This is a genomic window from Nocardia amikacinitolerans (assembly GCF_900215415.1).
Classification (GTDB): Bacteria; Actinomycetota; Actinomycetes; order Mycobacteriales; family Mycobacteriaceae; genus Nocardia; species Nocardia amikacinitolerans.
The window spans coordinates 110529-1027056 of the sequence record NZ_OBEG01000001.1; the positions used below are offsets into that span (position 1 = coordinate 110529).

The 916528-nt window shown below is 68.6% G+C and carries 854 protein-coding genes, 3 tRNA genes, 23 pseudogenes and 3 riboswitches (2 of these 883 only partly in view); of the genes and pseudogenes, 393 read left to right on the top strand and 487 right to left on the bottom strand.

The annotated features are described in order from the left end of the window. A protein-coding gene (locus tag CRP45_RS00580) for a uracil-DNA glycosylase (RefSeq protein WP_067779405.1) crosses the window boundary here: on the bottom strand, positions 1 to 480 show its 5' portion. The gene continues 246 nt to the left of window position 1, outside the view; only the first 480 of its 726 coding nucleotides appear in the window; the start codon lies at positions 478 to 480; its stop codon lies beyond the left edge, outside the window. A 322-nt stretch (positions 481 to 802) separates the two neighbouring features. Here CRP45_RS00580 and CRP45_RS00585 point away from each other — a divergent pair, with 322 nt between their 5' ends. The 3 genes from CRP45_RS00585 to CRP45_RS00595 all read left to right on the top strand — a co-directional run bounded on the left by CRP45_RS00585 (position 803) and on the right by CRP45_RS00595 (position 4410). Further along, positions 803 to 3262 (top strand): ATP-dependent Clp protease ATP-binding subunit, encoded by a 2460-nt coding sequence (locus CRP45_RS00585; RefSeq protein WP_097244467.1) that lies wholly within the window; start codon positions 803 to 805, stop codon positions 3260 to 3262. An 86-nt stretch (positions 3263 to 3348) separates the two neighbouring features. Continuing rightward, positions 3349 to 4023, top strand: a complete 675-nt coding sequence (locus CRP45_RS00590) for a LutC/YkgG family protein (protein ID WP_218841057.1) — start codon at positions 3349 to 3351, stop codon at positions 4021 to 4023. A gap of 27 nt (positions 4024 to 4050) precedes the next feature. After that, a complete protein-coding gene (locus tag CRP45_RS00595; protein WP_097243336.1) occupies positions 4051 to 4410 on the top strand; it encodes a DUF488 domain-containing protein in 360 nt (119 codons plus the stop codon). A 14-nt stretch (positions 4411 to 4424) separates the two neighbouring features. Here CRP45_RS00595 and CRP45_RS34345 read toward each other — a convergent pair whose 3' ends face one another. Further along, the gene (locus CRP45_RS34345) at positions 4425 to 5570 is read right to left on the bottom strand and encodes a GNAT family N-acetyltransferase (RefSeq protein WP_245909787.1); all 1146 of its coding nucleotides are present in this window, start codon (positions 5568 to 5570) and stop codon (positions 4425 to 4427) included. Between the two features lie 10 nt (positions 5571 to 5580). Next, a complete protein-coding gene (locus CRP45_RS00605) occupies positions 5581 to 6198 on the bottom strand; it encodes a TetR/AcrR family transcriptional regulator (RefSeq protein ID WP_067779132.1) in 618 nt (205 codons plus the stop codon). Between the two features lie 113 nt (positions 6199 to 6311). On the opposite strand from CRP45_RS00605, the gene fabG (CRP45_RS00610) reads away from it, so the two are divergent. Further along, positions 6312 to 7073: a 3-oxoacyl-ACP reductase FabG gene (fabG, locus tag CRP45_RS00610; RefSeq protein ID WP_067779129.1), complete on the top strand. Its 762-nt coding sequence runs from the start codon at positions 6312 to 6314 to the stop codon at positions 7071 to 7073. 15 nt (positions 7074 to 7088) lie between these two features. After that, a complete protein-coding gene (locus CRP45_RS00615; protein WP_067779126.1) occupies positions 7089 to 7541 on the top strand; it encodes a MaoC family dehydratase in 453 nt (150 codons plus the stop codon). Between the two features lie 21 nt (positions 7542 to 7562). On the opposite strand, the gene CRP45_RS00620 is transcribed toward CRP45_RS00615, so the two are convergent. Beyond that, entirely contained in the window at positions 7563 to 8819 is a 1257-nt protein-coding gene (locus tag CRP45_RS00620; protein WP_097243337.1) for an oxygenase MpaB family protein, read from the bottom strand. Between the two features lie 60 nt (positions 8820 to 8879). Between CRP45_RS00620 and CRP45_RS00625 the strand changes: the two genes are divergently transcribed. The 3 genes from CRP45_RS00625 (at position 8880) to CRP45_RS34350 (ending at position 12341) form a co-directional block, all read left to right on the top strand. Further along, positions 8880 to 9500, top strand: coding sequence for a TetR/AcrR family transcriptional regulator (locus CRP45_RS00625; RefSeq protein WP_097243338.1), 621 nt, complete (start codon positions 8880 to 8882; stop codon positions 9498 to 9500). Positions 9501 to 9620: 120 nt separating this feature from the next. Beyond that, positions 9621 to 10046, top strand: a complete 426-nt coding sequence (locus CRP45_RS00630; RefSeq protein ID WP_143861291.1) for a hypothetical protein — start codon at positions 9621 to 9623, stop codon at positions 10044 to 10046. Positions 10047 to 10115: 69 nt separating this feature from the next. Continuing rightward, positions 10116 to 12341, top strand: coding sequence for a serine/threonine-protein kinase (locus CRP45_RS34350; RefSeq protein WP_245909789.1), 2226 nt, complete (start codon positions 10116 to 10118; stop codon positions 12339 to 12341). Between the two features lie 141 nt (positions 12342 to 12482). Here the strand turns inward: CRP45_RS34350 and CRP45_RS00640 are convergent, their stop codons facing one another. From CRP45_RS00640 to CRP45_RS00660, 5 genes are read right to left on the bottom strand one after another with little or no spacing between them, the layout of a single operon-like run. After that, complete coding sequence (locus tag CRP45_RS00640; protein ID WP_097243340.1) at positions 12483 to 15269, bottom strand: DUF5682 family protein; 2787 nt, start codon at positions 15267 to 15269, stop codon at positions 12483 to 12485. Continuing rightward, the gene (locus tag CRP45_RS00645; RefSeq protein WP_067779109.1) at positions 15266 to 16381 is read right to left on the bottom strand and encodes an ATP-binding protein; all 1116 of its coding nucleotides are present in this window, start codon (positions 16379 to 16381) and stop codon (positions 15266 to 15268) included. The genes CRP45_RS00640 and CRP45_RS00645 overlap by 4 nt, the downstream gene beginning before the upstream one ends. Positions 16382 to 16395: 14 nt before the next feature. Beyond that, positions 16396 to 17751 (bottom strand): VWA domain-containing protein, encoded by a 1356-nt coding sequence (locus tag CRP45_RS00650; RefSeq protein ID WP_097243341.1) that lies wholly within the window; start codon positions 17749 to 17751, stop codon positions 16396 to 16398. Beyond that, on the bottom strand, positions 17748 to 19124 hold the full coding sequence (locus CRP45_RS00655; protein ID WP_097244470.1) for a hypothetical protein: 1377 nt from the start codon (positions 19122 to 19124) through the stop codon (positions 17748 to 17750). Before CRP45_RS00655 ends, CRP45_RS00650 begins: the two co-directional genes overlap by 4 nt. Further along, positions 19124 to 19618: a hypothetical protein gene (locus CRP45_RS00660; RefSeq protein ID WP_097243342.1), complete on the bottom strand. Its 495-nt coding sequence runs from the start codon at positions 19616 to 19618 to the stop codon at positions 19124 to 19126. Before CRP45_RS00660 ends, CRP45_RS00655 begins: the two co-directional genes overlap by 1 nt. 288 nt (positions 19619 to 19906) lie before the next feature. Between CRP45_RS00660 and CRP45_RS00665 the strand changes: the two genes are divergently transcribed. From CRP45_RS00665 to CRP45_RS00675, 3 genes are all read left to right on the top strand, one after another. Then, positions 19907 to 21454 carry a phytoene desaturase family protein gene (locus CRP45_RS00665; protein WP_097243343.1) on the top strand — a complete coding sequence of 516 codons (1548 nt, stop codon included), beginning with the start codon at positions 19907 to 19909 and terminating at the stop codon, positions 21452 to 21454. Between the two features lie 154 nt (positions 21455 to 21608). After that, positions 21609 to 22397: an SAM-dependent methyltransferase gene (locus CRP45_RS00670; protein ID WP_097243344.1), complete on the top strand. Its 789-nt coding sequence runs from the start codon at positions 21609 to 21611 to the stop codon at positions 22395 to 22397. A gap of 72 nt (positions 22398 to 22469) precedes the next feature. Beyond that, positions 22470 to 23195, top strand: a complete 726-nt coding sequence (locus CRP45_RS00675; RefSeq protein WP_097243345.1) for a ferritin-like domain-containing protein — start codon at positions 22470 to 22472, stop codon at positions 23193 to 23195. Positions 23196 to 23201: 6 nt separating this feature from the next. On the opposite strand, the gene CRP45_RS00680 is transcribed toward CRP45_RS00675, so the two are convergent. Continuing rightward, positions 23202 to 23984, bottom strand: a complete 783-nt coding sequence (locus CRP45_RS00680; protein ID WP_097243346.1) for an IclR family transcriptional regulator — start codon at positions 23982 to 23984, stop codon at positions 23202 to 23204. 87 nt (positions 23985 to 24071) lie between these two features. Here CRP45_RS00680 and hutH point away from each other — a divergent pair, with 87 nt between their 5' ends. Both hutH and hutU read left to right on the top strand, forming a co-directional pair. Then, the gene (gene hutH / locus CRP45_RS00685; protein ID WP_097244471.1) at positions 24072 to 25637 is read left to right on the top strand and encodes a histidine ammonia-lyase; all 1566 of its coding nucleotides are present in this window, start codon (positions 24072 to 24074) and stop codon (positions 25635 to 25637) included. A 2-nt stretch (positions 25638 to 25639) separates the two neighbouring features. Further along, positions 25640 to 27301 (top strand): urocanate hydratase, encoded by a 1662-nt coding sequence (gene hutU, locus CRP45_RS00690; protein WP_097243347.1) that lies wholly within the window; start codon positions 25640 to 25642, stop codon positions 27299 to 27301. A 33-nt stretch (positions 27302 to 27334) separates the two neighbouring features. Here hutU and CRP45_RS00695 read toward each other — a convergent pair whose 3' ends face one another. The 4 genes from CRP45_RS00695 to CRP45_RS00710 form a co-directional block, all read right to left on the bottom strand. Then, positions 27335 to 28447 carry a PQQ-dependent sugar dehydrogenase gene (locus CRP45_RS00695; protein WP_218841058.1) on the bottom strand — a complete coding sequence of 371 codons (1113 nt, stop codon included), beginning with the start codon at positions 28445 to 28447 and terminating at the stop codon, positions 27335 to 27337. Positions 28448 to 28525: 78 nt separating this feature from the next. Continuing rightward, entirely contained in the window at positions 28526 to 29377 is an 852-nt protein-coding gene (locus CRP45_RS00700; protein WP_097243349.1) for a helix-turn-helix domain-containing protein, read from the bottom strand. Continuing rightward, positions 29374 to 29892 carry a DUF6879 family protein gene (locus tag CRP45_RS00705; RefSeq protein WP_245909791.1) on the bottom strand — a complete coding sequence of 173 codons (519 nt, stop codon included), beginning with the start codon at positions 29890 to 29892 and terminating at the stop codon, positions 29374 to 29376. Before CRP45_RS00705 ends, CRP45_RS00700 begins: the two co-directional genes overlap by 4 nt. Then, positions 29870 to 30148, bottom strand: a complete 279-nt coding sequence (locus CRP45_RS00710) for a hypothetical protein (protein WP_245909793.1) — start codon at positions 30146 to 30148, stop codon at positions 29870 to 29872. Before CRP45_RS00710 ends, CRP45_RS00705 begins: the two co-directional genes overlap by 23 nt. 284 nt (positions 30149 to 30432) lie before the next feature. Between CRP45_RS00710 and CRP45_RS00715 the strand changes: the two genes are divergently transcribed. Next, positions 30433 to 30702 (top strand): hypothetical protein, encoded by a 270-nt coding sequence (locus CRP45_RS00715; RefSeq protein WP_097243350.1) that lies wholly within the window; start codon positions 30433 to 30435, stop codon positions 30700 to 30702. Positions 30703 to 30730: 28 nt separating this feature from the next. Here CRP45_RS00715 and CRP45_RS00720 read toward each other — a convergent pair whose 3' ends face one another. Continuing rightward, on the bottom strand, positions 30731 to 31654 hold the full coding sequence (locus CRP45_RS00720; RefSeq protein ID WP_245909795.1) for a DUF5995 family protein: 924 nt from the start codon (positions 31652 to 31654) through the stop codon (positions 30731 to 30733). A gap of 291 nt (positions 31655 to 31945) precedes the next feature. Continuing rightward, positions 31946 to 33763 (bottom strand): serine/threonine-protein kinase, encoded by a 1818-nt coding sequence (locus CRP45_RS00725; protein ID WP_245909797.1) that lies wholly within the window; start codon positions 33761 to 33763, stop codon positions 31946 to 31948. A gap of 170 nt (positions 33764 to 33933) precedes the next feature. On the opposite strand from CRP45_RS00725, the gene CRP45_RS00730 reads away from it, so the two are divergent. Next, positions 33934 to 34416, top strand: a complete 483-nt coding sequence (locus CRP45_RS00730; protein ID WP_067778959.1) for a gluconokinase — start codon at positions 33934 to 33936, stop codon at positions 34414 to 34416. Here CRP45_RS00730 and CRP45_RS00735 read toward each other — a convergent pair. Continuing rightward, a complete protein-coding gene (locus CRP45_RS00735; RefSeq protein ID WP_097243351.1) occupies positions 34413 to 35207 on the bottom strand; it encodes a M50 family metallopeptidase in 795 nt (264 codons plus the stop codon). The genes CRP45_RS00730 and CRP45_RS00735 overlap by 4 nt on opposite strands. A gap of 58 nt (positions 35208 to 35265) precedes the next feature. Beyond that, the gene (locus CRP45_RS00740) at positions 35266 to 36315 is read right to left on the bottom strand and encodes a Gfo/Idh/MocA family oxidoreductase (RefSeq protein WP_097243352.1); all 1050 of its coding nucleotides are present in this window, start codon (positions 36313 to 36315) and stop codon (positions 35266 to 35268) included. Positions 36316 to 36486: 171 nt separating this feature from the next. Between CRP45_RS00740 and yczE the strand changes: the two genes are divergently transcribed. The 3 genes from yczE (at position 36487) to CRP45_RS00755 (ending at position 38952) form a co-directional block, all read left to right on the top strand. Next, a complete protein-coding gene (gene yczE, locus CRP45_RS00745) occupies positions 36487 to 37146 on the top strand; it encodes a membrane protein YczE (RefSeq protein WP_245909798.1) in 660 nt (219 codons plus the stop codon). A 60-nt stretch (positions 37147 to 37206) separates the two neighbouring features. Beyond that, entirely contained in the window at positions 37207 to 38154 is a 948-nt protein-coding gene (locus CRP45_RS00750; protein WP_097244475.1) for a GlxA family transcriptional regulator, read from the top strand. 63 nt (positions 38155 to 38217) lie between these two features. Beyond that, positions 38218 to 38952, top strand: coding sequence for an HD domain-containing protein (locus tag CRP45_RS00755; RefSeq protein WP_097243353.1), 735 nt, complete (start codon positions 38218 to 38220; stop codon positions 38950 to 38952). Positions 38953 to 39050: 98 nt separating this feature from the next. Here CRP45_RS00755 and CRP45_RS00760 read toward each other — a convergent pair whose 3' ends face one another. Next, positions 39051 to 39803 (bottom strand): siderophore-interacting protein, encoded by a 753-nt coding sequence (locus CRP45_RS00760; protein ID WP_097243354.1) that lies wholly within the window; start codon positions 39801 to 39803, stop codon positions 39051 to 39053. A gap of 135 nt (positions 39804 to 39938) precedes the next feature. Here CRP45_RS00760 and CRP45_RS00765 point away from each other — a divergent pair, with 135 nt between their 5' ends. Further along, positions 39939 to 40766, top strand: a complete 828-nt coding sequence (locus CRP45_RS00765) for an NADPH-dependent oxidoreductase (protein ID WP_097243355.1) — start codon at positions 39939 to 39941, stop codon at positions 40764 to 40766. Positions 40767 to 40772: 6 nt separating this feature from the next. On the opposite strand, the gene CRP45_RS00770 is transcribed toward CRP45_RS00765, so the two are convergent. The 3 genes from CRP45_RS00770 to CRP45_RS00780 all read right to left on the bottom strand — a co-directional run bounded on the left by CRP45_RS00770 (position 40773) and on the right by CRP45_RS00780 (position 43700). Then, positions 40773 to 41765 (bottom strand): LLM class flavin-dependent oxidoreductase, encoded by a 993-nt coding sequence (locus tag CRP45_RS00770; protein ID WP_097243356.1) that lies wholly within the window; start codon positions 41763 to 41765, stop codon positions 40773 to 40775. A gap of 65 nt (positions 41766 to 41830) precedes the next feature. Further along, complete coding sequence (locus CRP45_RS00775) at positions 41831 to 43015, bottom strand: serine hydrolase domain-containing protein (protein ID WP_097243357.1); 1185 nt, start codon at positions 43013 to 43015, stop codon at positions 41831 to 41833. After that, on the bottom strand, positions 43008 to 43700 hold the full coding sequence (locus CRP45_RS00780) for a TetR/AcrR family transcriptional regulator (protein ID WP_143861292.1): 693 nt from the start codon (positions 43698 to 43700) through the stop codon (positions 43008 to 43010). The genes CRP45_RS00775 and CRP45_RS00780 overlap by 8 nt, the downstream gene beginning before the upstream one ends. Before the next feature lie 165 nt (positions 43701 to 43865). Between CRP45_RS00780 and CRP45_RS00785 the strand changes: the two genes are divergently transcribed. The 3 genes from CRP45_RS00785 (at position 43866) to CRP45_RS00795 (ending at position 46384) form a co-directional block, all read left to right on the top strand. Then, complete coding sequence (locus CRP45_RS00785) at positions 43866 to 45299, top strand: amino acid permease (RefSeq protein ID WP_097243359.1); 1434 nt, start codon at positions 43866 to 43868, stop codon at positions 45297 to 45299. A 120-nt stretch (positions 45300 to 45419) separates the two neighbouring features. Beyond that, on the top strand, positions 45420 to 45629 hold the full coding sequence (locus CRP45_RS00790; RefSeq protein WP_067778924.1) for a hypothetical protein: 210 nt from the start codon (positions 45420 to 45422) through the stop codon (positions 45627 to 45629). Then, the gene (locus CRP45_RS00795; RefSeq protein WP_097243360.1) at positions 45626 to 46384 is read left to right on the top strand and encodes a hypothetical protein; all 759 of its coding nucleotides are present in this window, start codon (positions 45626 to 45628) and stop codon (positions 46382 to 46384) included. The genes CRP45_RS00790 and CRP45_RS00795 overlap by 4 nt, the downstream gene beginning before the upstream one ends. A gap of 9 nt (positions 46385 to 46393) precedes the next feature. Here CRP45_RS00795 and CRP45_RS00800 read toward each other — a convergent pair whose 3' ends face one another. Next, entirely contained in the window at positions 46394 to 47809 is a 1416-nt protein-coding gene (locus CRP45_RS00800; protein WP_097243361.1) for an MDR family MFS transporter, read from the bottom strand. A 178-nt stretch (positions 47810 to 47987) separates the two neighbouring features. On the opposite strand from CRP45_RS00800, the gene CRP45_RS00805 reads away from it, so the two are divergent. The 4 genes from CRP45_RS00805 (at position 47988) to CRP45_RS00820 (ending at position 51315) form a co-directional block, all read left to right on the top strand. Continuing rightward, complete coding sequence (locus tag CRP45_RS00805; RefSeq protein WP_097243362.1) at positions 47988 to 48290, top strand: hypothetical protein; 303 nt, start codon at positions 47988 to 47990, stop codon at positions 48288 to 48290. Between the two features lie 304 nt (positions 48291 to 48594). Further along, on the top strand, positions 48595 to 48918 hold the full coding sequence (locus tag CRP45_RS00810) for a hypothetical protein (RefSeq protein WP_067778913.1): 324 nt from the start codon (positions 48595 to 48597) through the stop codon (positions 48916 to 48918). Next, entirely contained in the window at positions 48915 to 50219 is a 1305-nt protein-coding gene (locus CRP45_RS00815; protein WP_097243363.1) for a hypothetical protein, read from the top strand. Before CRP45_RS00810 ends, CRP45_RS00815 begins: the two co-directional genes overlap by 4 nt. Continuing rightward, positions 50206 to 51315 (top strand): DUF8176 domain-containing protein, encoded by a 1110-nt coding sequence (locus CRP45_RS00820; protein ID WP_143861293.1) that lies wholly within the window; start codon positions 50206 to 50208, stop codon positions 51313 to 51315. The genes CRP45_RS00815 and CRP45_RS00820 overlap by 14 nt, the downstream gene beginning before the upstream one ends. Before the next feature lie 6 nt (positions 51316 to 51321). Here CRP45_RS00820 and CRP45_RS00825 read toward each other — a convergent pair whose 3' ends face one another. Both CRP45_RS00825 and aztA read right to left on the bottom strand, forming a co-directional pair. Further along, the gene (locus CRP45_RS00825) at positions 51322 to 52131 is read right to left on the bottom strand and encodes an APH(3'') family aminoglycoside O-phosphotransferase (RefSeq protein WP_097243365.1); all 810 of its coding nucleotides are present in this window, start codon (positions 52129 to 52131) and stop codon (positions 51322 to 51324) included. 10 nt (positions 52132 to 52141) lie between these two features. After that, entirely contained in the window at positions 52142 to 52831 is a 690-nt protein-coding gene (gene aztA, locus CRP45_RS00830) for a zinc ABC transporter ATP-binding protein AztA (RefSeq protein WP_097243366.1), read from the bottom strand. Positions 52832 to 52890: 59 nt separating this feature from the next. Between aztA and aztB the strand changes: the two genes are divergently transcribed. Genes aztB through aztD form a run of 3 tightly spaced genes read left to right on the top strand, consistent with a single transcriptional unit; the run spans position 52891 to position 56971 of the window. Continuing rightward, on the top strand, positions 52891 to 54870 hold the full coding sequence (gene aztB, locus CRP45_RS00835; protein WP_097243367.1) for a zinc ABC transporter permease AztB: 1980 nt from the start codon (positions 52891 to 52893) through the stop codon (positions 54868 to 54870). Continuing rightward, on the top strand, positions 54867 to 55778 hold the full coding sequence (aztC, locus tag CRP45_RS00840; protein ID WP_097243368.1) for a zinc ABC transporter substrate-binding protein AztC: 912 nt from the start codon (positions 54867 to 54869) through the stop codon (positions 55776 to 55778). Before aztB ends, aztC begins: the two co-directional genes overlap by 4 nt. A 32-nt stretch (positions 55779 to 55810) precedes the next feature. Next, a complete protein-coding gene (gene aztD, locus CRP45_RS00845; RefSeq protein ID WP_097243369.1) occupies positions 55811 to 56971 on the top strand; it encodes a zinc metallochaperone AztD in 1161 nt (386 codons plus the stop codon). Between the two features lie 76 nt (positions 56972 to 57047). On the opposite strand, the gene CRP45_RS00850 is transcribed toward aztD, so the two are convergent. Further along, the gene (locus CRP45_RS00850) at positions 57048 to 57551 is read right to left on the bottom strand and encodes an ArsI/CadI family heavy metal resistance metalloenzyme (RefSeq protein ID WP_179830719.1); all 504 of its coding nucleotides are present in this window, start codon (positions 57549 to 57551) and stop codon (positions 57048 to 57050) included. Between the two features lie 100 nt (positions 57552 to 57651). Here CRP45_RS00850 and CRP45_RS00855 point away from each other — a divergent pair, with 100 nt between their 5' ends. Beyond that, positions 57652 to 58011 (top strand): Rv2640c family ArsR-like transcriptional regulator, encoded by a 360-nt coding sequence (locus CRP45_RS00855; RefSeq protein ID WP_067778892.1) that lies wholly within the window; start codon positions 57652 to 57654, stop codon positions 58009 to 58011. 108 nt (positions 58012 to 58119) lie between these two features. Here the strand turns inward: CRP45_RS00855 and CRP45_RS00860 are convergent, their stop codons facing one another. The 3 genes from CRP45_RS00860 to CRP45_RS00870 form a co-directional block, all read right to left on the bottom strand. Next, positions 58120 to 58563 (bottom strand): YybH family protein, encoded by a 444-nt coding sequence (locus tag CRP45_RS00860; protein ID WP_097243370.1) that lies wholly within the window; start codon positions 58561 to 58563, stop codon positions 58120 to 58122. Between the two features lie 120 nt (positions 58564 to 58683). Continuing rightward, complete coding sequence (locus CRP45_RS00865; RefSeq protein ID WP_097243371.1) at positions 58684 to 59511, bottom strand: NAD(P)H-binding protein; 828 nt, start codon at positions 59509 to 59511, stop codon at positions 58684 to 58686. Between the two features lie 92 nt (positions 59512 to 59603). Further along, on the bottom strand, positions 59604 to 60083 hold the full coding sequence (locus tag CRP45_RS00870) for a MarR family transcriptional regulator (RefSeq protein WP_097243372.1): 480 nt from the start codon (positions 60081 to 60083) through the stop codon (positions 59604 to 59606). Positions 60084 to 60280: 197 nt separating this feature from the next. Between CRP45_RS00870 and CRP45_RS00875 the strand changes: the two genes are divergently transcribed. Further along, a complete protein-coding gene (locus CRP45_RS00875) occupies positions 60281 to 60607 on the top strand; it encodes a hypothetical protein (protein ID WP_097243373.1) in 327 nt (108 codons plus the stop codon). Here CRP45_RS00875 and CRP45_RS00880 read toward each other — a convergent pair. The 5 genes from CRP45_RS00880 to CRP45_RS00900 form a co-directional block, all read right to left on the bottom strand. Continuing rightward, positions 60581 to 62578, bottom strand: a complete 1998-nt coding sequence (locus CRP45_RS00880; protein ID WP_179830720.1) for a glycosyltransferase — start codon at positions 62576 to 62578, stop codon at positions 60581 to 60583. The two genes, CRP45_RS00875 and CRP45_RS00880, sit on opposite strands and share 27 nt — an antisense overlap. Beyond that, positions 62578 to 65622 carry a trypsin-like peptidase domain-containing protein gene (locus tag CRP45_RS00885; RefSeq protein ID WP_097243375.1) on the bottom strand — a complete coding sequence of 1015 codons (3045 nt, stop codon included), beginning with the start codon at positions 65620 to 65622 and terminating at the stop codon, positions 62578 to 62580. Before CRP45_RS00885 ends, CRP45_RS00880 begins: the two co-directional genes overlap by 1 nt. A 70-nt stretch (positions 65623 to 65692) precedes the next feature. Beyond that, on the bottom strand, positions 65693 to 66706 hold the full coding sequence (locus CRP45_RS00890) for a glycosyltransferase (RefSeq protein ID WP_097243376.1): 1014 nt from the start codon (positions 66704 to 66706) through the stop codon (positions 65693 to 65695). A gap of 116 nt (positions 66707 to 66822) precedes the next feature. Continuing rightward, a complete protein-coding gene (locus CRP45_RS00895; RefSeq protein WP_067778886.1) occupies positions 66823 to 67572 on the bottom strand; it encodes an LGFP repeat-containing protein in 750 nt (249 codons plus the stop codon). A 269-nt stretch (positions 67573 to 67841) separates the two neighbouring features. Continuing rightward, positions 67842 to 68843, bottom strand: a complete 1002-nt coding sequence (locus CRP45_RS00900) for an Acg family FMN-binding oxidoreductase (RefSeq protein ID WP_097243377.1) — start codon at positions 68841 to 68843, stop codon at positions 67842 to 67844. 139 nt (positions 68844 to 68982) lie between these two features. Between CRP45_RS00900 and CRP45_RS00905 the strand changes: the two genes are divergently transcribed. Next, a complete protein-coding gene (locus CRP45_RS00905; protein WP_097243378.1) occupies positions 68983 to 70389 on the top strand; it encodes an amidohydrolase family protein in 1407 nt (468 codons plus the stop codon). After that, entirely contained in the window at positions 70386 to 71333 is a 948-nt protein-coding gene (locus tag CRP45_RS00910) for an antibiotic biosynthesis monooxygenase (protein ID WP_097243379.1), read from the top strand. Before CRP45_RS00905 ends, CRP45_RS00910 begins: the two co-directional genes overlap by 4 nt. Before the next feature lie 3 nt (positions 71334 to 71336). Here the strand turns inward: CRP45_RS00910 and CRP45_RS00915 are convergent, their stop codons facing one another. After that, positions 71337 to 71690, bottom strand: coding sequence for a hypothetical protein (locus tag CRP45_RS00915; RefSeq protein WP_067778874.1), 354 nt, complete (start codon positions 71688 to 71690; stop codon positions 71337 to 71339). An 84-nt stretch (positions 71691 to 71774) separates the two neighbouring features. After that, positions 71775 to 71921: a hypothetical protein gene (locus tag CRP45_RS33585; RefSeq protein ID WP_179830721.1), complete on the bottom strand. Its 147-nt coding sequence runs from the start codon at positions 71919 to 71921 to the stop codon at positions 71775 to 71777. Between the two features lie 287 nt (positions 71922 to 72208). Here CRP45_RS33585 and CRP45_RS00920 point away from each other — a divergent pair, with 287 nt between their 5' ends. The 11 genes from CRP45_RS00920 to CRP45_RS00970 all read left to right on the top strand — a co-directional run bounded on the left by CRP45_RS00920 (position 72209) and on the right by CRP45_RS00970 (position 81819). After that, positions 72209 to 72490: a hypothetical protein gene (locus CRP45_RS00920; RefSeq protein ID WP_067779065.1), complete on the top strand. Its 282-nt coding sequence runs from the start codon at positions 72209 to 72211 to the stop codon at positions 72488 to 72490. A gap of 141 nt (positions 72491 to 72631) precedes the next feature. Beyond that, positions 72632 to 73048, top strand: a complete 417-nt coding sequence (locus CRP45_RS00925; RefSeq protein ID WP_097243380.1) for an organic hydroperoxide resistance protein — start codon at positions 72632 to 72634, stop codon at positions 73046 to 73048. Between the two features lie 121 nt (positions 73049 to 73169). Continuing rightward, positions 73170 to 73595, top strand: coding sequence for a VOC family protein (locus CRP45_RS00930; protein WP_245909799.1), 426 nt, complete (start codon positions 73170 to 73172; stop codon positions 73593 to 73595). A 42-nt stretch (positions 73596 to 73637) separates the two neighbouring features. Beyond that, positions 73638 to 74435 (top strand): SDR family NAD(P)-dependent oxidoreductase, encoded by a 798-nt coding sequence (locus CRP45_RS00935; RefSeq protein ID WP_097243381.1) that lies wholly within the window; start codon positions 73638 to 73640, stop codon positions 74433 to 74435. 7 nt (positions 74436 to 74442) lie between these two features. Further along, complete coding sequence (locus CRP45_RS00940; RefSeq protein WP_097243382.1) at positions 74443 to 75765, top strand: APC family permease; 1323 nt, start codon at positions 74443 to 74445, stop codon at positions 75763 to 75765. Between the two features lie 127 nt (positions 75766 to 75892). After that, entirely contained in the window at positions 75893 to 77338 is a 1446-nt protein-coding gene (gndA, locus tag CRP45_RS00945; RefSeq protein WP_097243383.1) for an NADP-dependent phosphogluconate dehydrogenase, read from the top strand. Between the two features lie 106 nt (positions 77339 to 77444). Beyond that, positions 77445 to 78365 (top strand): NAD-dependent epimerase/dehydratase family protein, encoded by a 921-nt coding sequence (locus CRP45_RS00950; RefSeq protein ID WP_097243384.1) that lies wholly within the window; start codon positions 77445 to 77447, stop codon positions 78363 to 78365. Positions 78366 to 78460: 95 nt separating this feature from the next. Next, positions 78461 to 78760, top strand: coding sequence for a hypothetical protein (locus CRP45_RS00955; RefSeq protein WP_097243385.1), 300 nt, complete (start codon positions 78461 to 78463; stop codon positions 78758 to 78760). Further along, the gene (locus tag CRP45_RS00960) at positions 78757 to 79755 is read left to right on the top strand and encodes a phosphotransferase family protein (RefSeq protein WP_097243386.1); all 999 of its coding nucleotides are present in this window, start codon (positions 78757 to 78759) and stop codon (positions 79753 to 79755) included. Before CRP45_RS00955 ends, CRP45_RS00960 begins: the two co-directional genes overlap by 4 nt. 8 nt (positions 79756 to 79763) lie before the next feature. Next, entirely contained in the window at positions 79764 to 81035 is a 1272-nt protein-coding gene (locus tag CRP45_RS00965; protein ID WP_097243387.1) for an acyl-CoA dehydrogenase family protein, read from the top strand. Positions 81036 to 81318: 283 nt separating this feature from the next. After that, positions 81319 to 81819: a MarR family winged helix-turn-helix transcriptional regulator gene (locus CRP45_RS00970; protein WP_097243388.1), complete on the top strand. Its 501-nt coding sequence runs from the start codon at positions 81319 to 81321 to the stop codon at positions 81817 to 81819. Positions 81820 to 82113: 294 nt separating this feature from the next. On the opposite strand, the gene CRP45_RS00975 is transcribed toward CRP45_RS00970, so the two are convergent. The 11 genes and pseudogenes from CRP45_RS00975 to CRP45_RS01025 all read right to left on the bottom strand — a co-directional run bounded on the left by CRP45_RS00975 (position 82114) and on the right by CRP45_RS01025 (position 95360). Continuing rightward, positions 82114 to 84792 (bottom strand): fumarate reductase/succinate dehydrogenase flavoprotein subunit, encoded by a 2679-nt coding sequence (locus CRP45_RS00975; protein ID WP_097243389.1) that lies wholly within the window; start codon positions 84790 to 84792, stop codon positions 82114 to 82116. Further along, positions 84789 to 85553 carry an ABC transporter ATP-binding protein gene (locus CRP45_RS00980; RefSeq protein WP_097243390.1) on the bottom strand — a complete coding sequence of 255 codons (765 nt, stop codon included), beginning with the start codon at positions 85551 to 85553 and terminating at the stop codon, positions 84789 to 84791. Before CRP45_RS00980 ends, CRP45_RS00975 begins: the two co-directional genes overlap by 4 nt. Beyond that, positions 85550 to 86383, bottom strand: coding sequence for an ABC transporter permease (locus tag CRP45_RS00985; protein WP_097243391.1), 834 nt, complete (start codon positions 86381 to 86383; stop codon positions 85550 to 85552). The genes CRP45_RS00980 and CRP45_RS00985 overlap by 4 nt, the downstream gene beginning before the upstream one ends. After that, positions 86380 to 87807 (bottom strand): ABC transporter substrate-binding protein, encoded by a 1428-nt coding sequence (locus tag CRP45_RS00990; RefSeq protein WP_097243392.1) that lies wholly within the window; start codon positions 87805 to 87807, stop codon positions 86380 to 86382. The genes CRP45_RS00985 and CRP45_RS00990 overlap by 4 nt, the downstream gene beginning before the upstream one ends. Before the next feature lie 12 nt (positions 87808 to 87819). Beyond that, complete coding sequence (locus CRP45_RS00995) at positions 87820 to 88047, bottom strand: 4Fe-4S dicluster domain-containing protein (protein ID WP_097243393.1); 228 nt, start codon at positions 88045 to 88047, stop codon at positions 87820 to 87822. Beyond that, on the bottom strand, positions 88048 to 88803 hold the full coding sequence (locus CRP45_RS01000) for a GntR family transcriptional regulator (protein ID WP_097244478.1): 756 nt from the start codon (positions 88801 to 88803) through the stop codon (positions 88048 to 88050). It lies immediately after the preceding gene. A gap of 210 nt (positions 88804 to 89013) precedes the next feature. Beyond that, entirely contained in the window at positions 89014 to 90807 is a 1794-nt protein-coding gene (locus tag CRP45_RS01005) for an acyl-CoA dehydrogenase (RefSeq protein WP_097244479.1), read from the bottom strand. A gap of 101 nt (positions 90808 to 90908) precedes the next feature. Next, positions 90909 to 91637, bottom strand: a pseudogene (locus tag CRP45_RS01010) (3'(2'),5'-bisphosphate nucleotidase CysQ); the annotation flags it as partial. Positions 91638 to 91639: 2 nt separating this feature from the next. Continuing rightward, on the bottom strand, positions 91640 to 93475 hold the full coding sequence (gene cysC / locus CRP45_RS01015; protein ID WP_097243395.1) for an adenylyl-sulfate kinase: 1836 nt from the start codon (positions 93473 to 93475) through the stop codon (positions 91640 to 91642). Further along, the gene (cysD, locus tag CRP45_RS01020) at positions 93475 to 94407 is read right to left on the bottom strand and encodes a sulfate adenylyltransferase subunit CysD (protein WP_097243396.1); all 933 of its coding nucleotides are present in this window, start codon (positions 94405 to 94407) and stop codon (positions 93475 to 93477) included. The genes cysC and cysD overlap by 1 nt, the downstream gene beginning before the upstream one ends. Positions 94408 to 94439: 32 nt before the next feature. Continuing rightward, positions 94440 to 95360 (bottom strand): helix-turn-helix domain-containing protein, encoded by a 921-nt coding sequence (locus tag CRP45_RS01025; protein ID WP_067779059.1) that lies wholly within the window; start codon positions 95358 to 95360, stop codon positions 94440 to 94442. Positions 95361 to 95444: 84 nt separating this feature from the next. Between CRP45_RS01025 and CRP45_RS01030 the strand changes: the two genes are divergently transcribed. From CRP45_RS01030 to CRP45_RS01050, 5 genes are all read left to right on the top strand, one after another. Further along, positions 95445 to 96608: a hypothetical protein gene (locus CRP45_RS01030; protein WP_097243397.1), complete on the top strand. Its 1164-nt coding sequence runs from the start codon at positions 95445 to 95447 to the stop codon at positions 96606 to 96608. Further along, the gene (locus tag CRP45_RS01035) at positions 96608 to 97384 is read left to right on the top strand and encodes an SDR family oxidoreductase (protein ID WP_097243398.1); all 777 of its coding nucleotides are present in this window, start codon (positions 96608 to 96610) and stop codon (positions 97382 to 97384) included. The genes CRP45_RS01030 and CRP45_RS01035 overlap by 1 nt, the downstream gene beginning before the upstream one ends. A gap of 17 nt (positions 97385 to 97401) precedes the next feature. Next, positions 97402 to 98565, top strand: a complete 1164-nt coding sequence (locus tag CRP45_RS01040; protein ID WP_097243399.1) for a sulfotransferase family protein — start codon at positions 97402 to 97404, stop codon at positions 98563 to 98565. 349 nt (positions 98566 to 98914) lie between these two features. Then, entirely contained in the window at positions 98915 to 99427 is a 513-nt protein-coding gene (locus CRP45_RS01045) for a DUF2199 domain-containing protein (protein WP_067779056.1), read from the top strand. Positions 99428 to 99696: 269 nt separating this feature from the next. Next, positions 99697 to 101160, top strand: coding sequence for a flavin-containing monooxygenase (locus CRP45_RS01050; protein ID WP_097243400.1), 1464 nt, complete (start codon positions 99697 to 99699; stop codon positions 101158 to 101160). A gap of 7 nt (positions 101161 to 101167) precedes the next feature. On the opposite strand, the gene CRP45_RS01055 is transcribed toward CRP45_RS01050, so the two are convergent. After that, positions 101168 to 101854, bottom strand: coding sequence for a PaaI family thioesterase (locus CRP45_RS01055; RefSeq protein WP_097243401.1), 687 nt, complete (start codon positions 101852 to 101854; stop codon positions 101168 to 101170). Between the two features lie 221 nt (positions 101855 to 102075). On the opposite strand from CRP45_RS01055, the gene CRP45_RS01060 reads away from it, so the two are divergent. Next, positions 102076 to 102729: an HAD family hydrolase gene (locus CRP45_RS01060; protein WP_067779053.1), complete on the top strand. Its 654-nt coding sequence runs from the start codon at positions 102076 to 102078 to the stop codon at positions 102727 to 102729. Positions 102730 to 102741: 12 nt separating this feature from the next. On the opposite strand, the gene CRP45_RS01065 is transcribed toward CRP45_RS01060, so the two are convergent. Beyond that, positions 102742 to 103335, bottom strand: coding sequence for a TetR/AcrR family transcriptional regulator (locus CRP45_RS01065; protein ID WP_097243402.1), 594 nt, complete (start codon positions 103333 to 103335; stop codon positions 102742 to 102744). Between the two features lie 21 nt (positions 103336 to 103356). Here CRP45_RS01065 and CRP45_RS01070 point away from each other — a divergent pair, with 21 nt between their 5' ends. Together CRP45_RS01070 and CRP45_RS01075 are read left to right on the top strand one after the other, a co-directional pair. Next, positions 103357 to 103725, top strand: a complete 369-nt coding sequence (locus tag CRP45_RS01070) for a hypothetical protein (RefSeq protein ID WP_097243403.1) — start codon at positions 103357 to 103359, stop codon at positions 103723 to 103725. Further along, on the top strand, positions 103722 to 104228 hold the full coding sequence (locus tag CRP45_RS01075; RefSeq protein WP_097243404.1) for a hypothetical protein: 507 nt from the start codon (positions 103722 to 103724) through the stop codon (positions 104226 to 104228). The genes CRP45_RS01070 and CRP45_RS01075 overlap by 4 nt, the downstream gene beginning before the upstream one ends. Here CRP45_RS01075 and CRP45_RS01080 read toward each other — a convergent pair. After that, positions 104212 to 104967 carry a hypothetical protein gene (locus CRP45_RS01080; RefSeq protein ID WP_097243405.1) on the bottom strand — a complete coding sequence of 252 codons (756 nt, stop codon included), beginning with the start codon at positions 104965 to 104967 and terminating at the stop codon, positions 104212 to 104214. The two genes, CRP45_RS01075 and CRP45_RS01080, sit on opposite strands and share 17 nt — an antisense overlap. A gap of 128 nt (positions 104968 to 105095) precedes the next feature. On the opposite strand from CRP45_RS01080, the gene CRP45_RS01085 reads away from it, so the two are divergent. Beyond that, positions 105096 to 105761, top strand: a complete 666-nt coding sequence (locus CRP45_RS01085) for a TetR/AcrR family transcriptional regulator (RefSeq protein WP_097243406.1) — start codon at positions 105096 to 105098, stop codon at positions 105759 to 105761. Positions 105762 to 105765: 4 nt separating this feature from the next. Here CRP45_RS01085 and CRP45_RS01090 read toward each other — a convergent pair whose 3' ends face one another. Continuing rightward, positions 105766 to 106575 (bottom strand): ABC transporter ATP-binding protein, encoded by an 810-nt coding sequence (locus tag CRP45_RS01090; protein ID WP_097243407.1) that lies wholly within the window; start codon positions 106573 to 106575, stop codon positions 105766 to 105768. Positions 106576 to 106597: 22 nt separating this feature from the next. After that, complete coding sequence (locus CRP45_RS01095; protein ID WP_097243408.1) at positions 106598 to 107269, bottom strand: FadR/GntR family transcriptional regulator; 672 nt, start codon at positions 107267 to 107269, stop codon at positions 106598 to 106600. 260 nt (positions 107270 to 107529) lie between these two features. Between CRP45_RS01095 and CRP45_RS01100 the strand changes: the two genes are divergently transcribed. Together CRP45_RS01100 and CRP45_RS01105 are read left to right on the top strand one after the other, a co-directional pair. Then, entirely contained in the window at positions 107530 to 109206 is a 1677-nt protein-coding gene (locus CRP45_RS01100; RefSeq protein WP_245909981.1) for a 2-isopropylmalate synthase, read from the top strand. Between the two features lie 62 nt (positions 109207 to 109268). Next, positions 109269 to 111557, top strand: coding sequence for a LuxR C-terminal-related transcriptional regulator (locus tag CRP45_RS01105; protein ID WP_245909803.1), 2289 nt, complete (start codon positions 109269 to 109271; stop codon positions 111555 to 111557). Between the two features lie 120 nt (positions 111558 to 111677). Here the strand turns inward: CRP45_RS01105 and CRP45_RS01110 are convergent, their stop codons facing one another. From CRP45_RS01110 to CRP45_RS01125, 4 genes are all read right to left on the bottom strand, one after another. After that, positions 111678 to 112199 (bottom strand): DinB family protein, encoded by a 522-nt coding sequence (locus CRP45_RS01110; protein ID WP_097243409.1) that lies wholly within the window; start codon positions 112197 to 112199, stop codon positions 111678 to 111680. An 82-nt stretch (positions 112200 to 112281) separates the two neighbouring features. Further along, a complete protein-coding gene (locus CRP45_RS01115; RefSeq protein ID WP_097244482.1) occupies positions 112282 to 113136 on the bottom strand; it encodes an alpha/beta fold hydrolase in 855 nt (284 codons plus the stop codon). Between the two features lie 2 nt (positions 113137 to 113138). Then, positions 113139 to 114305: a 3-hydroxy-9,10-secoandrosta-1,3,5(10)-triene-9,17-dione monooxygenase oxygenase subunit gene (gene hsaA, locus CRP45_RS01120; protein ID WP_097243410.1), complete on the bottom strand. Its 1167-nt coding sequence runs from the start codon at positions 114303 to 114305 to the stop codon at positions 113139 to 113141. A gap of 141 nt (positions 114306 to 114446) precedes the next feature. Continuing rightward, a complete protein-coding gene (locus CRP45_RS01125) occupies positions 114447 to 115937 on the bottom strand; it encodes an FAD-dependent oxidoreductase (RefSeq protein WP_097243411.1) in 1491 nt (496 codons plus the stop codon). 164 nt (positions 115938 to 116101) lie between these two features. Here CRP45_RS01125 and CRP45_RS01130 point away from each other — a divergent pair, with 164 nt between their 5' ends. From CRP45_RS01130 to CRP45_RS01140, 3 genes are all read left to right on the top strand, one after another. Continuing rightward, complete coding sequence (locus CRP45_RS01130; protein WP_097243412.1) at positions 116102 to 118525, top strand: PEP-utilizing enzyme; 2424 nt, start codon at positions 116102 to 116104, stop codon at positions 118523 to 118525. Between the two features lie 141 nt (positions 118526 to 118666). Then, a complete protein-coding gene (locus tag CRP45_RS01135) occupies positions 118667 to 119590 on the top strand; it encodes a tyrosine-protein phosphatase (protein ID WP_245909805.1) in 924 nt (307 codons plus the stop codon). A 79-nt stretch (positions 119591 to 119669) separates the two neighbouring features. Further along, positions 119670 to 119948: an LppU/SCO3897 family protein gene (locus CRP45_RS01140; RefSeq protein ID WP_097243414.1), complete on the top strand. Its 279-nt coding sequence runs from the start codon at positions 119670 to 119672 to the stop codon at positions 119946 to 119948. A gap of 10 nt (positions 119949 to 119958) precedes the next feature. Here CRP45_RS01140 and CRP45_RS01145 read toward each other — a convergent pair whose 3' ends face one another. Both CRP45_RS01145 and CRP45_RS01150 read right to left on the bottom strand, forming a co-directional pair. After that, positions 119959 to 120297 carry an MmcQ/YjbR family DNA-binding protein gene (locus CRP45_RS01145; RefSeq protein WP_067778781.1) on the bottom strand — a complete coding sequence of 113 codons (339 nt, stop codon included), beginning with the start codon at positions 120295 to 120297 and terminating at the stop codon, positions 119959 to 119961. Between the two features lie 49 nt (positions 120298 to 120346). Beyond that, positions 120347 to 120889 (bottom strand): TetR/AcrR family transcriptional regulator, encoded by a 543-nt coding sequence (locus tag CRP45_RS01150; RefSeq protein WP_245909807.1) that lies wholly within the window; start codon positions 120887 to 120889, stop codon positions 120347 to 120349. A gap of 277 nt (positions 120890 to 121166) precedes the next feature. Here CRP45_RS01150 and CRP45_RS01155 point away from each other — a divergent pair, with 277 nt between their 5' ends. Further along, positions 121167 to 121958 carry a hypothetical protein gene (locus CRP45_RS01155; protein ID WP_097243415.1) on the top strand — a complete coding sequence of 264 codons (792 nt, stop codon included), beginning with the start codon at positions 121167 to 121169 and terminating at the stop codon, positions 121956 to 121958. Between the two features lie 17 nt (positions 121959 to 121975). Here the strand turns inward: CRP45_RS01155 and CRP45_RS01160 are convergent, their stop codons facing one another. The 3 genes from CRP45_RS01160 to CRP45_RS33590 all read right to left on the bottom strand — a co-directional run bounded on the left by CRP45_RS01160 (position 121976) and on the right by CRP45_RS33590 (position 124272). Then, positions 121976 to 122623: a hypothetical protein gene (locus CRP45_RS01160; protein ID WP_143861294.1), complete on the bottom strand. Its 648-nt coding sequence runs from the start codon at positions 122621 to 122623 to the stop codon at positions 121976 to 121978. Beyond that, complete coding sequence (locus CRP45_RS01165; RefSeq protein WP_097243417.1) at positions 122620 to 123396, bottom strand: ribonuclease E domain-containing protein; 777 nt, start codon at positions 123394 to 123396, stop codon at positions 122620 to 122622. The genes CRP45_RS01160 and CRP45_RS01165 overlap by 4 nt, the downstream gene beginning before the upstream one ends. A 210-nt stretch (positions 123397 to 123606) precedes the next feature. Beyond that, positions 123607 to 124272 carry a hypothetical protein gene (locus CRP45_RS33590; protein WP_179830722.1) on the bottom strand — a complete coding sequence of 222 codons (666 nt, stop codon included), beginning with the start codon at positions 124270 to 124272 and terminating at the stop codon, positions 123607 to 123609. 362 nt (positions 124273 to 124634) lie between these two features. Here CRP45_RS33590 and CRP45_RS01170 point away from each other — a divergent pair, with 362 nt between their 5' ends. Next, positions 124635 to 125630 (top strand): extracellular catalytic domain type 1 short-chain-length polyhydroxyalkanoate depolymerase, encoded by a 996-nt coding sequence (locus CRP45_RS01170; protein WP_097243418.1) that lies wholly within the window; start codon positions 124635 to 124637, stop codon positions 125628 to 125630. Between the two features lie 3 nt (positions 125631 to 125633). Here CRP45_RS01170 and CRP45_RS01175 read toward each other — a convergent pair whose 3' ends face one another. The 4 genes from CRP45_RS01175 to CRP45_RS01190 form a co-directional block, all read right to left on the bottom strand. Continuing rightward, positions 125634 to 126143, bottom strand: coding sequence for a GNAT family N-acetyltransferase (locus CRP45_RS01175; RefSeq protein WP_097243419.1), 510 nt, complete (start codon positions 126141 to 126143; stop codon positions 125634 to 125636). Positions 126144 to 126164: 21 nt separating this feature from the next. Continuing rightward, positions 126165 to 127424 carry a PucR family transcriptional regulator gene (locus tag CRP45_RS01180; protein WP_143861295.1) on the bottom strand — a complete coding sequence of 420 codons (1260 nt, stop codon included), beginning with the start codon at positions 127422 to 127424 and terminating at the stop codon, positions 126165 to 126167. Between the two features lie 135 nt (positions 127425 to 127559). After that, positions 127560 to 128957, bottom strand: a complete 1398-nt coding sequence (gene xylB / locus CRP45_RS01185; RefSeq protein ID WP_097243421.1) for a xylulokinase — start codon at positions 128955 to 128957, stop codon at positions 127560 to 127562. Then, a complete protein-coding gene (locus CRP45_RS01190; protein WP_097243422.1) occupies positions 128954 to 129958 on the bottom strand; it encodes a zinc-dependent alcohol dehydrogenase family protein in 1005 nt (334 codons plus the stop codon). The genes xylB and CRP45_RS01190 overlap by 4 nt, the downstream gene beginning before the upstream one ends. 77 nt (positions 129959 to 130035) lie before the next feature. Here CRP45_RS01190 and CRP45_RS01195 point away from each other — a divergent pair, with 77 nt between their 5' ends. After that, positions 130036 to 130497 (top strand): hypothetical protein, encoded by a 462-nt coding sequence (locus CRP45_RS01195; protein ID WP_097243423.1) that lies wholly within the window; start codon positions 130036 to 130038, stop codon positions 130495 to 130497. Here CRP45_RS01195 and CRP45_RS01200 read toward each other — a convergent pair. The 8 genes from CRP45_RS01200 to CRP45_RS01235 form a co-directional block, all read right to left on the bottom strand. Beyond that, the gene (locus CRP45_RS01200) at positions 130488 to 131504 is read right to left on the bottom strand and encodes a glycoside hydrolase family 172 protein (RefSeq protein ID WP_245909808.1); all 1017 of its coding nucleotides are present in this window, start codon (positions 131502 to 131504) and stop codon (positions 130488 to 130490) included. The two genes, CRP45_RS01195 and CRP45_RS01200, sit on opposite strands and share 10 nt — an antisense overlap. Further along, on the bottom strand, positions 131501 to 131953 hold the full coding sequence (locus tag CRP45_RS01205) for a thioredoxin family protein (RefSeq protein WP_308209474.1): 453 nt from the start codon (positions 131951 to 131953) through the stop codon (positions 131501 to 131503). Before CRP45_RS01205 ends, CRP45_RS01200 begins: the two co-directional genes overlap by 4 nt. Before the next feature lie 63 nt (positions 131954 to 132016). Next, positions 132017 to 133495, bottom strand: coding sequence for an FGGY-family carbohydrate kinase (locus tag CRP45_RS01210; RefSeq protein WP_342746965.1), 1479 nt, complete (start codon positions 133493 to 133495; stop codon positions 132017 to 132019). Positions 133496 to 133520: 25 nt separating this feature from the next. After that, entirely contained in the window at positions 133521 to 134939 is a 1419-nt protein-coding gene (locus CRP45_RS01215) for an L-fucose/L-arabinose isomerase family protein (protein ID WP_097243426.1), read from the bottom strand. 121 nt (positions 134940 to 135060) lie between these two features. Next, positions 135061 to 135942 (bottom strand): glycoside hydrolase family protein, encoded by an 882-nt coding sequence (locus CRP45_RS01220; RefSeq protein WP_097243427.1) that lies wholly within the window; start codon positions 135940 to 135942, stop codon positions 135061 to 135063. 90 nt (positions 135943 to 136032) lie between these two features. Continuing rightward, complete coding sequence (locus tag CRP45_RS01225) at positions 136033 to 136797, bottom strand: tyrosine-protein phosphatase (RefSeq protein WP_097243428.1); 765 nt, start codon at positions 136795 to 136797, stop codon at positions 136033 to 136035. Position 136798: 1 nt separating this feature from the next. Next, entirely contained in the window at positions 136799 to 139048 is a 2250-nt protein-coding gene (locus CRP45_RS01230; RefSeq protein ID WP_097243429.1) for a pyruvate, phosphate dikinase, read from the bottom strand. Positions 139049 to 139385: 337 nt separating this feature from the next. After that, entirely contained in the window at positions 139386 to 141665 is a 2280-nt protein-coding gene (locus tag CRP45_RS01235) for an ATP-binding cassette domain-containing protein (protein WP_245909809.1), read from the bottom strand. 63 nt (positions 141666 to 141728) lie between these two features. On the opposite strand from CRP45_RS01235, the gene CRP45_RS01240 reads away from it, so the two are divergent. Next, a complete protein-coding gene (locus CRP45_RS01240; RefSeq protein WP_097243430.1) occupies positions 141729 to 142697 on the top strand; it encodes a helix-turn-helix transcriptional regulator in 969 nt (322 codons plus the stop codon). A 100-nt stretch (positions 142698 to 142797) separates the two neighbouring features. Then, a complete protein-coding gene (locus tag CRP45_RS01245) occupies positions 142798 to 143457 on the top strand; it encodes a TetR/AcrR family transcriptional regulator (RefSeq protein ID WP_169810798.1) in 660 nt (219 codons plus the stop codon). Here CRP45_RS01245 and CRP45_RS01250 read toward each other — a convergent pair. The 6 genes from CRP45_RS01250 to CRP45_RS01275 form a co-directional block, all read right to left on the bottom strand. Then, positions 143454 to 144425 carry a CSLREA domain-containing protein gene (locus CRP45_RS01250; protein WP_179830723.1) on the bottom strand — a complete coding sequence of 324 codons (972 nt, stop codon included), beginning with the start codon at positions 144423 to 144425 and terminating at the stop codon, positions 143454 to 143456. The genes CRP45_RS01245 and CRP45_RS01250 overlap by 4 nt on opposite strands. A 316-nt stretch (positions 144426 to 144741) precedes the next feature. After that, positions 144742 to 145158: a hypothetical protein gene (locus tag CRP45_RS01255; RefSeq protein WP_143861296.1), complete on the bottom strand. Its 417-nt coding sequence runs from the start codon at positions 145156 to 145158 to the stop codon at positions 144742 to 144744. 46 nt (positions 145159 to 145204) lie between these two features. Continuing rightward, on the bottom strand, positions 145205 to 146023 hold the full coding sequence (locus CRP45_RS01260; protein WP_067778727.1) for an SDR family NAD(P)-dependent oxidoreductase: 819 nt from the start codon (positions 146021 to 146023) through the stop codon (positions 145205 to 145207). Positions 146024 to 146039: 16 nt separating this feature from the next. After that, positions 146040 to 146771, bottom strand: coding sequence for a glucose 1-dehydrogenase (locus tag CRP45_RS01265; protein ID WP_097243433.1), 732 nt, complete (start codon positions 146769 to 146771; stop codon positions 146040 to 146042). Positions 146772 to 146782: 11 nt separating this feature from the next. Next, positions 146783 to 148465, bottom strand: coding sequence for a 3-oxosteroid 1-dehydrogenase (gene kstD, locus CRP45_RS01270; protein ID WP_097243434.1), 1683 nt, complete (start codon positions 148463 to 148465; stop codon positions 146783 to 146785). A 16-nt stretch (positions 148466 to 148481) separates the two neighbouring features. Further along, positions 148482 to 149231 carry a glucose 1-dehydrogenase gene (locus tag CRP45_RS01275; protein ID WP_067778719.1) on the bottom strand — a complete coding sequence of 250 codons (750 nt, stop codon included), beginning with the start codon at positions 149229 to 149231 and terminating at the stop codon, positions 148482 to 148484. Between the two features lie 152 nt (positions 149232 to 149383). Between CRP45_RS01275 and CRP45_RS01280 the strand changes: the two genes are divergently transcribed. From CRP45_RS01280 to CRP45_RS01305, 6 genes are all read left to right on the top strand, one after another. After that, a complete protein-coding gene (locus CRP45_RS01280; RefSeq protein ID WP_097243435.1) occupies positions 149384 to 150517 on the top strand; it encodes an LLM class flavin-dependent oxidoreductase in 1134 nt (377 codons plus the stop codon). 5 nt (positions 150518 to 150522) lie between these two features. Next, a complete protein-coding gene (locus CRP45_RS01285; RefSeq protein ID WP_067778713.1) occupies positions 150523 to 151299 on the top strand; it encodes a glucose 1-dehydrogenase in 777 nt (258 codons plus the stop codon). A 10-nt stretch (positions 151300 to 151309) separates the two neighbouring features. Further along, complete coding sequence (locus CRP45_RS01290) at positions 151310 to 152260, top strand: alpha/beta hydrolase (protein ID WP_179830724.1); 951 nt, start codon at positions 151310 to 151312, stop codon at positions 152258 to 152260. After that, positions 152257 to 152619 (top strand): bleomycin resistance protein, encoded by a 363-nt coding sequence (locus tag CRP45_RS01295; protein WP_097243437.1) that lies wholly within the window; start codon positions 152257 to 152259, stop codon positions 152617 to 152619. The genes CRP45_RS01290 and CRP45_RS01295 overlap by 4 nt, the downstream gene beginning before the upstream one ends. 69 nt (positions 152620 to 152688) lie before the next feature. After that, positions 152689 to 154725 (top strand): TRAP transporter permease, encoded by a 2037-nt coding sequence (locus CRP45_RS01300; RefSeq protein WP_097243438.1) that lies wholly within the window; start codon positions 152689 to 152691, stop codon positions 154723 to 154725. Then, positions 154722 to 155717: a TAXI family TRAP transporter solute-binding subunit gene (locus CRP45_RS01305; protein WP_097243439.1), complete on the top strand. Its 996-nt coding sequence runs from the start codon at positions 154722 to 154724 to the stop codon at positions 155715 to 155717. Before CRP45_RS01300 ends, CRP45_RS01305 begins: the two co-directional genes overlap by 4 nt. 105 nt (positions 155718 to 155822) lie before the next feature. Here the strand turns inward: CRP45_RS01305 and CRP45_RS01310 are convergent, their stop codons facing one another. Continuing rightward, positions 155823 to 156683, bottom strand: coding sequence for a haloalkane dehalogenase (locus tag CRP45_RS01310; protein WP_097243440.1), 861 nt, complete (start codon positions 156681 to 156683; stop codon positions 155823 to 155825). A gap of 152 nt (positions 156684 to 156835) precedes the next feature. Further along, positions 156836 to 157726, bottom strand: a complete 891-nt coding sequence (locus CRP45_RS01315; RefSeq protein WP_097243441.1) for a helix-turn-helix domain-containing protein — start codon at positions 157724 to 157726, stop codon at positions 156836 to 156838. Between the two features lie 87 nt (positions 157727 to 157813). Between CRP45_RS01315 and CRP45_RS01320 the strand changes: the two genes are divergently transcribed. The 5 genes from CRP45_RS01320 to CRP45_RS35180 all read left to right on the top strand — a co-directional run bounded on the left by CRP45_RS01320 (position 157814) and on the right by CRP45_RS35180 (position 163025). Continuing rightward, positions 157814 to 158605: an SDR family oxidoreductase gene (locus tag CRP45_RS01320; protein WP_067778692.1), complete on the top strand. Its 792-nt coding sequence runs from the start codon at positions 157814 to 157816 to the stop codon at positions 158603 to 158605. A 1-nt stretch (position 158606) separates the two neighbouring features. Continuing rightward, complete coding sequence (locus CRP45_RS01325; RefSeq protein ID WP_097243442.1) at positions 158607 to 159677, top strand: NAD(P)H-dependent amine dehydrogenase family protein; 1071 nt, start codon at positions 158607 to 158609, stop codon at positions 159675 to 159677. 736 nt (positions 159678 to 160413) lie between these two features. Beyond that, positions 160414 to 161772 carry an NsdA family TPR-like regulatory protein gene (locus tag CRP45_RS01330; protein ID WP_143861297.1) on the top strand — a complete coding sequence of 453 codons (1359 nt, stop codon included), beginning with the start codon at positions 160414 to 160416 and terminating at the stop codon, positions 161770 to 161772. Then, entirely contained in the window at positions 161753 to 162370 is a 618-nt protein-coding gene (locus CRP45_RS01335; RefSeq protein WP_143861298.1) for a 2'-5' RNA ligase family protein, read from the top strand. Before CRP45_RS01330 ends, CRP45_RS01335 begins: the two co-directional genes overlap by 20 nt. Beyond that, positions 162324 to 163025: a VOC family protein gene (locus CRP45_RS35180; RefSeq protein ID WP_425436901.1), complete on the top strand. Its 702-nt coding sequence runs from the start codon at positions 162324 to 162326 to the stop codon at positions 163023 to 163025. Before CRP45_RS01335 ends, CRP45_RS35180 begins: the two co-directional genes overlap by 47 nt. 154 nt (positions 163026 to 163179) lie before the next feature. Here CRP45_RS35180 and CRP45_RS01345 read toward each other — a convergent pair whose 3' ends face one another. From CRP45_RS01345 to CRP45_RS01370, 6 genes are all read right to left on the bottom strand, one after another. Beyond that, positions 163180 to 164178 carry an SGNH/GDSL hydrolase family protein gene (locus CRP45_RS01345; RefSeq protein ID WP_097243445.1) on the bottom strand — a complete coding sequence of 333 codons (999 nt, stop codon included), beginning with the start codon at positions 164176 to 164178 and terminating at the stop codon, positions 163180 to 163182. A gap of 238 nt (positions 164179 to 164416) precedes the next feature. Beyond that, positions 164417 to 165463, bottom strand: coding sequence for an aminotransferase class V-fold PLP-dependent enzyme (locus CRP45_RS01350; RefSeq protein ID WP_097244486.1), 1047 nt, complete (start codon positions 165461 to 165463; stop codon positions 164417 to 164419). A gap of 174 nt (positions 165464 to 165637) precedes the next feature. Next, positions 165638 to 166273 carry an MBL fold metallo-hydrolase gene (locus tag CRP45_RS01355; RefSeq protein ID WP_097243446.1) on the bottom strand — a complete coding sequence of 212 codons (636 nt, stop codon included), beginning with the start codon at positions 166271 to 166273 and terminating at the stop codon, positions 165638 to 165640. A gap of 57 nt (positions 166274 to 166330) precedes the next feature. Next, positions 166331 to 169414 carry an ATP-binding protein gene (locus tag CRP45_RS01360; RefSeq protein ID WP_097243447.1) on the bottom strand — a complete coding sequence of 1028 codons (3084 nt, stop codon included), beginning with the start codon at positions 169412 to 169414 and terminating at the stop codon, positions 166331 to 166333. 62 nt (positions 169415 to 169476) lie between these two features. Further along, on the bottom strand, positions 169477 to 170568 hold the full coding sequence (locus tag CRP45_RS01365; protein ID WP_067778674.1) for a YncE family protein: 1092 nt from the start codon (positions 170566 to 170568) through the stop codon (positions 169477 to 169479). A gap of 116 nt (positions 170569 to 170684) precedes the next feature. Continuing rightward, positions 170685 to 171161, bottom strand: coding sequence for a nuclear transport factor 2 family protein (locus CRP45_RS01370; RefSeq protein ID WP_097243448.1), 477 nt, complete (start codon positions 171159 to 171161; stop codon positions 170685 to 170687). Between the two features lie 152 nt (positions 171162 to 171313). Between CRP45_RS01370 and CRP45_RS01375 the strand changes: the two genes are divergently transcribed. Next, positions 171314 to 171571, top strand: a complete 258-nt coding sequence (locus tag CRP45_RS01375; RefSeq protein ID WP_097243449.1) for a three-helix bundle dimerization domain-containing protein — start codon at positions 171314 to 171316, stop codon at positions 171569 to 171571. 96 nt (positions 171572 to 171667) lie between these two features. Here the strand turns inward: CRP45_RS01375 and CRP45_RS34360 are convergent, their stop codons facing one another. Continuing rightward, on the bottom strand, positions 171668 to 172186 hold the full coding sequence (locus tag CRP45_RS34360; RefSeq protein ID WP_245909811.1) for a maleylpyruvate isomerase family mycothiol-dependent enzyme: 519 nt from the start codon (positions 172184 to 172186) through the stop codon (positions 171668 to 171670). Between CRP45_RS34360 and CRP45_RS01385 the strand changes: the two genes are divergently transcribed. Both CRP45_RS01385 and CRP45_RS01390 read left to right on the top strand, forming a co-directional pair. Next, the gene (locus CRP45_RS01385) at positions 172121 to 172996 is read left to right on the top strand and encodes a MerR family transcriptional regulator (RefSeq protein WP_245909812.1); all 876 of its coding nucleotides are present in this window, start codon (positions 172121 to 172123) and stop codon (positions 172994 to 172996) included. The two genes, CRP45_RS34360 and CRP45_RS01385, sit on opposite strands and share 66 nt — an antisense overlap. 161 nt (positions 172997 to 173157) lie before the next feature. Next, positions 173158 to 173790: a VOC family protein gene (locus CRP45_RS01390; protein ID WP_097243451.1), complete on the top strand. Its 633-nt coding sequence runs from the start codon at positions 173158 to 173160 to the stop codon at positions 173788 to 173790. A gap of 137 nt (positions 173791 to 173927) precedes the next feature. Here CRP45_RS01390 and CRP45_RS35185 read toward each other — a convergent pair. Further along, positions 173928 to 174764, bottom strand: a pseudogene (locus tag CRP45_RS35185) (methyltransferase); the annotation flags it as partial. Between the two features lie 95 nt (positions 174765 to 174859). After that, entirely contained in the window at positions 174860 to 176269 is a 1410-nt protein-coding gene (locus tag CRP45_RS01400; RefSeq protein ID WP_097243452.1) for an aminotransferase-like domain-containing protein, read from the bottom strand. Between the two features lie 64 nt (positions 176270 to 176333). On the opposite strand from CRP45_RS01400, the gene CRP45_RS01405 reads away from it, so the two are divergent. Next, the gene (locus CRP45_RS01405) at positions 176334 to 176657 is read left to right on the top strand and encodes a cupin domain-containing protein (protein ID WP_097243453.1); all 324 of its coding nucleotides are present in this window, start codon (positions 176334 to 176336) and stop codon (positions 176655 to 176657) included. A gap of 94 nt (positions 176658 to 176751) precedes the next feature. Here the strand turns inward: CRP45_RS01405 and CRP45_RS01410 are convergent, their stop codons facing one another. The 7 genes from CRP45_RS01410 to CRP45_RS01440 all read right to left on the bottom strand — a co-directional run bounded on the left by CRP45_RS01410 (position 176752) and on the right by CRP45_RS01440 (position 182902). After that, entirely contained in the window at positions 176752 to 177783 is a 1032-nt protein-coding gene (locus tag CRP45_RS01410; protein ID WP_097243454.1) for a zinc-binding dehydrogenase, read from the bottom strand. Continuing rightward, the gene (locus CRP45_RS01415) at positions 177783 to 178994 is read right to left on the bottom strand and encodes an LLM class flavin-dependent oxidoreductase (protein ID WP_097243455.1); all 1212 of its coding nucleotides are present in this window, start codon (positions 178992 to 178994) and stop codon (positions 177783 to 177785) included. The genes CRP45_RS01410 and CRP45_RS01415 overlap by 1 nt, the downstream gene beginning before the upstream one ends. A 31-nt stretch (positions 178995 to 179025) precedes the next feature. Further along, positions 179026 to 179910: a VOC family protein gene (locus CRP45_RS01420; protein ID WP_097244488.1), complete on the bottom strand. Its 885-nt coding sequence runs from the start codon at positions 179908 to 179910 to the stop codon at positions 179026 to 179028. Positions 179911 to 179923: 13 nt separating this feature from the next. Continuing rightward, a complete protein-coding gene (locus CRP45_RS01425) occupies positions 179924 to 180928 on the bottom strand; it encodes a ferredoxin--NADP reductase (RefSeq protein WP_097243456.1) in 1005 nt (334 codons plus the stop codon). Next, the gene (locus CRP45_RS01430; protein WP_097243457.1) at positions 180925 to 181149 is read right to left on the bottom strand and encodes a hypothetical protein; all 225 of its coding nucleotides are present in this window, start codon (positions 181147 to 181149) and stop codon (positions 180925 to 180927) included. The genes CRP45_RS01425 and CRP45_RS01430 overlap by 4 nt, the downstream gene beginning before the upstream one ends. A gap of 10 nt (positions 181150 to 181159) precedes the next feature. Next, positions 181160 to 182311: a 3-ketosteroid-9-alpha-monooxygenase, oxygenase component gene (locus CRP45_RS01435; RefSeq protein WP_097243458.1), complete on the bottom strand. Its 1152-nt coding sequence runs from the start codon at positions 182309 to 182311 to the stop codon at positions 181160 to 181162. Positions 182312 to 182425: 114 nt separating this feature from the next. Then, positions 182426 to 182902 carry a flavin reductase family protein gene (locus CRP45_RS01440; protein WP_097243459.1) on the bottom strand — a complete coding sequence of 159 codons (477 nt, stop codon included), beginning with the start codon at positions 182900 to 182902 and terminating at the stop codon, positions 182426 to 182428. 241 nt (positions 182903 to 183143) lie between these two features. Between CRP45_RS01440 and CRP45_RS01445 the strand changes: the two genes are divergently transcribed. Further along, on the top strand, positions 183144 to 183983 hold the full coding sequence (locus tag CRP45_RS01445; protein WP_067778636.1) for an IclR family transcriptional regulator: 840 nt from the start codon (positions 183144 to 183146) through the stop codon (positions 183981 to 183983). A gap of 298 nt (positions 183984 to 184281) precedes the next feature. Here CRP45_RS01445 and CRP45_RS01450 read toward each other — a convergent pair whose 3' ends face one another. The 6 genes from CRP45_RS01450 to CRP45_RS01475 all read right to left on the bottom strand — a co-directional run bounded on the left by CRP45_RS01450 (position 184282) and on the right by CRP45_RS01475 (position 191427). After that, positions 184282 to 184887 (bottom strand): bactofilin family protein, encoded by a 606-nt coding sequence (locus CRP45_RS01450; protein WP_097243460.1) that lies wholly within the window; start codon positions 184885 to 184887, stop codon positions 184282 to 184284. A gap of 279 nt (positions 184888 to 185166) precedes the next feature. Continuing rightward, entirely contained in the window at positions 185167 to 186132 is a 966-nt protein-coding gene (locus tag CRP45_RS01455) for an endonuclease/exonuclease/phosphatase family protein (protein ID WP_097243461.1), read from the bottom strand. A gap of 88 nt (positions 186133 to 186220) precedes the next feature. After that, entirely contained in the window at positions 186221 to 187171 is a 951-nt protein-coding gene (locus CRP45_RS01460) for a hypothetical protein (protein ID WP_143861299.1), read from the bottom strand. Between the two features lie 37 nt (positions 187172 to 187208). Next, positions 187209 to 188381 carry a hypothetical protein gene (locus tag CRP45_RS01465; protein WP_097243463.1) on the bottom strand — a complete coding sequence of 391 codons (1173 nt, stop codon included), beginning with the start codon at positions 188379 to 188381 and terminating at the stop codon, positions 187209 to 187211. A 261-nt stretch (positions 188382 to 188642) separates the two neighbouring features. Beyond that, positions 188643 to 189572 carry a hydroxymethylbilane synthase gene (gene hemC / locus CRP45_RS01470; protein ID WP_097243464.1) on the bottom strand — a complete coding sequence of 310 codons (930 nt, stop codon included), beginning with the start codon at positions 189570 to 189572 and terminating at the stop codon, positions 188643 to 188645. 220 nt (positions 189573 to 189792) lie between these two features. Beyond that, the gene (locus tag CRP45_RS01475) at positions 189793 to 191427 is read right to left on the bottom strand and encodes an MFS transporter (protein ID WP_097243465.1); all 1635 of its coding nucleotides are present in this window, start codon (positions 191425 to 191427) and stop codon (positions 189793 to 189795) included. A gap of 128 nt (positions 191428 to 191555) precedes the next feature. On the opposite strand from CRP45_RS01475, the gene CRP45_RS01480 reads away from it, so the two are divergent. From CRP45_RS01480 to CRP45_RS01500, 5 genes are all read left to right on the top strand, one after another. Beyond that, positions 191556 to 192191, top strand: a complete 636-nt coding sequence (locus tag CRP45_RS01480) for a PadR family transcriptional regulator (protein ID WP_245909813.1) — start codon at positions 191556 to 191558, stop codon at positions 192189 to 192191. Positions 192192 to 192265: 74 nt separating this feature from the next. After that, positions 192266 to 193519 carry a bifunctional 3,4-dihydroxy-2-butanone-4-phosphate synthase/GTP cyclohydrolase II gene (locus CRP45_RS01485; protein ID WP_067779002.1) on the top strand — a complete coding sequence of 418 codons (1254 nt, stop codon included), beginning with the start codon at positions 192266 to 192268 and terminating at the stop codon, positions 193517 to 193519. A 237-nt stretch (positions 193520 to 193756) separates the two neighbouring features. Then, on the top strand, positions 193757 to 194620 hold the full coding sequence (locus CRP45_RS01490; RefSeq protein WP_097243466.1) for an expansin EXLX1 family cellulose-binding protein: 864 nt from the start codon (positions 193757 to 193759) through the stop codon (positions 194618 to 194620). Positions 194621 to 195000: 380 nt separating this feature from the next. Then, a complete protein-coding gene (locus CRP45_RS01495) occupies positions 195001 to 195531 on the top strand; it encodes a cutinase family protein (RefSeq protein WP_281256173.1) in 531 nt (176 codons plus the stop codon). A 33-nt stretch (positions 195532 to 195564) separates the two neighbouring features. Then, positions 195565 to 196302 (top strand): hypothetical protein, encoded by a 738-nt coding sequence (locus CRP45_RS01500; protein WP_143861300.1) that lies wholly within the window; start codon positions 195565 to 195567, stop codon positions 196300 to 196302. A gap of 171 nt (positions 196303 to 196473) precedes the next feature. On the opposite strand, the gene CRP45_RS01510 is transcribed toward CRP45_RS01500, so the two are convergent. The 3 genes from CRP45_RS01510 to CRP45_RS01525 form a co-directional block, all read right to left on the bottom strand. Then, positions 196474 to 198495: an SDR family oxidoreductase gene (locus CRP45_RS01510; protein WP_097243468.1), complete on the bottom strand. Its 2022-nt coding sequence runs from the start codon at positions 198493 to 198495 to the stop codon at positions 196474 to 196476. 627 nt (positions 198496 to 199122) lie between these two features. Then, positions 199123 to 199785 carry a biliverdin-producing heme oxygenase gene (locus CRP45_RS01520; RefSeq protein WP_097243470.1) on the bottom strand — a complete coding sequence of 221 codons (663 nt, stop codon included), beginning with the start codon at positions 199783 to 199785 and terminating at the stop codon, positions 199123 to 199125. 173 nt (positions 199786 to 199958) lie between these two features. Further along, positions 199959 to 201383 (bottom strand): threonine/serine exporter family protein, encoded by a 1425-nt coding sequence (locus CRP45_RS01525; protein ID WP_245909983.1) that lies wholly within the window; start codon positions 201381 to 201383, stop codon positions 199959 to 199961. A gap of 217 nt (positions 201384 to 201600) precedes the next feature. On the opposite strand from CRP45_RS01525, the gene CRP45_RS01530 reads away from it, so the two are divergent. After that, positions 201601 to 202473 (top strand): LLM class F420-dependent oxidoreductase, encoded by an 873-nt coding sequence (locus tag CRP45_RS01530; RefSeq protein ID WP_425436903.1) that lies wholly within the window; start codon positions 201601 to 201603, stop codon positions 202471 to 202473. A gap of 49 nt (positions 202474 to 202522) precedes the next feature. Here the strand turns inward: CRP45_RS01530 and CRP45_RS01535 are convergent, their stop codons facing one another. The 3 genes from CRP45_RS01535 to CRP45_RS01545 are packed head-to-tail and all read right to left on the bottom strand — an operon-like array spanning position 202523 to position 205790. Further along, the gene (locus CRP45_RS01535) at positions 202523 to 204208 is read right to left on the bottom strand and encodes an ABC transporter permease (RefSeq protein ID WP_245909815.1); all 1686 of its coding nucleotides are present in this window, start codon (positions 204206 to 204208) and stop codon (positions 202523 to 202525) included. After that, the gene (locus CRP45_RS01540) at positions 204205 to 205137 is read right to left on the bottom strand and encodes an ABC transporter ATP-binding protein (RefSeq protein ID WP_097243472.1); all 933 of its coding nucleotides are present in this window, start codon (positions 205135 to 205137) and stop codon (positions 204205 to 204207) included. Before CRP45_RS01540 ends, CRP45_RS01535 begins: the two co-directional genes overlap by 4 nt. After that, positions 205134 to 205790: a TetR/AcrR family transcriptional regulator gene (locus CRP45_RS01545; RefSeq protein ID WP_097243473.1), complete on the bottom strand. Its 657-nt coding sequence runs from the start codon at positions 205788 to 205790 to the stop codon at positions 205134 to 205136. Before CRP45_RS01545 ends, CRP45_RS01540 begins: the two co-directional genes overlap by 4 nt. An 86-nt stretch (positions 205791 to 205876) precedes the next feature. On the opposite strand from CRP45_RS01545, the gene CRP45_RS01550 reads away from it, so the two are divergent. Next, complete coding sequence (locus tag CRP45_RS01550) at positions 205877 to 207811, top strand: acyl-CoA dehydrogenase family protein (protein WP_097243474.1); 1935 nt, start codon at positions 205877 to 205879, stop codon at positions 207809 to 207811. On the opposite strand, the gene CRP45_RS01555 is transcribed toward CRP45_RS01550, so the two are convergent. The 4 genes from CRP45_RS01555 to CRP45_RS01570 all read right to left on the bottom strand — a co-directional run bounded on the left by CRP45_RS01555 (position 207796) and on the right by CRP45_RS01570 (position 212637). Beyond that, the gene (locus CRP45_RS01555; RefSeq protein WP_179830726.1) at positions 207796 to 208449 is read right to left on the bottom strand and encodes a phosphatase PAP2 family protein; all 654 of its coding nucleotides are present in this window, start codon (positions 208447 to 208449) and stop codon (positions 207796 to 207798) included. The genes CRP45_RS01550 and CRP45_RS01555 overlap by 16 nt on opposite strands. A gap of 55 nt (positions 208450 to 208504) precedes the next feature. Beyond that, positions 208505 to 209395, bottom strand: coding sequence for a nuclease-related domain-containing protein (locus tag CRP45_RS01560; RefSeq protein WP_097243475.1), 891 nt, complete (start codon positions 209393 to 209395; stop codon positions 208505 to 208507). A 110-nt stretch (positions 209396 to 209505) separates the two neighbouring features. Then, positions 209506 to 210897 (bottom strand): DUF2252 domain-containing protein, encoded by a 1392-nt coding sequence (locus tag CRP45_RS01565; protein ID WP_097243476.1) that lies wholly within the window; start codon positions 210895 to 210897, stop codon positions 209506 to 209508. A gap of 45 nt (positions 210898 to 210942) precedes the next feature. Then, positions 210943 to 212637, bottom strand: a complete 1695-nt coding sequence (locus tag CRP45_RS01570; protein WP_097243477.1) for a GMC oxidoreductase — start codon at positions 212635 to 212637, stop codon at positions 210943 to 210945. Between the two features lie 185 nt (positions 212638 to 212822). Between CRP45_RS01570 and CRP45_RS01575 the strand changes: the two genes are divergently transcribed. The 7 genes from CRP45_RS01575 (at position 212823) to gcvP (ending at position 220099) form a co-directional block, all read left to right on the top strand. Further along, entirely contained in the window at positions 212823 to 213407 is a 585-nt protein-coding gene (locus tag CRP45_RS01575; protein WP_245909984.1) for a CDP-alcohol phosphatidyltransferase family protein, read from the top strand. 42 nt (positions 213408 to 213449) lie between these two features. After that, positions 213450 to 213848, top strand: coding sequence for a glycine cleavage system protein GcvH (gcvH, locus tag CRP45_RS01580; RefSeq protein WP_067778573.1), 399 nt, complete (start codon positions 213450 to 213452; stop codon positions 213846 to 213848). A 164-nt stretch (positions 213849 to 214012) separates the two neighbouring features. Further along, a complete protein-coding gene (gene odhI, locus CRP45_RS01585) occupies positions 214013 to 214498 on the top strand; it encodes an oxoglutarate dehydrogenase inhibitor Odhl (RefSeq protein WP_067778571.1) in 486 nt (161 codons plus the stop codon). A gap of 70 nt (positions 214499 to 214568) precedes the next feature. Further along, entirely contained in the window at positions 214569 to 215372 is an 804-nt protein-coding gene (gene ftsR / locus CRP45_RS01590; RefSeq protein WP_097244491.1) for a transcriptional regulator FtsR, read from the top strand. Between the two features lie 224 nt (positions 215373 to 215596). Further along, entirely contained in the window at positions 215597 to 216070 is a 474-nt protein-coding gene (locus CRP45_RS01595) for a bifunctional nuclease family protein (protein WP_067778565.1), read from the top strand. A gap of 202 nt (positions 216071 to 216272) precedes the next feature. Next, positions 216273 to 216866: a MerR family transcriptional regulator gene (locus CRP45_RS01600; RefSeq protein WP_067778562.1), complete on the top strand. Its 594-nt coding sequence runs from the start codon at positions 216273 to 216275 to the stop codon at positions 216864 to 216866. 130 nt (positions 216867 to 216996) lie between these two features. Further along, positions 216997 to 217095, top strand: a riboswitch (glycine riboswitch). Between the two features lie 184 nt (positions 217096 to 217279). Next, a complete protein-coding gene (gene gcvP / locus CRP45_RS01605; protein WP_097243479.1) occupies positions 217280 to 220099 on the top strand; it encodes an aminomethyl-transferring glycine dehydrogenase in 2820 nt (939 codons plus the stop codon). 70 nt (positions 220100 to 220169) lie between these two features. Here gcvP and CRP45_RS01610 read toward each other — a convergent pair whose 3' ends face one another. Then, positions 220170 to 220751 carry a TetR/AcrR family transcriptional regulator gene (locus CRP45_RS01610; protein ID WP_067778556.1) on the bottom strand — a complete coding sequence of 194 codons (582 nt, stop codon included), beginning with the start codon at positions 220749 to 220751 and terminating at the stop codon, positions 220170 to 220172. A gap of 72 nt (positions 220752 to 220823) precedes the next feature. Between CRP45_RS01610 and CRP45_RS01615 the strand changes: the two genes are divergently transcribed. Both CRP45_RS01615 and CRP45_RS01620 read left to right on the top strand, forming a co-directional pair. Then, positions 220824 to 222299, top strand: coding sequence for an ABC-F family ATP-binding cassette domain-containing protein (locus tag CRP45_RS01615; protein ID WP_425436920.1), 1476 nt, complete (start codon positions 220824 to 220826; stop codon positions 222297 to 222299). Beyond that, entirely contained in the window at positions 222292 to 223149 is an 858-nt protein-coding gene (locus tag CRP45_RS01620) for a Vgb family protein (protein WP_097243481.1), read from the top strand. Before CRP45_RS01615 ends, CRP45_RS01620 begins: the two co-directional genes overlap by 8 nt. Before the next feature lie 214 nt (positions 223150 to 223363). On the opposite strand, the gene CRP45_RS01625 is transcribed toward CRP45_RS01620, so the two are convergent. From CRP45_RS01625 to CRP45_RS01645, 5 genes are all read right to left on the bottom strand, one after another. Next, a complete protein-coding gene (locus CRP45_RS01625; protein ID WP_245909817.1) occupies positions 223364 to 224980 on the bottom strand; it encodes a substrate-binding domain-containing protein in 1617 nt (538 codons plus the stop codon). Between the two features lie 190 nt (positions 224981 to 225170). Beyond that, positions 225171 to 225443, bottom strand: a complete 273-nt coding sequence (locus CRP45_RS01630) for a WhiB family transcriptional regulator (protein ID WP_097243482.1) — start codon at positions 225441 to 225443, stop codon at positions 225171 to 225173. A gap of 24 nt (positions 225444 to 225467) precedes the next feature. Continuing rightward, entirely contained in the window at positions 225468 to 226013 is a 546-nt protein-coding gene (locus tag CRP45_RS01635; protein WP_097243483.1) for an HNH endonuclease, read from the bottom strand. A 388-nt stretch (positions 226014 to 226401) separates the two neighbouring features. Continuing rightward, complete coding sequence (locus CRP45_RS01640; RefSeq protein WP_097244494.1) at positions 226402 to 226947, bottom strand: DM13 domain-containing protein; 546 nt, start codon at positions 226945 to 226947, stop codon at positions 226402 to 226404. Positions 226948 to 227019: 72 nt separating this feature from the next. Then, positions 227020 to 228156 (bottom strand): acyl-CoA dehydrogenase family protein, encoded by a 1137-nt coding sequence (locus CRP45_RS01645; protein WP_097243484.1) that lies wholly within the window; start codon positions 228154 to 228156, stop codon positions 227020 to 227022. Positions 228157 to 228249: 93 nt separating this feature from the next. Here CRP45_RS01645 and CRP45_RS01650 point away from each other — a divergent pair, with 93 nt between their 5' ends. After that, positions 228250 to 228942: a winged helix-turn-helix transcriptional regulator gene (locus CRP45_RS01650; RefSeq protein WP_218841062.1), complete on the top strand. Its 693-nt coding sequence runs from the start codon at positions 228250 to 228252 to the stop codon at positions 228940 to 228942. 91 nt (positions 228943 to 229033) lie between these two features. Here CRP45_RS01650 and CRP45_RS01655 read toward each other — a convergent pair whose 3' ends face one another. The 5 genes from CRP45_RS01655 to CRP45_RS01675 form a co-directional block, all read right to left on the bottom strand. Beyond that, positions 229034 to 229612: a YdcF family protein gene (locus CRP45_RS01655; RefSeq protein ID WP_097243486.1), complete on the bottom strand. Its 579-nt coding sequence runs from the start codon at positions 229610 to 229612 to the stop codon at positions 229034 to 229036. 76 nt (positions 229613 to 229688) lie between these two features. Continuing rightward, positions 229689 to 230888 carry a hypothetical protein gene (locus tag CRP45_RS01660; protein WP_097243487.1) on the bottom strand — a complete coding sequence of 400 codons (1200 nt, stop codon included), beginning with the start codon at positions 230886 to 230888 and terminating at the stop codon, positions 229689 to 229691. A gap of 126 nt (positions 230889 to 231014) precedes the next feature. Continuing rightward, positions 231015 to 232304 (bottom strand): acyl-CoA dehydrogenase family protein, encoded by a 1290-nt coding sequence (locus CRP45_RS01665; protein WP_097243488.1) that lies wholly within the window; start codon positions 232302 to 232304, stop codon positions 231015 to 231017. A 2-nt stretch (positions 232305 to 232306) separates the two neighbouring features. After that, complete coding sequence (locus tag CRP45_RS01670) at positions 232307 to 232945, bottom strand: TetR/AcrR family transcriptional regulator (RefSeq protein ID WP_097243489.1); 639 nt, start codon at positions 232943 to 232945, stop codon at positions 232307 to 232309. Continuing rightward, complete coding sequence (locus CRP45_RS01675) at positions 232942 to 233991, bottom strand: zinc-binding dehydrogenase (protein ID WP_097243490.1); 1050 nt, start codon at positions 233989 to 233991, stop codon at positions 232942 to 232944. Before CRP45_RS01675 ends, CRP45_RS01670 begins: the two co-directional genes overlap by 4 nt. 399 nt (positions 233992 to 234390) lie before the next feature. On the opposite strand from CRP45_RS01675, the gene CRP45_RS01680 reads away from it, so the two are divergent. After that, a complete protein-coding gene (locus CRP45_RS01680; protein WP_097243491.1) occupies positions 234391 to 236571 on the top strand; it encodes a malate synthase G in 2181 nt (726 codons plus the stop codon). Between the two features lie 123 nt (positions 236572 to 236694). On the opposite strand, the gene CRP45_RS01685 is transcribed toward CRP45_RS01680, so the two are convergent. From CRP45_RS01685 to CRP45_RS35045, 4 genes and pseudogenes are all read right to left on the bottom strand, one after another. Further along, positions 236695 to 238287, bottom strand: coding sequence for a succinic semialdehyde dehydrogenase (locus tag CRP45_RS01685; protein WP_097243492.1), 1593 nt, complete (start codon positions 238285 to 238287; stop codon positions 236695 to 236697). A gap of 45 nt (positions 238288 to 238332) precedes the next feature. Beyond that, entirely contained in the window at positions 238333 to 239250 is a 918-nt protein-coding gene (locus CRP45_RS01690; protein WP_097243493.1) for an acetoacetate decarboxylase family protein, read from the bottom strand. Between the two features lie 96 nt (positions 239251 to 239346). Further along, positions 239347 to 240060, bottom strand: coding sequence for a type 1 glutamine amidotransferase domain-containing protein (locus CRP45_RS01695; protein ID WP_097243494.1), 714 nt, complete (start codon positions 240058 to 240060; stop codon positions 239347 to 239349). Positions 240061 to 240076: 16 nt separating this feature from the next. Beyond that, a pseudogene (locus CRP45_RS35045) lies at positions 240077 to 240984 on the bottom strand (oxidoreductase). Between the two features lie 107 nt (positions 240985 to 241091). Here CRP45_RS35045 and CRP45_RS01705 point away from each other — a divergent pair. Then, positions 241092 to 241673, top strand: coding sequence for a TetR/AcrR family transcriptional regulator (locus CRP45_RS01705; RefSeq protein ID WP_067778526.1), 582 nt, complete (start codon positions 241092 to 241094; stop codon positions 241671 to 241673). 39 nt (positions 241674 to 241712) lie between these two features. Here the strand turns inward: CRP45_RS01705 and CRP45_RS01710 are convergent, their stop codons facing one another. Then, a complete protein-coding gene (locus CRP45_RS01710; RefSeq protein WP_097243495.1) occupies positions 241713 to 242705 on the bottom strand; it encodes an NAD(P)H-quinone oxidoreductase in 993 nt (330 codons plus the stop codon). A gap of 225 nt (positions 242706 to 242930) precedes the next feature. Between CRP45_RS01710 and CRP45_RS01715 the strand changes: the two genes are divergently transcribed. The 3 genes from CRP45_RS01715 (at position 242931) to CRP45_RS33605 (ending at position 244420) form a co-directional block, all read left to right on the top strand. Beyond that, positions 242931 to 243755 (top strand): tachylectin-related carbohydrate-binding protein, encoded by an 825-nt coding sequence (locus CRP45_RS01715; RefSeq protein ID WP_097243496.1) that lies wholly within the window; start codon positions 242931 to 242933, stop codon positions 243753 to 243755. An 87-nt stretch (positions 243756 to 243842) separates the two neighbouring features. Further along, on the top strand, positions 243843 to 243995 hold the full coding sequence (locus CRP45_RS34380; RefSeq protein ID WP_245909821.1) for a hypothetical protein: 153 nt from the start codon (positions 243843 to 243845) through the stop codon (positions 243993 to 243995). Continuing rightward, positions 243962 to 244420, top strand: a complete 459-nt coding sequence (locus CRP45_RS33605) for a Rieske 2Fe-2S domain-containing protein (RefSeq protein WP_245909823.1) — start codon at positions 243962 to 243964, stop codon at positions 244418 to 244420. The genes CRP45_RS34380 and CRP45_RS33605 overlap by 34 nt, the downstream gene beginning before the upstream one ends. A 24-nt stretch (positions 244421 to 244444) precedes the next feature. Here the strand turns inward: CRP45_RS33605 and CRP45_RS01725 are convergent, their stop codons facing one another. The 11 genes and pseudogenes from CRP45_RS01725 to CRP45_RS01770 form a co-directional block, all read right to left on the bottom strand. Continuing rightward, positions 244445 to 245107 (bottom strand): chymotrypsin family serine protease, encoded by a 663-nt coding sequence (locus CRP45_RS01725; protein WP_097243497.1) that lies wholly within the window; start codon positions 245105 to 245107, stop codon positions 244445 to 244447. 703 nt (positions 245108 to 245810) lie between these two features. Beyond that, on the bottom strand, positions 245811 to 246056 hold the full coding sequence (locus tag CRP45_RS35375; protein WP_483869970.1) for an outer membrane protein assembly factor BamB family protein: 246 nt from the start codon (positions 246054 to 246056) through the stop codon (positions 245811 to 245813). An 18-nt stretch (positions 246057 to 246074) separates the two neighbouring features. Beyond that, a pseudogene (locus tag CRP45_RS35380) lies at positions 246075 to 246416 on the bottom strand (outer membrane protein assembly factor BamB family protein); the annotation flags it as partial. Further along, positions 246308 to 247000, bottom strand: a complete 693-nt coding sequence (locus CRP45_RS34385) for an outer membrane protein assembly factor BamB family protein (protein ID WP_097243499.1) — start codon at positions 246998 to 247000, stop codon at positions 246308 to 246310. The gene CRP45_RS34385 and the pseudogene CRP45_RS35380, both read right to left, overlap by 109 nt. 703 nt (positions 247001 to 247703) lie before the next feature. Further along, positions 247704 to 248429, bottom strand: coding sequence for a PaaI family thioesterase (locus CRP45_RS01740; protein WP_097243500.1), 726 nt, complete (start codon positions 248427 to 248429; stop codon positions 247704 to 247706). Between the two features lie 88 nt (positions 248430 to 248517). Further along, the gene (locus tag CRP45_RS01745; RefSeq protein ID WP_179830799.1) at positions 248518 to 249153 is read right to left on the bottom strand and encodes a DUF305 domain-containing protein; all 636 of its coding nucleotides are present in this window, start codon (positions 249151 to 249153) and stop codon (positions 248518 to 248520) included. A gap of 44 nt (positions 249154 to 249197) precedes the next feature. Next, positions 249198 to 250772, bottom strand: coding sequence for an LVIVD repeat-containing protein (locus CRP45_RS01750; RefSeq protein ID WP_097243501.1), 1575 nt, complete (start codon positions 250770 to 250772; stop codon positions 249198 to 249200). A gap of 435 nt (positions 250773 to 251207) precedes the next feature. Beyond that, a complete protein-coding gene (locus CRP45_RS32875; RefSeq protein ID WP_101750175.1) occupies positions 251208 to 251543 on the bottom strand; it encodes a hypothetical protein in 336 nt (111 codons plus the stop codon). A 134-nt stretch (positions 251544 to 251677) separates the two neighbouring features. Then, the gene (locus tag CRP45_RS01760) at positions 251678 to 252082 is read right to left on the bottom strand and encodes a group I truncated hemoglobin (RefSeq protein WP_097243503.1); all 405 of its coding nucleotides are present in this window, start codon (positions 252080 to 252082) and stop codon (positions 251678 to 251680) included. A gap of 22 nt (positions 252083 to 252104) precedes the next feature. Next, on the bottom strand, positions 252105 to 253346 hold the full coding sequence (locus tag CRP45_RS01765) for an oxygenase MpaB family protein (RefSeq protein ID WP_097243504.1): 1242 nt from the start codon (positions 253344 to 253346) through the stop codon (positions 252105 to 252107). Positions 253347 to 253706: 360 nt separating this feature from the next. Beyond that, a complete protein-coding gene (locus tag CRP45_RS01770) occupies positions 253707 to 254678 on the bottom strand; it encodes an NAD(P)-dependent alcohol dehydrogenase (protein WP_097244497.1) in 972 nt (323 codons plus the stop codon). 465 nt (positions 254679 to 255143) lie between these two features. Between CRP45_RS01770 and CRP45_RS01775 the strand changes: the two genes are divergently transcribed. The 3 genes and pseudogenes from CRP45_RS01775 to CRP45_RS01785 all read left to right on the top strand — a co-directional run bounded on the left by CRP45_RS01775 (position 255144) and on the right by CRP45_RS01785 (position 257809). Further along, positions 255144 to 255734 (top strand): QsdR family transcriptional regulator, encoded by a 591-nt coding sequence (locus CRP45_RS01775; protein WP_097243505.1) that lies wholly within the window; start codon positions 255144 to 255146, stop codon positions 255732 to 255734. Between the two features lie 54 nt (positions 255735 to 255788). Further along, a pseudogene (locus CRP45_RS01780) lies at positions 255789 to 256937 on the top strand (acyl-CoA dehydrogenase family protein). Between the two features lie 59 nt (positions 256938 to 256996). Continuing rightward, the gene (locus tag CRP45_RS01785; RefSeq protein ID WP_097243506.1) at positions 256997 to 257809 is read left to right on the top strand and encodes an enoyl-CoA hydratase-related protein; all 813 of its coding nucleotides are present in this window, start codon (positions 256997 to 256999) and stop codon (positions 257807 to 257809) included. Between the two features lie 13 nt (positions 257810 to 257822). Here CRP45_RS01785 and CRP45_RS01790 read toward each other — a convergent pair whose 3' ends face one another. The 3 genes from CRP45_RS01790 to CRP45_RS01800 all read right to left on the bottom strand — a co-directional run bounded on the left by CRP45_RS01790 (position 257823) and on the right by CRP45_RS01800 (position 260550). Continuing rightward, a complete protein-coding gene (locus CRP45_RS01790) occupies positions 257823 to 258602 on the bottom strand; it encodes a glucose 1-dehydrogenase (protein WP_097243507.1) in 780 nt (259 codons plus the stop codon). A gap of 73 nt (positions 258603 to 258675) precedes the next feature. Then, positions 258676 to 259530 (bottom strand): helix-turn-helix transcriptional regulator, encoded by an 855-nt coding sequence (locus CRP45_RS01795; protein WP_097243508.1) that lies wholly within the window; start codon positions 259528 to 259530, stop codon positions 258676 to 258678. Between the two features lie 513 nt (positions 259531 to 260043). Beyond that, positions 260044 to 260550: a YybH family protein gene (locus CRP45_RS01800; protein ID WP_097243509.1), complete on the bottom strand. Its 507-nt coding sequence runs from the start codon at positions 260548 to 260550 to the stop codon at positions 260044 to 260046. 445 nt (positions 260551 to 260995) lie between these two features. On the opposite strand from CRP45_RS01800, the pseudogene CRP45_RS01805 reads away from it, so the two are divergent. After that, positions 260996 to 261429 (top strand): annotated as a pseudogene (locus CRP45_RS01805) (transposase); the annotation flags it as partial. Here CRP45_RS01805 and CRP45_RS35190 read toward each other — a convergent pair. From CRP45_RS35190 to CRP45_RS01825, 4 genes are all read right to left on the bottom strand, one after another. Continuing rightward, positions 261324 to 261908: a recombinase family protein gene (locus tag CRP45_RS35190; protein WP_143861303.1), complete on the bottom strand. Its 585-nt coding sequence runs from the start codon at positions 261906 to 261908 to the stop codon at positions 261324 to 261326. The pseudogene CRP45_RS01805 and the gene CRP45_RS35190 overlap by 106 nt on opposite strands. Positions 261909 to 262065: 157 nt before the next feature. After that, positions 262066 to 263028 carry a hypothetical protein gene (locus tag CRP45_RS01815; RefSeq protein ID WP_143861304.1) on the bottom strand — a complete coding sequence of 321 codons (963 nt, stop codon included), beginning with the start codon at positions 263026 to 263028 and terminating at the stop codon, positions 262066 to 262068. A gap of 995 nt (positions 263029 to 264023) precedes the next feature. Then, on the bottom strand, positions 264024 to 265145 hold the full coding sequence (locus tag CRP45_RS01820; protein WP_097243512.1) for a 3-ketosteroid-9-alpha-monooxygenase, oxygenase component: 1122 nt from the start codon (positions 265143 to 265145) through the stop codon (positions 264024 to 264026). Then, positions 265142 to 266596, bottom strand: coding sequence for an FAD-binding protein (locus CRP45_RS01825; RefSeq protein WP_097243513.1), 1455 nt, complete (start codon positions 266594 to 266596; stop codon positions 265142 to 265144). Before CRP45_RS01825 ends, CRP45_RS01820 begins: the two co-directional genes overlap by 4 nt. A 432-nt stretch (positions 266597 to 267028) precedes the next feature. On the opposite strand from CRP45_RS01825, the gene CRP45_RS33095 reads away from it, so the two are divergent. Next, entirely contained in the window at positions 267029 to 267292 is a 264-nt protein-coding gene (locus tag CRP45_RS33095) for a TetR family transcriptional regulator (protein ID WP_143861305.1), read from the top strand. A gap of 419 nt (positions 267293 to 267711) precedes the next feature. On the opposite strand, the gene CRP45_RS01835 is transcribed toward CRP45_RS33095, so the two are convergent. From CRP45_RS01835 to CRP45_RS01845, 3 genes are read right to left on the bottom strand one after another with little or no spacing between them, the layout of a single operon-like run. Next, positions 267712 to 269145 carry a flavin-containing monooxygenase gene (locus tag CRP45_RS01835; RefSeq protein ID WP_342746970.1) on the bottom strand — a complete coding sequence of 478 codons (1434 nt, stop codon included), beginning with the start codon at positions 269143 to 269145 and terminating at the stop codon, positions 267712 to 267714. A 20-nt stretch (positions 269146 to 269165) separates the two neighbouring features. Beyond that, on the bottom strand, positions 269166 to 270788 hold the full coding sequence (locus CRP45_RS01840; protein ID WP_097243516.1) for a GMC family oxidoreductase: 1623 nt from the start codon (positions 270786 to 270788) through the stop codon (positions 269166 to 269168). 3 nt (positions 270789 to 270791) lie between these two features. Next, on the bottom strand, positions 270792 to 271490 hold the full coding sequence (locus CRP45_RS01845; protein ID WP_097243517.1) for a TetR/AcrR family transcriptional regulator: 699 nt from the start codon (positions 271488 to 271490) through the stop codon (positions 270792 to 270794). Positions 271491 to 271972: 482 nt separating this feature from the next. On the opposite strand from CRP45_RS01845, the gene CRP45_RS01850 reads away from it, so the two are divergent. Next, positions 271973 to 272476, top strand: a complete 504-nt coding sequence (locus tag CRP45_RS01850; protein WP_097243518.1) for a transposase — start codon at positions 271973 to 271975, stop codon at positions 272474 to 272476. Positions 272477 to 272949: 473 nt separating this feature from the next. On the opposite strand, the gene CRP45_RS01860 is transcribed toward CRP45_RS01850, so the two are convergent. Both CRP45_RS01860 and CRP45_RS01865 read right to left on the bottom strand, forming a co-directional pair. Continuing rightward, positions 272950 to 273606: a response regulator gene (locus CRP45_RS01860; protein ID WP_097243519.1), complete on the bottom strand. Its 657-nt coding sequence runs from the start codon at positions 273604 to 273606 to the stop codon at positions 272950 to 272952. Next, on the bottom strand, positions 273603 to 274742 hold the full coding sequence (locus tag CRP45_RS01865; RefSeq protein ID WP_097243520.1) for a sensor histidine kinase: 1140 nt from the start codon (positions 274740 to 274742) through the stop codon (positions 273603 to 273605). The genes CRP45_RS01860 and CRP45_RS01865 overlap by 4 nt, the downstream gene beginning before the upstream one ends. A 162-nt stretch (positions 274743 to 274904) precedes the next feature. On the opposite strand from CRP45_RS01865, the gene CRP45_RS01870 reads away from it, so the two are divergent. Continuing rightward, on the top strand, positions 274905 to 275387 hold the full coding sequence (locus tag CRP45_RS01870; RefSeq protein WP_097244498.1) for a DUF6326 family protein: 483 nt from the start codon (positions 274905 to 274907) through the stop codon (positions 275385 to 275387). A gap of 479 nt (positions 275388 to 275866) precedes the next feature. Here the strand turns inward: CRP45_RS01870 and CRP45_RS01880 are convergent. From CRP45_RS01880 to CRP45_RS01935, 11 genes and pseudogenes are all read right to left on the bottom strand, one after another. Further along, positions 275867 to 276514, bottom strand: a pseudogene (locus tag CRP45_RS01880) (3-methyladenine DNA glycosylase); the annotation flags it as partial. Positions 276515 to 277223: 709 nt separating this feature from the next. Beyond that, complete coding sequence (locus tag CRP45_RS01890; RefSeq protein ID WP_097243522.1) at positions 277224 to 278288, bottom strand: hemolysin family protein; 1065 nt, start codon at positions 278286 to 278288, stop codon at positions 277224 to 277226. Continuing rightward, positions 278281 to 279669, bottom strand: a complete 1389-nt coding sequence (locus CRP45_RS01895) for a hemolysin family protein (RefSeq protein WP_097244499.1) — start codon at positions 279667 to 279669, stop codon at positions 278281 to 278283. Before CRP45_RS01895 ends, CRP45_RS01890 begins: the two co-directional genes overlap by 8 nt. Before the next feature lie 264 nt (positions 279670 to 279933). Then, entirely contained in the window at positions 279934 to 281370 is a 1437-nt protein-coding gene (locus CRP45_RS01900; RefSeq protein ID WP_097244500.1) for a GuaB1 family IMP dehydrogenase-related protein, read from the bottom strand. A 128-nt stretch (positions 281371 to 281498) separates the two neighbouring features. Beyond that, positions 281499 to 282344, bottom strand: a complete 846-nt coding sequence (locus tag CRP45_RS01905) for a DMT family transporter (RefSeq protein WP_245909826.1) — start codon at positions 282342 to 282344, stop codon at positions 281499 to 281501. A gap of 1457 nt (positions 282345 to 283801) precedes the next feature. Then, a pseudogene (locus CRP45_RS01910) lies at positions 283802 to 285184 on the bottom strand (DEAD/DEAH box helicase); the annotation flags it as partial. A 122-nt stretch (positions 285185 to 285306) separates the two neighbouring features. Continuing rightward, entirely contained in the window at positions 285307 to 286245 is a 939-nt protein-coding gene (locus tag CRP45_RS01915; protein ID WP_097243524.1) for a M56 family metallopeptidase, read from the bottom strand. A 77-nt stretch (positions 286246 to 286322) separates the two neighbouring features. Then, positions 286323 to 286715, bottom strand: coding sequence for a BlaI/MecI/CopY family transcriptional regulator (locus tag CRP45_RS01920; RefSeq protein ID WP_067778283.1), 393 nt, complete (start codon positions 286713 to 286715; stop codon positions 286323 to 286325). Between the two features lie 100 nt (positions 286716 to 286815). Beyond that, positions 286816 to 287649 (bottom strand): ABC transporter ATP-binding protein, encoded by an 834-nt coding sequence (locus CRP45_RS01925; RefSeq protein WP_067778282.1) that lies wholly within the window; start codon positions 287647 to 287649, stop codon positions 286816 to 286818. Beyond that, entirely contained in the window at positions 287646 to 288767 is a 1122-nt protein-coding gene (locus CRP45_RS01930; RefSeq protein ID WP_245909828.1) for a FecCD family ABC transporter permease, read from the bottom strand. The genes CRP45_RS01925 and CRP45_RS01930 overlap by 4 nt, the downstream gene beginning before the upstream one ends. Before the next feature lie 40 nt (positions 288768 to 288807). Then, positions 288808 to 289836 carry a FecCD family ABC transporter permease gene (locus tag CRP45_RS01935; RefSeq protein WP_308209641.1) on the bottom strand — a complete coding sequence of 343 codons (1029 nt, stop codon included), beginning with the start codon at positions 289834 to 289836 and terminating at the stop codon, positions 288808 to 288810. Positions 289837 to 289978: 142 nt separating this feature from the next. On the opposite strand from CRP45_RS01935, the gene CRP45_RS01940 reads away from it, so the two are divergent. The 4 genes from CRP45_RS01940 (at position 289979) to CRP45_RS01955 (ending at position 293387) form a co-directional block, all read left to right on the top strand. Next, on the top strand, positions 289979 to 290689 hold the full coding sequence (locus tag CRP45_RS01940; RefSeq protein WP_097243526.1) for a hypothetical protein: 711 nt from the start codon (positions 289979 to 289981) through the stop codon (positions 290687 to 290689). Between the two features lie 134 nt (positions 290690 to 290823). Then, positions 290824 to 291525 carry a response regulator transcription factor gene (locus CRP45_RS01945; protein ID WP_097243527.1) on the top strand — a complete coding sequence of 234 codons (702 nt, stop codon included), beginning with the start codon at positions 290824 to 290826 and terminating at the stop codon, positions 291523 to 291525. Next, entirely contained in the window at positions 291512 to 292912 is a 1401-nt protein-coding gene (locus CRP45_RS01950; RefSeq protein WP_097243528.1) for a sensor histidine kinase, read from the top strand. The genes CRP45_RS01945 and CRP45_RS01950 overlap by 14 nt, the downstream gene beginning before the upstream one ends. 271 nt (positions 292913 to 293183) lie before the next feature. Beyond that, a complete protein-coding gene (locus CRP45_RS01955) occupies positions 293184 to 293387 on the top strand; it encodes a hypothetical protein (RefSeq protein ID WP_097243529.1) in 204 nt (67 codons plus the stop codon). A gap of 135 nt (positions 293388 to 293522) precedes the next feature. Here the strand turns inward: CRP45_RS01955 and CRP45_RS01960 are convergent, their stop codons facing one another. After that, positions 293523 to 294197: an MspA family porin gene (locus CRP45_RS01960; RefSeq protein WP_097243530.1), complete on the bottom strand. Its 675-nt coding sequence runs from the start codon at positions 294195 to 294197 to the stop codon at positions 293523 to 293525. Positions 294198 to 294264: 67 nt separating this feature from the next. Further along, complete coding sequence (locus CRP45_RS01965; protein ID WP_067778275.1) at positions 294265 to 294939, bottom strand: MspA family porin; 675 nt, start codon at positions 294937 to 294939, stop codon at positions 294265 to 294267. A gap of 607 nt (positions 294940 to 295546) precedes the next feature. Between CRP45_RS01965 and CRP45_RS01970 the strand changes: the two genes are divergently transcribed. From CRP45_RS01970 to CRP45_RS01990, 5 genes are all read left to right on the top strand, one after another. Continuing rightward, the gene (locus CRP45_RS01970; protein WP_245909830.1) at positions 295547 to 296368 is read left to right on the top strand and encodes a carbonic anhydrase; all 822 of its coding nucleotides are present in this window, start codon (positions 295547 to 295549) and stop codon (positions 296366 to 296368) included. Positions 296369 to 296468: 100 nt separating this feature from the next. Then, positions 296469 to 296858, top strand: a complete 390-nt coding sequence (locus tag CRP45_RS01975; protein ID WP_372508015.1) for a PaaI family thioesterase — start codon at positions 296469 to 296471, stop codon at positions 296856 to 296858. Between the two features lie 92 nt (positions 296859 to 296950). After that, the gene (locus CRP45_RS01980; RefSeq protein ID WP_067778271.1) at positions 296951 to 297253 is read left to right on the top strand and encodes an urease subunit gamma; all 303 of its coding nucleotides are present in this window, start codon (positions 296951 to 296953) and stop codon (positions 297251 to 297253) included. 9 nt (positions 297254 to 297262) lie between these two features. Next, a complete protein-coding gene (locus tag CRP45_RS01985; RefSeq protein ID WP_097243531.1) occupies positions 297263 to 297598 on the top strand; it encodes an urease subunit beta in 336 nt (111 codons plus the stop codon). Next, a complete protein-coding gene (locus tag CRP45_RS01990; protein ID WP_097243532.1) occupies positions 297595 to 299316 on the top strand; it encodes an urease subunit alpha in 1722 nt (573 codons plus the stop codon). Before CRP45_RS01985 ends, CRP45_RS01990 begins: the two co-directional genes overlap by 4 nt. Before the next feature lie 9 nt (positions 299317 to 299325). Here CRP45_RS01990 and CRP45_RS01995 read toward each other — a convergent pair whose 3' ends face one another. After that, positions 299326 to 300105 carry a VOC family protein gene (locus tag CRP45_RS01995; RefSeq protein ID WP_143861306.1) on the bottom strand — a complete coding sequence of 260 codons (780 nt, stop codon included), beginning with the start codon at positions 300103 to 300105 and terminating at the stop codon, positions 299326 to 299328. A gap of 181 nt (positions 300106 to 300286) precedes the next feature. Between CRP45_RS01995 and CRP45_RS02000 the strand changes: the two genes are divergently transcribed. From CRP45_RS02000 to CRP45_RS02010, 3 genes are all read left to right on the top strand, one after another. Continuing rightward, complete coding sequence (locus CRP45_RS02000) at positions 300287 to 300835, top strand: YbaB/EbfC family nucleoid-associated protein (protein ID WP_179830730.1); 549 nt, start codon at positions 300287 to 300289, stop codon at positions 300833 to 300835. Positions 300836 to 300941: 106 nt separating this feature from the next. Next, positions 300942 to 301277 carry a type VII secretion target gene (locus CRP45_RS02005; protein ID WP_097243535.1) on the top strand — a complete coding sequence of 112 codons (336 nt, stop codon included), beginning with the start codon at positions 300942 to 300944 and terminating at the stop codon, positions 301275 to 301277. Positions 301278 to 301280: 3 nt separating this feature from the next. Next, positions 301281 to 302213, top strand: a complete 933-nt coding sequence (locus CRP45_RS02010) for a hypothetical protein (RefSeq protein ID WP_097243536.1) — start codon at positions 301281 to 301283, stop codon at positions 302211 to 302213. Positions 302214 to 302226: 13 nt separating this feature from the next. On the opposite strand, the gene CRP45_RS02015 is transcribed toward CRP45_RS02010, so the two are convergent. Beyond that, positions 302227 to 303087, bottom strand: coding sequence for an SGNH/GDSL hydrolase family protein (locus tag CRP45_RS02015; RefSeq protein ID WP_097244503.1), 861 nt, complete (start codon positions 303085 to 303087; stop codon positions 302227 to 302229). Positions 303088 to 303219: 132 nt separating this feature from the next. On the opposite strand from CRP45_RS02015, the gene CRP45_RS02020 reads away from it, so the two are divergent. After that, on the top strand, positions 303220 to 303885 hold the full coding sequence (locus CRP45_RS02020) for an O-methyltransferase (protein WP_097243537.1): 666 nt from the start codon (positions 303220 to 303222) through the stop codon (positions 303883 to 303885). A gap of 46 nt (positions 303886 to 303931) precedes the next feature. Here CRP45_RS02020 and CRP45_RS02025 read toward each other — a convergent pair whose 3' ends face one another. After that, positions 303932 to 304507 carry a 3'-5' exonuclease gene (locus CRP45_RS02025; protein ID WP_097243538.1) on the bottom strand — a complete coding sequence of 192 codons (576 nt, stop codon included), beginning with the start codon at positions 304505 to 304507 and terminating at the stop codon, positions 303932 to 303934. A gap of 69 nt (positions 304508 to 304576) precedes the next feature. Continuing rightward, complete coding sequence (locus tag CRP45_RS02030) at positions 304577 to 305332, bottom strand: TetR/AcrR family transcriptional regulator (RefSeq protein WP_097243539.1); 756 nt, start codon at positions 305330 to 305332, stop codon at positions 304577 to 304579. 108 nt (positions 305333 to 305440) lie between these two features. On the opposite strand from CRP45_RS02030, the gene CRP45_RS02035 reads away from it, so the two are divergent. Further along, positions 305441 to 306385, top strand: a complete 945-nt coding sequence (locus CRP45_RS02035) for an ATP-binding cassette domain-containing protein (RefSeq protein ID WP_097243540.1) — start codon at positions 305441 to 305443, stop codon at positions 306383 to 306385. Continuing rightward, positions 306382 to 307227, top strand: coding sequence for an ABC transporter permease (locus CRP45_RS02040; RefSeq protein ID WP_097243541.1), 846 nt, complete (start codon positions 306382 to 306384; stop codon positions 307225 to 307227). The genes CRP45_RS02035 and CRP45_RS02040 overlap by 4 nt, the downstream gene beginning before the upstream one ends. A gap of 104 nt (positions 307228 to 307331) precedes the next feature. On the opposite strand, the gene CRP45_RS02045 is transcribed toward CRP45_RS02040, so the two are convergent. Next, positions 307332 to 308327: a zinc-binding dehydrogenase gene (locus CRP45_RS02045; RefSeq protein WP_097243542.1), complete on the bottom strand. Its 996-nt coding sequence runs from the start codon at positions 308325 to 308327 to the stop codon at positions 307332 to 307334. Positions 308328 to 308361: 34 nt separating this feature from the next. Then, the gene (locus tag CRP45_RS02050; RefSeq protein ID WP_067778261.1) at positions 308362 to 309036 is read right to left on the bottom strand and encodes a TetR/AcrR family transcriptional regulator; all 675 of its coding nucleotides are present in this window, start codon (positions 309034 to 309036) and stop codon (positions 308362 to 308364) included. A gap of 90 nt (positions 309037 to 309126) precedes the next feature. Here CRP45_RS02050 and CRP45_RS02055 point away from each other — a divergent pair, with 90 nt between their 5' ends. Then, positions 309127 to 310629 (top strand): MFS transporter, encoded by a 1503-nt coding sequence (locus tag CRP45_RS02055; RefSeq protein WP_097243543.1) that lies wholly within the window; start codon positions 309127 to 309129, stop codon positions 310627 to 310629. Here CRP45_RS02055 and CRP45_RS02060 read toward each other — a convergent pair. Beyond that, positions 310604 to 311335, bottom strand: a complete 732-nt coding sequence (locus CRP45_RS02060) for a hypothetical protein (protein ID WP_097243544.1) — start codon at positions 311333 to 311335, stop codon at positions 310604 to 310606. The genes CRP45_RS02055 and CRP45_RS02060 overlap by 26 nt on opposite strands. A 93-nt stretch (positions 311336 to 311428) precedes the next feature. Between CRP45_RS02060 and CRP45_RS02065 the strand changes: the two genes are divergently transcribed. The 4 genes from CRP45_RS02065 (at position 311429) to CRP45_RS02080 (ending at position 314564) form a co-directional block, all read left to right on the top strand. Then, positions 311429 to 312307, top strand: coding sequence for an SDR family NAD(P)-dependent oxidoreductase (locus tag CRP45_RS02065; RefSeq protein ID WP_245909831.1), 879 nt, complete (start codon positions 311429 to 311431; stop codon positions 312305 to 312307). A 190-nt stretch (positions 312308 to 312497) separates the two neighbouring features. Continuing rightward, positions 312498 to 313148, top strand: coding sequence for an urease accessory protein UreF (locus CRP45_RS02070; RefSeq protein WP_097243546.1), 651 nt, complete (start codon positions 312498 to 312500; stop codon positions 313146 to 313148). A 29-nt stretch (positions 313149 to 313177) separates the two neighbouring features. Beyond that, positions 313178 to 313870 carry an urease accessory protein UreG gene (gene ureG, locus CRP45_RS02075; RefSeq protein ID WP_097243547.1) on the top strand — a complete coding sequence of 231 codons (693 nt, stop codon included), beginning with the start codon at positions 313178 to 313180 and terminating at the stop codon, positions 313868 to 313870. Then, positions 313860 to 314564: an urease accessory protein UreD gene (locus CRP45_RS02080; protein ID WP_097243548.1), complete on the top strand. Its 705-nt coding sequence runs from the start codon at positions 313860 to 313862 to the stop codon at positions 314562 to 314564. Before ureG ends, CRP45_RS02080 begins: the two co-directional genes overlap by 11 nt. Before the next feature lie 166 nt (positions 314565 to 314730). Here the strand turns inward: CRP45_RS02080 and CRP45_RS02085 are convergent, their stop codons facing one another. Together CRP45_RS02085 and CRP45_RS02090 are read right to left on the bottom strand one after the other, a co-directional pair. Further along, positions 314731 to 315504 (bottom strand): hypothetical protein, encoded by a 774-nt coding sequence (locus CRP45_RS02085; RefSeq protein WP_067778255.1) that lies wholly within the window; start codon positions 315502 to 315504, stop codon positions 314731 to 314733. Positions 315505 to 315699: 195 nt separating this feature from the next. Beyond that, positions 315700 to 317133 (bottom strand): NAD(P)/FAD-dependent oxidoreductase, encoded by a 1434-nt coding sequence (locus CRP45_RS02090; protein ID WP_067778254.1) that lies wholly within the window; start codon positions 317131 to 317133, stop codon positions 315700 to 315702. 234 nt (positions 317134 to 317367) lie between these two features. On the opposite strand from CRP45_RS02090, the gene CRP45_RS02095 reads away from it, so the two are divergent. Continuing rightward, positions 317368 to 318855, top strand: a complete 1488-nt coding sequence (locus tag CRP45_RS02095) for a cytochrome P450 (RefSeq protein WP_097243549.1) — start codon at positions 317368 to 317370, stop codon at positions 318853 to 318855. A gap of 7 nt (positions 318856 to 318862) precedes the next feature. Here CRP45_RS02095 and CRP45_RS02100 read toward each other — a convergent pair whose 3' ends face one another. Beyond that, positions 318863 to 319702: a serine hydrolase gene (locus CRP45_RS02100; RefSeq protein WP_372507983.1), complete on the bottom strand. Its 840-nt coding sequence runs from the start codon at positions 319700 to 319702 to the stop codon at positions 318863 to 318865. Between the two features lie 153 nt (positions 319703 to 319855). Continuing rightward, the gene (locus CRP45_RS02105) at positions 319856 to 320053 is read right to left on the bottom strand and encodes a hypothetical protein (RefSeq protein ID WP_245909832.1); all 198 of its coding nucleotides are present in this window, start codon (positions 320051 to 320053) and stop codon (positions 319856 to 319858) included. A gap of 188 nt (positions 320054 to 320241) precedes the next feature. Here CRP45_RS02105 and recC point away from each other — a divergent pair, with 188 nt between their 5' ends. The 3 genes from recC to recD all read left to right on the top strand — a co-directional run bounded on the left by recC (position 320242) and on the right by recD (position 329217). Further along, positions 320242 to 323775: an exodeoxyribonuclease V subunit gamma gene (gene recC, locus CRP45_RS02110; RefSeq protein WP_097243550.1), complete on the top strand. Its 3534-nt coding sequence runs from the start codon at positions 320242 to 320244 to the stop codon at positions 323773 to 323775. A 145-nt stretch (positions 323776 to 323920) separates the two neighbouring features. Beyond that, complete coding sequence (locus tag CRP45_RS02115) at positions 323921 to 327322, top strand: UvrD-helicase domain-containing protein (RefSeq protein WP_097244504.1); 3402 nt, start codon at positions 323921 to 323923, stop codon at positions 327320 to 327322. Next, positions 327319 to 329217, top strand: coding sequence for an exodeoxyribonuclease V subunit alpha (recD, locus tag CRP45_RS02120; protein WP_097243551.1), 1899 nt, complete (start codon positions 327319 to 327321; stop codon positions 329215 to 329217). Before CRP45_RS02115 ends, recD begins: the two co-directional genes overlap by 4 nt. 29 nt (positions 329218 to 329246) lie before the next feature. Here recD and CRP45_RS02125 read toward each other — a convergent pair whose 3' ends face one another. Together CRP45_RS02125 and CRP45_RS02130 are read right to left on the bottom strand one after the other, a co-directional pair. Further along, a complete protein-coding gene (locus tag CRP45_RS02125; RefSeq protein WP_097243552.1) occupies positions 329247 to 330128 on the bottom strand; it encodes an amidohydrolase family protein in 882 nt (293 codons plus the stop codon). Continuing rightward, positions 330125 to 331165 carry a nucleoside hydrolase gene (locus CRP45_RS02130; RefSeq protein WP_179830800.1) on the bottom strand — a complete coding sequence of 347 codons (1041 nt, stop codon included), beginning with the start codon at positions 331163 to 331165 and terminating at the stop codon, positions 330125 to 330127. Before CRP45_RS02130 ends, CRP45_RS02125 begins: the two co-directional genes overlap by 4 nt. A gap of 156 nt (positions 331166 to 331321) precedes the next feature. On the opposite strand from CRP45_RS02130, the gene CRP45_RS02135 reads away from it, so the two are divergent. Beyond that, positions 331322 to 331906, top strand: coding sequence for a TetR/AcrR family transcriptional regulator (locus CRP45_RS02135; protein ID WP_097243554.1), 585 nt, complete (start codon positions 331322 to 331324; stop codon positions 331904 to 331906). 313 nt (positions 331907 to 332219) lie between these two features. Here the strand turns inward: CRP45_RS02135 and CRP45_RS02140 are convergent, their stop codons facing one another. Next, a complete protein-coding gene (locus CRP45_RS02140; protein ID WP_097243555.1) occupies positions 332220 to 333818 on the bottom strand; it encodes an MFS transporter in 1599 nt (532 codons plus the stop codon). A 172-nt stretch (positions 333819 to 333990) separates the two neighbouring features. Between CRP45_RS02140 and CRP45_RS33615 the strand changes: the two genes are divergently transcribed. Then, a tRNA-Glu gene (locus tag CRP45_RS33615) sits at positions 333991 to 334050 on the top strand. A 281-nt stretch (positions 334051 to 334331) separates the two neighbouring features. Then, entirely contained in the window at positions 334332 to 335930 is a 1599-nt protein-coding gene (locus CRP45_RS02145; protein ID WP_097243556.1) for a TROVE domain-containing protein, read from the top strand. Between the two features lie 267 nt (positions 335931 to 336197). On the opposite strand, the gene CRP45_RS02150 is transcribed toward CRP45_RS02145, so the two are convergent. Then, entirely contained in the window at positions 336198 to 337544 is a 1347-nt protein-coding gene (locus tag CRP45_RS02150) for a CoA transferase (protein ID WP_097243557.1), read from the bottom strand. 40 nt (positions 337545 to 337584) lie between these two features. Between CRP45_RS02150 and CRP45_RS02155 the strand changes: the two genes are divergently transcribed. After that, positions 337585 to 338349 carry a thioesterase II family protein gene (locus CRP45_RS02155; protein WP_097243558.1) on the top strand — a complete coding sequence of 255 codons (765 nt, stop codon included), beginning with the start codon at positions 337585 to 337587 and terminating at the stop codon, positions 338347 to 338349. 77 nt (positions 338350 to 338426) lie between these two features. On the opposite strand, the gene CRP45_RS02160 is transcribed toward CRP45_RS02155, so the two are convergent. Continuing rightward, positions 338427 to 339221, bottom strand: a complete 795-nt coding sequence (locus tag CRP45_RS02160; protein ID WP_097243559.1) for an O-methyltransferase — start codon at positions 339219 to 339221, stop codon at positions 338427 to 338429. Between the two features lie 70 nt (positions 339222 to 339291). Further along, entirely contained in the window at positions 339292 to 340722 is a 1431-nt protein-coding gene (locus tag CRP45_RS02165; RefSeq protein WP_097243560.1) for an SDR family oxidoreductase, read from the bottom strand. Positions 340723 to 340967: 245 nt separating this feature from the next. Here CRP45_RS02165 and CRP45_RS02170 point away from each other — a divergent pair, with 245 nt between their 5' ends. Continuing rightward, on the top strand, positions 340968 to 341666 hold the full coding sequence (locus tag CRP45_RS02170; protein ID WP_097243561.1) for a PRC and DUF2382 domain-containing protein: 699 nt from the start codon (positions 340968 to 340970) through the stop codon (positions 341664 to 341666). A gap of 86 nt (positions 341667 to 341752) precedes the next feature. Further along, entirely contained in the window at positions 341753 to 342256 is a 504-nt protein-coding gene (locus tag CRP45_RS02175) for a flavin reductase family protein (RefSeq protein WP_245909834.1), read from the top strand. A 7-nt stretch (positions 342257 to 342263) separates the two neighbouring features. Here CRP45_RS02175 and CRP45_RS02180 read toward each other — a convergent pair whose 3' ends face one another. Beyond that, positions 342264 to 343208, bottom strand: a complete 945-nt coding sequence (locus CRP45_RS02180) for an alpha/beta fold hydrolase (protein WP_097244505.1) — start codon at positions 343206 to 343208, stop codon at positions 342264 to 342266. A gap of 221 nt (positions 343209 to 343429) precedes the next feature. Between CRP45_RS02180 and CRP45_RS02185 the strand changes: the two genes are divergently transcribed. The 4 genes from CRP45_RS02185 (at position 343430) to CRP45_RS02200 (ending at position 346719) form a co-directional block, all read left to right on the top strand. Next, on the top strand, positions 343430 to 344575 hold the full coding sequence (locus tag CRP45_RS02185) for an acyl-CoA dehydrogenase family protein (protein WP_097243562.1): 1146 nt from the start codon (positions 343430 to 343432) through the stop codon (positions 344573 to 344575). Then, positions 344559 to 345233, top strand: coding sequence for a TetR/AcrR family transcriptional regulator (locus tag CRP45_RS02190; RefSeq protein ID WP_097243563.1), 675 nt, complete (start codon positions 344559 to 344561; stop codon positions 345231 to 345233). The genes CRP45_RS02185 and CRP45_RS02190 overlap by 17 nt, the downstream gene beginning before the upstream one ends. A 361-nt stretch (positions 345234 to 345594) precedes the next feature. After that, the gene (locus CRP45_RS33100; RefSeq protein WP_143861307.1) at positions 345595 to 345786 is read left to right on the top strand and encodes a hypothetical protein; all 192 of its coding nucleotides are present in this window, start codon (positions 345595 to 345597) and stop codon (positions 345784 to 345786) included. A 246-nt stretch (positions 345787 to 346032) separates the two neighbouring features. Beyond that, positions 346033 to 346719, top strand: coding sequence for a hypothetical protein (locus CRP45_RS02200; RefSeq protein ID WP_067778240.1), 687 nt, complete (start codon positions 346033 to 346035; stop codon positions 346717 to 346719). Between the two features lie 4 nt (positions 346720 to 346723). On the opposite strand, the gene ligD is transcribed toward CRP45_RS02200, so the two are convergent. From ligD to CRP45_RS02215, 3 genes are all read right to left on the bottom strand, one after another. After that, positions 346724 to 347725: a non-homologous end-joining DNA ligase gene (gene ligD, locus CRP45_RS02205; protein WP_097243564.1), complete on the bottom strand. Its 1002-nt coding sequence runs from the start codon at positions 347723 to 347725 to the stop codon at positions 346724 to 346726. After that, positions 347722 to 348804: an ATP-dependent DNA ligase gene (locus CRP45_RS02210; protein WP_218841064.1), complete on the bottom strand. Its 1083-nt coding sequence runs from the start codon at positions 348802 to 348804 to the stop codon at positions 347722 to 347724. The genes ligD and CRP45_RS02210 overlap by 4 nt, the downstream gene beginning before the upstream one ends. A gap of 219 nt (positions 348805 to 349023) precedes the next feature. Next, complete coding sequence (locus CRP45_RS02215; RefSeq protein WP_067778238.1) at positions 349024 to 349419, bottom strand: cold-shock protein; 396 nt, start codon at positions 349417 to 349419, stop codon at positions 349024 to 349026. A 125-nt stretch (positions 349420 to 349544) separates the two neighbouring features. Between CRP45_RS02215 and CRP45_RS02220 the strand changes: the two genes are divergently transcribed. Together CRP45_RS02220 and CRP45_RS02225 are read left to right on the top strand one after the other, a co-directional pair. Beyond that, positions 349545 to 350171, top strand: a complete 627-nt coding sequence (locus CRP45_RS02220; protein WP_084482275.1) for a TetR/AcrR family transcriptional regulator — start codon at positions 349545 to 349547, stop codon at positions 350169 to 350171. A 5-nt stretch (positions 350172 to 350176) separates the two neighbouring features. After that, complete coding sequence (locus CRP45_RS02225) at positions 350177 to 351322, top strand: hemerythrin domain-containing protein (protein ID WP_097243565.1); 1146 nt, start codon at positions 350177 to 350179, stop codon at positions 351320 to 351322. A gap of 70 nt (positions 351323 to 351392) precedes the next feature. Here CRP45_RS02225 and CRP45_RS02230 read toward each other — a convergent pair whose 3' ends face one another. From CRP45_RS02230 to CRP45_RS02255, 6 genes are all read right to left on the bottom strand, one after another. Then, on the bottom strand, positions 351393 to 353105 hold the full coding sequence (locus CRP45_RS02230; RefSeq protein WP_097244507.1) for an acyl-CoA dehydrogenase family protein: 1713 nt from the start codon (positions 353103 to 353105) through the stop codon (positions 351393 to 351395). Positions 353106 to 353248: 143 nt separating this feature from the next. Continuing rightward, a complete protein-coding gene (locus CRP45_RS02235) occupies positions 353249 to 353875 on the bottom strand; it encodes a TetR/AcrR family transcriptional regulator (RefSeq protein ID WP_097243566.1) in 627 nt (208 codons plus the stop codon). Positions 353876 to 353909: 34 nt separating this feature from the next. Continuing rightward, positions 353910 to 355238, bottom strand: a complete 1329-nt coding sequence (locus tag CRP45_RS02240; RefSeq protein WP_097243567.1) for a pyridoxal-phosphate dependent enzyme — start codon at positions 355236 to 355238, stop codon at positions 353910 to 353912. Then, positions 355238 to 356791 (bottom strand): type III PLP-dependent enzyme domain-containing protein, encoded by a 1554-nt coding sequence (locus CRP45_RS02245; protein WP_097243568.1) that lies wholly within the window; start codon positions 356789 to 356791, stop codon positions 355238 to 355240. Before CRP45_RS02245 ends, CRP45_RS02240 begins: the two co-directional genes overlap by 1 nt. Beyond that, a complete protein-coding gene (locus CRP45_RS02250; RefSeq protein ID WP_097243569.1) occupies positions 356788 to 358074 on the bottom strand; it encodes a heavy-metal-associated domain-containing protein in 1287 nt (428 codons plus the stop codon). The genes CRP45_RS02245 and CRP45_RS02250 overlap by 4 nt, the downstream gene beginning before the upstream one ends. Continuing rightward, positions 358071 to 359402: an aminotransferase class V-fold PLP-dependent enzyme gene (locus CRP45_RS02255; protein WP_245909836.1), complete on the bottom strand. Its 1332-nt coding sequence runs from the start codon at positions 359400 to 359402 to the stop codon at positions 358071 to 358073. The genes CRP45_RS02250 and CRP45_RS02255 overlap by 4 nt, the downstream gene beginning before the upstream one ends. A 113-nt stretch (positions 359403 to 359515) precedes the next feature. Here CRP45_RS02255 and CRP45_RS02260 point away from each other — a divergent pair, with 113 nt between their 5' ends. Further along, a complete protein-coding gene (locus tag CRP45_RS02260) occupies positions 359516 to 359947 on the top strand; it encodes a pyridoxamine 5'-phosphate oxidase family protein (protein WP_097243570.1) in 432 nt (143 codons plus the stop codon). 9 nt (positions 359948 to 359956) lie between these two features. Here CRP45_RS02260 and CRP45_RS02265 read toward each other — a convergent pair whose 3' ends face one another. The 3 genes from CRP45_RS02265 to CRP45_RS33620 all read right to left on the bottom strand — a co-directional run bounded on the left by CRP45_RS02265 (position 359957) and on the right by CRP45_RS33620 (position 362365). Then, entirely contained in the window at positions 359957 to 360391 is a 435-nt protein-coding gene (locus CRP45_RS02265; RefSeq protein WP_067778230.1) for a CBS domain-containing protein, read from the bottom strand. Between the two features lie 109 nt (positions 360392 to 360500). Next, a complete protein-coding gene (locus CRP45_RS02270) occupies positions 360501 to 361760 on the bottom strand; it encodes a PucR family transcriptional regulator (RefSeq protein WP_097243571.1) in 1260 nt (419 codons plus the stop codon). 428 nt (positions 361761 to 362188) lie between these two features. Then, positions 362189 to 362365 (bottom strand): hypothetical protein, encoded by a 177-nt coding sequence (locus CRP45_RS33620; protein ID WP_179830732.1) that lies wholly within the window; start codon positions 362363 to 362365, stop codon positions 362189 to 362191. 513 nt (positions 362366 to 362878) lie between these two features. On the opposite strand from CRP45_RS33620, the gene CRP45_RS02275 reads away from it, so the two are divergent. The 4 genes from CRP45_RS02275 (at position 362879) to CRP45_RS02290 (ending at position 366208) form a co-directional block, all read left to right on the top strand. Beyond that, complete coding sequence (locus CRP45_RS02275; protein WP_097243572.1) at positions 362879 to 363106, top strand: ferredoxin; 228 nt, start codon at positions 362879 to 362881, stop codon at positions 363104 to 363106. Beyond that, on the top strand, positions 363106 to 363657 hold the full coding sequence (locus CRP45_RS02280; RefSeq protein WP_067778228.1) for a Cif family virulence factor: 552 nt from the start codon (positions 363106 to 363108) through the stop codon (positions 363655 to 363657). Before CRP45_RS02275 ends, CRP45_RS02280 begins: the two co-directional genes overlap by 1 nt. 5 nt (positions 363658 to 363662) lie before the next feature. Beyond that, the gene (locus tag CRP45_RS02285) at positions 363663 to 364913 is read left to right on the top strand and encodes a hypothetical protein (RefSeq protein WP_097244509.1); all 1251 of its coding nucleotides are present in this window, start codon (positions 363663 to 363665) and stop codon (positions 364911 to 364913) included. Between the two features lie 68 nt (positions 364914 to 364981). Next, complete coding sequence (locus CRP45_RS02290) at positions 364982 to 366208, top strand: cytochrome P450 (protein ID WP_097243573.1); 1227 nt, start codon at positions 364982 to 364984, stop codon at positions 366206 to 366208. 85 nt (positions 366209 to 366293) lie between these two features. On the opposite strand, the gene CRP45_RS02295 is transcribed toward CRP45_RS02290, so the two are convergent. Next, complete coding sequence (locus tag CRP45_RS02295; RefSeq protein WP_097243574.1) at positions 366294 to 367658, bottom strand: cytochrome P450; 1365 nt, start codon at positions 367656 to 367658, stop codon at positions 366294 to 366296. Positions 367659 to 367791: 133 nt separating this feature from the next. On the opposite strand from CRP45_RS02295, the gene CRP45_RS02300 reads away from it, so the two are divergent. After that, on the top strand, positions 367792 to 369021 hold the full coding sequence (locus CRP45_RS02300) for an MCE family protein (RefSeq protein WP_425436905.1): 1230 nt from the start codon (positions 367792 to 367794) through the stop codon (positions 369019 to 369021). 6 nt (positions 369022 to 369027) lie between these two features. Here CRP45_RS02300 and CRP45_RS02305 read toward each other — a convergent pair whose 3' ends face one another. Both CRP45_RS02305 and CRP45_RS02310 read right to left on the bottom strand, forming a co-directional pair. Further along, the gene (locus CRP45_RS02305) at positions 369028 to 370812 is read right to left on the bottom strand and encodes a hydroxysqualene dehydroxylase (RefSeq protein WP_097243576.1); all 1785 of its coding nucleotides are present in this window, start codon (positions 370810 to 370812) and stop codon (positions 369028 to 369030) included. Next, positions 370805 to 372184, bottom strand: coding sequence for an FAD-dependent oxidoreductase (locus CRP45_RS02310; RefSeq protein ID WP_097243577.1), 1380 nt, complete (start codon positions 372182 to 372184; stop codon positions 370805 to 370807). The genes CRP45_RS02305 and CRP45_RS02310 overlap by 8 nt, the downstream gene beginning before the upstream one ends. Positions 372185 to 372328: 144 nt before the next feature. Here CRP45_RS02310 and CRP45_RS02315 point away from each other — a divergent pair, with 144 nt between their 5' ends. Continuing rightward, on the top strand, positions 372329 to 372973 hold the full coding sequence (locus CRP45_RS02315) for a TetR/AcrR family transcriptional regulator (RefSeq protein WP_097243578.1): 645 nt from the start codon (positions 372329 to 372331) through the stop codon (positions 372971 to 372973). Between the two features lie 44 nt (positions 372974 to 373017). Here CRP45_RS02315 and CRP45_RS34390 read toward each other — a convergent pair whose 3' ends face one another. After that, entirely contained in the window at positions 373018 to 373167 is a 150-nt protein-coding gene (locus tag CRP45_RS34390) for a hypothetical protein (RefSeq protein WP_245909838.1), read from the bottom strand. Positions 373168 to 373593: 426 nt separating this feature from the next. Continuing rightward, entirely contained in the window at positions 373594 to 374391 is a 798-nt protein-coding gene (locus tag CRP45_RS02325; RefSeq protein ID WP_097243579.1) for an SAM-dependent methyltransferase, read from the bottom strand. Between the two features lie 363 nt (positions 374392 to 374754). On the opposite strand from CRP45_RS02325, the gene CRP45_RS02330 reads away from it, so the two are divergent. Both CRP45_RS02330 and CRP45_RS02335 read left to right on the top strand, forming a co-directional pair. Continuing rightward, the gene (locus tag CRP45_RS02330; protein WP_067778219.1) at positions 374755 to 374979 is read left to right on the top strand and encodes a DUF397 domain-containing protein; all 225 of its coding nucleotides are present in this window, start codon (positions 374755 to 374757) and stop codon (positions 374977 to 374979) included. Between the two features lie 89 nt (positions 374980 to 375068). Then, positions 375069 to 375956, top strand: coding sequence for a helix-turn-helix domain-containing protein (locus tag CRP45_RS02335; RefSeq protein ID WP_067778218.1), 888 nt, complete (start codon positions 375069 to 375071; stop codon positions 375954 to 375956). A 368-nt stretch (positions 375957 to 376324) separates the two neighbouring features. Here the strand turns inward: CRP45_RS02335 and CRP45_RS02340 are convergent, their stop codons facing one another. The 3 genes from CRP45_RS02340 to CRP45_RS02350 form a co-directional block, all read right to left on the bottom strand. Further along, a complete protein-coding gene (locus tag CRP45_RS02340) occupies positions 376325 to 376552 on the bottom strand; it encodes a hypothetical protein (protein WP_067778370.1) in 228 nt (75 codons plus the stop codon). 653 nt (positions 376553 to 377205) lie between these two features. Then, on the bottom strand, positions 377206 to 377865 hold the full coding sequence (locus tag CRP45_RS02345; protein WP_097243580.1) for an NAD(P)H-binding protein: 660 nt from the start codon (positions 377863 to 377865) through the stop codon (positions 377206 to 377208). 29 nt (positions 377866 to 377894) lie between these two features. Then, entirely contained in the window at positions 377895 to 378455 is a 561-nt protein-coding gene (locus CRP45_RS02350; RefSeq protein ID WP_342746973.1) for a DUF2599 domain-containing protein, read from the bottom strand. Between the two features lie 169 nt (positions 378456 to 378624). Between CRP45_RS02350 and CRP45_RS02355 the strand changes: the two genes are divergently transcribed. Then, positions 378625 to 378819, top strand: a complete 195-nt coding sequence (locus CRP45_RS02355) for a hypothetical protein (protein ID WP_097243581.1) — start codon at positions 378625 to 378627, stop codon at positions 378817 to 378819. A gap of 4 nt (positions 378820 to 378823) precedes the next feature. Here the strand turns inward: CRP45_RS02355 and CRP45_RS02360 are convergent, their stop codons facing one another. After that, positions 378824 to 379066 (bottom strand): hypothetical protein, encoded by a 243-nt coding sequence (locus CRP45_RS02360; RefSeq protein ID WP_067778215.1) that lies wholly within the window; start codon positions 379064 to 379066, stop codon positions 378824 to 378826. Positions 379067 to 379342: 276 nt separating this feature from the next. On the opposite strand from CRP45_RS02360, the gene CRP45_RS02365 reads away from it, so the two are divergent. The 3 genes from CRP45_RS02365 to CRP45_RS02375 all read left to right on the top strand — a co-directional run bounded on the left by CRP45_RS02365 (position 379343) and on the right by CRP45_RS02375 (position 383288). After that, positions 379343 to 380557: a lipase family protein gene (locus CRP45_RS02365; RefSeq protein WP_097243582.1), complete on the top strand. Its 1215-nt coding sequence runs from the start codon at positions 379343 to 379345 to the stop codon at positions 380555 to 380557. 212 nt (positions 380558 to 380769) lie between these two features. Then, positions 380770 to 382188, top strand: a complete 1419-nt coding sequence (locus CRP45_RS02370) for a lipase family protein (protein WP_097243583.1) — start codon at positions 380770 to 380772, stop codon at positions 382186 to 382188. A gap of 47 nt (positions 382189 to 382235) precedes the next feature. Beyond that, on the top strand, positions 382236 to 383288 hold the full coding sequence (locus CRP45_RS02375; protein ID WP_179830733.1) for a fused (3R)-hydroxyacyl-ACP dehydratase subunits HadA/HadB: 1053 nt from the start codon (positions 382236 to 382238) through the stop codon (positions 383286 to 383288). A gap of 6 nt (positions 383289 to 383294) precedes the next feature. Here the strand turns inward: CRP45_RS02375 and CRP45_RS02380 are convergent, their stop codons facing one another. Then, on the bottom strand, positions 383295 to 384506 hold the full coding sequence (locus CRP45_RS02380; RefSeq protein ID WP_097243584.1) for a hypothetical protein: 1212 nt from the start codon (positions 384504 to 384506) through the stop codon (positions 383295 to 383297). A gap of 305 nt (positions 384507 to 384811) precedes the next feature. Here CRP45_RS02380 and CRP45_RS02385 point away from each other — a divergent pair, with 305 nt between their 5' ends. Continuing rightward, on the top strand, positions 384812 to 385756 hold the full coding sequence (locus CRP45_RS02385; protein WP_097243585.1) for a helix-turn-helix domain-containing protein: 945 nt from the start codon (positions 384812 to 384814) through the stop codon (positions 385754 to 385756). A 35-nt stretch (positions 385757 to 385791) separates the two neighbouring features. On the opposite strand, the gene CRP45_RS02390 is transcribed toward CRP45_RS02385, so the two are convergent. Further along, a complete protein-coding gene (locus CRP45_RS02390; protein WP_097243586.1) occupies positions 385792 to 387897 on the bottom strand; it encodes an AMP-binding protein in 2106 nt (701 codons plus the stop codon). Positions 387898 to 388343: 446 nt separating this feature from the next. Between CRP45_RS02390 and CRP45_RS02395 the strand changes: the two genes are divergently transcribed. After that, positions 388344 to 389003, top strand: a complete 660-nt coding sequence (locus CRP45_RS02395) for a TetR/AcrR family transcriptional regulator (protein ID WP_097243587.1) — start codon at positions 388344 to 388346, stop codon at positions 389001 to 389003. Then, positions 389000 to 389602, top strand: coding sequence for an Rv1733c family protein (locus CRP45_RS02400; RefSeq protein WP_097243588.1), 603 nt, complete (start codon positions 389000 to 389002; stop codon positions 389600 to 389602). The genes CRP45_RS02395 and CRP45_RS02400 overlap by 4 nt, the downstream gene beginning before the upstream one ends. Before the next feature lie 252 nt (positions 389603 to 389854). On the opposite strand, the gene CRP45_RS02405 is transcribed toward CRP45_RS02400, so the two are convergent. Continuing rightward, the gene (locus CRP45_RS02405; RefSeq protein WP_097243589.1) at positions 389855 to 391405 is read right to left on the bottom strand and encodes an acyl-CoA carboxylase subunit beta; all 1551 of its coding nucleotides are present in this window, start codon (positions 391403 to 391405) and stop codon (positions 389855 to 389857) included. A gap of 431 nt (positions 391406 to 391836) precedes the next feature. Here CRP45_RS02405 and CRP45_RS02410 point away from each other — a divergent pair, with 431 nt between their 5' ends. Genes CRP45_RS02410 through CRP45_RS02425 form a run of 4 tightly spaced genes read left to right on the top strand, consistent with a single transcriptional unit; the run spans position 391837 to position 395931 of the window. Then, complete coding sequence (locus tag CRP45_RS02410) at positions 391837 to 392808, top strand: RsbRD N-terminal domain-containing protein (RefSeq protein ID WP_097243590.1); 972 nt, start codon at positions 391837 to 391839, stop codon at positions 392806 to 392808. A gap of 59 nt (positions 392809 to 392867) precedes the next feature. After that, the gene (locus CRP45_RS02415; protein ID WP_097243591.1) at positions 392868 to 393818 is read left to right on the top strand and encodes an acyl-ACP desaturase; all 951 of its coding nucleotides are present in this window, start codon (positions 392868 to 392870) and stop codon (positions 393816 to 393818) included. Further along, the gene (locus tag CRP45_RS02420) at positions 393815 to 394864 is read left to right on the top strand and encodes an alpha/beta hydrolase (RefSeq protein ID WP_067778203.1); all 1050 of its coding nucleotides are present in this window, start codon (positions 393815 to 393817) and stop codon (positions 394862 to 394864) included. Before CRP45_RS02415 ends, CRP45_RS02420 begins: the two co-directional genes overlap by 4 nt. A gap of 44 nt (positions 394865 to 394908) precedes the next feature. Beyond that, complete coding sequence (locus tag CRP45_RS02425) at positions 394909 to 395931, top strand: LLM class flavin-dependent oxidoreductase (protein ID WP_097243592.1); 1023 nt, start codon at positions 394909 to 394911, stop codon at positions 395929 to 395931. Positions 395932 to 395944: 13 nt separating this feature from the next. Here CRP45_RS02425 and CRP45_RS02430 read toward each other — a convergent pair whose 3' ends face one another. Both CRP45_RS02430 and CRP45_RS02435 read right to left on the bottom strand, forming a co-directional pair. After that, entirely contained in the window at positions 395945 to 396880 is a 936-nt protein-coding gene (locus CRP45_RS02430) for an FAS1-like dehydratase domain-containing protein (RefSeq protein WP_097243593.1), read from the bottom strand. 43 nt (positions 396881 to 396923) lie between these two features. Then, complete coding sequence (locus CRP45_RS02435) at positions 396924 to 397547, bottom strand: YdcF family protein (protein WP_097243594.1); 624 nt, start codon at positions 397545 to 397547, stop codon at positions 396924 to 396926. 413 nt (positions 397548 to 397960) lie between these two features. Here CRP45_RS02435 and CRP45_RS02440 point away from each other — a divergent pair, with 413 nt between their 5' ends. After that, the gene (locus CRP45_RS02440; protein ID WP_097244512.1) at positions 397961 to 399169 is read left to right on the top strand and encodes an esterase/lipase family protein; all 1209 of its coding nucleotides are present in this window, start codon (positions 397961 to 397963) and stop codon (positions 399167 to 399169) included. Positions 399170 to 399340: 171 nt separating this feature from the next. On the opposite strand, the gene nicT is transcribed toward CRP45_RS02440, so the two are convergent. The 21 genes from nicT to CRP45_RS02540 all read right to left on the bottom strand — a co-directional run bounded on the left by nicT (position 399341) and on the right by CRP45_RS02540 (position 417910). Then, positions 399341 to 400474, bottom strand: coding sequence for a Nickel transporter NicT (gene nicT, locus CRP45_RS02445; protein ID WP_425436906.1), 1134 nt, complete (start codon positions 400472 to 400474; stop codon positions 399341 to 399343). Then, positions 400471 to 401181, bottom strand: a complete 711-nt coding sequence (locus CRP45_RS02450; RefSeq protein ID WP_097244514.1) for a DUF6390 family protein — start codon at positions 401179 to 401181, stop codon at positions 400471 to 400473. The genes nicT and CRP45_RS02450 overlap by 4 nt, the downstream gene beginning before the upstream one ends. Positions 401182 to 401269: 88 nt before the next feature. Beyond that, positions 401270 to 402346, bottom strand: coding sequence for a hydrogenase expression/formation protein HypE (gene hypE / locus CRP45_RS02455; RefSeq protein WP_097243595.1), 1077 nt, complete (start codon positions 402344 to 402346; stop codon positions 401270 to 401272). Further along, positions 402339 to 403451, bottom strand: coding sequence for a hydrogenase formation protein HypD (hypD, locus tag CRP45_RS02460; RefSeq protein ID WP_067778196.1), 1113 nt, complete (start codon positions 403449 to 403451; stop codon positions 402339 to 402341). The genes hypE and hypD overlap by 8 nt, the downstream gene beginning before the upstream one ends. After that, positions 403448 to 403774: a HypC/HybG/HupF family hydrogenase formation chaperone gene (locus tag CRP45_RS02465; RefSeq protein ID WP_067778195.1), complete on the bottom strand. Its 327-nt coding sequence runs from the start codon at positions 403772 to 403774 to the stop codon at positions 403448 to 403450. Before CRP45_RS02465 ends, hypD begins: the two co-directional genes overlap by 4 nt. Positions 403775 to 403792: 18 nt before the next feature. Continuing rightward, positions 403793 to 406111, bottom strand: coding sequence for a carbamoyltransferase HypF (gene hypF / locus CRP45_RS02470; RefSeq protein WP_097243596.1), 2319 nt, complete (start codon positions 406109 to 406111; stop codon positions 403793 to 403795). After that, positions 406108 to 406350 (bottom strand): HypC/HybG/HupF family hydrogenase formation chaperone, encoded by a 243-nt coding sequence (locus tag CRP45_RS02475; RefSeq protein WP_067778193.1) that lies wholly within the window; start codon positions 406348 to 406350, stop codon positions 406108 to 406110. Before CRP45_RS02475 ends, hypF begins: the two co-directional genes overlap by 4 nt. Before the next feature lie 3 nt (positions 406351 to 406353). Beyond that, on the bottom strand, positions 406354 to 406872 hold the full coding sequence (locus CRP45_RS02480; protein ID WP_097243597.1) for a hydrogenase maturation protease: 519 nt from the start codon (positions 406870 to 406872) through the stop codon (positions 406354 to 406356). After that, positions 406829 to 407149, bottom strand: coding sequence for a hypothetical protein (locus tag CRP45_RS02485; RefSeq protein ID WP_179830734.1), 321 nt, complete (start codon positions 407147 to 407149; stop codon positions 406829 to 406831). The genes CRP45_RS02480 and CRP45_RS02485 overlap by 44 nt, the downstream gene beginning before the upstream one ends. Before the next feature lie 18 nt (positions 407150 to 407167). Beyond that, positions 407168 to 407287 carry a DUF6893 family small protein gene (locus CRP45_RS35195; protein ID WP_372507991.1) on the bottom strand — a complete coding sequence of 40 codons (120 nt, stop codon included), beginning with the start codon at positions 407285 to 407287 and terminating at the stop codon, positions 407168 to 407170. Between the two features lie 13 nt (positions 407288 to 407300). Beyond that, positions 407301 to 408653 carry a hypothetical protein gene (locus CRP45_RS02490; RefSeq protein ID WP_097243598.1) on the bottom strand — a complete coding sequence of 451 codons (1353 nt, stop codon included), beginning with the start codon at positions 408651 to 408653 and terminating at the stop codon, positions 407301 to 407303. Then, positions 408650 to 409297 (bottom strand): DUF6084 family protein, encoded by a 648-nt coding sequence (locus CRP45_RS02495; protein ID WP_097243599.1) that lies wholly within the window; start codon positions 409295 to 409297, stop codon positions 408650 to 408652. The genes CRP45_RS02490 and CRP45_RS02495 overlap by 4 nt, the downstream gene beginning before the upstream one ends. After that, on the bottom strand, positions 409294 to 409926 hold the full coding sequence (locus CRP45_RS02500) for a DUF5947 family protein (protein ID WP_097243600.1): 633 nt from the start codon (positions 409924 to 409926) through the stop codon (positions 409294 to 409296). Before CRP45_RS02500 ends, CRP45_RS02495 begins: the two co-directional genes overlap by 4 nt. After that, on the bottom strand, positions 409923 to 410852 hold the full coding sequence (locus CRP45_RS02505) for a NifU family protein (protein ID WP_097243601.1): 930 nt from the start codon (positions 410850 to 410852) through the stop codon (positions 409923 to 409925). Before CRP45_RS02505 ends, CRP45_RS02500 begins: the two co-directional genes overlap by 4 nt. Before the next feature lie 3 nt (positions 410853 to 410855). Beyond that, the gene (locus CRP45_RS02510; protein WP_097243602.1) at positions 410856 to 412652 is read right to left on the bottom strand and encodes a nickel-dependent hydrogenase large subunit; all 1797 of its coding nucleotides are present in this window, start codon (positions 412650 to 412652) and stop codon (positions 410856 to 410858) included. A 10-nt stretch (positions 412653 to 412662) separates the two neighbouring features. Further along, positions 412663 to 413718 carry an NADH-quinone oxidoreductase subunit B family protein gene (locus tag CRP45_RS02515; RefSeq protein ID WP_067778185.1) on the bottom strand — a complete coding sequence of 352 codons (1056 nt, stop codon included), beginning with the start codon at positions 413716 to 413718 and terminating at the stop codon, positions 412663 to 412665. 84 nt (positions 413719 to 413802) lie between these two features. Further along, a complete protein-coding gene (gene hypB, locus CRP45_RS02520; RefSeq protein WP_097243603.1) occupies positions 413803 to 414672 on the bottom strand; it encodes a hydrogenase nickel incorporation protein HypB in 870 nt (289 codons plus the stop codon). Then, complete coding sequence (locus CRP45_RS02525) at positions 414633 to 415004, bottom strand: hydrogenase maturation nickel metallochaperone HypA/HybF (protein ID WP_067778183.1); 372 nt, start codon at positions 415002 to 415004, stop codon at positions 414633 to 414635. Before CRP45_RS02525 ends, hypB begins: the two co-directional genes overlap by 40 nt. A gap of 135 nt (positions 415005 to 415139) precedes the next feature. Beyond that, a complete protein-coding gene (locus CRP45_RS02530) occupies positions 415140 to 416627 on the bottom strand; it encodes a sulfatase family protein (RefSeq protein WP_097243604.1) in 1488 nt (495 codons plus the stop codon). 142 nt (positions 416628 to 416769) lie between these two features. Beyond that, a complete protein-coding gene (locus CRP45_RS02535) occupies positions 416770 to 417243 on the bottom strand; it encodes an SRPBCC family protein (protein ID WP_097243605.1) in 474 nt (157 codons plus the stop codon). 28 nt (positions 417244 to 417271) lie between these two features. Further along, on the bottom strand, positions 417272 to 417910 hold the full coding sequence (locus CRP45_RS02540; RefSeq protein WP_097243606.1) for a TetR/AcrR family transcriptional regulator: 639 nt from the start codon (positions 417908 to 417910) through the stop codon (positions 417272 to 417274). 154 nt (positions 417911 to 418064) lie between these two features. Here CRP45_RS02540 and CRP45_RS02545 point away from each other — a divergent pair, with 154 nt between their 5' ends. From CRP45_RS02545 to CRP45_RS02555, 5 genes are all read left to right on the top strand, one after another. Next, positions 418065 to 418721, top strand: coding sequence for an SRPBCC family protein (locus CRP45_RS02545; protein WP_097243607.1), 657 nt, complete (start codon positions 418065 to 418067; stop codon positions 418719 to 418721). Positions 418722 to 419002: 281 nt separating this feature from the next. Continuing rightward, entirely contained in the window at positions 419003 to 419626 is a 624-nt protein-coding gene (locus CRP45_RS02550; protein WP_143861308.1) for a hypothetical protein, read from the top strand. Between the two features lie 298 nt (positions 419627 to 419924). Beyond that, positions 419925 to 420167 carry an FDXHR family putative zinc-binding protein gene (locus CRP45_RS33105; protein WP_143861309.1) on the top strand — a complete coding sequence of 81 codons (243 nt, stop codon included), beginning with the start codon at positions 419925 to 419927 and terminating at the stop codon, positions 420165 to 420167. 234 nt (positions 420168 to 420401) lie between these two features. After that, positions 420402 to 420563: a hypothetical protein gene (locus tag CRP45_RS33630; RefSeq protein WP_179830735.1), complete on the top strand. Its 162-nt coding sequence runs from the start codon at positions 420402 to 420404 to the stop codon at positions 420561 to 420563. A gap of 444 nt (positions 420564 to 421007) precedes the next feature. Then, positions 421008 to 421490: a hypothetical protein gene (locus tag CRP45_RS02555; protein WP_097243609.1), complete on the top strand. Its 483-nt coding sequence runs from the start codon at positions 421008 to 421010 to the stop codon at positions 421488 to 421490. A 117-nt stretch (positions 421491 to 421607) separates the two neighbouring features. Here CRP45_RS02555 and CRP45_RS02560 read toward each other — a convergent pair whose 3' ends face one another. Together CRP45_RS02560 and CRP45_RS02565 are read right to left on the bottom strand one after the other, a co-directional pair. Continuing rightward, a complete protein-coding gene (locus CRP45_RS02560; protein ID WP_067778162.1) occupies positions 421608 to 421814 on the bottom strand; it encodes a hypothetical protein in 207 nt (68 codons plus the stop codon). A 68-nt stretch (positions 421815 to 421882) separates the two neighbouring features. Next, complete coding sequence (locus CRP45_RS02565; protein WP_097243610.1) at positions 421883 to 422404, bottom strand: MarR family winged helix-turn-helix transcriptional regulator; 522 nt, start codon at positions 422402 to 422404, stop codon at positions 421883 to 421885. Between the two features lie 184 nt (positions 422405 to 422588). Here CRP45_RS02565 and CRP45_RS02570 point away from each other — a divergent pair, with 184 nt between their 5' ends. Next, positions 422589 to 424580: an MMPL family transporter gene (locus CRP45_RS02570; protein WP_245909989.1), complete on the top strand. Its 1992-nt coding sequence runs from the start codon at positions 422589 to 422591 to the stop codon at positions 424578 to 424580. On the opposite strand, the gene CRP45_RS02575 is transcribed toward CRP45_RS02570, so the two are convergent. From CRP45_RS02575 to CRP45_RS02670, 20 genes are all read right to left on the bottom strand, one after another. Continuing rightward, positions 424547 to 426154, bottom strand: a complete 1608-nt coding sequence (locus CRP45_RS02575; protein ID WP_097244515.1) for an AMP-binding protein — start codon at positions 426152 to 426154, stop codon at positions 424547 to 424549. The two genes, CRP45_RS02570 and CRP45_RS02575, sit on opposite strands and share 34 nt — an antisense overlap. Before the next feature lie 124 nt (positions 426155 to 426278). Beyond that, positions 426279 to 428630, bottom strand: a complete 2352-nt coding sequence (locus CRP45_RS02580; RefSeq protein WP_097243611.1) for an arylsulfatase — start codon at positions 428628 to 428630, stop codon at positions 426279 to 426281. A 111-nt stretch (positions 428631 to 428741) separates the two neighbouring features. Next, on the bottom strand, positions 428742 to 429248 hold the full coding sequence (locus CRP45_RS02585) for a hypothetical protein (protein WP_143861310.1): 507 nt from the start codon (positions 429246 to 429248) through the stop codon (positions 428742 to 428744). Between the two features lie 227 nt (positions 429249 to 429475). Continuing rightward, on the bottom strand, positions 429476 to 431896 hold the full coding sequence (locus tag CRP45_RS02590) for an ATP-binding cassette domain-containing protein (protein ID WP_097243613.1): 2421 nt from the start codon (positions 431894 to 431896) through the stop codon (positions 429476 to 429478). Between the two features lie 231 nt (positions 431897 to 432127). Next, positions 432128 to 432538, bottom strand: coding sequence for a VOC family protein (locus CRP45_RS02595; RefSeq protein ID WP_097243614.1), 411 nt, complete (start codon positions 432536 to 432538; stop codon positions 432128 to 432130). Between the two features lie 5 nt (positions 432539 to 432543). Further along, positions 432544 to 432993, bottom strand: coding sequence for a helix-turn-helix transcriptional regulator (locus CRP45_RS02600; protein WP_097243615.1), 450 nt, complete (start codon positions 432991 to 432993; stop codon positions 432544 to 432546). 88 nt (positions 432994 to 433081) lie between these two features. After that, on the bottom strand, positions 433082 to 433873 hold the full coding sequence (locus CRP45_RS02605; protein ID WP_097243616.1) for an SDR family NAD(P)-dependent oxidoreductase: 792 nt from the start codon (positions 433871 to 433873) through the stop codon (positions 433082 to 433084). Beyond that, positions 433870 to 434823, bottom strand: coding sequence for a diacylglycerol/lipid kinase family protein (locus tag CRP45_RS02610; protein WP_097243617.1), 954 nt, complete (start codon positions 434821 to 434823; stop codon positions 433870 to 433872). The genes CRP45_RS02605 and CRP45_RS02610 overlap by 4 nt, the downstream gene beginning before the upstream one ends. Continuing rightward, positions 434808 to 435545 (bottom strand): HAD family hydrolase, encoded by a 738-nt coding sequence (locus tag CRP45_RS02615; RefSeq protein WP_097243618.1) that lies wholly within the window; start codon positions 435543 to 435545, stop codon positions 434808 to 434810. Before CRP45_RS02615 ends, CRP45_RS02610 begins: the two co-directional genes overlap by 16 nt. Continuing rightward, positions 435542 to 436942, bottom strand: coding sequence for a nucleotidyltransferase domain-containing protein (locus CRP45_RS02620; protein ID WP_097243619.1), 1401 nt, complete (start codon positions 436940 to 436942; stop codon positions 435542 to 435544). The genes CRP45_RS02615 and CRP45_RS02620 overlap by 4 nt, the downstream gene beginning before the upstream one ends. Beyond that, positions 436939 to 438240: an aminotransferase class I/II-fold pyridoxal phosphate-dependent enzyme gene (locus CRP45_RS02625; protein ID WP_067778152.1), complete on the bottom strand. Its 1302-nt coding sequence runs from the start codon at positions 438238 to 438240 to the stop codon at positions 436939 to 436941. The genes CRP45_RS02620 and CRP45_RS02625 overlap by 4 nt, the downstream gene beginning before the upstream one ends. After that, complete coding sequence (locus CRP45_RS02630; RefSeq protein WP_097243620.1) at positions 438237 to 440972, bottom strand: PEP/pyruvate-binding domain-containing protein; 2736 nt, start codon at positions 440970 to 440972, stop codon at positions 438237 to 438239. The genes CRP45_RS02625 and CRP45_RS02630 overlap by 4 nt, the downstream gene beginning before the upstream one ends. A gap of 43 nt (positions 440973 to 441015) precedes the next feature. Continuing rightward, entirely contained in the window at positions 441016 to 442401 is a 1386-nt protein-coding gene (locus CRP45_RS02635; RefSeq protein WP_097243621.1) for a cytochrome P450, read from the bottom strand. Next, entirely contained in the window at positions 442398 to 444119 is a 1722-nt protein-coding gene (locus tag CRP45_RS02640) for a fatty acyl-AMP ligase (RefSeq protein WP_097243622.1), read from the bottom strand. The genes CRP45_RS02635 and CRP45_RS02640 overlap by 4 nt, the downstream gene beginning before the upstream one ends. Beyond that, complete coding sequence (locus CRP45_RS02645; protein WP_067778148.1) at positions 444116 to 444367, bottom strand: acyl carrier protein; 252 nt, start codon at positions 444365 to 444367, stop codon at positions 444116 to 444118. Before CRP45_RS02645 ends, CRP45_RS02640 begins: the two co-directional genes overlap by 4 nt. After that, positions 444364 to 445209 carry a nucleoside/nucleotide kinase family protein gene (locus CRP45_RS02650; RefSeq protein ID WP_097243623.1) on the bottom strand — a complete coding sequence of 282 codons (846 nt, stop codon included), beginning with the start codon at positions 445207 to 445209 and terminating at the stop codon, positions 444364 to 444366. Before CRP45_RS02650 ends, CRP45_RS02645 begins: the two co-directional genes overlap by 4 nt. Continuing rightward, a complete protein-coding gene (locus tag CRP45_RS02655; RefSeq protein WP_097243624.1) occupies positions 445206 to 451184 on the bottom strand; it encodes an aminotransferase class III-fold pyridoxal phosphate-dependent enzyme in 5979 nt (1992 codons plus the stop codon). The genes CRP45_RS02650 and CRP45_RS02655 overlap by 4 nt, the downstream gene beginning before the upstream one ends. Positions 451185 to 451188: 4 nt before the next feature. Continuing rightward, entirely contained in the window at positions 451189 to 451446 is a 258-nt protein-coding gene (locus tag CRP45_RS02660; RefSeq protein WP_097243625.1) for an acyl carrier protein, read from the bottom strand. Between the two features lie 838 nt (positions 451447 to 452284). Further along, on the bottom strand, positions 452285 to 453097 hold the full coding sequence (locus tag CRP45_RS02665) for a 2-amino-3,7-dideoxy-D-threo-hept-6-ulosonate synthase (RefSeq protein WP_218841065.1): 813 nt from the start codon (positions 453095 to 453097) through the stop codon (positions 452285 to 452287). A 490-nt stretch (positions 453098 to 453587) separates the two neighbouring features. Further along, positions 453588 to 454736: an NAD(P)/FAD-dependent oxidoreductase gene (locus CRP45_RS02670; RefSeq protein WP_097243627.1), complete on the bottom strand. Its 1149-nt coding sequence runs from the start codon at positions 454734 to 454736 to the stop codon at positions 453588 to 453590. 201 nt (positions 454737 to 454937) lie between these two features. Between CRP45_RS02670 and CRP45_RS02675 the strand changes: the two genes are divergently transcribed. Beyond that, complete coding sequence (locus CRP45_RS02675; RefSeq protein WP_097243628.1) at positions 454938 to 455339, top strand: VOC family protein; 402 nt, start codon at positions 454938 to 454940, stop codon at positions 455337 to 455339. Positions 455340 to 455390: 51 nt separating this feature from the next. On the opposite strand, the gene CRP45_RS02680 is transcribed toward CRP45_RS02675, so the two are convergent. Both CRP45_RS02680 and CRP45_RS02685 read right to left on the bottom strand, forming a co-directional pair. Then, positions 455391 to 456050 carry an HAD family acid phosphatase gene (locus CRP45_RS02680; protein ID WP_067778142.1) on the bottom strand — a complete coding sequence of 220 codons (660 nt, stop codon included), beginning with the start codon at positions 456048 to 456050 and terminating at the stop codon, positions 455391 to 455393. Between the two features lie 237 nt (positions 456051 to 456287). Further along, a complete protein-coding gene (locus CRP45_RS02685) occupies positions 456288 to 457508 on the bottom strand; it encodes a PucR family transcriptional regulator (RefSeq protein WP_097243629.1) in 1221 nt (406 codons plus the stop codon). 709 nt (positions 457509 to 458217) lie between these two features. On the opposite strand from CRP45_RS02685, the gene CRP45_RS02690 reads away from it, so the two are divergent. Further along, complete coding sequence (locus CRP45_RS02690) at positions 458218 to 458694, top strand: HAD-IIIC family phosphatase (protein WP_067778140.1); 477 nt, start codon at positions 458218 to 458220, stop codon at positions 458692 to 458694. A gap of 24 nt (positions 458695 to 458718) precedes the next feature. Here CRP45_RS02690 and CRP45_RS02695 read toward each other — a convergent pair whose 3' ends face one another. Further along, positions 458719 to 460308 carry a GMC family oxidoreductase gene (locus CRP45_RS02695; protein ID WP_067778139.1) on the bottom strand — a complete coding sequence of 530 codons (1590 nt, stop codon included), beginning with the start codon at positions 460306 to 460308 and terminating at the stop codon, positions 458719 to 458721. 218 nt (positions 460309 to 460526) lie between these two features. Between CRP45_RS02695 and CRP45_RS02700 the strand changes: the two genes are divergently transcribed. Further along, entirely contained in the window at positions 460527 to 460757 is a 231-nt protein-coding gene (locus tag CRP45_RS02700) for a hypothetical protein (RefSeq protein WP_097243630.1), read from the top strand. 33 nt (positions 460758 to 460790) lie between these two features. On the opposite strand, the gene CRP45_RS02705 is transcribed toward CRP45_RS02700, so the two are convergent. From CRP45_RS02705 to CRP45_RS02730, 6 genes are all read right to left on the bottom strand, one after another. Beyond that, positions 460791 to 461705, bottom strand: coding sequence for a D-alanyl-D-alanine carboxypeptidase family protein (locus CRP45_RS02705; protein ID WP_245909840.1), 915 nt, complete (start codon positions 461703 to 461705; stop codon positions 460791 to 460793). A gap of 160 nt (positions 461706 to 461865) precedes the next feature. Beyond that, positions 461866 to 463113: a cation:proton antiporter gene (locus tag CRP45_RS02710; protein ID WP_097243631.1), complete on the bottom strand. Its 1248-nt coding sequence runs from the start codon at positions 463111 to 463113 to the stop codon at positions 461866 to 461868. 116 nt (positions 463114 to 463229) lie between these two features. Then, positions 463230 to 463529, bottom strand: coding sequence for an amphi-Trp domain-containing protein (locus tag CRP45_RS02715; RefSeq protein WP_097243632.1), 300 nt, complete (start codon positions 463527 to 463529; stop codon positions 463230 to 463232). Positions 463530 to 463636: 107 nt separating this feature from the next. Then, entirely contained in the window at positions 463637 to 464983 is a 1347-nt protein-coding gene (locus CRP45_RS02720; RefSeq protein ID WP_097243633.1) for a diacylglycerol/lipid kinase family protein, read from the bottom strand. A gap of 136 nt (positions 464984 to 465119) precedes the next feature. Next, entirely contained in the window at positions 465120 to 465740 is a 621-nt protein-coding gene (locus tag CRP45_RS35050) for a DUF7144 family membrane protein (protein ID WP_342746975.1), read from the bottom strand. Continuing rightward, positions 465692 to 466852, bottom strand: a complete 1161-nt coding sequence (locus CRP45_RS02730) for a lipase family protein (RefSeq protein WP_097244520.1) — start codon at positions 466850 to 466852, stop codon at positions 465692 to 465694. Before CRP45_RS02730 ends, CRP45_RS35050 begins: the two co-directional genes overlap by 49 nt. A 246-nt stretch (positions 466853 to 467098) precedes the next feature. On the opposite strand from CRP45_RS02730, the gene CRP45_RS02735 reads away from it, so the two are divergent. Next, a complete protein-coding gene (locus CRP45_RS02735) occupies positions 467099 to 467755 on the top strand; it encodes a cyclase family protein (RefSeq protein WP_097243634.1) in 657 nt (218 codons plus the stop codon). A 6-nt stretch (positions 467756 to 467761) separates the two neighbouring features. Here CRP45_RS02735 and CRP45_RS02740 read toward each other — a convergent pair whose 3' ends face one another. Further along, the gene (locus CRP45_RS02740) at positions 467762 to 469495 is read right to left on the bottom strand and encodes a GMC oxidoreductase (RefSeq protein ID WP_097243635.1); all 1734 of its coding nucleotides are present in this window, start codon (positions 469493 to 469495) and stop codon (positions 467762 to 467764) included. 101 nt (positions 469496 to 469596) lie between these two features. Between CRP45_RS02740 and CRP45_RS02745 the strand changes: the two genes are divergently transcribed. The 3 genes from CRP45_RS02745 (at position 469597) to CRP45_RS02755 (ending at position 472124) form a co-directional block, all read left to right on the top strand. Next, a complete protein-coding gene (locus CRP45_RS02745) occupies positions 469597 to 470280 on the top strand; it encodes a MerR family transcriptional regulator (protein WP_245909841.1) in 684 nt (227 codons plus the stop codon). Between the two features lie 35 nt (positions 470281 to 470315). Then, positions 470316 to 471011: a TetR/AcrR family transcriptional regulator gene (locus CRP45_RS02750; RefSeq protein WP_097243636.1), complete on the top strand. Its 696-nt coding sequence runs from the start codon at positions 470316 to 470318 to the stop codon at positions 471009 to 471011. Between the two features lie 123 nt (positions 471012 to 471134). Further along, positions 471135 to 472124 (top strand): AurF N-oxygenase family protein, encoded by a 990-nt coding sequence (locus CRP45_RS02755; RefSeq protein WP_097243637.1) that lies wholly within the window; start codon positions 471135 to 471137, stop codon positions 472122 to 472124. 16 nt (positions 472125 to 472140) lie between these two features. Here CRP45_RS02755 and CRP45_RS02760 read toward each other — a convergent pair whose 3' ends face one another. Next, positions 472141 to 472869, bottom strand: coding sequence for a TetR/AcrR family transcriptional regulator (locus tag CRP45_RS02760; protein ID WP_245909991.1), 729 nt, complete (start codon positions 472867 to 472869; stop codon positions 472141 to 472143). A 395-nt stretch (positions 472870 to 473264) separates the two neighbouring features. Between CRP45_RS02760 and ctaD the strand changes: the two genes are divergently transcribed. Next, complete coding sequence (gene ctaD, locus CRP45_RS02765; RefSeq protein WP_097244521.1) at positions 473265 to 475019, top strand: aa3-type cytochrome oxidase subunit I; 1755 nt, start codon at positions 473265 to 473267, stop codon at positions 475017 to 475019. A 51-nt stretch (positions 475020 to 475070) separates the two neighbouring features. Here ctaD and CRP45_RS02770 read toward each other — a convergent pair whose 3' ends face one another. Together CRP45_RS02770 and CRP45_RS02775 are read right to left on the bottom strand one after the other, a co-directional pair. After that, positions 475071 to 475628, bottom strand: coding sequence for a TetR/AcrR family transcriptional regulator (locus tag CRP45_RS02770; protein WP_097243639.1), 558 nt, complete (start codon positions 475626 to 475628; stop codon positions 475071 to 475073). Beyond that, positions 475625 to 476845, bottom strand: coding sequence for a cytochrome P450 (locus CRP45_RS02775; RefSeq protein ID WP_097243640.1), 1221 nt, complete (start codon positions 476843 to 476845; stop codon positions 475625 to 475627). Before CRP45_RS02775 ends, CRP45_RS02770 begins: the two co-directional genes overlap by 4 nt. A 209-nt stretch (positions 476846 to 477054) precedes the next feature. Here CRP45_RS02775 and CRP45_RS02780 point away from each other — a divergent pair, with 209 nt between their 5' ends. Further along, a complete protein-coding gene (locus CRP45_RS02780) occupies positions 477055 to 478674 on the top strand; it encodes an amidohydrolase (RefSeq protein ID WP_097243641.1) in 1620 nt (539 codons plus the stop codon). A 140-nt stretch (positions 478675 to 478814) separates the two neighbouring features. Then, positions 478815 to 480137 (top strand): PucR family transcriptional regulator, encoded by a 1323-nt coding sequence (locus CRP45_RS02785; RefSeq protein ID WP_372507994.1) that lies wholly within the window; start codon positions 478815 to 478817, stop codon positions 480135 to 480137. 39 nt (positions 480138 to 480176) lie between these two features. Here CRP45_RS02785 and CRP45_RS02790 read toward each other — a convergent pair whose 3' ends face one another. The 3 genes from CRP45_RS02790 to CRP45_RS02800 form a co-directional block, all read right to left on the bottom strand. Then, on the bottom strand, positions 480177 to 481502 hold the full coding sequence (locus CRP45_RS02790) for a glycoside hydrolase family 1 protein (RefSeq protein ID WP_097243642.1): 1326 nt from the start codon (positions 481500 to 481502) through the stop codon (positions 480177 to 480179). Between the two features lie 407 nt (positions 481503 to 481909). After that, a complete protein-coding gene (locus CRP45_RS02795; RefSeq protein WP_067778126.1) occupies positions 481910 to 482710 on the bottom strand; it encodes a class I SAM-dependent methyltransferase in 801 nt (266 codons plus the stop codon). Positions 482711 to 482820: 110 nt separating this feature from the next. After that, complete coding sequence (locus CRP45_RS02800) at positions 482821 to 485043, bottom strand: MMPL family transporter (RefSeq protein ID WP_097243643.1); 2223 nt, start codon at positions 485041 to 485043, stop codon at positions 482821 to 482823. 301 nt (positions 485044 to 485344) lie between these two features. Between CRP45_RS02800 and CRP45_RS02805 the strand changes: the two genes are divergently transcribed. Beyond that, complete coding sequence (locus CRP45_RS02805) at positions 485345 to 485821, top strand: nitroreductase family deazaflavin-dependent oxidoreductase (protein ID WP_097243644.1); 477 nt, start codon at positions 485345 to 485347, stop codon at positions 485819 to 485821. 7 nt (positions 485822 to 485828) lie between these two features. On the opposite strand, the gene CRP45_RS02810 is transcribed toward CRP45_RS02805, so the two are convergent. Beyond that, the gene (locus CRP45_RS02810; RefSeq protein ID WP_067778123.1) at positions 485829 to 486701 is read right to left on the bottom strand and encodes a LysR family transcriptional regulator; all 873 of its coding nucleotides are present in this window, start codon (positions 486699 to 486701) and stop codon (positions 485829 to 485831) included. Positions 486702 to 486771: 70 nt separating this feature from the next. Between CRP45_RS02810 and CRP45_RS02815 the strand changes: the two genes are divergently transcribed. Both CRP45_RS02815 and CRP45_RS02820 read left to right on the top strand, forming a co-directional pair. Continuing rightward, positions 486772 to 487674, top strand: coding sequence for a 4-hydroxy-tetrahydrodipicolinate synthase family protein (locus CRP45_RS02815; protein ID WP_097243645.1), 903 nt, complete (start codon positions 486772 to 486774; stop codon positions 487672 to 487674). Between the two features lie 130 nt (positions 487675 to 487804). Then, positions 487805 to 488509: a TylF/MycF/NovP-related O-methyltransferase gene (locus CRP45_RS02820; protein WP_067778353.1), complete on the top strand. Its 705-nt coding sequence runs from the start codon at positions 487805 to 487807 to the stop codon at positions 488507 to 488509. A gap of 39 nt (positions 488510 to 488548) precedes the next feature. Here the strand turns inward: CRP45_RS02820 and CRP45_RS02825 are convergent, their stop codons facing one another. Both CRP45_RS02825 and CRP45_RS02830 read right to left on the bottom strand, forming a co-directional pair. Beyond that, a complete protein-coding gene (locus tag CRP45_RS02825) occupies positions 488549 to 489637 on the bottom strand; it encodes an NAD(P)-dependent alcohol dehydrogenase (protein WP_097244523.1) in 1089 nt (362 codons plus the stop codon). Beyond that, complete coding sequence (locus CRP45_RS02830) at positions 489634 to 490104, bottom strand: DUF4334 domain-containing protein (protein WP_097243646.1); 471 nt, start codon at positions 490102 to 490104, stop codon at positions 489634 to 489636. Before CRP45_RS02830 ends, CRP45_RS02825 begins: the two co-directional genes overlap by 4 nt. 86 nt (positions 490105 to 490190) lie before the next feature. Between CRP45_RS02830 and CRP45_RS02835 the strand changes: the two genes are divergently transcribed. Both CRP45_RS02835 and CRP45_RS02840 read left to right on the top strand, forming a co-directional pair. Continuing rightward, positions 490191 to 490748 carry a TetR family transcriptional regulator gene (locus CRP45_RS02835; RefSeq protein WP_097243647.1) on the top strand — a complete coding sequence of 186 codons (558 nt, stop codon included), beginning with the start codon at positions 490191 to 490193 and terminating at the stop codon, positions 490746 to 490748. Positions 490749 to 490860: 112 nt separating this feature from the next. After that, positions 490861 to 492477, top strand: coding sequence for an FAD-dependent monooxygenase (locus tag CRP45_RS02840; RefSeq protein WP_097243648.1), 1617 nt, complete (start codon positions 490861 to 490863; stop codon positions 492475 to 492477). A 119-nt stretch (positions 492478 to 492596) separates the two neighbouring features. Here CRP45_RS02840 and CRP45_RS02845 read toward each other — a convergent pair whose 3' ends face one another. Continuing rightward, the gene (locus tag CRP45_RS02845) at positions 492597 to 494063 is read right to left on the bottom strand and encodes an APC family permease (RefSeq protein ID WP_253787711.1); all 1467 of its coding nucleotides are present in this window, start codon (positions 494061 to 494063) and stop codon (positions 492597 to 492599) included. Positions 494064 to 494308: 245 nt separating this feature from the next. Between CRP45_RS02845 and CRP45_RS02850 the strand changes: the two genes are divergently transcribed. After that, positions 494309 to 495067 carry an oxygen-binding di-iron domain-containing protein gene (locus tag CRP45_RS02850; protein WP_097243650.1) on the top strand — a complete coding sequence of 253 codons (759 nt, stop codon included), beginning with the start codon at positions 494309 to 494311 and terminating at the stop codon, positions 495065 to 495067. A gap of 8 nt (positions 495068 to 495075) precedes the next feature. Here CRP45_RS02850 and CRP45_RS02855 read toward each other — a convergent pair. Next, positions 495076 to 495399, bottom strand: a pseudogene (locus CRP45_RS02855) (GNAT family N-acetyltransferase); the annotation flags it as partial. A gap of 914 nt (positions 495400 to 496313) precedes the next feature. Here CRP45_RS02855 and CRP45_RS02860 point away from each other — a divergent pair. After that, a complete protein-coding gene (locus CRP45_RS02860) occupies positions 496314 to 496652 on the top strand; it encodes a hypothetical protein (RefSeq protein WP_143861311.1) in 339 nt (112 codons plus the stop codon). Between the two features lie 106 nt (positions 496653 to 496758). Here CRP45_RS02860 and CRP45_RS02865 read toward each other — a convergent pair whose 3' ends face one another. The 4 genes from CRP45_RS02865 to CRP45_RS02880 all read right to left on the bottom strand — a co-directional run bounded on the left by CRP45_RS02865 (position 496759) and on the right by CRP45_RS02880 (position 502585). Further along, positions 496759 to 498207 carry an amidase gene (locus tag CRP45_RS02865; RefSeq protein ID WP_097243653.1) on the bottom strand — a complete coding sequence of 483 codons (1449 nt, stop codon included), beginning with the start codon at positions 498205 to 498207 and terminating at the stop codon, positions 496759 to 496761. Between the two features lie 241 nt (positions 498208 to 498448). After that, positions 498449 to 500131, bottom strand: a complete 1683-nt coding sequence (locus CRP45_RS02870; protein ID WP_097243654.1) for an ABC-F family ATP-binding cassette domain-containing protein — start codon at positions 500129 to 500131, stop codon at positions 498449 to 498451. A 174-nt stretch (positions 500132 to 500305) separates the two neighbouring features. Next, positions 500306 to 501220, bottom strand: a complete 915-nt coding sequence (locus CRP45_RS02875) for a macrolide 2'-phosphotransferase (RefSeq protein WP_097243655.1) — start codon at positions 501218 to 501220, stop codon at positions 500306 to 500308. A gap of 162 nt (positions 501221 to 501382) precedes the next feature. After that, positions 501383 to 502585, bottom strand: coding sequence for a site-specific integrase (locus tag CRP45_RS02880; protein ID WP_097243656.1), 1203 nt, complete (start codon positions 502583 to 502585; stop codon positions 501383 to 501385). Between the two features lie 209 nt (positions 502586 to 502794). Here CRP45_RS02880 and CRP45_RS02885 point away from each other — a divergent pair, with 209 nt between their 5' ends. Continuing rightward, positions 502795 to 503655 carry a TIGR03619 family F420-dependent LLM class oxidoreductase gene (locus tag CRP45_RS02885; protein ID WP_097243657.1) on the top strand — a complete coding sequence of 287 codons (861 nt, stop codon included), beginning with the start codon at positions 502795 to 502797 and terminating at the stop codon, positions 503653 to 503655. A 27-nt stretch (positions 503656 to 503682) separates the two neighbouring features. Here the strand turns inward: CRP45_RS02885 and CRP45_RS02890 are convergent, their stop codons facing one another. Beyond that, positions 503683 to 504900 carry a pyridoxal phosphate-dependent aminotransferase gene (locus CRP45_RS02890; RefSeq protein WP_372509780.1) on the bottom strand — a complete coding sequence of 406 codons (1218 nt, stop codon included), beginning with the start codon at positions 504898 to 504900 and terminating at the stop codon, positions 503683 to 503685. Positions 504901 to 504982: 82 nt separating this feature from the next. On the opposite strand from CRP45_RS02890, the gene CRP45_RS02895 reads away from it, so the two are divergent. After that, positions 504983 to 505558, top strand: a complete 576-nt coding sequence (locus CRP45_RS02895; protein WP_425436921.1) for a winged helix-turn-helix transcriptional regulator — start codon at positions 504983 to 504985, stop codon at positions 505556 to 505558. Between the two features lie 392 nt (positions 505559 to 505950). On the opposite strand, the gene CRP45_RS02900 is transcribed toward CRP45_RS02895, so the two are convergent. Continuing rightward, the gene (locus tag CRP45_RS02900) at positions 505951 to 507504 is read right to left on the bottom strand and encodes a carboxylesterase/lipase family protein (protein WP_342746977.1); all 1554 of its coding nucleotides are present in this window, start codon (positions 507502 to 507504) and stop codon (positions 505951 to 505953) included. A gap of 32 nt (positions 507505 to 507536) precedes the next feature. Continuing rightward, positions 507537 to 508727, bottom strand: a complete 1191-nt coding sequence (locus tag CRP45_RS02905; protein ID WP_097243658.1) for an NAD(P)/FAD-dependent oxidoreductase — start codon at positions 508725 to 508727, stop codon at positions 507537 to 507539. Between the two features lie 432 nt (positions 508728 to 509159). Here CRP45_RS02905 and CRP45_RS34880 point away from each other — a divergent pair, with 432 nt between their 5' ends. The 8 genes from CRP45_RS34880 (at position 509160) to CRP45_RS02945 (ending at position 519090) form a co-directional block, all read left to right on the top strand. Next, positions 509160 to 510272, top strand: coding sequence for a coiled-coil domain-containing protein (locus CRP45_RS34880; protein WP_281256152.1), 1113 nt, complete (start codon positions 509160 to 509162; stop codon positions 510270 to 510272). Positions 510273 to 510534: 262 nt separating this feature from the next. Further along, positions 510535 to 510927, top strand: a complete 393-nt coding sequence (locus CRP45_RS02915; protein ID WP_097244527.1) for a DoxX family protein — start codon at positions 510535 to 510537, stop codon at positions 510925 to 510927. A gap of 89 nt (positions 510928 to 511016) precedes the next feature. Further along, positions 511017 to 511616, top strand: coding sequence for an HdeD family acid-resistance protein (locus CRP45_RS02920; RefSeq protein WP_097243660.1), 600 nt, complete (start codon positions 511017 to 511019; stop codon positions 511614 to 511616). A gap of 37 nt (positions 511617 to 511653) precedes the next feature. Continuing rightward, positions 511654 to 513105 (top strand): S8 family peptidase, encoded by a 1452-nt coding sequence (locus CRP45_RS02925; protein ID WP_097243661.1) that lies wholly within the window; start codon positions 511654 to 511656, stop codon positions 513103 to 513105. Positions 513106 to 513602: 497 nt separating this feature from the next. Further along, a complete protein-coding gene (locus CRP45_RS02930) occupies positions 513603 to 514976 on the top strand; it encodes a three-helix bundle dimerization domain-containing protein (RefSeq protein WP_245909843.1) in 1374 nt (457 codons plus the stop codon). 199 nt (positions 514977 to 515175) lie between these two features. Next, positions 515176 to 515931: a hypothetical protein gene (locus CRP45_RS02935; protein WP_097243662.1), complete on the top strand. Its 756-nt coding sequence runs from the start codon at positions 515176 to 515178 to the stop codon at positions 515929 to 515931. Between the two features lie 119 nt (positions 515932 to 516050). Then, entirely contained in the window at positions 516051 to 517271 is a 1221-nt protein-coding gene (locus CRP45_RS02940) for a DUF418 domain-containing protein (RefSeq protein WP_097243663.1), read from the top strand. 193 nt (positions 517272 to 517464) lie between these two features. Continuing rightward, entirely contained in the window at positions 517465 to 519090 is a 1626-nt protein-coding gene (locus CRP45_RS02945) for a TlrC/CarA/OleB/SrmB family ABC-F type ribosomal protection protein (protein ID WP_097243664.1), read from the top strand. 34 nt (positions 519091 to 519124) lie between these two features. Here CRP45_RS02945 and CRP45_RS02950 read toward each other — a convergent pair whose 3' ends face one another. The 4 genes from CRP45_RS02950 to CRP45_RS02965 all read right to left on the bottom strand — a co-directional run bounded on the left by CRP45_RS02950 (position 519125) and on the right by CRP45_RS02965 (position 522524). Continuing rightward, positions 519125 to 520318, bottom strand: a complete 1194-nt coding sequence (locus tag CRP45_RS02950) for an MFS transporter (protein ID WP_097243665.1) — start codon at positions 520316 to 520318, stop codon at positions 519125 to 519127. A 60-nt stretch (positions 520319 to 520378) separates the two neighbouring features. Then, positions 520379 to 520858 carry an RrF2 family transcriptional regulator gene (locus CRP45_RS02955; protein ID WP_097243666.1) on the bottom strand — a complete coding sequence of 160 codons (480 nt, stop codon included), beginning with the start codon at positions 520856 to 520858 and terminating at the stop codon, positions 520379 to 520381. Between the two features lie 63 nt (positions 520859 to 520921). Then, positions 520922 to 521659: a leucyl/phenylalanyl-tRNA--protein transferase gene (gene aat, locus CRP45_RS02960; protein ID WP_245909845.1), complete on the bottom strand. Its 738-nt coding sequence runs from the start codon at positions 521657 to 521659 to the stop codon at positions 520922 to 520924. 118 nt (positions 521660 to 521777) lie between these two features. Then, complete coding sequence (locus CRP45_RS02965) at positions 521778 to 522524, bottom strand: NADPH-dependent F420 reductase (RefSeq protein ID WP_245909847.1); 747 nt, start codon at positions 522522 to 522524, stop codon at positions 521778 to 521780. A gap of 151 nt (positions 522525 to 522675) precedes the next feature. Here CRP45_RS02965 and CRP45_RS02970 point away from each other — a divergent pair, with 151 nt between their 5' ends. Continuing rightward, positions 522676 to 523524 carry a helix-turn-helix domain-containing protein gene (locus tag CRP45_RS02970; RefSeq protein WP_097243667.1) on the top strand — a complete coding sequence of 283 codons (849 nt, stop codon included), beginning with the start codon at positions 522676 to 522678 and terminating at the stop codon, positions 523522 to 523524. 82 nt (positions 523525 to 523606) lie between these two features. Here the strand turns inward: CRP45_RS02970 and CRP45_RS02975 are convergent, their stop codons facing one another. Continuing rightward, positions 523607 to 524521, bottom strand: a complete 915-nt coding sequence (locus CRP45_RS02975) for an RNA polymerase sigma-70 factor (protein WP_097243668.1) — start codon at positions 524519 to 524521, stop codon at positions 523607 to 523609. A gap of 183 nt (positions 524522 to 524704) precedes the next feature. On the opposite strand from CRP45_RS02975, the gene CRP45_RS02980 reads away from it, so the two are divergent. Further along, positions 524705 to 526060 (top strand): serine hydrolase domain-containing protein, encoded by a 1356-nt coding sequence (locus tag CRP45_RS02980; RefSeq protein WP_097243669.1) that lies wholly within the window; start codon positions 524705 to 524707, stop codon positions 526058 to 526060. Positions 526061 to 526439: 379 nt separating this feature from the next. Further along, positions 526440 to 528092 (top strand): hypothetical protein, encoded by a 1653-nt coding sequence (locus tag CRP45_RS02990; RefSeq protein ID WP_218841067.1) that lies wholly within the window; start codon positions 526440 to 526442, stop codon positions 528090 to 528092. A gap of 59 nt (positions 528093 to 528151) precedes the next feature. Here the strand turns inward: CRP45_RS02990 and nuoN are convergent, their stop codons facing one another. The 15 genes and pseudogenes from nuoN to CRP45_RS03060 all read right to left on the bottom strand — a co-directional run bounded on the left by nuoN (position 528152) and on the right by CRP45_RS03060 (position 544779). Beyond that, entirely contained in the window at positions 528152 to 529693 is a 1542-nt protein-coding gene (nuoN, locus tag CRP45_RS02995) for an NADH-quinone oxidoreductase subunit NuoN (protein ID WP_245909993.1), read from the bottom strand. A 68-nt stretch (positions 529694 to 529761) separates the two neighbouring features. After that, complete coding sequence (locus tag CRP45_RS03000; protein ID WP_097243670.1) at positions 529762 to 531384, bottom strand: NADH-quinone oxidoreductase subunit M; 1623 nt, start codon at positions 531382 to 531384, stop codon at positions 529762 to 529764. Continuing rightward, positions 531381 to 533267, bottom strand: coding sequence for an NADH-quinone oxidoreductase subunit L (gene nuoL, locus CRP45_RS03005; RefSeq protein WP_097243671.1), 1887 nt, complete (start codon positions 533265 to 533267; stop codon positions 531381 to 531383). The genes CRP45_RS03000 and nuoL overlap by 4 nt, the downstream gene beginning before the upstream one ends. A 1-nt stretch (position 533268) precedes the next feature. Continuing rightward, positions 533269 to 533568: an NADH-quinone oxidoreductase subunit NuoK gene (gene nuoK / locus CRP45_RS03010; RefSeq protein WP_036536861.1), complete on the bottom strand. Its 300-nt coding sequence runs from the start codon at positions 533566 to 533568 to the stop codon at positions 533269 to 533271. Next, positions 533565 to 534386 carry an NADH-quinone oxidoreductase subunit J gene (locus CRP45_RS03015; RefSeq protein ID WP_097243672.1) on the bottom strand — a complete coding sequence of 274 codons (822 nt, stop codon included), beginning with the start codon at positions 534384 to 534386 and terminating at the stop codon, positions 533565 to 533567. Before CRP45_RS03015 ends, nuoK begins: the two co-directional genes overlap by 4 nt. Before the next feature lie 8 nt (positions 534387 to 534394). Then, the gene (gene nuoI, locus CRP45_RS34400; RefSeq protein ID WP_281256174.1) at positions 534395 to 534973 is read right to left on the bottom strand and encodes an NADH-quinone oxidoreductase subunit NuoI; all 579 of its coding nucleotides are present in this window, start codon (positions 534971 to 534973) and stop codon (positions 534395 to 534397) included. Positions 534974 to 534985: 12 nt separating this feature from the next. Beyond that, a pseudogene (gene nuoH / locus CRP45_RS03020) lies at positions 534986 to 536206 on the bottom strand (NADH-quinone oxidoreductase subunit NuoH); the annotation flags it as partial. Continuing rightward, positions 536199 to 538682 (bottom strand): NADH-quinone oxidoreductase subunit G, encoded by a 2484-nt coding sequence (locus CRP45_RS03025; RefSeq protein ID WP_097243674.1) that lies wholly within the window; start codon positions 538680 to 538682, stop codon positions 536199 to 536201. The gene CRP45_RS03025 and the pseudogene nuoH, both read right to left, overlap by 8 nt. Next, positions 538679 to 540004 (bottom strand): NADH-quinone oxidoreductase subunit NuoF, encoded by a 1326-nt coding sequence (nuoF, locus tag CRP45_RS03030; protein WP_097243675.1) that lies wholly within the window; start codon positions 540002 to 540004, stop codon positions 538679 to 538681. The genes CRP45_RS03025 and nuoF overlap by 4 nt, the downstream gene beginning before the upstream one ends. Next, entirely contained in the window at positions 540001 to 540711 is a 711-nt protein-coding gene (gene nuoE / locus CRP45_RS03035) for an NADH-quinone oxidoreductase subunit NuoE (RefSeq protein ID WP_097243676.1), read from the bottom strand. Before nuoE ends, nuoF begins: the two co-directional genes overlap by 4 nt. Beyond that, entirely contained in the window at positions 540708 to 542087 is a 1380-nt protein-coding gene (locus tag CRP45_RS03040) for an NADH-quinone oxidoreductase subunit D (protein WP_097243677.1), read from the bottom strand. The genes nuoE and CRP45_RS03040 overlap by 4 nt, the downstream gene beginning before the upstream one ends. Then, a complete protein-coding gene (locus CRP45_RS03045; protein WP_179830737.1) occupies positions 542087 to 542866 on the bottom strand; it encodes an NADH-quinone oxidoreductase subunit C in 780 nt (259 codons plus the stop codon). Before CRP45_RS03045 ends, CRP45_RS03040 begins: the two co-directional genes overlap by 1 nt. Continuing rightward, the gene (locus CRP45_RS03050; RefSeq protein WP_067778086.1) at positions 542863 to 543417 is read right to left on the bottom strand and encodes a NuoB/complex I 20 kDa subunit family protein; all 555 of its coding nucleotides are present in this window, start codon (positions 543415 to 543417) and stop codon (positions 542863 to 542865) included. Before CRP45_RS03050 ends, CRP45_RS03045 begins: the two co-directional genes overlap by 4 nt. A gap of 48 nt (positions 543418 to 543465) precedes the next feature. Further along, positions 543466 to 543840, bottom strand: coding sequence for an NADH-quinone oxidoreductase subunit A (locus CRP45_RS03055; protein WP_301315351.1), 375 nt, complete (start codon positions 543838 to 543840; stop codon positions 543466 to 543468). 528 nt (positions 543841 to 544368) lie between these two features. Then, positions 544369 to 544779, bottom strand: coding sequence for an Rv3143 family two-component system response regulator (locus CRP45_RS03060; protein WP_097243679.1), 411 nt, complete (start codon positions 544777 to 544779; stop codon positions 544369 to 544371). 136 nt (positions 544780 to 544915) lie between these two features. Here CRP45_RS03060 and CRP45_RS03065 point away from each other — a divergent pair, with 136 nt between their 5' ends. The 5 genes from CRP45_RS03065 to CRP45_RS03085 all read left to right on the top strand — a co-directional run bounded on the left by CRP45_RS03065 (position 544916) and on the right by CRP45_RS03085 (position 550552). Then, positions 544916 to 546457 carry a hypothetical protein gene (locus CRP45_RS03065; protein ID WP_097243680.1) on the top strand — a complete coding sequence of 514 codons (1542 nt, stop codon included), beginning with the start codon at positions 544916 to 544918 and terminating at the stop codon, positions 546455 to 546457. Positions 546458 to 546460: 3 nt separating this feature from the next. Continuing rightward, the gene (locus tag CRP45_RS03070; protein WP_097243681.1) at positions 546461 to 546904 is read left to right on the top strand and encodes a hypothetical protein; all 444 of its coding nucleotides are present in this window, start codon (positions 546461 to 546463) and stop codon (positions 546902 to 546904) included. A 52-nt stretch (positions 546905 to 546956) separates the two neighbouring features. After that, the gene (locus tag CRP45_RS03075) at positions 546957 to 548318 is read left to right on the top strand and encodes an FHA domain-containing protein (RefSeq protein WP_097243682.1); all 1362 of its coding nucleotides are present in this window, start codon (positions 546957 to 546959) and stop codon (positions 548316 to 548318) included. Positions 548319 to 548409: 91 nt separating this feature from the next. Next, positions 548410 to 549600 (top strand): NAD(P)/FAD-dependent oxidoreductase, encoded by a 1191-nt coding sequence (locus tag CRP45_RS03080; protein WP_097243683.1) that lies wholly within the window; start codon positions 548410 to 548412, stop codon positions 549598 to 549600. A 10-nt stretch (positions 549601 to 549610) separates the two neighbouring features. Further along, positions 549611 to 550552, top strand: coding sequence for a sigma-70 family RNA polymerase sigma factor (locus CRP45_RS03085; protein WP_097243684.1), 942 nt, complete (start codon positions 549611 to 549613; stop codon positions 550550 to 550552). A gap of 13 nt (positions 550553 to 550565) precedes the next feature. Here the strand turns inward: CRP45_RS03085 and CRP45_RS03090 are convergent, their stop codons facing one another. Further along, on the bottom strand, positions 550566 to 551453 hold the full coding sequence (locus CRP45_RS03090) for a LysR family transcriptional regulator (protein WP_245909849.1): 888 nt from the start codon (positions 551451 to 551453) through the stop codon (positions 550566 to 550568). A 120-nt stretch (positions 551454 to 551573) separates the two neighbouring features. Between CRP45_RS03090 and CRP45_RS03095 the strand changes: the two genes are divergently transcribed. The 5 genes from CRP45_RS03095 to CRP45_RS03115 are packed head-to-tail and all read left to right on the top strand — an operon-like array spanning position 551574 to position 556493. After that, the gene (locus tag CRP45_RS03095; protein ID WP_097243686.1) at positions 551574 to 553016 is read left to right on the top strand and encodes a form I ribulose bisphosphate carboxylase large subunit; all 1443 of its coding nucleotides are present in this window, start codon (positions 551574 to 551576) and stop codon (positions 553014 to 553016) included. Positions 553017 to 553027: 11 nt separating this feature from the next. Next, positions 553028 to 553450: a ribulose bisphosphate carboxylase small subunit gene (locus CRP45_RS03100; protein WP_097243687.1), complete on the top strand. Its 423-nt coding sequence runs from the start codon at positions 553028 to 553030 to the stop codon at positions 553448 to 553450. Next, positions 553440 to 554495 carry an AAA family ATPase gene (locus tag CRP45_RS03105; RefSeq protein ID WP_097243688.1) on the top strand — a complete coding sequence of 352 codons (1056 nt, stop codon included), beginning with the start codon at positions 553440 to 553442 and terminating at the stop codon, positions 554493 to 554495. The genes CRP45_RS03100 and CRP45_RS03105 overlap by 11 nt, the downstream gene beginning before the upstream one ends. 14 nt (positions 554496 to 554509) lie before the next feature. Then, positions 554510 to 555601, top strand: coding sequence for a class 1 fructose-bisphosphatase (locus CRP45_RS03110; RefSeq protein ID WP_067778076.1), 1092 nt, complete (start codon positions 554510 to 554512; stop codon positions 555599 to 555601). Between the two features lie 13 nt (positions 555602 to 555614). Beyond that, on the top strand, positions 555615 to 556493 hold the full coding sequence (locus CRP45_RS03115; RefSeq protein ID WP_097243689.1) for a phosphoribulokinase: 879 nt from the start codon (positions 555615 to 555617) through the stop codon (positions 556491 to 556493). A 1-nt stretch (position 556494) separates the two neighbouring features. Here the strand turns inward: CRP45_RS03115 and dinB are convergent, their stop codons facing one another. Further along, entirely contained in the window at positions 556495 to 557757 is a 1263-nt protein-coding gene (gene dinB, locus CRP45_RS03120; RefSeq protein WP_097243690.1) for a DNA polymerase IV, read from the bottom strand. 117 nt (positions 557758 to 557874) lie between these two features. On the opposite strand from dinB, the gene CRP45_RS03125 reads away from it, so the two are divergent. The 3 genes from CRP45_RS03125 (at position 557875) to CRP45_RS03135 (ending at position 560384) form a co-directional block, all read left to right on the top strand. After that, positions 557875 to 558255, top strand: a complete 381-nt coding sequence (locus CRP45_RS03125) for a BlaI/MecI/CopY family transcriptional regulator (RefSeq protein ID WP_255284281.1) — start codon at positions 557875 to 557877, stop codon at positions 558253 to 558255. After that, positions 558252 to 559199, top strand: a complete 948-nt coding sequence (locus CRP45_RS03130; protein ID WP_097243691.1) for a M56 family metallopeptidase — start codon at positions 558252 to 558254, stop codon at positions 559197 to 559199. Before CRP45_RS03125 ends, CRP45_RS03130 begins: the two co-directional genes overlap by 4 nt. A 78-nt stretch (positions 559200 to 559277) precedes the next feature. Beyond that, a complete protein-coding gene (locus CRP45_RS03135; RefSeq protein ID WP_097244533.1) occupies positions 559278 to 560384 on the top strand; it encodes a winged helix DNA-binding domain-containing protein in 1107 nt (368 codons plus the stop codon). A gap of 91 nt (positions 560385 to 560475) precedes the next feature. Here the strand turns inward: CRP45_RS03135 and CRP45_RS03140 are convergent, their stop codons facing one another. After that, positions 560476 to 561219: a TetR/AcrR family transcriptional regulator gene (locus CRP45_RS03140; RefSeq protein ID WP_097243692.1), complete on the bottom strand. Its 744-nt coding sequence runs from the start codon at positions 561217 to 561219 to the stop codon at positions 560476 to 560478. Between the two features lie 93 nt (positions 561220 to 561312). Here CRP45_RS03140 and CRP45_RS03145 point away from each other — a divergent pair, with 93 nt between their 5' ends. Both CRP45_RS03145 and CRP45_RS03150 read left to right on the top strand, forming a co-directional pair. Then, complete coding sequence (locus CRP45_RS03145; protein ID WP_097243693.1) at positions 561313 to 562272, top strand: ATP-binding cassette domain-containing protein; 960 nt, start codon at positions 561313 to 561315, stop codon at positions 562270 to 562272. Then, positions 562272 to 563090 carry an ABC transporter permease gene (locus CRP45_RS03150; RefSeq protein ID WP_067778071.1) on the top strand — a complete coding sequence of 273 codons (819 nt, stop codon included), beginning with the start codon at positions 562272 to 562274 and terminating at the stop codon, positions 563088 to 563090. Before CRP45_RS03145 ends, CRP45_RS03150 begins: the two co-directional genes overlap by 1 nt. A 50-nt stretch (positions 563091 to 563140) precedes the next feature. Here the strand turns inward: CRP45_RS03150 and CRP45_RS03155 are convergent, their stop codons facing one another. Further along, positions 563141 to 564565, bottom strand: a complete 1425-nt coding sequence (locus CRP45_RS03155) for an MFS transporter (RefSeq protein WP_097243694.1) — start codon at positions 564563 to 564565, stop codon at positions 563141 to 563143. 13 nt (positions 564566 to 564578) lie between these two features. Continuing rightward, entirely contained in the window at positions 564579 to 565385 is an 807-nt protein-coding gene (locus CRP45_RS03160; protein WP_097244534.1) for an acyl-CoA thioesterase, read from the bottom strand. A gap of 53 nt (positions 565386 to 565438) precedes the next feature. Here CRP45_RS03160 and CRP45_RS03165 point away from each other — a divergent pair, with 53 nt between their 5' ends. The 4 genes from CRP45_RS03165 (at position 565439) to CRP45_RS33640 (ending at position 568091) form a co-directional block, all read left to right on the top strand. Further along, entirely contained in the window at positions 565439 to 565948 is a 510-nt protein-coding gene (locus tag CRP45_RS03165; protein ID WP_097243695.1) for a winged helix-turn-helix transcriptional regulator, read from the top strand. A gap of 9 nt (positions 565949 to 565957) precedes the next feature. After that, positions 565958 to 566374, top strand: coding sequence for an NUDIX hydrolase (locus CRP45_RS03170; RefSeq protein WP_084482235.1), 417 nt, complete (start codon positions 565958 to 565960; stop codon positions 566372 to 566374). A gap of 341 nt (positions 566375 to 566715) precedes the next feature. Next, positions 566716 to 567432, top strand: a complete 717-nt coding sequence (locus tag CRP45_RS33635) for a hypothetical protein (RefSeq protein ID WP_179830739.1) — start codon at positions 566716 to 566718, stop codon at positions 567430 to 567432. Between the two features lie 2 nt (positions 567433 to 567434). Further along, positions 567435 to 568091: an HAD family hydrolase gene (locus CRP45_RS33640; protein ID WP_342746978.1), complete on the top strand. Its 657-nt coding sequence runs from the start codon at positions 567435 to 567437 to the stop codon at positions 568089 to 568091. On the opposite strand, the gene CRP45_RS03185 is transcribed toward CRP45_RS33640, so the two are convergent. Continuing rightward, positions 568084 to 569289 (bottom strand): glycosyltransferase, encoded by a 1206-nt coding sequence (locus CRP45_RS03185; protein WP_097243698.1) that lies wholly within the window; start codon positions 569287 to 569289, stop codon positions 568084 to 568086. The two genes, CRP45_RS33640 and CRP45_RS03185, sit on opposite strands and share 8 nt — an antisense overlap. A 48-nt stretch (positions 569290 to 569337) precedes the next feature. On the opposite strand from CRP45_RS03185, the gene CRP45_RS03190 reads away from it, so the two are divergent. Next, on the top strand, positions 569338 to 571977 hold the full coding sequence (locus tag CRP45_RS03190) for an ATP-binding protein (RefSeq protein WP_097243699.1): 2640 nt from the start codon (positions 569338 to 569340) through the stop codon (positions 571975 to 571977). Here CRP45_RS03190 and CRP45_RS03195 read toward each other — a convergent pair. Beyond that, on the bottom strand, positions 571969 to 572352 hold the full coding sequence (locus CRP45_RS03195) for a hypothetical protein (RefSeq protein ID WP_097243700.1): 384 nt from the start codon (positions 572350 to 572352) through the stop codon (positions 571969 to 571971). The two genes, CRP45_RS03190 and CRP45_RS03195, sit on opposite strands and share 9 nt — an antisense overlap. Before the next feature lie 212 nt (positions 572353 to 572564). Here CRP45_RS03195 and CRP45_RS03200 point away from each other — a divergent pair, with 212 nt between their 5' ends. Together CRP45_RS03200 and CRP45_RS03205 are read left to right on the top strand one after the other, a co-directional pair. Further along, entirely contained in the window at positions 572565 to 573089 is a 525-nt protein-coding gene (locus CRP45_RS03200) for a hypothetical protein (protein ID WP_218841068.1), read from the top strand. Between the two features lie 87 nt (positions 573090 to 573176). Then, positions 573177 to 573674 (top strand): hypothetical protein, encoded by a 498-nt coding sequence (locus CRP45_RS03205; protein ID WP_097243701.1) that lies wholly within the window; start codon positions 573177 to 573179, stop codon positions 573672 to 573674. Positions 573675 to 573683: 9 nt separating this feature from the next. Here the strand turns inward: CRP45_RS03205 and CRP45_RS03210 are convergent, their stop codons facing one another. Next, positions 573684 to 573929, bottom strand: a complete 246-nt coding sequence (locus CRP45_RS03210) for a hypothetical protein (RefSeq protein WP_097243702.1) — start codon at positions 573927 to 573929, stop codon at positions 573684 to 573686. A 343-nt stretch (positions 573930 to 574272) separates the two neighbouring features. Between CRP45_RS03210 and CRP45_RS03215 the strand changes: the two genes are divergently transcribed. From CRP45_RS03215 to CRP45_RS03225, 3 genes are read left to right on the top strand one after another with little or no spacing between them, the layout of a single operon-like run. After that, the gene (locus tag CRP45_RS03215; protein WP_143861312.1) at positions 574273 to 576306 is read left to right on the top strand and encodes a PEP/pyruvate-binding domain-containing protein; all 2034 of its coding nucleotides are present in this window, start codon (positions 574273 to 574275) and stop codon (positions 576304 to 576306) included. Next, the gene (locus tag CRP45_RS03220) at positions 576303 to 576821 is read left to right on the top strand and encodes a hypothetical protein (RefSeq protein ID WP_097243704.1); all 519 of its coding nucleotides are present in this window, start codon (positions 576303 to 576305) and stop codon (positions 576819 to 576821) included. Before CRP45_RS03215 ends, CRP45_RS03220 begins: the two co-directional genes overlap by 4 nt. A gap of 4 nt (positions 576822 to 576825) precedes the next feature. Beyond that, positions 576826 to 577191, top strand: coding sequence for a hypothetical protein (locus CRP45_RS03225; protein WP_097243705.1), 366 nt, complete (start codon positions 576826 to 576828; stop codon positions 577189 to 577191). Between the two features lie 51 nt (positions 577192 to 577242). Here the strand turns inward: CRP45_RS03225 and CRP45_RS03230 are convergent, their stop codons facing one another. From CRP45_RS03230 to CRP45_RS03245, 4 genes are read right to left on the bottom strand one after another with little or no spacing between them, the layout of a single operon-like run. Next, entirely contained in the window at positions 577243 to 577857 is a 615-nt protein-coding gene (locus tag CRP45_RS03230) for a GTP-binding protein (protein ID WP_067778065.1), read from the bottom strand. After that, complete coding sequence (locus CRP45_RS03235) at positions 577838 to 578212, bottom strand: DUF742 domain-containing protein (RefSeq protein WP_067778064.1); 375 nt, start codon at positions 578210 to 578212, stop codon at positions 577838 to 577840. Before CRP45_RS03235 ends, CRP45_RS03230 begins: the two co-directional genes overlap by 20 nt. Beyond that, on the bottom strand, positions 578209 to 578604 hold the full coding sequence (locus tag CRP45_RS03240) for a roadblock/LC7 domain-containing protein (protein ID WP_097243706.1): 396 nt from the start codon (positions 578602 to 578604) through the stop codon (positions 578209 to 578211). Before CRP45_RS03240 ends, CRP45_RS03235 begins: the two co-directional genes overlap by 4 nt. Further along, a complete protein-coding gene (locus tag CRP45_RS03245) occupies positions 578604 to 580949 on the bottom strand; it encodes a sensor histidine kinase (protein ID WP_097243707.1) in 2346 nt (781 codons plus the stop codon). The genes CRP45_RS03240 and CRP45_RS03245 overlap by 1 nt, the downstream gene beginning before the upstream one ends. Before the next feature lie 204 nt (positions 580950 to 581153). On the opposite strand from CRP45_RS03245, the gene CRP45_RS03250 reads away from it, so the two are divergent. Then, complete coding sequence (locus tag CRP45_RS03250; protein WP_097243708.1) at positions 581154 to 582707, top strand: succinic semialdehyde dehydrogenase; 1554 nt, start codon at positions 581154 to 581156, stop codon at positions 582705 to 582707. A 60-nt stretch (positions 582708 to 582767) separates the two neighbouring features. On the opposite strand, the gene CRP45_RS03255 is transcribed toward CRP45_RS03250, so the two are convergent. The 3 genes from CRP45_RS03255 to CRP45_RS03265 form a co-directional block, all read right to left on the bottom strand. After that, a complete protein-coding gene (locus CRP45_RS03255) occupies positions 582768 to 583172 on the bottom strand; it encodes a DUF779 domain-containing protein (protein WP_067778060.1) in 405 nt (134 codons plus the stop codon). Between the two features lie 20 nt (positions 583173 to 583192). Beyond that, positions 583193 to 584710, bottom strand: a complete 1518-nt coding sequence (gene exaC, locus CRP45_RS03260; protein ID WP_097244536.1) for an acetaldehyde dehydrogenase ExaC — start codon at positions 584708 to 584710, stop codon at positions 583193 to 583195. Between the two features lie 100 nt (positions 584711 to 584810). After that, complete coding sequence (locus tag CRP45_RS03265) at positions 584811 to 586031, bottom strand: transcriptional regulator (protein WP_245909852.1); 1221 nt, start codon at positions 586029 to 586031, stop codon at positions 584811 to 584813. A 94-nt stretch (positions 586032 to 586125) separates the two neighbouring features. Here CRP45_RS03265 and CRP45_RS03270 point away from each other — a divergent pair, with 94 nt between their 5' ends. Beyond that, entirely contained in the window at positions 586126 to 586554 is a 429-nt protein-coding gene (locus CRP45_RS03270; protein ID WP_097243709.1) for an MmcQ/YjbR family DNA-binding protein, read from the top strand. 13 nt (positions 586555 to 586567) lie between these two features. Here the strand turns inward: CRP45_RS03270 and CRP45_RS03275 are convergent, their stop codons facing one another. The 4 genes from CRP45_RS03275 to CRP45_RS03290 all read right to left on the bottom strand — a co-directional run bounded on the left by CRP45_RS03275 (position 586568) and on the right by CRP45_RS03290 (position 589197). Then, a complete protein-coding gene (locus tag CRP45_RS03275) occupies positions 586568 to 586882 on the bottom strand; it encodes a hypothetical protein (protein ID WP_097243710.1) in 315 nt (104 codons plus the stop codon). Between the two features lie 101 nt (positions 586883 to 586983). Then, positions 586984 to 588126 carry an alkaline phosphatase family protein gene (locus tag CRP45_RS03280; RefSeq protein WP_097243711.1) on the bottom strand — a complete coding sequence of 381 codons (1143 nt, stop codon included), beginning with the start codon at positions 588124 to 588126 and terminating at the stop codon, positions 586984 to 586986. Positions 588127 to 588166: 40 nt separating this feature from the next. Beyond that, positions 588167 to 588481, bottom strand: a complete 315-nt coding sequence (locus CRP45_RS03285; RefSeq protein ID WP_097243712.1) for a nuclear transport factor 2 family protein — start codon at positions 588479 to 588481, stop codon at positions 588167 to 588169. Positions 588482 to 588576: 95 nt separating this feature from the next. Continuing rightward, positions 588577 to 589197, bottom strand: coding sequence for a TetR/AcrR family transcriptional regulator (locus CRP45_RS03290; RefSeq protein ID WP_067778053.1), 621 nt, complete (start codon positions 589195 to 589197; stop codon positions 588577 to 588579). A 108-nt stretch (positions 589198 to 589305) separates the two neighbouring features. Here CRP45_RS03290 and CRP45_RS03295 point away from each other — a divergent pair, with 108 nt between their 5' ends. Genes CRP45_RS03295 through CRP45_RS03305 form a run of 3 tightly spaced genes read left to right on the top strand, consistent with a single transcriptional unit; the run spans position 589306 to position 591673 of the window. Further along, a complete protein-coding gene (locus CRP45_RS03295) occupies positions 589306 to 590388 on the top strand; it encodes an SDR family oxidoreductase (RefSeq protein ID WP_097243713.1) in 1083 nt (360 codons plus the stop codon). Between the two features lie 11 nt (positions 590389 to 590399). Beyond that, entirely contained in the window at positions 590400 to 590732 is a 333-nt protein-coding gene (locus CRP45_RS03300; RefSeq protein WP_097243714.1) for a hypothetical protein, read from the top strand. Between the two features lie 56 nt (positions 590733 to 590788). Continuing rightward, on the top strand, positions 590789 to 591673 hold the full coding sequence (locus CRP45_RS03305) for an LLM class F420-dependent oxidoreductase (protein ID WP_097243715.1): 885 nt from the start codon (positions 590789 to 590791) through the stop codon (positions 591671 to 591673). Between the two features lie 12 nt (positions 591674 to 591685). Here the strand turns inward: CRP45_RS03305 and CRP45_RS03310 are convergent, their stop codons facing one another. Continuing rightward, complete coding sequence (locus CRP45_RS03310) at positions 591686 to 592264, bottom strand: class I SAM-dependent methyltransferase (protein ID WP_097243716.1); 579 nt, start codon at positions 592262 to 592264, stop codon at positions 591686 to 591688. A gap of 114 nt (positions 592265 to 592378) precedes the next feature. Between CRP45_RS03310 and CRP45_RS03315 the strand changes: the two genes are divergently transcribed. Further along, positions 592379 to 594661 carry an ATP-binding cassette domain-containing protein gene (locus tag CRP45_RS03315; RefSeq protein ID WP_097244538.1) on the top strand — a complete coding sequence of 761 codons (2283 nt, stop codon included), beginning with the start codon at positions 592379 to 592381 and terminating at the stop codon, positions 594659 to 594661. Positions 594662 to 594736: 75 nt separating this feature from the next. Here CRP45_RS03315 and CRP45_RS03320 read toward each other — a convergent pair whose 3' ends face one another. Both CRP45_RS03320 and CRP45_RS34405 read right to left on the bottom strand, forming a co-directional pair. Further along, positions 594737 to 595306, bottom strand: a complete 570-nt coding sequence (locus CRP45_RS03320; protein WP_097243717.1) for a TetR/AcrR family transcriptional regulator — start codon at positions 595304 to 595306, stop codon at positions 594737 to 594739. After that, on the bottom strand, positions 595303 to 595671 hold the full coding sequence (locus tag CRP45_RS34405) for a hypothetical protein (protein WP_245910017.1): 369 nt from the start codon (positions 595669 to 595671) through the stop codon (positions 595303 to 595305). The genes CRP45_RS03320 and CRP45_RS34405 overlap by 4 nt, the downstream gene beginning before the upstream one ends. Here CRP45_RS34405 and CRP45_RS03325 point away from each other — a divergent pair. Next, on the top strand, positions 595594 to 596496 hold the full coding sequence (locus tag CRP45_RS03325; protein ID WP_245909996.1) for a flavin-dependent monooxygenase: 903 nt from the start codon (positions 595594 to 595596) through the stop codon (positions 596494 to 596496). The two genes, CRP45_RS34405 and CRP45_RS03325, sit on opposite strands and share 78 nt — an antisense overlap. On the opposite strand, the gene CRP45_RS03330 is transcribed toward CRP45_RS03325, so the two are convergent. Further along, positions 596427 to 597179: a MerR family transcriptional regulator gene (locus CRP45_RS03330; protein ID WP_097243719.1), complete on the bottom strand. Its 753-nt coding sequence runs from the start codon at positions 597177 to 597179 to the stop codon at positions 596427 to 596429. The genes CRP45_RS03325 and CRP45_RS03330 overlap by 70 nt on opposite strands. An 81-nt stretch (positions 597180 to 597260) precedes the next feature. Between CRP45_RS03330 and CRP45_RS03335 the strand changes: the two genes are divergently transcribed. Continuing rightward, the gene (locus tag CRP45_RS03335; protein ID WP_097243720.1) at positions 597261 to 598466 is read left to right on the top strand and encodes an erythromycin esterase family protein; all 1206 of its coding nucleotides are present in this window, start codon (positions 597261 to 597263) and stop codon (positions 598464 to 598466) included. On the opposite strand, the gene CRP45_RS03340 is transcribed toward CRP45_RS03335, so the two are convergent. Continuing rightward, positions 598453 to 599079 (bottom strand): HAD family hydrolase, encoded by a 627-nt coding sequence (locus CRP45_RS03340; RefSeq protein WP_097243721.1) that lies wholly within the window; start codon positions 599077 to 599079, stop codon positions 598453 to 598455. The genes CRP45_RS03335 and CRP45_RS03340 overlap by 14 nt on opposite strands. A gap of 21 nt (positions 599080 to 599100) precedes the next feature. Further along, positions 599101 to 600753 (bottom strand): alpha/beta hydrolase, encoded by a 1653-nt coding sequence (locus CRP45_RS03345; protein WP_097243722.1) that lies wholly within the window; start codon positions 600751 to 600753, stop codon positions 599101 to 599103. A 110-nt stretch (positions 600754 to 600863) separates the two neighbouring features. On the opposite strand from CRP45_RS03345, the gene CRP45_RS03350 reads away from it, so the two are divergent. Both CRP45_RS03350 and CRP45_RS03355 read left to right on the top strand, forming a co-directional pair. After that, positions 600864 to 602255, top strand: coding sequence for a phenylacetate--CoA ligase family protein (locus CRP45_RS03350; protein WP_097243723.1), 1392 nt, complete (start codon positions 600864 to 600866; stop codon positions 602253 to 602255). A 382-nt stretch (positions 602256 to 602637) separates the two neighbouring features. After that, positions 602638 to 603513, top strand: a complete 876-nt coding sequence (locus CRP45_RS03355) for a glycosyltransferase family 2 protein (RefSeq protein ID WP_097243724.1) — start codon at positions 602638 to 602640, stop codon at positions 603511 to 603513. On the opposite strand, the gene CRP45_RS03360 is transcribed toward CRP45_RS03355, so the two are convergent. After that, positions 603510 to 604892, bottom strand: a complete 1383-nt coding sequence (locus CRP45_RS03360) for a radical SAM protein (RefSeq protein WP_097243725.1) — start codon at positions 604890 to 604892, stop codon at positions 603510 to 603512. The two genes, CRP45_RS03355 and CRP45_RS03360, sit on opposite strands and share 4 nt — an antisense overlap. After that, a complete protein-coding gene (locus tag CRP45_RS03365; RefSeq protein ID WP_179830741.1) occupies positions 604889 to 606163 on the bottom strand; it encodes a radical SAM protein in 1275 nt (424 codons plus the stop codon). Before CRP45_RS03365 ends, CRP45_RS03360 begins: the two co-directional genes overlap by 4 nt. A 299-nt stretch (positions 606164 to 606462) precedes the next feature. Here CRP45_RS03365 and CRP45_RS03370 point away from each other — a divergent pair, with 299 nt between their 5' ends. After that, positions 606463 to 606630, top strand: coding sequence for a recombinase family protein (locus CRP45_RS03370; protein WP_245909853.1), 168 nt, complete (start codon positions 606463 to 606465; stop codon positions 606628 to 606630). Positions 606631 to 606790: 160 nt separating this feature from the next. Beyond that, positions 606791 to 608158: a helix-turn-helix domain-containing protein gene (locus CRP45_RS03375; protein WP_097243727.1), complete on the top strand. Its 1368-nt coding sequence runs from the start codon at positions 606791 to 606793 to the stop codon at positions 608156 to 608158. A 91-nt stretch (positions 608159 to 608249) separates the two neighbouring features. On the opposite strand, the gene CRP45_RS03380 is transcribed toward CRP45_RS03375, so the two are convergent. After that, a complete protein-coding gene (locus CRP45_RS03380) occupies positions 608250 to 609167 on the bottom strand; it encodes an aminoglycoside phosphotransferase family protein (RefSeq protein WP_097243728.1) in 918 nt (305 codons plus the stop codon). A 303-nt stretch (positions 609168 to 609470) separates the two neighbouring features. Here CRP45_RS03380 and CRP45_RS03385 point away from each other — a divergent pair, with 303 nt between their 5' ends. Then, entirely contained in the window at positions 609471 to 609872 is a 402-nt protein-coding gene (locus CRP45_RS03385; protein ID WP_097244539.1) for a hypothetical protein, read from the top strand. Here the strand turns inward: CRP45_RS03385 and CRP45_RS03390 are convergent. Next, on the bottom strand, positions 609869 to 611284 hold the full coding sequence (locus tag CRP45_RS03390; RefSeq protein WP_097243729.1) for an amino acid permease: 1416 nt from the start codon (positions 611282 to 611284) through the stop codon (positions 609869 to 609871). The genes CRP45_RS03385 and CRP45_RS03390 overlap by 4 nt on opposite strands. Before the next feature lie 265 nt (positions 611285 to 611549). Between CRP45_RS03390 and CRP45_RS03395 the strand changes: the two genes are divergently transcribed. Continuing rightward, positions 611550 to 613049, top strand: a complete 1500-nt coding sequence (locus CRP45_RS03395; protein WP_097243730.1) for a flavin-containing monooxygenase — start codon at positions 611550 to 611552, stop codon at positions 613047 to 613049. 111 nt (positions 613050 to 613160) lie between these two features. On the opposite strand, the gene CRP45_RS03400 is transcribed toward CRP45_RS03395, so the two are convergent. Continuing rightward, the gene (locus CRP45_RS03400) at positions 613161 to 615965 is read right to left on the bottom strand and encodes an ATP-binding protein (protein ID WP_245909855.1); all 2805 of its coding nucleotides are present in this window, start codon (positions 615963 to 615965) and stop codon (positions 613161 to 613163) included. A gap of 124 nt (positions 615966 to 616089) precedes the next feature. Here CRP45_RS03400 and CRP45_RS03405 point away from each other — a divergent pair, with 124 nt between their 5' ends. Both CRP45_RS03405 and CRP45_RS03410 read left to right on the top strand, forming a co-directional pair. Beyond that, complete coding sequence (locus CRP45_RS03405; protein ID WP_245909857.1) at positions 616090 to 616518, top strand: VOC family protein; 429 nt, start codon at positions 616090 to 616092, stop codon at positions 616516 to 616518. A gap of 42 nt (positions 616519 to 616560) precedes the next feature. Continuing rightward, the gene (locus CRP45_RS03410) at positions 616561 to 617034 is read left to right on the top strand and encodes an iron chaperone (RefSeq protein ID WP_097243731.1); all 474 of its coding nucleotides are present in this window, start codon (positions 616561 to 616563) and stop codon (positions 617032 to 617034) included. A gap of 37 nt (positions 617035 to 617071) precedes the next feature. Here the strand turns inward: CRP45_RS03410 and CRP45_RS03415 are convergent, their stop codons facing one another. Continuing rightward, positions 617072 to 617704 carry a TetR/AcrR family transcriptional regulator gene (locus CRP45_RS03415; RefSeq protein WP_179830742.1) on the bottom strand — a complete coding sequence of 211 codons (633 nt, stop codon included), beginning with the start codon at positions 617702 to 617704 and terminating at the stop codon, positions 617072 to 617074. Between the two features lie 49 nt (positions 617705 to 617753). Between CRP45_RS03415 and CRP45_RS03420 the strand changes: the two genes are divergently transcribed. Next, entirely contained in the window at positions 617754 to 620942 is a 3189-nt protein-coding gene (locus CRP45_RS03420) for an acetyl-CoA carboxylase family protein (protein WP_097243733.1), read from the top strand. 67 nt (positions 620943 to 621009) lie between these two features. After that, a complete protein-coding gene (locus CRP45_RS03425; RefSeq protein WP_097243734.1) occupies positions 621010 to 621660 on the top strand; it encodes a pentapeptide repeat-containing protein in 651 nt (216 codons plus the stop codon). 151 nt (positions 621661 to 621811) lie between these two features. On the opposite strand, the gene CRP45_RS03430 is transcribed toward CRP45_RS03425, so the two are convergent. Beyond that, positions 621812 to 622381 carry a TetR/AcrR family transcriptional regulator gene (locus CRP45_RS03430; protein ID WP_097243735.1) on the bottom strand — a complete coding sequence of 190 codons (570 nt, stop codon included), beginning with the start codon at positions 622379 to 622381 and terminating at the stop codon, positions 621812 to 621814. 171 nt (positions 622382 to 622552) lie between these two features. Between CRP45_RS03430 and CRP45_RS03435 the strand changes: the two genes are divergently transcribed. The 5 genes from CRP45_RS03435 to CRP45_RS03455 all read left to right on the top strand — a co-directional run bounded on the left by CRP45_RS03435 (position 622553) and on the right by CRP45_RS03455 (position 627367). Next, entirely contained in the window at positions 622553 to 623488 is a 936-nt protein-coding gene (locus tag CRP45_RS03435) for an alpha/beta hydrolase family protein (protein WP_097243736.1), read from the top strand. Positions 623489 to 623551: 63 nt separating this feature from the next. Beyond that, a complete protein-coding gene (locus CRP45_RS03440) occupies positions 623552 to 623842 on the top strand; it encodes a hypothetical protein (protein WP_067778029.1) in 291 nt (96 codons plus the stop codon). 203 nt (positions 623843 to 624045) lie between these two features. Beyond that, complete coding sequence (locus tag CRP45_RS03445) at positions 624046 to 625632, top strand: FAD-dependent monooxygenase (RefSeq protein WP_097243737.1); 1587 nt, start codon at positions 624046 to 624048, stop codon at positions 625630 to 625632. Between the two features lie 44 nt (positions 625633 to 625676). Continuing rightward, positions 625677 to 626363 (top strand): HEAT repeat domain-containing protein, encoded by a 687-nt coding sequence (locus tag CRP45_RS03450; protein WP_143861314.1) that lies wholly within the window; start codon positions 625677 to 625679, stop codon positions 626361 to 626363. Further along, positions 626357 to 627367, top strand: a complete 1011-nt coding sequence (locus CRP45_RS03455) for a HEAT repeat domain-containing protein (protein WP_097243738.1) — start codon at positions 626357 to 626359, stop codon at positions 627365 to 627367. The genes CRP45_RS03450 and CRP45_RS03455 overlap by 7 nt, the downstream gene beginning before the upstream one ends. Positions 627368 to 627390: 23 nt before the next feature. On the opposite strand, the gene CRP45_RS03460 is transcribed toward CRP45_RS03455, so the two are convergent. From CRP45_RS03460 to CRP45_RS03495, 8 genes are read right to left on the bottom strand one after another with little or no spacing between them, the layout of a single operon-like run. Next, positions 627391 to 628428: an MlaD family protein gene (locus tag CRP45_RS03460; RefSeq protein ID WP_097243739.1), complete on the bottom strand. Its 1038-nt coding sequence runs from the start codon at positions 628426 to 628428 to the stop codon at positions 627391 to 627393. After that, positions 628425 to 629483, bottom strand: a complete 1059-nt coding sequence (locus CRP45_RS03465) for an MlaD family protein (protein WP_097243740.1) — start codon at positions 629481 to 629483, stop codon at positions 628425 to 628427. Before CRP45_RS03465 ends, CRP45_RS03460 begins: the two co-directional genes overlap by 4 nt. Further along, a complete protein-coding gene (locus tag CRP45_RS03470; protein ID WP_097243741.1) occupies positions 629480 to 630577 on the bottom strand; it encodes an MlaD family protein in 1098 nt (365 codons plus the stop codon). Before CRP45_RS03470 ends, CRP45_RS03465 begins: the two co-directional genes overlap by 4 nt. Positions 630578 to 630580: 3 nt before the next feature. After that, positions 630581 to 631615: an MlaD family protein gene (locus CRP45_RS03475; RefSeq protein ID WP_097243742.1), complete on the bottom strand. Its 1035-nt coding sequence runs from the start codon at positions 631613 to 631615 to the stop codon at positions 630581 to 630583. Further along, positions 631603 to 632625 (bottom strand): MCE family protein, encoded by a 1023-nt coding sequence (locus CRP45_RS03480; RefSeq protein WP_097243743.1) that lies wholly within the window; start codon positions 632623 to 632625, stop codon positions 631603 to 631605. The genes CRP45_RS03475 and CRP45_RS03480 overlap by 13 nt, the downstream gene beginning before the upstream one ends. After that, positions 632622 to 633683: an MlaD family protein gene (locus CRP45_RS03485; protein WP_097243744.1), complete on the bottom strand. Its 1062-nt coding sequence runs from the start codon at positions 633681 to 633683 to the stop codon at positions 632622 to 632624. Before CRP45_RS03485 ends, CRP45_RS03480 begins: the two co-directional genes overlap by 4 nt. A 4-nt stretch (positions 633684 to 633687) precedes the next feature. Next, the gene (locus tag CRP45_RS03490) at positions 633688 to 634554 is read right to left on the bottom strand and encodes an ABC transporter permease (protein ID WP_097243745.1); all 867 of its coding nucleotides are present in this window, start codon (positions 634552 to 634554) and stop codon (positions 633688 to 633690) included. Position 634555: 1 nt separating this feature from the next. Continuing rightward, entirely contained in the window at positions 634556 to 635401 is an 846-nt protein-coding gene (locus tag CRP45_RS03495) for an MlaE family ABC transporter permease (RefSeq protein ID WP_097243746.1), read from the bottom strand. 356 nt (positions 635402 to 635757) lie between these two features. Here CRP45_RS03495 and CRP45_RS03500 point away from each other — a divergent pair, with 356 nt between their 5' ends. From CRP45_RS03500 to CRP45_RS03530, 7 genes are all read left to right on the top strand, one after another. Then, positions 635758 to 636369, top strand: a complete 612-nt coding sequence (locus tag CRP45_RS03500) for a TetR/AcrR family transcriptional regulator (RefSeq protein WP_179830743.1) — start codon at positions 635758 to 635760, stop codon at positions 636367 to 636369. Next, positions 636353 to 636997: a TetR/AcrR family transcriptional regulator gene (locus CRP45_RS03505; protein ID WP_097243748.1), complete on the top strand. Its 645-nt coding sequence runs from the start codon at positions 636353 to 636355 to the stop codon at positions 636995 to 636997. The genes CRP45_RS03500 and CRP45_RS03505 overlap by 17 nt, the downstream gene beginning before the upstream one ends. A gap of 118 nt (positions 636998 to 637115) precedes the next feature. Then, the gene (locus tag CRP45_RS03510) at positions 637116 to 637976 is read left to right on the top strand and encodes an SDR family oxidoreductase (protein WP_097243749.1); all 861 of its coding nucleotides are present in this window, start codon (positions 637116 to 637118) and stop codon (positions 637974 to 637976) included. Positions 637977 to 638006: 30 nt separating this feature from the next. Continuing rightward, positions 638007 to 639899, top strand: a complete 1893-nt coding sequence (locus tag CRP45_RS03515; protein WP_097243750.1) for a CocE/NonD family hydrolase — start codon at positions 638007 to 638009, stop codon at positions 639897 to 639899. A 136-nt stretch (positions 639900 to 640035) separates the two neighbouring features. Beyond that, positions 640036 to 641307, top strand: coding sequence for a hypothetical protein (locus CRP45_RS03520; protein ID WP_245909859.1), 1272 nt, complete (start codon positions 640036 to 640038; stop codon positions 641305 to 641307). Then, positions 641304 to 642272, top strand: coding sequence for a glutamate ABC transporter substrate-binding protein (locus CRP45_RS03525; protein ID WP_245909861.1), 969 nt, complete (start codon positions 641304 to 641306; stop codon positions 642270 to 642272). Before CRP45_RS03520 ends, CRP45_RS03525 begins: the two co-directional genes overlap by 4 nt. Then, on the top strand, positions 642269 to 643450 hold the full coding sequence (locus CRP45_RS03530; protein ID WP_245909863.1) for a hypothetical protein: 1182 nt from the start codon (positions 642269 to 642271) through the stop codon (positions 643448 to 643450). Before CRP45_RS03525 ends, CRP45_RS03530 begins: the two co-directional genes overlap by 4 nt. 238 nt (positions 643451 to 643688) lie before the next feature. Here the strand turns inward: CRP45_RS03530 and CRP45_RS34410 are convergent, their stop codons facing one another. Continuing rightward, positions 643689 to 643841, bottom strand: a complete 153-nt coding sequence (locus CRP45_RS34410; protein ID WP_245910018.1) for a hypothetical protein — start codon at positions 643839 to 643841, stop codon at positions 643689 to 643691. A 16-nt stretch (positions 643842 to 643857) separates the two neighbouring features. Here CRP45_RS34410 and CRP45_RS03535 point away from each other — a divergent pair, with 16 nt between their 5' ends. From CRP45_RS03535 to CRP45_RS03555, 5 genes are all read left to right on the top strand, one after another. After that, positions 643858 to 645846: a serine/threonine-protein kinase gene (locus CRP45_RS03535; RefSeq protein WP_425436907.1), complete on the top strand. Its 1989-nt coding sequence runs from the start codon at positions 643858 to 643860 to the stop codon at positions 645844 to 645846. A 299-nt stretch (positions 645847 to 646145) separates the two neighbouring features. Continuing rightward, positions 646146 to 647231 carry a PP2C family protein-serine/threonine phosphatase gene (locus CRP45_RS03540; protein ID WP_245909865.1) on the top strand — a complete coding sequence of 362 codons (1086 nt, stop codon included), beginning with the start codon at positions 646146 to 646148 and terminating at the stop codon, positions 647229 to 647231. Between the two features lie 22 nt (positions 647232 to 647253). Next, positions 647254 to 648540, top strand: coding sequence for a vWA domain-containing protein (locus CRP45_RS03545; RefSeq protein ID WP_097243752.1), 1287 nt, complete (start codon positions 647254 to 647256; stop codon positions 648538 to 648540). After that, complete coding sequence (locus CRP45_RS03550) at positions 648540 to 649187, top strand: double zinc ribbon and FHA domain-containing protein (RefSeq protein ID WP_097243753.1); 648 nt, start codon at positions 648540 to 648542, stop codon at positions 649185 to 649187. The genes CRP45_RS03545 and CRP45_RS03550 overlap by 1 nt, the downstream gene beginning before the upstream one ends. A gap of 19 nt (positions 649188 to 649206) precedes the next feature. Then, positions 649207 to 649761, top strand: a complete 555-nt coding sequence (locus CRP45_RS03555; protein WP_097243754.1) for an AAA family ATPase — start codon at positions 649207 to 649209, stop codon at positions 649759 to 649761. A gap of 26 nt (positions 649762 to 649787) precedes the next feature. On the opposite strand, the gene CRP45_RS03560 is transcribed toward CRP45_RS03555, so the two are convergent. Then, positions 649788 to 651290 carry an FAD-dependent oxidoreductase gene (locus tag CRP45_RS03560; RefSeq protein ID WP_097243755.1) on the bottom strand — a complete coding sequence of 501 codons (1503 nt, stop codon included), beginning with the start codon at positions 651288 to 651290 and terminating at the stop codon, positions 649788 to 649790. 175 nt (positions 651291 to 651465) lie between these two features. Here CRP45_RS03560 and mbp1 point away from each other — a divergent pair, with 175 nt between their 5' ends. Continuing rightward, on the top strand, positions 651466 to 651711 hold the full coding sequence (mbp1, locus tag CRP45_RS03565) for a microaggregate-binding protein 1 (RefSeq protein ID WP_097243756.1): 246 nt from the start codon (positions 651466 to 651468) through the stop codon (positions 651709 to 651711). A gap of 93 nt (positions 651712 to 651804) precedes the next feature. Here mbp1 and CRP45_RS03570 read toward each other — a convergent pair whose 3' ends face one another. From CRP45_RS03570 to CRP45_RS03585, 4 genes are all read right to left on the bottom strand, one after another. Further along, a complete protein-coding gene (locus tag CRP45_RS03570; protein ID WP_084482216.1) occupies positions 651805 to 652116 on the bottom strand; it encodes a hypothetical protein in 312 nt (103 codons plus the stop codon). A 25-nt stretch (positions 652117 to 652141) separates the two neighbouring features. Then, positions 652142 to 652600, bottom strand: coding sequence for a hypothetical protein (locus tag CRP45_RS03575; protein WP_245909866.1), 459 nt, complete (start codon positions 652598 to 652600; stop codon positions 652142 to 652144). 53 nt (positions 652601 to 652653) lie between these two features. After that, positions 652654 to 652971, bottom strand: a complete 318-nt coding sequence (locus CRP45_RS03580; protein WP_174554759.1) for a hypothetical protein — start codon at positions 652969 to 652971, stop codon at positions 652654 to 652656. A 70-nt stretch (positions 652972 to 653041) separates the two neighbouring features. Continuing rightward, positions 653042 to 654055 (bottom strand): glycosyltransferase, encoded by a 1014-nt coding sequence (locus CRP45_RS03585; RefSeq protein WP_097243757.1) that lies wholly within the window; start codon positions 654053 to 654055, stop codon positions 653042 to 653044. 133 nt (positions 654056 to 654188) lie between these two features. On the opposite strand from CRP45_RS03585, the gene CRP45_RS03590 reads away from it, so the two are divergent. After that, positions 654189 to 654608 carry a CBS domain-containing protein gene (locus CRP45_RS03590; protein WP_067778000.1) on the top strand — a complete coding sequence of 140 codons (420 nt, stop codon included), beginning with the start codon at positions 654189 to 654191 and terminating at the stop codon, positions 654606 to 654608. Positions 654609 to 654698: 90 nt separating this feature from the next. On the opposite strand, the gene CRP45_RS03595 is transcribed toward CRP45_RS03590, so the two are convergent. Genes CRP45_RS03595 through CRP45_RS03605 form a run of 3 tightly spaced genes read right to left on the bottom strand, consistent with a single transcriptional unit; the run spans position 654699 to position 656302 of the window. After that, complete coding sequence (locus CRP45_RS03595) at positions 654699 to 655439, bottom strand: metallophosphoesterase family protein (RefSeq protein WP_097243758.1); 741 nt, start codon at positions 655437 to 655439, stop codon at positions 654699 to 654701. 4 nt (positions 655440 to 655443) lie between these two features. Next, positions 655444 to 655707: a BON domain-containing protein gene (locus tag CRP45_RS34415; RefSeq protein WP_097243759.1), complete on the bottom strand. Its 264-nt coding sequence runs from the start codon at positions 655705 to 655707 to the stop codon at positions 655444 to 655446. 4 nt (positions 655708 to 655711) lie between these two features. Further along, on the bottom strand, positions 655712 to 656302 hold the full coding sequence (locus CRP45_RS03605) for a nucleotidyltransferase family protein (protein ID WP_067777997.1): 591 nt from the start codon (positions 656300 to 656302) through the stop codon (positions 655712 to 655714). A 171-nt stretch (positions 656303 to 656473) separates the two neighbouring features. Here CRP45_RS03605 and CRP45_RS03610 point away from each other — a divergent pair, with 171 nt between their 5' ends. Beyond that, positions 656474 to 656986, top strand: a complete 513-nt coding sequence (locus CRP45_RS03610) for a DUF6328 family protein (protein WP_097243760.1) — start codon at positions 656474 to 656476, stop codon at positions 656984 to 656986. On the opposite strand, the gene CRP45_RS03615 is transcribed toward CRP45_RS03610, so the two are convergent. Then, complete coding sequence (locus CRP45_RS03615) at positions 656940 to 658169, bottom strand: glycosyltransferase (protein ID WP_097243761.1); 1230 nt, start codon at positions 658167 to 658169, stop codon at positions 656940 to 656942. The two genes, CRP45_RS03610 and CRP45_RS03615, sit on opposite strands and share 47 nt — an antisense overlap. Before the next feature lie 223 nt (positions 658170 to 658392). On the opposite strand from CRP45_RS03615, the gene CRP45_RS03620 reads away from it, so the two are divergent. The 5 genes from CRP45_RS03620 to CRP45_RS03640 all read left to right on the top strand — a co-directional run bounded on the left by CRP45_RS03620 (position 658393) and on the right by CRP45_RS03640 (position 663407). Then, a complete protein-coding gene (locus CRP45_RS03620) occupies positions 658393 to 660528 on the top strand; it encodes a catalase (RefSeq protein ID WP_097243762.1) in 2136 nt (711 codons plus the stop codon). Positions 660529 to 660962: 434 nt separating this feature from the next. Continuing rightward, positions 660963 to 661295: an STAS domain-containing protein gene (locus CRP45_RS03625; RefSeq protein ID WP_281256175.1), complete on the top strand. Its 333-nt coding sequence runs from the start codon at positions 660963 to 660965 to the stop codon at positions 661293 to 661295. 65 nt (positions 661296 to 661360) lie between these two features. Then, complete coding sequence (locus CRP45_RS03630; protein ID WP_372507999.1) at positions 661361 to 662041, top strand: PAS and ANTAR domain-containing protein; 681 nt, start codon at positions 661361 to 661363, stop codon at positions 662039 to 662041. Positions 662042 to 662200: 159 nt separating this feature from the next. Further along, entirely contained in the window at positions 662201 to 662632 is a 432-nt protein-coding gene (locus tag CRP45_RS03635) for an ATP-binding protein (RefSeq protein WP_067777992.1), read from the top strand. Then, positions 662622 to 663407: an RNA polymerase sigma factor SigF gene (locus tag CRP45_RS03640; RefSeq protein WP_067777991.1), complete on the top strand. Its 786-nt coding sequence runs from the start codon at positions 662622 to 662624 to the stop codon at positions 663405 to 663407. The genes CRP45_RS03635 and CRP45_RS03640 overlap by 11 nt, the downstream gene beginning before the upstream one ends. A gap of 100 nt (positions 663408 to 663507) precedes the next feature. On the opposite strand, the gene CRP45_RS33110 is transcribed toward CRP45_RS03640, so the two are convergent. Beyond that, positions 663508 to 663873 carry a hypothetical protein gene (locus CRP45_RS33110; RefSeq protein WP_143861315.1) on the bottom strand — a complete coding sequence of 122 codons (366 nt, stop codon included), beginning with the start codon at positions 663871 to 663873 and terminating at the stop codon, positions 663508 to 663510. Between the two features lie 196 nt (positions 663874 to 664069). Here CRP45_RS33110 and CRP45_RS03645 point away from each other — a divergent pair, with 196 nt between their 5' ends. Next, positions 664070 to 664468 carry a hypothetical protein gene (locus CRP45_RS03645; RefSeq protein WP_067777990.1) on the top strand — a complete coding sequence of 133 codons (399 nt, stop codon included), beginning with the start codon at positions 664070 to 664072 and terminating at the stop codon, positions 664466 to 664468. 38 nt (positions 664469 to 664506) lie between these two features. Beyond that, positions 664507 to 664779 (top strand): hypothetical protein, encoded by a 273-nt coding sequence (locus CRP45_RS03650; protein WP_218018311.1) that lies wholly within the window; start codon positions 664507 to 664509, stop codon positions 664777 to 664779. A gap of 61 nt (positions 664780 to 664840) precedes the next feature. Here CRP45_RS03650 and CRP45_RS03655 read toward each other — a convergent pair whose 3' ends face one another. Next, entirely contained in the window at positions 664841 to 669538 is a 4698-nt protein-coding gene (locus CRP45_RS03655) for a cation-translocating P-type ATPase (RefSeq protein ID WP_097243764.1), read from the bottom strand. A 328-nt stretch (positions 669539 to 669866) separates the two neighbouring features. Here CRP45_RS03655 and CRP45_RS03660 point away from each other — a divergent pair, with 328 nt between their 5' ends. The 5 genes from CRP45_RS03660 to thpD all read left to right on the top strand — a co-directional run bounded on the left by CRP45_RS03660 (position 669867) and on the right by thpD (position 673885). Further along, complete coding sequence (locus CRP45_RS03660; RefSeq protein ID WP_097244548.1) at positions 669867 to 670577, top strand: response regulator transcription factor; 711 nt, start codon at positions 669867 to 669869, stop codon at positions 670575 to 670577. A gap of 118 nt (positions 670578 to 670695) precedes the next feature. Further along, positions 670696 to 671274 carry a diaminobutyrate acetyltransferase gene (gene ectA, locus CRP45_RS03665; RefSeq protein ID WP_097243765.1) on the top strand — a complete coding sequence of 193 codons (579 nt, stop codon included), beginning with the start codon at positions 670696 to 670698 and terminating at the stop codon, positions 671272 to 671274. Next, a complete protein-coding gene (ectB, locus tag CRP45_RS03670; RefSeq protein ID WP_097243766.1) occupies positions 671271 to 672581 on the top strand; it encodes a diaminobutyrate--2-oxoglutarate transaminase in 1311 nt (436 codons plus the stop codon). Before ectA ends, ectB begins: the two co-directional genes overlap by 4 nt. Continuing rightward, the gene (locus CRP45_RS03675; protein WP_097243767.1) at positions 672578 to 672973 is read left to right on the top strand and encodes an ectoine synthase; all 396 of its coding nucleotides are present in this window, start codon (positions 672578 to 672580) and stop codon (positions 672971 to 672973) included. Before ectB ends, CRP45_RS03675 begins: the two co-directional genes overlap by 4 nt. Positions 672974 to 672991: 18 nt before the next feature. After that, positions 672992 to 673885 carry an ectoine hydroxylase gene (gene thpD / locus CRP45_RS03680; protein WP_301315471.1) on the top strand — a complete coding sequence of 298 codons (894 nt, stop codon included), beginning with the start codon at positions 672992 to 672994 and terminating at the stop codon, positions 673883 to 673885. Between the two features lie 138 nt (positions 673886 to 674023). Here the strand turns inward: thpD and CRP45_RS03685 are convergent, their stop codons facing one another. Together CRP45_RS03685 and CRP45_RS03690 are read right to left on the bottom strand one after the other, a co-directional pair. Further along, on the bottom strand, positions 674024 to 675241 hold the full coding sequence (locus CRP45_RS03685; RefSeq protein WP_097243768.1) for a hypothetical protein: 1218 nt from the start codon (positions 675239 to 675241) through the stop codon (positions 674024 to 674026). Beyond that, positions 675241 to 675462: a hypothetical protein gene (locus CRP45_RS03690; RefSeq protein WP_097243769.1), complete on the bottom strand. Its 222-nt coding sequence runs from the start codon at positions 675460 to 675462 to the stop codon at positions 675241 to 675243. Before CRP45_RS03690 ends, CRP45_RS03685 begins: the two co-directional genes overlap by 1 nt. A gap of 237 nt (positions 675463 to 675699) precedes the next feature. On the opposite strand from CRP45_RS03690, the gene CRP45_RS03695 reads away from it, so the two are divergent. Further along, positions 675700 to 677751, top strand: coding sequence for an AMP-binding protein (locus tag CRP45_RS03695; protein ID WP_425436910.1), 2052 nt, complete (start codon positions 675700 to 675702; stop codon positions 677749 to 677751). On the opposite strand, the gene CRP45_RS03700 is transcribed toward CRP45_RS03695, so the two are convergent. Together CRP45_RS03700 and erm are read right to left on the bottom strand one after the other, a co-directional pair. Continuing rightward, complete coding sequence (locus CRP45_RS03700) at positions 677752 to 680004, bottom strand: serine/threonine-protein kinase (RefSeq protein ID WP_097243770.1); 2253 nt, start codon at positions 680002 to 680004, stop codon at positions 677752 to 677754. A gap of 148 nt (positions 680005 to 680152) precedes the next feature. Continuing rightward, positions 680153 to 680965, bottom strand: coding sequence for a 23S ribosomal RNA methyltransferase Erm (gene erm / locus CRP45_RS03705; RefSeq protein ID WP_097243771.1), 813 nt, complete (start codon positions 680963 to 680965; stop codon positions 680153 to 680155). A 330-nt stretch (positions 680966 to 681295) separates the two neighbouring features. Here erm and CRP45_RS34170 point away from each other — a divergent pair, with 330 nt between their 5' ends. Next, positions 681296 to 681406, top strand: coding sequence for an NADAR family protein (locus tag CRP45_RS34170; RefSeq protein WP_143861317.1), 111 nt, complete (start codon positions 681296 to 681298; stop codon positions 681404 to 681406). Here the strand turns inward: CRP45_RS34170 and CRP45_RS03710 are convergent. Next, positions 681400 to 682551: an SEL1-like repeat protein gene (locus CRP45_RS03710; protein ID WP_097243772.1), complete on the bottom strand. Its 1152-nt coding sequence runs from the start codon at positions 682549 to 682551 to the stop codon at positions 681400 to 681402. The genes CRP45_RS34170 and CRP45_RS03710 overlap by 7 nt on opposite strands. 390 nt (positions 682552 to 682941) lie before the next feature. Here CRP45_RS03710 and CRP45_RS03715 point away from each other — a divergent pair, with 390 nt between their 5' ends. Continuing rightward, the gene (locus CRP45_RS03715; RefSeq protein WP_097243773.1) at positions 682942 to 684021 is read left to right on the top strand and encodes an NAD(P)H-dependent amine dehydrogenase family protein; all 1080 of its coding nucleotides are present in this window, start codon (positions 682942 to 682944) and stop codon (positions 684019 to 684021) included. Continuing rightward, the gene (locus CRP45_RS03720) at positions 684018 to 684500 is read left to right on the top strand and encodes a carboxymuconolactone decarboxylase family protein (RefSeq protein ID WP_067777980.1); all 483 of its coding nucleotides are present in this window, start codon (positions 684018 to 684020) and stop codon (positions 684498 to 684500) included. Before CRP45_RS03715 ends, CRP45_RS03720 begins: the two co-directional genes overlap by 4 nt. 7 nt (positions 684501 to 684507) lie before the next feature. Here CRP45_RS03720 and CRP45_RS03725 read toward each other — a convergent pair whose 3' ends face one another. From CRP45_RS03725 to CRP45_RS03735, 3 genes are all read right to left on the bottom strand, one after another. Beyond that, positions 684508 to 685200, bottom strand: coding sequence for a hypothetical protein (locus CRP45_RS03725; RefSeq protein WP_097243774.1), 693 nt, complete (start codon positions 685198 to 685200; stop codon positions 684508 to 684510). Positions 685201 to 685365: 165 nt separating this feature from the next. Next, on the bottom strand, positions 685366 to 686919 hold the full coding sequence (locus CRP45_RS03730) for an amino acid permease (protein WP_097243775.1): 1554 nt from the start codon (positions 686917 to 686919) through the stop codon (positions 685366 to 685368). Between the two features lie 110 nt (positions 686920 to 687029). Then, positions 687030 to 687353: a hypothetical protein gene (locus CRP45_RS03735; RefSeq protein ID WP_097243776.1), complete on the bottom strand. Its 324-nt coding sequence runs from the start codon at positions 687351 to 687353 to the stop codon at positions 687030 to 687032. A gap of 177 nt (positions 687354 to 687530) precedes the next feature. Here CRP45_RS03735 and CRP45_RS03740 point away from each other — a divergent pair, with 177 nt between their 5' ends. After that, positions 687531 to 688904 (top strand): FAD-dependent oxidoreductase, encoded by a 1374-nt coding sequence (locus CRP45_RS03740; protein ID WP_097243777.1) that lies wholly within the window; start codon positions 687531 to 687533, stop codon positions 688902 to 688904. Between the two features lies 1 nt (position 688905). Here CRP45_RS03740 and CRP45_RS03745 read toward each other — a convergent pair whose 3' ends face one another. Together CRP45_RS03745 and CRP45_RS03750 are read right to left on the bottom strand one after the other, a co-directional pair. Next, positions 688906 to 689319 carry a nitroreductase family deazaflavin-dependent oxidoreductase gene (locus tag CRP45_RS03745; protein ID WP_097243778.1) on the bottom strand — a complete coding sequence of 138 codons (414 nt, stop codon included), beginning with the start codon at positions 689317 to 689319 and terminating at the stop codon, positions 688906 to 688908. Positions 689320 to 689386: 67 nt separating this feature from the next. Then, on the bottom strand, positions 689387 to 689782 hold the full coding sequence (locus tag CRP45_RS03750) for an ankyrin repeat domain-containing protein (protein WP_218841069.1): 396 nt from the start codon (positions 689780 to 689782) through the stop codon (positions 689387 to 689389). A gap of 95 nt (positions 689783 to 689877) precedes the next feature. Here CRP45_RS03750 and CRP45_RS03755 point away from each other — a divergent pair, with 95 nt between their 5' ends. Beyond that, positions 689878 to 690111, top strand: a complete 234-nt coding sequence (locus CRP45_RS03755) for a hypothetical protein (protein WP_067777974.1) — start codon at positions 689878 to 689880, stop codon at positions 690109 to 690111. Positions 690112 to 690202: 91 nt separating this feature from the next. On the opposite strand, the gene CRP45_RS03760 is transcribed toward CRP45_RS03755, so the two are convergent. Further along, positions 690203 to 690829 (bottom strand): UdgX family uracil-DNA binding protein, encoded by a 627-nt coding sequence (locus CRP45_RS03760; RefSeq protein ID WP_067778296.1) that lies wholly within the window; start codon positions 690827 to 690829, stop codon positions 690203 to 690205. A gap of 26 nt (positions 690830 to 690855) precedes the next feature. After that, positions 690856 to 692016: a glutamate--cysteine ligase 2 gene (locus CRP45_RS03765; RefSeq protein WP_097243780.1), complete on the bottom strand. Its 1161-nt coding sequence runs from the start codon at positions 692014 to 692016 to the stop codon at positions 690856 to 690858. A gap of 138 nt (positions 692017 to 692154) precedes the next feature. Here CRP45_RS03765 and CRP45_RS03770 point away from each other — a divergent pair, with 138 nt between their 5' ends. Further along, positions 692155 to 695058, top strand: coding sequence for a UPF0182 family protein (locus CRP45_RS03770; RefSeq protein WP_097243781.1), 2904 nt, complete (start codon positions 692155 to 692157; stop codon positions 695056 to 695058). A 23-nt stretch (positions 695059 to 695081) separates the two neighbouring features. On the opposite strand, the gene CRP45_RS03775 is transcribed toward CRP45_RS03770, so the two are convergent. After that, a complete protein-coding gene (locus tag CRP45_RS03775; RefSeq protein ID WP_372509783.1) occupies positions 695082 to 696191 on the bottom strand; it encodes a CapA family protein in 1110 nt (369 codons plus the stop codon). A gap of 41 nt (positions 696192 to 696232) precedes the next feature. On the opposite strand from CRP45_RS03775, the gene CRP45_RS03780 reads away from it, so the two are divergent. Next, a complete protein-coding gene (locus CRP45_RS03780) occupies positions 696233 to 696982 on the top strand; it encodes a Mut7-C RNAse domain-containing protein (RefSeq protein WP_097243783.1) in 750 nt (249 codons plus the stop codon). Between the two features lies 1 nt (position 696983). Here CRP45_RS03780 and CRP45_RS03785 read toward each other — a convergent pair whose 3' ends face one another. From CRP45_RS03785 to CRP45_RS03830, 10 genes are all read right to left on the bottom strand, one after another. Next, positions 696984 to 697427: a nuclear transport factor 2 family protein gene (locus tag CRP45_RS03785; protein WP_067778292.1), complete on the bottom strand. Its 444-nt coding sequence runs from the start codon at positions 697425 to 697427 to the stop codon at positions 696984 to 696986. Positions 697428 to 697506: 79 nt separating this feature from the next. Continuing rightward, positions 697507 to 698178 carry a TetR/AcrR family transcriptional regulator gene (locus CRP45_RS03790; protein WP_245909869.1) on the bottom strand — a complete coding sequence of 224 codons (672 nt, stop codon included), beginning with the start codon at positions 698176 to 698178 and terminating at the stop codon, positions 697507 to 697509. Positions 698179 to 698262: 84 nt separating this feature from the next. After that, positions 698263 to 699858, bottom strand: coding sequence for a GMC oxidoreductase (locus CRP45_RS03795; protein WP_097243784.1), 1596 nt, complete (start codon positions 699856 to 699858; stop codon positions 698263 to 698265). A gap of 63 nt (positions 699859 to 699921) precedes the next feature. Continuing rightward, entirely contained in the window at positions 699922 to 701250 is a 1329-nt protein-coding gene (locus tag CRP45_RS03800; RefSeq protein WP_097243785.1) for a lipase family protein, read from the bottom strand. A 113-nt stretch (positions 701251 to 701363) separates the two neighbouring features. Then, positions 701364 to 703544 carry a geranylgeranyl reductase family protein gene (locus tag CRP45_RS03805; RefSeq protein WP_097243786.1) on the bottom strand — a complete coding sequence of 727 codons (2181 nt, stop codon included), beginning with the start codon at positions 703542 to 703544 and terminating at the stop codon, positions 701364 to 701366. Next, a complete protein-coding gene (locus CRP45_RS03810) occupies positions 703541 to 704491 on the bottom strand; it encodes a polyprenyl synthetase family protein (RefSeq protein ID WP_097243787.1) in 951 nt (316 codons plus the stop codon). The genes CRP45_RS03805 and CRP45_RS03810 overlap by 4 nt, the downstream gene beginning before the upstream one ends. A 4-nt stretch (positions 704492 to 704495) precedes the next feature. Then, positions 704496 to 704948 carry a hypothetical protein gene (locus CRP45_RS03815; RefSeq protein ID WP_143861318.1) on the bottom strand — a complete coding sequence of 151 codons (453 nt, stop codon included), beginning with the start codon at positions 704946 to 704948 and terminating at the stop codon, positions 704496 to 704498. A gap of 40 nt (positions 704949 to 704988) precedes the next feature. Further along, on the bottom strand, positions 704989 to 706410 hold the full coding sequence (locus CRP45_RS03820) for a S8 family serine peptidase (RefSeq protein WP_097243789.1): 1422 nt from the start codon (positions 706408 to 706410) through the stop codon (positions 704989 to 704991). A gap of 11 nt (positions 706411 to 706421) precedes the next feature. Next, positions 706422 to 706784: a hypothetical protein gene (locus CRP45_RS03825; protein WP_097243790.1), complete on the bottom strand. Its 363-nt coding sequence runs from the start codon at positions 706782 to 706784 to the stop codon at positions 706422 to 706424. A gap of 278 nt (positions 706785 to 707062) precedes the next feature. Continuing rightward, the gene (locus tag CRP45_RS03830; RefSeq protein ID WP_097243791.1) at positions 707063 to 707476 is read right to left on the bottom strand and encodes a DUF7144 family membrane protein; all 414 of its coding nucleotides are present in this window, start codon (positions 707474 to 707476) and stop codon (positions 707063 to 707065) included. Between the two features lie 281 nt (positions 707477 to 707757). Here CRP45_RS03830 and CRP45_RS03835 point away from each other — a divergent pair, with 281 nt between their 5' ends. Genes CRP45_RS03835 through CRP45_RS03845 form a run of 3 tightly spaced genes read left to right on the top strand, consistent with a single transcriptional unit; the run spans position 707758 to position 711550 of the window. Next, positions 707758 to 709596, top strand: a complete 1839-nt coding sequence (locus CRP45_RS03835; protein ID WP_097243792.1) for a glycoside hydrolase family 15 protein — start codon at positions 707758 to 707760, stop codon at positions 709594 to 709596. Positions 709597 to 709608: 12 nt separating this feature from the next. Next, positions 709609 to 711006, top strand: coding sequence for an MFS transporter (locus tag CRP45_RS03840; protein ID WP_097243793.1), 1398 nt, complete (start codon positions 709609 to 709611; stop codon positions 711004 to 711006). A gap of 7 nt (positions 711007 to 711013) precedes the next feature. Continuing rightward, entirely contained in the window at positions 711014 to 711550 is a 537-nt protein-coding gene (locus tag CRP45_RS03845) for a class I SAM-dependent methyltransferase (protein WP_097244552.1), read from the top strand. On the opposite strand, the gene CRP45_RS03850 is transcribed toward CRP45_RS03845, so the two are convergent. Both CRP45_RS03850 and CRP45_RS03855 read right to left on the bottom strand, forming a co-directional pair. Then, entirely contained in the window at positions 711540 to 711833 is a 294-nt protein-coding gene (locus tag CRP45_RS03850) for an SHOCT domain-containing protein (RefSeq protein ID WP_097243794.1), read from the bottom strand. The genes CRP45_RS03845 and CRP45_RS03850 overlap by 11 nt on opposite strands. A 10-nt stretch (positions 711834 to 711843) precedes the next feature. Next, a complete protein-coding gene (locus CRP45_RS03855; protein ID WP_067777954.1) occupies positions 711844 to 712296 on the bottom strand; it encodes a DUF6325 family protein in 453 nt (150 codons plus the stop codon). A gap of 243 nt (positions 712297 to 712539) precedes the next feature. On the opposite strand from CRP45_RS03855, the gene CRP45_RS03860 reads away from it, so the two are divergent. Continuing rightward, on the top strand, positions 712540 to 713907 hold the full coding sequence (locus CRP45_RS03860; RefSeq protein WP_097243795.1) for a hypothetical protein: 1368 nt from the start codon (positions 712540 to 712542) through the stop codon (positions 713905 to 713907). 59 nt (positions 713908 to 713966) lie between these two features. Here the strand turns inward: CRP45_RS03860 and CRP45_RS03865 are convergent, their stop codons facing one another. The 4 genes from CRP45_RS03865 to CRP45_RS03880 are packed head-to-tail and all read right to left on the bottom strand — an operon-like array spanning position 713967 to position 717809. Further along, the gene (locus tag CRP45_RS03865) at positions 713967 to 714833 is read right to left on the bottom strand and encodes a hypothetical protein (RefSeq protein ID WP_097243796.1); all 867 of its coding nucleotides are present in this window, start codon (positions 714831 to 714833) and stop codon (positions 713967 to 713969) included. Between the two features lie 59 nt (positions 714834 to 714892). After that, on the bottom strand, positions 714893 to 715900 hold the full coding sequence (locus tag CRP45_RS03870; RefSeq protein ID WP_097243797.1) for a hypothetical protein: 1008 nt from the start codon (positions 715898 to 715900) through the stop codon (positions 714893 to 714895). Further along, on the bottom strand, positions 715897 to 717231 hold the full coding sequence (locus CRP45_RS03875; protein ID WP_097243798.1) for a Dyp-type peroxidase: 1335 nt from the start codon (positions 717229 to 717231) through the stop codon (positions 715897 to 715899). Before CRP45_RS03875 ends, CRP45_RS03870 begins: the two co-directional genes overlap by 4 nt. Positions 717232 to 717248: 17 nt before the next feature. Further along, positions 717249 to 717809: a hypothetical protein gene (locus CRP45_RS03880; RefSeq protein ID WP_097243799.1), complete on the bottom strand. Its 561-nt coding sequence runs from the start codon at positions 717807 to 717809 to the stop codon at positions 717249 to 717251. Positions 717810 to 718238: 429 nt separating this feature from the next. Between CRP45_RS03880 and CRP45_RS03885 the strand changes: the two genes are divergently transcribed. Beyond that, positions 718239 to 718652 carry an SHOCT domain-containing protein gene (locus CRP45_RS03885; RefSeq protein WP_097243800.1) on the top strand — a complete coding sequence of 138 codons (414 nt, stop codon included), beginning with the start codon at positions 718239 to 718241 and terminating at the stop codon, positions 718650 to 718652. 9 nt (positions 718653 to 718661) lie between these two features. Here CRP45_RS03885 and sigJ read toward each other — a convergent pair whose 3' ends face one another. Further along, positions 718662 to 719552, bottom strand: coding sequence for an RNA polymerase sigma factor SigJ (gene sigJ, locus CRP45_RS03890; protein WP_097243801.1), 891 nt, complete (start codon positions 719550 to 719552; stop codon positions 718662 to 718664). 152 nt (positions 719553 to 719704) lie between these two features. Between sigJ and CRP45_RS03895 the strand changes: the two genes are divergently transcribed. The 4 genes from CRP45_RS03895 (at position 719705) to CRP45_RS03910 (ending at position 723488) form a co-directional block, all read left to right on the top strand. Beyond that, positions 719705 to 720289: an NADPH-dependent FMN reductase gene (locus CRP45_RS03895; RefSeq protein ID WP_097243802.1), complete on the top strand. Its 585-nt coding sequence runs from the start codon at positions 719705 to 719707 to the stop codon at positions 720287 to 720289. 10 nt (positions 720290 to 720299) lie between these two features. Next, the gene (locus CRP45_RS03900) at positions 720300 to 720752 is read left to right on the top strand and encodes a YybH family protein (RefSeq protein WP_097243803.1); all 453 of its coding nucleotides are present in this window, start codon (positions 720300 to 720302) and stop codon (positions 720750 to 720752) included. 153 nt (positions 720753 to 720905) lie between these two features. Continuing rightward, complete coding sequence (locus CRP45_RS03905) at positions 720906 to 721520, top strand: TetR/AcrR family transcriptional regulator (protein WP_097243804.1); 615 nt, start codon at positions 720906 to 720908, stop codon at positions 721518 to 721520. Between the two features lie 249 nt (positions 721521 to 721769). After that, positions 721770 to 723488, top strand: coding sequence for a CocE/NonD family hydrolase (locus CRP45_RS03910; protein ID WP_097243805.1), 1719 nt, complete (start codon positions 721770 to 721772; stop codon positions 723486 to 723488). A 297-nt stretch (positions 723489 to 723785) separates the two neighbouring features. On the opposite strand, the gene CRP45_RS03915 is transcribed toward CRP45_RS03910, so the two are convergent. Together CRP45_RS03915 and CRP45_RS03920 are read right to left on the bottom strand one after the other, a co-directional pair. Beyond that, positions 723786 to 723870, bottom strand: a tRNA-Leu gene (locus CRP45_RS03915). A 90-nt stretch (positions 723871 to 723960) separates the two neighbouring features. Beyond that, entirely contained in the window at positions 723961 to 724269 is a 309-nt protein-coding gene (locus tag CRP45_RS03920) for a winged helix-turn-helix transcriptional regulator (protein WP_179830745.1), read from the bottom strand. Positions 724270 to 724458: 189 nt separating this feature from the next. Between CRP45_RS03920 and CRP45_RS03925 the strand changes: the two genes are divergently transcribed. After that, complete coding sequence (locus CRP45_RS03925) at positions 724459 to 725328, top strand: NAD(P)-dependent oxidoreductase (RefSeq protein ID WP_097243807.1); 870 nt, start codon at positions 724459 to 724461, stop codon at positions 725326 to 725328. Positions 725329 to 725424: 96 nt separating this feature from the next. After that, positions 725425 to 725512: transfer RNA gene (locus CRP45_RS03930), tRNA-Leu, on the top strand. On the opposite strand, the gene CRP45_RS34175 is transcribed toward CRP45_RS03930, so the two are convergent. Continuing rightward, a complete protein-coding gene (locus CRP45_RS34175; RefSeq protein ID WP_097243808.1) occupies positions 725491 to 725754 on the bottom strand; it encodes a hypothetical protein in 264 nt (87 codons plus the stop codon). The two genes, CRP45_RS03930 and CRP45_RS34175, sit on opposite strands and share 22 nt — an antisense overlap. Then, the gene (locus tag CRP45_RS33645; protein ID WP_179830746.1) at positions 725751 to 727196 is read right to left on the bottom strand and encodes a recombinase family protein; all 1446 of its coding nucleotides are present in this window, start codon (positions 727194 to 727196) and stop codon (positions 725751 to 725753) included. Before CRP45_RS33645 ends, CRP45_RS34175 begins: the two co-directional genes overlap by 4 nt. On the opposite strand from CRP45_RS33645, the gene CRP45_RS03955 reads away from it, so the two are divergent. Further along, positions 727155 to 727349, top strand: a complete 195-nt coding sequence (locus CRP45_RS03955) for a hypothetical protein (RefSeq protein WP_218841070.1) — start codon at positions 727155 to 727157, stop codon at positions 727347 to 727349. The two genes, CRP45_RS33645 and CRP45_RS03955, sit on opposite strands and share 42 nt — an antisense overlap. A 56-nt stretch (positions 727350 to 727405) precedes the next feature. Here the strand turns inward: CRP45_RS03955 and CRP45_RS35055 are convergent, their stop codons facing one another. Both CRP45_RS35055 and CRP45_RS03965 read right to left on the bottom strand, forming a co-directional pair. Then, positions 727406 to 727978 carry a GFA family protein gene (locus tag CRP45_RS35055; RefSeq protein ID WP_084483260.1) on the bottom strand — a complete coding sequence of 191 codons (573 nt, stop codon included), beginning with the start codon at positions 727976 to 727978 and terminating at the stop codon, positions 727406 to 727408. A 347-nt stretch (positions 727979 to 728325) separates the two neighbouring features. Next, on the bottom strand, positions 728326 to 728859 hold the full coding sequence (locus CRP45_RS03965; protein WP_097243811.1) for a winged helix-turn-helix transcriptional regulator: 534 nt from the start codon (positions 728857 to 728859) through the stop codon (positions 728326 to 728328). A gap of 123 nt (positions 728860 to 728982) precedes the next feature. Here CRP45_RS03965 and CRP45_RS03970 point away from each other — a divergent pair, with 123 nt between their 5' ends. Beyond that, entirely contained in the window at positions 728983 to 729933 is a 951-nt protein-coding gene (locus CRP45_RS03970) for an NmrA family NAD(P)-binding protein (RefSeq protein WP_097243812.1), read from the top strand. A 138-nt stretch (positions 729934 to 730071) separates the two neighbouring features. On the opposite strand, the gene CRP45_RS03975 is transcribed toward CRP45_RS03970, so the two are convergent. From CRP45_RS03975 to CRP45_RS33125, 3 genes are all read right to left on the bottom strand, one after another. Next, the gene (locus CRP45_RS03975; protein ID WP_097243813.1) at positions 730072 to 730260 is read right to left on the bottom strand and encodes a hypothetical protein; all 189 of its coding nucleotides are present in this window, start codon (positions 730258 to 730260) and stop codon (positions 730072 to 730074) included. 68 nt (positions 730261 to 730328) lie between these two features. Further along, the gene (locus CRP45_RS03980) at positions 730329 to 730556 is read right to left on the bottom strand and encodes a hypothetical protein (RefSeq protein WP_097243814.1); all 228 of its coding nucleotides are present in this window, start codon (positions 730554 to 730556) and stop codon (positions 730329 to 730331) included. Positions 730557 to 730672: 116 nt separating this feature from the next. Next, positions 730673 to 731233 carry a hypothetical protein gene (locus CRP45_RS33125; RefSeq protein WP_179830747.1) on the bottom strand — a complete coding sequence of 187 codons (561 nt, stop codon included), beginning with the start codon at positions 731231 to 731233 and terminating at the stop codon, positions 730673 to 730675. A gap of 82 nt (positions 731234 to 731315) precedes the next feature. On the opposite strand from CRP45_RS33125, the pseudogene CRP45_RS35200 reads away from it, so the two are divergent. Both CRP45_RS35200 and CRP45_RS03990 read left to right on the top strand, forming a co-directional pair. Further along, a pseudogene (locus CRP45_RS35200) lies at positions 731316 to 731531 on the top strand (transposase); the annotation flags it as partial. A gap of 35 nt (positions 731532 to 731566) precedes the next feature. After that, on the top strand, positions 731567 to 732511 hold the full coding sequence (locus tag CRP45_RS03990; RefSeq protein ID WP_281256176.1) for an IS3 family transposase: 945 nt from the start codon (positions 731567 to 731569) through the stop codon (positions 732509 to 732511). 27 nt (positions 732512 to 732538) lie between these two features. Here CRP45_RS03990 and CRP45_RS33135 read toward each other — a convergent pair whose 3' ends face one another. Continuing rightward, entirely contained in the window at positions 732539 to 732793 is a 255-nt protein-coding gene (locus CRP45_RS33135; RefSeq protein WP_143861322.1) for a hypothetical protein, read from the bottom strand. A 172-nt stretch (positions 732794 to 732965) separates the two neighbouring features. On the opposite strand from CRP45_RS33135, the gene CRP45_RS03995 reads away from it, so the two are divergent. Next, positions 732966 to 733502, top strand: a complete 537-nt coding sequence (locus CRP45_RS03995; RefSeq protein WP_143861323.1) for a thioredoxin family protein — start codon at positions 732966 to 732968, stop codon at positions 733500 to 733502. A 604-nt stretch (positions 733503 to 734106) separates the two neighbouring features. Here CRP45_RS03995 and CRP45_RS35205 read toward each other — a convergent pair. Further along, positions 734107 to 734283, bottom strand: coding sequence for a carbohydrate-binding module family 14 protein (locus CRP45_RS35205; protein WP_097243818.1), 177 nt, complete (start codon positions 734281 to 734283; stop codon positions 734107 to 734109). Between the two features lie 746 nt (positions 734284 to 735029). Here CRP45_RS35205 and CRP45_RS04010 point away from each other — a divergent pair. The 3 genes from CRP45_RS04010 (at position 735030) to CRP45_RS04020 (ending at position 736756) form a co-directional block, all read left to right on the top strand. Beyond that, positions 735030 to 735503, top strand: a complete 474-nt coding sequence (locus tag CRP45_RS04010; RefSeq protein ID WP_143861324.1) for a hypothetical protein — start codon at positions 735030 to 735032, stop codon at positions 735501 to 735503. A gap of 146 nt (positions 735504 to 735649) precedes the next feature. Beyond that, entirely contained in the window at positions 735650 to 736021 is a 372-nt protein-coding gene (locus CRP45_RS04015; RefSeq protein WP_143861325.1) for an IPT/TIG domain-containing protein, read from the top strand. Positions 736022 to 736333: 312 nt separating this feature from the next. Next, the gene (locus tag CRP45_RS04020; protein WP_097243821.1) at positions 736334 to 736756 is read left to right on the top strand and encodes a hypothetical protein; all 423 of its coding nucleotides are present in this window, start codon (positions 736334 to 736336) and stop codon (positions 736754 to 736756) included. A gap of 550 nt (positions 736757 to 737306) precedes the next feature. Here the strand turns inward: CRP45_RS04020 and CRP45_RS33650 are convergent. Next, positions 737307 to 737462 (bottom strand): hypothetical protein, encoded by a 156-nt coding sequence (locus CRP45_RS33650; RefSeq protein WP_179830748.1) that lies wholly within the window; start codon positions 737460 to 737462, stop codon positions 737307 to 737309. Between the two features lie 9 nt (positions 737463 to 737471). Next, complete coding sequence (locus CRP45_RS35210; RefSeq protein WP_097243822.1) at positions 737472 to 737627, bottom strand: WXG100 family type VII secretion target; 156 nt, start codon at positions 737625 to 737627, stop codon at positions 737472 to 737474. 67 nt (positions 737628 to 737694) lie between these two features. Between CRP45_RS35210 and CRP45_RS04035 the strand changes: the two genes are divergently transcribed. Next, positions 737695 to 738126, top strand: coding sequence for a hypothetical protein (locus tag CRP45_RS04035; protein WP_097243823.1), 432 nt, complete (start codon positions 737695 to 737697; stop codon positions 738124 to 738126). Positions 738127 to 738158: 32 nt separating this feature from the next. Here the strand turns inward: CRP45_RS04035 and CRP45_RS04040 are convergent, their stop codons facing one another. Together CRP45_RS04040 and CRP45_RS04045 are read right to left on the bottom strand one after the other, a co-directional pair. Next, positions 738159 to 738623 (bottom strand): hypothetical protein, encoded by a 465-nt coding sequence (locus tag CRP45_RS04040; RefSeq protein WP_143861326.1) that lies wholly within the window; start codon positions 738621 to 738623, stop codon positions 738159 to 738161. Positions 738624 to 740192: 1569 nt separating this feature from the next. Beyond that, positions 740193 to 740405: a CopG family transcriptional regulator gene (locus CRP45_RS04045; RefSeq protein ID WP_097243825.1), complete on the bottom strand. Its 213-nt coding sequence runs from the start codon at positions 740403 to 740405 to the stop codon at positions 740193 to 740195. A gap of 600 nt (positions 740406 to 741005) precedes the next feature. Between CRP45_RS04045 and CRP45_RS04050 the strand changes: the two genes are divergently transcribed. Then, positions 741006 to 742112: a DUF6670 family protein gene (locus CRP45_RS04050; RefSeq protein WP_097243826.1), complete on the top strand. Its 1107-nt coding sequence runs from the start codon at positions 741006 to 741008 to the stop codon at positions 742110 to 742112. Between the two features lie 588 nt (positions 742113 to 742700). Here CRP45_RS04050 and CRP45_RS35215 read toward each other — a convergent pair. From CRP45_RS35215 to CRP45_RS04065, 5 genes and pseudogenes are all read right to left on the bottom strand, one after another. Further along, positions 742701 to 743116: pseudogene (locus CRP45_RS35215) on the bottom strand (lasso peptide biosynthesis B2 protein). Further along, positions 743109 to 743369: a lasso peptide biosynthesis PqqD family chaperone gene (locus CRP45_RS04060; protein ID WP_097243827.1), complete on the bottom strand. Its 261-nt coding sequence runs from the start codon at positions 743367 to 743369 to the stop codon at positions 743109 to 743111. The pseudogene CRP45_RS35215 and the gene CRP45_RS04060 overlap by 8 nt, the downstream one beginning before the upstream one ends. A 70-nt stretch (positions 743370 to 743439) precedes the next feature. After that, positions 743440 to 743835: an asparagine synthase-related protein gene (locus tag CRP45_RS35220; protein WP_143861327.1), complete on the bottom strand. Its 396-nt coding sequence runs from the start codon at positions 743833 to 743835 to the stop codon at positions 743440 to 743442. Positions 743836 to 744019: 184 nt separating this feature from the next. Beyond that, positions 744020 to 744844 (bottom strand): annotated as a pseudogene (locus CRP45_RS35225) (asparagine synthase-related protein); the annotation flags it as partial. Positions 744845 to 745472: 628 nt separating this feature from the next. Next, on the bottom strand, positions 745473 to 746372 hold the full coding sequence (locus CRP45_RS04065; RefSeq protein ID WP_097243828.1) for an SDR family NAD(P)-dependent oxidoreductase: 900 nt from the start codon (positions 746370 to 746372) through the stop codon (positions 745473 to 745475). A gap of 408 nt (positions 746373 to 746780) precedes the next feature. Here CRP45_RS04065 and CRP45_RS04070 point away from each other — a divergent pair, with 408 nt between their 5' ends. After that, a complete protein-coding gene (locus tag CRP45_RS04070; protein WP_218841072.1) occupies positions 746781 to 747797 on the top strand; it encodes an SDR family oxidoreductase in 1017 nt (338 codons plus the stop codon). A 55-nt stretch (positions 747798 to 747852) separates the two neighbouring features. Next, on the top strand, positions 747853 to 748788 hold the full coding sequence (locus tag CRP45_RS04075; RefSeq protein WP_097243829.1) for an alpha/beta hydrolase: 936 nt from the start codon (positions 747853 to 747855) through the stop codon (positions 748786 to 748788). 42 nt (positions 748789 to 748830) lie between these two features. Here CRP45_RS04075 and CRP45_RS04080 read toward each other — a convergent pair whose 3' ends face one another. Both CRP45_RS04080 and CRP45_RS34885 read right to left on the bottom strand, forming a co-directional pair. Beyond that, entirely contained in the window at positions 748831 to 749058 is a 228-nt protein-coding gene (locus tag CRP45_RS04080; RefSeq protein ID WP_097243830.1) for a hypothetical protein, read from the bottom strand. A gap of 3 nt (positions 749059 to 749061) precedes the next feature. Further along, positions 749062 to 749166, bottom strand: coding sequence for a CoA transferase (locus CRP45_RS34885; RefSeq protein WP_143861379.1), 105 nt, complete (start codon positions 749164 to 749166; stop codon positions 749062 to 749064). Between the two features lie 121 nt (positions 749167 to 749287). On the opposite strand from CRP45_RS34885, the gene CRP45_RS04085 reads away from it, so the two are divergent. Beyond that, positions 749288 to 750202 carry an alpha/beta hydrolase gene (locus tag CRP45_RS04085; RefSeq protein WP_097243831.1) on the top strand — a complete coding sequence of 305 codons (915 nt, stop codon included), beginning with the start codon at positions 749288 to 749290 and terminating at the stop codon, positions 750200 to 750202. A 113-nt stretch (positions 750203 to 750315) separates the two neighbouring features. On the opposite strand, the gene CRP45_RS04090 is transcribed toward CRP45_RS04085, so the two are convergent. After that, a complete protein-coding gene (locus tag CRP45_RS04090) occupies positions 750316 to 751413 on the bottom strand; it encodes a PucR family transcriptional regulator (protein WP_179830749.1) in 1098 nt (365 codons plus the stop codon). Between the two features lie 244 nt (positions 751414 to 751657). Here CRP45_RS04090 and CRP45_RS04095 point away from each other — a divergent pair, with 244 nt between their 5' ends. The 4 genes from CRP45_RS04095 to CRP45_RS04110 all read left to right on the top strand — a co-directional run bounded on the left by CRP45_RS04095 (position 751658) and on the right by CRP45_RS04110 (position 756350). Continuing rightward, positions 751658 to 752371, top strand: coding sequence for a GntR family transcriptional regulator (locus tag CRP45_RS04095; RefSeq protein ID WP_097243833.1), 714 nt, complete (start codon positions 751658 to 751660; stop codon positions 752369 to 752371). Positions 752372 to 752499: 128 nt separating this feature from the next. Beyond that, positions 752500 to 753999 carry an aldehyde dehydrogenase gene (locus CRP45_RS04100; protein WP_097243834.1) on the top strand — a complete coding sequence of 500 codons (1500 nt, stop codon included), beginning with the start codon at positions 752500 to 752502 and terminating at the stop codon, positions 753997 to 753999. Positions 754000 to 754266: 267 nt separating this feature from the next. Then, positions 754267 to 755403 carry a lactonase family protein gene (locus CRP45_RS04105; protein ID WP_143861329.1) on the top strand — a complete coding sequence of 379 codons (1137 nt, stop codon included), beginning with the start codon at positions 754267 to 754269 and terminating at the stop codon, positions 755401 to 755403. 53 nt (positions 755404 to 755456) lie between these two features. Continuing rightward, the gene (locus tag CRP45_RS04110) at positions 755457 to 756350 is read left to right on the top strand and encodes an HpcH/HpaI aldolase/citrate lyase family protein (RefSeq protein WP_097243836.1); all 894 of its coding nucleotides are present in this window, start codon (positions 755457 to 755459) and stop codon (positions 756348 to 756350) included. Between the two features lie 54 nt (positions 756351 to 756404). Here CRP45_RS04110 and CRP45_RS04115 read toward each other — a convergent pair whose 3' ends face one another. From CRP45_RS04115 to CRP45_RS04135, 5 genes are read right to left on the bottom strand one after another with little or no spacing between them, the layout of a single operon-like run. Then, the gene (locus CRP45_RS04115) at positions 756405 to 756857 is read right to left on the bottom strand and encodes a MaoC family dehydratase (protein WP_097243837.1); all 453 of its coding nucleotides are present in this window, start codon (positions 756855 to 756857) and stop codon (positions 756405 to 756407) included. A gap of 12 nt (positions 756858 to 756869) precedes the next feature. Continuing rightward, on the bottom strand, positions 756870 to 757742 hold the full coding sequence (locus CRP45_RS04120) for an HTD2 family dehydratase (RefSeq protein WP_097243838.1): 873 nt from the start codon (positions 757740 to 757742) through the stop codon (positions 756870 to 756872). Further along, entirely contained in the window at positions 757739 to 758485 is a 747-nt protein-coding gene (fabG, locus tag CRP45_RS04125; protein ID WP_097243839.1) for a 3-oxoacyl-ACP reductase FabG, read from the bottom strand. The genes CRP45_RS04120 and fabG (CRP45_RS04125) overlap by 4 nt, the downstream gene beginning before the upstream one ends. Next, positions 758482 to 759381: an HpcH/HpaI aldolase/citrate lyase family protein gene (locus CRP45_RS04130; RefSeq protein ID WP_097243840.1), complete on the bottom strand. Its 900-nt coding sequence runs from the start codon at positions 759379 to 759381 to the stop codon at positions 758482 to 758484. The genes fabG (CRP45_RS04125) and CRP45_RS04130 overlap by 4 nt, the downstream gene beginning before the upstream one ends. Further along, a complete protein-coding gene (locus CRP45_RS04135; RefSeq protein WP_245909875.1) occupies positions 759378 to 760541 on the bottom strand; it encodes an acyl-CoA dehydrogenase family protein in 1164 nt (387 codons plus the stop codon). Before CRP45_RS04135 ends, CRP45_RS04130 begins: the two co-directional genes overlap by 4 nt. Positions 760542 to 760672: 131 nt before the next feature. Between CRP45_RS04135 and CRP45_RS04140 the strand changes: the two genes are divergently transcribed. The 10 genes from CRP45_RS04140 (at position 760673) to CRP45_RS33160 (ending at position 770831) form a co-directional block, all read left to right on the top strand. Continuing rightward, entirely contained in the window at positions 760673 to 761134 is a 462-nt protein-coding gene (locus tag CRP45_RS04140) for a MaoC family dehydratase (protein WP_097243842.1), read from the top strand. 37 nt (positions 761135 to 761171) lie between these two features. Then, entirely contained in the window at positions 761172 to 763127 is a 1956-nt protein-coding gene (locus CRP45_RS04145; protein WP_097243843.1) for an AMP-binding protein, read from the top strand. 2 nt (positions 763128 to 763129) lie between these two features. Further along, positions 763130 to 764299 carry an acyl-CoA dehydrogenase family protein gene (locus tag CRP45_RS04150; RefSeq protein WP_097243844.1) on the top strand — a complete coding sequence of 390 codons (1170 nt, stop codon included), beginning with the start codon at positions 763130 to 763132 and terminating at the stop codon, positions 764297 to 764299. A 14-nt stretch (positions 764300 to 764313) separates the two neighbouring features. Further along, entirely contained in the window at positions 764314 to 765471 is a 1158-nt protein-coding gene (locus CRP45_RS04155; protein ID WP_097243845.1) for a CaiB/BaiF CoA transferase family protein, read from the top strand. 11 nt (positions 765472 to 765482) lie between these two features. After that, entirely contained in the window at positions 765483 to 766274 is a 792-nt protein-coding gene (locus tag CRP45_RS04160; RefSeq protein ID WP_097244556.1) for an enoyl-CoA hydratase/isomerase family protein, read from the top strand. Then, the gene (locus tag CRP45_RS04165) at positions 766271 to 767446 is read left to right on the top strand and encodes a CaiB/BaiF CoA transferase family protein (protein ID WP_097243846.1); all 1176 of its coding nucleotides are present in this window, start codon (positions 766271 to 766273) and stop codon (positions 767444 to 767446) included. The genes CRP45_RS04160 and CRP45_RS04165 overlap by 4 nt, the downstream gene beginning before the upstream one ends. Continuing rightward, positions 767446 to 768102, top strand: a complete 657-nt coding sequence (locus CRP45_RS04170; protein WP_097243847.1) for a GntR family transcriptional regulator — start codon at positions 767446 to 767448, stop codon at positions 768100 to 768102. The genes CRP45_RS04165 and CRP45_RS04170 overlap by 1 nt, the downstream gene beginning before the upstream one ends. Positions 768103 to 768138: 36 nt before the next feature. Further along, positions 768139 to 769287, top strand: coding sequence for an acyl-CoA dehydrogenase family protein (locus tag CRP45_RS04175; RefSeq protein ID WP_097243848.1), 1149 nt, complete (start codon positions 768139 to 768141; stop codon positions 769285 to 769287). A 13-nt stretch (positions 769288 to 769300) separates the two neighbouring features. Then, the gene (locus tag CRP45_RS04180) at positions 769301 to 770518 is read left to right on the top strand and encodes an acetyl-CoA C-acetyltransferase (protein ID WP_218841073.1); all 1218 of its coding nucleotides are present in this window, start codon (positions 769301 to 769303) and stop codon (positions 770516 to 770518) included. A gap of 94 nt (positions 770519 to 770612) precedes the next feature. Next, positions 770613 to 770831 carry a hypothetical protein gene (locus tag CRP45_RS33160; RefSeq protein WP_143861330.1) on the top strand — a complete coding sequence of 73 codons (219 nt, stop codon included), beginning with the start codon at positions 770613 to 770615 and terminating at the stop codon, positions 770829 to 770831. A gap of 59 nt (positions 770832 to 770890) precedes the next feature. Here CRP45_RS33160 and CRP45_RS04185 read toward each other — a convergent pair whose 3' ends face one another. Both CRP45_RS04185 and CRP45_RS04190 read right to left on the bottom strand, forming a co-directional pair. Then, positions 770891 to 772285, bottom strand: coding sequence for an MmgE/PrpD family protein (locus CRP45_RS04185; protein ID WP_097243849.1), 1395 nt, complete (start codon positions 772283 to 772285; stop codon positions 770891 to 770893). Positions 772286 to 772311: 26 nt separating this feature from the next. Next, on the bottom strand, positions 772312 to 773793 hold the full coding sequence (locus CRP45_RS04190; RefSeq protein WP_097243850.1) for an aldehyde dehydrogenase: 1482 nt from the start codon (positions 773791 to 773793) through the stop codon (positions 772312 to 772314). A 278-nt stretch (positions 773794 to 774071) separates the two neighbouring features. Between CRP45_RS04190 and CRP45_RS04195 the strand changes: the two genes are divergently transcribed. Then, entirely contained in the window at positions 774072 to 775244 is a 1173-nt protein-coding gene (locus CRP45_RS04195) for a CaiB/BaiF CoA transferase family protein (RefSeq protein ID WP_097243851.1), read from the top strand. Positions 775245 to 775331: 87 nt separating this feature from the next. Here the strand turns inward: CRP45_RS04195 and CRP45_RS04200 are convergent, their stop codons facing one another. Together CRP45_RS04200 and CRP45_RS04205 are read right to left on the bottom strand one after the other, a co-directional pair. Beyond that, positions 775332 to 776546 (bottom strand): CoA transferase, encoded by a 1215-nt coding sequence (locus CRP45_RS04200; RefSeq protein WP_097243852.1) that lies wholly within the window; start codon positions 776544 to 776546, stop codon positions 775332 to 775334. A 468-nt stretch (positions 776547 to 777014) separates the two neighbouring features. Next, positions 777015 to 777893 (bottom strand): helix-turn-helix transcriptional regulator, encoded by an 879-nt coding sequence (locus CRP45_RS04205; RefSeq protein ID WP_097243853.1) that lies wholly within the window; start codon positions 777891 to 777893, stop codon positions 777015 to 777017. A 196-nt stretch (positions 777894 to 778089) separates the two neighbouring features. Here CRP45_RS04205 and CRP45_RS04210 point away from each other — a divergent pair, with 196 nt between their 5' ends. Next, positions 778090 to 779691, top strand: coding sequence for a sigma-54-dependent Fis family transcriptional regulator (locus CRP45_RS04210; RefSeq protein ID WP_097243854.1), 1602 nt, complete (start codon positions 778090 to 778092; stop codon positions 779689 to 779691). Positions 779692 to 779843: 152 nt separating this feature from the next. Here CRP45_RS04210 and CRP45_RS04215 read toward each other — a convergent pair whose 3' ends face one another. Next, positions 779844 to 781277, bottom strand: a complete 1434-nt coding sequence (locus CRP45_RS04215; RefSeq protein WP_097243855.1) for an MmgE/PrpD family protein — start codon at positions 781275 to 781277, stop codon at positions 779844 to 779846. Between the two features lie 104 nt (positions 781278 to 781381). Next, the gene (locus CRP45_RS04220) at positions 781382 to 782422 is read right to left on the bottom strand and encodes a response regulator transcription factor (RefSeq protein ID WP_097243856.1); all 1041 of its coding nucleotides are present in this window, start codon (positions 782420 to 782422) and stop codon (positions 781382 to 781384) included. Positions 782423 to 782678: 256 nt separating this feature from the next. On the opposite strand from CRP45_RS04220, the gene CRP45_RS04225 reads away from it, so the two are divergent. The 7 genes from CRP45_RS04225 to CRP45_RS04255 all read left to right on the top strand — a co-directional run bounded on the left by CRP45_RS04225 (position 782679) and on the right by CRP45_RS04255 (position 792187). Further along, positions 782679 to 783698, top strand: coding sequence for an ABC transporter permease (locus CRP45_RS04225; protein ID WP_097243857.1), 1020 nt, complete (start codon positions 782679 to 782681; stop codon positions 783696 to 783698). A gap of 45 nt (positions 783699 to 783743) precedes the next feature. Continuing rightward, complete coding sequence (locus CRP45_RS04230) at positions 783744 to 784817, top strand: sugar ABC transporter substrate-binding protein (protein WP_097243858.1); 1074 nt, start codon at positions 783744 to 783746, stop codon at positions 784815 to 784817. A 6-nt stretch (positions 784818 to 784823) separates the two neighbouring features. After that, complete coding sequence (locus CRP45_RS04235) at positions 784824 to 786992, top strand: ABC transporter permease (protein WP_097243859.1); 2169 nt, start codon at positions 784824 to 784826, stop codon at positions 786990 to 786992. After that, complete coding sequence (locus tag CRP45_RS04240) at positions 786989 to 788071, top strand: hypothetical protein (protein ID WP_097243860.1); 1083 nt, start codon at positions 786989 to 786991, stop codon at positions 788069 to 788071. The genes CRP45_RS04235 and CRP45_RS04240 overlap by 4 nt, the downstream gene beginning before the upstream one ends. Before the next feature lie 5 nt (positions 788072 to 788076). Then, on the top strand, positions 788077 to 789585 hold the full coding sequence (locus tag CRP45_RS04245; protein ID WP_245909878.1) for a sugar ABC transporter ATP-binding protein: 1509 nt from the start codon (positions 788077 to 788079) through the stop codon (positions 789583 to 789585). A 51-nt stretch (positions 789586 to 789636) separates the two neighbouring features. Next, a complete protein-coding gene (locus tag CRP45_RS04250) occupies positions 789637 to 790593 on the top strand; it encodes an alpha/beta hydrolase (RefSeq protein ID WP_245909880.1) in 957 nt (318 codons plus the stop codon). 124 nt (positions 790594 to 790717) lie between these two features. Continuing rightward, on the top strand, positions 790718 to 792187 hold the full coding sequence (locus CRP45_RS04255; RefSeq protein WP_245909882.1) for an MFS transporter: 1470 nt from the start codon (positions 790718 to 790720) through the stop codon (positions 792185 to 792187). 142 nt (positions 792188 to 792329) lie between these two features. Here CRP45_RS04255 and CRP45_RS04260 read toward each other — a convergent pair whose 3' ends face one another. From CRP45_RS04260 to CRP45_RS33655, 3 genes are read right to left on the bottom strand one after another with little or no spacing between them, the layout of a single operon-like run. Next, positions 792330 to 792620: a WhiB family transcriptional regulator gene (locus tag CRP45_RS04260; RefSeq protein ID WP_097243863.1), complete on the bottom strand. Its 291-nt coding sequence runs from the start codon at positions 792618 to 792620 to the stop codon at positions 792330 to 792332. After that, on the bottom strand, positions 792617 to 792823 hold the full coding sequence (locus CRP45_RS04265; protein ID WP_097243864.1) for a hypothetical protein: 207 nt from the start codon (positions 792821 to 792823) through the stop codon (positions 792617 to 792619). Before CRP45_RS04265 ends, CRP45_RS04260 begins: the two co-directional genes overlap by 4 nt. A gap of 24 nt (positions 792824 to 792847) precedes the next feature. Beyond that, positions 792848 to 793075, bottom strand: coding sequence for a hypothetical protein (locus CRP45_RS33655; RefSeq protein ID WP_179830750.1), 228 nt, complete (start codon positions 793073 to 793075; stop codon positions 792848 to 792850). Positions 793076 to 793177: 102 nt separating this feature from the next. On the opposite strand from CRP45_RS33655, the gene CRP45_RS04275 reads away from it, so the two are divergent. Both CRP45_RS04275 and CRP45_RS04280 read left to right on the top strand, forming a co-directional pair. Further along, positions 793178 to 793918, top strand: coding sequence for a GntR family transcriptional regulator (locus tag CRP45_RS04275; protein ID WP_372508007.1), 741 nt, complete (start codon positions 793178 to 793180; stop codon positions 793916 to 793918). Positions 793919 to 794023: 105 nt separating this feature from the next. Next, complete coding sequence (locus CRP45_RS04280; protein WP_245909884.1) at positions 794024 to 794395, top strand: nuclear transport factor 2-like protein; 372 nt, start codon at positions 794024 to 794026, stop codon at positions 794393 to 794395. Positions 794396 to 794471: 76 nt separating this feature from the next. Here the strand turns inward: CRP45_RS04280 and CRP45_RS04285 are convergent, their stop codons facing one another. Further along, entirely contained in the window at positions 794472 to 795620 is a 1149-nt protein-coding gene (locus CRP45_RS04285) for a lactonase family protein (RefSeq protein ID WP_179830751.1), read from the bottom strand. A 236-nt stretch (positions 795621 to 795856) separates the two neighbouring features. On the opposite strand from CRP45_RS04285, the gene CRP45_RS04290 reads away from it, so the two are divergent. The 9 genes and pseudogenes from CRP45_RS04290 to CRP45_RS04325 all read left to right on the top strand — a co-directional run. Beyond that, positions 795857 to 796990: a lactonase family protein gene (locus CRP45_RS04290; RefSeq protein WP_097243867.1), complete on the top strand. Its 1134-nt coding sequence runs from the start codon at positions 795857 to 795859 to the stop codon at positions 796988 to 796990. 64 nt (positions 796991 to 797054) lie between these two features. Continuing rightward, complete coding sequence (locus CRP45_RS04295) at positions 797055 to 799436, top strand: sensor histidine kinase (protein WP_097243868.1); 2382 nt, start codon at positions 797055 to 797057, stop codon at positions 799434 to 799436. Positions 799437 to 799448: 12 nt separating this feature from the next. Then, a complete protein-coding gene (locus tag CRP45_RS04300; RefSeq protein ID WP_097243869.1) occupies positions 799449 to 799880 on the top strand; it encodes a roadblock/LC7 domain-containing protein in 432 nt (143 codons plus the stop codon). Further along, the gene (locus CRP45_RS04305) at positions 799877 to 800260 is read left to right on the top strand and encodes a DUF742 domain-containing protein (RefSeq protein ID WP_097243870.1); all 384 of its coding nucleotides are present in this window, start codon (positions 799877 to 799879) and stop codon (positions 800258 to 800260) included. Before CRP45_RS04300 ends, CRP45_RS04305 begins: the two co-directional genes overlap by 4 nt. Next, complete coding sequence (locus CRP45_RS04310) at positions 800241 to 800849, top strand: GTP-binding protein (RefSeq protein ID WP_097243871.1); 609 nt, start codon at positions 800241 to 800243, stop codon at positions 800847 to 800849. Before CRP45_RS04305 ends, CRP45_RS04310 begins: the two co-directional genes overlap by 20 nt. 99 nt (positions 800850 to 800948) lie before the next feature. Then, positions 800949 to 801371, top strand: coding sequence for an ester cyclase (locus CRP45_RS04315; RefSeq protein WP_179830752.1), 423 nt, complete (start codon positions 800949 to 800951; stop codon positions 801369 to 801371). Between the two features lie 123 nt (positions 801372 to 801494). Continuing rightward, positions 801495 to 802649, top strand: coding sequence for a lactonase family protein (locus tag CRP45_RS04320; RefSeq protein ID WP_097243873.1), 1155 nt, complete (start codon positions 801495 to 801497; stop codon positions 802647 to 802649). Between the two features lie 73 nt (positions 802650 to 802722). After that, the gene (locus CRP45_RS33660) at positions 802723 to 802896 is read left to right on the top strand and encodes a hypothetical protein (protein WP_179830753.1); all 174 of its coding nucleotides are present in this window, start codon (positions 802723 to 802725) and stop codon (positions 802894 to 802896) included. After that, a pseudogene (locus tag CRP45_RS04325) lies at positions 802893 to 803419 on the top strand (MFS transporter); the annotation flags it as partial. The gene CRP45_RS33660 and the pseudogene CRP45_RS04325, both read left to right, overlap by 4 nt. Here the strand turns inward: CRP45_RS04325 and CRP45_RS04330 are convergent. The 8 genes from CRP45_RS04330 to CRP45_RS04365 all read right to left on the bottom strand — a co-directional run bounded on the left by CRP45_RS04330 (position 803390) and on the right by CRP45_RS04365 (position 811930). Further along, entirely contained in the window at positions 803390 to 803626 is a 237-nt protein-coding gene (locus CRP45_RS04330; RefSeq protein ID WP_097243874.1) for a hypothetical protein, read from the bottom strand. The pseudogene CRP45_RS04325 and the gene CRP45_RS04330 sit on opposite strands and share 30 nt — an antisense overlap. A gap of 57 nt (positions 803627 to 803683) precedes the next feature. Next, complete coding sequence (locus CRP45_RS04335) at positions 803684 to 805147, bottom strand: aldehyde dehydrogenase family protein (protein WP_097243875.1); 1464 nt, start codon at positions 805145 to 805147, stop codon at positions 803684 to 803686. Between the two features lie 44 nt (positions 805148 to 805191). Beyond that, positions 805192 to 805419, bottom strand: a complete 228-nt coding sequence (locus CRP45_RS33665; protein WP_179830754.1) for an SDR family oxidoreductase — start codon at positions 805417 to 805419, stop codon at positions 805192 to 805194. A gap of 34 nt (positions 805420 to 805453) precedes the next feature. Further along, positions 805454 to 805714 (bottom strand): hypothetical protein, encoded by a 261-nt coding sequence (locus tag CRP45_RS04345; RefSeq protein WP_097243876.1) that lies wholly within the window; start codon positions 805712 to 805714, stop codon positions 805454 to 805456. A 17-nt stretch (positions 805715 to 805731) separates the two neighbouring features. Continuing rightward, positions 805732 to 807648 carry a hydantoinase B/oxoprolinase family protein gene (locus tag CRP45_RS04350; protein ID WP_097243877.1) on the bottom strand — a complete coding sequence of 639 codons (1917 nt, stop codon included), beginning with the start codon at positions 807646 to 807648 and terminating at the stop codon, positions 805732 to 805734. Positions 807649 to 807657: 9 nt separating this feature from the next. Then, positions 807658 to 809724, bottom strand: a complete 2067-nt coding sequence (locus CRP45_RS04355; protein WP_097243878.1) for a hydantoinase/oxoprolinase family protein — start codon at positions 809722 to 809724, stop codon at positions 807658 to 807660. 131 nt (positions 809725 to 809855) lie between these two features. Next, positions 809856 to 810947 carry a helix-turn-helix transcriptional regulator gene (locus CRP45_RS04360; protein ID WP_097243879.1) on the bottom strand — a complete coding sequence of 364 codons (1092 nt, stop codon included), beginning with the start codon at positions 810945 to 810947 and terminating at the stop codon, positions 809856 to 809858. Between the two features lie 26 nt (positions 810948 to 810973). Further along, positions 810974 to 811930 (bottom strand): AraC family transcriptional regulator, encoded by a 957-nt coding sequence (locus tag CRP45_RS04365; protein ID WP_245909885.1) that lies wholly within the window; start codon positions 811928 to 811930, stop codon positions 810974 to 810976. A gap of 212 nt (positions 811931 to 812142) precedes the next feature. On the opposite strand from CRP45_RS04365, the gene CRP45_RS04370 reads away from it, so the two are divergent. The 5 genes from CRP45_RS04370 to CRP45_RS04390 are packed head-to-tail and all read left to right on the top strand — an operon-like array spanning position 812143 to position 818922. After that, on the top strand, positions 812143 to 812352 hold the full coding sequence (locus CRP45_RS04370; RefSeq protein ID WP_097243881.1) for a hypothetical protein: 210 nt from the start codon (positions 812143 to 812145) through the stop codon (positions 812350 to 812352). 25 nt (positions 812353 to 812377) lie between these two features. Further along, positions 812378 to 814420 carry a hydantoinase/oxoprolinase family protein gene (locus CRP45_RS04375; RefSeq protein WP_097243882.1) on the top strand — a complete coding sequence of 681 codons (2043 nt, stop codon included), beginning with the start codon at positions 812378 to 812380 and terminating at the stop codon, positions 814418 to 814420. Between the two features lies 1 nt (position 814421). Further along, complete coding sequence (locus CRP45_RS04380; protein ID WP_097243883.1) at positions 814422 to 816368, top strand: hydantoinase B/oxoprolinase family protein; 1947 nt, start codon at positions 814422 to 814424, stop codon at positions 816366 to 816368. 28 nt (positions 816369 to 816396) lie between these two features. Continuing rightward, a complete protein-coding gene (locus CRP45_RS04385; RefSeq protein WP_097243884.1) occupies positions 816397 to 817413 on the top strand; it encodes an alcohol dehydrogenase catalytic domain-containing protein in 1017 nt (338 codons plus the stop codon). Between the two features lie 33 nt (positions 817414 to 817446). Then, entirely contained in the window at positions 817447 to 818922 is a 1476-nt protein-coding gene (locus CRP45_RS04390) for an aldehyde dehydrogenase family protein (RefSeq protein ID WP_097243885.1), read from the top strand. 63 nt (positions 818923 to 818985) lie between these two features. On the opposite strand, the gene CRP45_RS04395 is transcribed toward CRP45_RS04390, so the two are convergent. Further along, on the bottom strand, positions 818986 to 820209 hold the full coding sequence (locus CRP45_RS04395) for an MFS transporter (RefSeq protein ID WP_097243886.1): 1224 nt from the start codon (positions 820207 to 820209) through the stop codon (positions 818986 to 818988). A 716-nt stretch (positions 820210 to 820925) separates the two neighbouring features. On the opposite strand from CRP45_RS04395, the gene CRP45_RS04400 reads away from it, so the two are divergent. After that, a complete protein-coding gene (locus tag CRP45_RS04400; RefSeq protein WP_097243887.1) occupies positions 820926 to 821114 on the top strand; it encodes an Lsr2 dimerization domain-containing protein in 189 nt (62 codons plus the stop codon). A gap of 705 nt (positions 821115 to 821819) precedes the next feature. On the opposite strand, the gene glyA is transcribed toward CRP45_RS04400, so the two are convergent. The 5 genes from glyA to prpD all read right to left on the bottom strand — a co-directional run bounded on the left by glyA (position 821820) and on the right by prpD (position 830741). Further along, positions 821820 to 823121, bottom strand: a complete 1302-nt coding sequence (gene glyA / locus CRP45_RS04405) for a serine hydroxymethyltransferase (protein ID WP_097243888.1) — start codon at positions 823119 to 823121, stop codon at positions 821820 to 821822. A 137-nt stretch (positions 823122 to 823258) separates the two neighbouring features. Continuing rightward, positions 823259 to 823462, bottom strand: a riboswitch (cobalamin riboswitch). Between the two features lie 242 nt (positions 823463 to 823704). Continuing rightward, entirely contained in the window at positions 823705 to 827088 is a 3384-nt protein-coding gene (locus CRP45_RS04410; RefSeq protein ID WP_097243889.1) for a pyruvate carboxylase, read from the bottom strand. 112 nt (positions 827089 to 827200) lie between these two features. Then, positions 827201 to 828322: a bifunctional 2-methylcitrate synthase/citrate synthase gene (locus CRP45_RS04415; protein WP_097244560.1), complete on the bottom strand. Its 1122-nt coding sequence runs from the start codon at positions 828320 to 828322 to the stop codon at positions 827201 to 827203. Between the two features lie 2 nt (positions 828323 to 828324). After that, a complete protein-coding gene (prpB, locus tag CRP45_RS04420) occupies positions 828325 to 829239 on the bottom strand; it encodes a methylisocitrate lyase (RefSeq protein ID WP_097243890.1) in 915 nt (304 codons plus the stop codon). Next, on the bottom strand, positions 829239 to 830741 hold the full coding sequence (prpD, locus tag CRP45_RS04425; protein ID WP_097244561.1) for a 2-methylcitrate dehydratase PrpD: 1503 nt from the start codon (positions 830739 to 830741) through the stop codon (positions 829239 to 829241). Before prpD ends, prpB begins: the two co-directional genes overlap by 1 nt. Before the next feature lie 155 nt (positions 830742 to 830896). On the opposite strand from prpD, the gene CRP45_RS04430 reads away from it, so the two are divergent. Next, on the top strand, positions 830897 to 832321 hold the full coding sequence (locus tag CRP45_RS04430; protein ID WP_097243891.1) for a short-chain fatty acyl-CoA regulator family protein: 1425 nt from the start codon (positions 830897 to 830899) through the stop codon (positions 832319 to 832321). A 42-nt stretch (positions 832322 to 832363) separates the two neighbouring features. Here the strand turns inward: CRP45_RS04430 and CRP45_RS04435 are convergent, their stop codons facing one another. From CRP45_RS04435 to nhaA, 3 genes and pseudogenes are all read right to left on the bottom strand, one after another. Continuing rightward, positions 832364 to 833026: a class I SAM-dependent methyltransferase gene (locus CRP45_RS04435; protein ID WP_245909887.1), complete on the bottom strand. Its 663-nt coding sequence runs from the start codon at positions 833024 to 833026 to the stop codon at positions 832364 to 832366. Between the two features lie 190 nt (positions 833027 to 833216). Then, positions 833217 to 834054: pseudogene (locus CRP45_RS04440) on the bottom strand (methylenetetrahydrofolate reductase). A 190-nt stretch (positions 834055 to 834244) separates the two neighbouring features. Beyond that, positions 834245 to 834359: riboswitch (cobalamin riboswitch) on the bottom strand. Positions 834360 to 834469: 110 nt separating this feature from the next. Next, entirely contained in the window at positions 834470 to 835783 is a 1314-nt protein-coding gene (nhaA, locus tag CRP45_RS04445) for a Na+/H+ antiporter NhaA (RefSeq protein WP_097243893.1), read from the bottom strand. Positions 835784 to 836280: 497 nt separating this feature from the next. On the opposite strand from nhaA, the gene CRP45_RS04450 reads away from it, so the two are divergent. Beyond that, complete coding sequence (locus tag CRP45_RS04450; RefSeq protein WP_245909889.1) at positions 836281 to 836835, top strand: TerD family protein; 555 nt, start codon at positions 836281 to 836283, stop codon at positions 836833 to 836835. 92 nt (positions 836836 to 836927) lie between these two features. Here the strand turns inward: CRP45_RS04450 and CRP45_RS04455 are convergent, their stop codons facing one another. Both CRP45_RS04455 and CRP45_RS04460 read right to left on the bottom strand, forming a co-directional pair. Then, entirely contained in the window at positions 836928 to 838553 is a 1626-nt protein-coding gene (locus tag CRP45_RS04455) for a polyketide antibiotic transporter (RefSeq protein ID WP_097243894.1), read from the bottom strand. After that, complete coding sequence (locus CRP45_RS04460) at positions 838550 to 839470, bottom strand: ABC transporter ATP-binding protein (protein WP_097243895.1); 921 nt, start codon at positions 839468 to 839470, stop codon at positions 838550 to 838552. The genes CRP45_RS04455 and CRP45_RS04460 overlap by 4 nt, the downstream gene beginning before the upstream one ends. Before the next feature lie 375 nt (positions 839471 to 839845). Between CRP45_RS04460 and CRP45_RS04465 the strand changes: the two genes are divergently transcribed. Then, on the top strand, positions 839846 to 841126 hold the full coding sequence (locus tag CRP45_RS04465; protein ID WP_097243896.1) for an ATP-binding protein: 1281 nt from the start codon (positions 839846 to 839848) through the stop codon (positions 841124 to 841126). Between the two features lie 447 nt (positions 841127 to 841573). Here the strand turns inward: CRP45_RS04465 and CRP45_RS04470 are convergent, their stop codons facing one another. Beyond that, positions 841574 to 842269 carry a DUF8020 domain-containing protein gene (locus CRP45_RS04470; RefSeq protein WP_097243897.1) on the bottom strand — a complete coding sequence of 232 codons (696 nt, stop codon included), beginning with the start codon at positions 842267 to 842269 and terminating at the stop codon, positions 841574 to 841576. 191 nt (positions 842270 to 842460) lie between these two features. Here CRP45_RS04470 and CRP45_RS04475 point away from each other — a divergent pair, with 191 nt between their 5' ends. The 12 genes from CRP45_RS04475 (at position 842461) to CRP45_RS04530 (ending at position 854892) form a co-directional block, all read left to right on the top strand. Then, complete coding sequence (locus tag CRP45_RS04475; RefSeq protein ID WP_179830755.1) at positions 842461 to 843717, top strand: ATP-grasp domain-containing protein; 1257 nt, start codon at positions 842461 to 842463, stop codon at positions 843715 to 843717. Then, entirely contained in the window at positions 843714 to 844574 is an 861-nt protein-coding gene (locus tag CRP45_RS04480) for an aldo-keto reductase family protein (RefSeq protein WP_097243899.1), read from the top strand. Before CRP45_RS04475 ends, CRP45_RS04480 begins: the two co-directional genes overlap by 4 nt. Continuing rightward, positions 844571 to 845620, top strand: a complete 1050-nt coding sequence (locus CRP45_RS04485; protein WP_097244563.1) for a PLP-dependent cysteine synthase family protein — start codon at positions 844571 to 844573, stop codon at positions 845618 to 845620. Before CRP45_RS04480 ends, CRP45_RS04485 begins: the two co-directional genes overlap by 4 nt. Positions 845621 to 845622: 2 nt before the next feature. Continuing rightward, positions 845623 to 846657: a mandelate racemase/muconate lactonizing enzyme family protein gene (locus CRP45_RS04490; RefSeq protein WP_097243900.1), complete on the top strand. Its 1035-nt coding sequence runs from the start codon at positions 845623 to 845625 to the stop codon at positions 846655 to 846657. Then, positions 846654 to 847964 carry an MFS transporter gene (locus CRP45_RS04495; protein ID WP_067783764.1) on the top strand — a complete coding sequence of 437 codons (1311 nt, stop codon included), beginning with the start codon at positions 846654 to 846656 and terminating at the stop codon, positions 847962 to 847964. The genes CRP45_RS04490 and CRP45_RS04495 overlap by 4 nt, the downstream gene beginning before the upstream one ends. After that, the gene (locus tag CRP45_RS04500; protein ID WP_097243901.1) at positions 847961 to 848797 is read left to right on the top strand and encodes a class I SAM-dependent methyltransferase; all 837 of its coding nucleotides are present in this window, start codon (positions 847961 to 847963) and stop codon (positions 848795 to 848797) included. The genes CRP45_RS04495 and CRP45_RS04500 overlap by 4 nt, the downstream gene beginning before the upstream one ends. Continuing rightward, positions 848794 to 849723 carry a GHMP family kinase ATP-binding protein gene (locus CRP45_RS04505; RefSeq protein ID WP_067783758.1) on the top strand — a complete coding sequence of 310 codons (930 nt, stop codon included), beginning with the start codon at positions 848794 to 848796 and terminating at the stop codon, positions 849721 to 849723. The genes CRP45_RS04500 and CRP45_RS04505 overlap by 4 nt, the downstream gene beginning before the upstream one ends. Further along, the gene (locus CRP45_RS04510) at positions 849720 to 850529 is read left to right on the top strand and encodes an ABC transporter ATP-binding protein (protein WP_097243902.1); all 810 of its coding nucleotides are present in this window, start codon (positions 849720 to 849722) and stop codon (positions 850527 to 850529) included. Before CRP45_RS04505 ends, CRP45_RS04510 begins: the two co-directional genes overlap by 4 nt. Next, a complete protein-coding gene (locus CRP45_RS04515; protein WP_097243903.1) occupies positions 850526 to 851608 on the top strand; it encodes a FecCD family ABC transporter permease in 1083 nt (360 codons plus the stop codon). Before CRP45_RS04510 ends, CRP45_RS04515 begins: the two co-directional genes overlap by 4 nt. Positions 851609 to 851640: 32 nt before the next feature. After that, the gene (locus CRP45_RS04520) at positions 851641 to 852618 is read left to right on the top strand and encodes an ABC transporter substrate-binding protein (protein WP_143861331.1); all 978 of its coding nucleotides are present in this window, start codon (positions 851641 to 851643) and stop codon (positions 852616 to 852618) included. Then, on the top strand, positions 852615 to 853205 hold the full coding sequence (locus CRP45_RS04525; protein WP_097243905.1) for a GNAT family N-acetyltransferase: 591 nt from the start codon (positions 852615 to 852617) through the stop codon (positions 853203 to 853205). Before CRP45_RS04520 ends, CRP45_RS04525 begins: the two co-directional genes overlap by 4 nt. A gap of 601 nt (positions 853206 to 853806) precedes the next feature. Then, entirely contained in the window at positions 853807 to 854892 is a 1086-nt protein-coding gene (locus tag CRP45_RS04530) for a protein kinase family protein (RefSeq protein WP_097244564.1), read from the top strand. Here the strand turns inward: CRP45_RS04530 and CRP45_RS04535 are convergent. Beyond that, positions 854862 to 855500 (bottom strand): DUF3841 domain-containing protein, encoded by a 639-nt coding sequence (locus tag CRP45_RS04535; protein ID WP_245909891.1) that lies wholly within the window; start codon positions 855498 to 855500, stop codon positions 854862 to 854864. The two genes, CRP45_RS04530 and CRP45_RS04535, sit on opposite strands and share 31 nt — an antisense overlap. Before the next feature lie 93 nt (positions 855501 to 855593). Here CRP45_RS04535 and CRP45_RS04540 point away from each other — a divergent pair, with 93 nt between their 5' ends. After that, positions 855594 to 855920: a serine hydrolase gene (locus CRP45_RS04540; protein ID WP_245909893.1), complete on the top strand. Its 327-nt coding sequence runs from the start codon at positions 855594 to 855596 to the stop codon at positions 855918 to 855920. Here CRP45_RS04540 and CRP45_RS04545 read toward each other — a convergent pair. Then, positions 855911 to 856568, bottom strand: a pseudogene (locus tag CRP45_RS04545) (aldo/keto reductase); the annotation flags it as partial. The gene CRP45_RS04540 and the pseudogene CRP45_RS04545 overlap by 10 nt on opposite strands. 87 nt (positions 856569 to 856655) lie before the next feature. Continuing rightward, positions 856656 to 857123, bottom strand: a complete 468-nt coding sequence (locus CRP45_RS04550; protein WP_097243907.1) for a VOC family protein — start codon at positions 857121 to 857123, stop codon at positions 856656 to 856658. A 113-nt stretch (positions 857124 to 857236) separates the two neighbouring features. Between CRP45_RS04550 and CRP45_RS04555 the strand changes: the two genes are divergently transcribed. The 3 genes from CRP45_RS04555 to CRP45_RS04570 all read left to right on the top strand — a co-directional run bounded on the left by CRP45_RS04555 (position 857237) and on the right by CRP45_RS04570 (position 860782). After that, positions 857237 to 858235 carry a helix-turn-helix transcriptional regulator gene (locus CRP45_RS04555; RefSeq protein ID WP_097243908.1) on the top strand — a complete coding sequence of 333 codons (999 nt, stop codon included), beginning with the start codon at positions 857237 to 857239 and terminating at the stop codon, positions 858233 to 858235. Between the two features lie 921 nt (positions 858236 to 859156). Continuing rightward, positions 859157 to 859897 carry an SDR family oxidoreductase gene (locus CRP45_RS04565; RefSeq protein WP_097244565.1) on the top strand — a complete coding sequence of 247 codons (741 nt, stop codon included), beginning with the start codon at positions 859157 to 859159 and terminating at the stop codon, positions 859895 to 859897. 78 nt (positions 859898 to 859975) lie between these two features. Then, complete coding sequence (locus CRP45_RS04570) at positions 859976 to 860782, top strand: alpha/beta fold hydrolase (RefSeq protein ID WP_097243909.1); 807 nt, start codon at positions 859976 to 859978, stop codon at positions 860780 to 860782. Positions 860783 to 861132: 350 nt separating this feature from the next. On the opposite strand, the gene CRP45_RS04575 is transcribed toward CRP45_RS04570, so the two are convergent. Beyond that, on the bottom strand, positions 861133 to 861600 hold the full coding sequence (locus CRP45_RS04575) for a hypothetical protein (RefSeq protein WP_097243910.1): 468 nt from the start codon (positions 861598 to 861600) through the stop codon (positions 861133 to 861135). A gap of 451 nt (positions 861601 to 862051) precedes the next feature. Here CRP45_RS04575 and CRP45_RS34185 point away from each other — a divergent pair. Then, positions 862052 to 862153 (top strand): annotated as a pseudogene (locus CRP45_RS34185) (hypothetical protein); the annotation flags it as partial. Between the two features lie 75 nt (positions 862154 to 862228). Here the strand turns inward: CRP45_RS34185 and CRP45_RS04585 are convergent. The 3 genes from CRP45_RS04585 to CRP45_RS04600 all read right to left on the bottom strand — a co-directional run bounded on the left by CRP45_RS04585 (position 862229) and on the right by CRP45_RS04600 (position 864376). Next, positions 862229 to 862585, bottom strand: coding sequence for a MerR family transcriptional regulator (locus CRP45_RS04585; protein WP_067783736.1), 357 nt, complete (start codon positions 862583 to 862585; stop codon positions 862229 to 862231). An 885-nt stretch (positions 862586 to 863470) separates the two neighbouring features. Further along, on the bottom strand, positions 863471 to 863656 hold the full coding sequence (locus CRP45_RS35060) for a cytochrome P450 (protein WP_308209837.1): 186 nt from the start codon (positions 863654 to 863656) through the stop codon (positions 863471 to 863473). A gap of 144 nt (positions 863657 to 863800) precedes the next feature. After that, complete coding sequence (locus CRP45_RS04600; protein ID WP_097243913.1) at positions 863801 to 864376, bottom strand: hypothetical protein; 576 nt, start codon at positions 864374 to 864376, stop codon at positions 863801 to 863803. Positions 864377 to 864573: 197 nt separating this feature from the next. Here CRP45_RS04600 and CRP45_RS33170 point away from each other — a divergent pair, with 197 nt between their 5' ends. From CRP45_RS33170 to CRP45_RS04610, 6 genes and pseudogenes are all read left to right on the top strand, one after another. After that, a complete protein-coding gene (locus CRP45_RS33170) occupies positions 864574 to 865104 on the top strand; it encodes a hypothetical protein (protein WP_143861332.1) in 531 nt (176 codons plus the stop codon). 266 nt (positions 865105 to 865370) lie between these two features. Continuing rightward, entirely contained in the window at positions 865371 to 865484 is a 114-nt protein-coding gene (locus tag CRP45_RS35230) for a transposase (protein ID WP_372509877.1), read from the top strand. A 13-nt stretch (positions 865485 to 865497) separates the two neighbouring features. Next, positions 865498 to 865754, top strand: a pseudogene (locus CRP45_RS34890) (transposase). Positions 865755 to 865777: 23 nt separating this feature from the next. Then, positions 865778 to 865858 (top strand): annotated as a pseudogene (locus tag CRP45_RS35065) (hypothetical protein); the annotation flags it as partial. After that, positions 865822 to 866064 (top strand): annotated as a pseudogene (locus tag CRP45_RS34895) (transposase); the annotation flags it as partial. The pseudogenes CRP45_RS35065 and CRP45_RS34895, both read left to right, overlap by 37 nt. A gap of 256 nt (positions 866065 to 866320) precedes the next feature. Beyond that, positions 866321 to 866719, top strand: a complete 399-nt coding sequence (locus tag CRP45_RS04610) for a DUF4870 domain-containing protein (protein ID WP_097243914.1) — start codon at positions 866321 to 866323, stop codon at positions 866717 to 866719. Positions 866720 to 866819: 100 nt separating this feature from the next. Here the strand turns inward: CRP45_RS04610 and CRP45_RS04615 are convergent, their stop codons facing one another. From CRP45_RS04615 to CRP45_RS04625, 3 genes are read right to left on the bottom strand one after another with little or no spacing between them, the layout of a single operon-like run. Beyond that, positions 866820 to 867047, bottom strand: coding sequence for a hypothetical protein (locus CRP45_RS04615; protein ID WP_097243915.1), 228 nt, complete (start codon positions 867045 to 867047; stop codon positions 866820 to 866822). 55 nt (positions 867048 to 867102) lie between these two features. Further along, positions 867103 to 867816 carry a cutinase family protein gene (locus CRP45_RS04620; protein ID WP_179830756.1) on the bottom strand — a complete coding sequence of 238 codons (714 nt, stop codon included), beginning with the start codon at positions 867814 to 867816 and terminating at the stop codon, positions 867103 to 867105. Next, on the bottom strand, positions 867809 to 868192 hold the full coding sequence (locus CRP45_RS04625) for a YbaB/EbfC family nucleoid-associated protein (RefSeq protein WP_097243917.1): 384 nt from the start codon (positions 868190 to 868192) through the stop codon (positions 867809 to 867811). Before CRP45_RS04625 ends, CRP45_RS04620 begins: the two co-directional genes overlap by 8 nt. Positions 868193 to 868315: 123 nt before the next feature. Between CRP45_RS04625 and CRP45_RS04630 the strand changes: the two genes are divergently transcribed. The 5 genes from CRP45_RS04630 (at position 868316) to CRP45_RS04650 (ending at position 872509) form a co-directional block, all read left to right on the top strand. Further along, complete coding sequence (locus tag CRP45_RS04630) at positions 868316 to 868495, top strand: hypothetical protein (RefSeq protein ID WP_097243918.1); 180 nt, start codon at positions 868316 to 868318, stop codon at positions 868493 to 868495. 185 nt (positions 868496 to 868680) lie between these two features. Beyond that, positions 868681 to 869613 (top strand): oxidoreductase, encoded by a 933-nt coding sequence (locus CRP45_RS04635; protein ID WP_097243919.1) that lies wholly within the window; start codon positions 868681 to 868683, stop codon positions 869611 to 869613. A gap of 31 nt (positions 869614 to 869644) precedes the next feature. Further along, the gene (locus tag CRP45_RS04640; protein WP_097243920.1) at positions 869645 to 870220 is read left to right on the top strand and encodes a PaaI family thioesterase; all 576 of its coding nucleotides are present in this window, start codon (positions 869645 to 869647) and stop codon (positions 870218 to 870220) included. Positions 870221 to 870254: 34 nt separating this feature from the next. Then, positions 870255 to 871106: a DUF2236 domain-containing protein gene (locus tag CRP45_RS04645; RefSeq protein ID WP_097243921.1), complete on the top strand. Its 852-nt coding sequence runs from the start codon at positions 870255 to 870257 to the stop codon at positions 871104 to 871106. A gap of 230 nt (positions 871107 to 871336) precedes the next feature. Further along, positions 871337 to 872509: a PucR family transcriptional regulator gene (locus CRP45_RS04650; RefSeq protein WP_097243922.1), complete on the top strand. Its 1173-nt coding sequence runs from the start codon at positions 871337 to 871339 to the stop codon at positions 872507 to 872509. A gap of 139 nt (positions 872510 to 872648) precedes the next feature. On the opposite strand, the gene CRP45_RS04655 is transcribed toward CRP45_RS04650, so the two are convergent. From CRP45_RS04655 to CRP45_RS04700, 10 genes are all read right to left on the bottom strand, one after another. After that, positions 872649 to 874232, bottom strand: a complete 1584-nt coding sequence (locus CRP45_RS04655) for a flavin-containing monooxygenase (protein WP_097243923.1) — start codon at positions 874230 to 874232, stop codon at positions 872649 to 872651. Positions 874233 to 874252: 20 nt separating this feature from the next. Next, positions 874253 to 875422, bottom strand: coding sequence for an alpha/beta hydrolase (locus CRP45_RS04660; RefSeq protein ID WP_143861333.1), 1170 nt, complete (start codon positions 875420 to 875422; stop codon positions 874253 to 874255). A 330-nt stretch (positions 875423 to 875752) separates the two neighbouring features. Continuing rightward, entirely contained in the window at positions 875753 to 875926 is a 174-nt protein-coding gene (locus CRP45_RS33670; protein WP_179830758.1) for a hypothetical protein, read from the bottom strand. 44 nt (positions 875927 to 875970) lie between these two features. After that, complete coding sequence (eutC, locus tag CRP45_RS04670) at positions 875971 to 876858, bottom strand: ethanolamine ammonia-lyase subunit EutC (RefSeq protein ID WP_097243926.1); 888 nt, start codon at positions 876856 to 876858, stop codon at positions 875971 to 875973. Beyond that, positions 876855 to 878267 (bottom strand): ethanolamine ammonia-lyase subunit EutB, encoded by a 1413-nt coding sequence (locus CRP45_RS04675; protein WP_097243927.1) that lies wholly within the window; start codon positions 878265 to 878267, stop codon positions 876855 to 876857. The genes eutC and CRP45_RS04675 overlap by 4 nt, the downstream gene beginning before the upstream one ends. A gap of 34 nt (positions 878268 to 878301) precedes the next feature. Then, entirely contained in the window at positions 878302 to 879729 is a 1428-nt protein-coding gene (eat, locus tag CRP45_RS04680) for an ethanolamine permease (RefSeq protein ID WP_097243928.1), read from the bottom strand. Positions 879730 to 879892: 163 nt separating this feature from the next. Beyond that, positions 879893 to 880285 (bottom strand): DUF779 domain-containing protein, encoded by a 393-nt coding sequence (locus CRP45_RS04685; RefSeq protein WP_097243929.1) that lies wholly within the window; start codon positions 880283 to 880285, stop codon positions 879893 to 879895. Continuing rightward, positions 880285 to 881802, bottom strand: coding sequence for an aldehyde dehydrogenase (gene adh, locus CRP45_RS04690; protein ID WP_097243930.1), 1518 nt, complete (start codon positions 881800 to 881802; stop codon positions 880285 to 880287). The genes CRP45_RS04685 and adh overlap by 1 nt, the downstream gene beginning before the upstream one ends. Positions 881803 to 881890: 88 nt before the next feature. Continuing rightward, positions 881891 to 883102, bottom strand: coding sequence for a GAF domain-containing protein (locus CRP45_RS04695; protein ID WP_097243931.1), 1212 nt, complete (start codon positions 883100 to 883102; stop codon positions 881891 to 881893). Positions 883103 to 883244: 142 nt separating this feature from the next. Further along, the gene (locus CRP45_RS04700) at positions 883245 to 883655 is read right to left on the bottom strand and encodes a winged helix-turn-helix transcriptional regulator (RefSeq protein WP_097243932.1); all 411 of its coding nucleotides are present in this window, start codon (positions 883653 to 883655) and stop codon (positions 883245 to 883247) included. A 65-nt stretch (positions 883656 to 883720) separates the two neighbouring features. Between CRP45_RS04700 and CRP45_RS04705 the strand changes: the two genes are divergently transcribed. The 4 genes from CRP45_RS04705 to CRP45_RS04715 all read left to right on the top strand — a co-directional run bounded on the left by CRP45_RS04705 (position 883721) and on the right by CRP45_RS04715 (position 886445). Beyond that, entirely contained in the window at positions 883721 to 884569 is an 849-nt protein-coding gene (locus tag CRP45_RS04705) for an SDR family oxidoreductase (RefSeq protein ID WP_097243933.1), read from the top strand. Positions 884570 to 884898: 329 nt separating this feature from the next. After that, complete coding sequence (locus CRP45_RS34900) at positions 884899 to 885021, top strand: hypothetical protein (protein ID WP_281256160.1); 123 nt, start codon at positions 884899 to 884901, stop codon at positions 885019 to 885021. A 156-nt stretch (positions 885022 to 885177) separates the two neighbouring features. Further along, complete coding sequence (locus CRP45_RS04710) at positions 885178 to 885597, top strand: hypothetical protein (protein WP_097243934.1); 420 nt, start codon at positions 885178 to 885180, stop codon at positions 885595 to 885597. A 341-nt stretch (positions 885598 to 885938) separates the two neighbouring features. Then, the gene (locus tag CRP45_RS04715) at positions 885939 to 886445 is read left to right on the top strand and encodes an allene oxide cyclase barrel-like domain-containing protein (protein ID WP_097243935.1); all 507 of its coding nucleotides are present in this window, start codon (positions 885939 to 885941) and stop codon (positions 886443 to 886445) included. A 35-nt stretch (positions 886446 to 886480) separates the two neighbouring features. On the opposite strand, the pseudogene CRP45_RS34430 reads toward CRP45_RS04715, so the two are convergent. Continuing rightward, positions 886481 to 886992 (bottom strand): annotated as a pseudogene (locus CRP45_RS34430) (TetR-like C-terminal domain-containing protein). A 73-nt stretch (positions 886993 to 887065) separates the two neighbouring features. On the opposite strand from CRP45_RS34430, the gene CRP45_RS04725 reads away from it, so the two are divergent. After that, complete coding sequence (locus tag CRP45_RS04725) at positions 887066 to 887551, top strand: hypothetical protein (RefSeq protein WP_067783704.1); 486 nt, start codon at positions 887066 to 887068, stop codon at positions 887549 to 887551. 60 nt (positions 887552 to 887611) lie between these two features. Here CRP45_RS04725 and CRP45_RS04730 read toward each other — a convergent pair whose 3' ends face one another. The 4 genes and pseudogenes from CRP45_RS04730 to CRP45_RS04740 form a co-directional block, all read right to left on the bottom strand. Then, entirely contained in the window at positions 887612 to 887989 is a 378-nt protein-coding gene (locus CRP45_RS04730; RefSeq protein ID WP_179830759.1) for a sensor histidine kinase, read from the bottom strand. Positions 887990 to 888116: 127 nt separating this feature from the next. Further along, positions 888117 to 888452 (bottom strand): annotated as a pseudogene (locus tag CRP45_RS35070) (response regulator); the annotation flags it as partial. A 223-nt stretch (positions 888453 to 888675) separates the two neighbouring features. Further along, positions 888676 to 889032 (bottom strand): annotated as a pseudogene (locus CRP45_RS34440) (alpha/beta fold hydrolase); the annotation flags it as partial. A 612-nt stretch (positions 889033 to 889644) separates the two neighbouring features. Next, complete coding sequence (locus CRP45_RS04740) at positions 889645 to 890211, bottom strand: hypothetical protein (protein WP_143861335.1); 567 nt, start codon at positions 890209 to 890211, stop codon at positions 889645 to 889647. A 339-nt stretch (positions 890212 to 890550) separates the two neighbouring features. On the opposite strand from CRP45_RS04740, the gene CRP45_RS04745 reads away from it, so the two are divergent. Then, on the top strand, positions 890551 to 891246 hold the full coding sequence (locus CRP45_RS04745; RefSeq protein WP_218841075.1) for a TetR/AcrR family transcriptional regulator: 696 nt from the start codon (positions 890551 to 890553) through the stop codon (positions 891244 to 891246). Positions 891247 to 891303: 57 nt separating this feature from the next. Here the strand turns inward: CRP45_RS04745 and CRP45_RS04750 are convergent, their stop codons facing one another. The 9 genes from CRP45_RS04750 to CRP45_RS33180 all read right to left on the bottom strand — a co-directional run bounded on the left by CRP45_RS04750 (position 891304) and on the right by CRP45_RS33180 (position 897144). After that, on the bottom strand, positions 891304 to 891723 hold the full coding sequence (locus CRP45_RS04750; protein ID WP_097243940.1) for a pyridoxamine 5'-phosphate oxidase family protein: 420 nt from the start codon (positions 891721 to 891723) through the stop codon (positions 891304 to 891306). A gap of 87 nt (positions 891724 to 891810) precedes the next feature. Next, positions 891811 to 892020 (bottom strand): TOBE domain-containing protein, encoded by a 210-nt coding sequence (locus CRP45_RS04755; RefSeq protein WP_218841076.1) that lies wholly within the window; start codon positions 892018 to 892020, stop codon positions 891811 to 891813. Between the two features lie 135 nt (positions 892021 to 892155). Continuing rightward, complete coding sequence (locus tag CRP45_RS04760; RefSeq protein ID WP_097243942.1) at positions 892156 to 893205, bottom strand: ABC transporter ATP-binding protein; 1050 nt, start codon at positions 893203 to 893205, stop codon at positions 892156 to 892158. Next, positions 893202 to 894014 carry a molybdate ABC transporter permease subunit gene (gene modB / locus CRP45_RS04765; RefSeq protein ID WP_245909898.1) on the bottom strand — a complete coding sequence of 271 codons (813 nt, stop codon included), beginning with the start codon at positions 894012 to 894014 and terminating at the stop codon, positions 893202 to 893204. Before modB ends, CRP45_RS04760 begins: the two co-directional genes overlap by 4 nt. Further along, positions 894011 to 894790: a molybdate ABC transporter substrate-binding protein gene (gene modA / locus CRP45_RS04770; RefSeq protein WP_097243943.1), complete on the bottom strand. Its 780-nt coding sequence runs from the start codon at positions 894788 to 894790 to the stop codon at positions 894011 to 894013. The genes modB and modA overlap by 4 nt, the downstream gene beginning before the upstream one ends. A gap of 11 nt (positions 894791 to 894801) precedes the next feature. Further along, positions 894802 to 895200: a TOBE domain-containing protein gene (locus CRP45_RS04775; RefSeq protein ID WP_097244568.1), complete on the bottom strand. Its 399-nt coding sequence runs from the start codon at positions 895198 to 895200 to the stop codon at positions 894802 to 894804. Between the two features lie 677 nt (positions 895201 to 895877). Further along, entirely contained in the window at positions 895878 to 896018 is a 141-nt protein-coding gene (locus CRP45_RS33680; RefSeq protein WP_179830760.1) for a hypothetical protein, read from the bottom strand. A 40-nt stretch (positions 896019 to 896058) separates the two neighbouring features. Next, positions 896059 to 896796 (bottom strand): AfsR/SARP family transcriptional regulator, encoded by a 738-nt coding sequence (locus CRP45_RS04780; protein WP_097243944.1) that lies wholly within the window; start codon positions 896794 to 896796, stop codon positions 896059 to 896061. A 117-nt stretch (positions 896797 to 896913) separates the two neighbouring features. Beyond that, positions 896914 to 897144: a hypothetical protein gene (locus CRP45_RS33180; protein WP_143861336.1), complete on the bottom strand. Its 231-nt coding sequence runs from the start codon at positions 897142 to 897144 to the stop codon at positions 896914 to 896916. Positions 897145 to 897410: 266 nt separating this feature from the next. Here CRP45_RS33180 and CRP45_RS04785 point away from each other — a divergent pair, with 266 nt between their 5' ends. Genes CRP45_RS04785 through CRP45_RS04800 form a run of 5 tightly spaced genes read left to right on the top strand, consistent with a single transcriptional unit; the run spans position 897411 to position 904437 of the window. Then, positions 897411 to 899669, top strand: a complete 2259-nt coding sequence (locus tag CRP45_RS04785; RefSeq protein ID WP_097243945.1) for a coiled-coil domain-containing protein — start codon at positions 897411 to 897413, stop codon at positions 899667 to 899669. Next, positions 899662 to 900930: a hypothetical protein gene (locus tag CRP45_RS04790; RefSeq protein WP_097243946.1), complete on the top strand. Its 1269-nt coding sequence runs from the start codon at positions 899662 to 899664 to the stop codon at positions 900928 to 900930. The genes CRP45_RS04785 and CRP45_RS04790 overlap by 8 nt, the downstream gene beginning before the upstream one ends. Positions 900931 to 900971: 41 nt before the next feature. Continuing rightward, positions 900972 to 901493, top strand: coding sequence for a hypothetical protein (locus tag CRP45_RS33185; protein ID WP_143861337.1), 522 nt, complete (start codon positions 900972 to 900974; stop codon positions 901491 to 901493). 6 nt (positions 901494 to 901499) lie between these two features. Beyond that, on the top strand, positions 901500 to 902846 hold the full coding sequence (locus tag CRP45_RS04795) for a hypothetical protein (RefSeq protein WP_143861338.1): 1347 nt from the start codon (positions 901500 to 901502) through the stop codon (positions 902844 to 902846). Beyond that, a complete protein-coding gene (locus CRP45_RS04800) occupies positions 902833 to 904437 on the top strand; it encodes a phage tail tip lysozyme (protein ID WP_097243948.1) in 1605 nt (534 codons plus the stop codon). The genes CRP45_RS04795 and CRP45_RS04800 overlap by 14 nt, the downstream gene beginning before the upstream one ends. Before the next feature lie 81 nt (positions 904438 to 904518). Here the strand turns inward: CRP45_RS04800 and CRP45_RS04805 are convergent, their stop codons facing one another. The 5 genes from CRP45_RS04805 to CRP45_RS04825 all read right to left on the bottom strand — a co-directional run bounded on the left by CRP45_RS04805 (position 904519) and on the right by CRP45_RS04825 (position 908779). After that, positions 904519 to 904899, bottom strand: coding sequence for a hypothetical protein (locus tag CRP45_RS04805; protein WP_097243949.1), 381 nt, complete (start codon positions 904897 to 904899; stop codon positions 904519 to 904521). Positions 904900 to 905007: 108 nt separating this feature from the next. After that, entirely contained in the window at positions 905008 to 906585 is a 1578-nt protein-coding gene (locus CRP45_RS04810; protein WP_179830761.1) for a caspase family protein, read from the bottom strand. Positions 906586 to 906900: 315 nt separating this feature from the next. Continuing rightward, positions 906901 to 907311: an arsenate reductase ArsC gene (locus CRP45_RS04815; RefSeq protein WP_097243951.1), complete on the bottom strand. Its 411-nt coding sequence runs from the start codon at positions 907309 to 907311 to the stop codon at positions 906901 to 906903. Next, a complete protein-coding gene (gene arsB, locus CRP45_RS04820; RefSeq protein ID WP_097243952.1) occupies positions 907308 to 908405 on the bottom strand; it encodes an ACR3 family arsenite efflux transporter in 1098 nt (365 codons plus the stop codon). The genes CRP45_RS04815 and arsB overlap by 4 nt, the downstream gene beginning before the upstream one ends. Further along, positions 908402 to 908779 (bottom strand): ArsR/SmtB family transcription factor, encoded by a 378-nt coding sequence (locus tag CRP45_RS04825; RefSeq protein WP_097243953.1) that lies wholly within the window; start codon positions 908777 to 908779, stop codon positions 908402 to 908404. The genes arsB and CRP45_RS04825 overlap by 4 nt, the downstream gene beginning before the upstream one ends. Positions 908780 to 909040: 261 nt before the next feature. On the opposite strand from CRP45_RS04825, the gene CRP45_RS04830 reads away from it, so the two are divergent. Then, positions 909041 to 909763, top strand: a complete 723-nt coding sequence (locus tag CRP45_RS04830) for an alpha/beta fold hydrolase (protein WP_097243954.1) — start codon at positions 909041 to 909043, stop codon at positions 909761 to 909763. A gap of 19 nt (positions 909764 to 909782) precedes the next feature. On the opposite strand, the gene CRP45_RS04835 is transcribed toward CRP45_RS04830, so the two are convergent. From CRP45_RS04835 to CRP45_RS04850, 4 genes are read right to left on the bottom strand one after another with little or no spacing between them, the layout of a single operon-like run. Next, a complete protein-coding gene (locus tag CRP45_RS04835) occupies positions 909783 to 910118 on the bottom strand; it encodes a YnfA family protein (RefSeq protein WP_097243955.1) in 336 nt (111 codons plus the stop codon). A gap of 9 nt (positions 910119 to 910127) precedes the next feature. Then, positions 910128 to 910415, bottom strand: a complete 288-nt coding sequence (locus CRP45_RS04840; RefSeq protein ID WP_143861339.1) for a hypothetical protein — start codon at positions 910413 to 910415, stop codon at positions 910128 to 910130. After that, on the bottom strand, positions 910405 to 910857 hold the full coding sequence (locus CRP45_RS04845; protein ID WP_097243957.1) for a MerR family transcriptional regulator: 453 nt from the start codon (positions 910855 to 910857) through the stop codon (positions 910405 to 910407). The genes CRP45_RS04840 and CRP45_RS04845 overlap by 11 nt, the downstream gene beginning before the upstream one ends. Continuing rightward, positions 910854 to 911198 (bottom strand): hypothetical protein, encoded by a 345-nt coding sequence (locus CRP45_RS04850; RefSeq protein ID WP_097243958.1) that lies wholly within the window; start codon positions 911196 to 911198, stop codon positions 910854 to 910856. The genes CRP45_RS04845 and CRP45_RS04850 overlap by 4 nt, the downstream gene beginning before the upstream one ends. 93 nt (positions 911199 to 911291) lie before the next feature. On the opposite strand from CRP45_RS04850, the gene CRP45_RS04855 reads away from it, so the two are divergent. Then, positions 911292 to 911627: an ArsR/SmtB family transcription factor gene (locus CRP45_RS04855; protein ID WP_067783644.1), complete on the top strand. Its 336-nt coding sequence runs from the start codon at positions 911292 to 911294 to the stop codon at positions 911625 to 911627. After that, a complete protein-coding gene (locus CRP45_RS04860) occupies positions 911624 to 912358 on the top strand; it encodes a cation efflux transmembrane domain-containing protein (RefSeq protein WP_372509823.1) in 735 nt (244 codons plus the stop codon). Before CRP45_RS04855 ends, CRP45_RS04860 begins: the two co-directional genes overlap by 4 nt. A gap of 103 nt (positions 912359 to 912461) precedes the next feature. Here the strand turns inward: CRP45_RS04860 and CRP45_RS04865 are convergent, their stop codons facing one another. The 4 genes in view from CRP45_RS04865 to CRP45_RS04880 are tightly spaced (at most 36 nt apart) and all read right to left on the bottom strand, a layout consistent with a single transcriptional unit that may run on beyond the window. Next, complete coding sequence (locus CRP45_RS04865) at positions 912462 to 912965, bottom strand: gluconokinase (protein ID WP_218841077.1); 504 nt, start codon at positions 912963 to 912965, stop codon at positions 912462 to 912464. Between the two features lie 35 nt (positions 912966 to 913000). Beyond that, a complete protein-coding gene (locus tag CRP45_RS04870) occupies positions 913001 to 914371 on the bottom strand; it encodes a glucose-6-phosphate dehydrogenase (RefSeq protein ID WP_097243961.1) in 1371 nt (456 codons plus the stop codon). Next, positions 914368 to 916194: a glycoside hydrolase family 15 protein gene (locus CRP45_RS04875; RefSeq protein WP_097243962.1), complete on the bottom strand. Its 1827-nt coding sequence runs from the start codon at positions 916192 to 916194 to the stop codon at positions 914368 to 914370. Before CRP45_RS04875 ends, CRP45_RS04870 begins: the two co-directional genes overlap by 4 nt. Positions 916195 to 916230: 36 nt before the next feature. Next, positions 916231 to 916528, bottom strand: partial view of an NAD(P)-dependent alcohol dehydrogenase gene (locus CRP45_RS04880; RefSeq protein ID WP_245909900.1) — the 3' portion only. It continues 740 nt past the right edge of the window; 298 of the gene's 1038 nt are visible here — the last part of the coding sequence; its start codon lies off the right edge, out of view; the stop codon is at positions 916231 to 916233.

The following is a 916528-nucleotide window of genomic DNA, read 5'->3' on the forward strand; positions in this document are numbered from 1 at the left end:
CCAGCCGAACGCGCCGAGCACCACGACCGAGCGCACCGTCGGGGCGAGCAGCCCGAGCTCGATGTCCAGCCAGCCGCGACACCGATCGCGCTCGTCGGGCGCGGGTTTGTTGTCCGGCGGCGCGCAGTGCACGGGCGCGGTGACGCGGGCGCCGAGCAGCTCGAGACCGTCGCCGCGGCGCACCGAGGTCGGCTGATTCGCGAGGCCCACGGCGTGCATCGCGGCGTAGAGCACGTCACCGCTGCGGTCGCCGGTGAACATGCGCCCTGTCCGGTTGCCGCCGTGCGCGGCGGGCGCGAGGCCGATGATCAGCAGCCTGGCGTCGGGCGGCCCGAAACCGGGAACCGGACGGCCCCAATAGGTTTCGTCGCGGAACGCGGCGCGCTTCTCGCGCGCGACCAGTTCCCGCCATGCCACGAGGCGCGGGCAGGCGAAGCAATCGGCGACGGAGGCGTCGAGTTCGGCGAGGGTGCGGCACATGGGTACCACTCGATCACGACCGTCGCCCGGCCGCGGCGGAACCGGGCCGGTGCCGGAGGACATGCCTTGCACGATAGGACGGGGAAGTGTCGGTAGCGGCTGGTTAGCCAGTCTCGAGTTGATCACGAACCGAGCGGTTGCCACCCCGTGTGAAACGGCGGTACGTTGCGATGGAGCGGGAGGTCGACCTCCCGTGGTCGCACCGGCGTCGGAGACGCGATGTGAACGAGCCTGAACCGTGAACAGTTCCGGTGCCGTCTCGTGCGGCACCGTCCGTGATCCCGTTGGCGCGCAGCGTGCGCCGCGACGCAGTGAGGTGGACATGACCGAGGGTTGGCCGAGTTCGATCAGTTCCTTCGACGACATCTTCCAGCGTTTCTTCGGTTCGGGGATGATGTCGCAACCCCCCGTGCAGCGCACCGATCTCGGGCGGCTGATGACCGACAACGCGAAGCTGCTGATCGGCACGGCCGCTGCGACGGCCCGCGAGTGGGGCAATCCCGAGATCACACCGGAGCATCTGCTGTACGCGGCCACCGAGTCGGAACCGGGACGCAGCATCATCGCCGAGCTCGGCCACGATCCCGACAAGGTTGCCAACCAGATGCGGGACGCCGCCGACACCGGTGAACCCGCCGAGGACGCCGACGAGCAGGTGACCTCGAGCCCCGGCGCGAAGCTCGCCCTGCGCGCCGCCCAGCGCCGCGCGGCCGACGCGGGCAGCAGCTACATCGGACCCGAACACATCCTGCTCGGCATCGCCTCCGTCAGCGACAGCCCGGCGGCCCACGTGCTGCTGTCCGGCCCGAAGACCGCCACCGCGGGACGGCCCGCGAAGAGCGAGACCCCGACGCTGGACGAGTACGGCCGCGACATGACCGCCGAAGCGCGCGCGGGCAACCTGGACCCGGTGGTCGGTCGCGCCGAGGAGATCGAGCAGACGGTGGAGATCCTGTCCCGGCGGCGCAAGAACAACCCGGTGCTGATCGGTGATCCCGGCGTCGGCAAGACCGCGATCGTGGAGGGTCTGGCCCAGCGGATCGTGAACGGCGACGTGCCGAGCACCCTCGCCGACCGCCGCGTCGTCGCCCTCGACGTCGGTTCGCTGGTGGCGGGCAGCAAGTATCGCGGCGAGTTCGAGGAGCGGCTGACCAAGATCCTGGACGAGGTGCGCGCGCATTCCGGCGAATTGGTGGTGTTCATCGACGAACTGCACACCATCGTCGGCGCCGGCGGCGGCTCCGAGGGCGCGATGGACGCGGGCAACCTGCTCAAACCCGCGCTGGCCCGCGGTGATCTGCACGCGATCGGCGCGACCACCATCGACGAATACCGCCGCCACATCGAGAAGGACGCCGCGCTCGAACGGCGCTTCCAGCCGGTCCTTGTGTCGGAGCCCTCCGTCGCCGACACCATCGAGATCCTGCGCGGCCTCGTCGACGTGTACGAGGAACACCACCAGGTGCGGTACCAGGACGAGGCGCTCGTCGCCGCGGCCGAACTGTCGGATCGCTACCTCACCGACCGGTTCATGCCCGACAAGGCGATCGACCTGCTCGACCAGGCGGGCGCGCGGGTGCGGCTGCGCACCCGCACCCCCGACCCCGACCTGCGTTCCAAGGAAGAGGAATTGGCCAGGCTGCGCCGCGAGAAGGACGCCGCGGTCGCCGCCGAGGACTACGAGAAGGCCAACGAACTCAAGGCCGAGATCGCCGCCGCCATGCAACGCGTGGCGGAATCCGAGTCCGGCGCGGCGCCGCAGGTGTCGGTCACCGACATCGCCGAGGTGGTCTCCCGCCAGACCGGCATCCCGGTGGCCGATCTCACCGTCGAGGAGCGCGAGCGGCTGCTGAAACTGGAAGAGGTGCTGCACAAGCGGGTGATCGGTCAGGAGGAGGCGATCGTCGCGGTCGCCGAGGCGGTGCGCAGGGCGCGAGCCGGGTTGAAGGACCCGAATCGGCCCATCGGCTCGTTCCTGTTTCTCGGACCGACCGGCGTCGGCAAGACCGAACTCGCGAAAGCCTTGGCCGAGGCCGTCTTCGGCGACGAGGACCGGCTCATCCGCTTCGACATGAGCGAGTTCCAGGAGAAGCACACGGTCTCGCGCCTGGTCGGCGCCCCGCCCGGATACATCGGCTACGACGACGCGGCCCAGCTCACCGACAAGGTGCGCAGGCAGCCGTATTCGGTGATCCTGTTCGACGAGGTGGAGAAGGCGCACCCGGATGTGTTCAACGTGCTGCTCCAGCTGCTCGACGACGGCCGGGTCACCGACAGCAAGGGCCGCACCGTGGATTTCAAGAACACCATCGTCATCATGACCAGCAACATCGGCTCCGACCTGATCCTGTCCGCCCCCGAGGGCGACGTCGACGCGATCACCCCGCAGCTGATGGATCGGCTGAGCGCGCACTTCCGCCCCGAGTTCCTCAATCGGATCGACGAGACCATCGTGTTCCACCGCTTGGACCGGCAGGAACTGCGCGACATCGTCGATCTGGTGCTGGACGGCACCCGCCGCCTGCTGCACGCCCAGGACATCGCGCTCGACATCACCGACCCGGCCGTGGACTGGCTGGCCGAGCACGGCTACCAGCCCGAGTACGGCGCGCGCCCGCTGCGCCGCACCGTGCAGAAGGAGCTCGACAACAAGCTGTCCCGGCTGCTGCTGGACGGCAAGCTCGGCTCGGGCGACACGGTGCGCGTCGACGCCGACGACAAGGGTCTGATCCTCGGCGCGATCGAGCACCGGGGCAAGCAAACCGTCGAAGCCGGAGTCTGAGCGGTGCCGGGGAACCTGCGGTACGATCGCGACGCCTGTCCGGAAATGTGCGGGGAGGCGGTGGAAACCGCTGGGGGAGTGGGATATTGGGTGAACACGAGCGGGTGGTGGCGCACGTGAATTCCCGCGAGGACCTGCTGCGCCGGATCAGGGACGCGCTGGTCGAGCTACCCGATGACGAGCGGGTCGTTCCGGTGCCGCGCGCCGGCGCCCGCCAGGGATCCGGCGCCGAGCCCGGCGATCTCGCCGCGCTGGTCGACCTGTTCGCCGAGCGGTTGGAATGCCACGGCGCGCGGTTGCATCGGATCACCGCGGCGGACATCCCGGATCAGGTGCGCGCCGCGCTGCGCGAGCACGGTGCGCGCTCGGTCATCGCGCCCGACGGACTGCCCGCCGAATGGCTGGCCGGATGGGCCGAGGAAGAGGGCCACCGCATCGTCGCCGACAGTCCGCTGGCGACGACCGGCGAAATGGAGCAGGTCGACGCGGTGGTCACCACATGCGCGGCCGCGGCCGCCGATTCCGGCATCCTCGCGCTCGACGGCGGCGAGGGTCAAAGTCGCCGCCCCGCCACACTGGCGCCCGACTGTCACGTCTGCGTGGTGCGAGCCGACCAGCTCCTGCCCTCGCTGCCCGAGGTGATGGACCGGCTCGATCCGCGCCGTTCGACCATTCTGGTCGGCGGCCCGTCGGCCACCGCCGACGCGGCGACGCCCGGCGTGCACGGCCCGCGCCGGTTGGTCGTGCTCCTCGTGCGGTGAACCGAGACGCATCGGAAGGACACGATCATGGGTGAATTCCGGACCAAGCGGATCTACGACGACCCCAGCGACGACGACGGCCGCCGGGTGCTGGTCGACCGGCTGTGGCCGCGCGGCATCAGCAAGGATCGCGCTCGAATCGACCTGTGGGACAAGGAGATCACGCCCTCGAACGACCTGCGCTCCTGGTTCCATCACGACTCCGCCGCCGATTTCACCGAGTTCGCCAGGCGCTACGAGGCCGAGCTGTCGGGCGACGCGCAGCGGCGGGGTCTTCGCGAACTGCGCGAGCTCGCCGCCGAGCATCCCGTCACTCTGGTGACCGCGGCGAAGGACCCCGAGCACAGCCACGTCGCGGTGCTGCTCGACCATCTGCGCGGTGACTGACGACCTCGCCGGGGTCAGCCCAGCTCCGCCGTCCCGATGACTTCGTCGCCTCGCACATGCGGCCGCGCGCCGAGCCCGGTGTCGATGAGCTGCCGTGCCGCGATGTTGTCCGACGTGGTCACGGCGGTGATGCGACGGGCTCCGGATCGGGTGGCGAGCGCGCGCAATTCGGCGGCGACGCGACGGCCGATGCCGCGCCCGCGGTGCGAACGGCCGATCCACACGCCTGCCTCCACCTCGTCGCCGCGCGGTTCGAGCCGGGCCGCGCCGACGACCCGTCCCTCGACCGTGACGACGAAGGTCCGTTCGTTCGGGCAGGTGGGATGCAGCGCGCGGGCGCGGTGAAACGCCAGGAACGCCTCCTTGCGCACCGAGGTCCAACCCGGCGGTCCCGCGACCGGCGCCATGACCTCGAGCGGGTCGGCGTCGGTCACCGCCGCGTCGAGCAGCAGCGGAAGGCTCTGCTCGCTCAGTTCGATCAGCTCGACGGCGGGTTCGGCACTCCGACGCAAGATGGCGTCGGCGCGCTCGAGGTGGATCGGCGACCAGAACGCGGCCCAGTCGGCGTCCTGGCCGAGCGCGCGACGGATGGCAAGCACCCGGTCGATGAGAACGACCAGATCGGCGAGAGCCCGTTCGCTCTCCTCGCGATTCACGAAACCCATATGGATGGCGGAGTCGCGCACCGTGACGATCCGCCCGAGCAGCGCCTCGGGCAAGTGGATGTCCGCGGGCGTCACCCGGTTCAGCACCTGGGCGGCCTCGAGCCCGCCGAGCGTCCACAGGTCCGGCAGCGGCCGTTCCGGATCCTCCGGCCGCCCGGCCAGCGTCAACGTCGTCTCGAGACCCGCCATCTGCCCGCGGACGAGGTGGATATCGATTCCGGCGAGAACAGACTTGAGCAGCGACTCGGCGCACGCGCCGATCGAGACGGCCTGGTCGATCAGCGCGAGCGGTTCGTGGGATCCGGTGCAGGACAGCGCGCGGCGCGCGTGCGCACGCGCGAGCTCCTCGAGCGCGACGGGCAGCCGATCGTAGTCGACGGCGCCGAATGCGGTGGGCCACTGGCGAAGTGCTGCCATGCGAGTTAGATTGCCACACCCCGACCGCCGCGGCCCGCGCTTTGTCGGCGCGAGATTCGGCGCGATCCCGACGCCCACGGCGCCGCGGTCAGGCGGAGCCGTCCTGCGCGGTGATCCCCAGCAGCACCGACTGCACCTCGCGCAGCCGGTCCACGTCGTTGCGGATGCCCGCCGCGGTGTCGGTGTAGAGGAAGGCCTCGCCGATCCGAACGAGTGTGTAGGCCAACAGCTCTCGCTCCAGCGGCGGACGATAGCCGTCCTCTTCCTCGACGCGGGCGATGAGTTCGGCGACGGCCGCGACCGCGCGCGGCTGGACCGGTCCGTCGCTGGCGGTCAGGATGCGCAGGCCCGAGATCGGTTCGTTCTCGAAGTAGCGCCGGAACGGCTCGTTCACCGCCTCCCAGCGCGCGACGCGGTCGAGCACGTCGAGAATGCGTGCCGCGCCGCGCGACCGTCGTCTCGCGTCGGCGCGGGCGATCATCTGCTCGTACTCCTGCACGAGCATCGCGCCGAGCAAGCCGTCCCGCGAGCCGAACCAGCGGTAGATGGAGGCGCGGCTGAGCCCGAGCTCGGCGGCGATCGCCTGCACGTCGACGCGCTCACCGGCCAGGAAGGCGCGGCGGGTGAGTTCGATGACCTGTTCGCGGGTGGCCGAAGCCGGGCGTCCGGGGGAGCGAGTGGCGGCGGGTCGCGGGGGAGTGGTCACCGGGTGAATCGTACAGCCGATCGAACGGTCGGCCGCGCCCATTGGAGACGTTGTGGCTGAGATGTATTTTATGGGTGTCCCTCCAAACGGACCATTCGACAGTCAGGAGAACTATGAGCGCCCCGACTTCCCGCACGGCCATCGTCACCGGTTCCGCCCGCGGCATCGGCGCCGCCACGGCCCGCAGGCTAGCCGCCGACGGCTTTGCGGTCGCTGTCCTAGACCTGGACGAGGCCGCGTGCAAGCCCGTCGTCGAGGAGATCGAGGCGGCGGGCGGCAAGGCGCTCGCGGTCGGCGTCGACGTCTCCGACGAGCAGTCCGCGGGCGCCGCGGTGCAGCGGGTCGCCGACGAGCTCGGCGCGCCGACGGTGCTGGTGAACAACGCGGGCATCACCCGCGACAACCTGCTGTTCAAGATGAGCGTCGCCGACTGGGATTCGGTGATGAACGTGCACCTGCGCGGGTCGTTCCTGATGAGCCGCGCCACCCAGAAGTACATGACCGAGGCCAAGTGGGGCCGCATCGTCAACCTGTCGAGCACCTCCGCGCTCGGCAACCGCGGCCAGGCCAACTACTCGGCGGCGAAGGCGGGCCTGCAGGGCTTCACCAAGACGCTGGCCATCGAGCTCGGCAAGTTCGGCGTCACGGTCAACGCCATCGCCCCCGGTTTCATCGAGACCGACATGACCGCCGCCACCGCCGAGCGGATCGGCGTGACCTTCGAGCAGTTCACCGAGGCGGCCGCCAAGCAGATCCCGGTCGGGCGCACTGGCAAGCCGGAGGACATCGCCAACACGGTCTCCTTCCTGGTCGGCGAGGGCGCCGGATTCGTCTCCGGGCAGGTCATCTACGTGGCCGGCGGCCCGACCGACTGAGCGAAGGGATCGATGATGAAGGTCTTTCACGGCATCGCCGAACTCGCCGAAGCGGTGGGTACCCACCTCGGCTACAGCGAGTGGCACACCATCACCCAGGAACAGGTGAACTTGTTCGCCGACGCCACCGGTGATCACCAGTGGATCCACACCGACCCCGAGCGGGCCGCGGCGGGTCCGTTCGGCGCGACCATCGCGCACGGTTATCTGACGCTGTCGCTGCTGCCGATGCTCGTCGGCCAGATCTACCGGGTGGACGGGCTGAAGATGGGCATCAACTACGGCGCCGAGAAGGTGCGGTTTCCCGCCGCCGTCCCGGTCGGCAGCCGGGTGCGCGCGGGCGTCGAACTGCTCGGCACGAAGGCGATCGCCGCGGGCACGCAGGTGAGCGCGCGGGTCACCATCGAGATCGAGGGCGGCGCGAAACCGGCGTGCGTCGCCGAATCGCTGTCGGTGCTGGTGGAGTGAGGTCCCCGCGCCGCCGGGCGCTCACCGTCGGAATTCCTCGACGGGGATGAACTCGGCGGCGCGGTCGCCCGCTTCGTTGCGGTACCACGCTTCTCTGCGGTGGCGCTGAAACCGGTCGGCGAGGTCGTCCATGCCGGGAACGGTGCGGCGCAGCGTCTCCAGACCGAAGATCACCGGTGTGCGCAGGATCGGGTAGAGGATCCACGGAAAGCGCCGCGGCATGGCGTGCGCGGCGTAGGTGGCTGGCGGCAGCCAGAAACCGGTGTAGCCGATCTGCGCGCGATAGTTGAGCTCGTCACGGATTCGCTTGCGCCACGGCGTTTCCGGCTTCGGGCGGAAGGCGGGCAGATAGGACTCGACGAGTTCGGCTCCATCGGCGCCCGCCGTGTGCGCCCGCTTGACGAAGGCGGCGAACATCAGCTGCGCTCCGGTCCGCAGGTCGGTCGGGTACCAGTCCGGCTGCACGCCGAGCAAGTGTCCGACGTAGCGCCAGAAGTGCATGGTGGCTTCGATTTCCGCGCGCGTGGTCTGGAAACCCGCGCTCCACAGCGCGAGTCCGGGAACCACGCTGCCCGCCATCAGGGTGAGCGTGGCGTCGCCGACGCTGATCGGCACACCCCACGCCGCGCGCTGCCACTCCGGCCTGCTCAGCAGCTTGCGTCGGATGAACACGTGCATGATCCGCACCCGCATGGCGGTCTGCCGTCCGCGCGCCCCGTGCTCGAGACCGCCGGGCTCGGACACATCGATCCAGAAGCGCACGGTCTCCAGCTGGCGTTTGTGCGCGCGCTGTCCCGCGTAGCCGCCCGTGTAGGACAGCGGTTTGGCGATCGAGCTCTCCGAGTACATCTCCAGCGTGCTCGTCGTGGCGAAGCTGAACACCGAGGTGCCCCACCGGCGGAACACCCGCGCGCCCCGTTCGACCAGCTCGCGGTCCAGCCATGGCGGCGGCGTCTCGAACTCCTCGAACAGCCGCAGCAGCGACTCCGGTGCGTCCAGAACCGCGTCGACGCCGTGCGTGAGGGCTCGGTCGAGCATGGCTCGCCCCGCTTTCGGGCCCGGTTCGCCGAGATAGACCTCGTCGACGAACGCCTCGGCCACCGGGTCGGCCTCGAAGTAGGCCGCCGCGAAGGAACGGACCAGGTCGTCCGCCGGTTGCGGGTCGAATCGCAAGGTGCGCTTCATGATTCGGCGGATCCGCTGGATCGACGGATCCTCGACGCGCTGCCAGTAGCGGAATTCGGTCGGGGCGGTCTCGTCCGTGGTGTCGGTAGCCATAGCGAAACATTAAAGTGAGTGGATGCTCACCTTCTACTCGCTTTCGCGGCCGTTCCGCCGATGACCGGGAATACCGCGCCCAACCGGCGAAAAGCGCCCAAGCAGTCGCGCGCGAGGGAGTCGCGGGAACGAATCCTGACCGCCGCCGCTCAGCTTTTCGCCGAGCGCGGCATCGCGGAGACCTCCACCAATCGCATCGCCGCCCACGCGGGCATGAGCATCGGGTCGCTGTACCGGTACTTCACCGACAAGGACGAGATCGTCGGCGTGCTGCGCGATCGGCTGCTCGCCGAACTCGAGGAGCGCTTCGCCGAGACGGTGCTGGCCGGAATGACGCTGTCCACGCGCGAATCGGTCGCGGCCAGCCTGCACGCGATCGTCGACGTGGTGTCGGCGCGGCAGGGGCTGGTGCGCGCGCTCTCGGCGACCGCCGCCGTGCCCGGATTCGGGTTGCTCGGGCTCGAACGCAGGCTGCTCGTCCTCACCCGGGCCTATCTGCTGCACCGGCTCGGCCCCTGTCCCGAGGACGAGCTGGACGCGAAAGCGCTGGTCATGGTGACCACCGGCCTCGCCGCCGCGCTGCGCATCACCCTCGGGCCCGCCGCGACCGCCGATCGTGAACTGGTGATCACCGAAACCGCGACCATGATCGGCGGATGGCTCGAGCCGTCGGGTCGGTAGCGATACCATCGGAGGGGGTCGGCGTCCCGGAAGGGGTACAGGCATGAGCGAACGCAGTGAGCGAATCATGTGCCAGCGCGCCTCGCGCGTGCCGAAGCCGAGCGCCAGCGAGGCGCAGGCATGAGCGTTGACCGGAATGCTGGACGGCGGCGGATCCGCGCCGCCGTGGTGGCGAGCGCCTGCGCGGGCGCCGCCGCGATCGCACTGGCCGCGGCGCCCGGCGCGCACGCCACCGCCACCGGGATCGGAGTCCTACCCGACCTCGGTTACGGCCTCGCGACCAATTTCGGAACCGGCTGCGGCTACACGATCCAAGCCTTCGTGACCGACCCGGTCGCGTCGGTGTCCTTCTACGACAACGGGATTCCGCTCGCCACGGTGGCGCCGACGGGCGGGGTCGCGCTGCTGAAGTGGGTGCCTGCGACACCGGGCTGGCACACGATCAGCGTGGCGCAGGTTCCCGACCAGGTCACCACCGCCGCCACCGCGGTGCCCGTCGGTACCGGTATGCACGTCGGGCACGGGTGCGCGGTGTTCGGCGGCTGATCCGCGGTACCGCGCGGCCGAGGAGCCGCGCGGCCGTCCGGGAGGCGGTTCGCGTCACGGAGGATCGATATGACGACCCAGCGCAGACCACTCGAGGTCGGTTCGGAGTTCGGGCCGTATCGGCTGGTCCGGCTGATCGGCCGCGGCGGCATGGGCGAGGTGTACCAGGCCTACGACACCGGCAAGGACCGCGTCGTCGCCATCAAGGTGCTGCCCGAGCGGCTGGCCGAGGACCCCGTCTACCGTGAGCGGTTTCGCCGCGAGTCGCACGCCGCGGCCCGGCTCAAGGAGCCGCACGTCATCCCGATCCACGACTACGGGGAGATCGACGGGCACCTCTTCATCGATATGCGTCTTGTCGAGGGCGAGAATCTGCGCGCCCTGCTGCGGACCAGCGCGCCGCTGCCCCCGGGCGACGCGGTGGAGCTGATCAGGCAGGTGGCGGCCGCCCTCGACGCCGCGCACGCCGACGACCTGGTGCACCGCGACATCAAGCCGGACAACATCCTCACCACGCCCGGCGGTTTCGCCTACCTCGTCGATTTCGGTATCGCGCACTCGAGTACCGCCGAGGGGCTGACGGGAGCTGGTTCGGCGATCGGGTCGTTCCACTACATGGCGCCGGAGCGGTTCACCTCGCGCGTTGTCACCCCGGCCGCGGACATCTACGCCCTCGGCTGTGTGCTCTACGAATGCCTCACCGGCGCCAGGCCGTTCCCGGCCGACACCGACGGCGAGGTCATGCGTGCGCACCTGGTGGAGTCGCCGCCGCGGCCAAGCAGGCTTCGCGATGAGATTCCGCGTGCCATGGACGCGGTGATCGCTCGGGCGCTGGCCAAGGAGCCCGCCGCGCGCTACGGCAGCGCGGGGGAGTTCGCGGCCGCGGCGCAGGCCGCGTTGTGTGGTCCGAAGGGAGCCGCGTCCGGGGCGGCCGGGGCGGTCGCCATGGGCGCAGGCGCGGAAGCCGTTGTGCCGGATACGGCGACGAGTACGGGCGCACTCGAGAAGGTGCCGGGACCGTTCTCGCCGCCGACCGCCGATGCGTCGACGGAAGACCTCGCGGATACGGCGGCGACTCCGCGTCCGTTCGCGACCGATCTCGGTGACCGCGGGGGGAGCGGCGCAGTGACGGACGAAACCGGCGACTCGTCGGCGGGACCACCGAAACGACCGTCGGGTGCGGGCGACGGCGACGGCCGGGAGTCCGAGCCGCCGAAGCGGACGTTTCGCCGGGTGGCGGAAAGGCGGGCGATTCCAGCGCTCATCGCCGCCGTAATCCTCGCGGCGGCAACGGTTCTCGCCGCGTGGGTGGTCTCGGGGCGGCCCGAGGAGGGCACCGCGGTCGCCGACGACGCCGCCTTGCGTCAGGCGGACGTCGATCTGGTGGCGAGCGCCGGGTTGGTCGGCTACAAGCGCGCCAACTGCGCGCACCGCGAACCGGACGTCGGCACCGAGGCGGTCGTCTACTGCGACGCCAACGATCGCACCGGCGCCCCCACCGCCCGGTTGTTCCGGTTCAGCAGCCTCGACTGGTTGCGGGAGTACTACAAGAACTACGTGGTCGAGGCCTACGACGCCACCAACTGCCCGAACGATCCGCCCGGCGTCGACGGTCCGCTCTTGGTGGACGGCAAGCCCGCAGGGCGGGACGCGTGCCTGACCAGTCGAGTCGACGATCCCGCGAAGCCCAAGCCGGTGCTCGCCGTGGCCGACGAGGATCGGCTCGCGCTGGGCATCTATGTGTGGGACGGCCCCGAGGACCAGGCCGAGCGCGATTACGTCGCCGCCCGCCACCTCTTCCACTTCCTGCCGCAGGACAAAACGGTCGACCCGGACTTCTTCACCTCGGCCGACCGGCGCGTCCTCGACCATCTGACCGGCGATTTCGGGCCCGCGACCTGTAAGCACGTCGATGTCCCCGGTGGCATGGTGGATGCGTTCATCCGCTGCGGCACTCCCCGCGGTGCGCCCTCGATCTCCTTCCTCGGCTTCCCCGACGACCGCTCGATGAACGTGGGATATCAAGCGGCACTTGGTCAGACGCGCGGTCACGCGTGCGATGGCAGCAGCGGCGGCGCGGACGACGTGTGGCGCAAGGCTTCCGGACCCGTCGGCCGGTTCTTCTGCTACACCGACGAGAGCCCCGTGCTCGGCGCACGCGATTGCTTGATGGCGGTGCACGACGATTTCCGGCTCATCGTCGACGCGTGCGCGCTGAGCAAGGACGACCCCGACCAGGGCCCGAAGTCGGAGGGCGAGTTGCTCGAGTGGTTCCAGCGGGAGTTCGGTCAGTAGCAAGGGCTTACGGCCGGACCGCGGCGTCGAGCGGCGTACGTGCCACGTCCTGATGGGTTGCGAGCCGAGGCGCGAAAGCTCCGCCGCGCCGAGGGGTTCGGCGCGGCGGAGCGAGTCCGCCGCCGCGGTCTTCCGGGTGAATCAGCCAGCAGCCGTCGGCACCAGCGAGGCCAGCGCCGCCGCCGCAGCGGGGTGCCTGGCCACCAGCGCGGCGACCTCGGCGTGCGGTGCCGCGGCCGGGCGCTGCCACTCGCCGCCGTGGCCGAGCAGCGTGGCCAGCGCGTCGCAGCTCGCCGGATGGGCGAACAGCAGATCGGCGACCGGTCCGCCCGCCACCGCGACGGCGGGTCCGGCGGTCGGCTGCGGTGTGTCCGTCCACGGCGGTGTCCAGCGGTCCACCGCCGCGAGGCCGGACGGGAAGGTGCGACCGGCCTCCCTGGTGAGCGCCGGAATCAGTTCACCGGCCTGGCCGCGCAGGGTGGTGATCAGTTTCGGCAGCCAGGGCAGCAGCACACTGTCCGGCAGGCGGCCGAACGCCTTCGAGAGCAGCTCCACCACAAAGGGTTTCAGCGACGGCACCGGATCCATGGCTTGCACGAACCCGCTCAGGTAGTGCGGGAAGGCGGGAACCACGAGCGGGTTGGCCAGCATCTCGTCGCAGCGGGTGCGCAGTTCCGGCAGCGTCAGCAGACCGAGTTGCATGCGCGTCGCCCACAGCAGCGCGACCTTCGCGGGCGCCTCAGGATGCGACTGCAACACCGCGAGTTCGAGCTGGGTGTGGTCGCAGCCGAGCGAAAGCGCCAGGTTCTCCATGCCGAACAGGAAGCCGAGCATGGCCGCGACCGGCCGCACGCCGGTGTTCTCGTCGGTGAACGCGGTCGGCAGCAGCGTGCAGTAGTGCGCGTAGCCCGCGGTGACGAACCGGCCGCACCACTCGGGAAGCCCGTCCGCGGTCGACCGGAAGTAGTTGAGCAGCAGCCTGATTCGGCGCAGCACCTCGGGCGCGTCGTCCACCGACCGTTCGGCGGCGAGCAGTTCGACGGCGCGGTGACCCAGCTCGTCGGCCAAGCGCGGCGAGTTCAGGTACACCAGGGCGTCTTCCACCGCCGCCAGCGCCACCGCGGCCGTGGCGTCCGCGGCGGACACCGCCATGCGCAGCCGCTGCTCGAGGACCTGCTCGATGGTCACGCCCTCGTAGCCGAGTTCGACAAGCGCGCGTTGGTGCTTGCCGAGCGCCAGATCCCAGCTCTCCTGAATGGAGGTCTCGCCGAGCGCCCGCGATCCCATGATCGGCCGCACCGCGTCCGAGGGCAGCAGCCTGCGCAGGATCCACAGCAGATCCGAGCACGGCCGCAGGTGCGGGTCGGCGCGCAGATCCAGCAGCGAACGCTGCACCGTGCGCTTGCCGGTATCGATCCCCAGCGGCGCGAGCCGGTCGAGCACGTCGCGGGCGAGCGGCGGCAGCGCCGCGTAGCCCACCTGACCGATGCGGTCACCGCCGAGCAGGATCTCGCACAGCCTGCGCACATCACGGCGACCCGGTACGTGGTCTTTCTCGATGCAGGTGATCGCCGCGTCCTGGAAGTCGTACGGCGTCGGGCGGGCGCGATTGCGCATGCCCGCCAACAGGATCGAGGTCTCGAACACCGCGATGGCGTCGGCGGTGCTGGCCAGATAGCCGTTGCGCCGGGCCAGCCGGACGATGTCGACCGACCAGTCGAGCAGCTCGGCCTCGTCGAGCGAGTCCAGTCGCGGCGGCGTGGACAGGAACCCCGACAGCTGGTCGGTCACGGCGGCGGCCGTCACCACGGGCGGGGTGCGCTTGCTCGTCTTCTTACTCGCGGATTTCTGGCCCGCGAGCTGGAACGGCTTCACGCCGCCGCGCCGAAGTCCCTTCGACCAGGTCGCCGCCGCGATCGATACCGACCCCGATGCCAGCCCGAACTGCTCCTCGATGGCCGAGTGGCTGGACGGGATCAGCCCGTACTGCCAGGTGGTTTTCGATCGCGGCGTGATCTCGTAGGGCGCCATGTCGGCGGGCAGCCCGAACTGCTCGACGTGGCTGGCCGCGTGGAACGCCCCGCACACGTACAGGCAGTCGGCCGGGTCGGCGCCGGTCGCGTCCAAGTGTTCGCGCATCCGCGTCCACATGTAGCGCTCGCGGTTCTCGTCCTCCTCGCCGCCGGTGCGGCGCAGGCGACGGAACAGGCTGCCGATGAGCACCATGACCTGGCGGTAGGTGTCGTAGTCGGCGCCTGCCAGCGGTTGCTCGACGTACTGGTCCCACCACTCCGACCAGTGCCGCACCTTGCCGTGGTGCAGCAGGTGCTCCTCGAGTTCGGCGAAGCGCGGTCGCAGATCGCCGATTTCGATGCCGACCGCGTCCCCGTGCAGAGCACCACCCTCGGCGGGCTCGGGCGCTTCCTCGGCGGTCGCGTCGCCCTTCGGTGCGTCGCGGTCCGGCGCCCACTGGAACACGTGGTCGCTGGAGCGGTCGACGAGCACGAGCTCGACGCCGGGGGTGTCGAGCGCGTAGGCGATGGCCTGGTATTCCGCCGACGCCTCGGTGATCGGGGCGACCACCGACAGCGGCGCCCACGCGGCCGGGAACCCGTCGAGTTCGCCGGCCCACGCCTGCACCGCCACCGGCAGCCTGCAATTGCGCAGCTCGTCCAGGATCGGCCGCAGATCCTCGCACAGCTCCAGGTAGACGACCTTGGGCCGCTTCTCGTGCAGCCGCCGCACCATCGCCAGAGCCGAGGCGGGCGAATGGTGGCAGACCGGGAAGATCTCGAGCTCGACCGCGAGCGCGCGATCGACGTCGTCGACGATGCCCGCGAGGATCTCCGCGACCGCGCCCGGTTCGGCCGCGAATCGTTCCGCGGCCGTGGCCAATTGCTCGCGCAGCGCGCCGAACGGACCGGTCACGAGAGCCTCGCGATCGCGGCACGGCCGCCCTCGAGGAACTGCGACCAGTCCCCGCCCGCGTCCTTGCTGCGCGGTTCCACCACGCCGTGCCAGAACTTGTTGAGGATCGCCAGGTCCTCCGGAGCCCGCCGGGCCAGCGAGCCGACCAGCGACCCCGCGAGGGTCTCCGCGCGCAGCGTGCGGTCGCCGAAGAACTGGCTGTGCAGGATCGCGTCCTCCAGCACGCCGATCTGTTCTGCGGTCGACAGCGCCGACTCCAGCTTCTCGTCGTCGCTGGTCGCGGCGGCGGCCGCGGAGCGAAGATCGGCGAAGCTGTCGAGCAGGATGTCGAGCAGCGTGGGCGGCAGCTCCAGCTCGATCTGGTGCCTGCGCAGCAGCTCGGCGGTGCGGAAGCGCACGATCTCGGCCTCGCTGCGCTTGTTGGTCACGACCGGGATGCGCACGAAGTTGAAGCGCCGCTTGAGCGCCGAGGAGAGGTCGTTCACGCCGCGGTCGCGACTGTTGGCGGTGGCGATGATGGAGAAGCCCGGCTTGGCGAACACGACGTTGTCGTCGTCGAGTTCCGGGATGGAGACGTACTTCTCGGACAGGATCGAGATGAGCGCGTCCTGCACGTCGCTGGTCGAGCGGGTCAGCTCCTCGAAGCGGCCGATCACGCCCTGCTCCATCGCGGTCATGATCGGCGACGGGATCATCGACTCCCTCGACTGCCCCTTGGCGATGACCATGGAGATGTTCCACGAGTACTTGATGTGGTCCTCGGTGGTGCCCGCTGTGCCCTGCACGACGAGCGTGGAGTTGCGGCTGATGGCCGCGGAGAGCAGCTCGGCCAGCCAGCTCTTGCCGGTACCGGGATCACCGATCAGCAGCAGTCCTCGGTCGGAGGCCAGCGTGACGATGCTGCGCTCGACGAAACTGCGGTCGCCGAACCACTTCTGATCGATCTGGCGGTCCAGTCCGTCGGCGCGCTCGGAGCCGAGGATGAACAGCCGCACCATCTTCGGGCTCAGCCGCCAGGCGAACGGCTTGGGGCCGTCGTCGATCGACTCGAGCCAGTCCAGCTCCTCGGCGTACTTGATTTCGGCGGGGGCGCGCAGCGCAGTGTCGGTCATGGTTGCGAGGTCTCCTAGTCGAGAAAGTTCTTGAGTTCGAACACGAGTTTCTGGATGCGGCCCGAGATCACCGGGGTGCCCATGGCCTTGAAGCGTTCCCGGAACCAGGGATTCACGCTCTGCTGCCCGGAGCTGTTCACCGAGCCGACGGGGATGAGCTTCACACCGTTGCGGTGCACAGCCTGCATGCTCTCGTACAGCGGCTGGGAACGGTCGAACTCGTAGAAGTCCGAAATCCACACCAGCACGGTGTTGGTCGGGTCGACGATCTTCGGCTGGGCCATCGCCATGGCGACGGGGCCGTCGTTGCCGCCACCGAGGTTGGTGCGCAGCAGGACCTCGAACGGGTCGTGCACCCACGGCGTCAGGTCGATGGCACGGGTGTCGTAGGCGATGAGGTGCACGTCGACCTTGGGCAGTCCGGCGAAGATCGAGGCGAGGATGGTGCAGTTCACCATCGAGTCGACCATCGAACCGGACTGGTCGACCACCACGATCATCCTGGCGGGCACGGTGCGCTTGGCGGTCTGCCGATAGAACAGCCGATCCACGTAGAGGCGCTCGTCGTCCGGATTCCAGTTGGTGAGGTTCTTCCAGATCGTCCGGTCCACATCCAGATTGCGCAGGATGCGCTTCGGCGGCACCGAGCGGTCGACGGTGCCCGCGGTGGTCTGCTGCACCTGGGTGCGCAGCACCTCCGCGACCTGATCGACGTAACGACGGATGAGCGACTTGGCGTTTGCCAGCGCGACGCCGGACAGATTCGTCTTGTCGCGCAGCAGCTGTTCGATCAGCGACATGCTCGGCGTCAGCTGGGCCGAGAGCGCGGGATCGGCGAGCACCTCGCGCAGCCGCATCCGCGAGACCAGGTCGGCCTCGAGGTCGCCGAGCACGGTGCGCACCTCCGCGCCGCAGTCCTCGCCGAGCATGCGCCGCAACCAGCCCGCATCGCGCTGCCAGCCCGCCAGCTGGGTCGCGCTGACAGTGCCGCCGCCGGTCGCGAAGACGTTCAGCAACAGCTTGGAGAACAAGGCGGCCGAACGCACCTCGCCGGAGCCGATGGCCGAATCGGCATCGGTTCCCGCCGGGGTCTCGTCCGCGTTCTGCCCGGCCGATTCCTTGGCGGTCTCCGTCGATTCGGCCGCCCGCACGTGTGCGCCGAGTCCGTCGAACTCGTTCGCCAGCTCGGGAAAGCGTTGCACCACGTTGTCGATCGAGACACCGGGGTCGAGCAGCGCCGCCGGGAGGCCGAGGTCGTCGACGACCGCGACGCTCGATGTCTCCAGCGCGGGCTGCGCCTCGCTGTCGAAAATGCCCGCGAGCAGCCGCCAGTAGAGGATCTGCCGTCGAGTCTCGTTGCTGTGGGTCATTTTCTCAGCAGCCGTCCCGCTCGTTCCCTGAGCACCGCGACCGCGTCGCCCGACTTCGCTTGCGATTTGGCCGCTTTCGGGTCCGTCACGCCGCAGGCCCAGTCGCCGCCGTGCACGTCGACCTCGACGCCTTTGGTCTTCTTGCGCACCGCGAACGGGCGCAGCGACCACCGCCCGGCGTCCCAGCGCAGCAGGCCGAGGCAGGTCGAGGAGCCGTTGACCGCGGCGGGTGTCAGCGGGCCGCAGGTCGGCAGCCGGTCCAGTTCGAGGGTGAGGCGGTGCCCGTCCAGCTCGATGGCGCCATCTTTGACCTTGTAGCCCTCCACCAGCACCGGTTCGGCCAGGTGCACGGGATCGCGATCCAGCGGGGGAGTGGCCGGGGCCAGCGCGCCGGCCAGGCCGACGCGGGCCGTGGCGAATGGATCGGCGCTCGCGCCGAGGCGAGCCGACTCGTCGTGCCAGATCAGGTCGCCTGCCGCGGTCATCGGCATGCCGTCGATATCGAGGCTCAGCCGCTCGGCGATCGCTTTGAGCAGCTGCGGGTGCTCGGTGAACAGCTGCCAGATCGCGGGGCCGACGATCGTGTCGACCTTGGCTGCGGCAATGCTGACCCGCACCCGTCGCGTCCGGCCGCCCGCCGTCTCCAGCAGCGCGTACAGCTGAACCTGCACCGCCGTGCCGTGCTCGTGCACGTCGACGCCCAGCGGAAGCAGCCGCCCCGAGACCGCCGTAGTCTCGGCGAAACCGCCTGTGCGCCAGGACAACAGCAGCGCACGCGCCCACAGGTCCGCCCAGCGCCGGGCGGGCAGCCGGTCCAGTGTCGCCACCGGCGAGCCCGCGCGCAGCTCGGCCGTCAGACCGTCGAGCAGGACCGCGAGCCTGCGCAGGGCCGGTTCGGCGAGCAGCGCTTCGACCGTCTGGTCGGCGGCCGAGACGAGGTCGTGGTCGACGCCGCGCCATCCGGTGATGGCGACCTCCTGCAACCAGGAGCGGCTGCCCGCCGCCAGGTTGTGCGGTGTGTGCGGCGGCTCCGGCTGCTCCCACGCGGCACGTTCGCGCCCCAGCGCGGTGTCCACCCGGTCCAGCAGGGCGTCGTGGACGGCGCCGAGCAATGCGGCGCGCCCGCCTGCCAGCGCCGACAGCTCCTCGGGGCCGATGGAGCCCGCGCCGAGTTTCCCGACCGCCTCGGCGATCGCCGGTCCGAGCGGGGATCCGCCGAGCGCGGCGTTGAGGTTCGCCAGTGCCGCGGTGTGTTCGTCGGTGAGCCGCGCGAATCCGTGGACCAGCGCGGTGTCGAATCCGGTCACCACATCGAGCGCTTCCGCCACTCCGGGCGGCGGCTCGAGCAGTTCGGCCACATGTACGCCGAGCATCAGCGGCTCACCCCCGTCGCGGGAAACCACTGCAACTCCGGGATCGGCGCGGTGCCGCCCGGCAGCTCCAGATACGCGAGATGGCGCAGGAAGCGGCTGAATACGACGGCGGCGGGCGCGGGTTCGTGCGTGCAGTTCAGCGCGGCACGCAGGCTCGTACCGTCGGTGATCTCCACCCCCAGATAGCGGGCGACCTGTTCGGCGCCGTACTGCACGACCGCCTCGTCGAGCAGCGCGTCGATGTGCTTGCACGGATAGGCTCCGCGCAGCCCGCCGCACGGCCGATTGTTGTTGGTGCTACAGCTGAGTCCGTGCGTCTTCGCCGACACCGACGAGACGTACACCCGCGCGATATCCGATCCGCTCGACACCACGCCCTGCAACCGCCCGTCCGCCATCTCGACGAAGGGCACCTTGGCCAGTTTGCGCGGCGCGACGACGGGCAGCGTCTGCACCACCGCCGCCCGCTCCCATTCGCGGTCACCCGAGTCCATCGCGTTCCCTCCCGCTTCTCTTCATGACCGAAAACCTACGCGAACCCACCGACAGGTTCCGGCGTCGATTTTCGATCTTGTGAATAGCGACAACCTCTGTCCCACAGTCGGTTTCGGCATCGGCGAAGTTGTCGGTATGGCCTGTTAGTCTCCCGCTGGGCGACGCTGTGCTCGACCGAATCGGCACCGGCGGAGAGCGGCACACCGGCCGGGATCGGGGCGTCGGCGAGGAGGCCCGACGGCGCGTCGTCGCGCCCGCACGCGGCGCGGCCGTGGTATCGAGGACGGATGACACCGACGCGCTCTTCCTACGATGTCGTCGTCGTCGGCGGCGGCCACAACGGCTTGGTCGCCGCCGCGTATCTGGCGCGGGCGGGCCGCTCGGTGCTGCTGCTCGAGCGGCAGTCGCACACGGGCGGCGCGGCGGTGTCGGAACGCCTGTTCCCCGGCGTCGACGCTCGGGTTTCCCGGTATTCGTACCTGGTCAGCCTGCTGCCCGCGAGCATCGTGCGCGACCTGGACCTCCGGTTCCGGACCCGGCGCAGGCGGATCTCCTCGTACACGCCGGTGGGCGACGGCGGGCTGCTCGTCGACACCGGATCCGAGGCGCGCACCAGGGCGAGCTTCGAACGCCTCACCGGCTCGGACCGTGATTTCACCGCGTGGCAGCGGTTCTACGCGAGCACCGGACGGATGGCGCGGCGGGTTTTTCCCACCCTGACCGAACCGTTGCCGACCCGTACCGAGCTGCGGGGCGTCGTCGCGGACGACGCGCTGTGGGACGCGATCTTCGAACGGCCGCTCGGCGAGACGATCGAGGCGACCTTCGCCGACGACACCGTGCGCGGTGTGGTGTTCACCGACGCGCTGATCGGCACCTTCACCCACGCGCACGACCCCTCGCTGCGGCAGAACCGCTGCTTCCTCTACCACGTGATCGGCGGCGGCACCGGCGACTGGGATGTGCCGGTGGGCGGTATGGGCGCACTCACCGACGCGCTGGCGGACGCGGCGCGCGCCGCGGGGGCGGAACTGGTCACGGACTGCGCGGTGACCGGCGTCGACAGCGACGGCGTCGCCGCGGAGGTGCGCTACGAGGGTGGTGTGGTCGGCGCGCGGCACGTTCTGGTGAACGCCGCGCCGCACGAGCTGTCACGCCTGCTCGGCACGCCCGAGGAGCCGAAACCCGAAGGCTCCCAAATGAAGGTGAACATGGTGCTGCGGCGGCTTCCGCGACTACGGGACACCGCGGTCGATCCCGCCGAGGCCTTCGCCGGTACCTTCCACATCGCCGAATCGTATGCGCGACTGGAGCAGTCCTATCGCGAAGCGGAGGCCGGGCGGATCCCGTCGGCGCCGCCGTCGGAGATCTACTGCCATACCCTGACCGACCCGTCGATCCTGTCCGTCGACGCCGTGGCCCGCGGCATGCACACCCTGACCCTCTTCGGATTACACACTCCCGCACGGCTTTTCCAGGAAGACCCGGATGCCGCCCGAGCCGCCGCCGCGAAAGGGTTGCTCGCGCAACTGGATCGGGTGCTGGCCGAGCCCATCGCGGATTGCTTGGCGCGGGACGCCGCCGGCGCGCCCTGCCTGGAGGTGAAGTCCCCGCTCGATCTGGAGCGCGAGGTGGGACTGCCCGGCGGTCATATCTTCCACCGCGATTTGGCTTTTCCCTATCGCTTGGACGACGACGTGACCGATCCCGCCGCGCGCTGGGGCGTCGCGACCGGGGTGCGCAACGTCTTCCTGTGCGGCGCGGGCGCGGTGCGCGGCGGCGGCGTCAGCGGCATCCCCGGACACAATGCCGCGCGCGCCGTCCTCGAGTCGTGACACGCCCGGCCGCGCCCGCCGGATATTTTCCAGCGACCCTTGCCGAGCTGCCCGTGATCACCGTTCCCAGCGCCACATCAGCGAACCATCGGATACCGCAACACGATCGGCTGTACAGTCACCGCGACGCAGCCGTTTTTGCTCAGGAGCCACCATGGCAGACAAGCGCCCCATCCGTACCGATGTCCCGCATTCGGCGCGAATCTGGAACTACTGGCTGGGTGGCCGCGACTACTACGAGGCGGATCGGCTAGCCGGCGAAGCCGCTGTCGCCGGGTACCCCGAGATCAAGACACTGGCCATGCAGTCGAGGCAGTTCCTGATCCGGGTGGTGCGGTATCTGGCGGCGGAAGCGGGCGTTCGGCAGTTCCTCGACATCGGCACCGGACTACCGACCATGCAGAACACGCACGAGGTCGCGCAGTCCGCCGCCCCAGACTCCCGAATCGTCTACGTGGACAACGATCCGCTCGTCCTCGCGCACGCCAGGGCGCTGCTGGTCAACACCACCGACGAGGGCGTGACCACCTATCTGGAGGCCGATTTCAACGACCCAGAGATGATCCTGGCCGACGCGCGCCACGTGCTGAACTTCGGCAAGCCGATCGCGATCATGTACATCGGCGTGCTCGGGCACGCGCGCAGCTACGACCAGGTGCGGCGCGTGGTGAATACCATGATGGACGGTGTGCCCTCGGGCAGCTACCTCGCGCTCTACGACGGAGCCACCGACGACAAGGCGTACGTGCGAATGTGCGAGAACTACGCCAAAACCGGTGGGGTGCCGTACATCCCGCGCAGCTCCGCCGAGATCACCGGCATCTTCGACGGCCTGGAGCTCGTCGAACCCGGCGTCGTGCCGATCAACCACTGGCGCACCGACGACGCCGCCGAGGGCGTGCGCGGCGCCTCGGCGTGGGGCGGTGTCGGCCGCAAGCCGTGACGGCCGGCATCCACACGAAATCTCCACCGGCTCACCCGGGAACCGACGCAACTCGTTCCTAGGGTGGCCTGCATGGTGATCGAACAGCTCGCAACGATCGAATTCGTCCGGTGGGTAGGGGAATTCGAGGCCAAGGCGCGCGCGAGAGCGGCGGCGGGCGATCCGGATTGGACTCGCGGCGCCCGCCTGCATCCGGCGATCGTGCGCAGTGTGCAGCGCTTCCAGGTCGGCGAGAGCGGCGACGGCGCGGACCTCGTCGCGAAGGCGGAACGCGCAGGTGATCCGGTCTATACCGCGGCGGTCCGGTTGTTCGTCGACGAGGAACGCAACCACGCCCGACTTCTCGCTCACCTGCTTCGTGCGGCAGGCCGACCGACCATCCAGCACCACTGGACCGACGCCGTGTTCGTGCGGTTGCGCCGCGCGCTGGGGCTGCGCCTCGAACTGATGGTGCTGATGGTCGCCGAAGTCGTCGCGTTGCAGTACTACCGGGCGCTGCGCGACGGAACCGACGATCCGCTCACCACCCGTGTCGCCACGCTGATCCTCGACGACGAACGTCGGCACGTGCCCTTCCACACCCAGCGGCTCCGCGCGGCGTTCGCGGACGCGCGTCTGCCGACCCGCGTCGTCGTTCGCGCCTTCTGGTGGACCGTGCTGGTCGGAGCGACCCTCGTCGTCGCCCACGACCACGGTTCCGCGCTGCGCGAACTCGGTTGCCCCCGAGGTGAATTCGTCCGCGAGACGCTGGCGCTCTTCGCGACGATCGTGCCGACGGTCCTCCGCGGCCGACGGTGATGCGGACTATTCGGTGCGGCCGCCGATTCGGACGGTGAGGGTGTCGGCGGTGGCGCGGACGCGGGCGGCCAGCGCGGTCCAGTCGGCGTCGCAGGGTTGCTGGGCGCAGTGGTGCCGGAGGGTGACGCTGATGGCGGCGATGGGGTGGTGGTCGTGGTCGAAGACGGGATAGGCGACGGAGGCGAAGCCGGGGGTGACGTGGCCGTCTTCGCAGGCCCAGCCGCGTCGGCGTTCCTCGGCGAGGACGCGGCGCAACGCGGCGAGACCGGCGGGACCGCGGTCGGTGCGGGTCACGAAGGACGCGACGGTGGGGAAGAGGGCGCGCACGTGCGCGGCGGGCAGGTGCGCGAGGATGGCGCGACCCGAGGCGGTCAGGTGCGCGGGCAGCCGGACGCCGACGTCGGTGACCAGGGTTTCCGGTCGCGCCGGTCGCTCCTTGACGAGGTACAGCAATTCGTTGCCGTGCAACACGCCAAGGTGCGCGTTGTGGCCGACCTGCTCGACGAGTTCGCGCAGCAGCGGCCCGGCGAGGCGCTCTAGTGGATCGTGCCGGAGATAGGCGGCGCCGAGCTCGAACGCGGCGATGCCGAGACCGTAGCGGCGCTCGGCGGGCAGGTGCGTGACGAAGCGGGCCTGGGTCAGCTCGGCGAGCAGGTGATAGGTGGACGAGCGGGGCAGCCCGAGCTCGCGGGCGATGGCGGCCGCCGACACCGGACCTGGTCTGCCCGCGAGTAGCCGAAGCACCGCGAGCCCGCGCCGCAGTGCGGGGATGTCGCTGCTCGCGCCCACGGTGCCTCCTCGGCTTGTCTGGGATATCAGACCGAATCCGGCGTGGCCTCATTCTCCACCGGCCGTCGCGGTTGTGGAATGGAAGCCATGCCGGATATCGCGCAGCAGCCGACCGTGGCGATCGACGGGCCGCTGACCAGGGCGCAGGTCGTCGCGGTCGCGCGCGGCGGCGCCAGGGTGAGCCTGAGCGCGGCCGCCGAGCGGCGGCTGATCGCCGCCCGTCAGCACGTCGACGCCTTGGCGGAAGCATCGACCGCTACCTACGGCGTCTCCACCGGATTCGGCGCGCTGGCGATTCGCCACATCCCGCCGTCGCGCCGCGCCGCGTTGCAGCGGTCGCTCATCCGCTCCCACGCGGCGGGTGCGGGCGACGCGGTCGAACGGGAGGTGGTGCGCGCGCAGATGGTGTTGCGGCTGCGCACTCTCGCCTCCGGCTACACCGGGGCCCACCCGGAGACCGCGCGCACGCTGGCCGCCCTGCTCAACGCGGGCATCACCCCCGTGGTGCACGAGTTCGGCTCGCTCGGCTGCTCCGGCGATCTGGCGCCGCTGGCCGCTGTCGCGCTCGCGCTCATGGGCGAAGGCACCGTGACCGACGCCGCGGGAAACGTGGTCGACGCGGAAAAGGCGTTGCACGACAACGGAATAACGCCCGTCATTCTGGCGGAGAAGGAAGGGCTCGCCCTCACCAACGGCACCGACGGCATGCTCGGCATGCTGGTGCTCGCCCTCGCCGACCTGCACCGGCTGCTCGACGTCGCCGACATCACCGCCGCCATGAGCGTGGAGGCGCTGCTCGGCACCGATCGCGTCTTCGCGGGCGACCTGCAAGCGCTGCGCCCCCATCCGGGTCAGGCGTACGCGGCGGCGCGCATGCGAGCCGCGCTCGCCGGTTCCGAGATCGTGGCCAGTCACCGCGAATGCCATCGGGTCCAGGACGCCTACTCGCTGCGCTGCGCGCCACAGGTGCACGGCGCGGCCCGCGACACCGTCGCGCACGCGGAGACGGTGGCCGACCGAGAGCTCGCCGCCACCATCGACAATCCGGTCGTGCTCGCCGACGGCCGCCTGGAATCCAACGGCAATTTCCACGGCGCGCCGCTGGCCTACGTGCTCGACTTCCTGGCCATCCCGATCGCCGACGTCGCGAGCATGGCCGAACGCCGCACCGATCGCATGCTGGATGTCGCTCGCTCCCACGGACTTCCGGCGTTCCTCGCAGCGGACCCCGGCGTCGACTCCGGGCACATGATCGCCCAGTACACCCAGGCGGCCGTGGTCGCCGAACTGAAGCGGATCGCGGTCCCCGCCTCGGTCGATTCCATCCCGAGCAGCGCCATGCAGGAGGACCACGTGTCGATGGGCTGGTCGGCCGGACGCAAACTGCGCGCCGCGGTGAGCGGGCTGACCACCGTCCTCGCCGTCGAGTACCTCACCGCGGCCCGCGCCCTCGATCTGCGCGCCCCGCTGCGCCCTGCGCCCGCCACCGCCGCCGCGGTCGCGCTGTTGCGCACCAGGGTCGAGGGGCCGGGTCCGGACCGGCACATGGCCCCCGAGATCGCGGCCGCCGCGGACCTGATCCGCGACGGTGCGCTCTTGCGGGCGGTCGCCCCGCAGGTGGCCGAGGACCCGGCGTCCGGCGAACGGAGGTAGTCATGACAACGGAGCACCCGACCGTGCGGGCCGCGCGCGGCACCCGCCTGACGGCCCGCACGTGGCAGACCGAGGCCGCGCTGCGCATGCTGCACAACAACCTCGACCCCGAGGTCGCCGAACGCCCGCAGGACCTGGTCGTCTACGGCGGCACCGGAAAAGCGGCCAGGGACTGGGCCAGTTTCGATGCCATCACCCGCACCCTGACCACCCTCGCGCCCGACGAGACATTGCTGGTCCAGTCGGGCAAGCCGGTCGGCGTGCTGCGCACACACGAGTGGGCGCCCCGGGTGCTGATCGCGAACTCGAACCTGGTGGGGGACTGGGCGACCTGGCCGGAGTTCCGCAGGCTCGAGGCGCTCGGACTGACCATGTACGGCCAGATGACGGCCGGTTCCTGGATCTACATCGGTACCCAGGGCATCTTGCAGGGCACCTACGAGACCTTCGCCGCCATCGCCGACAAGCGGTTCGGCGGCACGCTCGCCGGCACGCTGACGCTCAGCGCCGGCCTCGGCGGAATGGGTGGTGCGCAACCGCTGGCGGTCACCATGAACGGCGGCGCGGCGTTGATCGTCGAATGCGATCCGGCGCGGGCGCGGCGGCGACTGAAGGACCGCTACCTGGACGAGATCGCGGACGATGTCGACGACGCGATCCGCCGGGTGACGGCGGCGCGGTCGCAGCGAAAGGCCTTGTCGGTCGGGCTGATCGGGAACGCCGCAGAGGTGCTGCCGCGACTGGCCGCGGCGGATCTGCCCGCGGACATCGTCACCGACCAGACCTCGGCGCACGATCCGCTGTCCTACCTGCCCCGCGGTGTCGAGCTGGCCGACTGGCCCGGGTACGCGGCTCGCAAGCCGGACGAATTCACCGAGCGCGCAAGGGAATCCATGGCCGAACACGTGGACGCCATGGTCGGCTTCCTCGACCGCGGCGCGGAGGTCTTCGACTACGGCAACTCACTGCGCGGCGAGGCGCTGCTCGGTGGCTGCGCCAGGGCTTTCGACTACCCGGGCTTCGTGCCCGCCTACATTCGGCCGCTCTTCTGCGCGGGCAAGGGGCCGTTCCGTTGGGCCGCGCTCTCCGGCGATCCCGCCGACATCGCCGCCACCGATCGCGCGATCCTGGAGTTGTTCCCGCACAACGAATCCCTGCGCCGGTGGATCGGCATGGCCGGTGAACGCGTCGCGTTCCAAGGGCTGCCCGCGCGGATCTGCTGGCTCGGCTACGGCGAACGGCACCGTGCGGGTTCGCGGTTCAACGAGATGGTGGCCGCAGGCGAGTTGCGCGCGCCGATCGTGATCGGGCGCGATCATCTCGATGCGGGCAGCGTCGCCTCGCCCTATCGCGAAACCGAGGCGATGGCCGACGGTTCCGACGCCATCGCCGACTGGCCGCTGCTGAACGCGCTGGTGAACACCGCGTCCGGAGCCAGCTGGGTGTCCATCCACCACGGCGGCGGCGTCGGGATCGGCCGGTCGATCCACGCCGGGCAGGTGTGCGTCGCGGACGGCACCGAACTGGCCGGGCAAAAGCTCGAGCGGGTGCTCACGAACGATCCGGCGATGGGTGTGCTGCGGCATGTGGACGCCGGGTACGAGCGGGCTCGATCGGTGGCGGACGCGGAGGGTTTGCGAATTCCGTTGCCGGGCAACGACTAGCGGCGACCGGTTAGCTGGGGCGCAACGTGAAGCTCAACGGGCGGGGAACCGGAGGATGCGGTCGTCACCCTGCCGCACGTCACCGCGCCCATCGGTGTTCGAGGTGGTCATCCACAGCGCGCCGTCCGCGGCGACCTCGACGGTGCGCAGGCGGCCGTAGCGCTCCTCGAACATCGCGCGCGGCTCGCCGACCGCGCCGTTCACCAGCGGTACGGTCCACAGTCTTTCGCCGCGGAGCGCGGCGGCGTAGAGCGTGTCGCCCGCGATCGCGATACCGGACGGGGACGCCTCCGCCGTGGTCCAGGTGACGACGGGATCGACGTAGCCGCGGCCGGCGCCGCCACCGCCCTCCACCGCGGGCCAGCCGTAGTTGCGGTTCGGTTCGATGAGGTTGATCTCGTCCAAGCGGTTCTGGCCGAACTCGGCGGCGAACAACCGTCCCGCACGATCCCAGGCGAGGCCCTGCACGTTGCGGTGGCCGAGGCTGTAGACCGGCGAGCCCGAATTCGGATTGCCCGGCGCCGGTTCGCCTTCGGGCGTGAGGCGCAGGATCTTGCCGTTCGGCGAGGCCGGATCCTGCGACAGCGCGCTGCGCCCCGCGTCCCCGGTCCCGACATACAGCATGCCGTCGGGGCCGAACGCGATCCGTCCACCATTGTGGTTGCCCGCCTTCGCGATTCCGTCGAAGACGACCTCCGGTGCGCCGTCGAGCCGGAAGCGCACGATCCGGTTGTCTGCTTCGGCGGTGAAGTAGGCGTAGACATGACCGTCCTCGGCGTATCGCGGCGACACCGCGAGGCCGAGCAGACCGCCCTCCCCGCGTGCGACGACGCCGGGCACCGTGTACACCGCTTCCGGCGCCCGGCCGGGGACCACCCGCACGATCTTCGCGGTGTCGCGCTCGGCGACCAGTGCGGCGCCATCCGGCAGAAACGCCAGCCCCCACGGCACCTCGATCCCCTGCGCCACTTCCTCGAAGGCGGCGAGATCGGGCACCCCCGACGGACTGCTCGCCACGGTTGTCGTCACGACCGGCGAAGACTCCCGCTCGGTGTCGGAGCGCTCCCCGCCGCACCCGCTCACCGCCGCCAGGGCGAGCAACGCAGCACAGATCGCCGCCCGTCGATTCGTTCGCACAGGTCCCATCGCTCGTTGCTCCCTGTCCGCCCGGGTCGCCGTGATCATCGACCACGACCAACCGAATCGAGTCCATTCACCTTGACCCTACTTCGCCTCGGGCCTGGCCTGTCGCCTTTCCAAGGCGGCGCGGATCAGCCGCCGCGCCCCGTCGCCGGTCACCGACAGGGCGGCCAGCTCGCCGAACATCCGGCCGTAGATCGCGACCTCACGCGGTGGCGTGATCGTCAACTCGGCGGTAACCGACTCCACCAACACCATCCGCTCGTCGAACATGACGAAATTCGTGACCTGCATGGGCAATTCCGCATCGGCCGGGATGACGCCGAGCAGCACACGAGGCAGGCCGATGATCGCGAGGAGCCGGTCCAGCTGGCCGATCATCACCGAATCGTCACCGACCGTGGTCGACAAGGCTTGCTCGGCGACGAGGATGTGGAACCGTCGGCTTCCCTTGTAGAGGAGTTGCTGTCGCTCGAGGCGTTTGGCGACACCCGCGTCGAGATCATCCGGTACCCGGAAGAAGTCGATGTACTTGCGTAATACCTGTTCGGCGTACTCCGCGGTCTGCAAGATGCCGGGAACGATGTTCGGCTGAAAGATCCGCAAGATCTCCGACTCCTCGGCCATCTTCACCGCGGCGTGCTGTCGCCGCCTGGTTCCCGCACCGAGAATCTTGCGCCACTCGAGGTAGGCGACGTCGATGTCGTGCAGGGTGGCCAGCAGATCCGGCAATTGTTCATCGGCGTCGCAGTGTCGGCAGTATGCGCGGATGTCCTCGTCGGACGGGTTGATTCGACCGAACTCGATCTTCGACACCTTGGACTCGTGCCAGCCGGAGAGGTGCGCGAGGTGCCGGTTGGTGAGCCCCGCCTTACGGCGAAGCTCCCGAAGCCGTGCCCCGAGAGCTTCCCGCGCGTCGTGAACGCTGTTGGTCACCGGTTGGCATACTCCGCGTACGGAATTGCTGACGCCCACAGTCGCTGTCGCACACTTCGGCAGTACTCGACGATCCGCGGATCGGTGGTTTCGCCGAGACCGGCCGGCGCCCCTGCCGCATCCGTCAGGTTGTAGACAACGCGTTCGTCATCCATCAGCCACCAGTCGTCCGGCGGCACCTCTCCGGCGAGGTGCCGGGGGAGGTACCGAATGTCCTCTCCCGCAGCGACATTGTGGACTGTCACCGACAACAGCCAACGCTGATAGTCCGAATGCGGGACGGTGACCACTCGCACCCGGCTCACCGAGACGCCACGACCGGTCGTCTCCCGCATCAGGTCCTGCCACGGAGTACGCGGGTCCAGTGGAGGCTCACCCGCGAGGAACCGGCGCAATCGCTCGGACTCGTTGGGCACCGCGTACGAGTCCCGGACCTCTAGATGGAACGCGTCCCGCTCCAGCTCGCGGAACAGCTTCTGCCACAGCTCCGGTTCATCCTTGGGCCGCAGTCGCACCGTAGAACGTCCTTCCCAGCTTGGGCACCTCGATGGCCGTCTCGTCCTCGGCGAGGACGAGTTGAGCCAACGTCTCGGGTTCCGTGACCGGCCGGCCGGACAGGATGAACGTGCCGCGCCCGGTGTCGGTCATCGTCGCACCGATGAACGTGTCCGGCTGCGCGAATCCCGTCAACAGGTGCGGGATTTCGACGGTGCCCGCCCGGCTCGTCTGCCATCCCTGTACGAGGTAGGACTCTTGGTCCGTCGCGAACAAAGTCGGACAACCCCCGCTGTCCGATCCGCCTTTGCCGAGGAACTCCAGGCGCATTTGTGTCGACCCCCTGCCGAGTTGTGTGCACGAGTCTTCCCGTGCGTGCTTCACGATCCATCAACCGGAGCGCTCTGTCCAGCGAAAAGCGGATCCATGCAAACTGGTGCACACTTCTGGTCTTTCGGCCCGCACGGTGCCTAACGTCCCTGTGTAAGCACCCGGCGCCGGGTGAGATGCCCCGGCGCCGGGTGCTGCCAGCCAAGTAGCCCGGTGGTCGAGGAGGACTCATGCGCAGCTATCTGGTCAAGGTGCACTGCTGCGGCGTTCGCTGGATCGTGCATGTTCCCGCTTTGGACCGCTGGACCTTGGTCACGGAGAAGTCCGCCATCAAGCAGACTGCGCGCCAGATGGTTTCGGCCCTGACCGGGGCCGCACCCGAGTCGTTCGAACTGGATCTCACCGAGGGACGCGCGCTGTCGCATGCCGACGAGTTCGCCTCCGATCCGGGCGCGCTTCGGCTCTGGGAGCCCGTGCCGGTCAGGGCTCCGTCGCAGTAATCGGCTGGCTCCCGCGACGCCTTCGGGGTCAGAGTCCGCCGAGGGCCGCGAGGACCTCGAAAGCGGTGTCGGCGGTGCGCCAGAGGAGATCCATTTCGGCGCGGACGGTGGGGGCGAGGGCGGGGTCTTGGAGTGCGAGGCCGTTGCCGAAGATGACCACGTTGGCGCCGGCGTCGGCGAGGCGGAGCAGGGGAACCGTGGCTACGCCCGCGCCGAGCGCGGCGTCGAGACCTTCGCCGAGGAAGTAGAAGCGCCAGAGGGGGCCGAGGTCGCCGCCGTAGGTCGCCTTGGTGGCGTCGACGATGAGGAAGCCGTTGCTCGCGATCGCGTCGACGATGCGGAAGTAGTCGGGCGCGTTGGCGATGGTGCCGCGCACCGCCGCTACGGAGCGGGAGAGGTCGACGGTGAGGTGGGCGTTGTAGCCCGCCATCGCCACCCGGGCCGCGGACAGGTGGCACTGCTTGGTCAGCGCGAAGTAGTGCGCCCACTGGGGTTCGGCTGCGGCGCCGGTGAATTCGGCGTGCACGGCGCGCAGGAAGCGGGACAGCAGGTCGAGGCTGATGTTGTGCGCCCACTCGCGATCGTCGAAGGCGGCGGGGTCGCGTTGCAGCGGCATCACCGCGGACCGCTCGACGACGTCGAGTCCCAGCGCGAGCAGTCCGCGCCGGTCCCGGTGCTCGACGAGGATCTCGGCGATACGTTGATGGTTGTCGACCGCCTGTTCCAGCCGTTGCAGGGACGTGCCGGTCAGCGCGCTCGTGTCGGAGAGCTCGATGATGGTGTCGATCGCGGCGGCGGACAGCGGTGTGCCGCAGGCGGTGTCGAGTGTGAAGGCGCGCGCGGCGGGCGGTGCGGGCATGCCCGCCACCAACGCGGCGACGAGGGCGAGCGCGGACACCAAGGCGCGCAGGGGAACACTCCGGTCCACGAGACGCGTGCTCGGCGAATTCATCCATGCCTCCGTCGGTGCTGGGTCGAGCGTCGGTACTGGTTGTTCGTCGGTGTCGGGTCGTTGGTCGGTGCAGATGCTCGTCCGTGCGTCCGTGCGTCCGTGCGTCCGTGCGTCCGTGCGTCCGTGCGTCCGTGCGTCCGTGCGTCCGTGCGTCCGTGCGTCCGTGCGTCCGTGCGTCCGTGCGGGTCGAAAGACCAAGCACCCGTGCGCAATCGATCGTTTACGCGGTCGATCGGGAGAAGCGCCGGTTGGAGCGGGCCAAGCCTAACCGAAACAGCCGGCCGGAGCGGGTCAGCCCTTGTGCAGCGTGCCCGCGATGGTTCCGCCGAATACACCTGGCGTGCTGTAGGACAGGGAACCGTCCGCTTGCAACCGCACCGTCGAGGTGGAGCCGCCGTCGGCGCAGTCGGTCGGGCTGTCGGCGCTGAGCCGCGCGATGAACGTGAGCTGATTCTCGGTGGCGGCGGTGAGTCGCTCGATCCGCCCGCAGCGCTGCCGGGACACCTTGCCGGTGTTCGCCGAGGTGGCTATCTCTTCGCCGACTTTCCCTTCCCGGACGGTCAATTCGATATCGAACGTCACCAGGCCGTCCGCGCCGGTGCCGCGCCAAGTGCCGACGAAAGCCTTGGGCACATTCGACACGGAGGCAACCGCCTCGGTGGAACCGCCCGCGACGGTGGATGTCCCGCCACCGCCCGTGCCGGAGGCTCCGCGCAGCTGACTGCCGATGACGAACGCGCCGATCGCGACCACCACGCACACCACCAACAGTCCGGCGAGCAGCGGTCCACGGCGGCGAACTCGCCCGCCCGCCGAATTCGCTACCGGGTAAAGCCGGTCGGGAGCGCCGTTCTGCCCGGTAGTGGGCCCCGGCCGCGACGCGGCGTGCTGCCACGCTTGGTGTGACCCCGCGTGGGCCCCTGGGATATTCGGTGCGCTGTGCGCAGACGGTGCAGCCGTCGGCCGAGCCGGGGACGAATCCATGGGTTGCCACTGCGGCGCAGGCGTTTCCGGATGCTGCCACCGCGCGGGAGCGGCCGACGACCCACCGGAGGGTGTAAAGCCTTGCTGCCGAGGCGTACTCGTGTCAGCGTGTCCGGCGCGGGTTGGATACCCAGACGGAGGCGTGACTGGATGCCCGCCCTCGAGCGACCGCGCCGTCTGCGACCACCCGTCCAACTCCACCGGCCCGGAATCCAAATCGAGCAACCGCACCGCGCGCACACTCACCTCCTCCAGCACCGGAGGAGGCAACCATCCGGCCCGCTCTGGCACACCGAGCGCGGCCAACTCGTCAAGCAGCTGCCGCGGTGTCGGCCGAGCGACGGGATCTTTCGCGAGGCAGGACGCGACGAGCGGGCGTAGCCGATCGGGCACGGCGTCCAACTGCGGATCCTCGTACACGATGCGCCACAGCATGTGCATCGTCTCGCCCGTACCGAACGGCCCGTGTCCTGCGGCCGCGAACGCCAGCACGCCGCCGAGCGCGAAGACGTCGCTCGCCGGACCGACCGTTTCGCCGGTCACCTGCTCCGGACACATGAAACCCGGTGAGCCGATGACCTTTCCGGTAGTGGTGAGCGCGGTGTCCTCGACGGCGCGCGCGATGCCGAAATCGATCACCTTCGGTCCGTCCACGGCGAGCAGCACGTTGGACGGCTTCAGATCGCGGTGCACCACCCCGGCCTCGTGCACCGCGATCAGCGCTTCGGCCAGGCCGCGGGCGAGCACCAGCAGGGTGGGCTCGGTGAAAGTGCCGAACCGTTCCACCGCCTCCGACAGCGCGAACCCCGCGACGTAGCCGGTCGCCAGCCAGGGCGGGTCGGCGTCGACGTCGGCGTCGAGCACCGGTGCGGTGAATCGTCCGCCGACGCGGCGCGCCGCCATGACCTCGCGCCGGAACCTGGTGCGGAATTCGTTGCCGCCCGCCAGATCCGGTCGGATCACTTTTACCGCGACGGTGCGTCCGCCCACGTTGCGCCCGAGATAGACCCGACCCATTCCGCCAGCGCCGAGCACGCCGAGAAGCCGGTAGTCGCCGATCCGTCGCGGATCGTCCATGCCGAGCGGTTGCATCGCGAAGTCGGTTCCCTTCGAATGGTCGAACATCGAAAGGCTACCGACCGCCACCCGGCGAAACCGAACGGTGCGGCGACCGCGGGTGCGCGCCTCGGACCGCGGACGCCGCGAGTGGCCGATGCCGCTAGGGTCGGCTGCGAGCCGCCGCGTCGTCGAGGAGGACATCCGTGACCGAAGCCCGAGCCCCGCGCGTCGTCGTCATGGGCGTCTCCGGATCCGGCAAGTCGACCGTCGGGGACCGGCTCGCGCGCGCGTTGCGGGTCGAGTTCGCCGAGGGCGACGACTTCCACCCGCCCGCCAACGTCGCCAAGATGAGGGCGGGCGAACCGCTCACCGACGCCGACCGCGCGCCGTGGCTGGACCGCATCGCCGCCTGGCTGGCTGCGCAGTCGGTCCGGGGCGGCGTCGTCAGCTGCTCGGCACTGAAGCGCGGCTATCGGGATCGGTTGCGGGCGGCCGCACCTGACGTTCTGTTCCTGCACCTGACGGCGACCCGCGACGAGCTGGCCCGGCGGATGTCCACGCGCCGCGACCATTTCATGCCGCCGAGCCTGCTCGACTCCCAGCTCGCCGCGTTGGAACCGCTCGGCAGCGACGAGCGCGGCATCGTCGTCGACGCCACCCGCCCGCCCGCGGACCTGGTCCGGGAGACGATCGCCGTCCTGGACAGCTGCCCCTCCTAGCGCACGCCGGGCGGCGCACACTCGCCCGACACCACCGGAAGACAGACCCCCGTCGCGTCCGACAGCATCAGCCCGCCGCCAACGACCAGCGCGGCGATCGCGACCGCCGCGAAGAACAGCACCCACAGCAGCCCGGGAAGGTGGGTCAGCCGGGCCAGCTGATCGGCATCGGAGTCGACGTTGCCCGGCTGTCGCCAGCGGTGCACCCGCCCGCGCTGCATCTCGATGACCGGACGCAGACCGGCGAGCAGCAGGAACCACGCGGCGAGATAGGCGAACGCGGCCTGCGCCGTATCGGTGCCGAACCACGACACCGCGAAGACCGTCGCGCCCAGCGCGAAGACCGTGAAAAGCCCGTAGATGTTGCGGACCTTGATCAGCACGGCGGCCAGCAGCGCGATGGACGTCCACAGCATCAGCGTGATGCGCTCCGCGCCGAGCAGCGCCGCGAAACCCAATCCGAGCAGCGGCGGCGCGGGATAGCCCGCCATGGCGGTGAGAATCATGCCGGGGCCGTAGGGTTTTCCGCTGGAGACGGTCAGTCCCGAGGTGTCGGAGTGCAGGGTGATGCTGTTGAGCCTGCGGCCGGTGAGCAGCGCGCTCAACGCGTGCCCGCCCTCGTGCGCGATGGTGACCACGTTGCGGGTGATCCGCCACAACGGGCCGTAGCCGACGAGCACCAGCGCCGCCACCCCCGTGAGGACTACCAATTGCCAAGGCGGTGGGGTCTGCGTGGTGGTGAGTCGATCCGCGATGGAGGCGCCGCGGTCGACCAGTTCGGCGGTGTTCACCGCCGCACCCTATCGGTCGCGCGCCGGAACCGCACCGGGGACGAATCCCCTGCGGACTTCAGACGCGTTGGGCGGTCCCGGACTCGGCCGATCGGCGCGCCGCCGTGAGCACCCGAAGCGCCGCGACGGCGTCGCGGGGGTCGACCGGGACCGGCGTGCCGTCCAGGATCGCGGCGGCCATCTCGGCGTAGAAGGCCGGGTAGTCGCCCGGCAGCGTCGGATGCGGCGCGAGATCCGGTTCGGCGCCGAGCCATCCCCACCGCTCGGGTTCGACCGTCCCCCAGTCGTCTTCGCGCGGGTCGCGGCCGGCGCGCAACGCGTCTTCCTGCGGGTCGAGACCGTAGGTGACGTATCCGGCGTCGGCGCCGAGTACCCGGAAGCGCGGACCGAGTTGCGGCGCAACCGCGCTCATCCACAGGTGCGAGCGGACGCCGTTCTCGTGGGTCAGTGCGAGGAAGACGTCGTCGTCGGTCTGGATGCCGGGACGTCGACGGTCCAGCTCGCCGTACACCGAGTGGACCGGGCCGAACAGCGTCAGCGCCTGGTCGACCAGGTGACTGCCGAGATCGAAGAGCAGTCCCGCGCCGTCGGCGGCGCTGCCGACCTCCCGCCAGCCGCCCTTCGACACCGGACGCCATCGCTCGAACCGGGACTCGAAGCGCCGCACCGCGCCGAGCCCGCCGCCCTCGACCAGCTCGCGGACGGTCCGGAAATCACCGTCCCAGCGCCGATTCTGGAAGACCGACAGCGCGACGCCCGCCCGTTCGGCGTGCGCCACCACCTCCTCGGCCTCGCCGACGGTGACCGCGAACGGCTTGTCCACCACCACCGGAATCCCCGCGTCCAACGCCCGCGCGGCCAGCGGCGCGTGGGTGCGGTTGGGCGTCGCGACGACCACCAGGTCGATGCCGCGGATGTCCTCGAACAGCGTGTCGACGTCGGGAAAGACCCGCACCCCGTCGTGCGCGCGACGGGCCTGCTCGGCGCGCTCCGCCGACCCGGTGACCACCGCCGCCACCCGCATCCGCGGTTCCGCGGCGATCAGCGGCGCGTGGAACACCGCACCGGCCAGGCCGTATCCGACGACTGCCACCTCCAGGCTGCTCATCCTCCCGACGCTACCGCCCGACGTTGGCCCACCCGCGCGGGTGTGAAGTGCATCCGTGTGGCGCACGGTTCTGTTCCGGGAACTGGTGGACTGGTTGTGCGCGCCGCGCAGTGGGCCAGTTGTTGGCGACTGGCTCTGTTGTGCCAGGCCAGTGATCGTCATGCTTGGCCAATGCTTCTTCGGCGGTTGGTCGCGCTCTACAGCGGATTGTGGATGTACGGGTTCTCCATGGCGGTGATGGTGCGCGCCGGGCTCGGGCTCGACCCGTGGGACGTCTTCCACCAGGGCGTCGCCCATCACGTGCCGCTGAGCTTCGGCGCGGTGACCGCGGTGACCGGAGCGGTGGTCCTGCTCGCTTGGATTCCGTTGCGGCAGCGTCCCGGACTCGGCACGGTCAGCAATATCGTGGTGATCGGGTTGTCGGTGGACGTCGGCCTGTGGCTGCTGCCCACCTGGGATTCGCTGCCGGTACGCGTCGCCGCGATGCTCGCGGCCGTCGTGCTCAACGCCGCCGCCACCGTCCTCTACATCGGCGCGGGCATGGGGCCCGGTCCGCGCGATGGCCTGATGACTGGCCTGGTCCGCCGCACCGGCTGGTCCGTCCGAGCGATCCGCACCACCATCGAGGTGACGGTCCTGGCCACCGGCTGGCTGCTCGGCGGCAGCGTCGGCATCGGCACCCTCGTCTACGCCTTCGGCATCGGCCCGCTGATCCAGCTCATGATCCCCGCCGTCGACCGCCACCTCCCCGGCTTCCACAACGTCAACCGCCCCGCGCCGAGCCCGACAGAGGAACCCCGCCGCCGTAGATCGCTGAGCGGTTCGGTCTAGGTCCGGATCCGAGGGTTACGTGTCCTTGTGGACACGCACGCCCCCGCCCAGACTGGCTGTATGGAACAGGACCGGGGCGATGTGGTGGTGGCGATCGCGGAGGGCGTGTTGCTGCTCGACGTCGCCGGACCGGTGCAGGTTCTGCACTGGGCGGGTCATCGCGTCCGGTTCGCCTCGCCGGATGGCGCGCCGGCGCGCACCGACGTGGGTGCGCCGCTCGGCGTGGAGGGCTCCATCGACGAACTCGCCCCGCGCGCCGACACCCTGCTCGTGCCGGGCTACGCGGTCGGTGCTCCGCTGCCCGCGGACCTGGTTCGATCGGTCGGCGCCGCCGCGAGGAGCGCGCGCCGCGTGGCGTCGGTCTGCACCGGCGCTTTCGTGCTCGCCGAGGCAGGCCTGCTGGACGGACGGCGGGCGACCACGCACTGGCTGGCGTGTGACGAACTGGCGCAACGGTTTCCGCGCGTCGCCGTGCAGCCGGACGCGATCTACGTGCGCGACGGCCGGATCGTCACCTCCGCGGGCGTGAGCGCGGGCATCGACATGGCGCTGGCACTGGTCGAGGAGGATCACGGGCCCGAGGCGGCGCGCTCGATCGCCAAACATCTCGTGGTCTTCCTGCGGCGCCCTGGCGGCCAGTCGCAGTTCAGCCTGCACACCGGCATCGCGACACCACGGGCGGGCGGCCTGCGCGCGGCGGTGGACTCCGTCGTCGCCGACCCCTCGGCCGACCACAGCCTGGCGGCACTCGCCGCGCGCGCCGCGGTCAGCGAACGTCACCTGACCAGGTTGTTCCGCAAGGAAATCGGCATGACCCCCGCCCAGTACGTGGAGCGGGCGCGGATCGAGACCGCCCAGCGCCTGCTGGAGGCGGGTGACGATGGCGTGGCGACTGTCGCGCGCCGCAGCGGACTCGGCTCGGAGGAGACCATGCGGCGCACCTTCCTCAAACGACTGGGCGTCACGCCGACCGACTACCGCAACAGATTCCGCGCGGCAGCGCGCTGAATTCCCATCCGCGCGCCGTATTCCGCGGCGCGACGGCATATTTCACCGAACGAGGGGAGACCCATGTCCATGTCACGTCGCACCGCCCTCGGCGCCGGGTTGGCGGGTGCCGCGTTCGCGTGGTCCGCCGATCACGCGCTCGCGCAACAGGACCCGCTCGCACTGCCCGCGACACCGTTGGCGAGCCGTGCCACCGAACTGATCGACCGCGAGCTGGCGCCGCACCTGCGCAACCACAGCGTGCGCGGCTTCCTGTTCGCCAGGGCCGTCGCCGCCGAGCACGGCCTCGCGCCCGGATCCGGCTACGACGACGAGCTGATGTATCTGATCTGCGCGCTGCACGACATCGGCCTCGGCGAGATCGCCAACGGCGACCAGCGTTTCGAGGTCGACGGCGCGGACTACGCCGCCCGCTTCCTGGAGGACAACGGCGTCACCGACGACCGGGTCGACGTCGTCTGGGACGCGATCGCCGCGCACACCACGGGTCTCAGCGATTCGCCCGTCTACCGCCGCAGGCGTCGGCCGGAGATCTGGATCGCGGTGCACGGCATCGGCCTCGACATCGGCGGCAGCCCGGCCGACCTGCCGCCCGGCTACGCCGATCTGGTGCACGCGCGCTATCCCCGGCTCGGTGGCAGCCGAGCGCTCGCCGACTCCGTCGAAACACAGGCGCTGGCCAACCCGCGCAAAGCGCCGCCCGGCTCGCTCCCCGGCGAAATCCTCCGGCAGCGCCATCCGGAACTGCCCTACCTGACCTGGGACGCGATCCTCGCCACCAGCGGCTGGGGAGACTAGCGCCGTCTACCGCCATGCGCCGCGATCGCCCCCGGCAACTCTGCCAAGGGCACGCACCCTGGTGAACTCGTCCTCGGAAACACGCTCGAGCGGCGCGCCTATCCGACCGTCTCCCTGGCGGCCAGATCCGCCTTCCACTCGCGGAAACCCTCCTCGGTGCGGCCGCGGCGCCAGTAGCCGGAGATCGACGCGGCCCACTCCGCGGGTACCTGCCGTTCTCTGCGGATGTAGCGGCGCAGGTCGTGCATCACCGCCTGCGCCTCACCGTGGATGAACACCTGGACCCGGCCGTCCCGCCACGGTGTGGCCCGCACGGTCTCGGCGAGCAGTTCGCCCGCGGGCCGCGCGCCGCGGTGCAGCCAGGTGAGCTCTACGCCCGCGGGCTTGTCCAGCTTCAGCTCGTCGTCCGGTCCCGACACCTCGACGAAGGCGTGGCCGACTGCGTCGTCATGCATGGCCTCCAGCGCGGCGGCGATCGCGGGCAGCGCCGCCTCGTCACCGGCGAGCAGGTGCCAGTCCGCGTCGGCGCGCGGCGAGTACGCGCCACCCGGACCGTAGGCGTCGATGGTCTCGCCCGGCTGCACCGAGGCCGCCCATGGGCCCGCGATGCCCTCGGAACCGTGGAAGACGAAGTCCGCGACGAGCATTCCGGCCTCGACGTCCACCGAGCGGACGGTGTAGGTACGCAGCACCTCGATACCGTCGCGCGGGAAGATGAACTTGACGTAGGAGTCGGTGAACTCGCTGGGCTGGAACGCGGCGAAGCCCGGCCCACCGAAGTGGACGCGGACCAGGTGCGGGGTCAGCCATTCGGTGCGCAACACGGTGAGGGTAGTGCGGGGGCGTGCCAAGGTGACCTCCCGAAGAGTGGATGATTTAGGTATGCCTTACCAACCCTACCCCTCCTATCGGCGTGCCGGGGTGCTGTTCGGCTCACCGTGAGGGTTACCGCAGACGGGCGGCCGGTCCGTCGCCAAGATGAGGGCATGACCCAGATCGCGCCGACCCCCACCGATGCCCTGCGCCAGCGCTACCGCGACGCGGCGCCGCTGGAACCCGCCCACTGGAATCCGGTCCTGCGGGTGCTGCACGACCATCGGTCGGTGCGCCGATACCTGCCCGACCCGGTGTCCGACGACACGCTGCGGCTGCTGATCTCCGCAGCGCAATCCGCGCCGACCTCGTCCAACCTCCAGGTCTGGAGCGTGATCGCGGTCCGCGACGAGGCACGCAAGGCGCGCCTCGCCGCGCTGGCGGGCGGGCAGGCGCACATCGAGCAGGCGCCGGTGCTGCTGGTGTGGACCGCCGACTTCGCCAGGCTGCGCCAGTTGGCCGACGACCGCGGCGTCCCGCTGGACGGCGCGGACTACCTCGAATCCAGCTACGTCGGCTTCATCGACGCCGCGCTCGCCGCGCAGAACGCGGTCGTCGCGGCGGAGTCGCTCGGGCTCGGCACCGTCTACATCGGCGCGCTGCGCAACCAGCCCGAACAGGTCGCCGCCGAATTACGCCTGCCGCCACAGGTTTTCGCGGTGTTCGGCTTGGTGGTCGGCCATCCGGATCCGACCGAGCTGGCCGCGGTGAAGCCGCGGTTGCCGCAGGCCGCGGTGCTGCACCACGAAACCTACGAGCTGGCGGATCAGCGCGAGCACGTCGCCCGGTACGAGGAACGGATCGCCGAGTTCTACGCCGAGCAGGGGCTCACCCACTCCTGGACCGAGCGCGTGCTGGACCGTCTGGCCTCGGCCCGGAGCCTGAACGGCCGCGACCGGCTGCGCGAGGCGCTGGCCGGTCACGGTTTCCCGTTGCGCTGAAAGCTTTTACACCGCTGCGACTTTGGCGATCAGTTCGAAGGAGCGGGCCCGGTCCTCGATGTCGTAGACGAGGGTGTTGAGCATCAGCTCGTCGGCTTCGGTGCGCTGCAGCAGGTCGTCGAGCTGGCCGCGTACCGTCTCCGGCGAGCCCATCACCTGACCGGCGCGGCGCTGTTCGATGAAGTGGCGCTCCCGCTCGGAGGGCCGGAAGGCCGCGGCCTCCTCCGGCGTCGGCAACGCCCGCGGCCGCCCGGACATCAGTAGCAGGAAGGCGAGATCGCGCGGCCGCGCCATGGCATCGGCACGTTCGTCCGTATCGGCGCAGATCGCCGAGAAGGCCACCATGGCGTACGGCTGCTCGAGATGCTCGGACGGCCGGAAGTTCTTGCGGTACAACTCGAGTGCGGCCTCGGTGTTGGTCGGGCTGATGTGGTGGGCGAAGGCGAAACGCACGCCGAGCACCGCCGCCACCTGCGCGCTGTACCCGCTGGAACCGAGCAGCCAGATCTCCGGTTCCGCGCCGCGGCCGGGCGTCGCGATGATGCCGCCTGGTCCCGCGCCACGGAAGTACCGCAGCAGATCGGCCAGTTCGCTGGGGAACGATTCCGCCGACAGCCCCTCGCTGGTGCGCCGCAGAGCCAGCGCGGTGGCCTGGTCGGTGCCGGGCGCGCGGCCGATGCCGAGATCGATCCGGCCAGGATGCAGGGCGTCGAGGGTGCCGAACTGCTCGGCCACCACCAGTGGCGCGTGGTTGGGCAGCATGACACCGCCCGAACCCACCCGGATCGTCGTGGTCGCCGCCGCCAAGTGCGCGATGACCACGCTCGGGGACGAGCTCGCGATGCCAGGCATGTTGTGGTGCTCGGCCACCCAGAACCGTCGATAGCCCAACGCCTCGGTCCGTCGCGCCAGTTCCGTGGTGGCGGCGAGCGCCTCGCCGGGGCTCGCGCCGGTCTGCACGGGCGCGAGATCCAGGACGGACAGCGGGACGTCGATCATGCGGCTCCTCCGAAGTAGACGGCCACCTCCAGAACGTCCCGCGTCACCGACATATTTCCGGCGCGTCAGCCCGCGGCGGCGAGCGCGCGGAAGACCGCGATCGTCTCCGCTTCGTCCTGGGCGGTGCCGTGATCGCTGAGCTTGACGATCACGGTGCGGCTCGGCGGGTCGACGTAGATGTACTGGCCGTAGACGCCGATGGCCATGAGATCGGGTTCGGCGCCGGTCGGGTGCCACCATTGCGCGCCGTAACCCCAGTCGATGACGGGCAGCGGCGAGGGCTTGGAGATCCGCTCGATCCACGCGGGCGGGATCACCTGGGTCTCGCCGACCCGGCCGCCGTCGAGCACCAGCTGACCGATCTTGGCGAAGTCGCGGGCGGTGGCGTTGAGGCAGCAGAACGCCTTCTCCTGTCCGCCCGCCCGATCGAGGTTCCACAGCGCGTCGTCCTCGGCGCCGATCGGAGCCCAGAGCTGTTGGGCGAGAAGCTCTCCGAGCGGCTTGCCTTCGACCTCGGCCAGCGCCATGCCGAGCAGCTGGGTGTCCACGCTGCGGTAATCGCCGCGGCTGCCCGGCGCGAACCGCAGGCCGCGGTGGTCGCGGACGAAACCGGCGAGATCCTCGGTGAGATACATGCGTGCCGTTCCGGTGAACGGCCAGTACGGGTTGTAGTTCTCGGAAACGTCCACGCCGGACGCCATGTCCAGCAGCTGACGGATGGTGATGGTGTCGTAGTCGGTGCCGTTGGCGAGCTCGGGCAGGATGTCGACGAGCCGGTCGTCCTCGCGCAGCTTGCCCGCCTCGACGGCGCGGCCGATCAACAGGGACACCACGGATTTCGCCACCGACCAGGAGGACTGCTTGGTGGTCGGCCCGACGCCGGAGCGGTACCACTCGGTGGTCAGCTTGCCGTCGCGCACCACGAGGAACGAGTTGGTGCCGGTGGCGGCGAGGAATTCCGGGACAGGAACGCGAGAACCCTTCCACGGCACCGTGTCCGGCAGCGGCGACGGTGCGGCGGGGAGGGGGCGCGGGGTCGGCGCGGCCGGTACGGTCCTGCTCTCGAACAGGCCGCCCTGCGTGGAGGGGGCGTCGCTCAGCAGCTGCGCGAGCGTGGTCGGTCCCGGAATGCGCAGCAGCGGCGTGGCGGCGAAGGCGGCGCCGATCACCACGGCCACGATCACACCGAGGGCCAGGACGATCCGCGGCGCGTAACGGCGCAGCCGAGAGGGGGTGGGCTGATCAGTCATGAGAATCGTTCCGCTCGTTGGTGTTCGACAGGGTGCGCGCGTCGACCGCGGTCCAGAAAGCCTCGATCATGGTGTCCAGCACCGCGTCCGGCCCGACGGCCGCCAGTCGCGCGGAGTATTCGGCGATACCGGGATACTGCTCGGCATCGGCGGCGAAATACTCACGCGTCCAAGCTCTTTCATCGGCCTCGCGGACCTTCTGCGGCAACACTGCGTAGCCCGCGCTGACGCCGGCGTAGGACAGGACGCTCACGGCGAGCATGCGCTGGTAGCGGACCACGTCGTCGGGGGAGAGGCCGAGCTCGGCCAAGGCGGTGAGCATCATGTCGACCACCGCGAACTCGCCGGGCCCTCTCGTCGTGCGGGAGGCGATCGCCGAGCCGACGTACGGGTGACCCACGAAGACCCGCACGACCGCCCTGGCCAGCGCCTCCAGCCGAGCCTTCGGCTCCAGCCCGGTGGTCACCTGTTCGTAGGCGAGGGTCAGCAGCCGGTCGCCGACGGCGCGCAGCAGCGCGTCCTTGTCTGTGAAGTGCCGCCACACGGCGGAGCGGTCGACGCCGAGTTCCTCGCCGAGCGCGCGGCCGGTGAGCCCGTCGGGACGACCGCGCGCCGCGATCCGCACCGCCGCTTCCACGATGCGATCCCTGGTCAGCCGGGGCGGTCGAGCGCTCTTGTCCGGCATGTGCACCCTCTCGTCACCGCTGTTGTCATCATTGATGACATCGATGGTGACAGAGAATGGGCCACCGGGCAACAGTCACTTCGCGTGGACCGTGCCCGTCACCGGCTCGGCGCCCGCCGGTACCGTGACGTGCTGATCTTTCGGATGAGGGAAGGACCGCAATTCATGACAGGCTCCGACCGTCGGCTACCAGCGGACGCGGCGCTCTCCGACTCGGCGGGCGAGGAAGGCTACTCGCGCGGCCTGAACCCGCGCACGATCCAGATGATCGCCATCGGCGGCGCCATCGGCACCGGCCTGTTCTACGGCGCGGGCGGCGCCATCGAACAGGCGGGCCCGGCGCTGATCCTGGCCTACCTGGCCGCGGGCCTGGCCATCTTCGTGATCATGCGCGCGCTCGGCGAGCTGCTCACCTACCGCCCGATCTCCGGTAGCTTCGCCGAATACGCGCACGAGTTCCTCGGCCGCTTCGCCGGATTCGTGACGGGCTGGACCTACTGGGCGGTGTGGGTCGCGACCTGCATGGCCGAGATCACCGTCGCGGGCAAGTACGTGCAGTACTGGTTCGACATCGAACCGTGGATCACCGCGCTGGTGGTGCTCGCGGTGATGTTCGCGGCCAACATGATCTCCGTGCGGTTGTTCGGCGAGGGCGAGTTCTGGTTCTCCGCCATCAAGGTCACCGCGATCCTGGCCATGATCGCCATCGGCATCGGCGTGCTCGTCTTCGGCATCGGCCACGCGGCCGACCCGACGGTGACCAACCTGTGGGCCGACGGCGGCGTGTTCCCGAACGGCTTCGGTCCGTCCCTTCTCGTGTTGCAGATCGTGCTGTTCGCCTACGTCGGTGTCGAGTTGGTCGGCGTGACCGCGGGCGAGGCGCGCGATCCGCGCACCACCTTGCGCAAGGCGATCAACACCCTGCCCTTCCGCATCGGTCTGTTCTACGTCGGTGCGCTGCTGGTCATCATGTCGGTGGCGAGCTGGCGGTCCTTCCACGCGGGCAAGAGCCCTTTCGTCGAGGTGTTCGAGCAGATCGGCATCCCGGCCGCCGCGGGCATCATCAACTTCGTGCTGCTGACCGCGGCGCTCTCGTCGTGCAATTCCGGGATCTACTCCACCGGCCGCATGCTGCGCAGCCTGTCGCTGCGCCAGGAGGCGCCCGCCCGGTTCAGCGAGCTGAGCGGCCGGTCGGTGCCCTACATCGGCATCACCGCCTCGGCCGCGGCGATGGTCATCGGCGTGGTGGTGAACGTGATCTCGCCGGACAAGGCGTTCGCCTACATCACCTCGGTCTCGACCATCGGCATCATCTTCGTCTGGGGCATGATCCTGGTCTGCCATTTGATCTACCGCGCCAAGGTCGCTCGCGGCCTGCTGCCCGCCAGCGACTACCGCCTGCCCGGTGCGCCGGTGACCTCGATCGTGGCGCTCGCCTTCCTCGGTCTCGTGGTCGTGCTGCTGTTCTGGACCGAGAGCGGCCGCACCGCGATCGTCGTCGGCGCGGTGTGGGCGCTGCTGGTGTGCGGCGGCTACCTCGTGATGGAGAAGTTCGGCGGCGGTGCGCGCGAGAAGGAAGCGGTCTCCGTCGGGCAGTAGGCCTCGGCCGTCCGGAAACGATCGCCCCGCGCCCGTCCCGCGCGGGGCGATCCGTATTTCGGGACCTGTTCGCTACCGTTGACCAAAGGTCTCGATTCCGTCCGACGCACGGAGGTAGCGATGGCGCAGAAGACGCTGGCCGAACTGATAGACGGCGATCTTCCGCCTGCCATCGCGGCGCTGCCGCCGGACCGTCTGGCGGCGCTGGCCGAGACCGTCGAGCGCGCGGAGCACAAGGAGTTCTACGACCTTCAGGCGGCGGCGAACTCCCTGCTCGATCTGGTGCCGAAGATGCTGCGCGGCGCGGTGAAGAAGGCGGTGCGGATGTGACCGCCCCGGCCGCCGATCCGCAGCTGATCAAGCTGGCCAGGACATTGCGCGTCCCGGTGGACGAGCTCGGCTATCTGGCCGAGGTGCCCGACACGGATCTGCGCCTGTTCCGTATGCAGGTCGCCGACATGCTCTTCGACCACCAGTCTTTCGGACTGCGGCGAATCGCGGGCGCCGCCAAGATCATTCCGACGCCCATCCTCGCCAAGCTGGTCGGCCACCACCACAACGCGCTGCTCGCCGCCAAGATGTCGGCGGTGCTCGACCCAGGACACGCGGTGGAGGTGGCCAAACGCCTGCCCGCCGAATTCCTCGCCGACATCGCCGCCCAGCTCGACGCCCGCCGCGCGGCGACCATCATCGCCGGACTGCCTCCGGCCACGGTCGCGGAGGTGGCCGAGCTGCTCGCCGAGCGGGCCGACTGGATCACCCTCGGCGATCTGATGGCCTCGGTTTCCGACGACGCGGCGCGCGTCACCGCGGCGCGACTGGACGGACTCGCGCTGACCCGCACCGCGTTCCTGGTCGACGAAGTCACGCAGCTCGAACGCTTCGTCGGCCTCGTGCCGGAACCGAAGCTCGCGGACATGTTGCGCGCCACCGCCGACCACGAGCTGTGGGCCGAGTTCCACAGCACCCTTGCCGCGCTGTCCCCGGACGCCGTCGACTCCGTCAGGGCGGCGGCGGCCGGCCTACCCGCCGCTCAGCGTGACCGCGCTCTTGCCGAGATCGAAGGTCGCCGCGCCGCGGAGTGAGCGCAGGACTCAGATCGTGCCGTCGGCGCGGCGGCTCGGCATCACGGCCGAGGCCACCAGCATGACCGCCGCCATCACCGCGACGGTCACGAAGACCAGATGCACCGCCGAGGCCAGCACATGCGGTGCGGGATGGTCGGTCTCGCCGACACGGGAGTTGACGATCGCGCCGAACACCGCGACGCCGACGGCGCTGCCGATCGAGCGGGCGAACATGTTGGCCGAGGTCACCACCCCGCGCTCGGACCATTCCGCGCTGGTCTGCGCGGCGATCAGGGTCGGCGTCGCGACCAGGCCCATGCCGATGCCGATGACGAAACAGGACGCGGCGATCTGCCACAGCGTCGAGTGCTCATCGATGAGCAGGGTTGACGCGGCGCCCAGCGTCGCGAGCCCGCTGCCGATCAGCGCGCTGCCGCGAAAACCGATGCGCAGATAGACCTTTCCGGCCTGGGAGGCGGCCAGCGGCCAGCCGAGGGTGAGCGCGCCGACGGTGAGCCCGGCGACCAGCGCGCCGGTGCCGAGCACGCCCTGGGTGAACGTCGGCACATAAGAGGTCAGGCCGAGCAGCACCGCGCCGATCAGCACCGAAACCAGGCTGCTCGCCACCACCACCCGGCGGGTGAACACCCACAGCGGCAGAATCGGATTCGCCGCCCGCCGCTCCACGAGCGCGAACAGGACGAGTACCAGCCCGCCGCCCGCGAAGATGCCGATGCTCGCGGGCGAAGACCACGCCCACGCCTGCCCGCCCTCGAGCAGGCCGAGGATGATCGCCCCCGCGCCGAGCGTCAGCAGGCCAGCGCCCAGATAGTCGATGTCCTGGCTGCGCCGCATCGAGTCCTCGCGGAAACTGCGCACCAGCATCCAGGCCGCGACCGCCGAGAGCGGCAGGTTGATCAGGAAGATCCAGCGCCAGCTGACGAAATCGGCGAACACCCCGCCCAGCAGCGGACCCGCCACCGAGGACATCGCCCACACGCTGGCCAGATAGCCCTGGACCCTGGCCCGCTCGGTGAGTGTGTACAGGTCGCCCGCGATCACCATGGTCATCGGCTGGATGGCGCCCGCGCCGATGCCCTGCACCGCGCGGAAGACGATCAGCGCGACCATGCTGCCCGCGAGCCCGCACAGCAGCGAACCGAGCGCGAACACCGCGATGCCGAACAGGATGACCGGCTTGCGTCCGACGGTGTCGGCGAGTTTGCCGTAGATCGGCACCGTCACCGCCTGCGCGAGCAGATAGATCGAGAACAGCCAAGGGAACTGGGCGAACCCGCCGAGGCTGTCGGTGATGGACAGCACCGCGGTGGCGATGATGGTCGAATCGAGGGCGACGAGCCCGGTCGCCAGCATCAGCGAGCCGAGAATCGCTCCGCGTTCGGACCGGAGCCCGATGGACGACTGCGCGGTCTCGGTCGCCACCGGCGGCCCCTTTCGTTCGTTCGACTAACCACCTTCAACGAACGTATCGCCACCTCGACTATTCCCGCATGGAATTTTCTCGGTCCTCGGGACGTCGACGGCCCGCGTTCTCACTAGGCTGGCCTGGGCGCTCGGCGTTCGCGCCCGCGCGATCGGACCACGGAACGAAGGGGCGGCAATGTCACTGCTGGAACAGCTCGGCGCGACGCAACCGGGCGACGCGAGTGCTCTCGTCTACGGAACCCCGCAGGAGACTCCCGACGGGTCGGTCATCGTCACCGTCGCGCGGGTCGGCGGCATTCTGCGGTCGGCCGCGCGACCGGTCGGGGTGTATGTCGTGAAGGACGGGCAGGCCACCTGGACGCCCGCCGTCGACGCCAATCGGATCGCGCTGTTCGGCCAGACGATCGGCCTCGTGTCGGCGACGCTCGCGCTGCTCGCCATCGTGCGGCGCCCGCCGTGGCCGGACCTGTCCCGCTGAGATCCGCTTAGGAAAAAGCCCAGGTCGGCGGTGGTGGAAAGCGTTCCGGCCGTGCGGCATCCGACCCGCCGCGCCATTGATTGCAAGACAGACCGCCGATCTCGGGGCGAGTCGTGCGACTATTGGACGAAGGTCGCGAACCGGGCGGGCGCACATCATCGGCGATGGGCATACCCGCACGGCACGGCCAGGCGGTGCCGCCGGTGTTTCGTGGTTCATCCGGCGCGGGTGTCGGACCCGGACAGTAAGCTCGGCTCAACCGTGATGCGACAGCGAGAGTTTGGTTTTCCGTGAAGGGGGAACGATGGACACGCTGAAGCTCGACCCGGCGGCAATGGCCGCCTACACCGCGATAGCGGACACCGTCGCACAGCAGTTGGCGCAGGCCTCGGCCGCCGCGTCCGGCGCGGTGAACCCGCAGAAGCTCGACGCCGATCTCGGCATGGTCGGCGCGGAATTCGTCGCGCGGTTCACCGCCGCGGTGTCCGAGCACACCCAGGCACTGTCCACCGCGGGTCAGCTGGTGGCCGCCTACGGTCAGGTGCTGCGTGACTACGGCGCCGCCATGCAGACCGGTGACGCGGAGACCGCGGCCGCGCTGGCGAAGACGGGGGAGGAGCTGGCATGAGGCGGCTCAGCGGTTTACGCCGACGGCGACCCACCGAACAGACCAGCACCGACACGCTGCCGGTCGTCAGCAACGATCCGACATCGGACCCGCCGATCGTCGCGGCGCTCGTGCAGCCGATGCTCTCGTTGCGCGCCACCCTCGGCACCGGCGCCACCCTGCCCGACCGCGCCATCTCCGGCGCGCTGTCCGCTGCGTCCACGCACGCCGCCGATTCCGAAGGCCCGCACCGGGACGGTCTGTACGCGCTGGAGTCCACCTGGACCTCGCGCGGCGCGGACGCCGCCGTGCCCGCGCTGCGCACCACCCAGACCGAGATCGGCGAGATCACCGACCGCGGGCCCGCCTACCTGTCGGTGCTCGGCGACGCGCAAGCCACCAGTGCGCGTGCGGCGCGTCGGGTGGACCAGATCATCGCCGACTTCCGCCGCGACGCAAGGCAAATCCTCGGCGGCGCGACCGCCGCGCCCGATACCGACGCGGTCATCGAGCGCGCGGCGCAGGCGCTGCGCGACGCGATCGCCACCGTGAGCACCGCGCGCACCGAGATGAACGACCACACCCGTCGGCTGGACGAGATGGGTCCGCTCACCGTCACCCAGCCCGGCGGTATCGGCGGCACCAGCCAGCCGTCCATCGGCGGTACCTCGGTCACCACCGTGCCAGGCACCACCGTGCCGGGCCAGCCGCTCGACCCGCAGCAGGCCGCCCAGCTCCAACTCCAGCAGCAGCTCATCTCGGCGGGCGTGCAGCTGGGTACCGCCGCCATCTCGGCGGGCGTCGATATCGGCACGCACCTGATCGACAAGATCGTCGAGGTCGGCACGCACGCCATGGACACCGTTGCCGCGTCGGCGGACAAGGTGATCGACAAGGCGATCCCCGAGCTGATCAACCCGGGAAGCACCACGAACGGCAATGGTGGCGGCACGTCCGGCACCCCGTCGAAGGTGATCGATTTCGGCGGCGGCTCGACGCCGTCGAATCCGGCGCAGAACGGGACCGGACCGAGCGCGAAACCCGATGCGCCGAAGCCGGAGGCGAGGCCGGCGCCGCCCGCGTCGATCATCCCGCCCACGCCCGCGCCGCAGGACGCGCCGCCGTACCGGCCCGCGCCGGAACCGAGCGGGCCGCCCGGCACCCACGGTGGCGTCGCGATGCCGCCGCCGATGGGCGGCGATCAGGACCGCAGGCCGCGCGACGGCCAGCTCGGCGTCACGGTTCCCGCGTCCGCCATGATCCCCGAATCGGTCACCGTCCCGGCCGCCGTGATCGGCGACTTCGGCGATGACGCGCCCTGACCAGGGCCCGTCGAACAAGGAGCAGGGACAGCCGAATCCGTTCGACACGGGTCTGCCGATGTTGCGCTTGCCCGCGCCTCCCACGGGCAAGCGTCGACGGCGGCGGCCCGCGGGAGGTAAACCCGGGTCGTCGTACAGCGCGCCGCTGCGCGCACCGGAGCCGCCACCGCGGATGCCCGAGCCGCCGCGCGGATCCGGGTTGCCGCCCGTAGCCGGTCCGCCGCGCGCACCGGAACCGTCGTACACGCCGGAACCCTCCGCCGCGCCGCCGGTTCGGAAGCCGCCGCGCCGGATGGGCGAGTGGGCCGAATGGCTCGACCCGCCGACGCGCGCCGAGGAACTTCCGGAGCAGCCGACCGTCGAGATCCAGGTACCGGTCGACGACGAGCCGGAACCGGACCGCCGCACCGACGACAGCAAGCCGTTCGTGCCCGCGATCATCGACCGCACCGGCGGCAATCCCGGTCCCGCGCTGCGCCGTCCGCGTCCACGCCCGCAGGAACAGCAGCAAGAACGCGGCAACAAGATCCTCGCGGTACTGATCGTCCTCGGTCTGGTCGTCGCGGTCGGCTCGATCATCTGGGCGGTGCTCCCCAGCTCCGGAACGCGCACCGTGACCGCGCCGACCAGCTCGGTGCCCGCGGCCGACGACGCACCGGCGCCCGCGTCGCCCACGCCGACGGGACCCGATTCCCCCACGGCAGTCGCGACTCCCGGATGCGAACAGCGCCGCACCGGTGACGTCGTCTCGGGCACCGGCATCGGCGGCACCACCGACGGGCCCTCGGCCATCCTCGCCTTCGAACGCGCCTATTACGTGCAACGTTCGGGTCCGGCGGCGCGCGCCGTCGTCGCCGCCGACGCGACGGTCCCGCCCGCCGAACAGATCCAGCGCGGCATCGACCAGGTGCCGGTCGGGACGCGCTACTGCGTCCAGATCACCCGCACCGCCGTCGGCGCGGGAGACGGGCAGTCGCACTGGGAAGTCCGGCTCACCCAGCAGTATCCGGGTCAGCAGCCGAGGATCTTCACCCAGATCATCACCACCAAAACCGTCGGCGGCCGCACCCTGATCACCGGCATCTCGATGGCCTGATTCGCCTCACCCCCAGGTGAGCGGATCGAGGTGCAGGTAGAAGCGCTGCCGGTCGGCGTCGAGCTCGATGCCGTAGCGTTCGGCGAAGCGCCGATCGGCGTCCCGCGCGCTGTGCTCGTCGGGCCAGGTCTCCCGCGAATTCGCCAGCAGCAGGGCGATATCGACATACGGGTCGGCCACGCCGAGACGGCCGAGGTCGAGGAATCCGGCGAACGACCCGGTGTCCGGATCGAGGACGATGTTCGGCAGACACAGATCGCCGTGGCACACCACGTATTCCGCGGCCTCCTGCGCGATCCGCAGGTCCAGCTGAGCGCGCAGCCGCGCCAAGAGGACCCGCGTCGGCGTGTTCAGCTGTTCCTCCGGAAGGAATTCCGGATTCACCGCGCCGCGCGCCACCACGTCCGCGGCCTTGGCGAACATCTTGGCGACGTCGCGTTCGAACGGACAAGTATCCGTGGGTATTTCGTGCAGCGTGCGCACAGCCTCGGCGATCGATGCCCAGGCGGTGGACAGCTCCTCGGCGGACACGCGGTCGGCGGGCACGCCGTGCACGGCCGTGGTCACCAGGCAGGCGGCATCGCCGACCTGCCGCCACAGGACCGGATGCGGCCCGGGAATGCCGCCGCCGCTGAACCATGCGACCCGGTCGCATTCCTCGCGCAGGTCGGGTATCGAATCCTCCGCGACGCATTTCGCGTACCGCGAGCCGTCGGCGGCGCGGAACACGGCCGCCCCGGACTCCCCGCCGTCGACCGGCTCCCACTCGGTGTCGGCCGGGAGAACGGAGCGGAAGCGGGTCAGCGCATCGGACACGGCATCGACGTTAGCAGCGCGATCGAGACGCGGAACCGAGGGCGATGGTCGACTCCGGATCGCCCTCGGCGAGCAGTCTGCCGTTCTCCAGCAGCAGGCAGTGGCCGCCGCGGAGCGCCTCGTCGCGCTGGTGGGTGGCGTGCACGACGGTGACCCCTCGGCCGACGACGTCTTCGAGCAGATCCGTGATCCGTTGCCGCGCTTCGGCATCCAGTCCGGTGGTCGGCTCGTCGAGGAGCAGCAGGTCGGCCTCTTGGGCCAGTGCCTGCGCAAGAAGCGCCCGCTGCCGCTGCCCGCCGGAGAGCGTGTCCAGGCGCCGGTCGGCCAGGTCGGCGATGTCCATGCGCGCCAAGCATTCCTCGACGACCGCGCGATCCGTTCGCCGCAGGCGCCGCCACGGTCCGCGGTGCGCCCACCGTCCCATGGCGACCGTCTCCCGGACCGTGATCGGCAGCGTCGCGGGCACCGCGCTGTGCTGCACGACGAACGCGGTCCGCCGGATGCCCGGCCGCTCGATGGTCCCCGCCAGCGGTTTCAGCACGCCGGCGAGCGCCGCGAGCAGTGTCGACTTGCCGGAGCCGTTGTGGCCGAGCACCGCGGTGATCCGGCCGGCCGGGATGGTCGCGGTGACGTCCGCCAGTGCGGCCCGGCCGCGGTAGCCCGCCGACAATCCGGCCAGTCGCAGGTCCGCTCGGTTCACACTGTGTCTCCCGTCACTCAGTTGTAATGATAACCATTTTCATTCTATGGTGTCGCCTCATGGAGTGGTTGATCGCCCCGTTCGAGGTGTCGTTCGTGCAGCGGGCTCTCTGGGGCGGCCTGCTCGTCTCGTGCCTGTGCGCTATCGCCGGTACCTGGGTCGTGGTGCGCGGCATGGCTTTTCTGGCCGACGCGATGGCGCACGGGATGCTGCCAGGTATCGCTCTCGCGGCGCTGCTCGGCGGAAACCTGTTGGTGGGCGCGGCGTTCAGCGCGGGCGCGATGGCGCTCGGGGTGTCCGCGCTGACCAGGAACGCGCGGCTCTCGGCCGACATCGGCATCGGGCTGCTGTTCGTCGGAATGTTGTCGATCGGCGTCGTGATCGTCTCGCGGGCACAGTCTTTCGCGGTCGACCTGACCGGCTTCCTGTTCGGCGACGTGCTGGCGATCCGGGACCGGGATCTGGTCTACCTGGTCCTCGCGCTGCTGGTCGCGGCCGCCGTCGCGCTGCTCGGCCATCGCGCCTTCGTCGCGCTGGCCTTCGATCCGCGCACCGCGCACACGCTCGGGTTGCGGCCGAAGGTCGCGCAGGTGGCCCTGGTCGGTCTCCTCACCCTCGCCATCGTCGCCTCGTTCCACATCGTCGGTACGCTGCTGGTCTTCGGCCTGCTCATCGCACCGCCCGCCGCGGCGATGCTCTGGGCGCATCGGCTTCCGGTGATCATGGGCGTGGCCGCCGGGCTCGGTTCGCTGGCGACGGTGACCGGACTGCTGATCTCCTGGCACCTCGGTACGGCGGCGGGCGCCACCATCGCGGCGGTCGCGGTGGCGCTGTTCTTCCTGTCCGCGACGTTCTCCGCTTCGCGGAGCCGAATCCGGTTGTCGGGCAAGAAGTTCGGTCCTTTGGCGCTGGTGGCGGTGCTGCCGTTGGTCGGTTGCGGCGCCGATCGGGTTGTCGACGAGGCCGAATCGGCACCGCACGGCTACGTCGAGGGCGCGGAGGAGACCGCGGAACCGCAGCCGCGACTCGTTCTGGCGGACAAGGAGTCCGGTGCGGTGCGGGTGTTGGACCTGATCTCGGAGCAGGTCACCGAGCTCGAGCCCGCCGTTGGCATCACGCGCGTGGCCGGCGACGGCCGCTACGCGTATCTTTCGACGCCCGAGGGGATTCGAATCGTCGACACCGGCACCTGGCTGGTGGATCACGGTGACCACGTGCACTACTACAAGGCGCCCATCCGGGATATCGGTACGTCTGCGGGCGGGCCGGTGGTTGCCGCAGCCGCGAACCCTTCGGTGGTCGCGCTGGTGCTCGACAGCGGCGACACCGCGCTGCTGGACCGCACCGCGCTCGACGCGGGCTCGGCGCCCGACAGCGACGCGCACGCGGGCGGTCCGGCCGTGCCGTCGGGGGAACACACGGTGGTGGCGCGCCGTGCCGATGGCCGGGTGGAGGTTCGAGGCCGTGACGGAGCGGTGGTCGCCGCACTCGCTGAGCCGTGCCAGGAACCGCGCGGCACGGCGATGACCCGGATCGGCGTCGTCTTCGGTTGCGCCGACGGCGCTTTGGTGGTGAACGTCCAGGAGGGGAGCGCCACCGCGACCAAGATCGCCTACCCGAGCCCGGTTCCCCAGGCCGAGCGCGCGGTCGAATTCCACCACCGCCCCGGCAGCGCCACGCTGGCGGCCGAGGCGGGGGAGCGCGGGACCTGGCTGCTCGACGCCCGCCGCAGGACATGGACTTTCGTCGAGACCGGCCCCGTGCTCGCGGCGAACACCGCGGGGGAGGGCGCGCCGCTGCTGACGTTGTCCGCCGATGGTGTGCTGCACGCCTACGACGCCGCGACGGGCAGCGAACTCACGCGCAAGCAGCTCGTCGAGCCCGGCTCCGCCTCGAGCATCGTGGTCGATTCGAGCCGCGCCTACGTCAACGATCCCGGCGGACGAAAGGTGCTGGAGATCGACTACTCCGACCTGCGGACAGCTCGCGTCTTCCCACTCGAGATCGCCCCCACGCTGATGGTGGAGGCGGGCGAATGAGAGCCGTAGCGCGTCTCGGAATCCTCCTCGCCGCCGTGCTCGTGCTCGCCGGATGCGTGTCACCGGACGCCGAGCGCCGCGAGATCATGGTGACCACGAACATCCTCGGCGATCTGACCGAGGCGATCGTCGGCGACGCCGCCGAGGTGACGGTGCTCATGCGGCCCGACGCCGACCCGCACTACTTCGCGATCTCGGCGCAGCAGGCCGCGCGGCTGGAGCGGGCCGGGCTCGTCGTGCACAACGGTCTCGGGCTGGAGGAAGGCGTGCAGCGTCATGTCGACGCCGCCGCGCACGCCGGTGTCTCGACGGTGGCGGTCGGCGACCGGGTCGACCCGCTGCGCTATCGCCCCGAGGTCGGCGCCGACCGCCCCGACCCGCACTTCTGGACCGACCCGCTGCGCGTCCGCCGCGCCGTCGAGGTGATTCGCGACGAGGTGATCGCGCACGTCGCGGGCGTGGACGCGGCGGCGATCCGCGAGCGCACCGAGCGCTACCTCGGCGAGCTCGACCGGCTCGACCGGTGGATGACCGAGCGGTTCGCCGCCATCCCGGCCGAACGGCGCAAGCTGGTCACGAACCATCACGTATTCGGTTATCTCGCACAGCGTTACGGCTTTCAGGTGATCGGCGCCGTGATTCCAGGCGGCACCACGCTCGCCTCCCCGAGCCCGTCGGATCTGGCCGGACTCGCCGACGCCGTGCGGGCCGCGGGCGTCGGCGCGATCTTCGCCGACTCCGCCCAACCCGATCGCCTCGCCCGCGTGCTCGCCGAACAGGCCGGGCTGCACGTCCGAGTCGTCCCGCTGTACTCCGAATCGCTCACCGGGCCGGGCGGCGGCGCCGAGACCTACCTGGAGATGATGCGCGCCAACACCGAGGCGATCGCGCGCGGACTGGCGCCATGAACGCAGTATTGGAACGAAAATAGGAGCACCACATGCACTTTCGGCCACAGAACGGCACCGCGCTCGCGCTGTCGGGTCTGCTCACCGCGGCGCTCGCGCTGGCCGGATGCGGCTCGGACGAGGCCGAGCCCGCGGGCAAGCGGATCGCCGAGCCCATCGCGGTCACCTACGACGGCGGCATCCACGTGCTCGACGGCACGACGCTCGAATTACACGGCAGCACAGCGCTAGAGGGCTTCAACCGCCTCAACCCGGCGGGTGACGACCGGCATCTGATGGTGTCGCACAAGGACGCGTTCCGGGTCTACGACGCCGTCGCGGCCGAGTTCACCGATATCGAATTCCCCGGAGCCAAACCGGGTCACGTGGTCCAGCACGCCGGACGGACGGTGCTGTTCGCCGACGGTACCGGCGAAGTGACGTCGTTCGATCCGGTGCGGCTGGCCGACGGAAAGCCCGCCACCGAGGTGTACAAGTCGGCCGCGCCGCACCACGGCGTCGCCATCGAGCTGGCCGACGGGTCACTGGTCGTCACGCTCGGCACCGAGGAGAAGCGCACCGGTATCGCGGTGCTCGACGCTCAGCGCAAGGAGATCGCCCGCAACGAGGACTGCCCCGGCGTGCACGGCGAGGCCACCGCCGAGGGCGACACCGTGGTCGTCGGCTGCCAGACCGGCGCGCTGGTCTACCGAGGCGGCGTCATCACCAAGGTGACGAGCCCGACGCCTTACGGCCGCATCGGCAACCAGGCGGGCAGCGAGGAATCGACCATCGTGCTCGGCGACTACAAGAAGGACAAGGACGCGGAACTCGAACGGCCGCAGCAGGTCTCGCTGATCGACACGGTCACCGGTACGCTGCGCCTCGTCGACATCGGCACCAGTTACACGTTCCGTTCGCTCGGCCGCGGCCCGCAGGGCGAGGCGCTGGTCCTCGGCACCGACGGTCGCATCCACGTCATCGATCCGGTCGCCGGCACGGTCACCCGCACCATCCCGGTCCTCGACTCGTGGCAGGAACCGTTGAAGTGGCAGCAGGCCCGCCCTGCGCTGTTCGTCCGCGGCGGCGTCGCCTACGTCTCGGACCCGGCCACCAAGAAGGTGCATCGCGTCGACCTCGCCGCGGGCGCGGTCACCGCGTCGGTCACCCTGCCGGACAGCCCGAACGAATTGAGCGGCGTTCTCGCTCACTGAGCCGGAACACGGTTCGCGGATACGCCCGGATTCCGGCCGACGTTGAGGGGAGGCCGCAATCCGGGAATTTCCAGGGTCATCCGCAGCAGGCGGCGCCCGAGGCGACGGCGGCCCGCTTGGCGGACGTGCCGCAGCACGCGCCATCGGCGACGGCCTCCTCGACGGTGCCGCAGCACGGTTCGTCGGTCTCGGATCGCGGTGCGGCGCCGAAGGTTTCGCTGTCCGCGAGCACCGTGTAGACCTCCCACCGCTCGGCGTCCGGTGCGGTCACCCAGACCTTGTCCTGGGTGGCGAAACAACACGTCGTCGCCATCTCCTCCTCGGTGAACACGCCCGCGCTCGAGAGCCGCGCGATCTCGGCGTGCACCTGCTCGGAGGATTCCACCTCGATTCCGAGGTGGTTGACGCTGCCGCCGTGGCCGGGGTTCTCCAGGAGGACCAATTTCAGCGGGGGCTCCGCGATGGCGAAGTTCGCGTACCCGGGCTTGCGCTTGGCGGGTTCGGTGGCGAACAGGGTCGAGTAGAACGTCACCGCCCGATCGAGATCGTCGACGTTGAGGGCGAGTTGGATGCGAGACATGGCTGATACCTCCACTTGTGAGACATATATCGAAGAACTTTCGACCTGAAGTCTCGTCTCCTTTTCGACATATGTCAACAAGGTGCGTAGGATTGGCGGCATGCCGAAGGCTTTGCCCGTGATCGATATGTCCGCTCCCGTCTGCTGCGCCCCGGTCGCCGCGGGCCCGATCGACGACGACGCCGCGCTGGAAGTGGCCCTGCGGCTCAAAGCGATCGCGGACCCGGTGCGGGTCAAGCTGATGTCGCTGCTGCTGACCACCGCGGCGGGCGAGCAGAACACCGGCGACCTCGCCGCCGCCGTCGGCCTCGCCGAGTCCACCGTCAGCCACCACCTCGGCCAGCTGAAGAAGGCGGGTCTCGTCGAGTCCGAACGCCGCGGCATGAACATCTACCACCGGGCGCGCCGCGAGGCGCTCTCGGCGCTGTGCGTCGTGCTGGACCCGAACTGCTGCACGTAGGGCCCTCCGCCGGATTGATCACCCAACCCCAGGCGTCCCGAGAAGCCCGGGGCGAGCTCGAGCCGGCGGCTTCGATGCTCGCAGGCGGTCGGCAATCTGTCGAAGTCTCTACGGCTGCAAGTCGAGGACCGCGCCACCGGTAGCGAAATCCGTCGGCGCGGAGGAGTGATCGTGGACGATCAGCCATCGCCCGTCGATCCTGCGGTAGCAGACGGTCCACCGCATCCAATAGTCGAGTTCGGTGCCGTCGTTCAGCACGCCGATCATGCGGTTGAGGCTGTAGCTGAACGCGACATCCCCGCCGACGGTGATCACGAGATCGCGGATCTCCATCTCGATCGGACCGTCGAAATTCGCGAACGTCTCGTCCCACGGCTTGCGGTACTCGGACATACCGACGTACCGCAGCGGTGGGACGATGTCGAACGAGACCGTATCGGGATCGTGCAGCGCCACGACCGCCTCGACGTCCTTGTCGTGGAAGGCCTGCGCCCAGCGATCGATCACCTGCCGGATGGCGGCTTCGTCGCCGAGCTCGACGGGGGATGGCATCGCCGCCTCCTCGGAAGTCTGGGTTTCGATGTCCTTTCTACCCGCGGTCGCGATTCCCTGTGGTCTTGATTTTCCGGTGCGCGTTGAAGTCACTGGCGGGCAGGCGATTCGGTCTCTTGGCTACATCCAATCGCTTCGATGATCGGCCACCCAGCTGGCGAACGAGCGGGCGGGTCGACCCAGAATCGCCGCCACTTCCTCGGTCACGACAGGTTCGCGCTCGAGTTCGCGGGCGTAGCGGTTCATCAGTGCGCGCACGAACTGTTCGTCGAGGCCGTGCGCGATCATCGCCGACGCGGCCGCCTCGGCCGGAACTTCTTTATAGCGAACGGGTTTGCCGATCACCTCGCCGATGATCGCGACGAGCTGCTCGAGGCTCGATGCCGCCGGGCCGGTGATCGAGAGGCGTCGGCCCGTGAGCGTGTCGTCCACCATCGCGCGCGCGATGACATCGGCGACGTCGCGTTCGTGGACGACGGCCTCGGAGAACGTCGCGTACGGACCGAATACAGTATCGCCCGAGGCGATTTGGGCTCGCCACATGGTCAGGGTATTCATCGCGAACGAACTGGGCCGCACACTGACCCACGGCAGGCCGCAGCCGATCACCGCCTGCTCCACCTCGGTGTTGCGGTCGCCGTTGAACCGAGACGGCTGGTGCGCCGGATCGTCGTCGGCATTGATGGCCGACATCACGACGACGCGTCGAACCTGCTGGGCGACCGCGCGGCGGAGCAGGTCGTCGACGTGGTCTTTGGTCGCGCGCGGGTGGACGAACAGGGTTTCGACATCCGCGAGATCCAGTTCTTCGGGCGAGACCAGGTCGACGCCGTCCGGCCGTGCGGCATCGGCTCGCCGGGAAACCGCCCGGACCGGAAGCCCGGCCGCGGTCAGGGACTCCAGCAGCGGGCGGCCGATCACGCCCGTGGCACCGGTGACGACGAACATGCTGACTCCTCTCAGGCATAAGATATGAATCTCATACTATCTTGAAGCCGTACGGAAGTCATATGGTTTTCGTAGTAGTTTATTCCGAAGAGTCAGTCGGCGAGTTCGTCCGCGGAATCCCGGCCCGCCTGCGCGGCGCGGCGCAGGAATCCGGCGATGAGCTCCAGTTCGGCGGCCGAGTACTCCTCGCACAGCGCGTCCATGCGGCCGACCATGCCCGCGAAAAGGCCGTACAGCTCGTGGTTGCGGTCGCCGAGCGCCCGGACCGTCACGGCCCGTCGGTCGGTGGCCTGCGGGTCGCGTTCTCTGACCACCCACCCGCCGCGCTCGAGCCTGTCGAGAATGCCGGTCAGCGTCGCCGGATGCAGATTCGCCTTGCGGGCCAGCGCGGTGGGCGTCAACGGGCCGTGCAGATTGATCAGATCCAGGCACGTCCAGTCGACATCCCTGAGTTCCACTTTGCCGCCGAAGCGGCGATTCAGCAGGGCCAATTGCGTATTCAACTCCCGCAGACCTCGTTTCACCGTCTGCGCCTCGCGACGATGCCGCCGTTTCGCGGCTTCCGGGCTCATCGCCTCTCCTTCCTCATATGGTTTCCGTATCATACGAGCTGCGACGCTGCCCGAACCTGCGTCGACCGTCCGTACCTCCGCTGATCGGCTTATCGCAGGCTTCGCCGTAGATTGCCGTACTGCCGACATTCCGCAGGCGCCGGACGTCGTATCCGCATCGGCTGCGGGCGAAACGTTGTGCGGCGATACTTGTCGGCATGACTGACAACGGCGATATTCGCGTCGAGATCGTGCCGCCGCCCGGGTACTCGGGGGATCTCGGTCCCTCCGATCTGGTGGACAAGTTCGGTGATCGGGTGGGGGAGTTGGGGGAGGCGTTGGCGGGTATCGCGTCTCGACTGCGGGAGAGTCTCGCGAGTCAGCTCGACGAGCCGTCCGGGAGCGGATGGCAGTTGTCCGAAGCGAGCCTGCAGTTCTCGTTGAACTTGGAGTCCGAAGTCGGGGTCATCATCTCTCGGGCGAAGGCGGGCAGCACCTTTCACGCGAGCCTGACCTGGTCACGGCGCGACAACGTTGTCGGGTAGCCGGTCGGCCGGGCGCTGCGCGCGTTGCAGTGCGACCGAAGTGCTCGGCTCGTAAGCTGTCTTCCACATGTCGACCAGGATCAGCAGTAGTGCGGTGAGTTGCGCGGGCGTGAGTGCGCCCGCGTGCTTGCTCACCAAGTATTGAACGAGTTCGTTGCGCATTCCGTTGCTGTGCTGGAACGACATCGATTCGGTGTGGCGTCGGTAGAGCTGGCCGACGATGGGTAGGACGTCGGACGCGTAGCCGGAAAGCGCCATGCGCAGTTGTAGCTCCCAGTCTTCGAACGCCGGGAGGTTCTCGTCGTAGCCGCCGACCTCATCGAGTGCGCGCTTGCGATAGAGCACCATGGATTTGAGGTGCGTGTGCAGGACGAGGTTGAGCTCGGGAGCCATGCCCGCCGGGACGTAGACGAGGTCGAGGAGTTCCAGGTAGCGGACGTAGCCACCCACGTAGCCGAGTGTGTCATCGCTCTGCATGGCGGCGACGGCGGCAGGTAAGAAGCCGGGACGAATCCGATCGTCGGCGTCCAGTACGAGCACGAGATCGCCTCGGCTGCTGCGGATTCCGGTGTTCCTAGCGGCCGAGAGGCCACGATTCGGCTGCCGGATCTTCGTCACGCCGGACATGGCGTCGAGCACCGCGGCGGTCTCCGGGTCCGTCGACCCGTCGTCGACTACGAGGATTTCCACGTCGGCATAGCCGGATTCGCGTACCGACGCCACGGCCGCCGGCAGGTATCGACCATAGTTGTACAGCGGAATGACCACGGATACCAGCCCGGTCGGCGTCGACGGTCGCGGTGGCGGCGACGCCGAGTGATAAGCGGCGGTGCGGCTTTCCGCGATCTGCGCCGACGAGTGATCGGTGCGGACGGCCGCGCGTGCGGCATGTCCCAGTCCCGCGGCGGTCGCCGGATCGAGCATCGCGTCGATGATCGCCGCGGCGAGCGCGTCGGCGTCACGGGCGGCGACGATCCGTCCGGTTCGGCCGTCGTCGACGAAATCCACGCCGACACCGTCGTCGGGAACGATGAGCGTGCAGCCGACGGCCATGGCCCACAACGCGTCTGCCGGTGTACTCGCGAAGCCCGTGGCCAGCACGCAGAGCATCGCCGGTTGTTCCCTGACGGCCTCCGGGCTCATCGGCCCGGCGAATGTCACGGCCCGGCGCATCTCTGTCGACAGGCCGGCATGGGTGTGCCGCCAATACGACCTGCCGACTGGATCGGTAGGGGTATCGCTACCGCGTATCACCAAGCGCGCGTGTGGCATTCGCACCAACACTCGTTCCATGGCCCGCATCATCGTGTCGAGACCCGCTTGCGGGCAGAGTGTTCCGAGCCAGAGGATCGTGTCCGAGGCTCGGTAGGCGATACGGCGGTTCCCGAGATCGAGATCCGGCAGGGCAGGCGGGTAAGACCGAACTCGGTCGCCGTGATCGGTATCGAGCCGCGTCGCGTTGCCGCAGATCAACTCGAGATCCGCGTGGCGCTGCGTGTACCGCTCGGCAAACGCGCTCAGTTCCCTGTGGAACGTCGCGGGTCGTTGACCCTTGGGTCCATGGCTCGCGCTCGCCCATGGGTATCGCGACACCACGACGCGGGTGGTGTGGAACTCGCCGAGCAGCCGATGGGCGCGCACCACGGTCAGCCCCTCACCACCGGCGTCGAGGAAGTCGATCACGTCGAGCGGCGCACCCTCGTGGAGCAGCCGTAGCGTGTCGTACACCCGATCCGCGTAGGACTGCTCGTCGGTGAAGTACCAGTGCCGCGCTCGCTTCGGCAGCGTCGGTTGCCAGTGCAGCCCACCGAGATTTCGCAGCGCTTGCCGCCACGGTGTCGCGAGCCCTTCGCTGACCAGGTATACCTCGTGGCCGTGCCGCGCCATGGCGGTGGCCACGGCGAAGACGTGGGCGTCCGGGCCCGTCATCGTGCCGATGGCGAGTTCACGGCATGCGTACGCGATACGCACTATCCCCCCTTCGCGACCGCGTCGTCGAGTATCGGACGCAGCCAGGCCGGGAAGTACCCGGGACCGGCTCTGTCGATCAACAACTCCGCGATGCGTCGTACTTCCGTCCAGCCGGATGCCGATCGTTCGTCCGACCGCAGCGTGGCGAGCCATCGACGCGTCCGCAGCAACCAGGGTTGGTCGTCGAGCTCCTCGAATATCGCTGCGGCCGAATCGAATCCGGCGAGTGCTTCGACCGGGCTCCCGGCGCGGAGCCGAGTCAGCGCCGCGCCGTACCGCAGTCTCGCCTTCATGCGGTCCTCGCCGGTCGCGTCGTACATCTCGGCCGCTCGCGCGTATTCCGTCAGCGCGGCGGGGAAGTCGCCGAGTGCACGCAACGCGCCGCCCCGAGTGCGCCACACCTGCGCGCGGCCGAGATCGTCGTCGCTGTCGTCGAAGATCCGTTCGCATGCGGGTAGGGCAGCGAGGACCTCCGACCACCGCCCCTGATGCCCGAGCAAGCGTGCCTTGAACAGGTCGACGATCCCGGTCCACCTGGCGTCACCGGCTTTCACGCACAACGGCCTCGCCTCGTCCAGGTCGGCTGCGGCCTCGGTGAGTCGGCCGAGCTGCAGATGCAGCACCGATCGGGTGTGCAGTCCGCGTCCGCAGGCGGAATTGTCGTCATGGGCACGGAAGATCGGTAGGCACAGTCGCAGATTGGCGTCGGCGGCGGCCAGCCAGCCCTGGTCCCGGAGGACGACGGCGTAGTTCTGCCGAGTGGAGGCGAGCACCAGTTCGTCGTCTCCGCCGGTGAAGAGTTCGATGCACTGCTCGAGCAGCGGCTTGGCCACGGCCAGCCTGCCTCGGTCTCGTTCGACCACGGCGAGGCTGAGTGTGGTGCGTGCCTGACGGTCGGACATCCCCAGTGCGGTGTAGCGGTCGATGACATCGTGGAGCCCCGCGACTGCTTCCGCGTAGGCGCCCTTGCCCATGTAGTAGCCGGTGTAGGAGTAGAGGACGCCGGTCTCGGCCACGGTGTCCGCTGCCGCGCGGCTGGCGCTGAGAGCCAAATCCTTCAGTTCCAGCGATTCCTCGCCGTGGCGCTGCGCGACGAACAGACCGTTCAGCACGTCGACGAGACCCCAGACGTAAGGCCACAGTCCGTCGTCGTAGGCCTGCCGTGCGGCGGCAACCAACCCGGGACGCTCATCGGCGAACCACTCCGCGGCACTGATGCTCCTGGCCGCCGAGAGTGTCTCTGCGGGTGGACGCCACACGATCGGCACGGACTCGGCGAGAAACAAATCCTTGCCTGGCCCGAGTGTGGACATGGCCTCCAGCAGTAGCGTCAGGTACCCGCTGAACAGTCGGCTTCTGCCCTGCGACCGTTCGTGATCGGAGAGTCGCTCGGCCGCCTTCTCGCCCGCGTAGACCCGCAACAGGTCGTGGCAGCGGTATCGTTGACCGCCGGTCAGATCCCATCGCGCGAAGGCGACCAGTTGCGCGTCGACGAGTCCGTCGAGCAGTTCCTCCGCATCGAACAACGGAATGTCCAGCAAACCGGCGAGCGTCCACGCGGGAAAGTCAGGGGCGCGAATCGCACCGAGCGCCGCGAACGCCGTCGCGAGTTCGGTATCGAGCGCCGTGTAGCTGCTGTCGAAGCTCGCGCGGACCGCGAGATCGTCGACCGCGAGTACCGACAATCGGCGGCGCTCGTCGGCGAGCCGGCCGGCGAGGTGCGCGATGGTCCAATGCGGACGGGATCGCAGCTGCGCCGCGGCGATTCGGATGGCCAGCGGCAGATTCCCGCACAGACGCGCGACCTCCTCGATGCCCGCTCGATCGGCGGCCCGACGATCGGCGCCGAGCATCGCCGCGAGCAGATCGGTCGCCTCCTCGGGAGACAGCGTGCCCAGCGGCACCGTGATCGCATCGTCGATCGCACCCATCGGACGCCGCGACGTGACAACGACACGGCAGCTCGGCGTGTGCGGAAGCAGCGCCCGCACCTGCGCCGCGGAACTCGCGTTGTCGAGGACGATCAGAGCTCGCTTGCCGGACAACAAGTTTCGGTATTGCTCGGTTCGCGCTTCCGCGGTCGCTGCCACCGCGTCGGCGGGCAGGCCGAGCGCGACGAGTAGTCGTTCGAGCGCATCGGCGACGGCGATCGGTCGTTGATCAGCGCCGCGCAAGTCGATGTGCAAGCGGGCGTCCGGGACAGCGTCGGCGACGAGATGGGCGATGTGGATGGCGAGCGCGGACTTGCCGACCCCGGGCTGACCGTGGATGGCCACTATCGGCGCGGCGCCCGGCGCGGTCAGGGCGGCGACCAGTTCTTCGGTCTCCGCGCTGCGTCCGGTGAACTCGCGCCGATCCGGTGGTAGGGCCGTCTGACGGCCCGCGGCGGACGCGCCGATGACCAGGCCCGGTACGGCAACGCCCGTGGCATCCAGCACCGGTGCCGCGCCGACGGAGTCGAGCAGCGCCCGGATCGCCGCGAGCGGACAGGCAAAAACGATGCCGCCGACGCCGCGCTCGGGCGCGTCCGGGTTCGGCGGGTTGTATCTGATCAATCCGATCACGCCGGGCGCACTGCCCGCGAATACCGGCGAACCGGAGAAACCGCCGAGGGCAAGACCGCCGACCGCCTGTTCGGCATAGAGCTGAATCGCCGGTACGTCACGCAATTGCCCGTCCACCGCGGTGATCGTGCCGGAGATGGTGACGCGGCCCAGATCCGACAGGCTGGCCGGAAATCCCGTCGCACGCCAAAATCGTGCGGTCACCTGCGTCGCCAACGGAAGCGGATCGATGAGATCCGGCCTGGCCTCGTCGAGTCGGAGCACCGCGCAGTCGGCCGCTGGATCACCCGCGGCGAATCGTGCGGTGAGGGCGATACCGCCGATATTCCACACCGTCTGCGGGAACCGTATTTCGCCGGTGCGGCGGTCGCCGACGCAGTGAAAAGCGGTCACCAATGTCGAATAGTCGATGGCGAACGCCGTGCCGAGAAACCGCTCTCGCGCACCGGCGCTGAGCAGCCGTCCGACCGACTCGCTCATGCCTGTGCCTCGCTGGCGCTCGGCTCCGGCATGCGCGAGGAGCGCTGGCACATGATTCGCCCACTGCGTTTCATGCCGCCCCTGCCAAGGCACGAAAATGCTTCGCCGGGTCGAACCGGGCGAGCCCCAGTTCGCGCACCGAGGCGGCCTTCAAACGGGCGGCTTCCTCGATCGCGTCCGCGAGGACCGCCGCCGCTGTCGCGTCGGACGCGCCGGGATCCACGACGGCGACTCGGCCGGACGAGTCGCACAACGCGGCTTCGGCGCACGTTCCGCCGCGCCAGGCGAGCGCGGCGACCGGCGTACCCGCCCGCAATGATTCACCGAATACCGCCGCACCGGCCTCGACATAGTCGCGGGCGCAGGTATACACGAACACCTTGGCCTCGCGGAACGCAGCGGTTTTCGCGACGCCGCCGAGTTCGCCTATGAATTCGACGTGTTCGGAGGCGAACAAGTCCCTGTGTCGCCGGACGTAGGATTCGTCGAACACCGGCCCCGCCATGCGTATTCGCCTGCCGAGCAGCCGTGCGGCCAGAATCGCCAGATGCGGCGCTTTCACCGGTTCGATGCGGCCTACCCAGACCAGATCGACGCCGTCGACGCCCGGCGGCTCGTCCTCGTCCAGATCGAGGTGCACCGCCAATTCCGCACGAGGACGCTGTTTCGCATAGAGCGCCATCATTTCCGGCGAATAGCAGTACAACCGTGATCGGCGACCGTCGAACGCGCCGTCGGGCTGCGGCTTGTCGGCGCCGTGCTGAAATGCCGCCACGGCACAATCAATGGTTTCCCACGCGTGCCGCCACGCGGGCATGGCCGGGTACTCGTGCCATGCCACGAGTAGGTCGTATCCCGTGTCACGCAACTCGGCCCGGCCTGGGCCGCTGAGCATTTCGAGCCGAGTCGGCCGAATGGTCCAGTCGTCGGCGAGTTCGCCGCGCCACTGCGTGCCGATCAAATGCACCGTCGCCCCCGCGCGGCGCGCCCCGACCGCCGCGGCCCACAGCCAGCGTTCGATGCCCGCATAGCCGGTCGGCGGAAACGCGTACTTGCTCGGAAAATCGCAGACGCCGACCAGCATGTGATCAAGATTAGTTCACGGACGGGTCCGGCCAGGCCGGATCGGCGTGAAACCTGTAGCGCGAGAAACGATCTGCACCGGGCCGTCGCGCAGGCAATTCGTCGGGTCGCCTCGGATCAAGGCAGCCAGGTGATGCGGCCGCCTTGGAAGTCTTGGGCTTTGCCGCCTTCGTAGTCGTATTCCTCGCCGGTGGGGTAGCCGTAGCGGCCGTTCTCGGCGCCCGCGCGGACCCAGTCGTCGCGGATGGCGCCCCAGACGGCGTGGGCGCCGGTGCGCGGGGACCAGTAGACGGCGCCGCCGGTGAAGAGGTTGTAGCGGCCGTTGCCCGCGGAGGTGGCTTCGTCGGTGATCGGGAAGCCGAGCGCGCCGCCTTCCCAGCCGAGCGCGCCCCATCTGTCGCGGATGGCCCCGCCGACCTGGTGGGAGTCGGTGCCGAGCGACCAGTAGATGGATCCGCCCTGGAAGTGGTTGAAGCGGCCCTGCCCGCCGGGCGTGGCGAGTTCCCCGGTGACCGGGTAGCCGAGCGTGCCGTTCTCCCAGCCGAGCGCGCCCCACTTGGCGCGGATCGAGCCGCCGACTTGGTGCGCGCCGACCTCGGGGTGCCAGTAGATGGCGGCATTGCGTTCGAAGGCCTGGTAGCGGCCGCCGCGGCCGGCGTCGAGTTCGGGGGTGACGGGATCGCCCAGGACGGCGGGTCCGCCCGCTCGGTCGTATTCGACCTCGATGGCGCCTCCGACGTCGAAGGCGCCGACGGGACGCGCTGCGGCTGTGCCGATGCCCGCGGTGAGCGCGACGGCCAGCGCGGTGGTGACGAGGGCGCCGCGGCGGGACGCGGACGGGCGGGTGGTGCGACGTTGCCGAGCCAAGTGAACTCCCTGACAGGTGGGTACCGGATGGCGGACCGGGATCGCGACGCGCCCGGCGCTGACGTGCGAAGACAGCCTACGGGCGGCACTAGACCAGGTCCGTCCCCGGCCTGCGCACGGCCGGAGAAAGCGACGGCACGCGCGGCACTAGGCCGCCGGTGCCGGTGTCGTCATCGACACGAGGTCCATCGGCGATCCACGCTCGGTCGTTAGCGGACCTCGCGATCTCGTCCGCTTCGTCCGATTCGCGGAGGGGTCCGCGCGGAGACTTACGGGGTGGTGACGGTCAGGATGTCCTCGATCGGCAGACGCGGTGTCGGCGGCAGGGGATCGGGATCCGGCGCGGTGCCCACCCGGACGACGACCTGGGGCCGCAGGTGGTGGGGCAGCAGTCCGGCGATCACCCGGCGCGCGGCGGGCAGTTCGGTGATGTGGGTGAGCGGGCAGGTCGAGAGTCCGGCGCCGGTGCATTCCAGCAGCACCGCCGACAGCGCCTCGCCGGTCCGCAACCACTGCGCGGTCGAGTCTTCGGCCGAGCTCAGCGCCAGCAGCCGGGCTCGATCCTCGGGCGTCGCCCGCCGGGTGGTTCCCGGCGCGGTGGGGAAGTCGCGGCGGACGGGCACGCGACCGGCCTCGGCCGCCGTCGCGAGCGCGGTCGGCGGAATCCCCTCGGGAAGATCGAAATGTCCGGTCCACCAGCGCAATTCGCTCTGATACGGCTTGTCGTAGCGGCGCAGCGCCTCGGCCTGGTCGGAGGCCGCGGCGAGCCGTTCGCGCACCGAGTCGGGCAGATCATCGAGGGTGACCTCGCACGTCCGTGCCACTTCGGTCACGCCGGGCAGCAGCGCGTCCCAGCCCTCGGGTTCGTCCATCGGGAGCCGGTCGGAGTACCTGCGCAAGATGACCTTGGCCTGCGTGCGGATGCGTTCCGGCGGATCGGGCCAAGGCCGGAAGGCCAGCGCGGCCAGGTAGCGCGGCCGCGCCGGATCGGGCAGGCGAACGACATCGGTGTGCCAGCCGTTCGCGGCGAAGGCGGTCCTGGTGTGGTGCAGCATGGCGCCGCAGCTGATCACCTGCTGGCGACCGTCCGGGTCGGCCATCGGCAGCGACCGGTCGGGGTCGCTGTGCAGGTGCAGCCGCTTGCCGTCGAAGACCAGGCGCCAGGGCTGGGAGTTGTGCAGGGAGGGAGCGCGGCGAGCGATCTGCAGCGCGGCGGAGACGGCCGATGCGTCGGGAACTGCAGATCCGGCACTAGCGTTTTCTGCGGTCATGCCTATCGAGTATGGCACGAGGTGGCCGGGCATTCGCGGAGCCGACGTATTGGGCGGTGATCGGTGCAGGAGTCGCAGGTAGACGCGCCTTTTCCGGCAATCGCCGATGTGATGCCCTCCGCTGTGCTGTGCTCGACTCGTGAGCCGAGTGCACTTGGGGCACATCTTCCACGTCGCCGGACGCCCCACCGTCCAGAACGCGGCGGACGCGCTCGTCTCCGTGCCGGACGGCGCGTTGGTCGTCGGCGACGACGGCCGGATCACCTACTGCGGCGACCGCGACGAGATTCCCGCCGAATTCCGCGATGCGGACGAATTCGACCACCGCCCTGGCTTTTTGCTTCCCGGTTTCGTCGACGCCCACATCCATTTCCCGCAAACCTTCGCCGGTGACGCCTACGGCGGCGGACAGCTGCTCGAATGGCTCACGCTGTGCATGTATCCGGCGGAATCCCGGCTCGCCGATCCGGTGTTCGCGAAGCACGCGGCCGCCGAATTCTGTGCCAGGCGGATCGCCGTGGGCACCACCGCCGCGATGGTGTTCGGGTCGGCCTTCCCGCACGCGCAGGACGCGCTGTTCAGTGAGACGCGCCGCCGCGGCCTGCGCATGGTCGGCGGCCGCGGCATCCAGACCACGGGGGAGGAGGAGTCGGTCGCACCGCTGCTCACCTCCGAGGACGAGGCGATCCGGTTGACCGAGGCGGAGATCGACACCTGGCACGCGGCCGACACCGGCGACGTCGACACCGCCTTGCTACACGTGGCGATCGTGCCCCGCTTCTCGCTGTCGGTGACCCGCGAGACGCTGCGCAATCTCGGTGAGCTCTACGACTCCGTGCGACATCGCGGCGTCTATTTCCACAGCCACCTGAACGAGAACAACCGCCCCGGCACGGGCGAGGTCGACAGCACCAAGCAGGCGTACCAGGTGAATTCGTACCTCGACACCTACGACGGGAAGTTCCTGCCCGGCTCACAGGTCGGCGGCAAGAGCATGCTCGGCAGGCGCAGCATCCTGGCGCACTGCGTGCACTGTCAGGACGCGGAACTACGGCGGCTGGCGCAGACCGGCAGTTCGATCGCGCACTGCCCGGTGTCCCAGCAGTTCCTCGGCTCCGGGACGATGCCGTGGCAGCGAACGATCGCCTCGGGGGTCACGGTCGCCGCGGGAACCGACTACGGCGGCGGCGACGAATGGTCGATTCCGCGGGTGCTCGCGGCCGCGTTCAAGGTGCACATCTCCGAACCGGGCGCGGACGGCGTCTCGATGCATCCCGCCGAAATGCTGTTCACCGGAACGCTGGCCGGTGCGCGAGCCCTCGACATGGAGAACCGCTTCGGGAACTTCGACCTCGGCAAGGAGGCCGACTTCGTCGTCGTCGACCCTGCCCGCGAACCGGCGCTGGAAAGCGCACTGGCGCAAGGGATCCGATCCGACGACCCGGTTCTGGCGCGCGATCAGACGCTGTTCGCGCTGTTGATGGGAATGGGCGAGGCGGCGGTTGCGCAGGTCTACGTCCAGGGTCGCCGCGTCGACGACCGATGAACGCCACCGCCGTCACCGTCTTCCACCGCCCCTCCGATATCGCGGCTTTCGCGGCCTGGCTGGATCGGATGTCCGAAACAGCCTCCACCGCGGAAGGATTCGTGCAGAGCTGCCGCGCGGTGTACGACGAGCCCGCGCTGGAGCCCGCATTCGGCGCGACTTTCCGCTCCGAGGCGCTGGCGAACGAATTCCTTGACTCGGCGGCGAGAAAGGCGTTGCTCGCCGAAGGCGAGGCGTGCGGATTTCACCGGAAGAGTTCGGATCTGATCATCGTCGAGGAGGAGTTGCCGCCGCCCGGAATCGGGGTGTTCGATCACCGTGTCGCGAACGGAAAAGTCGCCGATTTCGTTGCGGCGGAAGCGAATTTGGCGGCTTTGAGCGCCGAGTTCCCCGGATTCGACGGTGTCGCGCTGTTCTCGCGCGGCGACACCGGCCGGTGGTTCTCGGTGCTCCGGTTTCGCACCGCGCGCCATTTGGCGGACTGGATGCGCTCGGAGCAGCGGGCCGCGGCGCTGCCCGCGTTGCGCGCCGAACTGACCGAGGATTTCTCCGGCGTCGCGCACACCACGCCGTTCGGATCCACGCTGCGCACCGTCGACGGCCGGACCCGGGTGACGCCCACCTGGAAGATCGCGATGCTGGTGCTGCTCGTGCTGTATCCGACGGTGATGACGCTGTCCCGGTTCCTCGGCCCGGTGCTGGACGAGAACGGGGCGCCGCCCTGGCTGGCGATGTGGTTGAGCCAGATCGTGAGCGTCGCGCTGATGAGCTGGATCCTGTCGCCCGCGGTGGCGGCCTGTTTCCGGCGCTGGCTCGACCCGGTCGACGGCGCGGGCTGGCGGGTGAGCGCGCTCGGCGCCGCCATCGTCGTCGTCCTCTACGCCCTGACGTTGCTGCTGTTCGCCACGGTGAAATGGCTGCACTACTGGGATTACAACCGCTGAGTCTCACCGCGACATCGCGGTCCCGCCGATCGAGACGTACACCAGCATCACCATGAACAGGAACCAGCCCGCGCCCTGCCAGATCGGCCAGACCCGGCCCTGCCGCCAGCGCAGATAGGTGATCACGAACGCGCCGATCCCGCCCGCCAGCAGGACGACGGCGGGGACGAGCAGCACCGCGATGCCCGAGGCGGCATCGCACAGCAGCGGACCGGACAGGCACGCGTCTCGCCCAGCGGCCCAGACCGCGGCGACCAAGGCGACGAGTGCCGCAGTGCCGAGAACAGCGAGGTCGTAGCGGATGGCCTGGCGAAGTCCCTCCGGATCGGACCAGCGCTTCTCGACATCGTTCACCATCCGGCTCACCTCCGCTCGCGGTCACAGGCTTCGTCGACACCCGTGACCGGAGTTGCCGGACCGCCCGGTCTCAAACTCGAACGGTCAGTGCGTGGCCGACAGATCCGGCGGGTCGGTGTGGTGATGCCGCATTTCGAACCAGTAGGTGGCGAACACCGTGCCGTAGGCGGCGACGACGACGGACGCGGTCACGACGAGCAGCAACAAAAGCAGTGGAAGCAGAAAAGCCATGTGCCCTCCCCGAAACAGATGTGAGGTCGGCGTTCGAAACAGGGACGGCGCCGCGTCGCGCCCGTGCCCTTCTTCCATCCCCCTGCACCCTTCGAATCCTAGAACCGCGGGGCGTGTGTGGCACGGGTGAACAGCTGTGAGTCGGGTCATGCCGATTTCGGTGTGTCTGCCACATCACATGATCTTGCTGAGGTTGAATTGAACGGGTCGACGAGTTTCTCGAAGTAACGCGCCCTCGTGAAGACGAATCCCGAGCATCACCTCAGCATCCGCGAAGGAGCATGACAGTGAGCACGATCCTCTGCGCGCTACACGACACAGTTCTCGCGCAGGTCAGTAATCCGACCCCCGAAGCGCCGCCGCTGGCGGACAAGCTCATGCAAATGGGTCGGTACTTCACCTGGCTCGTCCAGCTGTCGGGGATCACCGCCATCACCTACGGCGGTGGCCGTTTCGCCTGGGAGAAGTGGAACGGCGGCGGTTTGCAATCGCCGAAGATGGTGGCGGGCGCGATGGCGGGAGGCGCCGTCGCCACGAGCGCGGGAACGATCATGAACGCGGTGATCTAAGCACCGGACGGGTCGCGCATCGCGGACGGAACCGACTCCGCCCGCGGTGTGCGACCTTTTTCACTCCGCTATTAGTTGTGCGCAACTTAGTTGCTCGCTACTGTTCATGGGGCACGGCAGGTACTTCCAGAAAGGCACCCCATGAACACCCTCTACACCGCACAGGCCACCGCGACCGGTGCCGGACGCGGCGGCCAGGTCCGCTCGTCCGACCAGGCGCTCGATCTCGAACTGAGCGTGCCGAAGGAACTCGGCGGCGCGGGTGGCGCGGGCACCAACCCCGAGCAGCTCTTCGCCGCCGGATACGCCGCGTGCTTCCACAGCGCGCTGCAGCTGGTCGCCCGCCGCAAGAAGGTGAAGATCGCGGACTCCTCGGTGACCGGCGCGGTGGGCATCGGCCCGAACGGAGACGGATTCGGTCTGGCCGTCACCCTCACCATCGACCTGCCCGGCCTCGAGTCCGGCGTGGCGCGCTCGCTTGTCGACGCGGCGCACCAGGTCTGCCCGTACTCCAACGCCACACGGGGAAACATCGACGTCGACCTGGTCGTCGCCTGAATTCGCAAGTCCGAGAAGACGATTCGATTCGCCTGAGCCCCGCTCGCGTGCCTGCGCCGGTTTGTCCGGTGCGCGCGGCGGGTAGGTGAGAAGCGTTCCCTTACCGGCGGAGGAGGCGCTCATGACATCGGACGGCACGATGGCGACCGAGGACGAGGTGACGGCGGCCAGCGCGGTCGGACGGCTGCGCAGCGTGGTGCTGGACTGCCCGGAGCCGCGCGAGCTCGCGAGGTTCTACGCCGCGCTGCTCGGCGGGATGATCATCGACGAGGACGACGAGGACGACACGTGGGTGGTCGTCGTCGATCCCGACGGCAGGCGCCTGGCGTTCCAGACCGCACCGCGCTACAAGCCGCCGCGCTTCCCGGATCCCGAAGCCTCCCAGCAGATCCACCTCGACCTCTTGGTCGACGACATCGACATCGCCGAACCCAAGGCGCTGGCCATCGGCGCGCGTCTGGTGGAGGCCAACGACGCCGACCGGTTCCGCGTCTACACCGACCCGGTCGGGCACACCTTCTGCCTGGTCTGGCTCGACGGTCGATAGCGGCGGCGGATACAACCGGCTCGGCGTGGGTAGGCGGGCGGTATGACCCAGACACGTCCCCTCGCCCTTGTCACCGGAGCTTCCAGCGGAATCGGCCTGGAACTCGCCAAGCAGTTCGTGGAACACGAGTACGACGTGGTGGTGGCCGCGGAGGACACGGCCATCGAGACCGCCGCCGATCAGGTGCGCCGTCCCGGCGTGGAAGTCCGCGCGGTGCAGGTGGATCTGCGGACACCCGAAGGTGTGGAACGGCTCTACTCGGCGGCGACCATGGACGAACGGCCGCTCGATGCGGTCGCGTTCAACGCCGGCGTCGGCCGCGGCGGTGACTTCGTGTCGACCGACCTCGACGACGAACTCGACATCATCGCCCTCAACGTGCGCTCGACGGTGCACCTTGCCAAGCTCGTGCTCGGCGACATGGTGCGGCGCGACACCGGCAAACTGCTGTTCACGTCCTCGATCGCGGCGACGATGCCTGGCGCGAAGCAGGCGGTGTACAACGCGTCGAAGTCCTTCGTGCAGTCCTTCGCCGAGGCGCTGCGCGAAGAGACGCGCGGCACCGGCGTCACGGTCACCGCGCTGATGCCGGGTCCGACCGACACCGACTTCTTCCGCAGGGCCAAGATGCTGGAGACCGTGGTCGGCAAGGGTCCCAAGGACGACCCCGCCGACGTGGCGCGCCAAGGCGTCGAGGCGCTGCTGCGCGGCAACGAGAAGGTCGCGGCCGCCTCGCTGGGCACCAAGGTGCTGACGACGATCAATCACGTCCTCCCCGATTCGGTGAAGGCCGCGGCCAACCGCGTCGTCTCGGCGGCTCCGCTGCCGCACCGGCACTGAGCCGCTCATGGCCGTCGCGCTGAACCGCGTCGTCCGCACGCCCCTGCTGTACTTCTTCATCCTCGGCGACGTGCTCGGTGCGGGGGTGTACGTGTTGGTCGGCGAGATCGCGGGGGCCTCGGGCGGCGCGCTCTGGCTGCCGCTGCTCACCGCTTTGGTGCTCGCCTGTCTCACCGCCGGTTCCTACGCCGAGCTCGCCACGAAATACCCGAGGGCGGGCGGCTCGGCGCACTACGTGACTCGTGCGCTCGGACCGGCAGCGGGCACCTTCGTCGGGTTCTGCATGCTCGCCGCGGGCGTCGTGTCCGTCGGCGCGTTGGCCAGGGGGTTCGCCTCGGACTACCTCGCCACGCTGGTGACCTTGCCGACCGTCGTCGTCGTGGTGGTCTTCCTGTTCGCCCTCGCCGCGCTGAACTTGCGCGGCATCAAGGAGTCCCTCGGCGCGAACGTGGTCGCCACCGCGATCGAACTCGGTGGCCTGCTGCTCGTCATCGGTCTCGGCGCCTGGGTACTGCTGCGCGGCGAGGGCGACCCGAGCAGGCTCACCCAGGTCGGCACTGCCGAGCGCGGGCCGGTCGGCGCGGTGCTCGCGGGCGCCGTGCTGGCGTACTACTCGTTCGTCGGCTTCGAGACCTCGGTCAATCTGGCCGAGGAGGTGCGCGATCCGCGCCGCACCTATCCGAGGGCGCTGTTCGGCGCGCTGCTCACCGCGGGCGCGGTGTACGTGCTGCTCGGTGCGGTCGCGGGCGCCGTCGTGCCCACCGAGGTGCTCGCCGAATCCAGCGGACCGCTGCTGGAGGTGATCCGGGTGGCGGGCGGCGTGCCGGAGCGACTGTTCGCGGTGATCGCGCTCGTCGCGGTGGCCAACGGCGCCCTGCTGACCGGCATCATGGCCTCGCGGCTGGCGTACGGCATGGGACGCGACGGTCTGCTGCCCGCCGCGCTGGCCAGGGTGCTGCCCGGCCGCCGCACGCCGTGGGTCGCGATTCTCGCCACCACCGGCGTGGCGCTGGCACTCGCGCTCACCGGTGAAGTCGGCTCGCTGGCCGAGACGTTGGTGCTGTTGCTGCTCGTCGTCTTCACCGCGGTCAATGCCGCCGTGCTGATCCTGCGCCGGGAGCCGGTCGAAGCCGAACACTTCCAGGTGCCGTCGGTGGTGCCCTTGCTCGGTCTGGCGTCGTGTCTGTTCTTGTTCACCCGCATCGGCGCGGAGGTGTGGTTGCGCGGTGCGATCCTGCTCGGGCTGGGGTTGCTGCTCGGCGTCGTCAACGCCGTGCGATCGCGTTCGTCGAGCGGGCCGGAATCCGCTGACGAGCCGACGCGGGTGTGAGCTGCCGACCGGCCATCCAGTAGCTTGGCACGCAGGGTGGCCACGCGGTTCGAAGGAGCCGACGAGGCCGCCGCGGAACCAGTTTTCGCACACCCCACCGGACCTGACGAACGAAGAGAGCTGATCGATGCCGACCTCTGAAGCGCGTGCACACATCGGTGTTACCGGCCTGGCTGTCATGGGCAGCAACATCGCCCGCAACTTCGCCAGGCACGGTTACACGGTCGCGCTGCACAACCGTTCCGTCGCCAAGACCGACGCGCTGCTCGCCGAGCACGGCGCCGACGGCGATTTCGTGCGCACCGAGACCATCGAGGAGTTCGTCGCCGCGCTGGAGAAGCCGCGCCGGGTGCTGATCATGGTCAAGGCGGGCGACGCGACCGACGCCGTCATCGAGGAACTCGCCGCCGCGCTGGAGCCGGGCGACATCATCATCGACGGCGGCAACGCGCTCTACACCGACACCATTCGCCGCGAAGCCGCCATGCGCGAGCGCGGACTGAACTTCGTCGGCGCTGGCATCTCCGGCGGCGAGGAGGGCGCGCTCAACGGCCCGGCGATCATGCCTGGCGGGCCGAAGGAGTCCTATGAGTCGCTCGGTCCGCTGCTGGAGTCGATCGCCGCGCAGGTCGACGGCACCCCGTGCTGCACCCACATCGGACCCGACGGTTCCGGGCACTTCGTCAAGATGGTGCACAACGGCATCGAGTACGCCGACATGCAGCTCATCGGCGAGGCCTACCACCTGTTCCGTGACGCGCTCGGCTTCGACGCCAAGCAGATCGCGGACGTGTTCACCCAGTGGAACTCCGGCGACCTGGAGAGCTACCTGGTGGAGATCACCGCCGAGGTGCTCGCGCAGGTCGACGCCAAGACCGGTCGTCCGCTGGTCGATGTCATCGTCGACGCCGCCGAGCAGAAGGGCACCGGCCGCTGGACGGTCAAGTCCGCCCTCGATCTCGGTGTGCCGGTGACCGGTATCGCCGAGGCGGTGTTCGCCAGGGCGCTGTCGGGTTCCCGCGCGCAGCGCAAGGCCGCGGTCGGCCTGGCCTCCGGCACGCTGGCCGAAAAGCCCACGGACGTCGAGCAATTCACCGAGGACATCCGCCAGGCGCTCTACGCCTCGAAGGTCGTCGCCTACGCGCAGGGCTTCGATCAGATCGCCGCGGGCAGCGCCGAATACAACTGGGACCTGCACCCCGGCGACCTCGCCACGATCTGGCGCGGCGGCTGCATCATCCGTGCCCGGTTCCTGAACCGGATCAAGGAGGCCTACGACCAGGATCCCGCGCTGCCGAGCCTCATCCTCGCCCCGTACTTCCGCGAGGCGATCGAGACGGCCATCGACAGCTGGCGGCGTGTGGTGTCCACCGCGACCCTGCTCGGCATTCCGGTCCCGGCCTTCGCGTCCTCGCTGTCGTACTACGACGCGCTGCGCGCGGAGCGGCTGCCCGCCGCGCTCACCCAGGGACAGCGCGACTTCTTCGGTGCGCACACCTACGAGCGCATCGACGCCGAGGGCAAGTTCCACACGCTGTGGAGCGGTGACCGCAGCGAGGTTTCCGCGGGCTGATCCGGGAGCGCGGTCTCCCGACCGTGTTTCGCGCCACAACCCATCACAAAGTTTTCGGCTCGCTCGTCCAAGTCGGTGAAAGCCACCGGGCGAGAAGGAGAACGAGATGCGGGTACTACTGGCGGGCGCGACGGGCGCGATCGGGCGGCCGCTCATCCTGGCACTGGTCGACGGCGGTCACGAGGTGCTCGCCGTCGCTCGAAACCTCAAGAGCGACGAGACGATTCGCGAACTCGGCGCCGAGCCGATCACCGCGGACGTGATGGATCGAGCGGGGCTGCTGCGCGCGTTGCGCGGCCGCTCCGCCGACGCCGTGCTGCACCAAGCGACCGCGTTGAAGAGCGCAGGCCGCAATGTGACCGACGACGATCCCACGAATGCCCTGCGCCGCACCGGAACCGCGAATCTGCTCGCGGCCGCGGAACAGCTCGGTGCGGGCCGGTTCGTCACCCAATCGCTGATCACCGGGTACGGGTACGTCGACCACGGCGACCGGCGGGTCACCGAGGACGACCCGTTCGGGATCGAGGACGGCGGATACGCCGATCCGGTGATCGCGGGCTGCCGCGCCACCGAAGAGCAGGTGTTCGCCGCGGACCTGGACGGAATCTCGTTGCGCTACGGGCTCTTCTACGGTCCCGCCGCGTTCAGCGACCTGTTCGCCGGGCTGCTGCGCAAACGCGTGCCGATGGTTCCGCTTGGCGGTGGCGGGGTGATCAGCTGGATCCACGTCGCCGACGCGGCGGCCGCGACCGTCGCCGCGCTGGAGCGCGGAAAGGCGGGCCAGGCCTACAACATCGTCGACGACGAACCGATCACCTGGCGGCAATTCCTCGACACCGTCGCGGCCGCGCACGGCACGCCGCGTGCTATCGCAGTGCCGACCTGGCTCCTTCGCTTGGCCGTGCCCTACCTGGGGTGCTTGATGTCCGACACCACCCTGCGCGTCGACAACACCAAGGCGAAGCGGGAGCTGGGGTGGGCACCGGTGTATCGCTCGGTCGCGGAGGGGCTCGGACGGGCCTGAGCGATTCGGGTGTTGTCCTGGCGGACTCGCGATGAGAGTATGTCTCCCTGTATCTCTCATCGCCTCATCGGTGGTGAGCGCCGAAAGGACCGAGGATGCCGCAGTACCGACCGTCCGCACCGGAACTGCTCACGGCACTGGCGGAGCTGCTCGAGGACACGTTGCTGCCCGAACTGCCCGAGGGCCTGCGTCATTCGGCACGGGTTGGCGCGAACGTGGCACGGATTCTGCGCCGTGAGTGGGAAGCCTTGCCGCCGGAACGGACGATCGCCGCGGCGCCGGACGAAATCGGGGATGCGGAACTGGATCCGATCAGCTGGCAGGCGCTCGTCGACGTAGTCCGTCGCGATCTGGCGGTCGCCAAGCCCGGGTACGACTCGTGGGAGCGCGAATGACGGCGCCGTACCGCGAGGGCTTGGCGCGATTCCTCGCCGAGGAGTTCGGCCGCCAGGTCGAGATCACGTGGAGCGCGGCGCTGTCGAGCGGAGCGCGGCGGCGCAATGTCGCCTTCGATGCCGACCTCGGTGACCGAGTGCTGGAACTGGTGGCGACCATCGTGCCGCCCTCGGTCGAGCTGTTGCCCGTCGACGCCGAAGCCGCGGTGCGCGAAGTGGCGAGACAACACTCGATCCCGACGCCGCGGGTTGTCGCCTGCTGCGCCGACTCCCGCTTTCTCGGCGCGCCGTTTCTGCTCTCGGAGCGCGTCGAGGGCGAGACCGTTCCGCGCCGGGTGCTGCGCGTGATCCGCACCGCGGGCCTCGCCGAGCGCGTCGCGAACCAGCTCGGCGAGGCGATGGCGCGCTTGCATGCCATCGACCCGGCCCACGCGCCAAGCACCCTTCCCGGTGAGCCGGATGCCGACCCCGCCAGGGCGCTGCTGCGCGAGATCCACGAGGGTGTCGCCGCGCTGCTGGCGGATCGCCCGGTCTTCCGGCATGCCGTGCGATGGATCGAGCGAAGGATCCCCGAGCCGCCAACGTGCAGGTCGATCATTCACACCGACCTGCGGGTCGGCAATATCGTGGTCGGGCCGGACGGATTGCGGGCCGTCCTGGATTGGGAAGGCGCGCAACGGTTCGGTGATCCCATGCGCGATCTCGCCTGGCCAACGCTGCGTATGTGGCGCTTCGGCGACGATGCCCGCGAGTTCGGTGGCCTCGTCGACCGCGCCGCGTTCGTCACCGCCTACGAGCGCGCAGGCGGCGCCTTCGACCTCGACCGATTCCGCTGGTGGAAGACGGCGTCGACGCTCGCGTGGGGCGTCCTGCTTGCCGGACAGGCGGCCGCCTATCTCGACAGCGACACCCGCGACATCGTGATGGCCGCCGGCGGCAGGCGAGTGTCGGAAATCGAATGGGACCTGCTGATGCAGATCCGACCGGCGTCTTAGGAGCACCCGTGGATTTCGAACTGCCCGAAGAACTTCGAAGCTACCTGTGCGAACTCGACGAGTTCATCGAGGAGCAGATCGTTCCGCTCGAACAGGCCGACGACAACATGCGGTTCTTCGACCACCGCCGCGAGGACGCGCGCACCGACTGGCACCGGGGCGGGCTGCCCAGCGCGGAGTGGGAGGCGCTGCTGGCCGAGGCGCGTCGCCGCGCCGACGCGGCCGGTCACTTCCGCTATCCGTTTCCCGCCCGATACGGCGGCCGGGACGGCACCAATCTCGGGATGGCCGTCATCCGTGAGCATTTGGCGCGCCGCGGGCTCGGGCTGCACTGCGATCTGCAGAACGAGCACGCGATCGTCGGCAACAACGTCGGCCTGCTGCTGATGCTCGAATACGGATCGCCCGCGCAGCAGGCCGAGTGGGTCGAGGAATTGGCGGCGGGCACGAAGATGTTCGCCTTCGGCATCACCGAGCCCGAGCACGGGTCCGACGCGACGCACATGGAGACCGTCGCGGTGCGCCGCGGTGACACGTGGGTGATCAATGGTGAGAAGACGTGGAACACCGGAATCCACACCGCGGCAGCCGATTTGATTTTCGCGCGCACCTCGGGGAAACCCGGCGACAGTACGGGTATCACGGCTTTTCTCGTCCCGGCCACGGCGCCCGGATTCCGGGTCGAGGAGTATCTCTGGACGTTCAACATGCCGACCGATCACGCGCGAGTGAGCCTGACCGATGTCGAGGTGCCCGACAGCGCGGTGTTCGGTGCGGTCGGGCGCGGGCTCGCCGTCGTGCAGCATTTCTTCAACGAGAACCGGATTCGGCAGGCGGCGTCGAGTTTGGGTGCGGCCCAGTACTGCATCGATGAGTCGGTCGAGTACGCCAAGCGGCGCAAGCCTTTCGGTGTGCCGTTGGCGCGCAATCAGGCGATCCAGTTTCCGCTCGTCGAATTGCACACCCAATGCGAGATGCTGCGTGCGCTGATCCACAGAACCGCGTGGTCGATGGATCGCTACGGCACGTTCGCGGTCTCCGAGCAGGTGTCGATGTGCAATTACTGGGCGAACAGATTGTGTTGCGAGGCCGCCGACCGCGCCATGCAGATCCACGGCGGCATGGGCTATTCCCGGCACACACCCTTCGAACACATCTACCGTCACCACCGCCGCTACCGGATCACCGAAGGCGCGGAGGAGATCCAGATGCGGCGGGTGGCCGGCTACTTGTTCGGCTTCATGGACCGAGGTCGGCCCAAGGGAGTCGGACCGGACTGATCGGGGTCGTCCGCGGCTCTGCTCGCGCCTCGGTCGCATTCGTCGGCTCGACCGTCCTCGGCGGCGGTCCGTATCCGCGCCACAGCGCTCGCCGTCAATTTGTTGCCGCACATGGGCGCCCCCTTCGTTGTTCGGCCATGCAACGATGATGACCGGAAGGCCGCGCCCGCACACCGCCTTGCCGCTGCCCATGACGCGGAGGGTGTGAATCCCTTGGTTCGTGAAGGCAGATCGAGGCCGTCGACGACCTGCCCGGCTCGGTCGGGGTGCGTACAGTGCAAATATGCCCGAAGAAGCGCATCCCGGCGCGGTCGAGGCCGCCGCCGCGGGCACCGATGACGTGCTCTCGCTCGCGGCCCAACTGTGCTTTGCCCTCTACTCGACCTCGCGCTCGATGACCGCGGCCTACCGGCCCTACCTCGAAGCCATGCGGGTGACCTACCCGCAGTACCTGACGCTCCTCGCCCTCTGGGAGACCCCCGGCATCACGATGAAGCAGCTCGCCGAGCGGCTCCGTCTCGACTACGGCACCGTCTCCCCGCTCGTGCAGCGCTTGCAAACCCGCGGCCTGGTCGAGAGCGTCCGCAGCTCCCGCGACCGCAGGGCCGTGCAACTCCGCGCCACCCCGGCGGGCCTGGCCCTGGAACAGCAAGCCAGGCAAATGATCGGCGCGGTCCTGAAAGAGGTCGGATACCCCCTCGAAACGGTGACCGCCCTACGCGACCAAGTCACCGCCCTCGGCGCCCGCCTCGACACCGTCGTCGCCGAACGCGACACGCGGTAGAGGCGATATCGCCACCTTTCGCGTCCGCCATGTCCGCTCGAGATCGCGCTTGGTCAGCGGAGATCGGACCCGCGTCAGCACCGCGATGGGTCACCGCGTCAGCGGGAATCCCACCGTCGGGCGGCTACTCGGCGGGGCCACGGAGCGGGCGTGGTCCGAGCTGTTGCCCGGCGCACCTCACGGCTCGCGCCGCGCGCGGACCGGAACGGGCGTTGTATGCCGGGCGGGGGCTGTTCGACATCACCATGCGCAAGCGAGGGGAAGGGGCCGCCGAGCGGTCGGTACAGACGGCGATCATGCGTCGACCGCCCGGCGGGCGTAGGCGCGCACGTCGGCGTCGGTGTCGTCGATGGCGCGCTTCAGTGCGTCGCGGGCGGATTCGGTTGTGCGCCATGTGCTCAGGGAGAGGACCGCGGCTTTGCGGACGTCCAGGTGCGGGTCGAGCAATGCTTCGGTGAGGAGAGGGACCGCGAGGTCGGGTGCGGCGCCCGCCAGGCCGCGGGCCGCGCCGACTCGGACCTGCCAGGCCGAATCACGCAGTGCGGCGGAGAGATCCGTGGCGTCGTCGGAGTTCGCGCCGAGTGCGGCGAAGGCGGTGAGCGCCGACGCGCGGACCAGCGGGTCACGGTCGGTGGACAGTGCGCGGATGACGTCGACGCCGCCGTCGCCGATGGCGGCAAGGCCGTTGGCGACCGCGATACGGACCTCGCGGTTCGGGTCGGCGGCCAAGGCGGCGACGCCGGCGCGATCGTCGAGGGAGACCAGCGCGCGGACCGCCTCGATGCGCACCCGGTGGTCCGCGTCGGCGGACGCCGCGGCGAACTGGGCGGCGCTGCCCGCGCGCAGGGCGCGCAGTAGGTCGACGACAGTGGCGCGCACCAGCGGGTCGGTGGAGTTCAAGTGTTCGGGCAGTCCGGCCGCGTCGGGCAACACCTCCACCAGTTCCCGCAGGCTTTCGGCGGCCACGCGCCGCACCGATGCGGCCGTGTCGCCGAGCGCGTCGACGAGGGCGGTCGCGAATCCGTCCGGCGTGTGCTCGGTGAGCACCGAGATCGCCGCGGCCCGCACACCGGCGTCGTCATCGGCGAGGTAGCTCGAAAGGTCCTCAACCGTAGGCGAATCCAAGGCGAGCAGGGTGACCAGCCGGGGCGAAGGGGGAGTGACGGGCGTCGAGGTGACGATCACCGTATCCCCGCGCTGCGGCGGTCTTCCGGATCGCAGCTCGGGCTGTTCGACCGCGACGACGGTCGGATCGGCGGAGGGCACGTCGTCCAGTCCGGGCACCGGCACCAGGTACGGCGCGACCGGCCGTTTCAGGAACTCCATCTCCCCATTCGCGTTCTTGCGCAGATTCAGGTGATACCGCCAGGCGTTGTCGTCGCGCTCGGGCAGGTCGGCGCGCTCGTGGTAGAGGCCCCACCGGGATTCGGTGCGGGTCAGCGAGCTGCGCGCCGCCATCTCCGCGCAGTCCCTGATGAACGAGACCTCCACCGCGCGCATCAGCTCGTGCGGGGTGCGCGCTCCGATGCCCTCGACTTCCGCGCGCATCCGCTCGAACGTCTCCACCGCGATGGACAGCTTGGTGGCCGTCTTCGGCGGCGCCACATAGTCGTTCACGAAACGGCGCAGCTTGTATTCGACCTGGGGCTGCGGCGGACCGTCCGGCTGACGCAGCGGCCGATAGACGAGCTCGTGCGCGGCGGCCAGCTGATCCTCGGGAAGCTCTCGCGGCGCATCGAGTTCCGCGAGCGTCGAGGCGGCGTGCGCGCCCGCCAGGTCGCCGTAGACGAACGCGCCGATCATGTAGTTGTGCGGCACGCAGGCCAGATCGCCCGCCGCGTACAGGCCGGGCACGGTCGTGCGCGCGTGCTCGTCCACCCACACGCCGGACGCGGAATGCCCACTGCACAAACCGATCTCGGAGATGTGCATCTCGATGTCGTGGGTGCGGTAGTCGTGGCCGCGGTTGGCGTGGAAAGTGCCGCGGGTGGGGCGCTCGGTGGTGTGCAGGATGCCCTCGAGCGTGGACAGCGTCTCGTCGGGCAGGTGCGAGACCTTCAGATAGATCGGCCCGCGCGCGGATTCGATCTCGCGCTTGACCTCCGCCATCATCTGACCCGACCAGTAGTCGGAGTCCACGAACCGCTCGCCTTCGGCGTTGACCTGATAGCCGCCGAACGGGTTGGCGACGTAGGCGCAGGCGGGGCCGTTGTAATCCTTGATGAGCGGATTGATCTGGAAGCACTCGATGCCGGAGAGCTCCGCGCCCGCGTGGTAGGCCATCGCGTAGCCGTCGCCGGCGTTGGTCGGATTCTCGTAGGTGCCGTACAGGTAGCCGCTGGCGGGCAGCCCGAGGCGGCCGCACGGCCCGGTCGCCAGGATCACCGCTTTGGCGCCGACCGCGACGAATTCGCCGGTGCGTGTGTGCAACGCCGCGGCGCCGGTTGCGCGGCCATCCGAGGTCAGCACCCGAACGGGCATGAGCCGGTTCTCGATCCGGATCCGCTCCCGCATCTTGCGTTGGCGCAGCACGCGATACAGCGCCTTCTTGACGTCCTTGCCCTCCGGCATCGGCAGCACGTACGAGCCGGAGCGGTGCACCCGGCGCACCGCGTACTCGCCGTACTCGTCCTTCTCGAACTTCACCCCGTAGCGCTCCAGCCGCTGCACCATCGCGAAGCCGCGGGTCGCGGTCTGGTAGACGGTGCGCTGGTCGACGATTCCGTCGTTGGCCCTGGTGATCTCGGCGACGTAGTCCTCCGGCGTGGCCTTGCCGGGGATCACCGCGTTGTTCACGCCGTCCATGCCCATGGCCAGCGCGCCGGAATGGCGAACGTGCGCTTTCTCCAGCAGCAGCACGTCCGCGCCGTGTTCGGCGGCGGTGAGCGCGGCCATGGTGCCCGCGGTGCCGCCGCCGATCACCAGCACGTCGCAGTCGAGCCGGATCCGCTCGGACAGCTCGGGAACGTTCACAGTTTCTCCAGGATCTCGTCCCGCACGGCCTGCCGGTCCACCGGCCTGCGCGGAGCGGGGACCTCGATGACGGCGCGCAACGCGGCGGCACGCTCGTCGTGCCTGCCGAGCACGGCGATGCGGTCGCCGAGCAGCAGGGCCTCGTCGAGGTCGTGGGTGACGAAGACGATGGTGGTGGGATGAGCGCGCCAGGTGTCGATCAGCAGCCGCTGCATGGTGGCCCTGGTCTGGGTGTCCAGCGCGCCGAACGGCTCGTCCATCAGCACGGCCCGCGGCGCTCCGGCGAGGCTGCGCGCCAATTGAACTCGCTGCCGCATGCCGCCGGAGAGGTCGCGCGGCAGATAGTCGGCGTAGCCGGTGAGCCCGACCTCGGTGACCCAGCGCTGGGCGAGCGCCTTGCGTTCGGCGCGTGGCGTGCCGCGCAGGTGCAGCGCGAGTTCGATGTTCTGTCGTGCGGTGCGCCACGGCAGCAGCGCGTCGTCCTGGAACACCAGGGCTCGGTCGGCCGACGGCCCCGTGACCGTCGACCCGTCCGCGCGCACCGATCCGGCGTCGGGACTGCGCAATCCTGCGATGGCGCGCAACAGCGTCGACTTGCCACAGCCGGATTCGCCGACCACGACGAGGATCTCGCCCGCGGCGATGTCCAGGTCGAGCCGGTCGACAACCGTTCGGGAGCCGTAGGCGATACGCACGCCCTCGAGCGTGAGCCGCATGCCCGCGGTGGCGGGAGCGGCGGGAGCCGTTGTCGTGGTGGTCATTCCGCAACTTCCCTTGGCAGCCAGCGGGTGATCCGGCGACCGGCCAGCTCGACGAGGCCGGAGGTGGCGAAGCCGAGCACCCCGATGGTGATCATCCCGACGAACACCGCCGGATAGTCGACGATGGTGTAGGCCTGCCAGGTGCGGTAGCCGACGCCGAGCCGCCCTGAGATCATCTCCGCGGAGATGAGGCAGATCCAGGCCACGCCCATGCCGACCGACAGGCCGCTGAACACCCCGGGCAGGATGCCGGGAAACACAACGCGCACCAACACATCTCGCCGCGAGGCGCCGAGCGTGCGCACGGCGTCCTCCCAGATCGTCGGCAGCGCGCGCACCGCGTGCCTGGTGCTCACCAGGACCGGGAACAGCGACGCGGTGAAGGTGATGAATACGATGCCGGACTCGTCGCTGGGGAACAGCAGGATCGCCACCGGCACCAGCGCGATCGCCGGAATCGGGCGGACCAGCTCGGTCAGCGTGCCAAAGACGTCGGCAAGCAGCCGGGAGCGCCCGAGCCCGATGCCCGCGAGGACGCCGACCACCGCGGCTAGCCCGAACCCGGTGACGATGCGGATCAGCGACTGGGCGATGTCCAGGTAGTACTGGTCCTTGCCGAGGTGCTCGCCGAACTCCGCGACGATCTCGGTCACGGTCGGCAGCGAGTCGAAGCGCAACCCGGCCCGCACGTCGTTGACGGTGAGCAGCTGCCACAACCCGATCGCCGCGAGCACCGCGGCGACGCGGATTGCCCGCGAACTCCACTCGGAAGCGTTGCGCCCCTTCGCGGTCCGCTCCCCGGCGACCGCGGCGACGGCCACGGCGTTCATCCGCGGACTTCCGTGACGGCCTGGTCGTAGGAGACCGGAGCGGCGGCGGGATGGGTCTGCTGGTAGCGCTGCGCCGCGGCCCGCGTGGTGAAGGGCAGGTACTTCGCGCCGTCGCGCAGCCACACCGCCTTGTCGGCGAACCAGCGGGTGCCGAGTTCGGCGTCTGGCACGTAGACCGCGCGGATCACCTTGCCCTCGGCCTTGGCGGCCTGCACGGCGCGCAGCAAGCAGGTGGGGTCGGCGGCGGGCTGCGGCCGATCGGCGCCGTCCACCCACAGCTCACCCGCCAGCGCCGGGTCGGCGACCGAAGTGCCGCAGATCGGGTCGGTGCCGGTGATCGCGCTCGGGTTGGCGGTCGCGGCCAGCGCCCGGTCGTAATCGCCCTGTCCCGTCTCGGCGAAGGTCTCGCGCAGCGGCGCGTCGTCGACGAAGCCGTCCACGTCCAGCTCCGCGAAGTCGCCGATCGACTTCAGGTAGGGCACATCGCCTTTCAACGCGGTGATCAGGCTCGGCTTGAGTGTGGTGTCGAAGTGGGTGCCGCCGGGACCGTTGTAGAGATAGACGACTTCCCGCGGCAGACCGGAGCCCTCCGCGACGATACCGGCCGCCTCGAAGGGACGCTCGTTGAGGAACTTCGTGGCGTCGAGCTGCGCGGCGAGGAAGGCCTGGAGCACCTCGGGGTGGTCGGCGGCGTACGCGCGGCGCGCGACGACGCCGTGGAAGGTGGGCACGTTCAGTTCGGCGCCGTCGTAGAGCAGCTTGGCTTTGTTCTGGAAGACCAGAAGCCCTGGCCAGGCGACGAACTGCGACAGCGCGCCCACCTGATGCGACTCCAGCGCCGTCGCGCCGACCTGCGGCTGCTGGTTGAGCACCTCGACACCCGTGGCCGGATCGATGCCCGCCCGCGACAGCGCCTGCACGAGAGTGCCGTGGCCCGCCGAGCCGACGCTGGCCGAGATCTTCTGACCGGCCAGGTCGGTGATCGCGCCCGCGGGCGAATCATTGGGCACCACAACCATGTTGAGCGCGCCCTTGGGGTTGTATCCGGTGACCGACACCAGCGCGGTCTTCGCGCGTTCGTTGGCCTGTGTGCGAGATCCGTTGATCAGCAACGGATAATCGCCCATGGACCCGATGTCGATCTTCTCGGCGACCATCTGCGCGGTGATCGGCGCGCCGGTGTCGTAATCCTGCCACTCCACTTGGTATTTCGCGCCGCCGTTGTCGGTGATCCGGCGCAGCCGCTGCTCCAGGTAGCCCTGGGCGCGCAGCAGTGTGCCCGCGGTGACGGTGTTGATGGTCTTGGACTGGTAGCCGACGACGACCTTGACGGTGCCCGCGGGGGTGTCGTTCGAATTCTCCAGTGAGCAGCCCGCGGCGGCGAGTGCGGCGGCGAGCAGGACGGGAACGAGGCGTGCTTTCATGAGACTTCCAGATCAGCGGAGCAGATAGGGCATGTTGACGGTGACCGCGCCGGTCGGGCAGCGGGCCGCGCACGGGCCGCAGTACCAGCACTCGTCCACGTGCATGTAGGCCTTGCCGTTGTCGGGGTTGATCGCCAGGGAGTCGAGCGGGCAGATCTCCACGCAGAGCGTGCAGCCCTGGATGCACAGCGATTCATCGATGGTGACGGGGATGTCGGCGCGCTGATCGACCAGTGCCATCTATCGGACCTTCCATTGGGGTGTGCCGCGGGACAGGCTGCCGCGCATGGTGATTCGGTCGCCGCGCATGCGGATGTACTCCAGGTCGACCGGCCTGCCGTCATCGAGGCGGGTCAGCCGCTCCAGCATCAGCAGTGGGGCGCCGTCGGGAGTGTCGAGCGTGGACGCGGTGTGCGGGTCGGCGGCGATCGCCTCCAGCGCCAGATCGGCGTGACCGAGCGAGCGGCCGCTGATCTTCTCCAGCAGCACGAAGATGTCGGTGTTCTCGAGGTCGTCGGTGAGCACTTCGGCGCCGATGTCGGGGACCAGGTAGGTCAGGTCCAGGCTCAGCGGCCGTTCCGCGAGGTAGCGCAGCCGCTCCAGATAGACGACCCGCTCGCCTGGTTCGAGTCCGAGCCTGCGCGCGACCGCGGGCGGCGCGGTGATGTGTTGGGCCGTGCGCACCTCGTTGCGCACGGTGCCGTGGCCCTTGAGGGTTTCCTGAAGTCCCAGCAGTTCGTCGAGACCGTGGTCGTACTTGCGGGTTCCCACCCGGGTGCCGACCTTGGGGGCGCGATCGATCAGTCCCTCGTCCTTGAGCAGGGCAAGGGCCTCGCGCACCGTGTTGCGCGAGGCGGAGTGTTCCGTGGCGAGCTGCTGTTCGGTGGGCAGCACCTCGTCGAACGCGCCCGCGTGGATCTGGTGGCGCAGCACGTCGGCGACGCGGCGCGCCTGATCGGCGCGCAGCTGCCGCACCGGGGCCGGTTCCGCACCCATCCGTTCCGCCTCTCTCTCGCTGACCTGCACGGACAGCGACGATAGACGCGAAAAGGGGGCTCGAAATCCCGCTCGCGCGCCACGCGAATCAAGGGATGTTTCTTCGCCGGCGGCGCCGAGCCACGACCTGGGGAAACAGGGCGGCTAACGGCTATTGCGCCACCCTGTTTCCCGAGTTCGGGTTTCGATCACGCGGATTCGAATGCGCGCTCAGAACCAGTCGTCGCGCATTTCCAGCGTGGTGCGGTCCAGCGCGTCGAGCAGGTCCAGCTGCGGACCGGTCTTGGGCAGCTCGTAGCGGAAGAAGTAGCGAGCCGCGGCGCGCTTGCCTTCGTAGAAGTCGCCCTCGTGGTCGGCCGCGGCCACCAGCTGCTCGAGCCAGATCCACGCGACCACGATGTGGCCGAACGCCTCCAGGTAGATCGTCGAGTTCGCCATCGCGGCGGCCGGGTCGCCCGCGGCGAACATGCCCGCGGTGACGAGCAGCAGCCGCTGCCAGGACGAGTCGAGCTCGACCGCGAATTCCTCGGCGTCGCCGCCCTTTTCGGTGGCCGCCTCGATGGTCGCCGCGATACGTTCGCCGAGCAGGCGCAGCGAAGCGCCCTCGTGCTGGATCACCTTGCGGCCCAGCAGATCCAGTCCCTGGATGCCGTGGGTGCCCTCGTGGATCGGGTTGAGGCGGTTGTCGCGGTAGTGCTGTTCCACGTCGTACTCGCGGGTGTAGCCGTAGCCGCCGTGCACCTGGATGGCCAGGCTGTTGGCCTCGAGACACCACTGCGAGGGCCAGCTCTTCGCGACGCCGGTCAGGATTTCCAGCAGCAGTGTGTGCTCGCGAGCCGTCTGCTCGTCGGCGGTGCGGCGCAGGTCGACCAGCCGGTTGCAGTAGAGCAGCAGCGCCAGCGCGCCCTCGACATAAGCCTTCTGCGCCAACAGCATTCGCTTCACGTCGGCGTGTTCGATGATCGGGATCTGCGGCGCGGCGGGATCCTTGGCCGTCACCGCGCGGCCCTGCTGCCGCTGCCTAGCGTACTCCACCGACTTGAGGTAGCCGGTGTAGCCGAGCGCGGTGGCGCCGAGGCCGACGCCGAGCCGCGCCTCGTTCATCATGTGGAACATGTAGGACAGCCCGCGGTGCGGTTCGCCGACCAGGTAGCCCACCGCGCCCGCAGCGCCGCCGGGCGTGTGCCCGCCCTCGCCGAAGTTGAGCACCGTGTTGGTGGTGCCGCGGTAGCCCATCTTGTGGTTGAGTCCCGCGAGCACGACGTCGTTGCGCTCGCCGAGCGTGCCGTCCTCGCGCACCAGGAACTTGGGTACGACGAACAGCGAGATGCCCTTGGTGCCCGCCGGACCGCCCGGGATCTTGGCGAGCACCAGGTGCACGATGTTCTCGGTGAGCTCGTGATCGCCGCCGGAGATCCACATCTTCGACCCGAACAGCCGGTAGCTGCCGTCGTCCTGCGGCTCGGCGCGGGTCACGATATCGGCCAGCGACGATCCGGCCTGCGGCTCGGACAGGCACATGGTTCCGGTGAACCTGCCCTCCACCATCGGGCGCACGAAGCGCTCGATCTGCTCCGCGGAGCCGTGCGCGGCGAGCAGGTTGGCATTGCCGACGGTCAGGAACAAGTAGCCGGTCGTGCCGACGTTGGCGGCCTGGAACCAGCTGAACCCGGCGGCCTCCACCGCGGCGGGCAGTTGCAGCCCGCCGATCTCCTCGTCCATGCCCGCGCCGAGGAGATTGGCCTTGGTGAACGCCTCGACGGCCGCCTTGACCTCGGGGATGATCGTCACCCGCTCCCCGTCGAAGGTCGGCTCGTTGCTGTCGTTGCGCTTGTTGTGCGGCGCGAAATACCGGGTGGCGATGTCCTCGCACAGATCGAGGAAGCCGTCGAAGGTCTCCCTGGAATGCTCCGCGAAGCGGGGGAGCGCGGTCAGTTCCTCGACCCGCAGCCATTCGTACAGCAGGAAGTCGAGATCCCTGCGGGAGATCAGGTTGGAGCGCACGGCCATCCTCTCGCGACGTCACTACCGGGCGCGGAACCGGCCCGGGGTATTTGGTACGTTACTACCAACGTGTCGCGAATTGACAGCTATCACGCGCCACCCGCGGCGACCGCCACCGCGTCGAGGAGCGTGCTGCGCCACCCGGCCCGGCAGATCAGCAGATCCGGCAGATAGGGCCGCGGGCGGTTGTATTCGAGCGGGCTGCCGTCGACGCGCGAGGCGTGCAGCCCGGCGGCCAACGCGACGCCGACGGGCGCGGCGGAATCCCATTCGTACTGGCCACCGGCGTGCAGGTAGGCGTCGGCTTCCCCGCGCACCACCGCCATCGCCTTGGCCCCCGCCGAACCCATCGGGACCAGTGTCGCGCCGACGGCGTCGGCCACCGCGCGCGCCCACGCGGGCGGTCGCGAGTCGCTCACCAGTAGCCGCGGTTCGTCCCGGACAGGGGTGTTCGAGCTCGGTCGGTCGCTGACGTGCACCTTGCCAAGCGCGGGCTGCGCGACCGCCGCGGCGGTGATGCCGCGATCGCGCTCCCACAGCGCGACGTGCACGGCCCAGTCCGAGCGGCCGGGCATGGCGTATTCGCGGGTGCCGTCGAGCGGGTCGATGATCCACACCCGGTCGGCGGTGAGCCTGCGCGGGTCGTCCGCGGATTCCTCGGAGAGCACCGCGTCACCGGGCCGGGCCGCGGCCAGTTCGGCGAGGAGGAAGTCGTTCGACAGCGCGTCGCCGCGCTTCCCGAGATCGGGCAGGCCTTCCCCGCGCAGGGCACACAGCAGGCTTCCCGCGCGGTCGGCGAGATCGGCGGCGAGACGGGCATCGGTCATCATGGTCAGTCCAGAGTGTCCAGCAGGGCGAGCACGGTCGCGGCCATGGCGGCCGGGTCACCGTCGGTGGGACGCAGCGCCAGATCCGGTGCCATGGGCGCCTCGTATGGGTCGTCGATGCCGGTGAAGCCGCGGATCTCACCCGCACGCGCCTTGGCGTACATCCCCTTGGGATCGCGCGCCTCGCAGATCTCCAGCGGGGTGTCGACGAACACCTCGACGAACGGGATACCCGCCGACTCGTGCGCGGCGCGCACCCGGTCGCGGTCGGCGCGATACGGGCTGATCAGCGAAACCACCGCCACCACACCGGCTTCGGCGAACAGCCGGGCCACCTCGCCGACGCGGCGGATGTTCTCGACCCGATCCTCTGCGGAGAAGCCGAGATCGGCGTTCAAGCCGTGGCGCAGGTTGTCGCCGTCCAGCAGGAAGGCAGGACGCCCCGACGCCACCAGTCGCCGCTCCAACTCGACGGCGACCGTGGACTTTCCGGATCCGGAAAGCCCCGTCAGCCAGACCGTCGCGCCGCGGGTCGCGCGTTCGTCGCGTTCCACCGCCGTCGAGTGCCAGACCACCCGCGAGGCGGGCAGCGTCGCGCCGGTGATCATGCCCGCGGCGACCGTGTTGTTCGTCGCCTCGTCCACCAGGATGAAGCTGCCGGTGGACCGGTTGCGGCGGTAGGGGTCGAAAAGCAGCGGTTGTCTGGTGCGCAGCTGAATGCGTCCGATCTCGTTGAGCGACAACGATTCCGCGTGCTCGTCGCGGTGCAGGGTGTTGACGTCGAGCCGGTAGTCCAGGCTGCGGACCTCGGCGGTCGCGGCGCGGGTGGTGTGGCGGACGGTGTACGTGGCGCCTGGGGTCAGCGCGGAGTCCTCGGCGAACCAGCAGACCATGGCGTCGATGTCGCGGCCGACCAGCGGGCGATTGGCGGGGCGGCAGATCAGATCGCCGCGGGAGATGTCGATCTCGTCGGCGAGCTGCATGGTGACCGCCTGCGGCGGAAAGGCTTCGGCCACCGCGACGCCGCCGGGACCCCAGATCGCCGCGACCGTGGTGGTGAAACCCGAAGGCAGCACGGCCACTTCGTCGCCGGGCTTGAACACCCCGCCCGCGACGGTGCCCGCGTAGCCGCGGAAATCCTGGGCGTGGTTGCGGGTCACGTACTGCACGGGGAAGCGGGCGTCGATGAGGTTGCGGTCGGAGGCGATGTGCAGGTCCTCCAGGTGATGCAGCAGGGGAGTGCCTTCGTACCAGGGCATGCTCGCGCCCCGGTGCACGATGTTGTCGCCTTGCAGCGCCGAGACCGGGATGAAGGACAGGTCGGCGACCTCGAGCTTGGTGGCGAAGCCGGCGAATTCCTCGCGGATCTCGGTGAAGCGCTCCTGGGACCAGCCGACCAGATCCATTTTGTTGACGCACAACACCAGGTGTGGGATCCCGAGCAGGCTGGCGAGGAAGGCGTGGCGGCGGGTCTGCTCGACGATGCCCTTGCGCGCGTCGACCAGGATCAGCGCGACATCGGCGGTGGACGCCCCGGTCACCATGTTGCGGGTGTACTGGATGTGGCCAGGGGTGTCGGCGATGATGAATTTGCGCCTGGGCGTGGCGAAGTAGCGGTGCGCGACGTCGATGGTGATGCCCTGTTCGCGCTCCGCGCGCAGGCCGTCGGTGAGCAGCGCGAGGTCCGGGTACTCGTCGCCACGCTCGCGGCTGGTGCGTTCCACGGCGGCGAGCTGATCGGTGAAGATCGTCTTGGAGTCGTAGAGCAGACGGCCGATCAGTGTCGACTTGCCGTCGTCGACGCTGCCCGCGGTGGCGAGACGCAGCAGGGTGGTGGCCATCAGAAGTACCCTTCTCGTTTGCGATCTTCCATGCCCGCCTCGGAGATGCGGTCGTCGGCGCGGGTGGCGCCGCGTTCGGTGACGCGCGCGGCGGCCACTTCGGTGACCACCTCTTCGGGGGTCGCGGCGGTGGACTCCACGCATCCGGTGCACGTCGCGTCGCCGACGGTGCGGAAGCGCACGGTCGTCTCGTAGGGCTGTTCGCCGTCGAGCAGGCGCAGGAACCTGGTGTGCGCCAACAACATTCCGTCGCGCTGCACGACGGGCCTGCGGTGTGCGTAGTACAGCGAGGGCAATTCGATCCGCTCGGCCGCGATATAGCTCCAGATGTCGAGCTCGGTCCAGTTCGAGAGCGGGAACACCCGGATGTGCTCGCCGGGACGGTGCCTGCCGTTGTACAGATTCCACAGCTCGGGACGCTGGGCGCGCGGATCCCACTGGCCGTATTCGTCGCGGAAACTGAAGACCCGCTCCTTGGCGCGTGCCTTCTCCTCGTCGCGGCGGGCGCCGCCGAAGACCGCGTCGAAGCGCCCCTCGCGGATGCTGCGCAGCAGGGTGCCTGTCTGTAGCCGGTTGCGCGAGGCGCGCGGGCCGGTGTCCTCCACGACCCGGCCCGCGTCGATATCGTCCTGCACCCGGCCGACGATCAGCCGCAGACCGAGGCGCTCGACGGTGCGGTCGCGGAACTCGATGACCTCGTCGAAGTTGTGCCCGGTGTCGATATGTAGCACGGGGAACGGCAGCGGCGCGGGCCAGAAGGCCTTGGCCGCCAGGTGCAGCATCACCACCGAATCCTTGCCGCCGGAGAAGAGCAGCACCGGTCGTTCGAAGGTGGCTGCCACTTCACGGAATATGTGCGCCGACTCGGCCTCGAGCGCGTCCAGATGGGGCAGCTCGTAGGTGCTCGCCGTCGACTTCGCGTACTGGCTCACGCTCCAAAACTAGAACACGTTTCGGTGTGTGGTCAACGGGGCGATCGCGACGAGGTTCGCTCGGCGCCGGCGCTTTCGACCGGTTTGCGGCCGCCCGACGCGCTCGTCACCGCGTCCGCCGCGGCCACCAAAGCCGCTCCGCGACGGGCGATCTCGGCCCCCGTGATGGACGCGCCGACGTACATCGTGAGCACCATGTTCTGCCTGCCGTCGCCGCCGTAGGTGGGTGCGGCGAGCAGGCTCACCGGGTGCTCCTTGCGCGGTCGCAGATCGGCGCCGAGGTACACCCGCTCGCCGAGGCTGGTGACCAGCTCGCCGACCAGTTCACGCAGCTCGTCGGGCAGATCGCGGGCCGCGACACCGGCCAGCAGCGAGTACAGCCGCCGCCCCGCCGCGGTGAGGCTCTCGACCAGGTAGCCGCGCTCGCGGCATTCGGCGACCACCTGGCGCAACCGCGCCTCGTCCTGCTGGAGCGGCACGGTGGGCGGGGTGGCCAGCCACGCGTCGAACGCGGCGTCGGTGTCCCACAGCACGTACATCAGGCCGACGGGCGGCGCGAAGTGGTACGACGCGCCCATCTTCACCATCCCGGGCCCCGTGCTCTCCAGTACCGAGATCCGGTCCCCGACCACGGCCGACGCGGTGCAGGTCGTGCGGTACCTGGCGCTGAGTTCGGCCAGCTCACCGCGGGCGATGGCCGAGATCGCGAAGCTGTCCTGGGCGACCCGGCCCGCCGCGATCAGCGCGGGTCCGAGGCCGTAGACGTGCGTGTGCGGGTCGCGCACCAGGTAGCCGCCCGCTGTCAGCTCGGTGAGAATGCCCAGGCAGGTGGGCTTGGCCATGCCCAGTTCGCGGGCCAGCTCGGAGAGTCCGAAGCGCTTGCCGCGCTGCTCGACGAGGAAATCCAGCAGCTGGACCACCCGTTCGGTGGGGGCGGATCGGCGCGCGACCATGGACAACTCCTAGAACACGTTCTAATCTTTCTCGTATCGAAATGTACCAGAGCGGTACATATTTGGACCACCCGGGAGAGCCTCTTGCTGACCCAGCCGTTCGCGGACGCGATCGCCGCCGCCGAGCAGATCATCACCGAAGCGCCACACATCAGGACCGAACAGGATCTCGTCGAGGGCTACGACTACCTGGCGGGCAGCATTCGCGCGGCCTTGCAGATGGCGTGGGCCTACGAGCGGGACTTTCCGTTCTTCGTCCAGTCGACCGGCCCGTACACCAAGATGGGCCTGGACAACCCGGACACCCTGTACTTCCACTCCTACCTGCGGCCGGACGCGGAATACCTGGTGACCGGCTCCCGCGGCACCACGCGGGACCTGAGCTTCCAGGTGCTCAACGGCAACTATTCGCCGGTCGACGTGCCCGACAGCGAGACCGCCTTCGACGACCGCGCCTTGGACGTCGCCCCCGACGGCACCTACCAGTTGCGGCTCGGACCGGGCGAGGCCCGCCCCGGTTACGTCCACCTCGCGCCCGACTCCGCGATGCTGGTGGTGCGCGAGGTGTTCAGCGACTGGTCCACCGAGAAGCCGGGCACCCTGCGCATCCAGCGCGTCGACACCATCGGCTCCGCGCCGCCGCCGCTGACCAAGGATCTGCTGACCAAGCGCTACGGGATCGCGGGCAAGATGCTGCTGTCGCGGCTGAAGACCTTCCTGGCCTTCCCGGAGTGGTTCTATCTGAATCTGCCGGTGAACACGATGACCGAACCGCGGTCGACCCCCGGCGGCCTGACCACCCAGTTCTCCTCGGCGGGTCACTACGAACTCACCGACGACCAGGTCATGATCATCACGGTGCCCAAGTCGGACGCGCCATACCAGGGCTTCCAGCTGGGCAGCATGTGGTACCTGTCGCTGGACTACATCAACCACCAGACGAGCCTCACCGCCGACCAGGCGCGCGTCGATCCGGACGGCATGATCCGGCTGGTGGTCAGCGAGCGCGACCCCGGGCTGGCCAACTGGATCGAGCGCACCGGGCACGCCAGGGGCTATCTCCAGTTCCGCTGGCAGCGGCTGTCCAGGGATCTCAAACCCGAGGACGGTCCGACCGTGGAGATCGTGGAGTTCGACGAATTGTCCACGCGGCTGCCGTATTACGAGCAGGCGCGGGTGACGCCCGAGGAGTGGAAGGCACGGATCGCGGCCCGTCAGGTCGCCGTCGCGGAGAGGATGCTCGGCTGATGTTGTTGCAGGACAAGGTGGTTGTGGTCTCCGGCGTGGGGCCGGGGCTCGGCAGGGCCATCGCGGTGCAGGCGGCCAAGGCGGGCGCGGACTTGGTCCTCGCCTCGCGCACCGAATCGCGGCTGACGGAGGTCGCCAAGGAAATCGCCGAGATCGGCAGGCGCGCGGTGGTGGTGCCCACCGACATCAACGACGAAGTGGCGGTCACCAACCTGGTCGAGACGGCGACGAGCGCTTTCGGCCGGGTCGACACATTGGTGAACAACGCCTTCGCGATTCCGCCGCTCGCGGATCTCGCCGAGGTGGATCTCGATCAGGTCCGTGCGGGTTTCGAGACGAACGTGCTTGCCGCGTTGCGCCTGACCCGGATGTTCGTGCCCGCGCTCACCGAGACGAAAGGCTCGGTGGTGATGATCAATTCGGCGGTGCTGCGCCATTCCCGACGCACCTTCGGCCCGTACAAGATGGCCAAATCCAGCCTGCTCGCGCTGGCCCAGAGCTTGGCGACCGAGCTGGGTCCCAAGGGCATCCGGGTGAATTCGGTGGCCCCGGGCTACATCTGGGCCGACAACCTGAAGTGGTATTTCAACTACCTCGCCCAGCAGCGCGGCATCACGCCGGAGGAGGTCTACGCCGAGACCGCCTCGACCATCGATCTGCGCAAGCTGCCCGAGCCCGACGAGATCGCCGACGCCGTCGTGTTCTTCGCCTCGCCGCTGGCGCGCGCGATCACCGGCGCGTGTCTGGACGTCAACGGCGGCGAGTACCACCACTGATGAGGAGAGAGCAGAGCATGATCGGCAGGGACGACGTCGGCACCGTCGAGGATCTGCACGCCTCGGCCACCAAGGTCGTCGGGCTCGACGACTTCGGCGACGACGCCTATCGCGAAGGGCTGCAAGTACTTCTGGCGTCCTACGCCGAGGACGCGGAGCTGACGCCGTTCGGCAACAAGGTCAACCGCGCCTTCCTGCGCGGCGCGCTGATCGCCAGGCTGCTCAGCGAGAACGCCTGGCAGCGCCACCCCGAACACGCGGAGGTGGCGATCGAACGGCCCATCTTCGTCACGGGGCTGCCGCGCTCGGGCACCACGGCCGTGCACCGGCTGCTCAACGCCGATCCGGCGCACCAGGGCTTGGAGATGTGGCTGACCGAGATGCCGCAGCCGAGGCCGCCGCGCGAGACCTGGGCCGACAATCCGGTGTATCAGCGCATCGAGGCGGCGTTCGAGAAGCACCACGTGGAGCATCCGGAATTCATGGGCGTGCATCACATCTCGGCCGATCAGGTGGAGGAGTGCTGGCAGCTGCTTCGGCAGTCGGCGATGTCGGTGTCCTACGAATGCCTCGCCTACCTGCCGGGGTATTCGGAATGGCTGGCCGGTCGCGACTGGACCGACGCCTACCGCAGGCACCGCCGCAACCTGCAACTGATCGGTCTGCCGGACGCGAATCGCCGCTGGGTGCTGAAGAATCCGAGCCACCTGTTCGCCTTGGACGCCATCTTCGAGGTGTATCCGGACGCGTTGATCATCCAGATGCACCGCGATCCGCGCACCATCATCGCCTCGGTGTGCAGCCTCAACGAGCAGGCCTCGGCGGGGTGGTCGGAGAAGTTCCGCGGTCCCGTGGTCGGCCGGACGCAGCTGGATCTGTGGGCGCGCGGCGCGCAGCGGTTCCTGGAAGACCGCAAGCGGCACAACGCCGCTCAGTTCGTCGACGTCTACTACGACGATTTCGTGGCCGATCCGATCGGCACGGTGGGCTCGATCTACCGGCACTTCGACATTCCACTGAGTACGGAGGCCGAGGCGGCGATGGCCGCGCTGCACACGGAGAGCACGTCGGGGGCAGCACGGCCGTCGCATCGGTACTCGCTGGACGATTTCGGCCTGACGGTGGACCAGGTCGACGAACATTTCGGCGAGTACCGGGCGGCGCACTTCCCGGACCGCTGAGCAGTTTCGCCGGTCGGCGGCACCGTCGACCGGCCAACCTGACGCACACGGCCAAGTTGCACCGCATGCAATTTCGGCTGTAAGGGGGTAGTGGTCCTACGAATCATGCTGCGAAGCAGCACTTTTCACCTTCGAACCCCGGATTCCATTCTGGATAAGACATCCGGCGCACGATTGCGCTGAGCGCAATCCCCGGGTGATGCCGTCATCCGCGGTCACCTGTACCAAGACGGTACCGCCTCGATGCCCCACCTGCCACCGATGAAACGCGGGTCCGCATCCCGAGTCTTGCGGGAGTGTCGGTTCTCGGAGCCCGGAGGCTCAGGACCCGGCTTCTATGCTGACGGGCATGTCAACGGATCTGGGGTTCCTCTGCTCGTGCTGCGGACAGGAACACGACGGACTGCCATTCGGCTATGGCACGGTCGCGCCCGCCTACTGGAACGAGGACCTCGAAGGCAGCCCGGGCAACGTCCTCGATGGCGAGCACTGCGTCATCGGCGGGGAACACTTCTTCATCCGGGCTCGCCTGGTCCTGCCGATCGTGGACGCGGAGAACGACTTCGAGTGGGAAGTGTGGGTTTCATCGAGCAAGTCCAACTTCGACCGTGCGACGGAGCTGTGGACCAGCCCGGAGCGAGTGCAGGAGCCACCGTATTTCGGCTGGCTGTCCACCGAACTGCCCACCTACGAACCGACGACCCTGAACTTGAAGACCAAGATGCACAGCCAGCCCGTCGGTGTTCGTCCGACGGTGGAGCTGGAACCCACCGACCACCCGTTGGCCGTGGAACAGCGAACAGGCATCACTCTCGCCCGCGTGCAAGCCATCGCTGAACAGCTGCTCCACCCTCGACACTGACGACCGGAATCCGAGTTCGGCACTTCTCGCACGGTTTCCCCGCGAGACCTTCCGCCGGGCCGCCGCGCGTCATAGCGTTGAGTTATGGCAGCAAGGCCGCGACGCCTTGTTCTCGCCGACGTCATCGTCCGGTGGCGTTCGGCGTGGGTGCCGGGCGGTGCCGGGCTGTCGATGGGCGTGCACACGGCGGAGAGCGCCCCGATTGTGGCGTGGCGGCGCCCCGCTTCTGCCCCTTCCCGGTGCCGTCCCGCTGAACGGAGAGCCGAACCATGAGTGCGAACCGGGAGCCCGCGATCGCGGTGATCGGTGCGGGGATGTCGGGCATCTGTATGGCGATCACGTTGCTGCGCGCGGGTTTTCGCGAGGTGACGATCTTCGAGAAGTCGGACCGGTTCGGCGGTACCTGGCGTGAGAACACCTATCCCGGGTTGACCTGCGATGTGCCGTCGCGGTTCTACCAGTTCCGCTTCGCGAAGAATCCCGATTGGTCGCAGTTCTTCGCGCCGGGTGCCGAGATCGAGGAGTACTTCACGCGGGTGGCGCACGAGTTCGGGCTGCCGGGTAGAACACGGTTCGGCGCGGAGGTCTGCGGTGCGGAGTTCGAGAACGGGCGATGGACTGTGACAACCGCGCGGGGGGAGCGGGAGCGCTACGACTTCGTGCTGTGCGCCACCGGCATCCTGCACCACCCCCGCACGCCGGACCTCCCCGGCTTGGCCGACTTCGCGGGCGCGGCCTTCCACTCCGCGCGCTGGGACCACAGCGTCGAGCTGACCGGCAAGCGCGTCGGCGTGCTCGGCACCGGCTCCACGGGCGTGCAGATCGTGACCGATCTGGCCGGAAAAGCGAAGCCCCTGACCATGTTCCAGCGCACGGCGCAGTGGGTCGCCCCGCTGCCGAACGGCCGCTACTCCCGGCTCACCCGCGCCGCGCACCGCCGCTACCCGGTGCTCGACGAGCTCGGCTACGCCGTCACCCACCGGATCTTCGAGTTCCTGATGGGCGCGCTCACCGAACCGGGGCCGAAGCGGAAGCTGGTCGGCGGGTTGTGCCGGGCGAATCTGCGCTCGGTGCGCGACCCCGCCCTGCGCGCCGCGCTGACGCCGGAGTACGAGCCGATGTGCAAGCGGCTGGTGATCTCCGGTGGCTTCTATCGCGCGGTGCAGCGTCCCGACGTGGAGGTGGTGACCAGCGCGGTCGATCACCTCGTGCCGCGCGGTGTCGTGACGGCCGACGGCCGCGTGCACGACCTGGACGTGCTGGTGCTGGCGACCGGCTTCGACGCGCACGCGTTCATGCGGCCCATGGGGATCGTCGGCGTGGACGGCCGGACGCTGGAGCAGGCTTGGGCGGACGGCCCTCGGGCATTCGAAACCGTTGCGCTGCCCGGCTTTCCGAACATGTTCCTGCTGATCGGACCGCACAGCCCGGTGGGGAACTACCCGCTCACCCTCATCGCGGAGACCCAGGCCGAGCACATCCTCGGCTGGATCCGCCGGTGGCGGGCGCGCGAGTTCGACACCGTCGAACCCACCGAGGCCGCCACCGAGCACTACTACGCGCAGCTACGTGCGGCACTGCCCGAGACGGTGTGGGCCACCGGCTGCCAGAGCTGGTACCTCGGCAAGGACGGCAACCCGGAACTCTGGCCGTGGACACCAGCCCGCCACCGCGCGCTCATGGCGCGCGCGCCGGACCCGGCCAACTACCGGTTCGCGGGTGCCACGAAGTGACCGGCGGTTACTGCTGGCCCGGCTTCAGGACGATGAACAGGCCGTTGGCCTCCGCGCACAGGCGGTCGCCGTCGTGCAGGGTGGCGCGGACGTAGACTTTGCGGCCCTCCTTGCGCTCGGCCCACGCGTGCAGCCGCAGCTCGGTGTTCAACGGGGTGATCGAGCGGTAGTCGACGGTGAGCGAGGCGGTGCGGGTGACCGCGCCCGCGTGCACCGCGGCCGCCATGCCGAGCAGGTCGTCGAAGCCGATCGCGATCTGGCCGCCGTGCGCCGCCCGGTTGCCGCCGAGGTGATAGGTGCGGAAGGTGATGCGAGCCTCCACGCCGTCGCGGTCGGCCCGGTCCACCACGAAGGGCGGCAGCGTGATGTTGCCGCGGGCGGGCAGGTCGACCCGTGTCCAGGTCGGTGCGGACCACTCGTCGACGACGGCGGCGTCGAGCTTGTCGTTGAGCTCCTTGAGGATGGCGATGGTCTCCAGCGCCAGCTCGTCGGACGGCGACGACAGCCGCGCCCGGTCCATCAGACCGCGCACCTGCTCGATGAAGGCGCCGTAGTGCGGCCCGCCGCGGGAGATGTCGACGTCCTGGTTCGCGGCGTCGATCAGCTCGGTCATCGGCCGGAATCCGCCCTCGTGGTGCTCTTCGGTCGGTAGCCGGTCGCCCGGTAGCGCGTCGCCGGCCCGCTGTTCGTTCATGAGAACAAGTTATCGGTTGCCCGTCGGATGCTCCCGCGGCGGGGGCGGCCGCGGGAGCGGTCCGGTTCCGGCGGCCCCCGGCCATGACCGGAATCCGCTGCCCCTACGCTGGGTACCCGATCACCCATCAGGTCTACCGAATACACCACGCGAGCTCGGCGCCGCCGGTCCGTGACCGCCCGGCGGTCGTGCTCTCGCGAACGGCGAAAGGCGTTGCACCGATGCGTATTACGGCAGTCGTGTTCGACATGGACGGCGTGCTGATCGATTCCGAGCCGGTCTGGGAGCGGGTGCGGCGCGAGTACGTCGCCGAGAAGGGCGGTCGCTGGCTACCGGACACGCAGAAGCGACTGATGGGCATGAGCACGGGGGAGTGGTCGGAGTACCTCAGCGGCGAGCTCGGGGTCGGCGAGCCGCCCGAACGCGTGGCCGACGACGTCATCGAACGGATGGCCGCGCAGTACGACCGCAGCGTCCCGTTGCTGCCAGGAGCGGTCGCCGCGGTGCAGCGGATGAGCGAGAACTGGCCGCTCGGGGTCGCCAGCTCCTCGCCGAGGACGCTGATCGACACCGTGCTCGGGCGCACGGGGCTGATCGAGTTCTTCGACGTGACGTTCTCCACCGAGGAGGTCGACCGCGGCAAACCCGCGCCTGACGTGTACGTGGCGGTGGCCGGATTCCTGCGCAAGAAGTCGACCGACTGTGCGGCCGTGGAGGATTCGAGCAACGGGCTGCGCGCCGCGCACGCCGCGGGCATGCGGGTGATCGCCGCGCCGCGCCCGGAGTATCCCCTCGATCCCGACGCGCGGGCGCTGGCCGATCAGGTCATCGACGGGCTCGACGAACTGACTCCCGCGCTGGTCGCGGGGAACTGAGCAGAACGCCGGTCAGCGGCGGTACGACTCGAGCAGGGTGCGGGCGGCCGCGGTCAGGTCGGCGTCCAGCCAGTCCGGCAGCGCGGGGGCGTGCGCGTGCCTGCGCAGCGCGGCGTAGGGCAGGTCGACGACCGCGCGGCTGACCGCGTCGATCTCCCGGTGCCCGTCCGCGCCGAGCAACTCGCGCGTGACGCGGCGCAGTTGCTCGAACAACCGGGCGTTCATCGCCTCGAGCCGGGCGTGGAACTCGTCGTCCGGGCCGCCGTCGAGCAGGTCGCGCGGGCGCAGCTCGAGCAGCAGCCGGGCGTCCTCGGGCAGCTCACGACCGAAGCGGATGGCCGCACCGGCCATGGCGACACCGGCCTCGACGGCATCGGCGTGGTTCGCGGCCGCCAGGGTTCGCTGCTGGAAGCGATCCAGCGAGCGAAACCAGACCGCGGTGAGCACGCCGTTGCGGTTGCCGAAGCGGTGGTACAGCGTGCCCACCGGCGCGCCGCTGGCCTTGGCGATGGCCGCCACGCTCGCCGCGCGGGGGCCATCGGCGAGCACCAGAGCGCGTGCTGCGTCGAGGATCACATCGGTGTCGTGCTTGCGGGGTGGCGCCATCTACTAGTACGTTCCTTCTATATGGAGCGATTGTCCTATATCGACCAGCATGCCAGAGAAGTCGACGCGAATCGCGACCGGACCTGGAAAGCGCTGCTGAAAGTCATGTGCAAGGACCCTCACGATCCCGCCAGCGTGCCCTCCGGCTTCGTCTTGGACGCCGCCGACGAACCGGCCAGGTTCGCGATGAGCGGGCAGCACTGGTTCTCCCGTTACGAGCTGATCTTCGAACTCGAGGACCAGGGGCAGGGCAGAACCAGGGTCCTGGCCACGAGTCGAGGGGATTTCCCTGGTCTGCACGGCAAGATCTATCGCGCGCTGGTGGTCGGCAGCGGTGGTCACGCGTTCATGGTGCGGCGCATGCTCGGCCGAATCGTGGCCGCCGCATGATCACCGGAACGCGCTGGGGCGCAACCGAAGCCGAACGTGACGACCCGCTGCCCTGCGACGAGCTGGAACCCACCGGCCTGCAAGCGGATCGGGCCATCAGTATCGCCGCGCCGCCGACGGTGGTGTACAGCTGGCTGTGCCAATTGCGGGTCGCCCCATACAGTTACGACCTGCTGGACAACTGGGGTCGCCGCAGTCCTCGGGTGCGCGACCCGCACCTCACCGAACTCGAGGTCGGCCAAGAGTTCATGTCGGTCTTCCGGCTCGACTCGTTCGTCCTCGGCCGCCACATCACGCTCGTCTCCGGACGGATCGCCGTCACCTACGCCGTGCGCCCGGAGGGTGCGGGCACTCGGCTCGTGGTCCGCGCGCGTTTCGGTACGCCGCCGATCGTCGACCGGCTGCTCGCCTTCGGCGACGTCTTCATGACCCGCAAGCAACTGCTCACGCTGCGCGAGCTGGCCGAGGCCGAAGCGCGGCGGACGGTCACCGGGCCCGAGTGAACGGAATGCGGCGGCGAAGAGCGTTCAGCGCTGCCGCTCCGCGGCTGGCTCGCGCCAAGGCGTGGAACTGCCAGCTGTCCCCGCCTGGGACGATCCCGCCGGATTGCAGTGCGTCGAGCAGGTCGAACAGCGTCTCGCCCTCGGTCATCAGACCCGCGGCGTCGAAGTGATACCGGTCCACGGCTGCGCACTGCACAAAGGCGCCGTTGCCGTGGATCGCGGGGGCGGTGTCGTCGTAGGGGTAGAAACGCAGACTTCCGTCGAAATGTCCGCTGCCCAGGTAGCGGACGATGATCCGCGTTCCGCCCTCTGGCGTGAGATCGACGTAGACCTGGCCGGGAAGTGGATCGTATCGCCAGTCGGGGAGGGCGTCGAAGAACGCGAAGTTGTACTTCACGAACTCCTCTTGCCCGACCAGCGTCCGACCGAACGTCGTCGGATCCTTGTATCGCACGTCCGCCGTGTACAACTCGTGGTTGAGCGACATATCGCGCATCAGCCAGCTCCACCAGTACTTCTTGGCCCATTCGACGGTCCAGCCGATGTCGATTCCAAGGGTCCGGTAATGGGCGACCTTGCGATCGAAATCCTCGAACCATCGGCGAGTCATGGCGTTGAGCTCGGCCTCACCGAGCACCCGGACCCGGCCGCCCGCGCGATTGCCGCTCAGGAACTCGGGCACCGGTTGCCGCAGTCGGGGCTGGGCGAGTGCTTCCTGGAACAGCGCTTCATCGAACATCGGAGCTCCTCCGGGGCGTGCGCCGATCGCACTAACTAGAAACGGTCGTTTCTCGTGTCACCGTACCTTTGTGCCCGTTCTAGAATCAACCGTTTCCTGTTGATGTCCGAGAGGAGGTGTGCGGCGGTATGGCGGATGTCCCGCGCGAATCAGCCCGCGCGAAGGTGTGGCGCGGCCAGACGCTGACCGATCGCGCGCGCGAACGGCATGCGCAGCTGTTGCGAGCCGGATTCGAGCTTTTGGGCACCGAAGGCACGTCGGGTGTGACCGTTCGCGCGGTGTGCAGGCACGCCGGGCTGAGCCCGCGCTACTTCTACGAAAGTTTCACCGACACAGACGAGTTGACGATCGCCGTCTATGACCGATGCGACGCCGAACTGGCCGCCGCGATGTTCGCGAACGCGCAACGTGCCGATCTCGCCGCAGCGGTCGCTGCCGCCGTCGGAGCGGCCGCCGAGTTCTTCGCGGCCGACCCGCGACGCATCAGGATCTTGCTGCGCGAGCCGCTCGCCAACGAGGTGCTCAGGAACCGGCAGGCCGAAGTCGTTCCCGAGCATCTGGCCGCCGCCGTCGCCGCCGTCTTCGAGTTGTTGGACGCCGACGCCGCGCACCCGGATCCCGCCGAACTCGCGATGACGGCGAGCGCACTGTCGGGCGCTCTCGTCTGTCTCGTCCTCGACTGGGCCGACGGCAGGCTCGCCGTCGGCATGCCGCAGTTGGTCGATCACGCGACCCGGCTGGTCGTCACGACGATGACGGACCTGGCGCAGGGACGAGCACGTTCGGCGCGGTGATCGGTCAGGGCGTGAACGTGTGCAACGCATCCACCTTCGCCCGCGCGGTCCAGCGCCCGCGGTCGTAGGCGACCTCGACGGGGTGGTCGAACGCCGCGGACACATTGGCGGTGGTCAGCGTCTCGCGGGCGGGGCCCGTCGCGACGGTGCGGCCCTCGGCGATGAGCAGGGCGTGGGTCGTGCTGGTCGGCAGTTCCTCGAGGTGGTGGGTGACCAGGACCGAGGCGACCTCCGGATGGGTGCGGTCGAGGTTGTCGATCGTCTCGAGCAGTTGTTCGCGCGCGGCCACGTCGAGACCGGTGGTCGGCTCGTCGAACAGCAGCAGCCGGGGTTCGGCGACGAGCGCGCGGGCGATGAGCGTGCGCCCGCGTTCGCCCTGTGACAGCGTCGGCCAGCTGTTGTCCCCCTTGCCCTTCAGACCGACCGACTCGATCATGGCGTCCGCCCTGCGCACCTGCTCGGCGGTGGGCGTCCAGCGCATCGGGGTGTCGATGGTCGCGGTGAGGCCGGTGAGCACGACCTCGCGGACGGTGAGCGGGTAGCGCAGGGGGTGTCGAGGGTTGACGTGACCGATGGCGTGGCGCAGCGCGGCTAGTTCGACCCGCCCCATCCGCTCGCCGAGGATATGCACCGCGCCCGAGGTCGGGAAGGTGACGGCGCCGCAGAAGCCGAGCAGGGTGCTCTTGCCCGCGCCGTTGGGGCCGAGCAGTGCCCAGTGTTCGCCCGCGCGCACGGTGAGCGAGATGCCGTCGATGATCTGCTTGCCCTCGCGGCGGAAGGTCACGTCGGTCAGCTGGAGCACGGGCGCGGTCACGGGTGTTTCCTCCTCGGAACGATCACGAGAACGCCGCCTTCAGGGCGGTGAGATGGGCACGGCTGAATTCGGCTGCCGCCGTGGGGTTTCGGTGCGCGATGGCGTCGACCAGCCGGATGTGCGCCTCGTGGTCCTCGGATTCCGACGGCACGGGGCGGATCTTCAGCATGTCGATCATGGCCTGGCGCAGGCGCGGCAGGAAGGTGTCGAAGAGCTGGGTCAGCACATCGTTGTGCGCGGCGACGATCACGGCGCGGTGGAACGCCATGTCGGCGTCGACGTGCTCGTCGACCGGCTCGCCCCGGGTCTCCCGCGCCGAGAGCGCGCGGCGGATCGTGCGCAGGTCCGCGGGTGTGCGCCGGGTGGCGGCGAGCGCCGCGGCCTCGGCCTCGATGGCGATCCTGGCCTCGATCACCGACGCGATGGCGGCGCGGCGCAGCACCGCGTCCCACTCCTCGGTCACGTCCAGCGCGGTGACGAAAACGCCCGCGCCCTGGCGGCTGTCCAGCACGCCCTTGCCCGCCAGTTCGCGGATGGCCTCGCGCAGCGTGGAGCGGCCGACGCCCAGCTGAGCGGCCAGGGTCGTCTCGCCGGGCAGTCGGTGCCCGAGCGGCCATTCGCCCGCGCGAACGCGGGCGAGCAGCAACTCGGCCGCCTGCGCGGCGAGCGGGTGACGGCGAACCTGCGGGACCATCGAACCTCTCTACTTGTCTGAGGAGTTGTGTAGAGTCTAGCCATCATGACGCGCATGCTTCTGCTCGGCCGCCACGGCGGGGCCTGATTCGACCGGCCGCCCCGCCGTGGGGCTTCGTCGTGGCCGGTCACCTCTCGTATGCGCAGGCCGTCCCGGCCGGAAAGCAGACCATGACAACGCGTGTTCTCCCCACCGTTCACACCCCGGAAGGCCCCGTCGCCGACGGTGCGCCGCACTGGAACAGACAGCGGCACTCCGCGATGCCGTCGCACCGCTATCGCGCCGTCTACGACCGGGTGGAAGTACCCCTGACACAACGTGATTGGCCGAACGCGCGGATCACCGCGGCGCCCCTCTGGGTCCCGGTCGATTTGCGCGACGGCAACCAGGCGCTCGCCGAGCCGATGGACCCCGAACGCAAGCGGCGCTTCTTCGAGCTGCTCGTCGCCATGGGCTACAAGGAGATCGAGGTCGGCTATCCCTCGGCCTCGCAGACCGATTTCGATTTCGTCCGGCTGCTGGCCGAGACCGAGCTCGCGCCCGAGGACGTGACCATCGTCGTGTTCACCCCCGCCCGCCGCGACCTCATCGAACGCACGGTGGAATCGGTGCGCGGCCTGCGCAACGAGGTCGTCGTGCACATGTACACGGCCACCGCGCCGACCTGGCGGGAGGTGGTGCTCGGCAGGGACCGCGACGCGTTGCGCGAGCTGATCCTGGCGGGCGGGCGCGATGTGCTCGAGTTCGCCGGTGATCTGCCCTCGGTGCGTTTCGAGTTCTCGCCGGAGGTGTTCAACCTGACCGAACCCGATTACGTGCTCGACCTGTGCGACCGGATGACGACCCTGTGGGACGCCACCCCGCAACGACCGGTCGTCCTGAACCTGCCCGCGACCGTCGAGGTCGCCACCCCGAACGTGTACGCCGACCAGATCGAGTACATGCACCGCAACCTGGCCCGCCGCGACAGCGTGATCCTCTCGGTGCACCCGCACAACGACCGAGGCACCGGCGTCGCCTGCGCGGAACTGGCGGTGCTGGCGGGCGCGCAGCGGGTGGAGGGCTGCGTCTTCGGCAACGGTGAGCGCACCGGCAATGTCGACCTGGCCACGCTGGCGTTGAATCTGCACGCGCAGGGCGTCGATCCGATGATCGACTTCTCCGACGTGGACGAGATCGCCCGCACGGTCGAGTACTGCACGCGCATGCCCATCCACGAGCGGCACCCGTACGTCGGCGCCCTGGTGCACACGGCCTTCTCCGGTACCCACCAGGACGCGATCAAGAAGGGCATGGCCGAGCACCGCGCCCGCGCCGCGGCGACCGGACGCCAGGAGCGCGAGATCGATTGGCGGGTACCGTATCTGCCGATCGACCCGGCCGACCTCGGCCGTTCCTACGACGCCGTCGTCCGGGTCAACTCGCAATCCGGCAAGGGTGGCATCGCCTACCTGCTGCACACCGAGTACGGCCTGGACCTGCCTCGGCGGTTGCAGATCGAGTTCGCCCGCCGCGTCCAGGCGCACGCCGACGACACCGGCCTGGAGATCGCCGCGGCCGAGTTGCACGAGCTGTTCACCGCCGCGTACCTGGACGACCCGGAACCCGCGCCGGTGGCGCTGAAGGAATGGCGCACCGGTGCCGCGAGCACGGACATCACCCTCACCGTCGACGGCGCGACGTCGACCACCGAGCATCGCGACGTCGGGCCGGTCGAAGCACTCACCGAGGCGCTGGCCGCGGCGGGGCTGCCGGTGCGGGTGCTCGGCCTGACCCAGCATTCGATCGGCGCGGGCAGCGACAGCACCGCGATCACGTACCTGGAATACCGGATGGGCGAGCGGACCGGGTGGAGCTGCGGACGCGCCGACTCGGTGCTCGGGGCCTCGCTCGCGGCGGTGATCCGTGCGGCCAATCGGGCGGCATCGTCCCGCTGAATAGCGGCAAAACGCCCGCCGTGTCGGCCATACGTGCGAAGGTATTCGGCGTGGTGCGGCACGTGACAGGAAACCTCCCCGCGGAGGTGACGAGCTTCGTCGGACGCGGTGATGAACTCGCCGCGGCGAAGCGACTGCTGGCCACCACGCGGGTGCTCACCCTGACCGGACCCGGCGGGGTCGGCAAGACCCGGCTGTCGCGTCGGGTGGGGGAGTCGGTGCGGCGGGCGTTCCCGGACGGGGTGTGGCTGGTCGAGGTGGCCCACGTCCAAGAGGGGGATCTGGTGGCGTTGAGCGTCGCGCAGGCGCTCGGCCTGCGCGACGACACCAGCGCGCCGCTGGCGGGGCTCACCGAGTTCCTCGCCGACAAGAACCTGCTGCTCGTCCTGGACAACTGCGAACACCTGATCGACGCCTGCGCGGCGCTGGTGAGCAGGCTGATCCCGGCAACCACCGGGGTACGGATCCTGGCGACCAGCCGGGAACCGCTCGGCGTGGACGGCGAGCAGGTCATGCCGGTCTCGCCGCTGCCCGTCCCGGCGGCCGACGAGCTGACCGGCGAGATCGCCGCGGGCGAGAGCGAAGCGCTGCGCCTGCTCATCGATCGGGCGGCGGCGGCCAACCCCGAATTCCGGGTCACCGCCGCCAATCTCCCTGTCCTCGCGGCGATCTGCCGCCGTTTGGAGGGCATCCCGTTGGCGTTGGAGCTGGCGGCGCTGCGGCTGCGGATGTTCACCCCCGACCAGGTACTGGCCCGTCTCGATGACGCCATGCGGCTGCTCACCACGGGCCTGCGCACCGCGCCGCGCCGCCAGCAGACCCTCGAAGCCGCCATCAGCTGGAGCTACGACCTGTGCACGCCCGACGAGCAGCGGCTGTGGGAGCAGCTCGCGGTGTTCGCGGGCGGTTTCGATCTCGACGCGGCCGAAGCGGTGTGCGTGGTCGATCCGCCCGACGCGCTGGTCGACGCGTTGACCGGACTCGTCGAGAAGTCGGTGCTCGGGCACCGGCACGACAGCGACGGCAGCGGCCGCTACACCATGCTCGAGCCGCTGCGGCAGTTCGCGCTGGCCAAGCTGGCCGCCGCCGGTGACGAACGGGCCGTGCGCATCCGCCACCGCGACCACTACCATCGCATCGCCCGCCGCGGCCGCACCGCCTACTGGGGCGGCGAGGACGTCGCCTGGTTCCGCGACGTCACCAGGGAGCACGCGAATATGCGCGCGGCCCTTCAGTTCTCGCTGTCCGATCCGGACGGCGCGCACCGGGCGCTTGAGATCGCGACCGAACTTCGCCCGTTCTGGGAGCACTACCGGTTCCTGCTGGAGGGCTACCGCTGGCTGGTGGAGGCGATCGGAAAGGACAGGGCGCACACGGTCGATCGGGCCCGCGCTCTCGCGGCCGCGTCGGTGATCGCGGCCATGCTGTCGGACACCGCGGAAGCCACCAGGTACGCGCGCGAATGCGTGGAGCTTGCCACCGAACTCGATGCCGCCGAGGTCCTTGTCGAAGCGACCTTGCTTTCGGCGCTGCTGACCTTCAGTGAGAACGATCCGCACCGCGCGCTCGAGGTCGCGCTCACCGCGGCCGAGCGCGCGGGCGAGGTCGGTCACCACGGTGCCGAGATGGAGAGTCTCGCCTTCGCCTACGTGTGCGCGCTCGTGCTCGAGGACGAGCGCGCCGACGTCGTCGCCGAGCGTTTCCTGGCGAAGACCGTCGAACACGGCTCACATCTGCTCGGCGGGCTCGCGTATTGGGCTGTGGGGACGAATCATTGGCGCCGCGGCGAGCAGGAGCGCGCCGCGGGTGACCTCCGGCGCGCGGTCGAGCAGTTCCGGTTGTTCGACCGATGTGTGTGGACCGCTTCGGGTTTCGACGGTCTGGCCTGGGTGTCGGCCGCCGAGGGCGACCGGGTGCGTGCGGCGCGGCTGATGGGTGCGGCCTCCACGGTGCGGCGCGGCAGCACCCAGCGACTCGCACACGCGATGACCGAGGTGGTCGGCGACAAGGTCCGCGATCAGGTGCATCGGGCCATGGGGGACAAGGAGTTTCGCGCCGCGTTCGACAGCGGCGCCGCGCTCGGCACCGACGAGGCGGTGCGCTACGCGCTCGGCACGGCGCCCCTCGTCGTCGAGCGGGCGCCGAAGCCCGCCGCGGCCGACGTACTCACGCGCCGGGAGAAGGACGTGGCCAAGCTGGTTGCCGCCGGATACAGCAACAAGCGAATCGCGGCCGAACTGGTGATCTCGGTCCGCACGGCGGAAAGTCACGTCGACCACATCATGACCAAACTCGGGTTCGAGTCACGAACCCAGATCGCGGGCTGGGTCGCCGAGCATCTGCCCGTCTGATCGCGGGCAGCCGGGCCACGGTCACCGTGCGCCGAATCGATCGCAGCTGCGCCGAATCGTTGTGCGCCGGGCGTCTTCGCCGGACCGGTGTGCCGAGCTGTACGACTCGAGCCCACGCTGTCAGTCGCCGGTCCGGCCATCGATGCGTTCGCGCAGCAGATCGGCGTGGCCATTGTGGCGGGCGTACTCCTCGATCATGTGCACGTACACCCAGCGCAGACTGAAGACGGTGTCGCGAACCGGGCGAGCGAAGGTGTGCGCCAAGGGCAGATCGGCAACTGCGGCATCGGCGGCGCGCACCTCACGGTGATAGGTAGCGAAGGCGTCCACGGGGTCCGCGTCGGCGATGTCGTCGAAATCGCCGTCGGGGTTGTCCTCCGAACAGTAGAGGTAGTCCAGCGGCACGCCCGCCGCGGCGACGCGGAACCACCCGCGCTCGACCTCGCTCAGGTGCCGGACCAGGCCGAGCAGCGAGAGACGCGAGGGGGCCAGCGGGCGCGAGCGCAGCTGGTCGGCGTCCAGTCCGGCGCATTTCCACAGCAGGGTCTTCCGGTGCCGGTCGAGCCAGCTCTGCAACAGGGGGCGCTCGTCGGCGACGAGCAGGCTCGGCGTCCGCTCGATGTCGGGGGCGGTCCACATCATGGGCCGAGGCTATCGCCCCGCGACGGCGAACGCCTTTCGATTTCCGGTGCGGGCGGCCGTTGGCGCGCCCGCACCGTTCGAGCTACAGGCCGTGCCGGAGGAAATCGGTGACGGCGCGTTCGAAGGCCGCCTTGCGTTCGATCTGGACCCAGTGTCCGCAACGCCCGAACAGCCGCAGATCGACGTTCGGCAGCTGCCGTGAGGGCAGCAGCGCGCCCTCGACGGGGGTCACCCGATCGTCGCGACCCCACAGCATCAGCACCTCGTGGCGCAGTCCGCGCAGCCGCGCCCACAGCGGAACCCGTTCCGCGAGCGCGGGATCGGCGAAGGTCGCGTACGCGTCGCGGATGGCGGCGATGGCAGCGGGTTCGGCCGCGGCGGCCAAGCGCGCGTCGACGAGCTCGTCGGTGAGGATCCGCTCGTCGAAGACCATGGTGCGCAACCAGGACAGCACCCGCTCGCGCGTCGGGTCGGCGGTGAAGTCGAGCAGCCGCCGGATGCCTTCGGAGGGTTCGGGACCAAGCACGTTGACGCCGACCCCGCCCGGCGCCATCAGGACCAGCCGGTCGACCCTGGTCGGGTAATCGAGGGCGAAGAGGGTGGCCACCGCACCGCCCATCGAATTGCCGAGCACATGCGCGCTCGGCAGCTCCAAGCTGTCGAGCAGGCCGAGCACCGCGTCGGCCGAGATGCGCAGGTAGTTGCGGTCGTACACGTCCGGGCGCGCGCTGGCGCCGAAGCCAGGCTGGTCCAGGATCAGGCAGCGGAAGTGCTCGGACAGCGTCGCCAGGTTGCCGCCGAAGTTGGCCCAGCCCGATACGCCGGGACCCGAGCCGTGCAGCAGCACCAGCGGCGGACCCGAACCCGCCTCGTGGTAGCGAAGTTTCAACCCGTCGACATCCACCCAGCGGGTGGTCTCCGCCGCGGTGAGCGTCACCGTCACACCATCCGATCTTCGACGGTCAGGCCGAATTCGCCGCGGCCGAACATGGCCAGCGCGCGCTCGACGTCGTTGATGACGTGCACGCTGCCCGCGTGCGCGTCGCGCCAATGCCGTTCGATGGCGTTCGGCTTGCGGATCGAATGCCCGCCGGAGTTGTCGAAGAGCAGCTCGATCGCCTGGATCGCCCGCTCGGTGCCGCGCACCTGGTCGCGGCGGGTGCGCAGGCGCACCTCGTCCGGAATCGGTTCGCCCGCTTCGGCATAGCGCAGCTGCTCGGCGATATTGCGCTCCATCTGCAGGATCGCGGCATCGATCTCGGAGGCGGCGCGGGCGACCCGGACGTGGGCGAACGCGTCCTCGGCCACCTTCTGGCCGCCGTAGGACAGCCGCACCCGTTCGCGCATCCGCTCGATGTGCGCCTCGTACGCGCCCTGCGCGGCGCCGATGATCGGCGCGGTGATGGTGTTGGAGAACACGCCCGCGAACGGAATCTTGTACAGCGCGGCGGGATTCGCCTCCTGGCCGGGTCCGCGCAGCTGCGACTGCTCGGTGGCGCTGTAGGCGCGGTGGTGCGGCACGAACGCCTTCTCGATGACGATGTCGTTGCTTCCGGTGCCGGACAGGCCGACCACGTGCCAGACGTCGTCGATGACGTAGTCCGCGCGCGGCACCAGGATCGTCAGGTAGTCGCTCGGCTTGCCGTTCTCGTCGGGGGCGAGCGCGCCGAGGAACGCCCACTGGGCGTGGTCGCAGCCGGAGGAGAAGCTCCACCGCCCGCTCACCTCGTAGCCGCCCTCGACCGGGGTGAGCAGGCCCGTCGGCGCGTACGACGAGGAGATCAGCGTGTCGGAGTCGGAGCCCCACACCTCCTCCTGCGCCTTCAGCGGGAACAGCGCGAGCTGCCACGGGTGCACGCCGAGCACCGAGGACACCCAGCCGGTCGACGGGCACGCCGAGGCGATCGCGCGGATCACCTCGTAGAAGGCGACGGGGGAGGACTCGTCACCACCGAACCGGGCGGGCTGCAGCATCCGGAACACGCCTGCCTCGGTCAGCTCCCGGATGCTCTGCACCGGGACCCGCCGCTGCGCGTCGGTGTCCGCGGCTCGTTCGCGGATCGCCGGAAGCAGGTCCCGGACCCGATCGAGCACCTTGTTGGTCATGACGGGTGTCCTCCTGTGTTTCGTCGGGCAGGGAACCGCCTGCGCGGCCCCCGCCATGGTGGCGACGTTAGGGCCGTCCGCCCCTCGTCCGGTGGGATCAGTCCCGGTGATCGGAACCGTGTGAGCTGGGGTTCCCTGCGCTCAGCGGGCGGCGGCGCGGCCCGCGAGGCGGCCGAAGAACGTGCCGTCGCCGAGCGAGGTGCCGCTGATGTAGCCCTCGCCGTGCAGGCCGGAGCTGGCGCGTCCGGCGGCGAAAAGGCCAGGGATCGGCGCACCGCCGAGGTCGAGCACCTCGCCGTCCACGGTGGTGTGCAGGCCGCCGAGTGTGAACACCGATGCGCCGGTGCCGCGCCGGTCACCGGTCTCCGCCGGCGGGCGAATACCGGCGCGGACGTCGATGGCGGCCAGCGGCGGAGTCAGCGGACGCAGCCAGCGCGGCGCCTTGTGGAAGTCGGGATCCGTTCCGCGCGCGGCGAATTCGTTGTAGCGCGCGATGGTCGCGGCGAGCGCTCCTTGCGGCGTGCCGAGCAGCTGTTCGAGTTCGTCCGCGGTCTCGGCGACGTGGGTGGGACGCACGCCCCAGCGCTGCGGTTCGGGTACCGCCTCGTAGGCCTGCTCGTCCAGCACCACCCACACGTCCATGTCCTGCCGGAACAGGGCGGCCTGGCCGATGCGACCGGGGTAGGTGTCCTCGTTGACGAATCGCGCGCCGCGTCCGTTGACGACCATGCCGCGGGCCGCGAAACCGGGGATCAACGAGATGCCGACCTGCCCCGCGGACATGTGGCGCACCGCGGCGCCCGCCGCCTGCGCCATCCGGATTCCGCTGCCGTCGTCGGTGCCCGCGCTGACCTTGGTGTGGTGCAGCAGCCGAGGGGCGTGCGCGGCCAGCATCCGGTCGTCGTCGACGAAGCCGCCCGTGGTGAGCACGACACCGCGCCGCGCGCGCACGGTGAACTCGCGGCCGTAGCGGCGCGCGACCACGCCGGTGATCGTGCCGTCCTCGGCGCGAATCAGATTCGTCGCGTAGCTGTCGAATTGCGCTTGCGCACCGGCGTTCTCGGCCGCGCCCGCGAGTACGTCCATCAGCAGCCGGCCACCGAAGTCGTTGGCGGCGGGCCGGTGTCCGCGCGGTGCGGGCGTCGCGAGATCGGTGAACGGCCAGCTGTTCTCGCCGAGCCACATGAGTCCGTCGTCGGTCGGCGGGACCCAGGCGGGCGCGTCCCACAGGCTCGGCTTGAACGGCACACCGCGCGCGACGAGCCAGTGGAAGTGCGCGACGCTGTCGGCGCAGTAGCGCTCGATCTTCGCCTCGTCCGCGCCGGGGCCGAGCGCGGCGCGCAGGAACGCCGCCATCTGCTCGGGGGTGTCGGTGAAGCCGCAGGCCTGCTGGATGGGGGTGCCGCCGCCGAGATAGATCTCGCCGCCCGACATCGCCGACGCGCCGCCCGGTCCGCCCGAGCGTTCCAGCACCAGCACCCGCGCTCCCGCCTCGGCGGCCTCGAAAGCCGCTGCGGCTCCGGCACATCCGTAGCCGACGACGAGGACGTCGGTGTCGATGTCGTAGGCGCCGACTTCCGCTGCCGCCCGCGGTGCGACCGACCGGGCCGCCGCGCCCAGAGTTTCGCTCATGCTTGCGACAGTCGCCCCTCGCCGGGCGCCCGGACACCGATCATCTCGGTGGCCGATAGCTCCCTCCCGGTCAGTGGGACTGAACCGGTTGCGGCGGTCGCGCACTGGCAAAGGTGTGTGAACGGCGTCACGTTTGTGGGTGGCGCAGTGAGGAGAGGATATCGATGCGGGTCCTGATCACCGGAATCACCGAACCGAGCGGTCGGGCGGTGGCGCGCATGCTGTTGGCCGCCGGGCACGACGTGGCCGGTCTGGACCGCCGGTGGCACCGCTTCGTCGACCCCCGGGTGCGGTTCACCGCGGGGGACCCGGCCGATGCCGCGGCCTGCGCCCGTGCCGTCGCGGGCTGCGACACCGTCGTCCACTTGGCCGGTCCGGCCGTCGGCGCGGTGGCCGCGGCCGCCAGGGACGCCGGCGCGCGCGTGGTGGTGCCGGTCGTCGCGGGTGCGCGCTCGGCCGGTGTGCCGGAATCCGAAGTCGCCGAACGGCTTCGGGCCTCGGGAGCCGACCACCTGCTGATCCGCACCGCGTTGGTCGCCGGTCGTCGCGTCGGCCACGAGACGCGACGCGCGCTCGAACCGATCCTCGGCGCCAAGTCCGGCGGCGGCTTCCAGCTGCTGCACAGCGACGACCTGGACCGATTCCTCGTGCTCGCGGCGACCTCGCCGCGGGTCGGCGTCGTCGAGCTCGCCGCGCCGGGACTGGTGACGACCGACGAGGTGCGGGCGATGATGCGCGCCGCCGGGGTGCGCTACTCCGCCTGGGTGCCGGGCTGGTCGGCCCGCAGGCCGCTGCTGAATGCCACGGCGGCGCAGGAGGACTGGGGATTCCGCTGCGGCTGGACCGCGGCCGAGACGGCGGCCGATCTGGTGCGCGGACTGGTCGGCCGCAAGCCGTCGGGTGGTTCCTTCCGCACCCGCAGCGGCGCGATTCCGTTGCCTTCCCACGTGATTCCCGCGCGGGCCGCCACCTCGGACCGGCACCGCCTGGTCGACGTCGCGCCCGAGGGTCTCGAGGGCGAGTTCGACGACCGCGTCGACCCTCGCTACCCGGTGCACACCGCGACCAACACCTCCGAGGCGCTGCCCGGCCCGATGACGCCGCTCACCATCGACCTGCACGCGGGCGCCATCCGGCTCGCCAACGAGGCGATGGGCACCATGATCGCGCTCGACGGCATCGCTTTGGAGCACTGGACGAGCCGGGTGACCACCGTGCTCGGCCACCACATCTACATCAACGCCTCGATCGGCGTGCTCGCCGCCGAGAACATGCCCGGCTGGGACGAGGAGAGCATCCGCCGTGACGCCTACGGCAACATCCCCGACGAGATCCCGCTCCAGCCGCACGGGAAGCCGCCGATGCCAACGGGTTTGGCGAGCACCGCCGCCACCGTGCGGGCCACCTCCCGGGTCATCGCCACCGCCCGCCGTTTCGCCGCGACCGCCGAACTGATCAACGCCGCCTCGCACACCGAGGCGCTGACCGCCGAACAGATCGCCGAACTCACCGACGAGCAGCTGCACGTGCGCGCGCTGCTCTGGCGCGACCGGCTGCACCAGGCCTGGCAGGCTGCCTCCATCGGCGTCATGATGACCGGCGCGGCCACCGCCGTGCACGCCCGAGGCAAGAACGCGGGCGAGGTCCCGATCGACCTGAACCGGCTGGAATCGGCGAAGCCGATGCTCGCGGTGGAACGGCTTGCCGCACTCTGCCGCGCCGACTCGGCGCTGCTCGAGATCGCGGGCACCGGTGACGTCGCGGCGGCGCGCGCCGCCTCGCCCGCCTTCGCCGCGGCGCTCGACGAGGAACTCGCTCGGATCGGCCACCGCGGCCCCGGCGAATGCGAGCTGGTCAACCCGACCTTCGGTGACCGTCCCTCGTTGCTGGTCACCGCCGCCGCGCGGGCCGCCCAAATGCCAGCCCCCACACGCGAACCCGTTGACGCCGCGCCGAGCCGCACCGCCCGGATGGCGGCAGGCGCCACCGTCGCAAGGGAACGGGCCCGCGACGCGGTCGTCCGTATCACGCACTGCCTGCGCATGGTGGTCCGGGAACGCGCCGACCGGCTGATCCGCTCCGGCAAGCTGCGCGAGGTCGACGACGTCTGCTACCTGAGCCTGGACGAGATCTTCTGCCTGCCCGCCGATGCGGCCGAACGGGTCGAGCGCCGCCGCGCCGAGCGCAAGCGCCTGCGCGACATCCGGATGCCCGATGTCGTTGCCGGACAGTGGGAACCGGTCGCCGACGCGGGCGCGCTCGCCGCCGACGAGAGCCTCACCGGTATCGGCGTGTGTCCCGGCGTGGTGGAAGGCACCGTGAAGCTGGTGCTTTCGCTCGACGACGACATCGAGCCGGGGGACATCCTGGTCGCCTCGGTGACCGACACCGGGCACACCGCGATGTTCGCCTACGCCGCGGCGGTGGTCACCGACATCGGCGGTTCCGCCTCGCACGCGGCCATCGTGGCGCGCGAATTCGGCATCCCCTGCGTGGTGGACACCAAGACCGCGACCACCAGTCTGTCCGACGGGCAGCGCGTGCGGGTGGACGGTGCGGCGGGCACCGTCACGCTGCTCGCCGACTGATCACGAAAAACTCTGTTCCCGAGTCGCTTCGGGCGGAATCGACGGCACCGCCGCGTCCCTGGATGCGGGTGGGGGGCGGTGCCGTGCACCCACTTGGGCTCACCGTGCAGAACCGGGCCCATGATCGAAAGGAACACCCCCGTGACCATTTCACGCGCAATGCGCGGCGTCGTAGCGGCCTCGGCCGCGGTACTTCTCGGCGTCCTGCCGGTCACCGTCGCGCCCGCGCTCGCCGGTCCGGCCGTCCCCGTCCTCGAATCGCCGGGCAAGCACGATCGCCCGATGGGCTTGGCGCACGCGCCCAACGCCCGTGACATCGGCGGCTACCCGGCCAAGCGCGGCAACCGCGTGGCGACCGGCGTCGTCTACCGCACCGACGCGCTCGCCAAGCTCGACGCGGGCGAACAGCAGAAGCTGGTGGAGCTCGGCATCACCCAGGTCATCGACTTCCGCAGCCCGACCGAGGCGTCCCGCGATCCCGACAAGCTCCCGTCCGGCATTCGCCGCACCGAGCTGCCGGTCTTCGACCCCGCCAACGACTTCTTCCTCATGGTGTCCGGGCTCATCCAGGCCGGCCCCGACAAGCAGCAGGAAGTGCTCAGCGACGGCAAGGCCGCCGAGATCATGCGCACCTACTACCGCTGGTTCGTCACCGACCCGACCGCACGCGGCCAGTTCGCCGCCGCGTTCCGGGAGGTCGCGAACGCCCAAGGCGCGGTGCTTTACCACTGCACAGCGGGTAAGGACCGCACCGGCTGGATGACCGCCATCCTGATGAGCGCGCTCGACGTGCCGAAGGGCCAGATCTACAACGACTTCCTGGAATCCAACGACAACCTCGCCGTGGGCAACAAGCACCTGCTCGACGCCCTCGTTCAGCAGGGGCTCGTCAAGGACCGCACGCTGTGGGAGCCGATCGTCGGTGTCGACCGCAGCTTCCTCGACGCGGCCTTCGACCAGGTCCAGCAGTCCTACGGTTCCTTCGATCGCTTCCTGCGCGAGGGGCTCGGCATCGACGCGGCGACCCTCGAGGCGGTGCGGGCGAAGCTGCTGACCAAGCACTGAGCCGCCGACCGAGCGGAACAGCTGATCGAGCGCCGAGTTCGCGGGAGCACCGCCCCCCCTGGTATCGCACAGGGCGGCGGTGCCGTCGCTCGTCTCCGCTGACGACAAGGCAAAGGCGCGGACATCCTCCCCGGCGGCACTCGTGCCCAAAATTCTTCCGCGCGACTGCATCGCCGTCGACGAGAGCGGCGGACCCGTCCAGACGCGACTGCTCGACTGCGACCAACCGGCGGCCACCTATCGCGTGATCGAGCGGCACGAGTCCGACGACGGTGTCTGCCCGGTCGAAGGCTCCGCCCGAATCACCTTGGATTCGGGCGTAACGCACGGTTCGACGATCTGCCTCAGCCGCAAGTGATCCGCGTCGTTCACTCCGCGTCGTCGAGCAGATGCCGCGGCGCGGCCTGCCGCCACGAGTCGAGCACGATGGCCTCCAGCTCGTCTCGGTCGTCGAGCGCCGCGAGCCGCACCCGAACCCACGGATTGTTCGCCTCGTGCGCCGCGATCCAGAACTTCTCCGGCTCCGCCACCACCAACTCGTCCCGATCGACCGCCGGGCACCGCACCGCCATCGACGTCTCGTTCTCCGGCAACGTCAGGAACAACTTCCCCGCGACCCGGAAAATCGGCATACCCCAAGCGAACTGCTCGCTCGTCTCCGCCAACGACAAGGCATAGGCACGGACATCGTCCCCGGTGGCACTCATGCCCCGAATCCTTCCAGGTGTCACCGACATCCGGACGACCTGCGTGCCGTCACTTCGACACGCTGTACAGCGTCAGTGTGTGGTCGACGCAGCGGGTGACGAAGGCGCTGTCGAGCGGCCGGTCACTGACCAACAGCCTGAAATACAAGGGGGCGGAAAGGGTTTCGAGAACCTCACGGGGTTCCACGTCATCGGGCAGCTCGCCGCGGTCGACGGCTCTGCGGATGACGTGGTACGTCCGTTCGAATCGTTCGTTCCAGAAACGGTGGCGTGCGGCGGCGACGTCCGGGTCGGCGGATAGGGCGATGGTGGTGCCGAGCAGGCGCGCGATGCCGGGGCGGGAGATCAGGTGCGAGATCTGCTCGGCGAGTTGTCGGAGATCTCCGCGCAGAGTTCCGGTGTCGGGTGCGGGGTTGCCCGCCGCCGCCATCTCGGTGACCGCTTCGGCGATCAGGGCGGTGCGGGTGCCCCATCGCCGATAGATCGTCGTCTCGGCGACACCGGCTCGGGCGGCGACGTCGCCGATGGTCAAGCCCTCGATGCCGTGTTCGGCGACCTGATCCAGTGTCGCGGTGAGTACGGCTTCCCGCACCCGAGCGGAGCGTCCCCCGGTCCGTTTGCGCGGAACCGGGGACGTTTCCGATGGCTCGTTCTCGGGATCACGTCTGTGCTGGTTCATGGCCCTGTCCACTCGACTAAAAGCTATTTCCGCTTGCGTTTAGTCGATACTAGCTCCATGCTTAAAGCAAGAATATATGGCGTTAACGCGCGGCTTGGTTCCGCGGTCTCCTGCGGTGAGCGGCGCGTGTACGGCTGAGTGAACGCCGCAGCGGGGAGAACCACTCGCGGGCACAGGAGAGGCAGGAACCATGGTCGAGGTCATTGAGATCCGCGCGATCGTCGGCGGGAAAGCGGTCTCGCGTGAACAGGTGCTCGCGTGGGAATCACGCCGGGCCGACGCGGTGCTGCAGAAGTTCGCCGCGCGGCTCGGCCGCCGCGGCATGGCCGAACTCATGCCCGACCGCACCATCGATGAGGTGCGCGGCGCTTCTCTCGACGTGCGGCGATCCGAATCGACGACGCTGAAGATCCGGCTCGGCCATGCCGGTGTCTACGCCATGCTCAGGCGCGAGCTGGCGCTGTCCGAGCGGATGACTCGCATCGGTGTCGCCGCGAGTCGAGGGCGGACCAAGCACGCCATCACCCGTCTGGAAGTACCGGGCTACTCCGCCGAGCGGTTCGCCGCATGGTTCGACGATCTGACCGCCGTCAACGCCGAAACCGACATGATCGGCGCCTGCCCCGACCACTACCTGTTGCGTGGCCTGCCCGACGGACGTCAGGAAGTCGTCGAAACAACCGGCGGATCACCGGCGGCGTCGCGGTTCCTCATCGACTATGCCGAAACCGAAAGTCTGACCGTCCCGATCGATCCCGGCTACCCCATCCAGATCGCGGGCCAAGCCGTCCTCGACGACGGTCTGGTCATCGGCGGTGTGCGCCATCAGTTCCGTGACCGCGACGGCACACTCGAGGCACTGCTGACCGTGCAGTTCCCAGCTACCGTGCCCGCCAGGCTCATTCGCCAGCACGAGTGGCATCTGGCGGTGGAGTTCAGCAACTGGATGATCGCGGCGGCGCCGGTCGCGGCCACGTCGTGAGGTCCGGTCGCCATCGATCAACGATGCGGTACCGGCCGGGGCCAACCGCCGGGCGGTGATGTGGGAGGCGGAGCGGGCTGGTTGGGGAGAAGGGGGATCGGCCGTCGCAGGTCGACCACGTTCGCCACCTTGAATACACGCTCGCGCTTCATGATCGGCCCGGCTTCCGGCGCGCCGAGCGACACGGTCACGGTGCAGTCGCCGGGGCCAAGTGCCACCAGCATGCCGTTGCGCACGATGGCCGCGAGCGGCTGAACGAGCACCGCCACACCGAGTTCCATGGTGAACTCGCCGATCCGGTTCTCACCGACGACGACCTCGAGGCGCGGACAGCAGGTCCGGGTGACCTCGTGTGCGTACAGCTCGACCCGCTCGACTCCGCCCGCGCGGGTTCGCATCGCCGCGCCGCGCAGCCGTTCGTAGCGGCGCCACCCCGCGACCGCGACCCCGCCCAGGTCGATCTCGAGCAGCCCGTCGACCGCCTTGACCACCTCACACAGCGCCGTGGATCGCAGGCCCGCCGCGACGACCGGCGCGCGCCGCAGCGCCAGCCCCTCGACACCGCTCGTACGCAGGCGCTCGACCAGCTCGTGTTCGACGACTTCACGGGCGGCGCAACCGAAGAGTGCCTGCCGAGCCGTGATCGTTGCCGGACTCGTCATCATGGAACCTCCCTGACCTGTAGCCACGGCTCGCCGACTGTCAGCAGCACCCGCACCGCCGGAGCGCCGACCCCGGCGACCTCACGAACGTGGATGGACGGCCGGATATCCCCGACCACCCGCACGCGAAGCTGCGGCGGAAGCGCGTCACGGGCGTGCTCGGGCGCTGGACCGGCAGGACGCCCGCGTCGCCGACGCGTGACGAGCGCCGCGCCGCCGAGCGCCAAGAGGAACGCGCCGACGCCCAGTGCGTCGCCGAGGCGACTGTCCTGCTGCTTTTCCTCAGCCACCGGTGACGCGGTCGGCGAACCGGTGTCGAACGGTGGCTGGACAGCCGACTGCGTGATGGTTGTGAGGATCGGGCGCGCGGTCGGCGAAGTCGTGCCGAACGGTGGCGCGACGAATGATCCGGTGGTGGTAGGGACGGTCGGCTGTGCGGTGGTTGCCGTCGCCTGCGGATCGGTCGTCGTGGCTTCCTGCGGATCGTTCGTCGTGGTGGCTACGGACGAATCGTTCGCCGTAGTCACGGGCGGATCGTTCGTCGTGGTGGCTACGGACGAATCGTTCGCCGTAGTCACGGGCGGATCGATCGTCGTAACGGTCACGGGCGGGTCCGTGCTCGGCGGCACGTACGACGTGTCACAGCATTCGGTCGTGTCCGTCGGCCAGGCGGGCTCGCTGTTCGTGGGCGTCGACCCGGCAATCGGCACCAGCCCCACCCCGAGCGCCCCCGCCGCCGCTCCGGCGACGAGGAACGCGCGCGCCCCACTGGTCATAACTACCTCCGAAAGCCCGGCTCATCGCCGCCCGATCCCTGCTCGACACCAAGCCTTCGCCCCTCGCGACACGCCGACGCGAGTAATCGACTACTTGTTTCAGCAGCTGGCAGACCAGCACAGCTATCGGAGTGCAACTGCGTGGCGGCCAACATTCGGATGCGGCGATGTCTGGTACATCAGGGACGTACGGAGGGTGCGGCTACTCGATTACTGCGCCGCGGAGGTGGTTGGGGCCGTCGGTGTGGCGGACGATGTGGCGGCCTCGGAGGTGGTCGTTGGCGGCTGGGTCGTGGTGGTTGCCGTGGGGGTCGGGGTGGGGCGGATCGGGTCGGGGCATTTGCCTTCTCGCACACCCATGCTGTTGATCTCGTCGTTGGAGCGGGGATCGCCCGTGTAGTCGATTCGGTTCGTGCACTCCACGTAGTCGCCCGTGCCGCAGTTCTCGGTGCTGCAGTTGTCGGTGCCGGGTGCGCCGCAATAGATGGCGCCGCAGTTGTCGGTGCCGAGGTTGCCGCAGTTCTCGGTGCTGCAGTTGTCGGTGCCGGGCGGGCCGCAGTAGATCGCGCCGCACTCGTCCGTGCCGGGGGCGTTCGGCTGCGGTGCGTTGGCGTTGGGCTGGGCCTGCCCCTGGTTGCCGGATCCGGGCTGCGATCCGCCCTGACCCTGCGCTCCGCCCGGATTGCCCGGCGCCGCAGGCGAACTCGTCGACGTCTCCGTCTTCGTCGCGCTGACCGAGGTTGTGGTCACCGTAGTCGACGCCGACGCGCCGGAGTCCGCCTCCTTCGACGAACACGACGCCACCACCAGCACCAGCGCCACCACTGCCAGTAGCACACCCGCCGCCGCCCGCAACCGCCTACCCACCCACATCATCCGCACATCTCCTCGCTCTGTCACCGCAGCGTACCCCGGCGGGGTAGGTAACCAAATTTCCACGGAGACCATATTTTTCGGGGCAGGCGGTGGAACATGGCGCACGGTACGCGCGCGGTGCCCGCCTAAGTCGGCGGGGGGAGTCGGCCCGGAAATCAGTGGCCGGGCAATGGAACGGCTACCAGTTTCGGGTGCGGGACCGGCAGGCTCGCGGCGGTGCTGGCCGAATAGGTGCCCAGCGGTCACCGAGATCGGCTGCCGCAAGGGTCGGCCAACACCGCGACACTATTTGGAATGGCTATCCTTCAAACGGAGCGGGGTGCTCGGTAGAGCCCGCTCCCGCATCGAAGGATCGCCCCGAGATGCGAGCCGGTGTTTTCGTGTGGGGAGTGCAGTTGATCGACCGCGTCATCTCTCGGAATCGACTGGCGGCCATGGTCGCCGTGCTGCTGCTGGCCTCGGGCCTTGTCGCGCTCGGTGGTCCGCGCGCGTACGCGGCCGAGATCACCCACCGCACCTACACCAACGCGGCGGGCACTCGAAGCTACTACCTGCACGTGCCACCGGGTGACACGGCGGGCAAACCCCTGATGATCTACCTGCACGGCTGCACCGATCCCGAAGCGCAGCTGGCCGACAACGGCTTCTCGCTGACCAGGATCGCCGACGAGCTGGGCTTCGTCCTCGCGTACCCGATCCAGACCAGGGACGCCAACGAACGCTGGTGCTGGAACTGGTTCGACCCCGCCAACCAGGACCGCGACACCGGTGAGCCCTCGATCGTCGCGGGCATCACCGAAACCCTGATCGAGGAGTTCGGGATCGACCGCGCACGCGTGTACGTCGGCGGCTATTCCGCGGGCGGCGGTATGAGCACCGTGATGGCTGCGACGTATCCGGATCTGTACGCCGCCATAGCCCCGATGGCGGGTGGACCGCACGGCATGAGCCTGCGGCCGCCCGCAGCGGATCTCACCGGAGCCACCATCGTCGCGTCGATGGGCCCACGGGCCCGCCCGGTCCCGGCCTTCTTCCTCCAGGACTTCGCCGATCAGACCAGCCTCTACCCGATCGGCCGTGCCAACATCCTGCAGTGGCTCGGCGCCTATCGGCGAGCGGGCAATCTCACCCTCGCCGACGCGCCGACCGCGATCACCACCACCGCGGATCCCGTCCCCGCGACCATCGAGTACTACATCGAAAGAGGCTGTGAACTGGCTCAATTCGTCACACCCCTCGGACCGGACCACATCGGCGGCGGGCTGCTCATGCAGTCCGCGTCGGGCCTCACGCTGCAGCGGCGGATGATGGACTTCCTTCTGGCACACCGACTCACCGGTCCGGGTAGAGCCTGCTGAGAGCTATTCCACCGCCACCACATCCGCCTCGCCGAGCGAGATCCAGTACCGCCGCGCGGGCCCGAGTTCGGTGTCCCGGATTTCCTCGAGCACCCCGCCGTGCCGTTCGATCGTCTTCGCCGAGGCGAGATTGTCCGCCGCGCAGATGGCCAGGATCCGGTCCATGCCCAAAGCCCTTGCCTGGTCGAGCATCCGGCCGAGCGCCCACGTCGCCAGTCCACGGCGGCGGGCGGACGGTCGGATGCCGTAGCCGATGTGACCCGACCGTTCCGCGAACTCGTCAAACCGGAGCGCGATCCCACCGATCACCCGATCACCTTCGACGATCCACCGGTACACACACGACCTCGCACCGGACATCCGCGCGACCCACGCCGCGAACCCGTCCGCCGACTCGACCTCGTCCGACGCCCGCAACCCGAAACCGTCCTCGTGCAGACCGGGACCCCACTCCGCGTGCGCCTCCAGCCACGCGGCATGCAGACGCGTGGTCGGCGCGATCAGCTCGGGCATAGCAGGACCCTACCGAGCGACCTACGTGCCGGGTCTCCCGTCCGCCCGGTAGCTGCGGGCGATGAGCGCCGAGCGCAGATGCCACATCCCGTTCGCCGGCGCGGCGTCGAGACCGGTCAGCTGGGCGGTGCGTTTGAGGCGCAGGTCGACGGTGTTGGGGTGCACGTGGAGTGCGCGGGCGGTGCGCCGCCGGTCGAGGCTGTGCGCCACGTAGCAGTAGAGGGTGGCGAGCAATTCCGGGTGTTCGTCGAGGGGGTCGAGCAGCGCGGCGAGGAATTCGCGGCCGGGTCCGGGGCGGGTCAGCTGGTACTCGAGCGCCAGGTCCGGGAACCGGTGCAGCGCGCCGCTGACGCCGAGGCGCTGCGCCATGTCGAGCAGATTGTGCGCGTCCTCGGCGCGGGCCGGGATGTCGGAGGCCGGTGAGCGCACGACGACGGCGGTGATCGGGGTGCCCGCCGCGTTCAGGACGTCGTCGAACAACGAGTCGAGCCGGTCGTCGGAGAAGGACGTCGGCAGCATCACGGTGCCGCCGTGGACCGACAGGATCGACAGCGCCGCTCCCTCGCTTCGCTCGGCGAACTCGGTCTCGATCCGATACAGCCTGCGCCGGGCGGCGACGCGGTGATCCAACCCGAGGCGCGACTCCTCGCAGGGCGGGATCCCCACCGCGAAGATCCAGTACTCCTCGGCCAGTTCGACGCCGCACTGACGGGCGGCGGCCGCCGTGGCCCGTCCGGCGCGCAGGGCCTCGGCGAAGGTGCGCGTCGTCGTCTGGTGCTGGGGCGCCGTGGCGCGGAGTTCGCGCACATAGCCGCGGGAGATCGTCGAGGTGATGACGCCGAGCAAGTCGACGACGGCGGCCGTCTTGCGCCGCAGGTCGGCATAGTCCTGGGCGGTCGGGTCGTGGGCGCCCGGCAGTCTGGACCGCCCGGCGACCATGTCCATCCCCGCCCGGAACGCCTCGTGCACAGCGCGAAGCACCGTCTCCAGCGGGATCCCGCCCCGTGCCCACACCCCGGCCGCCAGCTCGAGTTGCGCGGTGCCGTCCCCGCCGTCGGCACCGACCGCGAGCCGCAGACTCTCGCGAATCGCGGTGATCTCGCACTGCGCGGCGCCGCCCGGCCGCGGTGCGACGGCCGCGAGGAAATAGGCGACCACCCGCTGCGCGAGTCTGCCGATATCGCCGAGCGCTCCGACCGGGTGTCCGGTCGACGGTCTCGAGTCGTTGTCGTGGGCGTCGATCTCCATCAGACCGACGCGCGTAGCGCGTTCCTGTAGCAACTGTCGCTCCTATCACCTGCTTCGGGTCGGACCGGCTCGCCATGAGCGACACTATGGTCGGATCGAGTCCCGAAGTGTCCAACAATTCGGACACTGGTGTGGGTGCGACTTCGCCCTGTTCACGGGCACCGCGGGTCACCCGTAGACGGCGTCCCTGGCGCGGGCGTAAGTGTCGCGGATGGCCTGGCCGGTGGCCACGCCCGCCGCGGAGGGGTGGATTTCCGCGGCCCTGCGGGTCGGCCAAGGCGGGGGAGCGGGGGTGCCCGCGAGGGCCCAGGCGGCTTGGCGGGCCGCGCCGAGGGCGACGTATTCTTCGGGTTCGGGGATCGTGACGGGTCGGCCGAGGATCTGCGCGGCGATCGCGCGGACGAGGGACGAGCGGGCGGCGCCGCCGATGAGGAGGACGCGGCGCGGTGCGATGCCGGTGGCGACGAGGCGGTCGAGGGCGTCGGCCATGTTGCAGAGCATGCCCTCGTAGGTGGCGCGGGCGAGGTGCCAGGAGTGCATATTGCGTGGCCGCAGACCGTGCAGGCTGCCCGTCGCGTGCGGCAGATTGGGGGTGCGTTCGCCGGTGAGGTACGGGAGCAGGACGAGTCCTTCGGCGCCCGGGGGAGCTTGGGCCGCAAGGGCTTCCAGACCGTAAAGGTCGACGCCGAGAAGCTGCGCGGAGGCGGTGAGCACGCGCGCCGCGTTGAGCGTGCAGACTAGTGGAAGGAACGAACCGGTCGCGTCGGCGAACCCGGCGATGGCGCCGGACGGGTCGGCGCTCGGCGCGCTGCCGCGCGCGTAGACGGTGCCGCTGGTGCCGAGGGACATCACGACGTCGCCGGGTTCGAGCCCCAATCCCAGTGCGGCCCCGGCGTTGTCGCCGGTACCCGCCGCGACCAGTGCGCCCGTGGCGGTGCGTCCCGCGGATTCGGCCGGTCCGAGCACCCGCGGCAGCTGCGGTGTGCGTCCACGAAAAGCCAGAGATACCAAGTCTTCTCGGTAGCGTTCCGTCGCAGGCGACCAGTAGCCGGTACCCGAGGCGTCGCCGCGGTCGGTGACGGGTTCGGCATCCGGGCCGCGTAACCGCCAGGTCAGGTAATCGTGCGGCAGCAGGATTCGCCGGGCGCGGTCGGCGAGATCGGGTTCGTGATCGGCGAACCAGCGCAGCTTCGTGACGGTGAACGCGGCGACCGGCACGCTGCCCACCGCGTCGGCCCACGCGCCAGGACCACCGAGCTCGCGAACGAGGTCCTCGGCCGCCGCGGCCGAGCGAACGTCGTTCCACAGCAACGCATCTCGCAGTGGTAGGCCGTCGGCGTCCAGCGCGACCATGCCGTGCTGCTGTCCGGCCACCGCGATCGCGTCGACCCGATCGAGCAGCCCGTTGCCCGCGGCGCGCAGCGCGTCCCACCAAGCCTCGGCGGGCACGGCGGTGCCGTCGGGATGCGGTGCGGTGCCCCGCTCGAGCACCGCACCGGTCGCCGCGTCGCAGACGACGATCTTGCACGACTGGGTGGAGCTGTCCACCCCGGCCACCCGTGTCATCCGGACCGGTCCGGGCGGATCTGGATCTTGCGGCCGACGCCCTCGCGGAAAGCCGTGAGCGCGTCGGGAAATTCGTCGAGTGCGAAGCCGTGGGTGATCATGGTGTCGGCGTCGATCACGCCCTTGCCCATCAACTCCACCGCCCGTCCGAAACTGTGCAGCACCGCCATCGAGCCGACGATGGTGATCTCGTCGTTGTAGACACGGAACGGGGAGAAGGCGGCGGTCGCCGCGCCGGGCGCGACGCCGAACTGCTGATACACCCCGCCGCGCCGGACCCTGGTCAAACCGTCCTCGATCGCGGGGATCGCCCCGGTGCAGTCGATGACGATCTCCCACCCCCGCGGACGGTCGAAGCCGTCGGCCTCGGTCCCGACCGCGTCCGCGCCGAGTTTCTCGGCCACCGCGAGCCGCGCGGTGTTCAGATCGACGACCGAGACCGACGCCGCGCCCGCCACTCGCGCCAACTGGAGCATCAGCAGTCCCATGGTGCCCGCGCCGTAGAGCAGATAGTGGGCGCCGAGCGCGCGGGGCAGCACGTCGAAGGCGTGCACGGCGCAGGACAGCGGTTCGACCAGCGCGCCGTGGCTCAGCGAGACCGAATCCGGCAGTCGGTGGCAGTTGGCGGCGGGCACCGCGACGTACTCGGCCATCGCACCGTCCACGGTGTCGCCGATCGCGCCCCAGCGCTCGCACAGATTGCCGCGGCCGATCGCGCAGTAGTGGCAGGCCCCGCAGAACAGCGAGGGATCCACCGCGACCCGATCGCCCGTCGCGACGCCAACCACGTCGTTGCCGACGGCGACCACCTCGCCCGCGAACTCGTGCCCCGGCACGATCGGATACGGCGTCGGCGGAAACTCGCCGTCCACGATGTGCGCGTCGGTGCCGCAGATTCCGACCGCGGCGACGCGCACCACCACCGCGCCGGGACCGGGGACCGGATCCGGCACGGTCTGCACCGAACAACGACCTGGCGTCTCGATGACCACCGCGCGCATCCTTCTACCATGCACCCGGATCACGGTGCGGTGGCGCATTTCGGGTATTCGCGCCCGCGATCGGGCACACTGACCCGGTGCGTGCGGACCCGAGTCGACCAACCGACGATCCCGATCCGGCGGCGGTTCGGACCGAGTTCGACCCCGCCGCGACCGAGCATCCGTTTCTGGAACTGGCCAGGGGCGAACGAAACTGGATCCGGGCTCGTCGCCTACCCGACGGCATGTACGAACTCCAGCACCGCGGCGGTGCGGATCCGCGCCACTTCGAGTTGTACACCTCCGACCACTGCCTGGTCCGCGACCTGTTGTGCGCCTGGCTCGACGACGCTCCCGGCTGGTCCGAGGCCGCGGTCTGGTCTCCTGTCGATCCGGCGATCGAGGAACTCGAACGCGTGCGCAGCGAATTGTCCGGGTTGCTCGGCGGTTTGACGGTGCTCGACGACCTCGGGGCGGGACTGGATCTGGCGCTGGCGCGCGCGGACGAGCTGATGAGCGATCTGGATGCCGCCGCGCTGGAGCTGCCTGGTCAGCCCTGATACCACCATGCGGTGCTGGCGATCTCGGCGCGTTCCAGCGGCAGGTAGGTTCCCGGATCCGACCACCCGAGCGCCTGCACGGTGACGCGCAACTCGCTGTGGAAGCAGATCGGGTCGCGCACGTGCCACCGGTACATGCCGAACCGCTGATCGGCCTCGTAGCAGCGGTCGGGCGGAAGCACCTGCGGCAGGCCGAGATACGGCGTGGAGTAGGTGCGATAGCGGCCGTCCATGTCGAAGTTCCACGCGCCGCCGAAGTAGTCCTCGGTGCCGGTGCCGCAGATGCTCGGGTGGTCGGTGTCGCCGTCTAGATAGAACTTCAGCTCGCCCTCGCCCCACCACCCCGGGTCGCCGGGCCGGATGGCGAGATAGGTGCCCACGTAACGCCCCCGCCCCGTGAGGCCGTCGAGAATGGTGTGCACCGCAGGGCTGCCCAGCGGTGCGCTGCGCCGCCACGCGGTGTGCAGGTAGCCGGCCTCGTCGGGCACGTCCTCTTCGGTGTAGGTGATCTGGTAGTACACCGGTACCGCCCGGTCCGCGCCGTTGTGCAACGTGATCCGCGCGTGTCGGCGAAAAGGCATGGGCCAGTAGCTGTTCAGACCGCCCGCCGGGGCGACCACGATCATCTCCGAGTTCACCAGCGCGAGCTCGTCCCACCCGTTGCAGAAGAAGTCGCCGAGCGGCAGCCATACGGCGGGTTGCGCGGCGTCGTCCCAGTGCATGCGCAGGGTCAGTTCGCGCAGTGCCGTGCGGTCGGTGGTGAGCCAGAAGTGGCGCACCACACCGGGGCCGGGCACGTCGGCCAGAATCGCGGTGTCGCCGGGCTGGAGCAGGATGGACGGCGAGACCTTCCATCCGACGCCCAGATCACGCGCGGCGTGCGCGCCGGTGCCGTCGGTCGCGCGGGCCCCCATACCTGCCGCGCCGGTGGGATTCTCGGCGCTGATCGACCGGGTACGCGCGGCATCGAGCCGCCACACTTCCGAGGGCGACCCGGCCGCGGTCACAGCCCGGGCCAGCCGTACTGGACGGGTCCGCTAGCCGGTCCGGCCATGCGCGCGGCGCCCCCGGTGGCCGCGGCAACGGGTTCGGCCTGCTGCGGGGCTACGCCCTGTGCGGCCAGTTCCTTACGAACCTGATCCATGTCCAGCCAGCGCACCTGCTGCACGACCTCCTCGAGATCGGCGGCGGGCAGGAACCCCGCCTGGTTGTACACCAGCAGACCCTCGCGGAAGGCCATCAGCGTCGGGAACCGGTCGACCTGCGCCATCGCCGTCAGCGCCACCTCGGCCTCGATGTCGACCTTGCCGTGCACGATGTCGGGGTGCTGATCCGAGGACGCCTCGTACACGGGCGCGAAATGGCGGCACGGGCCGCACCAGCCCGCCCACCAGTCGATCAGCACGATGTGGTTGCCGCTGACCACTTGGTGAAAGTTCTGTTCTGTCAAGGTCACTGTGGGCAATTCGGGTCCTCCCTGCCGGTTCTGCCTCAAGCATCCTGGCACGACGTCCGAGGATCAGGAAGACGGGTGCGCCCGGCGTTGCTCGGCCGCGAGGAAGTGCGCGATGTCGGCCGTCGCGGTGTAGAGCTCGCGGTAGCGCCGGTAGTACGGCTCGTAGCCCGCGGTGCGCGCCGGATCGGGGACGACGGTGTCGGCCACCGGGTTCCACGCCGAGGTGTCGAGACCGGCCGCGGTGGCGGCCAGCATGGCGTCACCGAGGCAGGCGCCGACGGTGTCGGCGGGCAGCTGCTGCGGCAGACCGGTGACCTCGGAGACGATCCGCGTCCACAGTCCGCCCTTGGTGCCGCCGCCGACGGCGACCAGCCGCCGCGCCTGCCCGCCCGCCTCGGTCATCGCCTCCAGGTTGTGCCGGACGCCGTAGGCGATCGACTCCAGCGCCGCGCGGTACAACTCGGCGCGGCCGTGGCGCAGCGTCAGTCCGGCCACGATGCCGCGCGCGTCGGGATCGAACAGCGGGGTGCGCTCACCCGCGAAATAGGGGAGTGCCAGCAGGCCGCGGCTGCCCGCGGGCACCGTGGCTGCTTCGGTCACCAGCTCGCCGTAGTCCCCGCCGACCAGATCGCGCAGCCATTCGGTGACCGCGCCGGAGGTGGCCATGCCCGCCGCGAGAGTGTATGTGCCTGGCCATGTTCCGCAGGTTCCCCAGAGACCGGGATGCGGGACCGGCTCGGTCACCACCTGGACAAGGAACATGGTGGTGCCGTACATGATCATGGCGTCGCCGGGCGCGCGCACGCCGACGCTCTCGGCCTCGGCCCAGGCGTCGATGGTTCCGGTGGTGACCGGAAGACCCGAGGGCAGGCCCGTCGCCGCGGCGGCCGCCGTGCTCACCCGTCCGACGATCTCGGTGGGCCACGCCAGTTCGGGCAGCGCGAGTCCGGGGGCCACCGCCTCGGCCCAGTCCGCCGCCCACTCGCGCTTGCGCAGATCGTAGAGCGGCACGCACTGGCTGGCGGATTGGTGATCGAGCACGTATCGGCCCGTAAGGCGTTGCACCAGAAAGGAACTCGCCATCAGCAGCAGCTCGGTCCGGTCGGCGACCTGCGGTTCGTGTCGCGCCAGCCAGCGAAGCTTGGGTCCGACCGCCTGACTCGTCAGCGGCGAACCGGCCCGCTCCAGCACGGCGTCGGCGCCGAATTCCGTGTTCAATTCCTCGATTTCGGCCGTCGCGCGGGTATCGACACCGTAGAGCACGGCCGGGCGCAACGGATTTCCGGCACCGTCGGCGGGCAGCAGGCACGGCCCGATGCCGGACACCGCGAGACCGTCGACGTCGGCCCCGCCTGCCGCCACCAGCTCGCTGGTGATCGCGACGAAATCCGACCACCACACCGTCTCCGCGTCGTGCTCCACCCACCCCGGACGCGGCGTCGAGACCGCATGGGCGCGTTCGGCTCTCGCGACGACCGTGCCGTCCGCGCGGACAAGCACTCCCTTGGTGGTCGAGGTTCCGATATCGATGCCCAGGAACACGATCACCTCCGTTGCCGGTGCATGGTCATCGCGGGTCGCGGGTGAACTCGTCGAGCGTGACGCCGAGCAACTCACAGGTCGCACGCACGGCAGCACGGTGGTCGCCCGGCACGCCGTGAATGTGGTTGGCGCCGAAGCGAGACAGGAAATCCTCGGCGCGCGCGTCGAGCCGGGCGAACGCGTGCGGCCACTCCCTGGTGGATTGTTTCATCAGCGATTCGTTGGTCTGCTCGTCGTAGGTCTCGAACTCGCCGAGCATCAGCTGCATCCGATAGTCGCCGTCCTTGCGGGTCAGCCGGGCCAAGGTCATCGTGCCCGGCGCGGCGAGGTGGTGCACCGACGCGCCGCCCGCCGGGAAGAAGAACACCTCCGGGTAGAGGTGCACCCTGGCGAGGTTCTCCGCCGGATCGGCGCTGCGGGCGGCGAACCAGGTCGCGTGCTGACCGGAATTGCACAGATCCCAGATGTCGCGATCGGCGTGATAGTGCCGGACGTCGGCGAACAGCACGGGGGTCTTCGCGAGGTGTTTGAGCAGCTGCATGGTGAGCGCGCCGTCCATGTCGGCCTCGGTAGCGCAGACGTGGGTCTGCTTGGGGCCGTTCCAGTCGTAGGGGTCGTTGAGGAACGCCTCGGTGACATCCATCGTCGCGAAGTACTGGGTGAGCTCCGGCTGGCCCTTGATCCCGGAGAAATCCAGCCGCCACTGCGCGATCAGCTCGCGCACGGCCAGGTAGGAGCGGATCTGTCGTTCCAGCAGCTCCGGGGTGAGTTTCGCGCCGTCGTAGTGCACGGTGGCGTGGCGTTCGAGCCATTCCCTCGCGGCCTTGGCCTCACCGGCATCCGCCTGCTCGGCCCGGCGCACGATCTCCCACTGGTCGATCTCCTCCACGTCGATGCCGAACAGCCGCTGCCACTGATCGGTGTTGGCGACGGCGGTGTTCATGCCCATCGGCCGCCCGCCGAAGCGCCCGAAAGTGCTGCCGCGCAACGCCGAGACGGCCGCTGCCGCCGTCGCCCGCACGCCGATCGCCTCGATCAGCGCGGCGTCCTCCGGATCGCCCCACAACCGGGTGTGCGCGCGGCCGACCTGGTCCAGCGCGCCACCCGCGGCGAGCATTCCGACCATTCCCGGCTGCACCGGGTCGATGTTCGAAAGCAACAGCAGCGGACCGGGTGTCGCGCCCGCGGCGAGCATGCTGAAGTGCGGGAAAGCCCAGACGGCGTAGTGCAGCACGGTGAGATCGACGCCCGCGGCGGCCACCTCGCGCGCCACCGATCCGGCCAGCGCGTTGTCACTGATGATGTCCGTGCCGCGCACCACCTCGTGCCCCGCCGCGGTCAGCGCGGCGACGAGACGGTCCTCGGTGGTGCGGATGAAGTCCGCGATGCCGGTGTGCACGTAGTCGCGGCCGTCGGAAACGCTGATCACGCCGATACGGGCCATGCCGTTACCTCCACGCGGGTGGGTGGGCGGATAGTCGACTCGCTCAACAGATACCAGGCGACCCAGCCGGATCGGCGCCTTTCGGCGGAACGGAGCCGGGATCGTCACAAAGGCGCCGGGGTCAGCGCGGCACGGCGATGCCCGCGGGCGGCGGCGGGAAGGTGAGCGGCGCGAGGTGGACACCGCCCTGCCCCCAGCCCGCGCTGGTGACCCACCAGCGGTCCGCGTGCCGGACGACCTCGGCGGCGTGCGCGGCCACGTGCCCGATCTTGTCGCCGATGCGGAAGCGAAAAGGGTTGTCGCTGCGGAAGATATCGGTGCCGACGTAGCCGGGTCGCGGGCCGATGAACAGGTACCAGCGGTCGTCGTGGCGCACCACGAACGGCGACTCGGTGTTGCCCGCCTCGGTGCCGATCGTCGGATCGGCGTACGCGATGTGCCGCTCGCCCCAGCGCCACAGGTCGGTGCTGAGCCGATAGGCGACCACGTGGTGACCGCCCTCCGGCGCGCTCGTCGCGCAGTAGTACATCGCCCACTTCTCGCCGATGCGCAGCACCATCGGGTCCCGGGCGTCGTAGCCGTCGCGGAACAGCGGCCCGCCGGGCGCGCGCTCCCAGCGGACGAGGTCGGTGGAGGTGGCGAGATTGATCGCCGCCCTGGTGCGATCCTGGCCGCCCGCCGCGTAGAACATGAAGTACGTTGCACCGGAACGGATCACGTACGGCGCCCAGAGGTGGGTCTCGCCGTGGTACCCGGGATCGACCGTCAACGCGGTCTCCTGTTTGGTCCACGGCCCGAGCAGATCGGGTGCCGTGGCGTGCGCGAACTCGATCTCGTGGAACGGATCGGCGGGTTCGGGATGGGTGATGCCGAACAGGTGCCAGCCGCCGTCCCGATCCCGCACGATCGTGTGGTCGTTGATGTACCACGGCCGCGCTTCGCCCGCGCTCGGGTCGTAGATGTTGGTGAACCGGCCCGCCCGGACCACTTCCCGCGTCGCCATACGACCATGATCCCGCCGCGCACGGCACGGCGGGATCGGTTGGCGAGTAGTCGGCGCGGCCGAGCGCGTTCCTCGGCCGTCTGGTGCCGGTCAGTCCTCGACCAGCACCCTGCGCAGGTCGCTCAGTTCGCGGTCGCCGAGGCCGTGAGCGCGCAACCAGCCCGCCGCGCCACCGTGGTCGGCGTGCAGCCTGGTCAGGAACTCGCTCATGACGGTCGGTTCCACCGCGAGGATTCCGGTGCGCACCGGTGGTAGGCCGTGGTACGACGGGAGGGCGTCGAGGCGGGCCCGCACCCGCGCCATCCGTTCGCCGGAGAGGGCGTAGTCCGCGGCGATGAACTCCGCGGACACGCCGACGGCGTCCAGCAGCACCGCGGCGAGCACGCCGGTGCGGTCCTTGCCCGCGGCGCAGTGGAAGACCACCGAATGCCGTTCGGTGTCGGTGATCAGTCGCACGGCGGTGAGCACCGATTCGACGCTGCCGTCCAGTAGTTCGCGATAGAGCGCGACAAGGTCGTAGTGCTTGGCGTCGGGGACGAGGTCGGCGGGGGTGGCGGTGGTCGCTGCCGCCTTGCGCACCGGCAGGTTGACCAGCTCGACGGCCGCGTCGCCGAGCAGGCCGTAGCCCTCCCGCTCGACCTCGTCGGGATTGCGCAGGTCGATCAGGGTGCGCAGGCCGACCTGCCCGGTCAGCAGAAGCAGATCGTCCTCGGTCAGATGCTGCGGAGTGCTGGCCCGGTACACCGTGCCGAACCGCGTGACGCCGCCGCCGGACACCGGAAGCCCGCCGAGGTCGCGGACGTTGTCGATCTCGGCGAATTCGACCCATCGCCGCGGGGAACTGTCGGTGTGCATGTCAGTGGGCCCGGCCCGCCGCGGCCTCGTCGGCGCGGCTGAGCCCGCACAGACCGATGAGGTCTTCGTGCAATTCGAACCACACGGTGTGGTAGCTGTCCATGATCGGGCGCGCCACCCAGGTGTGGTCGCCGCCGTCGATCCGTTCGACCGCGCGATCCAGCCGGTCCGCGTAACGGGACAACCGGGGCGCGATCTCGCCGATCCGGCGCACCAGCGGCAAGACGCGGCCGTGCACGGTGCGCAGCCGATCCAGCACCGCGGCGTCGTAGACGGCGTCGGTGTGGTCGTTGACGGTCGCGGTGTCCTTCATCTGCCAGGCGGTGATGATCTCCTTGAGTTCGGCGTTGAACGCGCAGAATTCGTCGTAAGCGGTCGCGATCACGGTGGGGTCCACCGTCTCTCGCTCGGCGTCGAGCAGGCGGGTGAGTTCGGCACGACCTTCCGGCGTGAGACGCACGCCGACCGGAGTGCTCGCGCACAGTCCGCGGGCGACGAGATCCGCGCAGCGCGCACCGGTTTCGGTGGCGTCGCCCGCCAGGCTGTCCGCGACGGCGTCGGGCGCGACCCGGCCCTTGATGCCGATCAGGCGAAGGAGGTCGAGGTCGGGGGTGGTGTGCTGCTGCGTCCGGCTGCCGCGCGGGGTGGTGTGCGACAGAACCTCGTCGGACGCAGGCGAAGTCCCTGCTGTCATGTGTCCATTTTCGGTCGAACCGGTTGCCGAGAAGGCGTTTTCGCCGTCTCGTGCGGCGAGCAGTCCGACCAGTTCGCCCGGATGGACCGCAGCCCAGCGGGCGAGCTGAGCCACGTCCTCGATCACACTGTCCTCTACCGCTTTTCCGGTGACCTCGCCGAGCCACACCGCGCCCGCGCCGCCGTCCACGGTGATCACCCGTCCGGCCAGCGCCGCTACCACGCCCGGTCCGCAGCCGACCACGCACGGCCTGCCCAGTTCCCGGCTCACCAGCGCGGCATGCGAAGTGGCGCCGCCGAGTTCGGTGACGATGGCCCGCGCCGCGATCATGCCGTGCAGGTCGTCGGGGCTGGTGGTAGGTCGCGCCAGGACGACGTCTTCGCCTGCGGCGGCGCGGGTTTCGGCCTCGTCGGGATCGGTGACGACGATGCCGGAGGCCAGTCCGGGGCAGGCCGACTCGCCGCGGGCCAGCGGCGGCTGATCGGTCTCGATGCCCGAGGCGGGGCGCAGCACCGTGCGGACCTGCTCGGCGTCGACGCGGGACAGCGCCGTCGCCGGATCGATGAGTCCCTCGCCCGCCATGGCGACCGCGGCGCGGACGGCCGCGCGGGCCGACCGCTTCGCGGGCCGCGACTGCAACAGCCACAGCCTGCCGGACTCCACGGTGAACTCGATGTCCTGGATATCGCGGCCGTCCCGTTCCAGCAGGTCGGCGGCGGCGAGCAGCTGCCTGTGCACGTCGGGCATGGTGACCGCGAGCTCGTCGAGCGGACGCGGGGTGGTGCGGCCGGAGACGACGTCCTCGCCCTGGCCGCCGACCAGCCATTCGCCGAACACGCTGCGCTCGCCGGTGTTCGGATTGCGGGAGAACAGCACGCCGGTGCCGGAGAGCGCGTCGAGGTTGCCGAATACCATGGCCTGCACCGTGACCGCGGTGCCGAGGTCGTCGGAGACGCCGCGGCTGCGTCGATAGGTCTTGGCGCGCGCGGAATCCCAGGATCGGAAGACCGCCGCGATGGCGCCACGCAGCTGTTCCCACGGATCCTGCGGGACCGCGCCCAGCGGATCGCCGAGCACGATCTCCCGGTACTGCGAGCGGAACCGGCCGTGGGTGTCCGCTGCGTAACCCGGGTTGCGCGTCTCGGCGGCGAGCGCGCGCTCGACCTCGTCGTTGATGCCGAGGTTGAGGACCGTGTCCATCATGCCGGGCATGCTCACGGCCGCGCCGGAGCGCACCGACACCAGCAGCGGCCGCTCGGTGTCGCCGAAGCGACGGCCGGTGCCGCGCTCCAGCGCCGCGACGCCCGCCCGCACCTGGAGCCAGATCTCCTCGCTCAGCGCGCCGCGCTCGCGGAAGTCGGCCCAGCCCTCGGTGGTGACGGCGAACGCGGGCGGCACCGGAAGGCCGAGCGCCCGCATGTGGTCGACGCTCCACGCTTTGCCGCCGATGCGGTCGCGGCCCAGGCCGCAGGTGCCGTCGAGTTCGGCAACGGACGGTGCGGTGCTCTCCGGGGCGGCGCGTTCGGGTCGCTCCACGGGCTCCACTCCGATCGTCATGTCACTCCTTCTGGGTTCACGTTCTCGACTCACCACCGCGGTCGGCGGGGACGCGGGGCCGATGATCGGCGTGCCAGCGGAACGGCACTCCGGGGTGCCCGGCGAACGGCACGGCATCGGCGCGACTTTCAGCCTGCCCGCGTGCGTCGGTACGTGCGTACCCGTCGTCCCGGTCAGCAGGACGTGCCGGAGTCAGGTGCTGTCTCGAGTTCGGTCAGGAGCACCGGGCCCCGATGGCCGCTACGCTCGTGATTGACGACACCACTCGGTATCGGCCTCCGCCTCGCCAGGCGAGGATCTGAGCCACGGGTGCATCCGAGGGGAATTCGAGACGGGCTCAGTTCGCGTCCCTCAGGCTCCGGCGCAGATAGTCGGCGGTGATCGAGCGCCGGTCCGCGAGTAGGTCCGTCGGCGTCCCGGCGAAGACGATCTCGCCGCCGTGCTTGCCGCCGTCGGGCCCCAGGTCGACGATCCAATCGGCCCGCTTGACCACCTCCAGGTCGTGCTCGATGACGATCACCGTGTTGCCCCCGTCCACCAGGCGGTCCAGCAGCGTCATGAGCGTGTCCACGTCGGCCATGTGCAGCCCGGTGGTCGGCTCGTCCAACACGTACACCCCGCCGCGGCGGTGCAGGTGATCGGCCAGCTTGATGCGCTGGCGTTCCCCGCCGGAGAGCGAGCTCAGCGTGCGGCCGAGGGTGAGGTAGCCGAGGCCGACGTCCGCCAGCGCCCGCAGCGGCGTCAGGATGCGCGCGTCGTCGTGCTCGTGCCAGAACTCCAGCGCCTCGGACGCCGTCATGTCGAGCACATCGGCGATCGACGCGCCGCGCACCGTGTAGCCGAGCACCCCGGGCCGGTACCGGCGGCCGTGACAGGTCTGGCACACCGTGGTCACCGGATCCATATAGGCGAGGTCGGTGAAAATGATTCCGGCCCCGCCGCATTCGGAGCACGCGCCAGCGGAGTTGAAGCTGAACAGTCCGGGTTTGACGCCGTGCGCCTTGGCGAACAGCTGACGCAGCTGATCCATGATGCCGAGATACGTCGCCGGACTCGACCGCCGCGAACCGCCGATGGCCGACTGGTCGACCGCCACCGCGTCCGGATGCGCGGCGAGGAACGCGCCGGACACCAGCGTGCTCTTGCCCGACCCGGCCACCCCGGTCACGGCGGTGAGCACGCCGACAGGAAAGCGCGCGGTCACGTTCTTCAGGTTGTACCGATCGGCTCCCGTCACCGTGAGCCAGCCCGTCGGCGTGCGCGGGCTCTCGTTGACCGGTCGGGTCTCGCGCAGCCGTTCCCCGGTGAGCGTGCCGGAGGCGCGCAGCTTCTCGACGCTGCCCTGGAACACTACCGTGCCACCGTCGGCGCCCGCGCCGGGACCCATGTCCACCACATGATCGGCGACCGCGATGACGTCGGGGGAGTGCTCCACCACCAGCACCGAATTGCCCTTGTCCCGCAACTGGATCAGCAGATCGTTCAACCGGTGCACGTCGCGCGGGTGCATGCCGACGCTGGGTTCGTCGAAGATGTAGGTCATGCCGGTGAGGCTTGACCCGAGGTGGCGGACGACCTTGAGCCGCTGCGCCTCGCCGCCGGAGAGCGTGGACGTCTCGCGGTCGAGGGACAGGTATCCGAGGCCGACGTCCTCGACGCGGCGCAGCCTGGCGATCGCGGCGCCCGCGATGGGCGCGGCCACCGGATCGTCGATCGCGGTGAGGGTCTCGATCAGATCCGACACCTCCATCCGGCCGTAGTCGGCGATGCCGAGTCCGTCGATCCGGCTCGCCAGCGCGGCCGCGTTCAGTCGCGCACCGTCGCAGGACGGGCAGATCTGTTCGCTGACCACCGCCATCGCCGCCGCCCGGTTCTTCTCCGAGAGCGCGCTCAGATCCCGTTTGATGTAGAGCCGGTCGAAGCGTTCCAGCAAGCCCTCGTAGGCGTTGTGGCCCATGGAGCCGGTCTTGTTGAGTCGCGGCACCCGGAAACCGTTGCCGTGCAGGAACAATTGCCACTCCTCGCCGGTGAAGTCGCGCAGCGGCTTGTCCGCGTCGAAAAGGCCCGACTCGGCGTAGATCTGCCACTGGAAGGTGCCGACAGCGAAGGGGGAGAAGCGGATCGCGCCTTCGTTCAGCGACTTTCCGGTGTCGAGCAGCTTGTCCAGATCCGCGCGCACCACGTGGCCGAGGCCGCCGCATTCCTGGCACATGCCGAGCGGGTCGTTGAACGAATACCGGGTCGCCTCTCCGGCGCTCGGCACGCCGTGGCGGGAGAACAGGACGCGAATGATGGACTGGATATCGGTCATGGTGCCGACGGTGGAGCGGGAGTTGCCGCCGATCGGTTTCTGGTCCACCACCACCGCGGGCGCCAGGTTGTCGATGACGTCGGCATCCGGGCGCTCGTACTTGGGCAGCCGGTTGCGGATGAACCAGGTGAAGGTCTCGTTGAGCTGGCGTTGCGACTCCACCGCGACGGTGCCGAACACCACCGACGACTTCCCGGAACCGGACACCCCCGTGAAGACGACGATCTTGCCCTTGGGAATTCGGAGGGTCACGTCGCGCAGATTGTGCACCCGTGCTCCGACGATCTCTATGGTCTCTGCGTTCACCAGCGCCACGGTAGGCAGTAACGAGGTCGGAATCGGTCCTCATTGCGGGGCATACTGGGCCCTGTGACCGATACCGCCGCCAGGCTCCTCCAACTTCTCGCGCTGTTGCAGACGCGGCGGGAGTGGAGCGGGCCCGAACTGGCGCGGCGCCTCGGCGTCACCGTGCGCACGGTCCGCCGCGATATCGAGCGGCTGCGCGAGCTGGACTATCCCGTCCGCTCGGGGCTCGGCGCGGTCGGCGGCTACCGGCTGGAATCGGGAGCCGCGCTGCCGCCCCTGCTGCTCGACGACGAGGAGGCGGTGGCGATCACGCTCGGCTTGCGCAACGCCGCACTCGGCGGCGTCGCGGGCAGCGAGGAATCGGCCGCGCGGGCCTTGGTGAAGCTTCAGCAGGTGCTACCGGATCGGTTGCGCAGGCGGGTGGACGCGGTGCAGACCAGCACCGTCGACCTGGCCGGACCGCCCGCGGGTCCGCTGGTGGATCCCGAGATCTTGGTAGCGCTGGCCGCCTGCGCCCGCGACCACGAGCGAATGCGCTTCTCCTACCGCGACAAAGACGACGCCGAGTCGCGCAGGTTGGCCGAGCCGCACAGCCTGGTGTCGGCCGGGCGCCGCTGGTATCTCGTCGCCTGGGACGTCGACCGTGCCGACTGGCGCACATTCCGCGTGGACCGCATCGCGTCCACGCTGCCCATCGGGGTGCGTTTCCCGCCGCGCGAGCTCCCCGACGCCGACCCCGCCGCCTTCGTCACCCGCTCGCTCGCCTCGGCCCGCCCGGTCCAGCACGTCGAACTCCTCGTCCACGCCCCCGCCGCCGAACTCGCCGACCGCTTCCGCGTGCGCACCACCGAAATAGAACCCCTCGACGACCACACCTGCTTGCTCCGCACCACCGCCGACTCCCTCGAATGGACCGCCCTGCGCATAGCCCACCTCGACCTCCCCTTCGAAGTCCGCAGTCCCCCGGAAATGTCCACCCACCTCCGCGCCCTCGCCACCAAACTCCTCCGCGCGGCGGGCGATTCGCCTTGATTACTAGCGGCAGAGCATTCGGTTCGGGTGAATCAGGGTTTCCTTTCGATCCGTCCAACCGGCTCTTCGGGCACGGGGGGCGCCTGATATGAAGGTGCGGGTGGGACGTAGGAAGTTGCTGGAGCCGACCCTGACGGAGTTGCCGCACGGGCCGCATGGCCTCGCTCGTGAGCTGGTGACCGGGTCGCAGCGGCAGCGGCTCTTGTACGCGGTGACGGTAGTCGTCGCGGATCGCGGCTATCTCACCGCGACGATCGCGGATATCGCTGCGGCGGCGAAGGTTTCGCGCCGGACGTTCTACCAGCACTTCCCGGACAAGGAAGCGTGCTTTCTCGCCGCGGCCGAGACGGGCCGGGACCTGATGATCGACCACCTCGAGCGCGTGATGAGGGAGGTATTCGCCGAACCGGTGGAGCCGCTCGAGGCGCTGCGGCTCGGAATTCACGAATATCTCACCCTGCTGCGTGACGAACCGTCGTTCGCCCGCTCGTTCTATCTGGAGACCGCTCCGGCCGGGGCGCGCGCGATCGAGTCGTTCGAACGATGCCAACACTGGTTCGCCGGGTTCATCCGATCGTGGCGTGCGGGGGCGGGCCCCGTCGATCCACCGGTACCCGATGACGCGTATCTGGCGGTGACCGATGCGACCAACGAGGCCGTCCGCAGGACCCTGCGCGCCGGAGGTGACTTGCTCGAGCTCGAGGACATCGTGCTGTACATCCACCGCACGCTGCTCGGGCTCGGAGCCCCTACCGACTAGGGCACGACTTTGTCGCCAGGCCCGGTGAGGTCGCAGGAAGTATCGTCGCTGGTGTTGCCGCCTTCGGAGACAATCCTCGCGAATACCTTCGCGCAGTTGTCCCGAACGGTGCCGGAGGTGTTTCCCCTGATGGTGGAGTTCCGCAGTACTACGGTGCCCACTGGAACATCGATCACATCCGTCAACAGGCGTGGAAGGGTGTCGAGATAGGCGGGCGCCACGTTGATGCCGCCGCCCGCGTCCGAGGCACTGTTTCCGGTGACGGTCGAACGATCGAAAGTCACCACGCCCCGGCCCCGGATGTCGACGCCGCCGCCGCGCCCGGCGAATCCGCCTGGGCGGTACCACACTTCGGGATTGACGACGCGGTTGTCGGAGATCGTCGAGTCGGTGAAGGTGCAGGTGTTGTCGCATCGCACGCCGCCGGCCTCACCGGAGGTGTTGCCGGTGATGATCGTGTTTCTCGTCTGTAGGTCCGACCCTGGCACGTTGAAGATCCCGCCGCCGTACCCGGCGCTGTTACCCCGTACCGCGACATCATCGAGTACGAGGTTCGACGAATTGGAGATTCCGCCGCCGCCGGTGTCGTAGTAGGGGATCTCGTGCTGCGCGGTGACTCCGCCGGTCACGGTCGATCCCGTCAAAGTCACGGGCGCGGAGATGCTGAGCACCCTGTCGATTCCGTTGGCATCCAGCACGGTCCGATCGCGTCCCGCGCCACGCAGGGTTGTCGGCGCGGTGATGTTCAGATCTCCCGTTGTCGGATCCGGGTTGCGGCCCTGCACTTTCTGTGGGTCGGGAGGGATCGTCAAGATGTAGCTTCCCTCGGGAACCACGATCGTGCTCCCCGGCCGGGCATTGGCCGTCTGAATTGCCGCGCGTAGTGTGCAGTTGCCTGCGGCGGTACGGCACAGCCCGCTTTGCGGATCGGCCGCGGCGCCGTCCGCCGTGGTGTCGACGGTGATCACCGTCGGGGAACCGGGTGGGTTGTCGGCGTAGGCCGCCCCGGGAAATCCGGCCGCGGATCCAATGATCAAGGCTGTGACGGCGACGGCGCGGGCCGCCGAGAAAGATGTGCTCGTCCGCATGCGGTTACTGATCCAATTCTCGAACATGGAGTAAAGTACGCCCGCGTATTAGTGGGGTACGCAAGCGTCTACCACTATGGCGTAGAGCGGTGCGCCTCGGCGGAGTTTCCGAAAATCCGTTTCGCAGTTATCGATTCGCCTCGACCAGCCCGACAATCAGCCGAAGTCGACCGTTCCCTGTGACACAGCGCCGTGTTCAGAGGGCGGGGTGGAAGTCGATGTCGCGGTGGGTGCCGGGTGGGCGGTGTTCGGCGAGGGGGTAGAGCCAGCGGACGGAGGCGCGGAGGGGTTCGAGGTCGGGGAGTTCGATGGGGTGGCCGTCGTTGTCGAAGATCATGCCGAGCAAGTGGTATCGGCCGTCGGGGAGGCCGAGGCAGGCGGCTTGCTCGGCGGTCAGGTCGACGCGGGTGACACTGTGCCGTGTCACCCGCAGCGCTTCGACGGTGGCCGGGCGCGCGGTGGTGTCGAGGGCGGTGACGACCGCACGGAAGCGACAACCGCGCAGCCGCCACAGTTCCCACTCACCGGCGCGCAACCGCGCGGCGCGCGCGGGCAACCGATGGGGCACCTCGACTACGTAGAGTTCCCCGATTCGGACATCCCGAGCACGCACAGTTCCAGCTTGCCACCGGTTGCCAGGCCCGTAACGCCTTGTTTGCTCAGTTGACCTCGTTCTTCATCTGGGCCGTGATGATGCGTTGGTAGCCCGAGCCGAAAAGCCGGGGCAGCAGGTCGATGACGCGGGCGTCGGCGCCGACGAGGATCTTGGCCTTGTCCTTCTGGATGCCGCGCAGGATGATCTTCGCCGCGGCCTCGGGCGTGGTCTTGGCCAGCCGATCGAAATTGGCGGCGAGCGCGTCGCGGTCGCGATCGCCGCCCGCCCGTGCCTTCCAGGCGATCTCGGTCTTCACCATGCCCGGGTGCACGCTGCTCACGCCGACCGGATGACCGGCGATCTTCATCTCTTGGCGCAGCGCGTCGGTGAAACCGCGGATACCGAATTTCGTTGCGTTGTAAGCACCTTGGCTCGGGCACGCGGCCAGGCCGAACATGCTGGAGACGTTGGCGATGTGCCCGTCACCGGAGGCGATCACCTGCGGAAGGAACGCCTTGGTTCCGTACATGACGCCCCAGAAATTGATGTTCACGATCCACTCGAAGTCCTCCCAGGTGAGTTCCTCGACGGTGGCCGTCAGCGAGACGCCCGCGTTGTTGACCAGCAGGTTGGCCGGACCGAAGTCGGCGCGCACCTCCTCGGCGTGCGCGTAGAACGCGGCACGGTCGGTGACGTCGAGCTTGTAGGCGCGCGCCTTCGCGCCCTCCCGCTCGCACAGCGCGGCGGTCTCGCTGACATTGGTCAGGTCGCGCCCGGAGAGCGCGAGACGCGCGCCGTTGCGCGCCAATTCGAGCGCGAGCGCACGCCCGATCCCCGCCCCGGCGCCGGTGATGACGGCGACCTTGTCCTGGAAGTTCTTCACAGCAGTTGTCCTCGTGTCATTTGGTGGTGAAGCCGCCGTCGGCGACGAATTCCGCGCCGGTGCAATAGGCCGACTCGTCGGAGATCAGGAACAGCACCACGTCGGCCAGCTCCTCGGGGGTGGCGGCGCGGGGCAGCGGCTGGTCGTGCACCATCGAGTTGGAACGGTCCGAGGTGGCGGTCATCTCGGTGGCGACGACGCCGGGATGCACCGAGTTGACCCGGATTCCGTCCACACCGAACTCCTGGGCCGCGGCCTTGCTCATGCCGCGCACCGCCCACTTGGACGCGACGTAGCCGAGGATGTTGGAGAAGGCGATGATGCCGCCGATCGAGGAGATGTTCACGATCGAGCCGCCGCCCGCCCGGCGCATCGACGGCACAACGGCTTTCATGCCGAGGAACACACCGACCTGATTGACGTCGATCACCTTGCGGTAGTCCGCTTCGGCGAGTTTCTCGATCGGATCGACGTGCACGATGCCGGCGTTGTTGACCAGCCCGGCGACCGGACCGAAGGCTTGCTCGGCCACGGAAATCACCGACTGCCAAGCGCTTTCGTCGGTCACATCGTGCGGAAGGAACAGTGCGCGCTCACCGATTTCGGCGGCGACCGCCTTGCCCTCCTCGGCGAGCACGTCGGTGATGACCACCGACGCGCCATGATCCGCGAGCTTGCGCGCGAACGCAGCGCCCATGCCCCGCGCGCCGCCGGTGACGATGACCGTCTTACCGCTGACCCTGTCCATGTTCTGTCCTTTCACGCTCGATCGAGATCGGCGAGGTGGTTGGCGGCGATGTAGCCGAAGACCATGGCCGGACCGATGGTCGCGCCGGCACCCGCGTAGCTGTTGCCCATCACGGCGGCCGAATTGTTGCCCGCCGCGTACAGTCCCGCGATCGGCGCGCCGTCGGCGCGCAGCACCCGGGAGTGCTCGTCGGTCAGCAGACCGCCCTTGGTGCCCAGATCGCCGGGCACCATTTCCACCGCGTAGAACGGCGGCTTCTCGATCGGTGCTAGGCACGGGTTCGGCTTGACCGTCGGGTCGCCGTAGTAGCGGTCGTAGGCGGATTCGCCACGGTGGAAGTCCTCGTCGCGACCGGCAAGCGCGAAGCCGTTGAACCGCTGGACCGTCGAGGTCAGCGCTTCGGCTGGAACGCCGATCTTGTCCGCGAGTTCTTCCAGGGTGTCGGCCTTCTTGATGATGCCCGCGTCGAAGTACTTCTGCGGAATGGCCTGCTTCGGGAAGGTGCCGAGGAACAGGTATCGGTCGCGGAAGCGCTGGTCCATGATGAAGTGCGCGGGCACGTGGCCGACGCCGGAGGCGTGGCGCTCGTACATGGTGTGCACTACGTCGACGTAGCTGGCCGATTCGTTGGTGAACCGCTGTCCCGCGTCGTTGACCATGATGGCGCCGGGCTGCGAGCGTTCGGCTAGGCAGAAGAACGGCGGCCCGTCCGGGTTGCGCACCGACGGACCCCACCACGCGTCGTCCATGAGATCGAGTGCGGCGCCGACATTTTCACCCGCGCGGATGCCGTCGCCGACGTTCTCGGTGGCGCCGACGGTCCAGTCGGTGCTCACCGGCGCGGCGAAGTACTGCTCGCGCATCTCCAGGTTGTGCTCGAATCCGCCAGCGGCCAGCACGACGCCGCGGCGCGCCCGCAGCACGATCGGCACGCCGTCGCGCTCGGCGCGCACGCCGACCACCGCGCCGTCCTCGGTGATGAGTTCGGTGAGCGGCGTGTTCAGCCACACCGGCACGCCCGCGTCGCGCAGCGCCAACCACAGCCGGGCGACGAGCGCCTTGCCGAGGCTGAGCGGCAGCCGCCCGCGCAGCTTGTTCATGACCGCCTTGGCGCCGACCTTCATCGCCGTGCGCTTGCCCTTCCAGGTGCGCGCGATCATGTTCAGATCGTGGAAGTCGCTGACGGTGAAGGCGATTCCCTTCGGGCCGGACATCGTCGGCTGGTTGATCAGCGCCAGGTCGTCGCCGAGCAGGCGGCCGTCGACGATGGCGGGCTCGATGCTGCGACCCTGGGCCAGACCGCCGGGCAGTTCCGGGTGGTAGTCGGAATACCCTCGGTCGTAGACGAATTCGAGATGCGGGGTGCGCGAGCACAGGTAGGTCATCATGCGCGGGCCGTTGTCAAGGAACGCGTCCTGCTTGGCCTGCGGAACCCGGTCGCCCACCACGGATTTCAGGTAGACGCGGGCCAGATCGGGGCTGTCCGGCACGCCTTCGCGCACCAGCACGGGATTGTTCGGGATCCACACGCCGCCGCCGGAGCGCGCGGTGGACCCGCCGAAGGTGCGGCTCTTCTCGATCAGCACCACCGACAGGCCGCGGTAGGCGGCGGTCAGCGCCGCGGTCATGCCCGCCGCGCCGGAACCGACGACCACCACGTCGTAGACGGCCTGCGTGGACTTCTGCTCAGACATCGTCTGCCTCTCCGATTCAGTAGCCGGCGCCGGTGAGCATGCCGCCGTCGACGACCACCTCGGTGCCGGTGCAGTAGCCCGCGGCGTCGGAGGCCAGGAAGACCACCGCCTCGGTGACCTCCTCGGGACGGCCCCAGCGCGGGATCGGCAGCCCGGCGAAGAACTTGTCGCCGTCCACGCCGGAGGAGGCGTTGGCGGTCATCGGCGTGGCGATGCCGCCCGGGTGCACGGAGTTCACCCGGATGCCCGCCTTGCCCAGCTCGCGCGAGGCCGACTTGGTGATGCCGCGCAGCGCGAATTTGCTTGCGCTGTAGGCGGAGAGGCCCGCGGCGCCGATGAATCCCTCGACCGAGGAGATGTTGACGATGGACCCGCCGCCCGCCTCGGTGAGCGCGGGCGCCGCGGTCTTGATGCCCAGCCAGGAACCGGTCACGTTGACGTTCATGATGGTGCTGAAGTCGGCGAGGCTCATGTCCGCGATGCTCTGGAAGCGCAGGATGCCCGCGTTGTTGACCAGCACGTCGAGCTTGCCGAACTTCTCGCGCGCGGTCTCCACCGCCGCGGCCCAGTCCGATTCGCTGGTCACGTCGTGGTGCACGTAGTGGGCGGCCGCGCCGAGCTCGGCCGCGAGTTGCGCGCCCTGCTCGTCGAGCACATCGCCGAACACCACCCGCGCGCCTTCGGCGACGAAGCGGCGCACGTGTTCGGCGCCCATCCCACGCGCACCACCGGTGATCAGCGCGACCTTGTCTTCGAGTCGACCCACTGCGTTCCTTCCTCTCAGCTGCTTCGCCTCGAACGCTAGGACCCGGGCATGGGCGCTGGGGTGCGCAGTCTCATCCAGCGAGACATCCTCCTGACCTCCACGAGAGCATCGGAAATATTTCTACTAGGCATATTGAGAAGTGGAGGCAATGCATGAAGTTCTCGATGATCTTCGAGGCGCAGATGACCGATCCGTCGGCCGAGCACGAACGGCAGGTGCTGCGCGACTGCGTGGAGCAGGCCGTGCTGGCCGAGGAGATGGGCTTCGACACCGTCTGGGCCGTCGAACATCACGGGTTGAAGTGGTACGCGCACATGAGCGCCCCGGAGATCTTCCTGACCTGGGTGGCCGCGCGCACCGAGCGTATCCGTATCGGTCACGGCGTGGTCTGCATGCCGTTCAACTTCAACCACCCGGTGCGCGCCGCCGAACGCGCCGCCATGCTCGACGTGCTCTCCAACGGCCGCGTCAACCTGGGCGCGGGCCGCGGCGCCACCCCGCAGGAGACCTCCATGTGCGGGGTCGATCCCGACCGCACCTACCAGGAGGTCGAGGAGTCGCTGCGCATCATCGGCAAGGCCTGGCAGGACCCGGAGGGCGAATTCGAGTGGCACGGTGAGCTGCTCGACATCGACCCGCACCCGATGCTGCCGCGCCCGATCCAGCTGCCGCACCCGCCGCTGTTCATGGCGTGCACCAAGAAGGACACCCTGAAGCTGGCCGCCGACTACGGCATCGGCGCGCTGGTCCTCGGTTTCGCGGGCGTGGAGGAGATCGCCGAGCTGCGCCGCACCTACGACCAGGCCATCGCCGAGCGCACCGGAGAGAAGTTCGTCTCCACCGTCGTCAACGATCACTTCGCGGCGCTGTGCCCGACCATCGTGCTGGAGGACCGCGAGAAGGCGCAGCAGATCGGCGCCCGCGGCCAGCGGTTCTTCGCGCAGTCGATCAAGCACTGGTACGGCGCGGGCCCGGTGCCGGACGAGGCCGTCGACCCCAACGCCGACGAGCTGGCCGCCATCAAGCAGGCCGCCGACGACCACGTCGCCTACCTGCACGAGGCCAAGATCCCGGTGAAGGCGGGCGCGACCTCGGTGTTCAACGCCGAGCACGCCTACGGCTCGCCGGAGGACGCCATCGCCTACGTCGAACGGCTGAAGGCGGCGGGCGCCGACGAGATCCTGTGCCTGATCCAGATGGGCACCGTGCCGCAGGAAGCCTGCCTGGAGACCATCCGGCACTGGGGCGAGACCGTGATCCCGCACTTCCGCAAGAACGAGGAGTGAGCGAGATGACCACTCTCGACGGGAAAGTCGCGATCATCACCGGCGCGGCTCGCGGCCAAGGCGAGGCCGAGGCGCGGCTGTTCGTCGAACTCGGTGCGCGCGTGGTGATCACCGACGTGCTGGCCGACGAAGGCAAAGCTGTCGCCGAATCACTCGGTGACGCAGCGCGTTTCGTCGCGCATGACGTGAGCAGCGAAGCCGAATGGGCGGCCGCGGTGCAGACCGCCGAGCGCGAGTTCGGTCGCCTCGACGTGCTGGTCAACAACGCAGCGATCTACACGACCAAGGCGCTCACCGACACCAGTGCCGAAGAGCTGGAACGGATTCTGCGGGTGAACCTGGTCGGCTCGTTCCTCGGTATCAAGGCCGTCGCCGGTCCGCTGGCGGCCGCGGGCGGCGGTTCCATCGTGAACATCTCCTCGCAGGCCGGACTCCAGGGTCTCATGGGGCATGCCGCCTACGGCGCGTCGAAGTGGGGACTGCGCGGGCTGACGAAGACCGCGGCGCTCGAGCTCGGTCCCGTTGGCATTCGGGTGAATTCGGTGCATCCCGGTCCGATTCACACGCCGATGATCGGCCACCTCGGATTGAGCACCGGCCCCGGCAGTTTCCCGGCCCTGCCGCTCGGTCGCGTCGGGCTGCCGAGTGAGGTCGCCGATCTGGTCGCCTTCCTCGCCTCGGACGCCTCGGCGTTCGTCACCGGCGCGGAACTCGCCATCGACGGCGGCTTGTCCGCCGGGCAGTTCATTCCACCCGGCGCGCAGCTGCCTGGCGTGGAGTAAGGAGCCGATCGTGCCGTTGAAACCCGAAGCCCGCGCCATCGTGGAGCTGGCCTCGGCCGCCTTCCCGAAGCTCGGCACCGAGGTACTCGACGCCGCCGAGGCCCGTCGCCTGCTGGCGGCGCGGCCCGCGGCGGTCGTCGAGCCGATCCCGGTCGGCCGGGTCGAGGAGCGGACGGTGCCGGGGCCGGACGGAGCGCCCGAGGTGCGGGTGCGAATCTACTGGCCCGCCGACGCCGAGCCCGGCCTGCCCGTGGTGGTGTTCTGCCACGGCGGCGGATTCACGATTTGCAGTGTGGACAGCCACGACCAGTTCTGCCGGACGATGACCAACGGCATCGGCGCGATCGTGGTCTCGGTCGACTACCGCCAGGCCCCGGAACACCGGTTTCCCGCGGCCGCCGAGGACGCCTACGCGGTGGTGCGCTGGGCCGCCGACCATGCGGCGCAGTTGGGCGGCGATCCCGCCCGAATCGCCGTGGCGGGCGACAGTTCCGGCGGCAACCTCGCCGCCGTGACGACGCTGATGGCCAGGGAACGCGGTGGTCCCGCGCTGGCGCACCAGCTGCTGATCTATCCGATGCTGGACCCGTCCTGCGACACCGCCTCGTACCGGGACAACGCCGAGGGCTACTTCACCACGGCCGCGCACCTGCGGTGGTATTGGGAGCAGTACCTCGGCCCCGACGGCGACGGCGACCACCCCTACGCCGCGCCGCCGCGCGCCGCCGACCTGTCCGGACTGCCGCCGGCGCACGTCCTCACCGCGGAGTTCGATCCGCTGCGCGACGAGGGGGAGGCCTACGCCGCCCGGTTGCGCGCGGCGGGCGTCCCCACCGAAATGATCCGCTACGACGGGGAGTTCCACGGTTTCGTGAGTATGGCCGATCACCTTCCGGATGCCGAAAGGGCCGCTGCCGTGGCGTTTTCGGCCGTCCGCCGTGCCTTCGGGAGCGAGGAATGAGCATCGAACGGATCGGGACGATCCTGCCGACCGACGACCTGCCCGCCACCGTCGCGCTGCTGAGCGCGCTGTTCGGCGGGCCGCCCACCTTTGTCGACGGCGACCGGTGGGCGCAGTTCGACGTCGGTCCGGCCCGCGTCATGGTGGCCGGAAAGGATCGCGAAGGGGACGCGGCGGCGCTGTCGGTCAAGGTCGCCGACCTCGACGCGGCCGTCGCCGCCCTGCGCGGGGCGGGCGTCGCGCTCGCGGATCCGGTCACCGGTCCGCACGAACGGCGCGCCGCGCTCGAAGCGACACCGGGCACGCCGTGGTCGGTCGTGCTGTACGAACCTCATGATTCCGCAAAGATTTCGGGTTGAGCGCGCGGCCAGCGCAACTCCGTCGCGAAACCCGGCGAATCGGGCGCGCGCCGTTGGTATCTTCGCACGATGTCCGACACGCGGGACCCTCAGCTCGACGAGGAGCTGCCTGATGCAGAGCAGCGGCCTGCCATCGACACGCTCGAGGTGGACGATGCCGAGCGACCTGCTCGCGAGCTGAGCGGGTGGCCCGAGCGGGTGGTCGCGGTCGCGGCCTTCGCGATCGCGATACTCGCGGTGTGGCAGGTGTTCCGGCCGCTGTCGCAGGGCAGTCAATACTACCTGGTGGTGTTCCTCGCGGGTACGCTGCCGCTGATCTTCCTGGCGTATCGCTCGGGACTTCGGCTGCTCGACCGGTCCTCGGGGCCGGGCGTAGTGGACTGGGCGCTGGCCGCGCTGGCGCTCGTGGTCTGCCTCTACCCGGTGCTGCCGTTCGAAATCGGTTCGGGCGGCGGGGGATACAACGAATTCCTGGACCGCCAGGGCCTGCTCGATCCGGTGGACATCGCCATGGGCACGGTGCTGCTCGTGCTGGTGCTGGAGGCCTGCCGCCGGACCACCGGGTGGGTGCTGCCCGTGGTGTGCCTGGCGTTCCTCGCGTACGGCTACTACGGCGGGCTGCTGCCGCAGCAATGGACCATCGCGCACGCCGGTCTGGACTTCGGCCAGATCGTGGACGCGCTGTACAACTCGGGCAGTGGCTTCTACGGCACACCGCTCGATGTCGCGGCCACCTACATCGTGCTGTTCACCCTGTACGGCGCGGTGCTCGAATTCTCCGGCGCCGCACAGTTCTTCGTCGACCTGTCAGTGGCGGCGTTCCGTCGCTCGCGGGGCGCGGCCGGGCGCACCGCCGTGGCTTCCGGCTTCCTGCTCGGCACGGTATCCGGCTCCGGCACCGCGACCGCGGTCAGCGTCGGCGCGGTGACCTGGCCGATCCTCAAGCGCGCGGGATATCCGCCGGAGCAGGCGGGCGGCATGCTTGCCGCGGCCGGTGTCGGCGCGATCCTCTCGCCGCCGACCCTGGGCGCCGCGGCGTTCATCGTCGCCGAGTACCTCGAGGTCTCCTATGTGACGGTGCTCGGCTGGGCGCTGATCCCGACGGTGCTCTACTACCTTGGCATCCTGCTCGCCGTGGAGATCGACGCCCGCAGGCTCGGCACCAGGCCGGTGGAGATCGGCGGCGCGTCGGCCTGGCGGCTGCTTGCCCGCTTCGGCTACCACTTCCTCTCGCTGATCGCGATCGTCGTGCTGTTGCTCCTCGATGTGAGCGCGACCCGTGCCGTCGTCTACGCCACCGCTCTCGCCTTCGCCCTCGCGTTCCTCGATTCGCGCACCCGCAGCCGGGCTCGTTCGCCACGGGAGGTGTTCCACGCGCTCAGCAGCGGCGTCCGTTCCGCGCTGCCGGTGGTCGCGGTGTGTACGGCGGCGGGCGTGATCACCGCGATGACCACCAAGACCGGACTCGGCGCGCAATTGGCCGCGCTGCTGGTCCAGTGGGCCTCGGCGCTGTCGGACAATCAGACCGTCGTGCTCGCCTGCACCGTGGCCTTCGCCGCGGTCGCCCTCGCGCTGCTCGGCCTCGCGGTGCCGGTCACCGCCTCGTTCATCATCGGCTGGGCCATCATCGGGCCCGCCCTGCTCGCCTTGGATGTGCCCGCGCCCGCGGCGGCGATGTTCGTCTTCTACTACTCGGTGCTCTCCGAGGTCACCCCGCCGACCGCGCTGGCCGCCGTCGGCGCGTCCGCGGTGACCGGTGGCCGCACGGTGCCGACCATGTGGCAGGCGCTGAAGTACGCGCTGCCCGCGTTCCTGGTGCCGATCGTGTTCGTGCTGACCGAACCCGGTGAACACTTGCTCGGCACCGGGCCGGTGCTCGGTGTGCTGTGGACCAGCGTGGTGGCCTGCGTCGGTGTCGCCGCACTGGCCTCTGCCACCGGCGGCTGGCTGCTTGGCATCGGACCGGCGCCTGCGGCAGCGCGGGTGCTCGCCGGGGCGGGCGGATTGGTGCTGCTGTACCTGGAACCCGTCGCACTGATCGTCGGGCTCGCCGCGCTCGCGGCCGCCGCCGGGTACACGTTGCTCTCTCGAAGGAGGACGAAGTGAGAAGAGTCGCAACGATTGTCGCCGTCACCGCCGTGACGGCCGGTCTGCTCGCGGGCTGCGGTGGACGCCAGGATGCACCGCGTACCGATGCGGGCGGCGCGGTGACCTGCGAGGTGAAACAGGATTCACGCGTCGGCATCGCGACAGGCAACGCCACCGGGGTCTACTTCGCGCTGGGCAACGCCTACGCCGAGCAGGTCGCGCAGGCCACCGACGGCACCGTGAAGGCCACCGCCGCCGAGACCGGCGCCTCGGTGCAGAACATCCAGCAGCTGGTGGCCGGCACCTACCAGGTGGCGTTCTCGCTCGCCGACACCGCCGCCGACGCGGTCCTCGGCACCGGCGGCTTCGACGGCAAAAAGCAACCGGTGCAGGCGCTTTCGCGGCTCTACCCGAACTACACGCAGGTGGTCGTGCGCAACGGGGCCAACATCTCCTCGGTCGCGGACCTGCGCGGCAAGCGCGTATCCACCGGATCCCCCAAGTCCGGCACTGAGGTCATCGCCCAGCGGGTGCTCGCCGCCGCCGGAATCGACCCCGAGCGCGACATCTCCGCCCAGCGGCTGGATCTCACCAAGACCGTCGACGGTATGAAGGACGGCTCCATCGACGCCATGTTCTTCTCCGGCGGCCTGCCCACACCCGGTATCACCGATCTGTTCACCTCGGCGGGGGACAAGGTCCGCTTCCTCGACATCGCCGATCTCGCCCCGCGCCTGCGCGAGGTCAACCCGGTGTACGAGGCGGGCACGATCCCGGCCGCGACCTACGGGCTGCCCGCCGACGCGGCGACCATCGTCGTGCCGAACGTCCTGCTGGTGCGCGACGATCTCGACGCCGACCTGGCCTGTGTGCTGACCAAGACGCTGTTCGATCGCAAACCGCAACTGGAACAGGCGAATTCGGCCGCAAAGGGCATCTCGCGCGACACCGCGCGCGCGACCTCGCCCGTGCCGCTGCATCGCGGCGCCGAGCACGCCCTCACGAACTGATCGACCGGTCGCCGACCGCTGGCGCTTTCGTCGGCGGTCGGCACTCTCGGGAACGGCAGTCTTGATTCGACTGCTATGCCGCAATGCGGCGAACGTCGCGCGTACTCACGGGAACCGCTTCGCGATCGCCGCCGCGATCGCGTCCGGTTCGTGTTCTTGAATGAAGTGCCGCGCACGTGGCAGCTCGACTATGTCGAGATCGGTGAAGGCGGAACGCATTCGGGGGATACAGGCGTTCGGACGGAACACCATGTCCCGCATTCCCCAAACCAGCAGGGCGGGCTTGTCGCCGAGCATGGCGGGCACGTCGCGGGCGAGTTGGTCCAACAGCGGGCGTGCGGCACGAATTTCCTTGGGCGTCAGTGCGAGTCCGCGCCGCGCCGCCGCGGTGGGTTGCACCGCGCGGTAGTGGTCGGCCTCGGCCGCGGTGAGCTTGCGACCCAGTTCCGCGAGCAGGACGCGTTCGACGAGGAAATTCTGTTCGAGTATCCGCCGCTGCATCGGACGGCTGCCCATGATCACGCTGAACGCCCGATTCGCCAGCGCTTCGATCGGCCAGAACACGGTGTTGCCCAGCACGATCCCGCGCACCCGATCGGCGCGCGAAGTGGCCGCGCCCAGACCGATGGGGCCGCCCCAGTCCTGTCCCATCACAACGATGCCGTCGAGCCGCAGGTGATCGATCAGCTCACCGAGGACCGCGGTGTGCTCGGCGATCGTGTAGCCGAAACCCGCAGGGCGCTCGGACAATCCGAAGCCCAGGTTGTCGATGGCGACACACCGGTACCGGTCGCGCAGGTCCTTCACGATGTGGCGGTAGAGGAAGCTCCACATCGGAGCGCCGTGACAGAACAGGATCGTGGGTCCGGTTCCCTCGTCTATGTAGTGAACCCGGCCGACGGACGAGTCGAACCAGCGCGACTCGAATGGGTACAGGTTCCCATCGGGAACGAAGTCGATCAGCATCGTGCCCCTCCTTCGGATGCTCGACTACATCTGTAGTCTCGATGGTGAGACTACAGATGTAGTCGCGTGCGTGCGCGGTCCCTCTCCGAGATCCGGGCTACCTCGCCGCCTTGCTGCCGCATGGTCTCCGAGTCGCTGGGGACTCGAGCTGGTCACTGCGCTGCGATGGCCGCCGTCAACGCTCGGGCTGTGGCCAGTGTCGCGGCGATGTAGTCGTCGCGTTCCGGTTTGGTCGTGCTGGTCCGCAGCGGGCCGAGCTGCACTTCGAAGGAGGCCGATCCGTTCGCGTCGAACACCGGGGCGGCGAGGTAGCTCAGCGGTAGATCGGCGACCGAGTCCAGCTCGCTTCTGGTGAACGGGCGCGCGGTGAGGGCGGCGAGCTGGCGCAGCGCTCGCGCGCGCAGATTCGGTTGCAGCAGTTCGCTTCCCGCCGCCGCGAGCAGATCGGCGAGCAGGTCGACCAGCCCGGCGTCGTCGGCGCGCGGCCGGAACAGTGCGACGCCGCGCTCGCGCACCAGGGTGAGCAAGGCGCTCGCGGTGCGGCGGTCGGGCTCGGCGGTGGTGGCCAGCCAGGTGTTCTGCTCGGCCGCCGAACGCCAAGGCATGACAGCCGCACCGGCGGGGAACTGGAGCGGAATGCGATGGCCGACAGGGATTCCGGGCACTGTGCGGCTCGGACCGTGCCGGACATCGAGGACGGTGAGGTGGTCGGGTTCGATGCGGCTCAGCGTCGCGCCGCAGCCGGTCTTCGCGGTCAACTCGGTGAGCAGATCGCCGACGCCGCGCGGCAGCCGGGCCGCCGTGATCGCGACGAGCGCGGGTCCGATGCGGTAGCCGCGCTCCGGGACGCGCACCGCCCATCCCGCGGCGTCGAGTTCGGCGAGTACGGCGGTGGCCGTTGCCCTGGCGATGCCGAGGCGTTCGGCGATGGTCGCGACCGGCAGCGGCTCGGTCGCGGTCGCCAGCAACGTCACGATCTCGACCACGCGGCGGGTCGGTGGAGAGGGCGAACGGCGAGCGGCGTCGAGTTCGGTGGGCTGCATGGGTCTTCCCTTGTGCCGGGCGTGGACTTACGATGACGAATATAAGTCATTGGGTGTCGAATATTCGACACCGGATCGGAGAAGCGGATGATTCTCGATCGGTTTCGTATCGACGGGCAGGTCGCCGTCGTCACCGGCGCCGGACGCGGCCTGGGCAGGGCGATCGCCCTCGCGTTCGCCGAGGCGGGCGCGGACGTGCTCGTCGCGGCGCGCACCAAGAGTCAGTTGGACGAGGTCGCCGAACAGATCGCGGCCGTCGGCAGGCAGGCGCACGTGGTGTCCGCCGACCTGAGCGACGCCGACGCGGCCGCGGGCCTGGCCGCCACGGCGGTGGACCGGTTCGGTCGCCTCGACATCGTGGTCAACAATGTCGGAGGCGCGCTGCCGTGCCCGCTGCTGGACACCACGCCCGAGGCGATGGCCGAGGCGTTCGCGTTCAACGTCGGCAACGCGCACGCCCTGGTGCGCGCCGCGGTGCCGCGCATTCTCGAAACCGCCGGTGGCGGTTCGATTCTCAACATCACGTCGACCATGGGACGTTTGCCGGGCAGAGCCTTCGCCGCCTACGGCACCGCGAAAGCCGCTCTCGCGCACTACACCCGGCTGGCCGCACTGGATCTGAACCCCCGCATCCGGGTCAACGCCATCGCGCCGGGCTCGATCCTGACCTCCGCGCTGGAGGTGGTCGCGGCGAACGACGCGATGCGCGCCCAGCTGGAGACCAAGACGCCACTGCACCGCATCGGTGAGCCGGAGGACATCGCCGCCGCCGCGCTCTACCTGGTGTCCCCGGCGGGCAAGTACCTCACCGGCAAGGTGCTCGAACCCGACGGCGGCTTGATCACCCCCAACCTCGACCTCCCGATCCCGGATCTGTGACATGACTTATCGCGTAGTGCAATGGGGCACCGGCAATGTCGGCCGCCACGCGTTGGCGGGCGTCATCGCCAACCCCGATCTCGAACTGACCGGAGTGTGGGTCTCCGGCCCCGACAAGGAAGGGGCGGACGCGGGCATCCTCGCCGGGCTGGACCGTTCCGTCGGCGTCGCCGCCACCAACGACGCCGCCGCGATCCTGGACGCTCGGCCCGATTGCGTTGTCTACTGCTCGATGACCGACAACCGGCTACCGGAGGCTCTCGAAGACCTGCGTATGCTGCTCGCGGCGGGCGTCAACGTCGTCGCGTGCGCGCCGGTGTTTTTCCAGTACCCGTACGGCGTGCTGCCTGAAGAATTACTGAAACCCGTGCAAGAAGCTGCGGCGCAAGGCAATTCGTCGCTGTGGGTGAACGGCATCGACCCCGGCTTCGCCAACGACCTGCTGCCGCTGGCGCTCGCGGGCACCTGCCTGCGCATCGACCAGCTGCGCTGCATGGAGATCGTCGACTACGCCAGCTACGACAACCGCGCGGTCATGGTCGACATCATGGGCTTCGGCAAACCACTGGACGAGACCCCGATGCTGTTGCAGCCCGGGGTTCTCTCCCTGGCGTGGGGCAGCGTCGTGCGCCAGCTCGCGGCGGGCATCGGCGTGCGGCTCGACGCGGTCACCGAAACCTACGAACGCGTCCCGGCCCCGGAATCGTTCGACATCGCCACCGGCCACATCGCCGAAGGCACCGCCGCCGCACTGCGTTTCGAAGTGCGCGGCATGGTCGGCGACAGGGTCGTCACGGTACTGGAACACGTCACCCGCCTACGCCCCGACCTCTGCCCCGACTGGCCCCAACCCGCCCACCCTGAAGGTTCCTACCGCGTCGAACTCACCGGCGACCCCAGCTACACAATGGATTTGGTGACCTCCAGCCCGCGCGGCGACCACAACTTCGCGACGCTGCTGGCAACCGCCATGCGCATCGTCAACGCGGTACCCGCGGTGGTGTCGGCCCCACCGGGAATCCTGACCGCACTGGACATTCCATTGATCACCGCCCCCGCGACCAGGTCCTGATCGACTACGTCGGTGGCGCAACTTGTTTCGGAGTTGCGCCACCCGCCGATGGTGGATGTTCAACCACTTCAGTCCCAGAGGGCGGCGCACGGCAGCGGCGGCAGATCGTCACGGGCGTCGTCGTCCACGGTGACCACCAGATCCGGAAAGTATTGTGCCAGCCGGTCGGCCACGCTCCTCGCTTGTTCGGCGCTGGCCCGGTAGTTCAACGTCAGGGGGCCGAAACGGATGTGAACGCGCCGAATGCGTTGGGATGGATCAAGGGACCGCGAACCCATCACCGTGGCCTGTGGGCTGATGGCACAACGCGACCGGCAGCGACCAGCGTTTGGAGCGCGGCGGCTTTGCGCCGACACCTCCTGGCCCGGCAAGCAATATGGAACCGCATCACCGCATGGGCCTGGCCGATCGTGAAGGGCTGCTCAGGAACCCGGTGGCTTTCAGGCCGAGTGACGGCGGCAGGCGGAGCAGCGGGAGTCGCGTAGAGCATCGCGGAGCACCTTCCCTGCGAAACGAACATGGATTGGTGGAGGTGCCCGATACCAAGGGCTTTCGCCACCGGCTCCGGCTCACCGGGGCCGATGCGCCGACCAAGCGGTACGGCGTCTGCTTGGTACCGGGCACCGGTTCAAAGGTGCCTGTTGGTCGTTGCCGCGCGCGACCGCGTAATGGTCGGGTACTGTTGGCCCGACGTACGCATTCATCCAGGTCAGGCGGCAAATCGTAAGGTAAGGCAATGGTCAGAGGGCGGGCGTGGACCGGCTTTGAAGCCGTGGCACTGCAAGAAGCCATGAGGCGTTCGGTTCGGGACTTCGCCGCCTTGCTAGGCCTGGAGACGACGACCGTCAACAACTGGCGGACTGGTCTCGGCTCGGTAGTGCCGCGTTCGAGCACACAGGCCCTCCTCGACACCACTCTCGACCTCAAAGCGACGCCCGAAGACCGAGCACGGTTCGAACAAATCGTGGCCGAGGGGGAGGCTGCTTGGCGGACACGACATCAGCCGCCCGCCCGTCGGCGATCTCACGAGCGTGAAGCACCTGGAGTTGACGAGACCGAGGGCGCGTCGCGCATGGGCGAAGGGGCGAGCGAGTCACCTCGCCGCGAGAAGGGTGTCGGCGCGGAGTTGACCGCCATCCTCGCCCGTGTCCACAAACTGAGCCGGTCGATCGATCCCGAGATCATTCAGCAGTTGCACAGCTGCACGCGACAGAGCATTGCCGGGTTCGAAACGATTGACCCCTCCGAGCTTGTTCCGGCACTGGAGAAGCAGCGTGTCTGGCTCGATCAACTCATCGACGAGTGTGGCCACCCGAGGCAGCGGGGCCAACTGTTCGAGATCGCTTGCGAAACCTCGGGACTGCTGGGCTATGTCGCTGTGGGAAGGGGAAACTCTTCGCTCGCACACGCCTATTGCCTGGAGTCGTACCAACTGGCCGAGCACGCGCAGGACGACAACCTCGTAGCGTGGGTACGCGGCCTGCGGAGTTTCTGCGAATATTATGCGGGGCAATACGATAGAGCGCTGCGCTACGCACAAGACGGCTTGACTCGTGCGGGGTCCGGGCCGCAGCATGCCCGTCTCGCGATCAATGGGGTCGCGCGGGCGAAGGGGAAACTCGGTGATGTCGAGGGTGTGCATCGCGCGGTCGAAGAGGCGTACGAACACTTGGCGCGAAGTAGTGCACCGCAGGGAGTTCCCTCCAGCATCTCGCTCGAGAGTTACAGCCCGGCACAGGTGGCGGGAAACGCGGCCACTTCGTATCTCTCCTTGGCGATGCGGGACAAGGTCGAACAGTATGTGGATCTTGCTTTGCCCGAGATGAACGAGAAGAACTCGCCGTGGGGTCGTTCCCTCGTCATGATCGATTTGGCTCGTTCGCATGTTCTCGCCGAGAACGCCGATCTGGATGCCGCTGCAGGGATCATGCTCGCTGCCCTCGACGTGTCGAATGGAAGACCGATGATGCAGGTCGTACGCCGGGGCTCTGAGTTCCTGGCGGATGCCACGGCGAGGTGGGGAGACACGTCGCCACTGCGTGCTGTTCGTGCGGCGTTGGCGAGTATGAAAAGCGGTGATCGGCCGAATGAATAGCGCGGGCCCCGAAAGGCGCGACCCTCGCCGAGGACCTCTGGGCTACTACTGGTTCATCACTTTCGAGCATGCCTCGGACCTGCACTCGCTGACCGAAGAGCTCCGGCAAGCGATCGACACCACCTACTTCGCTCCGGTTTCCACGAACGGTCTCCATCTGACACTGGACCGAATCGCGTACATCAACGAATGCACACCGGAGCAACTGGATTCGATCGCCGCCGCCGCTCGGCGTGCCTGCAAGAATCAGCCACCCTTCAGCATGATGTTCGAGCAGCTCGGCAACTTATGTGGCGCAATCGGATTCAAGGTGTCACCGGCCGAACGGGTGCGAGGCCTTCGTGACGAGCTGCGTTCGGCAACTATTTCCGTCCTTCCGGAAGCACCGATAAAAGGCTCGTCATCCGATCCGCACGTAACGGTGGCTTACCCAGTCGGTGAGGACCTTTCGGCAATGGCAGCCGCGACAGCCGACAGGATGAGCACCATGGTCCGCCGGGTCGACGTAACGGTCTCTGAAGCCGTGATGGTCCTACTCGAACGCCGCCGACATGGGTACTGGTGGAAAGAGATCACTCGAATCCCCCTCGGTAAGTAGTTCGAGAGCGCCCCGCGCCGGCGGGCGCCCCGCTCGCGGGTGCTGGTGGACTGCATTACGCTTCGGGCGCGTGAGTCATCGAAGCCGACTGTGCCACATAGTGCTCGACGTGTCGGATCTCGATCGAGCAGTTGTGTTCTGGGGTCGCGCCCTCGATGCGACCGAGGAGAAACTGAACCCCGCCAGCCGTCGCGTCTACCGGTGTCTGCGCCTACCCGACTCGCAGGTTCGATTACTGCTGCAAGCGACGCCCGACGACAAGGTGTCGAAGGCGAGAGTGCACATCGACATCGAGACCGACAATGTGGAAGCCGAGGTGCGCCGGCTCGCAGCCCTCCGACCAGATGCTCGCCGCGCTCGCCCGCGCCCTGCGCCTCAGCTGCGACGAGCGCGACCATCTATACCGATTAGCGAACCGCCCGATCCCGCACCGGGACGGCGTCACACGTCCACCCGACGCGGGTGCGTACCGATACCGTACCGTCCCGGGGATGTGAGCCGTCGCAGGAAGGGGAGACGATGTCGAAAGAGTTCGGCGGGAGAAAGTTCCGGCCGCCGGAGGATGCGCAGAAGCCGAACAGGCAGTCGCTTGGTCCGGCAAGCTCGCACGGTAGCGCGCGAGTTGTTGCCCCACTTCGGGTTCGAGCCGCGATAGGCGCGAGCCCGACATTCCGCGGACCGGCGCCGCGGGTACTCACCGAAGGGGATCAGCGGCGCGTCGGCATCGAGGAACAGCAGTGGCCGACGGCGCGGGTTCGAGCACAATGCGATGAATTCGTCTGTGATTCAGGCGCCTTCGACTCGGGCGATCAGCTGTCGAGCGCGTGAGCGATTTCGTCGGCGACGACGCTCATGCCCTCGACATTCGGGTGGTAGGAGCTGGCGATGGTGGCGACGAGCCCGACGTTCGGTGCGTCCGAATCCAGTGGGCTGTTGAAGCCGTAGGTCCACGGTGTGGCGGCGCAGGCGTTGTGAGCGTCGGCGTTCGGGGCCGCTACGGTATCCACCCCCGTTTCGTGTGCGGCGGTCCGAGTCGCGGCGATCAGGCCGTCGTAGGTGCGCCGCGCGGATTCCGCATCCGCTTGGTACAGAGGCACTTTCGCGCAAACTGTTCCGTCGCGATCGACGACGGGGAGGTATTCGACGAGCAAGACCGTCGCGTTCGGCGCCTTCGACTGCACGGCGCGCACGACCTCGGCGATCGAAAGCCGTACCCGGTCGAAATCCGCCGGTGTGGGCTCAACGGAATCGCCGAGAACGCTCGCGCAAGCCTCCGAGGCAAGGAACGAGACCACGGGGATCCCGCCGACGAGACCGGGACCGCAGCTGCGTGCGATCATGCCGCCGATCATTCCGAGATCGTTGCCGCCGATGGTGATCGTGACCAGTTCGGTGTCCGGTGTGACCGCGCCGATCTGCGGCGGCAGCACCTGCCCGCCGGGCAAGCGCTGCGGATTGTCCAGGATGTCAGCGGTTGTGGCGCCGGAGCAGGTGACGTCGACAAGCTCCAAGCCGAGCGCTTCGGCGAGTTGGCCGGGGTAGTTGCGGGCCGAGCGCAGACATCCCTCGTCGAGCACCGGCGGTATGCCGGGACCGGCGGCGTACGAGGCGCCCAGTGCGACATAGCGTGCCCCGGCGTCGATCGGTCGCGCGTGCGCTGTGCCAGTGGCGGCGGTGAGCGCTGCCGCGGCAGCGAACAGCACTGCCAGGAGCGAAAAGCCCCGCCGCGCAGCCTGATTCACCACTTCCTTTCCGGCGCCGACGTGTTCCGACGACGTCGAGTCAGGATGTGCACCGATGTCGCCCATGCCCAGACTGTAAGCATGCCTCCAACTCTGTCGCTACGGAGCGTGGCAAACAGAATTCCTCCGGCACACGCCATTCGTGCACCACTGCCCGAAAAGAGATCCAGACTTCCGTCCGCGGAACCGTCTCCACAGACGTTCCTCACGCTTCACAGAAGCTATAACCTCTGTGCAGCGTGCGAAAGCTTTGTGAAGACGGCCTTCGCCCCGGCCGCGCCCGGGGCAGGTGTGCCGTGAGCGATCACGGCACGAGGGCGTTCAGTGCACGGTCCACGTCGGTTTCGTCGTTGTAGAGATGGAACGCGAACCGCAACGCGCCCGCACGGGCCGACGCGATGACGTCCGCCGCCTCCAGCCGCGGTGCGAGGTCGGCCGCGCCGGGGACCGCGACGATCGCCGACCGCCCGGGCACCGGCTCGTGACCGAGCTCGATGAGGCCCGCACGGAAGCGGTCGGCCAGATCGAGGTTGTGCGCGTTGATCTTTTCGACGGTCAGCTCCTCGATCAGGCTCAGACCGGCCGATGCGGCGACGACGCCCAACCAGTCGGGGGTCGCGTCGAAGCGGCGGGTGGTAGCGGCAAGGGCGCGCGGGTCGTAGATCTCGGCCCACCGGTCCTCGGCCGCGTACCAGCTCGGGCCGATCGGACGCAGACCAGCGGCGGCCTCGGGTGCGGCGGCGAAGAACGCCACGCTACGCGCGCCGATCAGCCATTTGAAGGTCGCGCAGACCCAGTAGTCGGCGTCGGCGAAGTTCAGCGGGAGCCAACCGGCAGCCTGGGTGGCGTCGACCAGTAGCCGGGCCCCGTGCGCCGCGGTGGCGGTGCGCAGTTCGGTCAGATCGGTGATTCGGCCGTCGGCGGACTGTACGACGCTCACCGCCACCAGCGCGGTCTCCGGCCGCACCTGCGCGGCCAGCTCGTCCAGCGGAACCATCCGCACCCTCAGATCGCCGCGGTGCACGAAAGGCATGGACACCGAGGAGAATTCGCCTACCGCGAGCAGCACCTCCGCGCCGGGGGCGAGCGCGGCGGCCACCGGACCGATGAGTCCCGCCACGCCGCTGCCGAGCGCGATGTGGTCCGGGTGCGCTCCCGCCAGCAGCCGGGCGAACTTCGCGCGCAGTTCGGGTACCAGCGCGTCGCCGGCCATCGGCGCGCCCCTTCCCGCAGCCCAGCGCGCGTTGACCTGGGCCAGTGCGGTCAGCGCCCGTTGCGCGGGAAGTCCGTGCGAGGCGGTGTTGAGATAGGTGGTCTCGGAACGGAATTCCTCGGGCGCTAAGGACGACATACCTTGCAGCATGCGGCCTCGGTGACCACCCGTCCAGCGCCAGCGGTCCGAAAGTGGACCCAAATATGGACTCGCCGCCGAGGCCGGCACCGGCGTCTCCGGCCTCGCCAGATGACCGTTTAGGCCGGCGCCGACGTTGCCCACGGACCCAGGCCGGTGTCGAGGCCGAGGCCATCACCCCGCGTTGCCGACCAACGCCCGCCGCGCTTCGTCCACGCAATCGGCCCACGGCCGATCACCCAGCTCGGTCACGCCCGATTCCCCCATGAACGCGCTGGACACGACGACATCCGGGGTGAGTTCGGCCAGCACGTCGAGGCTGGCGAGCAGCGTCTCGCGGTCGCTGTGTCCCTCCAGATACCCTGCCCACCAACCGTTCTCGCCGAGGACGAGCGTGTCGCCGGTGAACAGGTGCCGCTTGCCGGAAATCGTGGCCAGATAGCTGGCGCTGCCGACGGTGTGGCCGGGGGTGGGGATGACCTCGAGCCCGGCGAACGCGACGTGCCTGCTGTCGAACGGGTCGTCGACGGCGGTCTGGGTGACCTCGCCCGCGTCGGCCTTGTGCACGTGCAACCGGGCGCCGAACCGGTCGCGGACCGTGGCCAGCGAGGACGCGATCTCGTCGCGGTGGCTGAGGTACTGGTGTGCCACGCCGCCGAGTTCGGCCATTCGATCGAATTCGGCGGCGAGCGTGGTGTTGTAGAACAGCACGTTGCCCTCGGGCGTGGTCCACAGGTAGGCGTTGGTGGTCAGGCCGGGGAACGGGCTCAATGTCTCGGTCTGCCACAGTTCGGGTGCGATCTGGCGCATGGTGCGCTCCTTTCGGTCTCACCCGTAAGGCGCTGGATCGAATCCAGCGATGCTGGATCACAACGTCCAGCGGATCTCGCGCTGCGGTTGGTAGCGGCAGACCACGCCGAGCGAGACGCAGGCGCGCAGGTGCTCGGCCAGCTCCGGATGCACGCCGTCGAGGCGGCGCAGCGCATCGCGGATGCAGGCCGACACCGTCTTGCGCGCCCGCTCGGCGTCGTCGCCGAGCCTGCGGGTGCGTCCGGCGAGGCCCGCGGCGCGGCGCAGTTCGTCGAGCAGGGCCGCGCGCTCGCGATCCAGCTCGGCGGCGCGGTCGTCGTGGCCGAGTTCGGTGGCGCGGTCGATCTCTGCGTCCAGGGTGCTCAATCGCCGCCGATACGACGCCTTGGCCCGATCGTCGAGCACCGGGTCGGAACCGAGCGCGGCCGCCGCCCGCACGATGCCCTTGTCGGGTGCGCTGGACAACTCGAGGGACGGGATGTCCTGTCCGGGATGCCCGACCAGGACGTGCAGATCGCGCAGTCCTTTGGCGTCGGGCAGGTGCGCGGTCCGTCCGTCGAACCGCAACACCCAGACCGCGCCGTCGAAGCGGAACGCGTTGTCCGGCTGGGGTTTCGGTTCCGGCGTGACCTGAGGCGGCCGGTGCGAGAGCAGCCGCAGCTGATCGCGCGCGGCATCCAGCCACGGTTGGGCCCGCAGCCGGTGTGCGAGCTCGGCGGCGGTCTCGAAATGCTCGGCGGCGACGCGGGTGTCGCCTGCGGCCTGGCAGACGCGTCCGAGCCAGTAGGCGTAGGGCCCGTACACCGCGCCGCCGCCCGCTACCACCGCCCAGTAGTGCTCGTACGAAACAAGCCTGCCGCACACCGTGTCTCGCAGTTCGGCGTCGTCGAGGACCAGCGCGGCGTGCGCCTGGGCGACCAAGACGCCCGCGTGAAAATGCCGGGGATAGACCCGGTACAGCGATTCGATGTCGGCGGCCCGGCGCGCCACCCGCTCGGTGTCGCCGCGGCGGGCGGCGGTGATCAGCTCCGGCACCGCCGTGTAGTCGCCCGCGAGCTCGCGGTAGCGGCCGACGAGTGATTCGGCCTCGTCCAGCTCGTCGGTGAAAAGCGCCAGGGTCCAGCGTTGTTCGAGCCATAGCGGCACCACATCGACCTCGCCGAGTTGAGCGCCCAGCGCGTACGCGTCGTCGATCGCGATGCGTGCCTCCGCGAAACGACCGCGCACCATCGCCAACGCGCCGATGCGCGACAGCGAGACGAAACGATAGCGCGGCGAGCGCGCGCGTTCGGCTCGCGCCGTGAGATCGGCCAATTCGGTGTGTGCGCGGGGATCGCCCAGCTCGAGCAGTGCGGCGAAGCGAAGCAGCCCGGCCTGCAATGCCGCGTCTCCGCGGCCGAGAGCGCCGAGTTCGTCTGCGAGAGCGAGGCGTTCGCGCGCGGTGCCTGGCTGCCAGATGGCGTCGTGGCGGGCGAGTAGTGCATCGGCGAGGGCGGTGTCGTCGCCGGATTCGCGGGCCAGCGTGAGTGTTTCGGCGCTGACCCGGTCGACGGCGTCGTGCCGCGCCGTGCCGGTGTGCACGCGGACCCGGGTGCCAGCGGCCAGCACCCGCACCGCGAGGGGATCGGTGCGCGGACGTCGGGTCAGCAGCAGTTCGTGCGCGCGCTCCATGAGGTCGATTTCGTGCTCGGCCTCGCGTTCCGGATCGGGCATGCCGAGCTCGTGCCTACCGAGCGCCGCACGCGCGAACAGCTCCGGTGCGGGGTCCGCGGTGGCGAGCAGGCTGTCGTAGGTGCGCCGGGCCGCGACCAGCTCGCCCGCATCACGGTGCGCGGCGGCGAGTCCGAGGGCGATACGGCCGCGCAGCTCGGTGTCGGCGGCCTGGACGAGTTCGAGCGCGTGCGCGTAGTGGGTGGCGACCTCGCGGGCAGCGAGTCGTCCGCAGGCGTCGTGTGCCGCCGCGAGCAGGTAGCGCAGCGTGCGCTCGGGGTCGACCGCGTCACCCGCGCGGTGCGCGTGATGAGCGAGATCGCCGGTCGTCGCGCCGGACACCGGACGCGGAAGACGTTCCAGCGCCGCGAGTATCGCCGCGTGCCGCGCCCTGGTCTCGGCCGGATCGAGGCGGGCGAGCAGTGTCTCGCGGATCAGGTCGTGGGCGAAGGCGTAGCGGTCCTCGTCGTCGGTCACCAGCCGGGCCCGCACGGCGATCGCCAACAGATCGGCGGAATCGGCGCGGCCGGTGCTCGCGGCGAGGGCCGCGGCGGTGAACTCGCGGCCGAGCAGCGCGGCGGTGGTCAGCGCGTCCACCGCCGCGGCGGGCAACGGCGCGAGGCGCGCGTCGAGGGTCTGTCGAACGCCGGGTGTGAGGCTGTCGAGGGGATTGCCCGCGGCCCACAGCCGTGTCGCCTGTTCGATCAGGAACGGATTGCCTCCGGTGAGGTCACGCAGCGCGGCGACGATCCGCTCCGGCGGACGCTGTCCGGTGAGCGCGGCGACCAACGCGCCGATCTGCTCGGCGTCCAAACCGGTCAGCTCGATGGTGTGCGCGGCGGCCGCCACCTCGCCGAACACCGTGCGCAGCGGGTGATCGTCCGCGGCGAGTTCGGTGTCGCGCACCGTGCAGACCAGGGCGAGCCGCTCGAACCACAAGTGCCGCGCGACGAACGCGAGAACTTCGAGCGAGGCGGGATCGGCACGGTGCAGATCATCGATCACCACGAAGACCGGTCGCACGGCACAGGCGGCGAGCAGCGCCTCGGACACCGCGTCACCGATGCGGAACAGCGAAGCGCTCGCCGGTGTGTCCTCGCGGGACTCGCCGATCAGGTGGGACAGCGCGTTGCCAGCGGCATCGTCGACCGCCGCCCACTGCCCGGGCGTCGCTACCCGACGCAGACCGCGCAGAACCTGGACCCACGGCCAGAAACCGGGCGTGCCGTCGCCCTGCCACGCCGTCGCGGTGAACACCAGCGCCGCGTCCGGTCCGAACTCGCCGACGACCTCGGTGACGAGCGCGGTCTTGCCGATTCCCGCCTCGCCGGACACCAGCACCAAACCGCCGTGACTGGACACCGTGCGGCGCAGCGTTTCCCGCAGCAGCGCCGCCGGATGGTCCCGGCCGATCAGCGGGATTGCGGGCACCCGTCGCCTCCTCGATGGTCTCCGACGAGACTATCCGCAGGAACAGGCCGGACGGGGCGGACTCAGTTCGGGAAGGCGCCCGCGCCGGGAGCCGCGCCGGTGGCGATGGGCGAACCGCTCGGCCGCAGCGCGTCCGCGTCGAACGGGATCACCGAGCTCGGCCGATTGCTCGCCCGCACGAGGGGCTGGAGCAGCGAGGCCGGATCGAATCCGGCGATGGGCGAGACGACCGGTGCGGACTGCGGGCCGAGGCTGCCCACGTAGAGCTTGGCACCGTCGGCGGTGAAGCCGACCGAGACCGGCGCGTCCACCGGGACCCTGTCCGTCACGCGATCGGTCGCCACGTCGACGACCTGGACCGCGTTCACGCCCGGCGTGGCCACCAGCAGCCGATCGCCGTCGGGACTGAACGCGCCCGACACCGGGGCGCTGCCCGCCGGAAGCGCGATGGCGCCGAGCCGCTGCCAGGACGCCGTGTCGATCACCGACACGTTGTCGCCGAGCGCGTTCATCGCGTACAGCTTGCGGCCGTCGGGGGAGACCGCGGCGAACGCGGGCACCGAGCCGTCGATCTGAATGCGTTCGCCGAGCTGGAATCCGCTCTCGGGGTCGAACGCGGCCGCGGTCGAATCGGCGAACACCGCGTAGAGGCGTTCACCGTCCGGTGCGATGGCGGCGGCGAGCGCGAGCGACGGCAGCGGCATCGAGCGGACCAGCGTGTTGGACGTGGTGCTCAGCACGTCGATGGACGGGCGAGCGGTGACGACGTAGACGAGGTCCCGGACCGGATCGGTGATCGGTCGTGTCATGCCGTCGGTGCCGCTGATCGGGATGCGGGCGGTAACGCGGTCGGTCGCTCGGTCGATGACAGCTATGTCGTCGGCGCCGACGAACGGGGGATTGAACGCCTGAACGTAGAGATGCTGACCGTCCCGCGAGGCGGTCACCGCGGACGCCTGCGGTCCGACTCCTTCGACTCGGCCGACGATCCGGTCCGTCGCGGTGTCGACCACGACCACCGCGCCCTCGCCCGCGACCGGGATGTAGGCCAGCGGCCCGGTATCGGCGGCCCCGGCGGTCGGCGCGAGCAGCGACAGGGCGACCGCGGCGAGCGCCAACGCGCGCGACGATCGCCGCCGGAACCGGTTTGCCATCGTGGGACCTTTCTGGTGAGTATCCGAACGGACTATTCCGCGTAATCGCCGCCGCCGCAAGCGGTTGCCGCGCTACCGGGGCGTATTGGTCCGGTTTCCGCGTGTTCGGAGGCGACTCAGGCCTTGTCGGCCCACATGTTGCTGAGCAGTCGGTGACTCGGTGTATCGGCGAGCGACTGGCTCGACTCGTAGATCCGTCGGTAGCCGGTCTCGGTGATGCGCCACTGCCCGTCGGCGTCGCGACGGTAGCGATCGGAGTAATACCCCGCGCCGCGGATCAACACGCCGTACTCGGTGGCGATCACGGTGTCCTCGAAGGCCCACGAGCCGGTCGCGGTGTCGCCGTCGACACTGATCTCGGGATGGTTGGCGATGTGCACGGTGAGGACGGTGGGTCCGACGTTCTGGCGCATGAAGTCGGTGATCGCCGCACGGCCGTCCAGGACGAGCGGCTCGCCGAGCGCGTGCGTGCCGTACCGCCCGACCGCGTCGACGGCGAGGGTGTCGGCGAACTCCGCCCAGAGCTTGAGATCCAAGGTCCGGAAGTATCGGTACTTCAGCTGGCGCACGGCTTCGACGGCGGCGAGATCCATCCGCTCAGCCTGGCACGACACGACAGGCTGGACAAGAACGTGTTCTCATTCGTCTTCCGTGTGAATCCGCGCTTCCCGAATGGGTAACCGACATGCGGGTGCGGAACCGATCCGCGCCCCTGCCGTGCACATCCCCGTCACGAGGAGGAGCCGTGACCGAGACGCCCGTGCCCGCCGATCGCCCCGCCGAACCGTCCCTCGACCAGCGGCACGCTCTACAGACCGCCGCGGCCCGACTGGAGAAGGAGTTCGAAGGCGTCGCGCCCGACGCCGCCATCGAACAGTTCCTGCAAGCCGCCTACGACCACATGGCCGACGGGGCCGCCTTCGACAATTTCCTGCCTCTGCTCGCCGAGCGTTACACGCGGGAATGGTTGCTGGCCTTGGCCGAAGAGAAGTCCTCGGCGTAGACCCGCTGATCATCCACAACCACTTCCTGCCAGGGGACCGCTACGGGTACCCCGGTCACCTGCCCGAGGTCCCTCGCTGTAGACGGCCGCCCCGGATCACTGTCGTAGCCGAGCGGCCAAGCCGGGGACACCGGGTCCGGTCAGCCGGTCGAGCGCCACTTCGCGTCCGGTCGCGAGCAGCAGCAGCGCGGAGACCGGTCCTTCGATCTCGGGTCCGTCGCCGCGTTGCCATCCGGTGTCGGTCGCGGTGAGGCGGTAGCCGGAGAAGCGCCGTGCCGCCTGGAACGTCCGGCCCATCGTCCACACCCGATCGAGCGAGATACGCGCTGCCGCAACGGGCATCTCGCGGGACAGGCCGAGCGGAACGGCGATGTCCTGGCCGTGCACCAACAGGTCCATCAGCCGGTCGGTGGGGGTGGTGCCTGCCGCGGTGTATCGGTGATCGACGGTGGCGCGGAGCCGGGCGAGCAGTTCCGGTGGCGTCGATCGATCGGCGAGCCGGATAGCGGTGTCGCTATCGGCGAATTGGCCGAGGCGACGGGACTTTCCGTGCGCACCGTCCGGTTCTATTGCGACGAGGGGCTGGTGGCGGCGCGGCGCAGCACCGGTGGTCATCGGATGTTCGACGCGAGTGCGGCGATCGAGCGGGTGACGGCGATCCGCAGGCTGCGGGCGCTCGGGTTGGGGCTCGTGGTCATCGGCGATGTCTTGAACGGACGCCGGTCCTTGGACGATGCGGTGGCCGAGGAGCGGGCCGCTGTGGAGCGTTCGTATCGCGAACTGTCTTGGCGGCGTGCGTCTTTGCGTGCCGTCGAGGCGGCGGCTCCCGGTGAGCGCGCGGCGACACTCGCCATCCTCGCGGGCGCGGCGGACGGCGGGGCCGCCCACGACTCGCTGGTGCGTTTCTGGCGCGGGATTCTGGCACCGATGGCGGCGGAGCAGTTCGACGGGCTCGTGTCGATGGACATCCCGCCGCCGCCCGCCGACCCGGCGGTGGAGCAGGTTCTCGCTTACGCCGAGATTATCGCGCTCGTCGCGGATGGGTCGATGTATGCCGCGGTGCGGCAACAGATCTGGCGCTCCGGTTCGGTGCGGGACCGGCGCGGGCTGCTGGACGGAGTCGGGGAAGCTTGTGGTGCGGTGATCGAGGTGCTGCCGTCCGGAGAACGCCCGCGCCCGGGTCCCGAACTCGACGGCTTCGTCGCCGCCCACGCCGAGGCCCGAAGGGCCCGCGACACCCCGGACTTCCGGCGACAGTTGCTGGTCGGCGCGACCGACGCCGATCGACGCATCGCCCGCTACTGGACGCTCACCGAAACGCTGACCGGCACGCCGATAAGCGTTGGGCGCGCGCATGATTGGCTGTACGAGGCGCTGCGACAGTCGGTGTCCACCGAAGGATGTTCGCGGTTGCCGGGGCCCTGACGGCGGAAGGAAGCCGATCCGCGACGGGACGACAGGCCAAACCCCGGCGGTCTGTGACGCGGCGCCGCGCAGGCCGTCCGCCTGGCCGACGCCGCTCGGGCTGTCGAACCGATCAGGAATCGAGAAGCGCTGGTCAGCGGGCCGCAACTAGCGTTGTCGCCATGAACAGCACCACTGAACAGACCACCATCGACGCCGTCATCCTCGAGGTGCCCGACCCGACGGCCGCCGCGACCTTCTACGACGCCGCGTTCGGTCTCGGCGAGAAGGTGCGATTCCGCGCCTCGGAGGCGTCGACGACCGGCTTCCGCGGCTTCATCCTCTCGCTCGTCGTGTCCCAGCCGAGTACCGTCGACAGCCTCATCGGCACCGCCCTCGACGCGGGCGCGACCACGCTGAAGCCGGCCAAGAAGAGCTTCTGGGGCTACGGCGGCGTCATCCAGGCACCGGACGGCGCGATTTGGAAGATCGCCACGTCGGCGAAGAAGGACACCGGCCCCGCCACCCGCGAGATCGACGATTTCGTGGTGCTGTTCGGCGTCGACAACGTCAAAACCACCAAGCAGTTCTACATCGACCGCGGCCTGACCGTGGGAAAGAGCTTCGGCAGCAAGTACGTAGAGTTCGACACCCCACCGTCCTCGGTCAAGCTGGCACTCTACGGCCGCCGCGCCGCCGCCAAGGACGCCGGCGTCGCCCCGGAGGGCACCGGCTCACACCGGCTCGTCATCGGCAGCGGCCTCGGGGAATTCGTCGACCCGGACGGCTTCGAATGGGAGGCCACCCCGGCCTGAGCGGTGCGGCACTCCAGAAGCCGGAATTCGAGAAGGCAGCGTTGGTCGGTCGGCTCGGTCACGGTGTCGAGGACCAGGCCGTGTGCGGCGGCGAGCGTGCGGAACTCATCGATGCGGCGTTCGCGGCCGCCGTAGATCGCGAGCATCGCCAGGTCCATTTCGGTACTGGCTCGCCGCCCTCCCACCGGTTCGATGACGAGGACGCGACCGGCCGGGTGGACGGCTTCGGCGCATCGGGCGAGGATGCGGTGGGCGTGCTCGTCGTCCCAGTCGTGCAGGATGTCGGACAGCAGATAGGCGTCCGCCCCGGCCGGGAGGGTGTCGAAGAAGCTGCCCGCGGTCACTTCGGTTCGGTCGTCGAGGTCGTGAGCGCTGAAGGTGCGGCGGGCCTCGGTCGCGGTGGGTGCGAGATCGATCAGATGGCCGCGAATGCCGGTGTGCGCCAGCAGGATCGCGGCGAGCAGCGTTCCTCGGCCACCGCCGACATCGACGACGGTGGTGAATCGAGACCAGTCGAAACCGGCGACGAGTCGCGGGATCTGCTCGTGGAACCGCAGGGTCATCTGCCGGTCGAACGACTCACGCAGGTGCGGGTTTTCGGCGAGGTCGGCCCAGAAGTCTCGACCGTAGCGGCGTGGGTAAGCCGCTCGGCCGGTGGCGATGCTGTGGGCGAGTTCGACCAAGGCCAGTTCGGCGCGGCCGGCCGCGGAGTCCAAGTGCAGCAGGATGTTGGTGAAACCGTTGTCGGCATCGGCGCACAGATTCGCGCCGAACTCGGTGGTCCGGTAGCCGGTGGCTGTCGGTTCGACGACCCCGAGTGTCGTCAGGTGGCCGAGCAGGAGGTCGAGCGCGACCGGTGCGACGTCGATTTCGACCGCGAGTTCCGCGGCGGCGGCGCCGTTTCCGACGAGCCGGTCCGGCAGACCGAGGGTCACCGCGATCCGCAATGCCATCGGTGTCGCCAAACTGGCCATGCGACGGAGCGCGTCCGCATCGTTGGCGTTGTGTCCCACGAAGATTCACTGTGGCATGCCCGTCAATCGAAATTCAGCCGACATGTCATGTCGGTCTAGACTGCCAGTGGGGGTGATCCTGGGGCGGGGTGGTCGGGTGGTTCGTAGGTTCGCCATGTCTCGGCCAGGCGGCGTGCGGCCTCGCGGAGGTCGGCGGGGTCGGCGACGAAGCTGATGCGGACGTGATCGATACTGCCGCCGGAGGCGTCGAGACCGGCGCCGGGCAGGATCGCGACACCGTGTCGCAGGGCGCGCTGGGCGAACGAGGTGCCGTCCCCGTGGGGCAGGCGGATCCATAGTGTCTGGCCGCCGGACACCGGAGGGACCTCCCATTCCGGTAGGCGCTCGGTCAGCTCGGTCACCAGGGTGTCGTGGCTTTCCTTGCGCTGCCGCGTGATTCGTTCACGCAGCGCGTCCAGATCGCGAAGCAGCCAGGCGGCGGCCAACTGAGCGGGGATGTTGCCGCCGAGATCGTGCACGGCGCGCAGCCGAGCCAGCCGGGCGATCACCGGGATCGGCGCCCGCACCCAGCCGACACGCAGGCCGCCCCAGACGATCTTGCTGAGCGAACCGATGGATATCACGGACTCGTCGAAGGCGGCCAACGGCGGTGGCGGCGGATCGGTGCCGGGAAATCCGAGCTCGGTCAGCACCTCGTCATCGATCAGCGGCACCCCGGCTGTTCTCGCAGACTCGACGAGCGTCCGCCGGGCCAGCGCGGAAAGCACCGCGCCCGTGGGGTTCTGGTAGGTCGCCACGACATAGGCGAGCGCCGCAGGGACCACCGCGCCGAGGCCAACCGGACCTGTCCTCGGTACCGCCGCGACCTCCCGAAACGCCTCCAGCGCACCGGGATAGGTCGGCGCCTCCACCAGAACCCGGTCGCCGGGCCGGAGCAGTGCTTGGGCGAGCAAGGACAGCGCCTGCTGCCCACCGCCGGTGACGAGAATCTGCTCCGGATCGGTCGGCACGCCACGTGCCCGATAACGCTCGGCGATCATCCTGCGCAACAGTGGATGCCCGGTCGGCCGGTAGCCGATGTCACCGTCGGCCGCGGCGAGGTCGGGCAGGATGTGCTGATACGCCTGAGCGACTTCGGGCGGCGGCGTCGCGGGGGCGGCACAGGCGAGCGCGATGACATCGGCCTCCGGCTCCAGCAGCTGCAGAAAGGCCGGAGAATGGGTGGTTTCCCGCGCGGGGAGCGCTGCGGGTCCCGCGACCCGGGTGCCGCTGCCCTGCCTGCGCACCACCCGACCCTCCACGCTGAGCAGGTCATAGGCCGCCACAACCGTGCTGCGCCCCACCGCGAGTGTTTTCGCCAGCCTGCGGTCGGGTGGCAACCGCGTGCCCGACGGCAGCTCACCGTCGTCGATCAACGTCCGCAATCGCCCGGCAAGCAACAGATACAACGGTCCGCGGTCGGCGGACCACCGACCGAGCCGGTCGGCGAGTTCGATTGGCTCCATACGCAAACCATTCTGCCCCGATTGGCTCTAGGACCACCCCCCCTGCCGCCGTGAGGATGAAGCCATGAGCAAGATCTCCATCACCGATGTCGTCGACGACCTGACCGGACCGTGGCAACCGAGGGACCTGGCGACGGCCAACGACGCCGTGGTGCGCATCGCCCGCTTCCACGGCGCATTCCCCTGGCACCACCACCACGACGAGGACGAGCTGTTCCTGTGCTGGAGCGGAACCTTCCGCATCGAATTGCAAGACGGCGAGTCGGTGACGCTCCACCCCGGCGAAATCTTCGTCGTTCCCCGCGGAGTCGAGCATCGGCCGGTCGCCGAGGAACCGGCTCACGGGATCATGATCGAACGACCCGAAACCAAGCAGTACGGCAACTGACTACGAGGAGCGGCTGATCCAAGCCGGCGGAACCGCTGCGCCATGCCTGCGTCGGGCCCGGGCAGAGGTGGGTGGGCCCGACGCACGGCCCCTCTCACAAATCCGGGCGGACCAGAATCTGAATGTGCTCGTCCGGATTGCGGAGGGCGTCGATGGCGTTCGCCACGCCGTCCAGCCCCACCTGGTCGGTGATGAGCGACGCCGCGTCGAGGGTGCCGTCGGCGATGCGGCCCAGCGTCCTCGCGTACTCCTCGTGCGGATAGACCATGCACATCTGCAACGAGATGTCCTTGTAGATGCCGACGATAGGGCGGATCACGTCGTCGGTCATCACCGCACCGATCTGCAGGATGGTGGTCTGGCGCGGCGCCTTGTACATCAGGTCGTTGATCAGGCCGGGCACCGCGGCGCACACCCAGATGTGCAGGAGCTGGCCGGGTGCGGCGGCTGCACGCCACACGTCGATCGGGTCGGCCACCGCTGGGTCGACGACGCGGTGCGCGCCGAGACGTAAGGCGGTGTCGCGCCGCAGTTTCGACGGATCGGAGGCGACGATGGGCGCGACACCCCGTTCGGCCAGCGCGGCGACCGCGCCCAAACCGACAGGGCCGCAACCGATCACGATGCCGGATCCGGACGGTCCGATCCCAGTGCGCGCCACGTTGCCGAAGCCGACCGCGAGCGGCTCGGTCAGCGCGGCGACGTGCGGCGGGACACGCGAGGGGATCGGTTCGAGCGCCATGGCCTGCAAGACCATCCGCTCCCCGTAACCGCCGGGGAACTCGTTGGAGAATCCGACGCCGTGGATCTGCCCCGCGTGGTCGACCGCCCACGGCAGGGCGACCACGAGCTGTCCGGGTTCGTGCGGGGTGTCCGGCCCGGCCGAGACCACCCGGGCCGCGATCTCGTGGCCGAGCACCACGTCACGGCTCGGGTCGAACTCGAAGGTCGGTACCCCGCTGTCGCGCGAGGCCTGGAGGAACTCGTCGGTGAAATCCAGTGCCTGCTTGTCGGATCCACAGATCCCGCAGGCCACCGTCTCCACCAGCACCTGGCCGGGCCCCGGCACCGGGTCGGCCACCTCGTCGACGACCAGACGGCGATCCCGCATCACCACCGCGCGCATCAGCGGCTCTCCTCATCGGCGCCGAGCGCGGCGGCCAGCGTCTTCCCGTGTTTGTCGAAGGCGCTCTGGATGCCCGCCTGCAGACCGCCGATCATGCGTTCGCTGTTGGCGTTCGCCCACTCGAGGGAGGCGACCCGGTTGCGATTCGCCTGGGTGAAATGCGGAATCACGTGCTCGGCGAACAGCCGCGCCGAACGCTGAGTCGCCTCCCAGTCCGCCACGTTGAGCCCGAGCAGCAGGAAGGTCCCGAAGCCGCCGGACTGTTCGGTCAGCTTCTCGATGGTGGCGATCGCGTCGTCCGGTGTGCCGATGGTGGCGCGGCCGAAGGCAGGGAAGCCCTCACCGACCCACTGTCGCACGGCATCTCGCGGCGACTGCCCCCACGGCGCGGTCCGGCCACTGAGCTTCTCGATGTAGTCGACCAGATGCTCGACGCCCCACTCGACGTCCCGCATCGCCTGCTCCCGCGTCTCGGCGAGGTGCATCGGCGCGACCAGCCGCCACCGCGACCGGTCCACCGCGTGCCCGTGCTCGAGCAGGGTCTTCTCGTAGACCTTCCAGTTCGGCACCAGCGCCTCGTAGCCGCTGGGATCCGAGGCGGCCAGCGAAAGCAGCCCGGCGCCGTGCCGACCGGCCAGCACCGCACCCGAGGGCGAAATGGTCGACGCCACAGCCATTTCCATGCCGCCGGACTGGTAGGGAAGCAGCTGCAGCCTCGCCTCGCCGAGCCGATACCAATCGGTTTCGGCGGTCACCGTCTCCCCGCGCAGCAGTCGCACGAGCACGGCCATGGACTCGTGCATCATGTCGCGCTGCCGCACCGGGTCGATCCCCAGCATGGCCGCGTCGGTGGCCAGCTGGCCGGGGCCGACGCCCATCATGGTGCGGCCCATGGTGAGGTGGTCGAGCAGGCAGAGCCGGTCGGCGAGCATCAACGGCTGGTGATAGGGCAGCGAGTTCACACCGGTGCCGAGCCGGATCCGGCTGGTGCGCTGCGCCGCGGCGGCGAGGAACACCTCGGGCGCCGCGATGATCTCCAGCCCGGCCGAATGATGTTCGCCGACCCAGGCTTCCGCGTAACCGAGCCGGTCGGCCAGCTCCACCAACTCCAGGTCGCGCTGGAGTTGTAGCGTGGGGTTGCCGGTGAGCGGGTGGTACGGGGCGAGGAAGAAACCGAACCTGGTGGGTCCGGTCGATGCGGTGTCGCTCAATTCAGTTGTCCTGACTTCGGGTTCGCGCGAGTCAGCGCGACCAGTCGTGGCCCCAGTAGCTGTCCGCGGTGATCTCCTCCGCGGTGTAGGTGGATTCGTCCACCAGCAGCCCCTCGGTGCCGAATTCCAGATCCCAGCCGCCCGGGGTGCGGACGTAGAAGGAGATCATCTTGTCGTTGGTGTGCCTGCCGAGGGTGGAGGACAGGTGGTAGCCGGCCTTGCCGACCCGGTCCAGCGCGCGGCCCACGTCGTCGAGTGCGTCGACCTCGACCATGATGTGCACCAGGCCGGAGCCCTCCTTCCCTCCGGACGGGATCAGCGCCAGGCTGTGGTGGCGCTGGTTGACGCCGAGGAACCGCACCCGCATCGGGCCGTACTCCGGCGGGGTCGGCAGCCGGAACGCACCGCGCGGCAGGAAGCCGAGCACGTCGGTGTAGAAGCGGAACGCGACGTCCAGGTCCGGCACCGGAAGCACGACGTGTCCGAGGCCGAGTCCTTCTGTGACGAAACGGTTTCCGTGCTGGGACACCACCGGGCTGTGGTCGAGCACCGGACCGTGGAAAACCTCGACGGGCGTGCCCGCGGGATCGGTGAACGCGATCGCCTCCTCGACGCGGCGCGCGTCGGCCTCCTCGACCGAGAGCGTGGTCACCTCGATCCCCGCCGCCTGCACCGCGTCGCGCGCGGCGGCCAGCGCCCGATGATCGCGGACCTCCCAGCCGACGGCGAGCACCTTGTCGGTGTCGGCCGGAACCAGCACCAAGCGGGCGCCGCGCTCGTCCATCCGCAGGTAGATCGCGTCCGGATCCGGGCCGCTGCCCTCGGCGAAGCCCATCACGTCGAAGGCGAAGGTGCGCCAGGCGTGCGGATCGCTGACGGCGACCCGCACATAACCGAGCGAGCTGATGACAGCCATGGGGTGGTTCTCCTCAGTCATAGGTGATCCGGACCGTGTCGGTGACCGGAATCGCCTGGCAGGCGAGCACATAGCCGTCGGCCAGGTCTTCTTTCTCCAAAACGTCGTTGCGCAGCATCTTCACCTCACCGTCGCGCAGGCGGCACACGCACGCGCTGCACGCGCCCTCCCGGCACGAGTACGGCGCCTCGACGCCGCGGGCGAGCAGCACATCCAGCAGCACGGTCTCGCGCGGCCAGCCGAATTCGTGTGTCTCGCCGTCGATCTCGACGGTGACGGCGGCGACGTCCTCGGACGAGTCGTCCGCGGTGGGCACCGGGGCGAACGGGTCGCCGGTGATCGAGACGAATCGCTCCGAGTGCACGCGGTCGACGCCGAGCTCGGTCGCCGCCCACTCGACGGCGTCCATGAAAGGCTCCGGACCGCAGACGAACACGGCGCGGTCGGCCCACGGTTCGATCAACGTCCGCAGCTGAGCCGCGGTGGGCAGGCCCTGCACGGTCTCCAGCCAGTGCACCACCGTCAGCCGTTCGGGGTGTGCGCGCGCAAGCTCGGCCAGCTCGGCGGCGAAGATCACCGAGCGCTCGTCCCTGTTGGCGTAGACGAGGGTGCAGCGGCCATTGCCCTGTGCCAGCGCGGATTTCGCGATGGAGAGCACCGGCGTGATGCCGCTGCCCGCCGCGAGCAACAGCAGGTCGTCGTCGAGCGAGGCCGGTGTGAACACCCCCGCCGGGGGCAGGCTTTCGAGTTCCATGCCCTCGGCGGCGTTGTCGCACAACCAGTTCGAGCCGTACCCGCCCTGTGTCCGCTTCACGGTCACTTTCAGCGGCCCGTCCTCGTGCGGTGCGCTGGACAGCGAGTACGAGCGCGCCACCGACCCGGTGCGGTCGCTGGGGATGCGCAGCGTGAGGAACTGGCCGGGCCGGTACGCGGGACGTCGGCCCTCGGCGACCAGCTCCAGCGTCACCGCGTCGGCGGTCTCGGCGATCACCCGCGCGACGCGCAACCGGATACTCACAGCAGATCCTGCTCTCGGGTGCTGAGCTCGAGCGCGCCCGCGATGACCGCGTTGTCGATGCTGCGGCGCAGTGCGGCGCACCCGGCCACTGGACTGCCGTTGCCGCGCAGCTCGGCGCAGTTGCCCGCCGCCGCGGCGGACCACTGCACGCTGGTGTGCGCCGGACTGAATTTGACTACGGCGACCCGGTTTCCGCAGGCCTGACAGATGACGGCATCCATGGCGCTCCGCTCAGGCACCGCTGCTCGCGCGCTGGGCGGCCAGGTTCTCGGCGACCTCGGCCTCCCACGCGGTGATCGCGCGGGCGGTGTCGACCTCGAATTCGAAACGGTCGGTCATCTTCTCGTCCACCTCGGCGACGTCCCGGTAGAACTGCTCGTACCAGCGGCGCAGCTGGTAGACCGGCCCGTCCTCCTCGCACAGCAGCGGGTTGTCGATGCGGGTCTTGCGCTTCCAGATCGCCACGTCCTGCTCGAAGCCGCGGCCGAGCCCGCCCGCGAACCGCACCGCCATCGCGTCGGCCTCCTCGGGCGGGAGACCGGGCAGCTTCTTGACGATCGCGCCGTACTGGAGCACGAACTTGGTCGGGGTCACCGGGTAGTGGCAGTTGATCAGCACCGCCTCCACCCGCTGGCCGTTGGACTCGTTGACCAGGTTGTCGATCATGTAGGAGGGGCCGTAGTAGTGCGCCTCGGAATGCAGCACGTTCTTGCCGCCCGCCTCCTTGGCCAGTTCGCCCTGCATGTCCTCGCGGCCGATGGAGGTCATGTACTGGCTGGCGATGTGGCCCTCGAAGACGTTCTTGAAGTAGGTCGGGAAGGCGAAGTGCACGTAGAAGAAGTGCGCCATGTCGACGACGTTGTCGATGACCTCGCGGCAGTTCGCGCCGTCGATGACGATCTGGTTCCAGGTCCAGTCGCTCCACTCGTCGCTGAACGCGCCCTCGATGCGCGGGATGGTGATGTCTTCCGGCGGCGGGTTGCCCTCGGGGTCGTGCCAGACGAACAGCTGCCGGTTCTGCTCGAGGGTGGTCCACGCCTTGGTGCGGGCCAGCGGCGGCACCCGGCGCGCGTAGGGGATCGCGGCGCAGCGGCCGTTACCCTTCCAGCGCCAGTCGTGGAACGGGCAGGCGATGGTGTCACCCTTGATGGTGCCGTCGCCGAGGTTGCCGCCCATGTGCCTGCAGTAGGCGTCGAGCACGTTGAGTTTGCCGTCGGCGCCCGCGAAGACCACCAGTTCGGTGCCAAACGCGGTGATGGTGTGCGGCTTGCCGTCGCGGAAGCTGTCGGCGAGGCCGAGGCAGTGCCAGCCGCGCGCGTAGCGTGCGGGCGGGGCGCCGGTGTCGATCACGCGCACCTGATCGTCGGTGTTCGCCGTGCTCATGATGTCGGGTCCTCCAGAGGTATTTCGCTCAGGCCTATGTCGTTCCGGGCTATTTCGATGCTGTGACGGCGCTCGCGGCGCCGGTAGGCGTGGTCCCACTGATCGGGAGGATGCTCACACCACCGCGAGCCGCTCGTAGCCGGACCGGTAGAACAGCAGCGGCGCGGCCTCGCGCTGCTCGCTCAGCTCGGTGACGTGCGCGACGACGATGGTGTGGTCGCCGCCGTCGACCTCGCGGTCGAGGGTGCAGTCGATCCAGGCGATCGAGCCCTCCAGCAGTGGCGAGCCGTTGGGGGAGTGGCGCCAGCGCAGATCGGCGAACTTGTCCTGGCCGCTGCGGCCCAGCTGCCTGCACACGTCTTCCTGATCGTGGGCCAGGATGTTGACGCAGAACCGGCCGACCTCGCGGATGCGCGGCCACGTGGTGGACGTGCGGGCCGGGAACAGGGCGACCGCGGGCGGATCCAGCGACAGCGAGGAAAAGGACTGGCAGGCGAAGCCGAGCGGCTGATCGTCGGCGAGCGCCGTGATCGCGGTGATGCCGGTGCAGAACCGGCCCAGGACGGCCTTGAAGTCGAGATCGACGGCCATGGTGCTCCTAGTTTCGACTAGAAATATTCCGTTTCGTCATGACCGTAGGCGGTGGGGTGCCCGGAGTGTCAAGCACGGGTTCCGGCTACCGAGAAGATCCGTACCGATCTCCGTAGTTTCCGGGATTCAGGGTCGACGCCGGCGCGGCACTGTGATGGGAGACACAAGCACTTGTGCCTAAAATGCACATGCCTAATCGAAATACTTCTAAGCTTGATGCGCTACACAATGGAGGTGAGCCATGACGGTCGAGATGCTGACCCATCCCGAGTCCGGCGAGTGGACGGGTACGGGTCGTGCGACCGCCAAGCCGGCCCAGCCGCCGGTGTCGATGATCGAACGAATGACGCTGATCCTAGATGCGTTCGACGGCGCGACACCGACTTTGACGCTGCTCGGCCTCGCCGAACGCACCGGGCTGCCCCGCTCCACCGTGCACCGCATCCTGGATCAGATGATCCGCCTGCGCTGGCTCGCGCACGCCCCTGGCGGCTACCGGCTCGGCATGCGCACCCTGGAACTCGGCGGACTCGCCGCCGACCACAACGAGATTCGCGATGTGGTGAGCCCGCTGCTGCACGACCTGTGTCAGCGCACCGGAATGGTCGGACACCTCGGCGTGCTCGACGGACGCGAGGTGCTGTATCTCGACAAGGCGGGTGGACGCCTGGCCGCGACCATCCCGACCCGGCTCGGCGGCCGCATGCCCGCGCACAGCACGGCGCTGGGCAAGGCGCTGCTCGCGACGCTGGAACCCAGCATCGTCGAAGCGTCGTTCCGTGACCGGATGCCCCAGCTCACCGCCCGAACCGTGTGCGACAGAGGCGAATTGCACCGGGAACTGAACCGGATCCGGCACCGTCAGGGTGTCGCCGTGGACAACGAGGAGTCGGTCAACGGCATCGCGTGCGTGGCGGTGCCGGTGCGCGGACGCGGCGCCGCGGTGGCCGCGCTGTCGCTGTCCGGACAGGTCAGCGGGGAACGACCCGCGCTCGACACCGCCCGCCTGGCGCGTGTTCTCATCGAGGTCGCCCACGAGGCGGGTCGCGCGCTGTTCCCGCGCCACGCGCGCTGGCGCTGAGCCGTTCGGCATCGCGCGACCCGATCCCGGCGGCGCCGCGACACTTGGGTCCGGCGCGGCGTCACGCACGTCCTCGAGCCGGTCTACGGCTCGGTAGCGGTCCGCCGCTCACCCCCGCGTACAGGCACGCCCCGTTCGAGCGGACGGCACCGACCGCTGGAGCGTGAGCGAGAACGCGCCCGGCGCAACGAGACTCGATGGACGCACTCGTGGTGAGCCCCGACTGCACGACGTCGACGCGGCGGTCGCGTTGGACCAGCTGGTTGCCGAGACCGTCGAGGGCATCACCGCGCACGAGTCACATATCGCGAAAGAGCGAGAGCCCCCATGCGGAGTTTCGTTCGTTCGGCTCTTCCTGGCTCAAGCCGAGCAACATGCCGAGACCCTGGAAGGCACGTTCGCCGACCACCTGGCGGAGCGCTTCTGGATCGCCGGTGAAGCTTCCCGCGTGGAAGTTCGAGAACGTGCCTCCGACCTCGTACTCCTCGTTCTGGCACTCCCAGCAGTGATTCCCGATCAGGCCGACCTTGGCTTTCGTCGTCCCGCACACCCCGGAGATCCCCGCTTCGTAGAAGCCGTAGACGACGCCTCGCATCGTCGCGTTCCCCTGAATCTCGAGATTGCCCTCGAGGTACAGATGCCTGCACTCGAGCGAGCCGGTCACGATGAGACTGCCGGTCTCGTCAGTGGCGACCGAGCCTGTCGCCGAAAGGTTCCCGATTACGATGAGCGCGCCGCTGTCGATGCCGAGGTCTCCATCGATCCTCAAATCGCCGCGGTGCACCTTGGTGTCGTCATCGAGGCAAGCGCGAATATCCTCGTCGAGGATCTTCTCGAGATCCGCCTCCCTCGCCTGTTCCACGCGCCCGGTCGCGCTCAACGATTCGATCGACTCGTCCGCCACTGCTACTCCTCTTACGCGAATATGTCGAGGACACTATCGCTTCCGCGTCCGACACCCGTTCCTCGCCGCGGCCGCCGTCGAATGAGCCGATCGCGCAGCGCGGTGGATCGCCGGTCGTCATCGCGTGTCTCCATCGCGCCAACTGGCGCGAGACCCGGTAACCAGCTCAGGCCTCGACGACTCGGATCCCCGCCGAACTCCGTGCGGCACACTGGGATGCGGTTGGATACACCGACCGACGATGCCGCGTTGCCGAGAACGTGTCCGCATCCAGTGAATTCATGGATCGATGACTGCGATCGGGTTGAACACAGCGTGTAGTCCGAAGTGGTCGGAGATGTGTAAACCGTTGTGAGTGAATCTCATTATCTCGACCTCGGAGGTGATTGGACAGACACGGTCCGCCGGACGCAGCAGGATGTAGTCCAGTCTCTGATCGGTGCCCGGCCGATCGTCTTCGTCTTCGTAGAAGGTGTTGTTCGTGACGAAGGTCGGACCGCTGGCGATCGGATTTCCGACCAGGGTCCAGGAGTCCCGGAACCCGTCCAAGGTGCGCAGTAGCCGGGTGTAATCGGCGGTGCGTTCCGCGGGAATGTTCAAGTCTCCCATGACGATCGCGGGCAATTCGTGGTCGGCATGAGCTTCGATGAATTCGCGCATGTCCGCGATTTGGGCGTGCAGCGTCGGCTGTCCCGCCCCGGTCGAAATATTCTGCGTGTGTGAATAGAAGATATCGAGCGCGGTCGGCCACTGCGTGCCGCGGACCCGAATGTGCAAGACTCCCTTGTTCGCCCAGCAGTCGATGCCGTCGCATGCATCGAAGATGAAATCGTTCGACGCGAGGAGTGGGAACCTGCTCAGTAGCAGCAGGCCGCCATCGGAGTTGACGCCGAACTGGTCGGGTCCTTCTCTGAAGTAAGGGTAGATATCTTTTACGGTCGTGCGAATCTCGTCTCGCTCCGAGTCTTTGAATACCTCGCAAAGTCCTACGATATCAGGGGACAACGCACGGATGCGCGCACAGATCTCGGCAACGGCGCCTCCGCGGTCGGTGCCGAGATACGGCGCCGGCGCGACGAGCAGTGCCATATTTTGTGTCAGGACCGAGATGGGTCCGGCGCGGGCCCCGATCCGGACAGGGCCGCTCGGGCGGCCGAGAATCTGCCGCAGACTCTTCCGGGGGCTCGCGCCTATTCCGAATCGGTGTTCGGCTAGTTCACCGAGCGTGAAACTGTCGTCCGCCATCACGCCAGCCTTCCGTGTCGATTTCGATCGAGATCGCCAGGGCGCGAAGCGGTGTGGTGCGGGCTGGTGCGTCCTCGCGATGCGCTTGCTACAAGTCCTCTGCCAAGGGGACGCGATAGTGCTTGAAGAACACGTCGTCACCGTCTGGCCAGTCGTTGTCGAGAAGTACTAGATGAACGTGGGTTTCGACGCCGTCGTAGGAGACGCCCTCCCAGATGGTGAGGCCTTCGACCTCTTCACCCTCGCCGCCATCCTTGCGGATGGGCACCCTGCCGAGATAGTGCCCGTTGAGGGCGCTGTAGCAGCGAATGTCATCGGTGTCGTTCGAGGCAAGAAGCACATGGCCGTTCTTTGAGAAGACCGCACCCTGAATGAACAACAGCTTCTCCGGCAGCACTATGTCGGCGTCGGGTACATGCACGAATCGCCGCCCTGCCGAATCGAATCGGTACGCATAGAGCGTGTCGTGAGCAATGCTTGCGGTGATCTGGGCGCTGTAGAGCAAGCCGTTCCAGGGGTTCACCGCACACCAGGCGCTGCGTGTCTGGGGCGCTGGTCCGCCCGACGCGCCGACCAGCGGAGCCGACCACCATCCCGTGAACGGTGGCGTATCGATGACGACGATCTTCACAGGATCGTCCATCGCGCAGTAGATGCGGCCTTTGTAGTAGTCGATAGCACCCAGGTGGTCGCTGCCATTGCCGGACAGCTCGACGTGGTCCACGACTTCATTGGACAGTGCGATCCGATAGACGCGTTGTCTGCCATTGCTGCTGGACTTGCCCGCGTTACTCGACATGTACCAGAAGCTCTCGTCATGTGTTACGCCCTGACACTCCTCCGTCCAGCCTTTGTTGGCGAACTCCTTCTCGGCGGCCTTCGCCCACTGTTCAGGTTCAGGAGACCTGGTTGCCTTCATGAAGTCTCGCAGTCGGCCCGATGGTGGAAACACGAAAAAGTCTGTGGGAATTCGTACGCCGGCGGGTGACTTCGGCTCGCCGATCCGCGCCAAATGCTGTCGCAAGCTGAGGTCTGTCATCTCGCTCGAGCCTTTCGTAATCGCTGTGTCGGATGCTCTACTGCAGGCTGATGAGCATCGGGACCAGGCCTTCACCTGCATCCAGAGAATCGAGCGCCTTGCCGATGACGGTCCCGAAGGCGCGGCCGGGCTCCGAAGCCTTCATCGCGCACCCCGGGTTCGGGGATGTCGTGAGTAGATCTCCGACGCGGATACTGCCGTAGCGGGCGTCCGCACGGCATACCACCTTGCCCATGACCGAGATGGGCATCCGGCTGTCGTCCTGCGTCTCGCCGCGGTCGAAGACCAGCCCGGGCCGGTACCTATCGGCGCCGGACACGACGCCGACCACTGTCTGGTCGTAGGCGATGGAGCAGGGACGGAGTTTGCCGTCCTGCCCGAGCGACATGACCGTTCCCGGTGTCGCCTCCACGGGGTCCGCGACCTCGAAGTTTTCGGCGGCGTCCGCATTGCCGAGATGGATCTCGCCTTTGGCGCCGTCCAGCCTGATCGTCTGCTTGTTCGTCTTGTCGTGAACAACGAGGTCACCGTCGTTGCCCTGGCAACCGACAGAGACTCTTGCCGTCCTATCGATTTGAACCGCATTGTTGTTGCTGACCGGATCTTTCACCCAGATCATGCCGTCGTGACCATTGAGGACAACTTGGTGCTTGTTCTGATTGTCACGAACGATGACAGAACCGCCGCCGGCGTCCTTGCCGCCGAGAAAGAGGGCGGCACCTTCGAGTTCGAGAGTCTTGTTTCCACGCGTATTCTTCACCGAGATCTCGCCCTCGGCGCCGTCCAGCTTGATCCGCTCCCTGAAGAGGTCCACGTCGACCGGGGTGTTCGGGTTGGCAGGGCGGTGACCGAGATACAGCGCGCCGGTGCTGGTTTCGAAACGAAACAGGATGTTGCCGTCGCCGTCTCGCGCCACAATACTGCCCGCGTCCTCCAACCGAAGGCGCTCCTTGCCGGTGGCATCTTTCACCCAGATCTGCCCCTCGCCACCGTCGAGCTTGATCCGCTCGTCGTTCGCTGCATCGCGAACGATTAGATCGCCCTCGTTGCCCTTTCCGCCGAGGTAAAGTGCGGCCCGCACGCCATCGAAATGTAACCGCAGATCGCCGCCCGCATTCTTCACCACAATGTCGCTTTGTGTGGCGTCCAGCTTGATTCTTTCCTTGTCGGCGTCGTCGCGAACGACGACTTCCTTTTTGAAATCAGGCATTGCAGCCTCCTGTGTGAGTCCGGTCGAGGCCGAAAACTATGCCTCGGAACAGATCCTTCGCTGGAGACTGCCGCGCGACGCGAGTAGTGCACTACGCGAATCGCGCTCGACATGGCGCGATATCGCTTGCTCTTTCAATTATCGGCCGGTGTCGGGCAGTGCCTCCGCGCGGCGCGAATCAGGGCGGTCGAGTGGCCATGATCCGCTCGATCGATTCCGCGTAGTCGGCGAGGGAGGCGTCGGAGTCCCCGCGGTGAAGGACTAGTGCGGGATGGAATCGATGAGGGCGCGGGCGCCCTGGCGGAGGAGGTCGGCGCCGACGAAGAAGCCGAGGGCCTGCGGGTCCTCCGGCACACCCCAGTGTTTGGCGTCGAGCCAGCGGCTGCCGTCGCTGTCGAAGACCTTGCCGTGCAAGGTGAGTCGGCCCGCGGGGTCGGTGGTGGCGTAGCCGGCGATGGGGGAGTTGCAGTGGCCCTGGAGCGCGTGCAGCATGGCCCGTTCGGCGTCGGCGTGCCGGTGCGTTTCGGGATGGTCCAGTTCGCCGCCGACGTCGAGCAGCCAGGCGTCGTCGGCGCGGCATTCCAGCGCGATGACGCCCGCGCCGACCGGCGGGCACATGGTGTCCAGGTCGAGGATCTCGGTGATGCGGTGCTCCTGGCCGACACGGTGCAGTCCGGCGACCGCCGCGATGAGCACGTCGACGTGGCCCTCCTCGAGCCGCGCCAAGCGGGTGTTCACGTTGCCGCGCAACGGTTTCACGGTCAGGTGCGGGAAGTGCAGATTCAGTTGCGCCTTGCGGCGCACCGAGCTGGTTCCGACCACGGTGCCCTCCGGCAGGTCCGCCAGCCGCGCCCCGCTCGCGGTGATCACCGCGTCGTGCACGTCCTCGCGGGCCAGGAATCCCGCGAACGCCAGCCCCTCCGGCACCGGGATGTCGCCGGGAATGTCCTTGAGACAGTGCACCGCGAGATCGGCTTGGTCCGACTGCAAAGCGAGGTCGATCTCCTTCACGAACGCGCCCTTGCCGCCGAGTTTCGACAGATCCCCCATCCACCGGTCGCCCGCGGTGGTCACCTTCACCAGCTCGCTGTCCACCCCCAGCCCGGCCAGCAGCGCCGCCACGTGCTCGGCTTGCGCGAGCGCCATGGGGCTGGATCGGGTAGCGATGCGAATGATGCGCGTCCGCGACATGGCGTGCACACTACTCCGGGGGTGTGCGCCCCGATGGCGAGGGCAAGGAGTAGAGCATGGGGTGGAATGCGGCTCGTCCAGGACGATCTGTTCGCGCTGATCCTCCGACTCACCGGAGTGGATTTCGGCAGCGTCGCCGACGCCGAGTATCGCGTCCTCGAGAACACCCAACCGGATTGATCGCGAGGGGGGGCCGGTGTCCCGGCCCCCGTCCCGCGACTCAGTACGCGGTGCCGCCGGTCGCCGGTGTGCGGCCGTGCCGCATGACCAGCGCGATGAGCAGGGCCAGCGCCGAGGCTCCCGCCGCGACCCAGAACCCCAGTTCGTAGCCGCGGTCGCCGAAGATATCGGGAATCGGGCTCGGCGGCGCAGGCTGACCGGCCACGGTGACCAACGCCCGCATCGGACTGGCGTGGAGGAACGCGGTGACGATCGCCAACCCGACCGCCACGCCCATGGACTGCATGACACCGAGCATGCCGAGGCTGATGCCCTGCTGTTCCTGCGGGACCGCCTCGACCATCAGGATCGGCATGGCCGCGTAGTAGAAACCGAACCCGATGCCGAACGCGGCGCTGACCCAGAGGAACACCACCCAGGTGTGCGGCAGCACGGCGTAGCAGACTCCCGCGCCGACGAACAGCGCGAGGGCGGCGATCAGCGGAATCCTGGCGCCGATCTTGCGGGCCAGCACGCCGGCCAGCGCGCCGCACAGCATGGCGAGCACGGCTTGCAGCAGCGCGATGCGGACCGCGAATTCCAGTAGCGTGTAACCGTTTCCGTAGCTGTAGCCGGGATCGAGCAGCACCTGCACGGCCTCGGGCGGCATCGGATGTCCGGTCTGCTGTTGGATCTGGGCCAGCGTCGCCTGCTGCACGCCCGCGGTGACGGTGGCCTGGTCGGGCGTCTGCGTCATGTAGCCGAGCGCGTAGGACTGCACGCCGATCAGGAACGACGCGAACAGCGCGCCCGCGAGCACGAGGGCGACTCGAGGATGGAACAGCAGGCGCATGTCCATGATCGGTCTGCTCACCCGGGTCTCGATCACGACGAACAGCACGAGCAGCGCGAGACCGGCCACCAGCCAGGCCAGCGTGGTCGGCCTGCCCCAGCCCCAGTCGTGGCCCTTGTCCAGGTAGATCAGGGTCAGGCCGGCGCCCGCGGAGAGCAGCACCGCGCCGACGATGTCGATGCGCTCGGGCACCCGCAGCTTGGACTCCGGCACCACGAAATAGACCAGCGGCAGCATCAGCAGCGTGAACCCGGCCAGGCACCAGAAGATGGCGCGCCAGCTGTAGTTGTCCACCAGGAAGCCGCCGAGCAGCGGACCCGCGATGGCCGAGAGACCGAGTCCGGTGGCGGTGATGCCGAGGCCAAGCGGAACGTACTTGCGCGGCAACAGATCCCGGATCAAGCCGTACGCGATCACGGCGGTCGCGATGGCGGTGGCCTGCAGGCCGCGCCCGATCAGGAACAGCGCCCAGTTCGAGGTGACCGCGTCGAGCAGGCAGCCGAGCATGAACAGCACGCCGCACACGAGGAACATCCGCTTCTTGCCCCAGACGTCGCTCATCTTGCCGATCAGCGGCGAGGCGGCGGCGCCGATGAGGCCGAAAACGATGATGGCCCAGTTGATGTTCGCGCCGACGCCGGGGAAGGTCGGCGCGATCTTCTGCAGGGCCGCGGCGACGATCGTGTACTGCATCGGGGCGACCTCGGTGAACAGCACGATGACCGCGAGAACGGCGAAGATCCGGCCGCGCGACGCGCCGTCGAGTCGTCCGGTGTCGTCGACGATTTCGGACACGGCGCCCGGACTTTCGGTAGTCGCGGGGTCGCGGGGAATGGTGGACATGAATCGCCCTCCGATGCTCAGGTGATACGTGTTGTGAAACCTGTCACATGGGCGGTGGATTGATGCCGCGCGAATCCCACTCAACGGGATTTCTCACCCGTTATATGCCTAAGCGATATAGTCCTAGCGTGACCGAAGCCAAGCCCGTCCCCGCCGACGCCGGGGTGCCCGACCTGCCCACGACGAGCTGGGCCGTGCTCGGAATGCTCTCGCACGCCGAGGAATTGTCCGGCTACGACCTGAAGAAGTGGGCCGACTGGAGTCTCCAATTCTTCTACTGGAGCCCGTCGTTCAGCCAGATCTACGCCGAGCTCAAGCGGCTGGAGAAGCACGGTTACGCCACCTCGCGCACCGTGCTGCAGGACGACGGGGTGCGCGGCAAGCGGATGTACGCCATCACCGAGGCGGGTCGCGAAGCGGCGGCGCACTGGGTCAACCACGCGCCGGTGGAGGCGCCCGTCCTCAAGCACAGCGTGATGCTGCGCGCCTGGCTCGGTCATCTCGCCGAACCGGAGCGGCTGCGCGAGATCCTCACCGAACACATCGACTACGCCGAGCGGATGCGCAAGCTCGCCGAGGTGGACGCCGAGGGCGCCGAGGAGAATCCGGACTGGGCCTACCCGGGCGCGGTGCTGCGCTGGTGTGTGCGCCACTACGAGGCCGAACGCGACTTCGCCAAGGAACTGCTTGCCGACGTCGACAAACTCGCCGAAGGCCGGCGTCCGAAGCGGGCCGCCAAGGGCAAGGGGCGCCGCGCGTCCTGAGCGCGCCCGCTGAGCGGGACTGCCGCTTTCTATATCGATTAGGGATATTTCTACTAGTCATATAGGAGGTGGTCATGCGTACCGAATTCGCAGGACAGCGGACGTTGGACCCGGTCGAGACGGCGATCGCCGCGATCGCCGCGGGCGGGATGGCGGTCGTCGTGGACGACGAGGACCGGGAGAACGAGGGCGATCTCATCCTCGCCGCCGAGCTGGCTACCACGGAGTCCATCGCGTTCCTGGTCCGCCACACCAGCGGCGTGCTGTGCGCACCGATGGCGGGGCCCGATCTGGACCGCCTGCTGTTGCCGCCGATGACCGCGGTCAACGAGGACCCGAAGGGCACCGCGTACACCGTGTCGGTCGACGCGGCGCACGGTGTCAGCACCGGAATCTCGGCCGCCGATCGCGCCCACACGCTTCGCCTGCTCGCCGACCCGCGCACCAGGGCCAACGATCTGACCCGGCCCGGCCACGTCTTCCCGCTGCGCGCCCACCCGAGCGGCGTGCTCGGCAGGCCGGGGCACACCGAGGCGGCGGTGGACCTCGCCCGCCTCGCCGGACTGCGACCCGCCGGGGTGATCGCGGAGGTCGTGCGCGACGACGGCGCCATGGCCCGGCTTCCGGAACTGCGCGAGTTCGCCCGCGCGCACGGCCTGCCGATCATCTCGATCGCCGACCTGATCGAGTACCGCCGCCGAGCCGAGCGAAGCGTGACGCGCGTGGTGCAGACTCGGATGCCGACGAAGTACGGCGAGTTCCGGCTCGTCGGCTACCGCGACGAACTCACCGGAACCGAATCGCTCGCCATGGTCTTCGGTGAACCCGGCCGGGACGCGGTGCTGGCGCGCCTGCACTCCGAATGCCTCACCGGCGACGCGCTCGGCTCGCTGCGCTGTGACTGCGGCGACCAGCTGGACGCCGCACTGCGCGCGGTCGCCGCCGAGGGCAGCGGCGTGGTGGTGTACCTGCGCGGGCAGGAGGGGCGCGGCATCGGACTGCTGAACAAGTTGCGCGCCTACGAGCTTCAGGACCGCGGCGCCGACACGGTCGAGGCCAACGTGGCGCTCGGGCTTCCGGTGGACGCGCGCCGCTACGCCGCGGGCGCGGAGGTCCTCGCCGATCTCGGCATCCGCTCGGTGCGCCTGTTGAGCAACAACCCGGCCAAACAGGCCGGGCTCGAGGAGCACGGCATCGCCGTGGTGCGCAGGCTGCCGTTGCAGTCCACCCCGACCGAGCACAACATCCGATACTTGCGCGCGAAGCGGGACCGGATGGATCACCAGTTGTCCGAGATGGACGCCGAACTGGAGCGGGCGAGCTCCTAGCGGAGGTTCGATCGAATCTTTTTCGGTGCGGGGCGTCCGTCCAGTCTCGAATGCCGGGTATTCGCTTGGGGATTGCTGACGGGTGAGTCTCGCACGACGAAGAATTTCCATTCGGGCCGTGCGGGGCGAATTCTGCTGGTTTCCTAGTGGAGACAGGATCGACAGTCCGCGAGTGGGGAGAGCCGAAAGCCGGGGACGACCGTGCACCGAATACCGATACAGCAAACAAGCTTTCGGATGGGCTGGGTGTGGGCGTCCGTCGGCGCGGTGATCGCGGTGGTCGGCGTCGCGGTGTGGGCGGCGCGGCCCGAGGCGGTCGCGTGCGAGTCATCGGCGGATGGCGGCGTGCAGACCCTCCCGACGTGGTCGCCCGCGACCGGAGGCAGTTCCGGTGTGGCCGCCCGGCATTGGCCGCCGCTGCCGCCGATGCCCGGTGAGGCGCGGTACTACTCGTCCCGCTCGACCGTCGCGTGCTCGTTCGAGGACCTGCCCGTTGACGGACTCTACGCGGGGCTGTCCACAGCCGAGTTCGGACGCGCGGACCTGTGCGGGGGCCACCTCGACGTGCGCGGTCCGCGCGGCGCCGTGCGCGTGCTCGTCGCCGACCGTTGCCCGGGATGCGCTCCGGGACAGCTGGATCTGAGCACGGCCGCCTTCGACCGGATCGCCGACCGCGCCGACGGCGTCGCCCAGATCAGCTATCGGCTGGTGCGCGATCCGGAGCCCGCACCCGAACTCGGCTACGTGGTGAAGCCGGATTCGACGGCGGGCTGGTTCGCCCTGCTGATCACCGGCACCGGCAACCCGATCCGTCAGGTCGCGATGCGCGGTGTGGCAAGCGATGAGTGGCGCGATCTGACGCGCGGTATGGACAACTACTGGACGCTCGTCGGGGGCGGATCGGGACCGTTCGTCGCGCGGATCACCGACGCCTACGGGCACGAGGCCGAGATCGTCGGCGTGACGCCGGATTCCGGTGAACAGCGGACCGGCGTGCGGCTGTATACCGCCCAACCGGTCGACCCTGTTCCAGTTGCCCCGCCCGCGGCATCGACGGTGCGTGCCGAGCCGACGGTCATGCCGTCGCTGTGCGTTCCCTAGTGTGCGTGCCAGCCCGACGCGATCCGAGCGCGCGGACTGTTCACGGGCGCAGTGGTTCTCGTATCGTCGTGTCCGCGAACCGACGGGCTACCCACTCGCACAACGATTGTGCGTTGACTCGGTCTCGCTTGGATCGAGTTGCTTGACGCAACTCACTGCCGTTCTTACCTTCGCGGATATAGCCGAGTGATTGTCACTGACAACCGTCACTCGGTGTTTTCTCACAACGGCGTGAGTGGGTGATCGTCATGGCCAACCGGAAGGTAATTCTGTTCCGAAATCGACCTCTGGCAAGGGTATTCGCAGTACTCCTGCTCGTGGTGGGGGTCGGAGCGACGACAAGTCTCGGCACGCAGGCGTCAGCGAACGCGTGCGCGTCGGTGGACGTGGTCGTCGCCCGAGGTACCGGGGAACCGGGGTGGTTGGGCAGTGTGGTCGGAGATCCGCTGTACCACACTCTGCTGCAGGCACTTCCGGTCGACTCCACCGCGTACCCGGTGAACTACCCGGCGAACCTGCTCGTTCCGTCCTCGGTGAGCGACGGCACGCGGGACATGACCGCTCACATCATGGCGCAGGCGGCGATGTGCCCGGATCAGCGGTTCGTCCTGGTCGGTTACTCGCAGGGCGCGGTCGTCACGCACGGTGTGCTCGGCACCGGCATCGTGACCGCGCTGCCCGGAATCTACACGCTCCCTTACGAGTTGGAGTCGAGGATCGCCGCGGTCCTGCTGTTCGGCGATCCGGTCCGCCTGATCGGATGGAACGTGCCGGGGCTGTACGCCTGGCGCACCGCTAACTACTGCACCGGCGGTGACCCGGTGTGCGGCGGCGGTTTCGATCCGGGAGCGCACGGCAACTACGGATGGGCGATGTGGCTCGCCGCGAACTTCGCGGCCGTCCGCGTCTGAACATCGGACCGGGAAATCCGGGACATGGGGCCGGTGACAACACCGGCCCCATCGCCGTGTGCGCTGGAAACGCATTTCCTCGGCCGCCATCAGAATCTGGAGTTCGCCAGGGCTGCGCGCGACGCGATGCTGGCCAGGGTCGGGTTCGAAGAGGTGCGCTTTCTGCCGAACCGGCCCAACAAGATCGAGAGCGCGCGACCGCATCCGCTGCCGGGCTTCCTCTACGCCAACGGCGTCGAAAGCAACGGCCGGGTACTCGGATTGGTCTTTCCGACCGGGGCCCAACCCGCCGCCGACAACGGTTCCGCCGTGCACGTCACCACCGAGATGCTGGCGGGAAGCGTGAACGCCGGGTTGATCGTCGACGGCCTCGCGTACGCCGAGCTCTACGGCACCATGCCTATCGATCTTGCCGCCTCGCTCGCCTCGGCGGTGCGTGCGGCGCGAGACGCGGGTGTCGGGTTCTGGCCCGCAGAGAGCTTCGGCGTGGACCGGGCCGCCACTATCACCGGAGTGAACGACCTGTCCGAGCTGGTTTGCTTCCCGAAGCTCTACCGCCGCTTGGTGTCCTACTTTCTGGCCAACCCCGGCAGCGACCTGTCCGGGTTCGACGCTTGGATCAGATCCGATGTCGTGACCCGCGACGACATCGTCGGACTGCCGACGCGGGAACTCGGCAACATGCACGACACCTACCTCGTCGAGGGCGACTCCCTCCGGCTGCGCTACCACCCGGAGGAACTGCTCTTCGAACCGGATCCACCGCGCTGACCGATCATCCGGCAGCGCCAGCGGGGCACCGAACGCATCGGAGACCGATGCCGCGACCGAGGTGTTCGGCTACCCGCACACCGAGATCGTCGGCCGCGGCCCGGCGGCGGTGCGCCAGATCGCGCATCGAGCCCGCGGCCACGCCCGGGCTCGGCGTTCCGCTGAGCGGCGCTACCACTGCAGGCCTGGCACCACCCTGGCCACCCTGGCCGCCGGGTTCGGCAGCGCCATCAGCGGCATCAGCACCGGCCCGAGCAGCGTCAGCGGGCTGCGACCGTCCTCCGCCGCGCCGGGGGAGACCTGAGCCGGGGCCGAAACCCCCTTCGCCGCACTGGATTCGCCGAACAGACGGAAACCCTGGTGCATGATCGTGCGCTTCACCGAGGGCATCAGCAGGTCGACCGCCTGAGCGAAGGTGCCGACCGGGGTGTCGATCCGGTGCGGCCGGTCCTCCAGCGCGCGCACCACGATGGCCGCGGCACGGTCGGGATCCGGAACCGGCAGCGACCGGTAGAGGTCGGTCGGCGCGATCATCGGGGTGCGCACCAGCGGCATCCGCACCGAGGTGAAGGTGATGCCCGCGTCCCGGTTCTCGACGGCGGCGATCTCGCTGAAGTTGTCCAGTGCCGACTTGCTCGCCACGTAGGCCGCGAAACGCGGAACCTTCGTCTGCACGGCGATGGAGGAGATGTTGACGATGTGGCCGAAGCGGCGCGCCCGCATCGACGGCAGCAGGCCGAGGATCAGCCGCACCGCGCCGAAGTAGTTGACCGCCATGGTGCGCTCGAAATCGTGCATCCGGTCGGTCGAGTTCACCACCGAACGGCGGATCGAGCGGCCCGCGTTGTTCACCAGGTAGTCGACGTGGCCGTGGTCGGCGAGCACCGCGCGCACCAGCCCGTCGACGGCCTCGGGATCGGTGATGTCGCACGGGTAGACGTGCGCCGAACCGCCCTCCGCGCGCACCGACTCGGCCGCGGCGGCCAGGTCCGCGCGGCCGCGCGCCACCATGAGCACGGTCGCCCCGCGCGCCGCGACGGCGTGCGCGGTGGCCAGGCCGATGCCGGAGGACGCGCCGGTGATCAACACGATCCGGCCGGAAAGCGGGTCGCCGCTGACGGCGGGGCGGTCCCGGTTCGGATCCAGGTTCGCGCGCCAGTACTGCCACAGCCGCTCGGCGTAGCTCTCGAACGGCGGCACCGACAAGCCGCTGCCACGCAGCTGCGCCCGCGTGGACTCCGAGACGAACTCCGAGGCGAAGGACACGTGCGGCGCGACCTCCGGCGGAATTCCCAACTGCGCCAACAGGAAATCGCGGATCGCGGGCACGCCCGGCAGGTGCGCGAGACCGGCCAGCGCCAGCCCGCTGCCCGGCACCGGACCGATGCCGGTCGGCGCGCCCGCCGCCGCCGCGAGAGCGCCGTACACCGCGTCGAACGGCTGGGGCTCCGGGTTCACCAGGTGGAAGGTGCGGCCGTCCAAACCGGGCTTGCGCACCAGCTCCACCATCGCGGCCGCGACGTAGTCGACCGGGACGATGTTGGTGGCGCCCAGATCGGGCAGCGGCATCGGCAGCTCGGACGGCAGACCGGCCAGCTTGGCGATGGCGGAGAAGAAGTAATAGGGACCGTCGATCTTGTCCATCTCACCGGTGCGGGAATCGCCGACAACGATCGCCGGTCGGTACACCCGCCAGCGCACACCGCGCGACTCGCGAACCAGCTGCTCGGCGGCGAATTTGGTGCGGTGATACGGGGAGGTGAGGTTCTGTCCGAGGTCGAAATCCTCCTCGAAGAACTTGCCCTTGTGGTCGCCGGCGACCGCCACCGAGGACACGTGGTGCAGCACCGCGCCGAGCTCGCGCGCCAGCGCGATCACCGAGCGGGTGCCCGCCACGTTGGCGGCGTGGGTGACGGCTTCGTCGGCGGTCATGTCGTAGACCGCGCCCAAGTGGACGACGTGATCGGCCCTTGGCGCCTGGTCACGCAGGCCGAGCCGCTCCGCGGTGAGATCGCCGACCAGGGCGAAGACGCGTTCGCCGCCGTGCCAGCCCTCGGCCAATTCCGTGAACTTGGCTAACGATTCGGCGCGGACGAGCACGTGCACGATCGCCTCGGGATCGGCGTCCAGCAGCCCTTGTACGACCCGTCGGCCCAGAAATCCGGTTCCGCCCGTCACGATGTAGGAGACCATCGCGTCCCTCCTGCTGTTCACTCGAAACTTGTTGTCGCACACCATTGATCCAACATGCGGCGGTGAATGCGGGCATCAACGAATCGGCCCCCGGTGACAGCGGTCGGGCCGAAAGTAGGAACACCTTCGTCCTGACTTATAGGAAACCGTAATGGGTTCAGCGTCGGCTGGGCAAGCCGATGGGCGTCCGTCACTGTGTGGGACTGCTCACCATCACCCCAGGTCAAACGGTATGTGTTACAAGCTTTTCCAGTTACCCCGCGTGGTGATCACGATTCGGCAACTTTCCGGCGTACCTGATCAAGTTTCGGTGTCGAGCGCGCCGCCGAGTACGACGCCTGCACCGGCGCGCCACCCGCCATCGTCCTACCTCTCGGAGCGAATCGGGCTCGGCGGCAAGCTGTTTCGGATGATCGAGTTCCGCAGCCCGAGCGCGCCGTGGTCACCTGACCTGTGGCTGGAAGACCCCGCGCGGCCGGCTCTGTCGTCCGTGGAGACCTCGTCGCTGGTGCGCGATCTGCTGCTGATCGCCAAGCTCATCGGCGCGGTCGCGCGGGGGAGGGCGCCTCGGGGGCACCGCACAGCGGTGCCACCCATCAGCGACTTCGAAACACTCCCTGGTGACCGTCAGGACGGGCGGCGCGCCGGGAATTCGGCGGCGAGTTCGGCGAAGATCGCGGAGTTGAAGTCGAAGGCGCGCTGGCATTCCTCGAGCACCCGGCGGCGCTCGAGCTCGTCCAGCGCGAGGTCGTCGAGCAGTGCTCGGTATTCGCGTTTGAAGGCGGCCGGATTCGCGATGTCGTCGAAGACGTAGAAGCGCACGCCGTCGCCGCGGCGCGGCAGATCCCAGAGCTTCTCGGCGGTGCCACGAATCACCTGACCGCCGGACAGGTCGCCGAGGTAGCGCGTGTAGTGGTGCGCGACATAGCCCGCGGGCCAGTCCCGCGCGCATTCCTCGATGCGCTGGGCGTAGGCGGTGGTGGCGGGCAGCGCCCTGAGTTCGGTGCGCCAGTTCGGGCCGAGCAGGGCGGCGAGGTCGCGTTCGAGCTCGGCGGTCCTGGCCAGTTCCGGCTTGATGAACGGACCCGCGACGGTGTCGTCGGCCAGTTCGGGCCAGCGCGCCTCTAGCGCGCGGTAGATGAACCACAGCTGGCCGGTGTAGCGGTGATAGGAGTCGATGCCGAGCGCGCCGCCGAGCATGTCGCTGATGAACGAGGAGTTCTCCGCTTCGGCGTGTTGACGCTCCGTGGCGGACCGGATGCGTGCCGAGAAAGGTACTGCCTCCGACATTCGAACCACCTCACCATCATTCAGCAGCCGTTGTGGGCTACCTAGAGGGCGCTGTCGGACGAAGTCCGTCGATAGCCCGCGCATGGCCGGAGCGCAGGCGGAGGTACGCCCTAACCAACCGGACCGACCATACCGGTTCGGCGCCGCTGCCGCACCGAAGCGGCGGCACGGTATCAGTGTGCGGGATTCGCGCGCCGCCTGCGCCGGACGATCGGTCGGCGCAGCGCACCGAAGCGGCTGAGGATCGGCGGACGGCGCAGCGTGCGGTCGCACCATTCGCCAAGTGTCACACCGGCGGCCAGCGCGCAGCCGATACCGAAGGCGGCGAGCAGCTGATCGAAGCCGAGCAGCGGTTCGTCGTTGAGCATGGCGTAGAGCCCGCGATACACGCTGAGACCGGGCAGCAGCGGCGTGATGCCCGCGACCGCGACGACGAGCGGGGGAGTCAACGCGCGGCGCGCCATCAGACCACCGGCCAAACCGATCAGCGTGGCGGCCACTCCGGAGGAGATCACCGGCCCGAACCCGGCCTGCTGCACGAGCAGATAGGTGATCGCGCCCGCCGCGCCGCCGAACGCGGCCGCGGCCAGCGCGCGTCGCTCGGCGTAACAGGCGAGCGCGAAGGCCATCGCCGCGACCGCGCCCGCCGCGATCTTGACCGGCAGATTCGTGATGTCGCGACCGGAGGTCATCTCGATCGACGGCACGGTCGCGCCCGCCACCTGGCCGAGCCGCAGCGCGAGCGCGATGCCCGCGACGATGCCGCCGGTCATCATCACCACTTCGAGCAGGCGCGCGGTCGCCGTGATCGGCGCGCCGGTGATCGCGTCCTGCACCGAGCCGACCAGCTGCAGACCACTGAGCAGCACCGTGATGCCCGCCGCGATGATCAGCGTGGGATCGACACGGATGTCGAGTGGCTCGGCGAGGGTGGAGAGCACGATCGCCGGGGTCGCCGCGATGAGTCCGCCCGCCATGTGCTGAAAGAAGAACGGCAGCCCGTAGCGGTTGAGCACCCGGTTCGTGCGGTCGATCGCCGCGGTGGTCGCGAAGCTCAGCGCGGCGACGACGACACCCGCGCCGAGCAGCGCCGCGATGGCGGCGGCCAGCAGCGACCAGCCGAACGTCGCGGTCCAGCGATGATATGGGTGCGGCGCTGAGGTGATGGCGTCGAGCGCCGCGCGGGCGTCCTCGGGCGCCACCACCTGGGTGCGGATGCGCCGGGTGAGCCGGTCCACCGCGGCGAGCCTGGTGAAGTCGAGCGCGCGGTACTGCACGATGCGCATCGTGCTGGCGGGCGGCAGCAGCGGCCCTCGGTCGGCCCAGATGCGGATGGCGTCGTAGGTGACGTCGACATCGCAGCGGGCCAAGCCGTAGGTGGCCGCGATGAAACGCACCTGGCTGGTGGTGTCCATGACGCCGGTGCCGGAGGCGAGCACGACCTCGCCGACCCGGACGGCGAGATCGAGCACCTCGGCGACCCTGGCGTCGTCGGTGAGGTCGATCGGTTGCAGGGGAGTCGGCGCGGCGACGATGGTGTCGGCGGTGGCCTGCCGGTCGGCCACCAGCAGCCCGACGGCCTGGCTGACGCCGGGCAAATGCGGTCCGCGGCGCGGCCGCAGCCGGTTGCGCCAGCCGAGGTGATCGGCTCGCCGATTCGTGTCGTCTCCTCCCGACAGCGCGTCAAGACTCATGCACGCGAACGTAGTCGTAGCGCGCCGCTCCAGCATCCGCGCCTGTCAGCGCGCCGTCCGTCCCGTGGAATCCATGGTGCGCCGCGCCGAAAGGTGGTAGAACTTGTTCTAATTTCTGGCGATGGGAGTGCGTGCGGTGCGGTACGGGATCGTGTTGTTCACCAGTGACCGGGGCATTACGCCCGCCGACGCCGCGGCGGCGGCCGAACGGGCGGGGTTCGACTCGTTCTATGTGCCCGAGCACACCCATATTCCGGTGGTGCGCGCGGCCGCGCATCCGCGCACCGGCGACGCGAGCCTGCCCGACGACCGCTACCTGCGCACCCTCGATCCGTGGGTTGCCTTGGGGACCGCCGCGGCGGTGACCGAGCGGATCACCCTCTCGACCGCTGTCGCGCTGCCCGCCGAACACCACCCGATCACCCTGGCCAAGGCCATCGCCTCGCTGGATCACCTGTCCGGCGGCCGAGTCAGTCTCGGGGTCGGATTCGGTTGGAACACCGACGAACTCGCCCACCACGGGGTGCCCGCCAACAAGCGGCGCACGGTGCTGCGCGAACACCTGGACGCGATGCGCGCGATCTGGAGCGAGGAGGAGGCCAGCTTCTCCGGTGAGTTCGTGAACTTCGGCCCGAGCTGGTCGTGGCCGAAGCCGACGCAGAAGCGCATCCCGGTGCTGCTCGGCGCGGCGGGCGGGGAGAAGTCGTTCACCTGGCTGGCCAAGAACGCCGACGGATGGATCACCACGCCCACCGAAGAGGGTCTCGGCGAGAAGATCGAACTGCTGCACCGGATCTGGCGGGAACACGGGCGCACCGAGACCCCGGAGATCATCGCGCTGGCCGGGCGGCACGACGCGGCGCAATTGGCGCAGTGGGCCGAACTCGGTGTCACCGAAGCGGTTTTCGGTCTTCCGGACCGCGACGCGGAAGAAGTCCGCGCCTATCTCGAGCGGCTCGCGGGCAAGCTGGGAATGGAGACCGACCGGCGCTAGAGCCGCCACGCGCCGCCGCTCGGGAGTGAGCGGCGGCGCGGAGGGAGGCTCAGCGCAGGTCGCGGCGGCGGTAGGCCGCGACGCCGACGGCGAGCAGGGCCGCGGCGATGCCGAGCAGCCACAGGATCGGCGTCGCCTCGAAGGCCGCGCCCGGCAGCTTCGGCGGGTGCACGAACGGCACCAGGTCGACCACCCACTGCGGCAGACCGTCCAGCGAGCCGACGAAGAAGATCACGATCATCCCGCTGAGCACGCCCCAGGCGACCGGCGTGTAGCGCGGCGCGAGCCCGAAGATCGCGATCGTGATGCCGGTGACGACCCACACCGCGGGCGCCTGCACCGCTGCGGCGGCCAGCGACTCCGGCAGCTTCTCGCCGAACTCGCCGGTGCTGAGACCGTAGACGACACCGATCGCGAGCCCGGCGGTGAGCAGCGCGATCGCGGGTCCGGCGAGCGCGAAACCGATGTGGCTCAACGCGTATCGTGTCCGGCCAACGGCGGCCGCCAACGTGGCCTCGGCCCGTTGACTGGACTCCTCGTCGTGCAGGCGCAGCGCCGCCGAGATCGAATAGGCGCCCGCCGCCGCGGCCAGCATGGTGATCGCGTAGGCGATGAACGACTCCTCCAGGCTCTCCGAACCACCCATGCGGGTGACCAGATCGGTGATGGCGCCGCTGTCGTCGAGCATGTCGCCGACGCTGTTCACCGCGCCGCCGATCAGCAGTCCGTAGAGGCCGAAACCCACGGTCCAGGCCAGCAGCGTGCCGCGCTGTAGCCGCCAGGCCAGCGCGACCGGCCCGGCGAATCCCGGCGCGGCGGCGGCCGGACCCGGACGCTCGGCGAGCAGGCCCGACCCGGTGTCGCGTGAGGCGAGCAGGGCGTAGGCGGCGCCCGTCGCCAGGACGGCGACCGTGGCCAGCGGCAGCAGCACCCACCAGCGCTCGTCGGCGTAGGGCCGGATCTGCAGGGACCAGCCGATCGGGGAGAGCCAGGACAGTACACCGTTGCCCGCGTCGCCGACCGCGCGCAGCGCGAACGCCGCGCCGAGCGCCGCGAACGCCACGCCTCGTGCGACCCGCGCGCCGGCGCTGACCTGAGCGGCGACCGCCGCGATGGCGCCCCACACGATGCCGGAGGCGGCCAGCGCGGCGCCGAATGCCAGCGAACCCGCCGCGGGCAGATCCGTCGCGTACAGCGAAGCGGCACAGGCGATTCCGGCGACGAGCGCGCCGCCGAAGGTCATGATCAGCGCCGCGGTCAGTCCGGCGAAGCGGCCGATGCTGGTGGCGCCGACCAGTTCCGCGCGGCCGGTCTCCTCCTCGACCCTGGTGTGCCGGATGACGGTCAGGATGGTCGCGATCGCGATCATCGTGTACATCGCCCCGGCCTTCCAGGTGCCGATCGAGCCCAGCTCGGTGCTGAACACCGGTCCGTACATGGCGATCAGCGCCGGACTGTCCGCGGTGGTCCGCGCGAAATCGTCGATCTGGGCCTGGGTGGTGTACAGATCCTTGATGCTCACCACCTGGAAGGCGGGCATCAACCCGATCAGCAGCGACCACAGCGGCAGCACGATTCGGTCGCGGCGCAGGTACAGGCGCAGCAGCTGCCCGGTGCCCGCGAGATCAGCGGATCCACCGAAAAGCGTTGCGGCAGGGGCCCGGTGGGCGGCGGCGGTAGGCCCACCCGTCGCCCGACCGCCACCCCTCAACGAATCGCTTCGCGATGCTGTCATGACCGCACCTTCTCCCCGAGCTTCGCCGCGGCCTCGGAGTCCTTGCCGTCGACGTGGTAGTGCCGCATGAACAGTTCCTCGAGGGTGGGTGGCGCACTGGTGAGGCTGCGCACGCCGGCGTCGCCGAGCACCCGGATCAGTTCGCCGAGATGCTCGCTGTCCACCTGGCAGCGCAACGTCGACCCGTCGCGCTCGATGTCCTCGACACCCGCGATCTTGCTGAGATCGCCTGGGTCGCCGAGCAATTCGGCGGTGATGGCGGTGTGCGAGAGGTGGCGCAGCTCGGCCAGCGAACCGCTCTCCACGGTCCGGCCCGCCCGGATGATGGTCACCCGGTCGCACAGCGCCTCGACCTCGGACAGGATATGGCTGGACAACAGCACCGTCGCACCGCGCTGCTGCGCCTCGTGCACGCACTCGCGAAACACCTGTTCCATCAACGGATCCAGACCGGAGGTCGGCTCGTCGAGCAGCAGCAGCCGCACGTCGGAGGCGAGCGCGGAGATCAGCGCGACCTTCTGCCGGTTGCCCTTGGAGTAGGTGCGCGCCTTCTTGCGAGGGTCCAGGTCGAAGCGTTCGATCAGCTCGGCGCGGCGTTCGGCGTTGATGCCGCCGCGCATCCTGGCAAGCAGGTCGATGGTCTCGCCGCCGGACAGCGACGGCCACAGCGTGACATCGCCTGGCACATAAGCCAATTCGCGGTGCAGGCCGACCGCGTCGGTCCACGGGTCGCGATCGAACAGGCGGACGCGACCGGAGGTGGCGCGCAGGATGCCGAGCAGAACCCGGATGGTGGTGGATTTGCCCGCGCCGTTGGGGCCGAGAAAGCCGTGGATTTCGCCCTCGCCGACCGCGAGGTTCAGCCCGTCCAGGGCGGTGACGTGTCCGAAGGTCTTTCGCAGATCTTCGATTTCGATGACCTCGGTCATCTGTGCTCCTTAATGACAGTGTCCATCAGGGTGGTGTCGGTGAGCAGGCCCTGGGTGTAGAGCTCGAGGGCCGGTGGGGTGAGTTCTTCGGTGATGGCGCGGATCGCCTTGCGGAAGTCGACCTTCTCGCCGTCGCGGTAGTGCAATTGGACCCACAGCAGGACGGCGCCGATATTGAGCGTCATCAGGTAGCGGGCGCGGGCCTTGTGATCGCGACTCGGCTTGATGGTTCCCGCGTCGACCCCCTGCCGCATGTAGACCTCGGCGTCGGCGACCATGTGCTCGAACAGCGACTCGGCCATCGGTCCACCCGCTTGCAGGCTGCGCACCATGTAGGCGACGAGCGGTCCGTACAACTCGATCTCGGCCAAGGCGGCGAGCATGCCGGATGCGGCATTCGGCGCCGTGACGGCCTTGACCTTCTCGTCTCTGATCAGTTCCAGCACCCGGTCGTCGCATGCGGCGCGCAGGCCGTTCTTGGAACCGAAGTGATGATTGACGAGACCGGGGGAGACGCCTGCCGCCGCGGCGATGGCGCGGACTCCCACCTGGAATCCCTGCTCGCCGAAGACTTCGATCGCGGCGTCTCTGATACGGGCCGCGGTGGTCAGATCAGCGGCGGATCCTTGCGATACGGGCTGTTGCTTGAACACATGTTCAGTATATTAAACGGCCGTTCAATCGAGGGCAAGAGTTTTGGCTCGAGACCGGGTGGTACGTGGCGACTATGGTCGAAGTCATGGCAACCGGCAGCAGCTCTACGACGGCAGGACACCTTCGTGCGGCACTCGACGGACCGTGGGGTTCCGTCCGCGAGGAGGCCCGAACCCAACTGGCCGGACAGGAATTCACCGGCGATCCCTACCTCGACTACAAGGCGGCGCGCGCCCGCGTGCTCGACCAGATGCGGGTCATCGCGACCCTTGGCTATGCCGAGCGCGGATTCCGCAGGGAGAACGGCGGAACCAGCGAACCGGGCGCGGCCGTCACCGGGTTGGAGATGCTCGCTTACGCCGACCTCTCGCTGTGGGTGAAGGCGGGCGTGCAGTGGGGCCTGTTCGGCGGCGCGGTGGAGAATCTCGGCACCGAACGCCACCGCGACTACATTCGCAGGCTGATCTCGCTCGACCTGCTCGGCTGCTTCGCGATGACCGAGTCAGGGCACGGCAGCGACGTCGCCAACATCGAGACCACCGCCACCTACGATCCCGACACCCAGGAATTCGTGGTGCACAGTCCGACGCCCTCGGCGCGCAAGGACTACATCGGCGGCGCCGCCGAGCACGCTCGGATGGCCGCGGTCTTCGCCCAGCTCATCACCAACGGGGAGAACCAGGGCGTGCACTGCCTGCTGGTGCCGATCCGCGACGAGCAGGGCGCCGACCTGCCCGGCGTCACCACCTCCGACGACGGCCTCAAAGGCGGTCTGCTCGGTGTCGACAACGGCCGCATCGTCTTCGACCACGTCCGCGTCCCGCGCGAGAACCTGCTCAACCGCTACGCCGACGTCGCGCCCGACGGCACCTACACCTCGGAGATCGAGAACCCGAGCCGCCGCTTCTTCACCACCCTCGGCACGTTGGTGCGCGGGCGGGTCAGCGTGGGCGGCGCCGCGGCCGCCGGCGCGCGGGTCGCACTGAGCATCGCGCTGCGATACGCCCTTAAGCGCAGGCAGTTCTCCGATCCGGACACCGGCGAGGAGACGGTGCTGCTGGACTACCGCAGTCACCAGCGCAGGCTGCTGCCGCTGCTTGCGAAGTCCTACGCCTACGCCTTCGCGCAGAACGACCTGGTGCGCCGCATGCATTTGGTGCAGACCGGTCAGGACCTGGAGCCGAACGCGCAGCGTGCGCTGGAGAAGCGCGCCGCGGGTCTGAAGGTCGCCCAGACCAGGCACGCCACCCGCGCCATCCAGGAGTGCCGCGAAGCCTGCGGCGGTGCGGGGTATCTCACCGAGAACCGCCTGGTGACATTGAAGGCCGACACCGACGTGTTCACCACCTTCGAGGGCGACAACATAGTCCTCACCCAGTTGGTCGCCAAAGAACTGCTGACCGCCTACGCGGACGAGATCCGGGATCTGGACGCGCTCGGCTGGGTGCGCTTCGCGGCCACCATGGCGGGCGACGTGGTGCGCAAGCGTTCCGGAGTGCGCCAGCTGATCCAGACGCTGCGCGACCGCGGCGACGACGGCGTGGACGAGGGCGATCTGTCCCGGCGGGCGGTGCAGTTGCAGCTGTTCGCCGACCGCGAGGACTACCTGGTGCGCACCGCCGCGCACCGGCTGCGCGCGCGGGCGGAGGAGACCGGTCCCTTCGAGGCGTTCAACAACGCCCAGGACCACATCCTTGCCGCGGGCACCGCGCACATCGACCGGCTGGTGCTGGAGGCCTTCATCGAAGGCATCGGCGACATCGAGGATCCAGAGGCCAAGGCGCTGGCCGACCTGGTGTGCGACTTGTTCGTGTACACCATGCTCGAGGAGAACTCGGCCTGGTTCATCATGCACCGGTTCATGTCGGTGGAGCGGGCGAAGGCGGTCCGCCGCGGCGTGAACGAGCTGGTCGACCGGCTGCGGCCGCACGCGCTGACGCTGGTCGAGGGGATGGGCGTGCCGGAGAACATGTTGCGCGCCGCGCTGCTCGACGACGCCAGCGTCTACGAGCGGAGCTGATCGGAGGCGGTGCGGTCCGCGCCGCGCGCGTCGCCGGAGACGGCACGGGCGAGCGGATCGGTGATCGCGCACAGGGCGATCACCATCGCGACGGCCGCGGCCGCACCGCCGAGTACATCCGTGGCGAGGTGGTAGTCGAGTCCGATCATGCCGACCGCCACACCGCCGAGCGCGACGACGGTCACCACCGTGACCGTGCGCCGGGCCCCTGTCGAATCCGTCAGCAGGACGAACGTGGCCGCGATCGCGACGAGGTGCACGGTGTGCCCGCTGGGGTAGGCCAGATAGTCGTGCAGCGGACGGTCCCACAGCGGTTTCAGCACCAAGGTGTTGATCGCGACGGCCACTTCCGGAACCACGAACATCGTTGCGGCGCGCCACCATTCGCGGCGATAGGCGAACCACGCGGTCGCGGCGAAGAGCAGCGGAAGCAGGATGTAGGCGTTGCTCGGCACGACGAGGACGTGGTAGACGCCGCGATACCCGTCCAGCGTCGCGCGGACCGGTTCCTCGACCGCCCGATCGAGATCGGTGCGGCCGCCGTCCGCGGGGAACGACAGCGGGATCGTCAGGGCGATCACCGCGCACAGCACGCCGGTGTACGCGCGCACCGCGCCGGAGATTCGCCGTTCGTCCATCACCCGTCGACGATAGCGGGCGTGCGATCACCCGCCCGCGGTCGATGAGCTCGGCTCAGCCGGGTCCATAGGTCAGGATCGCGGTGATCACGAACCACAGCACCCACGCGAAAGCGGCGACCATGCCGACCGTGAGCACCGCCCGCATGAGGGCGCGGCCCATGTCGATGTCGCCGCGCTCGGTCGGGTAGAGCTTCCACGGGCTGTACCACGGCGCCTCGAAGGCGGGCTTCTGCGCGTCGCGCTCCAGCTGGGCGAGCTCCTCGGCGTACGCCTCGGCCTGCGCCTGCTGCGGGCCGCCGTGCCACAGGGTGATGTCGATGGGTCCGAGAAAGCCCTCGTTGAGCAGATCCTGAGGGGCGGGCAGATAGGGCAGGATGCCGAGACCGCGGAAGGCGACCGCGACGTCGTTGGCGGTCCACAGGTGCTTCTCGCTGTCGGCGAGGGTGTCGAAGTAGTGCCGCAGCCTGCCGGGGTCGTTGCCCAGGATGACGTCGAAACTCGGGTCGCTCCAAGCCTGTTGGACCTGTAGCTCGGCCCCGCGCAGCGGCACAACCAGCGCGACGCCGTGCACCGCGCGCTGCCCGAGGCCGCGGGCGGACAGCCAGTCCTGCAGCGCGAAGGTGTGCTCCCTGGACTTCTCCAGCGGCGTGCGCCGGTCGCGCCCTTCCATCGCGGCGGTCTCGCCGTTGATGGTCCACGGTCCGTTGAGCGGGATCTCGAGCACGCCGTCCTGGCGGGCGACGAGCGCTTCGGCCTCGATCACCACGCAGCTCGTCGGCGTCCAGACGACGGCGTCGAACTGGTGCAGCCGGTCCTTGTGGAACAGGCTGCAATTGATGGTGGCGACGCCGTGGGGGCTGGCCGGGTCCTTCCAGGTGCGCAGCCAATCGATCAGCGCCCGTTCGGCATTCGTGCCAGCCGGGTTCTGTACTCGTACGAGCATTCGCGACCGCCCTTCACGTCGTCACTCGACAGTGGACAGGATACGAGCAATGGCGCGGGGCACGCCGCGCCGACGGTGACACCCGGCGTGTTGGACGCGTGCGCCACCGGTCATTCGGGAACCTCCGCGGCGAGTTCGCCCGCCTTGACCGCGCGTTCGAGCTCGGCGTGATCGGCCTCGGTGCGATCGGCGTAGCGGACAGCGAAGGCCGCGACCGCGTCCTCGAAGCGCTCGTCGCCGTCCAGATAACCCGAGAGCAAGCGCGGGTCGAGCGAGCGCGAATGCGCGCGGGCCAGCAGCGCGCCCGCCAGCCTGCCGTAGTCGTCGAGGTCCCCCGAGGACAGCCCGGCCGGATCGATGCTGCCCTTGAGGTTGCGGAACTGCCGGACGATGAAGGGCAGCTTCTTGCCGCCCAGCTCCAGCGTCGTCCAGCCGAGCAGGATGTCGCTCTCGGACTGAACCAGCCTGGCGCCCTGGACGATTCGCTTGCCCTCGTGCCGCACCGGCGGCGCGGGCAGGTACGGCGCGAGCGCGGACGGGATGGACTGCTTGAGCTGAAGCACCAGCACCTCGCCGTCGTTGCCGTGCAGCAGCGCGACGTAGCTGTGCAACCCGACGCTTCCGGTGCCGACGATGCGAAAAGCGACGTCGGACACCGCGAATCGGGCGAGCAGATTGCGCCGCGACTCGCGCAGGGTGTCGCCGTAGCGTTCGAGTCCGTCGATGACGGCTTGCTCAACGACGTCCTCTACGGCGGTGAGAACCGGTGGGTCGCTGACGAATCGGTGCTTGCTGATGCCGGTCTCGTGATCGTCGAGGTGCCGCGTCCATTTGGCCGCGACCTTGGCGCTGGTGTTCTTGCGCGCCTTCTTGGCGGCCTTCTTGAAGTCGTCGATCAGGTCGTCGGCCTTGGCCTTGGCGATCACCGATTCGTCGGGCAGGGCGGACCAGGACTCCATGAACGGCTGCTCGGCGAGCGAGTCGACGGCGAGCCGGTAGGCGCGGGCGGCGTCGCGCGCGGCCGTGCGGCAGTCGTCCTCGTCGGCGCCCGACTCGCGCCCGGCCAGCACCAGGCTGGCGGCGAGGCGCTCCAGATCCCACTCCCACGGTCCGGCAATGGTCTCGTCGAAATCGTTGATGTCCATGATGATCTCGCCGCGGGCGGTGCCGTAGAGGCCGAAGTTCGCGGCGTGCGCGTCACCGCACAGCTGCGCGTCGAGCCCGCTGACCGGTCCGCCTGCCAGATCCGCGGCCATCAACCCGGCCGCGCCGCGGTAGAACGTGAAAGGTCCGGACATCATGCGGCCCACCCGCAGCGGCACCAGGTGCGCGAGCCGGTCCGCGTGCGCGGCGCGCAGGAACTCCAGCACGTCCGGTCGCCGCTCGCCGACGGCCGCGCGGTCACGCGCCGTCACCGGAACGCGCTCGCGCAGGGCGCGCCCCTTCGCCCGCACCTCCTCGGCGGGGACGTAGGAGCGCAGATCGATACCACTGTCGGACACAACCGATCACGCTATCCTGCCGCAGGCGATTCCGGCGCATCGTCCTCAGCTCGCGGGGACCGGGGGATCGACCGGCGTGATCGGCAGCCGCAGCGCGCCGGGCGCAGCGGCCGGCACGGCGGGCCGGACCGGCGCCACCGGATCGATGCGCCGATAGGGCTCACCGAGCGCGGGGCGCGGATCGGGCTGCCCCTTGTTCGGCCAGAAGGCCATGGCTCGCTCGGCCTGGGCGGTGATGGTCAGCGACGGGTTCACGCCGAGATTCGCGGTGACCGCCGACCCGTCCGCGACGTGCAGGCCCGGATGCCCGAACACCCGCTGGTACGGGTCGATTACCCCGGTCTCGGCGCTCTCGCCGATGACGCAGCCGCCGATGTAGTGCGCGGTGGCGGGGATGTCGAAGACGTCCATGATCAGGCCGTGGGTGTCGCCGTCCACCTTGTCCGCGAAGCGGCGGCCGACCTCGTGCGCGAGCGGTATCCAGGTCGGGTTCGGCTCACCCGTGCCCTGCCTGGTCTTGAGCTGACCGCGCTTGCGGAACGAGGTCAGCGAGTTGTCCAGCGACTGCATCACAAGCAGGATCACCGACTTCTCCGAGGCGTGCCTGGCGTTGAGGCTGCGCAGGAACACCAACGGGTGCACCAGGATCGCCAGCAGGAACCGCAGGAAGCGGAACGCGCCGCCGTCCACGATCGGCACCGACATGGGGAACAGCGCGTTCTGGCCCTTGCCGTAGTGGCAGACCTCGATGTGCGTGTCGGCCTCCGGGTGGATGGAGGAGGTGATCGCGATGCCCTCGGCGAAGTCGCGGCGCGAGCGGCTCACCACATTGAGGATTGCCTCGGAGTTGCTGCGGGTCAGTTCACCGAGCCGCGGCGAGAGCGCGGGCAGGATCTTCTCGTCGCGCATCCGGTGCAGCAGCTTCTGGGTGCCGAGCGCGGCGCCGGCGAACACCACCTGCTCGGCGGTGAAGGTCTTGTGCTGCTTGCGAATCCAGCGATCCGAGCGCTCGGTCCGCACCGCGTAGCCGCCGCCGGACAGCGGGCGCACCGCGGTAGCGGTGGTCAGCGGATGGACCTCGGCGCCCGCCTGTTCGGCCAGGTACAGGTAGTTGGTCGTGGTGGTGTTCTTGGCGTTGTGCGGGCAGCCGGTGAAGCACCGCGCGCAGTGCACGCAGCCGCGGCGGCGCGGGCCCGCCCCGCCGAAGTAGGGGTCGTCGACCTCGGCGCCCGGGTCGGACTCGTTGAAGAAGACGCCGACATTCGTGGCGTGGAAGGTGTCGCCGACGCCGAGATCGTCGGCGATCTCCCTGATCACCTCGTCGGCGGGGGTCATGCGCGGGTTGGGCGCCACGCCGAGCATGCGCTTGGCCTGGTCGTAGTAGGGCGCCAGCTCGGCTTTCCAGTCGGTGATGTGCGCCCACTGCCGGTCGGTGTAGAAGTTCGCCAGCGGCTCGTAGAGGGTGTTGCCGTAGATGAGCGAGCCGCCGCCGACGCCCGCACCCGAGAACACCGCGCACTTGCCGAGGATGCTGATCCGCTGCGGTCCGGTGAGACCAAGGCGCGGGGCCCAAAGTGATTTCCGCACGTTCCAATTCGTGTTCGGCAGGTCGTCGGCCGCCCAGCGCCGCCCTGCCTCCAGCACGCCCACCCGGTATCCCTTCTCGGTCAGCCGCAGGGCGCTCACGCTGCCGCCGAACCCGGAACCGATCACTACCACGTCGTAGTCGAATGCGGGCATGACATCCTCTCCTCATCTGTCGATGATGAGATATTTTCATACTCATTCTTTCAGGGTGGGCGTTGTGGCGTAATCCCACGGCGAGCCCGGATGGCGGTCCGCGGGGTTCGTGCGGTAAGCACAGGCGTGTGACAACGGAATCGGGGACCACCGAACCCGGCGAGCGCGCCGACACCGGCGGCGGAGTGTTCGACGACCGCATCCTCACCGTCCCGAACGTGCTGAGCGTGCTGCGGTTGATCGGCGTCCCGCTGTTCCTGTGGCTGCTGCTCGTCGAAGAGGCCGACGGCTGGGCCTTCGCGCTGCTCGTCGCAAGCGGCGTCACCGATTTCCTGGACGGCAAGCTGGCCAGGCTGCTCGACCAGGGCTCGCGCCTCGGCGCGCTGCTCGACCCGTTCGTCGACCGGCTCTTCCTGGTGACCACCTTGCTGGCCTTCGTGATCCGCGGTCTGCTTCCGTGGTGGGTCGCGCTGCTGCTCGTCGGGCGCGACCTGTTGCTCACCCTGACGCTCTCGGTGTACAAACGGCGCGATCTGGACCCGCCCGAGGTCATCTATCTGGGCAAGGCGGCCACCTTCGCGCTCATGTCCGCGCTGCCCTGGTTGCTTGCCGGACAGATGGATTGGGCGCTGGACGGTTTCGGCCGGGCCTTCGGCGGGGCCTTCCTGGTCTGGGGCACGGCGGTGTATCTGTGGACCGGCGTGCTCTACGCGGGCAAGGCCATTGCTGTGGCGCGAGCGATACCGGCTGTGGGGCACCGTCACCCATAGCGGATAAGGTTGCGTGCAACGTTCACTACGAAAGGACGCCAAGTGCCACTGACCCCGGAGGATCTGCGGTACACCGAAGAACACGAGTGGGTGCGCCGGGTCGCCCCGAATCGGGTGCGGGTCGGCATCACGGACTACGCGCAGTCGCAGCTCGGTGACGTCGTGTTCGTGCAGCTGCCCGACGCGGACCGGGAGGCGAGTGCGGGCGAGGGCATCGCGGAGGTCGAATCGACCAAGAGCGTGTCGGACATCTACGCGCCGCTTGCCGCGAAAGTCGTTGCGGTGAACGAAGAACTCACCGCGGAGCCGGAGCTGCTGAACACCGATCCGTACGGTGCGGGGTGGCTGTTCGAGCTGGAGGTCGAGGACGCTTCCGGACTCGATGTCACGCTGGCCGAACTGCTGGATGCGGCAGGTTATCAAGGAGTTATCGGGGCCTGACGCGGCCTTCCGAGTTCTACCTGCACGGGCACGCCCCGGCAGGGTACGGTCAAAGCCATCAGATGTACCGGCCCTCGAGGCCGGTGTTCTAGCGACACGACAGGTCGTGTCGGCGAAGCATCACCTGCTTGCATGGATAATCAGGTTCGAGGAGGAGAGAAACGGTGAGCGAGAACAAAGACCCGGGTTACCAGGAGACCGCGGCCGAGACGACGTCGGTCTTCCGCGCGGATTTCCTGAACGAGGTCGACGCGTCGCGCGCCGCTGAGCAGACCGGCGAACAGCCGGTACAAGGGGTCGAGGGCCTGCCGGTCGGCGCGGCCCTCCTGGTCGTCAAGCGTGGACCGAACGCTGGATCGCGGTTCCTTCTGGATCAGCCGACTACTTCGGCGGGTCGTCACCCCGACAGTGACATCTTTCTCGACGACGTCACCGTCAGCCGTCGGCACGCCGAGTTCCGGCAGGACGACGACACCTTCCAGGTGGTGGATGTGGGCAGCCTGAACGGCACCTACGTGAACCGGGAACCGGTGGACTCCTCGGAGCTGCAGAACGGCGACGAGGTTCAGATCGGCAAGTTCCGGCTCGTGTTCCTGACCGGACCGCGCGCCTCCGTGAACGAGCCGTCAGCGGGTGCGGGCAGTCTATGAGCACGACGGCGCCGATGTGTGTGAAAGGCACGGCGCTGTGACGGGCGCGGCGCAGTGGGCGCGCGGAGGGATGTCGATCGGCTCCGTTCTCGACCTGCTGCGACCCGACTTCCCGGATATCACCATCTCGAAGATCAGGTTCCTCGAAGCCGAGGGCCTGATCCGGCCGGAGCGCACGCCGTCCGGCTACCGCAGGTTCTCGGTCGCGGACTGTGAACGGCTCAGGTTCGTCCTGACCGCGCAACGCGATCAGTACCTGCCGCTGAAGGTGATCAAGGAGCAACTCGAAGCGATCGACAGCGGGGCGGCCACGCTCGGTGTGCGGGAAGCCCGCGCCCGAGCGCATTCCGGCCGTCCGGGCGGTGCGGAGTCGGGGCCGGTCACGGCCGCCGATTCCGGAGCCGCGGGCGCGCAGGCCGGCCGTGCCGCGCGTTCGGCCGCACCGCGCCGATTGGGCGTGGTGCCCGGCGAGGTCTCGCCGGACGAGTTGCGCTTCGATCACGAAATCCGGCTCACCCGAGCCGATCTGCTGGAGCAGGCCGAGATCGACGAGAGATTCCTCAACGATCTGATCCGGGCCAACCTGATCTCGCCGGGCCCCGCCGGATTCTTCGACGGTGAGGCGGTGACGTTGGCCAGAACCGCCCGCGCCATGGCCGAATTCGGTCTGGAGGCACGGCATCTGCGCGCCTTCAAACTGGCCGCGGACCGGGAGGCTGCGTTGCTCGCCCAGATCGCCGCGCCGATCGCGAAGAGCCGCGACGCGGGCGCGCGAGCAAGGGCCGAGGAAACCGTGCGCGAACTCGCGGCACTGTCGCTGACGCTGCACACCTGCCTGGTGAAAGCCTCGGTACGCAACTCTCTCGGAAGCTGACCTCCGCGCCTGTATTCCACCCCGGCAACACGCCGATTTCGGCTGTGCACACCGATCGCAGCACCGCTGTGGGTTCGCCTAGACTCGTGGTACGGCGAGCTCTGCAGCGGTCAGGTCGGGCGGCCGGCGAATATGGGAGGCAGTGCTATGAGCGAGCGCAGCGTGCGAATCATGTCACAGCGTGCTTCGCGCATGCCGGATCCGAGTGTTAGCGAGGCTTAGGCATGAGTGAAATGCGCGTGATCGGCATCCGCGTCGAGCAGCCACAGAACCAGCCCGTGTTGCTGCTGCGCGAGGTGTCCGGGGATCGGTACCTGCCGATCTGGATCGGCCAGGCCGAGGCGACCGCCATCGTGCTGGAGCAAGAGGGGGTGACCCCCATCCGCCCGCTGACCCACGATCTGATCAAGATCCTGATCACCGAGCTCGGGCACACCCTCAAGGAAGTTCGGATCGTGGATCTGCAGGAGGGCACCTTCTACGCGGATCTCGTCTTCGACAACGAGCTACGCATCTCGGCCCGTCCGTCGGACTCGGTCGCCATCGCCTTGCGGGTCGGTTGCCCGATCCACGCCGAGGAGTCGGTGCTCGAGGAGGCCGGGCTGGTGATGCCCGACGAGCGCGAGGACGAGGTGGAGAAGTTCAAGGAGTTCCTCGAGTCGGTGTCGCCGGACGACTTCAAGGCCACCGACAGCTGAAGGGTTCGCCGAAATCTTCTAGACCTCAACTACAGCTGAAGACTTTTACCGCGCGTCGCGTTTGGTCCGACGATGTCGCTCCCGAGACAATCAACGGGAGTAATCTCGATAGTTGGGCCACGTCCGGAATGACGGGTTGTTGGTCATCACCGGAGCCGGGCCATCGATGAGGCTAGGCGTCTGCGGAGCAAGGGAGTGGTCAGTGGCAGAGCAATCGCAGGATGTGCGGCGGCCGGACGTCCGTCCGACCGAGGGCTCAGAGGTTCAGCCCGGCCTGTTCCCGGATGACTCCGTACCCGATGAACTAGTCGGTTACCGTGTGCCGAGCGCGTGCCAGGTCGCTGGAATCACCTACCGGCAGCTGGACTACTGGGCGCGGACCGGACTCGTCGTTCCGTCCATTCGCAGCGCGGCGGGTTCGGGCAGTCAGCGGCTGTACTCGTTCAAGGACATCCTCGTCCTCAAGATCGTGAAGCGGCTGCTGGACGCGGGGATCTCGCTGCAGAACATCCGCATCGCCGTGGATCATCTGCGTAGCCGCGGTGTCCAGGATCTGGCGGGCATCACCCTGTTCTCCGACGGCACCTCGGTGTATGAGTGCACCTCGCCCGAGGAGGTCGTCGATTTACTGCAGGGTGGGCAGGGCGTCTTCGGTATCGCGGTCAGCGGCGCCATGCGCGAGCTGACCGGCGCCATCGCCAACTTCCCCGCGGAACGCGCCAGCAGCGCGACCGAGCGTCCGGAGGACGAGCTGGCGTTCCGGCGCAAGGCGCGGATGAACAGAGCTACCGGCTGACACCGGCGAATCGAGGCCACCGTCTCCCGCGAGGGACGGTGGCCTTTCTCGGCGTGCGCGCGGAGTGACGAGGGCGACACCGGGGCGGAGGCATCGTTTCGCGGGGCGGCGACATAAACTGACGGTGCGTCGCCGCCGTGCGGGAGAGTTCCGGTCTCGAACAGACCGGGCGCCGAAGGAGCAGCACCTCCCCGTCAATCTCTCAGGCAACAGGGACCGTACGGGCTTCGGCGCCTCTGGAAAGCGGTGGTCTGCGCATGCGCAGGGCCGCCCGCCCATGGGGAAAGGGAGCCGGCCTCGACCGGGCCGCCCGAATCTCTCAGGCACCACGACAGAGGGGGAGGGCTGGACCCCGTCGACACCGCGTCTACCCATCGACACGGCTCGACCCGCCCGACCTTGGAGCTGCTGCCGTGACTCGATCATTCGCCGACCGTCATATCGGACCCGACCGGGACGAACTATCCCGGATCCTGCCCGTCGTCGGCGTCGGATCGCTGGACGACCTGGCGACCGTCGCGCTGCCCGCCAGCATCCTGGACGACTCCGCGGCCGGGGCGCTGGCCGCGCTGCCGCCCGCCGCCACCGAGCACGAGGTGCTCGCCGAGCTGGCCGCGCTCGCGCACGCCAACACCGTGGCCACCTCGATGATCGGCCTCGGCTACTACGACACCCTCACCCCGCCGGTGCTTGTGCGCAATCTGCTGGAGAACCCGGCCTGGTACACCGCGTACACGCCGTATCAGCCGGAGATCAGCCAGGGCCGCCTCGAGGCGCTGCTCAACTTCCAGACCATGGTCTCGGATCTGACCGGCATGGAAGTCGCCAACGCGTCCATGCTGGACGAGGCCACTGCGGCGGCCGAGGCCATGACGCTGCTGCGCAGGGCGGGGCGGTCGAAGTCGGCGCGGCTGCTCGTCGACGCGGACCTGTTCCCGCAGACCCACACCGTGCTGGAGACCAGGGCCGAGCCGCTCGGCATCGAGATCGTCGAGGCGGATCTGGCGACCGGCGAGCTGCCCGAGGGCGACTTCTTCGGCGTGCTGCTCCAAGCGCCGGGCGCCTCCGGCCGGATAGTCGACTGGACGGCCGTGATCGCGGCGGCGCACGAGCGTGGCGCGCTGGTCGCGGTCGGCGCGGACCTGCTCGCGATGACGCTGATCACCCCGCCGGGCGAGCAGGGCGCCGACGTCTGTTTCGGCACCACCCAGCGGTTCGGCGTTCCGCTCGGCTTCGGCGGTCCGCACGCCGGTTATCTGGCGGTGCGCAGCCAGTTCGCGCGGCAGTTGCCGGGCAGGCTGGTCGGCGTCTCGGTGGACGCGGACGGCGATCTCGCCTACCGGCTCGCTCTGCAGACCCGCGAGCAGCACATCCGCCGCGAGAAGGCGACCTCGAACATCTGCACCGCCCAGGTGCTGCTGGCCATCGTGGCCGCGATGTACGCCAGCTACCACGGCGCGGACGGACTGCGGGCGATCGCGCGGCGGGTGCACGGGCACGCGGCGGCCATCGCGGCGGGCCTGGACGGGGCCGTCGTGCACGCCACCTTCTTCGACACCGTGCTCGCGCACGTGCCCGGCGGCGCGGAAGCCGTTGTGGCCAAGGCGAAGTCGCGCGGCATCAACTTGCGACTCGTCGACGCCGACCACGTCGCCATCGCCTGCGACGAGGCGACCACCTCGGCGCACGTCGCCGCCGTGCTCGAATCCTTCGGCACCGCACGGTCGCTGGACGACGTCGCCACCGCACCGGCCACCTCCATCGAGACGCGCACCACCGAGTTCCTGACCCATCCTGCGTTCACCAGCTACCACACCGAGACCGCGATGCTGCGCTACCTGCGGCGGCTGTCCGACAAGGACATCGCGTTGGACCGCAGCATGATTCCGCTCGGTTCGTGCACCATGAAGCTCAACGCGACCGCCGAGATGGAGCCCATCACCTGGCCAGGATTCGCCAGGGTGCACCCGTACGCGCCGGTCGAGGACGCGCCCGGTCTGCTGAAGGTCGTCGCCGATCTGGAGAACTGGCTCTGCGAGATCACCGGCTACGACTCGGTGAGCCTGCAGCCGAACGCGGGCAGCCAGGGCGAGTACGCCGGACTCCTCGCCATCCGCCGCTACCACCTGGATCGCGGCGACACGCACCGCGACACCTGCCTGATCCCGTCCAGCGCGCACGGCACCAACGCCGCGTCGGCGGCCATGGTCGGCATGCGCGTCGAGGTGGTCAAGTGCCGCGACAACGGTGACGTCGACCTGGACGACCTGCGCGCGAAGATCGCCGACCACGCCGACCGGCTGGCCTGCATCATGATCACCTACCCGTCAACGCACGGCGTGTACGAGCACGAGGTGGCCGAGCTGTGCGCGCTGGTGCACGACGCCGGCGGTCAGGTGTACGTGGACGGCGCGAACCTGAACGCGCTCGTCGGCCTCGCCCGTCCCGGCAAGTTCGGCGGCGACGTCAGCCACCTGAACTTGCACAAGACGTTCTGCATCCCGCACGGCGGCGGCGGTCCGGGCGTCGGTCCGGTGGCGGTGCGCGAGCACCTGGCGAAGTACCTGCCCGGCGACCCGCTGGAGCGCGGCTCGCACGCCGTGTCGGCGGCGATGTACGGCTCCGCCTCGATCCTGCCGATCACCTGGGCTTACATTCGGATGATGGGCGCCGAGGGCCTGCGCCGCGCCACCCTCTCGGCCATCGCCTCGGCCAACTATGTGGCGCGCAGGCTGAACGAGCACTTCCCCGTCCTCTACACCGGCGAGAACGGCATGGTCGCCCACGAGTGCATCCTCGACCTGCGCGAGATCACCAAGCGCACCGGCGTCACCGTCGACGATGTGGCGAAGCGCTTGGCGGACTACGGTTTCCACGCGCCGACCATGAGCTTCCCGGTCGCGGGCACGCTGATGGTCGAGCCGACCGAGAGCGAGAACCTCGCCGAGCTGGACGATTTCATCGAGGCGATGATCGCCATCCGCGCCGAGATCGATCAGGTCGGCGCGGGCGTCTGGCCGGTGGAGGACAACCCGCTGCGCGGCGCGCCGCACACGGCGGCCAGCCTGGTCGGCGACTGGGAGCACCCCTACAGCCGCGAAACCGCCGTCTACCCAAGGGGTCTCGCGCACGCGCGGGCAAAGGTGTGGCCGCCGGTGCGGCGCATCGACGGCGCGTACGGCGACCGCAACCTGGTGTGCTCCTGCCCGCCGCTGGACGCCTACACCGACTGACACACGACGCGAGCCGCCGTGCCGAGGACAGCTCCTCGGCGCGGCGGCTTTCGCGTATTCGGAAGTCCGTTCACAGCGTGCGCGCGACGACGAGGGCCGCGTCGGCCGCCACTCGCGCGTCCTCGGCGGTCACCGGTTCGCGGGAGATGAACAGCCGGTAGAAGATCGGCGCGACGGCGAAGCGGACGATCTGCTCCGCGTCGACGGTGGCCGGGAGTTCCCCGCGATCGACGGCGCGGCGCACGATCTCGGCCGACTGCCGGTGGCGCGCCTGGTAGAAGTCGTGCAGGGCGGTAGCGGCGGCGGGGTTCTGCATCGCCGCGGCGATGAACGCGCTCGCGACCGGACCGGCTTCCTGGTCGGCGAATCCGGTCCGGACCAGGTCGGTCAGCGCGCGCAGGTCGCCTGCGAGCGTGCCGGTGTCCGGAATCGGCCACGGTTCGGCGGCGGCGAGGTCGAGCGCGTCGGCGATCAGTCCCTCCGGGCAGCGCCAGCGGCGGTAGACCGTGGTCTTGTGCACGCCCGAACGCTGGGCCACCGCGTCCACCGATAGTCCCTGGTAGCCGTGCTCGGCGAGTTCCGCGAGGGTGGCCGCGCGCACGGCGTCGCGTACCCGCGCGCTGCGGCCGCCGGGGCGTTTCCGAGTTTCCAAAGACAACTCCTGTTGCGTTTATAAGTACGGCTTGCTACCTTAAAGCTACACAAGTTGCGATTGGAGTTCCATCTGACCACCCAACTGACCCTCCGGGGTGTTGCGAAGTCCTACGGCGACCGCCGCGTGCTCGACGGCGTCACGCTCACGATCCGGCCCGGCGAACGGGTCGGCATCGTCGGGGAGAACGGTTCGGGCAAGTCGACATTGCTGCGCCTGATGATCGGGGCCGAGCGCGCCGACGACGGCGTCGTGACCGTCGACGCGCCCGGCGGCATCGGCTATCTCGGTCAGACGCTGGCCGGTGAGACAGTCGCCGACGCCATCGATCTGGCCCTCACCGAGCTGCGCGACCTCGAGCGGCGGATGCGGGAAGCCGCCGCCGCGCAGGATATGGACGCCTACGGCGAATTGCTCACCGCCTTCGAGGCCAGGGACGGCTACGACGCCGACGCCAGGGTCGACAAGGCGATGCACGGCCTCGGGCTCGCGGGCATCGGGCGCGACCGCGCGGTGGCGAGCCTGTCCGGCGGCGAGCAGGCGCGGCTCGGGCTGGCCTGCCTGCTGGCGGCGTCCCCGGAGATCCTGCTGCTCGACGAGCCGACCAACCACCTGGACGAATCGGCGCTGACCTGGCTGGAGGACCGACTGCGCGCCCATCGCGGCACCGTCGTGGTGGTCTCGCACGACCGGGTCTTCCTGGACCGCGTGGTGACCGCGATCATCGAGGTCGAGCACGGCGGCGTCACCCGGTTCGGCGGCGGCTACACGGGGTTTCTCGCCGAGAAGGCCGCGGCGCGGGAGCGCTGGGAGCAGGCCTACGCGCAGTGGCGGGACGAGATCCGGCGGCTCAAGGAGTTCTCCGCGACCACCGCGCACCGCGTCGCGGCGGGCCGGGCGATGAAGGACAACAACAAGATGGCCTACGACCGCAACGCGGGCCGGGTGCAGAGTTCCATCTCCTCGCGCGTGCGGCAGACGGCCGAGCGGTTGCGCAGGTTGACCGACGACCCGGTGCCGCCGCCACCGAAGCCGCTGCGCTTCCGCGGCAGATTCGGTGCGGCACAGGCGAAGTCGTTCGAGATCGGCCAGCTCACCCTTGGCCCGCGCGACCGGCTGCTGATCGACGGGCCCAACGGCTCGGGCAAGTCGACGCTGCTGGACGCGATCTACGCTCGCACCCCGGGCCGGGTCGGCTACCTGCGCCAGGAGGTCGCGTTCGATCCGGCGCAGACCGTCGCACAGGCCTACGGCCACGGCAGGGACGCGCTGGTGGCGACCGGGCTGTTCCACCGGAGCGCGCTCGACGTGCCCGTCGGAGCGTTGTCGGAGGGGCAGCGTCGCAGGCTCGCGTTGGCCGGGGTGCTGGCGGGCGAGCACGATCTGCTGCTGCTCGACGAGCCGACCAATCACCTGTCACTGGCGCTGGTGGAGGACCTGGAGCAGGCGCTCGGTGAGTATCCGGGCGCGGTGGTCGTGGTCAGCCACGACCGGGCGCTGCGCCGCCGGTTCCGTGGCGAACGAAAGGGAGTGCACGAATTTGCCTGAGATCCGCACGACGATCGAGGCGCCTGGCGCGCCGTACGGCGTCACCTTCGACAAGACGGGCACGCTGTGGTTCACGATGGCCGCGCAGGGCTCGGTCGGCCGGTGGACGGGGGAGAGCATCGAGACCTTCGCCCTCGACCCGGCCGACGGGCAGCCGACGGTGATCGTCGCCGGGCCGGACGACGCGGTCTGGTTCACCGAGTTTCGCGGCAACCGGATCGGCCGGATCGGCGCGGACGGCGCGCTGTCCTTCGTCACCGCCGACGCGCCGTACGGTCTGTGCCTCGGTCCGGACGGCGCGCTGTGGTGCACCGAACTCCAGTCCGGTCACATCGGTCGGCTGTCCGCCGACGGGACGATCACCCGATTCCCGGTCGAGGGGATGCCCTCGATGATCACGCCGGGCTCCGACGGCGCGCTCTGGTTCACCTTGAACAAGGCCAACGCCATCGGACGCGTCACCACGGACGGCGCGATCACCACGTATCCGCTGCCGACCGAACAAGCGAACCCGGTCGGCATCACCGCCGGTCCCGACGGCGCGCTGTGGTTCGTCGAGATCGGCGCGGGACAGATCGGCCGCATCACCGTCGACGGCGTGATCGAGGAGTTCCCGCTACCGGATCGTGCTGCGCGACCGCACGCGATCATCGCGGGATCCGATGGGGCGCTGTGGTTTACGCAGTGGGGGAGCTCCCGGCTCGGCCGGATCACCACCGCGGGGGAGGTCAGCGAACTGGACCTGCCCGGCGCGGAACCGCACGGCCTCGCACTCGGCCCCGACGGCGCGATCTGGGTCGCCATGGAGTCGGGCGCGCTGCTGTGTGTCGTACCGGACTGGCTCGAATAGTCATCCGATTCGCCTTCGCGCGCACCGGCCCACGCCGGGCCTATTCACCCGGTCGGCCGCATTCGTGTCGAGTGCGGCCTTCGCGAATTCGGGCACCGCGCCAGCCGATGTGCTGCCGCGCCGGCTGGCGCTGCCCCCGCTCGCGACCGAAGGTCACCGTCACCGTCTGTGACGAGCTGACGGTGACCTTTGGTCGGCCAGGGCGGGCGCGAGCCTACGGCGTGGTGAGCGCCTGAACCACGGCGCTGCCGAAGCTCAGGTCGTTCGAGGTGGTCAACCGGGTGTAGGTGCCGCCGGTGCGCTGGGCGGCGGTCTGGAGCGTGTCGGTGCCGTTGCCGCCGATCACGATGACGTCGACGCGCACCGGGCGGTCCGGGTCGGCGGCCGCCGCGAGATCGGCGAGCAGTTGCGCGCCGGTCACCGAGGAGTCGTCGTCGGGTCCGTCGGTGATGAGCAGCACCGAGTTCGTCCGCCCCTCGGCGTAGCCGTTCACGGCGCTGCGGTAGGCGGCGAGCAGGGCGGGATAGGCCTGGTCGGGCCGTGCCTCGGTGCCGCGAACGGCGCTCAGCGCGGTGTCGATCGCGGTGCGCTGATCGTCGGCGAGGGCGGCGGTGCGGGCCTGCACGCGGTACGGGTTGGCGCCGTCGAGGCTCTTGCCGAAGGTCCAGACGCCGAGGCCGAAGTCCGGCGGCATGACGTTCATGGTCGAGCGCAACGCGCCGAGGGTGTTCGCAAGTCGAGTGCTCGCGCCCTCGGCGGTCGACATGGACGCCGACACGTCGAGCAAGACCGTGGAATGCACGCCGAGCACCGGATGCGCGAGGGTGGCCCGCAGCTTGTCCAGCGCGGCGCGCGACGCGCCCGGACCGGTGGGCGGCGGCACCGCGGTGAAGCCCGCGCTGGTGAAGAACGGCGCCTGTTCGGGATTGCGCAGGTAGTCGACGAACAGCCCGGCGATCAGGTTCTGCGTCTGGTCCACCCACGGGCCCGACATGAGCGCGGCGGGATGATCGGCCACCGGCGGGTTGCCCGCTGGGCGGAAGACGGCGACACCGGGCTGCCCGGCTATTTGCTGCTCCGTAGCGGCTACCGCGTGGATGGCGGAGTTCGCGGCATGGGCCGGATCGGCGATCGCGGCGAGCGCGGCGGCGGTGTCGGCGACCTCCGGCGCGCCGGACGCCAAGCCGGAGACCGCGGCGACTACTTGGCCGGACTGCGCGCCGGTGTCGGTCAGCGGCTCCTCGCCTGCCACGGCCGAACCGACCGCGACCGCGGCGGCCAGTGTGGCGTCACCGTCCGGCAGCGCCATGCGCAACCCGCCCCATCCGGACAGACCGAGCTCGCCGAGCGAACCCTGTTGCAGCCGAGGCAGATCGCCCCACGCGACCCGAGCGCCCTCGAGCGCGGCGCGCACCTGTTCGGGCACGCCGAGCGCGATGGGGCTGCCCGCGATCGGACTCGGTTCTCCCGCAACGAGTCCCGGCACCCGCATGATCTCGACGGCACGCGAGGAGTTCGGAATCCACAGTGCGGGTTGCGGTCCCATCGCCGGGTTCCACGCGCCGCCCGCGCGGAACGCCTCGGCCACCTCGGCCGAGGGCCGCGCCGTCACCGAGACGCGCGCGCAGTGATCGCGCACTTGCGGCTCGGTGGCGTTGTACTTGTCGGCGATGGCGCGCACCGGCGCCTCGAGGTCGGGATCGACGGTGACGAACAGCGTCGAAGGCCCCTCCACGCATTCCGCGGCCGCCGCGCTGTCGCGGTCCGCGGCCCGGTCGCGGAACTGGAACCAGGCGAAAACCGCGGCGACGAGTAGCAGGATGGCCACCACTGCGATAACCGGACCTTTGCTGATACCTCGAGATCTGGTCCCGCTGCGATGAGTGCCCACGGCGGTACAGTGTATGGTCACCGCCGGTTCGCCCGCCCGGCGAGTCCACCGGATCGGCGCCCGAAGCGCCCGGCGCATTCTCGACGCACCCGAGCCGCCGACGTCGTCTGCGTCGGCGGCTCGGCGGCGGTTATTCACGGATGATCCGGCCGCGGTCGAACTCGTGCCCGCCCCACACACCGGACTGTCCGGTGTCGGCGGCGAATTCGGCGCAGGCCGCCCGGATCGGGCAGCTCGCGCAGATGCTCCGCGCGTAGTCGAAGTCCTGCGACGGGTACGGGAACCAGGCCTCGTGGTTCGGGTCGCCGCGGCACGCGGCCCGATGCCACCCTCGGGCGTCCGAGAGCGGGAGCAGGTCGGCGAGCGTGAGCTCGGCACCGGTCGGCGATGTTCGGACGGTCATGGATCCTTACTCCTTTCTCGGTTCTCAGGTGCTCGCCAGCTGCTTCCAGATCTGGCGTTGCCGCTTGGCCAGCGGATCGGGCGCCTTCGGCTGCCACAGCAGCCGCATGCCCGCTTCCTCCGGCGTCCGGTCGGCCTTGAGCGTGTTGCACGGCGCGCACGCCGCGATCAAGTTGCTCCAGGTGTTGGGGCCACCGCGGCTGCGGGGACGGATGTGGTCGACGGTGCGTGCCCAGCCCGCGCAGTAACCGCACCGGTGCGCGTCGCGCCGCAGCACGGCCGCCAGGGTGGCGCGGCTCTCGTCGTGCACTCGGGCGGTGTGCTCGATGTAGACGTAGCGCAGCAGTCGAATGGTCTCCGGCAGGGCGATCTCCATGTGCCGCGACCGGATCGGGAAGTGCGGCTCCCGGTCGGCGACGGACTCCGCGGCGCCGCTGATCAGCAGCACGACCGCGCGCTCGGCGGCGACCTCGTCGATCGCCTCGTAGGAGGCGTTCAGCACGAGGACGCCGGTGTGTATCCAGTTGTCGGCGGTCAACGCCGCCGGGTCGGCGGCACGTCGGAACGTCATGGGGCTCACCATGTTTCGTGGAGGAAGTGGAAGATTCGGCGGAGCGCGGCGCCGTCTGCGCGGCAGACTGTCGTCCGGTTCGCGGCGCTCGGTTCGTCTGGTTCGCTGCGCTCTCTCGGGCGGTTCCTCGGGGAACCGGGGAGATCAGCGGTCGGCCTGAAGGTGGCTCGCCGCGATGCTGTCGCGCATGGGCTGTCCGTTTTCGACGGTCGAGAACCGCTGTACGGCTTCGCTGTTCGCCGAATACGCGTTCTTCGGATGCACGGGCCACCTCCTCCTTCCAGGTACTCGCCTGATCGCCCCGCCGGTCGGGGCGATCATCGTGGAATCACATGGTGGCACAGGGAACCCGCGTTTGTCGGGTCATTTTTTCGCGGGTGCGGACGCCTCAGACAGCGCGCAGGGCGGCCGCGCCGAAGGACACGTTGAACCGATCGCACCAGATCGAGACGCTGGTCAGGGCGGCGAGGTCGGCATCGGCCGGAATGGCGTAGTTCTGTCTGCCCTTGTTGCCCTTGAGTTGTCCCAGATCGACGTGGCGGCCGTCGTCGAAAACGCCCCAGCCGGCCCTGCCTTCCAGCACAGGGGCGTCGGTGAGCCAGACGTGCAGGTCCGGTCCGTCGGAGGTGTCCAGGTCTTCGACGCGCAGTACCCGGCTGCCGTCGGCCAGCCGCAGAACGCTCACCGTGCCCGACGTGCCGTGCTCATGGGAGATGAACGTTCCCGTGGCGAGCGTGCGCGGCGGCTGCTCCCCGGTGTCGATCCCAGGCATGCCGCCGGGCGGCCCCGCGGTCGGGACCGCCTCGTTCACGGTGGTGTCGGTGACGAGCCGCCAGGGTTGGAAGAGTACGAGCGCCGCGCCGAGACCGACTACGACGAGCGCCGTGAACACCCAGGCGATCGGGGAGCGAGCGATTTTGCGCACAGACACCATGGCTTTCCTTTCCGCGGGCGCGGCACGCCCCTGTTCCATCATCACCGAACACGGGCGAAACGTTCACGCGGTTCAGCCGAGCGGGGTGTGTCCGAGCAGAACATGGCCGCTGAAGAGAATCTGCTTGGCGCGCGGCAGCGGATGGAACAGGCAGCCGTGTATATCGCGGTAGCGCATCTCGAGTTCGCTGGAGCGCGAGTAGCCGACGCCGCCGACCGTCTCGATGGCGAGCCGCACCGTCTCGATGAGCGCGTCAGCGGCGACCGTTTTGCGGCTGAGGGTGCGCGCGGCGTAGGCGTCGGTGTTGGCGAACTCGAGGTCGGCCGAGCCGGTGAACATGGCTTCGACCAGATCGGCCGCGGTGGTGTGGGCGTTGGCCAGCTCGCCGACCAGCTGCACGATGTGCGGATCGCCGCGACCGGACACCAAGGCCAGCGCGGTGTCGACAGCGCCGTCGGCGATGCCGAGGTAGGCGGCCAGGACGAGCGGCATCGCCGCGCCGATCACCACGTTCAGCAGCGGCGGCCAGACGTCGGCGGGCCGGATCAGCGAGATGGCGGCGTCGGGGACGAACACGTTCTCCAGCACCACCGTGTGCGAACCGGTCGCGCGCAAACCCAGAGTGTCCCAAGTCTTTTCGATACGGACGCCGGGCGCGCTCAGCGGTACCGCGCAGTGCAGCACCCGCGGGCCATCGGGACCTTCCTCGTAGCGGACGCTGGTGACCAGGACGGTGCCGACCTCGCAGCCGCTGGCCGGCGCTTTGCGCGCGTGCACCAGGTAGCCGCCGTCGACCCGCTCGGCGCGGCCGTTGGAGCCGACCCAGTCCGAGGCGCCGGTGCTGACCAGCAGCGCGCCGCCGACCACCTTCTGGAACAGCGGCGTGGCGTCGGCGCCGTGCTTGTGCCGCCAGAGCTGGGTGGCGACCAGGTGCGCGTGCATGGCGAAGGCCACCGCGGTGGACGGGTCGTGGCGGCCAAGTTCGCGCAGCACCTCGCCCATGTCGCGGTGCGTCGCGCCGCCGCCGCCGAACTCGGCGGGTACCAGGGCGGCCGACAGGCCGGTGTCGCGCAACAGGTCGAAGGCGGACGCGGAGATCTCGCCGCTGCGGTCGCGGTCGGCGACCTCGGCGCGCAGTGTCTCGCCGACCGAGCGGGCGCGCTCGATCCAGTCGGTGGTGGTCATTGCGGGGATAGCGGTAGTGGTCATGTTTCGAAGCTACGAAGCCCCGCGATAACCGAATAGTGCAGAAAGTGGACCGACCCGGTCCACGCAATGGACCGCGAGAACGCGAGGTGTGGCGTGACGACAGCGACGGCGAGCTACCGCCAGTACTGCCCAATCTCCCGGGCACTCGACCTGTTGGGTGAGCGATGGTCGCTGCTCATCCTGCGCGACCTGCTGGTCGGAACGACCCGCTTCAACGACTTGGCCCGCGGCCTGCCCGGCCTGTCGCGCACCCTGCTCGCCAAGCGGTTGCGCCAGTTCGAGCGGGCCGGGTTGATCGAGAAGATCGGCGGCCGGTATCTGCTCACCGAGGCAGGTCACGAGCTCGAGCCGATCCTGTTCGGCCTCGGCGCCTGGGGCGCGCGCTGGACCTTCGGCGAACCCGACCCGGACGAGCTCGACGCCGACCTGCTCGTCTGGTGGATGCACACCCGCGTGGACACCTCCTCGTTCCCCGGACTGCGGCAGGTGCTCGCGGTGCGGTTCACCGACGATCCGCGCCGCTACTGGATCGTCGTCGAACGCGGGGCGCCGTCGGTGTGCGTCACCGACCCCGGCTATCCGGTCGACGTCACCATCCGCTCCGACGTCGGCTCGCTCTACCAGGTGTGGTTGGGACGCATCCCGGTCCTGCACGCCCTGCGCACCGGCCGCCTCGAATTCACCGGCCCGCCCGCCCTCACCCGCCGCATGCCGACCGTGCTGCGACTGAGTCCCGTTGCGCCGTATTCGGATTCGCGACCCGAGCTGTCGTCGATATCGGCCTGACCGGTGCCGCCGTCGTATCCGTTCGGCGCTGCCGAGTGTCGTGCGGACGTCTCGTCCGAGGAGATGGCGCGAACGGGCACGTGACCGCGTATCACGCCGGGGCGCGGCGGTCCTTCCACAGGCCATAGAGCGCGACGATGGGTTTCAGCGGCATCCACTCGCCGAACCGGTACTCCGCTCCCCGGGCGAGACGCCGCGCCAGCGGCGGGCACTGCCGCGCGAGATAGTGCCGCGCCTTTTCGGCATGGCAGGGGAGAGAGACGATTTTGATCCGATCGACGTCCTCGAGGTACGGGATCGCGAAGGCGATGTTCTCCCAGGTGCTCCGGCTCCGATCCTCCAGGACGAGCTTGCCGCGGTACCCGCACGATTCGGTGGCGTAGCGAGCCATCAGCTCCGCCTCGGTGTGCGGGCCCGCGCACGCACCTCCGCACAACACGAGCCTGCTGTCGACCACCGACGGGTCGATGGACCGAAGCCCCGCGCGCACCCGCCACCGGTTCATGGCGTTGGCCCGCGCGCCCGCGTTGCGATAACCCAGCACCACGACCGCCTCGGAGGTTCCCGCAACCGACCCCACGAGTCGGCGAGACGCACGCCAGTTCCGCCACTCGCCCCACAGCATGACGAGCACGAGACCGGCGATAGCGAGCTGGAGCCGACTCCACATGGGTCCAGCCAAACACACGCGTCAAGCGGTCGTCGGCCGCACCGTGAGCCGATCTGCCGGGCATCCCAGGACGCCGCTAGGGATTCCGGGCGATATCGATGCGGACGGATTCGCTGTCCTCGATGACGAACACCCGGTCGCGTTTGGCCTGCCATTGCTGCGGCAGCAGGTAATAGCGGTCCGACGCGCGTGCGAGGAGCCACAGTCCGCTGTACGCGTATCGATACTTTCCGTTGGGTTCGGTGAGCTCACCGACTTGTGCTCCAGAGCCCTCGATGCCGAGGCGATCGACACTGAAGACGACGATGGCGGGGCGATCGACGAACCGCACCGCCTCCTGGTGCGCGGCGTCGTCGTGGCCCTTGCGCTCGGCGAAGGCTGCGACGGCCCAGACGTAGCCGATCATGGCGACGGCGACGAGCGCGATGGTCCTGACCTGCATGACGGTGCGAGACGGCCGCCGCACACCCAGCACGGTCGGGTATCGCCACCGCAGCCAGCTCGCGTAGCCGATCATCGCCGCGCCCGCGATCAGCAGGAATGGCGCCTCGACGGCCAGCGGACCGGCGAATCGCGTCGGCACGAACGCCAAGACGGCCACCACGGCCGCGAGCAGCATGCCCGCCGCGGTGAACACGAGAACCCACCGCCGCAATATGGTGCGCGGCCGCCCGCTCCGCAGCGCATGCCAGGCGGGAACCCCCCGTACCGCGAGCAAGGCGAGTATTCCGAACAGGGTGGCCAGCAGCGGCAGGAACATCGCGCCGACGCTGAACAGGACATAGTCCTGCGTCGAGAATTCGAGCGTTCCGGCGGGCACCCCGAAGTGTCCGAAGAACGCGCGGCTGTACGCCCAGCCGAAGTAGTAGAGCACCGCGGTCACGAAGGCCACCTGCGAGGCGATGGCTCCGAGCAAGGGGAGCAGCGCGACCGCGCGCGCGTCGATCGGGCTGCTCACCGGGTTGCCGTGGGGGTCGGCATGGAAGTCGTTTCGGCCGAAGTGGTCGTCGGCGCCCTGAGTGTGGTCGGGACCACGTGCGGCGTCGGGCTGAGGGTCGAGGGCGGACCGACCGTGGAAACCGTCGATGTCGGCCGAACGACGGGAGGCGCGGTGTTCGGAAGCAGCCCCGTCCGCGTGGGCGAAGCCGAACCCGGGAGCGACGTCGGCGCGGGCGAGGCCGCCGTCGTCACCGGCGTCGACGACGTCCGCGGTTCTTCGGTGACCGGGTCCGCGCAGCTGGCCGCGCCGATCGCGAGCAGCGCTACAGCGATGCAAAAACCATTACGCACGAACGGAATCCCCTCGTCCGAGCCATTGCGGGCATCGGAATTGTGGCACGGGGACCGCCCAGCTCGGGGTCATTCGCCGGGACCGCTGCCGACGGTCCCGGCGGGCATTCGGCTAGAGATTCCCGACGACGTGCTCCAGTCGCCGCGCGACCAACTCCCGCGCCTGCTCCCGCAGTGCGGGTCGGTATCCACTCGGATACACCGGATCGCCCGGCGCGTAGTTCTTCAAGACCTCCTTGGCGAGGGTGATCTTGTGCACCTCGGTGGGGCCGTCGGCGATCGCCATGACCTCGGCGTAGTTCATCATGTCGACGAACGGCAGGTCCTCGCTGACGCCGAGGGCGCCGTGCAGGTGCATGGCGCGCTGGGCGATGTCGTGCATGACCTTGGGCATGGCCACCTTGATGGCGGCGATGTCCTTGCGCACCTTCAGGTAGTCCTGTTCCTTGTCGATGCGCCACGCGGTGCGCAGCACGAGCAGCCGGAACTGCTCCATCTCGATCCAGCTGTCGGCGATGCGTTCCTGGGTCATCTGTAGGCCACCGAGCGGACCCTTGCGCATCTGCCGCGAGACCGCGCGCTCGCACATCATGTCGAAAGCCTTGCGCACCAACGCGACCGTGCGCATGGCGTGGTGCACCCGGCCGCCGCCGAGCCGGGTCTGCGCGACGACGAAACCCTGGCCCTCCGCGCCGAGCAGGTGATCGGCCGGGACCCGCACGTCGGTGAAGCGCAGGTGACCCTCGTGCTCGCTGAAGCCGCGCACGTGGAAGTTCTTGACGATCTCCAGGCCGGGGGCGTCGGCGGGCACGATGAACATCGACATGCCCTGGTACGGGCTGACATCCGGGTTGGTGACCACCATGACGATGTGGAAGCTGGCGAACTGCGCGTTGGAGTTGAACCACTTCTCGCCGTTGATCACCCAGTGGTCGCCGTCGCGCACCGCGCTGGTGCGGAACAGCGTCGGGTCCGAGCCGCCGGTGGGCTCGGTCATCACGTAGCAGGAACCGATCTCACCGGCCAGCAGCGGCTCCAGGTACTTCGCCTTCTGCTCGGGCGTGCCGTAGTGCGCGAGGATCTCGGCGTTGCCGGAATCCGGTGCCTGACAACCGAATACCGACGGCGCCCAGACCGAGGTGCCGAGCACCTCGTTGAGCAGCGCCAGCTTCATCTGCCCGTACCCCTGGCCGCCGAGTTCGGGGCCCAGGTGACAAGCCCACAGCCCGTGTTCCTTGACCTTCTCCTTCAGCGGCCGCATCAACGCCATGGCCTCGGCATTGCCGCGGTCGTAGGGATTCGGGTAGAGCAAATCGAGCGGCTCCACCTCGGTGCGGACGAATTCCGCCGCCCAGTCCAGCTTCCGCTGGAACTCCGGGTCGGTTTCGAAATCCCAAGCCATGGTCAGCCTTTCGTGTGGTTGTCGGTCACGACACCGTCGAGGACGGTGGCGGCGAGAATGTCGGCGATCGCGGCGGGGGAGTGGCCGCCGTGCGGGCGGTACCAGAGGGTCACGGTGTTCAGCATGCCGAGCACGCCGTTGGTGACCACGTGGTCGGCGGTGCGCAACACACCCGCGGCGTGTCCCGCGTCGAGCGTCTGCTGCCAGTGCAGCTGGATCCGGTCGCGCAGTTCCTGTAGTTGCTCGGCGCGCTCGCCGGTCAGCGAGCCCACGTCGCGCAGCTGGATGGCGACCTCGCGGCGGTGCTCGACGATCCGGCCGACGTGGCTGTGAATCAGCTTGCGCAGCTTGGTGATCGGATCGTCGTCACCGGCGGCGATGCGTTCGGCGTCGGCGAGCATGAGTTGGGTGTAGTCGCGCAGGATCTGCCAGAGCAGTTCCTCCTTGGACCCGATGTGGTAGTACAGCGCGCCGCGCTGGACGTCGGCGCGGTCGCCGATCTCGGCGACGCCGGTGCCGTGAAAACCCTTCTCCGCGAACAGCTCCACGGCGGCACGGACGATGCGCTCGCGCGTGTCGCCCGCCGTCGACTCCGCGGCGGGCGGGCGTCCGCGGCGGCGGGCGGGCGCGATGTCGTTCATTGCCACGGATCCAGCACGACTTTGCAGACCTTGTCGTCGCGCGCGGCGAACATGCGGTAGGCGTCGGGTCCTTCCGACATCGGCATCCGATGCGAGACAACCGCTTCCGGGCGCAGCCTGCCCGCGGCGGTCAGCTTCAGCAGCGCCGGCAGTTCGTACTGGACCGAGCACAGCCCGATGTGGAATTCGAGCTCCTTGACCTGCGCGAGCGGCATGTGGAACGGGTAGGCCCGATTCTGGCTGACCCCGACAACGCTGACCCGCCCGCGGTGGCCGACCACGCTGGTCGCCAGCTTGATCGTGGCATCCGCGCCGACCGCCTCGAGCGCCACATCGGCTCCGCCGCCGAGCATTTCGCGCACGGCCGTCTTCGGGTCCTCGGACTCGACCGGTTCCGCACCGAGTTCGGCCGCCCTGGCGCGCCGGTCCGCGACCAGGTCGACGCCGAGTACCCGGGCCGCGCCCATGGCGAACGCGGACTGCACCGCCATCAGCCCGACCGGCCCCAATCCGATCACCACCACCGTGTCGCCCGGCGCGATGCGCGCCCGCCGAGCGCCGTACCAGGCGGTCGGCGCGTTGTCGGTCAGTACGATGGCCGCCTCGTCGCCGATCGCGTCGGGCAGGCGCACCAGATTGCCGCCCGCGTGCGGCACCGCGAGCAACTGCGCCTGCGCCCCGGGCAGCGAACCGCCGAGCCCGTAGCACGCGTCGACCGGCAGCGGCTGCCGCTCGCACGCGGCGACGACGCCCGCCCGGCAGTTGCCGCAGCGGTCGCAGCCCGCCGACGCGGCCACGAGCACCCGGTCGCCGACCGAGAGTCCGTTGGCCTGCGGGCCGAGCTCGACGATCTCACCGACCGCCTCGTGCCCGACCCCGTAGCCGGTGCCGGGCGTGAATCCGTGGCCCGCGTAGATGTGCAGATCGCTGCCGCAGATCCCGGCCGCGGTGACCCGCACGATCGCGCCGTCCGGCCCCGGCAGCACCGGGTCGTCCAGCTCGCCGAACGAGATCGCTTGCGGCCCAGCGTAGGTGAGTGCCTTCACGAATACCTCCTGTTGATGGCGGTGGTGCCGCTGTTCATCGCCAACCGCCGTCGAGTGCGAGCGTGGCTCCGGTGCAGAACGACGACGCCACGGCTGCCGCCGGTGACCAGAACAACCTTGTCGGTGAGCGACACACGCGCGCCCTCCGTCGAAGAAATGTTCCGATCAGTACATTAAATGCGCCGGGCGCTAGGATCAAGAGGTTGTCCGGCCGACCGCCGACATCGTGAGACGCGCCGATCGATCGACCCCGATCAACGGCGTGGCGAAATACTTTGAGCCCCCGAGGCGTTCACCCGACGCCCCCGGCAGGCGCTGGCCCTCCGCAGGGATTGGGCCTACCGACGGGTAACATGAAACCGTCTTTTCCACCCGGCTTTCTCAGAAGTGAGGCAGTAGATGACAGAGCGGATTCAGGTCGGCGGGCTCCAGGTGGCCAGCGTTCTCCACGAGTTCGTCGAGAACGAGGCGCTTCCCGGTACCGGCGTAGATTCCGCCGCGTTCTGGGCTGGCGCCGAGCAGGTGATCAACGATCTCGCTCCGCGTAACCGCGCCCTGCTGGCCGAGCGCGACGAGATCCAGGGCAAGCTCGACGCCTGGCACGCGGAGAACCCGGGCGCGAACTACGACAAGGCCGCCTACAAGAACTTCCTGACCGAGATCGGCTACCTGCGCCCCGAGCCCGCCGACTTCCAGATCGAGACCCAGAACGTGGACGCCGAGATCGCGTCGACGGCCGGTCCGCAGCTGGTGGTTCCTGTGATGAACGCGCGCTTCGCGATCAACGCGGCCAACGCGCGCTGGGGCTCGCTCTACGACGCGCTCTACGGCACCGACGCCATCTCCGAGGCCAACGGCGCGGAGAAGGGCACCGGCTACAACAAGGTGCGCGGCGACAAGGTCATCGAGTGGGCGCGCAACTTCCTCGACGACGCCGTCACCCTGATCACCGGTTCGCACATCGGCTCCACCTCGTACAAGATCGTCGACGGCGAGCTGGAGGTCGGTCTCGAGGACGGCACCGAGATCGGTCTGGCCGACCCCTCGCAGCTGGTCGGTTACCTCGGTGACCCGGCCTCGCCCACCTCGGTGCTGCTGAAGCACAACGGCCTGCACATCGAGATCCAGATCGACCCGGAGTCGCCGATCGGCAGCACCGACACCGCGGGTGTCAAGGACGTCGTGCTGGAGTCCGCGGTCACCACGATCATGGACTTCGAGGACTCGGTCGCGGCGGTCGACGCCGAGGACAAGGTGCTCTGCTACCACAACTGGCTCGGCCTGATGAAGGGCACGCTGGCCGAAGAGGTCGCCAAGGGCGGCAAGACCTTCACCCGCACCATGAACCCGGACCGCGTCTACACCGCGTTGGACGGTTCCGAACTGGTGCTGCACGGCCGCTCGCTGCTGTTCGTGCGCAACGTCGGCCACCTGATGACCTCCGACGCCATCCTCGACAAGGACGGCAACGAAGTGCCCGAGGGCATCATGGACGGCCTGATCACCTCGCTGATCGCCAAGCACTCGCTCAACGGCGACACCGAGTTGAAGAACAGCCGCACCGGCTCGGTCTACATCGTGAAGCCGAAGATGCACGGCCCCGACGAGGTCGCCTTCACCAACGAGCTGTTCGGTCGTATCGAGGACGTCATCGGCCTGGACCGCAACACGCTCAAGGTCGGCATCATGGACGAGGAGCGCCGCACCACGGTGAACCTGAAGGCCTGCATCCAGGCCGCCAAGGAGCGTGTGGTGTTCATCAACACCGGCTTCCTCGACCGCACCGGCGACGAGATCCACACCTCCATGGAGGCCGGGCCGATGGTCCGCAAGGCCGACATGAAGGCCCAGCAGTGGATCCTGTCCTACGAGGACTGGAACGTCGACACCGGTCTGGACGCGGGCCTGCCCGGCAAGGCGCAGATCGGCAAGGGCATGTGGGCCATGCCGGACCTGATGGCCGACATGCTGGTCCAGAAGGTCGGCCACCCGAAGGCGGGCGCCAACACCGCGTGGGTGCCCTCGCCGACCGCCGCCACCCTGCACGCCACCCACTACCACCTGGTGGACGTGTTCAAGCGGCAGGCCGAGATCGCCAAGGGCGGTCGCCGCGCCACCGTCGACCAGATCCTGGAGATCCCGCTCGCCGCGGCGCCGAACTGGACCGCGGAGGAGAAGCAGCAGGAGCTGGACAACAACTCGCAGTCCATCCTCGGCTACGTCGTGCGCTGGATCGACCAGGGCGTCGGCTGCTCCAAGGTGCCCGACATCAAGGACGTCGCGCTGATGGAAGACCGTGCGACCCTGCGCATCTCGAGCCAGCTGATGGCGAACTGGCTGCGCCACGGCATCGTCACCGCCGACGAGGTGGTGGCCAGCCTGGAGCGGATGGCCCCGGTCGTCGACCGGCAGAACGCGGGCGACCCGAACTACCGCCCGATGGCCGCCGACTTCGCGGGCAGCATCGCTTTCCAGGCCGCCAAGGAACTGATCCTGGAGGGCACCAAGCAGCCCAACGGCTACACCGAGCCGATCCTGCACCGCCGCCGCCGCGAGGCCAAGGCGCTGGCTTGCGTGTAATGCGCTGAGCGACAACGAATCCCCCGGTCGATCGAGTCGACCGGGGGATTCGTCTTTTGGCGGGGCGGCGCGCAATTACGCCTTCGTGTCACGGAATGCGGCGTTCGCCGGGCGGTTGTGCCCTCAGCGAGCGCCGACGCCCTTCAGGATCTTCAGCATCCCGGTCAGGAGGGCGGCCCAGGCTCGATGCGAGACGCCCGCCGGCGGGGTGAAGCCCTGAATGCGTTGGTGGGCAACCGTTTGCGGCTCGGTGTACTTGAGAATGCCGTCGGCGCCATGGCGGCGACCGAGTCCCGAGTCGCCCATGCCGCCCATCGGTGCGTCGACGCTGCCCCACGCGGCGGCGAAGGCGTCGTTGACGTTGACTGTGCCCGCGTGCAGCCGGGCGGCGACGGCCCTGCCCTTGGCGCCGTCGCGGGTCCAGACGCTGGCGTTCAGACCGTACGGCGTGGCGTTGGCCCGCGCGATCGCGTCGTCGAGGTCGCGGTACGGGTAGATCGAGACGACCGGGCCGAAGGTCTCGTGGTCGTACAGCGTCATGTCGGGGGTGACGTCGGTGAGGATCGTCGGTTCGTAGAAGAGAGGACCGAGATCCGGTCGCGCCTTGCCGCCCGCGAGGACGGTCGCGCCCTTGGCAACGGCGTCCTCGACGTGCGCGGTGACCGTCTCCAATTGGGCCGGGTTGGTGAGACTTCCGACGACGCGGCTGAAGTCGTAGGCGGCGCCGATCTGAAGTTTCCGGGTGCGGGCGACGAACGCGGCGACGAATTCGTCGCGAATGGCTTCGGCCACGTACATGCGCTCGATGGAAACGCAGAGCTGGCCGGTCGAGGGGAAGCACGCGGCGATCGCGCCCTCGGCGGCGCGATCGATGTCGGCGTCGTCGAGGACGAGCATGGCGTTCTTGCCGCCGAGTTCCAGAGAGGCACCGATGAGACGTTGCCCGGCGTCGCGAGCGATCTGCCGTCCGCTGGCGGTGGACCCGGTGAACATCAAGTAGTCGGCGTTGTCCATCAGCGCGCCGCCGATGGAGCTGCCCCGCCCGACCACCATCTGCCACACGCCGGTCGGCAAACCCGCCTCGCGCATCAGGTCGAGTGCCCACAGCGCGGTGAGTGCGGTCTGGGTGTCGGGCTTCTGCACGACGGCGTTGCCTGCCATGAGCGCCGGAATGGCGTCGCCCGCAGCCATGCTCAGCGGGTAGTTCCACGGTGATACGACCGCGACGACGCCCTTGGGGTGGCGCAGTTCGGTGGTGTGGGTCAGCAGCGGGATCGCGCCGCGGCGGCGTTTGGGCGCGAGGAGTTTCGCCGCGCTCCGCGCGTAGTACCTGGCGGTGATCGCGATGTCGGTCACTTCGAGGAACGCGTCGCGGCGGGTCTTGCCGCTCTCGGCCTGCATCAGGTCCAAGACCTCGTTCTGCCGGTCGAGCAGGAGATCGTGGAAACGCAGCATGATCCTCTGTCGCTCACGCATGGATGTGGCGGCCCAGGCTGCCTGGGCGTCGCGGGCCCGCTGGAACGCGGTCTCGACGTCCGCGGGCGTCGAGACGGGCAGGTCGGCCAATGGGGCGCCGGTGTAGGGGGCGTTGGTGGTGACCCGTTCGGCGTCCGCGGTGGCGGTCACTCGAGCGGTCAGGCGCTCGATCAGGGCAGGGTTCAATGATGCGGGCAGGCCCGAGCCTCGGGCCAGGGTGGGTGCGTGATCGGTGGGCATGGCGGGGCTCCGTGGAGTTGTGGGGTGGAAGTCGTTCTCGCGGCCCTAGTTCCGGCTTCGGATCGAGGTCGGAACCGGCATGTGCAGGGCGAGTTGGCCTTCGGTGGTGACGTCGAGGCGGACGGTTTTGATCGGGTCGAGCGATCGCAGGTCCTCGGCCATGCGGCCCTGCCCGATCTGGAGGTCGATGTTGCGCGGGAAGCGTGCGGTTCCGGCCGAGAGCACGTTGATCTGGCTCAGGGTCGAATGCCAGGCGCCGTCGATGGTGGTGTAGGAGGTGAGTGAGGAGACGTGTTCGCCGGTCGGGTGGGCGGTCTGGGCGGGTGTGGCCGCCGACAGCGCCAGGTCCGTCTCGCCCGCGTCGTTGGTCACCCGTGCGGTGGTCCGGTCGGTGTCGATGTCGACATCGACACCGGTGACCCACTTGGGGAACCCGTAGCCGTCGTGGCCGCGCACCTGGGCGATATCGGTGCTGACCGGCAGCGACAGCACATAGGAGTGCAGATGGTCGTTGGCCAGGCCGGTCGCCAGATCGAAGAACCCGAGGCGCCCGTGCCGTGCCGGTCGCACGGCGATGCCGACGGCGGCTTCGGTGTAGAAGTCGATGTCGCACACCTCGTAGCGGAAGAACATCACCGACACCAGCCCGAAGCCCGGCGCGACCTCGAGCGGCGCCAACTCCTCGGGCAGGCGCGAACGGATCGCCCGCGAGCGCGCCAGCATCGTGAGCCGGGCGGTCGAGATGCGGTAGTAGAAGTTCGGCGTCAGCGTAGGACCGATGCGCGAATCGACCATCGTCTTGGGCATCCGCCGAAAGAAATCCACGCTGCTGACCCGGGGATCGCGGGCGACCTCGTCGAGGTCGGTGTTCATCCGGTACCGGTCGTACAGGCCGCCTTTCGGAACGGTGACCACGTGGCCACCCAGGTCGACCACGACGGTTTCCTGGTAGGTCGATGGCATGTGCTGCAGCTCCCTCGCTCAAATGTGCGCAGTGCTAACATCAGGCTAATCGGGGATGTAAGCGCTGTCAACAATGGTCGAAGGCTGCGGCGGAACTCACTTGGCGGGCTGGGCGCCCAGGTCGGTGACGAGCCGCTCGGCCAGTCGCTCCGAGGACTGCGGGTTCTGTCCGGTGTACAGATTGCGGTCGACCACGATGTGGGGCCGCAACGGAATCAGCGCTTTGGAGTATTCGACGCCCGCCTGCTTCAACCGGTCCTCCAGCAGCCACGGCGCCTTCCTGGCGAACCGGTTGAGCAGTTCCTCCCGATTGGACAGCCCGGTCATCCGGTAACCGGCGAAGGGTGAGGTCCCGTCGGGTGTGGTCGCGGCCAGGATCGCCGCGGGCGCGTGGCACAACAGCGCGAGTGGCTTGCCGGAGGCCAGCCGGTGGGCCAGCAGCGCGCCGGAGGTCTGGTCGTAGGCCAAGTCCTCCATGGGGCCGTGGCCGCCGGGGTAGAACACCACGTCGAACGCGTCCGCATCGACGGTGTCCAGGGGCACCGGGGTGGCGAGGGTGGTTTCGATGTCGTCGAGGTAGCGCTTGACGTCACGACGCTTCCGCGGCATTCCACCGGCGATGCCCAGGCTGAGCTGATCGAGCGTCGGCGCCTTGCCGCCCGGGGTCGCGACCGTGATGTCCCAGCCCGCCTCGGCGAAGATGCGGTGCGGGACCGCGACCTCTTCGGCCCAGAAACCCGACGGATGCACCGTGCCGTCGTTCAGCGTCCACCGGTCCGCTGCCGAGATCACGAACAGAACCTTCGTCATCTTCTTCCTCCTGTCTTCAGAGCACCGCCGCGCTCGGGTTTTCGATCTCCTGTAGCTCCTTCGACGCCAGCCATCGTGTGTAGCGCCGCAGCGCGCGACCCTGTACCAATTGGTCTGCGCTCAGGGCGAACGCCGGGTGGACACCGAGTGCGGGATTGTTCCCGGCGGCCATTCGGCGCATCTGATAGCGGACGCGCGCCATTTCGGCGAGAGCGGCGAGCGACTTGTCCGACCAGGTCACAGGCTTCAGGGTTCCGGTCGCCGCCGAACCCTCACGCCAACGGTTCGGTAGATCCGGGGTAGCCGCGAGCGCCGTTCCCATGCCGATCACCGCGACATTGTTCTCCAGTACGCGTTCGGCTGTTTCGCGGCGGGAGATTCCGCCGGTGAGCATCAGGGGCAGCGCGCTGGTTTCGGCCAGTTCGGCGGCCAGTTCGGTGCGATTGTTGACCAGGGGAGAAAGGAACTGCGACAGCAGATAGCCGTGCGCGGCATGTACTTCCACCCCGTCGAACCCGGCCTGCTCGGCCCGTCGTGCGGTGGTGGCGAAGCGCGTGATGGTGGCGGCGATCTGCTCGGGGGTCATCGCGATCGGTCGCCCGAATCGCTTGGAGTGGCGGCCCAGGCGGCCTTCCCCGCCTGCGCCCACGCCGCGAACGGCTCCAGCGGCGCCTCGGCGTCGAGGACGATGCCGCCCGGGCCGGTCAGCGCCTCGGCGTGCACCATCACGTTTCCCGTGATCAACAGGCCAGCACCGCCGGCGCCCCAACGCCGATAAAGCGAGATCAGGCGGTCGTCGGGCAGCTGCGCCCGCCCTGCCATCCCCTCTTCCATGGCCGCCTTCGCGATCCGGTTGCGCAATACCTGGCCGGATCGCAGCTGGAGGGGCGAGAACAGCTCGTCCGCCGCGGAACCACTCGACATCGGGAGTCTCCCTTCGATCGGAAATGTTTACATCGTTCACATTGTGAGCGCGGCGCTAACATTAGAAGGTGTATGTAAGCGCTGTCAACACTTGTTAGGTTGTAGCCATGGCAACGTCGACCACGTCGTATCACCACGGCGATCTACCCAATGCGCTGGTGCGCGCCGCCGTGGAGCTCCTCGAGGAAGGCGGCGCGACCGAGCTGTCGCTCCGCGCGGCAGCCCGGCGAGCCGGTGTGTCCACCGCGGCGCCATATCGTCACTTCGCCGACCGCAATGCCCTGTTGTCCGCCGTCGCGGCGGTGGGCTACCGCGAGCTGGCCGCGCATCTGGCCGCGGCGCATCCCGAACCGGCCACGAAGGAAGGGCTCGCCGCCACCGCGGTCGCCTACGTCCAATTCGCGCTGACGCGGCCGGGGCTGTTCCGGGTGATGTTCGCCGAGGGCTGTGATCCGACCAGCTCCGAGCGGGTTGCCGCGGTGGATGCGATCAACGAGTACCTCAAAGCCATTGTGCGGCAAGCATTTCCCACCGCCGATACGGAAGGGATGGCCACGGCGGTGTGGGCGCTTGTGCACGGTCTCGCCTTCCTGCACATGGACGGCAAGTTCGAGGCCGCGCCCGCCGAGGCGGTTGCCGATCGGATTCGCACCGCGGTCTACGCGATACTCGGACCCTGGGTCGGGTAATGGCTACCCGAGGTGCGGCGGATCGGGCGGCGTGCCGGGTCAGGGCTCGCGAACCGTGAGCACCACCTTGCCGACGGTCTCGGCGGAGTCCAGCAACGGGTGCGCCTCGGCGACGTCGGTGATGGGGACTTCGGCGGAAACGACCGGCACGACCTTTCCTTGGGAAATCAACGGCCACACATGCTCCCGCAGTTCGGCGATGATCTCGGCCTTCGATCCGGGACCGCGTTCCGGGCGGCGACGCAGGTTCGTCGCGTGGACGGAGCCGCGTTTGAACAGCAGCAGACCGAGATTCAGTTCCGCGGTTGCCCCGTCCTGCAATCCGATGATCGTCAGGTGGCCGTCCTCGGCCAGGGCCTGCACATTCCGCTGCAGATAGCCGGCGCCCATGATGTCGAGAATGACGTCGGCACCGGAATACTCGGTGGTCATGACATCCGCGAAATCCTGTTCGCGATAGTTGATCAATGTGGTGGCCCCTAGTTCCCTGGCCCGCTCCAGCTTGAATTGCGATCCCGCCGTCACCGCTACATGAGCGCCGAGCGCTCGGCCGACTTGAATCGCGTGCGTGCCGATTCCGCTGCCGCCGCCGTGAATCAGCAGCGCGTGTCCACTGCGCAGACCCGCGGTCATCACCAGATTCGACCAGACGGTAGCGGCGGCCTCGGGCAGCGCTGCCGCTGCGGTCGTGCTCACGCCCTCGGGCACCGGAAGCAGTTGAGTGGCGGGTACGTTCACCCGTTCGGCGTAGCCGCCGCCTGCCAACAGCGCGCACACGGCGTCGCCGGGCTGCCAATCCGCCACGCCCGCACCGACTTCGGCGACGAAACCGGAAACCTCCAGGCCAAGGATTTCGCTCGCGCCGGGCGGCGGCGGGTAGAGGCCGTAGCGTTGCATGACGTCGGCGCGATTCACCCCCGCGGCCACCACGTCGATGGCCACTTCGCCAGGGCCGGGGGCGGGCAGGTCGTCCACCCGGGCCCATTTCATGACCTCCGGTCCACCGAAGCTGTCGAGCGTCACCGCGTACATCCCAGTTTTCCCTTTCGACGGGCATAATGTGTACAGTGCTTACACTACCTTAGTGTAAGCGGCGTCAACATATTGGTTATCGATATCACTGCCCCAGCGGTCGGCGCCGCGAAATCACGGTCGCCGACGGATGCCGTCGAATTACCGTGGCACCTCGGCCCACGTGGAATACTTCGGCTGACTGGCAGCTCCGCGTTCCCCAATCGGCAACCGAATGGAGGACCGATGAGTGATATCGGTCAAATCTTCTACTGGGTCAAGCCCGACGGACGCTTGCAGTGGGCTCGTCACGACGGAGTATCGGACGGCACGAACGCCTGGACGGGGCTCGGTGGAGGGGTGACCGTCGGTTCCGGCTGGGATGCCTACAGCTCCGTTTTCTGCGGCGGAGCGCAGGGGATCATCTACGCGGTCACGCCGGCGGGGGATCTGCACTGGTACAGCCACGAGGGGTTCGAGGACGGTACCGCGACCTGGACGGCGGGGGATGGCGGCCGTCTCGTAGGGAGCGGCTGGAATGCGTATGCCCAGGTGTTCGCGGGTGGTACCCGGGTGGTGGCGGGGCAGCCCAACGGTTTCGTCATCTACGGGATCACGCCCGAGGGTGATCTGTATTGGCATCGCCACGACGGGTGGACCGACGGGTCGCCGTCGTGGACCGGGGGTGCGGGCGGTCGGCGCGTCGGCGCCGGGTGGGGCGTGTATCCGAAAGTGTTCTCGATCGGCCGCGGCGTCATCTACGGGATCACGGCCGACGGTGAGATGGACTGGTACCGCCATGACGGCTGGATCGACGGATCGCCCACCTGGACCGCGAGTGCGGGCGGTCGACGGGTCGGCAGCGGCTGGGATGCGTACCGCAGGGTGTTCGGCTCCTACGACGGCAGCGGCCAGATCTACCGCATCGACGGAAACGACGACCTGGAGTGGTACCGACACGACGGTTGGCAGACGGGGGAGCCGAGCTGGACCGCAGGAGGCGGAGGCGGGAAAGTCGGCGGCGGTTTTCGTGACGCCGTCTTCCCCGGAGCGATGATCGGGCCGTCCTGAGACTTCGTCGCTCCAACCACGAGCCTGTCAGCGGCGGGTGGGATTGGGTGGGGTTGCCGAGGGTATGCGGGCGGTGTGATCCCTGGGGTGATCGACGAATCGTTCTGGATGGATTCCACCGACGCGACCGCGTACCCACCTCTGGTCGCGGACACGGCCGTGGATGTGGCCGTCGTCGGCGGCGGGATCGCCGGGTTGTGCACGGCGTGGGCAACGGCGTGCTCGCCGCCCGGCTGCTGACCGGCTTGATAACCGGCGATCCGCCGCCGTGGACGGATCTGTACGACCCGCGGCGGCTGCATCTGATGGCCGAAGCCGGTCCTCTGCTGAAAGCTCAGTCCAAGGTCGCGAAACACTTCATCGGCGACCGGCTTCGCAGCTCGCACGTCGACTCGGTAGCGGACATCGCACCCGGGACCGGTGCGGTCGTACGGGTGGCCGGGCAGCGGTGCGCGGTGTTTCGTGACAACGCTGGAACGCCGCACGCGGTCTCGGCGACCTGCACACATCTCGGTTGCCTCGTCGCGTTCAACGACGCCGAACGGGCCTGGGAGTGCCCGTGCCACGGCTCACGCTTCGGCATCGACGGCGCTGTCATCCATGGCCCGGCGATCCGGCCTCTCGAACGTCGCCGCTTGCCCGACCAGCACGACGAGCATCGGTGAGCCGGTGTCTCGATCCCGCGCCGTCTAATGGATCGGGGTGAAGCCGGCGCCGACGCCACCCTGGGCCGCGAGGTCCGCCAGCACGCCGCTGATTCCGGTGAACTGGATGGGCGCCCAGATACGCATCAGGTTGATCGAGGAGGCGATGCCCACCAGCGCCGAGCCCGCGTAGGCCGGACCACCGGAATCGCCAGGAAAGACCAGCTGCCAGGACCGCACCGCGTTGCCGTCGCGTTCGAGCATGTTGCCGCAGGTGTGCTCGGTGACCTGGCCGTACTTGCACAGCAGCTGTTTGGGATCGAGCTGAGTCGTGATGCGGTCGACGCGCCTGCCCGCCGGGGTGAGGTTGGTGGGCTTGACGATCTTGGGGTCGAGCTGGATCACCGCGTAGTCGAGCTGGGCGTCCTCCAGGAAGGGCGCCGAAGGCCACTTGCTCGACCACGCCGCGAAGAACCCGACGTCTCGGCCGCCGACGCTCACGCGCTGGTTCGGAACGCGCATGCAGTGCCCGGCGGTCAGCGCGACCAGGTTGCCGTGGCGGTCGTTGCCGACGGAGGCGATGGTGCAAAGCCCGATGGAGGTTCCCGGGCCGACGATGACGCGATCGTCGGCGTGGGCCTCGACAGCGGGGAGGATGGCAAGGCCGAGCGCGCAGAGTGCAGCGGAGACGGTGGTCTCGAGCTTCACGAATATCCCCTTTCTCGACAATGCTCAGAGTGTGGTGTCGGCCCGGCACCCAGGTCGGTGGCCTGGATCCGCAGGGTCATCTGGGGAGGCTTGTCCGGTCGTCGAGCAAACCGGTATCGACCAGCGCGAACGTCGGCGACTGCCGCGGACGGCTGGAACTCACCCGCACATCCCAACACGGCCGACCGCGCAGACGATCGACGACACGCTCGGAGAAATTCTGCCGGACTCGAGGCCCTCGGTGGCGGGGAACGGGTAATCGCGTGATTCGCCGCTGACCGGCTGCGATGCGGCTCAGCCGGGGAGCCCATGCAGGCACCGCACCGGTCGCCCCCCGCTTGCCTGGACTGCGGATCGCGTGGTCCGCCGATCCCAGAGACGATCCTCGGCGAGGCGGCGGCTGGCACAGCGTGGGTGGCGGCCTCGGCCGCTCTGGAGAAGTGACCGCCCGCGAGGAATCGAGAAGATTCGCGCACCGACAAGTTTCGGTCGACCGGCAGGTGGCACGGGGCCCGCGCCACCTGCTCGGTCGATGGGTCAGCGCACCAGCTTCGCTCGAAGTTCGGTTATCGTGTCCGCGCTGAGTCCCAGGCCGTCGGCGAGATAGTTCTCGACCGAGCCGCAGCGCAGTGCCGATAGCCTGCGCGCTGGTCTGCAAGTTGCGGCGAACCGTCCAAAGCCGTGGCCACCCTCAGCGGTGGTCTTACACAGCGACGGCGTAGACCTGACCGTCGCCGCCGTAAACGTAGGCGGTGCGGTCGACGATCGTCACTGTGCTCTCGACGGAGCCGATCTCGCACTGCCCGCGGAGTGCACCGGTGGCGGCGTCGAGCGCTTGCAGCATTCTTGCCGATACCACGTACACCTGCCCGTCAGCGACCACCGGGGGCGCTGGCGTAGCCGAGGACTTCCATCGAGTGCGCCCGGTGCGTCGATCGAGAGCCTGCACAGCGGTGGGGGAGCCGACGACGCCGCTGCGTTTGGTGTTGCCGCCGAGGAAGACCGAGTCCCCCGATGCTGTCGCGAAGTCGCCTTGGATGTCGTCGCGTGCCCAGAGCCGGGCGCCGGTGGCGAGGTCGAACGCCTCGGCGTCGCTGTAGCCGAGCGCGATGACGAGATCGCCGCAGACGTGCACGTTCAGCGGGACTGCCTTGGTCTCGGCGCGCCATCGCGGGGTCCCGGTCACCGCATCGACCACTACTAGCGCGCGTGCTTCGATCGCCGCCACGACCCCGGCGCCGGCGGCGAAAGCCTCGGCGCGCAACGGGACCGTCCACCGCACGGAGCCGGTGGCGGCATCGAGGGCAGCGAGATGATCCGACAGCCCCGTGCGGTGTAAACGGTCGCCGGTTCGGCGGTGACAGCCAGGCCCGCGAGCCCCGAGGTGTCGTCGGTGTGCCAGCGCGGTGTCCCGGTCGTGCTGTCGAAGGCGGTGAGATGGCGGCCGAGACCGATGACGGTGTCGCCGACGACCAAGGGCCCCAGTGGTCTCAGCGTCGGGCCGAGCTTTTCGAGCGGCGCGCTCCACACCTGCGCACCGCTCGCGGCGTCCAGCGCGCGAAGCCGGTCATCGGATCCGGTGACGAACACACGCCCACCCGCGACTGCCGGCGGGCTCCAGTACCTATCGCTGCGCGCAAAGGCGGAGGCCGTCCAGATCACCTTCCACGAACCCGTTTTCGCGGGACCAGCCACCCCCGGCACCGGATCCTCGCGCACCAAACCGGGTATCGTGAACGCGCCGACCGAGGCCAGCGCACCCACACCGATCCCGCCAAGTCCCGCCGCGATCAGGGTTCGACGGCGCGTTCGGCGCGGTGACAGCGGGCCACCGCCTTGCGCAGGTGCGGCATGCCCGCTGTGGCCATCGACGCCGGACTGCTCCTGATCCATCCCATATCCTCCCCGCCGGGCGACCTGTGAAGCCCAATGTGCACTGCGGATCGTATGTGCTGGCCTCTGGTCGCGGTATCGGTTGTGGCCGAGCACATCTGGTCGTCTGCGTTGGCAGAAATAAGGTGCGGAGTGAGAATGCACCGCCTGCCGCCGACGTCTACGGCCCAGCCGGACCGGGCCCCTGCTGATCCCAGAGCGGATCTCGAATCGCGCGCGGCGGCCGATCCACGACCCGTAGCCGTAACCGGGCACGGTGGGCGGGGCAGCGGCATCGGCTCCAGCGGGCTCCGGTGTGAGCCAGCGCTGCTCGCCGCTGCGTTGAACCAAACACCGGGGATCACCGGGCGACGGCCGAAGTAGTCGGGGGCGGCTTCCCGCGCGTTGGCACACTGTTGGCACACTGGCAGTGCTCGGCGCTCAGCGTGGAGCGTGAAAACTGCTTCTGACCTGGCTCGAAAGAACCAGGCCAGCAAGTGTTTACTTATGTGAGAGGTAAGGAAGTATGGGAAGCACCGTTCTCGACATTGTCGCCCTGATCACCAACCGTGCGGCGGCCTTCTGGAATTGGCTGGCCACGGGTTCGGCGGGTTTTCCTCCGCTGTGATTTCGCGCTGATCGAGCACGCGGACCCCTGGCCTGACGGCCGGGGGTTCGTCCTTTTCCGGGGCCGTCCAGCCCGGTGGGCGCGCGGCTGAATCGCCTACAGCTCGCGCGGCTCGATCCAGAGCGCCTCGGAGACCGCGCACAGCTCGCCCGCCGCGGTCGACAGGGCGACGCCAACGGTGTACTTGCGACCGTCCTGTGCGATCGGCCAGGCGTGCGCGATGTGCGGCTCGCCCGCCCGGATCGGCCGCAGCAGGGTCGCGGTGAGGGCGGCGGTGACCGCGCCTCGGCGCATGCCGGAGAGCAGGAATGCGGCGTGGCCGCCTGGGCAGTCGAGCGCCGACCACACGTTTTCGATGGTGACGGCGCCGTCCGCCGCGCCGAGCGCCGGGTCCGGCACCCATGCGGCGGCGGCGAGATCACGGCCGGGCAGCACCCCGGGGAACAGGCGCAGCCCACGGCCCGGCTCGCACGCCGAGCCACAGCCGTAACAGTGGGTGACGGGACGTTCGCCCGACGCGAGGACGCTCGTCGTGAGAGCCTCGGCCTCGGACCAGCTCGGCGCGGGCGGAATATCGAGGGACAAAGTCGCGCTGCCGATCTCGGCGAGAACTTTGCCCTCCGCGTCGGTGAGCGCGGTGCCGTTCACGGCGGTGGAAGTCAGCGCCAGCGGTGTGCCGACCGGCACCTTGGCGCGGAAGTCGACGCGCGCGGTCGGCGCCGGGCAGCGGGTCGCGAGCACACCGGCGACGAAACCGCCGAAGGCGACGTCCGGATATCCGTGGATGTGTTCGGGAATGGTGATCTCGTCCACCTGAATCATCTACCCGCACCAACCCTCTCCCGGCCGCGGCCGTCCATCGGCACCGACGATACCGAGGGGCTCCGGCAGTGCCGACAGCGGCCGGGAGTCACCGGGGGAGCAGCTCGCCGCCGAGCTGGGTCAGCAACAGGCTCATCACCCCCACCTCTTGGCCTTGCGACTGGATCATCGCGCGGGCCGCCTCCTTAACCGGCCCTTCGGTCAGCTGCCGGTCCGCCGCCTGCGCCATCGCGATGCCGCCTTGGTGGTGGCGAATCATGAGTCGCAGGAACAGGATTTCCGCGTCGCGCCCGCGTGCCGCGGCGAGCGCGTCGAGTTCGGCCGTTGTGGCCATGCCGGGCATCGGCGCATCCGGTTCATGCGTTGAATGCCGGTGCGACGCAGCGACATCGGTCATCCACGACATCGGTCGCGGCGACAGCGGCGACGCTTCGGCGAGACGCAGCCAGCCGAGCATGGTGCCGATCTCGACGCGCTGGGTGTCGGCGAGTTGCTCGGCGACGCGGCGGACGGTCGGCGCCGACGCCGGATCGAGGCGCTGGCTCATGAACAGCGCTTGCTGGTGGTGCGCGGTCATGTCCTGCGCGAAGCCGATCTCGACGGCGTCGAGTATCGGTGCGGCCGTGTGCTTTTCGGGTAGCGCCAGCGGTCGCAGTGCGGCCCCGAGCGCCAGCAGGAGCAGCGCGACCGAGGCGAACGCCGCGATTCGAACCCCGCGCGGCATCGTCACGACTCCACCTCCCAGCGGCTCGGCTCCGTCGCCGTCGTTCACGAGCCGACGATCGAACGCTGGTCGGCGGGCGGGCTGTACACCGCCTCGTCGAGCCGCAACACCATGAACCCGTTGTCCGAGCACGCGACATACAGGTCGTTGCCGCGCCATTCGGGCGGGGAGAAGCACCAGTCGGTGGAGACGTCGCCGAAGGCGAGCCGTCCGGTGCGGGGTGTGAGGGCGTCGGCCGGGTTGAACTGGCCCTCCAGCACGGCGCGCGCGGCGGGCGGTGCGCTCATCAGCGGGACGCCGATGATCGAGGCCAAGGCGTGCGGGGAGTTCCACAGCTCGAGATTGCGTCCGGTGCGCGCGGGCGGGTTGAAGTAGGCGATCTCGCGCACCGCGAACGGATCGCGCACGTCGAAGACCCGGATTCCGGAGGAGATCCACCCGCAGGCCAGCGCCGTCGGATTCTCCTGGCGGTCGGCGGCGCAGTAGTGCGATTCGTAGGCGAACGCCGAACCGCCCATGGAGGAGCCGATATTGGCGTCGAGATGCTGCGGCAGGTTGATCTCGAGCTTCAGTTTGTTGGCGACCTTGGGTGCGGTGTCGTCGGAGACGTCGATGAGTTTCACACCGCCGGAACCGCCTTCGTCGACGGTGAACAGATAGGGCTTGCCGTCGTAGCTGACGGGGATGCTGTGCTGGGTCGCCCAGCCGTCGGTCCAGAACGTGCGGCCGATGTGGTGCACCTGCGGGTTCGGGTCGCGCCGCTGCACCGCGCTGATGTCGAGCACGGTGAAACCGCCCAGCGCGGACAGATACATGCGGTTGCCGTCGGGGCTGATGCCGAAGCCGTGCGCTTCGATGCCGGTCAAGCCCTGCCAGATGACGCGCGGGTTGGCCGGATCGGTGAGATCGACGGCGCTGACGAAGCCGGGCGCGATGCCGGAGGCCCAGTAGGTGCGTCCGTCGGGGGAGAAGCCGCCCTCGTGGGTCGTAATCGGCAGGGGCATCGCCAGATTGGTGCCGGGGCCGGGATTGAGCAGGCGCGGGTGCGCGCAATCGGAGATGTCGTAGACAGACAGATAACCGACGCCGATGCCGACCGGGACGCCGGTTCCCACCAGCAGTTTGCGCTCGGCATTGACCTTCAGGCTTTCCCAGGTGCCCGCCAGCATGGCGGGTTCGGTGAGCGTGACCGTCGGGCGCGGGTTGGCCGGATCCGAGACGTCGAGCACCTGGACGCCGCGGCCTTCGCTGATCAGATCACCGGGAAAGAACGAGCCCATGTAGGCGCAGTGTTCGAAGCTGGTGGAGGTGATACCCGCTCCGCGCCCGGCGAATTGGCCGACCATCGACATGTTGCACCGATAGCCCAGCGTGCTGCGTCCGCTGTCGCGATCGGCGGCGGGCACGTCGCCCTGGAGACCGGGTTCGGGCATCGAATCCGGTCCGCAATCCGCGCGCGGCACCGACTTTCGGCCGACATCGAGGAATTCCTGGACGGCTGTGGCGATGTCGGACTGCAGATCGGCCGAGGCGCTGCCGGGCACCGTCATCGCGGCGATGACCGCCGCGGTGACCAGCGCGAGCGGTCTGATTCGGCGCATGCGCACCAGAGAGTGCATCGTCGCAACCCCCTACTTCCTTGTTCGCGGTCGTGCCGCGCCATCTGGCTGGGACAGTGGCGCGATCTGACTGCATGGTAGTAACGGGCAGTAACTTCTGGAACCGGTTCGGGAGAAGTCCCAAATGTTCGGTTTGTGGCTCGCGTGTGGGTGTTGCGGGTTTATATGGCTGTTCCTTGGCTGAATCGGCGGACTGGGTCGCGCGGTGATCGCTCGGTTCTGTCGCTGGGCTGGTACGGGTTCCAGGTGCGGAATCGTGCTGAACGGAATCGTCGCGGTGGGCCTCGGACCCAGTCGGTGGGGATCTCGATTGCGGGCCCAGTGATCGCGTTCACTGGGACAGTTCCCGACGTTCAGGGGGCTATCGGTTTTGTCGCGGGAGAGGGAGTCGGAGGCTGCGTCTTTGTGGGTGGAGACAAGGTCTGCCGCGGAGTTTCAGTTCGAGACAGGACTTGTCGTCGCGTATCGGGGAGCCATCGGCCTGCAGGGGTTCGGGAGTGCCGACAGTGTGGCGAGGTCGCAGATGCCGCCGGTCAGCATCTGGAAGGGGGTGACGCCGAGGAGGACGATGATTCCGATGATGTCGCCGTGCTGGAGGAAGTCCACGGCCGAGCGGGCCGCCGCCGATCCGGAGTCGACGGCCGACGAGCCGGTTCCGGGTTGGGGGGCCGCGACCGGCGATGGGCTGGGTTCGGCTGTCGCGGCGGCTGCGGTGCCGACGAGGCTCGCCGCCGCGACCGAGGCGGCGGCAAGGCGAAGGGTAGTACGCATTATCGCGCTCCTTGAATAGGTGAGGGCACTCCCTGCTGGGAATGCGTTGTGGCACAAGGTGATAGACGAACAGTTCGGCGGACCCGCAGGAAACGGGCGCCGAAGGTCCCGCCATGGGATCGTGTGTCGTTCGATCACGGATTCGAGGCGATGTCATCGGCTAGCGACGACACCGCGGCAAGGATTTGAGCAACCAGTTCCGGCGGCACTCCCGCGGCGGTCAGTGCATCGGTGAGATGGCCTGCCACGAGGGCGAAATGATGCCGGGTGATGCCGCGGCCTTGGTGTACCTGTTTCATCGGGGGGCCGATGTAGGGATCGGGTCCGCCGAGGGTGGCGGCGAAGAACTCGACCTGTCGACCTTTCATGCGGGACATGTTGGTGCCGGCGAAGAATGGGCGCAGTTCCTCGTCGGCGAGGACGCGCGCGTAGAAGTCTTCGACGACTGTCTCCAGGGCTTGGCGGCCGCCGATCCGTTCGAAGATCGGCGCGGCCTCGCCCGGTAGTGACGGGGGCTCGAAAGAGAAAGCGGCAGACATCGTTTCAACACCCGACCGTGATTCAGCGCGGTGGCACGCTCATGTCGCGGTTCATCATCGGGAGTTCGATGCTGATCGGCATGCGCAGTTCGGCCAGATAGACCAGGACGGCTTTGCGGAGGAATTCGTCGAGGAGCCAGTAGGCGTCCGCCGCGGGCGGGACGGCGGTGAGCAGGCCCTCGCGCACGGCGATGAAAGGGCCCCAGCTGAATCGGAGCAGCGGGTCCCAGACCGGTTCCCTCGGGATGGAAAGCCCGTCGGCGATCTTGTCGCCGAGCAGGAAGCGGGTGAACGACCCGAGGACCGGCTTGCTCAGGATCGCGAAGTCGAGGTTGGCGCCAAGTCCCAAGAGTCGGTCGGCCAGCCTCGCGCCCTCGGGCGTCGCCGCGATGATGGGATCGAGGACCTGCGCCGCTTGGGAATTGGCTTCGGCCCACGAATTGGGGATGTATTCGTCGCGGACGCCGAGCATGTGCGCGGCCACCTGCCAGGAGTGCAGGAATGCCTCGGATTCGTGCGGCGGGATCGGCACTTTCCAGGCGGTCAGGTGCCTCATGACGGTCGTGGGCAGGCTGTGCCAGGTGACCATGATGTCGTTCTGGCTGATCGGAATGTCTTCCTCGGCGGAGTGCACCCAGTGCGGTGACTGCGGCAGCAGATGGCGCACCGCCGCGTGGACCAGCCGGGTTTTCACGCAGGTGACGACCATTTCCCCGTCGGGGCCGTAGGCATTGTTGCTGCCGATGTCGTACCCGAGTTTGGCGGTTTTGGAGATGCGGTCCTTGAGGTCTTGCCCGCCTTTGGAGTAGTAGACCGCCCGCGCCTCCTTGGGAATGACGGTGCTCATCATGCCGCTGGCGAAACCGTAGAGCACGCCGAGATAGAGTCCGCGCTTCTTGTTGAACTCGATCGCGGTACCCAGCTTGGCCCGATCGGTCCACTGCGGCAGCTGACGCGCGTACTCCATGAAATCGCGCAACTCCGAAGGCAAACCGTCCGGCAGGGGTTGGCCGTTCCTGGTCCAGGTCCGCAACAACTCGTTGACCCGGGGGACTTCGCCCCTGTCGATCAACCCGGCGACCAACTCGTCGGCCTCGGGATCCCACACCGTCATCGGGTCGGCGCCGGATCCGGATCCGGCCACCGAGCCCTGCGGTGACCAGGTCCACGGCTCCGCCCGCGCGGGCGAAACGATCGCCAGAGCGCCGAGCGCCCCGAGAATCCCGCTGGCCTTCAACGCATCACGTCTGTTGAGTCCATCCATGACGTCACTCCTCATTGAGTACGAGCAGACCCCGACCCTGCGGCGACAGACCATGCCTGTCGCCGCGCGGTCGAGGAATTGCTATTAACTTAGCAGCTCGTTGGAGGGCTGTCCGCGTTTTGCTCGATGTGAGGTTCCGGCGTTCTCCGCGACTTTGCGGTGGGTTGCGTCGTCGTGCTCGGTCGGCTGTTGCTCGATGGTCTGGCGCATCTTTCATGACTTGGCTGCGCCTCGCAGCGGCGCAAGGGTGTCGTGAGTCGACGAACTGGCGAGGGTGCGCCCTAGGGGACTCCATTGGATAATCTCTGGTAACTTAGTGTGCGGGCGCGCGCCGCTCGGGCAGAACCGCGGCGGTTGTCGTCAGACGGTGATGACGACTTTCGCGCGCGCGTGCTCGGTTTCCAGATAGTGGATGGCCGAGGCGGCCTCGCTCAGCGGGTAGGTCCGCTCGATCACCGGTGTGAGCTTCCCGGCTTCGGCCAGCTCGGCGAGCGCCGTCAGATTGGCGGCGCGCTGCTCTGCTTGGAGGACGTCCACCCAGCGGGCGAAGCGCGCCAACACCATGCCCTTCACCATGAGCGCCATCGGCCCGACGATCGAGCCGCCGCGGTACACGCCGCCGCCGGACAGGACGAGCTTCCCGGTGGGTGTCAGCACTCGCCGGGATTCGGTCAGCGAGCGGTTGCCGACGAGATCGAAGATCAGGTTGTATCGCGTTGTGCCGGTGGTGAAGTCGTCGCTCGTGTAGTCGACGACGCGGTCCGCGCCGAGCGCCAGCGTCTGCTCGACGTTTCTGGTGCTGCACACGCCGGTCACGTCCGCGCCGAAGGCTTTGGCGATCTGCACGGCGAATGTGCCGACGCCGCCGGAGGCGCCATTGATCAGAACTCGATGACCCGGCTGGACCTGCCCGAGATCCCGTAGTCCCATGAGTGCGGTGTTGCCCGCCAAGGGAATCGCGGCCGCCTGCTCGAATGTCAGGCGAGCGGGTTTGTGCGCCACGACGCCTTCCGGCGCGGCCAGGTACTCGGCGAAGGCGCCATCGGCCTCGCCGAACACCTCGTCGCCGGCCTTCAGTCGCGTCACGTTTCGCCCAACGGATTCGATCCGGCCCGCGAAATCGCGGCCGCGGATCTTTGCCCTCGGCCCACGCAGTCCCATCATCGGTCGGGCCAGATACGGATCTCCGCGCATCACATGCCAGTCCAGGGCGTTGACCGCGGCGGCGTGCACCCGGACGAGCACCTCGTCGTCGCCGGGCGCGGGTGGGTCGACGTCCCCGAACTCTAGGGCTTCCGGTGATCCGTACCGATCCTGAATGATCGCCTTCATCGGGTTCTCCATTCGCGCTACCCGTTATCGCCGAAACGGTAGTTCGGCGCAGCGGGAGCGGACATCGGGGAAACCCCTGAGACCAGCACTGATTCGAGCCTCGCCGCAAATGCTCGGCCCCGGGAGCAGGCCCTCGACCACCTGAACGGCAGCGAGCCGGAGCATGAGCAGTATGCGGTCCACCGAGGTCGGCCCACGTTCTCGGTGAACTGTCCGAGCACGTTCCCCGCCGGGGTGTAGCGGGCGACGATGAACTTGCTTGGTTGCGGAAGGATGGTGCCCGCCGCACAGACGGCGGCCGCCGCGCCGGGCGGGTTCCTCCGGGTAGACGAGCAGCCGTCATCCCCCTCGATTCGGGTGAATTGCCAGCGGCGAGTTGGGGAGGTCAGAGCTTGTCGAGTGCACCGGCGAGTCACGCCGGTGCACTGCGACGGCCGCGAATGCCGTGCGCTTACGGTAGGGACTATGCCGGTGGAAAGCGAAGACATCATCCGTTGCGCGGCGGCCGCGATCGTGGAGGGCAGGCGCCTCGACCTCGGTGCGCTGGCAAGCGAATTGCACATCTCGCGGGTGACGTTGTTTCGGCGGGCGGGCAACCGTGATCAGCTCCTGAGCGAGGCGCTGTGGTGGCTGAGCCGACGTAACCTGGACTACTCCATCCGTCGCTGGCAGCGTGCGAACGGCAACGTCGTGCGCAACAAAAGCGGAGCACTGCGCAGCATGTGGATCGTCACCGATCACGGCGTGCGGACCGGCCGTGACACCGGCTTCCAGAAGCTGTTGGAGGAGGAGCCGATCCCGGCGATCAGGGCATTGACCGATCCGGCGGGCGCGGTCCAACCCCGGATGATCGCCGCCATCCGGGACCTGCTGGACCGCGACGTCCGAGAGGGCGGCCTGCGACCTTCGGTGGATCTGGACACCCTCGCCTTCGCCGTGGTGCGACTCGGTGAATCCATCTTGTACGCCGACCGTTTGACGGGTCGGCAATCGAGCGTCGCCACGGCGTCGACGCTCGTCACCGCCTTGGTCGAAGGGGTGCTTCAGGCGGAGTGAGCGCGCGGAGCGTGCTTCTCGCCTCCTGAACGACGGGCAAGGTTCGCCGGCTTCATGGACGAACACGTCTATCCGGCGGAATCCGTCTACGAGGAACAGATGCACAAGGCCGGTGATCCGCACTTCCAGCCGCCGGTCATCGAAGAACTCAAAACCGAAGCGCGCCGCCGTGGATTGTGGAATCTGTTCCACCCGCACCCCGAATGAGGACCCGGGCTGACCAACCTCGAATACGCGCCGCTGGCCGAGATCATGGGCCGCAGCCTGCATCTCGCGTCGGAGGCGACCAACTGCGCGGCGCCGGACACCGGCAACATGGAGGTCCTCACTCTCTTCGGTACCGAAGCCCACAAGGAGAAGTACCTCCGGCCACTGCTGGACGGCACGATTCGCTCGGCCTTCGCGATGACCGAACCCGCGGTCGCCAGCTCGGACGCCACCAACATCGAGCTCAGCATGACCCGCGATGGCGACGACTACGTGCTGAACGGCCGAAAGTGGTTCGCCTCCAACGCCATGCACAAGAACTGCACGGTGCTGATCGTGATGGGCAAGACCGATCCGGACGCCCCGGCGCACCGCCAGCAGTCGATGATGGTCGTGCCGATCGACGCGCCGGGCATCACCGTCCTGCGCAGCCTGCCGGTCTTCGGCTACATGGATCGCGAGGGCCACGCCGAAATCGACTTCGACAACGTGCGAGTGCCCGCGGCCGACGTCCTCGCAGGCGAAGGGGAGGGGTTCGCGATCAGTCAGGCTCGGCTGGGGCCGGGCCGAATCCACCACTGCATGCGCGCGATCGGCGTCGCCGAGCGGGCACTGGAGCTGCTGTGCCGCCGCGCCGAATCCCGCACCACCTTCGGGTCGCCGCTCAGCGAGCGCGCCAACATCCAGGACTGGATCGCCGAGGCGCGCATCGAGATCGAACAAAGCCGGCTGCTCACCTTGAAGGCCGCGTGGATGATGGACACCGTCGGCAACAAGGCCGCGCGCACGGAGATCGCCGCCATCAAGGTGGCCGCGCCGGCAATGGCGCTGAAGGTTCTCGATCGAGCCATTCAGGTGCACGGCGGCGCCGGTGTCACCGACGATTTCCCGCTGGCCCGCGCGTGGGCCGACGTTCGAACCCTGCGCCTCGCGGACGGACCGGACGAGGTCCACAAGCGCGCCATCGCCCAGCAGGAACTGCGCAAATATCGTTGAACCGCACCGAGCTGAATTGCACTGCACGGCAATGCTTCTGAACAGATGAAAGGGATCCGATGATCGAGCGGAGCCCGGCGGCCGAGTGCCACGAGCCGGTCCTCGCCGAGCGGCGCGGTCCGGTCCTGGTACTCACGTTGAACCGACCCGAACGCCTCAACGCCTGGACCGACGAACTCGAGCGGCGATACTTCGAGCTCCTGGACGAGGCCGAGGCCGACCCCGACGTGCGGGCCATCGTCGTCACCGGCGCCGGGCGCGGCTTCTGTGCCGGAGCCGACATGGACGACCGGCACGAGGCAAGCACCGCCGACGATCTGCGGCCGGTGCAACGGCCGCGGCCCCGCGCCTTCCCGCTGACGGTGCGCAAACCGATGATCGCCGCCATCAACGGCGCCGCGGCCGGACTCGGTCTGGTCGAGGCGCTGTACTGCGACCTCAGGTTCAGCACGCCCGAGGCGAAGCTCACCACAGCGTTCGTCCGGCGCGGGTTGATCGCCGAATACGGCATCGCGTGGTTGCTACCACGGCTCATCGGTCCGAGCCGTGCCCTCGACCTCCTGCTCTCGGGACGCGTGATCACCGGCGAAGAAGCGCACCGGCTCGGTCTGATCGATCGTGTCGTCGATTCGGCGAACCTGCTGACGGTGGCGATCGACTATGCCACCGAACTGGCGCAGTTCAGTTCGCCCACCTCGATGAGCGTCATCAAGGAGCAGGTGTACCAGGGGCTGGACATCGACTTCGACACCGCCGTCCGCGTCGCCGACCGGCTGATGGTCGAATCCTTCCGCCACCCCGACGCGGCCGAAGGGGTGCGCAGCTACCTGGAGAAGCGCGTTCCGGCCTTCCAGGCATTGGACGTCAAGTGATTCGCCGACGAGTTCAGAGGAGCTTGCCCGGGATCGCGGCGACCAGGCCGCCGTCGATGATCAGATCCTGGCCGTTGACGTAGGACGCCTCCGCGGAGGCGAGGAACGCGACGGCGTCGGCGACGTCCTCGGCGGTGCCGATCCGTCCGGCGACCACCTCGCCGACGACGGCGGTCCGCGCCTCCGCCGACACTTCGGCGTGGAACATCGGGGTCTCGATGTAGCCGGGGCTCACCGAGTTGACGCGGATGCGCCGCGGGCCGAGTTCCGCGGCGAGGGTGTGCGCGAGGTTGTGGACCGCCGCCTTGGTCGCCGCGTAGAGCGAGGCGCCCGGCATGCCGCGGTGCAGGGTCCACGAGGCGTTGACGACGATCGCCGCGCCGTCGGGCAGCAGCGGCAGCGTCTTCTGCAGCGTGAAGAACACGCCCTTGAAGTTGATGTCGACCACGCGGTCGAACTCGGCCTCGGTGACGTCGGCGTGCGGCTGGAAGGAGGCGACACCGGCATTGGCGAAGACCACGTCGAGGCGGCCGAAGCGTTCCCGGATCGCGTCGGTCAGCGCGTCGAGATCGGTGAGGCTGGACGCGTCACCGGGCATCGCGAGGAGGCGGTCGCCGCCGCCGAGTTCCTGGACCGCGGCATCGAGCCGGGCCTTGTCCCGGCCGGTGATCACCACGGCGGCGCCCTCGGCGAGCAGTCGGCGCGCGGTCGCCAGACCCATCCCGCTGGATCCGCCGGTGACGAGCGCGATCTTGTCCTGGAATCGGAAGGTGCCGGAAGTGTTGTGCGTCATGGCATTCAGCCTGCCGAGCCAGGCGCGTGGCAAACAGTGTGTGATCAACGTGGGTCTGGCAACACCACCCTGATCAGACCGACGCGGCCACCGGGGCACGCAAGAGCTGGGCGATCCGCTCCTCGGTCGCGGTCCCCGGCCGCGGGTGGTACAGCTCCAGGTGCAGATCGGGGCGGTCGGCGACCACCAAGGTCGTCACATCGAAGAACAGCTCGCCCGCCTCCGGATGGCGCACGGCCTTTACGCCCTGCCCGGGGACGCCGACGTCGTGGCGGGTCCACAACTCGGCGAATTCGCTACTGGCCGAAATGAGTTCGTCGATGACGCGGCGGAACTCCGGATCGTCCGGGGCTTGGTCGGCATCGGCGCGAAAGGCGGCGACGACCGCGGGCGCGATGGACGCCCACGGGTCGTGCATGCCGCGGTAGCGGGCGTTGGTGAAGAACGAGACGATGCAGTTGCGGTCGGCGTCGTCGTAACCGAAGACGGCGCGCGTCGCCTCGTTGATCGCGAGCAGGTTCCAATAACGGTCGCGCAGGATCGCCGGACGCGGTGCCCACGCGTCGACCACCTGCCGAAGCTGTGGCGAGACTTCGCTGTCGCGCGCCGCGCCCGTGCGGGGCGGATTGAGACCGGCGAGCACATAGAGGTGCGCGCGTTCGGGCTCGGTCAGGCGTAGCGCGCGGCCGACCGCGTCGAGTACCTCCGCCGACACCTTGATGTCGCGTCCCTGCTCGAGCCACGTGTACCAGGAGACGCCGACCCCGGCAAGCAGCGCGACCTCCTCCCTGCGCAGCCCCGGCGTGCGCCGCTTGCCCGCGGCGATCAGGCCGACGTCACCGGGGGTGAGTCGGGCGCGGCGGGTGCGCAGGAAATCGCGGAGCTGCTCGCGGCGCAGGGTCGCCGCCACGGGGGATTCGCTGGGCATAGTCCACGCTAACAATTCGGCGTGTGGCTCCGGTGTGTCGTCCCGGCGGATCGTGATGCTGTGCTGTCGGGTGGTGCCGAGCGTCGCGTTGTGCGCTGAGCCGTCGCGCTCCTACCTGGCGGCGTGTTCCGGACGGGGACGACTTGCGGGTGATCGAACGCACCATCTGCGGGACTGAAACCGATGCTGAAAGCGCTTCGTGCCGAACAGGATTCGTTGCGTGGCGCGCAAGCTCTCGCTGTGTTGGCCGATATCGGGTGCACGCCGGGTGAATTGCGTAGGGCGTGGGACACGAAGGGTTCGTGGTGGTGGCACGGGGCCGCCGCGCGGCTGATCGAGAGTCGTCGTCAAATTTGCGCGGGTGTGTGCCGCGAAATGGGTCGACCAGAACGGCAAGGCGCGGCGGTTCGACACATCCTCGGTCGAGATCGTGTGGCGGGACCTATAGCCACGACGAACGCCCCGTAGTGCCGCTGACCACGCTGTTCGAACCCGTCATCGAGGCCGCGCGACTCACCGCAGGCCGAAGCGCGTGAGCAAACTGGTTGCGACCAGACCGAATATCGATCGTCCCCCACGCCGGGCAGGTGCGTCCTTCGCGGATGCGAACCAGATTTGAAAGTTCGCTGGGTTGATCGGAATCGAGATGTGCTCGTGGGTGATGGCCCAGGTGTCATTCGATCGTCGCAAGCAGACCGTTTCTCGTACCCATATCGGCAGATCGATCCCGCCTCGACGCTTTCCCGAGTCCAGATGAAGCATATTGGCGAACGCTACGTCGTCAGCTGCGACGACAGTCAGGTCGTGCGTTTCCAAGCCGATGGGACCGACGTAGCCGTCGAACCATCGCACGAAATTGCGGCGCACCTCATCGGCCCCGGTGAACCGGAGCGGTGCGACGGCGTCGTAGTAGACGATGTCAGGCGAATAGAACGACATGAGGCCGTCGATGTCCTTCGACCGTTGCGCCTCCGCACGGTCCTCCAGAAACGCCCTGATCTGGGATTCAATCGAGGTCATGTTGTCTCCGTTCGACTTTCTGGGCCGCGATCCGCTACCCGGCGGCGCACTCTGCGCTTCGAGAACTCCGACGACGCAGCAACAGCAAATGTGAGGTGCATGCGACATCGCCTGCGAATCTGGTTGTTGTCCTGGCCAGCCTTCGACGACACCCGTCAAGCGTGCCGTCAGGATTCACCGACCAGCGATGTGTTCGAAGAAGCTCTGTGGTCAGAGACCAGTAGCGGTCAATCCCGCGCGGACCGTCGGCAGCGGTTCCAACACTGCCTAACCGATCCATCCGGATTCGTGCTCTCGCCGCGCCCCGAATGGTTGCGTCCAATAGCGTGGTGTAGCAGCTCGACCAGCCGGGACAGGCCCGGCGTGTCGTAGCCGGGAAGTGGGCGGTCACCGCGTGATCCTCAAGTACCTACCAAAGTTCTTGAAGGAAGAAAGTTCTCACGCGATGACCTCTGTCCAGCCTATCGACCCGAGCAAGCTGCTGTCGGACCACTCGCTGGCGCGAGCCCCGACCTGCTACGCAACATGTTGTCCACGTTCGTCCAGACGATCATGAGCGCCGAGGCCGACGCACTGTGCGACGCCGGTTACGGCGAACGCTCTGTTGAGCGGGTCAACCATCGCAACGGCTACCGCCACCGCGACTTCGACACCCGCGTCGGCACCATCGACCTGGCCATCCCGAAGCTGCGCCAAGGCAGCTACTTCCCGGACTGGCTGCTCGAGCACCGCAAACGCGCCGAACGCGCCCTCACTTCGGTGGTGGCGACCTGCTACCTGCTGGGAGTATCGACCCGCCGGATGGGGAAACTCGTCGAGTCGTTGGGCGTGACGAAGCTGTCCAAGTCGCAGGTATCGATCATGGCCGCCGAACTCGACGCCCAGGCCACTTTCACCCGTTTGCCGCGTTTGACTCGCGAGGACAGGCGGTCGGATTCATAGGCTGCCGCGTTGAGCTGGTCACGAAAAGCTTTGCGGCCGTTTGCTGTTTCGAGGTCGTATTCGCCCTCGCTGTCCAGCACGACCAGGCCCCGTTCGACGGCCAGGATCAACCGCTCGCCCTCGATCGGGCGACGGGAGAACCGGGCAATGTCGAACACCACCACCCCGCCGGTCTCCCCGGACTCGAGGCGCGTCATCAACGAATCCCACTTCGGCCGCCGCACAATGGGATTCCACGCCGACCGCCCGTCATCGACATGCACTCGCCCGACGGTCGCGCCCAGATCCTGCACCCGCACCGTGCAGTCGTCCACCTGCCCACCCGTGGACCGCTGCCGCTCATCACCCACCCGCGACACGCGCGCGTAGATGTCCAACATCAGATCGCTACCGGCCGTGAACTGCGGTTTTACCATGAAATTCACTCCCCAACGGGTAAGGGGCTACTAATCACATGCTAGCCCCGGCGAGCGGGGCCGACTCTGCAATCCCAAGGCCTGGAGCAGCCCGCGCGACAGGCGGCATGTGCGGATATCCGGATCAGCGACGGCTGTCAACACACCTGTCAGTGGGTTACTCGCGGCGAGATACCTTGCCCCGAATCCGCGAGTCGCTCGTTCCGCCGAAATCTTCATACATGTAGGTCGCCGAAACCACCCGGCTACTGTCGGCCTCACACTTCGGATCGCGCAGGCGCGTAAACGCGGACCCGTTGCCGGTACCAGGCTGATACAGCAGCAATTCGGTTGCCGGCGGACCCGACCGAAATGGTATCTCGTCTCGGAACGAAATCGCGGTCGGCGGGGTGGTTTCGACGCTGCCCGTGCCGTTACGCAAGGTGACCAGGACCCCGAACATGTTGTCCGGCACATCCTTCGGCGGATACCACTGTGTCGCGTCGCCCGTATAGACGGTCGTCTGTCCCTCGTCCGTCCAGTCCGACACTTTCCTGCCGCAATGGGGGTTGGTGACGAGCCCAGCCAGGACACCGGACGGGGTGCCGCTGCCCGCGATCAGCGGCGGAATCGTGACCACCGCACTGACGAGAATGGCAACTGCCAGCACTGCTCCGCCTCGCATCGAGGCGGCACGCGTCCGACCGGATCGGTTGCTATACAGGTGCACGAAGGCTGCCGTGAACGCTGCGGCAACTGCGACGCACGCCGCGGCGACGCTCGTGTCTAGGCGTCCGGGTAGCTCCGGATTGTAGTCGGACAAGTACAGCTCGGTTCCCACCCACTGAGCGAAAAAACTGGCGATCATTCCACCCGCGATGGTGCCGCCAGGCGCGAACCGGTATGGCAGCAGCCCGAAAATGCCAGTGACGACCAGCACCGGGCTGATCACAAACAGGAACGGCCAATAGACCGTGAAGTTGGCGGCGAAGCGGCCACCCGCTTCGAGATCTGCTTCCGGCCCCGAGAACAGTCCGAGCCCGATCGCCAGCCACGCCGCGGCCAGCGCGCCTACGGCAATGACCTGCAATATGTAGGCGAGACGGTTCAAGCGATTCGACGATGTATCACGAGCAAACACGCGGTCACTATATCGACCAGTTATGTCCGATCAGGTGACCAAGTGTGGAGAAATCATGCGGGCCCGGTAGGGACTCCGAAGTCGCGGAGCCCCAACCTGTTCAGAGGACATCGTGAGTACAGCAGGATCGGCGGCAATTCAGATACGCCCAGCGCTGGCCAATAGCCTCGCCAATGGTGTTCGCCCCATGTCACGGGCGGCACAGCCAAGGCAGGTCGTTCGGGCCGCAGGGCTCGCCGCCCATGCTTGCAGCCCTTTGAACATTCTCAACTTCGCGGCGCAGAGTCGCCGCCGCGGGGGATTCGCTGGGCATAGTCCACGCTAACAATTCGGCGTGCGGCTCCAGTGTGTGTCGTCCCGGCGAATCGCGATGCCGTGCTGCCGGGTCGGTGCAAAGCGTCGCGTTGTGCTGAGCCGTCGCGCTTCTACCTGGCGGCGTGTTCCGGACGAGGACGACTTGCGGATGATCGAACGCACCATCCGCGGGACTGAAACTGATGCTGAAAGTGCTTCGTGCCGAACAGGATTCGTTGGGTGGTGCGCAGGCCCTCGCTGTGCTGGCCGATATCGGGTCCACGCCGGGTGCATTGCGTAGGGCGTGGGATACGAAGGGTTCGCGGTGGCGGCACGAGAGGCCCGGTGGTGTGCCGTTGGTAGGCGGGCCCTGGGGGTGAATGGGTCCGCCCAGATTGGAGTCCTGTTTCGCCTTGTAGGTCCGAGAAAGCGGGTTGCCGGCCTCCTCGAAGCCCAGGTGGTGATCGGTGATTCCACTAGGGACCGCTCATTTCAACTGGCGTCCTCGGGCCGCCGGCGGATGTGGCATCTCCCGCGGAACCGGCACGGCGGAACCGGCTCGGTGGACATTGTTCACCGCAGTCCGCGCCCCAACGACGGCTGATTCCGGCAGGACCTCCCGAACCGGGACCCGGGATACGGCAGTGGAGATGCTGGGCAGACCAGCGGTCACATGCCCGGAACCGAGTGCGGATCCGGGCTCAGTTGGCCGTCGGGCGGCGGTCCGCGAGGTTAGCGGCCACTTCCGCTTTCCAGGCCTGGTTGGCAAGAGTGGTGTCGACTTCGTATTCGAACCGTGCGGTCATATCGTCGGTAATGTCCGCCACGTCGACGTAGAACTGTTCGTACCACCGCCTCTGCTGGTATACCGGCCCGTCTTCCTTGCACAGTAGCGGATTGTCGATACGTGTCTTGTTGCGCCAGATCTCGACGTCTTCGAGAAAGCCGGTGCCGAAGCTGTCCCCGAATTTGACGGCCAGCGCTGCTGCCTTGTCGGCGGGCAGGCCGGGTAACTGCTGGACACTCACGCCCCACTGCAGGACGAACGAGTCCTGTGTCACCGGATAATGGCAGTTGATGAGCACGACCTCGACCGTGCGGTCGCCGAAGTCATTGTGCAGGTAGTTGATCATGTAGGACGGCCCGAAGTAGTGGGCTTCCGACCGTAGCAGAGCGTTCTCGTCGACGGAGCCCGAGGGCGCAGTGTCCGCCCGCGCCTTGGAGTGCAGATATTGCGAGGCGATATGACCGTCGAACACATTCTTGAAGAACACCGGATAGGCGTGGTGGATATAGAAGAAGTGCGCCATGTCCACGTTGTTGTCGACGATCTCGCGGCAGTGTGAGTCCTCGATCAGGATGGAGTTCCAGCTCCACTCACTCCAGAGTTCGGTTCCCATGCCCTCGATCTGTGGAATCTCGACCTGTGGCTGTGGCGGATTGCCTTCGATGTCGTGCCAGACGAACAGCTGCTGGTTTCGTTCCAGCGTCGTCCACGATCGGGTACGTGCCAGCGGCGGCACACGCTTGGCGTAGGGGATCGAGGTGCATCGACCGTCACCGCCCCACCGCCAGTCATGGAAGGGGCAAGCGACATCGTCGCCCTTGACAGTGCCCATGCTCAAATCACCGCCCATGTGGCGGCAGTAGCCGTCGAGCACCCGTAACGTCCCGTTGCTGTCGGCGAACACGACCAGTTTGGTGCCGAATGCGGTGATCGCGTGGGGCTTCCCGTCGCGGAAGGCGTCGGCCAGGCCCAGGCAGTGCCACCCGCGCGCATAGCGGATGAACGCGGTGCCGCTGTCGATTTCTCGGATCGTCATCGTGCTGCTCCCGCCGCGTGTGTTCCGGCGCGCCGGCCGAAGTACGAGCCTTCTCCCAGGCAGGTTCCGCTCGCGTAGCCGGAACAGTCCTGGGCGATGTTGGAAGCGCATGCGCCGACGGCGTAGAGGCCGGCCACGATGCTGGCGTCCTCACGACAGACCTGTCCCTCCACCGTGGTGCGCAGCCCGCCGAGGGTGAATCCGACATAGGTCGCACGTGCGGGGCTGAGATCGAAAGCGCCCCAGGGACCCTGCGTCAGCGGCGTCACCCACTTGGAATGTTTGTGCCACTGTGGGTCTTCGCCCGATGCGGCGTGGGTGTTGTAGGAGTCCAGCGTGGCGGCCAGTCTTCCTCCCGGAATCCCCAGCGCCGCTTCCATTTCGCCGATCGACTCCCATCCGTCGATGAATTTCACCATCGGCAGCTGCGGCCACACCATGGTGTCGGCATCCACGATCAGGTAGGCCACCGAGTTTTCCTGCGCGAACACCGCGCTGGCCGTGCGGCCGTGGTACGAGTCCTCGGCCACGAACCGCTCACCGGCCGCATTGACGATGATCCCTTTGAGCAGCTGCTCGGGTGGATAGAACGACGCTGTCGCGAACATTCCGTCCATATGGGCCAGCGCGCCACCGGCTGATTGCCCCAGCAGGATGCCCGATCCGTCGTCGCCGGCGGTGCCCAACGGCATTGCGTGCGCGGCGATCGCGGGGGTGTGTTCTGCGACCATGTCCGGATTCATGACATAGCCCCCGGTCGCGAGGATCACTGCGGAGGCACCTACCGTTCGGGATCGTCCCTCGCACACGCAGACCACACCGACTACTCGACCGTCACTGTCGCCGACGAGACGAGTGACCTTGGTGCTGGTCTCGAGCCGGACGCCCGCCCTGGCCAGGGCGGCGGACAGCACTTGCATTGCGCGATTGCCGCCCTGTTCGGCCTTTGCGGCGACCTTGTGCCCGCGCGGCGCCGGAACGGCCTGGGTGCGAAAGGGCCATACCATCTCGTTGCCTGTCCACATCAGACCTTCGGTGCCGGGCTGTACGACATTCTTGCCCGGATAGAACGACCGCTCGAATTCGAGTCCCTGCGACTCCAGCCACTCGAAATGCGCGACGCTGTCGTGGCAATACCGGCGGATCTTGTCCATGTCCGGATGCGGCGTGACAGCCGTGAGGTAGTCGATCATGGCGGCCGGTGAATCCTCGAAGCCGGCGGCGGCCTGCACCGGAGTACCACCGCCCAGATAGAAGTGGCCCGCGGCCAGTGCCGATGTGCCCCCTGTCGTCCCCGCAGCCTCGACCAGCAGCACGTCGGCACCCGCTTCGGCGGCGGCGATAGCGGCACACACACCTGCGATGCCGCCGCCCACCACCACTACATCCACGCACACCAACCCGGCCGTGTCGTCCCCGACCAACTCGGGAATCACGTTGTTCACCACCATGACTCGAGGTCCTTTCCCGTGACCGGGGCGCTTCCAGCTCTTCGCATTGCTGCACCTCACACTCGAATATCGGCGATGGCCTCGGCTCGAGATCGAGTTAAACACCATTGATTAATTATTGCAATACTTGTGTTTAACTTGTTCTCGGATACTTCGGCAGCTCCGACCGATATCGGAGGCCCGAGCCCGCATGCACGGTCAAGTGGCCTTGTTCGCCAATGGCAATGCGCATGCTGAACAGAGTTCCTGGGCGGGTTTTCCGACCCGATGCCGGCGGGCGGGCACGAACAGGATCCCTTGCAGCCCACCACTTGTCGTCCCGATCCTCGGTGCTGCCGGGCCGAAACATGCTGCACAACAACATGACTCAGCGCAAACTGGCCCACCTGGCCGGAGGTCTCAGGCGGTCGTCCAGGCAGATAGGCTCGCTACATGTCCACAAACGACCCTCGCAGCGCGCTGCTCGACACTGCCGAGCGGCTCATCGCGCTGCGTGGTCTCGAGGTGCCGCTGCGTGACATCGCCGCCGAGGCCGGCCAGCGCAACAACTCCGCCGTGCATACTATTTCGGCTCCCGCGCCGGTCTCATCCAGGCTGTTGTCGAACGCCGTATGCGGGCACTGGAGACCGTCCGCCTGCGGCTGCTGGCCGACCACGAAGCCCAGGGCAGCGGCAACGACATCCACACGCTGGTGAGCATTCTCGCTCGGCCGGTGATCGACATTTCCGAGGAGGGCCGGGGCACGCATTACGCGCGTTTCCTCGAGGTGGTACGGACTCAACCAGCCGTCGCGGATAGGACCCGGCCCGAGCATGGCGCGACAACCGGGCGGTGCGTATCGTCACTGCCCAGATCGAGGCAGCGCTGAGCCACTAGACTCCCGCGCGTCGTGTGCACCGGATCGAGTCCATGGCCGCGGCGATGTTCGCGCTGGTCGCCGATCGCGAGCGAGCGGTGGAGCGGCACTAGACCCACCGGAGCGCCGCCGACATCGTCGACATGCTGGTGGGCCTGTTGCGCGCCGAGGCCCACACCGTCGACCAGGGCTGACCTGAGAACGGTCGGCGGGCGCCGACCGTCGGAACAGTCCGGGTGAGTATGTGAAGCAACGCCCTCACGCTCGCGTTACGACATAGTCCGCTGGGTCGAAGCGGGCGGTCATCCGACGGAGCCGACGCGCCGACCAGGGCCAGGAGAAGCCGTTGCGGCCATTCTTGTCGAAGTAGTAGCTGCGGCATCCGCCCGAGTTGTAGACCGTGCTCTGCAGCGCGGCCTGGACGTCGTCGTTGAACTTGTGCATCACGTGGGCCCGGACCTCCAGTGACACCCCGCCGCTACGCCGCAGGTGAGTCAGTGCCTGAACCACTTGCTGCAGCTGGGACTCGACGATCAGGAACCCCGACGCGACGGCCGAGACGTTCGGCCCGAAGAGGATGTAGAGGTTCGGGAAGCCGGGCACCGTGGACCCGAGGTACGCCTGTGGGCTGCCGTCCCAGTGCTCAGCCAGACTGCGTCCGTCGATGCCCCTGACCCTGCCCGCGATCGGCATGTCGAGGATCTTGAACCCGGTCGCCATGATCACGACATCGACCTCGGTCTCGGAGCCGTCTTCGCCGACCAGGGTGTTCCCGCGGACGGCAGTCAGGCCGGTCGAGACGACCGAGACGTTCGGCCGCGCGAGCGCGGGGTAGTACTCACTCGACATCAGCAGCCGTTTGCAGCCGACGGACCACTCGGGCGTGAGAGCCGCACGCAGCTCGGGGTCAGCGATGGCCGCGCGAATGTTCTGACGTCCGATCCACTTGAAGGCAGCCTGCCCCCAGGGCTGGTGGAACGCGATGTTGGTGAGTTCGAGGATCAGTTCCTCGCGCCGGCGCCGGAATCCGTGGACCAACCCGAGACGATTCAGACCCAGGCGCCGGACGACCCGGGACGGACGGGGCTCTGCCTTGGGCACGACCCACTGCGGGGTCCGTTGCAGGACATGGAGCTCGGCCACCTGCTCGGCGATGCTCGGCACCACCTGGATCGCGGAGGCGCCGGTTCCGACGATCGCCACCCGCTGTCCGGTGAGATCGACGTCATGATCCCAGCGTGAGGTGTGGAACACCGGTCCGGGGAAGGAGTCGAGGCCCTCGATACAGGGCAGGCTCGGCTCGTGCCAGGGGCCGGCAGCGGCAACGAGCGAGCGTGCACGGATCTCGCCGCTACTGGTGTCCAACACCCAGCACCGCTGCGTCCCGTCCCAGCCCGCATCGAACACCTCGACCCCGAGACGCAGATGCTCGCTGACGCGGAAGCGATCGGCGGTCTCGCGCAGATACGACAAGATCTCCGGCTGCGGTGCGTATTTGCGACTCCAACCATCGTGGGGCGCAAAGGAATACGAGTAGGCGACCGAGGGGATGTCGACCGCGCAACCCGGGTAGGTGTTGTCCCGCCAGACGCCACCGACACTGTCGGCTTTCTCCAGAACCACGAAGTCGGTGATCCCCGCCTCGCGCAGCTTGATCGCAGTGCCGAGGCCGGAGATGCCGGCGCCGATCACGGCAACCTCATAGAGCGGGGTCATGCGTCCTCCAGTACCAGTTGCGCGGCGCGCTCGCCGATCATCATCGACGGCGCGTTGGTGTTGCCGCCGGGGATGGACGGCATCACCGACGCGTCCGCGACGCGCAGACGCTCGATCCCGCGCACCTTCAACGTGGGGTCGACCACGGCTCGTTCAGCGACCCCCATCCGGCATGTGCCGGTAGGGTGGTAGACGCTCGACATCCGGCGGCGTGCGTCCTCTCGGGCGGCCGCAGGCGTGGTGCCGGCTCGGCCAGGCGCCACTTCGGCGCGGACGTAGGAAGCGGCCTGCGGGTGTGCCATTGCCTCGCGGATGATCTCCACTCCCGACATCAGCACGTCGAGATCTGCGGATGCGCTCAGGTAACGAGGATCGATCACGGGCGCGGCGTGCGGATCGCGTGAGGCCAGCCGGACTGTTCCCGAGCTCTGCGGATAGAGCAGCACGAGGTAGACCGTGAAGCACGCGCCGTCGATGTCGGGGTGGACTCCCGGGATCGTGGCATCGGCGCCTCGGCGACCGAGCGGAGTTGCGAACAGTTGCAGGTCGGGAACCGCGTCCGCGTACTCCGACCTGATGTGGGCAATACCCTCCATGTAGGAGCCGGCCAGGAAGGTCGAGTTCGCCCGGATGCGCTCCTTGACCATCGCGGTGAGAAACTTCGCCGCACCGAGGACCGGACCTTCGGTCACGTTGTACACCACGGGTACAACGGCGTGGTCCTGCAGGCCCTCGCCGACCGGCAGGTCACACAGTGTTGGGATCCCATGTTCGGCCAGGTGTGCGGCCGGTCCGATTCCGGAGAGCATGAGGAGTTGAGCGGTGCGAAACGAACCGGCGCTCACGATGACTTCCTGGCGCGCGACGAGACGCTGCGTGCCTTGCTTGGTGGCGACCTCGACGCCGACGGCTGTGCCGTTGTCGATGACGATCCGCGTGACCTGCGCACCCGTGCGCACATGCAGGTTCGGCGGCGCATCGCGCAGGTACGCCTCGGCCGAACTCTGCCGGCGCCCCCCGGCCGCGTTCCACTGGGCGAGCGAGACGCCCTCCTGCTCGGCGGCGTTGTAGTCAGCGTTGTGGGTGACTCCGGTGGTCGCGGCGAGCGCGTCGAGGAAGGCTGTCGTCACCCCGGCGATATCACGGGCACGGGTGACACTGATCGGGCCCGAGCCGCCGCGATAGTCGTTCGCGCCGTCCTCGAACGTCTCCATGCTCTGGAAGATCGGCAGAACGTCCGCGTAACTCCAGCCGGCGCAACCGGCGGACGCCCAGTCGTCGTAGTTCTTCCGGTGCCCGCGGGACCAGATCATTCCGTTGACGGCGCTGCCTCCGCCCAGCCCGAGCCCGTGCATCTGCGATATCTGGCGTCCGGCGGCATGCGGCTGGGGGCTGGTGCGAGGTTGCCAGGTGACACTGCGCTGGAGGCGGCTGAACCCGTGCATCGCCCCGACCATGCCTGGAACCTGGACGAGCCGGGAGTCGTTGCTACCGCCGGCTTCGAGCAGCAGGACCGCGGCGCCGGCATCGGCGATCCGACGTGCTGCGGCCGCTCCGGCGCTGCCGCCGCCGACCACTATGTAATCCGCGGATGTTTCGGGCGGGAAATCTCGAGCCATGGGTCATTTCTCCTTGTCGGCTCGCTCGACGGCGACGGACGGGTAGTCGCGGCGAAGCGCGACGAGGGCATTGAACAGTTCGGTCGCGGCCTTCAAGCGGGCGTCTTCGAGTTCCGGTCGCGGGAGGACCTCGCGAAGGACGGCCTCTCCGTCGAACATGTGCAACAGCGATGTGCCCATCAACCGGAGCAACGCGGGGTCGACTCCTGCGCCCGACGACGGCAGGACGGCGAGCTCGTCGATGGTGGCATAAAGCCGGGCCGCTACCGGAGCGAGTTGCTCGCGCAACTTGGGGTCCGTGCGAGCGGCGACCAGCAACTCGAACCAGATGGCGTTGATTTGCGCTCGTGACTGGCTTCGCGTCAACGCGAGCATGTCGGCGAGGGGCGCGTCGCCGAGGGCGCGAAAGCCCGCGATGTTTCGGCGACCGACCTCTTCGGCGGCCTCGACGACCAGCGCGAGTCGCGAGTCGAAATGGCGGAACAGTCCACCTTTGGATACTCCGGCCCGCTCGCAGATCTCGCCGAGGGAAGCACGGTAGTAGCCGATCTCGGCGATGGTCTCAATCGTCGCGTCCACCAGCGCTGCCTTCGTGGATGCGGTGCGCTCCGCCTGGGTGCGGCGCACATTCGTGTTCTCGGTCACACCGAAGATTGCAACCAATCGGTCGCTAAATGTCAATAGGTCAGATCTGTTGCACATGCTCGATCATGGGCGGTCCCGGTGATGGCTCCGTGGGTTCAGCAGCCGCCCGGGGCGCGCTTTTCATCGATAGCCGCTCTTTGTCCGTACCTCCTGTAGCGCTCAACTCCCCGGTCGGTGTTCGGAAAAGAGTGGCCGCTGTCGGCGCTCCTCGAAAACCGGATCTGGCACAGACTTCGTGATTGACCAGCTTCGGGATGCGAAGGGGCGGTTGATAGTTCATGATGTCGCGGGTGCTCTGATCTTGGTCCGACGAGTGTCCTGTTTCCGCGGTCCACGCGCTGCTGGCGCAGGGTGCGAGCATCCTGGCCATCGGCCGCGAGCTCGGGCTGGCTCACGGCACCACCCACCGCTTCGCTCGTGCTGCCTCGGCCGAGGAACTGCTGGTCGACAACCGCACCGGATACCGCGTCAGCATTCTCGAGCAATACGAACCCGAGCTGCATCGGCGCTGGGACGCGGGCTGCGCCAACGCGACCGAGTTGTTCGCCGAAATCAAGGCACTCGGCTACCAAGGCAGCGAGAAGCTGGTGCGCAACTACCTGAAGCCTTTCCGCGCCTTCACCCACGTCCCGGTCACGCCTGCCAAGCCGCCCTCAGTCCGCAAGGTCGTCGCTTGGATCATGACCAATCCCGTCACCCTCGCTACCGAGCACCAAGAACGCCTCGATCGGATCCTGGCCGCCAGCCCGGACCTTGCCGCCCTGACCGGGCATGTTCGCGCATTCGCCGAGATCATGACCCAGCGGCGCGGTCGAGACCTCGAACGGTGGATGGCCGCCGTCGACGCCGACGATCAACCGGCGCTGCACTCATTCGTCCGAGGACTGCGCCGCGACCAGGACGCGGTCACCGCCGGCCTGACCATGCAGTGGAGCAGCGGAACGGTCGAAGGGCACGTCAACCGCATCAAGATGCTCAAACGACAGATGCTCGGCCGCGCGAAGACCGACCTCCTGCGGAAGCGAATCCTGTTGAGCGGGTGAACAACCGGTATCCGCTATCACCAAAATTGTGCCAGATCCACGATTCACCCGGCGTTGACAAAATCTGGTTCGCATCCGCGAAGGACGCACCTGCCCGGCGTGGGGGACGATCGATATTCGGTCTGGTCACAACCAGTTTGCTCACGCGCTTCGGCCTGCGGTGAGTCGCGCGGCCTCGATGACGGGTTCGAGCAGCGCGGTCAGCGGCATAGGACGTTTGCCAGGCGCCGAAGCGAGTGTCCCTGGACCCCGCATAGCATCTGGTCATTATGGACGGCCGGGGAGATCGTAGCCTCGGCTGTTCGCATGCCCCGGTTTCCGACCGAGGACGAGCGCATCCACATCGCCCACCGGCGGCGGGAGGGCGCCGGCATCCGCCAGGTCGCGGTCGAAGATCCAGCGGCTGTGGCGCGAGGAAGGCCTCCGCGTGGTCGTGAATTGTCGCCGCAAGCGGGTCGGGTCCTCCACACCCACTACTCGGCTCGCACGCGTCTGGTGTCGTATGCCCACATCGCGATCTCGACGCGGTTGCGGGCGCCGAGCTTGGTCATCAACGATGCGACGTGGGTCTTGACCGTGCTCAGGCCGACGAAGAGCTCGGTGGCGATCTCGGCGTTGGTCCGGCCCCGTGCCACCAGCGCGAGCACCTCCTTCTCGCGCTCGGTGAGCGGGTCGATGGGCTGGACCGGTACCACCGGCGCCTGGTCGGCGAAGGTCGCCAGCAGCCGGCGGGTGACGTTGGGGGCGATCAGCGCGTCCCCGTTGGCCGCCGCGTGGACAGCCTGCACGAGGAGCTCCGGCCCGGCGTCCTTGAGCAGGAAGCCGCGGGCGCCTGCGCGTAGGGCGCCGAGGACGTACTCATCGAGGTCGAAGGTGGTGATCACGACGACCGCCATCGGGTCCGCCACGTTCGGCCCGGCCAGGCGCCGCGTCACCTCGACGCCGTCGAGCCCGGGCATCCGGATGTCGACGAGGAGGACATCGGGACGCAGCCGGGTCGCCAGGTCGAGCGCTGCGAGCCCGTCTGCTGCCTCGCCCACGACCTCGAGGTCGGGTTGCGCGCCGAGGATCATCACCAGCCCGGTCCGGACCAAGTCTTGGTCGTCGGCTACGACAACACGGATGCTCACGCCATCGCCTCCACCGGCAGCACGGCCTCGACCACCCAGCCGCCCTCGGGCCCCGGCCCCGCGGAGAGCGATCCGCCAAGGAGCTGGGCGCGTTCGGCCATGCCCAGCAGGCCGAACCCAGGCTCCGGGGCCGGCCCCGGCTCGGTCTGTCCATCGTCGCTGACACGCAGCCTGACGGCGTCGCCCTCCCGACGTACGTCGATCCCGACGCGGGTCGCGCTCCTGGCGTGCCGCACGGCGTTGGTCAGCGACTCCTGCGCGAGCCGGTAGAGCGCGGCATCCACGGGTCGTGCCAGCCGGGTCAACGAACCGGCCAGCGAGACCTCGACGGTGGGCGTCGCGTCGGTGCGCGCCAGAGCAGGCAGGTCCGCGACACCCAGTTGCGGTGAGTAGGCGACGGTTTCCTCCTCACGTAGCACCCGCACCATGGATCTCATCTCCGCCAGGGTTCGCGACGCTTCGGACTCGATCGCGGCCAGGATCTTGGCAGCCTTCTCAGGCTCGATGCCGGCAACCACGCCACCGGCCTGCGCCTGCACCGCGATGGCCGAGACGTGGTGGGCCACGGTGTCGTGCAACTCGCGAGCCAGTCTCACCCGCTCCTGATTGCGGATCTCGCGCTGTTGGCGATGCCAGAGGTCCGCGCGGTAGCGGAACACCGCCGCGAGGGCGACGAACAACAGCAAGAGGACGCTCCCGCCGAAAACGTCGGCCCAGCCCGCGGAGGAGACGTACATCCCCAGCGCGACGACGACCGTCACGAACGTCGTCCCCAAGACCATCTCCCGGCCCGAGCCCCACCGCACCAGGGAGTAGAGCAGGATCAGGACGGCCATCATGGAGTAGAGGCCGAGGTCCCCGGCGTGCGCAGTCAGCTGGAGGACCGAGAGCAGCCCGGCGACGCCCCACCCGACCAGGGCGGCCATCAGGGGGCGACCCCGCCGCAAGAGCAGGGCAGGTATCAGCGCCAGGGCGAGCACCGTCACAAGGGGTCGCAAGGCCAAGCCCGGCCGAGCGATGCCCTCGACCAAGGCGGCGGCCGCGAACACGCCCACCAGCAGCCAGTCGAGCCGACCGATGGGTGGGGCGTCAGCAGGCCGCGGCTCATGCCAGATGGAGCGCCGGACAGTGACCACGGCTCCAGCGTAGGGGTCGGCGCGCCTCGGCGTACCCGCCGAAAGTACGAGAAAGAGACCATGCCATCGGCCAGGCGAACCCCAGCCTCCGGGCCGAGGCGCCCGCCGCCGGGCTCAGCGATCGTGGACCTACCGATCCTCACCACAACAACGGAGCCCATGATGAGAACAGGTCAAACCACCACCGCCACACTGGAAGACCAGCCGATCCCGGTGAGAGCCAAGCTCGCCGCGACGTGGACAAGCTTCATGTTCCTCTACGCCTACGTGGACATTCTCAACTTCTTCACGCCCGGCGTCATCGAAGAAATCCTCGACGGCAAGGTCTTCGAGTTCGACGTCTCCCAGACCTTTTCGACCACGGCCCTGACCCTCATGGCCATCCCGATCCTCATGGTCGTGCTGTCGATGACGCTGCCCGCCCTGGCGAACCGCATCACGAACCTCATCGTGGCCTCGCTCTACGTCCCCGTCACGGCATTCAACGCGGTGGGCGAGTCCTGGCTGTACTTCTACGGCCTCGGCATCGTGCTGGAATTGATCCTTCTCGCCGTCATCGTGTGGTACGCCTGGACCTGGCCCCGCACCGCACCGTCGGCGACCAGCCCGGACCGTGAAACCGTTCGCGCCCAACAGCAAGCGTGAACCCAAGAGCGGTTCCCGTCCTGTTCGGAGCCATCTGTCTCGGTGCTGCGGTGTGGGCTCCTGGCGGCTACGTCATCTGCCGTCTGGCGGGGACTCTCCGGTGGAGAATCCCGCGTTGCTCATGTCCGGGGCGTGCATCCGACCTTGGATGTCGCAGTCCTAGAAGTGGAACCGACACCAGACCTGTCGTCGCCGCAGACGGTCGGGTGATCGGCCTCATGGTGGAAGACTCGGCTGGCTCGGCCTCGACCGAGGGCGCGCCGAGTTCAGCGCCGTTCTTCCGCGGTCTCCCATCCTCGGAAGTTCTGCGCGCGTCGAACGATCTCGGTTTCGGCGACCTGGCCGAGTTCGAGCTACCGCTATGCAGGGACGACGACAGACCTGAGCGCCGACCGAATCGCTTGACGCAAAACGTCTGCACGAAGCTGTGCTGTCGGGTCGGTGCACAGCGTCGCGTCGTGCGCTGAGCCGTCGCGCTCCTACCTGGCGGCGTGTTCCGGACTGGCTGCGAGCAGGTTCTCGCAGGCGTCGAGGAGGGCGGCGCGCAGGGTGGCGGACCGCTCGGCGATCTCGGCCTGGCGGCGGACGTACTCCGCGCGCCCGGACGGTGTTTCGATGCGGATCGGCGCGTAGCCGTAGTCCGTGAGGTCGTAGGGGCTGGCGCGCATGTCGAGTTCACGTGCGTCGCAGGCCAATTCGAAGCAGTCCAAGACCAGCTGGGAGGCGACGAGCGGGACGAGCTTGAAACTCCACTTGTAGAGATCCATGTTGGCGTGCAGACAGCCGGGCTGTTCGCGCGCCACCTGATCGGCGCGGGTGAGCGGCTGCGCGTTGCGGCCGACGGCCTCGGGGGTGAAGAAGCGGAACGCGTCGAAGTGGGTGCAGCGCAACGACATCGCTTCGACCACCGCGTCGGTGCCCTCGGACCCCAGCCGCAGCGGCACCTGCCGGTGGCGGACGTCGTCGGTGCGGTAGACCATCGCCCACTCGTGCAGCCCGAAACAGGACAGTTGGGCGGGCCGGGATGCGGTGGCGCGCAACAGGTTCGCGACGAATTCGAGGGTGTCGCGGCGGCGTGCGAGATAGGCGGGATCCGCCGTGAACACCACCGCCGCCCGCTCTCGGCCAGCCGCCCGCTCTGGACCGGCCGCCCGCTCTGGACCGGCCGCCCGCTCTGGACCGGCCGCCCGCTCGGAACCGGCCGCCCGGTCCGGACCAGCCGCCCGCTCCGGACCGGCCGCGCCCTCGCCGGTCGACTCGCCCGCTACGGCCCGGCCAGGTGGGCCCTTCGTCGCGGCAGAGCTGGGCTGCTCGCGCGCTGCGGCGCGGTCGGAGATCTCGGTTGTGGCGTGCCGGGACGACTCGTGCGCCACGGCCCGGCCAGGTCGGCCCTTCGTCGCGGTCGAGCTGGGCTCGCGCGCTGCGGCCCGGTCGGAAGTCTCGGTTGCGGCGTGCCGGAACGACTCGTGCGCCGGGAGCCGGTCGGACCATTCGGGCACCGAGACCCGGTGGTATCCCCGCGCCCCTTCGTACTCGCGCGCCCCGGCCAGCCCGATGCCGAATCCGGGATGCCACCGGCGCAACTGGGCGGGCTTGTTGCCGTAATAGGTGAACAGGAAATCGACCACCGGATGCGTATTACCGGCGGCCCGCCGCTCCAGATACGGTCCGACGAGCTCGTCCAACCGCGCCAGGTACGCGGCGGCCCGCCCGCGCCACTCCGATTCCGCCAGCACGTCATCGACCGTCACGACGGCTCTCCGGCACCTCGTGACGATCGTGAAACGGCGCCACCGCGCGGGCCGCTACCGCGCTCGAACACGGTGGCGCGGCACATCATTCGATGATCCGGTGGGTGGTGTCGCGCACCGTGCCGACGAACTCCTCGACCAGATCCTCCAGCGCGACGATGCCGACGGTGTTGCCGCGGGTGTCGACGACGCGACCGAGGTGGCTGCTGGTGCGGCGCAGGCGAGCCAGCGCCTCGAAGAGCGTGGTGCCGGTGCCGACCGTCGGAAGCGGGCGGATGTCGGTGCGCGGGATCGGAGTGTTCGGACCCGCCGACTCGTCGGCGACCTTGTCCAGCACGTCCTTCACGTGTAGGTAGCCGACCAGCGAACCGTCGCTCGCGCGCACCGGGTAGCGGGAGAAGCCGGTCTCCGTGACTGCGGTCTCGACGTCGCCGAGCGTGGTGCCATTGCCGCGCAACGGCACCGAGCGGGTCGTGGCCAGCGGCACCATCACGTCGGCGACGATCCGATCGGACGTGCCGAGCGCCTGGGTCAGGCGGCGGTGCTCCTCCTCGTCGAGCAGACCCTCCGAGCGGGACTCGCCGATCATCTCGGCGAGCTCCACGCTGGACACGGTGGCCTCCAGCTCGTCCTTGGGCTCGATGCGCAGCAGCCGCAGCGACAGATTCGCCGCCAGGTTGTAGATCGCGATCAGCGGACGAGCCACCCGCAACCACACCAGGTGCATCGGAACGAGCAGCAGCGCACTGCGTTCCGGCCCGGCCAGCGCGATGTTCTTCGGGATCATCTCGCCGAAGAGGATGTGCAGGATCACCACGATGGTCAGCGCGATGGCGAAGGCCACCGGATGCAGCAGCTGGTCGGGCAGGCCGATCAGCTCGAACGGCCCCTCCAGCAGGTGCGCGACGGCCGGTTCGCCGACGCGGCCGAGCAGAATCGAACAGATCGTGATGCCCAGCTGCGCGGCGGCCAGCATCATCGACAGGTTCTCACCGGCCCGAATGACCGTGGTGGCGTTGCGTTTGCCCTGAGCGGCCAGCGCCTCGAGGCGGTCGCGCCGCGCGGAGATCAGGGCGAACTCGGCGGCGACGAAGAAGGCATTGCCCGCGAGCAGCACCACCGTGAGCAGGACACCGAACAGATCACCCATGGCTGTGCTCCTGCGCCGCGCGGGCGACCAGCGCCTCCGGCGTGACGGGGATCAGCCGGACCCGGTCGATGCGCCGGCCGTCCATGCGTTCGACCCTGGCGATCCAGCCGCCCTGGTCGGTTTCGTACGGGTGTCTGTGATTGGCGGTCGAATTGGGCAGCACCACCTCGTCACCGACCACGGGGATGCGGCCGAGACCGGTCAGCACCAGGCCGCCGAGCGTTTCGTATTCGCCTTCTGGCGCGTCGTAGCCGGTGGCGCGGGAGACCTCGTCGATGCGCAGCAGGCCCGAGCAGTCCCAGCCGTCGGAGACCCGGCGCACGTCGCGCTCCTCTTCGTCGTGCTCGTCGCGCACGTCGCCGAGGATCTCCTCGATCAGGTCCTCCATGGTGACCATGCCCGCGGTGCCGCCGTACTCGTCGACGACCAGCGCGACCTGCATGCCGTCGGCGCGGACGCGTTCGAGCACCTCGTCACCGTCGAGGCTGGCGGGCACCACAGGAACAGGGCGCGCAAGCAGCTGCAACGGGATGGTGCTCCGCACGTTCGCGGGATGGGTGAACGCCTGCTTGACGTGCACAACGCCGAGGGTGTTGTCGAGATCGCCGTCGATCACCGGGAACCGCGAGTAGCCGGTGCGGCTGGCGGCGGCGATCAGATCGGCGATGGTGTCGGACTTGTCCAGCGACTCCACCTTCACCCGCGGCGTCATCAGCTCCTCGGCGCTGCGCTCGCCGAACTGCAGCGAGCGGTCCATCACCAGCGCGGTGCGTTGATCCAGCGCGCCGCGCTGCGCGGAGGTGCGCACCAGGGAGCCGAGCTCCTGCGGCGAACGCGCCGAGCGCAACTCCTCCGCGGGCTCGACGCCCAGGCGGCGCACCACCCAGTTCGCGGTGCTGTTCAGGAAGTGGATCATCCACTCGAACACCACCGAGAAGGCGACCATCGGGCCCGCGGTCATCCGCGCGGTCGCCATCGGCTTGGCGATGGCGATGTTCTTGGGCACCAGCTCGCCGTAGATCATCGACAGCGAGGTGGCCAGCACCAGGGCCAGCGCCAGCGAGACGCCATTGGCCGCACTCGAGTTCAGGCCGACGGCGGTGAACACCGGCGCGAGCAGGCGGGCGATCACCGGCTCGGCGATGTAGCCGGTGATCAGCGTGGTGATGGTGATGCCGAGCTGGGCGCCGGACAGCTGGAACGACAGCGTGCGGTGCGCCTGCCTGACCATCCGCGAGCGCACGTCACCGGTGCGGGCGTGCGCCTCGACGGTGCTGCGTTCCAGGGCGGTGAGGGAGAATTCGGCAGCGACGAACAGCGCGGTGCCTGCGGTGAGTGCGACGAACCCGACCAGGCTGAGAATGGTGAGGACGGTGGACACGATCAACACCGCCCGCGGAGCGCGGAATCACGGGACGCGCGGGGACGAGCTGGTTCGGGCTGGCTTGCTGTTAGAAGGAGAGCGCCGGGTTTGTCACCCGGCTCGGTAGAGGAGCCCTCCTGTGCGGCGCCCTCGGACGCGGGTGACAACTTGTTCCTTTCGGCATGCGGGATCGTGGCGCCGGGCGGACCCGGCAACCACCATGCTACCGGCCGACGCGGTGGATCGCGTCGGCCGGTAGCGGCGCCGTTCGCGTGTCGGTGCTCACCATCCGCTGGGCAGCGGACGTCCTTCCGCGAAGCCCGCGGCGGACTGCACGCCGAGCACGGCCTTGTCGTGGAATTCGGTGAGGGTGCGGGCGCCCGCGTAGGTGCACGCGCTGCGCACGCCGGAGCAGATGTGGTCGATCAGGTCCTCCACGCCGGGGCGCTCCGGGTCCAGTCGCATGCGCGAGCTGGAGATGCCCTCCTCGAACAGCGCCTTGCGCGCCCGATCGAATCCGCTGTCGGTGGCGGTGCGCGCGGCGACGGCGCGCTTGGAGGCCATGCCGAAGCTCTCCTTGTAGGCGTTGCCGTCGCGGTCCACCCGGAGATCGCCGGGGGACTCGTAGGTGCCCGCGAACCAGGAACCGATCATCACGTTGGACGCGCCCGCGGCCAGCGCCAGCGCCACGTCGCGCGGGTGCCGGACACCGCCGTCGGCCCAGACGTGCACGCCGAGTTCCTTTGCCGCGGTGGCGCATTCGGCAACTGCCGAGAACTGCGGGCGACCGACGCCGGTCATCATCCGCGTGGTGCACATGGCGCCGGGGCCGACACCGACCTTGACGATGTCCGCGCCCGCCGCGGCGAGATCACGGGTGCCCTCGGCCGAAACCACGTTGCCCGCGACCAGCGGCACGCCGAGGCCGAGGTCGGCGACCGCGCGCAACGTCTCGAGCATCTTCGCCTGGTGGCCGTGCGCTGTGTCGATGACGAGCAGGTCGGCGCCCGCGTCGACCAGCGCCTTGGCCCTGGCGGCCACGTCGCCGTTGATGCCGACCGCGGCCGCGACGCGAAGCTGGTCGTTGCCGTCGACGTTGGGCTGGTAGATGGCCGCGCGGATGGCGCCGGTGCGGGTCATCACGCCGGCCAGCGAGCCGTCCTCGTCGGCGAGCACGGCCAGGTGCGCGTGCTCGGACTCGAGCAGGTCGAACAGTTCGCGGGGAGAAGTGCTCGCGGGCGCCTGCACGAAATCGGTGACGGCGACCTCGCGCAGCCGGGCGAAACGGTCCACGTCGGTGCACGAGCCCTCGGTGACCACGCCGACCGGCTTGCCGTCCTCGACCACGACCAAGGCTCCGTGCGCACGCTTGTGCATCAGCGCAACGGCCTCGGAGACCGACCGATCCGGGTCGAGGGTGACCGGGGTGTCGGCGGTGAGCGAGCGGCTCTTGACGAACGCGATGGTGTCGGCGGCCGCGCTGATCGGCAGGTCTTGCGGGAGGACGACGAGGCCGCCGCGCCGCGCGACCGTCTCGGCCATGCGGCGGCCCGCGACCGCGGTCATGTTCGCCACGACGATGGGAATGGTGGTGCCGGAACCGTCGACGGTCGACAGGTCCACGTCGAATCGGGACGCGACGTCGGTCCGGTTCGGGACGAGGAAGATGTCGTTGTAGGTGAGGTCGTACGGCGGCTGGTGTCCAGGGAGAAACTGCACTTGACCCATACTAACCGTGAGCTCGGGGTCGCGCGGCAATTCTCCGGCGCACCGGGGCTGCGGTCCCAACTGGCGGGACTGGGCGTCCGCGTCGCGGACTCCTGGCGCGGGGCCGAGCCAAACCGTCGTCAGGCAGCGGCTTGCGCGCGGGAGAGCTGAATTGTGGTGGCGCACATGACGACTACGGCGAGCGCGGTGATCAACACTCCGAAATCGTTGGTGCGCAAGTTCTCGTCGAGCACGGTGAGGCCGAGGAAGGCGGCGGCCAGCGGTTCGGCGATGGTGACGGCGGGCAGTGAGGCGGTGAGCGAACCGGCTTGGAAAGCGCGCTGCTGGAAGTAGACGCCGACCAGGCCGGAGGCGACCAGCGCCCACGTCTGCCAGCTGCCGAGGACGTGGCCGAGGCCGTGCTCGAACAGATCCGTGACGTAGGAGGTCAGCGCGGCGGCCAGCCCGTACAGCGCCCCGCCCGCCGCGCCGAACAGCAGCGCACGGTGGCCGCGGTCGCCGCTGCCGAGCGCGACAGCAACCGCGGCGGCGATCGCGCCGAGCAGAATCGCCAACGGAACGACCCAATCGCGCAGTGGCGCAGTCGAATCGCCTTCGGAGGGATTGCCGACCAGGAGAAAGCAGGCCAGTGCCGCGACCAGCGCCGACGCGGCAGCCCAGTTGCGCGCCCCGACCCGCCGTCGATTGAGCCGCGCCGACAGCGGCAGCGCGAACACCAGCGAACTGACCAGGATCGGCTGCACCAGCAGCACCGGCCCCAGCGCGAGCGCCGCGACCTGCATCGCGTACCCACCCACGTCCCCGCCGACCCCGGCCCACCAACGCGGACTGCGCACGAGCGCCCCGACCAACGACTGCTCCTCCGGCACCGCCGCCGCGGCCCGCTGCTGCGCCACCGCCGCCACCGCGAACAACAGCGCGGCGACAAGCGCGCAAACCACGGCCCCCAACGGATGATGCGGCACCGACTCAGTTTGCCCGCCAATAGCCGACCCGCCCATCCGCCCCACCGCACCCGGCGCGTCGCCTGTGCACCCCGGGCGTGTCGCGACCACTGATGCCCGCATCGACCGGGCTGACACAAATCTTGTGCACGCCTCACATAGTCGGTGCCTGTGTGAGGCGTGCGGTGGGTGTGTGGTGACTCTGCCGCGGGCGAATCCCGGTGTGCGCGCGAGGCGGTCGGTTGGGGCGGTGGCGTTGGCCGGTGCCGCGGCGGCGGGCTGGCCGGTGGTGTCCGGTGTCGGCGCAGATCTTGTGTACGCCGCACTGGGTTGGCGCCTGCGCGAGGTGTGCCCGCATCGCCGCCCGCACCGAGCCCGGTGAGCGCCTGCTGTGGAATGCCCGCTCAGTGCGTTGGCACAGATCTTGTGCACGCCTCACATAGTCGGTGTCTGTGTGAGGCGTGCGGTGGGTGTGTGGCGACTCTGGCGCGGACGAAACCCGGTGTGCGCGAGGCGGTCAGTTGGGGCGGCGGCGTTGGCCGGTGCCGCGGTGGCGGGGCTGGCCGATGTATCCCGCGTTGGCGCAGAGCTTATGTCGCCTCACTGAGTCGGCGCCTGTGCGAGGCGTGCACTAGGTGTGCTCGCATCGCCGACCGGCGCGCGGAGCCCGGTGGGTGCCTGGTGTGGAGGTTGCCCGCCGCGAGTGCGTTGGCACAGGTCTTCTGTACGCCTCACATAGTCGGTGCCTGTGTGAGGCGTGCAGTGGGTGTGTGGCGACTCTGCCGCGGACGAAACCCGGTGCGCGCGAGGCGGTCAGTTGGGCGGTATTGCCCGGAGCCGTGGCGGTGGGGCTGGCCGGCGGTGTCCGGCGTTGGCACGGATCTTGTGTACGCGTCTCTGAGTCGGCGCCTGTGCGAGGCGTGCACTAGGTGTGCCCGTGTCGCCGACCGGCGCGGAGCCCGGTGGGTGCCTGGTGTGGAGGTTGCCCGCCGCGAGTGCGTTGGCACAGATCTTGTGCACGCCTCACATAGTCGGTGCCTGTGTGAGGCGTGCGGTGGGTGTGTGGCGACTTCTGCGAGTGAATCCCGGTGCGCGCGAGGCGGTCAGTTGGGGCGGCGGCGTTGGCCGGAGCTGCGGCGGCGGGGCTGGCCCGTGGTGTCCCGTGTCGGGGTGAGGTCGGCCGAGCGGCGGCCCGCGCGGGTTCGGGGGGCCGGGGCGGAACCGTCGGAACGGGGCGCGATGCGATCGCGGGTGTCGGTGCGGCGACGGGACGGGGTGGTGTGCGCGTCCGCCGTGGAGCGTCGAGCGGATTCGGTTGCGGTGCTACGGCTTTCGGTCGACCGCGCACCCTCGGCGCGAGGTGGGCGGCCCGCGGCGGTGGTCGAGCGGTTGCCGCGGGAACGCCTTCCCTGCGAGGGGGTTTCGTCGTGTGACGTCGATCCCGTGGTGTGGCGGCGCCCGGAAGTCGCCTCGGCGGCGCGGCGCCCGTCGGACCCGGTGCCTGCCGTAGCCGCGCGTCCTCTGGACTTGGCCGCGGTGGTAGCCCGGGACCCGGTGGACTTCGCGCCCGCGGATCCTCGGCGTCCGTTGCCCTTCGCTCCCGCCGAAGCGGCCCGTTCGTCGGCGCCGTCGGACTTCACCGCGGTGGCGCCGGGCAGGGTGACCGGAACACCGGACGGTCTCCGCGCGCCGGTGATCGCGGCCAGCCGTCGATCACCGGGCGACACCTCGACACCTTCGATATCGACCCCCGCCTTGCGGGTCATCTTCTCCACGTCGGTCCGCTCGACCTCGGTGACCAAGGTGACGACGACGCCGTCCTCGCCCGCGCGGGCGGTGCGGCCCGCCCGGTGCAGGTAGGCCTTGGGCTCCGCGGGCGGGTCGACGTGCACGACGAGGGAGATGCCGTCGACGTGGATGCCGCGGGCGGCGACGTCGGTGGTGACGAGCACCGGGACGCTGCCGTCGGCGAAGGCCGCGAGCGTTCGCGTCCGGTTGTTCTGCGCCTTGCCGCCGTGCAGCGCGCCCGCCGCGACACCGGCGGCGCGCAGTTGCTTGGCCAGCCGGTCGGCACCGTGCTTGGTGCGGACGAACAGAATGGTGAGCCCGTCGCGGGACGCGATCTCGGCGACGACGTCGCGCTTGTCGGCCTTGTGCACGAACAGCAGGTGGTGCGACATGGTGGCGACCGCGGCCGACGGCGGCGCGGTGGAATGCGTCACAGGCGAGCGCAGGTAGCGCTTGACCAACTTGTCGACATCGCCGTCCAGGGTGGCGGAGAACAGCAGACGCTGACCGTCTTTCGGCGTCCGGTCGAGCAACTTGGTGACCTGCGGAAGGAAGCCCATATCGGCCATGTGGTCGGCCTCGTCCAGCGCGGTGATCAGCACGTCGGACAGGTCGGCCGAGCCTTGCAGGATCAGGTCCTGCAACCGGCCGGGGGTGGCGATGAGCAGGTCGACGCCGCGCGCCAGCCGGTCGGCCTGCCGCTTGATCGGCGCGCCGCCCACCACCGAGGCGATGCGTAGTCCGAGCGCGAGCGCGGGCTCGTCGAGCGCGCGCTCGATCTGCGCGGCCAGCTCTCTCGTGGGCACCAGCACGAGTCCGCGCGGTCGCCCCGGCTTGGCGGCGCCGCCCGCGAGCCGCGCCAGCATGGGCAGTCCGAAGGCGAGTGTCTTGCCGGATCCGGTCGGGCCGCGCCCGAGCACGTCCTTGCCCGCCAGCGTGTCCGGGACCGTCGCGGCCTGGATAGGGAAGGGCGCCTCGATGCCGTCGCGGCGTAGCGCCTGGACGAGCGGAACGGGCAGGCCCAGATCAGCGAAGGTGACGCTGGGCGCCGCAGCGGCGGGCGAGGGAGTCAAAGGGTGGGGGCCTTTCGTGTGTTTCGACGTGCGCGACGAGTTCGGCACGCGAACGGGCGCGGCGGACCGCGACGTCCTGAACGGAGTGAAGCGAGCGACCGGCGACCGCCGGATCGAGGAGGTCAGTGGTGGAACAACCGACTGAGTTCGACCAGCCAGGGTACCGCGACGGCCAACGTGGGAACCACGAGGATGGCGACCGAGCCGAGATACGCGGCCGAGGCCACCCGGAAATCACCGACCCGCCCGCTCAGCCGCTGGATGCGGATCAGCGTGGTGGGACCGCCCGCGGCCAGCGCGCCCTGCGGCGCGGTCGACTTCGCGCACGCCACCAGCGCCCGCGCGAGCGGCTTGGGACCGGTGACCTTGACGGCGGAATCGTCGGCGAGCAACTCGATCAACAGCTTGACCGAGCCGAGCGCGGCCTTGCTGCGCACCACCCGAGGAAACGCCTCGTGCACCGCGGTGAACGCCTCGAGCACCAGATCGTGCCTGGCCCGCAGGTGCGAGCGCTCGTGGCTGACGATGGCCTTGACCTCGGACTGGTCCAGGCTGGTCAGCGTGCCCGCGCTGAGCACAACCCGCTGGCGAAGGCCGGGCAGACAGTAGGCGATCGGTTCGGGCGCGGCGAGCACCCGGATGTCGTGCGCGGGCCGGTGCGGACCGCTCTGGTCGAGCAGGTCGACAAGCATGCGGTGCCGTGCCCGGCGCCTGCGGGTGTGCACGCCGACGCGGATCACCGAGAAGATCAGCCGCGCGCCGATCAACAAGGTCAGCGCGAAGACGGTGACGTAGGCCAGCCACAGCGGCAGGCCGAGCGCGTCGATCTCGCGGGTGGGTGAGGTGGTGGGACGTCCGTCGGGCCCCGGCACCAGCAGTTCGGCGGCGATCGCGAGACCGGAACCGAACGCGCTGAGCACGGCGGCGAGCGCGATGGCCTGCCACAACACGAGTGCGGCGCGCGGCGTCCGGTACGGCCACGTCGCGCGGCTGAGCAGCGCAGGGGCGGGCCCCGCGAGAAGCAAGGCGAGACCGGCGAAGACCGGCGCGGTTGCGTTCATCGACTCAGCTCACTGCGTTGTGGGGCCTGGCGCTCACGGCTTTGTGAGGCCCGGGGGCCGTGCGGCCATCCCCGATACTACTTGGGCGGTGGTTGATTGCCTTCGGATGCCTCGAGCTTAGCGAGTGCCTCGCGCAGCGCATCCGCTTCGTCGCGTCCGACCTGCTCCACGAAATGCACCAGCGCGGCGGCGCGGCTGCCTGCGGCGTCGGCCTGTTGCAGCGCGTCCACCATCAGCGAGGCGACCAGTTCGTCCCGGGTGTGCACGGGCGCGTACCGATGCGCGCGGTCGTCGCGCCGCTGGACCACCAGATTCTTCTTGGCGAGTCGCTGCAACACGGTCATCACCGTGGTGTACGCGAGTTCGCGGCGCGCGGCCAGTGCTTCGTGCACCTGCCGGACGGTCTGCGGTTCATCGCTCGACCACAACTGGTCCATGACCGCTTTCTCGAGTTCACCGAGTCCTGCCATTCCCCAAGTTTACGGACCCAACGACACGAATGCGTACTACACCCTGTCGTAACTGTCCGGTAGCTGTGTGGTATTGGTCATACCTCGCGAACGGGATGGATCACTCCGCGGTCGCGCCCGGCAGTACGTGCCGGGCGCCGATCGGCACGATCATCGGCCGACCGGACACCGGGTCCTCGAGCACCGAGGCGTCCAACCCGAAGACCTCTTTGAGCAGCGCGGCGGTGACGATGTCGGCAGGGGCGCCCTGCGCGACGATCCGTCCGGCGTGCATGACGACGAGCTGATCGCTGTACCTGATGGCCAGGTTCAGGTCGTGCAGCACCATCACCACGGTGCGGCCGAGATCGTCGTGCAGCCGGTCGACCAGATCGAGCACCTCGAGCGAATGCGCGAGATCCAGGTAGGTCGTCGGCTCGTCGAGCAACAGGATGTCGGTGCCCTGCGCCAGCGCCATGGAGATCCAGGCGCGCTGGCGCTGGCCGCCCGAGAGCTCGTCGAGCGCGCGGTCGGCCAAGTCGGCGATGCCGGTCTGCTCGAGCGCGGTCATCACCTCCGTCTCGTCCGCCGCCGACCATTGCCGGATCCAGGACTGGTGCGGATGACGCCCGCGCGCGACCAGGTCGGCGACCGTCAACCCCTCCGGCGCGACCGGCGTCTGCGGAAGCATGCCGACGACGCGCGCGACGTCCTTGGTCTTCATCGAGGAAATGGCCTTGCCGTCCAACAGGATTCGGCCCCCGCGCGGCCGCAGCAACCGGCCGAGCGAGCGCAGCAGGGTGGACTTGCCGCAGCCGTTGGGGCCGATGACGGTGGTGATCACACCGGGGGTGATGTCCAGGGTGAGCCCGTCGACGATGACGCGGTCGCCGTAGCCGAGGCTGATCTGTTCTGCGGCCAGCTGGTGCGCGGCGGCGGTGGTGGTGACGGTCATGACAGGGTCGCCTTCCGGTTCATACGCACGAGCAGGTACAGCAGGAACGGTCCGCCGAATCCGGCGGTCACGATGCCGACGGGCAGGTCCATCGGAAACAGCGTGCGCGCGGCCGCGTCCGCTCCGACCACCAGGATCGCACCGATCAGCGCCGAGCCGATCAACGGTTCTCCCGGCGTGCGCAGCAGTCGCCGCGCGATCTGCGGTCCGGCCAGCGCGACGAACGCGATCGGACCGGCGGCCGCGGTCGCCACCGAGGCCGCCACCACCGACGCGCCGATCAGGATGGCCTGCTGGGTCTGGATTCGCACGCCGAGCGACCTGGTGGTCTCGGTGCCGAGCCGCAGCGCGGCCAGCGTGCGCGCCGAACCCACCGCGACGAGCGCGACGACGGCCAGCGCGATTGCCGCGGGCACGAACTGGTCCCGGTCGGCGCCGTTGAGCGATCCGGTCAGCCACAGCTGCGCGCGGGCGGCGTCCTGCCAGGTTCCGAGCGTGAGCACCCAGTTGATGCCGCCCATGAGCAACATGTTGACGCCGATGCCGATGAGCACGAGACGCAGTCCGGTCGCGCCGAATTCGCCTGCGGCGGTGCGGCCGAGCGCGAGCGTGTAGATCACGGCGGCGGTCAGCAATCCGCAGACCAGCGCGGCAAGCGGTGCGCCGAGCGTGGCGGCGAAGCCCGTCGTGGCGCCGCCGGTGGCGACCAGTACCGACACCGCGCCGAGGCTGGCTCCCGTGGTGATGCCCAGCATGTCGGGACTGGCGAGCGGGTTGTGCAGGATCGACTGGGTGATCGCGCCCGCGAGTCCGAGTGCCGCGCCGACGATCACGGCGGTGAGCGCGCGCGGCAGCCGCGAGTCGAGCACGATGTAGCGCTGCGATCGGCTGCCGCCGCCGGAGAGCACGTCGAGCACCCGCCCGATCGGAATGTGCGTGTCGCCCACGGCGATGTCCACGCAGAACAGGGCGAAGGCCAGCGCCGCGAGCGCCAGCACGATCGCGACCATCACCGGTCGCAACACCAGCGAGACCGGACCGATCCGCAAGGCGGGCCGCACCCGGCGCAGCTCGGCCGAAACGGCCTGCGTATCCGTGGTTTTCACGTCGACGTTCACCGCGTCCTCCCGGCGGTCGCGGTGACGGATCGTTCGAGCCTCACAGGTTCACCAGCTTTCGGCGGCGCACGAGCGCGATGAAGAAGGGGGCGCCGACGACGGCCAGCATCACACCGGCCTGGAGCTCGCCCGGCCGCGCGACGAGCCTGCCCGCGACGTCGGCGACCAGCAACAGCAGCGCGCCGAGCAAGCCCGAATAGGGGATGAGCCAGCGGAAGTCGGGTCCGGTGAACAGCCGCGCGGCGTGCGGGACGATGAGTCCGAGGAAGGCGATCGGTCCGACGGCCGCGGTCGCACCGCCGCACAGCAGCACCACCGCGGTGAGCCCGAGGGCGCGGCTGCGGCCGACGTGCACGCCGAGCCCGCGCGCGACCTCGTCGCCGAGGGTGAGCAGATTGAGACCGGGCGCGGCGACGACGGCGAGCAGCAAGCCGAGCGCCAGGAACGGCAGCACCTGCCAGAACACCTGCGCGTCCCGCCCTGCGACCGCGCCGACCACCCAGAAGCGATAGGTGTCCAGCGCCGAGGGATCCAGCAGCACAATGGCATTCGTCATGGCCTGCAAGAACGCGGTGAGCGCGGCGCCCGCGAGCACCAGGCTCAGCGGGCTGGCCTTGCCGCCGCCGATGGACGAGAACCCGAAGACGGCGAGCCCGGTCAGCAACGCTCCGGCGAACGCGAACCAGATGTACTGCTCGGCCAAGGTGAAGCCGAACAGGTACATGCTCAGCGCGGCGAGAAAGGCCGCGCCGGAATTGAGTCCGAGCAGGCTCGTGTCCGCCAGCGGGTTGCGGGTGTAGCCCTGGATCAGCGCGCCGGTGACGCCGAGCGCGATGCCGGTGAGCAGCGCGAGCGCGGTACGCGGCAGTCGCAGCGACCGCACGATCTGCTCCTCGGCGGTCTGCGCCGGGCAGCTGAACGGTCCGCCCTGGCAGGTCAGCGCGTCGCGCACGGCGTCGTAGACGGTGCCGGGCGACAGCGACCGCGAACCGAGCGCGATGCTCGCCACCGCCGCGAGGAACAACAGCGCGAACAGGAGGACAAGGCCGGTCAGGCGACGCCGCCTCACAGTGGCAAGGGGTGTCACGGTGAAGTACTGCTCCTGTCGTTGTGGTGCTGAACCTATGTTGTGCCCCGGGGTTGCCAGGTTGGGTAAGCCTAACCTATCTTCCGAACTCGACTCTATGAGGAGCCGATCCCGAGGAGGTTCGATGCTCGAGCCATTGACAACCCGCCAGGTCCGCGACGCCGAGGTGGCGTTCGGTCGTGCCTGCACCCGGCTGCGGGCCTTGCAGCCGGAGCATCCGCGGGTGTATGCCGTTGCCGCCATGGGTGATCAGGGCAAACGCCGATGGTGGAAGCTGTCCGAGGGGCTGCGCGAGGGCCGCATCGAGCTGATGTACCGGCGCCACGCCGCCGAGATGATCAGCGCCGACACCGCCGCCGAAGTGGTTGCCACCGCGCTGATCCACGCGGTGATCGGACGGGTGGCCGCGCTGCTCGTCGCCGAGGGCAAGGCGTGGGATCCCGGCCTGGAGAACCTCTGGGTGCACCACGACAACGACGGCGGCATCGACTGGGCGGGCGTGGAGGACATCACCATTCGCGCGATCGACGGCGAACGCTCCGCCGGGGAGCCGGGTGTGGTGACGCTGCCCTGCGAGCGCGCCATGTTCGTCTGGTTGGCGCATCGCTGCGAACCGTCGCTGACCCTGATCCAGCACGGTCTCGCCCGGTGTTCCGGTCTGAGCGCGCGGCGGTTCTGGTCGCTGGTCGGCGAATCCCTCGGCGGCGCCGCGACTTACGTGCCGGATCTGGCCCGCACCGACGCCGAGGACGGCGCCCGGCGCGGCCAAGGACTGCTGCTCGCGCTGGAGGAGCGCGGACTGCCGGTCCGCCGCGCCGCCTGCCTGGTTCGCTGAGTTCACCCGCGTTCGCCGCGGCGGTGTTTTCCCGTCATCTCGGTTGGGTACTCTGCGCGCCGGTGAACCGCGGCCGATGCTGACGCGGCGCGTCGGTGTCTCGGAAGGCCCTGATCGTCAGCGCGAGGAGTGGCATGACTCAGCTGATGATCGTCGAGGACGACGACCGGGTACGGACCGCGTTGCGGCTGGCGATGGAAGACGAGGGCTACGACGTCGCCGAGGCCGAGGCCGCGGAGACGGCGCTGGATCACCTGCGCGACAACGGCGCACCGGACGTGATGATCATCGACCTGATGCTCGGCGGCATGGACGGCTTCACCTGTATCCGGGAGATCCGGCGCGACCACCAGGTGCCGATCATCGTGGTCAGCGCCCGCGACGACACCCACGACGTCGTGGCCGCCCTGGAGGCGGGCGCCGACGACTTCGTCACCAAGCCGTTCGAGGTCAACGAGATCACCGCCCGCATGCGCGCGCTGCGCAGGCGCGCGGCTCTGACCGCCGAACGCGACGCGCCCCAGGACATCGTGCTGGACGCCGCTCGCCGCCTTGTGCTTTCGCCGCAGCGCGGCACGGTCCGCTGCGGCGGGGACGACCTGCATCTCACCCTGACCGAATTCCGGCTGCTGTGCGAACTGGCCGAGAATCCCGGCTTCGTGCTCAGCCGTCCCGTGCTGCTCGACCGGGTCTGGGACCGCGGCTTCTTCGGCGACGAACGGATCGTCGACGTGCACCTGCGGCGGCTGCGCACCAAGATCGAGCGCGACCCGTCCGATCCTCGCCTCATCGTCACCGTGCGCGGCCTCGGCTATCGCCTCGATGTCCAGGACTGATCGCCGCCGCGCGCTGGTCCCGTTGCGGAGTCTGCGCGGGCGAGTCGTCTTCGCCTTCGCGTCCAGCGCGAGCCTGGTGGCCTTGGTTCTCGTCGCGTCCGTCTTCATGATCGGCCGCGATTACATGGAGTCCCAACGTGTCCGGGCCGTGGAGCGGGGCGCGGAGGCGCACGCCGAGATGCTGCGCGCCCTGCTCGAGGACCCCGGCGCGAACGGCGCCACCGCACTGGGCGCGCTGAACCCGCCGCCCGACACCGTGGTGCTGCTGCGGTGGAACTCCGAATGGTTCAGCAGCGACCCGGATTTCGACTCAGATCTCGCCATGGTGCTGCCGCACGGCCACGGCAGGCGCGGACCGGGCCCCACCGAACGCGTCGTCCTCGACGGGCGGTCGTTCCTGCGGACCGGGGTGGTGCTCGGTGAAAAGGGCGGCGTGCTCTACGAATTCGCGCCGCTGACCGAGCTCGAGGCCACCCTGCGCATGCTGCGCAACGTGTTGCTCGTCTGCGGCCTCGCCGCGGTCGCGATCGGCGCGGCGCTCGGCGTGTGGGCGAGCCACCACGCGCTGAAGCCGCTGCGCCAAGTGGCACGGACCGCGGCCCGAATCGCCGCGGGGGAGCACGAGATCCGGCTGCCGAGCTCCCGCGACCGGGACCTCTCGACCACGGTGGACGCGTTCAACGCCATGGTCGACGCGCTGCAACGGCGCATCGAGCGGGAACGCAGGCTGGTGTCCGACATCGGTCACGAGCTGCGTACCCCGCTGACCACGCTGACCACCGGTGTCGCCGTGATGAACAGGCACACCGAGGAACTGCCCGAGCGGCCGCGCCAAGCGCTCGGCCTGGTGAACGCCGAACTCGACCATCTGCGGCGCCTACTGGAGGATCTGCTCGCGCTGGCCAGGGCGGAGGCGGGCATCCACCGCTCGGATCTGGAGCCGCTCTCGCTCGGCGAGTTGCTGTCCAACACCCTCGCGGCGCGCAACTACGACACCGCGTTGCTGCATGTCGAGTCGGATGTCGTCGTCGAGGGCCGAAAGATCGAGTTGGAGCGCGCCGTAGCCAATCTGCTGGAGAACGCGGACCGGCACGGGGACGGCGTCGTCGGGGTGCGGGTCGGCAGGGAGGGGCAGCACGCCGTGCTCGCCGTCGACGACGCGGGCCCCGGCGTTCCGGAACCCGACCGCGAGCGCATCTTCGAGCGCTTCGCGACGGTCCGCACGAGCCGGCGGTCCACGGCGGGCACCGGCATCGGGCTCGCCCTCGTCGCGGAGACGGTGGCCGCGCACCGCGGCGCCATCGCGTGCGTCGAAAGGCCTGGGGGCGGTGCGCGTTTCGTCGTTGTGCTGCCCGCCGTCGCGGTTCGTCATGAAATCGCAAACTGATCGTTCGAATCGTCGCAATGAAGCTCGGTCATCATGATCACCGTGAGGCAGCCCCGGTCGTGGAGTCGTGCGCGGTTCCCGCGGCCGGGTTGCTGCGCACCCACCCGGTCACCGGAATCCCTGGCCGGACACCGCCGTTCGTCACGGAGGAGGACGCTGTGCCTCGGCGGATCGACCGCCCGATGAGCCGAGCGCGCGACCGACGAATCCGGCGGTGTGCCATCAGGGGTTCCGGTGCCCGACAGGACTCACGCGCGCGTCGAGCGGGGTCATGACGGCCGACGAATCCGCGGACGAAGTCCGCGTGCGGCTGCGTTTTCCCGACGGGGGAGCCGTCCTCGAATACCGCGCCGCCGCGGCCGTCGCGCGGAGGTTGTCCGTCGAACTGGGCCGCTACGGCGTGAGCGTCACCGTCGACGATCAGGTGCACGCGGAGCTGGCCGCACTGCCCAACACCGAACTCTGGTCGCGCTGAGCGCCTTTCGGTGGGAGCTGATCGGTCCGGAAGCCGAAGTCGCGTCGGAACGTCCGGCGCGCGAATGCGTTTCGACCGAGAAACGACCGGGGCCCGGCGTGTCGACGCCGGGCCCCGATGACGCTCGTGGCGAGATCAGCCGATGCTGAAGGGCTTGCCCCACAGCGTGATCACCGACATCACGTTGGTGGTCTCGACCTTCACCTTGACGAACGAGCGCGCCTGCGCGTAACCGCCACAGCCGGACAGGCCGATGGTGGTGTCGGCCCAGGTGACGCTGCCGCTGGTGCCCTTGAACTTGTTGCGCTTCTCGTGCGACTCGTTGCCGAAGTCGTCGGACTCCTCGATGTCGAGGACGTAGAACGACTTGGCCTGGCCGGGTCCGAGCGACAGCTCGCCGCCGCTCTCGGCGCCGACGTTCGGCTCCACCTGGTCCCCGCTCCAGTCCACCTCGCCGGTGACGCCGCCCTCGACGCCGCCGCCGTCGATGTTGACCTGGCAGCCGACGACGTAGCCCGGGTAGATCTTGCCGCCCTTGGCATTCGGGCCGGACAGCTCGACCTGCGCGCTGGCCGACACCCAGGCGTTGCGGTGCACCGGGGTCGAGCCCATGGACGGGCTGATGGTGGCGGACTCGCCGACCAGGCGCACCGTGACGACGGTGCCGTCGGTCAGGGTCTTGGTGATCTCGCCGCCGGGCAGCGGGACGAAGGTGTCGGCGTGCGCGGCGCCGGTGGAGAACAGGCCCACCGCGACGGTGGCCGCGGCGCCGAGCCCCGCCGCCCGTGCGATGCTCTTGCGATCGATCATGGTTGTGTTGCCCCTCGAGGGTTGAAGTCGCTTCAGCGCGAGTGTGTTTCGTGGACCACTGCCGACGTCAGCCGATGCTGAACGGCGCGCCGTAGAGGGTGGTCTTGGAGTAGTGGTCGCCGATGATCTCGACGACGGTGTAGGCGCGCGCCTGGGCGTAACCCGCGCAGCCCTGGATCTCGATCTCCACGTCCTGATACTCGACCGAGTAGACGCCGGGCTTCAGGATGTCCTTGTAGTCGATCTGGACGAACTTCACCTGGCCGGGGCCGAGTTCGAGGCCGATCGAGCCGCCGATGCTGCCGCCGCTGAGGTCGATGCCGCCGGAGACGCCCGCGCTGATCGCGTCGTCGCCGATGCTCACCTGGCAGCCGACGATGTAGCCGGTGTTCAGCTGGGAAGCGCCGTGCGTCGAGGAGTTGTTGGTGCCCGCTCCGTTGGCGGGGCCGTTGTTGGGGCCGACCTCGCCCTCCGGGGTGACCGTGACGTCGGCGACGACGGTGCCCGAGACCCAGGCGACCCGGCCCGCGCCGTTGGCGGCCAGCGAGGGCGAGATCACCGCGCGCTCACCGGTCCTGGCGATCGTGACGCCCGGTCCGACCCGCTCCCCGTTCGGCAGTGGCACAAAGGTGTCCGCGTCGGCAGCGCCGGTGGACAGCAGGCCCATGGCAACGGCCGCGGCGGCGCCGACGCCCGCGACGCGGCCGCCGCTTCGCAGACCGCTGGAGCGATTCATGCTCATACTTCCCCTCATCAGGTTGGAACGTTGCGCCTCGCGGGTGGAGACGGAGAGCCTCCGCGAGGCGCACCCGAGCTTGATCAATCGCGTTGTCCACCCGATGAACCGCCGTCGCCCGCGTCGATGAACGCTCCGGGACGCTCGTGTGTCCAGTTCTTTGCGATCGTGTGTCGACGGCCGACACGAACTCGACATGTGCTGTCGCGGTGCGATGTTCGCGTGCGAGGAAGCGAGAATGGAGGCGTCGGAAGTAATGAGCGGCGGGCTCCACGTGGTGACGTGGAGCCCGCCGCGGCAGTGGATCGGGGTCACCGCAGCCCTCGGGACTCTCTCGATCCTGACGCCGAGATGAGTATAGGTCAGGCTTACCTAACTTGGCAACAGGTGGCTTTCCGCCGCGTGTCGTGTGACATTTTCGCCGCCCGCGGCACTGGCGTGTCGTGCGGGACCGGTCCTACTCTGTCGCCCGACACGAACCGCGAGATCCCCTGACCCAAAGGGATTTTCGTCGCAAACCGTACAGACCGGCGCGTCGACCACCGCCGAGTACCGGCCCGTCCGGGGCACGTGTCGGGACCGTGTGTGCCGATGCCGAGGAGTCGTATCCGTTTTGTCCGTTCACCGATCGTTTCGTTCGCGTCCGCTCGCCGCCCTGCTGGCCGCGACCGCCCTGTTCGCCGCGATCTCGTGTGGCGCCGAACAGCCGACGTTGCGCAACCATGCGGAAAGTCCGTCCGCGCACGTCCCCGCGCACTGGGATTACGACGCCGAGGGGCCCGACCACTGGGCCGACCTGGACCGTGACTTCCTGACCTGCCGCAGCGGCCACGAGCAGTCGCCGGTCGACCTGTCCGGATCCGCCCGGCTCGACCCCGCCGACCACATCGACGTCGAGTACCGGCCGATCCCGGCGGTTCGCTTGGTCAACAACGGCCACACCGTCCAGGCGGAGGTGCCCGAGGGCAGCGGCAACCGCATCCTCGTCGCGGGCGAGCCCTACGAGCTGCTCCAGTTCCACTTCCATCTGCCCAGCGAGCACACCGTCGACGGACGTGGCGCCGCGATGGAGTTGCACCTGGTGCACAAGAACAACGCGGGACGACTCGCCGTGCTCGGCGTGCTGATGGAGGCGGGCCAAGGCCCCTCGGTGTTCGGACCGCTCCTGGCCGCCACGCCGAGAACCGCGGACGCGGCGGTCTCCTTCGACGGACCGCTCGATCCGTCGGCGTTCCTGCCCGCCGCGCGCGATCAGTTCCGCTACCGCGGGTCGCTCACGACGCCGCCGTGCAGCGAGGGCGTGTCCTGGACGGTGTTGAGCGCGCCGGTCGCGGTGGCGCCGGAGGAGATCGAGCTGTACCACTCGCTGTTCGCGCACAGCAACCGGCCGACCCAGCCGCTCAACGGCCGCACCGTCACCCTGGCCGGTAACTGAACCCGCCGCGTTCGACTGTTTCGTGTGGTGTAAAGCTGGGTTCATGACGCAACAGGAGACCGGGGCCGTTCGTTCGCTGGCCGATGTCACGCCGGAGCTGATGAACAAGGTCAGCGAGGGCACCTTCGCGGACCTGATCGGACTGCGCTACACCGAACTGCGCCCGGACCTGGTCCGCGGCGAGTGGGTCGTCAAGCCGCACCTCTACCAGCCGGCGGGCATCCAGAACGGCGGCGTGTACTGCACCGTCATCGAGACGCTCGCCAGCATCGGCGGCGGCGTCTGGTACGGCGAGCGCGGCACCGTCGTCGGCGTGAACAACAACACCGACTTCCTGCGCGCCGTGCGCGAGGGCACCCTCTACGGCGAGGCGACCCCGCTGCACCAGGGCCGCACCCAGCAGCTGTGGCAGGTCGTGATCACCGACGAGGAACAGCGCGTGGTGGCCCGCGGTCAGGTCCGGCTGCAGAACCTGCCCAAGCGCGACTGACCCTGCTCTCGACTCCGCGCTGTCGACCGGCGCGCGGGGAAGTGGCGTGCCAGAATGACCGTCACCCGTCCGTCGACCGGTGAGGAGTCCGGATGCGACTGTCGCCGCACGAGCAGGAGCGCCTGCTGCTGAGCTACGCCGCCGAGCTGGCGCGGCGCAGACAGGCTCGCGGACTGAAGCTCAACCATCCCGAGGCGGTCGCCCTCATCACCGATCACGTGCTCGAGGGCGCGCGCGACGGGCGCACCGTCGCCGAGCTGATGTCGTCCGGGCGCACCGTGCTGTCGCGCGACGACGTGATGGCGGGCGTGCCCGAGATGATCCACGACGTCCAGGTGGAGGCGACCTTCCCGGACGGCACCAAACTCGTCACGGTCCACCACCCGATCGCCTAGGGCGCCACTATGATTCCTGGCGAATACTTCTGCGCCGAGGGCGTGATCGAGCTCAACGCGGGCCGCGACCGCGTCGAGCTGGACGTGGTCAACACCGGTGACCGCCCCGTACAGGTCGGCAGCCACGTGCACTTCCCGCAGGCCAACCCTGCGCTCGACTTCGATCGCGCCGCCGCGCACGGACGTCGGCTCGACATACCCGCGGGCACCGCGGTGCGATTCGAACCCGGTCTCGGCCAACGGGTTTCGCTGGTGCCGCTCGGCGGGACCCGTGAGGTGCACGGCATAAGCCTGACGCCGCCCGGACCGCTGGACGCGCCACGGACCGTCGAGGGGGAGCGGTGACCGAACTGAGCAGGGCCCGCTACGCCGAACTGTTCGGGCCGACCGTGGGCGACCGAATCCGCTTGGCCGACACCGATCTGCTGATCGAGATCACCGAGGACCGCTGCGGCGGACCGGGTCTCGCGGGTGACGAGGCGGTCTTCGGCGGCGGCAAGGTGCTGCGCGAATCCATGGGCCAGTCCCGCGCCACCCGCGCCGAGGGCGCGCCGGACACGGTCATCACCGGCGCGGTGATCGTCGACCACTGGGGAATCGTCAAGGCCGACATCGGCATTCGTGACGGCCGCGTCTGCGGCATCGGCAAGGCGGGCAACCCCGACACCATGTCGGGCGTGCACCAGGCCCTCGTGGTCGGCCCGTCCACCGAGATCATCGCGGGCAACGGCCGCATCGTCACCGCGGGCGCCATCGACTGCCACGTGCACTTCATCTGCCCGCAGCTGATGGAGGAGGCGCTCGGCGGCGGGATCACCACCCTCGTCGGCGGCGGCACGGGCCCGGCGGAGGGTTCCAAGGCCACCACCGTGACCCCGGGCGCCTGGCACCTCGCCAGGATGCTGGAGGCCACCGATCACTGGCCGCTGAACATCGTGCTGCTCGGCAAGGGCAACACCGTCAGCGAAGAAGCCATGTGGGAGCAATTGCGCGCCGGCGCATCGGGTTTCAAGCTGCACGAGGACTGGGGCTCGACACCGGCGGCGATCGACGCCTGCCTGCGGGTCGCGGACGCCTCCGGCGTGCAGGTCGCCCTGCACTCGGACACGTTGAACGAGGCCGGTTTCGTCGAGGACACCCTCGCCGCGATCGCCGGACGCGGTATCCACGCCTATCACACCGAGGGAGCGGGCGGCGGGCACGCGCCCGACATCATCACCGTCGCCTCGCATCCCAACGTGCTGCCGAGTTCGACGAACCCCACCCGGCCGCACACGATCAACACCCTCGACGAGCACCTGGACATGCTCATGGTCTGCCATCACCTGAGCCCGTCCATTCCGGAGGATCTCGCGTTCGCGGAGAGCCGGATCCGCCCGTCCACCATCGCCGCCGAGGACCTGCTGCACGACCTCGGCGCCATCTCGATGATCGGCAGCGATTCGCAGGCGATGGGCCGGATCGGCGAGGTGGTACTGCGCACCTGGCAGACCGCGCACGTCATGAAGCGCCGCCGCGGCTCGCTGCCCGGCGACGGCGCCGCCGACAACGCCAGGGTGCGCCGCTACGTCGCCAAATACACCATCTGCCCCGCCGTCGCGCACGGCTTGGACGACGAGATCGGCTCGGTGGAGGTCGGCAAACTCGCCGACCTCGTGCTGTGGGACCCGGCGTTTTTCGGTGTGCGCCCGCACGCCGTGCTCAAGGGCGGGGCGATCGCGTGGGCGGCCATGGGCGACGCCAACGCCTCCATTCCCACCCCGCAGCCGGTGCTGCCGCGCCCGATGTTCGGCGCGGCCGCACCGGTCGCGGCGGCCACCTCGCTGCACTTCGTCTCCGAACAAGCCGTCGAAGACGGACTCGCGGACCGCTTGGCTGTGCGCCGAAAGCTGGTGCCCGTCAAGAACGTTCGCCGTCTGTCGAAGTCGGACATGCCGCTCAACGACGCGCTGCCGCGCATCGAAGTGGAGCCGGACACCTTCACCGTCCGGGTCGACGGCGAGGTGTGGGCCGAGCAGCCCGCGACGGAACTGCCCATGGCGCAGCGCTATTTCCTCTTTTGACGCGCGGGCTCAGGCGCCGAACGACATGATCGCGAACGCGGCGCCCGCCGGATCGGCGAGTGCGGCGACGCGCGAGGGGCCAGGCAAGTCCTGCGGTTCGGCGAGCAGTTTGCCGCCCAGTTCCGCGGCGCGGGCGACCACGGCGTCCACCTCGGCGACACGAATGGTGATCGACCAGGAGGGCGCGGGTTCACCCGGCTGGGCGTGGTGTGCGCCGCCGAACTCGTGCCCGCCGGAACCGGGAGAGAGTGCCTGGTACGGGTTTTCGGTCGCGGTCTCCCACGCGGCGTTGGTGTGCTTCCAGCCGAGAACCCGCGCGTAGTGCGCCATCGCGTCGGCCGGAGCGCCCGGCGCGGCGTATTCCACCCAGCACGGGCCGTTGACGGCGCCCCAGTTCTGGCTGCCGGGATGCGTGATCAGCTGGGCGATCGCGTAATCCGCGCCCGTCGGATCGGTGAGCACCGCGAAGGTCAACTGCCCGAAGACATCTATCGGTTCGCAGAAGACGGTCGCGCCCGCGTCCCGCGCCTCGGCGACGGTGGCCGCGGCGTCGGCCACCGAGAAATACGGCGTCCAGGCCGCCGGGACAGTGCTGCCGTCCGGCGCCGTGGCCGGAGCGATGCCCGCCACCTGGGCGTCGCCCTGGCGCAGGATGGTGTAGTGGCCCGCCTCGGCGCCCTGATCCTCGGCCGTCCAGCCGAACAGGGCGGTGTAGAACTCGGCCGAGGCCGGGATGTCCGGGGCCGTGACATCGAACCAGCACGGGGCGCCCGCGGCGAATGCTTGCATGGTGTTCTCCTCGACGTGTAGGTGTCGTACACCGATACCGACGGCGTTCGGCTCGAAAAATCATCGCGCCCCGCGGCGGCACGCGACGCGCGGCTCGGTAAGGTGCTGCGAGCAAACTCCGGGGGCGGATCTCGTTCGCGCTCGGGCCGACATGGTTGTCACTGCGTGGAAGGGGACGCGAGTGCTGAGCGATCCGAATCAGGCCGCCGACGAATTGGCCCGCTGGGCCGAGAATCTGGAACGCACGGCGCAGAAGTACCAAGACCTGCAGGGCCGGATGGCGGCCTTGTCGGTGACCGAGAGCTCGGCCGACAACCGGATCAGCGTGACGGTCGACGCCAACGGCGTCACCACCGGCATCACGCTCGCCGCGGGTAGCCGCGGCATGGATCCCGCCGCCGTGGCGGCCGAACTCATGGCGTGCACCCGCCGCGCCCAGGCCCGGCTGCGCGACCAGGTCACCGATCTGGTGCACAACGTCGTCGGCGACGACGGGGCCGGACAGGCCATCGTCGGCCAGTACGCCGAGCGTTTCCCCGATCCGGCGCCCACCGCTGCGCCCGCCCCGGCGGAGCCGGTCTACACCCCGCCCGCCACCTACACCCCGCCCTCGGCCACGCCTGCCCAGCCACCCCAGGGCACCCGCAAGCCCGACCGGGACCAGACGGTCGTGCCGGACGAGCCGGACGAGGACGACCTGTACTACCGCCGCAAGTCCTGGCTGGAGTGAGGCGCGGGGAATTCCAGGCGGAACCGAAAGCGCCGTTGGCGCGTCATAGTCGGTAGGCCGTCGCCTGCGGCCGACACGAAACCGCGAGTGGAGGGTGAGGATTCGGATGGGCAACCCGGGTGATATCGCCATCGATCCCGGTGGGATGCGCGACCACGCCGCGAAGGTGGACGCCGTGCTCACCGGGCTTCCGACGGCGCGCGAGGCCGCCGAGTACCTAGCGCACGCCGACGACGGGTACGGGACGCTGGTCGGCCCGTACGCGAGGTCGATACTGAACCCCTTGCACGATCGAATCCTCGAGCGCCTGCGCACCGTCACCGAGGACGCCGAGCAGCTGCCGCCGAAGCTGCGGTTCGCCGCGGACTCGTTCGAGAATCTCGACGCGGGCCGCAAGAACGAGACCGACCGGCAGCGCGAGCAGATCGAACAGCAGGTCTAAGGGATGGGCTTCGACGACGCGAAGGCGCCGGAGGGCAACGAGCTGCTCGAGGAAGGCGTCGACCACCGCGACACGTACTACCAGGAAGACGTCTCGTTCCTACGGAACGTAGGCATTCCCACCGGCCAGAGGGACGGGCAGGACCCGAACGCGGGCATCTTCGCGGGCACCCCTTTCGGCGATTTCTTCGAGGGCGGCCACAAGGTCGTCGCCGGAGCCACCGGCGAACCGGGTAAAAGCTACGAGGGCGCCATGCAGGTCTGGGCGAGCATTTCCGCGGCCCAGGACGCCTTCGCGATCGCGGGTGATATCGCCAAGGGCATCCCGCTGGCGAAGTTCGATCCCTTCAACTTCCTGGGATCGATGCTGATGGGCTGGATGCTCGAGCACGTCGAACCGATGCGGAAAGCGCTGGATTCGCTTGCGGGCAGCAAGGATATGGTCGACGCGTACTCCGCTTCGTGGCAGGCGACGTCGACGAAGCTCGCCGAGGTCGCGGACGGCTGGAAGAAGGAGATCACCGACGGTACGGCGGGCTGGGTGGGCGCGACCGCGGACGCCTATCGCGTCAAGGCCGACGCCGTGATCGCCCAGATCGTCGGGCAAGCCGCGCTCGCGGACCTGCTGGCCCGGGTCAACGAGAAGATGGCGAAGATCGTGGAAGGCGTCCGCGGGATCATCACCGAGGTCCTGAACTCGCTGGCCGGAATGCTGGTGGAGATCGCCGCCATCCTCATCGCCAGCGCCGGAACGGCCTCCCCCGCACTCATCGCCCGCGCCGTCTTCGGGATCTCCACGGCCACCATGACCGTCTCCCAGATGCTGATGAAAATGGCGAGCTCGCTGATCAGCTTGGGCGCGCTGGTGCGCAACCTTACCCAGATCGTCGTCGCGGTCGTCGGTATCGAGAACGAGCTGGCCGAGGCCGGGGTGTAGCCGGAAAGCGCTGTCAGCCAGAGAATCCGGAGGCGCGCACGGCCGCAACGACGACGTCGGCGACGCCGCGCATACCCGTGAGCGTCGGGTGGTACGGCACCAAGGTCTCGGTGGCCACCAGCGGATCGAACCAGCGGACGCCCTCCGGTGCGCACATGTCGTGGCCAGCGGCCGGGGTGCGGGTGTCGATGTACGTCGCCCCGTGTTCCGCGGCGGCCCTGGCGACTACAAAGTTCAACCGGTCGAAAGCGCGCTGCACGGTGGCCGCGTCCTCGGGACGCAGGCCGACCAGTTCGGGGCAGCCGCCGTCGCGGACGTAGAGCGGCCAACCGTCCACGAACACCTTCGCGTTCGGGGCGAGTGCCGTAATGCGTTGCAACGCAGTGGAATACGCGCCGGAGATCGCGTCGATCGCGGCGTCCCACGCCGGGTCGGCGCACGCGCCGCCGCGCAGCCCGGCCAGGTGACAGGCGACCACGAACCTGGTCATCTCCGTGTCGTTCGCGCCGATGTGCACGGTGACCAGCCGGGTGTTCGGGCCGAGTCCGTCGAATTGCGGTGCGATGCCGGGTCCTTGGCCGGTGGTCAGGTGCGGGATGCGCGCCGAGCTGCACGTGCGGTCGTCGAGCCGCAGACCGAGATCGGCGGCGACCAGCTTGGGGGTGTTCGCGGTGGAGCGCGCGCACTGCAGCGGGGCGCTCGTGTCGAACCGTTGCACGCCCGTGGTGGCCGCGCCGGAATCGCCGAGCGCCACATACGCGGCGCCGCCGTCGGCGGGTGCGGCCGATGCCGGGACGTGCATGGTGGCGGCGAGCGAGGTGAGCAGGCCCGCGGCGACGGCGAGGGCGCGCGAGCGGTTCCGGACGGTCGTCATGGTGGTGTGGTGCTCCGGTTCGGTTCGGCTGTCGAAAGTGAGACGCACTGGTCTCTGTTTGTGGCCGAGACTACTGCGGCGGGGACCAGGCGAGACCGGTTTTCGACAACTTCCGGTGGCAGACTTGCGGGCATGACGACTTCTGGCTGGGCCGACGTGGACACCTACCTCGTGGACAATCTGGTGCGGGATCCGGATACCGAAGCGGCGTTGGCGGCGAACGCCGAGGCGGGCTTGCCCGCCATCGATGTGTCGGCGGCGCAAGGGAAGTTCCTTTCGCTGCTCGCCCGCTCGACCGGGGCACGCCGAGTGCTCGAGATCGGCACGCTGGGTGGGTTCAGCACGATCTGGCTGGCGCGCGCGGTGGGGAAGGCGGGCCGGGTGATCACGCTCGAATACGAACCGCGGCACGCGGAAGTGGCCCGCGCGAACGTCGACAAGGCGGGCGTCGGCGATCGGGTGGACATCCGGGTGGGCGCCGCGCTGGAAAGCCTTCCCGTGCTGGAGGCCGAGGGGTCCGAGCCGTTCGATCTGGTCTTCATCGACGCCGACAAGGTGAACAACTCGAACTACGTGCGCTGGGCGCTGCGGTTGACCCGGCCCGGTTCGGTGATCATCGTCGACAACGTGGTGCGCGGGGGATCGGTGGCGGACGCCGCGTCGGACGATCCGGCGGTGCGGGCGAGTCGCGAGCTGGTCGAAATGCTCGCCGCCGAACCGCGAGTGGACGCGACGGTGCTGCAAACGGTCGGCGCGAAGGGATGGGACGGCTTCGCCTACGCGGTCGTGAACGACTAGGTTTCGGCAGTCCGGCTCCTGGAACTTCGAGACAGGGCTCAGGGGGTCAGTCGGTCGTCGAGGTGAGGCGCCACGCGTCGCGCCCGACCATGTCGAGCACCAGCGCGGCGATGTTCCACGCGTCGTCCTCGCCGCGGTGGTGGCGACCCTCCAGCGGTAGACCCGCGATCTGCAACGCCTCCGCCATGCCTTGCCGCCGCCGAAGTTCGTAGGCCTCCGAGAACACCAGCTTGGCGTTGGTGTGCCGTTGCCCGAAGGGGTACGTGACACCGGTCATCGCGCACTGACTGGCGAACTGCTTGCGGTCGTAATCGCCCCAGCTCGCCCAAGCCCGCGTTCCGGCGGCGTGCTCGGCGGCGAGGATTCGGCAGGCCTCGGCGAACGAGACGCCGGTGTCCACCTCGTCCTGCGTGAGTCCGGTCAATTCGGTGCAGAATTCGCCGACCGACGAGCGCTCGGGCCGAACCAGGATGCGGTGCTTGCCGATTCGCTCGCGCGCCGCGAGATCGACCACGGTCAGGCCGATCTCGATGATCTCGCTCACCGCGCCCGCCGGAGCGCGGCCCGGCCAGCACGTCGCCTCGACATCGACGACGTTGAGCAGTGCCGCGTTGTCCTTCATGCCGCCGACGCTAGGCCGGGAGAAGGGTCGGCTCCACCGAATTTCGGGCGCCCGGTAGGCCTTTCGAGGTCACCTGGCGGCGTCGACGAACTGTTGCAGCCCGTCCAGCAAGCGGTGCAGCCCGAATTCGAAGGCGCGGTCGGGATCGTAGGCGGCGCCGTACTCCGCGCCCGCGGTGCCGCCAACGCGAACGGCGGTGGGAAACCGGGCCGGATCGATGACACCGGCGAGCGCGGGCTGGTAGGCGTCCCACCACTGCTGGTCGGTGCGGCCGGTCTCGGCTTCGGCGCGGGCGGCGTCGACGGCGGTGCGGGCCGAACCGCGCACGTAGTCGTTGACCAGGGTGACGACGAGATCCATCTCGGTGTCGGACAGGCCGAGGCCGTCGACCGCGCGCAGTTCGTAATCGTATTTGGCGGTCAGGTTGGGCCCGGGAATCGGTCTGCTTGCGGCGATCTGGAGCAGCCACGAATGCGTCAGGTACATCGTCCGATTCGCGCGAGCGATGCCCTCGAGCCTCGATCGCCAGTCGGACGGCGCGTCGTCGGGCATCGGATAGTCGCGGTAGACGCGATCCGCGATCAGATCGAGCAGCTCGGCCTTGCTCGGAACGTACCCGTACAGCGACATCGCGGTGACACCGACCTCCTCGGCCACCCTGCGGAGCGTGACCGCGGCGAGCCCGTCCGAGTCGGCGAGCCGAATCGCCGTCTCCGCGATGTCGTCCACGGTCAACTTCGGCTTCGGTCCCCGCCTCGGCCGCGGCGGCAGCCCCCACAGCAGCTCGATCGTGCGCTGGGGATCGCCGCTTCCGCTGTAGTCCATGCCCACATCATCTCCGACGGTTCGCAGGCCGACATTGTGACCCTTGCAAATTCTCTACGCCGTATCTTAATCTCGAATTACTTACGTTGTAGAGAGTTTGGAGCGGGTATGGGCGACGTGATCGTCTGCGACGGGGTGCGCAAGCGTTACCGCGGCACCGCGGCGTTGGACGGGTTCGATCTGGCGGTGCCGCAAGGGATGGTCTACGGGCTGCTCGGCCCGAACGGTGCGGGCAAGACGACCGCGGTGCGGATCATGACCACCCTCACGAGGCCGGACGCCGGGCGGGTGGAAGTGGCCGGGCTCGACGTCGTGCGGGATGCGGCGCACGCGCGGCACCGCGTCGGGCTGGTCGGTCAGCAGGCGGCCGTGGACGAGGTCTTGTCGGGGCGGCAGAACCTCGAAATGTTCGGCCGTCTCTACCATCTCGGCGCCGCCCGCGCCCGCGAGCGCGCCACCGAATTGCTGGAGTGGTTCGGATTGGCCGACACCGGTGACAAGCCGGTCGAGCAGTACTCCGGTGGCATGCGGCGGCGGCTCGATCTGGCCGTGGGCTTTCTCGTCGCGCCCGCGGTGCTGTTCCTCGACGAGCCGACCACCGGGCTGGACCCGCACAACCGCAACCAGGTGTGGGAAGCGGTCCGCGGTCTGGTTGCCGCCGGGACGACCGTCTTGCTGACGACGCAGTACCTCGAAGAGGCCGACCAACTGGCGGCGCGGATCTCGGTGGTGAACCGCGGGCGCGTCGTCGCCACCGGCAGTCCGCGAGAGCTGAAGTCCCGGCTCGGTGGCGACCGGATCGACGTCGTCGCACGGGACAGCGGCGATCTCGGTGCGGCGGCCGATTTGCTGCGGACGCGGTTGCGCGTCGCGCCGACCGTCGATCCCGACGCCCGCCGGATCAGCGCCCCGGTCGACGACGCCGTCGCCGGGCTCACCGACATCGCCCGAGCCCTACGGGACGCGCGCATTCCGGTCGAGGACCTCGCCGTGCGCCGTCCAACCCTCGACGAAGTCTTCCTGCACCTGACCACCGAGGAGTCCCGAGTATGACTGTCTCCACCGTGCGAATCTCCCCGTCGGCCACGACTTCTCGGCTCCGAACGTTGGGGTGGGTGCTCGCGGACGCGGGCACGATCGCCCGCCGCGACCTCGCGCACTGGCGGCGCAAGCCGGGTGCGATCGTCACCAACGTTCTGGTGTTCCCGATCATGATCGTGCTCATGTTCGGGTACCTGCTGGGCGGCGCCATGACTGTCCCCGGCGGCGGCAGCTATCGGGAATTCCTGCTGCCTGGCATGTTCGCCATGACCATGGTCTTCGGCATCGGCGCCACCATGGTCGCGGTCGGCGCCGACGCCGCGCGCGGCATCACCGACCGGTTCCGTTCCATGCCGGTGTCCTCGTCAGCGGTGGTGCTCGGCCGCGCGTGCGCCGACATGCTCGAGTCCGCGGTCGCGCTTGCCGTGTTGCTCGGCTGCGGGCTTGCCATCGGATGGCACCCGAACAACGGGCTCGCCGACGCTTCGGCGGCGGTCGGGCTGCTGTTGCTGCTGCGGTTCGCGTTTCTGTGGATCGGCGTCTACCTCGGGCTGCTCTGCTACGGCAATCCGGAAGCCGTCACCGCCGTGCGCACGCTCGAATTCCCGATCGGGTTCCTCGCCAACCCGTTCGTCGCCATCGCCACCATGCCCGCGTGGCTGGGCGCCGTCGCCGCATGGAACCCGTTGTCCTCCACCACGACCGCCGCGCGCGAACTGTTCGGCAATCCCACCGGTAACGACCACACCTGGATCGCCGAGCACGCGATCCTCATGGCCGTCGTCTGGCCGCTGGTCTTGATCGCGATCTTCTTGCCGCTGTCCGTCCACCGCTTCCGGCGCCTGAGCAGGTGACGCGATCAGGGGCGAGTATCCCGGTGGGCGACCGCAGGCCGGGATACTCGCCCCGGCGACTCAGGCGGACTTGGGCAGTCCGGCCAGGGCGCGGATGGCGTCGGTCAGGGGATGAGCACGACCTTGCCCATGGTGGCGCGGGTTTCGATGGCGCGGTGTGCTCCCGCCGCGTCCGCGAGGTCGAAGCGGTGCAGCGCGGGGCGTAGGCGTCCGGCTGCCGCCTCCGCCATGGCGCGGTCCTCGAGCACGCGGATGTCGCCGCCGACGGGCCGCAGCATGGGCGGGCCGAGCACCACCTGCGAGGTGATGCCTCGCTCGGTCAGCTCGTCGTCGGTGAAGGTCAGCGCGTCGCCGTCGTTCGGTCCCTTTCCGGCGAAGCCGTAGACCAGATGGCTGCCGCCTTCGCCGAGGAGATCGACAGCCGCCCTTGCGGTTTCGCCGCCGACGGCATCGAAGACGAGGGTCGCGGCGCGGTCGCCGAGCCGGGCGCGCACCCGTTCGGGCCAGTCCGGCAGGAGATAGTCGACGGCGATGTCGGCGCCGTTCCCGGCTACCCGCGCCACCTTCGAGGGTCCGCCCGCGAGACCGATCACGGTGGCGCCCAACGCTTTCAGATACTGCACCAGCAGGGTGCCGATGCCGCCCGCGGCCGCGGTCACCACCGCGACGCTGTCCGGACCGACGTCGGCGAACTGGAGGATGCCCATGGTGGTCCGCCCGGTGCCGATCATCGCGACCGCTTCGGCGGGACCCAGATTCTCCGGAATGCTGTGCAGGCGAGCAGCTTCCACGACCGCGAGCTCGGCGTACCCGCCGGGCGCCGCACCGAGGTGGGCCACAACCGGCTTCCCGAGCCAGTCCGGGTCGACGCCCGCACCGACCCGATCGACCGTGCCCGCGACCTCCCGGCCGGGCACGGTCGGCAACTCCGGCGCCGGATAGGGCCCCGGCGTGCCGCGGCGCAGCGCGGTGTCGACGACGTGCACCCCGGCGGCGGCGACCGCGATGCGGACCTGGCCGGGCCCCGGTTCGGGATCGGGGAGGGTCTCGTAGCGGAGGTTCTCGGCGGGCCCGAAGGCGTGCAGTCGGATCGCGTGCATGGTGCTCACCCTGCAACCTCGAGCGAGGTTGGGGTCAAGCCGTGCGGTGCCGGACCCGCGCGGCGAACCCGTCGCACAGCGCCTCGAGCCCGGAGAACAACAGGTCCTCGGAGGTGAGATCGCTGACACCCGCGCCTTGCAACTCGGCGAGCGCGGCGGGGACCGGCCCGTTCGGCGTGCCCTCCAGCAGCGCGCGCAGCCCGTTGTCGCCGTCGGTCTCGATGCCCTTTCGGGTCATCAGCGCCGAGCTGACCTGCGGCAGGGTCGCGCCCGAGATGTAGTTCCACACCGAGAACGCCATCTGCATGGCCTCGCGCGGCGAGACGTCGAGTTCGCGGAAGCCCTCGACCAGCCAGGCGAGGCAGGCCATGCTGTGCGGGCCGAAGCTGTAGCGGGGCATCGCGAAGGTCAGGATGACCCAGGGGTGACGCTGGTAGAGGTCCCAGTCGATCTCGGCCGCGATGTGGACGCGATCGCGCCAGGTCCAGCCCCGCCCTTCGGCCGAGGGATAGGGGTGGCGGCGGGTGACCTCGTCGGTCATCGCCGCGATGAGCTCGTCCTTGTTGGCGATGTGCCGGTACAGCGACATCGCGCCGACGCCCATCCGGTCGGCGATGCGTCGCATGGACACCGCGTCGAGTCCTTCGTCGTCCGCGAGCGCGATCGCGGTGTCGACGATGGCGACGCGGTTGAGCTTCGGCTCAGTCATCCCATGACTCGCTTTCGGTTCCGGGCCAGGATGCGTACACTGTACCCGGACTCATGCGTACGGCGTACGCGACACGGGAGAGGAATCGGGATGACAGACCTGGAGACAGTGCGGCCCACGCACGGGTCGCCCGTCGCCATCGGCTCACGGCGCGCTTGGCTCGGGCTCGCGGTGCTGCTGCTGCCGGTACTGCTGGTGTCGATGGACATCTCGGTGCTGTTCCTTGCCATGCCCACGCTGACCGTCGACCTCGATCCGTCCGCGGCGCAGCAGCTGTGGATTCTCGACATCTACGGCTTCCTCATCGCAGGTCTGCTGATCACCATGGGCAATCTCGGCGACCGGATCGGGCGGCGCAACATCCTGCTGATCGGCGCCACCGTGTTCGGCATCGCCTCGGTGCTCGCTGCTTTCGCACCCACCGCGGGCGTGCTGATCGTGGCGCGGGCGCTGATGGGCATCGGCGGCGCGACCCTGTTGCCGTCCAGCCTCGCGCTGATCTCCAGCCTCTTCCCCGACGCGCGCGAGCGGGCCGCCGCGATCGGCGTGTGGACGGCGTTCTTCGCGGGCGGCTCCGCGGTCGGTCCGATCATCGGCGGACTGCTGCTGCACCACTTCTGGTGGGGCGCGGTCTTTCTCATCAACCTTCCGGTGCTGCTGATTCTGCTGGCGTTCGGGCCGTTCCTGTTGCCCGAGCACCGCTCGGCAGCGCTCGGCCCGCTGGATCTGCCGAGCGTCGCGCTGTCCATCGGCGGCATCCTGCCGGTGGTCTACGCCGTCAAGCACGCCGCGTCGGAAGGTATCGACGCGGCGGGCATCGTCATCGGAGCGATCGGCGTCGCGCTGCTCGTCGTCTTCGTGCGCAGGCAGCGCACGCTCGCCGAACCGCTGCTCGACCTGCGGCTCTTCCGGCGCGCCCAGTTCTCCGTCGCCATCGGCTCGAGCCTGGTCGGCATGATGTCGCTAGCCGCGTTGAGCTACCTGACCAGCGTCTACCTGCAGTCGGTCACCGGCCGCGACCCGCTCGCCGCCGCCTTGCTCGGCATTCCGATGGCGGTCGCGGTGTTCATCTGCTCGATGAGCGGTGCGCGCGTCGGACAGCGGATCGGCGTCCGCGCCACCTTCGTGCTCGCTCTGCTCGCGTCCGCCCTGGGCAATCTGCTGTTGCTCGGTGTCGGCGTGGACGTCGGGGTCGGCTGGTACCTGGCGGGTTCGACCATCGCGGGCGTCGGATACGGCCTGGCGTTCACCCTGGTCTCCGATGTCGCCGTGTCGTCGGTGCCGCCGGAGCGAGCCGGCTCGGCGGTCGGCATCTCGGAGACCAGCTTCGAACTCGGCAACGCGCTCGGGCTCGCGCTGCTCGGCTCGCTCGCTGCGCTGGTCTTCCGTTCCGGCGGCGACTACGACTCGACGCTGGGCGAGACGATCCAGCACGCGGGCGCCGACAAGGAGCTGGTGCACAGCGCGGCCGCCTCGTTCGTGGACGGTATGCACGTCGCGACGACCGCCGGCGCGGCTCTGCTGGTTCTGATGGCCATCGTGGCCTGGGTGGCGACCCGGCGGCCTGTCAGCGGCCGAACACGCCGGTCATGATCTCGGCGGCCCACCGATTGACCGGCGTGACCACGGTGTGGTGCACCCACCGCACCGGACGGACGACCATGGCGACCCAGACCGCGGCGAGGGCGAGCAGCAGCGGACGCAGCACGGTGCGGTAGACGAAACGGCACGGCGTCACGACCAACACCCCGACGATGACGGTCGCCACCCGCCACCCGTAGATCACGACCGTCCGCAACAGCACCCACAGGGGACACAGCACCCAGCGCCACAGCTGAACCAGCGGCCAGACCACGAGCCACTTGCCGAGCAAGTACACCGTCGCGAGCAGCAGGCCGATCAGCGGTTCCAGCACCGTGCGCCACAACCACACGAGTGCGGGCCGCACCAGCGCGCGCCACAGCCAGCGCTCGACGGCCTGGCGCAGCGGGCGCAGGAAGTAGTCGAGCAGCAGTGCGAGCAACGGCGTCAGCACCAGACCCCACAGCACGTGCTGGAGCACCCAGCCCCACAGAAAGTCCTTGAAGAACAACCAGATCGGACGGATCACCCAGTACCAGACGAACCGGGCCACGGGCGCGAGCAGGCGGGTGACGAAGTAGTCGACGGCCGCGGCGAACAGTCGCCCGAGCAGGCGCACGCCTTCCCAGAGGAGTCGAACCGGAACGAGCAGAACGACGGCGATCACCCTGGCGATCCAGGCGCCGAGTCCCGCAAGGCGGGAAGGTTGTGACGACATCGTCGAATCCTCTCGCACCGACCGACCGCGGCGCCGCCGGGTTTCTACGTCGGGAACCGGGTAGAAACCCCCAGCGCGCCATACATTGGTGAGGTGTCCCAGACTCAGCCCACCCGAAACGGGCGACCGCTCGCCGAGCGGGTGGCCGCCAAGCTGCTGTACCCGACCTCGCGGCCGTCCGAGAAGGACCTGCGCGCCGCGGTCTCCGGCCGCCACGTGCTGGTGACCGGCGCCTCGCACGGTATCGGGAAGGCCAGCACACGCAAGCTCGCGGCGGCGGGCGCGACCGTGCTGCTCGTCGCGCGGTCCGCCACCGAACTCGAAAGGCTGGCCGCCGAGATCACCGCCGCGGGCGGTGTCGCCCACGTCTATCCGACCGACATGACCGACATGGCCGCGGTGGACCGTCTCGCTACCGAGTTGCTCGCCGCGCACGGTCACATCGATGTGCTGATCAACAACGCGGGCAAGTCGATTCGCCGCCCGATCGACGAATCCTACGATCGTTTCCACGATTTCACCCGGACCATCGACGTGAACTACCTCGGTCCGGTCCGACTGCTGCTGACCTTGTTGCCCGCCATGCGATCTCGGGGCAGCGGGCACATCGTCAACATGTCCACCTGGGGTGTGCTCATGCCACCGGCCCCGCGCTGGGCCGCCTACGGCGCGTCGAAGGCGGCGTTCGACGTGTGGCTGCGCAGCGTCGCCACCGAGATCGCCGCAGACGGGCTCACCACCACGTCCATCTACATGCCGCTCGTGCACACCAGGATGAGCGCGCCCACCGACTTCAGCAGGGTGCCCGGGCTCACCGTCGACGAGGCGTCGGATCTCGTCTGCCACGCCGTCACCGCCAAACCCGCCGAGATCGCACCGTGGTGGTCGGCGCCCATTCAGGCATGGACCGACCTCACCCGTGGCCAAGCCCAGCGTTTCCTCGCCCGCGCCTTCCGCCGCGGCGACGCGTGAGCAGGCGATAGCCGTCGGGACCCGCGCACGGCTGGAGCGATTGCGGTAGTGCGCAGCCGGACGTAGCCGTCTCCACTCGCGGACCGCTGGAGCGGAGACGATGGTGCGCAGGGAATGCGCAGCCGGACGTAGGCCGTCGGAAACGCGCGCACAGCTGGAGCGAACGCGGATGGACGCATAAGGTCGAACGATGCCGCAGACAGGCGCGACGAGCCGGGCGACGCTGTTCGCCCTTGCCGACTCGCGGCTGCCGATCGGCGGGCACGTGCACTCGGGCGGCGTCGAAGAGGCCGTCGCCGCCGGGCTGGTGCGCGACGTCGCGACCGTCGAGGCGTACCTGCGCCGCCGCGTGCGAACCTCCGGCCTGGTCGCCGCTTCGCTGGCCGCTGCGGTGTGCGCGGGCGACCTCGACCCGCGTCGCGCGGACGCCGAGGCCGATGCCCGGACGCCGTCGCCCGCGGCGCGGGCAGCCTCCCGCGCGCAGGGTCGTGGGCTGTTGCGTTTGGCCAAACAGGTATGGCCACAACATGATTGGGCCGAGCTCGCGGCTCGTCCGCACCTGTCCACGGTGTTCGGCGCGGTGGGTAGCGCTTGCGCGGTGACCCCGCGTGAGACGGCGGACGTTGTCGTCTACACCACGCTCACCGGCGCCGCCACCGCCGCCCAGCGGTTGCTCGCGCTCGATCCAGCGGCCGTCGCCGCCTGCACCCTCCGGCTGGCCGAGCTCTGCGACCGCACCGCCGCCGAGGCGGCCGACGGTCTGGCCGCGCTGTCGGATCCGCTGCAGGACGCGCTCGCCGAGCGGCACCGGCACCGCGCCATGCCGCTGTTCGCCAGCTGACCGACGTTCCCGAGAGAAGGAGATGCCGTATGCCACCGCACCTGATCGACGGTGAACCGCACCATCATTCGCACGACCGGCCGAAACGAAAGCGGACGCCGGGGGAGCCGCTGCGCATCGGGATCGGCGGTCCGGTCGGCTCGGGCAAGACGGCGCTGGTCGCCGCGCTGTGCAGGCAGCTGCGCGGCGAACTGTCGCTCGCCGTGCTGACCAACGACATCTACACCACCGAGGACGCGGACTTCCTGCGCCGCCACGCGGTGCTGCCGGACGAGCGGATCGCCGCCGTGCAGACCGGCGGCTGCCCGCACACCGCCATACGCGACGACATCACCGCCAACCTGGACGCCATCGACGACCTGATCGCGGCCAACCCGCCGCTGGATCTGATCCTGGTGGAATCCGGCGGCGACAACCTCACCGCGACGTTCTCCTCCGGTCTGATCGATGTGCAGATCTTCGTCGTCGACGTGGCGGGCGGCGACAAGGTGCCGCGCAAGGGCGGCCCCGGCGTCACCTTCTCGGATCTGTTGGTGGTCAACAAGACCGACCTCGCCCCGCTGGTCGGCGCCGACCTCGGCGTGATGGAGCGCGACGCCGCCAAGGTACGCGAGGGCAGGCCGACCGCCCTGCTCTCCCTGACGGAGGACCCGGCCGCGACCCCGGTGCTGGCCTGGGTGCGCGAACAACTCGCGGGAGACGCGGCCTCCCTTGCGCACTGAGCTCAGGATCGTCGCGGCGGTGGGCACTCTCCCGGAGATCCACGCGTCCGGCGGAATCGCGGCCCGCCGGACTGGTCCGCACACCGTGCACCTGATCGGCACCGCCGCCACCCCGCTGGGTGGCGATGAATTGGACATCTCGGTCACGGTGAGTCCGGGCGCGCGGCTCCTCCTGCGCTCGGTCGCGGCGACGATCGCACTGCCGAGTGCGGCGACCCGAATCTCTTTCGCGCGCTGGCATTTCGACGTCGCCGATGGCGGCGAGCTGGACGTGGAGACCGAGCCGCTCATCGTGGCGGGCGGCGCGGACCACCGGTCGCTCACCATAGTCCGGCTCGCGGCCGATGCCCGTCTCCGGCTGCGCGAGCGAGTGCAGATCGGACGCGCGGGGGAGGACCTGGGTGCGTGGCGCGGCGATCTGATCGCCGACCTGGACGACCTTCCGCTGCTCCGCCACCGTGTCGAACTCGGCTCCGGCACCGCCACCGACGACGCACTCGCGGCGCCGCGCGCTCTCGACAGCGAACTCGTCTATCCCGACGATCGGCCGGTCGAAACCTTCGGACTCCACGCGACGCGCCTGCCGCTCGCCGCGGGCGGAAGCCTGTTCACCGCGGTGGGTGCGCGGCTGAGCGCCACGGTGAGCCCGCGAGGCGCCAGCGGCGCAGGGGTTTCGGTGCCCGCCACCGCCTGACTCTCGGGAACCGACGAGGGCGCAGGGCCTTTCAGTTCCGACCGAATGTGGCACCGGGTTGTTCGCGAAACCGAAAGGGCGGGGCTCCGACATGATGTCGAAACCCCGCCCTGTGCTCTGACCTCCGGCGAACCTTTCCCGGTGGCCGGAAGCGCCTTCCGCGCGTTCAGTCGCCGACGACCCGCGAAGGGGCGTTGAAGGCGGCGACCGCGCCGACGGCGGCACCGGCGGCCGCACCGACGGCGGCTGCCGGAATGGTGATCACCGCGGCGCCGACCGCCGCGCCGAGCGCCGGGCCCGCGACGAGACCGACGGGCACGAACGCCAGACCGGTCACCAGGCCCACCGCTCCGCCGACCATCGCCGAGGTGAGCGCGAACGGCACCGCCGAGGCGGCGCCCGCCACCGCGCCCATGGCCGCGGTACCCATGGTCTGACTGGCGATGCGGTCGGACCGGCTGCGCTCCATGCCGATCGAGTCGAGGAACGTCGCGAGATTCGCCTCGATCATGGCGGAGTTGTCGTTGATCTGGATCGCCTGTTCGGTGTTGATCCAGTCGGGTGTCGGCACGGTGACGTCACCGAAGCGGAACTGACCCGGGGGCGGCGCGATCGGCGGCACCGGCGCGACCGGGACCGGCGGGTGCAGCACACCGACCGGCGCGAGGTAACTCCGATCCGGCGCGGGCCGCGACCACTGCAGCGAACTGCGAGTGTTGTCGGGAATGTCGAGGCCCTCGTACGGAATGGCGTTCGGCGCGTCGGCCGCCGGCCATTGCGCCGCCTGCTCGGGCTGGGTGACCGGATTCGTCTCCGCGGGCTCGGCATTCGCGGTTCCGGTGCCGACGAGCGCCAACACCAGGGGAACAGCACCCGCCGCGACCATCGAGCCCACCTTCTGCCGCTGCGGGTTGGGAGCTCTGTGCTTGCCTGTGGCCATACTCACCTTTCTTCGTAGCTGACATGCTCGACGTTCCACATTCGGACCCGCGGGCCGAACGGATTGGTGGAAACGCCCACACGACAGGTGAGTTGGCGTTGCTTGATGATTGCTGGACGCGCGAAAACCCGCCATTCGATCGCTGATCGAATGGCGGGCCGGTGTCATCCCCGCTGGACAGAAACTCCGGGAAAGTCAGGAAACCGCGCGGTCTGTCGCCGCTTTGCCCGGCGCGCGACCGTTGCTCGCGGGCGGTGCGCCGAGCGCGGCCGCGAGTTCGTCGGCCTCTTCCTGATCCTCGTTGACCTGTTCCAAAGCGAGCCGCGCGAACACCCACTGCTCGGTGGCGGCCATCTGGCCTCGCGTGCGGCCGAGGAAGGTGACGAACCACTGGATCACCGTGATGATCCGGCTGCGGTAGCCGACCAGGTAGTACAGGTGCAGCGCGAGCCAGGCCAGCCACGCGATGAAGCCGCCGAATTCCAGCTTGCCGACCTGGCAGACGGCGCTGAACCGCGACACGGTGGCCATGCTGCCCTTGTTGAAGTACTTGAAGGGCTTGCGTTCCTCGGGCGTCTGGCCTTTGAGCCCGGCCTTGATCTGCTTGGCGGCGTAGGTCGCGCCCTGGATCGCACCCTGCGCCTGACCGGGCACGCCGGGCACAGCCATCAGGTCGCCGACCACGAAGACATTGGGGTGGCCCTTGATCGTGAGATCGGGTTCCACGATGACGCGCCCTGCCCGGTCCACCTCGGTGCCCTCGGAGCGTTCGGCGAGCATCTTGCCCAGCGGGCTGGCCTGCACGCCCGCCGACCAGACCTTGCACGCGGACTCGATCCGGCGGATCGTGCCGTCGGCGTCCTTCACCGTGACGCCGTGCGCGTCGATGTCGGTCACCATGGCGTTGAGCTGGATCTCCACGCCCATGTTCTCCAGCCTGCGCTGGGCCTTGCCGCCCAGCTTCGGGCCCATCGGGCCGAGCACCGCGCCCGCGCCCTCGATCAGGATGACCCGTGCGTCGCGCGGATCGATGTTGTGGAAGGTGCCCTCGAGCGTGCGATCGGCGAGTTCGGCGATCTGCCCGGCCAATTCGACGCCCGTCGGTCCTGCGCCGATCACGACGAAGGTGAGCAGCCGGTCGCGCAGTTCCTGGGTGGTCGCCAGTTCCGCGCCCTCGAACGCGCCGAGGATGCGGCCGCGCAGCTCCAGCGCGTCGTCGATGGTCTTCATGCCTGGGGCGTAGGTGGCGAACTGGTCGTTGCCGAAGTAGGACTGCTGCGCGCCGGTGGCGACGATCAGGCTGTCGAACGGCGTGACCGTGTCCTGGTTCAGCAGCCGCGAGGTGACCGTCTTGTTCGCCAGGTCGATGTCGGTGACGTCACCTAGCAGTACCTGCGCGTTGCGCTGCTTTCTCAGTACCAGCCGGGTCGCGGGCGCGATCTCGCCGACCGAGAGGATGCCGGTCGCGACCTGGTAGAGCAGCGGCTGGAACAGGTGCGTCGAGGTCTTGGAGATCAGGGTGATGTCCACGTCGGCGCGCTTGAGGTGCTTGGTGCCGAACAGGCCGCCGAAGCCCGAGCCGATCACCACCACCTTGTGACGACGGTTCTCGACAGACTGAGTGCTCATCGTCCTGCTCCTCGACAGTCGGGGGGCGCCTCGTTCCCCCGCGAACGGTTACCGACAACGTCCAACCGTAGTCGGCCCGCCCTGGACCGTCACGACGAGATCCCCGATCCGGGCGTGCGGCGCCGCGACGCCGCACCGTCGGCGGGCCGTAGAAGTGAAGGTGGCGGCGCCCGATCCGCCTGAACGATTGGGAAGAAGAGAATACGATGAATGCTGTCGTTCAGGAGGTGTGCGATGGTCGCCGAAGACCGGGTCGCCGTCCGAAAGCGCAGCGTGCGCGCCGCATCGGAGAACGCGGATCTCATCGACATTCCCCAGGCGAGCGTCATCGATCGCGTGCTGCGCAGGCTGCCCGAACGCCACCGGGTGCTTGCCGCTCCGCCGCGCGGCAGCGCGACCGTTCCGGTGCACGGCGATATCGGGCTGCCCTACCTCGGCCGCGCGTTGCACTACATGCGCTGGGGGCCCGCCGAGATGGTGGACCGCCACCGCCGCTACGGACCGGTGGCGCTGAACAGCTCCCTCGGCATCGACCGGGTGCTGGTGTCCGGACCCGAGGCGATCGACGAGGTGCTCGGCAGCCGCCGCCGCGATTTCGGTCAGGGCTGGGACTACTTCATCGGCCCGTTCTTCCGGCGTGGGCTGCTGCTGCTCGAATTCGACGAGCACATGTACCACCGCAGGATCATGCAGCAGGCCTTCACCAGGGAGCGCCTCGCCGCGCATCTGGCGGCGCTGACGCCGGTCGCGCGGACGGCGGTGGCGCGCTGGGTGCCGCCCGGCCGGGACCGGACCACCGTGCGGCTGTACCCGACCGTCAAAGAGCTGACGCTCGAGATCGCGGGGGAGACCTTCATGGCGGTCGACGTCGGCGCGCGACGGCGCGACCTGATCGACGCCTTCGTCGACTGCACGCACGCCGGTCTGTCGATCGTGCGCCACCCGATTCCCGGCGGGCGCTGGCGCGCGGGCCTGCACGGCAGGCGGGTGCTCGAGCAGTACTTCACCGAGATGCTGCCCGCCAAGCGGCGCTCGCGGGACCCGGACTTCTTCTCCGGCCTGTGCCACGCCCGCAGCGAGGACGGCGCGGTGTTCTCCGACGCCGACGTGGTGAACCACATGATCTTCCTGATCATGGCCGCCCACGACACCACGACGACCACCGCCACCGCCGTCGCCTACTACCTCGGCAAACATCCGGAGTGGCAGCGCAGGGTGCGCGCGGAGGTGCTCGCGGCGGACGCCGAAACCGGCGACGCCGCAACGACCATCGCGGACCTGGACCGCCTGCGCGATCTGGACCTCGTGGTCAAGGAGTCGCTGCGGCTGATGCCGCCGGTGCCGGGTCTGGTGCGCCGCGCCGTGCGCGACACCGAGATCCTCGGCCACTACATTCCCGCGGGCACCGCGGTCGACCTGGCCTATCAGGTCAACCACCTGCTGCCCGAGCTGTGGACGAGGCCCGAGGTGTTCGATCCGCTGCGCTTCGCCGAACCGCGCCGCGAGGACCACTCGCACCGGCTGGCGTTCCTGCCCTTCGGCGCGGGCGCGCACAAGTGCATCGGCATGCACTTCGGCACCTTCGAGGTGAAGACCCTGATCTCGGCGATGGTGCGTGACTACGAGTGGGAGATCCCCGACGACTATCGAATGCCGTGGGGATTCACCACGATTCCGTTCCCGCGCGACGGCGCCCCCATGCTGCTGCGCCGCCGCGCGTGACCGCGGGTCAGCGACCGGCGAGCAGCATCTCCGCGACCTTGGTGTCGGTCTCGGCGCCCTCCTGGTAGCCGCCCGCGTCACCGAGCGAGCTCATGATCGCCAGCGTGTACCGCTCGTCGGGGCCCGCGAAGCCGACCGAGTTGACCACCCAGCCGCCCTGCTCGGCCGACCAGCCGTTCTTCAGACCCGGCCGCATGCGAGCGCCAGCGCCCCAGACGCCCCAGTGCTGGTTGTAGTCGACCGAGCGCATCCGGTCGAGCAGGTAGTTGCGGTCGTCGGGGTGCATCGCGGTGAGCACGTGATCCATCAGCCGGTCCAGATCGGCGGCGGTGCACTTCTGGAACGACCAGTCGGGAAAGAGCGCGGTGGTGGTCGGCTGCGGGACGAGCGAGACCATGCCGTTGGCGCGGAAGGCGTTGTTGTACGCCATCCGGTCGAAGCCCGCGTACTTGTTCCAGAGCAGGTCGGCGGCGGCGTCGTTGGAGGTGGCGAGCATCGCCTCCATCTGCTGGCGGTCCTCCGGCGAGAGCGCGATGGCGCCGACGCGGGCGCGGTTCAGCAGATCCGCGGCGATCGCGAGTTTGATGGTGGAGGCCGTCCACACGGAGTTCTCCGCGTGCTCGTTCGCGTACACCCCGCCGGTCACCCGGTCGCGCACGACGTAGCCCGTGACGCCGGGGCGCGTCTTCAGGTAGGCGTCGACCGCGGCGATGCGACTGCTCATGTCGCAATCGAAGCCGGCAAGGCACGCGGCGGAGGCGCGTGGCGCGGCGGTACCGGGCAGCAGGGTGGGCGCGCTCGGGATCAGGATCGCCGCGGCGGCCAGGACACAGGCGGATGCGGCCACGCGGGGAACTGTCCGGGTGGCGGCCATGGGGTAACGCACGAGGGACCACGATCGCACATCCGCGCCGAGGACGCACGTCTTGAGCTCGGCGGGAAGGTGTGTTACAGCGACCGTTGCGCGCTTGTACCGCAGCGAGTTTCGTCGCACCGCGATTCAGGTGAAGGCGGCGCGCAGTTCCTCGACGGTGCGTCCGTTGAGTCGATAGCAGTGCTCGAACGCCTCGGTGTGCCGCTCGCGCGGCCAGGTGTGCAGGACGACGGCGCGGCCGTAGTGGCGCGAGTTGACAAGTTCCCATCGGTCACCGACCCGGCGGACCGTGAACCCGCCTCTCGGCAATAGGGGAATCACCATCGCATCCATGAACGCGAACCAGCCTTTCGATGCAGCTCTCCCGTTCCTCCCCGGTGCAGCACTCTCGCACAAGGCTCCGACGTATTCGGCGTGACACGGCCGAGGATTCCGTTCGCCTGTGGCTCAATTCACTCGCCGACGGGCGGGGCGGCGCGGTTGCGCGACGGTCGCTGGCGTATAAACGTGCAATGCCGCTGCACATCCACCGGGCCGAGCGCGCCGACGCCCTGGCGGACGCGCTGGCCGAGTTGTTGGCGACGCCGCAGCCGGATCCGTTCGCGGCGGAGGTCGTCGCGGTGCCCGCAAAAGGCGTGGAGCGTTGGCTGACCCAGCGGTTGGCCTCGGTGCTCGGCGTTTCGGCGGGCGGCAGCGACGGTGTCGCGGCGAACATCCGGTTCCCGACCCCCGCGGCGCTGGTCGCCGAGGCGCTCGCGGCGAGTGCCGGTGTGGCCCAGGACGACGACCCGTGGTCGCCGCAGCGCACGGTGTGGACGCTGCTGCGGGTGATCGACGCCGCGCTCGGCGAACCGTGGTGCGCGGTGCTCGCCCGCCACCTCGGCGGCGCCGACCCGTCCGGTCGCGACCACCGGATCGGCAGGCGCTACGCCACCGCGGCGCACCTGGCCGCGCTGTTCGACGGCTACGGCGCCCAGCGACCGGCGCTGATCAGCGAGTGGGCGGCGGGCGCGGACACCGATGGCGCGGGCCGTCCGGTGCCGGACGATCTGCGGTGGCAGCCGACGCTGTGGCGGCGGTTGCGCGCCGAGATCGGCGTGCCGAGTCCCGCCGAACGATTGGACGCGGCCTGCGCGAGACTGCGCGCCGAACCCGACCTTCTCGAACTGCCGCAACGACTTTCGTTGTTCGGGGTGACCCGGTTGCCCGCCGATCAGCTCGCGGTGCTCGCGGCGCTCGGGCACAGCAGGGACGTGCACCTGTGGCTCGCGCACCCGAGCCCGGTCATGTGGTCGGCGATCGCGCAGCTGCCGCCCGCGGTGTCCCGTGCCGCCGACGCGTCCGGTGGGGCGGTGCGTCATCCGTTGCTCGCCGGGTTGGCGCGGGATGTGCGCGAGTTACAGCAGCGTTTGTCCGGGCCCGCCGCGGCCGGATCGGATACATGGCTGTCGGATGGGGTGCGTGATGTGCGGGCGGGCGGATCGTTTCCGGCGGCGAAGGCGCCGGTCGGTGGTCCGGCGCCGAACGACTGCGCGCCGACGGGTGTCCCGGTTCCGGCGCCGAGCGACCGCGCGCCGGTGGGGGGCTCGGTTCCGGCGACGAACGACCGTGCGCCGGTAGGGGTCTCGGCAGCGTGGGGGCGCGGTGAACGGCAGGCGCCGACCACTCTGCTGGCCGCGTTGCAAGCGCACATCCGCGACGATGTGTGGCCGCCCGCCGAGCACATTCCGGCCGACGACAGCGTGCGGGTGCACGCCTGCCACGGACCGGCCAGGCAGGTGGAGGTCCTTCGCGAATGCCTGCTCGGCCTGTTCGCGGACGATCCCACGCTGGAACCGCGCGACGTGCTGATCATGTGCCCGGAGGTGGAGGCGTACGCGCCGCTGGTGCGCGCGGCGTTCGGTTCGCGCGCGGGCTCCGGCGAAACCGTCACGGACGCAGCCCATCCCGCGCACTCGCTGCGGGTGCGCCTGGCCGACCGCGGCCGCGGTGTGACCAATCCACTGCTCGCGGTGATCGGCGTGCTGCTTGAGCTGGCCGACGGGCGCGTCACCGTCACCCAGGTGCTCGACCTCGCCGCGTCCGAAACCGTCCGGCGCCGTTGCGGATTCGACGACGACGCGATCGAGCGACTGCGCGGCTGGGCCGCCGAATCCGGTGCTCGCTGGGGAATCGGGCAGCGCCAGCGCCAGGCGTTCGGGCTGGCCGATTTCGCCCAGAACACCCTGAACGGCGCGGTCGACCGCATCCTGCTCGGTGTCACCGCCGACGAATCCGCCGACGACTGGCTGGATCTCGCGCTTCCGCTGGACGACGTGGACAGCAACGACGTCGATCTCGCTGGCCGGTTCGCGGAGTTCATCGATCGTCTCGCGGTCTGCCTGCGCGACCTGCGCGGTCCGCGTCCTGCGCACGAGTGGGCCGCCGTGCTCGGCCGGGCGCTGGACCTGCTCACCGACGTCCCCGACAGTCAAGCCTGGGTGCGCACCGAGGCGCGCAGGGAGATCGCCGCGGCCACCGAACACGCTGGCGCGGTGCCGCTGCGACTTGCCGACGTGGCGGTGCTGCTGTCGAGCAGGCTGGCCGCCCAGCCCACCCGCGCCAACTTCCGCACCGGCGAGCTCACCGTCTGCACCATGGTCCCGATGCGGTCGGTGCCGCACCGCGTGGTGGTCCTGCTCGGGCTCGACGACGACGTCTTTCCGCGCGGGGGCGGCGTGGACGGTGACGACGTGCTCGCGCGCGATCCCCTGCTCGGCGAACGCGATCCGCGCAGCGAGGATCGGCAGTTGCTGCTGGACGCGGTGCTCGCGGCGCGGGAGAAGCTGCTGCTGTTCCACACCGGAGCCGACCCGGTCAGCGGCGCGCACCGCCCGCCGGCGATCCCGGTCGCCGAACTGCTCGACGTGCTGCGCGCCCACGTCGGCGCGGCCGGTATGGACGCCGTGCTCACCCGCCACCCGCTGCAAGGCTTCGACCGCCGCAACTTTCACGCCGAACGCCCGTTCAGCTTCGACACGGTCGCGCTGGCGGGTGCGCTGGCCGCAGGCCGACCGCCCCAGCCCCGGCCGTCGTTTCTGCCGGAACCGCTGCCCGCGCCGGAACCGTCGGACGTGGCGCTCGCCGACCTGATGTCGTTCGCCGAACATCCGGTGCGCGCCTTTCTGTGGCAGCGGCTCGGCCTGCGGGTGCCCGAACACGAGGAGGACATCGCCGACCGGCTGCCCATCGAACTCGACGGCCTCGCGAAATGGGAACTGGGCGAACGCATGCTGACCGCGCGGCTCACCGGCGCCGACCCGAACGGGCTGCGCGCCGCGGAGTGGCGGCGCGGCACCCTGCCGCCGTTCGGGCTCGGCGGCGCGGTGCTCGACGAGATCGAGCACACCGTGGACAAGTTGGTGCGCGCCTCGCTGCCGGACTACGAGGGTCAGGCGAGGGCCGTCGACGTCGCCATCGATCTCGGCAACGGTCGCATGCTCACCGGCACGGTGCCGGAAGTGCGCGGAGAAACGTTGGTGCGCACCACTTTCTCGCGCCTGGCGCCCAAACACCGCATCGCCGCGTGGGTCGCGCTGCTCGCGCTCGCCGCGACCGAGGACCGCTCCTGGCGCGCGGTGACCACCGGGCGCGGCCAATTCGGCCGTCCCGCATGGCGTTCCGTGCTCACCGCGCCGGACGCGCCCGCCGCGGTGGCGATCCTGCGCGAGCTCGTGAAGCTGCGCGACGCGGGTCTCACCGAACCGCTGCCCGTCGCCCCCACCGCGACCGCGGCCTACGCCGAACGCCGCTTCCGCGGGTCGACCGCGGAGGAGGCCTTCGCCGCGGCCGAACGCGAATTCAACGGCGGTCCCAACGGTCCCGGCGCTTTCGGTGATCACACCGATCGCCACCTGCGTTACGTGTGGGGCCCGGCGCCGCGGTTGGAGCACCTGATGGAAGCTCCCGCCCCGGCGGGCGAGCCGGGGGAGAGCACCCGGTTCGGCGCGCTGGCCCGTCGCCTGTGGGCACCGCTGCTCGGCGCGGAAAGCCAGGGGCAGCCGTGATCTCGATGCCGTCCCGGTACTGGTTCCGAGCCCGCCCCGGCGTGTCTGCGCGCGTTCCCGCACGGGCGTGGTGCGATTCCTACGGGCGGCTGTTCGGCGCCCGGTTCGGCGAAGTCCTGGTGCGGGGCGAAAGGCGGTGCGCGGCATGACCGTTCAGGACGACATCCTCGCGCCCTCCGCGATCGCGTCTTTCGACCCGTTCGGCCCGCTGCCGACCGGCACCACGGTGCTCGAGGCCAGCGCGGGCACCGGCAAAACGCACGCCATCGTCGGGCTCGCGGTGCGCTACGTGGCCGAGGCGGGTATCGAGATCGGCCAGCTGCTGCTGGTGACCTTCAGCCGGGCCGCGACCCAGGAGCTGCGCGAACGCGCCCGCGACCGGTTCGTGACGGTCGCGGCCGCGCTGGCCGACCCGGAGGCGGCGCGGGCGCACGCCGACGACCTGGTCCGGCACCTGGCGGACGCCGACGCCGCGGAGGTGCGGCGCAGGCGAGCCAGACTCCTCACCGCGCTCTCGGATTTCGACGCGGGCACCATCGCCACCACGCACAGCTTCTGTCAGCGGATGCTCGACGAGCTGGGGCTCGCGGGCGAACACGACCCGGGTTCGCGCCTCGTGGAATCGGTCGACGAGCTGACCTGCACAGTGGCCGACGACCTCTACCTGCACCGCTACGCCCGCGCCACACCGCCGTTCGCGCTGAAGGAGGCGCACAGCCTCGCGCTGGCAGCGGTCCGCGACCGGCACGCCCGGCTGGTACCGCGCGGCGACGGAACCGCGGGGGAGCGGGTGGCCTTCGCCGAGGCGGTGCGCGCCGAGACCGAGCGCCGCAAACGCCTTGCGGGACTGCGTGATTTCGACGATCTGCTGGTGCTGCTGCACGACGTGCTCGCCGATCCCGACCACGGCCCGCGCGCCTGCGCCCGCATCCGGGACCGCTACCGCGTGGCGCTGGTCGACGAGTTCCAGGACACCGATCCGCTCCAGTGGGACATCCTGCGCCGCTCCTTTCACGGCGAGACCACGCTCGTACTGGTCGGTGATCCCAAGCAGGCCATCTACGCCTTCCGCGGCGCGGAAGTGCTCAGCTACCTGGACGCGGTCGCGCACGCCGACCGGCGCAGCGAGCTCACCACCAACTGGCGCAGCGACGCCGGACTGCTCGCCGCGCTCGAGCGCGTGCAGGGCGGCGCCGCGCTTGGCCATCCCGAGATCACCGTCTACCCGGTCGCCGCGACGCGCCCGTGGTCGCGCCTGTCCGGGCCCGCCGAGCTCGTCACCCCGATGCGGGTCCGGTGCCTGCCGCGCACCGGTGCGGGCCCGCTGAACAAGTCCGGCTTCCCGTCCGTTGGCCGCCAGCGCGCCAAGGTCGCCGACGACCTCGCCGCCGACATCGTGCGCCTGCTGGAATCCGGTGTGCGACTGACGGTTCGCGGGTCGAAGGCGAACGCGGACAGGGCCGAGCAGGCGCGAGAATCGGTGCCGGACACCGACATCGACGGCGTCGTCCGCCGTCCGGTCGGGCCGGGCGACATCGCCGTGCTGGTGCGCACGCGCTCCCAGATCGATGTGGTCCGTGCGGCGCTGGACCGGGTTGGCGTCGCCTCGGTGCTTGCGGGCGGCACCAGCGTTTTCGGCACGCCGAGCGCCACCGACTGGCTGTGGGTGCTGCGCGCACTGGAACAGCCGCACCGTTCCGACCGTGTCCGTTTGGCCGCGTGCACGCCGATTCTCGGCTGTACGGCGGCCGACATCGACAGCGGCGGCGCCGATCTCGTCGGACGGGTGAGCGCGCAGCTGCGCGAGGCAGCCCGGCTTTTCGCCCGCGCCGGATTCGCCGCGGTCTACGAAAAGCTTTCCGCCGAAACCGGTCTCGCGCCGCGGCTGCTCTCGATCGAGAACGGCGAACGCCAGCTCACCGACCTCAGGCACATCGCCCAGCTGCTGGATCAGGTCGCGCTCACCGAGGGGATCGGCCTGACCGCGCTGACCCGCTGGCTGGCCGATCAGGTGCGCGACCCCGCCGCGAGCGCCGTCGCCGACCGCTCCCGCAGGCTCGACCGCGACGCGGCGGCCGTGCAGATCGCCACGGTGCACGCGAGCAAGGGCCTCGAATTCCCCATCGTCTACCTGCCTTTCGCGTGGGACAGCGCCAAGAACCCGTACCCCGCCACCCTGCTGTTCCACGACGACGATGGCGCGCGCGTTCTCGACGTGGGTGGCCAGGAGGCCGTGGGCTACGCCGAGCGCAAGCTGCGCAGCGAGGCCGAGGAGGCGGGTGAGGAACTGCGGTTGCTCTACGTCGCGCTGACCCGCGCGATGTGCCAGGTCGTTGCCTGGTGGGCGCCTGCGATCACCACTGCCGCGGCGCCACTGCATCGGATGATCCTCGGCCGCCCCGACGGCGGTGAGACGGTGCCAGGTCGGGCCGCGGTGCCCGCCGACCAGCAGGCGGTGCCGATGCTGGCGGCATGGGCGGCCGCCGCACCGGAGGCGATCTCAGTGACCGCGGTGGAACCGGCCGAGGACGTCGAGCCGCGCCGGGTGCGCACCGAACAGCCCGGCGGCGACCTCGCGGCCGCGCGCTTCGACCGCGTCATGGACCAGCAGTGGCGGCGGACCTCGTATTCCGCGCTCACCGCGGGCGCGCACGAGATCGCCGCGGACACCGAACCGGAGGACGAGCGCGGACCGGAGGACGAGCCGACCGCGCCGCCCCCCGACACCGCCGAACCGGCCATTGTCGCCGCACCTTCCCTGATGAACGCGCTGCCCTACGGCGCGGAGTTCGGCACCCTGGTGCACGGCGTGCTCGAGCGGATCGACACCGGCGCGGCGGATCTCGACACCGAAGTGCACACCCGCTGCCGCACCGCGGTCGAGGAGTTGATGGCGGACATCGATCCCGCCGTGCTCGGCACGGCGCTGCTCGCCGTGCTGCGCACACCGCTCGGATTCGGTTGTCTCGCCGACCTTTCCCGCCGTGACCAACTCGCCGAGCTGGAATTCGAGCTGCCGCTGGCCGGTGGTGACACCCCGGCCGCGCGTGCGGCGACGCTGCGCGGCATCGCGGATCTGCTGCGTGAGCACCTGACGCCGGACGACGATCTGGCGTGCTACGCCGACCTGCTGGCGAGCCTGGACGACATCCAGCTGCGCGGCTACCTCACCGGCAGCATCGACGCCGTGCTGCGCGTCGCCGATCCCAGCGGCGCACCGCGTTTCGTCGTCGTCGACTACAAGACCAACCGCCTCGGCACCGGCGATCTGACCGTCGACCACTACACAAGGGAGCGGATGGCCGCCGAGATGCTGCGCTCGCACTATCCGCTGCAAGCGCTGCTGTATTCCGTTGCGCTGCACCGGTATCTGCGCTGGCGACTGCCCGGCTACGACCCGTCCCGCCACCTCGGCGGCTGCCGTTATCTTTTCGTCCGCGGCATGGTCGGCCCCGAGACACCGCACGGGCGAGGCGTTTTCGACTGGACGCCACCCGTCGCGCTGATCATCGCCCTGTCGGGTCTGCTCGCGGGGGAGGGCCGATGACGTCGATTCAATTGGCGCAGCGCGGCACCGGACTGTTGCGGGTCTTCAACGAGGCCGGTGTGTTGTCCGCCGCCGACGTGCACGTCGCGTTGCGGCTCGGGCGGTTGGGGCGCGAGGACTCCGAGGAGGTGCTGTTCGCGGCGGCCTTGGCCGTGCGGGCGGTGCGCTCGGGCTCGGTGTGCCTGGAGCTCAACCGGATGCGGGAGATCGGCGTCGACGCGGACGAGGACTGGGACGCGGGGGCGGGCGTCGACCCGGCGACGCTGCCGTGGCCGGATATCGCGGCGGTGACGGCAGCGCTGAAGGTCAGTCCGCTGGTCTGCGGCGGGCCGGCGGGTCCGCTGTGCCCGCTGCGGCTGGTGCCGCCGCAACGCGGCGACGACACCGGTCCGCTGCTCTACCTGGACCGTTATTACCAGCAGGAGCAGACCATCCGGCGGGTGCTCACCGAACGCGCGGCGACCCACCCCAAGATCGACGTCCCGGTCGTGCGGCGGGAACTGGACCGGCTCTTCGACAGCCCGCTCGGCGAGGGACCCGACCGGCAGCGCCTGGCCGCCGCGCTGGCCGCCACGCACTGGACCACCGTGGTGGCGGGCGGGCCAGGCACCGGGAAGACCCACACCATCGCCCGCGTTCTCGCGCTGCTCGAGGCGCACCGCAGGGCGAACCCCAAGGCCGCCGCGCTGCGTATCGCGCTCGCCGCGCCGACCGGCAAAGCGGCCGCGCGGCTCCAGGAAGCGGTCCGCGAACAGGCGGGCGACTTGGGCTTGCCCGAGCTGACGGCCGCCACATTGCACCGCCTGCTCGGTTGGCAGCGCGGACGCCGCACCCGATTCAAGTACCACGAGTTCAACCGCCTGCCCTACGACGTCATCGTGGTCGACGAGACCTCCATGGTGTCGCTGACCATGATGAGCAGCCTGCTCGCCGCGCTGCGCCCCGACACCCGCCTGGTCCTGGTGGGCGACCCCGACCAGCTCGCCTCGGTGGACGCGGGTGCGGTGCTCGCCGATCTGGTCGCCGGACCCGTTTCCGGGGAACCGAATCCGGTGCTCGACGAGATCATCGGCGAAGGCGCGCACGGGCCGGGCCACGACGCGGAGGCGCTCACGCCGCTGGAGCGGACGCGGCTGCGCGGCGGCATCGTCCGGCTCACCAGGGGGCGGCGCTTCGGCGGGCGGATCGCCGATCTGGCCGTCGCGGTGCGCGCGGGCGACGCCGACGCGGCGCTGGAGTTGCTGCGCGCGGGTGGTCCCGAGTTGTCGCTGTGCGCGCCGGAGGACACCGCGCCCGTGCGCGGGGACGTGGTGCGGGCTGCGCGAGCGGTCACCGACGCCGCTGTCGCAGGCGACGCCGCCGGTGCGCTGCTGGCGCTGGAATCGCATCGGCTGCTGTGCGCGCACCGGCAGGGCCCGTTCGGCGTGGAGCGCTGGGACCGGATGGCCGCGGACTGGGCGGCTGCCTCAGGCGCGGGGCCCGACACGCATTACGCCGCTTGGTATCCGGGACAGCCGCTGCTGGTCACCGCCAACGACCACGAGGCGCGCATCTACAACGGCGACACCGGCGTCATCGTCCGCATGCCCGACGGATCGCTGCGCGCGGCCCTCCAGCGCGGCAGCGAGCCGTACCTGGTGCACCCCACCCAATTCCCCTCGGTGGTCACGGTTTTCGCCATGACCATCCACCGCAGCCAGGGCAGCCAGTACGACACCGTCTCCGTCGTGCTGCCCGAACCCGAATCCACGCTGCTCACCAGGGAGTTGCTCTACACCGCGATCACCAGGGCGCGCAAACACGTGCGCATCATCGGCACCGACGAGGCGATCCGCGCGGCCGTGGACCGCCGAGTGTTGCGCGCCAGCGGACTCTCCCGCCGCGAGACCCGCTGAAACGCAGTAGGTTGCGCGGCGACGTCGAATCAGCTCAGCGAGAAGAGATCGACCGCGTTGCGATAGCAGACCTGCCCCACCCAATCGTCACCGAGTTCCAGGCGTTCCAGGGCTTGGATGGCGTGGCCGTAGCTGTAGGGAATGTTCGGGAAATCGCTGCCGAACAGGATGCGCTCGCCGTACTCGCGCACCCGGCCGTACTCGGCGACGGGGAACGGAGCGTCCGCCTCGCTGAAATCGGTCCACACCATCGTGGTGTCGAGGTAGACGCCGTCGTGCCGCTCCGCCAGGTCGAGGAACTGCGCGTACTCGGGGGTGCCCATGTGCGCGACGATCAGCTTCAGGCGCGGGAAGCGTCGCAGCAGTTCGGCGATCGGCTCGGGGCCGGTGAACCGGCCGGGAGCGGGACCGGAGCCGCAGTGGATCAGCGCGGGAACCCCCGCGTCCTCCAGCAGCCCCCAGACCGGGGTGAGCAGCGGATCACCGGGCGGGAAATCGCCGACCTGGATGTGCACCTTGAAGACTCGCGCGCCGCGTTCGAGCGCGGTCGCGACGTAGTCCGCCGCGCCCGGCTCGGGATAGAAGGTGGCGGTGTGCAGGCATTCGGGGGTGCGGGCGGCGAACTCGGCGGTCCAGTCGTTCAACCAGGCGGCCATCTCCGGCTTGTGCGGGTACACCAGCGACGTGAACGCGCGAACACCGAAGTCGCGCAGCGTCTTCAGCCGCACCTGCTCGTCTTCGCGATAGGCGATCGGCCAGCTGCGGCCGGTCAGCGGGCCCACCGAATCGAAGTACGACCACACCTTGCTCAGCACCCGTTCCGGCATGAAATGGGTGTGCACGTCGATGATTCCGGGCAGGTCGAGGCGCGCGCGGAAGTCGGCGAGGTAGGAATTGTCGTCGTCGATCACCGAAAATCCTTCGTGGGCAAGGGATAGAGATTCTTCGCGAAATCGCCGACCCGGGCGATGAGCCGATCGAAGAACAGCTCGGGATCGGTGTCGACGACGACGTCCGCGTTGGGTTCCCGCCCCCACATGCCCGCCCAGTCGGCCACCGTCGTCGCCCGCGTCAAGGTGCCGGTCAGCTCGACGTCGACGGTCGCGGGCCTGGTGCGCGCCAGGGACGGGTCGAGGGCCACCGCCGCGGCGAAGGGGTCGTGCATGTGCGCGAGATAGCCCTGGTCGTAGGCGCGGTGGAACTCGAAATAGAACCGCACGGCGTCGGACACATGGCGCACAACAGGATTCGAGGCCGCCGATCGGGTGCCCGGCACGTCGTCCTCCGACACCGTCTCCGGAGGGTGGCTGAGCGCGCGTTCGGCGAGCAGCGCCAGGTGCTTCGGACGCATCTCGATGGTCTCGGTGATGTCGAGGGCGCACACCACCGGTCGGCGGTCCGGCGGGGCGGCGGAGAAGGCGTCGAACACCTCCTTGGCCGCCTCGGGATCGACGTGCACGTTCCACTCGTTGGTCGGCGTGGTGTTGCCCGGATGGTTGAACGCGCCGCCCATGATCACCACTCGGCGCAGCAGTCGCGGCAGCTCGGGTTCGATCCGCAGCGCCAGCGCGAGATTGGTGAGCGGACCGGTGCACAGGCCGATGATCTCGCCGGGATGTTCGCGCGCCAGCGCCACCCACACCTGCGCGGCAGTGCGGTCGGAACACGTGCGCCGGGTCTCGGGCAGTTCGGCGTAGCCGATGCCCTGCGGGCCGTGCGTGTCCTCGGTGGTGCGCAAGGGGATGGCCAGCGGCTCGGCCGCGCCGAGGGCGACCTCGATCTCCGGCGCCCGGCACACATCCAGCCAAGCGAGATTGTTGGCCGCGACCTGGGCGGCGGGCACATTGCCCGCGGTCGCCGCGATACCGAGGATTCGCGCCTCGGGGGAGGCGAGCAGGTACAGCAGGGCCAGCGAATCGTCGATTCCGGTATCGACGTCCACGATCATCTTCTGCCGCACGATTCGACAGTAACCGACTCCGCCGGGCGCGCTCCGGCCAGTGTCTCGGGTCCGGCCGGAGGGGCACGGCGACGCTCGGGCAACCGGCGGTGGTTGAACGGACGTCTAGGACGTACGTCTGAGACATGCCGTATTCTGGCCCGCATGGGAAACCGTGAAGATCTCTTGGCCGGAGCCCGCAAGGCGATCATGGAGCGCGGCGTCGCCAAGACCACCGCCCGCGACATCGCGAACGCGGCCGGGGTCAGCCTGGCCGCGATCGGCTACCACTTCGGTTCCAAGGACCGGTTGATCACCGAGGCGCTTGCCGAGGCGCTCGGCACCGGCATCGGCGACAGCATGGGTGAGCTGATCGAGGCGACCGAGGGGCGTCCGATGTCCGAAGCCTTCGCCTCGATGATCGACGGACTGCCCGCGGTCTTCGCCGCCAACCGCGAAGGCATGCTGGCCAGCTTGGAGAATCTGCTGCGCATGGCGCGTTCGCCGGAATCGCAGCGGTTCATGGCCGAAAGCGTTGTCGAGGCGACCGCCGACCTCGCCGCCACCCTGCGCGAAACCCACCCGCACTTGACCCAGCCGCAGGCCGAAGCGATCGGCGAACTCTACTTCGCGCTCACCCAGGGGCTTTCGATGCTCTGGTTGATCAACGACGGCGCGTTGCCGAGCGGCGCCACCCTGTCGACCGCCTTCGCGGCGCTGGCGGACGGGCCCGAGACCGCGGCTCGATAGAGGATTTCGCTCGGAGCCGCTGTTTCGCTCGCGTCGATCGCCCGCGCTCGGGTGTGCGCCGAGTTGCCCCGCAATGATCGCGGTGGGCTTCTCGGGATGCTGTTGTGCACGCCGCGCAGGGATGCGATGTCTGCGAGATCCATGCGCCGACGCCACTGGCGGCTGTTCCACAGAGCTGCCCGTTCGGACGATATGCCCGCTCGGATGCCAAGTGTCGGCAGTCGAGTCAGTCCTCGCAATCGCGGGCCGGACTTACGCCGCCCAGTCCGTCGGTCGGCGCGCGGCGGCGGGGTGAACTCCGCCGCCGAGCGCGTCAGTCCTCGTGGGTCAGCGGGCCCGTGGGGATATCGCGCAGCCTCCGCACCGACACCACCGCGACGGCCAGTGCGGCGACGCCGGCGATGCCCGCGGTGATATGCACACCGTGCAGGAATGCTTCGCGCGCCGCCGCGAGCACGGATTCGCCGAGATCCATCGGCACCTGGGTCGATATCTGCACCGCCGCACCCAAGGTGTCGCGGACGGACCCGGCGTCGGCCTCGGAGAGCCCGGCGGGCAGCGAGGACGACAGGTCGCCGCGGTAGATCGCGATGCTGATGCTGCCCAAGATCGAGATGCCCAGCGCGCCGCCGAATTCCGCGCCGGTTTCAGAGACGCCCGAGGCGGCGCCCGCCTGCTCGGGCGGTGCGGCGCCGACGATGAGTTCGGTGGTGATGCCGAAGACAGGCGCCAACCCCAGCGCGGAGATCACCGAAGCCGCCAGTGCCAGACCGTAGCCGTCGGACGCGGTCAGCTGCGTCATCATCAGCAGCCCGACACCGGCCATGGCCAGCCCGCCGCCGATCAGGTAGGCGGGCCGCACCAGCTGAACCAGCCGCGGCGCCAGCTGCGATCCGACGATGAACCCGAGACCGGAGGGCACCATCACCAGACCGGTCGCCATCGGTGACATCGCGAGCACCAGTTGGAAGTACTGCGCGACGAAGAGGAAGTAGCCGAACGCGACGAAGATGCCGACGACATTGATCAGCAACGCGACGCGGAACCGGCTCAACCGGAACAGCCGCAGGTCCAGCATCGGGTCGGCGCTGGTGAGCTGACGCCGCACGAACAGCACGCCGAGCGCCGCGCCACCGATCAGGCCCGCGAGCGCCGCCGCGCCGACACCGTCCTGGGCGATCTTCTTCATGCCGAACACCACCGCGATCATGGTGCCCACGCACAGCGCGGCGCTGATCGGATCGAGCCGCCCGGCCTCGGGATCGCGGAACTCCGGAAGCACCTTGGGGCCGAGCACCAGCAGCAGCACCATGACCGGCACCGCGAGCAGGAACACCGATCCCCACCAGAAGTTCTCCAGCAGCACACCGCCGAAGATCGGCCCGACCGCGCCGCCCGCCGAGAACGCGCCGACCCACACGCCCACCGCCACCGAACGCTGCCGGGGATCGCGGAACATGTTGAAGATCAACGACAGCGTGGACGGCGCGAGGGTCGCGCCCGCGATGCCGAGCAGCGCACGGCAGACGATCAGCGCCTCGGCGGTGGGTGCGAACGCCGCCACCACCGAGGCCACCGCGAACGCCGCCGCGCCGATCATCAGCATGCGGCGCCGGCCGATCCGGTCGCCGAGGGTTCCCATGGTGATCAGCAGACCGGCCACCATGAAGCCGTAGACGTCGATGATCCAGAGCAGCTGCGAGCTGGTCGGATGCAGGTCGGCGCTGATCATCGGGACCGCGAGGTGCAGCACCGTGAGGTCCATCGCGTAGACGAGGCAGGCGAGCGCGAGCACGAGGAGCCCGACCCACTCGGTCCGTCCGGCGAGCGCGGGGGCCTCGTCGTGCACGCTCTCGTCGACGATGTCCACGGTGCGAGTTCCTTCCGGCGTGCCGATGTCGATGGCTGTCATGTGAGTGCAGACGACGTGTGAACTCACATTTCATCGCCGATACCAGGCCGAGTGCAAAGGATTTTTCGCTGGGACCGCGTGCGCCGGTGGGCGGCGTGTGCGGAGATTAATTCGGTGGCGTGCGATCGGGTCGGGTCCTACAGTTCGGTGCGTTGGCAATCCGAAGGGGCGGGCCGGAGTCGGTCGGTTACCACTTTCACTGGAGCGGTTGCGGGTTCGAATCCCGCCGGCAGCGCATGTTGCCGTAGCTCAATCAGGTAGAGCACTACTATCGGTCGGCACACCACGACCGCCCCGCCGGATTGCCAGGACGCGAAGAACGGGCCGAAGTCGATCGGTTATCTGGTCCATCGGGTTCGACTCCTGACGCGCTCCGCATGGGGCGTGGTCCGGTCGGCACACCACGACCGTTCTTCGCGTCTCGTCGAACGGGGGCGGCGGAAGCCTGTTGGCGCACGATTCGTCCGTGCCCCGTTCCCGACACGCCTCTCGCGAGGCCGGAAACGAGGAAACATGGACGCGCTGGCCGGGATCAACACCCGCTCCACGCCGCAGACGGAGCGGGCGAACGCACGACAGGTACGCAACAACGCGGGCGGCTTCGGCTTCGAGGTCACCCCCGAGGTACGGCTGCGCCGGTTCCTGACGCTGGGCACCGACGGCGGCACCTACTACGCGCGCGCCGCGGAGCTGACCAAGGAGAACGCCGAGGTCGTCCTGGATTTCGCGCGCAACCGTACCGACGAGCTCGTCGCCGAGGTCGTCGCGATCTCCACGGCGGGCGGCGCGCCCAAGCAGAACCCCGCGCTGTTCGCGCTCGCCGCCGCGGCCTCGCTCGGCGATGTCGACGGCCGCCGGACCGCGCTCGACGCGCTGCCGCTGGTGGCGCGCACCGGAACACACCTGTTCCTGTTCGCGCGCTACGTCGAGCAGTTCCGCGGCTGGGGCCGTGGGCTGCGCCGCGCCGTCGCGCACTGGTACGTCGAGAAGACCGTCGACGATCTCGCCTTCCAGGTGGTGAAGTACCGCCAGCGGGAAGGGTGGACGCACCGCGACCTGCTGCGGCTCGCGCACCCGGACACCGCGGAGGCGGACCGCAAGCGCCTGTTCGACTGGATCTGCGGTCGCGAAGCGTCCCTGGACGGGCTGCGGCTCGTCGAGGGCTACCACCGGGCGCAGGCGGCGCCTGTCGGCGAGATCCCCGATCTGGTGCGTGCGTACCGGTTGTCCTGGGAGATGCTGCCCGACGCCGCGCTCGACCGGCCCGCCGTGTGGGAGGCGCTGCTGGACAACGGGATTCCGCAGACGGCGCTGATGCGCCAGCTGCCGCGACTGACCCGGCTCGGGCTGCTCGCTCCACTGGGGGAGCGGACCGCCGCGGTGGCGCGTCAGCTCGCCGATCCGGCGCGCCTGCGCAAGGCGCGGGTGCACCCGGTGAACGTCCTCGTCGCGCTGCGCACCTACGCCGCGGGCCGATCCGTGCGCGGCGATGGCCGGTGGGAGCCGTCAGCGCCGATCGTGGACGCGCTGGATGCCGCGTTCTACGCGGCGTTCGAGGCGGTGCGACCGACCGGCAAGCGGCACCTGCTCGCCCTCGACGTGTCCGGGTCCATGGCCGTGCAGATCGGCGGAACACCGCTGACGGCACGGGAGGCCAGTGCCGCACTGGCATTGGTGACGGCGAGCACCGAAAAGGCGCACTCCATCGTCGGTTTCACGTCCGCGAGCGGTGCGTGGGCCGGCGAGGCGGAACTGACACCGCTCGCGATCAGCCCGCGCCAGCGGCTGGACGACGCGGTGCGCGCCGTGTCCGCACTGCCGTTCGGCGGCACCGACTGCTCCCTGCCGATGACCTACGCGCTGGAGCAGGGACTCGAGGTAGACGTGTTCTCGATCTTCACCGACTCCGAGACCTGGGCGGGCCGCATCCACCCGCACCAGGCCTTGCAGCGCTACCGCCGCGAGGTCAACCCGCACGCGAAGCTGGTCGTGGTCGGCATGACCGCCACCAACTTCAGCATCGCGGACCCGTCGGACGCCGGAATGCTCGACATCGCGGGCTTCGACGCGGCGGTCCCGACCCTCCTCGCGGACTTCGCCCGCGGCGACTGACGGGACGCCCGCGCAAGCCGGTGCGCACCACGGATCTTCGGCCCGCAACGCCGCCACGGCATTGTGGGCCGAAGTCCATTCCGGGTGCGACAGTTCTGCGGTGCGCACCGCGTTTTGCGCGGCTCAACCTCGGGGTGGTCACCGCGTCTCGAGCTGCTATCGGAGCCCGGGCCATGGCCATCCCGGCGCTCACACCATTCGGCCGACACGATCGCTGCTCACCCTCCGCGCGGCAGCGCGCACCACCGCGCGAAGGCGGCGCCTCTCCTACCGGGTGCGCACCGGCCAAGCGGGCGCGCCAGTTCCGAATTGCGGGGCGGGCCAGGCGTAATCCGGGTACTCCGCCAGGGCGGGTGCGGCCGTCACGAGGGCGCCGTGGCGCACGGTCAGCTCGGGGTTGGGGGCCGTTGCGGGGCTGTGCTGGAGGGTGCGGGCCGGGTGGGTGAGCAGCCAGGAGGCCGTGCGCGCCAAGGAGACTCGCACGTCGCGGCCGATGCCGTCGTAGGTGCGGGCGGCCAGCGCGTCGATCACGCCCGCGGCCAGCAGATAACCGGAGGCGTGGTCCAGTGCCTGCGCGGGCAGTGCGCCGGGCACCGAGGGCGCGCCCTCCAGGATGGAGATGCCGGTGGCGGCCTGCACGATGCTGTCGAAGCCGCGGCGCGCGCCCCACGGACCGGACTCGCCCCACGCGCTGACCCGGCCGTGCACCAGGCCAGGCCGGACGGCGGTGGTGAGCCCCGCGTGCTCTAGCGCGCCGGGACGATACCCGCTGACGAGCACGTCGGCCGAGGCGAGCAGATCGTGGAACACCGCCGACTGGGCGCGCAGGTCGACGACCGCGGAGTGTTTGCCCTGGCAGGTGTCGGCGTACTGCCACGGGATCTCGGGCAACCACGGCGGATCAACCCGCAGCACCTCGGCCCCCAGCAGCGCCAGCGTCCTCGTGGCGACCGGCCCGGCGATCACCCGCGTCATGTCGAGCACGCGCACGCCGCGCAAGGGCTGGAACGGCGTTGCGTCGGAACGGAACTGCGCGCCTGCTCGATCCTGGCGCGGTTCCATGGCGACCACCGGGCCGGACGCGGCGGCATGCGCCTGCGGACTCGCGGCCCACTCGTCCTCGGTGCGCACCTGCACCGCGATCGCTCCCGCCGCCGCGGCGTTGTCCTCGATGTCGGAGGCGCGGCTCATGGCGATGTGGGCGACCGCGAGATCGAGGGGCGCGTCCTCCGGTAGGCCGAGCGCGGCGAGCAGGCGGGTTCGGTGGTGGGGGTAGTTGGCGTGGGTGCGCACCCACCCGTCGAAGGTGGGGAAGAATCCGGACAGATCTGCGAACATCGATACCGGGCGGCCGTTCGCCCGCAGCAGGCTGTCGCTCGAGAACGCGGCGGTGATCCGTTCCGGATCGATCCGGTGCGGCACCGGAGCCAGCCCGTGCGCGTCGCGCAACCGGTTGGCCGCGGCAGCCACGGCGGCCACCGATCCCGCGGCCAGTGACCATACCGGCAGTGTCGCAGCGAGGTTGCTGCCAGGATCGGGGGAGTGCGTAATTTCGGAAGCGGGGACTCCGATTCCGGCTTCGTAGTCGTGGACCAGCCGTGCGTGCGCGTTCACCAGATCGAGACTAGCCGCACCGGAGGAGAAGGAGACCGACGTGGACGAGACGATCACCGCCACCGACTGGCTGCGCGTCCTGCGCACCGACCCGGCGCCGCGCCATTACCTGGTGTGTTTCCCGCCGGGCGGCGGTTCGGCAACCGCCTACCGTGAGCTGGCCCGCGAAATCGGTTCCGGCGTGGCGGTACTGGCCGTGCAATATCCGGGTCGACAAGATCGACTTGCCGAGCAGGCGGTCCCGGATCTGCACGCGCTGGCCGATCTGATCGCCGGGGAGTTGCTGGCGCGCGGTCCACGGTCCGGTCTCGCGCTGTTCGGGCACAGCATGGGCGCCACCCTCGCCTACGAGACCGCCCGCAGGCTGGAGGACGGTGGACAGGAACTCACCGCGCTGTTCGTCTCGGGCCGTCCCACACCGTCTTTCGCCGAACCCGCCCGCCTGCATCTGGAGTCCGACGAGGCGCTCATCGCGGACCTGGAGCGCCTCGCGGCCGACCCAGCGCCGATCGCGCTGCTGCGCACCGAACCCGGCCTCGCCGACCTGGTGCTGCCCGCGGTGCGCAGCGACTACCAAGCCGTCGAGACCTACGCGCACCGGAAGAGCGCGCCGCTGGCCTGCGATCTCGCCGCGCTGGTCGGCACCGAGGACCCGACCACCACGCCGGAGCAGGCCGACGAATGGCGGGCGTTCACCGCGGGCGGGTTCGAGCGCGCGACCTTCCCCGGCGGCCACTTCTACCTCGACGAACACGCCAGCGCGCTGGCGGAATTCGTCACCCGGCACCTGCGCGATCGCGGCTGAACCGTCCGGAAACGCGCAGCACGCGAATCGGACTCGATGTCGCGGCCGATACCACCGTAGGACCGAGCGGAAACCGATCAGCCGAGGTATTCCGACTCGAGGACGAGATCGTGCAGCAGCGATTGGTATTCGACGTGTGTGCGATGCTCCACGGTGCGCCAGGACAGACCCTGGTTCTCGCGCATGTAGCGCAGGTAGTCCGGCGCGCCGGGGATCTTCACGTTGTCGGCGACGACGAGGCTGCCCGGATGCAGCCAGTGCACCTCGAGCAGCGCGAGCAGGTCGGGCAGATACGCGGTCTTCAGGTGGTCGAGGAAGACGAAATCGAGCGCGCCCGAAGCGAATCCGTGATCGACGGCGAGCCTGCGCATGGTCGTGCCGCCGTCGCCGATCTTGCCGACCACCACCTCGACCCGATCGCCGAGTCCGGCGTGCGCGATCACCTCGGTCGCGATCGCCGCGTTGGCGGCACTGGCCTCCACCGAGACGAGCCGCCCTTTCGGCGGCAGCAGCCGTCCCGTCCGCACCGCGCTGTATCCGCAGTAGGCGCCGAGCTCCAGCGCGAGCAGCGGCTTCGCCCGCACCACCGCGGCGTCCAACAGCAAGCCCTTCTCGTCGCCGACGTTCATCAGGATGCTGCGGTTGCGCGCGAAATCGTCGAAAGCGGCGAGCACACTGTCCGGGTCGCCCGCCGTCGCGGTGTGCAGCACGTGCTGCCGGACGGCCTCCTCGCGGCCGTCGCCGACCTGCCCGGTGCGCAGCACGGATCGTCCGCCGAGCGCGAAACGGATCGTCGACCAGCGCAGGAACGGCGCCTTGTCGCGCAGCAGAGCCCCGAGTCCGGTGCGCCGCGCTCCACCCTGATCCGCCATGCGCCCTCCGATCGTGGTAGCCGGTGTCACCCGCGATTCTGCGCGATCGACCCGGCACGGTGAAGGAGGCTCACCACGGCGAGGGCTGATAGTCCTTGAGGAAGCAGCCGTAGAGGTCGACGCCGTCCTCGCCCCGCACGATCGGGTCGTAGACGCGGGCGGCGCCGTCCACCAGGTCGAGCGGCGCGTGGAAGCCTTCCTCGGCCAGGCGGATCTTGGTGTAGTGCGGGCGTTCGTCGGTGATCCAGCCGGTGTCCACGGCCGTCATCAGGATCGAGTCCGACTCGAACATCTCCTTGGCGCTGGTGCGGGTCAGCATGTTCAGCGCCGCCTTGGCCATATTGGTGTGCGGATGTCCCGGGCCCTTGTACCCGCGGCTGAACTGACCCTCCATAGCGGAGACGTTCACGATGTATTTGCGGCGCGCCGACGCGGCCGCCATGGCCGGACGCAGGCGCGACACCAGGATGAACGGCGCCACCGAATTGCACAGCTGCACTTCGAGCAGCTCGGTGGGATCGACCTCGCCGACGGTCTGCACCCAGCTGTTGGTGTGCGCCAGATCGGGCACCAGCCCGCCCGCGTCGATCGCCACGCCGCGCGAAATCCGTTCCGGGGTGGCGGATCCCGCGACCAGGGCGAGTTCCGCGACGTCCGCGGCGGTGAGCGTGGGCGCCAGCGAGGCGGTGAGCGCGGTCGGGTGCGCCTGCATGGTCTTGCCGAAGCTCACCACGTCGGGCAGCGCGCCCGCGGGCAGCGGACCGGACTCGGCCTCCACCAGCGCGCTGTAGGCGCCGGGGGAGCGACGCACGGTCTGGGCCGCGTTGTTGATCAGAATGTCCAGCGGACCCTGCGCGGCGACATCGTCGGCGAGCGCGACCACCTGCGCCGGATCGCGCAGGTCGATGCCGACGATGCGCAGCCGGTGCAGCCAGTCGGCGCTGTCGTCCATCGCGGCGAAGCGGCGGATGGCGTCGTTGGGGAAACGGGTGGTGATGGTGGTGTGCGCGCCGTCGCGCAGCAGCCGCAGCGCGATGTACATGCCGATCTTGGCGCGGCCGCCGGTGAGCAGCGCGCGGCGGCCGGACAGATCGGTGCGCGCGTCGCGCTTGGCGTGGCTGCTCTCGGCGCACTCCGGGCACAGCTGGTGGTAGAAGGCGTCGACGCGGGTGTAGCGCTGCTTGCAGATGTAGCAGGGCCGCGCGCGCATCAAGGTGCCCGCGCTTGCGCCCCTGGCCGTGGAGGTCAACGGGATGCCGGCGGTCTCGTCGTCGATACGATTCGGCGAGCCGGTGGCGGTGGCGGCGACCACCGCGCGATCCGCGGTCGAGACCTTGTCGCGCGCCTCGATGCGGCGGCGCTGCTTGAGCTTCTTGAACATGTGCCCGACGGCGCGCTGCACCGCGATCGAGTCGGGGTGTGCCTTGTCCAGCTGTCCGGCCTGGTCGAGTACCCGAAGACAGGTGGCGAGCTCGTCGGGATCGATACTGCTGTCGGCCATCGGGTCTGCGGGGGTCCTTCGTGAGCTGGGCAATCGAAGCCACCATTGTCGCAAACGCCGATGGCGGGTCGCGGTCCGGCCGTACGGGGCTCGGATTCCGAGGCTCGACCGGCCGCTGTTTGTGCAGGAAGGGAGCGGGTAGTTGCCGCTGTGTAACTGATGATCATGCAGGTCCGCGGTGTCCTGCTAATCGTTCGCTCGGCTGGTCGCCGCGATCGTCCGGAGGAAGGATCGAGGAGGAGACCATGACCAACTTGCTGGATTCGGTACTCGGCAGCACCGTCTACGACCGCGACGGGGACAAGGTCGGCAGGGTCAAGAAGATCTACGTGGACAACGCGAGCGGCTTCCCTACCTGGATCGCCGTCTCCACGGGCTTGTTCGGACACGACTCGCTGGTTCCGCTGGCGGGCGCCGAACACCGGCGCGATCGCTCGGCGCTGCAGGTGCGAGTCGGCAAGGACGAGGTCAAGTCCGCGCCGTACCTGGAAGAGGACGGCAACATCAGCCAGCGCAGCGAGCGAGAACTGTTCGACCACTACCACATCGACCCGGCCCTCTCGGCGTGGAAGACCTACGGCAGGCCCTACGCCGAGAACCAGATGGGCAATCAGCCGACGGCCGCGGACCGGGCGATCGATCGCGACAGGCGGACCGGCATGGAGCGGACCGAGGACGTCGAGCCGATCCGTTCCGAGGAGCGGCTGAACATCGGCGCCGACAGTGAGACAGCGGGCCCCGCGCGCGTGCGCAAGTACGTGGTCGAGGACGAGGAGACGGTAGCCGTGCCGACGAAGCACGACGAAGCGCGTCCGGTTCGCGAGCCCATCGCCGACCCCTCGTCGGCGCGCGGCGAGATCGGCGACGACGAGCCCGAGATGACCCTGTTCGGCGACGAGGTCGCGAAGGGCGTCGACGAGCCGCGCGATCCCGATCGGTGGTGACCGGGCGCGCTACGGTGTCGTCGAGGACCTGAGCACCTCCCTCGGCGGCGCCCGCGGCCGATGCGTGAGCGAAGGAGAGGTCAGCTGTGCCGAACGACTCGGAGGTGCGCGACGCTTTCGACGCGGTACTCGCCGCGGCGGACTACCCGATCTGGGTGGTCACCACGGTCGCGTGCGGAACCCGCGCGGGATGTCTCGTCGGCTTCGGCACGCAGCTGAGCATCGACCCGCCGCGCTTCGTGGTCGGGTTGTCCGAGAACAACCACACCTTCCGTGTCGCCGCGGACGCCGACCACCTCGCCGTGCACCTGCTGACCGAGCAGGACCGGGAACTCGCGCGGTTGTTCGGCGCCGAAACAGGCGACAGCACGGACAAATTCGCCCGCTGCGCGTGGACCGAGGGGCCGCACGGGCTGCCGATCCTGAGCGCGGCGACGCACTGGTTCACGGGCCGCATCGTGGCCAGGTACGACTTCGGCGATCACGTCGGCGTCGTCCTGGAACCGACCGCGGGGCGCGCCGCCGATTCGGCGCGTCCCGCGCTGCGCCTCGCCGCGGTCCTCGATTTGTCTCCGGGACACGAGGCCTGAGACGAACTCAGCCGCGGGGCAGGCTGGTGTCGGCCGCGGTCAGGTCTTCGACGAAATTGCCGAGCGCCTCGGCGACCAGCAGCGGTTCCGTGCTCGGTAGCCAATGGTCGGCGGGGATCGAACAGCGCCACAGCCGGTCCACCCACCGGGCGCTGCCGTAGTAGAGGAACGGCGGCACCAGCACGTCGGTGGTGTCGACGACCATCTGCACCGGCACCGGCACCGGGGTCGGCCGGGGACGCGGGCGCAGCAGGCGGGGCGCCAGGTTGGCGTGCGCGATGCGCGCGCCCGCGATCAGGTCCGAACGCCACGTCGGCGCGATCGGCGCGTACGCGGCGGGGATGCCGCCGAGGAGTTCGATCAGCCAGGTGCGCATCCGCGGCGGATAGGTGACGCGGACGGCCGCGGTGCGCGCCGAGCCCGCGCCGTGCCGCCAGAATTTGCGGTCGGCCAGCAGCCGCTGGATCCGGTGCGGCCGGACGGCCAGCTCGCGCAGCTGGACGCCGAGGTGATCGAGATTGGGTCCGGAGATGGCGGTGAACGAGGCGATCCTGGTGTTGGCGCGCGGATCGCAGACCGCCTCCCACCCCTGGATCGCGCCCCACCCGTGTCCGCAGACGTGCGCGGGCTGGTTCGGGCTGACGGCGTCGAGCACCGCGTAGAGATCGTCGGCCAGTCTGTCGAGCCGGAAAGCGACCGGGCCGGAGGGTGTTTCGGACTCGCCGTGCCCGCGAGCGTCGTAGGCGACGACACGGAAGTCGTCGGCGAGCAACACGGCGACCTCGCGCCAGACCAGATGGGTGTCGCTGAGTCCGTGCATCAGGACAAGCGGAACGCCGCGCGGGTCGCCCCACTCGAAGACCGCGAGCTCACCGTCGGCGCCGCGTACCGTGCGCTCGCGTCGCGGGCGGTGGGTTCCGCCCGATCCGATCCTGTCGGACGATTCGGTCATCTGCTCGCCTCGGTCGCTGTCCGTCACTCGCGGGCGCGCGGCACCCGAACGTACTGGCGGTACGTTCCACCGATAGTGGCAGTCCGACCGCGGTCGAAGCAATGGTGATCTGCCGTGCGCCCTCCGGTGACCGCAGTTGTTGACAAGCCGCCAATAGTGCTGGAACCTGATGACGACGGACCGGCGCCGAGGCCGGTCCGAGGCGAGCAAAGGATCGAACCATGGCACGCGCCGCGTGGAGTGACGACGAAGTAGAAGCCGTACGCGACCTCGCACGGACGTTCTTCGAGAAGGAAGTCGTCCCGCACGAGGAGAAGTTCGTCGCGCAGGGCCACCCCGACCGCAACCTGTACAACCGGGCGGGCGAACTCGGCCTGCTGTGCACCGCCATCCCCGCCGAATACGGCGGCGGCGGTGGTACTTTCGCGCACGAGGCGGCGATCATCGAGGAGCAGGCCTTCGCTGGCGACGGCTCGCTCGGCATGGCGGTGCACAGCTCGATCATCGCCCCGTACCTCATGGAGTTCGGTTCCGAGGAACTCAAGCGGCGGGTGCTGCCCAAGGCGAGCAGCGGCGAGATGGTGCTCTCCATCGGCATGACCGAACCGAGCACCGGATCGGACCTGCAGAACATCAAGACCCGCGCGGTGCGCGAAGGCGACGAGTACGTCATCACCGGCTCGAAGATCTTCATCACCAACGGCTGGCTCTGCGACGGCATCATCATCGCCGCGAAGACGGACCCGACGAAGGGCGCGGCGGGCGTCTCGCTGATCTTCGCCGAGGTCGGCGACGACACCCCTGGCTTCACCCGCGGCCGCATCCTGAACAAGATCGGCGGCAAGGCCCAGGACACCGCCGAGCTGTTCTTCGACGGACTCCGGGTGCCCGCCACCAACCTGCTCGGCGAGGCCGAGGGCCAGGGGTTCTACCAGATGATGCAGCTGCTTGCGCAGGAGCGACTTGTCACCGCGATCCTCGCCACCGCCATGATGGAGAAGGCGGTGGAGTTGACCGTCGACTACACCAAGGGCCGCGAGGCGTTCGGCAAGCCGCTGTTCGCGATGCAGAACACCAAGTTCGAACTGGCCGAGTGCGCGACGCTGGCCAGGGTGTGCCGCACCTTCCTCGACGACGCGATCGTCAAGCATCTGCGCGGCGACCTCGACATCCCGACCGCGGCCATGTCGAAATACTGGATCACCGACCAACTCGGTATCGTGGTCGATCGCTGCCTGCAACTGTTCGGCGGCTACGGCTACATGACGGAGTATCCGATTTCCCAGCTCTACACCGGCGCCCGCGTCCTGCGCATCCTGGCGGGCAGCAACGAAGTGATGAAGGATCTCATTGCGCGGTCTCTCTGAAACCCGAAGCGGCGGCGCGGATTCGGCGGGGCCGAAAAGCTCCGCCGAGGAATCGCCGCGCCGCCGCAGGCTCGAACCCGACGAGCGGCGCGCGCAGATTCTCGCGTGCGCGATCGACATGTTCGGCGAACGTCCGTACGCGGCGGTGTCCACCGCGGAACTCGCGCAGCGCGCCGGGGTGGCCCGCGGGCTGATCAACCATTACTTCGGCAACAAGCGGGATCTGTATCTCGCGGTGGTGCGCCGGATGGTCACGCTGCCCAAGCTCGACGCCATGGTGGTGCCCGCGGGGACCGATCGCGAGCGTGTCGACGCCAGCGTGCACTGGCTGCTGGACACCATCGGCGAGCACGGCAGCACCTGGGTGAAGGTCACCAGCCACGAGGGTGTCGGCGACGACCCCGAGGTGCAGCAGATCCTCGACGAGGCCGACGACGCCGCCGCCGAGCGGACGCTGGTGATGATCGGTCTGGCCGATTCCACGCACAGCGCCGAATTGCGGGCGATGGTGCGGGCCTACGGCGGGCTGGTCAAAGTCGCGGGCCGGGAGTGGATCACCCGCGGCAATCTCACCAGGGAACAGGTGCACGAGCTGCTCGCCGATCTGCTGCTGACGCTGGTCACCGAGACGATGCCGAAGGTCGACCGGCGGCGCTGATCCGCCCTCCGGTTCGGTACGGCTACCCCAATTTTGGCGGAGGGCTTGATTGCCAGGAGTAAGCTGATCTGGACGCCTTTCCAGCAGTGATCGAAGGAGCGTTCGCGCTGCGGTCGACATCCGCGGCGTTCGGCTCTTTTGGTGGGTGCCGCGAAGGGCGGATACCTGATGATTCGGCGCCGGCCCGTTGCCTGTCGGGGCGCTGATCTGGTCGCGTGACTGTCGAGTCGACACTCCCGGTGACGGACGGATGGTCGGCGTCCGGGCACAGAGAGGGATCCAGCGCCCTACCGGCCGAATACCTACGAGCGGCCGATGCGGGGCCTTTGTGAATTACTCGATCGAATCAAGGGATTGCACAATGTCCAGCACAATGATCAAGACCGCCGCCGCGACCGCCATGGCCCTGCCACTGTGCTTCCTCGCAGCGCCCGCCGCTTCGGCGAATCCGGCTCCGGCGCAACCAGCTCCGGTTTCCGCCGCGGAAGTCACGCCCGCGGGAGGTTCCGTCATCCTCTGCTTCCCGCTCGGCAGCGTCGTCTGGTGCATCTGAGATCCACCCTGTTCAGCACGCCATCGACGTGGGCGCCGGAGCCGGCCTATCGGTCGGCTCGGGCGCCGGGAGTTATCGCTGAGCATTTCGCCCTGCGGGGCAATCCGCGGCCGATAGTCCGGGACCAGTAAATCCGATCGGACAATTCGGTCTTATTGCGCCATTTCCTCCGTATTCTGTCTGCGTATCGGGCGGGGCCGGACAGCCCGGGTTTCCGCGCGATGGGTGAATGCGAGAGGGACCTGGATGGCACGCACGCAACAGTGGCAAGAGCGCGAGCGCTGGCCGGAGGCTTGGCCGGACGAGCGGGAGCCGGAGGATCCGTACCCGTACGAGCCGCGGCCGATCGTCAATCCGTACGCGATCGTCGCGCTGGTCGCCGCGTTGCTCGCGTTGTTTCCGGTCGCGATCGTCTTCGGGTTCATCGCTTTCAGTCATCCGCGCGGACGCGTGATGGCGTGCTTCGCGCTGCTGCTCGGCGCGGCCGAGGTCGCGGCGGTGGCCGGGTTCTTCGTACTCTCCGGAAACATGTTGCCGGACACGGTTTCCCGCGCCAACCAGGCAACGGCGACCACGACCGCCCAGGTCACGACGGTCGCCACCACCTCGGCGCCGACTCCGGCGGCCCCGCCGCCGACCACCGCGCCCCCGACCTCCACGGTGCCCGTGGTGCGTAAGGGCGAGGCCTGCACCGCGGTCCAGGCCGGGCTGATCGGCGCCGCATCCGACGGCGGAACGTTACTGTGCCTGGCCGATTCCGCTGCCGACGACGGCTACCAGTGGTCGGGCCCGTACAACGTCGGCACCGGCGTCTACGAGGCGGGCGCCAAATGCGACTCCTCCGTCGCCAAAACCGGCCGCACGTCCGACAACCGCGCCCTGGTCTGCGAAACCCAATCCCGCACCCCCGCCTGGGTGCTGTGGACGGAATAGGTTGCTATTCGGCCTTCTTCGCGCGGCTCGGTTGGACGCGAGGCGGCTCGTTGGGCATTTTCGGGTATTGCGGGGGCCAGGGTGCGTCCATGAGGCCCGCGGCCATGTCGCGCTCGGACATTTCGAGCAGGGGTTCGATGGATTGGGGTGCGCGGTCGGCCCAGGGGTCGCCGCGTTCGGCGAGTCGCGCGGGGACGGTCGCGATGGTGAGTTCGTCCGGGGCGACGGTGCCGAGGTCGTCCCAGGAGATCGGCGTCGAGACCTGCGCGCCCACTTTCGGACGCACGCACCAGGCGCCGAATACCGTTTTGTGCGGTGCGTTCTGGTTGAAGTCGATGAAAACGCGTTGGCCGCGTTCCTCTTTCCACCATTGCGCGGTGATCAGGTCAGGGTGTCTGCGCTCCAGCTCCCTGGCCAATGCGACCGCGGCCGCGCGCACCTGATATCCGTCCCATTTCTCCCGCAGCGCGACGTAAATGTGCAGTCCGCGCGAGCCGGAGGTCTTGATCCGGCATTCGATGCCGAGTTCGGTGAACAGATCCCTGGTGAGCACGGCGGCGTGCTTCAGGTCGTCGAAACTTGTGCCGGGGGAGGGATCGAGATCGATCCGTAATTCGTCGGCGATACGCAGATCGCCGACATGGTTGGGCCAGACGTGGAAACCGAGGCACCCCTGGTTCACCGCCCACAGAATGTGCGCGAGGTCGTGCGCGACGAGCGCATCGCTGGTGGTGCCGTTCGGCGTCGACACCTCCACGGTGTGCAGCCAGTCCGGCGCCGACTTGGGCACCCGCTTCTGGAACCACGACTTGCCCGACGCCCCATCCGGATAACGCTCCAGCAGCAGCGGCCGGTCGCGCACCACGCCGAGGAACGGCTCGGCCACCGCCTGGTAGTAACGCACCAGATCGAGCTTGGTCTCGCCGCGTTTGGTGAAGTACACCTTGTCGGGATTGCTGATGGTGACGGTTCTGCCGTCGACCTCGATGTCTACCGAGGCCGTCATCGCGACGCCTCGGTGAAGATGGCGCTCAGCTCGGCGGGCGCCACCTCGTCCAGCTGGGCATAGGTACACGATTCCGGTGTGCGATCGGAACGGAAACGCACCAGCCTGCCGCCGTGGCGCAGCCGGCCGGACTGCACGTGCTCGTAGCGAACCTCGGCCACCAGCTCCGGCCGCAGCGCCTCCCAGGACAGGTCCTTGCCGCCGGTCCAGCGGCTCACCCCGCCGGGCATCTTGCCCTCCGCCTTGGCCTGCGCGGCGGCGTCGGCCCAGTCCCGCCACGGATGGTCCGCCAAAGCGTTCTCCCGCAACGGTTTCAGCTCCTCGACGAGCGATTTGCGTTTGGCCGCCGTGAAACTGCTCGCCACCCCCACGTGGTGCAGGTGGCCTTCGTCGTCGAACAGGCCGAGCAGCAGCGAGCCGACGCCCTGGCCGTCCTTGTGCCAGCGGAAGCCCGCCACCACGCAGTCGGCCGTGCGTTCGTGCTTGACCTTCAGCATCACCCGCTTGTCCTGCTGATACGCCAGGGAGTCGGCCTTGACCATGACCCCGTCGAAGCCCGCGCCCTCGAACCGGGTGAACCAGTCCTCGGCCACGTCCGGGTCGCGGGTCAGCGGCGTCAGGTGGACGCGTGCCAGGGCGGTGTCCAGGATCGTCTCCAGCAGCCGCCTGCGTTCGGCGAACGGTTCGCCGGTGAGATCCTTGTCGCCGAGCGCGAGCAGATCGAAGGCGACGAAACTCGCGGGCGTCTCCACCGCCAGCTTGTTCACCCGCGACGCGGCCGGATGCAGCCGATTCTGCAGGGTGTCGAAATCCAGGCCGTGCTCGGTGACCACCACGATCTCGCCGTCCACCACGCATTTGTCGGGCAGCGCCTGTTTCAGCAGTTCCGCGACCTCGGGGAAATACCGGGTCAGCGGACGGTCGTTGCGGGAACCGAGTTCGACTTCGTCACCGTCGCGGAACACCACGCAACGGAATCCGTCCCATTTGGGTTCGAAGCTCAGGCCCGGCTCGCGCGGCACCGACGGCGCGGTCTTGGCCAACATCGGCCGGACGGGTGGCATCACCGGTAAGTCCACGCGTTCCTCCTCGGGTTCGGTCCTCACCCGTGCTGACGTCGTTGCCGACGCGAATTCATCGGTTCGAACCGGTTCGTCCCGGTCGATCGTAGACACCGGGTACGACAAGCAGACGAACTTCGGCGCCCGGGCGCGTGCTGTTCACCCGCAATTCTCTGGCAGACGCCGTCAGCTGGTCGTCGTCGGAGTTCGAGGAATATGGCTACCGGCCGGCGCGACTCAGTCCAGCCAGCCGTGTTGGTCGGCGAAGGCGGTGAGGCGGTCGCGAATGGTGAGGATCTCGCCTGCGGTGAGCGCGGGGCTCGCGTCCAGCAGCAGTTCGGTGATCAGGCGCTTGTGCTCGGCGGCGGTGAGCTGACCGGTCGACGATCTGTCCTTCTTGTGCCGGGACGGCGCGGCGGCCGCACCACCGACCGCGCTGAGATTGACCGCCTTGGGGCCGCGGTCGCCCTCGGTGACGTCGAATTCGAAGACCCGCCCCTGGCGCAATTCGTCCTCGTCCAGTCCGATGTCGTTCACGTGCACGAACACATCCGGTCCACCGTCTTCCGGTCGAATGAACCCGAACCCCCGAGAGCTGTCGAACGACACCAATTTCCCGATGGACACCAACACCCGCTCCTCGCCGCCGTCGCTACCCGGCCACTTTAGCTCGCATTATCCGCCTCGTTGTTCGAAAGCGCATCGATAATTCGCTGGAACAGTATTGTGTTGAATACAGGCCTGTTCGACAATGGCGTATGGCCACGAGCACTCGGCGATACCGTTCCACCCTGCGCCAGGCGAAGGCCGACGAGACGAGGGCGGCGGTGCTCGCCGCGGCCGCCGAGCTGTTCGTGGCGCGTGGGTGGGCGGGCACCTCGATGCGTGACATCGCCGGTCGCGCGGGTTGCGCGGTGGAGACGGTGTACAGCAGCGTCGGCAACAAACGCGAGATCCTGAAAGTGGTGCTCGACGTGGCCGTGGTCGGGGACGACGAGCCGGTGCCCCTGCTCGAGCGGCCGGAATTCCACGCCATCGCGGCGGGCGTCGTCCGCGAGCGCGCCGCCAAGCTGGCCGGCCTGCTCGAGACCGTGAACCGGAGATCGGCGGCATTGCACCGGGTGCTGGTGCAGGCTGCCGCCGCCGATGCGGAACTGGCCGCGCTCGCGGCCCGCGACCGCGCGAATCGCTGGACGTCGATGCGGGCGGGGCTCGAGGCGGTGACGGGTCGACCCGTCACCGACGCCGAGGCCGACTCGCTGCGCGCCGTCCTCGGGGGCGAGGTCTACCTCGCGCTCACCGAGGAATCGGCGTGGACGCCGGACAAGTATCGAAACTGGGCGGCCGACACCGTGATTCGGCTGCTCGACCTCGCCGAGGAGTAATCGACATGGCTTCCTCCGCAGACCTGGAACGGCCCGCCGACACCCGCGTGATGGGAATCGTGAATTCGGCGATGCGCCGTGATCTGCGTAGAGCCAGGAACGCCTTGAGCGCCTGGCCCTATCCGTACGACGAGCAGCGGGTCGCGATCGCGGAACATCTGCTCTGGATCATGCGCTTCCTGCACCATCACCACGAGTCCGAAGACGAGCATCTCTACCCGGTGGTCCGCGACCGCGACCCGGCGGCGGCGCGGCTTCTCGACCGGATGAACGCCGACCACCGCGCCATCGAGCCCGCCATCGACCGGCTGGTCCGCGCGGCGTCGGTCTATCGGGTGAGCGCCGAGGCTCGCGCCGATGTGCTCGCGGCGCTCGACCACTTGGAGGCCGTGCTGTTGCCGCACCTGGAACGCGAAGAGCGCGAGATGATGCCGGTGGTCTCGGCCACGATGACCGAAGGCGAGTGGCGGCACTGGGCCGACGAGTACAACGTCAAACCCCTCGGCCCGATCGAGCTGTTCGACGAGGGGTTGTTCCTCGTGGACGGCGCCTCACCCGGCGATGCCGCCGCGATCGGCGAGCTGGTTCCCGCCGTCCCGCGCTGGCTCATGCTGCACGTCATGATCAAGCGGTACCGCAAGGCCGCGTTCCGGCGCTGGCACACCGATGAATTCTCCCCGCTGCGTACGCCATTGGGCGGCAGCCACGAAGCGTTCTGTGCCGAGCGGCCGGAGGCGGTGTGGGCGGTGCTCACCGATATCACTCGCGTCGGCGAATGGAGCCACGAATGCCGCGGCGCCGACTGGGTCGGTGACAGCACCCGCGTCGAGGTCGGCGCCCGCTTCCGTGGCCGCAGCAAGTCGGGCTTCCTGCGGTGGCGGCGCGTCTGTACCGTCACGGTGGCCGACGCGCCGAAGGAACTGGTCTGGGTGACCCACGGTGGCATCTTCGGCGATCACACCGAGTGGCGGTTCCTGTTGCGCCCCACGCCGGACGGCACCCGAATCCGGCAGACGTATCGCGTTCTCGCCCTTCCGGTGTGGTTCGACCGGATGATCTACCGGTTCCTGCCCGCGCACCGCGATCGGTCCCGCGCGCTGCAAGGGGATCTCGACCGGCTCGCCCAACTCGTCGAGCGCGAGTCGTCCTGACCTGTCCAGCGCCGCCGGTCGCGGCCGAACACCACGGCGTGCCCGCGGTGTCCAGGCCGCGCACCGCGGGTTACGGGTTCATCCGGTACGCGCCCGCGTGAGCGAGCACCTCCGTGTAGACCCGATTGGCCCGCGCGGCGTCGCCGATCGGCTTGCGCAGCACGCTGAGCGCCCATTCCTGTTGCGCGGCAGTCGAAGACGCCTTGCCGAACACCCCGAGGGCGTACGCCGAGAAGTCGCGGACGAACAATTCGAAGATGGCGTCGACATGATCGTCGGGTGTGCCCGCGATCTTCGCCTGCTCCAGGATCAGCTGGCCGTAGGGCAGCAGCGTGAACAACTCGCCGACGGCCAGCTGGTAGTCCAGATCGGTCAGCTGTTCGTCGATGGCGGGCGCCTGCACCGGGAATTGGACGAACCGCTCCGCCTGCTCCAGGAACAGCGCGACGTTCGGCAGGTGCCGGTAGTCGGCGAACGCGGGCCGCCAGTCGGCGAAGCGCACCTTGCCGAGACCCGCGGCGCCGGGCTGGCGGAACAGCGCCTCGTCGTCGCCGGGGTCGCGGCGCACCGGCACCGGCGGCAGGTCGGCGGCGTTGTAGAGGAAGCTCGGCATGAATTTCAGGGTGAGCGCCATGTTGACGTGGGCGGTGCCCTCCAGCCGCGGCATGGAGTCGATAAGGCCGCGCGCCATCGCGAAGTAGGTGTCCTTCTCGAAACCCTTGGCGGAGATGACATCCGACAGTTCACGGAAGGCGCGCTCGCCCTCGCGCGTCACCTTCATCTTGCCGATCGAGTTGAACATGACGAAACGCCGGTCCGCCGGGGACGATTCGCGCATGTAGTCGATGGCGCGCTCGTGGTAGAGCTTCATGGCCGTGATGCGAATGTAGTTGTCGGACAGGATCTGTCGCACCTGACCGAAGTCGGTGACCGGATGTCCGAACAGGATCTTGTTCGCCGCCTGATCGACGGTCTCGTAGAAGCAGTGCTGCACGATGCCGAGGGTGACCATGCCGATGTTGAACTTGCCGCAGTTCACCGCGGCCAGCGCGACGTCGAAGGCCTTGCGGCCGGTGTGCAGCACGTCGTCGGCGGTGACCGGGTAGTCCGCCAGATCGTAGGCGCTGACGTAGTTCTGCCCGTGAATGACGTTCTTGACCAGGGTGTAGTTGGGGTGACCGCTGTCGGCGAGGAACCAGACGTAGGCGTCCGGGCCCTCGACGTCGGTGCGCCTGCCGATGGTCGGCACCAGCCGCGCGACATTGCCGTTGCCGATGTAGTACTTGCTGCCGTTCGCGATGAATCCGCCCGCGCCGTCTGGGGTGAGCAGCATGTCGGTGGAGTAGATGTCGGCGCCGTGGTCCTTCTCGGACAGGCCGAACGCCACGATGCCGCCCCGGTCGAGTTCCTCGGCGGCGCGCGCGTGTGCCTTGCCGTTGGCGCTCTGCCAGATGGTGGCGAGGCCGAGGGTCGACACGCCCCACGCGTACCAGTACTGCGCGCCGTAGAACCCGGTGATCTCGTTGAACTTGGAGATGAACGCGGTGTCCCAGCGCTTGTCCGGATCGCCGCCCGCGTGCGCCTTCGGGGTCGCCATGTAGGCCAGGATCCGGGATTCGGCCAGGTACGCCATCCAGTCGTCGTACCACTCGCCGCGGTGCGCGTCGGCGGTGAGCGCCTGCTTGCCCTTGCTCTCGAAGAAGTCGACCAGCGAGGCCAGCAGCCGCCGGGTCGTCGGGTCGAATTCCGCGAAGGTGTCGGTCTTCGGATTGAACAGGGGCATGGCCGCGCTGCCTTTCATCTGAGGGCGTGTGCCATCAATTTAGAAGTGAAGGCACCTGCCGTCAATTGTCTGGCGCGGATTTCCCGGACATGGCAACGGCCCGCCGTCTCGGGCGAGGCGCGCGGGCCGTTGCACTTCTCGGGTCAGGAGTGGTAGATCGAGCGGTAGGCCGTGATGGTGGCGACGCAGTGGTCCACGATCTGTTCGCGGGATGCGCGCAGTGACCCGTTCAGCCAGGCGGAGAACATTCCGGCATTGCCGCTGGCCATGCTCACCGCGGCCAGCCTGCGCCGGACCGGGTCCGCGATGTGGGCGAACAGGTGGTCCTGGATCAGCCGGGTGAAGGCGGGCATCACGGCGATGGTGGTCTGGCCGAGACCGGTGCTGGAGTACGGCTCGACCAGGAACAGGCGCGACTTGCGCGGATCTTCCAGCACCTTGTCCACCAGGACTTCCGCCAGCGCCCGGTCCCTTGACGGGTCGTCGGCCGAGGCGAACGCGGTCATCGGCTCCAGGAACTCGTCGGCGACCTGCCGGTACAGCACGTCGAGCAGTTCGTCGCGGCTGCTGAAACTCTCGTAGAAATAGCGGTCGGTGAGATTGGCGCGGCGGCAGACCGCGCGCATCGTGACGCCCGCGGCCCCCGCCTCGCCGATCAGATCGAGCGCGGCCTCGAGCAGCGCGGAGCGGCGCGCCTCCCTGCGCTCGGTGAGCGTCGTCCCACCCCAGATGCGGGGACCGGCGTCGTCTGATTCCTGGCCTGTCTGCACCGATTCACAGTAATGCCTACCGGACATCGGCCGTTCAGGCCCCGCTTTCCAGCGTCATCCCCGCGTCGCGCCAGCTCACGATGCCGCCCTCCAGGCTCGCCGCGTCGTATCCGGCGTGCCGGGCGAGCGCGGCGAAGCGCAGCGAGACCTCGCCGACCGGGCACACGAACACCACCGGCCGCGAGCGGGGGAACGGGACCCCTTGGCCGAGCATGTCCTCGAGCTGATCGTCGCGGATGTTCACCGCGCCGGGGACGTGCCCGATGCGATAGGCCATCGCGCCCCGGGTGTCGACGATGGTGGGACGTCCGGTGCGGTCCAGTTCCGCGAGTTCGGCGGGCGAGAGCCGTGGCGTGGCATCGAGTTCGGCGGCCGTCGGATTCCTGCGCCGGTCCGGCCGGTCGAACAGGTCCGGCCTGCGCTTCTTGATGTAGGAGAGGTAGGGCTCGAGCCGATCGCAGACGATCAGCACCGCGACCACCGGATCGCTCGCGTCGCGCGCCGAGAGGTCGAGCCCGGCAAGGGTTTCCAGGGCCGCCGCGTAGGCCGCGCCGCTCGTCGGCCCGGCCAGCACGCCGTATCCGGTGGCCAGCCGCAGCGTCGCGTCGACGGCGTCGCCGGATGCCACGGTGACGATGCGGTCGTAGAAGTCCGGCTGGAACAGCCCGACGTCCCACATCTCGGTCTCCGAGCGAATGCCGGGGATGAAGTCCGAGCGCTCGGAAACCACGGCGATCGTGCGCAATTCGGGATTGTGCTTGCGCAGGTAGGTCGCCGCGCCCCTGGTGGACCCGGTGGTGCCGAGCCCTCCCACGAGATAGTCCACCCGGGCGATGCCGTCGGCCGCGAGGTCCTCGTGGATCTCCCGTCCGGTCCCCAGGCAGTGTGCCTCGACGTTCTTCTCGTTGGTGTACTGCGACGGATGATGGTAAGCGCCGGGCTCTTTCGCCATGGTCGACTCGATCACCGAATACACGTCGTTCGGCGTCGTCGGGTCAGGACACTCGGAAAGCCCTGGCAGCTCGACGATGTCGGTGCCGAGCAGTCGCAGCAGATCGCGCACCTCGGCGACCTTGATCCGATTGGTCACCGCGCGCAACCCGATGCCCGAGAGTCCGCCGAGCACCCGCAGCGCCTTGGCGGTGTTGCCGCTGGACGCCTCGATCAGGGTTTGCCCGGCGGCGGTGATCGCATCCAGGTCGTCTCGGATCATGCTCCAGGCGACCCGGTCCTTGACCGAGCCGAACGGGTTGAACGACTCCAGTTTCGCGTACAGCTCGACGTGCTCGAGCCCGTGGACCGCGGGATCGAGGCGCAGCAGCGGCGTGTTGCCGATCAGCTCGGTGATGTGGTCGTAGCGCATCAGGGCGCCTCGGCTTCCTGCGGCACCGGCGCGGGCCGTCGCGCCGACAGCGGATCCGCCGGAACGTGCGGTTCGTAGTCGATGTCGCGGCACACTTCGAAACCGCTCCCTCGCTGGGCCACAGCCAGTTTCGGCGGCGGTGGCTGCATCGAGGCCGAGGCCGCCGAGAGGTCCATGTGGTAAGCGGCGGTGTTGGGGAAGACGACCAGATCCCCCGACTTCGGACGAGTCGCCAGCCAGACCTTGTGATTGGTGATCAGGTCGCGCTCGAGGCACAGTCGTCCGGCGAAAAACACTCCCACCGGCCCGGTTTCGCGCGCGAGGGCAGTGTCGGCCGCCGAACGCGGCGGGTTGATCGCACCGTCGCCGGACCACTGAGGCGGGACACCGTCGCGCGCCGCGCCGGGCAGCACGATCGGATCCACCATCACCTCCTGATCGGCCGGTGTCACCGCGTCGCGGCTGAGGTCGACGTTCACCAGCAGCGTGCCGTCCCCGAGTTCCTTGACGAACACGACCCGCGCCACCGTCACCCCGGCGTGGTCGACGAGGGCCTTGCCCGGCTCGAGCCAGAGATCGAGCAGATTGTCCGCGGCGACCTGGGCTACCGTGCGTCCGCCGTGCCGTTCCAGGGGCGAGGTCAGCAGGTCGGCGAGCATCCTGGTGGCCGGAATCGTGTTGGCGTACTTGTGGAACACCGGAGTGCCGTGCACCGCACCGCCCTCGACGTGGTAGCCGAAGGTGTTGTCACCCCAGCTCATCGGCTCGCCGCGGCCGAGAAGCGACTCGCGCAGCGCGCGGACGTAGCCGTCGAACCGGTCGGCGTCGGCGGTGAACACCTGGCGCAGGCCGCCGCCCAAGTCCAGCACGCTGGGGGACAAGCCGTGCGCGTAGGCCTGCTCGACCAGCGTCAAGCAGGCGTCGACCGCGCGCACCCGTTCGGCGTTCTCACCACTGTCGATGTGGAAAGCGAAGCCGAGGAACGAGATTCGACCGCGATGGGCGCCGAGCAGATCCAGCGCGCGATCGACGTGGCTCAGCGGCACCCCGAAGCGACTCAGTGGCGACCCCGGAAAACCGGAGACACGAAGCAGCACCGGCACTTCGGCGCGATCACCGGCGAGTTCGGCGATCCTGCCCAACTCCCAGAGATTGTCCACGTTGATCGTCGCGCCGCGGTCGATCAGATCGCGCAGGAACGCCTCACCTTTCGGGCCGGTCACCTCGATTCGCATCGGCCCGAATCCGGCGCCGATCGCGCTGGCCAGTTCCTGCGGCGAGGCCACGTCGACGGCGATGCCGGCGTGCTCGGCCGTGCGTACGAAGGCGCGGGACTGATTGGCCTTGTGCGCGTAGCAGATTCGATACCTGGGCAGCTGCCGGTCCAGCACGGCGCGCAAGTCTCTCAGGTTCTCCGCGAAGACCTGGGGGAAGACGAGATGCACCGGAGACCCGAATCGGATCAGCGTCTCGTCCAAGGCCTCGCGGGCGTCGAGGAAGGCGCGAACCAGCGGATGGATCTTCGCGGGTAGCGCCGGTAGCGGCGCCGTCATACCGCGGATTCCGAAGGCTGCGCGCTGATTTCGGCGTCGACCGGGTCCGGCTTCTCGGCGACCGGGTTGTACCCGCCGTCGCGCAGCGCCTCGAAGGCGCGCGCCCGATTGCGCGGGCTGCGGAACTCGGCGACCACCCGCTTGCTGATCAGGTCCACCTCGGCGACCACGAGCCCCATCGACTCCAGCACGCCGGTGATCGTGCGGACACAGTGCTTGCAGGTCATATCCGGTACATAGAAGACGCGGTCCTCGGCCGTCAGCGGATCGTCGGCCGTCCGCTCGTCCAGCGCCGCGGCGACCTCCACCGGGCGGCAGCTCGCCACGATCTCGGTGAACACCGCGACGAAACGGTCGACCACGAGGGGCAGCAGGCTGTAGTGCGCGCCGTCGAGCTGATGCGGCATCGCGGCGAGGCAGGCCGGACGGGTGCCAGGCGGCAGCAGCGCGTACTGGCGGGAGATGAGGTCGAGATCCTCGTGGTACTTGGCGATCGCGTCCTCGACGCTCAGACCCTCGACCGTGGTCGCGCGCCGCATCACGGTGTGCGCGTCGGCGATGGTGGCGTCCTTCATGGCGCGCAGCGTGGCCACCGATTCGGCGGTGTAGCGCACGGTGCCGTCGGGCTGGGTCGCCAGCGTCACCGGGATCATCCCGCGCCGGTAGGTGGAGGCCTGCAACTCCCAGAACCAGCGCGTCGCGACCGCCGCGAACAGGCCCGAATCTCGCATGCCCGTGGCGAATTCGATCGGGTCGCGATACGGCGTCTGGCGCGCGAGCAGCGCGTGCTGGGCGAGCGCGCGGCCGGTCGCCTCGATGCCGACGCGGAAGATCTCCAGCGGTTCGTGATCGGTCGTTGTGCCAACCAGCACGGCGCGCTCCCGGCTGCCGAGTTCCTCGGCTCGGCGCACCAGCGCGGTATCGGCCCGCAGCGCGTGCCACAGCGCGAGGACGGTCTCGCGCACCGCGATCGGTACGAGCGGGCCGAGGCCGTCGGCGCGGTAGTGCCCGGTGTTGGGGATGCCGTCGCTGTCGGTCCACGCGATGCGGTGGGTCGCGGTGGTCACCTGGTTCGGGCGGCAGGGCCGCATGAACCGCTCCAAGTACAGCCGCTGCGAATAGGTGAGGTGGCTGTTGGCTTCCGGACGCAGTGCGGCACAGGTGAATTCGATGCGGCGCGGATCAGGCGGCACCGGGACGTCGCCGAACAGCCCTGGCTGGGCGAGTCCGGCGAGGACCCGGGACGCCGCCCTGCGGTCGTAGCGCGGGGTGTCGGTATTCACGTGACCTCCTCGGCAATCGTCGTGACGCAGGCGGTGAACCGGTCGATCTCGTCGAGGGTGTTGTAGATGTGCGTGCTGACCCGCACCGAGTCCAGGTCGTCGTCGCCCTGGCCTGCCGAGGGCGTGCAGTGCAGGCCGGTGCGCACCAGGAACCCCAGCTCGCCGAGCACGAAACCCACGTCGGCGGCGCTGATTCCGGCGATGCGGAAGGAGACGATGCCGTAGCCCGTTTCGCACGGCGCGTGGGCGGGACCGGGCAGGAACTCCAGCCCCGGCGCCGCCCGTAATCCCTCGATCAGCCGCAGGGTGAGCGCGCGGTTGTGCGCGGCGACGGCCTCGATGCCGAAGGACTCGAGCACGTCCAGCGCGCTGCCGAGCGCCAGGATGCCGGGGATGTTGTGGGTGCCGCCCTCGAGCAGGTCGGGCATCGCCGTGCCGACCAGCCCCGACTCGGTGAGCCGAACCCCCGAATTCCCGCCGGGCAGGAAGGGCAGCAGCCGATCGTGAATTCGCCGGTGGCAGTACAGGATTCCAACCCCGGGCGCGCCGAGCATCTTGTGCGCGGCGAACACCGCGAAATCGGCGCCGAGCTCGGTGACGTCGACCGGCAGGTGCCCGCCGCTCTGACTGCAGTCGAAGCACAGCAGGACCGACGGATCGATCCGTCCGCGCAGTTCTTCCAGCGTGGTCACCGCGCCGAAGACGTGGTGCAGGTGGCTGGTGACGATCAGCCTGGTGCGCGGGGAGAGCTTGCCGAGGATGTCGGTGGTGTCGGCCTCGCCGAGTTCGGTGGTCCGGTAGGGGACCAGTTCGATGCGGCGGCCGAACCGGGCGAGCACTTGGCGCAGGTGGTGCCAGGGATGCACGGCGGAGGCGTGATCGCGCGGGTTGTAGAGGATTTCGTCGCCGTCGGCGAGCTCGGCCAGCCCCCAGGACAGGGCGACCGCGTTGAGCGCGGCGGTGGCGCCCGCGGTGAAGACCACCTCGTCGGCATGTTGGGCGCCGAGGAACGCCGCGGCGCGGGCACGCACGTCGGCCACCCGCGCGGTCAGCTCGGTCGACCAGGCGTAGGCGCCGCGCCCGGCGTTGGCGGTGCGGGAGGAGTGATAGCGGTGGATCGTCTCGATGACGGGCAGCGGCTTCTGCGTGGTCGCCGCGCTGTCCAGATAGACCTCGGACGATTCCGCCAGCGCGGGAAACAGCGCGCGGATCGTGTCGTCGTGGACGGTGTCGGTGCGGGGCGGTGACGAAGCGGGGAACCGGTGAGCGGGGGAGTGGCGTACGACCGGGGAGCGGGTGAAGTGCGAGCCTGGCGCGGGTGACCGCAACGTGACGCTCCCTTCACGCCGATGCCCTGGACACCACCCAACGATACGCACTTTACCCGGGGTGATCGAAGGTTTCAGGTGGACAACGTCTTTCACGCGCTAGCCTGGAACGCATGCCACTGAGCCAAGAGGAGCGCCAGGAGTTTCTCGCGGAGCCGCACATCGCGGCGTTGGCCGTCGCGGCGGGCCCGGATCGCGGTCCGCTGAACGTGCCGATCTGGTACCAGTACGCGCCCGGCGCGGAGGCGTGGGTGCTGACCGGCCCGGAGTCGGAGAAGATGCGGTGCATCAGGAAGGCGGGCCGCTTCAGCCTGATGGTGCAGCGGCTCGAGCCCACGGTGCGCTACGTCAGCGTGGAAGGGCCGGTCACCCGGGTCACGCCGATGACCGACGAACTGCACCGCGAGATGGTCGCCCGTTATCTGCCGCCGGACAAGGTCGACGCCTACCTGAAGGCCGCCGAGGCGTACGGCGAGCAGGTCGCGGTGTACATGCGACCCGAGCGGTGGCTGTCCGCCGACCTCGGCGACCTGACCGCGCTGTAGCGCGCGGGTTCAGTACCGGCCCTGGAGATAGTCGACCAGGTGCTGGCGTTCGGTCGCGAGCTCGGAGATCGCGCTCTTGACCACGTCGCCGATGCTGACGATGCCGATCAGCCGGTCGTCGCGCACGACAGGCAGATGCCGGATCCGGTGGTCCGTCATGACCCGGCGCAAACTGTCGACGTGGTCATCGGGAACGCACGTGCGGACCTCGACGGTCATGATGTCCGCGACGGGCGTGTCCAGCAGGTCCGCGCCGAGCTCGTGCAGGCGGCGCACCACATCGCGCTCGGAGACGATGCCCGCGATCCGCATGCCGTCGGGGGACACCACCACCGCGCCGATATTGTGCTCGGCCAAAGTGGCCAGCAGGCTCCGCACCGTCGTGTCGGGCGGAACCGTGGCGACGTCGCTACCTTTCCTGCGCAAGATCTCCGCGATTCGCATACTTTTCACCATCCAGACTCACGGGGTTCCAGGATCGCAAGTTCCGGAACGGGTGACCAGCACGAATCCGCATCGTTGCGCGGGCGAGATCTGCCGGGCGTACTTCCGGCTATAGGCGCCGGGCCACGCTGCGATCGAGGTCCCTGGCCAGCAGGGCGATGGCCGCCTGCGAGATGCCCGCCGAGGTGGCGAGGTCGATGGTGGTCAGCTGCGCGATGCGGCGCAGCCGGTAGTCGACGGTGTTGGGGTGCACGTACAGCTGGCGCGCGGTGAGCTGCCGGTTCATGTCGTTGCCCAGGTACGCGCGCATGGTGTCGAACAGCTCGGGGTGCGCGTCCAGCGGGTCCAGGATGGTGGCGATCCGCCGGGCGGCCGGTCCGCCGCGGGTGAGCTGGTACTCCACGGCCAGGTCGGCCATCTGATAGAGCCCTGCCGCGCGGCCGCCGACGCGGACCAGGTTCAACAGTTCGTGGGCCTGCTCGGCGGAATCCGGGATGCGATCGGTGTCGCCGACGACGACGGTGGCGGTGAGCGGCACCTCGGCGCCCTCGGAGAGCGTGTCGAGCACCTCGGCGGTGAGCGCGGGGACGTCCTCGCCGAGCGGAACCAGCAGCGTGCCGCCCTTGGTGGACAGCAGAGCGAGCGCGCGCGAGCGGAAGGCGCTGGCCAGCGCGGACTGTAGTCGGCGTAGCTTGCGCCGGGCGGCGACCCGCGCGTCGACCCGAGGGTCGCGCTCGTCCGGATGCTCCGGCACCGAGAGCGCCACCACCTGGTATGCCTCCGCGATCGGGATGCCCGCCTGCCTCGCGAGTGCGGAACTGCCGCGACCGCTGAGCAGGGCGGAGGCCAGCGTCTGCGCCGCGGTCTGGTGCTCGCGGGCGACCAGATGCTGCTCGTCGACGTAGGCGTCGGAGACCGCAGCCGTGATGACCTCGAGCAGTTCGAGCATCAGATCGGTCGCGACGATCACCTCGTCCACGTCGTCGGCCTTGGCGCCCTCGGTGACCAGGCCGAAGGCGATGCGCAGACCTTCGTGGTAGGCGCGCAGGATGGTGCCGAGCGGGACCGCCTCGCGCGCCCATTGGGCCGCGGCCTCCCTGACCTCGCCGAGCTGGGCGTCGTCGGGCACCATCCGGCGGTCGAACATCTCGGCCGCGAGCGCGAGGCAGAAGCGCGTCACCTTGGTGACGTCGCCGCGCATCTGCTCACCGGGCAGCGTGCGGCACGGCGCGACGCAGGTCGCGAAGTACCCCACCATGCGCGATGCGACGCCCTCGGTGTTCTGCAGTGGCACCGACGCCGGCTGTCCGCCTATTTCGAGCGCCGTGGCGGACGTGTCGGCGGACAGATCCAGCGCGGTGAAGGTCATACGTAGTGCTCCAGTGCCACATCGGACGAAATAGAACTGCGCCCGAATCGTTGCATCACTATACGAAACGGTTATGGGCAGGGCGAGTGTTCGGTGAGATACGTTGCATCGCAGCACCGTTGTGCACAGTTCCGAATGCAAGCTTCGGAACGGGCAGTTCCGCGGAATCGGCGCTCCCGTGGGCGAACCGGGCCCGCGGCAGCGTCGGTGTATCAGACGGTCGGCACGCGATCGCGCCGATGGGTGAGCCCTCCGGGTCGCCGCGTCCCGCCGCCGAGTGTCGGCGGATCTGTGAAGCGGGCACGTTTCGATTCTCGGGCTCTCGCGCACGGGAAGCCTGTCGTCGCCGGATCGATACCTTCGCCGACCGACCCCTGTGCGGCGGCCGAGTTGTCCGCCCGTGCCGTCGGCCGCTCCGGAATCGGAGCCTATTCGGCCCCGTCTTCCGTTGTGGCACTGTGGATCTCGCGTTCTATCGCCACCGCAGCGTAGTGCTGTCCGCAGGCGCGCAGCTGGGCGATTCGTCGGTGCACAGCCTCGGTGCCGTAGACGGCGGCGATATCGGCGACGCCGAGTCGGCGGGAACGATGTAGCGACTGATCCATGTGAAAGACCTTCGGGCGGTAGCGAGGAGTCCTCGTGGCAACGCTGACACGGGCTCGGTGAATCTCCTCTGGTTTTCGCGCCGAGTGTAGGTCCGTGTTCGATACAGATGCAAGTACATATGCGCGAACATCGCTGTGCGATAACGGTTTTGACAACGCGTCGTGATCTTGTGCGGCCAACTGTCTCGGTCGGCGGTCACGGGGATCCGATCCCGCCGAGACTTGCTCTGCGTCCCGGCGCCCGACGGCAGTCCTGTCACGCGGGAATCCGATTCGGCGGTGGGCTCACCGCGTCTTCGGCGGCGGGACCTTCCGTGTGGGTCGGGTGGCAGCGCCGGGTCGTCTTGTTCGGAAACCGTTGTTGGCCGCCGGTCGCGGTGGTACCGTCCAGACACGTGTCCAGGTACCTGTCTCAACGGTTGTATCCGTCGAAACGGTCCTGGCGAACCCGTTCTCGAAATCGAGGTGTGTGATGACAGCCAGGGTGTCCGCGCCCGGCGAGGGGAGGGCGCCGTGAAGATCTCCGTCGACCTCGACCTGTGCCAGGGCCACGCCGTCTGCCAGTTCGAGGCGCCCACCGTCTTCGCCGTGCCCAAACGCGGCCAGGTGGAGATTCTCGAGCCGAGCCCGGACCCGGAACTGCGCGAGGCGGTCGCCGGCGCGATCCGCTACTGCCCGACAAGGGCCCTTTCTCTCGCCGACGACGGCGAGACCGACGACGCCGCGAAAGGTGCACACTGATGGCCGCTTACGACCGCGCCGAGCTCGACGAGATGGTCCGCCGCTGGATCGTCGAGAACCAGCGCTGCGAGGAGAAGGGCGACTGGAAGCCGCTCGCGCAGATGTACACGGTGGACGCGACATACGGCTGGAACTACGGTCCGACCCAGGAATTCATGGCGGTCGGGCGCGACGAGATCCGGGATATCGCGCTGGGACAGGAGATGTCGGGCCTGGAGGGCTGGACCTACCCGTACCAGGAGTTCGTCGTCGACGACCGCAGCGGCACCGTGATCGGCTTCTGGAAGCAGGTCGCCGACGCGCGACGCCCCGACGGTCGCCCGTACAGCCCGGAGGGCATCGGCGGCAGCTGGTTCCGCTACGGCGGCGACTTCCAATGGTCCTGGCAGCGCGACTTCTTCGACTTCGGCAACGTCTCGGCGCTGTTCCTGGAGATGATCACGAACAACGCGCTGACCCCCGGTATGCAGCAGCGTATCGCCCGCTCGACCTCCGGCACGCCGCTGCCCGGCTGGTACGGCGTCGGCGAAGCGCCCGCCTCGCTGTGGTGACGGCGATGAGCGAGATACCCAGCCGCTACACGCGGTTCGCCCGGCCGACGCTGGCCGCGCTGGTGCCCGAACTGCTGTTGTGCGGGCACCTCATCGACCGTTCCGGCATGGCGCACTCCATCGCCGCGTTCGGCAGGACCGGCATGGCGGAGGTAGCCATCGAGGAGTGGCGGCTGGCCAGCCCGGTGTACACGCGCAGGATGCAGCGGGCGTTCGGCTTCGCGGGCGACGGCGTGGCGACGATCTTCAAGGGATTGCAGCTCGACATCGGCGCGCCGCCGCAGTTCATGGACTTCCGCTTCCGGGTGGACGACCACGAGCACGGCGAATTCTGGCTCGACCACTGCGGCGCGCTGGCCGATGTCGAGCCGATGGGCGAGGACTTCGTGGTGTCGATGTGCCACGACATCGAGGACCCCACCTTCGACGCGACCGCGCTGGCGACGAACCCGCACGCGCAGGTGCGCCCCGTGCACCGCCCGCCGCGGCGGCCCGCCGACCGCAAGCCGGTCTGCGCCTGGCGGGTCACCATCGACCCGGCCAACCAACCGCCGCCGGTGCCGCGCGACGCGGCCTTGGTCGCCGAGTCCGCCGCCGCGCGAACCGAATTGGCGCCCATCGATCCCACGGAGGACGGCCGATCCGACTACGCGGGACCGCTGCTGAGCGACCTGCGTTTCGCGGACTTCTCGCACTCGGCGCTGGTGCGGATGGCCGAGGAGGTGTGCCTCCAGCACCACCTGCTGACCCTCGGCTTCCTGGTCGCCGTGCGGGCCAAGACCGACGCGCCGACCGCGGCGGCGATCGTGCGCAAACAGTTCACCGGGATCGCCGGACTCACCGCTGACCGCATCCGGCGCTGCCTGCGGCTCGGCGACGACGCGGACGCCCTCGCCACCGTGCTGGCTGCGCACCCGGCGCTGAACCCGTTGCCCTACACGGGCATCACCATCGACAGCGCGAACGACACTGTGCGCCTGCGTATTCCACAGGACAGCGGCGCGAGTTCCGACGGCGCGTGGCCCGCGCTGCTCGACCCCGAGCACCTCGCGCCGCTGGACGCGCTGGCTCGGGCGGTGAACCCGCGCTGGTTCGCCACGGCCGTCGACGGCGACGACGGTGCGCTGACCGTCGATTTCGGACTCGCCGACGAACCGTTCCGCGAGGCCGCCGAAGTGGCCATCACCCGATTCAGCACCGGCGCGGACTTCGCGTTCACCGACCGCGGGAAACCGCTGCCGCTCACCGTGGTGTGACGGCCGACGAGCGACCGGCTGAACCGGGTCGCTCTGTACCGCAGGGCATTCCATTCCAGGAGGTAGACATGACCGCACCGTCGTTGCCCGCGGGTTTCGACTTCACCGATCCCGCACTCTGGCAGAACCGCAGCCCCGTCGAGGAATTCGCGCTGCTGCGCCGCACCGCGCCGGTGTGGTGGAACGCCCAGTCCGACGACACCTCGGGCGGATTCCGCGACGGCGGCTACTGGGTGGTGAGCAAGCTGGCGGACGTCAAGGAGATCTCGCGCCATCCGGAGCTGTACTCCTCCCAGCGCAAAGGCGCCATCATCCGCCTGCCGGGCGACATCACCGCGGAGCAGATGGACCTCACCGGCGCACTGCTGGTCAACATGGACCCGCCCAAACACTCCAAGATCCGCCGGATCGTCTCCAAAGGATTCACCCCGCGCGCGGTCGAGAGCCTGCGCGCCGCGCTGACCGAACGCGCCGAGCGCATCGTGCACGCCGCCAAACGAACGGGCGGCGGCGATTTCGTCCAGCAGGTGGCCTGCGAGCTGCCGTTGCAGGCGATCGCCGAACTCCTCGGTGTGCCACAGGACGATCGGCGCAAGGTCTTCGACTGGTCGAACCAGATGCTCAACTACGACGATCCCGAGTACGGCGACCCGACCACCGCCTCGGCCGAAATCCTCGGCTACGCATGGACCATGGCCGAGCAGCGCCGCGCGTGCCCGGTACACGACATCGTCTCCGAACTGGTGCACGCCGACGTCGACGGCGAGGCGCTGGCCTCCGACGAATTCGGCTTCTTCGTCATCCTGCTCGCGGTCGCGGGCAACGAGACAACGCGCAACGCGATCACGCACGGCATGAAGGCCTTCGTGGACAACCCGGAGCAGTGGGAGATCTATCGAGCGAGCCGGCCGCGGACCGCGCCCGACGAGATCGTCCGATGGGCCACTCCGGTGACGGCCTTCCAGCGCACCGCCACCGAGGACGTGGTGCTCGGCGGGCAGCGCATCCGGGCCGGGCAACGGCTCGGATTGTTCTACAGCTCGGCCAATTTCGACGAAGACGGCTTCACCGACCCGTTCGCCTTCGACATCCTGCGCGATCCGAATCCGCACGTCGGCTTCGGCGGAACGGGCGCGCACTATTGCGTCGGCGCGAACCTGGCCCGGCTGGAGATCGACCTGATGTTCAACGCGATCGCCGACGCCATGCCGAACCTGCGCCAGGTCTCGGATCCGGTGCGGTTGCGGTCGGGCTGGATCAACGGCGTCAAGAGCTGGCAGGTTCGCTACGACTGAGACGGCGACACTCGAACGGCCGCGACTCGCCGTCGCGGCCGTTCGAGCGTGTCCGTCGGAGCTCCGGTCCGAACGGCCCCGGCGTTCAGCCGTCCTGTCGAGGACGGCGCCTGCGGTAGCGCACCCGGCAGGGCTGTTCCAGCTGCACCACCATCTTCGAGTGGTCGTTGCGGTAGCTCTCCGAGGGCTGCGCCATCTCGAACTCCCAGTCCCGCAACAGGATCGAGAAGATCGCCTTGAGCTGCATGAGCGCGAACGCGGCCCCGACACAGCGGTGCCTGCCCGCGCCGAACGGGATCCACGTCCAGCGGTTGACGATGTCCTCTTGGTTCGGGTCGAGATAGCGGCCGGGGTCGAAGGCGTCCGGATCGGGGAAGTCCTCGGGCAGCCGGTTGGAGATGGCGGGTGTGGCGGCCACGTGGTCACCGTCGGCGATGTGGTACCCGCACACCTCGAAATCCCCCCTGGCGACGCGCATCAGGATGATCAGCGGCGGATGCAGGCGCAGTGTCTCCTTCAGCACCGCCTCGAGGCGCGGAATCTGGCGCAGCGCACCGAAACTCACCGGGGAGCCGTCCGCGTACAGCTCGTCCAGCTCGGTGACGACGCTGTCCAGCAGTTCTGGGTGGCGCAACAGTTCGATGACCGTCCACGCCGCGGTGCCGGAGGTGGTGTGGTGACCGGCGAACATCATCGAGATGAAGATGCCGGTGATCTCGCTGGCGCTGAAGCGCGGTGCGCCGTTCTCGCCGGGCACCGAGACCAGCACGTCGAGCATGTCGCGGTCGCCGCGGTCGGCGGCGGGAAGGGCGGCGCGCTTGTCCATGATCCCCTGCACCAGCTCGACGAGCGCGACGCGGGCCTCGTCCCTGCGGCGGAAGCTCTCGATCGGCGCGTAGGGGTCCACGTAGGCCAAGGCGTCGGTGCCGCGCTCGAGTTCGTGATAGAGGTGCGCGAACCTGCCGTCGAGCTCGTTGCGGAACTTCACGCCGATCAGGCAGGCCGAGGACGTGTAGATGGTCAGCTCGGCGAAGAAGTCGAGCAGATCGATCTCGCCCTCGTCGCCCCAGCGCGCCAGCATCCGCTCGACCTCGGCGGCGATCGTTGCCGCGTGTCCGCGCATGTGCTCGGCGCGCAGCGCCTGGTTGTGCAGCATCTCCTTGCGGCGCTCCGGGCTGGCGTCGAAGACCACCCCCTCGCCGAAGATCGGCTTCATGAACGGATAGGCCGCGCCCTGGTCGAGATCCTCGTCGCCGGCTCGGAAGAAGAATTCGTTGGCTTCCGCCCCGGAGAGCAGGATGACCTGCTTGCCCGCGAGTTCGAAGGCGCCGATGTCACCGCACTCGGCGCGCACCCGGCGCATCAGCGCGATCGGGTCGGAGCGGAACTCCTCGAGATGTCCGTGCTCGTGCTCGCCGCCGGAGACGCGCTGTGGTTTCACCAGAGTCATCGGAAATCCTTCCACAGATACCTGTCCAGACATATGCTGGACACGTGTCTGGACAGTACTACTGTCGACCGGACGCGAGCAAGGGATTCGCGGTCGCGTGATCGCGCGCAGGGCCCTCTCGAAGGGGTGAAGAGTGGACGCACGGCAACAGTCCTCGCGGGGGCGCTTTCCGATCCTGTTGGCCACCTGGGCGATGGTGCGGCTCAAACTCGCCGGGCTGGCGTTCCTTTCGGTGATCGCGGCGGTGACGCTGCTCGCCATGTCGATGTACGCGGGCCGCTTCGAGTCGACCGCGACGGTGCTCGTCGACGCGCCACGCTCGGGTCTGGTGCTCGATCCGGACGCCGCGGTGCGGATGCGCGGCGTCGAGATCGGGCGCGTCGCGGCCGTGGAACCGCACGCCGACCGGGTGCGGCTGCGGCTGGAGCTGGATCCGGAGCTGCTGCGGATGGTCCCGGAGAACGCCATGGTCGACATTCGCTCGACGACGGTCTTCGGCGCCAAGTACGTGCACTTCGTGCCGCCCGCCGCACCGTCGCGGCGCTCGCTGACGCCGGGGACGCTGGTCAGGGCGGAATCGGTCACCGTCGAGTTCAACACGCTGTTCCAGCGGCTCGCCACGGTGCTCGCGAAAGTCGAACCGGGACAGCTGAACGCGACGCTGGCCGCGCTGAGCGCCGCGTTGCAGGGTCGCGGCGAGCTGCTCGGTGATCTGCTGGCACGCGCGGATGTCACGCTGCGCCAACTGAATCCGAGTCTTCCTCAGCTCGGCCGCGACATGGCCGCCACCGCCGAGGTCACCGACCTCTACGCCGACAGCGCGGGGGAGTTGCTGCGCACGATCGACAACGCGACCGCGACCGGCGCGACGATCGCGGACCGGGCCGCGGACCTGGACGAAATGCTGCTCAACGTGGTGGGTTTGGCCGAGACCACCCGCGCGGTCCTCACCGAGAGCGAGCAGCCGCTGGCGACGGCGGTCCGGCTGCTGCGCCCGGGGAGCGCGCTGCTGAACGAGTATCGCGCCGCGCTGCGCTGCGTGATCGTCGGCATCGCCTCGGTGATGCCGTTGGCCGAGACGATATTCGGCGGCATGGTGCCGGGGGCGGTGTTCAACGCCAACTTCCTGCCTGCCTCGGAGCCGTACCAGTATCCGGAGGACCTGCCGAAGGTCAACGCGACCGGCGGTCCGGACTGTTCCGGCATCGAACAGCGCATGCCGGGCGCGCACGCGAACTACGTCGTGACCGATACCGCAGAGGGGTCGCCGTACGTCCCGTCGACCAGCGCCCGCCTGAACACGAACCCGCCGAAAGTGTTCGAGATCTTCTTCGCCGGAATGCCCGGTGTGGGTCGCCGGTGAGGACCCTCAGCCGTCCAGCACGTGAGGCAGGCCCGCGCGGTAGCGCTCGGCATCGATGCGTTTGGCCTGATCGAAGATCGGCAGCGAGACCAGCGGGAAGATCGGCACGCGCGGACCCGGGTCGTCGGCGGCGTCCATGATGGCATTGGCCGCCGCGCGGCCGGATTCGTTTGCGCCCTCCATGGTCGCCAGATCGATGTTGCTGCGCACATGGTCGCCGCCGAAGAACAGATTGGGCACGGCGCAGTGCGCGTCGGGTCGGTGGTCGTAGGAGCCGACGGTGTTGACGAGCAAAGGGGTCGCATTGTCGATCGCGCCACCGCGCCAGGTGATTCCGGGATCGAGGTGCCAGGAGTGCACGTCCTCGTCGCGCAACCAGCCCGTCGCGGTGTTCAGCCATTCCTTCAGTTGCGCCCACACTTCCGCGGCGATCTCCTCGCGGCCGCACTCCTTGGCGGATCGACCGTAGAGCACGCCGGGGGAGTCCCAGTCGGAGATGTCCACCGAAAGGCATTCGCGCACCGCGCCGTCGCCGTATCGTTCGGCGAAATCGCCCACCCACATCGGCGCTTGGCGCAACGCGGTGAGTGCCCACGGCGAACCGAGCGCGGCGATATGGCCTTCCGGCAGTTCGGTCGGGCGGGTGAGGTAGTACTGGATGCCGACCATCCAATCGGTGTGCAGCTGGTGCATGCCCGCCAGTCGCGGATCGGCCTCGAGGATCCGATCACTGAGCAGCGGAAGGGTACGCTCCACCGGCATGGCGCAGACGTACCAGTCCGCTGTGACGGTCTCGGCCGCGCCGTTCGCACCGCGCACGGTCGCCGAAACAATGCGCCCGCCACGCAGTTCCAGCGCACTCGCGCCCCGGTTCATGACGAAACGTACGCCGAGCGAGCGCAAGTAGCCGACCCACGGATCGATCCACGCCTCGTTGGTCGGCCGGTTCAGGATGCGGTCGATGCCCGCGGCGTATTGCGGAATCGCCCCTGTCGCGGCAAGCACCAGCGCCTCGCCGATCGTTCCGATGGTGCGCGCCGAGCTGACGTGCGGTTTGGCGGCGACGGTGATCCGGGTGAGCGCGTTGACCAGGTAGTCGCGATAGGCGGGCGACTTGCCCTCCGCGTGCAGGATCTGTTCCCAGGTGACGTACTCCCACTGCCCGTAGCGCCGCTCCGCGCAGGAGGTGAACCACACGGTCATCTGCTTGGCGAAGAACGCCAGCTCCCAGGGCGGCAGTTCGGGGACGAAGCCGAACGCGCCGACGATCGTGTTCTGCAAGCGCTGCGGCGTCACCTGATCGATCGCCCCGCGCTCGACGGGTACGAAAATCGGTGGGCGCCCGCGAAACCCGGCGACCGTGCCCTCCACCCGGATCAGGTTGCCCGCGACGCCGTCGTGGTTCCCGGGAAACGGAATGCGCCGCATGGTGTCCGGGATGTTCTGGTAGCAGCCGGGAAAGAAGCGAAAGCCGTGCTCGCCGGGCAGATCCAAGCGTCCGCCCTTGCCCGTGCCCGGCACGCCCATGCTGCGCGCCTTGCCGCCGAGAAACGCGGGTTCGTACACGGTGACCTGGTATCCGCGTTCGGCGAGCTCGTGAGCCGCGGACAAGCCTGCGACGCCACCGCCGAAGATCGCCACCGATCGGCCTGGCGCGGGCGTCCGCTTCGTTCCCGGAGCGGCGGTGGCTGTCGAAGCGGTCGCGGCAAGGCCGACACCCGCGGCCACGGCGCCGCGCAGTACCTCGCGGCGAGTGAGCGGAAGGCCGGAAGGCGGTCGTGTGTCACGCATGTCGATCTCCAGAGCAGGCGGCGGTGGCGGGAGCGAGAGCGTCGTGCGCGCGCGACTGCCACCAGTCGGCGGCGGTATCGCGGGCCTCGTGCAGGAGATGGGTCAGCACCGGACCGACTGACGGCCAGGCGTCGCGCAGCGCGCCGAGGGCAAGCGTGGCCGCGAGCGCGGGGGTGAAGACGTCTTTCGGATCCCTCGTTCGCGAGAAGATCGCGGTGACCGCCCGTGCCAGCTCCGGGTCGCTCGTGGCGCGGCGGTAGAGCTGAATCTCCAAGGGACTCATGGCCGCCGCGCGCGCCAGCCGGTTGGTCCACTGATAGATGTCGAGACAGTCGGCGAGGCGCTGGGACTCCCAGGCGCGCAGCGCCGCGTCCAGCCGGTCCGGGTCGTGCAGCACCGGGGCGGCGAGTTCGCCGAGCCGTCGGCCGTAGTGCAACGCGTCGCGAATGCCCTGGGCCGTCACCGGATCCTTGAAATGTCCCGCGTCGCCGGGCAACGCCCAGCCCGGGCCGCTGGATCGGCGGAAGTAGGAGACCAATCCGGTCGCGGAGCGGACGCGACCGACCCGCTCGCACCCCGCGAGCCGGTCGGCCAGCCCCGGAATCCGTTGGATCGCTTCGTGATAGCGTCGTTCGGCGCCGCTGCGACCAGGACGTTCCGCGCTCGACGGAGGTTGCACCAGGGCGAGCAGCAGTCCGTCGTCGCAGGGAAAGGCGGTGCCCAGATCGGGCCCGTCGCGCCACTGCGCGGCCACCTCGCGCCATCCGGCCGAGGTGTCGCGCCAGTAGGCGAAGTAGCAGTCGCGGCCGCTCGGCGCGGACAACCGGGGACGGGCCGCCCCTGCCAGCCGGGCCACGGTGCTGCGCCGTCCGTCGGCGCCGACCACGAGGGCGGCGCGCAATTCGCGGGTTCCGGAGGCGTCGGCGTACCTGACACCCACGCATCGTGTTCCGCGCCAGAGCAATTCGCCGACACGCGCACCCTCGCGCAAATCGGCGCCCGCCGCCACCGCGGTGGCCGCGAGTGCGGCGTCCAGCCCGGTGCGGCGCACGCACAGCGCGTAGTCGATGCCGTCGACCGGCGCGAACGGCGAGCGGATGGTGTGACCCGCGCCCGCCGCGTAGGCGGTACGCAGCGGCGGCGCGCCCAGGGCGGTGACGCGATCGAGCGCGTCGAGACGGGCCAATTCCGCGACACCGCCGGGCCACAACAGGTGCGTGGAGAGCGTGTCCGAGGGAAATCGCGAGGCCTCCAACAGCACGACCCGCACGCCGGCCCGTGCGAACGCGGCGGCCGTCGCCGAGCCGGCGCAGCGGGCGCCCACCACGACGACCTCGGTGTCCTCGACCGGGATGGCAGGAGCGCCAGGCATTTTCGAACCACCTCGGTCACAACGTCTCGGACACAGTGTCCGATCGATGGTGCGGCTCGGCGCGCCCCGGTGTCAACGCCCGCACGGCAGAATGGAATTCATGAATCCCTCCAGCGAACGATCGCGGCGGCGCCCGGGTGGCGGATGCCGTCGCTGACGAGAGCCCCGAAGCACGCGCGCAGGCCGGTCGACGACCGGCGAACGGATTTCGAGCGGCGCGTCCTGCGCGCCGTCGAGGAACTGCTCGCCGACGGGACGCCCTACACCGAGATCGCGGTGCGCGAGATCGCGGCCGCCTCGGGCGCGGCGAGATCGACCTTCTACCGCTACTTTCCGGACAAGAGTCGGCTACTGATCAGAATGGCCGAGCTGGCCACCGCGGACCTGTTCGACGCGGCGGAGACGTGGTGGCGCGGCGACCACGGCGACCACCGGGCGGGGGTGGTGGGCGCGATCGGCAGCATGATCGCGGGCTTCCGGGAACATCGGTATCTGCTACTGGCGCTGAGCGAAGTCGCCGCCTACGACCGGGATGTGGGGCGGTACTGGAGCGGTCGGGTTGCGGCCTTCGTGGAGGTGGTGCGTACTCGGCTCGAGGCGGATCGGGCCGCGGGCCGGATCGATCCGGCCGTCGATTCGACCGCGACGGCGTTGGTGCTGACCGCTATGGTCGAGCGATCGATCACCGCCGCCTTCGCCGCGAACTCGGTCGTCACCGACGCCGCGCTTGCCGACTCCTTGGGGCGGGCCATCTGGCTGGTCGTCTACGGTGACGCGCCCGAGGCGTGAACGCTGCGCGAAAAGAGCTGCGCCGGACGAATATCGGGGTGCGACTACTCGTCGTCGAGACCGGCGGACAGGTACGCCGCCGCCGCGAGCCATTGCCTGCACTGTGGGCCGTGCACCTCGTGGACGTGCAAGATCTCGCGCGCTCTGCGGTAGGTGAGGCCACCGGGTTCGGCGCCGCAATCGGCGGTGGACACTTCGCTTACGGCGCGTGGCCGCAAGGTCTCGACACCGGTGCCTCCGAGAAGGAAGTCCCGGTGGGGAGTTCGAAATGGCTGACTCATGTCGACCGCCCCTCGCGTCTGGCAATGGGGAGGCGATTGTCTGGCGACGCCGGCGCGAACTCCCTGGGCGCCTCCCCGCTATCTACTGCCCGAGTTTAGAACCGTGTACCTTGCAGATGCAAGTACATTTGCACGAACGACCAACAGGTATGTAAAACGGCGGCCGCCGAACCGATCGGCGGCCGCCGTTGTGGCACAGCCTCTTTCCAGACGTGCCCGACCGTTTTTCCTGACGTGTCAGGAATTATTCGGCGCGGCACACGTTCTCGATGACGCGTCACGCTATTTCCGGTGCCGCCGGACTTTTCGCGGACGCGTCGATATTCGCGTTGTGTGGCGTCAGGGTTTCCGTGCCACGGCGCCGTACGCGGAAATGGGCCGGATCTCGCCGACCTCGGCATTCTGGGCGCGCCACTGGGTGATGGAGGTGAAGCCGGGCTCCACCATCTCCAATCCGTCGAAGACGGCCTTGATCTGCGCCTGCGGCCGCGGCAAGTACGGAACGCCACCGGTCCCGGTGTAGTTCTCGCAGAGGGTTACGTATTCCTTGCTGTCGTCGGTGCCGTCCCACATCACCAGGTAGCTGCCCGACGGGACGGCGTCGAGCACCGTGTGGACGATGCGCAGCAGCTCGTCGTAGGACTTGGCGTGGCCGAGCACGCCCATGAACATGACGCCGATCGGCTTGTTGAAGTTGAGCACGTTGCGCGCGTCGGCGACGATCTGCTCGGTGTCGTGGAAATCGCAATCCACGTACGTCGTAACGCCCTCCGGCGTCGTGCTGGTCAGCAGCGCCCGCGCGTGCGTCAGCACCAGCGGATCGTTGTCCACGTAAACGATTTTCGAGTCCGGCGCCACGCTCTGCGCGACCTCGTGGGTGTTCTGCATGGTCGGCAGGCCGGTGCCGATGTCGAGGAACTGACGGATGCCGACCTCGCTGGCCAGGAAGCGGACCGCGCGGATGAGGAACTGCCGCGACTGCACGGCCATGGTGGTGATGTCGGGATCGACCTCGATGCCCGCGTCGCCGGCGATCCTGTCGATTTCGTAGTAGTCCTTACCGCCCATCCAGTAGTTCCAGATTCGCGCGGAATGGGGAATGTCGGTCCGGATGAGTGGGCTGTGGTCTTCGGGCATCGCGTAAGACTCCTTGGAACATGTGTGCGTGGCCGGATGTCCGCCGCCCTTGACCGATGTGCGGGGCGCGCCGCGCGCGTCCGGCTCCGCGGTTGTCGCGAATGGACGGTCATCCGATGTGCTCTGTGACAGTACAAGATTCGGTTGCCGTGAGCGGTCCGGATGCGCGAGGTGAACGGGGCCTTTACAGGACTCCGCGAATCATCGGCATCAAAGCCGACCGGTAGGTCCGAATTATTCTGCGCCGCATGGTGAACTTCGTGCTATCGTCCGAATGCGGGTGCAAATGCAAGAACGTTTGAGCGTGCATCTGCAAGCTCGAGCCGTAAGTCCCTCACACTGGCAGTAACCGAGGAGTGGGAAATGTCGGGTACAACCACGCACAAGATCACCAGCGCCTGGCGCAAGAGTTCGTTCAGCGGACCGAGCGGAGGCAACTGCGTCGAGGTGGCGGAGGTGTCCAATGGCCTGGTCGCCGTACGCAACTCGCGCGACCCCGAGGGTGCCATCCTGTTCTACACCCGTCCGGAGATCGACGCGTTCGTCCGCGGTGCGAAAGCCGGGGAATTCGACGATTTGACTAGCTGAAAGGTAACATTGCGGTCGGTGCGGTGTGTCTCGTAACGACAAGTGTGTGACACACTGGTGGGCAACCTCGAGTATCGGAGACGAACTCCATGATCGCAGAACCCAACGACGACGGCCTCGTGCAATCGGTTGTCGCGGAGCGTGGTCCGACCGTGCTCCGGATCGCCCTGGGTGGGCAGTTGCGCAAGCTACGCGAGAGTTGCAACATCACCCGCGAGGCCGCGGGTGAGGCGATCCGCGGTTCGCACGCCAAGATCAGTCGTCTCGAGTTGGGCCGCACCGGCTTCAAAGAACGTGACATCCGCGATCTGCTGACCCTCTACGGCGTCGCCGATCCCGAAGAACGCGAACAGTTCCTGGCTTTGGCCAGGCAGGCCAACGAGCCCGGCTGGTGGCACCGTTACAACGATCTGCTTCCGACGTGGTTCGGTACTTATCTGGGCCTGGAGCAGGCGGCCAACAAGATCCGCACGTACGAAGCGCATCTCGTGCCCGGCCTGCTGCAGACTCCCGAATACGCAAGGGCCGTACTGGCTCTCGGCTACGACGACGCCGACACCGATCGGCGAGTGGCCGTGCGTCAGCGCAGGCAGGAGATCCTGCACCGCACCGATCCGCCGATCGTCTGGGCGGTGATCGACGAGGCCGCGCTGAACCGCCCGGTCGGCGGGCCGCATGTGCTCCGCGAGCAGATGGAACATCTCATCGCGCTGGCGGCTCTGCCGAACGTCACCCTTCAGGTTCTGCCGTACTCGGCGGGTGAGCACGCGGCCGCGGGCAGCTCCTTCAGCATCCTGCGCTTCGCCGAGCCCGAGCTACCCGACATCGTGTACCTCGAGCACCTGACCAGCGCTCTGTACCTGGACCGCAGGCAGGACCTGGCGCTCTACCTTTCGGTGATGGACCGCCTGAGCGTCCAGGCCTTGCCGCCGCAGAAGTCGATCGACATGTTGTCGAAGTACGCGGCCGAACTGTGATCACGCGCAGGCACTGAAGATTACGAGCGGTCTCTTTTCGCTTGCCCGTGCGGCAGCGTGCGCGCCGAAAATGATTGACCGCGTATTCATCCGGACCGCCGTGTGCGCTCGCTGAGCGGCGGGTCGTCCCGGACCGCTCGGACAGTCGGCGGTCTCGAACCGCCGCGAACGATGGAGAGCCTGCGGGAAGGCGGGAGATGGCCGCCCGGGTGAGCGTCCGGATGACGCGAGGGGAGTGATCGGGAAGGTCGCGATGTGCGTCGCACGCCGAGGCCCCGCGGACGACGGTAGTGTCCGGCCGGGGTTGTCACAGGCGAGATTCATTGGCGCGCAGCGTGGTTCGGCTGCGGCGCCGCGTGGTGAATCGGCTACTGTTTGATGAAGGTGGACGCGATCCGCCAGAAGGTCGCCGGTTGCAGCGCCTTCAGATCCCAGTCGTCCGCCATGGCGTGCGCCGTCGAGACGATCCGATCGATGTCGAAATCGTTCCGGGTGGCCGCGCCGGTGGACTCGACGGCATCGATGACGAACGCGACCGCCGTTTCTCGCGAGTACGTAGTGTTTCGGTGGCCGCTGCGGGCCGGCGATGTGCTCATAGTTCTACCGTTCGCTGGCTGGTCGGCCAGTGCGGCCTCGGCGAACCCGAGCCGGCCGCCGATGAGTGGCTGGTCCATAAGACGCCCCTGACTGTAGGCGGCAGCAAACTTCCGGCGACTTTGCCATCGGTTCGCCCACGCGGCCTCCCCTGGTTGTCCCCTATATAGCTTTGCGGAACTGAGTTTATGTCCGCGTGCCTTTCAGATGCAAGTACATCTGCACGATCGATTGTATTCGCACAAAAGGTTTTTCACCCTTACCGCTGGTGTCGCCGACCGTCCCGACCGGACGGTTCATCGGGTCGGCGTCTCGGCGCCCGGGTTTCCCTCGGCCCGCGCGGCCCGGTTCGGGCGGCGAGGTATGCGCCTGGCCAGGTCGGAGACCGCGCGCTGAGGCGAGGTGGGCGTTCCGGCGCGGCCTGCGTGCGCGCGGCGGACGAGACCGGACGGTTCGCGATCTGCGAGTGGAGTGAAGTGTCATCATTCCGGCGACGGGCGTCGGCCGTGTCGAGCCCGGAATCGGTGACATCGAAAATCGTTCCGGAATCGTGGCGAAAACAAGCGCTCGTATGGCGCGGATAACTCGGCCGACGGAACCGACTTTGGGATCACCCCGGTCGAATCCGCTGCTACGCAAACCATTCAGCAATCAATCAGCTACCTATCGCGGAGACCGCATCCTCCAGTGGCGTATCCCCCGCGACGAGCGCGAGCGTGGTGCGCACGGTGTTCGGAGCGGACAGGAGGGCGGCGAGAACGGCGGCGACATCGGCGCGGGCAATGCTGTCGCGACCGATCGGATACTGGCTCAGCGTGACCAGGCCGGTGGCGTCGGTATCGAGCAACCGGCCGGGGCGCAGGATGGTCCAGTCCAGATCGCGCGCCCGAAGATCGTCCTCGGCTTGGGTTTTGGCAGCTATATAGGCGGCCCACACCTCGTCGGTGCCAGGCGCGGGCGGCTGACCGGCCCCCATGGTGGAGATCTGCACGAAACGGCGCACACCCGCCTGTTCGGCGGCGTCGGCGAGCAGCACCGAGCCGCCCTTGTCGACGGTGTACTTGCGGGCCGCGCCGCTGCCGGGTCCCGCGCCCGCCGCGAAGACGACGGCATCGGCTCCGGTGAGGGCGTCGACGAGCGCGGGCAGGTCGGTGCGTTCCAGATCGAGCACGACGGGACGCGCTCCGGTGGCGGCGACGTCCTCGGCATGGTCGGGGTTGCGGATCAGGCTCGTCACGGAGTGACCTGCGGCGGCGAGCGTTTCGGCGAGCAGCAGGGCGATCTTGCCGTGTCCACCGGCGATCACGATGCGCATGGGTGTCCTTTCCGATAGCGGGCGAACCGTCAGCGTTCGGGTCCGCCCGGGTTGCACGAGGCCTGCACGGTGGCGGGGTAGCCGACGGCGGGCCGCCACGGTTCGAGATTCCAGCTCGGCTTGTTCGGCTGTACCAGCCGCGCCCAGTCCCAGTGGCAGATGAACTGGTCGCGCATGCCGGGAGCGTCGGCGGCGGGGGAGTGGGCGAGCACCTCCTGCCAAGCGCGCTCGTCCGAACCGGGGTAGGTGGTGCGGCGGCCCGCCTCCGAGGGGAAGACGAGCAGGCGTCGGCCGTCCACGTTCTCGGTCCACTCGACGTGGTCGACGAGCGGAATGCCTTCGTACGGATCGACCGTCGGCTGTGCCGCGAGGGGCGTCGCGGGGTCGGTGCGCGCGATCGGCGGAGACGTGGGCGTCGGTGTCGCGGAGGTGGTGGGGGACGGTGTCCGCGAGACCGTGGTGGACGACGTCGCGGTGGGTGCCTCCTCGGCCCCGCATCCGGCGACCGCGACGGACACCAGCAACGCGAACCCCGCCCCGCGCGCCAGGCGCGTTCGCCGGTCGTGTGCTGTCCGCGTCCGCAGTCTCACTATCGATCCCCTCCCGAGGCGCCGTCGCGTCCGCGTGGCGCGGACGTCTCCGTCGAGCGTAATCGCGAGCGGTGCGACGGCCCTCGCCGAGAGCTCGCGCCCGACCGCGTACCGGGACACCGAATGTGGTGTCTTGTTCCGCGGGCATCGATCCGGCAATCATCGGTCGATGAAGCGTGCACTGGTCATGGCGGGGCTGCGCGCGACCGCGCCCGAACTCGACGTCGACGGCTATTCGACCCCGGTGGGCAGGCAAGTTCTGGACGTGGTCGAGCGGGAATGCGTCACCGAGGCCGACGCCATCGCGCGCGATTCGCTGCCGGACACGCTGGCCTTCCTGCACCGCGTGCTGGACAACCCCTGAGGGCTCAGTGCCACAGCGAACGGCAGGGCAACCTGCGTAACTCGGGCCGGACCTTGCCGTCGACGGTGACGGTGAGTCCCGCGTGCAGCGCCGCCGTGGTGAACTCCCACGCCTCGGTGCTGGTCGCCGCGTACTCGAGGACGATCGTGTCCTCGGGCGTCGGGCCGTCGAAGTAGACGGTCACGCGCCGAGTCGGCACATCCGCGACACCCCGCTGACGTTCTGCGATGTGCTGCGTGCCGTCCATGCCACCGTCTCCTTCCGGGCCGGCGCGGCCCTGCGCCGGTTACTCGACGGTAGGTCCGGAACCATAGTGAAGAACATGTTCCATCCCACTGGCTGGACAAGTCACAGAGCGTCGCGGGCTTCGGTGGGGATTCTCACGAGTGTGTGTGCGCGGCGGTCACAGCGTGTCCTGCACAAACTTGTGAGAAGTCAACACGTTGCTTGTCTTTTTTGCCATGCCGACCGGGCAGTGTTCAGGATGATCTCCAACGTTGGACCCACTGGGGAGGCGCAGTCCATGAGGAAGGCCTTACGTTCGGTGCGCGCGCTCGGAGCCGCGGCGCTCGGCGTGCTGATGGTGGTGGCGGTGGCCGGAGCGAGCCACGGCGAACCGCTGTATCCGGCGCCGGACCCGGATCCGTTCTATGCCGCGCCCCCGGATCTGGCCGACAAGAAGCCCGGCGATGTGCTCGCGGTGCGCCAGATGCCGCCGCTGCTGATCTTCCCGGACACCACGGTCACCCTGGTGCGCTTCCGCTCGACCAACTCCACGGGCAAACCGATCGCGGCCACCACGACGGTGCTCACCCCGAAGGCGCACCGCGCGGACGGCCCGCTGCTGTCCTTCCAGCACATCATCAACGGGCTCGGCGCCGAGTGCTCGGTCTCCCGGGTGCTCTACACCGGCGATCCGAATCTGATCGTGCGCGAGGCGCCCGGCTGGAACGTGCTGTTGCAGCGCGGCTGGACCGTGGCGCTGCCCGATCACCTCGGACCGCAGTTCGCCTACGGCGCCGCGAAATTGGGCGGTCAGATCACCCTGGACGGCATCCGCGCGGTCAAGCAGGTGTCCGAATTGCGGCTGGCGCAGAGCCCGACCGCGATGGTCGGGTACTCCGGCGGCGGAATGGCCACCGCGTGGGCGGCCGCGCTCGCGCCGGACTACGCGCCGGAGCTCCAGCTCGCGGGCGCGGCGATGGGCGGGGTGCCGATGAACCTGGTCAAGATGCTCGAGGGTCTCGGCCTCGGCTCGCATCCGGTGTTCGGTCTGGCGCTGGCCGCGGGCCTCGGCTTGGAACGCGAGTATCCGGAGCGGTTCCCGCTCAGCGATCAGCTCAACGATCGCGGGATTGCCGCACGCGACGCCATCGCCAACAGCTGCACCAACGACATCATCGCGACGGGCGCGGGGCGCGGCGCGATGGACTTCGCGAAGACGACCTCGATGATCGACGACCGCGACGCGCGCGCGGTGGTGGAGGAGAACAGCCTCGAGCTCTACGACGGCGTCCCGCGCACGCCGGTGTTCGAATGGCATTCTCCGATCGACGGATTGGTTCCGGTCGACGCGATCGTCAACACCGATCGCAGGTGGTGCGCCGCGGGCGTGCCGGTGCAGGCCGAGCAGATCCCGGTGCCCGATCACCTGACCGCGGCCGTTCTCGGCATCCCCGCCGCGCTGAGCTGGCTCGACGCCCGCTTCCGCGGCGAGCCGGCGCCGAGCAACTGCTGACTCCGGCCGAGCCGAATCCGCCTCGGGGCAGGTGGATTCGGCTCGGTTGTTGCGATTCGGCGTCATGACACGCACAACTCGGGCACGAACCGGCTGCCGCCTCGGCGCGTCCGGTTAGCCTGAGTCCCTGGCCCCCAGGGGCATTCGGGGGTCGACGGCCGCATCTCCCAGGGCGCCAGGCGAACCCGACGTCGCACCCAAAGGCGTGTGCCATGAGATCTTTGCGTGCCCTGCTCCTGACGGCGCTGCTGGTCGCTTCGGCGATGGGCCAGGCCGCCGCCGATCCGCCCGCCGCCCCCGCACCGCCCGTCCTTCCCGATCTGTCCGGACTGCCCGCGGTGCCCCATGTTTCGGGATCGCTGCTGCCCGGTGTGCAGGAATGGATCGACCGGGTGATTCCGCCGCCTCCGATCGTGTCGACGCCGCGCCAGGACGGCGCGGTGCTGGAGACCGCGGGCGTCTCGCCGACATTGGCCGCGCTGCACGAGGCTTCGCTGCCCGCCGGGGTGGGCGATCCGATCTTCGATCAGTGGCCGCCCGGCCTCGCCGACTACGCGCCGGGCGAGATCGTCGAGGTCCGCGATGTCACCGCGACGGCGGGTTTGCTCGTGCTCGTGCCGTTCCGCCAGGCGCTGCTGATGAAGTATCGCACCACCGACGCGCACGGCAGACCGTCCTTCGCCACCGCGACCCTGGTCGTGCCCGCCGGTGCGTGGACCGGTCCCGGTGATCGCCCTGTGCTGGTCAACAATCTCCCGATCGACGCGCTCGGCCGCGACTGCACCCCTGGTTACAGCTTCGCCAACGGCTGGACCGACAACACCAGCGTCACCGATTTCCTCCCGCCCACAACGCAATTGGCGGTGTCGCGCGGATACGCGGTGCTGATCCCCGATCACGAGGGCCCGTGGATGGCCTACGCCGAACCGTATGTCGCAGGCCACGCGGTGCTGGACAGCATCCGCGCGGTGCGCGGTCTGCTGCCGGAGGAGTTCGGCGCAAGTGCTTTCGCCATGTTCGGCTACTCCGGCGGCGCCATCGCCACGCACGGCGCGGTCAAACTGATCGACGGCTACGCGCCGGAGCTGTCCGAGGTCGTGGTCGGCGCCGCGCTGGGCGGTGTCCCCGCCGACTACGAGATCCTGGCGCGCAGCATGAACGGCAATCTGGCCTCCGCGGTCTTCATGGCCGCGGTGTTCGCCATCGGAAGGGAGCGTCCGGAAATCCTGGCGCGGATGAACAACCTGGCCAAATGGATCGCGACCTCACCGGTGAAAGACCTGTGCGGCAGCACATTCGGTGCGGTCGGCGTGCTCATGCTGCCCATCGACATCGCCGCGAACTTCCCCGATCCGCTCGGTTCGGATTTCGCCGCCGAGATCTACCGCGTGACGCGCATGGAGGACATGCCCTCGGCGGTCCCGCTCTACATCTACAACGGGGACCAAGAGTTCTGGATCCCGGCCGAAGGCGCGCGCAACCTCTACCGCGAACAGTGCGAGCTCGGTGTCACCGCGGTCTATCGCGGGGTGCTCGGCGAGCATGTGATCGGGGCGGTCACCGGTTACCCGGAGGCGTTGCTCTGGCTGGACGAGCGCTTGCGCGGTGTGCAGGCTCCGAACGAATGCTGATGCTCCAGCGAACGTTGCGCGAACACGCCGCTGCGCGATCTAAAGGTATGACGCTGCACATCGACGCACCCTCCGCCGCCGAGCAGGCCGCGGCGCTGGTCGGTCGGCACTTCCGGCTCGCCGACCACTACGAGGTCGGCCGGGAGAAGATTCGCGAGTTCGCCCAAGCCGTGCAGGACTATCACCCGGCGCATTGGAGCGAGGACGCCGCGGCGTCGCTCGGTTACGCCGGACTTGTCGCGCCGCTGACCTTCCCGGCGATCGTGTGGTTACAGATGCAGCGGACGCTGTTCGAGACCGAACTGACGGGCTACGACGTCAGCCAGGTGCTGCACACCGAGCAGCGGGTGCGGGTGCATCGCCCGATCGTCGCGGGCGACGAGCTGGTCTCCGAGTGCACGTTCGAGTCGTTTCGGCAGTTCGGCGAGATGGATCTGCTCGTCATCCGGAATCTGCTCAGCGACGGCCAAGGACGGCCGCTGCAGACGACGTCCAGCACCGTCGTCGCGCAGACCGGCGTCGAGCTTGACGGCGATCTCGCCGCCGCGGTGGCGGGCGTGATGATGAGCGGCCACGGGCTCGGGGTGCGCGGCGGCGCCGCCCGGCAGCACTGTGCGGCTCGGCTCACCGAGCGCGCGGCGGCTGCGCCGGACGCGCTCGACGACAGCGATCGGCGCGGACCGATCCGCTTCGAGGAGCTACGCGTCGGTGACGAACTGCCCGCGCACGAGGTGGCGCTCTCGCGCGGCGATCTGGTCAACTACGCGGGCGTCTCCGGCGACACCAACCCCATTCATTTCAGTGACGAGGTCGCCGGGGCGGTCGGGTTGCCCGACGTCGTCGCGCACGGGCTGCTGACCATGGGCCTCGGGGCGGGATATCTGACCTCGTGGCTCGGCGATCCCGGCGCGGTGGTCGACTACGGCGTGCGCTTCGCCGGTTTCGCGCCGGTGCCCGCGGACCGGAACAGCACGATCGAATTCAGCGGCCGCGTCAAGGAATTGGATACGGCGCGGCGCGCAGCGACCGTGCGGGTCGGCGCCACGTGTGGTGCCCGCAAGTTGTTCGGCCGGGGCAGCGCGCGCGTCCTGCTCGCCTGACTCGGCTCACCCGCCGAGCAGCCATTGCTGGTTCAGCCGCAGGTGGTTCGCCTGCCACGCCGAGATGAGCGCGGGATCGGAACCGGGTGGGGGAGGCGGTGATTCGCCGGGGAACAGGCCGTTGTCGTCCGGCGCGCCGAGCGCCGCCGGATCCGGATGGTGCGTGGTCGTCGGAATCTGCGGGTGCGTTTCCGAAGGACGCGGGTCGTTCGGATCGTACGGGTCGGCCGGGTCGCCAGGGTCGATCGGCCGCGCCTCGGCGGGCGTAGGCCGGACAGGGTTCGCCGGTGCGTCGGCCGCGGGAGCGATCGGTGGCTGGGCGCCCTCGATGTAGGTCGGCGGCCCCGGGTCGGGACGCGCGGTATCGGGGGTGGCGGGCGCAGCGGCGGGCGGGGCAGGCTGGTACGCCTCGCGCGTCCACGTCGCCTCGTCGGTGCCGCGCGAGAGCGCGATGCCCGATGCGGCGAGCACCGCGACCGCCGCCGCGCCGAGCGGAAGCGCGACACCCGCGCGCCGTCGCTCGACGGTCGCGATCGCGGGGGTCGGTTCGCCGCCGGGATCTTGCGGCAGCTGAGCGGCCGCGATGCGGGCTGCGCCGACCGCAGCGGCGGTGTACCGCTCGTCCACGGTGACGGCGGGGACCTCGAAAACGCGCTCGAAATCGTCCAGCAACTCGGGTGCGGCGCCTTGGGCGCCGCACAGCACAACGGCGTCCAGGGCCATGCCCTTGGCCAGCAGCGCGGGGCGCACGCGATCGAGCGCTTCCGCCGCGGGATCGGGTCCGGCCCGCCACGCCGCCGAGGCGATGATGCGCGAGCGCGCCGCGTCGGTGAGGATGAAGGTCAGGTCACGGTCGGAGACCTCGAGTACCAGAATGGTCTCGAATCGGTCGAGCTCCGCGGCCTCCCGCACGTAGGCGAGCAGCGCCGCACGCACCGATACGAGCGAGGACGTCCGCCATCGGCCGGTGGCCAGATGCGTGACGATGTCGCGCCGCTCCTCCACCGTGCGGTAGGTCAGCGCGATGTTCTCGATGAGCGAGCGGGTCCGGTCGGCCAACTGTTCGAGGGCCGCCGCGATCGACTCGGCCGCCGTGGCCTCGCCGATCTCCCACTCCACCTCCTCGAGCGGGGCCGACGGCGGTTCGTCCGCCGCCGGGTTGGAGAGCAGTACCGCGCGAACCGTCGATCGGTCCGCGGAAACACCCACGGTCGCCATAACGATCACCTCTGCCTACACGACTCTCCTACTCGATTCGTCGCGGGCCGGTGTGCCGATGGGCCCGAGACCTGTCTGCCACACACTCGATATAGCGGTGGGATGCGCGGAAACGTTAGCGCGACGATTGCCGCGGCCGGTTGCCTGCGCCGTACGCGCGACCGAATTGTGCACGTCTCATCGGGAAGGGGCTCCGGCTCGTGGCCGTTGCCCGGCACCGATGTGCACGTGCGGCTGCACGTGCATCCGAACCACACCATCGTATGCCCTGGAGAGTCGCCCGCGATTCGTGGCATCATCGGTGGATGAGTGCTCCGGAAGCGCGACTCTCGGGCGAATCTTCCTTTCCCAGAACGCATCCCGGCCCCGATGGTGGTCCGACGGTGTTGCGGATGCTGCTCGGCGGTCGATTGCGGCGATTACGCGAGGCCGCGGGCATCTCCCGCGAGGACGCGGGGGAGGCGATCCGCGGATCGCACTCCAAGATCAGCCGTTTGGAGCTCGGCCGCACCGGTTTCCGCGAGCGCGACCTGGTCGACCTGCTCGCGCTCTACGGCGTGACGGACCCGACCGAGCGCGCGGAATTCCTCGAGCTCGCCAGGCAGGGCAACGCCTCCGGCTGGTGGCATCGCGACAACGACTGGCTGCCGAAGTGGTTCGACACCTATCTGGGCTTGGAGCAGGCGGCCAGGTTGATCCGCTGCTACGAGCCGAGGGCGGTACCCGAGCTGCTGCAGACCGCCGACTACGCGCGGGCCCTGCTGTCCCTCGCGCACCCCAACGAGTCGTTCGCGGCGATCGAGCGCCGGGTAGCGCTGCGGATGCGCCGCCAGCACATCCTCACCCGGCCGGAACCGCCCCGGATCTGGGTGATCGTGGAAGAGGCCGCGTTGCGCAGGCGCATCGGTGGCTCGGCGGTCTGGCTCGAGCAGCTCGACAGGTTGCTGGAGGCGGCCGATCAGCCCAACATCACGTTGCAGGTGCTCGCCGACCACGTCGGTGGCCCGGCGCTGGCCGACGGCGCCTTCACGATGTTGCGTTTCACCGAGTCCGATCTGCCCGACATCGTCTATCTCCAGCAACTCACCGGCGCGCTGTATCTGGACAAGCAATCGGACCTCGCCGCCTACCGTGCCGTCGCCAACATGCTCTCCGTGCACGCCGCACCGCCCCAATACACGCGCGGGCTGCTGGAAGCGCTGCGCGATCGGCAGCCACCCACCGTGGACGAGCCGACCGGACAGGGCTGAGGAACAGACATGCGGCGGGGCGTGGTTCCGAGAGGTCAGAACGAGCCGGGGGCGATCGTCCCGATGATCGGGTGCTGGGCGGCGTCCTCGGGGCCGCCGGTGAGCAGGCGCTTGAGGATCTTGCCCGTCTCGCCGCGCGGCAGCGAGTTGAGGAAGGTGACGTCGCGCGGCACCGAGAATCGGCTCAGCCGATTGCGGATGTAGTTGCGGACCATATCCGAATCCAGGCCCGCCCCTTCGCGTTTCACCACGAAGGCGGCGAGGCGCTGGCCGTACTCCCGATCGGGGACGCCGACCACCGCGACCTCGCGGACCTGCGGCAGATAGGCCAGCGCCTCCTCGACCGGGCGCGGGAAGACGTTCTCGCCGCCGGAGATGATCATCTCGTCGTCCCGGCCCGCGATGAACAGCTTGCCCGTGGCGTCCAGGAAGCCGAGATCACCGGTGTCGAGCATGCCGTCGGCCTCGTCCGGCGGCGCGGCGTTGACATAGCCGTCGAAGAGCATGTGGTTGCTGACGTAGATGTGCCCGGTCGCGCCGACCGGCAGCGGCTTGCGGTCCGGGCCGAGCACCGCGACCTTGGTGCCCAGCGGCGGGCGGCCCGCGGTGGTCGGCGCGGTGCGCAGGTCGGTGGGGTCGGCGATGGTCGCCCAGGACACCTCGGTGGAGCCGTAGACGTTGTAGAGGACGTCGCCGTAGGCGTCCATGAAGTCGAGCACCGTGCTCGCGGCGAGCGGGGCGCCGCAGCTTGCGACCACCCGCAGGCTGGAGGTGTCGTAGCGGGCCCGGACGTGCGCGGGCAGCTCCAGGATGCGGTGCACCATGATCGGCACCGCGATGAACGTGCTCACCCGGTGCTCGGCGATCAGGCGCAGGCAGTCCTCGGCGTCGAACTGCTCGGGAAGGACCACCGTGGAACGCAGCGCGGTGCTCAGTTGCAGCGCGGCAAGGCCCCAGGTGTGGAACAGCGGCGCGGGGATGAGCATGGTCTCGTCCATCCGCAGCGGAATACGGGACAGCAGCGCGGCGATGGTGCTGAATCCCTTGGCGTGCGGGCGGCGCGCGCCCTTCGGGGTGCCGGAGGTGCCGGAGGTGAGCACGATCAGCTTGCCATGGTGGGCGGGCTTGCGAAAGTCGTTGTGCCCCATGCCCGCGAGATCGTCGAGGGTGGTTCGGCCGGGCACCGGCTTCGCGCGGTCGGTGGCGTAGCGCGGGAGATCGGCGTGCAGGTACTGCACGAGATGGTCGAATTCGCCGTCCACGAACAACGCGGTGAGCTTGTCGCGCTGCACCACCTCCTCGATACGCCGTGCGGGCAGGCCGGTGTTCAGCAGCGCCACGTCGACGCCGAGCTTGCCCGCCGCGACCATGGTCTCGACCATCCCGCCGTGATTGCGCGCCAGCAGTCCGATGGCGTCGCCCGCCGCCAGCCCGAGCATCGACATGGCGCCCGCGATGGCGTTGGTGCGCTCGTGCATCTGCGCGAAGGTGCGCGCGCCCCGCGCGTCGATCAGTGCGGTGCGCTCCGGTGCGAACGCGGCCGCCGCCGCGTAACCGCCCGCCAGGTTGAAACCCCACTCGGAGAGCTTGCGCAGCTGTTTGAAGCCGAGGTCGGGACGAGAGGCGCGCACCACGCCGGTGGCCATCATCTGCCTCGCCACCTCCGCGCGGCGGCGAACGGGTGAGTTCTCGCCGTTGACAACGACCGAGGTGGTAGCGCCGCGCACCAGGTCGGCGATGCGGCGCAGGCCGCGTTCGGTCCAGCCGATGATCGCGCCGTTGCCGAGCTTCGCGACGGCCGGATGGACGCGGCCCGGCCCGAAGAAGGTGACCGAGATGCGGGTGCGTTCCTCGGTGCCGCGCAGGCGGATCGAGGCGAAGCTGCCCAGCGTCGGGCTGACCAGCTCGAGGCTTTCGTACCAGCGGCCGATCCGCAGCTGGATCACCTGCGTGCGGACCCCGAGCTCGGCCGTGCCGACGCGGAAGCGCAGCATCTGATGTCCGCCAGCGGATTCCAGCGGTTCACACGCGCCGATTCCGGGAAAGACGCGGGGGTAGGTCTGCGGCTCGCGGAGCAGGTCCCACACCGACTGGCGGGGGATCGGGAATTCCACGGTCACATCGATGACGTCGGTAACCACTGGCTTGCAATTCTCGTCGGCCGGTTCGAACAGCTCGGGTCGGCGGAGATTTCATTTGTAGCTGCCGCCGCAATTCTGGTCAAGAGTCCGGTATTTCGCCTGGTAGGGAACTGTTTTCGAACCTATTCCACGGCGAATTCGACTGTGGTCGAGCACAACTCCGCTCGGGTCGGCGGGTTTGCCGGACGGCGATTTCGCCAGATGCACACGAAGGCGGTTCCCGGGCAATTTCGGACAGCTTTGTGAGAAGTCATGAGCGGACGGCTTTCCGGACTGTCGTTCCGCCGATCGCACCGGTTCGGAGGCTGGTCGTCGTCATCGCCGAGGCGAACGCCGGGCACCCGCTCTTCGGGTCGTTCGGCGCGCTCGGCAGCGGGTACTGCTCCGACGTGAGGTGGCGATCGGAAACTAATGTCCCGTCGGGACAATATTGGTACGATGAGCACATGGGCACCGACGACGCTGTCGACCTGGATGGCCGCAGGCTGCGCACCCGCCGCAGCCGCGAGGCGCTGTCGCGCGCCGCGTTCGATCTGCTGACCGAGCGAGGACTGGCCGCGGTGGGCGTGGAGGACATCGCCGAGCGGGCGGGGGTCACCCGTCGCACGTTCAGCCGCCACTTCCCGTCCATCGAGGCGGCGATCCTCGGCGACATCGACCAGGACATGCACCTGCTGAACGAGGCGCTGGCCTGCCGCCCGGCCCATGAGCCGCCGCTGCGGGCCTACCGCAACGCCGTGCACGATTGGCTGACCGCCGAGTACACCGGGGAGCGGGCCGGGCTGCTTGCCCGCCGTTGGGCGCTGTTCCAGCGCTTCGACGACGAACCGGCCCTGCTGGCCGGCTACCAGCGCATCCGCAACGAGGGGCAGCGCGAATCGGTGCGCATTCTGGCCGCCCGTCTCGGCGTCGACCCGGCGCGGGATCTGCGTCCGGCGACCGTCGTCGCGGCGTGTTCCGGGCTCATCGTCGCGGCCTTGCAGACCTGGGCGGCCGGGACGGACCCGACCGGCCTGCCCGACCTCATCGAAGGCTTCTTCGACACCCTCGCCGGGGTGGCGAACGACATCGAGTACACCATCGAGTACGAGGAGTCGGCGTCATGACCGAGGAACGTCCGGTCCGATCGGCGGGCATCGTGCGCCGGACCTGCCGCCGGCTGGGATTGGACCGAAATCCCATGCGGCGCAGAGAGGATCGGCTGCAATCCGGGGTCGGTATGCTGTTGACGCTGCTGTTCCTCGTCGTCGTCCCGCTGGTCGGGATCGGGATCGGCGGCCGGGTCTACGAGACGGAATCCCGGGTGGTCGAGAGCCGGATGGCCGAACTGCGCCGCGTCGACGCCACCGTGGTCGAGGTCGGCAAGGCGCCGCTGTACGCGCCGATCACCCCGGCGCGGGTGTCCTGGGTGGACGGCGCGGGCGTCACCCGTGTCGAGGACTATCGCTCCAGTACCTTGGTGAAACCCGGTGCCACGGTGAGCATCTGGCTCGACCGGGACGGCCGGGTCGTGGAGCCGCCGTCGGAGACGCGGGCGCTGAGCCGCGCGGTGCTGCTGTCGAGCGCGGTGGCAGGCGCGGTACTCGTGTGCTTCGTGACCGGCTACTACCTGCTGCGCGCGAGCCTGGACCGCAGGCGGGCGCGGCTGTGGGAAACCGAGTGGGCGACAGTGGGTCTCACCTGGGGCGGCCGCGGCGCGGTCTGACTCGCGCGGCCCGTGACGAAGCGCGGCGTGCCCGCCGGGTGACGAAGTGCGGCGTGCCCGCCGGGTAAGGGTAGGGAACAAACCACGGCAGGCACGCCACTGTGTCCGGCCGCTGCGCGGCGAACGTAGGGCCGGACACAGTTCCGAGATTAGGCGATGGGATCGCCCGGTGTCCCCGCCTCGCGGAACATCCGGCGATCCCACCACGCCCCATCGGATGTGTTGTGAGACAGCACAACCGGTGTATTTCGGTTACACGGGGAAGAGACTGTGCTTGCGCGGGTTGTGCTTCGGCTGGGGGTCCTTGTCGCGCAGCAGCCGCAGCGCCTTGCGGATTTCCAGGCGGGTCTGCGACGGCTCGATCACCGCGTCGATGTAGCCGCGCTCGGCGGCGATCCACGGCGTCGCCATGGTGGCGTTGTAGAAGTCGATCATCTGCTGGCGCACCTCGGCGCGCTGCTCGGCGGGCGTCGCCTCCAGCTGCTTGCGCCCGATGATGCCGACCATGCTCTCGGCGCCCATCACCGCGATCCGGGCGGTCGGCCAGGCCAGGCTGATGTCGGCGCCGAGCTGCTTGCAGCCCATCACCGCGTAGCCGCCGCCGTAGGCCTTGCGGGTCACGACGGTGACGATCGGCACGGTCGCCTCGATCACCGCGCGGAAGAATCGCCCGCCGCGCTTGATGACGCCGCTGCGCTCCTCCTCGATGCCTGGCAGCACGCCGGGGGTGTCCACCACGAACACCAGCGGCAGGCCGAAGGCGTTGCAGAGGCGGATGAAGTGGGTGGCCTTGTCCGAGCACTGCGCGTCGAGCGCGCCGCCGAGCACCATCGGCTGGTTGGCGATCACGCCGATGCTGCGCCCGTCCACCCGCGCGAAGCCGGTGATCAGATTCTGCGCGGTACCGGCGCTGACCTCGTGGAAGGCGCCGTCGTCGAAGATGCGCACGAGGATGTCGTGCATGTCGTAGCCGACCTTGTCCGCGTCCGGGATGATCGAGTCCAGCTCGAGGTCGTGCTTGGTCATCTCCGGCTCCAGCCCCGGATTGACGATCGGCGGCTGCTCCAGGCAGCTCGAGGGCAGGTAGCCGAGGTATTCGCGCACCCAGTCGAACGCGGCGCGCTCGCTGCTCGCGACGTGGTGCACGGTGCCGGTGCGCGCTTGGACGGCCGCGCCGCCGAGTTCCTCCGCGCTCACGCTCTCCCCGGTGACCGCCTTGATGACCTCGGGGCCGGTGACGAACATGTAGGACTTGTCGGTCGCGACCAGCACGTCCATGTTGACCGGGCCGTACACCGAACCGGCCGCGCACTTGCCGAGCATGATCGCCACCTGCGGCACGAAGCCGGACAGGTCCTCCTGACGACGGCACATCAGCGCGTACCAGGCCAGCGAGGCGACCGCGTCCTGGATGCGCGCGCCGCCCGAGTCGTTGATCGCGATCACGGGGCAGGCGTTCTCGTAGGCGAACTCCATGGCCGCGGCGACCTTGCGGCCGAACATCTCGCCGACCGAGCCGCCGTGCACGGTCTGATCGTGCGCGATCACCACCACGGGCCTGCCGTCGATGTATCCGCGGCCGGTGACCACGCCGTCGCCGTACATCGCGTTGCCCGCGCCCGGCTGGCGCATCAGCGCGCCCATCTCCACGAAGCTACCGGGGTCGAGCAGCATGCGGACCCGCTCGCGGGCGCTGGGGATCTCCTTGGCCTTGCGTTTGGCGATCCCCGCCTCGCCCGCGGGTTCCTCGGCGAGCTCCAGGATGCCCCGGAGCTGCTCCAGCTTTTCTCGCGTACCGGTCATATGTCCGTGTAGTCCTTCGCACTCGACGTGGCGCCCGGTCCGCGGTACGGAGGCGCGGCGCTCGATGCTATCGGTGATGAGACGTGCGGCACACTAGGGGCCACCCTACTCATCCGACAACTTCCAGCGGGCGATACCGCGCTCTTGGTCGGATGTCCTATCGCTTCCCGGCCGCTCCGAGTTACGGGTGCGCGACGGAATTCGCCGAACGTCCCGGAAAATATTCGATGGACCATGCGGCCGGACGCCCGACAATTCCAACCGGTACGGTCCGAAGCCGTCGGCAGCGCGGCCGCCCACACGGTCTGCCGCGCGAAAGGCCGTGATCTGCTTGTGATTACGCCCAACACCCAGGGTGCGTCCTGATGAAATGCCCGGAACTCGGTAACGCGCCGGGATTTCGCCGCGATCGCCGCTACTGTTCGACAGTCATGGCGGGCACACAGGCCGGGTCGGGCACCAAGACTCTACATGCGAAACTCGTGGAACATCTGCGATATCGGCCGCGCGGAGTGCCGCACGGTGATCTCGCGACGATAACGCGGAACTGTCTGGCCGAGGCGGTGGAAGTGCTGGAACCCGGCGCTTTTCCGGCCGCTCCACAACCGGCGGAGATCGCGGGAAGCGCGATGCGCTGGGCGCGCGAAGGCGTCGCGCTGGAAACGGTGCTCGGGGCGTATCACGACGGTATTCGTTCCGGATTGGAATTTCTCGCGGCCAGCGGCGGCGACTCCGATCAGCTGGTGGCGGGCGCCCGGTTGATCGTGCGCGCGCTGGAGATGGTGACGGTGGGGGCGTCGACGGCCTACGTCGAGGAACACCGGCTGGTCGCCAAGGAGCACCAGACGGCGGCGCAGACCCTCGTCTCGGCCCTGCTCAGCGGGCACGGCGTCGCCCAGCTCGCCAAGCAGACCGGCATCAGCATCGCGCCGTCCTACCAGGTGGTCGCCGTGTCGATCCCGCAGCACAGCGACGAGCTGCGTCCCGGCGGCGGCGCGACGGCGGGGCGCAGGAAACTGCGCAGGGTGCAGGCCGCCCTGGCCGATCCGCTCGGCTCGCGGGCGCTGTCGCTGCTGTCCACCGAGGGCGGCACCGTGCTCGTGCCGATCGACGAGACCTCCGCGTTCACGCCGTTGGCCATGACGGCCGAGGTGCTCGAGGTGGTGAGCGAGGCCGCGGAGGTTCCGCTGACGGCCACGGTCACGGCCGGACCTCGTTGCCGCATACCGGAACTCGCCGGACGCGCGCACGATCTGCTCGGCCGGATCAGGGCGGCGAACCGCCCTCCCGGCCTGTATCCCATGGCGGACCTGGGGAAAACGATCGGTTGTGACGGGCCCCAGCAGGCCACAGGGGCGGTAGTCACCTCGCCCAACAAACCGCGAATGGGGCGCTCGGCCTGAGTTTTCGGCCTTATCGTCGAACACGCCTCGGATGTTCGAGGCGGGCAAGGAGTTGACCAGTGACCACCGCGTCGACCGATCTGGACCTGCTGCGCGAACTGGAACCGGTCGCGGAGCGTCTCCTCGACGACCATCTCCGCAAGGCGAAAGCCTGGCAGCCGCACGACTACATCCCGTGGGACGAGGGCCGCAATTTCGCCGCACTCGGCGGAATCGATTGGGAGCCGGGTCAGTCCCGGCTGTCCGAAGTCGCCCAGGTCGCGATGATCACGAATCTGCTCACCGAGGACAATCTTCCCTCCTATCACCGGGAGATCTCGGAATCCTTTTCGCTGGACGGCGCTTGGGGCACCTGGGTCGGCCGCTGGACCGCCGAGGAGAATCGCCACGCCATCGTGATGCGCGATTATCTGGTGGTGACCCGCGCGGTGGATCCGGTCGCTTTGGAGGCGGCGCGAATGCGGCACATGACGACCGGCGTCGCGAAACCCGTCAAGGGACCGCAGTTCCTGCGTTCGGTGGCATACGTGACGTTGCAGGAATTGGCGACCAGGATCAGTCATCGGAATACCGGGGCCGCGTGCGAGGACCCCCTCGCGGAGCGTATGCTGCAACGAATCGCAGCCGACGAGAACTTGCATATGATTTTCTATCGCAATCTGAGCGCCGCGGCCCTCGACCTCACGCCCAACGCGATGCTGCGCGCGATCACCGACATCGTCACCGGGTTCCAGATGCCCGGTCTGACGCAGCCCAACTTCCGCCGCAACGCCGTGCTGCTGGCCAAGCACGGCATCTACGATCTGCGCCAGCACCTGGATGTCGTGGTGCGGCCCGTGCTGCGCGCGTGGAACGTCTTCGAGCGGACGGACCTGTCCGGCGACGGGGAGCGGGCCCGCGACGAGCTGCACGTCTTCCTGGCGGACCTGGAGCAGCGGGCGCTGCGCTTCGAGGAACAGCGGGAACGGGCCGCGGCCCGCCGGGCCGAGCGAGTCGCCGCGAGTTCATGAGCAGACGAGTCTCCAGCACCGCGGCGGCGTTGGCCGTGCTCGCCGCCGCGACCGCCGCGCCCGTACTGGCCGAAGTGCTCGCCGCGCCCACGAGTCCGATGGCCGCGCCGACCCAGGCGCCCGCGGTCGATCCGAAGATGACCAGGACCGGTCTGCTGACCATCGAGAGCCTCGGCCCGCGCCGCGACCGCCTGCACATCGCCTCCGCCGCGATGCGCCGGGTCATCGAGGTCGACGTCCTGCGCGGCTCGGGCTCTGGCCCGCGCCCGACGCTGTACCTGCTCGACGGCGTCGACGGCGAACCGACCTCCGGCTGGCTCACGAAGGGCGGCGCGGAGCAGTTCTTCGCGGACAAACCGGTCGACGTGGTGCTCACCACCGGCGGCACCGGCAGCATGTACAGCGACTGGCAGCGCCACGACGCCGCGCTGGGGCTCAACCGCTGGGAGACCTTCCTCACCGAGGAACTGCCGCCGATCGTGGAATCGCTGCTGAAGGCCGACGGTCGGCGCGCCATCGCGGGCGTCTCGATGGGCGCGCAGGCGGCGATGATGCTCGCGCAGCGCCATCCCGGCCACTATCTGGCGGTCGCCGGAATGAGCGGCTGCTATTCCACCGCCGATCCGCTCGGTCACGCGGTCACCACGATCACGGTGGCCTCGCGCGGCGGGAACGTGGAAAACCTCTGGGGCCCACCGAGTTCCCCCGAGTGGGCGGCCCACGACAGCCTGCTCGGCGCGGACAAGCTGCGCGGCACCGCCATCTACCTGTCCGCCGCCTCGGGCGCCCCCACCGATGCCGATCTGGCCGCGGTGGCGGCGGCGCCGTCGGTCGTCGACGCGCTGCGCCTTGCCGGGGGAGGCGCAGCGCTCGAGGCGGGCGCCAGGGCGTGCACCGAACGGTTCGCCGGCCGGCTCGCCGAACTGGGGATTCCGGCCGAGGTCGAGTACTCGGACGCGGGCATGCACACCTGGCCGGACTTCGAGGCGCAGCTGCCGCGCGCCTGGCGGGTGCTTGCCAAGGCGCTGGGAGTACCCGAGAGCTGACGTCGCGGTGGAATGGGCGAGCGGCGGGCGCGTTGACATCGGGTATGACCGCGGCACTGCCTTCCGTTCGCTTCTCCGTCCTGGACCGCTCGCGGGTGCGGCGCGGGCAGTCGCATCCCGCGGCGCTGCGCGAGACGGTCGAGTTCGCGCGGCTGGCCGAGCAGTGGGGTTATCACCGGTTCTGGGTGTCCGAGCACCACAGCGTGCCCGGAGTCGCCGGGTCGGCCCCCACCGTGCTCGCCGCCGCGGCGGCCGCCGCGACCTCGCGCATCCGGATCGGCACCGGCGGGGTGATGCTGCCGAACCATCAGCCGCTTGTGGTCGCCGAACAGTTCGGTGTGCTGGAATCGCTCTACCCGGGACGGATCGACATGGGCCTTGGCCGGTCGGTCGGCTTCACCGACGGGGTGCGCCGCGCGCTCGGGCACGGCAAGGCCGACGCCGACGATTTCGACGACCAACTCGCCGCGCTGCTCGACTATTTCGCGCACGGCAGGCAAGGTGTGCACGCGTGGCCCGCGGAGGGTCTGCGGGTGCCCGCGTTCCTGCTGGCCACCGGCTCCGGTGCGGAACGCGCCGCGCGCTTCGGGTTGCCGCTGGTCGTCGCGGCGGTGGCGGGGACCGATCGGATGGTCGAGGCGATCGAACGCTATCGCGCGGGATTCCGTGAAACAGCTTGGGGGAGCGCGCCCTACGTCGTCGTCTCGGGCACCGTCCTGATCGCCGACAGCACCGAGGAAGCGCGCAGGATGCTGCTGCCGGAGGCCTGGTCGAGCGCGTACTCGCGCACCCGCGGCGAGTTCCCGGTGTTGCTGCCGCCGGAGGAGATCGAATCGGCGCCGATGACCGAACGCGAGCGGCGCCTGGTCGCGGAATCGATGCGCGATCAGATCCACGGCACCGAGGACGAGGTGGCCGAGGCGCTGGAGCGGCTTGTCCTCCGGACCGGAGCGGACGAGATCCTGGTGCACACCAGCACCTACGATCGCGCCGCGCGGCTCGAGTCGCACCGGCGGCTGGCGCGGCTCACCGGGTTGCTCCCCGCCGCCGGGCGGCGGGCGGCGTAAGACTCCCGGCACCTCAGCGGAATCGCGCCTCGACCGCGGCGTACCCGAACAGCCGACGACCCTCGCAACGCAGGTCCACCGCGAGGGTGGCGGCGCGATGGCGTCGATCCAGCGCGGTGATCCGGCCACGGAGGGCGAGGCGCACCCGCTGTCCTGGCCGGACGCGCAGGCCATGGACGCCGGGGGCGACCTGGGTGCGGAGCCTGGTGATGGCGGCGGGATCGCCGAGCCAATCGGTGAGATAGCCCGTGGCGAGGCCGAGTTCGTACACGCCCGGCGGCTCGGCGCTCGGCAGACCGGTCACGGCGGAGTACTCGGCCAGATCCGCCGCGGACACCTCGAGCAACTGGACCGGCAGCGCGTCGCCAACCGCGAGAGATTCGAAACCCACCGCAGTACAAGGTGTTCGGCAATCAGCGCCGGGTATCGCGTGCTCGGTCCATGGCCGGTCGGCGAAGACCTCCCCGATGCCCGACGCGGTGACTGCTCGTACCCGCCCCAGGACCGTCGTCGTACCGGTGTGCACCGCGCGACCTGTCCTGTCGACCAGCGCGCTCCTGATCGTGAGAACTTCGTAGTCCGAGAAGTAGCACGAGGATTCGACATGCACCCGGCAGTCCAGCCGGTCACCGGCCAGCAGCGGTCTGGCCAGATCGAGTACGTGATCGGCGTGCAGGACGCGCGGCGCTCGAGCGCCCATGCGCGGGGAATCGAGCAATTCTCGGTATACATGGCCGAGTAATACGGTGGCGAACGTCGGCGGGGCGACGAGCCCGGAATGCCCGAGCCGGTGCGCGGCGTCGGCGCGGAGGAACGCCGGATGGAAATTGCGGACGGCGCGCGCGAATTCGCGTATTGCCCCTTCGCGCACCACACCGCGCCATGCTGTCGGGAGGTCGTGATATGACGGTGATTCGTTGCGGGACAGGGGTGTGGCGAGATCGGTCATATTTTGCTCCAGAATTGCCGTGCCGTCGGGAATGGGATCGCCGTCAGGCGGGCGGACCGAAGGGGGAGGCCAGCATCGGCACCTGATCCGGTGTCACGGTGGCGACGACGTCCACCCCGGCGCCGGAGAAATCGCGCACCGCGCGGTCGATGTGATCGGCCGAGGTGACGACCACCGCGTCCCTGGCGCCGATGTCGCGCATGATCCTGGCCGAGTGCTCGGCGTTCTGCGCCGTCGACGCCGCGTCCGGCTCGACGATCACCCGCTCGGCCGGAATGCCGCGCGCGATAAGCCAATCCGCCATCGCCCGCGCCTCGGTGACGCCGTTGCGCGGATTTCCGCCGGTCACGATGACGGGCGAGGCGGGAGCGAGCAGCGCCTGCACGAAGCCGGCGTGCAGGCGCGCGAGCAGTTCCTGGCGCATCCCGCCGTCGGGGAGCAGGCCGTAACCGAGCACCACGACCGCGGTGTCGGGGCCGCGAAAACCCAGCGCGGGCAGCGCCGAGGCCAGGTGGGGCGGCGGCGCGGAAGCCGAGGCCGAACCGGTGCCGCCGTCGGCCAGCGCGCACGGGGCATGCAGCAATGCGGTCGCCGCCGTCGCGACGCCGAGCAGGGCGCGCACCGTGCCGCGGTGGAACCGCGCTCGCGGAAACATCGTCTGCAACATGGCATCTCCATCGATTAGCCATCGAGTGGCCTTCGATGGCGGGAAACCTTGCTCCATGATTGCGCCGTGATCCACCCCGGCACACCGTGCCGACCGGAATATCTGGAGATGTCATCGTTCGGTGGCCGCGTAATTGGAGGATCGCACTCGAGGTCGTCGGCGATTCCCGAAATCCGTTGGACGCGACTGTCACCGGAATCGGCGAAGGACCGTTCGGCGGTGACTGTGCACGTTCCCTATGGCCGCGGCAAACGCTTCGTGAGGTCTCCAGATACCCGTTCGCGGTGTGGGTTTCGCCGTTTCCCCGGTCCTAGCGTTGGCGCAGTTTCAGTCCCGCCGACCGGCACGGCGGGGCTGTGAACCGCAAGAACCGAGAACGAGGGAACGACGTCGTTCCGACCGAAAGGCATCTGATGAAACGAAGTACCTGCGGCCGAACGCTCGGCGCCGCGGCGGTGTCGATCGTATCGGTGCTCGCCATGAGCTTCACCGGTGTCGCGGCCGAGGCCGCCCCCGAGCCCGCGCCGACCGAACAGGCCTTGGCCGACCTCATCGCCGCGGGTCGCAAGGCGGCGCCGGTCGCCGAGTCGGGCAGCGCGGGCAGGTCCGGCTCGGCCTGCACCTCCGGCAGCGGAGCAGGCTCGGGCAACGGCTCGGGCAATTGCTACGGGGGATCCGGCAGCAGTTCCGGGTCCGCTGGCGGATTCGCCAGCGACACAGTCGGTTACGGACCGCCGATGACCTCGTGGCTTGCCGCGTTCGGCCACGGTCTGCTGAATCCCGATGTTGCCCCGCCCGGCGCCAACGACTGGAACTGCAAGCCCACCGCCGAGCACCCCCGTCCCGTGGTGCTGCTGCACGGCACCTGGATGAACGCCTACAACGGCTACGCCTTCATGGGTCAGCCGATCAAGGACGCCGGCTTCTGCACCTACACCTTCAACTACGGCCGCGCCAACTTGCTCGAGGGCGGCGGCCTCGGATCGGTGCTGCCCGGCGTGATGGGCACCGGCTACATCTGGGACTCGGCCAAGCAACTGGCCACCTTCGTCGACCGGGTGCTCGCGGCCACCGGAGCCGACGAGGTCGACATCATCGCCCACTCGCAGGGCGGCGCGATGGCCAACTGGTACACCAAGTTCGAGGGCGGCGCGGCCAAGGTGCAGAACCTCGTCACCTACGGCGCGACCCACCACGGCACCAGCCTGATCGGGATCGGCGCGCTGGGCAGGGCCATCAACAACTTCGGCATCGACATCCTCGGCTTCGTCGAGATCTTCGTCGGCCACGCCGGTATCCAGCAGACGGTCGGCTCGGAGTTCGTGCAGAAGCTCAACGCCGACGGCGACACCGTGCCCGGCGTGGACTACACCATCGTCGGCACCCGGTACGACGAGATCACCAACCCCTACGACCTGACCTTCCTCCAGGCCGGTCCCGGCGTGAAAGTCGACAACATCACCCTCCAGGACGGCTGCGAGCAGGACGTCTCCGACCACCTCACGATGATGTACTCGCCGCGGGCGCTGTCGATCGCGTTGCGCGCCTTGGACCCGGTGGGTCATCCGCAGCTCGACTGCACCTTCAACCCTTGGCTGATCGGAGGTGGTGGCGCCCTGTGACCTGTTGACCGATCGGCGGCCGGGATGTCGGGCGGGAACCCTCGAACCCTCCCGTGCAGGCGCGACCCGACCGCCGTCGCCGAGCCCACCGAGCGGAGTAACGCACGCACTGCCGCCCGGTGGGCTTCGGCATGAAATCGGTCTCGTTCGCGGTACGCGGCGAGGTCGGTGTCATCGCGCCGGCGGCGACGGCGGCCGGTGCGCGACGGAAGGTCGACGGGTCCAGCGCTGCTCGACGCGGCCGTAGCGCCACACCAGCAGCGCCACCACCCAGGTGGCGACGAACAGCCCGACGATGACATAGCCCAGCACGTTCAAGTCCAGACCGCCGACCCAGTCCCAGAATCCGCCGGACAAGCGCAGCTGCTCGGCGAGCAGGCCGAGCAGTTCCACGGTGCCGATGAGCAGGGCCACCGTGATCGACAGCGCCGTGACGGTGATGTTGTAGTAGACCTTGCGGACGGGGTGGGCGAAGGCCCATCCGTAGGCGAAGTTCATGAAGGTCCCGTCGATGGTGTCCAGCAGGCTCATGCCCGCGGCGAACAGGACGGGCAGGCACAGAATCGCGTACCAGGGCAGTCCCGCGGCCGCGCTGGTTCCGGCGAGCACGAGCAACGCGACCTCGGTCGCCGTGTCGAACCCGAGGCCGAAGAGCAGACCCACCGGGTACATGTGCCACGGTTTGGTGACCGCCCGCATCACCGGTCCCAGCAGGCGATTGACGAATCCCCTTCTGGCGAGCTGGTCTTCGAGATCCGCCTCGGCGTAGTCGCCGGCCCGCATGCGCCGCAGGACGCGGAGGATGCCGATCAACACGAGGATGTTGAGCAGTGCGATGAGGTAGAGGAACGCGCCCGAGACCGTGGTGCCGAACAGCCCGGTGTAGTGCTGGAGGCTGGAGGATTCGTCCTCGACGGGTCCGGCGATCGACCTGATCCCGATCGAGAGCAGGAAGGCGAGTCCGAAGACGATCGTCGAATGCCCCAGGGAGAAGAAGAATCCGACCGAGAGCGGGCGCTGCCCGTCGCTCATCAGCTTGCGGGTGGTGTTGTCGATCGCGGCGATGTGGTCGGCGTCGAAGGCGTGCCGCAGACCGAGCGTGTAGGCGGTCAGGCCGACACCGATCCCGAGCGTCTGCGCGCCGATGTCGAGGTCGCGCGGCACCACGAACACGATCAGGGTGATCCAGCCGACCAGGTGCAAGGCCGCGATAACCGCGAACATGCCTGCGGCGCCGAGCCATTCGGTGCGGGTCAGCGAGTGGCGAACGGCCTCGAGGCGGGATCGTCCGGTGGAAACGGTCACGTCCGCGACAGCCTGTCGTTGGTGACGCGCAACTGGCGGTCCGTGCTGTCGGCGAGGTCGTGGACCTGCTCCGGCTCCAGCCGTCCGCAGAGCCGATCCCAGTGCAGCGCGACGAGATCGGGTTCGCGCACGTCCGGTACGGGGGAGTAGCCGTCGACCGACACCGCGACTCGCCGGGCCCGCGGAGCGGACAACGCGAGTCGACGCCCGTCCCACTCCAGGCGGCGGCTCGACACCGTGACGTGGTCGGCGGTCCGGGTAAGGACCGTCCCCCAAGTGATGCGGCAGTTGTCGAGCACACGCAACGGATGCTCGTCGTTGCCCCGTCCGAGCAATCTGCTCCACGGGTAGACGCCGAAGACGTGGAAGCAGTGGTTGGCGGCGGCTTCGGGAGCGAGTTCCGGGGTCAGATGCGCCCAGTAGTGACCGGCGACCGGACCGATGACAGCCAAGAGTTCCGCCATGAACTCCGCCGGATCCAGTCGCGCACCGAGTCCTCCTCCGAGCCAATACGATTCGACGAGCCGCCGGTCCAGCGGGTCGTCGATGCCGGTCAGCCGCGCCATGACCCGCAGGTAGGGCCAGGCGCCGGAGAATCGGGGCGCCATCGCCCTGACCTCCGCCGCGGGCAGGTCGGCCATCGACCCGCCGGCGGCGGGTCCGCAGTAGCCGAGTGCGTTGGGCGCGTGGGCGTAGCGGGCGAACATCTCGGTTCCGTCGAAGCCCCCCACGTCCGGTCCGGTGGCCGCGCCACCTCCTCTCGCCGCCCCGGCGGAAGCCGAATCACCGCCCATGTCAACAGATTCGCGGCAGTTGTTCGCCCGCGGGCAGGTCGACCACACGATTGCCGCCCAGCGCCGTGCGGGCGACCACCATGCCGGGATGCTCGTCGACGCAGACGCCGATCGCCTCGGCGCGCCCGCCGAGCGGATGCTCGCGCATGGCCGCGAGGACCTTGTCGGCGTCCTCCTGCGCGACGAAGGCGACCAGCTTGCCCTCGTTCGCGACGTACAGCGGATCCAGGCCGAGCAGTCCGCACGCGTCGCGAACCTGCGAGGACACCGGGATCTTCCGTTCGTCCAGCGACACACCGACTTTCGCCACGCCAGCGATCTCGTTCAGTGTCGCGGCCACCCCGCCGCGCGTCGGATCCCGCAGGACGTGCACGTCGGCGCCGGTGGCCAGCATCGCGGCGACCAGACCGTGCAGCGGCGCGGTGTCGCTGCACACCGTGGTGCCGAACTCCAAGCCCTCGCGACAGCTCAGCACCGCGACACCGTGCAGGCCGATCTCCCCGCTGACCACGACCACGTCACCGGGCCGCGCGCGCTGCGGGCGGATGTCGACGCCGTCGTCGATCAGCCCGATCCCCGCGGTGTTGACGTAGACGCCGTCGCCGTGACCGGCGTCGACGACCTTGGTGTCACCGGTGACCAGCTTGACCTCCGCCCCGAGGGCGGCGGTGCCCATGGCCGCTGCGATGCGCGCGATGTCGGCGAGCGCGGTGCCCTCCTCCAGGATGAAGGCGGTCGACAGCACCATGGGACGCGCGCCGGACATCGCGAGATCGTTGACGGTGCCGTTGACGGCGAGCTCCCCGATCGAACCGCCGGGGAACTCCATCGGCTTCACCACGAACGAATCGGTGGTGAACGCCAGCCGGGCGCCGCCGAGGCTGACCACCGCCGAATCGCCGAATCCCGCTTCGGCGGCCGATCCGAACGCGGGCAGGAAGAGATGCTCGATCAGCTCGCCCGACATCGCACCGCCGCCGCCGTGCCCCATGACGATGTTCGGCGAATCCCGCAGCGGCATCGGGCAGACCCAGCTGCCCATGTCGACGGGTGCGGGCGACCCGGTCTCGTCAAGCATGAGCGACCTCCGCAGGCAGGTCGAGCCGCCGGTACAGGTAGTAGGCGGCGCACGCGCCCTCGGAGGAGACCATGGTGGCGCCCAAGGGATTCCGTGGTGTGCACTGCTTGCCGAAGGCCGCGCACTCGTGCGGCTTGATCAGGCCTTGCAGCACCTCGCCGGAACGGCAGATCGACGATTCCTCGGTGTGCAGCTCGTCGACGGCGAACCGCTGCTCGGCGTCGTAGTCGCGGTAGCGCTCCGAGAGCCGCCAGCCGCTGCGCGGAATGACGCCGATACCGCGCCAAGCCCGGTCGGTGACCTCGAAGACATCCTCGAGCATGGCCTTGGCGGCCGGGTTGCCCGCCGCGGCGACCGCGCGCGGGTAGGCGTTCTCCACCTCGTGCCGTCCCGCCTCCAACTGGACCACCGTCCGGCGGATGCCCTCCAGGATGTCGAGCGGCTCGAAGCCGGTGACCACCACCGGAACCCGGTACTTCTCGGCCAGCGGCGGGTACTCGCCGGTGCCCATCACGGTGCACACGTGCCCGGCCGCGAGGAAGCCCTGCACCCGGCAGTCGGGGGACTCCATGATCGCGGCGATGGCAGGCGGCACCAGCACGTGCGAGACGAGCAGCGAGAAGTTCCGCACGCCGAGCCGTTTGGCCTGGTACACGGTCATCGCGTTGGCGGGCGCGGTGGTCTCGAAGCCGATGCCGAAGAACACCACCTGCCGGTCGGGGTTCGCGCGCGCCAGCTCGAGCGCGTCGAGCGGTGAGTAGACCACCCGCACGTCGCCGCCCTCGCTCTTGACGCGGAACAGATCCTTGTTGCTGCCTGGCACCCGCAGCATGTCGCCGAACGAGCAGAAGATCACTCCGGGCCGGGCGGCGATCTCGAGCGCCTTGTCGATCACCTCGAGCGGCGTGACGCAGACCGGGCAGCCCGGGCCGTGGATCATCTCGATCTGGTCGGGCAGCAGTTGGTCGATGCCGTGCCTGATGATCGAATGGGTCTGGCCGCCACAGACTTCCATGATCGACCACCGTCTGCTCGTCGCGCCGCGGATCCGGTCGAGCAGGCCCTTGGCCAGCTGTGGATCACTGAATTCGTCGAGATACTTCACGACGTCACCTCCGGATCGTCTGGCTGCTCGGTTGTCTCGGGGTTGTCGAGTCCGGCCTGTTTCGCGGCGATGGCGAAACCGTCGCCGAACTCTTCGTTGAGCACACCGAGGCGTTCGAACTCGGCCAGGGTCTGTAGCGCGGACTGCTCGTCCAAGCGCTGAATCGCGAATCCGACGTGGACGACGACATAGTCGCCGACCGCCGCGTCGGGGATGTATTGCAGGCACACATCCTTGTGCACGCCGCCGAAGTCGACGGTCGACATCAGCGTGCCGTCGCGCTCGTGCAGGCTGAGCACCTTTCCTGGTACTGCCAGGCACATCGTCGCTTCTCCTTCCGCTCATCCCGCTCCGATGGCGAGTAGCTGGCCGAACGCGAGGCCGCCGTCGTTCGGTGGCAGCCTGCGATGGCAGAGGACTTCGAAGCCCTTCTCCTGTAACAGTTTTCGAGTGGCCGAGAGCAGCAGGGCGTTCTGGAACACCCCGCCGGACAGTGCGACGGGCGTCGACGACGCCCCGTATCCCACGGCGAGGTCGAGGATCAGGCGCGCGACCGCCGCGTGGAAGCGCGCGCCGACGACCTCGGGCGCGACACCGGCCCGCACGTCGGCGACGACCGCGGCGATCACCGGGGCGGGATCGATCGCGCCCGCGCCGCGACCGCGCGGGTCGTCCTTCGCCGGGATGGCGAACTCGTAACCGCGCGCGCCCGGATCCGCGCCGCGAGCGAGTCCCTCGAGTTCGATCGCCGCCTGGGCCTCGTAATCCACCTCGTGGCGCACCCCGGCCAGCGACGAGACCGCGTCGAAGAGTCTGCCCATGCTCGAGGTCGGGACGCAGCCGAAGCCGGTATCCAGCTGGTGCGCCAGAACTGTGCGTTCCCCGGCCGGGCACGCACGCACCGCGGGGATGTCCTCGGTCCAGTCGATTCCGGCGGCGCGCAGGTGCGCGAGCGCCATGCGGTACGGCCGTCGCACGCTCAGGTCGCCACCGGCGAGGGGTACGTAGCGCAGATGCGCGAGCCGCCGGTAGCCCTTGTATCCGGCGGCGAGCACCTCGGCGCCCCAGATCGCCCCGTCGGGACCGAAACCGGTTCCGTCGAAGGCGATTCCGAGCACGGTCGCGGCCGGGTCGAGGCCGTGCTCACCCATCACCGCCGCGATATGGGCGTGATGGTGCTGCACCGTCCGCATCGGGCGCTCGCCCGCGTGTTGTTCGGCCCACGCGGTGGACCGGTAGCGGGGGTGCGCGTCGGCGGCCAACTGGATCGGCCGCACGGCGGTGAGCTCCTCGAGATGGCGCTCGGCCTCGGTGAACGCGCGCAGCGTCGCCAGGTCGTCCATATCGCCGATGTGCTGGCTCAACCACGCGTAGCGACCGTCGGCCACCGCGCAGGTGTTCTTCAGATCCGCGCCGACCGCCAGCGTCGGCGGCATCGGCGTCGGCAGGGCAAGAGGCATCGGCGCGTACCCGCGGGAGCGGCGTACCGGCAGTTCGACGCCGTCGACCAGCCGGACCACCGAATCGTCGCAGGGCACAACGATGCGCCGGTTGTGCGTGAGCCACGCGTCGGCGAGGCCCGCCAGGCGCTCGCGCGCGTCGGCGTCGTCGTAGCAGATCGGCTCGCCGCCGAGGTTTCCCGAGGTCATCACCAGTGCCCGCGGTCCTGGCGGGTCGCCGGGCAGCCCGAACAGCAGCAGATGCACCGGCGAGTAGGCGATCATCACGCCGAGATCGGGATTGCGCGGCGCCACCGAGCGTGCCGGGGCCGGAAAGTTCTCGGCGGCAGTCGATTCGGGCCCCGCGCGGCGCGGCAGCAATACGATCGGCCGGGCGGGGCCGGTCAGCAATTCGGCGGCGGTCGCGTCGACCTCTACGATCGCACGCGCGCTCGCCAGGTCCGGCACCATGAGCGCGAACGGCTTGTCGCCGCGCCGTTTCCGGCGACGCAGCTCGGCGACGGCGGCCTCGTTCGCCGCGTCGCAGGCCAGATGGTATCCACCGATGCCCTTGACGGCGAGAATTCCGCCGTCCCGCAACAACTCTCGGGACGCCGCGATCGGGTCTCCCGATCCGGGACCGGTGTAGCCGAGCGTGGGACCGCAGGCGGGGCAGGCGATCGGCTGCGCGTGGAAGCGGCGATCGGCGGGGTCGGCGTACTCGCGCGCGCACGCCGCGCACATGGGGAACTCGGCCATCGAGGTCCGGTCCCGGTCGTACGGCAGGCTCGCGATGATGGTGAATCGCGGGCCGCAGTTGGTGCAGTTCACGAAGGGGTGCCGGTAGCGGCGATCGGCCGGATCGCGCAGTTCGGCGGCGCACTCGGCGCAGATCGCCACGTCCGGCGAGGCCAGCGTGCGTCCCGCGCCGCCGCGGGTGGTGTCGGCGATGTGGAACCCGGTGCCGCCGCGCACCGGAATCTCGGTCGTCTCGACGGATTCGACGACGGCGAGCGGCGGCGGCGTGCGGCGGACGCGGCGCTCGAACTCGTCCAGATCCCTTGCGGCGCCCTCGATCTCGACGATCACACCGGAGCTGTCGTTGGACACGCGACCGGCCAGCGACAGTTCGGCGGCGGTGGTGTAGACGAACGGCCGGAAGCCGACACCCTGCACCACGCCGCGGACCAGGATCCGCCGCCGGGTTCGCGGCGCGGTCACGGTTCCTCCCCGCGCCCCAGCAGCCGCAGCCCCGCGAGCGCCTCGGCCGCCCCCGCCTCGTCGGTCCGCTCGACCGCGAAGCCCATGTGGATGATGACCCACTCGCCGGGGCGGACCGGACCGTCGTCGAGCATGCCGATGTTCACCTTCCGCGTCTCACCCGAGACGTCGACCAAGGCGACCTGATCGTGGTAGCCCTCGGCCATCCGCACGACCCGGCCCGGAATCCCGAGGCACATCGTTCACACCTCCTGTCGGCTGAGCAGGTCCGCCAACACCGACTCGACCGCGTCCGCGGCGGGCGCGACGGCCGCCTCGACGGGCTCGGTGAGGCCGATTCCCTCGGCGACCGAGACGACCTGACAGCCGACGATCACCGTCGGCGGCACCGTGCCGCCCAGCGTCCGCACCATCGCGAACACGGCCTCGGGATCCATGGCGTGGGCGTCGAGCCGCGCGCCGGAGTGCTCGCCGTGTTCGGCGCGGAACACCTCGACCCGGCCGGGAGCGCCCCGGTCGGGCAGCGCGTCCACGAGCACCAGCGCGTCCCAGTCGTCCAGCAGGTCGTAGGCGAGGTGCATGCCCCGAATTCCGTAGTCGGCGACACGCACGTCCGCCGCGGTGGGGGCGGCCAGCCGCCGCACCACCGCCGGGCCGAATCCGTCGTCGCCGAGGAAGATGTTCCCGATCCCGGCGACCAGCACCTTCGTCGTCGTCTCACTCCTTCTCGGTCGGCGTCGGCGTCGTCGCGCCGCCGACATCGGCGCCTTCCACCTCGCCCGCGGCCGTCTCGCCCGGCCGGTTCGCGGTGTCCTTGCGCTCGTCGTAGGGCGGGACGGCGGGCTCGGCGTCCGAGCCCGGCTTCGTCGTGAATTCGGTGTCGCGCTCGGGGCGCTCGCCTTCGGCCGAGGTCGTCTCCTCGTGCCCGATGTCGCCGGGTTCGCGGTCCGTCGGCCCGCCCGCGACCGTGTCCGAACCGGTGTCGCGCGAGCCAGGCGCTCCGCGTGCCGACTGCGGCTCTTCTTTCCTGTCACCCATGACTTGTCCTCGCCTTCGCTACATGTTGCGGATTCGGAAATAGCGTCGGATGTCCGGTATCGACCGCAGTCCGATGACGGCCAACACACCTCCGATCGCCGCGGTGACAGCGATCGCGACGACTCCTACCCTGTCCATGCCGACCCTCCTTTCATTCGTCTCGGTCTTGCTCGGACGGCCCGTCGATCGGCTCGATCTCGTCGGGCGCGAAGTAGAGGTAGCGGCCGTACCACTCGTGCAGGTCGGCGGCCGGGTCGTTCTCGACGACGACTCCGACGTGCACGTCGCCGTCGACGTCCTCGTGCACCGACACCACCCGCGCGAGCTCGCCGTCGTAGAACAGATCGTGGGCGTCGGCGCGCCGCGACGGGCGCAGCCGCACCCTGCTGCCTCGGCTGACCAGCACGCCCGCGACGACGACCGCGTCGGAATCGGGACGGACCGCGTTGTCGGCCAACGGGTCCCACCAGTCGACGCCGTCCGGTACCTCGGGCAGCACGCGCGGCGGGTTCGCTGATTCGCGCAGCACGCCGTGCAGCCGGTCCAGTTGGTCGGCCGTGGTGGCGTCGCAGCGGTCGACGATCCGCGCCGCGAGCGGATCCGTGGCGCGGGCCTGCGCCTTCTCCTCGTCGGTCATGCTCATCACCCGCAGGGTCAGGATCTCGTCGATCTCGGTCGCGTCGAACAACGGACCCTCGCTCTGTTCGGCGATCTCCGGGTGGTCGTAGAGGATGATCGGCGAGATCAGCAGCAGACCGTGGTCGCCGGGCGGCCCGGCGAGGACCGGGAAGCAGCGGTGCTGGTCGCACTGTTCGACCGCGGCGGCCGCTTCGGGCGGCGGCTCCAGCAGCGACACGAACTCGCCGTCGTCGAGCTCGGCGATCACGTGCGTGCCGAGCAGCGAGTGCGCGAGTGCGTCGTCCGAGTTCGACTGGGCGGCAGCGGTATTGCGCACTTCGATGGTCACGCGGTGACAACCCGCCTGCTCGTCGACCGATACCTCGACCCGGCCGCCGAGCGGCTGCCGGGTACGCACGATCCGTCCCGCGACGGCGCCCGCGGCGTCGTGCACGTCCTCGGTATCGACGCCGCCGGGAACGGACACATCGAACGCGGTGTCCGCCAGCGGCATCGGCCCGCGCTCGATCTCGTGCTCGACCGCCTCGTCCCAGCTGATCAAGGCCCGGCCGCCGACGTCGAGCTCGGCCACCGGGGTTCCGTTGGGATCTTCGACGGTGCGCCGCTGCAATTGCAGGAACCGGACGGTCAGGACGAGCGCGGGGTCACCGTCCGAGGTGACCGGAAATTGCGCGCGCAGCATCGAATCCTCACCGAGACCGGCCCGCGCGGCGCCCTCGGGACCGAGGACGCCGAATTGCCAGCGGCACTGGTTCTTTCGCGCGTTCGCCCGGTACGGATACAGCAGATAGCCCTCGTACAGGACGGCGTCGGCAACCGCACGAGCCCTGGCGCGCGCGGACCGGACCGAACGACCGGTGCTCATGTCGGCTCCTGCGCCGAGGCGAGCAGCTTGGTCACCGCGTCGTCGTAGCCGAGCAGCCCGCGCTCGTGCTTGTAGGCCGACAGGGCGTCGAGCGTCTCACGGGACAGCCGGACCCAGCCGGAATTGGGGAAGTGGGCGGCCATCAGGTCGTGCCACACCGAGACCGGCATGTCGAACTTGTCCTCGCGGTCCCACGGCACCTGTTGCACCGCGAAACCGCCCGCGCCCCTGATGAATACGGTGCCGCTGAACAGGAACAGCAACGGCACCGTGCCCTCGCGCAGCGCGTGCAGGTACTTCGACCCCGCGACCTCGAAGTCGTAGGTGCACGGCAGCGGAAGATCCACCTCCGCGCCGCCGGTGAACCCGGGAATCGTTGTCGCGCAGTGCATCCAGAGGAACGATCGTTGCGTGTCGTGCCATCGTTCCCGCGCGCCGAAGAGGTCGGTGAGCCCCGCCGCCTCCTCGTCGGTGTAGGAACGGCGGCGCGGTTCGATCCTGACCTGGGCGCGCAGCGCGATGGCGTGCACCGGCTCCTCGTGCAGCGCCGCGACGCCGACGCGGGCCGACAGCGTCGGCGTCGCCGAGTACGGCTCGGGCCGGATGTCCAGGACGGCGAAGGTGATCGAGTAGGCGGGGCTCATCGCGCGCCCCTCTCGGTGCGCGCTCGCGCCGACATGGTGTCGAAGAATTCCTCGATGTAGTCGTGGGCCTCCTGGCCGCCGTCGAACCCGCGCCACAGCAGCCGCATCCGGCCGACGAACTCGTAGCAGGCGTCGATGGGCAACAGCAGACAGGCGGCGGGCCTGCCGCGATGCGGCATGCGGATCAGCAACGCCTCGACGTCGTCGGCCGCGACATCGATCTCCGGATGCCGGTCCAAGATCGCGCGCCAGCGCGGCAACGGCAGTTCGGACTCGGTCGCGCCCGCCGGGCTCGGATAGAACGCGACGGTGCGCCCGAGCACCGAATTGCGGAAGAAGAAGGCCAAGCCGACCGGGATCTCGAGCGCGTCCCACTCGTCCTGATCGATGACCACATCCGGGAACGACCGATAGCGATCCGGCACCGCGCGGTACCGCAACGCGGCGGTCTGGTCGGTGAACAGCAGATAGCAGCCGCGGCAGACGCACATGAGCTGTCTGCCTTCGACATTCACCACGTGCTGGTGGGCTTCGCCGATCGGGTCCGCGCACATCTCGCAGCGCTCGCCCGCCGGGGCGGGCGGTCGCGGCGCGGTCAGGCGGCGCAGCACGCCGAACGCCGAAGTCATCCGGCCACCTCCGCGGGAACCGCCACCGACAGCTCACCCGAGCGAACCAGTACCGGCAGCGGTTCGAGGTGTCCGTCGCCGTCGACCCGCGCACCGGCGTGTACCGCGTCGAAATGCGCGCCGCACGACGGGCAGCGCAGCACGGCGTCGCCCACCGGGAAGCCGAGGCGGCGATGCAGGACCGCGCCAGCCATCGAACGGCCGCAGGCGCCACACCGGTCGCGGTAGACGAACAGTTCGTCGCCGACCCGGCAGGCAAGCACCGGCACACCGGCCACCGCGAACCCACCGACTTCACCGGCCCCGATGGCCGCGAGTTCGGGGACGGCGATCCAGCTGCCCGCGTGCGAACCTGCCGCGTGCACGCGCGCGAACAACGACTCCGCCGCGATCACGCCCGAGCCCGACTCCGGTTCGGCCGCGACCACCTCGATCGCCTCGATCTCGGGCGCCGCGGCGCGCACCGCGTCCTCCACGGCCAGTTCCAGCGTCACCGACGACGACGGGCAGGTGCGGCAACTGCCCGCCAGCTCGAGCCGCACGATCCCGTCCTCGATCTCGATCAGCTCGACGTCGCCGCCGTGCGAACCGAGGTAGGGCCGCACGCTGTCGAGCGCGGTGCGCACCCGCGTCACCACGTCGTGCGGGTGCAACCCGTGCACGAGCAGCAGACTCGCGATCAGGTCGTCACCGGCCAGACGTTCGAGCGTGGTGTCGTCGAGCATGCCGACGATGCGCTCGAGGCCCGCGCCGTACAGATCGGCGACCTCGCGAACCAATTCCTCGGCACGCTCCCTGGCCGCGGCGCCGCCCACCGAACTCGATTCGAGCAGCGTTTCGATGCGTTCGCCCGCGCCGCGCCAGCGATCGTCGTCGACTACGGCCTCGTCGTGTCCGTTTCCCCTCTCCCGCCGCGGGTTCGCCATCCGCTACTCCGGCGTCAGCGTCTGGGCGGGGGAGTGCACCTTCTCCAGCGTCTTGCCTTTGCCGAGATACATGTGCACGCCGCACGGCAAGCACGGATCGAAGCTGCGCACCGTGCGCATGATGTCGATGCCCTTGAAGTTCTCCCGGTTGTTCTCCTCGAAGATCGCCTGGCCCTGCACCGCGTCCTCGTAGGGGCCCGGTGTGCCGAAGCTGTCGCGCGGGCTGGCGTTCCACGGCGTCGGCGGATACGGGTGGTAGTTGGCGATCTTGCCGTCCCTGATCACCATGTGATGGGACAGGACACCGCGCACGGCCTCGGTGAAGCCGCACCCGATGCTCTCCTCGGGCACCTCGAACGGCTCCCAGGTCTTGGTGTGCCCGGCCCTGATCTCCTCGATGGCCTTCTCGGCGAAGTGCAGGGCGCAGGCCGCCGCGTAGGCCTGGAAGTAGGTGCGGGCGCGGTCGCGTTCGATGGTGTTGCTGCCGACGGACGGAATCTTCCATTCCAGCTCGACCGGCCCCTTCAGGGCGGTCTTCGGCAGGTTGATCTGCACGCTGTGCCCGGTCGACTTCACGTAGCCGATGTCGACGAGCCCGGCCAGCGCCGTGGACCACAGCCGCGCCAGCGGTCCGCCGCCGGTGTCGAGCGCCAGGTGGTCCGTGCCGTCGAACCAGCGCGGCGACATCACCCAGCTGTACTTGTCCTCCAGGTCGCGTTTCTGCGGCTTGGGGTTGGTGTGCTGGTTCCACGGGTGGCGCCGATCCACCGGATTGCCGAGCGGGTCGGTCTTCACGAACGTCTCCTGGTCGGTCCAGTCGTCGTAATACGAACTGCCCAACAGGATTCGGATGCCGAGGTTGATGTCGACCAGGCTGGTCGTGAGCAGCTTCCCGTCCACGATCACGCCGGGGGTCACGAACATCTTGCGACCCCAGTCCTCCATGTCCTTGTAGGAGAAGTTGCAGAACTCGGGATCCTGGAACGAACCCCAGCAGCCGAGCAGCGTGCGGCGCAGACCGACCTTGTCGTAGCCGGGCAGCGCCTCGTAGAAGAAGTCGAACAGATCGTCGTGCATCGGCACGGCCTTCTTCATGAACTCCACGTACCGCATCAGCCGCGTCATGTAGTCGGTCATCAGCTGGATGGTGGCGACCGTGCCGACGCCGCCGGGATACAGCGTCGACGGGTGCACATGCCTGCCCTCCATGAGGCAGAACATCTCGCGCGTGTAGCGGCTGACCTGCAACGCCTCGCGATAGAACTCGCCGCTGAACGGGTTCAGCGCGCGCATGATGTCGGCGATCGTCCGGTAGCCGTGCGCGTCCGCGTGCGGTGCCTCGGTGCGCTCGGCGCGGGCCAGGACGCCGGGATTGGTCTCGGAGACCATCTTCTCGCAGAAGTCGACGCCGACCAGGTTCTCCTGGAAGATGTTGTGGTCGAACATGTATTCGGCCGCTTCGCCGAGGTTGACCAGCCACTCGCCCAGGTGCGGCGGCTGCACGCCGTAGGCCATGTTCTGGCAGTAGCACGAACAGGTGGCGTGGTTGTCGCCGCAGATGCCGCAGATCCGGCTGGTGATGAAGTGCGCGTCGCGCGGATCCTTGCCCTTCATGAAGATGGAGTAGCCGCGGAAGATCGACGACGTGCTGTGGCACTCCACGACCTGCTGGTTCTCGAAATCGATCTTGGTGTAGATACCCAAGCTGCCGACGATCCGGGTGATCGGATCCCACGCCATCTCCACGAGGGCGTTCGGATCGACCTTTCGGTGCGACGGCTCCGGAATGATCTGAGTCATCGAAGTCCTCCTACCAGGTGCGCGTCGCGCCGGTTTCCAGCTTCTCGCCGCGGTGTCGCCAGCGCGGTTCCTTGTCCACGGTGCGGCCGGTGACCGAGCGCAGGCTGCGGATCACCGACCCGTACAGTCCGGAGGCCGCCGAGGAGAGCTTGCCGCCTGGCGGCTCGTCCATGAACGGCATGAACTTGTCCGGGAAACCGGGCATGGTGCAGCCGATGCAGATGCCGCCGACATTGGGGCAGCCGCCGACGCCGTTGATCCAACCGCGCTTGGGCACATTGCATTTCACGACCGGACCCCAGCAGCCGAGCTTCACGATGCACTTCGGCGAGCCGTACTCGGTCGCGAAGTCGCCCTGCTCGTAGTACCCGGCGCGATCGCATCCCTCGTGGACGGTCGCGGCGAACAGCCACTTGGGCCGCAGCGCGTCGTCGAGCGGGATCATCGGCGCCTGGCCGGTGGCCATGTAGAGCAGGTAGGTCAGGGTCTCGGAGAGGTTGTCCGGGTGAATCGGGCAGCCCGGCACGCAGACGATGGGGATATCCGCCTTGCTCCGCCACTCCCAGCCGAGGTAGTCCGGCACGCCCATCGCCCCGGTCGGGTTTCCTGCCATGGCGTGGATGCCGCCGTAGGTGGCGCAGGTACCTGCGGCCACGATGGCGGTGGCCTTCGGGGCGAGGCGATCCAGCCACTCACTGGTCGTCATCGGCTGGCCGGTCTCGGGGTTGTTGCCGAACCCGCACCAGTAGCCCTCGGTTTTGAGCTGCTCGTTGGGAATCGATCCCTCGACAACGAGGACGAACGGTTCGAGTTCGCCGCGGTCGGCGCGGAAGAACCATTCCAGGAAATCGTCGGCCCCACCGTTGGGACCGCATTCGAAATCGATCAGCGGCCAATGGACGGCAACCTTGGGGAGACCGGGTAGCGAACCCAGGGCGATCTCCTCGATGCTGGGCTGGGAGGCGGCAGTCAGCGCCACCGAGTCACCGTCACAACTGAGGCCGGCGTTGATCCAGAGAACGTGGATCAGCGTGTCTTCGGCTTTGACTGCTTCCTTAGTCGGCATGAGATGCCACCTTTCGAAGCTGGAGCGCCGCACAGGTTTCCGATTCGAGAAAACCGTCCGGAATGTGACACTCGTCACGTCAGTCTAGGCGGGGGCGGAAGCTTCCTCAAGGGAGGCCGATGGCGGCGACATCTGCCCGGAAAGCCATGTGTACCAGTTCGGCAAGCCCTCGCCGGTGATCGCGGAGACCGGCATGATCGGTACCCCGGGATTGATCGAGTGCGCGTACTCGGCGCACCGGTCGAGATCGAAATCGACGTACGGAATCAGATCGATTTTGTTGACTATCACCAATCCGGCCGCGGCGAACATGTGCGGATATTTCAGCGGTTTGTCCGTGCCCTCGGTCACCGAGAACACCACGACCTTGGCGAGCTCGCCCAAATCGAACAGCGCGGGGCAGACCAAATTGCCGACATTCTCGATGAACAGCAGCGTGCCCGGCGCAGGATCGAGCTCGTCCAGAGCGTGTCGCATCATTTCGGCATCCAGGTGGCAACCGGCGCCGGTATTGACCTGGACCACTCGGCACCCCGTCGCCTTGATGCGTTGGGCGTCGATCAAGGTCTCCTGATCGCCCTCGACCACCGCCACCGGTCGATCGCTGAGATCGCGGATGGTCCGCTCGAGCAGCGTCGTCTTACCTGCTCCCGGCGAGCTGGTGACGTTGAGTGCCACGATGCCGCCGCGCCGCAGCCGTTCCCTGTTGTGCTGGGCCAGCCGATCGTTCTTGGCCAGCACTTTCTGCTCCAAGGTCACGGTTTCGGTGATCGGCACGTGGACGTGATCCGCGTGCTCGTGGCCGTGCGCGTCGTCGTGTTCGTGGCCGTGGTGGTGGCCGTGCGCGTGCTGGTGATCGGGGTCGTGCCGGTGGTCGGGGTCGTGCTCGTGCGGGTGGTCGCGCAGGACCGTGATCATGGCTGTCGAATCGCCGCATCCGCAGGTCGCGCACATGATTCGCTCACTTCCATCGTCCGGATTCGAAGCTCCCGCCCGGACCTGATCTCGACGTCCGCGCTACCGCACGGACACAGCGGAATCAGATCGACGAGGGCGAACTCGGCGCCGCAGGACCGGCAGAGCGCGGCGCCTGGCACGGTCTGCACGACCAGCTCGGCACCGTCCGCCACCGTCCCCTCGGTCGCCAGCTCGAAGCAGAACCGCATCGCCTCGGGCACAATCGCGCACAGCGCGCCGACCTCCACGGTGACGCTGTGCACCCGCCGTCCCGCCGCATGCTCACACACGGCGTCGACGACACTTCGAGTTATCGCCATTTCGTGCATCGTGGCCTCGGCTTTTGGGATATGACCCCTATCGAGGCTACTCCGCGGCACATCGGGCGGCGCGATAACGGAGAATCCGTCCGCCGACCGGCGGTGGGGTTCGCCCGGTCGGCGAGATCGTCGGGTGAGCCGCCCTCACAACTCCTGGGCGATCAGCGAATCCACCAGGTCGTTCAGCTCCGCGACGAGGTTCGGTGCGCCGCCCGCGTTGGCGAGGTTGCGCAGCTCGAGCGGATCTTCCTGGCGGTCGTAGAGCTCGTACTCGAACTCCGAGCGCGGGCCGGACAGCTTCTCCGGTGTGGCGTATCGGGCGAAGCTGTAGCGCGGGGTGATCGCACCGCGCAGGCAGTAGCCGACGTCGGGCAGCAGGCCGCCGCTGGACTTGGCGTCGGAGGTCAGCAGCAGGGCCTCCCGCACCGTTCGGCCGGGATCGGTCAGCAGCGGTGTCAGGTCGCGGCCCGCGACCGGCCCCGGCGTGGCTCCGGCCAGCGCGGCGAGCGTGGGCACCAGGTCCACGTGCGAGGTCAGGCCGGTGGCGGTCGTCCCGTGGGTGCCGGGGTTGCGCGGGTCGGCGATGACCAGCGGGACCCTGTTGTTCTCGCGATAGATCATCGCGCCCTTCTGCCGAAGCCCGTGCGCGCCACCGAGTTCCCCGTGGTCGGCGACCCGGACCACGACGGTGTCGGCGGCGGCGCCGCTGTCGTCGAGAGCGCCGAGCACGCGGTCGATCAATTCGTCTGTGCGGCGCAACAATTCGAGATACCAGTTGCCCCACTGTCGCCACTGCCGTTGGGCGAGCGGGGAGGTGACCTCCTCCGGCATGACGCCACCGACGAGGGAATTCGCTGTGCGCCAAGCGGTTTGCACACGCGGTTTGGTCGACAGATCGGATTCGAAATTCGCCGGTACCGCCGCGCCGTAGTCGGGGACGTCTTCGAGCCGGTAGAAGCGCGGGCAGAACATCATGTCGTGCGGGTTGACCATGCTCACCACGCACAGCCACGGCTCGGGGGTGCCCGCGCGTCCGCGCAACCAGTCCACCGCCTGGTCCACGACCCCGGGATCCTCGTGCGTTCCCTCGTTCGGTCCGCCGCCGGACAGGATGTCGAGCGCCTCGTCGAATCCGTACTGCGACAACGCCGTCGGCTCGGGGCCGACCGGATCGGACAGATGCCATTTGCCGATGTAGGCGGTGCGGTATCCGGCGCCGCGCAAGACCGTGCCGAGCGTGGGGATGGTGGCGTCGAGATTCGGGCTGAACGCCTCCATCGCGCCGAGCAGCGCGCCCATGGGCTCGCTGCCGCGGACATTGTCGAGCATGCCGGTGACGGGCGCCTGCCGACCGGTGAAGAACGTCGACCTGGCGGGCGAGCACGGCGCGGTCGGGGTGTGGTGCATCGCGAAACGTACTCCGGCGGCGGCTATTCGGTCGCGTGCGGGCAGGCTGAATCCCGGCGGCAACGCGACGTCCGCGCGTTCCTGGTCGGTCATGACGACCAGGATGTTCGGCCGACGCGATGCGGGTGCTGCCGCCGCGCGCGGGACGGGCGCGGCCGCCAGCACCGGCGCCGCGGCCATCATGGCCAGCACCTCGCGGCGGCCGACCATCGTTCGTTGGGGCATGTGAGACACAACCTTTCGCCGACTACCCACCTAACTGACGATATACTCACTTACGAATGAATGGTCAGTCAAGGGCTCGGCGAATCGGCGGGCCGTCCTGAAGGCAGCGGTTCTCTGCCCTCCGAACGAAGGTGAGCTTTCGCTATCGAGCGGAATTCGCTTGCCGCTCCGCCAATTCGGCGAGACGTTCGATAGACGCGGACAGCTTGTCCGCGGTGGTGGCACGGGCGCGCACCAGCCGCTTCTCGTCGGTCAGCGCGGTCCAGTCGTAGGTGTGCGTCACCAGCGTGCGACCCTCGCCCACCCGCTCCAGCTCCCAGCGCCACAGGTGACCGGGCGGCTGCTTGCCCGGCTCCGACGGTCGCCACGCGATGCGGGCGCCCTCGGCGAACTCGACGACATGGTTGTCGCGCACGGCGCCGTTCGTGAGCGTCATGCTGAAGACGTCGCCCACGCCGCGCACCCGCTGTCCGGTCGGCGCCTCGGCGAGGTTGTCGTTGCCGTCCCACCGCGGCTGCTGCGTGGGATCGGCGATGAGCTCGAAGATGTCTGCGGAGTCCGCCGCGATCTCACGACTGGCGCTGACGAGGCGGATTTCATCGGTCTGCTCGGTCACGTGCGGTATCGAACCATCTCGGGTCGCGTCAGGCCAGGAGGGTGTTCACTTCGTCGGCGTACAGGAGGGCGGGGTCGAACTCCATTCCGGTGAAGTGCCCGGCGAGTTCGAGGGAGAGGACGCCGTGGAGCCGGGTCCAGAAGGAGACGGCGCGATGGAGGGTGGCGGCGGGCACCGAATGGTCTTCGGCCCATCGGCGGTGGTCGTCGAGGTGGGCGTCGAACGGTGTGGTCGGGTCGCCGGTGGGCAGCGCGGCGAAAGCCTCGATGAGCACCGACATGATTTCGGAGGAGATCGCGGTGGTGTCGTCGGGGGCGTGGTAGCCGGGGACGGGTGTGCCGTAGAGGAGGAAGTAGCGCTGCGGGTCGGCCAAGGCCCATTCCCGCACGGTGCCGGCCAGTCCGGCGACGTCGGCGCCGGAGTCGAACGCCGCCCGCATCGCGTCGGCGAGGCTTCGATAGGCATCGCGGATCAGTTCGGTGATCAGCTCGTCGCGGCTGGCGAAGTACCGATACAGCGCGGGACCGCTCATGCCGACGTGTTTGGCGATCGCGTTGAGCGACAGCGCGGACACGCTCGCCGTGGCGATCTGCTGCCACGCGTGCTGCTTGATCTCCTCGCGCACCTGGGTCCGGTAGCGCTCGCGCGAACTCGCTCCGGCGACCATCGACCACCACCTCCTCATCGGCTCCGCTACGCAACAGTTAGACCTTATCACTTTTCCTATTGACTCTTACGGGTGAGCGGTTATAGCTTCTAACTAAATCGAGTCTCTCTAACTCGATGGTTGTCGGCTCCGAACTCTGAACGAGGAGAACCTCATGTCCACCACCCCGCGTACCTCTCGTCGCCCCGCCCGCATCCTCGTCCCGCTGGCCGCGGCACTCGCGCTGACCACCGCCACCGCATGCGGCGCCGAGGACGACGAAACAGGCCGAGCGGCAACGACTACCCCCAACACGCACCCCGCTCCGCTGACCTGCGGCGGGGCCGGTATCGACGGCGATGCGCGGATCCGGTACCGGACGGAGACCTTGATCGATGCGCCGTTGCGCACCATCTGGGAGCTGCAGACAGACGTGGAACGCTGGCCCTCCTGGCAGCAGCCCGTCACGAGCATGAAGCTCCTGGATCAGGGACCGCTGCGGGAAGGTTCGCGTTTCCAGTGGACGACCCCAGCCCCCGCGACCGCGACGACCCCGGCCACCACCCTGGTCATCACTTCGAGCGTCCACCAACTGCAACCCGATACGTGCGTTCGCTGGAGCGGCCCCGGTATCGGCGACGGACTGCGCATCGACAACGGCGTCCACGTCTGGACCTTCACCGAGGTCGACGGTGGTGTCCTGGTGCGCACCGAGGAGAACTGGACCGGCGCGCAGGTCGAAGCCGACGTGCCCACCTCCACCGCTTTTCTCGGAGCGGGCCTCGAAGCCTGGTTGCGCGATCTGAAGGCCGCCGCCGAAGCCGCGTCCTGACCGGACGCCGCGTGCTACTCCTTCGTCGCGGTGGCGGGCCAGCCGATGCCGGGCCTGCCGTGCGTCGCGCCGACCGCGTCGACGGCGCCGCCGCGGAAAATGTCGGCGAGACACGCGCCCGGATCAGCCGTTGCCGTTGCCGCAGGTGAGAAGGTCGCAGGGTGATCACGACTACTGACCGCGTCATCGACCGCTGTGTGACCGTGAATCGTCCCCACGAGCCCGCCACCGTGGGATCGGGGTGGACGTCGACGAGCGATGACCGAGCCGGAGATTTCGGCGTGCATCACCGACCGGCGACCCGCCCCTGCCCGGAGCAACGCCGTCTGCTCGAGGCCATCCGCGTGGCGGCAGGCCACCTCGCATCGGCTCCCGGCTACACCGACGAGGAACGCCGCCGCGCGCAGGCGCTGCTTGCCGACGCCGTCGCGCACTCGCGGAGCGCGGCCGAAATCTTCGACATCGACCCGACTCTCACCGACGAGTCGAGTCTGACCGGCCACCACGTGGACCTGCTGATCGAGCTGCTGGGCCAGCTCCCCGCGAAGCTGGACGCCGCGTGCCCCGAACCGAGCGACCCGCGCCGCACCCACGGTGCCGCCGCGCTCGCCCAGCAGTGGGCCGAAGCAATCGCGCTGGCCAGCGCGATCCGGGCTCGGGTGAGCCAGATGCTGCAGGAGCTGCCGCGCCCGGACTGGAACAGCCCCGACGGCCAGCACCGAATCTCTCGGCAGCGCTTGGCGCGCAACGTGGCGCTGATCGCCGAGGCGGTCGAACTGTTGCGAGCCGCGGTCGGCGACGCCGTCGCGGTCGACGTGCCGCACCCGCAGGCCCGCGCTATCGGCCGGCTCGTCGACACCTTGGACACGCTGGTCGAGGACCTGCGGGCAGAGAACCCGCACTGACAGGAGACCTCGCCGCGGCCGACGGCACTTCCGCGCTGTCGGTCGTCACCCTGCTCGAACCAACGCCGGACACGGTGCGCGGGACGCGGTTCCGCGCCGGGCCGACCCCTCGCGACATCGGGCATACACTGTTCGTCGCGCTCGCGATCGGTGGTGCTCACCGCGCAAGCACATCGAGTTCGAACCGGGAAAACCGCCGCTACGGCGATCGAGTATGAAGGTGTGACGCAGCACGGTGCGGGTACGACCGAGGTGTCGGTGGCGGACCGCGCGTGTTTGCGCGAGCAGGTGAGTGATCATGAAGACGAAATCGCCGGAGACGGTGAAATGCCGGGGATGTCAGGCCTGGTGGCCGTTGAGCGCCCACAATGTGTGCCATTGTTCGCAATGCCATCAGACGTTCACCGGTGAAAAGGCCGCGAACCTGCATTTGGTGGTCGACTATCGCCACAAACCGCACGTCACCTGTCGGACACCGGCCAGCGTCGGCCTCATCGACGCGTGCCGCGAATACCCGTGCTGGGGACTACCGCAGAATTAGCGTTGCGCGCCAACAGGTTCGGCGATCGTCATTCGCTTGCGCGGTGCCGTGCGTGGACTCTCGGCCCACGACCGTGAACGAGGTTGTCTGCGAACCGGATTCACACAAACATTTCGTGACACTTTGGTATCTCCACGAGCCGGTCGCAGAAGGCTACCGGCGGGTAACGAAGCGTGGTCTGATGGGCCGGTCTCGAACACGGGACGCAGTGAATGCACAACCAGAGGATGATGTATGACCTCCAAAATTGTTCGCCCCCTTGCCATTGCCGCCTTGGTGCTGACCGCCGGCTCCCTGACCGCCGGCACCGCTACCGCCGCCACCCCGGTGTCGGGCTCGGTGGAAGTGTGCACCGGTATCCCGGTCGGTCCGGTCGAGCTGAGCCTCTGCCTGTAACCGTTCGCCTCGGCCCGCGGCCGTCGCGAGATCATCCGTGGTGAACGCCGGCCCGAAACCGTCGGCGCCGCAGGGCATCGGGACGCGTCTTCGCCCGGGGCTGCACGACCCCGGGCGAAGACGCGCGCCCGCGATCCGGCGAGCCCGATCCCCGCGGATCCTTGGACCAACTCGTGCTCGGCGGCCCCGCCCCCGCGCAGTGATCGTCGGTTTCGTAATGGGCTAGCTGGATCGCCGCCAGGTCGGCTCGCCGCAAGTCGGGGCGGGTCGATGACCTGAATATCGCCCCTCGGGTTGTTTACTTGGCGGGATGTTCACGCACGGACCCTGTCGAATACGCGAACGGGGCCGTGGATACGGCAATGCCGAGCCGGGGTCGGTTTTTGGATCGCGATGGCGTTGCCGGTGTGGAGGTTTGGCCGGAATCGACTGTGAGGAGGGCTAGTGACGAAGGACGTGGTGCGCCGGGCTGCCGGGGTGAGCGCCAAAGTGGGTGTCGTCGGTGCGGCGGTCGGTGCGTTGGTGCTTGGACAGCACACCGTCGCGCACGCCGCGGAGACGACCACATTCCATCTACCGCTGATCAAGTTGTCCCAAACATGGGGTGTGCCATCGATATTCAGCGTCTACCTGACGGCGACCGTCGGCGAGGAGCCCGGAGTCACCACCTTCGGCGTCGCCAACCCGGGACCGTTCAGCGGCGGTACGATTTTCGACTCCCACGCCCGGATCCACTGGTCGAACCTGACGACCGGAGCGGTCGGCGTGGTGGACGTGCCGGATCGGGAAACGGCGCTGCGCCCCTGTGACTGCGCCCCGGCGCCGGTGCGGGTGCGGACCGGCGCGGGCTCGATCGTCGCACTCGCGACCGCCGGTGGCGTCGCCATCAATGTGTCCTCGGGGCTGGGTACTGTCAGGGCTTCTTGAGCGGGTGACCGGACCCCCGCGCGGATCTATGCCGCGCGGGGGTCCGGCGTCACGGGCGATTCGCGTCGAAGAGCGGAGGCGGCAGGTTCAGGTCGGTGCCCACCTGGCGTCGCGTGCTCAGGGCATACGCATGAGCTGTCGGGAGAGACCGAAGAGGCGGCGGGCGAGCCGCACGACGGGAAGGCCGAGCGGAAGGAGGATGATCGTCACGCAGAGCACCGCGCCGAGGAGCCAAACCACGGCGGCGAGAATTCCGACCACCGTGCCGAGCACGCCGGTCAGAAGCCCGACCACTACGTCGAGCAGGCCCTTGAGCAGCCGCATGATGACCTTTCCGACTCCATTCTGCTCCTTCGCGAACAGCGGCGCACCTGCCGATGTTCGCCGGGTGGCTACTCCGAGACCGGCCCACCTTCCGCAAGCGATTCGGCGTGGAATTCGCGCAGCGCGGCTATGACACCAACGAGAACCCGATGGGCCGCCCGCAGGTCGGCATCGGGCAGCTCGGCCAGCGCGGCGCGGGTCCGGGCGCCGAGCGGACCGAAGAAGCCCGCCGCGACCGCCATGCCGTGATCGGTGTAGCGCAGGTGGACTCGACGTCGATCGGCGGCGTCCTGCGTGCGTTCCAGGTGACCCGAGTCGAGCATCCGCTCGACCAGGTAGGTGACGGCGGGCGCGGAGATCCCCATCAACTTGCTCAACTGCCCCGCGGTGATCGGCGTGCCTTCGGCATCGGCCGTCGCGATGTGCATCAAGGCGCGGAAATTGTTGGGGCGCAGGTCGTTCGCCCGCGCAAAGCGGTGACCGATCTGTTCCGAGACGGCCGTGAGCGCGCGCAGGTCCCGAGCGATATCGGTCTCCAGTGCCGTCCGATCGGTGCCCGGGTCCGTCGTGTTCGCGACGCTGTCGCTCACCGGCGCCTCCTGTCTGTCCGGCTCAGAGCTTAGTCACTCGGGTGTGCGCCCGTTGCCGATTATTTAAGTTTCTGAAATAGTTGCCGACGTGAACGGGAACGCGTGGGACCGATTCGCCAGGCTGGTCACCGGGCGACGATCGTGGGTGGTGCTGCTCGTGATCCTCGCGGCGGCACTGGCGATCATGGCGCTGGCGGGCGGCAACGACAGCGCGGGACAGGCGCCCGATTCGCTACCCGCCTCGTCCGAGTCCGCCCGCGCCGCGCTGGCGGCCGAACAGTTCCCGGACGCCGGAAACGCCGCCGCCATCGTGGTCGCGACCCGCGCCGACGACGGCGAGCTGACGCCAGCCGATCTCGCCGCGCTCGATGCGGCACTCGCCCGCGCCGATGCCAAGGCGGGACCGACCGGCGTCGTCGTGGCCCCGGACGGTCGAGCAGCGCTCGGCCCCGTCGTGGTCCCGTCGGATCTCAACGGTTTCGCGCTCACCGACCGGATCGAGGAACTGCGCGACGCGGTCACCGCGGGCGCACCCGAGGGCCTCCGGTTGCAGGTGACGGGCGGACCGGCCTTCGGTGCCGATATCGCCGACTCGTTCTCCGGCGCGAACACCCTGCTGCTCGCCGTGACCGCGATCGTGGTGATGGTGCTGCTGATCGTGACCTACCGCTCGCCGGTGCTGTGGCTGGTACCGCTGACGGTGGTCGGCCTCGCGGACAGGGTCGCCACCAGCGTCGGCACCGCACTCGCCGACCTCACCGGACTAGCCTTCGACGGATCGACCTCCGGCATCACCAGCGTGCTGGTCTTCGGGGCGGGAACCAATTACGCGCTGCTGCTGGTGTCGCGCTACCGCGACGAACTGCACCGGCACACCGACCATCGAGACGCGCTGCGCGCGGCGGTGCGGCGCGCCGGACCCGCCATCGTCGCCAGCAATGTCACCGTTGTCCTCGCCCTGCTGACCCTGCTGCTCGCGCTGTTGCCCAACACCCGCAGCCTCGGCGCGTTCGCGGCGGCGGGCCTGGTGGTCGCGGTGATCTTCGTGCTCACCGCGCTGCCGCCCGCCCTCGCGCTGTGCGGACGAGGGGTGTTCTGGCCGTTCGTGCCTCGGCCGGATGGCCGCGACGCCGCCGAGGGCGGGGCCTGGGCCGCGGTCGCGACGCGCGTCGTACGTCGCCCGGTCGTCGTCGCCTGCGGTGCGTCGGCGGTGCTCGTCGTCTTCGCCGCCGGTCTGGCGACCACCGACATCGGACTCTCGCGCACCGAGCAGTTCCGTGTCCGAGCCGAATCGGTCGACGGTTTGAACGTCCTCGCCGAGCACTTTCCGTCCGGAACGTCGGACCCGGCCGTGGTGATCGCGCGCACCACCGCTTCCGCGCCGATCCAGTCGGCGCTCGACACGGTCTCCGGAGTCTCGCGCGCCACGGTGACCGGAACATCCGAAAGCGGTTGGACCCGTTGGTCGGTGGTGCTGGACGCGGCTCCGGCCTCCGCCGCGGCGTTCACCACCATCGAGAACATCCGGTCGGCGGTGGCGGCGGCGCCCGGCGCGCAGGCCCTGGTCGGCGGGTCCGACGCCGAAGCGCTCGACATCCGCGACGCCGCGCGCCGCGACCAGGCTCTGATCATTCCGCTCATCCTCGCCGTCGTGCTGCTGGTGCTCGTGGTGCTGCTTCGGGCGCTGCCCGCCGCGGTGCTGCTGGTGGGCGTCACGGTGCTCAGCGCGCTCGCCGCGCTCGGAGCCGGCAGCTGGATCAGCGACAACGTGTTCGGTTTCCCTGCGCTGGACACCAACGTCCCGCTGTTCGGCTTCCTGTTCCTGGTGGCGCTCGGCGTGGATTACACGATCTTCCTGGTGACGAGGGCGCGGGAGGAGGCGGACGCGCACGGCACCACGCGGGGGATGGTCCGCGCGGTCGCCTCGACCGGCGCGGTCATCACCAGCGCGGGCGTGGTCCTCGCCGCGGTGTTCTGCGTCCTCGGCGTGCTGCCGCTGATCACCCTGACCCAGTTGGGCATCGTCGTGGGCATCGGCATCCTGCTGGACACCTTCGTGGTGCGGACGCTGGTCGTACCGGCCCTGTTCGCGATGCTGGGCGACAAGGTCTGGTGGCCCGGCGGGCCTGCTGCGCGTGTGCCCTATCCCGCCGCGACCGCGGCGGCCCAGCGGTAGTCGGCCTTGCCCGCGGGCGTGCGCCGAACCTCGTCGACCACGACCATGGATCGCGGTACCTTGTAGCCCGCCAACGTCTTTCGGCAGTGCCGCTGGACGTCCTCCAGGTCGAGCGCCGGTGCGTCCGGATAGGTCGCGACGACCGCGGCGACCTTCTGGCCCATGCGCTCGTCGGGCACCGGCACGACCAGCGCGTCGGCGATCGACGGGTGGTCGTGCAGTGCGGCCTCGACCTCTTCGGCGAAGACCTTCTCGCCGCCGGTGTTGATGCACTGCGAGCCGCGCCCGAGGAACACGATGGTGCCATCCGCCTCGACGCGCCCCATGTCACCGAGTATCGACATCCGCGTGTCGTCGGCGCGGGTGCGGAAGGTGCGGGCGGATTTCTCGTCGTCTTTGTAGTACCCGAGCGGGATGTTGCCGACGCGGGCGATGTATCCGATGCGCTCGCTGCCCGGCGGGATGTCGTTCAGGTCTTCGTCGACGAGGAGCATGGTCGGCGACGGCGGCATGCGGAGGTTGCCGTGCTCGTCGACGGTGAAGGCGCCGTCGTTGCCGGACTCCGAGGCGCCGAAGTTGTCGCGCAGCAGCAGATCCGGCTTGATCGCGAGCATGCGTTCGCGCACGCCGACCGACCAGATCGCGCCGCCCGAGGTGATCGAGAACAGCGAGCTGAAGTCGATCTCGCCGCGGCGTCGCTCCATCTCGTCGACCAGTGGAAGGCCCATTCCGTCTCCGACGATGAGGATCACCTGGAGCTTCTCCCGCTCGATCGCCTCCACCACACGCCGCGAGTCGAAGTCGCGCATGAGGACGACACGCGCTCCGAGGGTGAAGAAGGTGAACAGCGAATACAGCGCGGCGCCGTGCATCAGCGGCGCGGCGATCAGGAAGGTCAGTTCCGGGAATTCCTTGGCGGCCGTGGCGATTTCGGCGAGATCACGGCGGGCGCCGTTGCCGTAGGGGTTGCCGCCAGAGAGCGGCTTGCGGAAGAAGTCGTCGTGCCGCCACATCACCCCCTTCGGATACCCGGTGGTGCCCCCGGTGTAGAGCAGGTACAGCTCGTCTCCGTTGCGCGGCGCGAATTCCACGGCGGGGGAGTATGTTTCGGAATCGGCGAACGGCACAAGGGCGATCGAGCGCGCGTCCGCGGCGGCGCGCAGTTCGTCCTCGATCGCACCGACCACGATCACCGTCCGCACCAGCGGGCACGCCTCGAGGAGTCCGGCCAGCGTTCGCTGGTGTTCGGGCAGCTCAACGATCACCGCCGCGGAGTCCGAATTGGTGAAGATGTACTCGAGTTCGGCGGGTGTGTAGCGGTAGTTGACGTTGATCGGCACCGCGCGAATCTTGATCAGACCGAGGATGGCGGTGACGTGTTCGACGCTGTTCTTCAGGAACAGCGACACGTGTTCGCCCGCGCCGATGCACGCCTCCGCCAACAGTCGCGCCACCTTGTTGGCCTCGGCGTCGAGCCGGGCGTAGGTGCGGTGTTCGCCCTCGTAGGTCAGCGCGACACGGTCCGGGACCGCCGCGGCGACCGTCTCGAAGACATCGGCCAGGTTGAACTGCACATCCCCTCCTCGCAAGACGGCAGGCCGGGCCGCGGAGGTTCGGGATTCGCCTCGCTGGGCGCCGACCGGCACCCAACTGTAGAACATGTTCTAGTTGTGCGGGGAGTATTCGGGGGCTCGACTGTCAGTCCTTGGCGAACGCCGCGGCGAGCTCTCGTTCGACGTCGATGTACGGGGTGCCCGAGGTGTCCACGATCACCTTGGCGACGGTGCCGCCGGTGAACGGATACGGCGCGGTGTAGGCGCTCGACACCGACTGTCCGCCGTTGCGGCCCACGCCGATTCCGCCGCCGGCCAATCCGAAGGTGCCGGGATGGGTACGCATGCCGGATCGGGACGCGACGACCGCGTCGTCGATATACAGCGAGACCTCACCGAGCGGGGTGTGACTGCCGTCGACGGTGCCCGTTCGCTCGTAGCGGACGCCGAACAGGTGGTTGCCCAAGGGCAGGGAGTCCGGCGCGGACACCCACTGCTCGTCCTCGCCCATGAAGTTGTAGAGATAGTGCAAGCGTCCGTCTTTGACGAAGAGTACGTGTCCGCCGTGGCCCGCGCCCTGCTTGAACAGCACGCCCTCGGCGGCGGGGGAGTCGACGGTGACTTCGGCGAGCACCGAATAGGACTGACCGCGGATCTCGACCCCCGCGCCGATGCCGACCTCGGCGGTGCCCGGGTAGTACGTGAAATTCGTCCGGTCGGCCACCAGATAGGGCCGCCAACGGTTCAGCGTCTCCAGGATGTTGAGATCGGCCAGCGGCAGCCCGTTGTACTTGGCGGCCTCGGAGAACCACAACGCCTTCAATTCTTCGAGTTTCTCGGGATTCTCGGCGGCCAAGTCGCGATTCTGGCTGCGGTCCTCCTCGATGTGGTAGAGCTCCCAGCGGTCCTGATCGAAGTGACTCCAGCCGGACGGGGTGGCCGCGTGCACGGTGTTGGCGAACCAGCCGCGGTGCCAGATGCCTCGGGTGCCGAGCATCGTGTAGAACTGCGTGTCCTTGCCGGTCTCGGCGGCCGGATCCTGAAGTACCGCTTTGAAACTCACGCCTTCCAGCGGCCGTTGCGGTATGCCGCGCACGGTGTCGGGCGGGGTGATGCCAAGCAGGTCGTAGACGGTCGGCGTCACGTCGCAGACGTTGACGTAGCTGTCGCATACGGTGCCGCGCGCACGAATTCCGTTGGGCCAGGAGATGATCGCGGGATCGGCGATGCCGCCCTCGTGGGAGGCGTAGCGCTTGTAGAGCTTGTAGGGCGTATTGAACGCCATCGCCCAGCCGATCGGATAGTGGTTGTAGGTCTGCGGGCCGCCGAGCTGGTCGTAGAACCGCATGCTCTCTTCGACGGTGTCGATGTAGCCGTTGAAGAACTTGACCTCGTTGACCGAGCCGTTGGGTCCGCCTTCGCCACTGGCTCCGTTGTCGGAGATGACCACGATGATGGTGTTGTCCAGCTGGCCAGACTCTTCCAGATAGTCGAGTATCCGGCCGATCTGATCGTCGGTGTAGCTCAGGAACCCGGCGAAGACCTCCGCCATTCGGGCGAACAGCCGCTTCTCCTCGGCGTTCAGCGAGTCCCACGGGCGAACGGTGTCCAACAACGGCCACGGCTCGCCGTTGGGTCCTTTGGCGCCGAGATACGGGTTGACCGGCGACATCTCGGTGTCGGGCGGGACGATGCCCATCCGTTTCTGGTTCTCCAGCACGATGTCGCGGTAGGCCTCGTAGCCCATGTCGAAGCGGCCGGCGTAGCGGTCGGCCCACTCGGCGAACACGTGGTGCGGGGCGTGGCCCGCGCCGGGGCAGACGTAGGAGAACCACGGCTTGTCGGGCGCGATGACCTTGGCGTCGCGGATGAATTCGATGGTCTTGTCCGCGATGTCCTTCGACAGGTGGTAGCCCTCCTCCGGCGTGGCCGGTGGGGCGGTGGTGTGGTTGTCGTAGATCAGCTCCGGGTACCACTGGTCGGTCTCGCCGCCCATGAATCCGTAGAAGCGTTCGAAACCCCGGCCGAGCGGCCAATGTCGTTTGGTGGCAGCCAGATTCGACTCCTCGAGCGGCGTCAGGTGCCACTTGCCGACGCAGTAGGTGTTCCAACCACGTTCGGCGAGCACCTCCGACAGCAACGCCGTCTCGAAGGGAATCCGGCCGCTGCAATTGGGGAAGCCGTCGGTGAATTCCTCGATCGTCGCCATGCCGACGGAGGTGGCGTTGCGTCCGGTGAGCAACGACGCGCGCGTCGGCGAGCACAGCGCGGTGGTGTGGAACTGCGACAGCCGCACGCCGCGCTCGGCGATTCGCGTCATGTTCGGCATCTCGACGAGGCCGCCGAAGCAGTCCCAGGTGGCGATGCCGATGTCGTCCCAGACGAGGTAGAGCACATTCGGCGCCCCCTCCGGCGCGGTGGGCGCCGCGAACGGGCCCCAATCCGGTTCGGAGTCGCGGATGTCCAGTGCGATCTTGCCCTTGAAATCGGTCGCCATCGAGCACCCCGATCGTGGTTGGAAGATAGCTGTCGACGCGCTGAGTGGAGGATAACGCGCGATACACTCGGCTCGAGGGGGAAATCATCGCCTCTGCCGAGATATCAGCAACTATTCAGTTACGCGAAGTTCGGACCGGCGGCGCTGCCGCCCGGCGACAATCGCGTATCCGATCACCGCGGCGAGCAGCGCGACGAGCCCCGCGCCCAACGCGGGCATGGCGATGTCCTGGGCCCGGTTCAGGTATTCGGGGGTGTCGCTGTTGTACCCGTCCGCCCCGAGCAGCCGACCGGCCGGTGACTGCCAATCGTCGGCGTCCCCGCCGTCCGACATGAACCAGCAGAAGATGCTCAGACCGAGCATGTACGCCCACAGCAGCCCCGCCACGATCCACTGCTGCGCCTTCGGCGCCGTCGCGAAAGCACTTGTCCGGGAAAGCATTCCGGAGGACATCCAGATCAGCGCGCCGAAGCTCAGCAGCCAGATCGGTGCGCCGAGGTAGAACACGAACGCGAAGATCCAGCCGGGCGTCGCCAGGAACCGCGCCGCCACGTCCAGCGCCGGGATCACCAGCACCGCGGCCCCGGTCACCGCCACGCACACCCTCGTCGCGCTCATGCCCGACCCTCGCTGGCGCTCGGCTCCGGCATGCGCGAGGCGCGCTGGCACATGATTCGCTCACTGCGTTCCCTCATTCCCCGCCCCTTCCGCACGCGTCGCTTCCGGCTCCGAGTGTTCCTCGAACGGGCGATCGACGCATGAGTACTACTACCCACGCGCGCAGAGGTTCCCACCACCGACCGGTGGCTCCCTCGGCGAAACCGCGGGAGCGCCACCGGAAGGGTTCAGCCGCCCACGTACTCGGCGAGGTGCTCGCCCGTGAGGGTGGAGCGCCCGGCGACCAGGTCGGCGGGCGTGCCCTCGAAGACGATCTTGCCGCCGTCGTGGCCCGCGCCGGGACCGAGGTCGATGATCCAGTCGGCGTGCGCCATCACCGCCTGATGGTGCTCGATGACGATGACCGACTTGCCGGAGTCCACCAGCCGGTCCAGCAGGCCGAGCAGCTGTTCCACGTCGGCGAGGTGCAGGCCGGTGGTCGGCTCGTCGAGGACGTAGACGCCGCCCTTGTCGCCCATGTGGGTGGCCAGCTTGAGCCGCTGCCGCTCGCCGCCGGACAGCGTGGTGAGCGGTTGGCCGAGGCCGAGGTATCCGAGCCCGACATCGACGAGCCGGTCCAGGATGGCGTGCGCGGCCGGAATCCGCGCCTCGCCCGAGCCGAAGAAGTCCTCGGCCTCGGTCACCGACATCGCGAGCACCTCGCTGATGTCGCGGCCGCCGAGCTTGTACTCCAGCACCGCGGGCTGGAACCGCTTGCCTTCGCAGTCCTCACAGGGGGATTCGACACCGGCCATCATCCCCAGATCGGTGTAGATGACACCGGCGCCGTTGCAGGTGGGACACGCACCTTCGGAGTTGGCGCTGAACAACGCGGGCTTCACACCGTTGGCCTTGGCGAACGCCTTGCGGATCGGCTCGAGCAGCCCGGTGTAGGTCGCCGGATTGCTGCGCCGCGAGCCGCGGATCGGCGCCTGGTCGACCGCGACCACGCCCTCCGAGGCGGGGATCGAACCGTGGATCAGCGAGCTCTTGCCGGAGCCCGCGACGCCGGTGACGACGACGAGCACGCCGAGCGGGATGTCGACGTCGACGTCGCGCAGATTGTTGGCCGACGCGCCGCGGATCGCCAGCTTGCCGGTGGGCGTGCGCACCGCGGGCTTGAGCGAGGCGCGGTCGTCGAGATGACGGCCGGTGACGGTGTCGCTGGCCCGCAGACCCTCGAGGGTGCCTTCGTAGCAGATGGTGCCGCCCGCCGAACCCGCGCCCGGCCCGAGGTCCACGACGTGGTCGGCGATCGCGATCGCCTCCGGCTTGTGCTCGACCACGAGGACCGTGTTGCCCTTGTCGCGAAGCCGCAGCAACAGGTTGTTCATCCGCTGGATGTCGTGCGGGTGCAGGCCGATGGTCGGCTCGTCGAAGACATAGGTGACGTCGGTGAGCGACGAGCCGAGGTGACGGATCATCTTGACCCGCTGCGCCTCACCGCCCGACAGGGTGCCCGCGGGCCGCTCGAGCGAGAGGTAGCCGAGGCCGATCTCCACGAACGAGTCCAGCGTGTGCCCGAGCGCTTCGAGCAGCGGCCCCACCGACGGCTCGTCCAAGCCGCGGACCCATTCGGCGAGGTCGCGAATCTCCATCGCGCAGGCGTCGGCGATGTTGATGCCCTTGATCCGTGAGGAGCGCGCCCCTTCGGCCAGCCGGGTGCCGTCGCATTCGGGGCAGGTGGTGAAGGTGACCGCCCGCTCGACGAACGCGCGAATGTGCGGCTGCATCGACTCGGGATCCTTGGACAGGAACGACTTCTGCACCTTGGGAATCAGTCCCTCGTAGGTGAGGTTGACGCCGTCGACCTTCACCTTGACCGGCTCCTTGTACAGGAAGTCGCGCATCTCCTTCTTGGTGTACTTGCGGATCGGCTTGTTCGGGTCGACGAAGCCCGACTCGGCGTAGACCCGCACCGTCCAGAAACTGTCGGACTTCCAGCCGGGAATGGTGAACGCGCCCTCGGCGAGCGACTTGGAGTCGTCGTAGAGCTGGGTGAGGTCGATATCGGAGACCGTGCCGCGGCCTTCGCAGCGGGTGCACATACCGCCGGTGCGAGAGAAGGTCGCTTTGACGGCCTTGGTCTTGCCCTCGCCGCGTTCGACCGTGATCGCACCGGCCGCCTTGACCGAGGCGGTATTGAAGGAGAACGCGCTGGGCGGGCCGATGTGCGGATCGCCCAGCCTGCTGAACAGGATGCGCAGCATCGCGTTGGCGTCGGTGGCGGTGCCGACCGTGGAGCGGGGATCGCCGCCCATCCGCTGTTGGTCGACGGTGATCGCGGTGGTCAGGCCGTCGAGCACGTCGACCTCGGGCCGCGCCAGGGTCGGCATGAAGCCCTGCACGAAGGCGCTGTATGTCTCGTTGATCAGCCGCTGCGACTCGGCGGCGATCGTGCCGAACACCAGCGAGCTCTTACCGGAGCCGGAGACGCCGGTGAACACCGTGAGCCTGCGCTTGGGGATCTCGATGCTGACGTCCCGGAGGTTGTTCACCCGCGCGCCGTGCACACGGATCAGATCGTGGCTGTCGGCAGCGTGCCGCGCGGGCGATGTGTCGCCCGTCTTCGTGGCCTTTCCGGTGTTCTTCCTCGTGGCCGTCGCCATCGTGTCTCCCTATGGTTCGCGAACCGGTTTCGCCGTCTCCGCCGAAGTGGCCTGGCTCGATCCAACCAGCTTCGAGTCTTGTGTCGTGTCTCTTTCATAGCCGCCCGGCCGAGGCGTCGGAAGGTGAGGCCCTGCTCTGCACGGTGGCCGCCGAGCGGCGGCCACCGTCTGCGGACGGGGACGTCTTCACGATGCGGTTCGGACGGCTCGTGGCGCCGGTCGGCGGGCTGGTCAGCTCACCTGCTGGATGCGGACCATGTTGCCAGCGGGATCGCGGAAGGCGCAGTCGCGGACGCCGTACGGCTGGTCGGTCGGCTCCTGGACGACTTCGGCGTCACCGGCCTGGATCCGATCGAAGACGCCGTCGACATCCTTGGACGCCAGCAGCACGCTGGCGTAGGTGCCCTTGGCCATCATCTCCTCGATGGTGCGGCGTTCCTCGTCGGTGATGCCGGGGGAGGCCTGCGGCGGATAGAGGACGATCGACGTGCCTGGCTGGTCGGCGGGGCCGACGGTGATCCAGCGCATCCCGTTGTATCCGACGTCGTTGCGGACCTCGAAGCCGAGCGTGTCTCGGTAGAAGGCCAGCGCCGCGTCCGGGTCGTTCTGCGGAAGGAAGCTCGCGAGAATGTTGATATCCATGCTGATCAGGCTAATTGCGCCGGACCGGCCGACGCTTCTCTATTCCTGATCGGTCTGGTCACCTGTTTCGCCACGCACGACGGCATGCCCTCGGTCGCGTCCGCCGCCTCGCGCCGGTAGACGCTGGGCGGCATGCCGACCAACTCGGTGAACCGGGTGCTGAAGGTGCCCAGCGACGAGCAGCCGACCGCGAAGCAGACCTCGGTGACGCTGAGATCGCCGCGCCGCAGCAGCGCCATCGCGCGCTCGATGCGCCGCGTCATCAGGTAGGAGTACGGCGACTCGCCGTAGGCGAGCTTGAACTGGCGGCTCAGGTGTCCCGCCGACATGTGCGCGTCACGGGCGAGCTTCTCGACGTCCAGCGGTTTGGCGTACTCGCGGTCGATACGATCGCGGACGCGGCGCAACCGCGCGAGGTCGCGCAGGTGCGGCTCCGAGGACGAATTGCTGCTCACCTCCGCGATCGTCCCACGTCACCGCGGATCGCGCACGACCGGCGGCGTCCGAACCGAGCCCGCGCGTACGCGCACAACCTGAGCAGGTTCACCTGCCCGCGCGGAGCCCGTAATAGTCGAGGACCAATCGCTCGTACAAGCGGCCGGGAACGAGGCGGCGGGTCCAGAAGGACAGTCGAACGTCATTGCCGCACAGATAGGTCTGGCGCGGTCGCGAGGTCTCCAGGATGTGCTGCACCTTTCGGGCGACCGCGGCGGCCGGTTGGCCGTCGGCCAGGTACCCGCTGACCCGTTCGAGCACCGCCTGCCGATCGGCGTCGTACTCCGGCAGCGGCGCGGACACGCGCGTCGCCGACTCGATGATCGGAGTCACCGTCCACCCCGGCGCGAGCACCGATACCGCGATGCCGAACCCGGCCGCCTCCATCCGCATCGCCTCGCCGATCCGCTCCACCGCCGCCTTCGTGGCCGAGTACCAGCCGCCGTAGGGCTCGGCGATGGCGCCCGCGCCGGAGCTGACCACGATCACCCGTCCGCCGCCCTGTGCGCGCATGATCGGCAGGACCGCGCGCACCACCCGGTGGGTGCCGAGGACGTTGGTGTCGAACAGCGCGGCGGCCTCCTCCGGCTCGGTCTCCTCGACCGAGCCGACCACGCCGTAGGCGGCGAAGGTGACCACGGCGTCGATGCGACCGTGCCGCGCCACCACCTCCTTCACCCACGCGCACACCTCATCGGCGTCGCGGACGTCCACTGTCGCGTGGGTGGGACCCGCGACGAGATCGGACCCTTCCACGATGTACCCCGCGCGCGCCAAGTGCTGCACCGTCGCAGCGCCCATGCCGTTGGCCGCGCCGGTGATCAGTACGACTTTGCTCATGCCGCACACACCTTCAGCACTCGCGGCAGCACTTCCAGGCGCGCGGATTCGACCACGGTGATCTCGCCGTCCAACTCCAGCGGGACGGGCCGTTCGGGCCGCAGCTCCACGGTGGTGTCGCGACGACAGATCGCCAGCGGCGATCCGGTGAACGCGCCGCGGTACAGCCCGGCGATCAGGCCGAGGACGCGCAGTCGTCCCGCGGCAGCCCAGATGTTCACGTCGAACCGGCCGTCGGTCCGGGTGACGGGGGTGTCGTAGTACATGCCGCCCGCGAAGTGCACGCTCTTGAGCACCCCGATATTGGTGATCGGCGCCGTGTGCGACCAGTCGGTGCCGCGCACCTCGAGGCGCAGCGGGCGGTGGGTGGCGATATTGCGCAGCGCGGTGGCGACGATGGCGGCCTCCACGTTGCGCGACTTCAGCCAGGCCAGCGCGCCGGTCGCGTTGTTGAACGAATCATTGCCCGCCGCGACGAGTCCCATGCTCGCGTTGAGCAGGAAGTAGCGCACCGCGCGGGTGCCGTCGGGCAGCAGCATCGTCGCCTTGCCGACGTCGACAGCCTCCGCCCGCGCCGCGTCGACCCGCACCGCGACGCCCGCGAGGGTGGCCGAGGGCGGGACCGGCTTGTGGAAGTCGTTGGAGCTGCCGAGTCCGATGGCGCCGAGCGCGATCTCCTCCGCGCCGGGGCGCGGCCGATCGGTGTCCGTATCCATGATCGCGTTGAGCACCAGGTTCACCATGCCGTCGCCGCCCGCCGCGACGATCGCCTCCGGTGTTGTGCCGTCCGATCTTTCGAGATGGGCTTGCACCAGCTTCACGGCTTGGTCGGCGTCGGCGGGCAGTTCGACGGACATGTCCGGATGACGTTCCCGCAGCACACGTTCCACCGGCTGCCAGCGACGCAGGGCGGTACCCGCGTTGGATTGCGGATTCAAGATGACGAGCATGACTTCTCCTCGTTGCCCAGCCACACGCGCAGCCGGGTCCAATCTCCCGTGGTGACCAGACCGGTTCGCGAACACTCCTGCGGCACAGCGGTTTCCGCGACGCCGAGCAGGAAGACCGGTATGCCGATCCGGGCGGCGGGCGCGTCGTTGGCGGCGTCGTTGCCGATCATCCCGCAGTCCCGCGCCGCGAGGCCGAGCCTGTCGAGCAATTCGCGATAGAACTCCACGCGCGGCTTCGACCGCCGCATGGTCTCCCCGCTGGTAATGAACTCGAAGACGCCGGGATCGTGGCCGCCCCAGCGCAATCGGGTGGTCGCGGTGCTCAGCGGCCAGAGCGGATTGGTGGCGACGATCTGCGGGACGCCCGCGTCGTGCAGATCGCGCACCGTCGACACGGCCTCGGGCAGCGCCGGGAAACAGCGCCGCAGCCGGACGAAATCGTGTTCGGCCAGCCGCCGTAGTCGCTCGTCCACCCGCTCGCGTCCGATATCCAGACGATCCGCGAGCAGGTCGACCATGAATTCGGTATTGGTGCGGTCGGTTTCGTTGCGGCGCACCTCAGGGAGGACCCCGGCGAGCACCCGGAGGAACCGGTGCGGCGGCGTCAGGTCGCGAAAGGCCAGCGCCGCCGTGAGCGGCATCAAGGTCTTGAAGCCGCGCTTGCGCAGGCCTACCAGAGTGCCGTCCAGGTCCCACAGCACGGTGCGGTGCGCCGCGGTCATTCCTGACTGTCCAGCACGGCTTGCAGGTCGGCGCGGGTCAGCCCGAGCTCCGCCGCGTACTCGTCGATCCCGGGCCGGGCGGTGGCCGCCCGCACACCAGCGCGCTGCGCCAGCTCGGCGCCGTAGGCCGCGCCGAGGTCGACGACGGTCTTGGCCAGCGCCGCGGGGAACAGCCAGCGGCCAAGATCGCGCTGGAACACCCGGGTCAACCGGTAGGGGGCGGACACCCGCGCGCCGAGCGCCGCGAGCGCCTTCGGCTCGCGCAGCGAACTCATCCGCTCCGCCTCGGCGGCGGGCACCAGCAGCAGATCCGACCACAGCCGCCCGAAGCTGGCGCGCTTCTCGTGCGCCTGCGCCGTCATGTTGAACTCGGTGTAGGCCTTCTCGATGCGCGAGGTGTGGGTGGAGCGGCTGCGCAGCAGCGCGTGGATGTCGGCGGTCTTGCGGGCCGTGTCGTAGCGGGTGAAGCGGTTGATCCGCGGCCGCACCCGGTCGACGAGGTCGGCGAACGCCGGGTTCGGCACCAGCCGGTGGCTCAGGGAAAGCGCGTGGTACATCAGGCTTTCGGTGCCCGCCTTCGCGATCTCGCCCGCGAGCAGGTCGTAGTCGAGGTCGGTGGCGTAGCGGGCGAGGTTCCACAGATCGCCGAGTTCGCGCACGCCGGTCTTGTAGTACGGCAGGTGCACGCCGAGGTGGTGCAGGTTGTCCTCGTGCGCCATGGCCCATGCGGGCACACCGTAGAAGTCGATGCGGCGCACCCGGTTCCAGATGGCGCCGTAGTCGATGGTGTACGGAGCCAGCGGCGTGATCAGTCCCCAGTGCGTGCCGACCACCAACGCGCCGTCGCGCGAGACGAAGGAGGGCAGATGGTGCGAGCGCTCGGACCGCACCTTCGGCGCCTTGCCGAGCAGCTCCGAGGTCGCGAAAAGGCCCAGCTCCCGGTAGATCTCGATGGCGGTGTCGACCTGATCCAGCTCGATCAGGATGTCCAGATCGTTCATCCGCTTGTAGCGCGGGTCGCCGTAGATCTCGGTGGAGAACAGCATCCCCTTGAGCACCACGCAGCGCACGCCGCGTTCGTCGAAGCGGCGCAACAACTCCAGCGCCCCGGCCAGCCTGCGTTCGTTGACCGCGGCGATGTGGTCGGTGACGGCGGCGAACTCGGCGCGGACCGCGTCCGGTACGAGCTCGTAGAGTCCCTCGGCCGCCAGCCTGCGCTGCACCAGCGGCACCGTCGCGTTCAGCTTCGCCAGCGCGAAGAACTCGGCCCAATCGATGACATCGTGGGCCAGCTTGGCCAATTCGGCGCGCTCGTCTGCGCTGGGCGCGGCCAGTGCCGCGTGCACCAGCAGCCGTTCGACGGCGGTGCCGCCCGCGGCGATCGCGGTTCCGGTCATGCCGCACCCTCCTGTTCTGGATGAAAACCGAAGCTTCTCGCGACGGTCGAAATCTGTTCGAGCGCGAAGTCGAGCTGATCGCGGGTCAGGGTGGCCATCATCGACACCCGCAAACGCTGCTGTTCCCGTGGCACCGCGGGGAACTCGACGCCGTTGACGAATACGCCCGCCCGGTGCAGTGCCGCGACCACCTCGGCGACGGCCAGACGCTGCGGCACCAGAATCGGGATGATCGCCGTCTGCGGATCCACCGCGAAACCCATCCGGCGCAGCTCCCGCGCGAAATAGGCGGTGTTGTCGTGCAATTGGGCGACCCGCTCGGGATGGGCGTCGATGAAATCGATCGAGGCGAGCACCGCCGCGACCACCGCGGGCGACAGCGACGCCGAGAACATGTACGAGCGCGCGAAGAAGCGCAGCGTGTCGACCAGGTCCTTGGACCCTGCGACGAAACCGCCGGTGGTGGCGAACACCTTCGAGAAGGTGCCCATGTACAGCTCCACCGACCCGTCACCGAGACCGAAATGCTCGGCGGTGCCGTGGCCTTTCGCGCCGAGCACGCCGGTGCCGTGCGCGTCGTCGATGGCAAGCCACGCGCCGAACGAATCGCACAGCGCGCGGATCTCCGGCAGCGGCGCGATATCGCCGTCCATCGAGTAGACGCCCTCGACCGCGACCACGATGTTCGCGCCCGGATTGCGCCAGCGCACCTGCATCAGGCGGTGCCGCAGGTGGCGCAGATCGTTGTGCTGGAAGGCCATCGACCGGACGCGACCGAGCTGGATGCCGTCGTAGAGGCTGGCGTGGCTCTGCTCGTCGTAGAGCAGGGTGTCGCCGTTGCGCAGCAGACCGGTCACCCAGCCGACGTTCGCCGCGTAGCCGGAGGAGAACACCATCGCCGATTCGCAGCCCTTGGTCTCCGCGAGGCGCTCCTCCAGTCGCCGGTGCAGCGAGGTGGTGCCGTTGAGCAACGGCGGTCCGCCGCAGCCGACGCCGAACTCCCTGGTCGCGGCGACTGCGGCCTCGATGATCTCCGGCTCGCTGCCGAGCCCGAGATAGTTGTTGGAACCGAGCATGATCAGCTCGCGAGTCTCGCCGCCGTCCGGGTCGCGCACCTGGACGACCGGTCCGGCCGGGCCGGTGATCTCGCGCAACACGAAACCGCTGCCCCTGGCGTTCGTGACGTACGGCCGGAATTCCTCGAAGCGCTGTTCGAAGGTGTGCGCCGCCGGGTCGAGATAGTGTTCGAGACTGAAGTTCTCGCCGTGACCGGCGGTCGTAGCTGGTGATGCACTCATTGTTCGTCCTCGCGCACGATCGTTGCGGTGCCCGCGCGTCCGTCGAGCACCAAGCGGTCTCCGGTCGCGACGAGGCGGGTGACGCCGGGAACGCCGACGACGGTGGGGATGCCGAGTTCGCGGCCGATGATGGCGGTGTGCGAGAGCACGCTGCCCTTCTCGCTCACCAGGCCGCCCGCGGCGACCATCAGGAAGACCCAGCCGGGGTCGGTGGTCGAGGCGACCAGGATCTGCCCGTCGATCTCGACCTCGGGATCCGGGGTGCCGAGCACCAGCGCGGGCGCCTCGACACGCCCTGGCGCGCAACCGATGCCGCGCAGCACGGTCTGCGCCGTCGCGTCGACTGCCGAATTCGCGGCGTCGAAGGCGGGGTCGTCGATGCTCGCCGCGGCGATGCCGGTGGTGACGATCCGGGTGGGGAGTTCGGTGTCGCGCCACCGCTCGTGGTCGCGTTTGCGGGTGGCGACGGTGCGGGCGGCGTCGGTGTCGACGGCGGTCCCGCGGGTCAGCGCCGCGATCTCCTCGTAGGTGAGCCAGAAGATGTCGCGCGGATCGTCGAGCAGCCCCGCGCCGTGCATCTGCTTGCCGAACTCCCGGAACACCCGCTTGACAAGGCCGAAGGAACGGCTGCGGCCCAATCGCATGTTCTCGCGCTGCTTCACGTGCTCGCGGGCGCGGCCGAGCGCGAGGCGGAAGGCGAGGCGCCGGGCGAAGCTGTCGCGGAAAAGCGCGGCCGCGGTCCGCTCGGCTTCGCGGCGGATCGCCTTCTCCCGCGCCGCCATCTCGTCGATGTTCTGTCCGCCGCGCAGGTAGTTGCGCAGCATCGGCACCAGACGTTCGGGATGCTCGCCGAGCGGATCGGTTTCGAGCTTGAGCTCGTCGACGGTGCGATCGCCGAACAGCGCGATATGACGCAGGCAGGCCGCACGGAAGGCCGCGAATTCGGGCTGCGCCAACGTCTTCCACACCGTGGCGGCGTCCAGCGGGCCGGTGAACAGTGCGCGTAGTGCCGAATCGTCGCGGATCGTCGCGGTCAACGCGAGCGCCGAACGCACCGGGTCGACGCTGTCGACGCCCTCCTCGCCGCAGAACAATTCGTTGCGCAGCGTGATCGCCTCGGTCTCGTCGAGCCCCTGCCGTTCGAGCAGCAGTCCGACGACGTGGAACAGCTGCTGGGCGAGGAAGTCGTTGAAGATCTGCACCGAGTACGCGGGCACCAGTTCGCCGAGACAGCGCTCCATCCACTGCAACAGCGCCTCCGGATCGCGTTCCCGCTCCGGCGTTTCGGGGTCGAGGCGGCGGTCGAGGTCGGCGGTGAAGGCGGCCAGCTCGGTGAAGAACGCCCGCAGCCTGCGCGGCAGCCGCAGCCAGCCCGCGCCGATGATCGCGAAGACCCGCACCCGCAGCGCGTACATCCGCAGCCTCGCCAGACCGCGTTTCGGTGTGGCGGGGCGTTGGTAGCGGTTCTCGATGTTGAGGGCGGCTTCCCACCCCTCGATCGCGAACTCCATGCCGGGAATCTGCAGGAACAGCCGGTACCAGTTGCTGATGTTGTAGTAGATCCGTCCGTGCGCGGTGCCGACCAGGTACGGGTACAGGCTTGCCGCATTGCGATCCACGATCGCGCCGGTCGCGCCGAAATCCCGGTGGCAGGCACGGAAGACCTGCTCGTAGGCCGCGCGCAGGATCGAGAACGTCAGCGGGCTGGAAAGTCCCGGATAGGACTCGGCGACATTGACATTGTCGAAGATGGTCTCGCGCGCGCCCGTCGCGGTGACCGGGCGGGCCTGCAACAAGAACAGCGTGCCGTCCGCGTCGTAGGCCCACTCGACATCCTGGGGCGCGCCGAAGGCGTCGGCGAGCGCGGCGGCGGTCCGGGTGAGCTGGAGAATTCGTTCGTCGGTGAGCGCGGGATCGGCGCTGCCGCCCGCGATTTCCGCCACGGCGGTGCCGGAACCCGCGTCGGCGACGACTCGGCTCCGCTTGTCGACGACGTTGCGGGACACGATCGAGCCCGAGGCGTTGTCGACGAAGTAGGTGTCGCACTCCACCGTGCCCGCCACCACGCCTTCGCCGAGCCCCAGCGCCGCCGACACCACCGATTCGGCCGGGTCACCGGTCTGCGGATTGCAGCTGAAGACCACGCCGGAGACCACGCTCTCGACGAGCACCTGGACCAAGACCGCGCACTCGACGCCACTGTTGTCGAGGCCGCGATGTGCCCGATAGAACAGCGAACGCTCCGAGTAGGCCGAAGCCAGCACTTCCAGCAGGGCGTGGGCAACCCCGGCCGGTGCCACGTTCAGGATGGTATCGAGCTGTCCCGCAAAGGAATCCGTAGCGGAGTCCTCGCCGCTGACCGAGGAACGGACAGCGAGCCGCACGTCGGACCACTCCGCGACCGCGGCGTCGAGCTCAGCCGCCACCTGGGCGGGCAGCGCGAGGCCGAGGATCAAGCCGCGGATCGCCGCCGACACCGACCGCAGCGACGCGGGGTCGGTGTGGTCGAGGGTCCCCAACAGCTGGGCGATGCCCTCGGTGACGGGCGCGAGGATCTCCGCGCACGCCTCGGTGGTCACCACCGCGAACGGCGGCACCCGATGACCGGCCGCGAGCAGGCGGCCGAGATTCGCGGCCTTGGCCCCGAAACGCGCGGTGTGCTCCGGCGCCGCGTCCGGCCGTGCGGCCAGCGTCGCGGCGGGCACCACCGCGCCGGTGTTCGTCGGTTTCATAGATCTGTGCCTCTGCGTATCGAAAGGGCAAGGGGGCGTGCGCTCATCGGGCCTGCTCCGCCAGGCTGCCGCCGACCGGGACCGCCGGCTCGCGCCGCGCCAGTCGCACCAGCACCGGGTCGGGGGTGTTGGAGATCTCGGGGTTCTCCCGCACTCGAAGGCCGTTCACCAGCTCGATGTCGTACCGCGCCAGCAACATCGCCAGGCCGACGCGCAGTTCGGTCAGCGCCATGTGCTGGCCGACGCACAGGTGCGCGCCCCATCCGAACGGGAAGTAGCGGAACGGCGGACGAGCCCGGTTGCGCTCCTTGGTGAACCGGTCCGGGTCGAAGGTCAGGGGGGAGTCCCAGAAGTCCGGGAAGCGGTGGTTGACGAACGGGCTGATCACCACGACCGCGCCCGGTTCCAGATCGAAGCCGTCGAAACTGTCGGCCTCGAGCGCGGTCCGGCTGAACGCCCAGGCCGGTGGGTGCAGCCGCATCGACTCGTCGATGGCCCGGCCGGTCAACTCCAGCGCGGGCAACGCGCCCGCCACGTCGCCCGCACCGAGCGCCGCGTCGACCTCGGCCCGAACCCGTTGCAGCACCGAGGGATTGCGGCAGAGCTCGTAGACGGTCCAGGCCAGCGCGCCGCCGGTGGTCTCGTGCCCGGCGAGCAGGAAGGTGAGCACTTCGTGCCGCAGCTGTTCGTCGTCCATGGCGTGACCCGCGTCGTCGCGCGCCGCGAGCAGGCGGCTGAGCAGCGAATCGGCCGGGCCCGCCGCGGCGGCGCGATGCCCTTGGATGACGTCGTCGACGACCCGGTGCAAGCGGTCGAGGACGCCGCGGAAGCGCCGATTGGCCGGCGTAGGCACATTCGGCGGGATCTGGATCGGCGCGGCCATGTGCCGCATCACCCAGGAGACGCCCTCGCGCACGTCGTCCTCGATCTGCGGCAGCACGCCGTCGATGTCCGCGCCCATGACCGCGCGGCACACCACGTCGGCCGCGAAGCCCATCACCTCGGGCACCAGATCGAAGGGCGCGCCGTCGGCGGCGCGCTTGTCCAGCCGGTCCAGCATCCGCTGCCCGCAGGCGATCATCAGCGGGATCTCGGTGTCGACGTGTCTGCGCGCGAACGCCGGTTTGATCAACGCGCGCTGGCGTTTCCAGAGTTCGCCGCCGCTGGTCAGCAGGCCGGGCCCCAGCAGATAGTTCAGGCTCTGGTAGCTGATGCCCTTGGCGTACTTTGCCGCGTTGGTCACAAGCACCTGGTTGATGTGGTCGGGATTCACCAGCAGGTGCAGTTGCTGATGCACCAGCCGCAGCCGGACGCTGCCGCCGTGCGTCACGGCCTGCTCGTAGAACAGCGTGAGCGGGTCGGCGCGGTAGTCGAGGTAGGCGCCGAGTGGATGTCGCAGCGCCGGACCGGCGAGGACGCGTGCCGTCATACCGCACCTCCCGCGTCGACGAGTTCGCGCGCAGGCCGCTCGACGAACAGGCGGCGTGCTTCGGCGCGCTGCACCTTCCCGCTGGTGGTCTTGGGGATGCTGCGCGGCGGCACGATGTGGACATCGGCGGGCAGCACGCCGGTGCGTTTGCTCACCGCGACCCGCACCGCACGCCGCAGCGCCTCGTGTTCGCCTGCGGCGACGGCGGTTTCGACCACGAGGTGCAGTTCCTCCGACAGGCCTGCGGCATCCGCGTGACCGACCGCCGCCACCCCGCCGAGCCGCACGCCGTCCACTTGTTCGGCGGCGATCTCGAAATCGGTGGGCAGATAGTTCGCGCCGCGGATGATGATCAGGTCCTTCTGCCTGCCGGTGATGCGCAGCCTGCCCGCCCGCAGATAGCCGATATCGCCGGTGTCCCACCAGCCGTCGGACAGCGCCGAGGCCGTCGCGTCGGGGAGTCGGAAATAGCCGACGGTCGTCGACGGACCGCGGAACTGGATCCGCCCGACTGTATCCTCCCCGCAGGGCGCGCCGTCGCCGTCGACGATACGGACCTCGGTGCCGAGCACCGGCGCGCCGCAGTCCACGATCTGCATCTCGTCGGCGTCTCCCGCCGAAACATCCAGCGCAACACCGTCTCCGGTCAGCGCGCGCCGCGAGACCGAGTCGTAGGCGACCGGTGCGTGCGGGCGCGCGACCGTCACGGCCAGCGAGGCCTCCGCCATGCCGTAGCAGGGCACAAGGGCGTCCGGCGGCAGTCCCCACGCGCCGAAACGATCGACGAAGCGCTGCACGGTGGGCGGGTGGATCGGCTCCGCGCCGCAGAACAGGAACCGCCAGCTCGACAGGTCGACCCCGGCCAGTTCGGCGTCGGTGACTCGCGCCGCCGCGTAGCCGTAGGCGAAGTTCGGTGCGGCCGTGAAGGTTCCGCCGTACTTGCTCACCGCGCGCAACCAGTCGCCCGGACTGCGCAGGAACCGGCTCGGCGGCATCAGCACCGCGTCGATGCCGCGGAACATGGGGGTGAGGAAGCCGCCGATCAGCCCCATGTCGTGGTGCAGCGGCAGCCAGCCCACCCAGGTGTCACCCGGGCCCATCGACGCGGCGAGCGCGATCTGCTCGCAGTTCGCGGCCAGATTGGCGTGGGTGATCTGCACGCCCTTCGGTGTCCCGGTGGAGCCCGAAGTGGCCTGGATGAACGCCAAGTCGCCGGGTTCCGGGAGCCGCGGCGGCAGCGTGGGCGCGTCCGGATCGCCCGCGAGCTGGTGCAGCGCCGTCCCGTCGAGACCGGTCATCCCCGACGGGAGTTCCGCCGCGGCGAGTACGGTCGAAGTGGCGACGACCGCCTTCGGCTCGAGATAGCCGATCAGGCGGTGGAACTTCTCGTAGAACAGCTCCGCCGAACCGAATCCACCGGGTGTCGCCACCGCCGTCGGCACGGCGCCGAGCAGCAGCGCGCCGAAGAACGCGGTGACGAACTCGGGGGAGGTGGGCAGCGACAGCACGACCCGATCGCCGGGTCGCACCCCCGCGTCGGCGAGCGCGGCCGCGGCGCGTCCCGCCGCCAGCGCGAGATCATCGTGCCGCCAGGCGAATTCGCCGTCGGTGCCGCGTTCCGGCACGAAAATCGTGGACGGGCCGTCGGTTCCGCGTTCGGCGTTCGCGAGCAGCGCGTGCACGATGCTCGGGTGTCGCGGGGTCAGCGGCGCGTTCACGACTCACTCCGCACGTACTCGACGATCTCGGCGACCGTATTCAACTGTGCCGCCACGTCTTCGGGGATCTCGATGGCGAAGGCCTGCTCCAGCTGGATGGTCAGCTCGATGGCGGTAGGCGAGTCCAGTCCGTAGTCGATCAGCTGCGTGCCCGCGTCGATGTCGTCGGCCGCGACCCACAGCACCTCGCCGACGATGCCGCGCACGCGCGCCTCGATCTCGGCGGTGGAACGGGTTTGTGCACTCATCCGAAGAGTTTTCCTTCCGTGACGCAGGCGCGGACGGATTCGTCCAGGTCGACGCCGTCGCCGGTGTCGATGCGATGGAAGCCGACCTCCGGGTAGGCGGCGGCCAGAGTGTCGCGCACCCGTAGGTAGCCGTCGCGCAGGGCGGCGAGGCGCTCCGCGGTCTCGTGCGCCTCCGTCGGATCGTCGCCGGAGCGTTCCGCGCAGCGGGCGGCCGCCTGTTCGGGCGGGACGTCGAGCCACAGCACGGCGTCCGGCAGCGTGGTGCGGAAGCGGGCGGCGAAGCCCGCGACCGAGCTGGTGATGTCGCGGCCGACCAGGTCGGCGATCTCGGAGAGCAGCAGCCAGATGTCGGGTGCGCTGCCGAGCCGGGTGGACTCGCAGCGGTGCCAGGCCAGAATGTCGTCGAAGGTGCCTGGCCGGTGCCGTTCGAGCACCTCGGCGATCTCGGCTTCGCGGTCGTGGCCGTTCCACTCGGGGCGGGCGAGCGCCACGTAGAGGGGGCCGTAGACCAGCAGCTCGATCAGCGGATGCCGTTCGAAGACAAGGACATCCGGCGCCCAGGTGTCGAGGAAGTGCCGCTCCACGGGACCGAACAGGGTCATCTGCAGGTACATGGCGGTGGCTTTCATCTCCAGGCTGGAGATCTCGTCACAGCCGACGCTGAATGCCCTGAGCTGCTTGGACAGATCGGTGAGCGGAACGTCGCGGGTGTTGTGGAAGTCCGGGCAGGTCATCGAGGCGAACGAGACGTGATCCCCGCTCGGCGCCAGCTCGCGCAGCCGCGCCATGACCGAGGATTTGCCCGCGCCGTCGATGCCGACGATGGCGACGCGGCGGGTCACTGCTCGTCCTCCCGCAGCTGGGCCAGCACGGCCTTGGTGATCTCGGCGGGCGCGGCGGTGCCGTCAAGGCGCACCCAGCCCAGCTCCTCCGACAGCGACTCCAGCGCGTCGTGGCTGCGCTGCTGGAAGTCCAGGAACGCCTTCTCGTCCCCGTAGCCGCTCTCGTAGTCGCTGCGCAACTGCTTGCGGCCCAACGCGTCCTGCGGGCTCACCGTCAGGTAGAAGGTGCGGTCCGGCTCCGGGAAGCCCGCCGTGAGCTGACGCAACACCGCGGGATCGCCGCCGTGCGCGACCTCGGTGGCGTAGTACTTGTACCAGTAGGCGTTCGCCAGCACGATGTCCACGCCGCGCGCGGCGGCCAGATCGAACGACAGCTGCATCGCGTGGAACAGGAAGTGCGCGCGGCTCAACGGCGTGAGCAGCTTCAGGTAGCCGTAGATCTCGGACGGGCTCTGCCACGGCAGTTTCGAGGAGACCTTCGGATCCAGGAAGGCGTCCCAGATCGTGACCGCGGCGACGCTCTGTCCCTGGGCCTCGAACTCGGCGGCGATCCGCGCCACCTGCGTGGTCTTGCCCGACCCGTCGCCCCCCGCGATGCAGATCAGGCGTTTACGTGCGGTCAGTGGTCCATCCCTTCTAGGCGCCGGGCGTGGGGGTGCCTGGCGGAGTGGTTCTTCGACAGTTGTGGTCGCGGGGTCGACCGCGCTTGGCGCGGGCTCGGTCGCCGCGGGTGCCGAATCGGCCGTCGCTGCCGCGGAATCGGCTGTCGCTGGTGCGGTTTCGGTCGCCGCCAGCGCGGATTCCGTCACCGCCGTCGGCGCGCCGTCGCCCGGACCCCCGTCCGTCGCCGCATCGAGCACGCTGATCACCCCGGCGCTGCCGTCGACCCGGATGCGCTGTCCCGACCGCACCGCGCTCGTCGCGCCCGCGACGTTCAGCACCGCCGGGATCCCGTATTCGCGGCCGATGACGGCGGCGTGCGAGAGCATGCCGCCCACCTCGGTGACGACGGCCGCCACCAGGCCGAGCGCCGGGGTCCAGCCCGGATCGGTGAAGCGGGTGACCAGGATGTCGCCCTCGCGCAGCTGATCGATGTCGGCAAGCGAGGTGATCACCCGTGCGGTGCCCTCGGCGACGCCCGGGCTGCAACCGAGGCCGGTCAGGTCGCCGTCGCCGATCTCGCGGACCGCGCCGACGGTGACCCCGCCGCCGAGTTCGTGCGGCGGCGTCAGATCCCGGTATCCCGCGTACATCGCACGGCGGTAAGCGATTCGGGGTGCGAGCTCGGCGATCTCGACGCGACCCGCGACGAGATCGCTCAACTCGTGGATGCTCAGCTGGAACGCGTCGTCGGCGTGCTCGAGCGTGCCCGCCGCGGCCAGCCGGACGCCCGCTTCCACCACGTAGGCCCGCACGATCGCGTAGCACTGCGAGGAGAACTCCCGCATCCGTTCGCGCGCGACGAGATAGCGCCGGATTCGGTCGACGTGCTTGTCGATCGCCTTGGCGTACTTCACTCGGGTGAGCGGCTTGGCCCGCACCCTGGCCCGCAGTGTGGCGAGCTCGGCCTCGTAGCGTTTGCGCTGCTCGACCTGTGTCACCTCGGGATCCGCGGGCGCGGTGCCGTGTTGGAGCATGACCGCGATCATCGAGCGCACCCGCTCGGGCGCCTCGGACCAGCGCGGGCAGGTCAGATCGAGCTCGGCGTCGGCGTGGAAGCCCTGCTCGCTGACGAATTCGGCGAGCGCCGCGTCCCACGCGGCGCTGTCCAGCCCGTGTTCGGTTGCCACGCGGTGCAATTCGACGATGCCGCGCTGCAACTGCATGTGGCTGATCTCGGCGAGACCGCCCATCAGATCGATGGCCGAGGTCGACCCCTGCGTGGCGGCGTCGACCTTGTCGAGCAGCTGCTTGAAGTCGGTCTGCACGCTCGAGTTGTTGTAGATGGTGGTGAAGTAGGTGCGTTCGGTGGCGGCGTGGAAGGTCAGCAGGCAGTCGGTGAGGTCGGCGGCGAAGGTGGCCTCGTCGGTCTGCGACAGGTTGGCGACCCGCTCGCGCCACAGCGCGTACTTCGCGGGCCATTCCGCGGCGAACGCGTCCACCGCCGCCAGCTGGTCCCGATAGCTCTGCTGGACGGCCATCGCGGCGGGGAGCGCCTTGGCGATGGTCTTGGCATTGGTCGGGGTGCGGTGCGGACCCTCGGGCCCGTATTCGTTGAGCACGCCGAGGTCGTCGTCGAAGTGCTGCTCGTCGAAGCCGGGGATCTTGAAGAAGCAGTTCTTCACCGCGCTGACGTTCCAGTAGGCGCGGCCGTAGTACATCGCCATCCAGTCCGGTTCCACGCCGGGATCGGCGAGCTTGAGCCGCTCGAAGAATCGCTGCATGGAGTGCTGAAAAGCGTTGTCGTACAACGAGAACATCATCGGCGTGCAGACGCGCGCCGAGACACCGCCGTCGCGCAGATCCGCGTCGGAGAACTGGTCGATGTCGGTGCGCCAGGCGATCGCGGTGATGGCCCTTGCCTGGAGCAGCCATAGCTTGCCCGCACCGTCGATGGCCCACTCGATGTCCTGCGGCCGGTGCCGGTGTGCCTGCACGGCCAGCATCAGCGCGGCCAGTCCCTCGGTGTCGGTCGGCGCGAGTTCGACGTCTTCGCCGCCCGCGTCCCGCTCGACCACCGTGCCGTCGAACAGCCGCAGCGTGTACCGGGTGGGCGTCAGCTGGCCGGAGACCAGTCGTTCGCCGAGACCCACGCAGCATTCGACCACCGCGTGTTCCTCGATGCCGGTGAGCGCGTCGATGCTGAAACCCACACCGGCGTACCGCGCGTCGACCATCCGCTGCACCAGCACCGCGACGGTGGCCTTCGCCTCGGTGTAGCCGTGCTTGGCCAGGTAGGTGCGCACCCGGTCGTTGTGGACCGAGGCGCGGCACTGCCCGATGTAGTCGCGCAGCGCCGAGACGTCGGTGATGTCCAGGTAGGACTCGTACTGCCCGGCGAAGCTGGCGTCGTCGAGGTCCTCCAGCACACCGCTGGAACGCGCGGCGACCGGGAATCCGCCCAGCGCCTGCACCCACCGGGTGAGGTCGTCGTCGCCGATCGCGTCGAGGTCGAGCTCGGCGGGCACCACGAATCCCGGTGGCACGTCGAATCCCGCGACGATCAGCTCGTGCAGGGTGGCGGCCTTGCCGCCTGCTCGTTCGGGGACGAAGTCCGCCGCGCCGAGGAACATCGGCGCGGGTGTCGGGTTGTCGGACACGGTGGAAGCTCCTGTCGGAAGCAGAACCGGGCGCACCTCGTGGCGAGCCGCTAGTTCGCGCGCGGCGTGCACCCCCGCGGCGGTGAGCCCGCCGTACGAGGGGCTCGCGGTGTCGGGCTCGAAGCCGAGCAGAACGGTCTCGGCCATGCAGGCGTAGACGATGCCCGGGGGCAGTCCGGTTTCGGGGAAGGGAGGTGTCTGGCCGAGCGGCAGCGCCATACGTCCGCCGGAGACCAGGGTGATGTTCGGCCGCTCGGCGACGGCGGGGTCCACATCGCCGGGGACCGCCAGATCGCACACCAGCACCGGATGGTCCGCGGCCAGCAGGTCCGCGGTCACCAGCGGCGCCGCGGAATTGGTCGCGGTGAGCACGACATCGCAGTCCCGCAGCGCGGCCAGATCCTCGCTGACCTCGACCGAGCCCGAGGCGAGCTGGTCCGCCACGCGGCGCAGTCGGCTCGCCGATCCGGGCCTACCCACCAGGGTAATCGAATCCGCGTGCGGGGCAAGCAGTTCCGCCATGACCGCGCCGATATTGCCCAGCGCGCCGAGGATGCCGACGCGCCGCCGTCCTGGACCGAGCCGGGTCAGTTCCCCGCGCACCACCTCGTAGGCGGAGGCGGCGGTGAGCGAATTCCCGGAGGTCACCGTGACGGAGTCCTCCACCACGTCGCGGGAGGCGTTGGTCACGATGGAGGTGTAGCCGCCGAGACCGATCACCGTGGCGCCCAGGGCGATCGCCTGTTCGACGGCGTCGAGCACCAGATCGCGCAGCCAGGCCCGATGCCCGGCGCGCTGGCATTCGATGATCTGTTCCGCGGAGATCGGCACCGCGATCAGGCAGACCTCGACCGTGGCGCCGGTGGGCGAGGTGACGAGTTGCCTGGTCAGCTCGAAGGGCTCGGCGACACCGCGCAACCGCTCGAAGAGCGCGGCGAACTGCGCGTCCGACCACTCGGCCAGCTCCGGCGCGAATCGGCGCAGATCGGCCGCCTCGGGCAGGTTGGCGAGGAAGGCCACCCGGTTCGGTGCGCCGAAATCCCGTGCCACCACGGCGGCGTGCCGGTCGGGGAGTGGTTTGGGTTCCGGCACTTGCCAATTCGTGGTGACCGGCGTCGCGAGATGGGCGAGCAGCGTGGCCAAGTCGCCGCGGTGCAGCACGGCCGCGAGCTCGTCGAGCGCCGATTCCAGCCGGGACAGATCCGCTTCGGCCAGGAACGCCGAAGGCTGGATGCGCAGCGTGGTCGGCGCGGACAGCGTCGGCAGCATCCGGATGCGGTGGGTGTGCAGCAGATAGCCCGCGACGACGTAGCCGAACATGTCGGGATCACAGATCTCCCGCAGCAGGGCCGATTCCGTCGCGGGCGGGACGAGTTCGATGCCCTGCAGCAGCCCGCGCCCGCGCACGCCCGCCAGCACCCGCGGCCAGCGCCGCGCCACAGCCTCCAGGCGGGCTCGCAGCCGCACACCGGTATCGGAGATCCGGATCTGGTTGTCGCGCAACAGGTCCAACGCGGCTTCCGCGACCGCGCAGGACAGGTCGTCGTCGGCGAAGGTCGAGGTGTGGTACCTGCCGAAGTCCGAGACCGACCCGCCGCGCTCCACCAGCAGCGCCGAGATCTTCACCAGTCCGCCGCCCAGCGATTTGGACAGCAGGTAGTAGTCCGCGGCGACTCCCGACGGCGCCGAGGCCAAGAAGGTGCCCGTGCGGCCCATCCCGGATTGGATCTCGTCGAAAACCAGTGCGGCCGTGTGCCGGTCGGTGAGTTCGCGCAGGGCGCGCAACGTCGCCGCAGGCACCTCACGCACACCGCCCTCACCCTGGATCGGTTCGGCGAAGACCGCGGCGATGGGGGAGACGAAGGTTCGGGACAGTACCGGGCGTCCTGCGGCGTCCACGCTGATCCGGTCGATCGGTCGCAGCTCGTCGGCGAAGGCCGCGGCGATTTCGTCGGGCGCCCAGGTGTCGAGCTTGCGTCGTTCGGGGCCGGGCACCACCAAGTCCGCGGGCGTATCGGCCTGCTCGGTGAGCGCGAAAGCGCCCGCCGTCTTGCCGTGGAAGGCGTTCGCCAGCGAGACGTACACGGGCCCGCGCCGCGCGACGTCCTCGACCACACGCAGCGAGTCTTCGAGAACGGCTGCCGCCGAACGTGTTTCCTCGTGAACCGGCTCGGTCGCGCGCCCTTGGACCGGACGTACCGTGTGCAGTCCGTCGCGGCGCAGCCGCCGCAGCGTCCGTCGCAGTTCGGTACGCAACTCGGCGAGGCGGCGGTTGTGCGCGACAGCGGCGTGCCGGACGGCCGCCTCGACGGCGTCGGCGCCGGTGGACCCGAAGGTGACGACGTACTCACCCCCGGTGCTCGCCCCGACCAGATCCGAAAGCCGATGGGCCAGCCGGGCGGCGCCCGGACGGACACTGCCCTGCGAGACGAACGGCGTCTGCTGGTTCAACCGCGCCGTGGCCACCCGCACCAGTGCCGGATGGTTGTGCCCGAACAGCGCCGCGCCGAATCCGCCGACCAGATCGAGCACGCGGGCGCCGTCCGCTCGGATCAGATGGTCGCCCTCGGCCCCCACGTACACCACATCCAGGTGGCAGGCGCGCAACAGTCGCGCCAGCCCGGGCCGGTTGTGCCGTGCGAAGTCGTCGAACAGCGGCGGCGCCGCGGCGTCCGAGCCGATCGCCGCGGCATGGTCTTGCGCTCTCGGGGCCATGCCGTTACGCACCGACCCCGGTGCGGTGAGCCGTCTTGGTCGTCACGCACTCGATCACGTCACGCGCGGTATGCAGCTCGGAGGCCTCCTCGTCGGAGATCTCCACGCCGAAGGCGCGCTCGAGTTCGATGATGATCTCGGCCGATCGAACCGAGTCCAAGCCATAATCCAGCAACGGCGTGTCGAGATCGATATCGGGCACCTGCAAACCGGCGCGGAACAGCTCTCGCACGCGCTCGGGCACCCGTTCCCGCGCGCTCATTTCCAGCCCCCCGTCGCGCTCGGGACTTCCCCGTCCCCGAGCGGCGCGACCACCGCCGCAGTGTGTGCCCTTCCCGTCCAGAGCTTGGCTTTTCCCTGGTCAGCATGGGGTTCGGCGACTGCCGAGACCGCGATCACTTGCCCTCCGATATCGACAACCAAGACTGTTATGCCTCATATCTCGTCACTGTGCACAACTGTCACCGATCACAGTCGCGCTTTCGACCAATCTGTACACCGCTACTCTGCGCGCTGCAATGTGAAAAGCGGTGTCCCGCAGCGGCTCTCGCTGGCGAGCAATCGAATGGCAAATCAGTGTGTGCGAGGTGTGTGAAACGTGTTGTCACCCATAGGAAACGGGGCATGACAGCGTTTCGGCGCGGACCATAGAAGCTGCGATCGCGAGTTACAGATATGCGTGCGTATCGGCCGCGGTAGATCATCGGTCGGTCGCTCTCCGGAAAGTTCGCTGTTCACGATCGGTTCACCGGACGGACGGATGGAAATCGAAACCAACCCATCGGTACTTTCCTATTGAATTGGGCGGTACCACATCTCGTTGTCGAATCCCACTCGATTTACGATGTTTTTACTCGACGCCGGATGTGCCGCACGCTATTCGAGAGCTCGGCAAACCTTCATCGGCGATGGAAAATGTGACCGCTTTCATTACCGACTGGTAGCAGAAACGTCTGTAATGGGTGTCACAAATCGTACGGTCCGTTGGGATATCCGCGGAAGCCGTGGAATCGGTTCGTCGTCCCCATTCCGAAAATCGCGCGCCGGGCCCGCGGAAGCATCTGCTGCGGGCCGCTTCGGCCGGTTTTCGGGCGATCTCGTCACGAGCGCGCGAGTGCGGGGGTGTACGAAGTAGGGGCGGCGAGCGTGCGATCGGTGTGGACCGCGGTGTGCAGGCGGTGGACGAATGACGCGGGGTCGTCGGCCTGAAAGACGTTGCGGCCGAAGGCCAGACCGGCGACGCCACTGGAGAGGATGCGCTCCGCGTGGGCGACCGCCCGTTCGGCGCGCAGCGCGGGTCCACCCGCCACGACCACGGGAATGTCGACCGAGGCCGCGACCTCGGACATGCTCACCGGGTCGCCGGTGAAGGGCACTTTCACGACGTCGGCGCCGAGGTCGGCCGCGACCTCGGCGGCGTGGCAGACCAGCTCCGGATCGGTGGGATTCGAGACGCGCGGACCGCGCGGATAGACCATCGCGAACAGCGGAACACTCCAACGGTCGCAGGCTCGCGCGACCTGCGCGACGTCTTCCCGCTGCTGGTACTCGGTGCGCGAGCCCAGGTTGACGTGCACGCTGACGGCGTCGGCACCCAGCCGCAACGCCTCCTCGACTGTCGTGACGAGGACCTTGTGATCGGGATCGGTGCCGGAGTGGGCACTCGCCGACAGGTGGACGATGAGGGCGAGGTCGTCGAAGACCGCGGGGTCCACGTGATCGAGCGCGCCCTTGTGCAGCACGGTGGCGTCCGCGCCGCCGACGCGCAGTGCGTGGAGCACCTCGCGCAGGCGGTGCGCACGCAACAGCGAGCCTGCGCCGACGGTGTGGTCGAGCGGGACGATCAGCAGCTTCGAATCGCCGTAGCGGTGTAGGTTTTCGGTCCGATCGTGTCGTGCGAACGTCTTGGTCACGCGTGCCTCCCTTGTCGTATCCCCCTGCGCCGCAGACGCGGACCGGCCGTCTCCCATCCCGCGTGACGCATGAGCCCGACCGCACGACCGTGCGGTGCGTGTCGGGAGCGCGGAAGCTGTTGACCTGCTGGAGGTTTCACAGAAAACTATGCCGCCGCCGCCGAGCGCGCGACCCGGCGCGAGGTGATCTCGCGCACGGAGTGACGCCGTCGCCGCACTCCGCCCTCGCTTCGCGCCCCGTTGTGCCCTGCCCGCGGTGGGGTGGCTGCGGTGCGAGTGGAATTCGTAGCGCATCACAATATTTCCGCGGAATTTTCGTTTCCGGGAACGGAATAGCGGCGGAAGTGAACGCCACGGACGGAAATCGGTGTCGGAACAGAATTCGTTCGGTCGCCGCTTCGGCCATCGCAGCGCGCTCGCCGCGTACATTCTCATCGAGCCGACCGGCCGCCCGGATTTCGAGCGCGCGGTCGCTGTGCGCGTCGCCCGGCTATTCCGAAACGCGGCCCGGGAACCACCGCTGGATTCGCGCGGCGGCCGCCTCGGCCTTCTCGCGCGCGAGTTCCACCGAGGGTGCGGTGAAGGGTGCGCGCGGCGCGGGACCGGACAGGAAATCGGCATCGACCTTGCCGACCAATCCGCCGCCGAATTCGATGTGGCACGCGCCCCTGCCGCGGTACCGGTCGGTCGCGTCGGATCCGCGCACTTTCGCCGCGATGCCCGCGGCCACCGTGCGGGCGGCGTCCTCGGCGAAGACCCCCGCCCGTGGCACCGGCGCGTCGGCGCAGTCGCCGAGCGCGTAGACGTTCGTATACGGCGTCTCCAGGGTGCCCGGGTCGACCGCGACCCAGCCGTCCGTGCCACCGACGGTCAACCCGGACGCTTCGACGACCGCGGGCACGCGGTGCGCCGGGATGCCGATGAAGAGGTCGTAGGCGATCTCGCCCGCACGGGTCAGCGCGACGTGGCGGTCCGGGTCAAGGCCGTGGACCAGTTGTCCGGGCGTGTACTCGATCCCGCGCCGGGTCAGCGCCTCGACGAGGGCGGCGGAGGTGTCCGCCGAGACCGGGATCGGCGAATCCATCGGGCTGATCATCCGGATGCGCGTGCTGTCGCCGAGTCCGCGCCGCGCGAGCTTCTCGTGTAAGAGCATCGCCCCCTCGTACGGTGCGGGCGGGCACTTGAAGGGGACGCGAAGGATCGCGAGGACGATGTCGCCGCCGTCGAAGCTGTCGAGTCGGTCGCGCAGCCTGGCGGCCCCGTCGATCGAGTAGTACTCGTGGCCGTCCTCGACGAAGCCCGGGGTCGCGGCCGGGTCGTAGTCGGCGCCGAGCGCGACGACGAGAATGTCCGGCTCGTACTCGGACCGATCGGTGACGACGCGGCGGGTCCGCGGATCGATCGCGGTGACTTCCTCGCGCCGGAACTCGACACCCGGATGCGCGAGGTCGGCGTACGGAACCCGAACGGCCTCCGGCGGAACATCGCGGAACAGGATCTCCAGCTTGGCGAAGCCGAAGGTGAACGAGTCGTTCCGGTCGACCAAGACGACCCGAACCTCGTCGGCCAGCGAACGCGACAGGAGGGTGGCCAGCTCCAAACCCCCGAACCCGGCGCCGAGAATGAGCACGGTTCGCATTCGCCCATTCTCCACCCGTTTGCCACTCGTTCGCTGGCGTTCGGAGTTCTGCGCTCGGATCCGCCGGGTTCGGACCGATGACGGCGCTGAACGTACCAGCAGGCGCGGGTCACCGCCATCTGCTCCCACCGCCACCTCCCGGCATGCCACGGGCCTGGCGGCGCCCCGCTCGGAACCGCCCGCCCAGGTACCGTCGCGCGCATGGCTTGCAGAATCACCCAACTCATACTCGACTGCGCCGACCCGCAACGGCTGGCGGACTTCTGGTGCGAAGTCCTCGGCTACGTCGAACTCGGCTGGGAGGACGACGCACTGGAGATCGGTCCGCCCGGGATCGGGTTCGGCGGGCCGCAGCCCACGCTGATGTTCATCCCGAGCACCGAGCCGAAGCGCGGCAAGCTGCCACTGCACATCGACGTGAACCCCACCGATCGCGATCAGGACGCGGAATTGGAGCGACTGCTCGCCGCGGGTGCGCGGACGGTCGACATCGGCCAGACCAGCGCCGCGACGTGGCACGTGCTGGCCGACCCGGAGGGAAACGAATTCTGCCTGCTCCGGCGCCGAGTCGAGGCGGTGCAGACGCATTCGAACACACGGTGACACCGCTTCTTCCAGCGCCATCGTCGCGGCGATGCCGACTCCGTTCGGGTCTCAGGACAACTTGCCGTCGTAGTCCGGCAGCTTGAACGTCCGCTCGGCGTGCCCGCCCGCGAGATCCGATGCGCTGTTGCCGATATTGGCGACGATGGTGTAGCCGTCGCCCTCGATGTCGATGCGGGCGTTGGTCTTGTACTGCTCGAGCCCGGACGAGCCGGCGGACAGGGTCGTGAGGGGACTGCCGTAGAGGCCGTCCACGGGGTAGCCGACGGCGGTCAGGTTGGTCTGGGTGTAGAGGTTCATGAGCGCGGGGCGGCCGGTGACGAAAATGATCGCCGCGCCTTGCGATTCGGCCCACGTGGCGAGTTGCAGGATGGGCGCGATGGCGGGGGTGATGGGGCCGGGGTTGTACTGCGTTTCCAGCGAGGTGTTGTCGATGTCGAGGACGATCGCCGGTCGTGTGGCGCCGGGCAGCCGTCCGGCCAGGTAGTCCCTTGCCTGCGCGGCGACCGTCTGCACCTCCGTGATCCACTGCGCGTACGGGGGCAGGCCGCCGCCACCGGAGAGCGAGGAGGAACCGGAGCCGCCCGACAGCGACGACGAGCCGGAACCCCCTGACAGCGAGGACGAGCCGGTATCGGCCTGCGCGGCGGACAGCGGGGCGGCGACGGTGATGGTGATACCGAGGGCGATGCCTGCAACAGAGCGTCTCATGAGCAGGGGACGTTATCGCCACTGAAACAGACGCGCAGCTGTTTCACATTGTCCCGCTCGGTATTTCCCGCTCAGTGGGACGGACGCCGTCGAAACACAAGGGCAGGTGTCGAATTCGTGGTACATCCGTCGAAACCCAAGGCCCCGTATCGAACTCGTGGTGCGGATGCCCTCGAAGCGCATGACGTGCCGAACCCTCTGTGCGAACGCAACTTTCGGTGACGGCGTTCCCGGGAATCACGCGGTCCGGTAGGTGCGCGCTACCAGCGCCGAACGCAGATACCAGAGCCCGGAGGGCTGCGACGGATCGAAGCCGGTCAGCTGGCCGATTCGCTTGAGCCGGTAGTCCACGGTGTTCGTGTGCACGTGCAGCACGCGGGCGGTGCGCTGACGGTTGAGGTTGTTGGCGATGTGTCGCTGCAACGTCTCCAGCAGTTCCGGGTGCTCGTCGAGCGGGTCGAGCAGCGATCCGAGATATTCGCGGCCGGGTCCCGGGCGGGTCAGCTGGTACTCGAGCGCGAGTTCGTCGAATCGGTAGAGACCGGCCACCGCCTGGAGGCGCTGCACCATGTCGAGCAGTTCATGCGCCTGATCGGCGGCGTTGGGTATCTGCTCGGGGGAGGCCTCGACCATGGTCGCGGTGATGCCGACCTGGGCGGACCGGGACAGCTCGGTGATCAGCGCGTCGAACTGCCCTTTGTCGAGCGCGCCGGAGGGAATCAGGATGGTGCCGCCGTCCACGCTGAGCAAGGACAGCGCGGTGTTCCCGCACCGGGTGGCCAGCTCGGCCTGCACCCGGCGCAGCTTGCGCCTGGCGACGACCTGACCGTCCACGGCCGGATTGCGTTCGTCGCGATGCTGGGGAATGGCGACCGCGATCACCGCGTAGGACGACGCGATGGCGATGCCGCATTCGCGCGCCATCGTGGAGGTGCTGTGCCCGCCGAGCAGTGCGGAGGTGAGGGTGTGCACCGCGGTGTGGTGCTCGCTGACCACCGCGCGCAGCTCACGCACATACGCCACCGAGATCGCCGAGGTGATCTGGTCGAGCATCTCCACGACCATCTTCGCGCCGTCGACGAGGTTGCCGTAGTCCTTGATGGTGGCGTTGGAGACCACCAGATCCAGGCCGATCTTGAAGCCCTCGTGGATCGAGTGGTGGATCGTGTCGATCGGCACGCCCTCGCGCGCCCAGCCCGCCGCGGCGTCCTGCAGTCGCTGCAATTTCGCGGGAATGTCCTGGCCGTCGAGCATGCTCACGGCGAACTCGAGGCAGAGCCGGGTGATGGTGGTGACGTCACCGGTGATGGCGTCGCCGGGGAGGGTGCCGCAGGGGACCACGTTCTCGACGAAATGTCCGACCATCTGGCGCGATAGGCTCCGGACGTCCTGCAACGGCGAAGACATCGGTCGGCCGGACAAAGTCAAGCTCGGCCTGGCCCCACTGTCGACGGTCATTGGCGACTCCTTCCGCCCGGGATTTTGCTGTGCGGCGCATTCACACTAACCGCATGATCAGCGGCGCGGATCGATTCGTCAGGTTCTGTGAGATGACGACGCGGCCGAATTCGCGGCCTTGTGAGCGCTCACAGAACGGAGAGTCGAAATGCGGTTCGCGCCATCCAGAGCCCGGACCCGAGAGCGTTGACAGGCAAGCGGATGCACGTCCATCGCGCGGCTGCTGGCCGGGAACTGTCGAAGGTCGACCGGATGGCCGAGTAGCCCACACTTCACCGTGACGCCGAGCCGACCACCCGGATTCGCTCGGCGTTCGCTACTCGGCGACCCAGGGCACGAAACCGCCTGGCGCGCATGGCCACTGACCGAGGTCGAGCATGGGGGAGCAGCGGCACGGTACCGCCCCCTGCAAACGACTTTCGTCCCAAGCGAGCGCTTGTGCGGGCGAAGGTCCGGGTACCGGAACGACCTACCGTGCCGACCGGGCAAGCGCGACAACGTCGTTCGCGCGGCGCCGAGCGCTGACGGTTTGCCTCATCGGATCGGGTGGCGCGCCGCCGGCCTGCCGGTAGTATCACCCGGGCCGGACCGGCCACCCAGAAACCTGGGGCTTGCCCGGCACGTGTCGTGCCCCGATGGTTGCACTAGCCCGTCTGCCGGGCACGCCACGGCAGGGAAGGCAGTGCTGACGAAACGATAGGGGCAGGCGATGAGACCGGCTCTGAGATGTCTTGTCTGGGAACTGGACAACACGATGTGGGACGGTGTCGTGTGCGACGCGACCAGCTCCGCGCCGAGGCCCGCGGCCCTGCGCACGTTGCGGACGTTGAGCGATCGCGGCATCTGGCACGCCGTCGCCAGCCGCAGCGACCGCACTCTCACGTTGGACCGGCTGTACCGGCACGGCCTCTACGAGATGTTCTCGGCGCTGGAGATCGGCTGGGGCCGTAAGTCCGCCAGCATCGTGCGGATCGCCCGAACCCTCGGCCTGAGCTTGGACACCATCGCGTTCGTCGACGACGAGCCGGTGGAGCGCGCCGAAGTGTCCCGCGCGCTGCCGCAGGTGCGCTGCTACGCGGCCCGCAACATCGACGTGCTCACCGCGCTGCCCGACTTCAAGCCGGTGCTCGGCACCGGCCCAACCCCCACGCCACCGCTCGGCTTCGACCGCGTGCCCGTCTTCTAGCCCGGCCGGACCCCGCCGGGAAGGTCAGGCCTCCCGCAGGAACTTGGCCGCCTGCTCGCCGACGAACACGCTCGGCGCGTGCGTGTGGCCGCGGATGAGCAGCGGCATCACCGACGCGTCGGCGACTCGAAGCCCTTGCACGCCACGCACTTCCAGCCGCGGCGTGACAACGCTGGCCGGGTCGGTGCCCATCCGGCAGGTGCCGACCGGGTGGTAGAGGGTGTGCGAGTAGCCGTTGATCGATAGTTCGAGGGTGGCCTCGAGTTCGTCCGGCGCGTTCGGCGGATAGATGAGGCTGCCGAGCACCGCCTTCATCGCGGGCGCGTCGGCGATCTTCGCGCAGGTGCGCAGGCCCGCGAGCAGGGCGGCGCGGTCGGCGCCCGCGGAGTCGGACAGGTAGCGGGGATCGATGACCGGCTTGGCGGTCGGATCGGCCGACCCGAGCGCGATCCGCCCGCGGCTGTGCGGGCGCAGCAGCACGGTCGCCAGGACGACGCCGTGTTCGGTTGGATCGACCAAACCCTCGTAGTAGAACGGCGCGGGCGCGTAGATCAGCTCGAGGTCCGGCAGTTCCAGTTCCGGCTTGGATCGGACGAAGCCGTAGGCCTCGCCGATGTTGGAGGTCAGCATGCCGCGGTGGCGCAGCAGGTAGTCGATCAACTGCCGCGGCTTCTTGTCGGCGCCGAACAGCGAATCCTCGGCCACCCCGTAGCCGATGGCCGCGACCAGGTGGTCCTGCAGGTTGGACCCGACCTCGGGCGCGTGCTCCACCACCTCGATCCCGTGGCGGGTCAGTTCGTCGGCGTCACCGATACCGGAGAGCATGAGCAGCTGCGGGCTGTTGATCGCGCCGCCGCACAGCACCACCTCGCGGCGAGCGGTGACGGTGTGGGTCACGCCGTTCTGGCGGTATTCCACGCCGACCGCGCGCTTGCCCTCGAAGATCACGCGGGTGGCGAGGGCTTCGCTGTGCACCGTGAGGTTGTCGCGGCGTAGCGCGGGGCGCAGATAGGCGTCGGCGGTGCTCCAGCGCCTGCCGTTGCGCTGGGTCACCATGGTCTGGCTGAAGCCGTCGGGCTGCGGGCGGTTCGGCGCTTCGACGGTGAACCCCGACTCCTGCGCCGCCGTCAGGAACGCCGCGGTCGAGGAGCGTGGGCTGCGCTGGTGCGAGACGTACAGCGGTCCGGCCGTGCCCTCGTCGGGGTACTGCGCGTCCTCCACGTTCTCGATCCTGCGGAACTGTTCGACGGCCGCGGCGAATCCCCACTCCTCACCGGCCAGCAGCGCCCATTCGTCGTAGTCGGCGCGGAACCCGCGCACCCACATCATGGCGTTCATCGAGGACGAGCCGCCGTACATCCGCCCGCGCGGCCAGTACACCTGCCGGTTGTCGAGCTGCGGCTGCGGCTCGGTCAGGTAGTCCCAATCCAGTTCGGAGCGAAAGAGTTTCGCGAACGCCGCCGGGATGTGGGCGAACTTGTCCTTGTCCGGCGGGCCCGCCTCGAGCACCACCACCTGGGTCCCGGAATCCTCGCTGAGCCGGTTGGCGATCACCGCGCCCGCCGACCCCGATCCGACGACCACGTAATCGGCCGAGAGCTGCCCTGCTGCCACTGTCCACTCCGATCCACACCGCTTAGGGCAAAGATACGGCCAACGACGCCGCCCCGGCCAGGTTTCGCGCGGACGTCCGCGTATCACAGGGCGAATGGCAGGAGGCAACGCCGCTTTGTGCCACGGTGCTACGGCGGGGGGACTAGCGTGAAGTAGTGGCCCCGGCCACCCAACCGCATCACCTTCCAACGTCTGTCCAACGACCGAGGAGTGGGTCCATGCCAGCGCAGCGCCGTACCTACCTCGTCCGACTCGATCCCGCGCACCACACCGAGGCCGCGGGAGGAAACCGGGCGAGGCTCTTCGATTGGCTCGAGACCGCGTCCGCCGAGGTCGTCCAGCTCTGCGGCGCGGACCGCGTCGTCGTCTCCTGCACCGGCGTTCTCGCCGATGAGTTGCGGGCGCTCGACTACGTCCTCGACGTCGAACCGCACGAGCCGCCCGTGTGATGCACCGGGACCGACCGGCCCGCCGCGGCGGTGCTACCGAATCGGCAGCACGCTCAGGACCGGGTCGTAAGCCCAGTTCAGCATGCGCGCGGCGTCGTCTTTCGCGATGACGTCGCTGTGGGCCGAGCTGTGCAGGACCACGCCGATCAGCGGTATTCCCGCCCGGACTGTCTCGAACAGCAGGCAGGTTCCCGCGGCGTCGGTCCATCCGGTTTTGATCCCTATGGTGCCGGGGTAGTCGCGCAGCAGCCGGTTCGTGGTCCGCCAGAAGTGTTCGCGGTTGTTCGGGCCCGCGGGCACGTGATGGGTTTGCGCGCTGACGATCTCGCGGAACACCGGCAGGCGCATCGCGCGCAGGCCGAGGGTCACCAGGTCCGCCGGTGTGGAGTGGTTGGAGTGGTCGTCGGGGACGGGCAGTCCGCTGGGGTCGGTGAATTGTGTTCCCGCCAAGCCCATGTGGCGCGCGAGATCGTTCATCCTTCCGATGAAGGCGTCTTGGCCGGGCCCGTATTCCTCGGCGAGGGCGTAGGCGGCATCGCAGCCCGAGGGCAGCATCAGCGCGTAGAGGAGCTGTCGCGCGGTGAGCACCTCGCCGGGGGCAAGGCCCGCAGTGCTGCCGTCGTGCCTGACGCAGTAGCCGATCGCTTCGTGCGGCACGGTGATCGCCCGATCGAGGTCGCCCGCGTCGATCACGACCACAGCCGTCATCACCTTGGTGATGCTGGCTATCGGGACGGGAGTGTCCGGCTGTCGCGACCACAGTGCCGTACCGGTGAATCCGTCTGCCAGCACCGCCCCCGTCGCCTGCACTCCGTCCGGCCCGGAAGTCAGCCAGGGCAACTGAATATGGGGCATGCTCGCCGCGGGTGCCGTCGCGACACCATGACTGGCTGCCACGACCAACGCTCCGGCGACGACAGCCTGCAACAATCGGGCAAATGTGCGCATGGCCCACATTGTGCCGTCCGCCCTCATCGATCAGCGGGATTTCGCCATCCGGATTTCCGCGCGGCTCCGGCGGCACAATCGGTTGATCATGGACGCTGCCCATCGACAGTCAAAGGCGATTCACGTTGGTACCGGCCAGTCCTGCCGGGCTCCGACTCGATTAGTTGGCCGCATCCGGCGCCGGACGGTTTTCCACGCGCGGGTTCCGCTGAAACCAGTCGGCGTAGCGCCGAGCAAGCGGCGCCGCGCTGAGTCCGTGCGCCAGCACCGAAAGTCCGACCGTGACGACAGCGGTGGTGAGGAGCGAATCTTGGTGGGGCAGTTCCCGGTTCTCCTGCAGGACCAGGATGACGAAGACGATGGTGGCCAGCCCGCGGGGACCGAACCAGCCGAGGAAGGCGATGGTCGGGGCACGGGCATGGGTGCCGATCAGCGACAACGCGACGGGGATCATCCGGACGACGGTCAAGCTGAGCACCGCGTAGCCGAATACGGTCCAGGACAGGTGATCCAGCGCGGTGCCGAGCAGGACGGCGCCGAACACGATGAAGGTCACCGCGCTGAACAGGTCACCGGCCTCTTCGAGCAGGCCGTCCGGGGCGGCACGGGGCGCGTAGCGCCGGGCGATCGCGCCGAAGGTCAGTCCGCCGACGAAGGCCGCGATGAAACCGGACCCGCCGACCGGCACGGCGACGGTGTAGGCGAGCGCGGCCGCCGTGACGGGAACGATCTGCGCCCAGGCGCGCTCGATCGTGTGGTGCCGCTCGGCAGTGACAAGAACCGCGGCGGCGATCGCTCCGGTCCCGACACCGGCCACGACGCCGTACCCGATCTGCTCGGCGACCAACTGGGCGGCAGCGCCGTGGCCGATCGCACCAGCCTCGCTTTGGGCGAGCGCCAGTGCGACCAGGAACAAGGGCACGCAGATTCCGTCGTTGAGACCGCTTTCGACATTCAAGCCTTGCCGGACGCGTGCGGGCACCTCCCTGAGTGTGACGACAACCTGTCCGAGCGCGGCGTCGGTGGGGGCCAGGATCACCGCGAGCAGGAGCGCTTCGGGCCAGGTCAGGTCGTCGAGCACGAGGAGCCCGGCGCCGAACCCCGCGAGAATCGTCAACGGCAGGCCGATGCCGAGCAGCCGTGCGGGCAGGGCGATCTCGGCGCGCAGTTCGGTCGGGTCCACGCGGGCGGCGTCGGAGAACAGCACCAGTGCCAGGGTGATCTCGGCGAGTAGTTTGACGGTTTCGGCGGTGCTTTCCACCTCGACGAGCCCGAACACCGTGCCACCGAGGACGACACCGCCGACGGTGAAGACGATCGGTCCGGTGATCGGGGTGCCCGCGACCCGCCCGGAGATCGCCGCGAAGAGAAGCAGCACCGCGGCGATCGCGGGTAGTGCCCACGTCATGGCGTCACCACCTTCTCGCAACCGCTGTCTCGCCTCGGCACGCGATATGGGTCGACCACCCGGCTCGGACGACCGTCGCGGCTACCGATGGTGAGCCGCGTCCGTTCGGGACCTCGCTACTGTTGCCCCGCCTCGCTGGGAACCGCGGGTTCCGACTCCGACGGCGTTTCGGTCTCCGATTGGCCGGATGGATCATCGCGCCAGCTGATCTCGATTTCGATCTCGGTCTCGGCACCGTCGACCTCGATCTCGAGTTCCCAACGGACCCGCTCGGCGACGCCGATCTCGACCGAATCGTCACCCGATCCCAATGTCAACTCGGCGCCGCTCGCAAGCGCGGTTCCGATCGCGATCAGCCGCTCGGACACCTCTTGGCGGGAGAGTTCGGATTTCCTCTTGATCTCCAGCTTCGGCACGACGACTCCTCACTTCGCAGCGTGGATGTGTAACTACACCGTAGCTGGCGCGGCGCGGAATGCCTGGCGAACCGACTGAAGCGGATGACGCGGGCTCCGCCCGTCGCTCAATCGGGTCTCCTCGCGTTTCCGGCGATGGATCCGGCCTGCGGGCGACGCGCGATGTCGAGCAGTTGTGTCCAGTCGATTGCCGGTGCGGCAAGCCGTATTCCGGGCCTGTCTCGCGGAACCCTGACTCGCAGGGCGACAGGTTCGACGACACACCGGACGGGGGTGTCGAAGATGAGCGATTCGCCATCGACTCCGACCGGGATCTGGGAGGTATCGGCGTCGACGACGACCTCGATCGCGGTTCGCTGCGTCAGTCCGTGACCGCGGGTGCGGCGCATCAGACCCACGGCTTCCCGGGTGCTGGAGACCGAGAGGGTGACGGCGCCGAGTACGCCACGGTCGAGCCGGTCGCGGCGGCCGAGTCCCGCGAGATCGCTGTTGCCATAGGGGTTGTTGCTCACCAGGATCGCCTGCGGCCCTTCGACTGTCGCATCGCCGATACGCGCACGGAGCCGGGTGCCGGTGTGCCCGGCGAGCAGATCGGGAAGCAGTCGCACTACGGTTGCGGTCTTGTCGTCACGGTAGGCGGGGCTGCGCACGATCTCGGCGTAAACGCCGAACGAGGCGTTGTTGACGAAGGGCTGACCGTTGATCCTGCCGAGATCGACGCGCAACTCGACACCGTCGCGGAGTGCGTCGAGGCAGGCTGCGGGGTCGGCGCGATCCAGACCGAGGTCCATCGCGAAGTGGTTGCGTGTACCCGCGCTGATCACCAGGAACGGCAGGTGATGTTCGGCCGCGACGCCCGCCACGAGGGCTTGTGTTCCGTCTCCGCCCGCCACTCCGAGCAGGTCCGCGCCTCGGGCGACCGCCTCCCGCGCCACGGTGACGACGTCGATGGTGTCCGGCCCTTCCAGCATCACGACTTCGGCGCCGAGTTCCTCGGCTTTGCGGCGCAGATCGAACTTCGCGACCTTCCCCCCACCGGAACGCGGATTCATGATGAGGAACGGGTGAAACGCGGGCGGAGCAGGGTATTCGGTCGCCGTCTCCTGCGGGTTTCTGCCGCGCAGCGCCGCGCGTGCGCAGACGACAGTCAGCAGCGTCGCCGCGCACGCGACCAGCACCACCCACAGCAGGTGTGCGCGCACGAACAGGACGAAGACGACGATCGGTGTGAGTACCGCGATGGCCACCGACACCCAGCGGAGCGGGCCGTGCGTGGTCAGGAACCAGTACAGCGCGGAAACTGTGACGACGACACCGCCGCTGCCCACGACGAGCAGCCCGACTGTGCCGAGGACACCCGCGAACAGCACGGGCACCGCGGCCGCCATCGCGGCGAAGAAGAAGGCCGCCCGGGCCGACCAGCACCGGGTACTTGCGCCGGCGTCATCGTTCATCGCTCGGCCCGCCGATCATCCCCGACCGCAGCGGTGCTCCACGGTGGCCATAACGCGATCCTTTCAGGTCGCTGTCCGCGCGTCGATGTCGCGCGTGGATCACCGGCGCGATCGTATCGAGATGCTCCGGACGAGGTCAGTGTTCGGGCTGCCAGGTCGTGAGAGCCCAGATGACCGCCACGCTCAATGCGATGACCACGATGGACCACCAGGGGTAGTGGGGCAGGGAGAGGAAATTCGCGAGGATCACCAACGCCGCGATCCCCAGCGCGCTGTACCGACCCCACGCGGTTCCGAAAATCACTCCGAGAGCGCAGATCAGCGCCAGGACGCCGAGCACCAGATGGATCCAACCCCATGTCGTCGTGTCGAACTTGTAGACGTAGTCGACACCCGCCACGTAGAGCTCGTCGTCCACCAGTGCGGAGATGCCCTCCAGAATCGAGGTCACCGCGAGAATCAGCAGCATGGACGCGGCGATGAGGGATATCCCCATTGCGACGCTCTGGCGCTGGAAGGGCTCTTCCTCGGGCGGGACTTTGTTCGCAGCGGACGTGTCGCCGGTCATGGTCGTCTCCTTTTCGGCGGTGCGGACGATGTAATCCTGGGCAAACGCCGCAGCGGCCCGCGAGGTGGACTCACCACGCGGGCCGCTGCGCGATCCGCCGATCGAATGGCAACCGGCGGTGACGATCTCACTGACGACGGTCAGCAGTTCCTCGGGGCGGGCTCGCCCTCGATCCGGGCGTTCAGCCACGTCATCGCCTGCGGCGCGCCTGCCAACGCCGCGGACAGATGCTCGGGTACGTCTACGCGCAGCGTCTCCAACTGCACCCCCGCGTCGCACCAGCGACGGTCGGTGTTGACGATCGAGCCGACCGGAATCAGCGGGTCACTCGGCGAATGCCATTCGAACATCGGGATTTCCGGCACGCCGGGGTACAGCTCCAAGCTGTTCTCCTCGACGACCGCCCTGGCATCGCCTGGCATGTCGAAGAAGGGGTTGGAGGCGTAGTCGCGCGCACCGGTGTTGGCGCCGATGGCGAGCAGTTCATTGGTGCAGCTGTTGGCCATCGCATCGCGGACCGCGAGGCCACGGGGATTGAGATGCGCGCCGAGCGGCAGCCGGTCCGGGTACTCCCGTTCCAGACCGATCGCCACCGCCATGGCCAGCCCGAAGGCCGGGTGCGGGTCGTAGCCCAACGCCTCCGCCATGGTCCACAAGTTCATCGGCACGCCGCCGATGGCGGCGCCCGCGAGCCTCAACTCGGGCGCGTACGTCGGTTGCAGCGCCGCCGCCCACGAGGTGGCGATGCCGCCGCCCGAGTAGCCCACCATTCCCACCGGGCTGTTCGCCAGACCGAGTTCGGGTAGTCGTTTGACCGCGCGAATGCCGTCCAAGGTGATCTGGCCACCGAGGCGAGCGGCGCCGAGGGCGAACTGCGGACCGAGATGATCCGGCAGCGCGATACTCCAGCCCCGCTGCAACGCGACGTTGAGAATCGGCATGGTGAGCGTCAGATTCACATCGTGGTCGTAGAGCCTGTGTGACACCGCGCAATGGCTGCCGAGCGAGTTGATGAAGTGTTGATACGACAGCAGCGGCGCGTCCGGCCGGTTGCCGAGGGGGGTGAGGATCGTCGTTGTCGCGGCGATCGGGTTGCCGTGCGAGTCGGTGGACCGGAACTCGACCTGCCGGACGGTGGCGCCGGGGAAGAGCGGCAGCGGCGGCAAGCCCCGCACGTCCAGCACGTCACCGGGGCGGTGCGCGGCCAGGTTCGCCGGTGCGGCGTAGAACGGGTCCGGATCGGGTATCGGATACAGCGGTCCCGCGGTCGCCGTCGTCGCCAGCAGTACACCCAGCGCCATACCGCCGAGCGTGCCGAGGACGTGGGTCACGCGGTTGCATCCATGGCCGGGTAACAGGGAAAACCTACGAGTCACGACCTCTGACCTCCAGGGGAGAGCACGGATACGTCGACGAGCAACCAGCATTCAAATGCCCTTGTCGGCAAACTCCCAGCGACACGCCGCAGTGGACCGGAGCGCGCCGGAAAATCGCGTTTCGACCGCGCTGCCTCGAGGCCCTGGCTCCCGGCCGGTACCGTCGCCGGCATGAGCAAGTCGGTCGTGGAGCTGTCCCATCCGATCTCGGACGGCATGCTCACCTACCCGGGCCTGCGGCGTCCGCGAGTCACCCCGGACATCTCGCGTACGCAATCGCCGCTGATCGACATGGCCTACGAGATCGCCCGCGTGGACATGGTCGGCCACACCGGCACCTACCTCGCCGCGCCCTTCCATTTCCACGCCGAGGGCGGCGACATCGCCGAGCTACCACTGGAGCGGCTGTTCGATGTGCCGATCGTGATGATCCGTGCGACGGGGATCCGTGCGGTGGGGCCGGATCTGCTCGGCGATCCCGCCCGGCTGTGGGGCAAGGCGGTACTCGTGCACACCGGATGGTCGTCCCGCTGGGGTTCGGCCTCGTATCAGGGGCCCGGGCATCCGTTCCTGGTCGGCGAGGTCGCGGACGCGCTGGTGGCCGCCAATGTGGCGCTGGTCGGCATCGACTCGCTCGACATCGACGACACGTCCCTGCCGACGCGACCGTGTCACCACACCCTGCTCGGCGCGGGAATCCCGATCATCGAGCAGATGACGAACCTCGACGCGGTGCCCGACATCGGCGCCAAGCTGGTCGCGCTGCCCGCGCCGGTGCACGGAACCGGCTCGTTCCCGGTGCGCGCCGTCGCTTGGACCGACTGGTAGCGCCGCTCAGCCCGCGGCCGGGGTCTCCTGGTTGGCCGGGCGCACCGGAACGATCGGCAACACGAGCGCGGCGGGCGAGCCGGCAGGCACCACCGGCTTGACCGGGGCGACCGGCGAAATCCGCTGGTACCCCTCGCTTTGCGACGGCCTGGTGTCCACCTCGCCCTTGTTCGGCCAGTAGGCCGCGGCCCGCTCGGCCTGCGCGGTGATGGTCAGCGACGGGTTCACGCCGAGGTTGGCCGAGACCGCCGCGCCGTCCACCACGCTCAGCGTCGGATAGCCGAAGACGCGGTGGTAGCCGTCGATGACGCCGTGCTCCGGGTCGGCGCCGATGGTGGCGCCGCCGAGGAAGTGGGCGGTGAGCGGGATGTTGAAGATCTCGCCCCAGCTGCCGCCCGCGATGCCGCCGATCTCGTCGGCCACCTTGCGCGTGACCTCGTTGCCGACCGGAATCCACGTCGGATTCGGTTGGCCGTGGCCCTGTTTCGAGGTGAGCTTGCGCCCGAACACACCGCGCTTGGTGTAGGTGGTGATCGAGTTGTCCAGGTGCTGCATCACCAGCGAGATGATGGTGCGCTCGCTCCAGTTCTTGGTGCTCAGGAACTGGAACAGGTGCAGCGGGTGGCGCAGGACGAGCAACAGGAACCGCAGCCAGCGCGGGATGCGGCCGCCGCCGTCGACCATCAGCGTCTGCAGCAGGCCCATCGAATTGGAGCCCTTGCCGTAGCGGACGGGTTCGATGTGGGTATCGGGCGTCGGGTGGATCGAGGACGTGATCGCCACGCCTTTGGTGAAGTCGACGCCGGGGGTGACCTTCCTGGTCGCCGCGCCGACGATCGACTCGGAATTGGTGCGGGTCAGCACGCCGAGCCGCGGGGAGAGCCCGGGCAGCACGCCCTTGTCGCGCATGTCGAACAGCAGCTTCTGGGTGCCTCGGGTGCCCGCGGCGAGCACCACGTGCGCGGCCGTGTACGTCTTGGGCTGCTTGCGGAGCAGCTTGCCGGTGCGCTTGGTCTCCACGTCCCAGGTGCCGTCGGGCAGCGGCCGCAGCGCGGTGACCGTGGTCATCGGGACGACCTCGGCGCCGGCCCGCTCTGCCAGGTACAGATAGTTCTTGACGAGCGTGTTCTTGGCGCCGAACTTGCAGCCGACCATGCAGTCGCCGCATTCCACGCAGCCGGTGCGCTCGGGCCCGACACCGCCGAAGTAGGGGTCGGCCACGGTCTTGCCCGGCTCACCGAAGAACACGCCGACCGGTGTCTGCACGAAGGTGTCACCGACGCCCATGTCCTCGGCGACCTTCTTGAAGACCTCGTCGGCGGGTGTCATGTGCGGATTGCGCACCACGCCGAGCATCTTCTGGGCCTGCTCGTAGTAGGGCGTGAGTTCCGAGCGCCAGTCCGTCATCTCGCGCCACTGCGGGTCCTGGAAGAACGGCTCCGGCGGAACGTAGAGCGTGTTGGCGTAGTTCAGCGAACCGCCGCCGACACCCGCGCCGCCGAGGATCAGCACGTCGCGCAGCAGGTGGATGCGCTGAATGCCGTAGCAGCCGAGCGCGGGCGCCCACAGGAACTTGCGCAGGTCCCAGCTGGTCTTGGGCAGTTCGTCGTCGGCGAAGCGCTGACCCGCCTCGAGCACGCCGACCTTGTACCCCTTCTCCACAAGGCGCAGCGCGGTGACGCTGCCGCCGAAACCGGAACCGACGATGAGCACATCGAAGTCGGTTGCTCGCTGGGACATGCGCGGGACTCCTCGAACGGTCGGCAGTGACCCGCGTTACGCTAATGCGGACAGTAGGAGCTGTCAACGAGGAGTCGACCGGGGTATCTATGCTGAGTCGCGTGTCCCGATACAGCCGTCTTCAGCTGGCCGATCTCAGCGGTGTACCGGCGCGCACCATCCGCTACTACCACTCGCTCGGTGTGCTGCCGAAACCCGGCCGCGCGGGCAAGGAGGCGGTGTATACCGACGAGCATCTGGATCGGTTGCGCGACATCTCCGGTATGCAGGCGCGCGGGTTGCGCCTGGAGGCGATCCGGGAGGTGTTCGACGCCGAAGCCCAGCGCGGCGCCAACGCCGACTGGCGCTCGGTGCTCGATCCGCGGTATCCGGGTGCGGCGGATCAGTCGGTGGTGATCGACGACGACGAACTGTCGTCCCTGCTCGGCGATCGGCGGGCCGAGATCCTCGACGAACTCGTCGCCGCCCAATACGTCGAGCGGTGCGGGGAAGGCTGGCGCATTCCCGACCAGCCGATGCTCAAGGGTGCGCTGATCCTCTACGACGTCGGCACCGACATCACGCTCAGCGGTGCGCTGCGCAAACTCATCCGCGCCAGGATCGCCGATCTCGCCGACGAGATGGTGCGCACGTTCCGCGACGCGGCCGCGACGAGCTACGGCGGCGAGGGCATCGGCACGGACCTGAGCCGGTTCCGCGAACGTTTCCGCGCCGCCGCGTGGGAGGTCGGCGGCGCGACCTTGGCCGACGAGATCGAGCGCGCGGTCCGCGAACTGGACGGCTGACGGATCCGCGAGCGGTGTTCACTAAAGTGACACCCATGACGACGCCGCGCGCGAGGGCACGAGCCCAGACGATGGAGGACATCAAACGGATCGGCCGCGAGCACCTGGCGACGCACGGCGCGGCGGCGCTGTCGCTGCGCGCGGTGGCCCGCGATCTCGGTGTGGTCTCCTCGGCGGTGTACCGGTACGTGCGCAGCCGTGACGAACTGCTGACCCTGCTCGTGGTGGACGGCTACAACGCCCTCGGCGACGCCGTGGACGACGCACTCACCGCCGCGCCTGCCGATCCCGCGGAGCGGCTGCGGGTGGCGGGCCGCGCGGTGCGCGCCTGGGCGTTGGCCGAACCCGCTTGGTACGGACTGCTTTTCGGCTCGCCGGTGCCGGGATACGAGGCACCTGCCGACCAGACCGTCGATCCCGGCGTGCGAGTGATCGCCACGCTGTTGCGGATCTTCGCCGACGCGTACGGGGCGGGCCGCTTGCGTGAGCCGTCCCGCCCGGTGCGCGTATCGACCGCGTTGGCGGGCAGCTTCGCCGGAGTCCGCGACGAATTCGACCTGGACGTGCCGGACTGGTTGGTGGTGCGCGGCGTCGCGGTGTGGAGCGCGCTGTTCGGCGCGGTGAGCTTCGACGTGTTCGACATGTACGGCCGCGACACCTTCGCCGACCGCACCGAGCTGTTCGAGCTCGTCTTGGACAACCTGCTGGACCTGCTCGGTTTCCCCGCCTGACCGTCGAACAAACCCCTCCCGCCCCATTGTGTGGGACCGCCAGTCCCATATATTCTGGATCACAACACGCGAGGAGCGTGCGCAGTGCCGGCGCCCAGCGCCGGCCGGAGCGAGGAGGCATCGATGACGCTGTCCGAATCGGTTCGTACCGGACTGTTCGATCGGGAGTACTGGGAGACGCTGGACACCCTGTCCGAGGGTTCGGTGCACCGGAAGTTCGACCCGTACCTGGACATCGACTGGGACGGGCCCGAATTCGCGATCGACAAGGACGATCCGCGCTGGATCCTGTCCCCGGAATTCGATCCGCTCGGCGCGACCGACTGGTACCGAAACCTGCCGCAGGAGCGGCAGATCGAGATCGGCCGGTGGCGCACGGCGAACGTGATCAAGGTGGGCGCGGCCTTCGAGAGCGTGCTGATCCGCGGAATGATGCAGTACATCATGAAGCTGCCCAACGGCTCTCCGGAGTTCCGTTACTGCCTGCACGAGATGACCGAAGAGTGCAACCACATCCAGATGTTCCAGGAGTTGGTCAACCGGATCGGTGTGGATGTGCCCGGCATGCGGCCGGTCTTCCGCGCGCTGTCGCCGCTGATCGGCGTTGCGGGCGGCTACGCGCACGTCATCCTGTTCATCGGCATCCTCGGCGGCGAGGAACCGATCGACCACTACCAGAAGGCGATCATCCGCGACGGCGGCAACATCCCGCCCGCCGTGCTGCGCACCATGGAGATCCACATCGCCGAGGAGGCGCGGCACATCTCCTTCGCCAACGAGTTCCTCGAGGCGCACATCGAACGGATGAGCCCGGCGGGTAAAGCCGTGTGCGCCTTGGCCTTTCCGCTGGCCATGCGCTGGTTGGCCGGGGAGATAATGGTGCCGCCGCGCTCGTTCGCCAAGGAGTTCGGCATCCCGCGCGAGGTGTTCCGCGAGGCGTTCTGGCAGGGGCCGCAGTCGCGCAGGATCCTGTCCGGCTACTTCGGCGACATTCGCAAGCTCGCCGGCGAGCTGGGTTTGATGAACCCGGTCACCAAGCGGGTGTGGTCGATGCTGCACATCGACGGCGACGCCGCGCGCTACCGGAGCGAGCCCGAACGCCGTATCGCGTAAGGCTTTTCGCGGCGCGTCAGGACGAACTGTCGGCGCTCGCCAACCGGGTGAGCGCGGCGAGCAGCGGTTCGTCGGGGTCCAGCGTGAGACGGTGCGCCCGCGCGACCCCGTCCAGCACGCTCCACGTGTAACCGGCCAGCTCGGCGACGAGTTCGTCGCGGCTCATCGAGCGTTCCGGAGCGCGCGCCCAGCGCGACACGGTGGCCTCCGTCATGGACACGATGGCGAAGGTCATCGTGTCCGCGGCCGCCTCGTCCACCACGCCGACGACCCCGGCAAGGCCGGAGACCAGCTGACGGGTGCGTGCCGCGATCCGGTCCTTCAGGCTGCTCACGCCGTCCACGTCGTCGGGGTCGCCGAGCGCGGGACCGCGGCGCAGGAAGTCGTAGAGGCGCGCGTGCTGGTCGATCCAGTCCACGACCGCGGCGATGGTGCGGCGCAGGATCGCGTGGATGGAGCCGTCGGAGATGTCGAGCGCGGCGTCGATGTCGTCGGTGAACCGATCGCCGATCGTCGTCCTGGTTCGCCGGTCGAGTTCGTCGCGGCCCGAGAATTGGCGGTACACCACCGATTTCGACAATCCGGAGCGCTCGGTGATCCGCTGCATCGAGACCTCGACGCCCATCGGCGTCTCTTCGATCAACTCGATCAGGGCCGTCACGATGCGTTCGCGCCGCCGAGTGTTGTGCGGCTGCCAGCGCGCCTGCCTGCCACCGGTGGGCTGCGGGGCGGGTGACGAGGACATCGGCACGGCTCGAGTCTAGAACACGGCCGAGATCCCGGGTGGTGTCGCGGATCTCGACACCGCGAGGCGGGGGATGGTCATGACCGCCGGACCCGCAGGGTGGTGTCGCGAGGGCACCGAGCCCGGCGGTCATGACGTGCCGACCCTAACCGAGTGGCGCGCGGTTCACTGGTGAATCGCGGTCGGCGCGGTGTGTCACCGGGAACCGCGCCGCGAGACAAAAGTATGCGGTTCACATTTACGCAGGTCGGACGGCACACAACGACACGGCAACAAGGTGCCCGAAACTCCACTCTTGCGTAATTGCCCGGCGTATGCTCGCCGTCGTTCGATCGTGGGGATCCGCAGCGGAGACACGAGCTACGGACCGGAATCTGACGCGCGAGGAGGATGTGGTGACTGCCGTAGCTCCCAGGCCGGAGTCGGAACTCGAGGCCGTCCGGCCGTACCCGAGGCGGGTGGGACCGAAGGGCTCGTTCGTCCTGAAGTTGGTCACCACGACCGACCCGAAGGTGCTCGGCCAGATGTACCTCGTCACGTCGATGTCGTTCTTCATGATCGGCGGCCTGATGGCGCTGCTGATGCGCGGCGAACTGGCCAGGCCCGGCATGCAGTTCCTGTCCACCGAGCAGTTCAACCAGCTGTTCACCATGCACGGCACGATCATGCTGCTGTTCTACGCGACGGCCGTGGTGTTCGCGTTCGCCAATCTGATTTTGCCGCTGCAGATCGGCGCGCCCGACGTGGCCTTCCCGCGCCTCAACGCCTTCAGCTACTGGCTGTACCTGTTCGGCGCGAGCATGGCGACCGCGGGCTTCGTGACGCCGGGCGGTGCGGCCGATTTCGGTTGGACCGCGTACCAGCCCCTCAGCGACATGATGCACTCGCCGGGCGTCGGCGGTGATCTGTGGATCCTCGGCTTGGCTGTCTCGGGTCTGGGCACCATCCTCGGTGCGGTCAACATGATCACGACCGTGGTCGTGCTGCGCGCACCGGGCATGACCATGTTCCGCTTGCCGATCTTCACCTGGAACATCGTCGTCACCAGCGTGCTGATCCTGCTCGCCTTCCCGATCCTCACCGCCGCGCTGTTCGCGATCGCCTACGATCGCCACCTCGGCGGGCACATCTACGATCCGGCCACCGGCGGAGTGATCCTCTACCAGCATCTGTTCTGGTTCTTCGGCCACCCCGAGGTCTACATCATCGCGCTGCCGTTCTTCGGCATCGTCTCGGAGATCTTCCCGGTCTTCTCCCGGAAGCCGATCTTCGGCTACACGACGCTGGTCTACGCGACCCTCGGCATCGCCGCGCTCTCGGTCGCGGTGTGGGCGCACCACATGTTCGCCACCGGCGCGGTGCTGCTGCCGTTCTTCTCGTTCATGACCTTCCTCATCGCGGTGCCCACCGGCGTGAAGTTCTTCAACTGGATCGGCACCATGTGGCGCGGTCAGCTGACCTTCGAGACGCCGATGCTGTTCTCGATCGGCTTCATCGTCACGTTCCTGTTCGGCGGCCTGTCCGGCGTGATCCTGGCCAGCCCGCCGCTGGACTTCCACGTGTCCGACTCGTACTTCGTGGTCGCGCACTTCCACTATGTGCTCTTCGGCACCATCGCCTTCGCGACGTACGCGGGCATCTACTTCTGGTTCCCGAAGATGACCGGCCGCATGCTCGACGAACGGCTCGGCAAGTGGCACTTCTGGACCACGTTCATCGGCTTCCACATGACCTTCCTGGTACAGCACTGGCTCGGTAACGAGGGCTTCCCGCGCCGCTACGCCGACTATCTGCCCTCGGACGGATTCACCGGCCTGAACACGGTGTCCACCATCGGCTCGTTCATCCTGGGCGCCTCGCTGCTGCCGTTCGTCTGGAACGTCTTCAAGAGCGCGCGGTACGGCGAACCCGTCACGGTGGACGATCCGTGGGGCTACGGCAACTCGCTGGAGTGGGCCACCACTTGCCCGCCGCCGCGGCACAACTTCTACGAGCTGCCGCGCATCCGCTCCGAGCGTCCGGCGTTCGAGCTGCACTACCCGCACATGATCGATCGCATGCGCGCCGAGGCGCACGTGGGCTGGGGTGCGCCGCGGCACGGCCAAGCCGTCGGCGAAACCGCCGAGGCCGGGGCCGACCGGGAGGTCTGATCGCAGCGCGAAGGCCGCGGACACCGCACGGGTGTCCGCGGCCTTCGTGCGTCAGGCGCGGCTGAACAGCGGCGCGACGAAATGCTCGAGCATGGCGCGTTCGTCGGCATCGTCGACGCCGGGGACGGTGAGCAGCGAGACGATCAGCCGGGTCAGCCACCGCGCCAGCCGCGCCCGGTCGCCGCCGATCGAATCCGGCAGGAAGGCGGCCGCGAGCGCCTCGATCACCTGCGAGGACTGGCCGATCTCCACGGCGAGTCCCGCGTCGGCGGGCCGGAACCAGGCGATCAGCAGCGGTTCGGCGCGGACCGCGCGCACCGCGGTGAGCATGGCGGTCACGATCCGCTCGCCCGGATCGGCGATCCCGTCGACCTCCGCGACCACCGCCGCACCGACCCGCCGCGCCTCCCGGTGCACGAAAGCGAGCCGCACCGCGTGCCGATTCTCGAAATAGCGGTAGACCGTCGCGCGGGAACATCCGGCCGCCTTGGCGATATCGGCCATCTGGGTATCGGCCACGCCCCGCTCGGCGAACAGGCGCGCGGCCGCGTCCAGGATCCGTTGCGCGGCCAGTTCGGTGCGCTGCTCGGCCAGCCAGTCGGTGTTCACGCGCTCGCCACGAACGGGACGTTCACCGGCCAGCGCACGTAGTTGCCCTCCGCGTAGCGGACGCCGTCCAGGTCGACGGTGAAGTCCGGGCAGCGGGCGAGCAGCTCTTGCAGCGCGATGGTGGCCTGCATGCGGGCGGCCGCCGCGCCGAGGCAGTGGTGGTTGCCGTGGCCGAAGGTGAGGATGGTCTTCGGCCTGCGGGTGACGTCCAATTCCGCGGCGTCCTGGCCGAATTCGCGTTCGTCGCGGTTGGCCGAGGCGTAGAGCATCAGCGCCCGCCTGCCCGCCGGAATGGTGACGCCCTCGATCTCCACGTCCCTGGTCACGGTGCGGGCCATGTTCTGCACCGGCGAGGTCAGCCGCAGGAACTCGTTGACCGAATCCGGGATGAGGCTCGGATCGTCGACGAGCCGCTTGCGCTGGTCGGGGTGGGTGGTCAGCAACTGCACCGCGCCGCCGAGATTGCCGGTGGTGGTGTCGTTGCCGCCGGTGATCATGGTGAAGGCGAAGCCGATGATCTGCAGGATGCCGGGGATGTCGTCGGGTTCGCCGAGGCCGGAGGCCACCAGGTGGGTGATGGTGTCGTCGGCCGGTTCGAGGCGGCGGCGTTCGATCATCGCGGTGAAGTACTGCGTGAGCTCGCCGACGGCGGCCTGCGCCGAGTAGACGTTGCCGGTGGCCGAGGCGGCGACGATGCTGTCGGTCCATTCGTCGAACTTCGCCCGATCCGCGGCGGGCACCCCGAGGTAGTGCGCGACCACCATGGTGGGCAGCGGCTTGAACAGCTCGACGGAGATGTCGCCGCCACCGGCTTCGCGCAGCCGCTCGATGCGCTCGACGACGAATTCCCGTACCGCGGGCCGGATCTCCTCGACCTGGCGCGGGGTGAAGCCCTTGGCCACCCGGCGACGGAAGATCGTGTGATCGGGCGCGTCGGTGAACACGAACGGCTTGTTCTCGCCGAGGCCGATCTTCTCCAGATCGTGGTAGTCGACCGTGATGCCCGAGGCCGAGGAGAAGGTCTCGGCGTCGCGCACCGCGTCGTAGACGTCGGCGAAGCGAGACAGCACGTAGTAGTCCTCGTCGGGACGATCCGCCGGAACCACATGGTGGACCGGATCGTGTTCGCGCAACGCGGCGTACATCGGCCACGGATCGCGCCAGGTGTCGCCGGACCGAAGCTCGAACACGCCGTTGTGTGACAAACCTGCTTGCATATATCGACGGTAAGACAAACGGTCGACTTTGTCTAGAACGTGTTTCAGCTGGGTTCCCGCGTTTCTCGGTACCGCAGAGGGCGACCAGCAAACACCATTTGTCCCCTCGAAGTACCTGTACCAACTGTTATCGTCATAGATCGCACGCTCTTCGCAATCGAGTGGCAAAGCGGTCCGCCCGCTGCCCGACCCGTTCCACGGAGGTTTCGATGAGCACAGCCGATCTGATCTTCACCGGCGGCACGATCCTCGCGATGGATGCCGAGCGGGAGGGTGCCCGCGCGGTCGCGGTGTCCAACGGGCGCATCGCCGCGGTCGGCGGAGACGACGTGCTGGCCATGCGCGGGTCGGGGACCGAGATGATCGAGCTGGGCGATCGCTGCCTGATGCCGGGCTTCGTGGAGGCGCACACCCATCCGACCCAGGATCAGATGTTGTACTCCGACACCGTGATCGACATTCGCCCGGTCACCACCTGTCCGAGCGCCGAGGACGCGCACGCGGAGATTCTGCGCGCTGTCGCCACGGCTCCGGCGGGCCGTCCGTTGATCTTCTACGGCTTGGATGTGCTGTTGCAGACGGGTTTTCCGGAGCCGACCAGGGCGTGGCTGGACGAGCTCGGCCCCGACCGGCCGATCGTGATCTGGCAGAACTCGGGACACCTCGCGTGGGCGAACGGCGCGGCCATGCGCTTCGCAGGCCTCTCCGACGACATGCCGGATCCGGCGGGCGGGCACTACGTCAGGGACGACTACGGCCGGCTCACCGGCAAGGTCTACGAGGCGCCCGCCGTGCTGTCGGTGATCGGACCCATGCTGGCCGAGCAGCTTTCCGGCCCCGAACTGCTGGCCCGCGAACACGCCGACCTCGCGAGCCGCGGTGTCACGCTGTGCAGCGACATGGCCTTCTCCCAGCAGATGCGCCCGCTGACCAGCGCGCTCTATCGGCAGCGGCAAGCCAAAGTGCGGATGCGGGTCTACGAGATGGCCGATCCGGGCGGGGAGTCGTACTGCCCGTTGGAGAACGGCGACGACCTGTTCCGCCAGATCGGCATCAAGATCTGGGTCGACGGATCACCGTGGGTCGGCAACATCGACACCTCGTTCCCGTATCTGAACACCCCCGCAACGGCCGCCCTCGGACTCGGGCACGATCACCGCGGCCACGCCAACTACACCGCGGACCAACTGCGCCAGATCGTGGGCGCCTACTACCCGGTGGGCTGGCAGATCGCCTGCCACGTACACGGCGATCACGGCGTGGACACGATCCTCGACGTCTACGAGAACGCGCTGGCTCGGTACCCGCGCCCGGATCACCGGCTGCGCTTGGAGCACTGCGGTGCGATGACCCCCGAACAGTTCCGGCGTGCCGCGCGACTCGGCATCACGTGCAGTTTGTTCGTCGATCACGTCTACTACTGGGGCGACGTGCTCGTCGACGACCTGTTCGGCCCCGAGCGCGGCGCGAACTGGGTGCGCACCCGATCGGCACTCGATGCGGGCATGCGCGTGTCGTTCCACAACGACTGCCCGGTCACCGAGGAGGAGCCGTTGCGCAATATGGCCGCCGCGGTGACGCGGACCTCGCGCAGCGGACGCGTACTCGCACCGGCGGAAAGGATCACCGTCGACCAAGCGCTGCGCGCTCAGACCATCGACGCGGCGTATCAGCTGTTCGCCGACGACATCACCGGGTCCCTCACTCCCGGCAAGTACGCGGATCTGGTCGTCCTGGATCGGGATCCCCGGCGGGTGCCGCCTGCGGAACTGGCCGACATCGAGGTGCGGGCCACGTACTTGGCGGGGGAGCCGACATTTCAAAACTGAGCCCTCGCATTTTGTGGCGAGTCACAAATATCTGGGACCGATTGACTCAAGTGTCACAATCCACGTTCGACACGGCCCACGGCGCACGCGAATCCCGTTACGTTTGATCGCTGTGCAATTCCGGCCGGAAGGACCCGCTCGTGACCGCTCCCAACATGGCCGATCCTGATCTCATCGTTTCGGGCCGTCCGGTCTCGACGCATCTCAAGGACACCAGGACCCTCTCCCAGCGCATGGTCGGGCACTTCGTGAAGAACGTCGTGCCGTGCGGCACGCTGCCCGGCGAGGCGCTCAGCGGCGACGTAACCGCCGTGACCCGGGTGTGTCTGGAACTGGCCGTGCGGATGCTGGACGGCAACGAGGTCGGCGAGGACATCGAGCGCGTCGGAGCCGCCGCCGCGGGCTGGGCGCGCGAGGGCATTCCGATCGATACGATCCAGCACGCCATCCACGAGGGCTTCAAACTCGGCTTCGATCTGATCCTGGCCAACGCCACCACCCAGGACCACGAGAGCCTGGTGAACGTGGCCCGCCGCTTCATGGACATTCTCGACACCATCATCGCGACGGTCTCGGTGGCGTACGTGAAGGAACTACGCGCCGTGGTGAGCGAACACCACACGGCCGTGCACACGCTGACCTCGGCCCTGCTCGGTGGCAACAGCACCTCCACCATGGCCCGCGAATGCGGAATCCAGATCGCGGATTCCTACCACGTGCTCGCGCTCGCGGTGCCGCCACATCGCGACGAGCGGAATCCGACGCTGGACAGCAAGGTGGTCGCCCGCCGCAAGCTACGCAGGTTGCAGGCGGAGCTGGCCACCCGGTGCGGCGACAGCGCGCTGTCGCTGTTGAGCGTGGACGGCGGCACCATCCTCATCCCGACCACCACCCTCGACGACGCGGAGCTCGACGAGCTGGTCGCCCAATTGTCCAGGGCCGCCCAGGTTCCCGTGCGCGCCAGCGCGGTGGAGGCGACCCCGGAACGCATACCGCAGGCCGCCGATCAGGCGCACGAGCTGCTCGACATGGTGCACCGGATGCACAGCGTGTCCGGCCTGTATCGCTTCAACGACTTGGCGCTGGAGTACCAGCTCACCCGGCCGGGCCCGGCGCGCGACTTCCTCGGCTCGCTGCTCGATCCGCTGGACGACTACCCCGAACTGCTGGAAACCCTTCAGGTGCACATCAGTACGAACCTGAACCGGCAGCGCACCGCGCGGCTGCTGCACGTGCACACCAACACCGTCGACTACCGCCTCAAGCGGATCGGCCAGCTCATCGCCTTCGATCCCACCCAGGCCTCGGGCCTGTGGTATCTGCGCTCGGCCTTGGTCGCCAGGGCGCACCGCACCGGAGACGTGCCCCCGCCCGTCGGCTTCGGTGAGCCGGAAAACGCTGGTGGCGAACGGGAAGCCGTGGTGCACGACATCGCGGCGCCCCCGCGCGGACGACGCCCCTGACTCCGGCGCGCGGCCCGTGCCGCACGCCGGGCGGATGGGTCAGCGGGGCACGGTCACCGGATCGGCGCAGCTGGCGAGCGCGTCCACGAACGAGCATTCCTTCGGCAGTCGCGTCGGCAGGTAGTCGGCCGGTACGCCGCCGTTGGCGGTGATGGCGCGGTAGGCCGCGACGGCGTCGGTGGGGCGCCGGGTCAGCGTCGGGTCGGTCAGCACGTCGACGGTGTAGAGGCCGAAACGCGGTGTGTAGGAGCCCCATTCGTAGTTGTCGGTCAGGCTCCAGTAGTTGTAGCCGATCAGATTCATGCCGTCTGCCTTGGCGCGCTGCAGCCAGTAGACGGTGTCGCGCAGGTTGTCGGCGCGGGTGTAGGCGTCCCAGCGTGGCAGACCGTTCTCGGTGGGCATGCCGTTCTCGACGATGTAGAGCGGCTTGCCGGGAAACGCGCGCGAATAGTGTTGCAGCGCATAGTAGATGCCCTCGGGCTGGAGCGGGTTCTTCCACAGCTCGGTGAAGTTCGTCATCCCCGTGAGGTTGTCGGGGGAGAGGCCGTAGTAGTAGTCGATGCCGATGTAGTCCAGCTTGCCGGCGATCTTGTCGATCAGCGGCTTGTTGACCGCGTCCTCGGCCGCGGGGATGTAGGCGACATTGCTCGTCACCATGGCGCCGGGCTGCGCCGCGTGGATGTGGTCGTAGATCGCGTTGTGCGCCCGGGCGATTCGGTCGTGCATCGCGGGCACGTCGGCGGGGCCGATGCCACCGTGCCGAAGCTCGTTGAGCACGTACATCATCGGCTCGTTGAAGGTGACCCAGAGCGGGTCCGCGTCCGCGTACCTGTCGACCACTCGCCGGGCGTTGGCCAGCCAGTCCTCGACGATCGCCGGATTGCGCCAGCCGCCGCGGTCGACCTCCCAGCCGGGGTAGACCCAGTGATCGATGGTCAGCATCGGTCGCATGCCCGCGTCGCGGATCGCGGCGATCACGTTGTCGTAGAAGCGGAATCCCGCCTCGTCCCATTCGCCGGGCCGTGGCTGGAGCCGCGCCCATTCGATGCCGATCCGATACACCCGCACGCCGAGCTGGGCGGCCAGCGCGATATCCGAGCGGTAGCGGCTGTGGAAGTCGATGGCGTTCTCGTACGGGTCCTCGGTTTTGCCCGCGGCGACGTACCGCGACCAATTGCTGTCCGGTGCATCACCTTCCGACTGATAACCCGATGCGGCGACGCCCCACAGGAAGTCGCTGCCGAACGGCTGCACCTGCGCGGGCGGAGCGGGACGGGCGTAGGCCGGCGCGCTACCGCCGACGACCAGAGCGGCGGTGGTGGCTGCGAAGGCGGCCAGGACGTGGCGGCGACTGGGGGATCGCATCGAACTCCTGTTCCGAACGGGGTGGTCGGCGCTCGTGGACCTCCGGCGCAGGAGGGCGCCGGGTCGGGTGGGACCACGGCGAACACTGTAACTGGTCACCCGTCCGTATCGGGGGAGGATCGCGCAGTGGGGTGGGGATTCTCGGCGGGGGAGGGGAGAAGCGGAACGGGCTGGACGAACGGCAGGGGAGGCGAGGCCGCTAGCCAGGCGATCTCGGGCTGCGCAAGGTTCCGCTGGTCGGACGTGAAGCAGCTGGCAGGACTTGATAAACAAAATGCTGATACGTAGATATGCGCATCTAACTATATAAGCTCACTTTGGCAAAGGGAAGGCACCACTCACGTACACCAACAAACATCCGAATACACCCAATCACCAAGCACTTACGGCAAGGGTCGGCTCGACGATCACTCCGCGACGAGTGCGGTGGCGACGAGGTATCCCTTGGGATCGCGCCAGGTGCGCCCGGGGTGATGGACGAACCAGTCTTCGACGTCGGCGCTGAGATCGGCGAGGATCGCGTCGCGGTCGGGATGGTCGGGTTCGATACCGCGGCAGCCGAAGATGGCTTCCGCGAAGCGAATCAGCGGCGCGGGGCTGTCGAAGACGAGGGCGTTGTCACAGCGCTGGACGCGCACGTCCCCGAAGATGTCGGACATGAGCCGGGGCAAGGTCTCCGAGTCCACGGTGCGCGGCGGCGCGGCGTCGGGTTCGATGCCGTAGCTCGCGGCGTGCGCGTCGACGAGTTCGCCGATGTACGGACAGGTTTCGGGGTGGTTGACGACGACAGCGACGGTGCCGCCGGGTTTGGTGGTGCGCCGGAATTCGTGGAGCGCGGCCGCCGGATCCGGGACGTGGTACAGCATGTGGCGTGCGGTGAGCACGTCGAAGGTGTTGTCGTCGAACGGGATACGGCGGGCGTCGGCGCGGACGCCGCGCACGCCGGGGACGGCCTGGGCGGCGGCGACCATGGCGGGGGAGGTGTCGATGCCGAGCAGCGGGCCGCGGTGGCCGTACGCCACGAGCCGAGCGAGGAATCGCGCGTCACCGCAGCCGACGTCGGCGAGGTACTCCGCGCCGGAGAGGGCGAGTGCGGCGAGCACTTCGCCGCCCGGATCGTGGGGTTTTTCCGAGTAGCGTTCGTGGGTGTCGATCCGCACCCGCAGCGGCGTGGGATCGGCGTATTCGGCGTCGAGACGGCTGCTCATCGGTGCACGTCCTTCGGTCCGGTCGGCGGTGGTGACGCTCCCTTCTGGCGGTGAGCGTACTCCGGGAGAAGGTGGCGACCGCGCTTTTTCCCGGCGACTCGGCCCGCCGATCAGCTCCGCGCGGACACCGTCGCGGAGATCGGACGGGCCTCGGGTGCGGCGCGGGCCTGCGGTTCGTCGTCCAGGACGGGTTCGCCGAGGCCGATCTTGCGCTGGATCCCCCGCATCCAGGAGGGCGCCCACCAGCACTTGTCGCCGAGGAGCTTCATGACCGCGGGGACCAGCAGCATGCGCAGTATCGTCGCGTCGATGAACAGGGCCGCGATCATGCCGTAGGCGATGTACTGCATCATCACGAGGTCGGAGAAAGCGAACGCCCCGGTGACCACGAGCAGGATGAGTGCGGCGGCGGTGATGATGCCGCCGGTGTGCGCGGTGCCGGCGCGGATGGCCTGGGTGGTGTCGGCGCCCTTGGCCCTCGCTTCGACCATGCGGGACAGCAGGAACACCTCGTAGTCGGTGGACAGGCCGTAGACGATGGCGATGATGAGCACCAGGACCGGGGACATGATCGGCTGCGGTGTGAAGTTCAGCAGCCCGGCGCCGTGGCCGTCGATGAAGATCCAGGTGAGGATGCCGAGCGTGGAGCCGAGGCCGAGCGCGCTCATCAGCGCGGCCTTGATGGGGAGGACGAGGGAGCCGAAGGTCAGGAACATCAGCAGCGTGGTGACGAGCACGACCGCGGCGATCATGTACGGCATGCGTTCGAGAAGGGTGTCGATGCTGTCCTCTTGGATGGCGGGCTGGCCGCCGACGAGGAGGGTGAGTCCGTCGGGCACGTCGAGCGCGCGGAGGTAGTCGATCGTCGGTCCGGCGTTGTTGGAGTCGGCGAGGGTGGCGCGCATGCGGTAGAGGTCGGTGCGGCCGGGTGCGGAGGCGGGCACGCTGAATTCGCTTGCGAGCCCGGGTGCTTGGTTGACCTGGCGGTAGAGCGCGCCGATGGCGGTGCGGTCGTCGGAGACGACGATGAGCTGGAGCGGGTCGGGTTGGCGTTTGGGGAACAACTCGTCGAAGTGCTGCTGGGCGAGGCGGGTGGGGTTGTCCGGTGGCAGGTAGGTCTCGCTCATGCCGCCGAAGGCGAGGTTCTTCATCGGGATGATGAGCAGGCCGAGGCCGAGGACGAGCGGGACGGCGACGCGCAGTGGCTTGCGCATGACCCAGTCGGTAGTGCGGCCCCAGAATCCGTTCTCGATCTCGGCGGCGGTCTTGGTTCGGCGGAATCGGCTGAGGCCGAGGCTGTCCACGCGTGGTCCGAGGACGGCGAGGGCGGCGGGCAGGATGGTGATCGCGCTGAGCGCGGCGAGCAGGACGGTGGCGATGGCGCCGTAGGCGAGGGATTTGAGGAATCCCTGCGGGAAGATCAGCAGGCCGCCGAGGCTGGCCACGATCATGGTCGCGGAGAAGACGACGGTGCGGCCTGCCGTCATCACCGAGCGCCGGACGGCGGTGCGGGTGTGGTGGCCCGCGGCGAGTTCTTCGCGGAAGCGGCTGACGATGAACAGGCCGTAGTCGATGGCGAGGCCGACGCCGATCATCGAGACGACGCCGGTGACGACGAAGTGGACGTCGGTGAAGTCGGTGAAGATCCGCATGATGCCGTTGGCGCCTGCGACGGTGAGGGCGCCGATGGCGAGGGGTAGTGCCGCGGCGACGAGTCCGCCGAAGACGAAGAACAGCAGGACGGCGACGACGGGTAGTGCGACGACTTCCATGCGGTGCACGTCGTCGGTGAGGGTGTCGGTGAGAGTGCCCGCGATGGGTTGCAGGCCGGCGACTTGGACGTCGACCCCGGGAATGGGCAACTCGTCCTTGACCTCTCGGTAGTTGCGCGCCATTTCGGTGTCGTCGTCGCCGCGGATAGCGATGAGGACGAAGGCGTGGCGGCGGTCGTCCCTGGCGAAGAGGGGTCCGCTGGCTTTGCCGGTTTCGGTGGCCCAGTAGGCGCCGTTGATTCCGGTGATCTCGTCGGGGTGGTCGCGGGTTAGGGCGTTGAGGTGGTCGACGACGGTGCGGCTGAGTTCGGGGTCGTCGACGGTTTTGCCGTCGGGGGCGGTGATGAGCAGGACGACGTCGGATTCGTGGTCGCGGCCCCATGCTTCGTCGGCGAGGCGGCTCGCTCGGGCGGATTCGGCGCTGGGGTCTTCCAATCCGCTGGAGCTGAGGTGGTTTTCGATGCCGATGCCGTAGCCCGCGAGTGCGAGCAGTCCGGCGACGACGATGCCGAGTACGCCGAATCGGTATCGGTGGACGAGTTCCCCCCATCGCGCGAACATCAGCGGTCTCCGCTGGGGCAGGTGTGGGCGTGGGTGGCCGGGTGCGGTCGGTGTGCCGATCCTGCTGCGCGGAAGACCAAGGGGCCGTGTCCCTTCCGTGGGTTTGCGTGGATGTCTGTCATCAAAAATACATACGGTGATGAAATGAGGGCGTTTAACAATTGAATCCGTGGGTCCGTGGTTCGCACATCTGTGCGGTGAATGCCGGAGTTCGGCGTCGACCGGCGCGCGTGCGGTGTGAAGTGGGCCGCTTCGGCGCTCGCGGGCGGACGCGGCCGCCGCGGCGTGGCACCATGCGGTTATGGTCTCGAATCCGTTGCCGACTCTTGCCAGGCGCCTCGCGCAGCAGCGGTGGGTGATGCGCACGGCGCCGCTCGTGCTGCCGCTGGAGCGGTTCATCCGGTGGGTGACTCGCGGGCGATTCGGCGTGCTCGATCTGGTGGGGCTGCCGTCGATCGAGGTCACGGTGGCCGGACGCAAGACGGGGATGCCGCGCACCACGTCGCTGCTGTATGTGCCGCGCGGCGCGGATTTCCTGGTGATCGGGTCGAACTGGGGCAGTGCGAAGCATCCGGCGTGGTCGGCGAACCTGCGCGCGGCCAGCACCGCGACCGTCGGGCATCGGGGCGAGCGGTTCCCGGTGCGGGTCACCGAGATCACCGGCGTCGAGCGCAAACGCGTCTGGGATCTGGCCGTGGAGTTCTGGCCCGGCTACGAGATGGAGTACGAGCTCTCCGGTGGCCGTGAGTTCCGGATCTTCGAATTGCGCAGGGAGTGACCGGGATTCAGCTCAGTGCGGCCCGCACGGCTGTAGTGAAAGCGGAGACGGCTGGATGCCTGCCCGCGCCCGCGCGACACGCGATGGTCGTGGTGCGGGCGATCGGAAGTCGGACGAGGTGCACGCCGGGCGGGGGTTCGGTGGCGCTGAGTTCGGGGACGAGGGCGACGCCGTGTCCGGCGGCGACGAAGGCGAGCACGGTGGTGAAGTCGTCGACCTGGTGGTGGACGCGCGGGGTGAATCCCGCGGCTTGGCAGGCGCGGAGGGTCATGGTGTGGCAGCGGGTGCCCGCTGTGGCCACGATCCACGGTGCGTCGCGCCAGGTGTCGAGGGTGGCGTCGGGGGTAGCGGTGTCGGCGGCGAGGAACATGGCTTCGCGGTAGAGCGGTTCGGTGTGCACGCCGGGTTCGGGTGGGAACGGGACGAGGTCGTAGTCGTGGACGAGGGCGACGTCGAGTTCTCCGGCGCGCAGTGCGGCGGCGACGCGGGCCGGATCGAGTTCTGTCACAAGGGGTTCCAGGCCGGGGTGGGCGGTGCCGAGCCTGGTGAGGGTGTCGGGGATGAAGGCCTGGGTGGCGCTGGGGAAGGCGCCGATGCGCAGCGGTCCGGTGAGCCCGGCCCTGGCGGCGGCGAGGTCGGCCTCGGCCTCTTCGAGCCGGGCGAGCACCGCGTCGGCGTGGGCGACGAGGGTGTGTCCGGCCGGGGTGAGCGTGACTCGACGTCCGGTGCGTTCCAGCAGGGCGACGCCCGCTTCGCGTTCCAGCGCGGTGAGTTGCTGGGAGACCGCGGAGGGGGTGAAGGCGAGCGCCTCGGCGACGGCGGCGATGGTGCCGCGCCGGGCGAGTTCCCGCAGCAGCCGCAGCCTGCGCACGTCGAGCATCAGTTCAGCTTACGTTCAGCAGCACAAATGCGAACTGGTTCTTAATCTCTGGGTGCGGCACGCTGGCGGTATGCACCGATTCCGAGGAATTTTCGTACCGCTGGTCACGCCGTTCACCGAGGACGGCGCCGTCGCGTGGGACGCGCTGGAATCGCTGGCGCGCGCCGTGCTCGACGCGGGCGCGGCGGGTCTGGTGGCGTTGGGCACGACGGCCGAGGCGGCGACGCTGGACGCCGAGGAGCGGCGCGGGGTGATCGACGTGTGCGCCGGGGTCTGTGCGTCGGCGGGCGCGCCGCTGATCGTCGGGGCGGGCGGCAACGACACCCGCGCCAGCCTCGCCGGGCTGATGGAGTTGGCGGCGTGGCCGCAGGTGGCCGCGGCGTTGGTGCCGGTGCCGTACTACACGCGGCCGTCCGAGTCGGGGGTCGTCGCGCACTACGCTCACCTCGCGGCGAACTCGCCGGTTCCGTTGATCGTGTACCACATTCCGTATCGCACCGGTCGTTCGTTGAGCGCGAGCACACTGCGGGAGCTCGCTGCCCTGGAGGGCGTCGTCGGTGTGAAGTACGCGGTCGGCGGTGTGGATGCCGACGCGGTCGAGTTGCTCGCCGATCCTCCCGGCGACTTCGCGGTGCTCGCCGGGGACGACGCGTTCCTTTCGCCGCTGCTGGCGTTGGGCGCGGCGGGCGGCATCGTGGCGACCGCGCAACTGGCGACAGAGCGTTTCATCGCTCTCGAAAATGCTTGGAGCGCCGGAGATCTCGTGTCGGCGCGGGCGATCGGCGGGCAGCTGGCCGGGGTTGCTACGACGGCGTTCGCCGAGCCGAATCCGACTGTGATCAAGGGCGTGCTGCACGCGCTGGGACGCATTCCGAGCCCGGCGGTGCGGTTGCCGCTGTTGCCCGCCGCGGCGGAATCGGTGGATCGGGCGCTGGCGGCGCTGGGCGCGGTGCCGGAGCTGGTTGCCCGATAGATCAGCGGGTCGGGGCGGTGCGCTCGGTTTCGCGGTCGGGGCGGCTGACACGTCGTTCGCCGTCGCCGGAGATAGCCGATTGCTATTCTGGCGGAGTCCGGTGTGGCAACCGCACGGAGCGGAGGGCGTTGTGCACGATCGTCGCGGCGCGTTGCAGGAATACTTGTTGCGGACCCAGCCCCGGACCGTCGATCGGGGGCGGATGGCGATCGTGGAACGGGAGCTCGCCCGCGTCGTGCGCGCAGGCGTTCCCGGCGCGGTGGTCGAATTCGGTTGTTACCGAGGCGGAATGACCGCGTGGCTGCGCGCGGTGCTCGACTCGGTCGGCGCGGATCCTCCGGTGCACGCCTACGATTCGTTTCGCGGGCTGCCTGCGCCGGGTCGCCACGACAGCGACTATCTGGCCGAGGGCGAGTTCGCTGCCTCGATCGGCGAGGTGGTGACGCTGCACGAACAGTTCGGCTTGCGCCGCCCGCACCTGCACGCGGGCTGGTTCGCCCACACCGTGCCCGAACAGCTGCCCGCCCGAATCGCTTTCGCCTACCTGGACGGCGATCGCTACGAGTCGACGCTGCTGTGCCTGCGTGCGTGTCTGCCGCGGCTGGCGCCGGGCGCGATTCTGGTCTTCGACGACTACGCCGACCCCGCCTCCCCGCCCGACCGCGCCGTCGCGCAACCCAAAGCGCCGGGCGTCATGAAAGCGTGCCAGGACGTCTTCGGCACCCCACTGGCCGTCACCGTCGTCTCCGCGGACCCGACCTGGACCCTCGGCGTGTACCGGCACGCGATCCCACCAACCGTCTCCGCCGCCGCGTCCAGCGAAGCCGCGCGCTGAGTCAGGTGAGTTTCACCCCAACGATTCTGCCGTAGTGGACTACCAGGTGAGGACGGGTTTGACGGTGCGGCCGTCGCGTTGGTGTTCGAGTGCGGTGTCGATGTGGGTGTGCGGGTAGTCGACAACGAGCCGATCGATCGGGAACCGGCCTGCGGCATGGAGTTCGAGCAGGTGGGGGATGAAGGTGTGCGGATCGGCGTCGCCCTCGAGGCAGCCGCGGATCGTCTTGCCGCCCAGGACGATATCGCGCACGTCGATGTCGGGGACGCCCGCGCCGAGTCCGACCGCGACGACCGTGCCGCCGGTCGTCAGTGCCGCCACCGCGTCGGCGAGCACGCCGGGCTGCCCGGTGGTGTCCAGGGCGTGTGTCGCGCCGCCGCCGGTGGTTTCGCGCACGGCGGTGACGGTGTCGTCGCTCGTCGGATCCAGCGCGGCGGTGGCGCCGAGATCGAGTGCCAGTGCGCGGCGGGCGGGGTTCGGGTCGACGACGACGATGCGCTCCACACCGGCCGCGCGCGCGGCGAGCAGGGCCGCCATCCCGACCGCGCCCGCGCCGTAGACGACGAACTGGTCGTCGGGCGCGGGTCGCAGGGCATTGAGCACCGCGCCCGCGCCGGTCTGGAATCCGCACCCGAGCGGCGCGGCGACGACCGGATCGGTCGCGGGATCGACGACGACGGTGTTGTCCGGGGTGGTCAGCGCGTAGCCCGCGAAGCTGGACTGGCCGAAGAACCCGTCCCGCACCGGCGTACCGTCCGCGGTGACGCGCGGGGAGCGGTCCGCGCGAGAACCGAACTGGTTCAACGCGATCGAGCGATGGCAGTAGGCGGGTCGACCGCCGCGGCAGTTGGCGCAACTTCCGCAATGGCGGAAGGTCAACACGACGCGATCGCCCGGCCGCACAGTGGTGACCTCCGCGCCGACCGCCTCGACCACTCCGGCGCCCTCGTGCCCGAGCAACAGCGGCCGCGCCGGTCCGCCCGCGGCGCGGGTGACGAGATCGGTGTGGCAGATGCCGACCGCCTGCACCCGCACCAGGATCTCCCCGGCGCGCGGCGCGTCGATCTGCACGGCTTCGATGGAGAACGGCGCGGCCGGGTCGCGGGACAGGACCGCGGAGGTGGTCAGCACGCGGCGACCCGTTCGAGCAGGAAGTAGAAGTGCGCGCCGTCGGCGAGTACCAGGTCCGGGTGGCCGTTCATGATGCCGAGCAGCGTCGAGTCGTCGAGTGGTTTGAAGTGATCGAACACCGGCTTGCCGTCGTAGACCATCGTCGCGGTCACCTCGCCGCGGAACTCGACGTTCCACAGCGACGCCTCGCCGTTGCCGAGTGTCTTGTTCGAGAACAGCGAGCCGTCCTCGGCGCGGCAGATCAGCGGCTCGGCGTGGGTCAGCGAGCGGAATCGCTTGCCGTACCAGCGGCTCGCGGGCAGTGCGCGGCAGAGCGGATGACCGGTCTGGAACGCGGCGCCGCGCCATTCGCCGAGGATCTGCTCGGCGCGCACCGTCGGCAGACCCGCCCACAACTCGTCCAGCTCGTGGGTCGACACCCCGGATTCTCGCGCGGCCAGATCCTGCCAGGACGCAGTGCTCATCGTCGGTCGCCTTTCGAAGTTGCAGAACCATCTGGTTCGCGAACCATATCCCGAACCAAATGGTTCGGCAAGATAGGATTCCGGACATGCGCGCAGCAGGCCACGCCACCAGGGACCGAATCCTCGCCGCGGCCAAGGAGGAATTCGCCCGCCACGGAGTCGCGGGCGCCAGGATCAACCGCATCGCGACCGCCGCGCGCGCCAGCAAGGACCGGCTCTACGCGTACTTCGCGAGCAAGGACGAGCTCTACGCGGCGGTCACCGAACAGTGGGCGGGTCAGACCACCGACGAGACCGCGCTCGACGCCGCGGACCTGCCGGGATACGCGGGCCGATTGTTCGATCACTACCTGCGACACCCCGACAACGCCCGCCTGCAAACCTGGGCCGAGATAGAACACACCCGCATTCCCGAGGCCGAGGACGCGGTGCGCCGCGTCATCGCCACCAAGATCGGTGAAATCGAACGCGGACAACGCGAAGGCTTGATCACCACCGACTTCCAGCCCGTCACGCTCGTCGTCATGCTCACCGATCTGGTCCGCACCGCCGCCGTGCACGCCGCGCGGGCCGAGCAACCGCACAGCGTCGCCGAACGCCGCGCCGCGGTGGTGCTGGCCGCTCGGCGCCTGGTGGCCCCGTAGGACTCACACCCTGCGAATGCTGGGTGTTTGCCGAGAACCGGGGATGGGCGCCGATGGCCGGGCGTAGACTCGCCGGATCGCTCCGTGAACATCCACTGCGAGGTGATGTCACATGGTCGACACAGAGGTGCTCGTCGTCGGCGCCGGTCCGGTCGGACTGACCGCGGCCATCGAATTGGCCCGGCGCGGGGTGCGATGCCGGATCATCGACGCGGCCGTCGAACCACCGCGCTACGCCAAAGCGGTCGGCGTCCAGCCGCGCACGCTCGAAGTCTTCGAGGGCATGGGTGTGCTGCGCCAGGTGCTCGACTCGTCGATCCTGCTGCGCGGCCAGATCGTCTACGTCAACGGCGCCGAGGTCGAGCGCGTCGCGTTGGCGCTGCCCGCCGATATTCCGTACCGGTTCGTCGGGCTGCCGCAATACGAGACCGAACGGATTCTGCGCAAACGTCTGGCGACCACCGGAACGCGCATCGAACGCGGCACCACGCTCACCCATTTCGAGCAGGACGATTCCGGCGTGCACATGGTGCTCACCGACGAGAAGGGTGAGCGCCGGGTGCAGGCGCAGTATCTGATCGGTTGCGACGGCGCGCACAGCGTCGTGCGCAAAGGGCTGGGGCTCGCCTTCGAAGGCGCGGCGTTCGCCGAGGAATACATGCTCGGCGATGTCGAACTGGACTGGTCGATGCCGCGCGGGTACGGCATCCGATCGATGCACCGGACCGACGGCGTCACCGACGATCTGCTGGTGTGCGTCCCGCTGCCCGGCCAACGCCGGTACCGAGTGTCGATGCTGGTGCCCGAGGAACTCGCGACCGCGCCGCGGACCGGTGCGGCCGTCGAGCACGGCTTCGAAGGCGCGCACGCACCCGAACTGCACCACATCCAAGCCGTGCTCGACCGGCTGGCGCCCGAACCGGTCACCGCGTCGAGCCTGCGCTGGTCGTCGGTGTTCCGGATCAGCCACCGCATCGTCGATTCCTATTCGCGCGGAAGGGTTTTCGTCGCCGGAGACGCCGCCCACATCCATCCGCCAACGGGTGCGCAGGGCATGAACACCGGCATCCAGGACGCGCACAACCTCGCCTGGAAACTGGCACTGACCCTCGGCGGGGTCGGGTCCGCGGACCTGCTCGCCAGCTACGACGCCGAACGAAGACCGGTTGGCGAGGAGGTGGTCGGCCGCACCGTGCGCAGCGCGCGCGAAGGCATCGGCGCGGGGGAGACCGACCCGGATTACGTCCTCCGCAGGGAAGCCCAACTGCTGATCGACTACTCCGGCAGTCCGCTGACCAGCCACCCGCCCGACGACCAGCCCGGCCCGCGCCCCGGACACCGCGCCCCCGACGCGGACGGCCTCACCCGAGACGCCGTCGCCTACCCGATCCGCCTGTTCTCCCTGCTCGGCCGAACCGACCACACCGTGCTGCTCTACCTCGACGACACCGCGGGCCCCGAGTCGCCCACCACCGTGTGCGCCCTCACCGACGCCGCACGCCGCGCCACCCACGGAAAAGTCGACCTTTACCTGATCACCACCCCCACCGCCGATCCCGAAGCCTCGACGCTACCGGTCATCCGCGACCGTGACGGCGGCTTCGCCCGCGCCTACGGCGCAAAAGGATTGGCCGCCTACGTCATTCGGCCCGACGGTTACCTCGGCTTCGCCGAACACGACCCCACCCCGGAGGACCTGACGAAACACTTCGCGCAGATCTTCCGCTGAACCGGTCGCGAAGGCGCTGCGCCACAAGGCAATCAGGCAGGCGAATGGCGACAATTGTTCTCGGCCAAGGCCGTTGATCGCCACCGGCAGTCGATCGGCTCGGCAACAGGCTGATTCGGTCAGTGTTCGAAGACGCTCACGTCGCCGGGCTCGGTCTCGAGCGCTTCACGGTCGAAGATCAGCAGGGCGAGGAAGAACAGCCCGCCGGTGACGAGCAAGCCGGCCACGATCAACACCGGCACCACCGCGTCCTCGGGCGTCACCAGCACGAACAGCGCGACGGCCGCCCACAGCAGCGCGGCGACCGCGACGGGCAGCTCGAAGCGCCCGAGGTCGAACGCGCCCTTCCTGCGGTCCAATCGTTTACGCACCGTCAGATAGAGGACGATCGTCGAGCCGTAGATGAGGGCGGGCAGGATCGTCGACGCGGTGATCAGCTCGAGCAGCGCGTTGCCAGGCAGCGCGACCATCAGGACGACACCCAGGCAGAAGATCAGGATTGTCGCCGGGACCGGCGTACGCGTGCGCGGGTCGACCCGTCGCATCAGCCGGTGCGCGGGAAATCGGGCGTCGCGCGACATCGCGAAAACCAGGCGCGAGCACGCGGCCATCACCACCATCCCGGCGCCGAAGAACGCGAAGGTGATGGCGACCAGCAGAACCCGCTCCATCACCGGCCCCAGCTGATCGCGCATGATCGCCGCGACCGGCGAACCGCTGGCGCTGACTCTCGGGATGTCGTCGATCGCGACGGTGAGTGCGATCACGAACAGCAGGCCAAGCACCCCCGCCGCCACGACCGATCCCACGATCGCGCGCGGAACGCTGCGATAGGGATCCTTGGCCTCCTCGGCCAGATTCGCCGCCGCGTCGAAACCGACGAGGGTGCCCAGACCCATGATCATCGCGATCATCAGGCCACCGCCGACCGCGAAATAGTCGGGGGCGTTCTCGGTGACACCGCGCGAGGTCAGGTTGTCGGTCGTACCGTCGCCGGTGACCGCCACGGCGACGACCAGCGCGATCGCCACCACCACGACGAGCACCAGTTCCAAGCCCACCGCGGTCGCGTTGATCATGCTGACGATGCGCGTCGAAGCGATGGCCAGCACCGCCTGGACGAGCAGCACCGCGAGCGTGATCAGGCGAGCGGTGCCCTCATCCGGCCGCATACCGAGCAGCGGCATGAACGCCTGGCTGGCCAGCGCGTTGTCCACCGCCACCACGGCGACCGCCAGATAACAGAAGGTCAGCCAACCGAACCCCCACCCGATCTTCGGGTTGGCCAGCCGCGAGGCCCACTGGTAGGACGAACCGCTGAGCGGTATCCGCGCGGCGAATTGCGCCACCACCAACGCCACCAGCGCCTGCCCGACCGCGGCCGCGATCCACAACCAGATCCCGACCGGCCCCGCGTTCAGCAGCACGTCGTCGTAGGTCGCGAAGATGCCGACCGCCACCGAGATGAACGCGAACGAGATAGCGAACACCTGAAACGGACCCAACGTCCGTTTCAGCTCCTGCCGGTAACCCCCGAGCTCCACCGAATTCGCACCGCTGCGCGCGGGCACATCGGCATCCGCCACCTCGCTCACCTCACTTCTCTCGGAAGGAGCCCACCGACCTCGCGGCCGCAGGACCGAATCGTCGTCCGAATCGCGCTGGTGATTTCGTGCTCGGGATACCGATGAAACCCTATTCTCGCGCGCTCGATCGCGAAAGCGGCCCAATGCCCTTGCCCTGAGCTGCCGGTGCCGCAGGAGTGTCACGAGTAAACTGCGAGGTTGCTGATGGTTTTGCGCGGGGGTCGGCACTAGCACGGGATCGAGTCATGCAAACCCACACCGACGAAATCGCCGACGGTATCTATCGCATCTCCACCTACATGCCGGAGATCGGACCGACCGGGTTCACCTTCAATCAGTTCTTCGTCGACGCCGACGAACCGCTGCTGTTCCACACCGGCATGCGGGCCCTGTTCCCCGTGGTGTCCGCAGCGATCGCGCGGATCCGGCCGGTCGAGCAGCTGCGCTGGATCACCTTCGGTCACGTGGAGGCCGACGAATGCGGATCTATGAACCATTTCCTCGCGGCCGCACCACGGGCGCAGGTGGCGCATGGGGTACTCGGGTGCATGGTCTCCATCGACGATATGGCCGACCGGCCGCCGCGTCGGCTTGCCGACGGCGAGGTGATCGACCTGGGCAACCGGCGGGTACAGCATCTCGACACACCGCACGCACCGCACAATTGGGAGGCGCGGGTGCTTTACGAGCAGACCACCGGTGTGCTGTTCTGCGGTGACTTGATGACGCAACTGGGCAACGGTCCTGCCTTGACCGGCGCCGACCTGGTGGAACCGGCCACGGTCGCCGAGGACGTCTTCCACGCGACCTCGCTCGGACCTGCCGTGCCTACCGCTCTGCACAGGCTGGCGCAGCTGCGACCGACCACACTGGCGATCATGCACGGCTCGAGCTTCAGCGGGGACTGCGCCACAGCATTACGGGACCTCGCGACGGTCTACGAGGATCGGCTGAACGAGTCAGGACCCGAGGGGCGACCCCAGGGACCGGAATCGCCCACGTAGGGCACGATTCACGCGGTAGTGCGGTACGGGTTCCTCGGTAGCGTCAGCCGCATTTCGAATTCCAGGCGCGGGTCATCGGGGGAGATAGCGCCTGCTACGCCGGTGCGGCGGAAACCGTGGCGGTAGTAGAGGCGTTCAGCGGTGGTGTTGCCGTCGGAGACCTCCAGGTGGATACCGCGGTGGCCGGTAGCGATGGCCCAGTCGACGACAGAGCGGACGAGGAGATCGGCCACGCCGGTGCCGCGGGCCTCCGGGACCACCCACATCGAGATCAGATGTGCGGCCTTGCTTTCCGAGACCGCACCGATGGTGCCGAGATCGTGATCGCCTGCGGTGGCGAGGAATTGGGTGCTTTACGCTGCTGCGATGGAACGCCGCTGTTCAGCCGCCTCCTACTGCCGATGGTGCGGGCGCCCGCTCGACAACCCCGATGCCCGATTCTGCCGCCCGAGCCACAAGACGCAGAACCGGCGCCAATGGCGCCGACAAGCTGAGAACGGGCCCTGCCCGGTTCGGCGGCACACCGCCTATCCCGACCGCGGCGCAGCTCTCAACGACCGCGCTGATACCGGACTTGTGCCACGCCGATGCGTCTGCGGCGCATGGCATCTGGTGTCCACGGAGAACCCGCACTGTCAGTGGTGCGGCAACACGCTCACGGATTCCGAGCGCGCCTACTGCGACAAGCGTTGTCGGCGGCGGCGAGAACGGAAGCGACTCCGAGATCGCGGGCGACCCGTACTCATTTGCCCGACACCCAGCAAACGCGCATTCGTCTCTCCTGGATCCGCCATCTACGCGGCCCGGCAGTTCACCCAGCGGAAACTGAAGTCCATCCATTACCGGTGCGGATGCGGCGCCTACCACATTGCGAGGGGCTGATCAGGTCGGGCGACCCCGGAGCGATAGTGCGCGAAAGATTCGAATGGCTTGGCAGGCAACATGTTTGAGTCTTGGGTCGTAACTCTGCGTGATAGTCTCTCTCCGTCGAGGTGGGAATGCCATGGAGCGAGGAGACGAATCGATGCCCTCAGCACGCCGATTCGACGAGCTCTCCCGGCACCTCGCCTACCCGATGATCCGAAGCCTGGTCGGCCGATACGTCCGCGAGTGCATCGCCGACCCGCGGGCCACGCAGAAGAATCGTTGGAGCCTCTGTGCCCTCCCTATCACTAATCGGACCAAGGGAAACCGCAGGCTACTAACCGTAAGCTGTGGCCCACAAGAGGTCTTGTATGTTCGCGAGGTGATCGGGCCCGACGGTGCGGTTCGCATCGTTGTCGCCTGCAATATCGCGCCGCCGTCCGACCGGCCTGCCTCGGCCCTGACCTTTGTCGGCGAGAACGTCACCGGAGGGCCGTCGTCAGAATACCGACGGATCGTTTGGACGTGGCAATTCGATCTTGTGAGTGATGTCGCCGAACTTCGCGGACCCATCAGCACTGCGGAGTTCGAGACCTTGGCTCGCAGTCTCACTGTCGAACTGATGGAATCGAAAACACCTTACGGTCGTCACCACAACGCGAATTTCGCCGAAGATCTGCTCTCCGATCTCACCGGGCAACGCAGCGAAATGCGCAATTAGCGGTCCCGCCGAATTGGCTGTCCTGGCAGTCGCTTTCCAGAGTGGCCTCCTGAACTCGAATGCGCAGGTCGGGCGCCCGACGCACCGATCTGATTCGGTGCGCGCACTACGGTGCCTGGAAGCCACCGATCTTCTGTTCGAGCAGTTCGGCCAGTCGTAGCGGGGTGCGGTCCTCGAACATCGGACCGATGAGCTGCACTCCTGCCGGCAGGCCCTCGGGTGAGCGGCCCGCCGGTATGGCGGTGGCGGGCAGGCCGGGCATGGTCGCCACGCCGGCCCAGACGAGCTGGTCGAAGTACGGGTACTCGACGCCGTCGATGTCGATGTGCTGGTCCTCCAGACCTCCGTTGTGGTCGTGCGGGAAGGCGGGAGTGGGCGTGATGGGGCACACCACGGCATCGAACTCGGCGAAGAGCTGCCGCCAGCGGTGGCGGTGGAGTTCGCGGCGGCTGTTCGCCTCGACCCAGTCACGGTGGCTGAGCACCATGCCGCGCAGCCGCGCCGCATCGAGACTCCGGTCCTCCGCGCTCAGGGCGGCGGCGCGGGTCCGCAGCTGTTCGTAGACGTCGACGGAAAGACCTGCGGCGGCGTTCGACAGCATCAGCAGCATGTAGATCGTCGCCGCTTCGGTCGGATCGGGCAGCAGCGGACTGCGCTGTTCGACGCGAGCGCCCTCGTCGACGAGCGCCTCGGCGGCCCGGTTCACACCCGCCCGCACCGCCGATCCGGTCGGAATGAGCGGATGGTCCTCGATGATCAGAACCCGGAAGTCCGACAGCCGCTCATGGCGCGCGGGCGGCAGTGCGACGTCGTAGGCGACGCCGTGGGTCAGCGGGTCCGGTCCGGCCATCACGTCGAGCAGCAGCGCGAGGTCGCGGGCGGTGCGCGCCATCGGGCCGACGACGGCGAGGTCGAGGTCGATCGGCAAGGCCGGCGCGGGCGGCGCGACCATGCCGCGGGTCGGCGCCAGCCCGAGTGTCGGCTTGTGCGCGTAGACACCGCAGAAATGCGCGGGAGTGCGCAGCGAACCGGCGAGGTCGGAGCCGATCGACAGCGCGCCGAACCCGGCCGCAAGGGCCGCCGCCGATCCGCCGGAGGAACCACCCGACGTGCGGGCGTGATCCCACGGGTTGGTGGTGGTGCCGTAGATCTCGTTGAAGCTCTGGATATCTCGCAGCATCAACGGCACATTCGTCTTGCCGAGCACAACCGCGCCCGCGGCCTCGAGCCGCGACACCTGGAGCGCGTCCTCGGCAGGCACATGGTTCCGATGCATCGGCATGCCCCAGGTCGTGGGCAGCCCGGCGATGTCGTAGGACTCTTTGACCGTCACCGGGATACCGAGCAGCGGCCGGTCCTCGCCGCGGGCGCGCGCCTGGTCGGCACGGTGTGCGGCGGCCCGCGCACGGTCGAAGGTCCGCACACAGATCGCGTTGATCACCTTGTCGTCGCGCTCGATACGGGCGATCGCTTCCTCGGTCAGTTCCACCGAGGTCACGTCACCGGCACGCAATGCGGCCGCGAGCTCTTCGGCCGACCGAAAACTCCACTCCATGAATTCGACGCTATTGCTCCGCCGCAGCGGACATAAAATGCCGCTTCGCGCAAACGGAAAAGTCGAACGAATGACCTTTCAGTGCAAATCGACGCACTCGTTCAGTCATTTCCGAGGTCACGGTGTCGGCATAATCGACTCGATTCGCGCAGGCCATGAAATGCCGTTTCGCACAACGGGATAGACGTCACAATGGCTACCGTGTTCCGGTCCAGCCGCCGACTGTTCGACCGACCGCTGGTCATGGCGACGTGCGGCGAAGTCGGTGCCGGCTCGAAGTCCGGAGCTCCAGGCGGGGCCAGTCGGCTAGGTCGGCGAGCATCTGCCGGTCGTGGGTGGCGACGACGACTGCGCATGCCGTGGAGTTCAGTGCCTGGGTGAGCTCGTCGACCAGGGAGGCGGACAGGTGGTTGGTGAGCTCGTCGAGCATGATCAGGTCGGGCTGCTCGGCCAAGCACATCGCGAGGTGCAGGCGCCGCTGCTGGCCTTGGGACATGCGTGTCACCGGGGTGTGCAGAGCGGCCGCGTCCAGCAGGCCCAGCCTGCTGAGCGAGGGCGCATGCCCCTTCATGCCTCGGGACTGGAGCCGGTCCACGTGCGCCTGGTAGGCCCGGTAGGCGGTGTGCTCCGGGTTCCAGGCGGGAACCTCCTGCGACAGCAGGACCACCCGCGCGTCGCGGTGGATCCGCAGGCTGCCCCCGGTGGGGCGCACCTGTCCGGCCAGCACGCCCAGGAGGGTGGACTTGCCCGCCCCGTTCGGGCCGGTCAGCAGCAGCCGGTCACCACCGTTGATCGTCACCTCGACCGGCTGGCGCAGCCGTCCGGAGACAGTGAGGTTCTGCCCGTGCAGGACCGGACGTCCGGCCCGGGTTCGCAGGTCGGGCCACGACAGGCTCCGGGGCGGCTCGGGCACGGTGATGCGGTGCCGCTCGAGGTCATCCACGCGCCGGTTGAAGGCCTGGACGACCCCGGCGGCGCGGGTCGCGCGCTGGTGCTTGCCGGTGCCTTTGTCCGGGCGCCAGCCCGTCTGCAGGCGCCTGCGAGCCTCCTCGGCGGCCCTGGTCAGCTGGGCGTGCTCGACCTGCTGGGCGGCGTGCTCCTGCTCCCACCGCTCCCGCTCACGGCGACGGCCCTCGACCCAGCCGTCGTAGCCGCCCGTGTACAGGCGAGGCAGACCGTCCCGACTCGGGTCCAGGTCCAGGAAAGCCGTCGCGACCTCGCGCAGTAGCGCTCGGTCGTGGCTGACCACCGCCACACCTCCGGGGTGCTCACGCAGCCTGCGTGCCAGGAAGTCCAGGGCGGCGGCGTCCAAGTGATTGGTTGGCTCGTCCAGCAGGAGCAGATCGGTGCTCGAGCCGAGCACGACCGCAAGGCGCACCCGGTAGCGTTGCCCGACCGACAAGGTCGCCAGGCGCCGGCCGCGGTCGGTGCAGGCCCCCAGACCTTCCAGGGCGACGTCGACGCGCCGCTCGGCGTCCCAGGCGTCCAGCGCGGTGGCGGCCTCCAACGCCTGGGCGTACGCGTCCGCTGCACCGGGCTTGCCCTGGGCAAGGGCCTCTGTGGCGCTCTCGAGCAGGTCCAAGGCGGTCAGGGAGTCCCCGACGGCTTCCTCGACCAGATCACCGACGGTGCGCTCGTCCGCGACGTGCAGGGTCTGCTCGACCAGCGTGAGGGTCCCGGTGCGCGAGACCGTGCCCGCGTCGGGCGTCAGAGTGCCTGCCAGCACGTGCAGCAGTGTCGTCTTGCCCCGTCCGTTCTCGCCGACGATGGCCAGGCGAGAACCGGCCGAGACCGTCACGTCGGCGCCGGACAGGACCGTGCGCTCTCCCCGACGGACCACGACGCCCTCGGCGCGCACATGCGCAGCAGCGCCGACAGGAAGTTCTCGAGGCAGGACAGAAACAGGGGAAGTAGTACGAAGCATGCGTGTTCTCTCAGCTCGTCATGGAGCCGGGCAGCACGCGAGGCCGCCCAGCACAAGGCCAGGACGGCGGGCGAGATCAGTCGGGTTCGGCCGCCGTCAGCGGCGGAACCAGGGCTTCATACAGAAAGACACGGCCGAGAGTCTACGAGTAGGCACCGAGCGGGCGCGAGGGAATTAATCGGGGCGCGCCCCAGCATCGGGGTTCAGCATCGCCGCCGCGGTGGCCAGGTCGGTCTCGGCGCCGGTGGTCAGCGCGTACAGGGCGTACCCGATCGGGGAGGCGTCCCACAGGTGCGCCGCCTGGGCCGCCAAGCCGGGGTGGACGTGCCCGCCCGCCTGCTCGTACGCGGCGAGGGTGACCTGCAACATCCCCTCGCCCGCGGCGCCGTACTGGGCGGACAGGTCACGGGCGGGATCGTCCACGCGGGCGGTGCTCCAGTCCAGGACTCCGGTGATCGCGCCCGCCTCGTCGAACAGCACGTGCGCGGGGTAGATCTCGCCGTGGGTCAGCACAGTCCGCTCGGGCCAGCAGGTTTCGTCTTCGAGCCATGCCTGCCACGCCTCGGTCAGGGCGGGTGAGACAGTGAACGCCTCGCTCACGCGCGCGATGTCGTCCCGCCACGCCTGACGTACCCGATCGGAGGTACGGACCTCGACGCCCGCGGCCGCGGCCTGCTCCGGGGTGATGGAGTGCAGACGGGCCAGCAGGCGACCCAGGCGATCGGCGTAGTCCGGGCTGGCAGGGTCCATGTGCCAGGTGGGCTCCCCGGCGTCGGTCAGGGTCAGGCCCGGGGCGCCGGGCAGCGCCGGGTAGGCGATCAGCTCGGAAGAGCGGACCTGCCAGTCGGGAACCGCGACGCCATCCTCGGCCAGGACGGGGGCGACCAGGTCGAGAACGCGCGCCTCGGCGGCCATGCCCTCGGAGACATCGGCGCGACGCGGTACGCGCAGCACCCACCTCTGGCCGGTCGCGTCGGAGGCCATGACGACGCGGTAGTCCAGGCCCGCCTCGTTCACGGTGGCGTCCTGCGCGGACAGGCGCGGGCCGTGGGTGGCGGCCAGTGCGATGACGTCATCGATCGTGTTCATGGGACCACGCTCTCACCTGCGCCTACGCCACTTCCAGTTCTTTCCTTCATCAGCCACCGACACACCAGGTCCAGACGCTGGGCTTCGCGGCGACGTAGCCCGAAGGGCGTACGATACGGACGCTCCCAACCGGCCGACAATGCGCGCGTTCGGGGCCGACACTCACAGACCGAGTTTGGTTACGGCATTGTCTTCCAACGGGTTTGCGGTGCGGATGTAGCCGTGCACGGTGCGTGGGTTGGACCAGCGTCCCTGGCGCATGATTTCGCGGTCGCTGGCACCGCCGAGGGCGGCCTGGGTGGCGAAACCCGCGCGTAAGGAGTGTCCGGAGAAGAGGTTCGGGTCGAGACCGGCGCGGGCGGCATAGCGTTTCACCAGTTCGGCGACGGCCCGACCCGACATCGGGCGGTCGCCGATGCCGCCGTGGCGGGTGATGGTGGGGAACAACGGTAGGTCGGGGCGCTGAGCGAGGGGAGTGCCGGTGAAGCTGTGGCAGCGGTGGACGGCGGTGTTCGGTGCGGGTGCGGCGCAATGGTCGCGCAAGGCGAGTGGGCCTGCGGCCGTGTGGATTTCGAGGAGTTGGACCCAGGCGGCGTAGGCACAGACCGGGCAGGTGTGCGGGCGTTGCCCGCGCGGTAGGGCGACGCGCTGTTCGGCGGCGCCGGTCGGATCGGTCTTGGTGGTCGGCAGGTGTACGAGCAGGACCGGTTCGCCGGTCGCGTGATCCACGCTCACCCCGACGTCGGCAACGCGCAGTGCGGCCAGTTCGCTGCGGCGCAACGCGCCCGCGAAGCCGATCAGCAAGACCAGCGCGTCGCGGCGGCGAGCGGGTTCGGCAGGCCAGCCCGGCTCGGGCAGACCGGCGAGCAACTGATCGAGTGTGTGCAGCAGGATCGGACGCTTGCGCGACGGCGGGGTGCGCCGGGTGCGCCGAATGCCACGCAGTGTCAGGCGAACCACGTCGGAGCGGGTGGGGGAGGGCAGCCCGTTGGCGGCGTGCACCGCGGCGATCGCGGCCGACTTGCGCTCCAGCGTGGCCGGACCGAAGGCCCACTCGCCGTTCGGGCGTCGCGCGTCGGCGGCGGCCGCCAGGTAGACCGCGACATCGAGCGCGTCGGCCGGAAGCGCTTGGCGCCCCTCGGTCGCACACCATCCGGCCCACGCGATCCAGTCGGTGCGGTAGGCGCGCACGGTGTTCGCCGACTGCGACGCCTCCAGATATCGGCGCAGCGAACCGGCCTGGACGTCGTCGAAACGTTCGCGCACCAACCGCAACGCCGCCGCGTCGACGAGCACGCTGCGCACACCGCGCCGCAACTCGCTGCGCACCACCTCCGGCAGCGCGACGACACTGTCCTCTTTCACGCGCCACCACGCAGAACAGACTGCCGCCGACCGAAATTCATCGTTCCAGCCTATGCGCTGCGACCGGCTCCGTGACACACCCGGTGCATCGTGGCGCAAAGGATTCGGCGAACGCCGACCCCGGGAATTGTCGGGCGCGATCAGAGGTTGTGTCCACGCGGACAACAGTGCAGCCGCCCGAACGGATTTCGGGCCGGAAGGGAACGGGTATGAAGTTCGCCGTCAGTTACAGCAGCGCCCACTTCGGGACCGATCCGGATCGGATCGTCGCCTACGCCCGCCACGCGGAGGCATGTGGATTCGAGGGCCTCTACCTGCCCGAACACCTGGTGCTGTTTCCCGGCGCGCGACTGCACGACTTCGAGGTCCTGCCGACGCTGCCGTTCCTCGACCCGCTCGACACCCTCGCCTACGTCGCCGCGGCGACCGATCGGCTGCTGCTCGGCACCGGCGTGCTGCTGCTGCCGTACCGGCACCCGGTGGTGCTCGCCAAGCAGCTGGCGACCATCGACGTGCTGTCCAAAGGCCGAATGCGTTTGCTGACAGTGGGATTGGGTGTCGTACCCGAGGAGGCCGCGGCGACGGGCGTCGACTACCGCGCCCGCGGGCGACGCGCCGACGAAGCGATCGACGTGTTGCGTCTGCTGTGGGCGGGCGGTGAAGAGGGCGTCAGCTTCCACGGAGAGTTCTTCACCTTCGACAACCTCGTGCAGTACCCCAAGCCCTACCAGGCGACGACCCTTCCCATCCACGTCGGCGGATCGAGCAAGGCGGCCGCCCGCCGGGTGGGCCTGCGCGGCGACGGGTACTTCGCCGGTGGCGCGCTGGTCCCCCAGGAACGCATGACGCAATGGGAGCTCGCACGCTCGACCGCCGAAGAAGCCGGACGCGACCCCGACGCACTCGAATACACCCGGTGGAGCGGCATCGACATGACCGACGAACGCCTCGCCGCCTTCGCCGCCCAAGGCGTCACCCGGGTGGTCATCAGCGCCACCGCACCGGACCCCGCCGAACAACTCGACGAACTGTCACGCTTCGCCGAACGATTCATCGCCGGGCGAAGCTGACGCAGGCGCCTTGGCGGCCCCCGGCGATCACTGCCGGTAAGTCGCCAGAAACCGCCCGATGCGTTCGATGATCGCTTCGAGGTCGTCGGCGTGCGGCAGGGTGACGATGCGGAAGTGATCGGGCCGGTGCCAGTTGAACCCGGTGCCCTGCACGATGTGCAACTTCTCCTGGAGTAGCAGATCCAGCACGAATTTTTCGTCGTTGTGGATCGGATACATGTCCAGGTCGATGCGCGGGAACGCGTAGATCGCGCCCTTGGGCTTGACGCAGGAGACGCCGGGAATCGCGTTGAGCGCTTCCCAGGCGCGGTCGCGTTGCTCGCGCAGCCGTCCGCCGGGCAGCACGAGATCGTTGATGCTCTGATGTCCGCCGAGCGCGGCCTGAATCGCTTGCTGCGCGGGCACATTCGCGCACAGGCGCAGCCCGGCGAGCATCGTCAAACCCTCCAGGTAGTTCTCCGCGTGGTGGGTGGGACCCGACACCACCAGCCAGCCGGACCGGAATCCGGCGGCCCGATACGCCTTGGACAGGCCCGAGAACGTCAGGCACAGCAGGTCGGGGGCCAGCGCGGCGGTCGCGGTGTGGGTCAGCTCGTCGTAGTGGATCTTGTCGTAGATCTCGTCGGAGAAGACCACCAGATTGTGGCGGCGGGCGATCTCGAGAATCTCGCGCAGCACCTCCGGCGGATAGACCGCGCCGGTCGGGTTGTTCGGGTTGATGATCACGATCGCGCGGGTGCGGTCGGTGACCTTGGCGGCGATGTCGTCCACGTCGGGGAACCAGTCGGCGGACTCGTCGCAGACGTAGTGCACCGGACGCCCGCCGTTGAGCGTGGTCGCCGCCGTCCACAGCGGGAAGTCCGGCGCGGGAACGAGCACCTCGTCGCCGTTCTCCAGCAACGCCGTCAGCGCCATCATGATCAGTTCGGAGACGCCGTTGCCGAGGAACACCTCCTCGACATCGACGTCGTCGACACCGAGGGTCTGGTAGTACTGCACCACCGCGCGCCGCGCCGAAAGCAAACCTTTGGAGGCGGAGTAGCCGCTCGAGGCGGGCAGCGTGCGGACGATGTCTTGCAGGAGTTCCGCCGGCGCCTCGAAACCGAACGGCAGCGGGTTGCCGGTGTTGAGCTTCACGACGTGATGGCCTTCGGCTTCCAGCCGCGCGGCGTGCTCGGCCACCGGGCCGCGGATCTCGTACGACACGCCAGAGAGCTTGCTCGACTGCTTGACCTGCATGAACATCCCTTTCAGTGCGATTGCCGCACACTCTACTTGGTTTTTCCAAGTATGCACTTGGATTTTCCAAGTGATTCGTTACAGTGGGATGGTGCCACGCCGAAGCTATGACCACTTCTGCGCCGTGAGCCGCGCACTCGACGTCGTGGGCGACCGGTGGAGTTTGCTGGTGGTCCGCGAACTGTCCTCGGGCCCGCGCCGCTACAGCGATCTGTTCGCGGACCTGCCCGGGATCAGCACCGACGTGCTGGCCGCCCGGCTCAAGGATCTCGAGCGCGACGGCATCCTCACCCGCCGCCGCGTCGGCCCCCGCGCGGCCACCGCCGTCTACGAACTCACCGAGTCCGGCCGCGGCCTGCGCCCCGTACTCGCCGCGCTCTCTGCTTGGGGCGCACCGCTGCTCGGCGAACGTGGCGCCACCGACGCCGTGCGCGCGCACTGGTTCGCCCTGCCGCTGGGACGCGCGGTCGCCGAGCTGATCGCCGAAGGAGTCGTCACCGTCCACATCGGCGAGACCACCTTCCACTACGTGGTGACCGGCGCGGGCATCAGCCACCACGACGGCCCCGCCGAGGCGCCGGACCTCGAACTCCACCTCGACCTGGCCGCCGCGACCGAGGTGGTCATGGGCACGCGCTCCCTTGTCGCGCCTGCGAATAGCTGACCACCCGTCGCGGCCCCGACACGACGTTCGCCGCCATTGCATTGCTCGCGCCAATGACCGAGCAATGGAGTCGAACCGAAATCGTCTTCGTGCTTGCGATGCGCCGAACAGATTGCGCCACAGCCCTATTCGGCCGCCGAGGTCAGCTGGAGCGCGCCGCGTCCTGGATGATCGCGGCGAACTCTGGCGATCGTCGTACACGGCCGAACCGCCCGGCGCGCAGCCTCGGTCGACCGCGCGACCAGTACATCCGTCGCGGAGTCGTCGCCGGTCCGCTCCTCGCGACCCCGCGATCGCCGCTTCGCGGCATCCCTCATGGCCGTATTTCCGACCGACGAAGCGGGCGAAATCGCGTGCACCGCAGCAGAATACGGAGACGTCTGTTGACGCGGTTACCCGGTACGCAGGTCCAGGGTGCCGAACTCATGGCTGGACCAGATGCGTCGGGAGCGTTCCTCGGGATAGGGCCGAGCAGTCGGTGTGGCGTCGTAGACGCGGGTGGTTCGGGCGTGCGGATCGTAGGGTGCCCAGCCGGGTTCGCCGGTGGTCGCGAAGTTCACCCAGTCGGTGCGCATGTCGGCGGAGACGTGGGTGATCTCGTTCGCGGCGTTCGGGTGGGCGGACCGGTGGGCGCGCACCTCGTCGGCGCCGAGTGTGCCGAACACGAGCAGGAAGTCGAGGCAGTGCGAGGCGCCCTGCTCCCGGTTGAAGCTCCAGTGGAGTTCGTAGAGCCACACGGGTCCGCCGCCGGCGTGGGCGGCGTCGGCGAGGTGCAGGCTGGGCATGCGAAACAGCCAGTCGGTGTTGAGGAGTTCATACCGTTGGCTCGGGGTGGCGTCGGGATAGGCGGTGCGGTAGTCGCGGTCCGCGGTCGGCGCGAGGTGGTCGAAGGCCGCGGTCATTCGCGCATCGGTCGGCGCGCCGCCGGGACGGGAAGTGTAGAGCCGGAATTCGTCACGGGTGTGTCCCACGAGCAGGTCGATGTCACGCGCGGCGCCGCGGGCGAATGCGCCCCACGGTGCCTCAGGGAGCAGGATGCCGTCGACGACGGGAGAGAACGGCGTCGGTGTCAACGCCATGGGGCCCCACGATTCGACGAAGTCCGGCATCTTCCGGATCACCGCCGCCGTCGCGTCGGTCAGTGCCCGCGGCGGGATTCGGGCGAGCTCGTCGACGGTGGCCTCGGCGCCGAGTTGCGCGGCGATAGTCGTGGAGATCGCGGCGGCGAGCCGTTCGGAGAAGTAAGTGCCCGGCATGCTCTGACTGATCGCACGACGAAAAAGTCCCGCCGCCGACGGCATGACGAGCAGCGCGGCGATACACGCGCCACCGGCGGACTGACCGAAGACGGTGACGTTGTCCGGATCGCCGCCGAAGACGGCGATATTGTCCCGGACCCACCGCAGCGCGGCGATTTGGTCGAGAATGCCTCGGTTGTCCGGGGCTCCGGCGATGTGGGCGAAACCTTCTGCGCCGACGCGATAGTTCATGCTCACCAGCACCACACCGGACGCGGCGAGCTTCGCACCGTCGTAATGCGGGTTGGCGCAGTTGTTTTCCAGGTACGTGCCGCCCTGGATCCACACCATCACCGGTAGGTGCGCGGCGCCGGGGTCGGGGGACCAGACGTTGAGGGTCAGGCAGTCCTCGGAACCGTCCTCGGTGCGGCCGGACACCGAAGACATCACCGAACCCCTGTTCGTCGCTTGGGGAACCGCCGGACCGAACATTACCGCGTCACGAACGCCATCCCAGCGCTGAGCCGCCACGGGTGCCGCGAATCGTCGTGGGCCGAATGGTGGGGCGGCGTAGGGGATTCCGCGAAATACCGCGACGCCGTCCTCCCACCTGCCACGAACGACTCCGGCTGCCGTGCGGACTCGAGATTCGATAGCCACTCGGTCATGTCTACCCCTGGAACCGTCGGGGTGCCGACTGCCGCACACCGTGCCACTGATGGCAGCGGCGAAACCGGCGTCTACGCGCTCGGTGTCGTCACGTTCTCGTTCCGGGCTCGTAGCAGGGCGGGCCGGTGTGCACCGTCCTTCGGCCAGTGATGTGAGCCGGGCTTGTTGGCTTCGGTCACCAGGTGCTTGACGCTGGCGGCGCAGGAGAATTCCTTGAGCTTGCGGCCCATGAACCCGGTGAAGTACAACCGCTTCGCCGTGTCGTCCTTGTTGAGGAATTGGAAGATCCCGGCACCGCGGCCGAAGCTGAAGCACATGGCCTGGAATGCCAAGTCGATCGGTGCCGGTTGCTCGTCCGCGATCCTGGCCAGCACCGTGTCGGCGGCGTGGGCGCCCATGCAGCCTGCGACGTAGGCACTCATCCGGAACGGCAGGTCCGAGGGCGCCGACGCGTCGCCCGCCGCGATGATGCGATCGCTGTCGATGCTGGTCAGCGTTTCGTCGGTGAGCAGCCGCCCGGCGGCATCGGTACGCAACCCGCTGCGTTCGGCCAGATCGGGCACATCGAAACCCGCGGCCCAAATGGTGACCCCACTCGCCAGGGTGCGGCCGTCACGGAGTTCCACGGTTCCCGATCCCACCGCGGCGACCGACGTATCCGGGCCTTCGATCACCTCGACGCCGAGCTCGGTGAGGTATTTGCGTGCTGTGCGCCGCGCGCTGGGGTGCAGGTACGGGCCGACGACAGCGCCGCAGACCAGCCTGACACTGCGACCCTGTTCCGCGAGTTCCGCAGCGGTCTCGATACCCACCGGCCCGCCCCCGACGACCGTCACCGTCGCCGTCGCAGGCGTGTCGAAGAGCACCGACCGCAGCCGCTGCGCGGCCTCCAAAGTCGCGACCGGATAAGCGAATTCGGCCGCACCCGGTACCCGCGGTCCGCCGGTGAAGCTGCCTACCGCGTAGATCAGGTAGTCGTAGCCGATGCTGCCACGCTCGGCGAGGGTGACGGTGCGCCCGGTCGCGTCGATGCGCGTCGCGTTGTCGACCACCAGCTCGACGCCCTCGGCGAGCACCTCCTGGTAGTCGACCACCGCATCGTGGGTCCCACCCACCAGCTGGTGCAGCCGCAGCCGCGGTACGAAGACCTGCCGCGGATTGATCAGGGTCACCGCCACGTCGTCGCGCTGCCGCACCCGATTGGCCGCCATCACTCCGGCGTATCCGCCGCCGACCACCACTACCTCGATGTTCTTGCCCATGGTGTCTCCTTCGATCCGAGTGGGTCGATCACAAGACACCGCAGCGACGAAAAATCTGACACTTTATGAGGCAGATCACAGTGGCGGTTCGGCTTGTTGGGCTCGCCGTGCGATCGACGGCGCAGCCGCACAGGGGAGTGCGCGTGGGCACCCCCACCCATACAGCAGCTCGCTCGGGCGTAAGTGGTACGTGTGTGCCAGCGGCCCTAGTTTTCAAAAGGTTTCGTAGCCGTTACGTTGCGTTGGTTGCGACCAAACGTAAACGAATCGAATCTGGCGTCGACCGGGGGAGTTACAGATCCTGACCGCCGATAATGTTCACTTATCGGAGGTCAGAGAGCGGCACACGGCCGCTGTCTTCTCTTGTGCCGACACGGATTTCGTTTCGTGTGAATACGTCGGAAACGACGAAACCAACGCTACGATTCTCCGGTGTCCAGCACCTGTAGCTATCCGGGATGCACCCGGCCCATCACGCGCGGCGGCGGTCCCGGGCGACCGTCGGAATACTGCGAGCACCCCGACCACACGCGATGGCGGGCGTGGCGGGAAAGGCAACGGCTGCAACAGGAGTCGGAGGCTCCCGCCGCTTCCGTCACTGTGACGCCACAGGGTCCGGTGACCGCGGCGCGGGCGCGCGCCGACGAGCTGCTCGCCCAGTTTCGTGGCCTGGCCGAACAGCTGAGCAACAACCTCAACGCGGCCGTCGTCGAGCTCTCCACCCTTGCCGATCCCTCGATCGCCGAAGCGCAGGTGCAGGCTGTGCAAGCCGACGCCGCCCGGCGCATCGCGGAGGCCGAGGTCGCGACGGTCGCCGCCGAGCAGGCGCGGCGCGAGGCCGAGGAGGCACGACGGATCGCGGAGTCGGCCGCCGACGATGCCGCCGCTGCCGCCGAACGGGCGGAAACACTGGTCGCCGAGGCGAATAGCGCCCGCGACGACGCGCTCCGCGAGGTCGAGCGGGTCACCAAGCAGGCCGCCGACGACGTCTTCGCCGCGCGCACCGAAGCCGAGGCCGAGATCCGCGCGGTGCGCCGCGAAGCCGCCGACGACGTCGAACGCGCGCGTCAGCAGGCGAGCGAGGACGTGGAGAAGGCGCGAGGCAAAGCCGCCGCCGAGATCGAACAGGTGCGCAGGGAATCCGCCCAGCGGATCACCGCGGCGTGCGCCGAACGCGACCTCGCCGTGCAACGTGCCGCCGACGCCGACCGCGCCATCGACCGCGCCGAACAGGCCACCGCCGAACGCGCCCAAGCCCTCGCCGAGGCCCGCGAGGAACTCACCCGCCTGCGCGCCGAACTCGACGCCACCCGAACCGAACTCGCCGACCTGCGCCGCACCGCCGCCGCCGAAGCCGCCGCCTACCGCGCCGAAGCGGCCGCATCCCTGGAACGGGCCCGCGCCGAGGCCGCCCAACGGATCGCCGCCCTCGACGACGCCCGCACCCAAACCCTCGCCCGCGCCGAACGCGCCGAACGCCAACTCGACGAACTGCTCGCCGCCTCCCGTGCCGGCGCCACCACGGAACCGGTCCAAAGCCCCTGACGGAATCGCGGCGCGAGTGGCGATCCAGCTTGTCGCCGGGTGCGTATCGATGCTCGGTTGGAAGGGCGGTCCATGCGGTGGCGGAGGTCACGCCGGCGGGGATGTCACACGTCCAGGGTCGGCGGTGTCTGATGCTCGACCAGTTACACCGTCGGGAAGCCGACCGGTGATGCCCGCGAACGGCATCCGGCAGCCCGACGGCGACGAACGGCTCGACCGGATCCAGGACGAGCCCGAGTCGCGTGCACCTCAGGAGAAGCAAATGAACCTCGCCCTCTGGATCGTCACCGGACTGCTTGCCGCCCTGGCCCTCTTCGGTGGCGCCACCAAAGCGTTCATGCCCAAAGCCAAGCTGGACGAATTGGGCAGGAAGTCCGGCGGGGGATGGACCGAGCACGCGAGCGCCGGTTTCGTCAGAACTCTCGGAGCCCTGGAGATCCTGGCCGCGGCCGGCTTCATCCTGCCCGCCGTGCTCGACATCGCGCCGGTGCTGGTGCCGGTGACGGCCGTCTGCTGGGTCCTGCTGATGATCGGCGCGATGATCACCCACGCCCGCTACGGCCAGTACAAATATGTCGCACTGAATTTCGTCTACCTCGCGCTGGCCGCCTTCGTGGCCTGGGGACGTTTCGCCCCCGAGTCCTTCACCGGCTGATTCGGGTAAGTCGCCAGCGGGTCGTTGCAAGGTGAACCACAAATAGCAAACTTCAGGCTAACCGTGTTCCGCGGTCATATCATGGAGCTATGCCCGGAAACGATGGTGAGGGGCGTGTGGAGTCGCGGGTCCGCGGGGGACGGGAGGCGATTCTGGTCGTGGGTGTGTGCTCCGTCGCCCTCGGCGTGCTTGTCGCGGTCTGGCCGGAGAAGTCCGTGCCGACCCTGGAGCTGCTGTTCGGCCTGTATCTGCTGGCCTCAGGAGCCGCGCAGCTGTGGCTCGCGGTCGGCGCACGCTTCGCGCTACCGCTGCGGACGCTGGTGTTCGTCAGCGGACTCCTCTCGGTACTGATGGCCGTATCATGCCTGCGCGGAGGCAATTCCGTGCTGCTACTGGCCATGTGGATCGGACTGAGCTGGACCATCCGCGGCATCACCCAGGCCACCGTCGCGGCCTGGGACGACGAGCAGCTCTCCGACAGCGGCCGGCACGAACTGTTCGGGGTGTTCACGATGATCGTCGGCATCGTCGTGCTCGTCCTGCCGCTCGAGGAACTCGACACCCTCGGAGTGCTCGTCGGCGGATGCCTCGCGGTGCTCGGCGGACTCGAGATCGCACTGTCCGGCGTCGGTCGCGGCGCCACGGTGCGGGTCCCCGGCCTGACGCGAGTGCCCATGCCACGCAGCTGAACTGGCGGGACGCCCGCGCAACCGGTTCACTGTCTCTATGGCACCCACGGATCAGCGGCGTAGTTCGGCACGGCCACCGGTACCGGGTTCGACGCGATCGCCCGCGGAACTCATCGTCGTCACCCATGGCGCGGCGCGTCCCATCGGCCCGATCGCCTTGCGGGACAGCGCCGCCGGTCGATCCCATCTCCAGGCGACGCTGCCCGGCGGCGCCCGGCTGTCCCCGATCTTCGGTCCGGCCGACCGGCTGCCGGGGCGGTTGCGCGGCACCGACCAGGAATCGATCGGCGCGCAGTACCTGAACTACTTCGCCGTGCTCGGCGTCGCCGACGACCTCGAAGTGGTTGCCGAACAGTTGCGGGATGACGATGCGGTGGCCGGCGCCTACGTCAAGCCACCGGCGGAACCGCCCATCGCGCCGCTGTCCGCGGTGTCCGCTTCGATGGCCGCGGCCCCCGCGGTGACGCCGGATTTCCAAGGCAGGCAAGGATATCTGGATGCCGCGCCGACCGGTATCGACGCGCGCTGGGCGTGGAGCAGGCCCGGCGGGCGCGGAACGGGCGTGCGGGTGATCGACGTCGAAGGCGCGTGGCGGTTCACCCACGAGGACCTGACCCAGAATCAGGGTGGCGTCATCGGCGGCGAACCGTCCGCCGACGAAGGCTGGCGCAACCACGGCACCGCGGTCGCGGGGGAAATCAGCGGCGACGTCAACGCTTTCGGCATCACCGGGATCGCGCCCGAGGCCACCATCCGGGCGGTCTCGGTGTTCGGCCCCGGATCGGCCACGGCGATCCGCACCGCCGCCGACGCGTTGCACCCCGGCGACATCATCCTCATCGAACTGCACCGGCCCGGACCGCGCCGCAACTACCAGGGCCGCCCCGACCAGCTGGGTTACATCGCCATCGAATGGTGGCCCGACGACCTCGCCGCCATCCGCTACGCCACCGCACGCGGCGTCATCGTGGTGGAAGCGGCGGGTAATGGCGGCGAGGACCTCGACGCCGCGCTCTACGACACCCGCCCGAGCGGTTTCCCGGAGACGTGGCGCAACCCGTTCCGCGGCGGCGCCGCCGATTCCGGCGCGGTGCTGGTGGGCGCGGGCGCACCGCCGCCAGGCACGCACGGCCGCGACCACGGCCCGGCCCGGTCCCGATTGGCGTTCTCCAACTACGGCTCCCGCGTGGACGCGCAAGGCTGGGGACGCGAGGTGACCACCACCGGATACGGCGACCTGCAGGGCGGCGGCGACGAAGACTACTGGTACACCGACGAATTCAGCGGCACCTCGAGCGCGTCACCGATCGTCGTCGGCGCGCTCGCCTGCTACCTGGGCATCACCGCCGAGTCCGGGCTACGCGACCCTGCGGGAGTGCGCGAACTGCTGCGCGCGACCGGCTCCCCGCAGACCGACGCCCCCGGCCGCACCGTCGCCCAGCGCATCGGCAACCTGCCCGATATCCGCGCCATGGTGGGCGAGCCCTGACGACCCACGACGGCCGACCGACGCAGGTGACCCGGCCATCCGCAGACCCCACGCATACGGCCCTGTCCCACATAGGTTCTGTACGCCTCACATAGTCGGTGCCTATGTGAGGAGTGCAGACGGTGTGTGGGAAGGGGCATCACGGCCGGGTTCACGCCGCGGTCGGTCGGTGAACCGCGGCACAACATTCGATGGCGTGCAGCCGATGTCGGGTTGAACTCTGTGTTTGCCGTGCCTGCCGCATGGCATGCCTTGTGGCGGTTCAGCATTGGGTGCGCAAGAGACTTGCGAGACGAGGACATACCCGTTGACCTGCACCGCAACGGCCGGACTTCTGGTCAGGGCCGAACCACCGAGATGCCTTCACCCGCAGCCGAATTGCCGCCTCGCCGGGTTTGCGCGGAGTGTCGGCGGCGCCGAAATGCCGGTATGGTTTCGGCGCGCGCAGGTGCCCGAATGCTGTCGCGAGATCCGACCGAGCACATCGAGGAGAGCTGGTGGCTGTCGACACCGTCCGCGAAGAACAAGCGATCCGCCGGTTGACCGACAGCCTGGTCGAGAACTACACCGAAACCCACTCCGCCGAACAGATCCAGACCGCGATCGGCTCGGCTCGGCAGCGTTTCGACGGGCGTCCCGTGCGGGAGTTCGTGCCGATCCTCGTCGAACGGATCGTGCGCAGAGAGCTCGAGCCCGAATCGGCGGAGGCCCCGACCGAGCGGGTCGCGGTCGCTCCGGCGACGAGCGAGCGTCCGGATCTCACCGCTCGGCTACGCCAGTTCCCGCGCAATGGCAAGCTCGCGCTGCTCGGCGGCGCGCTGGCCGTCGTCGCACTGCTGGTCGTCGTGCTGGTGATGCGTCAGCCCGATCCCGCCCCCTCCGCGGCTTCGACTCCGGCGCTGACCACCGTGCACGGCGTCGTCGGCTCGGAGAAGATGGCGTTCTTCGAAGACCCCCGCGTCGTCGAAGCCCTCGCCCGGCACGGACTGAAGGCCGAGGTGGAGCCCGCGGGTTCCCGCCAGATCGCTTCGATCGACCTGGCGAACCACAGCTTCGCGTTCCCCTCCAGCGCACCCGCCGCCGAGCGGATCCAGCGCGCCCGCAACGTCGCCACCAAGTACACGCCGTTCGCCTCGCCGATGGCGATCGCCACCTTCCGTCCGATCGCCGACCTGCTCACCGCGGCGGGCGTGGTCCGGCCGGGTCCGGTGTCGACCTTCGACATGGCTCGCTACCTCGAGCTGGTCGGCCGCAACACCGAGTGGGCGCACCTGCCCGACAACACCGCCTATCCGGTGCGCAAGAACATCCTGGTCTCCACCACCGACCCGCGGACCTCCAACTCCGCGGCGATGTACCTGGCCATCGCCGGGTTCGTGGCCAACGACCGCGCGGTCGTGCAGGGCGCGGAGGCCGAGAAGCGGGTGCTGCCGATCGTCTCGCGACTGTTCACCGGCCAGGGTTACGCGGAGAACTCGAGCGCGGGCCCGTTCCAGGAGTACCTCACCGCGGGGATGGGCCCGACGCCGCTGGTGATGATCTACGAAGCCCAGTTCGTCGAGGCCGCCGTGCAGGGACAGCTGAAGCCGGACATGGTGCTGACCTACCCGTCGCCGACGGTGCTGTCCACCCACACGCTGGTGCCGCTGGACGAATCCGGCGATCGGCTCGGCCGCCTGCTGTCCACCGATCCGGAGCTGCAGCGGCTGGCCGCCGAACACGGCTTCCGCACCGGAGACGCGGCACAGTTCGCGCAGGTCACCGCCGAGAACAAAGTGCCGGTGCCCGCGAATCTGATCGATGTGGTCGACGCGCCGACGTTCGAGACCATGGAGCACCTGCTCGACGGGGTCACTCAGTCGTATAACTGAAGTGTTGCGTTCGGGCGTATCGTGACGATGATCCAAGTGTAAACGGAAGTGTGACCGAGGGCCCGAGCGCGCAGCGCACGGATCGGCCCCGGCGAGTAGCCGGAACGCGGGGAATCGAGTAGCCCGGCACTCGTGGCTGTGACCGGGTTTGGTGCCACTCTCCCTATCTATAGGGGTTGGAGAGAGAGGAGCCCCAACGATGTTCGGCATACACACCCACGCGATCGAGCGATCGAGCGCCACGGAGGGCGCCACCGGCACGCACGCCATGCTGGTGTTCGGCACGGGCGTGGACTGCTACCTTTCGTATCTGCCGACGTTCGAGGCGCGGCACAATTTCCAGGTGCTGCTCGCGGTAGACCTCGACGAGCACGGTTGCCGCGCGCTCGGCGCCGACCGCAGGATCGGTTACGAGGGATTCCACACCTTCGAACCCGAGTTCTTCCCGCTCACCGAGCTGGATCCGCACGGCGATCGGCCGCGCACCGAGCTGCGCGGCACGCTGTACCGGGGGCACCTGGAACGCGGCGGGCCGATCGTCGGTCGCGATGTCGTGGCCACGGTCCGCAATGTCGTCTACTTCGCCGAACTCCAGCCGTACGGCGATGACGAGCTGCTGACGCACCTGTGCTTCGGCCGTCCCGGCCGGCTGTATCTGGCGCACCGCATCGCGCGGCGGCCAAGCTTCGATCAGATCGTGGCCGTGCGCCTGATCCCCGGCACCGTCACCGACATGCTCGGCAGGCCGCTGTCCGACGACGTGCACGAGCGCGGTTTCGACACTGCGCAGCCGATCATTTTGGGGCAGCGCGAGTTCCACGGTCAGCGGCTGCGGACCGGGGAGATCGCGGTGGCGGCGTTCCGCGCAACCCCGTCGGCAGGCGGTGCGCAGGGTTTCCTCGCCGAACTCGCGGTCGAACGCCAGATCTACCTGGAGGTCGCGGATCTGGGCTGACGCCCGCCGATCCGCGTGGTCAATACGCCGGAGGTCGCGGACCGCCCCGACTTCGCCCGGTTCGCGAATCGCTCCGACGGAGGACGCGTGCGGGCCGGTGCGGCCGCTAGCGTCGAAACATGTCCGGTGCCACCGAATCCGTGCTGCCCGCCGCGACCACCGGACGGCGGATCGCGGAACTCGATATCCTGCGCGGTTTCGCGCTGTTCGGAATCCTGATCACCAACGTCACCGTCGCCACGGCGCTGTGGTCGTTCGACGGAACCCGCGACCGACCGCGCGAGCACTACCAGGGCGCCGTCGACCACCTGGTCACCGGCGTCGTGGACGCGCTGTTCGCCGGACGGTTCTACCTGCTGTTCGCGTTCCTGTTCGGCTACTCGTTCACCTTGCAGATCGCGGCGGCGCAGCGGGCGGGCGCGTCGGCCAACGCGCGGCTGCTGCGTCGGTGCGCGGCGCTCATGGCGATCGGGCTCGCGCACGTCTTTCTGCTCTGGATCGGCGACATCCTGACCCTGTACGCGATGCTGTGCCTGGTCTTGATCCTGTTGCGCAAGCTGCGGCCGCGCACCGCGCTGATCACCGGTGGCGTGCTGTACGCGCTGTGGTGCCTGTGGGCGTTCGTGCCGGGGGGCGGCGCCGACCCGTACCAGGCGCTGGCCCAGTTCATCGACCTGCCCGCGATGCGCGAGGGCTACACCGGCGGTTTCGCCGACACCCTGGACACCCAGCTGTCCTACGCGCCGCTCTTTCTGCTGCTCACCTGGCTCGCGCAAGGAATGACCAGCCTCGGGCTGTTCCTGATCGGCATGGCGGCGGGTAAACGGGGTTTGTTCGAGGACGGCGAGACACTGGATCGATGGGCGCCGCGCGTGCTGGCGATCGGGCTGGGGATCGGTGTGCCGATCTCGGCGGTGACGTTCGCGATCTCGGTCGGTGGGGATGGGCCGTGGTGGTGGATCGGGGTGCAGGAGTTGGTGAATCCGGTGATGACCTTCGCCTACATCGCGGGCATCGTGCTGCTCGCCCGCGCACCACGCACGGGGCGGGCGATCGCCCGGCTCGCGCCCGCGGGACGGATGGCGGCCTCGAACTACATCGGGCAGTCGATCGTGTTGATGGCGCTCTACACCGGGTACGGACTCGCGCTCGCAGGCAAGGTGCCGCCCGCCGGAGTGATCGCGCTGGCGCTGCTGACCTACGCGGCTCAGCTCGCGCTCAGCGCGTGGTGGCTGCGCGAGCACCGGTACGGTCCGGTGGAATGGCTGTTGCGGGCGGTCACCTACCTGCGCGTACCCGCGTGGCGTAATCCGGATCACGTCCCGGCGAAAGAGGGTTGACGCCAGCGGGATTGGGCCGCTAACTTGGCAGACCTCATGGGTTTGATTTTCCTGTTCTCCTGATCGCGCCGCACGCGTCGAGCCTCGCTCCGCGTCGGTAATCCCCGCACCCTCCACGCCGCTGCCGCGGTCGTCTTCTCGTGTGCGGGTTCCCCATCGATCCGGCCGGTCGGCCGAGAACAGGAGATCGCCCATGCTTACCGCTCAACTCACCCTCTCCGACGTCACCAAACGCTACGACGACCGAATCGTGCTCGACCGCGTCTCGCTAACCGTCAAGCCCGGCGAGACCGTCGGCATCATCGGCGACAACGGGTCGGGCAAATCGACACTGTTGCAGGTCATCGCCGGGCGCGAACGCCCGGACAACGGGACGGTGACCGTCACCGCTCCCGGCGGAATCGGTTATCTCGCACAGACTCTCGGACTCCCGGGATCGGCGACGGTGGCCGACGCGATCGACCTGGCGCTGGCCGACCTGCGCGAGCTCGAGAACCGCTTGCGTGCCGCGGAGGCGGCGCTCGCGCTACCCGGGCCCGTCGAGGAACAGCTGGACGCCTACGGCGAGTTGCTCGCTCGTTTCGAGGCGCGCGGCGGCTACCACGCCGACAACCGGGTCGACATCGCGCTCACCGGCCTCGGCCTGCCCGGACTGGATCGCTCGCGACGGCTGGACACCCTGTCCGGCGGTGAACGATCCCGGCTGGCGTTGGCCGCGACCCTCGCGGCGGCGCCGGAACTGCTGCTGCTCGACGAGCCGACCAACGACCTGGACGACCGGGCCGTGGCCTGGCTCGAACAACACCTGCGCGGGCATCGCGGCACCGTCGTCGCGGTTACCCACGACCGGGTGTTCCTGCAGCGCATCACCTCCACCATCCTGGAGGTGGCCGAAGGCGCGGTGACCCGGCACGGTGACGGCTACGCGGGTTACCTCGCCGCCAAGGCCGCGCAGCGTCGTCGTCGCGAGCAGGAGTACGCCGACTGGAAGTCCGAGCTGGCCAGGAACCGTCGCCTGGCGCAGTCCAATGTCGTTCGCCTCGAGGCGATTCCGCGGAAGCTGCCGCTCGCGGTGTTCGCCGCGGGACCGTTTCGCGCACGGGGGCGCGACCACGGGGCGATGTCGCGGATCCGCAACGCCAAGGAGCGGGTGGCGCGGCTGACCGACAACCCGGTCTGCGCGCCGCCGGATCCGTTGCGGTTCGGCGCCGACCTCGCCAGGGCGAGCGAGCCCGAAATATCCGGTGCGGTAGCGGAACTCGCCGACATCGCCGTCGCGGGCAGGCTGCGGCTGGACGGGCTGCGCATCGCCGACGGGGAACGGCTGCTCATCACCGGACCCAACGGGGCGGGCAAGAGCACTCTGCTTCGGGTCCTCGCCGGTGAGCTCGCTCCCGACCGAGGGTCGGTGCGGGTCGAGGGGCGCGTCGGTTTCCTTCGGCAGGAGGAACTGCCGTGGCCGCCGCGGCTGACGGTGCTGGAGGCCTTCGCGCTGGGTCGCCCCGGACACCCGGACGAACACGCCCACACACTGCTGTCCATGGGCCTGTTCCACCCCGCGGAACTGCGGCTGCGTCTCGACGAACTGTCCTACGGGATGCGTCGCAGGCTCGAACTGGCTCGGCTCGTCGCCGAACCCGCCGACCTGCTGCTGCTCGACGAGCCGACCAACCACCTCGCCCCGGCCCTGGTGGAGGAACTGGAGGACGCGCTGGCCGACTACCCCGGCGCGGTCGTGGTGGTGACCCACGACCGCGCCATGCGAAACCGCTTCGGCGGCAACCGAATGGAGATGTCGGCGGGTGCGCTCGCGGCCTGAAGGTGCTCCGGGGTGCGATCGCCGAACTCGACACCTACACAGGTCGGGTCGCTGTCGCGGTGAGCCGAAGGTAGACAAGGGCGCTCGCGGCCAGGACGGTGCCGGTGGCGAACATGGTGGTCGCGCCGTGATCGGTGGTGAGGCCACCGAGCAGGGTGCCGACTCCGATGCCGAGGTAGATGCCGGAGGCGTTGAGCGCCACCACGAGTCCGGACTCCTGCGGGGCAGCGTCGATGAGCCGATGCTGCTGGGCAGGGGTCTGGCACCAACTGGCCGCACCCCACGCCATCGCGAGCGCCCCCACCAGCATCGGCGCGCGCGTGCCGGTGGCCGCGAGGACGCCCATGCCGCCCAAGGCTGTGGCCATGGTCGAGTAACCGGCGGTGAGCACGCGCGTCGAGCCCCAGCGGTCGGTGGCGTAGCCGGACACCAGATTGCCCGCGACCGCGCCGATTCCGTAGAGGCACAGCATCCACGCGATGCTCGAAGCGCCGATACCCAGTGCGCCGAGCGCGGGCACCGCGTAGGCGTAGGCGACGTAGGCCGCGGCCATGCCCAGCACGGTCAGCGGTAGGACCTTCGCGACGGTTCGGTCGCGCAACACCGACAATCGCGTGGTCAGCGGCACGCCAGGACTGCCGGGCACGAACGGCACCCATGCCGCCACCCCCGCCGCCGCCAGCAGGCACAGCGCGGCGACACCGGCCAAGGCCGTGCGCCAGCCCAGCCACTGCCCGAGCGCGTTCCCCAAGGGGACGCCGAGCGCGGTCGCGACGGTCAGTCCGCCCACGACCACCGCCAGCGCCCGCGCTCGCGTGTCGGGACGCACTAGTGCCGCGGCCACCGCGCCCGCGGTCGGTGTGAACGCCGCCGCGCCGGCAGCGGCCAGGACCCGGGTCAGCAGCAGGATCGAAAAGGTCGGCGCGAGAGCCGATCCGAGGTTGGCGACAGCGAGCACCAGCAAGGCGGTGACCAACAACCCCCGCCGCGGCGCCCGCGCGGTGACCGTGGCCAGCACCGGCGAGCCCAGCGCGTATCCGGCGGCGAAGACCGTCACCGCCGAACCGGCCGCCGCGGTGGACACCTCCAGATCGGCGGCCAGGTCCGGGAGGAATCCGGCCAGAACGAACGCGTCGGTGCCGACGGCGAAGGTGCCCAACGCCAGAATCAGCGTGCGGCGCAACCCATTCGACCGGGTCTCGCGAGATATAATCAGGATATCTGACATCCCGAATTCCTTTCGAAAGAAGCCCGGCCGGTGGCCGGGCAGGTGTTCCTCGGGTGTGCTTCAGGCGGTCAGCTGCTCATAGAACCGCCGCGCCCGTCTGGGCGCGTTCGGCGGGGCATCGGCGATCAGATCCGCGATGGTCTGACTCGTCAGCTCGCGCCGCCACGCCAGCTCGGCGCGGCGCATCGCGGTAGCGATCCCGCACGGTTCGGCGAATTCGGACTTGGCCGCGGTCTCGCCGGCTCCGCGCCGACGGATCTCGGTGCAGCGGAACGCGCCCGTGCGGCCTTCGACCGCGGCGACGACGTCCATCAACGTGATGCGCTCTGGCGTCTTCGCCAGCCGGTATCCGCCGCGCGCGCCAGGAGCGGACTCGAGGATCCCTTCCCGCACCAGCGGTTGCAGCCGCTTCTTCAGATACTCCGGCGGCAACTCGAACATCTCCGCGAGCCGAGAGGTGGCGATCGGCGCATGGTCGTCGAGCCAGGCCAGCACCATGCAACAGTGCAATCCCCACTCCACCCCTTCACCCATCATCATGAATAGGGATGGTACATGTCCCGAATTTCCCGACGAAATCTTCGCGGCATCTACGGTGATCGTTCACGTCGGTAGGTGGTTGGGGGAGTTGGGGACCGGGATGTCGAACTGCCAGGGGCCGGGGAGGCCCGGGCGGGCGGCGGCCTGGGTGTGTAGGTGCAGATAGTCCGCACGGGGGACGTCGATGGCGCCGAGGGAGGTGAGGTGACGGGAGGTGACTTGGCAGTCGATCAGGGCGAAATCCCAGGCGGCCAGTTGGGCACAGAGCCAATACAGCGCGACCTTGGAGGTGTCACGGGCGCGGGAGAACATGGACTCCCCAGCGAAGGAGCGGCCGCACGCGACGCCGTAGAGGCCGCCGACAAGGTCGCCGTCGCGCCATACCTCGACCGAGTGCGCATGACCGAGGTGGTGCAGTCGCAGGTAGGCTGCCAGCATGTCCGAGCCGATCCAGGTTCCGGCCTCTTTGCCACGCGGTTCGGCGCATTTCGACATCACCTCGGCGAAGGCGCGATCCATGGTCACCCCGTAATCGGCGTTGGCGACAGATCGGCGATGGGACCTGGTCACCCGCAGGTTGGTCGGCACCAGAATGCTCCGCGGGTCCGGACAGTACCAGTGGATAACTTCGCCCGGGTTGTACCAGGGAAAGATGCCCGCGGCATAGGCGACCAACAGCCGTTCTGGCGACAGATCCCCGCCGAAAGCGACCAGTCCGGACGGATCCGCGAACTCGACAGGTGGGAAAGGCTGGTCTGGATCGACCAGATACATCCGCATCAGGTCGCTGGCGTCGGTCACCGGACAGACATTACCGACCTCAGCGACCAACCTCAGGCTGCGACGACAGGACCAACCGTCGCACGGGATCCCGGACGTAGACTGGCCGGTTTCCGCCCGACGGTGGAGCGGTCGACGGTTAGTCGGCGCTGGGGAACCTGGCCTCGCCCGGCTTTTGGCGGTCCGCGTTCTCGATGAGTTCGGAGATACGTGCTGCGGGGACGGGGACGCCGGGGGTTTGCAGGGTCCAGCGGAAGAATTCGTCGAGGTTCATGGCGGGGCGGGCGCCGAGGTAGGGCTCGATGTAGACCGGGGTGTTGGGTTCGCTGCGCCAACTGGTGGCGAGGGGGCCGATGTCCACGGCGTCGTAGCCGAGCATGTCCAGCAACCGGGTGGCCTCGGATTTGGCCTCGGCGTGGTCACCTGCGATGGGTAGGGCGCTGCGGTCCGGGGCGTTCGCGGGGCGGGCGAGGGAGAGCAGCTGGTGCGGGGTGATGTTGTTGAATACCTTGACCACCAGTGCTTCCGGGAGGTGGCGTTGCAGGAGGGCGCTGGAAGTCAGTGTGCCCGTGTCGAGTTCGGTCAGGTGGCCGTCGCGCTCGGGGTAGTAGTTGGCGGTGTCCAGCACCGTTTTGCCCGACAGCGCGTCGGCGGGGAGCTGCGCGAAGGCGGTGAGCGGGATCGCGGCGACCACCAGGTCCGCGGCGCGCGCCGCTTCTGCCGGGGTGGCCGCTCGGGCGCGGCCGCCGAGTTCGGCGACCAGGTCGGCGAGGGTCTCGGGGCCTCGCGAATTACTCAGGACAACCTCGAGCCCCGCCGAAACGGCAAGGCGGGCAACGGAAGACCCGATCATTCCGCTGCCGATCAATCCGAGTGTGTGCGGCACAGATTTCTCCGTTCGTTCGTGTGGATGCCGGAACCGGCGAGCGCAGGGACGCGCGTCCATCAGCATGGAACCGCCGCGATCACCGAACCAGGCCAGTACTTTGCATACTCACGGCGTGATCACCCACCGCGCTCGGGCGTAGCGTTGTCACGTGGACGACCGGACAGAGCTGAGCGAGTTCCTCAAGTCGCGCCGCGCGCGCCTGCGCCCGGAAGACGTCAGACTGCGCGACTACGGGGGAGTGCGCCGAGTCGCCGGTCTGCGGCGTGAGGAGTTGGCGCGCGTCGCGGGCGTCAGCATCGCGCACTACACGCGCCTGGAACAGGGCAGAAGCGAGAGTGTCTCGAACGAGGCATTGAATGCGATCGGCGCGGCACTGCGCTTGGACACCGACGAATTGGCCTACCTGCACCGGATCGCACGGCGCCCCACGCCGTGTGCGCAGGACACCCCCTCGCCGGACGCGCTCGCCGGCTTGCGCTACCTGTTGAAGTCGTTCGTGATGACACCGGCGCTGCTGATCGGCAAGCACACCCAGATCGTCGGCTGGAACGAGCTCGCCGTTGCGGTCTTCGGCGACTTTCCCGCACTGCCCGAAGACCGCCGCACGCTATCGCACCTGCTGTTCACCGAGCCCTACCTGCGCGACCTGCACCGCGCCGAGTGGGCGCGGGCGGCACGCGAGCACGTGGCGCACCTGCGCGTGCTGCTCGGACGGTATCGCGGCGACCGCGAACTCGCGGCACACATCGACCGAATGCGTGATCTCAGTACCGATTTCGCGCGCATGTGGGCGGAACACCAGGTCGCACGGTTTCGGTCCGGGATATACGTGCTGGACCATCCGATCGCGGGTGAACTCACGCTGCACCGCGAACTGGTCTCACTACCCGACGCGCCGTCGTGCTGCGGCCTGGACCTGTTCGCCGCCGAACCGGGCTCCCCGTCCGAGCGGGCGCTGCGGAGGCTCGGAGACCGACTACCGGTGGCCGCCGACTAGAGCAATCCGCCGAACCGTCGCAGCAGGACGAGAGTGTCGACCACGCCTCAGCTCTCGATGAAGCGGACGAACCCCGAGCGACTCAACGACTCACCACGTTCTCGCGCTCCACATGCGACAGCTTCTCGGGATTGCGCACGACGTACAGCCCGGTGACCAACCCGTCGTCGATCCGCATCGCGACGACGCTGTCGAGCTCGTCGTCGAACCGGACGATCAGCGCGGGCCAGCCGTTGACCTGCACCTGCTCGACCGACACCTCGGCGTCGAGCCGACCGAAGCCGACGCCGAGCAAACGAGCGACCCGGTGCGCCCCGACGACGGGCCGCTGTACGGCTTGAACGACGCCACCACCGTCACCCAGGAGCACGACGTCCGGCGCGAGAATGTCGACCAGACTCTGCAGATCGCCCGTTTCGATCGCCCGCTGAAACGCCTCGAGCGCACCGCGGGTCTCGGCAGGCGAAACGACACCGCGCGGCCGACGCGCGGCGACGTGCTCCCGCGCGCGGTGGGCGATCTGGCGAACCGCGGCCTGGCTCTTGTCGACGGCTGCGGCGATCTCGTCGTACCCCACGTCGAACACCTCGCGCAGCACGAACACCGCACGCTCGGTCGGCGTGAGCGTCTCCAGTACCAACAGCATCGCCATCGACACGCTGTCGGCCAACTCCACGTCTTCGGCCACATCCGGCGCGGTCAGCAGCGGCTCGGGCAGCCACGGACCCACGTAGGACTCCTTGCGGCGGCCGAGCGTACGCAACCGGATCAGCGCCTGACGGGTGGTGATCCGAACCAGATACGCACGCCGATCCCGCACTTCGTCGAGATCGACGCCGACCCACCGCAGCCAGGTCTCCTGCAGGACGTCCTCGGCGTCGGCGGCCGAGCCGAGCATCTCGTAGGCGACGGTGAAGAGCAGGTTGCGGTGCGCGACGAACGCCGCCGTGGCGGCGTCGGGTCCGCCGTCCTCGGTTTCCGGCAACGTGCTGGCCATGGGTGGCTCCTGTCTCTTCGCTCTCGACTATGTCACCCACCAGATGCCGGTCCCCACCGTTTTGTGACACCCCGGCGGTAATGACCTGCGTCACCCCGCAGGGCGATCAGTGCGCTGTCAGTGCGTTGTCAGCGGCGGTCGGCATCGTCATGGGCGTTCCACGAACACGAAAGGAAACGCCCGATGTCCGATGTCACCCTGTCCGAATTCGTCGAAGCAGCCGCCATGAAGTACGGCATTCCCGGTCTCGCAGTCGGCGTGCTGGTCGACGGCCGCGAAGTCTTCGCCTGCCACGGCGTCACCAGCCTGGACGACCCGCAGCCGGTCGACAGCGACACGCTGTTCCAGCACAGCTCGATCACCAAGACCTTCACCGCGACGGCGCTGATGCGACTGGTCGCGGAAGGGCGCGTCGAACTGGATGCTCCGGTGCGCGAGTACGTCCCCGAGCTCGCACTCGCCGACGAGGACGCAGCCAACACGATCACGGTGGCGAACCTGCTCAACCACACCGCGGGACTGGACTGGAACCTCGCCGTCGACACCGGCGACGGCGCGGACGCGCTGGCCGAATTCGTCGCCCGCCTCCCGGAACTCGGCCTGATCGCCGCGCCCGGCGAGCGAGCCTCCTACAGTCAGGCCGGATACAACCTGGCCGGGCGGATCGTGGAGAAGGTCACCGGGCAGTCGTTCGAGCAGGCCGTCGCCGAGCTCGTCTTCGCGCCGATCGGCCTGTCGCACAGCTTCTTCGCCGAGCACGAGATCACCGCCCGCCGGTTCGCCGAAGGACACAACGCCGAGGCGGACGGTTCGCTGACGGTCGCGCGCCAATGGCGGCCCTCGCGCGCCAACAACCCGGGCGGCGGCCTCGCATCCTCGGCGGCCGACCAATTACGCTGGGCCCGTTTCCATCTCGGCGACGGCGGCGCGGTATTGCCCGCCGAGAGTCTGCTCGCGATGCGTCGTCCGACCGTCGCGCTGCGGGCGAGCTCGTTCGGCGACGCCATCGGCATCGGCTGGTTCCTGCGCGACATCGACGGTGTGCGGGCCATCGGGCACGGCGGGTCCGGCAACGGACAGTTCGCCGAACTGCTCATCGTCCCCGAACGCGACTTCGCGATCGTCGTGATGTCCAACGCCGGGCCCGAGGGCATCGCCTGCAACCAGGCGATCGTCCGCTGGGCGCTCGAGCACTACCTGAACGTCATCGACCGCGACGCCGAACCGCTGCCCTACGACGCGACACGCGCCGCGGAACTGACGGGCACCTACGACATCGACGCGATGACACTCGTCATCGCCGCCGACGCGACCGGCCTCAGCCTCGCGGTCGGCATCAAGCCGGAGATCCGAGCGGCCTCGGATCAGGAGATGCCGCCGGACTACCCGGCCGCCGCCATCGGTCTGCTGCCAGGCGACGAATACATCGTCACCGACGGCGGCCTGCGCGGACAGCTCGGCTACTTCTCCCGCGACGAGCACGGCCGGATCGTCGGCGTCGACCTCGCTGGCCGACTGTTCCGGCGCGTCGCCGCATGAGATCGGCCGCGGTGGGCGCGGCGCCTACAGCGCCCACCGCGGGAGGCGCCGCGCCCACCTCGCCTACGGCGCAACCAAAGCCGCCGGCCAGTCGCTGGCGGTGTCGTTGGCGCCGCACGGCATCGCCGTCGCGTCGGTCGCCCCGGATTCGTCGCCACCGAGGGGGTGGCCGACCGCGTCACCGCGGAGGTCGAGGCCCAGAGCCCGTTCGGTGGAAGTGATCTTGTGGCAGCGCGCGCCGTGTTAGCGTCGCGAAGCCGAAGCATCTTGTTCAGTTCGTGTGGTTCCGCTGATCGCCGTCGGCGCTGTTCCGCCCGACGGCTCCGTTCGTCAGCTCGACATCGAACGCAGTACCCGTCGCGAGAACAGGAGCACTGCTGTGAGCAAGCATCGATCTTCCCTCGGTATCGCGGTCCTGGCCGCGGCACTAGCCTGCGCGGTACCCGGCTGCGGCGACGACACGTCGAACTCGTCCGCCCCAAGCCCGGCCGTCAGCAGCACGGGGCACGGCCCGGCGAAGAACCCGTACCTGGCGGCCGAGAAATACGCCGTGACGCACCTGGACTCCGGCCAGTCCGACAGCTTCGCCGATCCCGTGCCGCGCGGCACGTTCCGTGTCGACCCGCAACAGATGCCGCGGGTGGCCACCGGCCCGGTCAACATCATCACGCTGGCCTCGCCGTCGGAGAAGTACATGTGGATCTCGTCGAGCGCCGGCGTGCGATACGTGGACGTCTCGGATCGCGGGTTCCGCGAGGTCGCTGCCATGGACGCGCCCGGCGTGCAACCCATCCCGCCGCAGGCGCTCGACGAGGTGCTCGGCCAGACGTTCACCGACACCGCCCAGATCCAGAACGCCATCCGCGACTACTGGGGCGGGGCGACCTGGCAGCGCATCGCCAACGGCGTCTACGGCTTGGTGGACAAGGACAATCGCGTCTACTACACCACCCAGAACTCCGAACTCGTCATCTTCGGCCTGAACAACAACGACAAGCCAGAAGAGGGCATCCGGGTCGTCAAGAGTTTCGACTTCAAACCGCTGCTCGGCGCGGGCGGCACCTCGCTCGGCATCCCAGAGAACATCGTCGGCGTCAACATGACCTACGACGGCCACCTCATCGTCGTCTCCTCGCGCGGTCTGATCGCCATCGACCGCGAACTGTCGGGACAACCGCAGCAGATCCGCTTCGGCGACGACGAGACCATCTCCAACTCGATCGCCGTCGACGAGAAGGGCGGCATCTACGTCGCCTCCGACAAGATCATGCGCAAGGTCGCGTGGACCGGATCCAAGCTGTCCACCGAGGAAGCCGACGGCGCCTGGTCCGCGCCCTACGATTTCGGCCGCCAGCCACCCGCGGTGAAGTTCGGCATCGGCACCGGATCGACGCCGACGCTCATGGGCTTCGGCGAGGACTCCGACGAACTCGTCGTGATCACCGACGGCGCCGACCACATGAAGCTGGTCGCCTTCTGGCGCAACGAGATCCCCGAGGGCTTCCAGCCCAAGGCCGGCGCCGAGTCCAATCGCATCGCCGACCAGATCGAGGTGACGGCGGGCCTTCCCGAGCCGAAGCCCGAGTTCATCCAGAGCGAGCAGTCCGTGGTCGTGCACGACTACGGCGCGTTCGTCGTGCAGAACATCGGCGCGGGCGGCGACCCGGACCGGTTGGTCGACGTGCTCGCCAACGGTCCGGTCGAGGAACCGCCGCACGGCATGCAACGCTTCGAATGGGATCCGACCGCGGACAAGTGGACCTCGGCGTGGGAGCGCGGTGACGTGGTGTCCACCTCGATGGTGCCCGCGGTGTCGACCGAGGCCGGGATCGTGTTCGTCAACGGCTACAGCAAGGCCGACGGTTGGGAGGTCACCGGCCTGGACTGGGAGACCGGAGAGACCGTGCACCGCACCATCTTCGGGCAGTCGAACTACGGCAACGGCGCGTACGCGATCATCGAGGCGTTCCCCAATGGCGACCTGCTGTTCAACAGCGTCGGCGGCCCGTTCCGGGCGAAACTCGACAAGTAGCGCGAAAAGCGATGGCCCCGACCGAGTTCCGGTCGGGGCCAGCGCGTGTGCTCGCGAGCCTAGCGCACGAAGGTCGACGCGCGTTCGGCCAGGTCCAGCAGCGGCTGCGGGAACACACCGAGCACCAGGGTCGCCACGGCGGTCAGCAAGACGATCGCCTGGGTGAGCGCGGGCGTGACCACCACCGGGGCATCCGTCGGGGGATCGGTGAAGAACATCAACACGATCACGCGGACGTAGAAGAACGCCGCGACGGCGCTCGAGATGACGCCGACGATGACGAGCGTGACGGCGTCACCGGAAGCGGCCGCCTCGAACACCGCGAACTTGCTGACGAACCCACTGGTCAGCGGCAGACCGGCGAAGGAGAGCAGCAGCAGCGCGAAAACCGCGGCGAGCCAAGGGGAGCGGCGGCCGAGTCCGGCCCACTGCGCCAGCGCGGTCGCCTCGTCACCGTCGGGCTCGCGGACCAGGCTCACCACCGCGAACGCACCGAGTGTGCCAAGCCCGTAGGCGACCAGATAGAACAGCACCGCCGCGACGCCCGCGTCGTTGGCGGCGACCAAACCGGTGAGGATGAAGCCCGCGTGCGCCACCGACGAATACGCCAGCATCCGCTTCACGTCGGTCTGGGTCACCGCGAGTACCGCGCCGACCACCATCGTCGCGATCGCGACCGCGGCGAGCACCGGCCGCCAGTCGTCTCGCAGACCCGGCACCGCTACTTGCAGGATGCGCAACATGGCGCCGACCGCGGCGATCTTGGTGGCGGCCGCCATGAACGCGGTGATCGGGGTCGGCGCGCCCTGGTACACGTCGGGGACCCAGGATTGGAACGGCACCGCGCCGATCTTGAACAACAGCCCGACCGCCAGCATCGCCACGCCGAGCAGCGCCAGCATCGCGTCGGACGGCTGCGCGGCGATGGCGTCGGCGATCCCGGCCAGCCGCACCGTGCCCGCCTGCCCGTACAGCAGCGCGACGCCGTACAGGAAGAACGCCGACGAGAACGCCCCGAGCAGGAAGTATTTCAGCGCCGCCTCCTGGGAGAGCAGTCGCTTGCGCCGCGCCAGCCCGCACAGCAGATACAGCGGCAGCGACAGCACTTCCAGCGCGACGAACATGGTCAGCAGATCGTTCGACGCGGGGAAGAGCAGCAGGCCGCCGATCGCGAGCAGCGTCAGCGGGAAGACCTCGGTGGTCGCGATGCCCGCGCGGATCGCGGCCTGTTCGTCCGCGCTGCCCGGAACCGCCGATGCCTGCGGGGTGAACGCGTCCGCGCCGCGACCGACGGTCGCCGCGGCCAGGCTCCAGGTGCCAGGCCCGGAACGCGCCCGCGGTTGCGCGCCGCGTTCGGCGATGAACAGCACGCCGAGGATCGACACCACCAGGATGGTGCCCTGCAGGAACAGTGTCACCCCGTCGATCGCGACGGCCCCTGCCACCGCGGTGGTTTCGGTGCCTGCCAGCCGGACGACGGCCGCCAACGCCGCCGCGAGACCGATCAGGCTGAGCCACAGGTGGGTGCCGTAGCGGTATCGCCGCGCGACGAACGCCTCGACCAGGACCGTGGCCACCGCGACGCCGAACACGATGAGCATCGGTGCGAGCGCCCCGTATTCGATGCTCGGCGCGGGCACGGACGCGGCGAGCGGGATCGAGTGCGTGCTCACTTGTGCCCTCCTTCCTGGAGGTTCGTCGCGCCCGCCGTAGGCGCGGGAACCGTCGGCTCGGGATCGTGGCGGCCGATGGTGGTGAGTGTCTGGCCGACCGCGGGATCGATGAAGTCCAGTACCGGTTTCGGATAGAGGCCGAGGAACAGCAGGGCCGCGATGAGTGGTGCGACGACGAGCAGTTCGCGGGGCACCAGATCGTGGAGGTTCTCGTTGCCCTTCTTCACCGGACCGGTCATCATCCGCTGGTACATCCACAGCACATAGACCGCGGCGAGCACCAGCGCACTGGTCGCGACGATCGCGGCCACCTGGTAGCGGCTGAAAGTACCGATCAACACCAGGAATTCGCTGACGAACGGCGCGAGGCCCGGTAGCGACAGCGTCGCGAGTCCCGCGATGAGGAACGTCCCGGCCAGCACCGGCGCCACCTTCTGCACGCCGCCGTACTCGGCGATGACCCGGGTGCCGCGCCGCGAGACCAGGAACCCGGCGATCAAGAACAGCGCGGCGGTGGAGATGCCGTGATTGATCATGTAGAGCGTCGCCCCGGTCTGCGCCTGACTTGTCATGGCGAAGATGCCGAGGATGATGAAGCCGAAGTGCGAGATCGAGGTGTAGGCGATCAGTCGCATCACGTCGGTCTGGCCGATCGCCAGCAGCGCTCCGTAGACGATGCCGACCACCGCGAGCGTGATCACCAGCGGCGCATAGGTTCCCGACGCGTCGGGGAACAGCAGCAGGCAGTAGCGCAGCATGCCGAAGGTGCCCACCTTGTCGACCACCGCCATCATCAGCACGGCGCTGGACGGTGTCGCGGCGACCGCGGCGTCGGGCAGCCAGGTGTGCAGCGGCCACAGCGGCGCCTTCACGGCGAAGGCGAACATGAACCCGAGGAACAGGGCGTTGAGCACCGCCGGACCCGCGCCGAGCTGACCGGCGTTGGCTGCGGCGACCACGGTACGGAAATCGAAGGTGCCCGCACCGTCCGCGCCGATGCCCTCGCGCGCTGTCACCACGTACAGACCGATGACTGCGGCCAGCATGATCAGTCCGCCGAACAGGTTGTACAGCAGGAACTTCACCGCCGCCCGAGAGCGCTGCTGGCGCAGCTGCACATCCGCCGTCTTCGGCCCGAAGCCGCCGATGAGGAAGTACATCGGGATGAGCATGGCCTCGAAGAAGACGTAGAACAGCAGGATGTCCAGCGCAAGGAAGGAGACGAGCACCATCGCCTCGACGAGCAGGATCAGCGCCATATAGGTGTGCGCCACCCGCCTGCCGGAGCCTGCCGCGCGATCGTCGTGCCAGCCCGCCAGGATCAGCAGCGGCACCAGCGCGGTGGTGAGCAGCACGAGCACCAGCGCGATGCCGTCCAGGCCGAGGGTGTATCCGGCGCCGAAAGCGGGGATCCACTCGTGGGATTCGATGAACTGGTACTGCTCGCCGCCGGGCTCGAATCGCGTGGCGAGCACGACGGCGAGCACCAGCGCGGCCACCGAAAAGATCAGCGCCACACTGCGTGCCAGCACCCGGCGCGCGGCGGGCAACGCAAGCACGACGACCGCGCCGGCGACCGGAAGCAGCCAGAGGGTGGTCAACCAGGGGTAGGTAGTCACCAGATCCTCACCGCCAGCAGGGCGGCGGCCACCAGGGCCGCGCCGGTGAACATGGACAGGGCGTAGGACCGCACGAATCCGGACTGGACCCGGCGGACGCGGGCCGAGAGCCCGCCGATCAGCGCGGCCGTACCGTTGACGATCCCGTCGATGCCGCGGTTGTCGACGAACACCAGCGACCGGGTGAGGTGCTGGCCGGGGCGCATCAACACGCCCTCGTTGACCGCGTCGCCGTAGAGATCCTTGCGGGCGGCGACGGTGAGCGCCGAGACCTCCTGCGGCGCCGTTTCCGGGATGTCACGCTGCGCGTACTGGCTGTAGGCGACGGTGACGCCGACGGAGACCACGGCCAGCGCGAGTGCGGTGACCACACCCGCGGGCACGACCTCCTCGCCGTGGTGCGCGCCGACCACCGGTTCCAGCCAGTTCACCAGCGCGTTGCCGAGCACGAACACCAGGCCGGAGGCGAGCGAGCCGATGGCAAGCAGGATCATCGGGCCGGTCATCACCGCGGGCGCCTCGTGCGGATGCGTGTCGGGCTTCCAGCGTGGCGAGCCGAAGAACGTCATCAGCATCACCCGCGTCATGTAGAACGCGGTGAGACCCGCGCCGAGCAGGGTGACCGTGCCCAGCGCGTAGCCCGCCGCGCCGCCTTGGTTGAAGGCCACCTCGATGATCTTGTCCTTGGAGAAGAACCCGGCGAAGGGCGGCACCCCGATGATCGCGAGGTAGCCGAGCCCGAAGGTGACGTAGGTGATCGGCAGAAGCTTGCGCAGTCCGCCGTAGCGGCGCATGTCGACCTCGTCGTCCATCGCGTGCATCACCGAGCCCGCCCCGAGGAACAGGCCCGCCTTGAAGAAGCCATGGGTGAGCAGGTGCATGATCGCGAAGGCGTAGCCAGCGGGGCCGAGGCCCGCCGCGAGCACCATGTACCCGATCTGGCTCATGGTGGACGCGGCCAGCGCCTTCTTGATGTCGTCCTTGGCGCAGCCGACGATCGCGCCGAACAGCAGGGTCACCGCACCGACCAGCACCACGGCCAGTTGGGCGTTCGGCGCGAGGTCGAAGATCACGTTGGACCGCGCGATCAGGTAGACGCCCGCGGTCACCATGGTGGCGGCGTGGATGAGCGCCGACACCGGCGTCGGGCCCTCCATCGCGTCACCGAGCCAGGATTGCAGCGGCACCTGCGCGGACTTGCCGCACGCGGCGAGCAACAGCAGCAGGCCGATCGCGGTGAGCGTGCCCTCGCTCGCGCCAGGTGCGGCGGCGAACACCTCGCCGAATCCGATGGAGCCGAAGGTCGCGAACATCATCATCATGGCCAGCGCCAGACCCATGTCGCCGACCCGGTTGACCACGAACGCCTTCTTGGCGGCCGTTGCGGCGGAAGGCTTTCCGTACCAGAAGCCGATCAGCAGGTAGGAAGCGAGACCGACGCCCTCCCAACCGAGGTAGAGCACCAGGTAGTTGTTCGCCAGCACGAGCAGCAGCATGGCCGCGAGGAACAGGTTGAGGTAGGCGAAGAACCGCCGCCGATCCGGATCGTGGCTCATGTACCCGATCGAGTACAGGTGGATCAGCGAGCCGACACCGGTGATCAGCAGCGCGAAACACATGGACAGCTGGTCGATTTGGAGACCGAAGTCCACGTGCAAGCCGCTCACCGGCGCCCAGCTGAACAGGTCGGCGTGCACCGCCCGCTCGGCGCCGTCGCGTCCGAGCATGACGACGAAAGCCCACACGGCCACGCCGAAGGAGGCAAGCGCGGCAAGGCAACCGAGCAGATGACCCCACTTGTCGGCGGCACGCCCGAGCAGCAGCAGTACGACGGCCCCGGCCAGCGGAAGCGCGGGCAGCAGCGTCAGGATCGCGGTATCCACGTCAGAACTTCAGCAGGTTGGCGTCGTCGACCGAGGTCGAGCGGCGGGCGCGGAAGATGGTCATGATGATGGCGAGACCGACGACCACCTCGGCCGCGGCGACCACCATCGTGAAGAACGCGAACACCTGGCCGTCCAGGTTCGCGTGCATCCTCGCGAAGGTGACGAACGCCAGGTTCACCGCGTTGAGCATCAGCTCGATGCACATGAACACCACGATCGCGTTGCGCCGCAACAGCACTCCGGCCGCGCCGATCGTGAACAGCAGGGCGGACAGGAACAGATAGTTCTCGGGGTTCACCGGGTGCCTTCCTCGTCGGCGGGTTCGTGGCCGTTGGTCTTCGCGTCACCGTCGCCGGAGCCGACCGAGATGACGGCCGCCTCGGTCAGCGCCCTGGTGCGGCGGTGCCGCAGGATCGTGCTGACCGACAGCTCCTCGAACGAGCCGTCCGGCAGCCTCGCGGGAATGTCCACCGCGTTGTGCCTGGCGTAGACGCCGGGCGTGGGCAGCGGGGTGGCGCGGCTCTTGCCGTCGCGGAACCGCCTGCGCGACATTTCGCGCTGATCCATCCGCGGGCCGAAGTGTTCGCGGTGCGCGAGCACCATCGCGCCGATGGTGGCGGTGATGAGCAGCGCGCCGGTGAGTTCGAAGGCCCACACGTACCGGACGAAGATCAGCTCGGCGAGTTCGCCGATCACGTCGCGACCGGCGAAACCGGTGGCGGGGAAGCGGATTCCGGAGTCGCGGACGCCGGTGGCGATACCGCTGACGAACAGGAAGCCGAAACCGAGTCCCACCGCGGCGGCGGCGAAGCGCTGGCCGCGCAGGGTCTCCTTCAAAGATTCCGCGGAGTCGACGCCCACCAGCATGAGCACGAACAGGAACAGCATCATCACCGCGCCGGTGTAGACCACGATCTGCACCACGCCGAGGAACAGCGCGTCCTGGGCGATGTAGAACACCGCCAGCGTGATCATGGTGGCTGCAAGGCAGATCGCGGAATGCACGGCCTTGGCCGCGAACACCATGCCGAGCGCGCCGAGGACGGCGAGCGGGGCCAGAATCCAGAACTGCACGGCCTCGCCGGTGGATGTGCGGGTCAGTGGCTCGGCGGCCATCAGTAGCGTCACCGTTTCACTCCTTCCGCGCCTGCTGTCGCGGGCTGCTTCTCGTCGGATTCGGCGTCCGCGCCGGGGACGGTGCCGCGGTAGTAGTCGCCCTCGGTCGTCCCGGGGTACATGGCGTGCGGCGGAGCGGTCATGCCCGGTTCCAGCGGTGCGAGCAGCCGGTCCTTCTCGTAGATGAGGTCGGCGCGGTTGTCGTCGGCGAGTTCGTACTCGTTGGTCATGGTGAGCGCTCGCGTCGGGCAAGCCTCGATGCACAGGCCGCAGCCGATGCAGCGCAGGTAGTTGATCTGGTAGACGCGGCCGTAGCGTTCGCCGGGGGAGAAGCGTTCGTCCTCGGTGTTGTCCGCGCCTTCCACGTAGATCGCGTCGGCGGGGCAGGCCCAGGCGCACAGTTCGCAGCCGATGCACTTCTCCAGGCCGTCGGGATGACGGTTGAGCTGGTGGCGACCGTGATAGCGGGGCGCGGTCGGCACCTTGTGCTCGGGGTAGAACTCGGTGTTCGGCTTCTTGAACATGGTGAGCGCGGTGACCGCGAAACCGGAAAGCGGTTCCAGCGGATGACCTTTCGTCGCGTCCACGTGGCGGACGTCGGCGGGCAGTGGCGGTGTCGGGAAGCCGAGGAAGACGCCGCCCGGCGCGTGCTCGTCGGCCGCGGGTTCGTCGACCAGCGGCGGGGCGCCCGGTCGGCGTCCGGCGCGCACGAACATCCCGATCATCAGCGCCGTGATCAGTACGCCCGCGACGATCATGGCGGCGGTCGCCCAGGCGAAGCCCTCGTTGTCGAGCACGCGGGCCGCGGCGACGAGCATGACCCACAGCAGCGACACCGGGATGAGCAGCTTCCAGCCCAGGTTCATGAACTGGTCGTAGCGCAGCCGCGGCAGCGTGCCGCGCAGCCAGATGAACACGAACAGGAACGTCCACACTTTGGCGGTGAACCACAGCAGGCCCCACCAGCCGGTGTTCGCGCCCGACCACATGTTGATCGGCCACGGCGCGTGCCAGCCGCCGAGGAACAGCGTGGTCGCCAGCGCCGAAACCGTTGCCATGTTGACGTATTCGGCGAGCATGAACATGGCGAACTTCAGCGAGGAGTACTCGGTGTGGAAGCCGCCGACCAGTTCGCCCTCGGCCTCAGGAAGGTCGAACGGCGCCCGGTTGGTCTCACCGACCATCGACACGCAGTAGATCAGGAACGAGGGCAACAGCAGGAAGACGTACCAGGTGCCGTCCTGGGCGGCGACGATTCCGGAGGTCGCCATCGTGCCCGCGTGCAGGAACACCGCGGCGAAGCACAGCGCCATCGCGATCTCGTAGGAGATGACCTGCGCCGTCGACCGCAGGCCGCCGAGCAGCGGATAGGTCGAGCCGGAGGCCCAGCCCGCCAGCACGATGCCGTACACGCCGATCGAGGTGATCGCGAGGATGTACAGCACGCCCACGGGCATATCGGTCAGCTGCAGCGCGGTGTTGTGGCCGGCGATGGAGACCTCACCGCCGAACGGGATCACCGCGAAGGCCATGAACGCGGGGATGGCCGCGATGATCGGCGCCAGGATGTAGATCGGCTTGTCCACGATGGCGGGGACGATGTCCTCTTTGAGCGCCATCTTCACGCCATCGGCGATGCTCTGCAGCGAGCCCTTGGGGCCCACGCGGTTGGGGCCGACGCGCATCTGCATGCGCGCCACGATCTTTCGTTCCGCGAGCACCGCGATCATCGGGGTGAGCAGCAGGAAGACGAAGATCGCCAGGGATTTGGCGATGACGAGCCACAGCGGGTCGTGGCCGAAGAGGGAGAGATCACTCATGGCGATGTTCCTTCATCCTCTCGTCGGCGTGGCGTACTTGCACGACGCCGCCGGGCTGGGTGGCGAGCTGCTCGGGCACCGAGCTGCCGGGGGAATTCAGCGGCAGCCACACGACCCGGTCGGGCATCTGGGTGATCAGCAGCGGCAGCGTGAGCATGCCGCGCTCGGAGGTGACGGTGACCGGATCGTCGTCGGCCGCGCCGATCTCGGCGGCGGTCGCCGGGGAGAGCCGGACCACCGGCGGACGGGCGATGCCCGCCAGGTTCGGTTCGCCGTCCTGCATGCGGCCCAGGTCGAGCAGCATCCGCCAGCCCGCCAACACCGCCGAGCCCGCACGGGGCTGGGTGATCGGATGCGGCCGGTGCGCGGGCGCGGCGACGGGCTGACCGTCCCACGCGCCGAGCGCGGCGAGTTCGGCGCGCGCCGTCGCGGTGTCGGGGAGGCCGAGGCGCACCCGCATCTCGTCGGCGATGGCTTGCAGCACCCGCTGATCGGAGAGCGGTGCGGCGGTGCGGCGCACGGTGGATTCGCCGAGCGCGGCGTCGAACCGGCGCGGCCTGCCCTCCCAGGTGCGGAAGGTGCCGGACTTCTCCATGGTCGCGGCCACCGGGAAGACGACGTCGGCGCGCTCGGTGACGGCGCTGTGCCGCAGTTCCAGGCTGACGACGAAGCGTGCCGCGTCGATGGCGGTTAGCGCGGCGTTCGGGTCGGGCAGATCGGCGACATCGACACCGCCGACGACCAGCGCGCCGAGGGTCGGCGCGGCGTCGAGGATGGCCGCGGTGTCGCGTCCCGCCGTGACCGGCAGTTCGTCGACGTTCCAGATCTCGCGAACCTGGTGCCTGGCAAGCGGATCCGCCACCGGCCGGCCGCCGGGCAGCAGGCCGGGGAGAGCCCCGGCTTCGACCGCGCCGCGCTCGCCCGCCCGTCGCGGCACCCACGCCAGCGCCGCGCCGGTCTCCTCGGCCAGCCGGACAGCGGCCGAGAGCGCGCCGGGGATGCCCGCCATGCGCTCGCCGACCATGATCACAGCGCCCGGACTGCGCAACAGTCGCGCGGCCGCGGCCAACGTGTCGGATTCCCTACCGTCGGACGGGATCTCGCCCGTGCGAAGCGTCTCCATCAGGTGCGGTTCGGCCCCCGGCATCGCCGGAATCAGAGTGCCCGACATGCGCTCGAGGCCACGGGATGCGTACGGCGCCAGCGAGTAGACGGGCAGGCCGCGCTTGCGAGCGGCCTTGCGCAACCGCAGGTAGACGATCGGCGACTCTTCCTCGGGCTCGAACCCGACGAGCAGCACGATCGGGGCTCGCTCCAGACCGTCGTAGTCGACGGTAACGCCTTGTCCCGCGACACGGGCGGCGAGGAAATCGGCCTCCTCCGCCGAATGCGGACGGATTCGGAAGTCGATGTCGTTGGTGCCGAGCGCGATTCGCGCGAACTTGGAGTAGGCGTAGGCGTCTTCCTCGGTCACCCGTCCGCCGACGAGCACACCGGCGTTGCCGTGCGCGGCGGCCAAACCCTCGGCCGCGGCGGCGAGCGCCTCGGACCAGGACGCCGGATGCAGGGTGCCGTCCCAGCCGCGGACCAGCGGGGTGGTGAGGCGGTCGCGTTCGGTGGCGTAGGCGAACGCCCAGCGTCCCTTGTCGCAGTTCCACTCCTCGTTGACCTGCGGGTCGTCGCCCGCGAGCCTGCGAAGCACCTTGCCGCGGCGGTGATCGGTGCGCTGCGCGCAGCCCGAGGCGCAGTGCTCGCACACGCTGGGGCTGGAGACCAGATCGAAGGGCCGGGCGCGGAATCGGTAGCTGGTTCCGGTGAGCGCGCCGACCGGACAGATCTGCACCGTGTTGCCGGAAAAGTAGGAGTCGAACGGTTCGGCCTGTGCGGTGCCGACCTGTTCGAGCGCGCCGCGGTCCATCAGCTCGATGAACGGGTCGCCCGCCACCTGCTGGGAGAACCGGGTGCAGCGGGCGCACAGCACGCAGCGTTCCCGGTCCAACAGGACGGCCGAGGACAGCGGAATCGGTTTGGGGTAGGTGCGTTTCACGCCGTCGAACCGGGTCTCCGGGCGGCCGGAGGACATGGCCTGGTTCTGCAGCGGGCACTCGCCGCCCTTGTCGCAGACGGGGCAGTCCAGGGGGTGGTTGATGAGCAGCAGCTCCATCACCCCTTCCTGCGCGCGCTCGGCGGCCTGCGAGGTGAGCTGGGTGTGCACGATCATGCCCTCGGCGACGGTCTGGGTGCAGGACGCGACCGGTTTGCGCTGGCCCTCCACCTCCACCAGACATTGGCGGCAGGCGCCGACGGGATCGAGCAGCGGATGGTCGCAGAAGCGCGGGATCTGGATGCCGATCAGTTCCGCGGCGCGGATTACCAGGGTGCCCGCGGGCACGCTGACGGGCGTGCCGTCGATGACGACGGTGACGAGATCGGCGGGCGCGAGCCCGCTGGTATTGGTACTCACAGTCGCTGTCATCGAACCTCTTCTCCTGCCTCGGCCCATGCCGTCGAGCGCGCGGGATCGAACGGGCAGCCGCCCGAGCGCAGATGGTCGATGTACTCCTCGCGGAAGTACTTCAGCGAGGAGAGAATCGGGCTGGCCGCGCCGTCGCCGAGCGCGCAGAACGATTTGCCGTTGATGCTGTCGCTGATGTCGAGCAGCTTGTCCAGATCCGATTCGGTGCCTCGACCCGCCTCGACCCGCTTCAGCAGTTGGACCAGCCAGTAGGTGCCCTCCCGGCACGGGGTGCATTTGCCGCAGGACTCGTGCGCGTAGAACTCGGTCCAGCGCAGCACCGCGCGCACCACGCAGGTGGTGTCGTCGAAGATCTGTAAAGCCTTGGTGCCCAACATGGATCCCGCGCCCATGACGCCCTCGTAGTCGAGCGGCACGTCCAGGTGCTCCTCGGTGAACAGCGGGGTGGACGAGCCGCCCGGCGTCCAGAACTTCACCCGGTGGCCCGCCCGCACGCCGCCCGCGTAGTCGAGCAGCTCCCGCAGCGTGATCCCGAGCGGCGCCTCGTACTGGCCCGGCTTGGCCACATGGCCGGACAGCGAGTAGAGGGTGAAGCCGGGGGACTTCTCGCTGCCCATGGAACGGAACCAGCCGGTGCCGTTGAGGATGATGGGCGGCACGCTGGCGATGGACTCGACGTTGTTGACCACCGTCGGGCAGGCGTAGAGGCCCGCGACGGCGGGGAACGGCGGCCGCAGCCTGGGCTGGCCGCGGCGGCCCTCCAGCGAATCGAGCAGCGCGGTCTCCTCGCCGCAGATGTAGGCGCCCGCGCCCGCGTGCACGATCAGCTCCAAGTCGAAGCCGGAGCCGAGGATGTCGCGGCCGAGGTAGCCCGCTTCGTAGGCCTGCGCGACGGCCGCCTGCAACCTGCGCAGCACGGGCACCACTTCGCCGCGCACGTAGATGAACGCGGTGGCGGCGCGGATGGCATATGCGGCGATGATCACGCCCTCGATCAGCGCGTGCGGCGTGGCCAGCATGAGCGGAATGTCCTTGCAGGTACCGGGTTCCGACTCGTCGGCGTTGACCACCAGGTAGTGGGGTTTCTCCGTGCCGTCGGGTCCCGGACCCTGCGGGATGAAGCTCCATTTCATGCCGGTCGGGAAGCCCGCGCCGCCACGACCGCGCAGTCCGGCGTCCTTGACCGTCTGGATGACCTGATCGGGTTCCATCCGCAGGGCCTTGCGCAGGGCCTGATACCCGTCGTGGCGGCGGTAGGTGTGGATGGTCCAGGACTGCGGATCGTCCCAGTACTTGGTGAGCACCGGCGTCAACGTCGTCATCGGAGGCCCTCCCCGTTCGCCCGCGGCGCCTGCATGTCGTGCTCCTTGGCCACCCGCAGACCCGCGACGGTCGGTTCCCCCGCCGCGCCGTCGAGCGCGCCGGGACGTTCGTCGGGGAAGCCGGCCAGGATTCGCGCGGTCTCCCGGAACGTGCACAGCGGCGCGCCGCGGGTGGGTGTCACCTGCTGCCCGGCGCGCAACGCGTCGACGAGGGCTCGCGCCGATTCCGGCGTCTGGTTGTCGAAGAACTCCCAGTTCACCATCACGACCGGCGCGAAATCGCAGGCGGCGTTGCATTCGATGTGCTCGAGGGTGATCGACCCGTCGGCCGTTGTCTCGCCGTGGCGCAGGCCGAGATGGGTTTCCAGCGCGGCGAGGATCGCGTCGCCGCCCATGACCGCGCAGAGCGTGTTGGTGCACACGCCGACGTGGTAATCGCCGGTGGGCGTGCGCCGGAACATGGAGTAGAAGGTGGCGACGGCGGTCACCTCGGCGCCGGTCAGACCCAGCTGCTCGGCGCAGAATTCGATGCCGGTGCCGGAGACGTGTCCCTCCTCGGCCTGCACCAGGTGCAGCAGCGGCAGCAGCGCCGAACGCGGGTGCGGGTAGCGCGCGATGATCGCCGCCGCGTCGACCTCCAGCCGCTCCCGCACGAAAGGCGGGAACGGTTCGGGCCGGGTGGAGAGCTTGAGCAGGATCTCGGTCATCGGTCGACACCACCCATCACCGGGTCGATGCTGGCGACGGAGGCGATGACGTCGGCGACCATGCCGCCCTCGCACATCGCCGCCACCGCCTGCAGATTCGTGAACGAAGGGTCGCGATAGTGCACGCGGTAGGGCCTGGTGCCGCCGTCGCTGACCATGTGCACGCCGAGTTCGCCGCGCGGCGATTCGACCGCGACGTACACCTGCCCGGCCGGGACCCGAATGCCCTCGGTGACGAGCTTGAAGTGGTGGATGAGGCCCTCCATCGACGTGCCCATGATGCGGCCGATGTGCTTGGGGGAGTTGCCGAGTCCGTCGGGGCCGAGCTGCAGGTCGGCCGGCCAGGCCAATTTCTTGTCCTCGATCATCACCGGTCCGGGCCGCAGCCGGTCCAGGCACTGTTCGACGATCTTGAGCGATTCCTTCATCTCCTCCACTCGGATCAGGTAGCGGCCGTAGCAGTCGCAGCCGGTGGTGGTGGGGACGTCGAATTCGTAGTTCTCGTAACCGCAATAGGGTTGGGCCTTGCGCAGATCCAGCGGCAGGCCGGTGGCGCGCAGCACCGGGCCGGTGATGCCGAGGGCCATGCAACCGGTCAGGTCCAGGTAGCCGATGTCCTGGGTGCGTGCCTTCCAGATCGGGTTCTGGGTGAGCAGATGTTCCATGTCGCGCAGCCGTTTCGGCAGCAGGGCGAGCAGTTCGCGGACCTTGGTGACGCCGTCGTCGGGCAGGTCCTGGACGAGGCCGCCCGGCCGGATGTAGGCGTGGTTCATCCGCAGGCCGGTGATGGTCTCGAAGACGTCGAGGATGAGTTCGCGTTCGCGGAACCCGAACAGCATCGGCGTGAGCGCGCCGAGTTCCATGCCGCCGGTGGCGAGTGCGACCAGGTGCGAGGAGATGCGGTTGAGTTCCATCAGCAGCACCCGGATGACCGTGGCGCGCTCGGGAATCTGTTCGGTGACGTCGAGCAGCCGCTCCACGCCGAGGCAGTACGCCGTCTCGTTGAAGAACGGCGACAGGTAGTCCATCCGGGTCACGAAGGTGACGCCCTGCGTCCAGTTGCGGAACTCGAGATTCTTCTCGATGCCGGTGTGCAGGTAGCCGACGCCGCAGCGGGCCTCGGTGACGGTCTCGCCCTCGATCTCCAGGATGATCCGCAGCACGCCGTGTGTGGACGGGTGCTGCGGGCCCATATTGACGACGATGCGCTCTTCGCCCGCGCCGTCGAGGGTTTCGGTGACGGTGTCCCAGTCCTGACCGGCGACGGTGACAACGGTCGGTTCCGATGGGTTCGCGGTGTGCTCCCGCCGGTGCGCAGCGGGTTCGCGCCCGGAGTCGGTGGTGTCGACGCCGGGCTGGGTATCGATGTCGTTCACTAGCTGTACGCCCTCCGCTCGTCGGGCGGCGGGATGCGCGCGCCCTTGTATTCGACCGGGATCCCGCCGAGCGGGTAGTCCTTCCGCTGCGGGTGGCCACGCCAGTCGTCGGGCATGGCGATGCGGGTCAGCGACGGATGACCGTCGAAGACGATGCCGAAGAAGTCGTAGGTCTCCCGCTCGTGCCAGTCGGTGGTGGGGTACACCGAATACAGCGAGGGGATGTGCGGGTCGGCGTCGGGCGCGGACACCTCGACGCGCAGCCTGCGGCCGTGGGTGACCGACATCAGGTGGTAGACCGCGTGCAGTTCGCGGCCGGTGTCGTGCGGGTAGTGCACGCCGTTGACGCCGAGGCACAGCTCGAAACGCAGTGCGGCGTCGTCGCGCAACGCCTGCGCGACCAGCGGCAGATGTTCCCTGCGCACGTGCAGCGTGAGCTCGCCGCGGAAGACGACGATCTTCTCGATCGCGCTCTCGAACGGTGTGCCGGTGGGCGCCAACGCCGTTCGCAGCGCGTCGACGATCTCGTCGAAGTAGCCGCCGTAGGGGGCTGGCGTACTTCCGGGCAGCGTGACCGGACGGACCAGGCGGCCGTATCCGGAGGTGTCGCCGGTGCCGGAGATGCCGAACATGCCGCGCCGCACGCCGATGACTTCCTCGCCGGCGGGCTCGGGCTCGGCCTGTGGCGGCAGCGTGCCCTCGGGTCCCGCCGTCGCCGCGGCGTCGATTTCGGACTGGGGCGAACTGGTTTCGGTGTTCTCTGGGGAGTCGAAGGTCATCGCAGCAGACCCTCCATCCGGATGGTCGGGGTCGACGCGAGCGCCGCCTGTTCGGCGGCGCGGACCGCCTCCTCGCGGTTGACGCCGAGCGGCATCTCCTGAATCTTGGCGTGCAGTGCCAGAATCGCGTTGAGCAGCATCTCCGGGCGGGGCGGGCAGCCGGGCAGGTAGATGTCGACCGGCACAACGTGGTCGACGCCCTGCACGATGGCGTAGTTGTTGAACATGCCGCCGGAGGAGGCGCAGACGCCCATGGCGAGCACCCATTTCGGTTCGGTCATCTGGTCGTAGACCTGTCGCAGTACCGGCGCCATCTTCTGGCTGACCCGGCCCGCGACGATCATCAGGTCGGCCTGGCGCGGCGAGGCGCGGAACGCCTCCATGCCGAAGCGGGCGATGTCGAATCGTCCTGCGCCGGTGGCCATCATCTCGATGGCGCAGCAGGCGAGACCGAAGGTGGCGGGCCACAACGAGCCCTTGCGCAGATATCCGGCGAAGTCCTCCACCGTGCTCAGCAGAAAGCCGCTGGGCAGTTTTTCCTCGAGACCCATTTCCGACTAACTCTCACTTCCACTGTGCGGGCGAAACCTTGGTGGCGATCAGTCCCAACTGAGTCCGCCGCGGCGCCACTCGTAGGCGTAGGCGACCGAGACGTTGAAGATGAACAGCGCCATCGCGGCGAGACCGAACAGACCCAGCGCGTCGAAGTGCACGGCCCACGGGTAGAGGAACACGATCTCGATGTCGAAGATGATGAACAGCATGGCGGTGAGGTAGTACTTCACCGGAAATCGCTGTCCGCCAGTGTTTCCCGGCCCGCCCGCGACGGCGTGCGGAGTGGGCTCGATGCCGCACTCGTAGGGCTCCAGCTTGGCCCTGTTGTAGCGCTTCGGCCCGATGAGGGCCGCCAAGAGTATGGAAAAGACCGCGAAGGCCGCGGCGACCGCGCCGAGTACCAGGGTCGGCAACTCCATGTTCACGACTGCACTTCCCCTCCTGCGAGCCCCAGGGGCTCCTCTACGGCGGCTGGTGGCAGCTTCCGAGGCGGGCTGACGTCGTTGTCCGCCTTGGCCAGACTCGCCCCATGGCCTCGCTCGGTGGGGCGTGCGCCAGGGAGATCAGACACAGCGGGTCTCATACCCGTGCTCGCGCCCATGTGAGCTACGGCACAGCCTACAACCGATAGGACTGGCCGCCACTCCTTTGCTCCCGGATGTTTGATCGAATTCGGAACTGCGATTTATGACTGATGTGGGGTAATCGCCACCGTCCGTCATGTGACGAACCGGCATGTCGTTCGGGCTGTGATAACGACGTGAAGCTACCGCCGAGTATCTTTGCTACCGATGAGTTGCCCACGATGATCACCCAGTCGTACGGGCCGGTATCGCGCTGCGGCGCGCGCGGAGAGCTATTCGTGACGATTGCTCATCGGTCGCTGGCGAACGCGGATCGACTTCGTGACGCGACCGGACCGTCCAATGATGACGATTAGCTATGAATCAGGCGGCGGTGCGATCGTGCAGCAGCGCGACGACGGCCTCGGTCAGCCGGATCGGATCGATCGGGTGCGCGACGGCGGCTTCGGCCCGCGACCAGGTCGCCAGCCAGGCGTCGTCCGGCCTGCCGGTGAGCACCAGAATCGGTGGGCACTGGTCGATTTCGTCCTTGAGCTGCTTGGCGATGCCGAGTCCGCCCGCGGGTGTCGATTCCCCGTCCAGGATGGCGAGATCGATGCCGCCCTCGTCCATCCGCTCGATGACCACCGGTGCGGTGGCCACCTCGAGGTAGTCGAGTTCGGGTAGCTCGGGGTGCGGGTTTCTGCCCAGCGCCAGCATCACCTGGCGCCGGGTATCGGCGTCGTTGCTGTAGACCAGCACCCGCAGCGGGGTGGAACGAGTCGAGTCGGCCACGCAGGGATGGTACGTCCGCTGCGGTCGGTGGCGTGGCAGGTTGGCGCAGATCGGTGCGCGCGTCGTCGCGCGCGGGTCGCGTGAGTACAAGGTGATCGCAAGCGCCCCATAAGAATTAGCCGGTAGCATCCGGCGAATGCGGGGAGATCTCACCCCGGTCCTCGTCGACACCGACGTATGGACCGACGACATGCTCGACAGGGCCGGGATACCGGTCATCGATAAACCGTTCGTGACGATCGGCAGCGGAATCGGGTCGTTCGCCGCCTTCGACACGCTCCGGATCTACGGAGTGCCCGCGCGTTCGATGGCGGTGCTCGGCCCACAGGACGTGCCGTGGTCCGGCTACGAATATCTGACAAGGGTGTCGCAGATTCCGCGCGGCGAGCGGTTGCGCAGCGATTCCGGCAGCACCCCCGAGAACATCTGGGGCTTCCCGTCGTACGCGGTGCGCGAGGCGATTGCCGACAAGTCGCTGGCGCCGCTGTGGAATGTGCTCACCGAGCCGATTCTCACCAATTACTACACGCCCCGCGCCGGTCAGGCGTTCGCCGCGATGGAGCGCGAGTACCACCGCGTCGACTACGCGGGCTCGCTCTACAAAGGGCAGGTCCGGATGGTACGCAGGCGCCACGGCGGCGGCTATTACACGATCCTGACACCGCCAGACGGTGCGACGCCGACCAAGCGCGTCGCCTTCCGCAGCACCTACGTCCACGTGGCCGTCGGCTATCCGGGGCTGCGATTGCTGCCCGACCTCCAGGCCTATCGCGAGCGCTTCCGCGACCCCACCCGCGTCGTGAACGCGTACGAACCGCACGAACACGTCTATCAGGCGTTGCAGCGAAGACCCGGGACGGTCATGATCCGCGGGGCGGGGATCGTGGCGAGCCGGGTGTTGCAGCGGTTGATCGATGATCGCGACAACCATCGGCTCAACACCCAGATCCTGCATCTGTTTCGCACCTACGTCGCAGGCCCGCACGGACCGAGCGTGTTCATGCGCCGCAAGGGCGCCGACGGCTGGGCCTACCAGGGCTTCAACTGGCCGAAGGGCGCCTGGGGCGGCCAGTTGAAGGCGAAGCTGCGTGGCCTGGAGGGGGAGCAGCGCGCCGCGCTGTACAAGGTCCTCGGCGGCACCAACACTCCGGTGCGCAAGAGCTGGCAGGAGCAGTTGAAGCGCGGCCGCGCCCAGGGCTGGTACCAGGTGATGGCGGGCACCGCACGCGACCTGCGTCCCGCCGAGGGCAGGCCCGGTGTGGTGACGACCATCGATCCGGATCCGCAGGCGCCGTTGCCTTTTCCGCCGCCCACCCAACCGTTCGACACGCACGCCGACTACATCATCGACTGCACCGGGCTCGAGGCCGACATCCGCGAACACCGATTGCTCGCCGATCTGCTCGACCACACCGGCGCCGGACGCAACCCGGTCGGCCGGCTCGACGTGGACCGCACCTTCGAACTGATCGGCACCCGCAGCGGCACGGGACGCATGTACGCCGCGGGCAGCGCGACGCTCGGCGGCTACTACGCGGGCGTCGACTCGTTCCTCGGGCTCCAGTACGCCGCATTGGAAATGGCCGACGACCTCGCCGCGCTCGGCTTCTGCCGACGCCTTGGCCCGCTGCGCTCGGCGCGGCAGTGGTGGCTGTGGGTCAACGACAAGAAGATCTGAGCGATGACTCCCACTCTGAACGGGCGAATCCAGACCCGTGTTCTCGTGCTCGGCGCGCTCGGTCTGCTGGTCGCGTTGTTCATCACGCCGCTGCTGCCGACGGGTTCGCTCTCGCTCGGCCAGTCCTATCGGGTGACGCTGTCGGTGCTGCTCGCGGTGATTCTGGTCGGCCTGCTCTGGGAGCTGCTGTACCACTTCCTCCAGCAATTCCGATGGGAGAAGGACTGGCCGACGCTGTTCGGTTTGCTGACGATGGTGAACGAGGGGCTGCTGATGTGGCTGCTGCTGCGTACCACCACCATCGTGCTGCCCGAGCAGCTGCGGCCCTCGGCGGTGGCGTTCCTGATCCACTTCGTGGTCACCTGGATCGTGTTCTGGCTCTTCGTGAACGGGCCGATCCGGCTGTTCTTCCACCGCTGGCGGTACAACGGAGGCAGGTTCCTGTGAGCGGGGCGGTGTGCCGTCCGCGCCGGGGCGGGCGCCGCGAAGGAGGACGGCGGTGACGGATCCGCGGGTCGAGGTGCTGCCGGGCACGCACCTGGTGGCGTGCCACGGCGGGGTGGTCCTCGTGGTGGCCAACCGGGACGACGAGACGGCGACCGAGGACACCGCCGCGGGCGCCGCCCTGCTCGCGCTGCGCGACCTGGTGGACGAGGCGGCGGCCAAGGAGCAGAAGCGCACCGGGCGCATGTTCGCACGCCTTGCCACGACCTGGCTGATGGGTCTCGACGACGAGGACGCCGTCGAGTTCGGTGTGCTCACACCGGCCGCTGGCGGGCTCGCGGTGTTCCTGCACGGCCGGGTGAGCGCGGTGCTGGCCGGTGCGGACCGCTCGGAGGTGCTGCGCGGCAGCGACGCCGGTTTCACCGTCGACCGGGTGGTGATCCCGGCGCCCGCGATCGGTGCCGGACTGTTCGTGGACGAGGCGGATCAGGAGTTCGAGCTGCCGGGGATTCGCGGCGTGTGCACGTTGGCAGACGGTGCCGTTCCCGGGTCGGGCGCGGTGCTCTGGTACGGGCGGCCGGTGCCGAAAGTGGCCGTGGTGAAGGGTGATACGCCTGCGGCGCGAGGCGGGCACGACCGACGGCAGACCGGGAATCGTCCGGTTGCCGCGCAGCCGACCGCGGAGATCGACCTCCAGGAGACGTTGGCGCCGAGCGCGCCGGTCGACGACGAGACCGCGGTTCCGCGGACCCTCAGCCCGGAACCGGATCGACGCGTTTCCGAACCTGTCGACGGTGGACACGGACGCGCGAGTTCGCGGCGCGACACCGGACCGGAGCACACGCTCGGCCGCCCTCCGTCGCGCCCGATCGACAGTGAACGTGCGGCATCCGGGCCGGGCCGCGCGTCCGAACCGGCGGTGCCGGGTGGTGCGGACCCGCGGCGGGTGATCGTCAAGGGCTACAAGTGCGCGCGTCAGCACCACAACGATCCGCGGGTGTCGTTCTGCGCGGTCTGCGGCATCCGCATGGATCAGCTCACCTGCGTTCTCACCGACGGCGAGCGCCCGCCGCTCGGCCTGCTGCTGCTCGACGACGGCACCTCCTACATCCTCGACGCCGACTGCGTCCTCGGCCGCGAACCCGACCATTCGGAGGCGGCGCGGCGCGGCGCCCGGCCGATCCGCGTGGACGATGCTTCCGGCGGTATGTCCCGCACCCATGCCGAGATCCGTCTGAAGGATTGGGATGTCACCGTCGTCGACAGCGGCTCGGCCAACGGCACCCACATCCGCCAACCGGGTCACCAGGACTGGACCCGCGCTCTCCCCGGCCACCCGGTGATCCTGCAACCCGGCGCGCAAATCCTCCTCGGCGGCCGCACCGCCACCTTCGACTCCCAGCACGGTCAGCTGTAAAGCAACGGGTGATCCACGTCACCGTTCGCTGCTGTCAGGAATTCGGCGGCTGTCTCGTTCAGAGAACACGCGAACCAGACAGGAGCGAACCATGAAGCACCGCATCGTCGTTCTCGGGGCCGGATACGCCGGAGCCTTCTCCGCCGGATACCTGGCCCGTCAACTGCACTCCGACGACTTCGAGATCACCGTGGTCAACGCCGAACCCGATTTCGTCGAGCGGCTGCGCAACCATCAGCTCGCCGCCGGTCAGGAGCTGCGTCATCGGCCGCTGGCGGAGGTGTTCGCGGGCACCGGCATCCGGCTGCGGGTGGCGCGGGTGACCGACGTCGACGTCGAGCATCGGACTGTCACGGTCTCCGATGGTGCGGGCATCGACCGGCTCGGATACGACACCCTCCTCTACACGCTCGGCAGCACCGCTGCCGACCACCGTGTTCCCGGCGTCGACGAGTACGCCTTCCATGTGGCCACGCGGCCGTCCGCGCTGCGTCTGCGCGCACGCCTGGATGAGCTGGGCGAGGGCGGGCACGTGCTGGTGGTCGGCGGCAATCTGACCGCGATCGAGGCGGCCACCGAGATCGCCGAATCCCGTCCCGGTCTTCGGGTCGGCCTCGTCACCCGCGGCGAGCTGGGCGGCTGGCTGGGTCCGAAGGCCCGTCGCCATCTGCTGCGTGCCTTCGACCGGTTCGATATCACCGTCCACGAGCACACCGCTGTCGAGCGCGTCGAGGCGAGTGCGGCGATCTCGGCCGATGGCACCGTTTTCGCCGCCGACGCGACGGTGTGGGCCGCAGGCTTCGCCGTCCACCCGATCGCCGCCGCCAGCGGCCTCGCTGTGCAGCCCAACGGCCAGATCACCGTCGACCGCCAGATGCGGTCGGTCTCGCACCCGGATGTCTATGTCGCCGGCGACAGCGTCTTCGTCATCGGCGAGAACGGACTGCCGTTGCCGATGTCGTGCGCTTCGGCGGGATTCACCAGCCAGCAGGCGACGGCCGCGATCATCGGCGACCGGACCGGGCGCAAGATCAAGGCGACCTCGCTGGCGTACGTCGGCAACCACATCAGCCTCGGCCGCAAGGACGCGATCTTCCAGCTGGTCGACGGTGACGCGCGGGCGAAATCGGGGGCGCTGTGTGGCCGGACGGCGGCGCGCGTCAAGTCGGCGATCCTCACCACCGCCGCCTGGACCCTGAGTCACCCGACCTTCGGAAGGCCGAATCATCGGTACCGCTTGGCCACCACCCGAGAGCCCTCGTTCGATGTGGTCGCCGCCTAGAGTCGGATTCATGGACACTGCCACCGTGGCGCGTTTCGAGGCCAGCCGGAATCGGCTGGCCTCGCTCGCCTACCGTCTGCTCGGCTCGGCCGCCGACGCCGAGGACACGGTGCAGGACGCGTTCCTGCGGTGGCAGGCCGCCGACCGGGAGTACGTCGAGGTGCCGGAGGCCTGGCTGACCAAGATCGTCACCAACCTGGCGCTCGACCGCCTCCGTTCGGCGAAGGTGCGGCGCGAACGCGCGGTCGGCACCTGGATGCCCGAACCGCTCCTCGACGGCGACCCGATGCTAGGCCCGGCCGACACCGTCGAGCAGCGCGAATCGGTGACCCTGGCGGTGCTGACGCTGATGGAGCGTCTGTCGCCGGTCGAACGGGCCGTCTACGTGCTGCGCGAGGCGTTCGCGTACAGCCACGGCGAGATAGCCGAGATTCTCGGCATCACCGAGTCGGGGAGTCAGCAACACGCCCACCGAGCCCGGCGTCGAATCGCCGCCGCCCGCAACGGAACCGATATCGACCGTGCCTCCGCGCGGCGAATCGTCGAGGCGTTCGTCGATGCCGCCTCCTCGGGTAGGACCGAACGGCTGGTCGCGCTGTTGACCGACGACGCGACCGGCATCTCCGACGGCGCCGGGCTCGGGCTCGCCGGGAAGCTGATCCGGTACTCGACCCCGGAGCGGATCGCCGCCGCGATGCGAGCCGGCTTCAAACCGACTCCGGCCAAACGCAGACTCGCCGGTGGCTCGCCCTCGATCCATGCCGCCGTGGTCAACGGCTGCCCGGCCATGCTCGCCACGCTCGACGACCGCGTCCTCGGCGTCGTAGTCCTGGAGATCCGCGACGACAAGATCGCGGGCCTGCGCGGCATCGCCGCGCAGGATCGACTCGGTCGCATCGGCGAGGAATGGCGGCGGCAGGAACACGATGCCCCGCTGATCGAATCGTGGTGAACCGGCTGTCCGGCTACGAGAACGTCGTCGGCGTGTGAAAGGCGTCTTCGCCCACCTCGGCAGGGTCCATGATGTGGGTGAGGAACAGGCGCGTGGTGGGGGTGGGGGTGCGGGTGGTGATGGCGTGCCAGGCGCGGTCCAGGGGCGTACCGTCCACCGGGAGGACGCGCAGCGCTCCGGTTTCGACGTGGTGTTCGACCGCGTCGTTGTGAATCAGGGTGACGCCCAAGCCTTCTCGGGCTGCCGCGAGCACCGCGCCGTGCGAGCCGAGGGTGAGGGTGGGCGGCGAGATCTGGAGTTGGTCGAGCAGGGCGAGGGTGGCGTCGCGGGTGCCGGAGCCGCGCCCGCGCAGTAGCCAGGTCGAGCGCAATGGGTCGCGGCAGCGGTCGGGTGCGCCGACGACGACGAGCTGGCTGGCGCGCCGGGCGCGGGTGACCAGGCCCGCGTCGCGCGGCGGGCGGCCCGCGATGACGAGATCCGTTTCGTGGTGCAGCAATTCGACGAACAGCACGTCGCGCGGATGGATGGACAGACTCAGCTCGATATCCGGATAGCGGTTGCGGAACTTGGCCAGCGGGCGCAGCAGCACGGACTCGCCCGCGGTGGCCACCACGCCGATGCGCAAGCGTCCGATCTCGGCCTGCCGCACGGCGGCTTGGGCCTCGTTCATCAGCCCGAGGATGCTGCGGCAGTATTCGGCGTAGACGCGCCCCGCCTCGGTGAGCGCGATGCCGCGCCCCGCCTTCGCTATGAGCTTGGCGCCCAACTGTTTCTCGATGTGAGCCACCGCGGCCGATACCGCCGCCTCGGTGACGTGCAGCTGGGTCGCCGCGCGCCGGATGCTGCCCTGGCGGGCGACGATCAGGAATGTTTCCATCCGCGCCGCACTCACCATACCCATCCACCGACGGTAGCAAACCCAAAGAAAAGGTTGAGGATTACCAGAAACATTCAAATTGTTTGTGGTCGGTGGCCCCGTCATCCTGGAATTCGCAACGCCCACAACGCTCCAGGAGGAACGATGGCCGAAGAGATCGAACGGGATCGGTGGGATCCGGGCGTTCAGTCCTACGCGTCGATGGGGTATTACGCCCCGGACTATCGACCGTCGGACACCGATGTGCTCGCCGTCTTCCGGGTGACACCGCAGCGTGGCGTGGATCCGATCGAGGCGGCGGCCGCGGTGGCGGGCGAATCGTCCACGGCCACTTGGACTGTGGTGTGGACCGACCGGCTCACAGCGCACACGAAGTATCAGGCGAAGTGCTACCGGATCGACGAGGTTCCCGGCAGGCAGGGGGAGTACTTCGCCTACATCGCCTACGACATCGATTTGTTCGAGGAGGGTTCGATCACGAATCTGACGTCCTCGGTCATCGGCAATGTGTTCGGATTCAAGCCGCTGCTCGCGCTGCGCCTGGAGGACATGCGCATTCCGGTCGCGTATGTCAAGACCTTCCAGGGTCCGCCGCACGGCACGGTGATGGAACGCGAATATCTCAACAAATACGGAAGGCCGTTGCTCGGTGCGACGGTGAAGCCCAAATTGGGGCTCTCCGCGCGCAATTACGGCCGGGTGGTCTACGAGGCGTGCAGGGGCGGGCTGGATTTCACCAAGGACGACGAGAACATCAACTCCCAGCCGTTCATGCGCTGGCGCGACCGGTATCTGTTCGCCATGGAGGGCGTGAACCGCGCCATGTGCGAGACCGGCGAGATCAAGGGCCACTACCTCAACGTCACCGCGGCAACCATGGAGCAGATGTACGAACGCGCGGAGTTCGCCAAGGAACTCGGCAGCGTGGTCATCATGATGGACCTGACCGTCGGCTACACCGCGATGCAGTCCATGTCGCACTGGGCGCGGCGCAACGGGGTGCTGCTGCACCTGCACCGGGCGGGCCACGCCACCTTCACCCGCCAGAAGACGCACGGCGTCAGCTTCCGCGTGCTTGCCAAGTGGTGCAGGCTCATCGGCGTCGATCATCTGCACGCTGGCACCGTGGTCGGCAAGCTGGAGGGCGACCCGGCGACGACCAAGGGGTTCTACGACACGTTGCGGGAGAACCACATTCGCACCGAGCCGCGCAACGGCATCTTCTTCGATCAGGAGTGGGCCAGCCTGCCCGGTGTGATGCCGGTGGCCTCCGGTGGTATTCACGCCGGCCAGATGCATCAGCTGCTCGACCTGTTCGGTGACGACGTGATCTTGCAGTTCGGCGGCGGCACCATCGGCCATCCGCTGGGCATCGCGGCGGGCGCCGAGGCCAACCGGGTGGCGCTGGAAGCGGTGGTCAAGGCGCGCAACGAGGGCCGCGATCTGCTGAAGGAAGGCCCGGACGTGCTGCGCAAGGCGGCCGAGATCTGCCGACCGCTCGATGTCGCGCTGGCGACCTGGGGCGATGTCACCTTCGACTACACCTCCACCGACGCACCCGACGCGGTGCCGACGGCCAGCGTTTGAAAGGCGTTCGCATGTATTTGCGTCACGGAACCTTCTCGTATCTGCCGGATCTCACCGATGTCGAGATCGCCGCGCAAGTGCGCTACGCGCTGCTGAACGGGTGGCCGGTGTCGATCGAGTACACCGACGACCCGCACCCGCGCAACGCGTACTGGGAGATGTGGGGTCTGCCGCTGTTCGATCTGGACGAGCCCGACGGCGTGCTCGCCGAGATCGACGCGTGCCGGGCGACCTTCCCTCGGCACTACATTCGGGTGCTCGCCTACAACGCGAGCTACACCAAGCAGACCACGGCGCTGAGCTTCCTTGTGCAGCGTCCGGCGGACGAGCCGGGCTTCACCCTGACCCGCACCGAGGGCCCCGACCGCGTGCAGACCTACGGCCTGCACGCCTACGCCGCCGATCGCCCACGGGGACAGCGGTATGCCGGCTGATCGGAACGGCTCCGGTTTCCGCCTGCACCGGCCGGGTGTCGACGACCCCCGGCCGGTCGCGTCCGTGCCCGAGCCGGAGGCGCCCGTCCTCGGGCCGGACGCGACGCTGGATCTGTCGACCGACATCGCGGGCAACGATGTCGAGGACACGCTGAGCAGGCTGGACGCCGAACTGGTCGGCCTGGCCAATGTGAAGCTGCGGGTGCGCGAGATCGCCGCGCTGCTGCTGATCGACCGGGCGCGGCAGCGGTTCGGTCTGGACGCCTCGCGACCCACCATGCACATGAGCTTCACCGGCGGCCCCGGCACCGGCAAGACGACGGTGGCGCTGCGCATGGCCGAGATGCTGCACGCGCTCGGCTACATTCGAAAGCCCAAGGTGCACACCGTGACCCGCGACGATCTGGTGGGTCAGTTCATCGGGCACACCGCGCCCAAGACCAAGGAGGCGCTGGCCAAGGCGGCGGGCGGGGTGCTGTTCATCGACGAGGCCTACTACCTGTTCCGGCCGGAGAACGAGCGCGACTACGGGCAGGAGGTCATCGAGATCCTGCTCCAGGAGATGGAGAGCGAACGCGGCAGCCTGGTGGTGATCTTCGCGGGCTATCCGGATCGGATGGAGCGGTTCTTCTCCGCCAATCCGGGTCTGTCGTCGCGGGTCGCGCATCACCTCGAGTTCGTCGACTACACCCACGCCGAGCTGGTGGCCATCGCCGAGCTGATGGTGGCGCGGGAGAACTTCCGTTTCGATCCGGCCGCGGCAGCGGCGTTCGCGGAGTATCTGGAGCTGCGGATGACCCGCCCGCGCTTCTCCAACGCCCGCAGCGTCCGCAACGCGCTGGACCGGTGCCGGCTGCGCCAGGCCAAGCGCCTTGTGGAGCTGCGGCGACCGCTGACGAGGAACGATCTGATCACGCTGACCGACCGGGATGTCTACGGCAGCAGCGTGTTCACCGACAGCGGTGCGCGCGACGGGGCAGCGGAGCGCCGCGCGTCGAGCACCACCGAGCAGCCGGACGGGCCGACCGCGAGGGCCCCCGCATGACCGATTGAGACGCGATGCCAGAAGGACTGAAGACCCTCACCCGCTACACGATCGAGGAGGAACACCGGCACCCCGGTTCGTCCGGTGAGTTCTCCGCCCTGGTGAACGTCGTCGCGACCGCGACGAAGATCATCGCCAACCAGGTGACCCGTGGCGCGATCGTCGGGTCGCTCGGCGCCTCCGAACCGGACAACCTCCCGCCCACCGTGCACCGCAAGCTCGATGCCATCACCAACGACATCATGGTCGCGGAAACCCAATGGACCGGCCATCTTTCGGCGCTGCTTTCCGAGCAGATGCCGCAGATCCACCCGGTGCCGGACACGCACCGGCGCGGGAAGTACCTGCTGGCGTTCGATCCGCTGGACGGTTCCAGCAATATCGACGTGAACCTGCCAGTCGGCACGATCTTCAGCGTGCTGCGCGCGCCGGAGCGGGTGTGGGGACGGCAAGGCGGCGAGCCGACGGCGGCGGACTTCCTCCAAGCCGGCGCCGAGCAGGTGTGCGCGGGCTTCACCCTCTACGGTCCGGCCACCATGCTGGTGCTGACCACCGGCCGCGGCGTGGACGGGTTCACCCTGGACCGCGAGATCGGCGCGTTCGTGCTCACCCACCCGCGCATGCGAATCCCCGAGGACACCGCGGGTTTCGCCATCAACGCCGCGAACGAGCGGTTCTGGGAACGCCCCGTGCGGCGCTACGTGCACGAATGCCTGGATGGGGTCGACGGGCCGCGCGGGCGCGACTTCAACATGCGCTGGGTGGCCTCGCTGGTGGCCGACACCTTTCACATCCTCACTCGCGGCGGGGTCTACCTGTACCCGCACGACACCCGCCCGCCCGCACGGCCAGGGCGGGTCGCCTTGCTGTACGGGGCGAGTCCGATCGCGTTCATCGTCGAGCAGGCGGGCGGCGCGGCGACCACCGGCGTGGAGCGGGTGCTCCAGGTGACCCCCGACGACGTGCACCAGCGGGTGCCGTTGATCTTCGGTTCCCGCAACGAGGTCGAGCGCATCGAGCGATACCACCGCGAGCCGGACGAAGGGCCAAGCTTCGACAGCTCGCTGTTCGGCAACCGGTCGCTGTTCCGTTCGGCCGGTCGCTAAGTCAGGAGAGGCCATGTCGGTCAAACATCCCGTGGTCGCGATCACCGGTTCGTCCGGTGCGGGCACGACCAGCGTCACCAGGACCTTTCAGGAGATCTTCCGCCGCGAGGGGATCAACGCGGCGATCGTGGAGGGCGATTCCTTCCACCGCTTCGACCGCAACGAGATGAAGCTGGCGATGGCCGAGGCCGAGCAGAACCGCAATGTGCGGTTCTCGCATTTCGGCGAGGAAGCGAATCTGCTGAAGGAGCTCGAGTCGCTGTTCCGCGACTACGGCGAGACCGGCGTCGGCACCGTGCGCCGTTACCTGCACGACGATGCCGAGGCCAAGCCGTACGGTCAGCCGCCGGGCACCTTCACCCCGTGGGAAGAGCTCGCTCCCGGCAGCGATCTGCTGTTCTACGAGGGGCTGCACGGCGCCGCGGTCACCTCGACGGTGGACGTCGCGCAGTACACCGACCTGCTCGTCGGGGTGGTGCCGATCATCAATCTGGAGTGGATCCAAAAGGTCATCCGCGACAAGACCCAGCGCGGCTACTCCAGCGAGGCCGTGATCGACACCATCCTGCGTCGCATGCCGGACTACGTGACCTACATCTGCCCGCAGTTCTCCCGCACCTACGTCAACTTTCAGCGGGTGCCCACCGTAGACACCTCGAATCCGTTCACCGCCCGCACCATTCCGACCGCCGACGAGAGCTTCGTGGTGATCCGTTTCGCCGATCCGAAGGTCATCGATTTTCCGTATCTCCTGTCGATGCTGCACGATTCGTTCATGTCGCGGCCGAACTGCATCGTGGTGCCCGGCGGGAAGATGGAGTTGGCGATGCAGCTGATCTTCACGCCGTTGATCTTGCGGTTGATGGACAAGCGGCCCAAGCGAAGTCGCTGATTCAGTCCGGTAGCAGCGGCACCGAAAGACCCTCGCCGCGGTTGATCAGCGCCGCGCGGGTGACGGCGGCCGAGCCGAAGCGAGAACGCAGATCGTCCAGGGTGGCGTCGAGGGTGTTGGTGGCGCGTGCCTCCAGCGGCAGGGTGAGCTGGACCGCGTCCGCGTCGTCGAGGTTGGTCAGCGCGAGGCCGATCAGGGTGAGGCCGCGCTCCTCGATCATCGGCATCGCGTGGGCGAGCAATTGCCGCGCGGTGCGTAGCAGGGTGTCGGTGTGGTCGGTGGCCTCGGGCAGCGTGCGGGATCGGGTGGCGCGGCTGAAATCGTCGAAACGCATGCGCAGCACGACCGTTCGGCAGACCCGGTCGGCGGTGCGCAGCCTGCGGCCGAGGCGGTCGGTGAGCCCGTGCAGGTAGGCCTCGATCTCGTCGGCGGGGCGGGCGCGGCGGCCGAGGGCCCGTTGTGCGCCGATGGAGCGACGGCGGCGACCGGTCTCCACCCGACGCGGATCCCTCGCCATCGACAGCGCGTACAAGTGGCGGGCGGCCGCGGGACCGAGGAAGCCGCGCAGCGCGTTCTCGCCGAGATCGGCCAGCTGCCCGATCCTGGTGACGCCGTGCTCGTGCAGCGTGCGGGCGGTGACATCGCCGACGCCCCACAGCCTTTCGACCGGAAGCGGATGCAGGAAGTCGAGCTCGGCCGACGGCGGCACCAAGCGCAGTCCGTCGGGCTTGGCGACCGCGCTGGCGACCTTGGCGAGGAACTTCGTGCGCGCGATGCCGACCGAGATCGGCAGACCCACTTCGTCGCGCACTCGTGCCCGCAGCCGCTGGGCGATGTCGAGCGGCTGGCCCGCGATCCGGCGCAATCCGCCGACGTCGAGGAATGCCTCGTCGATCGAGATGCCTTCGACCACCGGCGTGGTGTCGCGGAAGACCTCGAACACCGCCTTGCTCGCCTCGGAATAGGCGCTCATGCGCGGGGGCACCACGATCGCGTTCGGGCACAGCCGCCGCGCTTGGGCGCCGTTCATCGGGGTGCGCACGCCGAACGCCTTGGCCTCGTAGGACGCCGCGAGGACGACCCCGCCGCCCACGATCACCGGCTTGCCGCGCAATCGTGGATCGTCGCGCTGTTCGACCGAGGCGTAGAAGGAGTCCAGGTCGGCGTGCAGGATCGAGGCCTCGGCGCGCGCCTCGATGCGCGGGCGTTCCCGGCCGCGCGGTGGCGCGACGACGGGGGAGACGCGGCGATCGGACACGAACATATGTTCGCATACGCGGCGGCGATCCGCATCGATCTACGGTTCGACTCCGTAGACGGGGCCGATTCTCGGTACTCTTTGCGCGACAGTAGATCGGACGACGATGAGGGAGTCGGTACGGTGCGTGGATTCGGAGACCTGGAGGCGGTGATCATGGACCGCATCTGGGACAGAGACGCGGAGTTCACGACGGTACGGGAGATTTTCGAGGAACTCTCCGCCGAGCGCGGCATCGCGTACACCACGGTGATGTCCACCATGGACAACCTGCACCGCAAAGGATGGCTGGCGCGGGAGCGGGCGGGCAAGGCCTACCGGTACTGGCCGACGCTGACCCGCGAGGAGCACAGTGCCCGGCTGATGCTCGAGGCACTCGGCTCCGGCGGTCGCTCCGATCTGGTGCTCAGCCATTTCGTGGACCGGATCAGCGCCGAGGAGTCGGCGGGTCTGCGTGCGGCGCTGCGACGACTGACCACGCGCAGAACTCCCGAGGCCCCGTGAACGTCGCGCTGTGCCTGATGGCCTACGGCAGCACCGTCGCGGTCTTCGGACCGCCGGTGCTGCACCGGCTCACCCGCCGCGGCGTCGCGCCGCGGCTGGGGGTGCTGGCCTGGCTGGTCGCCATCGCCGGTGCGCTCGGCGCCTGGGTGCTCGCGGCCGGCCTGCTGGTCGTCGAGTTCGCCACCTATTGGCGGCATCCGAGCGAGGCGCTGCGCGCCTGCTATTCGGTGCTGTCCTTCCCGCTGCACATGCACGGCTGGGCCGCCCAGCTCGCCACCTATTCGTTGGCGGCGGTGCTCGCCTCCGGTGTCGCCGCGGTGTCGTTGCAGGCCGCGCGGGTCGCGCTGCGTCTGCGCCGCCGTACGTTCGCGCACGGGCGCGCCGTGCGGATGGTCGGCCGTGAGTTGCCCGGTGTCGGCGCGGTCGTGCTGGATTCGCCGGAGCCGCAAGCCTATTGCGTCGCGGGCCGGCCCGAGACCATCGTCGTCACCAGCGCCGCGCTCGACGCGCTGACCCGCGACCAGCTGGCCGCGGTGCTCGCCCACGAACACGCCCACCTGCGCGGCCGCCACGCCGCGCTCACCGCCACGCTGCGCGCGATGGCGACCACCCTGCCCGGACTGCGGCTGCTCACCGAGGGCAGCGTGGAGATCGGCAGGCTGCTCGAGATGTGCGCCGACGATCGCGCGGCCCGCGTCCACGGCCGCGAACCCCTGCTCGGCGGGCTGCTCGCCCTGGTCGGCGCCGGCGCCCCGCTGCCGGTGGGCGCGCTCGGCGCGGCGGGAACCGCGGTATTGGCCCGCGCCGAACGACTCGTCGACCCGGTGCGCGGCGTGCACCGCGCGACCAACCGCACCGCGCTGCTCGGCGTCATCGCGGCCACCGTCATCGGGCTGTTCGAGATCGCCGTCGGAATCCTGTTCTGCAGCACGATGATCAACTGACCGAGTCCGCACGTGGCGCGCTTGTCGGAGCCTCGGTGTAGCGTGCGGCACGATCATCGGCTGACACAGGAGGATCGGGTGCGCGTCACCTGGGATCAGGTTTTCGCCTGGCGGCTCGCCCGCCACCATGTCGCGCGGCCCACCGCGGCGTCCGTGCCCGAGCTCGTCGGTCGCCTGTGCGGCGTACAAGCGCAGGTCACCTCCGCGGCGGAAACGGCGGTCGCGCTGCGCAGCGCCGAGCCCGAGGACGGGGCGGTGGTGGCCGCGCTGGCGAACGGCTCGCTGATCAAGACCTGGGCCATGCGCGGCACCCTGCACGCCATGACGCCCGCGGGCGCCGCCGCCGTGCTTCCGCTCATCGCGTCCGCCCGCACCTGGGAGAAGCCTTCGTGGCAGCGCACTTTCGGTGCGACGCCCGCGGAGGTCGCCGCGCTGACCGAGGCGGTGGGCGGGATTCTGGCCGACGCCGAACTCACCCGTGAAGAGCTGGTCGAGGCGCTGCTCGCCGACCGGGCCTTCCACAAGCTGGGGGAGGAGCTGCGCTCGGGCTGGGGCGCGCTGCTCAAGCCGCTGGCCTGGCAAGGCGCGCTCTGTCACGGACCTGCGCGCGGCAACAAAGTCACCTTCACCAGTCCGGCGCGACTCGTCGCGGACTGGCCGGGGCTCGCCGAGCCCGAGGTCGCCGCGCCCGCCGCGATCACCGCCTACCTCGGCGCCTACGGCCCCGCCGCACCGGAGACCTTCGACGCCTGGCTCAGTCGCAACAGCCTCCGCAAGACCACCGTGCGAGGCTGGTTCGCCGAGCTGGGCGACGCGCTGACGAAGGTGGAGGTCGAGGGCCGAACGGGCTACCTCCGCACCGAACACGCCGACGAACTCGCCGCGACCGAGCCGACCCCGTCGGTGCATCTGCTCGGTCCCTTCGACCAGTACGTCCTCGGCCCTGGCACCGGAGACACCGAACTGCTGCCGAAAGCCCACCGCGCACTCGTGAGCAAGACCGCGGGCTGGATCGCCCCAATCGTCGTGGTGGACGGCCGAATCGCGGGCACCTGGGAACTCGACGGAACCGAAATCCGCATCAGCATGTTCGACAGCGCACCGCTCCCGAAGAACCTCGACGAGGCCGCCGACCGCGTTTCCCGCGCGGCCGGTCTGGACGCGGTAACGGTGCGGGCGGCCTGAGGGCAGGCAGCCACACGGTCAGTCGTCGCTAGGACCCGCTCGGGTTCCCTGGTCGGTTCGCCCCGGGCAAACCGAAACCGCTGACGATCGCCTACCCGCGCTTGGCGACGAAGACTTCCAATCCGTCGAGGATGCGCTCGAGGCCGAAGTCGAAGTGGTCGAAGGAGGAGTCGAAGGCCGATGCGGAGAGTGACGCCATGACGGGGTAGTTGCCGGTGGCCATGGCCTTTTCGAGAGCGGGGGATTGCGCTTCCCAGAATTCGGCGTCGGTCATGCCCGTGGTGCGTTCGGCCTCCTCCGCGAACATCTGGGTGCGGGCGACGCCCCAGACGTAGCCGGAGATCATCACCAGGACCGAGATCAGTTCGGGGTCGGAAAGGCCCATCGGCTTGATCCCGCCGACGAGGTGTTCCATGCCCGCCAGGGCGCCGGGGCCGAGGACCGGTCGAGTCTGGTTGACCTGGATCAGCCAGGGATGACGGCGGTACATCTCGAGCATCTCGTACGCGTACTCCCGCAGCATCGCGCGCCAGCCGTCCGGCGGGGCCGCGGTCTCCTGCGGTTGCTGCACCCGGTCGAGCATCAGGTCGAGCAGTTCGGCCTTGCCGGGCAGGTACCGGTACAGCGACATCGTTCCGGTGCCCAATTCGGTGGCGACCCGCCGCATGGTGACCGCGGCCAAGCCTTCCGCATCGGCCACGCGTATCGCGGCCTCGACGATCCGGTCCAGTGTCAGCGTGGGTTTGGGCCCGCGACTCGGCCGGTGGCCGGTGTCCCAGAGCAGGTCGAGTGTGCGCGCGAGGTCACCGCTGCCGCTGGTCTCGGTGGTCGTCATGACTTCAGATTAAACGCTTGGCGCAGAACTGGGTACGTTGTACTCTAATTTGGGTACAACGTACCCAGTTAAGGGTTCGACAGGGAGGATGCGGTGAACGACTACGCGGTGCGGGCCGAGGGCTTGCGCAAGAGATACGGGGACAAGCACGCGCTCGACGGCTTCGAGCTCACCGTGCGACGCGGCACGGTGCACGGCCTGCTCGGCCCGAACGGCGCGGGCAAGACGACCGCCGTGCGCATCTTGTCCACCCTGATCCGGCTCGACGACGGCCACGCGACGGTGGCCGGACTCGACGTCGTGCGGCAACCAAGGGAGGTCAGGGCGCGCATCGGGCTGACGGGCCAGTACGCCGCCGTCGACGAGGTGCTCACCGGACGGCAGAACCTCGAGATGTTCGGCAGGCTGTTCCATCTCGGCGGGCGCAGGGCAAAGCAGCGGGCCGACGAACTGCTCGAGCGCTTCGATCTCGTCGACGCCGCCGACCGCGGCGTCGGCAAGTACAGCGGCGGCATGCGCCGCAGGCTGGATCTGGCCGCCTCGATGATCCTGGCCCCGGACGTGCTGTTCCTGGACGAGCCGACCACCGGACTGGATCCGCGCAGCCGTGGCGAGGTGTGGGAGTCGGTGCGCGCGTTGGTCGCCGACGGCACAACCGTGCTGCTCACCACGCAGTACCTGGAGGAGGCCGACCGGCTCGCCTCCCGGATCACGGTCATCGATCAGGGGCGCGCGATCGCCGACGACACCCCGGACGGTCTGAAGAACACCGTGGGCGGCGACCTGATCGAGGTGGTCGCCACGGAGGCGGCCGATCTGCCGCTGGTGGCCAAGGTGGTCGCCAGGGTCTGCACCGGCGAGCCCGACACCGACGACGCCGAGCGCCGGGTGTACGCGCCGGTGACCGACCGCGTCGCCGCGCTCACCGACGTGGCGCGCACCCTGCAGGACGAGGGCATCGCGGTCGAGGACATCGGCCTGCGTCGGCCGAGCCTCGACGACGTGTTCCTGCAGCTGACCGGACACCGCACGACCGCAGAGGAGGCCGCCTGATGACCACCATCGATCTGGTGCAGACCCGCTCCCGCGCCTACTGGGCGCTCGCCGACTGCTGGAATGTGGTGCGGCGCGGGCTGACTCACTATCAGCGTCAGCCGGTGAACATCGCATGGCAGCTCGGTTTCCCGATCCTGTCGGTGCTGCTCTACGGCTACGTCTTCGGCAGCGCCATGACGGTGCCCGGCGGCGGCGACTACCGAGACTTCCTGATGCCTGGCATGTTCGCGATGACGATGGCGTTCGGCTTCATCAACACCGCGACACTCGTCGTCTACGACGCCACCAACGGCGTCATCGACCGATTCCGCTCCATGCCGATGTCGCCTTCGGCGGTGGTCTCGGGACGCGGCGTCACCGATCTGATCGTGGCCTGCGCCGAGCTGACCATCCTGATGATCACCGCCTATGCGATCGGCTGGCGGCCGGACGGCGGAATCCTCGGCGCGGCAGCCTCGTTCGCGCTGCTGCTGTGGCTGCGGTTCGCCCTGATCTGGCTCGGCGTCTGGCTCGGGCTGATCGTGCCGAACCCGGAGGCGGCGGGCGGGCTGTTCGCCGTCGCGTTCCCGCTGACGATGATCTCCAGCATCTTCGTCGCCCCGCAGCTGATGCCGAACTGGCTCGGGCACATCGCGGCGTGGAATCCGATCTCCTCGACCGTGGCCGCCACCCGCGAACTGTTCGGAACGCCGGTGGGCAGCGGTGATTCGTGGATCGAACAGCACGCGGTGCTGATGGCGGTGGTGTGGCCGGTGGTGCTGACGGCGATCTTCCTGCCGCTCGCGGTGCGCCGCTTCCAGCGACTGAGCCGCTGACGAAAACGTTCGCTGCCCGGCATTTCGGAGTGCCGGGCAGCGAACGTTCGCTACGGCCGTGCCGTTTCGAGCACGGGAGCGTCCGGCACCGGACGCGGCATCTTGGCGCCGAGTCCGACGAGACCCGCGGCGAGCGCGATCCCAGCCACGACGTACCACCCGCGACGGAAGGCGTCCAGAGGCGCGAGCGGGTCGTCCGGCGAGCCGAGGACCGCGACGAGGACGGCGACACCGACGGCCAATCCGATCTGGCGCGCCATGCTCAACACCGCCGACCCGGTGGCGAACCGTTGCGGCGGTATGCCGGCGGTGCCCGCCGCGAACGCGGTCGGCAGCGTCAGGCCGACGCCGAGGCCGCTGACGACCATGCCGGGAAGCAGACCAACGGGATAGTCCGGCGCGAGCTCGATCGCGCGCGCCCACCACACCATGCCAGCGGCGAAAGCCACACCGCCCGCGGCGATCACAGGACCCGCGCCGACGCGCACGATCAGCCTGCCCGCCAGGACCGCGACGATCGGCACCACCAGCGGCCCCGGCGCGATGGCGAGCCCGGTGCGCAGCGCCGACCACCCCCACACGTTCTGCGCCCACAGCACCACCGACAGCAGCATGCCCGCGAACGCCACCTGGAACAGCACCGAATTGGCCGCCATCAGCGCGAAATTCGGGGCGCGCAACAACCCGGCGTCGACGACCGGACTGCGGTGGCGCGCCGAGGAAACGGCGAAGGCGACACCGAACGTCACCGCAGCGGCGAAAACGCCGAGCACCTGCGGCGATGCCCATCCCCATTCCTCGCCCTGCACCAGTCCGAGCACCAGCGCGGCGATCGCCCCGACCAACGCGACCGCGCCGAACAGATCCGGCAGCGCGCCACCGTCGCCGCGCGGATCGGGCAACCTGCGCAGACCGGCGGCGAGGGCGACGAGCCCGATCGGTACGTTCACCAGAAACACCCAGCGCCAATCGATCTCGACGAGCAACCCGCCGACGACCGGACCAAGCGCCGCGCCGAGTCCGCCGAACGCCACCCACAGACGCACCGCCGTTGCCCGCCGCTCGGGCGGTGTCGCCGCGAGCACCAGGCCGAGCGACGAGGGCGTGAGCATGGCCCCGCCGACCGCCTGCAACACCCGAAAAGCCACCAGCGAGGCCACATTCCACGCGGCCGCGCACGCCGCGGAACCGAGCACGAACACGGCCAAGCCGAGCAGGAAGGTGGTCCGATTGCTGCCGCGGTCGCCCAGACGTCCCGCGGGCACCAGCAACGCCGCGAACACGATGGCGTAGGCATTCAGGACCCAGGACAGTCCGGCGAGTTCGGCACCGCCGAACTCACGCGCCATATCCGGCAGCGCCACGTTGACGATGAACAGATCCAGGCTCGACAGCAGGACGCCGACCGACACGATGCCGAGCACGAGCCGCGGATCGACTGCGGGCCGATCCGATGCGGGCGCAATGATTTTCACAGGTTCCTCCGCTTCAGCCGAGAACTCGGCGGGTCTGCCTGGCCGAGACCAGCAGCCGCCCGGTCGGGTCCCAGATGTCGATGTCGTCGACCGACCAGCCGCCGCCGGTGCCGGTGTTCGCGGCGCGCACCAACACCGGCTGCCCGGCGGGCGAGGCGAAGTCGGTGTGCAGGTGCATCGAGAACGCGACCGTCGGGACGGCGATCGGAGCGGACAGGGTGGGGAAGATGCCGGGCGGCAGCGCGTCGGCCAGGATCGCGAGGGTGGCCGCATCGATGATCATCGGCGGATTCATGGCGATCCACGCGCACATCCACGCCTGCGCCGCGCCGGTCAACGGCAGCGGTCCTGCGGCGGGCCGAATCTCGAAATGCGCTCCGACGGGGACGATTTCGGGCGGCAATCGGAACGCCGCACAGGCATCGGACGCGGCGACCTCGGGAGCGGGACGTTCGGTACGGTCCGGTACCGAGCTCGGCGCGGTGCGGCCGAGCGTGATCGAGGCGGCGGCGACCTCGCCCGATTCCTGGCGCGCGACCACGTCGACGATCGCGGTACTCCGCCCGAGCGGCCGCACGGTGGCCGAGAAGGTGAATACGCCGTCGACGGGCCTGCCGAGGAAACGCAGATCGACGGCGCGCACCGGAAGTTCGTCGCCGCCCGCGCGTCGAGCCACCTCGACGAGCAGTGCGGCGATCACTCCGCCGTGCGGTCCGGTCCAGCCCCGCCATGTTCGATCCACCCGGGCCTGCCAGGAGCCGGGGCCGGTCGCGCCGAGCGCGAACTCCTCGGCGGGCGACCGGTCAGTGAGTTGCTTCATGAAACGCACCATAGGGTAGTGAGTTCTTTGAAGCAACCAACTAGGCTGTCCGCATGCGCAGGACGAGCTTCGAGGACATGAACTGCTCGCTGGCCCAGTGTCTGGAGGTGGTTGGCGAATGGTGGACGCTGCTGATCGTGCGCGACGCCCTGTTCGGCGTGACCCGCTTCGACGACTTCCGCGCCAGGCTCGGCATCGCACGCAATGTGCTGACCCAACGCCTCGAGCACCTGGTGGCCAACGAGATCCTGGAAAAGGTTCCGTACCAGGAGAATCCGCCGCGGCACGACTACCGGCTCACGCCGAAGGGGCGTTCGCTGTGGCTGGTCGTCACCGCGATGCGGCAGTGGGGCGACGAATGGGCCGCTCCGGACGGCCCGCCGCTGGAAACGGTGCACACCACCTGCGGCCATCGGACGACGATCGAACCGGTGTGCTCGGAGTGCGGCGAGCGCGTCAAGGGGCGTGAACTGCGGCCGGTGTACGGTCCCGGCGCCCGCGACAAGAGCTTGATCCCGGCCGCGCTGGCCCAGGACGCGGCCCGCAGCGCGCCGCCGCGATAGGCTGCGCGCGTGACGGACGCGCGGGTGGAGACGGTAATCGATACGGTCGCGTGGGTGCGCATCGAAGACGGTCGCATCCTGTGCGCGCGACCGCGCGGCAAGGACATCTTCTACATTCCCGGCGGCAAAAGAGAAGGCGCGGAGACGGATCTGCAGACGCTGCTGCGCGAGATCCAGGAGGAGCTCACCGTCGCGCTGGTGCCCGAAACCGCCAGGCACGTCGGCACCTACGAGGCGGCGGTGCACGGACCGGCCGACGGCGTGACCGTCCGCATGAGCTGCTACACCGCCGACTATCGCGGCACGCTCACCGCCAGCAGTGAGATCGACGAGATGGCCTGGTTCGGCTACGCCGATCGAGATTCCGTGCCACCTGTCGACCAGTTGCTCTTCGACGATCTCGCCGCGGCCGGTCTGCTGCGCTGAAGCCCGCCCTCGGTGTAACCGAGGCCAGTGCGCGACGACTTCCTCCACCAGGCCGCGTCGCGGCACGGACGCAGATCTGAATTCCGTTGTGCCCGTGTCGGAATCCGCCACAAGCGATTATCGTGATCATAATTGTCGTCGCCACCTTGGCTGGCCGTGCGGGGGTTTGTGGTGCTACTGGAAGCGGCCGCGGTGGGCGTCGGGTCCGGATTGTTGCTCGCGCTCGGGCACTATCGCCAGGCCGAGAAGGAAGTCAGCTCCGACGGCGACCGCTATCTGACACTCGGCCGCGGCGGCCGTGTTCCGTATCCGTTCATGTTCCGCTGGCTGGTTCCCCGACTGTGTCGCGACTCGATGGTCAGGTGGCAGTTGTGCACCAACCTGCACCTGTTTTTCTGCCGGTCATCGCATCCCTCTACATCGCTCATTGGGAGTCGTCACCCGCCCGGGTGATCGTTGGATCGCTGTTGATCTGCGGGTTTCCGGGAATCTGGTACAACAACATTCGCCGCCCGGTGCTCGTCGACCCGACGGCGCTGACTTGGGCGCTCGGCTCGGCGGTATTGAGCCTCGCGGGATGGTGGTTCGCAGCGCTGATCGTCGCGCTGATCGCCGCCTGTATGAAGGAGACCGCGCCGGTGTTCGCGGCGGCGTTCTGCCTGAATCCGTTGTTGCTCATCGGGGTGGCGGCCCCGGTGGTACGAAGGGCGACTGCGAAGGCGGGACCCGATACGCACAATTCGAAGGCGCTGGCGGACCCTCTCGGGTCAGCACGGAAGGCACACGCCGAGCACGTCTTCGATCCCCGAGTGATGCTCCTACCCTGGGGCGCCGGGATGCTGGCGGTATTCGTCACCGACCCCGTGATCGCGCTGTTGCTCGTCCTATCGCTCTTGTTGGGGTATGGGCAGTTGGTCGTTGCGGTCAACACGGCCCGCCTCTATCAATGGGCGGCACCCGCGGTTGCCCTCGCCGCCGCGTCGGTGATCCCGCCTGGGTGGGCGGCCGCGGTATTGACGGCGCACTTGTTCAACCCGCTCGCCGGCAACGGGAGGTGAAGGTGATCAAGGCCGTGCTCCTCGATGTCGGTGGCGTCCTCCTGCTGCCCGGACCCGAGTTGGTGCGTCCAGCGCTACCGATTCCGCCGCCATCGGTCGCCGTCCTCGACCGTGCGCACTATCGCGCCCTCGCAGTCGCCCACGCGACGCCGGCCCCCGACTGGGAAACCTACTTCCGCGTCTATGCCGCGAGTTGCGGGGTGGACGAGATGCTCGTGCCGCGCGCCGCGGCAGGACTACGGGCCGCATTCGCCCAGCAGGTCTGGACCCGGATCGTGCCTGGCGCCGCGGTGCTGCTGCGCAGGCTGCGCTCGGCCGGGATGCGAATCGCCTTGGTATCCAACGCCGATGGTCATCTCGAAGGTCATCTCCGCGCGCTCGGCCTGTGCCGGGTCGGCGTAGAGGTCGACGCGATCTTGGACTCGGCGATCGTGGGAAGTGCGAAGCCCGACCCGACGTTGTTCGTTCTGGCGCTGGCGGAGCTCGGGGTCGACGCCAACCAAGCAGTGCACGTGGGTGACACCGTCGGTGCCGACGTCGCAGGCGCGCTCGCTGCCGGAATCCGTCCGCTGCACTATGTGCCCTACGGCGACTGCGATGTGGCGTCCCCCGCTCACGAGCACCTCCGCTGGCTGTCCGATCTGCTCACCATCAGCTGAACGAGGGAAGCAACCTCATATCGGCCGACATCCTGCCGAGCGCGCGGTCCAACAGACGCACCGACGGCTCGATGGTGAACGATGCGCGCGCGATCGCGGCCGCCGCTTCCATGACCTCGTTCGTGGACTCCGCATCGCGGAGACAACGGCGCATGACCGCGAGGGCGGCCTCGGTGTTCGGTTGCACGAATTCGACATGTCCGCAGACTTGGCCGTCCGGCCCTGAGACGGGAGCTCTTCTGCTCTCCGCGGGAACGATCAGGTCGCCGAGACCGAGCCGGCGCATGACCTCGCCGCTGCCCGCGAAGTCGACGACCACCGGAACACACCCGCTGAGCACCGCCTCGACGATGGTCGTACTACCCGCCTCCATCATCGAAGGCACGAGCAGAAACGACGACTCACGATACAGTCCGGCCAGATCCTTCTGGTGGAGCACGCCTGACACCGTGATTCGATCCGTCAAGCCGTTGCGCACGGCGTATTCGGTGATGAGCGACTCGGCATTGCCCGATCCGCACAGGCGAAGCTCGGCCGCTTCGGCGAGCGGCTCCCCGGCCGAGCGGGCGGCGGCGACGAGCTCGCACGACCAAAGGAAATTCTTGTGCAGCGCATTCGGCACGGCGCACCGCGAAACGTGCAGCCACGGCCCTTCTCCCGTCCACGCGCGCTGCCTGGGCCTGAACACCTCGGCGCTTGGTCCGTGGTAGGCCACCACAACTTTCGCGAGGTCCGCGGGCGACAGCACCGCCGAGAGTTGGCCGCGGACATACTCTGTCGGGACCACGACGGCATCGAAGCTCGCGCCCATTCGCTGGATCGCTTCCACGACGTCGCGATCGAACGCGGCCGCCTCGTCAGCGTCCGCCAGACCCGGAACCCCTGCGCCGCGCATCGTGAACTGCGCTCGGAAACGGCGCTCGTCCGCAGCATGGTTGTAGGACGCGACCGCCGGTAGGTTCCGCTCGCGTGCCACCGCGGCTGCGACATCGAAGACGTACCCGTCACGCGTACCAACGGCGAGCACGAGCGTCTCGTTGTACATCTCACTTGTCATCAGGTGCTCCGCGATGGCGCCCGCCATGCCAGGGCCGTGGATCGGTTTGAAGGTGAACAGCCGATCGGCCACCTCGGTCACGACGCCACCGAGTCGAAATTCCTTGTTGTGGACGTGCCAGCCGCCGGTTGCGTCCCCCATGCAGTGCACGACCACCGACCTCCCGATACTCGCGAGCCACCGGGCGAGATGCGCGACATACGATTCGAGACCACCGGGCGTCTGGTCCAGATCCGTACACCACGCGTAGATGCCAATTGCCCCATCACGACCGAGATCGGCGATCACTCCGATAATCTACGCCCACACAAATCGACTGGGGCTGTGATGGATACGGAACAATCACCCGCTCAAGGTTCTCCCGACGATGTCGCATGGATGGTCGTGCGCGCGCATCTTGCCGGCGACGCCCACGGTCGCGAGATCCTGCTGCGGTTGGCCACCGCTCCCACCGAAGGCGCTGAACTGCTGCGCCGCTACTTGGACGCGGCGGTCGTCGCGCCGGGGCTCAGCACGATCATCACGGGCGGCACGGTGGACAGGCTGGTGAACATCGCGCAGGCGGGGGTCGTCAACATCGCGGTCCAGAAACAGACGACGCCACCTCGGCAGCTGCCGCCTGCCATCCCGGATTTCACCGACCGAACCTGGGCCGTCGACCGGATCCTGAAAGCACTTGCGGCCAACGACTCCCGGCACTTCGCGATCCTCGGCGGAGGCGGGATCGGCAAGACCGCCCTCGCGGTGACCGTGGCCCACCGGCTCGCGAACGAATTCCCCGACGCGCAACTCTTCGTCGACCTCGCGGGAGGCACCACCGCGCCGCGCGCACCGCTCGCGGTGCTCGAGGCGATGCTGCGTGCGCTCGGCGCGGAATACGACGCCATACCGGAGGACGCCGACGAGCGGGCCGGACTGTATCGGGCTATGCTCAGCCAACGCCGATGCGTCCTGCTGCTCGACAACGCCGCCGACGCTGCCCAGCTACGATCGTTGTTGCCCGGCGAGGGCGATCACGTTGTCTTGGTGACCAGCCGTGATCCGCTGGTCGCGCTCATGGGTTTCGAACGTATTTCGCTGGATGTCCTCGAGGCCGAAGACGCGTCCAACCTGCTGAGCCGAATCATCGGCGCGGAGCGGTCGCAGGCGGAGCCTGAAGCCCTCGACGAATTGGCGGTCTTGTGTGGAAACCTGCCGTTGGCCCTGCGGATCGCGGCCGCGCGGCTCGCCTCGCGGCCACATCGGACGATCCGTGGTTTCGTCGACAGGCTTGCCGACGAGAACCGCCGGCTCACCGAACTCGCGACTGGTGATCTCGCCGTTCGTACGTCCTTCGAAGTCAGTTACCAAAGCTTAGGGGAGCGTAGTCGTCGAGCGTTTCGACTGGCCGCGCTGATCCCAGGGCAGACCATGCCGGCCTGGGTGGTCGGAGCGCTGACCGACGACACCATCGATGATGCGGAAGATCTCATCGATCACCTCACGGACCTGCGACTGCTGGAAATCGCTCGGGTGGACGGTTCCGGCCGACCCCGCTACCGCTTTCACGATCTGCTGCGAATCTTCGCCAAAGAGCATCTGCGCGAGGACGAAGACCCCGACGAGCGGGAGCAGGCTGTCGAGCGGATGATCGGCGCTTATCTCACGGTGGCGCGACGCGGGCTGTATCTCATGTCGCCGCACAGCAAGCGAGACCCGGTGCCGGCTCTCCATGTTCCGTGGGACGCCCCGCCCGATCTGGTCGACGAGTTGACCGCCGACCCGTACGAGTGGTTCACCGACAATCACGACGCGCTAGTCGCAGCCGTGACGCTCGCGCACGATCGGTCGCTGTGGCGGCTGAGTTACGATCTCGCCGAACAACTGCACTACTACTTCCGCGTCCGCGGACATCTGCAAGACTGGATCGGCACCCATGAAGTGGCCCTCGCGGCTTCCCGCAGTGCGGGCGATCGCAGGGCCGAGGCCTGGACGTTGCGCAATCTGGGCAACGCACACCAGGACCAAGGCCACTACGCGGAAGCGGCGGCCTGCTTCACCGAGGCGTCGGAGATCTTCGCCGAACTCGGCAACCGCCTGGGTAGTGCCGCGACCGTATGCAATCTCGGTGAGACGCGAATGGTCCAAGGGCTTTTCGCCGAGGCCGTGAACTGCCTCGCCCGCTGTCTACCCGACTGGCAGGCGGTCGACGATCAAGTGGGCTACGCCTACACGGTGGACAACCTCGGCTACATCGCGTTGTGTCAGGGCGAATTCAGCGCCGCTAGAACCCATCTGAACAGGTCCCTGCAAATGTTCGTCGAGCTTGGCGACCGCTTCGGGGAAGCGCATTCACTACGCCGTCACGCGGAACTGGAGGTCGCACAGGGCGCGCTTGCCAACGCACAGCGCGACATAGCACGCAGCCGGAGTCTATTCGATCAGATGGGGAGCGCGAGCGGAACGGCGTGGGCCGCGATGACCGACGCGACCGTTCTGCTCGCAACCGATTCGGTCGACGGAGCCTTGAAGGCCGCCGCCGAGGCTGTGGACGGGTTTCAGATACAAGGCGACACGCGCGCCAGCGCCCAAGCGATGGTTCGCCTCGGTGAAGCGCTGTTGGCCGCCGCGCGGGCCGACGAAGCACTGACAGTGCTCGAGCAAGCGGCGACGATGCTGCGCGACGTCGAGGACGCGTTCGGCGCCGCATTGGCCACCTACCACCTCGGCCGCGCTGTCGAACCCGCCGCACCGCGACGCATAGAGCTGTTTCACAGCGCCGCAACGCAATTCGCCGCCCTCCCAGCACCGCTGTGGGAGCGGCGTGCGCTCGACGCGGCTTCAGAATGACACGTCACCACGCACTTCGGAGATGTTGACGAGCTTGCCGACCTGTGCGCTTCCGGAAACCTTCGTCACGATCGAGCCGACCATCGGATCACCTTCCGCGGTGCGGACGAGCTCGGTCACCGCCGCGCGAAACGCGGGATCCGTCTGCACATGACGATCGATGCTCGACGCCAGCGCGTCTACTCGCTCTGGATCGGCCGGGACGCCCTCGGCCTCGGCGAGTGTCGCTGCCGCTTCGTCGTCCCCAGCGAATTTCGACCGGATGAGCTCCACCAGCTTCCCCAGGCCCGCCCACGTCCGCCGGCCCGTCTCTGTCGCGAATTCATCGAGCGCCTTGACGACGAGCGCCGCGGCCGTGATCGAGATCGGATCCATATCAACTGTCCCCACTGCCAGTTCGGTAGATGTGCCAACAGTACCGGGCTGTCGACGGTTTCGTGGCGTTGTCGGCCACGGCGGGTGCGCGGGCGTAGCCGAGGGGTGCCCGCTCTCACATTCCCACCATCTATACGCGACCGTATGGCAGGTCTAGCCTGGTTATATACGGCACCGTATAAGACGGTCCGGTTGGCGGAGGAGGCCGCACGATGCAGGAGTTGTCACGAGCCGACGAGAGCGGCGCGACCGCGGGCGGCGCCGAGGCGCCCGTCTTCCAGCAGTACGAGATTCCCGAGGCGATTCTGGCGCTCGCGACGATCGCCGACCCGGACTACATCGACCTGTTCACGCTCGTCACCCCCGACGCCGCGGTGTGGTCGCCGGAGCAGTGGGCGCGCGCGGCCTTCGAAGACGTCGCGGGGTTGCAGGGGCAGTTCATCTGGCGGGTGCTGTTGGGGATGCGCCTCGCCTCGCGGCGGTCACCGGCGCATGTGGCCGGTTGGGACATCGCGGATCGGGGCGACGGCTACATCACGCTGGCCGCGCGCTCCTGGATGCTCACCGGCAATCTGGTAGTCCGCATCGACGGCGACCGACTGTCGCTGGCCACGATCATCGACTACGACCGGCGGATCGCCAAGCCGATCTGGACGCGGTTGTCGGCCATCCATCGGAGCCTGGCGCCCGGGCTGCTTCACGACGCGCACGACGCCGTGCGGGCGAGGCCGCGCTGACGAAGGGGCGGACGGGTCTGTCGAGTTGCCGCCCGGCGCGCGACGCGCGACCGGGCGGCGTCCGCGGCCGCGCGATACGGTCGCACCATGAGGCCGGTTCGCTCGCTCGCCCGCTGGGCCGCTTACGCGCTGGCGGCGCTTCCGCTCGCCGCGGCGCCGGTCGCGGTTCGAATGCGCGTGCCGCGCAGGCGGCTGCGTGAGCCGATCCGTCGGCGCGGCATCACGCCTGTGCGGGTCGTGATTCATTCGGCGCTGAGTGCGGGTGTCGGCCTGCTGGCCTGGTTTCTGGGGTTGCTCGCGACCATCGCCTTCGTCCGGGGCGTCGGATATCCGCTGGTCGCCGCGAACGACTACGAGAACTCTTGGGGCGGGCCGACATTGGCGGGGGCGTGGGCGGTGCACGCGGCGCTCGGGGTCGGGCTGCTTCCGGTTTGGCTGGCCATGCTCGCCGGGCTGGGCGCGTTGCAATTGCGGCTGATTCGTAAGCTGTTCGAACGCGCCGGGCCGGCGTGGCCGGTCCCGGCGGCGCTCGTCTTCACCATCGCGGGGGTGTTCGTCTTCCTGTCCTGGCTCAGCCAGGTGTGAACAACCCCCTCAGCAGAGCGGGTACTTCGAGCCCATGAACTGACCCTTCAGCAGGCAGACGATGAACTCGACGAAGTCGCGGCCGTAAGTGGCCGAGCCGCTGGCCGATCCGGAATCCGCGACCGCGGCGGGAGCCGCGGGTGCAGGTGCCGGCCCGGCGTTGGCGGGTGCGGTGGCGAGTCCGGTCGAGGTCACCAGCGCGCCGGAGACGGCGAGGGTGATCAGGGCTTTTCTGATGTTCGGAGACAGTGACATTCGGGATCTTCCTTTCGTTCGCGGCAAGTATCGAAGCAGCGAGCGGTGTCCCGACAGCCCCGAACTGCCGGGGCACTCGTTCCGTGGTCGCGAGCGCGTTGCCGGTGAATAACGTTGTGCGCGGGGGACACTCGAAGCGGGCGGCGGATCGTACCGTGAACAGTAGGGGACCGCCAGGCCACGGGGCAGTGAACTGCGCGACTCGCAAGACGAACGTTCATTCCTTGACAGGCACGGGACTCCGGGGAAACACTGGAAACACGCCTAAGTGGAGAGACCATCTCCCCTTAGGTCCGACCGGTCGGCCCCCGAAACAGCGTTGTTTTCCGTCGAAGGCGGTTCGATGACCATCACGACAACCACCACGAACCGGCCAGGCATCGTCGCTCTGCGCGATCCGCGAGCGCGCGATGCCGAGCTCACCGGCGCCAAGGCCGCGGCCCTCGCCACGGCGGCCGCGCACGGCCTGCCCGTCCTGGAAGGCTTCGTCCTGACCACCGCGTGGTCGCACCGCGGCGACCCGCCCGAAGCCGAATGGCGCGGCCTGTCCGGCGCGGGCGCGAAAGCCCTTGTGGTGCGGTCCTCTTCGGTCTCCGAGGACGGCGCGCACCAGTCCATGGCCGGGCTGTTCACCTCGGTGCTCGACGTGCGCGACTGGCAGGGCTTTCGAGACGCCGTCGACGAGGTGCTCGCTTCCGGGCCGCCCGCCGACCTCGGCACGGGCGTGGACGCCGCGATGGCGGTACTCGTGCAGCCGTTCCTCGCGGCGGGCTGGGGCGGCGTCGTCTTCACCGCCGACCCGGTCACCGGTCGCACCGACCGCATGATGATCACCGCGTCGCGCCGCGGACCCAGCGCGGTCGTCGGCGGCGCCGAGGGCGGGTGGACCGCGACCACGACCCGGCGCGGACGGGTCACCTCGGTCGCGACGCCCGACGCCGATCCGCTGCCGAACGCGCTGCGGCGCAAGGTCGTTCGGCTGGCGCTGCGTGCGGAGCGGGTGTTCGGCGGTGCGCTGGACATCGAATGGGCCATCGACGCGCGCGGCCGGGTGATCCTGCTACAGGCCCGCCCGGTCACCGCCCTGCACGGCCCGGTGCGCGGCCCGGTGCTCGGGCCAGGTCCGCTGGCCGAGACCTTTCCCGACCCGCTGCGCCCGCTCGAGCAGGATCTGTGGCTTTCGCCGCTCGCCGACGGCCTCCGGGTCGCGATCGATATGACCGGAGCCGCGACGCCGCGCGCGCTGCACGAGTCACCGGTCGCGACCGCGGTGCGCGGCATCGCGGTCGCCGATCTCGAACTGCTCGGTGTGGTGCGCCCGCGCCGCACTCTGGCGCGGCTGCTCGATCCGCGGCCGGGGGCACGGCGGCTCGGCGCGGCCATGCGGGTCGGCAGGCTCGCCGCGGCGCTGCCCGAGCTGGCGCAGCAGATCTGCGAGCGTGTCGACACGGATCTGGCCGAGGTGCCGCCGCTCGCCGAACTCACCGACCTCGCCCTGCTCGCGGTGCTCGACAACGCTCGCACCGCGCTGACCGCGCTGCACGGCTACGAGGCGTTGGCCGGAATGCTCGGCGGGAAGGGCGAATCCGCGCCCACCGCGGCCGAGATGGCGCTCTCGGCGCTCGCCGCCGCACGCGCGACCGGTCTGCCCGAGGACCGGGTGATCGAGGAACTACCCGTCGTGCTCGCGCTGATCCCGCCGCGGATCGGTCCGCCGCCGCGAGTGCCCGAAGTCGACACCGACCCGCTGCCCGTCGGCGAAGGCGCGGGCGAGCTCGCGCTGGCCAGGGAGGCGCTGCGGCTGCGCGCCCGCTGGGTGCAGGAACTCGGGGCAAGGGCGGCGTGGGAACTCGGCGGCAGGCTCGCCGCGACCGGATTGCTGGACGACCCAGGCACGTCGACACTGCTGTCGCTGGACGAACTGCGCACCGCCGTGCGCTACCGGCGGCTGCCGGACGACCTGGCCGAGCGTACGACGCCGGACGAGCTCGCGCTCCCCGCCGAATTCCGGCTCGCCACCGATGGTTTCCCGATCGCCGTGTCGAGGGGACGCGGCCGCGCCGACCGCGGCATCGGCGCGGGCGGCGGCGTCGGTCGCGGCATGGTGCACATCGGCGATCATCCGCCCGCGGGATCGGTGCTTGTCGTCCGTCATCTCGATCCGCGGCTCGCCGTCGTGGTGCCGCGGCTGTCCGGCCTGATCGCCGAAACCGGCAGCCCGCTCAGCCATCTGGCGATTCTGGCCCGCGAGTACGGCGTCCCGGTGGTGGTCGGCTATCCCGACGCCACCCGGCGACTGCCCGACGGCGCGGTGGTGCAGGTGGACGGGCGCAGCGGCGAAGTGCGGCCATCGATCGAAACGGAGGAACACCGATGACTCGGGATCGCGGTGCGCGCGGGCTCGGCGTGCTGCTCGCCGTCGGCACGCTGGTCGCCACGGGCGCTTACGTTTTCGTCTACCTGTACCGGTGGGAGTGGAACCGCGCCATTCTGACCGCGGCGCTGTTCATCGCCGCCGAGATCGCGCTGGTCGCCATGCTGCTGACCAAACGCCTGCGCGAGGTGCAGCGCGAACTCGGCGCGGCGGGGGACCGGGCGCGCACGGCCAGGATCGTGCACGCGGCAACGCCCGCGCCGCGGGTCACCTTCGCCTGGCTCAGCAGACCCGATCGGCTCGGGGTGTTCGTTCCGGTGCTGCTGGCGGGCGGCGTGCTGCTGACCGGGGTGGCCTGGCTGGTGGAGCGGCTCGCCAAAGCCACCGCGGGCCCCACCACCGAACGCCACATCATGGACCGGTTGGATCGGCTGCACCTGCCGCCCAACGGTTTCCTCGCTCCGCGCGCGGACCGTCTGCATCTGCTGCACGGCCCCCTGGTCCGATCGCCGCGGTGATCCGATGCGCCGAATTCTGCTGGTCGCCTTGGGCGCGGCCTGCCTCGCGACGGTGCTGCTCGCCATGGCGCAGGAGATGAAGTTCGAAACCGATCGGGGCGCGGCGGCGAGCACGCAGGTGGTGCGCTTCGACGCGCGGGCCAAGGACGCGGGCGCGTCGACCGAACCCGCACTTCGCTTGTGGGACAAGTGCGCCAGCCACGTCAACCACGTGCGCGTGGTCGCAGGCCCGGTGGCCGACGGCGACGCATGGGCGGTGACGCTCACCCCGGCGCTCGGCGAGCACACCGAACGCCGCCTCGTCGGCTGCCTGGAAGACCTCACCGTCGACGGCGTGCTCGGCCGCTACCTCGGCTCGCGGTCCGGGTAAGCGGACCTCGCCTTCGCTCCGGCCGTGCGCAGCGCCCATCGGACGTGCGGTTCAGGTGGTGACGGGCTCGCGTCCGGCCAGCTCGATGAGATGCTGCACCAGCGTGAGCAGCACGTTCTTGGCCGATTCGCGATTGCGGGCGTCGCACAGCATCACCGGGGTGTCCGCGTCGAGATCGAGTGCGTCGCGCACCTCGTCCTCGGTGTAGCGCGGCGCTCCGTCGAAGCAGTTCACCCCGACCATGAACGGCAGCCCGCGGCGTTCGAAGAAGTCCACGGCGGCAAAGGAATTGCCGAGGCGCCGGGTGTCGGCCAGCACGACCGCGCCGAGCGCGCCGCGGGACAGCTCGTCCCACAGGAACCAGAACCGGTCCTGTCCCGGCGTGCCGAACAGGTACAGCACCAGATCGCGATCGATGGTGATGCGCCCGAAGTCCAATGCCACGGTGGTGGTCGATTTGGACTCCACGCCGGACAAATCGTCGACGCCGCTGCTGACTTCGGTGATGAGTTCCTCGGTGCGTAGCGGCGCGATCTCGCTGATCGACGACACCATGGTGGTCTTGCCGACGCCGAAGCCGCCGGCGATGAGGATCTTGACCGACGCGGCCAAGTGCTGGGCCCCGTCGGGATCGAGCCGGGCGGGGTCAAAGTTTTCTGATGCCATCCAGTACCGCTCGCAATATGTTGAGATCGCCGGGGCCGGCCTCCGTTTGCACCGGAGCCCGGAAGATCAGTTGTCCCTCGCCGATCAGGTCGCCGACGAGAATCTTGGTCACCGCAAGGGGAAGTTTCAAGTTGGCCGCCACCTCTGCGACCGATTGCGGATCACGGCACAGGCGCACGATTTCCGCGTATTCGGGCTCCGGCCTGCGCAATGTCGGTGCGGGGGAGGCGGTGACCACCACCGTCACGATGTCCAAATCGTGACCTGCGCCCATGGTGCGTCCACGGGTCAGCGCGTACGGCCGGATCAGCGGTCCGGCCGCGTCGTCGAACCACGGCTCACCCCGGCGCGTCATGGCAACCGGGCGGGGGTGGACAGATAGGAGCCGACACGCTGGACGGTCACGTTCATCTCGTAGGCCACCATGCCGAGATTCGCGCTCTCGGAGGCTTGCAGCGCGAGGCAGGCGTTGTCACCCGCGGACGTCACGAAAAGCACGGCGCGGTCGAGTTCGATGACCGCCTGGCGCACGCCGCCGCCGTCGAATCGACTGCCCGCGCTGCGCGCGAGTCCGTACAGGGTCGAGGACATGGCGGCGAAATGTTCGGCGTCGTCACGGGTCATCGCGGTGGAGCGGCCGAGCAGCAGTCCGTCGGTGGACAGCACCACCGCGTGCCGCACACCGGCCAGCCGATCCACCAGATCGTCGAGCAGCCAGTTGAGATCACCGGGTTTGGGAGCGGTCACTACACGCCTTCCTGTTCGTCGGCGGGCTGCGCACGGCGACCCTGCCGGGTTCCATTCTCGATGGCGGACATCAGATCCCGGGCCTGTTCGGCGGAACGCGCACGTTCGGCGACGGGTTCCTGGGTCGACGGCTGCGCCAGTTGGGGCGCGAGATTGGCCTGGCGGTTGCGCTTGGGCAGCACCGGCCTGCCGTCTGCGGTGGTCGCGGGCGGGGCGGCCGAGCTGTTCGGATCCGGTTCCGTCGGTTCGGGTTTCGGTGCGGCGGGCGGGTCCATGGTGAGTACCGGGGCCGTCGGTTCGGTCGCGCCGCCGGGTGTTTCGGTTCCGGGCGCCTCGATGAACGGCACCGGATGCCGTGGACGTCGCGCCTGATCGGCGGCCGGTGTCTCCGGCGCGCTGGGCGCGGTGTCGGTGACGAGCAGCGCGGTCGGGAGGAGCACGATGGCGCGGATGCCGCCGTAATCCGACTCCGCGAGCCGCACCGCGACGCCGTGCCGGACGGCCAGCTGCGCCACGACGAACAGTCCGAGGCGCGAATCCGCCGAGAGCGTGGCGACACCGAAGTCCGGTGGGTTGCGCAGCATCTCGTTGACCCGCTCGAGCTCGGCTTCGGGCATGCCCATGCCCTGGTCGCTGACCTCGACGACCACACCGCGGCCGACGACGTTTCCGAAGATCTCCACCCGCGACTGCGGCGGGGAGAACGCGGTGGCGTTGTCCACCAGCTCGGCGACCAGGTGCACGAGGTCGGCGACCACCGTTCCGAGCACGCGCACCTCCGGCAGCCGCGTCACCCGCACCCGCGCGTAGTCGAGCGTCTCGCCGACCGCCGAACGCACCAGATCCATCAATGGAATCGGGTAGCGCCACTGCCTGCCCGGCTGGCCGCCGCCGAGGATGATCAAGTTCTCGGCGTTGCGGCGCTCGCGGGTCGCCAGGTGGTCGAGCCGGAACAGCGTCTCCAGCAGGGCCGGATCCTCCTGGCGCGCCTCGGCCTCGTCCAGGATCTCCAGCTGCCGGTGCACCACGATCTGACTGCGGTGGGCGATATTGAGGAAGACCGCCTTGACGCCTTCGCGGGTGCGGGCCTCGTCCACCGCCGCCGACACCGCGGCCGCGTGCGCGTGTTCGAAAGCCTGTGCCACTTCGCCGATCTCGTCGTGGCCGTAGTCCAGGCGCGGCGTCTCCTCGGCGGGATCGACCTGTTCGCCCGCGCGCAGCCTGCGCATCATGTCGGGCAGCCGGTTGTCGGCCAGCGCAAGGGTCTCGCCGCGCAACCGCCTGAGCCGCTTGATGATTCGATTCGCCATCAGCACCGCGACCACGATGGCGGCGACGCTGACCAGCAGCACGCCACCACCGCCGAAGAGCGAGGTGAGCGCGGAATCGGACGACTTCTCCTCGGCCAGCCGCTGGGTGTGCTTGTTCTGGGTGATCCACAGATCGAGCAGGCCGCGGTTGATCTCCGCGGCGGCGGCCTGCCAGTCCTGCGGGGACAGCGGCAGCGGCGCGGCCTCGTCACGGCTCGCGCCGCCGGTGGACGATTCGTCCTCGACCGGCGCGACGTAGCGCCGCGCGATGGCGTTTTCCATCGCGGACAGCCGCTGCCAGGCCCCGGAGCCGGTCAACGCGGCGGCCGCCTCGCGCTGTTCGATGTCGATCTCGCTGGCGAGCAGCGCGATCTCGGTGTGGTAGAAGCCGATCTGGCGCAGATACTCCTCGACCGGCATCGGCAGGTCGCCGTTCGCGGTGACCATCGCGACGGCCAACGCGTGACCGCGCGACATGGCCTCGGCGGCGTAGAGCAACCGCATGCCCTCGGTGATCTCGACACCGATCTCGGCGTCGGGCGCGGACTGCTGGGCGACCTGCGAGCCCACCGAGACGACATCGAGCAGCCGGTTGTAGAAGCCGTAGGCCTCGGCCATCGGCAGTTGGCGCGAATCCGTCTGCGCGCGAACGCCTGCCAGGTGTTGGGCGAGGGTGTTGAACCCGGCCAGGTCGTCGCCGATCTTCGAGTCGTCCACGGCGCGGATCCCCGCGGAGGCCTCCAGCAGCTTGCGCAGCGCGCCGTCCAGCCGCACCCGCGCCGCTGTGAGCGCGGGGCCGGTCGAATCGTCGCCCGCCAAATGCGCCAGGGTGAGGTGGCGTTCTTGCTGCGTCGCCTCCATCAGTTCCCTGGTCGAGGGGATCGCGGCCTGCATCTGCGCCGCCCAGTCTTTCGCGGTGTTGCCCTGGTCGACCAGGTATCCCGCCGCACCCACGCCGATCACGAGCAGAGTCAGGCTCGGCAGGAGCGCGATCGCCAGTATCCGGCTCCGGACACCGAGCCTCGCTCTGAACATCCGCACAACGTAATTCAGCGAACTACACCGCTGTCATTCCGGTCCCGCTGAACGAGACTCGATTTGACAACCCGAAACAAAGCTGATCCACGACTGCCTTGCCGCGCCGGATTTCGGGACCGAGTCTGTCGACCGCGTGTGTTCGGGCGGCGCGACAGCGTAGATTGTGTGTATCCCGAAGTTACTCACAAGTAGGAGGCAAGGATGCCAGCGCCGGAAGCCGGAGTCTTCGACCGTCTGAGCGCGCTCGCCGCGATCGATGGCCCCGAGGCTCGCTCGCGCAAGACGATCGCCGAGACGTTCACCGGCAAACCGCTCGGCTCCGTGCCGGTCGGCACCGCCGAGGATGTGGCGTCGGCATTCGCCAAGGCCAGGGCCGCGCAGGCGCGTTGGGCCGCACGCCCCGCCGCGGATCGCTCTGCGGTGTTCGATCGCTTCCGCACGCTGCTCATCGAGAACCGCGAAGCCCTGATGGACGTCATCCAAGCCGAGACAGGCAAGGCGCGCTGGGCGGCCCAGGAAGAGATCATGGGCATGATGTTCGCGGCCCGCTACTTCGCCAAGGTCGCGCCCGGCCTGCTGGCGCCGCGCAAGGTGCCCGGCGCGTTCCCGGTGCTGAACCGCGCCGCGGTGCACGTCCACCCCAAGGGCGTCGTCGGCGTGATCGCGCCGTGGAACTACCCGATGGTGCTGTCCATCGGCGACTCCATCCCCGCGTTGCTCGCGGGCAACGCGGTGGTGGTCAAGCCCGACAGCCAGACGCCGTACTCCGCGCTGGCCGCCGCCGAACTGCTCTACCAGGCCGGACTGCCGCGCGACCTGCTCGCCGTCGTCCCCGGTCCCGGCACCGAGGTCGGCACCGCCATCGTCGACAACTGCGACTACCTGATGTTCACCGGCTCCTCGGCCACCGGCCGCGCCCTCGCCGAACAGTGCGGGCGCAGGCTAATCGGGTTCTCCGCCGAACTGGGCGGCAAGAACCCGATGATCGTCACCCGCGGCGCGGATCTGGCCAAGGCGGCCAAGGCCGCGGTGCGCGCGTGCTTCTCCAACGCGGGCCAGCTGTGTATCTCGATCGAGCGGCTCTACGTCGAAAAGGCGGTCGCGGACGAGTTCACCGAGAAGTTCCTCGCCGCGGTGCGCGCCGCGAAACTGGGCGCCGCCTACGACAATTCGGCCGACATCGGCTCCCTCATCTCGGAGTCGCAGCTGGAGACCGTCACCAAGCACGTCGCCGACGCCACCTCCAAGGGCGCCACGGTGCTCGCGGGCGGCAAGGCGCGCCCCGACCTCGGTCCGCTGTTCTTCGAACCGACCGTGCTCGCCGACGTCACCGACGAGATGGAGTGCGGCCGCAACGAGACCTTCGGCCCGCTGGTGTCGATCTATCCTGTCGATTCCGTCGAGGACGCCATCCGGTTGGCCAACGACACCGAGTACGGCCTCAACGCCAGCGTGTGGGCGGAGAGCAAGTCGGCGGGCGAGAAGATCGCGCAGCGACTGCACGCCGGCACCGTGTGCGTCGACGAAGGCTACGCACCGGCGTGGGGCACCACCGCCGCGCCGATGGGCGGCATGGGTATCTCCGGCGTCGGGCGCAGGCACGGCGCGGACGGCCTGCTGAAGTTCACCGAACCGCAGACGGTCGTTGTCACCCGGTTCATGAATCTGGACCCGCCGCCGTTCCTTTCGCAAGACCTGTGGCAGCGGTTCCTGATGCTCGTCGCGCGCAGCCTGCGGCTCCTTCCCGGTCGCTGAGCCCGGGGCCTGGCCGGCTCGGTCTGCGGGCGAGCCGGCCAGGCGTCCCGTCGCCGGGCCTCAGGTGAGCCGTTCGGCTCCGGTGCGCGGCGGCGGACCGGCCGCCAGTGCTGCCGCTTCCTCGTCGGTCAGCAGGCGGGATCGGATGAGGAAACGCACGCCCTCCGGCGACTCGAGGGAGAAGCCCGAGCCGCGCCCCGGCACCACGTCCACCGTCAGGTGCGTGTGTTTCCACAGCTGGAACTGATCGCCGCTCATCCAGAACTCGGTGTGCCAGGGCAGCTGTCCGAGCAGCACGTCGGCGGCGCCGACCCGGAACTCGCGGGCCGGGAAGCACATGGGGGAGCTGCCGTCGCAGCATCCGCCGGACTGGTGGAACAGCACCGGCCCGTGGTGTTCGATCAACCGGCGCAAGACGACTTGCGCCGCGTCGGTCATGCCGACGCGATGAATCCGGTTCGACATCAGAGTGATTCGATTCCGCATCAGAAGAATCCGAGCTTGGTGGGGGAGTAGCTCACCAGCAGGTTCTTGGTCTGCTGGTAGTGGCCCAGCATCATCTTGTGGTTTTCCCTGCCGATGCCGGACTTCTTGTAGCCGCCGAAGGCGGCGTGCGCGGGATAAGCGTGGTAGCAGTTGGTCCACACCCGGCCCGCCTTGATGGCCCGGCCCATTCGGTAGGCAGTGGCGCCGTCCCTGGTCCACACGCCCGCGCCGAGGCCGTAGAGGGTGTCGTTGGCGATCCGGACCGCTTCGTCGACGGTGTCGAAACGGGTCACCGCCACAACGGGTCCGAAGATCTCCTCCTGGAAGACGCGCATGGTGTTGTCGCCCTCGAGCACGGTGGGCTGGATGTAGTACCCGCCGGGTAGTCCGTCCACCTTGCGCGCTTCACCTCCGGTGAGCACGCGGGCGCCTTCCTGCCTGCCGATATCGATGTAGGACAGGATCTTCTCGTACTGGTCGTTGCTGGCCTGGGCGCCGATCATGGTCGTGTCGTCGAGCGGGTTCCCGCCCTCGATGGCCGCGGTCCGCTCCAGGCAGCGGGCCAGGAACTCGTCGTAGATGGACGAGTGGATCAGCGCGCGCGACGGGCAGGTGCACACCTCGCCCTGGTTGAGCGCGAACATCACGAAGCCCTCGACGGCCTTGTCCAGGAATTCGTCGTCGGCGGCCATGACATCGGGCAGGAAGATGTTGGGACTCTTGCCACCCAACTCCAGCGTCACCGGAATGATGTTCTCGCTCGCGTACTGCATGATCAGCCGCCCCGTGGTGGTCTCACCGGTGAACGCGACCTTGGCCACCCGCGGGCTCGATGCCAGCGGCTTGCCCGCCTCCACACCGAAACCATTGACCACGTTGAGAACTCCCGGCGGCAGCAGATCCGCGATCAGCTCCACCACGAGCAGAATCGAGGCCGGCGTCTGCTCGGCCGGTTTGAGCACCACGCAGTTGCCCGCGGCCAGCGCGGGAGCCAGCTTCCACGCCGCCATCAGAATGGGGAAGTTCCACGGAATGATCTGTCCGACCACGCCGAGCGGCTCGTAGAAGTGGTAGGCGACGGTGTCGGCGTCGATCTGGGCGATGCTGCCCTCCTGGGCCCGGATGGCGCCGGCGAAGTAGCGGAAGTGGTCCACCGCCAAAGGCAGGTCGGCGGCGAGGGTTTCGCGGACCGGTTTGCCGTTGTCCCAGGTCTCGGCGACCGCGAGCGGCTCGAGGCTGTTCTCGAGGCGCTCGGCGATTTTCAGGAGGATGTTCGAGCGCTCGGTCGGCGAGGTCGCCGCCCATGCCGCGGCGGCGTGGTGCGCGGACTCCAATGCCAGGTCGATGTCGGCCGCGGTGGAACGGGCGACCGAGCAGAAGGTTTCGCCGTCGACGGGGGAGGGATTGTCGAAGTACCGTCCCTCGATCGGGGCGGCCCAGTCGCCGTCGATGAAGTTGTCGTAGCGGGTTGCGTAACCGACTATCGCGGCGTCGGAACCCGGTTTGGCGTAGATCATCGCAATCACTCCTCGCGCGAAACCCAGCGACGAGGCCACTATGGACGGCGAAGGTTGGCGCGAGGTTGGTGACCGCGCGGTCTCGATCGTGCGCGCGGTGTCAGCCGTGCAGTGCGTTGTGCAGCCGGGCGGCGACCACCGCGCGGCGGACGTCGTCGGCGGGCAACAGCCGCAACGCGTGTTCGTGCACGGCGATATCGTCCGCCGCGCGCTCGCCGAAGGCGATCGCGTGCTCGGGACGGTCGCTGGCCAGGACCGCGGTGCGAATGCCGACATCGAGGTAGTCGCGCCATTCGACGACGCCGGGGGTGTCGGAACCAGGAAGCAGCGGGCCACGGTAGTGCCAGACCGCGCTCGAGGTGTCGCCCGCGGTGATCGCGGCGAGCAGGTCGACCGCGTCGCAGGACAGCGGGCCGGTCAGCATGTAGCGGCGATTGGCGATCTCACCGCCGGTGGCCCGGCGCAGGTGCGAGACATCGGCTTTCAGGGTGTTGGTCGAGACCGGACGGTCGCCGTAGACCGCCGCGTGTAGCTGCTCGGGGGTGTAGCCCTCCGGTTCCAGCGCGAGCAACGCGAGGATCTCCAGCTGACGCGGCGGCAGCGGCACCGGCCTGCCGTCGCGCAACAGCCTTGCCGTGCCGAGACATTCGAGCCGGACCCCCGCGGCGGGCGGCGGCGCGCTGGTGCGCAGTACCGTCTCCACGGCCGTCACCAGCGACCGCACCGAGGCCATCGCCATCGGATGCGAGCGGCTCCAGACGCTGGACAGATCCAGGACGCCGAGCAGCTTGCCGTCCGGCGCGTGGATCGGCGCGGAGTAGCAGACCCACCCGTGCAGCGCGGCGACCAAGTGCTCGGCGGAGAACACGGTGACCGGACGGTCGTCGTGCAAAGCGAGGGACAACCCGTTGGTGCCCATATGGCTTTCGTCCCAGCAGCCGCCCGGCGCGAAGTTCACGTCCTCGGCCTGGCGGCGCAGCCTGCGGTCACCGCCGGACCACAGGATCGTGCCCGCCGCGTCGCTGACCACCGCCAGGTATTTCGCGTCCTCGGCGATGCTGCGCATCTGGCCCGCCAGTTCGGTGACCGGTCCGCGCAGCGGGGATTCCGCCCATCGGTCATCGATCCGGTCGAGCCCCGGCGCGACGGTGCGGTCGGGATCGACGGTGTGCAGCGAACGCTGCCAGGACTGCGCCACGTCGTTGCGTAGGACACTGGACTCGGGGCGCACGCGTGCGCGAGGACCGGCGGTCGATGCCCACCGGGTCCACTCCTTCTCCAGTTCTGCCCGCTGCCGGGTGAGGGTGCGCGACGGTGCCACCGCGGAAAACCCTTGTCGTCGAGTGAAATCGCCTCTTCGTGCTCTCATCATGGCGGACGCAACGAGACGACACGCCGTTTATTACCCTCTTGGCATGGGGAAACGCGAGCGACCAGCCCGGCCCTCCGACGTCCACACCATCGCGCGCGGCATGCCGCACGTGACCAACGCGGCGGGCCCGCTCGGCAACGCCATCTACCAGGTCGGCGGGAAGTCGTTCGTGTTCTTCCGCAATCCACGGCCCGATGCCTTCGACCCGCGGACCGGCGAGCGCTACAGGGACGTGATCGTCATCTGGGTGCCCTCGGAGTCGGATAAGCAAGCGCTGGTACAGGATCCGGACTCGCCGTTCTTCACGACACCGCACTTCGACGGACACCCCTCGGTGCTGGTGCGCGCCTGCCACCTGCACGAGATCACCGTCGGCGAGCTCACCGAGATCATCCAGGACGCTTGGCTTTCCCGCGCCTCCCGCAAGCGCGCCACCGACTGGCTGGCCGCCCATCCGCCCGTTGGGCGGTGAACGCCCTGGCACCTCACTTGTTGAGGAAGATGCCCGCTACGTCGGCGTTCTTGATGGGCGTCTCCGCATTGCGCTGGCCTGCGCAGAGCAGGTCGACGGAGATGATGGTGGCGTCGACGGCGGTGCCGGCGGGTTCGCGCTCGTCGCCGGTCTGCTGCTTGACGAACTTGGTGATCGTCATGCGCTTGGTGTCGGCGTCCTGCTTGACGTACTCGCTGCACGGTGTGTCGCCGCCCTTGTTGAGCGCGCGCTCGATGTCGGTGCATCCGGCCAGCAGCAGCGCGGCGGCCGCCGCGCCGAGGACGGTCCTGCGCACGGTGGCGTTCATCTGCTCCTCCTGGTCACCTGGTCGAGCGGATGGGCCGCCGCGATCGGTATCGAGGGTAAGCGGGCCTGCTTCGGGTGTGTCGAGGCGGTCCGGTGTGTCGATCAGGCGAGGCAGGTGCGCAGCGGCACGTTCAGCTCGGCCGAGGTCAGCGATCCGTGGTGGCCCAGCATCGCCGATTGCAGCGGTTCGGCGCCGGTGCGGATGACACCGCGCGGTCCGCGCGCCGCGACGACGAGATCCCCGATCCGCTCGACCACCGACGACTCCACCGTCGGCCCGAACCAACCGCGTTCGATCACCTCGGCGCGCGGCAGCACCGCGAAATCGGCGCCGAGGGTCTCCCGCCACGCCGCCGCGACATCGTCCACCGCGCCGTCGACGGTGTAGACGTGCCGGGCTCGCGGTTCGCCGCCGAGCCGGTCGACACCGGCGCGCAAGGCCTCGACCGCGTCGAAATCCACCGTTCCGGTCAGCTCCACCATGCCGTGGTCGGCGGTCACCAGCAGTGCCGCGTCCGGCGGCAGGTGTTCGGCGATCGTGGCGGCAAGGCGGTCGACGTGCGCGAGTTCCAGCCGCCACGCGTCCGAGGACGGACCACGCACATGACCGGTGGTGTCCAGGTCGCCGTGATAGGCGTAGACGAGCGAGCGCTCGCCCGCGCGCAAGGCGGTGGACACGCCGTCGACCAGATCGCCGAACGACAGGCTCGGGCGGAAATCGCAGCCGCGCAGCACGGCCCTGGTCAGTCCGGAGCCCGCCTGATACATCGGAGCCACCTGTGAGACGCTGATCCCCGCGCGGGCGGCGCGTTCGAACACCGTTGCGGCGGGCTGGAACTGCTCAGGCACGAGTTCGCGAAGCAGGTCGACCTTCGGACCCTCGCCGTGCAGGCGCCAGCGCAGCGCGTTGACCAACCGGTCGTAGCCGGGCACGTTCATCAGATATCCGACGATGCCGTGCTCACCCGGCGGCACCCCCACGCCGAGCGAGCTCAGGCTGGTCGCGGTCGTGCTCGGGAACCCCGCCGACAGCTGGCCGGGGGCGAGGCTCGACAGGAACGGCGCCTCCCGCTGGTGCGCGGCGAGCGCTTCCGCGCCGAGTCCGTCCACCAGTAGGACGCAGATCCGGCGGGCGGACAGGCCGAGGCCGAGCCGATCGATTTCGCCGGGCACACCGAGGCAGGCGAGGACGGAGGGGAACAGGTCGGCCAGGGAACCCGAGCCGTAGGGCGGCGCGTCGAACACGAGGTCAGAATGTCAAGATCGGCGCGGCCACGGCAAGGGGTCAGGCCTGTCCGGTCTCGAATCGGCTGATCTTGCCGTCGCGCACGATGAACCGCCACGCGGTGCGCATCGATCCCCAGCGCGAATTCGTGTAGTCGGCGAGCAGTTCCACGCCGCCGTCGGTCACTGATTCGACCTGCATCCGGCCGTTGCTCGCGAAGATCTCCGCGTCGGTCCACTGCGAGACATCGCGCTCCACGCCGTCGTCGGACATGGTCGCGTCCTCGGTGAGCACCGCGCGGAAGCGGTCGAGGTCGTTGGCGTTGAGCGCGTCCACGAACTCTTGGACGACGGGGTCGAGCTGCTGTGCGGACATCCGGTCATCCCTCTCGGCTCACGGTATTCGGGTTGAGCAGTGACGGAACAGCAAACATCTGGCGCCCACTCTAGGGCAGAAAGTGCTTAACCGGGTCAAGGCCCGGGCGTGAGAAACGAAGACACCGTGCGCAGTACTTCTTCGACCAGTTCGGGAGCGGTCGTGCCGAGTTGGCTGCTTCGTTTCTCCAGCTGACCGTCCAGCCACAGCGAGGCGAGTCCGTGGCCGATGCCCCACCAGGTGATGCCGAGGATGTCGGCTTTGTCGGCGGGCAGCAGACCGGCCGCAACGCAGTCGCCGATGGCATCGGCCAGGACCGCGAACGCGGCGTCGCCCGCGGCGACGGCATCGGGGTGCTTCTCCGGTTGGGAGAGCTCGGGCCGGAACATCAGGCGGAAGTAGGCGGGCTGCTCGCGCGAGAAGCGGACGTAGGCGACGGTCAGTGCGCCGAGGGTGTCCAGCGGTGAGCCGGTCGCGGCCGCCCGCGCGGCGGTGAGTTCGGCCGCGAGCAGCTCGAAACCCTTGGTGGACAGGGTCGCGAGCAGCGCGGCCCTGTCGGCGAAGTGATGGTACGGCGCGCCGGTGCTGACGCCCGCCTCTCTGGCCACGCGGCGCAGGCTGACCGCCGCGATGCCCTCGGTTTCGATCAGGCGCAAGCATGCGGCGATCAGCTCATCACGCAGTGCGCCGTGGTGGTAACTGGTCCGCTTCACCATCCGAGCGTATGCGACGGGGGCTGGACAACCTATCTATGCGGTGCTTAGATTATCTGAGCGGCGCTTAGATTCCGGCCGTCTCCCTCTTTCCCCAGACAGGTGGGACACATGAGCAACCAGGTACTCGTCACCGGCGCAACGGGATTCATCGCCGGACACGTCATCGCCGAACTTCTCGAACACGGCTATCGGGTCCGCGCCACCGTGCGCGACCTGGCGAACACCGGCAAGCGCGCGCACCTCGTGGAGCTCGCGCGCCGCCTCGGCGCGGACCTCGAGTTCGTCGCCGCGGATCTCGACCACGACGCGGGCTGGTCCGAGGCCGTCGCGGGCTGCGCGTACGTGCTGCACGTGGCCTCGCCGTTCCCTCCGTACATCCCCGACGACGAGCGCGAGCTCGTCGAACCGGCCGTGCAGGGCACGCTGCGGGTGCTGCGCGCGGCCGCCGCGGAGCAGGGGGTCCGCCGAGTGGTGCTCACCTCCTCGATCGCCGCGATCGCCTACGGCCACGACGTGGACGAGGTGCGCACCGAGGCGGATTGGTCGGTGGTGGAACGGATTCCGCCCTACCAGAAGAGCAAGACGCTGGCCGAACGCGCGGCGTGGGACTTCGTCGGCGGCCTGCCCGCCGAGCGCGGACTCGAGCTGGCGGCGGTGAATCCTGGCATGGTGCTCGGCCCGCTGCAGACCGCGGTCACCAGCACCTCCCACGAGCCGATCCGACGGCTGCTGGCGCGCGACGTGCCCGGCTCGATTCGCACCGGCTGGACACCGGTCGACGTGCGCGATCTCGCCGTGGCGCACCGGCTGGCGATGGAACTGCCGCAGGCCGCGGGCAATCGGTACATCTGCGCGGCCGATCCGGTGTGGATGGCCGACCTGGCCCGGATCCTCGCGGACGAGTACAACCCGCGCGGCCTGCGGGTGCCCACCCGGGTGCTGCCCGACTGGCTGATCCGGTTCATCGCCCGCTTCGACAAGGGTGTGCGGTTGGCCGTTCCGGTTCTCGGCCGCACCGAACTGGTCAGTGCGGACAAGGCGCGCAGGGAGCTCGGCTGGACCATGCGCCCCGTCCGCGAGACGGTGCTGGACACCGCCGAGAGCCTGCTCACCTTCGGCATCGTCGATGCGCCGGGTGTGCTGCCGAAGACGGCCGCGCCGCGCCCGGCGCCGAACGCGCTCGGCGCCTGAGGGGTTCGGACATGGTGACCGCCACTATCGTCCTCGCGATCCTCGGGTTCGTCCGCCGGTGGTTCCGCCGCGATTCCGCCGGCTCCGGCGCCGAGGGACAGGCGCGCCGTCCGCTTCGCCTCGACACCGCCGCGCTCCGCCGCCTCGGCACGGGAACGCTGCGGTTCGGCCGCGATGGAACACTGCGCCACTCTGGCGGCGACGGAGCACCGCGTCGCCTCGGCCGCAAGGAGGCGCTGCGCCGGTTCGCTCGCAATGTGATCCAGCGCCCGGTGCCCGCGCTGAGTGCGGCGGTGGCGCTGCTCGGCGTGGCCGTCGCGACGAGTGCGATCGCGCAGTGCTGAACCCGCGCGCCGGCCTCGGGTGGCGGGCACGCCGAGCTGACGGGTAGACAGTTCTGGTGACAGTGCAGCGTCCTCTTCGTTTCGGCGTGAACATGGTGACGCCGGAGTCCAGGTTCCGGTGGGTCGAAAAGTGCTGCAGGGCCGAGGAACTCGGCTTCGATGTCATCGGTGTCGCCGACCACCTCGGCCTGCCAGCGCCGTTTCCCGCCATGATCGTGGCCGCCGAGGCCACCGAACGGGTGCGGCTCAACACCTTCGTGCTCAACACCGCCTTCTACAACCCGGTGCTGCTGGCCCGCGACGCGGCGGGCGCGGACCAGCTCACCGACGGGCGCGTGGAACTCGGGCTCGGCGCCGGCTATGTCCGCGCCGAGTTCGACGCCGCGGGAATCCCTTTCGAGAGCGGTGGCAAGCGGGTGCGGCACCTCGAGCAGACGGTGACCACGCTGCGTGAGTTGTTCGCCGACCCGGAGTACCAGCCGCGCCCCGCGCAGCCCTCGGGCCCGCCGCTGCTGGTGGCCGGGTGGGGTGACCGACTGTTGAAGCTCGCCGCCGAGCAAGCGGACATCGTCGCTTTCGCGGGCGGGGGAGCGGCCACGCCCGGCGGCCCGGTGCTACTCGCCGACGAGGACGAAACCGCCGAGCGGGTGGCCTACGTCAACGAACTGCTCGGCGATCGCGCGGGCGAGGTCGAACTCAATCTCCTTGTGCAGCGCGTTGTTTCGCGAGACGAATGGGCCGCGCTCGCCGATGCGTACGCACCGGCGCTGCCGCCATCTGCCGCCGACAATCCCGAGCGGGTCCCGACCCTGCTCATCGGTTCGCCGGACGAGGCCGCCGACCGCGTCCGAGAACTGCGCGAGCGCTACGGAATCAGCTACTTCACCGTGCTGGAGCACAGTATGGAGCAATTCGCCCCGGTCCTCGCCCGCCTGCGCTGAGCGGGGACCGGTCTACGCGGGCCGCCGCCACAGCAATGTGTAGCGCCACATGAGACGACGCCGGATCCGCGCGCCGGGCAGGATCGCGGCCGCGGATTTCCGAATGTCGTCGATGGTGTCCACGGGATCCCGCATCGGCACGTCAGGACCGCTCGGGCGCGGTGGGAGGCGATCGATGGCCCAGATCAGCGGCAGCAAGGGCAGATAGCCCGCGTCGCGGACCGGCGTCATCTTCCACAGTCCGACCACGGCCAACGTGCCGCCGGGGGCGACGAGGCGGCGTAGGGCGCTCAGGCCCTCGTCGAGTGGCACGTGATGCAATGCCGCCACGGCTGTCACGTAGTCGAAAGCGCCTGCGAAATCGCGGAAGTCGGCTTGTTCGAAGCGCACGCCGTCCGCGCCCGACGCCTGTTTCAGCGCGTCCGCGTCCGCGTCGATCCCGACGACCTCGCGGCCGGGCGTCGCCAATTTCCTTGCCAGAAGCCCGTCGCCGCAGCCCACGTCGAGCGCGGTTCGTGCGGACGCCGGCGCCTTGGCGAGCAGCCAGGGGTGGTAACGAGTGTTGTGGTTCCAGTACGGGTCGCGGCTCACTTCACGACTCTACGGACGCCCTTCCAGCCGACGGTGATACCGATCCGTTCGAAATGTGATCTAGGCCACTCGACACTGGGCCTTTTGTCGGTGCGCGATGGCATGGTGTCCGGTATGCCTTCTACCGATTCGGCCGTTTCCGTCGATGTCATCCGGGTGCTCGGGGCCAGCGAGCACAACCTGCGCAACGTCTCGCTGGAGATCCCCAAGAACAAGATCACCGTCTTCACCGGCGTTTCCGGGTCGGGCAAGTCGTCCATCGTGTTCGACACCATCGCCGTGGAGTCGCAGCGGCAGCTCTACGCCACCTTCCCGGCGTTCGTGCTGAACTTCCTGCCGCGCTACGAGCGACCGCACGCCGAGGCGATCGAGAATTTGACCGCGCCGGTCATCATCGACCAGCAGCCGGTCGGCGGCGGCCCGCGCTCCACGGTCGGCACCATGACCGACATCTACTCGATGGTGCGCGCCATGTTCGCCCGATTCGGTTCGCCCTCGGCCGGATTCGTCTACAACTACTCGTTCAACGTGCCCCAGGGCATGTGTCCGGACTGCGACGGGCTGGGCATGACGGTTCGCGCGGACCCCGACCGGCTGGTCGATCGCACCAAATCGCTCAACGAAGGCGCCATTCTGCTCCCCGGTCACGGTGTGGGCAGCGGTGATTGGCAGCTCTACGGCAATTCCGGACGCTTCGATCCGGACAAGAAGCTGGCCGACTACACCGAGGCCGAGTACCAGGACTTCCTGTACGGCAGCGGCGGCAAGGTGGAGCTGACCTTCGCCAAGGGCACCTGGAAGGCCAATTACGAGGGGCTCGCGGCGAAGTTCACCCGTACCCGCCTGCAGCGCGACACCTCCACGCTCAGCGAGAAGACCCGCGAGCAGATGCAGAAGTTCCTCACCGAGGGCGTGTGCCCGACCTGCCAGGGCGCCCGCCTCAACGCCGCGGCGCTGGCCACCGAGATCGACGGCCGGAATATCGCCGAGTGGTCGCGGATGCAGATCACCGATCTGATGGCGGTGCTCGACGAGATCACCGACCCGGCCGCGCTCGGCCTGGCCGACGCCATCCGCACCGCGCTGCGCCGCGTCGCCGACATCGGACTCGGGTACCTGAGCCTGGACCGACCCACCTCGACCCTCTCCGGCGGTGAGGGCCAGCGGCTGAAGATGATCAAGCATCTGTCCAGCACGTTGATCGGGATGACCTACATCTTCGACGAGCCGAGCGTCGGGCTGCACCCGCGCGACGTCGGCAGGCTGAACGATCTGCTGAAAGCGTTGCGGGACAAGGGCAATACCGTGCTGGTCGTCGAGCACGACCCGGATGTCATCCAGATCGCCGACCACGTGGTCGATGTCGGTCCGCGCGCCGGTGTGCACGGCGGGCAGGTGGTGTTCCAGGGCAGCTTCGCCGAACTGCGCGCCGCCGATACGCCAACCGGCGCGGGTCTGCGCAGGCCCTTCACCGTCAAGGACAGCTTCCGCCCGGCCACCGGCGAGTTGCTGATCGAGCACGCGAGTGTGCACAACCTGCGCGATGTCACGGTCGGCATTCCCACCGGCATTCTGACCTCCGTCACCGGCGTAGCGGGCTCGGGCAAGAGCAGCCTCATCCGGGACGTGTTCGTGCGCCGACATCCCGAGGCGCTGTTCGTCGACCAGTCGCCGATCGCGGCGTCGTCCCGGTCGACTCCCGCGACCTATTTGGGCTTGATGGACCCCATCCGCAAGCTGTTCGCCAAGGCGACGGGCGAATCACCGAGCCTGTTCAGCTTCAACTCCGACGGTGCGTGCAAGCAGTGCGAGGGGCGCGGGGTGATCATCACCGAGATCGCCTACATGGATCCGGTCACCACGCACTGCGACGCCTGCGACGGCCGCCGCTTCTCCGAGGACGTGCTCGGCCACACGCTGCGCGGCAAGTCCATCGCGGACGTGCTGGAGATGTCGGCGGAGGAGGCGCTCGCCTTCTTCACGGAGAAGGTGCTGAACGCCAAGCTGCGCACCATGAACGAGGTCGGTCTCGAGTACCTGAGCCTCGGCCAAGCGATGAGCACGCTGTCGGGCGGCGAACGCCAGCGCATCAAGCTCGCCACCCAGTTGCAGAACACCGGCTCGATCTATGTGCTCGACGAGCCGACCACCGGTCTGCACATGTCCGATGTCGACACCCTGCTCGCGCTCATGGACGGCCTCGTCGAACGCGGCAACACCGTCGTCGTCATCGAACACAACCTCGACGTCGTCGCCCACTCCGACTGGGTCATCGACCTCGGCCCCGACGGCGGCAAAGACGGCGGCCAGATCGTCTTCACCGGCACCCCCGCCGACCTCCTGACCCACTCCACCTCGCTGACCGGCGAATACCTGCGCAAGTATAAGGCGGCCTGAACCAAAGCCCGCGGCCGCAGCGGCAAGGATCGGTGCGGCCGCGGGCTTTCCAGGTCACAGCGCGCTGGTCGCCGCTCACGCCAGGAAGCCCCTGAAGAGGATTCGCACGGTTTCCGCCAACTGCTGTCGATCGGGCTCCCCGCCGCCTGCCCCCGCCAGCCGGTCGAAGATCACCCCGTCCAGGCAGCCGACGAAGGCGTTGGCGCGCCGGGCCGGATCCGGGGCGCCCAGCGCCGCGAACAACTCCGTAGCCATGGTGCGAAATCGTGCTCCGCTGTCACGCAATGCTTTGCGAAGCTCGGGTCGCCGTGTCGACTCGAGCGCCAACTCGTAGCGGGCGAGCATGCGGTCCCGGTCGGTGGTCAGCCATCGCTCGATGATGTCGGCGAGCAGCGTCGAAAGTTCGTCGGGATCCGGGACGGCAGGCACCGGGAGGGCGAGTTCGGCGGCGTCGCGCTCCGCGAGCCGTTCGACGGTCGCCTCCAGTAACGCCTGCCGGGTGCGGAAGCAGTTCGAACAAGAGCCCTCCGGCAATCCCGCGGCCTGGTCGACGGCCCGATGTGTAAGACCGCGCATTCCCGTTCTGGCGAGGGTCTCGACCGCGGCGTCGGCCAGCCGGGTGCGGCGATCTGCGGTGTCGGTCACGGTCGCTTCCCATTCTTCGGTCCTGCACTACTACTGTAGTACGTGCAACTACAGCCGACGGCTGTGCCTACTTGTTCGCCGCCGCCAATGCACCGGCAGGTCAGCACAGCGTGATCGGCGAATTCGCCGAAGTTCAGCGCCGTTTCGGGCCGTGGCCGGATCCGATTCCCGCGGTGCTGGATGCCATCGACCCGGACGCTGTCCTCCGTCACGACATCTACGATCTGCCCGCCCTGGACACCTTCGCCCGCGGGCGGGTCGTCCTGCTCGGCGACGCGGCACACGCGATGACGCCCAATCTCGGGCAGGGCGCCAATCAAGCACTCGAGGACGCCGTCACGCTCGCCGTCATGCTCGGCAGGCATCCGATCCAGACCGCCTTGACCGGCTACGACCGCCTGCGGCGCACCCGCACTCGAACCGTCGCACGCCAGTCCCACCGCATCGGCACCGTCGCACAGTGGTCGGCACCGGCGGCGACCTGGTTGCGCGACAACGTCATTCGGATAGCACCGAACGGCATGATGTCGCGCAGCCTGGATGGCGCCCACCGGAATGAAAATAGTTGGGCCATCGCGCCTTCGGCGACGCATTGCCGCGCGGGCTGTTGGCGTGGATCGTCGCGCACGTGCGGACAACCCCTTCGTGGCCCACCGTTAGGATGCGCCAATGCATGTGCGGAAGGGGGCGGGGCGGCGCGCCGATACGGTGTTTCGCTCTTGGCGGACGACGGTGGGAGTGGCGGTCGCGTGTCTCGGGCTCGCGGCGATCTGCGTGCTCGCGATCGTCACGGATACGGCGGTGATCGCGGGGAAGATCGGGGCGCTGGTGTTTCTCGCGATCGGCGCGGAGATGGCGTGGTCGGGACTGCGGCGCAGGCCGGATCTGGTGATCACCGACGACGCCGTGGAGCACCGTGCGTTCGGCCGTATCGCGTGGTCGACGGTGGATCACGTGCGGGTGCGCCGGTGCCAGAGCGGGGACGCCATCGATCTTGTGCTGACCCACCCGGATCGGGAGTACGCGATCGCCACCGCGCCGTCCATTCCGATGACCTCGCTGTCGGTCCCGCTGCTGAAGGTCACCGAGGCGATGCGCGAGCACCGGCCGGAATTGGAGATCATCGCCGACTGACCGGCACGGCCGACGCCGAAACTCGTTGCGGCAGAGCGTTGAGCACGCGCAGGTAGTTCCCGAGCAGACCGGCCGCGTCGAGCATGGCAAGCCCCTGGGCGGTGAGTTTTCGTTGCCAGTCGTCGAGGGCGGCGGCCAATGCGGCTGTGCCACCGGCACTTCGGATCTGCTGGACGACCGTGGCGATCCGCTCCAGCGGATAGCCGCCGCGCCGAAGCAGATGCGCGAGCTCGGCGTCGCGGATATCGCTCGCGCTGTAGCGGCGGTATCCGGTGGCCGGGTCGCGCGCCGGGGCGAGGATGCCGACACCCTCCCACTTGCGCAGCGTCGCGGGGGTGATGCGGAGTCGGTGCGCGAGTTCGCGGATGGTTCGGCTGTCGGCGTCCTCGGCGACGGTGGTGTGGGACTCCGCCGCCAGGTGATCGACCGCGCGCCGCACAGAAGCGAGGGTTTCTCGATCGCGAAGCAACTGGCCGTGGCCGCCGTCGATGACGCTCAGGGCGTCGTCGAGCGCGTCGTCGTGGAGCGCGTTCATGATCCGGCCCGCGGTCGCGTGCCCGTACGCCGCGACTAGACCGAGAAAGGCGCGCAAGGCCGCCGCGTGCACTTCGGTGTAGATCCGGTAGCCGCTGGGCGTGCGCTCGGCGGGCGGGAGAAACCCGTCGCGCTCGTAGTTGCGGACCGCCTGGGTCGAGAGGCCGTGCTCGCGGGCCAGATCGGAGGGCCGAAAAGTTTTCACCGGTTCGAGACTCTACCGCGCCTCACCAAGCTCAGCCCGACGGAACTTTCAACCGATCTTTCAACGATACGATCGAAACACATGAGTCAGGACATTCGAGACTTCGTATCCGCGTCATGTGAGCTGGTAGCGCTCGGCGAGCCGACGCACCGGGAACCGTCCTTCGGTTTCGTCCGCAACGAGCTGTTCGTCCGGTTGATCGACCGCGGCTTCCGCTCGATCGCGTTGGAAACCGACCGCGTCGCCGCGCTCGTCGTCGACGACTACGTCCGGGACGGTGTCGGCAGCCTCGACACCGCGATGCGCGAAGGCTTCTCGCACGGGTTCGGCGACCTGGCCGCGAACCGGGAACTGGTCGCCTGGATGCGCGAATACAACCACAACCGACCACCTTCGGAGCGCTTGGCATTTCACGGTTTCGACGCCCCGATGGAGAACCCCGACGCACCGAGTCCGCGCCGCTTTCTGGAGCACACCCGCGACTACCTGCGGCTGGATCTCGACCTCGGCGAACTCCTCGGTGACGACGAACGCTGGGATCGCGCGGAGGCGATCATGGATCCGGCCGAATCGATCGGCGCGACGGCCGAGGCCGAGCGCCTGCGGGAGATCGCCGACGACATGCTCCTCGCGCTCTACGCGCGCGCACCGGAACTGATCGCCGCGACATCACGCGCCGCGTGGCTGAACGCGAAAATCCACCTCACCGCAGGCCGCTGTCTGCTGCGCTATCACCGGCAGGCGGCCCACCGTGGCGACGAGCGCGCCCGCCTGTCCGGCCTGCTGGACATCCGCGAGACGTCGATGGCCAAAAACCTTCTCGACATCCGAAACATCGAAGCCCGGCGCGGCGGCACCGTGATCGGCGCGCACAACGCCCACCTCCAGCGGAACCGGGGCACCATCCAGATGGCGGGAATGGACTTCGGGTGGTTCTCGGCGGGCGCCATCGTGGGGTCCCTGGTGGGTGAGCGATACGCCTTCATCGCCGGAAGCCTTGGCCGCAGCGAGGTCCTCGGACTCGGCGAGCCCGAGCCCGGCACCTACGAGAGCGTCCTCCAAGGTCGCATCGCCGACTGGGGTCTGACATCGACCGATGCGGTGACCTCCGCGCGCCCGCGCACCGACATCTCCCCGCGGCAGGGTTACTCCCCGCTCGACCGAGCGATCCTCGACACGGCCGACGCGGTCCTGCACATCAATACCGGTGCTCGCCGAGATGACGCGGGATGGAGTCCGGTCGAGCCCGCACATGGCGGGAGCGGAGGCACGCCTACATCGAGCTAGGCGCGGAGGCCGCCACGAATTCGGCCAGCCAGGAAGGGAATTCGGTGAGGCCGGGCAAGACGACGTCGGCGCCGGCGGCCAGCAGTTCGTCCGCGTCGCAGGGGCCGGTGGTGACGCCGACCGCGAACGCCGCGGCGGCCTTGGCGCCACGCATGTCGCCCGCGTGGTCGCCGACGTAGATCGCCGCGCCTTGCGCGCGCAGTGCCTCGGCCTTGCCGGTGGACCACACGTCACCGGCGAGGTGGTCGATTCGCCAGCCGAGTGCGTCGAGATGGAGTTGCGCGAGCGGCTGATGCTTGCCGGTCACGACCATCAGCCGCCCGTCGCGCGCGGTCACGGCGGCGAGCGCGGCCTCCGCGCCGGGCATGGCGGGGATGCGCGGCACCACGTCGGGATACAGCTCGCGGTAGCGGGTGATCAGTGCGGGAATGAGCTCGTCGGGCGCACCCGCCTCGGCGAGCAGCAGATCGAGCGGTGGCCCGAGCCGCTGCACGAAGTCGGCCCCGCGGAGCGGGAGCTGGAATTCCGCGGCGACGGTGTCGATGGCGTGCGAGACTCCCGGTCGCGAGTCGATCAGGGTCATGTCGAGGTCGAAGCCGACGGTCCAGGTCACCGCTCGACTCTATCCGGCCGGTCAGTCCGCGCAGCGGGTCCCGTCCGGCGGGAGGGTTCCGTCGTAGAGGTAGGCGATGACGATGGCGTCCACGCAGGCCGAACCGTTGTCGAAGGCGATGTGACCGTCGTGCTCGCTGACCACGAGCACGGCGTCGGCGAGGGTGGCGGCGACGTGCTCGGCGTCCTCGATCGTGGTCGCCAGATCGCCGCTGTTGTTCAGCAGCAGGATGGGTGGTGCGCCCGCCGCGTCCACGCCCGCCGACTTCTGGGTCGGGCGGACCGGCCAGAACAGGCACAGCGGGGTGCTGAACACCCGGTTCGCGCCGAACAGCGGTGAGCGCACGGCCGCCCACTCGGCCTCCTGCGCCAGGTCGCGGAGGATCACGTCCTCGGCCTTCGAGCGCCAGGCGGCCGGGTCGTCGTTCATGCATTCCACGGCCCAGAACGCCGGATCGGAGGAGCTGTAGCGGCCGTCCTCGCGGCCGACGTAGAAGTCGGCGAGTTCCGCGAGCCCGGTGCCGTCGCCGCGCAGCGCGTCGGCGAAGGCGCGTTCGAACCGCGGCCAGTAGCGCTCGTCGTAGGTCGCCATGAAGATGCCGAGCAGGGCGAGATTGGAACCGACGCGGCGGCCGTCGGAGGCCGCGATGGGCTCGGCGTCCACCCGGTCGATCAGCTCGATCAGCCGGCGCATTGCCGCGTCCGGGTCGTTGCCGAGCGGGCAGTCCTCGCGGCGTGCGCAAGCTTCGAGAATGGTGTGCACCAAGCGATCTCGCGCCGAGATCGCACCGGGGGCGGGGGCGTCGGAAGCGTCGAGCGAATCCCACCGGTCCGGTGTCAGACTCGGGTCGTCGACGGAATCCAGCACCATCCGCCCGACCCGATCCGGGAACTGCTCGGCATACAGCTGCCCGAGCCGGGTGCCGTAGGAGAAGCCGAAGAAGTTCAGCTTCGGCTCGCCCAGCGCCGAGCGCATGATGTCCATGTCGCGCACCACGAATTCGGTGCCGACGAAACCGAGCAGGTTGCCGGTGTTGCGCAGACACGCGGTGGCGTAACGGCGGTGCGCCTCGGCGACCACGCGGCGACCCGCGTCGTCCACCGGCGTGAAGTCGGTGGCCAGGTATTCGTCCATCGCGCGGTCGCCGAGACACCGCACGGGCGCGGTGCGGCCGACGCCGCGCGGGTCGAAACCGACGAGGTCGTAGCGGATGCGGAATTTGCGCAGGCCGGTGTCGTCCGGGTTCAGCGCGGAAAGCACGTCCTCGTAACCGGATTCGCCAGGGCCGCCGGGGTTGGTGGTGAGCACCCCGATGCGCTGGGCGGGGTTGGTGGCGGGCAACCGCACCAGCGGCATGGTGAGGGCGGCGGCTTCCGGGCGGGCGTAATCGACGGGCACGCGGATCTCGCCGCACTCGGCCTCGCGTTGCTCGCGGCACGGCGCCCACTCGACCCGCTGGGCCTCGTAATCCCGCAGCGTGGGCAGTGGGGCGGGGGAGGGTCGCGCGCTGCCTTCCACGGTCGGTGTGATCGAGCAACCGGTGGCGACCAAGGTCGCGACCGCGATGACGCTCATCAGTACCCACCGACTCGACCGCACCGTCGTCCCCCGATCCTCCACGACATCCCACGGGAACATCGCGCCGCGCCCGCCGAAGGTTCGCAGCGGGTCCACTTCGAAGATAGCGAGAAAGTGGCGATCCGCGCGGATTGCCGCGCGCCGCACGGACCGGCGGTACTTTGGACCCCACGCAGGTTTCGCCTCGCGGAAGGGCCACCTCGGAGATGGATTCGGATCTGCAGCAGCGGCTCGTGGCGTTGTTCCAGCGGACGGCGGCGACGGTGCCCGCCTACCGCGCCTTCCTCGACAGCCACGGCGTCGACGCGGCCTCGGTCGTCGACGACACGGGATTCGCGCGACTGCCGCTCGTCACGAAAGAGAACTACCACCAACGCTATTCGCTGCCGCAGCGCTGCCGCGACGGCGATCTCGGGGCCTGCGATCTGATCGCGGTGTCGTCCGGTTCGACGGGCGCACCGACCTTCTGGCCGCGCTCCGCCGCCGACGAAGCGGCCGCGACCCGCCGCTTCGAACAGGTCCTCGTGCACGGCTTCGACGCTGCGCATCGGCGCACCCTCGCCGTGGTGTGCTTCCCGCTCGGCACCTGGGTCGGCGGCCTCTACACACTGTCCTGCCTGCGCGGGCTGGCCGCCGAACTGGCCATGACGATCGTCGCCCCCGGCAACAACAAGGCCGAGATCCTGCGCGTGGTACCGGAACTCGGCTCGCACTTCGACCAGGTGGTGCTGTTCGGGTATCCGCCCTTCCTCAAGGACGTCATCGACACGGGGTTGCGCGAGGGCGTCGACTGGTCGCGCTACGCGGTGAAACTGGTGTGCGCGGGGGAGGTGTTCAGCGAGCAGTGGCGGGATCTCATGGGCAAGCGGGCTGGTCTGGATCCGGTGCACGATGTCGCCGCGCTCTACGGTACGGCCGACGGCGGCGTGCTCGGCAACGAGACCCCGCTCAGCGTGCGAATCCGGCGGTTCCTCGCCGAGCATCCGGCGGCGGCGCGCAAGTTGTTCGGCGGTCAGCGGCTGCCGACGCTGATGCAGTACAACCCGGCCGACCGCTTCTTCGAAACCGTCGACGGCACATTGGTGTTCACCGCCGACTCCGGTGTGCCGCTGATCCGCTACCACCTCGCCGACGACGGCGGTGTCATCCCGCACGAGCGCATGGTGGAGTTCTGCCGGGCGCACGGCTTCGAACCGGACGAGGAGACCGGCCCGGACCTGCCCTTCGTCTTCGTCTTCGGCCGCTCCATCCACGCGGTGTCGGTGTTCGGGGCCAATGTCTATCCCGAAACGGTGTCGCTCGGTTTGGAGCGCGCGGAGATCAGCGACTGGGTCACCGGCAAGTTCGTGCTCGAGGCCTGGGAGGACGCCGACCGCAACCGGTTGCTACGCATCACAGTCGAACTCGGCCCCGACGAACCGAACACCACCGAGCGAACCCGCCTCGTCGCCCATGCCGTTCGAGACGAGCTGCTGACACACAACAGCGAATACGCGAACTACGTACCGGCCGAGCGTCAGACGCCGCATGTGGAGCTACGACCGACAGGCGATCCGGACTATTTCCCGGTGGGCGTCAAGCATCGGTATACGCGCTGAGGCCGGTCAGTCATCGTCGCCGACTGACGGTGATCCACGCCCTCCGCGAAGACCGATCATCGATGTCTCGCTGCGATGAGGCGTCGCAGTGCGGCATGGCCGGGCCGGGGTTCCGGTAGTAATCGCACGAAAAGCAACGAAGTGACTTGACCAGCGGCGATGGACGGTTCGGGCTGCGGGGCAGCGTGATTGGCGCTTTGCTTGGCTGCCGAGGAGTTTGATCGGCGTGGTGGAGGTCGGGTTCGTGGCAACGCCGGTGTTCGCGGCTGAGGAGTTGGTGCGTCCGCTGGTCGGCCGGGAGCGCATCGCCCGGTGACAGACCTTATGGTCGGTGCTGTGATCGGTGGCGTGGAGGCCGTCGACCGGTGGTAGGTTCCCCGTCATGCCCAGCACGGATGACAAGACCGTCGGCTTGGCCCTGGTGACCTACCAGAGTGCCGAGGATTTGCCCGGATTCCTGGAGACGCTTACGGCCGCGGTGGAGCCGTACGCGGTCGATGTGATCGGTGTCGACAACGTCTCCACCGACCGCAGCGCCGAGATTGTCGAAGAGTTCGGTGGCCGTGTCATCCGCAACGCCCGCAACGTCGGGCTCGCGGCGGCGATCAATCAGGCTGCCGCCGCGACGAGCGCGGAATGGATTCTCGTCGCCAACCCCGACACCCAGCTCACGGCGGGCTCGATCGCGGCACTGGTCGAGACGGCGAAGGCGGACGAGCGGATCGGCATGATCGGGCCGCGGATCGCGCGCCTGGACGGCACCCCCTATCCGAGCGGTCGGCGCTTCCCTTCGCTGGCGGTCGGTATCGCGCACGCCCTGCTGGGCGGGGTGTGGCCGGGCAACCCGGCCACGCGCCGCTACTTCGGCACCCCGGTCACCGAGGTATCGGATGTGGATTGGATTTCAGGGTGCTGCATGCTGTTCCGCCGCGCGGCGTTCGACGCCGTCGGCGGGTTCGATGACCGCTACTTCCTCTACTTCGAGGAAACCAAGATGGCGCTGGACATGCACCGCGCCGGTTACCGGGTGGTGCTTGACCCGAGCGTGGAGATTCGCCACCGCGAGGGCGGCAGCATGCGGTCCGCGCCTTACCGAAAGGTCCGCACCCACCACCGCAGTGCCCTGCGGTTCTACTGCGACTACCACCAGGGCAGCCCGTGGATCGTGTTCGCGCCGCTGGTCGCGGCCGGGCTGATCGTGCGCGGCGCGGTCGCCGTGGCGGCGACCGCGCTGCGTGAGCGGACGAAGACCCGCTAATCGAAGGGCTGTTCGGCCAGTCCGACACCTGCCTGTAGATCGTCGAGGAGCTTGCCGACGATGGCGTTGCCGGTGCGGGAACTGGGCATGCATTGGGCGCAGTCGTCGGCGATCGGTCGCCCAGCCGTGGTGGCGACCACGTCGAGAATGCGGGAGCGTTTGACGTTGCCCAGGTCGTAGCCGGTGGCCGCGAACCGCGGTTCGGCCTTCAAATCGCAGGGCGTCAGGTGCCCGAACGCGCCGATCGTCGGCCGGAACCAGCGGCCCCGGCATTCCTGGGTGCGCGACCGGTCCGGGGTCACCCCGTTGGCTAGCGCGACCAGCTCGTCACCGATGTCGATCCGGGTCTGAATCCAGGGACGAGCGCGCAGGGCCCGCAACTGAGCGCGGACGACCGCCAGGCCGGCCGGGTCGAGTCCGGCGGTGACATCGACCTCGTCCTTGCGCAGGTCCAGCCGGTCCGCGCCGAGGGTTTCGGCGAAGTCGGCCATGGCCCCGGCCTGGGTGTAGTTGTCCGGCTGGATCACCATGCCGATGCCCACCGCGGGCAGGTCGCCGCGCTCGTGCAGCAGCGCGGCGAGGTTGTCGCTGACCCTGTCCAACGCCCGCTGGCGGGGTCTGGTCCCCGCGACGCGGTCGTAGGTGGCCGGGTCGGGTGAGTGGATGGAGAACCGGATGCGGTGACAGCGCAGCAGCGCCGCGAACAGCGCACCGCCGGGGCGAATACTGAAACCGGTGGTGTAGACGTGGATTTCGAACCCGAGATCGGCGGCGTGGTCGAGGATGGCCGGAAGGTCCGAATTGATCAGTGCCTCGCCACCGCCGGAGACGACCAGCCGACGCACCCCGGCGTCGGCCAGTTCGCCGATCACGCGGCACCAATCGGCGGCGGTCATGAGGCCGCCGGTGTCGAGTTGGCGTGTGGCGTAGGTGAGTTCGGATTGGTCAGACCACAGGCACATCCGGCACCGGTAGTTGCAGGTGCCGCGCGTGGGGTGGATCTCCATTGTCTCGGCCAGCACCGGCTCGCGCGCGAGAATCCGTCGCGGGATATCGGGGCGGCGCTGCCATTCGGCGACCGTGGCCGCGGCGAATTCCCACCGCAACCGATGCGGGTAATACGACGACCCGACCAGCCGCCGCACCGGGGGGCTCGTGCGGGCGAGGTGGTAGACCTGCATCACCGCCGCCAGGTCCACCCCGGAATTCGCGGCGAGCACCGCCGCCGGAGTGTGCGGCGCGGCCAGATGGCAAGCCAGCGCCGCTCGCATCGCCGGGTCGGCCGGCGCGTACTCGAGCGCTTCGGTGACCAGGACCGCGAGTCCGTCATCGCAGTAGAGAAGCTGCTGCGCCTCCTCGTGCGGGGTGGCGGTGGTCATGACATCACCTGCGCTGTCTCGGAGCTGGCTGCGACCTGTTCCCACTCGGTCGGGCGCAGCAAGGTCACCAGCGAGCGGGTGCGGTCGAACACCAGCACCGTGCCGCTGGGATGGGTCACCGTCCGGTGCTCACCCGGGCGGGAGCTGAGCTGGGCGGCGACAGCGGCGGTGTCGACGGGGTTGTCCAGTACCCAATGCCGGTCGACACTGCCGATCGCAATCAGATCCACCTCCGGGGCGGGGCTGCCGGTGCGGCCGATCAGCTGCTCGGTGGTCGAGCGGTCCGCGGCAGCGCCGAGCTGAAACTTGTGCTGGGCCTCGATATCTCGCGGGAGCTGCCGAGCTGTTCCGCCCGCCAGCAGGGATTCCGCGCGAGCCAGCAGAGCGGCGGCCGGTTGCGCGTGGACCGAGCCGAGCGCGGCGTTGCCGACCATCTCCCGGCCCCAGGTAGCGGCCTGCAAACGGAACTCCCCGTTGGGACGGATATTGCAAAGCGTGTCCTTGACCTGCTCGGACAGCTGCTGCAAGGTCATCGTCCGCGACGGGTTGATCGCCAACGGCCGGGCGCCCGTCGCTGGCCAGATCGAATTGAACGTCAGATACAGCCCCGCCTCGGCCAGTCGCTGGTGATGGGCGTCGACAAGGTCTTGGACGCCATGGAATTCGTACTCGCGCAGCGCGAGCTGCGGGTAGTGGGCGCGGGCCTGCCCGGAGAAACTCGGCGCGCACAGATGATGCTGGGTCGCCAGCCCGGACCCGGCCAGGAACTCGCTGAGTTCGATCACCCGCGCCCAATTGCGCTGGTGCACAACGGTGATCACCGTGACCGGCTTGCCGGTGTCGGTCAGCCTCCGCAGGCCGTCGAGGACCTTCGGCAGGTTCTTCCCGCGTGCGGACCCGTGCAGGTCGTTGGTGACACCATCCACGCTGGTGCAGATGCGCGTCAGGTTCGACGCCGCCAGCCATCCCAGCGTCTCGGGGGTGAGCTTGGTGGCGTTGGTGATCAGCGTCGATGCCGCCCGGCGCAGCAGATGCGTGGCCGCCAGCAGGGCGCGCAGATCCTGGTGCAGGGTGATCTCCCCGCCGGTCAGCACCACCTCGAGCGCGCCCGCGGCGTCGGCGGCCTCCAGAGCGGACCGCAGCGCGGGCAGTGGAAGCTGCTGCCGTCTCCACACCTCTCCGGGATGGCAGTACAGGCAGCGGAGATTGCATTCGTTCACCGCGTCGATCACCAGGCGCAGCACCCGGCCGACCCGTTCGGGCTCCTTCATGATTCCCAACACCCCTTTGCGTTCGAGTCCCCGATCCGAGAGCGGCATCCGGTGACGGGCCTCGAAAGTTGGCGCGGTGCAAGGCCGGTCGCCGGATGCCTGTGCTCAGCGTGGGCGGGTGCGCGACGCCGTTCCGGTGGTTTCGTGGCTACAGCCGTCTACAAGCCGCACGGTCTCGAACGTCGGCAAACATTTGCCGACACTCGCCACCGCCGGAACGAACCGCCAGGACACACGTGTCGAAAACCCGCGCCGGAGAACAGGGTCGGCAAACGGTCGGTCCGGTGTAGTTTCGACGCATGTTGATCGGCTACGGGCGGGTCTCCGCCGCCGAGCAGAACCCCGCCCACCAGATCGACGCCCTGCGCCGCGCCGGGGTCGCCGAAGCCGCGATCCACATCGACACCGCCGAAGCCGCGCTATGTTCGGCATGCTGTCGGTTCTCGCGGAGTTCCAGCGTGAATTGATCGTCGCCAACACCCGCGACGAGCTGGCCGCCGCCCGTGCGTACCGAGCCGACCCCAGCCAGCACGCAAGCTGATCTACTCGCGCGGCCCGCACCGCAGGTCACGTACACACCAGCAGGTCACCGCGCCCAACAGCACCCCGAGAGCGAAGACCAACACCATGTCGAACACCACCAACGCACCGCCTCCCGAATCGACCGACACCGGCCAGCCTTCTCCCGGTCCAGCGACCCGCGCGGCAGCTTCCCGGCTGCAGCCGTCTACAACCACACCCACACAGCAGGGCTCTCCGCGCACCGGTGACGCGGTCATCGGCGCACGCCTGCGAACAGCGCGGGAAACCGCCGGACTGTCACTGGCCGACCTCGCCCGCCGCGTCCCCTACAGCAAGTCCGCGCTCGGATTCTTCGAAACCGGAACCCGCACACCAACTCCCGCGGTCATAGCCTGCTACGAGCGACTGTTCGGCGACACCGCCGCCGATACTGTCACCTCCCTGACCGCCCTCGGAAAGGCTGACGTGAACCGCCGCTCGTTCCTGCGCAAGGCCGCCTACTCCGCGGCCCTGTCCGCCACCGCCCTCGCCCTACCCGTCGAGGCAACCGCGCGCATCGCCACTGTCACCGAGGCCCGTGTGGTCGGTGCCGCCGACGTCGACGCCGTGCGCACGATCACCGACGCGTTCCTGAAATTCGACGAAGCCCGCGGCGGCGGGATGGGCCGCACCGCGGTGGCCGAATTCCTCTCCACCGACATCGCCGCCCTGCTGCGCTCTCGCTTCGCCGCCGAAGACGTTCGCGCACACGCATTCTCGGCCGCCGCCGAGCTGGCCTACTTGGCGGGGTTCAAGGCTCACGACGCCGGCGCCGACGGCGTCGGGCAACGCTACTTCCTCACCGCGCTCCGACTGGCCGAACACGCCCAGATCCCCGGCCAAGACTCGTGGATACTGCGCATCCTCGCCCTGCAAGGCACCGACATCGCCCAACCGCGATTCAGCCCGGACCTCGCCGAGGCCGCCCTGTCGCGCGCCGCCGGGAAACTCGGACCCGACGCCAACGCGCTGCTCACCGTCGCCGTCGCACGCACCCACGCCGAAACCGGCAACAAACCCGCCGCCCTCGCCGCGCTACGCGCCGCCGAGTCGGCCATCAACCCGGACATGACCAGCGAACAACCCCGCTGGGTGTCGATGTGGTGCCCCAACAAGGCCACCGTCGTCGACCAAACCGCGAAAACCTTCCTCGCCCTCGGCGACCTCACCAACGCCGAGCGCTACTACACCCTGGGCACCAGCATCTGGAACCCGGCCACCCACGCCCGCGTCTGGGCGCTCACCGCCGCCGAAACCGGGCTCCTGCGGTGGAAACTCGGCAACCACACCGACGCCACCAACCTGTGGCGACCCGTCCTGCCGATCCTGCACACCGTCGACTCCGCCCGCACCCGCAAAGCCCTCGGCAAAGTCCGCGCCACCGCCCCCGAACTGTTCGCCGACACCGCACCCGGCCACATCCCGGCGCTGTAACGAGCGAGGGAGTTTCGGAACCACATACCAGGACTCCCTCTCTGAACCGGCCGCTGCCCCGGAAGGGGAACCGGACACTGACCTGGGCAGATCATCGACGGCTCGTTGCGATGAGGCGTCGCAGTGCGGCATGGCCGGGAGGGCCCCAGGTTGGCTTGCCGCCCGGGCGGCCGTGGACGCCGGCGTCTCCGATGAAGATGCCGGCGAGGGCGCGCAGCACCGCCCACCCGCGGGCGCGGCGCAGGGTGGCGGCGTCCGGGGCCGGCCGGTAGGCGGCATGGAAGTCTTCGGCGGCGCCGTCCGGCAACAGAATCCAGGCGGCGGCGAGGTCGAAAGCCGGATCGCCCGCGAACAGGTCGCCGAAGTCGATCACGCCACAGATCGCGCCGTCCGCGGTGAGGACGTTCGCCGGATGCAGATCGCCGTGCAGCCATAGCGCCGGACCGGCCCATTCGGGTGCGGCGGCGGCGTCTTCCCAGACCGCGCGGACGGCGTCCGGGTCGGGGATCAGACCCGACTCGGTGGCCGCGGCAAGCTGCTCGGCGAACCCCTCGGTGTAGTCGGCCAGCCGCCCTCCGCGGCCTCGTCCGGTGGGCGCTTCTTCGGGGGCTGGTTGGTGAAGTGCCGTCAGGAAGGCAGCCAGGGTCGTGGCCGCCTCCGCACCGCGCGTGACCGGGCTGCGGTCGGCAGGTTCCCCAGGCACCCAGGTGGTGACGATCCAGGGCCGCGGGAACCGTTCGGAGGGTTCACCGAAGCGCTGCGGTACTGGAACCGGCAGAGGAAGGCGCGGGGCGAGGGTGGGCACCCGGGTGTGCTCCTTGCGCAGCAGCGTGTCCGCGGACTCGGTCGCCCAGGGCAACCGGACGGCGAGGTCGTCGCCGAGCCGCCACAGCTGGTTGTCCCAGCCACGGGCGCCGAGCCGCACCGGGAGATCGGCCAGATCCGGGTGCTGGTCACGCAGCAGCTCCCGCACCAACTCCGCGGTGATCTCGAACTCGTTGTGTGCCATACGGATCAACAGTAGCCAGAGGGCAGTCGATCGAATCCAGCTGTCGTAGCGTGCGGGTCGTCACCCCTTGCGTCCGCGACAGATTCGACGCGAGGGGTCGCAGGCGAGCCAGTTCGTCGCGGATGGGCCGCCGATGGCGTATCAGCGAGTCCTGTTGGAAACCGGTGTGATTCACGTGGAACTCCGGTTGCACTCGATGCCGGGACCCGAAATCTCCGGCGTGGCAGTGCAATCTGCACTGAGTGCAGACCCGCATGACCTGTCGATCTGCGTGATTCGGTGAGCGCTGGCAGTGTGGACTCCATGACCCTCGGTTCCGATACCAAGATCCTCTCCATCGGCCTGCATCCGAGTCAGCTCGACTACGGCAAACACCCCGGTCTGGACGAGGCCGAGTTGAGCGCGCGGGTCGAGGCGGGGACGGCGATGCTGCGGGATTCGGGCTTCGACGTCGTGTCGTGCTCGGTTCCGGTCGATCCCGACGCGGCCGAGAAGCTGATCAATGACAGGTTGGCGGAGGCCGACTACGGGCTTGCGATGATCGGCGGCGGGGTGCGGATGCTGCCCGAGCAGACGCTGCTGTTCGAGCGCATCGTGAACGTCCTCACCGAGGCGTCGCCCGGCATCCGGCTGTGTTTCAACACCTCGCCGGAAACGACGGTGGACGCACTGCTGCGCTGGGTGCGGCCCGGCGGCCGCGGCTAACTTCTCGGCGCGACGGGGACGCGGGTCGCGGCGAAGGTCGAGTGCTTGCGTCCGTAGCCGAGGTAGACCGCGACACCGATCGCCACCCAGACCGCGAACCGCACCCAGGTCAGCTCGTCCAGGGTGAACGCCATCAGCGCACAACCCATCAGCGCGAGAATCGGCACCAGCGGAACGAGCGGGGTGCGGAACGGACGCTCCCGGTTCGGCTCCAGCTTGCGCAGCACCAGCACCCCGACGCACACCACCGCGAACGCCGACAGCGCGCCGATGTTCACCAGTTCGACCACGATGTCGATGGGCAGCAGCCCGGCGATGGCGGCGCAGCCCGCGCCGAGCACCAGCGTCAGCCGCACCGGTGTCGAGCGGCGGCCGGTGGCGGCGAGCCTGCGGGGGAGCAGGCCGTCGCGGCACATCGCGAAACTCAGCCGCACCTGCGCGTACACGATGAGCAGCAGACCTTTGGTGAGCGCGATGATCGACGCGACGATGATGACGTTGCCGATCCAGCCGATGTTCAGCGCGCCGAACGCGGTGGCGATCGGTGCGCCGTTGTCGAGCGTCGGGAACGGGGCGACGCCGGTGAGCACGGCGCTGACGAGCGCGTAGAGCACCGTCGCGATGAGCACCGTGCCGATGATGGCGAAGGGCACGTCGCGCTTGGGGTTGCGCGCCTCCTCGGCGGAGGCGGCGACCACGTCGAAACCGAGGAAGGCGAAGAACGCGATCGCCGCGCCGCCGATGATGCCGCTCCAGCCGAACGGAGCGAACGGCGCCCAGTTACCCGGGTCGACGTGCGGGGCGCCGACGGCGATCACCAGCACCAGCACGCCGATGGTCACCCCGACGAGCGCCTTGGTGATGCGCGCGGTCAGCGAAACCTCGCCGACCAGCACGGCCACGATGGCGGCGATGATCAGCACCGCGGGCAGGTTCACCACACCGCCCTCGCCGGGCCCCGCGGTGATGGCGTGCGGGATCGTGATGCCGAACATCGAATCGAGCGCCGACACCGTGGTGCCGGACCACCCGATCGCCACGGCCGCGCCCGCGATGACGAACTCCAGCAGCAGGTTCCAGCCCACCAGGAACGCCGGTCCTTCGCCGAGGGTGGCGTAGGTGTAGGTGTAGGCGCTGCCCGAGACCGGGACCATCGCGGCGAGCTCGCTGTAGCAGAGTGCGACGAGCACGCAGACCAGACCGGCCAGTCCGAAGGACAGCACGATCGACGGTCCAGCCTTCTCCGCGGCCGCCACGCCGGTGATGACGAAGATGCCCGCGCCGACGATGGTGCCGACGCCCATGGCGGTCAGGTCGACCCGACCGAGGCTGCGTTTCAGCGACGAGTCGGCGCCGGGCCGGCTCGCGTCGTCGGGCGTGCGGCGGCGCCACCGTTGTTCTGCGCTGGTCATCGGCTTCCTCTCGGGACGCGGTTCACCCGCCCCAGTACGAGATAGGGATCTTCGGCTCGGCCTTCGTGGGCCCGAGCCGAGGATCCATTCTCGGGGGTGCCGTCGCGGCATCGATAACCGGGGGTTTGCAGGCAGTGCGTATCGGCAGCGACCGCACGCACCGGCCGGTTGGCGTTCTAGACGTTACTTTGAATAACATGTACCCTCGATTACCACGCTCGGACGACGGCGCCCGGGTGCGAGACCAGACGAAACGAGTACCCCAATGACGCGGCATGTCGACGTACTGATCATCGGCGCTGGCCTGTCCGGAATCGGCGTGGCCTGCCACCTGACCCGCGAGCGGACCGGCCGCAGCTACGCGATCCTGGAACGGCGCAGCGCCATCGGCGGGACCTGGGACCTGTTCAAGTACCCCGGCATTCGCTCCGACTCGGACATGTACACCTTCGGCTACGGCTTCCGTCCCTGGCACGGCACCAAGGTGCTCGCCGACGGCCCGCACATCCGCCAGTACGTCGAGGACACCGCCGCCGAGTACGGCGTCACCGAGCACATCCGGTTCGGCCGCAAGGTGACCGTCGCGCGCTGGTCCAGCGAGACCGAACTGTGGACGGTGACCGCGCTCGACGAGCAGACCGGCAAGACCGAGGAGTGGACAAGCAACTTCCTGGTCGGCTGCACCGGTTACTACGACTACGACAAGGGCTACCGCCCCGACTTCCCCGGCGAGGAGAACTTCCGCGGGCAGATCGTGCACCCGCAGCACTGGCCCGAGGACCTGGACTACCGCGGCAAGCGTGTGGTCGTCATCGGCAGCGGCGCGACCGCGATCACGCTCATACCCGCCATGGCCGACGACGCCGCGCACGTGACCATGCTGCAGCGCTCGCCCACCTACATCACCGCGTTGCCCGCCGACGACCCGGTCGCGGTCGGTATGAAGGCGGCCAAGGTGCCCGCCAAACTGGCCTACCGGATCGGCCGGGCGCGCAACATCGCCTTGCAGCGCGCCAGCTTCCAGTTGTCCCGCACCAACCCGGCGGCAGCCAAGAAGCTGCTGCTCGCCGCGGTCCGGCTCCAGGTCGGCGCGGATCTGGACATGCGCCACTTCACGCCGACCTACAACCCGTGGGACCAGCGCCTGTGCGTGGTGCCCAACGGCGACCTGTTCAAGGTTCTGCGCAGCGGCAAGGCCTCGATCGCCACCGACCGCATCGATACCTTCACCGAGACCGGCATCCGGCTGGCCTCCGGCGAGGAGCTCGAGGCCGACATCGTGATCAGCGCGACCGGCCTCACCGTGCAGATGCTCGGCGGCGCGTCGCTGGAGATCGACGGCGAACCGGTGGCGACCCGCGACCGTGTCGTCTACAAGGGCGCCCTGCTCGACGGCGTTCCCAACGCGATGATGGTGCTCGGCTACACCAACGCCTCGTGGACGCTCAAGGCCGATCTCGCCGCCGAGTACTTCTGCCGCCTGCTGAACCACCTGAAGTCCAATGGCCTGACCAAGTTCGTCGCGGTGGCCAAGGAGGGCGACCGCGGCGTCGACTCGGTGATGGGCGGCGCGCTGACCTCCGGCTACATCAAGCGCGGCGACGCGGTGATGCCGCGCCAGGGCACCAACGGGCCGTGGCAGGTCGTCAACAACTACTTCCGCGACCGCGCCCTGCTGCGCAAGGCGCCGCTCGAGGACGGCGTACTGACCTTCAGCGCCGCCGCCGACCGGCCCGTCGCACTGCTCGACAGCCGCACCGCCTGATCTCGGCGACACCGGTCGATCTTCAGCCCGCCGATACGTCGGCGGGCTGAAGTCGTTCGAGGGCACATGTGCCGCTGCTATGCGGAGGCGCTCATGGCGGTTTGTCAGCCCTCAGGGCGTCGGAAAGGTAATGCCGAGGTCCGCGAGAACGGTCTTGCCGACCTCGGCGGAGTCGCCGCCGACGAGCGCGAGCGTCCGGGCCCGCTGGTAGGGGCAGTGGGCCGCTTCGAAGGCGGCCGCGGTGGCGAGTAGGCGGTCGGGCTCGTTGTCGAGCAGGGCTGCGGCCCGGTCGACGATCGCGTCGGCGATCGGGTTGCCTGCCACCGAGGTGCGCGCTGTGGCGAGGTGGTCGCGGGCGTCCGGATGACCGGCGAGCACCGCGGCCTCGGCGCGCAGTGCCAGATACCAATGGCGCCATACCCAGACGACTCGCTCGTCCATCTCGTCCGGGTCCGCCGCCAGCCCGGCCAAGGCCCGGTCGGCTTGTCCGTGGTGCAGCAGGACGATCGCGTCGAACACGGCGCTGTAGGCGGCCTTGTGCTCGCGCGTCACACCGAGCGCGTCGACGGTGGCCAGCCACTCGGCTCGTGCCGTGTCGTCACCGCGCAAACCGTGGACCAGCGCTACCGCGGCCGCCGCCGTGGCGAGGTGGGGCGCGGGCAGGCGTCCGGAGAGCTCCCACGCGTCGAGGAACCGCCCGCTGCCCGCGAGCACGTCGGCGACATTGCCCGCCAGCGCGTCCGCGACCAGCAGCCGGGACGTGGCGAAGTCACCGCGTTCGGCCAGCAGCGGCAGGTCGCGAAGCTGCTCACCCCACCGCAGGGCGCCCGCCAAATCGCCCACCCCGACGCAGGTTTCGGCCGCCTCGGCGAGCGCGTTGACCCGCTCGAGCGCGCAGGCCGACGTCACCGGCACCGACGCGAGCAGCTCGACTCGTCGAAGGGCCGTCGCCGCGGTCGCGAAGGTATCGCCCGCCCAGCACTGGGCAGCGGCGAGTGCGTCGAGCGCCGCGCTCTGCGCCAGCGGATCGCCGGTCCGATACGCCAGGTCGACAGCTCGCTCGGCGAGCGCGATCGCCTCGGGTGCGCCGAGCCCACCCTGATCCGGATCGATGGCGTCGGCGAGTACCCCGCACTCGGCCAGCGCTATCGCGGCCTGCGCGGCCGGATCCGCACCCGCCAGCTCACGTGCCTCGGCCAACAGCATCGCGGCCGCACCCGACGGTGGCGGCTGGGTGAAGGTGTCGGTCATCCGATAGACGGTGATCGCGGCCGTGGCCAAGTCGCGCGCGGCCGCGGCCGGGTCGCCGGTGCCGGTGTCGGCGGCGGCGCGATAGAGGCGGAACATGTCCTCGCCGCGCATGCGACAACCCGCCACCGCGGCGGCGCTCCGTAGCGCCGCGGCCGCGGCCGCTGGGTCGTCGGTGAGCGCGGCCGCCTGTTCGTAGCGCTGTTGGGACTCGCCGACCAGATTCCTGGCGAATGTCAGCTGGGCCAGGAGCAAGGCCAGCTCGTGCGCCTCGGCGCGGTGACCGCGCTGTTCCGCGGCCCAGGCCAGCGCCGCCCGGATATCGTCGACCGCCGCGTCGAACCTGGTGCGCCACCCGCCGGTCGCCTCGGGTAGTTCCGCGACCAGGTCGGCGGCGCTCTTCGAACACCAATGCAAGTGGCGGGCAAGCACTTCGGCGAGTTCGCCGGTCGCGACGAGTTGCTCGGTCTCGTACTGGCGAATCGTCTCCAACGCCCGATAGCGGATGCCCGCCGAGGACACCACGGTGGTCAGCAGGCTCTGCTCGGCGAGGCGAGCCAACCCGTCCGCCACCGCATCCGGGGCCAGCGGCGGATGACCGGCCACCACCGTGGCGTCGGCGGCGGTGAACGGCGCGACCAGGACCGCGACGCGGCGCAGCAGGCACCGGTCCGAATCGGTGAGCAACGCCTGGCTCCAGTCGAGCATGGCGCGCACGGACCGATGCCGGTCGTCGGCGCGACGTCCGCCGACGAGGAGCCGCAGCGGGTCTGCCAGGCTCGCGGTGAGGCCGTCGAGACCGAGCGTGGGCAGCCGGGCGGCCGCGAGCTCGATAGCCAGAGCCAGCCCGTCGAGCCGCTCGCAGACCTCGGCGACCCGGTCGCGTTGCTCCGGATCCACCGGCCAGCCCAAGGCGGAGGCGCGTTCCAGAAACAGCGCGATGGCGTCGTTGTCGCGGTCGCCGTCGAGTGACAGTGGAGGCACCGCGTAGACGTGCTCGAAGGGCACCATCAGCCGAGCCCGGCTGGTAACCAAGACGGTCACCCGCGGGCAGTGCGCGAGCAGTCGCTCGATGAACGGCACCGCGCCGTCGAGGAGGTGCTCGCAATTGTCGAGCACGAGCAGGGTGTGGCGATCGGCCAGCGCGGACCGCACCGAGTCGTCGAGGCCGCGACCCTGGTGCTCGCCGAGGCCGAGGGCAACGGCCACCGCGGAGCCGATCATCGCCGGATCAGTGACCGGCACGAGGTCGACGAACCAGACGCCGTCCGCGAAGTCGCCTGCCAGGTCGGCGGCGGCGGCCAACGCCAACCGGGTCTTGCCGATCCCGCCGGGACCGAGGGCCGTCACGTGGCGGTGCGCTCGGACGGCTTCGCGCAGTGCGCCGCGTTCCCTGGCGCGACCGACGAACGACGTCAAGGGCGAGGGTAGGGCGACGATCGGCTCGCTCGCCGGCTCCGCCATGGCGAGTTCGGCCGAGCGGGCGGCGAGCGCCCGCCGGTCGGGGACGCCGACCTTGCGAAGCAGCGAGGACACGTGGGTCTCCACGGTGCGCACCGAGATGAACAACTGGGCGGCGATCTCCGCATTGCTGCGATGTTGCCCGACAAGACTCAGGACCTCGGCCTCCCGGTCGGAGATCCCGGCGGCAACCTTCTGCTTCGACACCTCGCCATTTTCCCGTACGGGTCTCGACCCCGGGTCGCACGGGCAAAGCTACGGGCACGTTCAGTGGTGCGTTCCGTGGTCGGCACGGATGTCGGGGCCCCGCGCCGTGCCTACCGTAATTGTCATGGACATCGGAGGAACGGCCGAGACGGCGCAAGTGCCCTCCGGTTCCGCATCCGAGACGATCTCGACCACATCAGGAGTGATCATGACCGCGGGAATCAAGACCGTCCTGCATCCCGTTTCCGACTTGGCGGCGGCCAAGAAGATGTACGCCGCGCTGCTCGGCATCGAGCCGCAGACCGACGGAACCTACTACGTCGGCTTCGAAGTCGAGGGCCAGCACATCGGACTGGTGCCCGGCGGTGGCCCGCAGAACATGACCGCCCCGGTGGCGTACTGGCACGTGCCCGACATCGAGGCGAAGCTGGCCGAAGTCACCGCCGCCGGCGCCACGGTCAAGGAGCCCGTGCGCGACGTCGGCGCCGGTCGCCTGGTGGCCACCGTCACCGACCTCGACGGCAACGTCCTCGGGCTGCTTCAGGACAGCTGAGCGCCCCCGACCCCCATCCACACCCGAACCAAGGAGCCGACAATGACCGCCCAGAAGACCACCACCCGCACCGCCACCAAGAGCAAGACCGCGGTCGGATTCACCGACGAAGAACGGGCCGCGATGAAAGAGCACGCCCAGGAGCTGAAGACGGCCGCCCGCCGCGGCTCGCGCGCCACCAAGGCCGACGGGGAGAAGGACGTGCTCGCCAAGATCGCCGACATGGCGGACGCCGATCGCGTTCTCGCCGAACGGATCCACGCCATCGTCAAGGCCGACGCACCGGACCTCGCGCCGAAACTCTGGTACGGCATGCCCGCGTACGCCAAGGACGGCAAGGTCGTGTGCTTCTTCCAGAGCGCGGAGAAGTTCAAGGCCCGGTACGCGACGCTCGGCTTCAACGACTCGGCGAACCTCGACGACGGCACCCTGTGGCCGACGGCTTTCGCGCTGACGAAGCTGACCGCCGCCGACGAGAAGAAGATCGGCGAGCTCGTGCGGCGGGCCGTGAGCTGACCACCCGCCCCGGTGGCAGGGGAACCGGCGGCCGACTTCAGGACCGGGGAGCCGCTGCGGAGCTCATGCCGAGCAGCGTCTCCGCCACCGTCTGCATGCCGCGCAGGTACTTCCCCCATGCCGCCGCGTCCGTGTCACGACGGGTCAGTGCCCCGCTGGCCAGCGCATAGCCGATCGTCTCCGCGACCACGCGCGGCTCGGCGACCGGTGCGACCGCCGCGGCCTGCCGCTGGCGCTCGATCCACCGGGCGAAGCGACGGATCGGACGCTCGGCGATCTCGGTCGCCAGACCGGCCAGAGCCGGCTCGATGGCGCCGCGCTCCTCGATCATCCGCAGCAGCGGACCGGCGTCGCGGGCCGCGGCGGCGAAGGCTTCGATGGTGGCGCGCAACGTCTTTCGCGGATCGTCGCCGATGAGGCCCGGCTCCTGCGCGGCGAGGAAATCGTCGCGCACCCTGGCGGCAAGAGCCTGGAAGATCTCCTCTTTCGACGCGAAGTACACGTACAGCGTGGCGCGCGCGACACCGGCCTCGGCGGTGATGGCCGCGACGGTGGTCTCGGCGTAGCCGCGCGCGGCGAAGACCCTTGCGGCGGCGTCGAGCAGGTCGCGGTGGCGGTCGGTGTGCGAGCGTTCGCGTGCGGCGCGAACCGACCAGGCGGAGGAGGTCACGGCACCATGGTCATTGACGTTGACGTCAATGTCAACGACACTGGGCGGCATGCGCGTCGTCGTGGCCAACAGAGGAGAAATCGCGGTTCGAGTCCTGCGGACCGCGCGCGAGCACGGATACTCCACGCTCGCGGTGTACACGGAGGACGAACGCGAGGCCATGCACGTGCGCCTGGCCGACGACGCGGTGGCGTTACCCGGCCACGGCGCGGCCGCCTACCTCGACGTGCCGGGCATCGTCGCCGCGGCGCGGAAGGCGGACACCGGAGCGCTCGTCCACCCCGGATACGGATTCCTCAGCGAGAGCGCCGATTTGGCGGCCGCTTGCGCCGCGGCGGAGCTGGTGTTCGTCGGGCCGGCGCCGGAGGTGCTGCGTATCTTCGGCGACAAGACCGCGGCGCGGGCGGCGGCCGAACGAGCGGGCGTACGCGTGCTGCCTGCTACGCCCGCCGGGTCCGGTGTCGCGGAGATCGCCGAGTTGCTCGCCCGCTATCCGGAGGGCGTCATGGTCAAGGCCGCGGCCGGTGGTGGCGGACGCGGCATGCGGGTGGTGCGCGACCCCGGCGAGGTGGCCGCCGCCTACGAGCACTGCCGGGCCGAGGCGCGGGCTGGTTTCGGCGACGACACGGTCTACGCCGAGGCGCTGGTTCCGGAGGCAAGGCACATCGAAGTGCAGGTCGTCGCGGACGGCACCGCGGCGGTGGCGGTCGGCGACCGTGATTGCAGCGTGCAGCGCCGCCACCAGAAACTGATCGAGATCGCGCCGGCGCCCGGACTCGACGCCGCACTGCGCGAGCGGCTGCACGCCGACGCCGTCGCGCTCGCCGAATCGGTGCGCTGTCGCGGCGTGATCACCGTCGAATTCCTGGTCAGCGGAGCGCACTACTGGTTCCTCGAGGTGAATCCGCGACTTCAGGTGGAGCACACCGTCACCGAGGAGGTCACGGGTATCGACCTGGTCGCGATCCAGTTCGAGCTGGCCCGCGGCGCGTCGCTCACCGACCTCGCACTGCCCGATCCCGCACCGCGCGGTTACGCGGTCCAGGCTCGGGTGAACGCCGAAACCGTCACGGTCGGTGGGGAAGTGCTGCCCGCCTCCGGTACCGTCGCGCGGTTCGCCGCGCCGACCGGCGTCGGCGTGCGGGTCGACACCGGCCTGTACGCGGGTATGCGGCACGGCGTGCACTTCGATTCGTTGCTGGCCAAGGTGATCGCGCGCGCCGGTACCTATCCGGCCGCGCTGCGTCGGTGCGCCGACGCGCTCGCCGAGACCGTGGTCGCAGGCGTGGACACCAACGCGACGGTGCTGCGCGCGGCGCTCGACGAGCTCGCCGACGGGCGCACGGTCAGCACCTCCTGGTTCGAGCAGCGTGTCGCCGAATTCGCCGCTCGCGCAGCGGATCTCGCGACCGCGCTGCCCGTGGTCGACACGACGATCGAGGATTCGGCCACGCGCGTCGCCGATCCGCTGCTCGACGGGGAGATCGCGCTGCTGGCACCGATGGGCGGCACGGTCGTGAGCGTGGTCGAGCCGGGCTCCGTCGTCGCGCCGGGCGACGAGGTGGCCGTGCTGGAGGCCATGAAGATGCAGCACGTGCTGCGCGCGGAGCAGGCACTGCGCGTGCTGCGGCACCTTGTCGCGCCCGGCGACACGGTCGACCCGCACACCGCGCTGCTGGTCTGGGCCGCCGCCGAGCACGACGGCGAAACCGCCGACGTCACCGCCGTCGACCTGGACGCGATCCGCGCCGATCTCGCCGAGGTGCAGGAACGTCACCGCGTCGGTCTGGACGCCACCCGGCCCGAGGCCGTCGCCAAACGCCATCGGCTCGGCAGGCGCACCGCCCGCGAGAACATCGCCGATCTGGTCGACGCGGACAGCTTCGTCGAGTACGGAGCGCTCGCGGTCGCCGCCCAACGGCTGCGCCGCAGCCCTGAGGACCTCATCGCCAACACCCCCGCCGACGGCCTGATCACCGGCGTGGCCACGATCAACGCCGATCGCTTCGGCGCGGACGCGAGCCGCGCGGTCGTCCTGTCCTACGACTACACGGTCCTCGCGGGCACCCAGGGCATGCGCAATCACGCCAAGACCGACCGCATGCTGGAACTCGCTCGCGAGCAACGACTTCCGGTCGTCTTCTTCACCGAAGGCGGCGGCGGGCGGCCGGGCGACACCGATTACCCGGGCATCTCGGGCCTGGACGTCACCACCTTCCGTGCGATGGGCGCGCTGTCCGGTCGGGTGCCGCTGATCGGCATCGTCTCCGGCCGCTGCTTCGCGGGCAACGCCGCGCTGCTCGGCATGTGCGACGTCGTGATCGCCACCCCCGACGCGAACATCGGCATGGGCGGGCCCGCGATGATCGAAGGCGGCGGTCTCGGTGTGTACGCGCCGGAGGACATCGGGCCGATCGAGGTTCAGCGCCGCAACGGCGTGGTGCACCTGGTCGCGGCCGACGAAGCCGAAGCCGTCGCCCTCGCGCGCCGCTATCTCGGCTACTTCCAAGGCGAGACCGCCGAATGGACGGCGCCCGATCCCCGGCTGGCGCGCCACGTGGTGCCCGAGAATCGCCTGCGCGCCTTCGACATTCGTGCCGCCATCGCGGCGGTCGCGGACGTCGACTCCGTACTGGAGCTACGGGCCGACTGGGGTGTCGGCATCGTGACCGCCCTGGTTCGGGTCGAGGGCAGGCCCTTCGGCCTGATCGCCAACGACTGCCACCACCTCGGCGGCGCCATCGACGCGCCCGCAGCCGACAAACTCGCCGCGTTCCTGCGGCTCTGCGACGCGCACCGACTGCCGATCGTATCCCTGTGCGACACCCCGGGTTTCATGGTCGGACCGGAGGCCGAGACGCACGCGACGGTGACCAAGTTCAGCCGCCTGTTCATCGAGGCCGCCGGACTGTCGGTGCCGTGGGGCACGGTGATCCTGCGCAAGGGCTACGGCCTCGGCGCGCAGGCGATGGCGGCGGGCTCGTTCCGCGCGCCACGGTTCGTGATCGCTTGGCCGACAGGCGAGATCGGCGGCATGGGCTTGGAAGGCGCGGTGCGGCTCGGCTTCGCCAAGGAACTGGCCGCCATCGACGACCCCGCCGAACGGCAGACCGCATTCGACAACCTCGTGCAACTCGCCTACGCCAACGGCAAAGCGCTCACCGCGGCGACCGTGCTGGAACTGGACGACGTCATCGACCCCGCCGACACCCGCCGCTGGCTGCGCACGCTGCGGTGACCGGGGTCGTGTCGGTGGGTTCTGATAGACAGGACCGACGTTGTCGACCGAGGTTGGGAGGTGGGGCGTGGCACGTGAGCTGGCGGATCTGCCGTTCGCGCGATACCTGAGGCCGTTCGAGGGAGAACCGGAGCGTGAGGGCGATTACGACTGCGTGCACGTCGAGGACCGGCAGCTCGAGCACTCCGCCGCCGAGCATGTGCGCTTCGAACAGTCCGCGTTCAGCTCGCTGACCATCACCCGGGGCAGTTTCCGCTACGGCCGGTTCGCCGACGTCTGGTTGCGTGCCGTCGCGTTCGTCGGCACCGAGCTCGCCGATAGTTCCTGGCAGGACGCCGAATTCGTCGAGGGCGCGCTCTCGGGCGTCGACGCGGGCGGCGCGGTGCTGCGCCGAGTCCGATTCGAGGGCTGCAAATTCGACTCGGTCAACTTCCGCGGCGCGAAACTCCGCGAGGTCACCTTCGCCGACTGCGTACTGCGCCACACCGATTTCGGCGACGCCGAGCTGAACACGGTGAGCTTTCCGGGAACTGTGCTGACCGACCTCGCGCTGAACAAGACCCGGATGCGCAAGGTCGACCTGCGCGGGGCAACCCGAATCGGCGTCGCCGAGGGACTCGACGGGCTGCGCGGCGCGACCATCACGCCTTTGCAATTGATGGACCTCGCACCGAGTTTCGCGAGCGCCCTGGGCATCACCGTCGCCGACGAGTTCTGACACCGACCACCGATCTCGAGAGTCACCAGCCCTCTGTTTTGCCCGTAGCGGGGCCGCTTCGTGTAACGCCGCGGGCGAGATCGCCGTCGAGTGAAACCGCTGAGCACTGGCGACACAGAGTTGCGGCCAGTGCATCTGCGGCGCCCCGCCGTTATCGACGGCAACCGTCGAGCAGTAGGCGAACGGTGAGACGCACGTCGTAGTTCGGATCGCTCATCTCCGCGCCCGCACAGATGTCGCCGATGGCGCGCATCAACTGGTAGGCGGTGAGGTCGGGGGTGACCTCGCTCGCGTTTCGGGCGGCAGTGAGCAGGTCATCGAGCACCGGCACGAGTCGATCGAGGAACAGCGCGTGCAGGGCGCTGAACCCGTCGGGATCGTTGCGCATCGCGGCGGCGAGCCCGTGCTTGGTCACCAGGAAGTCCGCGAAGAGATCCACCCACCGACGCAGGGCCGCGAACGGTGAAGTTTCCGTGGCGAGCAGCGTGGGCCCAGCCTCGGCGCAGGCGTCGACCTGATGCCGATAGACGGCCGCTACGAGGTCCGCCCTTGTGGGGAAGTGTCGGTAGATCGTGCCCATGCCGACGCCCGCAGCAGTCGCGATCCGGCGTACCGGTGCGTCCACCCCATGCGTGACGAACACCGACGCCGCGGCATCGAGCAGGGCCCGCTCGTTCCTCCGGGCGTCGGCACGCTTGGCCGAACTCGCAGCGGTCGGCATCCTTCGCTTGCTCGCGTCCACGCCGCACTCCCTTCTCGCAACCCTCTTGCTAAGCGGAGCAATGCTCCGTATATTCGGAGCAGCGCTCCGCTTCAAAGCATATCCGCCGTTCACGCGGCCGAAGCCACGCCGCCACGGGTATAGCGCTAGCCGCAATCGAAGGGAAATCTCATGCCCGCACCCATCCCGAGCGCTGTACCCGCTCTGACCACACCGATCATCAGTGTCAAGCCGGTCGTCCTGCCCGCACCGGAACGTGGCGACGACCTGCAGGTGCGCGTGTCAGCGCCCGCGACCGGCACTGGCCTTCCGGTCGTCGTGTTCGCCCACGGCTTCGGCAAGTCGATGTCCTCGTATGACCCGCTGGTCGACTTCTGGGCGAGCAACGGCTTCGTCGTCGTACAGCCCACATTCCTCGATTCACAGACTCTCGGTCTCACCGCCGCCGACCCCCGCTACCCGGACATCTGGCGCGTCCGGGTCCGGGATGTCACGCGGGTACTCGACGATCTCGACCACGTCGTCGCCGCGATATCGGGTCTCGGTGACCGCGTCGACCATGACCGCATCGCCGTCGCGGGACACTCCTGGGGCGGTCAGACTGTCGGCATGTTGCTCGGCGCGCGCGTACTCGGCGCCGACGGGCGACCGGGACCCGACATGACCGATGCCCGTGTGAAGGCTGGCGTACTCCTCGCCACGACCGGCATCGGCGGCGACGACCTGACACCGTTCGCCGCAACGAACTTCCCCTTCATGAACCCCGACTTCGACGGCTTGACCACGCCGACCCTCGTGGTCGCGGGCGATCACGACCAATCCCACCTCTCGACCCGCGGCCCCGACTGGTTCACCGACGTCTACACCTACAGCCCCGGCGCCCAGAGCTTGCTCACCGTGTTCGGGGGCGACCATTCGCTCGGCGGAATCCACGGCTACAACGCCAAGGACACCACCGACGAGAGCCCCGGACGCGTGGCTATGATCCGGGAGGCCACGTGGGCGTATCTCCGCAGCGCACTCGGGATCGACGACACGGCATGGAAGCAAGCGCAAATCGCGCTCGCGCAGGCCGCCGACCCGATCGGTCGCACCGACAGCAAGTAGAGCACGGTCGACCGTGGAGGCCATCTCGACCACGGCCGCTATGCGTATACATATACTGCAAATATGGATCCCCTGAGCCTTGCGGTCGGTGCCGCGCTGGTCGGTGTCGGCTTCGTATGCGGTCGGATCGGGCGGCGGCGAGCCCGGTCGGGGGAGAAGGTGCTTACCGCGCGCTGCGGTTGCGGGCACGATCTGGCGCTGCACGATCGCGAGACGGGGAAGTGTCACGCCGAGATCCGCCGGAAGGGCGTGCACGGTCTGCGCGAGTGGGTCGGTTGTCAGTGCCGTCGGTACAACGGGCCGACTCCGTTGGAGGACGTGTTCGCGCCCCCGATCCTTCCGCCGAACTCCTGAGCGGACGACGGCCACCAGATCACTGGTAAGCGAACAATTTTCCGCACCGGCTCTTCATAAACGGTATCGCCCCGTGAACATCGGAGGGTACTCGGTGCTTTCCCTCTTCAAGGTATAGCCGACCGGGGGCCTTGCGGCAAGACCCCGGGTGTGCCGCAGAATAGCCGACCTGAGCCAGAATCTGCGGACATTGGGAGTAACGCGTGACCGACATCGACGTGATCATCGTGGGCGCCGGCCCGGCCGGGCTGACGCTGGCCGCCGAATTGAGCCTGGCCGGTGTGCGGCCGCTGGTGCTGGAGAAGCATCTGGCTCCCCGAGACGTCCCGAAGGCGAGTGGTATCGCCGGTCGGATCCTGGACGTGCTGCGCTACCGCGGCATCCTGGATCGCTTCGAAGCGGCAAGCAGCGACCCGCACGTGGCCGCCCGATTCCCCTTCGGCGGAACCCATGTGGACTTCACGCAGCTGGCGGATCCGCCGATGCGGGCGGTGCCGCTTCCGCAGATGGAGATCGAACGACTACTCGCTGAACGCGCCCGCGAACTGGGCGCCGAGATCAATCGCGGCCACGAGGTGGTCGGGGTGAGCCAGGACGAGGCCACGGTAACCGCGGAGGTGCGCGGGCCCGATGGACAGTACCGGCTGACCGCCCGCTACTTGGTGGGCTGCGACGGCGGCCGCAGCCGGATCCGCGACATGGCGGGTATCGGATTCCCCGGCACCACCTATCCGGAGGTCAATCGGGTCGCTCAGGTGTGCGTGGGCGATTCGGTCACCGTGCACGACAATGGCGACATCGAGGTCCCCGGGCTGGGCCGGCTTCCCTTCGGATTCAACAGAACCGACCGCGGTATGTTCGCGTTCGCGCCCAATCCCGGGGGTCTGTTCCTGCAGACCGTCGAGGACGAGGCCGCCGACTACGACGATGACGAGCCACTGACCCTGACCGAGCTCGCGGACAGCGTGCGCCGCGTGCTGGGCGTCGATCTCCCTATGTCGGATCCGAAGCGACTGTCTCGCTTCACTTTCAAGGATCGGCAGGCCGAACGGTACCGGGAAGGGCGGATCCTGCTGGCAGGCGATGCCGCGCACCTGCTGCCCGCCACCGGCACCGCGCTCAATGTCGGCATGCTCGATTCGGTCAACCTTGCTTGGAAGCTGGCCGCCGACGTCCAGGGCTGGGCTCCGGCCGGACTGCTGGATACGTACCACGACGAACGCCACTTCGCCGGTGCGCGGGCGCGGTTGCAGACCAGGGCGCAGGTGGCGCTGCGGCGCGGACACGACGAGGCCGCCGACTCGCTGCGCGAGATCTTCCAGGAATTACTCAGCGACGAACCGGCTCTGCGCCGCATAGGGGCGCTGGTCGGCGGCACCGACATCCGCTATCCGATGCCCGGCGAGCACGCACTGACCGGCGTCTTCGCGACCGACCTCACCCTGCACACCGACCAGGGCGCGACGAGCGTCGCGGAACTCATGCACGCCGGGCGGCCTGTCTTCCTCGACCTGGCCGACCGCCCGGAGCTCCGCGAGATCGGCGGGGAATGGGCGCACCGCATCGACATTCGCACGGCCAAGACCGATGGTCACCCGGCCGACGCCATGCTGATCCGCCCGGACGGCCACATCGCCTGGGCCGCGAGAATCGGAGAACCGGCCGACACCGCCGCGCCCACGCTGCGCGAAGCGCTGTCGCACTGGTTCGGCTCGGCGTCCGTCGCGCAATCCCGCGTGCCGGGGTCGATTCCCGCGCCGCCGCAAATGTGGATGACTTCCTGCCTGTGAACTTGACCTTGTCACTGTGCGAAGCCGTTCACTGGCGTTCGGAGGTGGTCCCCATCAACACGAGACACTGGAATTCACAAGACACGCGGCTGCTCGACGCATTGGCCGATGGAAACTCGTCGACGCGGCTGAAGGCGGCCCTGGCGATCGGAACGCATGCCGCACCCGCTTTCGTCGATGTACTCGTAGAGCGGTGCGCGATCGAGCCGGACTTCTTCGTGCGGGACATGCTCACGTGGGCGCTGACCCGCCTCCCGGCGGAGATCACGGTTCCGAAACTCCGCGCGGAGTTGGGTTCCGGACGCGCACAGGCCCGGAGCCAGGCGTTGCACACACTGTCGAAGATCGGGGACGAGAACGCGTGGCCCGCGATCACGCGGTCGCTGCTGCACGATGCCGACGACGAGGTCGCGCGTAGTGCGTGGCGTGCTGCCGTCGTTCTCGCGCCCGATGGGGAGAAGCAAGGGCTGGCCGCGGAGCTGGCCGCCGAATGGGGCCGCGGTGATCGGGACGTACGACTGAGTCTGAGCCGTGCCCTCGTCGCACTCGGCGATGTGATCGAGCCGATCCTGCAGGCGGCGATGGCAAGTCACGACCCGACGGTGCGTGCGCATGCGCGCGCCACGCAGCGGCTGCTGCACGACCCGGAAGCAGGATTCGACCTCGCCGTCGACGAGGCACGCCGGGTCGTCGCCCTCGGCCCGGAACGGAAGGAGGAAGCCGCGTGCTGATCGGTGAGGTGGCGCGGCGCTCGGGTGTGAGTGCCCGAATGCTCAGGCACTACGACAACCTAGGGCTGGTACGACCGACGGGCCGCACCGTGGGCGGTTACCGGGAATACTCTGCCGAAGACATCCGGCGAATCTTCCACGTGGAGGGTCTGCGATCCCTGGGACTGTCACTTCGCCAGATCGGTTCCGCTCTCGACGATCCCGGATTCGTCCCGTCCGCACTGGTCGGCGACCTCATCCGAAAGACCGAGGCACGACTCGACCGGGACCGGGAACTGCTCGAGCGGCTACGCCTGGTCGATACGGTCGAGCCCGCCAGCTGGCAGGACGTCGCGCGCGTCATCGAGCTCCTGCACGGGCTCACCTCGCCGAGTGCCGCACGGCGGCAGCAAGCCGTACTGGCCCCGGCCGAGGACCTGGCGATGCCCGCCGAGCTGCTGGTCGAGGCGCTGCTCACCGAATCCGATCCGAACGTCGCCGGTGCCCTGCGGTGGGCCCTCACGAGGGCCGACGGTGACGCAGTGGCCACCCTGACGCGTGCCCTGAGCTCGGAGAACGTCGATATCCGGCGGCGCGCGGTAGTGGCGCTCGCCGAGCTCCCCGATGACGAGGCGACGGCGGCGCTCACGAACGCGCTCCGGGATACGGACACGACGGTCCGCAGACATGCCGCTCTGGCACTGGGTGCGCGCGGCGTCGCCCGAGCTGTGCCGGCGCTCGTCGCCACAGTGGTCGAAGGGCCGAACGATGTCGAGGCAGCCGAGATACTGGGAACATTGGCCAACGACCCCGAGTTGGCGGATCGGATAATCGGCGCGATGGCCGATGAACTCGCCGCTCCCACAGCGGATTCGGCGGTGCGAATGCGGCTGACCCAGGCGCTCGCCGAGATGCCGGGCACCATTGCGCTCACTGTCCTGCGGCAGCTTGCCTCCGACGATGATCGGGCCGTGGCCATCCTCGCCGCGTCCCTGGTGAAAGCGCTCGAAGAACGGACGGTCTGACTCGGAAGCCCAGCAAGGCCGGTCTAGCGAACGGTGATCTGCAATTGCAGAGCGCCGTCCGGCGTCGTGGCGTGCAGCGCCTGCGAGATCAGGCTGCCCAGGTCGACCTTCCCGAGCACGCCGGTGGTCAGTGCGAGCAGCGGTTGGACGACCGGAAACAGTTCGCGCAGTTCGGGTCCGAGCAGGTCCAGCTTCTGGGTGAGCGCGTCGAGGAAGGGCAGCAGTCCGATCACGTCTTCGGTGTCGGTGAGGTAGTCGCCCGGGGTGTCGCCGATCCGCACGACGCGCGCGATCGCCGCGGCGACCTCACTGACCCGAGGTCCGAAGTCCGCCCACGGCGTGGCCGCAGCGGTCAATTCGCCGCCCGCCCAGGTCATCTCGGTGGCCTGCGCCTGCATGTCCATCAGCAGTCGCCGGATCAGATCCGTTCGGCTCATGAGTGTGGCGGCCAGCAGATCGGAGGCCCTGGACAGTTGCGGGATCACCGCCTCCGTTCCCGCGAGGCCGGTACTGAAGTTCTCGATGATCGCGGCCACCGTCGCCGGATCCACCTGCTCCAGCAGCTGGGTCGCGGTGCGGGCGACCTCGGGAATCGACACCGGACGCTGCACCGAGGCGGCCGTCAGCCGGTCACCGTCGCGCAGGTACGGCCCGTCCGCGGTGGTCGGCCGGAATTCCAGGTAGGGCTCGCCGAGCGCGGAGAGCGTCTCGATGCGCACCGAACTGTTCGCGGGCACACGGTATTCCGCGTCGTAGTGGAAGCCGACCTCGATGCCGTCGCGGGTGTGGGTCACCGCGGTGATCTGCCCGATCTGGACGCCGGAGAGCAGGACCTTGGAGCGCGGCAGCAGACCGCCGGAATCCGGGACCGTGATGCTGGCCTCGGTGTGCTCGGTGAACCAGCCGACCCGCACCACGCCGAAGCTCAGGTAGCCGACGCCGATCAGCAGAATCGCCGCGATCGCGCCAAGCGAGGCGAGCGGGCCGAGCCGCCGCAGCACCTCGTCGTTCGCGGACGTCGAGGGGACGTAGCCGGGATAGGGCTCGGACGCGACGTTCATCGCACGACTCCGATCATCCTGAGGGTGGCGATGATCCGCTGCACCTGCTCGTCGGTGGCGACCGGAGTCGCGGCCCCGTCCACCGCCACCGCGCCGATTTTCACCTTCGGCCCGCGCTCGACGAACGGAATGATCTTGTCGCGAACCAGCGAAACGACCCGGTTCAGGTTCGACGGCGCGGTCAGATCCAGCGGTCGATCCGCGAACAGCAAGGGCACCAAGGCTTTCGCGGCAGCGTCACTCGCCTCCAGCAGCGGGCCGAGCCAGGCGATCGCGTGCCCGACGATGCCGAGCCCGCCGACGACGCCGAGCGTGAGAACCAGCGATTTCGCGTCGGCCGGTATCTCGACCGCCCCGCGCTCGCTGAGCAGTGCCTCCAGTTCGCGCGGATTGTCCAGCGCGGCATCCAGATCCCGCTGAATGGTGTCCAGGAACCGGTCGACCACCGCCATGTCGGCGGCCACGTCGGCCACGTCGCGACCGACGACCTCGAAGATCCGCGCGGTCTCGGCGGGCTGCTCGGGCAGGGTCGCGTTGACCCGGTTGACGATGTCCTGCATCTGCTGCATCGCGCCGCCGCCGACGAAGGTGGACATGCCGGCCAGCAGATCCTCGACCTGGAGCGCGGGCCGGGTGCGTGCGAGTGGGATGGTTCCGCCCGGCGGGATGGTGCGATCGAAATCGCCTGTCGGCGTGGTGAGTCCGATGTAGATGTCGCCGAGGATGGTGTTCTGGCGCAGCTGGACCGTGGTGCTGACCGGCAGCCGCACCTCTTCGGCGATCTCGACGACGGCCTCCACCCGTCCCGGCTGCTCGAGCGTTGGATCGACCACGCTCACCTCGCGCAGGCTGCCGATCTGCGCGCCGTTGGCCACCACCTTCGCCCGCGCGGGCAGGTTCAGCGCGTTGGCCAGCTCGATCCGCACCTGGTAGGTGGGGCCGGACACCGTCGCGCCGGGTACCGGCACTTGCGCGGGATCGAATCCGCATCCCGACAGCAGCCCTAGTGCCAGCACCGGGACCAGCGCGGCGCGGCGGAGGGATCGCACGGTCATCGGGCACCTACCGTTCCGAGCACAAGGGATACGAGATTCACGTCGGCCAAACCGTTTTCGGCTCCATCGCAGTGACCCGGCAGCACCGCGTCGAGCGCGGCACAGACTTGGTCGGCCTGCTCGCGGGGCAGTCCGACTTTCGGCGCGACGTAGGTCAGCTGGGGCCTGCCGGTGGCCGGATCGATCACCTCCTCGAAGAACTGCACGATCGGCGGAATCATCTCCACCAGCTGCCGCAGCGTCGCGACATTCGCCGAGAGCAGCCGCAGGCCGGGCAGCGCGCCGTCCAGCGCCCCGAGGATCGGTCTGCCGTATTCGCGGGCGATGCTGTTCAGCCACGGCAGAATGACCAGCAGCGAGTCGATGAGCTGCACCACCCGGCCCCAGAGTTCGTTGATGAAGGCGATGCCCTCGCTCGCCTCGAGCAGCACGATCCTGATGTCGTCCCAGTTCATCGCGATGCTCGACATCAGCCTGCCGTAGGAATCGAGCAGCCCGCCGATGTGTCCGATGGCCGCGTCCGGCGCGCGCAGCGCGTCGCCGAGATCGGTGATCAGTTTGTTGAGCGCCGGTCCGGTGTCGGAGGTGGCGGCTTCGAAGGCGACGACGCTGTCACGAATCCTGGTCTGCTCGCCCGGTCTTCCGCCGCCGGTCAGCTGACCCGCGAGCTGGGAGAAGCCCTGGAGGGTCTGACTGATGCTCTTCGGCGTGAAGGTCTTGGTGATGCACGTCGACCGGTCCCACGGCGCGGCGCCGGGCTCGCCGAGGACCGCCAGGTTGCGATCGGCCACCAGCGTGTCGGAGACCGTGGTCGCGGTGACCTCGCCGCGCAACACCCGCTCCTGCTGAACCTCGAAGTCCACCCGCACACCCGTGCCCTCGGGACGCACCGAGTTGACCGTGCCGATCGGAATGCCAAGGGATGTCACGTGATTGCCCGGATACAGGCCGACGGCGTCGGGCATCACGGCGCAGTAGGCGACCGTCTTCTTCACGGGGTCGAACACCACGAGGTAGGCGACCGCGGCGACCGCAGCAAGCACCAGCGCACCGAGCACGGTCACGAAACCCTGTGACCGCAGAATGCGTTTCATCGCTCAGCACTCCCATCCGGGCAGCGGAATACACACCGGCGCGGTGAGCGCCGACTGATCGATGACGACACCGTCCTCCGAAGCGGTCATCGCCACGAGTCGCTCGCGCAACTGCTGCCACTGCGGTATCGCCACATCCAGTTGCGCGGCAAGCTGTTCCAGCTGCGGCAGCAACTCGCGCAGCTTCCCGGCCAGCGGCGCGAGCACCTCGCGCCAAGAGGGCTCGACGGCGGCGATCCTGGACAGCAGCGAGGCGGCGATGGTCAGCGCCGACGCGATCTCGGCGCGTTTGCCGAGGCCGACGGTCATCAGTGTGCCGAGCTCGCGGACGAACGTGCCGATCAGCGACTTGTTCCCGTCGATGGTGCGCAGGTACTCGTCCATCACCGTGAGCGCGCGCGAGACCTCGAGGTTCTGCCTGCGCAGGATGTCGACGAACGACTGCGTCGCGGCGCCCAGCTGGCGCAGCGCGTCCGGACTGGTGTCGAGGGATTGCTGGAGGGCGGCCAGATTCTGGCGCAGCGTCTCGCCGTCGACCTCGGAGACGGGCGCGGCGGCGTCCTGGAGAATGCGCACCAAGCTATAGGGGAGCCGGACGCGGTCGGGCGGAATCGGTCGCGAGCCGAGAGCCTCTGTGCCGGAGGGGAATACCGCGACATAGTGGCCGCCGACCGCGGTCAGCATGCGGATCTCCAGCCTGGTCGCGTCGCCGAGGAACACGTCGCGGTCCACGGTGAAGGTCATCCGAACCTTCGTCTCGCCCAGCTCGAGCGCCGTCACCGAGCCGACGGTGATGCCCGCCAGGCGCACCTGGTCGCCGACCTTCACCGAGTTCGCCTCGACCAGGTCGGCGGTGTAGCTCGCCTTCCCGAACGGGACCAGATAGATCACCGCCGTGGCCAGCAGCAGCGCCGCGACGAACAGCCCGCCGAGAATGCCGAGGCGAAACTCCCTCGCGTTCTTCGCCTCCTGGTGCCGGTCGTGCGAAAGACCGTGCGGCGCCAGCCGATTCAGCAGGCGTTGGGTCATCCGTTGCATATCGCGATCCTCTGCCCTGCGACGAGCACCGAAAGCACCTGGGGGAGCTGGACCGCGCCCTTGGAACAGCTCATCGGCACCGGTCCCGCCGCGCCGGGTGCGGGCGGCAGCACGTTGCTCAGCGCTTGGAGCAGACCGGGGAGCCTGCCGAGCAGCTCCATCGCGGCCTCCGGGTCGGGGAAAAGCAGCCGCAGGTCCGTCATCAGATCCGGGTTGGCGCGTTCGGTGAAGCCGAGGGTTTCCATCAGCCGGTTCAGCGGTCCCATCGCCGAGGGGGCCGCGGCGGCGAAGTCCAGCAACCCGTCGAGCTGCACCCGGAACGCGCTGACGACGTCGGCGAGGCCTTCCATCAGGGTGACCAGATGCGGTGAGCGCCCGCCGACCTGCGTGGAGATCACGTGCAGGTTGGCCACGATGGTCGCGATCACCGCTTGGCGATCGGAAGTGTAGCGGCTGAGTTCCTCGATGGCGTCCAGCGCCGGACCGATGCCGGAGCCGTTGCCCTCGATCACCGCCAGCACGCTTTCGGTGAACTGGTTGAGCGCGCCGGGGGAGAATTCGGCGATCACCGGCTGCAACCCGTTGAACAGCTGGGTGATGTCGAAGGAGGGCACCGTGTTGGCCACTCCGAGCGCCGCGCCGGGCGGCAGCGTGGCGCCCGGCCGATCCGGTTGCCGCACATCGACGTAGCGCTGTCCGGTCAGTGACTGGTAGCGGATGGCGAGGACGCTGGAGTCGTAGATCGGACGGTCGCGCTGAACCGTGAAGGTCACCCGAGCGTTGGTGCCCGCCCGCTCGATCGCGGCGACCTTGCCGACCGAGACGCCGAACATCCGGACGTCGTCGCCGGTCTTCAATCCGCTCACATCGGTGAATTCCGCGGTGTAGGAACCGGTCTCGCCGTCCACCGGTCGGGTGATCGCCTGCACGATGACGACCAACAGCACGAGCATCGCGACGGCGAACAGACCGAGTCGCCACATCACCGCTCGGATCGGCAGGGTCGTCATCGCGCACCTCCCGAACCGTCGAGCGCCGCGAAGCCGGACGTCCCGAGCAGTGGCACCGCCAGCCCGGGCATCCCACGCAGAGTCACGGCCACGTTCACAGCGGGACCGTCGGGGGTGTCGGAGAACAAGCGGTTCAACCGATCGATCAGTTCCGTCACCTCGGCACGCGAGCGTCCCGGCGCGGGCACGGTGGCGGCGAGCGCGGCGACGAGCGGTGTCGATTCCGTTGTGTACGGGGACAAATGCCGGTTGGCGGCGTCACCGAGTGTTCCGATCGACGGCAGCGCACCGTCCACGACCATGGTGATGGTGGCGTCGTAGCGCGGGCGATCGTTGAGGAAGATTTCGATGTTCATCACCGAGTGCAGCAGCCGGAAGGTCGCCGAGGCGAAATCGCCGACGCCGCCGAAGAAGGCCGAGTACTGGTCGATCAGGTACGGCGCCGGATAGCGCTGGGTGTCGGCCACCGCGCGGGACAGCGTGATGATCGCCTCCCAGAGCGGTGCGAACGAGCTCATCTCGCTGTTGACCGTGGCGAGCAGTTCCGAAAGCCGTGGGGTGAGCACCTCAGTGGAGGTCTCGGTGAGCGCGCGCAGCAGGCTGCCCATGGTCACGTCGGTGACCTTGTCCGCGTGCGCTCCGGCGAGATCGATCAGAGCGCCCTCCGCGAGCGGGGCGCCGCCCTCGGCCGCGCGCAGCGTGAGAGCGCTGATACCGAACAGGTTTTCCGGTGCGTAGTCCACGGTCAGTGCGTCGGTCAGGCTTGCCGTCTGCGTCTTGTCGAGGTCCAATGTGATCAGCTGGCGTCCCTCGCCCACGGCGGCGATCTCGGTGATCTCGCCGACGGTGACGCCGTCGTAGCGCACCCGCGTGCCCTCGATGACGCCCTCGCCGATCTGCTCGGTGCGCAGCTGGACCTGGAAGCGGTCCGGTGGCCGGTCGTCGAGCCCCGCGCGCCAGGTGAGACCCGCGACGACCGTCAGCGCCAGCGCGGCCGCGCCGAGTGCGCGGGAACCGCGCCTGCTCATCGGCACGCCGGGAAGTCCGTAGTTCGGCATCTGCTCACCCCGGGAATTCGATGGCGGAGTCGACGCCCCAGAGCACGATGGTCAGCACCATGTCCAGGGCGATGATGGCGACGAAGCTGGCCCGCACCGCGCGACCGGAGGCGATGCCGACGCCCTCGGGCCCGCCGGAGGCGAAAAAGCCGTAGTAGCAATGGATCAGGATGACGGTGACGCCGAAGACCAGGATCTTGATCACCGCGGCGAGCACGTCGTAGCCGCTGGTGAACTGGAAGAAGTAGTGGTTGTAGACCCCGCCCGCCTGACCGTGCAGCAGCACGATGACGGCCGAGCAGGCCAGGTAGCTCAGGATCAGCGCGATGAGGAAGGTCGGCACGATCGCGACGGCGCCCGCGATGACCCGCGTGGTGACCACGAAAGGCACCGAGCGCAGCCCGAGGGATTCGATGGCGTCGATCTCCTCGGAAATGCGCATCGAGCCGATCTCGGCGGTCATCCGGCAGCCCGCCTGCGCCGCGAACCCGACCGCCGCCGCGATCGGTGCGAGCTCCCTGGTGTTGGCGAAGGCCGACACCACACCGGTGACGGGTCCGAGTCCGATCAGGTCCAGCGCGGCGAAGGACTGGATGCCGACGCCCGCGCCCATCGCGACGCCGAGCACCACCAGCATCGGGACGGTGCCGCCGCCGACGATGACCGACCCGCGCCCCCAGGTCATGTCGGTGATGGTGCGCAACGTCTGGGCGCGGTAGCGGCGCAGCGTCAGCGGTATCGCCCAGAGCGCTTGGAAGACGAAACCGAGCAGGAAGCCGGTGTTCTCGACCGGCGCCAGGATCCGGCCGCGGTTGCGGACGGCGCGATAGGCCCAGACCAAACCCTTTGGCGCGTACGGTGTCGCGGTCATCTCAGGCCACCCGCAGCGGTAGGAACATCGTCACGATCTGGGTGATCACCAGGTTGACCACGATGATCGAGGCCACCGAGATCACCACGGCCGCGTTGACGCCGTCGGCCACGCCGCGCGGACCGCCTCTGGCCTCCAGCCCGCGCTGGCAGGCGATGATCACCACCAGGAACCCGAACAGCATGGCCTTGGCCAGCGAGATCCACACGTCGGCGACGACCGCGAAGGAGCCGAACGTCGCCCAGTAGCTGCCCGGCGTGACGTTCTGCGCGCTGATCGCCACCGCGTAGCCGGAGACCACGCCGACGAAGATGATGAGCACGTTGAGCAGGGGCGCGACGAAAAGCATGGCGACCACCCGTGGAATCACCAGCCGGTGCACCGGACTGATTCCCATGGTGCGCAACGCGTCTATCTCCTCGCGCACGGTCCGCGCGCCGAGATCGGCGGCGATGGCCGAGGCGCCCGCCCCGCCGAGCAGGAGACCGGTCGCGATGGGCGCGCCCTGCTGGATCACGCCGAGCCCACCCGCCGCGCCGATCATCGAGTCGGCGCCCAGCTGATGGATCAGGTTGCCGACCTGCACCGAAACCACCACGCCGAAGGGCACCGCCATCAGCACGGCGGGCAGTGCCGTGACGGTCACCAGATACCAGGCCTGGCGCAGCATCTCCTGCCACTGGAAGCGCAGGCCGATCAGATCGGCGAACGCGCCGCGCACCGACTCGATGCCGAGATCGACGGCCCGGCCGAAGGTGCGCACGCTGGAAACCGCTGTGCCGGTGACGTTTTCTCGCGCGATCCGGATCGCGCCCGCGTCCGTGACGCTCGGCGGCGCCTCACTCATGGTTCCTCCCTGCGTCCCCCGTTGCGCACGCCGATCCGCCTCGGCGCTGGTCGCCCGCCGGCCCCCGGAAACCGGTAGCCCGACGGCACGTTCACATGTGACGACAGGCGCTTCTACTGGCTGGAAGTAACGCACGTCACACGCAAATACAACGACGTCAATTTACCTCCGAGCCGACATCGCCGCCGTAGAATTCGACGAAACCGGTTGTCCCCGAAGGCAAGCCGAGGTGCGAAAGCGTGACGTTCGAGAGTGGTCCACCCGGCGAGCCACCGCCTGCGTACACTGTTTCAATCGAGTGACCAGTTCGCTGGGGGAGTGCTGACGCTCGACGACCGACCACGATGGAGGCGAAGGTGTCAGCGCGACGCGACCAGATCCTCGACGCCGCACGCGATCTCGTCCTCCGCGAGGGCTACGCCCAAGCGAGCATGCACGCCATCGCACGAGCCGCGGGCCTGACCAGACCCGCCCTGTACGCCGAATTCGGTGATCGCGAAGGCCTTTTCACCGCCCTGCTCGACCGGGAGGAGGAGCGCGTTTTGACGATGGCCGCCGCGGCCTTGCCCGAGATCCAGCCCGGCGCCGATCCCGCCGAGATCGCGGCCAAGGCCGCCGACCTGTTCCTGGACATGGTGCTCGCCGCGCCAGACACGTGGCGGTTCGTGCTGATGCGCGACGAAGCCTTGCCGCCCTCGGCGCACGAACGGGTGGCCCGCGGCCGGATGGCGCTGCGCGAGCGCTCCGAAGCCATGATCCGGATCATCGCCGCCATGACCGACCGCGAACTGGACGCCGAACTCGTCAGCTACACCACCATCAGCACCAGCGAGACCGCCGCACGCCTGCTGCTCGCCGAGGGCGGAACGCAACGCCGCGACGCGATCGCCTCGACCTTGCGCTGGGTCGCGCGCCGAGCGGTGGCGATGACCGGAGACGGGGAGGCTTCCGATGGCGCGGGCCAGTAGCGACGCCGCGCGGCCGCGCCGCAGATACGCCAAGCGCCTGCAACCCGCCGACCGGCGAGAACAGTTGCTCGACACGGCCTTACGCATCCTCGCCGAGTCGGGATTCGCCGAGGTCACCATCGCGGCGGTCGCCGAGCGCGGCGGCGTGACCCGCCCGGTGGTCTACGACCTCTACGCCAACCGCGACGACCTGCTTCGCGACCTCATCGCGCGCGAGACCGCCCGCATGGTCGCCGCCACCGCGCACGTCACCGAGAGCGGCGCCGCGCCAGCCGATCCCAAAGCGGCGCTGCTCTCGGCACTGACGTGCTTCCTGAGCGATCTGCGCTCCGTACCGGACAGCTGGCGGCTGGTCTACTACCCGATCGACGGGGTGCCCGCCGCACTGCGCGCACCGATCGAGCGGGCTCGCGACGAACTGCGCGCACCGCTGCGTCGGCTGCTGCGCGACTGGCTGACGAGCCGTCCTGTCGAAGAGCGCGCCGACGAGGTGGATCTCGATGTCTTCGTCGAGATCGTGCAGGGTGCCGTGCAGACCCTCGCGCGGCAGATGCTCGCCGAACCCGAGCGCTTCGACCTCGACCGGATCCTGCGGGTGGTCGATCTGCTGCTGTACGAAAAACGCTGAGCTACAACTGCTCCGAAGTCGGGATTTGGCCGGCCGCGCGGTCGAGCGGTCGGTTCCGTCTGGGACGGATCGTGTCCGATTCATAGACAATGATGTTCGTGAACACTATGGTCTAGCCATGACGAAGTTCGACGGCAAGAGCTGCCTGATCACCGGGGCGGCCAGCGGTCTTGGCCGCGGCACCGCGCACGCGGTGGCGGCCAAGGGCGCGTCACTGATTCTCACCGACATCGACGCGGAAGGCTTGCGGCGTACCGCCGAAGAGTTGCGCGCGGCGGGCGCCACCGTGCGCGTTGCCGAAGCGCTCGACGTCAGCGACCACACCGCCGTCGTCGCGCTGGCCGCCAAGGTGCACGACGAGATCGGCAGCGTCGACATCGTGATGAACGTGGCGGGCATCGCCACCTGGGGCACCGTCGACCGGCTCACCCACGACCAGTGGCGGCGCACCATCGACATCGACCTGATGGGCCCTATCCACGTCATCGAGGAGTTCCTGCCGCCGATGATCGAGGCAGGACGCGGCGGCCACCTTGTCAACGTGTCCTCGGCCGCCGGCCTGTTCGGCCTGCCGTGGCACGCGCCGTACAGCGCGAGCAAATTCGGACTGCGCGGCGTCTCGGAGGTGCTGCGCTTCGACCTGCGCAGGCACGGCATCGGCGTGAGCCTGGTGTGCCCTGGCGCGATGTCGACTCCGATGGTGAACCGGGTGGACATCGCGGGCGTCGACCGGGAGGCCGAGGCGGTGCAGCGCGGGCTGAAACTGTTCCTGCGGCACGCCGTCACCGCCGAGCAGGCCGCGAAATCCATTGTGCGCGGGGTCGAGCGGAACAGGTATCTGATCTACACCTCGCAGGACATTCGCATCGGGCACTGGGCCCAGCGCTATTTCCCGCCCGCCTACAACCTCGCCATGCGCGGGTTGAACTGGGGTATGCAGCGATACGTCGACAAGCCAGGGGTGCTGCGCGACCGCTGACCGTTCACCCACCTCGGAGAGAGGATCACCATGGTCGAGCCGCTGACCAGCACTGCGGGCGCGCCGCCGGACGCACGATTCGACATCGGACCGGAGCGCTATCCGAAACTGCACGCGGCCGTGACGGTTCCGATCCCCATGTCCGACGGGGCGGTCCTCAGCGCCGACATCCTGCGCCCCGGCGACCGCTCCCGGCCGACCGACGAACCGCTCCCGGCGCTGATCAACTTCACCGCCTACAACAAGATGCTCAACCGACACGGCATGCGCGCGAATCGGGCACTGCGCGCGCTGGCGGGCCGCATCGCGCCGTCCGACCGCGCCAGGATGACCGCACGGGACGTGCTGCGCACACCCGCGGGCGGCGTCCTCGAGCCTTTCGCGATCAACCGTACCGCCGTGTCGCGCGGGTACGTCGGGCTGATGGTCGACGTGCGCGGCACCGGAAGTTCCACGGGCACTTGGGATTTCTTCGGCCCTCGGGAGCAGCGCGACTATCTCGAGGTGCTGCGGTGGGTCCGTGAACAGCCCTGGTGCGACGGCCGCGTTGCGGTGACGGGTCTTTCCTACGGCGCGATCGCGGCGCTCGTCACCGCTGGCCTGCGCCCCGAGGGACTCGCCGCCGTCTTCGCCATCGAGGCGGGGGAGAACCCGGTGCGCGAACTCGGGCTGACCGGCGGGGTGCCAACGCCGGGCATGCTCGCGTGGATCCTGTTCGTGCACGGAGCGGGACGGATTCCGGCACTGCCCGGGCTCGTGCGCGAGGGGTTGCTCGGCCACTATCTGCGCGACCGGATCACCGCGCGCTCGGACTGGGTGCGCCGCGCCATCCGGATCGCCGTCAGCATCGACCACCCCGACGGCTACCTCAATCCGGAGTGGGCGGCCCGGCTGGCGCACTTCGAGGAGATCGACGTCCCCACCTGGATCCATGGCGGCTGGCACGACGTCTACAACCGCTCGAATTTCCGCATCTACGAACGGATTCCGGTCGCGCCGGGAGCCAAGCAGATCCTGGTGGACGACTCCTACCACCTCACGCCCGGCTCCGGCTTCGGCGATCCAGGCAACCCGCAGGCGCTCGACGAACTCCAGTGCGCGTTCTTCGACCGCTGGGTCAAGGGCATCGACAACGGAATCGACCGGTACGGACCGGTGACGGTGCGCCGACAGGGCGACGGACGCTGGATCCGGCGCGACGAATACCCGGATCCGGCGACGCGCGTGCGCAGGCTCTACCTCACCACCGATCCCAGCGGCACCGCGTCGCACGCCGCCGCCGACGGCGGATTGTCCACCGCGCCAACGGATACCGAGTACCCACTGACGGTGCCGACGGGCCGGGTCAGCGCGGCATCGAACAACACCGCGGTGATGACGATGGGCGTCGCGCTGCTGTTCGGTGACCGTTTCGGCAACGACGACCGGCGCAGCGAGGCCACCGCGCTCACCTTCACCAGCGCGCCGTTCGAGACCGACACCGTGCTCTCCGGTCCGATGAATCTGCACCTGCTCGCCGCGGTCGACGGCGAGGACGCCTTCTGGTCGGTCACCGTGTGCGATGTGCGCCCCGACGGCGTGTCGGCGCCGTTGACCCGCGGCGCGCTGCTGTCGACGCTGCGCGCGATCGATGCCGCCGACAGCTACTACGCCGAGGGCGAACTGCTCTTCGCCATGCACCCCATGACCGCCGATTCCGCGCTTCCGGTGACGCCGGGGGAGGCCTTCGAGATCGATATCGAGATCAACCCCACCGAGGCGCTGATTCGCGCCGGGCATCGGCTGCGAGTCGCGGTCAGCCCCACCAGTTTCCCGCGCCATCTGATTCCACCGTGGAAGCGGCGCCAGATCGCGGGGCAGCGCATCCTGTTGCGCCCGGACTGTCCGAGCTACCTGAGTTTCCGCGCGTTCGGCGGCGACTGACACTCGCGAGCGAGCTGGATCGGCGGCCTGTTGCTGTGCGGTCGCGAGGCCGGAAAGGCAAGGGGGAGCGGATCGCAGCGGCCTACCGTACTATCGCGTGCGGAGACACCGGCCGGGTAGATGAAGGGGGGACGGTGTGGGACCTCGCCTTCCGGCGACCGCGCGCGACGGGGCGGCGTGGGTGCGGCGCTTCGCGCGCACGACACCGGGACTGATCGGCGCGCTCGCACTGGCGACGATGGCGCTGTGCCTGCTCGCCGGATTCACCGGCGCGAACCAGTTGAGCGGGAAGCTCGACCGCCGCGACGCCGCCTTGGCTCGCACCGAGCCGCTCGCCTACGCGGCGCAGAACCTCTACGTCTCGCTCTCGGCGGCCGACGCCGCCGCGGCCGAGGCGTTCCTGACCGGTGGCATCGAAACGCCGCAGGTGCGCGCGCGCTACCAGCAGGCGCTCGCCGACGCGGCCGACGCGCTGGCCCAGGCCACCGCCGGCGCCTCCGACGAGCGCACCCGCCGCATCGTGGCGGCCATCAGCGCCGAATTGCCCGCCTACACCGGCCTCGTCGAGACGGCGCGGGCGAACAATCGGCAAGGCTTCCCGGTCGGCTCGGCGTACCTGCGCGAAGCCTCCGAGGTGATGCAGGATTCGCTGTTGAAGAACGCCGAGGAGCTCAGCGCCGTTCGCTTCGCGGCCGTGCACGAGGACCAGCGGGCGATCGGCGCGCTGCCGTTCACCACGATCACGGCCCTGCTGCTGGTGCTGTTCGCCTGTGGCGCGGGCTCTTTCGTCCTGTTGCGCCGCACCAACCGGCGAGTCAACCCCGGGCTCGTCGCCGCGGCGGCGGCGACCGGGGTCGCGCTGCTGTGGACCGTACTGGCGACCTCGGTGGCCGCCACGGCACTGGAGACCGGCGACGACGGCGCGGCCGTCCGCTTCCAAACCCTCGCCGAGGCAAGGATTCTGGCGCAGCAGGCCCGCACGGCCGAGACATTGCAGCTGATCACCCGCGGTGACATAGCCGCGGGCGAGGAGACGTTCACCCGCCACACCGCGGCGCTGCGCGACCGACTCGTGACGGTCACCGGCCCCGATTCGCCCGCGGCCCTGCGCTTCGAGGGCTGGACCGCGGGCCATCGCCGCCAGCTCGCGGCGTATCAGGCGGCCGACTATCCGGCGGCCGTCGACCAAGCCATCGGCGCAGGCCCGGAGACATCGGCGACCCGGTTCGCCCAACTCGACGAATCGTTGCTCGCCGATGTGCAGCGGGTGCGCAGCGACCTGCGCGGCGGTGTCGACGCCGCCGGTGACGCGCTGAGCTGGAGCCCCTCCGGTGTATTGCTGCTGATGCTGTTCGCGGCGGGCGCCGCGGTCGTCGGATTGTGGCCGCGGCTGAAGGAGTTCCTGTGACAAGACGGCTCTTCGCGCTGGTCGCCGCCCTGGCCGCGCTCAGTCCGCTGGTCGCGTGCAGCACCGACGCCTCGGTGCCCGCGTCACCGCCCGCGGCCGCGGTGAATCCGGCCCCGCCCGAGTTCGCCGAGATCACCACGCCCGGGCAGGCCGAGGACGAGTGCGATGCCGAGGCCAGCCTGCGCCCCGGCCCGCTGCCGCCGCCGGGCGTGATGCCCGCGGGCTCGCCGATGGCCGCGATCGTGGCCAACGGCCGGATCCGGGTCGGCGTCGACCAGAACACCTACCTGTTCGGCTTCCGCAATCCCACCACGAACGAGATCGAGGGCTTCGACATCGATATCGCCAGGGAGATCGCGCGGGCGCTGTTCGGCGACCCGAACCGGATCGAACTGCGCTCGGTGACCGCCGAGGAACGCATCTCCGCGCTGCGCGAGAACAAGGTCGACCTGATCGTGCGCACCTTCTCGGCCACCTGCGAACGCCGCCGCGACGTCGACTTCTCCGCCGTGTACTACCGTGCGGCGCAGCGGATTCTGGCGCCGAAGAACTCCGGCATCCGGTCCGGGGCGGACCTCGGCGGCAAACGGGTGTGCGTCACCAAGGGCACCACCGCCTCCGGGCCGCTGTTCGCGCTGCCCAAGCGACTCACGGTGTTCGGCGTGGCCAACTGGACCGACTGCCTTGCCGCGCTGCAACAGGGCCACGTGGATGCGATCAGCGCTGACGACCCGATCTTGTTCGGCCTTGTCGCCCAGGACCGGAACCTCGAGGTGGTCGGCGAACCCATCGGGACCGGCGCCTACGCGGTCGGCGTGGCCAAGGGCGCACCCGATCTGGTGCGCTTCGTCAACGCGGTGCTCGAACGGATACGCACCGACGGCACCTGGCAGCGCATCTACGCCGCGCGGCTCAGCGCGCTCGGTCCCTCGCCAGGCCCGCCGGAAACCCGGTACACCACGTGAGCCGGGTGATCATGCAGCCACGCACCCTTGCCGAGATCGACAGCGAATTGGCCGCCCGCGGCGCCGAATTCGACGCGATCGCCGCCACCATGCTGGAACTGGACCGGCATCCCGGACTGACCCTGCTGCGCGGGTTTCCGCCCACCGGTCTCACCGAGCGCCGGTGGACGCCGATCCGCGCCGAGCTGGACCTGATGTGGCAGGACTTCGCCAGGCTGAAAACCATCCTCGACTCGGCGCGCACCGTGCGCGGCACCCGGTCCCGGCTGGACGCCGAGGCGCGCGCGGAACTGACCACGCTGCTGTACGGGCGGCCGCACGAGGCCTCGCGCACACCGATTCCGTTGGCGCAGCGGTCGCTCACTGGACCCGGCGAACAGGTGTTGTTCGTCGGGGTGGCCGACACGGTGGATCGCATGCGCGCGACCTTTCCCCGGATCGCCGCCTTCCTCGACGAGGTCGGCGCGGTCAACGACCGGGTGCTGTCCGGGCTCGCGCCGCTCCAGGACCGGCTGGACCGCGCAGGCGCCACCGCCGAACTACCGGACATCGGTGCGGCCATCGCCGAGCTGTTGCGCCGCTCGGCCACCGATCCGCTGGCGTTGACACCGCCCGAGATCGACGCCCGCCTCGCCGATATCGGCGCGCGCCTGGACCGCGCTGCCGACGTGCTCGCCGAGCTGACGTCGATCACCGCGAACTGGGCGGCCGCCGTGGCGGCGACCCGTGACCGGCTGACCGTGCTCGCCGAGACCGAGGCCCGTGCCGATCGCGCGCGTGCGGAAGCCGAAAGCAAGATCCGCACCGGGCCGCTGCCGTCGCCCGGCGCGGAACACAAGGAACTCGACGCCGAACTGGCCGCCCTCGCCGCCCAATCCGGCGCGGCGGCGGAACTGCTGCATCTGCGCCGCCGGATCGCCGCGGCGACGAACGCGGCCGCCGACGCGGCCGAGCTCGCCCAGGGCTTGCTGGACCGCCGCGCCGAGCTGCGCGGCCGACTCTCCGCGTATCGGGCAAAGGCGGCCAGGCTGGCGCTCGCCGAGGACGACGAGCTCTCGGCGAGCCATCGGATCGCGACCGAACTGCTCGCGCACCGGCCGTGCGATCTCGCGGCGGCCACCCGCGCGGTCGCCGACTACCAACACATCGTCGCGCGGAAATCGGGGAGGAGATCATGACCTGCACCGAGCCAGGCTGTGGCGGGGCCGTCGAGGACGGTTATTGCACGGTGTGCGGGACCGCACCGGTTGCCGTCGGCGCGACGGCCGGGCAGTCGGCGGGCGCCGCGGCACCCGTATCAGGGCAGTCCGGGGGCGCCACGCTGGTTGCCACGGCACCCGAATCAGGGCGGTCGACGGCACCCGGGAACGCCAACACCTGCGCCGAACCGGGCTGCGGCGGAACGATATCCGGCGGCTACTGCGAGACGTGCGGCACCGCGCCCGCCGCGACCGTCGCCGCCTCGGCACGCACGTCCGCGGGCACCGCGCGGGGATCAGCGCGCTCGGTGCGGACCGGACGGTCGACTTCGTCCAAGCCCAGCGCGCGCGGACGGCTCGGCGCGGGCATGGTCGAGGTGCCTCGGGTGCCGAGGATCCACCCCACTTCGGCCGTTCTCGCCGACCCGATGGTCGCCGAGTCGAAGCGTTTCTGCGGCGCCTGCGAACGACCGGTCGGCCGCGGCCGGGACGGTGTGCCCGGCCGCACCGAGGGCTTCTGCCCGAACTGCGGCGCCCGATTCTCCTTCGCCCCCAAGCTGAGCGCGGGCGACCTGGTCGGCGGCCAGTACGAGGTGGTCGGTTGCCTCGCGCACGGCGGGCTCGGCTGGATCTACCTGGCCACCGACCGCAATGTCGGCAACCGCTGGGTTGTGCTCAAGGGTCTGCTCAACTCCGGCGATCTGGACGCCATGGCGGCGGCCGTCGCCGAGAAGCGGTTCCTCGCCGAGGTCGAGCATCCGAGCATCGTCAAGATCTTCAACTTCGTCGAACACGCCGGGCCCGATGGCGTCGCGGTCGGCTACATCGTCATGGAGTTCGTCGGCGGCACCTCGCTCAAGCAGATCCTGCGCGATCGGCGCGACACCGACGGCGGATACCTGCCGGTGCCGCAAGCCATCGCCTACATTCTGGAGATGCTGCCCGCACTCGGCTACCTGCACTCGCTCGGTCTCGCCTACTGCGACTTCAAGCCCGACAACGTGATGCAGACCGACGAGCAACTCAAGCTCATCGATCTCGGCGCGGTGATCGCCATGGACGATCAGGACAGCGCCATCTACGGCACCATCGGGTATCAGGCGCCCGAGATCGCCGCCACCGGTCCGACCGTCGCGACCGAGGTGTACACGGTCGGCCGCACGCTCGCGGTGCTGATCATGCACGTCCCGCAGGAGAACGGGCATTTCGGCGCGCTACCTGGGCCCGACGCCGAGCCCCTGCTCGCACGCTACGACTCGCTGCACCGGTTCCTGGCGCGCGCCACGGACGCCGATCCCGAGGCCAGGTTCGCCTCGATGGAAGAGGTGGCCGATCAGCTGACCGGCGTGCTGCGCGAGGTGCTCAGCGCCGACGACGCGGTACCGCGTCCCGGCATGTCGGCGTATTTCGGGCCGCCGCGCGCGGTCTTCGGTGTCGGCGTCGACGTGGCGGTCGCGCCGGAGGACATCGTGGCCGGTCTGCCGGTGCCGCTGGTCGATCCGGGCGACAGCGGCGCCGCGCTGCTCGCCACGACGGCGGGAACGACGCCCGGCGAACTGGAGCGCGCTTTCGCGGACGGGCTGCGTTCCGTGGTCACCGGGCGCGGCGAATCGGTGGAGATCCCGTTGCGCCTGGTGCGCGCCGCGCTCGACACCGGTGACCCGGCCGAGGCCGAGCGCAGGCTCGCCGACCTCGCCGACCGCTTGCCCGGTGACTGGCGGCTGGCCTGGTATCGCGGACAAGCCAGGCTGCTCGCCCGCGATTTCGCCGCCGCCCGAGCCGAATTCGATGCCGTGTACGCGGCGCTGCCCGGGGAACCGGCGCCCAAGCTCGCGCTGGCCGCCGTCGCCGAACTCACCGCCGACGGCGCCGGGGCAGGGCGCTACTACGACACCGTCTGGCGGACCGACCGCGCCTTCGCCGCCGCGGTGTTCGGTCTGGCGCGGGTGCGCCGCCGCGCGGGCGACCGAGACGGCGCGGTCGCGGCCCTCGACCAAGTGGATCGGTCCTCGTCGCTGTACACCGACGCGCGCGTGGCCGCGGTGGACGCGCTGCTCGCCGAACGCGGACCCGCCGAGCTGACCGAGGCGGTACTCCGTGACGCGGGCGGCCGGGTCGACGCGCTGGCGCTCGATTCCAAACGCCGTGGCGCACAGGTGCGGATGCGGGTGCTGGACGCCGCGCTGGCCTGGCTCGACGGCGGCAGAGCGGCGACGAACCACGCGCCACTGCTAGGCGTCCCGTTCGACCAGGAGGGCGTGCGCACCGGATTGGAGCGCTGCTTCCGCGACCTGGCGCGCGAGAGCGACGACATGTGGACCCGTTTCGAGTTGGTCGACCGCGCCAACGCCATTCGCCCGAGGACCACGCTGTGAACCGGGACCAGCCTGCCGAGCCGAGCGAGCCCACACCGTCCACCCCGCATCGGCCTCCCGTCGAGCCGGACCGCCCCGCCGAGCCGCGCCAACCGGTCGCACCTGACCAACCGACCGTGCCCGTCCGATCCGACGCGACCGGCCATCCCCCCACTCCCGACCAACCCGCCACGCCAACCATCACCGGGGCGACCAACCCTACGGAGCCGGGCAGTTCGGCGGAGACAGAAAGCCCCACCGACCCCAGCGCGACCCCACCCGACCCGACTTCGACCGTGAGTGCCTACGTGACCCCACCTGTGAGCGAAGCTCCGACCCATCCGGCGGACACCGTGCCGACCATGCCCTTGGCGAAACCCGCCGAACCGCCGAGCGTTTCGCCGCGTTGCCCCGGTTGCCGGGAGCGCGTCTCGAGCACCGACCGGTACTGCGAGGCCTGCGGGCGTGAACTGGGCGCGCGCCGAGTCGCGTTGCCGCATCCGGAGTCCGAGTCGGCGACACCGCGGCCGTGCGACGCCTGCGGCGCGCAGGACTACGACCCGGACGGGTACTGCCGCGGCTGCGGCCAATTGCGCGCTCCGCGTGATCGTTTCGAGGCCGACCTGGGCGCGGTGTGCGTGGTCACCGACCGAGGCGTCGCGCACGCGCGCAACGAGGACTCGGTCGCCGCCGCCGTGGTGGACGGCGGGGCGGGACCGAGTGCCGTCGTCATCGTTGTGTGCGACGGCGTGTCCACCTCCGAGGATCCGCAGGCGGCCTCCGGCACGGCCTCCCGGTCTGGCGTGGACGCCACGCTCGCCGCGCTGGCCGAAGGACAAGACGCCCCCGACGCCGCGCTGGCCGGACTCGCCGCTGCGGCGCAGGCGGTGCGCGATATCGCGGTGCACGAGAGCCACGCGCCCTCCTGCACGTACGTCTCGGCCATCGTGCGCGGCTACGACGCCGACACGGTCGAGATCACGGTGGCGAATGTCGGTGACAGCCGCGGGTATTGGCTCGTCCCCGCGCCCGGCGCGCCCGACATCCCGCCCTCGCAGCGGCTCACCGTGGACGACTCCTGGGCCCAGGCCCTCGTCGACGCGGGCGCCATGGACGAGCAGGCCGCCATGAAGGACCCGAGGGCGCACACCCTGTTGCGCTGGCTCGGCGCGGACTCGGGGGATCGGCCGTGGTCGGACACCTGCGTGCGGGTCTTCCGCACCCGCGGTCCCGGCTTGCTGCTGCTGTGCAGCGACGGCCTGTGGAACTACCAGCCGGACGCCCACGCGCTCGCCGCACTCGCGACCGCCGCGGAGCCGATGCAGGCGGCCCGCGATCTCGCCGAGTTCGCGCTGCGCAGCGGGGGCAGCGACAACATCACCGTCGCGCTCGCGCGGGTGCCCTGATCGACCAGCCAGGAGAAGTACTGTGAATTCTGTTGCCCCCAACGGCATCTCGGTGGTCGTCGACCAGAACGAGTACCTCGCGGAAGGTGCGAGCACGGTCGACGCGGTGGTCTCGGTGGAGACCGGCGCCGATTTCGTCGCCGCCGGTCCGCCGCCGGAGCGGGTGGAGATCCTGATCATCGACAGCTCGGGGTCGATGGGCAACGGCAAGAAGCTCGAAGGCGCCCGCCGCGCCGCCATGGCCGCCATCGACGCGCTCCCCGACGGCACCCGCTTCGCGATCGTGCAGGGCACGTCCATGGCCCGCCTGGTCTTTCCCACCGATGTGCCCTCGGTGCCCGCGGACGCGACCACGCGCGCGGCGGCGCGCCGCAAGCTGGCCAAATTGCGCGCCGACGGCGGCACCGCCATGGGCACCTGGCTCGGCTTGGCCCGGCAACTGGCGACCAAGCACGAGGGCGCCATGGTGCACGCGATCCTGCTCACCGACGGCAAGAACGAGCACGAATCGCCGGAGTCCCTCGCCGCCGAGATCGCCCAGTCCGAGGGCATGTTCACTTGCGACTGCCGCGGCGTCGGAACCGATTGGCGGGTGGACGAATTGCGGGCCATCGCCTCGGCGCTGCACGGCACCGTCGACATCGTCGCCGATCCGGCGCACCTGGCCGCGGACTTCACGGCCATGACGCACACCTCGATGGCCAAGGCGATTCCCGAACTGACACTGCGGGTCTGGACTCCGGTCGGCGCGACGGTGCGCTTCGTCAAACAGGTCGCGCCCGCCATCGAGGACCTGACGGCTCGCCGCGTCGAAGCGGGCCCGCAGGTGGGGGAGTATTCGCTCGGCGCGTGGGGCGCGGAGGAGCGCGACTACCACGTGCAGGTGCGGGTGGAGCCCGCCGCGCCGGGTCGGGAGAAGCTGGCGGCGCGGGTCAGTGTGCTCGCGGGCGACGAGGTCGTCGGACAGGGTCTGGTGCGGGCGGTGTGGACCACCGAGACCGAGTTGTCGGCCCGAATCAGCAGGCGCGTCGCGCATTACACCGGTCAGGCCGAGCTCGCCGACGCCGTGCAGGAGGGACTGGCGGCCCGCAAGAACGGTGACGTGGAGACCGCGACGGCCAAACTGCGGCGCGCGGTCGAGCTGGCCGCCGAGTCGGGCAACGAGAGCACCGCGAAGCTGCTACGCGGCGTGGTCGAGGTGGACGAGCACAACGGCACGGTGCGGCTGCGGTCGCGCGTCGCGGCCGAGGACGAGATGGCACTGGACGCCCGCTCCACCAAGACGGCGCGGGTACGCAAGGAGTCCTGATGGTCACCTGCCCGGAGGGACACGAGTCGGCGGCGGCCGACTACTGCGATGTGTGCGGAGCGCCGATCGGCGCGGCGCCGACAGCGGTCGCCGCGCCCCGCTGCCCGGCCTGTGGCGCGCCGAGCGGCGGCCGCTTCTGCGAGGCGTGCGGGCACGATTCGGCGCTGCCCGCACCGGAACCCGCTCCGCGCGAACTCGATACGGAGGTCGCCGATTCGGCCACCGTGCGGCCACCGACCGTCACCTGGGTCGCCACCGTCACCGCCGATCGCGCCTTCTACGACCGCGTGCTTGCGCGCGAAGGCCCCGACGCGGATCGCGTGGAGTTCCCCGCGTACTACCCGCCGCGCCGAATCATTCTGCACGGCAGCGAGATCCTGATCGGCAAGCGCAGCGTCTCGCAGGGTCTGCGCCCCGACATCGATCTCGGCATCGCGCCCGCCGACGCGGGCGTCTCGCGGGCGCACGCGCTGCTGCACCTGACCCCGACCGGCCTCACCGTCACCGATCTCGGCTCCACCAACGGCACCAGCCTCAACGACAGCGACGACCTGATCCCGGCGGAGCAGCCGGTCGCGCTGCGCAGCGGCGACCGCGTCCACGTCGGGGCGTGGACCACGATCACCCTCACCGTGGAACCCGCCTGAGGTCTGCGATCATGGCCGGATGGCCTCCGCTGTCTATCTGATCACCGGTATCCAAGCCGCGGGCAAATCGTCGGTGGCACAGGCGCTTGCCGAACGCCTGCCCCGCTCGGCGCACGTGCGCGGCGACACCTTTCGCAGGTTCGTGGTCAACGGTCGCGCGGAGATGGGTCCGGAACCGTCCGCGGCCGCCCTCGATCAGCTGCGGTTGCGCCACCGGCTCGCCGCGTCGGTCGCCGACGAATACGCCGCCGCGGGATTCACCGCGATCCTGCAAGACGTGGTGCTCGGCGAGTTCCTGCCCTACACCGTCGACCGGATCCACACCGACCCCCTGTACGTGGTGGTGCTCGCGCCGAGCCGCGACGCGATCGCCGCCCGCGAGGCGGCCCGCGACAAGAACGCCTACGACACGTTCACCGTGGCGGCCCTGGATGCCGTGCTGCGCGACAGCACACCCCGGCTCGGTCTATGGCTCGACACCTCGAACCTGACCGTCGCCGAGACCGTCGACACCATCCTCGACACCGCCCGCCCGATCGTGCGGGAACCTGACCGATCCCGAGCGGGTCGCTAGGCGCTCGCGTTCGCCGCGGCTGTCACTCAGACGTCCTTGCGCAAGACCGCGCGGCGGGCGAGTGGTTTGGTCGCCGGTCCTTCCAGTACCGTGCCGTCCGGCGCGAAGCGGGAGCCGTGCAGCGGGCAGTCCCAGGACCGTTCCGCGTCGTTCCACCGCACGATGCCGTACAGGTGCGGGCAGACGGCCGACACCTCGGTGGTGACTCCGTCGACGGTGCAGACCGCCGAGGGCGTCAGCCCGTGGCGCTCGACCCGCCCGCAGCCTTCCTCCGGCATGCTCGCCGATCCGCCGCCGAGCATGCGCAACCAGCCCGTCGAAAGTTGTTGGGCCACGGCGGTGTTGGCTTTCGCACCGGAGAGCAGCGAGCGCAGCTCGGCGGGCCGCCACGTCGTGAACGTACCGGACCAGGCGGGTGGCTTGCCGGTGAGCCTGCCTGCCAGGGCGAGCGCGGCGGCGACGCCGTTGGTCAGGCCCCACTTGGCGTAACCGGTGGCGACCAGGATGTCGTCCTGGCCGGGCAGCAGCGGGCCGACGTACGGCAGTTCGCCGACCGGGTGGTAGTCCTGAGCCGACCAGCGGTGCAGAACCTCCGCGCCGGGGAACCAGGCGGCGGTCCAGTCCAGGAGTTCGTCGGCGTGCGCGGCGGCCTCGTCGGTCCGCCCGACCTCGTGGCCGCTGCCGCCGACCAGCAACAGGTCTCCCTCGGGCGTGGGATGGTAGCGCAGCGAGCGGATGGGCTGTCCCGCGCTGATGTACATGTCGTGTGGCACCGGCCCTGGCACCCGGAACGCGGCGAGGTACGAGCGCTGCGCCGTGAGACGTGCGAAGAACCCGCCCCGGTCCAGCATCGGGGTCCCGGTGGCCAGCACGACCGTGCCCGCGGCCAGGTCGCCGTGTTCGGTCTGCACGATCAGCTCGCCGTCGGCGTGGTGCACCCCCTGCGCGATGGTCGATTCGTAGATCGGGGCGGCGTGCGACTCCACCTCGGCGGCCAGCGCGGCCAGCACGGCCATCGGATCGATCTGGGCCTGCTCGATCAACCGGACACCGCCGTACACCGGGAAGGGCGCTTCCAGGTCGTCGATCAGCTCGGTCGGCAGGCCGGCCGCCCGCGTCGCCTCGAATTCGGCTCGCACCGCGCGCTTTTCACGTTCGGACTGGGCGTAGGTGACCGCGGCGGCGCGCTGATAGGCGATTCCGTGCTCGTCGCAGAAACGCAAAAGCCAATCCTGGCCGTCCCGATTCGCCGCCAGATACTGCGCGAGGGTGCCGACACCGTGCCGTCCCGCGATGCTCTGCGCGCGAGTTCCCTGGAGCAGACTGACCTTTCCGGTCGTGCCGCCGGTCGTCCCGAGCCCGACGCGCCGACTTTCCACCACCGCGACCTGGATGCCGTTCTGGGCCAGTAGCAGCGCGGTGACGAGCCCGGTGAGACCCGCGCCGATCACCACGGTGTCGAAACGCGAGCCGGGCGTCAGCCGCAGTCGTGCGGGTACTTGCGCGTCGTTCATCCACAGGGACGTCATAGTCGGGACATAGCCGATCGACCCGACCCGAAACCCGGCGCTGACCGGCCGATCTTCCAGCCCGGTCGACACACGTGATCGACTTCGGCGAATATCCGGGACGCTGATTGAGCCCGCCTTGGCCGGGTAGACCGCCACTGTCCACCTGATAACCGATATTTCGGAGGTAGATATCGTGTCCGAGCAGAAGAGTGGTCCCCGAGAAGGCGTCGAAGGCGCTGTCGAAGGCGTCAAGGGCAAGGCCAAGGAGGCCGTCGGAAGCGTCTTCGGAAACGACGATCTGCGCGACGAGGGCAAGGCCCAGCAGGACAAGGCCGAGTCGCAGCGAGAGGCCGCGCGGAAGGAAGCCGCCGCCGAGAAGGAGCGGGGTGAGGCCGCGGTCGACGAGCAGCGTCAGCGCGCCCACCAGCGGGGGCAGTAGCCCTCGTACCCGCCCTATACGGTGACGAAAGGGGTGTCCGGCAAATGCCGGACACCCCTTTCTCGTTGTCCTGGATTCGGAACTCTCGGCGTACTACTTCGGAACGAAAATGCCGGTCAGGTCCGCTTTCCGGATCGGGGTGTCCGGATTGGCCTGCGCGGTGCACATCAATTCGATCGAGGCGATGGCGGCGTCGACCATGCGGTCGTCCGGCGCCTCCTGCCCGCTGCGCTCCTGCTCGAGGAACTTGGTGACGGTGGTTCGCTTCTTGTCGGCGTCCTGCTCGACGAATTCGCTGCACGGCGTGTCGCCGCCTTTGTTGACGGCCTTCTCGGCCTCCGCACAACCCGCCGCGAACATCGCGGTGGAGGCCAGCGCCGCGGCGGCGAGGCTACGCATTCTCATCGAAACTCTCCTGTGTCGGGGCGGCTCAGAAACCGGCGAGGCCGGCGGCCAGGTCGTCGAGGTTCAGCGCGTCGAGCACCTGCTGGCGCACGTCGGGGCACTCCTGGATGGTGGCTGTGTCGATGATCGACTGATCGGCGAGCACGGCGTCGTTGAGTCCGCCGTTGCGCACCGCCCAGTTGTGCACCGTGCCGTTGAAGCTGACCCGGCCGACCACCTCACCCTGTTCGCTCCAGTTGCCGACCTCCGCGCGCATCATGTCGCACAGCTGCGCGGCGGCCGCGGGCGTCACCTCGTCGGGATTCGGCACATCGGCGCTCGTCGGTGCCGCGATGGTCAGCGAGACGGTGCCCTCGGTGGGGGTGGCGGGCACCGGGTCGGTGTCGCCGTCGCCGCCGCATCCCGCCACGAGCGAGCCCGCGGTCACCAGCGCGGCGCACACGGCCAGACTCCGGCCCGGCAGCCGAGTTCGGCTGAGTCGCATTCTTTTTCCCTTCCACGCCACCACGTCGGCTTCATTCGATCGGTGGTGCACGATCAGTGACCTCGGTCGTCGTAGTGCGAGTCGCCGTGCTTGCGCTGAACGCGCTTGTGTTCGGCGAAGACCAGCGCGGCGCCGACGACGATGCTCACCCCGGCCGCGATGCCCGCGACGATCGCCCAGCCTTCGAAGCCGTAGCCCGCGGCGGTGAGCGTCAGCGCGACGAGCACGATGCCGACGCCGACCAGGACCATGCCCGGCCAGTTCTTGGCGTCCTCGATCGCCTCGCCCGCGTGCGTCCGGGTGGTCCGGTGGTGGTCTGGAAATACGCCTTCCGGCTTCTTGTCGCGTCGGAAATTGTTCTCGGCACGCATAGTGGTCTCCTTCCGGGTGCAACCATCGAACGGATGCCGTTCGACGGGTACCCGGGGAAGCGCAGGTCAATCAGCGACGGCCCGCGACGAGGTCGGCGAACAGCCGGTCCCATTCGCGCAGGAACTCCGCGAGACCGAAATTCGCCTGCGCCCACTGCCTAGCCGATTTGCCCGCCAACTCGGCGAACATGGGCTCGTGCAGGAACTGCCGGACCGCCTCGGCCAGGATCTCCGGCTCGGTCGACACCACACCGGCTTCCGCGGGGATCGAGGCGGAGACCTCGGTGGTGCCGAGCGCCACGATCGGCATGCCGAGATACATCGCCTCGAGCACCGACATGCCGAGCGAGGTCCAGCGCGGCACGTGCAGGAACACGCGGCGGCGGGCCAGTTCCTCGTACAGCAGGTCCTGTTCGAGATCGCCGGCGCCGACGATCCGGTCGGGCGGGCGGTGCAGCGCGTCGGCCAGCCGTTCGGTGCCCGCGCCGTAGACATCGATCGGCGCGGCTTCGGAGAGCGGCGCGAGCAGATCGGTGCCGGTGATGCGGCAGCGGCGCACCGGATCGTGGATGATCGTCGCGGCCCTCGGCAGTTCACCGGTGTACCGCTGGCCGGGATCGGGAATCCCGTAGCGGATGACCATGCTCGGGCAGCGGCCGTTGTCCCACATCAGCCGGTTGAACTGGGTGACGTGCACCAGCGGGATGTCGGAGCGGCCTGCCAGGGGATGCCTGGTCAGCGCCGCGTGCTGGTGCGGCGTGTTGTGTTCGACGTAGACCGCGGGCACGTCGATGCCCGGCGCGCGGCCGAGCCATTCGTGCGCGAGATCAATTTCCCTCGGGCGTTGCAGGACAACGAGATCGATGTCGGTGTCGACCAGGTCGGCGGGTGCGATGTCGACCGCGTTCGCGGGCCAGGGACGTCCGCACCGACCACGCGCCCATTCGCCGCGGCGTGCGTCGTAGGGCACCAGATAGCGGTGCCCGCCCTGGACGAAAGCTGTCATCCACGGGCTGTGCGCGTGCCACACCAGGACGTTCAGCGGTCCGGCCGCCCCGTTCGAAGTGATCGTCGGAGCTTCCATATGCCCGGTGTGCCCCGGCGGGCCCGCTCGAAACCTGGGTACCCGAGAACCCGTGTACCCGAGCACGACCCGGGTACACGGTCCCCGAGGCGCCCGCACCGTGGCGCCTCTCACAGGACCAGGGAGGTCGGGGATGACAACGGCGGGCGACATCATGACGGCGGGCGTGCACTGTATTCGCGCGGGCGACACCGTGGCCGAGGCGGCGGATCAGATGGCCGAGCTGGACATCGGCGCCTTGCCGATCTGCGGCGAGGACAACCGGCTGCACGGCATGCTCACCGACCGCGACATCGTGGTGAAAGTCGTTGCGGCGCGCAAGGATCCGCAGCGTGTGTTGGCCGGGGAGCTGGCCGGTGGCGTGCCGTACACGGTGGATGTCACCGATGGCGTGCGCAAGGTGGTGTCGCTGATGGCCCAGCATCAAGTGCGGCGCATTCCGGTGCTCGATCGCGGACGGCTGGTCGGCATCATCGCCCAAGCCGATGTCGCGACCGCCCTGGGCAACGCGCAGGCGGGGAACATGGTGGAAGCGGTGTCGCTGGACTTCTGAGTCGGACGGCCCGCACGGTGCTCTGCACCGATCGTGCGCCGTCCATCGCGGCGCACGATGGTGTCACCGCAACTCAGCCCGTCGGCACGATCACGTGGGCGCGCTGACCACCCGCTGCCTGGCGGGTTCCAGCTCGTAGATCGCGTAGGCCGCCCGAATCACCGGCTCGGCCACATTGCGCACCCGGATGCCGCCCGGCGTCGTTCCGCGCTCGGTTCCCGCGTGCGCGTGCCCGTGCAGCGCCAGATCCGCGCCGAATTCGTCGATCGGCTCGCCGAGCAGATAGGAACCGAGGAACGGGTAGATCTCCCTCGGCTCGCCGTGCAAAGTGTCGCTGACCGGTGAATAGTGCGTGAGCACGACGGTGATGTCGGTGTCCAGCTCGGCCAGCGCGGCGCGCAGCGAGTCGGCCAACATCACGGTGTGGCAGGCGAATTCGCGCATGACCCGCTCGCCGAAGACGCTGGCGCACTTGCCTGCGAACCCGCCACCGAAGCCCTTCGTTCCCGCGACACCGAGCGTCCGCCCGTCGACGGAAACCGTGGTGGAGCTGCCCTCGAGCACGGTGATGCCGTAGTCGGTGAGCAGGGCGGTGATGTCGTCCTGGGCGTCGCTGTGGTGGTCGTGGTTGCCGAGCACGGCGATGACGGGCACGCCGAGATCGGTGAACTCCGTCGCGACCACCCGCGCCTCGTCCAGCGTGCCGTGCCTGGTCAGATCTCCGGCGAGCAGCAGCACGTCGGCGCGCATGGGGAGTTCGCGCAGCACGGGGCGCAGCTGTCCGGAGGACTCGGCTCCCAGATGTACGTCGCCTACCGCGGCGATCCGCATGGCGTCAGCTCCCTTCGTGCGTCGACAGGTGTTCGGTTCCGGTCGGTGCGGTGGGCACCGAGACGCGCACGTCGTTGTGGATGACCACGCCGGGCAGCTGTTCGCGGATCACCGCTTCCATCTGCTGTTTGCGCTGGTCGCTCGTCACTTCACCGTCGAGCACCACCACCTCACCGCGAATGGTGACCTGCACGCCGAGTTCGGCGGTGCGCGGGTCCTCGGCGAGCGCGCGGCGCAGACGGGCCACGAGGTACTGGGGCTTCTCCATCGGCTCAGCCTTCTTCTCGATCTCGAGTGCCCGCCTCGATCCGGCCCGCGTCGGTGATACCGAGGTCGTCGACCAGGCCGAGAAAGGCTCGGGCATAGGGTGATTCCTGCGTCTGGCTGCGCACGACGGCCCAGTCCACCTGCTCGCGCAGATCGCGCGCGATGTGCAGCAGCGGGCTCAGATCCAGTCGGTGCGCGTCGAAGACGAGGAGCTTGTCGATCATCAGGTCGGTCGCGCTGATCACCGGCGCCACCGTCGGCCCGACGCGCATGACCGTGGCACGGTCCAGCAACTCGTCGGTGACGTCACGGCAGTTGGGCCGGTAGATCACGTCGATCAGGGTGTCGCCGTCGTAGACCTTGGACAGCCAGTCCTCGGGCGGCTGGCACACCCGCAGACCCGCCCGCGCGAGCGCCTGGATGGCGCGCGAGGTATCGGCGGGTTTGACGAAGAGATCCACATCGTGATCCGACGCGGGACCGCCGCGGGCGTAGACCGCGCAGCCACCCGCCACCGCGAACCTGATCTCCGCGTCGAGCAACGTGTTCGCGGCCCGGGTCAGCGCGTGCAGCAGTTCGTCCATCGTCGCGACCATGCTGCGGTGGTACCCGGCGGATTCCGGGTTAATCAGGGCCTGAGCGGGTATGCGACGAGGTGCACCCCGGCCGGAAACGACCGTCGCCAACCACTGGGAAGGGGCGCTGGAAGATGACCGAGGACGAGTTCATCTCGGCGCTCGAAAAGGGGAATCGCCGAAAGACCGCAAGTGCACGACGATGAGAACACCTCGGCGCGGCCGCCGAGGCCTGACGAGGGACGGGACGAAACCGAGCTCGAACGACTGGACCGCAACTGGGCCAGCCTGATCCAGGAGCTGCGCGTCGTGCAGACGGGCGTGCAGTTCCTCATCGGCGCGCTGCTGCTCCTACCCTTCCAACCCGAGTTCGCGGTGGTGTCGCAGCAGATGCGCACGCTGTATCTGGTGACCGTCTGCGCGGCGTTCGGTGCCACGGTGTTCCTGGTGGCGCCGGTGTCCTGGCATCGCATCCTGTTTCGCAGGCATCGGCTCGGCAACGTCGTCTCGGCCGCGCATCGGTGCGCGATGGCTGGTGTCGCCCTGCTCGGCATCGCGCTGACGGGCGCGTTGGTGCTGGTGGTCGACGTGGTCGCGGGGGACGTGGCGGGAGTTGTCGCGGGCGTCGCCGCCGCGCTGCTGTTCGCGGCGGCCTGGCTCATCGCGCCGTGGCGATGGCGCGCCCGGAGCCACCCGCATCCGTGACCACCGAGGCACTCGCGGGCGCCGCGCGCCGATACGCCGACAGCGTCGCGGCGGCGATGCGATCCCACGAATAGCGGCTGCTCGCTCGCTGATACCCCGCCGCGCCCCAGGTCTCGCGCAGTGTCGCGTCCTCGAGCAGCGGGCGCACCGCACGCGCGACGACATCCGGCTCGGGTGGTGCGACGAACTTGCCCGTGACTCCGTCGACCACGGTGTCGAGCATGCCGCCGACCGCGGTGGTGACCACCGGCTTGCGGCAGGCCATCGCCTCCAGCGGGACCAAGCCGAACGGCTCGTACCAGGGCGTGCACAGCACCACGTCGGCCGAGCGGTACAGCCGGGGCATCGCGCTGTGCGAGACCCGGCCGAGCAGCCGAACCCGTTCGTGCACACCGTGTTCCACGGCGATGCGACGCAACCGCTTGCCTTCGGCGTCGTCGTCGCCGACCGCACCGCCCGCGATGACCAGTTCGGTGTCGGGCAGGTCAGGAAGGGCGCGCACCGCGAGGTCGAATCCCTTCCTGCGCACCAGCCGCCCCGCCGCGAAGATCCGGTGCCGCGCCTTGCGGTCGGCGACGCCGCCCTCGGGACGGAAGGCCGTGAGGTCGACTCCGCAGGGCGCCACCGAGATACGGAAGCGCGGCACGCCCATCCTGACCACTTCGACGGCCTCGTCGGCGCTGGTCGCCAGAACGTGCGCGGCCCTGGTCGCGATGAGGCGCTCGAATCGAATCCGGGAGCGCGGGCTGGTGTCGGCAAGTCCTTGGTGGCGGCGTTTGACGGTGCCGAGCGCGTGGAAGGTCACCACCACCGGAATGTCGTGCGCCCTTGCCGCCAGCTCGGCGGCGAGCGCGGATATCCAGAAGTGCGCGTGCACCACATCGGGGGTGTCGATGGCCCAGTGTTTACGCAGGAAAGTGCCGAACTCGCCGAGGTGGGGAAGTGTCCGGTCGCGGTCGAGCGGCCGCGGCGGCCCGGCGGGAACGTGCACGACGCGGTAGCCGTCGCGGGTCGCCACCTCGGTCCGGATGTGCGGGTCGTCGCGCCGGGTGTAGACCGTGACCCGATGGCCGCGGCGGGCCAGCGCCGCCGAGAGCGCCGAGACGTGCACCTGTTGACCGCCCGCGCCGCCGCCTGGATCCGCGAGAGGACTGACGTGTTCGGAAACCATGGCGATCTTCACGGCTACTCCGTTCCGGCGAGAAGGCGGGCGCATGCCGATGCTCGGCGCGGCCATGGCCGGACGTGCCGTCGGCGATATGTGCGGGATATGCCCGCCACCGTGGCGCGCAAACGGCGCTGCACGGGGTTTCCGGCCGGAAACGTCCGGATGAGCTCGGTTTACCTGCACCGAATGCGGGCAGTCGGCCGGACGAGAGCGATTGACGGCAGGCAGGAGGAAGCCAGTGAACGAGCGATCGGACAACGGCGTCGGCGGATCCGGTGCCGATCCCAAACAGCGACAGCTGGACGCGCACCGTGTCGATCGAGAGCGCGGCTACCTGACGACCCAGCAAGGCGTGCGCGTCGAGAGCACCGACGACGCGCTGGCCGCGGGGGAGCGCGGCCCCACCCTGATGGACGACTTCCACGCGCGGGAGAAGATCACCCATTTCGATCACGAGCGCATCCCCGAACGCGTGGTGCACGCCCGCGGCGCGGGCGCCTACGGCTACTTCCAGCCCTACGACAACGCGCTGGCCGACGTCACGGCGGCGCCTTTCCTCACCGATCCGGGCGTGCGCACCCCGGTCTTCGTGCGGTTCTCCACCGTCGCCGGGTCCCGCGGCTCCGCGGACACGGTCCGCGACGTGCGCGGATTCGCGACGAAGTTCTATACGGCCCAGGGCAATTTCGACCTGGTCGGCAACAACTTCCCGGTGTTCTTCATCCAGGACGGCATCAAGTTCCCCGACTTCGTGCACGCGGTGAAACCCGAGCCGCACAACGAGATTCCGCAGGCCGCCTCGGCGCACGACACCCTGTGGGACTTCGTGTCGCTGCAACCGGAGACCCTGCACGCCATCATGTGGCTGATGTCGGACCGGGCACTGCCGCGCAGCTACCGGATGATGCAGGGCTTCGGCGTGCACACCTTCCGGCTGGTGAACGCGCAGGGCAAAGGCACCTTCGTCAAATTCCACTGGAAGCCGAAGCTCGGCGTGCACTCGCTGGTGTGGGACGAGTGCCAGCAGATCGCCGGGCGCGATCCCGATTTCAATCGCCGCGATCTCTGGGACTGCATCGAAGCGGGCCAGTATCCCGAGTGGGAGCTCGGTGTGCAGCTGGTGCCCGAGGAGCGCGAGTTCGACTTCGATTTCGACCTGCTCGACGCGACCAAGATCATTCCCGAGGAGCAGGTCCCGGTCCGGCCGGTGGGGCGCATGGTGCTCGATCGCAACCCGAACAACTTCTTCGCCGAGACCGAACAGGTCGCCTTCCATACCGCGAACCTGGTACCCGGCATCGACTTCACCAACGATCCGCTGCTGCAACTGCGCAACTTCTCCTACCTGGACACCCAGTTGATCCGGCTCGGCGGCCCCAATTTCGCCCAGCTGCCGATCAACCGGCCGGTGGCCGAGGTCCGCAATCACCAGCAGGACGGCTACGGCCAGCACGCCATCCCGGTCGGACCCGCCTCGTACACCAAGAACAGCATCGGCGGCGGATGCCCGTTCCTGGCCGATTCCGGTGCCTACCAACACTATTCGCAACGGATCGACGGCGAAGCGCAGCGCAAGCGCGCGGAGAGCTTCAAGGAGTACTACCGGCAGCCGAGGATGTTCTGGCGCAGTATGTCCCCGCCCGAGGCCGAGCACATCGTCGACGCGTTCGCCTTCGAGCTGGGCAAGGTGGACCGGCCGGAGATCCGCGAGCGGGTCGTAGAGCACCTGGTCCGCATCGAGACCGATTTGGCGGTGCGAGTGGCGGGGAAGCTCGGCATTTCCGCTCCCGAGTCCGACACCGACACCTCCGACGCCTTCGTCTCGCCGGCGCTGTCCCAGGCCAACACCGCGATGGACACGATCCAGACCCGCAAGATCGCGGTGCTGGCCGCCGACGGCGTCGACGCGGCCGGGGTGCGCGCGCTGCGCACGGCGCTGACCGAACGCGGCGCGATCGTCGAGGTGCTCGGCCTGCACGGCGGACGGGTCAGGGGCGACGGGTCCGACGGAGACCAGCTCGACGTCGACCGATCGCTGGCCACCGCCGCCTCGGTGCTCTACGACGGCGTCGTCGTCCCCGGCGGTCCCGGCGCGGCGGAGACGTTGGCGCGCAACGGTTCCGCGGTGCATTTCGTGCTGGAGGCGTTCAAGCACGCGAAGGCCGTCGCTGCCTTCGGCGCCGGCGTCTCGGTGCTGCGCATCTCCGGGATCGTCCCCGAGACGCCACCGGACGGCGGGCTCGGCATCGAACAGGGCGTGGTCACCACCGAGTCGAACGGCGGCTCGCTACCTGGGGATTTCGTGGACGCCTTCGCCGACGCGCTGGCCAGGCACCGCACCTGGCGTCGGGCGACCGCCGCGGTGCCTGCCTGAGACAAGTCCCTGACACCGCAGGGCGGACGTGCCAGACTGTAGGGAGGTTGAGACTACAGCCGAACCCGGTTCGACGCGGTCGGCCCAGAAGACGGGCCACCGCGATCATTCGGACGGGAGCGTGACGGCAACGGCCGATCGATGCCGATCGGCGGGCGCGCTGGGACGAACTCCGGGCGCGCCCCCAGGTGGCTGACAGACCCGGCACGCGGCGGCTGAGCGCACCGCGTACCCCCGACAACGGGCGATCATTCCACCGTGCCCCTCCCATCGACGGCGCACGTCCGTCGACCGAGCCGATCGCACCGAGCCGGACATCCCTTTGCCAAGGGAGGAATGCCATGCCAGTTGATGCCGCTCTGCCAAGGCACCGCATCGATGGAGTCGATCCGAGTGCCGGTCCAAGTGGCGCGCACTCGCAGCACGAGGGCCGCATGTGGTCGCAGCGGGTCGACCGGCGCCGACGGTGCGTCGTGGTCCGTGTCGAGGGCGAAATCGACGCGCTCGTACACGACCGATTCCAGGAGACGGTCGAACGCGCGACACAGGCGCGTTGCCAGACCGTGGTCGTCGATCTCCGCGCCGCCAGGTTCCTCAGCATCCGGACCGCGAGCACGTTGGGCGCGCTCCGGCAACGAGCCGCGTGCGCGGGCGTCGACCTGCGTGTCGTGGCCGGTCGGGCCGAGATCGAACGGGCGCTCGAGGTCGCGGGCGTTCGCTCGTTGTTCTTCCGATACCCCTCCATGCGAGCCGCTTTGGACGCGTGAGGCCGATAGTCCTCGACCACATCGATCTGCTCGCCGCTCACCCGGCGAGGACGGATACTTGCCGTGTGACGGAGAGTGGGTCGGTTCCGCCCGAGGACGCGTTCGTGCTGAACCGGGTGATCGGTATGGGAACGCCGCAGAATGTCGGCAGTTTCCGTTTCTGGTTCGCGGACCAGCGGTGGGAGTGGTCGGACGAGGTGGCGTTGATGCACGGGTACTCGCCGGGGACGGTGCGGCCCACGACGAAACTGTTGCTCTCGCACAAGCATCCCGACGACCGTGAGCAGGTCGCCACGGCATTGGCCAACTCCATCGAGACCGGGGAGCCGTTCTCCAGCAGGCACCGGATCATCGACACCAGGGGCACCGTGCACCACATGATCGTGGTGGCCGACCGGATGACCGACGAGGCGGACGAGGTCGTCGGCACCGCTGGCTACTACATCGACGTCACCGAGACGCTCGAGGAGCACCGCCAGGAGACGCTGGACGACACGCTGCCAGAGTTGTACGAGGCGCGCGCGATCATCGAACAGGCCAAGGGTGCGCTGATGCTGGTGTACGGCATCAGCGCGGAACAGGCTTTCCGCGTGCTGAGCTGGCGTTCCCAGGAAACCAACGTGAAATTGCGCGCGCTCGCCGCCCAGCTGGTCGCCGACATGCGCGCCACGACGCGGGTCGCCGTCGGGCTGCGCACGGAATTCGATCACCTGTTGCTGACCGCCCACGAAAGGGTGCGGCGGTAGGGTGGGTACCCGCGTCGGCTGATTGCCGACGTTTCAGTTCGTGTCCGACGGGTAAGCGCAACGATGAGGGACGCCGCGGTCGCCTGACCTCGAGGTGCTTGGTGATTGTTGCGCGGTAGCCTGACGGATCGGCCGCGCGAAACAAGGTGGTGATGGGTTATGGGGGAGTGGACCTCTCAGTCCTCTACGGAAACGACGACCATCGGGGTGCGCGTGCCCGCGCGCCTCGAGCAGCTGACGATGCTCCGCGCGCTCGCCGAAACCGTGGCCCTCATCGCGGATTTCGCCATCGATGAAGTGACCGACATCCGCCTCGCGCTGGACGAGGTCGCCACCGCGCTGATCCTGGACGCGGTGCCTGGCTCGAACATCGACTGCGCTTTCACCTACGACGAGAACCGCATGTTCGTGCATGTCTCCTCGGTGGCCACGACCGAATCGGTAGTGGAACAGGCCGGTTTCGGATGGCACATCGTGCGCACCCTCACCGAATCGATCGCGGCGCAGCAGGAGCCCTACGACGGAGCGCTGTCGGGTTATCCGACGGTTGTCGACTTCACCTGGGTGCGAGGGGGCGCCGATGGCGGGTGAATCGAAATCGGCGGGCGACAGCTACGACAACATCGAGCCGCTCTTCGAGAAGATCGCCGCCCTCGGCCCCGACGACCCGCGCCGCGCAGCGCTCCGCGAAGAGCTGATCGGGCGGTGCCTGCCGCTGGCCGAGCACATCGCGCGCAAGTTCTCCGGGCGCGGTGAGATCTTCGACGACCTGCTGCAGGTCGCGCGCCTCGGCTTGGTGCAGGCCGCCGACCGGTTCGACGTCAGCCGCGGCTCGTCGTTCCTGGCGTTCGCGGTGCCGACCATCATGGGCGAGGTCCGCAGGCACTTCCGGGACAACACCTGGGCCGTGCGGGTGCCGCGGCGCACCAAGGAGATTCAGCTCAGCATCGGCGCGACGGTCGAGGCGCTCTCGCAACGGCTCGGCAGGATGCCGCGCGCCAGGGAGATCGCCGACGAACTCGACGTCGATCTGGTCGAGGTCACCCAGGCCCTGATCGCGGGCAACGCCTATCAATCGTCGTCCATCGACGCCGTCGCAGGCGACGACATCGACAGCGCGCCGCTTCCCCTGTTGGAAAGCCTCGGCGCCGACGAACCGTCCTACCACCTGGTGGAGGACTTCATGGCGGTCAAACCGCTCATCTCCGACCTGCCCGATCGCGAGCGGCAGGTGCTCGTCATGCGCTTCTTCGAGGGCAAGACCCAGACGCAGATCGCCGATGTCCTCGGCGTCTCCCAGATGCACGTGTCCCGGATCCTGGCCAAGACGCTGCGCTGGTTGCGCGAGGAAGCGCTGCGCGACTGAGTCGCGCGGCGCCCGCCGGACCGAGCGATTGGCAAGGCGCTCCCGGGACGCACTCACGAAGCGCCCCCACGACTGGCTGCTGACGCAGCGCCCGCGGGGCTCACACCGGATTCGGCGGTGGAGGCGCGGGATCCGGCCCCGGTGTCGGACGACCGGGCGTTGGTTCGGGTCCTGGCGTCGGACGACCTGGGCCAGGCAACGGCGGAGTACCGGGTTCGCGCGGGTCCGGGCCTGGCACCGGCGGCGTCGGCCGCTCCGGTTCGGGCGGGAACGGGTGCGACGGGCTCGGATCGGGTTCCGGCGGCAGCGGCGAGGGTCCCGGATCGGGCGGGAACGGCGGCGGGAACGGATGCGGCGCGGGATCCGGATTCGGTATCGGTTCCGGCTCGGGTGGCGTCGGCACCGGGTCGGGCTGCGGGTTCGGCGGGATGGGATCGGGTATCGGCTGTGGCGTGTGGTCGTCCATGCGACATCTCCTCGGTGGTGACCCGCGGCGCCGAGGCATCGCGCGGCGGAGGCGGGCCGGTCACCGAGCCGGATACCCACCCAGCACGGGACGAATCGGATGCGGCGTACGCCTCACTCTCGTTTGCCGACGACCCGGTTCGGGTATGTGGTGGAGCAACCGGACAAAGAGATACGAGGGCGCAGAGGGAGTCGTCATGGACGATCAACGACGACCCGCCACCCGGACTCCGTACACCGGACCGGGGCATTCGAGGTCGCTGCAGCAGGCACAGGAGATCACGTCGCCGACGCAGCGGCCGGACCGAGCGGGCCGCACCCTGATCACGCGCAACCACGAGGTGATCAGGCGGTGGGCCGAGGAGCGCGGTGCTCGGCCCGCCACCATGCCGGGCAGCGAGTACAACGGCCGCCTCGGCGTGCTGCGCTTCGACTTCCCCGGCTACGGCGGGGCGGTGCTGCGCCAGGTCGGCTGGGACGAGTGGTTCGAGACCTTCGACGACCGGCGGCTGCGTTTCCTCTACCAGGAGCAACGGGCCGACGGCTCACCGAGCAATTTCAACCGGCTTGAGCGGCCGCGCCGCGAGGACCGCTGAGCCCGTTTCGGCGGCTCGGCAGCGGCAACCCTCCGAGCATGACCGAACCGACAGGCGAGGAGCCGCTGGACGACACGACGTGGACCGATCAGATTCCGTCCACCACCGAACAGCTCGACGAGGACGAACTCGGCGCCGACCCGCTCGAGCAGGCGATGGACCCGCCCGACGCGTGGTCCGGCGCCGAACGCTACGCCCAATCGCCCGCCGAGCAACGCCAAGGCGAGTCGATCGGCGAGCGTCTCGACGCCGAGGAACCGGACGTCGTTCCGGACCAGCCTCCGCTCACCACGGGGCCCGAGGAGTCCTGACCGCACACGACCGAGCGATCGGCGCGGCACAGCTGCCGCGCCGATCTTCTCGCGTCTGGAGTCAGTCCGTCGCCGCCGGTGACGGCAGGAAGCGGGGGAGCACCACCGAGCCCGCGGTGGCCGCGGCGGCGGTCGTCGCCGCGATGGTCCAGCCGAACGGGCCGAGCGGGGTGCAGCCGAAGTAGCCGCAGACTCCCGGCGTCATGACCACGGCGCCGAGCACCACGCCGCTGGCCGCGGTGGTCACCCAGACCATCGGGCTGCGGTGTCCGGAGACCAGCGTCTGCCCGAGCTGGGTGCCGATCAGCGTGACAAGACCGATGGTGGCGGCCCGGCGGTGCGACCCGGTGTAGCGGCCGATGGTCCAGGCGGTCGCCGCGCCCGCCGCGGTGGTGATGCCGCGGACCGCGATGGTGTGCGCCAGCTCCGGCCCGAGTCGCGCGGGCGGGATCTCGGACAATTGCCTGGCGCGCTCTTCGGGATCGGTGGCGTCCTCCTCCGCACGGCCGGGGGAGAGCGCGAGCGCCAGCGCGGGGAACATGTCGGTGAGCATGTTCACCAGCAGGAACTGGCGGGTGCCGAGCGGTGCGTGTCCGCTGACGGCGGTGCCGTACAGCGTGAACGCGACCTCGCCCGCGTTGCCGCCGACCAGCACGCCGACGGCGTCGTTGATCCGCTGCCACATGCCGCGTCCTTCCACGAGCGCGTGCAGCAGCGCGGTCGGGTCGGGTTCGGTGAGCACAAGGTCGGCGGCGTTGCGGGCGGCGGCGGAACCGTGTGCGGCCAAACCGATTCCGACGTCGGCGCTGCGGATCGCCGCCGCGTCGTTGCTGCCGTCGCCGGTCATGCCGACGACATGCCCCGCGCGGCGCAGCGCGGCGACGATGCGCACCTTCTGCTCGGGGGCGACCCTGGCGAATACCGTGGTCTGCTCGATCAGCTTCGTCTGTTCGGTCTCGTCGAGGCGGTCCAGATCGGCGCCGGTGGTCACCGACTCCGCGTCGATGCCGAGCTGGCGCGCGACGGCCGCCGCGGTCACGGGGTGATCGCCGGTGATCATGCGGATGCCGATGCCGTTCTCGCGCAACGCCTTCACGAGCGGAAGCGTCTGCGGGCGTGGCGTGTCGGCCAACCCGAGGAAGCCGAGCAAGGTGAGTTCGCCGACCGCCTCCTCGACGTCCGCCGGCTTCTCGGCCAGGTCGCGGCGGGCCACCACCAGCACCCGCAGGCCCTGTTCGGCCAGATCACGCACCACCGCGTGGGCGCGCTCCCGGTGGTCGTCGGTGAGGGTCTGCTTGTCCTGATCGCCCGTGCGCACCTTCGTGCACCGGGGCAGCACCACCTCGGGGGCGCCCTTGACCACGAGGCGCAGCCTGCGGGTGGTGTGCCCGAGCGCGGCGGCGTAGCCGCGATTGGACTCGAACGGGATCTCCTCGATCGGGTCCCACTGGTCGTCGTCGCCGAGTACGTCGGCGGCATCGAGGACCGCGCGATCGGTGGCGTGCAGCACCGGACCGTCTTCCGGGTCGGGGCAGGCTCGCGCGGCGGCGCGCAGCAGTCGGCGCGCGTTGTAGACCTCGGCGTCGTGCGACCACTGCTGGTCCAGGTCGGCGAGGGTGGTCAGCCGCAATCGGCCTTCGGTGAGCGTCCCGGTCTTGTCGAAGCACAGCGTGTCGACGCGGCCGAGCGCCTCGACGGTGCGGCTGGCTCGCACCAGCACGCCGTACCGGGACAGCCTGCGTGCGGCGGCCAACTGCGCGACGGTGGCGACCAGCGGCAGCCCTTCTGGCACCGCGGCGACGGCCACGCCGACGCCGTCGGCGATCGCGACGCGCAGCGGCTGTCCGCGCAGACCGCCCAGCGCCGTGACCGCGCTGCCGCCCGCCAGGGTCAGTGGCAGCACCCGCTCGGTCAGCCGCCGCAATTGCGCTTGCACACCGCCCTTTTCGGGCGGCACCGCGCCCGCGGTCGCGCGCCCGGCCTGCGTGTCGGCGCCGACCGCGACGACGACGGCGCAGGCCTCGCCGGTCACCACCGTGCTGCCCTCGAACACCATGCACGCCCGGTCACCCAGCTCGGCGCCCGGCGTCGCGGCCAGCTGCTTCTCCACGGTGACCGATTCGCCGGTCAATCCGGATTCGTCCATCTCCAGGTCGTCCACCCAGAGCAGGCGCGCGTCGGCGGGCACCACGTCGCCCGCCCGCAGCGCGACGACATCACCGATCACGAGCCGGTGGGCGGGCACGATCCGCTCGTCGGCGTCGGCGTCCGGCTCGGTGCCGCCCTCGCCGACCACGGCGCGATCCAGCAGCCGGGCGGTCACCTCTTCTTCGGCGATCAGCTGGTGCAGCGCGTTCTCCGCCTTCTGCCGTTGCCGCGCGGAGACCAGCGCGTTCACGGTCAGCACCGAGGAGAGCAGCAAGGCGTCGGAGGGGGAGCCGAGGATGGCGGTGGCGACCGCGCCGACACCGAGGATTGGCGTGAGCGGGTCGGCCAGCTCACGGCGAAGCTGCCCGGCGAACGAGATCACCGACGCGAAGGGCGCGAGCAGCGCGGGCGTGCGCGATGCCTCGCTGACCCGCGCATCCAGCGCCTGCGGTTCCGGTAGCCGGGAGAGCACCTCGTCGGGTTCCAGCGCGTTCCACGGCAGCAGCGGCGCCAGGGTGGTACGCGGCTCGCCGCGCACGGCCTGCCACCCCGCGAGCGCACCGTTGACCAGGCCGACGAAGTGCGCGGTGACCATCGGCGAGCTGCGTCCGCGCCGCGCAGGACCGGTCGCCAGCAGCAGTCCGCCGAGCGCGCACGCCGACAGCGCCAGCGCGCGGCCGCGTTCGCTGGCCTGCCTGGCCGGGACCACCGCGGCAAGCACCCGCTGGGCCTGGCTCAGATCGCGGCACATCAGGTCGGCACTCCACGGCGGCCGCATCGACTCGCAGTCGCCCGCGCAGACACCGATCGCCACGTCGGCCCAGGCCAGCGCCTTGTGCGCGCGCGGACTCAGCACCGCGACGACGTGACCGTCCTGCTGCGCGCCGTTCACCAGCTTGCTCATCGACACCCCCGCGGAGACGAATTCGTCGGCGAGGGAGCGCAATTCCGCGACGTCCTCGCCGCCGACCAGCGTCACCCGCAGGCCCGCGGTGCGCGCGGCGCCGAGCACGGCGTGCGCGCGACGGTCCAGCTCCCGCCCGATCAGGACCCGGCCGACCGGCCGGCCGCCGTCGCGCAGCTCGCGCCAGACCGGGCGCACCGTGACGCCGCGGTCCGGCGCTCCGCTCTTGGGCTGGACCAAGCGCAACCCGTGCACATCACCAGGGCCCGCTTCGTCGTCCGAGCCGTCCACGGACCGCAGCAGGCGCTGTGCGGCACTCCACACGTGGGCCGCGGCCCGCTCCTCGTCGGCCTTCACCTGCTCATCGAGTTCGTCGTGCCTGGGCCTCGACCCGTTCGTCGACACCCGCCCCGCGGTATCGGACGAGCTGTCCGTCCGGTCGGCGCTCTTCCGCCGCCGACGCCTGCGCGGGTCTCGCCAGCGCGGGTCTATGGCCTCGGCCGCGAGCACCAGGCGGCGTGAGGTGAGCAAGGATTCGCCGTCCACCACCACCGCGGTGAGGCGATCCAATCGACGCCACACGACCGGTTCCAGGGTCAGCACGCCAGCGCGCGACAGGGTCGTCGAGACAGCCGCGGCGAAGGCCTCCCGCGTCGCGCGGGCGGCCTTGGGCGCGCCGAGCTCGAGCGCTTCCGTCGCCGCGCCGCCGCGCCGGGACGCGCCGAACGCGGCCGCGCTGAGCAGCGCGCCCGCCGAGGCCTCGTCGGCGACCCGCTCCACCGGTCCGCGCGGCAGATCGACGGGCCTGGAGTGCTCCGGCAAGGGCTCGTCGACGGCCAGCGCCTCGTGGTTGGTGAGTTCGCACTCCCAGTCGCGCCACTGGGCGCGCCGTGCCACGACCTCGGTCAGCACCATGGTCCGCTGCACCGTGTCGACGAAGAGATTCGCCATGCCCGCAGCGGGCGTGTTGCCGACCGCGTTGCCGATCGCCGTCGCGGTGCTGAGCACCAGATCCGTTCTCGGACGGCCCAATCGATCTTCCAGCACGCGCCGCAGCCGCGGCTGGGCGTCGGTGAACGCGGCCACCGAGCGCAGCACGCGCACCGGCGGCTTGACCGGCAGCAGCCAGCTCGTGGTCGCGACGGCCATCGCGAACAGATCGCCGGCGACCTGAATCCCGGCCACCAGCAAGGGTTCTCGATCCGAGGGGAACTCGGCGCGGCGGTTCCACTCCCGGTCGGCGACCGCCGTTTCGCGCTCGGTCCGTTCCACCTCGGCGAGCAGCGCGGGCAGATCCGCCGCGCCGTTGGCCAGCGCCGCGACCACCCGTCCGGTGACCGCGTTGACCTCCCACCAGCGCACCGCGCGCAGCCGGTCGAGTCGCTTGGCGAGTGCCTTGGTGATGTCCGGGTTGTCCGCGTCGGTCAGGCCGCGCACCTCGACGGTCGCGCGGTCCTCGGTCACGGCGATCCGGCGGTGAGTTCGCCCGGTGTGCGGGTCGACCAGGTCGGCCAAGTCGTCACGCAGGTGCCCCGCGGCGTCGGGGAGCATCAACTCCGCGCCAGCGACGGCGGCGCGCACACCGGTCTCGGCGACGCGGATCGGGACTGTCGCGGCTTTCATGCCGGTGTCGAAGGCGAGCCCAGCCCCGGATCGTGCGACGTCCACCGCCGTGCCCGCGACCGAGGAGACCAGGGGGTTGAACACGATTCTGCGCACCGATAAGCCCATACCGGTCAGCTACCCGGCAGTGCACCGGGCAAACAGCTCGGAAGCGGTCCCGACGGCGCTGTTCGGTCGGTTCACGCCGCGGGAACGACGTGGCGAGGATCACTGCCGATTTGCCATCGCCGCGCCCGCGGGTAAGGGTGGGTACTCGAATGGAGCGGCACCCGTCGGGCCACCCGATGTTTACCGAGCGGTCGGTACGGGTATTCGTGTGGTCGGCAAGCTGCTCGAAGCGGACTGTCGCGTCGTCTGGGCATGCGATTTCCGCATCACGCCGCGCTTCCGCCTGTCTGCAAGGGATGAGGTCTTGAGCGCGAACCTGATGATCGTTGACGACGACGACCAGATCCGCGGCGCGCTGCGGATGGCCATGGAGGACGAAGGCTACGACGTCGCCGAGGCGAACGAAGCCGAGGACGCGCTGACGCATCTGCGCAGCAACGGCGCCCCGGACGTGATGATCGTGGAACTGATGCTCGGCGACATGGACGGCTTCGACTGCATCCGGGAGATCCGCCGCGACCACGACGTCCCGATCATCGTGATCAGCTCGCGCGACGACACGCACGACGTGGTCGCCGCGCTCGAGGCGGGCGCCGACGATTTCGTCACCAAGCCCTTCGAAATCAAGGAAATCTCCGCGCGCATGCGCGCACTGCGCCGCAGGGCGCGATTGGCCGCCGAACGCGAAGCGCCACGAGAAATGGTGCTCGACGCGTATCCGGGCGCGCCGCTCGTCCTCGACAAAGACGGCGGCGCGGTACGCCGCGGCGACGAGGAAATTCGTCTGACGATCACCGAATTTCGACTCCTCTGCGAACTCGCCGAATCGCCGGGCCGCGTGCTCAGCCGCGCCCTGCTACTCGAACGTGTTTGGGACGACGGATTTTTCGGCGACGAGCGCATTGTAGACGTCCATATGCGCAGACTGCGAACGAAGATCGAGCGCGATCCCTCGGATCCGTGCGTCGTGGTGACTGTGCGCGGGCTCGGATATCGCCTCGACGTGCAACGTTGATCACATTATGTTTTGCCTCGTGATCTGTTCGTAATACAACCGCAAAGAGATCGACCACTTCAGCTCAAAGTTGGTTCGTAAGCCTGGATAAGTACTGCAGACCCGACCTGGGAGTTGTATGTCACTGCCAACCTTGTCCACGGAAACGATCGATCGCGCCGATACGGCGTGGCGCAGATCCGACCGCATCGGCGCTCCACTCCTGCGCCCGCCGAAGCTGGGCGACGCCGCCCAGATCTGGCGGATCGCGAAGGATTCGCACGTGCTCGACACCAACTCGAGCTACGCGTACCTGCTGTGGTGTCGGGATTTCCCCGGCACGACGGTGGTCGCCGAGGTGGACGGCAGGGTCGTCGGCTTCGTCATCGGCTACCTGCGACCGCAGGCTCCGGACACCGTATTCGTCTGGCAGGTGGCGGTTTCGCACAGCGAGCGTGGCCGTGGCACCGGCACCGCGCTCATCGAGCACCTGCTCGACACCGTCGCCCCGCACGGGGTCACGGCGCTGGAAACCACCATCTCGCCGGACAATCCCGCCTCGGTCGCGATGTTCGCGGCGGTGGCCCGCCGTCGCGGCGCGCGAATGACCAAGCGCCCTTTGTTCGATCCTGGCGTCTTCCCCGACAACCACGCCGCAGAAGACCTCTATCGCATCGCGCCGACCGCGCAGCGAAAGCCTGAGAAGGAGCTTCGATGATCACCGCCGAAACCACCGTCTTCGAGTCGCTCGAGTCGAACGTGCGCGGCTACTGCCGCGCCTGGCCGACCGTGTTCACCACCGCGAAGGGCGCCTGGCTGCGCGACGAGGAAGGCAAGGACTACCTCGACTTCTTCGCGGGCGCCGGCGCGCTGAACTACGGCCACAACAACCCGATCCTCAAGCAGCCGCTGCTGGACTACATCGCGAGCGACGGCATCACGCACGGCCTTGACATGTCCACCGCGGCCAAGCGCAAGCTGCTGGAAACCCTGCGCGATACGGTCTTCGCGCCGCGCGACCTGGACTACAAGGTCCAGTTCCCCGGCCCGACCGGCGCCAACGCCGTCGAGGCGGCGCTCAAGCTGGCCCGCAAGGTGACCGGCCGGGAAACCATCCTCAGCTTCACCAACGCCTTCCACGGCATGACCCTCGGCGCACTGTCGGTGACCGGCAATGCCGCCAAGCGCGCGGGCGCGGGTGTGCCGCTGGTGCACGCGGCGCACATGCCCTACGACGGCTATTTCGACAACACCACCGCCGACTTCCAGTGGATGGAGCGAGTGCTCGACGACACCTCCTCGGGCTTCGACCGTCCCGCCGCGGTCATCGTCGAGACCGTGCAGGGTGAGGGCGGCGTGAATGTCGCTCGCGCCGAATGGCTTCGGCACCTCGCGAAGCTGTGCGAGGAGCGCGAGATCCTGCTGATCGTCGACGACGTTCAGATGGGCTGCGGCCGGACGGGCCCGTTCTTCTCCTTCGAGGTCGCCGGCATCACCCCCGACATCGTGACGCTGTCGAAGTCCATCGGCGGCTACGGATTGCCCATGGCCCTTGTGCTTTTCAAGTCCGAGCTGGACCAGTGGGCGCCCGGCGAGCACAACGGCACCTTCCGCGGCAACAACCCCGCCTTCGTCACCGCGCAGACGGCGCTGCAGCACTACTGGTCCGACGACACGCTCGAGCGTGCCACCTACGCCAAGGGCGAGCGCATCGCGACGGCGCTCGGCGAGGCGGCCGCGCACTTCCCCGGCCTGTCCACCCGCGGCCGCGGCCTGGTGCACGGCATCGCCTTCGACGATCCGTCGCAGGCGGGCAAGGTCTGCCAGGTGGCCTTCGAGCGCGGCCTGCTGGTGGAGACCTCCGGTTCCACCGACGAGGTGGTGAAGCTGTTGCCGCCGTTGACGATCAGCGACGAGGAGCTCGACCACGGCCTGCAGCTGCTCACCGGCGCCATCGACACGGTGTGCACCGGCTGGGGCCGCCTGCACCACCGCGGCCCGGCGGAGGGCGGTGAGCTCCAGTGATCGTGCGCAGCACCGCGGAGATCACCGGCACCGAACGTGACGTCGCCGGCGAGGGCTGGCGCAGCAAGCGGATCGTGCTCGGCGGCGACGGCGTCGGTTTCTCCTTCCACGAGACCACCATCGAGGCCGGAACCGTGCACGAGTTCCACTACCGCCACCACGTGGAGGCGGTGTGGTTGCTCGAGGGCGAGGGCACGCTCACGGACCTGGACAACGACGTCACCTACGAGCTCGGCCCCGGTTCCATGTACCTGCTCGACGGCAACGAACGTCACCGGCTCGAGGTGCGCAGCACCATGCGGATGATGTGCGTGTTCAACCCGCCGGTCACCGGGCAGGAGGTTCACGACAGCAACGGCGTCTACCCGCTGATCGCGGCGCCGATCGGCTGAAAGGAGCGGCGAGAAGTGTTGCCACAGACCATCGAGCGCGACGAGGTCGAGCGCATCGATCGGTACCCCACCCGAACCGGTGCGCGCGCACGGCACATCGAGCGACCCGACCCCACCGTGTGGGGGACGATCGAGGCCGAGGAGCTGGCCACCTTCGATCGCGACGGATTCGCGGTCGTCGAGGACCTGCTCAGCGCCGACGAAGTGGCCCTGTTCGGCGCCGAGATCGGCAGGCTCGCCGCCGATCCGGCGCTGGCCGACGACGACCGGCTCATCGTGGAGAAGGCGTCGCGGCGCGTCCGGTCCATCTTCGAGGTGCACAAGCTCAGCGACGCGGTCGCCGAGTTGGTGCGCGAATCGCGGGTGGCCGGGCTGGCCAGGCAGGTGCTCGGCTCGGATGTCTATCTGCATCAGACGCGGATCAACTACATGCCCGGTTTTCGCGGCACGGGGTTCTACTGGCACTCGGATTTCGAGACCTGGCACGCCGAGGACGGCATGCCGAGCCCGCGCGCGGTGAGCCTGTCGATCGCGTTGACCGACAACCATCCGGTCAACGGGAGTCTGATGGTGATGCCCGGCTCGCACCGCACCTTCGTGCCGTGCCAGGGCAGCACGCCCGCCGAGCACTACCGGGAGTCGTTGCAGGAGCAGGAGATCGGCGTTCCCACCACCGATGACATCGCGACCCTCGCGAGCAAGCACGGCATCGTGCAGTTCACCGGTCGGGCGGGGTCGGCGTTGCTGTTCGACTCGAACATCATGCACGGCTCGTCCAACAACATCACCCCCTTCCCGCGCTCGAACATCTTCCTGGTGTTCAACAGCGTGGAGAACACGCTGGAGGAACCGTTCGCCGCGCCGGGACGGCGACCCAGCTACATCGGCAGCCGGGATTTCACGCCCGTGTAGCCGGTGACATGGCGCCGCGGTGTGTGATGTCGGGTCGGCACCGCGGCGGGATCCCGCACAGCGACGTGCGGGATTTCGATACCGTGCCGTGCGTGTCCCTCATGGGATGCGCACGGCGCGGTGTTGTGTGGGACGGCGTCAGCCGTAGATGTTCATGGTGACCGTCAGCGTGGCGAGGCGGGTGTCCAGGCGCAGTTCGCTGACCCGCCGTTCGAGGGTCTCGCGGTCCGCGAGAGGCAGTTTCGCCCACTCCTCGCCGAGGCGGGTCTGTGTTTCACCGTCGATCTCGGCCAGTATCCGCAGCAGCGCGGGCCACAGCCGGGCCTCGGTGACGAGCGCGGGCAACTCTCCGAGCACCGCCGACTCGAACAGTCGCCTGCCCCACCGACGCGTCCTCTCGGTGTCGGCGCGCTCCAGCAGATTCACCAGTCCGCGCAGTGTCGCCGGCTCCGGCCGTTCAGCGGTCGCCGCCACCAGCGCCGACATGACGCCGTGGTCGGCGGTCACCGGATTGGCGGCCAGCGTGTCCAGCGCCGAAGGGCCGAGATGCCCGACCAGCGTGAGCAATTCGCGGATCGCGCCCGCCTCGACCGCGACCCGGACGAGGTCACCGTTCTGCTCGACGGTTCCGACATCGATGAGGATGTCGCCAAGCGCGGCGATCACGTCCTCGTCGCAGCGCGCGAAGACCGAGAGCGCCGTCAGCCGCAGCTCCGCGGAACCGGACAGCAGGGTCGCGGCAAGGCGCGGGATGCGTTGCGCAGGACCGTGCAACATCTGCCGGATGACGGCGCTGATGCTCGCGCTCGAGTACGCGTAGGCTGCCGAGCGGATCATGCCCTCGTCGTCGTGCACGCCCGCCTCGACCGCACGGATGAGCGCGGGCGTGGCGTAGGCGAGGAACGGACCCGCGGTGACGTAGTCGCCCCGGCGCAGCAGCTCGTTGGTGATCGCGACGACCGGCCCCGGCGGTGCGACATCGGCAAGTTCGCCGACCGTGCGCGGATCCAGGTACGGCGCGCAGTCGGCGGCGTAGGAGACGTCCAGCATGCCGAGCGCCTCGGCGGCCTTCTTCGGATGCTCGACGCCCACCGCGCCCGCGGCGCGGCCCGCCATCATCGGCGGCACCATGCGCTGGACAAGCGGTAGCGAAATGCTCAGCGGGATCACCGGAACCAGCATGCCGACGCGGCGGAAGGTGGCCGTGTGCTCGTCGAAGACCCGGCGTGCGATGCGTTGTTGCAGTTCGTGCAGCCTTGCGGCGCCCAGCTTTTCGAGGTGCGCGAGACGTTCGGCGGGGACGTGCAGCGTGCGGGCGAGCAGGACGAGCTGAGCCCTGGTGACCAGGTCGGTCATCAGCCGAGCCGGTTTCCGAACATGATCTTCTTCGCCGCCGTCCGCAGCGGCCACGGCAGCGCGCCGATCACCGCGTCCACGGAGTCGGCGAGGGTTGCGGTCTCGGTGCGCAGCGCGGCGTCGACCGTCGCGGCGAGTTCGTCGATCTCCGGCTCGGTGAGCAGATCGAGGGCCGCGAACGGTCCACCCAATTCGTGCTCCAGGTGGGCTCTGGCGGTCATCTATTCTCCCGTCGTGCGGCCCCCTCGACCGCAGTGGGCCGCGAAGGCTTTTCTCGATCACATTGTGCAGGTCCGCACGGAATGCGGGACGGATTCCCATAATTGGACGTTTGACCGGAAAGTCACCGGCGCGTCCGGCGGAATCGACCGGGCCTTGACCTAACTGTTACCTGTCGGTACAAATACGTGATCACGCCGACCCGCGCACACGGGTGGGCCGGACAGAAATGCACACAGTTGGTTACCGATGTCATCACCGTAGATGCCGAGTACGCAGTCGACCGCACGGCACTGTGGGATCTGCTCACCGAGACGCAGACCTACGCGCGAATGTTCCAGGGGGTCGGATCCTGTGAGCGCGCCGAAACATCAGAAACGCAAACCATTCTGATAGTTCGCGCCGGTGGGCCCGACACCGAGATCACGGTACCGCCCATTCATCTGGTTGTCGCGCGGGAACGCGAAATTCTCGAATTCCAATGTCCGGGCGCGGGCGGATTCGCCTCGGTTCGCTTGCGCGGCAACAAAGAACGCACCAGAGTGACCGTGACCTACGTCGGTCTCGGGCGGGTGCATCCGAGCATCGCCGCGTTCGACAAATCGGCGGTGATCGCCTGGACGAGCGCCGGATTGGACCGGATCGCCGACGCGGTGCGCGGTGCGCCGACCTCGGTGCTGGTCAACGGCGAGGATTCCCCGGCACGGTTGCAGATCGGCGTCGCGCGCCAGCTGGTCAGCACGGGAGTGGTGCGCAGCTACCGCCCCGACCGCGGGCTGAAACAGCTGGGCGGACTGGCCAAATGGGGCTTCACCCTGGCGGGCGGCTACGCGGCCGCCGCGGCGTACACCCCGCAGCGGCCCGCGCTCATCGACGCCCGCACCACCTACAGTTTCGCCGAAGTGCACAGCCGCACCCATCGGCTGGCCGGTGCGCTGGTGGCGCTGGGCATGGGGGAGGGCAGCGCGATCGGGGTGCTCTCGCGCAACAGCGCCGCGATGGTGGAGTGCATGGTCGCCGCGGGCAAGGTCGGCGTCGACGCCTTGCTGCTGAACACGGGGCTTTCCGCGCGCCAGATTCGGGAGGTGATCGAGAAGCACGAGCTGGCCGCGGTATTCCGCGACGACGAGTTCGAGCCGCTGCTGCGCTCGATATCGCCTGAGCTGCCGCGCTACTCCACCTCCGACCCGTACCAGGGCGGTCCGGCGACGGTCGACGATCTGGTCGCCTGGGACACTCCGCCCTTCACCAGACCCGCCCAACCCGGCCGCCTGATCGTGCTGACCTCCGGCACCAGCGGCACACCGAAGAGCGCACGACGACCGCAGCCCAAGGGTTTCGGCACCGTCGCCGCCCTGCTCTCGCGCATCCCGTTCCGGATGGACGAGACGATGCTGCTGCCCGCGCCGCTGTTTCACACCTGGGGTCTGGCCGCCTTGCAGATCAGCACGCCGATCCGGGCGAGCGTGCTGCTCACCGAACGTTTCGACGCCGAGGAATGTCTGCGCCTGATCGAGCAGTACCGGGTCAGCGCGATGGTCGTGGTCCCGGTGATGGTGAACCGGATCCTCGACCTGCCCGCGCACGTGCGCGCCCGCTACGACACCTCCAGCCTGCGGATCGTCGCCAGCTGCGGTGCGCCACTGGATGGTTCGGCGGTGCTGCGGTTCATGGACGACTTCGGTGACGTTCTCTACAACGTCTACGGCTCCACCGAGGTGTCCTGGGCCACGATCGCCGATCCCGCCGACCTGCGCGCAGCGCCGACCACCGCGGGCCGCCCACCGCTCGGTACGAAGGTCGCGGTACTCGACCCGGATCTGCGTCCGGTGCCGCGCGGGGTGACCGGCCGCATCTTCGTCAACAACCACATGCTCTTCGACGGCTACACCGATGCCGCGCCGCCCACCGAAGCGGGCGACATGCTCGACACCGGCGATCTCGGCTACGTCGATGCCGACGGCCTGCTGTACGTCGCGGGCCGCGACGACGAGATGATCATCTCCGGCGGCGAGAACGTCTTCCCGCGCCCGGTCGAGGAGGCGCTGCTGCGCTTACCGCAGGTCAGCGAGGTCGCCGTGATCGGCGTGCCGGACCGCGAATTCGGGCAGCGGCTCGCGGCGTTCGTGGTCACCAGGGACGGTTCCCGAATGGATCGCGAAATGGTGCGCGATTACATCCGGCACCGGCTCAGCCGCTTCTCGGTGCCGCGCGACGTGACGTTCCTCGAGGCGCTGCCCCGCAACGCGACGGGCAAGATCGTCAAGCGCGCACTCGTCCGGCCCGGCTGATCACCGCGCGACGATGCGCTCCAGCGCGGCCAGATCCTTCTCCAGCATGCGGAACAACCAGTACACGCCGACGAAGGCCGCGGCGCTGCCGACACACAGCACCCGCAGCGCCACGATGACCGACGGAATGTCCTCGGCGGGAATGAAGGTCGCGCCCGCGACGCCGAGCAGCGGCACCGCGGCGGCGATGGCGAGGAAGTACGTGCTGCGCCGGTCCAGTTGCTCGAGCTGGGTGGCGTCCGCGATGCCGAGTCCGCCGTGCGGCAGGAACCTCGGATACAAGCCGCGCACCGCGTAGAAGCTGACCAGGAAGTACGGGTAGGCCATCGCGATGGCGCCGCACACGATCTGGGTGATGAAGAAGTGCAGGTAGGCCTCCGCGCTGAGCTGACTGCCCGAGGCCTGGACCGTCACCGGGACGACGATGCCGGACAACACCCACAGCCCGAAGCAGGTCAGCACGTTGCGCAGGGCGAGTTGCAAAGTGTCCGAACGCGCTTTGGCGAGCCGAGCGGCGTCGTACTCGCGTCCTCTTTGCAGTCCGAAGGCGATCGGCAACAGATCGGCGATGAGCACGTTGGTGACGATGAAGCCGATCAGGAAGCACAAACCGTAGGCGTTCAGCGCGATCTGGCGGAACTGGTCCTGGGCGTTCTCGTCCAGTTTGTCGATGATCAGCGTCCGGTTGTGCTGGTAGCTGTACCAGATGGCGAACCAGTTGGGGACGCCGATCGCGCCCGCCATGACCGGAATCATCAGCTGCCAGGCACGCGACCGCCAGCTGCCGGGAGGCGGATCGACCAGGTCGCGGGCGCGGGCGTCCAGGCAGACGCCCAGTTGCTGGGCCATTTCCGCACCGGACGCCCAGCGCCGGTCGGGATCGGGTTCGAGGGCGCGCACCAGCGCGCGGCGCAGCGCGGCGGGGCAATCCGGCGGCAGGTCCTCGTAGGGCAGCGCGTCCGAGCCCGCCGCGCGGCGATCCAGCATGCCGTCCAGAGTGGTGCGGTCGCCGCCGGTCACCGCGTCGTCGTGGAACGGTTTGTGCCCGGTCAGCAGCTCCCACAGCACAACGGCGAGCGAGTACAGGTCGCTGCGGGTGTCGAGATCGGCGGCAGTGGCCTGCTTGTCGGGATGCACCGCCGCCAGCTGCTCCGGTGACATGTACGCCAGCGAACCGCCGAAATAGGCCACCGGGCTCGCGCCGGACACGTTGCCGCTGAAGCTGATGTTGAAGTCGGCGAGCTTCGGGATGCCTTCCGCGGTGAGCAGAACGTTGGCGGGTTTGATGTCGCGGTGCAGCACGCCCCGCCGGCCCGCGTAGTCGAGCGCTTCGGCCAGTCGGCGGCCGAGCCAGGCGATGGTCTCCGGCCACGACAGGGTGGCCAGCTCGGTGCGCACCGATGACTCGACCGGCGTGATCTCGCCCTTGTCCGCCAGCACCGCGTCGACGACCTCGAGCAGCAGCGCTCCGCTGCGCTCGCCGGGCGGCGTCGCGCGCACCCGCTCCAGCACCGAGAACAGCGTGCCGCCCGGCACGTACTGCATGTACAGCAGGCGCAGGTGGCGGTCCGGTAGTACGCGCTGGTCGAAGACCCGAACGATGTACTCGTGGTCGAGCTGGGCCAGCGTCTGCGGCTCGGCGCCCTTGTCGTGCGAGATCTTCACCGCGACCAACCGCTGCATGGACCGCTGCCTGGCCAGGAACACCCGGGCGAAGGCGCCGCGGCCGAGGCTGGTCATCAGGTCGAAGTCGTCGATGCGCTGGCCGACGTCGACATCGTCGAGGCGGACCGGTTCGGTGGCCGCGGTCAGCATGGTGCTGTGGTAGTCGTCGGTCGCCAGCATCTCCGAAAGCTCTTGGGCCTGTGCGGGATACGCGGCGGTGTACTCGCCGACCTGCACCGAGCCGCCCGCCTGCCTTCGCACGTGGAACTCCTCGTAGATGAGATCCGGCGGCAACGGCCAGGTGCTCAGCTCGGGTAGTTCCTCGACGTATTCGGCGAGTCGCTTGGGTTCGGTGTTGCGCGACCACCTGTTGACGAGGTCGACCTTGATCAGCTCGATCAACGACACCCGGCGGATGGCGGGGGAGTCGGGCAGGAAGGCGGGCAGGTCCGGCGGTGTCGGCGCGTCCCGCCACGCTTCCTCGAACCGCGCGACCACCTCCGCGACCCCGGTACCGCGCCCGGCCGCGGCGGGCGACGAGCCCGTTGCGACCGTCGCCCCCGGTACAGGTGTAGCGGGGTGCGCCATGTGCGCATACTAACGCCGGGGCGGGGCGCTGATTCGCGCATTCTGGAACGAGATCGACTTGGTCGGGCGGCCCTTCCCAGAAAACCGACCGCGTGGTACCTCGAGCGACCTGCAAGCCTCTGCGAGCCGCTCGACGGCATAGCCCGCGTCAGGACAGCGATTTGTAGAGCGCGATCCAGCGATCCGGGTCCACGGTTCCCACCGGTTGGTCGGCGGGCACGCCCGCGCTTCGGCACGCCGCACGCACCCGACGGGCCGGAAACTCCGACGCCAGGGATGCCGCCAGCGACCCGCCGACGCCGGAGAAGCCCAGTTCCACCAAGCGCCGGTAGCCGCGCAGGGCCTCCTTCGCGAGCAGCGGCCGCGACCGGTTGCGCAGGTGCAGCACCGCCGAGTCGACCCGCGGGACGGGACGGAAGCGGGTGCGGTCGACGCGCGGACCCATCGCGAACTCGGTGGTCGGCCAGTGTGTGACGGCCAGCTTGCTCCAGCGGCCGTAGTCGCCGGAGTGCTTGCGGGCGAACTCCCATTGGGTCAGCAGGGTCGCCGAGGTCATATGCCGCGCGGCGAGGCACCAGCGGACGATGTCGGTGGTGCTGGCGTACGGGATGTTGGCGACGACCGCGAACGGCTCGCGCGGCGGTGTCACCGACCGGAAGTCCGCATGGAAGCAGCGGACCGTCGCGTCGCCCGCGTAGCGCTTGCGCAGCAGCGCCGCGTAGCGCGGGTCGATCTCGTAGGCCAGCACGCGACCGGCCGCGGCGGCCAGCTGACGCGTCAGCATCCCCGCGCCGGGGCCGATCTCTAGCACGAGGTCCTCCGGGCCGACGCCCGACGCGTGCACCAGCAGTCGGGCGGTGCCCGTGTCGACGAGGAAGTTCTGGCTCAGCCGCTTGCGCGGACCGACGCCGGAATGGCCACGCGCGTCGTGGGCGCGCGGCAGGAAATGATTGCGGGACATGGGTGTCCTCCGAACGGAGTGGCCGAATCAGGAAAGGTGATTCGCCCGGACCCATGCCAGGGCACAGTCGACGGACCGCGGACGCGGTCGTCGGGCGGCGCGTGCTCAGCCCGAAAGAGCGGGCTCGGCTCGGCGCCGAAGAAGCCGGATCGAAGTGATGCCGGAGCGGTGCGCTGGCTAGGCCCAGGCCTCCGCGCGCAGCCGAATGAAGTACGCGCCCACCGCGCACGCTCCGTTGATGCCTGGACCTCCCATGGCCGCCAACCTAGCGATCCACCCGGACCCGGTGCCACTTCTTTTTCGCGGCCCGGCCGCGAGGAATCGAATGGCGTGCCCAGCGCCGATCATCCGGACCTGATCGAACCGACGCGCTGGCACGGAGCCAACCCGCTCGGTTTCGCGCTGACGCGGGTGCGGGAGGAACTCGAAGCGGTTCAGTAGGGCCCGACGGGCTGGCCCGCTTCGGCGGCCCGCTCGTCGGCGGCGCGTGCGCGCCACATTCGCGCTTCCGCGTGATCACCGCGCCGGTCGAGGAGTTCGGCGAGCCCGGCCATCGCGCGCAGGTCGCGTAGTTCGGCGGCCATGCGCCACCAGCCCTCGGCGCCCGCGAGATCACCGCGCCGGAACAACACGACGCCTAGGTCGTATCCGGCGCCGGGGTGCCCGGCCGAGGCCGCCTGCGCCCACAGTCCGCAGGCCTGCTCTTCTTCGCCGCGGCCGAACATGGCGACGCCGAGATCGTAGAGCGCGCCGCGATATCCGGTCTCCGCGCCGCGTTCGACGGGCCGCTGTTCGCCGAGTTCACCGACCGAAGGCGCGACGGTATCGGCCCCGGTCGACCATCCACCATTCTGTTCGGCGGACGCGTCCGTTCCCGCTTCCGGCGCGGCCGTCGGCGAATACGCCTGCGCCGCAGCGGTTGTGGCGCTCCTCGGGGCGGCGCCTGCGGGAGACGACGTCGCGGCGTATCCGGCCGGCGCGCCGTTGGGGTACGGCGGCGAGCTCGGCGTCGCGGCGGTCGGCGCTTCGGTGTTCGTAATCGTTTCTGCCACAGGTTCTTTCGGGGTAGCGACAACGGGAGCGGCCGCGGTGCCGAGACCGACGACCAGGTTGGCGAAGTTCGGCGGACCCTCGCCGACGCTGCACCACAGCGCGATCCGGCCGTCCGGCGTGTCCTCGATGAGGATGCCGTAGTTGCCCATCCACGAGCGCTGCACGCCGGACTGATCCACCCAGACGGGCGTGAGCGTGAACAGCGCGTCGGGGCCGGTGGGCGTGAGGGTGACGGTGGTGCCGCGGGCGAGCGCGTCGCTCCACACGTCGATGCCCGCGAGCCGGCGTCCTTCGAGGTCGATGTAGCCACCGACCACCGAGAGACCGATTCCGTGCCCGCGTAGTCCGGCGGGCGGCGCCGCGGACAGCAGCGTCATGCTGAGCAGCGTGGTGGTACGCCCGAACTGCTCGGTGTACATCGGATAGACCATGCTGCCGTTCCAGCGGATCGGGTCGGCGGACTTGTAGAGCGCGGCGAGAGGGAGGTCGGGGGCCGAATTCTGGGCATGCCACTTCGAATACGGCTCGTTCATATGCTGGCGTCCCGCCTTCCCGCCGGATGCTCGTCCTACGTCTGCGCCTCGCGGCGGGCTATACCGTACTAGTCGCGCGGGCCGTCGGCGGTCCAATACGGGGCAGATCAGGCATCCCGCGCAGGACTGTTACGAAGATGAGTTCTTTGCCCGCTCCGAAAGGGATTTCGGGTGCGCGGGAAGGGTCGAAATATGTGTAACTTACAGTTACATGTAACCCAGGGTTACAGCTAATTTCTCTTCGATTCGAAGATGCCGAACGGCGAATGCGCGCCCACGGGGCGGCGACTAGCGCTCACGTTACCCTACGAGACCCGATCCCGCCCACCGAAGTGAGGGCGATCTCGTCAACCCCCGGACACCGAACCAAGCGCTTGCTACGCTCGCGCGATGATCCCCACGATCGTCTGGGGCACCGGCAATGTCGGCCGTGCCGCCATCCGTGCCGTCGATGCCCATCCGGCGCTGGATCTCACCGGCGTGCTCGTCCACGATCCCGCCAAGGTCGGGCGCGACGCGGGCGCGCTCGCCGAACTCGACCGCGAGCTGGGCATCGCGGCCACCGACGACATCGACGCGATCCTCGCGGCTCGTCCGCGCGCCGTCGTCTACGCCGCCTCGGGCGACATCCGTCCCGCCGAAGCCCTCGCCGACATCGTGCGCGCCATCCGCGCGGGCGCGGTCGTGGTCACTCCGGCGCTCTACGCGCTCTACGACCCGCGAAGCGCGCCAACGGAATTGCGCGAACCCGTGCTCGCCGCCATCGACGAGGGCGGCGGTTCGCTGTTCGTGTCCGGCGTCGATCCCGGCTGGGGCAACGATGTGCTGCCGCTGCTGATCAGCGGCCTCGCGAGCACCGTGGACGTGGTGCGCTGCCAGGAGATCTTCGACTACACCACCTACGACCAGCCCGACTCGGTGCGCTACCTGGTCGGCATGGGCCAGCCGATGGACTACCAACCGCCGATGCTCGCCCCGACGGTGCCGACCATGGTGTGGGGCGGGCAGGTTCGGCTGATGGCCCGCGCGCTCGGGGTTGAACTCGACGAGATCCGCGAGACCCTGGACCGGCGCGCGCTGGAGACCACTGTGCGGACGGCGAAGATGGGCGAGTTCGCCGAAGGCACCCAGGGCGCGGTGCGTTTCGCGGTGCAGGGCATCGTCGACGGGGAACCGCGCATCGTCGTCGAGCACGTCACCCGCATCCACGCCTCGTGCGCGCCGGACTGGCCGACACCGCCCGACGGTGACGGCGCGCACCGGGTGATCATCGAGGGCCGCCCGCGCATCGAGGTGACGGTCGAGGCCACCGACGAGGGCGGCAATCGCTCCGCGGGCGGCAACGCCACGGCGGTGGGCAGGTTGGTCGGCGCGATCGACTGGCTGGTGGCCGCCGAGCCAGGACTCTACGACGCACTCGACGTCCCGCTGCGCCCAGCGGTCGGCAAACTCGGAAGGAAGAACCCATGATCGTCGACGTTCCCCAGGGCAAGGATCCCATCGGCTACGTGTGGGGCGAGATGGTCCCCGGCATCGGGATCGCCGCGTCCGGCTTCTCGCTCGCGGTGTACGAACACAGCACGCTCGGCCTGCGCGAGTTCGAGGCCGCCCGGCTGCGCATCGCCCAGATCAACGGCTGTGTGTTCTGCCTGGATTGGCGCACCGAGCGCGACGGCGTGAAGGTCGAGGAGGAGTTCGCCGACGCGGTGACCGCGTGGCGCACCACCGACGCCTTCGACGAACGCACCAGGCTCGCAGCCGAATACGCCGAACGCTACGCCACCGACCACCACAACCTGGACGAGGAATTCTGGGCACGGATGAAGGCGCACTACAGCCAGACCGAGATCGTGGAGCTCAGCATGAGCATCGGTTCCTGGCTGGCGTTCGGTCGGCTGAATCACGTGCTCGGCCTGGACACCGCCTGCGTGCTGCCCGGCCACTCCTGATTCCGGGCTATTTTTCTTCGCGAATCCATTCCACCCGGTCCAGCGTCGACCAGTCGTCGTTGGCCCACTCCCAGATCAACCGCGCGACGAGGCCGGAATCCGAGAACGCCGCCGCGAAGAAATGGTCGGTGTGCGCGCTGTCGTGGATTTCCAGCGTGTAGGCCATCGACCCGTCGCGATAGGTCTGAATGAAGGTCTCCCGATCGTCGGGGCGGCTGACGATCAGAAACGGTGTGGCCGCGAGCTGGGCGAGGTTGGTAATCCAGGACAGCAGTTGGCTTTTCGTCATCGATCGGTAGCTGCGCTCACCACCGATATCGACGTCGACGACCCGAAATCCCGGGGCAGGGGTGAGGGTGCGCTGCCGCCCGTCGTAGAGCTCGTAGTCGAAGCCGGTGATCAGGTCCTCGAGCAGCTGCCGCACCGGCCCCGCCGCGTAATCCACCGCCGAGCCCCTGGTCCGGCGCCGATCCAAATCGTCGGCGGCCGTGACCCGCACCGCGTCGCCCGCCGCCTCGATCCGCACGGCGGCGTGCGGCCGCGAGGCCGGGAGTGCCGCGTTCCACGCCGCCAACCCGGCGAGCACCACGATCCGTAGATCGTCGTCGACGGGCCGCCCCTGCTGCGATCGGAAATAGGACGGCACTTCCACCGCCGATGCGACGACCCCCGCGGGTACGACGACGTACTCGTAACTCACGCAACCAAACTAGCCGCGCCGCGCCGCCGACGCACCCCCGTCGATATCCGAAATACGCCTAGCCACAAACTTTTACACGTTTTTAGGCGCTGCGGAAAGTTCGCTCACCCTGCCGTTAACGATCGGCAACGGTGGCACGGTGCGAAACCGCGCCACCACCGCGTGTCAGGCCCTGACCGGCGTCTCGTCACCGCTCGGATCGGTGGGCTCGCCGACCGTGCGCTTGGGCCCGGTGAACCAGCGCCGGGCCGAAGCGAACCACCAGATCGCGATAGCACCGACCACCCCGATCAGCGTCAGCGGAGCGTAATTCACCGTGGTCCAAGTGAATTCGCTGTTCCACGGATAGCCGCGGTCGTCGGTGGGCAGCACGAACAACACGCTGATCACCGCGATCCACGCCAGCGCGACGATCCCGATCGGCCGATACCATTTCCCGAGCTGCCACGGGCCGGTCTGGAAACGCGAACCGTGCAGCTGCCGCAGCAGGATCGGGATTCCGTAGGCGATATAGAGACCGATCGTGGCGACCGACGTCGCCGCCGCGTAGGCCGTCGGCGCGTTCGCGGCGGGCACCAGCATCGACGGAATCAGCAACACGAAGGCGAAGAACGAAATGAACAGCACCGCGTGCACCGGCACCTTCTTCGCCGACAGCCTCGCCCAATAGGCCGAACCGGGCACCGCGCCGTCGCGGGAGAACGCGAACAGCATCCGGGATGCGGAGGTCACCGAGGCGTATCCGCAGAACAACTGCGCGACCGCCGCGATGATCAGCAGCAGCCCCGACCAGAACGAGTCGAGCGAATTCTCCAGGATGTAGATCACCGGATAACCGCTGTTCTTCTCGGGATCCAGCGCGTCGTCGAGATTCGGAATGGCGAAGGTGACGGCCATGATGAGCAGGTAGCCCGCGACCGCGGAGACGAGAATCGTGTTGATGATGCCCTTGGCCGCCGAGCGGGCCGCGTCGTGGGTTTCCTCCGACATGTGCGCGGACGCGTCGTAACCGGTGAATGTGTACTGCGCGTGCAGCAGACCGAGCAGGAAACTGAACGCCACGCCGCCGAAGCCGACCGCGCTGTTGTCCACGGTCTCGGTGAACACGAATCCGACGCTCTGATGGTTCTTCGCGCCGAAACCGAGCACGAGCACGAAGATCGCCACGCCACCAACGTGCCACCACGCCGAGATGTTGTTGATGACCGCCGACAGATGCGGGCCGATCGCGTTCAACACCGCGTGCAGCACCAGGATCACCGCGAAGACTCCGAAGATGGCCGTGCGGTCGGTGCCGATATCGATGCCGATCACGTTCAGCACCACCGTGGTGAAAATCGCCGCGCCGTAATCGATGGCGGCGGTCACCGCGATCTGGCCGATGAGATTGAACCAGCCGGTGAACCAGCCCCACACCGGACCGCCCAATTCCGCGGCCCACCAGTAGAGGCCGCCGGAAGTCGGGTAGGCGGAAGCCAATTCGGCCATGGCGAGGCCGACGAACAACACCATGAGTGACACCAGCGGCCAGCCCCACGCCATGGTGATCGGGCCGCCGTTCGCCAATCCGATGCCGTAGCTGGCCAATCCGCCGGTGAGAATGGAGACGATGGTGAAACTGATGGCGAAGTTGGAGAATCCGGACCAGGATCGCGCCAGATCCTGTTTGTAACCGAGTTCGGCGAGCCTGCGTTCGTCCTCGGACGTGGTTTCGGTCATGATCGCTCCCGAAGTGAAAACGCTGCCCTCATACAGCGTTTGCCAGAAGCTCAGTGTGCGGTAAAGCCGGGTGGATCACAGCGCAAACGGACAACCCGGCGTAACACGTTTCAGCGGTCGCCGTCGCGACCCTCGGCGTGCGCGCAGGCATCCGTCGACCGATGCTCCCAGCCGAGCGTCGCGGCGCGGGCCGAGCACGAACTGCTCGGGCCTCCGTCGCCGGGGGAGCGCACCGGAACCAACCCGGCCACCGAGGCAACGATGCCGACCGCGGCGAGTACCAGGCCGAGGTCGGTGAGTTTGCGGTCCCAGCGCCCGGGGTCGGTGCCCGGCGGATTCGCGATTCGCCAGCTCGCGGCCAGCACGAACGCCACGGCCGCGAACACCAGCAGCGGAATTCCCACCCCCGCGAGCAGTTCTCGCGCGCTACCCATCGTCACCACCCCTGTTTCGTCCGGGCGAATCCGGACGACCCGCGACGACCCCCCGGCGGCGGCCTCGCGCGGACGACCCCGCCCCCAGCGACGGGCAATTTATCGCACCCGAATCCGACCCGCAAGCGTGCCGACACCTAGCGCGCCCGCGACGGTTCGCCACGTAGCGTGACCGTCATGAGCGAACGTCTCGTTGTCATCGGCGCCGACGCGACGGGCATGTCGGCGGCCTCGCAGGCCCGCCGCATGGCCGGTCCGCAGGAGCTGGAGATCGTCGTGTTCGAGCGCGGCCGCTCCACTTCCTATTCCGCGTGCGGGATTCCGTACTGGGTCGGCGGCCTTGTCGCCGAACGCGATTCGCTGATCGCGCGCACCGCCGAGGAACATCGCGCACGCGACATCGATCTGCGCCTTCGCACCGAGGTGCTCGAGATCGACGTGGCCGGACGCCGCGTACGCAGCCGCGACCTCGAATCCGGCGCCGAATCGTGGACCGGTTACGACCAGCTGGTGATCGCGACCGGCGCGCGCCCGATCCGGCCCGCGCTGCCCGGCATCGACGCCGCGGGCGTGCACGGCGTGCAGACCCTCGACGACGGGCAGGCGCTCATCGATACGCTCGTCGCGACGGAGGGCAAGCGGGCCGTCGTCGTGGGGGCCGGCTACATCGGCGTGGAGATGGCCGAGGCGCTGATCAATCGCGGCTACCGGGTGACGGTCCTCGATCGCGGCGCAGAGCCGATGTCGACGCTCGATCCGGACATGGGCGCGCTGGTCCGAACGGCCATGTGCGGCTTGGGAATCGAGATCGTCAGCGATGCGGAGGTCACCGAGATCCGCATCGACGACAGCGGCCGGGTCCGCGCCGTCGCCACCGCCGAAGGGGAGTATCCGGCCGACGTGGTGGTGCTCGGCATCGGCGTGCGCCCCGAAACCGCGCTGGCTCGCGCCGCGGGTCTGCCCCTCGGCGAATACGGCGGCCTGCTGACCGACCTGTCCATGCGGGTGCACGGCCACGAGAAAATCTGGGCGGGCGGCGACTGCGTAGAGGTGCTCGATCTGGTCTCCGGCCGGCTGCGGCACATCGCGCTGGGCACCCACGCCAACAAGCACGGCCAGATCATCGGCGCGAACATCGGCGGGGGATACGCGACCTTCCCCGGCGTGGTCGGCACCGCAGTGAGCAAGGTCTGCGATCTCGAGGTGGCCAGGACCGGCCTGCGCGAGAAGGACGCGCACGCGGCGGGCTTGCAGTACGTGACCGTCACGATCGAATCCACCAGCCGCGCGGGCTATTACCCCGAGCCAGCGCCCATGACCGTGAAGATGCTGGCCGAACGGCGCACCGGACGGTTGCTCGGTACCCAGATCGTCGGCCGCGAGGGCGCGGGCAAGCGGGTCGACATCGCCGCGGTCGCGCTCACCGCCCGGATGACGGTCGAGCAGATGACCGCCCTTGACCTCGGCTACGCGCCGCCGTTCTCACCCGTGTGGGATCCGGTGCTCGTCGCGGCCCGCAAGGCGATGACGGAGGTGCGGCGGCGCGGCTGAGTCAGCCGTCGCCACGCTGGACCGCGACCACCGGGATCACGCGGCTGGTCTTGGCTCGGTAGTCGCCGAAGGCGGGCATCAGCTCGACCATCCGGTCGTAGAGTTCGTCGCGTTCCGTGCCGGTCACGAATTCCGCTGTGGCGCTGAACTTCTCGGTGCCGACCTCGACGGTGAGCTCCGGTTTCGCGCGCAGATTGTGGTACCAGGCGGGGTGCCGGTCGGCGCCGCCGTTGGACGCGACGAGCACCATCCGGTCACCGTCGGGCAGGTAGACCAGCGGGTTGGTGACCTGCCGTCCGGTCCTTGCCCCGGTGGTGGTGATGAGAACCATGTTGGTCCTGCCCTCGAACATGCCGCCGACGCGGCCGCCGTTGGCGCGGAATTCCTCGATCACCTGTGTGTTGAAATCACTCATCTCGATCCTGTCCGGTCGCGGTCGCACCACGGCCAACCCGGGGTCGGCCGCGGAAATTCCGCCCGGCTCAGTTCAGCGCGTCGAGCAGCTCCGTCTTGCCGAACATGGTGGCCGCGTCGCGTGCCGACGGTGTGCCCGCGTCCGGGTCGGCGCCCGCGGCGACGAGCAGGCGGACGATCTCGTCCTCGCCCTTGAACACCGCGCCCGCCAGCGGCGTCTGGCCCTTGTCGTTGGCCCGGTTGGGGTCGGCGCCGCGCACCAGCAGCGTCGCGACCGCGTCGCGGTGGCCGTGGTAGGCGGCGAGCATGACGAGCGTGTCGCCGTTGTCGTTGGTGAGGTCCGCGGGTACTCCGGCGTCGACGTAAGCGGCCAGCGCGTCGGCGTCGCCGTGCCGCGCCAGGTCGAAGACCTTGCCCGCCAGTTCGATCACTTTGTCCGCATCGGAATCGTCTGGGCTCACCAACCCTTCCTACCAGGTTCGGCGGTTTCGCCGGGGCAACCTCGGGTACCGCGCCAGCAGATCACGCCGGAACCACGACACCAAAGGAGGCGAGTTCGATGCCGGTTTGCGATACCTGCGGCAACGACTACGAGAAGACGTTCACGGTCACCAGAAACGGCTCCACGGCGACATTCGACAGCTTCGAATGCGCGGTCAGCGCGCTGGCGCCGACCTGCGAGCACTGCTCGTGCCGGATTCTCGGCCACGGGGTGCAGGCGGGCGAGCGGATCTATTGCTGCGCGCACTGCGCGCACCAGGCGGGTCACCGAAAGATCGTCGACCACGTCTGAGACGAGCGGCGGACGATCGCCGGGTGTGCGGGCCACCGGCGATCGCCCCATCGATGACCGGTCAGCGGAGTCGGTCGCCAGCGTGCCGGGCTCAGCCCGCGTCCATCGCGGCGCGCACCGCGCGCAGATCCTCGACGAATCCCTTGTAGGCCGCGTCGCGGTCGGGTGCGCGCAGGACCGCCGAGGGATGCACGGTGGCGACCACCCGGTAGTCGTCGGAGAAGACCACGTTCCCCCGCTCCTCGCTCACCTTGAACGAGGGGCCGAGCACCGCCTTGGCGGCGACCGCGCCGAGGCACACGACGAGCTCCGGGTGTATCGCGTCCAGTTCGGCGGTCAGCCAGGGCGTGCAGGCGACCACCTCGGTGCGTCCCGGCGTCTTGTGGATCCGGCGTTTGCCGCGCTCCTCGAATTTGAAGTGCTTGACCGCGTTGGTCACGTAGACGGTGTCGCGGTCGATGCCGACTTCCTCGAGCGCCTTGTCCAGCAACCGGCCAGCGGGACCGACGAAGGGGTGCCCCTCGATGTCCTCGCGGTCGCCCGGCTGTTCGCCGACCACGAAGACGGACGCGTCAGCGGGCCCCTCACCGAACACGGTCTGCGTCGCGTCGTGGTACAGCTCGCAGCCGTGACACCCGCACGAGGCCGCGCGCAGCGTGTCCAGATCCGCGCCCGCGGGGACGAATTCCTCGGCGCCCTTGGCTTTTCCGGCACCCATCACCGGCTCCTTTCGCCGACGATCAGCTACCTGAGCGGGCTACCCGCGCCCGCCTCGCCGAAACCGAGCGGCGGCTCCTCGGGCAGCGCACAGCCCTCCAGGGTGGCCTCGGACAGTTCGGCGACCACCGCGGCGACGTCACCGCCCGCGCGGAAGGCGCGCAGCTGACGCGTCGCGCCGTTGCCGCGCTCGAGCACCGCAGCGATGGTGTCGGCGACGAACTCGCGATCACCGAGTTCCTTCAGTGCGGGCTCGACGTGTTCCACCAGTTCGCCGAGCAGGTCGCGGGCGGGCAGCACGCGGCCGTCCATCGGCGCGACCGCGTCCCCGTCGATCCCGCTTCGCGCCGCTTTCCAATAGGCCGCGCGCAGCATCTCCGCGGCGACGGGTTGGGCCGTCCTGCCCTCGTCCAGCGACTGACGCGCCATGATCACCGTCGCGCGCACCAGCGTGGCGAGCAGGGTGGTCTCGGCCACCGTCGCGGGCACATCGCTGACCCGGATCTCGACGGTCGGATAGCTGATCGACCGGCGCACGTCCCAATAGACCATCTTCTCGTCGAGCATGATGCCGCTGGACAGCATCATCGCGACCAGATCGTCGTAGTCGTCCGCGCAACGGAAGTAGGGCGGCGGTCCCGCGCTCGGCCAGCGCCGCCACAAGATGTTGCGCCAGCTCTTGTATCCGGTCTCCACGCCGCGATAGATCGCCGAATTGGCGGTCAGCGCGAGAAACAGCGGCAGCCACGGCCGCAGGTAGTTGCTCACCTGAACGGCGGTCTCGCGATCGGGTACGGCCACGTGCACATGGCAGCCGCACAGCCCCTGTTCGTGGGCGAGCATCCCGAAACCGTCGGCGATGCGGCGATAGCGCGGGGTGTCGGTGACGGGGTAGTGCAGCGGGACCGTCGGCGGGATCGCCACGGCGAGCAGGCGGGCGTCGTTCATCTCGGCGCAGGAGGCGACGCCGCGACGCAGATCGCGCAGCTGTTGGGCGAGGTCGCCGGTGCGGGTGTGGACGCCGGTGTTCGTCTCGATCTGACAGCGGGTCAGCTCGAGCTGAAGGTCGAGCCCGAGGTCCTCGGCGGTCCGGGCTACCGCGTCGTTCTTGGCGGTAGGCGCTCCCGTGCGCGGATCGGCGAGGAGGAATTCCTCCTCGACTCCGACCGTAGACGAGTCCACGTCCATGTGGGTAGGTTACCGCGCTGACCTGAGGCCAAGCGCCGAGCTCCGCCCAGATTGGGGCAGCGACCCCGGTAGAATCGAACCAGACGGTCTCGCGTCGGCCGTGCCGCTTCGGCCTGCGCGACCACGGGAGAGTGGGTGATGAGCGCACGCGACGGTCTCGGCCTGCGGCGGTTGCCGCGCAGCACTCGAGTGCTGGTGATCTCGGCCGCGCTGTTGCTCGCCGCGTTGATCGTCGTTCCGCGCTTGGTCGGCGCGTACGTCAGCTGGATGTGGTTCGGGGAGGTCGGCTTTCGCGGCGTCTGGCTCACCGTGCTGCTCACCCGGCTCGCGCTGTTCGTCCTCGTCGCGCTGCTCATCGGCGGCGCGCTGTTCGCGGCGATGTGGCTGGCGTACCGGTTCCGTCCGCTCGTGCTACCCGACACCGGGGACGAGGACGTCCTGCGCCCCTACCGCACCGCGGTGCTGCGGCGGCCTCGACTGTTCGGCCTCGGCATCGCCGCCGCGCTTGGCCTGCTGTGCGGTCTGATCGGGCAGTCGGGCTGGGTGACGGTTCAGCTGTTCGTCCACGGCGGATCCTTCGGCATCTCGGATCCCGAATTCGGCCACGACGTCGGCTTCTACGTCTTCGATCTGCCCTTCTACCGGCTACTGGTCAACTGGCTGTTCGTCGCGACGGTCCTCGCGTTCCTGGCCTGCCTCGCGGCGCACTATCTGTTCGGCGGCCTGCGCCTTTCCGGGAAAGCGAGCGGGTTGACCCACGCGGCTCGCGTCCAACTCGCGGTGCTGGCAGGCACATTCATCACTTTGAAGGCGGCCGCCTACTGGCTCGACCGCTACTCGCTGCTGTCCACCCGGAGCAAGGAGCCCACCTTCGCCGGTCCCGGCTACACCGACATCAACGCGGTGCTTCCCGCCCGGCTCATCCTCTTCGCGATCGCCGTCATCTGCGCCGCGGCGGTCTTCGCCGCCGTCGTGGTGCGGGACCTGCGCATCCCGGCGATGGCCGCCGCGCTGCTGCTGCTGTCGTCGATTCTGGTCGGCGCGGTCTGGCCGCTGCTCGTCGAGCAGCTCTCGGTTCGTCCGAACGCCGCCGACATGGAGCGCGTCTACATCGAACGCAATATCACCGCCACCAGGCAGGCGTACGGAATCGGTAGCGACCATGTCGAATACCGCGACTACCCCGGAATCGGCACCAAGCCGCCGCCCGAAGTACCCGCGGACGTGACCACGATCGCCAACGCGCGCCTGCTCGATCCGAACGTCCTCTCGCGCACCTTCACCCAGCAGCAACAGCTGAAGAACTTCTACAGCTTCCCCGCGCATCTCGATCTCGATCGCTACCGCGTCGACGGGGAACCGCGCGACTACGTGGTGGCCGCCCGCGAGCTGACGCCGAACGCGCTGAGCGGCAACCAGCGGCACTGGGTCAACCGGCACACCGTCTACACGCACGGCAACGGGTTCGTCGCCGCGCCGGCCAACCGCGTCAACGCCGCGGTGCGTGAGGCCGCGGGCGACGCCGCGAGCAGCAACAGTGGCTACCCGATCTACACGGTGAGCGACATCGCCTCCCAATCCTCCGGGCAGCAGCTGATTCCGGTCGATCAGCCGCGCATCTACTTCGGCGAAGTGATCGCCGAGTCGGATCCCGACTACGCCATCGTCGGCGGCGGCACCGAACCACGCGAATACGACACCGACACAACGAAATACACCTACACCGGCGCGGGCGGGGTGCCGATCGGGAACTGGTTCAACCGGATGGCCTTCACCATCTTCTACGCCGAACGAAACATCATCTTCTCCAAGGCGATCGGCGACGGCTCCAAGATCATCTTCAATCGCGACCCGCGCCATCGCGTCGAACTCGTCGCGCCCTGGTTGACCACCGACCACAACCCCTACCCCGCGGTCGTGAAAGGGCGAATCGTCTGGATCGTCGACGCCTACACCACCATCGACGGCTACCCCTACGCCAAGCACACCTCGCTCGACATGCTCGAGCCGCCCGGCGAGACCGGCGGCCGCTCGCACGACATCTCCTACCTGCGGAACTCGATCAAGGCCACCGTCGACGCCTACGACGGCACGGTCACCCTCTACCAGGTCGACCAGGACGACCCGGTGCTCGACGCGTGGATGAAGGTCTTTCCCGGCACGGTCGAACCCGAGGAGTCGATCACCGAGGAGTTGCGCGCGCACTTCCGCTACCCGGAGGACCAGTTCAAGATCCAACGCGAGATGCTGGCCAAGTATCACGTGGACGAACCGCGAGAGTTCTTCACCACCAACGCTTTCTGGTCGGTGCCAAGCGATCCCACCGTCGAGACCAACCCGCACCAGCCCCCGTTCTACGTCCTGGTCGGCGAGCCCGGCAGCGCCGAGCCGACGTTCCGGCTCGCCACCGCGATGGTCGGGTTCAACAGGGAATTCCTCTCCGCCTACGTCTCCGCCGACTCCGATCCGGAGAACTACGGCAAGATCACCGTCCTGCAACTGCCCACCGACACCCTCACCCAGGGGCCGCAGCAGATCCAGAACTCGATGATCTCCGATACCAGGGTCGCCTCCGAACGGACACTGCTGGAGCGCTCGAACCGGATCCAGTACGGCAACCTGCTGACCTTGCCGATCGCCGACGGCGGTGTGCTCTATGTCGAACCGCTGTTCACCGAGCGAATCTCGAACGCGCCGAACGGATCGACGTTCCCGCAGCTGGCGCGGGTGCTGGTCAGCTATCGCGAACCGGGCACCGGCGGCGTCCTCGTCGGTTACGCCCCGACCATCGCCGAGGCGCTCGTTCAAGTCTTCGGCCCCGAAACGGGTCGGCTCGCCACCGCACCCGGCGGTGGGCCCGCGGCGCCGCCGCCACCGGGACAGCAGCCGCTACCCGCGCCACCGCCGCAGGCGCAGGCGCAGGCACCGCCACCGGTGGATCAGGCGAAGATCGCCGAGCTCAACGCGCAGATCGACGCCATGCGCGAGGCCCTCGATCGTCTTCAGCAGCAGCTGAACGAACTCGGCATCCCCGGCCGATAGTCGTTGCCGCCGAAGGTAATTCGTCAGTCTTCGCGATACACCACCGGCAGTCCGTCGGCCCGCGTAGCGACGCGCGTGTCGAAGCCGCGGCTGATCTCCCGTATCGTCTCGCACAGCCACCGCGCCTCGTTGGGTTCGGCCGTTTGCAGGCGCATGCGGCGCATTCGCAGGGGAATCATGCGCAGCCGCACCGCTCCGGCGTCCAGGTCGACCAGGAACAGCAGGCGCAGATCGGTGCGATAGCTCTCGTGGCCGTGGATGCCTTCGTAGTCGTCGACGACATCTCCGCACCCGTACAGAATCGGTTTGCCGCGGTAGATCTCGATCGGCCGCGGATGGTGCGCCGAATGTCCGTGCACCACATCGACTCCCGCGTCGATCAGCCGGTGCGCGAAGTGCCGTTCGCTCGGCGTCACTCGGTAGCCCCAGTTGGGTCCCCAGTGGATCGAGACGATCGCGACGTCCTGGTCGCGGGTGGCCGCGAGCACAACGGCGGCCACCTCGTCGGCGGCGGTGGCGCTCGGTGTCTCGCCGATCCGCCACAGTCCGAGCCGATCGTGACGCGCCGCCCAGTATTCCGGCACACCGCTGGATCCGGCGGCGACCGAGACGATCACCGCCCGGCTGCCGTCGCCGAGTTCGGCCGTCGCCGGAGTGCGGGCGCCGTCGAGATCCGTTCCCGCTCCGGCGTGGTCGATGCCCGCGGCATCGAGGGTGTCGAGGGTGTCGGTCAGCCCGTACGCGCCGAAATCGAGCACATGATTGTTGGCAAGGGCGCAGACGACCGGCGCGACGGCGGTCAACACCGGAATGTTGTCCGGCCGCATCCGATAGTGGATTCCCTTGGCGGGTGCGAACGTCCCGTCGGCGGTGATGGCGGTTTCGAGGTTGATCAGTCGCGCGTCGGCCTTGGCCAGCAGCGGGAGGGCGTCGCCCCACAGCCGCCGGAAATCCACGGGACGGGCGAACGCGCCGTTCGCCTCCTCGGCCAGCTCGACATACATCCGCGCGTCGCGCACATACCGTTCGCACAGCAGCGGGTCGCCAGGGTGCGGCAGGATCTGATCCACCCCGCGGCCCAGCATGACATCGCCGCCGAGCAGCACCGTCGGCATACCACCATTGTCGATCATCGAGCGCCCGCCCGCGCCGGTGCTTGGACGACAATGGTCGTATGACCGCCGGTGTCGAGCTGCGCGTCTACGCCGAGCTGAACGACTTCCTGCACCCTGACCTCCGGTACACGGCGCAGCGGCGGCCGATGCGTCCGCACCAGACCGTGAAGGACATCGTGGAAGCCGCGGGCATTCCGCACACCGAGATCGATCTGATGTTGGTGAACGGCGTTTCCGTCGACTTCGGCCACCGCCCGCGTCCTGGCGATCGGCTCGCGGTGTATCCGATGTTCGAAACGCTGGACGTCGGGCCGGTAACTCGGGTGCGCGCCCGCCCGCTGCGCGATCCGCGCTTCGTCGTCGACGTGAATCTCGGTGGGCTGGCGCGGCTCATGCGGCTGATGGGACTCGACGCCCGCTGCGAATGGGACGCCGACGACGCCGAGCTCGCCGAGCTTGCGGCCGCCGAGCACCGCATCCTGCTCACTCGCGATCGCGGGCTGCTGGCGCGGCGCGCAGTCACGCACGGCGTCTTCGTGCACGCGGATCGTCCGTTCGAGCAGATCGTCGAGCTGATCCGCCGACTGGACCTGACCGATCGGCTCGCGCCGTTCAGTCGCTGCCTGCGCTGCGGCGGCCTCGTCACCGATGTCGCCAAGGAGGAGGTCCTCGACCGGCTCGAACCGCTCACCCGCCGCTACTACGACGCCTTCCGCCAGTGCGCGGACTGCGGCCGCGTCTACTGGCAGGGATCGCATCAGCGTCGACTCGACGACATGGTCGCCCGAATACGCGCCGCGAGTGGGTAGGTCAGATGCCGTTGACCTGTTGCGCGAGGAACATGTAGCTCTTCTCCTCGACGCGCTGCCTGATGCGCCAGAGCCCGTCGACGCGGGCGAAGGTGTCCAGGTACCACAGCCCACACAGCATGAGGCTCTGCGTGCCGTTCTCGCCCGCGACGAGCATCGGGTTGTGGCACATGGTGCGGGCCGTCGCGGTGTCGCCGTGCACTGTGATCGAGGAATTGCTGACCAGGTGCTGGAAGGCGGGGAAGTTCGGCATGGCGGTGGCGAGGAACTGCTTGGTGGAAGCCAGATCGCCGGCCGGTCCGCCCATCGCCGTGTAATCGATGTGGGCGTCGGCGGTGAAGATCTCGTCGAGCAGGTCCCACTGCCGCGTGTCGACGGCGTGCGAGTACCGAACCATCAGGTCCTGGATCTCGAGCCGGTCCGAAATCTCCTGCAATGACAGCACGGGTGCCTCCGAAGCTCCGATACAGCGGGCGTCGACCCACCCTAGAACACGTTCCTGCCCGGCGCGCGCTTCGACTTTGCTACGACGGTTGCTCGGCGCCGTCCGGACCGGGGGAGTACGGCGAAACGATCGAGGGACTCCAGGTGAAGGGTGGTGCGTCGGGGGCGGGGGATCCGGCGGCCGCCGCGAAGGGCTCGTTGTTTCCGGTGAGCCGCGCGATGGTTCGTTCGAGCGCGGGCAGGATCTCGGTGATCGCCAGATCCTCGTTGGCGAAGCGACCGACGAGGGCGTAGACCATATTGCTCAGGACGAGCCCCACATCGGCGATGTAGTCGGGGTCGATCCCGGTGAAGAGAACGGTCGCGGCGGGCAGGACGGCGTCGAAGCCCTGGGTGTCCAGCCGCTGACCGCCGGGGCCGGAGCGTGCTCGGTAGTAGGCGGTGAGCATTCGAGGGTTGCGTTCCCATGGCTCGAACACGTATCGGACCAGCCGAAGCAGACCGTCGGCCAGCGATTCGTTCTCGCATGGCGGCGCCAGCTCGGTGTAGATGTTGGTGGCCATCCACTGTTCGACCGCCGCGAGGATCAGTTCGTCTCGGGTCGGATACAGCTTGTAGACCGTCGCCAAGGAGACGTGCGCGTGCTTCGCGACAGGGCGCAATTGCACCGCGTCGTATCCGTCGGAGTCGAGCAGCGAGAGCACGGTGTCGATGATCTTGGTTGCCGTCTCGGTTTCACCAGTCCTGGCCACCCGCCAACCGTAATCCAGTCGTCGGACGACCGAGGGCGCCGCACCGCCGAGCCGCCGCGAAACGGGCGGCTCGGCGAAACGCGGTCAGATGCGCGTGCCCACGTCGCGGGCGACGAGGTTGTCCAATGCTCGTTCGGCGACGGCGGCGATGGTCATCGAGGGATTGCAGGCCGCGGTGTTGCCCGGCATGAGCGCACCGTCGAGGACGTAGAGGCCGGGCTGGCCGTGCACCCGGCCGTCCAGATCGCAGACCGCGCCCATGCTCGCACCGCCGAGGGGATGCCAGGTCGACGGAAACAGGGCGTTGGTATCGAGCAGCATCCCGTCGGGTCCGGCGATCTTGTGCACCGCGGGACCGATGTGGTTGTCCTGGATGCCGCGGTCGCCGTGCTCGGGCCAGTGCAGAATCGCGTCGTCGCGGGCCGCGTCGTAGGTGAACGCGCCGCGCCCGTCGCTGACGCCGTAGCCGACCATCATGGTGCTGGCGGGATCGAGCGAGAGCGGTGGGATGGACGCCTGGATCACGGTGTAGGCGGCCCGCGGATCCGCCCAGTTCTTGCTGCCGTAGATCACCGGACCTCCTTGCGGCGCACCGAATTCCGCGGACGGATCGGTCCAGACGTAGATGCGGTCGGCGTTGGTGCCCCAGCCATGACCGAGGCCGTCCGGCAGATCGGGAATCAGCCCCTTCGCTCCGGCGCGGACCAGCAGTCGCGTGGTGTTGAGACTGCCCGCGGCCATGATCAACGCGCGCGTGGTGAGAATCTTGTTCTCGACCACGGCGCCGGTGGTGTCCAAGCGCTGCACGTGCACCGTCCAGCGACCGTCGGGTGCGCGCTCGACATCGGTGACCTCGTGCAGCGTTTCGACTCGCACCAGCCCGGTGGCTTCGGCGGCGGCGATGTAAGTGACATCGACGGAGTGCTTTCCGCCGTTGTTGACGCCCATGGCGCCGTCGCCGTTGGTGTAGGACGCCTTCATCTTCCCGCGCAGCTCGGCGAGCGCGAAATCCCAATCGATCGGCATCGGAATCTTCGACAGCGGCATCCCGGCCCGGCGCACCCGGTCGGCGAAGACGCGCGCCGCCCGGTAGTTCTCGGTCGCGATCAACTCGTCGGGCGCTTCGGCGAGGCCGAGCATCCGCGCCACCCGCGGGTAGTGCACCCGGTTCATGGTCGCCCAGTCGAGCTCCTGCGGAAAATGCGTGTCGAACACCGCTTCCGATGGTTGCAGCGACATGCCCTGGTAGACCAGCGACCCGCCACCGACGCCCGCCGCGCACAATGCCGTCATGTTCACCCCCGGCACCGCCTCCACCAGGCCGGTGTAGCGCTCGAACACCAGCGGCCTGCCGAAGAGGTTCGGACTCGACCGGCACCACAGCAACCGCTTGTCGGGGACGGAGGCGCGAGGAAACGTCTCGGCGTTCGGGCCGGTGGGCCAGCGCAACCCGCGCTCGAGCACCGTCACCGGCACGCCCGCTTCCGCAAGGCGCAGCGCGCTGACTCCGCCGCCGAAACCGGAGCCGACCACCACGACGCGATGGTCTTCGTAGGTCAGCGGGACGGTGTTGACCCGTGCGGCGATCGGGGCGGGCGCACCGAGCGAGCGGACGCCGAGCAGTACCGCGCCCGCCGTGGCGGCACCGGTCAGCATCGACCGGCGCGAAATTACAGTCATCACAAGACCTTCGGGAATCGTTCGGGCGGCGCCAGGGACGCCGATGTCCCTGGCGCCGGGAAATCAGTCGATCGTGCAGCCGGAGACGGGCTTGTCGGCGAGGCGATCGAGGAGGTAGGTGATCGCGTTGTCGGGGCCGAAGCCGTCGATGAGTTCCGGTCCGAAGTGATTCGGGACCGTGGCGCCGGGGAAGATCGGCGGCAGATCGTTGGTGCGGAAGGTGACGGTGGCGCCCTTGGCGCACCAGTCCTCGGCGAGTTGGCGGGCCTGGTTGTAGGGGACCGTGTCGTCGTTGATGCCGCTGGTGATCAGGACCGGCGAGGTGGGCTTCATGGTGCCGACGCGCAGATCGTTCAGCGCCGGACCGGCTTCCGGGATCCCGTGCAGGTGTTCGGTGAGCGATCGGCCGTCGATCGTCATCGAGTTGGTTCGCAGGAACGGGTGATGGGTGATGACATCGCCGATGCACGAGGTGCTGAGCGTGTTCAGCATGGCGTGTCCGGCGGGGCTGGTCACCCGGTCGACCGCCGTGTGCAGATCGGGGTAGCGGGCGAGCATGCCGTTGATGGCGAAGCCGATGGCGCCGCCGATCAGAGCGCCGTCGATGCGTTCCAGGATCTTCGCGAGATCCGCGACGGGACCACCGGCCCAGGTGCCCTTGAGGTTCAGTTCCGGCGCGTAGCTCGGCTGCATCTCCGCCGCCGCGGCCGCCGCGCCGCCGCCCTGCGAGTAGCCCCAGAACACCACGGGGGTTTCCGGTCCGACGCCCGCCAGATGGTTGGCCGCCCGTGCGCCGTCGAGCAGGGCGTGCGCGCCCTCGATGCGATTTGCGAAGGTGTGAATACCGGGCGTGCCGAGGCCGATGTAGTCGGTCACCAGGACCCGGGCGCCCAGCGAGCTCCACACCGCCGACGACGGAAGTTCCTGATTCGCCGACAGTCCCGGCGAGGGGTCGGTGAACAGCGCCATTCCGGTCGAGAACGCCACCGACATCGCGCAGCGGTCGGCTTGGCCCGAGGTACCGGGACCGATGACGACGGTCGGGCGCGGTCCCGGACCCTGCCACGGGCCGGTGGCATCGATGAACGTTCCGGTCACCGCGACCGGCGAACCGTCCTGGAATCGAGTGGTGTACATGACGTGCTGCGCCTGGCCCGGCCATCCCTCGAGGGTCGGCGCGGTCGCGAACAGCGGCATCGGCTGGGTTTTGATGATCGCGCCCGGTCCCGGCGGAATCTGCGCGGGCGGGGTGTAGAAGGCGCTGACCTCGTCGGCCGCCGCTTCCGTGACATCCACTCCGACCCCGGCCACCGCCGTCGCGCAGGCAACGGCCACCGCCGCCGCCATCCGGGCGGCCCGTGATAGCGACCGCCTTCCGTGCACTCGCTGCATCGATAACTCTCCGTGAAGTTCACCCCCCGACGCCGTCGCCGGAGTGTCCTGTGCCGCACCGCGCCGGATGCATGACACCCGTCACAGCCACGACGGACGGTACAGTAACATGGTTACCGGAAGGCGGACATCAGATCCGGTCGCTGCGGAACGTGCCGGGTGACCGCGTAGTCGGTCAGCGCGAAAAGCGATGCGCGCGCGGGGTGTTCCGGTAGCACGGCGAGCGCGTCCGCCGCCCGGTCGGCGTACTCGCGCGCCAGAGCGCGGGTCACGTCGAGCGCTCCGCTCTCCTCGACGATCGCGGCTATCTCGTCGATATCGTCCGCGATCGAAGACCCATCGCGAATCAGCCGCGCCAACCGACCATCCGGCTGGTGCCGCAATGCGGCGAGCATCGAGTGCGTCAGCGCACCGTCGCGCAACCCCGCGAGCGCGGTTTCGTCCCGGGGTTCGGTCACCTCGGTGAGGGTTCGGATATCCTCGGTCAAGCGGTACGCGACACCGAGCGCGCGGCCGTAATCCGCAAGGGCCGCAGCATGTTTCGGATCGGCTCCGGTGGTGAGGGCGCCGAGACGGCATGGCAACTCGAACGCCGACGCGGTCTGCATTTCCATCAGCGACATGTGCTGGTTTTCCGTCATCCGCACGTCGAACGCGTGCCGTCGCTCCCGAATCCGGCCGGTGCACACCCTGGTGACGGCATTCGAGATCAGCTGGAGGGCCGGTTGCCCACCGAGGATGGCCAAGTGCAGCGACTTCGCCATGAGCAGGTCGCTGACCAGAATCGCGAACCTGTTTCCCCAGCTCGAATGCGGTGTCGAGGTGTTCTCGACGCCGAGCTGGACCAACGCCGCCAAGGCGCCGAGTTCGACCGAGGCGCCGAGTTCGATACGAGCGCCGGCGCCCCGATCGCCGAAACAGCTTGTCAGCAAAAGCAACAGTGCGGGGCGCAACGGCACGCCCGGTTCGCCCCGACCCGAGGTGACCAGGCGGGCGAGGAAGGGCCACTCGTCACGGACGGCGCTCGTCATGAGGTCGCCGACACCGAGCAGATCGGCGCGTACATCCATACCGGGGGCCATCAGTGCGGCCACGTCATCGATCGAGCGGTGAGCCCGGAGCTCACCGAGCCCTTCCGGCAGAAGCACCGCGCGGCGACACAGCGCGAACGGCACGCGCTCGCTGTCGAACGTGCTCTCGAGCACCCGCCAGACGAATTGGTAGCGATGCGACGATCTGCGGCCCGCCGCGAGCCACCCGGAATACGAATGTTCCAGCAGTAGCGCGTAATCCAGCAGATCGGGTCGCAGGGGATCGCGGACCAACGCCCGGTCGACGACCTCGGCCGCGGTCCTTCCCGACTCGAGCGCGTAACTGATGCCCTCGCCGGTGAACGGGTTCACCAGGCCCGCCGCGTCACCGACGAGCAAGATCCCGTCGGCGACACAGCGGTCGGGGGAGAAGTCGAGCCGAAACGGCGCGGCGGCCCAGCCGCCGCGCAACCGGCCGTCGGCGAACGCCGCCCGGCTCCCGCGCAGGCGAGTGACGAAGCTGTGCAACACGTCCTGCGCGCGGTGTTCATAGCCGGGGCCGAACAACCCGACGCCGATGTTCGCCTCCTTCGCGCCGGTCGGGTTGATCCAGCCGTACGAGGGCAACAGGTCTCGCCCGCCGACGTCGTCGAGCGGCAGGAAGATCTCTTGCCGGTCCAGCATCCCGTCGAGCTCGGTCAGATAGCCGCGGATGCCGATGCCGAGATCGCCCTCGCGCAGCAGACCGGCCGTGCGTGCCAGCCGCGATCGTGCTCCGTCGGCCGCGATCACCACGGACGCTCGGACGTCGATGAGGCGGCCGCGACGGCCGACCCGTACCCCGACGACCCGCCCGCTCTCGATGATCGGCGCGGTGACCGCGGCCTCCTCCCAGAGTTCGGCGCCGACGGCAACGGCGCGAGCGCAGATCGCCTCGTCGAGCACGACGCGCGGCACGACCAGGCAGTGACTGTCCGCACCCCGGTAGGCGGCGTAGTCGAAATCGCGCCAGCCACGACCACGCATGTGTATCCGCGCACCGCGCATCCGTTGCGCGGGTGGCAGCGAGTCGAGGACGCCCATGTCGGCGAGGATCCGAACCGCGCGCTGCGTCAGCGCGTCACCACATACCTTGGCGCGCGGAAAGCGCTGCGCCTCGAGCAGCAGGACTCGGCGTCCTCGAACAGCGAGATGGTAGGCGGCGGCGCATCCCGCGGGTCCCGCGCCGACCACCACCGTGTCGTACCGGCTCCGTGCGCTCATCGCGTCCGACTCAGGGTGTGCCTTGCCAGATCGGCGAGCTCGTCCCGACCGGGAAAGGGTGGCAATTCAGCCAGCGCAGCGGCCGCCCGACGGGCGCGCTCCCGTGCCAGCTCACGCGTCGAGTCGACGGTGCCGCTCGCGCGGACCAGCGCCGCCGCTTCGGCCGCCTCGGCACCGGTGAGTTCCTCGTGGCGCAACAGCGCCGCCAGCCGTCCACCGGGGTCCTGCCGCAGCGCGAGCAGAACCGCGTGCGAGAACACGCCCGCTCGCAGATCGGCGCCGGTCGGCTTGCCGAGACACGCCGAGTCTCCGACGAGGTCCAGCAGGTCGTCGGTGAGCTGGAACGCGACGCCGAGCTCCCGCCCGAACTCGGCGAGGCCACGGATATGGGCGGGATCGCACCCGGCCAGATCCGCGCCGAGCCGGCACGGCAGCTCGAACAGCGTGGCGGTCTTCATCCGCAGGATCTCGAGATGTTCGTCGGCGTCGAGGTTCGTGTCGTACACGTGCTCCGTCTCGCGGAGCTGACCGCGGCACACCGTGAAGGCCGCTTCGGTCACGGCGGAGGCCGCGGCCTGCGGAAGGCGCGCGAGTACGGCCATCGCGCACGCGAGCACGTGCGTTCCTGTCGTCGCCGCGTCGGTGTTGCCCCAGCGCGAATTCACGCTCGGCGCTCCGCGTCTGGTCGCCGCGCCATCCATCACGTCGTCGTGCAGCAACGACGCGACGTGCAGGAGTTCGATCGCGGCAGCCGAGTCGACGAGCACCTCTTCGGCGGCACAGCCGAGACTCGCGCAGAGGAAGAGCAACCGCGGGCGAAGCCGCTTGCCGCCGTGCCGAATCAGCTCGCCCGCCATGCGGTGCAGGCCGGGGTCCGGCGCGGCCACGGCGACGCGCATGGCGTCATCGAGCCGCCCTTCCCATCCGATGTGGTCCGAAAGCGACACGGTCTCAGAGGAATTCGTCGCGAAGCTCGTCGAGTTGGGTGCGCAGCCGCGCCGAGGAAAAGGCGAGTTCGGCGAATCGGACGAAGAAGCCGTAGCCGTTGTGCAGGTCACCGGCCGGAGCCCGGACGATGACGTCGCCACGGAAGTACGCCTGCAATGGGGTGAGGCGGCCGCCCGCGATCGACATCGCGGCCTCCCGATAGATCGCGCCGTGGATCATCTCGCCCTCTCCGAGCCCCGGTTCGATCACGACGTCGCCGCCGCCGACCCGTACGTGGATCCGGCCGAAATCGAGCACAGCGACGTTCGCCTTGCGGCCGTCGAACTCGCCGACCATCTCCTGGAACTCCGCCGGGTTCTCGGTACGGAAGCTCGTGACACCCCGCCGCACTTCGTTCGCCAGCGTCCGATCTCGGTCGGTGACGCTGGTGGCGCGGGGCGCGAAATCCTCTTCCATGAAACGCCTCTCGTCGTTGGAGCGGTTGTGTGGCGCGCCGTCAGGGCGGCGACGGCGTGGCATCGACCGCCGCCCGTGCGTCGACCCTGCCGTACCAGACGATCGGTATCGGTCCCGGCGTGGTCGTGACGATGAGCGTTTTGACCGTGCCGGGCGCCACGGTGTCGTTCTTGTCCAACATGAGCGCCGCGACGCCGGCCACATGCGGTGTCGACATGCTTGTGCCGGATTTGTTGATGATGCCGGGTGCGACCACGGCCGCCGGGTTCCCGGTGCCTGCCGCCCGGGTAGATGCGATGGCCACGCCCGGCGCCGCGACATCCGGCTTCGGCCTACCGTCCGGCGTCGTGCCGTGGCTGGAGAAGTCCGCGATCACGTCGGCATCGTCGGTCGCGCCGACGGTGACGACGTTGCGCGCGTTGCCTGGACAGCGGATCTTCGTGGCGTAATCCCCCCAGAAGTCGACGCCTTCGTTGCCCGACGCGGCGACGACGACCACGCCGAGGTTCACCAGATTGTCGGCGGCGGTGCAGAGCACGCAGTTGCCGCTGGGGCAGAACCACGCGCCGTCGCGGTGCGAGAATCCCCAACTGTTGCTCGCGATGTCGGCCCCGGAGGTCGCCGCCGCGGTCAATCCGGCGGTGGCCCACGCGGGACTCGAACTGCCAGTCGTATCCATGATGCGGATGTCGATGATGGCCGCCCCGGGAGCGATTCCCCGAAATGTCGCGTCCTGGCTCGCGACGATTCCCGCGCAGTGGGTGCCGTGGCCCCGGTCGTCGCGGTTGACCGCCGTGCCGGTCACATCCTGTTGCGGGCCAACGACGCCCGCGAGCGCGGGATGGGCGCCGTCGACACCGGTGTCGACGATGGCCACGGAGATACCGGCTCCGGTGGTTCCGGCGGGCACCACCACATCCGCACGGATACGCGGGCGGCTGACATCGAGTGTCTCGGTATGGCGCAGCTTGTTGCTCATGATGCTGCCGACGTCGTCGCGCGCCGCGATCGCGAGCACTTCGGACGAGGTGAGCGTGGCCAGCACGCTGTGGGTCAGCCAGAATTCCTCTTGGATCTCGATGCCTCGGCGCTCGAATTCCGTTCGGATGCCCCGCAACGCGATGTCGGCCTCGGCGCGGCGCACGTCGATCGCCCGCGCCCGTTCCGCTTTCGGGACGGCACCGCCCCGCGCCATGGCTCGGCCGGACGTCAGATTGATCATGACCTCGTGCACCGGCTCTTCGTTCGGAGCCGGCGCGCCGGTCCAGGTCGCCAGCTTGTTGTCCGCACGCTCGGCGAGGATCGTGCCGACAACCCACGAATCGATCTTGCGCACCGCCGCCCCCGCGCTCGCCATCAACTCCTCGAGCTGGGCTTTGCGTCTGGTCTGCACGTACCAGTCGAACTGCGCACGGCTACGTTCAGCGGCGGACAGACCATCCTGCCCGAACGGCGAGGACATCCCGGCTCCTCTCAGTGCCCGGTCACGACCTCGGCGTCTCGCGGCGAATCCAGCACAATCTCCCGGACTTCCGCATGATTGGCGACCGCGACCAGCGGTGGTATCGATATCCGAGCTGCGACAGCATGGTTGAGCCAGAACCGACGGATCTCACGTCCACCCGCCGCGACAAGTGTATCGACTACCGCCTCGGCCCGACGGTCGAACGCTCGACGCGATTCCTCGGCGATCTCGCCGCGCCCCGCGGGCGGCTGGTCGGCGCTGGGCGCGAGGACGACCAGCACCGCGACCTCCGCGGGCGGTCCGTCCACGATCGCCCGCTGAAGTGCGGGATCGAACTTCGACCAGATGTTCGGCGGTATCCACTCGGTCATCGTGTGGCCCCTGGTTCGGGTGTCATGGCGCCTCGGGTGCGGGCCGCGATGCTCGGCACGCCGTGCGGATTTGCGTCAACCGCAACAGAACGGGTCGTCACACGGATCGAATTTCGCGATTCCCGTCCGTCGCCACTGTGGTCGGGCATTCAGCTCGGGGCGCGTCATCCCTTCAGTCTGCTGGACCGAACCGCGCCAGCACAGCGGCGCCGGAGACCGGACGAGAAACGCCGCCGCCACCCGATGCTCGGGTTCGGCGGCGGCGCGATCCGGTCGAATCAGACGCGATTGGGCTGCCAGGTCGTGACGGCCCAGATCACCACGACGTCGAGTGCGATCACCAGCACCGACCACCACGGGTAGTAGGGGAGCCACAGGAAGTTTCCGAGCAGGGACAACCCAGCCAGAATCACCGCGACCACCCTGGCCCAGGCTTGGCCCGCCATCAATCCGACCGACGCGAGCACCAAGAGGATGCCGAGGATCAAATGCACCCAGCCCCAGCCGGTCGTGTTGAACTGGTAGATGTACTCGGGCCCGGTCACGTAGATCTCGTCTTTGGCGATCGCGGAGATTCCTTGCAGGATCGACACGATGCCGGTGATCATCAGCAGGAATGCCGCGCCGATCGACGTTCCGGCCGCGACGGCCTGACTGACGGGATAGTCGTTGGTTTCGGTTGGCCTGGCCATGGGTCACACCTCCGCTTGGCGATTCCAAAGGGTATGAGCTGGACGGTATTTCGAGTGTTTCCGGATACTTTTCCGAATTCGAGCCGGTATTCGAGACCAGGGATCACACACGCCATTGTGTGTGATCCAGACCACAATATCATCCATGTGTTTCGCCTCTTCTCTCCCGTTCGGTGCGGTGTCGGCGCACACTGAAGGGGAGTGCTTCCGGATGGACAGGCGGCGGGCGGACAGGCAGCCGCGAATTGTGTCGCGTTTTCACCATGATCGAAGGAGCGCTTGTGAACGCGTATCCAGCTATTGCCGAGCACGGCATCATCGGCGATTTGCAAACCGCGGCGTTGGTCTCCTCGGCGGGGACCATCGACTGGTGGTGCACGCCCAGATTCGATTCACCGAGCATTTTCGCCTCGCTGCTGGACAGCGAGCGCGGCGGTTTCTGCCGGTTGGCGGTGGAATCCGCCGCCGAGAACGTTCGCCAGTTGTATCTGCCGGACACGGCCATTCTCGTCACCCGATTCATGCAACCGGACGGGGTGGGCGAAGTCGGCGATTTCATGGAACCGATCCGGGAGCCCGTACCCACCGACCGACACCGGCTGGTGCGAGTGGTCCGCGTGGTGCGCGGAACCCTGACGTTCACGCTGACCTGCCGCCCCCGGTTCGACTACGGCAGGGCCGAGCACACGCTGGAACAGCGCGGCGAACAGGCGGCGGTCTTCCACGGGCCGGATACCGACCTGCATCTGCAAGCGACCGATCCGGTGACGTTGCACGCCGACGACGGCGACATCACGGCACGTTTCACGCTCTCCCAGGGCGAGACCGCGGTGGTGGTCTTGACCAGCACGGCGAGCGAAGGGCCCGCCCCCGCAGCCCCGGAGCGCGACGACACCATCGCCGATCTCGATAGGTGTCGCCGCTTCTGGCAGTCCTGGCTGCGTTCGTCCACGTATCGGGGCCGGTGGCGGGACGAGGTCAACCGCTCGGCGATCACCTTGAAGCTGCTGACCTATCTGCCGACCGGCGCACCGATCGCCGCGGCGACCATGGGCTTGCCGGAACAGGTTGGCGGCGAACGCAACTGGGACTACCGATACACCTGGATCCGGGACGCCTCGCTGTCGGTGCGGGCGCTGATCGATCTGGGCTTCACCGAAGAGGCCTACGCCTTCCGGCGCTGGCTGCGCGACCGTCTCGACGCGGGCGACACCGCCTCCGGTGAGCCGCTCCAGATCATGTACCGGATCGACGGCGATCCGCGACTGGAGGAAGAGATACTCGACCACTGGGAGGGCTACCGCGGATCCGCCCCGGTGCGGGTCGGCAACGCGGCGGCCGACCAGATTCAGCTCGACATCTACGGCGAGGCCGCCGACGCCATGGCGCAGTCCTCGGACATCGGCGGCATCTGGGGATGGCGGGTGTTCGCGAATCTGCTGGACTGGCTGACCGAGCACTGGGACAGGTCCGACGAAGGCATCTGGGAAACCCGCGGCGGCCAACAGGAATTCACCTACAGCCGACTGATGACCTGGGTCGCCTTCGATCGAGGTATCCGGCTGGCCACGGAGTATTCCCGGCCCGCGGATGTGGCGAACTGGACGCGGGCGCGGGACGCGGTCTTCGCCCAGATCGTCGATCGTGGCTGGAGCGAGAAGCGGCAGGCGTTCGTGCAGCACTACGCCACGGACGTACTCGACGCGTCGCTGCTGCTGATGCCGAGGATGGGTTTCCTATCGCCCCGGGATCCGGCATGGCTGAGCACCCTCGACGCCATGGACGGCGAACTGGTCAGCGACAGCCTGGTCTACCGCTACGACCCGGCGGCGTCCCCGGACGGCCTGCGCGGCGTCGAAGGCACCTTCAACCTGTGCAGCTTCCTCTACGTCGAGGCGCTCGCCCGCTCGGGCCGGTTGACCCAGGCCCGCTACGCGTTCGACAAGATGCTCACCTACGCCAACCACGTTGGGCTCTTCGCCGAGGAGATCGGTCCCTCCGGCGAGCAGCTCGGCAACTTTCCGCAGGCGTTCACCCATCTGGCGCTCGTCGCGGCGGCCATGGCGCTCGACGAGCAACTCGACCGCGCCGAAGCCGGGTTGGCGACGACGACCGGATAGGCGAGCAGGCCGATGGCCGATACCGGTGCGCTCAGCCCACCCCGCGGGGTGCTGGTTCCGCTGGCGCTGGCGCAGTTCATCTGTAGCTTCGCCGGTTCCAACATGAACGTGATGATCAACGACATCAGCACCGACCTGAACACCACGGTGCAAGGTGTGCAGACCGTCATCACGATCTTCCTGCTGGTAATGGCAGCCCTGATGATCCCCGGCGGGAAGATCACCGACCGGTACGGTCGCAAACGCTGTTTCATGGTGGGTCTGGCGATCTACGGCATCGGCGCGGTGCTGAGCGCGCTCGCACCGGGGCTCGGTGTGCTGATCCTCGGCAATTCGATCCTGGAAGGCATCGGCACCGCGCTGCTGATTCCGCCCGTCTACATCCTGACCACGCTGTTCTTCACCGAAACCACCTCCCGCGCAAGGGCATTCGGCGCGATCATGGCGATGGGCGGGATCGGCGCCGCGGCCGGACCGCTGCTCGGGGGACTCATCACCTCGGGGATCGGCTGGCGCGCGGCCTTCGCGTTCCAAGCGCTGGTGGTCGCGACGATCGTGCTGCTCGGCCGCCGCATCGTCGACCCGGTACCCCCGGACCCGACCGTGCCGTTCGACGTCGTTGGCGCCGTGCTTTCGGCGGTCGGGCTGGTGCTGCTCGTCATGGGAATCCTGGCCGCCGACAACGACATCCGGCTCATGCTCGTGCTGATCGTGGCTGGCGCGGTGGTGCTGGTGTTGTTCTTCGTCTCGATCCGCGCGAAGGAAAGGGCAGGCCGCGTGCCGTTGATATCGACAAGCCTGTTCCGCAACCGCACATCCAACCTCGGCCTCGTCACGCAGAACATCCAATGGCTGCTGTTGATGGGGACCTCGTTCGTGGTCGCCGCGTACCTGCAAGTCGTCCGCGGCTACAACGCCATCGAGACCGGCGTGATCTTCACCGCGGCCACGGTGGGGCTGCTGGTGACCTCGCTCGGCGCGGCACGGCTGGCGCGCAGACGCGCGCAACGCACCCTGATCATCGCGGGATTCCTGGTGACCATCGTCGGCATCGGCGCACTACTGGCGCTGGCGGGCCGCTTCGAAAGCCCCTGGGCGTTGGCGCCCGGGCTGCTGCTGATCGGCGTCGGCCTCGGCGTCATGTTGACGCCGTCGGTCGATATCGTCCAGTCCAGCTTCGGCGAGGACCAGCAGGGCGAGATATCCGGATTGTCGCGCTGCGTCTCGAATCTGGGTTCCTCGCTCGGTACCGCCATCGCGGGCACCATCCTGGTCGCGGGTCTGTCGAGTCACGCCTACGCCGCCGCGATGACCACCCTCGCGCTCATCGGCATAGCCGGATTCCTGGCCGCCACGGCGCTGCCCCGACAGGACGCGGCGCATCTCGCCGGAGCGTCCGGTGCGGGCTGAGGGCAACGTGTCGTCGAGCCCGCACGCGCTGCTACACGGTCCGCTGTTCTCGCGCACCAGGCCGCTGGATCGCGAGAACGCGGCGAGCCGCATCAGCGCCTACATCTACGGCAACGTCCTGGTTCTGGCGGCGCTGGTACCGATCACCACCAGCGCCAAGCACGTCGGAATCCTGGTGGTTCTCGGAACGGCGTTGTCCACGTTCGTCGCGCACGTTTTCGCCGAAGCCGTCGGCTACAGCGTGCGCCATCGAAGTCGATCGACGCGGGCCGAGATGGTGCACGAATTGCGCAATTCCGTCCCGATTCTCAGTTCGGCGGTACTGCCGTGCGTCGTTCTGGCGACCGGCTGGCTCGGGTGGCTCGAGCCGAGAACCGCCCAAATCGCCGCGGAACTGGCCGTGCTGGTCCGCATCGGGGGCATCGTGTTCGTCATCGGCCATCTCAACGGCGAGCGCCCGAACCGGGCATCCGTGTTGACCGCGGCCTTCCTGACGGTGGTCGCCGCGACCGTCGTCATCGTCAAGATCCTGCTCACCCACTGAGGATGCGCGCCTTTTCCGCTTCGAACTCCGCGTCGGTGAGCACGCCCTGCGCTTTGAGTTGGGCGAGTTCTTTCAGTGCCGTGATTCGGTCCATGTCGGCGCCGCCGCTCGGCGGCGGTGCGGGTGCGGCAGGTGGTGGCGCATATTGCGCGTACGGGTCGGGCTGTGCCTGCTCCTGCGCCGCCCAGCGCTCTCCCTGACGACGGGAGACCCGGTTCGATACGGCGGTCGCGGTTCCGGAAATCACGGCGGTGCGGGCTACGCCGCGCAGCAATCCTGGCATGAGACTCTCCCTATCGACTTTCCGTCTCGAGCAGATCGAGCGACGACAGCAGGCTCTGCATCGGAATGCGCCCGGAAGCGACGAGCTGGGCGCCGTTGCGACGCAGCGCGGACGCGAAAGGCGCTGCCCACCTGTTCTCGTAGACCAAGATCGCGGCCGAGCACCCCGGTTCCAGGGCCGCGCCCGCTTCGGCGTGATCGGTCTCGTCGAGCAGTCCCGATCTCGCCTCGGCGAACAGGGTGATGTCGACGTCCCCTTCGAGGCCCATGTCGGCGATGTCGATTCCGGCGAGGGAGCCGTCGGCATCCTTCCGAACGAACGCCAGATCCAGCACTCGAATGATGCCGCGCTCGACGAGGTCGGCCAGCAAGGGCAGCGCCGAACCGTCCGGAGGCCGATCGGCGGGAAATTCGATCACGAGATAATCGACCGGGCCTAACGCGTCGATATCGGTTTCGGTCACGGTAAATCCTCTTTCTGTCCGAGAAAGAGCCGTAATTGCCTGGCTCGCTTACAGATCGCTCTCGACCTGGCGAACAGCTGGAGCCGACGTGCGTGGTCGAGATCGATCTCGAATTCACCGACGTACGTGGTGTTACTCTATAACCTGCCTGTCGTCCGAGAAACAGTGAATTCGATAAAGGCATCGCGACCGCACCGACGTCGCCCCCTGTGCCCGAACCCATTCCAGGAGTTGGGGATACCGATGGATGCCAACGCGCCCGGCGAGCGGCTGAGCGCCGACGAACGCGCCGAACTCGACCGTCTTCGCGCGGAGGTTGCCGCGTTGCGAGCGGAGGCTCGCGGCCGCGTACGGCCGCGGCGCCACGCGTGGCGCTGGACCGCCGTGGCGGTCTTGGCGGTGCTGGTCGCCGCGCTGGCGATCACGACGGTGCTGGCCAGGTACGTGCGCAGCCAGATCCTCGACACCGACCGGTACGTGTCCACGATGGCGCCCCTGGCCTCCGATCCGGCTGTGCAGAACGAGGTCGCGAACTCGCTCACCGACGAGATCTTCGCCCGCGTCGACATCGAAGGCATGACCGCGGACGCGCTCGCCGCCCTGACCGAGGCAGTACCCGCGGTCGAGAACCGGCCGCGCGTCGACCGCGCGGTCGAAGGGCTCGCGCCGGTGATCGCTCAGCAGACCCGCGACTTCGTCCACGAGACGGTGCTTTCGTACGTGCGCAGCGACCAGTTCGAGGATCTGTGGCTGCGAGCCAACCGCGCCGCCCACACGACGGTGGTGGCGGTGGTGACCGGTCAGGTCGGCCCCGAGTCGGTGACCGTCGACGAGAACGGCACCGTGAGCATTTCACTGGGAACGGCGATCGAGAACGTGAAGGCCCGGCTGCTCGATCGCGACTTCACCTTCGCCGAGAAGATCCCCGCGGTCGACAAACAGTTCGTGTTGTTCCGTTCCCCGGAGCTGGTCCGGGCACAGCGTGCGGTCGACAACCTCGACAAAGCTTCGGCGGTGCTGCCGTGGGTGACGATCGCGGCCGCCGTGGCAGCGATCGCCGCGGCGCCCGCGGGCGGCCGCAGACGCGCCCTTGCCTTCATCGGTCTCGCGCTCGCGGTGGGCATGCTGATCCTCGCCATCGCGCTGATCGTCGCCCGGGCACTGTATCTGGAAGGGACGCCCGCCGACGTGCGTTCACCGGAGGCGGCCACCGCGATCATCGACACCGTGCTGGCACCGCTGCGGACCGCGCTGCGCGGAGTCGCCGTGCTCGGCCTGGCGATCGCGCTCGGCGCTTACCTCACCGGAGGTTCGGCCTCGGCCATCGCGCTGCGCCGTCGATCCGGGCGCGGCATGGACGCGGTGCGGCACTTGCGGCGATCGCGGCCGCCGAACGTGGTGGAACGGTGGGCTTTTCGAGCTCGCACGGCGCTGCGCTGGACGATCATCGGCATCGCCGCGCTCGTGCTGGTGTTCTGGCCCTATCCCACCGGACTCGTGGTGGTGTGGGTCGTCCTCGGCGCGCTGGTGGCGTTGCTCGCGCTGGAACTGTTGATTCGTCCCGCTCTCAGCTGGCAGCATGTCGAGGCCACGGCGCGATCCGACGCGTGACCCGCGCGGCTCGTCCTCGGCGATGGCGGAGATGCGCTGGATCGCGGGGGAGTCGGCGGCTACGTCTGTGGCCGATCGTCGGTGACCGGTCCGCGGAGGTACCGACCGAGCGGTGACTCGTCGAGGGCGAGTGCTTTGGTGATCGTCGCGGCGCCGACGACGACCGCTGACAGCACGAACAGCCAGCTGATCGAGGTGAACACCGGCCCGAGGAGTCCGAACCTCGTGTACGCGGTTTCCGTGATCCTCGGCAGCACGAGCCGCCCCGCTGCTCGGACAACGGTCAGACCCGAGGCTGTGAGGGCTCCTGTCATCCACAGCACACGGCCGGACAGCTTCCCCATCGTGAGCAGGTAAGGGCTGAGAGTCCAGACGATCATCCAGATCGCCAGCTCGCCCGCGATGGCGAGAGGCACGCCCACGTAGCGCAGCCCGGTCAGTTCCCGAATCGCGCCGATCAGTACGACCGAGAGGGCCACGAGCAGGAGAACGACGAGCCATCGCCATGCGTTGCGCACGCCGATCGACGGCACGTGCCAGATCTTCCCGTATACGCGCGCCAGCGCTTTGGCGAACGAAAGTGCGCTGATGACGACCATCAGCAATCCGACGACACCGAAGGCCGCGAAAGTGGGATCGGTGACCGTGAAGGTGCCCACCCCGGACACGAGCATGGTCGTGTCGAAGCCGAGCTGGTCGTTGATCGCAAGGGAGGCCAGATCCCAATAAGGGAGGAAAGACCCGGCGATCAGCACCGGCAAAACCGAAGTGAAGATCTGGGCCGCGAGGGTCATCGATCGGTCGACGATCTCGATCTCGACGCACCCGTCGACAATTCTCCGGACGGTGCCGGGCCAACCGCTCGCCGATTCCGTGCGCGCGGCGAGGGTCCTCGCCAGCGTGCCGAACAATTTCGTCGACCGCATATCTCGACTCAACCGCAACCCCGGTGTGTTGTCACCACTTCCATGCGGGTTCGGTGCGTTCACTTCATGAGCGCGACGTTGCGCCAGAGATTGGCGAGGCTTTCGGTTCCGCCGAACAGGGTGGTGAAGTTGGTGGAGTCGATCATGACGATGTCGCCCGCGCGGTGGTCGGTGGGCGGCAACCAGATCAGGGTGTTGAATTCGGTGTTGCCTTCGGCGGTGAAGGGGTGGGGTCGGTCGAGGTCGATGGGTTGACGGGCGAGCAGCCGCACGGAATCGCTCGCGGGCGCGGTGAGGTGATAGTGCGGGAGGTGGGGGTGGAAGTTGAACGTGGTGACGTCGTCGAGCAGGTGCAGGGCGTCGAGGTCGCGGAATGTGGTAAGTGGCGCAATGGATTTCGTGTCTTCGACGACGGCGGGACGAAGTCCGTACATGTTGCGCACCGGAACGTCGAGGGCTTCCATCAGTGAGCGGGTGTAGGCGCTGAACCGTTGTTGGCGCGGCACCAGCGGGTCGCCGTGGTGCTCGTATTCGACTTGGCGTTGCCCGAGGTCGTCGGTGCAGCCGACGTCGTGGTGTGGCGCAAGGATCAGACAGGTGCCTTCGCGGCGCAACCACTGCTCGATGGCCGCGATCTCGTCGGGCTTGGCCGCCGCCTGACCGAGTACGTGGTCGAGACCGAAGACCATGAGGGTGTCGGTGTCGGCGAGGACGCGTTCGTCGATGGGCAGCTCGAACCCGGCTTGATCGATGCGCTGGAAGACCGCGACGGGATGGCCGGTGGCCTCTTGGGCGAGCTCCTGGAAGGCGAGCGTGGAGCGGTGGAACAGCTCCAACGTTCCCGCGATGCCCTGCAGGAAGTGGGCGGCGTCGTACTCGGGTGTCTCGTAGGCGGGCCAAGTCGCCTGGCGCACTTCGGTCATGGTGGAGAAGCGGTTGTCCAGCGCGGCGGGGTCGCGCTGGGCTTCCCAGGGATAGCTCCAGGTCCAATAGATGCTCAGGCGGCGTCTGCCGGGAGTGTAGAGGCGTGGCAGCTGGGATTGGTTGTAGGTGCGCGCCGCGGTCATGGTGCTACCTCGCTGTCGGTTCGGGTACAGAGGTAACGCAGGGCGCGAAGACCCGGCAGGAAGAAGTACGCGCCACCTCTGAGAGTCGTGAACGCCGGTAATCCCTTGATGGTTCGGCGGATCGGGCGTTTGGGAATCTTGTATTCCAGGGTGCCGTCTTGATTGCCGATGATCGGGTCCCGCTCGTTGCCGAGTTCGCGGAAGGTCTTGTCGTTGACCCAGACGTTCTGGGCGAACTCGAACTGGCGCACCAAGCTCGCGCACAGCACGAAGGCCGCGATTCCGCGCTCGGCGCCGTCGTCGGAAACGCCGTCCGGTAGGTGCGGTCCGTAGGTGGCGCCGCGGCGGATAAGGCGCCTGCGTCGCACGTTCACCGCGGTGTCGCGCGGATTCATTCTGCGGATGTGCGAACCCAGTGGCGCCGCATAGCCATAGGGGTCCGTCCGTTTGTAGTCGAAGTCGTTGTTGCGCTTCATATCGGCCCCGAGTTCGGGATCGTCCTTCTCGGGGGCGAGCACCAAAGGAGCGCCGCTGCGCCAGCGCCCCATCAGTTTCGCGGCGAGCAATTCTTGTTCCTCGGGGGTCTCGGCGTGCTCGGCCAAGAAGTCGCGGAATCGCCCGACGTGTTCCTCGAGGCGCCGGTAGGCCAGGTAGCTGCCGTTGCGCGACAACACCTCCGGCCGCGGCAGTTCCACCGGGGGACCGTCTTCGTCGGGATATCCCAGGATGAACTCCCCGGCTTTGATCGGTGCGCCCGAGCCGGGCGTCGGCTGCTCGCCCGAGCCCTCGATCACCGGCTGCGACAACCGATCGCGGTAGCCGAAATGGTCGTGCGCGTACTCCAACGGCGGGACCGCCCCGACGTCCAGCGACGACAGCACCGTCACTCCGGCGCAGTCGGCGACCAGTCGATCGTGCGCCCGCACCCAGCGATCCCGTTCGGCGTCGTCGACGGCGAAGAGGATCGCGATCGCGTGCAGGTCGTCGCCCGCCAACCCGCCGACCCAGTGGTCGGGGTGCGCGAGCCCGGTGTCACCGAGGATGCCCGCCCGCGCCGCCATGCCTTGCCGGAACTCCTCGGGAAACGTCGCCAGCGACTGCTCCGGCACGCCGAGTGCGCGCAGCCCGGTCCAGGTGAACGCGAGTGTCACCCAGCGGCGCTCGGTGGCTACGGAGCGCCGCGCGGCGGCCGCCGAGGCCACCTGGTCGACCATCGCCGACAACCACGCCCGCCCACCGTCACCACTGGCGAAGGACAGGAACTCGTAGCGTCCGGCCAGCGCGGGGACGCGGGTGAGCACCAGGTGCTGGATATCGTCGAGTTCGAGCATCACCGAACCTCGCGGTGCTACTGCATTTGGTCGAGCATGCCGGAGAACGCTGCCTTGACGCGCAGTGCCTTCTTGATCTCGTCCGCGGTCACGTACGGGTACTCGCCGTACTCCAGGAAGCTCGGGAATTGATGCTCGCGGAAGAACTTCACGACCGCTTCGGTATTGGTCTTCCAGTCCTCGGGAAACCCCTCGAGGTTCACGAACACGGTCGTGATACCCGTCGACAGGAACAAGGCGATGGCGTCCTCGACGTACCTGTCGAAGTCGGTGTCGAAGATCCCTTGGTACTGGAAACACAAGCCGTCGCCGATGTCGAACAGCACCCACCGCAGGTAGTGCAGCCGCAGCGGCGCCAGAACGGTGGGGTCTTCTTGGACCGTGGCCGCGAGCTGTTTGCCGTACTCCCGGATCGCGGTCTCCCGCCCGGGTTTGACCTTCGCGATGATCGAGAAGCCGTAATTGGCCGGTGTGCGTGGGAATATCGGCCCGTACCTGCCCTGCTCGAGATCGAAATAGCCTTCCTTCGGGATGGCCATCGCCGCAGGCTTGGACCAATCCCCGTCACCTGTGGTCATATCCGCCTCCGTCTCCAGCGATGTGGGCGGGAAGAAGCAGACCGCTCTCCAGCGGCACGCTTGCGAAGAAGTGGTCCGCACAACGGCCGATCCGACCGCCCCGCGGCGGTATTCACACGGCGATTCTACCGTCATGATCATCTGCGATCGTGCTCTTTGCCGGTACCCGCACTCCGCACGCGGTCATCCCGGCCAATGGCTCCTACTCACGTTCCATTTGCTCGGCAATTTCGTCGAACGCTGGCGCCGACGTCGTTGTGCGCCTATTTTCGAACCACACTCGTGAGCTGTCGACGACGCACGGACAACCGCAAAGAAAACAGGAGTTCGTTTTCGCCCGGAAGGCCGACCGGCGGTCCAATTCGCTCCGCGGTCGGATTCCACGGCTGGCAACGATACGGAAGAGATCCGCCCGAGGAGGTTCACAGCATGGATTCGTTCTGGGATTACGTGTGGTACACGATCCTCGTGTTCGCCTTCGTGGCGTACCTGATCGTGCTGTTCCAAATTCTCGTGGATCTGTTCCGCGACCACACAACCTCCGGCATCGCCAAGGCCGTGTGGGTGATCGCCCTGATCTTCTTGCCGTACCTGTCGGCGCTCGTGTACCTGATCGTCCGCGGGCGGGGCATGGCGCTGCGCGCGCAACAGGCGCAGGCCGAGGCGAAGCAAGCCACCGATCAGTACATCCGGCAAGTCGCGGGTAAGTCGCCCGCCGAGAGCATCGCCGACGCCAAGGCCCTCCGCGACTCCGGTGTCATCACCGACGCGGAATTCGAACAGCTGAAAGCTCAGGCCCTTGGCGGTACCGTTTCGGCACCCAATACGCCGACCGGTCGGTGACCGCGGGGTTCAGCCCGCGATCCAGGGCCGCAGTTTCTCCGGATTCCGGATCGCCCAGATGCGAGTGATCCGGCCGTCGGCGATGTCGAAGGCATAGACCGACACGATGGTGCCGTCGAGCTGCGCGACCAAGCCTGGCTGACCGTTCACCGTGCGCTCCAGCAGGGTTACCGCTGGGCCGTTGGCGGCGATCTCCATCCAGGCGTGGGCGATCCGCTCGCCGCCGATGATCGGTTCGCGGAAGGCCTGTGCCCGGCCGCCGCTGTCGGCCGTCGCGGTCGCCCGCGGATCGAGCAGGCCGATCAGCGCCTCGATGTCGCGTGTCTCCCAAGCTCGTTTGAAATCCCTGACCACATCGGCGCGCTGGGCCACCGACGGACCCTGCGATGTCCGGATGCGGCGGCGGGCGGAGGAGGCGAGCTGACGGCACGCCGCGGGGGTGCGCCCGACGATCTCGGCGACCTCGGCGAAGGAATAGCGGAACACGTCGTGCAGGACGAACGCCACCCGCTCGGCGGGCGTCATGGAATCCAGCACGACGAGAAACGCCATGCTGATCGACTCGTCGAGAGTGACCCGGTCGGCGGGATCGGCGGGGGCGGGACCGTCGAGCCATTCGGACCGCCCTGGCACCGGCTCCGGAATCCATTCGCCCACGTACTGTTCCCGCCTGGCACGTGCCGAGCCGAGCAGATCCAGGCAGATCCGGCTGGCGACCGTGGTCAACCACGCACCGGGCGAGGCCACCTCCCGCCGCTGCCGCTCGGACAGCGCGTACCAGCGCGCGTAGGTCTCCTGCACCACATCCTCGGCCTCGGCCAGCGAGCCGAGCAGCCGGTAGGCGACATTGATCAGCTGACGGCGTTCGCTGATCACCGCGGACAGGTGCGGGTCGGTCATGGTCGACTCCTTCGGTTGTCCCCCTCACCGAAACCGACGAATCAGCGACCGGAAATGTGAGGACCAGTCTCGAGGGGCGAGAGGGCCTGACATTCCGGACGGCTGTTCCGTCGAAAGGTCGTGACACCGTCAGCAAAGCAGGAGTTCGGAAAATGATGAGAATCGGCATCGTTCTCGGCAGTACCCGGCCCAACCGCAAAGGCCCGCAGGTCGCGCAGTGGGTCCTGGACACGGCATCGCAGCGCGGCGACGCCGAGTTCGAACTGATCGATCTGCGCGACCATCCGCTACCGCATCTCGACGAGCCCGCGCCGCCGATGTTCGGCCCGTCCGTCCATGAAGCCACCCGCGCCTGGGCCGAGCGGATCGCCCCGTTCGACGGCTTCGTGCTGGTGACACCGGAATACAACGGCGGCGTGCCCGGGGTGCTGAAGAACGCCATCGACCACCTGTGCGCGGAATGGGCCGACAAGGCGGTCGGCTTCGTCTCCTACGGCGTGAGCGGCGGCGCCCGCGCCGTGGTGCAGCTGCGGACGGTCTGCGGCACGCTGGGCATGGCCGACGTGAGCTATCAGGTCGCGATCTCGGTGCTCACCGATTTCGAGAACCACACGACCTTCACTCCGCGCGACCACCACGTCGCCGCCCTGCACAAGACGCTGGATCAGGTCGTCGCCTGGAGCGCCGCGCTCGCGCCGCTGCGGACAGGCGCCGCAACCGCTCTCGTCGATTCGTAAGGAACCGATCATGCCGACAGCCAACGACTTCCGGTCACGCGCCGCCGAAGCCGAGATTCGCAGGCAAATCGACAAGGTGGTCGAAGGACTGCGAGCCAAGGATCTCGAGGCCATGAAGCAGCTCTACACGACCGACGTCGTGTCCTTCGATGTCGAGCCGCCACTCCAGCATGTCGGGATCGCGGCGAAACTCGAGAACTGGGCGAGAGTGTTCTCGCTCTTCGAGACCGTGAGCTACGAGGTTCGCGACCTGACGTTCACCGTGGGCGATGACGTGGCATTCGGGCACGCGTTCGCTCGTCTCAGCGGCACGCTGAACAACGGGGCGGCAACGAGCGGGATGTGGGTCCGGGTCACCTACGGCATGCGAAAGATCGACGGCGCCTGGCTGATCGCGCACGACCAGGTCTCGGTGCCGCTCGACATCGCCACCGGCAAAGGCGTTGTCGACCTCGAGCCGTGAGGGGGCGCGAAAACGTTGCCGGAGTGCCTCGGTTGCAATTTCATAGGGTGCTGAAATACCTTTCGTGCAGGTGCTGAATTCGTGCAGGCGCTGAAAGCGGCACCAGCGGGCAAGCATGTGAGTTCACGGCATGGGCAAGAGGGGGACGGAGACATGGGACAAGCGGGAAGGGGTCCGCGGGGGGAACGTGGCGCGCAGGCGGACCGCATCCTGACGGCAGCCCGCAAGTCCTTCGCCGAGCGGGGCTACAACGGAACCTCGTTGCGGTCGGTGGCCCAGGCCGCCGATGTGGATCCCACCCTCGTGAACTACTACTTCTCCAATAAGGCGGGACTGCTGAAGGCGGCGCTGGAGCCGCCGGCCGCCTTCGGCGAGCGCATCGCCGAGGCAGCCGAGGTCCCGCTGGAGGAGCGCGGGCGAGCCTTCGTGGAGGCGGCGCTGCGCATGTGGGACGACCCGGCCACCGCGGAGGTCCTGCGCTCGATCATCCTCGCGGCAAGTCATGAGCCCTTCGCGATGGAGCGGCTCCGCTCCGTCTTCTCCGCGGTCGTTCTGCGGATCGTGTCGGCGAGCCTCGCCCGCGACGAGGCCGAGGTGCGCGCGAATCTGGTCTCCACGCAGATCGTGGGCCTTGCGATGACACGGTACGTCTGGGCGATCGAGCCCCTCGCCGACATTCCCTCGGAGCAGGTCGTCCGCTTGATCGCGCCGACCGTGCAGCACTATCTCACGGGCGCCCTTGGCGGGGACATCTCGGAGAACGCCTGACCGCGAGCGACTGCCCGGGGCCGCCGATCTCCAGCACAGGACCGCTGGTCGGCGGCACTTGAATCACTGTGCGCTCGCCTGCACCCGCGGCAGCGAGCCTTCGGACGAGCGCTCGGCAGGCAGCGGTCGACCAGGCAGCACTCGGGTCTGCCAATTTTCACGATATGCGGAAATTAACCTTGCCCGCGTCGAGCTGACGTGCGTACGGTGGGGGCAGTTAATTTCTGTACACGTGGAAATGAGAGCATTATGGCTCGATTCAAGGCCGCTGGAGTAGAGCCCGGGCAGCGTCGGCTCAACGGGCCGCAGACCACAGGTCGCCAATACCGCAACCTGTCCCCGGCCGGCCACAGGACGACCCGCGAGGACAACGTCCCCGTCCCGGTGCGCGACGGGACGCAACTCCTCACCGACATTCACCGGCCCGACGCGGCGGGCAGGTTTCCCGCCCTGATCGCGGCCGCCCCATACCCCCGCCAGCTCCAGGACCTTGGCGCCCCCGCGGCCATCATCGAGGCCGGCATCAGCGATTTCTGGGTGCCGCGCGGATACGCCCATGTCATCGCCAACCTTCGGGGGACGGTCGGCTCCGGCGGCGTCTACACCTTCTTCGACGAGCAGGAGCGCAAGGACCTGTTCGACTTGGTCGAGTGGGTCGCCGACCAGCCGTGGTGCGACGGCAACGTAGGCATGATCGGCATCAGCTACTACGCCATGAGCCAGCTGGAGGCAGCCACCCAGCGTCCTCCCCACTTGAAGGCCCTGTTCCCCTTCAACGTCACCGTCCAGGCATGGGAAGCCGCGTACCACAACGGCATACTGAGCGAGGCCTTCATTGCCCCGTGGATCCGTGCGCTGGGCGTCCTGTCCGCCCACGGCGACCGCCTCTATCGCAACCCGCTGTCTCGCCTTCTGCGTCGATTACTCGCCATCCCCGCCATCCATCGGCGGTTCAGCAAGAGCGATGCCGTCCAAGTACACCGCCGCCTGGAGCAGGTCAGCCGCTTCCGCCACGACGCACACCCATGGAACGCTCTGCTCGAGGCAGTGACCATCGATCACCCCACCCGCGATGCGTGGTGGGACGAGCGTGACCTGACCGCACAGCTCGCCGATGTCGACATACCCGTCTACCTCGGCGGCGAGTGGTCCAACGTCCCCCTCCATCTGCCCGGCCTCTTCGAAGCCTGGGATGCTCTCGCCCACAACCGGCACGTCCGCATGGCCATGCTCGGGAACTACGGTCTGCCTTGGCCGTGGGAAAGCATGCACGTCGAGGCCCTCGCCTGGTTCGACCACTGGCTGAAGGGACGCGACACCGGCATTCTCGAAGGCCCCGCCATCCGCTATTGGCTGCCCGGGGCCGAAGAGTGGCGCACCGCCGACTCTTGGCCTCCACCGGCCACGCACACCTCGCTGGCCCTCAACGCCGACGGCTCCCTTACGCCCGGCGAGCGCCCCGGCGAGCGCAGCTACGCGACCGACGGCGCGAACGCCATGCCCGCACAGCTGAATTGGATCAGCGACCCTCTTCCCGGCGACATCGACATGGTCGGCCACCCAGAACTACAGCTCACCGCCACCAGCAGCGCGACCGACACGGCATGGATCCTGCTCCTGCAAGACGTCGGTCCGGACGGCGTGGCCACCGACATCACCCAGGGCTGGCTGCGCGGCAGCATGCGCCACATCGACGAGGACGCGAGCGAGACCGGCAGGCCCGTCCTCCCGGCGCGGACGCGTATCCCTATTCCTCCGGGCGAGCCGGTCGACTACCGCATTCCGCTGGTCGCCAATGCCCGCCGGTTCCAGCGCGGGCATCGCATCCGGCTGACCCTCACCAGCGACGACAATCGCGAGGACTTCCAGCCCATGCTGCTGTTCCGTCACGCCACCGTCGGCATAGCGGGCGTCAACACGGTGCACTCCAGCTCACGCCTGCTCCTTCCGATCCTCAACGGCGAATGAACGGGATGCCCTCCGCCCGTGTCGTCCGAAAGCAATGCGATGCAATGCCATGTCACAGTTCGATTCCCGGGTTGGCCGCCGATGCACTACCGAGCCGACCCCGTAGCAGCGCACACTTTCGCGAAGGCGATGTACGCAATGGGAGTTGCAACAATCCAAATCGACCAGGATATGCGTGAAGCATTGCAGCCCATGCCTTATCAGCGGCTCTGGCAATGAGAAGGTCGGTCGAATGTCAGGAAATATTCGGGTGGTCGTGGCCGAAAGTGCTTTCACGACCACCCGTGTGCGCTTTTGTGTCCGAAGGGGGACTTGAACCCCCACGCCCGATAAAGGGCACTAGCACCTCAAGCTAGCGCGTCTGCCATTCCGCCACCCGGACCGGTGTGTTCTGTTGTGTCCGTGGCGACTTGGCGTCGCCAGCGGATCATGATCATAAACGGGTAGCGGGGGAGATCACCAAATCGCCAGGTCAGGCGGGAACTTGCACCCGGCCGGCGCCGATTCGCGCGATGCGGTCGCGCCCCCATGCGCCGAGCGGTTCGAGGGCACGATTCAGGGCCCTGCCGAGATCGGTGAGCTCGTACTCAACGCGCGGCGGGACCTCAGGAAAGATCTCGCGGGTGACGATGCCGTCCTCCTCGAGCTCGCGCAGCTGCTGGATGAGCATCTTCTCGGAGACGCCGGGCAGGCCGCGGCGCAGTTCGCCGAACCGGCGCACCCCGTTCTCCTCGAGCTCCCAGAGGATCAGCGCCTTCCACTTGCCGCCGATCACGTCCATAGCCGCGTCGATGCCGCAGAAATATGGTCCTGATCTCTTCGCGCCCAATGCCGTACCTCGCTAGCTGCTCACACACATGTTGGTAAGTACCCGACCGAATAGTAGGTACTTGTCGACCCAACGCCACTCGAGCACTGTTGATTCCAGCGCGCTGACCACAACGTTCCAACCCAAAGGAGTTGACCCGCGATGGCGGAGAACAAGCAGAACCCGGTGACGGTCCTCGGACTCGGCGCGATGGGCCAGGCCCTCGCGGCCGCCTTCCTGAAGACCGGACGGTCCACCGTCGTCTGGAACCGGACCCCCGGAAAGGACGCCGACCTGGTCGCGGCCGGAGCGGTCGGCGCGGCCACCGTGGACGAGGCGGTGCACGCGGGCGAGGTGATCGTGGTCGTCCTGCTCGACCACGCCTCGGTGCACGCCGCCCTCGACCCGGTCGCCGAGCGACTGTCTGGCAAGCAGGTGATCAACCTGACAAGCACCGCGCCCGAGGAAGCCCGCGAACTCGGCCGATGGGCCGAGCAGCACGGCATCGACTACCTCGACGGCGGCATCATGGCGGTGCCGCCGATGATCGGGCAGCCGGGCGCGTCCATCCTGTACAGCGGATCGCGCAAGGTCTTCGACGACAACCGCGAGTTGCTCGAATCCGCCGCCGCCGCAGACTATTTCGGCGAGGACGCGGGTCTCGCGTCCACCTGGGACTTCGCCCTGCTGTCGAGCATGTACGGGATGTTCGCCGGCTTCCTGCACGGCGCGGCGCTCGCGCGCTCCGCGGGCGCCTCGGTCAGCGCGTTCGCCGAGCGGGCGACCGCCTGGGTGACGGCGATGGCCCAGCTCATCCCGGAGTACGGCCGGATCATCGACGGCGGCGACTACACCACCGACGTCCAGCACCTGAACTTCCACAAGGCCGCGATGGACGCCATCGTGCGCGCCAGCCGCGACGCAGGCGTCGCGCTCGATGTGATCGGTCCGATCAAGAACCTCATCGACCGTCAGGTCGCCGACGGCCACGGCGCCCTCGCCTTCGAGCGCACCTTCGAAGAGCTGCGCTGACCCGCCCCATCCGCCCCCGAACCACCCGGTGACCAGCGATTCGTACCGCGATTTGGCCCCAGCCGCCACATCCGATAACCTTGCTGAGCACCACCGGTCCGGGTGGCGGAATGGCAGACGCGCTAGCTTGAGGTGCTAGTGCCCTTTATCGGGCGTGGGGGTTCAAGTCCCCCTCCGGACACCAGTGCTAAACCCAAGGTCGGCCCCGACAGCAGCGAGCTGCTGTCGGGGCCGATACCGTATGTCGAGGTGGAGGGCCTGATAGAGGTCCGCTTTGTCGGATCGCGCTCCCGCGGCGATAACGGCCGGGATGTCGCCGAGGGAATCGATCAGCTTGCGGATCTCGGTCTCGGTCAGACGGGGGATGGTGGGCAGGTTGTGTAGCTCTGTTTGTGCTGCTGCCTTCTCGGCTTGGGCGGTGTTCATCGCGGTGACGAGGACCTGGGGGTCGACTCCTGCTTCGATGGCGGCGAGGTGGCGTTCGAGTTTGGCTTCGGCGTCGGCGATACGGCGTCGCAGCAGTGCGCGGTGTGTGTCGTGGTCGTTGGCGTCTTGGGCCGTGAGCAGGCTGGCGATGGTGTGGTCGCGATGGGTCCGATGGAACAGGGTGGCCAGCCAGCGGTCGATCGGTGCGACGAGGTGGTCCTCGCGCACGTTGACCGAGGGTGGGTGCTCGGCCAGGACGGGGCTGGCGGGGACCAGGGTTTTGGGGCGCGGCAGCGGTAGTAGACGATTCCGCTGACCGCTTCGGGCTGCATCTTGCGGCCGCACGCATCGCAGCGCAGCAGCCCCCGCAGCAGATATTCGCGTGGCGAGGGTCTCCTCGTGCGTTCCAGGCGGCCGCGGGCGCCGATGCCTGTGCCGGCGCGTTGTCTGCGGACGAGTTGGGCTTGGGTGAAGGTTTCGACCGTGACGATGGCGGGGTGTGCGGGCTTCTTGGATCGGATGATGCGGTGGTTGGGGGAGCGACGTAGGCGGGTGATGTGGCCTGCGGCGACGTCGTCGGGATCGAGGAGTTCTTCGTGTTTGTTCCAGCGGCCGAAGATGGCGTAGCCGGTGTAGCGGGGGTTTTGCAGGATGGCGGAGACGGTGCTGGCTTGCCAGCCGTCTTGGGATCGGTGCCGGTTCTGCTCGGGCCGGTGTGCGGACGGGCAGGGGATGCCCTCGCGGTTGAGTTCGTGGGCGATGGCCTTGTCGCCTCGGCCGGCGATGTAGTCGCGGAAGATTCGTTGGACCACAGGCGCGGTGGCCACGTCGAGTGACAGGATTCGCAGCCGGGACCCGTCGGAGGCCCGGTTCGGGTTCGGGTGTGGTGGACCGTCGACAACCATGTACCCATACGGTGCTCGGCCACCTTGATGGCGGCCTTCGTTGAGGACTTGGGCATCCATGCTGGCTCCGGTGCGCTGTTGCACGCGTTGGCGTTCGGACTCGCTGAGGCCGCCGAGCATGCTCATCATGATCGAGTGGGTCACGTTGCGAGGGTCGACGCGGCCGCCGAGCTCGGGCACCCAGACTTCGACCTTGTGCGCTTGGATGCGGGGCGCTACGAGGCTGAACTGGTTGCCGAACCAGCAGCGTGTCCCCTCACCGACCACGATCGCCGACCAGCCGCGCGTATGGCTCTTCAGATCTGCCAGCAGGCGCGCGGCCTCGGGACGACGATGCCATGGCACCGAGCGCGACTGGCCAACGTCGAAGTAGTCCTCGACGATCGAGTCCTCGGCGACGAACTTCTCGGCGTTGCCCCGCTGCCACCGATACGAGGTTTCGGGATCTTGGTTGTCCTCCCAATGCTCAACATCAACCCCAGGATGCTCACTCGTTTGGCCGAGATCGAAGAAGACCTGGTCGCACAGCGGGCGCACGCCGAACAGAAATCCTGGCTCGGCGAGATCGAAGGGATCGACCTGACGTTGTCCTTCCTGCGGCAGCAGCGCACAGAGACAGAGCGATTGGCGCGGCTTGCGCCGGCCGGGCCGGTGATGGTCACACTGGCACCGCCGCCGCGCACCGGATAGAACACATTCACGCCCTTGCGGGACAGCCCAAATTGGTTGTCCCGCAAGGCGACACATCAACCCAGCGGGGCCATCCACGGGACCGCGTTGCTCGCGAAGCTCTGCTTGACCGGCACCAGGTCGGAATGGTCATCGAGCGCCGTGATCGTGACTCCCACCAAGCCTGCTTCATCGCCCTTGGACGCAACCGACGACCCACACGCCGGACAGAATCCCCGACCGATCCCCGGGAACGTCTCGAACCAGATCGGTTCCCCGCCTGGGCCCGTCCAAGCGAAACCTTCCTCGGGAAAGGACACCCACGACATCACTGGGCCGCCTGAAAGCCGCTGACAGTGCTCGCACGAGCACAGGTGAGGGAAATCCGGGTCACCGGTCGCGGAGAACCGGATATTGCCGCAGAGACAGCCGCCGTTCACGTCGCTCCTTCTTGTTGGGCACCATGCCGTTTCATTCGAGGCCGCGCGATCTGGTCGCCGATAACGCCGCTGCTCGGCACATCCTTCGCCGTCGCGACACCGCGCGGGCACGGGCAACTCTGTCACACACCCGACGGCGAGTCCGCTCGCATGGTGCAGAGAAGCGGCAACATCCGATGTGAGGCTTCGGGCGAGCTGACTTTCCCTCACCTTTGTTTTGTCCCCCCTGCCAGAAATTGTCCGGCGGAGCTATTCTGCGCGGTGTCGACGTCTCCGCTGGAAACGGGATCGCTCAGCAGCCGCCTTCCCATCGTTACGAGCCGGCGCCCGGCGACTGTTCGCAACTTATTGCGGTGAGCCGGTGCTCGATTGTCCCCGGATAGCATTGCCGCACAGTATCGCGCGAATCCGGCCCCGACCGGCGTCGTGGCTCGGCGAAGTACATCGCTGCGCTTCGACGTCGTCACCTGTGTCTTTCCGGCCGATCGAGCGCAAGACATGATGGAGGTCTACGGGAACCTCACCGAGCAGCTTCACGCGCGGTGGGGCGTCCTGCGCTATGTGCCCTGGCCGGAGTCGCCGTTGTCGACACGTCGGCGCCGCGCCTTTCGCAACTCGGGGTCCAGGCGTTCACGCATGAAGGGGTCGGCCCCTGGGCCCGCTAAGAAGGTGAGGTTGACGGTCGAGAGCGGGCGTCCGCTGCGCTGGTCCATGAGGCTGGGCACGATCTCGTCCCCGGTGTCCCGATCGGTCAGGACAACACTCGGCGCGTCCGTTCCCGCGTGTTTGCGGCCCCAGGCGTACAAGGCGACGATGACCGGGGAGAGGTCTCGGCCCTTGTCGGTGATGAGGTACTCGTAGCGGGGCGGGGATTGGCTGTAGCGCCTGCGTTCGAGCAGCCCGGATTCGACCAGTGCGCGCAATCGCCTGGTCAGCATGTTCGGGGCGATGCCGAGGTTGTGTTCGAACTCGTCGAATCTGGTGAACCCGTCCAGCGCGTCGCGCACGATCAGCAACGTCCACCAGTCGCCGACATACTCCAGAGCGCCCGCTATCGGGCACCCCATCGCTTGGAAACTCGTTCGTCGCACCCGCTGATCCTTTCACGCCCCTAGTAACTTGCATAATAGTAGTCACTAGTTCTAGCGTTGGCGCCGCGGCCGGATCTCGAGCCGCCACATCTCACCCCTGGTGAACGATCGAAAGGCGCACCTGTGACTTCCTCTACCGACAGCCCCTCAACCACCCTGGTCATCGGCGCGGGCGGGCGACACGGTGGCACCGGTTCACATGTCGTGCGGCGTCTGCGCGAACACCATCACACGGTGCGGGTGCTGGTACGCACCGATGACGAACGCGCACAACACCTTCGCGCTCTCGGCGCGCAGATCGTCGTGGGCGATCTGCTGGATCACCGGACGTTGGGCGCGGCCGTGCAGGACGTCGACACCGTGTATTTCACCTACCCAATCGCTCCCGGCATCGTGCAGGCCGCGGCCGATCTGGCCTCCGCGATCCGGCACGCCGCGACCACGCCGCGACTGGTGGTGATGTCCATGGGGGTCTCGGCCTCCGACAGCCCCAGTGGACTGGGACGCGCGCAATGGGCCGCTGAGGAGGTGCTGTCCTGGGCAGGACTGGAACCGACGATCTTGCGGATCCGGGCGCTGTTCTACGAGAACATCGTGCTGCTGCACGCCGGATCCATCCGCCGGACCGGTGGCTTCGCCAACAGTTTCGGCGATGCCGCGGTGCCGTGGATCAGCGGTCTCGACGCCGCCGATCTCGCCGTGGCCGCCCTGACCGACCCGGCCCGATACCCTCGCGGCGCCACGCTCTACCCGCTGGGGGCGGCCGTGCACAGCCACGCCGAAATCGCAGCTCTCATCGGCGCCGAAACAGGAGCGCCGGTCCGATACACCCACATCCCCGCCGGGCAATGGCAGAGCGAACTGGAAGACCTCGCACACAGCGGCGCCGAATCATCCGTCAACCTCGCGATGGCACAGCATATTTCGACCATCGGTGCGGGATTCTCCCGGCTGCCCTCGGCCCCGCCGACCGATGCCGCCGCGCTCACCGAGGCCCTCGGCCGCACGCCGCAGACGTTCACCGAGTTCCTCCGCGAGCACCGCCACCACTTCGTCGCGACCCCCGGCCGTTGATCCATCGGACACGGAAACTGTTCAGGCATATGCACCCTTAGTCCGGAGAAAGGAGTTCCAGATCCGCGCCGACTGCGGGATATCGATGCGGACCCACAACGGGTCCTCGCTGTAGGGCACTGGTGGTCTCCTCGTCCGCTACGCCGAGCGGCCGTGGTTGGCGGCACGGTCGAGTTCGGCGCGCAGGCCACACAGCGTCGCGTGCAACAGTTCGAGGTCAACGCTGGTTGGGATCGCCAGGACTTCCGTTTCGCTCAACAGCATGTCGGTGATAGTTGGGTCCTCGCGCTGGCGGGCGGGAGAGTCTGTTTCGGTGGCGGTGTCCATTTTGGTGCTCCTGATGAGTGGTAGACGAACTGCCGGTGCACGGAAGCGCGCGGCAGTGCGTTCTGGCGTCAGGCGAGTTGGGCGGCGCGCAGGATGAGCTCGATCTGGGGTCTGATGCCGGAGATCGTTGCCTGGATGCCGTTGTCGTGTTGCACGGTCATGCCGACGACCACGGTGAACAGGAACGACACCGCCAGGTCGACATCGAGCTTCGGCTCGGATGGATCGAAAGTGACTGTGGCGGAGAGTAGTTCGGTGATCGCGTCGCCGATAAGGGTGAGGCATGACGGGCGCACCTTCCAGAAAACGAAAGAACGCCAGACCGGAGCTGACGCTCCGACCTGGCGTTCACGGGGACGGGAAAGGCAAAGCAACTACGGCGCAGGACGAGACATCGCAGGCAGGCCGAGGTTTAGGCCGCCACAGGCACTGCGGTCGCCACCGCGAGCGCGGCGTCCTCGAGGGCGAGGAGCCGATCCTCGGCGTGCCCGTACCAGCGGGCTTCGAACCCCTTGCGCGCCTTGGGGGCCACCACATCCGGGGCTGAGACGAAGAACTCCTCCAACCGCGGATAGCTCGTCGACGGCGTGGTCAACCAGACACGGACGTGCTCGCCGTCGACCTGCGGGCTGACCCGCAGTTCGGTGGCGAGGCGATGCAGCAGCGCCGTGGTGTGGGCGCGATCGCCGCGGGCGATGACCTCGACCGCGCGCCACGCGCGGGCGGGAACGCTGTAGCAGCGCCGCACCCGATACGCCGCCCACCGGCAGCGGTCCAACTCCGCGGCGGCCAAGGCCAGAACCTGGTGTGCGCCATCGCGGCGCAACCGATCGGTCAGCGACTTGCCCGGCCCGAACAGCCCCGAGTTGCGGTTGAGGGCGAGCGCGACGTACTCATCGACCAGATGCTTGAACGCCTCGGCCGGGGCGGCTTGGAAGCGGGCCAGCTGCTCGGGCCAGCTCGGCCGGGACACGAAACAGCATTGGCGGCAACATGAGGTTCCCCCGCTTTCTCTGAGGGCTCTGACTGTGGTCCGAGACCGGAAGGAGTCATTCGTGGCAGCACCGAAGAAGTACCCCGACGAGTTGAAGACCCGGGCCGTGCGGCTGTATCGGGAGTCCGATCCCAAGCCGACGATCCGGAAGCTGGCCGCTCAGCTCGGGGTGCATCACGAGGCATTGCGGCTGTGGATCCGCCAAGCCGAGGCCGACGCCGGCGAACGTGACGACAAACCGACTACCGACATGCTGGCCGAGAACCGCGCGTTGAAGAAACGGGTCGCGGAGTTGGAGCGGGTCAACGACATATTGCGTTCTGCGAGTGCGTATTTCGCCTCGGAGCTCGGCCCGACCCGGCGGGGATCATGCGGTTCATCGAACAGAACAGCCAGCACCCGGTCGAGCTCCTTCCACGGGTCTTGGGCATCGCATCCTCGACCTACTACGAGTGGCGAAAACGCGCGCAACAGCCAGCAGACCGCAAGGTTGAAGACGAGAAACTGCTGGGCGAGATCGTCGATATCCACACCAGTTCCGGCGGCACCTACGGGTCACCGAGAGTGCATGCGATGTTGCGGCGCAAAGGGATTCGGGTCGGCCGCAAACGGGTGGAACGGTTGATGCGCGCCGCGCAGTTGCAGGGCGCTTTCCTGCGTAAGAAGTGGCGGCTCGGTTCGACGCGGCAGGATCCGCGGGCCAGGCCCGCACCGGATCTGGTCGAACGCAACTTCACCGCCGCCGAACCGAACCGGTTGTGGGTGGCCGATGCCACCCGCGTCCCGTGCGGTCAGGGCGCGTTCTGGCTGGCTGCGGTGCGTGATGCGTTCTCCAACCGGATCGTCGGGTGGAAGACCTCCGACCGCTGCGACACCGAGTTGGTGCTCAGTGCGATGGAATACGCGGTCTGGAGTCGGGAAATCCGTGACGGCCAGCTGATTCACCACAGCGACCGCGGGTCGACCTACACCGCTATCCGGTTCGCTAATCGGTTGGCAGACAACGGAATCGCTCAATCGATGGGTTCGGTCGGCGACAGCTACGACAATGCCCTGATGGAGAACTTCTTCTCCACCCTCAAGACCGAACTGGTCTACCGGAGAACCTGGCGCACCCGCGACGAGGCCGAGAACGCGCTGTTCGCCTACATCGATGGCTGGTACAACACACAGCGCATTCAGAAGAAGCTGGGCTGGCGATCACCGGATGAGTTCGAAGCTGGTTACCATCAACGGGTTCCGGCTGGAACCAGATAATCCGCTCTCCGGATTAGCGGGGGAACCTCAACACGATTTCGGCCACCACACCCCGAACAACCCGAACAGATACCCCTGACACCGCTCCCTGGACCACCCCGCGGTGTGCAGCGGGTAGATCGGCTGACGGCGCCCACCGAGTGTGATCGAGGAATCACCGTTGATACGCCGGATTTCTTCGGCGTTGTAGCCGACCGCATGCACATACGGCTGATCACCCAAATGCGTTGCCCGCCAGACATCCAGCGGCACGCCCTTGGCCTTCGCCGAACTTAACTGCACTAAGCAAGGCGACACGCCGGCTCGAACGTGCCGGCTTCCTCGATCCTGCGGGACCTCACACCTGGCGACGCGCCATAATGCCGATGACAGGTTGCTCGACCCCGCGGTTCGGTCGAGAGCACAGGGCCAACCGGTCGGCCCTGGGCCCCGCCCCTAACACACCCTCTTGTTGATGCTCCGCGGCGACCACGAGCGTGCAACGATCGGAGCGCTCAACTCGTGTGCCTGGTCCGATCCTTCTGGAGGTAATGTGCGCGTGCTCCGAGCTGTACTGGTTGTCGCTCTCGTGGGGCTTGTCGGTGTGGGTGGCGGGGAGTTGTTCTGGGCCGGTCGGGCTGCGGCGAATGTTGACGCCGATGTTCGGCCGGTGAGGGCGCCGCGACCGAGCGGGCGCGTCGAGCAAGTGACCGACACGACGTTCGCTGAGTCGGTGCTCCGTGAGGAAGGGCCGTGCGCCGTTCTGTTCTACACCGCAGGGAATCGGGACAGTCAGCGTTTCCAGCGGGTGTACGGGAACGTCGCCAAGCAGTACGGCAACGAAGTGAAGTTCACGGAACTCGATATCGAGCAGAATCCGCGGACCGCACAGAGGTATAGGGTGACTGCGGTCCCGACGACCATAGTGTTCGACCACGGGGAAGCGGTCGAGACGATTCACGGCGTGGTCAGCGAAGACGACCTCGTCGCGCGGCTCGCGGAAGTTCTATGATCGCACCGGTCCGCAGTCGCCAGAGCGGATGCTCATGTACCCGCTCATGCCGCGAGGCGCGCGTTGGTCGACCGTCCAAAATGGCTGCCCGGCAGGGCCTTCCAACGCGCGCACATGCGGAATATCGTTCATCGTCAGGACCGCAGATATTGAGTTGCTGTACGACCGGTTGGACCGCCACTATCGCCCGCATGGATGTCGAACTGCTTCCAGCTCTCGCGCCGGGTGTGCGCCCTCCGCAGCGAATCGAATTGGAGGACCTACTGATACGCCGCTGGCAACCGGAGGATCTGACGCTGCGGTTCGAGGCGAATCGCGGGCGCGCTCAAACAGCTCGTCGACGCTGGAATCCTCTTCCCGGATCGCTCGCTCGAGGAATCGGTGCGCCAGAACTACGGCCTACCGGCGAAGGATGCGACCCCGACCGCCTCGGCACGACGCACACGCGCTCGCATCGACGCCGACGGCGCGCTGACCCTGTGGTGACTGTCCGTTCCACGTCAAAGTGGCAGCCCTCACTGCCGTCGACCGACAGCCGAGCTTCGCACGATGGCGTTGGGTGCAGCATCAAAAACGGCGTGCAGGCCAGCCGGACTTTGCCGACTCAAACCAGGTGTGGCCAGTCGCACGTCTGCGATTCGGGGTCGAAGCGCAGACCTGCTGGACAGTCAGTCACGTAGGTGACCCCATTGGAACACGTGATGTATTTGGTGTTGTCTTCCGGATGGGGATACTTGCCGTTCTCCTTGTTGGTGCAGTCGAATACCTCGGATGCGTGCATAGCGGTGTCCCTCCTGCGCGAGAGCCGGTGATGCGATCTGTATCAACATCCGTTGAGTCTCCAACGGCGAGGTTAACCCGCGGCGATACCGTTCGGCGGCGGAATGACCTATCAACATCCATCTCTGAACTGGCGTCACTTGTGCGCCAACTATCTCCGGACTTGGCCACTCACTCGTCGACTACATCTGACCTCGGCAACTAAACCCGAACAAACCAGTGATCGACCATCCTCATCCGAACGAAATCTGTTGACGCCGAGGGAGTTTACGCGTGAGCAAGACTGAGCGGCGCATGATAGCCGCGGCAAGCTCGGCCGCAGGATCTTCCGTGGACCGAAATGCACGGTAATGCCGCAACCCGCGCGTTGGTCGGCAGTCCAAACTGTTTGGGCCACAGTGCTTCCCGACGCGCGGTAATGCCGATGAGCGCGTCGGGGGTGCGGGCAGTTCGAGGACATGCTGGTGCAGCGCGCCGACCCGGCCCGGCCTGGTGGGGATGCCGAGGGCCTTGATCAGGGCTCCGAGAGTTTCGGGATGGATCGGCTGGCCAGCGCGTCGGCCCGGGAACAGCCATCGGGATTCGCGGCATGGCGCGCGCGGCGGCCGACGTGAGCTAGGGATTTGCCGGGATCAGCCCGGGGATGCCTCCGGTCAACTATCCTGTTCAGCAGAGCGTTTTCCGGCTAGACCGCATCCGAGCGGGGGCCGGCGGGCCTTACGCGCGGCCGAGCGAAGGGGACAAGCCATGTCCGATCTCACACCTGATCAGGAAGACCCCGAGCCCGAAGTCACCTCTGCTGATGGCAGTGATGCCGACTCCTTGTCGGGCGAGCATCGGTTGACTCTTGGTATCACGGTTGATGGCCGGGTGACCGCCAGGCCGTATGGCAACCTGCCCGAGCAGCACTTGGTCATAGTCGACCAAGCCGACGGATCGAAGGGCATCCGCAACATGTTCTCCAACATGGCCCTCGGAATGACCGCGGCCGGTGTGACTGCCCGGCGCTACGACGGACTGGCGGACCAAAGCTTCACCATCACCACCGAACACACCAGAAAGAAGAAAGTCCGCTGTAAGTACGACAGAAACATCGTGCTCGCCACGCCGAGCAGCAACAACGTCCTGGCCAGGCCCGAACAGTACACAACAGCCGAGGCATTCGACGTGGTCACCCAACCCCACTACAACTCCACCGGCATCCGCAACGCCTACTTCTAACGGCTTACGCTCTGCTTCTTCCACGGACGCCACCCCGGCCGCTGAAGAGTAGGGGCGAACCCGCGGCGCCGTGCCAGGCGCACCACTGACTGTCACGCTGGTCTCGCACCAGTACCGAAGTAGCCTCATCCGAAGGAGACAGGTCGATGCCACTCATCACAGGGATGGACCCCAGGGAAGCCAAGATGTGGGGCGGTACTCGGATCACCGTGTACGGGTCGGGTTTCACCGGTGCCGGCCCGCTGTACCTCAAAGACCTCAACGGCAAGAGATTCGACGTCGTGGACTACACGGTGGACAGCGACAGCCAGATAACTCTGGTCAGTCCGGCGACGGGGCAAACCGGAATTCACGATCTCTACGTCGTCGTCAATGCCAAGGTGGCCACGAATCCGCTGGTGGACCAGATGGTCTGGGACGGAGACCGCTTGTCGAGTACCGGAACGACTGGGGGCACCATAGTGAAGGCGCAAAACAACGCCAACCGGCTCACCATGGTGGACTACGCCGATTGGTGAACCAGACGGTCTGGACGGAGACCGCTTGTCGGGTACGGGAGTTTTTCGAGGCTCATCCGGAAGAAAAGTCGCGCTGAGCAGATGGGCGGGATCCTGTTGCTGAACTTGCGATTTCATGTCGATGTGATTGATTCGGGAGTGCCCAGGTAGGGGTGGTTTGGTCGACCGTCACCATGCCGTCATCCCTAGTTACTATGCATAACTGGAGTGTGGTGTGGGCTAGGCTGCTGTCCGCTCGAAGGATCTGTCCCAGCGCCTACCCCTACCGAAGGGCTCGAGGTTATGGTTCGTGGAACATTTTTTGCTTCGACTGTGGCGTTGACCGGCGCCCTGATGCTCGCTGCGGCCGGGCCCGCCGCCGCTGATACGAGGCTGTCGGTCGGGCCGGCACGCATAGCGACACCCGGTGATCCGGCGTCGCCACTGAATGTCGAGATCACCTACGCCTGTGATCCCGGTCAGGCGAATCGCCTGGAGGTCAAGGCCGAGAACGGCAACCTCGACGGCGAGGTGCGTCGGGGATGGGCGGACGTAGTCTGTGACGGCGAACCCGGCACGACAACGGTCTCAGTGGAGTCGTTTGCGCGAGTCGGCGACGCCGTGGATGGCGGCCTTTTTCTAGAGGATGCCTACCGGGAAGGCCAAAAGATCGAGCTCACCGTAGAACTCATCAAATTTGCGCCTGGCCAAAACGAAGTGGTCGACTCCGTCATGAGGTACGCAATCGTCCAGTAGTCCTCCGGGATCCCGGAGCGAATTTGACGTGGTCTTCCTGTCCGGCAGAGCCCGGTCCGGGCCACTACCGCAGATAGTTTCCGGAGTTGACCCACCGCCGGCCCGGACAACCGCCTGGTAACTGCATAGCGTGACTTTCTCGTGGATGTTCCCGGACCCCCTATTTGCGCTGGTTGACCGCGATGATCGGTAGCAGGCCGGTGGTGGCCGATACGGCGATCTGGCGGGGTGTTGCGCCGTCGGTAGTGGGGACGTCAATCAGGCGTTCCAGCAAACGATCGAGGGCAGCTCGGCCGTCGTCGATCGCGGCCTGTTCGTCCTCGGCGAGTGGAACGTTGGCACCATGCGCTGAAGATTCTCCTTGGCCTCCAGCAACTGTGCTCTGCTGGAATCCTTTGGTGTGTAGAAATCGCTGCCGAGCCCGAGAATCCTGACAGCAGCCGCTCGGCGGTCCGCTTCACCGCCGCGGCCTCGTCGGTGAGGGCGGTGATCTGTTTGTCGAGCACGTCGATGAATCGCTGCATCGCCGCGAGATCGTAAGCGCGTGCGGTCACGGCAGATCCAGGCTCGAGGTGACTGCGGTGACCGCGCCTGCGTTGTGGCTGTCTTGATCGGTCAACGCGGCGGCGGTGGCTGTCAGGCTGGTCGCGAACTCGTTGATCTTGTCGAAATGCGTTCCGAGACGGGGCCGTATCTCCTCCCACACCGCCGACGCCTAATCAGCCGCAGTACCAGTCCAGACCTGCGTGAGGCTGTTCTGCTCGGCTCGAATCGCTGAGAGGGCCTCATGCAGCCGGAAATGATGACCTCGCAGATCGGTCGCCGCTTGACGCAAGGCCGCCGGGTCGGCTTGTAAACTGCCCTCGGCCATCGGCTATCCCCTTCACCTGTCGAACGGTAGCCACTGTATCTCGCGCACGGCAAGGTGGGGACCACGCATGGGCTGGAGAAGCACAGCCTCACAGCAGGCTCAAAACGACCTCGACACCCTGCTGCGCGACAGCGTCACCGCCGTAGCCCGCACCTTCGAAACGGCCGACTCCTTCGACCCGTTCATGCTCGTCGTCGACATCGACGGAAACACCGTGATCCGCAAGCTCCCGCCCGGAAACCCCGCCACACGCACCGAGCAGCAGTTCATCACCGCGGTCCAACTGGCGAACGATCGGGAACGACTCCGCGCCCGCGTCGCGGTATTCGACGTCACCGCGACCGCCCCCATCACCGGCGACGCGATCAAAGCCCTTCTCGAACATCGCGAGGGCATCGCCATCGACGTGCTGGTGCCCTACGCGATCACCTCCGACAGCCTCGACATCCGTCTCGCCGCCGCGAACGCCGCAGTCGGCACACCACGACTGTGGGGCTGACCGGATCCCAGCCTGATAGCTCTCCGGCTAGATCAGCCGGTCACCTGCACCCCGCCGAGAATCGTGGCGACATCAGCGCGAATCGCCTCGGTCGCCGCAGCGTTCGTCCGTCCGGTGACCATCACCGGATACACCGCCCCACCCATCTCGAATGCCACCGCGAGGCGGTCATCGCGCACACCCGCAGGCGCCGTCGAGGTTGCGGCCGCGCGCAAGCCACGGTGACCGCACACCTCGACCCGATCGAACCCATCCTGAGTCCATCCGCTCCCCGCCCGGGCCAAGCTCTCCAGCCGCGCCCACGCGCCCTCCACACTCTGCTCCCGCGACAGCACGGTCACCGCCACCGTGCCGTTCGGATTGCCGAACCTCCCAGCCTCGACATCACTGCGCGACACCGTCAACCCACCACCGACGCCACCGCTGACGGGCTGCTCGGTCCAATCCGCGAGCCGTGGGATCGACAACGTGAACGGACGTTCCGGAGTCCGACCCATAGTGAAGACCTGACCTGATGCCGCCGCGGCCGTGCATGAATAGGCCTGCGCAGGAGCAGAATCAGCCGCCGGTGCGGTCGTCGTCGTGATCGGATCGGGAACCGTCGTCCCGCCCGACGAACACCCGAGCACCGCAAGGGCCCATCCCGCCGCCACTGCGAGTCGTCGAATCCCCACGCCACTCCACTCCCTCAGCCGTCGCTGAAGAGACCCTACCCAGCTCCCTGGGTCGGAACGGTCTGGCGGGCTCTTAGATGTGGTGCGTTTCCTTCCTTCAGGCTTGGGGATGAGGCGAGCGGGCTGCACGGCGCAACCCGGTCCGTCTCACGTGACAGGCAGCCGTCGGGAGGCGGACACCGCTCTGATTTGAAGCGCTCAGGCGATGAGAGGGCCCGCACGATCGACATTCGGGCGTTCTCCGGGTGTGGTGACGTCGTCACCACAGCAGTCGGAGCGGTGTCACGACTAGTGCAGGAAGAAGTCGCTGACCTGCGATGTTGACGCCGTCACTAAAAACCCGCTATTTTCGGTCGTGAAATGCACTGACGTGTCGCGAAACGGCAGGTGAGCAGCAGTTCTAAGCCAATCTCAGGTCGCTGACCAGGGTGTTTTCGGAGCTAGGGTCAGGGGTTCAAATCCTCCGAGTCGCAGACCTCGGCCCCCCTGAACAACACCCGCCTAAGACATGACCCACCTGCAGTACGTGCCTCCCAAAGTGCCTCGCGTGTACTAATTGTCGGCGTGGTCACGGAAACTCAGCCAGCGAGTGCTTTGATCCTTCCACATTCGCTGGTACTCATCGGATTCAAGGACTCGTTGGGATCGAGTTAAGTCGGCGTGGTCGTGGCGGCCTAAGGCTCCCGGTCGTGTCTGATCCGGTTGAATCGGTGCGAAGTTTCCACCATTGCTCCCGACAGCGGCTGCCACGCGAAGAAGGGTTCGAGCGAAGCGGCGGCGGTCACGACAGCCACAAGGGCGAAGGCAGTCCCCGTCGCCGCCACCATTCAGTATCTGGGTGACTGCGTGGTACGCCATCTCGTATCGAGGTTGCGAGTCGATAGCCATTGGGGAAAGCCTGTTTCGTCGCGCGGAGCCGCTAAGTTCGCTGCTACCAATAGGATTCCGAGGGCAGACGCTGGCGACACTGACTGCAGCGAAGGCGTCAGCGGAGCCGCCTTCAACCCCTGGAAGGGCACGGGCTGTTTGGTTAGGTGGTGCGATGGTTTCCGGTTGGTGGTGAGTTCGGAACGTGGGGTGCAATGGAAGTCCCTGGAGGGTTCCGAAGTGGCGACGTGGGTAAATCGTGTCGATGAGTTGTCGTTCATGCGTCGGTATTTCGTCCGCTGGGTTATAACTACAGCTCGTTCAGGGCAGCGCCGGACCTCTGGGTCCGGCGAGAATCTCAACGGATTCTGAGCGCCGATAAGCGGCGATTGCGGGTCTCGACGCGCTGCAGTGGTCGAGGGGCAGGTGCCCAATCCAGCACCTGCCCCTCGATCGTCTAGATGACTTCTAAGGGGTCCTGAGCATCCCGCCGGTGGCGGTGATCAACGCCCTCGCACTTGGTGGTTAGTCGATCAGGACGACTTCCCGGATGCGCTGTTTGCCGCCGGGAAGATTCTCCACGACGGCGAAGCCATTGCCGTTGGCTTTTTCTGTCTCGATGAAGTTCCACACTATGATCGCGCGGCGAACAGCCTCGGTCGCGCTGATCCTCTTCCGCTCGGCCCAGTCACGCAGTACAGCGGCAACGTCTGGGGCCAAGTTGATTGACAGCCGCACTACATCGGCCTTGCCTGCCGCGGCGGTTCCGGCTGGATCATGGGTTCGATCTTGAACGGCCGAGCGACGATTCTCCTCGGTGTTGTTCGTCCCCGACCGTCGGCCCAGTGAGGCGTGACTCCGTGGGTCGAGGTGAGGCGCCGGAATGAGCCATCGGGATGCTGGTCGATTGCCCAGCTGTCTGATCGCTGTCACGGTCGATGAGTTGTTCGTCGCCTCTCCGAGTCGCTACTGGCAGATGCTGCCGATGACGGCTCTGTTCAGAGCTGTTAATTTGAGTAACACATATCACCTCGGATCACGGTCTGTGCGCGTGCCGACGCTGGTATGGTCCGATTTGCCAGTCGTCGCGGAGGTTCCAATTTCCTGGTGCGACTTGGCGATAGGGCGTGAGCCGATATCCTTCGCGTCGGCTCACGGTCGCCGAATGGGCAGTCATGTGGCTGCCCGGGCGGCGATCTCGGATAGTCGGCACCCCGGCGCAGGTATGCCGCACCGGCCGGGGTGTCGACGCTGAACTGTCGGTCGCCGATAGCAGAAGCACGGTATATGCAACTGTTAGTTGCATATATTTCCTCCACCTGTGTAGCGTCTCGACGCATGCGACCGAACCTGTTCTGGCGAACCCTGGAGCCTGCCGCATTCCGCGTGCTTCCACGGTTTTCCGGGTCGGCCATCCGCGCGACCGGGCAACCGTTCACCCGGCCCGGCATGCTGAAGCCGCACGTCGGTGGACATCGATACGGGTGGACCCACTACGGGGTGATGATTCCCGACCTGCCCGAGCCGCATCGGTATTTCAGCACGATGGTGATAGCCGGACTGCCGGGCGCGACCGCCTTGGACAACGACCACGCAGTCACCACTACCCCGCGCGACACCGTCACCGTGTCGGTGTCCACGGCCGCGCCCGGCGCAGCGTTCTACCGGGCGTACTCCATGACCGAACAATGCCGGTTGGAGCCGGACGGGTCGTTGCTGGACTTCGGCGGTGACGTGATCATCGAAGGCGGCTACCCCAACTTCCGGGTGACGGTGCACCGTGACGGGTTCACCGCCGACCTGCGGCTACGCGCCAACGGCCAGGTCGCTTGGTTCGCCCGCATACCGGCGTACGACCACCTCAGCCTGTTCGTCGAATACGAGGGCTGGATCGCCAACGGCGGCGAACGCACCGAGGTCTCCGGGGTCGGCACCTTCGAGTACGCCGCCTGCGTCGGCCTACACGGCCTCGTCGACCGCCCGTTCGGCGCCGCGGCGAAGGTGCCGCTCGACTTCTTCTCCTACCAGGTGATCGGTATCGATGACCGCACGCACCTGCTGTTGGCCGATGTCCATGTCTCTGGAAAACCCCTGGTGACCATGGCGTATCACCGCTCGGCCGGTCAGCAAACCTGGGTATCGCACAGGGGCGTGCGGTTCGAGGTCACCGAATACGCCGCCGATACGACTGTCGACCCCTACGGCAATCGAATGCGGCTCCCGGTCCGGTTCACCTGGACGGCCGGTGACGACCTGATCGTCCACGGCACCGTCGACTCGCCGCCACGCTTCGGTGTCGGCCGCGGCTACATCCTCGGCTACCGATGCCACGGCAACTTCCAGGGTCGTGAGTTCGACTCCCGCGGCTACATGGAATACATCGACAACGAGCAGGCCAACCGCGCGGCGCCCGACTACCTCACCGGTCTCCCGACACCCCACTGAGCTCGGTCCATCGGTTTGCGGTTATCGGCACCACCTCCAGCGGCCGACGAACTCTCGTCCCGGCGATACACCCGCGGTGGGATCGACGACCAGCAATTCCCACCTCGACTCCAGATGCTGTGTAACCCAAGCTGATTCACCTGATCGACGGACGCTGCTCGGCTCGCGGGTCGACCTCCGTGGGCCACGCGTCAGTGGCGTGCCTGCTCTGCAAGCAGGGCCGAATCACCTGGTGGCCGGTCGATATGGCCACAGCAGCACCGGGCGCGAAGCAGTGGTGCGGTGGAACCGAGACGGACGCACCATTCGCACTTCCCCTCTGATGAAAAACAGCTAGCCGCAACGGGTCTTGTCTGAGACGAGCAGTACCAGGTTTTCCACGCTCGTTGTAGCTGCCTCGATCAGCCGCCCAGAGTCCAAACGAGAAACTGCTTCGCCGTGAATATCGGCTTGCCGTAGCTGGCCGCCGACTTGGCCTTTCCCGACTGTGATCCCGCTTCCGCGGTGATCAGGGCGGGGCAGGAGGTCGCCTGAAACTTTGGGATTCACGGGTCTTGACGTATCTCGTGGTGCCTTGCGGTCGGTTGATCACCGGCACGGCGGAACTGTCAGCGTGGCGGTGTAGTAGCCGGTGGGGAACGGTTCGCCCACAGGCAGTCGCTCTGCCTCGACCCAGGCGTGGGCGCGGAACGGCTCGGTACGCACCCCGCTGCACCAGACCGGCCATACCCGCGCATTCTGCACAGCAGCGCTGTCGCCAGCGCGCGGTGTAGGCAGCCCTGCCCGGCGCAGCGGACGCTGACGGCGACCACGGACTCGCGCGCCGCCAGCGCCTGACCGTACGTTGCCGGGGCGGCTCCTCGGTGAACAAGGGTCAGTACGCGGCGCAGACGACGAGGGGACAGCTTGGTCAACGGCCACGCTCCCGCCACTGCCAGCCGGGCGAGGAGCCTTTCCCAGCCGTGCACCGCTGGAGCGTTCTCCAGTGCCATCGGGTCAGACATCGCCGATCAGTCCCGCAGTTTCCAGGGCGTGCAGCAGCGCGGTGATGTCGTCGGTGGCTCGTTCGACGGGAATCCGATAGCGCTCTGCCAGGAGCAGGGCCGCGTCAGCTGTCGGCGCCCCGTCCAGCAGTGCGCGCATGACGAGCGTCCCGGTCTCGTTGAGCTGCCAGTACCGGCCGGACCGTTCGTCAAGTAAGACGATGCGGGCACCGGCGGCGACGGCGCTGACATCGCGGCGCAGTGTCAGAGGCATCACGGGGACCTTCGGTTCGGGGTGAGCGCCATCGACTGCTGGGCACGCAGCCACAGTTCGCAGGCCAGGGTCATGTCGAGCCGCCACAGGGGATCGGCTCGGGGGTAGGTGGCGGCAGCGGCCCGGCGCAGCGCGTCCTGGTCGACCAGTCCGCGCTCGGCCAGGACCGAGCTGTCGAGCAGATCCAGCAGCTTGGCCCGGTGGCGGCGCAGCCCGAGGTAGGTTTCGGCGCTGAACTCGCCTTTGGTGCTGCGTGCCAGGTTGAGTGCGGCACGATGCCGGTCATCGCCTCGGTCAGCAGGGGCTTGTAGCGCCCGGGGTGGCCGCAGTCTCGTAGACGCACCGCGAGGGCGGTCTCGACCACCCGGTCGTCGAGGTAGGGGGTCTCGAGGGCGACGTTCGCGACTTGGAAGATTCGGCGGGTCTGGCGGACGATCCGGCCGCACACGCCCGCGTGGTACAGCATCCGGTGCTGGTGGCGGGTGGGGGCCAGTGGTGGGGGGTTGCGACCGCACAGCCTCGGATAGTTGGTCGGCCACGAACTCGGCGGCGGGGGGGGTCCAAGACGGCAGGCGGGGTGTGCCGCCCCAGGACAGGTTGGGGGTCAGGCAGTCCGGCGGAGGTTCCAGCAGCAAGTCGGTGCACCGCCGCAGCCATTGCGCGTATCTCGACCTGTCGGCCAGTTCGCGTAGCAGGGTCGAGGTCCGCCAGCGGCGGACGGCTTGGTAGCCCCGGATGTGCCCTATGGCGGTCAGGGGGTGGCGGCGGACCAGCATGTGCAGATATGACGGCGCCGCGGTGAGTACCTCGTCACCGCCGTGTCCGGCCAAGTGGACGCGGGAACCGGTGGCCGCCAGCATGCCTGCGATGGCGCGCAGGTCGGCCAACGAACGGACCCAAAAGTAGACATCCTCGGGATCGCAGTCGCCCGGTGGTGCGTACTTGCCCGGTAGGTCCGACAGGTCGGCGACCAGTTGTTCGGCCCAAGGCAGGGCGCGGGCTGCGGTCTTTGCCCATACCGCATCCTCGTTTCCGGGGTCGACGCTGCGCTGGTGAAACGCTACAGCGGTCCCTGTTCGGCGGCGAGGAAACACAGGCTGGTGGAGTCCAGCCCGCCCGACATGTCGGCGCTGACTGCCTGATCCGGGCCGAGGCGCACTGCGACCGAGGCGCGCAGGGTCTCGCGCAGTCGCGCGGCACAGCCTGCCGAGGGTTGCTCCGGTGGCGGGCAATTCCACCAGCGGACCACACCCGGGCCGACCTGCCGTGTTCAGGTGCAGGAAGCAGTCGCCGGGGGTTGCGTGGATCCCGTCCCACACCGGCTGGGCATCGAGTGGGTGAGGCGCGTGCGGGAACAGCAGCCGCAGCGCCAGCCCGCCCTCGTCGATACCGGCGGCGGTGAGTTGTGCCAGCACGTCGGCGCGATCGGCGGCGATCGTCACCGGCCCGTCGGGCACGGCGTTCGAGCTTGGCATCGGCGTCGGCGATACGTCGCCGTAGCAACGCCCGATGTGTGTCGTGGTCGTTGCCGTTCTGGGCCGCGAACAGGCTGGCAATGGTCCGATCGCGATTGGCCCGATTGAACAGGATGGCCAGCCACCGGTCGATCGGTGCAGCTAGGTGGTCCTCGCGGAGGTTGACCGTGAGGGGGTGCTCGGCCAAGGCGGGGCTCCCGGGGGTGAGGGTCTTGGCGCGGCAGCGGTAGTAGACGACTCCTCGGACTACTCCAGGCTGCATTTTGCGGCCGCAGAAACCACGGCCAGCCTCGCGGGGTGGCGTCGCCCGGCCGGTGGCCCGCGTCCTCGAGCGCGGCCGTCCTCGCCCGGCCACAGCGTCGGCCGAAGGACGCATGCCGGTGCGACGTATCGCCGATCGCGTGGGGAGGTCATCTGCGCAAGTGGTGTAGGTGACCCAGCACCTCGCCATTACGGAGGTGAGTGCGACCATCGCGGCCACGATGAGGGCAGCGCCGGACCTTCGGGTCCGGCGAGAATCTCAACGACCTCGATGATTCGAGCCTGTGGACGGCCGTGGTTTGTCAAGTTGGACAGCGAGGACCACAGGACTGTGGTCCTCGCTGTCGTTGGGTGCGAGCGCTTCGGCTCAGTTGAACAGATCGAGAAGCGAACCCTCGTTCTCCGAGCCGATGATTCCGACCGGCTTGCTGCTGGCGTCGTCGAGGATCGCGTCGAGGTTCGCCTGGATATCCTCCGGAGTGGGCTCGGTGTTGGTGTATCCGGTGTTCATTGTGAGCGCGAAGCGCTGCATGAGGCCGCCCTGGCTGAGCAGTGTCTCGCCGGTGATGGAGCAGTCCTCGTGTGCGAGGTAGGCGACGGTCGGGGAGACCATCGCGGTGGTCATCGACTTCTCGAGCATCTTCTTGAGATCGTCGGGGATCTCCGCCTCCGCCGCCATCCGCGTGTAGGCGGTAGGGGCGATCGCGTTCACGCGAATACCGACCTTGAGCGCTTCCATGGCGAGCGTGCGGGTGAACGAGAAGATGGCGCCTTTGGAGGCGACGTACGCGCTCTGCTGTTCGAAGCCGACCAGCGTGGGCGACGCGGTATTGACGACGCGCCCCGCGCCTGACGCGATGAGATGCGGCCACGAAGCGGCGGTGACCGCTGCGGTGCCGAAGAAGTTGACCTCCATGTGCTGGCGGATACCCTCGATCGCCTCCGGGCCGAACGGTGTCATGTGGTTGATGCCGGCATTGTTCACGACGATGTCGAGACGACCGAATGCCTCGATCGCGGTCTGCACGATGGCCTCGGCTCCGGTCGACACGCTGTCGTAGTTCGCGACGGCTTTGCCGCCCTCCGCGATGATTTCGGAGACCACGTCGTCGGCGGGGGAGGTGTCGGACCCTTGCCCGGCGGCAGACGATCCGAAGTCGTTGACTACGACCGATGCTCCCCGTGAGGCCAGTAGCAGTGCGTGCGAGCGGCCGAGCCCCCGGCCGCCGCCCGTGACGATGGCGACCTTCCCGTCGAAACGCAACATGGTCTCTCGCTTCCCTCCATGCACCGCATGGACGCAGATTGACGGGACCCGCAGGGCATCCCATCGGACTGAATATATTTAATAGTATATGTCATTCGTGGCGCGGCGACGCAAGAGCGGGGCGAAATCAGTCGGCGTCATGGAACCGCTGCCATCAGATCCGCGTCGATCGCCGCTGGCCTCTGCGGTATCGGCGCCGTGCTCGCGGTCGATGCTGGTCACGGGCCGCTCACCGGGTTCAACCCGTCAAAGATCGAGCGACTGCGGTCTCCCTTGCACGGTTCGGGAGGCCGCCTCGGAAATTCTCGGCCCGCTGATTCGGAGTCGCCGAATCGGGTAGACCTACCCTGGCCTCAGCCTAAGCATAATGCGTAATTTTCGCTTGAAGTCGAACTGAAGGGATCACGGATGTCAGGTATCAAGCTCAGACCACTCGAGCAGCAGGTCGCCGTCGTTGCCGGCGGATCCAGCGGGATCGGTCGAGTGACCGCGCTTCGGCTGGCCGCCGCGGGGACGAAGGTGGTGGTGGCGGCGCGCAACGAAGCGGGGCTTTCGACGCTCGTTGGTGAGATCGAGGGCGCCGGTGGGGAGGCGGTGTATGCCGTCTGCGATGTGAGTGATCGAGCCCAGGTCGAGTCCGTTGCCGAATTGGCCGTGGCGAAGTTCGGTCGCATCGATACGTGGGTCGCCGTCGCGGCCGTGGTGGTCTACGCGGACTTCGAACACACCACACCCGAGGAGTTCCGTCGGTTGATGGAAGTCAACTTCATGGGACAGGTGCACGGCTTCCAGGTGGCGCTGCCGCATCTGCGGCGGGCGGGCGGTGGTTCGCTGGTGTCGGTGGGATCGGGTGAGACGGTGATCTCCATGCCGCTCAACAGCGCCTATGCCGCCTCCAAGCATGCGGTCGAAGGAATGCTGGACGCGCTGCGGCGGGAGCTGCAAGCCGCGGGCACACCGATTTCGGTCACCAGCATCAAACCGGCGGCGATCAATACGCCGTTCTTCAACAACGGCCGCAACAAGATGGACGTGAAGCCGAAGGGCGCCCCACCGTTCTACGACCCGGCGGTGGTCGCCGACTGCGTTCTGTACGCCGCCACGCACCCGGTCCGCGATCTCTACGCGGGCGGCGCGGCCAAGCTCATGAAGGTGACCCAGCACCTCACCCCGCGAGTGGCCGACGTCGTGCTGGCCAAGTTCGGTATCCCGATGGAACAAACCAAGGAAGCGGCGACCGAAACCGACGGCAATCTCTACGAGCCCAGCGGAGACGCACGCGTCAAGGGGGACTTCGAAAACCAAGCGCTGCCGTTCAGTCCCTACACCTGGCTGGCGACCCACCCCACCGCCCGGCGCCTACTGGTGGCCGGTGCGGTCGTCGGGCTGGGAACACGCTGGACCGCCCGCACGCGTACCGCCTGACAACCGATGCGCTGCGCCCGACTCGGAAGCTTCGACCCGACGAGAGAGGAAGCTCATGACAACGGACAACATCGAACACGTTCGAATCAAGGCACTGGCCTGGGATCTCGCGGCCGACATCTACTATCCGCCCGGATTCGACGCCGGGCAGAAGTACACCACAATCATCAGCGCCCATCCGACCGGTAGTTGTAAGGAACAGACCTCGGGCAACATCTACGCCACCGCGCTGGCCGAGCGGGGGTTCGTCGCGATCGCCTTCGACGCGAGCTTTCAGGGTGACAGTGGTGGCGAGCCACGGCTGATCGAGGACCCAGGATTCCGTGCCGAGGACTTCAGCTACGTCATCGACTACCTGGTCACCCAGCCGTGGGTCGACGAGAACCGCGTGGGGGTGCTGGCCATCTGCGGTGGCGGTGGCTATGCCGTCAGCGCGACCATGACCGAGCGACGCATCAAAGCCCTAGGCACGGTGACCGGCGCCAACGTCGGGCGGCGGATGCTCGAGGGATTCACCGAATACGACCCGCTCGGCGCGCTCGAGGCGATGGCCGCACAGCGCACCGCCGAGGCTCGTGGTCAGGACGAGCAGGTCAACGATCTGCTGCCGCCGTCACCGGAAGCCGCCGAGCAGGCGGGTCTGACGGATGTCGACCTGGTCGAGGCCACCGAGTACTACAAGACCGATCGTGGGCGTAAACCCAACGGCCGCACCAGCTTTCTGTTCTCCCGGCAGGCCAGGCTCGTCGGCTGGGACGCCTATACCCGCGCGGAGATCCTGCTCACCCAGCCGTTGTGCATCGTCGTGGGCGACAAGCCCGGCGCGTTCGGCGCCTACCGCGATGCGTTCGAGCTATACCAGCGTGCCGCGTCCGAGGACAAGGAACTCGTCGTCTTGGAGGGCGTGACGCACTACGACCTCTACGACAAGCCGGAAGCGGTATCGCGGGCATTGGACCGCCTGGTGCCCTTCTTCAAGGACCACCTCTGACGGTGTGAGCCGGGTCGGCGGCAACTGTCCCGCCGACCCGGCTCATCGGTCCGGTGTCCGCTCGTCCTCGTCGATCGGCCGGGTCAGCAGCTGCTCGATGAGAACCTTTGTGGCCGGGCGGAATTCGCGGCCGCGCGCGGTGGCGAGGTGGATCCGCCGCTGCGCGACCTTCTCGGACAGCGAACCGGCACCAACGGCAACGGAAACAGCAATGGCTCTAGCGGCAGCGGCCCGCTGACGGGCATTCGGACCGTCGAACTTCGGACGCACGCTTTAGAGCGACACATCCGCCGAGGCCAGCATGCGCTGGAGTGCGGCGTTGCCGTCGGCGGACTCGAGATCGAGCACCACGTTGAGCTTGTTGCGGTTGAGGTGCAGTTTTTACTGGGCTCGGGGGTTCATAGGAAGAATCTTTCCCATTGTCGGCAGGTTCTGCCGGAGAGAAGGTTGTCGCATCGGCTTCGAGCCGGAACAGATCTCATCGAAAGGATCGTGCCTGATGCGCACAAGCGTCACCTTCCCGAGCAATGGCCTGCGCCTGGCGGGCATCCTGTTCACTCCCGACAACCGCGGCGGAGAGCGCCTGCCCGCCGTGGTGGTGTCACACCCCGGTGGTGGTGTGAAGGAGCAGACCGCCAGCATCTACGCGCAGCGCCTGGCCGACAGGGGCTATGCCGCACTCGTGTTCGACGCCGCTTACCAGGGTGAGAGCGAAGGCGAGCCGCGCTTCCTGGAAGACCCCTTCCAGCGCAGTGAGGACGTCAAGTCCGCGGTCACCTTCCTGACCACCCGTGACGACATCGACCCCGCTCGCATCGGTGCCCTCGGTATCTGCGCGTCCGGTGGTTACGTGCCCTTCGCCGCGCAGACCGATCACCGCATCAAGGCGGTGGCCACCGTGAGCGGTCTCGATATCGGCGACTACCTGAGCAACGGCCTGCACCGCACCCAAGATCCGTCGGTGCTGCAGGAGATGCTCGACGCCGCCGGCGCGCTGCGCACCGCCGAAGCGCAGGGCGCCGAGCCGACCTACCAGATCTGGGCGCCGCCGAGCGCCGAAGGTCTCGAGGGTGCGCCTGATCTGTACCGCGAGGCGCACGACTACTACCGCACTCCGCGCGCGCAGCACCCGCGGTCGGAGAACAAGTGGCTGTTGCAGAGCATCGACCGTATCGCCCAGTTCGACGCGTATGCCAAGATCGCGATGATCTCCCCGCGTCCGCTGCTGATGACCGTCGGCTCCAAGGCCGACACCGCCTACTTCAGCGAGGAGGCCATCGCCAAGGCCGCCGAGCCGAAGGAGTTGTTCGTGGTCGACGGCGCCAGCCATGTCGATCTCTACGACGTGGACCAGTACGTCACCCCGGCCGTGGACAAGCTCGACGAGTTCTTCGGAAAGGGTCTGGCCGGCTGATCCCGGTCACCGTCCACGCAGACGTCTGCCCAGCACGGGTGACCCTCGTGCGGGGCAGACGTTTTCGTGTGGTCGGCAGGCGCTGGCGAACTCGAGGCGGCGCCGATGCTCGATCACGCTCGGACGGCGGTGCATTCGTTGTGATGGTCGCGAATGACCAAGGCCGAGCGCAGGTTCCAGAGCCGGGCAGGGTCGATGGTATCGAAGCCGGTGAGCCGGAAGATCCGCTTGAGCCGGTAGTCGACGCTGTTGGGGTGCAGATGCAGTCGGCGGGCGGTGCGCCGGCGGTCGTGGCCGGTCTCCACGTAGGTTCGAAGCGTCTCGATCAGGTCGGGATGGTCTTCGAGTGGGTCGAGCAGGGTGGACAGGGCGTCGCGGCCGGGGCCGGGCCGGGTGAGCTGGTATTCGACCGCGATATCGCTGAAGCGGTGCAGACGCTCGGTCATGCCGAGCCGGGTGGCCACGTCCAGGGCGGCGTGCACCTGTTCGGCCACCCGAGGCACTTCGTCGGTCGGCGCGCACAGCACCACACCGGTCGGGATGTGGCCCTCGGCGGTGCGGAGAACTTCGACGAAGCCTGCGAGCGCGGTGAACTCGCCGAACGCAGTGTCGGGAACGAGGACCGTCGCGCCGGTTTCGCCCAGCAGTGCGAGCGCGCTCGGGCCGAAGCGTCGACGCAGCTCCGAATACAGCCGCGCCACAATGGGTTCGGCCAGGCTGCGCGGTGCGTCGTGTGGTCTGCCGCGCCGTGTGGGCAAATGGACGGCCATGATCGCGTAGGCGTCGGCGACAGCTATCTGGTTGCACTGTCCAAGCACTTTCGACGAATCGCCGCGCAGCAGTGCGGCAGCGACTTCCTGTGCCGCTTCGACGCTGTCGTGCGTCGGAGGACCCGCTTGGCCGTAGACGCGCGCGACGAGCCCCGTGGCAACGCGGACCGTCCGCAGTATCTGCCCGGAGCCGTCGGCGAGGGGGGACGTCGCGGGCGCGGCGTCGACGACGAGCTCGATGGCGCCGATGACGATCGACAACGTCGTGTCGAGATCGACGCCCAACCGGACGCACGTGGTCACGGCCCGTTCCAGACCTGCCACCGCCTCGGCGTCGTCGCCGAGCTTGCCGACCGAGGCGAAAGATCGGGAGGCCAGGACGAGTAGCTGTTCACGCACCTCGCCGGAAGCGCTGTGTGTGGTCACTGCGGAGTCGACCATCCGGGTGATTGTCTGGTTCACCTCGTGAACTCCCATCCTGCGTTCTTCCGCCCGGCACGCTGGAGCTTGCCGGGTGTTCGCCCGGGTGCGGGGCGACGTTCGGCGAGCGTAAGCGGGGGTCCGAACTGGCGGTGTCCAGCAATTTGGACACCGATAACTGGTCAATCGCCCAGAACTTCGGTGTCACGCCTGGGTTGAAGTCGCATATGAGGCATAATGCATGCAGGCAACCGAAAGGACCCCGATGGAAACCGCCCTGCAGCGTTTGCCTCGCAGTGCCAACAAGCAGCGTCATCAGCTGTCGGAGGATGTCGCGACCTACGTCCGTGAACTGATCATCTCGGGCCGGGTGCGACCCGGTGAGTTCCTGCGGATCGAACCTATCGCGGAGGCCGTCGGTGTCAGCAACACGCCGGTACGTGAAGGTCTGCTGCTGCTTAGCGGCGAAGGCTTCGTCGAGCTGGTGCCGCGGCGGGGATTCATGGTGTCGGAGTTCAGCAAACAAGATGTGCGCGACCTGTTCTGGGCGCAGGCGACGATGGCCGGTGAACTCGCGAGCCGGGCCGCGAAGTCGATCTCCGTCCGCGAACTCGACCATCTCGCCAGCGTGGTCGAGGCGCACGCGCGGGCGGCGGAGAGCGGAGCCGACGAGGAACTCGTCGCCTACGGCCACGAGTTCCATCGCTCGATCAATCTGGCGGCGGACTCGCGCCGGTTGGCGATGCTGCTGGCGACCGTCGTCAAGCAGCTACCGAATCGCTTCTACATCAACATCGAGGGACATGGTGAGGACACGTTGCGGGATCACCCGCTGATCCTCGAAGCGCTGCAGAAGCGTCGCCCGAAGGCCGCCAATGCCCTGATGCGCGACCACATCATGTCCAGTGCCGACGAACTGATCACCATGCTGGAGAAGCAGGGCCTGTGGGCTGAACCGGCCCGCAAGTCCACTGCCTGACCGTCCGGTCCGAATCGGAAAGCCTCGCTCACCCATGTTGTGACTGATCCACAGCCTCGTACGCCGACGCAGAATATAGTATATATTCGAGTGCGTTACGTGCGTCACAGCGGTGAGAGGACCTTTCGATGACGAAGTCGGTTACGGCGGGGGTGCTGCCTGCGCACCCCGAGGCGTCCTATATCGATGGCAACTGGGTGCAGGTGTCGTCGTCAGAGACCTTCGAGGTCGTCAACTGCAGCACCGAGGAGGTCGTCACCGCTGTCGGCGCGGCGACCGCCGAGGATGTGGATGCCGCAGTGGCAGCCGCGCGCAAGGCTTTCGACACCGGTCCGTGGCCGTTGATGTCGCCGACCGAGCGCGCCGGTTTTCTGCGCGCGATCGCCGCCGAACTGACCAGGCGGGGTGACGACTTCGCCCGGCTCTGGTCGATCGAATCGGGCATCGTGTATTCGCTGGCCAAGACCAGGCTTCCGCTGTTCCTGTCGGGCGCGTTCAACGCCTATGCCGATCTGGCCGAAGAGTTCCCGTTCCGGGAGTCGCACACCCCCGCGGCCGGTGGCGCCGGTCTGCTGGTGCGCGAACCGGTCGGTGTCGTCGCGGCCATCGTGCCCTGGAACGGTCCCGCCGGCCTGATGGCCTACAAGTGCGCGCCGGCTCTGCTCGCCGGTTGCTCGATCGTGCTGAAGCCACCGCAGGAGGCGCCGACCTCGGCGTACCTGTTCGCCGAGATCTGCGACCGCGTGGGGCTGCCGCCGGGGGTGGTCAACGTGGTGACGGCCGACCGGCAGGTGTCGGAAACGCTGGTCCGCCACCCCGGCGTCGACAAAGTGACCTTCACTGGTTCCACGGTGGCGGGCCGCACGATCGGTGCGATCTGTGCCGATCGGATGGCGCGCTGCACTCTCGAACTCGGCGGCAAGTCGCCTGCTCTCGTGCTCGACGACTACGACATCGGCACGGCGGCGAAGGTCCTCGCCGGGGGCATCAGCTACCTGGCCGGGCAGGTCTGTCACAGCTTGACGCGCGTCATCGTTTCCCAGAAGCGGCACGACGAACTCGCCGACGCGCTCGGGGCGGCGATGAGCGCGATCCGGGTGGGTGACCCGTTCGACGAGGGCGTGAGCATGGGGCCGCTGGCGTCCGCGCGCCAACGCGAACGCGTCGAAAGCTATATCGCCGCGGGAAGAGCCGACGGCGCGCGGCTGGTGACCGGTGGGGGCCGACCGGCCGGGCTCGAGCGTGGCTTCTTCGTGGAGCCGACGGTTTTCGCCGGTGTCGACAACCGATCGGTGATCGCCACCGAGGAGATCTTCGGGCCGGTTCTGGCTGTCATCGCGGCGAAGGACGAGGACGACGCCGTCGCGCTGGCCAACGACAATCCGTACGGTCTGAACGCCTCGGTGTTCACCAACGACACCGACCGCGCCTACCGCGTGGCGCGCAAACTGCGCACCGGCACGGTCGGGCAGAACGGTCCGCGTACCGATTTCTCGATCGCTTTCGGTGGTTTCAAGCTCTCGGGTGTGGGTCGCGAAGGCGGGTCGGAAGGGCTGTTGCCTTTCCTGGAAACCAAAACGCTGGTACTCGAGAACCGGCCGACCGATGTTTCCGGCCTCGGCAACTGATTCACTACCGACATTTCCCCGGACAAGGCCTCGTCGACTTCGGTCGGCGGGGCCTTTGTGCTGTTCGGTGTGATCCGGAAATTGTGCTGCCCGAAAGATTTACGCTGTCCACATTCTTGGACATTGCGGGACGGGAAATCTGCCTAGCCTCTGTCGGGAGGAGGGTGGCATGCGTGCACGGCCGCCCGATTCATTCCTGGCGCAAATCGCGCGTGTTCTATTCGATCGGGAGCAGCGGTGCTCGTCGATCGGTCGGAGGTGCCACACATGTTCTCTACCCAGCGTTTTCGTCACCGGCGCGCTGCCGCCGGTCTCGCTGTGACGCTCGCGCTCGCCTCGGGAGGCTGGCTTGATTCCTCGGTCGCCCTTGCGGATCCCGGTGCGAGGTTTCTGGTGATCAGCGGGGCGGCGTCATCGAATATCAGTGTGCTCGGCCTCGATGACGCGGGCAGGTTGTCGACAGTGCCAGGCTCGCCCTTTCCGTCCGGTACCGGTTCGTTGGCGGTGACGGTCACGCCCGACGGCCGCTACGTCTACTCGACCAACACGGTGTCGGGCACCGTGAACGGGTTCCGCCTCGGCGGCGACGGCGTTCTCACCTCGATTCCCGAGGCCAACCTCGAGCTGGGCGGACCCGGTGTGGGAGCCGTGGTCGCGCCCGACGGAAAGAGGCTGTTCGTGACGACTGGTTCGGTGACCAACGAAATCCGTACCTATTCGATCACCGCGACAGGTGGGCTCGTCTTCACCGGTGCGGTTCAGGTGCCCGGGGTGAGTGCGCTCAATCAGCTCGCGATCGCCCCGGACGGCCGTTTCGTTTTCGCCGTCGGTTGGCTGCAGGCGACGGCGTTCAGTTTCGCCGTGGGGGCCGACGGTGGGCTGACCCTGGTCGATTCCGTCGGGGCGGGTTCGATGTCGACCCTGCCGGGTGTGACGCCGGACGGCCGGTTCATGTACGTCAGTAATGAAGCCAGCGGTGATATCTCGGGCTACGCGATCGGTGCCGACGGCGAACTGAGCCCCGTGCCGGGGTCGCCCTTCCGCACCGGGCTGATGCCGTTGCCGCACGGTGCGGTCTTCACCGCCGACAGCCGCCGGATGTACATGGCCGAGGCGATGGCGGGCCAGATCGGCGGGTTCCAGATCGCGGAGAACGGGTCGCTGAGCCCACTGCCCGGATCGCCGTACCCGGCGCCGGCAGGCACGCTGCCGGGCCGCGTGGTCGTCGACTCGGAAACGCGACGGGTCTTTCTCATCGACACCCTCACCGTCGGCATCACCGCGCGCGTGCACCCGTATGCGATGGCACCCGACGGGCGGCTCACGCCGACGGGGGAGCAGGCAGTCGACACGGGGCTGATCTTCGCCGACGGGGCCAACGCGGTACTGGTAGAGCAGCGATGATATTACATATATTATATTCAATAGACTCGCACAGCTGCCAAGGGAGGCACACGATGAAACCGTACCGCTCGATGCTCTTCGTCCCCGGTCACAAGGGTTCTTGGGCCGACAAGGGCGTCGCCTCCGGGGCCGACGCGCTGATCCTCGACCTCGAGGACTCGGTGCCCGCCGCGGACAAGGTCGAGGCGCGCGGCACGGTCGCGGCCACGATCGACCGGCTCACCGCCGAAGGCGTGCGCCCCGACCTGTGGGTGCGGGCCAACCCGGAGGTGAGCGGGCTGCTCGGCGGCGACCTGGAAGCCATCGTGCGGCCGGGGCTGGCCGGGTTGTTTCTGGCCAAGGTGTTCACCGCCGACGAGATCGTGCGCCTGGACGCGGTGCTGAGCCACATCGAGCAGCGTGAGGGCATCGAGGTCGGAACGGTGCAGCTGATCGTGTCCTTCGAGACCGCGGTGTCGATGGCGCACTGCGAGGAGATCGCGGGCGCGAGCCCCCGGGTGGCTTCCCTGCTCGGCGCCACCGGCCCCAACGCGGACGTCGGTCGCGAACTCGGCTTCGAGTTCACCCCCGCCGGGCTGGAAACGCTGTACCTGCGTAGCCGGATCATCCTCGCCGCGCGGGCGAACGGTCTGCACCACCCGGTGACCGGTGTGTGGCAGGACATCAAGGATCTCGAGGGCGCGCGGCGCTTCTGCCTGGACAACCGGCAGCTCGGCTACCGCGGTCTGGTGGCGATCCACCCCTCGCACGTGGCGATCGCCAACGAGGTGTTCTCGCCGTCGCCGGAGACCGTCGACTACTGCAGGCGCATGATCGCGGCCTTCAACGAAGCCGAGGCCGCCGGTAGCGCGGCGGTCGACTTCGAAGGCCAGCACATCGATCTCGCCCATGTGAAGACGGCGGAGGGTGTCATCGCCCTGGCCGATGCCGTGGCGGCCAACGCGTAATAGCAGACGAAAGCGGGGGTGGCCGTGGCCACCCCCGCGTTTCCGTGCGGCCGATCAGCTCACGATCAGCAGGACCGTCTCCGCGACACAGGCCGGCTTGGCCTCGCCGCCGTCGAGTTCGTACTTCGCCGTCACGACGGCGCCCGCGGCGGTCTCGGTGACATCGGTGATCGTGACCGTGGCCCGCAGGTTCGACCCCGCGCGCAGCGGCGCGGGGAAGCGAACCTTGTTGACGCCGTAGTTCACCCGCGCCGAACCGAAGGTGAAGTCCAGCAGTTCGGGCCGGAAGTGCGAGATCAGCGACAGTGTGAGATACCCGTGGGCGATGGTGCCGCCGTAGGGTCCGGCGGCGGCCCGCTCGGGGTCGACGTGAATCCACTGCTCGTCGTCGGTGACCTCGGCGAAGGCCGAGATGCGCGCCTGGTCGACCGGATACGGTTCGCTCGGGCCGATCGGTTCCCCCACGGCGGCGCGGACCTCGTCGAGGGTGGTGAATACGCGGGGCACGGTCTCTCCTGATCAGTCGGTGGTGACTTCGACGGTGGCGTTCGGTCCGGCGGATTCGCCACCGGGACCGAACAATTCGAGTGCCACCCCGTCGGGTACCTCGGTGGCGAGCAGGCGTGCGGGCTGCCCGCAGAACAGCGGCGCCCGGCCTCGGTGGCGCAGCTCCCGCACCGGTGCCCCGCCCATCAGGCGGTGGATCTCGGCCAGTGCGATGGCCTGGAAGGGCCCGTGGACGACCAGCCCCGGGTACCCCTCCACGCCGGTGGCATAGGGCCAGTCGTAGTGGATGCGGTGCGCGTTGGCGGTGGCCGCGGAGAACCGCGCGAGCAGTGACGGATCGGTCCGCAGCTGCCAGGCGTTGTCCGCCGTGCGGTGCAGGGGAGTGCGCGGCAGGGTCTCCTCGGCCGACGGCGGTTGCGCGGGTTGTTCCGGCGCAGGCGCTGCCTCCCGGTAGATCAGGTTCTGCGATTCCTCGATCGCGAGTTCCCCTGTCTCGCTGTACAACCGGATCTGCACATCGACGACGACCAGGGCACCGGAGCGGCCGTTCTTCTCGGTCACCGACGCCACTTCGGCTTCGCGGCGAACCGTGCTCCCGACGAGAAGCGGTGCGTGAAAACGGATCTTGCCACCGGCGAACATGCGTCGCGGCAGTTCCACCGGGGGCAGGAACGAACCGCGCCGCGGGTGACCGTCGGGGCCGAGCACGCCGGAGGCGGCCCAGCGGGGCAGGGCTACCCAGTGCCACAGCGGCGGCAGGGTGTCGCCGGGGCCCGGCGTGGGGAGACCGTCGTCGAGGAGCGCGGCCAGCGCTGCCACGGGTGCGGGATCGAGGAGCTCGGTGGAGGTCTCGAGGTGGGGCTGCCAGGCGGGGGTGGTGCTCACATGAACCGCCCGCCGGTCACCTCGAGCACCGTGCCCGTCATGTACGAGGACATATCGGAGGCGAGAAACAGTGCCACCGTGGCGATCTCGTCGATCTCACCGGCGCGGCCGAGCGGGATCTCGGCCATCTTCTGATCCCACACCTTCTGCGGCATGGCCTCGGTCATGGCCGTGCGGATCAGGCCGGGCTGGATGGCGTTGACCCGCACACCTAGGTGCGCGAGCTCCTTCGCTGCGGCCTTCGACAGGCCGACGATGCCCGCCTTGGCCGCGGAATAGTTGGTCTGACCCGGCAGGCCGATCTTGCCCGAGAGCGAGGACATATTGACGATGGTGCCGCCGCCGCGTTCCCGCATCACCGCACCGGCCAGCCGGGTGCCGTTCCACGTGCCCTTGAGGTGGACGGCGATAACCTGGTCGAACTGGTCCTCGGTCATCTTGCGCATGGTCGCGTCGCGGGTGATGCCCGCATTGTTGACCATCACGTCGACGGGGGAGAAGGATTCGGCGGCGGCGTCGATCAGGGCTTGGACCTCGTCGGCGACGGTGACATCGCAGCGCACCCCGCGGGCGACGGCCGCACCGCCGAGCTTGTCGGCGGCGGCCTGCGCGGCGGCGCCGTCGATGTCACCGATGACGACGCGCGCACCCTCGGCGACGAATCGTTCGGCGATGGCGTAGCCGATGCCCTGGGCGGCGCCGGTGATGACGGCGGTCTTGTCGGCCAGAAGTGGTCCGGTCATGGCTGTTCCTCACTGTCGGTGGTGGCGTCGAGCTGCGCCAGGATGTGGCGGGCGCGGTCGAGCACGGGCTTGTCGACCATGGCGCCGTCGACGACGACGACACCGGAGGTGTCGGTGATCGCGGCGAAAATCTTTCGTGCCCAGGCTTGTTCGGCCTCGGTGGGGCGAAATGCTGTGGCTACCGGGTCGAGCTGGCGCGGGTGGATACAGAGTTTGCCGGTGAAGCCGAGCCGCTTGCTGTAGCGGGCGTCGTCCTCGACCATGTCGGCGTCATCGACGACGCCGGTGACACCATCGATCGGGCCTGGCAGCCCAGCAGCGGCGGAAGCGAGGACCAAGGCGTGTCTGGTACCGGCGAGTGCCTCGCGGTCGGTGGGGTCGACACCGAGTTCAGCGGCCAGATCGAAGGTGCCGACCGCGAGCCGGTCCACGCCCGGCGTGGCCGCGACGGCTGCGGAATGCAGTACCCCCGCCGCCGTTTCGATCAACGCGATCAGCAAGGGTCGGCTGCTCGCGACCTTCGGGCGATAGGGAGCACTCGCTCGTGCTTCGGTGAGCGCATCGATGACGCTGTCGAGATTGCCGATGTCGGCTTTGGGCAGTACGACCGCGCAGCGCAGCGGAGCCAGTGCGGCGAGATCGGCTGCGTGCCAGACGGTTCCGGCCGCGTTGATGCGCACCGCGCACTCGTTGCCTGCCTCGATCCAGGCGACGGCGTGTTCGCGGGCGGCCGCCTTGGCATCGGGTGCCACGGCGTCTTCGAGGTCGAGGACGACCACACCGGGATTCGCCGCGGCGGCCTTGGCGAAGCGTTCGGGACGGTCGGCCGGGACGAACAGCAGGGTCGACGCGACGCGGATCCGGGTCGCCAGCTCCGTCGCGGTGCGGGTGCTCATGCGCGCTTCTTCGCTTCGCGCACGAGACCGCCGCCGATGATCAGGCGCTGGATCTCGCTGGTGCCCTCGTACAGGCGCAGCAGACGGACATCGCGGTAGATGTGCTCGACGGTCACCTCGCGCATGTACCCGCTGCCGCCGTGGACCTGCACCGCGTTGTCGGCGACCCGGCCGACCATCTCGGTGCAGAACAGCTTGGCCACCGAGGGGGAGATGCGACGGTCCTCGCCGGAGACATACTTGGCGGCGGCGTCGCGCACGAGCGCGCGACCGGCCATCACCCCGGTCTGCATGTCGGCGATAAGCGCCTGGACCAGCTGGAAATCACCGATCGGCGTACCACCCTGGGTGACGGTGGCGGCGTAGGCCACCGACTCGTCGAGCGCGCGCTGGGCGGTGCCGACCGACAGCGCGGCGATGTGCACGCGACCACGCGAGAGCGAGGCCATCGCGGCCTTGTATCCGACGTCCTCCGAGCCGCCGACCAGAGCGTCGGCGGGGACACGGACGTCGGTGAAGGTGACGTCGGCGGTCCAGGCACCTTCCTGGCCCATCTTCGCGTCCTTGGGTCCGACGATGACGCCCGGGGTGTCGGCGGGCACCAGGAACACCGCGATACCTGGTCCGTCGGGGCCGCGTTCGGCGGTGCGGGCGAAGGTTACGAACAGATCGGCGAGGGGGGCATTGGTGATGAACCGCTTCTGGCCGTCGATCACCCAGTCGTCGCCATCGCGGCGGGCACGGGTGCGCAGCCCAGCGGGATTGGAACCCGCGCCGGGCTCGGTGAGCGCGAAGGAGGCCAGCACCTCGCCCGAGGCGATCCGCTCGAGCCACTGCTTCTTCTGTTCGTCGGTGCCGTAGTTGACCAGCACCTGACCGGCGATGCCGTTGTTGGTGCCGAACAGCGACCGCAGCGCCAACGAGGTGTAGCCGAACTCCATGGCCAGCTCGACGTCCTGGGTGAGGTCGACGCCGAGACCACCCCACCGCTGGGGGATGGCGTATCCGAACAAGCCCATCTCCGCGGCAGCCTGGCGGATGTCGCCGGGGATCGCGTTGGTCTCCAGGATCTCCTGCTCGCGCGGGACCACCTTGGTACGGATGAACGTGCGGACGTGAGCCAGGATCGGCTCGAAGTCCTCGGCACTGAGTTCGGACACTCTCGGCTCCTCTGTGATTGAGGCTGATACTAGATATAATATACAATGATATAATATACGATGAGCCGAACCGGCGGAGTAAGATTTGTTCGACGCCGTCTAGTGCATAATATATTCTGAGAGGACGCGACATGGCTGGCCTGTATTTCGAGGAGTTCGAGCCGGGAATGGTCATCGACCACCCCACCCGCCGCACGGTCACCGAGGCCGACAACACGCTGTTCAGTGTGATGACGCTGAATCTGGCCCCACTGCACCTGGACGCCGAGTACAGCAAGAACTCCATCTATGGCCAGCGGCTGGTGAACAGCCTGTTCATCCTCGGCTTGGTCTCGGGTATCACCGTGCCGGAGACCACGCAGGGCACCACTCTGGGCAACCTGGGCTTCGAGCAGATCAAGTTCCCCAAGCCGGTGTTCCACGGCGACACCATTCACGTGCAGACCAAGATCGAGGCCAAGCGGGAATCGAAGAGCCGCAACGACTCCGGCATCGTGACCTTCCGGCACCTCGGCATCAACCAGCGCGACGAGGTGGTCTGTGACGCCCTGCGCGTCGGCCTGATGATGAAGCGTCCGGCCGAACAGGCCTGATCCGGCCACGACGAACCAGCAACGAGGAGGACACGTCATGGTGGACGTTCAGCCTGCCGAGCCGCCGGCATGGGTGCCCGACGCGCGGATCCGTGAGCGCAGCCGTCTGCTCGCGGCGATGCGCGCCTGGGGATTCGGTGACGACGCCGCGGCGGTCACCGAGCTCAACGAGCGAGCCATCGCCGAGCCCGAATGGTTCTGGCGGGCCGCGACGACGGACCTGGGCGTGGACTTCTCGGTCCCGTTCGACCGCGTCGTCGACGACTCGGCCGGAAAGCCGTTCCCCCGGTGGTTCACCGGCGGCGGTGTCAACATCGCGCGGCTGGCAGCGCACCGGCACGCGGACGGCGCTGCCGCGGACCGGCTGGCTGTGGTCTACGAGGGCGACGAGGGTGAGCGGCGCACGTTGACCTTCGCCGAACTCGATACGCAGGTACGGCGTTTCGCCGCCAACCTCGTTCAGTTGGGTGTGCGGCGCAGTGACCGAGTGGTGCTGTTCATGCCCGTGGTGCCCGAAGCCGCGGTGGCCTTCCTCGCGATCGCGATGATCGGGGCCGTGTCGGTGCCCACCTTCAGCGGCTACGCGCCGGACGCGCTCGCCACCCGTCTGCAGGATTCCGAGGCAGTACTGCTGGTGACCGCCGACGGGACGACACGGCGCGGTAAGCGGGTCGAGCTGAAGGCGACCGCCGACGTGGCGCTGGAATCGGCGCCCACCGTGGCCAAGGTCGTGGTCGTCCGGCATCTGGGCACCGAGGTGGCGATGCGCGAGGGCCGCGACGTGTACTACGACGAGCTCGACGCCGATCCGTCCCCGGTGCCGACCGCCGACACCGAGTCCAACGATCCGCTGACCATCGTCTACACCTCGGGCACCACCGGACGGCCCAAGGGCATCGTGCACTCCCACGGTGGCTTCGCGGTGAAGACGGCGGTCGACTTCGGCTACGGCTTCGACGTGCACGAGGGCGACGTCGTCTCCTGGATCACCGACCTCGGCTGGCTCGTCGGCCCCATGTTGATGACCGGACCGTTACAGCTGGGCGCGACGATCGTGATGATCGAGGGGCTGCCGACGCACCCCACCGCGCACCGGATGTGGGAGATCATCGAACGCAACGGTGTCACCGTCGCCGGTATCGCGCCCACCGCGGCGCGTGCGCTGAAGGCGGCGGGTGAGGCGGTCACCCACGCGATGCCGAGCCTGCGCACCTTCGTGTCCACCGGCGAGGCCTGGGACGAACCTACCTGGTGGTGGCTGTTCTCCGAGGTCTGCGGCGGCACGCGGCCCATCGTCAACTACAGCGGTGGTACCGAGGTCGGTGGCGGCATCCTCATCGGGTACCCGTTCCTGCCCGCCGCTCCGGCCGCCTTCACCGGCGCCCTGCCCGGCGTGGACGCCGCGGTCTTCGGTGAGGACGGCAACCCGGTCGTCGGTGAGATCGGGGAACTGGTGGTACGCAACACCTTCCCCGGCATGACCCATGCCTTCTGGCAGGACCGCGAGCGGTATCTCGAGACCTACTGGAACCAGTGGGACGGAGTATGGGTGCACGGCGACCTCGCCAGCATCGACGACCAGGGCATGTGGCGCATCCACGGCCGGTCCGACGACACCATCAAACTGTCGGGTCGCCGGGTCGGTCCCGCGGAGATCGAGGCGGCGCTGCTGCGCGACAACCGGATCTCCGAGGTCGCCGTGATCGGCGTGCCGGATGAACGGCGCGGCCAGCGCGCGGTCGCTTTCGCCGTGCTGCGGTCCACCGGTCAGGCGCCGGAAGACCTGCAGGACACTGCGATCGGCAATGCGGGACGTTCGTTCGCCCCCTCGGTCGTCGTCGTGGAGAGCCTGCCCAAGACCAAGAACGGGAAGATCATGCGCCGGGCCATTCGGTCCCGGTATCTCGGGGCCCCGACCGGAGACATGTCCTCCCTCGACCCCGCCACCCCACTCGAAGCGATCCCCGTGTCCGCGGGCGACGAACAGGAGTAGCAATGACTGCCGCTACAGCGACCGACGACAACGTCGAAGTCGTCCGACAGGCCACGCGTGAACTCGCGCGCAAGTTCGACAACAACTACTGGCTCGACAAGGACAACAAGCACGAATATCCCTGGGACTTCGTGAAGGCCTTCGCCGCCGGCGGCTGGCTGGGCGCGATGATCCCCGAGGAGTACGGCGGCATCGGCCTCGGTCTGAAGGAAGCCGCCGTCATGCTCGGCGAGATCTCGTCCTCCGGTGCGGGCATGAGCGGCGGGTCGGCGATCCACTTCTACGTGTTCCCGCCCGCCCCGATCGTGAAGTACGGCTCGGAGGAGATGAAGCGCGAGTACCTACCCAAGCTGGCCTCGGGTGAGCTGCTTATGGCGTTCGGTGTCACCGAACCCACCGCGGGCGTCGACACTTCGCGGATCAAGACCAAGGCGACCAAGGTCGACGGCGGCTGGTTGATCAACGGGCAGAAGGTGTTCATCACCAACGCCCAGAACGCGCACAAGATCCTGCTGCTGGCCCGCACCTCGCCGCGACGCGAGGACAAGCCGCTGTGGGGCATGTCGCTGTTCCTGGCCGACATGGACCGCTCCAAGATCACCGTGCGCGAGATCGACAAGCTCGGCCGCGCCGCGATCGACACCAACGAGCTGTTCATCGACAACCTCGAGGTGTCCGACGATCGACTCGTCGGTGAGGTCGACAAGGGCTTCTACTACCTGCTCGACGGCCTGAACCCCGAGCGCATCGTGGTCGGCATGGAAGGTGTGGGCCTGGGTCGCGCCGCCCTCGAGATCGGTGCCGAATACGCCAAGAACCGCGTGGTCTTCGACCGCCCGATCGGTCAGAACCAGGCCGTTGCGCACCCGCTGGCCGATTCCTGGATCCGGCTGGAAGCCGCCGAGGGCATGATCATGCGCGCGGCGGAACTGTTCGACGCGGGTCTGCCGTGTGGTCCTGAGGCGGCCGCGGCCAAGTACCTCGGTGCCGAAGCCGGTTTCGAGGCGTGCGATCGTGCGTTCTCCACGCTCGGCGGGTACGCCTACGCGAAGGAGTACCACATCGAGCGGCTGTGGCGGGAAGTGCGTCTGCTGCGCAACGCGCCGTTCTCCCAGGAGATGGTGCGTAACTACATCTCCCAGCAGGTGCTCGGCCTACCGCGTTCCTACTAGGAGGGGAAATACCGATGACGGGACCGTTGGCCGGTGTGCGTGTGGTCGTGTTGGCAGGCATGGGACCGGTGCCCTATGTGTCGATGCTGCTGGCCGACATGGGCGCCGATGTCGTGCGGGTGGTGCGGCCGCCGCACCGCTCGGCGCGTGAGTTGAGCCAGACCGTCGGCCTGACCGAGGAGACCGATGTGGTCAACCGCGGCGTCGGGTCGGTGGCGGTGGACCTGAAGGACCCGGAGGGGCGCGAAGCCGTCCTGCGCCTTGCCGATTCGGCCGAGGTGTTCATCGAGGGCTATCGCCCCGGTGTTACCGAGCGCCTGGGTCTCGGCCCCGAGGTCGCCACCGCACGCAACCCCCGCCTGGTCTACGTCCGGCTCACCGGCTACGGCCAGACCGGTCCCCGTGCCAAGGACGCCGGACACGACATCAACTATGTCGCACAGTCCGGCGCCCTGCACGCCCTCGCCTCCGAAGGCGGCGCGCCGCGACCGCCGATCAACCTGCTCGGTGACTACGCCGGTGGCGGGGCGATCGGCGCGTTCGGCATCGCCTGCGCGCTGGTGGAGGCCGGGCGGACCGGACGCGGTCAGGTCATCGACGCGGCGATGGTCGACGGTGTCGCCGTGCTGACGGCCAAGTTGCAGGGTTTGCGCGCCGCCGGGCTGTACTCCGACGAACCGGGAACCAACTTCCTCGACTCCGGTGCCCCGTTCTACGACACCTACCGGTGCGCGGACGGCCGGTACCTGGCGGTCGGCGCGCTCGAACCCGACTTCTACCGTGAGTTCCTGGACCGGCTCGATGTCGACACCACCGGCTGGCCGGACCAGGACGACCGCGACCAGTGGCCGAGACTGCGCGAACTCATCGCCGAAGCGGTGTCGAAGCGGACCCGCGACGAGTGGTGGCAGGTGTATCGGGGCACCGATGCCTGCGTGTCCCCGGTACTCACCTTCGACGAAGCCGCCGACGATCCTCACAACGTGGAACGTGGAGTGTTCCAACGGGTTTCAGGAGTATTGCACCCCGCGCCCGCGCCGCGCTTCGACCGGACCCCGGCCCGCGCCCCCTCGTGCCCGCCCACCGAAATCGGCGACCTCGACGACATCCTGGCGCGGTGGGCGACCGCCGCCGCGCCGACCGGCGTCGACGCGGTGTCGATCAGCGAATGAAAGGACAACAAGTGCCCGGTTACGAGGAGTTCTCGTCTCTGACGATCGACCGCCCCGCCGACGGCGTGCTGCGGATCGTGCTCGACGGACCGAACCTGAATTCGGTCGGTGCCGAGGCACATCGCCACCTCGCCGACATCTGGCCCGTGATCGCGCTCGACGAATCGGTGCGCGCCGTCGTCATCCGCGGGGCGGGGGAGCGGGCCTTCTCCGCTGGTGGCAGCTTCGACTTGGTCGAGGCCATGATCGGTGACTACACCTCGCGGACGCGGGTGATGCGCGAGGCGCGGGACCTGGTGCGCAACATCATCGAGGTGCCCCAGCCGATCATCTCCGCGATCAACGGTCCGGCCGCGGGTGCCGGTCTGGTGGCGGCGTTGCTCGCCGACATCTCGGTGGCGGGCCGCCGCGCCAAGATCGTCGACGGACACGTGCGCCTCGGTGTGGCCGCGGGCGATCACGCCGCGATCTGCTGGCCGCTGCTGACCTCGATGGCCAAGGCCAAGTACCACCTGCTGACCAACGAGGTGCTTACCGGCGAGGAAGCCGAGCGCATCGGCATGGTGTCGTTGTGCGTCGACGACGACCAGGTCCAGGACCGCGCGATGGAGATCGCGCAGAAGCTGGCCGCCGGTTCGCGGGCCGGTATCCAGGGCACCAAGATGGCGCTCAACGGCTGGTACCGGCAGGCGATGCCGATCTTCGACGCCTCGCTCGGCCTCGAGTTCTATCACTTCGGCGGCCCCGATGTCGTCGAGGGCGTCGGTTCACACCGTGAGAAGCGGGAGCCGAGGTTCTCATGAGCACCGACCCCACGTGTGCTCCGCTGGCCGGGGTGACGGTGATCGGTCTCGAACAGGCCATCGCCGCCCCGCTGTGCACCCGGCACCTGGCCGACCTCGGTGCCAGGGTGATCAAGGTCGAGCAGCCCGGATACGGCGACTCGACCCGGCACTACGACACGGTCGTCGGCGGCCTGTCGGCGCATTTCACCTGGCTCAACCACGGCAAGGAATCGGCGGCGCTGGATCTGCGCGCCGCCGATGACCTGGCGGTCCTCGAAGCGATGCTGGCCGGCGCCGATGTGCTGGTGAGCAATCTCGGCCCCGGCGCGCTGGATCGGCTCGGTCTCGGTGTCGACGAGCTGGCACGCGGGTTTCCTCGCTTGATCATCGTCGACATCTCCGGCTACGGCCGTGGCGGTCCGCTCGACCACAAGCGCGCTTACGACCTGCTGATCCAGGCCGAGGGGGGTTCGTGCGCGATCACCGGCACGCCCGGCCATCCTGCCAAGCCCGGAATCCCGGTGGCCGACATCGGCACCGCGTTGTACGCGTACTCGGCGGTCCTGGCCGCGCTCTACGATCGTGAGCGCACGGGTCGCGGCGCGGTCGTGCCGGTCGCGATGCTCGACGTGGTGTCGGAGATGATGGGCTTCGCACTCAACCAGGTGCTACACGCGGGCGCGGAGCCGGTCCCGGTCGGTATGGGTTCGCCGATGATCGCCCCGTACGGCGCGTATCCGACCTCCGACGGGCAGAAAGCGGTCCTCGGCACCACCAGCGATCGGGAGTGGCGGCGGATGACCGAGCTCATGGGCTGCCCCGAACTGGCCGAGGACCCGCGCTATCTGCACAACGACGACCGGGTCGCACACCGCGGTGAGGTCGACGCGGTCGTCGAACAGTGGTGTGCCACCAGAACTCTCGCTGAGATTCAGGACGCCGCGGACAAGGCCGGAATCGGCAACGCCCGGCTGAACGGCGTGCGTGAGCTCGCCGAGCACCCCCAGCTGCGAGAACGCGGCCGGTGGCGTGAGATCGGGACTCCGTCCGGACCCGTACCGGCCTTGCTGCCGCCGGGCACGGCACGGCACTGGCCGGTGACCAACGGTTCGGTGCCCGCACTCGGCGCGCACACCGACGCGATCCGAGCCGAGTTCGCGCCCCGGGTCGCCCAGCCGAGGCGGACCTGATGGACCTGCCGCGCGTCGCCCCGCCGACCAGCCTGAAAACCACCGCCGTGCAAGAGATCCGGCGGCGGATCTTCGCGGGCGAGCTGCGCCCCGGCGACAAGATCGACCAAGACGAGATCGCGGACTCGCTGGGAATCAGCAAGCTGCCGGTGCGGGAGGCGCTGATCGCCCTCGAACTGGAGAGCATCGTCGACATGCCGCCCCGGCGTGGGGCTTTCGTCGCCCCGATGACGCGCGACGACGTGCGCGATCACTACTGGTTGCTGGGCGTGGTGTCGGGGCTGGCTGCCGCCCGTGCGGCCGCCCGGATTCCCGAGTCCTCGCTCGACGCGCTCGGCCGGATCCTCGACCGGATGGCAACGGCGTCGAGCCGGGACCGTGAGACGCTGAACTTCGAGTTCCATCGAATGATCAACCGCGCGAGCGGTTCCCGACGTCTGCTCACCGAGCTCAAAGTGCTCGGCAGCGCGGGACCACACGGTTTCTACGAGACTCACGACGACTGGTCCGATACCGCCGATCGCGATCACCGCGAGATCCTGGCGGCCCTGCGGGACCGGGATGTGGCAACGACGCGTGCCGTCACCGAGGAGCACTTCCTGCACGGTGGCGATCGGGCGGTGCACATGCTCGAATCCCGTGGCTTCTGGAAATGATATAATATTTTATGCGTGAACTAGGGAAGGGTGGGCATGAGCCTCACAGCCGATGAGCAGCAGATGGTCGATCTGGTCGCCGATTTCGTCGACCAGCGGGTTCGCAATCGTGTGCGCGAGTTCGAGGAAGACGATGTCTATCCCGAGGAGTTCATCGAGGAGATGAAGAAGCTGGGCTTCTTCGGTTTGCTCGCGCCCGCCGAATTCGGTGGTGTGGACGTGAGTACCGCCTGTTTCGCCGGCGTCACCGAACAGCTCGCGCGCGGCTGGATGAGCCTGGCGGGCGCGATCGGCGGCCACTCGGTGATCACCTACCTGATCAAGACCTTCGGTACGCCGGAGCAGAAGTCGAAGTACCTGCCGAAGATGGCCGAGGGCGCGATCCGCGCCACGATGGCCCTGACCGAACCCGCTGGCGGCAGCGACCTGCAAGCCATGCGCACCGTCGCCGTGCGCGACGGCGACCAGTGGTCCATCACCGGTTCCAAGACCTGGATCTCCAACGCCGCGCATTCCGGGCTGATCGGGTTGCTGTGCGTCACCGATCGTGATGCCAAGCCCGCCCACAAGGGCATGAGCGTGATCCTGGTCGAGCCCGGTGACGGGATGGTCATCTCCAAGAAGCTGCCCAAGCTCGGCTATCGCGGTGTGGAAGCCTGCGAGTTGGTGTTCGACGGCCGCAAGGTCGGCGACGACGCCATCCTGGGCGGTGTGCCGAACCTGGGGTGGAGCCACATGATGCGCGGCCTCGAGGTCGGGCGCATCCAGGTCGCCTCGCGCGCGCTCGGTGTCGGCCAGGCCGCACTCGATGCCGCCGTGCGCTACGCGCAGGAACGCGAGTCCTTCGGCAAGCCGATCTGGAAGCACCAGTCCGTCGGTAACCTGCTGGCCGACATGGCGACCAAGCAGCGCGCCGCCCGCCTGCTGACCCTCGACGCCGCCCAGAAGCTGGACGCGGGGGTGCGCGCCGACATGGAGGCGGGCATGGCCAAGCTGTTCGCCTCCGAGACCGCGATGCAGATCGCGCTCGACGCGATCCGCGTGCACGGCGGCTACGGCTACTCCAAGGAATACGACGTGGAGCGCTACTTCCGGGACGCGCCGCTGATGATCGTCGGTGAGGGCACCAACGAGATCCAGCGCAATGTCATTGCCGCACAGCTCATCGCGCGCAACGCGATCTGATCGGAGTCGATGGATGTCAACCCTGCGCCGGGCCGCGATCGTCGCGCCCACCCGCACCCCCGTCGGCACCTTCGGCGGTTCCCTGCGTGACGTGCCCGTCGAGGACTTGGGCGCCACCGTGGTCAACGCGGTCATCGAGCGCTCCGGGATCGACCCCGAACGCATCGACGATGTCGTGTTCGCTCAGTCCTACGCCAACTCCGAAGTACCGTGCGTCGGTCGTTGGCTGGCGCTGCACGCCGGACTGCCGATCTCCGTGCCGGGCATGCAGCTCGACCGGCGCTGCGGCGGTGGCCTGCAGGCCCTGGCCACCTCGGCGATGATGGTGCAGACCGGTGCGGCCGACGTGGTGCTGGCCGGCGGGGTCGAGTCGATGAGCCGCGTCGAGTACTACTCGACCAGCACGCGCTGGGGCGCCCGCGCGGGCACCGTGCAACTGTTCGACCGGCTCGACCGCGGGCGCGAACGTTCCCAACCGGTGGCCCGGTTCGGCAAGATCTCCGGAATGATCGAGACGGCCGAAAACCTCGCGACGGACTACGGTCTGATGCGTGAGGAGGCCGATGCCTTCGCCGCACGCAGCCACCAGAAGGCGGCCGCCGCCTGGGCGGAAGGTCGATTCGCCGACGAAGTGGTTCCGGTGACCGTGCCACAGCGCAAGGGTGAGCCGGTAGTCTTCGCCGCCGACGAGGGGATCCGCCCGGACTCCACGCCACAGACCCTGTCGAAGCTACGCACGATCATGCCCGACGGCACCGTCACCGCCGGCAACTCGAGCCAGCAGAACGACGCCGCCGCAGGACTTCTCGTCGTCGCCGAGGACCAGCTCGACGCGCTCGGCCTCGAACCGATCGGCTACCTGACCGGCTGGGCCGCCGCAGGCTGCGAGCCCTCCCGCATGGGTATCGGGCCGGTGCCCGCCGTCGCCAAACTCGCCGCGCGCCAGGGCACCGATACCGCTTCGCTGCTCGATTCGATGGATCTCGTCGAGGTCAACGAGGCGTTCGCGGTGCAGGTCCTCGCGGTCCTGGAAGGCTGGGGCTGGCGCGATCACGACCGGCTCAATGTCAACGGGTCCGGCATCTCGCTGGGACACCCCATCGGCGCCACGGGCGTACGAATGGTCACCACTCTGCTGCACGAACTGCGCCGACGCGGCGGAGGCAAGGGCCTCGCCACGATGTGCATCGGTGGCGGCCAAGGTATGGCCGCCACCTTCGAGACCGCCTGATCACCGTTCAGGCACCGATTGTGCCCCGGCGAACTGAACAGGCCCGCCGGGGCACAGTCATTCGGAACGACAAGTACAAGCAGGTCGACACGCGATGAAATCTGACAAGCGATCACCATGCCCACACGAGCCCGATGTCCGGTTGATGGTCCAGTTCGCCACCATCCGGATGGAATTCGTGGCGTGTCTGACAGCCGCGCTGGTTTTCGTCCAGGATGTGGCCGGCCGCCATATCTGTGACATCACGGTCGGAGCCGCGCATTACGCAGACCTGCCCCGTCTGCCGAACGAACGCCTGTACCTGATGCCCTGAAATGTGAAGAGCCTGGCCCGACTTGGCAATTCCAAGCCGGGCCAGGCTTTTTCGGCGGGTCAGACGCGCAGCAACGCGGCGAATTCACTGACCGGCGTGGTGGGATCCCCGGCGTTGATCGATGTCAGCAGGGCCTCGCTGCGGTCGGCACCCAGATCGGCGACGGTGAGGTCTCGGAACTTGGCGTCCAGGTCGGCCTCGGTCATCGGGTTCTCGGCGGTGCCACGGGGGTTGTCGACGAAGACGTGCTCGGTGGAGCCGTCGCGGTAGGTGACCGTGATGTCGGCGATCCAGCGTCCCGCGTATTCGGCGTCGAGTTCGGGGTCGACCTCGATCTTCACCCGCCGCGCCATCTCGGCGACCTCGCTGTCCTCGCCGAGGTCGAGACGCCCGTCCATGTAGTCGTGGTGTGTACGGAAACCGTTGCCACGGCCGAGGATCGCCAAGGCGAACTGGAATGGCAGACTGTATTGCAGGTGCTCGATGATCTGCGGGGCGTATGCGTTGGCGTTCTGGTTGCCGATGATCACGTCACCGCCGGACTGGATGCCGAGCCGAATGGACTCGACCTCGGATGCCCGCGCGGTGAGTTGCTGTGCGCCGTCGATGTAGGCGTGGTTGATGCCGCAGCAGCAGTAGGGCTTGATCCACACCCGTGTGATCTGGAAAGAGGCTGCCGGGGAGAACAATTCAACCGCGTTGTCGGCGACCGGGCGCCCGACGAAGGTGCGGTAGAAGCCCTTGCCGCCGCTGAGGAAGGTGGTCGGGCCGGTGATGCCGGCGGCCGCCATCTCCGCGGCGCGAATGCCGTTGCGGGTGCCGATTCCCGAATGCAGCCGTTTCACCGAGCCGCCGGTCGAGGTGTATTCGGTGGTGCCCGAGCTGTGGCTCATCGCGATGGACAGCGCGTGCACGGTGCGCTCGGCGTCGAATCCGCGCATCTTCGCGACCACGGCGGCGGCACCGAAAGCGGACAACACCCCGTGCGGATGGAAACCGCGTTCGAGCAACTGCGGCGCGGCCAGGATGCCGATCCGGGTGTAGACCTCGTACCCGGCGACGATGCCGGTGATGACCTCCGCCATCGAGGCACCGAGTTCCTCGCCGACGGCGACGGCCGCGGAGACCACCGCGCTGCCCGGGTGGCTGGAGCTGGAGCGGTGGGCGTCGTCGTACTCGAAGCCGTGCCCATAGGTCGCGTTGACGAAAGCGGCGTCGGCGGCGCTCATTTCGTCACCTGACGCGGTGACGTGGGCGGAACCGGGTGCGTGCGAGGCCTTGGTCAGCTCGAGCACTGCCCGGCTCCACGACAGCGACGCGCAGCCGATCTGCACGGCCAGTTGGTCTTGCATGAGTCGACGGGCGCCGGCCAGCGCGTCGGCCGGGATCGAGTCGTACTCCAGGTCGGTGACCAGCCGGGCGACGGCGGCTTCCAACGGGGGTAGGGAAGGCATGGAGAACCTTTCGGAAAGTGGGGGCGTCAGGCCAGCGTGTCGAGCAGGGGCTGCGGCAGGCCGTAGGACTTGCATTCGATGTAGGCGTCGAAGCCCTCGAGTCCGGCTTCGCGGCCGATGCCGCTGTTCTTGAAGCCACCGAGCGGAGCGAAGAAGCCGGCGGGGGTGCCGTTGACCTCGACGGTGCCGGTACGGATGTGGCGAGCCACCGCCAGCGCGTGCGCGGGATCGGCGGCGAAGACCGAACCGTTGAGGCCGTAGTCGGAGTTGTTGGCGATATCGATCGCCTCGGCTTCGGTGTCGAAGGTGTGCACGGTCAGTACCGGACCGAAGACCTCCTCCTGGGCGATCCGCGCGTCGGGGTCGACGTCGCCGAAGATCGTCGGCTCGACGTACCAGCCCCGGTCCAGACCCTCGGGCCTACCGCCGCCGACGATCACCTGGGTGCCCTCGGACCGGGCCTGCGCGATGTAGCTCTCCACGCGTTCCCGTTGAGCGCTGGTTACCAGCGGGCCGACCTCGGTCGTCGGATCGAACGGGTCACCGATCGGCATCGATCCCACCATGTCGCGCAACCGGTCGTAGAGCTCGTCGCGCAGCGAACGGGCCACCACGATGCGGGTCTTGTTGCTGCACACCTGCCCGGTGTTGCGCAGCGACAGCGCCCGGATCACCGGCACCACGGCATCGAGGTCGGCGTCGTCGAGCAGCACCGCGGCGGACTTTCCGCCGAGCTCGAGGGTGACCCGCCGCAGGTCCTGGCCGCAGATCGCGGCGATCCGGCGGCCCGCGGCCGTCGAGCCGGTGAACGAGACCTTGTCGACGCCCCGATGGCGGACCAGGTGCTCACTGACCTCACGCCCCGCGACGACGACGTTCACCACGCCGGCGGGCAGACCGGCTCGCTCGAAGATCTCGGCGAGCAGATACGCCGACATCGCGGTCTCCGGCGACGGCTTGAGCACCGCCGTGCACCCGGCCAGCAGCGCGGGCGCCAGCTTGATCATGGCGATCTGCAGCGGCGCGTTCCACGGCACCACCGCCGCGACGACACCGACGGGCTCGCGCGTGACGAGCGCGTTGCCGGTGACCGAGCGGCGGATATCGGACCACAGGTATCGCGGAGCGAGCTCGAGGAACGCGTCGAGCAACAAGCGGGTGCCCATCGACTGCATCCGCGTCGACAGCGTGATCGGACACCCCATCTCGGCGCTGATCAGGCGAGCGACCTCGTCCTGCCGGTCGGCGAGGATCTCGCTCACGCGGGTGAGGACCGCGATCCGCTCCGTGAGTTCCGTCCGGGGCCACGGGCCACGATCGAACGCGGCGCGGGCGGCGGCGACGGCGGTGTCGATATCGGCCTCGCTGCCCTCGGCGATGCGGGCGAGGGGTTCCTCGGTGGCGGGGGAGACGACCTCGAACGTGCGCTGTGTTGCCGGATTCACCCACCCGCCGCCGATGAACAGTTTGTCGAACTGTCCCTGCCACAACTCTGTCTGAACACTCATGGGTAGACCTATCGTCCTCGTCGGCGATTGCGTCCGGGTGGGAACTTCCCTGGTCAGCGGTAGTTTCGCGCGCAGCACCATTCGCGGCCATATGACCCGGCTCATGTAAAGTATATGATATAACGTGGCTCACAGGCCAGGACTGCTGTGCTCGCCGCCACTGCGCCTCTTCCGTCGGTCGCTGTCGTGCGCCGATCGACCTTCGCCGGATGTGACCCATGGCACCGCGCTGTGGAGATAATATATAATATGAGCACGTGACTAGAGGGAGACAGGCTATGCAGCACAGGCCGCTCGACGGAATTCGGATCCTGGAGATCGGGGGCTACATCTCGCTCCCGTTCGCCACCTCCATGTTGTGCGCCCTCGGTGCCGAAGTCGTGAAGGTGGAGCGCCCCGTCGTGGGCGAGGACTTCCGCCGTCACCAGAACGACGCCAGCCCGTACTTCCGCCAGTACAACACCGGCAAGCGCAGCCTGGCCGTCGACCTCAAGCAGCCCGAGGGCATCGCCCTGGTCAAGGCGCTGATCCCGCGCTTCGATGTGGTCCTCGAGAACATGCGCCCCGGCAAGGTGGCCGGGATGGGTCTGGGGCCCGAGGTCTGCCGCGAACTACGCCCCGACATCGTCTACGGCTCGGTGACCGGCTTCGGTGCTGGTGGCCCGCTCGCCAGCCGGCCGGCCTACGACACCATCGGGCAGGCGTTCGGTGGCCTGTACTCCCTGCTCGGCGACGAGGGACATCCCCAGCTCACCGGCGGCCTGAGCGCCGACCTGATCACCGGGCTCAGTACCGCCGCGGGCGTGCTCGCCGCGCTGGTCGGCCGGTACCGCACCGGGGAACCGCAGCACGTGGAGACCTCCATCATGGAGGCCGTCAGCGTGCTCGTCACCGACGGCATCACCCAGGCCTTCGAACTCGGCGCCGACCCGACCCGGCGCAGCAGGCACCCGCAGGCGCAGAACTTCTGCGCGCCGACCGCCTCGGGCGAGTACATCGCCGTGCACTTGTCCTCATCACAGAAGTTCTGGCAGTCGCTGTGCCGGGCGATGGATCGCGCCGATCTGGCCGTCGACCCGCGCTTCGCCGAATACCGCCCGCGTGAGTCGAACTATTTCGAGCTCGCCGAGATCGTCGAGGCCGAATTCGAACAGCGCTCGTTCGCGGAGTGGGAGAAGCGGCTCACCGCCGAGGACGTGCCCTTCGCCCCGGTGCTGTCGATGACAGGCTACGTCGAGCACGAGCAGGTCGGGTGGCTGCGCATGATCGAGCCGCAGGACGACGGGCTCGCGTTGGTGCGTCCGCCGTGGCGCTTCGCCGGCGAGCGGCCCGAACGCCCTGGTGTCGCTCCTCGGGTGGGCGCGGACACCCGTGCTGTCGCCGGTGAGGTGTACTCGGCAGAGAAGGTCGACGAACTCGTGGCCGCGGGCGTGCTCTCAGCGGACGGCTGACCGCGTCGTCAGGCCGGTGCTCGAAGACAATGTCGTCTTCGAGCACCGGCCCGTTTGCTGTAGTGCGGAGATACCAGGGCCGCAACGCTATTCGGTGGTCCCGAGGACTCCCGCGGATCGCAATTTCCCGAGTTCGCTGTCACTGAGACCGAGGACTTCGGCGAAGACCTGATCGGTATCGGCACCGAGTGCCGCGGCCGGGCTCACCGGTCCGTACTCGCTGTCCTCACGGATCGGGCTGTGTGCCGAGATGACCGGTCCGATACCGGGCTGGTCGACTTCGGTCAGCACCCGGCTGCCGACTCCCGCCTCGAAATCGGCCACCACATCACTCATCTGGCGGTAGCGGCTCCACAGCACGCCCGCTTCGGTGAGCGCCGCACCCACCGCGTCGAGGGGCAGTCCGGCGAACCACGGCCGCATCACCGCCGCGATCGTCTCGCGGTGGATGTACCTGTGCGTTTCGTCGGCAAAGTCCACACTCAGGGTCTGTTCGAGCGAGGCGATCACCTTCGCCGTACCGGTCGCCGTGCACAATGCCCGCCACTGACGCGGCGTGAGTGCGACCACCATGACGCGTCCCTCGTCGGCGGTGACGAAATCGGCGCCGAACGAGCCGTACATGTAGTTGCCGTGGCGCGGACGGTCACCGCGTTCCCGAACCTCGCTGAGCCACCCCAGATTCGCGACGCCGGCCAGCGCGACATCGGCCAGTGCGATCTGCAGATCCGCGCCCTCGCCGGACCGTTCCCGACGGTGCAGGGCGGCGAGCAGTGCGGTGGTCGCGGTCATACCGGCCACCAGATCCCATGCGGGCAGCACATGATTCACCGGGGTACGCGAATCGGCGGGCCCGGTGAGATCGGTGACACCGACCTCGGTGTTGACCGTGTAGTCCACCGCGGGACCGCCACCGGCCTGACCACCGATGTGCACCTTGATCACATCGGCACGCCGGTCCGCGAGCGCCTCGTAGGAGAACCACGGCCGCCCGACCGCGTTGTCCACGACGATCCCCGCGCCCTTGCCCGGCGCGGTCGCCAACGCCAGCACCAGTTCCCGACCCTGCTCGCTGCGTACGTCCACCGCGATCGACTGCTTACCGCGGTTGAGCGAATTCCAGTACAGGCTCTCGCCGTTGCGCTGGGCGACCGGCCACCGGCGGTAGTCGGGTCCGCCGCCGAGCGGGTCGACCCGGATGACCTGCGCGCCGAGCTGGGCGAGCGTCATACCCGCGGACGGTCCGGCCACGAAACTTGCGAACTCGACGACGCGCAGGCCCGCCAGCGGCTGCCCGCTCACGTGCTCACCGCCGGGAAAGGGTCGACATGGCCGGGCATCTGCATCGCGCTACTCCTTCGTCCGCGGCGGACCGCTCCTCCTATGTGAAATATAATATATCCCAACGAGTGGGTCAGGGCGCGAGGAGCCAGGAATTCGGGCACGGTTCAGGGAGAGCCCGTCATCCGGCGCATCGAGACGGGGGCGCGCCAGCCGCAGGGGAGACCGCAGGTTGCGATCACTTCGTGGTGGACGGAGCCGTCGGGGAATTGCTGGACCACTCTCGATGTCGAGGCGGGGTAGCCGCAGGCGCCACATCGTCCGAAGTAGTCGAGGAGTTCGTGGACGGTGGTGCGGACAGGCGCTGGCACTGCTTGTTCCGAGTGAGTCTGGGGACCTGGGTCCGCGCGGCCGGCAGCGACAGGATGATTACGCATAATATATAAACAACCGTGGGAGTGTTGCGACTGGAGGGTGGGCCTGAGCGGATCAGTTCGGGTGGTGTGCCGCGTCCTGGTGGGGGACCGGTGCCGACCAGGAGGTGAGGATGCGCAGCTTCTCGTGAGAGGTGGTGCCCGGCTCGGCCGACCAGAGGACCAGCTGCTGTTCCGAATCGCTGGTGGAGCTGAAAGTGTCCCAATTCAGGGTCATCTCGCCGACATCCGGGTGGTGGAGGGTCTTCGAGCCGAACTCCTGCCTGGCCACGTTCCGCGCCGCCCACCACTGCCGGAACTGTTCGTCGGCGATGGACAGTTCACCGACCAGCGCGGTGAGCTGAGGGTCGGTCGGATTGGTCGCGGCATCCATGCGGAGGATGGCGACGCACGTACGCGCCACGCTTTCCCAGTCGTCGTAGAGGGTGCGCATCGCCGGATCCGTGAAGACCATCCGCACATAGTTGCGCTGCCGCGGCGTCATCTGGCCGAAGTCGGTGATCAAGGCCGCCGCGAGATGGTTCCAGGCGAGGATGTCGAGGTAGCGCCCGAACACCAGGGCCGGGGTCTCGGTGAGCTGGTCGAGCAGGCGCTGCAGCTGGGGCCGCACGGATTTCTGGCCTCGTTTGGCCGGACGGCGATCGAAGCGGCGGGCCAGGTTCTCGGCGTAATCGCGCTGGGCGTCGTCCAGGCGCAGGATCCGAACCAGCGCCTCCAGGACCGGCTCCGACGGTGCGAGGCGGCCCTGCTCGATCCTGGTGTAGTAGTCGTGGCTGATGGCGGCCAAGTCGGCGACTTCCTCGCGACGCAAGCCTGCCACCCGGCGCGCGGCTGCGCTGTGCACGCTCAAGCCCACCTCCTCGGGACTGAGCTCGGCACGCCGTGCTTTCAGGAATCCACCCAGCTCGCGAAGGTGGGGCGCTCTCTCGGTCATCTCTCCACGATATGTCCGTCGGTGTCGCCGCGCCTGGGACAAATTCTTCCCATGCCGACCGGAAAATGGTCGGCATCTCGGCAAAGGCCGAGGACCCAAGCGGATATTGTGTATAAAATACAAGTGTGCTCGGTCACAGAGGACTGGGCGTCGACCGCATGTTCAGGCGGCCGGGACAAGGTGGTGTTGAGTATCCATGACTGTGTTGCAGGCGTACCGGGATTCGACTCGACCGGACATCGAGTCGGCGTGGGCCCGATCGCGGCTCAACGGCATTCGCGAAGACGCGATGCCGCCGTTCGATCTCGCGGCCAGAAACGCCGACAGTTTCCTCGCGCGAGCGGCGAGCCCGGTTCTGCGCCGGGTCGCGAGTGAGCTCGAAGGCACGCCGGTGGCGCTGGTGCTCGCCGATCAGTCGGGCCGGGTGGTCGACATCCACGGGGCCGCCCGATCGATCAGGCGAGCGGTCGCCGATATCGGCATCGTGCCGGGCGTCGAACTCGGTGAAGATCGCATCGGAACCAATGCGCTCGGCACCCCGCTGGAGACCCGGCGCAGTCTGCTCGTGCGCGCCGACGAGCACTACCTGGCGCTGTTTCGCGGGTTCACCTGCTATGGGCATCCGATCTTCCATCCGGTCACCCGCCGCCTCGAAGGAGTGCTGGGGATCGGCGCGAAAACCAGTGCGGACCACCGATTGTCGGCGCTGTTGGCCCGCCGCATGGTCCGCGATATCCAAGAACGCCTCCAGCGTGACTCCCCCCGCGCGCACAGCAGATTGATGAGCGCCTTCCAGGCCGCCGCGGGTCGCCGAGGCCGGGCCGTCGTCGTCATCGGCGACGGACTGGTCCTCGCCACCCCCGCCGCGGTCGACCTGCTCGAACCGGCCGATCATGCCGCGTTGCGTGCCTGGGCCGAAGCCGTGCCCGCCGGCGGCCAGGACAGCCAGGAACTCATCCTGACCTCCGGCCGTTCGGTGCGATTGGTCTGCCAGTCGATCGACGGAGCCGACGGAGTGCTCGTTGACATCACCCAGGAGTCCGGCGTTCGACGTGCCAGGGTGACCTCGGACCGGATGCCGCTCTGGCCGCTGCTCGTGGTCGGCGAGGCGGGGACCGGCCGAACCACCGAGGCGCTCGGCGTGGTCGGCCCCGCGGCCCGTACCCTCGACGCGACCGACATCGTGCTCGTCGGTGACAGCGCGTGGGCCGCCCAGCTCGGCGAGACGCTCGCGGGCGACGGACCTCCGGTGATCATCGAGAACATCCAACTGCTCAGCGAGCAGCTCACCGCGCTGGTCGCACAGCGACTGCGGGAAACTCCCCGCGCAGTCGTGCTCACGTCGACGCCAGGCGAACACCTCGACGCGGTGCACGCCCCGCTGCCCGCGTTGTGCAACGACCGTAGGGAACTGGTCCCCCTGCGCAGGCGCAGGCACGAGGTGCCCGGGCTGGCCCAGCAGATGCTTACCGAGGTCACCGGTCACACCAGGACACGGTTCACCGCCGAGACGATGCGGGTGCTGGCCTCGCAACCGTGGCGCGGCAATCTCGCCGAATTGCGCCGCGTCGTGGAGGTGGCGGCGAGTGCCCGATCGGCCGGCGACATCATCCCCACCGACCTGCCCGCCTCACACCGCGGTGGTCAGCTGCCCGGTTCGCCGATTCGGGAGGCCGAACGGGAGGTCATCATGGCGGCCTTGGAAGCCGCGGGTGGCAACAAGTTGCAGGCCGCGCGTGCGCTGGGCGTGAGCCGATCGACGCTCTACAACCGGATCAGGGCTTTGCGTATCGCGTGATTCGGCGCCCGGGGCATGTCCAGAATGTTGGACATGCCCCGGGCACCGCCGTGTCTACTGTCGACAGCACCGGTCGATGGACAGTCGGCCGGGATGCGAGAAGCCCCCGCGCGCGTTGGGGCGAGCGGGGATTTTCGTAGGACGGGCAATCCTCACGACTGCGCGCTGTTCGGCGCGAGCAGACGCATCACGGTGCCGAAATCGTCGACCTTGTCCACCCCGAGCACGGTCTCGACGACCTGGTCGATCCTGTTCTCGGACAGCACTTCTCGCGCGTTGATCCGGAACTTGGCGACCAGTTCGTCGGTGGTCATCCTGGTGGTCGGGTCGGGGGAAGGGCTGCCCTTGGGGTAGGTCCGCTCGGCGACGAAAGTGGTTCCGCGGGCGTCGACCTCGACCTTGGTCGGGCGTGCGGAGGGATGCGCGGACAGTGCCTTGAAGTAGTCCGGGTGCGGTGCGAAGGTGACCTTGTCCATCAGCCCGAGCACCGAGTCGCTGAACACGAGTTCCGGTGCGTGCCATGCCTTGCTCGGGGTCACCCGGTGCGCGCCGACCGACAGGCCGTGGGCGATGTCGAACTGCGCGTCGTGGGTCTTCTCGATGACCCGGCTCTGCCACAGCGGGTGCATCACTGCGGCCTCACCCCAGCAGCGGATGGCGTCGATCTCCTCGGGCCGGATGTCGTTGGTCTCGAGGATCTCGGTGAGCGCGTGCAGTGGCGCGTGCAGGATGCGGCAGTGCGGGTAGGGCTTGTAGGACTGTTCGGCCAGGAAGCGCCATTCGGTGCCGAGCGCGTCGGTGAGGTTCTGCGGTTCCCACCGGCGGGTGCCGATGTATTTGCGGAAGCCGACCTCGGCGTCGTCGAGGATCTGCAGGTCACCGGTGTGGCCCAGTTCGGCCATGAAGACCGCGGTCAGGCTGGCCTGGGTCAGCGTGCCCGCGAGCAGGTACTTGAGAGTGGAACTCGGGGCGTGCTCGATCCACGGCCGCATCGAGTTCACCGGGGCGGTGGCCGCGGCGATGCCCAGCGCGTTGGCCAGGGTCTCGGTGGATTGTCCCGCGAGCTTGCCCGCCGCCGCAGTGCCGCCGAAAACGGTCACGCTGTAGCCGATCACGGGGGACAAGTCCATCGAATCGTTCTGGACGTCGCGCAGGTAGTCCATCGACTTGTAGAAGCGGTAGGACATCTCGTGCGAGAGCGCGACGGCGGCGAGCACCTCGCGGCCGGATCGGCCCCGGCTCTCGGCGATGGCCATCGTGGTCGGCAGTACGTAGGGCGATACGTGGCCCGGTGGCAGCACGGCGTCGAAGTCCAGGGCGTTGATCAGTTCACCGTTGGCGAAGGAGGCGCCGAAGATCGAGACCCGGTCGTCGGTGCCGATGATCGTGGCGTCGCCATCGGTGCCGCCGGTGAGCTTGCCGTACTGGATACCGATCTTGCCCTTGGGTTCCTCGACGGCGCCGAGCGCGCAACCCATCGCGTCGAGCAGCAGGCGCTTGGCTTCGTCGACGGCCTCGGGAGGGAGGGTGTCGTAGTTCGCGCCGGTGGTGAACCGGGCCAGTTGCTCGATGATGGTGTCGGCCATGGACTGTCCTCTCACAGGGGTGCGAGGACAGCAGACCTGCCCGCACCAGTGCTTGCACTATATATTATGCAAGCATTGTGAACGGGTTTCCGGCAATCCCGGACTCAGCGTGCTGCGCTGCCGCGCAGCCAGTACGCGACAGCTTCCGCGCGGTTCGCCGCACCGAGTTTGCGCAGGATATGGGTGATGTGGGTCTTGACCGTCGCCTCAGAAATCGCCAGGTCACGGGCGATCTGGCGATTCGCTCGGCCCGCCGCCAGCAACTCGACCACCTCGAGTTCGCGCGACGAGAGCCCCTGGCCCTGGGGTTGGTAGGCGGCCGCCGCGTGGCCGGTCATTCGATCCAGCCCACTGCGTAGTGCGGTCACGCCGTCGAGCAGGCTCGCACCGGCCAGCGCGTGGCCCAAACCGGCGGCGAAGACCGCAAGCATCGCCCGCGCCGTGGCGTCTGCTTCGCGCCGCTGGAAGTAGTAGTCGCCGTGCACCAGTCCGACGACGGCGCCGTGGAGGGTGAGCGGCGCGACAGCGTAAGAACTGCAGTGCGTCATCTCCACTAGCGGCCGGACGACACGGGGATTGTGCTGAACGTCGAAGACGAGTCCTGGTCGGGCCCGCTGCACGATGTCGCTCTCGACCAGGTGGCCGTCCAGGGTCGGTGAGGACTCGCGACCGGCCGCCAGAATCGCATCGGCCCAAGGCTTGTCGTCGACGACGAACATGGTGTGCAGGTGCCACCGCTGCCCTTCGGTGGTCGACACGAGTGCGCGGTCGAAGCCCATCGCGCCCATCGCTTCCGCAGCCCGGCTCAGCAAGTCGTCGACGCCGCGCGCGCCGTGTAATCGCGCGATCGCCTGCGCGGCCATCCGCAGGTGAGTGGCCGAACTCGCGGCGTCGACCGCTGCGAGTTCGGTCTCGGCGGTGCGAATGCGGGCCAGTAGCGCGGTCGTTCGCTGGATGTCCGCGTGATCGGTGATGTCGGACAGTGCAGCGACGGCCTCGTCCCACAGCTGTGCGAGCAGCCGTTTGGCCGCGTCGGGGGAGTGGGTGCCGGGCGGCTGGATCCGGCGTCCGAGGATCTCCGACGCTTCGGTGGCGACGGCGATGAGCTCGGCCTCGACTGCGACGCCGCCGTTGGGTGTCCTCATGTCGATCACCACGTGTCAACTCCAGTCCTCATACCACTGCTGAACAGAATATGCAATATATCCCGTGACCGCATGGTGCGCGTCCGAATCGTGTCCGAAACTCCGGTACCGCATCAGCCGCCGGTTGCAGCTCTGTAGACCCTTCGGCTGATCGCGGGTCGATCTTCTTGTGAGCCACGGCACCACATATTTAATATTTCACACAGCCTGCGAGAGTGACTCGCGTCTCAGAGGAGAAACCCATGCGGGGAGCATCATGACGACGTCCACCGCGGCGGCCACCACGCCCCGCCCCAGCCTGCGCGACCAGCTCGGTCGTTCGGAGCAGGCCTATTTCGTTCTCGGCATCACCGCCGTGCTGTGCTTCGTCGGCGCCGCGACGACACCGGGATTCCTGACCACCGGAAACTTTGCCAGCCTGTTGCGGCTGTCGGCGGCCTTCGGGATTCTGGCCGTCGGCGTCGCCATCGTCATCCTGGGCAAAGGCATCGATCTGTCGATCGCCGGTGTCGCGCTCGGCTGCGCGCAGGCCACACTCGCCCTGATGTCGAGTGGCATGCCCGAGTGGCAGGCGATCGCGATCTCCGCGGCGGTCGCGCTGATCGTCGGGCTCGTCAACGGCGTGCTCGTGGCCTATGTCGAAGTGCCCTCGCTGTTCGTCACCCTGGCCACCGGTCTGCTCGTCATCGGTGGGGTGGACATGCTGCTGCTCGACAGCAACTACTACGCGCTGCCCGGCGGCTCGTGGATCGCGGAGTTGAGCAACGGTTCGGTCCTCGGCGTACCACGCCCGATCATCATCGCGGCGGCCGTTTTCGTGCTGGCCTGGCTCTTCGTCACCTACACCTCGGCCGGCCGGTTGGTGCGGGCGATGGGTGACAACTTCGCCACCGCCCGCGCCACCGGTGCCCCCGTTCGGCCGTTGCAGGTGCTCACCTACGTGATCTCCGCGCTGCTCGCCCTGCTCGCCGGATACCTGACGGTGTCGATCCAGGGCAGCGTGCAGACCACCGTCACCTCGTTCGACCCGCTGCTGTTCACCGCGCTCACCGCGACCGTCATCGGTGGCATCTCGCTGGCCGGTGGCCGCGGTTCGATCCTCGGGGTGCTCGCCGGGTCGCTGTTCATCGGCGTGCTCAACAACCTGCTCGTGCTGCACGGCCTCACCTCCGCGGTGCAGGACCTGATCCGCGGCGGCGTGCTCATCGCGGCCATCGCGCTGGACTCGTGGCTGCACCCGCGCGATGAGGAAACCGCCAAGAGCGGCGAGCTGTAACTCCGCTCGCCTCGAAAAACCTTCGTACACAAGGAGTCTTCAACGATGAAGAAGAAATTGATCGCGCTCGCTCTTGCCTCGGTCTCGGCGGTCGTACTCGCAGGCTGTTCCACCGGAGGTCGCACCTCGGCCACCGGACCCGCCGGAGGTGCGGGCCAGACGTTCGGCGAGAACGTGCAGCTGTTCGACGCGACGCAGAAAGTGCACGAGTCGATGCAGGGCAAGAAGGTCGCCTTCGTGCCGATCCTCTACAAGGGCTACAACCTGACGATGAACTGGGGTGTCTCGATGGAGCGCGCCTTCGGCAACCTCGGCGCCGACTTCCAGGTCTACGACCCCAATTTCGACACCGACAAGATGACCAGGATCATCAGCGACCTGATCGCCCGCAAGGCCGCCGACGTGCTGATCCTGCACAACCCCGACGTCGGTGTGCTGTCCAAGCAGATCGAGGACGCCCAGCGCGCGGGCATCTACACCGTGGTGGTCAACATGATCTCGAGCCGCCTCGGTGACGCCTACATCGGTGTCGACAACCTCGCCGCGGCCGAGGACATCGCCCAGCGGGCCGTGCAGGACTGCGAAAAGCGCGGTGCCCCCAAACGATTGGCGATCATCGATGGTCCGGGCAACGACGCGGCCTCGCTGCTGTGGTCCAAAGGGGTGCGCAATGTGCTCGACCCCGCCGGTTTCGAGGTGGTGACCACCGCCCACACCCAGTGGCAGAACTCGCTGGCGCAGCAGGCTGCCGAGTCGATCATCCAGCAGCAGAAGAACGACTTCTGCGGTTTCCTGGTCACCTACGACCTCAACTCCGTCGCCGTCGGTGACGCCGTGCAGAGCGCGGTCTCGCGTGGCGTGATCCCCGCTGATTCCCTCGGCACGTACACGATGGCCGCCGACACCGTGTGGTGCGACGCGCTGCGCGCGGGCAGGGTGACGGCCTCGGCCTCCTACGACGTCCAAGGTGTCGGCACCGCCGCGGTGGTGACCACCCAGCAGCTCGTGCAGACCGGCGCACCGGCGGGCAGCAGCCACACCGTCGCGTTCGTGCCGCACACCATCGTGGACCGCGCGAACGTCGACAACACCACCATCGCTTGCTACAAGGGGCAGTGATCGGCGATGAAACTCCAGTCACGCTCGCGGGGAGTCGATGCCTTCCCCTTGACCGGCGGGAAGTGGCGTGATCGGCTCGCGCCGGCCAGGACCCTGTCGGATCTGTTCGAGAAGCGCTGGATGGAGGGCGCGGTACCACTCGCGCTCGCCTTGCTGCTCAGCCTGCTGTTCGTCTTCCTCACCCCGGTCGGCCCAGCCGACACTCCGATCATCCTGGATGAGGTGTCGGAGAAGGGATTGCTCGCCATCGGGCTCACCGTGGTGCTGGTCTGCGGCGGCATCGATTTATCGATCGGTTCGATGGTCGGCCTGACCGCGATCGGCGCGATGGTCGCTGCCCGCGCCTGGGATTGGCCGATGGCGGTCGTCGCCCCGGGCACCGTCGTGTTCGGGGCTCTGCTGGGCAGTGTGAACGGCTACTTCATCGCCTACCGCAAGATGCGGCCGTTCATCACGACCTTGGTCACCCTGGTCGCATTCGGCGGTGCGGCCGCCGCGTTGCAGTCGGCGTTCAGTTTCGAACTGAGCATGCCCAAGCCCGATATCGTCTGGGACTTCCTCGGCGAGGGCAGCATCGCGCTGATCCCGACGGGCTGGTTCTTCTTCGGGTGTGTGCTGATCGCCGCGCATGTCGGCCTGACCCGGTCGCGGTGGGGTTGGTGGGTCGCGGCGGTCGGCAGCGATCGGCGTTCCGCACGGCGCAACGGCATCCCTGTGGACCGGGTTACCTTCTTCGTCTATGTCCTCGCCGGTGCGTTGGCCGGGTTGGCCGCTCTGCTCACCTCGGCCAGGGTCGGGCGCACCGACCCAGACGTCGGTCAGGGCTGGGAGATCATCGCCCTGACCTCCGTAGTGCTGGGTGGTGTCAGCCTCGCGGGCGGTCGGGGATCGGTGCTGCGGGCCACCGTCGGCATCATCGTCGTGCAGGTGATCCAGCAGGCCACCGTCGCGCTGCGACTCGAAGGGTCCTACTACACAGTGATTCTCGCGACCGCGCTACTCGTGTTCGCGGTGCTCGACCTGCAATGGGGCAAGTATCGGCAACGTACCGCCGACAAGCTGAAGATCGATCCGGGCCGGATCGCGCTGGGCCCGCTCGTCGACGTCACCGAACCGGGCACGGTGTGGACGATCAACAATAGAACCACCGACGCGCCCCCGATCGGCCTCGGCAAGATCGAAGGTGCCGAAGACTGCGCGGTCGACTCCGAGGGCAATGTCTACTGCGGGGACCGTCGCGGCTGGGTGTGGCGCTTCCGTGCCGACAACCCGGACGAGGGTGAGATCTTCTCCCGCACAGGCGGTTTCCCGCTCGGGCACGGGTGGGATCGGGACGGGCAGCTGCTCGTCGCCGTCGGCGGCATGGGCATTTATCGGATCTCCCCGGACGGTGAATCGGAGCCGATCGCGACGAAGGTCAGGCGCAGCCGGTTCTCCCTGCTCGATGATTCCGGCCTGCGTGCTGTCGACGACCTGGACGTGGCACCCGACGGTTCCATCTATGTGTCGGACTTCTCGACGCGGACCAACGCCGCCGAATACCTGGTGGAGCTGGTGGAATCGCGGCCCAACGGGCGTGTGGTCCGCATCGACCCCGACGGCGGCACCGAGGTTGTCGTGTCGAACAGCGCGTTCCCCAACGGCATCTGCACCGCGCACGACGGCCAGTCGATCCTCATCGCCAGCACCGGCCTGTGCCGGGTGGACCGCCTCTGGATCGCCGGACCCAAGCAGGGACAGCTGGAACCGGTCCTGGAGAACCTGCCCGGCAACCCCGACAATCTCAACCGCTCCTCCGACGGTAACTACTGGCTGCCGTTCGTGTCGATGCGTACGCCGATGTCGGACCTGCTCAACCGCTACCCGGCGGTGCGCAGGCGGATGACCAAGGAGGTGCCGTTGGACAGCTGGGTGGTGCCGCAGCTCAACGTCTCCTGCGTGATGAAGTTCAGCGATCGCGGCGAAATCCTTCAGGTGCTGTGGGATTCATCGCTGGCGAACTACCCGATGGTGACCGCGGTGAAGGAACGCGCCGGTCAGCTGTATCTGTGCGGCGTCAGCAACAACCGCATCGGTCGGCTCACACTCGACCCGAGCGAGGTCGGCTCGATCGATCCGGCCGCGGTACCCGGGCTCATCGTGCCCGGCCGATCGATGGCGGAGGCGCAGCGATGAACCGCACGATCAGCGCACTGCGGGAATGGCTGAACCCGGACTGGGCCCGGCACCGCAGCGTGCCGCCGTTCGAGGCGGGTCTGCGGCCCAATCGCCGGCTCGACCAGGGTGCGGCCCTGCTGCCCGATGCCGAGTTCGAGCCGGACGACGTGGTCATCCGCGACAACGGCGAGGTCGTCTTCTCCAGCGGTGAAGACGTTTTCACGCTGACCGGCGGCGTCGTCACGCGGCTGGTGACGCTCGGTGGGCAGGTCGGGAGCTTGTTGGTCGCCGAGGACCGGCTGGTCGCCGCGGTCGAGGGCGTCGGCCTCGTCACGGTCGACGCGAGCGGAGCGGCGGCCGATCTGTGCACCGACGCCGAACTGGCCGCGTGCGTCACCGATCTGGCACTGCTGCCCGACGGCGTCGTGCTGGCCACCATCGGCTCCCGGGACGTACCGGACTGGTCCGCCGCGCTGGTGGCCGACGACCGGAGCGGGCGCATCGTGCGGGTCGACGGCTCGCGAGCCGAGGTGGTCGCCGAAGGCCTCGGCTGGCCCGGCGGCATCGAAACCGCGTCGGATGGTGAGGTTTTGGTCTCGCTGGGTTTCGACCATCGCGTCGAACGTCGTGCCATTGCGGCCCTGGGCAAGCCGGGAAACGCGGTGGGGTCGAACCTGCCGGTGTATCCCGGCCGGATCGCCGCCTCCACGGACGGCTGGTGGGTCGCCGCGCCGTATGCGCGCAACCGCTTCACCGAATTGTTGCTCGACGAACCAGAATTGCTGCGCGAGATGACCACGACGATTCGTCAGGACCAGTGGTTCGTGCCACGGCTGCGGTGCCCGGATCCCTACACCGACACCCTGCAACTGGGGCAGCTGCGCGTACACGGCGTGATCAAACCGTGGGCACCCGCACGCTCCTACGGTCTGGCCTTCCGGATCGATCAGCGGGGGCGTATCGCCGAAAGCGTGCATTCGCGTGCGGACAGCGACCGCCACGGTGTCACCGGCGTGTCGTCACGTGACGGCCGAATCCTGGTGGCGGCGCGTGGTTTCCGCAACCTGCTCGAGCCGCAGACAGACAACGAAAGGTGAGCACCGTGAGCGACACCGCCGTCGCCGCCGAGCCGGTGATCCGGCTCAGCCGGATCAGCAAGCACTACAACGGAACCTACGCGTTGCGCGACGTCGACTTCGAGGTCGCCCCTGGCGAGATCCACGCCCTGCTCGGCGAGAACGGTGCGGGCAAATCCACGCTCGTGAAGGTGATCTCGGGCGCGATCGAACACGACGCGGGAACCCTGCTCGTTACCGGCCGAATGCGCAATTTCAGTACCCCCAAGGAATCGGCCGAGGCCGGGGTCGCGATGGTCTACCAGGAAGGATCGCTCGTCGAGTCGATGACCGTGGCGCAGAACCTGTTTCTCGGTGCCGAGAAGGCCTTCAACAATCTCTCCCAGCTCAATGTGGTGGCACGAGAAGTGCTGGAGTCACACAACTTCCACATCCCGCCCGAGGTACCCGCGGGTGCGCTCGGCATCGCGCAGAAACAAATGGTCGAAATCGCCCGCGCCGTGCACCGTGACGCCAAGGTCGTCATCCTCGACGAACCGACCGCTTCGGTGACACCAGAGGAACGGCTGCAACTGTTCCTCTCGATGCGCAGGCTCAAGAAGCAGGGCATCGGGGTCGTGTTCATCACCCACATGCTCGACGAGGCGCTGGAAGAGGCCGACCGCATCACCGTGCTGCGTGACGGCGAGGTGCAGGGCACGCTGGACAAACCGGCCTTCGACCGTGCCGAGGTGGTGCGCATGATGGTAGGGCGCAGCGTGGAATATCAACGGGTACCGCCGAATCGGGAGCCCGACCCGGCGCCGGTGCTCGAGGTGGAGGACATCACCCTGCTACCGGGGGTGCGCAACATGTCGTTCTCCGCGCACGCGGGGGAGATCGTCGGCATCTACGGGCTCGTCGGTGCCGGACGCAGCGAGACCGCGATGGTCGTCGCCGGGGTGACCAAGCGCCGGCGTCTGCGTGGCGGCACCGTCCGGCTCGACGGCCGCAAGGTGCGCTTCCGGACACCACGGCACGCCCGCCGCGCGGGCCTGGTCTACATCACCGAGGACCGCAAGGCCTCTGGCTTCTTCGGTCACTTCTCGATCGCCGACAACATCTACTTCGGGCACCTGTGCAGCGCGCCACGTCTGCCGTTGCTGGTGCGGCCGGGGGAGCGCAAGACCGTGGCCCAGCGCTTCGTCGAGCGTTTCCATGTGCGCACGCTGCGACCCGACCGGGCGAAGCTCGAAGAGCTCAGCGGCGGCAACCAGCAGAAGGTGGTGCTGGCCAAAGGGCTGACCCGCCAGCCGCTGGTGGCGATCATCGACGAGCCGACCCGCGGCGTGGACCTCGGGACGATCACCGAGATCCACGCGATGATCCGCGCGTTGGCCGACGACGGTGTCGCGGTGATCGTCATCTCGTCCTACCTGCCGGAGATCAGGGCGCTCTCGGACCGGATCCTGGTCGCCAAGCAGGGCAGCATCGTGGCCGAGTTCGATCCGGTCGAGGCCGATGACGCGAAGCTCATGTTCGCGGCGGTGCACTGAGGGGGAAGGATCCTTCCCAGGAACAGAGTCGTCCTGCCAGGGGCTTTCCGGATGACGAAGACTGATGTCATCCGGAAAGAACCCCGACGAGCCGAGGACATCATCGTGCAGCACATCGACTTCCCGAACGCCACGGTCACTATGGCGGGCGACCTGTACCTGCCCGAGAATTTCTCCGCCGACCGGTACTACCCGGCGATCGTGTGTGTTCATCCCGGCGGCGGCGTGAAGGAGCAGACCGCGGGTCTGTATGCGGAGAAGCTGGCCGCCGCCGGCTTTGTCACTCTGGCCTTCGACGCCTCCCACCAGGGCGAGAGCGGTGGTATTCCGCGCCGTCTGGAAGACCCCTTCGCTCGGGTCGAGGACGTCCGCGCCGCGGTCGACTACGTATCGACCCTCGACTTCGTCGATGCCGACCGGATCGGCGCGTTCGGTGTGTGCGCCGGCGGCGGTTACGCGATCGACGCAACCAAGTCCGACCGCCGGATCAAGGCCGTCGGCACGGTGAGCCCGGTAGACATCGGCGCCACCTTCCGGCGCGGCTGGGACGGCTCGCTGCCGCTGGAGGCGCAGATCGCCACACTGGACGCCGTCGCGGGTCAGCGCGCGATCGAAGCCGCGGGCGGGGAGATCGCCGAGATCACCTACGTGCCCGAGACTGTCGACGACACCACCCACGCCGATATGGTCGAAGCACACGAGTACTACCGCACCCCGCGCGCGCAGCACCCGAATTCCGACAACCGGATGATGTTCACCGCCAGCGTCACCCGGATCTTCGACTACGACGCCTTCGCCGGCGCCGAGTTCCTGACTCAGCCTGTACTGCTGGTCGCCGGTTCCGCCGCTGGTTCGTTGTGGCAGGCCGAAGCCCTGCACAAGCGGCTGCCGAAGAACACCGACCTGGTGCTGGTCGACGGAGCGGGCCACGTGGGCCTCTACGACCGCCCCCAGTACGTCGACCGGGCCATGGATGCCCTGGCCCCGTTCTTCAAGGCCAACCTCTGATCCCTGGGTTCCGTCACCTTCCGGAGATTTGATGTGCAATCGCGGTCATGCTGCCCGGTAAACGCTGACGGCTGAACATACTGTTACGCAAGGCCTGGGAACCATTGGTGGTTCCCAGGCCTTTGTGGTCGCGCCCAAGGCCGTCGGCTTGAAGTGTACTCAGGATTATATATTGTGCGATATTCTGACCTACGGCGCTCAGTGGTGTCGCCGCGGCGGAACGTCGAAGGAGTACGAAATGGGTGGTCCGGTCCCACGTGAACGAAGTGGCCTCGTCGTGGTCATGCTCTGTTTTCTGACGATCGTGGCCGACGGCTACGATCTCATCGTCTACGGAGCCACCGTGCCGAGTCTCCTCGACGAGCCGGGATGGGAGATGTCTGCGAGCACTGCGGGCTTGATCGGCAGCTGGACCCTGGTCGGTCTGATGGTCGGGTTCCTGCTCGCGGGTCCGCTGGCCGACCGCATCGGACGCCGCAAGGTGATGATGGCGGGGGTGGTGTGGTTCTCCACCGGGTGCGCGATCTGCGCGGTCGCCACGTCGCCCGAATTCCTCGGCGCCGCAAGGTTCTTCACCGGCATCGGCCTCGGCGGCGTCGTCCCGTCGGCGGTCGCCCTGACCATGGAGTTCGCGCCGCGTAACCGCAGGCAGATCTACAACGGCATGATGCTGACCGGTTACTCCTTCGGCGGCATCGTCGCCGCACTGGTTGCGATCGCCCTGCTGCCCGACAATAGCTGGCGCGTGCTCTACGGGGTCGGCGCGCTGTGTGTGATCGTGGTGCCCGCCATGTACTTCTGGTTGCCGGAATCGGTGAACTCGCTGGTGACCCGCGGCAAGGACGCCGAGGCGGCCGAGCTCGCCCGCGCCTACGGCCTCGACATCGACGCGGTGCGGGCCGAGCAGCGCATCCAGGTCGACGCTGCGGCGAGCACAGACAGCACGAGTGGGCTGCGCATGCTCCTCACCCGCCGGTATCTGCCGTCGCTGCTGCTTTTCGTCCTGGTCTGTTTCTGCGCCCAGGTGATCACCTACGGCCTGAACACCTGGTTGCCGGTGCTGATGCGAAAGGCGGGTTACCCGCTCGGCTCCTCACTGCAATTCCTGCTGGTCCTGCAGGTCGGTGCCATCATCGGCATGGTCGGCGGGTCGATGCTCGCAGACCGGTACGGGTCTCGGCGAATCCTGGCCCTGTTCTTCCTCATCGGTGCAGTGTCTCTGCTGGCGCTGAGCCGCAAGCTCGATACCGCGGTGCTGATGGTCGCGGTGGCGGGCGCCGGGCTCGGATCCATCGGCAGCAGCTCCCTCGCCTACGGCTACGTCGCGGCCAAATACCCCGCCTCGTGCCGGGGATCGGCCGTCGGCGCCAGCATGGGACTCGGTCGCGTCGGTTCCATCCTCGGACCGTCCATCGGCGGCTGGCTGGTGGGCTCCTCGCTGGGTAGTCATTGGAACTTCTATGCCTTCGCGATGCCGGCGGTGATCGCTGCCGTCATCGTGATCCTGATGCCTGCTTCGACGGTCGACGACGAGGTCGCGCAAGTGCAGGCCCCCGACCCGGATTCGGGCGGGATCATCGAGCCTGCCCGCTAGCGCCTCCTCGGCGTCTTCGAAGCCCGCCGCGGCCAGTCGATGTCGGCCATCTCGGCTCGATTCGGTACTGCCCCGGTAGCGGTGCGCGGGTGCGCTCACCGCTACCGAGGACAACTCTGTCGATGCCGGTGTTCGACCAGTGTCACAGGCGATTCGGCCGGTAGTGCACCCAGCGGTATCTGGCCCGCTCGCGCGGCGTCATCCCGCCCCAGATACCGTGCGGCTCGTTGGCGGCGACCGCGTGATCCCGGCAGCGGGTCAGCACCGGACAGTCCGCGCATATCTTCTTGGCGGCCAGCATCTTTCGTGATTCATGGCCGGTGTCGTAGAAGTCGTTGACATCGTAGGCGCGGCAGGTGGCGTGCATTTGCCAGGCCCAGGCTTCCGCGCGCGGGGCGGGCAGCTGCAACGGCTTCTCACGTGTCGGTCTCATGCGGGATCACCTGCGACGACGACCGCGCGCCGGTGGGCCGCCGCGGCGAGCTCGCGTTCGCGTGCGCTGTCGGGTCCACCGAGGCCGGCCAGGTGGTCGTGCAACCGGGCTTTCGCCGCGTACCAGGCGGCGAGCGCTTGGGCATCCGCGCCGGGGGCGGGGCGGGTCAGGCACAACGCGGTCATTTCGATCAGCACGTTCATGATCGGTCCTTCGACTTGCTGGGATCAGTCGTAGACGACGACGCCCCGCAGGTTCCGACCGGCATTCGTGTCGGCGAAGCCCTTCGTGATGTCATCGAGGGAATAGCGAGTGGTGACGAGTTCGTCGAGTTTCACTCCTCCGTGGTCGTGATTCAGCATAATATATTTGAAGGCCTCCTTCACGCGATCGGCCGGAAACTCGGGAGGCCCTTCTGATCCCTGCGGGGGGCCTCGGGCCACGGCGTCGGTCACCGACGCGCATGTCACATCCGTGCGCCCGTCCCTCCGGTGACCGACGTCGTTTTCCAAGGGCCGGTGCTGCGCGATCGTGCTTCGGGGCCGCATAATGCGTAAGTGCCGAACGACAAAGATCCACTGAACGCCGATTCCTCGCCGCGGGAGTTGCCCCGCCGGGTGACTTCGCAGCGTCAGCAGTTGTCCGAGGACGTCGCGAGCTACGTGCGGGAACTGATCATCTCAGGCCGGGTGCGCTCCGGTGAGTTCCTGCGCGCCGAACCGATCGCCGAAGCGGTCGGAGTGAGTAACACGCCCGTGCGTGAAGGCCTTTTGCTGCTCAGCGGTGAGGGGTTCGTCGAACTGGTCCCGCGGCGCGGGTTCATGGTGTCGGCGTTCAGCAGGCAGGACGTGCGCGATCTGTTCTGGGCACAGGCTACGCTCGCAGGCGAATTGGCTTCGCGCGCAGCGAAATCCATCTCGCCGCGACAACTCGCCCACCTGGCCGATGTGGTCGCCGAGCACGAACAGGCGGTCGCCGAGGGAGCCGACCTCGACCGCATCGTCGCGCTCGGCCACGAATTCCATCGCACCGTGAACCTGGCCGCGGATTCCCGTCGACTCGCGCTGCTGTTGCGCTCGATCGTCAAGCAGCTGCCCAACCGGTTCTACGGCAACATCGAGGGCCATGCCAACGAGTCGCTCGATTTCCACCCGGCCATTCTCGAGGCGCTGCGGAAGCGTCGCGCGAAGACGGCGAGCAGTCTGATGCGAGATCACATCATGTCCGGGGCCGACGAACTCATCGCGATGCTGGAGAAACAGGGTATGTGGTCCACGCCGGAGAAGTCCACCGCCTAGGCCGCAGTGTCCAGAAAGTTGGACACTCGGTCCACCGGTTCGCGCGCAGCATGGGTGGCGCAGGACAGCATTGCAGCGAACCGGACAGGAAGGCACCGTTCAACGATGAGCAGCACCCCCGATCAGGCCACCAAGGACCTCGCGAACAATTGGGTCAAGGCCCTGACCAACATCGATCTCTTCAAGGAGATCAGCCATGAGGATTGCCTCGTGTGGCACAGTGCCGACGACAAGTGGGTCTCCGTGGCCGACGCCGTCGCTGCTGTGTACGAGCGCTCCGGTGACGGTCCCATCCCGACCTTCGTCTCCGTCGGCGTCACCTACACCGAGAAGGGCTTCTTCCACGAGTGCACCACCGAGGTGACGATAGGCGGACAGGAGATGAAGCTGCATCTGGTCCAGATCGTGGAGGTCCGCGACGGCAAGGCCGCGCGGGTCCGTGAGTACATCGGCCCGGAGATGGGCGTTCAGCCCTGATCCCGAATCCGGGATCTCTATGGTAGGGGCTGGTGCGGTGACCGAGATGGTCACCGCACCAGCCCCTTTCGGGGGTCTAGGAAGTGATGGCGACGACGGGCCCGTCGGACATGACGACGCCGGTGTCGACCGAAGGCCGGCCGGACGGTGCGAGGCTGCCGTCGACCCGGATGGTGTAGGTGTGCACCCGCGTGGTCACCTGCGCGGTGAGCACATCGATGAGATACAGCGTCTTGCCGTCGGGGTGCAAGGCCACCTGGCCGGGCAGTGTGGCCGCGGGCGCCGCGTACGGTGACCCGGGCAGTTCGCTCAGCCGCCCGTCCGCGTGCACGTCGAACCCCGCGATGGACCCGCCCATGGCGTTGGGGACGTACAAGCGGGTGCCGTCGGCGGTCACGACCGCACCATGGGGAACCCCGTGGGTCGGATAGGGCGAACCGGGCGTTGGCGCGAGTTCTCCGTTCGCGCCGATCGCGAACCCGGACAGGTCGAACCCGAACTCGTTGCTCACGTAGAGGTATCGACCGTCGGGGCTGAACCCTGGCGCCACCGGACCGAGTTTCACCTCGGTCGCGCCGAGCGGGGTCATCGTGCCATCCGGGGCAATGGCGTAGTTGGACATGGTGTTTCCGAGGTAGGTGACCACCCGGAGGAAGCGCCCGCTCGGGTCGACAGCCGCCATGCCGACGGCGCTGAAACCGTCCACCGGCACCGTCGGCGCTCCCGTGGGGATGAGCGCGCCCGAAGGCGTCACCGCGAAGGACTCGACGTGCCCCGGGGCTCCGCCGACCACGAACAGCTGGGTGCCGTCCGGGCTGAGCGCGGCGGCAGTCGGCGGGCCGCCGACGGTGATGTCCGCGCCGGGGATCGGATGCAGCGTCCCGTTGTCGTCCAGGCGGTACCCGGAGACGCCGAGGTCACCGGCGTGCGGCACGTAGACGGTGCGCCCGTCCGGAGCGAGCACCAGCGAGAGGACGCCGAAGCCGGTCGGGAACGGGCTGTTGGGGACGCTCGACAATGTCCCGTCCTCGGCTACGCGCAGGACGCTGATGCCCATCGACGCGGTGCCCGCGACCACCAGGAAGCGGGAATTCGCGGCCGACGCGGGGGCCGGCGCTGTGCTCCAGCCGACGACGCTGAGCAGCATGGCGATGAAAGCCACTGCGGCGCAACGGAGTAGCAGGCTCCCAGGGCGGGATCGGCCGGGTGCGGAGTAGGAAGTCATCGGTGATCTCCTCGATGAGATTCGAAGCCAACGATCGGCAGGGGGCGGATCGCGCGACAACTCGGAACGATCACATTTTGTGTATGATCTGGCAACCATCGTTGTGTGCCGTGACAACCGGACGGGAATCTCTTTGCGCTATTTCAAATCGACTACCCAAGTGAGATTGCACACTATATTGTGCATAATCTGGTAGGCGACGTGGCCTGCCCGATACACGGAGGTACCGCATCCTGATGCTCAGGAACGCATTCACACCGCGACGTGTCGCCGCAGGCGTGGCCGCCGCGCTCGCGCTGTCGCTGTCCCCGGCTCTCGCGCATTCGGCACCCGCCGGCGACGCGCCACGCTATCTGCTGGTCACCGGCACCGGTTCTTCGAACATCAGCGTCCTGCGGGTCGAGGACAACGGCGCGCTCACCCAGGTGCCCGGCGCGCCGTTCGCCGGCGACACCGGCTCGCTGACTCTCGAGATCACCCCGGACGGCCGTCGGGTCTACACCGGGCACGTGGTCTCGGGCTCGATCATCGGTTACGACCTCGGCGCCGACGGTTCACTGCACCAGATCGACGGCAGCCGAATGGATTTCGGTGCCCCTGTGATCGGCGTGACGATCACCCCGGACGGTTCCCGCCTGTTCGCGACCATAGGCTCGCTGACCACCGAGGTCCGCTCCTTCGACATCAGCGCCTCCGGCGTTCTCGTCCCGACCGGCGCGCCCGCCACCCCGGTACCCGGGATGAGCGGCTTGAGCCTGCCGCAGGTGACCCCCGACGGGCGCAACCTGATCGTGAGCACGTTCATCGGCGCTACCGTGACAAGCTACGCCATCAATGCCGACGCCTCGCTCACCCAGGTCGGGCCCACCCTGGCCACGGGCGAGCGCCCCGCGTTGCCCGCCATCACCCCGAACGGCCGCTACCTCTACATCAGCAACGAAGGCAGTGCCACTCTGTCCGGTTACGTGATCGCACCGGACGGAAGCCTGTCGGACGCGCCGGGCTCGCCGTACCCGACCGGTGACACTCCGCACGGTTCGGCGATCACGTCCGACGGTAAACGCATGTACGTGCCCGCATCGAGCGGCGGCCAGGTCGACGGTTTCCGCATCGGTGCCGACGGGGCGCTCTCGCCGCTGCCCGGCTCCCCCTACCCCGCTCCGGGCGGCACGATCCCCGGCCGCGTGGTGCTCAGCGCCGACGAGGACGAGCTCTGGGTCATCGACTCCCTCACCGTGAACGGCACGGCCAGGGTGCACACCTACAATGTCGCCGCCGACGGCAGCGTCGCCGCGTCGGGTCTGCCGGCCGTCGACACGGGCGTGATCTTCCACGATGGCCCGTCCGCCCACCTGACCCCCGCACGATGACGCATCGCGGTGGGCCGTCCGGCCCACCGCGACATCCACGCCTGTCCACCCGAGGAGAACCGCTGTGCCGTCGGCCGAAGCAGAGCCGAGCGTCGAGGACACCCCTCCCGGCAGCTCACGTCACCCCTTGCGTGCCCGTCTCGGCACGAGCGTGCGGACCCGCGTGCTGGCGATCGCCCTGATTCCGAGCCTGGTGCTGCTGGCGACGGGCGCCGTCGCGGTCACGCTGGTCGGGCTCCGCGCGCAGTCGGTCAAGGAATGGTCCGACTACCGGGGAACGGTGATCGACCCGCTGCTGCGGTTCGTGACGTCGATCCAGGCGGAGCGACTCGCCAGCGTCACCGCGCAGGATCACGCGCCCGGCACGGACGCGGAACTGCGCACCAGTCGTGACGACACCGACCGCGCGATCGCCGAGACCGCCCGGATCGCCTCGGCGGCACAGGATATCGATCAGAACACCGGCGCGGAGTCCATCCAGGCGCTCTCGGATCTCATCGGGCGGATGCAGGTGATCCGGGAATCGGTCGACAGCAGGAAGGCGACCGCGGGCGACGTCGACCTGTACTTCAGCGACCTCATCGCCGCCATGCTCGGGGCGGGCCAGGAATCCGCACGATCGAAGTCCTCCGACACCACGACGATGGACGCCGAGATGACCGCGATCGACCTGCTGCGCGCGGCCGAAAGCCATTCGCGCGTGGTGAGTCTCGTGGCCGCGGGGACTGCGGCGGCCGACGGTCTGTCGCCGCGTGAGCGGCGTGTACTCGCGCAACATATCGGTGTCTACCGCAAACAATTCGACCTCGTCGACACCCGCTTGTCGACGGCGGTGCGCTCGAGCGTCCGCTCGCTGACCGGCGGCGCCGACTGGCGTGTCGGCACCACGGGTGAGGACGAGATGGCCGAACGTGGCGAGTTGTCGATGCCGGTGCAGCAATGGCTGGCTGCCGAACGCGCGGTCGACACCCGCCTGATCGCGGTGATCCGCGATCAGTTCCGGGTGACGGTTGACGCGACAAGTGCTGCGGCCGACCGTTTGATCGACCAGCTGCTCTTCGTCTCGGCCATCATGCTCGTCGTCACGATCCTCGCGGTGTCGGGTTCGCTGGTGCTGGCCAATCGGCTGTTGCGGCGCCTGCGCATCCTGCGCTCAGCCAGCCTCGAGCTCGCCAACGACCGGCTGCCAGACCTCATCCGCCGCATCCACAACGGCGAACAGGTCGACGCGCAGGCCGAGACAGCCCCGGTCGACCGCGGTCGCGACGAGATCGGCCAGGTGGCCGCCGCATTCGCCGTCGCTCAGCGGACCGCGCTCGAAACGGCGGTGGGCGAGGCGAGTACCCGCAACGGGTTCAACAAGGTGTTCCTCGACATCGCGTTCCGCAGCCAGGCCCTGGTGCGCAGACAGCTCGATCTCCTCGACATCGCTGAGGCCCGCCAGGACGACCCGGAAGACCTCGAGCTGCTGTTCCAGCTCGACCACCTGGCCACCCGTGCCCGCCGCAACTCCGAGAACCTGCTCATCCTCGGCGGTCGCGCGCCGGGACGGCGCTGGCGCAACCCGGTGGCGCTCGAGGAGATCGTGCGCAGCGCGGTGTCCGAGACCGAGGGGTACGCGCGGGTGAGCGCGATCCGACTGCCCGCGGTGAGCGTGCTCGGCACGGCCGTCGCCGACCTCATCCACCTGCTGGCCGAGCTGATCGACAACGCGACCGCGTTCTCCCCACCGGACGCACCGGTGGCGGTGCACGGCAACTCGGTCGGCAGGGGAGTGGTGGTCGAGGTCGACGACCAGGGACTCGGAATCTCCTTCGAAGAACGGGAACGCCTCAACGCGATGCTGGCCGAGCCACCACAGTTCCACGAGATGGCGCTGGCGGGACATCGTCATCTCGGGCTTTTCGTGGTGAGCAGACTCTCGGCGCGCCATAACATTTCGGTGACCCTGCAGGAATCGCCGTACGGTGGCGTGCGCGCGATCGTGCTGGTGCCGTGGGCCGTGCTCGAGGCCGGTGACGACAACCCGACCGCAGCGGTCGAACCCGTGCGCACCCGCGACGCCGTACACCGGGTTCCTGCTGTCGCCACGTCGCCCGGCGCGCCAAGGCCTGACCCGCTTCCGGCGCCTGCCGAACCGGAGCCGGTCCGCCGGGCCGACCCCGTGGGGCGCAGCGGCCGCCACGTGGCGAGGCAGGAGCCGCCGGCCAGGCTAAGCGGGCATCCGGGCGCCGAAATGGACCGCAGGCCCGCCCTGCCCAGACGGGAACGGCTCACGCACCTTTCTCCCCAACTCAGTACCGATGTAGGAGAAGAGGACTCGTACTCCGCGGCTCCTGGAGCGACTGCACGCGCCCGAGCGCCCGAGACGGTGCGAACAGCGATGAGTTCGCTGCAGAACGGCACGCGCCGGGCACGCGTCCGCCCACCCCATTCCCATCCGTAGAACGGTCAGAACATGAACGAGGACATGATGGTTCGTCAGGCACCGGCAGGCACACTCGACTGGTTGCTCACCGACCTGGTGACAACGACATCAGGCGCCGAACGCGCGGTGGTCCTGTCTGCCGATGGTCTGGCGCTTGCCGGATCCGATGGAATCGAGCGAGAGGATGTCGAGCACCTGGCCGCGATGTCGTCGGCCCTGCACAGCCTGGCACGCGGAGTGGGCACACGGTTCGGCAAAGGGGCGCTGCATCAGACCGTGGTCGAGCTGGAGGACGGCTATCTCCTGGTCACCGAGGCGGGCCACGGCGCGTGTCTGGCCCTGCTGACCGACGCCGACGTGGATCTCGGCCTGATCGCCTACGAGATGAACGTGATCGTCGGCCAAGTGCGTGAGCATTTGTCCGCGGCGCCGAGAACCTCGATGTCGACGCGAGTGCCGTGAGTGAGGGGCCGGACGAGGTGTGGGGCTACGAGGACGACGACCCGGGGCCTCTGGTTCGGCCGTTCGCGCTGACCCGCGGCCGAGCGGGCAGGGATCTGCCGGAGCTGGACATCCTGACCCTCGTGATCTCGGTCGGCTACGACTCGGACGTGATCCAGCTCGACCGCGAGTACGCCCAGATCTTTCAGCTGTGCCGCCATCAGCCGATGTCGATCGCCGAAATCTCCGCCCACTTGAAACTCCTGCTGGTCACCGTGAAGGTGCTGGTCAGCGACCTCATCGCGGCCGGCTATGTGATCTTCCGATCTCCACCGAGGCCCGAAGCAGGCGCCGACCCCGAACTACTGCAGGCGGTATTGGATGGCATACGCAACCTCTGACGGACGCGATTCGGCGCCCATTTCCACCGAACTGGCGGTAAAGATCCTGGTGGCCGGGGGATTCGGGGTCGGCAAGACGACCATGGTCGGCGCGATCAGCGAGATCACCCCGCTGCGCACCGAGGAACAGCTCACCGAGCTGAGTAGTTCTGTGGACGATCTGCGCGGCATCGAAGCCAAGCGAACAACCACCGTCGCACTGGATTTCGGCCGGATCACCATCAACCCCCGCGTGATTCTCTACCTGTTCGGCACTCCCGGGCAGGACCGGTTCTGGTTCCTGTGGCCCGAGCTTTCGCGTGGCGCGCTCGGCGCGGTGGTCCTGGTCGACACTCGGCGGCTGGCCGACAGTTTCGCCGCGGTGGACTATTTCGAATCCCGGCGAATTCCGTTCGTGGTGGCGGTGAACTGCTTCGACGGCGCGGATCGGTACGCGCCGGAGGAAATCGGCGCCGCACTGGGCGTGCCGACCCATGTGCCGATCATGCTGTGCGACGCACGTGATCGCGCGTCGTGCAAGGAGGTGCTGGTCTGCCTGTTCGAATACATCATGGCCAGTACCACCGGGGTTCGCTCGCTCCCGATGTGAATTGTGAAGGCGCACAATAACTCAGAGCGACGCGGCAACGCACAATATATTATGCAGGCATCCTAGTCCTGGATGCGAACCTCTTCGAAAGGTCAACAAATGAGCGATCTGCTCGACCTGGTCAACGTGCACTACGCCGGCCTCGAAGCCGGCGATCTGGAACTGGCCGCGCGCCCGTTCACCGAGGATGTGGCGGCGCAGTTCCCGTCCGGCCCGCTCACCGGGATCGAGGCGCTGCGGGGGATGATCGGTGCCTTCATCACGGCGTTTCCCGGGATGAAGATCGAACGTCGCAACACGTGGGTCGATGGTGACACCGCGATCGCCGAGATCGTCTTCACCGGTGTCCAGACCGGACCGCTGGCGACCGCCGACGGCGAGGTTCCGCCGTCCGGCCGCACAGTGACATTCCCGCTCATCGACACCTTCACCCTGCGTGACGGCAAGGTATCCGAGCACCGTGTCTACTGGGACAACGTCAGCTTCCTGACCCAGCTCGGCCTGATGCCCGCTCAGGGCTGAGCGGCCCGTTCGACGCGAGACCCCTTCGGCTCCGGCCGGAGGGGTCTTCGCTTGTTCGTACCGGTGGTCGGTGTGCAGTTTTCTGGACATTTCGCCGACGGTTCGGGCCATAACCTCCCAGGTATGACCTCTGATTCAACGTCGACAGGTGGTTCGGGAACGCGGCGCGCGCGAGCGGGCTGGGTACTCGCCCTCGCAGCGACCGTTCTCCCCGGCTTCACGGCGACAGCGACATCCGCGACAGCCGACGCGGACGGCTACCACATCTACGCCCACGGATTCCTCAGCAACGGCATCGTCGGCTACAACGCGTCCGACACAGACCAGCCGACGCCGATCCAGGGCAAGCCGATGCCCGGCGCGCTGAACTGGCCGCAGGCGCCCAGCCCGGACGGCCGGTTCCTGTTCGTCGCCCCGGGAACGAACCCGCGGCTGATCCCCTACGCCATCGGTGCCGACGGCGAACTCACCGAGAGAACGCCGCTCGCGATGCCCGATGTCCCGGTGGACATCATCTTCGCGCCGAACAGCCGCGACGCCTTCGTCGTCGTCGGCCTGCAGAACGCGCAAGTCGTGCCGGTGCGCATCGGCGCCGACGGCACTCCCACCCTCAACGGTTCGCCGATGCCGTTCGGGGAGTCGCTCGACGGCGTCGCCTCGGGCACCGTCTCGCCGGACGGCAAGCAGCTGTACGTGGCCAGCCTGCTGCCGCGTCAGCTGCTGGTGTTCGACATCAATGCCGATGGTTCGGTTTCCCCGGTCAAGCAGCGGATGTCGACTGGCCTGAATCCGATCTATCCGCGGGTCACCCCGGACGGCAGGCACGTGTACGTCATCAACGAGATCAGCGGTTCGGTGTCCGGCTTCACCCGGGCGGGGGACGGAACGCTCACCGAGATCGGGGGATCGCCGTTCCCGACCGGCATGCTGCCGCACGTCACGAGCATCACGCCTGACGGTCGTTTCCTGTACGTGCCGAACATGGGGTCGGGGCACATCAGCTCCTTCGCGGTGGAGCCGAACGGTGTGCTGACGCCGTTGCCCGATGTCGCTTTCGCGCCGGAGAAGCCCGGCACTTTCGCCGAATCCTCGGTGATGTCGCCCAGTGGTGAGGTGCTCTGGGCGCTGGGCACCGACCCGTTGCGGGGCGGAGAGGAGATACTGCGGCGGTTCACGATCGGCTCGGACGGCGTCCTCGATCTGGATGAATCGGTCGCGGTCTACACCGGCACCTACGTTGCCGACGGACGGACGTTGTCGGTGATTCCCCGACGCTGATCTGAACGCACAAGGCCCCTCCGGCATCGGCCGGAGGGGCCTTGTGCAGGTAAGCGCCTATGGTCGGCATCACGTGTGGGTCGAACTCACCGACGCGAGCCGTGCCCGGCTCGTCGAGGAGCGGGCGGTGGGGTTGGACTGGTTGGCCCGCGCCATCGACGAACGTCTCACCGACGAGGAGCGCGAAGCCCTCGGCCAGGCGCTGCCCACGCTGCGGAAGCTGACCGTCGCGGGGCCGATCGAATGATCGCCGTGCGCCGGCTCACCCCCGCCCTTGTCCACGCCGCCCTGACTTCGGCCATCGTCAGCTCGCTCGGCATGTTGTTGGTGCCCGCGATCTCGCGCGAGATGCAGGTCGACGTGAGCGCGGCGCAGTGGATGCTCACCGTCAACTTGCTGGTCGGCGCGGTGACGACCCCGGTCATGGGCAGGCTGAGCGATGGGCCGCACAAGAAGCGGCTGCTGCTGTGGTCGTTGACGATCATCCTGATCGGGTCTGTCGTCGCGGCCGTGGCCACCGATTTCGCGGTCTTCCTGGTCGGGCGCGCGTTGCAGGGGCTCAGTTACGGGATCGTGCCGGTGACCATCGCGCTCGCCCGCCGCTATCTACCCGCCGGCGAGGTGCGCAACGGCATCTCCACGCTGTCGGTCACGGTGACCACCGGCCTCGGGCTCGGTTATCCGCTCACCGGCATCTTCGCCGATGTGTTCAGCTACCGATTCGCGTTTGGGCGGCAGCGCTATTCCTGCTGACGACGGTGCTCGTGGTGACGACCCGCCGCGAACGACACACTGACCGGCCACCGCACCGATGCGGGTGTGGGACCAGGCCTGTCATGGACATCGCTGGCGAGGAACAGCGCGGCGTCGGCGATATCGCGGGCCCGGCCCGCGCGCCCGATCAGCGTCTCGCCACCGATGCGGTCACCGATCCCGGTGAGGAACTCCTCCTCGCGGTCCCGGCTCACCCCGAACATGTCGGTGATGATCGAGGTGAGGACCGCGCCCGGCAGCGACCTTGCCGGCCAGCAGCTTCACAGCGGCCACTGCAGGTGTTTGACCTCGAAGAATTCGCGGAACCCTTCTTCGCCGCCTTCCCGCCCGATGCCGCTGTGGCCGGGTCCGCCCCACGGGGCGTCGGCGCGCATACCACCGCCGCCGTTGATGGTGACGGTGCCCGAGCGCAGCCGCCGGGCGAACTCGATCGCGGCGGGTGTCGGTCCCCATACGTTGGCGTTGAGGGCGTATTTGACGTCGTTGGCCATGCAAACGGCGTCGTCGAGGTCGGTGTAGGGCAGGACGACGCCGACGGGGGCGAACAGTTCTTCCTGGGCGATCTCGGCTTCGTTCGGCACACCGGTCACCAGGGTCGGCTCGAGGAAGAATCCGTCGTCGAGGCCTATCGGTCGGCCGCCACCGACCGGGATGTCGGCGCCCGCGTCACGGGCTCGGGCGAGGAATCCTTCGACGTCGGCGCGGTGTTCACCGGTGATGAGTGGTCCGAGGACGGTGTCGGGTGCGAGCGGGTCGCCGACGGTGAGGGTGCGCAGGAACGCGCCCGAACGCTCGACGTATTCGTCGAAATCGGCCTGCGGCACCAGGGTTCGTGTGGTCGCTCCGCAGGCTTGGCCGCTGTTGCGGGTGAACCGCAGCGCCGAGGCGGGGACCGCGCGTTCCAGGTCGGTGCCCGGCAGGACGATATTGGGCGACTTGCCGCCGAGTTCGAGAACCACCTTCTTCAACGTCGGGGCGGCCAGGGTGAGAATCGTGCTGCCGACGGCGGGGGAGCCGGTGAAGGTGACCATGTCTACTTCGGCGGCGGTGACGACCTGCTCGGTGACCGCCGGTGGTCCGAACACGAAATTGACCGCGCCGGCGGGAAATCCGGCTTCCTCGACCAACCTGACGAACGCGGCGGTGAGCAGCACGGACTTGGGTGAGGTGACCAGCACCGTGGAACAACCGGCGGCGAGGGCGGCGCCGAGTTTGTAGGCGCTCATCATGATCGGCACGTTGTAGGCGACGATCGCGGCGACCACGCCCGCGGGTTGGCGTAGCAGCAGGCTGCTGGTGGTGATCGGGTCGTGGTCGAGCGGCATGGGCTGCTCGTACCCGTCGCGGGGACCCCGGACGGCGGCGTCGGCGAACCAGCGGAAGAACTTCGCGGGCAGGTCGACGTGCAGGGTCGGGCCGCTGCTGATCGGGGTGCCGATCTCGGTGGCCGCGAGCCCGACCAGTGCCTCCCGGTTCTCCTGGAGCAGGTCGGCGAGGCGGTGCAGCAGGGCGCCGCGTTCGGCCGGGCCGAGACGGCTCCATTCACCCTCGTCGAAGGCGCGCCGGGCAGCGGAGACGGCCGCGGCCACCTGGGCGGGACCGCTGGCGGGGGTGAACGCCACCTGGAGTCCGGTCGCGGGATTGATCGTGGCGATGGGGACGCCGTCACCAGCGCTCCAGCGACCGTCGAAGTAGCTCGCGGCCGCGCCGATCAGAGTTGTCATGCGTGAATCCTTTTCGGATAGAGACCAGTTCGAGATCGGGGAGGTCATCCCGCCATGTAGCCACCGTCGACGACGAATTCGCCGCCGGTCGCGTAGGCGGCACGGTCGGAACCCCGGCATTTGTTGAACGCGCCGTCGAGGCGGCCGTATTCGGCGACGACCGTGTCGACCAGACCATTCACCGAGGCACCGTCGGTGAGGTCCGCGGGCAGGGCGAGAACCTCCCCGCCCGCGGCGCCGGTGATGAGGACGACTTTCCCGTCGAGCAACATGAGTGTCCTTTCGGAGCGAATGATGGTGGGAGGCTCAACCGACTCGGGAGGCCGGCCAGTCATGGGCGGGGGAACGCCACGCGGGCCAGTGGTCCTCGGGTTCGGGCCGGGTCACCGACACGTGATGGAAGCACCGCTGGCACTTCACGACCATGCGCGGGCCGAGGAAGTTGGCGACGGGGTAGCGGGCCAGTTCGGACGCGCCGCAGGCCGGGCACGCACCGTCGACGGGCACCCGTTCGACGTATACGCGGTCGGTTTCGGGGCGGGGGAACAGGAGTCGATCGACTGACATGGGAGTGGTCCTTGTCTTCAGAGGGTCCAGGTGAGGGGAGTGGCGACCGGCACCTGCCAGCGCCCCTCGGCACGTTCGGTCACCAGGTGCGCCCGCTGTGCGCTGGTGGCAGCCTCGTCGACCTCGCCGCCGACGAGCACGACTCCGTAACCGGCAGCCGCGAATTCGGGGCTCACCAGGCCGGCCCGCACGTCGGCGGCGACTCGAGCGGGCTCGCGTTCGAGGGGGTCACCCCAGCCGCCACCACCGCCGATCACGAACCGCAGGGCGTCTCCGGCCTTCAGGATCAGGCCGGAGAACTTGCCCGTCTGATAACGTGCACCCCGGCCGAATTCGCCGTGGTTGGGATCAGGCCTGCCCTCGGCGTCGAACATGCCGAACAACGGCTCGACCCCGCGCAGATCGAGCGGATCGCCGTGCCGGGCGAGATCGAAATCCTCGATGTACCAGCCGAATGCGGGAGCGCCGGCGCCGCCGCCGTTGGACCCGGGGGCGCCGACGCGGATCCGGTCGGCGGTGACGGTGACCATCGTGTCGGACTCGGCGTAGATCGAATACACCGAACCGGCACCGCCGCGATACCGCCCCGCACCGGCGGTGTCGATCACCATCTCGTGCTGGACGACGACCAGCGGGCTCTCGATCTCGAGGTGTTCCTGCACGGAGGTGCGGCAGTTACCGATCGGAATCACACAGAACGAGACACCGTCTTCCGTCCAGGTGCCGCCCCAGCCGCCGCCGGCGAGCGCGAACGCGCCCCACGGTGTGCCCTCGTGTCCGGCGCGGGTGTCGATGCCGCCGAGGCTGACGACCACCGCGGTACCGGTGTCGCACGCGAAGGCCTCGTCGGTGGCCTGGCTCAGCGCCTGGGTCACCACGTTGATGCCGCGCGCGCCGATATCGGCGTGGTTGGAGCAGCTCGACGGTGGCAGCACCTGCACGACGCTGCCGGGCGGCAGGATCGTCTCGACCGGTCGCAACGTGCCGCTGTTGACCGGCGTGGACGGGTCGACCATCAGCTTGACCGCCTCGATGCAGCGGGTGGCTTCGCACCAGGCGGTACCGCAGTTGCCCAGCGGCTGACGGCCAGAACCGGAGAAGTCGATCTCCATCGAATCCCCGCGGACCTTCACGGTGACGTGCACGGGGATCGCCTCGTCGCTGACGCCGTCCTCGTCGAGGAAGTCCTCGGCCGTGTAGTCGCCGTCGGGGATGCTCGCGATGCCGCGGCGCATGCTCGCTTCGGTGGATTCGATGGCGTAGCGCCCCGCCGCCCGGATCTTGTCCAGGCCGCTGCGGGCGACGAGTTCCCGCAGTTGCCGTTCGCCGACGACCAGGCAACCGTGCAGCGCGCGCAGATCGCCGAGCACCAGTTGCGGCACCCGGTTGTTCTCGAGGATGAAGTTGAAGGTCGGCCGCACCGGAACGTCGTTTGCGTACAACAGTGTCGGCGGCAGCTTGAGCTGTTCCTCGAAGTGGGTCTGGGTGCCGTTGGAGAAGCCGCCGGGGATCGCGCCGCCGAGATCGACCAGGTGCGAGGTCGAGTGCAGCAGGAATTCCACGCGGTCGTTCACGAACACCGGGCGCAGCAGGTTCACGTCGGACTGATGGATGGTGCCGCGCCACGGGTCGTTGACGAAGATGACGTCACCGGGCTGCATCGTGTCGATGTCCCAGTCGTCCATCACGAAGTTGGCGATGTGCGGTGCGGTGAAGGCGTGCTGCATGCAGCCCTCCCACAGCGCGACCGTCTCCCAGCCGTCGTCGGTGCGCATGTGGATGGCGCTGGTGCAGTCCAGAATGTCGCGGCACACCGGGGAGAACGCGCTGCGCATCAGCGAATCCAGCATTTCGCGGGCGACTTCGATGAGGCCGTGGCGCAGGATGTCGAGTTCGACGTCGACGGCAGTGCCGGAAGTTTCGATGGTGGTCATGGTTGCTCCTCAGGCCTGCGGCTCGATGATGAGATTGAGGTCGTCGTCCACGTGGGCCGCCCGGCCGGGCAGCACGAGCGTGGTCGCGAACTTCTCGGCGATCAGGGCGGGGCCCGGCACCGGATGGTGCGGTGCGAGACGTTCACGGATGTGGATCGGCACCTCGACGGGTTCGGTGGTGCCGGGCACGGTCAGCCAGGTGGTACGCAGGAAGGCCTCGCCCTCGTCCGGGGTGTGGTCGGCGGCGCCGAGTTCGCGCGGGATCACCGCGGTCACCTCCACGGTCGACACCACGACGGGGATCTCCGGGGCCGCGAAACCGTAGGAATCCTGATAGAACTCGTGGAATCGGGGGATCAGCTCGCCGACTCGCTCGGCGGTGATGGCGCCCGCCTCGATCGGCAGCCGGTTGTCCCAGGTCTGGCCGCGGTACATCGCGAACACGGCGCGTTCGAAACGCAGGCGCGACACGTCGATGCCCTGGTCTCGCAGCTCAGACCTGACGCTGTTCTGCAAGGCCGTGAACGCGGCCTTCACAGCCTCGGCGCGGTCGGGCGCCAGGGGCGTCATGATGGATTGCGCGCGGGTCACCATGAGATCGCTGCGCAGCAGACCCAGCGCCGAGAACTGGCCGGGACTGCGCGGCACGATCACCTTGTCCAAGCCGAGGATCTGGCCGACACGGTCGGCGAGCATCGGCCCCGCCGAACCGGACGGTTGCAGGGCGAACTCGCGGACGTCGAGACCGCGGTACACCGAGATACTGCGCACCTTCGCCGCGATGTCCTGGCACGCGATTTCGTAAGCGGCCGAAGCGAGTTCGAGCGCCGACATGCCCCACTGCTTGCCGGTCGTGCGCAAAGCCTGGACGGCCCCGTCGACATCGAGCCTGATCGCCCCGTTGGCGAACAGGTCCGGTTGCAGGATGCCGAGTGCGGCACACGCGTCGGTGAGCGTCGGTTCCGCGCCGCCACGCTGGTAGCAGACCGGGCCGGGATTCGAGCCGGCCGAGGCCGGGCCGACGGCGACGGTGCCGAGGGCGCTGGGCCGGATCAGACTGCCGGCGCCGGAGCCGATGCTCTCGACGTCGACCAGCGGCATGGTCAGGGTCAAGCCGGTCTCGAGGGTCCAGGTGTCGGTGAGGGGGGTCTTGCCACCGCGGATCGCTGCGACGTCGGTGCTGGTGCCGCCGACATCGATGGTGAGCAGATTCCGCGCCCCGCACTCGTTGGCGAGCTTGACGCTGCCACTCACCCCGCCGACCGGGCCGGAAACGAGCTGGAACACCGGAGCCCGGCCCGCGTCGGTGAAGGTCGCCACGCCGCCGTTCATCATCATGATCCACAAGGTGCCTCGGTAGTCCTGCTCGGACAGCCGGGCCATCAGGCGCTCGAGATAACCGACGACGGCCGGACCCACGTAGGCGTCGAGCGCCACGGTGGTGGTGCGTTCGTGCTCGCGTGTCACCGGATACAGCGCCGAGGTCTGGACGTAGGCGTCAGGCAGTTCCTCGGCGACGATCTCGGCGGTGCGCTGCTCGTGCGCGGTGTTGATGTAGGAGTTCATCAAGCACACCGCCACCGAACGGGCGCCCTGTTCCCCGAGTTCGCGGGCGGCACGGCGCACGGCGTCCTCGTCGAGCGCGAGCAGTTCGGTGCCGTCGTAGCGCAGCCGACCGGGGACACCGAAGCGCGATTCGCGCCGCACGATCGGGCGTTCCTGGTGCGGGCGCAGCCAGGTCGGGTCGTAGAAGCGGTCACCGAATTCGCGGTGCATGCGCCCGATGTCGAGCAGATCGCGGTGGCCGCCGGTTGCGATCAGCCCGGTGTGCGCGCCCGTCCGGCTCAGCAGCGCGTTGATTCCCACGGTGTGCCCGTGCACGATTTCGGCGACCTCGGGCACGGCGACGTCGATTGCCGCCAGCGCCGCGAGAGCGCCGACCTCCTGTTCGGTGGTCGACAGAACCTTCCCGTCGCGGACTTCGCCGGTCTTCTGGTTGAGCCCGATGATGTCGGTGAACGTGCCACCGACGTCGATACCGACGATCCAGTCGGCTTCCCGTTCGCTCTGGGTCATACCGCGCCTCCGTGCCGTGTGCGGCGGCAGTGCTGCCGCTCTATGTCACACGTCACTTTTCCGCTCGGCGGGCACGGCGACATCTGGCGCGGGTAGGAGATTCGTACGACCTTCGGCCGGTTCCCGTCGCATCAGGCGCGCAGCGACCCGGACGCGTCCGAGTTCCGCAACCAGATCGACACGGCTTCCGCGCGATTGGCGGCGCCCAGCTTGCGCAGCACGCGGGTGATGTGGGTTTTGACAGTGCCCTCGGTGATGGTGAGCTTGCGGGCGATGCGCGCGTTGGAGTCACCCTGGGCGAGCAACCGGACGATCTGTACTTCCCGTCGGGTGAGCACCCCGTCGTCGTCACGGCTCACCGCGATCGATTCGGTGACAGCGTGGCGCGGCATCGACCACCGGCCCAGTCCGTCGAGCTGGGCACGGATGGCCGACATCCCTTCCAGCACCGATACACGCGCCAACTGCTGGCTCGCCCCCTGGGCGAAGGTCGACAGCAGCAGTTGATCGACGTCGTCGAGCGCGCGCCGCTGGTGATAGCAGTCCCCGTGCACGAGGCCGACCACCTCACCGTCGACCACCAACGGCGCGATCCCGTACGAGGAGGACTTGGTAATCGCCGCCAGCGGGCGGTTGACTCGCGGATTGTCTTGCACCTCGTGCACGAGTACAGCGCGTGCATCGATCACCGTGTCGTTCTCGACCAGCCCGTGGTCGAGGATTGGCGGGTTCTCGCGTCCGACCGCGACGATGTCGGCCGCCCACTGGGGATCGCGGACGACGTGCATCGTGTGCAATCGCCACGCGCCGTCCACCGTGGAGACCAACGCGCGGTCGAACCCGAGGCCGCAGGTTGCTTCCGGGATCCGGGTGAGCAGCGAATCCACCGTGGTCACCGCGCTCAGTTCCGACAGCGCGGCGTGCACTGTGCTCAGCCGTTGGGTCCGGTTCACGAGCCGGATATGTGCCTGCATCACTTCAGCCGCCCTGATGCGGTCGAGAAGACCGATCAATTCGGCCAGCCGGGCGGGAGAGGCGGCCTCGGCATCGGTTTCGCGCAGTGCGCGGGTGGTTGCCACCTCCCAGAGTTCGCCGAGATTCCAACCACCGGTGGGTCGGTGATGCTCCGGATCGCGGTCGAGCACAGCGTGTGCGTGCTCGACGATCTCGGTGATGGTGGCATTCAGCTCGGCGACACTGCGCTGATTCGATGCGCTGCGCATACTCGGCTCCTGTACTCAGCCTGCATTCATTCGGGGCCGCTGCGGCCAACGGTCTCCGACGGCAATTCCCCGAACCGTTCGCGGTACTGCTGCGCGAAACGGCCCAGATGGAAAAAGCCCCACTTCATCGCCGCGTCACTCACCGAAACCGCGCGGCCGGAGGACAATTCGTCACGTACCCGGTCGAGTCGCACGGATTGGACATAGGCGCTGGGTGACATGCCCACCGCGTCCCGGAACGCCAACTGGAGCGCCCGGGCGGTGACCCCGGCTCGAGCGGCGAGTTCGGCGGTCGAGATGTCGGCATCGGGATGAGCGTGGATGTAGGCGACGGCCTCGCGCACGCGCGCGTGTCCGATGCTCGGTGCGGAGCCGGTCAGGATCGGTGTCAGCTGGCTCGGTGCGGTGAGCAGAATCTGCGTCATCAGTGTCGACTCGAGTTCGCGGCAGGCCAGCGGCATCGTCGACACCCCGCCTTCGCGGGCCAACTCGTCGTAGACGAATCGGGTCGAGGCCAGCAGGGCGCGGCCTGCGGGGGAGTCGATGGGGAAGGTGAGGTCGAACAGGACCGGCTCGGTGTCCCGGCGACCGAGCAGTCGAGCCGCGTGGCGTTCGAACGGCGTTCGGCGCAGATTGATGTGATAGTGCGCGGCGTCGGCGCTCCAGCGGATGGATACCGGCGCGTCGTGCACGAACGCCACGCCTGCCTCACCCGCGCCGAAGGATCGGCGGGCGCCGTGTTGTGCCACCGTGCTCTGTCCCGCGACGGACAGATTCACGTGATAGCACGTCTGCATCGGTGGTCCCTCGATGCGGGCGTCGGTGCCGTAGGCCATCCGGCCGACGGTCAGGCTCTCCGAGCGCACCGTCTCCAGGGCGAAGTCGATCCCGCGACGCTCGTCGAGGACGAGCTCGTGGCGGGCGAAAGTGGCGGCCACGTGATCATGAGCGGCGGCCGGATCTTCCGTGCGAAAGGTGCTCACGCACGCCGCGGGTACTGGCGACAACGGCAGACCCTCCTTTCAGGCGTGATGGTTGTCACATAGTCAATATAATATACTTTCTTCGATCCGAGAGATGCTTCGCTGGATGGACAGCGCACCTTCGCCGAACGGATTGTGACCCAGGTCTCGCCGATCCTACCGTCGTCCTCACGGCACCCGGCCGCTCATTCATCGCCGCAGGAGGACCCGCCATGCCCGACGCACCGACACGACTCGAGGTGAACCGCGAACCCCGCGACGGAACCTGTCCACGATGTGGCGCCGCCGAACTGCGCGCGTATCCCGTCGTCGCCGAACAGGGCTGGGTGCAGGTGGTCAAGTGCCAGCGCTGCCTGCACTCCATCTCGCGGGAACCGTGGCAGCGGCTCGGCCCCATCCAGCTGCTCGCGGACCTCGTCTGAGCACCGAATCACTTAGGGAGACACCATGATCGCAGTCGATGTGGGCGGCACCTTCACCGACGTCGTCGCCTGGCGCGACGGGCGGATCCACACCGCCAAGATTTCCACCGACTACACCGACGTCACCGGGCCGGTGCTGCGCGGCGCCGAGGTGCTCGGCGTCACCGACGCGCCGGTGTTCAACCATGCCAGCACGCACGGCCTCAATGCCGTGATCACCCGGCGGCTGCCCAAGATCGGCTTCCTGACCACCGATGGTCACCGCGACATCCTCGACATGGGCCGGGTGTGGCGCCCAGCCGAAGCCATCCTCGACCCGCACTGGCGGCGCAGCTTCGGTGACGCGTCCCGGCCGCTGGTGCAGCGCTACCTGCGGCGCGGCATCCGCGAGCGGATCACCGCCGACGGCGGCGTGTTGTTCGCACTGGACGAGGACCAGGCCAGGACCGAACTCGAGGTGCTTCGCCGGTGCGAGGTCGCGGGCGTCGCGATCTGCCTGATCAACGCCTACGTCGACCCCGTGCACGAAGTGCGGCTGCGGGAGCTGGTGCGCGAGGTGCTTGGCGATGTGCCGTGCTCGATCTCGAGCGAGGTGTCGCCGCTGGCCAAGGAATACGCCCGCGCCTCCACCACCGTGATCGACACACTGATGAAGATCATCTACTCCGATTACACCGCGGGCCTGGAGAAGGGCCTGAGCGAACTCGGTTTCGCCGGTCAGCTCAACTTCGCCGACTGCGCGGCGACCCTGGTGCCCTCGGCGCAGGCGATGGCACAGCCGTTCCGTATCGTGTTCTCCGGCCCCGCCGCCGGAACCGTCGCGTGCGCGCACTTCGGCGCACTGATCGGGGAGAACGACCTGCTGTGTGCCGACGTGGGCGGCACCTCGTGTGACATCAGCGTGGTCATCGGCGGCGAACCGTTCGTCAACACCACCTTCGAACTCGAGCACGACCTCGTCGTCAACGCGCTGGCCAACGACATCTCCAGCATCGGCGCCGGCGGCGGCAGCATCGTGTCGATCGGCTCCGCGGGCGAGATCCAGGTCGGCCCCGACAGTGCGCGGGCACAGCCCGGACCGGCCTGCTACGGCCGCGGCGGCACCCAGCCGACGACGACCGACACCTGCCTGCTGATCGGCATCCTGGACGCCGACGACTTCGCCGGCGGGGAACTGCAGCTCGACGCCGACGCCGCACGGCGCGCCTTCGAATCCCTCGACACCGAGCTGGACCTGGCGCATCGGGTCCGCTACGCCTACGAGATGGCGGTCGACAACATGGCCGAAGGCGTGTTCAACGTCGCCATCAAGAACGGTGTCGACCCCCGCGACTACAGCTTGGTCGCCTTCGGCGCCGCGGGCCCGATGCTGTTGCCCGCAGTGCTCGACACGGTGCAGTGCAAGCAGGTGATTGTGCCACCGAATCCCGGCCTGTTCTCCGCGGTCGGATTGCTCTCCACCGACCAGGTTTTCACGGTCGACCGCAGTGCGTACCTCATGCTCACCGGCGAGGCCGCCCCCGCGATCGACGCGTTGTTCGCCGAGATGGAGGAGCAGTTGCGGGCCCGCACCGGCGGCGGCTCGGTACGGATGCTGCGCAGCATGGACGCGCACCTGGCCGGGCAGAGCTGGGAGACCCCCTTCGTGCCGGTGCCGAGCGGCACGATCGATGAGACCGCCGTCACCACCATGGTGTCGGCCTTCCACGACACCTACGAGGCCCGCTCGGGCAACCGCTTCGAGATCATGCCAGTCGAAGGCGTGACTTTCCGGGTGCGCGCGGTGCTCGATACGCCCAAGGTCGAATACGCCGCGCTCCCGGCCCGGTCCTCGGCCGACGGGCCGCTCGCCCCGATCCGCACCGTGACCCTGCGGTACCTGGGTGACCTCGACGTGGACGGCGTCGGCGCCCAGCAGGCCGACGTCTACGACCGAACGAGTCTGCGAGCCGGTGACGTGCTCGACGGCCCCGCCGTGGTCGAGGAAGAACTGTCAACCACTCATATCGGCGCGGGCCAGCAGGCCACCGTCGGCGAGTACGGCGAAATCGTGATCCGGAGGAAGTGACATGTCCAGTCCGACCATCCCCACCGCCCCCCGGCTGCGAGACCTCACCGATGCCCAGTTCCGTGAGCGCTACGGCGCCGACCGGTTCAGCGCCACCGTGATCACCAACCGGCTGCGCTACGCGGTCGAGCACATGTCCACCGGCTTCATGCGTGAGGCGTTCTCACCCATCATCCGCGACTGGTACGACTTCGCCTGCACCATCAGCGGCCCCGCGGACAAGGGCTATCCGATGGCCGTGGTCAGCAACAGCCTGGTCGTGTTCCTCGGCACTATGGGCGACGCCGTCCGCAACGCCGTGGAGGAGTACGGGCCCGAGAACCTGCGTTCCGGCGACGTGCTGATCTGCAACGACCCCTACCGCGGCGGAAGGCACGTGAACGACGTGGCCTTCACCCGTCCGGTGTTCGCCGACGGCGAGATCGTCTCCTACGTCACCATGTGCGCGCATCAGCTCGACATGGGTGGCACCGTGCCCGGCGGCTTCTCGGCGACCAAGAGCAATGTCTACGAGAACGGCCTGGTGATTCCGCCGATGCTGTTGTGGGCGCGGGACGAACCGGTGCGCTCCACCTTCAGCCTGATTTTCGACAACACCCGCTGGGGTGGCATGTTGCTGCCCGACTTCAAGAGCATCTTCCAGCAGTTGAAGCTGGGGGAGCGGCTGATCCTGGAGAACATCGACCGGTACGGCCTCGAGGCCTACCTCGGCACGCTGGACTACTCTTGCGACACCTCCGCCGAGCGCATGCGCGACGCCATCGCGCTGGTACCCGACGGCGACTACGCGGGCTCGGCGCTGATCGACGCCGACGGCCTCGACGACACCGTCGACTACACCGTGCGGGTACTCGTGCGCAAGCGCGGCGAGGACATGGAGATCGACCTGTCCGGTACCTCGCCCCAGGCCAGGACCTGCATCAACTGCGGTGTGCTCGATGCCAAAACCGCTGTGGGCGTTGCCCTCACGATGCTCCTCGACCCGAAGGTGCCGTTCACCTCGGGCACCTGGCGCAACGTCGACCTCGCGGTCCCGCCGGGCACCATCGTCTCCTCGCTGCCACCGGACGGCGGCATCATGATGTTCTGGGAGGCCTCCGGCGCCGTCGCGTCGGCGATCTTCGACGCGCTCAACCCCGTCCTCGGCAAGCACGGCGTCGGTGGCGACTACGGCTCGACCAATACCCATAACGCCTCCGGTCTGCGCGCCGACGGCACCCCGTGGACCTCGGCGACCCAGTGCGGTGGCGAACACGGCCCGTGGGGTGCCACCCATGTCGGCGACGGCGACAGCTACACCGTCCTGTTCACGCTCAACAACCTCGACCCCGCGACCGAGACGATCGAACGCGAGTCGCCGGTGGTGCTGTTGCGTAAGGAATACGCCATCGACACCGGCGGCGCGGGCACCTTCCGTGGCGGCGCGGCCAATCTCAAGGACGCGCTGTGGCTCACGGCGGGCGCGCACTACCTGTCACCGTTCCGCACGAGGAAACCCTCGGGGGTCGGCGCCAACGGTGGACAGGCCGGGCCGACCGGGGCGATGTGGCTGTTCCCGCCGGGCGACGACCGGGCGGTGCCCGGGATGCTCGGCACCGACCCGCGGGTCTACGCCGACAGCGTGCCCGTCGCCGGGGTGCTCGACCCGGAAACCAAGGCACTGGACCCGGCCGACGGCCGCTACCACTACTTCGCCGCCGAACAGGTCTGGCGGACAGGGCCGAACACGATCCTGCGGTGCCTCACCAATGGTGGTGGCGGATGGGGTGATCCGATGCACCGTGATCCCGAACGGGTGCTCGCCGACGTCCGCGACGAATACGTGAGCATCGCGGGCGCCGCGCGCGACTACGGCGTCGTCGTCGAGGGCGACCCGCGCCTCGACCCCGAGGGCCTGCGTATCGACCACGAGGCGACAGCGCTCCTGCGCGCCCGCCCCTCCGCCTGATTTGCTCGCACGAGACAGGAGAAAACTGATGAAGGGGATCTTGTTCCCGGGAGACGGGACCACCGTGCTGAAGGACTTCCCCGAGCCCGAAGCGGGCTACGGCGAAGTCGTGGTGAAGATCCGCGCTTCGGGGATGTGCGGATCCGATCTGCACTTCTACCACGGCGCTTTCGAATTCGACCGAGCGGTGATCCAGGGCCACGAACCGTGCGGTGAGGTGTACGCGGTGGGCGAGGGCGTCGACCCGGCCCGCTTCGCGGTCGGTGATCGCGTGATGATCCACCACTACTTCGGCTGCAACACCTGTCGCCGCTGTCGGGCGGGCTGGCCGCAGATGTGTGAGACCGCGCCAGGCAAGACCATGGCGGTGCACGTCAACGGCGGTCACACGTCCTTCGCCCTGGTGCCGGTGGCCGCCCTGCTGCCGATGCCGGAAGGACTGTCGTTCAAGGCGGGCGCGGCCATCGGGTGCGGCACCGGCACGGCATGGGGTGCGATCAAGCGGGTCGGTGGCGTCGCGGACACCACCACGGTGGTCTTCGGGCAAGGTCCCGTTGGCCTTTCGGCGACGATGTTCGCCGCCTCCATGGGCGCCCGGGTGATCGCGGTCGACGTCGACGACCGCAGGCTCGCCGAGAGCGAACGCTTCGGTGCCGACATCGTCGTCAATTCCCGCGAGCAGTCCGTGGCCGAGGTCGTCGCCGAACACACCGGCGGCCGCAAGGCCGAAGTCGTGCTGGAGACCTCGGGACGGGCCGGCGAGGACGCCCTCGCCGTGCTCGGCACCTTCGGCCGGGCCGTGTTCATCGGCCTGCCCGGTCACGTCGAATTCACGACTCAGGCCGTCTACAAGAACCAGTGGACGCTGATGACCTCTTGGACCATGTCGACGATCGAACAAGCCCGCTGCGCCGATTACGTGGTGGCCCACCAGCTTCCGGTCGACGAGCTGTATTCGCACACCTGGACCATCGATCAAGCCGAAGAGGCCTACCGGTGGTTCGACCGGCAGGACGCGGGCAAGGGCGTCTTCCTGTTCGACTGACCGCCACGCCCTTACGCTGATTCGGAGAGACCTATGACCACCACCCATCCGGGGCCCACCTTCGTCGGCACGGCCAAACACAACCTGATCGGCGGACGCTGGGTGCCCGCCGCGTCGGGCGAGACCATCGACGTCGTCAATCCCGCCACCGGCGCCACCATGGGGACCATCGCCGCCAGCGGTGCCGCCGACGTGGACGCCGCCGTCGCGGCCGCGCGCACCGCGTTCGAAGGGGAATGGAGACGCTGGACCCCGCACCAGCGTCGCTCGCTGATCCTGCGCGTCCACGACCTGGTTCTCGAGAACTTCGAGGAACTCGCCACCATCGAGACCCTGGACATGGGCGCCCCGCTGGCCAGGACCCGCGGCCTGAAAGAGTGGACCTCGCAGGTGCTGCAGTTCTTCGCCTCGCAGGTCGACGTGGCCACGGCCAGCACACCGCCGAACTCGCTGCCCGGTGATTTCCTGACCCTGCGCTACCGCGAACCTGTCGGCGTGGTCGGCGGGATCATCCCCTGGAACGGTCCGCTCATCGGCCTGTGGTGGATCTTCGGCCCGGCCCTGGCGACCGGCTGCACCGCCGTGCTCAAGCCCGCCGAGGACGCGTCGCTGTCGGTGCTGCGGGTGGCCGAATTACTCACCGAGGCCGGGGTTCCCGACGGCGTGGTCAACGTGGTGACCGGCTACGGCAAGGACGCCGGCGCGGCACTGGCCGAGCATCCCGGGGTCGACCGGATCGCGTTCACCGGCTCGGTGGGCACCGCACAGACCATCGTGCGGGCCTCGGCCGGGAACATGAAGCGCCTGCAACTCGAACTCGGCGGCAAGTCACCCGACATCGTCTTCGCCGACGCCGATCTGGACCGAGCGGTGCCGGGGGCGGCGATGGGCGTCTACACCAACAGCGGCCAGGTGTGTGTAGCGGGCACGCGGATCTTCGTGCAGCGCCCGATCCACGACGAATTCGTCTCGCGGATGGCGGAATTCACCAAGACCATCCGCGTGGGCGACGGCCTGGACCCGAATACCCAACTGGGCCCGCTGATCTCACAACGCCAGCTCGACCGCGTGCTGAACTACATCGACATCGGATCCGGTGAGGCCGAGCTGGTCAGCGGCGGCAAGCGGCTCGACGGTGACCAGGCTTCGGGATACTTCGTCGAACCCACCGTGTTCGCCTCCGCCACCAACGAGATGACCATCGCCCAGGAGGAGATTTTCGGCCCCGTGGCGACGGTGATCCCATTCGACGAGATGGACGAGGCGCTGCGTCTGGCCAACGCGACGCCGTACGGGTTGGCGGGCGGTGTCTGGACCACAGATCTCGATACAGCACACAAGGTTTCACGGGGCATCACCGCCGGCACCGTCTGGGTCAACTGCTACGGCGTCCTCGACCCGTCCGTGGGCTTCGGCGGAACCAAGATGAGTGGCTACGGCTGGAAGGGCGGCCGTGAACACGTGGAGAGCTACCTCTACCCCAAGGCCGTCTACATGAACCTGGGCTGAGGCGCAGGACGCCAGTGGCCGGGAGACGACGTCGTCTCCCGGCCACTGTCACGTCTCGGTGGATCAGCGAGTCGTGCGCAGGCGCTCACGATCACGCATCGGGTCGGCGAGGAACAGCGCCGCGACCGCCGCGACCGCGCCGATCACGCCGAGGCACTGGAAGGCGGCGGTGTAGCCGTCGACCTTCGTCGCCGACGCGTCGACGACGATCCCCATCGCCCACGGGCCCACGATGCCGCCGATCGCCTGCAGCGCGAAGAACGCGCCGATGACACCCGCGGTCTGGTGCGGCGGACCTGTCGCGATCACCGCGGCGTTGAGCAGGGGGAAGATCGCCACGACGAGTCCGTATGCCACCGACACCGCCGCCACCGCCAGCACCGGCGACCCGAGCATCGGCAGACTCAGCAACAGCACCCCCGCGACCATCACGCCGACGCAGGGCACGATCACCCGCACCAGCCGGGTCGACAGTCCACGACTCACACCCCGGTCGCTGAGCCACGAACCGCCGACCAGGGTGGCGATCCCGACGAAGCTCGGCGCGGCGAACAGGGTGCCCGACTCCAGTCGCGAGAAGCCGAGGCCCTGCTCGAAATACGAAGGCAGCCAGGTCAAGACGACCGACATCAACGCGTAGGCGCAGATCGCGACGACCACTGCGGAGAGGAACGTCTTCGACGTGAGCAGCCGCCGCCACGGCACCGAGGCCTCGGTGGTCGCGTCCTCCGGCGCACCGTGCTTGCCACCCACCGGATGCGGGCCGGGCCGCCAGGTCAGCAGCCACGGTAGGCACCAGAGCGCAGTCGCCGCGGCCAGCACGATGATCGCCGCGCGCCACCCGTAGCCGGCGATGATCAGTGCCAGCAGGGGGACCACGGCCATTTTGGCCAGCATGCTGCCGGTGAGGATGAGCCCGCTCGGTAATCCACGCCTGGCGGGCGGATGCCACGAGTACGCGGCGGTGTGCAGCAGCGCCGAGGTCGGTCCCTCGGTGAAGCCGAGCAGCATCCGGCTCAGCAGCAGGACCGCGAAGGTCGCCCAGATCACCAGCGGCAACATGACCACCCCCCAGAGCACCGCGATCAGGGCGATCGCCCAGCGCAGTGCCAGGAGCTTGTTGATCGGGCCGGCCAGGAAGCCCCCGATGGTGAACGCGAGGAAGAACAAACTGCCCGTGAATCCGATCTGCGAGGCGCTCAGACCCAGATCCTCCCGCAGCGGTTGTGCGATGAGGCCGAACACCGCCTTGTCGGACGCGTTGAGGGTGTACAGCACCACCAACATCCCGGTCAGCCCCCATCCCGTTATCCCGGCGCCGGCAGTGGGTGGCGGTCCAGAGGTCGAGGTTTGCTCGTGTGCGAGTTGTGTCACGGGTGTGCCCTTCGAACAGTCGGCGAGATCACATCAGCATTTTAATGTGTTACGCATCATATATTATATTCATGTTTTCGTGTGCTGGTTCACATGATCGCCGTCACACGGTCGGCGCAGTAGGCGAACGAGAAGCGCCTCGACGTCGGACCTGTGGGCACGACTCCGTTGTGCCGGTGCGGGACGGCTCGTGGAGGGCTCCTGTGAACGAAGTGCTCCCCGCACGAGCGGGATATACCCGTGGCCACGGCACCGTGCGAGTCATTGCCAAGCGGATCGGGCTGAGCTGAAGCGCGTCACGGAAACTCCGCAGTTTTGACCGGACCCAATGCGAATTCGTGAGAACTGTCGGGCCGGCCAGCTTCGCGAAAGATGTTGATAACAGGCAGTGTTGGAAACTGTCGAGCACGATTGAGGGAACCGGAATGCTCGCCAAGTGGTCGCAGGTTCAAATCCTCAGCTCGACAGGCAGGAGACCGCCTCCGGGGGCGAAAAGCTCAATGGGGGAGTCGTATTCGACGGTGATGTGAAGGTGGCGGGCTGACTCGACCGTCCAGCCGGGCCAGTCGAAGGCCGAGTGGGGCGGGGCGGTGGCAGCGGACCCATCGAGTTCGGAGCGGGGTGTCAGCGTGGCGCGCAAGGTTGTGGTGACGGTTGTCGGTGATTTCGACGGTCGTTCGCAAGCGGCGGAGACGGTGTCGTTTGCGGTGGATGGTGTCGGTTACGAGATCGACCTGTCCCAGGAAGACGCAGCTCGGTTGCCAGAGTTGGTGGTAGCGGCCGCGGGAGATCGGTCGGCCCCGGCGGTTGCGCAGTAGCGGTGTCGCCGGGGGTGCGATGCGGCTGTCGACGTGGCCGGCAACGGTGGTCGGCGCCAGCGCGACGCCCTCCGCACAGTGCCATCGCTGCGGCCCCACGCCAATCGCCAGGACCGCGGCACCTCTGTTCCTCAAATGCATCGGCCCGTGAGCGGAGCTGCTCCGGCATGCGTGACTGGCCGAGGGGCCGCCGGCCGCGCCGAGACCGACCGCATTACAGGATTCGCGGCGCGGCGCACGGCGGCGAATTGCGTGCTCGATCATCGTTTCCGCAGGTGAATTTCTGTGGTTAGCGCATGTGTCCCCCTCCGGACACCAGTGCAGATCGGCCCCGGCAACTACGGTTGCCGGGGCCGATGCCGTATGTGGAGGTGAAGGCAGCACGAGCCATCCACCTGAGCCCACTTCACCGCGGCGGTGCCCGTCGGACGTCGCCTTGGACACCAACCGCGACCACACGAAACGCGCTCGACCCGCCGCCTCCGATCCGGAGGAAATCACCGCTGTTGAACTCCACCGCCTGTGACCCGACAAAACGAACCGGGAATTCTCGGTCTCGGCGATCGCCCGTTCGGCGTTAGCAGATCTGGGCAAGCCAGATACGATCTTCGATACGTGAGGACGAACGGCACCCGGTGGCCGGCGGCCACGTCGTGTCGCGACCTCGCCTGCCGGTCGTGCGGGCAACCCTTTCCCGGCACATGCTCAGCCGAGCAGGTTCCAGTCCTCCATCCCCGGGTAGAGCGGGAAGGACTGGGCCAGCTTGGAGACCCGCCCGCGCAGGGAGTCCAGGTCGGTGGAGCCGGTCAGCGCGGTGGCGATGATGTCGGCGACCTCGGTGAACTCGGCGTCGCCGAAGCCGCGGGTGGCTAGCGCCGGGGTGCCGATGCGCAGGCCGGAGGTGACCATCGGCGGGCGCGGGTCGAACGGAACGGCGTTGCGGTTCACCGTGATTCCGATCTCGTGCAGGAGGTCCTCACCCTGTTGACCGTCCAGCTGCGAGTTGCGCAGGTCGACAAGGACGAGGTGCACATCGGTGCCGCCGGTGAGCACGGTGATGCCCTTGGCTTGGGCGTCGGCCTGGGTCAGACGTTCGGCGATGATCTTGGCGCCGGACAGGGTGCGTTCCTGACGCTCCTTGAACTCCGGGGTGCCTGCGATCTTGAAAGCCACGGCCTTGGCGGCGATGGCGTGCATGAGCGGACCGCCCTGCTGGCCGGGGAACACCGAGCTGTTCAGCTTCTTGGCGAACTCCTGCTTGGCCAGGATCAGACCGGAACGCGGACCGCCGAGGGTCTTGTGCACGGTGGAGGACACGACGTCGGCGTAGGGCACCGGAGAGGGGTGCAGACCGGCGGCGACCAGACCGGCGAAGTGCGCCATGTCCACCCACAGGTAGGCGCCCACCTCGTCGGCGATCTCGCGGAACGCGGCGAAGTCCTGGTGCCGCGGGTAGGCCGACCAGCCGGCAACGATCACCTTCGGTGCCGTATTGCGGGCGATCTTGCGCACCTCGTCCATATCGATCAGGTGATTTCGTTCGCTGACCCGGTACGTCTGCACGCCGTACAACTTGCCGGAGAAGTTCAGCCGCATGCCGTGCGTCAGGTGGCCGCCGTGCGCGAGATCCAGGCCGAGCAGGCGTTCGCCCGGGTTCATCAGCGCCATGAGCACCGCGGCATTGGCCTGCGCACCCGAATGCGGCTGCACATTCGCGTAATCCGCGCCGAATAGCTCGGTGACGCGGGCGCGGGCGAGATCCTCGACGACGTCGACGTGCTCGCAGCCGCCGTAGTAGCGGCGGCCCGGGTAGCCCTCGGCGTACTTGTTGGTCAGCACGCTGCCCTGCGCCTGCAGCACCGCGCGCGGCACGAAGTTCTCCGAGGCGATCATTTCCAGGGTGTCGCGCTGGCGCGCGAGCTCGCCCGTCACCGCGGCGGCGACCTCGGGATCGAGTTCGGTCAGGGAGCGGGTAAGCGAGGTGGATCGAAGGCTTGGGGTGACCACAGGTGAACTCCGTTGGCTGGCATCGAGATAGCCGACGCCCTACTGCACGCAGACCTGATCGAGCCCGTCCCAGCGCGCGCGTGGTCCAGGGCTGTCGGTGCTGCGCCCAATCCACGAGGCGGCGACCGCCGGACGCGGCGCGTCCGGCGCAACGGGCAGGTCTTCGGACTCGCAGGCGCCGACCACGATCGGAGTCGTCCTAGTGGCCGTCGCTTCCCGGACGCGCAGCATCCAGTGCCTGTGACGGCGTTCGTTCCTGCTCACCGCTGCGGGACAGTCCCGGAATCCCACCGGGTTCCCTCTTCGCCCCGACCACGTGACCGCAGTGCGAGGCTTCGACACCGGCGACCTGCGGGGGCTCCCGACATCGCGATCACCGGCGAACCAGCTGCGCCGAAGAGCATACGACGCAAGCGACAGCACACCCGCATCCGGGTTTCGAGGACGGCTCCCGAGCCATCCGGCAAGACACCTGCCCGGATCGGGGGAATGCCGAGGATGTCGCCGAGGGCACCGGATCAGTCCCGACCGAGAAGGACCCGGTGCCCGGCGTGCATCATCGCGGCCGCGGTGGCCTGGGTGGTCAGGCGATCACCAGCAGCAGATCACCGCCGTCGACCTGCTGGATGGCTCCGATCGCGATCCGTTCGATCACTCCGTCGCGGGGAGCGGTGATGGCGGCCTCCATCTTCATGGCCTCGATCGTGGCCACCGTGTCGCCTGCGCTGACTCGGTCGCCGACCGCGGCCACGACGGTGACGACACCGGAGAACGGGGCCGCGAGCTGGCCCGGATCGGCGGGGTTCGCCTTCTCGGCCACCGGGATCTTGTCGGCGACGGTGCGGTCTCGCACCACGACCTGGCGCAGTTGGCCGTTGAGCACGCAGACGACGGTGCGCATGCCGCGTTCGTCGGGCTCGGAGATCGCTTCCAGTCCGATGAGCAGGGTGACGCCCTTCTCCAGTTCCACGCGATGTTCCTCGTCGTGGCGCAGGCCGTAGAAGAACTGGTTGGCGGACAGCCGGGAGATGTCGCCGTACTTCGCGCGGTGGGCGAGGAATTCGGCGGTCGGTCCGGGAAACAGCAGCCGATTCAGCGTGGCGCGGCGCTGGGCGGAGGTGCCGTTCAAGCCTTCCTCGTCGTCGGCGGTGAGTTGGGTTTCCGGCTTGGCGGGTCCACGACCGGCCAGCGCCCGACTGCGGAAAGGCTCAGGCCAGCCGCCTGCGGGGGTGCCCAGCTCACCCCGCAGGAATCCGATCACCGAGTCGGGCACGTCGAAGCCGGCCGGATCGGTGGCGAACTCCTCGACATCCGCGCCCTTGCCGACCAGGGCCAGCGCGAGGTCGCCGACCACCTTCGAGGACGGGGTGACCTTCACCAAACGGCCCAAGAGCCGGTCTGCCGCGGCGTATTTCGCCTCGACCTCTTCGAACTGGTCGCCCAAGCCGAGGGAGATGGCCTGCTGACGCAGGTTCGACAGCTGACCACCGGGGATCTCGTGGTGGTAGACGCGCCCCGTCGGGCTCGGCAGCCCGGACTCGAAGGGCGCGTAGACCTTTCGCAGCGCCTCCCAGTACGGCTCCAGATCGCAGACGCTCTGCAGATCCAACCCGGTGTCGTAGGGCGAATGCGCCGCCGCCGCGACGATCGCCGACAGCGCGGGCTGAGAGGTGGTACCCGCCATGGGCGCCGACGCACCGTCGACCGCGTCCGCTCCGGCCTGCCACGCGGCGAGGTAGGTGGCCAGCTGGCCGCCCGGAGTGTCGTGGGTGTGCACGTGCACGGGCAGCTCGAACTCTCGCCGCAACGCCGTGACCAGGGTGTGGGCGGCCGGTGGTCGCAGCAGGCCCGCCATGTCCTTGATGGCGAGGACGTGGGCGCCGGCGTCCACGATCTGCTCCGCCAGTTTCAGGTAGTAGTCGAGGGTGTAGAGGTCCTCGCGCGGATCGGCGAGATCACCGGTGTAGGAGAGCGCGACTTCGGCTACGGCCGTGCCGGTTTCCCGCACCGCGTCGATCGCGGGCCGCATCTGGTCGACGTTGTTGAGGGCGTCGAAGATGCGGAAGATGTCTATGCCGGTCGCGGTGGCCTCGGAGACGAACGCGCGGGTGACCTTTTCGGGGTACGGCGTGTATCCGACGGTGTTGCGGCCGCGTAGCAGCATCTGCAGGTTGATGTTCGGCACGGCCTCGCGCAACGCGGCCAGCCGCTCCCATGGATCCTCGTGGAGGAACCGCAGCGCCACGTCATAGGTTGCGCCGCCCCAGCATTCGATGGACAGCAACTCCGGTGTCATTCGCGCCACATGCCCTGCCACCGCCAGCAGGCCGCTGGTGCGCACCCGAGTCGCAAGCAGCGACTGGTGCGCGTCACGGAAGGTCGTGTCGGTGACCGCCACCCCCTTGCGTTCTCGCAGCCAGCGGGCGAAGCCCTCCGGCCCGCGTTCCCGCAGCAGCTGACGGGTACCCGGTGGCGGCGGCACGGCGAGATCGATGGCGGGCAGCTTCTCGTGCGGATAGACCTTGGTCGGCCGGCTGCCGTGCGGCTTGTTGACGGTGACGTCGGCCAGGTAGTCGAGGATCTTGGAGGCTCGGTCCGCCGAGGAGTGCCGGGTGAGCAGTTCGGGTCGCTCGTCGATGAACGAGGTCGTGACCTGCCCGGCCCGGAAAGCCGGATCATCCAGAACCGCTTGCAGGAACGGGATATTGGTCGCCAGACCCCGGATACGGAACTCGGTCACCGCGCGGCGGGCGCGGGCGATCGCCGTGGGGAAGTCCCGGCCCCGGCAGGTGAGCTTCACAAGCATGGAGTCGAAGTAAGCGCCGACCTCCGCGCCGACATTCGCACCCCCGTCCAGGCGCACGCCCGCACCGCCAGGGGAGCGGTAGCCGGTGATGCGGCCGGTGTCCGGCCGGAACCCGTTGGCCGGGTCCTCGGTGGTGATGCGGCACTGCAGCGCCGCACCACGGATGGTGACGGAGTCCTGGCTCAGCCCGAGGTCTTCCAGTGATTCGCCGGCCGCGATGCGCAGCTGCGACTGCACGAGGTCGACATCGGTGATCTCCTCGGTCACCGTGTGCTCGACCTGGATGCGCGGATTCATCTCGATGAAGACGTGGTTGCCGCGCTCGTCGAGCAGAAACTCCACGGTGCCCGCGCAGCTGTAGCCGATCTGGCGGGCAAAGGCCACCGCGTCGGCGCAGATGCGTTCGCGCAGCGCAGGATCCAGGTTCGGCGCGGGCGCCAGCTCGATCACCTTCTGGTGGCGACGCTGCACCGAACAGTCGCGCTCGAACAGGTGCATGACGTTGCCGTGCTGGTCGGCCAGGATCTGCACCTCGATGTGGCGCGGGTTCACCACCGCCTGCTCGAGGAACACGGTGGGATCGCCGAACGCGGATTCGGCCTCACGCGAAGCGGCCTCGATGGCCTCACGCAGGTGTGCAGGCTCGGTGACCCGCCGCATGCCGCGACCTCCGCCACCGGCGACCGCCTTGACGAAGACAGGGAACTCCATGAACTCGGCCGCGGCCAGCAGCGCGTCCACATCCGCGGACGGCTCGCTGGACTTCAGCACCGGCAGGCCGGCGGACTTCGCGGCGGCGATCGCGCGCGCCTTGTTCCCGGTCAGCTCCAGCACCTGCGCCGACGGTCCGATGAAGGTGATGCCCGCGGCGGCGCACGCGGCGGCCAGGTCCGGGTTCTCCGAAAGGAAGCCGTAGCCGGGGTACACCGCGTCCGCACCGGATTCCCGTGCGGCAGCGATGATTTCGCCTACCGAAAGATACGCGCGGACGGGGTGCCCGACCTCGCCGATCTGATAGGACTCGTCGGCCTTGAGCCGGTGCGGGGAGTTGCGGTCCTCGTAGGGAAAGACCGCGACGGTCTGCGAGCCGAGCTCATAGGCGGCGCGAAAGGCGCGAATGGCGATCTCGCCGCGATTGGCCACCAGGACTTTCGAGAACATGGAGCGGCTACCTCTTGATTCGGGACTGGACGACCGGATACGTCGCCGGAACGGGGAACGGCCCGCACCAGGTGAGTGCGGGCCGTCGCGGAATGTCGCGCGCCGGGGGCTGTCAGGCGACGACGGAACGCTGTGGCACGCCGACGTATTCGCTCAGCGGCCGGATCAGGGCGTTGGATTCACCCTGCTCGATGATGTGGGCGGTCCAACCCGTGATGCGGCTCATCACGAAGATCGGGGTGAAGACCTCGATATCGAATCCGAGCAGGTAATACGCCGGGCCGGTGGGGAAGTCGAGGTTCGGCTTGATGCCGGTGGCCTCGTTCATGGTGCGCTCGAGGATCTCGTACATCTGCACCCATTTGGCGCCGTCGGTCACGGCGGCGACGTCCAAGAACGCCTTCTTCATGGTCGGCACCCGGGAGTCACCGTTCTTGTAGACCCGGTGGCCGAAGCCCATGACCTTTTCCTTCTTGGCCAGCTTGTTGCGCATCCACTGCTCGGCCAGCGCCGGATCGCCGATCTCGATCATGTCGTGCATGACCGCCTCGTTCGCCCCGCCGTGCAGCGGCCCCTTGAGCGCGCCGATGGCGGCGGTGACCGCGCTGTAGATGTCCGACAGCGTGGAGGTGACCACGCGGGCGGCGAAGGTGGAGGCGTTGAAGCTGTGCTCGGCGTAGAGGATCAGCGACACCTCGAACGCCTTCACCAGCTCCGGAGCCGGGACCTTGCCGAAGCACATGTTCAGGAAGTTCTCCGCGAACCCCATGTGCGAGTGCGGCGCGATCGGATCCAAGCCCCGGCGACGCCGATGGTCGGCGGCCACGATGGTCGGCAGCACCGCCATCATGCGCAGTGCCTTGGCGAGGTTGGCCTTCGGCGAGTTGTCGTCCTCGGCCGGATCCTCCGCGCCCAGGTAGCTGATCGCCGTGCGCACCACGTCCATCGGGTGGCAGTTGTCCGGCATCTTCGCGATCAGCGCGAGAAGCGAACGATCGGCCCGCCGCGCGGCACGTTCACGCTGGACGAACAGCGCGAGCTGAGCGTCGTTCGGCAGTTCGCCATACCAGAGCAGGTAGGCGACCTCTTCGAAGCTACAGTTCGCCGCCAAATCCTGGACCGCGTAGCCGCGGTAGGTCAGGGAGTTGGTTTCCGGCACCACCTTGGAGATGGAGGTGGTGTCGACGACGACGCCGGCGAGACCCTTGTAGATGGTCGGTATCGCAGTCTCCACCATCACTGGTTCCTTCCCAGAGTGAAATTGAAGATGTCGGAATCGAATTCGTTGTAACGCTGGTACCGCAGGAGCTCGTACAGACGGCTACGGTGCTGCATCCGGTCGAGCAGGCCGGCCTGCGTGCCCTTCTCGAAGATCTCCCGCAGGCCGGTCTCGGCGGCGTACATGGCCAGCCGCAGCGTCGTCACCGGGTAGATGACGGCGTTGTAGCCGATAGACTCCAGCACCTCGGCCGAGATCAGTTCGGACTTGCCGAACTCGGTCATATTGGCCAGCAGGGGAATCGAGACCGCGGCCCGGAACTTCTCGAAATCGGCCGGGGTGTGCAGCGCCTCGGTGAAGATCAGATCCGCACCGGCGTCCGCGTACGCCGTGGCCCGGTCGATGGCCGCGTCGATGCCCTCGATCCCCGCGGCGTCGGTACGCGCGCAGATCACGAAATTCGGGTCCCGCCTCGCCGACACAGCCGCCCGCAGGCGGCGCACCATTTCGTCGGCGGGCACCACGGCCTTGCCGTCCAGATGGCCGCACCGCTTCGGGTTCACCTGATCCTCGAGGTGCAGACCCGCGATGCCCGCGTCCTCCATGATGGTGACGGTGCGCGCGGCGCTCATGGGTTCGCCGAATCCGGTGTCGGCGTCGATGAGTACCGGCAGGTCGGTGACCCGCGCGATCTGCTGACCGCGCCCGGCCACCTCGGTGAGCGTGGTGAGTCCGATATCGGGCAGCCCCAGATCCGCCGAGAGCACCGCGCCCGAGACGTAGACGCCTTCGAAACCGATCTCCTGAATCAGTTTGGCCACCAGCGGATTGAACGCGCCAGGGAGGCGCTGGATGCGACCCGAGGACAGTCCGGCGCGGAAGGCCGCGCGCTTGTCGGCGGCGGAGGTGGCGGCGGCGAGCAGGCCGGTCATCAGAACAGACCCTTCGGGGACTTGGGCGCGCGGGCGAGCACGTCCGCCGAGACGGTGAAGGTGAGTTCCGACAGCTCACCCGCGGACAGCTCACCCGCGCGCTGGGCCACCTCGAGGAACCGGTCCTGTTCGGTGGGCTCGATGACGCCTTCGGCGAGGGTGCGGAACTTGGCGATGTACTGGTCACGGGCGAAGGGCCGCGCGCCGAGCGGATGGGCGTCGGCGATCGCCAGCTCGTCCACGATGACCTCACCGCTCTTCAGGGTGATCTCGGCCCGAGCGCCGAACGCCTTCTCGTTCGGATCGGTCGAGTGGTAGCGGCGCGTCCACTCCGGATCCTCGGCGGTGGAGATCTTCTTCCACAGCTCGATGGTGTCGGGCCGCTGCGCCCGCTCCGGAGCGTAGGAGCGCTCGTGGTGCCAGGTGCCGTCCTGCAGGGCCACCGCGAAGATGTACATGACCGAGTGGTCCAGGGTCTCGCGCGAGGCCTTCGGGTCGAACTTCTGCGGGTCGTTGGACCCGGTGCCGATCACCACGTGCGTGTGGTGGCTGGTGTGCAGCACGATCGAGGCGATCTGATCCAGATCGCCGATCCGCTCGCGCATGCGCCGCGCCAGGTCGATCGGAGCCTGGCTCTGGTACTCGGCGGAGTGCTCCTTGGTGTAGGTGTCCAGAATGGCGCGCTTGGCCTCGCCCGGGCTGGGCAGCGGCACGGTGTATTCCTTGTCCGGACCGCCGAGCAGCCAGGCGATCACACCGTCCTCGCCCTCCCAGATCGGCGACGGCGCGCCCTCGCCGCGCAGCGCACGGTCGACCGCCTCGACGGCCATCTTTCCGGCGAACGCGGGCGCGTAGGCCTTCCAGCTCGAGATCTCGCCCTTGCGCGACTGCCGGGTGGCCGTGGTGGTGTGCAACGCCTGGCCGACCGCCTGATAGATGGTCTCGGTGTCGAGGCCGAGCAGCGTGCCGATACCGGCCGCGGCCGAGGGACCCAGATGGGCGACATGGTCGATCTTGTGCTCGTGCAGGCAGATTCCGCGTACCAGGTCTACCTGGATCTCGTAGCCCGTCGCCAGGCCCCTGATCAGGTCACGACCGCTGCGACCGGTGTGCTGGGCGACGGCAAGGATCGCGGGGATGTTGTCACCCGGATGCGAGTACTCCGCGGCCAGAAAGGTGTCGTGGAAGTCGAGCTCGCGCACCGCGACCCCGTTGGCCCAGGCCGCCCACTCCGGGGAGTACGTGCCACCGACGCCGAAAACGGTCGCGCCCGGCTGGTACGGATGAGCCTGCGCCTGAGCGCGCGCATTGGCCACCGGGCGGCGGGTGACCGAAGCCGCGGCGACGGCCGCGTTGTCGATGATCCGGTTGACGATCATCTCTTCGGTATCCGCAGCAACCTCCACGGCATCCGCGGCCACCTCGGCGATCTTCCACGCGAGGTGCTCCTCACGGGGAAAGTGCTCCGCAGAACGGTAGGTGCGGACGAGATGGTTCTTCACGGTCGAAGCCTCCAAGAAGTCGTATTTCACCGATGCATTTCGCACGCTACACAGCCCCATTCCCAAGGGAAATGCCCCGCAAATGCCTAATTTTGTGGAAATGGATTTGTGAAATTGTAAAAGTTGTGGAATTCGAGGTTGCTAGACTGCTACGCATGCAGAAGATGTACGCGGGTGCACGATTGCGCACGCTTCGGGAACAGCGTGGGCTCTCGCAGTCGGCGCTGGCCAAGGAGCTGGGGCTATCGGTCAGCTACATCAATCAGCTGGAGCACGATCAACGTCCGCTGACCGTGCCGGTGCTGCTGCGTCTCAATGCGCGCTACGACCTCGACATGGGCTTCTTCGCCGCCGACACCGACGCCCGGCTCATCGCCGACCTGCAGGATGTGTTCGCCGAGGACCCCGACGGCGCGAGCATCACCACCGCCGAGATGGACGATTTGGTGGCCCGAGTGCCCGCGGCCGCGCGTCTGCTGGTCGGCTTGCATCGGCGCTTGCGCGGCGCTACCGAGCAGATGGAACGAGTGTCGGCCGGAATCGAAGGCGCCACACCGGATTCCGCTTCCGCGATGCCCTACGAGGACGTCCGGGACTACTTCTACGACCGGCGCAACCACATTCCCGAACTCGACCTCGCCGCCGAGGAGCTGTTCGCCCGCAACGGGTTGAGCCTTGGCGGGCTGGACCTGCAGTTGACCCGGGTGCTGCGCGAACAGCACGGGATCGCGGTGGCGATACGCACCGACGATCCCGATCATCCTGGCCCCAAACGGGTCTACGATCCGAACGGGAACGTGCTGACCCTGGCGCGGCGGCTGACCGCCGGGCAGCGCGCGTTCCAGCTGGCCACGCAGCTGGCCTTCCTCACTCAGGCCGAGGTCATCGCCGACCTGATCGACGACGCGGATACCGTGCCAGAGCAGTCGCGCGGTCTGCTGCGCATCGGGCTGGCCAACTATTTCGCCGGAGCGCTGATCCTGCCCTACACCCAGTTCTGGGACGCGGCCGAAACGCTGCGTTACGACATCGAATTGCTGGCGGCGAAGTTCGAGGTCGGTTTCGAGACCGTCTGCCATCGGCTGTCGACCTTGCAGCGTCCCGGCAAGCGGGGCGTGCCGTTCTTCTTCGTCCGCACCGACCGTGCCGGAAACATCTCTAAACGCCAGTCCGCCACCGCCTTTCACTTCTCCCGGGTGGGCGGCAGCTGCCCGCTGTGGGTGGTGCACGAGGCGTTCTCCACCCCGGGCAGCATCCGCACCCAGATCGCGCAGATGCCCGATGGGCGCAATTACCTGTGGCTGGCCCGCACCACCGACGAGAAGACTCCCGGATATTTGTCTCCGAAAAGGGATTTCGCTATCGGCCTCGGTTGCGACCTGGCCTACGCCGGCAAGCTCGTCTACTCGCACGGGCTGCCCATCGACGACCCGCGCACCGCGGTGCCGATCGGCGCGGGCTGCAAGGTCTGCGAGCGCACGGACTGCGCGCAACGCGCCTTTCCGCAACTGGGTCGCCCGATCCGCGTGGACGACAACAGTTCCCAGAACATCCCTTACGTACCGACGACAGCGAGCTGACCCCAGGTCGTCGGACGTCCGCGCTCGGGAGGATGCCCGTTGTCACCGAATGGCCACGACCACCGCATCGGTGATAGATCGCCAGGCCACACCGGCTTCGGTGAATCCGGCCTCGGCGAGCCGGTCCAGATGCCAAGCGAGCGGCTGGGGCACCCCCGGTTTCCTGCCTTCGAAAATGGCGCGGCTGGCGGCGGTTTCGTCGGCAAGCTCCGGATCGGCGGCGATGTCCGCCCACCATTGGTCCCAGTCACGGGCGCCGTCGGCCCGAGCCCGCTCCTGGTGAGCGCGTTGGATGATCTCATCCAAGGCGTTCAGCATCGGCGTGCGTGGATCGGGCATGTGGTCGGCGTTGACGAGTACCCCGCCCGGACGCAGCAAGGGTCGCAAATCGGCGTACAGCCGGGCCAGGGCATCGGCCGGCATCCAATGCGTGGCGGTCGCGGTCAGCACGGCGTCGAACGGCTCGGACGGCAGCTGCCGCGTCCACCCCGGTTCCTCGAGGTCGGCGACCACGAACGAGATGCGGGGATCACCGTCGAACGATCCCCGCGCCACCGCCAGCAGCGTGGGATCACGATCGACCGCCACCGAGCTCGCCTCCGGCAGCCGGGCGAAGAGCCGGCGGCTGATGGTTCCGGTCCCGCACGCCAGGTCGAGCACGCGCGGTGACTTCCCCGCCGACGCCTCCACCACGTCGAGCAGCACCCGGAAGCGTTCCTCGCGGTCGGGCAGGTACAGCTCCTGCTGCCGATCCCAGCTCCGCTGCCACGCCTCCCAGTCCATGCGCACTCCCTCCACCGAATCGAGGCTCGCCCACCCGGCGAGGCGGGGCCGATCCTATCGGCGATGCCGTGCGATTCGGCGAAACGAGCGGTCGCGGCCGCGCGGTGGCCGCTCAGGCGCTCAGTGGTGCGGCGGTGACTTCGTAGCCGAGGTTGGTCAGCACCTCGGTAGTCGCCTTGGCGAAATTGAGCGTGATGAAATGCAGGCAGGGAGCGCCCTCGTCGACGAGCCGCTGCGCCATCTCGGTGGCGATCTCGATACCGGCGGCGCGCACCGCGGCGCGGTTCTCCTCCGGGCCGTCGCCCGCCGCCTTGTGCAAGCGGTCCAGCACCGCCTTCGGCAGTTCCCGGCCCGACAACTCCACCGCGCGCCGCACGGTGCGCAGCGAGGTGATCGGCATAAGCTCCGGGATGATCGGCTTGCCGCCCTCGATCGGATCGGCCCGCACCGCCCGATCGCGCAACCGCAGGTAGTGCTCGGCGTCGAAGAACATCTGGGTGATCGAATAGTCCGCTCCGGCGCGGAGTTTCGCGATGAGGAAGGCGGTGTCGGTGTCCAGGTCGGTGGAGCGGTGATGGCCCTGCGGGAAGGAAGCCACCCCGACATTGAAATCACCGAGATCGCGCACGATCCGCACCAATTCGTCGGCGTACTCGACGCCGTCGGGATGCTTGTGCCATTCACCGAGCGGATCGCCCGGCGGATCACCGCGCAGTACGAGGATGTTGCGGATTCCGCAGTCGGCGTACGAGCCGACGAGCGCGCGCAATTCGGCGACGCTGTGGCCGACCGCGGTCAGGTGCGCGACCGGCAGCAGGGTGGTCTGCTGCGCAAGCTTCCCCGGCGGCATCGCGCGGCGGATTGAACTCCACCGAGAACGGCACCCGCGTACCGGAATGGGTGCGCAGGCTCTGCACGACCGACGCCACGCCGGACACGATCGGTGACATCCGGGCGGGACGGCCTGTCGTCCGACGCTCCGGATCGGAAAGGGAATGCATGCTTGCCTCGTGGGATAGGTGGGAGGCCGAGAGGCGAAGGCGGCCGGTGTGTTCCGTGTCGGAACACACCGGCGCGCCACCACTCACACGGCCGGTGAGCACTGAGCTCAGCGCAGGGACTGAGCGGCCGCGACCAGATTGCGCAGCTCCCGGGCGTGCCTACCGGCCGTCGCTTCCCAGGCCAGGCCCAGTGCGTAGTTGACGGCTGTCGTTCACGCTCACCGCTGCGGGACAGTCCCGGATTCTCATCCGCGCACGACGCACGACGCGCGCGTCCGAGAGGTGGCGGAACCAGCACTACCGTCGCCTCGGAGAGCGGTCTCGCTGCGTCTGATCAGGTCGTTTCGCCGGAGCCGAGCCTCGGCTACGGCTTTTGGTAGAGGTCTGGGACGCCGTCGTGGTTGTCGTCGCGTGTTTCGTGTTCGGCGATCAGTCGGTAGGTGCGGTTGCGCATGCGCAGCAGGATCGCGGCGAGCGCTGCGGCGGCGAGGGTACCCAGCAGGACGCCGATGCGGACGTGGTCGCCGCGCAGTGTGGCATCGGTGTAAGCGAGTTCGCCGATAAGCAGTGAGACGGTGAAGCCGATGCCGCCGAGCAGTCCGACTCCGGCGACGTCGATCCAGCGCAGGTCTTCGTCGAGTTCGGCGCGGGTGAGTCTGGCGGTCAGGTAGGTGGTGGCGGTGATGCCGGCCAGCTTGCCCGCGACCAGGCCCACGATGATCCCGACGGTGATTGGGTCGTCGAGGGCCTGGGCCAGGCCGGTGAGTCCGCCGAGGGTGACTCCGGCGGCGAAGAACGCGAAGACCGGCACCGCGAATCCGGCCGAGAGCGGGCGGATGCGGTGTTCGAAGCGTTCGGCGAGCCCTTTGCGGGCGGTGTCGGGTCCGGCGCCGATGGCGGATCGGGCGACGGGGACGGTGAATCCGAGTAGTGCTCCGGCGACGGTGGCGTGAACGCCGGATTGGTGGATCAGCCACCAGGTGAGCACGGCGAGCGGGACGAGGATCCAGAAGGTGCTCAGGCGTTTGTTGACCGCGAGTGCGAAGGCCGCGAACGGGATGACGGCGAGCCCGAGGTAGTTCAGGTGCAGTTCGTCGGTGTAGAAGATGGCGACGACGGTGACCGCGAGCAGGTCGTCGACGACGGCGAGGGTTAGCAGGAAGGTGCGTAGCGCGGTCGGCAGGTGGGTGCTCAGGACGGCGAGCACGGCCAGGGCGAAGGCGATGTCGGTGGCGGTGGGGATGGCCCAGCCGTTGAGCGCGCCGCCGCCGGTTCTGAGGTTGATGGCCACGAAAATCACGGCGGGGCCGAGCATTCCGCCGATGGCGGCGACGACCGGCAGCGCGGCTCTGCGTGGGTCGCGTAGGTCTCCGGCCACGAATTCGCGTTTGAGTTCGAGCCCGACGACGAAGAAGAAGATCGCGAGCAGCCCGTCGGCGGCCCAAGAGCCCAGTGTGAGGTTCAGGTGCAGGCTTTCCGGCCCGATCCGGGTGTCGCGCAGGGTGTAGTAGGCACTGGACCAGGGGGTGTTGGCCCAGATCAGTCCGACGGCCGCGGCGATGATCAGCAGGACGCCGCCGACGGTTTCCTCGCGCAGGACCGAAGCGATACGGCGCGATTCCGGCCAGCTGCCGGGGGTGAACAGTCGTCGTGGTGCGGGCGAACTCGTCCCTGCCATGAATGCCTCTCAGGTCCGGACCTGCGAAGCGACCGAAGGCTGCGACTCGCGGTCCACAGCGAAAACCGATGCGTAGGGATCTACGGGGCAGGGTGCTCGGGGCCGAAGGCCGAGTCTGTCGGATCCGGCTGGGGGATCGAGCGCGGAATGAATCGCGATCACCAGAGCGCACCTCTCGCCGGACGAACCGACCCGGTCCTCCAGGCCGGCTGCCGACCAGACTTCCCGGCGCTCCACCTGTAAAGATGCCGCAAATGTCCAGGCGAGGCAAACCCGGCGAGAACTGTCCTCTCATGCTATGGACACGCGATCGCTCGCCCGAAGCCAGGCATGTCGATGCGTCCACAAGGTGTGCCGAGGAAGGTCATCGGCGCTGGTATTGAGCGCGCAGCCCGCAATCCGATGAATCGCCGCGGCTCGCAGGTGGCACGGGTTACGGTGTGGACAGCCTGCTTCGACGGTGTGGTGAAGCGGACGGAAGTGGGGGAGGGTTTCCGGTGGAGCTTCGCAGCGGCGATGGCCTCGCGGTGGAGTACGTGAAGATGGCGGTGGGATGGGATCCGGCCCGGCGTTCCCGGTTCGGCGTTCGAAGCAAGGACATCGATCTCAACGCCGCAGCGCTGCTGTATGCCGACCGGTCCTTGGTCGACGTGGTCTATCACGAGCAGTTGAGTTCTCGCGATGGCGCGGTGCGTCATCACGGCGACAGCGCGACCGGCGAGGGCAAGGGCGACAACGAGGTCATCACCCTCGAGTTGACCCGGCTGTCGCCCCACGTGACCGCGATCGCGCTGCTGGTGAGCTGCTACACCGGGCAGAGCTTCGACCGGATCGACAACGCGTTCTGCCGTCTGGTCGACGGCACCACCGACGCGGAGCTGTCCCGCTACGACCTGGGCGAAGCCGGTCCGGTCACCGCGTTGTTGATGGGTGTGCTGCACCGCGGCGATCGGGTGTGGAGCTATCGGCGAATCGAGCGGGGCCTCGCGGCCGGTCATCCAGTCGAGGCGGTTCCCGCGATCGCGCCCTACTTGTCCCGATCCGAGATCTGATCCAGTCGAGGCGACATCGACCGGCAACCGCCGCTCGGGCGGACTCGCTTCGTTCCGCGCCCGTGACGAATCGTCAACTGTGACATGGGTCTTCAGCCTCGCAGGTCGCGGCGAGTGTAGCCGTAGAGTCCGATCGTCGTGGTCGCGATCGCGATGGCGGCGAAGGTGAGGTTCGCTGTCCAGTCCGGTGCGGTGTCGGGCACGGCGGCCAGATGCGCGAACGGCGAGATTTCGCGGGCCCAGCTGGGTGCGCCGGTGCTCTGGGCGAGGATGTCGAGGAGAAATCCGCCGACGACGGGCACGGCGCCGATCGGCCCGACCGCACTGGGGAACCAGCCCAAGGCCAGTGCCGCGGCGCCCAGCGCGAGCAGAGCGAGCGGGGCGACGTTGGCGGCGCCGGCGATGGCCTCGGGCAGGCTCAGCGGCGCACCGGTCAGTACCGCACCGACCCACATCGCGACCGCCGCGGCGAGCAACAGCACCGCGAGACCCGCTGCGGTGACGGCGATTTCGGTTCCCGCCGACCTGGCTCGGGTCAGCGGAAGCGCGTGCAGGGCGGTCCAGCGGCGCGCGGTCTCGTCGGCGGCGAAGGTGGTGATGCGGGTGGCGGCGTAGAGCCCGGCCGGGATGGCGAGCAGGGCGAACATCGCGGCGGCGAATCCGGTGGCCGTATCGAGGCCGCCGAAGCCGGCCGTCGCGGCGAGTTCGGCGAAACGCGGGTTCTCGGCGAAGAATTCCAGGATCGAGGAGATCAACGCGCCGACGAGCAGGAAGTAGGCGGCGATCCCCACACCCCAGCCCGCGGTGGGCGCCACAGCGCGCCGAACAGCGAAGCCGAGCACCGATCCGAGCAGCCGGGTGCGGGCGGGTCTGGTGTCGGACAGGGTGATCAGAGCACCGCCGAGATCGCGTCCGCGGGCGGCGACCAGCGCCGCCGCGGCGGGGACGATGGCCAGTACCGCCAGAACGAACAGCGGTTCGATTCGGTTGTCGGCGTATGGGGCGACGCGTGCTGCGAGTCCGAAGGGGGTGAGCCAAGCGGTCCACGCGAGCGGGGGCACGCCGTCGGCGAGCATCCGCAGCAGCAGGCTCGCCCCGAGGACAGCCGAGGCGAGCCCGGCGGCCGCCGCCCGAGACGGCAGCAGTTGCGCGGCAAGCAGTCCCACGCTCGCGAAGGCCACCGTCGCTCCGAACACACACAACCCGTGCAGCAGAGCTCCGGTGGGGTCCGTACCGGTCACCACCAAACCGGCTGCGACTCCCGTCGCGATCACGGCGGCGGCCAGACACAGTGTGGTGGCACAGCGCGCGACGAGATCGATCGGGCGCAGCCTGCCGCCGAGCAGCAGGTCCCAGTGTCCGGCGTCTTCCTCGCCGCGGGTGAGGCGGGTGGCGGCCAGCAGTGCCCACATACCGCACAGCACCACCACCGGGGTTCCGGTGCGCCAGACGGTGAACCCGCCGGGATCATCGAGGGCGAGCGGGGTACCGAAAAGGATTCGCACCGCGGGGTTTTCGGCCAGTGCGCGCAGCGCGCCCGCATCGATGCTGTCGGCGAAGGTCGTGCGGTACTGAGCCGCGACGAGAGCCGACAGGCCCGTGGCGGTCAGTGCCACGATCGCCGCGCCGCGGCGGGCCTGGCGGCGGGTCAGCCGAGCCGCCGCCCGCCCGGGTGCGGAAACGTTCACCTGCTGCGGCCGGACCGTCGTGGCGGTCATCGCCGTGCCTGCCCGTAGTAGTCGAGGAAGATCTCCTCGAGGGTGGGTTCCCGAGACGACAGCGCCGTCACTTGCGCCGCGGCGAGCGCGCGCAACGCGGCCGCGGGCGGCCCGGACAGGGTGAACCGCATCCGACCCTCGTCGAGCACCTCGATGGCCTCGACACCATCCACCTCCGCTAGCGCCGGTGCCTCGCCCTGGTAGGCGACCTCGACAATCGTGCGGTGCAGTCGCCGCAGCTCGGCCAGCGTCGCGATCTCCACGAGCCGTCCGGTGCGCAGGATCGCGACCCTGTCGCACAACTCCTCGACCTCACCGAGCTGATGCGAACTCAAGAACACCGTCTGCCCCCGCTCGCGTGCCTCGGCGACGCACCGGCGGAACTCCCGCTCCATCAGCGGGTCCAGCCCACTGGTCGGTTCGTCGAGCACGAGCAGCGGAGCCCGGGAGGCGAAAGCGGCGACCAAGGCGACCTTCTGCCGGTTGCCGGTCGAGTAGGCCCTACCGGGCTTGTCGACATCGAGTTCGAAGCGCTCGATCAGCTCGGCGCGATAGGACAAGTCGATGCCGGGGCCGACGCGGGCGAGTAGCTCGAGTGTCTCGGCACCGGTCAGCGACGGCCACAAAGCCACGTCGGCGGGCACGTAGGCGAGGTGGTAATGCGCGCGCCGCACGTCACCGGCGTCGACACCGAACACCCGCGCCGCGCCCGCGGTGGGGCGGATCAGGCCGAGAAGCAGCCGGATGGTGGTCGACTTGCCCGCACCGTTGGGGCCGAGGAACCCGAACACCTCACCGGGCGCGACGGTCAGGGTGAGGTCGTCGACCGCGATGGTGCGGCCGAAATGCTTGGTCAAATGCTCGATCGAGATGGCCGCACGGGTATCGACGCGCGCGGACATCGCCGCTGTGGACATGGAAGCCCTTCCAAGGTCGGCGGATACGACACGCCGACCAGACTTCCCGGCTCACCTGAGTAAAAGGTACTTTACCAGCGCAGTCGCCGGGGGCTTTCGACCGACAGCGCACATCGCGACAGCGAAGTGCCACGTCATCGGGTCGCGTGGTGATACGACCGGGCATCGATAGCCAGCACGAAGTCGGCATGGCCGGTCCGTGCGAGTCGTCCCACCGCGATCCGCGGGTCGGTGGGTGGGAGGGCTGCCGCGGTGTCGTTCGACTGATCTGCCGGTGTGGCGGGATCGCCCGGAATGGCTTGCTCGCGCGTGCGGCAGGTGTTTACTGGATGTAGCGGTTCGGTTGTCCACCTTCGATGCCGGTTCGAGGTGTGTATGCCGGTATGGCGTCTTCGCGAATTTCACGACGATGATCTGGATCAGATGATTCAGGTCTGGGAACAGAGCCGCATGGCCGCGCCGGGGGAGCCGGTGTTCGCGTTGGCCGAGGTGCTTGCGTCCGCGCGGGCGGGGCAGCCTGCGGTGGTGGCCGAGGTCGGCGAAGAGATGGTGGGCATGGCCGTCGCACAGATCCAGGGCGAGCGCGCGTGGGTCTTGTTGGTGGCGCTGGGTGCGCGATGGCGTCGGCGCGGTATCGGCAGTGCGTTGCTGGCCGAGCTGGAGAGGCGGCTGCGCTCGAATGGGGTGCGGCGAATCTGCACGCTCCTTCCCGAGGGTGCCACCGGGTCGGTCGCGCTCGAGAATTCCAGCTATCTGCGCAGGACCGATCTCGTGTACTACGAACTGGTCGCACCGCTGGCACCCGCGCAGTCCAGTTTGCTGACCGAGTTGGGCGGCCGACTGTTGCCACCCGGATTGTGGCAGTCGATGGCGGGGATGGACCGGGAGAAGGAAGTCATCGAACGGCGGATCGTCTTGCCGTTGGCGAACCCGGAGGTCGCCGAACGCTATCGAGTCCGGCCACCCAAGAGCGTGATCTTGTTCGGCCCCCCGGGTACCGGGAAGACCAGTTTCGCGAAAGCGGTCGCCTCACGGCTGGGCTGGCCGTTCGTGGAGCTGTTCCCCTCTCGGCTGGCCGCGACCGCGAGCGGCGGGCTCGCAGCGTCTTTACGTGAGGTGTTCGCGGAATTGGGCGAGCTAGACGAGCTGCTGTTGTTCATCGATGAGGTGGAGGAGATCGCCGGTGCGCGCGAGGGAACGGCGACCAGTCCGGCGCATGGAGTGACGAACGAGCTGCTGAAACTGATACCGGTCTTCCGAGAGGACTACAGCCGGTTGCTGATCTGTGCGACCAACTCGGTTCGGTCTTTGGACTCGGCGTTCCTGCGGCCGGGCCGATTCGACTACGTGATTCCGGTCGGTCCGCCCGACGAGCCCGCACGCAAGGCGATCTGGCGGCGCTACCTCGGCCCCGCGGCCGAGACCATCGACCTCGACCACCTGGTGCGCGCCACGGCTCATTTCACCCCCGCGGACATAGAGTTCGCCGCCCGCGCCGGTGCCCAGTCGGCGTTCGAACGCGCGATGCGCGAGGGCACGAGCGAACCCGCCGACCTCGAGGATTACCTCGCCGCCGTCGCCAACACCCGCCTGACATTGACACCGCAGATCCTGGCAGCGTTCGAGCAGGACCAGGCGAACTACACCCGGCTCTGAGATCCGGCCAACCCGGTGCCGGCTGTGTTGGGGCCGCGGTAGTGGGAGGGCTCTGCGAGAGGTGCCAGCCGGGGCAGTGGCGGGATGCAGCGATCGCTGCCCACCGTGCGCACGGCCTCGCCTCTGGCGGCGGTGTTGACGTCGAGCCCGACCCAGTACGCGCATTTACGCACCGAGATCGGTACTCACTCGTGCCACGGCCCGGCCTCCAGAAAACTGGCACGGCCGGGGCGTCACGAACGAACCCGTCGCGCGTTCGTCGCGGCCGACGTCACCGCCGTCGCGTCGGGTTCGTTCGATCGCCTTCACCGCCCGAGGTGTCGGCCGGCACCGGCGATGCCTCGCCGCCGAGTCGTGCCCACGTTCGGCACTCACCGATCCGCGGGCGTTCTCGAGACTGCGACCGCGGCTGCCACTATCGCAGCGGCGATAGACTCTGCCCCGCTTCTACTTTGCCGGGAACGGGCTGTTGATCGTGGTGAAGTACTGGATCGCGGCGCCGATTGCCACGGGGGCGGTGACCAGGATCTGGCCCGCGACGGTACCGAGAGCGCCGACCGCGGCGATGCCGACGAGGCAGCCGACGCCCGCGGCGGGGATGAACGGACCGAACAGACCCGCGATGGTTCCCGCGGCGATGGTCGCGCCCGCGATGCCGCCGAGCACACAGCCGACCGCGGCTCCGCCAAGGCCGCCGACCAAGGTTCCGATGGTGGCGCCCATGCTGATCGTGCTGGTCATCCGGGACCAGGCGGCTTGCTCGCGCTCGTATTCGGTCTTCCACGGCGCCTTGTCCTCGTAGGGCAGCGCGACGGGCTTGTAGACCGCGCGGTCCATCGACAGGTCCGGCGTCAGTGTCGCGGTGCGGCCGGAGATCGCGGCGTCGATCGGGAATTCGAATTCGTCGAGAGTGAACTTCAACGGCGTCCCGGCGACCGTAACGCCTTCTCGGGACTTCACTTTCAGCGCTCCATCCTCGACAACCAATGCGCCGGAGTCGATTTCGATGACCGAGGACGTGTCGGTGGCATGAGCGGTGAAGGAGATGGCCTGGTCGTCACCCGGGTCGGCGTGTACGGTGCCTGTCGCGGCGATCAGGGCGGTCAGCGCCAGTGCGGGCGCGGCAAGGGTCCTCAGCAACATGGTGGTTTCCTCATCGTGATTCGGCCGCGCAGGTAGCGCGGCCGAATCATTATCGGTAATGATTATCATTATCAGCAACTTCTTCGTGAAATTCGTTGTACAGCAACACTTCTCGTTGAGCCTTCATCGAAGCCAGTTGCGCTCTTTGTGGAAATGGTTATCATTATGTGCCGCTCGAGCTTGGAGGGTTTGTGGGACATCTACTGATGGTGGAGAGCTGGGTCGGCTCGATGAGCACGCTGCTTCCGGCCGGAATACGCGACGGAGGACACACGTTCAGCTTTCTCACCCGAGATCTGGGTCATTACCTGCGCGGGAAGCCTGGCACGCATCCGCTGCTGACGGCGGCCAACGTACTGACCGCCGAGACCAACGACGAGGCCGCGCTCGTGCCGTACGTGCGCAGGCTGCACGAGGTGCTGGCCTTCGATGGGGTGCTGTCCTCGTGTGACTACTACTTGCCCACCGTGGCGGCGATCGCGGCCGACCTGGGCTTGCCCGGCCCCAGCCGGGAGGCCGTCGCGGCGGCCTGTCAGAAGCATCGGACCCGCGCGCTGTGCCGGGACGCCGAGGTACCGGGACCGGCCTTCGCCGTAGGCGAGAAATGGGACGAATTAGCGCACGCCGCAACGGAAATCGGATACCCACTGGTCGTCAAACCGGTCGACCTGTGCGGCGGCATGTATGTCTGTCGCGTCGACGACGAGGAGCAGTTGCGTGCGGCTGTCGAGCGGATCGCCGGTTTCCCGGTGAACGCGCGGGGGCAGGCGCGCGCGCCGCAGATCCTTCTCGAAGAGTGTTTGGTAGGACCGGAATTCAGCGTCGAAACGGTCACCGTGCGTGGCCACACCACGGTGGTCGGGGTGACCGACAAGCGGCTGACCGGAGCACCGGCGTTCATCGAGGCGGGGCACATGTTCCCTGCCGCGCTGACCGCCGCCGAGCAGGCCGCTCTCAGCGCGGTGGCTCGTTCGGCGATCGCCGCGCTCGGTCTCGACGACACCGTCGCGCACACCGAGATCAAGCTCACCGCCGACGGCCCCCGGCTCATCGAGGTCAATCCCCGTCCGGCGGGCAATCGGATCACCGAACTGGTTCGCCTGGTGACCGGCATCGACCTGGCAGCCGTTCATGCCGAGGTGGCCGCGGGCGGCACCCCCGATCTGACCCCACGTCCGACCGGTACGGGCAGCGCCGCCATCGCCTTCGCGGTAGCCGACCGCGCCGGTGAGCTGACGGCCGTATCCGGTGCCGAGCAGTGGGACGCCGACCCACGCATCGTCGAGCACGTCATAGCGAAGCCCGGCACGCAGGTACGGGTCGCGACCGACAACAACACGTATCTCGGCCATGTCATGGTGGTCGACGAAAAGCCGGGTACCGCCGGTGATTTGGCGCGTGACCTGATCGACAAGCTCATCGTCGACGTCGCGCGGGTGACGGCATGACCACAACGGATCTCACCGTGCTGCCGCGTCCGCGCTCGGTCGGTGAACTCACCGACTTGGCGAGGAAGGGTCGCCTGGGGGCCGACCCGGCCGACCTGGCGGTGGCCACCGCGTTCCATACCCGCTACGGCACTCGGCACGCCGGCCGTCACGGCGGCTACCGGAACGAGGTGCTCAGCATTCGCGTCGGCGCGGCCGTCGGCTCGTGCGGGCTCGAGCCCGGCGACGATTCCGCACACGCGGACATGCTCGACGACTGTGTCGGCGCGACGGTCGCGCAGCTGCTCGACCATCCACTGGCTGCGATCCGAATCGCTGTCTTGGATGCCTACTTGATGCATTCGTGGCCGCACCCTGCCGCAGCTGGTGTCGCTGCCGAGTCCGTCGGTTTGACCGGGGGCAGCTCGCTCGAGAAGTCCCGGCAGCGTGCGGAGGCCGTGGTGGACCTGCTGCCCTCGGACGTGCGGCGCGTGCTGGTCGTCGGTGTGGTCGGCTCGCTGCTCGCGGCACTGCGTGCCCGTGGCATCGGTTACTACCCGTGCGATCTCCTCGGGGGACGAACCGAATGGGATGAGCCCGTGCACCGAAACGTCGCCGATGCGCCGTCGGACTACGACTCGATGCTGGTCACCGGAATGACGCTGGGTAACCAAACATTCGACGCACTGCTGAGCCAAGCGAACGCCCGAACGATCCCCCTGGTGCTGTTCGCCCAGACCGGCAGCGCGGTGCTGCCGTGGTTCCTCGGCAGGGGCGTCACGGCGATTTCGGCCGAACCGTATCCCTTCTTCTCCCTCGACGGTGGCCCGAGCACCCTGTATCGCTACCGTGACGGGGGGCTCCCGTGCACCCGATGATCGGACCCGCCCCGCAGCCTGCGCTCCTCGGGTTGGTCGGCGGCACCCCCGTCGTCCCGATCCCGGCCGGAGCGAGCAGCTACTTGGCCAAGTTGGAGGCCGCGAGCATCGCGGGCATGAAGGCGCGGGCGGCGGTGTCCATGCTCAGCGCGGCCCGCGCCCGCGGCGAACTCGCCCCGGGTGCGACGGTGATCGAATCGACCAGCGGCACACTGGGTCTCGGCCTTGCCCTGGCAGGGAAGGCACTTGGTCACCCAGTCGTGCTCGTGGTCGACGACGAACTCGAGCCGGAGATGCGCGCGCTGTTCACCGCCTTCGGCGTCGGTCTGGAAGTGGTTGATGAGCCACATCCCGAGGGTGGCTGGCAGCGCGCCCGGCTCGACAGGCTGGCCGAACTGCTCGACGCTACACCGGGCGCGTACTGGCCCGACCAGTACGACAATCCCGACAACGCCGCCGGTTACGCGGACATGGCACATGAACTGCTCGAACAGGTCGACCACGCGGACGTGCTCGTCGCGGGCATCGGCTCCGGCGGCCATTGCGCCGGACTCACCCGGGTGCTGCGCGCCCATTGGCCGAGTCTGCGGGTCATCGGCGTCGACTCGGTCGGCTCGCGCATCTTCGGTCAGCCGGCCCGCCCACGACTGATGCGCGGCCTCGGCAGCAGCATCCTGCCGCGCAACGTCGCCTACGACGACTTCGACGAAGTGCACTGGGTCGGTGCGGCCGAAGCCGTGGCCTCCTGCCGGAGGCTGGCCGCCGATGTGGGTCTCGCGGGTGGTTGGAGCACCGGGGCGACCTCGCTGGTCGCCGGCTGGATCGCGCGGCGCGAGCCCGATGCTCGCGTACTCACCGTCTTTCCCGACGGCCCACATCGCTACCTGCGCAGCATCTACGACGACGAATGGTGCCGAGGCAATGGACTGCTCGGACCGACCGTCACCGAGCCGGTCGAACTGCCGACGCCCGACGCGGAGGAGGCGCGGGGGTGGGCGCGGTGCGCCGTGGTCCGGGACCCGTTGGGCAAGGAGATCCGCGCGTGAGAATGACGTGGACGGCTACCACCTTGAAATTGTCTCGCCCGCTGCGTATCTCGCGCGCGTCGATGAGGGAGCGAGACGCGGCGTGGGTCACGCTGACCACCGACGGGCATACCGGACACGGTGAAGTCGTCAGCAGCCCACGCCTCGGCCTCGACCTCGCCGCGATCGACACCGCATTAGGCGGGCTCGCCGAGCGGATCGCGGCCTGCACCGATCCCGAGCATGTCCGCACGCTGCTGCCGAGTCTGCGCGCGGAGTTCCCGCTGCCGGTGGTCGCCGCACTCGACAGCGCGGTGCACGACGTGCTCGCCCGCCGCGCCGGACTGCCGTTGTGTGAGTACCTCGGTCTGCCGCAATGGGATTCGGCACCCACGGCGTACACGATCGGCTTGATGAGCCCCGTCGAGGCAGAGGCCACCGCACACCGGTTGACGCGGGCGGGGTTCACCGTGCTCAAGATCAAAGCGGGCGCACCGGAACCGGCCGAGGACGTCGCACGCGTCCGGGCGATTCGCGCGGCTGCGCCGACTGCGGAAATCCTGCTCGACCCCAACGGAGCCTGGGACGTCCGCACCGCCGTCGCGGTGCTCGGCGCGCTCGCCGACGAGGGCATCGCGGCCGTCGAACAACCCGTGGCCGCAGGTGATCCCGCCCAGCTCGCCGTGGTCGCCCGAGAGGTGCCGATGCCGGTGCTCGCCGACGAGGACGCGGGCTCGGTCCTCGATCTGGACCGGCTGCCCGACGGCATCGGTGGCATCAACATCAAGCTCGCCGAGTGCGGCGGCCTCGACGCGGCGCGCACGATGCTCGACTGGGCGAGGGCACGCGCGCTGCCGGTGCTGCTCGGCTGCCAGGCATCGAGCTCGCTGGGCATCGCTCCTGCTGCCCAGTTGATCGGGGCCGCGCGCTGGGTCGATCTGGACGGTCATCTGCTGCTGGCGGATGATCCGTGGACGGGTTTGGGTGGTGCGGACGGCACACTGCGTCGACCGGCCGGGGCCGGGCTAGGCGTGCGGCGCGTGCGAGCGGCCGCATGACGGGGCTCGGGCTGTTCGGCACGTTTCCGCTCTCCGTGCGCCTGTTGCTGGTCAACCAACTCGGCGGCAACATCGGGTTTTTCATGCTGGTGCCGTTCCTGGCCGAATATCTGCGCACCGATCTGGCGCTGTCGGCGGCTGTGGTCGGCGTGGTGCTCGGCGTGCGGAATCTGAGCCAGCAAGGCCTGTTCCTGGTTGGGGGCTCGGCATCCGATCGCCTCGGCGCGCGGGGGGTGATCATCGTCGGCGCAGGCATCCGGGCGGCGGGGTTCGCCCTGTTCGCCGTCGGCGGCTCCCTGCCGGTGGTATTGCTCGCCTCGGTGCTCACCGGATTCGCGGGCGCGCTGTTCAACCCGGCGGTGCGCGCCTACATCGCCCGTGACAGCGGCGACCGGGCAGCCGAAGCGTTCGCCCTGTTCAACGTTTTCGGCAATACCGGCGCGGCGGTGGGGCCGGTCGTCGGGATGCTGCTGGTCGGGGCAGGGTTCCGGTTGACCGCAGTTGCCGCGGCCGCTGTCTTCGCCGGATTGACCATCGCGCAGCTGATCCTGCTGCCCGCCCGGCCCGCCCCGCGCCGAGACACCGCGCTGCGCGCGGATTTCGCGCGGGTATTCGCCGATCGCCGGTTCTGGGCTTTCGCGCTGGCGTTGATGGGCATGTTCGCCCTGCAGAGCCAGATCTACTTCCTGTTCACCCTGCAGGTGCAGGATCTCGCTGGGCCGTCCGCGGGCTCCGCGGCCGTCGCGGTGCTGTTCATCGTCGAGACGATAGCGGTGGTGGCACTACAAGTTCCGACAACCAGGATGCTCTCCCGGCGAACCGATCGGGGTTCGGCGATGGCACTGGGCATGGCCGTGTTGGGTGCGGCGTTCCTCGTCCCGCCCGCCGCCGCGGCGATTCTGTCACCCGGCGGCGACGGCTTCGTCGCGGTCGCGGCGCGCGTCGCGCCGGTCGTGGTCGCCGCGGTAGTACTCGCCTTCGGTGTGATGGCCGTACAGCCTTTCGTGAACGAGGCGATTCCCCGCTTCAGCGGACCGCACTTGACCGGCACCTACTTCGGCGCGTTCTACCTGGCCTCCGGTGTGTTCACCGTGGCGTCCACCAGTCTCGTCGGGACGGCCGTCGACCACGCGGGCGGTCCGCTGACCTGGCCACCTGCCCTGCTGTGCGCGGGTACCGGATTGCTGTCGGCCGTGGCGGTGCTAGTGCTGCGCAGCCGCGGCTACCTCCCCGAGGCCACCACAGCACAACCCCGACCGATCACCGCGACCACGAGTCGCACGGCGAAAGGCGAGTCCGCTCGATGACCGCTCACGATCAGGGCCCGGTTCTGCTCAGCGAGAACCTGCTGACCGACAATCCCGCGCTCTACGAACGCACCTTCCCCGACACCGGCGAACGCAACGCGCGCTTCGTCGCGGACCTGGTGGCACGCTTCGGCGTCGGCGCGCTCGATAATCTGCTCGACGTCGGTTCCGGCACCGGTCGCGACGCGGCCCGTCTCACCGAACTCGGCTACCGAGCCCGCGGCGTCGACATCTCACCCCGTATGGTCGAGTACGCCCGGATTCGCTACCCGGCAGCGGATTTCAGCGTCGGCGACGCCCGCACGCTGCGGGCGGAGACGCCGGTGGACGTGCTCACCTGCTTGGGCAGCACGCTGCTGCACCTGCACGACACCGCCGAGATCGTCGCGGCGCTCGACCGTTTCGCCGCCTGCCTGCGTATCGGCGGGCTGCTCATCCTGGAGATGCGCAACGGTGCGTTCCTGCTCACCGATCGCGGCAGGCGCGAACTGCTCGACGAGGAAATCGTCCGGCAGGTCGACTGGGAAGGCGTCGCCTACACCTCGCGCACCTCGCTCACCGTCGACCTGCCCGCGCAACTGCTACGCAGACAGCGGACCTGGACGTGGCCCGGGTGTCCCGAGCCGGTCGTCCAGCACACCGCCTGGCGATTGCTGTTCCCGCAGGAGCTGCGCCACCTGCTGACCGGTGCGGGATTCGAGGTGCTTGCCCTGTTCGACGCACCGGGCCCGTTGACCACACCGCGCTGGCCCGCCGACGGCGTGCTGTCCGAGCGCCTCGACGGCGACCGTGTACACGTGGTCGCCCGCCACACCGGCTCGGGCCCGCGATGACCGCCCTACCCCAGGTCGGCGTCGGCAGCGCGTTCGGCAGTTGCGGCGAACTGCTGCAAGGCGCCACCGCCGAGCACGACCGCGACTTCCTGGTGACCCTGCCCATCGCCCGCGGCGCGGTCGCGGTGTTCGAGCCCGACCCGCAACGCCACACCGTCACCGTGATTCCCGCGCACAAGACCAAGTCCCGCGCCCTGGCCAGCGCGCTGCTCGCGCGCTCGACGGTCGTGCGTGGCGGTGTGCTCACCCTGCTCGGGGATCTGCCCGAGGGCAAAGGGCTGGCCAGTTCCACCGCCGACCTGGTCGCCACCGCGCGGGCCGTGGCCGACGCCGAGGGCCGAGACATCAGCGCGGCCGAGATCGAGACCGAACTGCGGCGCATCGAACCTTCCGATGGAGTGATGTATCCGGGCGCGGTCGCCTTCTACCACCGCGAAGTTCGGCTGCTGGGCATGCTCGGTGCGCTGCCGCCGCTGACCATCGTCACCGGAGACGAGGGCGGCCACGTGGACACGGTCGCCTTCAACCGCAATCGGCCGGCATTCACCGCGGCCGCCAAACGCGAATACAGCGATCTGCTCACTACTCTCGCCGTCGCGGTCGCGCGCCGCGACGTGACAGCGATCGGCGCGGTGGCCACCCGCAGCGCGGAACTGAGCACCGTGCTGCGGTCTCGGCCGCATCTAGACACGACCATCAGCGCGGCCAGAGATTTGGGCGCGGCCGGAGTGGTCGTCGCGCACAGCGGCACAACCACCGGCATCCTGCTGGATGAGGCAGACCCGGATCTACCCGTGAAAGTGGCTGCCGCACAGCGAATCTGCGCCAGCTTCGGCACAGCGGTTACGGTCCACCACACGTGGCGACCCGCCCCACCGGACTGGACCGCGCCCCCACGGCACGCCGTGGAGGTGGTGACTCGATGATCACCGTGGACGACGTCGGCTTCTCCTACGGCGGTCGAATCGTGCTCGACGGCGTCGGGTTGGTCGCCGAACCCGGCACCATGGTGGGCCTCATCGGGCCCAACGGCTCGGGTAAATCCACGCTGCTGCGGCTGCTCTATCGCGCACTGCGGCCCCGGTCCGGCTCGGTGGTCATCGATGGCACTCCGGTCGAAGCACTGCGCGGCCGGGCGCTGGCGGCGCGACTGGCCGTCGTCGCGCAGGAATCGCCGGCCGAGACGGCGATCACCGTCGCCGAGACGGTGCTGCTCGGTCGCGCCCCCTGGGCCAGTGCGCTGCAGGGATACTCGCGGGCCGACCGCATCGCCGCCGCCGCCGCGCTCGATCGGGTCGGCGCCCGCCACCTGGCCGACCGCGCCTACTCCGCCCTCTCCGGCGGAGAGCGACAGCGGGTGCTCATCGCACGGGCGCTGGCACAACAGGCCGACCACCTGTTGCTCGACGAACCGACGAACCATCTCGACATCGGTTACCAGCACGAATTGCTCGGCCTCATCCGGGAACTGACAACCACGACCACCCTGGTGGTGCTGCACGATCTGAATCTGGCCGCCCGCTACTGCGACCGTTTGGTGCTGCTGAACCAAGGCCGGGTAGCCGCCTCGGGACCCGTCGAGGACGTGCTCACACCTGGCATCCTCGAACCCGTCTACGGGGTCTCGGTCCACATGTCCGCCGCCTTCGGCGCGCTGCAACTGCTGTTCGGCCCCCGCGACCCAGGAGCGCACGCCGAGATACTCGATTCCGGAAAGGCGGCCGTGCGATGACCGCGACCGTGGCTAGCGGCGAAGACACCGACGATCTCGACCACGCTCGACACCGCGCGACTACCGTGCTGTGGCTCGGCGGCCTCGGTGCCGCCCTTACTGTGACGCTGATCGTTGCCATCGGGCTCGGCCCGGTGTGGGTGCCGCCCGGCACCGTCGCACGCATCGTCGGCCACCACATCTTCGGGACGCCCGCGGTAGCGGACTGGACTCCAGCGCAGGACTCCATCGTCTGGCTGGTACGCGTGCCGCGGGTGCTGCTCGGCGCCATGGTCGGCGCTGCGCTGGCCGTCGCGGGCGCGGTGCTGCAAACGTTGGTGCGCAACGTGCTCGCCGACCCGCACATCCTCGGCGTCACCTCCGGCGCGTCGACGGGCGCCGCGGTGTCGCTGCTGTTCGGCGTCACCGCCGCCACCACCGCCGCGCTGGCGGCGAGTGCGTTCGCCGGTGCGCTGGCCGCGACGGTGCTGTTGTTCGCCATCGCCAGGATCAATGGGCAGATGACCTCCCTGCGGCTGCTGCTGGGCGGGGTCACGATCGGTTACCTGTTCTCCGCGGCCACCAGCTTCCTGATCTTCGCCTCCGACAACCAGGAGGGCGCCCGGACGGTGTTGTTCTGGCTGCTGGGTTCGCTCAGTTCGGCCGGTTGGTCGTCGGTGGCGACCACTGCGCTGGTCACCGCGGCCGCGGTGGGCGCCTTGCTGCTGCTCGCGGCGCGATTGGACGTGCTCGCCGCGGGTGACGACACCGCCCGCGCGCTTGGCCTGTCCCCGGTCCGGCTCCGGATGATCGCGTTGGGCGTTGTCGCGCTCGCCATCGGCGCGGTAGTCGCGGTGGCGGGCGCGATCGGCTTCGTCGGCCTGATCGTGCCGCATGTCGCGCGCCTGTGCGGTGGCGGGACGCATCGTCGGCTGATCCCGCTCTCGGCGGTGCTCGGCGCACTGTTCCTCGTCGTCGCCGACGTCGCGGCGCGCGTGGTTTTCGCGCCACGCGAGCTTCCGCTCGGGATCGTCACCGCGGTCGTCGGTGCGCCGCTGCTGCTGGTACTGATCCGCCGGTTTCGGCACTCACCCACCTGAAACTCACCTTGCATGAAAGGAACCCCGATATCGTGTCCACAAGTTTCACCCGGGCCGCCCGGCTCGCGCCGTTACCCGCCGCGTTGCTCACCGCAGCGCTGCTGACCGGCTGCGGCAGCCCTGCTCCCGCCACCGTCGAAGCGTCGGAGGGCTTTCCGATGACGATCTCCAGCTGCGGCCGCGACGTCACCTTCACCGCCCCGCCTCGGCGGGTGGTGACGGTCGGCTCCGTCGCGGCTCCACTCATCGCGGCCGCGGGCGCCGCCGACCGCGTCGTGACCCGCACCTTCGAAACCGCGCCGTTCCCCGGCCAATACGCCGACGCGCTCAAGAACATCGAAGTCACCGCTCCCACCGGTGAACTCGCACGCGAGGAGATCATCAACCGCACGCCCGACCTGGTGGTGAGTTACGAGGGCGCCGCGGTCACTCCCGACGACCTGGCGCGGGTGAACATTCCTCTGCTGGTGACCCGCGGCTACTGCCGCGACGCGGCGGGAAGCTACGACGACATCTTCGCCGACATCGAGCTGTACGGTCGGCTGTTCGGCACGTCCGCGGCCGCGAGCGCCGAGGTCACCGCTTTGAAACAGCGCGTAGCCGCGGTCGCCGACCGACACCCCGCCGACCAGACGACCCGACCCGCCGCGGCGCTGATCATCTCCCGCGACGGTGCCAAACTCAGCGCCTACGGCAGCACCAGCACCGTCGCCACCCAGATGCGTCTGCTCGGCCTGGACAACGTCTTCGGCGACGTCGCCAAACGCAGCTTCGACGCCAACACCGAGACACTCATTCAGCGCGACCCGGAGGTGATCATCCTGCTCACCCAAGGAACCCAGACCCCGGAATCGGCACGCAACGCCCTGCGCGAGCGCCCCGAACTGGCCGGGCTCCGCGCGATCCGCGACAACCGGATCATCGCTATCCCGTTCGGCTACACCGGCCCAGGGCCGGTCGCCGTCGAGGGCCTCGAAGTACTCGACCGCGAGCTCGGAGAACAACGATGAGCGCGCCCGCCGCCACCGGCTACCGACTGCGCATGGCCGGACCCGACGATCTTCCCGGCGCCCGCAGCGTCATGCTGGACACCTTCTACGAAGTCTTCGGCATCGGTTACCTGCCCGAACACCACCATGACGTGATCGACCCGGAAACGACGTATCTGCGTCACCCGCTCAACCAGCTCTGGGTCGCCGAGCACGAGGGCCGCATAGTCGCCACCACGGCGATCCGCGCCCAAGGCCCACGCCACCCACCGCACCCAGCCTGGCTGGCGGAAGAATTCCCCGACCGGAGCACCGCACAACTGTTCCGGGTCTACGTCCGCCCCGAACACCACCGCCGCGGCCTGGCAACCCGATTGGTCCGCGAGGCGATCGACCACGTCTCCGCCACACCGGCGTTCGACCGGCTGTACCTCCACACCGACGCGCGAACACCAGGCGCCCTGGACTTCTGGCTCACCTTCGGCCGAATCGTCCACGACGCCCGCGGACCGCACACCGGATTCCAGACGGTGCACCTGGAGATCCCCCTCCCTCGCGCGTGGCCCAACCCACGCAAGAACAACGAGGGCGGGGTGGAACACAGCTGAACAGCACGCTGGATTCGGTGGTCATCGTGCGAATGTCCGCTCCAGTCCATGGGGATCGGGTTCGGCGAGCACGTCGTGGACGCCGTTCGCGTTCTCGATCCCTTCGCGGATAGACCGGATCACGAGGTCGTCGATTCCGGCGTCGTCGCGGTTCCATTCAGCGAACGCGCTCGGTCGGATCGTGTCCTCGCGGCGAGGACGGCTGAGATGTCGCCGAGGGACAGGTTTGCGCCGGGGTCGGCGGCGCGGTGTTTGGCGAGTTTGCGGTCGCATTCGGTGATCGAGCGTCGGCCAGTTCGCGTTCTCCGGGGCGGCGGCATACCGAATACCAGCGGCCTCGTAGCCTCACGCGTACGCCCGACGCCTCGTCTCTCGGTACGTGGAGTCGTCGCGTGAAGGTCGTGACATAGAGTGCGGTTCCGGGGGACAAGCCGGGAACGCCGTCGGGTGCGGCCCCAGACCGACCTCCTGCCCGCTCCGGAGGCCGCAGGCACGACCGCGTGGCCATGGCCGAATCGAGGTCGACGCCCGCATGAAGGCCGCGGCGAATTCCCTTGACGCAGTGACGTCCTCGTCATCTGACGCGGCGACGACCCGCGACATGTCGCGCCCGGCGCGCCTGCACGCCCACAGCGCCGTCTCCACCGCCCTGGCGCTGCACAGCGATCGCGCGTTGCGCGAGCTCGTGGACGCGGCCGCACCGCTCGGTGCCGGTATCGGCGGGAAGTCGGCGCTGCTGCAGGTCGCCGGAACCCCGGTCTTCGTGAAGCGAGTTCCCCTCACCGACCTGGAACGGCAGCCGCAGCACGTCCGGTCCACGGCGAACCTGTTCGACCTGCCGCAGTTCTACCACTACGGCGTCGGGCTCATCGGCGGGGCAGGCTTCGGGGCCTGGCGCGAGCTCGCGGTGCACACAATGACGACGAACTGGGTGCTCGCCGCCGAACACGAGGGCTTCCCGCTGATGTACCACTGGCGGGTGCTGCCGGACACGACGCCGCTGCCGCCCGAGCTCGCCGACATCGACCGCGCCGTCGCCTACTGGGACAACCGACCGCAGATACGCCACCGAATCCAGGCCCTGCGGGACTCTTCGGCGAGTATCACGCTGTTCCTGGAGTACATCCCACAGACCCTGCACCAGTGGCTGAACGCCCAGATCGAGGCGGGCGAGGAGGCCGCCGACCGTGCCTACGCCATGGTGGAGCGAGAACTGGCCACCGGCGCCGCGTTCATGAACAGCCGTGGGCTGCTGCACCTCGACGCGCACTTCGAGAACATCCTGACCGACGGTCGACGCCTCTACTTCGGCGACTACGGCCTCGCGCTCTCCTCCGGATTCGACCTCTCGCCGACCGAGGCCGCGTTCTTCGACCAGAACCAGAGCTACGACCGCGGCTACACCACCACCTACCTGGTCAACTGGCTGCTCACCGCCTTCTATGGGTTCCGGTGGGAGGACCGGGAGAAACGGTCGGCGATGGCGTGCGCCATCGCCGAGGGCAAACGGGCGGAGGGTGTCCCGGAGGAGGTCGCCGCGGTCCTCACCCGGCACACGCCCATCGCCGCGGCGATGTCCGGGTTCATGCGTTCGTTCCAACAGGCGAGCCGGAGCACCCCGTATCCGGACCAGGAGATCCGCCGCCTGCTGGGCGATCAGACCTCTGTGCTCGTTCCGCCCGTGTGACATCCCCAGAAGCCGGTGGACTCGGCGGAATCCCGGCCGACGACCTGGACAGGCGGCCATGCCCATGTAGGTGCCTCGACCTGCGATCGGTGGGGGACAAGCAGTGGATCGGCGGCGATGCGGGCGGCGGTTTCGGCGTCGGGTGGGTAGGGCTTCGCGCGTACCACCCACTCCCGGCGCAATTCGGGGATGGTCACCTGGAGTCTGTCTCGTTCCCACACCAGGGTGCCGGACCAATCCATGTGTTCGGGGCCGTCGTCGAAACCCATGGTGTAGCCGAGGTAGTCGTTCCACACGGCGTAGGAGGTCGGCATGGTCAGCGCTTCCGGGACACGGAGTTCGACCAGCCAGCGGCCGTGTGCCCACTCGTGGTCGCCGAGTAGCAGATTCGCGGTCGAGCGTACGGCAGACCGGCACCACGTCCTGCCCGGCCAACACCAGATCGGTGGCGCGCCATGACATTCGATGCCACGGCGCCGCATCTCGGCGGCCATGTCACGGAAGGCAGAGCGCCAATTCGGGGTGACCAGATCCCAATCAGCTCGGTAGACACCACGGGACTGGAGGGCGCTGATCACCTCCGGTGCCTGCAATGTCCACAATCGCATCGAGCCATCATCGGGTCGATAATTGTTGCCGGGCAACTGGATTAGTGCTCCCCCCGGATCGCTTCGATCACGAAAACGATCACCGCGATCGCGGTGATACAGCTGCGGGAACGCGGGCTGGTGGATCTCGACGCGCCAATCGGTGACTACCTGCGCGCCTATCGTCTGGTCCCCACCGACCCCGAATTCGGCTCGGTGACGGTTCGCCACTTGCTGACCCACACCTCCGGCATCGGGGAGATCGCCTACCCGCTGCGGGTGCTCGGCCCGGATTTCGGCGGAGAGCGTCCCCCGGGCGCCCCGATCCCGCCGCTGAGCCAGTGCTACCGGCGTGGCCTGACTGTCGGCGCCCGGCTTCGCCACCCTGGGCCAGCTCGTCACCGACGTCACCGGCGCCGCGCTGGCGGACACTTGCGGTAGCGGCCGGTGAGCAGTCCCATCGCCAGTGGACTCCACACCAGGGTGCCCAGACCGTAGGTCTGGCAGAGCGGGAAGATCTCGCGCTCGGCGCCTCGGTTGAGGATCGAGTAGTGCGGCTGCTCAGTGCGGAATCGAGCCAGTCCGTGGCGTTCGGATACCCATTGGGCTGCAACGATTTCCGAGGATGGCAGGTTCGAATGACCGATGGCTCGCACCTTGCCCGAGCGGAGGAGATCGGTCAGGGCGCTCAGAGTCTCCTCGATATCGGTGCCGATCGGGGTGGTGGACCTGGTAGAGGTCGATGTGGTCGACGCCAAGACGGCGCAGGGACGCTTCGACGGCGGAGACGGTCCAGCGGCGAGAATTGCCGCGCCGGTTGGGGTCTGGCCCCATCGGGCCGCTGAACTTGGTGGCGAGGACGACGTCGTCGCGGCGGCCGCGCAATGCCTTCCCGATGATCTGCTCGGATTCGCCGTCGCCGCCGTATACGTCGGCGGTGTCGATGAGGTTGATCCCGTTGTCGAGCGCACGGTGGACGATGCGCACGCACTCGTCGTGGTCGGGGTTGCCGAAACGCCCGAACTTCATGGTGCCCAAGGTGTAAGGGCTGACGTGAATGCCGGTGCGGCCGAGTGGGCGGGTGCGCATGGTGTGTCTCCTGTGTCGAGTGTCGCGCCGGACGGCGGACCCCTGGGTGCGACCGGAGTCCGGCCGCACCCAGGGCAATGTGGAGGCTCAGGCCGGGGTGTACTCGGCCGCGACGTCGAGGATCCAGGTGATGCCGAAGCGATCGCGCAGCATCCCGAAGGCGGGCGCCCACTGCGCCGGGCCGAATTCCTCGATGACCGTCGCACCGTCCGCGAGGCGTTCCCATAGCGCGCCGACCTCGTCGGTGGTCTCGCCGCGGACCGAAAGGAAGAACGGCTCCTCGGTGTGGGTGGTGCCGTTCTCGCGGCGGGTCGTGGGAGCGACCGGTGTGGCGATCGCGTTCTCGCCGGGTACGTCGTAGGCCATGACCCGGAAGCCGTTGTCCGCGACGACCTCGCCGAACACCACCTTGGCGGTATCGGGCAACCCGGCGGGCATCCCGAAGTCGCCATAGGTGGCGACGGTGATCCGACCGCCGAACACCGACTGGTAGAACTCCAGGGCCGCACGGGCCTGTCCGTGGAAATTCAGGTGGGCGACAGCATTGACCGACATAGTGATCGGAGTCCCTTCGGAGATGGTTCGCGCCGGAGGATTCCGGCGACGAAAGCCACTCTGGCATCGGTAGCGGCCAGGGAATGTCCGCTTCTTGTGGCAGTCTGGCCGACATGCCGACCGCTTCTTCGACGGCGGCCTCCCGCCGCCTGCTCTCTCTGCTGTCGATGCTCCAGGTGCGCCGCGATTGGCCAGGGGTTCTCCTCGCCCGGCGCCTCGGCGTCAGCGAACGCACGGTGCGTCGCGACGTCGACCGCCTCCGCGAACTCGGCTACCCCGTCCGGGCGATCAAGGGACCGGAGGGTGGTTACCGACTCGAGGCAGGCAGCGAACTGCCACCCCTGCTGTTCGACGACGATCAGGCAGTCGCACTCGCCGTGGCGTTGCGCGCCGCGGCGGGGACGGGTGCGGGCATCGAAGAGTCCGCCACGCGGGCCCTCGCTACCGTCCGTCAGCTCCTGCCGTCCCATCTGCGGCAGCGCGTCGACTCCCTCGAGCTCAGCGCCGTCGAAACCGCTGCGCGAGAGACCGATTCCCAAGCTGACACCCACGCGCTACTCGCCCTCAGTGCGGCCATCCGATCCGGCGAGGAGGTGCGGTTCGACTACGAGTCTCCGGCGCCGCAGGACGATGCCGCTCTCCGGCCACCGCGGCGGGTCCAGCCACACCACCTCGTCGTCCGCAACGGACGCTGGTACCTCATCGGCTGGAATCCCGAACGCGGGGACTGGCGGATCTACCGTGCCGACCGCATGACCCTACGTATCCCCAACGGACCGCGCTTCGCACCCCGGCCGGTGCCCGGCGGTGACGTCGCCGCCTTCCTCGCGGCTCGCTTCAAAGGCTCGGAAACCGTGAACGTCTGGCCGTGCCTCGGAGAGGTGATCTTGGATATCCCTGCCGCACAGGTGATCCCGTTCGCCAGCGACGGCATCGTCACCGAACTCACGCCCACCCGAACCAGACTGCTGGCCGGCTCCTGGTCCTGGGTGGCCCTCGCCGCGACATTGGCACGGTTCGACACCGAGATCGAGGTCATCGGCCCGCAGTCGTTGCGCGACGCGTTCGCAGACCTCGCCGGTCGCGCAGGTCGCGCCGCCGGAATCGACTGATTCCAGGTAGATCGAACAACAATCGACTCGGTCCGCCGTCCCATCTCTTCCGCGACATGCGCCGATCGACTACGAAACCCGCATGGGGTCCGCGCGGCCTACGCAACGGCACTCACCCGAGCAGGCCGCATGGAGGACCCTCCACGGTTCGAGGGGGTCGACAATGTCTTCTGACAGGGCGTGCGGATGAGAAACAGGTCGATCACGATCGAGCTGATTCAACCGGCCGATATCGACACGCTTTTACGCTTCAGGTTGAAGCTGGAGACCGATGCGAGTGGCGGTCTCGTGCGGTGCGGTGGTGCGCAATGCCGACTCGTTGGTCTAGGCAAGGTTCGACACCGGAGCTGGTGAATCCCCTTCATTTTGGTGGCGCTGGAGCTACCCGTCGGAAGGAGCATCATGAGCGAGCCACCGATCGGCCTCCCGCCGATCGTTCTGATCCACGGGCTTTGGATCGCAGCCATGAGGAGTCCGGCGCGGCCTACGACCGGCTCCACATCCCGGCGCCGGGCAGTTGTGTGCGGGCTTATGGCCTGATTGCCAACCGGCTCCGCTATTGACCGAGATCTACGAGTTTCCGGACCGCTCACACTTCACCGGTGGGGAGCCCGGCTGGGAACAGGTGGCCGACTACGCGCTCGTAATCGATGAGCCACGCGAGCACACGGGCAGCAGGGCTGACCAGCAACCTACTTCGCCGAGGAGGTCCCGGTTCCGTGAACCTCTGCAGTGGCAGCGGTCGGCGCCGGGCTGCCTTCGGCCATGTCGGCGTACCAGCACAACGCGATCTACCCGTCGCCCCGGCGCCTGACGTTTCCAAATGTTCGCGACAGATCGCGGTCATCGATTCACCCGTCGTGTCCTGAATACAGGGGATCCCGCTGACCCCGAAGCACTACTCGAACGGAGGGAATGAACATGAAGATCGTCGTTATCGGCGGCACCGGGCTGATCGGCTCGAAGCTGGTCGCTCGGCTGAGTGAACACGGCCACGACGCGGTTCCGGCCGCGCCCTCGACGGGCGTGAACGCGCTCACCGGTGAGGGAGTGAAGTCGGTGCTTCAGGATGTGGATGTGGTGGTCGATGTCTCCAATTCGCCGTCGTTCGCCGACGACGATGTCATGGAGTTCTTCCGGACCTCCACCACGAACCTGCTCGATGCTGCCCGCGAGGCAGGCGTCGGGCACTACGTGGCACTGTCGGTGGTGGGTACGAAGAGGTTGCCGGAGTCAGGGTACTTACGGGCGAAAGTGGCGCAGGAGGAGCTGATCAAGGGTTCGGGGCTGCCGTACTCGCTCGTGCACGCCACCCAGTTCTTCGAATTCGCCGGAAGAATTGCCGATTCCGCTACCGTCTCCGGCGAGGTGCGACTGCCGGGCGCGGCCGTGCAGCCGATGGCCGCCGACGATGTGGCCGCGGCCGTCGGCGAAACCGCGGTGGCCGCGCCGCTGAACGGCACCGTCGAGGTCGCGGGGCCGGAGGTGTTCGGCCTCGACCAGTGGATCGGTACGGTGCTGGCCGCACGTCACGATCCGCGCAAGGTGATCACCGATCCGCAGGCCAAGTACTTCGGGGCGGTGCCGGACCGCGAGCTGCTGCCCAGCGCGGGCGCGCGCCTCGCACAGACGCGATTGTCGGAGTGGCTGACTCGCCAGTGATTCCATCGGACGGGATGGCAGCCTGCCGCCCCGGATTCGGCCTGACCATGTCCCGCGTACACAGCGAAGGAGCACGCCATGCGCTTTGTTCGATTCGCCAGAGCCGCACTCGTGACGATCGCCCTCGTCGCCGCCATGGCCGCGGCGCTGGCAAGTCCGGCCGCAGCCCAACCCTTGCCGACGGTCGTCTTGGTACACGGCGCGTTCGCCGACACCACAAGTTGGGACCCGGTCGCCGCCGAGTTGCGCGGCCGCGGCTACACCGTCGTCGCCCCCGACAACCCGCTGCGCGGCCCCGGCTACGACGCGGCCACCGTCGAGAAGACCCTCGCCGAGATCTCCGGGCCCGTGGTGCTCGTCGGCCACTCCTACGGCGGCGCGGTCATCACCAACACCGACAACCCGAACGTGAAAGCCCTCGTCTATATCGCCGCCTTCGCGCCGGCACAGGGCGAGCCCGTCCAACTGGGACTGGATCCGATCCGATTCCCCGGCAGTCAGCTGCTCCCACCCGTCTTGCAGGTCAAGGTCGTCGACGACCCCCAAGCGATCGGCGGCAGGAACCTCGACGGCTACATTGCCGCCGACGCGTTCCACCGCGTGTTCGCACCGGATGTCAGCGATGCGACCGCTGCCACCATGCTGGCCCACCAGCGCTCGATCGCGGTGTGGGCCAACCTCGAGCCGTCCGGGCCGACCTCCTGGTCGAACACACCCAGTTGGGCCCTGATCCCCACCGGCGACAACATCATTCCGCCCGCCTCGCAGCGTTTCATGGCGGGCCGTATCGGGGCGCACACCACCGAGATCGCCGCCTCACACGCCGTACTCGTATCCCAGCCCATCGCCGTCGCCGACGTCATCGCCGCCGCCGCGGGTAGCTGACATCCGAAGCATGGGCCCGCAGCGGAGCCCATCTGGATCGAACATCCGGCCGTGGCCACGTCCAGGTGCTGACCGGTGCGCCGTTGGCCGACCTCGCGAAGCGAGCCGGCAAGCGCGTGGCCGCAGGTCGGTGGGCTGAACGAGACCATCGATCCATGAGCCGGGGCAGGTCGGTTCAGTGGGCTCCGCTGGGTTTGGTGCGGGTGCATTGCATGACGTCGATGTGGCCGCGGCGGGCGTGGTCGGCGCATCCGGTCAGGTATCGCGGAAGATGAATCGGTCGATACGCGGTTGGCCGTCTACCACTGTCGAAGGGGCCGCAGCCGGGTCGATTACGGGCCCGATGAACGTCATGAACGTTCCGTCGTCCCCATGCCGTTGTCGCGGGCTTCGATTGCCTTGACCGTCTTGCCAAGGGCCTGTCGCAGGAGGGGCCTGCCGACGGTCCCGACGACAACTCCCAGGACCCGTCCCTTGAGGTTCTTGCCCTCGCGCACGATGACAACGTCCACATCGGTCGTCCCGTCCGGCTGGCGAGTGAAGGTATACGTGTGGCCCGAGTGGCCGCCCCACACGTTCGAGTCGGTGGTCGTCATAACGACACGATCGGGGTCTGACCAGTCGTAGTGCAGGCGCTCCCAGATGCCGTGCGAGCCCTCGGTGACGTCGGCCTGACTTCGCCCCTGGTTGTGCACCTCGAGATATTCGTCGGTGCTGTTGCCGAACAGCTGCGAGCGACCCGGCCCGAAATCGGTCAGCGCCGCCACGAACTGCTCTGGTGTCGACCTCGTCTTTTCCTTGAAATGGATGGTGGACATTGTTTGCTCCTTCGCTTCAGACGGTAAAGCTGATGTCGTCGGAGTCGCTGTGCCCGACCTCGGCGATCGTGAGGTCGTGTCCTTCGAGCATGCATAGGTCGATCCCCAATTATGCCGCGTGGACGTAACCCTCCGACGCGAGAAGCGTTGAAACGATGCGGGTGAAGAGACATCAGCCTCGGCGCCGCAACGGCACCGGATTGATCAGCGGCCCTGTTCCCGATCTCGATCCAGAACCCCAAGAACGATTGAACCACCGCGTTCGAGTGCCGAAGCTTCCGTACGACGTCCTGGTCGTACGGGTAGCGCAGACCACCACCGCGCCGGCCGAAGAGTTCGTCGCCGCGCTCACCGACTTCCGGCCGGGTCGCTCGAAGGTGTTCGGCAACAGCGCCGACGACGCCCCGAAGGTGGCGGGCCTGACGCACCAAGTATCTGATCGCGCGTTGCTGGAGAGCGGGCCGACGCGGTCTGCGGCGCCGGCTACGGCGAACGCAGCGACGAGCGGGTCAACCACCGCAATGGCTGCCGCCACCATGCCTGGCACCGACGCGTGATGGCGGGCGCCCGCCGCACGGCGGTTCTTTGCCACTCCGCTACTGCCTCTCGCTCTCGACTGTCCGGGGTCTCAGTCGGGGTCGGCGCGTTGGTCGATGGTGCGCTGCAGATCGGTGTTGAGGCGCTGGGCTTCGGCGAGTTGGTCTTCGAGGATGACGATGCGGCAGGCGGCCTCGAGGGGGTTGCCTGCATCGATGAGCTCGCGCACGCGAGCGGCCAAACGGAGCTGGTAGCGCGAGTAGCGGCGGTGCCCGCCCGCCGAACGCTGGGGTGTCAGTAGTTCGGCAGCGTCGAGGCCGCGCAAGAACGCGGGCGTGACACCGAGGATCGCCGCGGCCCGGCCCATGCTGTAGGCGGGGTAGTCGTCGTCATCGAGCCTCTCGGCCGCAGTGGAGGCGTCGGTGGGATTCGAGTTCGATTGCTGCACAATACCTCTGGGTCAACGCAGACGTGGGCCCCGGCGCGTTGCGCGCCGGGGCCCAGGATTGAGGAGGGACTTCAAATCAGTTCCATCGCTCGGCCGCTAGGGGCCGATGTCGAACACCGCACTCGAGACACCCCGAGCGCGGAAACTGCGGAAAAACTGTTCAGTGACCACCTCCTGCGGCGCCGGTCGGATCATGCGATATTTCCGCCTCCCCTCCGGCGGTCCGCTACGAGCGCACCGGATTGTCTCTCACCGGAGGGGAGGCCGTCTCTTGCTTCCGGGCAGTTCACCTGCCCGGCCTCTCGACTCTGTTCATCACCAACGTCAGTTACCTTAGACCGATCCTTGCAGAATGTCTACATCCGCTGGTGTAGATTTTCGCTATCCAGTGTAGGTGGCTAATTCAAGGCGGCAGTGCAGTTCGGGAGCATTCCGACTGGGGGGACGTCGACGTGCTCACCCTGCCTGAATTCGTCGACCGGTGATCGGGCTCCGACGAACTCGAGCAGCACGAGGACCACCGCGCAGTAGACGCTGGTGCCCAGCCCAGTGTGTGACGGCAGTGGGGTGCGGGGTGCGGCGGTGACGGTGAGCGGGCGGCCAGCGCGGTGGCGGGCCGCAGCGGTCGCCACGGTCTGCGGCAATGTCGCGGCCATGCCCGCGTTGGCCTTACTTATCAGCCTGGTCGCGGACCCGTACAACCCTCATTTCGATGAGGCGATCGTGCATATCCGACCGCGTCGTCAGACGATGGCCATCGGCGTCTGCCGTGGCGAGGCAAGCCGGTTCGCGCGCGGAATCCGTTGGGCTTGAGGGTGATCTGTTCGCGGCCGTCGAGGTGGTAGCCCGGTTCGGGTTCGAGGGTGAAGGTGTGGATGATGTGGGCTAGGGCGAGGAGGATTCGTGGTAGGCGAATTGCCTTCCGATGCAGGCGCGTTCGCCTGTCCCGAACGGTTTGTACACATAGGTGTCGAGCGTGGCAGCTTGCCGCAGCGCTCGCGCGGTCACATCAGCCGCCCGCCAACCTCTTCCCCCGCCACGCTGCCCGACGAAAGGAGGGCATTCGATCACGAATCAGCCAGTAGGACAGCAGAATTCGCCACAACAGGCCAACGCGCACTACTGACATCGAAGCAAGAATCCTCCCTGATCATCCGTGGTACAGCTTTATTACTGAGGTAAAGGTGCTACCAGCACCGATCGCTGACCGTGCGGTCAGAAAATGCCCTTGATGTCATTCATGAAGCCGCCGACTGTGTTCTTGAACCAGTCAATGACCTCCGATACCGCCTTTTCTATCCAATCTTTGAGATACTCGACGATCTTCGCCGCGAGGTCATACGCAAAGTTCAAAGCCTTGTTCTGCGCTGCGATAATCGAGGCCATGGCATCCTGGTCGTCTCGATTATCTTCAATGGCCTCATTGGTCTTGTTGGTGAAGTCGTCGTCTTTCGCGGCCTCGCACTGTTTCTGCTTGTCGTTGCACGCCGAGTTCTCCTTCGTGGCTTCGCTCGCGTCGATGTCCCCATTTTTGAGTTTTGTGATCACCGCATTCAAGCAATCCCTTCTCTGGTTGGCGCAATCACTGTGGTCATCGCCGTAGCCCAGGACGACCCTTTTGTAATCATTCCGATCCGGCGGCGGAACGTGAGTCTCGCGTGTGGTGGCCGCCCACTCGGGAATACGGAATCGACCGGGGTCCTGCCGGCCGGCGAAAATCGAATCCATCCGCTTTCGGTGGTGGGCCGCTATCTGTGTTGCAAGCTCCTGGTAGTCCTGCGTCGTAGGCATGACATCAACCCTTTCTTCACGGATTAAGGTGTCGAAACCAGAACTTCGGGGGACTCCGCATCGCACAGTGCCCGACTGCCCGAGCACCCACTTATCATGCCATGTGTCGGGGTTCGCAACGGCGATAGCGGAAAGAGGTGAATAAAAGAGATGTCCCAACGGTCGCCCGAGGGCGCCTTCGCCCGCAACCGTCAAGGGTGAACCGCGGGTCCCTCACCGGGGTCGCCACGCCCGCCGACGAGTCCGAGCCGGGCGACTTCCACCAATTGCGCCCGCTTCGCGCTGGCGTGGAGATCCAGACTGCTCGACCTCACCCGCGACGAGCCCCATCAACTCGCCCCGGACATCACACGACCACGGTTTTAAGCCTGTACACTCGCGTCGCCGACCCAGAAGCCGCGACAGATCGTTCATGCCCAGCGACTCGAGCCGCGCTCGGCCGGTCGAAAAAAATCGACCTTGCCGCCCAGATCCGCCAGGCCCGCGCCGAAGGCCGCAAACCCCCGGCCGGACGTCTGCTCGGCCTGCCGGAGCTGCCCGCCGGTGACGTATGGGTCGACATCGCCGGCACCGAGGCAGTCACCGGCATCCCATCGCGCACGATCACCGGATGGCTGGCCCGCAGTGGCCCGAAGAAGGCACCGTTCCCCGCCCCGCACCGCTTCCTGTATCGGCTGTACTGGCCGCTGTCCACGGTCGAGGAATGGACATGCGCCTACAGCGGCTGACCGTATGAGGTGCCGGTGTTCGGGTGGCCGCCGCAGACTCTAACGTTGCGGCATGACAGCTCCGGCCCCGACGCCACTCAGGCCACCCGCTTCGCCATCGAATTCCTGACCAGTGGGTATCGGCCGACACCCAGGAGAAGCCCGCGGAGGCGGCACGGAGTACATCGGGCAGCGACTCACCGGGCCCGACGCGCTCGACCTTACTGCGGGAAGGGTCGAGCCAGCCTCTCGACGAGGTCTATGTCGCGGTCTTCATCGACGCCATCGTGGTCAAGATCAGGGATGGTCAGGTCGCCAACCGTCCGATCTATGCCGCGATCGGAGTGACCGTGACCGGGGAGAAAGACATCCTCGGGTTGTGGGCCGGCTCCGGTGGTTAGGCGCGAAGTCTGGATGAGCGTGCTCACCGAGATCCGCAATCGCGGGGTCAAGGATGTGTTCTTTCTCGTCTGCGACGGGCTCAAAGTCTGCCGGAGGTGGTCGGGAACGTGTGGCCTCTGGCCACGGTGCAGACCTGCATCATCCATCTCATTCGTAATACGTTCCGGCTGGCCGGGCGTCAGCACTGGGACGCGCTCAAACGAGACGTCAAACCGATCTACACCGCGGTCAATGCCGAGGCCGCTCGGGCTGTGCTCGATGAGAGCTGAGCGAGCGGTGGGGCACGAATACGGTGCGATCGTGCGGCTTTGGAACAACGCATGGGAAGAATTCATCCCCGTTCCTCGACTACGACGTCGAGATCCGGAGGGTGATCTGCTCGACGAACGCGATCGAATCCTTGAACGCTCCTACCGGCGCGCGATCAAGGCCCGAGGCCACTTCCCGACCGAGCAAGCCGCGCTGAAGTGTCTCTACCTGGTCACCCGTTCGCTCGACCCGACCGGCGCCGGTCGGGCACGATGGACCATGCGCTGGAAGCCAGCGGTCTGGTTGCCGAAACAGCAGCGCGTCCCTTGACCGACCACGATCGCCGACCAGCCGCGGGTATGGCTCTTCAGGTCCGCCAGCCGGCGCGCGGCCTCGGGGCGACGATCTGTGACACCGAGCGCGATCAGCCGACGTCGACGTAGTCCTCGACGATCGAGCCGTAGGCGACGAACTCTTCGGCACGCCCACCGTTCGGACTCGTCGGGAGCCCAGCTCTGGCCCGCGACCTGGGGTTCGTGCTGAAAGTTGGGATCGGTAGGTGGCGTGCGCGGCGTCTACTTACCCCATGACATCTTCTCAACCTCCCGCGAACCAACCGCAGTCCGCCGGCTTGGACAAAAAGACCAGCGCGACCCTGTCGTACGCGCTGGGATGGCTCACCGGAATCATCTTCCTCTTTGTGGGAAAGAACGATCCCGATGTGAAATTCCATGCCTCGCAATCGATCGTCTTCTTCGGGGCGGTCTCGGTGGTCAATATTGTTCTGAGCATCGTCGGCTCGCTCCTCGGGATCCTGGGGATCATCTTCAGCCTCGCCGGACTCGCAGTCGCGGTCTTCGCGGTCGTCGTCTGGATCATGGCCATGGTGCAGACGAACAACACCGGCGGTGTCCGCGCGGGGCTTCCCATTGTCGGAAAATTCACTGCCCGTTATGCCGATCAGTTGGCCAACTCGATCAAGTAGCGGCGTAGTCGAAGTCCCCAGCTGGATTTCGCAATCGAGGATGCTGTCGGCAGCCCTGCCGGAGACCAGATGCGGAAGCCCGAAGATCAACGGCCCGAGGTCATCTCGGGCCGTTGGCGTCCGCGCGGCCGAGATACCCCAGGACGGCACGGGTGCCGTCGCCGCCGGAGGGTCGCCCCCGGCGAATGCGGCCGCGCCTGCGCGCCGTAGCGGTCCGGTCCGTCGAGGTCAGAATGCTGGCCGGCACGACCGAGACCGAGCAGTCGTCGGCAGGGCGGGCGCGGTCGACGAGATCACCTACGAGCAGGTCGAGCTCGTCGATCACCACGCGTATCGCGGTGATCGGTCGGACGCGTACCAGCCCGGGCCGCAGGAGGGGGCGACTATGTGCCGAGCTGCTCGCGGACGAATGCCGCCGCCTGGTCCCGGTAGTCGTTGACGAAGTATGCGAAATGCCCAGGACTCAACGCATTTCCGAACCCGGCGGCCGGATCGCCGCCCTGGCAGACGCGGTCGGCGGCAGCGCAGTAGGAGCGCACGCGGTCGGTGAAATCTCCGAGGGCGCCGACGGGCAGCGCGGCGACACCCGACAGGGCGGGATCGTAGTTGCCGCGGTTGAAGGGGTCGGCGCCGTTGAACAGCGGACTGCCGAACAGGGCGATTGCGTCGATCTGTGCGGCGGCCTGGTCGGTCAACGCGGTTCGCGTGCGAAGTGTGTTGCCGATGACGCGGGCGCCCTGTGAGTATCCGAGGAGCACGAGCTGCTGATTCGGGCATTCGGCTGCGGTCTCGTTCACCCATGCCGTCAGGTTCTCGACGCCGCGCACGGGGCTGTCCGGGGCCATCGAAGCGGGATACTCGAGTTCGGTCACTGTGGTGCTGCGGCCGGATTCCCGGGCGATCCGCCCGGCCAGCGGGGTCAGCAGCAGACTGCCGATCTGCGGTTCCAGCGTGCCACGCACGGTGACGACACGGAGCTCCGCGCAGCCCTTAGGCCCGGGGGAGGGCTCAGCGGACGCGATCGGGAGGACCGGCAGCGCCAGCGCCGCGGCGACGGTCGTGGTAACGCACAGCAGGATTCGAGAACGTTCACGCATGCGCCCCAATGTATTGCGCCCAGGCCCGGTCATGCGTTAGAGCTGCCCGGTTCCGTTGCCATGTATGCGATTCGGAGTCTGTCGAAGGATCGAGGCGGTGGTGGGGTTGATGTATTCGACGATGTCGAGCAGTTGATTGGTGGGCGGCGTCGAGCTCGTCGAGTTCGGTGGCGACGAGCTCGGCGGCGCGGCGGGTGGCTTGTTGTGCGGTCCGGGTGATCATTTCGCCGAGTTGGTTTCGGCTGAGGCGTTCAGTGCCGTGCCCTAGGGTGACGCCGAGCAGGGCTCCGCTGGCGTTGACGCGGACGCGGACGAGCCGGTCGGTGGTTTCGGCTTCGCCTTCGACGGCTTGGATGCGGGTTTTCGCGGTCTGCATCAATGGGTTCGCCGTGCGAGCAGTTCGGTGAGCGGGTCCTCAGTGGGGTCGGTCATTCGGGAAGTTTCTCCAGGGCGCGGGTAGCGGCTTTGCGGGTCGGGCGCATCGAAGAAGCACCATCGCGTGGCGATCGCGGCGATGCTGACGTGGCGTGAACCAGGAGCCGGCGTCACCGCGGCGATGCCCGCGCCGGTGATCGTCGTAGGCGACGTGGACGAGGCGATCACGGCGGTCAACGACACCGAGTGCGGTCTGGCCGCTGCCCTGCACAATGGGTGCGTTTCGATGCACTCCGGCTATTAGGCAGAATGCACAGTTCTGTGCCTATCGTTGGGCGGAATGTCCTTTCGGTCGCAGCTCGGTGGAGCCGATAGTGGTGACAACACCTCGCGCGCGATCACGTCCGGAATGTTCTCTGCGCCGAGTATCGGCAATCGGGAGTGGTGAATGCCTCGCATTCGCCACCGCGAGACTCGAAGGAGTTGACCATGAGCAAGTGGACGAGTGCGCAAATCCCCGATCAGACGGGTCGCACGATCATCGTGACCGGGGCGAACAGTGGGCTCGGCTTCGAGACCGCGAAAGAGCTGGCACGCCACGGTGCCCATGTCATTTTGACCGCCCGCGACAATGCCAAGGGCGCATCGGCCATCGACCGGCTGCACGCCCAGGTGCCCAAGGCCGATGTCGAGTTGAAGCTACTGGACCTCGCCGACCTCGATTCGGTGCGTGATTTCGCCGCCGACATCAACCAGGTCGGCCAGCCGCTCGACGCGATCATCAACAATGCCGGTGTCATGTGGCCGCCACGCACGCTGACGAAGCAGGGCTTCGAATTGCAGTTCGCCACCAACCATCTCGGGCATTTCGCGCTGACGGGATTGCTACTGGATCGGCTGTCCCAGTCCGCGCGTTCCGGTGGCGATACCCGGATTGTGGCCGTCAGCTCGGTCGAACATCGAGGCGGTGCAATCCTTTTCGACGATCTGACCGGTGAGCGCGCCTACGATCCCCGCACGTACTACTCGCAGTCCAAGCTGGCGAATGTGTTGTTCGGTCTCGAACTGGATCGGCGTCTGCGTGCTGTGGGCTCACCGATCCGCAGCGTGATCGCCCATCCCGGCTATTCGGCCACCAATCTGCAGACCAGTGGTCCGACCGGTTTGCTCAGGTTCTTCTTCGGCTCGATCGGCAACAAGCTGATGGCGCAGCCGGCGGCCCACGGCGCGTGGAACGAGGAGTACGCCGCCACCGCCCCGGAGGTTCTGGGCGGGCAGTTCATCGGCCCGGACGGATTCAACGAGTACCGCGGCCACCCGCGTGTCGTACAGCCGGACAAGCCCGCGTTGGACAGCGATGTCGCGCGACGACTGTGGGAGCTGTCCGAGCAGCTGACCGGCGTGACCTACAACTTCCGTTGATCGCCGTCCGAGCAGAGAAAGGGTCCCCGCGATGACCTGTCTTCCCAGCGACCCGGCTACCTCGGCCGCAGAGGCCGACGCGGTGCTGCTCGACACCGAACGGGTGCGCACCTACAGCTGGACAGATCCCGAGGCGATGTCGAAGCAGGCAGTGCATCTGTCGGGTATCGAATTTCTGCGTGCGACACGGAAATCAGGTACCGCGGCCCCGATGAACCACACGGCCGGAGTCGACCTCGTCGCGGTGGACGACGGTGAGGTCGTGCTGGAATTCGTGCCCCGAGAATGGCAGTACAACCTGAACGGAAACGTGCACGGCGGCATGATCTGCACGATTGCCGACAGCGCCATGGCGATGAGCGCGTTGAGTACGCTGCCAGCCGGATTCATGCCGACCACAACGGATCTGCAGATCCGGTTCTTCCGCCCCGTTACCACGGATATGGGTGTGGTCCGCTGCATCGGGACCGTGGTGCATCGCGGGCGCCGGACCTGTGCCGCGCGCGCCGAATTGCGTGACGGCCGCGGCCGGGTACTGGCCCAGGCCACCACGACCTGCCTCATCATTCCCCGTCCAGCCGACGACAGCCGAGTTCTCGGAGGCTGAGCAATTCGGCAGTGGAAGATCGAAGGAGAAGACCGTGCAACGAAGCACAGCTACCACCGCTCACAGTCCCGACGTCCCGGCGGGCGGCGATGCGGCCGAGCCCGATTACGCGCCGATCATGCGCGATATCCAGCAGCGGTTGAACTTTCCGATCGGCGCGCGCCTCGCGGAGAACCTCATCTACGCTGTCGGGTTCATCCGAACCTGCGGCGGCGTCGAGGATGCCGAGGCGGTCGACCGAGCCGGCAGCGGGAAGATCCACAAACAGGGCGACCGTCGAGCCGACGCGACGGCCGGCTACTTCCAGTACTGGATGACCTACGGAGCCACCGGTGCGCGGACCCGTGAGTCCGTCGCGAAGGTCGCGGCGATGCACGAGCACTACAAAAAGAGCTACACGATGTCCAATGCGGCCTTCGTGCACGGTGTCGCCCTGTTCACCATCCTGTTCGACGAGATTTTCCAGATCGTCGGCCTGGATGTGTTCACCGAGGAGGAGAAGGCCGCGCAGGCGGCGCACTGGCGCGCGATCGGGGAGCAGCTGCACGTCCACGATATGCCGGATACCTGGGCGGGCTTGCAGCGGTTCAACACCGAGTACGAGCACAATCCCGCGTACTTCCGTCCCACGCCTGAAGCGCACCGTTGCGCGGAAGCCCTGATCGACCAGTTCAACAACCGGTGGTTGCCGCGCGCGCTGCATCCGCTGGGACGAGCGCTGTTGCTGTCGCTTGTCCCCGACCACGTCCTGGTAGCGGTGGGGGAGCGCAAACCACCCGTCGTGGTCGTTCACCTGCTGCGAATCGCTGTGCGACTAGGTCTTCTCGCGCAGTGGCGGATGGGTGCAATCCTGCGGCGTTCGCGTGCTGGGCAGATCCCGAGATGACTCACGCCCGGATGTAGCAGCTCGCGCGCGCACGTCGTGTCGAATGTGGATACGCGGAGGGGACCGAGCAATATGGGCTGGTGGGTGCGGTAGCGTGCCCCCAGACGCCGTTTCCATCCGTGACCGGTATTCGAGGCGAAGTGCAGATCAAACCCTCCAGGAAAGTGCCTAGGTACTGGGAACCCCCGTCGGAGCGAATCGCCGAGCTCATTCGCACTGGGGTAGGCCGCATGCTCGACAACCCGAAGGAGGTTTATCGGGCTGTCGACGAGGCTGTGCTTTCCTCATCGGGCTCGCAGTCGGCGGCCTCGGAACCAGGGCTGCTGGAGGCGTTGCTGGCTTCGATTCGCGCCAACTTCAGCCATTGGGCCACCGCCAACTTCAAGACGCCCGGTATGCCCGTGACGCCGAACCTCGGCCCAGAGAACGTTGATCTGGCCCGGGAGTTCGTCCGGCACGGATTCGACAGCGGGATATTGACCAATTTCCACGCCGGCCAGAACGCCGCGGTCCAGACCTGGACCACCATGGCATTCGAGCTGACCAGCGATCCGGACGAACTGCGTGAGCTGATCGCCGTGGTGAACCGGTCGGTCTTCGCCTATATCGACGACACGCTCGCCGCGCTGTACGAACTGATCGACAACGAACGAGGTCAGAATCCCGATGTCGACCATGCCGCGCGTATGGAGGCCGTGGAGTTGGTGTTGCGGGGCGCGCCGATCAGCCTCAAGCGTGCTAGCCAGCGTATTCGCTATGACCTGGGCCGCCGTCACCTGGCAGCTGTCGTCTGGACCGACGACGCCGGGACCGACCCGGGCCCGCTCGAGCGAGCCGTGACCGCCCTGGCGCAGGCCACCGGCTCCGTGCGGCCGCTGACGATCCTGGCCAGCTCCACAACTATGTGGGTGTGGGTGTCGAGCACGGAAGAGTTCCGGATAGCCGACATTCTCGAGCGCCTCGATGTGGGACCCGGTGCGAGGGTGGCGATTGGCTCCACCGGTGCCGGGCTACAGGGCTTCCGGCGCAGCCATCTCGACGCCGTCACCACGCAGCGCCTCATGCGGCGGCTGTCCGTCGATACCCGAATCGCCACCTATGACGAGATCGAGGTGGTCGCTCTCGCGACCGCCGACATGGAACGCGCGATGGAGTTCGTTGGCCGGACCCTCGGGTCGCTGGCGACCGACGATCCGGAATTGCGTGAGACGCTGCGGATGTATCTGCGCGTGGGATCGAGCACCACACACGCAGCGAAAGCCCTCTTCGCGCATCGCAATACGATCGTCAACCGGCTCGAGCGTGCCCGTGGGCTGTTACCCCAGCCGCTCGAGGGGCGCACTCTGCAGGTCGCGCTCGCGCTCGAGATCATGCAAGTGATCGGCGGTCCGCCGAGCAACTGAGGCCGCGGCCCAGCCGGATGTCGGTCGGCACAGCGATTGGATGCTCGCCGCCATTACGCACTTGCCGCCGCGAGCACAAGGTTCCGGCCTGAGTTTGGCCATCGTGGCGGCGTTGGCGACCGCGCACCAGCCGATCTCGTTACGCCCGGGCCGCCGCGCCTTTACGCTTGCCTGCACGACGAGTGCTGGTCTCGTTGACGTCGGCGGCCTCGGTCGTGGTCGGCCGCCATCGGTCGAAACGGTAGTCTGTCAAGTCGAAATGGCCGCTGCGCCAGTAAGTTTCGATGGTGGTGACGGGTCTCAGCGGGACGTCCCCATTCCTGTCGTAGTAGTAGCTGTTGGCTTCTCGACAGCTGTCTTGCCAGAAGACCTGCCGCTTGCGGCGGCGCATCATTTCCTCGAAGTAGCGTGTGTTGGCGTCGCCGGTGATCTCGACGCGGGTGGCGCCGACTCGGCGGGCCTGATCCAACGCACGCACGATGTGCTTGGCGCACACCTCGATCAGCGTGAAGTACGACGAGCCGTTGTAGCCGTAGGGCGCGAACATGGCGAACAGGTTGGGGAAGTGCGGAATGCTGACACCTTCGTAGGCCTGTACGCGCTCCTTGGCCCAGAAGGCGTCCAGGTCGATGCCGTCGGTTCCCACGCATTCGTAGGGGACGCCGGGCGAGTACGGCAGTTTGAAGCCGGTAGCCAAGATGATCACGTCCAGTTCGTGCTCCACCCCGTCGACGGTGCGGACCCCCGTCGGGGTGATCCGGTCGATCCCCGCGGTCTCCAGATGCACGTTGGTCCGGTTGAACGCGGGCAGGTAATCATTGGAGAAACTGGGTCGCTTGCAGCCGAAACCGTACTGGGGCGTGAGCTTTTCGCGCACGCCAGGATCATGGACCTGCCGGGCGAGCATGCGCCTGGCGGAGTATTCGGCGTACTTCGTGATGGGGAAGAGCGTGTGGTAGTGCACGGCCAGCGGCAGAATGGTTTCCACGAATCCCTGGCTGATGATCCGCGCGAGCATCTCGGTGCCGGGCAAATGCGCCAGCGTCCACTGCATCCGCGGCGACAGCGGCCGGTCGTGCTTCGCGATACACCAGATCGGCGTGCGTTGAAAGACGGTCAGCTGCGTCACTTCCGGCGCAACGGCCGGAACCACCTGGACCGAGGAAGCGCCGGTGCCGATCACACCGACGCGCTTACCCTTCAAGTCGAGCGTGTGGTCCCAGCGCGCCGTGTGCACGATCGGCCCGGTGAAATCGTCGATACCGTTGAAGCGCACCTCATTCGGCTCGGAGAGCACGCCGGTGGCGTTGATGACGTATCGAGCGGTGAACTCACGCCCGTCGGTGCTGGACAACCGCCAGCGGTGCGCGTCCTCTTCGAAGTGGATCCGCGCGATCTTCGTGTCGAAAATGAATCGTGATCGAAGGCCGTACTTGTCGACGCAGTGTTCGGCGTAGGCTTTCAGTTCCGCACCCTTGGCATAGACGTGCGACCAGTCCGGCTTCTTCTCGAACGAGAACTGATAGCTGAAGGATGGAATGTCCACGCCGATACCGGGATAGGTGTTCCAATGCCAAGTGCCTCCGGCGCCTTCACCGGCTTCGACGATTCGGAAGTCGTGCATTCCTGCCTCGTCCAGCTTAATTGCCACGCCGATGCCGGAGAACCCCGCGCCGATGATCAGGATCTCGTGATCTACCGGCGGCAGAGCTGAGTTCGTCATTGATTTGCTCCTTGGATTGCTTACTTTGCGGCCAGTGTGCGGCTGAAGAAGTCGATGTCTGCCGCGGCCGTGCGTTCGAACCATTCACCGCTGAACGAGTCGAAGTGCCCGGTGGGCATATTGCGAAACTCGACGTGCGGGGCTCGTGAGAGCAAACGGCGCTGAATCCAGGCGGGCGCCACGCGGTCCTGGCTGGCGATCTGGGCGAGCAACGGCGCGGTGATGCGGTCGGCGCGGCGGCCCGGTCGGAACAGCGGCAGGGTGATCAGCTCGGCCGCCGTCACGGCGTTGCGCCACTCGCCCAGTTCGGAATGGCTTGCGACACTGTGTGGTTCGAGCCACTCGAGGCCGTCGACGCCCTCGAAAATGGAGAAGAACGATCGATAGTCCGCCTCGCCGACGATCAGCGCACCGCTGCCGGGCAGCCCTACCGCCGGAACCGGGATCGGAGGTCGGCCGAGCCGACGACCAACGAGATCGCGGAGTATCGCCGAGGCTGAGCGCAGCCGGTCTGCCACCGGCGTACCCGGTGTAACGAACAGTCCGTCGACGAGCGGCACGATCACATCCACCGCCGCGATGCGGGAGTCGCGCGCGGCAACCTCCAGCGCCAACCCGCCACCGAGCGACGAGCCGAACAACCCGATTCGTTCAGGGTCGATACCGGACAGCCCGCGGGCATAGCTTACGGCGGCTTCGAGATCGGCGATCCAGTCGGCCAACCGCAGCCGACCGCGCGGTGAACCAGGGCTGGCGCCGAATCCGCGCGGGTCGAAATCCAATACGGCGCAGCCTGATTCGACGATCCGCATCGCGCGGCGACCATACTGGCTGAGATGTGTTCCGCCGAAGCCGTGCGCTATGACAACCAGCCCGAGGGATTCACTGTTGTTCGCTTTGGGGGGCCAGTACAACCAACCGCGGCATTCGCTGTCGCCGGATGGAAAGCTCACGCCTTCTTCGATGTACTGAAACTTCATGTCATTCCATTGGTTCGGGAGAGGTTCCGACCTGAGGGTGAGATTCGACGCCGCGCTTCCAGTACTTGGCGTCGAGACAAATTGGCGCGACCCCGAGGACCCGGTGGGGGCATCAGGCGCTCGGTGGCTGCGCCGATGCCATGCGTGCGGCCCATGTGCGCGACCACGGTGTCGCTGGTGGTGGACATACTCAGCGACGGTAGTCGCCAAATCTCACCGACCGAATGGACCGAATGCACAGCAGTCGAAGGATCGATGTGCAGAATAGCCATCGAGGGAAGACCGGAGTGGCTCGATTATGGTTGATCGCATCGGTCGGTCCGCTGCCGGAGTCGCATTGGGATTCTCCGGCATTGCAGCTGATTACGTTCTACGTGGCCTTGGTGTCGAGTCAGGTCTGCCTGCGTGGGATGCGCCGGGCATGGCCGGTGCGCAACGCACCGGCCATGTCCGCGGCGCAACTCGCCGCGGTCCTGCACATACAGCGCCTGAGCGGATCCGCGAAAAACAGCGCTGCCGATGGGTTGCCCGCCGGTAGGATCAGGCGCCGCGGCGGTCCGAGCTCGTCGTCGTTGCCCTTCGGGAACTCCATGAGATGTCGCCGAGGGAGTCGATGGGCTGGCGGATCTCGGGCTCGCTCAGTCGCGGGATGGTGAGATGGTGCACCACGTAGCCCGGCGGGCGCACGGTCGTCGTTCTCGAGGCGGCCGTCATCGCCACCGCCGCGAGGGCGGAGATCTTCTCGATGTCGGTAGTCCTCAGTTCTCCAGCGCCGGGGCGATGGTCGAGATGTCCGCGCCGAGGCTGTCGACACGGGACGTGTCTTTGAGGTCGACGCCGGATCGACCGAGCCTGCGGGCACCCGCGACCAGACCCGACACCACCCGGGCGGCGTCGGCGTAGGTGAGGCCGTCGGGCGGGTGGATATTGGAGACGCAGTTGCGTTCGGCGTCGGCGCGGCCGGGGCGGGGGAGGTGGGTGAGGTAGATGCCCAGGCTGTCGGCCACCGAGAGGCCGGGGCGTTCGCCGATGATCACCAGCACCGTCCGCACGCCCATGGCCGCTGCGATGTGGTCGCCGAGGGCGACGCGCGCCTGGGTGGCGATCACCGGCGGGGCGAGGCTGTAGCGGTCGCCGAGTTTGCCGGCCAGCGCGGTCAGCAGGCCGGCGCCGTGATCGGTGAGCGCGCGCGGGGACAGCCCATCGGCGAGCACGAAACCGATATCGGCGCCGCTGTTCTCGATACCGGACAGGTCGGCGGGCAGCCTGCCCAGATCGGGCCTGCGCAGATATTCCGAGCGGTCGGCGGCACGGCTGGTCACCGCGACCGGGTGGCCCAGTCCTGTGCTCGCGATCTGCTCGGTGAAGATCTCGACTGCCAGCGGGACGTGCACCGCGTCCCTTGCGGCGGCGTGGGCCGCGCGCAGGGCGAGCACCTCGGTGGTCGGCAGGGCGTCGCCCGAGCGCCCCAGCCCGATCCTGGCCTGGGTGTTGCGCCGCAGCTCGCGCCAGAACTCCTGGGCCACCGCCGAGTCGGCGTTCGCGGTAGCGCGCCCATCCGCTGTCGGTTCGCCAACTGCGTGCCCGCTCGGTTCGGTGTTCGATCGCACGATGTGCAGAACTGGTTTCGTCGCAGCGGGTTTCATCGGTTCGCCGCCAAGGCTCGCAGCGGTGACGACAACGGTTCCACCTGGCGGATCCGGCCGTTGGTGTCCAGCATGCCCAGCCCGGACAGCCACGCCTCGAATTCCGGTGCGGGACGCAGGTTCAGCACCTGACGGGCATAGAGGGCGTCGTGGAAAGCCAGACTCTGATATCCGAGCATCACGTCGTCGGCGCCGGGCACCGCGATGACAAAGGCGCAGCCCGCCGCGCCGAGCAGGGTGAGCAGGGTGTCCATGTCGTCCTGGTCGGCCTCGGCGTGGTTGGTGTAGCAGACGTCGACGCCCATGGGCAGGCCGAGCAGCTTGCCGCAGAAGTGGTCTTCGAGCCCGGCGCGGATGATCTGCTTGCCGTCGTAGAGGTATTCGGGCCCGATGAACCCGACGACCGTATTGACAAGCAGCGGTTGCAGATCCCGTGCGACGGCGTAGGCGCGCGTCTCCAGGGTCTGCTGGTCGACCGGCCGATCACCAACGCCCACATGGGCATTCGCGCTCAGCGCCGAGCCCTGGCCGGTCTCGAGGTACATCACGTTGTCGCCGACAGTGCCGCGCCCGAGCGAGCGCCCCGCCTCGTTCCCCTCACGCAGCAGCGAAAGGTTCACGCCGAAGCCGGTATTCGCGCCCTCGGTGCCTGCGATCGACTGGAACACCAGGTCCACCGGCGCGCCCGCCTCGATCAGGCCGATGGTGGTGGTGACGTGGGAGAGCACGCACGACTGGGTCGGGATGTCGAAGCGCAGCCGGACCTCGTCGAGCAGGTGCAGCAGATCGGCGGTGGCCTGGGGTGAGTCGGTGGCCGGGTTGATGCCGATCACCGCGTCACCGCAGCCGAGGAGCAGTCCATCGAGGGTGGCGGCCGCGATGCCGCGCGGATCGTCGGTGGGGTGGTTGGGTTGCAGCCGGGTGCTCAACCGGCCGGGCAGGCCGATGGTGGTGCGGAAACCCGCGGTCACCACGGTGGCCTTGGCGACCGCGATCAGATCCTGATTGCGCATGATCTTGCTGACCGCCGCCACCATCTCCGGCGTCAGCCCGGGTGACACCGCGGCCAGCGTCACCGCCGCGGTGTCGGTGGCGGCGACCGCGAGCAGCCAGTCCCGCAGTCCGCCGACGGTGAGATGCGCGATCGGGGCGAACGCGGTCCGGTCGTGGCTGTCGATGATCAGCCGGGTGACCTCGTCGGTCTCGTACGGAACGACAACCTCGTTCAGGAAAGTGGTCAGCGGCACGTCGGCCAGTGCCCACTGCGCGGCGGCCCGTTCGGCGTCGGTCGCTGCGGCACAGCCGGCCAGCTGATCGCCGCTGCGTTCGGGTGTGGCCTTGGCCAGCAGATCGACAAGGCCGTCGAACGTGTAGGTCCTTGCGCCGACGGAACTGCGGTACACGGTCATCGGGTGCCGCCTCCTCTCACGGATCGGTGGTGCGTCATTCCAGCTCTTCCTCGGCCTTGGCCAGCGCCGCGAATTCCTCGTCCGGAGACTTGGCGACCAGGTGCTTGCGGCTGTAGAGGCCGAAGTAGGCCAGGAAGGCGCAGAAGACGCCGAGGGTGAACAGTGCCGCCTTCGGGTCGACCAGGAAGGTGGCCGCCACCGAGGCCGCCGCGACGACCAGCGCGAACGAGGTGGTGACGATGCCGCCCGGGGTCCGGTAGGGGCGGGGCATATGCGGCTCGCGGATTCGCAGCACGATGTGGCTGACCATCATCAGCACGTAGCTCAGCGCCGCGCCGAACACAGCCATGTTCAGCAGCATCGCGCCCTCGCCGGTGAGCGAGAGGGCGAAGCCGATGATGCCGGGCACGATCAGCGCCAGCATCGGCGCCTTGCGCGAGTTGGTCACCGACAGGCTGGTCGGCAGGTAGCCGGCCCGCGAGAGCGCGAAGGTCTGGCGGGAGTAGGCGTAGACGATGGAGAAGAAGCTGGCCACCAGCCCGGCAAGGCCGATGTAGTTGACCACCTTGGCCGCCGGGCTGTCACCGAGCGCCTCCACCAGCGGGTTGCCCGAGGTCGACGCGCCGTCGGCGCCGAGCGCCCCGGTCACCAGGAACAGCACCAGCGCGCCGGTGACCACGAGCAGCAGCATCGCGACGATGATGCCCTTGGGCACGTTCTTCTCGGGCTCGGTGGCCTCCTCGGCCGCCAGCGGCACACCCTCCACGGCCAGGAAGAACCAGATGGCGAACGGGATCGCGGCCCAGATCCCCATGTACCCGAACGGCAGGAACGACGACGCGCCGGTGGCCTCCGGATCAGGGGTCATATTCGTCAGATTCGCGACGTCGAACTCGCCAAGCGCCGCCACCGCGAAGATCACCAGACCGACCAGCGCGATCGCGGTGATCACGAACATCGCCTTGAGCGCCTCACCGGCCCCGCCGAGGTGAATACCGATGAACAGCACGTACACCGCCAGATACACCCACCAGCCGTCGGTGATACCGAACAGGTTCAGCGACTCCACATAGGCGCCGATGAAGGTGGCGATGGCGGCCGGTGCGATCGCGTACTCGATGAGAACAGCTGTGCCGGTGGCGAATCCGCCCCACGGCCCGAGCGCGCGCCGGGCGAAGGTGTAGCCGCCACCCGCGGCGGGCAGCGCCGAGGACAGCTCGGCCATGCCGAGCACCATGGCCAGATACATGGCGGCGATGACGATCGCGGCGATCAGCAGACCGCCGAAACCGCCCTCGGCGAGGCCGAAGTTCCAGCCCGAGTAGTCACCGGAGATCACGTAGCTCACGCCGAGACCCGCCAGCAGCACCCAGCCGGCTGAGCCGGAGCGCAGGGTGCGTTTGGCGAGATAGTCGTCGGCGGGGATGTCCGTGCCCGCGGCCGGAATCGCGTCGGTACTCACAGGTAAAGCTCCTCATCAACAAACAAGCACGCAGCGACAGCAACGGTGGTCGTCAAGGGTTGCAGAATGGTTGACGACTGTTACCGCCGTGGATCCTCCAGATCAGCGGCGCGTATCCAGCGCCGCTGACCTGCGAGAACGATGTGATAGCGCGTGTTTCACATCACAGTTGAACGGTGTCACCGGTAGGCGGCGGCTGGGACTCCAGCGCGGCCACCTCCGCGTCGGTGAGCAGGCGGGAACGGATCAGGAACCGCACGCCCTGGGGGGCCTCGAGCGAGAAGCCGCTGCCCCGGCCGGGCACCACGTCGACGGTGAGATGGGTGTGCTTCCAGTATTCGAACTGGTCGGCACTCATCCAGAACGGGGTGTCGCCCGGCAGATATCCCAGCAGCACATCCGAGGCGCCCACGCGGAACTCGCCGCGCGGATAGCACATCGGCGAGCTGCCGTCGCAACAGCCGCCGGACTGGTGGAACATGACCGGGCCGTGCCGCCCGGTCAGGTCCTGCAGCAGCGTCGCCGCCTGCTCGGTGAGGTCGACGCGCTGCCCCATCAGAAGAAGCCGAGCTTGCGCGGCGAGTAGCTGACCAGCAGGTTCTTCGTCTGCTGGTAGTGCTCGAGCATCATCTTGTGGTTCTCCCTGCCGATGCCGGACTTCTTGTAGCCGCCGAAGGCCGCGTGCGCCGGGTAGGCGTGGTAGCAGTTGGTCCACACTCGGCCCGCCTTGATGCCGCGGCCGAGGCGGTAGGCGGTGTTCATGTCCCGAGTCCACACGCCCGCGCCGAGCCCGTAGAGGGTGTCGTTGGCGATCTTCAGCGCCTCGTCGGTGGAGTCGAAGGTGGTCACCGCGACGACCGGGCCGAAGATCTCCTCTTGGAACACCCGCATGTCGTTGCTGCCCTTGAAGATCGTCGGCTCGATGTAGAAGCCGCCGGTCAGCCCGTCGACCGTGCGGGCCGCGCCGCCGGTGAGTACCTCGGCACCTTCCTTCTTGCCGATATCGATGTAGGACAGGATCTTCTCGAACTGGTCGTTGCTGGCTTGCGCGCCGATCATGGTGGCCTCGTCGAGCGGGTTGCCACTGACGATGGCCTTGGTGCGCTCGACGCAGCGGGCCATGAACTCGTCGTAGATCGACGAGTGGATCAGCGCCCGCGACGGGCAGGTACACACCTCACCCTGGTTCAGCGCGAACATCACGAAGCCCTCGACGGCCTTGTCCAGGAATTCGTCGTCGGCGGCCATGACATCGGGCAGGAAGATGTTGGGACTCTTGCCACCCAACTCCAGCGTCACCGGAATGATGTTCTCGCTCGCGTACTGCATGATCAGCCGCCCCGTGGTGGTCTCACCGGTGAACGCGACCTTGGCCACCCGCGGGCTCGACGCCAGCGGCTTGCCCGCCTCCACACCGAAACCATTGACCACGTTGAGAACTCCCGGAGGCAGCAGATCCGCGATCAGCTCCACCAACTTCATGATCGAGGCCGGCGTCTGCTCGGCGGGCTTGAGCACCACGGCATTGCCGGCCGCGAGCGCGGGCGCCAGCTTCCAGGTGGCCATCAGGATGGGGAAGTTCCACGGGATGATCTGCGCGACGACTCCCAGCGGCTCGTGGAAGTGGTAAGCGATGGTGTCGGCGTCGACCTCGCTGATCCCGCCCTCCTGCGCCCGCAGCACGCCCGCGAAGTAGCGGAAGTGGTCCACCGCCAGCGGCAGGTCGGCGGCAAGGGTCTCGCGGACCGGCTTGCCGTTGTCCCAGGTCTCGGCGACGGCGAGGGCCTCGAGGTTGGCATCGATCCGGTCGGCGATCTTGTTCAGGATGTTGGCGCGCTCGGTGGGGGAGGTCGCACCCCAGGCATCGGCGGCGCGGTGGGCGGCGTCGAGAGCCAGCTCCACATCGGCGGCGGTGGAGCGGGCGATCTCGCAGAACGGCTGTCCGTCCACCGGCGAGGTGTTCTCGAAGTACCTGCCCTCGACGGGCGGGACCCACTTGCCGTCGATGAAGTTGTCGTACCGCTTGGCGTAGCTGACGATGCTGCCTTCGGTGCCCGGCTTGGCGTAGATCATGTGCGGAAGCTCCTCGCTGATTCCAGTGAAGCGTGACGGCCATCACTATCCGTCGCGAGGGTTGATGAAACGTTGAAGCCCGGACCGATCAGGCGCGAAGAGCGCTGTGCAGGCGGGCTGCGGCCACCGCCCGTCGCGCGTCGCGGGTGGGCAGCAGCGCCAGGGCATGCTCGTGCACGGCGATGTCGTCGGGGGCGGCTTCGCCGTAGGTCAGGGCGTGCTCGGCGTCGGGGCTGGCCAGCACGGCGCTTCGCATGGCGACCTCGAGATGGTCGCGCCATTCGTTGATGCCCGGCGTGTCCGAATCCGGCAGCAGCGGACCGTGATACAGCCGGACGGCGGTGTCGAGATCGCCCGCCTCCAGCGCGCGAAGGACGTCGACGGCGTCGCAGGACAGGGCGGTGATGAAGCGGTAGACGCGGCTGGTGATCTCGCCGCCGGTGGCGCGGCGCAGGTACGACATCTCCGATTTGAGGGTGCTCGCGCCGACCGCGCGATCGCCGTAGACGGCGTAGTGCAGGCGTTCGTGGCTGTAGCCGTCGTCGTCGAGGGCGAGCAGGGTGAGGATCTCCAGCTGACGCGGACGCAGCCGGATCGGCAGCCCGTCGCGGATCAGTTTGCCGCGGCCGAGACAGGTCAGCCGCATCCCGGCAGGCGCGGGCACGACCGCGTGCAGTTTGGACTCGATGGCGGTGGCCATCGTCCGCACAGTGGCCATGGCCAGTGGGTGCGAGCGTTTCCAGGTGGTGGACAGGTCGAGCACACCGAGCAAGGTGCCGTCGGCAGCGCGGATCGGCGCGCAGTAGCAGACCCAGCCGTGCAGGGCGGCGACCAGATGCTCGGCCGAGAACACCGTGTGCGGCTGATCGGTGCGCAGCGCCAGCGACAGCGCGTTGGTGCCCATGTGCGCCTCGTCCCAGCGGCCGCCGGGCGCGAAGTTCACCTGTTCGGCGCGCCTGCGCATGACCGGACCGCCGTAGGTCCACAGGATGGTGCCGGAGGCGTCGGTGACCGCGGCGATGTAGCCCGCGTCGTCGGCGATGCTGTGCAGCTGGTCCTCGAGCTCGGTCACCGGCGCGCGCAGCGGCGACTCCGCCCACCGCGGCCCGATGTCGGTCTCGCTCTCCGGCGCGCAGACACGCCCCGGATCCACCGTCCGCAGCGACCGCAACCACGACTGCGCGACCTCGGTCCGTACCGCCGAACTCCGCTCCGGCGCCGCCCCACCCGCAGGGACCCACTGCGCCCACTCCCGCTCCAGCGCGGCGCGGTGTGCCGAGAGCGTCAGCTGCGGTGCCATCTGCGGTTTCGCGTCTTCCTGTTCGATTGCACGACGAAGTTTGCACGATCATATGCCTCACCGCCACATGCTGAGCAGCAGTTCGTGCGCTCCTCGCAGCCCACGACCGCTTCCTACGGTGCACGCCATCGACCGAGGATGTCTATCGTGTCGCGTCGTTGGCCAGTCCTGTGGCGCGGGCATGGAACTCCACGATCGTCTCCGCGTTCGCACCCACCCATCGCAGCAGCCCACGCAGCTGCTCGGCCGCTTCCGCGCCCATGGGGGTCAGCGCGTAGGAGACGCTCGGGGGTGTGGTCGGCTGCACTGTCCGCTCGGCTAGACCGTATTCGGTGAAGGTGCGTAGGTTCTGCGACAGCATCTTCTCGCTGATGCCGCCGATCCGATCGCGCAGTACGTGGAAGCGCAGGGGTCCGTCGCGCAGGGCCACCAGGATCAGGACACCCCATCGGCTGGTGAGCTTGTCGAGGACGGTGCGGGCGGGGCAATCGCTGTCGAATACGTCACTGCCGCTCGTGGGCGAACTCTCCGCTGCCCGGAACCCTACCGCCATGGAATGAGCTTACCTTCAGGTATGCCCTTTCGAATAGTGAGCTCCCTGCCTACGGTCGGCCCGTGATGCGAACGAACAGAATTCTGGTGATCGGTGCTACCGGGCATGTGGGCGGACAGGTCGCCGCACAGCTCACGACAGGGGCGGCGATACGGGCACTCGTCCGTGATCCCGCCGCGGCGTCGCTGCCGTCGAGCGTCGAGGTCGCGCCTGGCGATCTGACGAAGCCGGACACGTTGGCCGCTGCGTTGGACGGGGTGGACGCTGTGTTCCTGACCTGGCCGATGCTCTCGGCCGCCGTGGCGAACTCGGTGGTCGAAGTGATCGCCGCGCGCGCACGCCGGATCGTCCTGTTGTCCTCGGCGGCGGTGCGCGACGACCTCGTCGAGCAGGACAACCCGATCGGCGAGGCGCACGCGATCATCGAGCGACCGATCACCGAGTCCGGGCTGGAATGGACCTTCCTGCGGCCGCACGGTTTCGCGACTCTCACCCTGGAATGGGCGCCGCAGATCCGGGCAGGCGATGTGGTGCGCGGGGCATATGGGGCGGCATCGATGACGCTGCTGCACGAGGCCGATATCGCCGCGGTCGCGGTGCGCGCGCTGACCAGTGACGGGCACGCTGGAGCGCGCTACGAGCTGACCGGGCCCGTGACGCTGAGCAGGGTCGAGCAGGTGGCGGCCATCGGCGCGGCGCTGGGTCGTCGACTCCAATGGCAGGAGATCACGCCCGCGCAGGCCAAGGCGGAGATGCACTGGATCGCATCGGAATACGCCGACGTCATCCTTTCCGGTCTGGCCGGCATGGTTGACGCGCCCGGGCAGCCGACATCGACGGTGCAGGACATCACGGGAACATCCGGACGCACCTACGCGCAGTGGGTGGCCGACCACATCGCGGACTTCAGCTGACCGGTGAGGTGGCAGAGGACGACTGCTGGTGGATCCACCTGCAACCCTCGCTTCGTGGAGCGGTCGATCAGCGCCGCGGGCGCACTTGACCGGGGTCAGGCGCCAATAACGAATGACCGGTCAGTCATCATTCACGATCGCACTGTTGACCAGCGAACGCGAGTTGTCGAGGATCTTGTTCGACCTGTGGACGGTGGGGCGCGAGCGAGGCGGCGAGAAGCCCATGGACATGGCGGTCGTTTACGCGCGGAACCGGTCGGCGATCACGACCCTGCTCAGCCGACGGTGAATTGCGGGCGGGGCTCGGCGAGCCGCACGCAACAGTGGTGGTGGGCGCGATCGAAGGGTGTCTGCCGCAGTGGCTGGTCGATCCAGCGCTCCCGGTGCCCGACCTCGCCGACACGATCGTCGACATGTGTCTCAATGGCCTTAAACCGCAGGAGGATTCGTGAGTACTATCCATGCGCTGCGACGCTTGGACGCGAACATGATCGCCCCCGAGGCGACCTCCGCCGACCGGCTGTTCGGTTACGCCGCGGGGGGTCGTCGGCGCGATCTTCGCGGTTGTCGCAGGCGCGTGTTCGGGTTGGAGCCCGTGGGCGCTGCTCGTGGTCGGTTCGATCGGATTCGATCTGTTCGGCGGGGCGACTGTGAACGCGATGGATGCGGCCAAACGCTGGTGGCACCGTCCCGGCCAGACACCGCGGCACCATGTGGTTTTCGTCGCCGTTCATGTGCAACCGTTCCTGGTGGCCTGGGTAGTCCCGGGTTTCGGCTGGTGGACGGCGCTGGCCACCTACCTGACGGCCCTGGCTGCGGCTGTCGTCGTGCTGGTCGCGCCCGCCTCGGCGCGGCGACCGATGGGATTCGCCCTGACCACCGTTGCCCTGGCGGTGATTCTGGCCGTCGCGCACGTCCCCGCGGCGATTGCCTGGTTTGTGCCGGTTCTGTTGATCAAACCGCTGCTGGCGCACCTGCAGGCCGAAGACGCGGCCGAGCGGTTTCGTGGAGGGCTCGAGGCTCGATAAGGCGTCATGGATCGTGCACCCGGGGCGAGGACAGCCGAGATGTCGCCGGGGTCAGCGGCGAGGTGATCGGCAAGTTTGCGGTCGCCTTCGGTGATCGAGCGTTGCGGCAGGCTCGTGCCATCGCGGGGTTGGACGGCTTCGGCTCCTTCCGTCCGCACGTGTCGTGGGTGATGAGTGGGGTGCTCTTGGGGTGTCTGACATTTCGCCGGGCTGTGTCGTCGTTCTGGTGAGGTAGTCGAAACCCGATGGTCTGCTGGCTACCGAACCGCAACGCAACCCGGGACCTCACGTTTGCCGAGTCACCCAGGCATATCGGAAGTCCCCGCAAGTGAGGAGAAGACATGTCGCACCCGAAATCTTCGGCCAGGAAGATTGCCACCGCTGCCATCGGAGCCCTGCTCGTCGGTGGTGGGCTCAGCGCCTGCGGCGCGGACAGTGACGAAACGGCCGGGCTGAAGCAGCGGGTCGAGATCATCGAGGCGGCGGCCCTGACAGAGCAACTCACGGTCACCGACCTCGACAAGCCCGGTGCGAGTCTCGGTGACATGACCGTCTACTCGGGCAGTATCCAGCAAGACGGTCGCGAGATCGGGCACGGGGGTGGAGCATGCCAGAACGTCCATATCGAGGGTGACGCGATCACCATGCAATGTGTGCTCACCGCACAGCTCGAACGGGGATCGCTGACCATGCAGGCGGTGTGGGTCCAGGACGCGAGCCCGCTCGATATGGCGATTACCGGTGGTACCGGCGAATACGGTGGCGCGACCGGCACCGCTCGGTTCTGGGAAATCGGGACGCCGCAGGAGCGGATGCGCGCCGAGGTCGTTCTGTTCACGCAGGAGTGACCGGCCGGCGGGACGCGCGGGCTCGGGTATGGCCTTCAGGCGGGGGATGGCCGCGTAGGTCCCTGGCTCGACGCGCCGAGGAGCGCGTAGACCGCGGCCCGGATGCGGTCGGCGACGGCGTCGACGGAGATGACGTCGAACTTGCCGTCGAGGTGCAGGAAGCGAGGCCGTGCACCAGTGCCCAGACGGCGTGGGCCATCGCATCCGGGTCGGCCGTGGGAAACGCCTGCCGCACAATCGATTTGACGCATTCGTGGATCGCGGTGGTCGCTGCCACACGTTCGGACTCGTTGGATCGCAGGGCTCGGCGAACATCACCCGGAACAGGCCGGGGCGGGCGAGTGCGAACTGGACGTAAGCGATGGCGATCGCGGCGAGATCCTCGGCGGTGATCGGCCTGGGATGCGCCGCGGCCAGGCGGGCTGCCAGGTCGCGGTAGCCCACCGCGGCGACGGCGGACAGCAGCGCATCGCGATCGGCGAAATGACGGCACGGCGCGGCAAGTGGACACGCCCGCACGCCTGGCGGCGGCGCGCAATGGGATCAATCAAACGTTACAGTGATTTGACTAACGCAACCACTGTTGTAACAACAACTTTCGGTGACCCGACAAACCGGGCATGACTCTCAATCGCAAGCAGCTGCAACAGTTTTCGGCTCGCGCCGGTGTCGTCGCTGCGGTAGCCGCCGCCGGGGTTGTCGGGCTCGCAGCCCCGTCCACCGCCATTCCGCACAACCCTGACTTTCCGTTCACGCCGACCCTGACGCGCCTGATTCCGACCGACTGCTCCGCGATCATCGACGCCGCCGCCGTGCGGCAGGAGAAGCCCGGCACGTTCGGCGTGCGGGTGAAGGTCACCCAGACCGGGGAGAGCTGTGCCGACTGGAAGGTCGCCGTGCGCTTCAAGAACCTGGATACCGGATACGCGGATGGGCAGCAGCACCCCGTCGTGAACGGTGTCGTCCAACATACGGTGGACGGCGTCATCGTCGGTTTCGGCACGGCGCCGGGCCTGGGCCGGGTGGAGGCTCGGATCGTCGCGCTGGACTCGAAAGACAGGGAGATGGAGCAGATCTCGGGTACGGCGACGTTCACTCTGAGCTGAGCGCGGGTGCCGGTGTCCAGTGCTCGCTGGACACGGCACACTCGGCGCACTCAGGGGCCACTACGATTTCGCGAGCCCGCGCTGGTGTCCGGGTAGCGATCCGGCGCGTTGTTCGCCGATGGTGGGCAGTCGAAAGCCCACTGCCGCACCGCCTTCGGGATGGTTGTCGACATGGACCGTGCCGCCGTGGGCGGTGACGATGTCGTGGACGATGGCCAGGCCGAGGCCGGAACCGGGGGTGGATCGGGTGCGGTCGGCTCGATAGAAGCGGCCGAAGACGGCGTCGCGATCGGTCGCCGCGATACCGCGCCCGTGGTCGCGCACGGTGAGATTCGTTGCGCGCACGGTGATCTCGACGGGGGCGTCCGGCGGACTGAACTTCAGGGCGTTGTCGATGAGATTGTCGACGCAGCGGGCCAGTGCGTGCGGGCGGGCCATGACCGGTTCCGGGTTCTCGACGGCCACGGTGATGGAACGTCCGGTGCAGCGGCGGAATCGGTGCGCGCACTCGTGCGGTGAGCACCAGGATCGGCAACCGGTTGCCGCGCCGTCGCAGCACCCGGCACAGCGAGAGCCCGTCCAGCTCCGGCATGACCACATCCACCACCACCAGATCCGGCTGCCGAGTCTCCAGGACGGCGAGTGCCGCACTGCCGTCCTCGGCCTGGAGCACCCCGTAGCCCTCGAACCGCAACAGCTGGTCGAGGGTGCTGCGCGTCCGGCGACCAGAGGGTCGGGTAGTCGTTGCAGGCCACGGTGACGTAGAGGTCGATGTTCTCCGTGACCGGCGAGGCGGCGGCACGGGCGGCGAAGGCGCGCAGCGGTGCGTCGTCACCGCGGACGGCCGCGCGCAGGGCGGCGGGCACCGTACCGAGCACAGGGTCGGGATCGGCGCCCACACCGGAGGTGGCGGCCTCGAACAGGAGACTGCCGAACTTGTCCTCGGTCAAAGTGAAGGGGCGCTCACCGTCCACGGGCAGGGGATCGGTGCGCAGGCGGGCGTTCACCGCGCGCAGGTCCGCGACGGTCGCCTCGCCGTCACAGGCGCCGCTGCGATCGCAGATGCGTTGCAGGGCAAGCGAAACCGCCTCGGCATTGGGGCGGTTGAGGGTGTCGAAGTCGTGCGGGTACGCGCCGGAAAGGACCATGGAGTGCACACTGTCGGGATGGCGCTGAGCGTAGATCGGGAGCAGGTAGGTGCCGTAGGACATGCCGTAGAGCACCACCTTCGGGATGCCGAGTTCGGTTCGCACGGCATCGAAATCGTCCACCGTCGCGGCTGAGGTGTAGCCCGCCGCCCGCGGTCCGAGGAGTTCGCCGCAGCGGGTTACGGTTCGGCGCTGCTGGTCTCGGGGCAGGGTCAGGAAATCCTGATCGGGGACGCCGCAATCCAGTGGAGTCGACAGGCCCGTGCCGCGCGGGTCGATGAGGAGCAGGTCGTGGTCGGCGAGCAGGCCGCCGTCGACCGCCGCCATGGCCATATCGATGTGCTCGATGAGGGGAACGCCGGGTCCGCCCGGATTCGGCAGGATGGTGCCTGCCGCCGGCGCGTCGCGATCGGCGCGGCGAACCAGAGCGTAGGCGACCTGCACATCACCCAGTTCTGGCTTGCCAGTGACCAATTCGCGGTCCACCGTCCCGCACTCGATGACGTGCCCCTCCGACGGTGGGGCACCACGCCGGTGCGCTCCGCGACGTCTGCGCGCCGCCGCACGCGGTGAGCGCACCGCCCGCCACCAATGCCGCCGCGACGGCTGCCAGCACCCTTCTACGCATCCCTTGCACACCTTTCGCCAGCGTGCCTCCCGGCGAGGCACGCCAGCGATCCTCGGCGCCCGAAGTCAGACATTCGAGAGAGGAACGGCAAAGCGATGTGAGAATTCGCTGCCGGGAGAGTGCACCGGAATCCACGAGCCGACATCCGCGGCGACAGCTTTCGCCCACCGCGGCGTCCCACCGCACAGACCGCGAAGCCAGAACGGTTCGTAGATGAAACTCCAGCCGAAGACTTACTGGTCCCGGCCGAACGCGGCGACGCTCAAAGCTCGGGACTTGACCACCGGCCCGAGCGCGCCACGCGGGGATGCGGCCGTCTACTGCTTACCTTGGTCCGCCCCGTCAGGTAAGGCGCCGTCGTTTTGTCGGGTATGTCGGATGCCTCGCCATCCCAGCGGCAGTTGGACGCGGCCCGCTCGGATGTCGCCGATGAGTTGCGCGTAGCCGTCGCGGACCTCGCCGAGGTGGACCCACGCCGAGTGCCGAAGCTCCTCGCAGTCGGTGTGCAGCACCGTCCACCACGCCTCGGCGTAGGTCTTCGCGACATGGCTGATCACCTCACCGAAGGTGTGGGTGTGGCGGCGCGCGCACCGGCTGTGGCGGACGTAGAACGCCGCCCAAGAGTTGATCTTGTCGATGACCTGCGCGATATCCGCGTGCAGGGCCGACTCGGTGACGTCGGGTGTGCGCCGCCGAGGATTCAAAGCCGTCGAAATCAGGGCGGCGTGCAGATCGCCGAGTTCCCTTGCCCACGCGACCAGCGGCAACGGCTCGGCGAGACGACCGCCGATCGCGGCCAAGAGCTGCTCCGGCGACAGCAGGGATCCCGCGTCTGTCGCCGGATCTTCCGCCGCCTCGACCATGCCCGCGTCCACGGGGCTCACTCGTCCATCGCGAACCGACGCTTCGGACAGGCGGACTTTCCCTGGGTTGCCCGCTCGAACGCAGAGACAGAGGGGCGGTGGATGGTGACCACCCGGCGGCGACGGTTCAGGGCGCGGGGTGACCATGGGCTACAGCTGGTGACGACGGTGCAGTCGCCGCCTGGGTGGGGTACACGCATGGTTGGTTGCTCGAAGGTAGATCGATTATTGATGCGGCGAGTGCGCCGCTGTGACTCGGCGCATAATGCTAATGCTGACTGCGCACTCAGTCAACGCCGGGTCGGGCGTCACCCAGGCGCTGGAGTGTGCGGGAAAATCGGACGAGGAGGGGTGGTATCGGTGGGCAAGCGTGCGGCGGAGCCGGGCAAGTCGGGTGCGATTCTCGATATCTTCACGCGCCACGTTGCCGAGAAGGGCTACGACGGGACCAGCTTCAGTGACGTCGCCAGTGAGTTGGGCATCTCGCAGGGCTTGATCGTGCATCATTACGGCACGAAAGCGCGCTTGCTGGACGCCCTGCATGTCTCCTATATGCGGCGGAGGATCGAGGAGGCAGAGCACATCGTGGCGGCGTTTTCCACGCCGACCGAACGGCTAGCCGCGCTGTTGCACGCGTCCATGCTGTACCAGGTGCACGATCGAAATCGCACCGTCGCATTCCAGCGCGAAGTCGCGCGGTTCGCGCAGCAGGATGAGAATTCCGAGGGACGCAAGCTGCGCAGGCACTACATCGGAATCCTGCACGGCCTGCTCGACGCGGGTATCGCCGCGGGCGAATTCCGGCCCGTCGAGATCAGTATCCGGAGCCTGCTCATCTTCGGCGCCGCGCAATGGGCGTGGACGTGGTTCGAACCGGAAGGGCGCAGCTCTGCCGAGCAGGTCGGTGCCGAAATGGTCGATCTCACGCTCGGCTCTCTGTTGGTCGACCGGACGTCGTTGCCGCGTCTCAGCGATCCCGACGGCCCGCTTGTCGCCGCGGTAATCGAGATCATCAGCGCGGCGGAAGGGACGCCGAACGAACTACCGGACGCCTGACGCGCTCGGTAGGCGAGGGACGATTATCGAGACCGGTCCGCCGATCGATCGCTCGGGTCAGCGGCCGGTCCCGTGCGGAAGTCGATTGGTTCGTCCAAGCATGTACGGGGGAGCCAGGTTGAAGCGGCGGCAATCGCCGCAGCGCCGCGACATGGCGCCGGCGGTGCCCGTGTGGTGCAGGACGGCCTGGGTCGGGACGACCTCGAGCGTGAAGTCGTCGTCCAGCGCGGCGTGACCGTCGATGATCAGTACGTGGCCGGTCGGCGTGGCCGGTGGCCAGAGCAGGGTCACCGCCGGGTTGGCGGTGATATTGCGGCAGGTGACCGGTCCGGGCGCGGGTATGCGGAATCGGTTGGTGTCCAGGACGGGGTGGTGGGGTGTGGTGTGCGGCCCCAGGTCGCCGATGCTGACGAGAAAGGCGAGGTCGTATCCGCCGATGATGTCGACCAGTTCTGGCGGGAGGTCCTGCGCGCTCATTCCCCAAGCGTAGGCGAATCCAAGGGCTTATCAAGCTGGTTTCACCGTGGATGAGGTCTTGTCGCGGGACCATTCCCGAATGTGCGGTTATCCGACGCCGAGCGTGACTTCGGTCGACTTGATGAGGACCTTGACGTTGGTCCCTTCGGTCAGGCCGAGGTCTTCGGCGGCGTCGCGGGTGATCGAGGAGGTGATCTCGTCACCGCCGGCGAGGCGCACACGGACCACGGCCATCGCTTCGCCTCGGGTTACCGAGACCACTGTTCCGTCGAGTTGGTTTCGGGTGCTCAGTCGCATGGCGCCGACGATACGCCCGCGCTATGGGACCAGCCGGTAGCGTCGAGGCGGTCCGGCGAGTTCAGCGTCACCCGTACCGACGCCGCAGTGGGAGCACACGTCCGCACCGACATCCGGGCGCGGGCTGTGCGCGGCTCACGCCGGGTACGACCGTGTTTCGGTGGCCTTGACCGCTGCCCAGAGTCGCTGGCCGGGGTGCAGGCGCAGCTGGGCGACGGTGGCCGGTGTGATGTCGGCGAGGACCGGTGGTGTGCCGTCGAGCCGGACTCGGGTGGTGTGCGCGTGTTGTTCGATTCCGGTGATCGTGACCGGCCAGCTGTTGCGTGGGCTGCCCACCGGCTGGTCCGGATGCAGTCCGACCGCGTGGGGCGCGAACGCGACGTAGACCGGCCCGTCGGTGGGTTCCACGATGGTGAGGGTTCCGCCGCCGTCGAGCTCGACGCGAGTGCCGCGGGCGGTGCCGCGATAGAGGTTCAGCCCCATCAAGTGGGCGACGTAGTCCGAGCGCGGCCGGGCCGCGACTTCCGCGGGTGCGCCCTGCTGCACGATCGCACCGTCTTCGAGGATGACCAGCCGATCGGCGAGCACCATGGCGTCGAGCGGGTCGTGGGTGACGAGGACGGTGTGGCCCGGGTAGTCGCGCAGATGGTGAGCCAGATCCGAACGCACGTGCAGTCTGGTGCTGGCGTCCAGCGCGGCCAACGGTTCGTCGAGCAGCAGCAGCTGCGGTTCGGTCACCAGCGCCCTGGCCAGCGCCACCCGCTGAGCCTGACCACCCGAGAGCGCGCGCGGCCTGCGCTGTCCGATGTCGGTCAAACCGACACGGGCGAGCCATTTTTCGGCGCGTTCCCGAGCGGGCGCGCGGCGCATGCCTCGGGCTCTGAGTCCGAAGGCGATGTTGTCCAGCGCCGAGAGGTGCGCGAACAGCAGATAGTCCTGGAAGACCACGCCGACCTCGCGGCGTTCGGCGGGCACGAACACCGACGGCGGTGCGTCCCAGGTGTGGTCGTCGAGCCGGATGTGCCCGCCGGTGAGCGCGATCAATCCCGCAAGTGCTCGCAGCGCGGTCGTCTTGCCCGCCCCGTTGGGTCCCAGCAGCGCGACGACCTCACCCGGTTCGACACGCAATGGCAACTCGAGGTCGAAAGATCCTCTGCTGACCCGCAATTCCGCTGTCAGCGTCATACCGCACCCCGAATCCAGCGTTCCCGCAATGCGACGAGCACGGCCACCGACACGAGCAGCAGCACCAGGCTGAGCACGATCGCGGCATCCGGATCGGACTCGAGCGCGAGGTAGACCGCCAGCGGCATCGTGGTCGTGCGGCCGGGAAAGTTCCCCGCGAAGGTGATCGTCGCGCCGAACTCGCCAAGTGCGCGCGCCCAGCACAACACCGCGCCCGCGACCACCCCCGGCAGCACCGAGGGCAGGGTGACGCGGCGGAACGTGTACCAGCCGGTGGCGCCGAGGGTGGCGGCCGCTTCCTCGTATCGCGTGTCGGCCGCGCGCAACGCACCCTCGACCGAGATCACCAGGAAGGGCATGGCAACGAACGCTTCGGCGACGATCACGCCCGCGGTGGTGAACGGCAAGGAGACGCCGAACCATTCGTAGAGGTAGCGGCCGATCAGCCCGCGCCGACCCAACACCAGCAGCAGCGCGACGCCGCCGACCACGGGCGGCAAGACCAGCGGCACGGTGACCAGCGCGCGGATCAGACCGCGCCCCGGCAGTTCCGCGCGCGCGAGCAGCCACGCGAGCGGAATGCCGAACACGAGGCAGATCACCGTGGCCGCGGACGCGCACACCAACGAAAGCCGCAGTGCCTGACCGACTTCGGCGCTGAAGAGCCGGCTCGGCATGGTAGCCCACGGCGCACGGACCAGCAGCCCGATCAGCGGGACGACCAGGAACGCCAACCCGCAGACGGCGGGCAGCACCAGCGCGAGCGGTCGTCGCCCGCGCGCCGCCCGCCGCCGCGAGGGCGCGATCACGGGGTGTCGAATCCCGCCGAATCGAAGACCTGCTCGGCTTGGTCGGAGGTCACGAATTCGACGAACGCCGCCGCGGCCGCCGCGTTCGGCGCGTGCGCCAGCGGGGCGACGGGGTAGTCGTTGACCGCCTTGGTCGACTCAGGGAAGTCGATGCCCTCGACCTTGTCCCCGGCCGCCTTGACGTCGGTGCGATACACCAGGGCCGCGTCGACCTCACCGAGGGTGACCTTCGTCAGTACCGCTTTCACGTCCTGCTCGCGAGTATCGGGTTGCGGGGTGATCCCCGCGGCCTCGAACACCGTCTTGGCCGCGGCGCCGCACGGCACCTGCTCGGCGCACAGGGCGAGCTTGGGCTCGGTCTTGCCGAAATCGGCCAATCCGGTGATCTTTCCCGGGTTGCCCTTCGGGACCGCGATCTCGAGCCGGTTGCGCACGAAGGTGACCGGTTCGACGGTGACCTCGCCCTTGTCGCGGACCTGCTGCATGTTCTTGGGCGCCGCCGAGGCGAAGACGTCGGCCGGAGCGCCCTGGTTGATCTGTTCGGCCAGTGCGGAACTCGCGCCGAAACTGTAGACAACCTTGACGCCGGGGTGCGCGGCCTCGAACCGCTTACCGAGTTCGGTGAACGTCTCGGTCAACGACGCCGCGGCGAACACGGTCACCGTGCCCGAGATCTGCTGGCTTCCAGCGGGTTCGGACTTGTCGTCGGAACCGCATGCTGCGACGCTCATCGTGGCCAGCACGGCCACCGCCCCGACAGCCGATCTGCGAATCATCCTCATCCTCATCAACTTTCCGGTATCTCCACCACGACATGCGTGGACTTCACCGATGCGACAGCGACGCTGCCGACTTCCAACCCGAGTTCGTCCACCGACTCCCTGCTCAGCAGCGACACCAGCCGAAACGGTCCGGCCTGCATCTCCACCTGCGCCATCACGGTGTCCTTCACCACCCGGGTCACGATTCCGCGCATGCGATTGCGGGCCGACGCGGCGATGGTCACGCCAGGCGCGGGCGCCTCGGCGCTGGTCTGTAGGAACTGGGCCAGTTCGCGACCGCTGACGCCCTTGCGGCCGTTGTCCAGCTGAATCGCCTGAAGCCGGCCCTGATCGATCCAGCGGCGCACGGTGTCATCGCTGACTCCCAGGAGCGCGGCCACTTCACTGATCCGTAGATTCGACACAGGACCCATCCTATTTCCGCATTCGCGGATGCGATAGCCTCGCCCACCCGCAAGCACTCCGGCAACACCGGGACAACGAGTCACGCCTTTACCCGGCCGCGGGCACAGATCTCGTCACCGGTCATCACCACCTCGGCGCGCACCGGCCCGCGAACCACACCACCCGGCACCTCGGCAGGCGGCGGCCGACACCACCGCACCATTCACCCGGGTTCCCGCCCGCGCCAGGACATCGCCGGGGTCCAGACACCTGTCATCCCATCTACTCGAATACCGGCCCTTCCGGGTGATAGATACTTGTCTGCGGAGATGTCACGGGGCTTTCACCGCAATTGCTCCATCGTCACAGAATGCTCACCTCGGGGGAGTGAAAGCGGTGCGATGGGCCGCGCGGGTGAGCCTCGGTCGCTATGGCAAAGCGCGCACCGGCTCGGCGCCGTCCCGGGCGGTGAAGGCCATGCCGCGGAACCGGCCGGCCGTCCGCGACGGATGTTGACGCATGGTTTGCCCGGGTCGCCCCCGAAGCGCGCGGCCGTCGGCGAGAAGGACACCCGGCGGGCGGCCTCCCGGCTGGGTGCCCGGAAAGGTGGGCGTGCATGTCACCGCCCGGCATCTCTCCGGTCTTCGTGCCAGATGACCGGAGAGGTGCTTTCGTGGTATGCGCCCGCGAGTACCACCTAGTGGACGGAATCCCCGGCGAGCCAGATACGTCCGATGCCGAAGGTGCCGACCAGGGACAGCCGCACGCGCCAGGCGTTCCCGACGATGACTATGCAGTCGAAGTCGATGGCCGCGGCGGCTGCGGCATCGACGTCCACGTGTCGATCGAACGGTCCGATTCCCGGTGCCGACTCGATCTCAACGGTATGGCGCTATAACCGATCTCAGCTGGCGGCCTGGCGCAATGCCCAGGCTCTCGTCCAATAGATCCCGGTACACATCGTATTGGCGCACAGCCTCGGATACGTTGCCCTCATCGAGATGAGCTTCGATCAGGGCACATTGCGTCGTTTCGCGGAGCGGCTCGAGGGCCACGGCGATAAGGCCTGCCTCGATCGCCGGCTCATAGAGTCCCAGCGCCGTCAACCGTTTACAGAGTGCCTCGAGGCCATGCAGCCGCAATTGCCGTAGCCGCTCACGCTCGAGCAGGACCCAGTCGTCATCCCATCCAGGCAACAGTTCTTTGGACAGCGTCTCCGCGGTCACTTTCGGAGCCTCCAGCGCCTGCGGATCGGCGATGAGCTGTCGAGTCGCACCGGTGAGTTCGACTACGTCGATCTGTACGTTGCCCCCGATTCTGAGATAGGGCCCATCCGAAACGACCAGAGACCGCTCCAGTTTCCGAAGCCGCCACAGCACCGTACGCAAGTTTGCGGCTGCCCGGTTTTCGACACTGTTCATCCACAGCGTGTAGGCCACGGTTGATCGGCGTAGATGGCGATTGTGCAGCGCAAGGAAAGCCAGCAGCCTTTGTGCGGCAACGGAGAGCGGGATGGCGACACCGCCACAACGCAACTCGAGGCCACCGAGCAGGCCCAGCCGCGCCGGTGGCATATCCGGTGGTTGCGCACGCGCATAGGCTCCGTATGACGTCATCAGAACCTCAGTCGATATCAGCGTCGTTCCGCACGCTTCGGCGGCAGATACACCTACTTGATTCGACACCCGATTCGGCTTTTTGACAAGACGGTCCCACCGATACAAGGCGCAAAGTCACTGAGCCAGTTTGGCTTCGGCCAGTCGGATCACCCATTGTCGAACGACGTCCAGTATGTCATCAACCCCCGTAGCGTACTCACAGTCTGCAATCCTTGTTTCAACCGAACTCCATCCGAGGAAACGTGCTATCAGCCTGACATCGTCGTTCTCACGATGACACCAGACGCGGATCAGCATGATGCCTGACGGATCAGGAGAAGCCCCCAGTTCGTCCGCATTGCCCATGCGAGGACTTTGGTCTGTACGAATCACCTGTCCGTCACGCAGGCGTCACAACCAGAATCAGGGCTGGGCTTTAACTGCCGAGTGACGTAGCAGCAGACAGCACTTCGACGCAAACAAGGACGGGGCCGAGACGTTGGTAAGCCACTGTTGTCCCAAGGGCGGAGCTGAGGGTGTTCCCGTGCGGGCACGCGCATCGAGGCGCAGCTCAATGTGGGTCCCTCAACGCCATCGGCTTCGAATGACCTACAACCCGGCGGGAGATCGCCATGACCATCACGACCGATGGACAACCGAATCAGGAGGCGTTGTCCACGCCTTTCGCAGGCGTCCCAACCGAGCAAGAGGCCACGGAGGGCGTCGCCCGGCAAACCCCCGATCTGGAATCACCCTTCGCATCGCTGCTCGCCGAAGCCCCTGACTCGGAGAGCGAGGAGATCGCCGAGTTCCTCGAATCGCTCGAAGACGAGGACTTTGCCGACGCATTGGAGCAGCTGATCGACGAGGCCGCATTGCAACACCTCGCCGAACAGGGGGCTTGGTCCGGAGAGCTCAGCGAGGCCGAGTCCTTCGCAGCGCTCGAGAGTTGGATCGAGCCGCTGGCGGAGACATCCGAGCGAGCGATCGACACGTTCGCCGAGGCGCTCGAGGCTGCGCATCCTGAGTCGCTGAGCACCGCCGAATTGGATCAACTGCTCGAGCGACTCGGTGAGACGCCCACACTCGAGCAGGAAAGCTTCGACCAGTTCCTCGGCGGGATCATCAGGAAGGTCAAAAAGTTCGCACGAAAGGCTGTCAGAGCCGCGGGAAAACTCGCAGGAAAGGCTATCAAAGCCGTTGGCAAGCTCATCCCGATCGGACCCCTGCTGAAGCGGCTCGCGAAACTTGTCCGGCCTTTGCTCAAGCGGGTTCTCCGCACAGCGATTGGGCGGTTACCCATGTCCGTTCGTCCGCTCGCCAAAACACTCGCGGCACGGCTCGGACTCGGTGAGGCAGAGCAGCAGGCCGATGGCGCCACGACACTTGCCGAAGATTTCGACGTCGAGGTCGCCGCACTGCTGTTCGCGCCCGAGGCGTTCGAGGAGGAGCTGGAAGCGGTCCCGGAGGGGGAGGAGGAAGAGGAAGCACGCGACGCAATCGGTGAACTCGACGCTGGTCGTGCCCGGCTCGCCCAGCAGCTCGCCGAGTTGCCTGCCGACGCGACACCGACAGCCGAGATTCAGCAGTTCATCCCCCTCGTACTCGCCGTGCGGCCGCTGATCAAGCTCGGCATCTCGATCATCGGTCGTGACAAGGTGGTCCGGTTCCTCGCAGCTCGGGTTGCCGGACTCATCAAGGGTCTGGTGGGGGCCCAGGGCGCGCGGCTGCTATCTCCTCCACTGGTCGATGCCGGGCTCAGGATATTCGGCTTCGAAGGGCCCGAGGGTCAGGAGAATCTGTCCGGTGAGGCCCTTGCCTCCACCGTCGAGGGGACAGTCCTCCGGACACTGGACATGTTGCCCCCTGAGGCATTCGAGGACGAGTTGCAGGTCGACGCCGCGGTGCAGACGGCTTTCGCCGAGGCAGCGGGCGCGTATCTACCCGACCAGCTGCTCCGCGAGGATCTGGCGGAGCGAGAAACCGCCGGCGAAGGCGGTGTCTGGGTGCTGTTGCCGCGCGCTACCCGCCCGCGATACCGGTTCCGGAAGTTCACCCGCGTGTACGCGGTACCACTCACTCGCCAGATGGCGCGACGAGTCCCATGGTGGGATGGTGGATCGCTGGAGGATCACCTGCTCGACCGTGGCGTCGAACGGTGGCCGGTGCAGACGGAGATCGACCTCTACGAGGCCCTGCCTGGTACCCAGATCGGGCACTTCACCCAAGACGAAACACTGCCGACAGGCGAGCGTCCGAGCAGCGACGAATTCCAGCCGCTGACACCTGACATCGCGGGCCAACTGTTGCGCGAACCGGCTCTTGGAAAAAGCCTGCCCGCCCGGGTATCTCCGCTTGGTAGACCGCGACCGACCGCCGGAAGCCGGTACTTCAGGATCCGTTCGACGGGGCTGCCTCGTTCGCGTGGGCCACGGATGCGGCGACGCCGCGTGCTGGTCCAGCTCAGCCTGCTGCGGCGACAGCTGACGGTCACCTTCCGCCTCAGTGAACGACAAGCACAACAGCTGTTGACGCGCCTTCAGCCCGCGGCTCGCGGTGCACGACGTGATCTGCCCACCGTGCTATCGGCCCTGCGAAAACGATTTGTTCCGCGGCTTTCCGGAATATTGGTGCATAGACTGATGCGGCGCGGCTTGATGCGGGACGCAGCCGCCGCGGGCCAAGCTGCCGACCGCATCGGCGCTTCCGTTACCGCCGCACTGTCTCAGTTCCTCACCGAGGGGGCCGCCCAACTCGCGGCCGCGGTGCAGGATCCGGCAAACGGCGTCTCGATCAGCGTGACCTTCTCCGGAGTTACCAAGGACGCTCTGCAGGGCAGCTTGCCGCCAGGGAAAGTCACCGTCACACCCGGTTGGCGTAGCCGTGATTGACCTGGTGAAGCTCGAGCGTACGACGCTCGAAAGCGAGATTCGTCATTGGAGGTGTGCCGCCGAGGCGCTGGCCGACCTCGATATGGTCGCCGCGCCGTCTGCCTGGGTGGCGCTCGAGTCCTACCTCGGCCTTCGCCTGCGCGACAGTCTCCGGAACGTGGCCCTCGCCTGCGCGGCTCTAGCCACCCAGACCGGAGTCGCGCTGTCGCTCGCGACGGACGAAGAAGGGCTTGCCGCCGTCCGGCGCGCCGTCGGGACATTGCGGCGCCGCTACGTGCAGGCCGAAACCGTGATCGATTTCTATGCCGACGCCATCAACACGCGGACCAATCCGCGAATCGGTGCCTTGCTGCGCGGGCTCGACGCCCTCGCGGTGGACAGCATGGACCGCGTGCTCGGTCAGTTGGGTATCGGCGTTCCCCCGGTTCTCTGCTATCTCGACAAGGGCCTCGGCGCGTCGATTCTGCGTGCCAACGTCCGTTTGTGGGACGCGTCACTATCCCCTGTCGCGGCAATCAAGATCACCCATCACAACCTGCGTCAGCCGACGTCGCTTGTTCACGAGACGGGCCATCAGGTGGCCCATCTGATCGGCTGGGTACCGGAACTCGGCGACGCGATGTACGCGAAGCTGCGTCCGGCCAGTGAGTTGATGGCCGAAACGTGGCGGGGATGGGCGAGCGAGGTGGCAGCCGATGTGTACGCCTTCGCGCTGCTCGGCTACGCACCGCTGCCTGCGCTGGCCAATGTGGTCGGCGGACCGACGCGGGCTGTGTTTCGGATGCAGTTCGGCGATCCGCACCCTTTCGGCTGGATTCGAGTTCAGCTCGGAGTTGCCTTGTGCCGCAGCTGGTTCGGATCGGGTCCGTGGGACGACCTCGGAAGGGTTTGGGCCGCACGGCATCCGCTGGAGGACGCGCCGGTGGAAGCGGCGGCCGTTGCCCGCGGCACGATGTCTCACCTCCCGGAACTCGTCGATGTTTGCACTCGAATACCTATGCGCGCCTTCGGCGGTCGTTCACTATCCGCCCTGGTCGATCCGCGTCGAGTGGCGCCCGCCGACCTGCATCGACTGGCTCAGCGGAGCGGGCGCTCGCTGCACAGCTCCAGCTATTTGCAGCGCCTGGAGGCCATGCGGATTCTGGCGTGGACCGTGCTGCGCGATCAGTCGATGTCTCCGACCGCGCTGGCCGGGACGTCGCCGACCGATATCCAGGATTGGCTGCGCCGGGTCGGTGGCCCGCAGGGCATGGCGGCGTGACGGCGCGAAGTTGCCAGGGGAATCGCGAGAGGACAACGGACATGAACACAGACTCGAGCAACGGACAGGACTATCTCATCCAGCAATTGACCGACGCGTTGAAAGCGCAAACGAAGGCGCTCTTGACCATCGGCGGTGCGCAGCCTCCGATGACGCGGGATCAGGCGAGAGTCGAGCTTCGTTTTCGTGCCCTGCTCAATGCTCTAGGTGGCTTCGAACGCCGCCCCCAGCTCGCGGATGTCGCGCTGATGCCGCCACCAACCCTCATCGTCGCTTCCAACAATACGTTTTATCTTCTGGTCAGGGAGGCAAGCGTGCCAGAAAACGCACATTCGGTAATGGTGACGTATCGCGAGGACAAGGAGATAAAAGAAAAGCGTCACCCATTAGCAAATCGTTCAAATGGGCAGTTCATCGTGCCGAACGTCGGTGATGTGATCAACGTGCAGGTCGACGACATCGATCAGAAACCGCTCCGCTTCGGAATACCATTTCGTAAATCCCAGTCCGGGGTGACCACTGAACCTGCCAGATACGAGTCCGACAACACCCCTCAGGAGTGATCCGACATGTTTCGCCTACTCGCTCAGTTGAGTGTGAATCCAAGTTTGGCGTTTCCTCCTCCTGCCGGGCCCGCCGACGCAGAGTATGTCTTCGGCATCCATCCGCTACAACTAAGTCGCTGGCTAGAGGAGATATGGGGGAGCGGTGGCCTTGCGGCGTGGGGGTTACCGCCGCCGCTCGCGCCGCTCGGTACCGCGGATGTCGATCGCAGATTGCAGCTGCCGCAAGCTCTCCTCGACGATCTGCGCTCCGGAATCGGTCCGGGCCCCGGTGCTGTGCCACCTGGTCCTGTGCCACCCGACTTCGTCTTGTCGGCAGCCGACCAACTCGGCTCCACGTTTCCGTGGCCGTGGGACCACCTGATCTACGCCTACTTGATCGAAAGTACGCGGATTGTCGACATTCTGGGCGAGGTCGTACGTCGCTATCTCGTGGGAGAGAGTCTGGACGCGCCCTCGGTCCAAACCCTGGTTTGGCTTCGGAACACCGAAGAGCTCTTCTTCCGGGATCCGCCGCTGTTCCAGATCGGTGGCTTGACCAGCTCGCTGCGACCTGATGCGAGAGTCAACCGCCGCAACGCGTACTGGCGGATGTTCGGATTCGATCTGCCTTTCCCGCTCGCCGGGAAATCCGAAGCTCAGCCATGGAAAATCGACGTGGGAACCGGCACCAATACGCGATTTCTCGAGCTGTGGAACGAGCTGCTTCGGCAGGTATGGCTCGGTATCGAAAACGACAAAAACGCAGTCGGTGCGAACCCGACCGACCCCGCCTACGTTGCCTATCTTTGCCAAACATTGGGCGAGCTACTCCGTCAGCGCCGACGCGGTGGGATGCTGGCCCGCGAAGAGTTCGCTTATGTCTGCATGCTCAGCTGGTTCCACCTCACAGTGGAGTCCGATACCTCGGTTGTTGCCGATCTCAAAGCCACTGCGGGCGTGGGGGGCAACCCCGCTGACCGGCTTTCATCGATCGGCGCACATGTCGGGATCGCCCCGACCCGCAGTGCGCGTGAACTGTTCGAGCTCTCGGATCTGCTGTCGCCGTTGATCTGGTTCATCGAACTGGACGTGTTCAGCACGCCGGCCACCGCCAGCGTGCTCTTCAATTCGTTCGGGCTCCCCAATCCGCCGTTTCCGACTGCGATGACCCGGGTCATCGATCTGTGGCAGTCCGCGACCGGAGAACGCGTCAAGGATCTCGCCGTTACTACTCGTACTGCTCGCGGTAGAGCCGCGCAGCCGACCCGGCTCCCAACGGGCGCAGCGTTCGCCGGGCTCCCTGGCCAGATCGCCGCTACGCGCGACGGTGTTCCCGCATGGCGCCGAGCAGGTGAATATGAGCACAGTTGATCAGCAGTCGCCGGTACCGGAAGCCATCGAACCTCCTGTCGGGAGCTCGCCGGCATGGCCGCCGCGAGACGCCTCCGCTGAGGAATTCGGCAATGACGTTCTCGCCGAGCTCGCTGAGTACAAACATCCAGACGAGACTGAGGAAGAACTCTCCGACTGGGAAGCGACCTACTACGAAAAGGAATTCGAACCAGAGACGAAGCGCTCCAGTACCGAGCAATTCGAGGACAAGCCGAAGTACGATGTCCGACAAGAGAACCTGGCCGACGAGCTGTTCGAGGCGGAGGAATTCGCGCGCCACGCCGTCTTCGAAGCGGCGATCCCTGCCGAGACAGCCGGCCGCACCGCACGAGACACTGACTTCGAGGGCCCCCGGAATCGCCCGCTTGTTCGGACGACGCAGGAGCTTCGAACAGCGTGGCGCGACTATGCATGCGCGGAGGAGCGTATGGTGCCGCTGCGGCTGTTCGGACGCTGGGAAACCCTGGTCAATCCCGCAACAGTCAAGGCATGGCGCGCACTCGAGCAGGCCCTCGTCGCGACGGGCTACAACGTCCACCGCGCATGGGTTTACAACTGCCGAAACATTGCTGGGCAGACGACACGGTCGCTTCACGCGTACGGGCTGGCCATCGATATAGACCACACAGCTCCAGGCTGCAACGTGAACCGAGCGACACCTGACAAGCGGCTGGTCCGCTTCTCGGCGGAGACGACCAAAGAAGGGCGTTGCCGGGATGTTGCCGAAGGGCGGGCCGACACCAGTTTCACACCCGATCAAGTCGCCGCGGTGGAAGCGATTCGTACTGTCGATGATAATCAAGTTTTCACATGGGGAGGCCGGTGGCGAACCACTAAGGACACAATGCATTTCCAGATCAATGTCACGCCCGAGGAGTTGGCTCGCGGTCTTCGCTCAGTGGCGACGAGTCCCCCTGAGCGAGTCGCGCAGCCCCGCTCGATGCCTCGTGGACCGGTGGATCACAGTGCACTCGATGCCCGCATAGTGCGTGTAATGACGTTGCTGGTGAACGACTACGGCTACCCGGTCAATGGAGCGGCGGGCATCGTGGGCAACCTGATCGCTGAATCCGGCCTGCAACCGAATCGAATCGAGGGGAGCTCCCCGAGCGCGCCAATGCGGGCCATGAACTTCGCGGGTCAGCTCACCGACTTCACACCGGAGCAGGTGCAGAACCGCGACTTCGCGGCTAAGCGTGGCCCCCGGCGGCCCGGTGTCGGGATCGCGCAGTGGACCAGCCCGAATCGGCGCAATGGGTTGTTCCGACATATGTTCCGGGGACGACAGCTCGGCGCCGCGATCCTCTTCGATCTCGATGCGCAGGTGGACTATCTGGACACTGAGCTGCGTGGGTCGTACCCGTCCGTGTACCGGGCACTCACGATGCCCGGTGTCACCGTCGACGCCGCGTCCGACGACGTTCTCTATCGATTCGAAATACCCGGCGCGATCCTCCAGGACCGGCGGCGTTTACCGAGAACCGATCCACGGGTGCAGCAGATCTTTGCGGAGCGTCGAGCCCTGGCGAAGCGCGCGTTGGCGGTCTACCGTGCGTCGCAGCTGGCGTGACCACCGATCAGTGCCACACGACCGCCCATGAGTCGGTAGCGGATGTCGCCAGGCGTGGCGCGCGTCTTCGATCCGCGGCGCTCAGACATCAGCATGACGCTGCACGAATGCGGTCACGATCTGCTTCTCGATCTCCGGCGACGCGTTCTTGAGCTCGAGCCGATCGTCGTCGATCTGCACGCTGATCTCCAGATGCCGGTTGCTGGACCGCCATCCGAGCAAGGCGTCCAGCAGTTGACGAAGCGCTGCCAGACCGGGACCGATGCCGACGAGGAGTTGCCCTACCATCTCCGCATCGAGACCACGCGTGCCTTCCGGAGCGTCTACACCGCGGGCAGGCGTGACATGATCGACATCGAGATCGAGCAACTCCGTTCGGAGCCGTAGAGTGGCGTCATCGAGTTGCTCGGCGTCGAGATCGTCGCTGAACAACGTGACGGTGACATCAACAGGGCCGGGCATGAGACCTCCACGATCAGTGCGTAACGCTACTGGTAGAGATACGGACGCCTTCTTACGCCCGAGTGTAACTGGCGAACCAGGCCGAGAGGCAGCTTCGTGCCGTACAGTTCATTGCCTGCGCAGAGTTCCTGAGATCTCGCCGGTCGCCGCCGTGGTTTTGTATTCGAGTGAGTCCTCGGAAATGTGGTCGAGGACTACCGTGCTCCGGGTGTCCGCGCATTGCGGGTTGTTCTCGGCGAGCCTGTCCTCGAGAGTGAGCCCCGTCGAACTCACCGACTTCAGCAACAATCGGCTCTCACAATGCTGACGGGACAGAAATTGCGCGGTGTTCGACAAGGTCCCGACTTCCTCGCCGACGCGGCCACTTCGCAGCGTCACCCGAACGTCGAACGAGAGGCCGAACTGATCGCTGGTGACACCAGCCCACGTGCCGACATATTCGGCAGGCACACTATCGGTCGAATTCTGAGAAACGGTTGTATCTCCACCGCTCACGATCGTCGTCGGGTTCGACCGCACTGCCGTGGGATCGGGTTCCCACGGTTTGATCGCGACGACAGCCGCCGCGGCCATGAGTGCGCATGCTAGGACGACGGCACCGATGGTGAGCAACCCTAGTCGGCTACGGAAGAATTTTCGTGCCGATCGCGCATGGATTCGTGCGGATCGCGGTTGCTCGTCGATCGGCGGTCCGAGCGACAGATCGGGTCGCGATTTGTCGCCCTGGAGTGCCGCCGCGGCCGCGGTCGACACATTGTGGCTGTCATCGTCGGCGAGTTTCCGCAGGCCCTGCTGAGCAGCCTCCGCCCGCCCGAGATGCCGACCATGCAGCAGCTTCTCGAGCTCTCGAACCGCGACCGCACGAGCACTCGGTAATGGACTGTCGATCAACTCGCTCAGTTCGACCGGTAAGGGTGGCGGCTCGCTCAAACGCCGGCTGCGCCGGGCGATGCACAGCTCGCCTTCTGCTCCGAAAACCCATTTCCCTGGTGTCTGATTCGGAGAAGTAGCCCGCACTTCGGCGTATACGTAGTCGTACAGCTCGTCGAGTGTGATCAAGCCGTCCTGGTTTCGATCGGCCTTGCCGGTCGCGAGGCCATTGACCAATGCTCCGGTGAACACCGACGGACCGATGTCGGCGGTATCGGCGAGCTGACCGCTTTCGAATGAGTATTCCATCGCGCTCGAGGCGGTGATCACCGCGCGGCCTCGACCACCCAGCTGGTCCGCGAGGTTCATTCCAGCACCGGCTCGATGAGCCATACCCCTTTCGAAGGCGCCAGCGTAACAGCAATCCAACAACAGCACTATTCGCCGCGATCGACTCCGATTCATCCGATGGTTGACGAAGGCCGCTGCCACACCTGTCGCACCAAGCCGCGTCAACTTCGTGTTCGCGGCGGCGAAGTACAACTCGCCTCCCTCGTCCTTGACACCGTGACACGAGAAGTGCAGCAGCAGCAGGTCTTCCGTACCGCGGTCGGCGAAGAACTCCTCGACCCTCTCACTGATTACATGAGCCGGCTCGTTCACCGAGATACGCACTTCGAAGCCCCCGATAAGTGGATTTCGCAAGACATCCGCAAGGGCCTCCGCATCGCGGGTCGGCGCCCGCAGCATCCGCAGACCGGGATCTTGATAGTTGTCACACGCAACTATCAGCGCGCTACGCTTATCGGCGACCACAATTCACCTTCGTACGAATATCTTGACACCCAACAAATTGTCCTCGGTCTCCTGATCGATTATCGACGAATCGGTGGAAGCATCCCGAGTAGTGCGCTACCTGTTTTCGTGGAATTTTCCGGGACGAGGTGCCCAGACCAGCACAAGTTGGTCGCCGGACCAGGAACTCGTGTCGTCGTCGAACGTGGAAGCCACCCTGGCGGACCTCGCCCGCGACATCGCCGAAGTCGGCTATCCGCAGGCTCACCGAGAGCCGCTCTGTCCATCCACCATCACAGTTTCAGCGGTGGGTGCGCGCAATCGGGCCGAAGCGGTCTACCGCAGGCCGGGTACCAGTTCGGTGACGAGTTCTTCGACGCGTCTGCGGATTTCGTCCCGGATGGGGCGGACGGCGTCGAGGTCTTGTCCGGCGGGGTCGTCGAGTTTCCAGTCGCGATAGTCGATACCGGGGAAGTAGGGGCAGGCGTCGCCGCAGCCCATGGTGATGACCACGGTGGAGGTTTCGACGGTGTCGGGGGTGAGGATCTTCGGGTGCTGGTCGGAGATGTCGATGCCCACCTCGGCCATGGCTTCGACAGCGACGGGGTTGACGGTGTCGGCGGGAGCGCTTCCGGCGGAGCGGACTTCGATGGCGTCACCGGCGAGGTGGGTGAGGAATCCGGCGGCCATCTGGGAACGTCCGGCGTTGTGGACGCAGACGAACAGCACGCTGGGTTCGGCGGTCATGATGCGACGGTCGCTTTCAGGTCGTGGTGATGGGTGCGGAACCGGTCGCGCAGCGCCAGGGAGACATACACCAGGCCCACGAGGACGGGTACTTCGATGAGCGGTCCGACGACTCCGGCCAGCGCCTGCCCGGACGCGGCGCCGTAGGTGGCGATGGCGACGGCGATGGCCAGTTCGAAGTTGTTGCCCGCGGCGGTGAACGCCAACGTGGTGGTGCGGGCGTAGCCGAGGCCGAGCCCGGCGCCGAGGAGGTAACCACCGCCCCACATGATCGCGAAGTAGGCCAGCAGCGGAATCGCGATCCGCACGACGTCCCACGGCTGGGAGGTGATCTGGCGCCCCTGCAAAGCGAACAGGATGACGATCGTAAACAGCAGTCCGTAAAGCGCCCACGGCCCGATCCGCGGCAGCAGCGTGGACTCGTACCACTCCCGGCCCTTGGCCCGTTCGCCGAAGCGCCGGGTCAGATAGCCCGCGAGCAGCGGGATCCCGAGGAAAATCAGCACCGACTTCGCGATCTGCCACGGTGAGGTGTCGATGGTTGTCTGCTCCAGGCCCAGCCAGCCGGGCAGCACCGACAAGTAGAACCAGCCGAGCACGGCGAACATGAGCACTTGGAACAGCGAGTTCAGTGCCACCAGCACGGCGGCGGCTTCGCGGTCGCCGCAGGCCAGGTCGTTCCAGATGACGACCATCGCGATGCAGCGCGCCAATCCGACGATGATCAACCCGGTCCGATACTCCGGCAGGTCCGGCAGCAGCAGCCATGCCAGCGCGAACATCAACGCCGGACCGAGCACCCAGTTCAGTACCAGCGATCCGATCAGCAGCTTCCGGTCGCCGGTGACGGTGTCGAGGCGGTCGTAGCGGACCTTCGCCAGAACCGGGTACATCATGATCAGCAACCCGACCGCGATCGGCAGCGAGATGCCGTCGATCTCCACCGCGCTCAACGCGTCCCCCAAACCGGGGACGACGCGTCCCAGCAGCAGTCCGGCGGCCATCGCTGCGCCGATCCAAACCGGCAGGAACCTATCCAGCGTGGACAGCTTCGCTACCACCGCACGATCTTGCGCCGCGGTGTCGGCGCTCACGCGTTCGCCTCAGCGGCGGCGCCGCTTTCGACCAGCAGCACCTCCGACAAGCGTTGCAGCGCTTCGGGAATCACCCGGTAGTACACCCAGGAAGCGCGGCGCTCACTGGCCAGCAGCCCCGCCTCGCGCAGCACCTTCAGGTGATGCGAGATCGTCGGCTGGGTCAGATCGATGCCTTCGGACAGCTCGCACACACACGCTTCCTGCCCGGCGCGCGAAGCGATCGCACTCAGCAGCCGTAGCCGCATCGGATCCGACAGCGCTTTGAACACCGCCGCCAGTTCGGCGGCGGTCTGCGCGGTCAGCGGTTCACGCACGATCGGCGCGACGGCGCACGACTGCACCGGAACGATCGGCAACTGCGACTTCGACATAAATCTATATTGACCGATATCGATGCAGGATGGCAAACGAACAGCGGGCGAACAACACAGATACTCCAGCAACGATTGCGCGCGACGGGTTCACCTGGCGGTGTAGCCGCGGAGCCGGAAAGGCTTGTCCTGATCGGAGGCATTTACGGCCCGCGGAGAGGGGCGCCGTCGGCGTCGGCGGCCGAAACTGAATGCCGCACAGCAACACCTCGCACGGCCGAAATCGGCCGATTCAGAACCTGATCCACAAGGAGTCGTTCCATGAGCATCGAAAAGAGCAGTCCCACCGTCGTCCTCGTCCACGGCGCCTTCGCCGACTCGTCGAGCTGGAACGGCGTCGCCGAAAGGTTGCGCGCCGCAGGGATATCGGTGATCGCGGCGGCCAACCCCTTGCGCGGCCTCGACAGCGACGCGGCGTACATCGCCTCCGTCCTCGACTCGATCGACGGCGACTGTGTACTGGTCGGCCATTCTTACGGTGGCAGCGTCATCACCGTGGCCGCCGCGGGCAAGCCGAACGTCACCGCGCTGGTCTACATCGCGGCCTTCATCCCCGACATCGGCGAGAACGCCCTGGAACTCACCGACAAGTTCCCCGGCTCCACTCTCGGCCCGACCACCCGTCCGGCTACCTACCCCCTGCCCGACGGTTCGACCGGCACCGAGCTCTACATCCGCCAGGACGCTTTCCATACCCAGTTCGCCGCGGATACACCCGCCGCGACCGGCGAACTGATGGGCATCACCCAGCGCCCCGTCGCGCTCGCCGCCTTGCAGGAAGGCGCGTCGGCCACCGCTTGGCGCGACTTGCCGACCTACGCGTTGCTCACGACCGAGGACAAGAACATCCCGATCGAGGCGCAGCGGAACATGGCCGAACGGGCGAACGCGACCACGGTAGAGGTCACCGCCTCACATGCCGTCGCGGTCTCGCGTCCGGCGGACGTGGCCGAACTCGTCATGCGGGCCGCGGCTCGGCACTGAACCCCGCGTATCCCGGGGGTCAGGCGACGCGGGGCGCGTACATGATGACGGCGACGCCGAGCAGGCAGATGGCGGCGCCGATCACGTCCCACCGGTCGGGGCGGAACCCGTCCAGCGCCATGCCCCACAGCAGGGAGCCCGCGACGAACACCCCGCCGTACGCGGCGAGAATGCGCCCGAAGTTGGCGTCGGGTTGCAAGGTGGCGACGAAGCCGTAGATGCTCAAGGCGATGACACCCGCACCGATCCAGGCCCACCCGCGGTGCTCGCGTACGCCTTGCCAGACCAGCCAGGCGCCGCCGATCTCGGCGACGGCGGCGAAGGCGAACAGCAGTATCGAGCGCAGCACGGTCATGGGCCGAGCCTAAGAGGCGGCCGTGGTGGTGCAGCCACAGCCCGAGCTCGCGCACGACGCCGCGCCGCCGCAACCGGCGCGGTCGGCGCGCAGCCGCGACCAGAGCAACCCGGCGACACCGATACCGATGAGCGCGAACCCGAGCGGTTGGAGCCAGGACAGACCGACCAGCAATGCGCCGCCCCCGACGACGCCTGCCACGATGAGCAGCGGGGCCACGCAGCATGCGAGACACAGCAGGGCACCCGCGCCGATCGGCGCCCACCAGCGGCGTGCTCTCGTTGTCTCAGCAGGCACAGCGGACTCCCGCGCTGGTCGCGCGTCGGTCGACTGCCGCGTCGAAAGGCACCGGGCAGCACGGTGATTCACTGCAAGCGAGCAAGTCGTCGCATCCCGCGTCCAGCGCCGCACGCAGGGTGTCGCGCACGGCGGTGAGTTCGGCGAGCTTCGCGTCGACCTCGGCCAGCTTCGCCGCGGCCCTGGCCTGCAACCCGGCATCGGTCCGGCCGCGCCCGAACCGGGTGGCGGCGAGCAGGTCGGCGACCTCGTCGAGGGTGAATCCGAGCCGCTTGGCCGCCTTGATCACCCGCAGCACCGTGACGGACCGCTCCGGATAGAGGCGGTGCCCGCCGAGGGTGCGCTCCGGTTCGGCGAGCAGGCCTCGGCGTTCGTAGTAGCGCAGCGTCTGGGTGTTCACCCCGGCGGCCGCGGCGAGTTCGCTGGTCCGCAGCGCGGTCACCGGGGGCCGCCGATCGCGGCGTCCGCGCGGGCGGCGAAGGCGTCGAGCACGTCGGCGTAGGTGTCGGGAACACCGACGCCCATCACGAGACCGGCTTCGGTGGTGGCGAAGTCGAAGCTGAAGAACGAGCAGCAACTCGACTCCCGCGCCGCCAGGTCGCGGGCGACCGGCTCGGCGACCGGATCCAGCACGAGTTCGAGTCGGCCAGGGCCCATCCGGCGGGCGGTGCGCGCGGATTCGGCGAAGAGCCGGTCGAACTCGGCGATTCGGGTCGGCTGTTGCGCGGTGGGCAGGGTGCAAGCGTCCGGCACCCAGCCCTCGTTTTCAGGAGAGACCGTCATGTTTCGACGGTAAGCCTGTACCCGAGTACAGGAGGCAACCCCGAACAACGATCCAATATTTTCTGAATACAGATTCCGATGTACTATTGCCGTATGGAGATTCTGCCGGTGCTGCACACCGACGCGCTCGCCCGGTTCGGCCACGCACTGTCGGATCCGACCCGCACCCAGATCCTGCTGAACCTGCGCCACCAGCCGGGATATCCGTCGGAGCTGGCCGAGCGGATCGGTGTGACCCGCCAGATCTTGTCCAACCATCTCGCGTGCCTGCGCGGGTGCGGGTTGGTGGTCGCGGTCCCGGAGGGCCGCCGCAGCCGCTACGAACTCGCCGACGCCCGCATCGCGGCCGCGCTCGACGACCTGCTCGGCCTTGTGCTGGCGGTCGACCCGGCTTGCTGCCCGGACTCCGACACCGAAGGCTGCTGCTGATGGCCTCGCTAGGCCTGCCCTCGCTACCGTCCGCGGTCTCGGTGGGGCCGAGCCAGGACCGTAAGGCGTTGCTGGCGCGGCGGATTCGGTGGTTCGTCGCCGCGACGATCTCCTACAACGTGATCGAGGCGGTCATCGCGCTCACCGAGGGCGCTCGGGTGTCCTCGACCGCACTGATCGGGTTCGGCCTCGATTCGGTGATCGAGGTGTCCTCGGCCGCGGCGGTGGCCTGGCAGTTCGCCGGCCGCGACCCGGAGCGACGAGAGAAGATCGCGCTGCGGATCATCGCGTTCTCCTTCTTCGCCCTCGCCGCCTACGTCACCGTCGAGTCGGTCCGCGGTCTGCTCGGTATCGGCGACGCGCGGCACTCGCCGATCGGCATCACGCTGGCCGCGGTCAGCCTGGTCGTCATGCCGGTGCTGTCGTTGGCGCAGCGCCGCGCCGGGCGCGAACTCAAATCCGCCTCCGCGGTAGCCGATTCCAAGCAAACCCTGCTGTGCACCTACCTTTCGGCGGTCCTGCTGATCGGTCTGCTGCTCAACAGCCTCTTCGGGTGGTCGTGGGCCGACCCGGTCGCCGCGCTCGTCATCGCAGCGATCGCGGTGAAAGAAGGCCGCAACGCGTGGCGAGGCGACACCTGCTGTCCCACACCGACCGCGCTGCTCGGTACCACCGCGACGGACGAGCACGCCTGCGACTGCTGCGACGACTCCGGCGAAAAAGACCGCTGAGGTCCCGGCCTCGCCGAGCATCCGCAGACCTGCCCAGCATTGGCGCGAGCGCATAGCGACTACGGAGTACGTGTCCGCCGGAAGTCGCCGTCAGGACTTGGAGTTATCCGGCTCCCGGTGCGCCAGCGGCTTTTCGGAAAAGCGCGACCGCCGCCTCGGCGATGTCCTCGGGCGCTCGATCGGCCGAGAGGACGGCGCCCTGTTCGGTGGGTTGCAGTGGTTCGAGTGCGTCCAGTTGGGAATCGAGCAGGGACAGGGGCATGTAGTGATCGCCGCGCTTCGTCATCCGCTCGATCAGTTGTTCGCGGTCGGCGGTCAGGAGCAGGAAGAACACCGGCGGGGCCGAGGCGTGGAGTATGTCGCGGTAGCGCCGTTTGAGCGCCGAGCAGGCGACCACGCCGCCGGTGCCCGCGGTGTATCGGTCGCGCAGCCACCGGCCGACCTCGGTGAGCCAGGGTTCGCGATCGGCGTCGTCCAGCGGGGCGCCCGAGGACATTTTGGCGATGTTGGCAGGCGGGTGGAAATCGTCCGCGTCGGCGAAGGGGATGCCGAGTCTGCTCGCCAGGAGGCGAGCGATCGTCGTCTTCCCGGTTCCGGAAACACCCATGACGACGACGCACGGCGGGGGATGGTCCGACGGATTCATCGGCGGCGGGCGCGGGGCGGGACGACCGAGCCCGCCGGGTAGTGGTCGAGAGGCACCAGGTCGCGGGACCAGGCGGAGATGATCGGAGTGACGACCCGCCACGCCTGTTCGGCTTCGTCGCCGCGGATGGACAGGGCCGGGTTTCCGGTCAGGACGTCCAGCAGGAGCCGTCCGTAGGCGGGAAATTCCGGCGGTTGAATCGGTGCGGTCATGGTGAGCGGGACCAGGGTCCCCGCGGTGGGCCCCACGACCGTGAGAGCGAGGGTGAGGCTTTCGGGGTCGAGCGTGAAGCGCAGGATGTTCGGCGCGGTCGATCCATCGTGACCGAAGGGCAAGTGGGGGACGGGACGAAAGTGGACCGCGACCTCCTTGCGGTCGGCGCCGAGGGCTTTACCGGTGCGCAGCACGAAGGACGTTCCCGACCATCGCCAATTGTCGAGTGCCAGTTCTATTTCGGCGAAAGTCTCGGTGCACCGTTGCGGGTCGACGCCGGGCTCGTCGACATAGGACGGGACACTGCGATCGCCGATCGTGCCCGCGCTGTAGCGGGCCCGCCGGGTGCGGTGCGGTATCTCGTCGTCGGTGAGGGGACGAATCGACCGCAGCACGTCGAGCTTGCGGTCGCGCAGATCCCGTTCGGACACCGAGATCGGCGGCTCCATGGCCACCAGGCAGAGCAATTGCAGGAGATGGTTCTGCACCATGTCCTCGAGCGCCCCGACATTGTCGTAGTACCCGGCCCTGCCCTCGACCGTGAGCGTCTCGTCCCAGGTGATCTCGACCTTGGCGATATGCGCACTGTTCCACAGGGATTCGAGGACGCGATTGGCCAGCCTGCTGCCGAGAAGGTTCTGCACGGTCGTCATGGCGAGGAAGTGGTCCACCCGGAAGACTGCCTGTTCCGGTACCAGATCCGCCAGCAGTTGATTGAGGGTCTCGGCGCTGGCGAGGTCGACGCCGAACGGTTTCTCGAGCACGATCCGGCTGCCGTCGGGCAGGTGCGCGTCATGCAGCGTTCGGATCGCCATGGGGAACAACGCGGGAGCCAGCGCCAGGTAGACAGCCACCGGACCGCCACCGGCGATCGCCTCGGCCACCTCGAGCGGATTCTGGATGTCGGCTCGCCGGTATCGTGCGGCGGCGGTGATCGCTCGTCTGCTCACGCCTGCCGCATTCGCCGCATGCTGGTCGAGTTGATCGGCGACCCACGCCCGGAACTGCTTGTCGTCCCAATCTTTCAGATCCGCGCAGACGAGCTCGAAACTCGTATCGAGCTCGCCGGCCTCGTGCAATGCGGCCAGGCCCGGCAGGAGATAGCGTCCGGTCAGATCGCCTGTGCCGCCGAAGATGACGAGTCGTTGGATCATCGTCGGTCCGCCTTCGCGCGTGCGAGGTTCACACCACTGGCGATGACGCCGATGTGGCTGAACGCCTGAGGGAAGTTGCCCATGAACGCACCGGTGGAGGGATCGATCTGTTCGGAGAACAGGCCCAGTGTGCTTGCGCGGTCGCACAGTGAGTCGTAGAGCTGCTCGGCTTCCTCGATGCGCCCTTGCATGGTCAGGTTGTCGACCAGCCAGAAGCTGCACAGGACGAAGGCGCCCTCGGTTCCCGGTAGACCGTCAGGTGATTCGTCGTGCAGGTATCGATACAGCAATCCGTTTCCGGCGCCGAGGCGATCGGCCACGGCCGCGGTCGTCGCGACCATGCGCGGGTGGCCGGCGGGGACGACATGCCTGAGTGGCAACGCCAGGAGGCTGGCATCCAGGGCGCCGCCGCCGTCGAGATGTGCGCTGAGCGTCTGCGCGCGTTCGTCCCAGGCGCGTTTCAGGATGGATTCGCGGATGTGCGCGGCGGTGGCCCGCCAGGTGCCGACGGGACCGGGCAGCCGGAAGCGTTCGCCGATCGACGCGGCTCGGTCCAGCGCGACCTCGCAGAGTGCGGCACTATAGGTGAACGCGCGGCCATCGCTGCGCACTTCCCAAATGCCTTGATCCGGTTCCTCCCATGATCGACCGGCCGCATCCGCCAAGCGAGCCAGGCTCGGCCACAGGTCTGGCTGAATCTCCCCGCCGGAGCGCAGCCACTGGTCGGCGCAGTCGAGAATCTCGCCATAGAGGTCGTGCTGGCGTTGGTCGGCGGCCCCGTTACCCCAGCGGACGGGAGCCGAGCGCCGGTAGCCTTCCAGATCGGCGGCCTCGGTCTCGTCGGGCACGGGGTCGCCGTCGATGTCGTACATGATGCGAAGTCCGTCGCTGCGTTCGAACGCGTCGAGAACCCATCCGAGGAATGCGTCGGCCTCACCGTGAAAGCCGATGCGCCGCAAGGCATATACGGCGTAGGACGCGTCGCGAATCCAGACATAGCGGTAGTCCCAGTTGCGGACGCCGCCGATCGGCGCGGGGAGCGAGGAGGTGGGTGCGGCGACGACGGAGCCGTTGACCCAGTGGTCGCACAGTTTGAGGGTGATCGCGGCGCGCCGGACCAGAGGTTCTCGCGGACCGTCGTAGCTGCAGCCCGTCAACCAGAATCGCCAGGCGCTCGCGGTGTCGTGCAGCATCGACGAGGCGTCGAACCGATGGTGGCGATGGAACCGTCCCCAGGACAGCACCAGGTCCAGCCGTTCTCCCTGTTCCAGGTCGTAGGTGCTGTGCAGGCCGGTCAGCGGCCGGTTGCCGCGCAGATGCAGGCGCAGGCCCGGTTGCGATTTCGCGCGGATCTCGAGACCGCTGAACACCGGCCTGACCTCGCCACCGCCGCGCGGTGCGACATCCACGTTCACCCGGACGTGTCCGTCGACGACGATCGCGGAGCGAACGAGTTCGGCGCGGTTGGCCGGAGCGTCGTCGCGCAGGTCGGCGCCGGAGCGCACAGCCATCGCATCGGTCAGCCGGACGACGCCGGTGGCACAGCGCATCTCGGTTTCCAGGACGCCGGTGTCGGGTTGATACCGCTGACGGCCTTCGAGCACGTTCGCCGGGGCGACGGTGAACGATCCGCCGCGCGCGTGATCGAGCAGTCCGCAGAACAGTGGCTCCGCGTCGAACCTGGGAATGCACAGCCAAGGAATAGTGCCGTCCACGCCGGCGAGAGCGGCCGTCGCGCCGTCTCCGATCAGTCCGTAGTCCTCGAGCGGGAGGTACCCGTCTCGGCGGCGAATCGGCCTGAATGGTGGATCGGGATCGTACATCTCAGCTCTTCCCCAGAAGAAGGTGGAGTGGCCTGCTCAGCCGAAACGAATCAGCACCTTCACGACGTCGTCGAGTTTCTTGTCCGACACCTCGAACGCCTGCTCCATGTCGTCGAAAGCGAATTCGTGTGTCGTCATCGGCGTCGGATCGACCTGGCCGGACTCCAGGATGCGCAGCAGACGCTCCATACGGAGCCGCCCGCCCGGACACAGTCCGGTCGCGATCGTCTTGTCCGCCATGCCGACTCCCCATTCCACCCGGGGGATTCGGACGAATTCTCCGTCGCCGAAATATCCGACGTTGGAGATCGTTCCGCCCGGCTTGGTGATCTTC

Coding starts and splice junctions, on each gene's coding strand:
- CRP45_RS00585 (WP_097244467.1), top strand. CDS start 803: ATGACCGAGGGTTGGCCGAGTTCGATCAGTTCCTTCGACGACATCTTC.
- CRP45_RS00595 (WP_097243336.1), top strand. CDS start 4,051: ATGGGTGAATTCCGGACCAAGCGGATCTACGACGACCCCAGCGACGAC.
- fabG (WP_067779129.1), top strand. CDS start 6,312: ATGAGCGCCCCGACTTCCCGCACGGCCATCGTCACCGGTTCCGCCCGC.
- CRP45_RS00615 (WP_067779126.1), top strand. CDS start 7,089: ATGAAGGTCTTTCACGGCATCGCCGAACTCGCCGAAGCGGTGGGTACC.
- CRP45_RS00620 (WP_097243337.1), bottom strand. CDS start 8,819: ATGGCTACCGACACCACGGACGAGACCGCCCCGACCGAATTCCGCTAC.
- CRP45_RS00625 (WP_097243338.1), top strand. CDS start 8,880: ATGACCGGGAATACCGCGCCCAACCGGCGAAAAGCGCCCAAGCAGTCG.
- CRP45_RS00630 (WP_143861291.1), top strand. CDS start 9,621: ATGAGCGTTGACCGGAATGCTGGACGGCGGCGGATCCGCGCCGCCGTG.
- CRP45_RS34350 (WP_245909789.1), top strand. CDS start 10,116: ATGACGACCCAGCGCAGACCACTCGAGGTCGGTTCGGAGTTCGGGCCG.
- CRP45_RS00645 (WP_067779109.1), bottom strand. CDS start 16,381: ATGACCGACACTGCGCTGCGCGCCCCCGCCGAAATCAAGTACGCCGAG.
- CRP45_RS00650 (WP_097243341.1), bottom strand. CDS start 17,751: ATGACCCACAGCAACGAGACTCGACGGCAGATCCTCTACTGGCGGCTG.
- CRP45_RS00655 (WP_097244470.1), bottom strand. CDS start 19,124: ATGCTCGGCGTACATGTGGCCGAACTGCTCGAGCCGCCGCCCGGAGTG.
- CRP45_RS00660 (WP_097243342.1), bottom strand. CDS start 19,618: ATGGACTCGGGTGACCGCGAATGGGAGCGGGCGGCGGTGGTGCAGACG.
- CRP45_RS00665 (WP_097243343.1), top strand. CDS start 19,907: ATGACACCGACGCGCTCTTCCTACGATGTCGTCGTCGTCGGCGGCGGC.
- CRP45_RS00670 (WP_097243344.1), top strand. CDS start 21,609: ATGGCAGACAAGCGCCCCATCCGTACCGATGTCCCGCATTCGGCGCGA.
- CRP45_RS00675 (WP_097243345.1), top strand. CDS start 22,470: ATGGTGATCGAACAGCTCGCAACGATCGAATTCGTCCGGTGGGTAGGG.
- hutH (WP_097244471.1), top strand. CDS start 24,072: ATGCCGGATATCGCGCAGCAGCCGACCGTGGCGATCGACGGGCCGCTG.
- hutU (WP_097243347.1), top strand. CDS start 25,640: ATGACAACGGAGCACCCGACCGTGCGGGCCGCGCGCGGCACCCGCCTG.
- CRP45_RS00695 (WP_218841058.1), bottom strand. CDS start 28,447: ATGGGACCTGTGCGAACGAATCGACGGGCGGCGATCTGTGCTGCGTTG.
- CRP45_RS00715 (WP_097243350.1), top strand. CDS start 30,433: ATGCGCAGCTATCTGGTCAAGGTGCACTGCTGCGGCGTTCGCTGGATC.
- CRP45_RS00720 (WP_245909795.1), bottom strand. CDS start 31,654: ATGAATTCGCCGAGCACGCGTCTCGTGGACCGGAGTGTTCCCCTGCGC.
- CRP45_RS00725 (WP_245909797.1), bottom strand. CDS start 33,763: ATGTTCGACCATTCGAAGGGAACCGACTTCGCGATGCAACCGCTCGGC.
- CRP45_RS00730 (WP_067778959.1), top strand. CDS start 33,934: ATGGGCGTCTCCGGATCCGGCAAGTCGACCGTCGGGGACCGGCTCGCG.
- CRP45_RS00740 (WP_097243352.1), bottom strand. CDS start 36,315: ATGAGCAGCCTGGAGGTGGCAGTCGTCGGATACGGCCTGGCCGGTGCG.
- yczE (WP_245909798.1), top strand. CDS start 36,487: ATGCTTCTTCGGCGGTTGGTCGCGCTCTACAGCGGATTGTGGATGTAC.
- CRP45_RS00750 (WP_097244475.1), top strand. CDS start 37,207: ATGGAACAGGACCGGGGCGATGTGGTGGTGGCGATCGCGGAGGGCGTG.
- CRP45_RS00755 (WP_097243353.1), top strand. CDS start 38,218: ATGTCCATGTCACGTCGCACCGCCCTCGGCGCCGGGTTGGCGGGTGCC.
- CRP45_RS00765 (WP_097243355.1), top strand. CDS start 39,939: ATGACCCAGATCGCGCCGACCCCCACCGATGCCCTGCGCCAGCGCTAC.
- CRP45_RS00770 (WP_097243356.1), bottom strand. CDS start 41,765: ATGATCGACGTCCCGCTGTCCGTCCTGGATCTCGCGCCCGTGCAGACC.
- CRP45_RS00775 (WP_097243357.1), bottom strand. CDS start 43,015: ATGACTGATCAGCCCACCCCCTCTCGGCTGCGCCGTTACGCGCCGCGG.
- CRP45_RS00780 (WP_143861292.1), bottom strand. CDS start 43,700: ATGCCGGACAAGAGCGCTCGACCGCCCCGGCTGACCAGGGATCGCATC.
- CRP45_RS00785 (WP_097243359.1), top strand. CDS start 43,866: ATGACAGGCTCCGACCGTCGGCTACCAGCGGACGCGGCGCTCTCCGAC.
- CRP45_RS00790 (WP_067778924.1), top strand. CDS start 45,420: ATGGCGCAGAAGACGCTGGCCGAACTGATAGACGGCGATCTTCCGCCT.
- CRP45_RS00805 (WP_097243362.1), top strand. CDS start 47,988: ATGTCACTGCTGGAACAGCTCGGCGCGACGCAACCGGGCGACGCGAGT.
- CRP45_RS00810 (WP_067778913.1), top strand. CDS start 48,595: ATGGACACGCTGAAGCTCGACCCGGCGGCAATGGCCGCCTACACCGCG.
- CRP45_RS00815 (WP_097243363.1), top strand. CDS start 48,915: ATGAGGCGGCTCAGCGGTTTACGCCGACGGCGACCCACCGAACAGACC.
- CRP45_RS00820 (WP_143861293.1), top strand. CDS start 50,206: ATGACGCGCCCTGACCAGGGCCCGTCGAACAAGGAGCAGGGACAGCCG.
- aztB (WP_097243367.1), top strand. CDS start 52,891: ATGGAGTGGTTGATCGCCCCGTTCGAGGTGTCGTTCGTGCAGCGGGCT.
- aztC (WP_097243368.1), top strand. CDS start 54,867: ATGAGAGCCGTAGCGCGTCTCGGAATCCTCCTCGCCGCCGTGCTCGTG.
- aztD (WP_097243369.1), top strand. CDS start 55,811: ATGCACTTTCGGCCACAGAACGGCACCGCGCTCGCGCTGTCGGGTCTG.
- CRP45_RS00850 (WP_179830719.1), bottom strand. CDS start 57,551: ATGTCTCGCATCCAACTCGCCCTCAACGTCGACGATCTCGATCGGGCG.
- CRP45_RS00855 (WP_067778892.1), top strand. CDS start 57,652: ATGCCGAAGGCTTTGCCCGTGATCGATATGTCCGCTCCCGTCTGCTGC.
- CRP45_RS00860 (WP_097243370.1), bottom strand. CDS start 58,563: ATGCCATCCCCCGTCGAGCTCGGCGACGAAGCCGCCATCCGGCAGGTG.
- CRP45_RS00865 (WP_097243371.1), bottom strand. CDS start 59,511: ATGTTCGTCGTCACCGGTGCCACGGGCGTGATCGGCCGCCCGCTGCTG.
- CRP45_RS00870 (WP_097243372.1), bottom strand. CDS start 60,083: ATGAGCCCGGAAGCCGCGAAACGGCGGCATCGTCGCGAGGCGCAGACG.
- CRP45_RS00875 (WP_097243373.1), top strand. CDS start 60,281: ATGACTGACAACGGCGATATTCGCGTCGAGATCGTGCCGCCGCCCGGG.
- CRP45_RS00885 (WP_097243375.1), bottom strand. CDS start 65,622: ATGAGCGAGTCGGTCGGACGGCTGCTCAGCGCCGGTGCGCGAGAGCGG.
- CRP45_RS00890 (WP_097243376.1), bottom strand. CDS start 66,706: ATGCTGGTCGGCGTCTGCGATTTTCCGAGCAAGTACGCGTTTCCGCCG.
- CRP45_RS00900 (WP_097243377.1), bottom strand. CDS start 68,843: ATGACCGCAGAAAACGCTAGTGCCGGATCTGCAGTTCCCGACGCATCG.
- CRP45_RS00910 (WP_097243379.1), top strand. CDS start 70,386: ATGAACGCCACCGCCGTCACCGTCTTCCACCGCCCCTCCGATATCGCG.
- CRP45_RS00915 (WP_067778874.1), bottom strand. CDS start 71,690: ATGGTGAACGATGTCGAGAAGCGCTGGTCCGATCCGGAGGGACTTCGC.
- CRP45_RS33585 (WP_179830721.1), bottom strand. CDS start 71,921: ATGGCTTTTCTGCTTCCACTGCTTTTGTTGCTGCTCGTCGTGACCGCG.
- CRP45_RS00925 (WP_097243380.1), top strand. CDS start 72,632: ATGAACACCCTCTACACCGCACAGGCCACCGCGACCGGTGCCGGACGC.
- CRP45_RS00930 (WP_245909799.1), top strand. CDS start 73,170: ATGACATCGGACGGCACGATGGCGACCGAGGACGAGGTGACGGCGGCC.
- CRP45_RS00935 (WP_097243381.1), top strand. CDS start 73,638: ATGACCCAGACACGTCCCCTCGCCCTTGTCACCGGAGCTTCCAGCGGA.
- CRP45_RS00940 (WP_097243382.1), top strand. CDS start 74,443: ATGGCCGTCGCGCTGAACCGCGTCGTCCGCACGCCCCTGCTGTACTTC.
- gndA (WP_097243383.1), top strand. CDS start 75,893: ATGCCGACCTCTGAAGCGCGTGCACACATCGGTGTTACCGGCCTGGCT.
- CRP45_RS00950 (WP_097243384.1), top strand. CDS start 77,445: ATGCGGGTACTACTGGCGGGCGCGACGGGCGCGATCGGGCGGCCGCTC.
- CRP45_RS00955 (WP_097243385.1), top strand. CDS start 78,461: ATGCCGCAGTACCGACCGTCCGCACCGGAACTGCTCACGGCACTGGCG.
- CRP45_RS00960 (WP_097243386.1), top strand. CDS start 78,757: ATGACGGCGCCGTACCGCGAGGGCTTGGCGCGATTCCTCGCCGAGGAG.
- CRP45_RS00970 (WP_097243388.1), top strand. CDS start 81,319: ATGCCCGAAGAAGCGCATCCCGGCGCGGTCGAGGCCGCCGCCGCGGGC.
- CRP45_RS00980 (WP_097243390.1), bottom strand. CDS start 85,553: ATGACCACCACGACAACGGCTCCCGCCGCTCCCGCCACCGCGGGCATG.
- CRP45_RS00985 (WP_097243391.1), bottom strand. CDS start 86,383: ATGAACGCCGTGGCCGTCGCCGCGGTCGCCGGGGAGCGGACCGCGAAG.
- CRP45_RS00990 (WP_097243392.1), bottom strand. CDS start 87,807: ATGAAAGCACGCCTCGTTCCCGTCCTGCTCGCCGCCGCACTCGCCGCC.
- CRP45_RS00995 (WP_097243393.1), bottom strand. CDS start 88,047: ATGGCACTGGTCGATCAGCGCGCCGACATCCCCGTCACCATCGATGAA.
- CRP45_RS01000 (WP_097244478.1), bottom strand. CDS start 88,803: ATGGGTGCGGAACCGGCCCCGGTGCGGCAGCTGCGCGCCGATCAGGCG.
- cysC (WP_097243395.1), bottom strand. CDS start 93,475: ATGGCCACCACCCTGCTGCGTCTCGCCACCGCGGGCAGCGTCGACGAC.
- CRP45_RS01025 (WP_067779059.1), bottom strand. CDS start 95,360: ATGGTCGCGCGCCGATCCGCCCCCACCGAACGGGTGGTCCAGCTGCTG.
- CRP45_RS01035 (WP_097243398.1), top strand. CDS start 96,608: ATGTTGTTGCAGGACAAGGTGGTTGTGGTCTCCGGCGTGGGGCCGGGG.
- CRP45_RS01040 (WP_097243399.1), top strand. CDS start 97,402: ATGATCGGCAGGGACGACGTCGGCACCGTCGAGGATCTGCACGCCTCG.
- CRP45_RS01045 (WP_067779056.1), top strand. CDS start 98,915: ATGTCAACGGATCTGGGGTTCCTCTGCTCGTGCTGCGGACAGGAACAC.
- CRP45_RS01050 (WP_097243400.1), top strand. CDS start 99,697: ATGAGTGCGAACCGGGAGCCCGCGATCGCGGTGATCGGTGCGGGGATG.
- CRP45_RS01055 (WP_097243401.1), bottom strand. CDS start 101,854: ATGAACGAACAGCGGGCCGGCGACGCGCTACCGGGCGACCGGCTACCG.
- CRP45_RS01060 (WP_067779053.1), top strand. CDS start 102,076: ATGCGTATTACGGCAGTCGTGTTCGACATGGACGGCGTGCTGATCGAT.
- CRP45_RS01065 (WP_097243402.1), bottom strand. CDS start 103,335: ATGGCGCCACCCCGCAAGCACGACACCGATGTGATCCTCGACGCAGCA.
- CRP45_RS01070 (WP_097243403.1), top strand. CDS start 103,357: ATGGAGCGATTGTCCTATATCGACCAGCATGCCAGAGAAGTCGACGCG.
- CRP45_RS01075 (WP_097243404.1), top strand. CDS start 103,722: ATGATCACCGGAACGCGCTGGGGCGCAACCGAAGCCGAACGTGACGAC.
- CRP45_RS01080 (WP_097243405.1), bottom strand. CDS start 104,967: ATGTTCGATGAAGCGCTGTTCCAGGAAGCACTCGCCCAGCCCCGACTG.
- CRP45_RS01085 (WP_097243406.1), top strand. CDS start 105,096: ATGGCGGATGTCCCGCGCGAATCAGCCCGCGCGAAGGTGTGGCGCGGC.
- CRP45_RS01095 (WP_097243408.1), bottom strand. CDS start 107,269: ATGGTCCCGCAGGTTCGCCGTCACCCGCTCGCCGCGCAGGCGGCCGAG.
- CRP45_RS01100 (WP_245909981.1), top strand. CDS start 107,530: ATGCCGTCGCACCGCTATCGCGCCGTCTACGACCGGGTGGAAGTACCC.
- CRP45_RS01110 (WP_097243409.1), bottom strand. CDS start 112,199: ATGATGTGGACCGCCCCCGACATCGAGCGGACGCCGAGCCTGCTCGTC.
- hsaA (WP_097243410.1), bottom strand. CDS start 114,305: ATGACCAACAAGGTGCTCGATCGGGTCCGGGACCTGCTTCCGGCGATC.
- CRP45_RS01125 (WP_097243411.1), bottom strand. CDS start 115,937: ATGAGCGAAACTCTGGGCGCGGCGGCCCGGTCGGTCGCACCGCGGGCG.
- CRP45_RS01130 (WP_097243412.1), top strand. CDS start 116,102: ATGCGGGTCCTGATCACCGGAATCACCGAACCGAGCGGTCGGGCGGTG.
- CRP45_RS01145 (WP_067778781.1), bottom strand. CDS start 120,297: ATGAGTGCCACCGGGGACGATGTCCGTGCCTATGCCTTGTCGTTGGCG.
- CRP45_RS01155 (WP_097243415.1), top strand. CDS start 121,167: ATGGTCGAGGTCATTGAGATCCGCGCGATCGTCGGCGGGAAAGCGGTC.
- CRP45_RS01160 (WP_143861294.1), bottom strand. CDS start 122,623: ATGATGACGAGTCCGGCAACGATCACGGCTCGGCAGGCACTCTTCGGT.
- CRP45_RS01165 (WP_097243417.1), bottom strand. CDS start 123,396: ATGACCAGTGGGGCGCGCGCGTTCCTCGTCGCCGGAGCGGCGGCGGGG.
- CRP45_RS33590 (WP_179830722.1), bottom strand. CDS start 124,272: ATGATGTGGGTGGGTAGGCGGTTGCGGGCGGCGGCGGGTGTGCTACTG.
- CRP45_RS01170 (WP_097243418.1), top strand. CDS start 124,635: ATGCGAGCCGGTGTTTTCGTGTGGGGAGTGCAGTTGATCGACCGCGTC.
- CRP45_RS01175 (WP_097243419.1), bottom strand. CDS start 126,143: ATGCCCGAGCTGATCGCGCCGACCACGCGTCTGCATGCCGCGTGGCTG.
- xylB (WP_097243421.1), bottom strand. CDS start 128,957: ATGACACGGGTGGCCGGGGTGGACAGCTCCACCCAGTCGTGCAAGATC.
- CRP45_RS01190 (WP_097243422.1), bottom strand. CDS start 129,958: ATGCGCGCGGTGGTCATCGAGACGCCAGGTCGTTGTTCGGTGCAGACC.
- CRP45_RS01215 (WP_097243426.1), bottom strand. CDS start 134,939: ATGGCCCGTATCGGCGTGATCAGCGTTTCCGACGGCCGCGACTACGTG.
- CRP45_RS01220 (WP_097243427.1), bottom strand. CDS start 135,942: ATGGCGACGCGGGAAGTGGTCCGGGCGGGCCGGTTCACCAACATCTAC.
- CRP45_RS01225 (WP_097243428.1), bottom strand. CDS start 136,797: ATGCACACCGACAGTTCCCCGCGGCGATGGGTCGAATTCGCCGAGATC.
- CRP45_RS01230 (WP_097243429.1), bottom strand. CDS start 139,048: ATGACGATCGGAGTGGAGCCCGTGGAGCGACCCGAACGCGCCGCCCCG.
- CRP45_RS01265 (WP_097243433.1), bottom strand. CDS start 146,771: ATGGACAGGGTCAGCGGTAAGACGGTCATCGTCACCGGCGGCGCGCGG.
- kstD (WP_097243434.1), bottom strand. CDS start 148,465: ATGTCTGAGCAGAAGTCCACGCAGGCCGTCTACGACGTGGTGGTCGTC.
- CRP45_RS01280 (WP_097243435.1), top strand. CDS start 149,384: ATGAAGTTCTCGATGATCTTCGAGGCGCAGATGACCGATCCGTCGGCC.
- CRP45_RS01285 (WP_067778713.1), top strand. CDS start 150,523: ATGACCACTCTCGACGGGAAAGTCGCGATCATCACCGGCGCGGCTCGC.
- CRP45_RS01295 (WP_097243437.1), top strand. CDS start 152,257: ATGAGCATCGAACGGATCGGGACGATCCTGCCGACCGACGACCTGCCC.
- CRP45_RS01300 (WP_097243438.1), top strand. CDS start 152,689: ATGTCCGACACGCGGGACCCTCAGCTCGACGAGGAGCTGCCTGATGCA.
- CRP45_RS01310 (WP_097243440.1), bottom strand. CDS start 156,683: ATGCTGATCGACTTCGTTCCCGATGGGAACCTGTACCCATTCGAGTCG.
- CRP45_RS01315 (WP_097243441.1), bottom strand. CDS start 157,726: ATGCAGCCCACCGAACTCGACGCCGCTCGCCGTTCGCCCTCTCCACCG.
- CRP45_RS01320 (WP_067778692.1), top strand. CDS start 157,814: ATGATTCTCGATCGGTTTCGTATCGACGGGCAGGTCGCCGTCGTCACC.
- CRP45_RS01325 (WP_097243442.1), top strand. CDS start 158,607: ATGACTTATCGCGTAGTGCAATGGGGCACCGGCAATGTCGGCCGCCAC.
- CRP45_RS01330 (WP_143861297.1), top strand. CDS start 160,414: ATGGTCAGAGGGCGGGCGTGGACCGGCTTTGAAGCCGTGGCACTGCAA.
- CRP45_RS35180 (WP_425436901.1), top strand. CDS start 162,324: ATGGGTACTGGTGGAAAGAGATCACTCGAATCCCCCTCGGTAAGTAGT.
- CRP45_RS01345 (WP_097243445.1), bottom strand. CDS start 164,178: ATGGGCGACATCGGTGCACATCCTGACTCGACGTCGTCGGAACACGTC.
- CRP45_RS01350 (WP_097244486.1), bottom strand. CDS start 165,463: ATGTCGTCCTTAGCGCCCGAGGAATTCCGTTCCGAGACCACCTATCTC.
- CRP45_RS01355 (WP_097243446.1), bottom strand. CDS start 166,273: ATGCGCCAGATCGCACCCGAACTGTGGCAGACCGAGACATTGAGCCCG.
- CRP45_RS01365 (WP_067778674.1), bottom strand. CDS start 170,568: ATGGCAAACCGGTTCCGGCGGCGATCGTCGCGCGCGTTGGCGCTCGCC.
- CRP45_RS01370 (WP_097243448.1), bottom strand. CDS start 171,161: ATGGATCTCGCCGCCGTCGAAGCCGTGCGCCAGCTGAAGTACCGATAC.
- CRP45_RS34360 (WP_245909811.1), bottom strand. CDS start 172,186: ATGACCACCGGTGCTGCGCCGCGCCGCCACCAGCCCCTCGTCGCAATA.
- CRP45_RS01390 (WP_097243451.1), top strand. CDS start 173,158: ATGAACAGCACCACTGAACAGACCACCATCGACGCCGTCATCCTCGAG.
- CRP45_RS01400 (WP_097243452.1), bottom strand. CDS start 176,269: ATGGAGCCAATCGAACTCGCCGACCGGCTCGGTCGGTGGTCCGCCGAC.
- CRP45_RS01405 (WP_097243453.1), top strand. CDS start 176,334: ATGAGCAAGATCTCCATCACCGATGTCGTCGACGACCTGACCGGACCG.
- CRP45_RS01410 (WP_097243454.1), bottom strand. CDS start 177,783: ATGCGCGCGGTGGTGATGCGGGATCGCCGTCTGGTCGTCGACGAGGTG.
- CRP45_RS01420 (WP_097244488.1), bottom strand. CDS start 179,910: ATGGCTGTCATCAGCTCGCTCGGTTATGTGCGGGTCGCCGTCAGCGAT.
- CRP45_RS01430 (WP_097243457.1), bottom strand. CDS start 181,149: ATGGATGCCGTCATCTGTCAGGCCTGCGGAAACCGGGTCGCCGTAGTC.
- CRP45_RS01435 (WP_097243458.1), bottom strand. CDS start 182,311: ATGAGCACGGCGAACACCGACGATCAGGTGCGCGTGATCGACACCGGC.
- CRP45_RS01440 (WP_097243459.1), bottom strand. CDS start 182,902: ATGGCCGTCGATCTCGACTTCAAGGCCGTCCTGGGCCGGTTCTGCACC.
- CRP45_RS01445 (WP_067778636.1), top strand. CDS start 183,144: ATGACGGTCGAGATGCTGACCCATCCCGAGTCCGGCGAGTGGACGGGT.
- CRP45_RS01455 (WP_097243461.1), bottom strand. CDS start 186,132: ATGGCGGACGACAGTTTCACGCTCGGTGAACTAGCCGAACACCGATTC.
- CRP45_RS01460 (WP_143861299.1), bottom strand. CDS start 187,171: ATGACAGACCTCAGCTTGCGACAGCATTTGGCGCGGATCGGCGAGCCG.
- CRP45_RS01465 (WP_097243463.1), bottom strand. CDS start 188,381: ATGCCTGATTTCAAAAAGGAAGTCGTCGTTCGCGACGACGCCGACAAG.
- hemC (WP_097243464.1), bottom strand. CDS start 189,572: ATGTCGCGGACGCGCATCATTCGCATCGCTACCCGATCCAGCCCCATG.
- CRP45_RS01475 (WP_097243465.1), bottom strand. CDS start 191,427: ATGTCCACCATTCCCCGCGACCCCGCGACTACCGAAAGTCCGGGCGCC.
- CRP45_RS01485 (WP_067779002.1), top strand. CDS start 192,266: ATGCGTACCGAATTCGCAGGACAGCGGACGTTGGACCCGGTCGAGACG.
- CRP45_RS01490 (WP_097243466.1), top strand. CDS start 193,757: ATGGGCTGGGTGTGGGCGTCCGTCGGCGCGGTGATCGCGGTGGTCGGC.
- CRP45_RS01510 (WP_097243468.1), bottom strand. CDS start 198,495: ATGGTCTCCTACATCGTGACGGGCGGAACCGGATTTCTGGGCCGACGG.
- CRP45_RS01520 (WP_097243470.1), bottom strand. CDS start 199,785: ATGTCGGAGGCAGTACCTTTCTCGGCACGCATCCGGTCCGCCACGGAG.
- CRP45_RS01530 (WP_425436903.1), top strand. CDS start 201,601: ATGGGAGTGCGTGCGGTGCGGTACGGGATCGTGTTGTTCACCAGTGAC.
- CRP45_RS01535 (WP_245909815.1), bottom strand. CDS start 204,208: ATGACAGCATCGCGAAGCGATTCGTTGAGGGGTGGCGGTCGGGCGACG.
- CRP45_RS01540 (WP_097243472.1), bottom strand. CDS start 205,137: ATGACCGAGGTCATCGAAATCGAAGATCTGCGAAAGACCTTCGGACAC.
- CRP45_RS01550 (WP_097243474.1), top strand. CDS start 205,877: ATGGCAACCGGCAGCAGCTCTACGACGGCAGGACACCTTCGTGCGGCA.
- CRP45_RS01555 (WP_179830726.1), bottom strand. CDS start 208,449: ATGGACGAACGGCGAATCTCCGGCGCGGTGCGCGCGTACACCGGCGTG.
- CRP45_RS01560 (WP_097243475.1), bottom strand. CDS start 209,395: ATGCTCGTACGAGTACAGAACCCGGCTGGCACGAATGCCGAACGGGCG.
- CRP45_RS01570 (WP_097243477.1), bottom strand. CDS start 212,637: ATGCCCGCATTCGACTACGACGTGGTAGTGATCGGTTCCGGGTTCGGC.
- ftsR (WP_097244491.1), top strand. CDS start 214,569: ATGTCGATCGGCTCCGTTCTCGACCTGCTGCGACCCGACTTCCCGGAT.
- CRP45_RS01595 (WP_067778565.1), top strand. CDS start 215,597: ATGAGTGAAATGCGCGTGATCGGCATCCGCGTCGAGCAGCCACAGAAC.
- CRP45_RS01630 (WP_097243482.1), bottom strand. CDS start 225,443: ATGACCGTCCGAACATCGCCGACCGGTGCCGAGCTCACGCTCGCCGAC.
- CRP45_RS01635 (WP_097243483.1), bottom strand. CDS start 226,013: ATGACGTTCCGACGTGCCGCCGACCCGGCGGCGTTGACCGCCGACAAC.
- CRP45_RS01640 (WP_097244494.1), bottom strand. CDS start 226,947: ATGGTGTCTGTGCGCAAAATCGCTCGCTCCCCGATCGCCTGGGTGTTC.
- CRP45_RS01645 (WP_097243484.1), bottom strand. CDS start 228,156: ATGACCACTACCGCTATCCCCGCAATGACCACCACCGACTGGATCGAG.
- CRP45_RS01655 (WP_097243486.1), bottom strand. CDS start 229,612: ATGTGGAGTCGGCTCCAGCTCGCTATCGCCGGTCTCGTGCTCGTCATG.
- CRP45_RS01665 (WP_097243488.1), bottom strand. CDS start 232,304: ATGGCTTGGGATTTCGAAACCGACCCGGAGTTCCAGCGGAAGCTGGAC.
- CRP45_RS01670 (WP_097243489.1), bottom strand. CDS start 232,945: ATGAACGACATCGCGCCCGCCCGCCGCCGCGGACGCCCGCCCGCCGCG.
- CRP45_RS01680 (WP_097243491.1), top strand. CDS start 234,391: ATGACAGAGCGGATTCAGGTCGGCGGGCTCCAGGTGGCCAGCGTTCTC.
- CRP45_RS01685 (WP_097243492.1), bottom strand. CDS start 238,287: ATGCCCACCGATCACGCACCCACCCTGGCCCGAGGCTCGGGCCTGCCC.
- CRP45_RS01690 (WP_097243493.1), bottom strand. CDS start 239,250: ATGCCATCGACCTACCAGGAAACCGTCGTGGTCGACCTGGGTGGCCAC.
- CRP45_RS01695 (WP_097243494.1), bottom strand. CDS start 240,060: ATGACGAAGGTTCTGTTCGTGATCTCGGCAGCGGACCGGTGGACGCTG.
- CRP45_RS01705 (WP_067778526.1), top strand. CDS start 241,092: ATGGCAACGTCGACCACGTCGTATCACCACGGCGATCTACCCAATGCG.
- CRP45_RS01710 (WP_097243495.1), bottom strand. CDS start 242,705: ATGTACGCGGTGACGCTCGACAGCTTCGGTGGACCGGAGGTCATGAAA.
- CRP45_RS01715 (WP_097243496.1), top strand. CDS start 242,931: ATGAGTGATATCGGTCAAATCTTCTACTGGGTCAAGCCCGACGGACGC.
- CRP45_RS34385 (WP_097243499.1), bottom strand. CDS start 247,000: ATGGATCAGGAGCAGTCCGGCGTCGATGGCCACAGCGGGCATGCCGCA.
- CRP45_RS01740 (WP_097243500.1), bottom strand. CDS start 248,429: ATGATTCAGGTGGACGAGATCACCATTCCCGAACACATCCACGGATAT.
- CRP45_RS01745 (WP_179830799.1), bottom strand. CDS start 249,153: ATGCCGCGCGGGGTTCGAATCGCGGCGTTCGCCTCGGTCGCGCTGCTC.
- CRP45_RS01750 (WP_097243501.1), bottom strand. CDS start 250,772: ATGCACTCTCTGGTGCGCATGCGCCGAATCAGACCGCTCGCGCTGGTC.
- CRP45_RS32875 (WP_101750175.1), bottom strand. CDS start 251,543: ATGCGTACTACCCTTCGCCTTGCCGCCGCCTCGGTCGCGGCGGCGAGC.
- CRP45_RS01760 (WP_097243503.1), bottom strand. CDS start 252,082: ATGTCTGCCGCTTTCTCTTTCGAGCCCCCGTCACTACCGGGCGAGGCC.
- CRP45_RS01765 (WP_097243504.1), bottom strand. CDS start 253,346: ATGGATGGACTCAACAGACGTGATGCGTTGAAGGCCAGCGGGATTCTC.
- CRP45_RS01770 (WP_097244497.1), bottom strand. CDS start 254,678: ATGAAGGCGATCATTCAGGATCGGTACGGATCACCGGAAGCCCTAGAG.
- CRP45_RS01775 (WP_097243505.1), top strand. CDS start 255,144: ATGCCGGTGGAAAGCGAAGACATCATCCGTTGCGCGGCGGCCGCGATC.
- CRP45_RS01785 (WP_097243506.1), top strand. CDS start 256,997: ATGATCGAGCGGAGCCCGGCGGCCGAGTGCCACGAGCCGGTCCTCGCC.
- CRP45_RS01790 (WP_097243507.1), bottom strand. CDS start 258,602: ATGACGCACAACACTTCCGGCACCTTCCGATTCCAGGACAAGATCGCG.
- CRP45_RS01795 (WP_097243508.1), bottom strand. CDS start 259,530: ATGCCCAGCGAATCCCCCGTGGCGGCGACCCTGCGCCGCGAGCAGCTC.
- CRP45_RS01800 (WP_097243509.1), bottom strand. CDS start 260,550: ATGACCTCGATTGAATCCCAGATCAGGGCGTTTCTGGAGGACCGTGCG.
- CRP45_RS35190 (WP_143861303.1), bottom strand. CDS start 261,908: ATGGTAAAACCGCAGTTCACGGCCGGTAGCGATCTGATGTTGGACATC.
- CRP45_RS01820 (WP_097243512.1), bottom strand. CDS start 265,145: ATGACGATCCGAGAAATCGACAGCGGCACCGCGTTCATCCGCTATGCG.
- CRP45_RS01825 (WP_097243513.1), bottom strand. CDS start 266,596: ATGGTGGTGAACAACGTGATTCCCGAGTTGGTCGGGGACGACACGGCC.
- CRP45_RS33095 (WP_143861305.1), top strand. CDS start 267,029: ATGTCCACAAACGACCCTCGCAGCGCGCTGCTCGACACTGCCGAGCGG.
- CRP45_RS01840 (WP_097243516.1), bottom strand. CDS start 270,788: ATGGCTCGAGATTTCCCGCCCGAAACATCCGCGGATTACATAGTGGTC.
- CRP45_RS01845 (WP_097243517.1), bottom strand. CDS start 271,490: ATGTGCAACAGATCTGACCTATTGACATTTAGCGACCGATTGGTTGCA.
- CRP45_RS01870 (WP_097244498.1), top strand. CDS start 274,905: ATGAGAACAGGTCAAACCACCACCGCCACACTGGAAGACCAGCCGATC.
- CRP45_RS01890 (WP_097243522.1), bottom strand. CDS start 278,288: ATGGGTGATCTGTTCGGTGTCCTGCTCACGGTGGTGCTGCTCGCGGGC.
- CRP45_RS01915 (WP_097243524.1), bottom strand. CDS start 286,245: ATGAACGCAACCGCGCCGGTCTTCGCCGGTCTCGCCTTGCTTCTCGCG.
- CRP45_RS01920 (WP_067778283.1), bottom strand. CDS start 286,715: ATGGCAGGACTCGGTGAACTCGAGAAAGCGGTCATGGACCAGTTGTGG.
- CRP45_RS01925 (WP_067778282.1), bottom strand. CDS start 287,649: ATGACCGTCACCACCACCGCCGCCGCGCACCAGCTGGCCGCAGAACAG.
- CRP45_RS01940 (WP_097243526.1), top strand. CDS start 289,979: ATGCTCGAGCCATTGACAACCCGCCAGGTCCGCGACGCCGAGGTGGCG.
- CRP45_RS01945 (WP_097243527.1), top strand. CDS start 290,824: ATGACTCAGCTGATGATCGTCGAGGACGACGACCGGGTACGGACCGCG.
- CRP45_RS01950 (WP_097243528.1), top strand. CDS start 291,512: ATGTCCAGGACTGATCGCCGCCGCGCGCTGGTCCCGTTGCGGAGTCTG.
- CRP45_RS01955 (WP_097243529.1), top strand. CDS start 293,184: ATGACGGCCGACGAATCCGCGGACGAAGTCCGCGTGCGGCTGCGTTTT.
- CRP45_RS01960 (WP_097243530.1), bottom strand. CDS start 294,197: ATGATCGATCGCAAGAGCATCGCACGGGCGGCGGGGCTCGGCGCCGCG.
- CRP45_RS01965 (WP_067778275.1), bottom strand. CDS start 294,939: ATGAGCATGAATCGCTCCAGCGGTCTGCGAAGCGGCGGCCGCGTCGCG.
- CRP45_RS01975 (WP_372508015.1), top strand. CDS start 296,469: ATGAACAAGGTCAGCGAGGGCACCTTCGCGGACCTGATCGGACTGCGC.
- CRP45_RS01980 (WP_067778271.1), top strand. CDS start 296,951: ATGCGACTGTCGCCGCACGAGCAGGAGCGCCTGCTGCTGAGCTACGCC.
- CRP45_RS01985 (WP_097243531.1), top strand. CDS start 297,263: ATGATTCCTGGCGAATACTTCTGCGCCGAGGGCGTGATCGAGCTCAAC.
- CRP45_RS01995 (WP_143861306.1), bottom strand. CDS start 300,105: ATGCAAGCATTCGCCGCGGGCGCCCCGTGCTGGTTCGATGTCACGGCC.
- CRP45_RS02005 (WP_097243535.1), top strand. CDS start 300,942: ATGGGCAACCCGGGTGATATCGCCATCGATCCCGGTGGGATGCGCGAC.
- CRP45_RS02010 (WP_097243536.1), top strand. CDS start 301,281: ATGGGCTTCGACGACGCGAAGGCGCCGGAGGGCAACGAGCTGCTCGAG.
- CRP45_RS02015 (WP_097244503.1), bottom strand. CDS start 303,087: ATGACGACCGTCCGGAACCGCTCGCGCGCCCTCGCCGTCGCCGCGGGC.
- CRP45_RS02020 (WP_097243537.1), top strand. CDS start 303,220: ATGACGACTTCTGGCTGGGCCGACGTGGACACCTACCTCGTGGACAAT.
- CRP45_RS02025 (WP_097243538.1), bottom strand. CDS start 304,507: ATGAAGGACAACGCGGCACTGCTCAACGTCGTCGATGTCGAGGCGACG.
- CRP45_RS02030 (WP_097243539.1), bottom strand. CDS start 305,332: ATGGACTACAGCGGAAGCGGCGATCCCCAGCGCACGATCGAGCTGCTG.
- CRP45_RS02035 (WP_097243540.1), top strand. CDS start 305,441: ATGGGCGACGTGATCGTCTGCGACGGGGTGCGCAAGCGTTACCGCGGC.
- CRP45_RS02040 (WP_097243541.1), top strand. CDS start 306,382: ATGACTGTCTCCACCGTGCGAATCTCCCCGTCGGCCACGACTTCTCGG.
- CRP45_RS02045 (WP_097243542.1), bottom strand. CDS start 308,327: ATGCACGCGATCCGACTGCACGCCTTCGGGCCCGCCGAGAACCTCCGC.
- CRP45_RS02050 (WP_067778261.1), bottom strand. CDS start 309,036: ATGACTGAGCCGAAGCTCAACCGCGTCGCCATCGTCGACACCGCGATC.
- CRP45_RS02055 (WP_097243543.1), top strand. CDS start 309,127: ATGACAGACCTGGAGACAGTGCGGCCCACGCACGGGTCGCCCGTCGCC.
- CRP45_RS02060 (WP_097243544.1), bottom strand. CDS start 311,335: ATGTCGTCACAACCTTCCCGCCTTGCGGGACTCGGCGCCTGGATCGCC.
- CRP45_RS02070 (WP_097243546.1), top strand. CDS start 312,498: ATGCCGCAGACAGGCGCGACGAGCCGGGCGACGCTGTTCGCCCTTGCC.
- ureG (WP_097243547.1), top strand. CDS start 313,178: ATGCCACCGCACCTGATCGACGGTGAACCGCACCATCATTCGCACGAC.
- CRP45_RS02085 (WP_067778255.1), bottom strand. CDS start 315,504: ATGGCCACAGGCAAGCACAGAGCTCCCAACCCGCAGCGGCAGAAGGTG.
- CRP45_RS02090 (WP_067778254.1), bottom strand. CDS start 317,133: ATGAGCACTCAGTCTGTCGAGAACCGTCGTCACAAGGTGGTGGTGATC.
- CRP45_RS02095 (WP_097243549.1), top strand. CDS start 317,368: ATGGTCGCCGAAGACCGGGTCGCCGTCCGAAAGCGCAGCGTGCGCGCC.
- CRP45_RS02105 (WP_245909832.1), bottom strand. CDS start 320,053: ATGGTGATTCCCCTATTGCCGAGAGGCGGGTTCACGGTCCGCCGGGTC.
- recC (WP_097243550.1), top strand. CDS start 320,242: ATGCCGCTGCACATCCACCGGGCCGAGCGCGCCGACGCCCTGGCGGAC.
- CRP45_RS02115 (WP_097244504.1), top strand. CDS start 323,921: ATGACCGTTCAGGACGACATCCTCGCGCCCTCCGCGATCGCGTCTTTC.
- recD (WP_097243551.1), top strand. CDS start 327,319: ATGACGTCGATTCAATTGGCGCAGCGCGGCACCGGACTGTTGCGGGTC.
- CRP45_RS02130 (WP_179830800.1), bottom strand. CDS start 331,165: ATGATCGTGGACGTCGATACCGGAATCGACGATTCGCTGGCCCTGCTG.
- CRP45_RS02135 (WP_097243554.1), top strand. CDS start 331,322: ATGGGAAACCGTGAAGATCTCTTGGCCGGAGCCCGCAAGGCGATCATG.
- CRP45_RS02140 (WP_097243555.1), bottom strand. CDS start 333,818: ATGACAGCCATCGACATCGGCACGCCGGAAGGAACTCGCACCGTGGAC.
- CRP45_RS02145 (WP_097243556.1), top strand. CDS start 334,332: ATGGACGCGCTGGCCGGGATCAACACCCGCTCCACGCCGCAGACGGAG.
- CRP45_RS02160 (WP_097243559.1), bottom strand. CDS start 339,221: ATGGCGGATCAGGGTGGAGCGCGGCGCACCGGACTCGGGGCTCTGCTG.
- CRP45_RS02165 (WP_097243560.1), bottom strand. CDS start 340,722: ATGGCCGACAGCAGTATCGATCCCGACGAGCTCGCCACCTGTCTTCGG.
- CRP45_RS02170 (WP_097243561.1), top strand. CDS start 340,968: ATGACCAACTTGCTGGATTCGGTACTCGGCAGCACCGTCTACGACCGC.
- CRP45_RS02180 (WP_097244505.1), bottom strand. CDS start 343,208: ATGACCGAATCGTCCGACAGGATCGGATCGGGCGGAACCCACCGCCCG.
- CRP45_RS02185 (WP_097243562.1), top strand. CDS start 343,430: ATGGCACGCGCCGCGTGGAGTGACGACGAAGTAGAAGCCGTACGCGAC.
- CRP45_RS33100 (WP_143861307.1), top strand. CDS start 345,595: ATGTCCAGCACAATGATCAAGACCGCCGCCGCGACCGCCATGGCCCTG.
- CRP45_RS02200 (WP_067778240.1), top strand. CDS start 346,033: ATGGCACGCACGCAACAGTGGCAAGAGCGCGAGCGCTGGCCGGAGGCT.
- ligD (WP_097243564.1), bottom strand. CDS start 347,725: ATGACGGCCTCGGTAGACATCGAGGTCGACGGCAGAACCGTCACCATC.
- CRP45_RS02220 (WP_084482275.1), top strand. CDS start 349,545: ATGGCCACGAGCACTCGGCGATACCGTTCCACCCTGCGCCAGGCGAAG.
- CRP45_RS02225 (WP_097243565.1), top strand. CDS start 350,177: ATGGCTTCCTCCGCAGACCTGGAACGGCCCGCCGACACCCGCGTGATG.
- CRP45_RS02230 (WP_097244507.1), bottom strand. CDS start 353,105: ATGCCCCTGTTCAATCCGAAGACCGACACCTTCGCGGAATTCGACCCG.
- CRP45_RS02240 (WP_097243567.1), bottom strand. CDS start 355,238: ATGCGCTACGACCACATCACCGAGCTGATCGGCAACACGCCGCTGCTG.
- CRP45_RS02245 (WP_097243568.1), bottom strand. CDS start 356,791: ATGACGGCGCCGCTACCGGCGCTACCCGCGAAGATCCATCCGCTGGTT.
- CRP45_RS02260 (WP_097243570.1), top strand. CDS start 359,516: ATGCCACTGAGCCAAGAGGAGCGCCAGGAGTTTCTCGCGGAGCCGCAC.
- CRP45_RS02265 (WP_067778230.1), bottom strand. CDS start 360,391: ATGCGAATCGCGGAGATCTTGCGCAGGAAAGGTAGCGACGTCGCCACG.
- CRP45_RS02270 (WP_097243571.1), bottom strand. CDS start 361,760: ATGACCTTCACCGCGCTGGATCTGTCCGCCGACACGTCCGCCACGGCG.
- CRP45_RS33620 (WP_179830732.1), bottom strand. CDS start 362,365: ATGGATCAGTCGCTACATCGTTCCCGCCGACTCGGCGTCGCCGATATC.
- CRP45_RS02280 (WP_067778228.1), top strand. CDS start 363,106: ATGGCCGCTTACGACCGCGCCGAGCTCGACGAGATGGTCCGCCGCTGG.
- CRP45_RS02285 (WP_097244509.1), top strand. CDS start 363,663: ATGAGCGAGATACCCAGCCGCTACACGCGGTTCGCCCGGCCGACGCTG.
- CRP45_RS02290 (WP_097243573.1), top strand. CDS start 364,982: ATGACCGCACCGTCGTTGCCCGCGGGTTTCGACTTCACCGATCCCGCA.
- CRP45_RS02295 (WP_097243574.1), bottom strand. CDS start 367,658: ATGACTCTGGTGAAACCACAGCGCGTCTCCGGCGGCGAGCACGAGCAC.
- CRP45_RS02305 (WP_097243576.1), bottom strand. CDS start 370,812: ATGCGTGACACACGACCGCCTTCCGGCCTTCCGCTCACTCGCCGCGAG.
- CRP45_RS02310 (WP_097243577.1), bottom strand. CDS start 372,184: ATGCCTGGCGCTCCTGCCATCCCGGTCGAGGACACCGAGGTCGTCGTG.
- CRP45_RS02315 (WP_097243578.1), top strand. CDS start 372,329: ATGCCGTCGCTGACGAGAGCCCCGAAGCACGCGCGCAGGCCGGTCGAC.
- CRP45_RS02325 (WP_097243579.1), bottom strand. CDS start 374,391: ATGCCCGAAGACCACAGCCCACTCATCCGGACCGACATTCCCCATTCC.
- CRP45_RS02330 (WP_067778219.1), top strand. CDS start 374,755: ATGTCGGGTACAACCACGCACAAGATCACCAGCGCCTGGCGCAAGAGT.
- CRP45_RS02335 (WP_067778218.1), top strand. CDS start 375,069: ATGATCGCAGAACCCAACGACGACGGCCTCGTGCAATCGGTTGTCGCG.
- CRP45_RS02340 (WP_067778370.1), bottom strand. CDS start 376,552: ATGAGCACATCGCCGGCCCGCAGCGGCCACCGAAACACTACGTACTCG.
- CRP45_RS02345 (WP_097243580.1), bottom strand. CDS start 377,865: ATGCGCATCGTGATCGCCGGTGGACACGGCAAGATCGCCCTGCTGCTC.
- CRP45_RS02355 (WP_097243581.1), top strand. CDS start 378,625: ATGAAGCGTGCACTGGTCATGGCGGGGCTGCGCGCGACCGCGCCCGAA.
- CRP45_RS02360 (WP_067778215.1), bottom strand. CDS start 379,066: ATGGACGGCACGCAGCACATCGCAGAACGTCAGCGGGGTGTCGCGGAT.
- CRP45_RS02365 (WP_097243582.1), top strand. CDS start 379,343: ATGAGGAAGGCCTTACGTTCGGTGCGCGCGCTCGGAGCCGCGGCGCTC.
- CRP45_RS02370 (WP_097243583.1), top strand. CDS start 380,770: ATGAGATCTTTGCGTGCCCTGCTCCTGACGGCGCTGCTGGTCGCTTCG.
- CRP45_RS02375 (WP_179830733.1), top strand. CDS start 382,236: ATGACGCTGCACATCGACGCACCCTCCGCCGCCGAGCAGGCCGCGGCG.
- CRP45_RS02380 (WP_097243584.1), bottom strand. CDS start 384,506: ATGGCGACCGTGGGTGTTTCCGCGGACCGATCGACGGTTCGCGCGGTA.
- CRP45_RS02385 (WP_097243585.1), top strand. CDS start 384,812: ATGAGTGCTCCGGAAGCGCGACTCTCGGGCGAATCTTCCTTTCCCAGA.
- CRP45_RS02395 (WP_097243587.1), top strand. CDS start 388,344: ATGGGCACCGACGACGCTGTCGACCTGGATGGCCGCAGGCTGCGCACC.
- CRP45_RS02400 (WP_097243588.1), top strand. CDS start 389,000: ATGACCGAGGAACGTCCGGTCCGATCGGCGGGCATCGTGCGCCGGACC.
- CRP45_RS02405 (WP_097243589.1), bottom strand. CDS start 391,405: ATGACCGGTACGCGAGAAAAGCTGGAGCAGCTCCGGGGCATCCTGGAG.
- CRP45_RS02410 (WP_097243590.1), top strand. CDS start 391,837: ATGGCGGGCACACAGGCCGGGTCGGGCACCAAGACTCTACATGCGAAA.
- CRP45_RS02420 (WP_067778203.1), top strand. CDS start 393,815: ATGAGCAGACGAGTCTCCAGCACCGCGGCGGCGTTGGCCGTGCTCGCC.
- CRP45_RS02425 (WP_097243592.1), top strand. CDS start 394,909: ATGACCGCGGCACTGCCTTCCGTTCGCTTCTCCGTCCTGGACCGCTCG.
- CRP45_RS02430 (WP_097243593.1), bottom strand. CDS start 396,880: ATGACCGATCTCGCCACACCCCTGTCCCGCAACGAATCACCGTCATAT.
- CRP45_RS02435 (WP_097243594.1), bottom strand. CDS start 397,547: ATGTTGCAGACGATGTTTCCGCGAGCGCGGTTCCACCGCGGCACGGTG.
- CRP45_RS02440 (WP_097244512.1), top strand. CDS start 397,961: ATGAAACGAAGTACCTGCGGCCGAACGCTCGGCGCCGCGGCGGTGTCG.
- CRP45_RS02450 (WP_097244514.1), bottom strand. CDS start 401,181: ATGTTCGCCCGCTACGCCCACGCGCCCAACGCACTCGGCTACTGCGGA.
- hypE (WP_097243595.1), bottom strand. CDS start 402,346: ATGCTTGACGAGACCGGGTCGCCCGCACCCGTCGACATGGGCAGCTGG.
- CRP45_RS02465 (WP_067778195.1), bottom strand. CDS start 403,774: ATGTGCCTGGCAGTACCAGGAAAGGTGCTCAGCCTGCACGAGCGCGAC.
- CRP45_RS02475 (WP_067778193.1), bottom strand. CDS start 406,350: ATGTGCCTCGGGATTCCGGGCCGGGTCGTGCGGATGGCCGAGGGCTAC.
- CRP45_RS02480 (WP_097243597.1), bottom strand. CDS start 406,872: ATGTCGGCGGCGCGACGACGCCGACGCCGACCGAGAAGGAGTGAGACG.
- CRP45_RS02485 (WP_179830734.1), bottom strand. CDS start 407,149: ATGGGTGACAGGAAAGAAGAGCCGCAGTCGGCACGCGGAGCGCCTGGC.
- CRP45_RS35195 (WP_372507991.1), bottom strand. CDS start 407,287: ATGGACAGGGTAGGAGTCGTCGCGATCGCTGTCACCGCGGCGATCGGA.
- CRP45_RS02490 (WP_097243598.1), bottom strand. CDS start 408,653: ATGAGCACCGGTCGTTCGGTCCGGTCCGCGCGCGCCAGGGCTCGTGCG.
- CRP45_RS02495 (WP_097243599.1), bottom strand. CDS start 409,297: ATGAGCCCCGCCTACTCGATCACCTTCGCCGTCCTGGACATCCGGCCC.
- CRP45_RS02500 (WP_097243600.1), bottom strand. CDS start 409,926: ATGACTTCGGCGTTCGGCGTGCTGCGCCGCCTGACCGCGCCGCGACCG.
- CRP45_RS02505 (WP_097243601.1), bottom strand. CDS start 410,852: ATGGCGAACCCGCGGCGGGAGAGGGGAAACGGACACGACGAGGCCGTA.
- CRP45_RS02510 (WP_097243602.1), bottom strand. CDS start 412,652: ATGACTCAGATCATTCCGGAGCCGTCGCACCGAAAGGTCGATCCGAAC.
- CRP45_RS02515 (WP_067778185.1), bottom strand. CDS start 413,718: ATGCCGACTAAGGAAGCAGTCAAAGCCGAAGACACGCTGATCCACGTT.
- hypB (WP_097243603.1), bottom strand. CDS start 414,672: ATGTGCGCGACCTGCGGATGCGGCGATTCGACAGCCATGATCACGGTC.
- CRP45_RS02525 (WP_067778183.1), bottom strand. CDS start 415,004: ATGCACGAAATGGCGATAACTCGAAGTGTCGTCGACGCCGTGTGTGAG.
- CRP45_RS02530 (WP_097243604.1), bottom strand. CDS start 416,627: ATGCCCCAACGAACGATGGTCGGCCGCCGCGAGGTGCTGGCCATGATG.
- CRP45_RS02540 (WP_097243606.1), bottom strand. CDS start 417,910: ATGGTCGCCGGAGCGAGTTCGCGCGAGCGCTACCGGACCCAGGTGCGC.
- CRP45_RS02545 (WP_097243607.1), top strand. CDS start 418,065: ATGTCCACCACCCCGCGTACCTCTCGTCGCCCCGCCCGCATCCTCGTC.
- CRP45_RS33105 (WP_143861309.1), top strand. CDS start 419,925: ATGAAGACGAAATCGCCGGAGACGGTGAAATGCCGGGGATGTCAGGCC.
- CRP45_RS33630 (WP_179830735.1), top strand. CDS start 420,402: ATGACCTCCAAAATTGTTCGCCCCCTTGCCATTGCCGCCTTGGTGCTG.
- CRP45_RS02560 (WP_067778162.1), bottom strand. CDS start 421,814: ATGCGGCTGCTCAAGGGCCTGCTCGACGTAGTGGTCGGGCTTCTGACC.
- CRP45_RS02570 (WP_245909989.1), top strand. CDS start 422,589: ATGGCGCTGGCGGGCGGCAACGACAGCGCGGGACAGGCGCCCGATTCG.
- CRP45_RS02580 (WP_097243611.1), bottom strand. CDS start 428,630: ATGGCGACCGATTTCAAGGGCAAGATCGCACTGGACATCCGCGACTCC.
- CRP45_RS02585 (WP_143861310.1), bottom strand. CDS start 429,248: ATGAGCGCGACGAGGGTGTGCGTGGCGGTGACCGGGGCCGCGGTGCTG.
- CRP45_RS02590 (WP_097243613.1), bottom strand. CDS start 431,896: ATGGCGACGGCCACGAGGAAGAACACCGGAAAGGCCACGAAGACGGGC.
- CRP45_RS02595 (WP_097243614.1), bottom strand. CDS start 432,538: ATGGATATCAACATTCTCGCGAGCTTCCTTCCGCAGAACGACCCGGAC.
- CRP45_RS02605 (WP_097243616.1), bottom strand. CDS start 433,873: ATGAGCAAAGTCGTACTGATCACCGGCGCGGCCAACGGCATGGGCGCT.
- CRP45_RS02610 (WP_097243617.1), bottom strand. CDS start 434,823: ATGCTCGTCATCTTGAATCCGCAATCCAACGCGGGTACCGCCCTGCGT.
- CRP45_RS02615 (WP_097243618.1), bottom strand. CDS start 435,545: ATGACCGCGGCGCACCGCACCGTGCTGTGGGACCTGGACGGCACTCTG.
- CRP45_RS02620 (WP_097243619.1), bottom strand. CDS start 436,942: ATGACCGGAACCGCGATCGCCGCGGGCGGCACCGCCGTCGAACGGCTG.
- CRP45_RS02625 (WP_067778152.1), bottom strand. CDS start 438,240: ATGAGTGCATCACCAGCTACGACCGCCGGTCACGGCGAGAACTTCAGT.
- CRP45_RS02630 (WP_097243620.1), bottom strand. CDS start 440,972: ATGAAACCGACGAACACCGGCGCGGTGGTGCCCGCCGCGACGCTGGCC.
- CRP45_RS02635 (WP_097243621.1), bottom strand. CDS start 442,401: ATGACGGCACGCGTCCTCGCCGGTCCGGCGCTGCGACATCCACTCGGC.
- CRP45_RS02645 (WP_067778148.1), bottom strand. CDS start 444,367: ATGAGTGCACAAACCCGTTCCACCGCCGAGATCGAGGCGCGCGTGCGC.
- CRP45_RS02655 (WP_097243624.1), bottom strand. CDS start 451,184: ATGGCCCCGAGAGCGCAAGACCATGCCGCGGCGATCGGCTCGGACGCC.
- CRP45_RS02660 (WP_097243625.1), bottom strand. CDS start 451,446: ATGAGCGCGCGGGAACGGGTGCCCGAGCGCGTGCGAGAGCTGTTCCGC.
- CRP45_RS02670 (WP_097243627.1), bottom strand. CDS start 454,736: ATGCGAACCGTGCTCATTCTCGGCGCCGGGTTCGGGGGTTTGGAGCTG.
- CRP45_RS02675 (WP_097243628.1), top strand. CDS start 454,938: ATGGCTTGCAGAATCACCCAACTCATACTCGACTGCGCCGACCCGCAA.
- CRP45_RS02680 (WP_067778142.1), bottom strand. CDS start 456,050: ATGAGACGCTCTGTTGCAGGCATCGCCCTCGGTATCACCATCACCGTC.
- CRP45_RS02685 (WP_097243629.1), bottom strand. CDS start 457,508: ATGACCGTCGACAGTGGGGCCAGGCCGAGCTTGACTTTGTCCGGCCGA.
- CRP45_RS02690 (WP_067778140.1), top strand. CDS start 458,218: ATGAGACCGGCTCTGAGATGTCTTGTCTGGGAACTGGACAACACGATG.
- CRP45_RS02700 (WP_097243630.1), top strand. CDS start 460,527: ATGCCAGCGCAGCGCCGTACCTACCTCGTCCGACTCGATCCCGCGCAC.
- CRP45_RS02705 (WP_245909840.1), bottom strand. CDS start 461,705: ATGCGCACATTTGCCCGATTGTTGCAGGCTGTCGTCGCCGGAGCGTTG.
- CRP45_RS02710 (WP_097243631.1), bottom strand. CDS start 463,113: ATGACGTGGGCACTACCCGCGATCGCCGCGGTGCTGCTTCTCTTCGCG.
- CRP45_RS02720 (WP_097243633.1), bottom strand. CDS start 464,983: ATGAACGATGACGCCGGCGCAAGTACCCGGTGCTGGTCGGCCCGGGCG.
- CRP45_RS02730 (WP_097244520.1), bottom strand. CDS start 466,852: ATGGCGCTGGGTGTACTGCTGGCGACGACGGCGACCGCGGGACCGCTG.
- CRP45_RS02735 (WP_097243634.1), top strand. CDS start 467,099: ATGAGCAAGTCGGTCGTGGAGCTGTCCCATCCGATCTCGGACGGCATG.
- CRP45_RS02740 (WP_097243635.1), bottom strand. CDS start 469,495: ATGTCCCAGCGAGCAACCGACTTCGATGTGCTCATCGTCGGTTCCGGT.
- CRP45_RS02750 (WP_097243636.1), top strand. CDS start 470,316: ATGACGACGCCGCGCGCGAGGGCACGAGCCCAGACGATGGAGGACATC.
- CRP45_RS02755 (WP_097243637.1), top strand. CDS start 471,135: ATGACGCTGTCCGAATCGGTTCGTACCGGACTGTTCGATCGGGAGTAC.
- CRP45_RS02760 (WP_245909991.1), bottom strand. CDS start 472,869: ATGTCCTCGTCACCCGCCCCGCAGCCCACCGGTGGCAGGCAGGCGCGC.
- CRP45_RS02775 (WP_097243640.1), bottom strand. CDS start 476,845: ATGCAAGCAGGTTTGTCACACAACGGCGTGTTCGAGCTTCGGTCCGGC.
- CRP45_RS02780 (WP_097243641.1), top strand. CDS start 477,055: ATGAGCACAGCCGATCTGATCTTCACCGGCGGCACGATCCTCGCGATG.
- CRP45_RS02790 (WP_097243642.1), bottom strand. CDS start 481,502: ATGCGATCCCCCAGTCGCCGCCACGTCCTGGCCGCCTTCGCAGCCACC.
- CRP45_RS02795 (WP_067778126.1), bottom strand. CDS start 482,710: ATGAGCAGCCGTCTCGACGCCGAATACGCCGATCCCACGCCGCTGCGG.
- CRP45_RS02800 (WP_097243643.1), bottom strand. CDS start 485,043: ATGTTCGCGCGATGGGGGGAACTCGTCCACCGATACCGATTCGGCGTA.
- CRP45_RS02805 (WP_097243644.1), top strand. CDS start 485,345: ATGGTCTCGAATCCGTTGCCGACTCTTGCCAGGCGCCTCGCGCAGCAG.
- CRP45_RS02810 (WP_067778123.1), bottom strand. CDS start 486,701: ATGCTCGACGTGCGCAGGCTGCGGCTGCTGCGGGAACTCGCCCGGCGC.
- CRP45_RS02815 (WP_097243645.1), top strand. CDS start 486,772: ATGCACCGATTCCGAGGAATTTTCGTACCGCTGGTCACGCCGTTCACC.
- CRP45_RS02830 (WP_097243646.1), bottom strand. CDS start 490,104: ATGAGCACTGCGTCCTGGCAGGATCTGGCCGCGCGAGAATCCGGGGTG.
- CRP45_RS02835 (WP_097243647.1), top strand. CDS start 490,191: ATGCGCGCAGCAGGCCACGCCACCAGGGACCGAATCCTCGCCGCGGCC.
- CRP45_RS02840 (WP_097243648.1), top strand. CDS start 490,861: ATGGTCGACACAGAGGTGCTCGTCGTCGGCGCCGGTCCGGTCGGACTG.
- CRP45_RS02850 (WP_097243650.1), top strand. CDS start 494,309: ATGCAAACCCACACCGACGAAATCGCCGACGGTATCTATCGCATCTCC.
- CRP45_RS02865 (WP_097243653.1), bottom strand. CDS start 498,207: ATGGAGTGGAGTTTTCGGTCGGCCGAAGAGCTCGCGGCCGCATTGCGT.
- CRP45_RS02870 (WP_097243654.1), bottom strand. CDS start 500,131: ATGCTTCGTACTACTTCCCCTGTTTCTGTCCTGCCTCGAGAACTTCCT.
- CRP45_RS02875 (WP_097243655.1), bottom strand. CDS start 501,220: ATGAACACGATCGATGACGTCATCGCACTGGCCGCCACCCACGGCCCG.
- CRP45_RS02885 (WP_097243657.1), top strand. CDS start 502,795: ATGAAGTTCGCCGTCAGTTACAGCAGCGCCCACTTCGGGACCGATCCG.
- CRP45_RS02890 (WP_372509780.1), bottom strand. CDS start 504,900: ATGTTCATGCAGGTCAAGCAGTCGAGCAAGCTCTCTGGCGTGTCGTAC.
- CRP45_RS02895 (WP_425436921.1), top strand. CDS start 504,983: ATGGTGCCACGCCGAAGCTATGACCACTTCTGCGCCGTGAGCCGCGCA.
- CRP45_RS02905 (WP_097243658.1), bottom strand. CDS start 508,727: ATGGGCAAGAACATCGAGGTAGTGGTGGTCGGCGGCGGATACGCCGGA.
- CRP45_RS02915 (WP_097244527.1), top strand. CDS start 510,535: ATGAACCTCGCCCTCTGGATCGTCACCGGACTGCTTGCCGCCCTGGCC.
- CRP45_RS02920 (WP_097243660.1), top strand. CDS start 511,017: ATGCCCGGAAACGATGGTGAGGGGCGTGTGGAGTCGCGGGTCCGCGGG.
- CRP45_RS02925 (WP_097243661.1), top strand. CDS start 511,654: ATGGCACCCACGGATCAGCGGCGTAGTTCGGCACGGCCACCGGTACCG.
- CRP45_RS02935 (WP_097243662.1), top strand. CDS start 515,176: ATGTTCGGCATACACACCCACGCGATCGAGCGATCGAGCGCCACGGAG.
- CRP45_RS02940 (WP_097243663.1), top strand. CDS start 516,051: ATGTCCGGTGCCACCGAATCCGTGCTGCCCGCCGCGACCACCGGACGG.
- CRP45_RS02945 (WP_097243664.1), top strand. CDS start 517,465: ATGCTTACCGCTCAACTCACCCTCTCCGACGTCACCAAACGCTACGAC.
- CRP45_RS02950 (WP_097243665.1), bottom strand. CDS start 520,318: ATGTCAGATATCCTGATTATATCTCGCGAGACCCGGTCGAATGGGTTG.
- CRP45_RS02955 (WP_097243666.1), bottom strand. CDS start 520,858: ATGATGATGGGTGAAGGGGTGGAGTGGGGATTGCACTGTTGCATGGTG.
- CRP45_RS02975 (WP_097243668.1), bottom strand. CDS start 524,521: ATGGCCAGCACGTTGCCGGAAACCGAGGACGGCGGACCCGACGCCGCC.
- CRP45_RS02980 (WP_097243669.1), top strand. CDS start 524,705: ATGTCCGATGTCACCCTGTCCGAATTCGTCGAAGCAGCCGCCATGAAG.
- nuoN (WP_245909993.1), bottom strand. CDS start 529,693: ATGCTCATCGTGTTCGGCGTCGCGGTGGCCACGGTCCTGGTCGAGGCG.
- CRP45_RS03015 (WP_097243672.1), bottom strand. CDS start 534,386: ATGGCCGCCGAGCCACTGACCCGCACATCCACCGGCGAGGCCGTGCAG.
- CRP45_RS03025 (WP_097243674.1), bottom strand. CDS start 538,682: ATGACAGCGACTGTGAGTACCAATACCAGCGGGCTCGCGCCCGCCGAT.
- nuoF (WP_097243675.1), bottom strand. CDS start 540,004: ATGACGACGTTGACGCCGGTGCTCACCAAGTACTGGGACGATCCGCAG.
- nuoE (WP_097243676.1), bottom strand. CDS start 540,711: ATGACCGAGATCCTGCTCAAGCTCTCCACCCGGCCCGAACCGTTCCCG.
- CRP45_RS03045 (WP_179830737.1), bottom strand. CDS start 542,866: ATGACCTTCGACTCCCCAGAGAACACCGAAACCAGTTCGCCCCAGTCC.
- CRP45_RS03050 (WP_067778086.1), bottom strand. CDS start 543,417: ATGGGTCTCGAGGAAAAACTGCCCAGCGGCTTTCTGCTGAGCACGGTG.
- CRP45_RS03055 (WP_301315351.1), bottom strand. CDS start 543,840: ATGGAGTTGCCGACCCTGGTACTCGGCGCGGTCGCCGCGGCCTTCGCG.
- CRP45_RS03065 (WP_097243680.1), top strand. CDS start 544,916: ATGCGGGGAGATCTCACCCCGGTCCTCGTCGACACCGACGTATGGACC.
- CRP45_RS03070 (WP_097243681.1), top strand. CDS start 546,461: ATGACTCCCACTCTGAACGGGCGAATCCAGACCCGTGTTCTCGTGCTC.
- CRP45_RS03080 (WP_097243683.1), top strand. CDS start 548,410: ATGAAGCACCGCATCGTCGTTCTCGGGGCCGGATACGCCGGAGCCTTC.
- CRP45_RS03085 (WP_097243684.1), top strand. CDS start 549,611: ATGGACACTGCCACCGTGGCGCGTTTCGAGGCCAGCCGGAATCGGCTG.
- CRP45_RS03090 (WP_245909849.1), bottom strand. CDS start 551,453: ATGGGTATGGTGAGTGCGGCGCGGATGGAAACATTCCTGATCGTCGCC.
- CRP45_RS03095 (WP_097243686.1), top strand. CDS start 551,574: ATGGCCGAAGAGATCGAACGGGATCGGTGGGATCCGGGCGTTCAGTCC.
- CRP45_RS03100 (WP_097243687.1), top strand. CDS start 553,028: ATGTATTTGCGTCACGGAACCTTCTCGTATCTGCCGGATCTCACCGAT.
- CRP45_RS03105 (WP_097243688.1), top strand. CDS start 553,440: ATGCCGGCTGATCGGAACGGCTCCGGTTTCCGCCTGCACCGGCCGGGT.
- CRP45_RS03110 (WP_067778076.1), top strand. CDS start 554,510: ATGCCAGAAGGACTGAAGACCCTCACCCGCTACACGATCGAGGAGGAA.
- CRP45_RS03115 (WP_097243689.1), top strand. CDS start 555,615: ATGTCGGTCAAACATCCCGTGGTCGCGATCACCGGTTCGTCCGGTGCG.
- dinB (WP_097243690.1), bottom strand. CDS start 557,757: ATGTTCGTGTCCGATCGCCGCGTCTCCCCCGTCGTCGCGCCACCGCGC.
- CRP45_RS03140 (WP_097243692.1), bottom strand. CDS start 561,219: ATGACGACCACCGAGACCAGCGGCAGCGGTGACCTCGCGCGCACACTC.
- CRP45_RS03150 (WP_067778071.1), top strand. CDS start 562,272: ATGACCACCATCGATCTGGTGCAGACCCGCTCCCGCGCCTACTGGGCG.
- CRP45_RS03160 (WP_097244534.1), bottom strand. CDS start 565,385: ATGAAGCAACTCACTGACCGGTCGCCCGCCGAGGAGTTCGCGCTCGGC.
- CRP45_RS03165 (WP_097243695.1), top strand. CDS start 565,439: ATGCGCAGGACGAGCTTCGAGGACATGAACTGCTCGCTGGCCCAGTGT.
- CRP45_RS03185 (WP_097243698.1), bottom strand. CDS start 569,289: ATGGGGGACGCAACCGGCGGCTGGCACGTCCACAACAAGGAATTTCGA.
- CRP45_RS03190 (WP_097243699.1), top strand. CDS start 569,338: ATGCGCGACATACGATTCGAGACCACCGGGCGTCTGGTCCAGATCCGT.
- CRP45_RS03195 (WP_097243700.1), bottom strand. CDS start 572,352: ATGGATCCGATCTCGATCACGGCCGCGGCGCTCGTCGTCAAGGCGCTC.
- CRP45_RS03200 (WP_218841068.1), top strand. CDS start 572,565: ATGCAGGAGTTGTCACGAGCCGACGAGAGCGGCGCGACCGCGGGCGGC.
- CRP45_RS03205 (WP_097243701.1), top strand. CDS start 573,177: ATGAGGCCGGTTCGCTCGCTCGCCCGCTGGGCCGCTTACGCGCTGGCG.
- CRP45_RS03210 (WP_097243702.1), bottom strand. CDS start 573,929: ATGTCACTGTCTCCGAACATCAGAAAAGCCCTGATCACCCTCGCCGTC.
- CRP45_RS03215 (WP_143861312.1), top strand. CDS start 574,273: ATGACCATCACGACAACCACCACGAACCGGCCAGGCATCGTCGCTCTG.
- CRP45_RS03220 (WP_097243704.1), top strand. CDS start 576,303: ATGACTCGGGATCGCGGTGCGCGCGGGCTCGGCGTGCTGCTCGCCGTC.
- CRP45_RS03225 (WP_097243705.1), top strand. CDS start 576,826: ATGCGCCGAATTCTGCTGGTCGCCTTGGGCGCGGCCTGCCTCGCGACG.
- CRP45_RS03230 (WP_067778065.1), bottom strand. CDS start 577,857: ATGGCATCAGAAAACTTTGACCCCGCCCGGCTCGATCCCGACGGGGCC.
- CRP45_RS03235 (WP_067778064.1), bottom strand. CDS start 578,212: ATGACGCGCCGGGGTGAGCCGTGGTTCGACGACGCGGCCGGACCGCTG.
- CRP45_RS03245 (WP_097243707.1), bottom strand. CDS start 580,949: ATGTTCAGAGCGAGGCTCGGTGTCCGGAGCCGGATACTGGCGATCGCG.
- CRP45_RS03250 (WP_097243708.1), top strand. CDS start 581,154: ATGCCAGCGCCGGAAGCCGGAGTCTTCGACCGTCTGAGCGCGCTCGCC.
- CRP45_RS03255 (WP_067778060.1), bottom strand. CDS start 583,172: ATGTCGAACCGGATTCATCGCGTCGGCATGACCGACGCGGCGCAAGTC.
- exaC (WP_097244536.1), bottom strand. CDS start 584,710: ATGATCTACGCCAAACCGGGTTCCGACGCCGCGATAGTCGGTTACGCA.
- CRP45_RS03270 (WP_097243709.1), top strand. CDS start 586,126: ATGGGGAAACGCGAGCGACCAGCCCGGCCCTCCGACGTCCACACCATC.
- CRP45_RS03275 (WP_097243710.1), bottom strand. CDS start 586,882: ATGAACGCCACCGTGCGCAGGACCGTCCTCGGCGCGGCGGCCGCCGCG.
- CRP45_RS03285 (WP_097243712.1), bottom strand. CDS start 588,481: ATGTCCGCACAGCAGCTCGACCCCGTCGTCCAAGAGTTCGTGGACGCG.
- CRP45_RS03290 (WP_067778053.1), bottom strand. CDS start 589,197: ATGGTGAAGCGGACCAGTTACCACCACGGCGCACTGCGTGATGAGCTG.
- CRP45_RS03295 (WP_097243713.1), top strand. CDS start 589,306: ATGAGCAACCAGGTACTCGTCACCGGCGCAACGGGATTCATCGCCGGA.
- CRP45_RS03300 (WP_097243714.1), top strand. CDS start 590,400: ATGGTGACCGCCACTATCGTCCTCGCGATCCTCGGGTTCGTCCGCCGG.
- CRP45_RS03315 (WP_097244538.1), top strand. CDS start 592,379: ATGCCTTCTACCGATTCGGCCGTTTCCGTCGATGTCATCCGGGTGCTC.
- CRP45_RS03325 (WP_245909996.1), top strand. CDS start 595,594: ATGACGCCCAATCTCGGGCAGGGCGCCAATCAAGCACTCGAGGACGCC.
- CRP45_RS34405 (WP_245910017.1), bottom strand. CDS start 595,671: ATGCCTGCCGAGCATGACGGCGAGCGTGACGGCGTCCTCGAGTGCTTG.
- CRP45_RS03335 (WP_097243720.1), top strand. CDS start 597,261: ATGAGTCAGGACATTCGAGACTTCGTATCCGCGTCATGTGAGCTGGTA.
- CRP45_RS03350 (WP_097243723.1), top strand. CDS start 600,864: ATGGATTCGGATCTGCAGCAGCGGCTCGTGGCGTTGTTCCAGCGGACG.
- CRP45_RS03355 (WP_097243724.1), top strand. CDS start 602,638: ATGCCCAGCACGGATGACAAGACCGTCGGCTTGGCCCTGGTGACCTAC.
- CRP45_RS03360 (WP_097243725.1), bottom strand. CDS start 604,892: ATGACCACCGCCACCCCGCACGAGGAGGCGCAGCAGCTTCTCTACTGC.
- CRP45_RS03365 (WP_179830741.1), bottom strand. CDS start 606,163: ATGAAGGAGCCCGAACGGGTCGGCCGGGTGCTGCGCCTGGTGATCGAC.
- CRP45_RS03370 (WP_245909853.1), top strand. CDS start 606,463: ATGTTGATCGGCTACGGGCGGGTCTCCGCCGCCGAGCAGAACCCCGCC.
- CRP45_RS03375 (WP_097243727.1), top strand. CDS start 606,791: ATGTCGAACACCACCAACGCACCGCCTCCCGAATCGACCGACACCGGC.
- CRP45_RS03380 (WP_097243728.1), bottom strand. CDS start 609,167: ATGGCACACAACGAGTTCGAGATCACCGCGGAGTTGGTGCGGGAGCTG.
- CRP45_RS03385 (WP_097244539.1), top strand. CDS start 609,471: ATGACCCTCGGTTCCGATACCAAGATCCTCTCCATCGGCCTGCATCCG.
- CRP45_RS03390 (WP_097243729.1), bottom strand. CDS start 611,284: ATGACCAGCGCAGAACAACGGTGGCGCCGCCGCACGCCCGACGACGCG.
- CRP45_RS03395 (WP_097243730.1), top strand. CDS start 611,550: ATGACGCGGCATGTCGACGTACTGATCATCGGCGCTGGCCTGTCCGGA.
- CRP45_RS03405 (WP_245909857.1), top strand. CDS start 616,090: ATGGACATCGGAGGAACGGCCGAGACGGCGCAAGTGCCCTCCGGTTCC.
- CRP45_RS03410 (WP_097243731.1), top strand. CDS start 616,561: ATGACCGCCCAGAAGACCACCACCCGCACCGCCACCAAGAGCAAGACC.
- CRP45_RS03420 (WP_097243733.1), top strand. CDS start 617,754: ATGCGCGTCGTCGTGGCCAACAGAGGAGAAATCGCGGTTCGAGTCCTG.
- CRP45_RS03430 (WP_097243735.1), bottom strand. CDS start 622,381: ATGCCGACCGCTGCGAGTTCGGCCAAGCGTGCCGACGCCCGGAGGAAC.
- CRP45_RS03435 (WP_097243736.1), top strand. CDS start 622,553: ATGCCCGCACCCATCCCGAGCGCTGTACCCGCTCTGACCACACCGATC.
- CRP45_RS03440 (WP_067778029.1), top strand. CDS start 623,552: ATGGATCCCCTGAGCCTTGCGGTCGGTGCCGCGCTGGTCGGTGTCGGC.
- CRP45_RS03460 (WP_097243739.1), bottom strand. CDS start 628,428: ATGAACGTCGCGTCCGAGCCCTATCCCGGCTACGTCCCCTCGACGTCC.
- CRP45_RS03465 (WP_097243740.1), bottom strand. CDS start 629,483: ATGACCGTGCGATCCCTCCGCCGCGCCGCGCTGGTCCCGGTGCTGGCA.
- CRP45_RS03470 (WP_097243741.1), bottom strand. CDS start 630,577: ATGAAACGCATTCTGCGGTCACAGGGTTTCGTGACCGTGCTCGGTGCG.
- CRP45_RS03475 (WP_097243742.1), bottom strand. CDS start 631,615: ATGCAACGGATGACCCAACGCCTGCTGAATCGGCTGGCGCCGCACGGT.
- CRP45_RS03480 (WP_097243743.1), bottom strand. CDS start 632,625: ATGACGACCCTGCCGATCCGAGCGGTGATGTGGCGACTCGGTCTGTTC.
- CRP45_RS03485 (WP_097243744.1), bottom strand. CDS start 633,683: ATGCCGAACTACGGACTTCCCGGCGTGCCGATGAGCAGGCGCGGTTCC.
- CRP45_RS03490 (WP_097243745.1), bottom strand. CDS start 634,554: ATGACCGCGACACCGTACGCGCCAAAGGGTTTGGTCTGGGCCTATCGC.
- CRP45_RS03495 (WP_097243746.1), bottom strand. CDS start 635,401: ATGAGTGAGGCGCCGCCGAGCGTCACGGACGCGGGCGCGATCCGGATC.
- CRP45_RS03505 (WP_097243748.1), top strand. CDS start 636,353: ATGGCGCGGGCCAGTAGCGACGCCGCGCGGCCGCGCCGCAGATACGCC.
- CRP45_RS03510 (WP_097243749.1), top strand. CDS start 637,116: ATGACGAAGTTCGACGGCAAGAGCTGCCTGATCACCGGGGCGGCCAGC.
- CRP45_RS03515 (WP_097243750.1), top strand. CDS start 638,007: ATGGTCGAGCCGCTGACCAGCACTGCGGGCGCGCCGCCGGACGCACGA.
- CRP45_RS34410 (WP_245910018.1), bottom strand. CDS start 643,841: ATGCCCGCGCCGAGCCGTCCGCGCGCGCTGGGCTTGGACGAAGTCGAC.
- CRP45_RS03550 (WP_097243753.1), top strand. CDS start 648,540: ATGGTCACCTGCCCGGAGGGACACGAGTCGGCGGCGGCCGACTACTGC.
- CRP45_RS03555 (WP_097243754.1), top strand. CDS start 649,207: ATGGCCTCCGCTGTCTATCTGATCACCGGTATCCAAGCCGCGGGCAAA.
- CRP45_RS03560 (WP_097243755.1), bottom strand. CDS start 651,290: ATGACGTCCCTGTGGATGAACGACGCGCAAGTACCCGCACGACTGCGG.
- CRP45_RS03570 (WP_084482216.1), bottom strand. CDS start 652,116: ATGAGAATGCGTAGCCTCGCCGCCGCGGCGCTGGCCTCCACCGCGATG.
- CRP45_RS03575 (WP_245909866.1), bottom strand. CDS start 652,600: ATGCGACTCAGCCGAACTCGGCTGCCGGGCCGGAGTCTGGCCGTGTGC.
- CRP45_RS03580 (WP_174554759.1), bottom strand. CDS start 652,971: ATGCGTGCCGAGAACAATTTCCGACGCGACAAGAAGCCGGAAGGCGTA.
- CRP45_RS03585 (WP_097243757.1), bottom strand. CDS start 654,055: ATGGAAGCTCCGACGATCACTTCGAACGGGGCGGCCGGACCGCTGAAC.
- CRP45_RS03590 (WP_067778000.1), top strand. CDS start 654,189: ATGACAACGGCGGGCGACATCATGACGGCGGGCGTGCACTGTATTCGC.
- CRP45_RS03595 (WP_097243758.1), bottom strand. CDS start 655,439: ATGCGGATCGCCGCGGTAGGCGACGTACATCTGGGAGCCGAGTCCTCC.
- CRP45_RS34415 (WP_097243759.1), bottom strand. CDS start 655,707: ATGGAGAAGCCCCAGTACCTCGTGGCCCGTCTGCGCCGCGCGCTCGCC.
- CRP45_RS03605 (WP_067777997.1), bottom strand. CDS start 656,302: ATGGTCGCGACGATGGACGAACTGCTGCACGCGCTGACCCGGGCCGCG.
- CRP45_RS03625 (WP_281256175.1), top strand. CDS start 660,963: ATGTGGTCGCAGCGGGTCGACCGGCGCCGACGGTGCGTCGTGGTCCGT.
- CRP45_RS03635 (WP_067777992.1), top strand. CDS start 662,201: ATGGGGGAGTGGACCTCTCAGTCCTCTACGGAAACGACGACCATCGGG.
- CRP45_RS03640 (WP_067777991.1), top strand. CDS start 662,622: ATGGCGGGTGAATCGAAATCGGCGGGCGACAGCTACGACAACATCGAG.
- CRP45_RS33110 (WP_143861315.1), bottom strand. CDS start 663,873: ATGGACGACCACACGCCACAGCCGATACCCGATCCCATCCCGCCGAAC.
- CRP45_RS03645 (WP_067777990.1), top strand. CDS start 664,070: ATGGACGATCAACGACGACCCGCCACCCGGACTCCGTACACCGGACCG.
- CRP45_RS03650 (WP_218018311.1), top strand. CDS start 664,507: ATGACCGAACCGACAGGCGAGGAGCCGCTGGACGACACGACGTGGACC.
- ectA (WP_097243765.1), top strand. CDS start 670,696: ATGTCACTGCCAACCTTGTCCACGGAAACGATCGATCGCGCCGATACG.
- ectB (WP_097243766.1), top strand. CDS start 671,271: ATGATCACCGCCGAAACCACCGTCTTCGAGTCGCTCGAGTCGAACGTG.
- CRP45_RS03685 (WP_097243768.1), bottom strand. CDS start 675,241: ATGACCGACCTGGTCACCAGGGCTCAGCTCGTCCTGCTCGCCCGCACG.
- CRP45_RS03690 (WP_097243769.1), bottom strand. CDS start 675,462: ATGACCGCCAGAGCCCACCTGGAGCACGAATTGGGTGGACCGTTCGCG.
- CRP45_RS03700 (WP_097243770.1), bottom strand. CDS start 680,004: ATGGCGCACCCCGCTACACCTGTACCGGGGGCGACGGTCGCAACGGGC.
- erm (WP_097243771.1), bottom strand. CDS start 680,965: ATGTCCCGCAATCATTTCCTGCCGCGCGCCCACGACGCGCGTGGCCAT.
- CRP45_RS03710 (WP_097243772.1), bottom strand. CDS start 682,551: ATGAACGAGCCGTATTCGAAGTGGCATGCCCAGAATTCGGCCCCCGAC.
- CRP45_RS03715 (WP_097243773.1), top strand. CDS start 682,942: ATGATCCCCACGATCGTCTGGGGCACCGGCAATGTCGGCCGTGCCGCC.
- CRP45_RS03720 (WP_067777980.1), top strand. CDS start 684,018: ATGATCGTCGACGTTCCCCAGGGCAAGGATCCCATCGGCTACGTGTGG.
- CRP45_RS03730 (WP_097243775.1), bottom strand. CDS start 686,919: ATGACCGAAACCACGTCCGAGGACGAACGCAGGCTCGCCGAACTCGGT.
- CRP45_RS03735 (WP_097243776.1), bottom strand. CDS start 687,353: ATGGGTAGCGCGCGAGAACTGCTCGCGGGGGTGGGAATTCCGCTGCTG.
- CRP45_RS03740 (WP_097243777.1), top strand. CDS start 687,531: ATGAGCGAACGTCTCGTTGTCATCGGCGCCGACGCGACGGGCATGTCG.
- CRP45_RS03745 (WP_097243778.1), bottom strand. CDS start 689,319: ATGAGTGATTTCAACACACAGGTGATCGAGGAATTCCGCGCCAACGGC.
- CRP45_RS03755 (WP_067777974.1), top strand. CDS start 689,878: ATGCCGGTTTGCGATACCTGCGGCAACGACTACGAGAAGACGTTCACG.
- CRP45_RS03760 (WP_067778296.1), bottom strand. CDS start 690,829: ATGGGTGCCGGAAAAGCCAAGGGCGCCGAGGAATTCGTCCCCGCGGGC.
- CRP45_RS03765 (WP_097243780.1), bottom strand. CDS start 692,016: ATGGACGTGGACTCGTCTACGGTCGGAGTCGAGGAGGAATTCCTCCTC.
- CRP45_RS03770 (WP_097243781.1), top strand. CDS start 692,155: ATGAGCGCACGCGACGGTCTCGGCCTGCGGCGGTTGCCGCGCAGCACT.
- CRP45_RS03775 (WP_372509783.1), bottom strand. CDS start 696,191: ATGATCGACAATGGTGGTATGCCGACGGTGCTGCTCGGCGGCGATGTC.
- CRP45_RS03780 (WP_097243783.1), top strand. CDS start 696,233: ATGACCGCCGGTGTCGAGCTGCGCGTCTACGCCGAGCTGAACGACTTC.
- CRP45_RS03795 (WP_097243784.1), bottom strand. CDS start 699,858: ATGACTGTAATTTCGCGCCGGTCGATGCTGACCGGTGCCGCCACGGCG.
- CRP45_RS03800 (WP_097243785.1), bottom strand. CDS start 701,250: ATGCAGCGAGTGCACGGAAGGCGGTCGCTATCACGGGCCGCCCGGATG.
- CRP45_RS03805 (WP_097243786.1), bottom strand. CDS start 703,544: ATGAGCGCACGGAGCCGGTACGACACGGTGGTGGTCGGCGCGGGACCC.
- CRP45_RS03815 (WP_143861318.1), bottom strand. CDS start 704,948: ATGGAAGAGGATTTCGCGCCCCGCGCCACCAGCGTCACCGACCGAGAT.
- CRP45_RS03820 (WP_097243789.1), bottom strand. CDS start 706,410: ATGTCCTCGCCGTTCGGGCAGGATGGTCTGTCCGCCGCTGAACGTAGC.
- CRP45_RS03825 (WP_097243790.1), bottom strand. CDS start 706,784: ATGACCGAGTGGATACCGCCGAACATCTGGTCGAAGTTCGATCCCGCA.
- CRP45_RS03830 (WP_097243791.1), bottom strand. CDS start 707,476: ATGGCCAGGCCAACCGAAACCAACGACTATCCCGTCAGTCAGGCCGTC.
- CRP45_RS03840 (WP_097243793.1), top strand. CDS start 709,609: ATGGCCGATACCGGTGCGCTCAGCCCACCCCGCGGGGTGCTGGTTCCG.
- CRP45_RS03850 (WP_097243794.1), bottom strand. CDS start 711,833: ATGCCAGGATTGCTGCGCGGCGTAGCCCGCACCGCCGTGATTTCCGGA.
- CRP45_RS03860 (WP_097243795.1), top strand. CDS start 712,540: ATGGATGCCAACGCGCCCGGCGAGCGGCTGAGCGCCGACGAACGCGCC.
- CRP45_RS03865 (WP_097243796.1), bottom strand. CDS start 714,833: ATGCGGTCGACGAAATTGTTCGGCACGCTGGCGAGGACCCTCGCCGCG.
- CRP45_RS03870 (WP_097243797.1), bottom strand. CDS start 715,900: ATGACCGCGGCGCGCACCTACAACCAATCCCAGCTGCCACGCCTCTAC.
- CRP45_RS03875 (WP_097243798.1), bottom strand. CDS start 717,231: ATGCTCGAACTCGACGATATCCAGCACCTGGTGCTCACCCGCGTCCCC.
- CRP45_RS03880 (WP_097243799.1), bottom strand. CDS start 717,809: ATGACCACAGGTGACGGGGATTGGTCCAAGCCTGCGGCGATGGCCATC.
- CRP45_RS03885 (WP_097243800.1), top strand. CDS start 718,239: ATGGATTCGTTCTGGGATTACGTGTGGTACACGATCCTCGTGTTCGCC.
- sigJ (WP_097243801.1), bottom strand. CDS start 719,552: ATGACCGACCCGCACCTGTCCGCGGTGATCAGCGAACGCCGTCAGCTG.
- CRP45_RS03895 (WP_097243802.1), top strand. CDS start 719,705: ATGATGAGAATCGGCATCGTTCTCGGCAGTACCCGGCCCAACCGCAAA.
- CRP45_RS03900 (WP_097243803.1), top strand. CDS start 720,300: ATGCCGACAGCCAACGACTTCCGGTCACGCGCCGCCGAAGCCGAGATT.
- CRP45_RS03905 (WP_097243804.1), top strand. CDS start 720,906: ATGGGACAAGCGGGAAGGGGTCCGCGGGGGGAACGTGGCGCGCAGGCG.
- CRP45_RS03910 (WP_097243805.1), top strand. CDS start 721,770: ATGGCTCGATTCAAGGCCGCTGGAGTAGAGCCCGGGCAGCGTCGGCTC.
- CRP45_RS03920 (WP_179830745.1), bottom strand. CDS start 724,269: ATGGACGTGATCGGCGGCAAGTGGAAGGCGCTGATCCTCTGGGAGCTC.
- CRP45_RS03925 (WP_097243807.1), top strand. CDS start 724,459: ATGGCGGAGAACAAGCAGAACCCGGTGACGGTCCTCGGACTCGGCGCG.
- CRP45_RS34175 (WP_097243808.1), bottom strand. CDS start 725,754: ATGAACACCGCCCAAGCCGAGAAGGCAGCAGCACAAACAGAGCTACAC.
- CRP45_RS03975 (WP_097243813.1), bottom strand. CDS start 730,260: ATGGACACCGCCACCGAAACAGACTCTCCCGCCCGCCAGCGCGAGGAC.
- CRP45_RS03995 (WP_143861323.1), top strand. CDS start 732,966: ATGCTCCGCGGCGACCACGAGCGTGCAACGATCGGAGCGCTCAACTCG.
- CRP45_RS35205 (WP_097243818.1), bottom strand. CDS start 734,283: ATGCACGCATCCGAGGTATTCGACTGCACCAACAAGGAGAACGGCAAG.
- CRP45_RS04010 (WP_143861324.1), top strand. CDS start 735,030: ATGTCCGATCTCACACCTGATCAGGAAGACCCCGAGCCCGAAGTCACC.
- CRP45_RS04015 (WP_143861325.1), top strand. CDS start 735,650: ATGCCACTCATCACAGGGATGGACCCCAGGGAAGCCAAGATGTGGGGC.
- CRP45_RS35210 (WP_097243822.1), bottom strand. CDS start 737,627: ATGGCCGAGGGCAGTTTACAAGCCGACCCGGCGGCCTTGCGTCAAGCG.
- CRP45_RS04035 (WP_097243823.1), top strand. CDS start 737,695: ATGGGCTGGAGAAGCACAGCCTCACAGCAGGCTCAAAACGACCTCGAC.
- CRP45_RS04040 (WP_143861326.1), bottom strand. CDS start 738,623: ATGGGTCGGACTCCGGAACGTCCGTTCACGTTGTCGATCCCACGGCTC.
- CRP45_RS04050 (WP_097243826.1), top strand. CDS start 741,006: ATGCGACCGAACCTGTTCTGGCGAACCCTGGAGCCTGCCGCATTCCGC.
- CRP45_RS04060 (WP_097243827.1), bottom strand. CDS start 743,369: ATGCCTCTGACACTGCGCCGCGATGTCAGCGCCGTCGCCGCCGGTGCC.
- CRP45_RS35220 (WP_143861327.1), bottom strand. CDS start 743,835: ATGCTGTACCACGCGGGCGTGTGCGGCCGGATCGTCCGCCAGACCCGC.
- CRP45_RS04065 (WP_097243828.1), bottom strand. CDS start 746,372: ATGTTGCGTTTCGACGGGAAGGTCGCCATCGTCACGGGCGGCGGCCGG.
- CRP45_RS04070 (WP_218841072.1), top strand. CDS start 746,781: ATGTCAGGTATCAAGCTCAGACCACTCGAGCAGCAGGTCGCCGTCGTT.
- CRP45_RS04075 (WP_097243829.1), top strand. CDS start 747,853: ATGACAACGGACAACATCGAACACGTTCGAATCAAGGCACTGGCCTGG.
- CRP45_RS04085 (WP_097243831.1), top strand. CDS start 749,288: ATGCGCACAAGCGTCACCTTCCCGAGCAATGGCCTGCGCCTGGCGGGC.
- CRP45_RS04090 (WP_179830749.1), bottom strand. CDS start 751,413: ATGGTCGACTCCGCAGTGACCACACACAGCGCTTCCGGCGAGGTGCGT.
- CRP45_RS04095 (WP_097243833.1), top strand. CDS start 751,658: ATGGAAACCGCCCTGCAGCGTTTGCCTCGCAGTGCCAACAAGCAGCGT.
- CRP45_RS04100 (WP_097243834.1), top strand. CDS start 752,500: ATGACGAAGTCGGTTACGGCGGGGGTGCTGCCTGCGCACCCCGAGGCG.
- CRP45_RS04105 (WP_143861329.1), top strand. CDS start 754,267: ATGTTCTCTACCCAGCGTTTTCGTCACCGGCGCGCTGCCGCCGGTCTC.
- CRP45_RS04110 (WP_097243836.1), top strand. CDS start 755,457: ATGAAACCGTACCGCTCGATGCTCTTCGTCCCCGGTCACAAGGGTTCT.
- fabG (WP_097243839.1), bottom strand. CDS start 758,485: ATGACCGGACCACTTCTGGCCGACAAGACCGCCGTCATCACCGGCGCC.
- CRP45_RS04130 (WP_097243840.1), bottom strand. CDS start 759,381: ATGAGCACCCGCACCGCGACGGAGCTGGCGACCCGGATCCGCGTCGCG.
- CRP45_RS04140 (WP_097243842.1), top strand. CDS start 760,673: ATGGCTGGCCTGTATTTCGAGGAGTTCGAGCCGGGAATGGTCATCGAC.
- CRP45_RS04145 (WP_097243843.1), top strand. CDS start 761,172: ATGGTGGACGTTCAGCCTGCCGAGCCGCCGGCATGGGTGCCCGACGCG.
- CRP45_RS04150 (WP_097243844.1), top strand. CDS start 763,130: ATGACTGCCGCTACAGCGACCGACGACAACGTCGAAGTCGTCCGACAG.
- CRP45_RS04155 (WP_097243845.1), top strand. CDS start 764,314: ATGACGGGACCGTTGGCCGGTGTGCGTGTGGTCGTGTTGGCAGGCATG.
- CRP45_RS04165 (WP_097243846.1), top strand. CDS start 766,271: ATGAGCACCGACCCCACGTGTGCTCCGCTGGCCGGGGTGACGGTGATC.
- CRP45_RS04170 (WP_097243847.1), top strand. CDS start 767,446: ATGGACCTGCCGCGCGTCGCCCCGCCGACCAGCCTGAAAACCACCGCC.
- CRP45_RS04175 (WP_097243848.1), top strand. CDS start 768,139: ATGAGCCTCACAGCCGATGAGCAGCAGATGGTCGATCTGGTCGCCGAT.
- CRP45_RS04180 (WP_218841073.1), top strand. CDS start 769,301: ATGTCAACCCTGCGCCGGGCCGCGATCGTCGCGCCCACCCGCACCCCC.
- CRP45_RS33160 (WP_143861330.1), top strand. CDS start 770,613: ATGAAATCTGACAAGCGATCACCATGCCCACACGAGCCCGATGTCCGG.
- CRP45_RS04185 (WP_097243849.1), bottom strand. CDS start 772,285: ATGCCTTCCCTACCCCCGTTGGAAGCCGCCGTCGCCCGGCTGGTCACC.
- CRP45_RS04190 (WP_097243850.1), bottom strand. CDS start 773,793: ATGAGTGTTCAGACAGAGTTGTGGCAGGGACAGTTCGACAAACTGTTC.
- CRP45_RS04195 (WP_097243851.1), top strand. CDS start 774,072: ATGCAGCACAGGCCGCTCGACGGAATTCGGATCCTGGAGATCGGGGGC.
- CRP45_RS04205 (WP_097243853.1), bottom strand. CDS start 777,893: ATGACCGAGAGAGCGCCCCACCTTCGCGAGCTGGGTGGATTCCTGAAA.
- CRP45_RS04210 (WP_097243854.1), top strand. CDS start 778,090: ATGACTGTGTTGCAGGCGTACCGGGATTCGACTCGACCGGACATCGAG.
- CRP45_RS04215 (WP_097243855.1), bottom strand. CDS start 781,277: ATGGCCGACACCATCATCGAGCAACTGGCCCGGTTCACCACCGGCGCG.
- CRP45_RS04220 (WP_097243856.1), bottom strand. CDS start 782,422: ATGAGGACACCCAACGGCGGCGTCGCAGTCGAGGCCGAGCTCATCGCC.
- CRP45_RS04225 (WP_097243857.1), top strand. CDS start 782,679: ATGACGACGTCCACCGCGGCGGCCACCACGCCCCGCCCCAGCCTGCGC.
- CRP45_RS04230 (WP_097243858.1), top strand. CDS start 783,744: ATGAAGAAGAAATTGATCGCGCTCGCTCTTGCCTCGGTCTCGGCGGTC.
- CRP45_RS04235 (WP_097243859.1), top strand. CDS start 784,824: ATGAAACTCCAGTCACGCTCGCGGGGAGTCGATGCCTTCCCCTTGACC.
- CRP45_RS04240 (WP_097243860.1), top strand. CDS start 786,989: ATGAACCGCACGATCAGCGCACTGCGGGAATGGCTGAACCCGGACTGG.
- CRP45_RS04250 (WP_245909880.1), top strand. CDS start 789,637: ATGACGAAGACTGATGTCATCCGGAAAGAACCCCGACGAGCCGAGGAC.
- CRP45_RS04260 (WP_097243863.1), bottom strand. CDS start 792,620: ATGAGACCGACACGTGAGAAGCCGTTGCAGCTGCCCGCCCCGCGCGCG.
- CRP45_RS04265 (WP_097243864.1), bottom strand. CDS start 792,823: ATGAACGTGCTGATCGAAATGACCGCGTTGTGCCTGACCCGCCCCGCC.
- CRP45_RS04280 (WP_245909884.1), top strand. CDS start 794,024: ATGAGCAGCACCCCCGATCAGGCCACCAAGGACCTCGCGAACAATTGG.
- CRP45_RS04285 (WP_179830751.1), bottom strand. CDS start 795,620: ATGACTTCCTACTCCGCACCCGGCCGATCCCGCCCTGGGAGCCTGCTA.
- CRP45_RS04290 (WP_097243867.1), top strand. CDS start 795,857: ATGCTCAGGAACGCATTCACACCGCGACGTGTCGCCGCAGGCGTGGCC.
- CRP45_RS04300 (WP_097243869.1), top strand. CDS start 799,449: ATGAACGAGGACATGATGGTTCGTCAGGCACCGGCAGGCACACTCGAC.
- CRP45_RS04310 (WP_097243871.1), top strand. CDS start 800,241: ATGGCATACGCAACCTCTGACGGACGCGATTCGGCGCCCATTTCCACC.
- CRP45_RS04315 (WP_179830752.1), top strand. CDS start 800,949: ATGAGCGATCTGCTCGACCTGGTCAACGTGCACTACGCCGGCCTCGAA.
- CRP45_RS04320 (WP_097243873.1), top strand. CDS start 801,495: ATGACCTCTGATTCAACGTCGACAGGTGGTTCGGGAACGCGGCGCGCG.
- CRP45_RS04330 (WP_097243874.1), bottom strand. CDS start 803,626: ATGTTCGGGGTGAGCCGGGACCGCGAGGAGGAGTTCCTCACCGGGATC.
- CRP45_RS04335 (WP_097243875.1), bottom strand. CDS start 805,147: ATGACAACTCTGATCGGCGCGGCCGCGAGCTACTTCGACGGTCGCTGG.
- CRP45_RS33665 (WP_179830754.1), bottom strand. CDS start 805,419: ATGTTGCTCGACGGGAAAGTCGTCCTCATCACCGGCGCCGCGGGCGGG.
- CRP45_RS04345 (WP_097243876.1), bottom strand. CDS start 805,714: ATGTCAGTCGATCGACTCCTGTTCCCCCGCCCCGAAACCGACCGCGTA.
- CRP45_RS04350 (WP_097243877.1), bottom strand. CDS start 807,648: ATGACCACCATCGAAACTTCCGGCACTGCCGTCGACGTCGAACTCGAC.
- CRP45_RS04355 (WP_097243878.1), bottom strand. CDS start 809,724: ATGACCCAGAGCGAACGGGAAGCCGACTGGATCGTCGGTATCGACGTC.
- CRP45_RS04360 (WP_097243879.1), bottom strand. CDS start 810,947: ATGCGCAGCGCATCGAATCAGCGCAGTGTCGCCGAGCTGAATGCCACC.
- CRP45_RS04370 (WP_097243881.1), top strand. CDS start 812,143: ATGCCCGACGCACCGACACGACTCGAGGTGAACCGCGAACCCCGCGAC.
- CRP45_RS04375 (WP_097243882.1), top strand. CDS start 812,378: ATGATCGCAGTCGATGTGGGCGGCACCTTCACCGACGTCGTCGCCTGG.
- CRP45_RS04380 (WP_097243883.1), top strand. CDS start 814,422: ATGTCCAGTCCGACCATCCCCACCGCCCCCCGGCTGCGAGACCTCACC.
- CRP45_RS04385 (WP_097243884.1), top strand. CDS start 816,397: ATGAAGGGGATCTTGTTCCCGGGAGACGGGACCACCGTGCTGAAGGAC.
- CRP45_RS04390 (WP_097243885.1), top strand. CDS start 817,447: ATGACCACCACCCATCCGGGGCCCACCTTCGTCGGCACGGCCAAACAC.
- CRP45_RS04395 (WP_097243886.1), bottom strand. CDS start 820,209: ATGTTGGTGGTGCTGTACACCCTCAACGCGTCCGACAAGGCGGTGTTC.
- CRP45_RS04410 (WP_097243889.1), bottom strand. CDS start 827,088: ATGTTCTCGAAAGTCCTGGTGGCCAATCGCGGCGAGATCGCCATTCGC.
- prpB (WP_097243890.1), bottom strand. CDS start 829,239: ATGACCGGCCTGCTCGCCGCCGCCACCTCCGCCGCCGACAAGCGCGCG.
- CRP45_RS04430 (WP_097243891.1), top strand. CDS start 830,897: ATGCAGAAGATGTACGCGGGTGCACGATTGCGCACGCTTCGGGAACAG.
- nhaA (WP_097243893.1), bottom strand. CDS start 835,783: ATGGCAGGGACGAGTTCGCCCGCACCACGACGACTGTTCACCCCCGGC.
- CRP45_RS04455 (WP_097243894.1), bottom strand. CDS start 838,553: ATGACCGCCACGACGGTCCGGCCGCAGCAGGTGAACGTTTCCGCACCC.
- CRP45_RS04460 (WP_097243895.1), bottom strand. CDS start 839,470: ATGTCCACAGCGGCGATGTCCGCGCGCGTCGATACCCGTGCGGCCATC.
- CRP45_RS04465 (WP_097243896.1), top strand. CDS start 839,846: ATGCCGGTATGGCGTCTTCGCGAATTTCACGACGATGATCTGGATCAG.
- CRP45_RS04470 (WP_097243897.1), bottom strand. CDS start 842,269: ATGTTGCTGAGGACCCTTGCCGCGCCCGCACTGGCGCTGACCGCCCTG.
- CRP45_RS04480 (WP_097243899.1), top strand. CDS start 843,714: ATGACCACAACGGATCTCACCGTGCTGCCGCGTCCGCGCTCGGTCGGT.
- CRP45_RS04485 (WP_097244563.1), top strand. CDS start 844,571: ATGATCGGACCCGCCCCGCAGCCTGCGCTCCTCGGGTTGGTCGGCGGC.
- CRP45_RS04490 (WP_097243900.1), top strand. CDS start 845,623: ATGACGTGGACGGCTACCACCTTGAAATTGTCTCGCCCGCTGCGTATC.
- CRP45_RS04495 (WP_067783764.1), top strand. CDS start 846,654: ATGACGGGGCTCGGGCTGTTCGGCACGTTTCCGCTCTCCGTGCGCCTG.
- CRP45_RS04500 (WP_097243901.1), top strand. CDS start 847,961: ATGACCGCTCACGATCAGGGCCCGGTTCTGCTCAGCGAGAACCTGCTG.
- CRP45_RS04505 (WP_067783758.1), top strand. CDS start 848,794: ATGACCGCCCTACCCCAGGTCGGCGTCGGCAGCGCGTTCGGCAGTTGC.
- CRP45_RS04510 (WP_097243902.1), top strand. CDS start 849,720: ATGATCACCGTGGACGACGTCGGCTTCTCCTACGGCGGTCGAATCGTG.
- CRP45_RS04515 (WP_097243903.1), top strand. CDS start 850,526: ATGACCGCGACCGTGGCTAGCGGCGAAGACACCGACGATCTCGACCAC.
- CRP45_RS04525 (WP_097243905.1), top strand. CDS start 852,615: ATGAGCGCGCCCGCCGCCACCGGCTACCGACTGCGCATGGCCGGACCC.
- CRP45_RS04530 (WP_097244564.1), top strand. CDS start 853,807: ATGTCGCGCCCGGCGCGCCTGCACGCCCACAGCGCCGTCTCCACCGCC.
- CRP45_RS04535 (WP_245909891.1), bottom strand. CDS start 855,500: ATGCGATTGTGGACATTGCAGGCACCGGAGGTGATCAGCGCCCTCCAG.
- CRP45_RS04550 (WP_097243907.1), bottom strand. CDS start 857,123: ATGTCGGTCAATGCTGTCGCCCACCTGAATTTCCACGGACAGGCCCGT.
- CRP45_RS04555 (WP_097243908.1), top strand. CDS start 857,237: ATGCCGACCGCTTCTTCGACGGCGGCCTCCCGCCGCCTGCTCTCTCTG.
- CRP45_RS04565 (WP_097244565.1), top strand. CDS start 859,157: ATGAAGATCGTCGTTATCGGCGGCACCGGGCTGATCGGCTCGAAGCTG.
- CRP45_RS04570 (WP_097243909.1), top strand. CDS start 859,976: ATGCGCTTTGTTCGATTCGCCAGAGCCGCACTCGTGACGATCGCCCTC.
- CRP45_RS04575 (WP_097243910.1), bottom strand. CDS start 861,600: ATGTCCACCATCCATTTCAAGGAAAAGACGAGGTCGACACCAGAGCAG.
- CRP45_RS04600 (WP_097243913.1), bottom strand. CDS start 864,376: ATGCCTACGACGCAGGACTACCAGGAGCTTGCAACACAGATAGCGGCC.
- CRP45_RS04610 (WP_097243914.1), top strand. CDS start 866,321: ATGACATCTTCTCAACCTCCCGCGAACCAACCGCAGTCCGCCGGCTTG.
- CRP45_RS04620 (WP_179830756.1), bottom strand. CDS start 867,816: ATGCGTGAACGTTCTCGAATCCTGCTGTGCGTTACCACGACCGTCGCC.
- CRP45_RS04625 (WP_097243917.1), bottom strand. CDS start 868,192: ATGCAGACCGCGAAAACCCGCATCCAAGCCGTCGAAGGCGAAGCCGAA.
- CRP45_RS04635 (WP_097243919.1), top strand. CDS start 868,681: ATGAGCAAGTGGACGAGTGCGCAAATCCCCGATCAGACGGGTCGCACG.
- CRP45_RS04640 (WP_097243920.1), top strand. CDS start 869,645: ATGACCTGTCTTCCCAGCGACCCGGCTACCTCGGCCGCAGAGGCCGAC.
- CRP45_RS04650 (WP_097243922.1), top strand. CDS start 871,337: ATGCTCGACAACCCGAAGGAGGTTTATCGGGCTGTCGACGAGGCTGTG.
- CRP45_RS04655 (WP_097243923.1), bottom strand. CDS start 874,232: ATGACGAACTCAGCTCTGCCGCCGGTAGATCACGAGATCCTGATCATC.
- CRP45_RS33670 (WP_179830758.1), bottom strand. CDS start 875,926: ATGACGGCCGCCTCGAGAACGACGACCGTGCGCCCGCCGGGCTACGTG.
- eutC (WP_097243926.1), bottom strand. CDS start 876,858: ATGAAACCCGCTGCGACGAAACCAGTTCTGCACATCGTGCGATCGAAC.
- CRP45_RS04675 (WP_097243927.1), bottom strand. CDS start 878,267: ATGACCGTGTACCGCAGTTCCGTCGGCGCAAGGACCTACACGTTCGAC.
- CRP45_RS04685 (WP_097243929.1), bottom strand. CDS start 880,285: ATGGGGCAGCGCGTCGACCTCACCGAGCAGGCGGCGACGCTGCTGCAG.
- adh (WP_097243930.1), bottom strand. CDS start 881,802: ATGATCTACGCCAAGCCGGGCACCGAAGGCAGCATCGTCAGCTACGCC.
- CRP45_RS04695 (WP_097243931.1), bottom strand. CDS start 883,102: ATGGCACCGCAGCTGACGCTCTCGGCACACCGCGCCGCGCTGGAGCGG.
- CRP45_RS04700 (WP_097243932.1), bottom strand. CDS start 883,655: ATGGCGGTAGGGTTCCGGGCAGCGGAGAGTTCGCCCACGAGCGGCAGT.
- CRP45_RS04705 (WP_097243933.1), top strand. CDS start 883,721: ATGCGAACGAACAGAATTCTGGTGATCGGTGCTACCGGGCATGTGGGC.
- CRP45_RS04715 (WP_097243935.1), top strand. CDS start 885,939: ATGTCGCACCCGAAATCTTCGGCCAGGAAGATTGCCACCGCTGCCATC.
- CRP45_RS04725 (WP_067783704.1), top strand. CDS start 887,066: ATGACTCTCAATCGCAAGCAGCTGCAACAGTTTTCGGCTCGCGCCGGT.
- CRP45_RS04730 (WP_179830759.1), bottom strand. CDS start 887,989: ATGGCCCGCCCGCACGCACTGGCCCGCTGCGTCGACAATCTCATCGAC.
- CRP45_RS04750 (WP_097243940.1), bottom strand. CDS start 891,723: ATGAGCGCGCAGGACCTCCCGCCAGAACTGGTCGACATCATCGGCGGA.
- CRP45_RS04755 (WP_218841076.1), bottom strand. CDS start 892,020: ATGCGACTGAGCACCCGAAACCAACTCGACGGAACAGTGGTCTCGGTA.
- CRP45_RS04760 (WP_097243942.1), bottom strand. CDS start 893,205: ATGACGCTGACAGCGGAATTGCGGGTCAGCAGAGGATCTTTCGACCTC.
- modA (WP_097243943.1), bottom strand. CDS start 894,790: ATGATTCGCAGATCGGCTGTCGGGGCGGTGGCCGTGCTGGCCACGATG.
- CRP45_RS04780 (WP_097243944.1), bottom strand. CDS start 896,796: ATGACGTCATACGGAGCCTATGCGCGTGCGCAACCACCGGATATGCCA.
- CRP45_RS33180 (WP_143861336.1), bottom strand. CDS start 897,144: ATGGGCAATGCGGACGAACTGGGGGCTTCTCCTGATCCGTCAGGCATC.
- CRP45_RS04785 (WP_097243945.1), top strand. CDS start 897,411: ATGACCATCACGACCGATGGACAACCGAATCAGGAGGCGTTGTCCACG.
- CRP45_RS33185 (WP_143861337.1), top strand. CDS start 900,972: ATGAACACAGACTCGAGCAACGGACAGGACTATCTCATCCAGCAATTG.
- CRP45_RS04795 (WP_143861338.1), top strand. CDS start 901,500: ATGTTTCGCCTACTCGCTCAGTTGAGTGTGAATCCAAGTTTGGCGTTT.
- CRP45_RS04800 (WP_097243948.1), top strand. CDS start 902,833: ATGAGCACAGTTGATCAGCAGTCGCCGGTACCGGAAGCCATCGAACCT.
- CRP45_RS04805 (WP_097243949.1), bottom strand. CDS start 904,899: ATGCCCGGCCCTGTTGATGTCACCGTCACGTTGTTCAGCGACGATCTC.
- CRP45_RS04815 (WP_097243951.1), bottom strand. CDS start 907,311: ATGACCGCCGAACCCAGCGTGCTGTTCGTCTGCGTCCACAACGCCGGA.
- CRP45_RS04825 (WP_097243953.1), bottom strand. CDS start 908,779: ATGTCGAAGTCGCAGTTGCCGATCGTTCCGGTGCAGTCGTGCGCCGTC.
- CRP45_RS04830 (WP_097243954.1), top strand. CDS start 909,041: ATGAGCATCGAAAAGAGCAGTCCCACCGTCGTCCTCGTCCACGGCGCC.
- CRP45_RS04835 (WP_097243955.1), bottom strand. CDS start 910,118: ATGACCGTGCTGCGCTCGATACTGCTGTTCGCCTTCGCCGCCGTCGCC.
- CRP45_RS04850 (WP_097243958.1), bottom strand. CDS start 911,198: ATGACGGTCTCTCCTGAAAACGAGGGCTGGGTGCCGGACGCTTGCACC.
- CRP45_RS04855 (WP_067783644.1), top strand. CDS start 911,292: ATGGAGATTCTGCCGGTGCTGCACACCGACGCGCTCGCCCGGTTCGGC.
- CRP45_RS04865 (WP_218841077.1), bottom strand. CDS start 912,965: ATGGGTGTTTCCGGAACCGGGAAGACGACGATCGCTCGCCTCCTGGCG.
- CRP45_RS04870 (WP_097243961.1), bottom strand. CDS start 914,371: ATGATCCAACGACTCGTCATCTTCGGCGGCACAGGCGATCTGACCGGA.
- CRP45_RS04875 (WP_097243962.1), bottom strand. CDS start 916,194: ATGTACGATCCCGATCCACCATTCAGGCCGATTCGCCGCCGAGACGGG.